This window comes from Granulibacter bethesdensis (genome assembly GCF_001889525.1).
GTDB lineage: Bacteria > Pseudomonadota > Alphaproteobacteria > Acetobacterales > Acetobacteraceae > Granulibacter > Granulibacter bethesdensis_C.
Map to the genome: position 1 here is coordinate 842,501 of NZ_CP018192.1, position 922,746 is coordinate 1,765,246.

Sequence of the window (922,746 nt, forward strand, 5' to 3'; positions counted from 1 at the left end):
CCTGCTTTGCAAGCAGGGGGTCGTCGGTTCGAACCCGATCACCTCCACCATTGCGTGTGGTGACTGGCGGTTTGCCGACAGGTTCCCTTATCGTCGCATGGGTTAAAAGTTTCCGGTGATTATCTGGCCCCGGTTGGGTCCTGATATCATGCGGGATGGGTCTTTTTAGGAAGGCTCTGCTATTGTTCTTTGTTATGGTGAATATGTTCTGGTGCGCCTCTGCGCATGCCTTGACCGGTTGTCTGACCGGATTGACGGGGAGACCTGTCGTCCACGGTGAAGGGTATCATGATCAGAGGCGTTTAAGATGTGCTGAGTAAAATCACGCAGAAGCGTTGCACTGCAAGGTGTGGATGTCTTCTGTGCATGATGAGCACGGATTGGTTGACCGATCTGTGTTAGCTCTTGAGCGCGATAAGGGCATTCGGTGGATGCCTTGGCACTAGGAGGCGATGAAGGACGTGGCACGCTGCGAAAAGCCATGGGGAGCCGCGAGCAGGCATTGATCCGTGGATATCCGAATGGGGCAACCCCTCCGCAAGGAGATCACGATCTGAATACATAGGGTCGTGAGGCGAACCCGGGGAACTGAAACATCTCAGTACCTGGAGGAAAAGACATCAACAGAGATTCCGTCAGTAGTGGCGAGCGAAAGCGGAAGAGGCCAGTGCCTTAGTATTGTGTAGCGGAACGGTCTGGAAAGTCCGGCGACAAAGGGTGATAGCCCCGTATGCGATAGCGATATTAAGGACATGAGTAAGGCGGGACACGTGAAATCCTGTCTGAACATGGGGGGACCACCCTCCAAGCCTAAATACTCCCTAGTGACCGATAGTGAACAAGTACCGTGAGGGAAAGGTGAAAAGCACCCCGACGAGGGGAGTGAAATAGACCTGAAACCGAATGCCTACAAGCAGTCGGAGCCGCATCTGCGGTGACGGCGTACCTTTTGTATAATGGGTCAGCGAGTTTCTGTTTGCAGCAAGCTTAAGCCGATAGGTGTAGGCGCAGCGAAAGCGAGTCTGAATAGGGCGTCAAGTTGCAGGTAGAAGACCCGAAACCGAGTGATCTAGCCATGGCCAGGCTGAAGGTGCGGTAACACGCACTGGAGGGCCGAACCCACGCCTGTTGAAAAAGTCGGGGATGAGCTGTGGCTAGGGGTGAAAGGCCAATCAAACTCGGAGATAGCTGGTTCTCCGCGAAATCTATTGAGGTAGATCGTCGCGTGTTTACCCCCGGGGGTAGAGCACTGGATGGGCTAGGGGGCTCCAAAGGCTTACCAAACCTAACCAAACTCCGAATACCGGGAAGTATAGCGCGGCAGACAGTCCATGGGTGCTAAGGTCCGTGGACGAGAGGGAAACAGCCCAGACCGCCAGCTAAGGTCCCCAAGTTGTGGCTAAGTGGGAAAGGATGTGGGAATTCCAAAACAACCAGGAGGTTGGCTTAGAAGCAGCCATCCTTTAAAGAAAGCGTAATAGCTCACTGGTCTAATAGAAATCCTGCGCCGAAAATGTAACGGGGCTCAAGCCACACACCGAAGCTGCGGGTGTAGAGTGATCTACGCGGTAGCGGAGCGTTCCGTAGGCCTGTGAAGGGAGATGGGGTGACCCCTCCTGGAGGTATCGGAAGTGCGAATGCTGACATGAGTAGCGACAAACAGTGCGAGAAACACTGTCGCCGAAAGTCCAAGGGTTCCTGCGCAAGGTTAATCCACGCAGGGTGAGCCGGCCCCTAAGGCGAGGGCGAAAGCCGTAGTCGATGGGAATCAGGTGAATATTCCTGAGCCTGCTGGAAGTGACGAATGTGAAGCGTTGTGGGGACTTACTGGATTGCCCCTGCAGCCGGATCGTTCCGGGAAATAGCTCCAGCGAATAGACCGTACCCGAAACCGACACAGGTGGACTGGTAGAGCATACCAAGGCGCTTGAGAGAACGATGTCGAAGGAACTAGGCAAATTGCTTGCGTAACTTCGGGATAAGCAAGACCCATGTCCGGGCAACCGGGTGTGGGTGGCACAGACCAGGGGGTAGCGACTGTTTAGTAAAAACACAGGGCTCTGCGAAGTCGAGAGACGACGTATAGGGTCTGACGCCTGCCCGGTGCCGGAAGGTTAAGAGGAGGTGTGCAAGCACTGAATTGAAGCCCCGGTAAACGGCGGCCGTAACTATAACGGTCCTAAGGTAGCGAAATTCCTTGTCGGGTAAGTTCCGACCTGCACGAATGGCGTAACGACTTCCCCACTGTCTCCGGCATCGGCTCAGCGAAATTGAATTCCCCGTGAAGATGCGGGGTACCCGCGGTCAGACGGAAAGACCCTATGAACCTTTACTGCAGCTTTGCAGTGGCACCAGGAAAATGCTGTGTAGGATAGGTGGGAGGCTTTGAAGCATGGGCGCTAGCTTGTGTGGAGCCAACCTTGAAATACCACCCTGCGTTTTTCTGGTGTCTAACCGAGACCGGTCAGCCCGGTCCGGGACCCTGCATGGCGGGCAGTTTGACTGGGGCGGTCGCCTCCCAAATGGTAACGGAGGCGCGCGATGGTGGGCTCAAGCCGGTCGGACATCGGCTGTTGAGTGCAATGGCATAAGCCCGCCTGACTGCGAGAGCGACAGTTCGAGCAGAGACGAAAGTCGGCCATAGTGATCCGGTGGTCCCGCGTGGAAGGGCCATCGCTCAACGGATAAAAGGTACTCTAGGGATAACAGGCTGATCTCCCCCAAGAGTCCACATCGACGGGGAGGTTTGGCACCTCGATGTCGGCTCATCACATCCTGGGGCTGGAGCAGGTCCCAAGGGTTCGGCTGTTCGCCGATTAAAGTGGTACGTGAGCTGGGTTTAGAACGTCGTGAGACAGTTCGGTCCCTATCTGCCGTGGGTGTTGGAGACTTGAGAGGATCTGTCCCTAGTACGAGAGGACCGGGATGGACGCACCTCTGGTGCACCGGTTGTCGCGCCAGCGGCACAGCCGGGTAGCTATGTGCGGACGGGATAACCGCTGAAAGCATCTAAGCGGGAAACCCACCTCAAAACCAGGTCTCCCTGAGGGCCGTGAAAGACCATCACGTCGATAGGCCAGGTGTATACGTGCGGTAACGCACTCAGCTAACTGGTCCTAATAGCCCGATAGGCTCAAGAACTTCCATCATGCACAGAAGTCATCCACACATGACACACAGCACATCCTAAAAACACCAGAACATCCCATCACAACACCACCACCAAAAAGGTGGGTTGGACGACCTGGTGGCTATGGCGGGGAAACTACACCCGATCCCATCCCGAACTCGGACGTGAAATGCCCCAGCGCCCATGGTACTGCATCTCAAGATGCGGGAGAGTAGGTCGCCGCCAGGTCTTCCAACCCACCTCTATCGCTACCTACCACCACAAACGCGGGGTGGAGCAGCCCGGTAGCTCGTCAGGCTCATAACCTGAAGGCCGCAGGTTCAAATCCTGCCCCCGCAACCACTTCCAGACTTTGAAATAGAAACCATCAAGCCGATCCCTCAATAATAGGGATGGGCTTATTTTCGTACGTACTCAATACAATAAGCAATCAAGCAGCGACTAGACACGCTGAAATGTGACTTATTGCAACGGCTACTCCCCATCGTAAAACAAGATGATTACAGTCGTGGCATGGAAATAGTGCCGCATATTCTGATCGTTGATGATGACCGGGAAATCAGGGAACTCTTGGCCAGATTCCTGGAGAAAAATCGTTTCCGTGTGACCGCAGTCCGTGATAGCCGCGAGGCGCGCCGGGCTTGGGTCAACGGGCATTTTCAGTTGCTTGTTCTTGACCTGATGCTGCCAGGAGAAGGTGGCCTTGATCTGGCTCGCTGGGTTAGGTCCCAGTCTGTGGTTCCGATTGTTATGCTGACTGCCATGGGTGAGGAGACGGATCGCATCGTGGGCCTTGAAATTGGCGCTGATGACTATGTGGCCAAACCTTTTAACCCCCGGGAATTGCTTGCCCGCATCCGTGCGGTTCTCAGGCGGACGGAAGGAGAATTGAGAACTGTTGAGACAGCCAATCAGAAGAGCAGGCGTTTTGCCGGATGGGTATTGGAGCCAGCCCGCAGGCGTCTGATCAATCCGGAAGGGGCGGAAGTTCCCTTGACCGGGGGAGAGTACGATTTGCTGAGTGCGCTTGTGGATCGCCCTAACCGTGTTTTGACCCGTGATATGCTGCTTGATCTGCTGCGGGGGCGTCAGGCCGGCCCGTTTGATCGGGCCATTGATGTGGCAATCAGCCGCCTGCGCCGTAAGCTGGAGGATGATGGTCGCCAGTCGCAACTGATCAAGACGGTTCGGAGCGGTGGATACGTGCTGGCTGCTACCGTTGAAGTGATTTGATGGCCCTTATCGTGGAGCTTCAGTCATAATGAGGTTCCCATTATGGCCACGTAGCCTTGCAAATCGCACGGCGCTGGTTTTGACCAGTGTTCTGGTCATTGTTCAGTTGGCAGGGCTGGCCATTCACGCTCTGGATCGTATCGATCTTCAGCAATTGGCTCAGGCAAGATATGTAGGAAGCCGCATATCGCTGATTTATCGCAGCATCATGTCGGTTCCTCCAGAAGAGCGCCAGGCGTTGATCCAGCGTATGGATCTGCCCCCAGGGTATCGTCTGACTCTGAGCGAGGCCCCTCCTCTGGGTGATTCCCAGCCCATTCCGCAGACATGGATGCAGCTCCTGCGGGCTGGGATGAGTTTCGGGCCGCCAATGCAGGATATGCATCCGGTCAGTGTCATTGTCAGATTGGACAAGCCCAGGCGGATGCTGCTGGTGAGTCTGCAGATGCCAGCGGTTACAGATGAAATGGATGGTAAGATGCATGAGCATCTATCCGGTGAGTCTGAAGGCAGGTCTCTTTCGTGGCATTTCTTGGTTGGAAAAGCGGGGAAACAGTGGCTGACGTTGCACATTCCTCTTCCGCCCGTTGAGCCATGGCATTCACCAACATTTCTGGCGGCTTTTATCCTGATGACGTTAACGGCTGCATGTCTAAGTATCTGGGCAACCCGTCGTCTGATTGCCCCTGTGCGTACCCTGTCTCATGCTGCGGAGGCATTGGGGCGTGATGTGAATGCGCCACCGCTAGAAGAAAAGGGGCCGCGTGAAATTGTTCAGGCGGCACAGATCTTTAACGTTATGGCGGCCCGTATCCGTCGTTTTGTACAGGACCGGACCTTCATTCTCTCAGCCATCGGTCATGATCTGCGGACGCCAATCACGCGGCTCAAATTAAGAGCGGAATTTATTGATGATGAGGAACTGCGCCGGCGCATGATCGCCGATCTGGATGAGCTTGAAGAAATGGTCAGTGCCACTCTGGCATTCGGGCGAGATGCGGATATGCAGGAGCCGATGGTACTGCTTGATTTACCGGAACTGGCAAAGACAATCCTTGATGAAGCAGCCGATGCGCGTCCGGACTATACTGAGCGGCTTCACTATATAGGTCCAGATCATTTGCCAGTACGTGGAAGAACATTGCCACTGAAGCGGGCCATTACGAATCTGCTGAATAATGCGCTCGCCTATGGAGGCAGTGCGACCATACGGATTAGCTTGCCAGTGAATGGAATGGTCAGGCTGGATATCGAGGATGAGGGGCCAGGTATTCCGCCTGAGGATATGGACAGGGTCTTTGACCCTTACCAAAGGCTGGAAGGCAGCCGCAGCAAGGAAACCGGCGGTTTTGGGCTGGGACTGCCCATTGCCCGCAATATTCTACGTGCTCATGGCGGTGATGTCGTTCTTGGCAATCGCCGCGAGGGAGGGGCCTGTGCCTCGGTCACCTTACCCATCTAACGAGACGTGACCGAGGAGAGGAGACGGAACGGAACTTTACGCAGCTGCGCAAGCAGGTTCCTTGACGACGATACGGGTCCATCCATGGGTATCAGCCAAGGTGCCATACTGGATACCGATGATGGTGTCATAGAGTCTCTGGGTCAGATCACCGATCTTTCCCCGATTGATGATGATCTTCTGGCCACGGTAGCCAAGCTCCCCGATCGGAGAAATCACGGCGGCCGTGCCTGTCCCCCACATTTCAGCAAGATCGCCACGCTCTGCCGCAGCCATGACCTCATGGATGGAAATAGGGCGTTCATTGACCGTCATGCCCCATTCACGCATCAGGGTCAGAACGGAATCCCGCGTGACGCCGGCCAGGATTGTGCCGGAACTGAGGGGAGGGGTAATCACTTCATTCCCGATGCGCAGCATGATGTTCATTGTTCCGACCTCATCGAGATATTCACGATGAACGCCATCCAACCATAGAACCTGTGTATACCCTTCGGCTTGTGCCTCCCGGGCAGCCTGCAAGCTGGCTGCATAGTTTCCCGCTGTTTTGGCGGCACCCAACCCCCCCTGGACAGCGCGGACATGCGTATCGGTGGCCAGAATTTTCACTGGATTCAATCCCTCTGCATAATACGCGCCGACAGGGGAAAGAATCACGAAATAGATATAGCTATGAGAGGGATGCACCCCCAGAAACGTTTCTGACGCAATGACGGTCGGACGAATGTAGAGGGAGGTTCCGGCCTTGCCCGGAACCCAGTCTTGATCCACCTGCACCAAAGCCGCGATCGACTCCTCAATCAAAGCCGGGTCTAATTGGGGAATACACAACTTTTCACAGGACTGGTTCAGGCGCTCGGCATGGCGGGATGGCCTGAAAATACGGACGGCGCCATCTGCGCCCCGGAAAGCCTTCAGCCCGTCAAACACGGACTGGGCATAGTGCAGGACGCAGCAGGCCGGATCGAAGGTGAACGGAGCGTAAGGTACAATACGCGGGTCGTGCCAACCTTGCCCCTCATCATAGTTCATAATGAACATATGATCTGAGAACGTCCGCCCAAAGTGTAAATCCTCATCATGAGGACGCTGTTTCGGAGATGTCGTTCGTGTGACCGGAAAAGACATTAGCCGGAGACTCCTGGGCAGTAGGGCCGAATCAGCACGGTAGGCAGGTATAGCCGCCACCGATCAAGAAACCTCTTAGTGCGACGACCAAGCGATCTGTCCCATATTTAAGGCGATGTTGCCAGGATGCACAGCTTAAATGCTCAGAGATAGCCGCCATGCTGCCGTGCAGCATCGGCGGGGCACTCCAGCATAATTGGTATAAAAACAAGCTAAAAATTAAATCATCGGTTGTTACGGTTTGGTTGAAAATCATAATATATAATATTATTTTGGTAATAATAAAAACAACCAAAGGTTGATTTATAATATAAAAAATAGACAATAAGTATATAAAATAAATTTGACTGATTATTTATTCATATAAATAGTAAAATTGCTTGAATGAAATCTATTTCATCGTCTAACAGAGCGTTGGGAAGCGGAGGTTTATTCCATGTCCAGCGTTGTCACTGTTCCAGGTGCCAGTGGTACCGACGCCTACAGTACAAACTTCACGATTAATTATTATTCCAACCTTGGGTTGCTTTCGAAGCAGCTTCTGGATAGCGTTCTACCGCAGAATTATTCGGTTAGCGAACCGAATGCTGTTATTAATCCACTATCTTCAACAAATACGCCGAATAGTGTAGCTATATTGGAGCCAGGCTCCAATGGGCGCGTCAGTATCCCGCAAGGATATGAGGTCTCTATTCTTGCCCCACTGGCAAACGGGGCTGTCTCCAATACAGCTTATTTCAACCAGAACACTCTCGACAATCAGCTTATCTTTTTTGGGCAGGCAGGTAATCTTCTGCAGCTTGAACAAGGATCTGGCACGGTTGTGGGGTCTCTTGGTGATAATACAATCGTTGGCGGAACCACTGGTGCATGGTCTGTCATGACCGATGGTGCGAGCAGTACTCCGGGAAGTCTGGTTTTCGGAAACAATTCTTCCATGCAGGTTTCCTTGCTGGGAACGGACACTTTTGTCGGCGGCTCCGGGGTTGCGACCGTGGCAACCTACGGTAATGGTTCCGAAATCTGGGGTGGGCAGAGTGGTTCCTCCCTCAGCTTCACCAGCCATTCCGACGGTATTGATACGTATATGGGGGGGGCTGGCTCTGATACGGTCTTTGCCGAAAGCAGCGGTGGTTTTTATCAGGGTGGATCCGGTACCCTCACTTTCGTCAATGATACGGGCAGCCCGACTCTCTTCGGTGGTTCCGGTTCGGAAACGCTGTTCAGTGGCAGCGGCAATGGTCTGTATATTCAGGGCAGCGGTGCGTTCTCGCTCACCAATGGTGGTGGCACGCAACATGTCTTTGGTGGCTCTGTCAGTGGTGTTTACTATGGCGGCACGGGCGGTGAAATTGACGTGGTCCAATCCAGCGCCAGCAATACTTTCTTTGCAGGCAATGGTAACGTAACCTTGTCCAGCGCCTTCTCTGCCGGTGATAATCTGTTTATAGGCGGAACAGGGCGTCAGTCCATCTTCGGCGGTTCTGGTGACGACACCTTCTTCGGTGGTGCTGGTACTGCCACTCTCTTTGGCGGTGGTGGAGAAGATGTCTTTGCCGTGGTCAATGGTCAGGCCGGTGGTAACCTCAGCATCTATGGGTTCGAAGCCAACTCTGATCTGGCCATCCTCGGATATGGTCAGACTGCACAGGGTGTTCTCAACGCTGCTCAGTCAACCGTTGTCGGCGGAGCATCCAGCTTGCAGATTATCCTGTCTGATTCGACCACAATCACGCTGGTCGGGGTTAATCAGCTGAACCAGAATCAAATCACCACGAGCTGATTTTTAAGGATGTCGAAAAAAAAGCCGCCAGGAAAACCTGGCGGCTTTTTTTTTGTTAAAAGCACCAAACTATTTTTTCTGAAGCCACATATTCCATCCGGGAGGTCTTATCGGAAAAGAGATAACCTTACCCGGCACCGCATTTTGAAAACGGGCAACACTGTCGGAAAAACCCGCAGGAGAAACGACCAGCATATGTGGATAATGCCAGTCCAGGACAATACCAAACAGAGCCGTGGTGAGCAGCAGCATACCAACCAGACGGATCGAACGTATTTTGGCCTGCAAGGTCACTACAAGAAGGGCCGTGAACCAGGCCAGAATAGGCATCATATAATATCTGCCCCCTATTCCCGGCCGAGCAAGTGCTTGCCATTGTGGTTCCACCTTTGCCGCCAGAGGGGATATCATCGCCACTGTCAGCATGAGGGTTGCAAAGACCAGAAGCTTTCTGAAAGCGGAACTCCCGGTCTTGGCCGCCACTGCGAGCAAAAATATGCCAGAGACTGTCACGATAAATGGTAGCAGAGTGCTGTCTGCCCACCATAGCTGTCTGGATATCCAGGTGGCGCCGTTAAAACCGGCAAGCCCACCCATAAAAACCTGCAACGAGACAATTTTGAAAAAACCGGATACGGAAGCCCCGAGTGGTGCGGGGAGAGTGCGGGTGTGGTGAAACATCATCAGGAACCCGAGCTGGATCAGTGCGGATACCCCCATGATGATGAGACGCCTTCCAGCCGCTGTATCCTTTCTTTGCCATCGCTCATAAACGGCAAATGGTGTCAGCAGAATTGAAAAGGGACCACTCAGTCCCGCAATGGCCAGACAGAAAGATTCCAAAAGGGCTCCGCTGGTTGTCGCAGTGGTGGGGCTGATGACAATCAGAAAGCTCAGCAGCGCAAGATGCCATTGGGTGTTCGTCAGAATGACGAATTCCTCGAACCCGTAAGGCATGGTGATCATGAAACCACCCAGCAGAAAGCGAATTCGCCAGTCAGGCACGAGCGGCGCAAAACGGGATGAGGTCACATATATTGCCGGGGCTGCCTGTATCAGAAGAGCAATCACCGCAAAAAAAACCGGTACGTCTTCCAGTGGCAGAGGTTGGGCCAGCAACGCTACAATCCGGGAGGCAGTTTGCAGATAGCCTACATGAGGCAGCAATAAGCTGGACAATCCCTGTTGGTAGGCATTCTGATACCAGAGGCCATCTTCAGCCCACAAAGTGGCATGGTGCAGACCAAGCGGATACCGGAGAGCCAGTGTCACCAAACAGAAGGCGGAAAATATGAGCCAATAAAACTGTTGGCGTTTCCTCAGAATGGAAGAAAGGAAATCGGGGGAGGGCTGCTGGTCAGTATGCTCAGGAGGCATTTACAAATCTTTGTTTTGGTCTCAATGACAGCAAAGGCATTTCGAAATATCGAAAAGATGCCCACGATAAAATAAGAGGCAAGGTCATGATGATGACTGTACCAGTCCCGCGACTGATTTTGTCCTCAAGAACCCAGATATTGACGAGTTCCAGAATAGGAAGATGGAAAAGATATAGCCCGTAGGCCTGATTGCTGAGTGCCTTGACGGGTTTATCCAGCAGGACAGGTAGGCGGCGGATCTGAAGCATGGCGGGAAGGCATAGACAGGCACCGATCTGATACAAAGTCAGGATATAGGTCCGAAAATAGCGACCCGGCAGAGGGGTTGGAAACAGGAGCAGATGAATGATCAGCCCCAGCCCCATCAGGAAAAACAGATTGGGGTATCTGAAGAGCAGACTGCTTTTTCGCGAGAGGACAGCAAGCAGCACACCCAATGCGATGCCGTCCAGACGATGAATGACAATTGTGCCAGATGCCTGTGCAAATAATTCAGGCGTCAGAAAAAACCAACGCGCCAGATGAGGGGCAATAATCATCACACAAAGAGCAAGACCAACCGCCAGGCTTTTACGAATCAGTAGACTTCCTAGAATGGCAAGACTGCCAAAGATAATATAAAACCATTCTTCAATTGCCAGAGACCATGTGACGGCATACCAGTTTTGCGATGGCAGCGGCGTCAGTAGATTTTGCGTGAATGTTGCATACTGAAGCAGTGTCTGCACCAGATGCTCTGTGGGCGGATAAATGACTGCCAGCGCCAGCAAGACTGCATAATATAGTGGAAGTGTCCGCGTCCAGCGCCGCAATAAAAAAATGCGCCAATTGGCGATACTCGGGCCTTTGTCGACGATATCAAGTATCAGGCCACCCACAAGAAAGCCGCTGAGGGCAAAAAAAAGATCGACCCCCAGCAGCCCAAAGTTAAACAGCCAGTTTTTTACCGGTGTGCCAAACCAGTGGGAAAATGTGCTGAGATAATGGATAAACAGAACACATAAAATGGCGCAGGCCCGGAAAATATCCAGACCTGCACAGCGTGTATGATAGCCTCCTGCATGACCATATGCGGAGGTAGACGATAGTTGAGACATTCTCTTATGGTTCAGCCGGTAATGGCAGGATCAACCCACCCGGTTCATCACTGTCAGCAGAGATACCGTCCAGAATCCACGGATGGCGGCTGCGCATATCGTTGATCAGATCTGTCTGATTCCGGCTTTTGTTCGTTGTCGTACGAAGCATGGATTCGCCATGCACACGATAAAATCCAAGAATTTTATCGAGATGCTTCCCATACCATCCGTATTCAGCCATCCGGCACCACAGATCATAATCTTCCCAGCCCAGTGGCATGCGCTTATAGCCACCGATATGGGCCCATGCGGACAGCCTGATCAGGGCTGTTGCATCAATGAAATTGCCGGGTCGGAAGATGGCGGGATTATAATCCCGTGCACTGAAGATCCCGTCGCCATCGTCGAATTCCTGCAGGGACGGATAGACATAGGCTGCATCCGTATCCTTGATGGCCTCATAAAGTCGTACGGCGGCTTCCGGCATCAGCTTGTTATCGGCATCCAGTGGCAGCACGAACAGCGTTTCCGCGGCGTTGAAGCCGGCATTGCGCGTCAGGCTCAGACCTTGATTCGTCTTGTTTTTCAGGAGCACTGCCCGACCGAAGCGGGCGGCATTGGTTTCCATCCAGTAACGCACGACTTCCAGAGAATCATCGGTTGAACAGTCATCAACGACAACCAGATGCAGCTGCTCGACTGTCTGATCGCGTACAGATTCCAGCGCCTCCAGTATGTACTGGCGATAGTTGTAGACGGGAATGATAACCGTCATTTCCGCATCCCGCAGGCTGTCATGGAAGAAGACAGTTTCTGTTTCGGGAATTTCCGGAAGCGGATGCGGCCATGCCTGCCGATGTTTTATTTCCCGCTCAAAGGCCCATGCCGCCGCACGGCCCGGGCGCAGCATCTGGTCAAGCCAGCCAGCCACAAGTTCGGTGCGCCCGTCAGGACCATAGCGCCAGAGCACATCATGATATGCTGCCCGAGCCATATCCCGACGCGCGTCAGGATTATTGAGCAGTCGATCAAGCGCATCCGCCCATTCCTGCGGACTGTCCGCCAGCATACCAGTGACCCCATGGCGGATTGCATCACGATATGGCACAGTTGGGGAAGCGATGGTTGGCACCCCGACAAGAGCCGCTTCGAAATACTTCAGCTCGCTCTTGGCCTCACAAAAAACGTTTCCGACTTCCAGCGGTGCCAGATTGATGTCGAAACGCGCTATTTCAGTGGGGAGATTTTCGAGTGGCACCAGTTCGCGCCATTCAATTTGGTGTTCCATGGCATGCAGGTCGGGGAATTCCTCAATATCCATGGCAGGCCACGGACCACGCCGGAACAGAACCAGACGACGATCCGGATCAGCCTTCAGGGCTGCCGCAACGATGGAAGCAATCTGGGCAAAATCTTTCTGATGAGTGCGGCTTCCCCCTGCATAGCCGATGCGCACCAGCGGCGTCTGCCCATGTACATGGCGTGTGCGAACAGCGTTGCGCGATGTGCTCCATGTCGATTCCACAAAGCCATTCGGGATCAGGAAGGTGGCTTTCTGCCGCCGGTGCATTCTGGCGGCCATTGGCAGGGTTGGGGCTGTGCAGAAATCCGCAATGCGCATCATCTGCTGCACGCGGGAAAAGAGCCGCTTGACGTCTTTTTCAGCGTAATTTTGGGAGCGGATCCCGTCGATAATGTTCTTTTCCGCAAAAGCAGGTTCAAACATCAGATCGTCACAGTCGAAGACGATCGGTAGCTTGCGACCATTGGCACGGTGGAAAATAATTTCCGTATCAGGCGTCCATTGGCTGCGCCAAATATAGATAATATCAGCTTCGGCCATTTCATGGCCGTCTCTGGCTTCGGGAATGGTGCAAATGGTAGCCCTGCCGCCCGCAGCGCGGATGGCTTCGGCAAAATAAACGACCCGATAGAAATGCCCTGCCGTATGTGGCTCACCAGAGATACACAGAACGTAGGGCTTACGTTTGTCGTTTGCCGTTAATACTGGCGGCTGAATGACTTCGTCAGGTTCGGAGGCGTTGTCTGCTTCTATGTCGTATTCCGCGATGACTGGTTCCGGCTCTTTGACGGGCGCTTCGGCATGGGAGGAGGGCGCGATCTGGCGCTGTTCGCTTCTGCCATGCAGCTCATAATGCTCCAGCGCCGTCAAACCGGCACTGATCGAATCCGGATAACGCCGGATATAGAACGTTGTAGAGAAATCTGGTCCGGGATCCCGTTCTTCCCGGGTTCCGTACAGAATATAATGGATAACCGGATCAGTTTTACTGCTATCCAGATCCTGATATGTATCCAGATACCAACGCGCATCGAACAGAGGACTATCCTTGATAATGCGATAGGCACGTTTAATCTGTTTTCTGTTGCGATATCGGACCATCAATGATGAAGGCACGATTTTTTGTATAACACTTGAAAATAACGAGCGCTGAGGCTGTTGCTGGGCGATGGCCAGGCGCATCCGCAGCAGGCCGGCTTCTTCCAGATGGAGATCCCGTTCACGCTGCAATGCCTGTGCATGGTTGGCGGCATCGGCGAGCTGTAGATGAGCATGCGCAATCTGATGATGAGCGTTATCCAGCTGCTGACGGATATTTTCGGATTGCTGGCTGGCATTCTGCAGGGCATTCCAGGTCTGGCGAAGCTCATGCTCCACCACGGCAAGTGTTTGCCGGGTATTGATCAGGGCAGCCCGTGTGGTGCCCCGTTCCTGTTCAACCCATTTCAGACGCCGATATTGTTCGGCAATAATCTGATGATCTTTGGCGAAGCCTGCCTGAATATCCGCGATCTCAGCTTCCCGATGCTCCTTGAGCGCTTTCAGCTCGTCAAGCTGGGCGTAGATTTTTCTGTCCAGATCACTGGTATGGATAAAAAGACTTTCCGGCGTTTCGGGAAGAGGATCATCCGAAGCAATGGCCAGCAGGTAGGTCGCACGCGGCAGGCCGTTGGAGGCTTCAGCATGCAGGTCGCCACGGTGTTCGATCACCAGCGGCAGCGGACTGGCAGGCATGGCCAGTCCGGGCAAAGCCGGAATTTGTTCGGCTGCAATCGCGCTGCCAATGAAGGCGCGTTGCCCCATGGAGCGGACATGCCTGAAATTCGATAACAGCAGGGAATGAAATTCAAGCCGCGTCAGTTCGTGCACATGGTGCGGGTTGGATCCCTGGTCAGGGGGAGAATAAATATCACGTTCTGGGCTGGAAATGATCAGCAGGCCGCCAGGACGCAACACTCTGCGCAACTCGGCCATAAAAGATTGATGGTCGAATAAATGCTCTATAGTTTCAAAAGAAACTATTCTATCAACTGAGTGGTCCGGCAATGGAATGGCAATTCCACTGCCTTCCAAGAAAGTGAGGTTGGGGCGGTGGTAGTGCAAACGAGAATGGGCAATGGCATCATGAGCGATGTCTACCCCGGTGACGGAGCGTGCTACCTGGGCCAGAATAGCCGTCCCATATCCTTCGCCAGAGGCAATATCGAGCACATCCAGCCCACGGCAGAAATGCCGGGCCAGATAATAGCGGTGCAAATGTTCAATTTCGATGCGGCCAGATACGGTCGAGGTAAAGCGCTCACCGGTAAATTCGAGGCCATCGCTGGCTCGTTCCTGGCGGAAGATTTCTCCCAACCGTTTTCTCCCCTTACAGATGCTTTGTTATTAAATATGCAAGCTATCAAACCTGTATATTCCTGCCGTGACATGCGATCATGTGCAAGTGCGGTTCCTCTGACTATCCTGTTTGTTGGGGGATGTGAACATTAAGGGCTTTTACACTTTGTCTGGCCAGCTATCGACTGAAGCAGAACTTGACCTTTTACGCGAAGAGCTGGCTCAGGCCAGGCTTTCAGAGGCTGAGTTAAGGGCGCAGGTGGCCGTCTTGACGGCTCAACTGGACATGGTCCGGATATCAGGGCTGGCCCGTCAGCAGGATAGCAGGCCGGATTGGGGGCGGCTGCGCAGAAAGATATCAAGGGATTTAAAGCGTTCAGCTAGCAGGCTGCTGGGCAAATCACCCTTTCCATCGTCACGCGGGCCTGATGTGCCTGTGCTTCGGATCGACAAAGACATTTTCCGGGAGCACGCCCGGCAGGAGCTGGAAAATTTTCTGGCTTCGGAGGAGCGCCTTATTTTCTATGGCGGTGAGACTCCGGACATCTCGATTGTGCTGGTGCTTTATAATCAGGCGCCCCTGACCTACCGATGCCTGCGTTCGATCATGGAGCATGCTGCTCCTCTACAGGTGCGAGTCGTCATTGCAGATAATGCGTCGTCTGATGAGACATCGCGTCTGCTGGACCGCATTGATGGGGCAGTGATCCTCAGGAACAAGGATAACCTCCATTTCCTGCGGGGGGTCAATCTGGCGGCAGACCATGCGGCGGGTCCGGGACTGCTGCTGCTCAACAATGATGCCATACTGCGGCCGGGAACCTTGCAGGCGGCATGGAACGCATTGAACGCTGCACCGGATATCGGAGCGGTTGGCGGCCCCATTATTCTGCCGGACGGCACCCTGCAGGAAGCCGGAAGCATTATCTGGAGCGACGGCACCTGCCTTGGCTATGGAAGGGGGCGGAGTCCTCTGGAAGCGGAATTCCAGTTCAGGCGTGACGTGGATTATTGCTCCGGCGCTTTCCTGCTGGTGCGGAGAAAGGCTTTCGAGGCGCTGGGAAGGCTGGATACGGCCTTTGCGCCCGCTTATTACGAGGAAACCGATTTCTGCATGAGGCTGCGGGAAGCCGGATACAGAATCGTGTACGAACCTGATGCGGCGATTGATCACTTCGAGTTTGCCAGCGCGGCCTCTTCCGACTCGGCGCTGGCATTGCAGGCAACCAACCATGAACGTTTCAGAACCCGGCATCAGGAAACATTGAAGCGCGAGCATTATGCTCCTGGAACCGATCCCCTGTTTGCCCGCGCCCGGGACAGTGGAAAGGGCCGTGTACTGGTTATTGACGACCGCGTTCCGTTTCCGTCCCTCGGCGCAGGCTATCCCCGTGCGGCAGAATTGACTCTGGCTCTGGTCGCGGAGGGTTGGTCGGTTACCTATTATCCGCTTTTAACCCCCAACGATTCCTGGGACGAAATCTACGCTCTGTTTCCGCGGGAGGTAGAGATTGCCCTGAATGAAGGGGTGGATGGGCTACGCAGCCTGATGGATAAGCGGGATGGCTATTACGACACGATTTTCGTCAGCCGCCCCCATAATATGCGGCTGTTTCTGGAACACATTTCCGCCCGCCCGTCTGCCCGCCTGATTTATGATGCGGAGGCAGTTTTCGCGCAGCGCAGCATTCTCCAGATGACGCTGGAAGGTCATCCTCCCGGCGCAGCCAGAAGAAAGGAGATGCTGGAGGCGGAAATGAGCATGGCCCGTCTGGCGGACCGTATTGTCACCGTCTCTCCGCATGAGAAAATTCTGTTCACGCAGGGAGGCTGTGCGGATGTCCATGTGCTGGGCCATGCACAGGCACCGGCCCCTACCGTAAACGGCTTCAATCAGAGATCGGGTTATCTGTTCGTCGGCGCGCTTGATGACGATCCATCCCCCAATCTGGACAGCCTGCTGTGGTTTGCCAGCGATGTCATGCCTCTATTGGCCAGAGCAATGCCGGAGAACTGGACCCTCCAGGTGGCGGGCCGTGCAGGCGCACGCCGTGCCAAGTCGCTTCAGGGGGACCGTATTGCTATATTGGGCAGAGTCGAGGATCTGGACGCGCTTTACGAGACGACCAGGGTTTTTATTGCACCTACCCGCTATGCGGCCGGTATTCCCTTAAAAGTCTGCGAGGCTGCGGCGCGCGGGGTTCCTGTCGTGGCCACAGGCCTGCTGGCGCGCCAGCTCGGCTGGACGCATGAGAAAGAGTTGCTGGTTGCCGATAACGCGGAGCAATTTGCAGAAGCCTGCGCTCGTCTGTATCGCGATCAGGCTCTGTGGGAACGGCTTCGCCAGGCCGCCATGAAGCGTGTTGAGCAGGAATACAGCCCCGATTTCTTCAGAAACCGGGTGGCGGAGATCATGTCCCCTGCCATAGAGAGCCATGCTCTGCGGCATGTGCCGGATGCATGGCCTGTGACGGCTTCCGCACTGGTCGACACGGTGGCAGCGGATGGTAGGCAGGCGCCAAGCAGAATGGCAGTTGCCCGTTATCAGGCGTATCGTGTCCTGAGGATTTTGCGGGGGGCCAGACAGTATGCAGTACGTCATGGCCTATCGAAAACGATCCAGCGTGCGTGGCTTGAGATTCTGAAACGCGTCGGGAAGCGTAATTTCAGTCTCTGGAGGCAGTTTTACGATACGCTGGATGACAAGGATATTTCGGCCATCCATCGGCATATGGCCAAATTGGTGGAGCGTCCGACCTTCGATGTGCGCATGCGCTGGGATGGTGATGAGGCCGCGCTGCGGGCTTGTGTGACGTCGTTGCAGGAGCAAGCATATCAACGCTGGACGATGCTGCTGCTGTCAGCGCCCGGTACTTCTCCACTCCCTGAGTGGTGGCAGGCGCTGGCGCGGGAGGACAGCCGATTCTCCTCATTGCTGCCTGCTGGAAAAATAAGACGGCGCTTTTACACGGTGCTTCTGGAGCCGGGGGATCAGTTACGCTCCCATGCCCTGTATCTGCTGGCGGCCGAAGCGGATCAGGCACCGGGTGCCGTCATGCTCTACACGGATGACGAGATTGCCGGGACAGAGGTTCAACCGCATTTCTATCCTGAATGGTCCGAGGAAAGCCTGCGTGACCCCTGCGCGCTGGATGGTCTGGTGGCCATTAGAAGCGATCTGCTGCCTGATGGCGATCTGCTGACCGGGGCGCTGTGGCGGCATCGTGTGTGGGCACAGGCGGTGGCTGGTGCTGAACCGACAGAGGTAAGCCATATAGCCCATATTGCCATCCAGCGAAGGGTTCGGGCGGCCCCTGACCGGTCGGAATGGCTTGACACTCTACAGGCGCAATGCCCGGACGGAGCACAGATTGTCGATGCACCGCATGGGCCGCGCATTGTCTATCAGCTGCCCAAGCAGCCGCCGCTGGTCAGTATCATTATTCCTACCAAGGACCAGGCGGCACTCGTGCGCCAATGCGTCGAAGGACTGCTTTACAGGACGGACTATCCTGCGATTGAGGTGATCATCGTCGATAATGGCAGTGTTGAGCCTGCGACAGCTCGTGTTCTGAAGGCCCTGCAGGATGACGATGACCGTGTCTCGGTTCTGCGTGATGAGAGCCCCTTCAATTATTCAGCCCTCAACAACAAGGCGGCCAGGCTGACGAAAGGCGCGGTCATCGCTCTGGTCAATAATGACATTGTGGTGAGGGAGCCGGGCTGGCTGCGGGAGATGGTGTCGCAACTGCTGCGACCGAATGTCGGTGTGGTGGGGGCCAAGCTGCTCTATGGCAATGGAACGGTGCAGCATGCCGGGGTGATCACGGGCTTGCATGGCGGTGTGGCATCCCATGTTTTCCGGCAAAGTCCCCCCGATGCCGAAGGCTATGATCGTCGGCTTGTCCGTGTGCAGGATATGTCCTGCGTAACGGCGGCCTGCATGGTGATCAGGCGTGATGTGTTCGAAACTGTAGGGGGGCTGGACGAGAAAAACCTGCCTGTTTCCTACAATGACGTCGATTTCTGCCTGCGGGTGAAACAGGCTGGATGGCGTGTCCTTTGGACCCCTCATGCGGTGCTGGATCATCTGGAATCTATCAGCCGTGGTGAAGACACACAGCAATCAAACGCCGAGCGTGCACATCGGGAGTATCTCTATATGCTGCGGCAGTGGGAGCATGTGCTGGGGCAGGATCCCACCTACAACCCCAATCTGTCATTGCAGACGGAGTTCACGCTTTCCTATCCGCCCCGTATCCGTAAGCCTTGGTATCGCTACAAGTAAGAGATTCTCAGCCTTGCTCAAGCTGTTCCTTGAGCAAGGCAATGTTCAGCCAGCGTTCTTCCGTCTCAGCCAGCGTTGCCTCGGCGGTGGCCAGCGCTTCCGACGTTTTCGAGAAGGTGGCCGGGTCTTTCCGGAACAGATCTGCATCCTCCAGCTTGCTTCGTAGACGGGCGATCTCCTCTTCCAACACGGCGATTTTGGCGGGCAACGTATCGAAGGCATGCTGGTCTTTATAGGATAGCCTGCCCTTTGGTGACGGTGTTCTGGCGGCAGCCTGGGCCGGTTTGATACGGAGAGTCGCCGGTTTTCCGGTCATGCCGGATACGGGGGCATCGCCAACGCCCTGACCGCGCTGTGCCACCATATCACTGTAGCCACCGGCATATTCTGTCCAGACGCCATTGCCTTCCGCGACCACGATGCTGCCGACAGTGCGATCCAGAAAATCACGGTCGTGGCTGACGATGATGACGGTGCCGGGATGATCGGCGATGATTTCCTGAAGCAGTTCCAGAGTTTCAAGGTCAAGGTCGTTGGTCGGTTCGTCCAGCACCAGCAGATTGCACGGCTTGGCCAGTGCCCGGGCCAGCATAAGCCGTCCGCGTTCCCCACCTGACAGCACGCCGACCGGTGTGCGGGCCTGTTCCGGTTTGAACAGGAAATCCTTCATATAGCCGATGACATGGCGACTTTGGCCGTTGACGATGACCTGATCGCCGCGCCCTTCGGTCAGCGTGTCGGCAAGGGTGCGGCTATCGTCCAGACTGGCACGGCGCTGGTCGAGCGTTTCGACCACCAGATTGGTGCCCAGCTTGATCGTACCTGTATCGGGTTCGAGCGTGCCGGTCAGGAGGGAGAGGAGGGTTGTTTTCCCCGCGCCATTGCGTCCGACGATGCCGATCCGATCTCCACGCAGAATACGCAGGGTCAATGTGTTGATGACGGTTTTATCAGCGAAGCTTTTGGAGATGTCCTCGGCATCGATCACGATTTTGCCAGATAGCTGGGCATCCGCCGCGTTCATCTTGAGTGATGACTGGCCGGGTCTGGTCTCCTTGAACCGTGCCCGGAGGGAATGCAGATCACCCAGCCGTTTCTGGTTGCGTTTGCGCCGGGCCGTCACACCGTAGCGGAGCCAGTCTTCTTCCATGGCGATCTTGCGGCCGAGCTTGTGGTGATCGCGCTCTTCCTGCTCCAGCACCTGATCACGCCATTCCTCGAAATGGGAAAAGCCCTGATCCAGCCGGCGCGTGATGCCGCCATCAATCCAGACGATGGAGCGGGAGAGATCGGTCAGCAGTTTCCGGTCATGGCTGATCAATACCAATGCTCCGCGCATGGATTTCAGCTCGGCCTCCAGCCATTCGATGGCGGGGAGATCAAGATGATTGGTCGGCTCGTCCAGCAGCAGAATGTCGGGATCGGGGGCAAGCGCCCGCGCCAACGCGGCGCGGCGTACCTCCCCACCGGAGAGGTTGACGGGCATGCGCTCCCCATCCAGTCCCAGCTGCTCCAGCAGATAGGCGGCACGATATGGGTCGTCGGAAGGGCCTTGCCCGGCAGTCACATAATCCAGCAGCGTAGCATGGCCGCTCAGATCGGGTTCCTGCGGCAGATAGCGCACAGTCGTGCTTGGCTGCACGAAACAGGTACCGCTATCCGGCTTCAGCAATCCGGCGGCGACCTTGAGGAAGGTGGATTTACCGGAGCCGTTGCGCCCGACCAGACATAACCGGTCACCGGCAGCAACATTGAGTTCCGCCCCGGTCAGCAGCGGCGCGCTGCCCAAAGACAGATGAATATCGCTCAGAAGAAGAAGAGGAGGGGCCATGGCCCCGCTTTTACGCCCTGTATCAGCCGGTTGGCGAGAGGGGGCTGCCAACCGTATTCAGCCATTTAATGATGGGACATGTTTTTTGAAGCACCATGCTCCTGGACGCTGACTGATCGGGAACCGGTCCGGATGATGGGGGCATGGGGATGGGGCAGTCTACTCATTGATATGGGCGGCGCAGGATGGTGCGTAGAGCGCATGAGGGAGGCAATGAAAGACTGCCCCCATTTGACGGGATCTTCCTGCTGCAATCTATGCCATAATGCTTCCCAGCGTGCCCGGCGCTCGGGCAATGGCATGGAGAGCGCTCGTGCGATCGTTTCGGCCAGTGAATCATGATCGTGAGGATTGACGATGAGTGCCTCTTGCAGATGATCCGCTGCACCTGCGAAGCGGGAAAGAATCAGCACGCCGGGGTCTTCCGCACGCTGGGCGGCGATAAATTCCTTGGCGACCAGATTCATGCCGTCCCGCGCTGGGGTCACCAGCGCTACTTTGGCCAGCCGCATATAGCCCGCGATGACATCCCTCCGACCAGCCTGCGTGACAAGGCGTAGAGGCTGCCAATGGGGTGTACCCATCTCGGCATTGATGGCCCCTGCCTCCCGCGTTACATCTTCTTTTAGCCGACGATAGGTCTCGACTTCCTGACGGGAGGCAGCGGCAATCTGTAACAGGCTGGTCAGTTCGCGCCACTCTGGATGCCGGAGCAGGAACTGGCGATAGGCCCCGATTTTCTGACGCAAGCCTTTGGTGGGGTCGAGCCGATCAACACCCAGAATCAGGGATTGCGTGCCCAGACTTTTCTGAAGGGCATGATATTCCGGCCCTTCCATCGCGGTGCTGGCGGTCTGTGCAAAACCGCGCGCATCAATGGCGGCAGGAAAGACACCGAGTCTGACGCGGTGCCCCTGCATGGTTTCCAGGGTAGGGGGTAGACCTTTTACAAGACCGGCCTGATGGGCGGCCTGACTGAAATGTTCCATATCGGAAGTGCTCTGGAAACCAACCAGATCGGCTTGCAGCATCTCTCGTACCAACCCGTCCATGCCGGGTACGGTCTGAAGGGTCTCATGCATGCAGAACGGGATATGCAGGAAAAAGCCGATCGGATTACGCAGCCCTTTCTGGCGCAGCATGCTGGCCAGGGGCAGGAAATGATAATCGTGAATCCAGATGAAATCGTCGGGCTTCAGGAGTGTGGACACAAGGTCGGCGAAACGTTGGTTGACCGCCCGGTAAGTGGTTGCATCCTGCTGACGGAAGCGAACCAGATCGGGCATGCCGTGCAGCAAAGGCCAGAGCGTGCCGTTAGCAAAGCGATTATAAAATCCGTCATGCTCATGACGGCGCAGGTCGATAGTCGCGTAATCCACCTCCCCGTCAGCCTGATGGTGGATCGTATCATCCCCTTCATCATTGATCCGGCCACTCCAGCCGAACCATAATCCCCCCTTGCTTTGCAGCAGACCCGACAAGGCAACAGCAAGCCCACCGGCAAGCGAATCGTTGCCCGGCAGCGGGACGCGGTTGGATATGACGACCAGACGACTCATCCTGCCTCCAGCAAAGCGACAGGGAGGATATTGAACATATCTTCCGCCCTGATCCGGGCAGGCAGAGCGTTCGTCACCATCCCATCCAGCAGATTTTTAACCTTCCGGCCCTGAAACTGACGCGGTACGTGGATGAAAGTTCCTTTCCATGCTGTTGCCGGAACGGTCCACAGTTCTGTCATTACCGGCGCTGCCTGCTCTGCAAGGGGCAGGGGAGCGCTGCTGTCCGAGGATAGCTGAGCCGAGGAAGAGAAAAAATCATCTTCATTTCGCAGCCGCACCGTCAACCTTGTCACAGCTATCAGCGCAGCACGACCTTCATGCGCCCGAACAAAGGCAAGAATATGGCCGGATTGAGGCCCTTCCACCTTTAACGGCAGATAGGTTCCTTCTTCGAACAGGCATGGCGCCTGACGGCGCAAGCGCAAGGCAGCTGCCAGAATTGCCTGCTTGATATGTCCGTCATGCCAGTGCCCGGCCAGACTGGCTGCCTCTGCCTTGTTTTCATCCTGCAAAGCGGCAACGCGGGATGGAAAATCAACCGGCTGACGGTTATCCGGATCGACCAGACTGAAATCCCAGAACTCTGCCCCCTGATAGAGATCGGGGATTCCGGGGGATGTTGCTTTCAGCAGAGTCTGCGACAGGCTGTTGCAGGCGCCTGCTGCCATGATACCGGATGCGAAAGCGGCCATGTCCTGCGCTACTTTTGCGGGACGGTCCGGATTGAGCAGATCAAACAGAAAATTGCGGCAGGCGGATTCATACGCCTCATTGGGTGCAGCCCACTCCGAGTGACGCTTGGCCTCCCGCAATGCCTTTTCCAGCCATGCCGCGATACGCTCGATGAAAACGGCCATGCCTTCCTTGTCATCAGGGGATAGCGCCAAGGGCCATGCGCCGATCAGCATTTGATACAGCATGATTTCATCGGCTTCGTCAGGTGCCGGATGATGCTCGATCTCCCGTCGCAGGGGCGTGTTCAGACGGCTCCATCGCATGACGGCATTCTCCCAGAGCTCTGGAAGTTCGGACAAAACCGCGATGCGCGCGCGTGTATCCTCGCCACGTTTGTGGTCATGGGTGGCAGTGGCCAACAGGCCGCGGTGCCAGCGTTTGCGACGGTCTGTATTGGCGACATGAAAAGCGGCCGGGGTCAGCGCGAATTGCTGTGGCTCGGCCCCGACTTCATTGCGGGACAGCAGGCGTCCATAGCGATAGAATGCCGTATCCTCCACCGATTTGGCATTGGTCGGGGCGGAAAGCTGTTGAAACCGTACCATGGCGCGTAACCATTCCTGACGCCTTGGTCCTGCCGGCACCTGTCGCAGCCCGCTGCCTGCAAGCCATCTCCCGACCAGATCAAGCAGGCCGAGATCAGCAGAGCGTACGGTTTTCCGGGCCCCGGCAATCGCCCAGTCCAACTCCCGCTCATCAGGATCCGCCATTCCTCCAAGGCCGGCATAGATACGATACACGTGGAAATGAACCAGAATTTCGACCAGCACCCGTCGGATGGCGGTGAGCGTGTAATCCCGCGTATGCGGATCACGGCGGGCGAGGCGATGGAGGGCGGCAGCCGTGGCAAAGGTCTCGCTGGACAGGCTTTCGCGTAGAATCTGCCGTCTGGCCGCCTTGGCCTCATCCTCGAAATCGCCGGGACGATGCGTGAAGCTGGTCCAGAAATGCGTCAGCGGCGCTTCTCCGGACGGATCATGCAGCAGGGCTGACACCTGGCTCATGAAATCATAGCCGGTGGTGCCGTCGGTCAGCCAGTCGGCAGGCAGTTTTTCATGCGGGGCCAGGATTTTCTCCACCCAGATCACCGGTTTAATATGCCGCAACTCTACTGGCCTGCTCCCCGTTGCGGCTTCAAGCCTGCGCCGCAGCTTCCGGCAATAGCCGCGAGGATCTGCCAGCCCGTCTACATGGTCGATCCGCAGCCCATCGATCAGCCCACGCGCGTAAAGAGAGAGCGTATACTCATGGGTCGCATCGAACACATGCGGCACTTCAACCCGAACCCCGGCAAGACCGTTGATGTCGAAAAACCGCCGCCAGTTGATCTCATCGGAGGCTGCCCGCCAGAAGCTCAGCCGGTAATGCTGCCGTTCCAGCAGGCGGTGCAGGCGTTCTCGCCCCGCCGGCTGATGAGGATCGAAGGAGCGCAGGGCATGATCGATTCCACTCCGCAGGGAAGGTTCGCGTAATTGCTGCCTCAAGCCTTCGACCTGCCGTCGGGTGCTGTCGCGGCCCGCAGGAAGTTCGGCAATGTCGCGGGCGATTTCCTCCAGTCGACCCCCTTCGGCGGACAAAATTGTGACATATTCCCGCGGGGTCACGGGAAAGCGGTGCGATCCATAGCAACTGATGAACAGCCGGCCGTCCTGATCATCAAAATGAAGGGTGATATCGCCGTGATCGAGGGCATCGCCGTACGGGCTCCCCAGAAACGGTGCCAGTATACGACCGCGCAGGGATGAATCCGGTGGATCCCAGTCAATGTCGAAAAATTCGGCGTAGGGGCTGGAGCGTCCCCATTCAAGCACGTCGAGCCACCAGAGATTATCGCTGCCGCCGACCCCCATATGGTTGGGAACGATATCGAGGATCAAACCCATATCGTGCTGCCGCAAAGCGGCGACCAGCGTTTGCAGCGCTGTCTCATCCCCGATTTCGGGGTTCAGCTGAGTGTGATCGACAATGTCGTAGCCGTGAGTCGATCCTGGGCGTGCCTTCAGCAAAGGGGAGGCATAGAGATGGCTGATACCCAGGCTGGCCAGGTAGGGGACCAGTTTCGTGCCATCGGCGAGGGTGAAATCCTTGTGGAATTGCAGTCTGGCCGTGGCGCTGATGCTCATGAGGGGCGGCTTTTTTCCAATTCCTGCAAGCGGTGCGACACGTCCGGGGAGTCGAACAATGCTTCCGCTGCTCCATTGAAACGACGGCGCCAGTTCGGATGTTCCCTGTAAGTCCCCGGAAGATTCGGTTGTTCGCGTAATCCGAGCGCATCTTCCATCGGCAGCAGCACGAGGGTCGAGTGCGTGCGGCCGATATGACGGATCGCTGCATCCACGGCGGGGCCGGTATTGTGTGCTTCCGGCGCATCGCCTTGAGCCGCGCCCGATGCCTGCATGGCACCCCACAGGGCTTGCCTGTCACGCTCGCGTTCTTCGTAACTGAGCCAGATAGCCGTGTCGTCACTCAGCAACCGGAGTGACTTCCGGGTTTCCAGATCATGGCCGCTCCACCATCCCGCGACGGGGGCAAGGTCATGCGTGCTGGTCATGGCAACAGCGGTGCGGGAATAATATTCGGGTGGTTTGAAGTCATGTTCTCCGCGCTCGAAATACAGCACACGCAATCCATGTACGGCACGGGCCTGCAGCGCGTCACTGAACCCTTCCGGTACGGTCCCCAGATCCTCGCCAAGGATTAATGCCTGATGCGCATGACTTTCCAGCGCGGTCAGGCGCAGCATATCCTGCAACGGAAAGCGCAGATAAGCGCCTTCGGTCGCGCGTGCGCCTTCCGGCAACACCCAAAGCCGCGCAATACCCATCACATGATCGATCCGTACCCCGCCCGCATGACGCAGGGCGGCGCGCAGCATTTCAATGAAAGCGCTGAATCCTTGCTCCATCAGACCGACGGGGGAGAAAGCCGTTAGCCCCCAATCCTGCCCCTGCGGGCTGAGCAGATCGGGGGGTGCACCTACGGACAAGCCAATCAGCGTTTCTTTTTGTCGGCTCCAGCAATGGCTGCCGCCTCCATCCGTGCCGACGGCGAGATCGGTGATCAGCCCGATCTCCATCCCGCTTTCCCGCGCAGCACGCTGGGCATGCGCCAGCCCGCGCTCGGCCAGAAATTGCAGGAAGGCATGGAAATCGACTTCTTTTGCATGCTCGGCTGCAAAACGCTGTACGGTGACGGAGGCAGGATGACGATACTCATCCGGCCAGCTCCGCCAGTTCCAACGGGACGGATCGGTTCCGAAGAAATGCCCATGCAGGGCCTCAAAACGGGCGTGATCTTCCACCACTTTGCCGGGACCGGCCCGCCATGCGGTGAAGTCGGGATGCGTGCCGCCCAGCGCATCGAACAGAGCGCGATAGCGGCGCAGACGCAGGCGCGTGGCGGCAGGCCAGTCGATCAGGCTGAGACTTTCCAGATGCTGGCGCTCGGCCTCTCCTTCCGAGAAGGAAAAACCGTCCAGAAGACCCGAATCGTCGCCATGTAGCACATTGAGTGCAATCCGGCTGGAGGGAGAATACGGGCTGAATCGGTCCGGATCGGCGCTGAACTGGGCATGAACCGGACTGATGCCGATCGCTTGCGCACCCTGCCGTGCGGCGGCGGGAGCAAAGCGGGCAAGCGCGGCAAAATCACCGATGCCTCCATCTCCCTCGCGACGGAGGGCATAAAGCTGTGCTGCCACCCCCCAGCTTCCATGACGGGGGCGTTTGCACTCGGCTGGAGCATTGGCGATAGTGATGCGCTGTCCGGCTATTTCCAGACTGTGATAACCGGGTTCTTCAATCGGTGGCAGGCTTTCGCCAGGATTGAGTGTTCCGCTACGGCGTGTGCCGTTCTCCAGCGTCAGTTCCCACGCTCCTTCCTGCTGTCCAAGCGAAATGGACTGCCCCGCATCGGCGGTGATCAGGGGAGGAAGATGCCGCCCGTCTTCCCGTGCCTGAAGAATGGCGAGGCTGTCCGCAATCTGGGCCTGACTGTCGCCGGGCAGTCCGATTGCCCGCAATACAGCCCGCAATGTATCCGGTGAGACGGCATTATCGTGTCCGAAAGCGTCTCTGTACCAAGTAGATACTCCGGCACGGTCGGCAAGGCGATGGAGGTCTTCATCAATCACGGAACATCCTCGGCGCTGGCTTCCTTGAACCATAGCGCGGTGGTGGCTACCGGCAACAGGGTATGATTGGAGGATGGGTCGCGCGTACTGAAAATGGCTTTTCCGGCTATCGGAGGCAGGGGAACCGGTTCGGTGCCGAGATTGACGCCGATACTCATCAGCGCGCCATCTCCCAGCTTCCATTGTGCCAGCAAAGCGCCCTGACCAAGAATATCAACCCCTGTGCTGCATGTTCCTGCCAGGCGGGGCAGCAACAGAGTATGACGCAACGACAGCAGCATTTGCCGGAATGCCAGTGCGTCCTGTCCCTGCTGTGTCTGAGCAGCGGTAAAGTCGGGGATCGAACGGGTAAAGGTCGTCTCGGCATTGGGGTCAGGAATATGTTTCCGTTTTTCCGGATCCTGAAAGGCGGAGAAATGTTTGAACTCAGCCCGTCGCCCTTCTCTGACGGCATCGGCAAGTTCGTCGTGATGGTCAGTAAAAAATAAAAATGGCGTGTGCGATTCCCATTCCTCGCCCATGTAAATCAGAGGTATCTGAGGCATAAGAATCTGCAAGGCGGTGGCCGCCCGTAAGGCGTCATGATCCGTCAGGGTGATCAGACGTTCCCCCATGGCACGATTGCCGATCTGGTCATGATTTTGCAGACAGATGATGAAAGCGGTCGTAGGCAGCCCATCGGCGGGATGGCCACGATGCTGGCCGCTATGGCGTGATACTTCTCCCTGATAGGCGAAGCCGTCACTCAGGCAACGTGCCAGAAGGTTGGTGGCATCCTCGAAATCTTCATAATATCCTTCGGTTTCTCCGGTTAGCAGCACATGAAGACAGTGATGGAAATCGTCAGTCCATTGCGCGTCGTAATATGCGCCGTTCCTGGCGGGGCGGAGCAGGTGGGAAACGTTGCCCTCATGTTCCAGCATCAGATGCACATGACGGTCTAATGGCGTGATTCGTTCCCGAATCAGGCGCGCCATGTCCGGCAAAAAAGATTGCGGCTCTATGGCATGGGTGGCATCGAAGCGAAGTCCGTCGAAACGGAATTCGTTCAGCCAGTAAAGCGCATTGTCGACGAAATAATCCTGAACCTCCGACCGTGTAAAATCGATGGCTGCACCCCAAGGCGTATGTTTGCTTTCGTCAAAAAAATCTCTGGCATAAACATGTGCATAGGCACCATCAGGCCCGAAATGATTGTATACCACATCCAGATAGACCATCAGGCCCAGCCCGTGCGCAGTGTCTATCAAAGCTTTCAGATCGTCTGGGCTGCCATACGCCGTATCGGGTGCATAGGGTAGAACGCCGTCATATCCCCAGTTTCTTGCTCCCGGAAAATCAGCCAACGGCATGAGTTCAAGAGCGGTGATCCCGATAGCTTTGAGGGAAGGCAGATAATCGACGATGCCCTTGAATCCGCCGAAAGCACCCGGATGAAGCTCGTAGAGAATGGCTTCATGCCATGGCCGGCCTTTCCATTCATTATGCTTCCAGACATAAGTGCCGGGATCGGTGACGATGCTCCAGCCATGAACATCTCCATCCTGGCAGCGAGAGGCAGGGTCAGGAACAGCAAGGCCATCAGGCAGGATGAATTTGTATCTGGTTCCGGGAGGTATACGGTGTTCATATTCATGCCAACCGCCATCAAGGGCCTGCATCGGTACAGGATCCTCACCCTGAATCTGGAGCGACATGAGAGTGATATCCGGTGCCCAGATGCGGAAACGGGTGATGTTGTCCTTTCGCGTCACGCCATGTTTGGTGGGCCATTCATACAGCGCCATTGCAATCAGCTTTCCGGTTTCAGAATGATGGTTGCCAGTGGTGGCAGCGTCAGTTGCAATGATGCCGGATGTTGATGGCTGGGTGATGCATCCGCCATGCGTCCCCCGCCATTCCCGGTATTGGAACCACCATAAATCCCTGCATCTGTGTTAAGAATTTCCCGCCAGAATCCACCCTGCGGCACACCGATGCGGTAATCATGACGTGGTACAGGCGTCAGATTGCACACCACCAGAACCGGAGCATCGGAATCTGCTCCGTATCGCAGATAGGCGAAAACGCTCTGCGTCCTGTCGTCAATCACGAGCCATGAAAAACCATCCCACGCGCAATCCTTGCGATACAGCGCGGGTTCCGCGCGATAGAGAGTGTTCAGATCGGCCACCAGGCGTTGAACACCCTGATGGTTCGGGCGGTCCAGAAGATACCAGTCGGTACCATGCCCTTCGCTCCATTCCTGTTCCTGGGCAATCTCGCCGCCCATAAACAGCAGCTTTTTGCCGGGATGCGTCCACATGAAGCCATAATAGGCACGCAGATTGGCAAAACGCTGCCATTCATCGCCCGGCATGCGCCCAAGCAAGGAACGTTTCCCATGCACGACTTCGTCATGCGAAAGCGGAAGAATAAATTTCTCACTAAAGGCATAGACCAGTCCAAACGTCATCTGATCATGATGCCAGCTGCGATTGACGGGGTCTTCCTGCATGTAGTGCAGCGTGTCATGCATCCACCCCATGTTCCATTTATAATCGAAGCCCAACCCACCTTCATGGGCTGGTCTGGTGACACCAGGCCATGCGGTGCTTTCCTCGGCGATCAGAACGGCACCCGGTGCACGGGATTTTACAACAGCACTGAGATGTTGAAGAAAACTGACGGATTCTAGATTTTCCCGGCCACCATACATGTTTGGTATCCATTCACCATGCTTGCGGCTGTAATCGCGATACAGCATGGAAGCGACGGCATCCACGCGCAGCGCATCCGCATGGAAATAAGTAAGCCAGTGAACTGCGCTTGAAATCAGGAAGGCCCGCACTTCATTGCGGCCCAGATTATAGATGTAGGTATTCCAGTCGTAGTGATACCCCTCGCGCGGGTCTTCATGTTCGTAAAGCGCGGTGCCATCGAAGCGGGCCAGTCCATGCGCATCAGTGGGAAAATGCGCAGGTACCCAGTCGAGAATAACGCCGATACCCGCTTCATGCAGTCGGTTGACCAGAGAAGCGAAGGATTCCGGCGTGCCCAGGCGCGCCATCGGCGCAAACTGCCCGAGCGGTTGATAGCCCCATGAACCGCCGAACGGATGTTCCATGACCGGCAGAAATTCGACATGAGTAAAGCCCAGCGACTGCACATAGGGAATCAGCCGATCGGCAAGAGTGTTCCAATCCCCACATTCCGCCGGCATCCAGGAGGTTGGATGAACTTCATAAATTGAAATCGGCTGGTCAGCTGCCTGTAATCTGCCACGCTGCTGCATCCACTGTTCGTCCGTCCACTGCAACGGAGCAGGGGAGGCGACGATCGAAGCCGTGGCAGGAGGAATTTCCGCATACCAGGCCACCGGATCGGCTTTCAAAGGTAAAAGCTCCCCGTTCGGGCCGAGCAATTCGTATTTATAGAGCGTTCCTGCGGTCAGACCGGGAATGAACAGTTCCCACACCCCTGCCTCCACGCGTTTACGCATGGGGTGGCAGCGGCCGTCCCAATGGTTGAAGCTTCCAATCACGGAGGCACGGGTGGCGTTTGGCGCCCATACCGCGAAACGGACTCCTTCGACCTCCCGTCCGTCCGGACTGTGCATGGTGGTGACATGGGCACCCAGAACGCGTCCTAGATCCTCATGCCGCCCTTCAGCCAGCAGGTAAACATCCAGATCGCCAAGCAGATTAGGAAAAACATAGGGATCGTCTATGATATCCGTCCCGGTCGCGGTTACGATTTTCAGGCGATAACCCATCCTGCCTGGCAGACGGGCGGCAAAAAGCCCATCGCCATGCACACGGTGCAGTGTGGCGATTTCCTGTCCACTGTCCGGGCTGATCGCCACCACGCTGGTGGCGTGAGGTTGGAAACTGCGCAGGACCACACCGTCACGGGTGGTATGGACGCCCAGTACGCTGAACGGATCACCATGGCGGCCATGTATGATTGCGGCGGCTACATCAGGATGGATGAGGGTGTTTAGGTCCAGCGCATTCATTCAGGAATGTCCTTCATCGGTGGCAGGAGAGGAGGGGGATGCACCGAAAACCAGATGGTACAGCCCAGCCACTGGAATGCCGATCCAGCCCGGCCTATTGGCAGCTTCGTAGCGTATTTCGTAGGCAGCTTTTTCAATCAGGAACAGGGTCAACAGTGGCTCGATCCCTTCCTGCTGAACCCAGGGTGTATCTGCTGAACGCAAAACCTCCAGATAGGCATCAAGAAAACTGCGTGTGGCACTCTGCCGGAACTGTTGCAACAAATGATCCCGTCGTTCCGTCATCTGTGCAGCGCCGGCGATGGTCAGCGACATGCCGCCGGAGGAAGCCGCATAGTCAAAACTGCGCAGCAAACCCGCAACGTCTCGCAAACCATTGCCTTTGGCGCGTCGCTGCTCCAGCGGACGGGCAGGCTCACCCTCGAAATCGATCAGGTAGGCGTCATCTTGCACGACCAGCACTTGTCCAAGATGGAAATCCCCGTGAATCCGGGTCTTTATTGCGCCTGCTCCCTTTGTGGCGAGTGTATCGAGGCGTTCCACTATTTCCGCCTCCTGAGCTAGCAGAGCTCTGACCTGGTCGGCAGTTTCATTGGAAGCAAACTCCGTCATGCCATGCAGCAGGTGAAAGGCGTCGCGCACCTGTTCCCGCGCACTGGCGGCCCAGCCCTGCAAGTCATGGACATCGACGGCAACAGGGCTGAAATCAGGATTGTCATCGGGCCATGTCAGGATCGCATGCATTTCCGCAAGACGACGACCGATAGCGGAGGCCAGCACATTATAACCGCCGAACAGGTCACTTTCCGTCGTGCCATTGCGACCGGTGACGGCATATTCCTCCACCGCCCGGCTGAGGAAATCCAGCGTCCATTGCCACGCATCACCCTGGTTGCGCACGAAGCCCTGTGCCAGCGCCAGCGTATGTGGTGTGCCATCGGGGCCGATCCGCACCATCTCGCCATAAAGCGGTGCTGTATTCGCAAAACCGCGTTCAGTCAGCACCCGCGTCATCTCGCCCTCGGGATGGATACCGCTGCTGACACGACGGATCAGCTTGAATACGATCGTTTCTCCCAAAATCAGCGAAGAATTCGACTGTTCGGCTGACAGGCGTCGGATTTCCGGCTCTGGTGGCAGCGTAACTTCCGCCAGAAGGGGGGTCGGGCGAAATTCTATTGTGCCATCATCCACGCTCAATGAGCTGTGATTATTGGCAGCACGGCGCAGGCTCATCATCAGTGCGCCCGTCAGGCTGTCCACCGCGAAGGCATCGGTAAGATAGCCCACCCTTCGTCCACGTCGTACACGGGCCAGGGCAAGCTGTGCGACCAGCGGGCTGCTGATATCATCCTCCCACACAATACCGAGTGGAAGCGTATAACGTTCGGTACGTGAGCCGAGCTGAACTTCGACCTCACCCAGCAGCACCGGATCACCCTCATGGCCGCCGAGACGGGCCATGTAGGCAAAGCGTGCGGCTTTAACCTTTTCGCCTTTCGCGCCGAACCAGCGCCGTTTTGGCAGATAGGCGGGGAGGCTTTCAGTTTCCAGAATTTTGCGGTTCTGTGCTTCCAGAACCTCGCTGATGTCGGAACGGATCACCACCGTTGCATAATCCGGCAGGGATTCGGATGGCGGGGTGTACCAATGTGGCAGATGCTCGCTCTGGGCCAGCACGAACCAGAAGAAACCATAAGGGGGTAGCGTCAACAGATACGGCAATTGCCCAACCGGGGGAAAAGCAGAGCCACCGACCATGTCCACCGGGACGCGTCCACTGAAGGCGCTGATGTCCAGCTCGACTGCCTGCGCCGAGCGGGACAGATTGCAGATACAGAGAATGGTCTGCTCATTGCCGCTATCCTCATGTTCACGCAGATAGGCCAGAACTTTACGGTTCTCCGGATACAGGAAACGCAGCGTGCCGCGCCCGAAAGCCGTGAACTGCCTGCGTACCGCCAACATGCGGCGCATCCAGTTCAGCAGGGAATGCTGGTCCGCTGCCTGTGCTTCCACATTGACGGCCTGAAATCCATAGACCGGGTCCATGATCGTCGGCAAAACCAGTGCTGCCGGATTAGCACGGGAAAAACCGCCATTCCGGTCGCTGGACCATTGCATCGGCGTGCGCACCCCATCACGGTCGCCGAGATGGATATTATCGCCCATGCCGATTTCATCGCCGTAATAAATAACCGGTGTTCCAGGCATGGAGAGCAGAAGCCCGTTCATCAATTCGATACGGCGGCGGTCATGCTCCAGCAGCGGTGCCAGACGGCGGCGAATGCCCAGATTGATCCGCGCCCTGCGATCAGCGGCGTACGTGCTCCATAGATAGTCTCGTTCGCTATCTGTGACCATTTCCAGCGTCAGCTCGTCATGGTTGCGCAGAAACACCGCCCACTGACAGATGGCTGGAATTTCCGGTGTCTGCCGCATGATGTCGGTGACCGGGAAGCGATCCTCCCGTGCAATGGCCATATACATGCGGGGCATCAAAGGAAAATGAAACGACATATGGCATTCATCGCCCTCGCCGAAATACTGCTGAGCGTCTTCGGGCCATTGATTGGCCTCTGCCAGCAGCATTCTTCCCGGTGCATGCGCATCGAGTTCAGCGCGAATGCGCTTCAGAATATCGTGCGTTTCAGGAAGGTTTTCATTATTGGTGCCTTCGCGCTCTACCAGATAAGGCACCGCATCAAGGCGCAACCCGTCAACACCAATATCCAGCCAGAACCGCATCACCGATAGCACTTCCTGCAAGACGCGGGGATTGTCGAAATTCAGATCCGGCTGATGGGAGTAGAAGCGGTGCCAGAAATAGGCATTGGCGGTCTCATCCCATGTCCAGTTGGATTTTTCTGTGTCGAGAAAGATAATTCTGGTGCCGCTATATTTTTTATCGTCATCAGACCAGACATAAAAATTACGTGCTGCCGATCCGGGCTTGCTTTCCCGGGCTTTCCTGAACCATGGGTGCTGGTCGGACGTATGATTGACCACCAGCTCCGTAATCACCCTCAGCCCGCGCGCATGGGCTTCAGCTACAAAGCGGCGGAAGTCGGCCAGTGATCCGTAATCTTTATGAACGCCCCGATAATCAGCAATATCATATCCGTCATCGCGGCGGGGAGAAGGATAGAAAGGCAGCAGCCATATGGCTGTGACACCGAGCTCGGCAATATAGTCGAGTTTTGAAAGAAGTCCTTTAAAGTCGCCAATTCCGTCATTGTCGCCATCGAAGAATGATTTGACGTGCAACTGGTAGATAATTGCATCTTTGTACCAGAGCGTATCTTCAATGGGTGACAGTGCGGTGTTTTTGCTCATGTGAACTCCAATCAACTTGGTCTTCAGGCCAGTCAAAACACAAGGAAAAATCTGGTCAGACTTCCCGCCGGCAGTGTTGTCAGGTCGCGGGTCTGGCGCGCCATATGGCATAGGGGCGCGTCCATGGATCAAGCCGGATATGCTGGATCTTTCCGGTCCAGATGAAATCATCGCCGGAGATGAGATCCTCCATCGCAAGTGAACCGTGATCGGGCAGATTCCAGAGCCAGAGAGGTATTTCGATGTCTGTTTCCTGAGCATTGAAAGGGTCGACAGTCACCGCAATCAGCAAAACATTTTGCCGGTCGGGAGTCGCCTTTTCATAGAACAGGACAGCATCATTCCATGCCGTCAGAAACCGCACAGTCAAATGGGATTGAAGCGCCGGATTGTCGCGCCGCAGACGATTGAGCAAGCGAATATCGTCGACGATATTGCCGGGGCGATCCCAGTCCCATGCCTTGATCTCGTATTTTTCGGAATCCGAATATTCTTCCTTGCCGGGCAGGCCACGGCCTTCGCAGAGTTCAAATCCGCTATAGACGCCCCACAATCCCGACAATGTTGCCGCCAGTGCGGCGCGGATACGAAAACCCGGCCGCCCGGATGTCTGGAGAAAAGTGGGGTTGATATCTGGCGTATTGACGAAAAAATTGGGCCTAAAAAACTCCCGCGCTGATGTGGTGGTCAGTTCCTGCAAATACTCCGTCAATTCCGCCTTGCCATTGCGCCAGGTAAAGTAAGTGTAGGACTGGGAAAAACCGATTTTTGCCAGACGATACATGATTTTGGGCCGGGTAAATGCCTCGGCCAGAAACAGCGTGTCGGGGTGGGTCTTACGTATTTCCGCAATCAACCATTGCCAGAATGGAAACGGTTTCGTGTGTGGATTATCCACGCGGAAGATCCTCACACCCTCCGCTACCCACATCATGACGACATGATAGAGGGAAACCCATAAATCAGGTACCGCCATGTCACTGTAAAAATCGACATTGACGATGTCCTGATATTTTTTAGGCGGATTTTCAGCATATTTGATCGTGCCATCCGGGCGCCATGCAAACCAGCCTGGATGCTGTTTCAGCCATGGATGGTCGGGGGAGCACTGCACCGCGAAATCCAGCGCCAATTCCAGCCCGTGCCTTGCGGCCTCGTCACGCAGATGTCGGAAATCCTTCAGCGTTCCCAGTTCAGGATGAAGGGCGTCATGGCCACCCACCTCCGATCCGATGGCATAGGGGCTGCCGGGATCGGTATCCGAAGGTGTCAGGGTATTGTTGCGCCCCTTGCGGTTTTGCCGACCAATGGGATGGATTGGAGGGAAATACAGCACATCGAAGCCCATATCGCGGATACGGGGCAGATGTTTTTCTACATCCCGGAAGGTGCCATGTCGCTCCGGATCATCGCTCATGGAGCGTGGGAATATTTCGTACCAGCTTGCAAAACGTGCCGCCTGCCGCTCTGCTTCGACAGGATAAAAGGCTGAGCGTGTCCGGAATGGACGAGGATCAAGGGAAGCCAGATGCTCTGCCGTGCCGGGTGCCAGCAGGGCAGCCCGTGTGGCTTGATCATCGGCAGAAATCAGGGCTTTCAGGCCATCCGGGACATCATCGTGTCCATCGATCAGGCGCTCGACCAGCAATCTTCCTTCCTGAAGCTCCAGGGTGATGTCGTTTCCGGCCTCATATTTTTTGCGCAGTTCCTCGCGATAGGTGCCGAATTCATCTCGCCATACCTCGATACAGAAGACATGATCTCCCAGCCTGGTCAGGGAAAAGGAACCCTGCCACCGATCATTGCCCAGCGGCTGCATCCGGCTTTCGCGCCAGCCAGTTTCATCCTTTGCGCGCCATAATACGCGGACTGCCTGAACGTCATGGCCTTCGCAGAGAATATCCGCTTCCACTGTGACGGTTTCACCGACGATGCGTCGGGCGGGAAAGCCTCCGTCATCCACAGCGGGGCTGACATTTTCAATGGCAATCCGTGCCCAATGGCTGGCATTCAGTGCTGAATCGGTGACGGAAAGCGACGCACCCTCGACAATAGGAGGAGCGGGCGAAACCTCAATGTCCACCGTGCCGAGTGGGCTGATGGTGATCGGAACCGGATTGCGCAGGGAAAGCGCTGTGCGGGACGCGGCCAGCAGATCAGCTGGAGGGGCGGCAGTGGATGTCGTGCTGGTATTCACCAGCAGGAGACGTCCCGACCCATCAGTTCCGCTGCGCAGGCACGCGATCAATTCTGCACCGGGAGCACTCATCAGCACGGCGCTACGACTGAACCTGGCCAGAAAATGCGCCCGATCGTTGGCCTGACGGAGGACGATATTTCGGGTGGAATCCTGATCATCCGCCTGCCTCCATGAAGCCTTCACCGACAGGCCGGTGCCCAGGATGGCCGCCAGTTCAGCCTGAAAGATAAAGCGGGTATCATCGTTATGCTCCGGCAGCGGGTGAATCACCGCGGCAATCCGTTGCAGGGCAACCAGTTCCCGCCAGAACCATATCCCGGCCCCATCCCACCAAGGATAGGATGAAAGAACATGGGTCAGGCCTGCCTGCTCGAAATCCGGCAGACGATGAATAGGTGTTCCGGCCATATCCCCGATCAGCAGGAGGTCTTCCCGGGATGCCATGTCGGTGAAATGACGGATTGCCGCTGATGAGGCGTCCTGCAATCCGCCAATCAGGAGGCCGTCCAGCGTGTCCAGAATGGGAGAAAGGGATGGCAGATTATCCAGATCACCAGTCTCGATATCCAAAATGACGCCAATTTCCGCAGCACGCGCCTGTCGTATCAGGCTGCTGAGAAGGGGAACACTGATCCCGCCCGCCTCTGCCGCGAAGTGGGCGGTCACCACGACATGGGTGAATCCGTCCTGCCTGAATTGGACCATCCGGTGCAGGATGGACTGCCAGTCCTCCTCCCGCTCCAGTGCGGGCAGAGCCGGGAGGCGAACAAGGGTGACAGCTCTTGTCCCTGTCATATGTTGACTGACTGGCTTGGCGATCTGATCCAGAATTTGCATGGATACGGTGTCTGCTCCGAAAAGAGGGACGTCGATCCTGTCGACACTTCTCCCCAGAAAGCGCCTCGCAGCGGAATGGGTTCCTCACCGGAAGCTCAGTGCGGGGATGAAGGCGCCGTGCTTATTGACCGGCAGGCACGACTTCAACCCAATGATACACCACCTGTCACCGCCTGATAGGTCGTAATGGCGAGTGTCATCGGTTCGAAAGGTTTGGTGATGACAAAAGCCGGTTCCGTATGCTCCCCGGTCAACAGACGCTCTGGATAGGCCGTCACAAAAATCACCGGTGCCTGATGGTGCGCCAGAATACGGGAGACAGCCTGCATGCCATCTCCACCCTTGCCAAGGTTGATATCGGCCAGAATCAGGCCCGGACGGTGTTTCAGGGCCAGCTCCACGGCTTCCTGCTCCGAGGCTGCCAGTCCGACGACATTATGGCCGCAGCTTTGAACCAGCTCTTCAATATCCATCGCGATAATCGGCTCATCCTCGATAATCAGAACATTGGCCGAAGCAGCATTACGTAGATTGCTGCGCGCATCCGCCAACAGAGAGGCCGCCTGATCCTTGCTCAGGCCCATAATGGCCCCGATCGCCTCCACCGGAACTTCTTCCAGATGGGAAAGAAGAAGACTTTGCCGCTGCTGGATCGAAAGAGGCCCATGATCTGATGGGCCTTCAGCAGAAAACTGCTGTGTGACCCAATGATACAGTGCGAAACGGGCATTATCCTGTGGATAACACGACTCTGCAGCGGTCAGTGCCTGCCGCAAGCCGGAGGCAACAAGGGCATCGCCTTTTTCCTGATTTCCAGCCAGCGCTCTGGCGTAACGGCGTGCATAGGGCAGGGCTTGAAGCAATTCATCGCGGGACAGGCTCTGCATCCGTGTCATTCCTTGGCTCTGCGCTTGCGCATGCGCGCGCCGCTGTTACTGTGCCCCCATGACACGACAACCGCGTCACGCGGGTTCTCCTTTACCATCCGCTTCTCATTCGCCTGCCTTGAAACCTGCTCCGGGACCGGAGGAAGAGAATCAGGCGTCGCTGTCGGATGCTGACCAACAGCATGGCGCGGCTGAACTCCGCGTGCAAATAGCAACTTTGCTGCCGGAGTTGCGTGGCTATGCGCGTTTTCTGGCCAGGGACCGTCATGCCGCGGATGATCTGGTGCAGGATGCCGTTCTGCGGGCGCTGGGTGCGCTTGACCAGTTTCAGCCTGATACCAGCCTGAGAGCATGGATTTTCACTATTCTGCGGAATGTTTTTTACGAGCAGGCACGCCACCTCAGGACAGAGCGCAGGGTGCTGGAAGATGTAGGGCAGGCTGGAGAGAGCATGGGCGTTGCCTTCCATATAACGGAACAGGATCAGCGTCAGGATCTGAAAGATATCGAAAAGCTGATCTGGTCTTTATCCCCACTGCTGCGGGAAGCATTGATGCTGATCGGGGCACATGGAATGGAGTATGAGGAGGCCGCCAGAATCTGTGGGGTTTCGGCCGGGGCCATGAAGGTCCGCGTCTCTCGTGCCCGGCGGATTTTGAGCCAGGCGGCAGAATATGGGGTCAATGATGATAATTAAGCCATTGAAAAATATACTTTAAAAATAAAAAAGAGGCAGTCGGGATTTTTTTGGTATCGGTCGATGTAACCTTTTTTCTTCTGCTTCATTGTCCTTATGAAGACAGAAGGAAAAACCCTTATGGCGACCGAGAGCTTCCACGATCAGGTGATAGCTATTCTGCCGAAACTGCGGGTTCAGGCACTGTTTCTGACCAGGAATCGGGCAGTGGCTGAGGATTTGGTGCAGGATGCGGTTTGTAATGCACTGTCCGCCAGCGAGAGCTTCGTTCCAGGCACCAACTTTGCAGCCTGGATGCATCGAATCTTGCGCAACCGATTTATTTCCAACCTCCGCAAACGCCGCGATATCACTGATATTGATGACGTGCCGGCATCATTTTTTGCAACAGACGCAGCCCATGAGGACCGTCTGGCGCTGAAGGAACTTGGCAAGGCAATGGAGCGCCTTCCGGTTGATCAGCGTGAGGCGCTCGTCATGGTCGTCATCCACGGTATGAGCTATGAGGACCTCGCCGAGGCAACCGGTTGCGCTGTGGGGACCGCTAAAAGCCGCGTTTTCCGGGCGCGCCGTCAACTGGAGGCCTGGCTGATGGGTGAAGACCGCTCCGAAGCCGGCCGCGACGGGAAAGTATCCCGTATTGCGACGAAAAAGACGGCTACCGGACACCATGATTCGCGTGGTTTACAGGCACAATGAATGGCCGGGCATCAACCAGAAGGTTGATGCCCATTGGCTAAGTCGATGCCAGTGCAGTATGCTCATCTCAGCCGATAGGCTGGTCGGTGATCATTTGCCAGCCGCATAAACCAAGAAATATCGTGCCGATGAAAAAGCGGAAGGATGACAGGCCTGCATCAGAATCCGGTTCCGCGAAGACCGATGGGGCCTTTGATCTTTGGCTCCAGCGTAGTCTGCATCAAATTTTTGACGATATCGCAAAAGAACCAATACCGGAGGAGCTGCTGCGTCTGATCGAGAAGGATCGTGCAAAATAAGGCATGTTCGGCGGACGGCCAGCCTCATCTGTTTTCTTTTCGAAGATTATGGCTGTCGATGAGGGGTTCTTTCAGAATCCGTCTCATGGGGCTTGTCCTGCTCGCTGTTGCTCCTGTTTTTGTCCGTGCGGTCTCTGTTGAATGGTCGAATTACCGGCATTCTTCTTATCATGCTGAATTAACCGCCCTGGATACTGTCACCGAATATCAGCACTCTTTTCTTCGCCAGATAAACGGCACGCAGGAGGTTCTGAAAACCTTGTCTCCCGCCGTGCTGGAGTTCGTGCAGCACGATATTGCCTGCTCTACCTTGCTTGAGACCGTCCAAGCCTTGAAAAAAGGAAGCATTCTCTGGCTGGCTGTTTTTCAGCCGGGTCAGGGTAATTTGTGTGACAGTGTCACAGAAGATCAGCCGGCTCCGTCACAGACCCTGCTTGATGGGATGATCAAAGATGAGTCTCTGCCGGCTTATGAGGAAAAAAATTTCCCGCAGAATGCGCCCGAATGGCATGTCATCATGCGGTATGCTCTTTCCGGCCAGAATGTTGGTCCATGGCTTTTGAGCGATATGCATTTGCACATTGCTCCCAGATTTGCAGATGCCCATGTCTGGTTGATCAACAAAGGAAAATGGGCGGCAGGGGACACTGAAAATGGTCTTCCCCGATCTGTGCCTCTGCTATCGTTGCATGACAGACAGAACACAGTCTTTTCCGATATGTCATGGAGCGGAGAACGCTCTGCATACGGATATGTTGCATTAACAGATCAAACTGGTTTTCTGCTTGGTCTGTCAGAGGGGAGAAGTCATTTCGCCGCCTACCGGGTTTTCATATCACGGGTGGGAGAATTTCTGCTGCTGGTGCTGTGTGGTCTGCTGGCTGTCTGGATCGCCACCGATCTGAGCGTTACCAGACCCTTGCGACGGTTCACGCATCGTGTGATGCAGTGGCGCACCATGGATATCGAGGATGTCAGCAAAGATCTTCCGCTGCCTTCTGAGCTCCGTGCCTTGTCTGACACATTTGATCAGGCGGTTATTGCCGTCAGACAAAGGGAAAATGAGCTGACCACAGTTCATAAGCAGCAAGAATTGCTGATGATGGAAATTCATCATCGGGTCAAAAATAACCTTCAAATCATTGCCTCCCTGCTTAATCTCCAGTCATCCCGCATTCGCCTGCCTCAGGCGAAGGCGGAGTTTCAATCGGCGCGTGATCGCGTACGGGCGCTCGCGACGTTACATCGGCATCTTTATACGCAGGGAGAATTACAGGCGATCAATATGCGCAGCTTCCTGAATGAGTTGTGTGAGCAGCTGTTTCAGGCATTCGGGGAAGTGCCGGGTGAGCGCATCATCCTGCATATCGAGGCGCCGGAAGTGCGTATGACCAGTGATCAGGCTGTGCCTCTGGCCCTGATTGTCACTGAAGTTGTCAGCAATGCCGTCAAATATGCTTTTCCTGACCAGCGGAAAGGGAGCGTTCTGGTGCGTCTGACAGTCGAGAATGACGATGTCTGTCTGGTCATTCAGGATGATGGGGTCGGCCTCAACACTGCGCCCATCAAAGTGGAGGCAGATATGCGTGATGGGTTGGGGCGACAGTTGATAAAGGGCTTTTCCCGTCAGCTTGGTGCTGCTCTGGATGTCTCAGGAGAGGACGGCACACGCTACGAGTTGCGGGTCAGGCTACGCAATCACGGGCGCAGGCACTCTGCCTTGGAGGAGGCTGATCTAGCGGTAGAGGATGATGAGAGCTAAGGCTAAGCCCTGAAGCGCGCCAGCTCAGCCTGACCGAGATTGTCCAGCAAACGGACGGAGCCAAGACGCGCAGCGGTGATCAGCCGCCAGTCATCTCCCTCCGGCAAAATGGCGATGGAAGAGAGGGAGCTTCCCTCAATCAGCGCAAAATAATCGACCTCGAAGCCCTGTCCGTTCAACGCCGCAATTGCGTTCTGGCAGACTTCCTCTGCTCCATGGGAGGAGGATAAATCATGCCCGGCCTTCAACAATGTCCTGAACAGCAAGGGGGCAATTGCGCGTTCCTCAGGAGAGAGAAAGCGATTGCGCGATGACATGGCCAGCCCGTCATCTTCCCGCTGTGTCGGCACGCCATGGATTGCAACCGGCAGCAGAAGATCAGCCGTCAGGCGACGGATCACCTGTAATTGCTGCCAGTCTTTTTCGCCGAAAAAAGCGGCGTCCGGGCGCACCTGCCCAAACAGCTTCGTGACAACCTGCGCGACCCCGTTGAAATGACCGGGACGTCTGGCGCCTTCCCATCCCAAAGCAGGACCGCCCATGACAAAGCCGGTCGCATCTCCGGGCGGGTACATGGTGTCCACATCCGGCAGCCAGGCAATGGAGCAGCCCGTGCGTTCGAGTATGGCGATATCGCCTTTCTCATCGCGCGGATAGCGTGCCAGATCCTCTGATGGCCCGAACTGTGTCGGATTTACAAAGACGGATGTAACGACGGCATAATCCTGCGCGATTGCGGCCCGGAGCAGTGATTGATGGCCTTCATGGAGCGCACCCATGGTGGGCACGAAGGCGATGCGCTTTCCGGCATGGCGCAACTCATGGACAGCCTGCTGCAAGGCGGGCAGGGTGCGGGCAAGATGCATGTGCTATGAACGGTCAGGAAACCAGAAGATCGCAGAGTTTTTCGCGGCTCAGGGCGGTCAGGCCCAGCGCACGCTCGAAATATCGCTCGATAGAGCCATATTCCAGACGAATGGCCTCGAAAGCTGCGTGCAGCATCTCTTCATGGGCGTTGAGGAGGGTGGCGCGGGCATGGCGTGGAACACGGTCCAGTAATTGCTGGTCCGGCTCCCATAGCTGGTTGGTGGCGAGGTAATCTTCCAGAATATCATCCCAGCGGACCCCGACTGCGCGCAGGATCAGCGCAGCGCCGAAGCCAGTGCGGTCCTTGCCGATGCTGCAGTGAAGCAGCAGGGGAATATCATTCTGCAACAGCAGGTCGAACATGCCGCGATAGCTCGGTCCCCATTCCAGCGCGTAGGCGATATAGGCCCGGCGCAGAAGGTGGCTGATATCCTCGCCTGTCTGTGCCCCGCGCGTCAGCAGCTCGATAATGGAGCCGCCGACGGCCGGTGTGATGGGCAGACGGTGAACGGTAACGCCTGGGAGGTGCGTAAAAACCGAATCGGACACCGCGCTTTCACTCTCGCTGCGGAAGTCGCAGACGGCCTTCAGGTTCAGTGCCGCGATCTCGGGGGCAATATTGTCCTGATCCGCGGGAATGGCGGCGGAGCGGAATATGCGTCCGAAACGGACCTTCCCGCCCAGACGGGTCGACCATCCTCCCAGATCGCGAAAATTATGGGCTGCTTCCACGCTTACCTGACGCGGAAGTGTGCCGACCTGTTGATGTGCGTACATTCGGCCCTCCTGCTGTTTCCGATGTGGGATATCCGGAAAACCCGAAACCTGAAGCTACGGATCGCCGAAGGAAATGCCAGACCGCATGACGCGGGGCAGGCTTACGCCCGGATCGGGGCAGGGCAGGGTGGCGTGGGACGCGGGGATGGAGTTCATCACCGGCCTTAATCTTCCGGGGTGACGGCGGCATTCTGTCATGATAGGGACAACCCGGCCCTGCCGTGTCTGAAACGCGCGAAAGGGTTGAGTTTCACGCAAAGCGACCGTCTGGCACTGGAGCGGCCCGCGATGAGGACGCTCATCGTCGATAATTACGACTCATTTACCCATAATATTCTCCATCTGTTTGCCCGTGTGACCGGGCAGGAACCCGTGATCGTGCGCAACGATGCGGGCGCGTGGGATGGTGCGCTGTGGCGTGATCTGCGCCGGCAGGGTTTCGATGCGGTGGTCATCGGGCCGGGGCCGGGCCACCCGGGCCGGGATGGTGATTTCGGCGTTTCCGCTGATGTGATCCGCAGCGGGGCATGGCCTCTGCTGGGTATCTGCCTCGGTCATCAGGGCATCGCCGCCCTTGCCGGGGCGGAGGTGGTGGCCGGACCAGAGCCAGTGCATGGCAAGGTCTCATTGGTGCATCATACGGGGGAGGGTCTGTTTGCCGGTCTGCCCAACCCGTTTCCGGTTGGGCGCTATCACTCGCTGGTTGCACGCCGCCCGTTGCCGCAGGGGTTGGAAGAAACCGCCTGGACAGCTCAGGATCATCTGGTGATGGGGCTGGCCGCCCGCTCCGCACCGGTCTGGGGCGTTCAGTTTCACCCTGAATCCATCCTGACCCCGGATGGGGAGAGGCTGATTGCGAATTTCAGGGGTCTGGCGCTGGCGGCGCGGTCGCATCGTCCGGTATTTCAGCCGCCTGTGGCGGAGGAGCCGGAACCCATGGCTTTTCCAGTGCCGGAATTGAGCCACACCAGCCGGGTCATCAGCCTGTGCCTGCCAGTAGAAATTGATACCGAGGCTGCGTTTCTGACCTTGTTCGGGGCTTCCCCCCATGCCTTCTGGCTTGACGGGGCCTTGAGCGAGCGCAGCCGTTCGCGCTGGTCCTATCTGGGGAAAGCGGAAAGTGCGCTTGGCTGTGATGCATTCCATCACCCCGAGCAGGCGCGGGATATTCTAGACGCGCTGGCCAGCCTGGTTCCCCATGCGGCGGAGGGAACAGAGCCTCCGGTACCGTTCTGCGGCGGTTATGTCGGCTGGTTTGGCTATGAATTCGCGCAGGCAGTCGGAGGCCCGGTGCATCGTGCTTCCCCGACACCGGATGGGCTGCTGATGCGGGTGAAGCGGCTGATCGCGGTGGATCACCAGACTGGCCAGAGCTGGTTGATCGCCCCTGCCGGAGATGAGGGCTGGATCGCACAAACCCGCCAGGCCCTGGCGCAGATGGCTGCCCCGTCACCGCCGGAGACAGGGGAGGCGTCTTCTGTTGTTTTCACGGCGGATCGCGGACGCGACACTTATCTCTCGGATGTCGCGCAGTGTCTGGAATGGATCAGGCAGGGCGAGACCTATCAGGTCTGTCTGACGAATGAGATAACCTGCCAGCTTCAGCTTGATCCGCTGACCCTGTACCGCATCGTGCGGCGGCAGAATGCGGCTCCTTATGCGGCCTATCTGAAATGGCCCGGCGGAGCGGTGCTGAGTGCTTCCCCCGAGCGGTTTCTGCAAGTCGATCGCCATGGTGGTGTCGAGACCAAACCGATCAAGGGAACTGCCCCCCGCGGCACTACCCCGGCTCATGATGCGGCGCTGGCCGAGGCATTGCGGGACAATGTGAAGGAACGTGCTGAAAACACCATGATCGTGGATTTGCTGCGCAACGACCTTTCCCGCGTCTGTGTGCCCGGCAGTGTGACGGTACCGGCGCTGTGCGCGATCGAGACTTATGCCACGGTGCATCAACTGGTCAGCACGGTGCGGGGACGTTTGCGACCGGGAGAAGGGATTGCCGGGCTGATCCGGGCAACTTTCCCCGGCGGGTCGATGACCGGTTGTCCGAAACATCGCACGCTCGACCTGATCGACCGTCTGGAGCAACGTCCGCGCGGAATTTACTCCGGTGCCCTGGGGTGGATCGGCGATGACGGAGCGGCTGATCTCAGCATCGTCATCCGTACCATCGTGATGCAGGGGGATCGTCTGTCTATTGGCGTGGGGGGCGGGATCGTCGCCCAATCCGTGCCGGAGCGGGAACATGCGGAGATGCTGCTGAAGGCGCAGGCCCCGATGCGGGCCATCGTCACCGCCGCAACCGGAGGCTGGAGCGAGGAACGCTGTATTCTGAAAGAGCGTATTTAATGACGCAGCCCCTTTGCTGGATCAACGGGCAGGTTCTGCCGCTCTCCGAAGCCAGACTTTCGCCGATGGATCGTGGCGCGATGCTGGGCGATGGCGTGTTCGAGACCATTCTGATGAGGAATGGCCGTCTGATCTGGGCCGCCGATCACCTGCGCCGCCTGCGGGAAGGGGCGGAGGTACTGTCCATCCCGGTGCCGATGGAGGAGAAGGCGACGCGCTCAGGCCTGATCGCCTTGGCTGAAGCGGCCGGACTGACGGATGCCGCGCTGCGTCTGACCCTGACGCGGGGGGAGGCCGCAAAGCGTGGTATCTGGCCGCCGGGTGAGCCGGTTTGTCCGGTTCTCTATGCCACTATTGCCGCTAAAGCCGCTGATATGCTGGTCCTGCCCTCTGTCCGGGTGGCGCTGTGTGCGACAACCCGTCGTAATGCTGATTCGCCGCTCTCCCGCATCAAATCGCTTGCGTATGGTGATGCTATTCTTGCCCGGCAGGAGGCGGAGCGTCTGGGCGCTCAGGATGCCGTGCTGCTCAATACCAGAGGAGACGTGGCCTGTGCCGCGGCCGGGAACGTATTCATCGGGCTTGAGAATGGCACATGGGTCACGCCCGCGCTGGAATGCGGAATCCTTCCCGGTCTGACCCGCGCCCGTTTGATCCCGCTGCTGAAAGCACAGGAGAAAATCGTGTCCGTGGAGACGCTTCGCCATGCCTCCCGGCTGCTGATCGTGAACAGTCTGGGATGCACGATGGCGGCCTCCATAATGGATGGAAACGGTGAAAGCCTCTTGGCGACGGAGCTTCCCTTCGATACGGACCTCCTTTACCGATGCATGAATTGAGCGGGAGGCGCGGATGACACGCATGCTGACCAGCGTCACCGGGCCAGAAGAAGCGGAAATCGCGCTTGCCGGCGGTGCTGATATTATCGATCTGAAAGACCCGTCTTTCGGGGCGCTGGGGGCGGTCTCGCCGGAGGTGGTGCGGCGTACGGTCGAGGCCGTGGCGCGCTGGGATGCCGCCCATAACCATTCTGGTCACAAGGTCAGCGCTGTGACGGGCGATCTGCCGATGGAGCCGGCGCTGATCGTTCAGGCTGCCGAAGCCATGGTTGAGGCGGGGGTTCACTATGTCAAAATCGGCTTCTTCGAAGGCGACCCCCAGAAGGTGCTGGATGCGCTGGCCCCTCTTTCCGGCCGGGTGAGGCTGGTTGCGGTGCTGTTTGCTGACCGGAAACCTGATCTGGCCATTCTGCCCGCCCTGAAAGACGCCGGTTTTTATGGCGCGATGCTCGATACCGCTGATAAGGGCGCGGGAGGTTTGCTCGGCCATATGAAGGCGCCGGCGCTGCTCGATTTCACCCGTGCCTGCCGCCGGATCGGGCTGGAGCCGGGTCTGGCCGGATCGCTGGAAGAGCCGGATGTACCGCGCCTGCTGCTGCTGGCCCCTGCTTTTCTCGGTTTTCGCCGGGCCTTGACGGAGGGTGCCCGCGCTGGTGCCGTGACGCTGGAGCGTGTGCGTACGGTGCGGGCGCTGATCCCGCGCGTGGCCGAACAGAATGGGACCGGGGTGGTTGATTACCGCGTGCTGGCGACCCGGGGTTACACGCCTGATCCGCAGGGCGACATGTCGCTGGCGGATCGCATTTTCGTGCGCGATCTGGTGCTTCCGGTGCGGATCGGTACCTATGAGCGGGAGAGGGAGAAACCACAGAAAGTCCGCTTCACGGTGGAGGTTCTGGTTGCGCATCCGCGTTACCAGACCGACGATATGCAGAATGTGTTTTCTTATGACGTCATCACCGATGGCATCGCCATGCTGGTGGAACACGGCCATGTCGGGCTGGTGGAAACGCTGGCCGAGCGTATCGCTGCTTTCGTGATCGTGCATCCACGTGTGATGAAAGCCACCGTCACCGTCGAAAAACTGGAAGTCGGGACCGGCATTGTTGGCGTGACCATCGAGCGCACCCGCGAAACGGCTTACAGCGCTGCGGCGGATACGCTGTTTGCCTATGGTGGTGCCGCTGGATGACGCTGGTCGTCAAACTCGGCGGCAGCCATGCGGATACGCCTTTGCGACTGGACTGGTTGCTGGCGATTGGCCGTGGTGCCGGGCGGATCGTGCTGGTGCCGGGGGGCGGCCCTTTTGCGGATACTGTGCGGGCGATGCAGCCCGTGATTGGTTTCCACGATGCGGCGGCGCATGAAATGGCGCTGCTTGCGATGGCCCAGTTTGGTCTGGCGCTGTGCGGCAGTGAAGCCGGGCACGAAGCGCGCCTCGTTCCGGCGACGTCCGTGACGGAGATTGAAACGGCGCTTGGCGATGGTCTGGTACCAGTCTGGATGCCGGCGGCGATGCTGCGTAGCGCTCCAGATATTCAGGAATCATGGGATGTGACCTCGGACAGCCTTGCCATCTGGCTGGCAAACCGGCTTGGGGCCGAGGCTGTGCTGATTATCAAGCGAGATTCGGCGGGGAGCGTGGATGCTGCTTTTCAGGCGATGCGGGCGCGCTACCGGGGGCGGGTGCTGATCGCCGGGCCGGAAGATATTCCCGTCTCCGGGCTGGATGCAGCCCATCCGCCGGGACATGAAAGGGTCGTGGTATGAGCGGATCGCTCAAGGAAGAAATGGACGCGCTGGCTGAGGAAAGCCGCCATATTGTCAAACCACGCTGGGGTTGGGCGCTGACCGGATCGGGGCATTACTTCACCGAATGTCTGGACTTGATCCGCAGTCTGGATCATGTCGATCTGTTCGTCAGCAAAGCGGCGGCGGAAGTGGTCAGGATGTACCACAAAGATCTGAAACTACCGGACAATATCCGCATTTTCCGTGATACGACTGCCAGTGCGGCGCCAGTCGGTAATTTCTATTTCGGTGTTTACCATACCTTGGTTGTCGCGCCGGCAACATCGAATACGGTTGCAAAATGCGTGGTTGGAATCTCGGATAATCTGGCCACCAACGTGTTTGCACAGGCGGGTAAATGCCGTGTGCCCACCATCGTCTTCGCTTGCGATACCGCACCGGAAATGGATACGGAAGCTCCGTCCGGCATGGTGAAAGTCTATCCGCGCCGGATTGATCTTCAGAACACCGAACGCCTGCGTGATTTCGAAGCGACGACTGTTGTCGAAACATATGAGGATTTGCAGGCCGCGATTGACGGTCGCCGTAGCGCGTTCGCTCAATCCCGGTAAATCAGCGCCATGGCCGACGCCTCTGCCGAACACATCGTTTTTTTGACTGGACATCTGGCGGAAGCCAGATTGCGCGATGTGCTGCAAGGGTTGGGTCAGACTTCCTTTACCTGGGAAGTGGCCAATGTCGGCGTGAAGGTCGCGGCGTTGATGACCGGAGCCATCGTTCAGCGTCGTCTGAAAACGCCGGTACAGGCAGACCGGGTGATCTTTCCTGGCCGGGCCGGGATCGATCCGGATGAAATGCAGGCCCATTTCGGGGTGCGTTTTGAACGGGGGCCGGAGGAACTGGCCGATCTGCCGCGTTTCCTGGGGCGGAAAGGTGGTCCTCCTGATTTATCGAAGCATGATCTGAGAATTTTTGCGGAGATCGTCACGGCGATTGATCTTTCCCCGGATGCGATTGTCGAGCGTGCGCGCTGGCTTGCCGCAGATGGGGCGGATGTCATTGATGTCGGCTGCAAGCCGGGCCGTCATTTCGCGCATCTGGAAGATCAGATCCGTGCCTTGAAACAAGCTGGTTTCAAGGTCAGTGTAGATAGCGGCGATCCGGAGGAATTGCGGCGTGGCGCGCTGGCCGGAGCGGATTTTCTGCTGAGCCTGAATGAAGATACGCTCGACGTGGTCGATGGCACTGCGGCGGTGCCGGTGCTGCTGTCCAAACCCCATGGCGATCTGGATAGTCTGGTCCGGGCGGCCAGAAAAGCGGATGCCAAGGGCATCGACTATATGCTCGATCCGGTGCTCGATCCGATCAATTTCGGCTTTACGGATTCACTGATGCGGTATGTGCGGATCAGGGAAATGTTGCCGAAGGCTGAAATCATGATGGGCACCGGTAATCTGACCGAGCTGACCGATGCCGATACATCCGGCATCACGGCCACTCTGGTCGGCATCTGCACCGAGCTGCGTATTCGTAATGTGCTGATCGTGCATGTCAGCCCGCATACGCGTCGCACGGTGGCGGAACATGATGTCGCGCGCCGTATGATGTTCGCAGCCCGTGCCCATGCGGAGTTGCCACGCAACTATACCAGTGCCCTGCTGCATGTTCATGATCGCTGGCCTTATGCGCAATCATCCGAAGACATTGCCGGCCTTGCCAGTGAAATACGCGATTCCAATTTCCGGATTGCCGTGGCGGAAGATGGTATTCACGTTTTTAACGGCTCACTGCATCAGGTTTCAGACGCGGCCTTTCCTTTCTTCCCCCATCTGGGGGTGGAGCAGGATGGCGCGCATGGATTTTATCTCGGCGCGGAATTGATGAAGGCGGAAATCGCTTACGCCCTCGGCAAACGATATACGCAGGACGAGCCCCTGGATTGGGGCTGCGCCGTGCGTCCGGGGGCAGCGACGGATCGCACTCGGCTTGCGGATGCCGGACATACGCTGAAATCGAAGCAGGAGCGGGAAGAGCGGAAACGTGCATCCGACACGGCACCAGATGCTTCCCCGCCGACCGGGCAGGATGAAACTCCATGATTCGTGAAACGATTGTGACGACGCTGTCTGCGGATGGCGTGCCGCATCTGGCTCCGCTCGGGCTGATCCGTGATGGCAGTGACTGGATCGTGGCACCGTTTCATCCATCCACCACGCTGACCAATCTGCGCGCGCGGGGACAGGCGACGGCCAGCCATACTGACGATGTCCGTGTTTTCGCAGGCTGTCTCACGGGTCGACGCGATTGGCCACTGGCTCCTTCCGTGTCTGTCGCACCGCCCCGTCTCGCATCGGCTCTGGCTCATGAGGAGCTGGAGGTCATCGGGGTGGAGGAAGATGATTTGCGCTCCCGTTTCCGCTGTAGAGTGAAGACAGTACAAACGCATGCGCCGTTTCCGGGATTCAACCGTGCCCAGTCAGCGGTGATCGAGGCCGCCATTCTCGCCAGCCGCCTGCATATGCTGCCCGCGGACAAGGTGCGGGCGGAGGTCGATTATCTCACCATCGCCATCACAAAGACCGCCGGCCCGAGGGAGCAGGAGGCGTGGGAATGGCTGCTGGAGAAAATACGCGCCGTTCATCCGGAAATCGGCCTATCAATACCTGCTGTCAGTTTGCGGGACAGCTGAGATCCCAGCTCTGGCATTTCAATTGTGCAGCCAGATCGTGATTGCGGCTTTCCGTGAGGGTCTGGAGGCATTGCGCATTGATCATTGGCCAGATGCTGCCGCCCTGGTCGGGGCCTCCGCCGGTGCGGAACAGGCATTCCCGATCACGGTACACAATCCACGCCCTTTGTGCCGCTCGTAGCCTTTGCTGACTGTCAGGGTCGATTTTTTTCAGAAGCTGCTGGTACAGCGTGTTCATCGTCCTGTCCGCACTGGCAGCCGCCTGTGCCGCGCATTGAGAGAGCTGCATCTGATTGCCATCGGTGCAGTCTGCAGCAAAACCGGTCCGGCAGACTACAACAAGCAGGCCCGTCAGGCAGGAAGCGAGAAGGATCGTTCGCATAGTCTACTTGTCCTGTTATGCGTCATGTCAACAGCATGGCAACGGCGATGGCGGGTGCGAAGCTGCCATCGCCACCCAGCCCGGGCAGGTTGCCGAAACGCTGAAAAGGCCGCCCGAGCCGCGCCGCCAGCTTTTCCAGCACTCTTATCCCGATACCGGCCCCTATAACTGGAGCTTCCGCAGACAGGGGGCCGTTGGATAACAGCAACATGGCCGCATCCTGAATCCGCCGCAGCTGCGATTCGTGCAGCCATTCGGCAAAGCTGCGCATGGTGGTGTCGGAAAAATCCCCGGCATCCGCCCCCGCCATCCGTGCCAGCCGCCGGTGCGAGCCTTCGCAGCTTTTCGCCCCGCCATCCGCCGAGGGATATTGATCCGCGGCCTCGTCGAGCCATCCGAGAATCCGGTAGATGTCAGCAGCCGTAGCGAAATACTCGGCGGTCAGGGCGGTGATCCGGCCGTTCAGCGGGGCATGGCTGGCGATGGCCATGACCGGCGTGCGCACCATGCCAGTATAGACCAGCTCTCCGCTCTCAAGCCGCCCCGCATCAGTGTAGCCAATATCAGCGATCTTTCCGTCACGCAGCAGGATCAGATCGGTGGTGGTAGACCCCATGTCGATCAGCAGCCCGTCACGTACATGGCGGGCGGCAAGGCTTGCGCTCGCATGCCAGTTAGCGGAGGCAATATCGTCCGTGTGCTGCCCTGCATGTTCCGGCAGAATCCATCCGGCCCGTCCGCCATACAGTTTCAGGCGTGGGAGAGACTGCGCGAGCCGGGCTGACAGGGTCGTCACACCATCGGCACGGGATGAAAAAATATCTGCCAGCTCACCCGTCATGGTGGCGGCATGGCATGGCGCATCGCCGAGATCGGCCAGGGCCTGTGCAATGGCCGCATCCAGATGCTCCAGTCCACGCCAGAGCGGGCAGGGATATTGATGGGCGGCGACGATTTGCCCCTGTTGACGCCGCACTGCCTTTACATGGGCACCCCCAATGTCCCACCCGAGGACCGTCATGTTGTTCTCCATCATGTCCGGGTATTCATAGCTCGTGTGTGCATCGACAGAAATTCCTCTATAATCGGGGCGTGGACATTATACCCGTCATTGATTTGAAGCAGGGACAGGTGGTGCACGCCAGGCACGGCCAGCGTGACCTTTACCGCCCTATCCAGACGCCACTTTGCGCGGGCAGCGCGCCGCGGGATGTCGTGGCCGGGCTGCTGAAGCTGCACCCATTCCGCTCGCTTTATATCGCCGATCTCGACGCGATCGAGGGGCAGGGCAGTGCTGCCCCGATCCTACGGGCATTGCGACAGGATTTTCCGGATCTCGACGTCTGGGTTGATGCCGGCATGCGGGCTGAGGGCGCGCGCGACTGGCTGGATCGTCAGACGCATGGCCGTCTGGTGCTGGGCAGTGAGTCGCAGAATGATGCCGAAGCCATGTTGTCCCTGACCGGAGAGTCACGTGTCTGCCTGTCTCTGGATTTCAGGGGGGATGTGTTTCAGGGACCACAGATACTGTGGGAAGATGTTGCTTTCTGGCCGACCAGACTGATTGCCATGACATTGGCGCGGGTTGGATCGGAAACGGGGCCGGATTTGAGCCGTGTGGCAAGGATCGTTGCGCGTGCGGGCCATGCACGGCGGGTCTATGCAGCGGGCGGGGTACGCAATGTCGCCGATCTGGAGCGGTTGCAACAGGCTGGTGCCAGCGGCGCGCTGGTTGCAACCGCCTTGCATGGCGGCACTATCACGCAGAATGATCTGCGGCGTTTCTGACGGCGTTTGGATGAGTGGCTGAAACGAAAAACGCCCGGCCAAAGGCCGGGCGTTTCCCTGTGCACAAAAGTGCGCGCGCCAATTAGTTGGCGGCGAACGGATGCTTCACGCTCTTGTACTGAGAGACGACCTCAGAGGCCTTCGGCTCACCGCGAATGGCGCGGACGAGGGCTTCCTTGGTGGCCTTGTAGTTGTATTCCTGGATCTTCTTGTCGTCTTCGGCCAGCCAGTGGATGAAGACGCCAACGGAGATGAACAGGTCATCGGCTTCGGCTTCCGGGATGATGCCTTCGGCAACGGCTTCGGCAACTGCCAGAGCCACGCCGTGCTGGGCCGGGCCGAACATCTGGACGGCCTGCTTGGCGCCCTTGATGGTGACCTTGTTGAACAGGATTGTGTTCGGCTTCACCATCAGGTTCGGTGCAACCACCGCGAGCAGGGTGGAGAAGCCGTCCTTGTTGTTGGTGAGGGCGTTTGCGAACGCGGTTTCGGCAGCGCTGCCGCGCGGGCCAATGATCAGATCGATGTGAGCGACTTCGTTACCGTCGCCAACCAGTGACTCGCCAACCAGGGTCTTCGTGATGACCGCCATGGTGTGTTCCTCCGAATAAATGGCAGGATAGGCTTTTCCTATTACCGCATCGGGTGCAGTATCAGGAAAACCCGCAACGCCGAGGCCTTGAGGACCACGGCAAGCGCGCGAATATCAACCATTATCGGCGCGATCCCGCAAGGTGCGCAGAGAGGGAATAGGCGAATATTGTCGCCACAGTCAGGTCTGCGCTGGTGCCGGGGTTAATCCCGGCGGCTTTCAGTGCGGAATCGAAGGCCAAAATTTCGGTCAACAGAGCCTGGGGATGTGCGGCTGTGGCGATTCGGTTGCTCAGTTCCTCTGCCTGTTGGCGGGTGGTCTCGGCGGTTTCTGCATCAAAATTGCGGGCAATATGGCTGTCAGGTCCGGTCGAAAGGAAATGCAGGAACACCGCCAGAGCCGCCCACTGACGGTCAGTCCAGCGTTTTCTGGTCTCGGCATAGACGGGCAGGGCCTTGTCAAAGATATCCCGAAATCCGTGGCTCCATTGCCTGGCGATCATATCATGCCCGGCGGCGGCTTGCATGGCGGTCAGGATCGGCACGGTCGCGGGGGCACGTACATCGTGCTCGGCGGCTTCTCCCAGCCCGCCGGGGGAAAGGATGACGATTCCATGAAATATAGCGCTGGTATCCTCCAGACCGGTTTGCGCGATGATGTCGTGTATGGCGGAGGACGAAACTTCCCCCGACTCGAACGCCATGGCGAGCGGGGCACAGAGCAGCAGGATGCCGATATTGGTGTTCCGCTGCACCGCGTCCCATGTTGCCTGTGCGGCATCGCGGATGCGGGGGCCAAGGCTGGCACCGTTGCGGCACAGGGCGGGGGCGGCGGCACGGGCGCTGCGGATGAAATCATCCATCGTGGCGCCGTGACCATCCGCATAAACATGGATATTGCCCGGCTTGGGGGCCTCCAGCTCTGCCAGACAGGCATCGACGAAGGCTTCGGTGGCAAAGGCGGTGTTCATGGCATAAAAAACCGTCAGCGGCGCAGGCTGGCCAGCATGCGGGAGGCCAGTTGCTCGGCGATGGGATAGGAAACCACCTGCTGCAAACCACGCCAGCCGGGCATGCTGTTGACCTCCAGCACCAGATATTGTCCGTCCGGGTCGCGGATCAGATCGACGCCGGCATAAGCGGCCCCGACAGCCTGAGCAGCCCGCCGGGCCAGATCGCACATGTCCGCATCCGGAGTCAGGGCAGAGGGGGTGGCCCCCTGACGGATATTGGTGATCCAGTCATCAGCCTGGCGGATCATGGCGGCGATCACCTCGCCGTCGCAGACGAACAGCCTGTAATCCTCGTAACCACGCCCATGCGCGGGGATGAAGCGTTGCAGGTAATAGACGTCGTTGACCTCCTCCGGCGGCGGCAGATCCTCCGCCCGGGCGATCATGGTCAGGCCCTTGCCCTGAGAACCGAACAGGGGCTTCAGCACCAGTCTTTCCTGCACCAGTGCCCGATGGGCGATGGCAATAGCGGCATCACGACCGGGAATAGTCCAGCTTGGGGGAGTCGGAAGCCCTGAACGTTGCAGCAGGAAACTGGTCATGGATTTATCGACGCAGCGTTCAATCGCGCCGACAGAATTCCAGACCGGCACCCCCATCGCGTGCAGAGCATGCAGCACGCCCAGCCGGATGGTCACGGATTCGAAGCTGCCACCCGCGACGGCACGCACCAGCGCGCCATCCGGCAATCTGCCGTCCAGACCGGGGATCAGCAGCCCGTATGGCTGGGTGGTGTCCAGCCCGCAATCGCTCAGACGTACTGGCAGCAGCGTGGCTCCCGCGGTTGAAAAAGCCGCGCGGAGCATACGCAGATGCCAGTCCTGATCGTCGATGAACACGACGATCAGGGGAGATGAGCTATTTACAGGCCGGGACACGGTCGCAGGGTCGGGATCAGTTGAATGATGCGTCCAGCAGGGCCTGATCGCGCTTGCCGGCGCGGAAGGTCTCGCCGGTCTCGATGGCCGTCACCAGCACCTCCGCCGGGCTGAACAGGGACGGATCGATCTTGTAGAAATCGCCTTTCACCGCTGCAAAGATGTCCTTGAACGGCTTGCCGTAATCGCGGGAGGTCGAGGCAGGCAGCTGCTCGGCCAGCTTGCGGGCTTCCTCGGCGGAGCCTTTGACGAACAGATGCACGCGGCCCGCGAAGATAATCGCATCGTTGGTGCGGCCCATGGCGGTTACGAAATCCGGGTGCGGCGGCGGCAGCGGGGCGGAGGCAATGCCGTCCACGACGTTTTCCAGCGGGAAATGCAGCTCATGCGTCTTGTGCAGGGCGACTTCCAGCACGCGCCCCACCACCTGCACGGAACCGGCGAGGCTCTGCGTCGGGGCATAGATGATGCCGAGATTTTCCGGGGCGACGCGGCATTCCCGCGCCACGCGCTCGACAATGGCGGCCGGCGGTGGTTTGGCGGCTTCCAGCACCAGCACGGCATGGGTGCTTTCATCGCGATAGGTCAGTTCCTCGAATAGCTTCTCACCCCGTGCCAGGGCCCGGGCCGGGCCGGAGCCGAGCGCGAAAAAGGAACCGTTCTCGTCCTTATGGTGCAGGCTCCACCCCGCATACTGGCTGGCAAGGCAGGAGGTGACCGGGTTGGAGGACGCGACAGAGACGCTGAACGGCCAGTTCTCCAGAGTCTGATCCGGCAGCAGTGTGACGGTGCCGAGACCGCCCATGCAGATGCGGGCCAGTTGCAGGCCGGCTGCGATGCTGCCCGGCACGGCGGAGCCGGCGTCGATCAGCGTCTCGCCCAGAGAACCGGTGGAGACGCCGATTTTCAGTTCCTCGGCATTGTTGATCATGTCCTGCAGCAAGGCCCATGCGCGGGCATTGACGCTGACGGGGGAAGCGTTGCTCATGATGACGTCTCCAGGCGCTGAAGAATCTCGTTTGTGCGATCCTCTGCCAGTGCTTTGGCGGAGGTGGCATCTGCTGCTTCGGTCAGGACCGTGCAGACAGGCGCGCCGCGTGGAATAAGGGTATGCGTCCGCGAATGATCCGCCGTCCAGTCCGGCCAGACAAAATCCTCGGGAATTTTGATTGACCGGGGTGCATAGGCCACTGCGCAGGCGCGTGATCCGGCCATCGGAGCGAGAGAAATGACCGGCTCCGGGATCGTCCCACCGCTTGCCAGCATGTGCAGGGTGATGAGGGGCTGTTCCGGAAACACGTCCAGCGTAGCTCCGGGGCGTGGATTGATTTCCAGCAGGTGAAAACCGTCCTCGTGAACCAGAAAATCCTGGCTCCCCAGCCCGACCAGCCCGCTTGCCCGCGTCAGATCGAGCACCGCGTGCTGGAGAGCAGGGAAGAGGTGGCCACTCTCTCTTTCTGTGAGACGCGCCGCACCGCCGAAACGAAACGGTGTGCAGGGGGAGGGGGCAGTCCATTGCCGGCTCCATCCGATCAGCAGAGGCGTCTGCAGGGGGCGGCCCAGCACCAGAGCTGAGATCGGTATGCCCTCGACGCGTTGCTGGTGGTAGCGACCAGGTTTTGCAGAGCCCGGGCCGCGCACCGGGTGGATATGGCTACCGCCGGAACCACCGATTCGCTTGGTCAGCCAGCGCTGGTCGACAAATGCTTCTCGCGGTGGCGGAGACAGGCTGATGGCAGGGAATGGAATGGCACATTCCCGGCATAGAGTGGCCAGAAAAAGCGGATTTTTCAGATCGGCGATGCGGGGGGGAGGTGTGCCCTGCAAGGCATGGTGCTTTTGCAGACTTTCCAGAACGTCGGTCTGATCCTCAAACCCGCTTCCCCAGATCAGCGGAGGACGCTTTCCGCCACAAAGTGTATCAAGCATGCAAGCCAGTGCATGCGCATCGATACCGTGACCCGGACGGAAGGGTAGAAGCGTGTGCTGTTCGGCAAGGGCGATGGTGTCGCTATCACCGAACAGATCGCACACCAGCGGCACAAATCCCTCCCGCCGGGCGGCAGAGGCGAGAGCGCGCCCGGACAGGGCGACAATCAGAACGGGACTGCCCGGCTTTGCTGCTTCTGCCGCCATGATCAGCGCTGCCGGTCAGTCCCTGTTCTGCGCAGCTCAGCTGGCGGAAGCGATCTCACGCGCCAGATGAAACGCGTCGCGGAAGTCGAAGGAGACGATCTTGTCGCTCTCCAGCATCTTCTTGAACAGCTCGAACTGCGCGCGGTACTTGGTGTGGCCGATGGCCAGCGCGCCGATGCCGATGGTCTTTTCGCCCAACTGGACCCGGCCGGAATTCACATCCAGCCCGGCCACGCCCAGCGGCGGCACGGCATTGACGTCTGCCACGACCAGCAGATGCGGCGCGTCTTTCAGCAGCAGGGAACTGATGACCTGCACCCCGGCCTTGGCGGCGGTCATTGCCACATCGACGCGTTTCAGCAGGTCGCCTTTCAGTTCCTCGGTGCTGGCATCCACGGCTTCGACGGTGACACCGAAGCGATCCTGCATTTCCTTGGCCGATTCGCTGACCTGCCTGGCGCCGTTATGCCCGGCGAGAATCACATGCGCGCCTTCCAGTGCGGCGATCACGCCGGATGCATAGCCAACCACCCCCGTTGCACCGAACACGGCAACCTTCAACCCTTTCAGAGTTTGGTTGAACTCCTTGCGCAGCATGGTGTCCACATGGGCGACCATCGCGGCGGCGGTGGTGAAGGAACCTGCCGGATCGGCATAAACCGAACAGCCGAAGGGGGGCACCAATGCCTTTTTGGATTCGTCGATCCAGTCCAGCGCCTGACCGGCATTACGCCCGGCGATGAAAATCCCGGTTTTCGGGCCGAGCCGCGGCGGGCGAGAAAAAATTGCGTCCTGAACCAGACCGTTCACCTGATCGTTGGTGACGTCCACATACGGGATGACGGCGTCAAACCCCGCATCCAGCGCCATGTTCACGTCGAACGGACTCATCTGCTTCAGTGGCGTGAGCATGTGCAGGATGGTCTTGTCAGCCATGAGAGCTGCTCTCCTGTGTCGTGCGTCTTGATCAATCCGCCCGGCTCGCGCGGACCATGATCGGGATCATGGTGACGGACCAGAGAACAGACATATCCAGCCGCGCGCGATGATGGTGGTGTTATTCCTCTATCCGATCTGCATCGTCCTGCAAATCGGTATGGTCAATAATGCAGATTGGTGTCTCCGATTTAGAGACATTTCCGTGGCATTGTGTCAGGTGGCATTGCGTCAGGTGGCTTCCACCTGCGCGCCCTGATTGAGCGCCCGTTGCACCGAGACTTTCAGCGATGGCATCCGCGCGCGCAGCAGGGCGGCCAGACGCTCTGCCTCCTGTTCATTCGGCATGATGCCGAAACCGGCAGGCCCCCAGGAGCTTTGTCCGACCCCGGCGGCCCCCCAGCCATGCAACAGATCAAGCGCCTCGGCCACGCGCGGGCTGGCGAAGCGTCCTCCCTGCGCGGGGGAGAAATAATCCCCGATCAGGCGCTGTACCTGGGTGATCGCGGCTCCGAAGGGTGCGATGGCGCCTTCCGCCAGCGCGGGCAACACCCCCATGGCGACCTGGCGGCATATCTGCCCGGAGATTTCTTCCGTCATCGGGGGCAGGTCGGCAAACGCGGCCAGTTCGGCCGATCCGGCAAGGCCGGACTGATCATCATCCAGAATCAGGATGAAACGCCAATCATCCGGTACCGGCATACGCAGCAGCATCGGCGGCACATCGGTCTTGGAACCACGTCCACCATCCATGACGAAACCGCCCTGTTCGAACAGGGCGACGCCAATGCCGGAGCGTGCACCGCGATCCAGCAGCGCTGCATCTTCGCGTGGATGGGAGGGGCGGTTTTCGATTTTGCGCAGGGCTGCACTCAGGGCAAGCGCAAGCTGCGTGCCGGAGCCGAGACCCGAATGGGATGGAATCGCACTTTCGACCTTGATGGCATAAGAGGATTTTACATTCAGCTGATCGAGATATCGAATGATGCGATCACGCTCCGGACCTTCGACATGCATGGTATCGGCATGCTGAATGCTGAGCGTTGTTATGGGCGAATCCAGCGCCAGTCCGATACTGCCGAACTGTCTGCCGAGACCGCCGTGCAGATCGAGAAAACCGAGATGCAGTCTGGCCGCGCATCGAACGCGTACTGAACGTGTCATCGTTTCGCAATGGCGTAAGAGTGATAATCGGAATGAATAAAACCGGTCTTGCAGCGAAGACGTGGATCGGATGGGATGGACGGAACAGCGTGCATGACGCATGTTCCACTTTCACCGGGCGGGGGGCAAGACCACGCCCGCTTTTCCTGCGCCTGTCTGACGGGCGGCGAGGCTAACCGGAGGGAGATGCCGATGACGGCGCGTGAAACCGCCTTGGCAGAGGCCGAGATACAGCAGCGCCTGCAGGACGGCCTCTCTCATTGGCGATATGAGAATGGCTGGATTCGCAGGACCTACCGGACGGCAAGCTGGAAAGCGACTCTGATGGTCATCAACACGGTCGGCCATCTGGCGGAAGCGGCGTGGCATCATCCTGATATCACGGCATCCTATGCCTGGGTCGAGGTGCGCTTGCAGACCCACACTGCAAAGGGCATCACTGAAAAAGATTTCGCGCTGGCTCGCATGATCGAACAGGTTGTGCAATGGCAGCCGGGCAAGGATGACGGCCCGCTGGAAGGGACACCATCCGGTGACCAGCGTTTTGCTTATGTGAAATACGATACCTGAACCGTTGTGAGCGCGATGGCGATACGTGACACGGGGGACGCTGCGGGCGCCCTGGCCTGGATTGACGGCCGCGAGGCCAGTTTGGATGACGCGGTTGACGCTGCCGTCGAATTGCTGCGCGAAGGACGCAGCCCGGCGATTGGTGGGTTGGCGACCGACCTGAAAGGACTGGAAGCTGCGGTGGCGCTGGCGGAGGCTGTCGGCGGTACGCTGGACCATGCCGCGTCGGAAGCGGCTTTCCGCGATCTTGATCTGCTGCGGGAGACGGGGCTGCTGACAGTCACACCCTTGCAGGTCCGCGCCCAGGCGCAGACCGTGGTGCTGGTCGGTGACGGGGTGGAGGCCATCTGGCCGAGTTTCGCTGCCGATCTGGCTCTGGACGAGGCGCCGACCATCGCTACCCATCGTGGGGAGCGCCAGATCATCCGTATCGGAGCAGCTTCCGGCAGCGACCTGAAAGTGGATGAGGAAGAGCTTCCCGTCATTCTCGGCACGCTGCGTGCCGCCGTGGCCGGACGGACCGTGCGTCTGCCGGCAGCGCGGCTGAAAGCCGTGCAGGCGCTGGCGGAAACGCTGAAGGCTTCGTCCTACGGGGTGATCCTGTGGTCTTCCGAGACACTTGATGCGCTGTCGGTGGAGATGCTGGGTGGTCTCGTTAATGATCTGAACGCTGCGACGCGCTTTGCCGCCCTGCCTGTGGCCGGTCCTGGCAATGTGCAGGGGGCCATCCAGACCGTGGCCGGGATCACCGGCCTGCCGCCGCGTCTGGGTTTCGGTCGTGGGCGAGCCGAGCATGATCCATGGCGCTTCGACCTGCTGCGACTGATCGACGAGGATGAGACGGATTGCCTCCTCTGGATCGACGCGCTCGATTACGAATTGCCGCCTGATACCCCCGTTCCGGTGATCGCTCTGACCAGTGGTGATGAAGCGCCGGAGCAGGCGGCGGTTGCCTTTGCCGTCGGACAGCCCGGTGTGGATCATGATGCGATCCTGTTTGCCGGGGCTGTGGGCGGGCAGATCGACCATCCGGCTTCTGCCGCTGCGCCGCGGAGCGCGCGTCCGGATGTCGCCACTATTCTGGGCCGCATTCGCGCGGCATATGAGGCAGGCTGATGCTGACAGTTCTGAAAGGCGGACGGATCGTCGATCCGGCGCGTGATCGTGATGAAGTGGCTGATCTTTGGCTTCAGGATGGCCGGATTGTCGAGGCTCCCGCCAATGGTCGGGCCGATGAGGTGGTGGATGTCAGCGGCTGCGTGGTGATGGCGGGGGGTATTGATATCCACTCCCATATCGCCGGCACCAATGTGAACACGGCCAAGCTGTTGCTGCCCGAGCTGATTGGACAGGAAGGCGGCTTCGATGGCACGCCGATCCCGCATGAGGTCGGGCGTCTGTATGTGCAGATGGGTTTCACTACCGTGGTGGAGCCGGCTATTTCCCCGCATGTGGCGGTGCAGGCCCATGCCGAGTTGTCACGTATCCCCTTTATTGACACCGCAACGCTGACGGTGCTGGGGAATGATGATTACTTCCTGCGGCTGGTGCGTGATGGGGAGAGTGACGCGGCACTGGCCGATTATGTTGCCCGCAATATCACGGCTGCCCGCGGGCTGGGCCTGAAGGTCATCAATCCGGGCGGTGCGGCGGCATTCAAGGAAAACCTGCGTAGTTTCTCACTGGATGATGAAGTGCCGAGCTACGGCGTTTCTTCCCGCCAGATTTTCAAGGCTGCGCAGCGGGCGCGGGACGTGCTTGGTATTCCGCACCCGGTGCATCTGCATTGCAACAATCTCGGCATGGCCGGGAATGTGGAAACCGCGATCGCAACGATGGATGCGGCGGAAGGGTTGCCAGTCCATTTTGCGCATCTCCAGTTCTATTCCTACGGTACCGAAGGTCCGCGCAAATTCTCCTCCGCTGCCGCTCGGCTGGCGGAGGAAATGAACAGTCGCCCGAATGTGACCGCCGATGTCGGGCAGGTCATGTTCGGTCAGACGGTGACCATCTCTTCCGACGTGCTGCGTCAGTTCGATGGCCGCGTGGCCGCTTTCCCGCGCAAATGGTCGATCCTGGATGGGGACGGCAATGGCGGCGGCGTGGTGCCTTATCGTTACAAGCGCACCAGCTTCGTCAACGCGCTGCAATGGGCGGCAGGGCTGGAGCTGTTCCTGCTGGTCAATGATCCGTGGCGTTTGTTCTTCACGACCGATCATCCGAACGGGGCGCCGTTCACGGCTTATCCGGACCTTATGGCCCTGCTGATGAGCCGCGATCTGCGTGCGCAATGGATGGAGACGCTGCCGAAAGACGCGCTGGACGCCACCACGCTGCCCTCTTTGAACCGTGAATATGACTGGCGCGAGATCGCCATCATGACCCGCGCCGCTCCGGCGCGTCTGCTGGGCCTGTCTGATCGCGGTAACCTCGCTATCGGATCGAAGGCGGATGTGTCGGTGTATCGTCCGCAGGAGGACAGGGCTGCCATGTTCCGTGAGGCAGCCTATGTTTTCCGCAACGGGGAATTGGTGGTGAAGGATGGCAGGACGCAGCGCACCGTGTTCGGCACGTGCTTCACGTTGCAGCCGGAATTCGACAGGGGTGTCGACCGGCGTCTGAAAGGGTATTACGAACAGGTCTATGGCGTGCCGCATACGCTGTTCGATGTGCCCGGTCATCTCAAGAGCTTTGAAACAGTGGAATGCGCCCAATGAGCAAAAGCCCGGGCAAAGGGAGCAAGGCGCCCAGTAAAGCGCACAATGCTGGCGGTATTGCACGGCTAAAGGCTGTCGCACCGACTGTCGTGGAACAGGCTGCAAAGAAGAAAATTTCGGCAGCATCGGCAAAACCGACGGCAATCAAAACGCCGCGTGCCGCACGTGTTACGAAAGTCGTGGTGGACGATACCTTCGCCGAAGCGTTCGACATGCGCGCGACCGGTGTGATCGTGACTGGCCCCAACCGCAAATGGGCACGTCAGGCGGCGGAGACGATGACCGGCTTCGCGACATCGGTGATTGCCTGCGGTATCGAGGCGGGGATCGACCGCGAACTTCGTCCGGATGAAACACCGGATGGACGCCCCGGCGTGCGGGTGCTGATGTTCGGGATGGGCTGGAACGAAATGCAGAAACAACTGCAAAATCGTGTCGGCCAGTGCGTTCTGACCTGTCCCGGTGCGGCCTGCTATGATGTTGGCATTCCGGGTATGGAGAAGATGAAGATCGGCAGCCTGCTGCGCTATTTCGGCGATGGCTGGCAGATCGCGAAGAAGCTGGGCGGCCGGCGCTTCTGGCGTATTCCGGTGATGGACGGTGAATTCGTGTGCGAAGGCACCACCGGATACACGAAAAACGCAGTGGGCGGCGGCAACCTGATCCTGTTGGGCCGCTCCCCCGCCGCGACGCTTCTGGCGGCGGAAACAGCGGTAGAGGCCATGAAGGTGGTGCCGGATGTAATCATGCCTTTCCCAGGTGGAATTGTCCGTTCCGGCTCCAAGGTCGGATCAAAATACAAGATGCTGCCGGCCTCCACCAATCATCGTTTCTGCCCTACCCTGCACGGCCAGGTGGAAACCGATCTGGATGACGATACGCGCAGCGTACTGGAAATCGTGATCGATGGTCTGACGGCAGAGGCGGTGGCCGATGCCATGCGGGCCGGTATGGAAGCAATCATGAAGCTGGGGCCTGATAAAGGCGCATCCCGTATTTCCGCCGGTAATTACGGTGGTAAACTGGGCAGGCATCATTTCAAGCTGCGGGAGTTGCTGCGGTGACCATTCGTCTCACTCTGAAGGCGGACCCGGAGCAGCGCCTCGATCTGTCCGCCTTGACACCGGAAAAGCTGGATGGCCTCAACAAGGCCGCCATCGAAAAGCTGGAAATCAATACCACCCGTGAAGTGGTGACAGTCGGTGACGCGTTTAAACTGCGTGGAACCGGTAGCGAGCAGATTGTGATCGAGGGCGGTTCCGACCGGCTGGATTACGTCGGCGCAGGCATGGCCAGCGGCTCCGTGCTGCTGGATGGCGATGCAGGGGCCTATGCTGGTCGTGGCATGAAGGGCGGTGTATTGCAGATTCTCGGCAGTGCTGGTCCTTATGCGGCCTCCGGGCTGAAAAACGGCCTGATCGAGATTTCCGGCGATGTGGCGGAACGCCTCGGCGCTCCCGCGGCGGGCGAGCAGTATGGCATGGCCGGCGGCATGGTTGTCGTCCGGGGGGATGCCGGGCCGCGGGCCGGGGATCGGCTGAGGCGCGGCGTGATCGTGATCGAGGGCGATGCCGGGGAAGCCGTCGGCAGCCGTATGGCCGCCGGCACGATCGTTGTCTGTGGCGAGGCTCATGGTCTGCCGGGCTATCTGATGCGCCGTGGCACGCTGGTGCTGGGGGCAACGGCGGAGGTTCTGCCAACCTTCATTCCGGTGCATGCGCCGGATCTGGTGTTCACCCGTCTGTTGGTGCGCACGCTGGACCCTGTCAGCCGGAAAGCAGCGCGTCTGGCCAGTCGCGCGGCATCCCGCTATGCCGGTGATGGTGCCGTGATCGGCCGGGGTGAGCTGTTCCTGCTCGAAGCGTGACAGAAACGTCTTTATCACGCGATGCAGCTGACCGGCGTCAGGCTCTGCTGACGGCGGAACAGGCATTGCGGGATGAAGGTGTTGTTGCGTTGCTGGTGCAGGCGCCTGATATCAATGGCAGCCTGCGCACCAAGATCACGCCGCTCCGGTTCTCGACCGAGGGGGAGGCATTCAACGCGATGTTGTATGCCTCCAGCCCGGCGGATGGAGCACCGGTCCATGAGCCGCTCTATGACGGGGTGGTGGGACGGCGGGAGGCTGGCTTCGCCAATATTTTGGCGCTGCCTGATCCTGATACGGTGCGATGGCACCGGTGGGATCAGGATTTCGCCTCGGTTTTTCTGAATACCTATCTGCCTGATGGGTCTCCATGCCCGGTCGATCCGCGTTATCTGCTGCGCTCCCAGCAACGGAGGGCAGAGGAAATGGGGTTCGAGGCGCGGTTCGGGCTGGAATATGAATGCACCCTTTTCCATGCGGATGATGCGCTGGTTCAGGCAGGTCGGTTTGATGCCCTGACTCCGTACGGCTGTGGGGCGGTCAATTATGATCTTCATCGTGACAGGGGTTTTCCTGATCTTGCTGCGGCCTTGATGGCGCGGCTTGATATGTTGGGCATCCGTGTGGCCAGCATTGTCAGCGAATATGGGCAGGGCATTTACGAGATCGCGCTTGGTGCTGAAACGCCATTGCTGGCGGCAGATAATGCCATGCGCATGAAATCGGTGCTGCGTCAGCTCTGTGCAGAGAATGGATTGCTGGTGACGTTTATGGCGCGCTCCCGTCCGCCGGGGTCTGAGAGCGGATGCGGTCTGCATCATCATCAAAGCCTGTGGCGGGATGGGCAGAATGTATTTGCGGATGGAAGAAATCTGTCCGCACTGGGCTGCTCTTATCTGGCGGGATTGCTGTCCGGCATGCGGGATGCGCATTTGCTGTTCCGCCCGACAATCAATGCTTATCGACGCATGGATCGGGAGGCATGGTCACCTGATCGAGCCGATTGGGGCATCGAAAACCGCATGAGCGCTGTGCGTGTCATCCCCGGAGCCACGTCCGGGAGGATGAGGCTGGAGCACCGCGTACCGGGTGCCGACGTCAATCCGTATCTGACGATCGCCGCCATGCTGGCTGCCGGGCTGGATGGCATCCAGAACGCGGCCGTATTGTCTGATGATGTGGGTGATCTGCCGGGTACGATCAAAGAATCTTTGGCTGCATGGGAAGAATCAGAGCGTGCACCACGCTGGTTTGGAAATGCATTCTGCACGCATATGGCGGCAAGGGGGTATGCGGAAGCAAGAGCCTTCGAGCAGTGGCTGATGGCACATGTGACGGGATTTGAATACCAGCGTTATTTCCATAGCGTATAAGCGAGAAAGCGGACGATCATGATTTGATCGCCCGCTTTTATTTTATTTCGCCGGCTGCGTAAGAGTATTACGGAGCGCCTGTGCGGCAGAAACCATATTAACCAATGCCGGCCTGACCTCTTTCCAATGGCGGGTTTTCAGTCCGCAATCCGGATTGACCCATATCTGTTCCGGCAAGAGATGTTTCAGAGCCTTTTGCAGGAGCTCTGTGATTTCAGTGACACTTGGAATACGGGGGGAGTGGATATCATAGACACCCGGCCCGATTTCGTTTGGATAGCGAAAATCCGTGAATACATCGAGCAGCTCCATTTTAGAGCGCGATGTTTCAATAGAGATGACATCGGCATCCATCGCGGCAATAGCATCGATGATATCGTTGAATTCAGAGTAGCACATATGGGTATGGATCTGGGTCGTGTTTCGGACACTGCTTGATGACAGGCGGAAGCAGGAAACAGCCCAGCCCAGATAATGTTGCCAGTCGGAGGTTTTGAGCGGCAATCCTTCACGAAAAGCGGGTTCGTCAATCTGGATGATTTTGATTCCTGCTGCTTCCAGATCAGAAACCTCATCACGAAGCGCCAGAGCAATTTGCTGGCAGACCTTTTCGCGAGGAATGTCGTCACGCACGAACGACCATTGCAGCATTGTCACCGGTCCTGTCAGCATGCCTTTGACGGGCCGCTCTGTCAGAGACTGCGCGTAGCAGGCCCAGTCAACCGTCATGGCATGGGGACGGGAGACATCGCCGAAGATGATCGGCGGCCGCACATAGCGCGATCCATAGCTCTGGACCCAGCCATGTGCCGTGAAGGCATAGCCGCTCAGTTGCTCGCCGAAATACTGTACCATGTCATTACGTTCGAATTCTCCATGGACCAGTACATCAATACCGGCCTCCTCCTGCCACCGAATGGCCTGTTCGGTTTCCTGACGCAGAAAAGCGGCATATTCCTCGCTACTGATACGCTGTTTCGCGTGATCGGCCCGTGCCTTACGCACAGCATCCGTTTGTGGAAAGGAACCGATTGTTGTCGTTGGGAGCAGGTTGAGTTTCAGTGCTGCGCGCTGTTCCTGCACCCGTGTAGAGAATGGAACCTGCCGTTTCGCCATTTCAGGCGAGATGGACGCAATCCGGCTCCGAACAGATTCATTATGCACCTTTCTGGAGGATCTGCGATGTGATGCCGCATCTGATGATGCTGCAAGAGCATGGGAAACGACATCACGCCCATTTGCCAGAGCCAGACCGAGCGTCGTCAATTCCTCCATTTTCTGCACGGAGAAAGCAAGCCATTGTCTGACTTCTGAATCAAGACCGGCTTCAGCCTGTAAATCAACTGGCACATGCAGCATTGAGCAGGATGTTGCAATCTGTACCCGATCCTTGCCCAGTTTTGCCACCACGGGTTCCAGTTGATTGAGCTTTGCCGCCAGATCAGTGCGCCAGATATTCCTTCCATCGATAACGCCTAATGAAAGCACCTGATGTAAATGCATTGCCGACAGCACATGATCAAGCTGTTCCGGTGCGCGCACCAGATCGAGATGCAGACCGGCGACGGGGAGTGTACGAACCGTGTCCAACATATCGACAATGCTGCCGAAATAGGTGGTGAGCATGATGTTGAGGGATGGCAGCGCCTGCTGCAGCGTATAATACGCATGACGCAATGCTGCTTTCGTAACGGTGTCCAGATCAAGCACGAGGCATGGTTCATCCATCTGAACCCATTCTGCGCCAGCATTGTGAAGCTGTGACAGAATCTCGATATAAACGGGAAGCAGTCTGTCGATCAGCGAAATCGGATCGAAATTGCCGTCCCTGCTTTTACTGAGAGTCAGAAACGTAACCGGTCCCAGCAGCACCGGGCGTGTTTCCAGACCGAGTGCTCTGGCCTCCAGATACTCATCGAGTGGTTTGGAGGAACTCAGTGCAAATCGCTGATCACGATGCAGTTCCGGTACCATGAAATGATAGTTGGTGTCAAACCATTTGGTCATTTCAAGCGCGGGGACAGAAGCATTTCCACGCGCCATGGCAAAGTAAGTGTCGAGTGAGACCTTGCCGCCGGTCCATCCATAATGCTCGGGGATTGCTCCGACCATCACGGTGGTATCGAGCACATGATCGTAAAGCGAAAAATCGTTCGACGGTATTATGGTTATGCCCAGACCATATTGTCTGGCCCAGTTTGCCGCCCGTAAAGCGGCGGCGGTTTTTTGAAGCGCATCGGCATCGGATGCGCCTGACCAGTAGGATTCCAGCGCAGTTTTCAGTTCACGGCGCGGACCGATCCGCGGCACGCCGAGCGTACTGACTGGCAGAGAAGAAAAAGACATCGGCTTACACTCCAGAAAATGGAAGCAAAGGCCGAGCGGACGCATGCAAGGTTACCCGTGATCACGGATTGGAAAACGGGCGTGCAGGCGCACCACCGGGACACCCCGCCCAGGGACGACTATGGTGTCGTGGCAGGTCTCCTGGCTCACGGGTCATCGCCTGCGATCCTGTCTTCCCGAGGCGGAAGCCTCAGTGACGTCGGTGGATGCAGGCTCGCCGCTTACAGTTGCGGGGGCAGCTCCGGCTTTGCTGATGCGCACCGGATTCCCTCTTGGCTCCGGCGTTCGTCTTTGACGGACCCGCAGAACCACGACCAGGCATGCATAGGAAAAAGAATCTCATCAGTCAATGCGGATATAAATATGTCTTTATGTAAATTTTAGCAGCACACCAGATTGATGGTTTTATTGTTATGTTATAACATAACGATCTTGTTTTCCGGCTTCGCGGCTGGTGTGAGGGTTTGCCATGACGAGTTTGTGCCTTTCTTCCGCGTCTCTCGCCCGCCCGCGTTTCCTTTGTGATGAGCCAGCGCCGGACATCAGCCCGTTCTGTGAGAAAACAGCGCATCGCATCGTGGCTGCCGCGTTAAAGAATGGGGCGGCTGGTTTTTTCCCTCGCCAACTGGATGATGTGGTGGCGCACGCGCTGGAATATGCGCCTGATCGCAGCCTGCCGGAAATGCGTGTGCTTGGGCCTTCGTCAGGAATGGCAGCTGCGGTGGAGGAGGTCTGCCGGGATGCAGCTTTCGGTCCGGACTGGCTAAGGGTCTGGCTGGCGCAGGATATACTGGCGCTGGGGCGTCTGTTTCAGGCCATCACCGGGGCCAAGGAACTGCTGGTACGGCTGGAAGCCATTCACACTGATGCTTGCCGCCGCTTTCATGCGGATCATGTCCATCATCGCCTGATCTGTACGTACCGTGGTCCGGGCACACAGTGGATTCACCCGGATATGGCAACAGAATGGGAGCAGGGGAAGGCATGGCCTGTTTCTGCTATTCGTCAGGTACAGACTGGTACTGTGATCATCATGCGGGGCCGCCGGGCGGAAACGGCGCAGAAACCAGCCTTGCTGCATCGGTCTCCGCCTGTCGCGGGCAGCGGCATCACAAGGCTGTTTCTCGCCATTGATGATGCCACTGACCATGACAACGGTGATGATATTATTCCGGAATGATCCAGGGGGTCACATACTGCATGACGACAACGATAATGCCGAGCACCAGTGTCAGGATGATGCTGTGCCAGAAGGTGCGGGCCAGGACCGCGCCTTCCTGACCTTTCAGATTGGTGGTGGCAACGCCGGTGGCGATATTCTGTGGGGAGATCATCTTCCCCATAACGCCTCCGGAAGAATTAGTCGCGGCAAACAGTACAGGATTCAGATGCAGCTGATTGGCGGCCACGACCTGTAAATTCCCGAACAGCGCATTTCCGGATGTATCGCTTCCGGACAAAAACACGGCAATCCAGCCGAGAAAGGCGGAGAGGATAGGAAAAGCCGGTCCTACCGACGCAACGGCCAGACCAAGTGTATAGGTCATGCCTGAGTAATTCATCAGATAGGCAAGGCCGATGATCAGCGAGACGGTCAGAATGGCGATGCGTGTCTGCCGCCATGTTGCAATCATGGCATCGAGGAAGCCGCGCGGTCCGATGCCAACCATGAGCGAGGTCAGGATGGCGGCCAGCAGAATGGCCGTACCACTGGCCAGTGGCTGAAACACCCAGCTGGCTGCATAAGGTTTGCCATACAGGGTTATAAATACGGCATGATCCAGTCCTGGCCAGGGGATTTTATGTGCCCCGATCTCAAAGATGCGTAATGACGTCCAGATGATCACTACGGCGGAGACGGTGAGCCACGGCAGCCAACCCTGCCATGATGGTATCGGTGCGCGATCGGATTGCGCTTTTGCGGCGGTCTGGCTGCGATCAATACGGAAAGCAGGATCAGGTTCAGGCTGCCATATCCGCAGGAAGCCGATCGTAGCGGCAAGGGCGGACAAAGATGAAAGAACGTCGGTCAATTTGTAGTCGATGAAGTTGGAAGAAACGAATTGTCCCAGTGCAAAGCTGCTGCCTGATACAAACAAAACCGGCCAGAGCGCACGAACCGAGCGCAGGCCACCATAAACGACCATCACATAGAAAGGCAGCAGCAGGGCCAGCAGTGGCAGCTGCCGCCCGACCATGGAAGCCAGCACGGTGTCAGGCAGGCTGGTGACTTGCCCCAATACCGTCACCGGTGCCCCCAGCGCACCGAAAGCGACGGGTGCGGTGTTGAAGATCAGGGTGTAGGTCAGGGCTTCGATTGGCGGAAAGCCGACCAGCACCAGCAAGGCGCTGGTAATGGCGATGGGGGTGCCGAAACCGGAAACGCCTTCCATCAGTGCTCCGAAGCAGAAACCGATAACGATCAGAACTACCCGCCGATCATCCGGCAGATGGTCGATCACCCAGTCGCGGAATGCGTCGAAGCGTCGTGATTGAACAGCGACATTATAGAGTACAAGCGCGTTGAACACGATCCACATCACCGGCCACAGCGCGAATGTCATTCCGGCGGCGATGCTGTTGAACGCGATGCCAGGTGGGCATTGCCAGATCAGAACGGCGCAGAGCAGCCCAACGACCAATCCGGCAAGGGAGGCCTGCCAGGCTGGCCGCCGCACGACGCCGAGCAGGATAAGAACAGTGGCGATGGGAAGGATCGCCACCAGAAAAGACAATGGCAGGCTGTCCGAAACGGGCCTGAGAATTTGCTGAAACATGCTAAGGAATTGTCCAGTCCTGTGCTGAAGGATGGGCTTCAGTGGATGGGTTGCGTGTGGAGCGGCACGGGAAAAAATCGAATGTCCGTATCATGGTATTTCTGGCAGAGGACAAGGCTATTCAGCCTCCACAAGAAAAGAATTGGGACGGAGACTGGTTCAGTGTGCTGTATCCGGGTCAGCGCCGGTCCGGCAATCTGTGCGTAAGGCATCGATTGCCTGCATGTCGGTGGCATCCAGACTGAAATCGAACAGAGCGATATTGTCTTTTATGCGTGATGGCGTAGCTGATTTCGGGATGAGCGCGCTGCCATTCTGAAGATGCCATCGCAATACGATCTGTGCGGGACTACGTTGATGTCTGGCGGCAATAGCCGCAAGCTTTTCGTCATGCAGCATGCTTCCGCGCGCCAAAGGACTCCATGCCTGCGTCACGATGCCTAATGAGGCATGAAAGGCCCGCAAGGCGGGTTGAGGCAGGGCCGGATGTAACTCCACCTGATTGAGACAGGGTATCACGCCCGTTTCATCAATCAGGCGGCGCAGATGTGCGGGCTGAAAGTTGGCAACGCCAATCGACCTTACCCTGCTTTCTTTCTGTAAGCGTATCAACGCCCGCCATGTGTCTACATAGCGATCACGCGCAGGCACAGGCCAATGGATCAGATAGAGATCCAGATATTCAAGCCCCAGTCTTTCCATACTGAGATCAAAAGCATGCAGGGTCTGATCATAGCCCTGATCGTCATTCCAGAGCTTGGTAGTGATGAACAGTTTGCTGCGAGGAACGGAGGCGGAAGCAATGGCAGCTCCTGTCTGCTCCTCATTGCCATAGAAAGAAGCAGTATCAATCAGCCGGTATCCGGCTTCAATAGCGGTATGAATAGCCGGTTCGACCTGATGGCCGGTGATTTTGTAGACGCCCAGCCCGATCTGGGGAATGGCGTGCCCATCATTCAGGGACAGCAGCGGAACGTGCGATGCAGCGATGGAGGCCATGCGGAAGTCTCCTTTCTGACAGTTTTTTTCAAAGCGATGACTGTTTTTCAAGCCAGTGAGCCATACCGGCGGCGGCAGCTCGGCCGGTGGCAAAGCATGCCTGAAGCAGATATCCGCCGGTTGGAGCTTCCCAGTCCAGCATTTCACCCGCCACGAACAGGCCGGGTCGGCTGCGGATCATGAAGTGCTCATCCACAGCTTCCCATCGGACACCACCAGCGGTGGAGATAGCACGTTCCAGAGGCTGTACCCCCGTCAGACGCAGGGGCAGGGACTTGATCAGAGCTGCAAGGGGTCCCGGATCGGTTGGGGGAGAGACCGTGCTTTCCCTCAACAAATGGCTTGCGGCAGAGGACAGGGCCAGGGCTTTGCGCAAGGTGTTTGAGAGAGATTCCCTGCGGCGGGCGCGTGCGAGTTTTGCAGCCATGATGTCTTCCGCCATATCCGGGCGCAGATCGAGGCAGAGATCGGCATGGCCATTCCGTTCGATCAGGTCGCGCAGGCGGGCGGAAAGAGCGTAAATCGGGCCGCCTTCCAGTCCGTAAGCGGTGATGATCAGGTCGCCTCGCGCAGTCTGATCGGGTTCTCCGGCAATGGACAGGGCGATGTTTTTGAGAGCCGTTCCTTCATGCCGGCTGATGAAAAACGGTGTCCATGGCCTGGAAAATCCGCAATTCGCAGGTTTCAGCGGTGCGACCGGCAGCCCGGCTTTTGTCAGAGGCGTCACCCAGTCACCATTGCTGCCCAGCCGGGGCCAGGAGGCTCCGCCAAGGCCCAGCAGGGTGGCTGCAACAGGAGGTGGCTGAAGAGTGCTGCCATCCGGGCCGCTCATCAGGAGGGAACCATCCGGCCGCCATCCATGCCATTCATGTCTGGTATGGATGGTGACATCCTGTGCGGTCAGCCGCTCCAGCCAGGCACGGAGCAGGGGAGAGGCTTTCATCGCCCGTGGAAAAACTCGCCCGCTGCTGCCTGTGAACAGGGATTGGCCCAGCCCCTCGGCCCAGTGACGCAGGGCATCGGGTGGAAAAGCACGGAGCGCTGCTTCCAGTGACGGGCGCGCGGAGCCATAGCGTGTCAGGAAATCGGTCAGCGGTTCGGAATGGGTCAGATTGAGGCCGCCGCGTCCGGCCATGAGAAAGCGGCGTGCGGGGGACGGCATTTTCTCATAGACATGGACCGTATGTCCGAGGGCAGAAAGATGCTCGGCGGCGAATAATCCGGCTGGCCCAGCACCAATGATCGCGATACCGCTCATCGGAGGGCAGGCCGTAGCAGACAAGAGCGCAGGATAGGATTCGTGCAGGACATGACGGGGTGATGATAGCGGCTTTCCAGATGCTCGTCTTGACGGGGACGCTCGGAATTGTGGCCGCATGGATGCTGGCGCGTCCTGCCTCCTCTATGGTGCTGCGCGCACTGCCTGCCTGCATGCATGCCATAGCCGGGATGTGCAGTCTGTTTCTGCTGTGGTGTGGACGGAATGAGCCGGTGAGGGGAGCCGCATTTGGCGTGGCTCAATTCGGTAGCATGGCATTTTGGCTGATTGCAGCGGCCTTTATGATCGGCATGGGAATGCTCGTTTTCCGCTCTATCGGGCGCAGGCCTCCCGTTCTTTTGGCCGGGCTGCATGCGATGCTGGCGATGGGGGGCGTGCTGATGCTGGCCGCTTATGTTGCCTTTCCGGGGCCGTGAAACAGAAAAAGGGGGCTGACTGCCCCCTTTTCCGTTACCGGTTGGATTCTGTTTGACTCAGGCGGCAGACTGCGGGTCTTCGTAGCAGCCGGACTGGCGGGCGCGTTCCCGTACCAGAGCCAGCACCAGCTCGCAGGACGGCATCGGTGTTCCGGTGACGTGACCCAGTTCCACCACCGCACCCAGCAGCGCGTCGATTTCCATCGGTCGGCCACGTTCCAGATCCTGCAACATGGACGTCTTGTGCACGCCGACCTCGGCCGCACCATCGATGCGCTTTTCCAGATCGATGCCGAAGCGCACGCCGAGCTTTTCAGCCACGATCTGAGCCTCCCCCATCATGCCCCGGCAGGTCTGGCGCAGGTCGGGACGGGTGGTGATGATGTCGAGCGTGGCGCCGGTCAGTGCGCTGATCGGGTTGAAGCAGAGATTGCCCCACAGCTTGACCCAGATTTCGTCACGAATGCGCGGACGCACCGGCGCTTTCAGACCGGCGGCAATCATGGCCTTGCTCAGCGCATCAATACGCGGAGAACGGCTGCCATCGGGCTCGCCGAGTGAGAAGCGATCGCCATAAGTGTGTTCAATAACCCCCGGCTCCACCACTTCGGAGGCCGGATAGACCACGCAGCCAATCGCCTGGCTGGGGGGGATGATGTCCCACAATTTTCCACCCGGATCGACGCTTTCCACCCGACGGTTGGCGTGCTCGCCCTCCAGCCCGTAGAAATACCAGTAGGGCACGCCGTTGATGCCGGTCACGAGTGCGCTGTCTGGTCCCATCATCTGCGCGATGGAGGATGCGGCGCTGGGCAGTGAATGCGCCTTCAGCGTCACGAATACGTAATCCTGAATTCCGGCCTCCGCCGCACTGCCGACGGCGCGCACGGCGACGGTGTCACGCTCACCATCGCGGATCAGGGTCAGCCCATTCTGTTGCAGGGCGGCAAGCTGCGGCCCGCGTGCCACGAGGGTTACATCCACTCCGGCTTTCGCAAGCTTGAAGCCGAGCAATCCACCGATGGCACCGGCGCCGAAAATGGCGACTTTCATCGTCTCGATCCTTGCGTATGACGGCCTTCCATAGCGGGCCGTGTTCATCATGGCGGGTCAGGGGACGCAGGAGGAAAACCATCTGCGCCGCCTTGTTTGATGCGTTGGAAAAGACGGCGATTACGCCGTCAGCCCCAGTTTTTCCGCCAGACCGATGCGTTGCAGCTTGCCGGTGGCACCCTTTGGAATTTCCGTCAGGAACACAATCTTGCGCGGCACCTTGAAGGCGGCCAGACGCTGGCTGAGATAATCACGAATCTGATGCTCGTCGGCTGTCTGACCCTCATGCAGCACAATGGCGAGGCCGGCTTCTTCCCCCAGCTTGTCATGCGGAATGGCGAAGGTCAGGCATTGCTGCACCGCCGGGTGTTCCATCACGACGTTATCGACTTCAAGCGGGCTGAACTTCTCACCGCCACGATTGATGATTTCCTTGATGCGACCGGTCAGCCACAGATACCCAGCCTGGTCGATCTTGCCCTGATCGCCGGTACGGAACCAGCCATCATGGAAACCTTTCAGATTGGCATCCGGGTTGTTCTCATAGCCTGCTGTCACGTTACGGCCGCGGATCACGACCTCCCCCAACTGGTTCGGGCCGAGGATGGTACCATCATCATCCATGATTGCGACTTCGGGACCGGCAGCAATGCCGACACTACCGGCATAATGCGGGCGCGGGGGCAACGGATTGGAGCACATCTGATGCGCGGCTTCCGTCATGCCGTAGGCTTCCAGCACCGGTACGGAGAATGCATCCTCCAGATCCTTCATTACCTGCGGCGGCAGGGAGGAGGAGGAGGAACGGATAAAGCGCAGTCGGCTCTTGGCGATGGTGTCCTTATTGCGTCCGGCCAGACCCAGAATGGCCTGATGCATGGTCGGAACCGCCGTGTACCAGCTCGGGTTTGCTTCAGTAAACCAGGAGAAGAACTTGAATGCGTTGAAGCCCGGGGTTGCCACCACGGATGCGCCAGCCGCGAGGGAGGAGAGGGTGGCAGCGATCAGCCCGTGAATGTGGAATAGCGGCATGATGTTCAGGCACACATCGCTGGGCGTCAGCGCCAGCGTTTCGGCGATATGGATCGCGGATGCAGAGACATTGACCTGACGCAGCGGTACGATTTTGGGACGGGAGGTGGTGCCGGAGGTGTGCAGAACCAGAGCGATATCCTCGGCCTGCGGGATGCCTGCCGCGGAAGGCTCACCGCTCAGCCCTTCCGGCAGCGCCAGTGAAAAATCACCCGCCCCGGAAGCCTCGATCGGGTCCAGTTCGATCACCGGGATGGAGCGGCGTGCCGCGATGATGCGGGCCGGGCTTTCCATGCCGCGCTGGATCACCAGCGCCTTGGCGTTGAGATCGGACAGGTAGAAGTCGAATTCTTCTTCCTTATAGGCGGGATTCAATGGCGCCGTGGTGGCGGCATGAGCCACGGCAATAAAGCTGGCAGCCATTTCAGGGCCGTTCGGCAGCACGATGGCCACGCGGTCACCGCGGCCGATCCCGGCCTTGCCCAGCGTTTCGGCCGTGCGTGCGGCCAGGGCGCGCAGCCCTGCATAGGTTAATGCGGTGCGGCCGGGCGCGCCAATGGCGGGCGCATCAGCGGCACCGCGTGTCAGCAGACCCTGAATCGTGTCAGCGAAATACTCGGTCATCGTATCCCCTCGATGTCATGAGCGGTTATGCGTGAGGCGATCCGCAGGCTCTGCCACCCCGGTAGAGGCGGATCGTGCGCCGGAGCAGGCGCGAGGCAAAAAAATCTTCGTAAGGTTATTATCAGGGCCGGGCGTAATAATCGTTTTCCGGCCCTGATTGTCGTCCCCGCCTCAGTCGTAAGATACGGGAGACAGGGAAAGCCCGTTTTCTTCCATCGCCCGGATGTTGGCGTGGCGCAGTGGTTTCAGCACGAACAGGGCGAGAATGGCGGCCAGAGCATTGCTGGCGGCGGCGACATAGAATACGGCCTCCCAGCTTCCGGTATGGGCTGTGATGATGGAGCTGACCGGAACCAGCAGGGCGGAGGTGCCTTTCGCTGTATACAGCATGCCGTAATTGGTGGTGGCATATCGGCGGCCGAACGTATCGGTGCAGGTGGCCGGGAACAGGCTGTAGATTTCACCCCAGGCGAAAAACACCAGACCGGTGACGATCACGAAGGCAACCGGGCTGTGAGCATAATGCAGCAGGGCGAAAATACCCACGGCCTCGATCCCGAACGCGATGAACATGGTCAGTTCACGACCGATACGGTCAGAGACCCAGCCGAAGAACGGGCGTGTCAGACCATTCAGAACGCGATCGAGCGACAGTGCGAAAGTCAGGGCAGGCAATGTCAGGCCAAGCAGGGTCACCGGCATCTGATCGACACCGTAATCTCTGGCGATGACCGCGATTTGCGCCGTTGCCATCAGTCCACCGGTGCAGACCAGCACGAACATCAGATACAGCAGCCAGAACACTGGATGGCGCAGTGTCTGAGCCGGCGTCTTGCCTTCCAGCTCTCCTGTTGCCAGCGCTCCTGTTGAGCGACCGGTATCGATGGGGGAAGGGGCCTTTTGCGGGGCGACCAGGAACATGGAGGCGATCATCACGATGACGCCCTGCCCGAGACCAAAGGTCAGGAAGGCGGATTCATAACCGTGAGAGGCAATCCAGGATGAAATCGGAACGATGGTGACGGCCGAACCAGCGCCGAACCCTGCGGCAGTGATGCCGGACGCCAGACCACGCTTGTCCGGGAACCATTTCAGAGCGTTACCGACAGTGGCCCCATAAACCAGCCCGCATCCGACACCCCCGATCGCAGCGGCGGTGTAGAGCACGGTCAGCGAATCGGCCATGCTGTCGATAGCCCAGGAGGCAGCGATCAGCACACCACCCGCCAGAACGGCCAGTCTGGGACCATAGCGGTCAACCAGCCAGCCTTCGATCGGTACCAGCCAGGTTTCCGTCAGAACGAAAACCGTAAATGCTACCTGGATGGCAGCGCGTCCCCAATGATGCGCCTTGTCGATCGGCAGGACAAACAGGGTCCAGCCGTACTGAAGGTTCGCAATCATCACCATGCAGACGACGCCAAGCGCCAGCTGCAGCCAACGGGAACCCGATGGCTGGAGGGCGGTTCCACTCATAATGCTTAGGCTCCCTAACATTGCGGGAAACTCATCCCCGCATTGATTTTCTTTCTACAAAACCCCCGCCAGCTTGTTAAGTGTTGCGGGAGCGAAATTTTATGTTTTTATGGCAGCATGATAAGAAATTTTCAAACAAAATAATTCTATTTGTCTTTATAATTGGTCGTCCCCTTGAGGGGGAGAGTATGGCATGGCATTGGCATCCCCTGAACCGTGGGAATGGCCCTGACGAATGCTGCGCCGTCTATATGATCGTATCCTGTCCTTGGCCTCTTCCCCGCGCGCAGCATGGTGGCTGGGGCTGATTGCATTTGCGGAAAGCAGCTTTTTCCCCATTCCTCCCGATGCGTTGCTGATTCCCATGTGCGTCGCGCGACCGGAACGCGCCTGGCGTTTCGGCCTGATCTGTACGTTGGCCAGTGTTGCAGGGGGAGCGTTAGGATACTGGATTGGCTTTGCCCTGCTGGATGCCGTGGCAAGACCTATTCTGGAACTTTACCACTACGAACATGCCATTACGCGTTTCCAGGAAACTTATGCGCAGTATGGCCTGTGGGTGATCCTGCTGAAGGGATTGACGCCGATCCCCTACAAGATCGTCACGATCGGCTCCGGCGCAGCACATTTCAATTTCGGTATCTTCATGCTCGCGAGTCTGGTGACCCGTGGGCTGCGTTTTTTTCTGGAAGCCGCGCTGCTGCGCCGTTTCGGTGCCCCCGTCAGTCATTTTGTTGAAAAGAGGCTGACCCTGGTGACGACTTTGTTCGCGCTGGCATTGGTGGGTGGTTTCGTTCTCCTGAAATTCCTCTGACAGGGCTTTCCCCCCTTTCGGAACCTCCTCAAATTCTCTGCGTTTGATGCTTATCATGGAGCAGGTCGTTTCGACTTGTCTGATTGATTTGCATCCTTATAAAACAGTCGCCTTATCATAACGGACGTTCTATAAGGATACTCTGCGATCCATGCCTGTCTGGCTTGTGGCAGGTCATTTGTCGTGTATGACCTTTACGCCTGCGGGGAGGAGTTCCTCATGATTACGTTGAATATCAACGGTGCCGATCACCAGTTTGATCTGCCGGAGGACATGCCTTTGTTGTGGGCATTAAGGGATGTGGCTGGGCTGACCGGTACAAAATTCGGTTGCGGGATCGCCCTATGTGGGGCGTGCACTGTTCACATGGATGGGGAAGCGGTTCGCTCCTGTACCCTTCCGTTGGGAGAAGCCGCCGGTCACAAGATCATGACTATTGAGGCGGTCGGCGATACACCGGCAGGGGCGAAAGTTCAGAAAGCCTGGCTTGATATCGAGGTCGTCCAGTGTGGGTACTGCCAGTCCGGGCAGATCATGGCGGCAACCGCATTGTTGAATGCACATCCCCACCCAACAGATGACGATATCGATGCGGCCATGAGCGGCAATATCTGTCGTTGCGGTACTTATCCCCGCATCAGGCGTGCCATCAAACAGGCATCGCAGGCATAAGGGGGGAGCCATGAACCACACTACTCTTTCCCGTCGCGGCGTTCTGGCCGGAGCGGCCGCTCTGGTGATTGGCACATGGCTGCCTCGCAGCCGCCATGCAAAGGCAGAGGGGGCTACGGAGCAGGCCGACCACTCATTTGCACCCAATGCCTTTATTCGTGTGGCACAGGATGGCGGCATCACGTTGATCATGCGCGATGTGGAAATGGGGCAGGGCATCTGGACCGGAGCGTCCATGCTGCTGGCTGAGGAACTGGAGGTGGGTCTCGATCAGATCAGCCCCCAGTTCGCACCGCCGGATGAGAAACTGTATGCGTCGCCGCTCCTTCAGATGCAGGCGACCGGCGGTTCGACATCTATCCGCGGCGACTACAAGGAATTTCGTATGGCCGCCGCTACGGCACGCAGCATACTGGTGCAGGCTGCCGCCCGTGAATGGGGCGTGCCGCCCGGGGAATGCACTGTGAAGCGTGGTGTTATCAGCCACCAGGCCTCTGATCGCAGTGCGCCATACAAGGATTTTGTGGCTGTTGCCGTGACCTTGCCGGTGCCGAAAGACGTTCCGCTCAAGGATCCGAAAGACTGGACATTGATCGGTCATTCGCAGAGGCGTCTGGACACACCCCCAAAGGTCAATGGCACGGCCGTATATGGGATTGACGTTAAGCTACCCGGTTTGAAGGTCGCGACAGTCGAGACATGCCCCGTCCTCGGCGGGAAGCTGGTTTCAATGGATGAGAATGCGGCGCGGGCTGTTCCCGGCGTGCGCGATGTTCTCAAGCTGGATCACGCTGTGGCTGTGGTGGGTGACCATTTCTGGGCTGCAAAGCAGGGTGTGGAAGCACTCCATATCGTCTGGGACGAGGGACCAAATGCGCAGGTCTCACAGGCCGAGATCGTGGAGGGCCATAAGGCTGCCTCCAGAACGGATGGCCTGACAGCGCGTAAGGTAGGTGATCCGGAAGGCGCATTATCCAGTGCAGCCAGCAGGATTGAGGCGGTGTACCAATTGCCGTTTCTGGCTCATGCACCCATGGAGCCGATCAACTGCACAGTCCATGTGCGTAAGGAAAGTGCCGAAGTCTGGTGTGGCACTCAGGTGCCGGCGCGTGCGCAGGAGGAGGTTGTGCAGGTAACCGGCCTGCCCAAAGAGAAGGTTCAGGTCCATAATCATATGATTGGGGGCGGGTTCGGGCGGCGACTGGAAGCTGAATATGTCCGTCAGGCCGCTGCTTTCGGTCGTCAGGTTTCTTATCCGTTAAAGCTGATCTGGACGCGGGAGACCGATATTCGTCACGATCGGCTTCGGCCTTACTATTACGATACCTTGTCCGGTGGGTTGGATGCGGATGGCAAAGTCATCGCATGGACGCACAAAACCACGGGTGCCAGTGTGTTGGCGCGCTGGGCACCGGTGGCCATGCCGAAAACAGGCATTGATCCCGATCTGATAGAATGTGCTGAAACACCCTATGATATTCCAAACATGCGTAATTCATGGGTGCGTCACGAGCCACCCGGTGTCGTTGTCGCGTGGTGGCGGGGTGTCGGACCGGCCCATAATGTTTTTGTGGTGGAAAGCTTTGTGGATGAGCTTGCCGCTGCCGCCAGACAGGATCCGCTGAATTTCCGCCGTACATTGTTGCATAAAAACCCCCGAGCGTTGGGTGTGCTGAACGCAGCCGCTGAAAAGGCAGGCTGGGGAACGTCCCTGCCGCCGCGTCACGGGCGTGGCATCATGGTACAAAACGCCTTCGGTAGTTATCTCTCAGTCGTATGTGAGGCCGAAGTAAAGCCGGACGGAACGGTCCGTCTGCACAGGCTGGTTGCCGCGATGGATTGTGGACGAGCAATCAATCCGGATTCTGTTCGTGCGCAAATCGAGGGTGGGCTGGTCTTCGGCCTGACGGCTGCACTGTATGGCGAGATCACGCTTGAAAAAGGCCGTGTTCAGCAATCAAATTTCAACGATTACCGCATGCTGCGGATGAATGAGGTTCCTCCGATCGACATCGTGCTGATCGATAGTACCGAAGATCCCGGCGGTTTGGGAGAAACGGGCACTGCGGCAGCATTCCCTGCCATTGCAAATGCTGTTTTTGCGGCGACTGGAAAGCGTATCCGGCGTTTACCGCTTGGTCTGGGACAGCTGGCGGATGCGTGAGCGTGACAGGAAGGGATGCATTTCGATGTCTGATCTTACAGAAATTGCTCATCAGGATTCCTGTTTCACATTTTCCTCTGGTACACTGTCGGGGCTTGGGCATGCCATCACGACAGGATTGGCAACTTTTGCAATAGCGACCTGTGTGCTGGGCAATGGTATCGCCCATGCTGCGGATAGTGCCCATGATGCACTGGTTGAAAAAGGAAAATATCTGACTACGGCAGCGGATTGTGAATCATGCCATACCGCAAAAGGTGGTATTCCTTTCGCCGGCGGTCGGGAGTTCAAGCTGCCGATGGGCGTTTTATATACGCCGAATATCACACCGGATAAGGACACAGGAATCGGCGACTATACGGATGACGAATTTGTCTCGGCCATGTGGGATGGAGTAGGGCGTGGCGGTCGACATTTATATCCGGCTTTTCCTTATACGTCGTATACGAAACTATCACGGGATGATGTGCTGGCGATCAAGGCGTATCTGTTCAGTCTCAAGCCTGTTCATGCTGTCTCTCCTCCAAACAACATGAGTTTTCCTTTCAGTCAGCGCTGGCTGATGGTGGGATGGAACATGCTGAACAATCCGAACCGGCGGTTTGAACCTGATTCTTCCAAGTCTGAGGAATGGAATCGGGGTGCCTATCTGGTGGAGGCACTCGGCCATTGCGGGGAATGCCACACGCCGCGTGGATGGACCTATGGCATGAAAAACAGCCGTGCCCTGTCAGGTGAAACGATGCAGGGCTGGAAAGCCTACAATATTACCAGTGATCCTAAGCAGGGAATTGGTGACTGGTCCGAGAGTGAGCTTGAAGCCTATCTGGCCACAGGTCATAGCGATGGTCGGGGCAGCGCCTCTGGACCGATGGCAGAAGCGGTCAGTTACAGCCTGAGCCGTCTGACCCATGATGATATTCACGCCATGGCGGTTTATTTGAAAGCCGTACCGCCCATTGCCGATGGTGTTGGTGTTGCATCTGCGCCAGAGCAAGCGAAAATGCCAGATCCCGCTACTTCTGCAAACAGCGAGGGTGGCCGTCTCTTTGCCGGCGCATGCAAAAGTTGCCACACACTCAGCGGAGCAGGGCGGCAGACGAATTATGCCGCCATTGCCGGAGCAGCCACCGTCTCCGATCCAGAGGGTACCAATCTCGTTCGCATTCTGCTTGATGGTTCAGTGCTTGATATAGAGAAAAACGGCATTTCTACCGTGCATGCGTTCATGCCTTCCTTTGGCCTGTCACATACCGATGCGGAACTTGCCGTGCTCTCGAACTATGTGCTTGGCCATTTCAGTGGCGTGCGTGGAACTGTCACGGCAGATCAGGTGAAGGATGCACGCATTGCCCAATAAAGCGGTTCAGCCAGCGGTAAACTGAAACCCGATCTGGTGCCGGTATAGTTCACCTGGCTTGACGATCGAGTAGGGAAAACTGCTGTGATGCGGCGCGTCCGGGTAGTTCTGTGCTTCCAGTGCAATCCCCGCATAGCGCTGATGAAGCAGACCATTCAACCCTTTAAACTGGCCAGTCAGATTATTGCCAGTATAGACCTGCAAACCTGCCTGGGTTGTCATGATGCGCAAAAGGCGACCATTCCCGGGATGATACAACCCTGCCACGTTCCGCGGATGCTCCGTCACCCGACCATCAAGGCAGAAACAGTGATCAAGGCCGCCTGCGATTTTCAATTGCGGATGATTTGATAACAGGATTGCACCCAACACGGTAGGCTGCTGGCAATCAAATGGGGTATCTGCCACGAAACGCAGCGGAGAAAATGGAATCTGACAATAATCAGTCGCCAGATACTGTGTGGCAGCAATCTGGATTACATGATCGTGGATTGTGTCCGAAGCCCCCAGATTGAAATACGGATGTACGCTGAGATTGATCGCAGTCGGTTTGTCTGTCTGGGCGGTCAATGTCAGCCAGAGTGTATCACCCCCCAGCCTGTATTCTGCTTCTGCATAGACTTCCCCCGGGAAGCCCTGATCGCCATCAGGGCTGTTCAGACCGAAGGTAATACTTTCCGCATCATGCCGGACAACCTCCCAGAGCCTTTTACCGAAACCATCCGGGCCGCCATGGCGTGTATTGCCGTTTTCGTTGGTGGCCAGACGATGGTGAGCACCATCAATCCGTAAATCCCCCCCTGCTATCCGGTTGGCATAGCGGCCCAGCACGACACCCAGCGAGCCGCCTTCCGCCGCATAGGCTTCAGCACTGTCATGACCAAGCAGGACATGATCCCACGCGCCATGACGGTCTCTGCTCATGATGGAGACCATCCGAGCACCATCATCGGTAAAGGCAACCTGCAGATGCTCATTACCGGCCCGGAAAAGGAAGGCTTTCCGGCCGTCTGCAGTTTGCCCGAAAGCGGAGTGCTCCATCTAAATCGCCTTTTTGAAAGCAGGGCGATTATTTCCGCTTTGTATGGCGTGCGACAAGCCCTTTGCAGTCATCCACCGCGCCGATTCCGGTCTGAATGGTCGGTAAAAGGGCGAGCGGAGGAAACAGGATGCCAAGACCAATCGCAGCTCCTGCCCGGACTCCAAGCTCGGCGCCTGGCATAATGGAAGGATTTTTAAAGGTGCCGCCAATATTGATGGGAGTCGGGAGTGACCCGATCGTAAAATGGTTTGCTTCCGTCCGTATTGCGTAATCCAATGTTTCCGTACGGAGGTTGATCTTACCGGTGCCCCGTATATCGGACTCTGTCGTGTCGATGGCGAATAACCGTGTATCCATCACCCCTTGCCGAAGGGTGTAATCCGCAATCATGCAGCGTATCTGCGCTTTGGAGGGAATACCAAGTGCGGACAACACGGCATTGCCGAATTGAAGGCCGGAAAGATTGACCAGCAATGCACTGATATTACCGCCATGTCCCATGGTCAGGCGTAGGTAGCCATCGCCATGTCCCAGCATTGCGGCAATGGAATTACCTTTGGTTTTGATGCTGGCCTCTCCGCCGATCTGGCCACCGCCTGTGAAACCGGACACTGATTTAAGAAGGCGTTGCAAGGAAATTTTGTGAAAAGAAATGCTAGCATCAGCATCAATCGTGTTTCCATCCGGTGATAGCTTAATCGTGCTGGTGACATCCCCATTGCCGATACCAAAGGAAAGAGGATGAAGCTGAATACGGCCATCCACGATATCCATGATGACGGTGACATTATCCAGCGGCATCGATCGACCAAGAATGGACTGGCTTTTATAGCGGAGATGGATATCGGCGGCTTTGAGTTTAGGAATGTTGATGGGGCGTGTAGGAAAAAGCTGAGGACTGGCCTCTGCCTTGGCGATTTCTCGTTTCTGCTCCAGCGTTTGCCCGGGTGTCGTGGTTTTTCCGGGTGTGGAGCCGATGAAGCCGCCCAGATCATCGAGATCGACCTTGCGGCTATGAAGATCGGCCGTTACCACCGGCCTGGCGCCGGATGGCTCGACGATAATCGAACCGTTGAGGTCGCTTGATCCTACATGGCCGGTGAAGTTCTCGAACCTGATGCGCTGCTCTGCATAGGTCATATGGCCTTCAATATCGTAAGGCGGAGTCTGGGGAATAGGAATTCCGGTCAGTGGATACAGGGCCGCCATGTCGGCCCCCTTCAGCGTCAATGTCAGATCGGCACCGGCGAAATGCAGTGGATCGGCAATAGTGCCTCGCAGGGAGCCTTTGGTGGGACCGTTCTCCAGATGGAGTGACAAAGGATAGACCGTATGGTCCTGCCGCAAGGTCAGCACGTCTCCGGCAACCAGCCCGCCAGTCATCGGCTGCCCGGCATAGCTGCCTTTGGCCTCTGCGATCAGAGCATTTTTGCCGGTGCTGTCCGGGCCTGTTGCCAGAGTGATTGAAACATCGGCCTTTAACGGTGCATCCTGAAACAGGATGGAGCCACCTTCTATATGGAGGGTTCCGATTTCAGGGCTGGCACGCTTATGGGCGGCAGATTCTGCCTTGTCTTCGTTTTTGCCGGACGGAAATGTCCAGTTATTGCGATTGTCTTCCGTCCTGATCAGGTAAAACGCTGGTTTCGTCAGGGCAATGCGAGGAATGGCAATGAGGCGTTCCTGCAAATAACGCAAGACATCAACCTCGATTTCCAGGTGTTCTATCCGAGCGAACTCGTTTTCGGTGCTCTGCTGGCCTGACTGTTTCCCATCGGAAGATGAAGGAACAGGGAATCCATCAGGCTGGGCGACACGTACTCCCTCCAATTCAACGCTGGTGATCCGCCCGGGATGGAGATTGAAATGCGTCAGGTTCACGTTCCGGCCCAGCGCCTGACTGAGTTGCGATGCCACAAACGGCCTGAACCAGTTCCAGTCCCACAACAGGATCAGCGCAGCTGCACCTCCGCACACAAAAGCTGTGCTGATCAACCATTTTTTCTTGCGTGCGGAGAGTGCCATCCTTTGCTAACGGCGAGATAAACGCAGGGTTGCGCCAGCAGGAAAGAGGCAGACAACCCTGTTTTTTAATCAGGGATCCTGCCAATCCTCATGCCACGTGCGCCCATCGCGTTCTATCAGGGCAATGGAGGCAGTCGGCCCCCAGCTTCCGGCCGGATACATGCGTGGGCCTTCCGTGCTGTTGCGCCAGGCTTCCAGAATTGGGTCGCTCCATATCCAGGCGGCTTCTACTTCATCCCGACGCATGAACAGGGAGGGGTTGCCGCGCACCGTATCCATCAGAAGGCGCTCATACGCATCCGGGTAGCGCATGCCGAATGCTTCCTCAAAACTGATGTTCAGCCGTGCCGGTCGCAGTCTCAGCCCACCCGGACCGGGATCTTTCTGCATCGTCACCAGCCGCATGCCTTCATCCGGTTGCAGACGGATGACCAGCCGGTTCGCCTGTAACTCCGTGCTGTCCGAAGGGAAAATCGAGTACGGGACATGTTTGAACTGGATGACAACTTCGCTGACTTTCTGCGGCAGGCGTTTGCCGGTGCGCATGTAAAACGGCACACCTGCCCAGCGCCATGATCTGACTTCCGCTTTCAGGGCTACAAAAGTTTCGGTCGTTGTTGGATGTCCGACCTCATCGACATAGCTGTTGACTGCACGACCCTGAATCGCCCCTTTCCCGTACTGGCCGCGCACGGTGGACAGCGCGACCTCATGCTCGGCCAGCGGTTTCAGGGCACGCAGAACCTTCAGCTTTTCATCACGCAGCCCGTCTGCTTCCAGAGAAACCGGCGGTTCCATCGCCAGCACGCAGAGAAGCTGCAGCAGGTGATTCTGGATCATGTCCCGCATGGCGCCGGAGCCGTCATAATATCCGGCGCGCTCTTCCACCCCGACCGTTTCCGAGACGGTAATCTGAACGTGATCAATATTATCGGCGTTCCACAACCGCTCGAAAATCGAATTGGCAAAGCGGAGCGCGATCAGGTTCTGAACTGTTTCCTTACCAAGGAAATGGTCGATGCGATAAATCTGCCGCTCGGCAAAGATCTTGCCAACGGCGTCGTTGATCGCCCGGGATGAGTCGAGATCCTGCCCGATCGGCTTTTCCAGAACAACGCGTGACTGTTCGGTGACCAGTCCGGCTTTCTCAAGGTTTTCGCATGTGTCACCATACAGGGCAGGGGCAGTGGCCATGTAATAGACTCGGATACGAGCGGGTTGTTCATCCAGCAATGTCGCCAAAGCATCGAACCCCTCACCGCTTTTGCCATCCACATGCCGGTAATGCAGCATCGAACGAAACTGGCTGACCGTTTCCTCCTGCCACTCATCCCCCTTGATGTGTTTGCGCAGATGCTCCAGCACCGTATTGGCATAGTCTTCGCTGCTGAGATCGGAGCGTGCCGCTCCAATCAGGCGGCTATCGGGCGGAATCTGCCCGTCACGCAGCCGCCGATACAAGGCCGGCATCAGTTTGCGAAGGGTGAGATCGCCTGTGGCGCCGAATACGACACCATCAAAAGTACTGACAGGAATGATCTGGGCCATCGAAGCCTTCTTTCGAATCTGTCGGGTCAAAGTGTTGCATCGTGATCAGTGTGGCACCTTATCGTTGATGGCACTTGCTGTCCGCTGCTGGACGCGGATGCGTTACCATCTTGAAGAGGATGAACCATGTCAGACAGGCAATGTGCTACAGACAGTGGAAGGCTGCCAAGTATGATCGAATTATGGACATGGCCTACGCCAAACGGTCAAAAAATTCATATTGCTCTTGAGGAGATGGGTCTGCCTTATCGCATTATTCCGGTCGATATACGGAAGGGCGACCAGTTTTCTCCTGAATTTCTGGGCATCACGCCGAACCATCGAATTCCGGCGATCATCGATCCTGACGGCCCGCATGGACAGGTACTGACCTTATGGGAATCCGGTGCGATACTGATTTATCTGGCGGAGAAAACCGGGCGTCTTCTGCCTGCTGATCCGGTTGGGCGGCTGAAGGCGATCCAGTGGCTGATGTTTCAGATGGGCGGTGTCGGACCGATGTTCGGGCAGTGGAACCATTTTTCAGCTTACGCGCCTGAGACCATCCCCTATGCCGTGGAACGCTATCAGAATGAGGTTTTGCGGCTGCATCGTGTTCTGGAGGCACGCTTGAAGGAGGCTGATTATCTGGCCGGGACAGAGTATTCCATCGCTGATATCGCGACCTTTCCGTGGATCACGGCCATAACCGCGAAACTACCTGTTCTGGATGATTATCCTGCGGTGAGGCGATGGCACGACCGCATTGCATCCCGTGATGCCGTGCAACGGGGGATGTCCGTTCTTCAGGATCGCCGCCAGACCACGCCGATCACCGATGCCGAACGTGACGTGTTGTTCGGCTCTAGCCAGACAACATCGCCTGTAACCTGATTCGCCCGTTGCTTCCGTCTCTGCCCGACTATCAGCCGATGGCGGGCCGATGAGCAGGGTTGGGATTAGATCAGCTTTTTTGCGGCTGGTAGCGCCAGACGCTGGCCGGGGGGAAGTTCAAAGGTGTCCATGCTTCCCGCTTTCCCGTCAGCCCGTGCTTGCCGGCGGGCAGGGGAGAGGTCGCACAGTAGCTGTAATGCAGGAACCCCATGCCCGGTGCGACAGCTTCCATCGCATCTATGAACCGTTTCTGGGCCGGTAATGGCAGCAGAACCAGCGGAATACCGCATACGATGCTGCCAACCCGACCGTGCCATTGCGCAGGCAGAAGAGCGGGCAGTTCCCGTGCGTCCCCTTCGATCACCTGAACACCTGGCAGGGCCTTGCGGAGATGAACGGCCATATCCGGTACGATCTCGACCACAAACAGCCGCTCCGGGGGGATACCGCTTTCCAGCAAGGCCTTGGAAATCACGCCTGTTCCGGCACCCAGTTCCAGTACGATCTGGTCATGGTTGCGGCGAATCTGCGCGGCCACCCTGCGGCAAAGTGCCGGGGATGAAGGAATAACCGATCCCATCTGCAAGGGATTGGCCAGCCAACGTTTCAGAAAAAGCGCTGTATTTGAAACATTGCTGGATTTTGGTTTGGATGATTGTTTCAGATTTGTGGCAGTAGTCTCGACTTGTATTGTCATAATACTGCAATATTTCCGATTTGTTGGAATATTATTATTGAATACTCCATAAAATTCTTGTCGCAAAGATATGAAATGCGTCTTCCGATCAGAGAGGCTGATAGAAATCCGTCCTATGGTCAGGAACGCGCAAAACCCCGCGTACCATGGGCACGCGGGGTAAAGGCAGGCCAGGCTGACAGGACAATGCGGGCTGATCAGATATCAGTCCGGCAGGCCCTGGAGAGCCGCAGAAAAACTGCGACCGGAATTATTTGATTTTGGCTTCCTTGAAGGTCACATGCTTCCGCACGACCGGGTCGTATTTGCGGAATTCAAGCTTGCCGGTCTGGGCGCGGGCATTCTTCTTGGTCACATAGAAGAAGCCGGTATCGGCAGTGGAAACCAGTTTGATCTGAACAGTGTTGCTTTTGGCCATGACTCGCTACCTCTCGAAGCGCCGGAAGATGCTCATACCGGGGCCTCAGGTCAAGCTTTTCGCATCATTTCCATGATAATTCAGGCCCGAGCATAAGGAATAGCTGCCTTGACGGCCGATTATCGGGGCAGATTCAGCCCCAGCGTGGCCGGAATCAGCGCGGCGGCATAGGCAGCCGGATGGTCCATCAGGAAATGGGCCGCTTCCATATCGGAATCGCCACCCTCTGCTGCCGGGCAACTGTTGCGGATATCCATCATTTCCGCGGCGGGCATCGGCGCGCGGGCCATGCGGTTGCGTGTCAGGGCCGCCATCATCGGCAACTGACCATTTTGAAGGGCCATCAATTGCGCATCCAGCGCGACATGGCCCGTGCTGGTACAGACCTGCGGCATGACGCCCAGCCCTTGAATGGGCCAGCCGAGTGGTGCCAGAACCCGGCTCCATGTAATGAACAGCGTGCCGCCATCCGGCAGGGGGGAGACCGTTTGTACCAGTCCCTTGCCGAGGGTTGTGCTGCCAATGACGACGCCCCTGCGGTCATCGGCGAGAGCAGCCGCCAGAATTTCCGAGGCGCTGGCCGAGCGTCCATCCACGATGATGATGACGGGGAGGGTACCGGTCAGATCATCCCCGGTTGCCTGCCAGATTCGGTTGGCCTGAGGATCGCGACCGCTCATTGTGGCGATCAGCGAATCATCGCCCAGAAAGGCACTGGCGGCAGCGGCAGCCTCCTTGACCAGACCACCGCGATTGCCGCGCAGATCCAGGACGATGCCCCGTAGGGTACGCCTGCTTTTCCGCTGACGCAGAAACTGGCTCAACGCGTTGGCGATGTCTTGCCCGGTGGAATGGCTGAAACTGGTGATGTGCAGCACAAGCAGGTTGCCGGACTGGCTGGCCGTCACCGTATTCTGCTGCGGCTCCGCCCGCCGCAACTGGATGTCGCGGGCCAGTTGGTGGCTCGGGCCGCCTGATACGGTCAGCCGGACCGTTGATCCTTCCGGCCCTTGCAATTGTGCTTCGGCGGCGGAGACGGTTTCAGCCTCCAGAGGATGTCCATTCAGCGCGATGATGCTCTGCCCGGGCTGAAGTCCGATCGCCTCGGCGGCGGTTCCGGTGGCCACGGTACGGATGATGAAGCCATGCCCCCGTCGCGCCAGTGTCACGCCGATTCCAGCCTGAGCTGTCACGGATGTATCGTCATCGCGGGGTGGCTCATAGCGGGAGTAAGGGTCGAGGTGATTGAACACCTCATCGAACACGCTGTTAATGATCCCCTGGGTCTGGGCATGACGCACCGGGGGCGAAACGGTCCATGCAGAGGCCGCCATACGGGTGACCAGCTTTCCCCAGGCCGCATAGTCGGTGAAGGGAGGGCGTTCGATCCCTGTCACGATTTTGCTGCTCTGTGTCAGAATCACGCTGTGTTCATCCACCGACGCGGACAGGGATGGATCAATCGCGGTCAGGCCACGCAGCCCCCATAAAGCAAGGGTGGGGGCCGGCACTGCCTCCAGAGTGCGGGGGGCCATGAAAGTGAAGGCACTGCTGAAAACATCGGCGGCCAGTGTCTGGGCGAACGCGGTTTCCTGATCCGTGGCGGTAGCCTGGGGCGTGGCAGCGTCCATCTGCGCCTGTGCCATGGCAGGCCACATCAACAGCATGGCCAGTGCCAGCCTCAGGGCCAGCCTGCGTCGCAGATCTGTTCTGATGCTGCGCGCTTTTTTCACCGTCTGGATCGTCCCGGACTGCCACGCTTGCGGCTGCTGAACCGGTCCTGAGTATCTGTCCGGTCTGTGCTGTTTGGGCGGGAGGACGCAGAAGATGAAGCACCCGACAGCAGGTTGAACACCAGCCCCCCGGTAATCGGCGTGGCTTCCGCAAGGCGCACCGTGACGCTCTGCGCCAGACGCCATACGGCACGGCTGTTACGGCCGATCAGGGCCTGCTCACGCTCGTCATGAATCCAGAAATCGTCGGGCAGGGAGGAAATCGGGACAATCCCGCTGGCACCATTTTCCTCGACCGTGATGAACAGGCCGAAGCGTGTGACCCCTGAAATGCGAGCGGCAAAGCGGGCGCCCACCCTGTCGGCCATGAAGGCGGCCAGGTAACGGTCGATGGCATCGCGCTCCGCCATGGCTGCACGGCGTTCGGTGGCGGTAATATGCTCGGCGATGTCGACGAAGCGGCTGGCTTCATCGTCTTCCAGACTGCCAACACCGAGCTTTAACCCGGCGATCAGGGCACGGTGCACCAGAAGATCGGCATAGCGGCGGATCGGGCTGGTGAAATGGGCATAGCGACTGAGCGCCAGCCCGAAATGGCCGATATTATCAGGATTATATTCCGCCTGAGACTGACTGCGCAGCATGGTCTCGTTAATCAGCGCGGCATGTTCCGTCCCGGCCACCTGCTTCAGGATATGGTCCAGATCGCGAGGATGAATTTGCCCGGCAGGGGGCAGGGAAATGCCGAAACTGTCCAGAAAACCGCGCAGGGCCTCGGTCTTTTCGTCGCTCGGCGGTGCATGGACACGATACATGCAGGGACGATGCAGCCGTTCCAGTTCCTCCGCTGCGGCAACATTGGCCAGCACCATGAATTCCTCGATCAGCCGGTGGCTGTCGAGGCGGGGGCGCGGAATGATAGCGTCTACTGATCCGGCCTCGTTGAGGATCACCTTACGCTCCGGCAGATCAAGGTCGAGCGTGCCGCGCGCAGTGCGGGCCTTGATCAGGGCGTGGTAGGCGCCGTAGAGCGCATCGAGTGTCTCATCGCCTGCCTCATGAGCCTGCTGCACCTCTTCATAGGTGCGGCGAGCGGCACTGCGCATCAGCCCGCGTCCGAAGCGGTGGCGGATCTTGCCACCGCCGGCATCGATCATCATCTCCACGAACAGGCAGCCGCGATCCTCGTCAGGGCGCAGGCTGCACCAGCCATTGGAGAGCGCTTCCGGCAGCATCGGCACGACGCGATCCGGGAAGTAGCAGGAATTGCCGCGTTTGAACGCTTCCCGGTCCAGTGCCGAGCCGGGGCGTACGTAATGCGCCACATCGGCGATGGCCACGATCAGACGGAATCCGTCATTCTCTGCCCGTTCGGCAAACACGGCATCGTCGAAGTCCCGTGCATCCTCGCCATCAATGGTGATGAGAGGAATGTCCCGCAAATCCTCCCGCTTTTCCAATGGAACGGCGCGGGCTTTCTGGGCTTCGGACAGAGCCTCGTCGGGGAAAATCTGGGGAATATCGTGTGTTTCGATGCAGATCAGGCTGACCGAGCGGGCATCCCCGATCTTGCCCAGCTTTTCAATGATCCGGGCCGGTTTCAGTCCATACCCTGTATGGGGCAGAGGCATGGCGCGCACAATGTCGCCCGGCTCCGCCCCCCCTTCTTCTCCGGCCGGAACAAGCCATTCGGCCTTGGAGCGGCGATCCGTTGGCACCACCCTGCCTTCCAGCTGTGCTGTGGAGGCATTCTGTCGCGCCAGCATCTGTCTTGCGGCGTGAGAGGTTCGGGTCGAGCGTGGGGCCAGGGTGACGGGTTCCGACAACCGGTAAACCCCCAGTATGGGGCGCGGCGTATCGCCGCCCAGCCGTTTGATGGTGCGGCCTTCATAGCGGCCATGGCCGATCGGGCGCAGCCGGGCCAGCACTTTTTCCCCCGGTGCGAGCGCCGGACGGCCCCGAGGCTCCGGGTGCATGAGGACGGAGGGGGGAGGCCCGGCTTCCCGAGGCCACTCGGCCGGGCGGCCGACCGCGTCGCCATCCCGATCCGTGCCGGTGATGAGGATCACGGCGACTTCCGGTAGATGGGAGCTCCCTTTGGCATGAGGGAGCATGCTCCCCCCGGCAGGCATGAATCGCTTATGCCCGGCCGGCGCGAGATTACCCTCCGATGCCATGTCTTTCAGCAGATCACGCAGTTGCAGTTTATCGGCGGCTCCCAGACCGAAAGCCTTGGCAATCTCCCGCTTTCCGATCCGACCGGAGGCTTCCGCCACGAAGCGGCGAATGGCCTCCCGGCTCGGCATCGTGCCGGGTTCATGGCCAGGAACCGGTCGGACCACCTGCGAGGATGAGCGGGAAGATTTCCTGCCCGCCTTTCCCCCAGATGGTCCTTTGGCGGCTGATCCGTTGGCCGGTTTCAGACGACGCGCCACCTAGCGCTCCGCTTTCGCCGTTTTAGCCGTAGCGCTGCGCGTCCCTGATTTTTGGGCCGCTGCCTTGCCTGCACCTGCTGCTCTGGTCGCTTTTTTCGCCGTGGCTTTTTTCAATGGCTGGGCCTCATTGCCATCAGCAGAAGCGGCTTTTTTGCCGGACGATTTGGCTGCGACCTTGCGACCGCCTTTCGCCTTCAGCGGCTTGCCTTTTTCAACAAGCCACGCCACCGCGTCGTCCAGCGTGACATCGTCCATCTCGATTTCACGCGGTACATTGGCGACCACCTGCCCATGCTGGACATAGGGGCCGAAACGGCCCTTGCGCACCACCACCGGTTCCTTGTCTTTCGGATGGGTGCCGAGCGTGCGGATACTGGCCATCTTTTTGGCCAGCACATCGACGGCGCGGTTCAGCCCCACCGTCAGCACGTCATCATCCTTGTCCAGATTGCCGTAGATCCCGCCCATTTTCACATAGGGGCCGAACCGGCCGAGATTGGCTTCGATAGGTTCACCGGTTTCCGGGTGGATGCCAACCAGACGGGGCAGGGAGAGCAGGCCCAGCGCCTGATCCAGCAGGATGGTCTCTCCATCCACTCCCCGCGGCAGGGAGGCTCGGCGCGGTTTCTTTTTAGAGCCTTCTTCGGCCTCGCCCTGTTGCACATACAGGCCGTAGGGGCCGCGCTTGACAGTGATGTCCTCGCCGGTTTCCGGGTGTTGACCAAGCACCCGCATGCCTTCCTTGAGGGTCTCGGCCTCGCCTTCCGCCCCATCGATGCCCAGACGCCGGGTATAGGAACAGCCGGGATAGTTGGAGCAGCCGATAAAGCTGCCATGCCGCCCCAGCCGCAAACCCAGCCGTCCGTCACCGCAGGCCGGGCAGATGCGGGGATCAGTGCCGTCCTCCCGAGTCGGGAAGAAATGCGGCCCGAGATCACGATCCAGCGCGTCGATCACATCGCTGATCTTGAGGTCTTTGGTCTGTTCGACGGCCTGATAAAAATCCTGCCAGAACGCCTGCATGACCTGACGCCAGTCGGCGCGGCCATCGGAAATCTCGTCGAGCTGCGTTTCCAGCGAGGCAGTGAAGTTGGTGTCCACATAGCGTTCGAAGAAGCTGGTCAGGAACGCCGTTACCAGCCGCCCGCGATCCTCTGGATGGAAACGCCGCTTGTCGAGCCGGACGTAATTCCGGTCCTGCAACACCGACAGGATCGAGGCATAGGTGGAGGGGCGGCCAATCCCCAGTTCCTCCATGCGTTTGACCAGTGAGGCCTCGCTGTAGCGCGGCGGTGGCTGGGTGAAATGCTGGCTGGCATCGACCCGGTCCTGACGCAGCGGATCACGCTCTGCCATCGGGGGCAGCATGCGGCCTTCTTCTTCCTCGGTATCGTCCTGACCTTCCCGATACAGTTTCAGGAAGCCATCAAAGGCGATGATGGAGCCGGTGGCGCGCAATTGCACTGATTTCGCATCACCGGTCTGGGGGAAGATATCGACCGTCACCTGATCGAGTTCTGCCGATTGCATCTGGCTGGCGACGGCCCGCTTCCACACCAGTTCGTAGAGCCGGCGCTGTTCGGGGTTCAGATAGCGGGCGACGCTGTCCGGTGTGCGCTCGACATCGGTGGGGCGGATGGCTTCATGTGCTTCCTGAGCGTTTTTCGCCTTGCTGGAATACTCACGCGGCGCGGCGGGCAGGTAGTCGAGACCGTAAGAATCCTTCACATGGTCACGGATCGAGAACATCGCCTCCCGCGCCATCTGCACGCCGTCGGTTCGCATGTAGGTGATCAGGCCGACCGTCTCGCCACCCATCTCCACGCCCTCGTAAAGCTGCTGCGCCAGCCGCATTGTGGCCTGTGCGCCGAAGCCCAGCTTGCGGCTGCTTTCCTGTTGGAGGGTGGAGGTCGTGAAGGGCGGTGGAGGATTCCGCTTGACCTTCTTGCGCTCGATCGTACCGACATGGAACTGGCCCTGTTCCACCAGGGCGCGGGCGCGCATGGCCAGCGCTTCGGTATTCAGATCGAACTGGTCGAGCTTTTTGCCGTCCAGATGGGTCAGCCGTGCCGTGAAAGGCGCGCCGGCAGGCGTGAAGAAATGGGTCTCGACGGTCCAGTATTCGCGTGGTCGGAAAACCTCGATCTCGGCTTCCCGCTCGCAGATCAGGCGCAGCGCCACCGATTGCACGCGCCCGGCGCTGCGGCTGCCCGGCAGTTTCCGCCATAGCACCGGCGACAGGGTGAAGCCCACCAGATAATCAAGTGCCCGCCGCGCCAGATAGGCCTCGATCAGTGGCTGATCCAGATCACGCGGATGTTCGATGGCATGGCGGATCGCGTTGCGGGTGATCTCGTTGAAGGTAATGCGGCGGACCTCGACGCCTTTCAGGGCTCGGGCTTCCTCCAGCATGGCGCGAACATGCCAGGAAATCGCTTCTCCCTCACGATCCGGGTCGGTGGCCAGATAGAGCGTCTCCGCTCCTTTCAGGGCCTTGGCGATGGCCGCGACCTGTTTGCGGCCGCGTTCGTCGGCCTCCCAGTCCATGGCGAAGTCCTGATCCGGGCGGACGCTGCCATCTTTTGGGGGGAGATCGCGTACGTGACCGAAACTGGCCAGAACAGTATAGTTCCCGCCCAGATACTTATTGATCGTTTTGGCCTTGGCAGGCGATTCGACGACAACAACGTCCGTCATGAGTATTCCAATTATGGCAACGTCATGAGGCACCGGCCAAGCGGGCGACGCGGTTCCCCGGGAGCGATACGACGTGAGCAGAAAGTTCCATTTCCAGCAACGCTGCCACGACCTCGGATGGAGACAACTGGCAGCGGCGTATCAGATCGTCAACTGCGACAGGTTCAGGACCAAGCAGCAAGAGGATTTTTTCTTTCAACCCATTCGTTTCTGACACGGTAAACGCACCACCCGGTTTTTGTTTCGCAGACGGAGCGGGCGCAGAGGAAGAAAGAAACAAATCCGGTGTCTGTGTTGCTGTACTGGTGGTTCTTGAGGTGACGGGCAGGTTGTTCAGAACATCTTCGGCGGTTTCCGTCACCCAGGCGCCCTGACGCAGCAGGTCATTCGATCCCCGGCAGCGAGGATCGAGCGGGGAGCCGGGAACGGCAAAAATTTCCCGTCCGGCCTCCAGTGCGCAGCGTGCTGTAATCAGACTGCCGGATTGAAGGGCGGCCTCCACCAGAATGACGCCTTCCGACAGCCCGGCGATAATCCGGTTGCGGCGTGGAAAATGCCGGGCAATCGGAGCTGTGCCGAGCGGCAGTTCACTGATGACGGCTCCTCGTTTGGCGATGACCGATTGCAGACGGATGTTTTCACGTGGATAGGGGCAATCGAGTCCGCCGGCTACGACTGCGATGGTCAAACCGGTCTCCATTGCTCCGATATGGGCGGCCGTATCAATGCCTCGCGCCAGCCCGGAGACAACCACCAGCCCGGCGGAAGCCAATGTACGTGACAGATCACCCGCAATGGTTCGGCCATTGATGGAGGCATTGCGTCCACCCACCATAGCAATGCACCGCCGCGATAGCAGGCCAATATCCCCCAGCACCGACAAGACGGGTGGAGGATCCGCCGTGGCGGCCAGCGCAGCAGGATAATCAGGGGCGCCGAGGAAGATCATCCGGCCACCGAAGCGGTCCAGAGCCTCCATTTCCGTCCGGATGGCCTCTTCCGACGGGATGATCAGAGAGGTCGCACGAGGCAGGCCGGGCAGGGCACGCAAAGCCGCCCCGGCAGAGCGGAAACGGGTGATCAGCCTACCATAGGCGGTCGGGCCGACCCCCTCGGTACGGGCAAGGCGCAGACGGTCGATGGCATCGTGGGGCGTCATGGCGGAGGGTTCAGGATCTGGTGCCGATTCTGGATTCGGTCCCGGCGCGCAGTCGTGCGATATTGTCGGCATGCCGGAGGAAGACCAGAACGGCGATCAGCATGAAAGCAGAGGCTGCCTGCCAGTGGGATTGGGCAAGAGGTGGCGGTCCCAGTCCCATCCCGCCGACGGCCAATGCCAGCAGTGGCGCGAAGGCAAAGGCACAGAGCGCGGCGGCAGAGGATATTTTGATTGTCCGCGCCACCGCAAACCATAAAGCACAGCAGACGAGACCAACCGGCCACGCAGTTGCCAGTAGCACGCCAAGCCCGGTTGCCACCCCTTTCCCACCGCGAAACCCGAGCCATACGGGAAAGAGATGCCCGATCACGGCCGCGATCCCGGCCGGCAGGGCCAGCGCCCAGCCGCCCAGATGCACAGCCAACAGCGCCGCAACAGCGCCTTTGCCGCCATCCAGCAGCAGGGTCGTGGCGGCCAGCCCCTTGCGGCCGGTACGCAGAACATTGGTGGCTCCGATATTACCGGACCCGATTTTGCGGATGTCTCCCACCCCGCTCAGCCTGGTCAGGATCAGGCCGAACGGGATGCTGCCGAGCAGATAACCACCCAGCAGGGCAAGACAATAGCTGGTCATTGTATCGTTCATCCGAATACCCGCCTGCCTGCTTTCCAGGTGCCGATGACGCGGCCTTCCAGCGGTCTGCCGTCGAAGGGGGTATTTTGTGCTTTGCCGGGCATTTTTCCTGCTTCAACCTGCCATGCCCTCTCCGGGTGGAACAGGCACAGATCGGCCGGAGCGCCCTGCCGCAGCGTTCCTGCTTCCAGCCCGAACAGGCCGGCCGGCCGGCTGGTCAGCATGGCAATGGCCTGCGACAGCGGCAATCCGTTACCGTGCACCTGCGCCAGCGTGATGCCGAGCAACGTCACCAGCCCGACTCCGCCGGGGGAGGCCTGTGCGAAGGGTACCCGCTTGTCATCCGCATCACGGGGTTGGTGATCGGAGGCGATCGCGTCGATGGTGCCGTCCTTCAGCCCTGCGGCAATGGCCAGCCGGTCCTGCTCGGCACGCAGCGGTGGTGACAGCTTGGCATAGCTGCGCCACTCGCCGATGGCCGTCTCGTTGAGATCGAAATAGGGGGGCGCGGTGTCGCAGGTGACATTGATGCCCTCATCCTTGGCCCGGCGGATCAGGGATACCGCCTCTGCGGTTGAGACATGTCCGAAATGGACACTGCCCCCCGTGAGTGCCGCCAGTCTGATGTCACGGGCGATCATGATCGCTTCGGCTGCCGGAGAGATGCCGGGCAGGCCGAGCCGGGTGGCCAGTTCCCCCTCGGTTGCGGCTCCGCCTGCGGCGAGGCTGGGGTCTTCCGGGTGCTGCACGATTTTTGCGCCGAAGCCGCGTGCGTAGGACAGGGCCAGCCGCATCATCCGCGCGGAGGCAATGGCGGAGGTGCCGTCGGTAAAGGCCACGGCTCCGGCCTCGTGCAGCAAGCCCAGCTCGGCCAGCTCTTCCCCCCGGCAGCCGCGGGTGACCGCGCCGTAGGGCAGAATGTTCAGGCTGCCGGTTTCTTCACCACGGCTGCGCAGGAGGTGAACCAGCGCCGGATCGTCGATCGAGGGTCTGGTATCCGGGAGGGTGATGATGGTGGTGATACCACCCGCCGCTGCGGCTTGGGCAGTGCTGGTGATGGTCTCCCGATATTCATAACCGGGCTCGCCGAGCCCGACGCGAATATCCACCAGTCCGGGACACAGCACACAGCCATCACCGTCGATTTCCTCGACCCCATCCGGGCGGCCCAGGGATGGTCCGAAATCAGCAATCCGGCCATCCCGCACCAGCAGGGAGCCGGGCTGATCGAGGCCGCTTTGCGGGTCCAGCAGCCGCACATGGGTCAAAAGAAGATCGGAGGGGGGGCGATTGGTCATAATCGGTGGCTCCGCAGCCAGGAAAGCGCTGTGCCGGCATCTTCTGCCGGATCAGGCACGGGATATAGCACGGTGAGAATAAGCGTATCGCGCAGGATCAGGGTGGCACGCTGCGTCAGGGATTTTCCGGCGGAGGTAAAGCGGGGCAGTCCCAGCGCATTGCCAAAGGCCCCATCTGTATCACTGAGCAGTCGGAATGGCAGATCAAGCCGGGTAGCGGCCTCAAGCTGGGCATCGCTATCCTGTGCGCTGAGGCCGAAAATAGCGATCCCTTCCCGCTGAAACGTTTCGTACAGGCTACGGTAGCCCAGCGCTTGTGGCGTGGAGCCATGAGCACCGGGAATCTGATCCCAGTCCGGCGGGTTGGGGCGGTCTGGGCGGCCTATCAGCGTATGCACGAACAGAACCGTCAGGCCGCGCAGCCCCGCCAGATCAAGTATCGTTCCGTCATGGGCGTGCATTTGAAGCGCAGGCAGCATGCGTCCGGCCAGATGATCGCACGCGCCATCATCCGGCAATGGCGGCAGGCCGGGCAGGGACCATGAGGAGATGGACATCAGACCGGGCGGGAGGAAGGCAGGCGGCTCCTCTGCCGTGCCAGTGCGTCCAGCACGGCCATACGCACGGCGACGCCCATTTCCACCTGTTCCTTGATGACGCTGCGCACCGGATCATCGGCAACGCGGCTTTCGATTTCCACACCGCGATTCATAGGGCCGGGATGCATGATGATGGCATCCGGTTTCGCTTTCGCCAGCCGGGCCTCGTTGAGGCCGAAGAAGCGGAAATATTCACGCTCGCTGGGCACCAGACCGCTTTTCATGCGCTCCCGCTGAAGCCGGAGCATCATGACCACATCCGCGCCATCCAGCCCGCGATCCATATCGTGAAAGACCTCGACCCCCAAACGGTCAGCGGCGCCCGGGATCAGGGTAGGCGGCCCGATCAGACGAACCTGGCTGCCCAGAGAGGCCAGCAAATAGATGTTAGAGCGTGCCACACGGGAATGCAGCACATCGCCGCAGATCGCCACGGTCAGCCCTTCCAGACGGCCCTTGTGGCGGCGGATAGTCAATGCATCCAGCAATGCTTGTGTTGGATGCTCATGTGTGCCGTCCCCGGCATTGATCACGGCGGCATCCACTTTCTGCGCCAGCAGATTAGGCGCGCCGGATTGGCTGTGCCGTACGACCAGAAGATCGCAGTGCATCGCATTGAGGGTGGAGGCCGTGTCGAGCAGCGTCTCCCCCTTGTTCACACTGCTGGTGGAGACCGACATGTTGATAACGTCCGCCCCCAGCCGCTTGCCGGCGAGTTCGAAACTGGTGCGGGTGCGGGTGCTGTCCTCGAAAAACAGATTGATCAGCGTGCGACCGCGCAGAATATCCCGCTGCGTCTTGCCGGAGCGGTTGAGCAGCGCGTAGCTCTCCGCCAGATCCAGCAAAGCATGAATCTCGGGCGGGTGCAGTCCCTCAATAGCGAGGAGGTGGGGTCTGGCGAAATCCAATTCCGGGAATCCGGTCGGTTGAAAACGGCGCAGATTATCCCCCCCAGCGCAGCGGGGCTAGTGGGGGGAGGTAAGGCTGTTCAGGAAGCTGCGTGGCTGTCAGGCTCGTCCAGTTCCTGCTCCCAATAAGGTGGCCGCCCGAAACGGGTTTGCAGAAAATCCAGAAAAGCCCGGATTTTCGGCGGCACTTGCCGATGCGGAGGATAAAGGCCGAAAATTCCGCTGGGCTGGGTCGCGATCATGGCATTCCAGTCTGGCAGCACGGGAGACAGCCGCCCGGAGCGCAGATCATTGCCAACCAGCCATGTCGGCAGCAGCACAATACCAAGCCCGGACAAAGCACAGCCACGCAAAGGCTCGGAATCATCAGCACGAATGGAGCCGCGAACCGGAACGGCCAGTTCTTCGCCGCTGATCGGATGATGAAAAAACCAGTTCCCGGAAGGTTGCAGCGAATAAATCAGACAGTTGTGCTGCACCAGATCCTCGGGATGGCGGATAGCAGGGCGGTGGTCGAGATAATCCGGGGAGGCGCAGATAATCCGCCGGTGCGGTGCCAGCTTGCGGGCGATCAGCGATGAGTCCAGCAAGGGACCTATCCGGATGGCTGCATCGGCTCCGGTCGCGATCAGGTCAACCCGCACATCGCTGAAGGACATGTCGAGTCTGATATCCGGATAGGTTGCCAGAAATTCCGGCATATGCGGTACGATATGCAGCCGGGCGAATGCATCTGGCAAAGCGAGACGAAGCAGTCCTTGCGGATGCCCTTGCTGGGCTGAGGCGGCAGCGCGGGCTTCTTCGACCTCCCGCAGCACGCTACGGGCATGCTGATAGAAAATACGCCCTGGTTCCGTCAGATGGACTCGTCTCGTACTACGATGAAACAGATCGACCCCGAGATTTTCCTCGAGCGACGCAATGCCACGTGAAATGGCAGAGATATGGACTCCCGTAACACCTGCCGCTCGGGAGAAGCTGCCGAATTCAACGACCCGGACGAACATCTGCATGGTTGCCAGCATATCCATGGCGTGGCCTTACGGGGTTTATGGAAAGCCATACGGGATTGTTGCAGATTACGCAAAAATTATATGCCTGATTGCTGTCTACTCCTCAACAGCGTGCAGGACTAAATCGGTATTGGTGCAGCGCAGCATGTGCGCTTTCACGCCTATCCCGCTGCAAAGCCGCCAGCATCCATCCGGTGCGGCATCGTGAGGAGTATTGAGCATGGCGGCCAAGCCAAAGATCAAACCGTATCACGGACCAGCCGGAGGCATTGGTGCGCTTGAGGCTGTGGAAAAGCATCTTTGCCGCCAGAAGATTTTCCTGAGCGGCAACAAGGCGTTGCTGTCGATGAACAAGCCGGAAGGGTTCGACTGCCCAGGGTGTGGTTGGCCTGATCCGAAGCACACCAGCTCTTTTGAGTATTGTGAAAATGGGGCAAAAGCGGTTGCCTGGGAAGCTACCAAGAAGCGTGTGACGCTGGATTTCTTTGCACGGCATACTGTGACGGAACTGCTCGGCTGGAGCGATTATGAACTGGAAGATGCTGGTCGTCTGACCCACCCGATGATCTATGACCGGGCTACCGATAAATACATGCCGATCTCCTGGGAGGATGCATTCCGGACCATTGGAGATGCTCTGAACCGTTTGCCCGACCCCAATCAGGCCGAGTTTTATACTTCGGGCCGTGCCTCCAACGAAGCTGCGTTTCTGTTTCAGCTTTTCGTAAGGGCTTACGGAACCAACAATTTCCCCGACTGCTCCAATATGTGCCACGAAAGCACCAGCGTGGCGCTGCCCGACAGTATCGGCGTTGCAAAAGGCACTGTGCAGCTCGACGATTTTGAAAAAGCCGAGGCCATTTTCATTTTCGGCCAGAATCCAGGAACCAACAGCCCGCGCATGCTGAATGATCTGCGCGCTGCCGCAAAGCGGGGGGCGAAGATCGTTTCCTTCAACCCGATCCGGGAGCGGTCGCTGGAGCGTTTTGCGTCTCCGCAGCATCTGGGTGATCTGCTCAAGCCGGTGTCGATCAGTTCGCATTATTATCAGGTGCGCATCGGCGGTGACATGGCCGCCGTCAAGGGCATCATGAAAGTGGTTCTGGAGGCCGATGATGCTGCCCGTGCCGCCGGTCAACCGCGTGTGCTGGATGTCGCGTTCATCGAGACCCACACCCATGGTTTTGAAGCGGTCGAGGACGATATCCGTGCGACGGATTGGAAAGAAATCGAGCGTGCCAGCGGCCTGAGCCGGGCGCAGATCGAGGAAGCCGCGTCCATTTATATTCAGGCCAAAAGCTGCATTGCTGTCTGGGGGATGGGTATTACCCAGCACCGTACCGGCGTCGCCAATATTCAGCAGATCATCAATCTGCTGCTGATGCGCGGGAATATGGGGCGGCCCGGAGCTGGTGCCTGCCCGGTGCGCGGCCATTCCAACGTGCAGGGTGATCGCACAGTTGGGATCTATGAAAAACCGAAACCCGCTTTTCTGGATGCGTTGCAGCGCGCATTCGGCTTTAATCCGCCGCGTGAGCATGGCCACGATGTCGGAGAGGCCATCGACGCGATGTTCGAAGGTCATGCACGGGCCTTCATCGGCCTTGGCGGCAATTTCAGCCTCGCTGTTCCAGATACGGAGCGTGTGGCGGAGGCGATGCGTCGCCTTGACCTGAACGTGCAGATCGCCACAAAACTCAATCGCGGTCATCTGGTGGTTTGCAATACATCGCTGTTGCTGCCTTGCCTTGGCCGTACTGAAATCGATTTCCAGAGTTCAGGTCCGCAGATGGTGACGGTGGAGGATTCGATGTCCAACGTCCACGCTTCGGGTGGCCTGAACATGCCGGCCTCGGAGCATCTGCGCTCGGAAGTCGCTATTATCTGCGGTATTGCTCAGGCAACGCTGAAGGGGCGTTACGATATTCCGTGGCAGTCGTATAGTGAGGATTATGACCGTATCCGTGACGCGATTGAAGCGGTGATGCCGGAACTGTTCACCGGCTTTAACCAGAAAATCCGTCAACCAGGTGGCTTCCGTCTGTATTCTCCGGTCGATTACCGTGAGTGGAATACGCCGAACGGCAAGGCGAATTTCCTGGTGCATGAAGGCATCGATGAAAATGAGATGCCTCAGGATCGGGAGGATGTGCTGGAACTGGCCACAATCCGCAGTCACGATCAGTATAACACCACGGTTTATGGTCTGGATGATCGTTATCGCGGTGTGTTCGGTCAGCGCATGGTGGTGTTCATCAATGCGGCCGACCGTGAGCGGCTGGGTTTCGAGGAAGGGGCCATCGTTGCGATGCGCACCGTCAGCGAAGACGGACTGGAACGGCGTGTCGGCGGTTTCCGTCTGGTAGATTACGATATTCCGGCCGGATGCTGTGCGGCTTACTATCCGGAGACCAACCCGCTGATCCCCGCAAAGCGTCGTGCTTTGCGCAGTAACACACCCACATCGAAATCCGTCCCTGTGGTGTTCGAGGCATGGAATGGCGAATGGGATGACCGCCCCAATCCTGAGCTGGCCTCCGTGCAGACACACGTGATGGCTGTGGCGGCAGAATAAGAAATTCGCCGCTTATGACTGCAAAAAACCGCTTCCACCTTGATCGGGTGAAAGCGGTTTTTGTTTTCACGAGCCTGTCGTCAGGCTGGTTATACGGCTTCTATCCGGGAAGTGACTTCACAGGTACCAAGAGCTTCCAGCGTTGCATCAATGGGCGGGCTGGTGGTGCCACCGGTCAGGGCAACCCGCAGCGGCTGGGCGATCTGGCCGAGTTTCAGCCCGTGTTCCTCGGCGAAGGCGCGGAGGGCCTGATCCACCGCGGCGGCTGAGAAATCGGTAGCCTGCAATTGCGGCAGCAGGGCGCGCAGCCAGCCGCGTGCTTCATCGGAGAGCAGAGCCGCCGCTTTCGCGTCTTTCGGGCCGGAGGGGCGTTCGATGACGAAGCGGGCGCTTTCCGCGAGATCCACCAATGTCCGCGCCCGTTCCTTGAGCTTCGGCATCAGCCGCCTAATCCGGCTGGAGGCATCGCTGTCAGGGGAAAGTTCCAGACGGCGGCAGAGATCAGCGGTCAGACGCTGATCATCGGCTTCCCGCAGATAAACGCCGTTCAGATGAGTAAGCTTGGCATAATCCATCCGGCTGGCGGCACGGCCCACCCCGTCCAGATCAAACAGGACAACCTGCTCATCGCGGGAGAGAATTTCCGCATCTCCATGTCCCCAGCCCAGACGCAGCAGATAATTGCACAGGGCTTCAGGCAGGAAACCTTCGCGTTCGAATTCCAGCACGCTGACGGCGCCATGGCGCTTCGACAGTTTTGCTCCGTCGGCGCCATGGATCAGGGGGATATGGGCAAACCGCGGCAGATCCCAGCCGAGAGCCTTGAAGATTTGCACCTGCCGGAATGTGTTGGTCAGATGGTCGTCACCGCGGATGACATGGGTGATGGCCATATCGTGATCATCCACAACTACCGCATGCAGATAGGTGGGGGTACCATCGCTGCGCAGGATGATCATGTCATCCAGCTCGGCATTGGCGACACGAACCGGTCCCTGCACCAGATCATCGACCACGGTTTCGCCTTCCTGCGGTACGCGGAGACGAATGACCGGAGCAATCCCTGACGGGGCTTCGGACAGGTCGCGGTCGCGCCATGGGCTGACGATCCGCAGCGGGCGTTTGTCAGCGGCGGCCTGATCACGCTGGGCTTGCAATTCCTCCGGTGAGAGAAAGCAGCGATAGGCCATACCGCGTTCCAGCAGGCTGTGAGCGACTTCAGTATGACGTGTCTCCCGGGTGGACTGGAAAACCGGCTCCTGATCCGGTGACAGGCCAAGCCAGGCCAGACCGTCCAGAATGACCTGCACCGCTTCAGGGGTGGAGCGCGCGCGATCAGTATCCTCGATCCGCAGCAGGTATTCACCGCCATGGTGGCGGGCGAACAGATAGTTGAACAGAGCGGTACGGGCGCCGCCGACGTGCAGAAGGCCGGTCGGGCTGGGCGCGAAACGGGTGCGAATGGTCATGTCACCGCCTCTAACATGCTTGTGCGTGGTCAGGGAGTGCAAACCCGCGTAACCTTTCCATTCGCATATTTCATAGCCGATTGCAGTGCAGCCACTGATTTATCTCCGCCGGGCCAGTCAGAGTGCGCGGGATGCTGCCGGGGTGTTGGCCGGTCAGCAGTTCGGGCGCTTTTCCCTGTGGCTGCCGGTCGGCATGGTGACCGGGGATTATCTGTATTTTCTGGCTCCAACAGAGCCGCCGGTATGGATGGGGTTAGCTGCTCTTGGACTGATGACCTGCCTGCTTGTAGCAGGCTGGTTACGCCCGATCCTGCGCGCGGTGGCTGGTATGGGGCTGGCGATGGCCCTCGGATGGAGCGCAGGGCAACACGCCACTCTGACCGCTCTGCCGCTGGAGCCCGTGCCAAACAGGGCCGTGATCGTGGAAGGGATTGTGAGTGAGGTTGAGACTGGACCAGACTGGCGCAGGATTGTTGTTGCCGCTCCCTTGTTGGATGGGGTGACGCATTGGCAGCGTTCGGTGCGGCTGAGAGTGCGGGATGGAGACCATACGCGCCTGCAGTCAGGTGACAGGATATCGGTGCGGGCGCTGCTCAGACCGCCACCATGGCCTGCTTATCCGGGCGCGATGGATCGACAGAGAGACGCATTTTTCTCTCGGATGGGGGCTTTCGGTTTTGCTCTGGCTCCTGTTTCGCATCTGGCATTGCGGCAGGATGCGGTCTCGATCCGTTTGGCCAGAGTGCGGGAAAGTATCGCCGATCACGTTCGCACAGCCTTGCCGGGGAGTGAGGGGGCGGTGGCAACGGCTTTGTTGACCGGGGATACTGCTTCCATTCCGCAATCCATCCGTATTCTGTTTCGGGATACGGGATTGGCTCATTTGCTGGCCATTGCGGGTCTGCATATCGCGATTGTCATGGGGACCATCTTTGCCGTGACGCGCTGGCTGCTGACCCGGTGTGAATATACGGCGCTGTTCTGGCCATGCCGACAGATTGCCGCCTCGACTTCATTGCTGTCAGGGTTCGCCTATGCGGCGCTGACAGGGTTGCATGTGCCGATCATACGCAGTGCGGTGATGGCGATGATTGCCTGTCTCGCTCTGTTTCTGGGGCGCAGGGCATTGTCCATGCGAGGGTTGGCGATTGCCGCGGCTGTGATTGTCCTGATCTGGCCGTATGAAGTCACCGGTGTCAGCTTCCAGATGAGCTTTGCTGCCGTGATGGCTCTGGCAGCCGGATATGAGGCGCTGGGACCGTGGCTGGCCAGTCTGGCCGGGCGGCGTGTGCTCCATCATCTGACGGCGGTGGCGTTGACCAGCTTGCTGGCGGGCACTGCATCGGCACCGTATGGAATTTATCATTTCGGGCAGCTCCAGCTTTATTTCGTGGCGACCAATATGATCGCAGTGCCGCTGATGGCATTCTGGGTCATGCCTGCCGGTCTGCTGGCCATGGCATTGATGCCGCTTGGCCTTGATCGACCCGTTTTTGTTGTTATGGGAATCGGAATCTGGCTGATCCTGACCGTTGCGAAACTGGTCGCAGCCTTGCCGGCTGCCGTCCTTGCTGTACCGCCAATGCCAGGCTGGGGATTGTTCATGATCAGTGCCGGGCTGATTTGGCTTTGCTTCTGGCGTGGTCGTGTCCGGTTGTGCGGCGTGCCCGTGATGATGGCCGGGATAGCGTCTATCGGACTGACTGTGCCTGCCGACCTCCTGATATCAGCGGATGCACGTATGGTCGCTGTCAAAGCCGGTTTACGTGTTTTTGCCTTCGATAAAGGAAGTTCGCCCCTGCTGACGGAGGCATGGCAGGCTTATTGGGGAGTGAAGGATTTTACACCGCTTTCCGTGGCGGGGCGTCTTGCCACGCACATGGCGCGATGTGGTGAGAGCGGCTGTCTCGTCACACCGGTGTCAGGCGCCCCGGCGGTCTTTCTGAAAACGGGAGAGGGCACGGAGATATGCCAGCCCGGGGCGCTTGCCGTCATTCTGGATGGCTGGAGCAGCCAGTGTCGGGATCAGCCCGTGATCTCCCTGTCGCAGATACGAGAGGAGGGCAGCATTGCGGTATGGTTCAGGCCCGGCAGGATCTCTGTGCTGACAGACCGGGCATGGCGCGGGGACCGACCATGGGTGCAGCCACCACCTGATACCAGCCCGGGCCAGTGGAAAGCGCCGCTGGCCCGGACTGATGAGATGATCCCTCAGTAACGGCGAAGCAAGCCAATCAGCCTTCCCTGAACCCGCACGCGATCAGCCGGGAAAATTCTGGTTTCATGGCGTTCATTCGCTGGTTCCAGGGCCACCGACTTGCCGCGTCGCCGCAGGCGCTTGAGTGTGACTTCAGTATCATCGATCAGGGCGACGACGATCTGCCCGTTTTCGGCAAGGTCCGATTGCTGGATAATCACTGTATCGCCATCGAAAATACCGGCATCGATCATGGAATCGCCAGCAACTTCCAGTGCGTAGTGTTCTCCATTGCCAAGCATATCGATGGGCACGCTGAGATAGGCGCTGGTGTCCCGCAATGCCTCAATCGGCATACCGGCGGCAATGCGTCCGTAAAGCGGAAGCTGTACGGCCGAGGCATCCTGAGCCGCCCTTACCCCCGCGATCCGGTTGGAGAAACTTCCCTGAATGACGTTCGGTGTAAAGGCGGGAGCAGGGGCAAAGGACGGAGCCGAAGGGGCTGTTTTCGGCACCGGCATGCTGGCGGCTTCCGGCATGCGGATCACCTCCAGCGCACGGGCGCGATGATGGCGGCGGCGCAGGAAGCCGCGTTCTTCCAGAGCTGAAATAAGGCGGTGAATTCCTGATTTGGATTTCAGGTTCAAGGCCGCTTTCATTTCCTCAAAACTGGGGGAAAAGCCTGTTTTACGCAGATGACCATCAATGAGCAGCAACAGCTCATACTGTTTGCGTGTCAGCATGCAGAAGGCCTTTCAAGACCGTTCCGAAAGGAAAAAGCGCACAAAAGAACAAACAAGCAACAAAGATGTTCTACATAAGTTCGTTCTGTCGCGTCAAGCGTCCTTTATAATCCGGCACTATCCAGTAGCAGGACTGGCACGATCTCTCCTGCTGCGGCCTGTGGCGCATGGGGCGCACGCATGATCAGCGCGTTGGCCCGTGCCAGGGCGCTGATCATTGAAGAATCCTGCACAGGAAAGGATTCGACAACCGGACCGGACTGCGTCTGCGTTATGATCCCGCGCATGAAGTCGGTGCGATGATCATTGGCTCGCAAGGGGGCCACCAGTCGTGCCGGCTGTGTCCGCAAGGGAGAAGCAGGCAGACCGCGTAACACCTCCAATGCAGGCAGCACGAACAGCAGGGCGCAAACATAAGCCGAGACGGGGTTGCCAGGCAGACCGATCAAAGGTGTTCCGGCCAGTTTTCCGTGCATCAGCGGTTTGCCCGGTCGCATGGCAATTTTCCAGAAATCCAGCGTCAGCCCGCGCTCCCCCAGTGCAGAGCGTACCAGATCATGATCGCCCACACTGGCCCCGCCGATGGTGATCAGCAGATCGGATTTTGTGGCGGCTTCTGCACGGGCGCGGATGGTATCGCTGTCATCACCGCTGAGCGGTAGCAGGATCGGGTCTCCGCCAGCTGCACGGATCATGGCGGCCAGCATGTGGGAATTGGAGCTGACGATCCCACCCGGTGGTACCGACTCCCCGGGCAGTGCGATTTCATCGCCGGTTGCCAGTATCGCAATGCGAGGGCGGCGATGAACCGTCAGCCAGGGAATATTGGCGGCAGCGGCAAGACCAATATCCCGCGCTGTCAGGATATGCCCTGATTCCAGCACGGTTTGATTTGTGGTGAAATCCTGTCCCTGCCGTCTGATGTGGCGATCAGGCCGTATGGTCTCGGCAGGAATAACGATGTCATCCTGCCGCTGCGCTTCTTCCTGCAACAGAATGGTATCTGAGCCTTGTGGAACGACGCTGCCGGTGAAAAGACGAACTGCCTGACCGGCTTCCACGGTGCCGCTGAAGGGATGTCCGGCTGGAGCCGCGCCGATGACGGTCAGTCTGGCTCCCGCCACCGCATCGGCGCAGCGTACCGCATAGCCATCCATGGCCGAAACATCATGAGGAGGCTGGGTCACCCGCGCCTTCACACTGACAGCCAATACCCGGCCGTGCGCCTCTGCGATTGAGACCGTCTCGGCCATGGTAGGGGAGACGGAGGCCAGAATACGGGTGCGGGCTTCTTCGACCGGGATCATGATCTTTGTTCAATCCTGTCGGAAATGACCTGACTTGCCGCCGGATTTTTCAACCACACGGATGTCGCTGATAGTCATGCCGCGATCAACGGCTTTGCACATATCATAGATGGTCAGGGCGGTGATGCTAACCCCGGTCAGGGCCTCCATTTCAACGCCTGTACGTCCGGAGGTCCGCACCCGCACCTCAATCTCGACTTCTCCCGGTCTATCGTTGCGGAAATCAACCGTGATTGCCGTGACTGGCAACGGATGGCAAAGCGGGATCAGATCAGCCGTCCGCTTGACCGCCATAATCCCGGCCAGCCGAGCAACCCCCAGCACATCGCCCTTTTTGGCACTGCCTTCCTGAATCATCGCCCATGTGGATGGCTGCATCGTGATCCGTCCACGGGCTACACCCTGCCGGTCCGTTACCGGTTTGTCGGCAATATCCACCATAGCCGCTTCCCCGGCGGCGTTGAAATGGGTCAGGCGGGGAGAAGGCTTATCCTGCATGTCAGGCAATGGGTGGGACAGGAGATGAAGAATCGATGCCTATCAGCTCACGCACGGCCTTGGTGACATCCTGCTGCCGCATCAGGCTTTCGCCGACCAGAAAGCTGCGTACGCCTGTTGCTGCCAGGCGCTGTATGTCTTCATGCGTGCGGATGCCGCTTTCTGCGACCAGAAACCGGTCGGGCGGAAGCAAAGGCGCGATGTTCAGGGTGGTGGAGAGGTCTGTTTTCAGAGTTTTCAGATTACGGTTATTGATGCCGATCAATCCCGTCTGAAGGGCCAGGGCACGGTCAAGCTCGGCTTCGTCATGGACTTCAGCCAGTACGTCCAGATCAAGATGACGGGCGGTTTCTTCCAATTCTCGCGCTTCGTCATCTGTCAGTGCGGCCATGATCAGCAGGATGCAATCTGCCCCCATGGCACGGCTTTCATAGACCTGCCACGGATCGAGGATGAAATCCTTGCGGAGTACCGGCAGGGATACGGCGGTGCGCGCAGCAATCAGATGGTCCGGGTCACCCTGAAAATACGGTCCATCGGTCAGCACCGACAGACAGGTCGCGCCCCCCAACTCATAGGCTTTGGCCAGTTCGGCCGGATTGAAATTCGGGCGTATCAACCCGCCGGAGGGAGATGCTTTCTTGATCTCGGTGATCAGACCATAGCCACCCTGAAGTACGGCATCTTTCAGTGCCTGCCCAAAGCCACGGGGGGCAGGCAGATCACGAATACGGTTGATCAACGTTTCTTTAGAAAGCAACGCTTTGCGTTGCGCCACTTCCTTGCGGGTATCGGCGCAGATACGAGCCAGCACATCATAACCGGTGGGCGTGGCGGCGCCGGTTTCGGTTGGCGTGGTCTGATCCGGCTGTGAGGCGGGAAGTGTTGTCATCATGGCTCCGAAAGTAGTCACAGGCACGAATGAAGAAGCAAAAGGCCTATACCACCGTCATGGCGGTAGTAAAAACGGGCTTCTTCAGTGTCCCGATAAAATCAAAGGGATCAAGGGATTGCATTGGTTGCTGCCCGAAGCCTGTTCAGGGCCGATAATGCTGATCCCTCATCAATGGATCGGCGGGCAAGGGCTACCCCTTCTTTCAGCGTGTCGGTCTGTCCGGCGACGATCAGGGCGGCCGCCGCGTTCAGGCAGACAGTATCACGATATGGTCCGTCGGCTCCGTCAAGCAAGGCCTGCAGGACACGGGCATTATGGTCCGCATCCCCACCCAGAATGGCATCCAGCGGTGCGCGGGGCAGGCCGGCCTCTTCCGGGGTTATACTGAACTGGCGCAGAATGCCGTTTTCCAGCACGGTGACCTGACTTTCGCCGGCCAGCGTCAATTCATCCAGGCCGAGGCCATGGACTATCCAGCATGTCTCCGTGCCAAGCTCTCTCAGTACCCGGGCCATTGGCATGGCCCAGATCGGATCGAAAACACCGGTCAACTGCCGCTTGACGCCAGCAGGATTCCCCATCGGGCCGATCAGGTTGAACAGGGTGCGGATGCCAAGCTGTGAACGCGCCTCCGCAGCATGGCGCAGGGCAGGATGAAAATGGGGGGCGAACAGGAACGCACAGTGCTCATCATGCAGAATGGCTTCCTGCCGCTCCGTGCCGAGGTCGATCTGCACCCCCAGCGCCGTCAGAACGTCGGCGGCGCCAGAGCGGGAACTGAGGGCGCGGTTGCCGTGCTTGGCGATTGGAACGCCGCATCCGGCCACTACAAAGGTGACGGCAGTGGATATGTTGAGCGTTCCCGCACCGTCACCGCCCGTGCCGCAGACATCAATAGTGCCATCCGGTGCTTTGATGGGGATCATATGTGACCGCAATGCCCGTACGGCCCCGCCCATTTCAGCTTCTGTTTCCCCACGGAGACGCAAGGCCATAACCAGCGCGGCAATCTGGGAGGATGTGGCCTGACCACGCATGATCAGATCAAAGGCTGCGAAGGCTTCTTCTTCTTTTAGATGTTCACCTTTGGCGAGGCGCGACAGAACGGGGCGCAGATCGGTCTGCGCCGGAACAGGGGAGGAGGTCATCGGAAAAATCAGGCGGCAAGACGCGGCGGCAGGATGGCTGGAACAGCTTCCCCCCGAGCAGCAGCAAGAAAATTGGCCAGAATGGCATGGCCATGGCGGCTGGCGATGCTCTCCGGATGGAATTGCACGCCGCAAATCGGCAGGGAGCGATGGCGCAGCCCCATGATGAGACCGTCTTCCGTCTCGGCGGTAATTTCCAGCACGTCCGGCAAGGTCTCCCGCTCGACGATCAGGCTGTGATAGCGGGTGGCCTCGAACGGGTCAGGAAGGCCGGAGAATACATTCTGCCCCCCATGATGAATGGGGGAAGTCTTGCCATGAAGCGGATAGGGCGCGCGGCAGACAACGCCACCAAAGGCCTGACCGATTGTCTGATGACCAAGGCATACCCCGAATAGCGGGATAGTGTGTTCAGCCGCGGCCTGCACCAGCGGCAGACAAATTCCTGCCTGCTCCGGTGCGCGGGGGCCGGGGGACAACACGATCGCCTCCGGTCGCAGGGCGATGGCCTGTTCCACGGTGATGTGATCGTTGCGGCGCACATCGCAGGTCACGCCCAGATCGCCCAGAAACTGTACCAGGTTGAAGGTAAAGCTGTCGTAATTGTCGATCAGAAGGATCATCGTCACCGCACCCGGCGTTCCGCTTGGTTATCTGCTCTGAACACAGAGTGTATTATCCTCTGCATCTCTGTCTTTGTTGTTCTCATCGTGGCGCGTTTCAATCCCCGCGCCCAGACCGTTGTTGTCATGCCGGAAATGTTTCTGGCGCTGAGCCGCTTTCCATTGAGCCATGAAGGGGATCAGCATCTCCATTCCGGAAAGCGCACAGAAAACGGGTGAGGATGGAACGGGCTTCTCCCAGTGCCGTCTCCCAGTCACCGGGTGTTGGCTGCCGGACGATCCGCATGGAGGGATACCATGCGGTGCGGGTACCATGCATGCGCCAGCGCCAGTCTGTGGTGAAACGGTTCAGCATCAGCACAGGTTTACCAAGAGCACCAGCCAGATGGGCAACCGATGTATCTACCGTCATCACCAGATCCAGCGCCATGATCAGTGCTGCCGTATCTTCAAAATCGGAAAGATGCACGGTTGGATCAAGCAGGTTCATCCCGGCGGGAGGGTACTTTGCTTCTTGCGCCGGAGGCCCTTTCTGGAGGGAGACGAAATGAGCGCCGGGCAGTTGGCAAAATGCCGCGAAAGCAGACAAAGGCAGGGAGCGCTGGGCATTCCAATGCTGGTGTCCGGCATCATCATCCCGGATGCTGCCCGCCCAGCAAAGGCCGATCAGGGCATCACCCGGCCGGGGGGAAAGTATCTGCCGGAATGTGTTTTTCCACTGCGCTGCATCCGCTGAAGAGGCAGACAGATAGGGAACCGGCTCTGCGTTGCGAATATAGGGGTCATTCATCACATGCGGCAGGCTGAGCAGCGGGCAATGCAGATCGTAATGCGGCAGGGTCGCACCGCGTGGCACGACGGATATAATGCCGGGAATATGCCTGATCAGCCTGACCAGAGGTTGATCCACCTCCACGACGATTCTGTGCCGTCTGGCCAGAACCGGCAGGTAGCGAGCAAATTGCAGTGTATCTCCCATGCCCTGCTCGGCCCATAGCAGGATGGTCTGGCCCTGTGTGTCCTGCCCTTCCCAGCGGGGGCAGGGGAAGGGACGTGGTTGCCGCCCGTCACGGTGCCATCGCGCCTCATAAAGCGCGTACCCTTCCTGCATCGTGCTGAGCAGCATCAGCACATAGCCGAGATTGAATTCTGTTGTCGGGTGGCCGGGCCTGAGCGCCAGCGCCCGGCGCAGTAGTGGTTCTGCCTCCTCCGGTCGGCCAAGATCCTTGCAGGCGCCGGCCAGAGACAGCAGCAGATCGGGGTTGTCGGGCTGCCTTAAGACGGCGCGGGTTAGATAGGGAACCGCTTCTTCGAGTGCGCCCGTCGCGGCGCAGAGTGTGCCCAGCGCTTCCTCTGCCGCTTCATTGCCCGGGCTGGCGGCCACCACGCCCCGCATCAGGGTGACGGCTTCCTCACTGCGTCCCAGATCGTGCAGCAGGGAGGCCAGGCCAACCGCATAGTCGGGCCGGTTCGGTTCCAGATGCAGGGCGTTGCGGAACGCGGTTTCCGCTTCTTCATGCCGCAAATCCTTTAGGCAGGCATGGGCCAGCGTATTCTGGATTGCGCCATCCTGAGGGGCCAGTTTTACAGCTTGCCGCAGAATCGCGGCTGCCGCGGCGTATTCCTGTCGTTCGATTAGCAGCAAACCCAGAAGATGCGCCGGCGCAGGATCGGACTGATTTTCCCGCCATGCCTGTCGGTATGCATTTTCGGCGTCTTCGAGCCTGCCCTCCCGGTGGGCAGCGCGGGCGCGTTCGAACCAGGACTGTTCAACCATGCTCACGAAGCAATCCCGGTGGCGAAAAGGTGATGCATCTGAAAACCATGCCGTTTTTGCAGGACTTCGCCAACGCGCAGCCGGTGACAGATATGAGGATCAGTTTCGTAACAAAGCAGGCAGCACGGTGCCTGATCAGCGAGTGTTGCAGCTTGCTGAAGGGCCATCTCTGCTTCCGGTGTGAGCAGTTTTTCGTCCACGATGGACCAGAAGCGAGGCCAGTCACGCCTCTTGTTCGCTTCCCGTCCTTCAGGTGGGGTGCCAAGCGGGCGGAGGTGGACATAAGAAATGCCGTGCTCCGCCAGACTGTTGGCAAGGATGGTTTTTGAAAATCCGGCCCGTCTGGATAATGGGCGATCCCGGACATCAATCAGTGTTTTGACCCCGGCCTGAAGCAGAGCCTCGATCACGTCCCGCTGTGCCGTTTTCTCATAGCCAATGGTATAAAGGGGCGCAGGGGACATGGCGCGGTTATTCCGGTGCGTCTTGGGTTGCTGCGGCAAAGCGGATTGCTTCTTCCGCGGCACGGAACAGGGCGCGGGCTTTCTGCCGGGTTTCCTCGTATTCGGCAGCGGGATCGCTGTCGGCCACTACCCCGCAGCCAGCCTGCACATGCATCATGCCATCCTTTACCACCGCGGTGCGCAGGCCGATGCAGGTATCCATGGTGCCATCAGCCGCGAAATAACCGATGCAGCCAGCGTATATCCCGCGCCGGTCGGGTTCCAGCTCCTCGATGATTTCCATCGCCCGGACTTTCGGCGCCCCACTCAGCGTGCCGGCAGGGAACCCGGCACAGAGCGCATCGACCGCATCCAGACCCGCTTTCAGCCTGCCGCGCACTTCGGAAGAAATGTGCATCACATGGCTGAACCGCTCGATCACGAAGCTCTCCGTGACTCGTACGCTGCCGAGTTCGGAGACGCGGCCCACATCATTGCGGCCAAGATCGATCAGCATCAGATGCTCGGCCCGTTCCTTGGGGTCGGCAAGAAGCTCCTGCTCCAGCGCCTGATCTTCCTGCGGGGTTGCGCCGCGCCGTCTGGTGCCGGCAAGGGGACGGATCGTGACTTCCCCGTCGCGCAGGCGGACCATGATTTCCGGGCTGCTGCCGACCACGGCAAAGCCGTCGAAAGCCAGATGATACAGGAACGGGGCCGGGTTAATCCTTCGCAAGGCCCGATACAGGGCGAGCGGTGGCAGGGAGAAGGGGGCCGAGAAGCGCTGGCTCGGTACGACCTGAAACACATCTCCAGCACGGATGTAGTCGATCGCCCGCACGACACCGGCCTCGAAATCCGCGCGGCTGATATTGGAGGAAGGCTCGATCGTGCCGCCGCCATCCTGAGGCGCGCCTGTCACCATGGCACAGGCAGGCAGAGGACCCGCCAGACGGGTGAGGGCAGCCGTGATTGTTGCGCAGGCCCGTTCATAAGCGTCCTGGGCGCTGATATCGGAGCGCGGGAAGAGAGGCGCTGCGAGGGTCAGGCCATCCTTGACCGTATCGAAAATCGCCATCAGGGAAGGGCGGCCCAGAATGGCTTCCGGCACGTCCAACATGGTCTGATTTTTGGTGGGCAGCACTTCCATCTGCCGCACCATGTCATAGCCGAGATAGCCGACCAGCCCGGCTGCCATGGCGGGTAGACCATCCGGGATATCCAGCCTGGTCTCGGCGATCAGGCGGCGCAGACTGTCCAGCGGTGCGTCCGGTTCGGGTGTGAATGCATCAGCATCGATCAGGGCTGTCCGGTTGATTTCAGCCTGACCATTCCGGCACTGCCACAGCAGATCGGGGCGCAGGCCGATAATGGAATACCGCCCGCGCGTGGCGCCTCCCTCGACACTTTCCAGCAGGAAGGAGTTCGGCTCCCCGTTGGCCAGCTTCAGATAGGCTGAGACCGGTGTTTCCAGATCGGCCACCGCCTGCGCCCAGACCAGCACGCCCTCACCACGATCATAGGCGGCCTGGACGGTTTCGAAATCCGGGAAAAAAGGCGGGGGCGTCATTGTTGCATAATCCGTTGCAGCAGAGCGTTGTTGACCCGTGCATCGGCTTTGGACCGCAGCGATGCGAGGAATGTATTTTCCAGATCCTCGGCCAGCCCTTGCGTGATCTGTTCCTGCGCCTGTGAGAAGGCAGCCGGGTCGTCCTTTTCTGTCGGGTTGAGAATACGGGTCAGGCGAATGACCGCGAAGCCATCCGGCGTGTTCACCATGGTGCTGTCATTGAGTTTCAGGGCAAACAAGGCGCGCCGGGTATCGGCGCTGATATCGCCGGTTTCGCCTTTACGCGTCAGCATGGGAATCTGTTTCAGCGTGCCCCCGGAGAGAGTGACGGCATCAGCCACGGACTTTCCTTCCTGCAGAGCAAGCATGGCGCGGGTAGCGGCCTCTTCCTGACTGTGGCGGCGTTTGTCCTGTATCCAGTCCGCGGTCACTTCCGCTTTGACCTCCGAGTAGGGACGCAGGGCGCCGGGAATAATGTCCTCCACCTGCACGGCGAAATAGGTGGTTGGTCCGGCGGGTGCCCCCGGCTGGCTTTGCGGTGTCACGGGTACCAGATGGGGCGCATCACCTTTTTTCATAGAGAATGCGGCGGTGATGAGTGCCTGCTTCAACTGGTCAGAGCCGGGGATGGGGGCGGGGGCGCCTTCACGGGTATTGCCCTGCATGTCCAGTTGACCAGAGATCGCGGCCACCGCATCGGCGTCCGGCAGCTTGTCATCCAGCGTCGATCCCTGCGCAAACGCCTCGTCCAGATGGGAGGAGCGGTCATAGATCTGCTCCATGGCGCGCTGGGTGGAGAGGATCTGCTTAATCTCCTCCTTCATATCCTCGAAGCTGCGATGGGTGGCAGGCTGGATTTTGCCGACACGCACGATATGCCAGCCGAGCGAATCGTGAACCGGTCCGGCAATCTGATCGGTTTTCGTGGTCTCGAAAGCCAGAGGCATGAGATCAGGGAGCGGCAGCTGTTGCATTGTAATGGCGGTCAGTTCCACCGCGCTGCCGCCATCGGCGTTGGCCAGAGCACTGATTTTTTTCCAGTCGGCACCGCTTTTCCATTGTGCGGCCAGCGCTTTGGCCTTGGCTTCATCCGGCATCAGAACGATGCTGACATCCCGCTTTTCCGGTGTGTCGAAATGGCTGCCATTCGCGTCGTACCAGGCGCGGAGGTCTTTTTCCGGCACCTCTATGGCTTTGGCGACCGTTTCCGGGGTCAGGACAATGGCCTTGATCCGGCGATATTCCGGGGCGGTATAGCGTGCGGGATGGTTGGCCCAGTAACGCTCCAGCTGCTTGTCAGTCGGCTGGGGCGGGGCAGGTGCTGCGGAGACCGGGACTTCGATCATGTCCCCGCTGCGCTGCTCCTTCTGCCAGGCGAAGAGCGGAGCCACCAGAATTTTTGGGGCGCTGGCTCCGGCGCGGATTGCGTCCAGCAGCTGACGTTCTGTGATGGTGTGCCGCAAATAGGCGACATAGCTGTCTTCCGTCAGCCCCACACTGTTCAGCACAGCCTGAAAGCGTGCCTGATCAAACTGGCCCTGATCGTTTTTAAAGGCAGGAATAGCGTAGGTCGCCTGCCGGATATCGGCATCCGGTGTGGTCAGCCCCATTTTTCTGGTCAGGTCATCCAGCACTGTCTCCGTCACCATCTGCTGCAAAGCCTGCTGGGCCACCATTTTGCGGATGTCGGGCGGCACATCCTGCCGTCCCGCGCCCATCTGCTGGCGCACGCGATTCAGCTCTCTCTGATAGGTGGCCTGAAAAGCCTGCGGTTCGATCCGGCTTCCATTGACGGTTGCAAGCGCGCCTCCCCCGGTGGCCTGGGTCCAGACATCGGAGAATCCCCATCCCACGAAGGCCAGCACCAGCAGCCCGAACAACAGGCGCACAGGCCACGCATTGAGAGAGTTTCGGAAGACAGCGAGCATGGGGCAGGTATCCATGGAGCGTATGAGGGCCGGCACCATAATGCGGCTTGACCGTCAGGGAAATGGTCTCGCTGGTGCTGATAAAGCCGGGTTGCATTTTGCGTCTTGCCGGGAACCCCCTTACTGAGAGACCGTCCATGCCGCAGAAAGACGGTTGTTAGATTTCGGAAGGATCCCGATACGCCATGCGCCAGCTGATTGCCGGAAACTGGAAAATGAACGGGCTGCGCAGTACATCGGAGTCGTTGTTACAGGCTCTGCGGAATGCGGCCCCTCATGTGCTCCAGAATTGCGACATGCTGATCTGCCCACCCGCGACACTGATTGCACAGGCTGCATCGATTCTGGCCGGTAGCGGGATTGAGGTCGGGGCGCAGGATTGTCATATGGCCCGTTCCGGCGCGCATACGGGCGATCTGTCTGCGGAAATGCTGGTCGAGGCAGGTGCGCGCTGGGTGATTCTGGGTCATTCGGAGCGCCGCCGCGATCATGGTGAATTGAGCGAAACGGTGCGTGAGAAAGTACTCGCAGCCCGCCAGTTCGGTCTGACCCCGATTGTCTGCGTCGGTGAAACGGAGGATGAGCGCGCCTCCGGCCGGGAAACGGAGATTGTTGGCTGGCAGATCAAGGGCAGCCTGCCGGACGGGTTTGCAGCGGACTCGAAAGGCGTTATCGCCTACGAGCCGGTTTGGGCCATCGGTACCGGGCGCACAGCAACGGTAGAGGATGTGGCCATGATGCATGCCTTCATCCGCGAGGAACTGGTCCGCCAGTTCGGAGAAGCCGGGCGGAGCATCCGGATTTTATATGGCGGCTCGGTCAAGCCGGAGAATGCGGCCAGCCTGCTGCGCGTGCCGGAGGTTGGTGGTGCGCTGGTTGGGGGCGCGAGCCTGTCGGAACAGGATTTTCTGGCCATTGCCGAGGCTTCTGTCTGACCAGAAGCCGGCTTGCAAGGATGGGGCGAGCATCCCGGCATAGGGGGTGCCTGCATTTTGCGTAACGGAATGCTTTGCAGAGTCCGGGCATATCTGTAGAAACCGCGCCGGTTACCTGCTGCGGTCACCCCTTTTAGGTCACAGGGCCTTTGTCATGTCGGCATGATGGCTTTGAAAGACGATCCTCGGCTCTGACCGTGCTATATGGTTGGAACGATCATCTGGAATAACCGGCCCCCGGCCGCGAAAGGCTGCTTATGAATACCGTGCTGCTGATAATCCACCTGTTCGTGACTCTGGCGCTGATCGGCGTGGTTCTGATCCAGCGCAGCGAAGGGGGCGGTCTGGGTATTGGCGGCTCCCAGGGAATGGGATCGTTCATGAGCGGCCGCGGCACCGCCAATCTGCTGACGCGCACCACGGCGATTCTGGCGACGCTGTTCATGCTGCTTTCTTTGGCGCTTGCGCTGCTCAATCGCGGTACGGCGGGTGTCGGCCATTCCGTACTGTTCGGTCAGGGCACGCCTGCTGCACCTTCCAGCACGCTGCCTTCCTTGCCTGCTGCCCCGCCTGCGCATCCCGCAGCCGGCAGCCAGTCTGCCGCGCCGGATGCAAAGACGGCTGCTCCCAAGGCTCCCTCGGCACCACAGGTGCCGGCGAATTGATGATGGGCGCGTCTCGTCACGCACAGTGTTTGTCCTGTTCCTTTGCCACAGAAGATTGAGATCTCATGACGCGGTTTGTATTCATCACCGGCGGCGTGGTTTCTTCCCTTGGGAAAGGAATCGCCTCGGCGGCCCTCGGTGCGCTGTTGCAGGCGCGTGGGTATTCCGTCCGTCTGCGGAAGCTCGATCCTTATCTCAATGTCGATCCGGGCACGATGAGCCCGTATCAGCATGGTGAAGTGTTCGTGACCGATGACGGGGCGGAAACCGACCTTGATCTCGGCCATTACGAGCGTTTTACCGGTGTGCATGCCCGCAAATCCGATAATGCGACCACCGGGCGTATCTATTCCGATGTGATCGCGCGGGAGCGGCGCGGTGATTATCTGGGCGCCACGGTGCAGGTGATCCCGCATATCACCGACGCGATCAAGGATGCGGTGACACGTGATCTGAACCCGGACCTCGATTTCGCCCTGATCGAAATCGGTGGAACGGTCGGCGACATCGAAAGCCTGCCTTTCCTTGAGGCGATCCGTCAGCTCGGCAACGAGCTTGGCCCGTCACGCACCATGTTCGTGCATCTGACGCTGGTGCCCTACATTCCTTCCGCGGGTGAGCTGAAGACGAAGCCGACCCAGCATTCGGTGAAGGAGCTTCAGAATGTCGGTATCCAGCCGAACATGCTTCTGTGCCGCTGTGACCGCCTGATCCCGGAAAACGAGCGTCGCAAGATCGCCAATTTCTGCAATGTGCGTCAGGAAGCGGTCGTCTCGGCATTGGATGTCGATACCATCTACTCCGTGCCGATCCGCTATCACGAGGAAGGCATGGACCGGGAGGTTCTGCGGCACTTCAATCTCCCGATTGAGGGAGAGCCGGATCTGACCCGCTGGCGTCAGATTGCCGATGTGGTGCGCGCGCCTGATGGCGTGGTGAAGATTGCGATCGTCGGTAAATACATCACCCTGCTCGACAGCTATAAGAGCCTGGCGGAGGCGCTGGTCCATGGCGGTATCGCCAATCGTGTGAAGGTCGAGATCGACTGGGTGGACAGCCAGATTTTCGAGCAGCCGGACTCCGTGCAGCGCCTGGAAGGGGTGCACGGTATTCTGGTGCCGGGCGGCTTCGGTGAGCGTGGAGCAGAAGGCAAGATCGAGGCAGTGCGCTTTGCCCGTGAACACAAGGTTCCCTTCCTGGGAATCTGTTTCGGCATGCAGATGGCGGTGATCGAGGCGGCACGGAATCTGGCCGGGCTGCCGGATGCGTCCTCCACCGAATTCGGCCCGTGTGAGGTGCCGATTGTCGGCCTGATGACCGAATGGGCGCGGGGGAATGACCTGGAACGCCGTTCGGCATCCGGTGATCTGGGTGGCACGATGCGGCTGGGTTCCTATCCGGCGGCGCTGATCGAGGGATCGCTGGCCCGTGAAACCTATGGCGGCGTGCCGGTGGTACAGGAGCGTCATCGCCATCGCTATGAGGTGAACATCCATTACCGGGAGCAGCTGGAAGCCGTCGGCCTGCGCTTCTCCGGCCTCTCTCCGGATGGGGTGCTGCCGGAGATCGTCGAATATGCCGATCATCCATGGTTCGTTGGCGTGCAGTATCATCCGGAGCTGAAATCAAAGCCATTCGATCCGCACCCGTTATTCTCCGGTTTCGTGGCCGCTGCGGTCCGGCAGGCGCGTCTTGTCTGATCGTGGCGAGAGTGGGCAGGCGCGGATTGTCACAGTCGGCAATGTGCGCTTCGGCAATGATCTTCCCTTCGTCCTGATCGCGGGGCCATGCCAGATTGAAAGTCGCGCGCATGCGGAAGGCGTGGCGGCGGAACTGCGTGCGATCTGTGCGCGGCTGGACATCCCGCTGGTGTTCAAGGCTAGCTATGACAAGGCTAACCGCACCAGTGTCGGTGGCGCACGTGGGGTCGGGATGGAGCGCGGCCTTGATATTCTGGCCGGGATCAGGGAACGCTTCGACATTCCGGTGCTGACCGATATTCACGATATCGGGCAGTGCAAAACGGCCGCAGAAGCCGTTGATATTCTGCAAATCCCGGCTTTTCTGTGTCGTCAGACCGATCTGCTTCTGGCAGCCGGAGAAACCGGTCGCACGATCAATGTCAAGAAAGGGCAGTTTCTGGCCCCTTGGGACATGCGGAATGTGGCTGCGAAAATTGCTTCGACCGGCAATCACAATCTGCTGTTGACGGAGCGTGGCGCCAGTTTCGGCTATAACACGCTGGTCACGGATTTCCGGGCGCTGCCGATCATGGCGCAGACAGGCTATCCGGTGGTGTTCGATGCCACACATTCGGTACAGCAGCCGGGTGGTCAGGGCACGGCATCGGGCGGAGACCGTACCTTCGCCCCGATTCTGGCGCGGGCAGCTCTGGCCGTCGGGGTTGCCTCAGTGTTCATCGAATGTCATCCCGATCCGGATCGGGCACCGAGCGATGGTCCGAATATGATCCCGCTTGACCAGATGGAGGAAACCCTCCGCCGGTTGAAGCAATTCGATGTGCTCGGTAAGGCTGGCTGAAGCCAGAGCGTATGATCATCTAACGGGAGGGGAAACAAGCATGACCGCCGATAAACCCCTCCGTTACTGGCAGGATATGAGCTGGCCCGAGATTGCCGCCCTCGATAAGGAGGGCGCCATTGCTGTTCTGCCTGTTGCGGCGGTGGAACAGCACGGGCCGCATCTGCCCCTCTGGGTCGATGCAGCCATCAATGAGGGGCTTCTGAAGCTTGCTCTCGATCGCGTGCCTGACGACATGCAGGTGTTGGCACTGCCGATGCAGGCCGTGGGATGGAGTGAAGAGCATATTGCTTTTCCGGGTACGCTGACCCTCTCTGCAGATACGCTGTTGGCTGTATTGCGTGATCTGGGGGGCAGTGTGGCGCGTGCCGGATTCAGGCGTCTGGTGCTTCTGAATTCCCATGGCGGGCAGCCGCAGATTCTCGATATCGTGGCGCGGGAGCTTCGTATCCGTTTCGGCATGTTCGTCACGGTGTGTGGCTGGACCAAGCTCGGGGTGCCGGACGGTCTATTCTCGCCGCTGGAACGGTCGACGGGCATTCATGGGGGGGCGCTGGAAACATCTCTGATGATGCATCTGCGGCCCGATCAATTGCGCCTGTCACGGATCGATGATTTCGTGCCGGCGCATCGCGATGATTCTCATCAGCATCTTTCGGCGACAGGACGGATTCCCTATGCTTGGACGGCGCAGGATCTGAATCCCGGCGGAGCATGCGGGGATGCCAGAGCGGCCAGTGCAGAGAAGGGACATATTCTGGCCGAGCATCTGGCCAGCCAGTTCGTCAGCCTGCTCCATGAGATTGAAAAATTCGATCTGGCCCGGTTGCAGGAGGCGATTGATTCATCGCTTGTAAAACGACAGTGAAACGAAATCCGGGACAGGATGTTGTAACCCGGATCAGCCTGACCAGGGCGACAACATCAGGACAGGATTCAGACGATGACGCTGATTGATAGGAACGGCTTCGACAGGGCGGGCCGGTTCATGAATTTCAGTCGGCGAATAGCGGGCATTCTGAGCGTGGCGATATTATTGTTGCTGACAGCCTGTTTCCATCATCCGGCGCAGAATTACTTCATATTCTTTGCCCCGGATGCATCTCAACCGAAAGCGGACAGCCTGCCGATTTTGAAAGTGGCGGTGACCTACGCCAAGGATCATCCCGATCAGAATATCATTGTGGTCGGTTATACGGACCCTGTCGGCTCGGCCAAGGATAATCATGATTTGTCGGAAGAGCGTGCCGACACCATTCGCAAGGATCTGATCAAGGCCGGTATTCCGCAGGCCCGGATCACAGCGCGAGGTCATGGACAGACCCAGCCGGAATGGAACAATCAGGAAAGCCGTCGTGTCGAGATCAGATTCGAGCACCCCTGATGAGGAGACTGGATCATGAAACAGTCTTCTGGCGCAGTTCTGTTTGTCTGTCTGGGTAATATATGCCGTTCTCCATTGGCAGAGGCTGCTTTTCGGAGGGAGGTGAAGCATACCGGCCTGACGGTAGATATTGATTCTGCCGGGACGGGAGGTTGGCACGCGGGAGACCCCCCTGATCCCCGTGCGCAGACCATAGCGTGGCGCCATGGAGTGGATATTTCAGACTATCGGGCGAGACAGATCAGTGCGGAAGATTTTAATCGTTTCACGCATATCATCGCATTGGACCGCGACAATCTGGCGGCCTTACGCCGTTTGCGCCCGAAGGACTGCTTAGCTTCCCTCAGCCTGCTTTTGGATGAAGTGCCTGGACGGGAGGGACAGTCAGTTGCCGACCCGTATTATGGCGACCTGAAAGATTTCGAGGTTACCTGGGCCGATGTATCGGCGGGCGCATCGAGTTTGGCACTGCGCCTGTTGCGGGGGCGGAATACACCATCCGACTAAGGGGCGCTTTCACAGTCTTCTATACCTGCTCCAAAGGTGACGGGGCCAAGTCCGTTGCTCTGTGATCTGCAACCGGTAGTGGCATTGTTTTTCCCCGGACCAATTGAGGCCGAGGAATTGCTTCCGGCCAATGCGGCTGAGGAAGAGGGGAGCATGGCAGGCTGGTTGTTTGCCGTGCTGCCGCCATTATTCATAGCCGCGGGATAGGCAGCCGGGTTTGTATTCGTCATCACGGCGCTGCCTTCTGCCGGGCGTGCAGCGGTATCGTCCGTGGCGCGATTCACGGCACTGGTTGCAGGACGGCTGGCTGTTTCAGTGGTCGGGCTACCCTGTTGCACAGTGGTTTGTGCCGCAGTCTGGGGAGACGAACTTTGGACAGATGAGGGAGTGGCTGTCTGGGCCGGGCACGGTAAGGACAGAAGGATGCCTGCCAGAAAAGCCGGAATGGAAACAAACAGGGCGGTGCTGATCCCCCTGTCCCGGGGATAATGTCTCAGTCTGCTCATAGTCTGCCTTCCTGTTTTAGATGGGCCGTGAGAAGAACGGCTCAACCGGCATCTAGATTGCGCAGGGCGTCTCCCCGGCCGAACAGACGCAGCAGCGAGCGTGCCGCCAGTCCACGAGGGCCGGTCAGGCCGGGGTCCTGATCCAGCAGATAGGCCGCATCCCGGCTGGCGATGCGCAACAGCCCTGCATGGCGGTCCGTATCCGCCAGCCGCCAGGAGGGCAGGCCCGATTGTCGCTTCCCGAGCAGATCGCCACCTCCCCGCAGCCGGAAATCCTCATCGGCGATCAGGAAGCCATCTTCCGTATCCCGCAGTAATGTCAGACGACGGCGCGCGGTTTCGTTCATGCCGTCTTCGTGCAACAGCAGGCAGAAACTGGCCGCGGCACCACGGCCGACCCGCCCGCGCAGCTGATGCAGCTGCGCCAGTCCGAACCGCTCGGCATGCTCTACCACCATGATGCTGGCTTCCGGTACGTCCACGCCGACTTCCACCACAGTCGTTGCCACCAGCAGGCTGGTGCGGCCCGCGGCGAACTCGGCAAGGGCAGATTCGCGCTCGGCGCTGTCCTGTTGGCCATGCGCCAGCCCGACCTTATCGCCGAACCGGGCACGCAGCGCGGCAAAACGCTCCTCTGCCGCTGCCAGGTCGCTGACGGCACTCTCGCTGACCAGTGGACAGACCCAGTAGACACGGTCGCCCTTGTCCAGTGCCCGACCGATACCATCAATGACGGCGTCCAGTTTGCTCAGAGGGTGCAGGGTGGTGCGGATGGGTTGGCGTCCGGCCGGTTTTTCAGTCAGGCGGCTGACATCCATCTCGCCCCATTGTGTCAGCAGCAAGGTGCGGGGGATCGGGGTGGCGGTCATCACCAGCACATCGGTCCGGCTGCCTTTGCTGCCCAGCATGCCGCGTTGCTCGACCCCGAAGCGATGCTGCTCGTCAATCACGGCGAGGCCGAGATCCCGATAATGCACACTGTCCTGAAACAGCGCATGGGTGCCGACGATGATCTTGATGCGCCCGGCCTGGATGCCCAGCAGCAGATTACGTCTTGCCACCCCTTTGACCGAGCCGGTGAGCAATCCGACCTGCACGGGGGAAAGTTTCGACAGGGTGCGGTAATGCTGTTGCGCCAGTAATTCCGTGGGCGCCATCATGGCTGCCTGTGTACCCGCCTCCACTGCACGCAGCATCGCCATCAGCGCTACCAGCGTTTTGCCGGCGCCGACATCGCCCTGCAACAGCCGCAACATGCGCCTTGGGGCCGTCATATCGCCGTCAATTTCCGACAGGGCCTGAAGCTGGGAGCCGGTCATCGGCTTGCCGAACCGGATGAGAGCTTCTTCCCGCAAGGTATTGTCGCCGGAGAGAGACCGGCCCGGGCGCTGTCGCTCGCGGCGTTTCATCCATGCCATGGCCAGCTGATGGGCAAGCAATTCGTCATAGGCCAGACGGTCATGCGGGGACTGATCCGGTATCTGCTCCGGCTGATGCAGTGCATGCAGCGCGGCACCGAAACAGGGCCAGGATTTTTTCGCCAGCAGATGCGGATCAATCCATTCCGGAAAATCGGGCAGGCAGCCGAGTGCTTCTTTCAGCGTACGCCGTATCTGGCCCGGAAACAGTCCGGCAGTAAGCGGCCAGACCGGCTCGATAGCTGGAATGGTGTCCATCTGGGTGATAGGGACGATATGGTCAGGATGGGGAAAGGTGATTTTTTCACCAAACCTGTCGGTCTTGCCAGAAACTGCGACCTGGGTACCGATCGGCAACCGATCCAACCGGGCGCGGCTGAAGAACACGATATCTGCCTCGCATCCCTCCCGGTCCATGACTTTCACACGCCATGGCTGGCGTCTGGTAGCCGGAGCATGATGCGCCATGACGTCCAGCGCGATCGTAACCACTATGCCGGGCTGAGCTTCCCGCAAAGCACTGATGGCGGTACGACGGGTGAACCCATCCGGTAAGTGAAACAGAAGATCCAGCACGCGTGGACCGCCGCAGGCTTTCTCCAGCAGTGGGGCAAGAGTCGGACCAATGCCGGGTAGGGAGGTCAACGGAGCGAACAAGGTGGAAAAAGGATCGCTCTCCACCGGTGCGTGATCTCCCTGATGTGAACCGGTATTTTACACTGAATCGCAGATCATGACCGGATCGTGGATATGGCGGGCTGACAAAACGGCCCATGCGGTTATATGAACCGGCCTGATGGTCCATGAAACCCCCCTTTCCGATCTTTCCCCTGTTCCTGATCCCGCTCTGGAATCTCGACGCCGTCGTTTGCTGTTTCGTGCCACGCATCGTGGCACGCATGAGAACGACATTCTGATTGGCGGCTATGTTGCGGCCCGTCTGGAACAGTTTTCTGAAGCCGAGCTGGATGCGCTGGAGGCAATTATGGATCTGCCCGATCCTGACCTCGCGGACTGGCTGACCGGGCGCAGGCCGATCCCGCTGGATCATGACACCTCTTTGCTCCGTGCGATGAAGGACGCCGCCGGACGTTGAACGGAGACCCGCGATGCTGACAGTTTACGGTGCTCCCGAGGGTTGGGATGCGGTTCTGATCAATCGTCGCCGTCAGGAGACGGGGGGGACTATCGTGCATGTGGCGCGGGATGATGCCCGTGTGGCGCGTCTGGCCGAGGCGCTGCGGTTTTTTGCGCCAAAGGTCGAGGTGCTGACTTTCCCCGCTTGGGATTGTCTGCCGTACGATCGTGTTTCCCCTAATCCGGAGCTGGTCAGCGAACGTGTTGCCACGCTGGCGCGGTTGGCGGAGACGCCTGATTCTCCACGAATCGTGCTGACGACATTCAATGCGCTGGTGCAGCGGGTGCCGCCACAGGCCCAGTTTCATGGCACAGGGCTTGATCTTGGGGTGGGCGATCTGGCTGACCCGGATGAGATGGCGCGGTTTTTGGATCAGCACGGCTATGTGCGCGCCGGCACGGTCATGGAGGCAGGGGAATATGCGCTGCGGGGCGGGATCATCGATATTTTCCCCTCCGGTGAGGGGGAGCCGATCAGGCTCGACCTGTTTGGTGACCAGATTGAAAGCATCCGCCACTTCGACCCTACTACCCAGCGTAGCGGTGAGGCAGTGGAGCGGCTGGTGTTGCGCCCGGTCAGTGAAATTCCGCTCGACAAGGACAGTATCACCCGTTTTCGCACTGCATGGCGGGAGGTGTTTGGTCAGGACGCGGCGCAGGACCCGATCTATCTGAGTATTTCCGACGGGCGGCGTCATGCCGGTATGGAGCATTGGGCGCCGCTGTTTCACGAAAGCATGGAAACCCTGCTGGACTATGTGCCCGGCGCGGTGGTGAGTCTGGACCATCAGGGCGAGGATGTTCTGCAATCCCGTCTTGAGATGATCGAGGATCATTTTCATGCACGTCATGCCCCGGTGCGGGAGGGTGAAACACCCTATCGGGCCTTGTCACCGGAGCGGTTGTATCTGACCCGTGACGAGTGGGATGCGGCGATCAATCCGCGTCAGCCGGTGATTTTTTCCGTGTTCGACCGGCCGGATGGAGCACAGGGCGTGGATGGTGGTGGCCGCCCCGGTGCGCTCTTCGCGAAAACAGCCGCGACCGAAGGCGGCAATTCCTTTCAGCAATTGCGGGATGCATCCCAGCAATGGGCGAAAGATGGCCGGAGACTGATTGTTGCCGCATGGTCGCGCGGCTCCCGCGAGAGGCTGATGCATCTGCTGCGTGAGAACGGCATGAAGGCAGAGACCGCCGGAACGTTCGAGGGCGCGCGCAACCTGCCCTTCGATACGGCGGCGATGGTGGTGCTGGGGCTGGAACGCGGATTTCTGGCCGAGAAAATTGGTGTGGTCAGCGAACAGGATCTGTTGGGTGAGCGTATCGCCCGTCCCCCGCGCAAGCGCAAAAGAGCCGACCAGTTTATCGCCGAGGCCACCGAAATCGCCGAGGGTGATCTGGTGGTGCATCAGGATCACGGCATTGGTCGCTATGACGGGCTGGTGACGCTGACGGTCAGTGGTGCGCCGCATGACTGTCTGCGCCTGCTGTATGACGGCAACGACAAGCTGTTCCTGCCGGTCGAGAATATCGAGATGCTGTCCCGCTTCGGTGCGGAAACGGCGGGTGTGGCGCTGGACAAGCTCGGCGGCGTCAGCTGGCAGAGCCGCAAGGCGAAGATGAAGCAGCGTATCCGCGATATGGCTGGAGAGCTGATCCGGATCGCCGCGGAGCGCAAGGTGCGCGAAGCACCGATGTTGACCCCGCAGGAAGGCGCGTGGGACGAATTCTGCGCCCGTTTTCCCTTTGCAGAGACGGAGGATCAGGCGCGTGCCATTGCCGATGTACTGGAGGATATGGCCTCTGGTCGTCCGATGGATCGCCTGATCTGCGGCGATGTCGGGTTCGGCAAGACCGAGGTCGCCTTGCGGGCGGCTTTCGTGGCGGCGATGACGGGCGCACAGGTGGCGGTGGTGGTGCCGACCACCCTGTTGGCGCGGCAGCATTACCGGACTTTCGCCAAACGGTTCGAAGGACTGCCGGTGACGGTTGCACAGCTCTCCCGCATGGTCACGGCCAAGGAAGCCAGCCGGGTGCGGGCGGGGCTGGCGGATGGCTCGGTGAATATTGTGGTTGGCACGCATGCGCTGCTGGCCAAGACGGTGCAGTTTGCCGATCTCGGTCTGGTGATCGTGGATGAGGAGCAGCATTTCGGGGTCTCCCACAAGGAGAAGCTGAAGGCGTTGCGGGCCGATGTGCATGTGCTGACGCTGACGGCAACGCCGATCCCGCGCACGCTTCAGCTCAGCCTGTCCGGGGTGCGGGAGATGAGCCTGATTGCGACACCGCCCGTTGATCGTCTGGCGGTGCGCACTTTCATCATGCCATTCGACAGCGTGGTGGTCAGGGAGGCGATCCAGCGCGAGCGTTTCCGGGGTGGTCAGGTTTTCTGTGTCTGCCCGCGTCTGGAAGATCTGGGTCGTATGGCGGAACGTCTGGCAGAGATCGTGCCGGAGGCGAAGCTGATCACCGCGCATGGTCAGTTGGCCCCCACCGAGCTTGAGCGGGTGATGACCGAATTCGGTGACGGCAAGCATGATATTCTGCTGGCGACGAATATTGTTGAAAGCGGGCTGGATATGCCTGCGGTGAACACGATCATCATTCATCGTGCCGATATGTTCGGTCTGGGACAGCTTTATCAGCTGCGTGGACGGGTAGGGCGCGGTAAGCAGCGCGGCTATGCCTACCTGACCTGGCCACAGGCGCATCGTCTGTCGGTGGCGGCGGAAAAGCGGCTGGAAGTCATGCAGACGCTGGATACGCTGGGGGCGGGCTTTACTCTTGCCAGCCACGATCTGGATATTCGCGGTGCGGGTAATCTTCTGGGTGACGAACAGTCCGGCCATATCCGTGAGGTCGGGATCGAGCTTTATCAGCAAATGCTGGAAGATGCGGTGGCCGATATGCGCCATGCCAGCCATCGAGGGTCGGCGCGCGACTGGACGCCGAATATCGGTCTGGGCCTGCCTGTGCTGATCCCGGAGACCTATGTACGCGATTTGCCGGTGCGCCTTGGCCTGTATCGTCGCATCGGTGCGCTCGCATCGGATGCGGAGACCGAAGCCATGGCGGCAGAACTGGTGGACCGGTTCGGCCCGATGCCGGAGGAGGTCGAAAACCTGCTTCAGGTGGTGTCGCTCAAACGGCAGTGCCGTCTGGCCGGGGTGGAGAAGCTGGAGGCCGGGCCGAAAGGCATGGTGGTACAGTTCCGGGGCAATCATTTTGCCAATCCGGCCGGTCTGATCGCCTGGCTTGCCAGTGTTCAGGGCCAAGGACAGGGCCTCAAATTGCGGCCTGATCACAAACTGGCGCTGGTCTACGAGATGACTGTGGCTGAGCGTGTGCAGGTTGCGAAAACCCTGCTGGGCAATCTTGTTCGCTTGACGCAACAGGCGCAGGCGGCATGATCTGCGGATGAAACATCTGAATGGCTCCCTGCTGCATGTTCTGATTGGACGCTCTGCTCCATTGGGGGAGCGGCAGGTGCCGAGCGCGATCGACAAACGCCCGGTTGCGGGTGCCTTGCAGGCATATTGGAACGGGTTCGCTGAGGACGATCAGGCGGATCGCCGCGTTCATGGTGGCCCCGACAAGGCGCTGCATCACTATCCGGTCGAGCATTATGCCATTTGGAGACAGGAAGAAGGGGAACACCCTTTGCTTCGTCCCGGCGGCTTTGGCGAGAACTTATCCTCCCTTGGGATCATGGAGGAGGATGTGGCGCTGGGGGATGTGTTCCGCCTTGGGGGTGCCTTGCTGGAGGTCTCGCAGTCGCGTCAGCCTTGCTGGAAGCTGAATGCACGCTTCGGCCTCAGAAAAATGGCGCTGCGTGTGCAGGAAACCGGGCGTACGGGCTGGTATTATCGGGTGCTGGAAGAAGGGACGATCCGTGCCGGGGATCGGTTCCAGCTTCTTGAGCGTCGCTCTCCTGCATGGACGCTGCGGCGCGTATGGAACGTGCTGTATGTCGATTCGCTGAACCGGGATGAGCTGTCGGAGATGGCCGCGCTGCCGCATCTGCCGGAAGGCTGGCGACGCGCCGTGCTGCGCCGGCTGGAAGTCGGGGCAGTCGAGGACTGGTCATCCCGCCTGAATGGATGAATTGTTTATCTTCAGCCCCCGTTTTCAAGCGCGCGGCATCGCGCGTAGAGATCGAAATTCTCCTTTTCCAACTTGGCAATTCTCGCTTCCAGCGCTGCAATGCGGGCAGCCATTGCCTGCACGGGAATTTTGATTGGGATATGCGCCGCACAGTTTGAATCCCAGGCAGTGACATGCATGATGAAAGCCTGAAGCGGATGCCCGGCATAGGAATCGACGCGCAGCCTGTCCAGCAAAGCGGGGTCGTCATCAACCATACGAGCCTTACCCCATATCTTGACCCTGTGGCGTTCCTCATAATCCATCAGAAACAGGCAGCATTTTGGATTTTCCGACAGATTGCCGGTGGTGATGTACTGTCGGTTTCCCTTCAGATCGGCGAAACCCAGCGTTGAACGGTCCAGAACCCGCAGAAAACCAACTGTTCCACCACGGTGCTGTATGTAAGGCTGTCCACTGGCGCTGGAGGTCGCGAGGTAAAAGCTGTCCCGTTCGGCAATGAAATCGGCAAGAGGCTGGTCAATGCTGGATCGGAATGTTTTCTGGCGGAGCGCCTGATAGGAGCCGAATCGTTTCTGGGCGTTCTCCGTTGCCTGAGAAAACACAGTCTGGCGGGTGCCATTCGAAGCGGAAGACTGCCTATCCTGTGCTGTCATGCTTTCTGCCGGAGGTTCAGTTCGGGTCATATTTTTTTATCACAAGCCGGTGAGGAAAAAAGACAAAGTAAAATCTCGCCCCATTGCGATCTGGCACGTTACACTCAGAATGCAACGAGAACAGGGGGCCGTATCATGGCGCATGACAATAATCTGATTGCCATGATCGTGATCGGTTTCGGGCTGGCCTTTCTGTTTGGAACGGCGGCGCATCGGCTGCGTCTGCCTCCGCTGGTCGGGTATCTGTTGGCGGGCGTGGCGCTGGGGCCTTTTACGCCGGGCTTTGTTGCGGATCAGACACTCAGTTCGCAACTGGCCGAAATCGGTGTGATTCTGTTGATGTTCGGCACGGGGCTCCATTTTTCCGTCAAGGATTTGCAGGCGGTCAAAAATATTGCTGTGCCGGGCGCCTTGTTGCAGCTTTCCTTTACCTGCCTGCTGGGATTTGGTGCCGCGTTGTTGTTCGGCTGGTCGGTGGGGGCAGCGATCGTCTTTGGCTTCTGCCTTTCTGTCGCCAGCACTGTCGTGCTGATGCGTGCACTGCAGGACCGCCACCTGATGGAAACAGCCAAGGGGCGTCATGCCATTGGTTGGCTGATTATCCAGGATCTGGTTACGGTCCTTATTCTGGTGCTGCTGCCTGCGCTGACAGGAGTAATGAAGGGGGGGCAGATTGATGTTCTGCCGCTGCTGGAAACCATTGGTCTGACGCTTGGCAAAGTCATCGCTTTCATCGTGCTGATGATGGTGATCGGCAAGCGCGTGATCCCCATGGTGCTGCACTATGCCGCGCATACCGGTTCGCGCGAGATTTTCCGTCTTGCGGTGCTGGCGATTGCCTTGACCGTTGCATTCACAGCTTCTGAACTGTTCGGCGTTTCTTTCGCACTGGGAGCATTTTTTGCCGGCGTGGTGCTGAGCGAAAGCCAGCTCAGCCAACGTGCGGCAGAGGAAAGCCTGCCGCTGCGTGATGCATTTGCGGTGCTGTTTTTCGTTTCCGTTGGCATGCTGGTTAATCCGTCTATCCTGATCCGTCAGCCGGTGGAGGTGATGGTTACGGTTGCGGTGGTTGTGATTGGCACGCCGCTGGTGACATTTATGATCCTGCGCGCCCTCCGCCAGTCCATGAGCGCATCGATGATGATTGCCGCCGGACTGGGACAGATTGGCGAGTTCTCCTTCATTTTGGCGTCGCTCGGTGTTTCTCTCGGGCTGATGCCAAAGGAGGGACAGGATATGATCCTGGGTGCCTCCATCATCTCGATCTTCCTCAATCCTCTGCTGTTTTCCTTCTATGAGCGGCGGCGTCAGGCCGTTGCAGCCGCTCAGCAGGAGACAGTAAACGCGTTGACTACGCCAACAGAAGACAAGATCCCCGCTCAGCCAGAGAGCGAAGAGCCGGACGATACGCCGGTTCCAACCACACTCCGGCAGCATGCCGTTCTGGTTGGGGCAGGCCGTGTCGGTGGCCTGATTGCCGCTGCCCTGCTAGAAGGCGGCAAGCCGCTGGTTGTCATTGAAGAAAATAACGAGCTTGCCCGTAACCTGCGCGATCATGGGGCTGATGTGTTCCTCGGCAATGCCGCCGGTGGGAATGTTCTCGATCTTGCCAATGTGACTGAAGCGAGGCTGTTGCTGATCGCAATCCCCAATGCATTCGAGGCCGGACAGATAGTCGAACAGGCTCGCCAGCGGAATCCACATCTGGAGATCGTCTGCCGGGCGCATTTCGATGATGAAGTCCGCCATCTGCAGGAGTACGGGGCTGATTTCGTGGTGATGGGGGAGCGTGAAATTGCGCTGGCCATGCTGAACCGTGCCGAAACGGTCGAGGTCCGGCACGATGAAAATCCCGATGAGGCCTCTCCAAGCCTCGGCTTTTCAGCTGTTGCCCCGACTGATGTCTGAGCATCGATCAGTGAGAAATCTGGGCAGGGATTATGAAGCACCCATGCTCCGGCAGCCCAGCCGTTCGGTTTTGGCATAACCATGCCTTTGTGGCGAAGAGTAGAGCCTGTTCCGTACAGGTCGCCTGTGTTCAATGCCAATGACCGCTATGGTCAAAAGGTTCTGGCATGGTGACCCGGTACGGTAACAAGGAGCGTTTCCTCTCATGGCTCTCTCAGCGAAGCCGGTCCAGCGTCCGGCCAATCCGCAATTCTCCTCCGGCCCATGCACCAAGCATCCCGGTTGGTCGCTCGCGGCGCTGGATGTATCCCTATTGGGTCGTAACCACCGTATGGTCGCGCCGAAGGCCCGTCTGAACGAAGTGATCCGTCGCAGCCATGCGCTGTTGGAGCTTCCTGCCGACTGGATCGTCGGGCTGGTTCCGGCCTCCGATACCGGTGCGGTGGAAATGGCGCTCTGGTCGATGCTCGGGGCGCGTGGCGTGGACGTGCTGGCTTGGGAAACCTTTACTGAAATGTGGGCTGTGGATGTCGGCACGCAGCTCAATCTGACTGATTATCGGCTGTTCCGCGCTCCATGGGGTGAACTTCCTGATCTATCGGCAGTCGATGCCCTGAACCGTGATATCGTCTTCGCTTGGAACGGTACCGCAGCCGGGGTAAAAATGCCCGATGCGGACTGGATCCCGGCTGATCGCAAAGGGTTGACGATCTGCGATGCGACCTCGGCTGCATTTGCGATGGAATTGCCATGGGACAAGCTCGATGTCGTCACATGGTCCTGGCAGAAAGTGCTGGGTGGAGAAGCCGCGCATGGCATGATCGCGTTGTCGCCTCGCGCGGTCGACCGTTTGCTGACCTTCCAGCCGCAGCGCCCCCTGCCGAAGATTTTCCGCCTGACCGAACCCGGCCCGGATGGTAAGCCCCGGTTGATTGATAGTCTTTTCCAGGGTGAGACCATCAATACCCCCTCCATGCTTTGCGTCGAGGATGCGATGTCAGCCATCGCATGGGCGGAGCGTATCGGTGGTGTGAAGGCGCTGATCGCGCGCAGTCAGGCGAATTTCGCGGCGGTGGAACGCTGGGTTGCCCGCACCCCGTGGATTGATTTTCTTGCAAAGAACCCTGCTACACGCGCCACGACCTCCATCACCCTTCGTCCTGTGTCACCGTGGTTTACAGCGCTGGATGTGGTGGAACAGGCTGCGGCGGTAAAGCGGATGGTGTCGTTGATCGAGGCGGAAGGAGCCGGGTTCGACTTCGCCAATTATCGTGATGCCCCTTCCGGGTTCCGCATCTGGGGTGGGGCGACGGTTGAAACGGCTGATGTCGAATGTCTGCTGGGCTGGATCGACTGGGCCTATGCTCAGGTGCAGTCGGAATACGTGCAAAAGGCTGCCTGATCGCAGCTGCTTCAGAAGTTTGAACAAATGGGCCGGATGTAAACCTTGGAGGGGATGCATCTGGCCCGCTGTTTGCTGCGTTCATGCCCGGTAATGTGATTGAGCAGTGAGGGCAGTATGAAGTTCCCAGCCTGGTTGGCTCCCGGTTTTCTTGCGGGATGGGTGGCTCTGACGGGGCTGACAACGGTCTGTCTGTCTGAGAATGCGCAGGCGGAGCTGGCGGAAGGGCAGCAGGCCCCCGATTTTTCTCTGGAGGCTGCGCTGGCCGGAAAGACATTCCGTTTTTCTTTGGCCGAGGCGCTCAGGCGTGGTCCGGTGGTAGTTTATTTCTACCCGGCTGCTTTTACCTCCGGCTGTACGCAGGAGGCCCATGATTTCGCCGAGGCCATGCCGCGTTTCAAAGCCCAGAATGCCACGGTCATCGGGGTATCGGGGGATGCGCTGACAACCCTTGAAAAATTCTCTGAGTCCGCGTGCGGCGGGAAATTTGCGGTGGCGGCAGATCCGGATCGTACCGTGCTGAGGCAGTATCAGGTGCTTCCGGATGCGCTCAGCATGCATGCCACCCGTACCTCATACGTGATCGTGCCGGGTGCTGCGGGACAGCCTGGTCGGATCATCTACGTCTATACGGATGGTAATCCAGAGAAACATGTTTCCAACACCCTGCATGCCTTGCAGCAATGGCAGTCTCACCCGTCCGGCCATGAGGAACAGGTCAGGTCACACTGACGGTTCACGCGGGTTCGTGATAACGGGTATGATCCTCCGCTTTTCGGGGATGGCCTGATCCAATCCGGCGATGACGCCTGATGAAACAGACTCAGAAGCGGGTAGAGTGGACGATGGATAACCGTTCCTTGATGATCGTGTGGTTTGTCGGAGCCGTGATCGCCCTGACGATTTACGCGCTTGACCCTGGCAGTTTGTTCGTAATGCTGGCTGAACTGGTGGAAACGGTCCAATCCCATATCATGGATCTGTTGGCGACGCTGGGGGTCCGGCTGGAGAATCTGATACGGGCATCAGCCATCGCCCTGTATTTTGTTTTTATTGTTCTCGGCTTTCTTGCTCTGCGCTCCGGATTAAAGGCGAAGGCGGCCCTGCTGGTAGTATCGGGGGTCTTTTTCTTGTTGGTCGGATCTCCCGGCGGATGGGGCGGCCCGAATAATGGGGGACACTGGGGTGCCGCCTGCCTGCTGAGCGGAGTAGGTGCCCTGACCATGACAAGACGTATTCTGCTGGCCTCTCACATGGAATTGCGGGAGGGTTCTGCCGGTTGGGAGCGGAAGTTGCCTTGAAGAGACCGGCTTTGGATGCAGGACGATATGCAGGGTGAGGGCTGGCGCTAAAACCTCTTTCGCGTTTTATCTACGCGGCCCGGTTTGCGGCTTGCATTCTCTCTGGACGGTGTTTCCCGTGGCCGGGAACGTCACTGGCATGAAAAGGTAAGGTCATGATGCGTCTATTCGTTTTTGCTCTGCTCACCGTCTCCGTTCTGCCTGCCATGGCGCAGGCCGCCGATACGGGCTGGAAGCCATCGAAATGCGGGGCAGAGCCGTCGGCCCCGGCCATCGACCTCAGCAACTACGCTAAATACGGCGAGAGCGTAAAAAAGGTGAACCAGTACCAGAAAGATGCACAGACCTATAATACCTGTGTCCGCAATGAGGCGAAGACGGAAATGGATGCCATCAGTAAATCCGCCAGCACTATTCAGAAAGGTATCTGGGACAATTTCAGCAAATACAATGCGGCCTTCAAGGAAGCTGAAAGCAAGACAAAAAAGTAATCTTTGCAGGATAGCATCAGGACCGGCCCTGTTTGAATGCCGGTCCATGTTATTTACGGCCCGAATACGCGCACTGCCCGACGCCGGACAATAAAATCGGCTGGCGTGCGTGTTGTGATCTCACCATCTGTATTAATGCTGCGAGGATGTCTGGTGCGTACTTCCAGAGCCTCCTCTGACAGGGTTATGACCTCACGCCAGCGTCCCTGTGTTCCCCGCCACAGGGCCGGTAACAGGCGGATCAGCCCCCATGCGCTTTCAACTTCCAGACTCCACACATCCAGCTTGCCGTCATCGATAGAGGCATCTTCGCTGACCGTCATTCCTCCGCCATAATGGCGTCCGTTACCGATGGCCAGATGAAGTGTTTTAGTGACCGTCGTCGTTCCACCGTGACGGATCTCAGCATGAAAGGGACGCAGGCGCCGTGCGACCCGCATGGCTGCGATCGGGTAACCGAATATTCCAAACCGTTTTTTCGAGTCGCTGGTGAGCGCACGGGTCAGGGCGACGCCGAACCCGATACTGGCGACATTGAAAAAGGGCACTCCATTGACTTCACCCAGATCAATCAGATGCTGCTTGCCCTGTGCTATGATGCGTGCGGCCTGCTCCGGGTTGGTAGGGATATTCAGTGTTCGTGCCAGATCATTCGCGGTGCCCAGCGGGATAATGCCTAAGGGAAGCTGCGTCTCCATCAGAGCTGGGGCGGCGGCATTCAGCGTTCCGTCACCACCGCCGATCACGGCACAGTCGATAGAGTCGCGCAGGTGGAGCAGACTGTGGTTGATGTCATCTGGACCCTGGCAGGATGGTATTTCGACCTTTATCCCTTGGGCTTCCAAAGCGGCGATGACTTGATCGGCCGCATTCCGTCCCTTGCGGCTTTCCCTGTTGATGAACAGGGCGGCTCGCCGTGGTGGAGCAAACTCGGCTTTATCATTCATGCTGCCAGTCCGATCAGATGCAGGATGGCGGTATAGCCGAGCATCACCAGCGCAATATCGGCTGCCAGCGCTACCAGAGCCATGATCCAGCCTACTGTAATCCAACGTCCATCCTGAACGAAAACACCGGTGGCAGAGACCAGCAGGGCCGCCGCAGGGAGCATATTGCCCAGTGGAATCGGCAGGATAATAAGGATTGCATTGCTCAGGCAGGCAAGCCCGGTCAGCTTCTGCCATATCCCGTCCATGGCCCAAAGCCAGCCCGGCCTGCTGTGACGGCCCAGCCAGTTCAAAGGCCGCTCCAAACGCTTGAGGACGGCATTGATATCGTGCCTTGCCATGCTTCTGCGACGCAGAAAATCAGGCATCCAGAGATGATCCCCGCGAATCATCAGGCCGATGGAGATGATACAGGTAGCACTCCCGAAAACAGGTGCGGGTCCGGGTATCAGCATGGCCAGCCCGAGCAGCAACAGGATCAGACCCGGCCCGCTGCTGCCCGCATGATCGGACAGGGCACCCAGCCCGATCCGGCTGCTGGTGGGATCGGCACTGCCATCAACAATGCCATAGAGATTTGTCACGAGATTGCTCTGACGGGGTGGCGGGCCAGAGGGCGGTGACGTGGCTGACGATGGCGACACGATGAAAACGGGTCTTTCTGTTGAGGATCGTAACGAGACCGCAAAGGGGTTCCGTACTCTGAAACGGTTCTGGAACCATCAGGTTGCCGCATGGGCCTGTCAGGTGTCACGGTCAATAGGTGTGGCAAGGGGCGTTGTGAGGGCTATCATCGGCAGTGAGGCGACCTGTTTGACGCTATAATTCTGCTGGACAGAGGAGAATTGCCAAACTCCTGCCTTCCTGATGGTGCTGGACGGATGCTATAGCCCCGGGCGGCATGAGCGACATCACATCCAATAAGGCGCTGCTCCCGTCGGGACTGCGCGATCTGCTGCCTCCCGAGGCGGAGGCAGAGGCCGTTTGCGTAGCGACCCTGATGGGGGTTTTCTCGGCGCATGGTTATCGCCGGGTCAAGCCGCCCCTGATAGAGTTCGAAGAAACCCTGTTCGCCGGAGCGGGTGGCGCTGTATCAGATCAGTCTTTCCGGCTGATGGACCCGGACAGCCATCGGATGATGGCGGTCAGACCCGATATCACACCCCAGATTGCGCGTATCGCGACCACAAGGCTGGCCGAGGCTGCGCGTCCGTTGCGGCTGTGCTATGCCGGGGAATGTGTGCGGGTCAGCCCCGGTTCCCTTTCCGCCGACCGTCAGGTTTCTCAGGCCGGGATAGAATTGATCGGAGTGGATACGCCTTCTGCCGATGCGGAGCTTATTCTGGTCGCGCGGGAAGCTTTGGCGGCAGCTGGCCTTACGCGGGTCAGCTTCGATCTGACGCTGCCTTCTCTGGTACCGGTGCTGCTGGGTCAGGCCAAGCAGACAGATGGCAATCTGAAACCCCTTCTGCATGCGTTGGATCGCAAGGATGCGGCCGAAGTGAAGAAACAGGCCGATCGCATTGTCGGGCCCGCTATCGCCGATATTCTGGGTGATCTGCTGTTATCTGCCGGTCCGGCAGCGGGCGCGCTGGCAGCGCTGCAACGGGCTGCATTGCCGGATGAGGCACAGGCTCTGGCTGAGCGTCTGGCGGCAACGGTGGGCGAAATCCGCGTCAGTGCGCCTGATCTCCGTCTGACGATTGATCCTGTTGAATTCCGTGGCTTCCGTTATCATACCGGTATCTGCATGACGGTTTATGCCCCCGGAGGCGGTGCGCCAGGTGTGGGGCAGGAGTTGGGTGGCGGTGGCCGCTATATGTGTCAGGGGGAAGCAGGTCCGGAATCAGCATCCGGTCTGACTCTGTATCCGGAAGCCATTCTGATGGCAATCGCCTCCAAACATCGCCCTGTCCGTGTATATGTTCCGGTGGGTGCCAATGCCGATCGCGCTGCGGCGTTGCGGCGTCAGGGCTTTGTGACGGTGGCGGCCCTGGATGGTGTTGCCGGCGCTCATGCATCGGATCACTTCGTAGCGGCACGGCAGCAGGGCTGTGCGCATGTCCTTGCTGACAGTGCGTTGGTGGCTGTGCCGGATGCGCTGGACAGCTGATTTTGCTTCTTTGCCTGCCGGTCTGATCCCGATGATATGTCAGGAGCATGCCGGAGTGGTGTTTTCTGCGCGCAAGCGCATTGTGGATGGCGGGTTATAGAGCAGCCTGCCTGATTTCATGGAGTAACGCGCATGGCCAATGTTGCCGTGATCGGCGCCCAGTGGGGTGACGAAGGAAAAGGCAAGGTCGTGGACTGGCTCGCCAGCCGCGCCGATGTCGTGGTTCGTTTCCAGGGTGGCCATAATGCGGGCCATACGCTGGTGGTCGGTGATCAGACTTACAAGCTGTCCCTGCTGCCCAGCGGGCTGGTGCGAGGCAAGCTTGGCATTATCGGCAATGGCGTGGTGGTCGATCCGGAGGCGTTGCTGTCTGAAATCGCGCGGGTTTCCGCTCAAGGGTTGGCCGTAGGGCCGGAGACCTTGCGGATTGCCGATAATGCGACGCTGATCCTGCCGCTACACGGTGCTATCGACCGTGCGCGGGAGCAGGCGAGGGGTGACAGCAAGATCGGCACCACAGGCCGCGGCATCGGCCCTGCTTATGAGGATAAGGTTGCCCGCCGCGCGATCCGTATCGCCGATCTGGCCGAGCCGGAAACCCTGTCCGCCAAGCTGGATGAGCTGCTGTTACATCACAACACCCTTCTGGCCGGGTTGGGTGCTGAAACTTTCGAGAAGCAGACGCTGCTCGATCAGCTTCTCATGCTGGCACCGAAAATTCTGCCTTATGCGGAACCGGTGTGGGAACGGCTGGATGAGATCAAGCGGGCCGGACAGCGCATCCTGTTCGAAGGTGCGCAGGCGGTGATGCTGGATGTCGATCACGGCACCTATCCGTTTGTGACCAGCAGCAACACCATCGCGGCGACAGCAGCCGGCGGCTCCGGCATGGGGCCAAGCGCGGTCGATTTTGTACTCGGTATTGCCAAGGCCTATTCCACCCGTGTCGGCTCTGGTCCGTTCCCGACCGAATTGTTTGACGAAACCGGCGAACTGCTTGGTGATCGCGGCCATGAATTCGGCACCGTCACCGGTCGCCGCCGTCGCTGCGGCTGGTTCGATGCGGTGCTGGTGCGGCAGGCGGTGAAGGTCGGCGGTATTCAGGGGCTGGCACTGACCAAGCTGGATGTGCTGGACGGTCTGCCGGAGCTGAAAATCTGCACCGGCTATCAGATCAATGGCGAGACATTCCGGCGTTTGCCTGCTTCTCCGGCGGCTCAGGCGGCAGCGAAGCCGGTTTATGAGTCGATGGAAGGCTGGTCCGGCTCCACGCAAGGTGCGCGCTCATGGGCCGATCTTCCTGCGCAGGCCATCAAATATGTCCGGCGGATCGAGGAACTGACCGAGGTTCCGGTCACGCTGCTTTCCACCAGCCCGGATCGGGATGATACCATTCTGGTGAAAGACCCGTTCGAGGGTTGAGCGCCTGTAAAAACGGCCCGGTTGAAAAACCGGGCCGTTTGTCTGTTCGAGGGGAGGGCAGAAGAAAGACGATCAGGCTGCGGTGGCGCGTTGATAGTCCTCGACCTTCTGATCCGCTATGCGGCGCTGTTCGATGACTTCGGCTTTCATCGCCTTCTGAAGCTTCTCGAAAGCGCGCACCTCAATCTGCCGCACCCGCTCGCGCGAGATATTGTAGTGCTGCGACAGATCTTCGAGCGTGGTCGGCTCGTCTTTCAGACGCCGCTCGGTCAGGATATGGCGTTCGCGGTCGTTCAAGGTTTTCAGGGCATTGGCCAACAGGGTTTTGCGGCCACCCAGCTCCTCAGTATCCGCGAGCACGGTTTCCTGTGTCTCGGCATCATCGACCAGCCAGTCCTGCCACTCTCCTTCGCCTTCCTGACGCAGCGGAGCGTTCAGGCTGTGATCCGGGGCGGACATGCGGCGGTTCATCTGCACCACATCCTGCTCCGGCACATTCAGCGAGGTAGCGATTTTGGACACCTGCTCCGGCTTCAGATCGCCATCGTCAATGGCCTGCATCTGCCCCTTCAGACGGCGAAGGTTGAAGAACAGTTTTTTCTGAGCCGCAGTCGTACCCATTTTCACCAGCGACCAGCTATGCAGGATATATTCCTGAATAGCGGCTCTGATCCACCACATCGCATAGGTTGCCAGACGGAAGCCGCGATCCGGATCGAACCGGCGGACTGCCTGCATCATTCCGACATTGCCTTCGCTGATGAGTTCACCAACGGGCAGGCCATAGCCACGATAACCCATAGCAATTTTGGCGACGAGACGAAGATGGGAGGTGACAAGCCGATGGGCCGCACCCATATCTTCTGTGTCACGCCAGCGGCGCGACAGGTCCAACTCCTCCTCAGGGGTGAGCATGGGATATTTGCGAATTTCCTGAAGGTAACGGGAAAGGTTGCCCTCAGGAGCGATTTTAATGACGGCAGAGGCCACGGACAGGCTCCTTTCGTCTGGCGATGTGCTGTGTCCTGCCCATGATAAGGCGCAGAAGGCGCATCGGTTCCGGAGGATAAGCCGGAAAGGGTGTCCAGAAGACCTTATGGCCGCTTCATCATCCCTGCATGAGGCAATGGTAAAGACGACAGGCCGACACGGTGGGGCACCCCACAGCACCGTGTCTATGTAGAAAAGATAAAGGACCAATCTGGTCCGGTCAACATTAAAATTATGATAAACTATGAATTATGATCGAGTAAATCGATGAGGCTCATCATATCTTCCGGCAAAGGCGTCTCGAAACGCAGGCTTTCACTGGTTCGGGGGTGCCTGAACCCTAGCACGCCGGCATGGAGGGCCTGGCGGGGAAAGTCGAGCAGAGCGTTTTTGACATCCTGATCCAGACTCTTTGCGACGGCTGGAATGCGGCGCAGATAGACCGGATCACCGATGATGGGGTGTCCGTTCGCTGAGAGATGCACGCGGATTTGATGAGTGCGCCCGGTTGCAAGCTTGCATTCCAGCCGTGTGACAGCGCCATGCCATGTTGCCATGGTGCGGTAATGGGTCAGTGCAGGTTTGCCGCCATGACGGACAATGGCCATGCGCTTGCGATCTCTTGAGTCACGTCCGATAGCACCTTCAATATCGCTTTCTCGGGGCGAAGGGACACCCCATGCGAGTGCAGTATACAGCCTTTCCAGATCACGCGCCGCAAATAGTGCGGAAAGGGCTGCCAGAGCAAACTCCGTCTTGGCGACGACCATGACGCCGGACGTATCCTTATCCAGACGATGCACAATGCCGGGGCGCTTTTCTCCACCGATTCCGGGCAGGTTCTCCCCGCAATAGGCCAGCAGCGCATTGACCAGCGTGCCGTCTGGACTACCGGGGGCTGGATGCACTACCATGCCAGCCGGTTTGTCGAGCACAATCAGATCGTCATCCTCGAACAGGATCGGGAAGGCGATGTGCTGAGCAATGGGAGTGGCCGGAGCAAGGGCGGGCAGACGCAGCCGGTACAGGCTGCCGGGACGAACCATCTCTGCCGGTCCACGGACCCGTTGCCCATCACGATGGACCGCGCCGCTCTCGATCAGTGATTTCAGCCGGGAGCGGCTCATATCGGGCAGATGGATGGCCAGAAAACGGTCGATCCGCTCCGGCGCCGCATCGGAGGGCGCAGAGACCGTTATTTCTGCTTGGCTTGGATCGTTCGGGGTGGCAGGCATGGGGCGCGGATAGCGCAATTATGATCGGTTAGGAAAGACAAGGACATTCATGCAGCAGCTTCTGAAGGCCGCCGTTATTCTGATGGGTGTTCTGATCGTTGCGGGAGTGGTCGCTCTGGCCATCCTGATCCCGCAGCGTATGGGCGGTGCTGGCTGGTTTCAGCAGGGCGCGCAGTCCATCTCGGTTCCGGCTCCGTCCGGTTCCCGCATTGCCAGTGTCGGGCTGAGCGACAAGAGGCTGGCACTCCATCTGCAAGGGGGTGGTCCTGATCGTGTGGTAATCGTCGATATGGCGACCGGCGCCGTGCGTGCGCAGATCGTTCTGGCCCCACAGATTCCTGAGACAGCCAGATAAAGGGCGGCGGCCTCTTGCGTCGACAGGAGGCCGCATGTATAGAGCGCCCCTCACAATGCCTCGTCCCATTCGTCTAGAGGCCTAGGACACCGCCCTCTCACGGCGGCAACAGGGGTTCGAATCCCCTATGGGACGCCATTGAAATCATTAAATATTTTGAGTTATGCACAGATATTTAGAGGATGGTTTGACCATCTAAATATCAGAGATGTTCTTTTTGTTTAAACAGTCCCTAAAGGAACCAGCCTCTATTCGGGACTGGCGGCTCCGTCGGCGGTAAACCAGATCACCTGACCATGCGGGCGTAGATGCGCGGCGGGAACGTCGGTGGTGCCTTCACGAACAGCTTTGATAATCTCCGCTTTCCCTTTGCCCGTGACCAGAAAAGCGATCACGGATGCACTTTCCAGAGCGGGATAAGTAAGGCTGATCCTGACCTCCGGGCGGCCTTCCGATACGGCGGCAACCCATTTTTCGCGCTCTTTCAAAATGGGCTGGCCGGGAATGAGGGACGCTGTATGGCCGTCCTCACCGAGGCCTAGAAACACGACGTCGAAAAATGGCTTTTCCGGATCAAGCGTATCTGTCCCATAATCCGCCTTCATCCTCGCTTCATAGCGTTCAGCGATGACGACCGGATCGCCTTCTCCCGGAATGGGAAAAACATTGCTGGGCGGAATGTCGATACGGGACAGCAAAGCTTCGTTCGTCATGTGGAAGTTACTGTCGGGGTCATCATGCGGAACGAAGCGCTCATCACCCCAATAAAGATGCACCCTGCTCCAGTCGATCTGCTTGTTCCACGGGGCCTGAGCAAGAGTCTGATAGAGTTTCCTGGGGGTTGATCCGCCAGACAGCGCGATACGCACCGGAGCCTGAGATTTCTGGATGCGCTCGGCCAGCCACGCGGCAACATGGTCAGCAAGAGCCTGTGCCGTATCCAGTACGACGAGTTTTCCTGGCAATGCAGCCGCATCGGGATTGATCATGAGAGAAAATGCTCCTCCATTGCTTTCGCGAACCCTTCATCCTCGACGGAACTGGTAACGGCGCTGGCTTCCGCCTTAACCTCATCATCCGCCTGGCCCATAGCAATGCTGAATCCGGCGACTGTGAACATTTCCACATCATTTGCTGAATCGCCGATGACCGCGATCTGCACAGGTTCAATGCCGTAATATTCAGCGAGATAACGCACCACGCCGCCTTTGTTGGCATCGGGATGAGTGATATCGAGATAATAAGGCTGCGAACGATTGACTGACGCCTGATTGCCGAGTGTGGTCTTGATATGCCGTTCAGCCCTTTTGACGCGTTCGCCATCGTCACTGACGCCCACGATCTTCACAGTGTCGTTCAGGAGTGAAAACAGATCGTCGGTCACGTCTGGATCGGATTGTGTGGTCCAGGCTTCCCGTTCTACATGCGGGGCATCAGGATTGCGCAGATACCACTGCTTCTCCGTGTAAACCCAGATATCCAGACCGGCCTCTTCCAGCATCTCGACAGTCTGCTTCGCAGCATTCAGATGGAGGGTGCGGGCCAGAATGGGATGAAGTGCGGTATCTGTGATCATGCCACCATTGAAGCCCGCGATCGGTGTATCAAGGGCGAGAGGCTCAAACAGCATCCGCATCCCGACCGGAGGGCGGCCACTGGTCACGGCGAATTTGATCCCCTTATCCCGCAACGCCTGCACCGCCTTGATTGCTCGCGGGGTCAGAACTTTCTGTTTGGTGACGAGGGTATTATCGACATCGCTCAGAACAAGCCGGATATTCTGGCTCATGAATTAAGATCCCTCCACTGGAACCCGTCTTTTGCCAGTAAGTCATCGGCTTCTTTCGGGCCGTTGCTGCCGGATGCGTAGTTCGGGAAATCAGGCGTCTGCCTGGCCCATGCATCCAGAATGGGCTGTACGATCCTCCAGCCTGCCTCGACGAAATCGGCACGTTGGAACAGTGTGGCATCGCCCATCATGCAGTCATAGATCAGCGTTTCATAGCCGGTCGTCGGACGACGTTCGAAGAAATCAGAATACCGGAAATCGCTCGATACCTGTTTCACCTGCACGGTCGGCCCGGGAACCTTGGCGTTGAAATCAATCGACATGCCATCATTTGGGCTGATGCGAATGACAATCTGATTGGGTGGCAGATTTTCGATGCCGGTGTCACGGAACAGCGTGAACGGAGGGCGCCGGAGTTGCAGCACAATTTCGGTGCAGCGTTCGCTCATATGCTTGCCGGTGCGCAGATAGAAAGGCGTCTTGCCCCAGCGCCAGTTGTCGATCATCAACTTGATGGCAACGAACGTTTCAGTCGCTGAATGCGGATCCACATTCAGCTCGGAACGATATCCCTGAACGTCTGTGTCTTTTACGGTACCGGAACCGTACTGGCCGCGGACGGCATTGTCGGCCACATCTTCCTCCGTCATCAGGCGAACAGCCTGAAGGACTTTGGCTTTTTCGGACCGCACTGCATCTGCATCGAATGAAACGGGAGGCTCCATCGCCGTCACAGCCAGCAGCTGGAACAGATGGTTGGGCACCATATCCCGCAAGGCGCCGGCATGGTCGTAGAAGCCGCCACGCTTTTCAACACCGACCGTTTCCGCGGCGGTAATCTGCACATGTTCAATGAAGTGGTTGTTCCACAGATTTTCGAACACGCCATTTCCAAAGCGCATCATCATGATGTTCTGGACGGTTTCCTTGCCCAGAAAATGATCAATCCGGTAAACCTGATTTTCCTTCAAAATGCCGAGGATTTTTTTATTCAGATCCTGTGCTGATCCAAGATCATGGCCAAAAGGCTTCTCGACGATGACACGACGCCACGGCCCTTCATCTTTCTGCTCGGTCAGTCCAGCGGAGCCAAGTTGTTCGATAACCTGCGCAAAAAATCTGTCTGCAACAGCGAGGTAGAACAGGCGGTTGCCATCACGCAGAGACTGCCCCAGATTTTTAAATGTCTGACTGTCGGAGAAATCACCTTTGACATAGGTGAAGCGATCCATAAGCCATTTCCAGGCATCTTCGTCGATGGAATCCGTTTCGAACTCAACACCTTTTTTGCCGATAAAGGAATGGATCATATCGGTCAGCTGTTTGCGCCAGCTTTCCGTATCCAGATCGGCGATATCGACGCCCACAACCCGAAAATCATCCGGCAGCATTTTTGATGCTGCCAGACTGTAGAGTGAGGGGGTCACCAGACGTTTCGTCAGATCACCACCTGCCCCGAAAATAACCATGTCGCAGGCAGGAGCGGGCTGGAATACGGTGCTGTTGGTTTCAGCCTGCGCCCGCGTGCAGCCCATTTTGGGAATGGAGGACATGACGATCAGCCTTTCTGCTCGACATGTCCCCCGAAGCCGAAGCGCATGGCAGAGAGCATCTTCTCCGCAAAGCTATGCTCCTCGCGGGAGCGGAAGCGGGTATACAGCGCGGCACTGAGCACAGGGGCCGGAACGGCTTCCTCGATAGCGGCATTGATGGTCCAACGACCTTCACCGGAATCGGAGACGGAGCCGGAAAAATTATCCAGTGTCGGGTGCTGTGCAAGCGACATGGCGGTCAGATCCAGCAGCCAGGACGAAATCACACTGCCCCGCCGCCAGACCTCGGCGATATCGGTGGTGTTCAGCTCGAATCGCTCATCTTCCGGCAGTTCGGGGGAGTTCTTGTTATGCAGAATATCGAAGCCTTCAGCATAAGCCTGCATAATTCCGTACTCGATGCCGTTATGGACCATCTTGACGAAATGGCCTGCCCCGGCCGGCCCGCAATGCAGATAGCCTTCCTCGGCACGGGCATCGAACCCTTCGCGATGCGGTGTACGTTCGATCGTACCGATACCGGGGGCCAGCGTCTTCAGAACAGAATCGATCCGCTCTACAACCGGCTTATCCCCACCGATCATCATACAATAGCCACGCTCCAGCCCCCATACGCCACCGGATGTGCCCACATCGACGTAATGAATGCCTTTTTCGCGCAGGGATTTGGCGCGGCGAATATCGTCTTTATAGAAAGTGTTGCCGCCATCAATGATGACATCATCACTGCTGAGCAAAGAGGAAAGTTCGGTGATGGTGGCTTCCGTAATCTCCCCCGCTGGCAGCATGACCCATACTGTGCGCGGCGCATCCAGTTTGGAGACGAGATCGGACAGGGATGATGCTCCGGTTGCACCTTCATCTGACAATTTGGACACGACATCAGCGGCACGATCATAGACGACAGTCTTGTGTCCGTCCCGCATCAGGCGACGCACGATATTGCCGCCCATACGGCCCAGTCCGATAACGCCGATCTGCATGGTTCATCAGTCCTTCTGGCTTTGGTCTGCCCCGGCAGAGAATGGCTGGGGCAGATAATCGATAAGGCTTGGTCTATGCGCAGGCGTAATAAACGATCAGATCAGGACAGCGCCTCTCTGACCGCCTCAGCAAGTGTGCTGAGTCCGCTCTCGATGCCGCTGGTGAAATGAACCCGCAAGGCGCGACGACCACGCTCGGCCAGCACATCGAAATCCCCCCGTGCCTGAGCCGCTTTGACAATGCTGAAGCCGTAGCTCTGGCCGGGAACGGGTTGGTCCTGCGCATCTTCGGTGGTGATTTGCAGGAACACACCGCTGTTCGGGCCACCTTTATAGGCCTGTCCGGTAGAGTGCAGGAAACGTGGACCGAAACCGAGGCAGGTTGCCACATGCTTCGCGCTCAAGATCTGTGCCCGGATGGCCTGCATCGCGGCTTCATGGGCCTCGGTATGCTCGATATAGGCCAGCAGGGCAGCATAATCACCGCTGCCGATCCGGTCGAAATGGATCTTTAACGCTTCTGCCAGGCTTGTAGGAGCGCCGAATGCGGCTGCATTCCGCGGATCGGCATAGAGAGCAATGCCTTCACCGGTGAAGAACGGTTTTTCTTCAGGCAAAGAGCCAGTTTTTTCAACCGAGCTGGTCAGTTCGCGTGTCTTGATCTTGCTGGCTTCGACATCTGGTTGATCGAACGGATTGATGTCGAGGATGGCACCGGCAACGGCTGTTGCAATTTCCCAGCGGAAGAATTCCTGCCCAATATGCAGCGTGCTGGGAACGGTCAGACGCGCCACCGGATGCCCGGCTTTTTCCAGAGCCGCCACAAAGGCAGCCTGTTCAGCATCTTCACCGTCTTTCAGCGCGATATAGGCAAAGAAACGATCATTCCCGTAAGCAGTGGGATCAAGACGAGGTTCATCGGCAACAGGGATCAGCCCCTTGCCCTGCTTACCGGTCGATTCCGCCAGAAGCTGTTCCAGCCACGCACCGATATCGGCAATGCCGGGGGAGGCGATCAGCGTCACCTTGTCCCGTTTGTATTTTGTCGCCGCGACGCCCAAAGCGAGACCGAGTTGCAGGCCGGGATTTTGTGCCGGAGGTGCATAAGGACCGCAGGCATGAACCATTTCAAGCGTTTTTGACAGGAAAGCCGGAACGTCGATGCCAATAGCCGCCGCCGGCACCAAACCAAATTTGGAGAGCACGGAGTAGCGTCCGCCAATGCTTTTCACGCCATGGAAAATGTCGGCAAACCCATCCTGTCGGGCAACCTCTTCCATATGGGAGCCGGGATCGGTCACCGCGACGAAATGACGGCCGTTCTTGCCTGCTGCTTCATAGAAATACTGCTTGAAGATATTCGGCTCCAGCGTGCTGCCGGATTTGCTGGAGACGATGAAAAGGGTGGTCGGCAACGCCACCGCATCACGGATCGCCTTCACCTGCGCCGGATCGGTGCTGTCCAGCATATGGAAAGTCGGCCAGCCACTGCGCTGTCCGAAAGTCTTGCTCAGCACTTCGGGGCCAAGGCTGGAACCGCCCATGCCGAGCAGCACGACATCGGTATAGCCGCCTTCCTGGACATGCTGCGCAAAGCGGGTCAGTGTGTCGGCATCAGCCAGTTCCTGTTCGACAATGTGCAGCCAGCCCAACCATTTGTCTTCATCGGCATTGGTCCACAAAGTCTTTTCACCACGCCACAAGGCACGGATCAGGCCGTCGCGACGCCAGGTTTCGGTCTCGGTCTCGACATCTTTTTTCAGCGCGTCAGAGCCGAAAGAGATGACGCTACGGGTGGCTTCACCATCGAAAAACTGAGCACGACGCTGGGCCACGGCACCATAGAGCTTGTCGGCATCATCGGCGAAACGCTGCACGCCATCGACGACCAGATCAGTGGTGATCTGATCGAGGGAAATGCCCTGTGCTGCGAGGTCATGCAGAGTTTTCTGTGCGGCTTCCAGATCGTCCTCGATCGTGGTTGCAATTTTGCCGTGATCGCGGGTGGCATCCATGGTCGCGGGGGGCATGGTATTGACCGTGTTGGCCCCGATCAGTGTCTCGACATAGAGCGTATCCGGCAGATCCTTGCTCTTGACGCCGGTGGAGGCCCAGAGCAGACGCTGCGGATTGGCGCCTTTGGCTTCCAGTGCCTTCCATCGCGGATCGGCGATCAGTTTTTTATAGTGCTGATAGGCCATTTTTGCGTTGGCAATGGCCACCTTGCCGTACAGGCTGCGCAGAACATCGGCATCGCCTTCTCCGGCTTTCAGCTTGCGCTCGACCTCTTTCTCGACGGAGGCGTCAATGCGGCTGACGAAGAAGCTGGCGACGCTGGCAATGTGGGAGATGTCTTCTCCCTTTGCGGCGCGTGCCTCCAGACCCTTGATATAGGCCCAGGCGACCGCATCGTAAGCTTTCAGCGAGAAGAGCAGGGTGACATTGATATTGATGCCATCGGCAATCAGCGTTTCGATGGCGGGTACGCCTGCCTCCGTGCCTGGCACCTTGATCATCAGATTAGGCTTGTCGACAGTCTGCCACAGGCGGCGGGCCTCATCGATCGTGTCCTGAGTGCGGAGGGCCAGATAGGGTGATACTTCGAGGCTGATATAGCCGTCCTGACCTTTCGTCTGCTCCCATACCGGATAGAGCTGATCGGCGGCATGGCTGATATCGGTGATCGCCAGCGTTTCATAAAGCGTGGAAATTTCCAGATCGCCGCGGTCGAGCGTTTCCTTCAATTGCGGATCGTATTCCTTGCTCTGACCGATGGCTTTTTCAAAAATGCTGGGATTGGAAGTGACGCCGCGTACACCGTCACGCTCGATCAGTTTCACCAGCTCCCCGCTTTCCAGCAGGGAGCGGCTGACGAAATCCAGCCATGGCGATTGCCCGTGATCGTTGAGCTGGGCGAGGGGGTTCTTGGTTTCGCTCATGATATCACCGTGCTTTCGCGTGTTTTTTGACCTGCTCGCGCGCGGCTTCGGCCACGGCGTGCGGGGTAAAGCCGAAATGTTTCAGCAGCTCTGCCAGCGGGGCAGAAGCCCCGAACGTGTGCATACCGATCACTGTGCCTTCGGAACCGGCGTAGCGCTCCCATCCAAATGTCGCACCCTGTTCAATGGTAACGCGGGCCTTGATCGAGGGAGGCAGGACATTGTCGCGATAAGACTGATCCTGACGCTCGAACAGTTCCCAGCTTGGCAGGGAGACGACGCGGGCTTTGATGCCTTCCTGAGCCAGCGTTTCATGCGCGGCGATGCAGTGTTGGACCTCGCTGCCGGTCCCGATCAGGATCACGTCGGGGGCGCCATCCGTGTCAGCCAGAATATAGCCGCCACGGGCGACACCGCTGGCAGATGCGTATTTGCTACGATCCACAGTCGGCAAGGCCTGACGTGACAGGATCAGACAGACCGGCTGATGCTGGAACGGGATCAGGGTGCGCCATGCTTCTGCGACCTCGTTCGCGTCGGCGGGGCGGATCACGATGTTGCCGGGAATGGAACGCAGGCTGATCAGTTGCTCGACAGGTTGATGGGTCGGGCCATCTTCGCCTACGCCGATGCTGTCATGGGTGAAAATCCAGATTGCCGGGATTTCCATCAGCGATGCCAGGCGGATGGGAGCGCGCATATAGTCGCTGAAGATCAGGAAGCCGGAGCCGTAAGGTCGCAGCTTGGACAGCGCCATACCGTTGATGGCTGACCCCATCGCGTGCTCACGGATACCCCAATGAAAGTTACGGCCGAGGCGGTTTTCAGCCGAGAAGCTTCCCCCCGCATTCTCACCGGCCGCATCCGTGAAAGTCAGCAGCGTATTGGTGGAGGGGGCGAGATCGGCTGAACCTCCCAGCAGCCACGGAATATGCTTGGCAACGGCATTCAGCACCTTGCCGCTGGACTGACGGGTGGCAATGCCTTTCGCATCGGCTTCGAAAACCGGAATGTCCTTATCCCAGCCTTCCGGCAGGGTGCGCTTCTCGATTTGATCGATTTCGCTGGCCAGATCGGGATATTCGGAGCGGTAGCGGGCAAACAGCGCCTGCCATTCCTTGTTCAGACGGGCAGAGCGTGCACTGATTCCATTGGCGAAGGTTTCATAAACGCCGTCCGGCACCAGGAATTTGGCATCTTCCGGCCAGCCATAAAACTTCTTCGCGAGCTTGATTTCTTCGTCACCAAGCGGGGAGCCATGCGCTTCATGCGTATCCTGCTTGTGCGGCGCGCCCCAGCCAATGATGCTGTGAACCAGAATAAAGGCCGGCTTGCCGGTTTTTGCGCTCCGGATATGGCTTAGCAGCGCATCAAGCTTCGCAGTGTCGTTGGCGTCGTCCAGAGTATGGACATCCCATCCATATGCGGCAAATCGTGCTGCGACATCCTCACCGAAGGCCAAATTGGTACGGCCCTCGATCGTGATGTGGTTGCTGTCATAGATCCACACCAGATTATCGAGCTTGAGATGACCGGCCAGTGAAGCCGCCTCGCCAGAGACACCCTCCATCATGTCGCCATCGCCGCACATGGCATAAATATTGTAGTCAAATAAAGTGTAGCCGGGCCGATTATAGCGGGCGGCGAGATATTTCTCGGCAATGGCCATGCCGACGCTGTTGGCGACGCCCTGACCCAGCGGGCCGGTTGTAGTCTCCACACCGCTGGTATGGTGATATTCGGGGTGACCCGGCGTCTTGCTGCTCATCTGGCGGAATTGCTCGATATCCTGGAGCGTCACCGCTTTCTGGCCGGATGTGTTGTATTTATTATCGACAGCCTCGGTGCCGGTAAGGTGCAACAGCGCGTAGAGCAGCATCGATGCGTGACCGATGGACAGTACGAAACGGTCGCGATTCGGCCAGATCGGGTCCGCCGGATCAAAATTCAGGTGATTTTGCCACAGCGTATAGGCCACAGGGGCCATGGACATAGGTGTACCAGGATGCCCGGAATTGGCCTTCTGGACCGCGTCCATCGCCAGGGTACGGATGGTGTTGATTGCAACCGTATCGCGAGTATCGGGGTGGTGCGTGTCCATCAAGGCAATCCTCTTCCGCGTAATATGTCGATGTCAGGCCAATAGAGCAGAGCGATGCGACCGGGAAGGTCGCAGACCACTTATCGGCGTGCCGGAGTAAGCATGACGGGTTCCCTGTGAACGGTCGGACGGAGAGAAGCGTTCCATCCCTATACACGATTGGGTAAGGCCCGTTGTGAGGCCATTGGTGCAGGGCATGCCATATGCCTGGTATGTTATCAGCCAGGGCCATTATCTGCCAGTTCAGAAAAATGTCGTCTGTCGCAGCCAGTGGGTTCTGTCAGTCTGGAGGTATCCAGCCTATCATCTAACACGCCGTCCGCAACTGCCTTCACACGACAAACCTGTGACACTGCGCTGAGGCATTGCCCTTGAGATATTGCCCCTGAGACATTGCCCCTGAGACATTGCATCGTACCAGGATTTGCTTGCTCTGCTTGATCGGGCAGGGAGGGGCGGGTGAAAGAAAATAAGATTTTCTTCGGATAGCCTCAGCTTCCGCTTCCATGCGCGGGGTAGCCATGCTGATGACCTTCCTGCGATAGTGGGGCATCAGACGGATGGTGCATCCTCTGAGCAGAGTATGTCACTTTAAAATCTTGTTTATTGTGTGTGCCTGATGCGGCTGAGAATCATCGCGCCGTATCGGGATAAATGGTCGCGGGGAGCCTGAACGATGGATACGGATGCGCTGAAGCGCCTGGCGGGGGAGGAGGCGGCAGCCCTTGTTCAGGATGGCATGGTGGTTGGACTTGGGACTGGATCGACCGCTGCCTGCATGGTGGATGCGCTGATCAGACGCGTGGCGCAGGGCCTGAAGATCGTGGGAATTCCGACATCGATCCGCACGGCGGAGCAGGCGCAGGCTGGCGGCATTCCTCTGACCGATCTGGGCGCACATCCGCGGATCGACCTCACGATTGACGGTGCGGATCAGGTAGAGCGTGGCACTTTGAATCTCATCAAAGGTATGGGCGGCGCCCTGTTGCGGGAAAAGCTTGTGGCTGCTGCCAGTGAGCGGCTGGTCATTATTGTCGATGATCGCAAATTGTCCGAAAATCTGTCTCTGCCGGTTCCTGTTGAGGTGGTTCCGTTCGGCTGGCAGGCGACCGATCTGCGTATTCAGGCGCTCGGTGGCCGTACCGTATTGAGGGGTGGCGCGGATGGCACTCCTTATGTCACGGATAATCACAACTATATCCTCGATGTGGATTTCGGAGCGATGGGCGGCTCCCGTAAGCCGGAGACACTGGATGCGGCGTTGCGGGAGATTGTCGGCGTCGTCGAGACCGGATTTTTCATCCACCGTGCGGAAACCGTCATTATCGCCGGTGAAGGGGGCGTCACGCGCTGGCAGCGTTCGGCCTGAGCTCTTATGGCGGTTTGTCGATCCATGCTGCTGGTGGTGATGGGGGTTTCCGGCTCCGGCAAGACCACCATTGCGCAGGCGCTGGCGCGGCGGCTTGGTCTGGTGTTTCAGGATGCTGACGATTTCCACTCTGCAGCCAATATCGCCCGGATGAAAGCGCGTATTCCCCTGACAGAGGCTGATCGTGCCCCATGGCTTGCCACCATCGCTGCCTGGGTCAGGAATCAGGCTGAATCCGGGGAAGGGGGCGTGCTGGCCTGCTCCCTGTTGCGCCATTCCTATCGTGAGCAGGTTCTGTCAGGGGTGCCGGATCGCCGCCTTATTTATCTGCGGGTGAAAGCGGATATTCTGAGGGCGCGTCTGGAGCATCGATCCGGACATTTCATGCCTGCCAGCCTGTTGGACAACCAGCTTGCGACACTGGAAGAGCCTGCCGACACGGAGCATGCTCTGACGGTGGATGCCAGCCAGAGTCCTGAGGCCGTAGTAGCGGAGATCATCCGCCGGTTGTAACAGGAGGGCAGGGGCGATCTCGCTTCACAGAGTTGCTGACTTATTCTGACACTTCGGACATTTCAACGTATCCATGAAGGGGGGCTCATGAAGCGCCGACAGTATTGCGTGTTGTCATTGCTGGCCATCGGGACCTGGGGGCTGGGGTCTGTTTCGGCGCAGGCCGAGCCGCCCCTCGTCAGTGAGGCATGGGCGCGTCCTTCCATGGCGGCTGGGCATCCGGGCGTTGTCTATCTGACCATCAGAGGGCGCGGAGAGGGGGACAGGGTGGTGTCTTTCTCCACGCCAGTCGCAAGTTCGGCGGAGTTGCACCGGACCACCATGGAGCATGGCATCATGCATATGGACCCGGTTTCCGGCCTCGATGTTCCCGCCAGTGGCACGGTGCGGCTGACCCCCGGTGGCTATCACATCATGCTGATGGGGCTGAAACAGGGGTTGAAAGTCGGTGACCATTTTCCGCTAACCCTGACATTTCAGCATGCAGGCCTGCAGACGGTCGATGCTGTCGTGGCGACCAGTGGCAATGGTGCCCATGATCTGCATGTCAAAGATCACCATTAGACAACGGTGATGGAGATGGCGACGTGGCAGGGCCTGCTGGGTCTGGCGGCATTTCCTCTGATCGCATGGTTGCTGGGGGAACATCGGTGCGTGCGTGTGCCGTGGCGCGTCGTGGGATCGGCTTTTGCGCTCCAGATGGTGTTTGCGCTGCTTCTGCTGCGTATTCCCGGTAGTGCGGTCCTGCTACTGGGATTAAACAGGGTGGCACTGACCCTGCAGGAGGCAACCGACGCCGGAACCTGTTTTGTGTTCGGTTATCTGGGTGGTGGTCCGTTGCCGTTCGCGGAAACAATGCCGGGAGCCAGTTTCATTCTGGCTTTCAAGGTGTTGCCGTTGGTGCTGGTGATCAGCGCTCTGTCCGCGCTGCTGTATTACTGGGGCGTGTTGCAGCGTGTTGCCCGTGTGCTGGCTCTGCTGCTGCGCCGGGTGATGGGGATTTCGGGTGCGCTGGCACTGGCGGCGGCAACCCATATCTATGTCGGAATGATTGAGGCTCCGTTGCTGATCCGTCCTTATCTGGCCGGGATGCAGCGTGGAGAGCTGTTCGCCGTGATGACCTGCGGCATGGCCGGAATCGCTGGGACCATGATGGTGCTGTATGCCAGCCTGATCGGGCCGGTCATGCCGGGCGCGTTGGGGCATATTCTCGTGGCGTCGGTGATCAGCACGCCGGCGGCTCTGGGGATGGCTGCGTTGATGGTTCCCTTCGAGATGGCTGAAGATCGTGGCAAGGAAAAAGGGTTGGGGGCGTCACTTTCTGTTGAGGAAGTGCCGGCCGGAGCACTTGATGCACTGGTCAAGGGAACGCGGGATGGTATCGCGCCCCTGATCGGTATTCTGACAGTGCTGATCGTTGCAGTGGCTCTGGTGCATCTGGTGAATGATGCCCTGTTCCTGATGCCGGGTTCGCCCAGTTTGCAGGAGCTGGCTGCATGGCCTTTTCGTCCGTTGATGTGGCTGGCGGGCATCCCGTCTGATCAGGTTGGGGTGGCGGCCGGCCTGATGGGGCAGAAGACCATCATCAATGAGTTCGTGGCCTATAATGGATTGGCCCATCTGCATGCTGGCACTCTGGATGCACATGCACGGCTGATTGTAACCTATGCGCTGTGTGGTTTTGCCAATCTTGGCTCTGCCGGCATTCTGATCGGCGGCATGGGAGCGATGGTGCCGGCGCGACGGGCTGAAATCGCAGAGCTTGGTTTGCGATCCGTGCTGTCCGGAACCTTGGCGACCTGCATGAGTGGGACCGTAGCCGGCCTGCTGCTGGGGTGACTGGAGCGGCGTTGCTGGCAGCAGACAGGCTTGCAAAATCATTTCGCCACGGCTCTATTGTACCGATCGGTACAAAGGAATCCATCATGCCCGCTTCGATTCAGGATCAGCCTCGTCCTCCCTTGCCGCCTTTTTCCTGGGAAGATGCGGTGAAGAAAGTGCGTGCTGCGGAAGATGCGTGGAACGGGCGCAGTCCGGCACGCATTGCTCTGGCCTACACATCGGACAGCGTCTGGCGCAACCGCTCCGAATTTCTGCGTGGTCGGCAGGAGATTGAGGCGTTCCTGACCCGGAAATGGGAGAGGGAGCATGAATATCGCCTGATCAAGGAGATATGGGCTTATGGCGATCATCGCATTGCCGTGCGCTTCGTCTATGAATGGCGGAATGAACACGGTCAGTGGTTTCGTTCCCATGGCAACGAGAACTGGGAATTTGCGGCAAACGGTCTGATGCAGGCGCGTCATGCGAGCATCAATGATGTTCCGATCACCCAGGAGCAGCGCCTGTTTTTATGGGATCGTTCGGGACCGCGCCCGGCGGATCATCCTGGCCTGACGGAATTAGGGCTGTAGCCCGGCGATGGAACAGTCGGAACGTGCGTCGGTGATTGCCACGCTGGGCGAGGTGTTCAGGGAGCATGGCTATGAAGGGGCCAGTCTCAGTCTGATCACCGCGCGAACCGGCCTTGGAAAGGGCAGCCTCTATCATCTCTTCCCCGGCGGCAAGCGGGATATGGCGGAAGCTGTGCTGGCAGATGTGGCACGCTGGTTCGAGGAGCAGGTATTCCGTCCTCTACGGGAGCAGACCGATACGAAGGTAGCCATAACTGCCATGATCGAGGCCTGTATTGCCTATTTCCGTGGTGGAGGCCGGGTCTGTCTGGTGGGGGCCTGGGCGTTGTCGGAAACGCGGGACAGGTTCAGAACGCAGATCATGACCTATTTCAGTGCGTGGCGCGATGCGCTGGCGGACGCCCTGATGCGGGGCGGCGTTGCTGAACATACGGCGCATAGGCGGGCAGAAGAAGTGGTGGCCCTGATTCAGGGTGCTCTTGTTGCTGCCCGTGCGCTGGATGATGCCGCGCTGTTTCCCCGTATGCTGCGTGATCTCTCTGCGTCTCTGGTCCGTTGATAGGGGGAATGTCTCATACAATCCGGGCGAAGATGGCTCCTCCGGATGCGGGCGCATACGCCGCGCGGGGGGATGCGGGGGCGGATGTCACGCTATCGGGTAGGGTTGCCTCGCCGAACAAGGTGAGGGCAGCGCGGACTCGTGCAGCACAGGTTTCGTCGGTCAGGCGATAGAAAACCTGTCTCGCCTCCCGCCTTGTGGAGACGATACCGGCCTGCCGCAGGGCGCTCAGCTGTTGGCTCAGCCCGGGCTGGACGATCGTGGTTGCGGCTTCGATCTCCCCGACATTGTGCTCCCCCTGCAGCAGCATCGACAGGATCAGCAGGCGTTGCGGCTGTGCATAAAGCCGCATCTGCCCGGCAGCGCGGGTGGCCTGTTCCGGGGTAAGGGTGAACCTGTCCATCATGGCACGGAGGACTGAAAACGGCAGAGCCAGCGATCCGTACTCTCCGCCATCTCGGCCTGCGTGACGGGGGCGGGCAGCAGCGTATCCTCACCGGGTTGCCAGCCTTCGGGGGTCAGGGTGCCGGTCCGGCTGGTCTCCTGCAAAGCAATCAATAGACGCAGCATTTCCTCGACCGAGCGTCCTACCTGCATCGGATAGTAGATCGCGGCGCGCAGCACGCCATGCGGATCAATGAAGAATGTGCCTCGGACAGCAGAAGAATCGGGTGCGGATGGATCGATCATGCCGTAGGCGCGACCGATCACCATGGAGGGGTCTTCGACAATCGGGAACGGAATGGTGATGCCGAACTGCGCCTTGATGGTACGAATCCAGGCAAGATGCGCATGCAGGCTATCAACGGACAGGCCCAGAAGATCGCACTGGCGTTCCGCAAATCGGTCGGCAGCGCGGGCGATGGCCATGAATTCACTGGTGCATACGGGCGTAAAATCGGCAGGATGGGAAAAGAAAATCAGCCATCGCCCACGATAATCAGCCAGTGAAACCTGCCCGTGAGTTGTGCGGGCACAAAAGCCCGGAACGATGTCACCCAATCGCGGGGGGCAGGCAGAGTTCGTCAGTTTTTCCTCGATCGGTGTCGAAGGGGAAACAAGGGATGTCATCCGGCCAGAGCTGTCTTTCATGAACGGGATGACCTTTCATGCACGTAGCAAACGAGAAAGGTCAATTTAAACTTTCATTCTTTCTGAAATAATGTATGTTTGCTTCATATCAATGCGGAGGCGCTGTCAGATGCTGCCTGACCACAGGATGCCGATGCCGTGACGGAGATTTCTTGTCCCTCTATGCCGACAGCCCCGCCGGACCCGGTGATTGGGGCTGCATGCAGGCAGATTGCGCAGTCCGTCCAGGATGGGCTGTGCCCTGTGGTACAAAGTTTTTTCGATCCGCAAACGCATACTGTCAGCCATGTGGCGTTCGATCCTGACAGCAAGCAGGCCGCCGTCATCGACAGCGTGCTGGATTATGATGCAGCGTCAGGGCGCACCTCCACCGGCCATGCCGCCATGATTGTGGAGTGGGTCCGGCAGAACGGGCTGAGTGTGCAGTGGTTGATCGAAACCCATGTGCATGCCGATCACCTTTCGGCAGCGCCATGGGTGCACGGACAGCTTGGCGGTACGCTGATGATTGGCGAGCATATCCAGAGGGTGCAGAACACGTTCGGCGATATTTTCAATGAAGGCGACAGCTTCGCACGTGACGGATCGCAATTCGGTCGTTTGATCAGCGATGGCGAAGGCTTTGCGCTGGGTTGCATTCCCGCCATGGCGCTCCATGTGCCGGGGCATACGCCGGCGGATATGGCGTTCATCATCGGCAATACCGTCTTTATTGGCGATACGCTGTTCATGCCGGATTATGGAACGGCACGGGCGGATTTTCCGGGTGGCGATGCGCGGACGCTCTACCGTTCCATCCGCCGTCTGCTTTCCCTGCCGGCAGAGTCACGCCTGTTCCTGTGCCACGACTACAAGCCGCCAGATCGGGACCACTTCGCCTGGGAAACGACGGTGGCCGCGCAGCGGGCGCATAATATCCATGTCCATGATGGCGTTGATGAAGAAAGTTTCGTCGCCATGAGGGAAGCCCGGGATGCGACGCTTGATTTGCCGGATCTCATTATTCCCTCTGTGCAAGTGAATATGCGGGGTGGACGTCTGCCCGAGCCGGAAAAGAATGGGGTTCGCTACCTGAAAGTGCCGGTGAATCTGCTGTAATGGCCGATCTGGCGAATCACTGAGTGTTTGTCTTCAGAAGTCTGTATCAGCAGGAAATGGCGCGATGTCCTTCCACAAAATCACTTCCAGTTTCTCGGCCGGTCCGCAACTGACGGAAGAGGCTGTGGCAAAGGCCGCGGCCGAAGGATATCGCAGCATTTTCTGTATGCGCCCGGATGAGGAGGAAGCCGGCCAGCCTTCATCCACCCAGATCGCCGAAGCCGCTGCGCGCCATGGATTGGAGTTCGCCTCTTTCCCGGTGGCCGCAGGGCAGGTAGCAGACAGTGCGACGGTGGCCAGAATGGCGGAAGCGTTCGGAAGGATGCCTCATCCCGTTCTAGGATATTGCCGCACCGGACAACGTGCGGTTTCGATCTGGGCCCTGTCGCAGTCGGGTATTCTGGACCCTGACGAAATCGTTGCGTTGGCGCAGAGCGGAGGTTTCAACGTCGAACCACTTCGCCCCCAGCTTTTGCCGCTTGCACCTGTCGGTGGACGAAAAACCTTCAGCGTGGTGATTGTCGGAGGAGGCGCCGCCGGGATTTCGGTTGCAGCCAGTTTGCTGAAGCGTCAGAAAAATCTGTCTGTCGTCATTATTGATGGCGCCACCGAGCATTATTACCAACCTGGCTGGACGATGGTCGGCGCCGGTGTTTTCAGTGCCGATTTTACCCGCCGTTCCGAAGCATCGGTGATCCCGGCGGGGGCGCAATGGCTGCGCTCTTTCGTGCGTTCTTTTTCGCCTGCCAGTAACGAGGTTGTTCTGGTGGATGGTATGGTGGTTGAATACAGCGTGCTGATCGTCGCCGCAGGAATCAAGCTTGACTGGGATGCCATTCCTGGCCTGAGGGAAACGCTCGGAAAAAACGGGGTCACCTCCAACTACCGTTATGATTTGGCACCCTATACCTATTGTCTGGCAAAAGAATTGCGTGGTGGCCGTGCACTCTTTACCCAGCCGCCAATGCCGATCAAATGTGCTGGTGCGCCGCAGAAAGCAATGTATCTATCCTGCGATATCTGGCAGAGCGCCGGTGTGCTCCGTAACATCAATGTCCAGTTCCACAATGCGGGCGGCGTTCTGTTCGGCGTGGCGGCCTATGTGCCGGCACTGATGAAATATGTCGAACGCTACGGCATTTCTCTTCAGTTCGGATCAAAGCTGGTGGCCGTTGATGGTCCAGCCCGCACCGCAACGTTCGAGAAAGATGGCGAGCGTATCGAACAGAGTTTTGATATGCTGCATGTCGTGCCGCCACAGGTTGCGCCTGATGTCATCGCTCATAGCGAACTGGCTGGAAAAGATGGTTTCGTGGAGGTCGACCCGGCCACCATGCGTCATGTGCGCTTTTCGAATATCTATGCGCTGGGCGATGTCGCCGGTACGTCCAATGCGAAAACCGCAGCTGCTGCGCGCAAACAGGCACCGGTCGTGGCAGGCAACGTGCTGGCGACGCTGCATGATAAGGAACCGGATTATGTTTATGACGGCTATGGTTCCTGCCCGCTGACTGTTGAGCGTGGCCGGATCGTACTGGCGGAATTCGGCTATGGGGGCAAGCTGCTGCCCACATTCCCGAAATGGCTGCTGGATGGGTTGCGTCCAACACGGACGGCATGGATTCTGAAAGCTCGTGTTCTGCCTTCACTCTACTGGAACGGTATGCTGAAGGGCAAAGAGATTTTTGCCAAACCCACGAAGCGTAGCGACGTCTGATTTTGTGGACACAAGCCTGATCGCGTACAGCGGGAGGATCGGATGATCCTGAGCACCACACAATATCTGCTCGGTGTGATCTCCGGCAGTCTGGTCGGGCTGACACTTGGTGTGGTGGGAGGGGGCGGCTCGATACTGGCTGTCCCGCTGATGGTATATCTGGTGGGGGTGCCGTCGCCGCATATGGCGATTGGCACCAGTGCTCTTGCTGTTGCAGCCAATGCTTTTTCAGGATTGATCGGCCATGCGCGCGCGCATACCGTGAAGTGGCGCTGTGGTGGCATGTATGCGGCTTCGGGCATTCTGGGGGCGCTGGGTGGATCTGTTCTTGGTAAAATGATGAACGGACAGAAATTATTGTTTCTGTTCGCCATGCTGATGATTGTCATTGCCGTACAGATGCTCAGGGGCCGCAAGCGGGAAGGTAATCCGGGAGCGGAGTGCAACCGCGAAAAAGCTCCTAAAGTACTTGCATACGGATTGGGAACCGGCCTGTTTTCCGGCTTTTTCGGGATCGGCGGTGGCTTTCTGATAGTGCCCGGCCTTGTGGCCTCTACCGGCATGCCGCTGTTGAATGCGGTGGGATCATCGCTGGTTGCGGTTACGGCTTTCGGGCTGACGACAGCGGCAAGTTATGCGTTCAGCGGGCTGGTGGATTGGCCGCTGGCTATTATGTTCATTCTTGGTGGTATTGCAGGATCCATGGTCGGGATTGCAGTCAGCCGCTATCTCGCCGGGTGCAGTGGCATGCTGGGAACAGTGTTTGCCGGGCTGATTTTCGTTGTTGCCGCTTATATGCTCTGGAAAACGCTTACCTGATTGTGATGTGTCGCGTGGGTGACACAACGTAGGTGTCATCCTAGGATTCCGACAACCGGTTTTAAAAACGGTACGGAGCAGGACTCATGACAGGAACCCCCATTCTGGTCGGCGCTGGTGAGCACGAAGCACGTCTGCTGCCCGGTTTTGCCAACCGGCATGGCCTGATTGCAGGGGCAACCGGCACCGGCAAGACCATCACTCTTCAGGTGTTGGCGGAATCCCTGTCCGCCGCCGGGGTGCCGGTCTTGTGTGCAGATGTGAAAGGTGATCTCGCGGGGTTGTCGCAGCCCGGCGCCCCCAATCCGAAACTGGAACAGCGCGCATCCCGGCTGGGGGTTCATGATTACAGCTATCGTGCCGCGCCTGTCGTATTCTGGGACGTATTCGGGGTTTCCGGCCACAAGGTACGGGCCACAGTGGCGGAGATGGGGCCGATCCTGCTTTCACGCATGCTGGAGCTGAATGACACACAGGAAGGTGTTCTCTCCATCGCCTTTGCGGTGGCGGACGACGAAGGCCTCCTGCTGCTTGATTACAAGGATTTGCGGGCTGTTCTCTCCCACGTGGCCGACCGTGCTGGGGAGCTTGGCACAGAATACGGCAATGTCAGCAAGGCCACGATCGGTACGATTCAGCGCCGCTTGCTGAGACTGGAACAGGAAGGCGGAGAAGCCTTTTTCGGTGAACCGGCACTGGAATTGGCTGATTTACTGCTGATCACGCCGGATGGACGAGGGGCAGTGAACATCCTGGCGGCGGATCGACTGATCTATAGTCCGCGCCTGTATGCGACTGTGCTGCTCTGGCTGCTGTCCACTTTATACGAGACCTTGCCGGAAGTGGGTGATCTGGAGCGCCCCAAACTGGTGTTTTTCTTCGATGAGGCACATTTGCTGTTTGATGATGCTCCCAAGGCGCTGGTGGACAAGGTGACGCAGGTTGCGCGTCTGATCCGCTCCAAGGGGGTCGGAGTTTATTTCGTGACACAAAATCCGCTGGATATTCCTGCCTCTGTGCTGGGACAGCTCGGTAATCGTGTGCAGCATGCGCTGCGTGCTTTTACACCAGCGGACCAGAAAGCAGTCCGGGCGGCGGCGGACACATTCCGCCAGAATCCGAGGCTGAATACCGCGGAGGCGATCGGATCGCTTGCAGTCGGTGAAGCGCTGGTTTCTTTCCTTGATGAGAGCGGATCACCCTCTGTCGTGCAGAAGGTTCAGATCGTGCCGCCCCGCTCCCGTATAGGGGCGATTACGGCGGAGGAACGGGCAGAGATTATCCGCCAAAGTCCAGTTGGTACGAAATACGATGCATCCATTGACCGGATCAGCGCTTATGAGCGCCTTTCCGGGCGCGCGACTTCCGGCCAGCAAGAGACCGCTCCTGTTTCTCCTGCGCCGGTCGAGCCGGGCAGTGACCCTTGGGGCACGGCGATGGGACCGGCACCTTTGCCGCCATCATCCGGGCAGGGATCAGTCTGGAACAGCAATGGCTGGCAGGGTGGGCTGGCCGATTCAGCCCCTTATCCTCCGCACGAGCCGGTTTCCCGCGCCGCCCCGCGTGAAGCCCGGACCCCGTCCCGGAACGAGGAAGGCGGCGGGTGGCTCGGCGATGTGCTCGGCAGCCATGGTGGGCGTCAGGGGCTGGGCGAGGCATTTGCCAAATCCGTCATCCGCAGCCTGGGCAGTCAGGTCGGTACCAAAGTCGGTGGCGAAGTTCTGCGTGGTATTCTCGGATCCATCCTGAAACGCTGAACCGCCACGCCACTCAGCGCACCGGCGTATCCCCGAGCATACGGGCTATATGCGGCTCCATTGCCTGCGCCATGGCCGCTTGTGTGGCTGCATCCGGGTGAAGAGGCGGCTCGGGCGGTGTCAGATGGATGTCCAGAAAGCGGGTGCGATCCACCTTTCCCCCGCTCATGAACAGGGCGCGGAGATCGAGAAAGGTTACACGCTGGTCATAGCGACCAGGCAGGGCACGGTTGAGGGCTACGGTTTGCGCGTCGACCCATTCATTGCGAATGGAGGGCAGCACACCCAGCAGCAGAATCTGCATCTTCGGCAGGTGGCGATGGAGGGACTCTATGATGGCGTCGATCCCTTGCAGGGTCGGTTCGGCAGGCCAGCGGAGCTTGCCGAAATTATTGGCGCCGATCAGCACGACGGCGGCCCGGGGATTGATCCCGCTGGCTTCCCCGTTTTCGATTCGCCACAGCAGGTGTGCGGTGGTATCACCTTTGTAGCCCAGATTGATGGCGTGGCGATGGCCGTAATAGCGGTTCCAGACCGGGGCGAAATTCTGCCAGGGTTCGGGGCCGATTTTCTCCCAGTTCTGGGTGATGCTGTCGCCGTAGAACACTAGATCGACCGGCTTCTGACGCAGTTCGCGTTGTTTTTCTTCCCAGCGATGTTTCCACCAGGGCAGATCAAGGCGTGAAAGCGGGGTTGCTGCCAGCGGTTTGCCGTTATGGGCCTGGCCCAGGCGAGGCGGCAGCGACATGGCCAGACCGGAGCCAAGGGCTGCAGACAGCATCGTACGCCTTGTCCATGCAGAAGAAGCGTTCATCTGAAACGTCCTTGTCTGGGATTCGGTCTTGTGTCAGGCGAAATGCAGCCACGCCAGCGCACCAAGGCCCGCTATAATGCAGTAAAAAGCGAAAGGCTTCAGCGCCCAACTGTCATGATCCCGGAAATAGCGCATCAGAAAGGCCGTGCTGAGCCATGCAGTGATGCCGGCTGCTACGGCAGCCAGGGCGGCGGTCTGGAATACGCCTGGTGCGATATCGGCATGCAGTAATTTGGGCACTTCCAGCACGGTAGCGCCCAGAATGATCGGCAATGCGATCAGGAACGAAAAATGCGCGGAGGCTTCATGATCGATTCCGCGCAATAATCCGCCGACGATGGTAGCACCAGAGCGGGAAATACCGGGAATCAGCGCGGCGCACTGCCAACAGCCGATGGTGAATGCATCCATGACGGTGAGGGTAGACAGGGCGCGGCGCTCTGTAACCTCATGATCGCTGGTCTGGAGATAAGGGCTGGCGGCTCCCCGCAATTTCTCCCCGAACAGAAGAAGTCCGCCATTCACCACCAGAAAAAACGCGGCAATCGGGGCCGATTCGAACAGCGCCCGCAACATATGCTCAAGTAAGCCGCCGACTACGATGGCTGGCAGCGTTGCGACCACCAAAAGCATGAAAACCCGTCTCGCTTGCGGCACATGATGGGCCGGGGCAAAGCCGATAACGCCGCTGAACAAGGCCCACCAGTCGCGCCAGAAATACAGCAGTAGTGCAGCCGCCGTACCCAGATGCAGAAACACCAGAAATGGCAGGAAGGTCTGGCTGTGCTGCGGCAGGCTCCAGCCCAGCAATGCCGGAAGGACAACGGCATGCCCCAGTGAACTGACCGGGAAAAGCTCGGTTGCGCCTTGCAGGATAGCAATGGCGATGGCCTGGATCGCGTTCATGGGTTCCATCCTACACCGGTCATCTTTCCGATTGAGTGGCGGAAAGCGGAGGCTCTGGCAAGCATCTGCAGACAGTTCCCGTTGTATGCTCTTGACCCGCGATCATGAAGGAGGCACCCCACGCGGGTGAGGAATACGGACGCACATATTCTGGTTTTCGACTCCGGCATTGGCGGCCTTGGCATTGCCGATTGTATCCGGCGCATGCTGCCTGCGGCGACCCTTGGCTATGTCGCCGATACGGCGGGGTTTCCCTATGGCGCGATGAGTGACGGGGCTCTGGTCACCCGCGTGCTGACGGTGCTGGAGCATGCAATAGCCCGGCTGCGGCCCGATATGGTCGTGATCGCCTGCAACACGGCCAGCACGCTGGCATTGTCTGCACTGCGGTCTCGGCATGATCTGCCATTTATTGGCTGTGTACCACCCCTGAAATGGGCGGCCTCGGTCAGCGCCACCCGCCAGATCGGTCTGCTGGCAACCCCGGCGACGGTTGACCGCCCTTATCTGACGGCCCTGATGCAGGAACACGGGCAGGGTTGTACGCTTCATGCCCATGGTGCATGTCATCTGGCTGGTTATGCGGAGGCTGTGTTCCGGGGCGAAACGGTGCTGGTTGAGGCCGTCAGGGCCGAGCTGGGTATTCTCGGCGTGATCCCCGACATTGATGCGGTGGCGCTGGGATGCACGCATTACGGACGGTTGCTTCCATGGTTGCGGCAGGCCATGCCGCGTCCGGTGGCATGGCTCGATCCGGCAGAGGCGGTGGCGCGGCAGACGGCCAGAATAGCCATCACCACCGGGGCCACTGCCGCGCCTGACAGTCTGCCACGAGCTGCGCCCTGTTGGGCACAGACGGTCTTTACGACCGGAGTTGTCCCGGATGATGCCACACGGCAATCATGGGCGGCGGAGGGGTTTCCGGAGTGGCAGCCCCTGGAGATCGCCTCCGCCTGAGCCGGATAATCAGGCTTTCGTTTTGGGGGCCGGCGGTTTGGCTCCCGTCTGCTCGAAGGCGGCTGCGGCGGCTTCGGCCACGCTCTGATCCTGCTCGCCGGAGCCTCCGCTGATTCCGACCCCACCGACCACTTTGCCATCGCGCCGCAGTGGGATTCCGCCTGAGAAAATCATGACGCGCCCATGATTGGATTGCTGGATACCGTAGAACTGCTGGCCAGGCTGGGCATTGCCCGCCAGATCCTTGGTGGAAATATCGAAAGCACGCGCGGTGAACGCCTTGTTGATGCTGATGTCGATGCTGCCGAGCCAGGCATCATCCATCCGATGGTGAAGCTTCAGATTTCCGCCGCCATCAACGATGGCGATGTTCATCGGCTGCCCGATTTTTCGAGCGTGTTTTTCAGCGGCGGTGGCGATCCTGACGGCGTCTTCCAGAGTGAGCATGGTATCCCTTAACGACCAGAGAAAAGCTTTATATTCATCAGGCTGCGGCCTTTTCCCTGCCATGGGAAGAGGGACAAAAAGCCCAATGCCTGGTTCCCGCCTGATGCGGGAAATCCTCTTTTCAAACGCTCTGAACGGGAACTCGTTCGATCCGGTCGATATGTGTGTCATGAGCATAAAGCCGGATTTAAGGAATTACCCTGTCAAAGACAGAGCCGAGAGGTTAAGAAGCGGCCCATAATGCGTGACAAAACCCGTTCTTCCTCCGGTTCCGCTCCGATGACAGGTGCTTCCTCTGCGCGTGCAGGGGGCAGGCGTCATTCTCCTGCCCGTGGGTGGCTGAAGGAACAAGGGGGGCTGGCCCGCCGGAATGCGCGCCATGTCATCCTGTTGGGTCTGACCGGCACCATTCTGGCCGTGGGGCAGGCATGGTGTCTGGCAGCGGTTTTCGGCGGCACTCTGGGCCATGCCATGGTCGGGGGACTGCCTTACGCTACAGCTTTCCTGGGGATTGCCGCGATCCGCGCCTTTCTGGGGGCTATGACGGAGCGCTATGCGGCGGCGGCGGGTGCAGCGGCTCGGCGGCGGCTGCGGGATCAGGTGATGGCGAGGCTGCTGGCCATTGGTCCTTCCCTGCTGCGCGGATATCATTCTGCCGAGCTGGCAGCGATTGCCGTAGATCGGATCGAGGCGCTGGACGGATTTTTCTCCCGCTGGGTTCCTGCTGCCTCTCTGGCGATCCTGTCGCCGGCTTTTATCTTGCTGGCTATCCTGCCACTGGATTGGCGGGCGGCTCTGGCCTTGCTGGTTGCGGGTCTGCTGGTGCCGTTCGGTATGGCGCTTTCCGGTATTGGTGCAGCGGTCGCTTCCCGCCGTCAGTTCGTGGCGATGAGCCGCCTGCAGGCCCGTTTTCTGGACCGGGTGCGCGGCATTGCCACCATCGTTCTGAGCGGGCGGACCGAGGATGAAGCCATCGCTCTGGGACGCGCCGCCGATGAATTGCGCCGCCGCACCATGCGGGTGTTGCGGGTGGCGTTTCTGTCCTCCGCCGTGCTGGATCTGGCAATGGCGGCAGCTCTGGTCGGTCTGGCGCTGCATTACGGACAGGCGATCCTGTCCGGTCAGGCAGGCCATCCGGCGCGTGCGCTGTTCGTGCTGCTGCTGGTGCCGGAGTTTTTCGCGCCGCTGCGGGCCTTTTCGCTGGCCTATCAGGACAAGATGCACGCAACTGGCGCCGCCGAAGCCATCGCCGCCCTGCCTGAGCCGCCGGAAAAGCCTGTGCTTCAGGTTCGTACCATTGAAGCACGTGGTGTGACGGTCACGTTCGATCATGTCTCGCTGGTATGGGACGAGACACGTGGCCCGGCCCTGCATGATGTCAGTTTCCGTATTCCCGCGGGAGAGACAGTGGTGCTGGCCGGTCCTTCCGGATCGGGCAAGTCAAGCATCATGGAGATTTTGCTGGGCTTTACCCGTCCTACGAGCGGACGGGTGGCTCTGAACGGCATGGACATCACGGATATTGTTCCAGCGGCTCTCTCCCGGCTGACGGCTTGGGTCGGGCAGAAGCCGATGCTGTTTGCAGGGACCATCCGCGACAATATCCTGTTCGCCCGTCCGGAAGCATCGGAGCAGGATCTGCTGGATGCCATCCGTCATGCTCATGTGGACGATTTTGCCCGTGCCCTGCCGGACGGGCTGGAGACGATGATAGGCGAGGGTGGTTATGGCCTGTCTGGCGGTCAGGCGCAGCGCGTGGCGATTGCGCGTGCCTATCTTCGCAATGCTCCGCTGCTGCTGCTGGATGAGCCGACTTCCCATCTCGATCCGGTCACCGAAGCCGATATTCTGGACAGCCTGAAACGTCTGGCGGTTGGCCGCACCGTATTGCTGGCCAGCCATAGCGCGGCTGCGCATGCTTTTCCGGGTCATCGGATTGATCTGCGGGATGGCAGTGTCGTGTCCGCACCATTCCCGACCATGTATGGAAAGGTGATGGCATGACCGCACTTCTTCGCCCGCTGCTGGATATTGCAGCGCTGTGGCGTAACCGTTTGCCCTGGTTGTTGGCTGGGATCGTGGTTTCGGTTCTGGCCGTTTTGTCTGCGGCGCTGCTGATGATGCTGGCAGGCCGGACCGTGGCGGCCGCCATGATGCTTGGCGTGCTGGCCGCCCCCATGCTGCTGCGCTGGATCGGTGTGGCCCGGGTTGTGTTGCGCTATCTGGAGCGCGTCGTCACGCATGATGCCATGTTCCGGGCGTTGGCTGATCTGCGGGTCTGGTTTTTCCGCGGTATTGCCCGTGATGCCGCAGGTGGGCTGGGCTTCCGCCGTGCCGGGGATGTGCTGTCTCGTCTGGTCAATGATGTGGAGGCGCTGGACGGGCTTTATCTGCGTATCGTCGTTCCTGTTGCCGGGGCGCTGGTGCTGTTGCCGGTGCTGCTCTACGCGCTGGGGCGGCTGGATGTTGTGCTTGCGGTGGTGGTCGGTGTGTTGTTCATGCTGGCTGCTTTCGTGCTGCCGGTCATCTCCGCCCGCAATGCAGCGGGGCAGGGTGCAAGGTTGACCACTTCCATGAGCCGGTTGCGGATTGCAACCCTCGATACCCTGACCGGCCTCAGGGAAGTGCGGGCCTGTGGTGCGGAAGACCGCATGCTGGCGGATATTCAGGCCCGTCAGGCATTGCTGCTGACGGCCCAGCGCGAGGGGGCGGCCCGTGCCGCATGGGCCTCGGCGATGTCGTTTCTGTTTGGGCAGGCAGGGGTAGCGGCCGTGCTGTTCGCGGTTGCGCTCAATGTCGTGACAACTGGTCCAGCAGCCTTGATCGGGTGTGCATTTCTGACGATTGCGGCGTTTGAGGCGATTGGGGGCCTGCCGCGTGCCGGTGTGCTTGCCGGACATGCCTCCGCTGCCGCGGAGCGCGTTCTGGAAGCGGCCTCCAGACCCGAAAGCGATGTGCCGCAGGGTGTGGCAGACGTTGAGGAAAGACTGCGGGAGGAAAGACTGCGGTCGGTACGCGGGAAAACGGCGGCCCTGTCTTTCAGACATGTCTCGTTCCGCTGGCGGCAGGATGGGCCGCTGGTGCTGGATGAGCTCAGTCTGGATTTGCCGGCTGGTGCGCGGGTTGCACTGCTCGGCCCTTCAGGAGCCGGAAAGTCGACCATTGCCGCTCTTGCGATGCGGCTCGCTGTGCCGGAGGCAGGACATATTTTTCTGTCAGGCACCGATATGGCGACCTTACCGGTCGATATGGTGCGAGGCCATTTCGCATGGTTGTCCCAGACAACGCATCTGTTTGACGACACGATCCGGGCCAATCTGCTGATGGGTCGTCCCGATGCGCAGGAGGCCGATCTCTGGGCGGCGCTGGATGCGGCGCAGTTGGGTGCTGTGGTTCGCGGCCTGCCAGATGGCCTGGAAAGTTGGGTCGGTGAGGGTGGATTCCGCCTGTCCGGAGGGCAAGGGCGGCGTCTGGCTCTGGCGCGGGCGCTGTTATCCCATGCTCCGATCCTGATTCTGGATGAGCCGGCGGCCGGTCTTGATGCACAGACCGAACGTGAGCTGTTCCTGACCCTGAACGAGGTAGCGGGCGATCGCACCGTTCTGCTGATCGCCCATCGTCTGACAGGAGTTGAGAAGCTGGACCGTATCTATAGACTGTCTGGCGGTCAGGCAGTTCCGGCAATGAGCTGAAGAGCTGAAATAATTAACAGAACGTCATCATTTCATGCGTGACATGAGGGAGCTTGCCCGCTTTTCTGATCCGATGGGTTAAAAAGGCATGCAATCGTGACGGATTCTCCTATTGAAGATGCGATCGTCCGGATCGACAGTCTGCGCAAGAGTTTCGACGGTACCGAGATTCTCAAGGGCGTCTCCTTGCAGATAGAGCAGGGAGATCTTGTATCGATCATTGGGCCGTCAGGCTGCGGTAAATCAACCTTCTTGAGATGTATCAACTTTCTGGAAATCCCTGATTCGGGACGCATTTCCGTTGCGGGCATCGCGCTGGAACGGTCCGGTACAGATGAGCGCTGGACCAATGCGATGGAGGAACGTGCCCATGCGCTGCGTGAGCAGGTCGGCATGGTTTTCCAGGGCTTTCACCTGTTTGCGCATCGTACAGTGGCGGAAAATGTGATGATGGCACCCATGATCGTGAAAGGCCTGAAAAAAGCTGCGGCGCGCGATCTGGCCATGCACCAGCTCTCCCGTGTCGGCCTGGCCACACTCGCCGATCGCTATCCCGGCACGCTGTCCGGTGGCCAGCAGCAGCGTGCGGCCATTGCACGCGCCCTGGCCATGTCGCCGAAAGTGATGCTGTATGATGAGCCTACCTCCGCACTGGATCCCGAATTGGTTGATGAGGTGCTTCAGGTCATGCGCGATCTGGATGCGGAAGGCATGACGCAGCTGATCGTGACGCATGAGATGCGCTTCGCGCGTGATGCCTCCGATTACATCGTGTTTATGGAAGGTGGCGAAATCGTCGAAGTGTCCGATGAGGACGAGATCTTTGAAAACCCGCGCGATCCCAGGACGCGCCGTTTCCTGAAGCGGTTCGCATGATGCGTTATATGCTGGCTGTCCTGATGGTTCTGCTCCTCAGCCTGCATTCCGGAGCGGTGCGGGCTGGGGATGAACTCCGCTGGGGTGCTGACGCGCAGTCTGATGCACCTTATATTTTTCATGATCCAGATCATGAGGACCGCCTGATTGGTTATGAAAAAGATATTGTTGACGAGATCGGGCGCCATCTTAATCGCAATCTGATCTTTGTTCAGAATGGTTGGGACAGCCTTATCCCCGGTCTGGATCGGGGGCTGTATGATTTCTCGATCGACGGTCTGGAAATTACCCCCGCCCATCGTGAGGTCGTTGATTTTTCAAAGCCCTATTATGTAACGTCGGAACAGCTCGTCGTTCGTAAGGACAGCAAGGGACTGGATACGCTGGAGTCACTGCACGGCCATGCGGTCGGCACACTCAAGGCCAGTGTGGGCGAGCGGATTCTACAGAAACACCCTGATATCAACCTGCGTGTGTATGAGGAGGAGATCGACGCCTATACCGATCTCCATAATGGGCGTACCGATGCGGTTCTGCTCGATTGGCCGATTGCCCTGTATTATTCAGCGACAGATCCCAGCCTGAAACTCATTGGTAAACCAATCGGCCACCTGGAATACGGCATTGCCGTGCGCAAGGGTAATCAGGTGTTGCTCGATCAGATCAATACTGCTCTTGACCACATGCGTGCGGATGGAACCCTCCGTCGTATTCTGGAGCGGTGGAACCTCTGGACGCCAGATATGGCGACGTTCACTGGAGATCACACCTCTATAACACAGCCGGCGGTTTATTATGATGAATTTGTAAAGGCACATGCACCGGCCACGGCATGGCGGATCAAATTTAAACGCTATATCGGTTTTATCCCGCTGATCGCTCATGCAGCGGTCACAACACTGGAAGTCTCCCTGCTGGCTATGGTTCTGGCGGTGGCAATGGGATTGTTGCTGGCGGTCTCGCGATTATATGGCCCGGCCCCGCTGCGTATGCTGTCAGTGATGTATATCGAAATCATGCGGGGCACGCCGCTGCTGATCCAGGTACTATTCGTATTCTACGGACTGCCGAATCTGGGGATCAGGCTGGATCCGTTTTTCGCTGGCGTACTGGCGCTGGGCCTGAACTACGCGGCGTATGAGGCGGAAAACTACCGTGCCGGTCTGGGCGCGGTCCCGCATGGCCAGTACGAGGCAGCCATTGCCTTGAACATGACGTCTTTCCAGGCCCTGCGTCATGTGGTGATTCCACAGGCATTCCGGTTGGTGATTCCGGTGATGACCAATGATTTCATCTCCGCGCTGAAGGATTCTTCGCTGCTGTCCGTTATCACCCTGTCTGAACTCAGTCAGACCTATGTGCGTCTTTCCACTACGTACTATGATTATTTCGGCACCGGTCTGATGATCGGCGCTGCCTATCTTCTGATCGGTCTGCCTTTCGTGCGTCTGGCCCGCTGGACGGAGGAAAGACTTCACACAGGCCGCAGGCCGCAGCGCCGACTGTAGACAGAAGACAGAAACGCAATGGTTTTCATCAGGCCGGTTGACGCTCATCGCCTTCGGAGGCACACCTTGTCGTAAGACGGTACAGCTTTTTAACAAGGGAGTCGGCCATGCGCCGCCTAAGCCTGCTTTGCTTGCCCCTGATCGCCGCTGCATGCTCTCAGCCAGCTGCGCTTCAGCGTTCCTATAATGTTTACTTCCTGCAGGATTCTGCTGTGCTCGATCCGGCGGCCACTCAGGTGGTCAGCTATGCGGCAGAGCTCGCAAAGCAGTATCCGGGTCTGAAGGTGACCGTGTCCGGCTATGGCGGCAAGTCCTCTGAGCAGGCGTCCACGGTCACGGAAACACCTTTGGCCAAGCTGCGCGCTAATGCGGTGCGGGATCAGCTGGTATCTGACGGGATTGCTAAAAGTAGAATCGAACGTTCGGTCCACACGGTTGATGCATCCAATCTGGCCGTGGCGGAGCGCCGCGTGGATATTGATATCGGAGATGTCGACAGCAAGTAATCCGATGATCGGCATATTCGGTACTGGCTTTGCTTGACAGGCTGCTCCACCCTTTTTCGGGCCGCTCACAGGAAAACCCGGCGCTGGATGTTCTGCGCCGGGTTTTCGGCTATCCGGCTTTTCGAGGATTACAGGAAGACGCCATCGCTCAGGTAATTGAGGGTGGTGATGCGTTGGTTCTGATGCCGACCGGCGGTGGCAAGAGCTTGTGTTATCAGGTTCCGGCGCTCTGCCGGGACGGGATGGCGATTGTGGTGTCGCCGTTGATTGCGCTGATGGACGATCAGGTGGCGGCGCTGCGTCAACTGGGTATCAATGCCGCCGCCCTTCATTCGGAGCTGGAAGCCGATCAGGGCCGGGCCGTTTTCAGGGCGGCGATGGATGCCAGACTCGATCTGCTTTACGTCTCGCCGGAGCGATTACTGAACGGTCTGATGGATCGGTTGCCGGAATCGCGTATCGCCCTGATAGCGATTGATGAGGCCCATTGCGTGTCGCAGTGGGGCCATGAGTTCCGTCCTGAATATCGTGCTTTGGCTTGCCTGCCGGAGCGATTCCCCGGTGTTCCACGCATTGCCCTGACCGCAACAGCCGATCCTCGCACGCGCGATGATATTCTCCGCGCGCTCGGAATGGAGCATGCGCGGGTTTATGCTGCGTCGTTCCACCGCCCTAATCTGCGCATCGCGGCAGCCGAGAAAATTGCTGAAACATCGCAGATGATGGCGTTTCTGGCTCGGCATCGTGATCAGGCGGGAATCATCTATTGCGGCAGCCGTGCCAAGACTGAGCGCACGGCGCAGCGTCTGCGTGAAAAAGGGATTGATGCGATCACCTATCACGCCGGTTTACCACCATCGGAAAAGCAGGCGGCCCTGACCCGTTTCCGGGGCGGGGAGTCGGTGGTGATGGTGGCGACCATCGCGTTCGGAATGGGTATTGATCGTCCTGATGTGCGGTTTGTGGTGCATCTGGATATGCCGGACAGTCCGGAAAGCTACTATCAGCAGATCGGTCGTGCAGGGCGCGATGGTGAGGAGAGCGAGACACTTCTGCTGTATGGGGGGGAGGATATTGCCCGTGCCCGACATTTCCTGTCCGTTTCGGTGGCGCCTGAAAGCCAAAAGCGGGTGATGCGGCAACGTCTGGATGCGATGATCGGTCTGGCGGAAGCTGCCGATTGCAGAACGCGGGGGCTGCTCTCCTGTTTTGGCGAGATTATGGAGCAGCCATGTGGTCATTGCGATTTATGCGCGGCACCGCCAGAAACTTTTGATGGTACTGTGGAAGCGCAGAAAGTTCTGTCCGCGGTTTATCGCACCAGCCAGCCAAGACCTGGAGATACGCGTCCCGGCATGGTATTCGGCGCCTTGCATATTGTGGCCTTGTTGCGGGGGGAGTTGACGGAGGGAATCCAGCGCCATCAGCATGACCGTTTGCCGACTTACGGTGTTGGCCAGGATCGCCCCGCCACCTTCTGGCGTAGTGTGATCCGGCAGCTGATTGCCAGGGGCATGCTGGATATGGATGTGGAAGGCCATGGTGGATTACGGCTGGTGCCTGATCGCGCCCGAACCGTCCTACGTGGTACGGAGAAAGTCTTTCTGCGACAGGAGACCGCTTTTCGCCTGCCAGCACGTCGTACGCGTGAGGAAAGAAGGGCGAGCAACCCAGTTTCTGACAATATTCCGGACGCGATCCGTGCTGAATTCGATGCGCTGAGGGCCTGGCGCATGAAGGAGGCAAAGGAGCAGGGTGTTCCCCCTTACGTGATTTTCCACGACAGCGTGCTGAGAGACATCGCCATTTCTGCCCCCACCGATCTCGAAACGCTTGGTCGTATCAAGGGAGTGGGGGCATCGAAGCTGGACCGCTACGGACAGCATGTTCTTGCTGTCCTGGCCGGGGTTTGAGCGCGGAGACCGGATCCCGGTTATTTGACCGTAATGGTCACGGGATCCGACAGCAGGGGATGGCTGTGCGGCACATGTCCGGCATCACCCATAATCAGTTGCAGCGTATGTTTGCCTGGCGGCAGTTTGATATCAACCTGCGTCTGTCCGCCGCCAAGGTGAACATGGTGGGCATCTTTCGGGATGGATTCCTCCAGCGCCTCCCCCTGGGGGGCAGGTGTATCGATCAGCAGATGATGATGGCCGGTGCGCGGTTGATCGTCACCGGCTGGTGCAATTCCAAGTCCTTTCAGCCCGGTTACGACTGTGAAGGGGCTTGAGACCACCGCACCATTGGCCGGGCTGATGATGTAGGGTCTGGCTCCGGACGGCCAGAATGACTGATCATTCTCCGCTGCCTGGGCAGGGCTGAGCAGGGCCGCAACCGGTAGGGAAAACAGACCGATTGCCCATACGAAATGGAGAGAACGGAATGAATAAAACATATGCCTTGTCATGATCGGCTTTCTTTAAAAAAGTGAAACGGGAATCGAAAATTAAAGCGGTGTGCCCGGTGTCTGCTCATACCCCTTGCTGCGTGTTTTGTGGGAGATTCCCCGATCAGCCGCCTTCTCCAGAGTAAGATAAGGATAGCGGCGGCAAAGAGAAATCACCTCGTCCTGCAATACCTGCTTCGAGACATGGTCGAGATTGGAATAAAAAGGTGCTCCACCCTCCCACAGAACGCGGTTGTCGGCCTCCATCAGCGCATTATCGACGTTTTTCAGCGCCTGTTTGGAATCGCCGATATCAATATCCTTGATGGTCTGCCTGCACGTATCCGGTGTGGCATGGGCCGGGCATGGGGTAGTCAGGCAAAGCAGGGCAGCGGCGGACAAAGTGAAAAAGCACGGAACGGCACGGTAACGAGAAAACATGGGAGTCTCCATCCCTGTTGCGTGGCCGTACAAAGCATCACTATGCCAGAGTATGCAGGAATTTCACCTTCAATTTTGAGTGCGGTCACCTGCGCTGTGGCTGGATAATTGAATTGATCCATTCAGCAGGACACGCTGATACTGTTCCTCGACATAGGCGAAGGGTTGACCATTGCTGGTGGTCAGCAGGGCGCGATTAATCAGAATGGCCTGTTTGGGAGGGCTGTCAGCCTCAATGGGTGTTTCATCCATCGTTGAGTGAGGAATTCTGGAATCACCTGCCAGACGTCGGCGTTCAAAATGCAACGGCAAAACGATTTTGCCAAAAGGTTGATCAGTCAGCAGCAACTGACGGTTCATATCAGGCGTCAGTTTCTCAGGCAGATAGGCAAGTGTCGCAATCGAGACCACATGCGGCCCGCACATCAGATGAACATGGCGGACGACGATATCGTATCCTGCTGAGGGATGCAGATAGTCGAGCGCCTGTGACGGAACTTTGCCGGCCGGTTGTTTCTGGGCCGTCACATGGCTGGCAGTTGGCATCAGCCCGCGTCCGATACACCAGCGCTGTAACACTTTTGTGGCACTTGGTTCCGCTGCGAGATCGGCCGTCAGTTGATTCAACGTGTAGGCAGGCGTCACAAAAGCAGTTTTGTCCGATGCGGGCTGGCATCCGGCCAGAAGAAGAGAGGCAAGGAACGCAGTGATAGTGCGGGGGTAAAAAGGCATAGAAAAATCACTTTATCGTCTGGCCGGATGATCCGGCAGGTTGCAATGATCAGGCAGGCGGCAGCGTGACAATCACCGGCAGCCGATCCCGAGAAAAACGGCGACCCTGCGATGAGATCAGTTTGTTCTGAGGAGAGAGGGCGAGTGATGCCATCCATGATCGTCTCCGGACAGCACCATAGGGAATCAGGCGAAGCGGTCGGCTCAGGGACCAGCAGGCGAGCGTAGGGCCAATCCGGTCGCGATCAATACCCCAGCGCATGCGCGGTACGGTGAAGAGCGGCGTTTTATGAAGCCCATGGGCGGTCAGCGTGGCAAACCAGACCGGCACAGTATCGAATATCAACATGGAGGCAGGAAAACGCTTCGTCATATGCCGCAGCAATGGGGCGACGCGATCTGGCGGGAAATACATCAGCAGCCCCTGCATCAGGAACAGGCAGGGGCGAGAAGGGTCAACGGCCTCCAGCCAGCCTGTATCCAGAGCATCCACGCCGAGGCTGCGGAACCGCTCCGTATCCGGCAGCATCTGCCGACGCAGAGCGATAACCTCGGGCAGATCGATTGAAAGCCACGTGCAGGTGCCATTGTCGACCCGGCGTGACTGGGTCTCCAGCCCTTCTCCGATGGAGATGACCATGCCGTCAGGATGCCTGCCCAGCCAGTCGGTCAGCAGAGTGTCGATCGCCAGACTGCGTCCGGCAAAAGATCCGTCAGCCGCTCCGAAACGGGCTATCCAGTCGATCGTCAGAGCGTTACGCATCCGGATTGCGTGAGGATCATGCAGAATATGATCAGGCCGCGCTGCTTCGGCAGCACGGTCATGCAGGGTCCAGAGGGTCGTTTCCGGGATTCCGCACAGGACAGGCCGGATGGGCCGGGGAGTTTCGGCATTCATGCCGGTATCATAGCAGGGCCGGTCCTCCCTGTCCGCTGGTCATGACGGACAGGGTAGAGACTCACGCCATGCTGTTTTAGGCCGGGCGCAGCATTCCTGCCTGATCGGGTTCCGGTCGATGCAGAATCACAGTCCGGTCATGGTAAGCGGAGGTCGCTTCACCATGCGCAATGGAGACGATGGTGGTCTCTGGCAGTTTCTGCCGCAACGCCTGATAGGCTTCCTGTTCGGATTCGGAATCAAGATTGGCGGTTGCTTCATCCATGAACAGCCAGTCCGGTCGCACCAGAAGGGCGCGGGCCAGAGCGATTCGTTGCTGCTCACCGCCGGACAGGCGATGCGACCATTGATCAGTCTGGTCCAGACGGGGAATCAGATGATCCAGCCTCATGGCATGCATGGCATCCGCAATCTGCTCATCCGACACTGAAGATGGGTTGAGTGGATAGGTCACCGCCCTGCGCAGGGAGCCGAGCGGAAGATAGGGGCGCTGTGGCAAAAACAGGAAGCGCCCCGGAATATGGATCGACTGCACGGAGCCGAACGGCCAGATGCCTGCCAACGCACGGAACAGGGTCGATTTTCCTGAGCCAGACCGTCCCTTGATGCGGATATTCTGGCCCGCTGACAGAACCAGCTCATCCTGATGTAACAGAACCTCGCCAGTTGGCAGGGAAAGATTCAATCCTTTGACGACGACATCATTCGGATGGGCCGAAACAGGGCTGGATGCTGTGGTATCTGACGCGCCCGACAAGGTAGTTGCACGATTGCGTTCCGCGGCGCGTGCCTGGTCGAGGGCGTCCTGGAAAGTGGAAAGACGGCTGACGACCGCCCCCCAGCTTGCCAGCGTCGTATAGCTGCTGACAAACCAGGAGAGTGATCCCTGCACGCGCGAGAAAGCTTGAGATGTACGCTGCAAGCCACCAAGCATAATCTGGCCGCTGAAATAATGCGGGGCCGCCATGACATAGGGAAAAACCGAAGCGATCAGATCATAGCCGCTGGAAAAGGAATTCAGCCCCAGATAGCGCCGCAGCATTGCATACCAGTTGATGACGATATCCCCGAAACGTGATTTCGCGGTGGCCCGCTCTTCCGCTTCACCGTGATATAGGGCGATGCCTTCGCTGTTTTCCCGCACGCGCACCAGTGCGAAGCGCAGATTGGCTTCGTAACGTTGCTGGACGAAGCGCAGATAGATCAGCTTCCGCCCGATCAGATGCGTCAGTATCGTGCCGACGATGGAGTAGATGAGGGCTCCCCACAGCATATAACCCGGAATATGGAAGCCGAAGATCGTCATTGCGCCGGAGAGTGACCACAGCACACCCAGAAACATCACCAGCGTGACCGCGTTGGAGATAAAACTGAAGCCGATCGACAATGTGTCGGAGGTAAAGTCGCGGATATCGTCGCTGATACGCTGATCGGGGTTATCGGTCGCGGTATCGTTTTCCTGATGGAGCAGACCCAGCCGGTAATAGATCCGGTCATCTATCCACTCATCAATCATGCGCTTGGTCAACCAGCGCCGCCAGCGAATCTGGAGGCTCTGCTGAAGATAGATCGAGGCCACGCCAAAGATGATCGAAGGGATCGCCAATGTAATGAAGCCGGCCTGTCCCTTGTACCAGAACAGGAATAACTGCACGAAGGCGGAGGCGTCTTTTTCCTGCAGGGCGTTGAAAAAAGCGCCGTGCCAGTAATTCATGACCAGATCCAGCCCGTTCTGAGCCAGATTGAGGGAGAGCACTGTCGCCAACAGGCCCAGTGCAACCCATTTTTCCTCTGACAGGAAATAGGGAATGGTCAGCCGCCAGGCGCCCCGTACAATTTTGCCGAAATCATGCATGCGTTGAAACCTGCCCTGCAAGCGGATGGTCGAAAAGCGGATGGAGTGTTAGAAAGGGAAGCATTTCAAGATGGGGCTGCCGGAATGGCGTGATGCTGGACGATGGTTATCAATATTGTAACCATTAGGCTCGATCCACGATGCGGTCAGTAACCCTGAGCCGGTTCCTGATCCTGCGTTACGTAATCCGTCAAAGAATCTGAATCCCCCGGGGGATTCGGCCGGACGCGCAGGCGCAGCACTCCACGCATTGTATCGGGCGTAACCGGTTGTGGCAGAGGTTTGCCCTTGCGCAGCACATCGATCAGTCCGGCACTGGCCAGTCTGGCTGCCTGCCGTCGGACCTGGCTCAGCAGGCGTCGCCAGTCCTCTGTCGGGGCCAATGCCCGTGCGACTTCGGTCGGACAGATGGATGAAGCAGGACCGCGTTCTGTGGTCAGTCGTATTATCTCGGCATCAATGGCCTGGGGGCTGACTTTGATTCTGGTGGCGGGGGAGGCCGGGCGCTCTGTCATGGCGGACAGGGTTGAACTATTGTGCGGCACTTCGCAAGGGAGAGTGAGACCTGACAGCCTGATGACCCGGCTTTTTGAGGGCTGGAACAAGGTCATAGACAGGGTGGGGAAATCCTCGGCAAGAAAGAGCCGTCATCTTCGATGGTCATCGGGCCGGCGGCAGTGTGAGGCGCGGAGAAAAGCAGAATCATGCAAACCAGTTTTACGCCGGAGCAGCTGCGCGACCCTGATATAGCGGCCTCCAACCAGGTGCTGCGTACCTGCGTGCATTGTGGCTTCTGCACCGCCACTTGTCCTACCTTCGTGCTGCTGGGGGACGAGCTGGATAGCCCGCGTGGCCGGATCTATCTGATCAAGGACATGCTGGAAAATGGTCGTTCAGCCACGCAGGAGGTGGTGAAACATCTCGATCGTTGTCTCTCCTGCCTTTCCTGCATGAGCACCTGTCCCTCCGGCGTGAACTATATGCATCTGATCGACCATGCGCGGAGCCATGTGGAGAAAACCTATCACCGGCCATGGCATGACCGGTTGCTGAGGGCGGTGCTGGCACGGGTTCTGCCCAGCGTCTCGCTGCTCCGGGCGGCTCTGGTGATGGCACGGATCACCCGTCCGTTGACGAGCCTGATTCCGCACCTTCTGCCGAAAGGCCATCTGCTGGGTCAGCGTCTGCGCGCTCTGCTGGATCTGGCCCCGAAGGCTCCTCCATCCGGGCATGCCGTGAAACCGGGCTTGTACCGCACGCAAGCCGGGACACAGACCGTGAAACGACGTGTGGTCCTGTTGACGGGTTGCGCGCAACAGGTGCTGTCCCCTTCCATCAATGAAGCGACCATCCGTCTGCTGAACCGTCTGGGGGTTGAGGTGGTCGTGACCGCGGAGCAGGGGTGTTGCGGTGCGTTGACCCAGCATATGGGCCAGCATGACCGTGCCATGGCCGCGGCCCGGGCCAATATTCTCGCCTGGAGCCGGGAAATCGAGGGAGAAGGGCTGGATGCAGTCATCGTGAATACATCCGGCTGTGGCACGACCGTCAAGGATTACGGCTTCATGTTCCGGAATGAGGCGGAGGCAGCCCAGGCGGAGAAAGTGGCGTCTCTGGCGCTGGATATTTCCGAATATCTCTGCCGCATCGGCTATACCCCCATTCCGTTGCCTGAGGATGAGGCGCCTCTGACCGTAGCCTATCATGCCGCATGCAGCCTTCAGCATGGCCAGCAGATTCGTGCCGAGCCTAAAAATCTCCTGGTTCAGGCCGGATTTCGGGTGGTGGAACCGGTAGAGCCTCATCTTTGCTGCGGATCGGCCGGGACGTATAATATCATGCAACCGGACATCGCGACCCGGCTGAGGGATCGCAAGCGCGGCAATCTGCGAGCGCTTCAGCCTGATCTGGTCGCAGCAGGCAATATTGGCTGCATCAAGCAGATCGGTTGTGGCTCCCTTCCAGTCCTGCATACGGTGGAACTGCTCGACTGGCGTGCGGGTGGGCCGGAGCCGCAGGCGGTCCGGATCGTGCAGGCCCGGCGTGCCGTATCCGCTACGGCACACTGAGCGGGCCTGTTCCAATCAATAGAATCGCTCCGCCTCTACCCTCTGTCTCTTCATGATTTCAGGTAGAGTTTGAGGGAGATATGTTTTCGCGCAACCGTGTCATTCAGGTGTCTATCCAACCCTGCGACAAGGCGGGAAGCCAGGCTGCAAATTGTTGAAACAACACGGATAACGCACGATATATAATACCCTATATGGTGTGTTGCAGGTCATCTTCACCAATATATGTGGGGTTTGTCCGGGAAAATCAGTTGACGGCAAGGGTGCAAACGTAGAGCATCCAGACCTGTTCGGGCGTCGGCTTGAGACATGCCGCGCCATGATCCGTTACCCGCGATGAAATGAACTCAGGGAGTTGCCTCATGGCACCATTCAGGCATGCCACGACGATGCTGGCTATGGCAGCCGATGGCAGTCTTTCCGGCGGGCTTCTCCCGGTCAGCACAGAGGCTTCTGCCCCCGCCCTGATCGATGCCGGTGTTCAGATGAAAGATCGTGGCCAGATTATCAAGGATGACAGCCGTGACGCTCTGCTGACCGATTTCGGGAAAGCAACACTGAACGACCGTTATCTGATGCCCGGCGAATCCTATCAGGATCTGTTCGCCCGCGTGTCCAGCTATTACGGCGACAATGCGGAGCATGCGCAGCGTATCTACGATTATATGAGCCGCCTGTGGTTTATGCCCGCGACGCCCGTCCTGTCCAATGGCGGCACCAAGCGCGGCCTACCGATCTCGTGCTTCCTGAACGAGGCCTCCGATAGTCTTGAGGGTATTGTCGGCCTCTGGAACGAGAATGTCTGGCTGGCTTCCAAGGGTGGCGGGATCGGCTCCTACTGGGGCAATCTGCGCTCGATTGGTGAGAAAGTCGGCCAGAACGGCAAGACCTCCGGCGTGATCCCGTTCATCCGCGTGATGGACAGCCTGACCTTGGCTATCAGCCAGGGGTCTCTGCGCCGCGGTTCGGCGGCGGTGTATTTGCCGGTCTGGCATCCGGAAATCGAGGAATTCGTGGAATTGCGCCGCCCTACCGGTGGCGATCCCAACCGCAAGGCGCTGAACCTGCATCACGGGGTGCTGCTCTCCGACGCCTTCATGCGTGCGGTCGATCACGATGAGGAGTGGGCGCTGCTCTCCCCCAAGGATAAGAGCGTTATCCGCAAGATCTCGGCCCGGGCGCTGTGGATTCGTATCCTGACCGCACGTATGGAACAGGGCGAGCCGTATATCGTATTCTCCGACCATGTGAACCGTGCCCTGCCGGAGCATCAGAAACTGGCCGGTCTGGAGGTCAAGACCTCCAACCTGTGCAGTGAGATTACCCTGCCGACCGGAATCGATCAGCATGGCAAGCAGCGCACGGCGGTCTGCTGCCTTTCCAGCCTGAATCTGGAAACCTGGCACGCCTGGAAAGACCATCCGACCTTTATCGAGGACGTGATGCTTTTCCTGGACAATGTATTGCAGGACTTCATCGACCGTGCGCCGGATACGATGGAGCGGGCGCGATATTCCGCCATGCGTGAACGCTCGGTCGGGCTGGGTGTTATGGGATTCCATTCTTTTCTGCAGGCCGAGCGGGTGCCGTTCGAAAGCGTGGTCGCCAAAGTGTGGAACCTGCGCATGTTCAAGCATATCCGGGCGCAGGCGGACAAAGCCTCGCGCATGCTGGCTGCCGAGCGGGGAGCTTGCCCGGATGCGGCGGATTACGGGTTGAACGAGCGTTTCTCCAACAAGATGGCGATTGCGCCTACCGCATCCATTTCCATTATCGCTGGCAATGCCAGCCCTGGGATTGAGCCGATTGCGGCCAATGTGTTTTTGCAGAAAACCCTGTCGGGCAGCTTCACGGTCCGTAATCGCCATCTCCAGCAACTGCTGGCTGAGCGCGGACAGGATAATGAGGATGTCTGGAGCAGCATTACCCTCAACAAAGGGAGCGTGCAGCATCTGGACTTTCTGACCGAGCCGGAAAAAGCCGTGTTCAAGACCGCGTTCGAACTGGATCAGCGCTGGATCATCGAACATGCGGCCGACCGCACGCCCTATATTTGCCAGAGCCAGTCGGTGAATCTGTTCCTGCCGGCTAATGTCCATAAGCGAGACCTGCATCAGGTGCATATGCTGGCATGGAAGCGCGGGCTGAAATCCCTGTATTATTGCCGCAGCCTGTCTATCCAGCGGGCCGATGCCGTCAGTGAAAAGGCGGTCAATCTGGATCATCAGGCGAAGGCCGCTCCAGCGGCGGCGGCCAGCACCGCGAATTATGAGGAATGCCTGTCCTGCCAGTAAAAATGGCATGACGGTGTGATCGCTTCACGACGGCGGAAAAGTAAAAGGCTTTCGGCATGACGGATGAGACCATTCAGGGGGCGGCACCCCAGGCAGAACAGGATGTGCCTGTCCATTTTGATTTGCTGACCGAAAATCCGGTTTACAAGCCGTTCCGCTATCCATGGGCGTATGAGGCCTGGCTGGTGCAGCAACAGGTGCACTGGCTGCCGGAAGAAGTGCCGCTAGCCGATGACGTGAAGGACTGGCACCGCAATCTGAACGAGGTGGAGCAGCATCTGGTCACCCAGATTTTCCGCTTCTTCACCCAGTCCGATGTCGAAGTAAATAACTGTTATATGAAGCATTACAGTCGGGTGTTCAAACCGACTGAAGTGCTGATGATGCTTTCGGCATTTTCAAATATCGAAACAATTCACATTGCCGCGTACAGCCATCTGCTGGACACGATCGGCATGCCTGAAGTCGAATACTCAGCCTTCCTTAAATACAAGGAGATGAAGGACAAGTACGACTACATGCATAGCTTCTCGGTCGACAGCAAGCGTGAGATCGCGAAGACACTGGCGGCATTCGGGGCGTTTACGGAAGGGCTTCAGCTTTTTGCCTCTTTCGCAATTTTGTTGAATTTCCCCCGCTTCGGTAAGCTGAAGGGCATGGGCCAGATCGTCAGCTGGTCGGTGCGTGATGAAACCTTGCACTGCCTGTCGATCATCAAGCTGTTTCACGTTTTTATCGACGAAAACAGGGAAATCTGGACTGAGGATCTACGGCAGGAGATCCGTCAGATATGCGCCACCATCGTCGAGCACGAGGATGCCTTTATCGATCTGGCCTTTGAACTCGGCTCGGTCGAGGGGCTGGATGCTGCTCAGGTGAAATCCTATATTCGGTATATCGCTGATCGCAGGCTGGTTCAGCTGGGGCTTGAACCGCTGTTCCATGTCGAGCGTAATCCGTTGCCATGGATCGACGATATGCTCAATGCGGTGGAGCATGCGAATTTTTTTGAAAATCGCGCCACAGAATACAGCCGTGCCTCGACTGTCGGGACGTGGGAAGAGGCGTTCGCATAAGGCTCATTTTGCAAGCAAAACCAGAATATTATAACACAATAGCATCTAATGAACGAAATAAAATAAAGAGGGGTCTTGTTTAAGGCCCCTCTTTATTTATTTGCCGCAAGAATGCCCTGAAAATCAGTCCATAACTCGTTGTCATTTTTCCTGGAAGAGCGCCTGATGAAGATCGATCTATATGCCAGCCGCTTTTTCCGCCGTGGTGCACTCATTTTGGTGACTGCTGCTGTGGCGGTGATGGGAGCATGGCACGCCGGCATGTTCGGGGAAGGGAGCGGAGCCGGGCAGGAGGCCAATTTCTCACGTGGTCAGGAGGTTGAGGGCCACGCAGGAATCGGCGGTTCTTTCATATTGACTGATCAGAATGGCCGGACAGTGACAGACCAGACACTCAGAGGGCGCTGGATGCTGGTCTATTTCGGCTATACGTTTTGCCCGGATATATGTCCTACCGAGTTGCAGACTATGTCTGCAACTATCAAGGCTCTGGGAGCGCTTTCAGGGCGGCTGGCACCGGTTTTCGTCACGATTGACCCTGCGCGGGACAGACCGGCAGAACTTGCGGCCTATCTGGCGCATTTTGACCCCGCGATTACCGGCCTGACCGGAACAGAAGCGCAAATTTCAACTTTTGCGAGAAAGTATCATGTATACTATGCTAGGAAAGGCGAGGGAAAAGACTATAGCATGGATCATTCTTCTTATCTTTATCTGATGCGTCCCGATGGATCGTTTGATCGGTTGTTCCCGGGAGGAATGAGCCCGAATGATCTGGCTGCTGCATTGCGCCCGGTTCTGTCGGAAGCCCCTCATTCATGAGCGAGTTCCTGTCCTCTGCTCCGCAGACTGATGTGCCGGGTGCACCGCGTTTCAGTCGGAGGCTTGCTGACAAGATCCTGTCAGCTTTTCATCAGGCCTGTGATCAGAATGAACTCGATGTGGCAGATCGTCTTCTCAAGGTGCTGGAGATGATGATGAGCCGCCGAGTCTCCAGAATGGATGTAACGCGCCGCCGCTCGATCGAGGCTCTCGTTGCTGCTCATGAGCGGCTGTGGCATCTCCGTCATCCGGGTGGGAAGAGCTTCTGAGACTGGCTTCTACCAGTCTTCGCGGCTGTCACTGTTAAAAAGCCAGCGCTTTTCCATATCGCAGGATCTCATTAGCCTGTGGGGTAAAGCTACCATCCTCCTGATGGAGCATCAGCCCGGGTTCTACCCTGTCAGGCCCACGGGCAGCCTTAATACCCCGTACGATAATGACTTTGGCGCGCCGTCCCGCTTTCGGCCATAGCGGATAGAGGGTGATCTCTCCGGCCTTGGCAGCACGCAGGCTGCTCATGGCCTCGCTAATGAGTGAAGCAGGCAGGATCAGGGTGATCGAGCCACGTGGCCGGACCATGCGACCCAGCGCCTGCACCCACTGATTGACGAGCCCGGCATGGCGACGTTTGGCCTGATCGCGAAGCAGCAGGGGGGAAGGGGAAGATGATTCCTCATGCCATGGCGGATTGGCAAAGACGTGATCACAGTTTGGTAGGGACTCTGGCATTTCCGGTGCAAAGGCCAGAATATCCTGAGTGATAATCGACAGACGGTTTTCCAGATGGTTGATCTGGATATTCTGACGGGCCAGCGTCGCAATGTCGCTGGATTTCTCCACTCCCGTGCCCTGAATGCCAGGTACACGATGGGCAAGGCATAAAAGCCCGGCTCCCGGACCTGTGCCGGCTTCCAGAACGCGCTCTCCGGCCCGGGCGGGAATCGCGGCTGCCAGCAGAACCGGTTCAAGTCCGGTGCGAAAACCAGTCCGTAACTGGCGGTAAGCAATTGCACCGTTGAGCAGACTGCCTTCGGTGACATCGTTGTTTTCGGTCATAAGATGAGGTTTTTTGAGCCTGTTGGGCGGCTTGGCAAGGCTTGTTTCCTGACAGGATCGGTCGATCAGGATGCCTTGACCCTATTTTATCGTTGTCGATAGGGTGCGTGGCTGCACAAAACCTTTTATGACATCTAATCCAGCAGAGTTCGTGAGCGATGCCGGCGAGATGCTAAGCTGAGGTAATCTTTGGGGTTATCAGGCTGTTGCTGATCAGATTACCGCTTTATCAAGTCCAGGAGACAGCTTTGGGCGTCGTCGCCAGTTCACCGGATACAGATATGATCCTGCCACCGCCTGATGCAGAAGGGGTAGAAGGTGCCTTGTCGGGCCTGATCGCACTGGTGCAGGACGACCTGACCCTGTGCAATCAGGCTATTATTGATCGTATGGACAGCCAGGTGCCGCTGATCCCGCAACTGGCGGCCCATATCGTAGCAGCAGGGGGAAAACGTCTTCGGCCTCTGTTGACGCTGGCCAGTGCCAGACTTTGTGGATTTGATACCGCCTTGGCTGGTGGGGTGCCGCGGCATGTCCATCTGGCAGCCTGCGTGGAGTTCATCCATACCGCGACGCTTCTGCATGATGATGTTGTCGATGAAAGCCGCATGCGGCGCGGTATGGCCAGCGCCAATGCGGTTTTCGGCAATAATGCCTCCGTGCTGGTAGGCGATTTCCTCTTCGCGCGGGCGTTTCAGCTGATGGTGGAGGACGGGTCGCTTCAGGTTCTGGCGATCCTTTCCAAGGCTGCTGCAACCATTGCCGAGGGCGAAGTCCTCCAGCTCGCCACGCAGAATGATCTGGAGACGCCGGAATCACGCTATCTGGAAGTGATCGAGGGCAAGACGGCTTCCCTTTTCGCCGCAGCCTGCCAGGTCGGAGCCGTGGTCGCCGGGCGGCCGACCGAAGAGGAGCATGCGCTGTATGATTACGGTATGAGCCTGGGAATTGCGTTCCAGTTGACGGACGATGCGCTCGATTATGCGGCGGATCAGCGTAAACTGGGCAAGACCGTTGGTGACGATTTCCGTGAGGGCAAGATCACACTGCCAGTACTCGCTGCTTTCCATGCGGGTGATGCGGAGGAAAAGCGTTTCTGGCAGCGCACTATTGGCGAGAGCGATCAGACCGAGGATGATCTTGAGGAGGCTTTGCGCCTTATCGCCAGACATGACACTATTGGCCTTACCCTCGAACGGGCCAGGATAATGGCGGAGAAAGCCAAGCGGGCACTGGATATTTTCCCTGATACCCCGCTCCGTCGCAGCCTATGCGCGGTGGCCGATTACACGGTCTGGCGTGCGCGGTAAAACTCCGACGGTTTCAGGGAGCTGGACTGGTGAAGGTGTTGCAGGCTTCCACCTCGCCTGTTTGTAGCCCTTTGCGAAACCAGGCTACCCGCTGGGCCGAGCTTCCATGCGTGAAAGAATCCGGCACGACATAGCCGCGTGCACGCTTTTGCAGCCGGTCATCGCCGATCGCGTCGGCGGCGTTCAGGCCCTGTTCGATATCGCCTTTTTCCAGGATCGCCCGAGCATCGTTGGCCTGCTTTGCCCAGACCCCGGCGAAGCAGTCAGCCTGTAATTCCAGCCGCACAGACAGCGCATTGGCCGTGCCTTGATCGGCTTCTTCTCGCTGGCGGGTGATTTTGCCCAGAATGCCGAGCTGGTTTTGCACATGATGCCCGACCTCGTGTGCGATGACGTAGGCACGGGCGAAATCTCCCCCTGCGCCTAGCCGCTCCTGCAATTCACGGAAGAAGGATGTGTCGAGGTAAACTTTTTGGTCAACCGGGCAATAAAATGGTCCCATGGCCGACTGTGCCGTGCCGCAGGCCGAGCGTGTTGCACCATCAAACAGCACCAGAATCGGTGGCTGATAGGTTTTTCCGTGTGCCTTGAAAACGGTGCTCCACACATCCTCTGTTGAGGCCAGTATGCGACTGACAAACCGACGCTGTGGATCCGATCCGGATGGATCGCTCTGTGTTTGCTGCGCCGGGGAAAGGGGGGAGGGAACGGGCGATGAAACCGGGCCACCATTTCCCGTCAGGCTGAGCAGAAGACGAGGATCAATCCCGAAATAAAGGCCAATCAGCAGAATGGCGATAGTACCGAGACCACCAACCTTGATCCCGCCTGGAATAGAGGCGCGGCCATCACCTCGATCATCCTGAATATTGTTACTTTCACGCTGATCATCGAGTCGCATACCGATCCCCTTTTGCAAGGGCAGGATGGTGTCTCGATACGATTCTGTCCTGCCACGATGCCGTGCTCAAGAAGACGTTTGCGGCATCAGGCAGGTTGCATAATCAGCCATGCCTGATGCCGTTTCGGATTCAGGCCTTGAGAATTTAACCCTTTTGGACGGAGGCAGCTTTGCGGGCAGCGGCTTCCTCGGCGCTGGCAACACCGCCATGGGCGGCGGACCAGCCCATCGGATCGTCTAGAAAGCGCCGCACGCCAGCCAGTACATCGCTGCTGAAATAGCTTCTATCCTTGCAGGCTTCCAGCACATCCCACCAAGTGCAGAGGTGATGCAGCGTCAGATCCATGGCCGACAGGGTTTCAAAACTGCCGGGGAAGACACCGTAGAAAAACACCACGAATGCATGGTTGCACAGCGCTCCGGCATCACGCAGCGCGCGGGCGAACTGGATCTTGGAACCGCCATCGGTGGTCAGATCCTCGACCAGCAGAGTGTTCAGCCCTTCCGGAGTATCGCCCTCGATCAGAGCGTTACGGCCAAAGCCTTTCGGCTTCTTGCGGACATAGGCCATCGGCAGGTTCATGCCATCCGCGATCCAGGCGGCAAAAGGAATACCCGCCGTCTCGCCACCTGCTACGGCCTGAATGGTCTCATAGCCGATATGGCGGCTGAGCTTTTCAATGGCGAGCTGGGTGATTTTCTGCCGCGCCCGGGGGAAATAGATAATCCGGCGACAGTCGATATAGACGGGGGATTTCCAGCCGGATGTCAGCGTATAAGGTTCATCCGGGCGGAAATTGACGGCCTTGATCTCAAGCAGCAGACGCGCAGTGGTCAGGGCAGCGTCACGATCCCATTCACTGGTCAGATGCGACGCGGTCATGTGTTCTCGTCCTTGCCGTTATCATGTGATGCTGCATGCTGTTAGCGTCTGATGATTGCTCCGTCCATGCTCATACCGCCATGTCTGGTCGAAACGCCTGGCGAATTCAGGAGAGCACGGGAAAAACCCGCGCTGTTTGCTTGCGCCGGGGAGGGTAGCAGGATAGAATGAACCTCATTGCGAATGACTCGCAACGACTTCGGGAAATGTGGCCTTGAACAACGACGTCAGCAACATCACACGCCGGTGTGAACGCGCGGTCATTACCGCCTATCGTGAACTGCGTGCATGCGGCAGTGCTGACATGGTAGCATTTCAGGCCTGCACAACGCTCTATCGCATTCATCATCCGGAGGCTCCGCTCAGTGAAGCGCGGCGTCTGGTGGCAGAGTGGATCGATCATCACATCGTGCGCAGTGCCAATGGCCCCACGCCGGGTTGCGAGTGCGATTAAGGGATCGGTGGTATCGGCCTCTTTATACCGCTCTGTTCTGTGTTCCGCTGCTGGTCGCCTGTGGTTCCCGGCTGACTCCCGAGCGTGACCTGACATGTCGTATGACGGTCGATACCGGCTTTCTCTATGTTATCGATAATGGCTGGCACACTGCGATCGGTTTCGATTCTGTTGACCTGACGGGTGGCCTTGCCGCTTTCAAAACCATCTTCCCCCATGCAAGGGCAGTGGTGTTCGGATATGGCAAGCGAACTTTCATGACGGCCCGGCCGCAGACCATATCCGAATATATTATGGGACCAGTGCCGGGCCCGGCGGTGATCGAGGCAGTCGGTTTGACTGTCTCACCGGAGCTTGCTTACGGTCAGGAGCATGTCAGCCGGTTACGGCTACCCCGTCAGGATATACAAGCTGCGGTCTCATGGGTGGCGAACGATCTGGCTGACGATCCGCAAGGTCAGCCGAGGCTGGTCGGCTTCGAGGACGGGAAACGCGGTGCATTTTATGTGGCCCGTGACCGGTATTCGATGCTCCATACATGCAATCGCTGGTCGGCGGACCTGCTGCACAGGGCGGGAGTGCCGTTGGAACCGGCCGGCGTCGTATTGAGCGGGCAACTGATCAGGCGCCTGAATCAAGCGGCGATCCAGTGCCCATCCGATCAGCTCCCGGCAGTGATCATCAGCAGGGCGGCAGACGACCATCAGAGCATACTGCACTCTGCCCCGCCGGAATAATGATGATGCGTTCATTACGGGGCGGGGATCCCCCGCCACTGCTCGAACTGCAAGCGGCCAGCGTGGTCACGATCAGAAAAGCACCGGCTGTCCAGACAACGCGCATAGTGAATTCCTTACGGTCAAAAAACTGAAGTGCCAATACAGCCCTGTCCCCTCCTGACATACTTTGTCGGGCGGTTCAGGTCAGTATAGGGACATGGTTTTTGGACGAAATAATTCACTTTGTCACAAAGATGGCATCAGAAAGATGAAAAGCGCCGGTTGCCCGGCGCTTTTGCTTGCATCCTCATGAAAAGACCGGCGGCCATCCAATCCAAGGCCGCCACCCTGATCAGCGTCGATCGGCCGACACGTAATCGCGCGGCCCATAGCCGGTGTAGATCTGCCGGGGACGCCCGATACGCTGGGCCGGATCCTCAATCAGTTCCTGCCACTGGCTGATCCAGCCGACGGTGCGAGCCACAGCGAACAGCACGGTGAACATGCTGGTTGGGAAGCCCATCGCCTTCAGAATGATCCCTGAATAGAAGTCGACATTCGGATACAGCTTCTTACTGATGAAATATTCATCGCTCAACGCGATCCGCTCCAGCTCGACCGCCATATCCAGCATCGGATCGTCCTTGATGCCGAGTTCAGTCAACACCTCGTGACAGGTCTGCTGCATGATCTTCGCGCGCGGATCGTAATTCTTGTAGACGCGATGGCCGAAGCCCATCAGGCGGACATTACTGTTCTTGTCCTTCACCTTTTCGATGAAGGCCGGAATGTTGGAGACATGACCGATTTCGGCCAGCATCTTCAGCACCGCTTCGTTGGCGCCACCATGGGCCGGACCCCACAGGCTGGCAATACCGGCGGCGATACAGGCAAACGGATTGGCGCCAGTAGAGCCAGCCAGACGCACTGTGGAGGTCGAAGCGTTCTGCTCATGATCGGCATGCAGGATCAGGATACGGTCCATGGCCCGTTCCAGAACCTTATTTCCCTTATAATCCTCGGACGGGCGCCCGTTGATCATGTAGAGGAAGTTTTCCGCATAGCCCATGTCGTAACGCGGATACACGAAAGGATGGCCGATCGAGTATTTATAAGCCCATGCCGCAATGGTCGGCACTTTGGCAATCAGGCGCAGGGCGCAGATATTGCGCTGTTCGGGATTCGTGATGTCCAGGCTGTCGTGATAAAACGCGCTGAGAGCACCGACGACGCCACAGAGCATGGCCATCGGATGCGCATCGCGGCGGAAGCCCTGGAACACGCTGCGCAGTTGTTCATGCAGCATGGTGCGGCGCATGACTTCGGTGCTGAATTCCGTCAGAGCCTCAGGCTTCGGCAGTTCGCCGTTCAGCAGCAGATAGGCCACTTCGAGAAAGGTGGACTTCTCGGCCAACTGATCAATCGGGTAGCCTCGGTGCAGAAGAACGCCTTCATCACCGTCGATGAATGTGATCTTGCTTTCGCAGGCGGCCGTTCCGCCATAGCCTGGATCATAGGTGAAGACACCCAGATCGCCCTGCATCTTCCTGATATCGAAGACAGAAGGGCCAAGCGTGCCGTCGAGCAACGGGTAGGTTGCCGACTTATCCGTGCCGTTCAGCTGGACGGTGACGCTGCGCGTAGGGGAGCCGCTCATTCAAACACCTCATGGCAGAAGCGGCTGGAAACCGCCTGACTCAGATTCTGTGTAACGAATGGGATGAATAGTGCCATTAGAAGCAAGATCATTCCATAGGAGACGTTATTGGAGCAATCTTCGCACTTGCGAAAAAAAACGGCAAGCCCTGCCGGGCAATCTTCAGCGAAAGTTTAAAACTGCGGCCTATACGTGCGCCACAATCCGCGATGGGCTGCCCGTGCCTGCTCCTCATCAGAGGTCAGGCCCAATGTTTTCAGGGGGGCAGAGAGCGTTTCTGCACGTGCTTCCGCATGTGTTTCTGCTCTGGCCCATCCGGCCTGAACCACAGCACGATTAATGACGGTCCCCTGATTTGTTCTCCGGCCTTCTGTCTGGGTTTCACAGATGGCCAGAGAATGGTGGTTGGTATCGTGCCCTAATATTTCACATTCGACTGGACGATTCTTGATGATTTCCGCCAGGGCCTCGGCAGAGGCTGCACCGCAGTCGAAACGGCTTCCATCAGGCGTTCTGCATTGCTGCCCGCGATTGGGAGCGGAAACCCCTGCCAGCCGTATAACTGTATCGGCAACCCGCAATGTCTCTCCATCGACGACGGCTACCTGTGCGGGCGAAGCGGTCAAAGATATATCACGCTGGGTTTCTGTCCCCATTCTGCTGCCTCTGATCTGGTCGAGCACATTCTGAAGCGAGAGAAGGGAAACCGACGGGAGGGATGGCGTAAATACCGCAATACACCCGATCCCGCCCAGTGACAGCATGCTGCCGAGCATAACCCATCGCCGCCACGGTCGGCGTTTATGGGCAATTGAGGAGGTGAAAATGCGTCGTTTGTGTTTCAGGTACATCGGTCGGACCTACGATATCCGAATGCGCAGAGAGGTGCCGCATGATAGGGAATGGCCATTCTCCCGAAAGGGCGGCGTATTAACGCCTATCCTGGTGCCGTTGCCAAGTTCAAGGTCTGGTTGACGCGGAATGAAGTCAGTCAGTTCCAGAACGGCTTTGCAGCATGGAAATGTTTCCAGGCGGCGATAATCTTCTGTCTGGCGCTGGCCCCATGGGCGGCGGAGAAGCCCAGCACGATGCCGCGGGCCTGCGCGCCCTGCACGCCGTCCTTCCCGTCAATTTCCTGCATCAGCCCTGCCGCCACGGCTCCGTCATTGAGGATGCCGAGTTCTTCCTGAAGTTCTGACAGCCGGCGGATCATCCTGCGTCCCTGTTTCTGGGGGAAGCAGGCAGCAAAGAATTCGCAAGCATAGCGCAAACGTTTTGCATGCAGGCGTAATTCATGCAGGGCTGCGGCAGGCAGCTCAGCGATCGGGGCGTTGGCGGGCAGTTTTTTCAGGCGTTTTTTCAGTACCCCTGCGGCGAAGATTTCGATTGGCTGGTTCAGGCATTCTTCACAATGATGCTGCACTTCGTCATGGAGCGTATGAAGTGCCTGTCGCCATGGCCGCACCTGGCATAGCAGGGCGAGGGATAGCCCCAGCCTGTCGAAACCGGGGGTTTGCAGACTGGCCAGCAAGGTGTGGTAATGCTGTTCTCTCTGTTTGGAGGCCCGCTCCATCAGGCGTTTCAGCGCGGCATGATCAGGGAAGGTGTCCAACAGGGTCTGGCCAGTCTGGCTGATAAATACATCCCAGTCGCGTGCTGGCCCCAGCAGAGTACCGATTGTTTTCAGATGCGCCTTGACGTTATCCAGCTCTGGACAGGCCAGTACGGCGGAGAAAATCGATATGGCTGAACGCAGGCGGCGCAGCGTCACACGGATCTGGTGCACAGGCTCCAGCGCGGCTTTGTCGATTTCGCCTGGTTTCAGCAGGCGGATACGTGGCGCCCAGTAAAGCAATGCCAACGTCAGATGCCCGATAATATGCCGTGCGGCATCTTCGGTGCTGATGCCGGGATCAATCTCCGGTGCGCCAAGGCCGGCGGCGGGGCGGGCCGGCAGTCCACGCCCGTGGGAAACGGCTAGCATGGAAAGCGGTGTTTCCGGAATCCGAAGCCGGGCTTCCTCATTCTCCTGAAGCTCGGATGCCAATGCAGCGATGGCCCTTGCATCGCCCTGGATATGGATGCGGCCAAACGGAAGCGTGTCGGTCAGATTACGGATTGTGCCATCTTCAATGAAGACGGTCAGTTCTTCACTGTCCATCCGTGTCTGATCGCTCAGTACGATACTTCGCTGGCGTCCTTCCACGGAGGCGATCGGCATGACACCGCCCTCGATACCGTACGACGCAAGCAAGGTTTCGATCGGGGCGATCAGAGTCTGCTCATCCAGTTGCGAACCGGGCAGAGAAGGGGGGGTGGCAAGACTTTCCACGCGCCACATTCCCCCATCGACAACCAGAGCCCGATGATCGGCAAAAAAGGCCGCATCCGGTGTGTCGTGATAAATCCGCCGGAAGGAACGCGTTTTCATCCGGCCTTTGCGCTGGCGTGACAGCGGGGTAAGGCGTGGCAGTCGTTCTGCCAGGGCCGGATCAAAGGCCATTGTTATCGTCACCGGGGCATGGCCTGGTTCTATTTCCGGCGCAAGGTCCAGCGTTTCAGCAGCAGCTGTCTCAGCCACGGTATTGATCACGACTGGAGGCAATGCAGATGTGTCAGTCATGTTGGCCCATATCAGGCAGTTCAGAGGGGGTAAGGAAGCGTGTCAGCCGCGCCGTACCGGGCAACAGTCCCCACCAGGGCTGGTCCAGTGCGAATTGTGCCAGCGCGCATGTCGGATAGCCCTCGTTCAGATGCACGCGTGCAGTGCGCTCGTCCCGTGCCGGATTTCCAAGCGTCAGCGCCAGATCATGCATGCCGGGATTATGGCCGATCAACATGACGCAGCCGATCGTTTCCGGCACGCTGTTCAGAACCTGGATCATCTGCTCGGATGAGGCGAGATAGAGCGCATCCATCCGTTCTATACGGGGAGTATGCGACCATGGCTCCAGCGCCTCCAGAGTCTGTATGGTGCGACGGGCGGAGGAAACCAGAATGAGATCCGGCCGCAGATCAAGCGCGTTGATAGCTTTGTGCATGGCTGCAGCGGCACGCTGACCGCGATCATTCAGGGGACGGGCATGGTCCGGAAGTTTGGGGTCGTCCCATGCCGATTTGGCGTGACGGAGGAGGAGGAGCTGGCGCATCGGCTTGCGGATTGATCCCGTTTCGTCGCAGCGCCATCTGGCGCAGGTTGGATATGGCCTTCATGGCGGAGCATGGCCTGTTCCGCCGTATGGTAAAAAGGAATTTTTGCTCTTTTTACCATAAAATACACTCCTGGAAACGACCGGAGAAACAATCAGGAGTCGAGGTCTATCCAGGACAGATGGCCGCCTTTCCCGGCCCCCGTATCCAGAAAAATCGCTGTTCCACCACGTTGCCCATACATCGTCAGAGGCCGGCCATCCGGGCTGCGATTGTCATGCCCGCAGTAAACGATGAGATTTTTCGGAATACGGTCAACCCAGCGCAGACTGCGCTCCGGATAACCATCAGGCTGAAGCTGACCGGTTGGTTCCCCATACAGCGCACGGGCCAGCACGCCATGTACGCGTCCATCCTGAATGGGAACCGGGAAAGGAGGGGCGGTATGCAGCATGTCGGTATGAAAACCGCCATGCAGAAAGATGCGGTTCCCGCTTACAATCCAGGCTGGCGCATGGGCAATCGCATGAATGATCTGCGGGATATGGAGGGTATCGATCTGTGCACAGGTTTCTTCAAGCGTCGGATCAGGCCGGACGGATCGTCCGGCCAGCCGCCTTGCCAGCCTCAGATCGTGGTTACCGAGCAGGAACAGGCCGCGCCCCCGATGAAGCAGGTCGAGCATGATCCGCAGAACTTCGCCGTTTTCAGGTCCGCCATCCGTCAGGTCACCCAACTGGATAATGAAGCGGTCCGTGGTGACGGCATGGGTAAACGCGCGTGCATCGCCATGCACATCGCCGATGACGCGGATCGGAACGCCGGCTGGGGGATGCCGCGGAAAAGCACTGACGGAGTCCAGGGCTGGTGTGTCCGTCACGGTAATAAATTTCTCTCCCATACCCATCCTGCATCGTCGCCAGCGATCTGACAGTATGACGATCCATTAACAGAAACACCATCCCGGCCAGCGGTTGTGCAGCCATTTCGTATCGATCGCGCGTTGATCTCAGCTGTTTCGCATGGGACGGCTGTTTGCAGACTGCGTGGGGGCGGAAGGCATTGAAAAACTGAACAACCGCCCATGGCCGCGCAGAAAAATCCGTCCCCCTTGTGGAAACAGCTGCGCGATCACCGGGGAGGATATGTCCAACCCGCCAGTATAGGTGCCGAAAGCAGGTAACATCAGTCTCTCCGCCGACAACACGAAACAGGGACGGGTCAGCCATGTACCTCTCACCGGCACGCTCGCTTTCGGGTGGTGATGGCCGCAGAATTCCAGGGTTCCGTCCGGCACTGGTGCGGCTTCGTGCCTGAAAATGAACCGTTTCAGGCCATGCTCGGTATGAAAGGTGCCACTTAGTCCCTTGCTGGCCACCGGATCATGATTACCCAGCACCCAACGGAAGGTCGTGGATCGGCTGATCAAATGCAGGCGCGCTGCATCCTGCGGCTGCATGCGTTCCAGACTGTAGCGGTCGTGAAAACTGTCCCCCAGCGCAATGACCTGCGCCGGCCGATAATGCAGAATCAGGTTTTCGAGCGCATCCAGTGTGGCAGCACTGTCCCATGGCGGCAGCAGCGATCCACGGATGGCGGCAGCAGAGCCTTTTTCAAGATGCAGATCGGCCACCATGAGTATCCGCTCGGCAGGCCACCATACCGCGCCTGACGGATCCAGCAGCAATGTTTCCCCACCGGCGGAGATGGAAGCGGGGATGGAGCGGGCTGGAGGAGACTGCATGGTCAGCGACGGGACCGAATATCCGGAGGAGGGACGGCAAACAGATCATCCTGCATGATTTGTCCATCAGACAATGACCTGCTGGAATATCGGGGAGGAGAAATCCTTCTGTTGAGGGCCGTCTCATCGTCCATCATGGCTTCCTCGACCAGCGCTTCAGCCTCCGCCAGCAGCATTTCCTCCGAGCCGGCGGAGAGAACGCTTTCGCGACCGATTTCCAGCAGAACCGGCACCGCAAGCGGAGAAACGCGGGACAGCGCCATATGCCGGATGTGGCCCCGTGCCCGGCGCAGCAGCAGTCCCAGACGGCCAATATCGGTCAGTCCCGATGCGGCATCGGCCCGGGTTGCCCGCAGCAGGATATGATCAGGCTGGTGGCGGCGCAGCACATCATAGATCAGATCTGTATTGATGGTGACCTGACGTCGGCTGCGCTTCAGCCCCGGCTGTTGTCGTTCGATCAGCCCGGACACCACGGCGACATGACGGAAAATACGCCGGAGCATGGAGCTTTCCGCCATCCATGCTTCCAGATCATCCCCCAGTATGTCTTCCTCGAACAGCCGGTCGAGACCGGTGGGCTGCCGTGCGCTCCATGTCGCCATCACGTAATCGGTGGCGACGAAGCCGAGCGGGATCATACCGAGCCGCTCCATCCGCTTCGTCACCAGCATGCCGAGCGTCTGGTGGGCGTTTCGTCCTTCGAAGCAGTACGCCACCATGTACCATCGATCACCCCGCGGAAATGTCTCGATCAGCAGGTCGTCACGGCCGGGCAGGCGGGAGCGGATGCCTTGCATCTCCAGCCATTCCCTGACCGGATCAGGCAGGTGTTGCCATCCCTGTCGATCCTGCAACATTCCGCGGACCCGATTGGCGAGGCTGGTCGTCAGCGGCAATCTCGCCCCGGCATAGGCCGGGACCATCGGATCGCCATCGCCACCTTCCTCGGCCTCCAGCACGGTGTCATGCAGCTGAACGAAGCGCAGCAGCCGACCACCGAACATGAATGTATCACCGGGACGAAGCTGGCTGGCGAAATACTCCTCGACCTCGCCGAGTGTGGTACCGCGCCCTTCCGCACGTTTGCCCCGGTTTCCGCGCAGGCGCACCTTGATCATCGGTGATTGCACGATGGTGCCGATATTCATCCGCCATTGCCGTGCCACACGGTCGGAGCGCACATGCAGAAGGCCTTCGCTGTCCCGAAACAGCCTGTGCCACTGTTCATAATGGGACAGCGTGTACCCACCATTTTCAACGAATCCGAGCGTATCGTCGAAATCCTTGCGGTCGAGCATGCGATAGGGCGCGGCCTGCCGTACTTCCTCGAACATCGTATCCGGGTGAAACGGGGCGGAACATGCCATCCCGAGCAGATGCTGTGCCAGCACATCCAGCCCGCCGGGGCCGGGCGGGTCTCCATCCAGTTCCCGTGCGGAGACCCCCATGATGGCGGCCTCGCATTCCAGTACCTCGAACCTGTTGGCAGGCACCAGAATGGCATTGCTGGCTTCATCCATGCGGTGGCTGGCGCGTCCGACCCGCTGCAACAGGCGGGAGACGCCTTTGGGGGCGCCTACCTGAAGAACCTGATCCACTCCGCCCCAGTCGATGCCGAGATCGAGCGAGGATGTCGCCACCACGGCCCGCAACAGACCGGAGGCCATGGCCTGTTCGACGCGTTCGCGCTGTTCCAGCTCCAGACTGCCATGATGCAGGGCAATGGGGAGCGTTTCCTCATTCAGCCGCCACAATGCCTGAAACAGAAGCTCGGCCTGTGCGCGGGTGTTGACGAACACGATCGTCATGGCGGCCGCTTTGATCCGCTCCAGAATAGCGGGGGCTGCTGCCAGCCCCATATGCCCGGACCATGGCAGCCGGCCGGATGGCAACATCATCTCCAGCCGGGGGGGAGCACCACCCGCTTCCTCGATGACGATTGCATCGCCGCCGATATAATCGCGCAGTGCCTGAGGATGAGCGGCAGTAGCGGACAGACCTGACACGCGCAGGTCTGGAACCAGACGGCGCAGCCGGGCCAGGCAGAGGGCCAGCTGATCGCCTCTTTTAGTGCCGGCCAGCGCATGTACTTCGTCGATGATCACTGTTTGCAGGCCATGGAAAAACGTGGGGGCGTCTTCCAGCGACAGCAGCAGGCTCAGGCTTTCCGGTGTTGTCAGGAGGATATGCGGCGGGCTCTCCCGCTGGCGGGCGCGGCGGCCCGACGGGGTGTCGCCGGTGCGCGTCTCGATCCGGATTGGCAGACCCATTTCCTGGACCGGAGAGGTCAGATTACGGGCGATATCGGTCGCCAGAGCCTTGAGCGGGCTGACATAAAGGGTGTGCAGCCCCTCTGGATGTCCCTTTGGCAGGTCGGCCTGTCTGGCCAGAGTGATCAGGCTGGGCAGAAAACCGGCCAGCGTTTTTCCGCCACCGGTCGGGGCAATCAGCAGGGCGCTGCGATCGGCTTCGGCTGCATCCAGCATGGCGGCCTGATGCCGCCGCAACGTCCAGCCGCGCCGTTCGAACCAGGCGGCAAAACGAGGGGGGAGCATGGTCTGAAGCATGGCGGAAAGAATGGGGCTCTTATGGTCGCAGGATAAGGGGTTAAAATAGAACGCCTTACAGGCACTGAACTTTCCCGGTCATTCTGCGTCATATGGCCCTGCCTTCAGTCTTGCCGGACGTCACGCACAGCCAGGACCGGTCCATGTTCCTGATCTTCTCATGCATCTGAGCGCGCCCCATCCCGAGACATGGCTTCGGCCGCTGCCGCAGGGGCTTTACTGTGAACCGGCTGATCTGTTCATCGACCCGGTGGTGCCGGTGGAGCGTGCCGCCATTACCCATGCCCATGCCGATCATGCTCGCCCTGGGCATGGTGCGGTGCTGGCCACGCCGGAAACACTTGCCATCATGAAAACCCGCATGGGGGTGGAACGTGCGGCCCGCTCTCCGCAGCCACTATCTTATGGGGAAAAGATCACGATCAATGATGTGGGGCTGCGCATGGAACCGGCTGGCCATGTATTGGGCAGTGCACAGATTATGCTGGAATGGCGTGGCAGCCGTGTGGTCATCAGCGGCGACTACAAGCGTGCGCCCGACCCGAGTTGTGCCATTTTTCAGCCGGTTCCCTGCGATGTGTTTGTAACAGAGGCTACGTTTGCCCTGCCGGTCTTCCGCCACCCTCCGGCAGATCAGGAAATAGGCAAGCTTTTCGACAGTCTCGCGGTTTTTCCGGAGCGAACGCATCTGGTCGGCTGCTACGCGTTGGGAAAATGTCAGCGTCTGATCATGCTGCTGCGGCAGGCGGGGTGGGTTGCGCCGATCTATCTTCATGGAGCGTTGATGAATGTCTGCCGGACCTATGAGGCGCTTGGTGTGGGGTTGGGCGATCTCCGCCCCGTGACCTCCGTGCCGAAGGAGGCCCTGCGTGGAGGGATTGTGCTGGCGCCTCCCTCTGCGCTCGCTGATCGCTGGTCGCGCCGTTTGCATGATCCTGTGCCCGTTCTGGCCAGCGGCTGGATGCAGGTCAGGCAACGTGCCCGCGCTAAAGGGGTCGAACTGCCCTTGGTCATCAGCGATCATGCCGACTGGGACGCCTTGCTGGCCACAATCCGCGATGTGCAGGCCCCTGAAATCTGGGTAACCCACGGGCGGGAAGAAGCCCTGATCCATGCCGCCGGGTTGATGGGGGTGACGGGCCGCGCCCTGCGTCTCATCGGCTATGGTGAGGAAGATGACGATACCGCGGTGGCGGGGGGCGGGATAACAAACGGGGAGACGACAGAGGCGATTACAACGGGCGGAGAGTCCGTATGATCGCTTTCGCAGCCCTGCTGGAGCGTCTGATCTATACGCCGTCACGCAATGCCAGGCTGGCTCTCCTGCAACGTTTTTTCGAAACCGAACCTGATCCCGATCGCGGATACGGGTTGGCGGCGCTGACTGGAAATCTGTCTTTTGCCACGGCAAAGCCGGGCCTGATTCGCGCATTGGCAGGGCAGCGTGTCGATACCGAATTATTTGCCCTGTCGTATGATTACGTCGGCGATCTGGCCGAAACGACGTCCCTGATCTGGCCGGTCTCTGTTGACACTATTCCGGCTGCCCCTCCCGGATTGGCAGAGGTCGTGACGACCCTTCAGAGCACCACCAAAATCGATCTGCCACGGATAATATCCGCATGGCTGGATTCGTCGAATGAATCGGTACGGTTCGCGATTCTCAAGCTGGTGACTGGCAATCTGCGGGTCGGTGTTTCTGCAAGGTTGGCCAAGGTTGCGTTGGCCGGGCTGTCACAGGGAAGGATCCAGCCGGATGAAATAGAGGAGGTATGGCATGGTCTGACGCCCCCCTATCTGACGCTGTTTGCATGGATCGAGGGGCATGGTCCCAGACCGGACCCTGCTGGCGCACCTGTGTTCCGTCCTCCCATGCTGGCGCATCCGCTGGAGCAGCCTGATCTGGAGACTCTTTCCCTCTCTGAATACCGGGTGGAGTGGAAATGGGACGGCATCCGGGTGCAGATCGTCTCCGTGCCGGGGGGAAAGCGCATTTTCTCCCGCACGGGCGATGATATCTCCGCTTCCTTTCCGGATGTGCTGGAGACCATGAATTTCGACGGCGTGCTGGATGGGGAATTGCTGGTTACACGGGAAGGGGAGGTGGCTCCGTTCGCTGATCTTCAGCAGCGACTCAACCGCAAATCTCCTGGCCCGGCTTCGTTGAAGCAGCATCCGGCCCATGTCAGGCTCTATGATATTCTGTTCGACGAACAGGAGCGTGATCTGCGGGGCCTGTCCTTCGATGAGCGCAGGCAGCATCTCGAGCGCTGGTTTGCCGTTGCGGCCCCGCTCCGCATGGATCTGTCCGGCCTGATCACGGTGGAGAATGCAGAGGCCCTCATTGCCTTGCGGGAGGGCGCGCGTGCGGCTTCGATCGAAGGGCTGATGCTCAAGCGTGGTGACAGTCCCTATGTGCCTGGACGGCCCAAAGGCTTGTGGTGGAAGTGGAAACGCAATCCGCTGACGGTTGATGCGGTGATCATGTATGCCCAGCGTGGCCATGGCAGGCGCAGCAGTTTCTATTCCGATTACACGTTCGGCTTATGGCGCGATGATGGTAGTGGGCATGAGGAACTGGTGCCTGTCGGCAAGGCCTATCACGGCTTTACGGATCAGGAGCTGATCGTGCTGGATCGCTGGGTACGCAATCACACCATTGCCCGGTTCGGCCCGGTGCGGGAGGTTGAAAAATCTTTCGTGCTGGAAATCGCTTTTGATGCGGTGCAAAGGTCGGCCCGCCACAAAAGCGGTATTGCCATGCGCTTCCCCAGAATAGCGCGCCTGCGGACCGATAAACCGGCGGCAGAGGCTGACCGGCTGGAGACCCTGGAGCGCATGCTTACCTGAAGAGAGCGAACCGCCTCCGCAATGGAAAAACCTCTGCAGGCATGAATTCGTAAAAGTTCTTATCGGCCGATTATAATCAGGGATCGGATTGTGCGGAAATTAAGGCAGGTTCTGTGATTTTGGAGATGCTGCACTGCAAAAAAATGCTTGTGTGAATTGGATAAAGGCCGTATCTACACTCATGTAGCGTAGCGTTATGGCGCAGCGCTGCTTTTCTTGGACGTTTCCTCCCTAAACTTGGCGGCGCCTGCGTGGCGCCGCCAATTTTTTTGCCTTGATTGCTTATTCAGGCGGTGCGGGAGAGAAGAGCGGCGGTGGCACCCAGCCCGCTCATCAAGGATGTCATTGCCTGACGAATGAATGAAAAATGAGCGTTCTTCAGATAACGCTCTTCATCCATATACAGGGCTCGGGCAATTTCGATTTGCAGGACATGCACGGCCTTTCCCGGACGCCCGTAATGCTGTGTGACGTAACCCCCTGCATAAGGGTTATTCCGTCGCACGGCATAACCAAGACGCTGGAGAGTGGCTTCCGCAGCCATGGTGATGGTATTGGCGCAGGAGGTTCCGTGCAAATCACCTAACACCATGTCAGCATCGTTCTGACGGCGAGGTAGTCGGTTACCACTTAATCCGACGGCAGAGGGCATGGAATGACAATCGACCAGCAGACAGATACCGAACTGGCTGTGTGTTTCCTCAATCAGTTGTGACAGCGCGGCATGATATGGCTGCCAGCAATCATGGACTCTGGCTGCGGCTTCTGAAAACAGCAGCTTACGGCGATAGATCGGCTCACCCGAAGCAACGATCCGGGCCAGCGTACCGAGACCGGCCTCAACCCTGGCACTGCCGGTATTGACCCAGTCAGGCAGGGCTTCTTCAAACATGGTCGGGTCCAGTTCCCACGCTTCACGATTGGGATCGCACCAGGCGCGGGGAAAATGGGCGCGCAGGATCGGGGCTCCTAATTCGGGAGCGGCGTCGAAAAGTTCATCGACAAAACAATCTTCGCTTTTGCGCAGGGTATCGTAATCAAGGCGAGAAATGGACAGAAAATCAGGGCTGTAGAGATTGCCGGAATGACCGGAAGCAATAACCATCGGCACCGTCTGGCATGCCGGCCGGACGATGCTGAGGGGACCTTCCTGGCTGACATCCAGTACCCGATAATCCATACTCTCGATTACGTCCTGATGACAGTACGTGCAATCATAGCTTGCGCATGACGGGTTTCCGCAAAAGCACGTGGGAGGGGGGGGGACGGACACATTGTGACGCACAGATAATGCGTTAGGGTGCTTTACCGGGGTAAATGGAAATCATTGATTTTGAAAAAACAGGATGGTGGGCGCGACAGGGATTGAACCTGTGACCCCCGCCATGTCAAGGCGATGCTCTACCGCTGAGCTACGCGCCCATCCTGCTTGTGCGGTGCGGGCCTTCTATCTGGCATCTGGCGGACGTGCAAGCCCCTGAAGCCCATCATTTGCACGTCCGCATCAATTTTCATGGTTTTGCGGTTACAGCCCGTTAAACAGCGCCGTGGAGAGGTACCGCTCGGCAAAGGAGGGGATGATCGTGACGATCAGCAGCCCCTCATTGGCGGGATTACGGGCCAGTTCCAATGCCGCATGCAGGGCTGCACCGGAGGAAATCCCGACCGGCAGCCCCTCCACCCGTGCCACGCGCCGGGCCACGGCCAGAGCATCACGCTCCGCCACCCGCATAATGCCATCGAGCTGGGTTATGTCGAGAATCGTGGGTCGGAAGCCTGGTCCGATTCCCTGAATACCATGCGGCCCCGGTTCGTCTCCGGACAGGACGGCGCTTTCCGATGGTTCCACGGCGATGATGCGTAGATCGGGTTTGCGGGGTTTCAGAGCATGCGCAATCCCGGTCAGTGTTCCACCTGTGCCTGCACCGCCGACGATGATGTCAACCTTGCCCTCCGTATCGGCCCATATTTCCTCCGCGGTGGTGGCAGCATGGGCTTCCGGATTGGCGGGGTTGTCGAATTGACGTGGCATCCATGCGCCGGGGGTGGCGGCAATAATGGCTTCTGCCCGTGCAATGGCCCCGGCCATGCCCTGCCGGGCAGGGGTCAGCTGAACATCGACACCGAGCAGGCGGAGCATTTTCCGCCGTTCAATCGATGCTCCCTCCGGCATGGTCACGACCAGCCGGTATCCTTTTGAAGCCGCGACAAATGCAAGCGCAATCCCGGTATTGCCGGATGTCGGCTCAACCAGCACGCTGGTACTGGGATGGATCAGGCCTGCGGCTTCCGCCTTCTCGATCATTGCCAGTCCGATTCGATCCTTGACCGAGCCGAGCGGATTGAAAAACTCGAGCTTGGCAGTGATATCGGCCACCAGACGGTCCTCGACAGTCAGACGAGGCAGGCGGATCAGAGGAGTGCCGCCTACAATATCGAGAATGCTGTCATAGATTTTGCCGCGCGGCTGGGGGCGACGGAGCCCGTCTTCAGAAAGAGAATCGGTAGCAGATAAGGGGGCTACCCTGTTGCGATTGCCGCGTGATCTGGCTTTGGCTTCGTTCGGCTTTCCGTCCTCTGATGCCGTGCCCTCATGATTGATGTCCTGCGTATCGGGGCCATTCTGATCGGGCGTGGTGCCCAAAGAGACGGATTCGTTAATCATACTGGGCGATCCATATGTGTTCGTGCTTTCACTTATCGTCATAACTGTATATCACCCTTTGCAACGGTGATTTAAGGACTCGTCATGCTGCTGCGTCGTGATCGGGCCATGGTGGCGATTTCCGTTATGCTGGATGTCGGTTTCCATGGCAGTCGTACCAATACTGTCAGTGCCGCGGATATCGCGGAACGTATAGGCCTTGCACGCCGGGGGATGGAGCCGCTGCTTCAATCCCTGTCGCGGGCCGGACTGCTGGAAAGTGTCCGTGGACCACGCGGTGGTTATCGTCTGGGCCGCCCCAAACGTGATATCAGGGTGTCCGATATCGTGGCTGTTGCTGTGGCCGATGACGGGGAGGGACATGAAGGCCCTACCGGCCGACTGCAGATCGCGGTGGTTGACCGGTTGTGGGCAGAACTGGAAGAGACTGTCCGTGCTCAGCTGGCCGCCATCACGCTGGATGATCTGCTGAAAAGAGCGGCTGCGGCAGGCTTGCGTCGGCCTGCGGCCGAGCCAATTACTTTCGTTATCTGATCGCTCACTGGTCACGGTTCTGTCCGCTGTGTCTGCATAAGGTGTGTCATGTTCCATACGCATATGCGGCATGGGACTGCAAGCATTAACCACATCTGTTCTTTGTGATATTCTGGGAAACCTACGTAAAAACGTGATTTTGGTACGGATACTCCAGGAGGACTATAATGAGCATTCAGCTTGGTCAGACGGCTCCGGATTTCGAGCAGGACAGTAATCAGGGAAAGATCCGCTTTCATGAATGGCTAGGTCAGTCATGGGGCATTTTGTTCAGCCATCCCAAAGACTTCACCCCCGTCTGCACGACGGAACTGGGAGAAGCTGCCCGGCTTGCCCCCGAATGGGAAAAGCGTAACGTTAAAGTGATCGGTCTGTCGGTCGACACGGGCGAAAACCACAAGGGGTGGGAAGCTGATATTTCTGAAACCCAGGGCCAGACCGTGAAATTCCCGATCCTCGCTGATGCGGATCGCAAGGTCAGCGCCCTGTATGGCATGATCCATCCCGAAGCCGATCCCAACGTTACTGTGCGTGCCGTGTTCATCATTGATCCGAACAAGAAGGTGCGCCTGACCCTGACCTATCCGCCCAGCACGGGGCGTAACTTCAAGGAAATCCTGCGCGTTGTGGACAGCCTTCAGACGTCTGACAAATTCAAGGTGGCAACACCGGTGAACTGGGAAAAGGGCGGAGAAGCCATCATCCCGCCCAGCACCTCCGACGATGCCGCGAAGGAACAGTTCCCGCAGGGCTGGAAGACCCTGAAGCCTTATCTGCGCGTTGTAAAACTGCCGGAAGAGGCATGATCACTCGCCGGAATGGGTCGAGCTGGCGGTAACGCTGGCTCTGAAGCGGTAATACTGACTAATATGGGGGAAGGCGGGTCATGACCGGCTTTCCCCTCTTGTGAATTGTGGGGCGGGTTGTGTGCTTCGGTCCGCCGGAATTTGATCTGATTGGGGCGTAAGCCATGGACGGAACCGTTTCTCCCAAGCGCAGTGGCGTGGAGCTTCTTAAGGAAAACAGCCATGGCCTGCGCGGTCGTCTGGCGGAGGAGCTGGCGGAAGGGGGCCTTCAGGTCAGTGAGGATGGCTACAACCTTCTGAAATTTCATGGCTCCTACGAGCAGTTCGACCGCGACACCGCGACTGCGCGCAAACAGCAGAAGCTGGAGAAGGAATATTCCTTCATGTTGCGCGTCCGTATGCCGGGCGGGCGTATGACCGCCGCACAATATCTGGCTCTGGACGGGCTGGCTGATGAATATTCCAACGGTACGCTGCGTATCACGACGCGTCAGGCAATCCAGTTTCACGGTATTATCAAGGGAAATCTGAAGCCCACCATTGCCGCCATCAACAGGACATTGCTGACGACCCAGGCGGCTTGCGGGGATGTGGTGCGCAACGTGACAACCACCCCGGCCCCGATCCGGGATGCGGTGCATGCGCGGATGGAAGCGGATGCAAATTTCCTGTCCCATGCTTTGTTGCCCAAGACTCATGCCTACCACGAAATTTTTCTGGATGAGGCGGCCCGCGCTGATCTGGGCACGGAGGCAGAGGAGGAGCCATTATATGGTGACACCTACCTGCCGCGTAAATTCAAGATCGGCATCGCCACCCCCTCCGATAATACAATCGACGTGTTGACCAATGATCTCGGGATCATTCCGATTTTCGAAGGTGACACGCTGCTTGGCTATAACATGGCGGTCGGTGGCGGGCTTGGCATGACCCATAACAAGCCGGAGACCTATCCACGTCTGGGAACGGTCATCGGCTCTGTTGGACCTGATGAATTGCTGGCTGGTGTTGAGGCTGTCATCAGGCTTCAGCGTGACTATGGTGACCGCTTCAATCGTCGGCGCGCGCGCCTGAAATATGTGGTTGATGACCGCGGGGTGGATTGGGTGAAAGCCGAGCTGGTCACCTATTTCGGCAAACCCTTCGCCGAACCCCTACCGATGGAGCCGTTCCGGATGCCGGAGCTGCTGGGGTGGCACGAGCAGGGAGATGGGCGGCTATGGCTCGGTATCCCCGTTCCGTCGGGGCGTATCGCTGATACGGATGGCGTGCATCTGCGCCGGGCGATCAGGGAAATTGTTCAGACATATCAGGTCAATATCACGATGACGGGTCAGCAGGATCTGTTCCTCGTGGATGTCGATCCGGCACACCGGCCCGCGATCGAGACCCATCTGCGTGAAGCGGGTGTAACCCTTACCGAAGATCTGACTCCGTTGGCACGCTGGACACTGGCCTGCCCGGCTCTGCCGACATGCGGTCTCGCCCTGACAGAGGCGGAGCGGGTGAGAGATCCCATGGTGGCCGGGCTGGAGCAGGTACTGGACCGTCACGGGCTGAAAAACGAACGTATTTCGTTGCGGATCACAGGTTGCCCCAACGGGTGTGCACGCACTTATGCGGGCGATATCGGGCTGGTCGGGCGTATGCCTGGCCATTACGCGATCTATGTCGGTGGCGATTTCGAAGGCACGCGACTGTCCTTCCGCCTGCTTGACAGGATCAAGGAAGAACAGATCGAGCCGACACTTGACCGGCTGTTCGCAGCCTTTGCCCGCGACCGTCAGGACGAAGAAGGGTTCGGTGATTTCTGCACCCGCGTCGGTGCCGAGGCATTGTTACAGCTTCTGCCAGCTGGGCATGCCTGAATACAGCTGGATGTCACATTCGCGGGCGTGTTCCATGAATGTGACATTCTGTGTTTGTCATATAACTGTCATCTGTTTGTCATTGTCGCGTCTTGGATACCCCGTAGGGTCCGCCTCGCTTCAGCCGGCTTGATTCGCAGGAATGTGCACGGTTTTGGAGTATTGGAAGCGGAACCGCCTGAGGGGCTATGGCAGCCATCAGGTCTGATCCGTTTCGAAATGGTATTATCCAGGAGGACGCATGAAATTCGCTCCCTCGGCAATTGCTGCCGTGCTGATTGGCGCTGGCTTGATCGCTCCGGCTTGCGCGCAGGCGCAGCAGGTTGTCGGCGCCGGCTCTTCTTTTGCAGCGCCGCTTTATGACAAGTGGTCGGAGCAGGCAAAATCCTCCACAGGCGTGTCGCTGAATTATCAGGCGATCGGTTCCGGCGCAGGTCAGACTCAGATTTTCAACCGCACCGTGGATTTTGGCGCCTCTGACGCGCCGGTGTCGGCCGATAAACTGCGTGACCACAAACTGTTGCAGTTCCCTAGCGCCATGGGTGCAGTTGACGTCATCGTCAACATCCCGGGCATCAAGAGCAACGAGCTGAAGCTGACTGGTCCGATCATCGCCGCGATCTATGCCGGCACGATCACCCAATGGAATGATCCGAAGATCAAGGAAATCAACAAGGGCATCAAGCTGCCACGTCTGGCGATCGCGCCGGTTTACCGCGCCGATGGCTCCGGGACGACCTTCGTATTCACAGATTACCTGTCTCTGGTTGACAGCGACTGGGCCTCCAAGATCGGTCGTGCGACCTCCATCAGCTGGCCCGCCGGTTCGGGCGCCAAGGGCAGCGCTGGTGTGGCTGGCACCGTTCAGCAGATTCCGGGCAGCATCGGCTATGTTGAGGCCGCTTATGCGACCCAAAGTCATCTGGTAACTGTCCAGTTGCAAAATAAGGCCGGCAAATTTGTGGCTCCGACCCCTGCCAATTTTACAGCCACCGCTGCGGCGGCTGACTGGACCAAGGCGCAGAATTTCGCCATCGACCTGAACGATCAGGCAGGCGATAGCTCCTGGCCAATCGAAAGCGCCACTTTCGTATTGGTGCCGACCAACCCCACCAGCACCACAAAAGCCGCTGCTGTGCTGAAGCTGTTTGACTGGGGCTTTAAAAATGGTGACGCTCTGGCGTCCGATCTGCAATACATCCCGCTGCCCGCATCCGTGAAGGACACCATTCGCGCCGCCTGGCACGATGGTATCAAGGGTCCGGACGGCAAGCCGGTTTTCTGATCAAACCGGGATGCTCTCCCCGTTTCGGTGCGGTGCTGTATGGTGCCCTACCGAGGCGAGAGGTTTACCTGCCTGAATGCAGGTGGCTCACGCTATTTTTGGATCATGACAAATGGGGCGAGCCTTAATCGGCGCGCGGCAGAATGGCCTCAGTTCATCAGATAGATAAGAAAGCGGTCTTTTTACATCCATCCGGGCCGGGTGACGGAAAAAGAAAACCGCCATCACAGACCGGTGACAGGATTTTTGGCGCTTTGGTGCGAACAGCAGGGCTGTTCGTACTGGCTTTGCTGGGTGCGATTATCCTGATGCTGTTCATCGGCGGTTTGCCGGCGTTCCGGGCATTCGGACTTGAATTCCTGGTGTCATCAGCCTGGAACCCACCCCATAACGTGTATGGTGCACTGGTCGCGATTTACGGAACTATCATCACCTCGGTGATTTCGCTGGTGATTGCTGTCCCGATTGCCTTTGGAATTGCTGTTTATCTAACCGAACTGGCTCCGCAATGGCTTCGTCGTCCGGTTGGGATCGCAATTGAGCTGCTCGCAGCTGTACCTTCCATCATTTACGGCATGTGGGGCTTTTTCATCATTGTCCCTTTCATGACCAAAGTTCAGCCTTCCATTATCTCGTTTTTTGGTTCGCTGGCTGATGCCGAGGAAAACGTGGCGGTTCTGGGTCCGGTGACAGGCTGGCTGGCAGATCGCTTTGCCGGTCCGGCCTACGGGAATGGTATTCTCACGGCCTCGTTGATCCTGGCATTGATGATCGTGCCCTTCATAGCTGCAACAATGCGCGATGTGTTTGCCACTGTGCCCGGCATTTTCAAGGAAAGCGCTTATGGCCTTGGTTGCACAACCTGGGAGGTCGTCCGCTCCGTTGTGGTGCCCTACACCCGGGTATCGGTTGTAGGCGGTATCATGCTCGGGCTTGGACGCGCGCTGGGTGAAACCATGGCGGTGACCTTCGTGATCGGTAATACCAACCGGATTGCCACCAGTATTTTCGGTCCTGGTAATACGATTGCATCGCTGGTCGCGCTCCAGTTTCCGGAAAGCAATCCGGGTGGACTTCAGTTTTCCTCTCTTTTCGCGTTGGGTTTCATTTTGTTTGTCATCTCCTTTATCGTGCTGGCGACATCCCGCTTTCTGATGCGGTCGCGTTCAGCCGGGGCAGCCAGAGCATGACAGCCGTACTTTCCAACACGGCCACGGCGGGCGTCCAAATGCCCCAGAATGGTCCTGTCGCAAAAAGCCCTGCTGCTTTGCGCCTCAATAGCAGACGGCAGTGGATAAACCGCATTGTCGTCGGCCTGTGTAGTTTCGCGACATTGCTTGGCCTGGCTGCGCTGGCGCTGATTTTGTTCACGCTGCTTAAAAACGGTCTGGCGGGTCTTTCACTGACTGTCTTTACCCATGATGAAGGCGCCCCTGGCTCCCATGGTGGTCTGCGCAACGCTATTGTCGGGACATTGATCCAGACTGCGCTGGGTACGTTGATCGGCACGCCGCTGGGGCTGCTGGTCGGAACCTATCTCGCGGAATACGGACGTGGATCCGTCTTGAGCAGTGCGGTCAGGTTCGTGTCCGATATTCTGCTATCGGCACCTTCCATTCTGGTCGGTCTGTTCATGTATCAGCTGATCGTGCGGCCGACGGGAGCATTTTCCGGGATCGCGGGTTGTCTGGCTCTGGCGGTGCTGGTTATTCCCATTGTCGTACGCTCGACCGAGGATATGCTGCGCCTTCTTCCCGCCCAGTTGCGGGAGGCTGCGGTCGCTCTCGGTGCGCCGCGCTGGCGGGTGATTACTTTCATCTGCTACCGGGCCGCCATTGATGGCATAGCAACCGGTGTATTGTTGGCCATCAGCCGTATCGCCGGTGAAACCGCGCCCCTGTTGTTCACCAGCCTCGGTAATCCCAACCTGTCGGTGAATCTGGCAGAGCCAATGGGGAGCTTGCCGGTGACCATCTATAAATTTGCCGGTTCCGCTTATTCGGACTGGCAGCTTCTTTCATGGGCAGGTGCCTTGCTGATTACATTAGGTGTCCTTGGCCTCAACATACTGGCCCGTGCCATTCTGGGCAGAAGGCAGTGAGACAATGGTAAGTACTGTTTCCCAGGTTTCCCGAACGGCTTCCCATGATGCGGGCGGAAGTGCTGCTGCCGGTCTGGCCGCAATGGCCGCATCCCGTGTCATGGTTGAAAGTCAGCCGAAAATTGCCGTACGCAACCTCGATTTCTACTATGGTTCGCACAAGGCCCTCAAATCCATTTCGCTTGATGTTCATGAGCGTCAGGTTCTGGGCATGATCGGGCCGTCCGGCTGTGGTAAATCCACATTGCTGCGTATCCTGAACAAGATGTATGCGCTTTATCCCGGCCAGCGTGCCGAGGGTGAGGTGCTGTTGGATGGCGAGAACGTTCTTGGCAAAGATGTCGATGTCAACGTGCTGCGCAGCCGGGTCGGCATGGTGTTCCAGAAGCCGACGCCATTCCCGATGTCGATCTATGAGAACATCGCGTTCGGCATCCGCCTGCACGAAAAACTTTCCAAGGCGGAGATGGATGAACGGATCGAATGGTCGCTAACCCGTGCCGCCCTATGGAGCGAGGTCAAGGATCGCCTTCATACGGCTGCCGCCGGAATGTCCGGTGGTCAGCAGCAGCGTCTGTGCATTGCGCGCACCATCGCTGTAAAACCTGAAGTCATCCTGCTCGATGAACCGACCAGCGCGCTTGATCCGATCAGCACTCTGAAGATTGAAGAGTTGGTGGATGAGCTGAAGCGCGATTTCACCATCGCCATCGTGACACATAACATGCAGCAGGCTGCGCGCTGTGCGGATCGTGTTGCATTTTTCTACATGGGTGAACTGGTTGAAGTCGGCACGGCGCTTGACATGTTCACCAACCCGCGTGAGCAGCGCACGCAGGAATACATCACCGGTCGCTTCGGCTGACCCCGCGGGAATTGATGCCATGACCAATCAACTGGGTTCACCCCATATTGTTTCAAGCTATGAGCAGGATCTTCAACAGCTCAGTGATATGATCACGCGCATGGGCGGGATGGTGGAAAACCAGCTTGCTCTGGCAGTGGCGTCCATCATCAACAAGGATATGGAAGCCGCCAATCGCGCCATCGACACCGACCCTGCAATTGATGCGCTGGAAACCGAGATCCAGCAATTCATCGTGCGTCTTCTGGCACTGCGCCAGCCGGTGGCGATCGATCTGCGGATGGTGCTTTCCTCGCTGAAAATTACCAGTGATCTGGAGCGCATTGGCGATTATTCCAAAAATGTTGCCAAGCGCGGTATCGTGCTGAACCAGTTTTCGCTGCCCTTCAGTCTGACCGGTCTGGCTCATATGGGCCAGCTTGTTCAGCAGAATATGAAGACGATCATTGATGCGGTTGGTGAGAATGATACCAGCCGTGCCGAAGAAGTCTGGCGTTCCGACACGGCGATCGATGATATGTATAATGCGATCTTCCGTGAACTGATTACTTATATGATGGAAGATCCGCGCGACATTACGCCTTGCACGCATCTTCTGTTTATTGCCAAAAATCTTGAACGGATCGGTGATCACGCCACTAATATCGCGGAGACGGTGTTCTATACCGTTTCCGGTCATCCTTTGCCGGATGAACGGCCCAAAAGTGATAACACGTCCTACATGGTGGCGCGCCCGTCGCCGGATGCAACATCCTGACGGATCCCTGAAATCGTCGAGGGCGAGGAGATTTTATAATCATGCGCTTTGCACAGGAAGAAGCCCGTTCCCGTCCCGCGGAAACTCCGGCAGGCCAGAGTCGTCCGACCGTGCTGATTGTCGAGGATGAGGCGGCATTGGCGACAATGCTGCGCTATAATCTGGAAAAGCAGGGCTTCCGTGTCGAGGAAGCTTCTGATGGTCAGGAAGCGCTGCATCGCCTGTCGGAAGTTCAGCCTGATCTGGTTTTGCTGGACTGGATGCTGCCTGGGCTGTCCGGTATCGAGGTCTGTCGTCAGATACGTCGGAAACCCGGCACCCGCGATCTGCCGATCATTATGGTGACCGCCCGTGTCGAGGATCAGGATGCTGTTCGGGCCTTGAATACAGGCGCGGATGATTACATCACCAAACCGTTCAACATGCAGGCCCTTCAGGCCCGTATTCGTGCGTTGTTGCGCCGGGCCAGTCCGGTAACGGCTAAGGGCATGCTGACCTTCCATGACATTACAATGGATCTGGCAACCCATCGCGTGCATCGGAATAACCGTCCGATCCATCTCGGCCCGACCGAATTCCGGCTGATGGAATTCTTCCTGCAACATCCGCGGCGGGTTTTCTCGCGGGAGGAGTTGCTGGATTCAGTCTGGGGCACCGATATTCATGTGGAGCCGCGCACGGTGGATGTGCATATCCGTCGCCTGCGCAAGGCCGTGAACGGCGAAGGCGAGGTTGATCTGGTGCGAACGGTACGAGCTGCCGGATACGCGCTGGATACTGATCCGCTATAAAGTAGCTGTTCCTGATTGTTTAGAAATCATCTGTGCAAAGCCGTTCCTGTCGACAGGAACGGCTTTTTCTCTGGTTAACGTTCCGGACAGTACCCTTCGACTTCGACCAGCAGCTCGGCACGGCATATATCCGCGCGCAGGATGCATTCTGTGGCATCCGGCCCGAAAGCATCATTGAGAATGCTCTGAACAGCGGGCAGATCAGAGGGGTGACGTATGTAGGCCTTCAATCTGAGTGCCCGTGCATCCCCCTGAAATCCCTTGTTCTGTGCTGCTTGCATGACGGCACGAATATTGGCCACGGTCTCCCATGTCTGTGCTTCAACATCATCTGGATGCAGGCTCTGGTGCCCGGTGATGGCGGCGGTGCCTGAAATGAACAGACAACGATCACGTTCGCCGGTGACGGCAATGGTGGCGCGGGAAAAGGTTGGGCTGCGCGGGCCATACTGTTCAGGATAGCGATAGGCGCTGATCTGGCGGGGATTTTCGACTGGTATGCCTGCCTGACGCCCTGCCAGAACATAGACCAGTAATCCTCCGCTGCCGGTGCCAAGTGCGCAGGCGGCTGGGGCGCTGGTTTCTTCCCGGCCACGGGCGGAGAATGCATCGAACCGGCCCTGATTGAACAGGTGGTACCGTTCTGTCCCATCATCCATATCGTGAATTCGCGGCATATAGTTTGCGGTCTTGAGCAGATGGGGAAAGCCTTTTTCATCAATGACCGAGAAAAGCGCCTGATAGGCCCGGAAACTTGCCTCCCGCAGCGGCACATCATTGCTGATACGGACCGCGCCAAAAAACAGCGTATCGTTTTCTCCGTTGACGACCTGATCAGGGCCAATCTGGCGGTTGTCCCATCGTAGCGTTGCCCCAGAGGCAAGCCACAGTTCCGCACCATCCCGCTCAGGCCAGAGAAGCGGCATATGGGCCGTCAGTCTCACTGGCCCGGTTTCCTCCCCGCTTTCCGGCAGGGAAGGAAGGCAGTTGAGACCGATGATCCCCAGGGTCGAGGAGGCCGCAGCAGATGAGGCAGTCCCGGCAAAGAGGGGGAAAGGGCTATAATACTGCACGGTTAACGATGTCATGGTGAAGGATTGCTTCTGAAAGGCTGAGTGCAAAAGAAATGGCTGCAACTCACGATGCCATGCGGTCGTTTCAATGCGCGGGCCGGAATTGCGGATCGCAGGATTTTTAAGTTTAGCAGGGAACATTCTATCATGGCATCTATCGTTTCGCGTCGGCTTCGTGAAGGCCTTCCCCATCCACGCGGAGCGATCTGGGACGGAGAAGGTATCAATGTCGCGTTATTCTCCGCCCATGCCACCAAGGTGGAGCTGTGCCTGTTCGATGAAAGCGGCACGCAGGAAAAAGAGCGTATCACGCTGCCGGAATATACGGATGAAATCTTCCATGGCTATGTCTCCGGCCTTGGCCCGGGTACGGTCTATGGTTTCCGTGTCCATGGCCCCTATGAGCCGGAAGCCGGGCATCGCTTTAACCCTCATAAACTTCTGCTCGACCCCTATGCACGGGTGCATATCGGGGAGCTGAACTGGAACCCCGCCTGTTTCGGCTACACGATCGGGTCGGAGCAGGAGGATCTGTCTTTCGATGAGCGTGACAGCGCGGCGTTCATGCCGAAATGCGTGGTGGTAGATCAGAATTTCGACTGGCATGGGCGGGAGATTCGCCCCGGCATTCCGTGGGGTCGCACGATCACCTACGAAACCCATGTGCGCGGTTACACCATGCGTCATCCGGAGGTTCCAGAGCATTTACGCGGTACTTATGCCGGATTGGCCAGTAAGCCGGTGCTGGATCATATCCGCGCTCTGGGCGTGACCAGTGTTGAGCTGTTGCCTGTTCACAGCTTTGTGCGTGACAGCCACCTGCTGGAAAAAGGGCTGACGAATTTCTGGGGTTACAACACAATCGGTTTTTTTGCGCCGGACCCGCTTTACGCGGCCGACCGCAACCGTGTGCTGGCTGAATTCAAGGAAATGGTAGCCCGCTTCCACGATGCCGGGCTCGAGGTCATTCTGGATGTTGTCTACAACCACACTGCCGAGGGCAATGAAAAAGGCGCGACTCTGTCTTTCAAGGGCATCGACAACGCGACCTACTATCGTCTTCTGCCTGACCAGAAGCGGTTTTACATCAATGATACCGGCACTGGGAACACGCTCAATCTGTCCCATCCGCGTGTTATTCAGATGGTTACCGACAGCCTCCGTTATTGGGTGACGGAGATGCATGTCGATGGTTTCCGCTTCGATCTGGGTACAATTCTGGCGCGGGAGCCGGATGGGTTTGATACCGAGAGCGGGTTCCTGCGCGCCGTGGGGCAGGATCCTGTTCTGGCGGGCGTGAAATTGATCGCCGAACCATGGGATTGCGGACCGGGCGGATATCAGGTGGGCGGTTTCCCACCCGGTTGGGCGGAGTGGAACGACCAGTTCCGTGATACGACGCGCGATTTCTGGCGGGGCGAGGCAAGTGCCGCCGCGCTGGCACCCAGGCTGTTAGGGTCCCCTGATAAGTTTGATCATCGTGGTCGCAAGCCATGGGCCAGCGTGAATTTCGTAACGGCCCATGACGGTTTCACCCTCAATGATCTCGTCAGCTATAACGACAAGCATAACGAGGCCAATGGCGAGGATAACCGCGATGGTAGCGATCACGATCGCTCATGGAATTGCGGCGCCGAAGGGCCGACTGACGATCAGGACATTGAAACCTTACGCCAGCGCCAGATCAGAAACATGCTGGGTACGCTGCTATTATCGCTCGGCACCCCGATGATATTGGCAGGAGATGAATTCGGGCGCACTCAGCAGGGCAATAACAATGCCTACTGTCAGGATAACGAGATCAGTTGGGTTGACTGGGATATTCAGGAGAAGGGGCACTCCCTGATCCGGTTTACGCAGAAACTGATCGCGTTACGTCAACAGCATCCAATTTTGTGGCGAGCGCGATTTCCCGGCGAGAACCAGAGTGATGAATCCGGGATTACAGGGTTGCGCTGGATATCCGCGAGTGGTCAGGACATGACGCAGGAGGAATGGGAGGACGGCAATACCCGTACCTTCTCCATGCTGCTGGATGGTCGTGCCCAGCCGACCGGGGTGAAAGAGCCGGGTCAGGATGCCAGCCTGTTGATCATCCTGAATGGGTGGGAGGATGTTGTTTCCTTTACTCTGCCGGATTGCTCCGGCGGAGAGGAATGGAGGCTCCTGATCGACACGAATATCCCTGATGATGATGGCGGCGCGTTGTTCCGGGTGGGCGATCAGTATCAGGTGACCGGCCGTTCGGTGCTCGTGTTCGAGCATTGCAGAAGCTGATCCGGTTGCTTGGCCGGTGTATGTGAATAGATCACAATGCCGGCCAGGCCGATGGCGACGATGCTTAACCCGCCACCGGCGATCAATCCGATTGGCCCTGTCAGAGCGAGCATAGAGGGCGCAATCGCCAAGCCGGCCAGCATGCCGCCATTATAGCTGATCAGGAAGCCACGGGCCGAAGCGGGAACGTCATGAGCGTTCAGCGCGGTCTGACGCAGGATGGCAATGGGAATATCCTCGAATGGTCCTCCCGTACCGGCTATGGCGGCACAGATCATCAGACCTGGTGCTATCAAGTGAGGAGGTGCCAGTAAAGCTACCAATGTCATGCAGGCCAGACCGGCTCCAACCAATGCCGTGCCTCCGAACATCATGCAGGCGGGGAGAGCGGGGAGGGGACGGTTGCCCACAATCATCATGCCAAGCACGTTGCCGATACCGTAGGCGGCAATCACCGCGCCATAGGATGACAGGCCGGAGTCTCCTGGCTGCAACCGGGTAATCAGCAGCGGCAGGGCCAGATAGACAATCGCATACCATGCACCGCAGATTGCCGGGCCGATAAGGAAGGAATACCAGAGCAAAGGATGTCCGCGATTAGCAGTAATGGCGTGCCAAGGCGTCGGTATGTGGCGGGATGGTGTGGCATCCGGACGAACCTGATTGCGACCGGTCAGCCAGACTGCGATGGCTGAAATGGCAAAGGTGATGGCATCGGCAGTAAAAAAATGCACCAGTGGCAGAAACCCCGCCAGCACGCTGATCATGACCGGTCCGAGCAATCTGGCAACACGGTCTGTCATGTCCATCAGGGCATTGGCGGCTGGCAACTCGCTCTGATCTGGCACCAGTTGAGGCAGGACAACCTGAAGAGCCGGCCTGAACAGCGCCTGTCCCAATGCAATCAGAAGAATGGCCTGAAGCAGAAATGGTGCGGAAACCCCGCCCTTGATGAGCCATGCGCCGATCAGCGCAGCAAGAGAAACCATGCGGATCAGATCGGCCCCGATCATCACCCGGAACTGTGGCTTTCGGTCCGCCCAGGGGCCGACAAAAAAAGCGGCCAGTAGAATACAAAATCCCTGAAAGGCGGTCAGGTATCCTGCATTGGCCCCGAATGCCTGCACGGCCGCCCAGGAGAGAGCAACGAGGTAGAGCTGGTCGCCAATCGCTGAGAACGAAAGGCCACCCCACAGGCACGCCAGCCTATGATGGCGCAGGACAAGAAATAGTTTCATGTCATGGTTTCTGGCATGTCGGCATGCCAGTAAAAAGGGCCTCGTTTTGAAGCATACGAGACCCGTTTCGAAATCAGCATATATAGAGTGACGGCGATGCCAGTTTATGGCGTCGGCGGAAATAATTTAACGCAGATTATGGTTGATTGAATCAGTGGCCAGGTCGGCACCGAAACTCATTGAACCTGTCGTCTGATCGGCCGTTATCTGTTTGCCAACGGAGAGATCAATGCCCCGCTTGCGGGAAGACGAAGGAGCTTGAGCAACCTCCTGATAGACTGGCTGGTCAGAACCACCGACCACCGCTGCAACACGACCGCCGGCAGGAGCCAGATTACGCGGGGGTGGATTCAGGTCGGGAACGGAGGCTGATGCCATCCGTGTGCCTGATCCAGACTGCCCCTCAGGACGATCGTAAATAAAACCGTAGGTCGGGTAGACACTTCCATAAGTTTCGGAATGACCGAGCGCTACACGAACCGAGGTCCAGTCATTATTCGGGGATACGTCGACGACGGAGATGCCTTTGCTGACACCGCCACGTGCGCCGGGACCACGCCAGTTTGCGTGGTCAATCAAGACTTCGCGACTGTTGATAACTTGCTCAACGACGGCGACATGGCCGAGACGCATATGACCGTTGGCACGGAAATTGAGGATGCTGCCGGTTTCGGGGGCGTTTCCTCGAGCATAGACGCCTTCAGCGGCATCCCACCAGTTGGCGGCATTCCCCTTGAGTTCAATCCCGGAGACGGATCGGGCATAGGGAACGCACTGAAGGGCAGAGAAAGATCGGTGACGGGAGGCGTATTGGAGACTGTGTTTTATATGCAACGATGCATGGTGATTATGTGACACCCCTGCTTGTCGACCCGCAACATGTTTGCTACGTGCCTGAGCGGTGCCGGTCATAAGTGGAAGGGACAGCGCAATAGCTGTTCCGTAACCCAAGACCTTTTTGCCGGTTGCCCATGCCAGCATATGCTACCCCCGTTCACCCCATTACCTATTCAATGGGTTAGCAACAGAGTTGCGTGGCTGACAACCCCGTAAATTGCTTAAGATGACGATCTTCTTCATGAATCCTCCATCTCACGGTCATTATCGGAGTGGAGAGGGCACATGACTGCGCCTAAATCGAAAAGGCAGGCCTTGAAATATATTTCAGGGCCTGCCTGACCTGTGAATTTTTCGACTCGTTACCGGCAGGCGGTGACCATCACCTCGACCAGGCCTTTGGGGTCTACCAGCTCGGCCTGCACGCAGGCTCGTACCGGGGGATGGCCACCATGACCGGCGATCCATTCCTCCCACACGGCATTGAAGCCTGGACGGTCAGCAAGGTTTTTCAGCCACACCTGCGCCTGAAGCAGCCGGGTGGCATCGGTGCCGTGCTGCTCCAGCAGCGCGTCTATCCGGTCCAGAACCTGACGAGTCTGACCTATAATGTCCTGAGTGCTATCTTCCGCGACAACGCCCTGAAGATAAACGAAACCGTGATACTCGACAGCTGCGGAGAGAATGCTGTTCGGCTCCGTGCGGATGATTTTGCTCATGACGATGTTTCCTTGATCAAGCTGAAAGTTGCGCGGTCAGATGCGGCATGGGCCGCGTCGCCGATTATGGCGGCTTACATGGAATTGGATTGCATGTTGGTGCTGGGCAGCAGGCTGCCGACCGGCTGCTGACCACTGCCGCCATTGCGCCGAATGCAGTTGATGACGTTCCGGTTATGACCGTAGCTGTCGGACAGGCCGGAGGTAATAACGCCGGGTGCCCCGATCCCGGCATAGGGGGCATCCATGAGGCCGCCGTGATAACGATCAGCGCTGTAGACTGCATCGGGATTCTGGGCGGTAAAGATTTCATCGGCCTGTTTGGCGCAGGCAGCGGCCACCTGGGTCTGCCTGGCATCCATCTTCGCGGCGCAACCGCTGATCATCAGCCCGCCTGTAGCAACCAGAAGCAGGCGTTTCAGCCCTGACGGCGTTGCGGTCATGTGTTCGTCTCCTGTTTCCCTGACGCGGACGTATGACCGCTGCAGCGGCGTTGTAAACCGGGTCATGGCTGCTGTCTCGGCCAAACTCTCCCGATTACAGGGGCACGATTACAGGGGGGCCGATTACAGGGGGATGGTCGGGGCCATGGGTAATGCCGCCAACCTCGACTGGAACAGGGGTGCATCAAATCCGGCAGTGTCGGTCAATGTCTCGGTAGCAGCCAGATGCAGCAGGGCAGGATGCAGGCTGACCTCACCTTTTTGAATCGAGAAATAGGGCCGCAGGGCTGGCGCATGGCTCATAAGGTCGATCAAAGCGAGCAGGCGGATCAACAGGGACATACCCCGTGTGGTGTCCAGCCCTGTGGTTGCATCGATTGCTGAGGCCCAGCAACGGGCATCCCCGTCGGTCAGGGCCATTTCCACTGGCCTTTCATCCGTCCCGGCAAAGCGGAAAAGGCGGGGCGGTCCCCAATGCTGAGCGGCTGCCGCATCCCTTGCCGCGTCCCAGGCATTCGCCAGATCGCGCACCGGAACCGGAGGCAGGGAGGGAGGCGTGCGGTCGGTCGCGTAATAGTGTGCGCCCGACTCATCTTCCCTGACGTGGATGCGGCGATCTTTCATTCTACACTAAACCGGCTACATAAACCGGGCTTCAGTCCGGCTTTTTCGCAGGAGCACGGGCGGGAGCAGAAGCAGCTTCGGCCAGGGAGGCAATGGCTGAAGTGGTGATCCGGTCACCGACACGGATGTCGTTTTTCTCGGTCGTGCCGGCGGCCAGTTCCAGCGTCGCACGGACCGGGCCGTTGCTGTCGATCACTGAGAGACTGCGCGGAACCGTGTTCTCGGCAATGGCGCGGATCGTGCCGTCCTCGTTGATGAACACCATATCGAGAGGAATCAGCGTATTACGCATCCACATCTGGCTGTTTCGTGGCGCGTTCCAGTCGAACAGCATGCCGCCATCTGCCGGGACTGATTTACGCCACATCAGACCGATGGTCTGCTGATCCACCGTGTGAGCAACCTCGACTTTAAAAGGCACAGATCGGCCATCATGGGTATGCACAATGAGAGGCTCCCGCTTCATCTCCGGCTGTGGCTTTGTATCATCCAGAGCATGGGCCTGAGGAGCAAAAATAATCAGCGGGCTGGCAGCCAGCACACTCAGCAGGAAACGACGCTTCACGATCCGGGTTCTCCGATAACGGCATGATCTGAGACGGTTCTATTCTGTCAGACGTTTCGCGCCAATGTCCTTGGCCCTGTAATCGTCATTCCGACGATCATGGGGCGGATATTGCGGCCCGGTGCGGACAGAACCATCTTTGATTAAGGAAACAGCCCATTGCGGAAAGAGGGCGGATGAATAACGCGGACGATCTTCACGTCATCAGAACGGCTGTTGCATGGCAGGAGGAGGGTGCTTCGGTGGCATTGGCCACTGTGCTGCAAAGCTGGGGCAGCTCACCCAGACCACCGGGCAGTTTGATGGCTGTGGCGGATGACGGCCGTATTGCAGGCTCTGTCAGCGGCGGCTGCGTTGAGGCTGCGGTGGTGGATGAGGCCATGACGACATTCAGAACTGGTCGTCTGCGTATGGTGGAGTATGGCGTTACACAGGACAGGGCCTGGGAAGTCGGGCTGGCCTGCGGCGGAAGGGTCCGCATTCTGGTGGAGCCCTTACAACAGGAGCATGTTCCTCTGCTGTATGCCATTCGTGCTGCATGTGAACCGGGGGAGGAGGGGGTTTCCTTGATCCGATCACTGGCAACAGGGAAATGGAAGCTTCTTCCGGTGGACGGGCAGGCCGGACCATCCGTCGTGCTGACGGAGCAGCATTTTACGCAGTCATTTCATCCTCCGGCGCGTCTTCTGACGGTGGGGGCGGTCCATGTCGCACAGATACTGACGGGACTGGCGACAAAAGTCGGTTTCGCCTGCACAGTGATCGATCCGAGACCGGCCTTGCTGACAGCAGAGCGGTTTCCGGATGCCAATCTGTGTGTGGCATGGCCGGATGAAGCGATCGTCGCGATGAAACCTGATGCTCGAACGGCCGTGATCGTTCTGAGCCATGATCCCAAACTTGATGATCCCGCGCTGCTGGCAGCTTTACGGACGCAGGCATTTTATATCGGCGCTTTGGGATCGGCACGTACCCACTCGGCACGATTGGCGCGATTGCGGGATAAAGGAGTGAATGAGTCCGCACTGGACAGGGTTCGTGGACCTGCCGGACTGCAATTGGGTGGACGGCGCGCTACGGACATTGCCCTCTCTATTCTGGCTGAAATTTCGGCTGTCCGTCATGGGGCTGCGCTTGGGATGCGGCAGGATGAGGCATGAAATTCGGACGTTTTCCTCCGTTGGAGGCAACCGGTGCGGTTTTGGCACATACGCATCGTTTGCAGGATGCGGTACTTCGGAAAGGCACCGTACTGACGTCGGATCACATTGCTCTGCTGTGCCGCCATGGGGTGTCAGAGATTGTCTGCGCGCAACTGGAGGCAGGCGATATTCCAGAGAATGAGGCCGCTCGCCGCATTGGTATCCTGCTGGAAGGGAACGGTCTGAAAGCGGGCAGGGCAGCAACCGGCCGCGTCAATTTGCGCGCAACCGCATATGGCCTGATCGATATTGAGCCGATTGTGATCAATCGGCTCAACCGCCTGCATCCCGGTATGACAGTTGCGACTGTGCCCGAGCGGCATGTGCTGCGACCGCGGGATATTGCCGCCACCATCAAGATTATTCCGTTCGCTCTGCCGGACGCTGCCTTGCGGCAGGCGGAAATCCTTCTGCAAGGCCGCCGGCCTTTACAACTCCATCCGTTCCTGATGCGCAGAGTCGGTCTGATCATCACAATGATGCCCGGCACGCCGCAGACATTTTACAGTCTGGTAGAGACCGCAACCAGACACAGGATTGAAAGCCTTGGCGGATGCCTGCTGCCGCCCGTGCAAGTGCCGCATGAAGAAACGGAGATAGCCCGGGCTGTAGAATTGTTGACTGATGAAGCGGTGGATGTGCTGCTCGTGGCTGGTGCTTCGGCGGTGGTGGATCGTGATGATGTCGCCCCTGCTGCCGTGGTTTTGGCGGGCGGGGAGGTGGTGCATTTCGGGATGCCGGTTGATCCCGGTAATCTGCTGTGCCTGTGCCGGATCGGGTCGATGCCGGTGGTGATCATGCCGGGTTGCGCCCGCAAACTGGATCTGAACGGGGTGGATCATATCCTGCATCGGATTTTTGCCGGGCTTGAAACTGGCCCGGAGCATATCATGGCTATGGGGGTCGGTGGTCTGGTGGGTACAGCTTCGCCCAGCCCTGATCTGGATAAGATGACCCCGGAAGAATATCATCCCATGCAGGTCTCTTCTGCCGTCACACCCCGGATTGCAGTGGTTATTCTGGCGGCTGGTTTATCGCGAAGGATGGGCAGCCGGCATAAACTGTTGCAGCCCGGACCGGATGGCAGAGCTATGATTACCCATGTCGTCGATCAGGCGCTGCAAAGCCGGGCTTCGGAGGTCGTCGTCGTGCTCGGCGATCATGCGGAGGAGATGCGGTCCGTATTGGCGACCCGTGATCTGACAATCGTGGAGGCAGCCGATTACGCGCAGGGTCTGTCTGCCAGTTTGCGGGCTGGAATAGCGGCCATTGAGGAAACGGCGGATGCAGTGCTGATCTGCCTTGGTGATATGCCTTTCGTGTCGCATGGACTGATGGACCGGCTGATGGCGGCGTTCGATCCTATCCATGCCCCGATCGTGGCACCGGTATGGGAAGGACAACGCGGTAATCCGGTCCTGTGGGGTGCCAGATTTTACAGAGATTTAAGTCGCTTGAGCGGTGACCGGGGAGCAGCCTCTCTGCTGGATCGCTGGCAGCATAGGCTCTGCCGCCTTTCCATGGAGGATGGAGCCTGTTTGATCGACATCGACACGCCGGATGATTTGATCAGTTGGACAGTATCAGCAGCCATGTGATGCTATAAGCCTTGCGTTATTGCGCGGCTGACAATACGGTCCGCCCCGACCGGACATGTTCATGACGGCCATGGAATCAGCGGGGCGTGGCGCAGCCTGGTAGCGCGCCTGTTTTGGGTACAGGAGGTCGTGGGTTCGAGTCCCGCCGCCCCGATTCTGGATCATGGCACTGGGAATGAGGAATCGACGCCAATGCGCGCGCGTATCTATCAGACTCCGAAATCCGCCATGCAGTCCGGCCGTGCCCGGAGCCATGTGTGGATACTGGTCTACACCGCGGAGCAGAAGCGCACCCCCGATGCCCTGATGGGCTGGATTGGGGGCGCCGAAACCCAGACTCAGGTGCGTCTGCGCTTTCCTACACGTGATGCGGTTATTGCCTATGCTGATGCCAATGGCATCGACTATGAGGTTGAAACCGCGCATGGCCGCAAGGTCAGGCCGAAGCAGTACTCGGATAATTTTAAATTCGGGCGCATTTATAACTGGACTCACTGAGTATCCGTGGGCATCCCGTTTCTGCTCCGTCTGCGCGCCCTTAGCTCAGTTGGATAGAGCACTCGCCTTCTAAGCGAGGGGTCGCTGGTTCGAATCCAGCAGGGCGCGCCATATGATTACATTACGTGTCGTTTTCAGACCATGCTTCATCGCAACCGGTCCTGGGATACGATAAGTTCAGGGCATCCTTTATCTTCAACAGCAGGGGAGCATGGTTTTGCAAGCGGATAGTCCTGAAAACAACATGCGTAGTGAACTGCTCGACGATGTGTATGCCTCGGATGACCTGGCAGTGGCGTTGCCCAAATATGCATTTCCGCAGCAAGAACATGCACCGCGCCATGTTTTCGCCTCGATCCGTGACGAACTGATGCTGGATGGCAATTCGCGGCAGAACCTGGCCACGTTCTGCCAAACCTGGGTGGATGACGAAATCCATGCGTTGATGAACCTGTCGATCGACAAGAATATGATCGACAAGGATGAATATCCACAGACCGCCGAGATTGAGAACCGGTGTGTGGCGATGCTGGCCGATTTGTGGCATGCGCCTGATCCGCGTGGCACGATGGGATGCTCGACGGTCGGCTCGTCGGAAGCCGCGATGCTGGGCGGTCTGGCGTTGAAATGGCGTTGGCGCAAGGCACGGCAGGCGGCCGGGCTTCCTGCGGATCGGCCCAACCTCATTTGTGGCCCGGTGCAGATTTGCTGGCATAAATTCGCCCGCTATTTCGATGTCGAGCTGCGCGAAATTCCGCTCGTGGGCGACCGCTTATTGATGAATGTAGAAGAAGTGCTGAAGCGAGTTGATGAAAATACCATCGGCGTGGTCCCCACTCTGGGTGTGACTTTTACCTGCCAGTATGAACCGGTCAGAGAGATCAGCGATGCGCTGGATCGATTGCAGGCGGAAACTGGCCTTGACATCCCCATTCATGTCGACGGCGCGAGTGGTGGTTTCCTGGCTCCTTTTTGCGCCTCGGACCTTGTCTGGGATTTCCAATTACCCCGTGTGAAGTCGATCAACACATCCGGACATAAATTCGGCCTTGCCCCGCTAGGCGTCGGCTGGATCATCTGGCGGGAAGCCGCCGATTTGCCGGAGGAGCTGGTTTTCAACGTCAATTACCTCGGCGGAGATATGCCGAGCTTTGCGCTGAATTTTTCCCGACCGGGCGGGCAGGTTGTCTCTCAGTATTATAATTTCCTCCGGCTGGGGCGGGAGGGATACACGAAAATCCAGTCTGCCTGTTACGCCACCGCTCAATATCTGGCGAAGCAGATCGCGCAGATGGGGCCGTTCCACATCCTGTATGATGGAAACCCGTCCACCGGTATTCCGGCCCTGTGCTGGACGTTAAAGGACGGGACCGGCATCGGTGGCTACACGCTCTATGATCTGGCGGACCGGCTACGCAGCCGTGGCTGGCAGGTGCCAGCTTATTCCATGCCCGCCAATCGTGACGATCTGGTGATCCAGCGTATTCTGGTACGGCATGGGGTCGGCTTTGATCTGGCGACCCTGCTGATCGAGGATATCAGGCGCTCGGTGGATTTCTTCGCGAAACACCCGGTTTCAAGACCGATGACGCTGGAGGAAGCTGGCAGCTTCAACCATAACTGACCGGTCGCGCAGCACTCCTTTTGCCAACGGCATGGCGATGGTGGTGCAGATGAGAGCCATGACAATCAGGGCGGAGAAAGCGTCATCATCGATCAGATGTGCGGTGCGCAGCATGTTGACGACGATGACCTCCATCAGCCCTTTGGTCTGGAGCAGCGCCCCAAGGACCAGACCAAAGCGCCAGGATTCTCCGCCGATACGTCCCATCACGGCAACGCCTGCCATTTTTCCGATGACGGCAGACAGCATGGCTACCGTCAGCACGACCCAGAACTCGGCAGCATGCGGGTCGATGGATGTACGAAGCCCTGTTAACATGAAGAAAAACGGCATCAGCAGAGTGATACACGTGGATTCCAGTCGGACCAGCAGATCTTCCCGCAGTGCGACGGGCATCGTCGCGCCCGCCAGAAAAGCACCGAGAATATATTGCAGCCCCAGCCATTCGGTCAGCAATCCTGAAGCCAGCGCATAGATTCCGGCCATGGCCATAAGGCGGTCTTCATGCCCCAGCAGCCATGGAGAAGCGCGGCGTATCAGTTTCGGCAGCCCGAGAAACCAGATCGGACCGATCAGCAGGACCAGCAGAAGCCGGTGATCGCTTCCGGCGGCAAGTAACAGTGCGAGCAAAATCCATAATCCGGCATCATTGGCGGCGGCAATCCGCAGCGCGCTTTGACCAAGGCGAGAGGAGGAGAGGCCATTTTCCCGCAGGATTGCTGCCAGAACAGGCAGAGCGGTTACCCCGGCGGAAATTCCGGTGGCGGCAGCCAGCGGAAAGGAAAACCCGCATGCCAGCCCGGCAATGCCCCCCAGCAGGGTTGGAACCAGAATGCTGCCTGCGATCAGTCTGACCAGCAATCCTGACTGGCCGTGTGAACTGTTGTCGCGCATGCTGTCTGGGGTGAGATGTAGTCCGGCCACGAAGCCGAAGAGAAGTACGGCGATTGCCGCCAGACCACTAAGTGCGCCAAGGCTGGTGCTGTTGAACAGCCAGGCAGAGGCGTGAGGAAAAAAACGCCCGAACAGGCTGGGGCCGAGGGCGATACCGGACAGGATCTGCAACACCGCCAGTGGCACGATGCGTTGCAATTTCAGGCCGTGCCATATCAGGACTGGCCCTGCCACGATGATCAGGCTTTGGATCAGCAGCAGGGCAATGGGCGACATGAGGGCAGTGGTCCGGTTGTCATCTGTGCAGGGGATAGGAAGCGTGTGGCGGAATGCTTATTGCAGAAAAGGATTGCTTTTCCGCTCTGCACCGAAGGTCGAGCCGGGTCCATGGCCACAGAGAAAGGCCACCTCGTCCCCTAACGGAAGCAGTTTCGTGTGGATGGAGTTCAGAAGCTCATCAGTGTTGCCATAGGGAAAGTCGGTGCGCCCGACAGAACCCTGAAACAGGACGTCGCCAACAATGGCGAAATGCGCAGGATGAATCAGAACGATATGGCCCGGTGTATGGCCGGGGCAGTGCAGAACCTGAAACATATGCCTGCCGATGGAGAGGGTATCCCCTTCCTCCAGCCAGCGGTCGGACGTGGCATTTTTCATGCCCGGAATCCCGTAGGCAGCGGATTGGCGGGCGATGCTATCCATCAGGAACTGATCACGCCGATCCGGTCCGGAAACCGGAACAGCCAGACCTGAACGGTCCTGAAGAGCTGTTTTCAGTTCCTCAACGCCGCCTGCGTGATCAAGATGCCCGTGAGTCAGCCATATCCCTTCGACCAGAACGCCATGATGGTCGATGGCCGCCATGATGGAGGCTACGTCTCCACCGGGATCAATCACGACACCCCGGTTCGTTTCCTCATCCCAGAGCAATGTGCAGTTCTGCTCGAAGGGGGTTACCGGAATAACCGCAAGGCGCAGTCCGGGCGGAGGCGAGGGGAAATTCTGGCTCATGTTGCTATGGCACCTGATTGCGTACGGGTGATAGGCTGAGCGGATTAACGCTGGAACAGTACAAATATCATATGGAAGAATCACCGCCGCCTGAGGGGGGTGGAGGTCCGGGCGGGAATCGAACCCACATTCACGGATTTGCAGTCCGCTGCATCACCACTCTGCCACCGGACCATCAAGCACTCAGGGCAGGGGCTGGCTTATGTCCTGTGCTCCTGGCATGGTCAAGAGGGGTTTCTGCAAAACCCGACGTGTCCTGATGCACAACCATTGCGAAGGTGTGGCATACAGGCCATGGCGCTTCTGCGTTTGTGCGGCTATCATGAGGATGCAATAACGGTCACGGATTGTCGCCATGGATAGCGCAGCCTCTGTTTATTCTGCCGCTCCGATGGAGTTTCAGCCTCCTCCGACAGATGCCAGGGCCGTGATGGTTGATGGGCAGATACGTCCGAACCGGGTGACCGATCCCCGTATTCTGACGGCCATGCGCCATTTGCCGCGGGAGCATTTTTTGCCCCGGCATCTGGCTGAGTTCGCCTATATTGATGATGATATTCCTCTCTCTGATGACCGGGTGATGCTGAAACCGCTGATCACGGCCCGCCTGCTGCAACTGGCGGCTCCGGTCGCAGGGGAGCATTGTCTTGTGATCGGGGCGGGGACTGGTTACGGCACCGCCATTCTGGCGTCCTGTGATGTTTCCGTGGTGGCTCTGGAAGAAGATGACACATTGCGTGCCGTGGCCCAGACTGCGCTTGGGCGCCATGCCCCAGGGGTCAACCTGGTTTCAGGGAAGCTGCAGGCTGGATGCCCGGAGCATGCGCCATGGGATCTGATTTTGATTGAGGGTGCCGTAGCTTCCATTCCGGAGGTTATCGTATCGCAGCTTCGGAAGAATGGTCGTCTGGTGACCGTGCTGCGTCCGGACGGCGGTCCCGGCAAGGCTGTGGTTGTGGAGCAGGGAACATCCGGGCCTGTCTGGGTGGAATCATTCGACTGCATGACGCGCTTGTTACCGCAATTCCGGGCTGCCCCGGCTTTTTCATTTTGACATACGGGATATCTGCGGTCTCCGGTATCCGGTGCAGAGGAAAGCAGCCGCATAACAAGCGGTCTGTTAAGGATAAGGGTCTAGAGATGACGTTGCGTAGTGCTTTGATGCTCGGAGTGGTGGTCTTTGAGGGGTTGGCCGCTGTTGCAGGCTCCGCTCATGCTCGGCCGCCGGTGACGCTCAGGGAGGCCCTTGCGGCGGCTTACTCTACCAATCCAACGTTGCTGGCGGAACGGGCGAAGCTGCGTTCGACTGATGAAAACGTGCCTGCCGCCCTGTCTGGCTGGCGGCCTACGGTAACTGTCTCGGCAGGCCCCGGATATGGGTTCGGTCAGCTTGCTTTCGGCTCGTTTGGCAACAATGCACTAGAGCAGCCGCGCAGGCAGGAACGCCCCTATTATTCGGTTCAGGGCAATTTCAGCCAACCGATCTATCAGGGCGGCAAGGTCACGGCCCGCACCCATCAGGCTGAGGACTCGGTCATGGCTGAACGGGCGAGACTGATCGATACCGAACAGACAGTGTTCATCAATACTGTTAATGCTTTTACGTCCGTTGTGCAGCAGCAGCAATTGGTTGCGATCAACGTCAACAATGAATCGGTTCTGGCCCGTCAGTTGCAGGCCACCAATGATCGTTTCAGGGTTGGCGAAATTACTCGTACCGATGTGGCGCAGGCCGAGGCAGCGCTGGCTCAGGCTCGTGCTCTCCGCCAGACGTCGGAAGGGAATCTACAAACTGCCCGGGCTACCTATCGTCAGCAGGTGGGTGCCTTGCCGCAGGCTCTGGACGCACCTCAACCGTTGAAGCTGCCTGCTAACGATCAGGATGCTGCCACCAAACTTGCTGCCGTCAATAATCCTAAAGTCGTGGCCGCACTGTATGATAATGCGACTGCCAAGGACAATATCGACGTCCAGTATGCCGCCTTGATGCCAACATTGGCTTTGCAGACTAGCGGATACCAGCTTGTTGGAACGTCTCAGAAAGGTTTCGAAAACACAGGCGGCACTGTTGTACTACAGGCGCAGATTCCGATCTATCAAGGGGGAGCGGAGTATGCCGCAATTCGTCAGGCAAGGCAGGCAGAGCAGCAATCCCGCAAGCAGGTCGATGATGCGCGTCGCACAGCCGTGCAGCAGGCTACTTCCGCCTGGCAGACCCTGATTGCGGCCCGTGCAGCGATTCAGAGCCAGCATGCACAGGTTCGTGCCAATGAGATCGCGGTGGAAGGTGTCGAACGGGAAGCGCTGGTTGGCAGCCGCACCACTTATGACGTCCTGCTGCAACAGCAGAACCTGCTGCAATCCAGAACCAATCTGGTGAACAGCCTCGCCTCGCTGATCAATGCATCCTACGGCGTGGCGCAGGCGGTCGGGCAGCTGAATGCCAGAGATCTCAATCTCCCTGTGCCACTGTATGATGAGACGGCCTATTACAGGGCCGTCAGAAATCGCTGGTTTGGTGCGGGTGATGAGGCGGTTAATCAGCCCGGTCGGTAAAACTGCGGCAGTTTCTCTGTCATCATATCCGGCGGGCGGAAGGGCAATGGATCATGCCGTTCCGCCCGATCTATATGGAGGGCTGATGACCATTCTCCTGTCATGATGGCCGGGGCCCTCTGCTGAGCACGTGGACCGGTTTCCCAGCCTGATTTCATCGTGTATGAACGCGTCATGCTGAGCAAGAATTTCGATCATGCTGCCAATGAGCAGCGTATTTATGCGGGCTGGGAACATGGGGGCGCTTTTGCCGCCAATCCCGAGTCATCGGCCACACCTTTTACCATCATGATTCCTCCCCCCAACGTGACGGGCAGCCTCCATATGGGGCATGCGCTGACGTTTACGTTGCAGGATTCTCTGGTCCGCTGGCGGCGTATGCAGGGGCGGGACGTATTGTGGCAGCCCGGCACCGATCACGCGGGGATTGCGACCCAGATGGTGGTAGAGCGTCTGCTGGTGTCCGAAGGTTCGCCGGGACGGCGTGAGATGGGCCGGGATGCTTTTCTGGACCGCGTCTGGCGCTGGAAAGCGGAAAGCGGCGGCAATATCACCCATCAGCTTCGTCGCCTTGGTGCTTCGCTCGACTGGGGGCGGGAGCGTTTCACCATGGATGACGGGCTTTCCGCCGCTGTGCGGGATGTCTTCGTGACGTTGTACCGGCAGGGCCTGATCTATCGTGATCGTCGGCTGGTGAACTGGGATCCCCAGCTTCAGACCGCCATTTCCGATCTGGAAGTGGAAAGCCGGGAGGTTCGTGGCAATCTCTGGCATATCCGCTATCCGCTGGAAAACGGGGAGGGCAGCATCATCGTTGCCACGACCCGCCCGGAAACGATGCTCGGTGACAGCGCCGTTGCCGTCCATCCGGAAGATGAGCGTTACACGGCCCTGATCGGGAAATGTGTGATCCTGCCGCTGACCGGTCGCCGTATCCCGATTGTTGCGGATACGTATTCTGATCCGGAAAAGGGCACAGGGGCGGTGAAAATCACCCCGGCACATGATTTCAACGACTTTTCTGTCGGTCGCCGTCACGATCTGCCGATGCCGTCCATCATGGATCGTGAGGGGCGGATCACAATCGCGGAGATTTTCTGTGCAGAGGCGGCAGATATCGCCGATCCGGCTTTTGTCGCCGGGCTTGAGGGGCAGGAGCGGTTTGCCGCCCGCAAGGCGATTGTGGCACGTCTGGAGGAGATGGGTTTCCTCGAAACGATCGAGACACATACCCATCAGGTTCCCCATGGCGACCGCTCTGGCGTGCCGATCGAGCCGCTGCTGACCACGCAATGGTTCTGCAATGCAGCCGAATTGGCGAAACCGGCCGTGGCCGCGGTGGAGTCTGGTGATACTCGTTTCGTTCCCAAGCAGTGGGAAAACACATTCTTCGCCTGGCTGCGGGATATTCAGCCTTGGTGCATCAGCCGTCAGCTCTGGTGGGGGCACCGGATACCGGCCTGGTATGCACCTGATGGCAGCGTCTATGTGGCCGCAACCGCTGAGGAAGCGCAGGCCGCCTATGGGGGCAGCGAGACCCTGACGCAGGACGAGGACGTGCTGGATACGTGGTTCTCCTCCGCCCTGTGGCCGTTCAGCACGCTGGGCTGGCCGGAGGATAACTCGATCCTCTCCCGCTATTATCCCACGGATGTGCTGATTACCGGCTTTGATATCATTTTCTTCTGGGTTGCCCGGATGATGATGATGGGGCTGCACATACAGAAACAGGTGCCGTTCCGCGACGTCTATATTCATGGTCTAGTCCGTGATGAGCGTGGCCAGAAAATGAGTAAATCCAAGGGGAACGTGATCGATCCTCTGGCATTGATCGAAGCGCATGGTGCCGATCCGATGCGTTTTGCCATCTGCCTGCTGGCCGGACCTGGGCGCGATATCAAACTTGGTCCGAAGCGGGTGGAAGATGCCAGCCGCTTCGTTACCAAGCTTTGGAACGCGTCCGTATTCTGTGAGCGGAACGGTGTGAAGCCGGAGCCGGGCTTCGATCCCGCGACTGTCACGTTACCTTTGTCGCGGTGGATTCTGGCCAGCGCGGATGATGCCATCCGGGCGGCGACGCAGGCGCTGGAAGCGTATCGTTTCGACGACTATGCCGCCACCTGCTACCGTTTCGTCTGGAACACTTTCTGCGACTGGTTCGTCGAGCTGGCGAAACCGATTTTGCTGGCTACCGACACCCCGGAAGCTGCCGAGATCAAGGCTGTGGCCGCCCATGTGCTGGGGGTGGTATTGCGTTTGCTGCATCCCGCCATGCCGTATGTGACGGAAACACTGTGGGACCATTTTGGTTACGGGCCGGAATTCAGCCTGATCCGTGCGCCATGGCCGGAGATCGGCGTCAGCGATCCCGCGCGGGAGGCTGCACGTCAGGAGATCGACTGGCTGGTGCGCCTGATCGGGGAAGTTCGCACCGTCCGTAATGAAATGAACGTGCCGCCTTCAACTCTGACCCCGATCCTCCTGAAAGATGCGGTGGCGGAGACCGTGGCGCGGGCGGAACGGTGGCGCGATCAGATTGCCCGTCTGGCCCGTGCTTCGTCCGTGACATCGCTGGAGGGTGCCTTGCCGAAGGGCAGTGCCCAGGCCGTGCTGGATGAAGCCATTATTGTCATTCCTCTTGAAGGGGTCATCGATCTGGATGCCGAGCGGATTCGTTTGACGCGGGAGCGCGACAAGGCGCGGGATGAGGCATCGAAAGTAGTCCGCAAGCTTGAGAATGCCGATTTCGTCGCCCGCGCGAAGCCGGAGGTCGTGGAAGAAAACCGCGACCGGCTGGCAGCGCTGGAGGCCGATATCGTGCGTCTCGGTGCCGCTTTGGAACGGCTTTAGAAGTTTCTTTCGTGCCTTTCTCTGCCTGCCTGTCGGCAAAGCCGACAGGCAGGTGGCCGGAAAGAAATAAAGTTCGGTCAGAAAAAGCCGAATTTGCCTGTGATGATGCTTTCACGTCGGGCTGCCACGCTTTAGGTTCGCCCCGCCGGTGGATGGAACAGACATGACGGAACAGCCAGTTTATAAACGCGTCCTCCTGAAAGTGTCGGGGGAGGCGCTGATGGGCAGCCGCGAATACGGGCTGGACAAGACGATGGTGCAGACCATTGCCAGCGACATTGCCGATGTCGTGGCATTCGGCGTTGAAGTCTGTCTGGTGATTGGGGGGGGCAATATTTTCCGCGGCGTCTCTGCCGCAGCCAGCGGTATGGACCGTGCTCAGGGTGATTATATCGGTATGCTGGCGACTGTTATGAATGCGCTGGCCATGCAGGCGGCGCTGGAAAAGCTGAACGTGCCGACCCGGGTTCAATCGGCCATTCCAATGGCCAGTGTGTGTGAGCCTTATGTCCGCCGCCGTGCCCAGCGGCACATGGAGAAAGGCCGGGTCGTGATTTTTGCTGCCGGAACCGGTAATCCTTTTTTCACCACCGATACGGCAGCGGCTCTGCGGGCTGCCGAAATGGGCTGCAACGTCCTGCTGAAAGGAACGCAGGTCGATGGCGTCTATGCTGCCGATCCGCGTAAAAACCCGGATGCCGAGAGATATAACGAGCTGACCTATCTGGATGTGCTGAGCCGTGACCTGTCTGTGATGGACGCTGCGGCGATCAGTCTCTGCCGCGAAAATCATCTGCCGATCATCGTGTTCAATATCCACGAAACCGGGGCTTTCGGACGTGTCATCCGCGGCGAAGGCCGTTTCACGCGGATCGTGGAAACTCAGTAAGACCAACTACCGGCTCCATCGCCTGATTTTTGGCTGGTCATACCGGTCGGAAACAGGCCCAGAATGAAAGAGGAAGCGACCATGGCCGCCGATCTCAATACGCTGAAGCAGGATCTGACCCGCCGTATGGATGGGGCGCTGGAAACGCTGCGCCGTGAATTTGCTGGGCTTCGCGCCGGTCGCGCCAGCCCGGCCCTGCTGGAGCCGGTGCGGGTCGATGCTTACGGCAGCGAGGTTCCGCTGACACAGGTCGGCAATATCGGGGTGCCGGAAAGCCGGATGCTGACGGTGCAGGTCTGGGACCGGTCTCTGGTCAGCGCGGTTGAAAAGGCGATCCGCGATTGCGGGCTGGGTCTCAATCCGCAGACTGAGGGCCAGCTGATCCGCGTGCCGCTGCCTATGTTGACGGAAGAGCGTCGTAACGAGCTGGCAAAAGCTGCCGGGCGTTATGCCGAGAGTACCCGTGTTGCGATTCGCGCTGTGCGTCGGGATGGCATGGATCAGATCAAGGGCCATGAGAAAAAAAGCGAGATCGGCGAGGATGAGGCTAAAACATGGTCCGATGAGGTCCAGAAGCTGACTGATCAGTACATCAAGCGTGTGGATGACGCGTTGGTCGAAAAAGAAAAAGACATTCGGCAGGTCTGACGGGTCTGTTTCAGGGCATCCTTCATTGATCTTCCAGAAAAAAACCGTTCATGCGCCTGATCTCGCGTCTGCCTCTACGATGGAGGCAAGTGCGGTGGCAGATGGTGCTTCGCCCTTACCGGTGCATATTGGCATCATCATGGACGGAAATGGCCGTTGGGCTGCTGCGCGTGGACTGCCGCGTATTGCCGGTCATCGGGCGGGTGCGCAGGCTGTGCGGCGGGTGGTGCAGGCCGCCATTGAGGCCCGTATCGGCTGGCTGACGCTCTATGCGTTTTCCAGCGAGAACTGGCGGCGTCCAGCGGGGGAGGTCACCGATCTGACCGGGCTGCTGCGTCATTATATTCGCAGCGAAATTAACGAACTGGCGGAAAACGGGGTTCGGCTGCACATTATTGGGGACCGCTCCCGGTTTTCGCATGATATTCAGAATGATCTGGCGCAGGCAGAAAGACGGACGGCCAATAATACCGTCCTGCATCTGGTGATCGCGCTGTCTTATGGTGCCCGGGCCGAGATTATCAATGCCGTACGCAGCGCGGCAGAGGCTCTGGCGGCAGGTCATATGGTGCCGGAAGCACTTGATGAAGCATTGTTTTCCTCTTTTCTCTCAACGGCAGGCATGCCCGATCCTGATCTGATCATCCGGACCAGCGGGGAAAGGCGGCTGTCCAATTTCCTCCTCTGGCAGGCGGCCTATGCCGAACTGGTGTTCATGGATGTGCTATGGCCGGATTTTGCGTCCGTGCATTTTCAGCAGGCCTTGGCCGAGTTTGGTCGACGCGAAAGGCGCTTCGGTGCCCGTCCGCTATGATCACCAGAACCATATGAGCGATGGAGGAACAAGATGACCGGACAGGCGATGAATGCGGCCTCATCGTCGTCTGGAAAATGGCGGGATCTGCGCCTGCGTTTACTGTCGGCGGCGGTTATGGCACCGCTTGCATTGGCCTGCCTGTATGAAGGCAGATTGTTCTGGGCAGTCCTGATGGGTATCGCTGCGCTCGGTATCTCTGTTGAGTGGGTCCGGCTCTGCGGGGCTAAGGAGCGAGCATGGCCGGGCAGTGGTGTTCCCCTGTTCACCCTGCTGGGTGGAGGAATTGCCGTTGCCCATCATGTCATAACCGGTCTGATTGTTCTGCTGATAGGTGGGGCTTTGATTGTGTGGCTGGGCAGGGCGGCACGGCATCCGCTGACGCTTGGTGCGGGGGTACCTTATTTGGGGGCCTGTCTGCTGACCCTGATCTGGCTGCGCTACGACCCGGTGGTGGGCAGAGCCAATGTTCTGTTTCTGGTCATCAGCGTCTGGGCCAGCGATATCGGGGCCTATCTTGCGGGACGTCTGATCGGGGGGGCAAAGCTCGCTCCCTCCATATCGCCCGGCAAGACATGGAGCGGTGCTGTTGGTGGCGTTGTTGCTGCGATGGGGACGGGGCTGGCCATTGCACCGGTGCTGCATTCCGGGCCTGCTATCGGCGCGCTTTGGGTTGCCTGTCTGATTGCGGTGGTGTCACAGGGTGGTGATCTGCTGGAGAGCGGCTTGAAACGCCGTTTTGGAGTCAAAGATTCCGGAACACTGATTCCGGGTCACGGTGGTCTTCTGGACCGTCTGGATGGGTTGCTGACGGCGGCGCCAGTGGTGGCTGTGCTGGCGGCATTGTTGGGGCGAGGAGTGGCGGTGTGGCAATAACCAGACGGGCAGTGGTTCCGGGTCTGAAAGATCGGGTCGATGAGATGGCAGGGCCGCGCACGATCACCATTCTCGGTAGTACCGGCAGCATCGGCACACAGACCATTGAGTTGCTGGGTGATCGTCGCCGCTATCAGGTGAAAGCGTTGGTGGGCGGGAAAAATGCCGCTTTGCTGGCGGATCAGGCGCTGGCGCTGGGGGTAGAGCTGGCCGTGATTGCCGATCAGGATTCCTATCCTGTGCTGAAGGAGCGTCTGGCAGACAGCGGTATCGCCAGTGCCTGCGGTCCTGATGCGGTGGTCGAGGCCGCTGCGCTGGAAGCTGACTGGACCATGGCGGCGATCACAGGGGCCGCCGGATTGCCCCCGACACTGGAAGCCATCAAGCGTGGCCGGAGCGTTGCTCTGGCCAATAAGGAGGCTCTTGTCTGTGCGGGCGATGTGATGTTGCGTGCGGTCGAACAGGCCGGAGCAACCCTGCTGCCGGTTGATTCCGAGCATAATGCTATTTTTCAGGCGCTGGCTGATGGCAACATCACACGATTGGACAAGATCGTATTGACCGCCTCTGGTGGGCCTTTCCGGACCGCGAGCCTGGAGGAGATGAAAGCAGCCACACCGGAACGCGCCTTGAAACATCCGGTCTGGTCGATGGGGGCCAAAATTTCCATCGACAGCGCGACCATGATGAATAAAGGTCTGGAAGTCATTGAGGCTGCAAGATTATTTTCTCTGACTGAAGATCGTATCGGTGTACTGGTCCATCCCCAATCGGTGGTGCATGGACTGGTGTATTATCAGGATGGCAGCGTTCTGGCGCAGCTTGGATCACCGGATATGCGGATTCCGATCGCCCACACGCTCGCATGGCCGGAGCGGGTGGAAACACAGGCGCGGCGCCTTGATCTGACAGCCGTGTCGCGGCTCGATTTCGAGGAGCCTGATGTGATCAGATTTCCAGCTCTGCGTCTGGCCCGCGAAGTTCTGCGTGCCGGGGGAGGCGCTCCGGCGATCTACTCGGCTGCCAATGAGATCGCAGTGGATGCATTTTTGAATAAACGTATAGGGTTCCTGGATATTGCTGAGACAGTGGATAAAACACTTCAGCATCTTGGCGCCCCTGCCGTGGAAACGCTGGAAACAGTGTTCGCGGTTGATGCGGAAGCCCGCCGGGTTGCGGCATCCCTGACGCAGTCCTGCGCCGCCTGAGACGAAAAAGAGGCTTTTATGCTGCCTGAAACCATCCGCACTGTCCTGTCTTTCGTCATCGTTCTGGGCGTGCTCGTGTTCGTGCACGAGATGGGCCATTATCTGGCGGCCCGGATCAGCGGTATTTATATCGAGGCCTTCTCGATTGGCTTCGGTAAGCCATTGGTGAAATGGCGGGATCGGCGGGGCTGTGAGTGGCGGCTGTGCTGGCTGCCGCTGGGTGGATACGTGAAGATGTACGGCATGGAACGTCCGGGCGGCAATACGGGCACAGATCCGTCGGTCAATGCCGGCTTGCCACCTGTGCAGCCACCTCGGCCCGGCATGGCTTTTTTTGAAAAATCAGTTGGTTGGCGGGCATTTGTGGTGGCTGCTGGACCGCTGGCCAATGCTCTGTTGGCGATTGTGCTGTTTGCGGCGCTGTTCATGACGGCAGGACGGCAGATTCCTTTGCCGGTGGTGGGAGAGGTGCTGCCTCAATCGGCTGCAGCAGAGGCAGGGCTTCAGCATGATGATCGTATCGTTGCTATTGACGGTATGCAGGTCAGCCGGTTCGAGGATATCCAACGTTCTGTGGTGGGGCACCCGAATCAGCGTCTGGTTCTGAGCGTCGAACGGGGCGGGAAGGAAATCACCATCCCTGTGACGCCCCATGCCAAGGTGACGGACGGCCTCACGATCGGTGTTCTGGGGATCGGTGCCGGTGCCGTGACTGTGGAGCGTATGGCGCCGGGACAGGCCATCGTTCAGGGTGTGGCGCAGACATGGACGGAAACCGGGAATATCCTCTCCGGTGTCTGGCAGATGATGACTGGTCAGCGCAGCGCGAAAGAGCTGGGCGGCCCGCTGGCTATTGCACGGATTTCCGGGCAGGTGGCGCAATTAGGTATCCCAAGCCTTATTTCCCTGATGGCGTTGCTGTCGATCAATCTTGGTCTGATCAATCTGTTTCCGATCCCTATTCTGGATGGCGGGCACCTCGTCTTTTTCCTGATTGAGGCGATCCGGGGGCGGCCGATGTCACCCCATGCTCAGGAATACGGGCTCAAGGCAGGATTCCTGCTGCTGGCGACTTTGTTCATCTTTGTGACATGGAATGATCTGGCGCGGATGGGTTTGTTTCGCTGGTTTTCCCATCTGATCGGCTAAAGGTATGGAGAGCGTTCTCTCAAAGACGCAGTCCATGCTGAATATTCCGAATGTGCACAGTGTGATGTAAGTCGCTATGGCGTGTTGCGCTGCACTGAGGTAGCTAGGCCAGCTGATGGTCCGGCAGCCTGTGCGCTGGCCGTGCTGATTGATCTGTATGGTTGCCCTGTCTGCGGCAACTCGTTCGAGGGGGTACGCCTTGAGAGTAAATCGTGCTGCGTTGCTCGCCACGACCTGCCTGTTGCCAATGGCGCTGGATCGCGTCGCGATGGCGCAGACTGGCCGCAATCCATCAGAAGCCGTGCCGCCCCATGCAGGAGGAAAGCGGCAGGCTTATGCGGTCAAAGCTGCCTCTCGTTCCGGTTTGATCGAAACAGTCCAGATTGAAGGTAATCACCGGATCGAGACCGGCACGATTCTGTCATATATGGCTGTGCAGCCCGGTGACCCGTTCGATCCGGAGCGAATCGATCACAGCCTCAAGACCCTGTATGCAACCGGTCTGTTTTCAGACGTAAAGCTGGGCCGCCAGGGTAATACTCTTGTGGTGAAGCTCGTTGAGAACCCGATTATCAACCGGGTCGCTTTCGAGGGAAATCACAAGCTGACGGATGAACAGCTGCGCAAGATCGTGCAGCTTCGCCAGCGTGCCGTCTTTACGCCTCTTCAGGCTCAGGCTGACCGTCAGGCCATTCTGGCTGCCTATGCCGGCAGCGGGCGGTTCGCCGCTTCTGTCGAACCGAAGATTGTGCGGCTGCCTGATAATCGCGTGGATGTGATTTATGAAATCACAGAAGGTGACGCCACACTGATCAGCCGTATAGCCTTTGTGGGCAACAAGGCCTTCAGTGAAGGCCGCCTGCGGGAAGTGGTGGACAGCCGTGAAACACGCTGGTGGCGTTTCCTGTCCAGTTCCGACACCTATAATCCTGAGCGGATCAACTACGACAAGGAACTGCTGCGCCGCTTCTACCTTCAGAACGGCTATGTTGATTTCAAGGTCCGCGACGCCCATGCGGAACTGTCCCAGGATCGCAAATCCTTCTTCATCACCTATGTCCTGGATGAAGGGGAGCGCTACAAGGTCGGCAAGATTACGGTTGAATCGAAGCTGCGCCATGTGAAGGGCGATACGCTGCTGGGTGATATCACTTTGCGCAGTGGCCATTGGTACGATGGTGATGCGGTGGAGCAATCGGTTCAAGCCATCAGCGATGATGTGCAGAACCGTGGATATGCCTTCGTTCAGGTCAAGCCTCGCATCCTGCGCCATCCCGAGACTCATATCGTCGATCTGGTGTTTGACGTGACTGAGGGGCCGCGTGTCTATGTCGAACGGATCGACATCAGCGGTAATACCCGCACCAAGGACAAGGTCATCCGTCGCGAATTCCGCCTTGCTGAAGGCGACGCCTACAATGCCGCGAATGTTCGCCGCAGCCGTGCCCGACTGGAAAATCTGGGTTATTTCAACTCGGTTGATATCTCCCAGTCTCCGGGCAGCACGGCGGACCGGGTGGTTCTGAACGGGCGTGTCTCGGAAAAATCCACGGGTGAACTGACCCTTGGTGGCGGTTTTTCGACCACGGCTGGTGCATTGCTGAACGTTGGTCTGCGTGAACGCAACTTTGTTGGTTCAGGTATTGATGCCGGTATCAGCGGCGTCATCGCCCAGGCACAGAGCCAGGCCAATTTGAACGTGACCGATCCTTACTTCCTGGATCGGAATCTGGTCGCGGGCGTTGATCTGTATCACACCTCTCTTGATAACCGGTACACGGGTATCGCGCTGTATAGCGAGCGCAGGACAGGCGCGTCTGCCCGTATGGGGTATGCGTTCAATGAACATCTACGCCAAAGCTGGGATTACTCGATCACCACCCGCTCTGTTTATAATGTGGCGACCAATGCGAGTATCTTTATTCGCGATCAGGTCGGGTCATCCCTGCTGTCGCAGATCGGACAGACGTTCACGATCGATTATCGTGACAGCGTGGTGAACCCACATACTGGCTTTGTCGTCCGGTTTGGCCTTGATTATGCCGGTATCGGCGGTGGCGTGAATTACATCCGTGGCAAACTGGATGGCAGCTATTACATCCCGCTGGATTATTTCTCCGGCAATCACCTTTGGGGGATCGCTCTGACGGCCGGGGCGGGATATCTCTATTCTCCGGATGATAATGAACGCATCATTGACCACTTCTTCATGGGCGGCGCCAATCTCCGCGGTTTCATGTCGGGTGGTGCCGGTCCGCATGACTCGGTCTCCCGCGATAGTCTTGGTGGTCGTTTGCTGGTGACCCAGTCTACGGAGCTACGCTTCCCGCTCCCGATTTCTGCCGATCTCGGCCTGTCCGGTCGCGCCTTCGTCGATCTGGGCAGTCTGACACAGGCGGCCAACAAGCGCACTGCTGCTGCGTTGGCTTCCATGGGCGGCAGTCCCGGCCAGTTAAACGATGATGGCATCATCCGTGTGGGTGCTGGTGTCGGCGTGTCCTGGCAAACGCCTTTCGGCCTTATCAATCTTGACGTGGCGGCCCCAGTGTCTAAGGGACCCTACGATCAGACCCAGATTTTCCGCTTCGGTTTCGGCACGAGGTTCTAGTGCAAACAAAACGTCAGACGTTCGCTTCCGCCCTGTTGGCTGCGGCGATTATCCTGCCTTCCGTCCCTCTTTGGGCGCAGGGCTACTTTATCCCGGGGCAGCAGAAAGGGGCCGCAGCCGGACCCGGGCCTCGTGCCCGTCCCGCTGCCCCTCCTGTGCAGGCTCCCCCTCCCTCTGATGAGATGGCAGGGCAGCCGCAGGAGCAGGGTGAACCGCCTCTGCCGCAGATTCCGTTGCCGCCCGTGCCTGAGCTTCCCAAGCTGACAAAGGGCACTCAGCCCCCCGCCGCGATTGTCGGTGTGCTTGGTGTCCCGGAAGTCATGCGTGGCTCAACCGCTGCCCAGCAGGTGGAGCGGGTGATCGGTGGGCGCCGCAATGAACTGGCGGCTGACGCGCAGAAAGAACAGCAGGTGTGGCGACAGATGCAGCAGCAGATCCAGGCGGATCGTGGCAAGCTGTCGGTCGATCAACTGCGTAACCGTGAGCGTGCGTTGCAGGAACGTGTGCAGGAAGCCCAACGGAAATTCCGTGACCGCAACCGCACCATTCAGTTGGCTGCACAGGTTTCACTTGGCCAGATCGAGCGCACTCTGATTGCGGTCATCCGTCAGGTGGCAGAAAGCCGGAACATGAATCTGGTTCTGCACCGTGCGCAGGTGGCGTTGAATGTGAATGAATTCGACATCACCAAGGAAGTGATCGACCAGCTGAACAAGATTCTGCCGGAAGTGATCATCCCGCCGCCGGGTAAGGTACCGACGGAGGAAGACGCGAAGCTGCCGAAGAGCGTTCTGGATGCAGCTGTGAAGGTGAATGCGGCTGATCCGTCTGAGCCGGCGAAGAAGACCGATCAGGCTCCGCCTGCGTCGGCCCAGCCTTCCGCCAAGCCTCCGGCAAAGAAGTAAGCATATCATGAGCGTGCAGGAAGTTGTCGGCGATCCGCGGTTTTTTGCGCGGAGCGGTCCGTATGACATTGCAGCCGTGGCCGAGGCAGTGGGTGCTTCTATCCCGGCTGACTGCACGCTATCCCTGACGGGTGTGGCTCCGCTTCAGATTGCCGGGACGTCAGAGGTCAGTTTTCTGGATAACCGGCGTTATGCCGATGCGCTGGAGCAGACTCGTGCCGGGGCCGTGATCATCAAGGCGGAGATGGTTGATCGGGTACCTGCCGGCGTGATTGCTCTGGTGGTACCGGAGCCTTATCTGGCATGGGCCCGTGTTGCAGCACTGTTTTATCCTCTGCCGCCGGCGCAGCCAGGTGTTCATCCCTCCGCCGTCGTGGATGAAACCGCGTGCATTGATCCCTCTGCCCAGATTGGGCCGCTCGCGGTGATCGAAGCAGGGGTGGAGATCGGCCCGGATTGCCGTATTGCCGCGCATGCGGTGATCGGGACAGGCGTCAAGATGGGACGTGGTTGCCGCATCGGCTCCCATGCCAGTCTGAGCCATGCCATTCTGGGCGATCGGGTCTATGTCTATCCCGGGGTGCGGATCGGGCAGGACGGTTTCGGTTTTGCACCGTCGCCGGAAGGCTTCGTCACTGTCCCGCAGCTTGGTCGGGTGGTGCTGGAGAACGATGTGGAGGTTGGTGCGAACACCACAATCGACCGTGGTTCCATGCATGACACCGTGATCGGTGCCGGATCACGCCTCGATAATCTGGTGATGATTGCCCATAACGTCCGAATGGGGCGGGCCTGCGTGATCGTCTCCCAGGTTGGCATCTCCGGCTCGACGACATTGGGTGATCATGTGGTTCTGGCGGGGCAGGCTGGACTGATCGGCCATTTGAAGATCGGCTCCGGTGCGCGTATCGGTGCGCAGGCGGGGGTGATGGCTGATGTCCCGGCGGGGGCCGAGATCGTGGGATCTCCGGCTCAGCCGGTAAAGGATTTCTTCCGCCAGATTGCGATGTTACGGCGGCTTGCCCGCAGATAAGGCACGTAGACGTGCCAGGGAATTGAGGCTGATGGACCAGAGCGTAACTTCCGAGAACCAGCCGGAAACCGGCGAAGGCCGGACTATTATCGACATTGCGGGTATCATGAAGATGATCCCGCATCGTTACCCGTTTCTTCTGGTTGATCGGGTGATTGACATCGTCCGTGGTGAGCGTGGCATCGGCATCAAGAATGTCACAGCCAGCGAAAGTCATTTTGCCGGACACTTCCCCAATCATCCGGTGATGCCAGGTGTGCTGATCATCGAGAGCATGGCGCAGACGGCAGCGGTGCTGGTGGTCGATGCCCTGGGGACGGATGCTGAAGGGCGCGTGGTCTATTTCATGTCCATCGAGGGCGCGAAATTCCGCCGCCCGGTGGTGCCGGGGGACCAACTGCGTATTGAGTGCGAACGCTTGCAGCATCGTGGCAATGTCTGGAAATTCCGTGGCACAGCCCGTGTGGATGGGCAGATCGTTGCAGAGGCCAGTTTCGCAGCCATGATCCTGCGGCCTTCTCCGGCCCAGCAGGCTGAGGCATGATGAATCCAGTGACCGAGTTGAAGCCCGCCACGATCCACCCCACTGCGATCATATCCCCCTCGGCCAAAATCGGGGCAGGGGTAAGCATCGGACCATTCTGCACCGTGGGACCGGATGTAGAGCTGGCGGATGGTGTGACCCTCGTCTCCCATGTGGTTGTGGATGGTCATACGGTGATCGGGGAGGGTGCAACGCTCTGGCCGTTCTGCTCTGTCGGTCTGGCTCCTCAGGATCTGAAATATCGTGGAGAGCCGACCCGTACCGAAATCGGTGCTCGCACCCAGATTCGTGAACATTGCACCATTCACCGTGGCACGGTCACGGGCACCGGTCTTACCAAAGTCGGCTCCGACTGCCTGCTGATGGCAGTGGCGCATGTCGCGCATGATTGCGAAGTCGGTAACAACGTCATCATCGCCAATAATGTGGTTATGGGCGGGCATGTAACCATTGGTGATCATGCTGGCATTATGGGGGCAGCGGCGATCCATCAGTTCGTCCGCATCGGCCGCTGCGCCTGGGTGGGTGGTGTTTCTGGCGTTGAGCGTGATGTGATCCCGTTTGGCATGGTGATGGGTAATCGCGCATGGCTGGCCGGGCTGAATATCGTCGGCTTGAAGCGCCGGGGCTATGATCGCTCCGAAATTCACCGTCTGCGCGCGGCGTTCCGCATCCTGTATCGTGATACCTCCGTCGATGACGGGGTGTTTCAGGAGCGTGTACAGCGTGTTTCCACGGAATACGGCGAGGATCGTCTGATCGCGGAGATGCTGGCATTTATCGCGGCTCCCAGTCATCGTGGTCTGATCCGTAATGGCGTGCGTGATGACGGGGCTGAGCCGGCCTGATCCAGTCTGGCCCATGTCACTGAGGCTGTTCTTGAGGGAGGTCTCATGGCTGGCTCTTCGATGCCGGATATGAAGGTGGCCTTGGATGCGCCGCCTGCGCTCGGTATTATTGCAGGCAGTGGTGATCTGCCGGGGCGTGTCGCTGCTGCTGCAAGGCGTGCCGGTCGAGATGTTTTCATCATCGCTGTGGAAGGCCATGCCGAGCCTGCTGTCGTTGGCTCTTATTCTCATGCTTTTGTCCGTGTCGGAGCGGCCGGACGTATTCTGTCCCTGTTGAAACAGGCTGGATGCCGCGATCTGGTGCTGGTCGGGCCGGTCAAGCGTCCCTCTATCCTGCAGTTGCGTCCCGATGCGGAAGGGACCCGCATTCTGGCACGGATCGGCAAGGCTGCCTTTGCCGGGGATGATGGATTGCTGGCGGCTGTGGTGCGGGTGCTGGCCGAGGAAGGCTTTCAGGTCATTGGTGCTCATGATGTGCTGACTGATATTGTGGGGCCGACGGGTGTGATGACCAGAGCAGTGCCTGATGAGACGGCCCGTGGGGATATTGCCCGTGGAATTGCGGTGGTGCAGGCGCTTGGGGCGGTTGATGTCGGACAGGGCTGCGTGGTGCAGCAGGGGATTGCGCTGGCGGTCGAGGCCATTGAGGGCACGGATGCGATGCTGACCCGCAGCGCGACGGTTGCCCGACCGGGACCGGGTGGTGTTCTGGTCAAGCTGGTCAAACCCGGTCAGGATCGCAGGGCCGATCTGCCGACCCTAGGCCCGCGCACGGTACAGACAGCCATTGAGGCCGGGCTGCGCGGCATTGCGTTCGAGGCAGGGGGCACGATCCTGACTGCCCAGGCGGAGATGGTGCGTCTGGCGGATGAAGGTGGTCTTTTTCTGATCGGAATCGATCCTGCTGCGTTTAAACCGGACATTGCCTGAACAGGAGACGCTCATGCTGAAGGGCCGCATGCTTCACACGATGGTCCGTGTCCGCAATCTGGATGCCAGCGTTCGTTTTTATACGGACTTGCTGGGGATGAAGGTTTTGCGCCGCAGTGAGAATGAAGCCGGACGCTACACACTGGTTTTCGTAGGATATGGGGCGACGCCGGATGATGGCAGTCTGGAGCTGACCTATAATTGGGGTCAGGATGAAGGCTATGATCTCGGTACAGGATATGGCCACATCGCCATCGGCGTTCCGGATGTGGCGGCTGCGTGTGAGGCGATCCGTCAGGGTGGAGGCCATGTCACGCGGGAAGCTGGCCCGGTGAAAGGGGGCACGACCGTGATCGCGTTTGTCGAGGACCCGGACGGCTATAAAATCGAACTGATCGAGCGGCCCTGAACCGGAATAGTCGGTTATGGCGCTGTCCGGTTTCAGGCTTCCGGGCTGGGATGATATTGCCGGTCCGGCTCTGGGCGGTAGATCAGTGGTGCGGATCGGCGTCACTGGACTGGCCCGCTCTGGCAAGACTGCCTTTCTGACGTCGGTGGCGGCCAATCTTCTTGCGCAGGCGGCCGGACTTGTGACGCTGCCCGCTTTGCAGACTGCGTTGCAAGGCCGTGCCCTGAGTGTGGCCATCACTCCATCCGGGACGGAGAGCATCCCCCGATTTGATTATGCCGCCCATATGGCATCGCTGGCAGCGGACCCGCCTGTATGGCCGGAGCGGACCGATACTGTTTCCATGCTCGCGCTTGATCTGACGATCAGCCGCTCTGGTTTGGCCTCGGTGTTGCCGGAGCGTCGTATCAGCCTCGAATGTCTCGACTATCCGGGCGAGTGGCTGCTGGATCTGCCGATGCTGGCACAGGACTACGAGGAATGGTCCGGCGCGGTGCTGGAGCGTCTGGAAGGACAGGGGGAGGCCGCCGGATTTCTGGGCTTCGTCAAGGCGCTTCCGGCTTCCGCCCGCGCGGATGAGGTGATTGCGGAGGAAGGTGCGCGTTTGTATCGCGCCATGCTCCATCGCCTGCGGAAGCAGGGTCTGTCCTTTCTTCAGCCGGGACGGATGTTGATGCCTCCGCCTGGGTTGGAGCCGCCATGGATGGGATTTTTCCCCAGTCTAGCCCGTGGCGGGCTGGGTGGACTGCTGAACGGGCGTTATGACCGCTATCGTCAGGCGATCAGGGATGAACTGATTGCGCCTTCCTTCGGTCATGTGGATCGGCTGGTGGTGATGGCTGATCTGCTATCCGCACTCCATGCTGGACCGGATGCTTATGCGGATGCGGCTTCTGCGCTGGGCGCGGTGGCTTCTGCGTTGCGCTGGCGCGGTGGCTGGACCGATTCCATCCCGCTGCTGCGTGAGGCGGGCCGATTTCTGCCGGAATGGCTGCGCTCGGCATTGCTGCCGGGCACTATTGCGCGGGCGGCGTTCGTTGCCAGCAAGGCGGATCACGTCGCGGAGCGTCAGCGCGGCAATCTGGCGGCGCTGATGGGTTTGCTGACGGATAGCGTTCCAGAGCGCTTCCGGCAGGAAACGACACGTGGAGGGCGCACCCGTGCCTTCGCCATGGCCTCGGTCCGTTGCACCGAGGATTTCGTGTGGACGCTGGATGGCCATCCTGTCTCCGCTGTGCGCGGGCGGCTGACCGGCAGTGATCGCATCACCCGGTCCTATCCGGGTGAGGTGCCTGACCGGCCGCCGGAGCCATCGTTCTGGGCGCACCGCTTTCTGGCGCCGCCGGATTTCGAGCCGATGCGCTTGCCGGCGGGTGGGCGGGCCGGCATTCCGCATCTTGGTCTCGATACGCTCCTCGCATGGCTGCTGGAGGATGTGCTGTGAGTGATCCGGCCACGCCCCGTCCCATCATTGCGCCCATCATTGCGCCACGTGTGGAAACAGAGGGTGAGTCTCCTATATCTGCCTCTTCCTCTGCGCGACTGAAGGAGCCTGTCTTCACGGAGCCGGAAACTCCACCCTTCATCGCACCACGTGTGGAGACAGATCACCTTCCCGCCGAGCGTCTGGAACAGGCATTGCCATCCATTCCGCTCAATCCCGGACGCGGTCTCGGCACACTGACACTGATGGCATCTGGAATAGGGCTGCTTGGAGTGGGGGTTGTGGCCCTGCTGGCGGTTGGTTTCGTGATGGATCAGTTCGCACGCAGCACGTGGCTGGGTGGAATCAGCCTGGCGGTTTCGCTCGCTGGTTTCGGTCTGCTGGGGGCGGGGTTCTGGCGGGAGGCACGCGGATTATTTGCTCTGAAGGCAGTTGATGAGGAACGGGCGGCAATTCTGGGCCAGGATGTCGAAGCGGCGCGGAAGGCAGCACGCCGTTGGTCGCGCCATGCGCGTCATGGGACGGAGGTTCTGCCTGCCATCGAGGAAGCGAAGTCTTCTGCCGCTATTGCTTCCCTGCTGCGGGCAGGTCCAGTCGCGGCGTTGCGAGAGGAGAGCGATGCGCTGGCCCGCGCAGCCGCGGTGCAGGTGTTCAGCGCGACAGCCGCGATTCCGTCGCCTGCATTGGACGGCTTTTTTGTGGCATGGCGCGGCGTGCGGCTGGTACGGCAGATAGCGGCATTGCATGGGATGCGGCCAGGCTTGCTCGGTACGCTGGCCCTGTTGCGGCGGGTGACGCTTTCAGCGGCGGCGGTCGTGACGACGGATGTGGCGCTGAATGCGGCTTTGCAGGCGTTGGGAACCCATCCGTTGCTGCGCCATGTTGCGGGCGATATGGCCGGTGCCGGAGTCGCAGCCCGGCGTATGCTGGTTCTGGCGCGGGTTACGGCGGCTGCGTGTGATCCGACACAGCGTGAGAAATAGGCGGCAACGCGTCCAGCGCGGATTGCAACATCACGGCGGCGGCCATTTTATCCACCACAGCAGCCCTTCTCTTGCGGCCAAGATCGGCGGAATTGATCAGAAGCTGATGTACCCGGCTGCTGGTTTCCCGCTCATCCCACAAAGCGGCCGGCAGGCCGGTCGCGTCAGAAAGTGCAATCGCCCAATCCCGCGCCGCCTGCGCCGCCGGGCCGAAGCTGCCATCCATCGACAAAGGCAGGCCGATAATCATGCCTCCGGCTTCTTCCTTGCGGGCGATCGTGGCGATTTCCTCTGCATTGACGCGGAGCTTGCCGCGTCTGATCGAACCGTACGGGCTGGCGATATCCAGCCGGACGTCGGACAGGGCGATGCCGATAATCCGGCTGCCGGGATCGATTCCAAGCAGCCTTTGATTGCGGGAGAGTCGGCTTTGCAGGTCGGGCACGTTGAACAGGGACATGCGCATCGTTATGGTCCGCTGCTTCTGGGAAGAACAGGGTTTCGATCAAATGGCATTGGACACCGGCGTCGTCCGGCGCATCGCCCGGTTGGCACGCATTCATGTGGATGAGGCTGATCTGGGTGCGCTGCAAGGCGAATTGAACGCGATTCTTGGTTGGGTCGACCAACTGGAAGCGGTGGATGTCAGCGCGGTGGATGGAATCGCGCCGATGACAGGCCCGGCGGATATACAGGCGGATGGCGAGACCAGCCTGGCCGTTGCGCCGATGAGGGATGATGTGGTGACGGAAGGCGATCTGTCGGACAAGGTTCTGGCCAATGCGCCCGACCGTGCCGGACCGTTTTTCGCCGTGCCGAAGGTGGTGGAATAATGAGCGCGCTGACCGATCTGACCATTGCGGAGGCCCGGGACGGGCTGCGCGCAAAACGTTTTTCAGCGCGGGAACTGACCGACGCGCATCTTGGTGCGATCGAAGCCCTCAATCCGCGTCTGAATGCCTATATCACTGTGACGCCGGATCAGGCGCGCGCACAGGCCGATGCTGCCGACCGTGCCCTTGCCTCCGGGGATGCCGTGGCGCTGACAGGTATTCCGGTCGCCAGCAAGGATATGTTCTGCTCCGAGGGCATCCGCACAACGGCAGGAAGCCGCATTCTGGAAAATTTCGTGCCGCCTTACGAGAGCGCGGTGACGGAGCGGATGCTGCGTGATGGGGCGGTGATCCTCGGCAAGGCCAATCTGGATGAATTCGCGATGGGGTCGGCCAACCTGACCTCTGCCTATGGTCCGGTGGAAAATCCGTGGAAGCGCCACGGAGATGATGCGGTGCTGGTGCCGGGTGGTTCTTCTGGCGGTTCTGCGGCGGCTGTGGCCGCGCATCTGGCGCTGGGCGCAACCGGGACCGATACAGGTGGCTCAATCCGTCAACCGGCCAGCTATTGCGGCATTGCCGGGATCAAGCCGACCTATGGACGGTGCAGCCGCTGGGGGATTGTGGCCTACGCATCCTCGCTGGATCAGGCTGGTCCGTTTGCGCGCACTGTGAGGGATAATGCGATCCTGCTGCGCTCCATGGCCGGACATGATCCACGTGACAGCACCAGCGCCATGCGTGAGGTGCCGGATTTTGAAGCCGCCTGTCAGCGCGGCGTCAAAGGGCTGCGGATCGGTCTGCCGCGTGAATATGTCGCCGATGGCATGAGTGAGGAAATCCGCATGCTCTGGCAGAACGGTGCCGCCATGCTCCGTGCCGCCGGGGCCGAGGTGGTGGACGTCAGCCTGCCGCATACAAAGCATGCTCTGGCTGCCTACTACATCATCGCACCGGCGGAGGCGTCCTCGAACCTCGCGCGCTATGACGGTGTGCGGTTCGGCCATCGCTCCACCGATAACAGGGATCTGAACGATCTCTATGAGCGCAGCCGTGCCGAAGGATTTGGTGCCGAGGTGAAGCGCCGCATCATGGTCGGCACATATGTGCTCTCGGCTGGATATTACGATGCTTATTATCTGAAGGCGCAGAAGGTGCGTGCTCTTATCGCCCGCGATTTTGCGGAGGCTTTCCGCTCGGTTGATGCGCTGCTGACCCCGACCGCGCCGAGTGCCGCCTTCGCGCAGGGCGAGACCATCGACGATCCGGTGGCGATGTATCTGAACGATGTGTTCACCGTGCCGATCAATCTGGCCGGTCTGCCCGCCATGTCCATTCCTGCCGGGTTGAGCACAACCGGGCTGCCGCTCGGCCTGCAGATTATCGGGCGGGCTTTCGATGAGGAAACGGTCTTTGCCGTGTCGGCCGCGCTGGAACAGGCGGCTGCCTTTACTCATCGCCCGGCCCTGCGTGCCGATACTCTGAATGCTGGAGCCTGAAACGAGATGAGCTACACGATTGAGGGCGCAACCGGCGCATGGGAACTGGTGATCGGGCTGGAGGTGCATGCCCAGGTCATCAGCCAGTCCAAGCTGTTCAGCGGCGCGGCAACGGCGTTCGGTGCGGAGCCGAACTCGCAGGTCAGTCTGGTGGATGCCGCTCTGCCCGGTATGCTGCCTGTGCTGAACAGGGAATGTGTCGCGCAGGCGGTCCGCACCGGGCTGGGCCTGAAGGCGCATATCAATCCGGTCAGCCGTTTCGACCGGAAGAACTATTTCTACGCCGATCTGCCGCAGGGTTATCAGATCAGCCAGTTCGCGCATCCGATTGTCGGCTCCGGCACGATCGAGATCGAGTTGCAGGACGGCTCCACACGCCAGATCGGCGTGACCCGGCTGCATCTGGAGCAGGATGCCGGTAAATCCCTGCATGATCAGGATCCGACCCGCAGCTTCATCGACCTGAACCGCTCGGGCGTTGCGCTGATGGAGATCGTCAGTGAGCCGGATATGCGCAGCCCGGAGGAGGCAGGCGCCTATCTGCGTAAATTGCGGACAATCCTGCGGTATCTCGGCACTTGTGACGGCAATATGGAGGAAGGCTCCATGCGCGCCGACGTGAATGTGTCGGTGCGCCGTGCCGGAGAGCCGTTCCGCACACGCTGCGAAATCAAGAACGTCAACTCGATCCGCTATGTGATGCAGGCGATCGAGGCCGAGGCGAAGCGCCAGATCGCGCTCTGGGAAGAGGGTGGGGAGGTTGATCAGGAAACACGCCTGTTCGATCCGTCACGAGGCGAGACCCGATCCATGCGCAGCAAGGAAGACGCGCATGATTACCGTTATTTCCCCGATCCCGATCTGCTGCCGCTGGTTCTGGATGAGGACTGGATCGAGGGGCTGAAAGCCTCCCTGCCGGAACTGCCGGATGACAAGCGGGCGCGTTTCATCGCTGAATACGGGCTGACCCCGTATGATGCAGGCGTGCTGGTAGCGGAGCAGGCCAGCGCCAGTTTCTTCGAAACGGTGGCAAAGGGGCGTGATGCCCGTTTGGCGGCGAATTACATCACCGGCGATTTGTTCGCCGTGCTGAATCGCACCGGGCGCAGCATCACCGACAGCCCGATTTCAGCGGAGGCGCTGGGCGGCTTGCTCGATCTGCTGGCCGATAACACGATCAATGGCCGTATCGCCAAGGAAGTGTTCGAGGCCATGGCCGAAACCGGAGAGCATCCGGCGGATATCGTCGAAGCCCGTGGCCTGCGTCAGGTGACTGATACCGGAGCGATCGATACGGCGGTGGCGCAGGTTCTGGAGGCCAATCCCGACAAGCTGGCGGAATATCGCTCCGGCAAGGACAAGCTGTTCGGCTTCTTCGTCGGTCAGGTGATGAAGGCCATGCAGGGCAAGGGGAATCCCGCTCTGGTCAACGAGGCACTGAAAAAGGCGCTCGGTTGAACAGGGGTATCAGATTCCGGATACAAAAAGGACCGGTCGTGAGACCGGCCCTTTTCCGTCTGGCGATGCTTGAACGCGCTCAGCCCAGCTGGGCTTCGGCGAATTCGTAATTGGCCAGCTTATCCAGATAGTTCTGGACGTAGTCGGGGCGACGGTTGCGGAAATCGACGTAGTAGCTGTGCTCCCACACATCCAGCGCCAGCAGAACCTTGCCTTCATCGGTCGCGACCGGGTTCACGCCGTTCGGGCTTTTGGTCACTTTCAGCTTGCCGTCGGAACCCATTACCAACCAGGCCCAGCCGGAGCCGAACTGGGTGGTGGCAGCGGTCTTGAACTGTTCCTTGAACGTGTCCACGCTGCCGAAATCCGCGACGAGCTTCTGTTCGAGTCGGGTCGGAATCCGGCCACCATTCGGGCTCAGATTCTGCCAGAATACGATATGGTTCCAATGCTGCCCGGCATTGTTAAACACGGGGGCGGCATCGGCCTTGTTATAGGTGGCCTTGATGATCTCTTCGAGAGATTTACCCTGCAGATCCGGGTTTTTCTCGACGAAACCGTTCAGTGCGGTCACATACGCCTGATGATGCTTGCCGTGATGCAGTTCGAGCGTTTCCTGCGACATGCCGTTGGCCGCGAGGGCATTCAGCGAATAGGGCAGGGAGGGAAGTTCAAAAGCCATGTCCAGAGTCTCCGTTTTGTGTCTCTGATGGTCGAACCAGAGCTATTGTCGCCGCTTTCCGCCGTCAAGGACACAGGCGACAGAAAGACAGGTCTTTCATGTCCCCGTCATTGAACGGACCCGTTCTCAGCCCTGCTGCCCACATTGTCAGGCGGTATGATCCGGATCGTTTTTTCGCGTCCTTGTTCGCCGCCCCGGACAAGCGTGAAAGCCTCATGCTTCTATACGCTTTGAACCATGAACTGGTTCGGGCAAGGGAAGTGGCCAGCACGCCGATTGTCGCGCTGATCCGTCTGCAATGGTGGCGGGAGGTGGTCGAGGGCGTGGAGAAACGCCATGAACTGGCGACTCCGCTGGGGGAGGCGCTGAAGGCGGGACAACTGGATCGGGAAGGGCTGCTGGCCCTGATCGAGGCGCGGGAAGCCGATATGGAGGAGTCTTTTCCCGATTCCCTGACGCTATGGCATTATCTGGAGCAGACAGCCGGACAGGTGGCTGTGCTGGCCGGGCAGATCCTTGGGGCAGGCAAAGAGGAACAGGTGCGTCTGCGCCGTCTGGGAGCCATATATGGTCTGGCTGGGGTCGTTCACGGGGTCTGTGCCCATGCAGCGCAGGGGCGCGTTCTGGTACCAGTGGCAGAGCTGCATGCGGCCGGGCTGGAGCCGGAGGCGCTGACCAGCGCGCCGCATGAGGCAGGCAATATTGCTGCCGGACCTTTGCAGGCATTGGCAACCGAGGGGCAGCGGCGATTGCGGCTATGCCGTGGCCGGGTGGGACGAGGCTGGATGGCGGCGGCTTTGCCCGCAGTGCTGGCCCGGCGCGATCTGGCCCGGCCCATTTATGGTCGCATCAACCCATCGCAGCGAGGCCTTGGAGACCGTCTGGCGGTGCTGATAGCTGCGTTAACCGGCAGAATTTAAACCGTAGCGGCTTCCTCATCCAGCCGCTTCCTCATCCAGCCGGGCAAAGACGGCGCGGGCTGTTGCCAGACCATTCATGGCGGCTGGAAAACCTGCATAGACAGCGATCTGCATAATGATCTCGATGATTTCCTGCCGTGTCAGCCCGATATGCAGCCCGGCGGCAATATGGGCGTCCAACTGGGGCAGCGCATTGCCCATCGCTGCCAGGGCGGAAATCGTGGCTATCTGGCGTGACCGCAGGTCGAGGGCTGGGCGGTCGTAAATATCGGCGAATGGAAATTCGTAGATCATGCGGGCGAAGTCGGGCGCGAATGTACCAAGCCCGTCGACGATATCCAGGCCGTGCTGCCCATGCAGGGTGTGCAGCATTTTTCGCCCGCGCTGGTAACGCTGTTCTTTGTCGTCCTGATGAGTCATGGCCATCAATCCCTGTGCATCTGAAATATGGTGCAGCATGAAGCTGTATAACGAAAAAAGGGAGCCTTCCGGCTCCCTTTTCCCGTTTGTTTCAATCGCGTGAGCGATCAGGCGGAGTAGTACATCTCGAACTCGACCGGGTGCGGCGTGTGTTCGAAGCGGTACACTTCCTTCCACTTCAGTTCGATATAGCTCTCGATCTGATCCTTGGAGAACACATCGCCCTGCAGCAGGAATTCGTGATCGGCTTCCAGAGCCTGCAGCGCTTCACGCAGCGAGCCGCAGACGGTCGGGATGTCTTTCAGTTCTTCCGGCGGCAGATCGTACAGATCCTTGTCCATCGGGTCGCCCGGATGGATCTTGTTCTTGATGCCGTCCATGCCCGCCATCAGCAGCGCGGAGTAGGCGAGGTAGGGGTTGGCGACCGGATCCGGGAACCGGACTTCGACACGCTTCGCCTTCGGGCTGGTGGTGTAAGGAATACGGCAGGAGGCCGAGCGGTTGCGGGACGAATAAGCCAGCAGCACCGGAGCCTCGAAACCTGGAATCAGGCGCTTGTAGCTGTTCGTCGACGGGTTGGTGAAAGCATTGCATGCCTTGGCATGCTTGATGATGCCGCCGATGAAGTACAGACATAGCTCGGACAGGTCGGCATAGCCATTGCCGGCGAAGAGCGGTTTGCCCGCTTTCCACAGCGAGAGGTGGGTGTGCATCCCGGAACCGTTATCGCCATAGATCGGCTTCGGCATGAAGGTTGCCGTCTTGCCGTAGCTGTGGGCGGTGTTGTGTACGCAGTATTTGTAGATCTGCATGTCGTCGGCCATGCGGGTCAGCGTGTTGAACTTGGTGCCAAGCTCATGCTGGGACTGCGCCACTTCGTGGTGGTGCTTTTCGATGACCAGACCCATTTCGCCCATGGCGGACAGCATTTCGGCGCGCAGATCGCTTTCGCCATCGACCGGCGGAACCGGGAAGTAACCGCCCTTGACGCCCGGACGGTGGCCCATATTACCTTCCGGATAGTCTTTCATGCTGGAGCCGGGGCCTTCGACGCTGTCCAGCTGGAAGGTGCCGAAATTGCCACCCGTGCCGAAACGCACGCTGTCGAAGATAAAGAATTCGGCTTCCGCACCGATGGAGACCGTGTCGGCCACGCCGGAGGTACGGACATATTGCTCGGCCAGTTTCGCGGTGGCGCGCGGGTCACGGGCATAGAACTGACCGGTGCTCGGCTCGATGATGTCGCAGAACAGGATCAGGGACGGCTTGGCCGCGAACGGGTCCATGACGGCTGTTTCCGGGTCCGGCATCAGCACCATGTCGCTTTCATTGATGGCTTTCCAGCCGGCAATGGAGGAGCCGTCGAACATGAAACCGTCGCGGAACGAATCTTCGTTCACGGTGGAAATATGCTGAGCGGTGTGCTGCCATTTGCCGCGGGGATCGGTGAAGCGCAGGTCGACATATTCGACCGCGTTTTCCCTGATCATGTCCATCACGCGAGAGACGCTGTCCGGCGTCGAGTCTTTTTCCGACATACTCGCCCTGTTCCTCTGTTAGATTAGGCTTCTGATTGACATGCCCCGGCCATAGGGCCGAACGCATGCTTGAGACAGCCATAACCGGGTTTTGCGGATTTGACGCGGGCAAACACGTCATAAACCTCCGTAAAACGCCAGGCTATGGTGAAAAATTAACCGGCAGGTAAGGCGTGCGGGATCAGACCGCTGCCGCGCCACGCTCACCGGTTCTGATCCTGATAACATCCTCAACAGGGGTCACGAAAATCTTGCCATCGCCGATACGGCCAGTGCGGGCAGCATTGACGATTGCCTCCACTGCGCGTTCAACCTGATCATCTTCGCAGACCACCTCGATTTTCACCTTTGGTAGGAAATCGACGACGTATTCAGCGCCGCGATACAGCTCGGTATGGCCTTTCTGCCGCCCGAAGCCTTTCGCTTCCATTACCGTGATACCCTGCAGGCCGACTTCGTGAAGGGCTTCCTTCACTTCGTCCAGCTTGAAAGGTTTGATAACGGCTTCGATTTTTTTCATTCGCGTTTCCACACGGCTTCGTGCCGACCCATTTCCGGCCAGCCTTATTCTACCACATTGATCCGCCTTGCCGAAATCGGAAGGCATGGTCCGGGAAACAGATTTGCATGCATCATGCCAACCGGCAACTCGCCACGATTTTGGCGCGATATATCGAGATGCTTTATTATTGTGCAGCCTATGACGCCTGCTCATTGGGCGGTGGCTGCCTGTTTGCAAGGCATATGATGGTCTCTGACGATAGATGGCCTGTCTTTACCAGTCAGGTGCGGGTGATTGCCGACCATTCGCCTGCCGCGCATAGTCTGCGCACAGACAGGAGCCGTGCCGTGAAGCCATTGAATGCCTTGATGTCCTCCCTTGAAACCACCGTATTCACGGTTATGTCGGCATTGGCGGCCAGACATGATGCGGTGAATCTCGGGCAGGGCTTTCCGGATACGGAGGGACCGGATTTCATCGTGCGTGCCGCGTCAGAGGCTCTGCTGGACGGACGCAACCAGTATGCCCCCATGCCTGGAGTGCCTGAATTGAGGCAGGCGGTGGCGGCGTCAGAAGCCCGGCATTACGGCATCACGGTCGACCCCGATTCGGAGGTGCTGGTCACGGCAGGCGCCAGTGAGGCTCTGGCTGCCAGCCTGATGGCTTTGCTTGATCAGGGAGATGAGATCATCCTGTTCGAGCCGCTGTTCGATACGTATCTTCCGATCATTCGCATGATCGGCGCGGTCCCCCGTATCGTCAGGCTGGAGGCCCCCGACTGGTCACTGCCGGAGCAGGCATTGCGGGAGGCGTTCGGTCCTAAAACCAAGGCGGTTTTGCTGAATACGCCGATGAATCCATGCGGCAAGGTTTTTGGTCCTGATGAGTTGGCACTGATTGCGGAACTGGTGCAGGCTCATGATGCCTATGCGATCTGTGACGAGGTGTATGAGCATCTGGTGTATGCGCCATCGCGTCACATTCCTTTGCGCACCTTGCCTGGCATGTCCGATCGCTGCCTTCGCATCGGCAGTGCCGGCAAGACCTTCAGCCTGACCGGTTGGAGGGTCGGTTATGTGACCGGGCCGAAATCGCTGGTGTCGGTCGTGATGCGGGTGCACCAGAATCTGGTATTTGCGATTGCCCCCAATCTTCAACGTGCCGTGGCCGTGGGGCTGAATGCGCCTGACAGTTATTTTGCCGAACTGTCAGACAGTCTGCGACAGAAGCGGGATCGGCTGCATGATGGTCTGACCGAAATCGGATTTGACGTCATGCCCATACAGGGCAGCTATTTCCTGATCGCCGATTATCGTCGGCTGGGATTTGAGGCCGATGACATGGCATTCTGCCGTTTGCTTGTTGAAAAGGCGGGGGTTGCGGCGATCCCTGTGGCGGCTTTCTATGACAGGGATGCACCTCAGGGATTTGTGCGTTTCGCTTTTTGCAAGCGGAATGAGGTGCTGGATGAGGGAATTGCCCGAATGCGCGCCTTTTTCAGTCGGTGAAGACAGGCGTTCCGGACATAAATCGATCCTCTTCTGCTCAGGGGGCGTTGACGCGGGCGACGTGATCGGTCAAATACGCCCCGCCCCATCCGGTTGTGGTTTTTTCCCGGGTGGTCAGCACTGGGTCATGGCGGGTGTAGCTCAGATGGTAGAGCGCCAGGTTGTGGTCTTGGATGTCGCGGGTTCGAGTCCCGTCGCTCGCCCCAGTGCCCTTTCATGCTGCATCAGCGGCATAGTCCCGGCAATATCATCATTGATGGATGCGTGAGGCCTTACCGATGCGTATCGCTGTGCTGGGTACCGGAATCATGGGGCGGTGGATGGCCTGCCGTCTTGCCGATGCCGGGCATGAAGTCACAGTCTGGAATCGCAATCCTGTCCGAGCGGCTGAACTCGGCCTGCCCGTGGCGGCGTCGGCTCCTGATGCGGCACGTGGGGCCGATGTCGCGTTGCTGATGGTGTCCGACGGTCCGGCCTGCGATGCGGTGCTGGAGACCGGGTTTATCGATACCATGGCACAGAATGGCATCGTGCTGGTGATGAGTTCCATTGAGCCATGGCGCGCCAGAGCCCAGGCAAAGAAAGTATCGCCCCGGTTTTACGTCGATGCACCTGTTTCCGGCGGAGAGGGCGGTGCGCGGGATGGCACCCTCGCGATCATGGCGGGGGGAGAGGAGGCGGTGCTGAACCGTTTGGCTCCGGTTTTTGCCGCGCTGGGTCGCATGACCAGAATCGGCGATATTGGTACCGGTCAGCTTGCGAAACTGGCCAACCAGTTGATCGTCGGTGTGACGATCGGTGCGGTGTCGGAGGCTTTCGTGCTGGCCGAAGCCGGTGGCGCTTCCGCCGCACGGTTCAGGGAAGCCGTGGCGGGCGGTTTTGCCGATAGCCGCATCCTGCGTGAACATGGGCAACGCATGCTGGATGAGAATTTTGTTCCGGGTGGAAAATCCGCGATCCAACTCAAGGATCTGCGCATGATTCTGCAAGAGGCGAAAACGCTCGGGCTGTCACTGCCGATGACGGAAGCGGTGGCCTCTCTCTATCGTGCTCTCTGCGAAGCGGGGGATGGCGATCTGGACCATGCGGGGCTCATCCGGCAGATACGGCGCGACAGTGCATTGCCAGGAACCGTTCAGTAGCGACGCCACGCGGCAGGTAAATGCTGTTCCGCCTGTGCATCCGGTTGGGATGCATCCAGATCACGCAGACATTGCCGTATGATCGGTGCGCAATACGCATCCGGTGCCCCGCGGGCATCTTTCTCGCCGCTGTAGTGAATTTGCATGACCCGGTCATGATCCAGCCGAAAGGTCGCATGGCAGTATCCACCGCCAGAGACGCTTAATCCACCCCCGATAATTGGGAGCGTGATATTGATGCCTCCATTGCCGGTAGAGTTGGCATAGTATGTCAAAATCGTGGTGTCGCCTGCGGTATTTTTTTGATCCGGTGCGCCGAGACAGGTTTGCAGATCAACCGCCGAAAGACCGACAAATCGCGTTCTCGCCCGTTGTGCGGTGTGAGAATCAGACAGGGAGCACCCCCCTGACAACAATAAAAGACCCAGACAGAAAGCCGGATGAAGAACGCGCAGCAGCGAGGATGACAGCATCGATAAGATCAAAACTTCTATCAGCCCGTTGATAACAGACGGCTATGATCGAAGCCGCCTGTTACCAGACGCATCAGTCTGCGAAGCGTTGCGCATCGTTCCGCATCCGTTGCAGTGCCGCTTCAGGATGAATGAGGAGGCTGGTTGGACAGCGGCAGTTCCTGCTCCACCAGCGTCACCCAGTAGGATGCCCCCAGCGGCAGGATCGCATCGTTGAAATCATAGGCGGGGTGATGCAGACCGGGATCGGTTGCCGTCTTGCCACTGCCCAGCATGATGTAGCTGCCGGGTTTGACGTTCAGCATGAAAGAAAAATCCTCTCCCCCCATGGAGGGAGCAGGCAGTTCCTCGGTCGGGGCAACGGCACTGGCGGCTTTCCAGGCGCGCTCCGTTGCATCAGCATCGTTGATAGTCGCCGGATAGAGCACGTCGAAGGTAAAGGAGACCTGCGCACCGAAGGCCGAGGCGATGCCGTTCACAATGCCCCGTGCCGCGGCTTCCATGGCTTCACCTAAGCCGGGCGTGAACCAGCGGGCGGTTCCTTTTAACTCCACACGTTCCGGGATGACGTTATAAGCGTTGCCGCCTGCGATCTGGGTGATCGACAGCACAGCCTTGTCGGTTGGATCGACGATCCGGGAGACGACGGATTGCAGCCCCGTCACGATATGGGCGGCGACAACCACCGGATCTATGCCACGCTGGGGCTGAGCGCCATGCGCTCCTTTGCCGGTGACGATGATGTCGATATTGGCTACCGCGGCCATGACCGGACCCGGGGCCATCTGGAACACACCTTCCGGAGAACTTGGCCAGTTATGCAGGCCATAGATACGCTCCATGGGGAAGCGGTCGAACAGCCCTTCCTCGACCATCATCCGACCGCCGCCGATCTGTTCCTCGGCGGGTTGGAAAATCAGATAGGCCGTGCCCGCGAAATTCCTTGTCGCGGCCAGATCACGCGCGGCCCCCAGTAACATGGTGGTGTGGCCGTCATGACCGCAGGCATGCATCACACCGGGATTGGCAGAGGCATAGGGTTTGCCGCTTTCTTCCGTGATGGGCAGAGCATCCATATCGGCGCGCAGGCCGATGGTTCCGCCCGCCGCACGGCCATGGATGACGGCGACAACGCCGGTTTCGGCGATCCCGGTGATGATTTCGTCCACGCCGAATTCCCGCAGCTTTTGCTGCACGAAGGCGCTGGTTGCGGTTTCCTCCAGTGACAGCTCCGGATGACGGTGCAGATGGTGCCGCCACTGCGTCATCTCATCCTGAAAAGCGGCGATACGGTCTTTGATCGGCATGGGGGTCTCTCCGTGGCCGGGCGGTGGATCAGGCTTGAGCCGGGTTGAAGCTGCGCGTCAACCCATCTTTCAGGCTGATCGGCTCGATCCCCAGAATGTGGCGCATCGGTGTGATATCGAAAGAGCGATTTTCTGTCAGACGCTGAATTTCTCCTTCCAGTTTGCTCATGAAAGGGCGGCGGGCGAGGGCTGGAATGCGCTGCCCCAGCGCAAGGCCATGCAGCATCAGCGAAGCAGGCAGTGGCAGGATCAGGGGCGCACGCACTTTGGATATCCGGGCGATAAGGCGGATACAATCCGCGTAGGAGACCGGCTCCGGCCCCGCAATGACGAGTGTGGAGGCACTCTTCCAAGGGCATGACAGGGCGGCGATCAGGCAGCGTGTGACGTCATCCTGATAAATCGGCTGTATCAGGGCACGCCCGCCATCCGGTATCGGCAGAAGGTGTGTTTTGCGGATCAGCCTTGCAAGGCGACGCAGCGTCTGTTCCTCTGGATCGCCATAGATCATGGTGGGATGCAGCATGACGCCGTGTCGCCCTGATCCCAGAAAAGCCTGCTCCCCTGCGCGAACTCCCGCACAATGCGGGTCCGTGAAGGCAGAGAATTTCCTTGTGCTGCCCATCAGGATCAGGCTGGCCTGTTCAGGGGCTGCTTCGATGATGGTGGCGCTATGGCTGGCATGGCTGGTAGCGACGATCGCGCTGACACCATCCAATGCATGACGAAGCTGATCCGGCCGGGTGACATCGGCCCCTCTGACCTGCACGTCATTTTCTGCATGGGCGGGTTGCGTGATACCGCAGGAAAGCCATTTGTCGGGGTTTCTGACCACGGGGCGGAATGGCATACCGGCGTCTGACAGAGCGCGGCAAAGCGCCAGACCGGTGCGACCGGTGGCGCCGATCACGGCCACCAGACCGGGGTTCATGGTGTGTGGTATCATGATACCACACAAAGGAATGCTTGACGTTCGGGGGATTGCAGGCCATAAGCCGCCACCCGAACGCATGCGGTTTTGTCCGCCACTGCCATTCTCGAGGACATCCTAGATGAAGACCACCCTCTCGCTGAAACCCGCGGAGGTGAACAAAGACTGGGTATTGATCGACGCGGAAGGGCTGGTGCTCGGCCGTCTTGCCGTCATCATCGCCAACCGTCTGCGTGGCAAGCACAAGCCGCAGTTCACCCCCCATGTCGATTGCGGCGACAACGTTGTCGTGATCAACGCCGACAAGATCCGCGTGACCGGCAATAAAGCCGATCAGTCGGTCTTTTACTACCACACCGGCTATGCCGGTGGCATCAAGGGCCGCAGCATCCGCCAGCGTCTTGAAGGCAAGCATCCCGAATCCGTGGTCGAAAAGGCCGTGGAGCGCATGATTACGCGCGGTCCGCTGCAGCGTCAGCAGATGAAGCATCTGTATGTGTATGCCGGTGCATCCCACCCGCATGACGGCCAGCAGCCGAAGTCGCTGGATGTCGGCGCGCTCAACAGCAAGAACCGGAGGGTCTGACCTCTATGTCCGATACACAGACCCGTACCCTGGCCGATCTGAAGGATCTCGCGGTCTCACAGGGTTCAACCGTTTCCGGTGAAGTCCCCGCTGCTTCCCGTGAGCCGAAGCGTGATGCACAGGGCCGTTCCTATGGCACTGGCCGCCGCAAGGATGCCGTTGCCCGCGTCTGGGTGAAGCCCGGCAAGGGCGACATTCAGGTCAATGGCAAGAAGGTCGGCACCTATTTTGCGCGCCCCGTGCTGCGCATGCTGATCACCCAGCCTTTCCTGGTCACTGATCGCTATAACCAGTTCGACGTGTACTGCACGGTGACTGGCGGCGGTCTGTCCGGTCAGGCCGGTGCCGTCCGCCATGGCATCAGCCGCGCTCTGGTCAATTATGAGCCGGAACTGCGCAGCGTCCTCAAGGTTGCCGGCTTCCTGACCCGCGATCCGCGCGTCGTTGAACGTAAGAAATACGGTAAGGCCAAGGCCCGTCGTAGCTTCCAGTTCAGCAAGCGCTGAGTTCCACTGGTTGGTGGGAAAAGGGCCGGGCAGCAATGTCCGGCCTTTTCTTTATCCCGCCTCTTTTCTTTGCGGGGCGGGTGCCTATCCTGCAGCGGCGGATGGAAGGGCATGATCGAGATGACGCACAGCATTTTTATCGACGGCGAAAGTGGCACTACCGGTCTCGGCATCCGCGAAAGGCTGGGCGATCTGCCTGGCGTCTCCTTGCGCAGTCTGCCCGCAGAGCATCGTAAAGATCCGGAGGCCAAGCGCGCTATTCTGGCTGACGTCGATCTTGCCATCCTGTGCCTGCCTGATGACGCGGCGAAGGAAACTGTCGCGCTGGCGGATTCTCTTGGAGGAAACGCCCCCAAACTGCTGGATGCCAGCACGGCTCATCGTGTGGCGGAGGGCTGGATATACGGTTTTGCCGAATTACAAGCCGATCAGGCAGCGCAGATCCGCAATGCCGGAAAAGTCGCCAATGTCGGCTGTTACGCCGTCGGCAGCATTTCCCTGCTGCGTCCGCTGATCGATGCCGGGCTGATTGCGCCGGATCAGCCGCTCAGCATCAATGCGATCAGCGGTTATAGCGGCGGCGGCAAAAATATGATTGAGGCGCATGAGAAGGAGGGCGGTCCCGCTTTCGAGCTGTATGCGCTGGGGCTGGAGCATAAGCATTTGCCGGAGATCATGGCTTATGCAGGGCTGACAAGGCGGCCGATTTTCGTGCCTTCTGTTGGGCATTTTCCGCAGGGTATGCTGGTTTCCGTGCCGCTCCATCTTGATGATCTGCCGGGACGGCCCTCAGCGAGCGATCTGGAAGCCGCCTTGCGTACCCATTACAGTGCGGCGAGGCAGGTTCGGGTCATGGACACTGTATCGACCCTGCGCGCAGAAGATGCATCCCGCTCGGATCATCTGGAACTGCGCGTTTTTGGCAATGAAAGCAGGCGTCAGGCCGTGCTGGTGGCGAAGTTGGATAATCTGGGCAAAGGTGCCTCAGGTTCGGCGATCCAGAATGCACGCCTGATGCTGGGGCTGGAGTAGGTATCGCGTGATTATCGCGTTTGAAGGCAAAACACCGATCATTCATCCCTCGGCCTGGATTGCGCCGGGAGCTGTGATCATTGGCGATGTTGAGATCGGGCCGGACAGCTCGGTCTGGTATGGCTGTGTCCTGCGCGGCGACACAAACCGGATCAGAATCGGTGAGCGCACCAATATTCAGGATGGTACCATCGTTCATGTGAACCATGTCTGCTATCCGACTTTGATTGGCGATGACGTCACCATCGGCCATGCCGCTATTGTGCATGCCTGCGAACTGCATGATGGCAGCTTTGTCGGCATGGGAGCCACGGTGATGGATGGAGCCGTACTGGGCCGTGGCAGCGTGCTGGGGGCGCGGGCTATGCTGACGCCGGGCAAGGTAACAGGCGAGGAAGAGTTGTGGATCGGCTCTCCCGCGAAACTCCAGCGCTGCCTCAGCGAGCAGGACAAGGCCATGTTCGCCGATACCGTGCCGCATTACCTTGATCTGTCGAGACGTCACGCCAGAACTGCGAAACGTCTCGACGAGGGATAAGGGCCGGTTGTTCTGTCAGCTGCCGTAAAGTGTATGAGGGTCGATCAGTGGTTCTGTCAGGGTGGTGATGGCGCCATCCTTGCCGATAGCCCGGTAGAAGCAGCTTCGGCGCCCCGTATGACATGCGACACCCGGTTGATCGACCAGTACCAGCAGGGCGTCCCCGTCACAATCGACCCGTAACTCGATCAGCGTCTGTACTTGTCCGGAGGTCTCGCCCTTGCGCCACAGCCCCTTCCGGCTGCGACTGAAATAGCAGACCCGACCCGTCGCCAACGTTTCCTCTATAGCCTCCCGGTTCATCCAGGCCAGCATCAGCACCTCGCCAGTGTCATGCTGCTGGGCGATGGCAGTGACGAGGCCCTGATCGTTGAAGCGTATAATATCGAACACATCGTTCATCGCTGCATGGTATCCAGAGCCTGTGTCAGGTCGGCGATTAGATCCTGTGGGTCTTCCAGACCGATATGGATGCGTACGGTTGGTCCTTCGAGCGGAATGTCATGGCTGCGATGGATGGTGCCGTAGGTCGGCATGATCAGGCTTTCATAGCCGCCCCAGGAGGCACCCAGACCAAAAATCGAGAGAGAATCGATGAAACGGTCGCTCTGCTCTGTCGTGAAGGAACTCTTGAACTCCACACCGAACAGGCTGGGTGCACCCGTGAAATCCCGCTTCCACATCTCATAACCGGGATCGCCCGGCAGGGCTGGGTAGAGTACGCGCTGAATCTCGGGCCGTTCGCTCAGGAAGGTAGCGATATGCAATGCGCTCTGCATCTGGTGGTTCATGCGCACCGCCATGGTGCGCAGACCGCGCAGGGCCAGCCAGCAATCATCGGGGCTGGCATATTGCCCCAGCAGCCCGGCTGTGCTGCGCACCCGGCGCCAATGTGCTTCGTCATTGACAGTGATAGAGCCGAGCAAAAGATCACTGTGGCCACCGACATATTTCGTCAGCGCCTGAATCGAGAGATCGATTCCATGCTGGAATGGCTGAAAGTGGCGAATGCCCCAGGTATTATCGAGCATTGTCACCGCCCCGTGCTGATGCGCCAGAGCGCAAAGCGCTGCGACATCCTGCACCTCGAAGGTATGGCTGCCGGGGCTTTCCAGAAACAGCACTCTGGTTTCCGGCCTGAACAGGGGCGCAAGTTCATGCGCAGTCGCTGTAGCGGTGTAAAAAGTTGTTTCTATTCCGAACTGTTTTAGCAGACCTTCGCAGAAATCACGTGTCGGGCCATACACCATATCCGGAACCAGCAGGTGATCGCCTGCGCTCAGATAACCGAGTAAAGGCACAGTACAGGCTGCCAGACCGGAGGATACGATCTGGCAATGCGTGCCGCCTTCGATTTCGGCAATGGCGTTTTCCAACGCGAAATGGGTTTCTGATCCATTCAGCCCGTAGGTCAGGGCCTGTTCCAGCCAGCGTTTTCCCTCACGACGTCGCGTCTCTGTATCGGGTTGCAGGACCGTTGATCCACGGATGAGAGGTGGGTTCACGACACCGGTGTATTTTTCCACCGGCCGGCCAGCCCTCACCAATCTGGTATCGGGATGTTCATTGGGCGCATCAGCTGGGGTGCGCGGTCCCGGACGATTATACTGCATCACGCTGCTTCTGAGTATCGGGGCGGCTGCCCCATTCCGACCATGAGCCATCATAAATGGAGGCTGCCTCCAAGCCTGCTACCGCCATAGCAAAGCTGAGCAGGGAGGCGGAAACGCCGCTTCCGCAACTTGCAATCACTGGTTTGCTGCCATCAATACCGGCAGCAGCAAAACGCTGACGCAAAGTCTCGGGCGACAACAGAGTACCATCTGCTGCCAGAACCTGATTGAAAGGCAGATTGAGACTGCCGGGAATCCGGCCGGATTCCACGCCTGGGCGCGGTTCTGCGGCAGTGCCGGCAAAACGCTCCGCGCTGCGGGCATCCAAGACCAGCTCGGCCCCGGATATCAGATTATCCTTGATATCGCCGATGCCTCGTACGTATTTCGGGCGCCAGTCGGTCAACAAGGCAGATGGAGCGGAGGTGGAAGCAATCTCGCCACTTTCGGTCTGGCCACCGGCCCGAATCCACGCATCAAGCCCGCCATCCAGTACGGCAGCCTCCAGACCAAACAGCCGGAACAGCCACCAGCCGCGGGCAGCCCACATCATGCTGTTCTGATCATAGAAAACGACCCTGCTGTTATTGGACACGCCAAGCGCACCAAGCTGGGCCGCGAACTGGCCGGGTGGGGGAACCATATGCGGCAGATCGGTCTGCTGATCGGCAATGGCATCAATATCGAAATAAATAGCCCCGGGAATATGTCTGCGCACGTAGTCATCATGACCGTTGCGGCCCTGATTGGGTAAAAATTTCGTTGCGTCGAAAATGATCAGATCAGCCGCACCCATTGACTCTCGCAGCCACGCCGCGTCGACCAAAACAGGCAGTGTCGCCATTATTCGTCCCTTCCGAGCCAGTCGCGTTTAGTCCGGTCACGTTGTGCTGCCAGCCAGAGCAGGGCAACCGTTGTTACAACATTGCTGAACTGACCGACGATAGCGGCCTCGATCGCCTGCTGGGCAGGAACGATTCGGATACGGATGTCCTCGTTTTCAGCTCTCAGACCTCCTGTCCCGGGATGATCCCCATGATAGAATGCAGGCAAAATGGCTTCACGGATATAAAGTGACAGGGTTTCATCTGATTCGCCCGGTGTCAGAAGATAATTTTCGGCATGGAGCAGCCTTTTCGGGGTGGCACCGGGCTCCTCCAGACATTCACGACGGGCGGTGGGTTTCTGCCGGATCCTCGCCGGAATGGCTTATACCGGCAGGAATTGCGGTCATGACCGGGTCAAGACTGACGGCCAGTGCCGCAATCCGTATCTATTCGATCAGAATGAGGGTATCCCCTGTGGGGATTATGGCAGAACTGCGGATGCCTTGCCACGTCGCCAGATTTCCCAATTCTTGCACGCCGGATCATGCGCCAGCGAAGCGCCGGTTGTGGAACGAGATCAGCTCCACAGCATAGCGCCCTTTCCAGACGATACTGTGGGATTTAGTCCTTATATCCACGTGGGAGGGCAGGCTGAGAAAATTGTCTGACAGGCCTTTGCTGACGAGAGAATCGCTTGGATGGGAACGGCGATTTTCTCGTCATAGCGGATGGACAAATTCTACATACGGTTCTTGCAGGATGACGTTTGGCCAGGATTACCCCAGCATACTCCGAAGAATTTTAGCTCCCTCATGACCTTTGATTGAATTTTTCCAGCACATTTCGGCCATTTTTTGATGGGACACCACAATTTCCTCGGCAGAAGAAATGATCGCTACCCCTTCTTGAAGGTCGGGTGCGGTATCCGTGTGAAACGGATTGAGGACAAGCTGTATTGTTGAATGAGACCGTGCGATCACCATACGGCTGTTGATTTCCCCAGGTGACAGTAGTCCGAACTGCAATCCCATTGGTTCCGTTTCCAGAAGGTTGGCCATGTGCTCAACCTCCCGTCTTGCCACGGCAAGGGCGGCTGCTTTCAGCTCTTCCGATAAATTGGGTCCGCCAATACCCTGTTGCAGCATAATGGAAATGGCAGCAGGGGATAACATTGCAATGAGGTTGGGTCTTCGGGCGGCATAGGCCGCGCGTCTCTCTTTCAGCGTTTTTACAAGCTGCTCGACGTAAAGCCGGTCTGCTTTCGATCGTCCGGCATGGCGGGACGTGATGGATTCGACCAGAAACGCTTCTGTTTCATCCAGCATCGTCAGATGGCATAGCGCATCTCCGACAAACTGCAGCTGGGCGGCATTCTCCTCAATCTGGCGGGCACGTTCGAAATATCCGACAGGCCGGCTTTGATACTCAATACTGACACCCAGCAGGGAAAGAGGAGAAACCTGCAGGAGTTCAGCCAGCCTCTGCACGGTATCAAGTTTGATGACCTCGCCTTTTTCATAGCGGTATAGCGCGGCTCTTGAGACACCCAGCCGTGCTGCTATCTCCTCTGCGCGCAATCCAGACTCCAGGCGATAGGCACGCAGGCGCTGACCAATTTCCGCAAAACGCATAATCAATGTCGGGTGTCCTGCCAGGCTTTGAAAGAATAACGCTATAAAGAGCTAATAGGGCCTGCGTAAAGATTTTAAAAGTATATCAAATTTTAAAACTATACTAAAATACGATATAAAAAAATGAGATTTAAAAATCAAAATTGTACAAAAAATAAGATAAAATACTTATTCGCTTAAGTGTCTCTGGAAAGAATACATTTCTTAAAAAGCTGTCCCTGAAGTTTAAATTTTATAATTATCCCGCCACATGAGGCCATCTATTGTGGAGGTTAAAGGATTATATTCGCAGCTAATCCAGCCATGGTAGTTTTCATTTCTGATGATTGAGAATATCTCTATCCATGAGATATTTCCGGTTCCAGGTTCATGACGGCCGGGAGTATCAGCGATCTGGATATGCCGTGTTTGGGGAAGCCATTTTCTCAGTGATTGTTCCCACATAGTGTCCGTTAAAAATAAATGATATAGATCAAGCTGAAGGCCAATATTAGGCATTCCCGTTAAGGAAATTATTCTTGAAGCTTGGTCTGCCGTTTTTAGATAGTAGTTATTAATTGTTTGGATGCTGATGGGCTCGATCGTTATTGTTATGTTTGACTCTGCCGCAAGGCGGGCAGCCCATATCAGGTTTGAGACATAGCACTGTTCCATGGCGACATTGTCGTGGCCGGTTTCAGACAAGCCCGCCATGCAATGAATAAACGAACAGTTGAGTGTTCTGGCATAGCGTAGAGCCAGCAAAAAACCTGCCCTGAACTCATCTTGTCGGTGAGAAAGAGCCGCAAGACCCCTTTCGCCCCTCTCCCAGTTTCCTGCCGGAGCGTTGATAAGCACCATTGTCAGCCCGGTTTTTTTCAATATCGAGCCGATACGATCTGCCGGTACAGCGTAAGGAAAAAGACATTCCACGCCCGAAAAACTGGCTGAAGCAGCTTGCTGAAAGCGTTCCAGAAAATCGAATTCAGTAAACAGAAAAGAAAGATTGGCGCAGAGGGACAACATGTCAGAAAAACCGTACCAGGATTTTGATATGGATCACCAACGAATTTTTGTTGGGATTAAAATTAAAACATGAATTCGGTGATGCGTTAAGTAATGAAGCGTTTGTAATGAACCGATCAATTGTGAAAATTTGTTTCACATGCTAGTTTCAAATTTACCCGGTTGATTTATTTTTGTGACAACAAGTATAATTAATACTTCTTTATTCCCCGTACGGAATCCCATCCCGCCGCGGATCGGCCGCTCCTGTCAGATGCCCGTCTGCTTTTTTGATAATCATGGAGAGACCTGAATTGAGCCTTATGATCGCAGGATGATGACCATACTGGAGCAGGCGATCAGCCAATAAGGCGGCTTCAGTCCCTGCTTCCAGATCGGCTTTCAGACCTGTTGTGCCGATGTGGGGAGCCGAGACGGCCTGGGCAGGAGACAGGTTCCATCGCATGGACAGTAGCATGGCCTGACTGACATAGCTGATAATGTGGCCACCTCCGGGCGATCCGGCAATCATGTCGAGCTTTCCATTCTGATCCAGGACAATGATTGGTGCCATGCTGCTGCGTGGTCTTTTGCCCGGCTGAACCCGGTTGGCAACAGCCTTACCTGCCTCTTCAGGCAAAAATGCGAAATCGGTCAGCTCATCGTTCAGGATAAATCCATCGACCAGAAGCTTGGAGCCAAATGCGTCCTGCACCGTGGTCGTCATGGACACTGCATTGCCATGCGAATCCACGATGCTGATATGACTGGTGCCGTGCTCCGGTTTTGGTGGTTGTGCCCCCTGTGCAGGGGGCAGTTCGGGCATGGACCAGGATGGGTTACCGGCCTCTACTGTGGAGGTCGCATGGCGGGGATGAATCATTCTGGCTCTTTGCCGAAGATAGGCCGGGTCGAGAAGACCGCGGAGCGGTATCTTTACGAAATCAGGATCAGCCAGAAACAGGTTGCGATCTGCAAAGGCCAGGTGTTCGGCCTGAATGATCAGATCGGCCGCTTCGGCGCTGTCGGGGCGCAGATGCCGCAGATCGAAACCCTCCAGCATGGAGAGTATCTGCAAGACGGCGACGCCTCCGGAGGAAGGCGGTCCCATGCTGCACACTGTCCGCATTTTGACAGGCATGCACAGGGCCGGGCGCTGACGGGGTTGATAGGAGGCCAGATCATCCATCGTCATGGTCCCGGAGGCCGGGCTTCGCCGGATCGCTGCCACAATGTCGGTGGCGATCCGACCGGTCAGCAAGGCATCTGCCCCTTTCTCGGCAACGCTCCGCATCGTTTCTGCCAGAGGGGGATTTTTTAATATGTAGCCCGGCTCAGGAACTGAGCCATTGGGCAGGAAATAAGTCCTTGCGGCTTCCTGTACCATCAAGTTGCTCTGTTCTTCCCGGATTTCCCGGCTCATCAGCGCAGAAACCGGAAAACCGTTTTCCGCCTGGGTGATGGTGCTGGTAAACAAGTCCTTCCAGAGCAGATGCCCATGCAGCCTGTGCGCAGCTTCGAGCATTCTCAGCGCACCGGGCACTCCGACGGCGCGCCCTCCGATTCCGGCGCTGTCCAGCGGGAGTGGTCTGCCGGTCGCATCCTGAAAAATGGTGGGGGGGATGGCGGCAGGGGCGGTCTCCCGTCCATCCCAGCTGGTAACCTGCCGGGTGGCCGCATCATAGTACAGCAGGAAGGCGCCTCCACCCAGACCGGAAGACTGAGGCTCCACCAGTGACAACATCGCCTGTGCGGTAACCGCGGCATCAATGGCATTCCCCCCTGCTTTCAGCACATCCAGTGCTGCCCGGCTGGCGAACGGGTTGGCCGTTACCACCATCATATGGGCGGCGGTTACATCCTGGGCCAGCGTAGGAAACGGATGAGGGGTGGAGGGCCGATGTGCGGGTGTCTCGGCGGCGAGGGAAAAAGGCATTATGACAGTCGCACAGAACGCGAGCCGTGCCAGGCTTCGTTTTGTGAAAAACAGCCTGTCCCATGCTTGCCGCAGTTTCCGTGTGACTGTCATGATCGAGCATTGCCAATGAACAAAAAGAAAGATGACCGTGGTGGTCTGTCATTACCTTCTGACAGAGTATTTTGCAGCTTACATGAAAATGACAGCATCTGGCAGCATGATAACAAGACCCTCCGTGGCGGTAAGGCCAGCCGTGATGGCATAGAGGCAGAGCGTATCGCTGCACAGGCACTGGAAGCAGATGGCTGGCAGATTTTAGGCCGGCGGCTGCGTACATCCGCAGGCGAGATCGATATTCTTGCTGAGAGGGACGGATTGCTGGTGGTTGTCGAGGTGAAATACCGGCCAACCCTGAGCGAGGCAGCCCATGCGCTAGGCCCACGCCAGCGCAAACGCCTGATTGCCGCCGCCTCGTATGTGCTGGCACAAAATCCGGAATATGGTACGGAAGGCGTGAGATTCGACGTTATTGTGGTTGATATGGCCGGGCAGGTGCGCAGGATTACTGATGCGTTCAGGCTGGAGGAGGAGGGGTGGCCTTAGCCACGCCATTGTCGGACGCGGAAATTCAGGGCTTCGGCTAGATGTAGGCGGGAAATGTCCGCTTCCTGTGCCAGGTCGGCGATTGTGCGGGCGACGCGGATCATGCGCGTCAAACCACGCGCCGATAATTTCAGGCGCAGGCTGGCCTGTTCTGCAAAAGCGGCTACCTCGGGGGACAGGGAAGGGTCTGCACCATTCTGCCGCTTGCCATACTGGAGGCGTGCGGCCCGAAACTGTCGTGCTGCCTCGATCCGTACCGCCACGGAGGCACTGTTTTCACCAGGCGGAGCCCGCATCAACTCTGTCGGAGTGGCGGGCTGTACGGTGACTACAATATCCATACGATCCAGCAGCGGGCCGCTGATCCGGGCCTGATAGCCATCGCCGCAGGCGGGTGCGCGCACGCATTCACGATCCGGAGTGCCGAGATAGCCGCAGCGGCATGGATTCATGGCGGCAATGAGCTGAAACCGTGCGGGATAGGTAATATGTGCCGCAGCCCGAGCCACTGTTGCCTGTCCGGTTTCCATGGGCGTTCGAAGGGCTTCCAGCACCTGACGGGAAAATTCCGGGAATTCGTCCAGGAACAAGACGCCATGATGGGCAAGGGAGATTTCCCCCGGTTTGGCACGCGGCCCACCCCCGGCAATGGCCGCTTGGCTGGCACCATGATGCGGTTCACGGAAAGGGGGACGGGTGATCAGCCTGCCATCGCGCAGCATGCCTGCAATACTGTGAATCGTGCTGACATCCAGAATCTGCGATGGCGTGAGGGGCGGCAGTAAGCCGGGCAGACGGGCGGCGAGCATTGACTTACCTGCCCCAGGCGGCCCGATCAGCAGAAGGTTATGCTGTCCGGCGGCGGCGATTTCGAGGGCCCGTCTGGCTGTCTCCATACCTTTGACATCGGCAAGGTCGGGGAGTGCCGATCCCCCCACCTGACCAGCCGGTTCCGGTCGAGGCAGCGTCTGTGTGCCACGAAAATGATTGATGATGGCCAGCAGATTGGGTGCGGCAATGATGCGTTCCGCCCCGGACCATGCGGCTTCTCCGCCCTGCCGTTCCGGGCATATCAGGCCGAGGCCGCATGCATGTGCGCCGATGGCTGCTGGCAGCACCCCGTTCACCGGTTGTAAGGCACCATCCAGTGAAAGCTCGCCAAGGCTGGTATATCCGGCACTATCGGAGGCTGGCAGGATATCCATTGCTGCCAGCACACCCAGTGCGATTGGCAGATCGAAATGACTGCCTTCCTTAAGCAGATCGGCAGGCGCCAGATTGACCAGAATACGCCGTGGCGGCAGAGCCAGCCCCATGGAGGCAAGGGCTGCGCGTACCCGCTCCCGTGCTTCTCCCACCGCTTTATCGGGCAGACCCACCACCTGAAAAGCAGGAAGGCCGGGAGAAATTTGTACCTGAATTTCCACAGGAATGGCAGTGACCCCGGCAAAGGCGAAGGAATGGGCGCGGACGACCTTGCTACCTTCACGATGGGGAGTCTGTGCCATTGAGATAACCGATTTCCAACCAAAACAGGCCTGACATGCTTTCTTCGATCAGGCAATTTATTCTTTTTACAGAACAATTATGGCAGGAGAAAGATGAAGGATATCCCCTTAATCGGGCTATAAAGGGTGGCGGCTGAGGACTCATTTTTATGATAATTTGGCAAATCCTGTTTCTTCCTGCCATTGGTAATATCGCCAAAATCGGATGAAGCATTAAAAGAATGCCGGATTAGAATGCTAGCCGCCTGATAAGGATATTTCCTCTCTTGATGACCATTCTGGTTGAATTTCTGATTGTCCTGTTGCTGATTCTGCTGAACGGGTTATTTGCGATGGCGGAGCTGGCGCTGGTTTCGGCCCGTCGCGCCCGGCTGTCGGTCATGGAACAGAAAGGAATTCCCACCGCGACGCTGGCAAGGGAACTTGCGGAAGATCCCCATCGTTTTCTGCCGACCGTGCAGGTAGGGATTACGCTGGTGGCGATTCTGTCCGGCACGTTTGGCGGGGCGCGGATCGCTGATCATCTGGCCAGATATCTGGACATGATTCCGGTGCTGGCCCGTTTTTCCAATGATATTGCCCTGCTGATCGTGGTGGTTGTCATCACCTATTTGACCATGGTGCTGGGGGAGCTGGTACCGAAGCAGCTTGCCCTGCTGGGGCCGGAGCAGGTTGCAGTCAGGGTGGCCAGGCCGGTGGCGTGGCTGTCGAAGGTGACGGGGCCTGCGGTGTGGCTGTTAGGGTATTCATCCTCTGTAGTACTGAGCCTGTTCGGTCTGACCCGTTCTTCCCAACCGCAGGTGACGGAAGAAGAACTGAAAGCCCTGCTGGCGGAAGGCACGCAGGCAGGTGTGCTGGAAACCGAAGAGCGAGCCATGATCGAGCGTGTGCTGCGCCTCGCTGACAAACCCATCCGCGCTCTGATGACGCCGCGAAACGAAATTGCCTGGATCGACCGGAGCGATACGGAGGCAGATATCATCGCCGCAGTGAAAGAAGCACCTCATTCCCGCCTGGTGGTCTGTGAGGGTTCGATCGACAATGTGGTGGGCGTGGTGCAGGCCAAGCATATACTCGATCGCCTTCTGGAGGGGCAGCCTTTGTCCATCGGTGCTTCCCTGCGTCAGCCGATGGTGGTGCCTGATACCGTAACAGCGCTGGGCGCGCTGGAAAGGCTGAAGAGCGATACTTTGGGTCTGGCGCTGGTCATGGATGAGTATGGCAGTTTCGAGGGGGTGGTCACTGCCGCCGATGTGCTGAAAGCCATTGTCGGTGAAGCCGGAGACAACACCGGAACATCCTCCCACACTCCTGATGCGCTGCCAGGTACGATGGTTCTGGACGGGATGATGGCGGCGGATGAGCTGAAATCCCGTCTCTCCCTGCCGGAACTGCCTGCCGAGGGCAGCTATCACACGGCAGCCGGGCTGGTGCTGGCGATCTTGCGACGGGTGCCCAAAACCGGGGACCGGATCGCCTTTGCCGGCTGGACGTTCGAGGTGCTGGAGATGGATGGTCGCCGGGTCGCCCGGCTACGGGCCAGCCGCGATACGCTTGCTGAGGGATGACGCTATCAGCCCTGTTGAGGGCAGGCATCCCCGCTGTTTCATCAATCTGAAGGGCATGCGGCAAAGCCAGCCGGGCTGCGCAGCACCTTATTACATAAGCCTCCGAGTGCTTACTTTCAGGAAGCACATCCAGCAGCTTCACGGTGTCAACAGGCTGAAGCGGTCTCCAACGCTGCTATCGTGACATCCAGAAGCCGATCGATCACATGCGGTTCCTGTGCGCCTGCAATGGCATGATGATGGTCGAACACAAAACAGGGAACCCCGGTGATGCCGAGCCGATGAGCCTGTACCGTGGCAAGCTGAATTTCGCTGCGCCCTTCTAGGCCGCGCAGATAGGTCAGGGCATCGGTCCGGCTGAATCCGGCCTCGGAAGCGATACGTGCCAGTTCATCCAGATCCCCAATATCCCGCCCCTCGGTGAAGCAGGCGGCAAAGAGGCGTTCTACCATGCCTCCGGTGGTATCGGCAGGACGGGCGGAAAATGACGTGTTGAAATTACTCAGACCGGCACTGCTATGGGAGAGGTGATAAGCCGTGGCCTGCTTCGCGACCCATCTCACCAGCCGATGGGCATCAAAACTGGATGGCAAGGTGTTGATCAGGTCAAAGCGAAAACTGATTCCTTCCCGACGCCCCAACTCGGTAATGGAGCGATGCAGCCGTTGCGTGCGGTCTTCTGTGCCTAATCTACGGACGATATGGTCGTCTCGTCCTGCGCTGCTGCGCTCCATGTCCGGATTGAGCAGGAAAGGCCTCCACTCGATCACGGGGCTGATATCCGTTCGTCTGGCAAGGCATTCACGAAGTCGCCTGACACCCAGATAGCTCCAGGGACATATCAGATCGAACACGACGGCGATCGCCAGAAGTGCGCGGGGAGGGGCGAGCATGTTCACAGGAGTGAGTGTAGCGCATTCCTTAGTGTGCTCAAAAGATATAATGCTCTCAGCAGATTGTTTTATATAAGATTTTTTAATAATCCGATGCTTGTTGTGCTGGCGTCAAAGCAGTCCGATACAGGGCGTTCTTCTAGCAGGATAGATCACATTATGACCGAATTTCCGCCTCGTCTGATTGGCGATATCGGGGGCACGAATGTCCGTTTCGCCCTGGCGATGGGGGACGGCGTTATTGTGCATGAACACAAGCTGCCTGTCGCGGAATTTGACAGTCTGGAACTGGCGGCCAGAACCTATTTGCAGGCGCGTGGTTCCCTCAGTCAGAAGGTGGAGGAAGCGGTTTTCGCCGTTGCGACACCGGTGAAGGGCGATGAAATCGCCTTTACCAACAATCCCTGGCGTTTCTCGATTCGTTCAACTGAAGCGGCTCTGGGGCTGAAGAAGCTGGAAATCATTAATGATTTCGTAGCTCAGGCGGCCTCCATCCGGGTAACGCCTGATGAGGAAATGACGATCATCAAATCAGGCCAGGTCATGGATCATCATCCCGCAGTGGTGATTGGGCCGGGGACCGGTCTCGGTATGGCCTTCATCCTGCGCCGCAAGGATGGAGAAGAGATTTTAGCCAGTGAAGGCGGCCACTGCACCTTCAGCCCGCGTGATGAAATCCAGACCTTCATTCGCGATCAACTGGCGCGCGAATACGGCCATGTCTCGTCGGAGCGGCTGCTGTCCGGTCCGGGGTTGCTGGCTATGGCCAGAGCACTGGCGCAGCGTGCAGGAATTTCTCTGACGCTTGGAAAACCGGCTGATGTCACAAGGTTGGCCGAGCAGGAAGCCTGTCCTGTCTGCCGGGAAGCAATCAATGTTTTTTCTGCCGTGCTCGGCTCGGTGGCCGCGGATGCGGTGCTGAATTTAGTGGCTATTGGCGGGGTGTATCTGATTGGAAATGTCAGCAAAAGTCTGCGCGCTATGATGGATTTCGATGCGCTGATTGAGGCGTTTCTGGAAAAAGGACGGTTTCGTGCCCTGCTGGACGATGTACCGATCATGCAGGTGATGCGCTCCAACACAGGCCTTCTGGGGGCGTCGGCCTGGCGCGGGCGTTGAAATCACAGACTCGTTTCAGATGGAGTCGAGGCGCTGGGTAATTTTATTGCGTGTTATTGGGTCAGGACGAATGTCCCATGCGGAAACTCAATAATAAATGAAACGCAATGCATGCATGAATTTTTGATATTGAATGCCTCTCCTAAATAGTCTCATGCTCCCCCTGTCGCTTCGTCCCGACCAGTGACGGAACAGGGGAAGGAATATTCCTTCCCCAGTTGCCACCGGGCAAACGGATGAGGTTCCACCAAGGGAGTGCCATCCGATGGCCATGCAGCTTTCTTCTTACGCTTCCGGTTTTATGCACACCCCCGTGCGCAGCAGTGTGACAGCGTCTTCTCCGGAACAGAAAGACGCGCTGAAGCAAGCTTTGCTGTTTGTTTTTGCAATTCAGACGCCGATATGGGCAGCTCTCTATTTGCTGTTCAGCGCTGGGTTATAAGAGAGAGGAAGACTTATCTTCTCCCCTCTTCCACCAGAACTTCTAGTTGCTTGGCGATCTTTCCTGCCTATGGGCAGAGTTATCGAGGTCGACAAGGCGGTAGGCCAGCGCAGAAAGAAGCCAGATCACAATAAAGACGCCAACGATGAGAAAGCCGAAATCGGCCAGATCATCGTTCAGGGATGCAATGTCTTGCCAGATTGGCCCGCGGAGATGCAGGTGCTCGCCGATCAGGCTGAGTGCTTCAACCGATCCTATGAGCAGCGCCACCGTGATGGATATGGCTGTCATGGTAATATTGTACCATAGTTTCCGTTGCGGATTGCTGAAAGCCCATCCGTAAGCACCAGCCATCAAGCTGCTGTCGAGCGTATCGACCAGTGTCATTGCGGCGGTAAACAGGGCTGGAAAGATCATAATTTCCCACGCCGGGATACCTCCTGCATGCTGCGTGGCGGTGATGCCGAGCAGCCCGATTTCGGTGGCAGTATCAAAACCCAGCCCGAACAGCACTCCCAACGGATAGAGGTGCCATGGTTGGCTGATGCGCTCGAACACCGGACGGCAGAGACGGCTCAGAAGACCGCTTTTGTCCAGCGCGTCATGCAATGCGGCCTGACTCATTGTTTGCTGGCGAGCGCTACAAAACTGCTGCCACAATGTGCGCAGGATCATCAGATTGGCAACGGCAATACACAGCAGAAACACGGCGGAGGTCAGTGTGCCGACAGTGCCGCCGAAAAAGCGAATATTCTCCAGCAAAGTCTGAAATTGTTGTGCCGAGACTGCAATCAGCGCACAGGCCAGCACCACAATGGTGGAGTGCCCGAGCGAGAACCATAATCCAGTGCGGTGAGGCTGAATGCCCGCCTGCATCAGACGGCGTACGGTATTGTCGATGGCGGCAATATGATCGGCATCCAGCGCATGCCGCAGCCCGAAAATCCAGGCTAGCAACGCTGTTCCCAGCAGCATCGGTGTGTCGGCAAAAGCCTGCCAGGCGATCAGCCAGACCAACCCGTTCACAGCGATCAAAGCGGTATGGAGCAGGAGAATGCTGCGCGGGATGGTACGAGGATGAAGAAAGAATGGCGGCATGGGGTCATGCAATGATCCCGCCGCCATTTTTGTCAACTATGGATGCAGAAAAGGTGCGCCTCAGCGCTTTCTGACAAACTCGGCGCGAAGCACCAATCCTTTGATCGTATCGTGTTTGCAGTCGATTTCCTGCGGGTCACCGGTCAGACGGATGGATCTGATCACTGTGCCACGTGGCAAGGTCTGGTTGGCGCCCTTGACTTTCAGATCCTTGACGAGCGTCACGCTGTCACCATCGGCCAGAATATTGCCGACTGCATCTTTCACCTGAACTGTTTCATCCTGCGCGCGGTCAGCAGCTTGCCGGGCGGCGTCTGCGGCACTGATCCATTCGCCGCTGGCCTCGTCATAGATATATTCTTCGTTCTGATCGGACATCGTAAAATTCACTTCTTCAAAGACGGATATGGTTCAGGACTGGAGATCCGGCAGGGAAACCAGGCCATCCAGAGCGTCGGCATCATTCAAAGCAGCGCTTTTCTCTGCTCGATTGAGGGAGGAGAGAGCGTGTGTCAGTGTATCGGCCTCCGCAATTTTGACGCGGGCCACCAGGATGTTGGCGTCAACGGGGTCAGCACGCGGTCGGCGCGGGGGTGGCAGCATTGCCCGATGTGCGGCCAGCAGGGTCTGGTCGGTACGAAGACGGATGACAGCTTCCATCTCCGGAGCATCGGCAAGGGAATGATAGATCTCTCCGGCGCGAACCAGAGCACGAGGAGGATTGCATTCCTCGGGGATCAGCAGCAGGCCCAGCCGACGCAGAGCCAGCCCGGCGGCGCGGTTTCCGGTCAGGCTGACAAGGGGGATGGCCAATGCCATGCCTACCACAACCGGCGTCATCCACAGAAAAAGCGGGAAGGAGACGAGCATGGCTGCACCGCCCAGCACCAGCCCGAAGACGGTATGCTGCCAGTATGTCTCAATAACCGCGCGCAGCGGAATGCTGCCATCATCCCGTCTCTGTGCGTTCCAGCCGCTATCCCGCCCGGCGAGAATGGAGGCAACACCCATTGACTGGATCAGCATGGCAATCGGGGCGATCAGACCGCCAATGACCGTCTCGATCAGCATACTGAGGACCAGACGGATAGCCCCACCGCAGCCCCGTCGCTCGGAACCATGCAGCATGGTGACGATGCAACCCAGAACTTTGGGGGCCAGCAGTAATCCCATGGTGCCGATGAACACATACATGGCAAGCACAGGGTCCACGGAAGGCCAGTGAGGAAACAGAGCCCGTCCCTGATGCGGGAAATACTCTGGCCGCACGAAAATACTCTCGAGGGAGATCAGGATGCCCAGCACCAGAAACAGCAACCATAAAGGTGCCGTGATATAGGAGCCGATCCCCATCGCCATATGCACCCGGCTGATCCAGTGCAGACCACGGGCAGGCAGAATCTTGGCGTGCTGAAGATTCCCCTGACACCAGCGACGGTCACGAATGGCGATGTCGGTCAGGGAAGGCGGGCTTTCCTCATAGCTTCCGGCCAGAGCGGGCAGCATGTGAATGGCCCAGCCGCCGCGCCGCATCAGCGCCGCTTCGACAAAATCATGGCTCAGTACATGGCCGCCAAAGGGTTTGCGACCGCTCAGATGCGGTAGTCCTGCCTGTTCAGCAAAGGCCTTGGTGCGGATCACCGCATTATGGCCCCAGTAATTGCCTTCGGAGCCATGCCACCAGGCAATGCCATGAGCGATCAGCGGACCATAGACCCTGCCCGCAAATTGCTGCATGCGGGCAAAAAGAGTGCGGCCATTGACAATCACGGGCAGCGTCTGGATCAGCCCGATGCCGTCATGCTGCTCCATGGCGGCGGTCATGCGGACGATGGTGTCGCCTTCCATCACACTGTCGGCATCCAGCACCAGCATCTGACGGTATGCACCGCCCCAGCGGCGCACCCATTCACTGATATTGCCAGCCTTGCGCTCGATGTTTTTGGCGCGGCGGCGATAGTAGATGTTTTCGCCGCCGCCCACTCGTTGGCGCAGGGCCAGAAAAGCCTGTTCCTCCTCAATCCACACGTCAGGGTCGGTCGTGTCGCTCAGGATAAAAACATCGAAAGCCGCCATACGTCCGGTGGCCTGAAGGCTTTCATAAATTCCCTGCAGGCCAGCGGTCACGCGGGCCGGGCTTTCATTATAGCAGGGCATCAGAATGGCGGTGCGATGGTGGAGCTCCGGCAAAGATCCATCACGATGTACGCCCAGCCCCAGCCCGCCATTGCGGCCCAGCATGGAGGCGAAACCACCCAGCGCACTCATGAAAGACAATGCGATCCAGGCGAACAGAATCACGAACAGCACGACCAGCACGACACCGAGTGTGGTTGTGACGCTGGCATTCAGGACGCGATTCATCTCATAGGCCGCGCCAATGGTCAGCAGCACTGTGCCGAGAAAAACGAACACACGTCGCAGCGCCAGACCACGCGGTGCGCTCAGTGGCCTTTGCCCGACCAGAGGGCCGGTTGGGGCCGCGTCCAGCCGTTGCACCGGCATATCCATGGAGGATTCTGTCGGGAGAAAAGGGGGCAAGCCGGTTGCCGACATGATCACGGCGTCCAACGGAACATCCAGTTTTCGGTCAGGGGCTGATTATCCTTGGATAATCTGGCGGTGACCTCGACCAGTTTTTCACCACCGGGGGCCAGTTCAAAACCGACCCGCCAACCGCCAATATCCGGATTGGGTTCGGAGAAGATATTTCGGATCTGTCCGGCAGAGGCATGCACCTCCACATTCGGCGGCTGGGCTGTGGTGAGGGATTTGACCGTATCGCCGGTGAAGTCGATCACATATTCGCGACCCTGCTTGTCATCGGCCAGGCCGGAACGTGTATCGGCAACCCGCGCCAGCTTGGTGGGCCAGGGCGTATCCCAGCCCCAATGCATGCGATAGGTGAAGTTATACTCGCCCTTGGCAGCCAGTTTTTCCTTGGGCCGCCAGAAGCTGACGATATTGTCGTTTACCTCGTTCGGGGTAGGGATTTCGACCAGATCGATCGATCCCTGTCCCCAGTCACCGATGGTTTCGATCCACAGGCTGGGGCGCTTTTCATAGCGGAGGGAGAGATCCTGATAATCGGCAAAGGCACGCTTCCGCTGCATCAACCCGAAGCCGCGTGTATTGCCATCGGCAAAGGCACTGAACTGAAGATCGCGGGGGTTCACCAGAGGACGCCAGATCTGATCCCCATTGCCGACCCAGATTGACAGACCTTCGCTATCATGCGCCGCTGGTCGCCAGTCATCGACGCCTTCACGGTCGTCGAAGTCGAAATCGAACATGCTGGTCATGGTCGCCAGACCGGGTTCGGTGATATCGACGCGGGGATAAAGGGTGCTTTCCACATCAAACACCGTTGTATCACCCGGATGGATGGTAAAGCGGTAAGCCCCTGTGGTACTGCGTGTGTCAAGCAGCGCATGAACGACGATGCTGTGGCTGTCCGGGCGCGGCTTTTCCAGCCAGAAAGTGCGGAAGGCGGCGAATTCCTCGCCTTTGGGATTGCCGGTGCCGATTGCCAGACCACGGGCTGAAAGACCGTAAACCTGGCCTTTTGCGACGGCACGGAAATAACTTGCCCCCAGAAACACCACGAATTCATCATAATAATCCGGGCGGTTGATCGGGGCATGAATGCGGAACCCGGCGAAACCCAGGTTGCCGGTCACGCGCAGTTTCTGATCTTCATATTCGAACAGGTCGGGGTTGAACCCGACAGGACGCGACTGCCCATCCGAGACCTCATTGATCTCGACCTTTTGCTCGAACAGGTATCCGCGATGGATCAGTTCCACACGAAACGGCAGATTGTCGTTCCGCCACAGCGCACGGTCTTTCTGAAAGCGAATGCCACGCCACTGGTCCCAGCTCAGCTTGCTGACGGCAGCCGGTAGATTGGTGTCGGGGGCCTGATAGGGCTTCCGGCTCAGTTCCTGCGCAATCCGGCGCACAGTTGATGCATCGAACGGGGTGGAAGCGGCCTGGTGAGGAGCTGATTCGGCTGCGGCGGGATTGGAAGGGCTGCCGAGGGCGGCAAGCATTGTAAGAGAGGCAGAGCCTTTCATCAGGGCACGACGCTGCACGAATCCTCCTTTCGACGGATATGATGGACCAGTCAGTCAGATAACATGGTCCTACGCGCAACAGGAAGAAGAGGCGTCAGACCCCAATTTAGGTGGAGCCTCAGTTCGGGCCGTGGTGTTAAGCTTCGCTGCGTTCTTCGTTTCCGCTGCCGCTGGGACGGGGTGCCCTTGCACGCGGCTCCATCTGTCGCCGTGTGAAGAAGGTGGCGATATCGGCAAGCTCCAGAAATTCATCAGCCTGACGACGCAGATCGTCGGCAATCATAGGGGGGGAGGTTCGGATGGAGGAAACAACGGAAACCCGCACGCCCTTCCGTTGCACGGCTTCGACCACGCGTCGGAAATCAGCATCGCCGCTGAACAAGACGGCATGATCAATCCGGTCGGCGATTTCCATCATATCGACGGCCAGCTCGATATCCATATTGCCTTTGATTCGGCGGCGACCGGAGGAATCCGTGAATTCTCTGGCCGGCTTGGTAACCAGATTATAGCCGTTATAAGCAAGCCAGTCTGTCAACGGCTTGAGGGGAGAATATTCTTCCGTTTCAAGAACAGCTGAGTAATAGTATGCACGCACAAGTTGAGAACGACTGCGGAAAGTTGACAGCAAATTGCGATAGTCGACCTCAAAGCCTAGGTTCCGGGATGCCGAATAGAGGTTAGCGCCATCTATAAAGAGCGCTATTCTCTCGGTCGGTAGGAAATGCATACTCTTGAATATCCTTGGCTTATAAAACGGCGTGATGAGGTTCAGCCGCTTGGCGGAATCTTTGCCATGCATCGATGCTATGCTGATCTTTAAACGACAATGAAGGGCATTTACAATGCACAAGCCTGCAGTATACGGCGATTTGATGAGCATATAAAAATGATTTTAATAGCAATCGGGGCAAATCTGCCGAATTCAGATGGCATGCCAGCCATTGAAACCTGCCGTCAGGCGGTGGCACGGCTGGGCGAGTTGCCCGGTCTGACTCTGGAAGCCTGCTCTCGTTGGTATCTGACGGCGCCGATGCCGCCTTCCGGTCAGCCTGATTACGTGAATGGTGTAGCCCGTCTGTCCGGTGAAATCGATCCTGAGCTTCTTCTGGCCTGGTTGCAGGAGATTGAAGCACGCAATGGCCGTGTCCGTACGGTTCCCAATGCTCCCCGCACACTTGATCTTGATATTATCGATATGGATGGAGTGGTCAGATCCGCCCCTGATCCTATTCTGCCGCATCCAAGGGCGGCAGAGCGTGCTTTTGTCCTGACACCGCTGCGGGATGTGTGTCCAGACTGGATTGATCCCGTCAGGGGTAAAACGGTGGATGATCTGCTGGATGCGTTGCCGCCACAGGGAATAAGACCGGCTGATTCTGACTGATCCGTTCCAGCGGAAAGGCTGATCCGCGTGAGCAGATGCCAGCTCCGGTTGCTTGGGGAGGGAGGCTGCTTTATAGGTGATCCTTCGCTTCAGTAAATTTGTGTTTTGGGAGGTCGCCGCATGGCGCGCGTCACCGTTGAAGATTGCGTCGAAAAGGTGCCCAATCGGTTCGAGCTGGTTCTGCTGGCCGCGCATCGTGCCCGCTGCATCAGCCGCGGCGAGGAACTGACCATTGATCGGGACAACGATAAGAACCCGGTGGTCGCACTGCGTGAAATTGCTGATGAGACGGTGACCACTACTGGATTGCATCAGGATCTGATGAAGTCACTTTCCCGCGCACCTGAGCCGGAACCCGCGGATGAAGAAGTGCTAGACCTGATCCCAACCGAGCAAAATATCTTTGGCCTGCAGGATGTTTCTGCCGAGGAAGAAGCTCATTCCGGTGCGGTCGATCTCTCATCCGATGAGATGGAAGCTGCGATTGAGGCCGAACTTGGCGGTCGTCGTCGCTGATTGATGGGATGATTGCGGGCATTATTGACGCCTGATTCGCTGAAATCATTGCGCCGCGTGCAAGGGACACCCTTATAATAAACGTTCAACGGGTGTCCTGAGTCGTACGGAGTCTCGTCCGGCCTGGGCCAGAGCGGGGCCACAGAATGACGCAGAGCATGGGAGCCGGCTTTTTCAGCCGCCTGACGCGCCTTCCTGACGGCGTGGCGGGTGAGGTGGGGCAGCCGGCCCGTCCCCGTATCGTGCGGCAGTTCGAGCTGACCGAAAAAGTCCTCAGTTATGCCCCCAATGCTGATACGGATCTGATCGACGCCGCCTATGTGCTCGCGATGCGCGCGCATGGGCAGCAGGTACGCGACAATGGCGATCCCTATATCACGCATCCGCTGGCAGTGGCCGATATTCTGGCCGGATATCGGTTGGATGTCGGCAGCATCATCACTGGCCTGCTGCATGACACGATTGAGGATACACAGCTAAGCCTTGCCCAGATCGAGGAGCGTTTCGGGGCTGAAATCGCCGGTCTGGTCGATGGCGTGACCAAGCTGACCCGGTTGGAACTCCAGTCCGATCGCACCAAGCAGGCGGAAAATTTCCGTAAGCTCGTTCTGGCCATGAGTAAGGATATCCGCGTGCTGCTGGTCAAGCTCGCGGACCGGCTGCACAATATGCGGACCCTGCATTTCGTGCGCTCCGACGCGCGCCGCCAGCGTATCAGCCGCGAGACAATGGAAATCTATGCCCCTCTCGCCGACCGCATCGGTATGGAGGAGGTGAAGACCGAGCTTCAGACTCTGGCCTTCGCACAGCTTGAGACCGAAGCTTACGACACCATCATGGCGCGGCTGAACTTCCTGCGTGGCCGTGGGGCCGATGTGATCGAGGAAGTGAAGGCCGAGCTTCGCCGTGTGTGCGAGGATCATGGCGTCACGGTGATCGAGGTCACGGGACGGGAAAAATCCCCGTTCTCGATCTGGGAAAAAATGCAGCGCCGCAGTGTGGCGTTTGAGCAGTTATCCGACATCATGGCGTTCCGCATCGTTGTGCCGACGCGGGCGGATTGTTATGCCGCGCTGGGGGCGGTGCACGCGACCTATCCGGTGATTGCCGGACGGTTCAAGGATTATATCTCCACCCCCAAGGCAAACGGCTATCAAAGCCTGCACACCGGCGTCACCCTGCGGGAGCCGCGCAACCAGAAGATCGAGGTGCAGATACGCACCCGCGATATGGATGACGTCGCGGATAACGGCGTGGCCGCGCACTGGGCCTATAAAGACGGGCAGGAGATGCTGCCCAGCGAAGTGCAGCGTTTCCGCTGGGTGCAGGATCTGCTCGAAATTCTTGATAATTCCGCAGCTCCTGATGAGTTTCTCGAGAATACTAAGCTCGAATTATATCAGGATCAGGTTTTCTGCTTTACCCCGAAAGGCCAATTGATCCAGTTGCCACGCGGGGCGACCCCGGTCGATTTTGCCTATGCTGTGCATAGTCAGATTGGTGATACCTGCGTAGGCGCGCGCGTGAATGGCCGTTTGCTGCCGCTGCGGCACGAATTGCAGAATGGTGATCAGGTCGAAATTCTGACGGCCCGTGGCGGCACCCCCAGCCCGCAATGGGAACGCTTCTGCGTCACCGGCAAGGCACGGGCGCGCATCCGTCGCTATGTGCATCAGCAACAGAAGCAACTGCATGTGGATGAAGGCCGTGCCATGTTGGCTAAGGCCTTCCGGCAGGAAGGGTTGGATGGTAGCGAGAAGGTGCTTGATACAGCCCTGAAAACGCTGAAGCAGCCTACTCTGGAAGACCTGTATATCGCTGTCGGTAACGGCAATATCGGGCCGAAGGAGGTGGTGCATGCCGCCTATCCGGAATTGCGGCCCGCTGCGCGTGCGCCGCGTATGTTGCATGGCCTGCCGCCGCGTCCGTCCTCCCGTCCGGCTGGTCGTGCAGAGAGCGGTATGGCTATTACCGGCCTGGTCTCCGGGATGGCGGTTCATTATGCCGGATGCTGCCATCCTCTGCCGGGGGATCGCATTGTCGGCATCGTCGCCACCGGCAAGGGTGTGACCATCCATACGCGGGACTGCCCGACGCTGGAAAGTTTTGCGTCCACGCCTGAGCGTTTCATTGATGTGGACTGGGACAGTGCCATGATGGAACGTAGCAATGAGGGCAAGCGCGGAGATCTTTATACGGGACGCATCAGTGTGATCGCCTCCAATGAGGGAAATGCTCTGGCCAATATCACCAACGCCATCGCCAAGCAGGACGGGGCGGTAATGAATTTAAAAATCGTTAATCGACAGCAGGATTTTTTTGAAATTCTGATTGATGTGAATGTGCGTGATGTACGCCATCTTTCTCATGTGATTGCGGGTCTGCGTGCTGCGTCGAGCATCACACAGGTCGAGCGTGCACGGAGTTGAATACACGGATGATGATGGCATGATCATCGGCATTGGCTCGGATATCTGTGACATCCGACGCATCGAAACAGTGCTGGAGCGCCATGGCGAGCGGTTTCTGAGCAGGGTTTTTACCACGGCAGAGAGGGCCAAGGCCGAACGCCGTAATGGCCGCATGCGCATGGGAACCTATGCCAAGCGTTTCGCGGCCAAGGAAGCCTGCGCCAAGGCACTTGGCACCGGTTTTGCCGGGGGCGTGTTCATGTCTGATCTTGCGGTCGTCAACCTGTCTTCCGGCCAGCCGACACTGCGTCTGACAGGCGGGGCGGCGGCAAGGCTGAGTGCTATTACCCCGTCCGGTATGGGGGCGCAGGTCCTGCTGACGATGACGGATGAATACCCGTACGCCTATGCGCAGGTGGTGATTTCGGCTGTGCCTCTTCCGACCTCTCTCACGGGTGGCCGGGGGCTGCCTTGACAGGCGGGGAGGCGCCCGGCATCCCTTGCGCCCTATCCATGCGGCTTACAATAATATCCGGACAACCATAACGATGTCAGAACGCAAATCCGGCTTCTGGAGCAATGTAGTCGTGATCGTCTACGCAGCTCTCATTGCCATTGGTTTTCGGACTTTTCTTTTCGAGCCATTTAATATTCCCTCCGGATCGATGATCCCGACATTGCAGGTCGGTGATTATCTGTTCGTCTCCAAATATGCTTACGGGTACTCGCACTTCTCGCTGCCATTTGCGCCCGATCTTTTTTCCGGGCGCATTTTCGGCAGCCTGCCGCATCGCGGGGATGTTGTGGTGTTCCGCCTGCCGACCGATACCTCGACCAGCTATATCAAGCGTGTGATAGGGCTGCCGGGTGATACGGTGCAGATGCGCGAGGGCCACCTGTTCATCAATGGCACGGAGGTTCCTCGCAAGGAACATGGCGTTTACACCATTGAGGGTGAGGGCAGCTCTCCGGTACCGGAGGAAGACAAATTATATGTCGAGGATTTACCCGGTGCGAGCGGGCAAGGCGGGGTGGATCATTTGATCCTGAAACGCTCGGATCATGAAATGCTCGATAATACACCGGAATTCAAAGTCCCGGCCGGGCATTTCTTTGCGATGGGGGATAATCGGGATAACAGTCAGGACAGTCGGGTCATGTCGGTGGTCGGATTTGTGCCGATAGAAAACCTGATTGGCCGTGCGGAGTTTATTTTCTTCTCCGTGCATGCAACCGCCCCCTGGTATCAGGTTTGGGAATGGCCGTTGGAAATCCGCTGGAACCGTTTGTTCAGAAGCATCCACTGAACGCCGTGCGGTCGGTTCAGATGAGGCGTCCATGACCACGACACCAGCCAGTCAGTCGAAATATGCCGGGATCGCGGACCGTTCTCTGGAGGCTGCTGAGGCTCTGCTGAGCCATCGCTTTGCCCGTCGTGATCTGTTGGCCGAGGCTCTGACACATCGCTCCGCCGTCAAAATAATGCATGGCCAAACGGGGCAGAGCTTGCCGCGTGGCGCCGGGTCCAATGAGCGGCTGGAATTCGTTGGCGACCGGGTCTTGGGACTGGTGGTGGCCGAATGGCTGGTGGAGCGTTTTCCGCTGGAGCAGGAAGGCGAATTAGGTCGCCGTTTGGCGCATCTGGTATCCCAGCCGGTTCTGGCCGGGATCGCCGAGCAATCCGGGCTGCCGCAAATCCTGTCCGTGGCGCCCGGTGAGGCAAAGGCCGGTGTCCGCAAACTGGCAACTGTTTTGTCCGATGCGATGGAGGCTCTGATCGGCGCGCTTTATCTGGATGCGGGGCTGGACCCGGTGCGGCAGTTTATCCGGCGTCATTGGGAACCGGTGATGCAGCGGCAGACAGAGCCGCCGAAAGATGCCAAAACAGCTTTGCAGGAATGGGCGCAGGGTCTTGGCCTTCCTCTGCCCACCTATCGTCTGGCACGTCGCGAGGGACCGCCGCATAACCCGGTATTCTGGGTGGAGGTTTTGGTAAATGATCATGTCGGGCAGGGGCAGGCGGGCAGCAAGCGTGCTGCCGAGCAACTGGCGGCGCAGGATTTGCTGGGCCGGATACAGGACAAGACAGGACCAGATCGGGATCGGAACGGATGAGCGGCGGTAAAGAGAGTGCAGACGATATGAGCCCCCCTGATCCCACCCGGTCAGACCTCCATGAAGGGACATTCTCTGCCGAAAACAGGCTGGGCGGCTCTGGCAAGACACGGTGCGGTTACGCCGCTCTGCTGGGTGCGCCGAACGCGGGTAAATCGACCTTGGTCAATGCACTGACCGGTGCCAAAGTGTCGATCGTCTCGCCTAAGGCGCAGACGACCCGCTTTCGTGTTCTCGGCATCGCCATGCACCAGACGGAAGCCGGAGAGACCTCTCAGATTTTGATGGTGGATACGCCCGGTATCTTCACGCCGCGTCGTCGTCTGGATCGGGCCATGGTTGCCGCGGCATGGACCGGGGTTCAGGATGCCGATCTCGGTCTCTTGATGGTCGATGCCCGTGCGGGTCTGACCGAGGATGTGCGGGCGATTATCGAGCGTCTGGGCAACCGGCGCACCTGGCTTGTGCTGAACAAGGTTGATCTGGTTCCCGCGCCGAGCCTGCTCCCGCTGGCACAGGAGTTGAGCGGTCTGGCCAAATTCGAGGAAACCTTCTTCATCAGCGCGGCGAAGCGGGATGGGCTGGACATGCTGCTGACAGCGCTGGCCGAGGCCATGCCACCTGGCCCGCATCTATATCCGGATGATGATCTGACCGATCTGCCGGATCGTCTGCTGGCCGCCGAGATCGTGCGCGAGCAGATTTTCCTGCAAACCCATGAGGAAATCCCGTATTCCGCCACGGTTGAGACGGAGGCGTTTCAGGAGCGTCCCGACGGCTCCGCCCGGATTGAGGCGACAGTTTATGTGGCGCGGCCCGGCCATAAGGCAATCCTGATCGGTGCGGGGGGCAGCCGCATCAAACAGATTGGCGCACGGGCGCGGCAGGAATTGTCGGCTCTGCTGGATCGGCCGGTGCATCTGTTTCTCAATGTGAAGGAACGCGCGGGCTGGGATGAGGAAACTGCCCGGCTGCGTGCGATTGGCCTCGAAGATCCGGGCTGATTGTCTCTCCGGTTGAGAGAGAGGGGATGGCCTGATGGAATGGACGGCGCCCTGTATCGTGCTGAGTGCCCAGCCTTACGGTGAGGCAGACTGCCTGGCTGCGGTCTTTTCCGAGGATCAAGGACTGTACCGAGGACTGGTCCGTGGTGGTACATCACGGCAGCGCGGCGGTATCTGGCAGCCGGGCAACCTCGTTATGGCACGTTGGACGGCAAGGTTGGCCGATCAGCTTGGCTCCCTGACGGCGGAGCTGATTCATCCCGCTGCCGCGCTGGCTATGGATGATCCCCTTAATCTTGCCGTGCTGCGGTCCCTCTGCACCGTCGCGGAAGGCGCATTGCCGGACCGGGAGGCTCATCCAGCTGCTTTTATACCCTTGCCCGGTTTGCTGACACGCCTCTCGCTTGGCGGTGGGCAGGTGGTTGAGGATACCATACGATGGGAAGCGATCTTGCTGCGGGAGCTTGGCTACGGTCTCGATCTTCAGCGTTGTGCTGTAACGGGGCAGGTAAGCGGTTTGCATTACGTCTCGCCGCGTACTGGACGGGCTGTCTCATCAGACGCGGCAGAGCCATGGCTGGACCGGCTTTTGCCGCTACCGGCTTTCCTGTTGCATCAGGCGGAAACCGACAGTGACCCGGTCGCCTGGCGGGACGGATTACGGCTGACCGGGTATTTTTTATCGCGGGATGTGTTCGGAACCCGGCATCGGCCTCTTCCCCCGGCGCGCATGTCGCTATACGACCGTATCTCGGCGCTGACGGAAACGGAACGTGAACATGCCTGACGACATGATAGGCCGGGTCGAGGATACCAGGCTGGCGGATGCCTTGTCGGAGCGATATCTGGCGTATGCACTGTCCACCATTATGGCGCGTTCCCTGCCGGATGTCCGTGATGGGCTGAAGCCTGTGCATCGGCGGCTGATTTACGCGATGCATCAGCTGCGGCTTGATCCCGATGCCGGGTTCAAGAAATGCGCCCGTATCGTCGGGGATGTAATCGGTAAATATCATCCTCACGGCGATTCCGCGGCTTATGAGGCTTTGGTGCGTCTGGCCCAGGATTTCGCCTCCCGCTATCCGCTGGTCGATGGGCAGGGCAATTTCGGCAATATCGATGGCGATGGGGCGGCAGCCTATCGCTATACCGAGGCCCGACTGACCGAAGTCGCCCGCACCATGCTGGAAGGCATTGATGACGATGCGGTTGATCTCCGCCCGACCTACAATGCTGAAGAAGTCGAACCGGCCGTGCTGCCCGCTGCTTTTCCTAATCTGCTTGCCAATGGGGCGGCAGGGATTGCGGTTGGTATGGCAACGTCGATCCCCCCCCATAATGCCGGGCAGGTCTGTGATGCCGCTCTGGCGCTGATCGAGAACCCGCAGGCCGATACGGCGACACTGCTGGACCATTTGAAAGGCCCGGATTTTCCGACCGGCGGTATTCTGGTGGAAGATCGTGCCGCGATGCTTCAGGCCTACGAGAGCGGGCGGGGTGGCTTCCGCGTCCGGGCACGCTGGCACAAGGAAGAGGGTCGTCTCGGCAGTTGGCGTATCATCATCACCGAAATTCCCTATCAGGTGCAGAAGGCCCGGCTGATCGAGCAGGTGGCGGCACTGATGGAGGAGAAAAAGCTGCCTCTGCTCGCCGATATTCGTGATGAAAGCACCGAAACCGTCCGTATCGTGCTGGAACCTAAATCCCGTACCATCGCCCCCGATGTGCTGATGGAGACGATGTTCCGTGCCACCGCGCTGGAAAGCCGTTTTCCGCTGAACATGAACGTGCTGGACGCCACCCGCACGCCCCGTGTGATGGGGGTGAAGGAGGTTCTGCGGCAATGGCTGGATCATCGGCATGAAGTGCTGATCCGCCGTTCCACCCATCGTTTGGCCGCTATCGACCGGCGTCTTGAAATTCTGGATGGCTTTCTGCTGGTCTACCTCAACCTCGATGAGGTTATTCGCATCGTGCGGGAGGAAGACGAGCCGAAAGCTGCGTTGATCACGGCATTTTCCCTGACCGATATGCAGGCGGAAAGTGTGCTGAATATGCGCCTCCGCTCCCTGCGCAAGCTGGAGGAAATGGAAATCAGGCGTGAACACGCCAAACTCAGCAAGGAACGCAAGGATCTGGATGCGCTGCTGAAGAGTGAACCTCTGCGTTGGAAACGCATTGCCCATGAAGTGGCAGCGGTCCGGGATCAGTTCGGCAGTGGCAAGCTGGGTGATCGCCGCACGGATATTGCAGGCCCCCCCGCCACGGTCGAGGTTGCAGCCGAAGCCTTTGTGGAGAGGGAGCCGATCACCGTTATCCTGTCCGAAAAGGGCTGGATGCGGGCATTGAAAGGCCATATCGCGGATACGGCCGAGCTTCGTTTCAAGGAAGGCGATGCCCTGCGTTTTGCTCTGCCCTGCGAAACTACGGACCGGCTCTGTCTGCTGGCCACCAATGGCAAGGCCTATACGCTGAAAGCCGCCGATCTGCCGCGTGGGCGTGGTGACGGCCAGCCTGTGCGTCTGCTGGCCGGTTTCGGCAATGAGGATGACGTTATTACCATGCTGGTCCCGAAGGAGGAGGCACGCTACCTGCTGGTCTCTTCAGCGGGGCGTGGTTTCGTGATCCGTGGGGCCGATCTGCTGGCGGAGAAGCGCACCGGGCGTCAGGCGCTGAACGTCAAGCCGGGTGAGGAAGCCGCTTTCTGTGTTCCGGCAGAAGGTGATCATGTCGCGGTGATCAGCGAGAGCCGGAAACTGCTGGTTTTCCCGCTGGAACAGGTACCGGAAATGGCCCGTGGGGCTGGCGTGATCCTGAACAAGGGCGGTGCGCCACGGGATATCATGGTGCTTACGCTGGCGCATGGGTTGAGCTGGATGTCCGGGGAAAAACAGCGGGTCGAGCGCGATCTTTCCTATTGGCTCGGGGCACGGGGGCAGTCTGGTAAGGTGCCGCCCAATGGATTCCCGAAATCGGGCCGGTTCAAAAACTGAATTTTATTCCTGACCGGCGGAAAACCCCCTGGCGGACGGTCTGAACAATGGTCGGGTCTGTTCTTCCTGTTCATCGATATCTGCCTGTGTGAGCAGTCGCCAGGCACCACGGGACAGGATTTCTGCCGGTTGATAGGCTGATTTATAGGCCATTTTACGGCTGTTTGCGACCCAATAGCCCAGATAGAGATAGGGCAGTCCTTCCGCTTTCGTATGCGCGACCATGGACAGGATGGCGTAACTGCCCAGCGAGCGATGCGGCAGATCGGGATCGTAGAAACTGTAGACTGCGGACAGCCCGTCATTCAGCCGATCAGTCAGACAGGCACAGAGCAGGACATCATCCTGGTCTCTGAATTCCAGAATGCTGGTCTGGATTGGCGTATCCTCCACCATGGCGCGGTAATCGGTAAAACCCATCGCCGCCATGTCGCCGTCCCCGTGGCGGCTTTTCTGGTAACGCTGAAACAGCATGAACTGCTCGTGCGTCGCCTGTGCGGGGACGTCGAACATCTCGACCCCGGCATTGGTGCGGGTGATGCGCCGCCTTGTGCGGGTCAGACGGAAATCATTGACCGCAATCCGGATCGGAACGCACGCATTACAGCCCTGACATACCGGGGCATAGGCAATGTTGTGGCTGCGTCGGAATCCTGCACGCGACAGCCGGTTATGCAGAGTTTCCGCATCAGGACCGGTGATTTCGGTGACGACTTTCCGCTCCATGCGCCCGTCGAGATAGGGGCATGGCAAGGCACCGGTCGTATAGAAAAACTGCGGCCTATAGAGTGGTTTGCTGTCATTCATGGGTTATTGGCCGGGATCAGGTGCAGAACCGCTTCTATATGGGATGGCTCCTGTCCGAGCGGGAGGGTCTGCCCATCCCGCCAAAGCGGAATGAAATCTCGCGCATGGGCACTGAACACGTTTCCCGACTGTCCGGGGGCGGCGATGAAGCGGCTGCGCGTCAGATCAGCCAGATCGTAAACCCCGCGATAAGATGCTCCATGCATGTCCTCGAAGTCACCATCAGCCAGAGTATGATCGGCGCCGATGGCATGGGATGTGCCGGCCCGTCCGACTGTGCTGTCATCACCGCCGACGGAAGCGGAGGCCTGCCCGGCCAGCTTCAGCATTGGAATGCGGCTCAGGAGGGGATGGCGGAATGTGACCTGATGAGCCAGCCCCCATTGCCACTCTGCCGCGCGAGGGCCGTAGAGTGCTTTTAACTGCTGCACTGTCTCCTCCAATGTCCGGGTGAGCTGTTGGGTGCAGTCTGATCCGTCGCACCAGTGGGTGCCGGCATCCGACAACAGCCACGCGCTGAATTCCAGTGGCGGAACGGCAGCACTCGGTACCGGAACATTGGCTTTTGCGAGTATGGTGCTGCGGAAACGATCCATCCAGGCATTGAAAATCAGTGGTGCTGGGCTGGACTCGGCCATGGTGCCATCCCATCCCGCCAGTAATGACAGGGCTGTCCGTGCCTCGCCTTCGGCCCGGATAAGCCGCAGGCGAGGTAACAGCGCCTGCGCAAACAGACTGCGCCGATCGGTCTGCATCGTGACAAAATCATCCAGACTGGCCTTACCCGCCCCATCCAGCATTTGCCGGATACGATTGGCCCGCCATTCTCCCAACCCGTCGTGGCCCATAAAAGCCTGATTGCCGACCGGATCGGAGGTTCTCAACCGTTCATTCGCGTTGACCAACCGCCCGGAGGAGGGTGCGAGGCTGTGCGGCAGGGCATCTCCGCTGACTGTGCCGGTCCAGTCATGCGAGCCATCTGCACCGGGGACAGGCCAACTGCCATCTCCCTGCCTGCGCAGTGGCAAGCGACCGGTTGTAAAGACCCCGATCGTTTCATGATCCGCAATCAGCAGGTTCTGTACCGGGCTCGAGATCAGCGGCGCAGCCAGCGATGCTTCCTGCACACTTTGCGCTTTATTGAGCATGGCAAGCCCGGCAGAGGCAGTGTCCCCCAGCATCAATCCGGTTGCGGATAACGCCATGACCGGACCTGACCGGCCAGCCAGATCACTGATGACTGGGCCATGCCGGGTTTCGCGTACGGTCATGGTCACATCCGTGGCACCGTGCACATGGATGATCTCCTGTCGCGTTTCATAAGCCAGTTTCCCCTCCGGGCTGGCGTAATGTCCGGGATCGAGTTCGGTTTCGATGAACAGATCCTGCGTATCGGCGACGCTGGTGGTGAAAGTCCAGGCAATCCGGCCATTATGGCCGATGATCAGAAAGGGTGTTCCCGGTGCGGTCGCTCCGGCCAGAACATGGTCTGGTGTCTCGATCCGGGCGAGATACCACAGACCTGGCAGACCAAACGACAAATGCGGGTCTCCTGCCAGAAGCGGTGTTCCGGTCGCGCTATGGGCGCCATCCACGGCCCATTCATTGGATGCAGTGGAAGGAAGGGTAAAGCGTGCACCTTCCTGCGGCAGCATAGCCAGGAGGCGGCGGGCAGCCTCCGCAAAGCAGGGAGACAAAAGCGTGGAATCAACGGATTTTTCCGTGTTCCCTGCTGGCCATAGCTCCATGATGCGGTCTTTGGGTATGGTCGCTGCCAGTTCCGCACGCGCCAGTTCTGTTCGGTAATTGCCGGACAGATAGAGCATCATGCTCTTGCCCCAGAGCAGGCTGTCCACCGGAGACCACGGTTCGGGCGCACCGGACAGCAGGAATTCCGGACTTGAGAAACGGCCTTTTTCCTGAAACCGGGCATTGACCCCGTTCGCATAGGCGACCAGCAAAGCCTTCGTGGCAGGCGGCAGCGTCTGGAGATCGGCCTCGGCGCGATGGCGCAGCCCCAGCGTGCGCATCAGCCGGTCAAGTGGAAGTGTGGCCGTGCCAGCCAGTTCCGAAAGCCTGCCCGACGCGGCACGGCGCATGAGATCCATCTGAAACGCCCGGTCTCGGGCGTGAACATAGCCGAGGGTGAAGGCGGCATCCTCATCCGATTCTGCCTTGATCCATGGAATACCGTGTGCATCAAACCGTATCAGGGCTTCTTTTCCCAGCAGGCTGGCTCTGGCCGTATGATCCCATGCAGGCAGGGTCAGCCAGACCACGCCCGCTGCAAGACCGGCAGCCAGCGCGATCGTCACGCCTGAAATGGCCAGAGTGCGGCGTATCAACCGCATCAAAGCTCTGTTCCCGGCGCTGTTTTTGTCCCGACACACACGGAAGCATTTCCCATGGTGCAGCGCCCCTCTTATAAGCTGTTCTGCGCAAGGATGGACCGCGCATTGTCTTATGGGCAAGTAATCCCTTTCGGATAAGGATTCCGTACCGCGTGATTCCTTCATGAACCAGCCGGAAATACGGTTTATCCGCTATTTGCTGAAAGGCGCCTTTTACCGGCTCTCTTATCGCGCGTGGGGGAAGCCCGATCTGCCACCGCTGATATGTGTGCACGCGCTGACCAGGAATGCTCATGATTTCGATGTGCTTGCGCGCGCCATGTCGGATCGGTTCCATGTCATCTGCCCTGATCTTCCGGGACGCGGTGCCTCAGACTGGTTGCCGGATGCCTCGTTGTATGAGCCTCAGAATTATGTGACTGCTCTTGCGCATCTGCTGGGGATGATAGAACAACCGGTATCGTTTCTGGGGACTTCTCTGGGCGGTCTGTGCGGGATGCTTCTGACCAGTTCTTTGGGTCATCCGATCGCAAAACTGGTGCTGAATGATATTGGCCCCCTTATTCCAGGACGCTCTCTGTCACGAATCCGGGATTACATGCTGCGCGCACGGCCGGAATTCCCGGATATGGGCGGTCTGGAAGCCTATTTAAGACAGGTGCACGCAGGCTTTGGCCCTCTGACCGATCGCCAGTGGGAACGTATGGCCCGTCACAGTGCCCGGACTTTGGCGGATGGCCGTGTCGCCCTGCATTACGATCCGGGCATCGCTCGGCCAATGCGCTCCATGCTGGCGATCGACACTAATCTCTGGCGGGTCTGGGAGAAGATCAGGGTACCGGTCATGGTGGTGCGGGGGGAAAGCAGCGATGTGCTGTTGCCGGACACTGTCGAGCGTATGGTGAGGAGCGGTGCCACCAGTCTGGAGGTGCCGGGATGCGGTCATGCACCCGCCCTGATGGATCGGCCCAGCATTCAGGCGATCAGGCGGTTTTTGCTGGGATCCTGATCCTGACAGAAAACCCTCCTGACTGCGCTTCCGAAGTGCGATGATCTGCTTTAGAGGGGGCATCCGTCGAACGACACTTGATTTGTGACGTCAGGAGCCTGTGTTTCCGCGTTCATCACGGAATAAGAAAAGCGGACCCTGCAGATACGGGAGAGAGAACGCATGCCTGTTGCTATTTTTGTCAATGCTGCCGGGGCTCGTCAGGAGGTAGACGTCCCGAATGGTGTCAATCTGGTTGAGGCAGCGATTGATAAGGGTGTGCAGGAACTGGCAGCGATTTGCGGGGGGTATCTGCAATGCGCAACCTGTCATGTGTTCGTGGAGGAGGATTTTCTGAATCGTCTGCCGCCGCGTTCGGTTGATGAGGATTCAATGCTTGACAGTACAGCGGAACCACGGCGGGAGAACAGCAGGCTGGCTTGTCAGATCGTGATGAATGACAGTCTGTCAGGCATTGTCGTGCATATGCCTGACCGGCAGATGTGATCAGCCCGATACGGCTTTAATGACCTGAGCTGGACAGCAGATTGATGGTCAGCACCCCGGCAATAATCAGCCCGATTCCAGCCATCGCGGCTGCATCAAGCTTCTGCTCCAGAAACACTACTCCGATCAGGGCGATGGCTGCCGTGCCAATGCCGGACCAGACCGCATAAGCGGTTCCTACCGGCATCGTGCGCAGAGCCTGCGCCAGCATGAAGAAGGCGGCTCCATAAGCGAGGGCGATCACTCCAATCCAGCCTGGTTTGCTGAAGCCTTCGGATTGTTTTAACCCGACCGTGCCAATCACTTCTGACAGAATAGCCAGAAGGAGCCATGCGCCTGCTGGCATGTCAGCCCTCCTTCAATCGTCTGGCAGCTTCAGGAGCGAAATAGGTCAGGATGCCGTCTGCTCCGGCCCGGCGGAAGGAAAGCAGGCTTTCCAGCACTACTTTTTCCCGGTCGAGCCAGCCATTCTGGATCGCGGCCATGATCATCGCGTATTCACCCGAGACCTGATAGGCGAAGGTCGGCATGCCGAACCGGTCCTTGATCCGCCGGATAATGTCCAGATAAGGCATGCCTGGTTTCACCATCACCATATCAGCCCCTTCCTGAATATCCAGTGCGACTTCGCGGAGTGCCTCATCGCTGTTGGCCGGATTCATCTGGTAGGTTTTTTTATCTCCCCGCAATGCGCCGCCTGAGCCGACCGCATCGCGAAAGGGACCATAAAAGGCGCTGGCATATTTGGCGGCATAGCTCATCAGCCGCGTATGAATAAAACCTTCGGCATCCAGCGCTTGGCGGATTGTGCCGATGCGTCCGTCCATCATGTCGGAGGGAGCTAAAATATCGATCCCGGCCCGTGCCTGATTCAATGCCTGCTGCACCAGCGCCTGAACACTGTCGTCATTATCGACATACAGGATTTCGCCGGGCAGTGTTTTCTGTGCCCTTAGCACGCCATCCTGACCATGATCCGTATAGGGGTCGAGCGCCACATCGCCGATCAGCCCGAGCTGGGGAAAATGCTGCTTCAGCAGACGTGTCGCCTGACAGATCAGATTATCAGGATTGGCGGATTCCGTACCCTCGGCATTCTTCAATTCCGGTGGAGTAGCGGGAAAAAGGGCAATGGCCGGGATTCCCAGCCCTGCGGCGGGCCCAACATGATCAACCAGCCGGTCGAGCGAAACCCGCAGCACGCCGGGCATGGAGGTGATTTCAGTGAGGGCGTTGTTGCCATCCTGAATGAAGATCGGCCAGATCAGATCATTCACGCTCAGCGTGTGCTCGGCCACCAGACGCCTTGTCCAGTCATCGACCCGGTTGCGGCGCAGTCTCGTGGTCGGAAAAGAGCCGAAGGTCACGCTAAGCCTCCAATGACAGGGCAGACCGGGATGACAGGATTAAAAATGCTGCCATCCTTTCCGTTCGAATGGCATGATGCTTCCATCCGATGCAAGAACATGCACGCCGGGTTTTTGACCGGAGCAGGCACCGAACCGTCCAATCCTCTGTACCGGAATACCGAGAGAGTCTGCGCGTTGCCGAAGTGGAACCGTGCAGGAGGGTGAAACGGCCATGACGAGTTCATAATCATCCCCGCCGGAGAGGCAAAGCGGCAGATAATCCGGTATATGCCGACGCGCCGCCTCGGAAAGGGGAATAGTGTCGGCCTCGATCAGCGCATCAAGATCCGACGCCCTACAGAGATGGCCAAGATCCTGCAACAGCCCGTCTGAAATATCGGCGGCGGCCTGCACCAGACTCTGATCGATCAAACCCATCCTGGGGCTTGGCAGGTGATAGCGCCCGGCCAGAAAATCATCCGGGTCAGCCAGTCCCTCTGTCAGTGCCAGCAGCCCGAGTGCGCCATCGCCGATAGTACCGGTGACCCATATCTCATCATTCGGGCAGGCTCCCTGACGCCTGACCGCCTTACCCGGTTCGACTGTACCGATGACGGTCAGGGACAGACAGGCCGGGCCCTTGATGGAGGTGGTGTCTCCGCCCAGTAAAGTAATACCGAACATGGCCTGATCTTCCGCCAACCCCGCAGTAAATGCTGTAAACCATGGGGCCGGATCAGTACCGCGCGGCAGCGCCAGCGTCATCAGATAGTGCAGCGGTGCGGCCCCCATCGCCGCCAGATCGGACAGATTGACCCGCAACAGCTTGCGGGCAAGCAGATGAGGATCGGTGCCTGGCAGATAATGCACCCCCTCCACCATCGCATCGGCAGCCAACACAAGGGAGAGGCCGGGGGGTGGTTGCAGCAGTGCTGCATCATCGGTGAGGTTCAGCCCCCCCGCTGCGGCAAGCGGTGCCAGATAACGGGCGATCATGCCGAATTCGCCGTTATCCGGAGGAGTGCCGCAGAAGGATGGGGGAGGGGCTGTCACCGTTCAGCCTTGCTGACGCTCTCCGGCAAACTCTTCCGGTCGCAACTGACGGGCCAGTGCGTTGAGGATGCCGTTGACCATGCGTGGCTCCTCCCCCTGAAAAAAGCCGTGGGCAATATCCAGATATTCGTTGATGACGACACGCGGCGGTGGACCGTCTTTCATCCGTAATTCGCAGACACCGGCGCGCAGCAGGGCGCGCAGCACCGGATCAAGTCGCGCCAGCGGCCATTCGGCAGGCAGCGCGGTGATCAGCAATGGATCGATCGCGTCCTGTTCTTTGGTGGCCGCACGGACGATGCGTGAAAACAGTGGCACCTCGGCATCCGGAATACGGCCATCCTCGAAACCATCCTGACCCGGCAGCACGCCAAGGCGGAAACGAACAAACTGTTCAATCACGGCTTCAAGACTTTCCTGAGCCTGCTCGCCCTGAAACAGGGCCTGAACAGCTGCAACGCGAGAGGCCGTGCGCGGACGTGTGCGACGGTTCATAAAGACTTCTCCACGCGACGGCGCAGGGAAATCTGCTTCAGGACTGCAACGGCGGCCTCGGCACCTTTGTTATGGCTGTGCATGGCGCTGTCAGAGGGAGGCGCGGAACGGTCCAGAGCCTGCTGTATGGTCGAGACAGTGAGCAGACCATTGCCCAGCGCCAGCACATTATCCAATGCCACGCGCATCAGGCCGGCCATCGCTTCGCGGCAGATATGGTCGTAATGGTCTGTATCGCCTTTTACCACGCAGCCAAGCGAGATATAGCCATCGTAGCGGTTATTGGCAGAGCGCTGCACGATCGCGATTGCCTGAGGTAACTCGTAGGCTCCAGCCACATCGGCGATCTCGTAGGTGGCTCCCGCTTCAGTGAAAATACGGACTGCACCTGCGGTCAGCCCGTCCACGACATTGGTATAGTAAGGTGCACGCACGATCAGCACATGCGGAGGTGCTCCGTCGATGACGGGTGCGGTGGGAAAAGGGGCGTCCTGGGTGCTCATCCGCCGTGATGGTCCTTCAGATGGCGCTGTTCGACGATATTCAAACCGTATCCTTCCAGCGCGACGATGTTCAGATGGGTATTGGATAGCAGAATCATGTCCTTGACACCCAGATCACTCAGAATCTGCGCACCGATTCCATAGCTGCGCAGGGAGGCTGTAGGGCGCCCGGAGGAGGCAAGCCCGGCGACACGCGCCGACAAACCTGTGGAACTGGTGTTCCGCAACAGAACAACCGCGCCCTCGCCGAGATCAGCGATCATCTGCATGGCGCTGTGCAGGGAGGAGTTATGCGGTCCGCCCAGCACATCATCTACCAGATCGACCGCATGCATACGCACAGGGAACGGCCGACCAGGCTCCGGCGAGCCTTTGACCAGCACAAGATGCTCTTCATACTCCACTGTATTGGCATAGACGATGATCCGCCATGTGCCGCCAATTTCATGATGGAGCGTATTTTCCGACACTTGCCGCACAAGTTTTTCGGTGTGATGGCGGTAGGAAATGAGATCGGCGATCGTGCCGAGCTTCAGATTGTGATGCTGTGCGAAGGAGACCAGATCCGGCAATCGGGCCATGGTGCCGTCATCGTTCATGATCTCGCAGATGACGCCAGACGGGTAGAGTCCGGCCAGCCGGGCGATATCCACCGCGGCTTCGGTATGGCCCGCCCTCATCAGCGTGCCGCCCTCGCGGGCCATCAGCGGAAACACATGGCCCGGGGTCACGATGTCATCCCGTGTGGTTTCCGGATTGATCGCGGTGGCCACGGTATGGGCGCGGTCATGCGCAGAGATACCGGTGCTGACGCCATCCCTTGCCTCGATAGAGACGGTGAAGGCCGTCTGGTGCCGTGTGCCATTGGACTGGCTCATGAGCGGCAGACCGAGCTGTTCCACACGGCGTCTGGTCAAAGCGAGGCAGATCAGGCCGCGTGCGTAACGCGCCATGAAATTGATGGCATCCGGTGTTGCGAACTGGGCCGGAATGACCAGATCGCCTTCATTTTCCCGGTCCTCATCATCCACCAGAATGAACATCCGGCCTGCGCGGGCCTCTTCGATGATTTCACTGGCCGGGCTGATATAATCGGTCAGGCTGGCACGGGCGATAGAGGCGGTGGCCAGTTGGCTTGCCTGCGGTATATTCGTCATAAGGCGGCTTTCAGTTGATTTTCCGCCTCGAAGTCACGGGTGACACTCAGGCGGGCAACATAGCGTGCAAGCATGTCGATTTCGATATTCACAAGGCTTCCTGCCACCAGTGTTCCGATGGTCGTGACAGCGCATGTGTGCGGGATGATATTGACGCCGAAGACTTCATTCTCAACCTCGTTCACGGTCAGGGAAACCCCGTCGACCGCAATGCTGCCTTTCTGCGCGATATAGCATGCAAGGTGGGATGGGGCACGGAAGCGCATTCTGGTGGAGCCGTGTTCCGGCAGAATGGAGATGAGTTCTGCCACCCCGTCCACATGGCCGGAGACGATATGGCCGCCCAACTCATCCCCGACTTTCAGCGCGCGCTCGAGATTGATCACGCTGTTCTGCTGCCAGCTTCCCAGCGTTGTTTTGGAAAGCGTTTCCGCCGATACCTCCGCTACGAAAGCGGTATCCCCGGCAAACTCAACGACTGTCAGGCAGCAGCCTGAACAGGCAATGGAAGCACCGGTAACCGCCCCCGTCAGAAATCCTTCCGGCGTGGTGATGGTCAGCCGCATATCCGAGCCGCCCTCCAGCGGGCTGATCGTGGCAACCGAGCCGAGACCGGTTACGATGCCGGTGAACATGTCTCTTCCTTTCTCAATTCTGTCACCATATCTGTGCCGACAGCCCTGGTCGATACGGCGTGGAAGCGCGGCATGACCGAAAGGGTGGGTAGGCTGAGCGCTCCCGTAGCGGCGTATCCGTCTGCGCCTATGATGGCAGGGGCATGATACCAGACGATATCGTCCACATACTCCTCGCGTAGCAAGGAGGCGGCGATTTCTCCTCCCCCTTCTACCAGAATCCATGTCAGCCCGGCTTCACCCAATTTTTGCAGTGCGTTGCGCATGATCAGCCGCCCTGTTTCAGGGGCAACTGGCACTGGCAGGACTTTCGCCCCCGCTTGCTCCAGCGCGGCATGCCGAGCCGGATCGGCGTCATCGGCACAGAGAATCCATACCGGTCCCGCTCCATCGTGCAGCATGCGGGCATTCAGGGGCATCCGCAGCCGGGAATCGGCAACCAGTCGTAGCAGCGGAGTCTGCCGCGCATTGGTGAGGCGGCAGGTCAGGCTGGGATCATCAGCCAGAACTGTCCCGATACCAGTCAGGATTGCATCATGGCGTGCCCGTACCGCCTGAACGTGATGCCGCGCCTGTGCGCCGGTGATCCATTGACTTTCCCCACTGGCGGTGGCGATGCGTCCATCCAGTGTTGACGCGAGTTTCAGGGTAACGCGGGGACGCCCGTAGCGAACACGATGCAGAAACCCTGCCGTCACCTGTGCAGCTTCTTCTTCCAGAACGCCGGTGCGCACTTCAATCCCGGCTTCCCGCAACCGGATGAGGCCGCCGCCATCCACGCGTGGATCAGGGTCACGGAGCGCCACGACGACTCGCGCTATCCCGGCCTCAATCAGCGCATCGGAACAGGGTGGGGTGTGTCCGTGATGGCAGCAGGGTTCAAGAGTGACATAGGCAGTGGCCCCCTGCGCCAGAGTTCCGGCCTGAGCCAGTGCCTGAGGCTCCGCGTGGGGTCTGCCGCCATAACCGGTGACACCCCGCCCGACAACCCTGCCTTCCTTCAGGATGACACACCCTACGGATGGATTTGGCCAGGTTTCACCCCGGTGCCGTGCCGCCAATGCTAGTGCGGCACGCATCGGCGGCAGATCGGGATCATCAGGATGATTCATCGCATTCTTTTGACGCTGCCTGTCCACCGAGAAAAGTCTGGAAATCGCCTGCATCGCTGAAATTCCGGTACACGCTGGCGAAGCGGACATAGGCTACATCGTCTACCTCCTTCAGTGTCTGCATCACCAGTTCGCCGATCAGCTTGCTGGGGATTTCGGTTTCTCCGCTGCTTTCAAGCTGCCGCACAATTCCGGTGATCATTTTTTCGATCCGGTCGGAATCGATGGGACGTTTCCGCAGGGCAATCTGCACCGAACGAGTCAGCTTGTCCCGGTCGAAGACCACACGTCTCTGATCCGTCTTGACCACGGTCAGTTCACGCAACTGCACCCGCTCTACGGTGGTAAAGCGCTGCATGCAGGCTGTACAGGACCGCCTGCGCCGTATAGCGGTGCCGTCATCGGTAGGCCGGCTGTCCTTGACCTGGGTATCCTCGTGTCCACAGAACGGGCAGCGCATGGGATGCGATATTCCTTAAAAAAAACGCCGCCCCATTCCCCGGGCTGCGGGAGAATCGACCCGCAGGCTCAGGGAGTAGGACGGCGTGTAATCTATCGCACCCTGCCGTATCGATCACCTGCCTCCGTCATGACGGAGGCAGAGGGAAGGGAAGCGGGGTCTCGAAGCAGGCTCTCAGTGATTGCGATAGAGCGGAAAACGCTTGCAGAGCGCCTTGACCTCGGCGCCGACTTCCTGCTCGACGGCTTCGTTGGAGCCATTTTCGCCAGCCTTGGACAGGCCTTCCACCACGCGGTCGATCATCAGCCCGATCTCGCGGAATTCAGCCTCGCCAAAGCCGCGGGACGTGCCGGCCGGCGTGCCGAGACGGATGCCGGAGGTCACGGCGGGTTTCTGCGGATCGAACGGAATGGCGTTTTTGTTGGTGGTGATATGGGCGCGGCCGAGGCTCTCATCAGTGGCTTTGCCGGTCACATTCTTCGGACGCAGATCGACCAGCATCAGATGCGTATCGGTGCCGCCGGACACGATGGCCAGACCGCGCTCCACCAGCGTGGAAGCCAGAACCTTCGCATTATCGGCAACGGATTGCTGATAGGTCTTGAAGTCCGGCTTCAGGGCTTCCCCGAAGGCAACGGCCTTGGCAGCAATGACATGCATCAGCGGGCCACCCTGCAAACCGGGGAACACGGCGGTGTTGAATTTCTTGCCGAGCTCAAGGTCATTGGTGAGGATCATGCCGCCACGCGGGCCGCGCAGGGTCTTATGGGTGGTGGTGGTGACCACATGCGCATGCGGCAGCGGGGACGGATAGATGCCGGCTGCGACCAGACCGGCAAAATGCGCCATGTCGACCATGAAATACGCGCCGACTTCATCTGCGACCTTACGGATGCGGGGGAAGTCGATGAAGCGCGGATAGGCAGAGCCACCCGCGATGATGATCTTCGGCTTGTGCTCACGGGCGAGGGCTTCCAGTTCCTCATAATCCAGCAGGCCGTCTTCCTTGCGGACGCCGTACTGTACTGCGTTGAACCACTTGCCGCTGACAGTGGGGGCCGCACCATGGGTCAGATGGCCGCCAGCGGCGAGGCTCATGCCCAGAATGGTATCGCCCGGCTTGGCCAGGGCGAAGAACACCGCACCATTCGCCTGTGCGCCGGAATGCGGCTGCACATTGGCGAATTCGCAGCCGAACAGCTGCTTGGCGCGGTCAATGGCGAGCTGCTCGGCGATGTCGACCGCCGCGCAACCACCGTAGTAGCGCTTGCCGGGATAACCCTCGGCATATTTATTGGTCAGGACGGAACCCTGAGCTTCCAGAACCGCCGCAGAAACGATGTTTTCGCTGGCGATCAGTTCGATACCGTCTTCCTGACGGTGAAATTCTTTTTCAAGGGCCGCGAACAGGTCGGGATCAGTATCGGCGAGGCGTGCGCCGAAAAAGGCATCAAGGGCGGATGCGGACATTGTATTCATCCTTGGACGGTCATGAGAGCAACTTGATTGCGTCAGCTAACACAATCGGGACGTGTTTGGAAACACCGACTATCCTTGCGCCCGATAGGCGCTGTCGATCACAGGAAGACAATTATAAAATTCCCTGGACAGGCTGCTCAGACATTTCCGACATGGAGAGGCGGTTCTGCATCCATAAGGCTTTATTTGTGCTGAGGAGTCCTCCCTCTATGTCTTCTCCTGATGCTTCAATCACGGGCAGGCCTGCTCATAGCCTGTTTTCACGCAAGCCGATTACCGAAATTGATGAGCATAAGGGTGAGCTGAAGCGTGCCCTGAATGCCTGGCATATGATCGCATTGGGAATCGGTGTTATCATCGGTGCAGGGCTGTTTTCACTGACCGGGCTTGCCGCGGGTGATTATGCCGGCCCGGCAGTCGTGATCAGCTTCATGATCGCTGCCATCGGATGCGGGCTGGCCGGATGCTGTTACTCCGAACTGGCCAGCATGATCCCGGTCGCTGGAAGTGCCTACACCTATTCTTATGCCACATTGGGCGAACTGGTCGGCTGGATCATCGGCTGGGATCTGGTGCTGGAATATGCTGTGGGCGCCGCCACCGTTGCTTCCAGCTGGACCAGCTATTTCAAGGTGTTGCTTGCCCAGTTCGGGCTTGCCCTGCCGCCACGCTTGACCGCATCGCCTTTCAGCATCGTGGAACTGGCAGATCATTCCCATGTGCATGGGCTGATCAACCTTCCCGCTTTTATCGTTGTCGTGGCGGTGTCGGTGGTACTGATGCGTGGCGTGACCGGGTCGGCATGGTTGAATGCCGTCATCGTCATGCTGAAGCTCACCATCGTCGTGCTTGTGATCGTACTGGGCGCATCCTACGTGAACCCCGCGAATTACGTGCCTTTCATCCCAGAGAATACGGGGGAGTTCGGCCATTTCGGATTATCCGGCGTGATGCGGGGCGCGGCGGTGATTTTTTTCTCCTATGTCGGCTTTGATGCCGTTTCAACTGCGGCGCAGGAGGCTTATAATCCCCAGCGTGACGTGCCGCTTGGCATTCTTGGTTCTTTGGCGATCTGTGCCATTCTCTATGTCGGCTTCGGCCTGGTGTTGACGGGGATCGTCAATTATCAGGAACTTGGCAGTATGGTGGACAAAATGGCGCCTATTTCGACCGCCATTTCCAGAACGCCTTATGCTTGGCTGAAATCCGCCATCTATGTCGGCATTCTATGCGGCTACACGACAGTGGTGCTGGTGCTGCTGATGGGGCAGAGCCGGGTTTTCTATTCCATGGCATCGGACGGATTATTGCCCGCTATTTTTGCGCGCGTTCATCCGCAATGGCGAACCCCGTGGCTTACCAATCTGCTTTTTATGATTTTCGCGGGCTTGATGGCTGCCTTTGTGCCCGGTTCGTGGCTGGGGGAGGCGACCTCCATCGGCACGCTGCTGGCGTTCATTCTGGTCTGCATCGGCGTGATGGTGTTGCGCAGGACTGATCCGGACCGTCCACGTCGGTTCAGGACCCCTTTTGTCCCGCTTGTACCGTTGGTCGGAATCCTGTTCTGCGGCGCGATGATGCTATCGCTGGATATCTGGACATGGGTTCGTCTGATCGTATGGCTGATCATCGGACTGGTCGTGTTTTTCGGTTACAGCCGGAAACGGAGCTTGTTGGCGCGTCAGGCGGCCATGAATGAGGTGGGCTGATGTCAATAAGGAAAAGGCCGGTGAAAACCGGCCTTTCTGATATTGGGATCGTCTGAAGAAAAAGCAGAGCGGGAATAATCAGCGATCGCCGCCGAACCGTCCGCCTGGTGCATTGCCGGCACCACCGCCCATGCCGCCTGCATTGAAACGGCCGACATTGCCAAACAATTGCTGCATCCAGGATGCCTCGCTGCCCGGGGAAGGGGTTGCACGCCGGACCATACTGACGGGCGCCGCATCATCCTTGCCGTAGAGCTTGATGTTCTTCAGCACGCCGTTCTGATCGAACGAGACCGTGACCACGCTCTGCTGGAGAATATCATTGGTCCCGGCAATCTGCATTTCGGTGGTCTGGGTGATATAGACCCACTGGTTATTATCGAACGTGGCTTTTGTCGTCGGGGAGCCGAGCAGGGAGGCGACATCCGCCTGGGTCGAGGTTCCGGGCGTCAGCTCCTTCAGCAGATCGACATCGACCTTATTGCCGCGAACGACTCTGTCCGGGGCGAAGAAGCTGCATCCGCCCAGCAGCGTGGCGCACAGCGTCAGCGCGGCAAGAGTGCGGGATATGGTGGCTGTGCGGCGCAAGACGTATCCTCAATCGGAATCGGCGTTCAGCGGAGGTCTACAGACACATGATGGCCTGCCCCTTCGGGGTGTCATGCTTGGCCGTTTCTGTCAATCACACTGTTGCGCGAGCGATCCTTCCCATAAGACACCAAGGCATTCAGCCCGTGTGGAAAGGGCTATGAAAAAATGGTGGCAGGGCCTGCTTTGCCGCCAGCTTCCGGTTATTCTGACAGTGCTTTATCTCAGGAAGACGAATCGCGATGCAGCCCGAATTTTCCAGACTGATCCAGCCTGATATCATTCCTGTGGGCGGCAGGACGGTCGATATCAAGGCGCGTGCCGAGGAATGCGCAGCTATTGCCAGCCGGCTGGGGCTGGAGGCGGTGGCCACGTTCTCCTGCGTCTTCGTTCTGGAACCGCAGCGCGGCGGCGTGATTCGTGCCCACGGCCGGATGGAGGCTGCTGTTACCCAGACATGCGTGGTCAGCCTTGAGCCTTTCAGGGCGAAGATCAAAGAGAGTTTTACCCTGCGTCTGACGCCAGAACACAAGCTTAATCCTGATTTCGATATCGAGGAGGAGGAAGACGAAGTTCCCTATACCGGGGATCAGATCGATCTCGGTGAAGTGGCAGTGGAGCAGCTGGCCCTCACCCTCGACCCTTACCCCCGCAAGCCCGGGGTCACTTTTGAATCAGGAGAAGACGAAGCAGCAGAAGATGAATCCGCAGAGCAGGCGGACTCAGCCAGGGAGAATCCGTTTTTGCGTCTCGCGGCGCTGAAAAAGCCGGTCAACGATCTTTAAAGAGGCCGATGAGCACAGATTCTGCGCATTCACGTATTTGAATCGAACAGCGATCTCCGCTACAGAGCGCTCCATACAGTGTCTATGACCGGTCATGGCAGCCCGGTTCCGGACGCTGAGTGTTTTTCTTGCGGTGTCCGCCGGTCTCTGCTAGACGCCGCGCCTCACGACTTTGCCGAACTCTCAAGGGGTTTCGCCGCCAATGGGGCGGTCACACCCCGTTTGATAATAAGAAGGGCCTGTTCCATGGCTGTTCCGAAGAAGAAAACCTCGCCCTCACGGCGTGGCATGCGTCGCAGCCATCAGGCGCTGACGGGTGAAGCCTATACCGAATGCTCGAATTGTGGCGAACTGAAGCGTCCCCATCATGTCTGCGGCCATTGCGGCCATTATGATGGCCGTGAAGTTGCTGCTGCCGGAAATTCCGGTCGTGGCCTGAAGGGCGTGGTGCGGGTCTGATCAGACCCGCCTGCATCCGGCCATTCGGATATCCGGTTACAGTCAGTCAGGCAGTATAAGGGCATCAGACGTGGCCTCCAAAACGGCGGCAGACCATTTCAATCGTGATTCTTTCGTTCTCGCAATTGATGCGATGGGGGGAGACCACGCGCCAGAGATCGTGGTCGAAGGCATGGCCATCGCCGCCGAACGCCATCCGGATGCGCGCTTTCTGCTGGTTGGGGATGAAACCCTGCTGGCCCCTCTGCTGGCACGCTGGCCGAGGGCTGCTTCCGTTTGTACCGTCCGGCACGCGCCTGTAAAAGTAACAGGCGAAATGAAGGCGGCCGCTGCATTGCGGCTCCGGGATTCGTCCATGCGGATCGCTATCGACGCGGTAGCGCATGGCGAAGCATCCGGTGTCGTCTCAGCGGGCAATTCAGGCGCCTTGCTGGCGCTGGCCAAAATCATTCTCAAGACTTTGCCCGGAATTGATCGTCCGGCGCTGGCGGCTATCATGCCATCGGCGCGGGGCGATATTCTGATGCTCGATCTCGGCGCGAATGTGCTGTGTGATCCTCGCAATCTGGTTGAATTCGCGATCATGGGGGATGTCTTTGCGCGCAGTGTGCTGGGCCTGACGGCGCCACGTATCGGGCTTCTCAATGTGGGTTCCGAGGAGCAGAAGGGCGACGACCGCATTCGGACCGCCGCCGAGATGTTGCGCACGAGCCATCTGGCACAGCAATTCCACGGCTTTGTCGAAGGCCACGATATTGCAGGCGGGACGACCGACGTCGTGGTTGCAGATGGCTTCTCCGGCAATATCGCGCTCAAGACCGCCGAAGGCACAGCAAAGATGTTGGGTGGCCTTCTGAAGCAGATATTTACCAGTACAATTCTTGCGCGTCTGGGCTATCTGCTGGCCCGCGGGGGGTTGGAGCGTCTGCGGGAATGGCTTGACCCACGGCGTTATAATGGCGCTGTTCTCGTCGGCCTGAATGGTGTCGTGGTCAAATCGCATGGCGGCACCGATGCGCAGGGGTTTGCACATGCGGTCGATGTGGGCATGGATATGGTATCCAATCGTTCCAGTGATCGCATCCGTGAAGGAATCGCGAAACTGGTCGAGCTTTCCGGAGCAGCTCATCCTGTCCGGGATAAGGATGGAACAGCACAATTGGCTGAAGCCCGCTAGATTTTGCGGGTAGGAAACGGAAAAGAGAAACGCGACGATGAAGCGTTCCATAATCGCCGGCGTCGGCGCGTATTTGCCCAGCACTGTGGTCAGCAACGATGAACTGGCAAAGCGTGTGGACACGTCTGATGCCTGGATCCGCGAGCGGACCGGAATAGAGCAGCGTTATCTTGCAACGGCTGATGAAAGCTGTGCCTTTATGGCGGCCCGTGCCGCTGAGCGTGCCCTTGCCCATGCCGGAATGACCGCGGATGACGTAGACACTATTCTGGTGGCAACCAGCACCCCCGATCAGGTCTTTCCGGCTGTTGCCGTACGGGTGCAGGCTTTGCTGGGAACTAAAAAAGGATTTGGATTTGACCTTTCCGCCGCCTGCAGCGGCTTCGTGTATGGCCTTTCCATGGGAGATGCGCTGATCCGCAGTGGTCAGGCCAAGGGCGTGCTGGTGATCGGGGCGGAGGTTTTTTCCCGCCTGCTGGATTGGGATGACCGGCGTACCAATGTGCTGTTCGGAGATGGGGCCGGAGCGGTTTTTCTACGCGCATCCACGGATAATGATGATCCAGCACGAGGCATTCTGTCGACACATCTCCATTCGGAAGGAGAATTCGGCGATATTCTGTTCATTGATGGGGCTAATGGTGTCGCTGGTCATCCCGGCACCATTGTTATGAATGGCAGGGAAGTTTTCCGCCACGCTGTCGGTAAAATGGCGCAGGCGGTTGAGGAAGCAATGGCCGCCAATGATCTGACCCCGGCCGATATTGATTGGCTGGTGCCGCATCAGGCCAATTTGCGCATCATTGAGGCGATGGGCAAAAAGCTGGATCTGCCGCCGGAAAAGGTGGTTGTGACCGTCAATCGGCATGCCAACACATCGGCCGCGTCTATTCCGCTGGCATTGAATGAGGCGGTCCAGGATGGGCGTATCAAGCCCGGCTCTGTCGTGCTGATGGAAGCGCTGGGTGGTGGCCTTACCTGGGGTTCCGCGATTCTTCGCATGTAATTACAAAGCCTGTGCCATTTGCTTATCTGTTGCTGAGATGCAACAGGTAAGTGGTCATGCAAGTGTTTGATCCTCCGAGATTTGTTGACTGTTTGCATCGACCTCCGTAGCGTGTCTGCATGCATACCGTGACCCGCGCGCATCTGGCTGAGACGATCTATACGCAGGTCGGTTTGTCGAGAAATGACTCGGCACTCCTGCTTGAGACCGTGCTTGAGCGCATGTCATCCGCGCTTGAGGCTGGAGAATCGGTAAAAATCAGCGGGTTCGGGACATTTTCTGTCCGACAGAAAGGTCGCCGGATTGGTCGTAATCCCAAGACGGGGATTGAAGTACCGATCATGCCACGCCGCGTTCTGGTCTTCCGGCCCAGTCAGGTTTTGAAAGCACTTGCAAACGGACTGACACCGCCGACCATCGCTGATACTGGGGATGACGAATGACCACTGCTGTGGACGGCTTCCCGGAGCAGGGGGGAAATGAGACAGGGCCGGATTATGATCCGGCGGATGAAGCTTCCAGAGCGTCAAGACTGCGCAAGGCCCCCACCGCTTTTCGTACGATCAGCGAGGTGGCGGATGAGCTTCATATTCCTCAGCATGTGCTGCGTTTCTGGGAAACCAAATTTCCCCAGGTCAAACCGCTGAAGCGTGGTGGGGGACGCCGTTATTATCGTCCGGATGATATTGCCCTTCTGCGCCGTATCTCGGATTTGCTGTATATTCAAGGCTATACCATCAAAGGTGTACAAAGGCTGCTCAGGGAAGGTGGCGGCCGGCTGTCGGATAATATCCCACCCCCGCGTGCTGATGAACGCGCGGATATCGACGCTGGGGCCGGGCAGGGGGGATCATCCCTTTCCGTGTCCTCCGGGCGTTCGGTGCAGGGGGAGGCTTCTTCGACTTCTTCTGGCGAGCTTTCTCAGATTCAGACGTCTTCTGCATCTGAAGCGGCCATGGAGGCAGAGATCAAACGCCTCCGTGCCGCTCTTCAGCAAACTCATGCCGCTTTGCTCGAGGAACGCAGCAGGGCTGATCATCTCCGTTCCTTGCTGGAAGCATTAATCGATGAGCTGGGTGATATTCGTCAGGTTTTACCATAAGCAATAATGTGCACGGTTTTTGCCGTGCTGTGTGGTGTCCGTTGAGAACTGAAACCCTCTGAGCATTCTCGCAATGTATGTTTCTTGGGTTCGCTCTCTTGCGGAAGGAACGTCCCCCTGCTACACGGCACCCACATTGACGGGCAGTAGCGCAGCCTGGTAGCGCATCAGTCTGGGGGACTGGGGGTCGTGGGTTCGAATCCCGCCTGCCCGATATGAAAAAGGCCGGTTCCTGAGGGAACCGGCCTTTTTCATTGGATTATGCCTCAGTCGCGATGCCAGCTGACCGGGATCGGGGACGTGGCGGAATGATTCCAGACCTCGTGCCCACGATACTCGATGGTGCAGGCGGGCATTGTCAGTGTGGCAAGCAGGCGATTACCCGTGAATTGCCCCTGAAAGACATTGCTGCCTATTGTTTCCTTGAAAAAACCGTTCTCGTTGATCAGAGGCGTAAAAACCAGACCGGAAGAGTAGGCATAAGTGATGGAATGATCGCCGACGGTGAATATGCCTGCGTGGGGTGCCGTGCAGCCGGGCGAAGCTCCTGCGATGATACGGGCATGGGCCTTGTAACTGGCATCATGCAAGCTGAGCGGGTAATAAACTGGCTTCCCGGCCCGCAAATCAGGATCAGGCTGGGAACAGGCGGATAGCCCGATCAGAAGGATTGCAATGGCGGCTGGCTTGTTCATGGCAGTCTGTCCTCGGCTGACGGGCAGATAGGCGGCAGCATCCGGCAGCAGAGCCATGATTCTGACCGATCTTGTTGTTTCATTACCTCGGTGGAGGAAAGGCGGCAACGGCCTCACGAAGGGAAAGCCATGACAGAAGAAAAGCCGGTTGTGGTTTATGCGACCTGCGCTGATGAGGAAGAGGCGTGCCGCATCGGACGGGCCTTGATTGAGGCTGGCCTGGCTGCCTGCGTGAACATGCGGCCCCATACAGCGATTTATCGCTGGAACGGCCAGATTGAGGAAGGAGCCGAATTTGGTCTTCTGATCAAGACGACCGCCTCACAACAGGAGGCTGCCATGGCCTTGATCAGGCAGATGCACAGCTATGAGCTGCCGGGTATTCTTTCTCTGCATGTAGCGGGAGGAGATCCCGCCTATTTGCAATGGATATGCGACAATGCAGGTGGTCAGCGGTGAGGATGGCAATCTCAGGCCGGTATCATGATGATCACGGCTGCCTGGGCGGCGATGCCCTCCTCACGCCCCGTGAAGCCAAGTTTCTCACTGGTTGTTGCCTTGACTGAAATCTTGTCGATGGAGACTCCCAGCAGCTCTGCCAGACGGGCGATCATAGCCGGCGCGTGAGGCGTAATTTTCGGCTTTTCGCAGATCAGCGTAAGATCGGCATTGGCCAGAAAACCGTCCCGTGCCGCGATGCGCTCAGCCGCATGACGCAGGAAGCGGGCGCTGTCCGCATCTTTCCAGCTTGCTTCGGTCGGCGGGAAATGCCGTCCAATATCTCCCTCAGCCAGCGCACCGTAAATGGCATCGCACAGCGCATGAATGCCGACATCAGCATCCGAATGTCCGGCCAGTCCCTGATGATGCGGAACGTCAATACCGCACAGAATCAGCTTCCGGCCTGTTTCGAAGGCATGCACATCGTAACCGGTGCCGATGCGCGGGATCATGGAGATGGACATGCTACGCTCCACTCGGGCCAGATCGGCCGGATAGGTGACTTTGATATTGTCTTCCGCCCCGGGGACCAGAGCTACGGAATGCCCGGCCTGATCCAGCAGGGCGGCGTCGTCGGTTGCACCCCCGGGATGGTCCCGGTGAAGTGCCAGCAGAACGGAAAATTTGAACGCCTGCGGCGTCTGGGCACGATACAGCCCCTCGCGAGGGAGGGTTGAGTCGATGATATTGCCTGCCGCACGCTTTAATGTATCGGCGACGGGAACGGCAGGAATGGCACCGTCGTGGATTTGCAGAGCCTCGATCAGATCGTCAATGGTGTGATCGGGAAAATAGGGGCGTGCCGCATCGTGGATCAGAACGATATCGGGCGCATAAGGCACCAGCGCTTCCAAACCGGCGCGGACACTGTCCTGCCGTTCTTTTCCGCCATCAACAATCGGTAGATGGTCCAGACCATGCAGAAGGGGTGCGATATCGTCAGCACACCCGACCGGTTGCAGCAGATCGACCTTCGCCGACAGACGCTCAGCTCCATGCCTGATCAGGGGCTTTCCGCCCACCGGCAAGAATTGTTTGGGAATGTCGCTGCCGAAGCGCGAACCACTGCCGCCAGCCACAAGAATCGCTGCAATACGCATGCGCGGGGTGTGTTCCCGTGGAGGGTTTCTGTCAACCAGTGATGCGATCTCTGGCGATCAGTTGGAAAGTGGCAGCATGGATAAAGATGAGCAGAGAAGCATGCGCGGTATTGCAATACTGATTATAACAATGATGTGCAGTTCCGGCATTACAGAGGTGATTGATTTTTTGAAAGATTTATCACGATAGTGTTTGTTGTCTGTTATAGGAAAATATCTAGTATAAAGCATCCTATCATTGTCCAGCTTGCGGCATTTTGGCCGTTCTGCTGACGTATTGTCTAAGGATTATTTAATTATTTTGAAGTCTGCCACTTCTGTGTTGCTTGTTGAGGATGACGGTGGCGTACGTGACGTCATTCTTGCAGGGCTGTTGGGCCGTGGATTTGTGGTGGCAGCCGCTGAAAGTGGCGAGTCCGCTCTGGAAGTGCTCAGAGAACATGGTGGCTTTGATGTGGTGGTCAGTGACATCTGTATGCCGGGCATGTCGGGCTTTGATCTGCGCCAGAAAGTCATGGTGCTTTATCCAGACACGTATTTCATCCTGATTTCAGGTTATACTGACTGTGTGCCAGAGCCTGTTCCCATCCTCCGCAAGCCATTCAGGCTTTCACAACTGGAGGACAGGATCAGATTGCGGCAGATGGGGAGTCAGCAGCAATAACGTCCTGGGTCAGGCATTATTCCTTTCGCTGTACCGGATAGCCTAGCGGCGGCCCGTTATGACCCCCACCAGAAAGCCGATCCCTGCTGCAATGCCGAGTGCTGTCATGGGGTAATCAGCCGTGAAGCTTTTGACAGTATCACAGGTCTCAGCCAGTGCGCTTTGTGCCTCACCATATCTCTGTCGAGCCTTGCCGTGGATCTCGGTTTCAGTATCCCCGGTCAGCCGGCCGATTCCTTCCTGTACTTTGCCGGCCAGTTTTTCTGCCTTGCCTTCAAATTCTTCAGCTTGAGACATTTATTTTGTTCTCTCTCTGTTCTGAGGGGCCGGTCCTGTCATCCTGACCGTATTCTGCTCTGGCAACGCCGGGCTTGTGGGCAGGTTGCGTGGCAAGACAATATGATAACCCCGATCATTGCCTGTCTCTATGGGGTGACAGAATGCCTTTCTCGTTGCATGCTGTCTGCGTAGTTGTCGGGCATTGATGTTCGGCGCGGGATAAACGTCACAATACAAACAGAGCACTTTGTGCCAGCAGGGGACCGTACCATGGCAGACAGTCCATTGAATGAAGTCGCACATCATATCGCGATTCGGCCACAATACGAAAATTTCATCGGTGGGCGTTGGGTTGCGCCGGTCAAAGGCCAGTATTTCGACAATATTTCTCCCATCAATGGTCAGGTGATCTGCAAGATCGCCCGCTCATCGGCTGAAGATATCGAACTGGCCCTGGACGCAGCCCACAAGGTGAGAGAAGGCTGGGGGCGTACGGCACCGGCTGAGCGTGCGCGTGTATTGCTGCGTATTGCCGACCGGATGGAAGAAAAGCTGGAGCGTCTGGCGCTGGCGGAGACCATTGATAACGGCAAGCCGATCAGGGAAACGACTGCCGCCGATATTCCTCTGGCAATCGACCATTTCCGCTACTTCGCGGGCGTGTTGCGGGCGCAGGAAGGCTCGATCAGCGAGATCGATCATGATACCGTCGCCTATCATTTCCATGAGCCGCTGGGTGTGGTCGGACAGATCATCCCGTGGAACTTCCCGCTGCTGATGGCTTGCTGGAAGCTGGCTCCGGCTCTGGCAGCCGGTAACTGTGTGGTGATGAAGCCTGCCGAGCAGACCCCTATGAGCATCATGGTGCTCATGGAGATCATCGGTGATCTTCTGCCGGAAGGCGTGCTGAATATCGTCAATGGTTTCGGCGTTGAGGCTGGCAAACCGCTGGCCCAGAACAAGCGTATCGCCAAGATCGCCTTCACCGGTGAGACCACCACCGGCCGTCTGATCATGCAATATGCCTCTGAAAACCTGATCCCGGTGACGCTGGAACTGGGTGGCAAAAGCCCGAACATCTTCTTTGAGGATGTTGCGGCCGAGGATGATGATTTCTTCGACAAGGCGCTGGAAGGCTTTGCCCTGTTTGCGCTCAATCAGGGTGAGGTCTGTACCTGTCCCAGCCGCGCTCTGATCCATGAAAAAATCTATGATCGCTTCATGGAAGCTGCGACCCGGCGTGTGCAGGCGATCAAGCAGGGTAACCCGCTCGATTCCAGCACCATGATCGGTGCACAGGCCTCGAACGATCAGTTGGAGAAAATCCTGTCCTACATCGATATTGGGCAGCAGGAAGGTGCAAAGCTCCGCACCGGCGGTCAGCGCGTGAGGCCGGGTGGCGATCTGGATAACGGTTTCTATGTCGCGCCGACCATTTTGGAAGGCCACAACAAGATGCGCGTGTTCCAGGAAGAAATCTTCGGTCCGGTCGTGGCTGTCACCCGCTTCAAGGATGAAGCGGAGGCGCTTTCCATCGCCAATGACACGCTGTACGGCTTGGGCGCAGGCGTGTGGAGCCGTGCTGGCAACCGTGCCTATCGCATGGGTCGTGGTATTCAGGCCGGGCGAGTCTGGACCAACTGCTACCACCTCTATCCGGCTCATGCGGCCTTCGGTGGCTATAAGCAATCAGGCATCGGGCGTGAAACCCACAAGATGATGCTGGATCACTATCAGCAGACCAAGAACCTGCTGGTCAGCTATAGCCCGAAGAAGCTTGGTTTCTTCTGATCCTGTCCGAACAGGCTCCGGGCCGGACGATCATCCGGCCCGGACAAGCAGGGAAGGGGGAGGCAATGCCAATGGTTGATCGCGTCACAATCACCCCGGCCGCAGCTGAGGTAATCGACCGCCTGAGCGCTATCCATGGGGATCTGATTTTCCATCAGTCCGGTGGCTGTTGTGATGGCAGCGCCCCCATGTGCTACCCACGAGGCGATTTCAGGGTCGGTCAGCAGGATGTTCTGCTGGGTCGTATCCATGGCTGTGATTTCTATATGGGAGCCGCCCAGTTTGATTACTGGCGTCATACCCAATTGCTCATTGATGTCGTTCCGGGACGAGGCTCCGGTTTTTCACTGGAAGCTCCGGAAGGGGTCCGCTTCCTGACCAGAAGCCGGGTTTTTACTGATGATGAGTGGCATATTCTGGAAGCGCAGGGTGATCCGCCGCGCGGAGCGTCCAGCTAACTGAGTTGCCAGAAACGAAAAAAGCGCCCGGAACGTATCCGGGCGCTTTTTTTGCTGAAAGCCGACTTATTTCTCGGCGAAAGCTTTTTCGTAGACGAAGGCACCGGGGGAGGAGTTGTTACCCTCATCCAGCCCCTCTTTTTCCAGCAAACTCTTGATATCGGCCAGCATCGCTTCACTGCCGCAGATCATGGCGCGGTCATGTTCGGGGTCCAGACGGGGCAGGCCCAGATCCTGATAGAGCTTGCCGTTTTCCATCAAGGTGGTCAGGCGTCCCTGATTACGGAATGGCTCCCGCGTGACGGTGGGATAGTACAGCAGCTTTTCCCGCGCCAGTTCACCGATGAATTCGTGTTCTTTCAGATCGTTTTCGAGCAGCTGGGCATAGGCGTGCTCGTCGGCGAAGCGGGTGCCATGGGTGATGATCACCTTCTCGAAACGCTCATAAGTTTCGGGATCGCGCACCAGGCTGAGGAACGGCGCCAGACCGGTTCCGGTCGAGAGCAGATACAGGTTGCGTCCGGGCCGCAGATTGTCCAGCAGCAGAGTGCCGGTAGGCTTGCGACCGACCAGAACCTCATCCCCGACCTGAATATGTTGCAGGCGGGAGGTCAGCGGGCCATTCGGAACCTTGATGCTGAGGAATTCCAGATGTTCCTCGTAATTCGCACTGGCCACGCTGTAGGCGCGTAGCAGAGGCTTCGGCTTTTCGTCCTCTGTCATCAGCCCGATCATCACGAACTGGCCGTTCTCGAACCGGAAGCTCATGTCGCGGCTGAGGGTGAAGCTGAACAGCCGGTCCGTCCAGTGATGCACGCTCAGCACTTTCTGGGCGGCGAGGCTCGCAGGGATCGACGCCGGGTCGATCAGAGCCGGCGGCCGGGCAGCGTCGATCACATCGGTCACAGCGTTCATGGGGCCTCCCTGTTCATATCAGTCTTTCTCTCCCTGAACACAGAGAGAGCAGCCAATGGCATCTTCGCACCGGTCACAAAGCAAGATGCGAATCGTTCGCAAATACTGTACCGTGCAGGAAAAGACGGCAAGTAGCCATCCATCTCTATGACGACAAGAGGAATTTGCGCGGAATCTGTTCGTGCAGCCCTGCTATCCACAGAACGGAGGCGTTCTTAAAAGAATTCCCCGCGCAGGAAGCCCAATGCAGGCACCGGGCGCCATGCTTTCGGCAGATCAGCGCGCCGTATAGGGGCAACGGTATAGCTGGGCAGGGGCTGGCGGCAGGATTGCAGAAAACCGGTATAGGATCGCACCTGCTGTATTCTCCAGTCCCGGTCTTGAAGGGCGGCTTCGCGGCTGGGGAAGATCTCCGCGATCTTTCTGCGTCGCCCGACCGAGGCGATGACGGCCCAGAGCGTATCATCCCGGCTACGTGTAATACTGATGACCTGACTCAAGGAACCCCCTGAATGGGTGGCCGACGATAGAGCGGTTCATCATGAAGTCAGTCGATAGCTGGCTTCAAGCATAAAGCCGTGCCGCTATTCTTTATAATAGGCGGCTTGGGGGAATTCCTTGAGGTGGAGTGTTCCGGTGGAATCCACACTGAGATTGATCGTATCGAATGGCATCTGCTCATCCGCAGTATCAGCAGGATCAGAGTCCAGGGTGATCGACTGCCCGTCAGCATGCCAGTCACCGATATTGCCGCGATGATAGGAACCATAAGACAGATCCCACAGGAACCGTCCATCCGGCCGCAGCGTCAGATCAGAATGTGCCTGAGGAACACCGCGTAACACATAGCGTCCTGCAAAAGCCTCTTCCGTTTTGCCGGCAAGAGCAGTCTGGCTTGCTGAAATCATCAGAAAGACGGCGGCAATCAGGCAGGAGCGCATCTTGATCGTCATTATTGTCAGTCAGCGATCATCGCAGACTGAGCCACGTTGCGGGACGACAAAGGGATAAACAATAAAATGGGCATAGGAAGGGGAAAATGGTGCCCAAGGGCGGAATCGAACCACCGACACTGCGATTTTCAGTCGCATGCTCTACCAACTGAGCTACTTGGGCACTGCCGCTACCGGCGGGGCAGGAGTTAGCGCAGCCCGAAGCCAGGATCAAGATGGGTGACGACAATATGACGCTTTTATTCGTCCTCGGACGATTCTGGTTGCTCTGCCGGGGGACCGGGAATTCGATAATCTTCCTGTAACCAGCGGCCGAGATCCACATCTGCGCAGCGACGACTGCAAAATGGCGTATAGTTGCGATCAAACGTAGAATCGGAGCCGCGCTTGTTGCAGATCGGACAACGGGAGGCACTCATTGCAAGATGATCCTCAGAGTCGGGGGGGGAGGCTAATTGAACAGCCCATGGGATCGAAAATACGGTCAATCTGTTTCCGGACAGAGAGCCCGATCCCCTCGCAAAGCGGGATCAGAGATCAGAATCGGCAGCAGGCCGGTCTCGTGCCGGAATTCCTCCAGCGCGACGCTATCGCTGCTCAATGCCTCATGAACTGCGGGGGAAAGGCGCAGGGTCGGTTGCCTGCCGGGATTTCCGATGCTCCAGCGCCATCCCTGTCGCAAAACGGCCAGAGCCGCCGCATGCGGGCCATGCAGCATTTCATGCAAAGGTGGGCGGCGGCGCTGGCGTGAGATTTCGGCGAAACCGAGCGCGGTGAATCCGTGCAGACGGGGGTGCAGGGGGTCTTGGGCCAGCGCATCTGTCAGAGGGGCGGCAAAACTCGGCCTTTTGCGGGCCTGCACGCCGGCCAGATCCAGCAGAATGGCACCTGACAGGTTTCGCAATCTTATCTGCCTGGCAATAGAGGGCAGAATCGCGTGATTGATCTGCATCTGGGCGCGATTTTTGGAGTCTCGTGCGGCAGTGGCCGAACCCGCATCGACATCCAGCGCCACCAGCGCTGCTGTGGGCTGGACATGAAGAATGGCACCACCGGGCAGCAGGGCATCCGGGGTAGCAAGGGCTGCGATATCGGCTTGCAAAGCCTCATCCCACACGGGCTCTACGGCCATCCTCACACGCTCCCCATAAATCGGGCGCAGGGAGGCGAATACGGCCCGATTATCGACGAGGATCGTGGCATCAGGACAGGCGGCGGCCAGATCATCAAGCCCGGTCGGGCCGCGATGGAGCAGCAGGGGGCAGGCCCCTTCCGGCATGTCATGCGCCGGGTCCGGTATGGTGGCCAGCCTCGGCCCTTTTCCACCTGATGCGGATCTGGTCACCTGGACAAAAACAGATTCCCCTGGCTTAGGCAGAGAGGCATGGCATGCGCTGTCAGGCAGAAACCCTTCCGCACCCTCAGGCAGAGCCACGAATGCGCCCGCCATGGCGGAAACCCGCGCTATGACCCGGCCACGGTACATATCCCCGAATCCATCGGGCCGACCGGGCCGGTCGATCATGAAATCAAGCAACTGGTCATCCCGGGTCAGCGCAACCCGACGCTCGCCGGGCGAGCAGCAGACTCGAAGGAAAAGGGAGAGCGGCGATTCGGATGAGCCGCTCATCTCAGAGCGAACGAAAGCCCAGCCCACGCAGAAGCTGGGCGGTCTCGAACAACGGCAGCCCGACGACATTGCTGTAGCTGCCGGACAGGAAACGGATATAAGCGGCGGCCAAACCCTGAATGGCATAACCGCCGGCCTTGCCGCGCCATTCGCCGGAAGCGATGTAGGCTTCCTGTTGGAAGTCGGTCATCCGGTTGAAGGTTACTGCGCTTTCGACGATTCGCTCGGCCCGTTTGCCGTCGGGGGCGATCACGACCACCGTAGTCCAGACATGATGACGCCGACCGGAGAGCAGCGTGAGGCATTGCCTGGCCTCGACCTCTGTTTCGGCTTTCGGGAGCGCACGACGGCCGACCGCAACGACGGTATCTGCCGCGAGGATAAACGGGGCGGAGAGGGGGGCGTGAGACTGTTCCTTGAGCGCAAGCATCGCCGCGCCCGCCTTGCCTTGGGCAAGGCGGCGGGAGAGAAGGCGTGGAACCTCCCCTTTAAGGGGCCTTTCGTCGATGTCGGTGGCAAGGGTCAGGGCCGGTATGACCCCAATCTGGGCCAGCAGGGCCGCCCGGCGAGGGCTGGCGGAGGCCAGTACAAGCGGGTACGCGGTGGCCGGTTGGTCCGGCATCACGTCAGGAACCCGCCCGCTTATTTGAAGCGGAAGGTGATGCGGCCTTTGGTCAGGTCATAGGGCGTCATTTCGACGTTGACCCGGTCACCTGCCAGCACGCGGATACGGTTCTTCCGCATCTTGCCGCTGGTATGAGCCAGAATAGAATGCTCATTGTCCAGCTTGACGCGAAACATCGCGTTGGGGAGCAGCTCCATGACGGTGCCGCTGAACTCGATCATGTCCTCTTTAGACATCAGAACTCTTCAATTGTGTCGATTGCGGGCGGAACATGGGGCGCGGCGGCCTCCACGTCAAGGAAACCATGCGGGGGGCAGGTCCGCGTCGGATGCCTGATGGCAGAAAAGCAACAGCAAACAAGCGTGGCAGGGATCACTGCCCCAGTCGCAGGGCGATGCTTCTGGCATGGGCCTGCAAACCCTCGGCCTCGGCCAATGTCACAGCGGCGGGGCCAATGCGCTGCAATCCGCTTTCCTCGGCGGCGATCCAGGTGGTCCGCTTCAGAAAATCGAACACCGACAGGCCGGAGGCAAAGCGGGCCGTCCGGTTGGTTGGCAGAACGTGATTGGGGCCTGCAACATAATCCCCCAGCGCTTCCGGGCAGAAACTGCCGAGGAAGGCTGCGCCGGCATGGCGGATACGGGCAAACAGGCCGGCAGGATCATCCGTCATGATCTGAAGATGCTCCGGAGCCAGACGATCAGTCAGCCGGGCTGCTTCATCCCAGTCCCGTGCCAGAATGATCGCGCCGTGATCGCGCCAACTGGCCTCGGCAATGGCGGCGCGGGGCAGGGAGGGAATTTCCTGTTCCACCGCTGCCGCCACGGCGTCGGCAAAGGCCGGGTCGATGGTGATCAGAATGGATTGCGCAGCTTCGTCATGCTCGGCTTGTGCCAGCAGATCGACAGCAACCCGGCGCGGAGACTGGGCCGCATCGGCCAGCACCACGACTTCTGATGGACCGGCGATGCTGTCGATTCCCACCCGGCCGAATACCTGCCGCTTGGCTTCGGCAACATACGCATTGCCGGGACCGACCACGCGATCCACCCGCCCGATCGTAGCGGTACCATAAGCGAAGGCTCCCACCGCCTGAGCGCCGCCGACCCGGTAGATTTCAGAGACACCGGACAGGCGTGCCGCCGCCAGCACCAGAGGATTCAGCACCCCGTCCGGCGCGGGAACGCACATCGCGATGCGCTCCACCCCTGCCACGCGAGCCGGGATTGCATTCATCAGCACGGAGGACGGATAGGCCGCCTTGCCACCCGGCACATACAGCCCGACCGCATCCAGCGCGTTCCAGCGCATGCCGAGCGTGATGCCATCCTCATCATCCAGCAGCAGATCGCGCGGCATCTGGGCGCGATGAAACCGCTCGATGCGCTTTGCCGCCAGTGACAGAGCTTCGGTCTGGTCGGAGGGGACGCGGGCAATGGCGGTGTCTATTTCCGCCTCCTGCACCCGCATTGTCTCTACTGTCAGGGTAAGGCGGTCGAAACGGGCTGTGTAGTCCAGCACGGCTTCGTCACCGCGTGTGGCGACATCGGCCAGAATTGCGGCCACTGTCTGATCGACGGTGGCGCCGCTTTCACGGGGAGAATTCAGAAACGCTGCAAAACGGGCCTCGAAATCCGTGGCGCGCGTATCAAAACGCTGCATTCTGGCTCTCCGCTCAGGCGTTCAGGGCGGCACGGAAGCGGGCAATCCAGTTGCCGATTGCCTCCGGGCGGGTTTTCAGGGCGGTGCGGTTGACGATCAACCGACTGGTGACATCGGCGATGACCTGCGTTTCCACCAACCCATTGGCTTTCAGGGTGGAGCCGGTCTGGACCAGATCCACAATCACCCGCGACAGGCCCAGGCTCGGGGCCAGTTCCATCGCACCATTCAGGTGAACGATTTCGGCCTGCACACCGCTGGCGGCAAAATGTCTGCGTGCAATGTTGGGGTATTTGGAGGCAACCCGCACCCGCGACCATGTGCTCGGATTGTCCTGCCCGGCTGTTGCCACCGGCTCTGCCACGCTGATGCGGCAGGCACCGATTTTCAGATCGAGTGGCGCGTAGATTTCCGGATAGTCGAATTCCATCAGCACATCGGCACCGCAAATGCCAATTTGCGCACCACCGAAGGCGACGAAAGTGGCTACATCGAATGGACGTACCCGCACCACGTCCAATGCCGGATCATGAGTCGGAAAGCGCAGGCGGCGGCTGCTTTCATCCGCATAATCGGCCGCGGGATGAATCCCGACCTTATCCAGCAGAGGCTGGCATTCGGCGAGAATACGGCCTTTCGGCAGGGCCAGCACCAGCGGTGCATCCAGCATGGCGGTGCTATCCCCGCCCCCTGCCGACACGGCGGTACCCGGAGAATGGAAAGAGGTGCCGGGAGCGTCACCGGCTGTCAGCGGAACGGTCATGCGCGCCGTCTACACCGGCAGACGCGGCGGGAAAAGGCCGCATGACACCTGATTGCGGGCTATCAGGCGCAATACAGCCATCCGGTCGCCTCTGGCCTGATGGAGAGAGCGGGTTTATCCCATCCTGAACCAGGGCGGAGACAGCAATGACCAGTCTTTATGATTTTGAGGCGACCATGCTGGATGGACAGGTCGTACCGCTGTCGCGCTGGCGTGGGCAGGTGGCGCTGGTCGTCAATACGGCCAGCCGTTGTGGCTTTACCCCGCAATATCAGGGGCTGGAAGCGCTCTACCAGCGTTGTGCTGCTTCCGGCTTCGTGGTGCTGGGTTTCCCATGCAATCAGTTCGGCGCGCAGGAGCCGGGCAGCAGTGAGGAGATCAGGGCTTTTTGTGATACGCACTATGGCGTCAGTTTCCCGATGTTTGCGCGGGTGGAGGTCAATGGCACCAATGCCCATCCGCTGTTCGACTATCTGACCCGTCAATGCCGTGGCCTGCTTGGGACACGGCGCATCAAGTGGAATTTCACCAAATTCCTGATTGGACGGGACGGCGTGCCAGTGGCCCGCTATGCCCCGTCCTGCAAGCCGGAAAAGTTGGAAAAAGCGGTCTCCCGGCTGCTCTGAGGGATCAGAACTTCACATTGGCCGCGAATGTGATCGTGCGCGGCAGCCCCAATATCCATTGCTGGCTGCCATAGGTGGTGACGGCATAGGCGGTGTCGAACAGATTGGAGACCCGTGCCGCAAGACTCAACTGATCGACCGGCTGCCAGTTCAGACCCAGATCGACCACGGTATAGGCCGGGCGCGCATTGGCATTGGCGTTGTCGGCAAACGCCCTCCCGACAAAGCGCAGTCCGGCCTGGGCCTGCCAGCGTGGTGCGAATGCCCATTCCGTCCAGAGATTGGCGGTTTGCAGGGGGACATTGGGTGGCGTGTTGCCATTGCGTGAGACCGGCACACCGCCGGATGTTTCCGTAAAATCGTCAAACCGCGCCTGAAGAATGCTGCCATTGGCATTGACGCTCCAGCGGGGGGTGATGGAGGCGCTGACATTCAGCTCCAGCCCACGCGAGGATTGCTGCCCGATCTGTTGGATGATGCCGGGATTATTCGGATCAGCCGAAAGCAGATTATCCCGCGTGATGTCATAGGCGGCGAGGGTCCATTGCAGCCTGCCATCGGCCAGAGCCTGCTTGATCCCGATCTCCCCCTGACGGCCATGCGACAGGGCAAAGGCGGAATTGGCGAGGTTGGTGGTGATCAGCGTGCTGGTGGGGGGCAGAACGCTGGTCGAATACTGTCCGTAGAGAGACAGAGTCTGCACGGGTTGATAGACCACCCCAACGCGCCATGTCGGAGCATCATAGGTTTTATCGAATGGCTTTCCGGTGGTGGGCATCGCGTTATGCAGGTCCAGATGATCGAACCGCACCCCGGCCAGAATGGAGATCTGGCGCGTGATCTGAAGCCTGTCTTCCAGAAACGGAGCGACCTGCCATGTGGTGGTCTGAATATCCTTCCGGTTTCCGGCCAGATTGATAAAGAAACCGGGATTGATATTGTCGAGCGGAACCTGTGACAGCCCACCGAAGGGCGCGTTACTGAACCGGCTGAAACTGATGTAGTTTACCTCCATCCCGGCACCGAGCGTATTGCCGAGACCGAACAGCGTATGGCGCAAGGTGCCATCCAGCCGGTCGCCATATTGTTCCTGCTGGTGCGTCAGATCGAGGTAACCATCCCGCTGCACCATGTTGCTGGCAGGCAGATAGCGATAATTCTCCGCATTCACCCAATGCCGGTTTGTGGAGAGGCGGTAGGCGATGTTGCGCAGGGTCAGGCTGGCGGTTGGTGTCCATTCGGCATGCAGATTGGTCCAGTCATCCTCATAATGCAGGATGCTGTTCTGGACGTTATAGTTCTGGTCGCGCAGGGAACGGTCCAGCGATCCACGCACCAGCGGAATGCCGTAATACCGCATCGGGTCCTGCATGGCGTGATCATGAGAGACCGTCACAGTGAAATCCTGACTGGGCCGGTAGCGAAGTGCGCCCTTCAGATCCAGACTGTCCGAATTGCCACGCTGGACATAGCCGCTGGACATCTGCCCGGCGATATCCAGCCGGTAGCTGAGGGTTCGGCTCAGCGATCCACCACTATCCAGCGCCAGACGGCGGGTGAGGTTGGTATCCACCAGCGCTGCGACCTCGTTGCGGATTTTTCCCTCGAAAGGCTGGCGGGAGACGACGTTGACCACTGCTCCCACCGCGCCCTCGCCGTAGATGACGGAGGCCGGGCCGTGCAGCACTTCCAGCCGCTCGGTGCTCCATGTGTCGAAGGGAAAGGTCACGGTGCCGGCACCGGGATAGAGCCTGACGCCGTCGAAAAGCTGCATCACCGCGGCCTGACCGGTGAAACCGCGAGCGCTCAGCGCGGTGCCGCCATTGCCCGGTGTGCCGATCATGGTGATGCCTGCCTCCCGGCTGACGGCGGCATCGACGCGCAGATCGCCACGGGTGCGGATCGTGTCGCCCTCCAGCGTATCGACGCTGGCCGGGGTCTCCATGGGCGTGAGACCCAGGCGGCTTCCGGTGGTGTTGGTCTGGTTCAGGGAGAGTGTGCCGGTGGCTTCACTCGTCACGGCCTGCCCTTGCACTGACAGGGCAGGCAGAGAGTCACCCTCATTCGCCGCCGCCGCAAAAGCCGCAGGCGATGGCAGCAGGCAAGGTGTTGCAAAAGCAAGCGGCAACAGGCTGGACAATCTGGTTCTGGTGATATTGCGGCCGGCATGCGCGTAGCCTGCCGCTCCGGAACGCTCTGCGCGTCGGAACTGGTCTTTCGTCATCATGTCCCCCATCTCCGGGACACCCCGCCCGGATGGTTGTGATCCATTGACGACGGCAGGTCTCCTGGCTCGCGATGTGAAAGCGGTATGGCTCCAGCCTTCCCGGATCATTCCGATCCAGTGGCAGCCCATCCCGGCTGGAAACCGGAGAGGGGCATGGAGAACACCTCATCGCTGACAGTTGCGGGGGCAGCTGCCGACTTGCTACCCGAAGGCAGCGCACGGCATTCCCTTTCTCGCCCGCTCGCGCGGGACCGTCGCGAACGGTTCTTTAGCGGAATGTTACGGGAAAGACAGCAGCAAAATTCCGCTGGCCCAAAGAGTGTCAGGCAGCGGCTGGCTTGCGCAGAAGTATGACGATCTGATCGGTGATCAGAACATCGCGATGATAAATTTCCAGCAGATGAGGCGGGACTTCCAGATCGGTCGTTGTGCGATAGTCCCGGATCACCTCGAAACCTGTTGCTTCAGCAATACTACGTAGTTGAGGGGCTGTCAGACGATTAAGAGTTTCATAAGTTTCCAAGAGTGCTGCGCGTTCGGTTGCTTTATCCGCGTCCAGAGGAATGTAAACAGCCCACTCATTTCTGACCTTTGCTGAGGTATGTGGTGCATTCAGCAGGCGACGCCGGAACTCATCGGACTGGAGTGTCAGATGCAACCATGGCTCAACAAGCCATGGGGTCAAATGTGAACCATGTGCCGAGTAATAAAGCGGATCAATTTGTATGAACAGATGCCCCCCAGGCTTAAGAACATTAAACACTGAACGCATGACGGAAGGAAAAATGTCCTGGGCAATGTGTTCAAACACAGACCAGCTGTACACGACATCGAATGTTCCATATATGCTCAGATCGGCACCTGGAAGAATCTTGCAGAGATGTAAATCAGAAGGTAGCTCCGAGATACCCAATTGAGCTTGTGCCATAGGCAGGCACTGCTCAAATACATCAAGGACTTCAACTCCGACAACGCGCTTGGCTTTTTTGCGAAGCATCATGCCAAGTGCCATCGTTCCTTCGCCGCAGCCGATCTCAAGAACGTCTTTTCCGCTTAAACCGCTACTTTCAGACAGCCAATCCGAAATAATATCCGGTATAGTGACGAATTTTGCTTGATATAACTGATCCGTTATATTCTCGATTAGCTTTTCGATCTGCATGGTATCTTACCAACAATAAAAATTTGCTCATGATCAGAAAATCTAGCTTGATGTCTACCCGCTGATCCGTTCGATATTAGCCCCACAGGCGGAAAGTTTTTCAGCCACGCTCTCATACCCGCGGTCGAGATGATAGACGCGGTTGACGATAGTTTCCCCCTCCGCGGCCAGCCCGGCGAGGATCAGTGACAGGGAGGCGCGGAGATCGGTTGCCATGACCGGAGCGCCCGAGAGTTGGGATACTCCGCGGACGATGGCGGAGGCCCCGTGGACGTTGATGCGGGCACCCATCCGGTTCAGTTCCGGCACATGCATGAAGCGGTTTTCGAAAATCGTTTCAGTGACCATGGAGGCACCTTCCGCCACCGACATCAGCACCATGTACTGGGCCTGCATATCGGTCGGAAAGCCGGGATACGGCTCGGTCATCACATCGACGCCATGCAGGCCGTTGCGGCGGCTGACCAGCAGGCCGGAGTCCTGTTCCTCGATCTCGACCCCGGCCTCCCGCAGAGTGCGGGCGACTGCACCCAGATGATCCAGCCTGGCATTGCGCAGCAGCAGGCGGCCGCCGGTAATGGCCGCAGCGCAGGCATAGCTGCCGGTTTCGATCCGGTCCGGAATGATACTGTGTTCAGCGCCATGCAGGTGCTTCACGCCCTCGATCCGCAATTCTCCGGTGCCGATCCCTTCGATTTTGGCACCCATGGAAATCAGGCAGTGGGCGAGATCCTCTATCTCCGGCTCCCGTGCGGCATTGCGCAGGGTGGTGATGCCGTCCGCGAGACTCGCCGCCATCAGCAGGTTTTCCGTGGCCCCGACCGAGGGCATCGGCAGCACGATATCCGCCCCGTGCAGGCGGCCCTGAACCCGGGCGTCGATATAGCCGCTTTCCAGTGTGATGGTGGCCCCCATCTGCTCCAGCCCCTTGAGGTGCATGTCCACCGGACGTGTGCCGATGGCGCAGCCGCCGGGCAGAGAGACGCGGGCTTCTCCACAACGAGCCAGCAACGGCCCGAGTACCAGCACCGAGGCGCGCATTTTCCGCACAATGTCGTAGGGAGCCTCGGTATTGGTGATCTGGCCGCCAAGGGAAAGGATGCGCCCCAGCGGATCGAGCCGTTCCACAGTGATACCGTGTTGCTCGATCAATGCTTTCATGGTGCCGATATCGGCAAGGCGTGGAACATTGTTCAGGACCAGCCTGTCATCCGTCAGCAGACCGCAGGCCATGACCGGAAGAGCGGCATTTTTCGCGCCTCCAATAGCAATTTCCCCGGCCAGCGGATGCCCGCCGCGAATCCTGATCCGATCCATATTCTTCAGCCAGCTCCGTTCATGACGCGATTATTCCTGCCGGGATGGCAGATGAGAGTGCCGTGCGAGAATAGAGCACCTTACATACGGGGCAGGGAGACGCCCCGTTGTCCCATATATTTGCCTGCCTTGTCGGCATAGCTGGTCTCGCAGTCGCTGTCGCCGCGTAGAAACAGGAACTGGCAAATGCCTTCGCCTGCGTAAATACGGGCGGGCAGGGGAGTGGTGTTGCTGATCTCAATCGTGACCTGCCCCTCCCATTCCGGCTCCAGCGGTGTAACATTCACGATGATGCCGCAGCGTGCATAAGTGGATTTACCCAGACAGATCACCAGAACGTCTCGCGGAATTCTGAAATATTCTACGGTGTGGGCTAGCGCAAAGCTGTTGGGGGGGATGATGCAGACCGGGCCTTTCCGATCCACGAAGCTTGCCGGGCTGAACGCCTTGGGATCAACGACTGCTGAATCCACATTGGTGAAGATTTTGAATTCATCGGCTACGCGGGCATCATAACCGTAGCTGGACAGGCCGTAGCTGATCACACCGTCCCGCTTCTGCGTTTCGACGAATGGCTCGATCATGCCGTGACCGGTCGCCATCTGACGAATCCAGTGATCGGGCATTATGGACATGGCGATGAACTCCCCGCACGTATTGTCGGGGTCTATCTCACCCGCGTGGCGGGGACAACAGGGGGCTTTCTTCGGACGTCTCGCTGGCCGCCGTTACAGCAGTCATGGGGGAGGGGGAAGCAGCCTGACGGGCGCGTTGCTGGGCCTTGCGGCGCAGAAGGTTGGCACGAAGAGCCTCTGCCTCCCGCGCGCGTCTTTTGGCAGAGGGGTCGGGTGGGCGTGCGAAATCGCCTTCACGGTCATCCGGGTGATGCTCACGCTCGGTCATAGCGGGTTTTTTGCGCAGCGTTCTGGCAGAAATCAAGGAGTCCAGTCGTCGATATTCGGGATGGTATCGGAGAGCAGGGCATCCTGTGATGTCATGGCACTCCCCTGATAAGTCTGGAACGAGGTGTTCTGATATGGCTTGGCTACGGGCGAGGAAATGCGTACCGGCACCCCGAAGATGCTGAAATCCGGTTCATCATCATCTGTAACGGGGCTTTGCTGGGTGGAGGGAATGTTCATCCCTTGCCCTTTTCCATCTGCTGAAATGGATGTGCTGTGTTTTGCGCGTGCCTGTGCATCAGGCGCTGTGGAAACACCACAGGCCAGAAAGGTCAGGGCTGCCAGCGCGATGGAAAGACGATGTGCCACCATGAGGGGCCTCCAGGGGTGTCGAGCTATGTCTGAGTCTTAAATAGTACTGTGGCAACTACGTTGCCAATTAAAGGCGCGTAAAACCATAAAAATATATTTTGTTAAAATATGTCAGGTGTTGGCATGACGCTTCACGTCAGGCTTCGGCCATGCAGAAGGAAAGGAAATTATACAGAATAAAACTGTGCCGTTGTCGGAGGATTAATGCCATCCTGCACAAAACATTCCGGAGCATTCTGTCGATGAGCGGTTCCTTTCCTCCTTCACCTTCTTCCGGCCCGGTTTTTTCAGGGCTGTCGCGTGCCGGCTCAGGCATTCTTACTCTGGAAGGTATCCTGTTGCTCATTCTCGGCATCGGAGCCTTGCTGGTGCCGGTTCTGGCTGGGATATTCACAGCCGGCATGATCGGATGGCTTCTGTTCATCATCGGCGTGATGGGACTGATCAGCACGCTCGCCAGCCGTCCTCATCTGCATCTGGCAGGGGGGCTTCTGTCCTCACTGGCTGCGATTCTGGTCGGATTGGTCGTGGTGCTGTTTCCCGCCGGGATGGCTGTAGCCCTGTCCTGGCTGATCGCGGCATGGCTTATGATGGACGGCGTATCCTCAATCATGATCGCCACGACCGCGCGCCAGATCAACGCCGGACGGTGGTGGTGGCTGGTTATCTCCGGTATTGTCGACTGGGTGCTGGCTCTGATGATTGCTTTCAGTAGTGCAACAACCGGTATTGCACTGGTGGGCACTTTGATCGGGATCGATCTGCTGATCGGTGGTGTAGCGATGCTGGGTCTGGCCCATAATCTGCGCGCCGGAACACGCTGACGGTCAATGGAGACGGTTTATGCCGCGAGCGTATTCTTGTAAAAACGACCGTCTTTCATAATAATTTTGAAATTCCTGTCTGGATTGGCAATCAGCGTAATGTCTGTAAGCGGATTGCCATCCACCAGCAGAAGATCGGCATAGGCTCCTTTTTCCAGCACGCCGATTTTACCCGGATAAGGGCTGCGTGGGCCGCATAATTGCAGCAATGTGCCATTAGTACCGGTTGCCATGCGCAGAATGTCTGCATTGTCGTACCAGCGAGACAGCGTGGTCAGAATAGCACCCTGATTTTTGGTCATGGTCGGATTGAACAGGATATCTGTACCCCAAGCGGTCTTGATTTTATAGTGCCGGGCCAGTTGATATGCGCGATCCGTGCCAGCAAACATGGCAAGCTGCTTGGCGCGATTTTTTGATCCTTCCGGGTGGGGATTGGCAAATTGATTGTCGAGGAAAGCCTGCAGGCAGAGCCAGACATCTTTTTCCGCCAGCAGTCTTGCAGTTGTTTCATCCATCAACTGACCATGCTCGACGCAGCGTACGCCGCTATGCACCGCGGTCTGGATCGCACGGGAGGTGTAGGCATGGACGGTTACATACGTATTCCAGTTCTCGGCGCAGGCAACGGCAGCCCTGAATTCGGCTTCGGTATACTGGCTGACATCAAGCGGATCATAATGTGATGTCACGCCGCCGCCTGCTGCCAGTTTGACCTGACTGGCACCGAGCATCAACTGCTCCCGAACCCGCTTGAGCACCTGATCGACACCATCAGAGATCATATCGGCGCCCAGCGTTTCGCTGTGGGAGAGGGGGGCTGCCGGCGGGGATGGTATTTCGTATGGAAAACGGAAATCACCATGGCCGGAGGTCTGTGAAATCATCGCACCGGATGGCCAGATCCGAGGGCCTGCATTCAGCCCGCTATCAATGGCCCGTTTGAGTGCAAAGCTTGGACCGGCCATATCCCTGATGCTGGTGAAGCCTCGCAACAGGGTTCTGTGCGCTTCCTCCGCTGCGATCAGAGTGATGTAGCCGATATCGGCTGTCATCAACTCGTTCATGGGTAAGGCTGCCATCATGGCGTGCCAATGTGCGTCGATCAGACCCGGCATCAGTGTTCCGCCGTGACCGTCGATAAGAATGGCCTCGTCCGGTATGGGCGTGCCATTCGGCTCGATCGCGTCGATCAGAGTACCTTTGACGACAAGTTGCCGCCCTGATTGTAGCGTTTTGGAAACACCATCGAAAAGCTGGATATTCCTGAACACGACCGGAGCTGCGGGAGGGGCGGGAATCGCGGCTGAGGCTTCTGTCAGGTACAGAGAAGCTCCGCCCAGCATGGCGGATGCACCGGCCAGAAAAGAGCGGCGGGAGAACTTCGCTTCAACCAGCGCATTGAGCCTGGCAAATCCCGGGCTGTGACAAAGACATGGCCCGGTTTCTGCTGGTTCGACAGTGTCACATCGACGCATGGCCATCTCCGGGCTGAAGTTGTCGGCATGAGTCTCCAGTCAATCCTTAGAACAAAGGGGAACATATAGTTCCCCTCCGCCAAATAGTCAGAACGACAGACGCATTGTCTGCAGAAAGTCGGGGGTTGTCCCTGTTTCAACCGGGTGCGCAGCAGCACGCACCCGACCGAATCGAGGATATCAGCTTCAGGCGCCTGCGACGCCTTCACCGACCAGCTTCTGCGGATCGACCACCCGATTGAACGTTGCCTCGTCCACTTTGCCGGATTTGAGCGCTGCTTCCCGGAGCGTTGAACCATCAGCATTCGCCGCTTCGGCGATATGGGCCGCATTGTCGTAGCCGATGACCGGAGACAGGGCAGTGACCAGCATCAGGGACTGATCAACGCTCGCGTCGATGCGTGCGCGGTTCAGTTCCGTGCCTTCAATCGAGTAAACGCGCATCTTTTCGCACATATCGCCGAGGATACGCGCGGAATGCAGCACATTATTGATGATGATCGGGCGCATGGCATTCAGTTCAAAATTACCCTGACTGCCTGCGAACGCGACCGCATTGTCTTCGCCGATCACCTGGATGCAGACCATGACCATGGCTTCACACTGGGTCGGATTGACCTTACCGGGCATGATGGAGGAACCCGGCTCGTTCTGCGGCAACAGCAATTCACCCAATCCGCAGCGTGGGCCGGAGGCAAGCCAGCGAATATCGTTAGCGATCTTCATCAGCGCGACCGCCAGTCCACGCAGGGCAGCCGAGGTAGCCACCATTGCGTCGAGCGAGCCCTGAGCCGAGAACTTGTTCGGCGCGGTGATGAAGGGTTTGCCCGTCAGTTCAGCAATTGTCTGAGCAATATCATGCCCGAAGCCCTTCGGCGCATTCAGGCCGGTTCCCACGGCGGTACCACCGGCAGCCAGCTTGTACAGACCCGCTTTGGAGGCGACGACATTGGCAATGGCATCCCGTACCTGTTGGGCGTAGCCGGACCATTCCTGACCAACGGTCAGCGGTACGGCATCCTGAAGGTGGGTGCGACCTGTCTTGACCACGTTCATCCACTGGCTCGCCTTGGCTTCAAGCGAAGCCGCGAAGGCTTCAGCCTGCGGCAGCAGGACGGTATCCAGTTCCAGTACGGTTGCAATATGCATTGCAGTCGGGAACGTGTCGTTGGACGACTGGCCCATATTCACGTGATCGTTAGGGTGAACCGGAGCCTGCGCACCCAGCGTACCCCCCAGAAGCTGGATCGCACGGTTGGACAGGACTTCATTGACGTTCATGTTTGACTGGGTGCCGGAGCCCGTCTGCCAGACATAAAGCGGAAAATTGTCATCCAGCTTGCCGGCAATGGTTTCCTCGGCCGCCTGAATGATGACCTTGGCGCGCCAGTCTGCAAGCCGTCCGGCCTTGGTATTCACGATGGCGGCTGCTTTCTTGACGTAACCGTAAGCGTGATAAACTTCTTTCGGCATTTTATCGTTGCCGATGGAGAAGTGCTTCAGCGACCTCTGTGTTTGTGCACCCCAGTAGCGATTTGCCGGGACCATCACGGTACCCATGGAATCAAATTCCTGGCGCTCGCCGGGGGCATCAAGGCCGATCGGGACGTCTTTGTAGACAGGATTCTGGTCAGTATCAGACGAGGAGGGGGGATTGCTCATGTCGGTATTTTTTCCCACTGGAAATTAGCGGCCTATGGAGGATGCCATGAGGCTATAGTAGCGTAAATTGCTGCATATTCACGGCTTTCTAAAAAGAAAAATTTATAAAATTAAGCACTCCCTTATCGTCGTACAGGCTTTCCGTGTGGCACTATAGGTAAAGTCAGGCTCCAATTTATTGTTAACAAAAACTTACAGGATATGCTGGTGGCTGCTGACTTTATCTGGAGGAAGAATAATATTCTGGATGATGGAAATGCGGATGTCACAGGATTGGTCGCTGATATTGCGACCATTGTGCATACAAATGGTCAGGAAAGCGAAGAGACGATCCAGCTGGTAGCCCGCCTTGGTGCCAGTCTCGGTCAGGCGATGTCAGTCATCCCTCAATGGGGATTTCTGTTGCTGCGCAATTCATCCGCTATAGACAATTTTCATCCGCATATTCTGCCTGCCACGCCTGATGCCGTTGTAATCGACCGGGTTGCTGCAACCAGCCATGTGGCCGAGGCCCTGATTGATGGGCAGCTTGATCCTGAAACCGCGAGGGGACAGCTTGCCAAAGCCAGAAACCTGCCAGTTTCTCCAGATCATTTTTTTGCGTTTGCCTGTGCTATTGGGGCAGCCGCGCTTTCCGTTACATTCGGTATCTCTCATTTCTTTTCTGTTATCCTGACGGGCTGCAGCGCAGGGACAGGGGCTTATCTACGCCGTTTTATTGCCCGTGCAGGGGGAAATGGGCTGGTGCAGAGTTTTTGCGCCGCTTTGCTGGCAGGCGTGATCGGTGCTGTTGCAACGCGACTGAATCTGAGTTCAGAATTGCGGCTGATCGCGGTATGTCCGTGTATGGTGCTGGTTCCCGGACCGTTTCTTCTCAATGGAACCCTCGACCTGCTGGGTAACCGGATGCCACTTGGCATAGCGAGGCTGAGCTTTGCCGGGATGATTCTGCTGGCCATCAGTGCCGGGCTGCTGACGGGATTGTTCCTGTGTGGCGTCACCTTGCCGCCCATGCCTGCCGGTCGGGAGGTTGCCCTGTGGATAACCGCTTTGGCCGGAGGAGTCGCAGCGGCCTGCTATAGTGTATTTTTCTCAATGCCTCTTCGTCTGCTTGGCTGGCCTGTTGTTACGGCCATTGCGGCAGACACTGCCCGCTGGATCGCAATGGCCCTGTTCGGGGCCGGGCCAGTCATTGGCGCCAGCGTTGCGGGATTTGTTGCCTCCATTGTGTTGATGCCGGTTGCCAGACGCCATCATATTCCGTTCGCTGGAATTGGTTTTGCATCGGTGGTGTCACTTATGCCGGGTGTTTTTGTGTTCCGTATGTTTGCAGGGCTTTTGGCTTTGCAGCATGCTTCTTCCGCAGACGTGACCACTCTGCTGGAGGGAACGCTCACGGATGGGCTGACCGCGCTTCTGGTGGTTGCTGCGATGACCGTTGCAATCGTGGTGCCGAAACACACCTATGACGCATACAGGGCACGGCACATTGCGAGATGACTGACCGCGTTTTTATTCAAATGTCGTGTCGTACGACTTTGATTTTGATGATTTTGTAAGCAGTTTAAGTGAGGCAGCGATATGATCCGATGCGTCAGAATGTGGACCGGTCCGGATGGCAATTCACTCTTCGAGGAAGGAGTCATCACCCTCAAGGAGGGCGCGCGCGGTGACTTTGTGGGGCTTCCGATCAAGACTCAATATATCTCCTTTCAGGAGACAAAGTCCGGTGGATCCTATGAATGGCATCAGGATCCGGTGCCGCGTTTCGTGATCACTCTTTCCGGGACGCTTGAATTTGAAACCAAATCCGGTGCGACCTTCACCATACGCCCGGGCGATATTCTGCTGGCACAGGATAACAGCGGCTCAGGCCATAAATGGCGGCTGATCGGAGATGATCCCTGGCGCCGGGCTTATGTGGTTTATGAAGAATCCGAAGATCTCCGTTTCACTCCCGTGCCTCACAAGGAATCTGCTGAATGACCAGCCCTGCCAATGTACGTCCTGATATTGTCCTGATCGGCGCCGGTATCATGGGTGCAACCTTTGGCACCCTGCTGAAGGAACTCAACCCGTCCTACAGCATGATGATGTTCGAGCGCCTCAGTGATTGCGGGCAGGAAAGCTCGCAATCATGGAACAATGCAGGTACGGGGCATGCAGCCAATTGCGAGCTGAATTATACGCCTCAGCGTCCTGATGGTACGGTGGAAATTACCCAGGCGCTCAAGGTCAATACAGAGTTCGATCTGTCGCGCCAGCTTTGGTCCTATCTGGTGACGAAGGGGGCCATTCCTGATCCACAGGCCTTTATCCATCCCTGCCCGCATATGAGCATGGTGTGGGGCGCTGAAAACGTCGCTTTTCTCAAGGCGCGTTTTCAGGCGATGTCTGCCCACCATTGCTATCATGGCATGGAGTATACGGAGGATGGGGCGCAGATCGAAAAATGGGCGCCCCTGACCATGGAGGGGCGTGATCCCGCCAGGCCTGTTGCGGCAACGCGTATTATTACCGGCACCGATGTGGATTACGGCTCCCTGACTCATCTGCTTGTGGCTCATCTCAAGGCGCAGCCTGACTTCGACCTTCATTATAATACCGAGGTAGAGGGACTGGATCGGGAGCCGGATGGCCGCTGGCGTGTCACCTTCAAGGATGTCAATAGCGGCGAACGTCATTCTGTTTCCGCCGGCTTCGTCTTTATCGGTGCTGGGGGGGCTTCGATCGATCTGCTGCAAAAGTCGAATATTCCCGAAGGAAAGGGATATGGAGGCTTCCCGGTCAGCGGGATCTGGCTGCGTTGCGATGTGGACGCGGTCACGCAGCGTCATCATGCCAAAGTGTATGGCAAGGCTTCCAGCGGTTCTCCGCCCATGTCGGTGCCGCATCTGGATACACGCGTGATCGACGGCAAGACGTCTCTGCTGTTCGGGCCTTATGCGGGTTTCTCGACGAAGTTCCTGAAGCATGGATCGCTGACCGATCTGTTCGGCTCGATTACCCTTCATAATATCGGGCCTTTGCTCGATGTTGGCCGACATAACATGGAGCTGACCGAGTATTTGATTGCGCAGGTTCTGCAGACGCACCATCACCAGTTTGAAATGCTCAAGGCCTTCTTCCCGAATGCGAAACGGGCGGACTGGAAAGAGGCCGTCGCCGGACAGCGTGTGCAGGTGATCAAGCCTTATCCGGATGGCGGTGGCTTTCTGGAGTTCGGCACCGAAATCGTGCCTGCGGCGGATCATTCATTGGTGGCTCTGTTGGGAGCGTCTCCTGGTGCCTCCACGGCGGCGGCTATTGCGCTGGAGGTGCTGGAAGCCTGCTTTGCGGATCGCCTGACCGATGATGCGTGGCTACCGGCCCTCAAGCGGATTATTCCGACCTACGGGATCGACCTGCGTGAGGATGCTGAAGCCTGTCGTGCCAGCCGGGCTGCAACGGCTTCTATTCTGAATATCGATAATATCTGATATGGCTGCCCCGGATAAACCAATTCCCGTTTGTCCGGGGTATGTCTGTTGGATTGCGGCCAATCGCGCTGATCGAGATGGTGCGGCCAGCAAATCCTTTGCGCGCTGATACGCCCAAATCCCTGACCGGTTCCTTTGTGCCTGCAAAGTCCACATAAAACGGTGTGTAGACATCTGGCACGAACGTCGTGCAACCCAGGAAGCGATGGCGGGCCGCGCCAGACCCGGATGAGCACTATGTCTACACCATAGCCCTCTAAATCCCGATTTCGAAACATTCCTGCCGGTCAGCGCCGCGATTGGACCGTCCGTTACGCCGACACCAGCCATTCGCGTCTCCACTTAAGTCCCCGTCGTATACTCGGGCCTACGGGCGAACGGAACGCCGGCTTTGAGATCATAATCTAACTAAGAGGCCGTCGTTCAGCGGATATCAGGCGCTATTCGGTCATGCGACGTGAACCTGAGTCAGTCGCTGAAAATGCCCTCCCTGCAAACCCTCAAACGATGCGCCCGTGATGATGATCTGCGCTCCGTCGAAAGCGTCGGTGGCGAGGAGATCGATGAACGGCTGAACAATGAAGTTCTCCTTGTCGCCGATCGCTTCGCCCAGAAAATCGCCGGGCACATCGACGATCGTGAGGCCGGGGTAATGACAGCTAGGAGCGGGCGACAATGTCAGCAGTCCATAGTGATACGCCATCAGAAAATAGAGCGAGTCGGTGCCTCCGAGCGCCTTGGCCCAGGGGCGCCGACCGACAAGAATGCGGATCTGGCGCCCGGAGAGTTCAATGCGGACGCTATTGTGCCGCCACGTTCCCGGCTGAAGCCCGTTCAGGGCCGTAAGATACGCGTTCATGCCATCTTCGAGCAGGCCAGCCGCCGCATCGAAATCTAAGGCGCGGATTGCGTTGCCGACACGCTCCTCGATCGGCTCGATCTTCTTTTGCAGCTTGGCAATCTGGTTGGTCAGGTCCGCGCCGACCGCAAGCGCCGCGTCCACTCGGTAGAGCTGTCGATAGCGTTCATCAAGCTGGCCGAGCGCCATATCGAGGGCAGTGATCCCGTCCTGAACCAGTGCCCCCATGACGGTGCGGGTCGGTATCAGCTCCCGTTCGATCGCCTGTAGCTCAGACTCTGCCCTAGCCAGAAGAGCGGACTGTTTATCCTGTTCACGGGCAAGTACCGTCAGCAGCTGATCGGCCTCGGCGAGTTCCGCCGCGAGGCGGTCACGCTCGAACCGGAGCCGGGCTGCGCCCAGTCCCTCGATTTCAGGTTCCGGTGGCAGGTGCTGATGACAGAGGAAGCAATCGTCGCTGTGCCCAAGTGCGGGCTGTACGACTTGGTCGCATGCCGGACAGTGGGTGATCCGCAGATCTGCGAGTACCGCACCCGCGTCTGCGGCGCGATCCATACGTTCGATCTCCTCCACCAGATCGGCACGGTACCGCTTCAGCTCTACCCCGCGCTCCGTGGTTGCCTGATGGGCCTTCGCGGCGGATTCGAGTCGCGCGGCCGCGTCCGCGCGAAGATGTCCCAGCTCGCCGATGCGACTGCGCTGATCCTCAGCGATCGCTATGTCCGCGGCATTGGACAATAGAACTTCCCGCTCGCGGTGCAGGCGAGTCAAATGCTGATCGAGCCGTTGGCGCGCCGAGGCGATGGTAGCGGTGCTGACGCCGAGCTGGATATCGTCCTCGTCCAGGAGGTCGCGGGTTAGCTCGTTCAACGTCATGATGTAATGCTCACGCCGCACAGCTAGGCGTTCGGCCTGCATCTTCAAGTTAATCAGCTGACCGTAATCCTCGCTGAAGACATGTTCGGCGAGTCCAAGGAACTGGAGGAGGCTGGCAAGTTGTTCGCTTTCAGGCTGGCGGTCGGCGATGTCCGACCATAGGCTCTGGCGCCGGTAGATATGGCGAAGCAACATGCGAAAGCTGAGTTCGGGCCAGGTCTGGCCCGACATAGGATTGCCCTTTGGAAAATTGAGGAGCGGAATGCCGAGCCTTTCCAGCAGCCAGTGCTGGAAGTCACGAGCCATCATCGGCTCCTGGTCGACGAAGATCTTCCCACGGTTGCCTGGTTCGGTCCACCGCCGCGAAATCCAGATTTCGTCGTCGCCGATCCGGATCTGCGCAGCCGCGGCGTCGTATTTGGTCGAGAGCCCTTCGCCTTCGGCCTCTTCGAACGGATTGGCGCCTGGGTCACCGAGCAGGAAATCCAGGGTCTCAAGCCATTTGGTCTTGCCGGTGTTTGGGCGCCCGACGAGCAGGTTCACCCCCGGAGTGAAGCTCAGGCTCTCCTTGCCACCGCCGGCGAGGCGGCGATTGAGCGAGAGGATCGAGAGGAAGGGAGCAGTCATCGGCGAATTACCTTGCCCATTTCACGACGCCCAACCTCCGCGTCGAACAGCCGATAGATTAGGTCTTTGAGAAAGGTTCCGGAGCGTGAACCGAAGACGGTTTTCACCTCGCGCAGCCGCTGGACAAGCGGGGTGAATGAGGGACGTTCAACAAGCAGCTTCGCGCGGTTCTTCCCCAAGGCCGTCAGGCTGATCTGATAGGACTTCTTCTGCTTCTCGACGTGGATGAGTTGCTTGGCCTCCAGATGCGCGAGCACATGGTAATAACGCTTATCCCACGGGCCGTAGTGGTGTCGCACCATTGAAGCCTCCACCGCATCACCGTCTGATTGAGCCGCCTCTCCCTCAGGCACTTCCGGCGCTTTGCCAACCGCTGCTCGGGCAACTTCGAAGAAGTCGGGGTAGCGCGTGAAGAAATCCAGCTTCGCCATCTTGGTGAGGCCGTCGATGCGCCCGGCCGTTCCGCAGATATGCATCAGCAAAAGCAAGCGCGCGGCATGAAACTCTAGGATGTCGTCGGCAGCGAGCGGCAAACTCGCAGGTTGAGCGCCGAGGCGGTTGAGCGACTTCATGCCGAAGGCGGCTCGAAGCGAAGCAGGCAGCGGTCTGCGATGTCGTACAGGCAGCCTTTCAGAAATGCCGACTGGTCTTCGAGGCCCTTCGGACGGGACGCGTTGATCGCGTCCATCCGCTCGACGCAGAGGGCATGAAATACAGGCCCGGTCGCCTCCAAAGCGCCGGAGACCAACCGCGTGCGCAGGGTCAGCGCGTCGGACTTCACACGGCGCTGTAGCTGTCCGACTTCTTCGCTTTCCTGATAACGGGGTGTCCGGACGGCCGCGGCATAGTCGAGGCGAAGGTCCAGTGCCAAGGCAATGATCTCCGCAGGCAACGATGCTGCCTCCAGCTTCTCGGCCAGCCTTCCGCCGGACACACGCCGGGCACCCTCAGCAAGCTCTTCAAGCTTGGCAGCCCACCAGGCGGTGACCCGGCCTCGAGTAATGATCTTTTTTGCCCGGTCGGGCTTCCATTTCGCATCGCCGGCTACCTTTGCCATTTGGCGAAGATCCTCCAGCAACGTGTCGAGCTGGTCGAGCAGCAAGACCGAACATCCGGCCGCTACGGCAAGGGTCATCAGCCTCCGCCGATTCTCGTTTACAACCGCCTGATACTCATTGCGGACGTCCCATCGACAGTGTTGCAACCAATAGCCGCAATCATTACCCTTGGCCGATTTTACGTTGGGAAACCGCTTTTCGATCTCTGCTCGAAGTGCGACCATCTCCTCTGCCTTCAGGACTCGGGCTTCGGTCTTGAACGGATAGGTCAGGGGCTTCAGCGCCTTTGCCGGCTGGCGCAGAGTGACAATTCGAAAGTGCGCAATTTCACTATGCTTGTCACGGCCAAGTGACGTTTCGAACAACGACGATCCGGGCGTCTTTTTCTTCTCGCACAACAACGCCACTGTCCAAAGCTGGTCTGGCTCCTCGGCCTTAACTTGCGCATACTCTGCAATTAGTGCTTCAGAGGTCGCATCCTGACGGATGACAATCGCATCTTCATGTGTTTCGCAGTGGACCTTGAGAACGGTGACGTCTTCGAGCATTTCGATAAGGAAGCCGACGACAATCTCGTCCTGATAGGTGAAGCCGGTCCGCGCGCTCGGACCTCCTTCTTCGGTCGGACATAGGTCGTCGACAGAAGGCCAGATTTGCTTTGGCCCAGCGTCACCAACTGCTTCAGACATGCGACGCGCTTATTAGCACCGAACCTGATGGGATCCGGCATGAACGCGTCGGACACAATGCGATGGATATCCCCACGACCTCCCCTCCCTGTAGGCTTATGGACATGCCGAGACTGGAACCTCAAGCACGATTGCGGCCAGCATAACGTAATTGCGTTCTCCGGCTGAATCGTTTGACCATAGAAGCGGTCAGCTCAAAGATCGAAGAAGGCTGAGCATCAATGACGCTCCAAAGCGCAATTCCTTCGTTGCAGGAGCGCCAGTATCGACACTGTCGCGATGGGGCCGGTCATGTCACAAGTCGTCGTCCCACCCGTCGACCCATGCTCCATCCGCCTGCATTGTCGCCATCAGGCGCCGGATTGTCAGAACGATCTCGGCCAAGCGCAGTCCGTCGATCGGACGGGCGTGCATCGTCGGGCGCCTGTGTGCATTGAGGCGCTGCAGATCGACCTTTAGCCCGTCGCGATCGCCGAACACCGCTCCGAACACCTCCTCCCAATTCTGTCGGGTGGAGATTACGGCGATCAGATCACCAAGATTGGTGAAGTTGATGAGCGGCTGGCGATCCTCGCCCGCCTTGTAGGCATCGCGCCGCGTCCGTTTGGCTTCGCCGACGATATTCCCTGGTACGCGTGCGGTGAACCACTTGGTGGCGTCTTCGCCTTTGGCTGCCAGATGTGCCTCCAGCTTCGCCGCGATATAGGCGCGTAACACCACCTCAAACGCGTCGATCGCGCAAAAGGCATCATGCCGGGCGCAGCCGGTGGTTATCGACATCCGCAGCGGGCCGATCTCGACTACGGCCTTGACCCCGGTTCGCGTTCGCTTGCCCTCAACGACGCCGCTGTCGACCAGTACCTCCACGACCGCGGCGCTGTCGGCATCCACCAGTCCAGGATCGACATCGGCGTCACGGTAGAGGCGTTCCCGCGTCGGTCGGTCGCGCCAAAAGGCCGCCGGAAGATCGGGGTGGGTATGCCATGTGCCAAGAAGTGCATCGAACGCAGCCTGACCCAGCGACGCGCGTGGACCGAAGGTGTCGAGCGCACCAGCAAAGGCGGACATCCGCAGTGTCGTGGCGTCCCGGATGGCAGACAATTCGATCCCGCGGCTCGCCCGCGCAGTCAGATCGCTCACATTGGCGCTGCCTGTCGCCATCCGCTGGAGCCTGGCCATTTCCTCAGTCGCGGTGTCGGACGCTTTCAGGATGCTGGACAACGCAGCCTCGTCACGCGCCAGCAGCCCGGACGACCAGTTCGTAGCGCGGGTGATGGCACTGATTTCGGCGCGTTGCGCGATAGCCGAGGCGGTCAGATCCTGTCGCAGCGTATCCGAGAAGCCGCCGCCAAGATAATCCCGCTGAATTCGGTCGTTCAGCGTACCAATTTGGTCGCCATACTGTCTAGCCAGTGCGGTGGCAGTTGTAGCCGCGTCGCGTCCGACCAGAAACTCACTGGAGAGGCGGGTGCTGAAGCTCTGCTTTTCGCGCAAATAGGCGCCCACGCTACCCAAGGCGTTGTCTCGCAAGCCCAGAGCGACTTCCTCTAGTCCCGACCGAGGTCGATTGCCGAACAGGCCACCTAGCGGCTGCATAGCCCGATGCGCCTCCGCGATAGCTGATGCGGTTTGATCGATTCCCATCAGTTCTTTGAGCCGGCGCTGTTCCCGGAAGTAGTCGTCGATCGACATCGTGTTCGGTGCCCCGGCTTTGCTGCCTTTTAGGTAGGAAGCGGCGTGCCGATCTTCTACCGTCCAGCGGCCTCACGCCGACGATCGCAGGGAAGGACCGTAGGAGCCAAGGCACGCCGCGCGGCCGTTGTTTGAACGGCTGTTCTAGGATATATATCCAGCCATATGATTGGAGGCTGGCGATGAGCAATGCCGCACAAAAGCGAGCGATCCGCAATTATCGGTCACGTCAGGCCCAGCGGGGTATCGCGCGTTTCGAGGTTCAGGCGCTTGACGCAGACCGCGAACTGATCCGCGCGCTCGCTCGTCGGCTTGCCGATGACGGCCCGGAGGCGACGCACGCACGCACGATCGTCCAACAGATCGTGTCCGGAGAACCGCCGCATCAGGGCGGCATCCTTCAGGCGTTGCGCCGCTCGCCGCTCGTTGGCGCCGATCTCGACCTCGGCCGCGCCCACGAGGAAGGGCGCAGGGTCGATCTGTGACGCGATACCTGCTCGACACCAACATCATCAGCAACATCGTCAAGCCGACGCCTTCCGCCCACCTGCTCGACTGGATGGCGGAGCAGCGCGACGATGCGCTATTCATTGCGTCATTGACGGTCGCGGAAATCCGGCGTGGCGTTCTGGAAAAGCCGGCCGGCAGGAAGCGCGAGGCGCTTGATGCATGGTTTGCCGGTCCCGAAGGACCGCAGGCTTTGTTCGCGGGGCGCATCCTGCCGTTCGACGACCGGGCCGGGCTGATCTGGGCGCGGCTGATGGCGGACGGGAAGATTGCCGGCCGCCCACGCAGCGGCCTCGACATGATCGTCGCGGCAGTCGCCGATGCCAACAATTGCGTAGTCGTTACCGACAACGAGAAGGACTTCGCCGGGCTTCAATTCATCAATCCATTGCGTGGAGCAGCCTGATGTCGAACGCCGTCTGGCATTACTCGGGAGGGCGGCATGGCTGAAACCCAGATCGAGTGGACCGACTCCACTTGGAATCCCGTCGCGGGATGTTCGATCGTCACCGCCGGCTGCACGCATTGCTATGCGATGGAGATGGCTAAGCGACTCGAAGCGATGGGCGTCGACAAATATGCCGGGCTGACCCGAAAGACCGGCAAGCGGACCGTCTGGAACGGCGTAGTGCGCGAAGACCGCGACGCGCTGTCGATCCCGCATAGCTGGCGTAAGCCCCGAAAAATCTTTGTCAACTCGATGAGCGACCTGTTCCATGAACGGGTGAGCGACGCCTTCATCCTCGACGTCTGGCAGGTAATGCGCGACACGCCGCGGCACAATTATCAGATTCTCACCAAGCGACCCGAACGCATGGCAGAACTTGTTGCCAGCCAGATCGGGGAAGTCCTGCCAAATGTCTGGCTCGGCACCAGCATCGAGGACGCCGATGTCGTGGATCGCATCGAGCATCTGCGCAAAGCGCCTGCCGCGATCCGCTTCATCTCGTTCGAGCCGCTGATCGGCGGGGTTGGTGCGGTCGATCTCACCGGCATTCATTGGGCGATTGTCGGCGGCGAAAGCGGCAAGTCCGCCCGTCCGATCCGCGAGGAATGGATCGACGAAATCCACGCTCGATGCCTCTCGGCCGGCACCGCATTCTTCTTCAAGCAATGGGGGACATGGGGCAAGGACAACAAGAAACGGTCGAAGAAGGCGAACGGCCGCGAGTATCGTGGGCAGACCTGGGATGAGATGCCGACTGTGACACACGCTGTCGCATAACAGGGCTGAGTACAGGGGAGGCGGTGTGGTCGAGAAGCGATATGAGTGGGCAGACGGCGCAGTTCTCGAAGAACATTCGCGCCGGAAGCACAAAATCCTTCGCGAATATGTGTTCGACTATCTCACCGTCCGCTGCAAGTTGCCGCAGCAGGAGCGTTTCCGGCTCGCCATCGTCGATGGCTTTGCCGGTGGCGGGCGATATCAGTGTGGCGCGGCCGGCTCGCCACTGATCTTCGTTGAGGAGCTGAAGCGGGCGGTTGAAGCGGTGAACACGCAGCGGGTCGTTCAGGGACTTGGCGCGATCGAGGTCGAGTGCTTGCTCGTCTTCAACGACGCCAGCCGCGACGCGATCGAGCTACTGAAAACGCATGTCGCCCCAATGCAAGCCGACATCGCGCTGACCTGCCCCAAGCTTCACTTAAAGGTGGAGTATCTGAACGACTTCTTCGAGATCGCTTATCCGAAGATCAAGGCGCTGCTGGGACAGGGCCGCTACCGGAGCGTGATCTTTAACCTCGACCAGTGTGGCCATAGCCATGTCGAACGCGGCACGATTCTCGACATCATGCATTCCTGGCCCGCAGCCGAAATCTTTTACACCTTCGTCATCACATCTTTGCTGGCGTTTCTCCAGAAGGACGAACCCGAGCGCCTGCGCTCGCAGCTCGACCACCTCGGTATTCCGGCCAACGACATGCAGGCGCTCGACGGGCTGATGAGCCGGAAGGACTGGCTCGGCACGGCCGAGAAGATCGTCTTCGACGCCTTCCGCCTATGCGCTCCGTATGTCAGCCCGTTCTCGATCAACAATCCCGGCGGATGGCGATACTGGCTGATCCACTTCGCCAATGCGTATCGGGCGCGGCAGGTCTACAATAACATCCTCCACGACAATGCGAGCTTGCAGGCACACGTCGGCAGGCCCGGCCTCAATATGCTGTCCTACGATCCTCGGCATGACGAGAGGATGCTCTATCTCTTCGACGATAGGGGACGGGCGTCAGCGAAGACCCAATTGCTGGACGACATCCCCCGTCTCGTGACCGAGGCAGGCGATGCGATATCCGTGATGGAGTTCTACGAAAGCATCTACAACGTTACCCCGGCGCACGCGGACGACGTTCACGCGGCGATCATCGAGAACCCGGACCTTGAGGTAATTACACCGTTTGGCGGCGAGCGCCGCAAGGCCAATACGATCGCCGTGAACGACATCATCAAGCTGAAGAACCAACGCAGCTTCTTCCCGATGTTCCTGAATGCGGCAACGAAGACCAAATAGGGATTGCGCGTCGAAGAATTGGGTCACGATCCCTGATCGACCGTGACCCGAACGATCACTTTCCGACGAATTCCATCGCATCGGCTGCCTTTTTCAACCGTTCGACAATTGTGGATTGGGTCAGACCATCCTTGTGCAGGCGCTTCTTCGCATCATCCTTCCAGAGCAGATTGCCGTGCGGCGGCAGCTTCGCTTTCAATTCCCTCACGGTCTGAATGGCCTTCTTTGCCCATTTCTGGAAATCATCGACCGACCAATAGAGTACTTTCTTCAGGGCCGGTTTCGCGCCGATCCCGGCCTTGGTGCACGGCGTGACGAGAATTGCGGTCAGGCTCAGATCACCGGCGCCCGGCACATTTTCCTTGATCCAGTCGGGGTGCATCGCGGCCTGCTTCGCTTTTTCCGCGCCGAACACCGTCGTGGCGCTGCCATTAGCATGATCCTCAAAAACGATGCCCTTGGTTTCTCCGAGCCACCACGGATCGGGCGCGGCATCGGACTCCCCGTTTCCGGCGGTGAACCCAAGCAGCTCGCCCAACTCGCGCTGGCCTTCCTCGAACGTCTCCGGCTTGACGAGGTTCTTGAGGATACGCTTGGCCTTCTTCTCGAACGCGCGGTCGTTCGCCGTACCCATCGCAAGCAGCGTCGCTTCGAGACGTTCGACTTGGACGATGGCATCCTCGTCAACGATCTCGGACTCGGCTGCCTCATCCGTCGACTGCGCCTTCGCCAGGCGCGCCAGCCAGCCTACACCCGGCGCGGCCTTCATTGCCTCGCCGAACTGTTCGCGCGCCGTCTGCTGGTGCGCGTCGTTGGCGGCCTTTGACATGGACCAGGCGACGGCCCCCGCCAGATAATGCCACAGCGCACGATAGCCGCGAAGTTCTGGCGCGGTCAGCTTTGCCGTGATCGCCCGGGCTTCGACGAGTGCGGTATCGGCGTCTCCCATCCATAGCGCTTTCGAATAGCGCACTTCGTGGGCGACGACGTTTTCGAGAATGTCCATCGCCGGATAGGGCGTCTGGGTGTAGTCGTTCGCATTGTCGAGGATTTCAGCGTTGGCCTCGGCCCAGTCGTTCTTATTGGCGAGAAAGCTCTTGAAATTGCCGATGAGATCATCGGTCTCGACATCCTTCGACTGCTCGACCCCGAATGCGAGTTCGGCCTGAAGCTCCGGATGGAAATGCGCCCAGTTACGATCATCGGCCAGATATTCGAGCAACTCGTGCCCGGTGACGAACACCGCAGAACGATCCTGAAGGGCACGGGTGCAGCGCCCTGCCGCTTGCAACACGCGCGTCTGGAGCCGTTCGTTGAACAGCGCCATCGCGCCCATCTTGGTCATCAGGAACCGTTCCTGGGCGTTGGTCGCCTTCGGCAGTCCGTCGAGGCATAGGAGGTGACATTCGTCATTAGGAAAGTCGATGCCGTCGAAGCGGCCAGCCATGATGGCAGCCGCCTTATCGGCACCGACGAAGTCCTCCTTCGAATCTTCGATGTCAGCAGCGTTGAAAATCTCGAATCCATCGAGTTCCTCCACCTGCGCGCGGATGGTCGCTGCCGCAGCCTCGTTCGGCGTCAGGACGACAGACCGCCCGGCAAGCTTCTGCATTTTCAGCCGCAGCTTCTCGCACTCGGCCGGTTCGAGCGACAGGCCTGGAAAGATGAAGAAGCGTCGCCCGACGCCTGCCGAGCGGAATCCTTCGGGAGCAGGTAGTCGCCGGATCGCCGACGTGCCGGTCAGTCGTTCCAGATCACCGCCGGCGCCCAATGTCGCCGACATAAAGATGCGCTGCTTGGCGTTGGCGAACGGAGCATGATCCCAGACCGGCGGTATCAACGGGCGGATAAGGATTTCACGCGACGCAAGATAGACGTGACATGACGACAGATGGTCGCGCAGCAATTGCCAGTGGAATGTAACATCGTCGCTGGCATCGGAATTGGCGTCGATGATGTCGGTGAGTTTCGGCGCAATTTCTTGAAGGACCGTCGATGGCAGCTTGTCCACCCATGTTGCGTCCGACGGGTCTTTCCAGTCGCCGGTGAGGCGGGCGTGGGATTGGCCGGTCAGATAGGGGCGCAGGAGGTCGCTGACTGCCGCATGGAGCGCGGCATGGTCCTCGTCGCCAGCCGGTATCTCCAGCGACCACATTTTGGCGATGTAGTTTTCGGCAGCGTGGGCGTCGTCGATGATGACGACATCTGGATTGCTAAAAAAGGGGCGGACGTTGAACAGGCTGGAATAGGTGGTAACAGCGACCTTGGCTCCAGTAGTGTAATCCGACTTGGACGCCGCAGAATAATTCTTCTTCGCGCTGGTAAAGCCGACAGCATCGATCCCGTAGCGGTTTTGCGCCTGATCGACAGTTTGGTTGACGAGCTGTCGCGTCGGGCAAAGATAGACGACGCGTTCCTTGAACTTGCGCCGGCGCTATTCCGCAATCAACAGACCGACCAACGTCTTGCCGCTTCCTGTCGGCAGTTGAAGGGCAACATCCTTTTCATTGACCATCTGCTCGCCGTAGGCGCGGAGCATGTCGCGCTGGTGCGTCATGACATCGGGCAGCTTCCGCCGGGTCAGGGTCTGAAAAAGCTTTGCCGGCGAGTCCGGCGCGCTCAGGGTCGCGGTGTTCTTTTTGAATGCCATAGATCGGGGCTGCTTCCGAGATTCGTTAGTCCGTTGTCGATGCCACTCATTCCAAAAAAGCTACCCAGGGTCGAGCGTTACCGACGAGCCGCCGGTAGGAGAGTGGCTCAATATAGCTTCTGCGCTTTTTGATGAGGCTGCTAGGGGCGCTGCCCCACGCGCGGGTCAAGGGATCGCTGTCGCTCGTCGGGGCCGGTATCCCCGGCCTTCCTCCACGTCGTTCCTCCGTTCCGTGCAGGCCGGGTGATACCCCTCCGGCCCGGACGCCCTTGCCCCTTGCTACCCCCGCTCTCGCCGAGGGGCAGGAGGTCAGACGCGGCGCTGTGCTGCGCTGACCTCCAGACCGAAGGACAAGGCCATGACCGACACCGCCAATGCCCCCGCAACATGATCTTCAATGGCGATTGCATCGACGTGATGCAGGCGTTCGATACCGGATCGGTGGACATGATCCTGACCGACCCACCCTATGTCACCAACTACCGCGATCGGCAGGGACGCAGCGTCGCCAACGACGATAACGGGCGCTGGCTCAAGCCGGCGTTCGCCGAAATGCACCGGGTGTTGAAGGACGGCGTGTTCGAAGTCAGCTTCTACGGCTGGAACAAGGTCGACCTGTTCATGGAGGCGTGGCGCGCGGCGGGTTTCCGCATCGTCGGGCATCTGGGGTTCCGCAAGCGGTATGCGTCGTCGTCGTGGTTCCTGCGCTACGAGCACGAACAGGCGTATCTTCTTGCCAAGGGCAATCCGAAAGTGCCGGCCCGCGTCATCCCCGACGTGATCGACTTTCCGTACAGCAGAAACAGGCTCCACCCGACGCAGAAGCCGGTCGAGGCACTGCGCCCGCTGATCGAGGCGTTCAGCCGGCCGGGCGAACTGGTGCTGGACCCGTTCAGCGGATCGGGATCGACGCTGGCGGCGGCACAGGCGCTGGGACGCGATTGGGTCGGGATCGAACTGGACAACGGCCACTATCACACCGCCACCCGCCGGCTGGTGGAGGCGAACCGCAGCGCAGCCGCATAGGCTGCCCCACCATCGCGAGCATCGCCCGCCGGCCACCCCCCGGCGGGCGGCCATGCCTCCCAAAGGTCGGCATGGCCGCAAGTGACGCGCTCGCCGGGCTGCGTCCGGCTCGCCAAGACTTGATTAAATACATCCAATATGGAAGAACTTGTTTACCAATATCGATCGCGCAACGCGATCTACATATCTGCAAATACCATCTGCAAATCTCGACCCAAGTAAATGACGCTTCCTCTTTCCAGCGATGCTGCGCTGGCAGTAAAGGGGGGACGCCATGCCGAATACCGATTGGCGCACGCCGGCCACCTACGCCTATGCTCGAAACATCTCGACCGCCGGGTTCGCATGGGAGTTCCTTCGCCGCGATCCCGACTATCGTCGCGACTTCCGGCGAGTGAAGGCGTCGCCTCGCGGGGCGGTCGAGGCGCAGGCGGCGTTCACCGATCGATGGGGGTTGCGATTTCGCGGCGGACCCGAACCGGCGCGCCGACGAGGCACCGCCGTTCTGGTGGCCCGCGCTGCTGCCTGACGCCTTCGAGCTGCGACGCGCCGTCCTGCCGCTGGACGATCCCGCCGCGATGCCGATCTGCCTGTCCGAGTTGCCCAGCCTCGACGTGCGCGTCTCCCTAGACGGAACGTGGCATGGCGTCTGGCGCACGATCGGCGCCGACCATCGCTTCCACCTCGCCATCCCGCCGCCAGGCGAAGCTGCACCGTACATCGTCGTCCTGCCGCTGGACCGACTGCTCGAATTGCGCGCGGACGCGGTGGTGCGCTTCTGGCTCGCCCTGCGAGGCCGCCCGCCCCGTAACCGGCGGCACGACCTGCCACCGCAGACCCGCGCCCGCCTGATCCTCGTCCTGCGCGCGCTGGACGGCCGGCTGACCGGCGCCAGCTACCGCGACATCGCGAAGGTGCTGCTCGGTTTCCGCGGCGGCAAAGCCGATTGGGACAGCGATCCGCGCAAGAACCAGGTGCGCCGCCTCGTTGCCGATGGCCTGCGCTTCCTGCACGGCGGCTATCGCGACCTGCTCGTCTATCCCGTCCGGCTGCCAAACCGTCGCTGACCCTTCAACTGCCCCCGCGCCCGGGTGCCGGAATTGCACCCTGCCGATTCCGGCACGCTACACGCCGCCGGTTCTCCGCCACGGTTCGCCATAGCCCGCTGCCGCCCACCGGCAGGCCGCCATGCACCGCCGGAGATCGATCCCAAGACGGGGTTGCCACCCCGCTATCTGCGTGCGCCCGATGCCGCGCGCTTCCTCGGCATCTCGATCCGCACGCTGGAGAAGCACCGGACCTCGGCACCAGGCCGACTTATCGTAAGGTCGGCGGGCTCGTCCTCTATTCAGTCGAAGACCTCCAGGCATGGACCGCTATCGGCGCGCGCAGGTCGGCCTCCGAGCAGACAGCGACCCGCGTCTTCCCGGCGCGCCCGCTGACCGCGGCCGAGAAGGCGTCGATCTGAATGTCGGGCGATGCCACCCGGAGCGAGCGCCGGCAGCTCGACCCGTTCGTCGTCGCGATCGGCGACGCCGCGCCACGCGACCAGCGCGACCTGATGGAGCGGCCGTTCTTCTCGCTCGCCCAGGCGAAGCGCACCGCGCCGATCCTCTACGAGGCCGGCGGCCAGCGCGTGGAGGTCCACGCCATGCCTGAGCACGGCATGGCGACGATCTGGGATGCCGACGTGCTGATCTGGGCGGCGAGCCAGATCGTCGACGCCGCCAATCACGGCCTGCGTACCTCGCGCTTCCTGCGCTTCACGCCCTACCAGATGCTGCTCGCGATCGACCGCGCCACCGGCGCGCGCGAATACCGGCTGTTGAAGGGCGCGCTCGCCCGCCTGCAATCGACCGTGATCCGCACTACCATCCGCCACGGTGAGCATTGGCGGCGGCACCAGTTCTCCTGGATCAACGAGTGGGAGGAGCTGACCACCCGCGACGGCCGCGTCGAGGGCATGGAGTTCGTCCTGCCCGACTGGTTCTATCGCGGTGTCGTCGACCGCTCGCTCGTCCTGACGATCGACCCGGCCTATTTCCAGCTGACCGGCGGGATCGAGCGCTGGCTCTACCGTGTTGCCCGCAAGCACGCCGGCCACCAGCCGCACGGCTGGGTGTTCGAGGTCGCGCACCTGCACAGCAAGTCCGGCAGCCTCGCGCGCGTCTCCGACTTCGCGCTCGACCTGCGCCGCATCGTCCAGCGCCAGCCGCTGCCCGGCTACCGGCTCGACATGGGGCGCGACGGGCGGCGCGAACTCCTCCGCATCCGCCCCATTTCGCCGTCCAAAGTGCCTGTTGACGGACCTGTGGAAACGCTCGTGACTTCGGGCGCAAACGGTATCAGGATTTCGGGCGCACGAACCGCAGCTAAGTCTCTGGCCGAGAACGCCGAATCCAGCTCGTAACTTAGAGTCTAACAAAGAATCTAACTCTATTGCTGTCGCGCGTACGCGAGCCGGGCACGGTGCCGGTGCCACCCGCCGGGGTGCGCCGTGATCGTCGCGCAGCACTTCGGCAGCATCTCAGGCGGCAAGGACAGCCAAACCGTCCTGTGCCTGATGGTCGAGCGGATTGAGCGGAACATCATGGGATCGAAGAGCGACCTACTCAGGACGCTGGTCGCAGCAGAAGGAGGAAAATCGGCGGCTATCGGCGTGCCCAGCCGGGGACCGAAGTGGCGGAGAGGGTGGGATTCGAACCCACGGTACGCTTGCACGTACGGCGGTTTTCAAGACCGCTGCCTTAAACCGCTCGGCCACCTCTCCGTTGAGGCTCTCCTATCACAGGGTTGGGTCGTGGCAAAGGGTGGAACGATGCTGAATTGCATCATATTGGTTGAAACCGTCATTCCGTCTCTTTCCCATGCAACGAAGGATGGGCAGAATACGCTTCGGACTGTTATCTGCGTGATTTCATGGCCTGAACCCGTCATCCCCCCAAAGGCAGACGGTCAGGGCGTCTGGGCCTGAATAGTTTGAGGAAGATGGAATGACCGGTTGCACCAGAAGCGTGTGGGCGACAGTGGCTGTGGCAGGTGCGCTGGCAATGCCCGCCTTGTTCGGTGCTTCCACCGCTCAGGCTACGCCGAAGCCGGATAATAGCTGGATCGTCAATGTCGACATAGAAAACGATGCCGTTGCTGGGACTGATCGCTACTATACTGCCGGTCAGCGGGTCAGCGTGGTGATGCCGAGTGATCTGACCCCCAAATGGGCATCCCGCGTTGGCCGCGCCCTGTGGGGCGACGGTATGCAGCGCATTGCCGTGGGCATTGACCAGTCGATCTTCACCCCGTCCAACACCCAGGTAACTAACCCGGACCCGCATGATCGGCCCTATGCTGCGACGCTGACCGCGAATTTCAACCTGATTCAGGACAAGGATAACAATCGCAGCATCCTTGGCCTTGCGCTGGGTGTGGCGGGGCCGTCGGCATTGGGGCGGCAGGTGCAGAACGGCTTCCATGACCTGATCGGTGATACCGAGAACAAGGGCTGGGGCTACCAGATCCGCGATGAGCCGATTATCCAGTTCACCTCCGAGCGGACCTATCGTCTGGCGATGTATAAATTCTGGGGGCTGGAGACGGATGCCCTGCCATCCCTGACCTTCGGTGTCGGCAATCTGCGTGTGTACGGCCAGACCGGTGTGCTGTTCCGCATCGGGCAGGGGCTTCAGAGCGATTTCGGTCCCAACCGGATCAGACCGGGCCTGACGGGTGGGGATGCCTACACCCCGACCGGACGCTTCGCCTGGTATGTCTTTGCCGGTGGGGACGGTCAGGCCGTGGCTCATGACATGACACTGGATGGCAATACCTGGCGCGACAGCCGCCATGTTTCCCGCCAGCCTTTTGTTGGTGAACTGGAAGCCGGGCTGGCAATCATCGCCTATGGTATGAAGGTCAGCTACACCCATGTCGTCCAGACACAGGAATTCCATGGGCAGCATGGTGGCCTGTTTCAGTTCGGCGTCTTCAATCTCTCAACGCGGTTCTGACGTCTGATTTTAATCTTTGTCTTTGCTTCTCACTCTGGTGGCGAGGCAAAGGCGATGCTCTGCCTCCGTCCTGTGAGAGGGCCAGTATGATGTCTATTCCCCGGCGCTCTTTTCTGTCTGCTCTCCCGGCTGCGGCGTGTCTCGGTGCAGCCGGGGTGGCTTTCTCTTCAAACAGGGCTGAAGCACAGGATTTCCGCGGTTTTATTGCCGGGGTGAGGGCAGAGGGCAGACGGGCAGGCATCTCCGATACGATTCTGGCACAGGCGCTGAATAATCTTTCTCCCAACACGCGTGTGATTGAGCTGGACCGCAAACAGCCCGAATTCACCATGACCTGGGAACGCTATCGCAGCACGCGCCTGTCGGAAAAACGCATCGCTGCCGGGCGGGAGCAGGCTGCCCGGAATGCGCAGCTATTGGTGCAGGTGGAGAACGCATACGGCGTGGATCGCGGCGTTATCCTCGGCATCTGGGGGCTGGAGACCAATTACGGCGGCTTTCAGGGAGGCTTCAACGTCATTGAGGCAACAGCCACGCTCGCATGGGAGGGCCGCCGCGCTTCTTTTTTCCGGGCGGAGCTGATGGCGGCGCTGAAAATCCTGAACCATGGCGACATCACGATGCCACGCATGCAGGGAAGCTATGCCGGGGCCATGGGACAGCCGCAATTCATGCCGACCTCCTTCAACCGATACGCGGTTGATTTCGATGGTGATGGCCGTCGCAATATCTGGGACAGCGTGCCGGATGTGTTGGCCTCGATTGCTAATTACCTGCTCAAATCCGGCTGGCATCAGGGGCAACCCTGGGGGACGCAGGCTATTGCCCCGGCTGCGATCGATCCTTCTCTGGCTGGCCGCGAAAACAGATTGAGCCTTGCCGAGTGGGCACGGCTTGGTGTGACGCTTGGTAACGGGCAGAGGCTTCCGGCGTCTCCCCTCCCGGCCTCCCTGATTTTGCCGGATGGGCCGGGTGGCGAGGCTTTCCTTGCTTATCCGAATTTTAACGTGATTCGGCGCTATAATCCTTCCGACTTCTATGCCATTGCCGTGGGCATGATCGGGGATATGGTGATGGCGTGACGATACGGTCGGATCTGGAAAAAATAGGTAAGGCTGCACTCTGGCGGAAGCTGTGCGTGTTCGGGAGTGTCGTGGGGCTCGCCGGTTGCGTGCGTGGTCATGCCCCGCTGCCAACGCCGCATCTGACAGTTGGGCCACCCTATCAGGTCGGGGATGTCTGGTACTATCCGGCCGAGCAGGTCAGACTGACCCAGACCGGTCTGGCGACGGTGGATACAGATACTTCCTCGCGTCTGACAGCGGATAGTGAGCGCTATGATCCGCAGGCTCTGGCGGCAGCGCATCAGACGCTGCAATTGCCTGCCATCGTACGGATCACCAATCTGGAAAATGGGCGGAGCCTGCGTCTGCGCGTCAATGACCGAGGACCGGCCTCGCCATCACGCCTGGTGTCGTTGACGCCGCGGGCCGCTGGATTGCTGGGTATTCAGAGGCCGACAAAAATTCGGCTGGATGTTGATGAAGCAGCCTCAACCCAGTTGCTCGATCATTTCCGCTCCCCTGCGGATGGGGTGAAGATGCAGGCCGCGCCACGGCAGGATGTTGCGCAGGAAAGCCTTGCTCCGCCATCAGGAGCATCCGGCTCTGCCGGTATCCAGTCCGCGCCTGCTCTGACTATTCAGGATCAGGCAGAGACCGCCACTTCTGATATTGGCCCGCTGCCGGAACAGGTGGAGCAGGGGATTCCAAGCCCCGGCACTCTGTATATCAAAGCAGGGGTTTTTGGTGGCATGCGGGCTGCCTCGATTCAGGCTTCCCGGCTGGGAGCGATGGGGGCGAGGGTTGAACGTGCCAGGGTGAACGGGCAGGAACGTAATACGGTTCTGATGGGGCCGTTCGCCACCATTGCCGAGGCGGATACAGCGTTGGACCGTGCTCTGGCGGCAGGCGTGCCAGATGCCCGCATTGTTGTTGCCACCGATAGCCGTCAGTTGATCGACTAGGAGTTTGCCAGACGTGTCCAGCTATCCTGATCTATCCCGCCGCGCGATATTGGGTGGTTTTGCCGGTGCCGCCATGATGGCAGGTAGCGTATCCGAGGGGTGGGCACGCGGTAAGGCAGGGGCGTCTCATCGTAAAAAAGACGCGGCCAAGGCGGCAGAGGCTGCGGCGGAACCTCAGGGATCACCTGCGAACACGCCGTTCGGCCCTTATGACACGGTGGCGAAATGGGCCGTTGTGATCGATTTCAATACGGGCGCGACCCTGCTGGATAAGGAGGCGGATGTGCAGATGCCGCCGTCCTCCATGACCAAGCTGATGACCGCCTATATCGTCTATGGCGAGTTGAAGGCCGGGAAGCTGCAAATGGATCAGATGCTTCCTGTCAGTGAAAAGGCATGGCGTCTGCAAGGTTCGAAAATGTTTGTGCCTTATCCAGGCAGCGTGAAGGTCGAGGATCTGATCCGCGGCATGATCGTGGATTCCGGTAATGATGCCTGCATCGTTCTGGCAGAGGGTATTGCCGGATCGGAACAGCAATTCGTCGATCTGATGAACCAGAAAGCCAAGGTGCTGGGGCTGACCAACAGCAATTTCGAAAACTGCACTGGCATGCCTTCCGCCAACCACCATATGTCGGTGCGTGATATTGCGACGCTGGCCCGGCGTATCATTCAGGATTTCCCTGAATATTATCACTTTGATTCGGAAAAGACCTTTAAATACAATAATATCGAGCAGCAGAACCGGAATCCGCTGGTTCAGAAAGGCATCGCTGACGGGTTGAAAACCGGTCATACCGATGCTGGTGGCTATGGCGTTTGTGCCAGTGCCGAGCGCAACAAACGCCGCGTGATTCTGGTGGTGAATGGTCTGACAACCTCCCATCAGCGGGCGTCAGAGAGCGAACGCCTTCTGGAATGGGCTTTCAGCCAGTTCGAGAATGTGACGCTGTTCACCGCAGGGGACACCATCGACAGCGCCCCGGTTTATCTTGGCACCAGCAAGACCGTGCCGCTGGTGGGGGGCAAGGATCTGGTGGTGACGATGCCGCGCCAGTGGCAGAAAAAGGCCAAAATCTCCATTTCCTATGATGCGCCGGTGCGTGCGCCGGTGACAAAGGGGGCCGCGCTCGGAACCCTGACCGTCAGTGGAGACGGTGTGCCAAATCTGACCGTACCTCTTCTGGCAGGTGCTGATGTGCCGCGTCTGGCTCTTCCGTCCCGTGCGATGGCGGTGCTGACCCATTATGTCACCGGGAGCTGATTTTTCCGCAGGCATGCCTGTATTCGAGCGTGTCGGGCCGAGATGAGAGCGTATCATCACGGTAACCTGCGGGAGGCGCTGGTCAGCGTCGGGCTTGAGTTGATCGCCGAGCGCGGCAATACCGGCTTTACCAATGCCGAAATTGCTCGTGCCGTTGGAGTCAGCCCGGCGGCGCCCTATCGCCATTTCCGGGACCGGAATGAGCTGATCGCCGAAATTGGCCGCCGTGGCTATGCCCTGTTCGAGGAAGCGTTGATCACAGCCTGGGATGGTGGCCGACCGGACCCGGTCAGCGCCATAGAACAGTGCGGGCGGGCTTATCTATCTTTCGCGCGTGAACACCGGGCTTACTATACCGCTATGTTTGAGCCGGGTTTTGCGTTGGAAGAAGTACCAGCCCTGCTGACGGCCGCCGAAAGAGCTTTCGGCGTGATCCGTATGGCGACAGAGCACGCCTGCTCCACATTGCCGCGTGAAAAGCGGCCTCCGGCTTTGATGGTGGCGCTGCATATCTGGTCAATGGCGCATGGCATAGCGTCGCTTTTTGTGGGCAGACAAGACCATACGCGCCGGAAGCTGCCGATGACGCCGGAGGAGCTTTTGGAAGCGGGGTTGCTGATCTATTTCCAGTCGCTGGGTTTGCAGAATAGTGGAGACGTCTCTTGAAATGCGGTTTCCCTTGCCCATCTATGTGAATGTGACTAACATTTACATAGAGAGTGTCAGATAAGGGCCATGTCCATGTGGGCGGAACGGATTGACGTTTTCGGAAAGGCAGGCTGGCTTGCCGTGATGATTTTGGGGTTCATGCTGTGGTGGCCGTTGGGATTATTGGCATTGGGGTTCCTGGGCACGAGCGGTCGTCTCCATGCTTGGAAAACGGCCCGGGCTGAAGGGGGTGGATGTGGTTGGGGTGGCCCATTCGCATACGGCTGTGCCAGCCAGCCAACCGGAGAAGGCGTGAAAGAATTTTTCTCCCGTGCATGGACGCAAAGGGGTGCGGGCCGAGGGAGTGCCCGTCGGGCTGACAGTAGCGGCAATGAAGCGTTCGATGCCTATCGGCAGGAGACACTCCGCCGGCTGGAGGAAGAACAGCGCGAATTTCAGGACTATCTGCACCGCCTGCGTCAGGCTCGGGACAAACAGGAATTTGACCAGTTCATGGCCGAGCAGCGTAACCGCCGTCAAACGAGCCATACTCAGGGCGACGAAACGCAGTCAGCAGACATCATTGAGCATCCGCCTGCACCGTAATCTGTTGCTATCTGGCGAATGCCATATGGCGCATGAATGACGAACGGGTAGTCCTTGACCGGACTGCCCGTTTTGATTCTGCTTTCATGCGGACGGCTGCCAGTGCATATCAGGCCCATGCCGAGCACAGACGCCCTGAATCGATTTTCATCCTCTTCCGGCCGCTTCATCACTCTTGAGGGCGGTGAGGGGGCGGGCAAATCCACCCAGACCCGCGCCATTGCCGAGGCGCTGGAGAGTTTGGGCATCAGAACCCTGGTCACCAGAGAACCCGGCGGTACGGAGGGGGCGGAGCAGCTTCGCTCCCTGCTGCTGTATGGCCCGGACTGGGATGGTCTGGCCGAGACCCTGCTGCATTTTGCGGCCAGGGCGCAGCACGTCGCCAGAACCATCCGGCCTGCATTGGAACAGGGTATCTGGGTTCTGTGCGACCGGTATTATGATTCGACCATGGCCTATCAGGGGTATTGTCAGGGGGCGGACAGGCAGCGGATTGCGGCGTTATCGGCATGGCTGGGACTGGACCCGGAGGTAACATTAGTGCTCGATGCGCCGGTCGAGGCATCGGTAGAGCGGCTGGCCACACGCTCCGGCACCCTGACCGTGGCTGACCGGTACGAGCGTCTCGGGAAGCCATTTTTTGAGCAGGTGCGGGCGGCTTTTCTGGATATTGCCGCGTCCAGCCCGCAGCGTTGCGTTGTACTGGACGGGATACGCCCCCCTGCCGAGGTTACCCGTATGGCGCTGGCCGCATTGGCGGAGAAGCTGGGTGATCCGCGTTTGGCCTTTGCGGCGGCGGGGGTTGCATGACAGAGGAAACGCCTCGTCAGACATCGCGGCTGTATGGCCATGAGGCGGTAGAAGCGACACTTGCTTCCAGTGTTCGTTCAGGGCGGCTGCATCATGCCTGGCTGCTGACCGGCCCCGCCGGGATTGGCAAGGCGACGCTGGCTTACCGATTTGCCCGTTGGCTGCTGGCTGGAGCCCCGGAGGGGGAAAGCTCACAACAGGAGAAGAAGGCGGACAGCCTGTTATGGCTGTCGCCGGAACATCCTGTTTTCAGGCGTGTGGCTGCCGACACCCATGCCGATCTCTTGAGCATTGAGGCTGGCTGGGATGAGCGCCGCAAGCGCCAGCGCACCGAAATTGTCGTTGATGACGTGCGGGAGATCGCCTCTTTCCTGCATCTGACACCGGCGGAAGGCGGCTGGCGTGTCGTGATCGTCGATGGAGCCGATACGCTGAACCGTCATGCTGCCAATGCCCTGTTGAAAGTGTTGGAGGAGCCTCCGCCAAGGGCGATCCTGCTACTGAGTTGTTCTTCTCCCGGCAGGCTTTTGCCGACGATCCGCTCTCGCTGCCGTATGCTGCGGCTTCAGGCGCTGGAAGCTGCGCCCATGAAGGATGTGCTGGCCACCCTGCTGCCTGATCTGGCGGCGTCTGAGCGCGATCTGTTGGCCGGGCTGTCGGAGGGTGCGCCGGGCCGGGCGCTGCAACTGGCGAAGGAGGACGGGCTGGCCCTGTCCCGTCTGGCAGAGGATATTCTGCGCGCCCCTCCATCAGCCAGCCAGCGGCATGATCTGGCTGATATGCTGACGAAAGGGGACACGGCTTTTTCGACCTTCATGCTGCTGCTGCGGGCCATATTGGTCAGAATGGTGCGGCAGGCGGCGCGCTCCGGCAGTGGGGCGGATGAATTCCTTTGCCGTCGCCCACTTGATGGATGGAGCGACGTGTGGCACGCGCTGGGACGTCTTCAGGATGAGACCGAGCGTTTCCACCTGGATAAAAGGCAGGCGATATTCGCCGGCCTCAGCCTTCTGGACCCGTCATGAACACCCGTTACTATTGCACGACCCCGATCTATTACGTGAACGGTGCCCCCCATATCGGGCACGCCTATACCTGTGTTGCCACCGACGTTCTGGCCCGCTGGAAGCGTCTGGAGGGCAGGGATGTGTTCTTTCTGACCGGCACAGACGAGCATGGCCAGAAGGTCGAGAAAGCTGCTGCCGATGCCGGGGTCGATCCCCAGACTTTCATCGACGGTATGGCCGATGGTTTCCGCGCCATGGCGGAGAAAATGAACACCTCTCATGACCGGTTTATCCGCACCACCGAACCTGAGCACAAGAAAGCAGTGGCCGCCCTGTGGTCCAGGTTGGAGGAACGTGGAGAAATTTATCTCGGCAGTTATGAGGGCTGGTACGCGGTCCGTGATGAGGCTTTCTATGGCGAGGACGAGCTCACGCTGAAGCCTGACGGCAAGCGCTATGCACCGACCGGTGCGCCGGTGGAGCGGGTGACGGAGCCGAGCTATTTCTTCCGTCTGTCCCGCTGGGGGGATGCACTGCTCAAGCTTTATGAGGATCAGGCCGATTTCATTGCACCGCAGGCCCGCCGGAACGAGGTGATCAGCTTCGTTAAACAGGGGCTGACCGATCTTTCCATCAGCCGCACCAGCTTCTCCTGGGGGGTGCCGGTGCCGGGTGATGCAAACCATGTTGTCTATGTCTGGCTGGATGCGCTGACCAATTATCTGACGGCTGTGGGTTATCCTGACGAAACTTCACCCGCCTGGCCGTTCTGGCCGGCCGATCTGCATATGGTCGGCAAGGACATCCTGCGTTTCCACGCGATTTTCTGGCCAGCCTTCCTGATGGCTGCGGGCCTGCCGCTGCCGCGACGCGTGTTCGCGCATGGCTGGTGGACGGTCGAGGGCGAGAAAATGAGCAAGTCGCTCGGCAATACGATCGAGCCGGGTGCGCTGGTGGATGAGTTCGGCCTCGATCCGGTCCGGTTTTTCCTGCTGCGGGAAGTGCCGTTCGGAAATGATGGCGATTTCAGCCGTCGCGCCATGATCGGGCGGATGAATACCGAGTTGGCCAATGATCTCGGTAATCTGGCGCAGCGAACCCTGTCCCTGATCGCCCGTAACTGTGATGGTGCGTTGCCTGCGCGTGGGGCGGAGACCGAGGATGACGCCACCTTGCTACGTGATGCGGCCTCCCTACCGGTGAAAATGGGCGCGCAGATCGAGCGCCAGGCGTTTCATGAAGCGTTGGAGGAGGCATGGAAAGTCATCCGAGCCGCCAATGGCTATATCGACCGTCAGGCGCCCTGGGCGCTGAAGAAAACCGATCCAGACCGGATGCGGGATGTATTGCGTGTTCTGGCTGATGTGCTGCGGATTATCGCCACGGTGATGCAGCCTTTCGTCCCTGACAGCGCTGCCCGTATGCTGGTGCAGCTCGGCGTGCCGGAAGCAGCCGGTGAGCAGATTCCGTTTGATGCGTTGGAGACGCATCTGGCGGAGGGCACTCGCCTGCCAGCCCCTCAGGGTATCTTCCCCCGTTTTGTTGATGAGGCTGCTTGAGCCATTATGCTGATCGATAGTCATTGTCATCTGGATTACTTCGAGGCCGAGCTGTCCGATCTGCTGAGCCGTGCGCAAGCAGCCGGGGTCGAGGAGATGGTGACAATTTCCGTGCGCCTGTCACAGACACCATGGTTGATCGCCTGTGCGGAAGCGCATCCCGGGGTCTGGTGCACCATTGGTGTTCATCCCCAGCATGCTCATGAGGAGGCCATGCCGGAGGTTGCCGATCTGGTAGCCCTGACCCGTCATCCGAAAGTGGTAGGGATTGGTGAATCCGGCCTTGATTACTTCTACGATCGGGCTTCGGTGGATGTGCAGAAGGAAAGCTTCCGTCGGCATATCCATGCGGCGAGGGAAACCGGCCTGCCGCTTTGTATTCATGCGCGGGATGCGGACGACGATATTGCCGGTTTGCTGGAGGAAGAACACCGGAATGGGGCTTTCCCTTTTCTGCTGCATTGTTTCAGTTCCGGGCGTGGGCTGGCGGAACGGGCGGCTGCGATCGGTGGCTATTTCAGCCTGTCGGGTATCCTGACTTTTCCCAAATCGACCGAATTGCGTGCGATTGTTGCCGATCTGCCTTCTGATCGGCTGCTGCTGGAGACAGACTCTCCCTATCTTGCTCCGGTACCGCATCGCGGCAAGCGCAATGAGCCTGCCCATATGGCACGCACGGCGGAAACACTGGCTTCGGTGCGCGGCATGTCTGTGGAGGAGATCGCAGCGCTGACCACGGCCAATTTCCGCCGTCTGTTCACAAGAACAACATGATGCGCGTCGTCATTCTCGGCTGTGGAGGTTCTGCCGGGGTTCCCCAGCTCGGTGGTGAGGATGGCAGAGGGGATTGGGGAGCCTGCGACCCATCCGAACCCAGAAACCAGCGTACACGCTCGTCCATCGTGATCGAGCAGGATGGACGACGCCTGCTGATCGATACTGGTCCTGATCTACGGGCACAATTGCTGGCAACCGGTATCGCGGGCATTGATGCGGTGCTGTTTACCCATGCCCATGCCGACCACATTACCGGACTGGATGATGTCCGCATCCTGAACCGCCTGACAGGGAAGCCCATTGACGCTTACGGCAGCCCAAAAACGATTGAGGAGCTGACGCTTCGCTTCGATTATGCGTTCCGTCCATGGAAACCTCCGGGATTTTACCGCCCCGTACTGGTGCCGCATCAGGTGGAGGCCGGGCAGGACCTCACCATCGCCGGGTTCCCGGTGACGCTGCTCGATCAGGATCACGGCTATGTGCGTTCGCTGGGGGTTCGGATAGGCCGATTTGCATACTCGACGGATGTCGTAGCCATGGATCCGGAGGTGCTGGATCTGTTGAAAGGCATCGACACCTGGGTTGTCGGATGCTTTCAGCGACAGAAGCACGCAACGCATGCCCATATTACTCTGGTCGCTCAATGGGCGGCGAGGATCGGGGTCAGGCGTACCGTGCTGACCCATATGGGCTATGATCTCGACTGGGCATGGATGCAGGCCAATCTTCCCCCGGGTCTTGAACCAGGTTTCGACGGGATGGAGATTCATCCCGCCTCCTGAACCCTGTCGGCAGTGGCTTAACCGAACCGGCGCTGCCAGGCGCGGGGGATCAGCACCGATGTCGTGGTCAGGATCAGGGATACGGCGAAGCATGCCCAAAGACCATGGCGTCCGTAATGTTCCTGAAGGGCGGCGCCGATGGTGGCACCGACCACCAGCCCCCCCCATGGGACGATCTGCGCCAACCAGTCCAGATTGCGATCGCCCATCATGAAGCGCCCCAGCCCACGCCCGAATTTCGACAATGCGCCGCTGACATAGGTCAGCGCCAGAGCGACTCCTTCGACATTATCAACCACGTTGTTGAGTGCGCCCATCGCAATGACCGCGCAAACCAGAGAAGGTGTACCCATCTCATCACCCGGCCAGCCCGCGGCGATGCACAGCAGGGTGCTTATGAACAGCATCAGTACTGGAATCCGTAGTCGGCGCGTGGAGTAGCTCAGCATCATACCGAGAGCGTTACCGACTACAAACATGGCGATGACCAGCGCAAGTCGCTCGAACCGCTCAATATTTTCCAGACTGAGCGCCACCCCCATCCGTGTGGTATTGCCGCTCATGAACGACATGAATTCATCGACCGACAGAAAGCCGATTGCATCCGTCATGCCCGCAAGCATGGAGAGGCTGAAGACAAGTATAAAACCGACTGTGGCACGCATGATGCGCACGACGCGTGGCGTAAGAGCGAACGGCATAAAAATGGCTCCGAAAGGCGTTGATCCGTGGTTTCAGACAGTCTTCCTGCCATTGAACGGCCGGGATATACGGGTAACGCCTGACGAAAGAATGGCGCTCACGTAACAAAATATGTCGCACCGCGTTTTTTTGCCTGACCGGGTCAGCGATCCGTCAGACGCAATTCGATCCGCCGGTTTTTTGCCAGATCAGCTTCGCTATCTCCCTGGGAGACGGGCTGATAATCCGCGAAGGCGTCAGCCGAGACATGGTTGCCGGGGACACCCTGTTCGATCAGTAGCCGGGCCACATTAATGGCGCGTTGAGCCGATAGCTCCCAGTTGGAAGCGAATTTGCCATTGACCATTTTCTGCCGATCGGCATGTCCATCGACCCGCAGCAGCCAGTTGACGTTGGGCGGAAATTTTTTCGACAGCTGGATCAGCGCGGCGGCGATATCCTTCACCTGCTGGCGCCCTTGTTCGGTCAGATCGGCATTGCCGGATGGAAACAGCACATCACTCTGAAACACGAAGCGATCACCCACCACCTGAATCCCAGGTCGCCCGGCGAGGACTTCCCGCAACTTGCCGAAGAACTCGCTGCGATATTTTTTCAGCTCCTCGACTTTCTCGGCCAGTGCGACGTTCAGGCGCATACCGAGATCGGCGATGGTGCGGTCTTTGGATTGGGCCTCTTTCTCCGATGCATCCAGTGCCGATTGCACGGCGGCAAGTTGGCGGCGAATGGCTTCCAGATCGTCATGCAGCCTGTCCAGAGCGGTATCCTTGCTGTGGATGGTCTGGTCCAGTTCAGCAAGCTTTGCCTCGGCGTGTTTTACATCCTGATCACGACCGGCAAGCTGGCTTTCCAGACGGGATTTCTGCTCGGCCAGTACGCCGGTCTGTGTCCTCAGACGGGCCATATCGGCTTCTTTCGCGGCCGCTTCATTGCGTAACCGTTCAAGAGAGTGCGCAAGTTGCCTGCTGTGTTGTTGCTCCAGCGCGAATTGACGAGAAATGATGGCCAGCTGCCGGTTCAGCTCATCAAGCCTGTGCTCTTTACCGGCCAGCGTGTAGGACAGAAAAGCCTGTGCCAGCACAAAGACCAGCAGCACAAAGATGATAACCATCAGCAGGGTAGACAGGGCATCTACATAGCCAGGCCAGACATGAAGGTTTTCGCCGCTGGTGTTGCGCCGCCGGGAAAGCGCCATCTCAGCCCTGCGCGTCGTCTGCCAGCGCGCCGACCGTGCGGGTCAGGATGCGCAGATCGTTGCGGAGTTCGGCAGTGGATTGAATGCGGCCCTGTTCGGCCTCGGTCATCTGACGCTGCAACAGTGCTTCGACGGCGCGCATATGGGTTTGCAGCAGTTCCGACAGGCTGCGCTCTTCATCGTATCGTTCGTTCAGAGCGCGCAGGACCGGGGTAAGCTGATTCTGGGCCTCCGCAATTTTGACCATCACCTGCTGGCCGGTACGCACTGTGTCGGAAAGTGATCCGATCCGCTCGGTCAATGCAAGCAGTGCCTGATGAGAGGCCTGACGGTTTTCCTCTCCCCGAGCGAGAGTCTGTTGAAGCCGTTCCATGTTTTCGGCGGTCTGTTCCAGCAGGGCTTGTATATAGACCGGCACGCTGCCTTCACCATCCGCCCCGAGCGCGCCGGAGGAAAGACGGGTCAACCCGGCCAGCCACTCTTCAAGCTCATTGAAGAAGCGATTCTGTGCCTGTCCGGCGGTCAGATCCAGAAAGCCCAGCACCAATGCGCCGGACAGACCGAACATGCTGGCGGAGAATGCGGTGCCCATTCCGGCGATCGGGCGGGCCAGTCCGGATTTCAGCTGCTCGAACATCATGTTCACATCACCGGATCCGTTGACCGACATCCCGGAGATGACGTCACTGACCCCGCCAATGGTGCGTAACAGCCCCCAGAATGTGCCCAGCAAGCCCAGGAAAATCAGCAATCCGGTCATATAGCGGGACAGTTCCCGGCTTTCATCCAGACGGCTGGCAATCGTATCGAGCACCGATCGCATCGCCGAGGCCGAGAGGGTAAAGCGTTTTTCTCCCGGCCGTGTGGTGCTGGCGGCCCTGGTCACCAGCATGCTGGCCATGGGGGCGAGCAGGCGGGGTTGACTGCCGCTGTCGGGTGCCTGATCCCGCCGGAAGGAGGTCAGCCAGCGTACTTCCGGTTCCAGCCTGGTCACCTGCCGGAGGTTCCAGATAATGCCGAGCAGAAGGATCAGCAGGATCAGCCCGTTCAGGTACGGATTATGCAGAAAGATCGGCTTCAGCGCCGGTTCCAGCGCAACTGCAATTCCCCCGACAGCAGCAAGAAACGCAAGCATCCGGAGAAGATACGCAACCGGCTTGACCATATTGGGAGCACGTGTCGAGCTGGTCGCGAGGCTCATTACGGGTGTCCTTGCGCCTGAGGAGGCTGTTCTGGCGGCTTATTGTCAGGTTTGGCGTCAGCTTGGGGCGGAGCCTTGCTCGGCTGTGTTCGAATAATATCGGCTCTGTCCGCAGGCCCGTTGCCGATATTGCTACCGAGAGCGCGGACAAAAATTTTGGTTGAGGGCATGCCCGCCGCAATCAGGGCGCTTCTGATGGTCAGGGCGCGGGACAGGGACAGGCGGCGTGCGGTGGAGGGGTCGTCAGCGGTGCCGGGAGCATAAGCGAGGATGGTAACACTCTCATTCGACAGCTTACTGACTTCCCGGGTGGCTTCCCGCAACGCGTCATTGGTGGCGGGGCTGATGTCGGAACGACCTGAGCCGAACATAACCCTCAATCCTTCACCGGTTGTGGACAGCCCCCCCGGTGCATCCGCAGCCACGACAGGTGGCGGCACGGGCGGAGAGGTATGGTCGGGTGCTGAAGGCAGGGGCGGCGCAATAACAGGTGCAACAGGGGGCGTTGAGGGCATTTTCACCGGCGGTGCTGGCGGTGTCGCCGGTTTTTTAGCATTCTCTTCTTTCGAAAAAGTCTTCTTACTGGATACAGCTTTGTGTTTCTTGCTGTTTTTGGTGGGTGACGGATGCTTGGGCACTGCTTCGTCGGTCTGCTGTCCCGTCACCGGGTTGCCGTCCAACTGATCCAGGGCACGCGTATCAACTTGTGCTTCGGCATGCGCTTCATGCAATGGCACAGGCGCACTCATTGCGAGCATGACCGTCAGCATGGTGCGGGAGAAGCCGGAGAAAAAGGAATACGGCATCATGCGCTTCATGGCGGTATTCATATCCTGCCCTCCAGACCAGACTCAATCCATGGAACAGCGATGAATCAACTTGTGCGGGATGCAGCTACCCCATCCTGCACGATATCAAGCAGTTTGGTATGCAGATGGCCGTTGCTGGCGACGACATCCCCGGTATAGAGCGGATCGGCACCGGCTGGATCGACAGCATAGCCCCCTGCCTCCCGTACCAGCAGCAGCCCGGCGGCAACGTCCCAAGGTTTCAGCCCAAGTTCCCAGAATCCATCATAGCGCCCTGCCGCAACCCAGGCGAGATCAAGCGCGGCTGAGCCGAAGCGGCGGATACCGGCCACCTGCGGCATCAAGGTACCGAGTGTGCGGGCAAAAGCCAGACGGCGCGGGGCGCTGACGGCTGCAAAAGGAATGCCGGTGGCAAACACGGCATCGTGCAGCTCCCGGCGTGCTGAGACCCGTAGGCGACGCTCGTTCAGAAAGGCGCCTGCGCCTTTTTCCGCCCAGAACATTTCATCGACTGCGGGAGAATAGACCACGGCGGCGGCCAGTTCGGTGTTGCCATCCGGAAGACGCCGTTCCAGCCCGATGCTGATGGCCCAGTGAGGGATGCCGTGCAGGAAATTCGTGGTCCCGTCCAGCGGATCAACCACCCAGCGCCATGTCCAGTTATCGCCACCCGACGCGCCGCTTTCTTCCATCAGCAGGGCATAACCGGGGCGTGCCTTGGTCAGATCATCACGGATCGACTGTTCCGAGCGCAGATCGGCCTGGGAGACGAAGTCCGACGGACCTTTCACACTGACCTGCAGCTGCTCCACCTCGTTGAAATCGCGCAGCAGCCGCTTGGCGGCACGCTGCGCCGCGTTCTGCATGACGGTCATATGAGGGGACAGGCGTAGGGCCATGATACGTTGGCGCTCCGGGCGGAGAAAAAACAAACTCAGGGTGACTGGATACGCCAGCCCGCCGTGCCTGAAAAGCGTCGGCGCGGCGGGATCGGCATCCTCATGCAGTGCAGATATTACTTCGCACGTTCCACATAGGTGGAGTCTTCAGTGCGGACCACGATGCGCTCGCCGGCCTCGATAAAGGGCGGGACCATGACGCGCACGCCGTTGGACAGCTTGGCAGGCTTATAGGAAGAAGACGCGGTCTGACCCTTCACCACCGGATCGGCTTCCACGATTTCCAGCGTCACCTGAGCAGGCAGGTGGATGGCCACCGGGTCACCTTCGACCAGATCAACTGTTACCTGCATGTTGTCCTGCAGGAAGGCCACTGCATCCCCCAGAATCTCGGCCGGGATCAGGGCCTGTTCAAAAGTTTCAGGGTCCATCAGAACCAGATTGTCACCATCGGTGTAGGAATAGGTGTAATCCTTTTCCTCCGTCATCAGACGTTCGACCGTATCGGCGGTGCGCCAGCGTTCGTTGGTCTTGTTGCCGGTTTTCAGATCGCGCATTTCCACCTGAATGAAGGCACCACCTTTGCCGGGGGTGATGATCTGCTGCTTCAGGACGGTCCAGCGGCGTCCGTCATGCTCGATCACCTGACCGGCACGAATCAGGTTTGCCTGCTGCTTCATGAAATTAAACTCTCGGGTGGATGTAGACGAGTGTCCGGGACGGAAATATCCCCGACGGGCGGCTGTCTAGACCGAACCGCCGGAACCGGCAACCTGTTATGACGGCGAAGGCGGCCATGCATATGGGATCATGGGCATTGAGGGACTTCAGAGCGGGCAATCTTACCACCCCCAGCCCGGTCCCCACATGCCGCCACCCCACCCCCAGCCCCATGGTCCTCCGCCCCATGGCCCCCAGCCGAAGGAGGCGCTCTGGTAGGCGAGGGCGGTCGACTGCGCCTGATTCGCCAGACGTTGCTGGAACGTCATCTGCTGATAGCGGCTGAAGGAAGGCTGATCACCCACAAAAAGGCATTTGCACACCACCGGATCGGCATACAGGAACGTCATCTTGTCGCCGGAGGGCTGCATGACGATGCGGTTGGGGGGCAGGGTGGCAAGGCTGGTCTGGCGTTCCGGCGTATTGACGGGTTTGATGACAAAGCCCGCTGCAGACAGAAGGGTTTCCTGATTGCTGATGATCTCCTCCTGAGTGGCACAGCCAGCCAGCAGGATGCCCAGAGCGCAAGGCAGCAAGAAAACAGAGAGGCCGCGCAGGGCAGGATGCTTGGATGCAGTCATGGCAAAGCCTCTCCAGACAAAATGTGGCGGTGGCCATTGATGTCGCGGACGGAGCCATCTGACTCCAGATAATCCGGATCAACCGGTACTTTCCCATATCCGCCGGGAATGTCGATGACGTAAGTGGGCCATGCAAGGCCGCTGATACGGCCACGCAAGGTACGAAGGATGGCACGCCCTTCCTCGACCGGCACGCGGAACCTTGCTGTACCGGGAGCAGCGTCCAACTGGTGCAGATAATAGGGCTTCACCCGAAGACGCAGCAGGCGACGATAAAGCGCCTCCAGCGCATCCGCAGAATCATTGACCCCTCGTAGCAGGACGGTCTGGCTCAGCACGGGGATGCCTCGACGCTGGAAAGACTGAATTGATAAAGCTGCAAGATCAGTCAGTTCTTTTGAATTATTCGTATGTAATATCAGAAAAAGGGCTTTATCCGTTTCCAGCGCATCCAGCATGGCTTGCGTTATGAGACCCGGATCAGCCACTGGAACGCGGCTATGAATACGGATGATATCAATATGAGGAATATTATTTAATTCATTGACAATAAAAGATAATCTTCTTGGAGAAAGCATCAGCGGATCACCGCCTGTCAGAATGACCTCCCTTATCTGGGGATGGCCAGCCAGCCAGTCGAGGGCAATTCTGAGCTGTTCCTTGGAAAGCATGCCTCCATCTGGCCCGACATGCTCCCGTCGGAAGCAGAAACGGCAATAGACAGGGCAGATGAGCAGGGGCTTCAACAGGGCACGGTCAGGATAGCGATGAACGATGCCGGGAACGGGCGACAGGGCATCATCCCCAATAGGATCAACACTTTCATAGGGGGCGGTGACTATTTCTGCCGTATCGGGGATTACCTGCAGGCCAATCGGATCGTGTCGGTCCGTGATCAGCGCCTGCATCGCAGGGGGAATAGCAATGGCATATTGCGCGGCGACCGCCTGCAATGGCGTCTCGTCATCAATCAGCCCGGCTTGCCGCAGATCAGCCAGACTACGCAGGCTGCGCGGCGTGTGCGAATGACGGCGTTCCTCGGCGTCTTTCGGATCATGACATGAACCATCGGGCATGAAGAGCATCTAGGCTCTCAGACCTCTTCCGGCAATGAGCCGGGGCTGGCAAAGAGTTAATATGGCAAGACCGACCTGGCATCCGGACCGCTTTGCGGACCGTCTTCCCTTTCTACACCGCCGTTCCGCACTGACACGTGCCGTGCGGGCGTTTTTCGATGCGCGCTCCTATCTGGAGGTCGAGACGCCCTGTGTTGTCCCGGCTCCTGGTGAGGAAGTCCATCTTCAGGCATTCCGGACGGAGCGGATCGGAGTGGATGGGATAGTGACACCCCTCTGGCTGCACACCAGTCCCGAATTTGCCATGAAGCGGCTGCTGGTGGCCGGGGCAGGGCCGATTTTTCAGCTGGCCAGGGTCTGGCGCAACGGTGAAGGCAGCGCCCGTCATGCGGCGGAATTCACCATGCTGGAATGGTACCGTCCCGGCAGTTCCATGGCCGATCTGATCGCAGAGACGATGGAGTTACTGCGTTCGGTCCTGCCGCCCGTCGTATCGAGCGGCGGTGTAACCACCCGGATCGACGAGCCGGAAATCCTGACTGTGGCTGATGCTTTTGCCCGCTATACAGGTGCCGATGTGCTCGCCACGGCTGATGATGCTCCGGCCCTCGCTGAATCTGCCGGTGTAAGATTGCGTGAGGGAGAGGGTTGGGAGGATCTGTTCTTTCGCCTGCTGCTTGACAGGATCGAGCCCCATCTGGGGCGGGAACACCCGACTTTCCTCACCCATTGGCCTGTGGCGCAGGCCGCGCTGGCACGACCCTGCCCAAATGATCCCCGCGTTGCAGAACGCTTCGAGCTGTTTGTCTGCGGTATCGAACTGGCCAATGCCTTTGTAGAGCTGACCGATGCGGAGGAGCAGAGACGGCGCTTCCTGATCGACCGCAGCAGGCGGCAGGCGCTGGATGGACAGAACTGGCCGCTGGACGAGGATTTTCTTGCCGCGCTCGCCTTTGGAATGCCGCAGGCGGCGGGGATTGCGATGGGATTTGACCGTCTGGCAATGCTGGCCTCCGGCGCGGACCGGATCCAGCAGGTGCAGTGGTTGCCCGAGGAATAGATCGGGACGTTACAGATCGTCGGTCAGAGCGGCCTGAATGGCACTATTCAGCGCCTTGACCCCGGCAGCGGGGCCATCAGGATGATTCCAGACCGCGCCGATGACAGCCAGAAAATCGGCCCCTGCCTTGACCAGAGGGGCGGCATTGGTCGGGTCGATGCCGCCAATGGCAACGCTCGGCAGCTCCATCATCTCCGACCACCAGGCCAGCAGGTCAGGGGTTGCCTCAGGCACGACCTCTTTCGATGTGGAAGGGTAGAATGCGCCGAATGCCACGTAATCGGCGCCAGCTTCCCCCGCGCTCATCGCCAGATCGCGACTGCCATGGCAGGAAACGCCGAGAGTCAGATCACCCAACAGCGCCCGTGCAGCGATGATGTCGCCATCCTCCTGACCGATATGCGCACCGTCACAGCCAGTTGCCGCCACCAGATCGGGGCGATCGTTCAGGATGACGGCAACGCCGCGATCATGGGCAACAGGGCGCAGCCGGTCTATGGCATGGCGCAATGCATCGTCCTCTAGGTTTTTCAGCCGGATTTGAAGCGCACCGACATCGCCCGCGTCCAGCGCACGGGCGAGCGTATCGGCGAAGCTGTCGGAATTGAGCGCCGGAGGCGTGATCAGATAGAGCCTGCAGCGCTCGTCCATCATTCATCAGGCCTTGTTCTGGAAGATATCAATGATCTTCCCCAGCAGCTCCAGAGCTTCCGCACGCGGGCGCTGGAAGGTGTTGCGGCCGATGATGGAACCGTTGGCGCCCCCATCCCGCAAACCACGGATGGTATCCAGCAGCTGGTCGGTGCCCGTGGTTTCGCCGCCGGAGAACACGACGATGCGACGGCCCGCAAAGGATGCCTGCACCACATGCGCGACACGTTTGGCCAGCGTTGAACGATCGATGTTCTGGGTCTCGTAGGTTTTCTGGGCGGCGGGAAGGCTGACCGCATCGGTCGGCGGCTTCACCTTGATGATGTGCGCGCCGAGCAGGGCGGCCATATGCGCGGCATAGGCGCAAATATCCAGTGCGGTCTCGGCCTTTTTGTCCAGTTCCGGACCGCGCGGATAGCTCCATACCACCACGGCGAGACCGGCGGATTTGGCTTCTTCCGCAAGTTCACGCAGTTCTTCCATCTGGTCGAACGCGTATTCGCTGCCCGGATAGATAGTGAAGCCGATGGCGGAACAGCCCAGACGCAGCGCATCGGCCACGGTGCCGGTAACGGCCTGATCCTTGGTAACGGCGAGGCTGTTGGAGGAATTGACTTTCAGGATCAGCGGAATGGAGCCGGCATAGGTGCCTGCACCGGCCTCGATCATACCCAGCGGCGCGGCATAGGCGCTCAGCCCGGCTTCAATAGCGAGGTCGAAATGATAATGCGGGTCGTAGGCAGGCGGGTTGGGTGCGAAACTGCGGGCCGGGCCATGCTCAAACCCTTGATCCACCGGCAGAATGACCAGCTTGCCGGTTCCTCCCAGACGCCCTTCCATCAGGATGCGGGCGAGGTTGGTTTTAGTTCCCGGATTGTCGCTCTCGTATTTATCGAGGATCGATTTGACGACAGGCGTGATACGCATCGGGCCGTTCTCCTGCTTGGGCTTTGTCGCGCTCGTAGCCCAGCGGAGCGCGTCTGTCACGCCGGGGTCTTGAGCCATGTGAGCAGAGCTTCAAGAGTGGTGTCGTTTCGCCCGCCCTTCAATGGCAGATGAAAGGCCGGTGGTGGTGTGGAGAGCAGGGGAACCCGTGCCGACTCCGCCATAAAACCGACGGCCGTACTGGCGGGGGAAGGAGAGAGAATGAGCATCAGAGGAGGGGACTCGCCCGATTGCCATGTCACGGTTTCGTCAACGGGCCAAGTCGCCCGTAAAAGGGAAGCTGCCAATCCGGGTACATTCCCGCAATCCGCGAGCGACTGAAAAGGAATATCGGGAAACTCCTTGCTGGCGGCCTGCATCATGGCCAGCCACCACCCGCAGCCGCCGGACGCCAATGCCCCCGGTGTTGAGAGCAAGCCTACGCCGGTTTGCGCGACAGAGGCATGCCAAAGTGTCCTTCTGATATCTTCCATTCCATGGACAATGACTGCGCCGAACCGAATCATGCTTGACCTTCAAGCGGTTGGCGGGTTTCAACGCAAGACAGGAATAAGTAGGCGGCGGAGGATCAATGGCCGGAAAGATTGAGGCGGTGGAAGCCACTGCGCGGATCGAGGCTGCTCTGGATCGCCTCGCCAATACGACCAGGGGGCAGCCATTCCCTCAGCAGGGACCCGATCCCAGGCTGGAGGATCTCGCTGCGCGGATCGATTATCTGGTGACACAGTTACGTGAGGTGCTGGCCGAAGACAGGCCGGCCGCACTGCCTGACCTGGAAACAACGTCACCTCCGGTTGAAGCAGTCCCTCATGAAGGGCCAAATGATTTCTCGACCGTAGCGGAAGCAGGCAACATGGCGGCTCCTCCATCACCGGCATCCGCACCTGCTCCTCAGGCATATGATGGTTCATATCATTCAGTCAGCTATGGGACGCCCACGGAAGAGGCGGGAAGTTTTACCCCACCTCATTATAATTCATGGCAGTAAGCCAGGACAGTTCAGGTCGGGACCCGACTCATAGGGCACCAGACTCCATGGCAGAGGCTGATGGCTGCCAGTCTCAGGGAGGGACAGGCAAATGGCGCAAGTGACGGTGCGCATCAATGGATACGCTTACACAGTCGGCTGCGAGGACGGGCAGGAGCATCATCTCCAGGCCATGGCACAGCAGGTCGAGGACCGGATCGACAATATCAAGTCGCAAGGCGGACAGAGCGGGGAAGCACGCTTGCTGGTGCTGGCGTCTTTGATCATGGCGGACGAAATTCACGATCTGCGCCGGGAAGTCAGGCAGCTGCGCCAGGACCCGAGCCGTGCCACCTACGGGGAGACACGGCATGAGGAGGGTGTGCCTGCCGTGCAGGATGATCCCGCCTTTATTGAAAGGCTGCGACGTCTGGCCGAACGTGCGGAAGAGATTGCGGCTTCGTTCAACCACCTTTAAACAGGTCTGTGGAGCTGCCCGGTGCGTCAGGCACATTAATCCCCCGGGCCGATAAGCATTCCCTCGGGAACTGGCGCTGTCATGATCGTGGTCATGATATCCGGTGCCCACCTGCTCTAGCAGGTCTGAGGAGGATGATACGCCAACGGCCAGGGTGGCTCCCCTTTTTCCTTTTTCGCACTATGACGCGGTCGTGATGATGTTGGCTGATCAGGACATGTCCCTTGCCGGGCGTAAACAGGCCCTGCGCCAGCGTGCCTACGCCTTGCGCGAATCGCTCGATCCCTCGGCCGGGATAGCCCTGGGTGAAAATCTGCTCCGCGACCTTCCTCCCACACCAGGCCATATCGTGTCAGCTTTCTGGCCTCTTCCCGGTGAACTTGATCTGAGGCCTCTGATGGCGGCGCTGTATGCGGGTGGACATCGAATTGCCCTGCCGGTGACGACGAAGAAAGGGGAAAAGCTGATTTTCCGTGAGTGGACTCCGGGCGTGGCAATGATCGAAGGGCGTTTCCGCACCTTGCATCCTGATGGGCCTGAGATTGTTCCTGAAACGGTGCTGGTGCCACTTCTGGCCTTCGACCGCACCGGAAACCGACTTGGTTATGGGGGTGGTTATTACGACCGTACCCTTGCCGCACTGCCTTCAGTGCATGCAATCGGTTGTGCTTTTGCGGCGTTTGAGCTGGAAGACGTGCCGGTGGAGGCAACGGATTTTCCACTCCGCGCCATTGTGACGGAGCGGGAGACGATCCTCTGCCCTGATCGTCAGCCGGATTAGGTTAGCACTCCATTTATCGGGGCAAGAGGCTCTGGAAGCTCTTTAACCCCCAGGGCTTCGAGCAAATCAATCTCGATGCCACGCACGATCGCATTCAGTGGCAGATCGTTCTGATGCAGGCCGAAAGGCTGTTCCAATTCGTCGCTGAGCGCATCCAGTCCGAAAAATGTGTAGGCGAGCACGCCGGTCAACAATGGAGTTGCAAAACCGAGGGTGGATACGAAGCCAAATGGCAGCAGCAGGCAGAAAATCCACGCTGTCCGATGCAGCAGCAGCGTGTAGGCGAAAGGTGTACTTGTCGAGACGATCCGTTCGCAGCCGCCCTGTGCAGCACCAATGGCATGGAGGCGTGTCTCCAGTGTCATCATGGGGATGTCTGACAGCAGACCCTGACGCCCCCATTCTGCGACTTCTTCCATGATGCTGCGCAGGATTGCTTCCGGTCGGTTACGCATGGGAAGCAGGCTGGTATGCTCCTGAGCAGAGAGATAACCTTCTGCTTCATCAAGGCCCTCTTCATCCCGCAGCCTTGCTTTCAGCAGATATGCATAAGCGATGCACTGATTCAGGACATGCGTCCGGCCCGGATGCGCGGCGGGAAGAAAAGCAATGACATCCCGTGCCAGGGTCCGCATCTCGATCACGACCGCACCCCACAGTTTTCGTCCTTCCCACCATCGATCATAACAGGCGTTATTGCGGAACCCGAGGAAGATCGACAGAGCCAGCCCGAACAGGGTGAACGGCACGCTGCTGAATTCGGGATAGGTACCCGGATGGGCATGTAGAACAATGGCCAGGGCCGTGGAGATCGCCATGATCAGCGAAACTTTGGGCAGGATGACCGGCAGCACCGATCCCCGCAGGGTGAACAGCATCAGGGCGCGATTAGGCTGTTTGACGATCATGGGATGCACGCTTACCGGCTCTTCGTCCCGATAGACAAGCAGCGATGGACAATCAGGGGGCGGCGTGGCACGCGAAGGCTACTATAGCTTTTTAGCCTAAGCAGCTTCTTAGAAGGTTTTATCGGACTCTTTTGGCGTTCATGATTTCTGAAACGTTTGCCTGGTCACGCGTAAGTTCAGGCCATGGTCGGGATAAGGAAGGCATTATTCCCCGTTGCCGAACCGTCCGGCCAACGCTGTGTCACCAATTTCGTCTTGGTAAAAAAGCGGAGACCTTCCAGGCCATATTGATTCATGTCACCAAAAGCGGAGCGTTTCCAGCCTCCGAAAGAATGGTAGGCGACGGGCACCGGCACCGGCACATTGACCCCGACCATGCCAACGTCGACGCGTTGTATGAATTCCCGCGCGGCATGCCCGTTGCGGGTGAAGATCGCAACGCCATTGCCATATTGATGTGCTGATGGCAGCGCGACGGCCTCCTCGAAGGTTTTTGCGCGCACGATCTGCAGTACCGGCCCAAAAATCTCATCAGTATAGGTCTGCATCTTTGTCGTCACATGATCAAATAGCGTGGGACCGACAAAGAAGCCTTGTTCATACCCTTGCAGTTCAAAATCACGACCATCGACAACGAGCTCAGCACCTTCGTCAACGCCTATCTGGATATAGTGTTCGACCCGTGCCTTGTGGTGGGCGCTGATGAGGGGCCCATAATGTGCTTCGGGATCAAGCGCGCTGCCAACGCGCAATCCGCTGATTGCATCGACCAGCCGACCCCGCAGTCGATCCGCGGTTTCCTCGCCGACCGGAACGACAACGGGCAGCGCCATACAGCGTTCGCCGGCCGAGCCATAAGCTGCTCCAATGATGTCAGTGACAGCCTGGTCAAAATCAGCATCTGGCATGACAATACCATGGTTCTTGGCGCCACCCATTGCCTGGACGCGCTTCCCGGCGGCGGTTCCGCGTGCATAAACGCTCTGGGCGATCTCTGACGAGCCCACGAAGCTGATTGCCGCAATATCTGGATGATCGATGATCGCATCAACGACTTCCTTGTCGCCATGCACGACCTGCATGATATCTTGGGGTAGGCCCGCCTCAATCAACAGTTCAGCAAGGCGTACCGGGACCGAGGGGTCACGCTCGGAAGGTTTCAGGATGAAGGCATTGCCGGCAGCAAGTGCAGGACCCATCATCCACATCGGAATCATCGCGGGAAAATTAAACGGGGTGATGCCAGCCACAACGCCAAGCGGTACGCGCATGGAGTAGACGTCGATCCCCGGCCCTGCACCCTGCGTATATTCCCCTTTGAGGGCATAAGGGATGCCTGCGCAGAACTCGATCACTTCCAGACCGCGCAGAATATCTCCCCTGGAGTCCGCAACAACTTTGCCATGCTCGACCGATAATAGACGTGCGAGCGCATCCATATTACGCTCGATCAACTCTTTGAAGCGGAACATAATACGCGCACGCCGCTGCGGATTGACGGCTGCCCAGTGCGGTTGAGCAGCTTTTGCCGCCATCACCGCGCGATTGAGATCATCCGCGCTCCCCAGCGCTACACGGCCCGATTGAATGCCCGTACTCGGATTGAAAACGGGGCCGGTGCGGGTCTGCCCATGCGGAACGCGCTCGCCTGACAGAAAGTGGTGAATCAGTTCCATGATGAATCCTATTTTTTCATGATCCATGCGTGCGCAGGGTCGTTTTTAAAGATCCATTGGCGACGCGGACCGGCCATCACGTTGAGATAATAGAGGTCGTAGCCGTAAGGAGTGCCAACTGGGTGATATCCACGTGGGACCAGGACGGCGTCGCCGGTTTCCACCGTCATCGTTTCGTCGATCAGGCGGTCATCGGTATAGACACGCTGGAAGGCAAAGCCCTGTGGCGGTGAAAGGCGGTGATAATAAGTTTCTTCCAGAAGGCTTTCTTCCGGATAAGAGTCGCGATCATGCTTGTGCGGCGGGTAGCTCGACCAATGTCCGGCTGGCGTGATCACCTCGACCACAAGAAGAGCTTCCGCTTCAGCCTTGTCGTCAAGAATGTTGCGCACATATCGCTGGTTGGCACCCTCGCCACGGATTTCCTGTCCGACCTGATCTGGGGGGATCAGGCGGGGTAACCCCGAGCCCGCCGCGGGGGCGGTACAAAGGGCGATCCCAGCGTCTTCGATCGCCCGGATCCTATAGGGTAGGCCTGCTGGAATATACACAGAGGTCGGAGGCCCATCGAAGACATCGGCTCGGTCGCCGAGTGCCGTGAACGTCTCCAGGCCGGCGGCGACATCGACCTTGCCGGTCAGGATCACCAGGCAGGCCTCGCGGTCTTCCTCGCACCCTGTATAAGCCTTTCCGGCGGTCAGCTGGATCACGCGGAAGCCGACATAGCGCCAGCCCGCACTCTGCGGCGTGATGTCCATCACAACCCCATCGCCATCGGGAGCGACGCTGTGAACGAGGAGCGACATCAGATCAGTCCGCTGGTGCGTGCCAGGCTCTTCAACGTGTCAAGCCCGAGCTGACTGTAATCGCGCGGATTGGCAATTGCCGGATCCTGCTCTGCTTCAATCACGATCCAGCCGGAATAGTCCATACCGGCGAGTTCCATCAGGAGCGGTGCATAATCATAGTCGCCATCGCCCGGCGTGGTAAACATTCCCCCCATCACGCCATCAAGGAAGCTCATGCCGTTCGTCAGATATGCATGGTACCTTCTCGACCGTACGTCCTTGCAATGCACGTGGGCAACCCTTTCTGACCAGTGGCGAATCACTGCGATGGGGTCAATCCCGCCATAAATTGCGTGACCCGTGTCCAGAACCAGGCCGACGTGATCATCCGTGTGCGCAAAGAATTGTTCGAGCTCCTCCTGTGTTTCGACAACGGTGCCGAGATGATGGTGGTAAGCAAAGCGGAGACCATTGTCAGTGACGTAGTGCGCTACCCGGTTCAGCCGTTCTCCAAACTGCGGCCAGTCTTCTGCCTGGAGGGTAGGGTGCTTATCGAGGTGGCTTGACCTGTCACTGTGGACGGCATTGCTTGTTTCAGCGAGTATGAAGACGGTTGAATCCATGGCCTTGAGCAGGGCCAGATGAGGTTGCAAAGCCGCAATCTCTGCCTCAGCCTCCCGCGTGAGTAAGCTGGAGCCATACCATCCGCCGATAATGTTGAGGCTGTAGCGCTCCATAATAGGCTTCAGCACGATCGGATCGCGCGGGAATTTGTTGCCGAGTTCGACGCCGTCAAACCCGATCTTGCGAACCTCTGTCAGCAGTTGATCAAGTGTCGTGTCACCACCCAGCTCCGGCATGTCGTCATTTGCCCAGGCGATCGGGCTGACGCCCCAACGGATCGTCATTGACTTTCTCCACGCAGTTTCTGTTCGTAACGGTCACGCGCAGTCTTTACCTCGGCGCGCTCGGAGACTTCGGCGACCACCACGTCCCACCAATGGCCGCCTGCTTCGGTGGTGATCGATGGATCTGTGTTGATCACGATGACGTAACTTGCGGGTGCCGCCTTGGCGCGCACCAGCGCTTCCTCAAGCTCTGGGATGCCAGCCACTTTTTCGGCACTTGCACCAAGCCCACGGGCATGCAGCACAAAGTCGATGTTGGCCTCGTTTTTATGGAGGGTATCTTGCAACAGATTGTTGAAAGGCCGGCCACCGGTCGCTTTTTGCAATCGATGTATGCAACCGAAACCGCGATTATCCAGCAGCAAGACTATGATCTTGTGGCCGAGCATGATCGAGGTCGCGAGTTCAGAATTCAACATCAGATAGCTTCCGTCACCGACCATCACGAAAACATCCCGCAGTGGCAGCGCCATTTTCACGCCGAGGCCGGCGGCGATCTCATATCCCATACACGAAAAACCATATTCGACATGGTAGCCGAGTGGACACGACGTGCGCCAAAGCTTGTGAAGTTCGCCGGGAAGGCCACCTGCTGCGCAGACCACGACACTGTTTTCGCCGGCATTGCGCCAGACCGCGCCGATGACTTCTCCATCCGACGGAAGCCTCATCGGCCGCGGGGTGGTAGCCTTTTCCCATGCGCGGTTCCATTCCAGGACGGCCTTACAGTTGGCGTCTTGCCAATTCTCGTCCGCGCCCCAGCCTTCCAGAGCTTTCAGGAGCTCCTGAAGTCCCTCGCGGGCATCACCCACCACAGGAAGTGCGCCATGCTTGCCGGCATCGTATGCGGCCACATTCATCTGAATAAGGGTCTGCGCCTTGCCAAAGATCGTGCGGGAACCGGTTGTGAAATCCTGCAGTCTCGTACCAACCGCAATGACGCAATCCGCCTCTGATGCTGCCTGGTTGGCAGCGCTGGTTCCGGTCACACCGAGCGAACCCACAGCCTGTGGATGATCCCAAGGAAGGCTGCCCTTGCCAGCCTGTGTTTCGGCAACTGGTGCGCCGATCCGTTCAGCGAACTGCGCCAGCATGGTTTCCGCGCCGGAATAGAGCACCCCCCCGCCGGCAACAATGAGCGGACGCTGCGAGGCACGAATGGCGTGCGCCGCATCATCTAATTCCGCGAGGGCTGGGCGGATCCGACGCGTGTGCCAGATCCTATGTTCGAAGAAATTCTCTGGATAATTGAAGGCCTCGGCCTGAACGTCCTGGCACAGTGCAAGCGTGACCGGTCCGCAGGTTGCGGCATCGGTCAGGATGCTCATCGACTGAGGAAGAGACTCAAGGATTTGCTCGGGCCGTGTAATTCGGTCAAACCAACGTGAAACCGGGCGGAAGCAGTCATTCGCGCTGACGGTTGCATCCTCAAAACTTTCGATCTGCTGAAGCACGGGTGCGGGCCGCCGGCTTGCAAAGACGTCACCGGGCAGGAACAACACGGGCAGACGATTGACATGTGCCAGCGCCGCCGCCGTCACCATATTGGTGGCGCCAGGCCCGATCGATGTCGTACAGGCCATCGCCCGCCGCCGGCGAGAAGCCTTGGCGAAAGCGATGGAGGCATGCGCCATTCCTTGTTCATTATGGGCGCGGAAAGTTGGCAACGTATCACCAGTTCCTGCGAGCGCCTCCCCCATGCCTGCAACGTTGCCATGGCCGAAAATTGCCCAGACACCTGCAAAATAGGAAATTTTCACCCCGTCCAGCTCGACGAATTGAGCCTGCATCCACCGCACCAGCGCCTGAGCCATGGTCAGCCGCACTGTCTGCATCTCACGCCACCTCTGTTCTGCATGCACCGCGCGCAACGCGCCAGGCATCGACCAAGGTGCGGAAATTGGCGGTTAGTGCTGCAATTGCCTGCTCATCATCATAATCTCCGGCAAGCCATTTTGCCGCTACGCCGTGGAAGATTGTCCGGCCAACCGCAAAGCCCTTGACAATGTCAAACGGTGCGGCTGCGTAGAAACTCGCGATCAGTTCTTCCTCAGGGGCAGACAGTCCGAGAAGAACAACGCCCCGGCAGAAAGGATCACGGCGATTGATAGCAGCGCTGATATTTTCCCAGGCGACAGGATCCTCCGTTGGCTCAAGTTTCCACCAATCCGGGTAAATGCCAAGATCGTACACATGCTCGATCACGCGCGAGACGGTGGTACAGTCGATGATGCCATGCCTGGAGGCAATAATCTCCAGAAGTAATTCATGCCTGGTTGCGCGGCATGCATCGAATAGGCGTAGCAACTGCCGATCTTGTTGAGCGCGCAACTGTTTCGGATCGTCGGGATGATATAAGACCAGACATTTCACGACATGATGGAGCGGCCACTCGCGAAGTCTGACGCCTACATCAGGCGAACCCTCGAATACGAGTGGTCGGGAGCCTGGTTTTTCGATGGGACGTCCGATCCAATAAGGAAGGTCTGCTGCCTGCTCCAGAGCAGGCGCTCCAAACCGCCCATCCAGCAAGATGCCGAAGCGTCGGTCGTCACCTGCAACGCGTTCAACGGCATGGAGCGCAAGCGATTTGAAGGCAGGAACTCGATCCGCATCCGTTCCGAGCTCGGCAACAAGATCTTCAAACTGGCTGCGATGATCCATGGCCAGCGCGATCAACTCGGAATAATCCCGCGTTCTGTTGGTCGCCCAGTGAACATGTTCAAGATAGGCGCTATCGCGCAGGCGGTATGGCCAATCCTTGCCCTGGAGAAAGATCTGCAGTTCTTCCCAGCTTGGCATAGCCGGCGCGCAACCATGGCGCGAAACGACCAGTGCACCGCAGGCATTGCCATATTCGCAGCACGTAGCAACCGGCATATCCTGCAGCCAGCCTCTCAGAAAGCCAGCCATAAAGGCATCACCGGCACCGAGAACATTGAGCACTTCAATCGGAAAGCCGCGCCCGACGATTCCCCCATCAAGCGAGTCAGGAATTTGCCCTGCGAAGGCGACACATCCTTCTGATCCTCGCTTGCATACAAGCAGCGCATCGGAACCGGCGCGGATTGCACGGAGCGACGTCATTGTATCCGTCGACCCTCCGAGGATGTGGATTTCCTCCTCGGTACCCACGATGAGGTCGCACTTAGGCAGGATTTTTTGGAGTTCTCGTGTGACATCCGCAGCGGCAACGAAGCGGTTCTCTCCCATATCCTTCGAGGTAAGCCCCCAGAGAACAGGCCTATAATCGATATCAAAGATCACACGGCCGCCCGCTGCCTTGATGGTCTCGATCGCTTTCCAGCAGGCGGCAAAAACGCCTGGCTGCGAGAGATGGGTGCCGTTGACCAGCACTGCCCGGGCCGACCGCACGAATTCTACATCGATATCGTCAGTGACGAGGCCCATATCAGCACAATTTTCGCGATAGAAAATGAGCGGAAATGTCTCCCGATCGCGGATGCCTAGAATTGCAAGTGCCGTGAGCCGATCAGGATCGATCTGGACGCCGCGCGGATCGACACCTTCGCGATCAAGCGCCTCAATAATAAAACGGCCCATATGATCATTGCCGACGCGTGTCAGCAGTGCGGCGTTCAGGCCGAGGCGCGCCACCCCGATCGCAGTATTTGTAGGGCTTCCGCCGACATATTTGGCAAAGCTTCCCATATCCTCAAGCCTGCCGCCAATCTGATCGCCATAGAGGTCAACTCCCGCACGGCCGATCGTGATGACGTCAAGCTTTGGTTTGTCGCTGCCTGCGCTAGAATTAACCATTCTGCACCTCGCGATTTATGTTGAAACATATATTACATAGTGCGATAAAATGCAATATAAATTCTATCTTGTTTGCAGGATGGTGCCTTTATGGATTCCATAAGAGCGTCCACCCCTCAGGGTTTGGCTGCCCATGGATCTGTCTCGGGAAAATATGGAATGTTGAACGTCGTACAGTTTGGTGCCGGTCGGATTGGCCACATTCATGCAGCGAACATTGCCGCGGAAGGTCGCATGCGGCTGGCCCGGGTGGTGGACCCGATGACCGAGTCCGCCTCAAGCATGGCCGCGCTGTATGGTGCCCGGGTTTCGGATATGGGGGAGGCGCTCGCCGATCCCGAGATCGCAGGCGTGATCATTGCCAGCCCTACCGCCCTGCATCTTGACCATGCGATCGCGGCGGCACGCGCGGGCAAGGCAATCTTCTGCGAAAAGCCGCTTGATCTCGATCTTGACCGGGTGCGGGCGGCTGGTTGCGAATTGAGCGATGCAGTCGCAAGGCTTTTTCTTGCGTTCAACCGGCGCTTTGATCCTAATTTTTCTGAGCTGAAAAGAAGGCTTGTATCAGGCGCTGTAGGGAATCTGGAGACGATTCATATTATCAGTCATGATCCGGGCCCCCCGCCTCTGAGCTATGTCCGGAGTAGCGGAGGCATTTTCAAGGACATGTCAATACACGACCTCGATATGGCGCGCTGGCTGCTTGAGGAGGAGCCGATCGAAGTGTTTGCGAGCGCCGCCGCATTGTTCGACCCGGCGATCGAGGAGGCCGGTGACTTTGACACTGCGAAAATCATCCTGCGCACTACCTCTGGCAAGATGTGCTTCATCAGCAATAGTCGCCGATCCGGCTACGGCTATGATCAGAGAATTGAAGCATTCGGATCGCACGGGATGGTCTGCGCTCGAAACGTCGTTGAAACGACGGTTGAGCAGTGGGGAGAGCAAGGTGTTAGTGCAGACCGATTGCAGAACTTCTTCCTTGAGCGTTATGCGTCGGCCTACCGTGCGGAAATGAGCCACTTTGCAGACATCATGGAAGGCAAGGTTCGCCCTTTGATCGGTTATGCGGATGGTTTGCGGGCGCTTGAGCTTGCGGTTGCAGCTTATAAGTCGGCTACAACACGTTGTATCGTTCAGCTCTGATCCCTGCGTGGCACTATTTCGGTAGATATCAGGCGGAGATGCCTGCCGGCATTGAACGCATGTGGCCCACGCTCTAAACTGTCACGCAACAGGTGCCGTCATTGACGAAGAGAGGACGATGCAGATCGAGGACGCGGAGCAACTGAAAGCGGCGATTCTGGAACAGTTCGACGGTTTGAGCCCTCGGCTCCGGCAGATCGCTCAGTTCATCCTCGATGACCCCCACAGCATGGGTGTTGAAACCCTCGCCGTCATATCCGAGCGTATCGGCGTGCATGCATCCGCGATCGTGCGTTTTGCAAAGACATTTGGCTTTGACGGTGCAGTGCCAATGCAGCGCATTTTGAAGGACCGTCTACTCGAGAGTCAGCCAGAAAGTGTTTATCATCGTCGCGCACGCGAATTCGCGAATGCCTCAGGTGCATATGCAGACGAGCCTTATGATTTACTTGTTGAATTCGCGAATGCCTCAAGTCTTTCGCTCAACCATCTTCTAAGCGCGATCAATCGACAGACTTTTGAGACCGCGGTCGACCTCATCAACAGCGCGGATACCATCTATGTCTCCGGCTTCCGGCGCTCCTTTCCAGTGGCCGCTTATTTTTCCTATTCCCTTCAACAAGGTGGAAAGCGCACGGTGCTGGTCGATGGCGTGGGCGGTCTTTCCTTGATGCAGATCGGCCAAATCTGTTCAAAAGATCTGATCATTGGCATCAGTTTCACGCCTTATGCGCAGGAAACAATTGAGCTGCTCCAGCGTGCGGCCAAGGCAGGCGCGGCATCACTTGTCATTACCGACACGACGGTCAGCCCGGTTACGCGCTCTGCCACCTGTGCCATACAAATCCTCAATGTGGAGGCGCGGGGATTTCGGACCATGTCAGCATCAATGTGCGTCGCGCAAGCCTTGGCCGTTGCGCACGCCTTCAGGGACGAAGCAGGTCGCCCGCAATCTCGGAAATCAAAACGATCCCGCTGAGATCGATATTTTTATCTGGCGCTATGAAACAGCTCTTCAATATCTTCGAGGCTTCGACCCGCAGTCTCGGGTATATATAGTCTGGTGAACAGGATCGAGCAGATACCGCACCCGACAAAGATCAGAAATGTCATTGGCACCCCGATCGTCGCGATCAGAGGAGGAAATGCGAGAGCGACCAGGAAATTTGCGAGCCATAGTATCAGGACTGCAGCACCCATGCCCATTCCGCGGATGCGCAGCGGGAAGATTTCAGCAAGAAGAACCCAGGTAACGGGGGAAACAAAACCTTGCTGAAAGGCGAGGAACAACGACATACCAAACAGCATCAGGGCTGCCAGCAGATGAGATGGTGAGAACCAGAGTGAGCACAGACCAATCAGCAAAAGTGAAGTGGTTGTTCCGACAAGACCTAATGTGAGCATTCGTGGCCGTCCGAGCCGACCAAGCAGATAGATGCCGATAAAGGTTGCGAACACCGAGACGGCGCCGTTTAGAACGTTGGCGATCAGCGCTCCTTTCTCTCCAAAACCGGATTCTGACAGAATCTGGGTTCCGTAATACATGATAGCATTCACGCCCGTGACTTGCTGGATCACGCCAATTCCAAGCGCAATCAAAAAGATTTGCCGAATCCAGGGTTCGGCAAGATGAGCCCATCCGCGGGTTGTCTCCGCTTGCTCCATCCTTTGTACCCGATCAATCTCGTTCAGTTCGTCCTGAACAATGTCAGGGTTACGGATTTGCTCAAGAATTACGGCGGCGTCCTGGCTCCGTCCCTTGGAAACCAGCCAGCGTGGACTCTCGGGCATGACGAGCATGCCAACGCCGAGCGCAAACGCCGGTAGAGTCGCGACCGAAAGCATCCATCGCCAGATACTGGCCTGCTCACCCCAAATGTTTCCAATGAAAGCGTTGATTGCAAAGGCGAGAAGCTGGCCCGACACGATCATCAGCTCGTTGCAAGTGATAAGCCGCCCTCTACGGTATGCGGGAGCCAGTTCGGATAAATAGGTCGGTACAGCAACTGACGCTCCTCCAACCGCCAGACCCAGGACGGCACGGAAGCCAATAAGAGCATGAATAGTCGGGGCCATGCTGCAAGCCAGCGCACCTACAAAGAAGACAAGCGACAATAGGAGGATCGTCTTGCGCCGACCCATTGCATCGCACATCCGACCACTCACCGCAGCACCCAGCGCGGCTCCAAGCAGTAAAGCGCCTGTCACCATCCCTTCGGTGGCCGGAGTGAGCGCAAGATCGCGGCCTATATAAGTCAGCGCCCCATTAATGACGCCGGTATCGTATCCAAAGAGAAGGCCGCCCAAGGTTGAAACGACGGTAATCAGTGCAAGCGCACGTCGGCTTTGCCGTGTTTCCGTGATGCGGCCCAGATTTTCATTCGTGTCATGAGAAAAAGATGTGACGTGTATCGGTGGCGAACTCATCCCTACCTCCTTCCGAAGAATGGCGATCTCCTTGCGAAGTCGGATGGCGGGAATTTTTCCAAACCGGCTGTACCCTCACATTTGCGTTAGAGTGATCTTTATCAAGTTTTTATGGTATTTTTTAAAATTCTCAGTGCCTGTTTGATAACCACTGCAAGCGTTGTTTGAAGGGTTGTGGGGGCGAGAGGTATCCTCCCCCATTGTGCCCTTCTTTATTTTATCCTCTGCATTATCATCAGCACATGGCAGGAGAGGGAAAACCATCAGTGGCATTTGCTGTGTGGCATGTCATAGAGCAGCCGGAGAACGCTCCGGGAATATTAGAAAATTACTTAGATGCGCACCAACAAAGCCAAACCAAAAAATTGTCTCTAGCAAATCAATCATTTATCCAGCATCATGCCGGTTCAGTCCGGTATTCTAGACCTGACTGAAGGACGTCATCCGTGCGAATTGTATTTCTAGGCGATGTGGTGGGGCGTTCAGGGCGGGAAGCGGTGCTGCGTGCCCTGCCTGATCTCCGCACCCGGTTGCAGACCGATTTGATCGTGGTGAATGGCGAAAATGCTTCCCACGGTTTTGGTCTGGCGCCGGACATGGCTCGTGATTTTCTCAATGCCGGTGCAGACGCGATCACGCTCGGCAATCATGCATGGGACAGAAAGGAGCTGATTCCCTTCCTCAGTCAGGAAAAACGGGTTGTGCGCCCTCTGAATTTTCCTCCCGGCACGCCGGGGCAAGGTGCCGTAGTGGTGGAGTTGTCAGGGGGACGGCGGGCGCTGATCATCAATGTGATGGGCCGGCTGTTCATGGACCCTCTGGATTGTCCATTTCGGCTGACGGCGCAGGAGTTGTCACGCTACAAGCTGGGGGGTGTCGCGGGGGGCGGCAGTATTCAGGCGGTCGTGATCGACGTGCATGGAGAAGCGACCAGCGAGAAAATGGCGTTCGGCCATAGTTTTGACGGGCAGGCGACGTTAATCGTCGGCACGCATACTCACGTTCCCACGGCCGACCACCAGATTCTTCCGGGCGGCACGGCCTACCAGACCGATGCAGGCATGTGCGGTGATTATGACAGTGTGATCGGCATGGGAAAGGAAGCTGCGGCTACCCGGTTCTGGCGCAAGACACCCGGTGAGCGTCTGGCGCCGTCCGAAGGAGAGGCGACGGTGTGCGGTGTTTTCGTGGAGAGTGATGATTCGACCGGTCATGCGGTCAGGGTAGAACCCATCCGGATTGGGGGACGTCTTTCACAGATGATACCGACCCTCTCTGTATAGGCCTTTTATAACAGCAGGAACGGGTGGCGGTTTACCGGGCAGGATAATCTGCTGTAGACCCGGCCCACGGCTTTTATGACACAGTGACAGAAATGCAGGATCGCGGCGATGGCCGGCCATAGTCAGTTCAAAAATATCATGCATCGCAAGGGCGCGCAGGATGCGCGCCGGGCGCGGGAGTTTGCCAAGGTCATCCGGGAAATCACGGTTTCAGCCCGTTCGGGCCTGCCTGATCCGGCCTCCAATCCGCGCCTTCGTGCCGCGATCAGCTGGGCGCGGGAGGTTAACATGCCCAAGGATACGGTTGACCGCGCCATCAAGAAGGCGACCGGGGCCGGGCAGGGCGATGACTACGCGGAAGTGCGCTATGAAGGCTACGGCCCTGCCGGCGTGGCAGTGATTGTCGAGGCCCTGACCGATAACCGCAACCGCACTGCGGCAGATGTCCGTTCGGCATTCAGCAAATATGGTGGTGCGCTGGGGGAAACGAACTCTGTCTCCTTTATGTTCAGCCGCGTTGGCGTCATCCGTTTCCCTGCCTCGGCAGGCAGCGCTGATGACATGCTGGAGGCCGCGATTGAGGCGGGGGCCGATAATGTGGAGAGCACGGGGGAAACGCATGAGATCACCACCTCCGTGGAGGATTTCTTTGCCGTGCGCGATGCGCTGGAAAGCTGCTTTGGGGCGCCGGAAGCTGCAAAGCTGGACTGGCGTCCCGGCACCACGGTGACGCTGGATCAGGACAAGGCCTCCAGCGTGCTGAAGCTGCTGGACGTGCTGGAAGACAATGATGATGTTCAGGCAGTCTATGCCAATTTCGACATTCCGGATGAGGTGATGCAGGCTTTGTCGGCCTGATGCTGTCAGCTTCTCCTCCTGCTCAGGCAACGGTCCGGATGCTCGGCATTGATCCGGGCCTGCGCTTTACCGGCTGGGGGGTGATCGAGGCGACCGGAAACCGTTTGCGCCATATCGCCGATGGCGTGATTGCAACGGACAGCACCGAGAGTGTTCCAGCCCGGCTGCGTGTTCTGCATGATACCTTGACCAGCCTGCTGGTTACGTATCATCCGGATGAGGCGGCGGTCGAGGAAACCTATGTCAACCGCAACGGCACGGCGACGCTGAAGCTGGGCTATGCGCGGGGTGTGGCGCTGTTGGCTCCGGCCCTGAGAAATGTGCCCGTTGCGGAATATGGTGCCAAGGCTGTGAAACTTGCCGTGGTCGGGACAGGGGGTGCCACCAAGGATCAGGTGCAGATGATGGTGCAGCGCCTGCTGCCCGGCGCCACGCTGAAACGGGCCGATGCGGCGGATGCGCTGGCGGTGGCAATCTGCCATGCTCATCACCGGGCCAGCCGTTCCGCATGGGCGCGCGGTGCTGTGATGGCGTGATGACGGGAAGGAAGCAGGACTTATGATCGGTCGCCTCACCGGGCTGGTGGACGGGCTAGAGGAGGACCGCTGCCTGATCGACGTCAATGGCGTGGGTTATGTGGTTCATGCATCCTCCCGCACGCTGGCGGCGCTGCCCCGTGCGCCGGAGGTGGCTCGGGTGCTGATCGAAACGCAGGTGCGGGAAGATGCGATCACCCTGTTCGGCTTTGTCGACACGGCAGAGCGGGACTGGTTCCGCCTGCTGACCACCGTGCAGGGGGTCGGGGCCAAAGTGGGGCTGAGCATCCTGTCAGCCTTGTCTGCAGGTGATCTGATTTCGGCGCTGATGGCTGGTAATCAGCGTGCCTTGACCCGCGCCAATGGCGTGGGACCAAGACTGGCGGCACGGATTGTCTCGGAATTGAAAGACAAGGTGGGTGCTATGCCCTCCGGCCCGATGACGATCGGCGGCATGGGGGCGGTCAGTGCTCCCGCAGGCGGTGTGGAGCAGGATACGTTATCGGCGCTGCTCAATCTCGGCTACCGCAGGCCGGAAGCACTGGCGGCAATCCGCCGGGTGCGGGATGCGTTGGGCGAGGAGGCAGGGCTTGATGCCATCCTTCGCCAGTGCCTGCGGGAGCTTGCACCTGGTTGAAGGGAATCAGCGATGCAGCAGCCCTGCATCGCGCCTTGCATGATCCCAGCCGACCTCTTCCAGTTCCGGTGTTTCACTCTCCTTCACCGGATAGCCGACACACAGATAACCAATCAGCTGCCAATGGGCAGGGACATCCAGCAGGGCATTGATCGGCTCGGGGTCGAGAATGGACACCCAGCCGACGCCCACCCCTTCCGCCCTTGCCGCCAGCCAGAAGGTGTGAATGGCCATCACGGTGGAGTAGGCGAGGGTTTCCGGCATGGTCTTTCGCCCCAAACCATGCCCCTGTTCGGGATCAGGCTCGCAGAATACTGCGAGATGAACCGGCGCATCGTCCAGTCCAGCCAGCTTAAGCCGTGCGTAAAGCCGTGCGCGCGATTCCTTGCCATCGCTGTGCAGGGCTGACAGGGCATCGGCATTGCTGATTTCGAAATTGGCACGGATTGCGGCCCGGCGGGCTGCATCATCGACCAGTACAAAGCGCCATGGTTCGCTCAACCCGACGGAAGGGGCAAGACATGCCTCGGCCAGCAGGCGAGGCAGAGTATCCGCTGGCAAGGGCTCGCGGCGGAAATGGCGCACATCGCGACGCCAGCGCAAAAGACGATGCAATTCCTGCCTGAAGGCGGAATCGAAAGAGACCTGATCGGTCATCTATATGCCAACCTCCCTGAAAAGAGGATTTACCCCCTGTTCGTTCTTGTTTTTGCGCCGTATCCCTTTCCAGATTGCGGCAGAAGGATTCGTCCAGCACACTGTAGCGGCCATGGATCATCCATAAAACCGCATAACACTGATAATTTTTTATTTTAACCACTTCGCTGATCAGCCGGGAAACGGTCTGCCTTATGCCTGAACACGATCCTTATCAGGAGAACCGGACCGTCAGCAGTGTCCGGTTGGAGGATGATTCGGCGGAAGCCTCCCTGCGGCCGCAGACCCTGTCCGAATTTATCGGTCAGCGGGCCAGCCGGGAAAATCTCTCCATTTTCATTCAGGCCGCAAAAGCGCGTGGAGAAGCGATGGACCATGTCCTGCTGCATGGGCCGCCGGGACTGGGCAAGACCACGCTGGCGCAGATTGTCTCGCGGGAGCTGGGTGTTGGGTTTCGCGCTACCTCCGGGCCCGTGATCCAGCGGGCAGGGGATCTTGCGGCGATTCTGACCAATCTTCAGCCGAGAGACGTTCTGTTCATTGATGAAATTCATCGCCTTCAGCCCGCGATCGAGGAAGTGCTCTATCCGGCCATGGAGGATTTTCAGCTCGATCTGATCATCGGTGAGGGACCGGCGGCGCGCTCGGTGCGGATTGATCTGGCGCCTTTTACGCTGGTGGCGGCGACGACGCGGGCCGGGCTGCTGGCAACACCGTTGCGTGATCGGTTCGGCATCCCGCTGCGCCTGATTTTCTATACGGCCTCCGAGCTGGAACTGATCGTGTCGCGAGGCGCAGAGAAGCTTGGTTTTGATCTAAGCCGGGAAGGAGCGGCGGAAATTGCCCGTCGCTCCCGCGGGACACCGCGTATTGCGGGACGATTGCTACGCCGGGTGCGGGATTTCGCGATGGTTCAGGGTGTTTCCCCTGTTGATCGCTCCACCGCCGATGCGGCCCTTCAGCGGCTGGAGGTGGATTCGCTGGGACTGGACGCGATGGATCGGCGCTATCTGCACCGGATCGCGGAGCATCATGCGGGTGGACCGGTGGGAGTCGAGACATTGGCGGCGGCTCTGGCCGAGGCGCGCGATACGCTGGAAGATGTCATCGAACCTTATCTGATCCAGGAAGGGCTGATTCTGCGCACCAGCCGTGGGCGCATGCTGGGTGAAGCGGGCTGGCGGCATCTTGGGTTGGTGCCTCCCCCATCGGCAGCAGGCGGCCAGCCGGATATGCTGACCCTGTTGCATCGCGATGGCAGCCCAGATGAATAAGCCGTAGGAAAATATCCATGATCATGGAAGGCCGCCATCACTATCCTGTCCGCATCTATTATGAGGACACGGATGCCGGTGGCATCGTCTATCACGCCAATTATCTCCGCTTTGCGGAACGGGCGCGGACCGAAATGCTGCGGGATTGCGGCGTGCCCCATGCGGAATTGACGGACGATCACGGCCTGATGTTTGTGGTGCGCCGTGTGAGGATCGATTATCGCAGACCTGCGCTTCTCGACGATCTTCTGACGGTGGTAACGCGCGTCGAATCGATGGGTGCGGCGTCGGCCGAGCTGGAGCAAAGGGTGGAAGGGCCAGAAGGTGAACTGCGGGCTTTGCTGCGTATCGGGTTGGCCTGCGTAAAAATTGATGACCAGAAACCGGCTCGCGTGCCGGATCGCTGGAAAGAGGCATTGGATGAATTGTCGAGATCGGGTACCAGCCCGGTTCCGACCTTGGGAGAGCGATAGTGGACCGCGCTGTGGAAGCGACCAATCTGGCAGGTAACGCCGCCGCTGGCGGCGACCTGTCCCTGCTCGGCTTGTTCCTGCAAGCTGATGCCATTGTGAAGATCGTGATGCTGCTGCTTTTGTTTGCCAGCATCTGGGTCTGGGCCGTGGCAATCGACAAATATGTCAGCCTGCGTCGGGCCAATCGGGCCGCCGATGCGTTCGAGGATCGTTTCTGGTCTGGTGGCAGCCTGGACGAGCTTTATGAAACCGAAGGCGCCAAGCCGACCCATCCGATTGCCGCCGTGTTTGGTGCCGCCATGGGTGAATGGCGACGGACGGCACGGGTTGCCGGGACCGATCTCAGCCGCTCCGGTGTGCGGGAGCGCACCGATCGTGCCATGGGTGTGACCATCGGGCGGGAAATGGACCGGCTGGAACGCTGGATGGTGTTTCTGGCTTCCGTCGGCTCTACAGCGCCATTTATCGGTCTGTTCGGGACGGTGTGGGGCATCATGAACTCCTTCTCCTCTATCGCCGCCATGCACAATACCAATCTTTCCGTGGTGGCGCCGGGCATTGCCGAAGCGCTGTTTGCAACCGCAATGGGGCTGGTTGCCGCTATTCCTGCTGTGCTGATCTACAACAAGCTGAGCACCGACATGGCGCGTTTCGCAGCGAGGCTGGAAGCGTTTGCGGCGGAATTCGGCGCGATCCTCTCCCGTCAATCCGAAGAGCGCCCGTGACCTGAGCAGGGCTTTGCTCAGCACTACGTCGAACGTCAGCAAGGAAGCTTTATCATGGCGATGTCAGTAGGCGGCGGTAACGGACGCGGAAAAGGGCGTTACCGCCCCATGGCCGAAATCAACGTGACGCCGCTGGTTGACGTCATGCTGGTCCTGCTGATCGTGTTCATGGTGACAGCACCGATGCTGACTTCCGGCGTCAATGTCGATCTGCCCAAGACCAATGCCGCACCGGTCAATCAGGACAACACTCCGCTGACCGTGTCGATCAAGCCGGATGGCAGCGTCTATTTCCAGAACGATCAGGTGCAGCTTCCCGAACTGGTCGCCAAGCTGCAGGCCGTGGCGCAGGACAACAAGGATCGCCGCATTTTCGTGCGTGGCGACAAGGATGTGAATTACGGAACGGTGATGCAGGTGATGGGCACCATCACGCAGGGTGGTTTCACCAAGGTGGCGCTGCTGGCTGAACAGCCTGGCCCGGCAGTGGCTGGTTCAGACGCAAAAACTGCACCTGCTGCCTCTGCCAAAACCGGCAAGCGCTGATTCTCTGAAGGTGATGGCAAACACACGATGAGGGTGTTCCTGCGGGATATGGCCATGGCCGGAGCGGTGGGGAGGGTGCCATGCGGCGCATGAACCGCTCGCTGAGCCGTGGGGCTGCGATTTCCTTCGCCGTCCACGTGCTGGTGCTGGCCATTATCCTGATCGGGATTCCGATTACGCCGCCCCCATCGCCGCCGGAAGACAAATCGGTTGAAGTGGAGTTCGAAGGACCGGCGCAAACGGCCCGGAAAGCGGAGCAGTCCGGTCAGGTCGCTGCGCCGGCTGACCGGGAGGATAACGACGAAAAGGAAACGGCAACGCAGCCGCCAAAGCCGCAGCCTACGGAACCTCCACCCCCGCCACCTCCACCCCCGCCGCCTCCGCCGACCTCGGCGCCTGCTCCGCCTTCGCCGGTACAGCCGGAGCCGCAGCCTCCGCGTGAGGAAAGCCCGGAGCCGTCGCCTGTCGCACCGCCTCCGCCGCCAGCGCCGCCGCGGCCGGTGCAGCAAGCCCAGCCTGCACCGCCATCGCCGATTCCACCTCCTCCGAAGCCTGTGGAGTCGCCGCCGAGCAAGACGCATCAGCCGAACGAGACCAAAAATCCGGCTGCTGACAGCCCGGCCAATGAAAATACGCTGGAGAAGGCGCTGGCCAAGCTTCAGAAACAGACCAAACCGCCTACTGCTCGTCCCAATCCTGCATCAGGGGCACGGCGAAATGGTGGAGGGTCACCGACCTCCGATGACACTGCCTCGCTCAGTGCCGTGCAGCGTGGTGCGGTGGGTGATCGGGTGCGCGAATGCTGGACCATCGATGCAGGGGCCGAGAATGTGAAGGATTTCTCGGTTATCCTGGATGTCGATACGCGTCCGGGTGGTATTGCCTATCGCGCCACGATTGATCCGGCAGAAGCGGGTAAAATGAGTAATCCGGTGTTCCGTGCCTTTGCTGAACGGGCCAGACGGGCAGTACTGGACAGCCGTTGTGCAACGTTACCTTTGCCGCCGGAACTGTCCGGAAAACCGTCATCCTTCAAATTCCGTTTCAGACCATGAACCTGCCGGGCTTGGAACGTGACAGACTTGGAACGTGACATGCTTGATGCTCTGCCACACAAATGCCCGCAGAACAGGGCAAGATCCTTCCAGGAGGAATCGCAATGACGCATGAAAACCGTATCCCGGACCGGATAGCCGAGCAGCTGATGGGGCTGCGGCGGCGTGATATGCTGGGCTTTTCCGCTGCGGCGCTTGCCGCACCGCTGGGTTTTGCAGGGCCTGCTATGGCCCAGCAGGCAGCGGGCCAGTCTGCCGTCATCGATGTGGATCGCGCCCGGACTGCTCCGATCCCGATCGCCATTCCGTCTTTTGGCGGCGGTTCCCAGCTTGCGCAGGATATGGCCAGTGTCATCGCTGCCGATCTGGAACGCAGCGGACTGTTCCGCATCGTGGCACCAGGTGCCTATCCTCAGCAAAGCGGGGATGTGCCTAATTTCCAGAGCTGGGGAGCCATCGGCGCGCAGGCGCTGGTGACAGGTAATGTTTCCGGCAGTGGCGGCAGCGTACACGTTGAATTCCGTCTGTGGGACGTACTTCCGCAGCAGCAGATTCAAGGCACAGCTTACACCACGACTTCCGGTAACTGGCGCAGGATCAGCCATATCATCGCTGATGTGATTTATGAGCGGATGCTGGGCGAAAAAGGGTATTTCGATACCCGAATCGTCTATGTTTCCAATACCGGACCACGCACAAACCGGACCAAGCGGCTGGCGGTCATGGATCAGGACAGTGCCAATAACCGCTATCTGACCGATGGCAGCTGGATGGTTCTGACTCCGCGTTTTCATCCCACGCGGGATGAGATCGTGTTCATGAGTTATGCCAATAACCGCCCGCGCGTTTACACGTTCAACCTTGCCACTGGCGGCCAGCGGATGCTGGGCGAGTGGCCGGGCATGACCTTTGCGCCGCGTTTCTCGCCGGATGGTTCCAGTGTCGTGATGTCGATGACACGGGGGGGCGGATCGGATATTTATGTTGTGGGCCTTGGTGGCGGTGGTCATCGCCAGCTCACCAATTCCGGCTCGATTGATACCAGCCCGTGTTTCAGCCCGGATGGCAGCCAAATCGTGTTCAACTCCGATCGTGGGGGCGATCAGCAACTTTATGTCATGGGGGCGGACGGATCCGGCGTGCGGCGCATCAGCTTTGGCAGCGGGCGTTATGCGACACCGGTCTGGTCTCCGCGCGGTGATCTGATCGCGTTTACACGGCTTGGCTCTTCGGCCTGGAACATCGGTGTCATGAAACCCGATGGCTCAGGTGAACGTATTCTTGCGCAGGGATACGATGTCGAAGGGCCTACTTTCTGCCCCAATGGCCGTGTGCTGATGTTCTGGTCTGCTTCCGGCGGTCGGCAGAAGCTCGTTTCTGTCGATATTACTGGCTTTAATGAGCGTCCTGTTCCAACACCGACTGATGCCAGCGATCCTGCCTGGTCGCCTTTGGCTGGATAAGATTAAAATCTGGAGAGAAGTCGTTTAGGTACTGGTGAGGATATTGACCGATTGCGTAATGATTCGATAATCCGCCTGGCAAGACGTGGCGGGATCAATCCCGTTCGCTAAAAAACCGGGAACGCACGTAAACAGCCTGTCAATTTGTGTAGGGATACAAAAGCAATGAACTACAAGCTTTTCGGCGCGATGGCCGTTGTCGCCCTTCTGGCGGCGTGCTCCGGTAGCGATCAGTCTGCCAATCAGGGGGGGGCCGGTGCTTCCACCACTGCGACCGGTGTTGTTCCTGGCAGCCAGGAAGATTTGGTCCAGAACGTTGGTGACCGCGTATTCTATGCGTTCAATCAGTCTTCCCTGAGCACCGATGCCCAGGGGACTCTGGATCGCCAGTCTGCCTGGCTGCAGAAATACCCGCAGGTGAGCGTGCAGGTTGCCGGTAACTGCGATGATCGCGGCACTGAAGAATACAACCTTGCCCTTGGTCAGCGTCGTGCCAATGCCGCCCGTGACTTCCTGGTGGCTAAAGGGGTTGCCTCTTCCCGCATCACCACCATAAGCTACGGCAAGGATCGTCCGACTGCTGTTGGCGATGACGAGCAGGCATGGGCGCAGAACCGTAACGCCATCACCTCGGTTCGCTGATAACAGAATAGTGTCGTTGGGAAGGCACCAGGGCTCTTCTCCCTCTTGCCTTCTGGCGGCAGACAGGATCAGGTCAGGAAGCATTGCTTCCTGACCTTTTTTGTTTCCCGGAGGAATACCATGAAGCGCATGGCTAGGCCGTTGCTGGCTGCGATCCTCGTGGCGGGGCCAGCTTTTCTGGCCGCCCCTGATATTGCGTCTGCACAGATAGAGAGCCGCGAAGGCATTGCCCTGCAAAACCAGATTCTGGAGCTTCGACAGCAATTGCAGGAGCTGGGCAGTCAGGGCCGGGGCAATATTGTTACGACTGCTCCTGTTCAGTCGCAGGGCAATGTGAACGGCGATTTGCTGGCTCAACTTCTCCAGCGGGTGCAGACTCTGGAAGAACAGGTTCGCACGGTGCAGGGTCGTATCGACGATCTCGATAACCGTATGAAAACGCAGTCCGATAATCTGGCCAAGGAGATGGACGATCTGAAATATCAGCTGGGGGGGGCGAATGGTAACAATGCCCCTTTAGCCGCACCCCGCGCTAGCGGGGCGCAGAGTGCTGAAGGCAGGACGGCAACCACTCCGCCGCCACAGACGACGGTTCCGGCACCGACGCCCCAGCTTTCGCTGCAGGCAGGATATTCCGCCCTGGCACGTCGTGACTATGCGGCTGCTGAAGCAGCCGCGCAGCAGATTCTGAGTAATCCCCGGCATCCTCATGCGTATGATGCTCAGTATTTGTTGGCTCAGGCTTTGGCCGGACGACGGGATTGGCAACAGGCTGCCCTGACCTATGATACGGTCTATAAGCGCAACAAGACCGGATCTCATGCGGCGGAATCCCTGCTTGGGCTGGCCAATGCTCTGGGGGCTATCAATGAGAAACCAGCCGCTTGCGCGACGATTGTCAAACTTCAGAGAGAGTTTCCCTCTGCTGCAGCCGGTACCAATGTGAAGGCGGCCAGGCTCCGCTATGGCTGCTCCTGAAGAGCAGCAATCTGCCCTGGAGAGGGGAAGTCGTGATCATGATCGGGTCACGACTTTCTTCGCGGAGGCAATGGCCCGGATTGTGCCGCCTGTATCGCAGCGGGTCGCTGTGGCGGTGTCCGGTGGATCTGACAGTCTGGCTCTCGCTCTGTTGGTAGCCAGGTGGCAGAGGTCCCACGGTGGTTCGGTTCTGGCGCTGGTGGTTGATCATGGACTCCGCCCGGAATCGGCTTTTGAAGCACAGCTCACTCTGGAGCGACTGAAAACGCAAAAAATTGAAGCCCGTTTACTCCGGCTGACCGCTCTTCGAAGGGGCAGCGCGATCGCAAGCCGAGCCAGAGCTGCCCGTTATGATGCGTTGATGGCCGCCTGCCGAAACGAAGGCATCCTTGATCTTTTGCTGGGCCATCACCGGCAGGATCAGGCGGAAACGATATGGATCAGACAACAGGCCGGCAGTGCCATAATGGGCCTGGCAGGAATGGCCCAGATCCGGGAAGCATCGGATATCCGGCTGTTGCGTCCTCTACTGGCTTTCGACAAAACGACTCTGAGGAATGTTGTACGCGATCATGGCCTGGACTGGGTAGAAGATCCGTCCAATGACTCTCCTGCCGCAGGGCGCACACAGGCTCGGGAAGTGGTGGAGCGGGATGGCTTGCAGCAGGAGCAGTTGCTGGAAATGGCCCATCGCGCAGCCATGGCCAGACGTGTGCAGGAACAGTCGATTGCGCAGGAACTCGCCTCAACTGTGTCTTTCCTGCCAGAGGGATATGCGCTGGTCAGTGGAAACACTCTGTCATTTCCCTCCCTTGCAGCTGTTCTGGGGGCAGTGAGCGGAGAAAATTACCGCCCCCGTCATGCCCGGCTGATGCCTTTTCAGAATGGCTTACGACCCATGACGTTGGAAGGTATCCGAGTGATGCCTGCGGGCCGCCTGCCGGGAGACTGGCTGATCGTCCGGGAGCATGCCGCGCAACAGGCCCCCATTTTTGCAAAAGACAGAGGGCTTTGGGATCAGCGTTTTCGTATCCACGATCCGTCGAGAGAAGCAGAAGCAAAAGGCTTATCCCTCGGTGCGCTTGGCAAGGACGCAAAGCTGTTCCGCTCACGCGATGGACTGCCCTCGGTCATTTTGCAGACACTGCCCAGCTGGCGTCAGGGAGAGAAACTGATAGCGGTGCCGCATCTTGGTATCGTGAGAAGCGATCCGGGCGCGACAATTTGTCTCAGCCCGGCGCAGCCAGCCACTGGGGCCCTGTTTCAGCCTGGTGTGATGGGCTGGTAGGTCCGTCATTGCACCAGTTATTGGTGGGCAAGGGGGTGCGCTGGGCAAAAAGAGTGCTTATGTTGACACAGCTGACGAAATCCCTGAGCGGATGCAGGCAGCAGATGATTTCATTTTAGGGCCTGCTTTCGCCCCGGGACGCACTGATGATGGGTAATTTCGGCCGTAACCTGGCCTTATGGGTGGTCATCGCTCTGCTTCTGGTTGTGCTGTTCAATCAGTTCCAGCCGGGTGGCGGGAAGCCGCCGGAAGCGCAGATCGCCTACTCGGACTTCATTGGCGAGGTTAATGGCGGCCGGGTACGGAGCGTCACGATCCAGGGACATAATGTGTCCGGTTCGATGACGGACGGCAAAGCATTCCAGACCTACACCCCTGATGACCAGAGTCTGGTGCAGCATCTGACCGATAAAGGCATAAGGGTCGTGGCGAAGCCAGAGGACGGGGATGTTTCGCCGTTCCTCCATTATCTGCTGTCATGGTTTCCGTTCCTGCTGCTGATTGGCGTATGGGTCTTCTTCATGCGCCAGATGCAGTCCGGTGGCGGACGAGCCATGGGTTTCGGTAAATCCAGAGCCCGTATGCTGACTGAAAAGCAGGGTCGGGTGACGTTCGAGGACGTTGCTGGCATCGATGAAGCCAAAGGCGAATTGCAGGAAATCGTCGAATTCCTGAAAGACCCGCAGAAGTTTCAGCGTCTGGGCGGCAAGATCCCCAAGGGTGTTCTGCTGGTTGGTCCACCCGGTACTGGCAAGACGTTGCTGGCGCGCGCGATTGCGGGTGAGGCAAACGTTCCCTTCTTTACGATTTCCGGGTCCGACTTCGTGGAAATGTTTGTCGGCGTCGGCGCCAGCCGTGTGCGTGACATGTTCGAACAGGGTAAGAAAAACGCACCCTGCATTATTTTCATCGACGAGATCGATGCGGTCGGACGTCATCGTGGTGCCGGTCTCGGCGGCGGTAATGATGAGCGGGAGCAGACCCTTAACCAGATGCTGGTGGAGATGGACGGCTTCGAGTCCAATGAAGGCGTCATTCTGATCGCGGCGACTAACCGCCCTGATGTGCTGGATCCGGCGCTTCTGCGTCCGGGTCGCTTTGATCGTCAGGTGGTCGTGCCTAATCCGGACGTGGCCGGGCGGGAGAAAATCCTTCGCGTGCATATGCGCAAGGTTCCTCTGGCAAGCGATGTCGATCCCAAGGTGATCGCACGCGGCACCCCCGGTTTCTCTGGTGCTGATCTCGCCAATCTGGTGAACGAGGCTGCGTTGCTGGCGGCGCGTCTGTCCCGCCGCACTGTCTCCATGGCCGAATTCGAGGATGCCAAAGACAAGGTCATGATGGGAGCTGAACGTCGCTCCATGGTCATGTCCGATGCCGAGAAGCGCATGACGGCCTATCATGAGGCAGGCCATGCACTGTGCGGTATCTATGAGCCGGACAGTGATCCCCTGCACAAGGTCACCATTATTCCTCGTGGTCGGGCGCTTGGTCTGACCATGAACCTGCCGGAAGGCGACCGTCTGAGCTACTCCAAATCCTATTTGCTGGCGAAACTTGTGCTGACGATGGGTGGCCGTGTCGCGGAGGAACTGATTTTCGGCCCCAATCAGGTGTCCAACGGTGCTTCCGGTGACATCAAGCAGGCTACGGACATCTCCCGCCGCATGATCACGGAATGGGGCATGAGCGATAAGCTCGGGATGATTGCTTATGGTGATAACAGCCAGGAGGTCTTTTTAGGCCATTCGGTGACCCAGTCCAAGAATATCTCCGAGCATACGGCCCGTGAAATCGAGGCCGAGGTTAAACAGATGATCGACCGCGCCTATGCGCGCGCAAGGGAAATCCTGACCCAGCATATCGATGAACTTCATCTACTGGCGCAAGGTTTGCTGGAATATGAGACCCTGTCCGGTGAAGAAAGCCGCATGGTGATGCGCGGCGAGAAGGTCGAAAAGAAAGTTGTGGATGAACCGATGCCGGAAACACGCCGGTCTTCTGTTCCCACGACAAGCCGTCCGGCGACTCCACCACCCGGTGAAGGGTTTGGGGCAGCCCCTCAGCCGGGTTGACCGGCTGAGATGACGCGACATCAGGAGGCGGGGGCACACAAAGACATTCTTGCCCCCGTTGAGCCGCTTGGGTTGTTGAATGCAGAGGCAGCGCGTCTGGCTGTGTCGTCAGGCGCAGCGATTCCCTTTCTTGGGGGCCCATTGGCATTCTCTCTGTACAGGCAAGGTGATTCCGTTTTTCCTGCGGCCACGCTGCAAGAGCCGGAACGGGAAAGATTGACAGCCCTCCGTCCACACTGGGCCGGTTTTGCACGACCGGCAATTATGGGCATCATCAATGTCACGCCAGACAGTTTCAGCGATTCCGGTGACCGCTTCGATGTTGGTCGTGCCGTTGCCGATGCAGAAGAGATGCTTGCTCAGGGGGCCGATATTCTGGATATCGGGGGGGAAAGCACCCGTCCGGGCAGTGTTCCCGTGCCCCCTGAAGAAGAACAGCGGCGCATTCTGCCGGTCATCAGCGCTTTGGCAGCCAGAGGGGCGGTGATTTCTGTCGATACGCGCAATGCATCCACCATGCGGAAGGCGCTTGATGCGGGAGGGCGTATTTTCAATGATGTCTCTGGCCTGACGCATGATTCTGCTTCGCTTCGTCTTGCGGCGGAGGCCCAGTGTCCCGTGGTGCTGATGCATATGCGCGGTACACCGGCGACGATGATGGATGGTGCCAACACCGCCTATGAAAACGTGGTCGAGGATGTTTTTTACGAGTTGCAGCATCTGCTGAACGAAGCTGAAAAAGCCGGCATCCATCGTGACAATATCGCCATTGATCCAGGGATCGGCTTTGCCAAGCTGAATCGTCACAGCGTGGCCTTGCTGGATCGACTACCTTTGCTTGCCACACTGGGTTGTCGCCTGCTGATTGGTGTATCGCGTAAAGGTATGATTGCAGCACTCGCCGGAGACAGGACTATTCCTCCGAAACAGCGTATGCCCGGTTCGGTGGCAGTTGCTTTGCATGCCCTGTCGCGAGGGGCCGATATTTTGCGGGTTCATGATGTGGCCGAGACGGTGCAGGCCGTCAAAATCTGGATGGGATTGGAGGCTGGTTGAAGCGATGAATATCGAAACCCGTCTATGGGCTGATGGCTTCGGCTTTGATCCGACATGACGCAGAAACGTCTCTTCGGAACCGATGGCATTCGCGGGACGGCGAATACCGCACCTATGACAGCGGAAATCGCCCTGCGGGTCGGGCAGGCCGCAGGGCTGCTGTTTACACGCGGTGACCACCGGCACCGGGTGATTATCGGCAAGGATACCAGGCTGTCAGGATATATGATCGAACCGGCGCTGACGGCTGGTTTCATTGGTGCGGGCATGGATGTTACCTTGGTCGGGCCATTGCCGACGCCGGCTATTGCGATGCTTACCCGCTCCCTGCGGGCTGATCTCGGCGTTATGATCTCGGCATCGCATAATCCTTATGAGGATAACGGTATCAAGTTGTTCGGGCCGGATGGTGAAAAACTGTCTGACGCCACTGAGATGGAAATCGAGAGGCTGCTTCATGACGATCTGTCCGGCCAGCTTGCTGCGCCTGCCGCGCTTGGCCGGGCTGCCCGTCTTGAGGATGCAGCAGGGCGTTACATCGAAAGCGCCAAGTCAACCTTTCCGAAATCACAGCGTCTGGATGGTCTGAAAATCGTGCTCGACTGTGCCAATGGGGCAGCTTATCGCGTTGCGCCGACGGTGCTGTGGGAGTTGGGAGCAACGGTGATCCCGCTGGGTGTCAGTCCGGACGGGTTCAATATCAATTCCGGCTGCGGTTCCACGGCTCCGGATTATTTATGTGCTCAGGTGGTGAAGCACGGCGCTGATCTGGGTATTGCGCTTGATGGAGATGCGGATCGTCTGCTGGTCTCTGACGAGCGCGGGCATCTGGTGGATGGTGACCAGATCATCGCATTGATTGCCAGAAGCTGGTCTGCCAGCGGTCGTTTGCGCGGTGACGGCGTTGTGGCGACGGTCATGTCCAATCTGGGACTGGAGCGCTTTCTAAAAGCAAACGGGCTGATCCTGGACCGGACCCGTGTCGGTGACCGCTACGTGGCCGAGCAGATGAGGGCAACAGGCCGCAACATCGGTGGTGAGCAGTCTGGTCATGTTATCCTGTCTGATTATGCGACCACCGGAGATGGGCTGATTGCTGCGTTACAGATCCTGTCTGTTTTGGTGGAGGAGGGAAGACCGGCCTCTGAGACGTGCCGAGTATTTACTCCTTTGCCACAGAAACTGAAAAACGTGCGCTACCATCGGGATAATCCGCTTCTTCATCCCAGAGTGAAGCAGGCGATTGCTGATGCTGAAAGTGACTTGAACGGGCACGGGAGACTGCTGATCCGACGCAGTGGAACGGAGCCGCTGATCAGGGTGATGGCGGAGGCGGAAGATGAAACCACCGTTATCCGTATCGTCGATGAGTTATGTGATGTTATTGCTGCGTCAGCAGAGTCTGAAACACAGGTGCAAATTCGATGAGGGGACGGGTTCTCTCAATTGCAGGCTCGGATTCCGGCGGGGGGGCCGGTGTTCAGGCTGATATCAAAACCATTACGGCGCTCAATGGTTATGCTTTGACAGCGTTGACGGCCTTGACAGCGCAGGACACTCAGAATGTCCATGCCACGCTTCCGGTGCCTCCCGATTTTGTGGCTTTGCAGATCCGTTTTGCTCTGGCTGATCCTGGTGTCGATGCTATTAAAACCGGAATGCTGACAAACGCAGCGACTGTGCAGGTGGTGCTGGATGAGATCAAAAACTCTGCCAGACTGATTACTGCCCGGCTGCCTTTGGTGGTTGATCCTGTAATGATCGCAAAGGGGGGCGCATTCCTGCTTGATGCTGAGGCTGTTGCGCTGGTGCGAGAGGGGCTGGTACCTGCGGCTTCTGTGCTAACCCCCAACCTGCCGGAAGCATCAGCCCTGACAGGATTATCCGTGATTGATGAAGCCAGCATGAAACAAGCCGGTCAATTTTTGCTTGAGAAAGGAGCCCGTGCGGTACTGCTCAAAGGCGGCCATTTGCAAGGACCAAAAGTCGTTGATCTGCTGCTGACACAGGATAGCGTCAAACGCTACGAGGCACCCAGAATTGATACGAGGCATACGCACGGAACCGGCTGTACGCTAGCCAGCGCGATCGCAATCGGTCTGGCACAGGATATGACGCTGGAAGATTCCGTGACCCGCGCGATCAGCTATGTCAGGGCGGCCATGATCAGGGCACCCGGTTTTGGGGGCGGCCACGGTCCGTTGAACCATGCCATTACCGTCAATCGTCTGACGCGCTGGGATTGAGAGTCTGGCAGCTTTAAACTTTCCAGAAACCGGTAGCCTGGTCAGCGGCATCAATCCCCGCAACAGGCTGCACGTATGGATCGCTTGTCCCATGCCATGGCTGGTTAGCTGGTATCGCGTGCCCAAGACTGGGAACAAGATGCATTGATACCAGCGTTTCACCGTCACGTTGCCAGTTAATTCCTTCTGGCCTTGCAGCCTGCTCAGGTAATATCTCTGCCTGCATATTATGCGAAAGACGGTGTAGACTGAGAAACTGCCTTGCCAGCAATCCGGCGTTCAACGGTGAGACTACCTTGTCAGCAAGTCCGTGCCAGATGCTGACACGCGGCCAGCGCGCTACATTGGATGGGGCAAGTAACCGTGCGCAGGTTTCCAGATACTCATCACTGTAAACGGACAGGCTTTTTTGCATCAGCGACAGGGCGCCAGCAGGTGTTTTGACGACATTGATGGGCAATCCACCAAACAGCATGCCGGATGCAAATACGTCCGGATATGTTGCCAGCATGGAAGCAGCCATGGCTGCACCTGCGGATAATCCTGCAATATGTATCTGGCCAGGATCAACCGGATACGTTGTACAGGCGTGACGTATCATGGAAAGGATCGAGATGGTTTCCCTGCCGTTGCCGCCAATATCTTCAGGCCGGAACCAGTGGAAGCATCCGGCTGGATGATTGGCTTTGGACTGGACAGGTAAAAGAAGAGGCGCATTGAGCCGCTCTGCCAGAGCAATCCAGCCGGATGTGGCGGCCAATGACTCTGCATCCTGCCCGCATCCATGCAGCAGAATCAGAAGCGGGCAGGGCTTCTTTTCCTGTCGGGAGGACGGGGGATAGACAAGCATGTTGAGACGGCCCGGGTCAGGACCGAAATGATCGATCCTGACTGGCTTCTTTTCCAGCCTGGCTGTGTGCTGGATGAGTGGAGACGGAACTGACTTTTGTAAGAGTTCAGCTGCATGAAGCGCTGTCCGCAGCCATGATCGAACCAGTTTCATGTATCAGGAACAGGCGCGGGTCGATCGGGTTTTTTCACTGCGCCGGAAGCTGCTTCCAGTAGGATTTGAAAAAACCCCTGCTGTCCAGCTTGGCCTCATGCGGAGAACGCAGCGGCTCCTTCCCTTTGCAGGACCATGTGAAGGGGGAGTTATGGCCAATCACATACATAGGGACGAAATCCGTATCCGGATGTCCCTGGCACCATTCCGTAATGGGACCGGGTGTACCAAGGCTTACATCCGCCTTTCCACAGGGCAGATTGGCTCCTGGGCTGCATATCCACACAGCATGATCCATGCAGCGCCATTGCAGCATGGAAGAGGCATGCGGTTTCAGATCGAACAGGGCATCTCCCTTGGTATGAAGTGAAGATGGGATCGGACGTACTGTATCATTGGTGCCGATGGATTTGCAGTATGCCACCGGATCCTGACCGCCATCCGCTGCCCTGGCCATGTTGGAAACCAGTGTCAGAAGGCTGATGGCTGCAAGGGAAGATTTTAAAAGGACCATTACACTGTCTGCTTTTTGATCGGGGCGACGAATTGAGGTTCCGTGTCCCACGGGAACAGGATCCATGTATCCTGAGACACTTCAGTCACGAATGTATCAATATCGTCTTTACCGTCAGGCTTGGCGTAAAGACAGGCGAAATGTGCCTTTGGCAACAATGTCCGGACTGCACGCAGTGTGGTGCCGGTGTCCACCAGATCATCGATCACCAGAAAGCCGGTCCCATCACCGGCCGCGTCAGGCATCTTGGTCACCACGGGCAGACCGCGCGCCTCGTCTTCATAGGTCATCACCGACACGCTTTCGACCAGGCGGCATTCCAGTTCCCGGGCAATAATGGCAGCCGGGATCAGGCCGCCACGGGTGACGGCGACGATCCCCTGCCATGGCTGTTCGATCAGTCGCCAGGCCAGCGCCTTGGCATCCCGGTGAAGCTGGTCCCATGTGACTGTGTAATAGCGTTCGGCCATCAGATGATCCGTGTTTCAATTGCCACGGTCCTGTCCGGGCTGGGCGATTTTGGCTGTGCCGGCAGAGGCAGACAAGTCCGGAATGGACCTTTCTGCCGGGAGCATTGCTATCCATCATACAGGGCGGCACAATTCCGGAATGCGCGATTTTCATTTTCCTGGCCGCAGCCCGGCCATTGGCGGCGAAGGAATGGCCGCAACCTCTATGCCTTCTGCGACTCTTGCAGCGCTGGATGTGCTGAAAAGCGGCGGGAATGCAATGGACGCTGCGATTGCAGCGGTCGCCGTTTTAAGCGTGATAGAGCCTCAGGCCACTGGAATCGGTGGTGATTGCTTCTGTCTATATGCGCCTGCAAGTGGTGGGGTGTATGCGTTGAACGGCTCTGGTCGCTCCCCGGGGGCCCTGACGCTGGAGGCGTTGGAGAAACAGGCCATCACCGTGTTGGAGCCAACATCAGCGCATGCGGTGACCATTCCTGGTGCCGTGGCGGCGTGGGAGGCTCTGCTTACCAGATTTGGCACGAAAGGGCTGGATACGCTGTTGCAGCCCGCCATCGCGTTGGCTGAGCAGGGCATGCGGGTTCATGCCCGTGTGGCGCTCGACTGGAGCCGGAACGAGGACAAGCTGCGCAATACAGGGGCCTATGCCTTTCTGCCGGACGGCCATGCACCGTCCATGGGGGATCTGTTTCATCAGCCAGCTCTGGCTGAAACGCTGCGTGTGATCGCAAGACAGGGCGCGCGTGGATTTTATGAAGGTGCGGTTGCTGCCGATATGGTGGCCACCTTGCGGGCCAAAGGCGGCCTGCATACCGAGGAGGATTTCGCGGCTGGGCTGACAGCACCGGAATTTGTAACTCCGATCCATCGGGCATGGAAAAACTATGAGGTCTGGCAATGTCCGCCGAACGGATCGGGCCTGTTGGTGCTGATGATGTTGGGAATTCTGGAGGGGTTTGAGCATCCGCCAAAAGGTCCGTTAAGCGCGTTACGGCTACACCGGCATGCCGAGGCAGCGAGGATGGTCTATCGCGACCGCGATGCGTTTCTGGCTGATCCATCACAGGTTGCTGTGCCGCTGGAGCGGCTGTTGAGTGATACTTATCTCAGCGCGCTCCGTGACCTGATTGATGACCAGAAGGCAACGACAGCCCTGCCGGCCGCTGGTGAAACACTGCTGCCGAGGCATCGGGACACGGTGTATCTGTCTGTGGTTGATCGCTACGGCAATGCGTGCAGCCTGATAAACTCTCTGTTCAACGATTTTGGCTCCGGCATTCTGGCCGGGCAGAGTGGTGTATTGCTGCAAAATCGAGGGCTTGGATTCCGGCTGGAACGCGGACATCCGAACTGTGTCGGTCCGCGCAAACGACCCATGCATACGATCATTCCGGGGATGCTGATGAAAGATGGTCAGGCTGTCATGCCTTATGGCGTGATGGGCGGTCATTTCCAGCCGATGGGGCAGACCCTGTTTCTGACCAACATGCTGGAATTCGGGATGGATGTGCAGCAGGCGCTGGACTGCCCCCGTTTGTTTCCGTTCCGGGGTAAACTGGAAATCGAACGCGGTATTCCGGTCGAGGCCCGCACAGCGCTGACCGCGTTGGGCCATGATCTGGAGGAAATTGAGTTTCCGCACGGTGGCGGACAGGCAATCTGGATCGACCGACAGCGTGGTGTTCTGCTGGGTGGGTCGGATCCACGCAAGGATGGATTGGCGATGGGCTACTAAATGGCTCTCGCCAAAGGAAACCTGGCCAGTAGTGAAAAATTTTGCTCCGGATCCTTCTGCCGATAAACACAGAGGGCATCGACCAGGCGCATTTTGTCCAATGCGGCGGAGAAATGTTTCTCTGCCGCAGACTGGATCGTTGGAATGGCAGAGACAGGCAGTTTTTCGCTGAGTGTCATGTGAAAACGCCACTCATCCAGCACATCGGGATAGCCCCATTGCTGGAGCATGGCCTCTCTGGCCGGTGAGAGCGGCCATTTCCTGCGTCTGGCGCGTTCTTCATCTGTGGGTGGCGCCCGGAAGGGGTCGAGCGCGATGACGCATCGATCACACAGCGCCCGTAGTGCGGATGAGGGACTCTGTTCGGTCAGGGCCAGAAAACCCTGCACTGTGGTGACGCTTAGCGCTGGCATAGGGAAAACAGGAATCATGCCTGCAAGAGCTTCTACCGCTGCCAGAAACTCCTTTTCATGATATCCGGCATTCAGCCTGACAGGAGGCTTCAAGGTTGCATGGAACCCGTAGCGACGCGGTGAAGCCGTCAGGGCGGCCCATTCCGCGGATGACCAGCCGGGCAGGGCAGGCTGAAGCAGGGGTTCATCTGTGAGCGGATCACGACCCAGCCAGCAGCATCCTGCCTGCCATAGCGGATCAGCGGGATCAGGGGCGTAGTAGATCGCGTATCGCGCTATACTCGCAGCAGGAAAGGTGGTTATCACGCGACGCGTTTGCCCTGACGCCATACGGCCCGCACCACGGGTATCCCCAGATGGACATGGACCCGCACCAGATCGGCCCGCAGCCCCGGAGCGATCCTTCCACGGTCGTGCAGCCCTGTCATAATGGCAGGGACTTCGGTGACAAGCCGGATGGCGGCGGGAAGATCAAGGCGTGCAATGGAAGCAGCCATAAAGGCTGCTTCCAGCATCGCAAAAGGCACGTAATCAGAGGCCAGTGCGTCGATCAGCCCGTTCTGGAGCAGTTCGGCGACGGAGACGTTGCCGGAATGCGATCCGCCGCGAACGACATTGGGAGCACCGCCGATAATCGCCATCCCGGCGGCACGGGCGGCTTGGGCGGCCACCAGACTGACCGGGAATTCGCTGATTTTAACACCATCGGCCGCGTTTTCAGCAATTTCCTCTTCGGTGCGGTCGTCATGGCTGGCAAGGGCTATTCCCCGTGGCCTTAGCAAGTCGAGAATCGCATTACGATTCGGCCTGCGCAATGTGCTGCGTCTGGCCTGTGCCTGTTGGATCTGGTTTTCAGTCTCCTCGACGGAATATCCATCGCTCTGCAGGAGTGCCCGGTAGCGGGTCAGGTCGGAATATTGGCCATGACCGGGAACATGATCCATCAGGCTGGCCAGTTTCAGTCTGGGATGCTCAGCCAGTGGCCTCAGCATATCCAGCGTATCGGGAGCGGGCATCTCACAGCGCAGATGAAGAAAATGCTCCGCCTTGAGCATGTTGCCGGATGCAAGGGTATCGAGATCTTTCACACCATCCCGGCATGTCAGCATTCTTTCTTCCTCGAAGCCGAGATTACCGAGGCAAAGACTATCGAAAACGGTGGTGATACCGGCGGCGACACATTGCGCATCATGAGCCAGAAACGCCGACACGGATGGAAAACGGGCATTTTGCCGCGGCAGAACCTGACGTTCCAGATTATCAGTGTGCAGATCGATCAGGCCTGGAATCAGCAGGTCACCTCCCAAATCTTCTCTTTCTTTCCCGAGGGAGGAATCGGAGCCGATCGAAGAAATAACACCATCTGCAATGGTGACTGAGGTCTCCACGACGTGATCAGGGAGCACGATCCGGGCATTGGTCAGCACAAGGGAATGCATCCCCCATAGGTGCACCAGAATCCCTGTATCCGCCAAGATCAAGAATCACGGGAAATAATAAATCCTCATCCATCATTAAGGATTTATCAGCATGTAGATCAATTTTCAGGAAATTAAAGCACTGGCTCCCGGAGTAGGACTCGAACCTACGACCCAGCGGTTAACAGCCGCTTGCTCTACCAACTGAGCTATCCGGGAACAGCGTGGCGGTCATATAGCCGGGTCGATCCGGCTTGCAAAGCCCTCTTTGTCAAAAAATATGACATTCCGGTTTTGCCGGGGATGGGCTGGCAAAAAATAAGCGATACCGGTATTGTCCACCTGCCCGTTATGGTTCAGGTGATCAAGCCTGTGGTTTCGGATCGATGGTCCGGACAGGCCGGATCGAGGCAGGCGCGAGAGTGGCGGAACGGTAGACGCAGTCGACTCAAAATCGACCGCCGCAAGGCATGGGGGTTCGAATCCCCCCTCTCGCACCAATATCCCGACCAAAACCTTCCGGCATGGTGGGGAGTCTACAGCATGCGGCATTTTATCAGCGACATGCGCTTTTTCATGGATCGTATCCATCGACCGCAGGCTATTCTGCTGGCTATCTGTACTGTTTGCGCCACGATCTCAATCGTTACAGCCTCTCTGGATGGCCCTATCTGGATTACAACATTGTTCGGCGTACCGTGTCCGTTTCTCTTTTTTGTTGTCATTGCCATGATCGTATAAGCCGACATTGATCGCTTTATGGCACGCATCGCGTATGTAAATGGCCGCTATCAGTCGCTCCGGCAAGCGGCGGTCGCTGTTGAGGATCGCGGTCTGCAATTCGGCGATTCGGTATATGAGGTTATCTACGTCGCCCATGGGCAGCTGATGGATGCGGGACTGCATCTGGCGCGTCTGCGCCGTTCCCTTGATGCATTACGTCTTCCGTTCGTTTTTCACGAATTGTCTTTGATTGCGGTGTTGACGGAAGTTGTCAGGCGAAACCGGCTATGTTCCGGGCTGCTCTATATCCAGATTACCCGTGGCCATGCACCCAGGGCGCATGCATTTCCTGACGGTCAGGCGCGGCCCACGATGATCGTGACGGCCCGATCAGTAACATCCTGTCCGGCTCATGCCGAAGGCTGGGGTGTTTTCGCCATCACTCTGCCGGATGATCGCTGGGCGCGTTGTGATATCAAGACAACCAACCTCCTTCCGAATGTTCTGGCGCGGCAGCAGGCGAGAGAACAAGGCGCTGCAGAAGCGATTCTCTATGACAGGGACGGAAACGTGACCGAGGGAGCCGCCACGACCGTATGGGCAGTGGGTGCGGATGGTGTGCTGAGGACACGAAATCTGGACTATTCCGTGTTGCCTGGCTGCACGCGGGAGATTCTGAAAACGGATGTTCTTCCAGCTCTCGACGGGTTTTCCGTGCGGGAAGAACCTATCGCGCTTCATGAGCTGAGGACTGCGCAAGAGATTTTTTTGACCAGTGCGACGAGCTTTGTGAAACCGGTGCTGCGGCTGGATGGTTTGGCGGTCGGCGATGGAACGCCAGGCCCTGTTGCACGCCATATGCTGCATCATCTGTCGCTTCATTTCGACAAACAGGTACCATGACCGACGATCGACCGGATGCCATCCTGTGGGACTGGGACAACACCCTGATCGATGGCTGGGTTGCGATTACCTCTGCCCTGAATACTGTGTTCTGTCATTTCGGACGTCCCGTCTGGACAGTGATGGAGACGAAAGCACAGGTGCGAGGTTCAGCCCGTGATACCTTTCCCGCTATGTTCGGAACACGATGGGAGGAGGCGCGGGATATTTTCTATGGTACACTGTCAGCCAGTCACCTCGATCATCTGAAGCCCATGCCGGGGGCCGAGTCCATGCTGCGTGCAGCCTCCCTCTGGCCGCAGGCCGTGGTATCGAACAAGGCGGGAGATTTTCTGCGTCGGGAAGTAGCCCATATCGGGTGGGAGCCTTTTTTCGGTGCGGTGATCGGTGCCGGGGATGCAGCGGCAGACAAACCTGCTGCGGCGCCTATTCTGCTGGCGCTTGAGCGCATGCGCTATACCGGGAAACGTAGCAAGGTCTGGTATGTCGGGGACACTGCTTTGGATATGCAGGCAGCCCGTGCCGCCGGATGCACTGCCGTTCTTTTGGGCGATGCCGTCCATGACGGGGGAATTGCCCGGGCTATATTTGATCATCATGTTCAGGATGGGCATGCATTGGCCGCCATGCTCAACGTATTGCATGGCAGGCCCTGACCCAGCTTGCCAGCGCTCCGGATGCCCCGCATAATCAGCTTCAGCCGGTGCGAAGCCGCATCATTCCACGGGCACCTTAAAACAACAAAAAAAGAAGGGAAAACAGAGCCATGGCCAGTGAGAAGTCCCAGAACGTTCAAGATGTCTTTCTCAACCATGTGCGCAAGAGCAAGACACCGGTGACGGTATTTCTGGTCAATGGGGTCAAGCTTCAGGGTATTATTACCTGGTTTGACAATTTCTCTGTTCTCTTACGCCGTGACGGGCATACTCAGCTTGTCTATAAACATGCAATCAGCACCGTGATGCCTGGTGCACCCATTCAATTGTTCGACGCGACCAAGCCGGAAGGCGGTAGTGGCCATGATACGGCCGCCTATTCCGACGAATAGAATGTCGCGCCAGAGGATATGGCGATTCAAGATTTTTCTTCGACTGACCATTCAGCCCATTCCGTCTCCGCCGGCCCGGCCAGGGCAGCGGTCATCCTGCCCTGGGAAAAGCCTGAGCGTGGGGATAAGGTAGAGCGGCTGGATGCTGGCCGCGCTGCCGAGGCGCGGTTGGCCGAGGCCGTAGGGCTTGCAGCCTCTATCGGCCTTGTGGTGGTGCATAGCGGGGTTTTGCCACTTCGTGCTCGTCGCCCTTCGACCCTGCTGGGCGAGGGACAGGTACAACTGACCGGCCAGGCACTGGCAGGTCAAAATATCACGGTTGTTATCGTCGATGCCGCCCTGACCCCGGTGCAGCAGCGAAATCTGGAACGGGCCTGGAACACCAAGGTCATTGATCGGACCGGTCTGATTCTGGATATTTTCGGTGAGCGTGCAGCTACACGCGAAGGTACTCTGCAAGTCGAACTGGCACATCTGGAGTATCAACGCTCCCGTCTGGTGCGGTCCTGGACCCATCTGGAGCGTCAGCGCGGCGGTTTCGGCTTTCTCGGTGGTCCCGGTGAAACCCAGATCGAGGCTGACCGTCGTCTGATTACCGACCGGATCGTGAAGCTGAAACGCGAACTGGAACAGGTGCGCCGAACCCGTGGCCTGCACCGCACGGCCCGTCAGCGTGTGCCTTTTCCTGTCGTGGCACTGGTGGGCTACACCAATGCCGGTAAATCAACACTGTTCAATGCGATGACCGGTTCCACCGTTCTGGCAAAAGACCAGCTTTTTGCAACACTTGATCCTACGATGCGTGGATTACGCCTGCGTTCGGGACGTCGTGTCATCCTGTCAGATACGGTTGGTTTCATCAGCGAGCTGCCCACCGAATTGATCGCTGCTTTCCGCGCCACATTGGAAGAGGTGGCCGAGGCCGATGTCATCCTCCATGTCCGTGATGTTTCGCACCCTGATACGGCGGCACAGCGCCATGATGTGCAGCTTGTTCTGGATGGAATGGTTCGTGATCATGATCTGGATGCCGATTGGCGCGGCCGTATGATCGAGGTTTTGAACAAGGCCGATCTGCTCGGCGGCGTCGAGCATGTCAGCGTGGCACCGGGCAGCGTGGCTGTCTCCGCCATCACCGGCGCCGGGCTGGATGAGTTGCAGGTTGTTATTGATGCCAGAATCGCCGCCAGCCTTACCATCGCGCATTATTCTGTTCCTGCCGCGGATGGTGCGGCCATGGCGTGGCTGCATGAGCATGCGGAGGTTCTGGGCCGTCAGGATGATGCAGAGAATGGCATGATTGCCGTTACTGTTCGTGTGCGCCCGGCTGATCAGGCCCGTTTTGAACGTCTTTATAAAGCGCGTCCCATAGCCGATAAGCAGGGCGCTTCAAGCCAATGACTCGTCTGACCGTCGCGCAGATTGAGAGTGTCGCCGGTATTCTGGCTGAAGCATCAGTGCAGGAGATTATGCCCCGTTTCCGTCGACTGTCAGCAGAGTCGGTGCGGATGAAAACCGGCCCGCTCGATCTCGTGACTGATGCGGATGAGGCAGCGGAGCAATGGATTACACAGGCATTGCTGCGACAGTTTCCATCTGCCCTTGTGGTCGGTGAAGAGGCCGCCGCCAAAATGCCATCCCTGCTGGATGCACTGGCAGATGCTGATCTGGCTTTCGTGGTAGACCCGATAGATGGCACCTCCAATTTCGCGGCAGGTTTGACGCTGTTCGGCTGCATGGCGGCGGTGCTGAGCCGGGGTGAGATCATTGCCACGATCATTCATGATCCAGTTGGCCGCGATACCGCCTTTGCTCTTCGGGGAGAGGGGGCATGGGTCAGCTTTCCAGATGGCATGCGTCAGGATCTCAGGGTTGCGGTCTCGGTACCGGTTGCGGCCATGACCGGTGCTGCATCATGGCGTTTCCTGGTCGAGCCGCTGCGCAGTTCCGTCTGTCAGGGCATGGTGCAGGTTGCGCAAAGCTTCGATTTTCGTTGTGCGGCGCATGAATACCGTATGCTGGCAGGTGGCCACTGCCATTTTTTATTGTTCAACCGCCTGATGCCCTGGGATCACGCCCCTGGTGTCTTGCTGCATCGGGAAGCCGGTGGATATTCCGCGCAGTTCGATGGTCGACCGTACAGCCCGCTACGGCATGAGGGCGGATTACTGTGTGCTCCCGATGCCGAAAGCTGGCATCGTCTGGCGCAGGCATTGCTGGGTCAGGGCTGAGACGCTTCGCGTTCCCGGTTTTTGACAGCCTGCCACTCTGCCTCCATGGCATCCAGCCCGGCATCGGCCGGAGACAACCCTTTTTGGGCCAGTGATGCTTCCACTGCGTTGAAGCGACGCTCGAATTTTGCATTGGCAGCCCGCAGGACGGTTTCAGGGTCCAGGCGCAGCTTGCGGACGAGATTGGCCATCACGAACATCATGTCCCCCAGCTCATCTGCCAGCCGTTCAGGATCGGCCGAGGGTAATTCAGCACGCAATTCCGCCGTTTCCTCGGCCAGTTTTTCCAGCACGGCATTGGCATCAGGCCAGTCGAAGCCGACCCGTGCGGCCCTTGCCGTCAGCTTTGCGGCTCGGCTGAGGGCGGGCAAGTTGGTCGATATACCCGCCAGCACACCTGTTTCCGCCTTGGCCAGCCGTTCCGCCTGTTTCCTGGCTTCCCATGCTGCCGTTCCGTGACCGGATGTAGCAGGATCGCAATCCTCCGGTGCGAACACATGAGGGTGGCGGCGGATCATCTTGTCAGTGATGCCCTGAGTGACAGAAGCGAAGTCAAAACTGCCTTCCTCGGATGCCATTTGGGCATGGTAGACGACCTGAAGCAGCAGATCCCCCAGCTCATCCTGGAGCGCAGCACGGTCACCACGGCTGATGGCATCTGCCACCTCATAGGCTTCCTCAATCGTGTAAGGTGCGATGGTGGCGAAGCTTTGCTGAATATCCCATGGACAGCCTCCCTCAGGATCGCGCAGGCGACGCATGACGTTTAGAAGGGAGCCAATCGCGGCAGTCGGATCAGTGTTCGACACGTAATAACGCCAGAAAAACTTCGATCATGATCAGCAGGATGACGGCAACTTCCAGCATTTGTCCACGGCTGCCGGCAGCTTCTTCATACAGGGCCGAATACGTATCCCGTACGATGTCCAGCTTGCGATCCACGGCTGCACTGACTGCCTTGACGCGGAAAAGATCAAGCGCCGCCCCATAAATGCGAGCCAGATAGACGTCTTCCGTCACCTGAAGCGCATTATCGACCCGCTCGGTCAGCTCCGTCACCTCTGCCACCAGCGTATGGAAGCGCCGGGCCAGAGTCGCAAAACGGCGGGGGGCATAGATATCGAACCGCTTCCGTGCCGCTTCTACCATATTGTACATACGGGGAAGTTCGGCATCGAGCAACTCGTCATAGAATCGCATCTCCAGCAGCTGGGCATTGGCGACTTCCAGCACATCCAGAATATCGCTGTCACCCCGTGCATCGATAATGAAGGCCCGGTCCCAGGTCAGGATGACCAGATCATCCTCATAATAGGAAAAGCGCTGGCGCAGCAGATCACGCCGTGCCTGTTGGGAGAGAGGGCGTGTTTCACCGGAAAGCAGGGCGGCGATGTCAATTTTTGTATCGAGCGCGTCAATACTGATCGGTTCGTTGAAATGCCGAACAAAAGCGATCTGGTAATCTTCCTGTAAAGAGCCATCTGTGGGTTTTTTCCAACAGGGCAAAAGGGTTTTACGCAGGGTAGACAGGATATCGCGCCAGACCGTCGCTGTTTCCTCATTATCCAGAACCGTAAATATGCCGTCATGGAGCGTCACAAAATCCTGCCAGAGCATATCCTTGACAGGCCGTCGTATTTCAATGACGAGAGCGCCAAAATCATATAATCGGACGGCAACCGCCACTTCATGCGTTGATAGACCGACAATCAGTTGTCGGATTCCGAGATCAATGGTCAGTGGAGGATTGCCGAATGATACCGCTTTGGGAGATGTCGTGCTGAGACTGGCACGGGCAGGGCGTGACCTCTCATCTGACTGGCGTTGAAGCCAGAGTCGCTCTGCCTCTTTCAGGTCCATTTCGTAAGCGACGTCGACAAGACGCAAGGCGATAATATCGCCCGTTACTGTCAGACCGGAAGAAGCGGAGACCGGTGGGACAGCCGGAAAAGGCATTGCAAAGTCTGAAGACGACATGGTGGCTGGCACGTAGTGAAATCCGGTACTGTCACAGAGCAGCGCATGCTATTGTGAACCAGCAACAGTTCATTAATCAAGTCTGCTTCATATGACAGTTCCGGAGCAAGCGGCAAACGATTGCTCAATCCAGATCCTGTGCCTTTCCGGCATCGCGGTGGTTAGGGTCTTTCCCTTCCAGACGCAGCAGGAAGCGATGATAGCGTTCCATCACCACATCTTCACTGGTGCCGCTGACGGCTGCGGCTGTTGCCAGCAAGGCAGCAATCAGATCACTTGTTTGTGGGGTCATGGCGGCACCTTTTTTGCTGTTTCGTTCTTTTCAGAATGGACAACAGATACCGAAACTACAATTAAATAAGGTTATATTTCTTTTTTAAGTATTGTGATAACGACCGCTCGTTCTATTTATCGTGGGTACGCTCTGCACGTTCCCAGAACGCTTTCATCGGGCCAGTATCTGGATCATGCCCTGTGACACGTTGGGCAAAGCGCAGATAACGCTCGATGACCAGTTCTTCACTGGCCTGTCCGATCGTCGCAGCAACGGTCAGCAACGCGGCCGTCACATTTTTATCATCGCTATCCATGTCAATTCCCTTATCTACCGTTGGCTGACTGTGTGCCAGATCACGGTGCAAATGCAACCAGCTACTGCATGGCGGCCTCGCTTTTAGCTGTCAGATCAGGGTTACCGCTGTGCAGCACGGGATAAGGGGTACCGCTGAGCTTGTGAAAGCAGGCTGCAATGGCCACAAGGGCGCATGAGCCGGTCAGAATGGGCACAAATGCAAAGCTCATATCCGGATTGAGAGCGAAGATAACAAGCGGATTGGCCCCGGCTGGCGGGTGGGTCATACGCAGAACGGTCATCAGGGCGATAGCCAGACCGACACCAAGGGCAGCGGCCCACCATGTGTTTGGTAGAATAGCCAGCAGCGCCAGACCAGTCAGCGTGGATACAAGATGACCACCAATGACGTTGACGGGTTGGGATAACGGACTGTGAGGCACCGAGAACAGCAGAACGCTGCTGGCCCCGAATGGTGCGATCAACATCGGTAATTCGGAATAGGCTGCGGCTGCTCCTATCGAGCCAACTCCAAACAATCCTCCAATTCCTGCCAAAATCGCGGCGCGGGCTGGCTGGGAGGGTTGGTGACGAATGAGAAAACGACGCATGCCTGAGAAGACCCTGCAAAAGCGAACATTTTTGGTGCAAATTATGTACGTTTTTATAGCAGAGTGACCAATTTATATCAAATGTCGCAAGCGCTGTGATGACGGTCCGGGTTCAGGCCGGAATGATCAGATCAATGGGCCGCATATCGCAAGCGATGACGCTCCAGCGTTTTTCTAACCCCTTCAAGGGCCTGCAGGACTTCTTCCTGAAAATCAGTCCGCTGCAAATGGTGGATGTTGCTATGTGCGGCACAGACAACGGGTGTATCCCGCCACTGTCGTGCAAGGCCGGAGGCCCATCGTGTATAGCAGTCAGCAGCATCGGCGTTTTTCTGCAAGGCCTTCCCCAGCAAAGGATGAAAAGTCAGGTGGGGAGATGGGACAAACCTCCTGAGGATAGGAGGTATTTTCACAACATTCAGAGTATCATCAACATGCACGATGCCACTGGCGCGATGCCGTGCCAGCACAGAAGCCGTGTGGACCCTTGGATTGGATGAAATAAAATCGATTCCTTCCGGCACAGAGAATTCGAGGTCATCGCCAAAAAGCTGTTGTACCTCCCTATCTTCAATCAACCCGGTTTCCCAGGTAAGATCTGGCCAAATCTCCCGGTGTCGTCGTGTCCCATACAGACGGACATGGGGAAAAAGCCGATGGATGGAAGCACAATGGAGTGTATGGAAAGGATGAACATTGATGATGGCATCAATAGCTTGCCCATTATCTGTCATCGCGGACAGAGCTTTATGGTGCTCGCCGCTGATTGGGTAGCTGTCGAGCAGGATGAAGCGTCCGTTTCTTCTGCGGATCACTGACATATGGGTGCCTATATCGTATAGACCAGCCAGTTTGAAGCTGCCCCTCACAGTCCAGAAGTCGGAGCTTATTTGCTTCATGGATAAATGCCGTCCTGATGGTGTGTGGACCCGAACCGGACAAAACATCGTATAATCCGAAAGGTTGCATAAAATTTTCTGCCCTTATGCTGGAACTAAACTTGTTTGTTTAATTTATGAGGAAAATAAACCTAAATTTTTGTTATAAATATTTTGAATATTAATTAGTGTAACTTATCAGTATCTTTTTCAACTTACGCCGAAAAACGGTGTCTTATGAAACGAGTGGCAGAAGGATTATACGTGAAACAGTCAGCCCCTGCCTATCTGATAGATTATTTTCAGCATTCCCGGGTGGCGCTGGCGTTGGCGGCACCTGACGGGAATTATGACCTGCTGTGGGTCAACGGGCCATTCAGGGTCTTGACCGGATATAGTTCCGCCGAAGTCATTGGCAAGAATTGCCGGTTTTTGCAGGGCGATGCTGACAATGAAGCTGCAAAAGCAAAAATAAGACAGTTTCTGCAGAATCAGGATCAGGCCAGCCTAAGAACGCTAGTTGTCAACTTCCGTAAGGACAAAGTTCCGTTCGTTAATCTGCTCTCTCTATCCCGTCTGCGAGGGGCGGACGGAACGACTAAATACATCTTTGCATCTCAGTTTGATGTCAGTCGTTCCCATCCTGATCTTCTTATCAATTATGATAGGGAACTGGCAGCCACACTTGGCGGTTTACGCTCCATTGTGAAAGATGGAGGCGTCGTGGTTCAAGGGACAGTGCTGACGATTGCCAATACCTCGGCCCTCGTTGCCCAGGCCAAGATGACGCTAGCGGAGCTGGAAAACGTACCAGATGCATGACAACTCTCTGGCGGCCGACAGAAAAGGGAACAAAAATCAGGCTGCTTCCTTTCCCGTTGTTGGGATAGGTGCATCAGCAGGGGGGCTGGAAGCCCTGCGCGATATGCTTTCCACTGCCATGCTCCCTACTGGGATGTCCTATGTTATCATCCAGCATTTGGACCCTAACCATGAAAGCATGTTGGCTCAGCTCCTCGATCGCAACACCGCCCTGCAGGTGATCCAGTGTGCGGGGGGAGAGAAAATAGAGACTGATATTGTCTATATCATTCCTCCAGGTCATGGGCTTGTCATTCGTAACGGTGTTCTAGAACTGACCCAATTTCAGCAACCGCGTGGACTGCGTCGTCCAATCGATGATTTTTTCCTGTCGCTTGCCAGTGATCAGCAGGCAAATGCTGTCTGTGTTATCCTGTCGGGAACGGGAGGAGATGGTACAACCGGATTGCGGGCCATCAAGGAAAATGGTGGAATCTGCGTTGTACAGCAGCCTGAGACTGCCCGTTATGACGGTATGCCCCTTTCAGCAGTGGCAACAGGTCTTGTCGATTTCATATGCCCCGCCTGCGAAATCCTGAACTGTATAAAAACTTTCTTCAAGAGACGAGTGAATGATAAGTTGGATATTGAAACTGCCACAGTGGCTGATCACATCAATGAATTATGCCGTGTAATGCGTGCTAATACAGGGCATGATTTTGCAGGTTACAAGCGTTCAACCCTGATTCGCCGTGTTGAGCGGCGTATGCACGTACTTGGGATCAACAATGGCCGTGCTTATGTAAACAGGATCAGAGAGGATGTCGCAGAACGTGAGGCATTGTTCCGTGATCTTCTGATCAATGTGACCCGTTTTTTTCGTGATCCAGAAGCATTTCTGGCACTGCGCAGCAAAGTGATCGAACCATTGCTGCGTGAACGTACGGCCGATGAAGATATACGGATATGGATTCCAGGCTGCTCTAGCGGAGAAGAAGCCTACACGATTGCGATCATGTGTGCAGAAGCAGCGCGAACCACTGGTCAGCCATTGGCTGTGCAGATTTTTGCCACGGACATAGATGAACAAATGTTATCTATCGCCAGGGAGGGCTCATATCCAGCTTCGGCCTTGATAGATATTCCGGTGGAAATGAGAGAACGTTATACAGTTCCCCATGCTGAGAGATTTTCAATTATCTCCCCGATTAGGGACATGATCCGTTTTTCCAATCACAGCCTCATAAAAGATCCACCCTTTTCAAGAATTGATCTGGTTTCCTGTCGCAATTTGCTGATCTATTTTGCTGACCAATTGCAGCAGACTGTTATTCCACTCCTGCATTATGCCATCCGCGCAGGCGGATATCTTTTTCTTGGTCCATCAGAAAGTGTTGGGCGCTTTGAACATCTGTTCCCGAGCATTGACCAGCATGCGCACATTTTTATACGTCCTCCGGGGGCTCCGAATTATCCGATTGATCTACCTACCAACTTACGTCAGCGTTCTTCCATGAGGGAAAGAGGAGGTAAGGGAAATACCAGCGCGCTCGGAGACGAAAGTGCAGCGATAAGACGCTTGGTGGAACGCTATGCGCCACCAAGCCTTGTGGTGGATCCCGATGGAGGCATTCTGGCGGCGTATGGGAAGCTGAGCCGGTATTTTGAATTTCCAGTGACCAGAACAGGCGGAAGCAGCGCAATCAACTTGGCCCGTCCCGGGTTAAGGGATGTCATGGGTGCGCTTCTGCGTCAGGGACGTGACCAAAAACGGAACGTTGTCGTTCGTGATGTTGCTGTTGAAACTGATTTTGGTACACAGCCTGTTGAAGTAACCTGTGATCCTTTAAGCGATGGATGTCTGCTTTTTGTTATCCGTGATAGTGGGCCGTTCAAACCACTGGAAGATTCTGAAGTCTATGAAATTCAGGTCGAGGACGATCATCGCGAAGCCCTGGAAGATGAACTCCGCTTAACACGGTATCGTCTGCGCTCTGCAGTGGAGGAGCTGGAGACCGCAAATGAGGAGCTTAAAAGCTCCAACGAAGAAATGATGTCGATGAACGAGGAGCTTCAGTCAACAAACGAGGAACTTGCAACCGTTAATGATGAGCTAAAAAGCAAGGTTGATCAGCTGACTGTCGCAAATTCTGATCTTCGTAATTTCTTTGAATCTACTGATCTTGCTGTGGTCGTGCTGGATGCAGACCTTAAAGTGCGTAGTTATACAGAGGCAGCAACCAGGATTTTTCCTTTGAAGCCCTCTGACCGTGGTCGCCCTTTGTCGGATGTGGCCAGCAGGCTAGCGACAATTGAATATTTCGAAGATGCGAGGGCTGTGGCCTGTGGCGCTGAATCGTTGCAACGCCGGGTGACGACACAGGATGGAAAGCACATTTATTCCATGCGTGTTCTTCCATATAATACTCATAAAGGCACTGTGGATGGTGCTACTCTAGTGCTGACTGACATCACCGATGCGCTTGTGATGGAACGGCAACTGGCCGCAGAGCGCGAGCGTCTGGATATCGCCATTAAGACAGCAGGGATCGGTATATGGGAATATTGCCCGGAAACCGGTGAAACCGTAATCGATGAGGTGGAGCAGAAGCTGTTTGATGTCGATGGCGTAGAAGGCGGACAAATCAGTTCCTTGCTCGAACGTATCCATCCAGAGGATATTCGAGCCGTTGAAGCAGCGTTGCGACGAGCCTCTTCCGGGAACGGAGATTATGAAGCAAGTTTCCGTATCAGGACTAAAGATGATACTGAACGCTGGATCAAAGGATTTGGCCGCGTTGTTGCCGGCAGTGCTCCGATGCGTCTGGTGGGTGTTTCTATTGATGTAACGCCTGAATACACGCTTGCTGAAACGCGCCATCTCATGCTGCGCGAGATGAACCACCGTGTCAAAAACCTGTTTGCGGTTATTGCTGGAATTGTAACGGCTGTTTCGCGGGGTCACGACAATGTTCCGACCTTTGCACGCGATATACGTGATCGTATCGCATCTCTCGGCAATGCCCATTCACTGGCCGCATCAGGAGGTGAGCCAAAGGCTATTGACCTTCAGGAGTTGGTGGAGGTGACGCTTGCCCCCTATCGTCATGACACAAAAATAGATATTCACGGTCCTTCCATGCTGATTGATCGGTCTGCTCTTTCTTCCTTTGCCCTTATTTTACATGAATGGGCTACGAATGCGGTGAAATACGGCGCTTTGGGCGGCAAGGATGGTGCATCCCTATCCGTTACATGGAAACGGTCTGAAAATGGCCTGCACCTGATATGGAATGAACATCAGGTAAAACCGGTTATTGAACCTGTAAAAAGAGGGTTTGGATCTCTGTTGGTGGAGACCAGTGTGCGTCAGTTGCGTGGGCAGATAGAGAGGTCCATGAATGGGACTAATCTGTTCATCACTCTTCGACTTCCGAATGGCGTATTAAGCAATGGTTAAGCTCGTTCTTCTGGCAGAGGACGAGATGTTTATTGCTCTCGATCTTCAGATAATCCTTGAGGAAGCGGGCTGCGCCGTTATTGGGCCTCTGGCAACATTGGATGAAACGCTCAGTTCATTGGATGATTTGAAAGACACAAAACTGACAGCTGCGCTTCTGGATGTCCGGCTTGCGGATAAGGATATATTTCCTGCGGCTGATCGATTATACCAAGCGGGTGTGCCTTTACTTTTTCATTCTGCTCATGCGGATGAGAAAATCCTCCGTCAACGCTATCCGGAGGCTGCAATTTTTCCAAAGCCATGTACGCTGGATGAGTTGTATCAAGTTATTCGGCGTATAGTGGAATAGCAAACCGATACAGCCAGGTAATGCCTGAAAAGGGGGGGGGGAGGATAAACATGTAACCTCCACCCAAGAAAAATTCTTTCATACAAAATACAGTTGATCTTAAACACAGGGCTTCTCAACAGGAATCTCTTTCGAAAAGCAGGATTGTTTTATCCTGCTTTTCTCAAGACATTTTCAGTTGAGAAGTGAAGCCCTCAAGCTGAGTGCTTCTCCATGAATGCTGACGCATTCTGATGGATAACATGTTCCATCAGTCTCCTGCGGATGCTTTCCAACATAATGCCATCGACGACACGGCTTGCGCAGTAGCTGGCACTGATAATGCCATTCCGCTTCCTGCCGCGCTTTTGGATTTTGGAAGCTTCCTCACCAGCGTAGGTGTGCGCGTTATGGAACATGTTCCGGTTGTTGTCTTCTACATAGGTTTCAGACGCAGCACCCTCGGCAATGACCACATCATGCGTATCCAGCTCGATATGCACGTAGCTCAATTCCTCCACATGCTGTTCCTGAATGATAGAGACACCGTTCAACAGACGACCGGCCGGAACCAGAACGCCATCGATGAACATCGCATGTAGTGGGGAGACCAGCAGATCCCGCTTCGGCAGAACCCCGTCCAAAGCCCCCTGACGGATACGAACCGGCAGCACATCACGACGACCCTGGATAAAGCGGCCGTTGTAGCTCCGGCGCCCAAGCCAGCGGATCGGACGCACCGCCCCACTCGCCGTGATCACATTGTCCCCGATCTTCAGATCCTCAACAGGAACCTCACCACGATCCGTCAGGATCAGCGTGCCATGCACATAGCAAGGTGTGCCGTCATCATAGACTGTCACGCCGTTGCCGCTGGACGCCTGACGCATCTTGTAGTTCTGATCATGCGCATTGGGATCAAGCTTGATCGAGTAATACTGGGTCTTTGTCCCGTTACTGGCCACATGAGACAGTATCAGGAAGACATTCCCCCCACTGCTCACCACATCCACCACATCGGAAGCCTGATAGGCCAATCCGGTCAGGGTGATGGATTCACCGTTGCCAAAATCGGAAACGGTTGCAGCCAATGCCGTGCCCGGCGTGCTGATGATAATATTTCCAGACGCAGCACCGGCAGAGCTGGTTCCCCCCATAGTGATGGTGTTGGATGCAGCCAGCGCTTGCGAGACCGTCACTGTGCCGGTCGTCTGCAGCAGGATATTCGTGTTGGTCAGCGTATCCGCCAACACCCATCCATCACCCTTCACGTTGATGGTCTGGAAGCCGGTATATTGTGTCCCAAACCCACTCAGCGTGGTGCCATTACCATCCAGCTCAAGCACGTTGCCGGTTCCGGCAGCCGTCACCTGGCCAACAATCGTGCTGCTACCGCTGATTGCCAGACGACTGTTACCAGCACCGAAGTTGATCGCAGTTCTGGCTGAGCCCTGGGTCAGAATGGATCCGGAGTTGGTGACCGTGCCACCCCCCGCCAGAATGACAGCCTGGCTGAGAGCGCCAATTGCACTGATTGTGCCAGTATTATTGATGCTACCAGCCCCTGTCATGCTGATACCAGTTGATTGACCACTTCCCGCTATGATCAATGAAGAATTATTGATTGTGCCGGATGCCATTACAATGCCGGTATTATTTCCCCCTGCAGCGGAAATAGTTCCGGAATTCACAATTGTTCCACCATTACCCATGCGAAGGCCGGTGGCTGCAGAGCCTGTCTGTATAATTTGTCCGATATTTGTCAGGGTAGAGCTAGCAGCCAGAGAAATAAGTGCCGTACCGGATTGTGCACCTTGAATGTTGCCGTTGTTGATAATGGCGGCAGATGTTCCTGTGCCAAAAATAGCCGACGACAGCGTGCCATTGGATAAGACGGCTGATGCCGCATTGGTCATTACCGAGTTGGCAGCCAAGGTCATGGCACCAGAGAAAGTGCCAGAGTTAATTGCTATTCCTCTGTTCGTAAAATTGTTTCCGGTAACAATTGTATTGGTGCCCGAGAGGGTCCAGGTAGCCCCGGCATCAACAACGGCATTCTGGAAACCGACGTAATTTCTTCCCAGTCCGGTAATGGTCCCTGCTGCTGTTCCGGACAACAGCTCCAGCGTATTGGTTCCGGCGGCATTGGCAACAGCCGTTCCTATAATACGGGATGTAATACCCAGCTGCAGAGTATTTGCGTTTGTGCTGGCCAGATAGATGGCTGCACCAACGCCATTCCCTGTGTTGGCGGCTGTGGCGGCGGCAGAGATAGTGCCGAGATTGATAATGGTGCCGCCCACGTTGAGAACAACACCAATTCCCTGCGTGCCTGTTGCGGAAATAAGGCCGGTGTTCTGCAGTGTGCCACCGCGTCCAAGGCGGACAGCAGCGATATCTCCGACGCTTGCAGCCGTGCCTGTTTGCAGAATGGTGCCGGAGTTGTTCAGGAAATCTGAAGCATTTCCTCCCAATATAACGGCATGACCGAATGAATTATTGTTGGTTGAAGCGGTGATATTGCCCTGATTGACGAGAGTAACCGGAGCAGTTGAGCTGGGGCTGAAAAGGACGACGCCGAACTGGCCACCGCTAATGGACCCGCCGGCCTGGTTGGTGATGGTACCACCCCCAACGGCTGAAATGGCCGCTGTGCCTGCACTGCCACCGGATATAAATCCAGCATTAATAAGGCTCAGGAAGCCGCTAGCAGTAATGCCATTGAATACTCCCGTGATGCTGCCACCGGCCTGATTGCTGATATATCCTGCATTTGCGAAGGCAACGGCAACGCCGGCAGAGCCAGTGGCACTAATTTTGCCGGAATTAATAACGGATACCGTGGCGCCACCGCTGGCACTACCATAGATGCCATACCTTGTTCCCTGAATCAGGGCCGCCGTGCCGGTATTTGTAACGGTGCCACCGTTATACAGATAAACGCCATCTGTCTGACCAGTGATGGTAGCGCTATTCGTAACACCAATTGCAGCGAGCGAACCAATAACACCCGAGTTTCCCTGAATCTGGCCGCTATTGGTGAGGGTGCCCCCATTGACAAGCGAAACAGCGACAGAGGCAGCACTGATGGTGGCACCGGCATTATTGACAACCGTGCCTCCGCTTGAAATCTGAACGCCAGCAGCGTCCGTGCTGGAAGTGGATGAAGATGTGATAGTGCCGCCATTTGTGAGAGTGCCTGTTCCATCTACGAAGACACCATACCTTCCAGCCTGAATCAAACCGCTGTTGGTGATGGTAGCGGTGATAGATGGCCAAGAACTGATACCAAATCCTCCGCTGGATAGCAGAGTTCCTGTATTGTTAACAAATGCTGTTCCTGGTGTAGTGACGACCGCGCCAGCGAGAGCAATGGCCGCACCGCCAGTTCCTGTTCCGCCTGTGATAACCCCGTTATTTATGACGGTTCCATTGATGATCTGGGCGCCAAAACCATTGCCTGACTGGGCCTGGATTATGCCGCCAGCATTATTGGTCACATTCCCCGAGAGGACGATCGCCCACGGATTTGTACCGGTGGCATTAATTCTGCCGGAATTGATTACAGTGGCTGCATTACCCCCAATCAGGGTATTGGCAGCACCTGAAATGGTTCCGCTTGCTGCGTTGCTGAGCACGCTTCCATTGATCAAGGAGACAGAGGCACCTGCGATCAATCCGGTGTTGGTCAGGGTGCCGCTATTTAACAGTCGGGCGAAACTGTTGTTTGCAGTTCCTTGTAGAACCCAGTTTGCATTTGCATCAATTGTTCCGGTCTGGAAACCGAGGAAGTTTGAGGCATTGACCGTTCCGGCTGATGTTCCGGACAACAACTCCAGCGTATTTACGCCAGAAGAATTGGCGCTGACAGTACCAATAATCGTTGATCCAACACCCAGCCGCAGCAAGTTCGGGGTGGCTGTGCCAGCCATGTTGATGGCAAGGCCCGCTCCATTGGTAAGATTAGCGGCCGTGGAGGCGGCAGAGATAGTGCCAAGGTTGGTGATTGTTCCGCCGGCATTGAGAACAATGGCCGTTGCCAGAGAATTCGTGACGCCAATGAAGCCGCTATTGTTGATAGTTCCACCCGTTGAGAGGCGGACTGCCACTAAGTCACCTGCGCCAGCAGCTGTCCCTGACTGAGTGATGGTGCCGGAATTACTCAGACTATCAGACGCATTTCCACTCAGAAAAACAGCCTGGCCAAATGTGGCGTTACTGGCACCAAGAATGGTACCCCCGTTAATAACGGTGTTTGCAACGTTAGTGCTGGAGAGAGAAACGCCAAACTGAATCCCGGAAATTATTCCGCCTGTCGTATTGCTGACAAAACCACCATTGGTAGATACAACAGCACTGCTGCCCGTTATCTGTCCGGAGTTGATGACCGTTATAAATCTTGATGCAGTAATACCTGCAGAGGACCCAGTAATGTTTCCAGCAGACTGATTTACAATGGTGCCTCCTCCAAGAGCCACGCCATATGTTCCGCCGGAAATCAGGTTGCTATTGATAATATTAACATTGACTGATGAAGCGGCAGAGATGCCCCCCGTCCCGGTACCGGACCCTGCAATAGTTCCACTATTGTTTATGGATACATTATTGCCACTGCTTAAAATAATACCAGCTGATTCGCCCGTGATATAGGCACCACTAGCATTAATGATTGTCCCATTATATGCCAGAATAATACCGACACCAGTCGAAAGTGTTCCGCCAATAATGGCATTACTACCGTTGTTGATAGTTATGCCATCAGGAACGGTCGTGCCACTGGCAGTAGCAGTGGCATAAATACCAGCAGTACCACCTCTGATTATTCCGCCAGCAGTACTTGATATGATTCCGCCAGCAAGCAGACGAATACCGTCTGCAAGTGAGCCAACAATGACACCGGAATTATTGACGACTGCTGGGCTGCCGCCAAATAGAATGCCACGGTAACCACCGGTAATACCACCCGCATTATTAATTGTGCCGCCACCAGCGATAGATGCGCCGTATCCATTGGTGCCGGTGCCTGACAGAGTACCATTGTTGGTAATTGTAACCTGTTGCCCAGCAATTGCTGCACCACCATCGTTAAACACTGCACCGTTTTGATTGGTGAACTGCCCCCCTTGAACCAGACTGACGGATCCATTGATCGTACCGTGGTTATCAAGCGACCCACTATTCAAAATGAGGCCGCTGTTATTCAGGGTTCCCTGGTTTTCCAGCGTGCCAAGAATGTTCATCGTCAGTCCGGAGGCAATATTGTTAACCCCGGACGCGGTCCAGTAGGCACCTGTATCAACCTGAACATTGACGCCGACATACTGGGTACCGATTCCAGTAATTGTACCATGGGTAATTGTGGTAATTGTACCGCTGCTGGTTGAAAGGCTTCCCAGCGACAATACGTTCAGCGTTCCGCTACCGAAAACTGTGCCTGTTACTGATGCCGTGGGGGAAAGGATCAGACGATTGGCGCCCGGATTCATGATCACGGCGGTACCGTTGGAATTCGGACTCAGGCTCCCAAGATTGGTGAGCGTACTGGCTGATCCCAGGGTCAATGCACCGGTGAAGATACCGTTGTTTGTGAGTCTGGCTGCAGCTAGAGAAAAAGTTTGTGTATTGGAAACCGAGTTATTACCTGTCAGCTCCCAATTTGAACCACTGGTTGCTGTGATCTGGTTAAACCCGGTAATTGTCGAGCCAAGACCTGAAAGGGTAGGGGGTGCGTTGGTGCCAGTAGAGGCACCTATAAGATTCAAGCGATTGATGCTGCCAAGGCCAACTATAGAACCGATAATTGTCTGACCAGCATTCAGGTTAAGTACATTAACTCCTACGCCGATATCGCCAAGGCGAACAGCTGTGCCTCCGGTATTGGCAATAATCACACCGAAGTTATTAATAGTATTGCCGATTGAACCATTTTGGTCAAGCATGGAGACAGCAATTGATCCTGTCCCAGTAATGGTCCCGCTATTTGTTAAAATGGCACTATTGAAGCCATTGACTGCACCTGTGATAGCGCCACTATTTGTAACGCTTCCGCCTGCAAGAATTCCAACACTTCCATTAATTGCTGCACTCGTCTGATTATTCAGGATACCAGCGATTGACAGCTGTGTGTTGAGTGTCAGTGTTCCTCTGTTCGTAAAATTATTTCCGGCAATAATTGTATTGGCGCCCGAGAGGAGCCAGTTAGCCCCGGCATCGACAACGGCATTCTGGAAACCGACGTAATTTGTTGCCAGTCCGGTAATGGTCCCGGTTCCTGTTCCGGACAGCAGCTCCAGCGTATTGGTTCCGGCGGCATTGGCGACAGCCGTTCCCATAATGGTGGATGCAACACCCAGCTGCAGAGTATTTGCGCCTGTGCCAGCCATATAGATGGCTGCACCGACGCCATTCCCTGTGTTGGCAGCTGTGGCGGCGGCAGAGATAGTGCCGAGATTTTTAATCGTGCCGCCCACGTTGAGAACAACACCAATTCCCAGCGTGCCTGTTGCGGAAATAAGCCCGGTGTTCAGGAGTGTGCCACCGCGTCCAAGGCGGACAGCAGCGATATCTCCGACGCTTGCACCCGTGCCTGTTTGCAGAATAGTGCCGGAGTTGTTCAGGAAATCTGAAGCATTTCCTGCCAATATAACGGCATGACCGAATGAATTATTGTTGGTTGAAGCGGTGATATTGCCTTCATTGACGAGTGTAGCGGGCGCAGTTGAGCTGGTGCTGAAAACCATGACACCGAACTGGCTACCACTAATGGTTCCGCCGGCCAGATTGGTGACAATACCACCCGCATCGGATGAAACGCCGTATCCCCCGGCACCGCTAGCAGATATGCTTCCGGCATTAATAAGGCTCAGGAAGCCACCAGTAACAATACCAAAGGTAGTTCCAGAGATGGTGCCACCGGCCAGATTGTTCACATACCCTGAATTTACGAAGGTAAGGGCAACGCCAGCAGAGCCAGTGGCACTAATTTTGCCCGAATTAGTAACGGATACTGTGGCGCCACTGCTGGCACTACCATAGATGCCATACCTTGTTCCCTGAATCAGGGCCGCTGCACCGGTATTGTTAACGGTGCCGCCGTTATACAGATAAACGCCATCTGTCTGACCAGTGATGGTACCGCTATTCGTAACACCAATGGCAGCGAGGGAGCCAATAACACCCCAATTCCCTTGAATCTGGCCGCTATTGGTGAGGGTGCCCCCATTGACGAGCGAAACAGCGACAGAGGCAGCACTGATGGTGGCACTGGCATTATTGACAACCGTACCTCCGCCTGAAATCAGAACGCCTGTCGCGCCGGTAGGGCCATTGGCTGAAATACTGCCACTGGCATTGTTGGTGACAGAGCCTCCATTACTAAAGGAAACACCAACCAATCCGCCCTGAATCTGGCCGCTATTGGTAACAGTTCCTCCGCCAGCAAATGATATGCCGACTGAAGAGGCGGTAATGGTTGCGCCGCTGGCATTTGTAACCGTTCCTGCATTCGAAATCAGAACGCCGATCACGGATGAAATAGTGCCACTGGCATTATTGGTGATAGTGCCTGTTCCAGCTAAGTTGACACCATACCTTCCACCCTGGATCTGGCCACTATTGGTGATGGTAGCGGTGACAGCTGCCGAAGCAGTGATACCAAATCCTCCGCTGGATTGCAGGATTCCGGCATTGTTAACGACTGCTGTGCCTGATGTAGTGGCGGCTCCGCCAACAAGAGCAATGGCCGCACCGCCAGTTGCTGTTCCGCCTGTGATAACACCGATATTTAAGACGGTTCCAGTGGTGATCTGGACGCCATAACCATTGCTTGGCAGGGCCTGGATCAAGCCGCCAGCATAATTGGTCACATTCCCCGTGAGGCTGATCGCCCACGGATTTGTACCGGTGGCATTAATTCTGCCGGAATTGATTACAGTGGCAGTGACTGCATTACCCCCAATCAGGGTATTGGCCGCACCTGAAATGGTTGCAGTTGCTGCGTTGCTGAGCACGCCTCCATTGATCAGGGAGACCTGGGTGCCGCTGATGGTTCCCGTATTTGTCAGCGTGCCGCTATTAAGCAGATTGGTTAAGGTCGGGGTACCGGCAATGGTCCAGTTTGCCCCTGCATCAACTGTTCCGGTCTGGAAACCGAGAAAGGTTGTGGCATTGACCGTTCCGGCTGATGTTCCGGACAACAGCTCCAACGTATTGGTGCCGACAGAATTGGCGCTAACAGTACCATTAATCGTGGATGCAACACCCAGCCGCAGAGTGTTTGTCCCTGTGCCAGTCATATTGATGGCAAGGCCCGTTCCATTGGTAAGATTGGCGGCCGTGGAGGCGGCAGAGATAGTGCCAAGGTTGGTGATTGTCCCGCCATTATTGAGAACAATGCCCATCCCGGTTGTATTCGAAACACTGATCAGGCCGGTGTTGAGAATCGTCCCGCCTCTTATAAGGCGAACGGCAGCAAGATCGCCGGTGCTTGTACCTGTCCCTGTTTGTTGGATAGTCCCCGAATTGTTTAGAAAATCTGAGGAGTTACCTGCCAACAGGACAGCGTGGCCGTACGAAGTGCCTGTGGAACCTCTAATGAGTCCTTCATTGATAAGGGTCGCAGCCGTTCCCAGGGTGCTGTAAAGCACAACGCCGAACTGACCGCCGGCAATGGTTCCAGTGCTTAGATTGCTAACAAAGCCCCCATTATTCGTGTAAATTCCCTGACCGCCCGGCGCTGTGGAGCTTATGGTCCCACTGTTGATAACAGTGCCGTTTCCCGCAAGGCTGACACCATACGTTGTGCCGGTGACAGCACCGCTATTGGTGATGGTCCATGCTATTGTCGTAAGGCTGCTTTGAATTCCGATGCCGGCCGTATTGCCAACCGCAGTCCCCGCCTGAATTAAAATCGGGTTCGTGTAGGCGGGTGTGACAAGGGTAATACCGGATGTGGTGGATGTAAGAGTTGTCATTCGATCCGCCTGACTGAGCCTGAAATGTTAATTTCTTTATGGGTAGTTATTTGCATAGCAAAAAAACAATAGGGTGTGTAGCAAAATTATAATGGTTCTTTTTAAAATTGAAGTGTGTATTTATTTGTTATACTATAATTAAGTTTAAAATAGATATCTGTGATAATTTTTTTTATAAATTGTATTTTTGTATTTTTAATGAGAAAGTCCCGCCTTGCCACCTCTAGCTTCACAGTACAGATGCCGCTGGTTAACGTTGCTTTCATCAAAAATTCTGAAGAGGCTTCACCCTTCCAGGGCCCGTTGATTTCGTAGGCATACCGGCGCAAAAAGCCGATATGAATCAGGCAGCCTTTTTTCTTTATAACTCAGCCACCCACGGGCGGGAGCCGTTCAGGCCGATCGACCCGAATCACGTTAAAATATACGTGTGTGGACCGACCGTTTATGATCTGGCCCATATCGGTAATGCCCGCAGCATGGTGGTCTTTGATGTCCTGGCCCGGGTTCTCCGCAGGCTTTATCCTCGTGTCACCTATGCGCGGAACATCACGGATGTGGATGACAAGATCAATGCCCGCGCTCGTGAAAGCGGGGTTTCCATTGATCAGATTACCGCCCGGACGACGGCTGATTTCCACGCCGATATGGCCAGCCTCGGCAATCTGCCACCGGACATAGAGCCGAGGGCGACCGCCCATATTGCCGAAATGATCCTTCTGATCGAGAAGCTGATCGCTCAGGGGCATGCTTATGAGACGCATGGCGAGGGGGAGGGACATGTCCTGTTCTCCGTAGCCAGCGATCCTTCCTATGGGTCTTTGTCGAACAGATCACCGGATGAACTGTTGGCCGGGGCGCGGATTGATCCGGCTCCTTACAAGAAAGATCCCGGCGATTTCGTGCTTTGGAAGCCATCGGCCGACGACCAGCCGGGATGGGATAGTCCATGGGGGCGTGGCCGCCCGGGCTGGCATATTGAATGCAGTGCCATGTCCTGGCGCTATTTGGGCGAAGACTTCGACATTCATGGTGGTGGTGGAGACCTGATTTTTCCTCATCATGAAAATGAATGCGCCCAGAGCCGCTGCGCTTTCCCCGGCAGCCATTTCGCCCATTATTGGATGCACAGCGCCATGCTGCTTCTGGATGGCGAGAAAATGTCCAAAAGCCTCGGCAATGTGCTGACCGTACGCGATCTGCTGGGTCAGGCGGATGGTGAGGCGATCCGGTTGCTCTTCCTGAAAACCCATTACCGTGGCGTGCTGGATTTCCGTCATGAAGCCCTTAAGGAAGCCGGGAAGGAGCTGGATCGCTTCTACCGTGCCTTGCAGGCGCACCCGTCCCTGCCTGATCTGGACGAGAGCGTGGAGAATCCGGTGCTGGAGGCGTTGCGGGATGATCTGAATACGCCGCAGGCTCTTTCTTTGATGCATGGTCTGGCACATGCCGCGCTGGGAGGAGATGCTCTTGCTGCAGCACAGCTGAACGAGGGGGGCATGCTCATGGGGCTGTTTGCTCGGGAGGCTGAGGCATGGTTCCAGCGTGGTATCGAACCGGAGAAGATTGCCCAGCGGATTTCGGACCGTCTGCAGGCGCGCAAGGACCGGAATTTCGCCGAGGCCGACCGTATCCGCAATGAATTGGCCGAAGCTGGTATCCTGCTGGAAGATGGGCCATCAGGAACCACATGGCGGCGAGCCATCTGATTTTTCCACTTCATACAGTATCAGGGCATATTGAGATTATGACTGGACGAGACGGCGGGGCACCGCTTCAACCGCGTGACCCAAGCCCGGTCATTATCCTCGTGCGCCCTCAATTGGCGGAGAACATCGGCTCCACGGCGCGGGCCATGGCGAATTGTGGCCTGTTTCATCTCCGTCTGGTCTCACCGCGGGATGGGTGGCCGCAGGACAGGGCATGGCGTACTGCATCGGGGGCTGACAGCATCCTCGACTCCCTGACGGTTCATGAAACGGTCGAGGATGCGGTTGCAGATCTGCACCGCGTGTTTGCCACCTGCCCCAGACCGCGTCATATCGTCAAGACTATCATGACCGCCCGAGGGGCCGCTGCTGATATCATGCTTGCCTGTGAGCGTGGGCTGAAAACCGGTATTCTATTCGGTCCGGAAAGGGCCGGGCTGGACAACGATGATATGGCCTGTGCGGATACGCTGGTTCGCTATCCACTCAATCCAGATTTCATGTCGCTGAACGTATCTCAAGCGGTCATGGTCATGGGGTATGAATGGTGGATGGCACAGGATGCCACACCATCACGCCAGTTGATGACCAACGAATCCCATGTGGCCACCAAGGGGGAGTTGAACAATTTCCTGCGTCATCTGGTCAGGGAGCTTGATGAGTGCGGATTTCTGAGAAATGAGCAGAAACGATCCGGCATGATTCGCAATATCAGGCACTTCTTCCTGAGAGGAGAGGTGACGGAGCAGGAGTTGAGAACCCTGCATGGCGTTGTTCATGAGCTTTCGCATGGGCGTGGGCGTTAAAGCTTTTTATGGTCAGGCCAATTGTGATAAAGCATCGGCAAAAAGTGCCTAGATTTTCGAAGATAAAATTTAGGATTTGACAAAATCAGATCTTCTGAATGATCTTTCAAAGGGTTTTCAATTGAATAAAATCTTATAATCAAATATTGTTTGGAGCCCAATAGATTTCAGGAAGTACTGCTTTCCTTGTTCCACCATGATGATTCCTGCTTTCGTGGCAAGAAAATCCTTATCACAGGCGGTGCCGGATTTCTTGGCTCCAACCTCTGTGTGGCTTTGGCCGAGCAGGGCGGAGAAGTAACGGTTCTGGATAGTTTCATGCCAGGGAGTGGTGCCAATATGGCCAATCTCTCGTCTCTGGATATCGCTCTTGTCCGTGCTGCTATGGAAGAGGCCGATCTTCATGCGCTGTGTGAGGGAGCCGATTTCATTTTCAATCTTGCTGGCCAGACGGGGCATCTGGCGGCACAGCTTGATCCGTTTGCTGACCTGGCTGTCAATGCCATGGCACAGTTACGCCTGATTGCAGCGGTCAGGGATGTGGCACCGGAAGCGGTCATTGTTCATGCCTCGACCCGACAGTGTTATGGCCGCACCGGCGGTGCGCCGGTCGATGAAAGCCATGTTTCCGCACCGCAGGACTTCAACGGTGTCTCCAAACTGGCGGGCGAGCAGTACTGGATGGCGGAAAGCCGTGTACATGGGCGCAAGGTGACGGCGCTGCGTCTGACCAACTGCTACGGTCCCAGACTGCGTCTTCAGGATGGGCGGCAGACCTTTCTGGGAACATGGCTGCGTCATGTGCTTCTGAGCCAGCCATTTGAGGTCTGGGGTGGGCAGCAGGTGCGTGATTTTACTTATGTTAATGATGTAACAGCGGCCTTTATTGCTGCTGCAACCACGCCGGACTGTTTTGGGCATCTGTTCAATATCGGGGGATATGAAAGTGCCTCCCTGCTGACATTGGCTGAACTGCTGGTCGAGGTTGCGCCTTTCCCGGTGCAATATACGGTCAAGGAATTGCCGGAAGAGCGGGCCAGAATAGATATCGGCGCCTATTGTGCCGATGATCGTGCTTTCCGAGCGGCCACTGGCTGGAAACCCCAGATTTCTCTGGCGGACGGGTTGAGGCAGTCACTGGAATGGTATCGGCCGAGAGTGCAGGATTATGTCTGACCCTGTGAACGTGCCGCAGGCTGATCCGCGCGCCTTCTACCTTGCGCACCGTGCGGAGATAGATACTGCTATTTCTGGTGTTCTGGCTTCTGGAAGCTATATTCTCGGGGAACAGGTTTCTGCTTTTGAAAGTGAATTTGCCAGCTGGCTTGGGCGTTCTCATGCGATAGCCTGTGGCAGCGCGACCGATGGGCTGGTACTTGCGCTGCGCGCTCTGGGGATTGGGGCCGGGTGTTCAGTTGCCACGGTTTCTCATACCGCCGTGGCTGTAATTGCAGCGATTGAAATGGCGGGGGCACAGCCTCTGTTGCTCGATATCAATCCAGCTGATTACTGCATGAACGTGGATGAGCTGACGAAAATTCTCTGTGAACCACCGGATGGAGCCGCCCCCGTGCGGGCTGTTATCCCGGTTCATCTCTATGGCCAGCCAGTAGATATGACGGCGCTCATGCTGGCGGCAAAGCAGGCCGCGATTCCGGTTATTGAGGATTGCAGCCAGGCGCATGGTGCCCGCCATCATGGTAAAAGGGTGGGAACCTGTAGCACTCTGTCCGTTTTTAGCCTGTATCCGACCAAAAATCTTTGTGCACTTGGCGATGCAGGAATTGTCAGCACAGATGATCCGGACATTGCAGAGACTCTGCGACGCTTGCGCCAGTACGGCTGGGGGCAGGAAAGGCAATCAGAATTAAAAGGCGTCAATTCCCGCATGGATGACATTCAGGCATCCATTCTGAGAATCGGTCTTGCCTGTGTGGATCAAAGAAACAACCAACGGCAGATGATTGCGCGGGCCTATGACGCTACCCTGCGTGATATTGGCGGCCAGCCCCCCTGCGTTCGCCCTGGGAATACGCATGTTTATCATCAGTATGTCATCAGGGTACGGGATCGGGACCGTCTGAGAGACGAGCTAAAGCAGTCAGGCGTTCAGACAGCGATTCACTATCCATATCCTGCTCATAGCCAGCCTGCCTATCGGAACAGGGTGATACTCGGTCCTGCCCGCTGTGTGGAAACGGTTAAAGCAGCGGATACCATTCTTAGTTTGCCGATGTTTCCGGAGCTGGAAAGCAGACAGGTGGAGCATGTCTGTGCCATGCTCAGGAAATTTTCTCATCTGATACGGCAGGATGATTGAATGATGCGCTCTCTGGCTCTTTTCGGTGCAGGTTCTGCCTTGGCGGTTGATGTCGAGGAAAGCTGTCGTAGAAATGGTATTCATCTCCGGATTGTAGTCCGTAATACTGAACACACGGCACATCCTGATGTGGAAGCCCCATCCATCGCTCTGGAGGAGATCACGGATGATCTCATCGGAACGGAGTGGCTGATCCCGCTTTTTACCCCGGCCAACCGCAAGAAAGCATGGCAGCATGCCACATCGCTGGGATTGAACAGCTTTGCCTCCCTGCTGGATGCTTCATCGGTGTATCCCTCCCGCCTCAGTGTGGAGGAGGGGGTTTATGTCAACTCCGGCTGCACGATCGGGGCATGTTCCCGGCTCGGCCGGTTTTCATTGATCAACCGTGGTTGCTCGGTTGGACATCATTTGTCGCTTGGGGCTTTTTCCTCGATCGGGCCGGGGGCGGTTCTGGCCGGTGAGGTGACCGTTGAGGAAGAGGTGATGATAGGGGCAGGCGCCATTATCCTGCCCACAGTGAGGGTTGGCGCACGCGCCCGGATCGGTGCAGGGGCTGTGGTCCGCAAGGATGTACCACCCGGCGCTTTGGTAGCAGCCCCCGATGCGCGCGTTCTGTTGCGGACACGCGCAGGATGAGCAGATTTATCGCCGCAGCCTATGTAGCAAATGACGCAGCGGCGCTGTGTAACGCCATATTGTGGAATCAAGCATAGCCTGATGCTGCCGGGTCAGCGCACGTAGCTGCTCTTCGAGTAAGTCCAGCTTCTCCTGTGAAGAGGCTGTTGATACGGGCGGGGAATTTTCAGTCGCAAAATAGCGGAAGACATCGACTTCACCAGTCAGCCATTTCAGAACTTCGTAACCGTCCTGTGTCTGCACACATGCATGGGCCATTTCGATGGCAAAGAGGCGACGCCCTGCATTCTGAGATCTGACCGCCATATCAACGAAATCGGCCAGCAAGCCCCGATGATCAGGCCCGTGATCAATGCCCAGCGTGGCCCGGAAAATCTGCCTCTGCCAGGACCGGTTGAGTGTTTTGAGATGACGCAGAACGAGGGGTGTTTCCCATTCCGTGCGTAATATTGTGCTTCGGCTGGGTGCGCTCATATTACGCGCACCCTCCCGTATCCTGAAGGCTGTCAGTTCTTCATTCAGGAAAGCGATATCGTGTCCGCTGACCAGCATGCGGGTCCACATATCGAAATCCTGCAAATTGGTCAGTCGGGGATCATAGTAACCAAGCGTCCCAAACACGCTGCGCCGGATCATTGCAGTTGGGGCGCACAGACAGTTTCCATGCAATGCGAAACGCCGGAGCCAGCTGGTGGAAGAAAAATCCGGCATTTGCATGGGCGCTGCAAAATCCAGAAAACTTTCGGTTTTCTGTCCATGCTCATCGACTGTACGAGGCAAACCGAAAACGGCGGAGATATGAGCATTCTGGTCAAGAAATGCCACCTGCCGTGCGAGCCGCTCCGGCAGGGCCCAGTCATCGGAATTGAGAATGGCGATATACTCGCCCCGCGCCCTTTTCAGGCAGTGATTCATCGCGGAGGAAATGTCGACATTCCTCGTAAGTGCTTCGACATCCAAGCGAGTGTCTGAAAACTGACGAATTGCCGACAGGGTACCGTCGCTTGATGCATCGTCAGTCAGGATGATTTCAAAATCCTGAAAGCTCTGATCGAATACGCTTTGCAGGGATTGGGCCACATACTGTTCATGATTATAGCTTTTGATGACCACTGAAACACGCGGCGCTGTCTGTGGCCTTGCATGCACTGTCGGAACTGAAATCCGTCCCAACCCCTCCCACCATAAAGGGCGCTCACCGGAGCGCGCCGCCACGAAATCCGGCCCGGACAGATCGTCCGAGGTTGCAACCATATAGTCCCATTCCTTGCGCCGTTTTTCTTCGTTCCAGCGATAGCGATGCCCCCAGTCATTCTGCACATCGACGGAGCCAAGACGGGCGCCTTGTGCTTCCTGTCTTTCAGCATTTCTGTCATAGCCAAGATGCTTGAAATGCCACAGCATCAGTTCGTCACGCGCGGGAAGGCGAATATTGCCCTGTGGCTGAGCCGAATGGCGACCTTCCGCAAAGCCGGTTTCCATAATGGCATCGGGATTGAAAATGCCCAGCTTGTTGAAAAACCGCCTGGCACGCCCCGATGTGACTTTACCGACCAGCAGCCCATCATCCGATGGAAAGTTTTCGCTGTTCATGTCGAAACCAAGGGCGGGAATACAGGTAACGCCTTCAGCCATACGTGCCTGAAGATACCGCCTCATGGGTTGGTCCTTGACCCATAGATGTTCATCAATGGCGGTGATGACGACCCAGTCTGCCTTGCCCCGGCTTTCTTTCCAGGCGTTTTCATGCATTGCCTTGTGGGACAGTACGAAAGAGTCGGTATGAACCCTTTCGAAACGCCTCAACTCGACCTTGGGATGGGCTTCCAAAATCTCCAGCGATCCATCGGTCGAGCCATCATCGTAAATAACGTAACGATCGACCCAGGAATCAAAATGCCTGAAGAAAAATCCAAGCATATCTGCTTCGTTCCAGCAAACCGTATAGAGATCGACCGTCATTTTACGCTGCCACCGATTATTTTTATTTCAAAGCAGGTATAGCGTTAGCAACGAACATTCCGCAACGATGAGCAAAATGTTGAGGAAGGTTCAAATCGATGCGTTAAAGCAAGATGAATGGACTGATAGTCCAACCCTCCCTTGGAACTTCGTATTTCTCAATCCACTACTGCTGGCCCAACAACAATATGCAGGCAGACTCGTGAGTTGACCACGAGCCTGCCCGACACCTCAATTCGTGCGCATCACATCCACAAGATTGTCGGAGAAGCTGGGCGCGTGGCCAAGATCGGAGAAGGCAGCACTGCTGATACTGTTTACGGTTCCATCATTCAATTGCCGCCAATATCCCAGCGTTGTAATGACAATGCCGGGATTGACGTCGCTGGTGATACGGGCCATGGCGCGGAAGGCACCCCGGTCATTCATGACCTTGACGTGATCACCATCCTCGATGCCACGTGCCTGCGCATCGGAGACATTGATCAACACGAACTGCTCCCCTTGGCCACGGATTTTCTGTTCCATGTTGGCATAGCAGGAATTGAGAAAACCGTGGCTTTTCGGTGAAACAATCGAAAGCGGGTATTTTTTTGCCAACTCAGTTGCAGCCAGAGGATTTTCCCGTGCGCCGAGATAGTCTGGCAGAGGGTCGACCGCTTCGTTCGGCTGGAACGCTTCGTACATCTGACGGAACGGGGCGGGCACAAAATTGCGCGCTTCGTCGAGCATGAAATGGCATTTTCCGGTTGCAGTCGGGAAGTTCCCGTCTTTATGCGGCGCCCTGTTATCAGCCGTGCCGACATTCAGCCGTGCATAGCCATGCTGCTTCAGATAGGCCAGATCAATTCCTTCGCAGGCGGGTGATGACCAGTCGACGAAATTTTGCAGACATTCTTCATCAGACCACAGGAAATTGGCATCCTTAAAACCGAATTTTCCTGCCAGACGGCGAAAGATTTCGTTATTCGGCAGGGTTTCACCAGGTGCATCAGCACATCTGGTCGTGTAGGTAAGATACAGATGCCCCCAGGAAAGGATGATATCCTCCATTTCTGCCCCCATCGCGGCAGGTAGAAGAATATCGGCATAGGAGGCGGTGTCGGAGATGAAATGCTCTGCCGATACCAGAAACAGATCCTCCCTCTGCAGACCCTGCACGATTTTCTCTGTCTCAGGTGCCTGGGTGACTGGATTAGCATTCCAACACATCATTGACATGATCGGCGGATCGAGCGGTATCTCACCAGTTAACGCCTTGCCGAGTTCCAGTGCACTGACCACGCGTGTTCCTTGCGGGATCAGATCAGGCCTGCAGATGACATCGAATTTATAAGGATGCTCCCATACTGCGAATTGCGTCATTCCACCGCCGACATGCCGCCATGCGCCGGTCAGAGCCGGAATGCAGGCAATGGCACGCACGGCCTGGCCGCCACCATAATGACGTTCCAGCGCTACACCGATGCGAATGGCGGCTGGTTGCTCTGTCGCCAGGCTGCGGGCGAGCTTACGGATATCGTCAGCGGAAACGCCGGTAATGGTTTCCGCCCATTCCGGGGTACGGTCGGCAGCACGTGCTTTCAGTTCGTCGAATCCGACCGTATGGTTGGCGACATAGTCATGATCCACCAGATCCTGTTCGATCAGTGTGTTGATCAGGGCCATGGCCAGCGCGCCATCAGTGCCGGGGCGGGGAGCGATATGCCAGTCCGCGCTTTTGGCAGTGCGGGAGGCATAGGAGTCGATCACGACAACCGTGGCGCCGTTTTTCTGCGCATCACGGATGATTGCCCAGTGATGAAGATTGGTGCTGATGCTGTTACAGGCCCAGATGACGATATATTTTGAATGAATATAGCTTTCCGGATCGACACCTGCTGTTGGCCCAACCGTCATGAGCCATGCAGTCGATGATCCTTCACCACAAAAGGTCCGCTCGCAGACCGTGGCACCAAGGCGATTGAAAAAGGCATCCCCGCCATTCAGGCCCTGCAAAAGCCCCTGATGCCCAAGATAGCTGTAGGGCATGATTGCCTGAGGCCCGTATTCGTTAATGATTGCCTGCCAGCGGGAGACGATCTCGTCCAGTGCCTCATCCCAGCTGATCCTTGCGAACTGCCCTGACCCTTTCGGTCCAATACGGCGCATCGGATACAGCACACGGTCAGGGTGGGTATGCCTTTTCTCGTAATCTTTCACTTTGACGCAGAGTCCGCCTCTGGTCATTGGATGATCAGGGTTGCCTCGCACAGACTGCAATTGTCCGTCCCTGACGTCGAACAGCATTGCACAGGTATCGGGACAGTCATGCGGGCACGCGCCGTGAAATGTTTTAACCTCGTCTGGTCCTGTGGTGGCAATCATGGGGACGTCTCCGTATTTTTTAAGTATTTCAGTAAGTTGTGATACCGCTCCCTGAACCGGTATCGGTCATGAAACTCTTTTCTTGCACGGTAGCCTCAATAGCGCCCGCCCGACCAGCCATAATCAGATATCGGGGGTGCTATGTGCTGGATAAATGGCCATGATCTTAATACCGATTTTAAGAAAAACCCTCTTTTAATCAGCAACAAAAGGGATAGGTCTTTGTTCATAACAACAAAACAAACACGAGGAGTTAAGCCATGAACAAGGTCATGAATATTCAACGCCTTGCTGCGATCTGCGCCATTGGTGGTGCTGCGCTGTTCGGCCTGCCCGCTGCGTCCCATGCGACCGGAGCAGCAGCCATGAGCCGGACGGGATATGCGGCCCAAAGCAATATTGAGCCTGTCTCAGCGACGGTGAATGGGCTGCGTCAGCAGGGCGGATGCCGGGAAAAAGAAATGTGGGGTCCGTCAAAACGGCCGGAAGTTGAGCAGGTTTGCACAGGCCGTGCCTCGCAATAAACGGGCACCTGAAACCAGCGGATAGAAAACCAGATTAAGCAAGCCAGCCTGTTCTTATCTAAAGATCAGACTATGAAATATTGGCTGGGGGACCTGGATTCGAACCAGGGCTGACCGGGTCAGAGCCGGTAGTTCTACCGCTAAACTATCCCCCAGCGGCTGGTGGCGGGCTATTAGCATCGGTTTTACGGCAGGGCAAGTCCCTGCCGTCACGCTTTTGTATATTTCCGTTTCACACAGCTGATTTTAACCTCTCCCTTGCGCCCGTAGGTATCCCATGCCCGGAATGCGGCATTGGGAGCATCTGAAAAGGCGAAAGGAAAAAAATACATCGGGGCGTAAACGGTTTATACTCCACCGATGGTTAACCCTTATTCACCCACCTCCTTGAATTTGCCAGGTGCCGGGTCTCATCGACAAGCGGGGGCTTCTGCCTATGCTGCGCTCGATCTGGGAACCAATAATTGCCGTTTGCTGATCGGCACTCCGGCCGGTGGCAGTTTCCGTGTGCTGGACAGTTTCAGCCGTATCGTCCGGCTGGGGGAAGGGTTGCAGACTACAGGCAGGCTCAGCCCGAGGGCGATGGAGCGCACCCTGTCGGCCTTAAGGGTTTGCGTCGCCAGGATGCAACGCAGAACTTTGTCCGGTGTGCGCGCTGTTGCCACGGAAGCTTGCCGCCATGCCGTTAATGGCAGGGATTTCCTTAGCCGCGTACAGGCGGAGACCGGCCTCGACTTTGATGTGATCTCCACGCGCGAGGAAATCGAACTGGCCCTGGAAAGCTGCATCCCCTTGCTTCGGCGTACTGAGGCACGGCGGATCCTGCTGTTCGATATTGGCGGAGGCTCTACGGAGCTTGCCTGGGTACGGATTGATGGCAATTGCCCGGTTCTGGTTGGAACTATTTCCCTGCCTGTTGGCGTCGTGCGTCTGGCCGAACAATATGGGGATGCCAGGTTCAGCGCCGGCGCTTTTGAGGAAATGGTGCAGGATGTCCGGCAGCGTCTGGATACGTTCGAGGATATCCACAGGATTCATCCTGAAATCCTTCACGGTGGGGTTGCCTTGCTGGGTACTTCCGGCACGGCAACTACGATGGCGAGTATCTGTTTTGACCTGAACAGGTATCGTCGATGCATGGTTGACGGAGCGGTAATGAGCCTGACGCAGGCGGATCAGGCAGTGCAAATTCTGCGGGCGCTTGGTGGGGCGGAGCCGCAGGGGGAGGGATTGCGCAAACACCCTTGTATCGGCCCTCAACGTGCTGATTTCGTGCTGCCTGGTTGTGCGATCTTTCAGGCGATCCGGTCGCTTTGGCCGACGGCTTCTGTCATTGTTGCGGATCGGGGGCTGCGGGAAGGAATGCTGCTGAGGATGATGCATGAGGCCGGTCATGGCGGCAGACGCGGCAGAAGAAAGCGGAATCCCGCATTGTCTTCTTCACGCTCTGGCCCGGCAGGCTCTGGATTGGAAGTGCCGGCTTCTGGCATATCGACATTAACGAAGCCGGTTTAAGACGGAACAGATAATGAGCGGTGGAAAAACGCAGCCTCCTACGGGACCGCGCGGCAAGGTTGTGATGCTGAAAACGGCCCGCAAGCGTAGCGTGGCCTCCCAACGGTGGCTGACCAGACAGTTGAATGATCCGTATGTAGCAGCAGCCAAGGCGCAGGGCTGGCGTTCACGTGCAGCTTTCAAGCTGATCGAGCTGGATGACAAATTCGGACTGATCAGCAAGGGCAGCCGGGTGATTGATCTGGGCGCGGCACCGGGTGGCTGGACGCAGGTAGCCATGAAGCGCGGTGCTGCCGTGGTGGTCGGCGTGGATCTTCTACCAGTCGATCCGGTGCCAGGCGCGACGCTGATCCAGGGCGATTTCAACGATGATGACATGCCGGCGCGACTTTCCTCCCTGATGGGTGGCAAGGCCGATCTGGTGATGTCCGACATGGCCCCCAACACAACCGGCCATGCGGCCACCGATCATATACGTATCATCGCGTTGACCGAACTGGCGCTGCATTTCGCTTTCGATGCTCTGGCCCCAGGCGGTGCCTTTGTGGCGAAAGTGTTCCAGGGGGGATCGGAGGAACAGTTGCTCAAACCCATGAAGCAACGATTCGCCTCCGTGCGTCATGCCAAGCCCGCTTCCAGCCGGAAGGAAAGCAGCGAGCTGTACGTGGTCGCAAAAGGATTTCGTCCCAACGGGTTGCAGGACTGATGCGTGCAGGCCCCCCGCCGTGCCTCAGACGCGGGGCAGGCAGAATACGGAATGGCTTGCCCAGATACGGGCAGGGGCGTTAAGGGAGCGCGCCAAGGCGCACCCGCCCGTCCGACAGGATGAAAGGTCCAGGCCATGGCTTCCGATGACGTTTCTGATCGCAACTCCAGCCCTCAGGCTGCTGTCTCTCCGGTGTCCCGGATCGAGGAAGCCCTGGCATTTGACGATGTGCTCGTCATTCCATCCTATTCACAGATTTTGCCTTCCAGCGTGGTGACCACCACGCGCCTGACGCGGAAGATTTCCCTCAATATTCCGCTGGTATCCTCGGCGATGGATACGGTGACGGAAGCGAATATGGCGATCGCCATGGCACAGCATGGCGGCATTGGGGTCATCCATAAGAATCTGACTATCGAGGAGCAGGCGCAGCAGGTGCGTCGGGTCAAGAAATATGAAAGCGGTATGGTGGTAAATCCGCTCACCATCCATCCGGACCAGACGCTGGCCGATGCCCGCGCTTTGATGAGCAGCAACCATATCAGCGGCGTGCCGGTGGTGGAGCGCGAATCAGGCCGTCTGGTGGGTATTCTGACCAATCGTGACGTGCGCTTCGCCACTGATCCTTCAGTACGAGTGTATGAGCTGATGACGCGGGAAAATCTGGTGACGGTTTCTCCCGGCACCAATCTCGAGGAAGCACGTACACTGCTGCATCGCCACCGGATCGAAAAACTGCTGGTGGTCGATGAGAATTATTGCTGTGTCGGCTTGATCACCGTGAAGGATATGGACAAGGCGCAGGCCTTTCCGCTCGCCAATAAGGATGCGCTGGGCCGTTTGCGGGTCGCGGCCGCCACAGGTGTTGGTGAGGATGGTTTCCGTCGTGCTCAGGCATTGATTGACGCAGAAGTGGATGTCGTGGTGGTCGATACCGCCCATGGCCATTCCGAAGGCGTTCTGGCTGCTGTCGCACGGATCAAGAAGATCAGCAGCAATGTGCAGGTGATCGCGGGCAATGTCGCGACACCGGAAGGTGCCCAGGCGCTGATCGACGCGGGGGCGGATGCGGTCAAGATCGGTATCGGTCCGGGCAGCATCTGCACCACGCGCGTCGTTGCAGGCGTGGGTGTGCCCCAGTTTACCGCTGTTATGGAGACCGCTGCCGTGTGCCGTGCGGCGGGCGTTCCGGCCATTGCCGATGGTGGTATCCGTACCTCTGGCGACGTCGTAAAGGCAATTGGCGCGGGGGCGGATTGCGTAATGGTCGGCAGCATGCTGGCCGGCACTGACGAAGCACCAGGCGAGGTTTTCCTGTATCAGGGGCGCAGCTATAAATCCTATCGCGGCATGGGGAGCCTCGGCGCGATGGCACGTGGCTCGGCGGATCGGTATTTCCAGCAGGACATCAAGGATCAGTTGAAGCTGGTGCCGGAAGGAATCGAGGGCAGGGTCGGCTATAAAGGCCCGGTGGCTGCGGTGCTGCACCAGATGACCGGCGGTCTGCGGGCCGGGATGGGCTATACGGGTAGCGCTTCCATCACCGATCTTCAGCGTAATGCACGCTTCCGGCGTATTACCGGTGCCGGGTTGCGAGAGAGCCACGTCCATGACGTGGCGATCGATCGCGAAGCCCCGAATTACCGGGTCGATTGATGCGCATATCTTCTCCTGACCCGGCTCGCATCCTGTGACGCCTTCAGCACGGCTTGCCGCGGCGATCACATTGCTGGAGGAAATCGAGTCCGCTCCCCGCCGTCCGGCGGATGCGGTCGCCAATGATTTCTTCCGTGCCCGGCGTTATATCGGTGGCAGTGACCGCCGGGCCGTCTCTGCTCAGGCCTGGCAGGTGTTGCGTGCCCGTCGCCGGATGGGGTGGTGGTTGCCGGAGGCTCCGCCCCGCCTGCTGGTGGCCGGTCATATGTTGCTGACCGGGTGGACGCTGGAGGCTGTGACAAAAGCGTTCTCCGGCGGCCAGTATGCGCCTGCACGGCTGACAGAGATGGAGCAGGCTGCTCTGTACCGTCTGGAGGGGCATACGCTCGATCATCCGGAGATGCCGGATGCGGTACGTCTGGAACTGCCGGACTGGATCCTCCCCCGTTTCAAAGATCGCTTCGGCCCGGCTCTGGCTGCTGAACTGGCGGAGATGGAGAGCGAGGCGCCACTCGATCTACGGGTCAATCTGCTTAAATCGGATCGTGATACCGCCCGTAGCGCGTTGCGAGCAGAAGGGATCGAGGCGGAGTTCACTACTCTGTCTCCATGGGGTCTGCGCGTGCATGGCCGCCGTCCGGTGACGACCGGTGCTGCATTTCGGCAGGGGCTGATTGAAATTCAGGATGAGGGCAGCCAGTTAATCGCGGCACTGGTCGGGGCTGGCCCGGATATGCGCGTGGTGGATTATTGCGCCGGGGCTGGTGGCAAGACTCTGGCCATGGCGATGACGATGCTCAATCGCGGCCATATCGTGGCTTGTGATACCTCCGAACCTCGGTTGGAGGGAGCGGTGCGCCGTTTGCGGCGGGCCGAGGTGCATAATGTTGAGCGCCATCTGCTGACAGCCGGTGATAAATGGGTCAAGCGCCGGGCCGGAAGCTTCGACCGCGTTTTGGTGGATGCCCCCTGTACCGGAACCGGCACATGGCGGCGCAATCCGGATGGGAGGCTGAGGCTGACCGAGAACGATCTGCTTGAGCTGGTGCCAAAGCAGGCGGAAATCCTTGATCGAGCCTCAACCTTGCTACGTCCGGGCGGCAGGCTGGTCTATGCAACCTGTTCCGTGCTGGCAGAGGAAAACACCGGGCAGATTGAAGCGTTTCTGGCAAGACGGCCCGAATTCCGGCTGATGCCACTGCGGCAGGCCTGGCCGGATGCTCCAGCGGCGCTAACAGGGGATATGCTCAGCCTGACGCCACGCAGCTTTGGCACGGACGGGTTCTTTGCCGCGGTGCTTGAGAAACCGGTTCCCGCATGATCGCCATCCGCCGCGCCCGCCCGGCTGATGCGCCTTTAATCGGCGCTGTTCATGTCGCGGTATGGCGTAGCGCCTGTCCGGGGATTGTGCCGAATGACCATCTCAGCCAGATGTCCGTGACCAGACTGGCAGCCGATTACGATGCGGCTATCATGGCCGGGCAGGGCGTGTTCGTCCTGTGTGCATCGGGTGAGGACGTTCCGCTTGCTTCTGCTGGGGAAAGCGGGAAGCAAGCATCTTCCATATTAAAAAGGCCACGTGTCATCGGCTTCTCCACGGCGACAAGAGCCGCACCCGGTGAACCGGGGGAAGGGGAGATCGGTGCGCTCTGCATTTTGGACGATTACCGCGAACGTGGATTGGGACGCCGCCTGATACGTGCTGCGGCATCGCATTTAAGAATGCTTGGCTGCCGTTCCGCTTATGCATGGGTGTTAAGGGATAGTCCGGCCCGCTGGTTTCATGCCCGTCTTGGTGGCGTTGCTGTGGCACAGGGCCATATCTCTCTGGCGGGTGTAACGCTGGAACAGGACGCTTTCCTGTGGGAACCAATTGAAATGCTGCTACGCCCGGGAGCATTACGAAAAGAAGACCAGGATGACACCTGATCTCCGGCATACAGAGTGGAATGTCGCACTGTCATGTCAGTTTTCCACTGTTTTGCCGTTGCGATCCGACGCGGCTTCCGGCATTGCCCCCACTGGCCACCTATGGCCTGCATTTACCCCATCCTCGAGGGGTGCGTTGAAGGAGAGAGAGCCTGATGAGCGACATTCTCGAACAGATCGTTGATCGGGTTCTGATTCTCGATTTCGGCAGTCAGGTCACTCAGCTTATTGCCCGCAGAGTCCGTGAATCAGGGGTTTATTGCGAAATTTGGCCATTTACCGCGGATGCCGAGCGTATCCGTGCCTATGCACCGCAGGGCATTATCCTTTCAGGGGGGCCATCCAGTGTGGCGCTGGCAGGATCTCCGCGCGCACCGGAAGCTGTGTTCTCGATGGGTATCCCTGTGCTGGGTATCTGCTACGGCCAGCAGACGATGTGCGTGCAGCTTGGTGGCTCGGTCGAGGGCAATGACCATCAGGAATTCGGCCGCGCCCATGTTGATGTTGTGGAGAATTGTCGGATCACTGACGGGCTGTGGGAAAAAGGCGCGCGTGAGCAGGTCTGGATGAGTCATGGCGACCGGGTAACTGCTTTACCCCGCGGTTTCCGTGCGGTGGCCGTCAGCGAGGGCGCGCCTTTCGCGATGATTGCCGATGATGATCGCCGTTTTTACGGTGTGCAGTTCCATCCGGAAGTGGTCCACACCCCGCATGGCACGCAGTTGCTGCGTAATTTCACACATGCGGTTTGCGGCTGCTCCGGCGGCTGGAGCATGGCGGCATTCCGTCCTGCTGAAATCAAGCGTATCCGGGAGATTGTCGGTGAAGGGCGCGTTATTTGCGGCCTGTCCGGCGGCGTTGATTCAACCGTGGCGGCGGTGCTGATCCATGAGGCGATTGGCGATCAGCTCACCTGTATTTTCGTGGACCATGGCCTGTTGCGCCAGGGCGAGGCGGAACAGGTGCACGCCATGTTCCGTGACCGTTTTAACATCAAATTGGTGCATCGTGACGCTTCCGATCTGTTCCTGGGAGCGCTGGAAGGGGTCAGCGACCCTGAAATAAAGCGCAAGACAATCGGCAAGCTGTTCATTGATGTATTCGAGGAAGAAGCCGCCAAGATCGGCGGCGCTGATTTCCTGGCGCAAGGTACACTTTACCCGGACGTGATTGAGAGCATCAGCTTTACCGGCGGTCCTTCGGTAACGATCAAATCCCACCACAATGTCGGTGGCCTGCCAGAGCGGATGCGGATGAAACTGGTCGAACCGCTCCGCGAATTGTTCAAGGACGAGGTCCGTGCACTGGGTCTGGAACTTGGTCTGCCGAAAGAAATGGTCGGTCGCCACCCATTTCCCGGCCCGGGTCTTGCCATCCGTATTCCCGGAGCGATCAGCAAGGACCGTCTTGAAATCCTGCGCCGTGCGGATGCCATCTATCTGGAGGAAATCCGCAATGCCGGTCTCTATGACGAGATCTGGCAGGCTTTCGCGGTTCTGCTGCCGGTCCGCACCGTGGGCGTCATGGGCGACGGCCGCACCTACGACTTCGCCTGCGCCCTGCGCGCCGTCACCAGCACTGATGGCATGACGGCGGATGTTTATCCATTCGATATCAAATTCATTGCGAGAGTGGCCAACCGTATTGTCAATGAGGTGCGGGGGATCAATCGTGTGGCCTACGATATTACATCGAAGCCACCGGGAACAATTGAGTGGGAATGATTCGGCGTCAGGCACTGGCTGGCATCTAGGGGCATCAGAACGCGCATAAACCCAAGCAATTACGGGACTTTATGCGATTGTGTCTGGCATGGCCCGGCAATTTTGAGCATCGCCAAGCACCACTTTTTTATGGCATAGTGCATGGCACTAACAGCCATGATGCCATGTTTGGTGCCTGATACCATGCCAGCCTGTGGGGCTCGTGCATGGTATCAAATTGGAATAGAGCGTTGATTTATAGATATTTTCTGTAAATCGGTGCGGTGGTTCCGGGCATGGTATTCGAAGTGAAGAACTGCTAACGCCATGCTGACCGATACCAAGCTGCGTAACCTCAAGCCGCAAGACAAGCTCTATAAGGTGAACGATCGTGACGGCCTCTATGTAGCCGTCACGCCTGCCGGGTCGATCTCCTTTCGCTACAACTATGCGATCCACGGCAGGCAGGAGACGGTTACCTTTGGCTGCTATGGCGTTGGTGGCATCACCCTCTCGGAAGCTCGCGAACGGCTGGGCGAGGCCAAAAAGCTGATCGCAGCGGGGAAGTCGCCCGCGAAAGAGAAAGCTCGGGACAAGGCCCGGATCAAGGACGCGGAGACGTTCGGGGCTTGGGCGGAGAAGTGGCTGCGTGGCTATCAGATGGCCGATTCCACCCGCGACATGCGGCGTTCGGTGTACGAGCGCGAGTTAAAGCCGAAATTCGGCAATCAGAAGCTGGTCGAGATCACCCACGAGGACTTGCGCGCATTGACCGATGCTGTCGTGGAGCGCGGTGCGCCGGCAACGGCCGTACATGCCCGCGAGGTGGTGTTGCAGGTCTATCGCTGGGCCATCGAGCGCGGCCAGAAGGTCGAGAACCCGGCCGAGCTGGTGCGGCCGACCAGCATCGCCAAATTCGAGCCGCGCGACCGCGCTCTAACGCCCGACGAAATCGCTTTGATGTACCGATATATGGAGCGCATCGGCACAGCGCCATCCGTCCGGGCAGCGGCCAAGCTGCTGTTGCTCACAATGGTCCGCAAGAGCGAGCTAACCAACGCGACCTGGAGTGAGATCAGTTTCAGCGAGGCGCTTTGGACGATTCCGAAGGAGCGGATGAAGCGGCGGAATCCGCACCTGGTGTTTCTATCCCGGCAGGCGCTGGATATTTTCATTGCCCTGAAAACCTTCGCGGGCGGATCGGACTATGTGCTGCCGTCCCGTTACGACTCCGACTTGCCCATGAGCAGCGCCACGCTCAATCAAGTGCTGACACTGACATGGCGGCTCGCGCAGAAAGAGGGGAAGCCGCTGACCAAGTTCGGTCCACATGACCTGCGACGCACGGCGAGCACGCTGCTGCATGAGGCTGGCTACAACACCGATTGGATCGAGAAGTGCCTTGCACACGAGCAGCGGGGCGTGAGGGCCGTCTACAACAAGGCTGAATACCGCGAACAGCGCACGGCGATGCTACAGGACTGGGCGGACATGATTGACGAATGGGCGCTCAAGAAATCGAGGCCGAGTGAGTGATTTTATAAAAACGCTGTCTCTGCGTTAAAGGCGATTTGATAAAAACGCTTTGCCTCCCGGCCGCTTGATTTCCCATTTTCCCTTCGCGTATTCACTCACCATCCAGCCAATTGCAGCAAGCTCAGCGAGTGCCTTGCGCGCAGTCTGGCGGCGCTTTTTCATGGCCTCCGGAGTCGCTGCATCCGGCCAGATATATCCGCATAGAGTGTCTAGCTCGACACGGCCGATCTTGGCGGGGTCGATCCAGCCGCATAGTCGCTGGTGAATCAGTCGGGCGGGGTCGCTTTTTAGTGCCCGGACCTCATTCATGTTGATGCGGACATGCTGCCTGCCACCCATGACGGCTTGGGCAATCAAGGGGTTCAACGCCACGTACAGCTTGCCGGCCTGCTCGTCGCTGGCGTAGTCCGACAGAATGCGGAAGCCTTGGCGATTGCCACTCCGTTCAACAATTACGGATACTGCCCACAGACGTTCAATAGAAGCGCGGACAGTCCTAAACTGCTTTCCACCATCGTCGGTATAGCCAAGTTCTCGCACCAACTGACCAAAGCTGCCCTTGACCACCATTGCATCTTGCTGGACGGCCTCCCACTTGGGTTCAAGCGATAGTCGAAGCTGTCGTGCAGCGTCAGTTCGAGGCTCGGGGGAGAGCACCAGGCCGGATGGGCCAGCCATTGCCACCAACCCTTGCAGGATACGCAAATCATCAGCGCCTAGCGGCTCCGGTCCCCAGAAGCGGATTGAATCATCGCCAAAGGCATAGGTCACATCGAGCTTGAGCTTCTTTCGCTCGCCGCGTTTGAAACTACGGAACAGGCCGGGAGCCAGACAATGACCCGGATCGTGTCGGGCGTGGGTCAGTTCATGCGTACTCACGCCGCGCCCTCACGCCTTTCTCGCGCGCGGCATCGGCATCCACCAACTCGACGGGCAGCAACACTCCGCCGCTCTGCCGCGCGTACCAGCGATCGAGCTGGGCGGCGTTATAGTTCTGCTTGGACACGCCGAAACGCACGAAATAGCCGCGTCGGTCGTTGCCGATAGGCTGTCGGCCGCAGGCGTGATCGCTGAGGCGGCTGGCCTCGTCCTCGTTCATCCTGGCGACGAAGCCACACCAACGGGCATTGTCGATCAGCGCGGACGCTCCCCGCGCTGCCTGCTGTTGGTCGGTTTGACCCTCGCGAGCACTGCCCTTGCTGACGTGATGCAGATACAGGACGGACGCTCCGGTATTCGCCGCGACGTGTTCCAGCGTGGCGACAAGCCGTGCCATGTCGCCGTTGCTGTTCTCATCGAGCGTGTGGATGCGACTCAGGGTGTCCAGCACGATCAGCCGCGCTCCGGCGCAGAACTCGATAATGCGGGCAAGGTGCCGATCATCCATTACGTTCGGGCGCTTGCCCATGATCGGCTCAAGAATCAGATTTTCCGCGACGGCTTCGCGCGCCTGTTGGTTCAAGTGCTGGCCGATCGCGTGAACCCGGCAGACAAGCGCGGGCGGCGGGTCTTCCCCGGCCAGATACACCACGCGGCCGGTGTGTGCAGGGGCAAGGCCCACAAGGTCGCCGCCGGCAACGCTACATGCGATGGACATCGCGGCTTCCAGCGCCCAAAAGCTCTTGCCCGTGGCTCCGGGAGCAACAAGCGCCCCGACAGTGCCCGCAAGAAAACCGGGCCATATGAAGTCCAGCACAGGCGGTTCATTTTCAAACGCCGCCCGTAGATCGATCGCCACAGCTCAAGCCACCATTCCGGGGCGCGCAGGTTGGAGGCCGGACGACTTTCGAGCCTCAATCTATTCCTCGATCTCGGCCAAATCCCACGCGACGTTTCGGCTGGTGAGCGCGATCCGGCGGGGAAACTCTCCCCGCTGCTCCATGTTGAAGATTGTGCGTTCGCACAGCGGAATCATCGCATGGAGTTTTTTGCGATTGATGAGGGTCTTATTCCCCCCTGCCGACCCTTTCTCCACGTCAAATACCTCGTTTTCACTATCCGTCGAGGTGTCCATTATTGCCCGTAGATGCCGGAAACTGCCAGAAAAAATATAATAAAATCAAGTAGTTGATACGTTTTTGAAAGATGGGACGAATGGCAATTGATTGTATTGATTGAAGTTTTCCCTGAATGGCGCATGGGTTTTTGATGGGTTTTTGAAAATTATTGCAGATGTATTTGAGGTTTGTTGAAAACAGATTTAGTCCGCAGCTATCGCCATCGTGACCCCGGAAGCGGATGCGTCAGATCGAATCGCCGGGGTGCGAGTTGCCCTGAATCTTGCCTGGGATCGGGTGCCGTACACCGCCCGATTTGCCGTAGTAACGCTTCCCGGTCCCCGTACTAACGTTCCCTAACCCCCGTACCAACGTTCCCCAATCCCCGTACTAACGTTCCCCGGCCCATTCCAAAAAACCTATAAATGGCATGGTGTTATGGTCGGTTTGGAAAAGCGATCCATGAGTTTCTCCAAGAAACTCCACATGCGCGCGAAGCGCCGCGCCTTGAGGGCGCGGCCCATCGTTTGCGAATTTGAGAGGGCAAGAGGGAAGGAGGGCTTGCAGCGTGCAAGACCTCATCCGCCGCCAGCGCGCTCACGTTGAGCGGGTTCCAACAATATCGCCGTCAATAGCTGTAAAGACCGCCTATACATCTATTTACAAGTCATTGATTATAAAGGATTTTCTTGAAATAGAGGTCATTGGCGAGCATAATGGCGGCTACTGAATAGCTATCGCCGGGCATCGCATGACTTCTGAGAAAACAGTCATCCGAACTGTGATCGACGCGCAGTTGAAGGCCGAATTTGAGGCCGCCGCAAAGAGCAATGACCGGGTTTTAAGTCAGGTGCTGCGCGACCTGATCCGCGAATACGTATGGCGCTTTTCCAAGGGCGAGGCGTGGGAACCTGGGCAGGAAACAAAATTCGCCAATCGTCAAAGTAGGAGCACGGCATGTTCGAGCACATAGAAAAAATAACGGCCATCACCCGTCACGCAAACCGGGTCTTACAGGAAGGTTTGGCGCGTCTCATTCTTTCTGCGGGCGCTGTGCTCTTTCTGGTGCTGATTCTTCTGCTTCCGGACATGCTGAAAGGGATGCTCGCGGGTGATCCGGCCGCGCCAAAAGCATTTCTGATGAACGCGGCCGCTATCGGCCTTTGCTGGCTTCAGTGGCGCTACCGCCATGTTGTTTATCCGCAATTGCGCCGACGTTCGCCGTTCTCGAGCTAGAGGAAAGGAAAGACCCATGAAGGTGCGGAAGATCATTCTGGCGGGCGCGGCGGCTATCTCGCTCGTCGTCGCCTCCGGGCCGGCGATGGCGCAATGGACAGTCATTGACCCGTCCAATCTCGCCCAGGCGGTGCAACAGGTTAAGCAGCTCACCCAGCAAATTCAGGTGATGCAGCAGCAATACCAAACGATGATGCAGCAGTATCAGGCGATTGCACACCTGCCGCAGAACGCGCTTAACCAGCTTCAATCGCAACTGAACGTCCCGCAGTTTCGCAATCCGCTGTTGGCCAATTCGGTTGACGTCGGCTCAATCATGAACGGCACGGGGCAGGGCAGCGGGGCCCTGGGCGCTAACGTGCAAGCCTATGCCAATCAGAATCGCGTCTATTCACCCGCGGGTCAGGACTTCCGGGCTCAGGAAATGAATCGCAACGCGACCAGCGTTGCCGGCGCGCAGGCGATGGCGGCGGAGCTGTATCAGTCGGCCGCAAGCCACATCCAGACCCTGCAAGGGCTGGAAGGGCAGTTGTCGAGCGCGCCCGACGCGAAGGCCGTTGCGGACATTCAAGCCCGAATCGGCATGGAGCAGGCCGCATTTCAGGCGCAACAGGTGCAGGCTCAATCGCTCGCGATGTGGCAGCAGGCGCAGGAGCGGAACGCCGAACAGCGGGACGATGAGGCTCGTCGCCAGCAGTTAGACGATGCGCTCCAACAGATCCGTTCGCACGGGGGCTGACGTGGAAAAGTCTTGCACCGTGCAAGCCCTCACGCTCGTCCTTTTTCTCGCGCCCCTCGCCCTGGCCGTACCCGCAGCGGGGCAAGGGACTCCCCCAAAGGACACAGGCAAAACCGTCTCTTGGTATGCAGGCCACCAGCAGGAGCGCGCGCAAATGCAGCTCAGGTGCCTCAATGATCCGGGGCACCTTCGCAACACGCCGGACTGCATCAACGCGGAGCGCGGCGCGATAGAGGCCGCGCACCGGCAGGCGCGCAAAGGATTCGGCGTCATGAACCCGAACGATCCCGCGTTCTGGTCAGAAGACCCAGGCGCCCGCGCGGCACAGCTTTCGATGTGCCGCCTCAATCCCCAGCTCGACAACTGCGACGCGGCTAGGCGCTCGCTGCTGATCGAGGCCGGAAAAGCCAAGAGGTAACAGCATGGGCGGCAATATTCAGTGGCAAATATTCGCCTACATCGTTTCGCAGGTAGAGACGCCGCTCGTGAGTGCCGTTGCTCAGGTGATGAACGCTTTTCTGTCGTTCGTGAGTGCGCCGCTCAAAGTCGCCTTGGTGCTGTATATCGCCCTTACGGGCATCCTCATCATTCGCGGCCAGGCCGACGAAGCCGGCTCCGCCTTGCTCGGCCGCTTGCTCAAGATGGCGCTCGTCGTTTGGTTCCTGACTGGCGCCGGCATCTATCAGCAATATGTCTATGATTTCTTTTTCACGACATTGCCCCAAGGGCTCGCGGGCGCGCTGACCTCTGGTGGTGTAACGACGATCGACGCCAACACCTTCGATGCTGTGTGGACCAAAGCGCTGGGCGCAGGGGTCGACGTGTGGCGCACCGTGTCATGGCACGATTTTCTCTCGCAAATTATCATCGTCGCCTTCTGGATTGTCGCCATCGTCTCGACCGTCGTTGCTTTCGCGATCTGGCTGATTTCGCGGATCATCCTGGCGCTTTACATCGCCATTGGTCCGCTGCTGATTGGTCTCGTGCTTTTCCCCGCCACGCGCTCGATTTTCGAACGCTGGATCGGTTCGCTGATCTCGTGTGTGATCCTGCAAATCACAACGATTGTGCTGCTGTTCATTGTCCTCACGGTGGAGCAACGGGTCGCCGGCCAGATCGCGCTCATGTCCGAGACGGACTTGATCGGTCGGGTCGAGGTTTTGTTGGCCGGTGTCATCTTCTTTGGTGTCGCCGGTTTCGTGGCCTTTCAACTTCCCGGCGTTGCAACATCGCTCTCCGGCGGCCTGCATTTCCATACTGGGGCGCTCGCACGAGGCTTGGCGATGGCGAGCGGTACGACCGGCCAGAGAATGGTTGGTGCGGACGGCGGCACTCATCGCGCCGGTCGGAGCGGCGTTCTAGGGGCCGGCCACTTGGCAAGCTCGACCGTGGGGCGCGGCATCGGGGCTGGGGGGGGCGCAATCTATCAGCGCGTCCGGCGAACGACCGGCGGCTCCCTTTCCGACAGCTAGTTGCTCTACTGAGGTCTTGCACGGTGCAAGACTTCGATGCGGCGTCCCTTCTTTTTCTCCTGCCCTAACTACCTGACGAACGAATAGGATGGAAAGATTTGGGACTAGGGCAGGATATGTTTGGTGTTAGCAGGTATAAAACGGAGGTGCAGCCCATGCCGGCCTTGCCCGGTCAGAAGATGGTCGGAACCTATGTTCCCGCCGAGCTCGCCGAGCGGTTCGAGGCATGGGCGCGGCCGGACGGCGGCAAAGCGGCGGCGCTGCGCCGCCTGATCGTGGAGGCAGTGAACGGCGAGGCCGAGGGCTTGCACGGTGCAAACCCTGCCCGATCGAAACTCACCCCGGCCGGCGTCGGCCGAGGCCAGCAGATTGGAATCCGGTTGAAGGCTCACGAGCGGCGCGCGCTGGCGGAGGCCGCCGAGGCGCATGGGACAAGCCCGGCGAACTGGGTTCGGTCGCTCGCGATCGTCCACCTAACCAGCAAGCCACAATGGAACCCAGCCGAGTCGGACGCGCTGCGGGAGCTGGCGCGCGAGGTCCGCGCGATCGGAAACAACGTCAATCAGATCGCAAGGGCGCTGAATGTCGCGGTGCAATCGGGCGTTTACCCGCCACACCAAGGCGCAGCGGCGCGCGCAGCCGAAACCGTGCGCAAACGACAGCCTCGCAGACGAGCGGCTCGGTTCAATGATAACGACTAAGGTCTTGCACGGTGCAAGACTTTGATTCCCCAACAGCATATCGGTACGGATGTAATCGGCCTATGAAAATCGAGTCTTATGCAAACGTGTGGGATGCGCTGGCTGACACCGAACAAGAAGCCGCGAACCTCACGCTCCGCTCTGATTTGATGTCCGCGATCGCCGCCAAGCTGAAGACGTGGGACATTCCTCCAAAGGAAGCGGCGCACCGCCTCGGGCTGACGCGCCCTCGGCTCGATGAGTTAATGCGCGGCAAGCTGGACAAGTTCTCGTTGGATGCCTTGGTGGGTATCGCCACGGCGGCAGGATTCAAGCTCCGCTTCCAACTCAACGACGATGCCTGAAAGGCGGCGAGGTCTTGCACCGTGCAAGACTTCGCGGCCTATCGGCTTGTCCTCTATCAGGGCTGAGTGCTGGCTATCCAATCCGTCAGCGCCTTGAGGTCATGTGCCCAGAAAATGGTCAGACCACGCGACTGGGCTTCAACGAGGTTGTGCAGCTTATAGACCCCGCTGAGCATTGCGCTCGGCACCACTTGCAGGCGACCGAAATCCTCGCGCCAGCGCACCGCCTTGACGGCGGCGTCGTTGTTGAGTCGCTTCACTGAATTCGTCGAAGAATTCGACACCTTGCACTCGATCGGCATGATGCGCTGATCCCACAGGCCGACAATGATATCGCCCTTGCGCGTGCCGAGACGGCTTTCGCCGCAGAATTCACCGGGCGCCGGCGCGTGCTGCAGCGTTGCGATCAGGCGGGAGGGTACTTCGGTAAAGCCGAGGTCGCGCAGCGCAGCTTTCACCGCAGCTTCCTGCTGCTCTTTGCCTTTATTGCGCCGGCTCGTCTGCGTGCGGCTCGCGGCCATGAGCGCAGCTGAAGCGAGAACGGCCGCATTGCGTTCTGCTTCAGTGGGCTCGCGGTTTTCGACTACCCATGCAAAGCGTCTGCGATCAAGCACCTGGCGCACCACGCCGATTAGGCGTTGCACGTCTGCCGGTGAGTTCTTGAGGCGGCTTTTCGTGAGAGAGCTGGCATCAGCCAACACTTTCAGGTCGTCGGTTGAAATCGGCGGCGCGGCAAGATAGCGGAACGCTTCGAGCAGGCGCGGGTCTCCCAAGACATCAAGCGCCGAGGTTTCGAAATCGGTTAGGTCAACCGTCGTTTCAAGCACTTCTTCGACATAGCCTTGATACTGATCGAAGGCTTCCAGATAGTCTTCCAGCGGTTCTTCAAGGCGCTCCTTTGAGAAGGCCGCGCTCGACTTGGCACGCTCTTCGTCGAGCTGCTCGCTCGTCCATATCGGCGGATCAATCATGCCGTAATCCCCGCTGCCAGCAAGGCGGGGCTTGGGACGATCAGACGTTCCATCTCACGCGGTTCGAACTTCGTGAGGCCGCCGGCATAAGTGCGGCCTGAGCGCTGTGAGATATTGACTTGCAGATAATCGACGAGTGCCTTCTTCACCTTTTCCGTCAGATTTTCGCGCGGATAGAGGCCATGCGCGATGTTGATATGTCGTGCATCGGCCTTGTTGATGACGAAAGCGGGCGGCCGCCGCGCCATATAGGTGGAGATGATCGGCGCGGCCGCTCGCAGGCCGACCGACCACCAAGCCCTGCGGTGGCTGGCGATGTAACCCTTGGGTGCACCCATAGCACGCGCGATCTTCAGGAATTTCATGACCGCCTTGCGCTCGGCCGCATCGAGCATATCGAGATCGGGCGGCAGGTTGATCACGCGCTTGAGCCGCGCCGCGTCCGCCAGGAGGCCGCCTGCATCGAGCACTTCCCGAGCGCGCGTTACGGTCGGAAAGAGGACAGAGTCGGGTAAGCCTTGGCTATGATCGCCCGCAATCCATACGTCATTCGCACCTGTGACAGTCCCGCGATGGACGCGGCACAGCTCGCCTAGCTCAACATAGCCTTCGGGCGGCTTCTCGGGCGCGCGCGTAAGATGCGACCAACGAGATTCTACAGCGAGCCGGTCGCGGTGTACCTTGCGACCCTTGCCGAGGCTGTCGAGGTTCTTCAGCTCGTCTATACGCCGGAAAAATACTGAGGCCGGTTTGGCACCAATCTCGAAGGTTGTAATGGCGGCCGTGGTCGCGGCATCGGGGAATGGTTGCGCTGTCGGTTCGATCACGGTCACGCTTTGGCCGCCGAGATTCTTGAGGATGAGGGATCGCACGAGGGCGCCATAATTCACGTCGAGCCATTCGGCGGCGGTGATGAACGCTCCGTAGTCCTTCGACTTCGCGCTGCGAGCAGTTGCTAGATAAAAGTAGACATGCAGGCCAGAAAGCTTGCTGGCGGAGAAGCCAAGCTCCAGCGCTTCGTCGAATAGCCAATTTTTCCATTTCGGCGTGATCTGGTGGTGGCGCACATAAGGCGGGTTGCCGATGTAGAGCGTGCGGCCATCGACCTGATCGGAAAACCGCCGGAAATCTCCGAGGACGATGCGCGAGCGATCGGCATGGCCGCTGACCGCAAGATTGGCGCGTGCCATCAGCGCAGCGAGAGGGTCGATATCGATGCCGACTAGCTCGGCTTTAGGAAAAGTCTTTGCGGCATCCACAAGGAAGCGCGCGGAACCGACACCCGGATCGACGACGCGGGCTGGTGCAGGCCTGCCCGAGGCCCAGTCGACCATCGTGCGCACAATCGGGGCCGGCGTATAGGTCGCGCCTTGGTCGCGCCGCTCCTCCGGCGCGCGCAGCGCGCAAAAGGCTTCGCCTAGCGGGTCATACCCCTCGCGAATCAGCTCCCTGATCTTTGCCACGACCGAACGCGAAGGTGCTTTGCCGGCGGCGCCGCGTGCAAGAGTCGACTCTTCTTTGGATAACGCGCCAAGCTCTTCTGCGCCAAGCGCGAGTGCGGCGGCTACGAGGGACTTTTCGTTTGGAAAGATCGCCTCAAAATCGTTCCAGAGATCCTTCTGGTCCCCGACGAGCTGTAGCAGCGCGTCGTAGTTGGTTGTTGTCATGCGTTCCCCCCTGGACGTGCCCTAGCCGCTTTCGGCCGAAAGGGCGCGACCTTGATGTCATCCGCGCGTTTCCGCATTTGCGCGATATCGAAGCTGTTCTGCATCCGCATAAGCTCATCGAGCGGCACGCCGAAAGCCTTCTCGATGCGAAGCGCCATTTCCGGCGTGAGGTGAGCGCGGCCGTTCAGCAGCGCCGACAGCGCCGGCCGCGTTACGCCAAGCGCCTGTGCGGCGTCGGTCACAGACAGGCCGTTGGCTTCGACAACCTTACTTTTTACGAACCCGCCCGGATGGGCCGGATCGATCTGGACTGCAACTCTCATACGACCGGCCTCCTATAGCGCGGCTATGCGTCAATTGTGCCCTGTAAAGAGTCACTTTACAAGAGCCTTTGTTCTCTCTACGTTCGCGTCTGAAATGGAGGTATTCTGCTCGGAGCCGCTAACGGGAGTGCAGCCGGGGGCTGGCAATAAAACCTCAGTCGGGAGAGGGTGGAGTGATGAGCTTTTTTTTTTCGCACCGTTGGCGCGTTGCAGCCCGCCTATGTGGTCCGCGCCTACGTGATCGGCTTCGCGCTGTTAGCCCTGGTTGCCTGGGTGAGGTTTCATGCGCCCAGCGATCACGGCGGGACCGACAGGTATCTGTCGCTCGCTTATCTCTTCATCTGTTCGTTGCTATTCCCGTTTGCAAAGCTCGTTTGGGACGAGCTGCGCGACGTGGCGCTGGGTGGGAATGTCTTTTTTATCAACGGGCTCATTGCCCTGATCCTCAAGGTGTTCATCAACGGCCTCCTATGGGCCTTCGCCCTGTTCATCGCGCCGATCGGCTTGTTGTATCTTTGGTTTCGGACGCGCGCAGGGTAGCCATACATCGACTTCGACGTCGCACGCTTGCCGGAAAATCGCCTTCAGGTTGAGAATGGCATTTTTCATGGTATTAGCGATACGCGGTCTTTCAATGCATTGAAATTAAAACAAATATTTATACCGTTTATAATCGAGTGGGAGTGATTCGGCGTCTGCCTGACGCTGGTTGCCATCCTGTAAAACGACACCAGGGATAGGCCTTTGTAAAAAGGGGCTTATCCATATTGGATCTGATGAATCTGCGGCAGGCTGGACGCGTTATCAGCATTGCCAATGCATACAAACATGTTCGGATCCCAAGAACTGGCAAAGCACTGCACCTCGCTATGAGCTGCATCGCAGCCATAATCACATACTGTATCCGCAGCGAGTCCTGAGCCTGTTCGTCTAGTAAACCTGCAGGCGCTCAGCAGTCATCATGGGGGTAGAGATCACGGTAGTGATCATCTAACCAGCTTTTTCAGCTATATAACCTCCCGAACTGGCTGCTTTCTGTCCTGACCACGCAAAAAGCCTGCATGACGGGGCTTGCGCTGTGTGCGGAGAGGGGGTAGGAACCGCGCCGCGGCGGAATGCTGCGTGCTGGCGCTGTTGTAGCTCAGGGGTAGAGCACTCCCTTGGTAAGGGAGAGGTCCAGGGTTCAAATCCCTGCAACAGCACCATTCGCCCGGCTTTAAACGCCGAGAGACAAAGCACGGGATACCGCAATGGCCGCAATCGCAGATATCATCGCCCGCGAAATTCTCGACAGCCGGGGTAATCCCACGGTTGAGGTCGATGTCACCCTTGAAAGCGGCGCTCAGGGCCGTGCCGCTGTACCGTCCGGTGCTTCCACCGGTGCGCATGAAGCTGTCGAACTTCGTGACGGGGATAAAAGCCGCTATGGCGGCAAGGGCGTGCTGCATGCCGTCAGCTTTGTGGAAGGCGAGATCTTTGAGGCCATTGGTGGCATGGATGCCTCCGAGCAGCTTCGCATCGATGAAACCCTGATTGCCGTTGACGGCACACCTAACAAATCCCGTCTGGGCGCTAATGCGATGCTGGCTGTTTCTCTGGCCACCGCCAAGGCTGCTGCGAATCATCAGGGCGTTCCGCTGTATCGCTATCTTGGCGGTGTGTATGCGCGTACCCTGCCGGTGCCGATGATGAACATCGTGAATGGTGGCAAGCATGCTGATAACCCCATCGACATTCAGGAATTCATGATCCAGCCGATTGCCGCACCGACGATTGCGGATGCAGTGCGGGTAGGGGCCGAAATCTTCGCCGCCCTTAAAAAAGAGCTGAGCGCAGCCGGGCACAACACCAATGTCGGGGATGAAGGCGGCTTTGCACCCGGTCTGAAATCGGCGGAAGAAGCTCTTTCCTTCATCACTAAGGCCTGTGAAAAGGCTGGCTATCGTCCGGGCGAGGACGTCACCTTTGCGCTGGACTGCGCTGCGACCGAGTTCTTCAAGGACGGGGTCTATGATCTGGAAGGCGAAGGCAAAAAATTCGATGCGGCCGGAATGGTCCGCTATCTGGAAGATCTGGCCGCGAAGTTCCCGATCATCTCTATTGAGGATGGTTTGGCCGAAGATGACTGGGAAGGCTGGAAACTGCTGACCGATACGCTTGGCCGCAAGGTCCAGCTGGTGGGCGATGATCTGTTCGTCACCAACCCGGATCGTCTGCGTCATGGCATCGCATTGGGAACTGCCAACGCGATTCTGGTGAAGGTCAACCAGATCGGTACCCTCTCTGAGACGCTGGAAGCCGTGGAAACCGCGCATCGCGCCGGTTATGCAGCGGTCATGAGCCATCGTTCAGGTGAAACCGAGGATTCAACCATTGCCGACCTCGCTGTTGCCACCAATTGCGGTCAGATCAAGACCGGCAGCCTGTCCCGTAGTGATCGCACCGCGAAATATAATCAGCTGATCCGTATTGAGCAGGATCTTGACACATCTGGCCGTTATGCGGGTCGCACTATCTTGCGGGGCTGAAACAAATTGGGATAAAGCCGCCGCGTTTTTGCAACATGGTTTGGTTTTCTGTTTAGAAAACGATTTAACGGGCAGTCAGAGGATGGGCTGCCCGTTATCTTTATGTCAGCCTTGCATTTGATCCGGGCAGGGGAGCAGGCAATGGCATTCATGCGGACAGTCAGACGGAAGCTGAAAAGCGCGGTGGCCCCCACCGTGTTTCTGGCACTGCTCGGATATTTCAGTTGGAACGTCACCCGTGGCAATCTGGGTTTGCAATCCTACCATGAGCATCAGGCTGATATGATGCAGGCCGCAAAAGATCTTGCGGCTGCCAAAGCCGATCTTGCCTCTTGGGAGCGGCGGATCAAGGGCCTCGGTTCATCTCGTCTCGATACCGATTCATTGGATGAAAGGTCCCGGGCGATGCTCAATCTGGCTGATCCCACCGATATCGTAGTGATGTATCCCAAGGGTGATAAACTGTTCTGACCTGTTTCTTCCCAAAGCTTGACGAAAGCTTGATGCGTCAGCACCGCCTTTTGCGGCACCTTCTGAACTGTAAAATGCATTGTTGCGCAATCTCGGGTCTTTCTTCTCTAAACAACTGACTTATAAGCCTTTTGGGGGCTTTCCTCGCTTGTCGCGCAATTTTCTTGCGGCTACGTCTTGGAGACGGAGTGCCGGAGGAAATGACCGAGATGGCGCGTATGACGCAGGCCACAAAAGGCAACAGGACACCCGATAACAGGGGTCAAAAAATATCTGATCAGCGACCGCTCGATCAGAAAGCACTACTGACTGCTTTTCAGGATATGATGCTGATCCGCCGCTTCGAGGAAAAGGCGGGACAATTATACGGCATGGGGCTGATCGGTGGTTTTTGCCACCTGTATATCGGTCAGGAAGCCGTCGTTGTGGGTATTCAGGCCGCACTGGAGGACGGTGATCAGGTCGTCACATCCTACCGCGATCATGGGCATATGCTCGCAACGGGCATGGACCCGAAAGGTGTGATGGCTGAGCTGACTGGGCGCTGGGACGGTTATTCCCGGGGAAAAGGTGGCTCCATGCACATGTTCAGCCGGGAGAAGAATTTCTACGGCGGCCATGGCATTGTCGGTGCACAGGTGCCGATTGCGGCCGGTATCGCCTATGCTAATCAGTATCGCGGCAATGGCAACGTCAGTGTCGTTTATTACGGCGATGGCGCTTCCAGCCAAGGGCAGGTGTATGAGACTTATAATCTCGCCGCCTTGCTGAAGCTGCCGGTTTTGTTCGTGATCGAGAACAACAAATACGGCATGGGTACCAGCGTTGATCGCGCCACAGCGTCTCATGATCTGTCGCAAAACGGCACACCCTGGAACATTCCGGGCCGTCAGGTGGACGGGATGGACGTACAGGCCGTCTATGAGGCTGCCCAGGAGGCCGTCGCGCATTGCCGCTCTGGCAAGGGGCCGTATCTGCTGGAAATGCAGACCTACCGCTATCGCGGTCATTCCATGTCTGATCCCGGCAAATACCGGACGCGTGAGGAAATCCAGAAAATGCGGGCTGAGCGTGACTGCATTGATCATGCCCGTCAGGAACTGATCGCCCTCGGCACGGATGAGACTATTTTGAAAGAAATCGAGGACGCGATCAAGAAGCGCGTGGCCGAGGCAGCTACTTTCGCTCAGGAAAGCCCGGAGCCGGATGAATCGGAACTGTGGACCGATATTCTGGCCGAAGATGGGGTGGAAGCATAAAGATGGCGACGCAGATTTTAATGCCGGCGCTCAGCCCGACCATGACGGAGGGGCGGCTGGCACGTTGGTTGGTCAAGACCGGGGATACGATCAGTGCCGGTGACGTTGTGGCTGAAATCGAAACAGACAAGGCCACGATGGAAGTCGAGGCCGTGGATGAAGGGCGCATCAGCCGTCTGCTTGTCGAGGAAGGCGCAGAAGGTGTTGCGGTGAATACCCCAATTGCCGAGCTGGTGGAGGAAGGCGAAAGTGCGGCTCCGGCCACGTCATCGGCGCCCCCTGCGCCTCAGCAGGACAAGGAAGCTCAGAAGGAGCCGTTAAAAGCTCCTCCCACTGCTCCAGCCACCGTCATATCCGCTGCCGAAGAAAAAGATTGGGGTCCGACGAAGCCGATCACGGTTCGCGAAGCCCTACGGGATGCGATGGCAGCGGAGATGAGGTCTGATGATCGCGTTTTCCTGCTGGGTGAGGAAGTCGCGCAATATCAGGGTGCGTACAAGGTCAGTCAGGGATTATTGGACGAATTCGGTGAAAAGCGTGTGATGGACACGCCGATTACCGAACATGGATTTGCGGGTTTTGCCGTGGGAGCGGCCATGGCCGGGTTGCGGCCGATCTGCGAGTTCATGACCTTCAACTTCGCCATGCAGGCCATTGACCAGATCATCAATTCCGCTGCGAAGACACGGTATATGTCGGGCGGTCAGATGAGTTGTCCCATCGTGTTCCGGGGACCGAACGGCGCGGCCAGCCGGGTCGCGGCCCAGCATAGCCAGTGTTATGCAAGCTGGTACGCCCATGTGCCCGGTTTGAAAGTGGTGGCGCCATGGTCCTCGGCGGATGCCAAGGGGCTGTTGCGCGCTGCCATTCGTGATCCCAACCCGGTGATCGTGCTGGAGAATGAAATTCTCTACGGCCAGAGTTTTGATTGCCCGGTGGATGAGGATTTCGTCCTGCCCATTGGCCGTGCGAAAATAGAGCGTGTCGGGACGGATGTGACAATCGTCGCCTTCAGCATTGCAGTCGGGACGGCGCTGAAAGCAGCGGAGCAGCTGGCGGAGCAAGGCATCTCGGCGGAAGTGATTAATCTGCGCAGCTTGCGACCGCTGGATACCGATACCATCGTGCGCAGTGTGAAGAAGACCAGCCGCCTGGTCACGGTGGAAGAAGGCTGGCCGTTTGCCGGTATTGGCGCGGAAATCGCCATGCAGATCATGGAGTATTGTTTCGACTGGCTGGATGCTCCGCCGATCCGGGTGCACGGGCTGGATGTGCCGCTACCCTATGCCGCCAATCTGGAAAAGCTGGCCTTGCCGCAGCCTGAATGGGTTGTGGATGCGGTCAATCGCTCCATGCAGGGGGCACGCTGAGCCATGGCAACCACTATTTTGATGCCCGCGCTCAGCCCGACCATGACGGAAGGTACTCTGGCGCGCTGGCTCAAGAAAGAAGGCGATACCATCACCGCTGGCGACGTGATCGCCGAAATCGAGACCGACAAGGCCACCATGGAGGTCGAAGCCGTCGATGAGGGCGTGCTCGGTCGTATTCTGGTGCCGGACGGAACCGGGGGTGTGGCCGTCAACGCCGCTATCGCCATTCTGGTCGAGGAAGGGGAGGCTGTACCCGATCAGGGGGATATTCCGGCTCCCGCCAAGGCTTCTGCCAGTCCTGCCACTGAAAGCTCCGTTCCTGCGAAACCGGAACCGAAGGCCATTGCCTCTTCAGGGCCGGACAGAACAGAAAACCGTATCTTTGCGTCTCCGCTCGCACGGCGTATCGCAAAGGAGGCCGGAATTGATCTGACATCACTGACCGGCAGTGGGCCCTCCGGCCGTATTCTCCGAGCGGATGTCGAAAAAGCGAAGGGAAATGGTGGAAAACCGGCTTCGGCATCTACTGCTGCTCCGGCGGCAACGGGTGCAGCTCATAAGCTGGTGCCTCATTCCGGCATGCGCCGCACCATTGCCCGTCGTCTGACCGAGGCCAAGCAGACCATCCCGCACTTCTATGTGACGATGGATGTCGCACTGGATGCGCTGCTGAAGCTGCGTGCCGATTTGAATGCCCGCTCTCCGGCGGAAGGACAGGAGGGGGCGTTCAAGCTTTCCGTGAATGATCTGATCATCAAGGCGGCGGGACTGGCCCTTCGCCGCGTGCCGGGCGTCAATGCTGCGTGGAGCGAGGACGGAATCCTGCTGTTCGAGGATGTGGATATCAGCGTTGCCGTGTCCATTCCCGACGGGCTTATAACCCCGATTATCCGTCAGGCCGACCGCAAGGGCGTCGTCGCCATCAGCACGGAAATGAAGGAACTGGCGGCGAGAGCGCGCAAGGGCGGGTTGCAACCTTCGGACTATCAGGGGGGTGGCTTCTCCATTTCGAATCTCGGCATGTATGGCGTGCGCGACTTTGCGGCAATCATTAATCCTCCGCAGGCCGCCATTCTGGCGGTGGGGGCCGGTGAGCAGCGCCCGGTGGTTAGGGATGGAGCCCTGGCCGTTGCCACAGTAATGAGTTGCACCCTGTCGGTGGATCATCGCGTGGTGGATGGCGCGCTTGGGGCGCAATGGCTGGGTGCGTTCCGGCAGATCGTTGAAGACCCATTGAGTCTGCTGCTGTGAGTCGGGTGATCCTGACAAAAGAACGTTTCCTGATTCGCGAGGCAAACCGGGGAGACGTTCAGCATCTCGTGCGCTTCATCCGTGATCTGGCGGCGTTCGAGCAGCTATCCCATGAAGCGGTTGCGACCGAAGAGGATTTCGAACAGGCATTTTTTGGCGCGTTTCCCCGCGTGTTCGCGCTGCTTGCCTGTGTGGAGGGAAAGCCGGTCGGCGTTGCTGTCTGGTATTATACGTTCAGCACCTTCACCGGACGGCATGGGATTTATCTGGAGGATCTGTATGTCGATCCGCCGTTCCGCCGGCGTGGCATCGCACAAGGATTTTTCACGTCTCTGGCCCGGATTGCGGTGCAGGAAGGGTTACGACGGTTCGAATGGGCCGTGCTGGACTGGAATGAGGATGCCATCACCTTCTATCGCCGCATGGGTGCTGTCGGCATGGAGGAATGGACAGTCCAGCGCGTGACGGGGGAGGCGCTTGAGCGTCTCGCGGAGGATTAGGATATGGCGGACACGGTATTCGATCTGATTGTCGTCGGTGGTGGTCCGGGCGGCTATGTCGCGGCCATCCGTGCGGCCCAGTTAGGGATGAAAACCGCGCTGGTGGAGCGGGCGCATCTGGGGGGTATCTGCCTCAACTGGGGCTGTATTCCCACGAAGGCATTGCTACGGGCGGCAGAAATCAACCATCTGCTGCATCATCTGTCCGAGTTCGGTTTTGCGGCCGACAATATCCGTTACGATCTTGATGTGGTGGTGAAACGCTCCCGTGCCGTGGCCGGACAGCTTTCAGCGGGGGTCAAGCACCTGCTGAAAAAGAACAAGGTTACGGTGTTCGACGGGCATGCAAAACTGTCCGGGCGGCATCGGCTGGATGTGTCGAAAGACGGGCAGCCTGTCGCCACGCTGGAAGCGCCGCATATCGTGCTGGCGACCGGCGCACGGGCAAGGCAATTGCCGGGGCTGGAGGCGGATGGTGCGCTGATCTGGAGCTATCGTGAGGCGATGGTGCCGAAAGCCCTGCCGAAGCGCCTCCTGGTGGTAGGGTCGGGCGCAATCGGCATCGAATTCGCCAGTTTCTACCGTTCACTCGGCTCCGAGGTCACGGTGCTGGAAGCGGTCGATCGCATCCTGCCGGCTGAGGATGAAGAAATAGCCGCCTTCGCCCGCAAATCCTTCGAGGCGCAGGGCATGACCATCCATACCGGCGTGAAAATCGGGAAGGTGGAAAAGGGCCGGGATGAGGTCACAATCTCCTTCGAGGCAGCCGGCAAAAAACACTCTCTTACCGTGGATCGGATCATTGCCGCGGTCGGGATTGTCGGCAATGTCGAAAATCTGGGGCTGGAAGGCACGGCCATCACCATCGAAAAAACCCATATCGTCACAGACGGGCTTGGCCGCACCGGAGAAGACGGCGTGTATGCCATCGGCGATCTGACCGGCCCCCCATGGCTGGCGCACAAGGCCAGTCATGAGGCCGTGTTGTGTGTCGAGGCGATTGCAGGGCTGGATGTGCATCCGCTCGATATCACCAATATTCCCGGCTGCACCTATTGTCGCCCTCAAATTGCCTCGGTCGGCCTGACGGAGGCAAAGGCGCGGGAACGCGGTTATGAAGTCAGGGTGGGACGCTTCCCCTTTATCGGCAATGGCAAGGCGATTGCGATGGGGAAGGCAGAGGGGCTGACCAAAACCATTTTCGACGCCAAAACAGGGGAATTGCTCGGCGCGCATATGGTCGGGCCGGAGGTGACGGAAATGATTCAGGGCTTTACCATCGCCCGCACTCTGGAAACCACAGAAGCCGAGCTGATGCACACGGTGTTCCCGCATCCTACTGTCAGCGAGACCATGCATGAGGCCGTGCTGGATGCGTATGGTCGTGCCCTTCATTTCTGATCACGCTGCCAAGCGGGTTGACGGGACAGCACGCGCGTCCCATCTCCCGTTTTGCGTTTACGGAGCCGTGCCATGGTCACGCGCGTTCTGATTGATCACCGGCAGGGTGGCCGGCATGAGGCTGGCGTCCGGCACCCGGAGAAACAGCACCGCCCGGATAATCCGTCGCAGCCGAAACCATCATGGATCAGGGTCAAGGCTCCGAACCATCCTGTCTATCACCAGACACAGGCGCTGATGAGGGAAAACCGTCTCACCACGGTGTGTGAGGAAGCAGCCTGCCCCAATATCGGTGAATGCTGGAGCCAGCGTCACGCCACCATGATGATCATGGGCGATACCTGCACGCGGGCATGCAGCTTCTGCAACATCAAAACCGGCCTGCCAGAGGCTCTGGATAGCGATGAGCCATTACGGGTAGCAGATGCAGTGGCGAGGCTGGGGCTGCGCCATGTGGTGATTACCTCCGTGGATCGGGACGATCTGAGTGATGGCGGTGCTGCGCATATCGCGGCGGTGATAAAGGCTGTCAGACTGGCGGCGCCAGAGACCACGATTGAGGTGTTGACCCCGGATTTCCTGCGCAAACCGGGTGCTGCCGAGAGCGTGGTGGAGGCTCGTCCGGACGTTTTTAACCATAATCTGGAAACCGTTCCCCGGCTTTACCCCACCATCCGGCCTGGGGCGCGGTATTTTCAGTCTTTGCGCCTGCTGGATCAGGTCAAGCGACTGGATCCGTCTATTTTTACCAAATCGGGATTGATGGTCGGGTTGGGGGAAGATCGGGCTGAAATCGCGCAGGTCATGGATGATCTGCGCATTGCAGAGGTCGATTTCATCACGCTGGGACAGTATTTGCAGCCGACCCCCAAGCATGCGGCCGTGGATAGGTTCGTGACACCGGATGAATTTTCGGATTATGCCTCCATGGCTCGATCGAAAGGCTTCCTGATGGTTTCATCCTCGCCGTTGACCCGTAGCTCCTATCACGCCGATGCCGATTTTGAGGCTCTGCGCGCGGCCCGAATGGAACAGCAGCAGCGGATTGCCTGATGCCCAAACACGCCGAACGCAAATCCGTCCCCTATCAGGCTGCACAGATGTTCGATCTGGTGGCGGATGTCGGGCGTTATCCCGAATTTCTGCCATGGTGCGTCGGGGCGCGGGTCAGAAGCCGGACTGAAACCCTGATGATTGCCGATCTGACGATTGGTTTCGGTCCGTTCCGCGAAACCTTCACCAGCCGCGTCGGGTTGCATCGACCGGAGCGGATCGATGTGCGGTATGAAAACGGCCCGTTCCGCTATCTGAACAATCGCTGGACATTCATCCCGCATGCCAATGGCTGCACCATTGATTTTTTTGTGGATTTTGAATTCCGCAACCGGCTGCTTCAGGCAGCTATCGGCACCGTTTTTACGGAAACGGTGCGGCGTATGGTCAATGCTTTCCTGAAACGGGCGGAAAATCTGTACGACGTGACGCCTGATCAGGGCAGGGTAGCCACAGAAACTGGAAGCACCGCGCCTGTCAGTGGCTGATGCGCCCTGGGGACTGATCTTTTCTCAATCGTGCCATAAAGCCGCCTCGCTATCGACATGATGTGGAAATAAATCAATTCTTGGTTGATGAGGTCGATCTGGCCGAACCGAACAAGGATTGAAAACCATGCGATTTGTATCGCTGCTACCTTCATCTCTGGCGCTGAGCCTTTTACTGGCTGGTCTGACGGTTTCCCAACCGTCCGTTGCGGCTGATCAGACCGGAAATGCACCTGCTGCCACTTCTGCACCGGTTGCTTCTGCTCCTTCCTCGGCAGCCGCGGAAAAGCCGAAAGATCACCGCCATCGTACGCTGGCACAGCGTTTCGAGGATGCCAACACCACCCATGATGGCAAGTTGACACCCGAACAAGCGCAAAAAGGCATGCCATTTGTCGCTCGGGATTTTGCGAAGATCGACAAAACCGCCAAAGGCTATGTGACGCTTGACGACATTCATGCCTATCAAAAGGAACGCCGTGCCGAGCGTAAGGCGAAGAAAGCTGCTGAAGCCGCTGCCAAGGCTGCTCCAACCGCAACAACTACCCCTTCTGCTCCCGCAGCACACTGAATTGTAATCGCATGACGATAACGGCCTGACCGTGGCAAGGTGTTATGATCGCTGGCCAGCTTTGAAAACAAGGAGCGATTATGATTCAGCAACTTAACGGTCAGGCCGCCGAGACTCCCCTGATTCTGTTGACGGATCCTGCGCATTACACAGTCTCCTACGCTATCAATCCCTGGATGGACCCGGATAGCTGGGCGGCAGACGCGGAGACCAATGCCGCTGCTGCAAAAAAATCCGCTGACAGACTGGTGGAACATTTACGGGCCTGCGGTGCCAGTCTTGAGATCATTCCCGGTGCGCCCGGCCTGCCTGACATGGTTTTTCCCGCCAATGCCGGAACGGTGCTGGATGGACGCATGCTGCTGGCCCGCTTTCTCCATCCACAGCGTCAGGGTGAAGAGCCATATTTTCTGGCCGCATTCGAAAGCCTGAAAGAACGTGGTATTTTGCAGGATATCGCTTTTCTTCCTGAAGGTGCCGTGCAGGAAGGGGCCGGGGATGCAATCTGGGATCGGCGCCGCGGATTTTTCTGGACCGGTTTTGGCCAGCGCAGCAACCGGGAAGGGGTGCAGGCCGTCGCCCGCTATTTCGCGCAGGATGTTGTCACACTGGAGCTGGCAACCCCGCAATTCTATCATCTGGACACATGTTTCTGTCCGCTGAGCGGCGGAGATGTATTGTATTATCCTCCCGCCTTTACCCCTGCTTCCCTGTCAGCGATCGAGGCACATGTCGCGCCTGAGCATCGCCTGGTGGCTGATAAGGAAGATGCCAACCGTTTTTGTGTGAACGCGGTTAATATCGGCCAGACTGTTGTCATGGCACAGGCGGCGGAGCGGCTGCGGGCAAGACTGTCGGAGCGTGGCTATGTGGTCCGGGAGACAGATCTAACACCTTACATCATGTCTGGTGGTGGGGCTTACTGCATGACATTGCGGCTGGACCGTTCAAGCCGTTAGGTCTTAATCTCTGGCAGCTTCCCGCAGCATATGCAGGGCATGCACGACCGTGGCAGCCCTGACCTCGGTGCGGTTGCCGGAGAAAACCCGCGATTCCGTGATTGAGCCATGCAGCCGGCGGGACAAGCCAAACCAGACCAGCCCGACCGGCTTACCTTCACTTTCTCCGGTAGGGCCAGCAATCCCTGTGACAGACAACGCAAACTCGGCATGGGAGGCATTCAGTGCCCCTTGGGCCATCGCCAGAGCCACTTCTTCACTTACGGCGCCCACTTCCTCGATCAGGGAGAGCGACACGCCGAGCATCTCGCTTTTCGACGCGTTGGAGTAGGTTACAAAGCCACGATCAAACATTGCGCTGGCACCGGATATGGCGGTCAGGGTCGCGGCGATCAGGCCGCCTGTGCAGCTCTCCGCCGTGGCCACAACTTTACCACGCCGGGCGAAATCCTCGACCAACGCGATCGCCTCTCGGATGATAGAATCCTCGATCATGGCATTTTACTCCCTTGATAATAAAAAATATTATCCAAGCAGATGAGGTGAAGCCAGCCGTATGCAAACAAGGATCAACGCCCCTGCAATTCCGGCCAGAATATCATCGCCCATCACGCCCATCGCATCTTTCTTCCGATCCGCCCAGCCGATTGGACCAAGCTTCGTAATGTCCAGAACCCTGAAAATCAGAAACGCCAGAGCAAGGGCTGCGGTTGTGGGATGAAGGGGTAGGGCCAGCATTGTAATCCACATCCCGGCAAATTCGTCGATGACGACCCAGCCGGGATCATTGAGTGCTCCGCAGGCCCGCACGGCCCACCAGCCCCCCAGACAGGCTGCCAGAGCGGCAAAGCCCAGCAACAGTGGGGATACCCACCAGAGGAAGGCTCCAGCAATCAGCGCGAAGGCCGTACCAACGGTTCCAGCCCCCTGCATGATGATCAGCCCGGAACCGAAGCCGCTGGCAATGAAACGGGGAATATTCATGGAACCCTTCACCGTGCCAAGGCGGGAGCAGACAGCAAGGGCGGCTCCATCAATGGATCATTGCGTTTCGCACGATAAACCATCGTATTTTCAATCACTCTTTCGACATAGTTGCGAGTTTCGTTGAACGGAATTAACTCGATCCAGTCGATTGGGTTCTGGATGCTGGCGTAATCCGTCTGCCATGCATCAACCCGATGAGGACCGGCATTATATCCGGCGATCGCCAGTGGCGCGGCCTGCCCAAAGCGTTTCAGCAGCCCTTGCAGATAGGTACTGCCCAGCCGGACATTCAGTGCTGGATCACTGAAAAGCTGCCCGGATGAGACGGGAATGCCCAGTGTTCGGGCGACCTGACTGGCGGTCGCAGGCATCAACTGCATCAAGCCCCGTGCTCCGGCAGGGCTTTCTGCTTGTGGATCGAAGCTGCTTTCCTGACGAATGATCCCCAGTGTCAGCGGCACCGGGGTTACACTCTGTTCGATGGGTGCATCCAGCGGCCAGCCGGTAACTGGAAGCATGGCCCCATCACGGCCCATCCGGCGGGCCACAAAGACCGCGACATCCGGCAAACCTGCCTGTATCGCCAGATGCGCCGTCAGTGTGTGGACGGTTCCGGCAGGCAGTTGATGACCAGCCTCGGCCTCGTCTGCCTGCAACAGGAAAACGCGTGCCCGGCGGCCTTCTTCCCATGAAATCAGCAGCAGAGCGGCTCTGACTAACTCCTGTCCGGAATAGGATTCCAGCTGCGCACTGCTCCAGCCCGGATCAGGCAGGGAGCGGATACGCCGCCCCAGGCTGGTTGGCGATTCTCCAGCCTGCAAGGCTCCAAGCTGTCCATAGAACGTGACAGGCCATGCTGCCGCCTGCAGCCACTCAGCCTTCGCCGTTGCCTCATCACCACGGGCCTGTGCGGCCTGCCCAAGCCAGTAATGCGCCCGTGACAAGGTCAACACGGCGTTGCCTGCCGAGAGCAACGAACGAAAACGATTTTCCGCAGCAGCAGGATCATGCAGGAAACGGAGCGCGATAAAACCGGCCAGAAAATTGCTTTCTGCCTTTTGTACAGGGGTTGAGGCACTGCCCCCCGTGATGACCTCGAAAGCCAGCCTGGCATTGTCTTCGCCGCCATCTTTCAGCAAGGCCCGGGCGAGGTTTGCGCGCTCCTGCCGGAAGACAGCGTTATGAGCGGCGAACTCCGCCTGTTCCGCGGTATCACCATTCTGTTTCCAGAATGACGCCGCATCCTGATTATGATCGGTCAGGCGCAGATAGCGTGCTCTGGCCAGCACCATCACGGGTGAGGATTTCGCCTCTCCCGGCAGGGCGTTGAACAACGATAGAGCGGCCGGTTCCTTACGCCACAGCGCAGCGAGGGCCGTGGCATTGGCACGATCAGAGGCGGGCAAATATGGAATCTGGCGGAAAGCCGCCTCCATATTGGTCAGCAGAAGGGCTTGATAGCGGGCTTTCTGGGTGTTTGCCGTTAAGGCCTGACTCCATTTTTGCCGGATTAAAGTCTCCTGCGTCTGATTGCCTTTGCCCTCGGCCCACAGTGTTCTGATCTGGTCCAGAGCGGTGCTGGTTGCTCCGGTTGCGCTCCATGCCTCGGCACAGCGAATCTGCGCATCGACCAGAGCAGGATGCAGCGAGTCGCAGAGAGCAGCCGCTTTGGCATTATCCTGTTCTTCCACAATGGCCTGATCGCGGCGGCGCGCCAGAGTCGATTGCATCGGCCAACCCGGATTGGCTGCCATGAAGGCGGCAATATCCGGGGCTGACATCGCTCCGGGCGCCAATGCTCGGTAAAATGTGACCAGCTTGACCGCGACCGGATCAGGGAGTGCCGATGCCTCAGCCATGGCCTGATCCCATTGATCGGCGCGTATCAGGGCACCGATCGTGCTTGTTGATGCTGATAATGAGGATTTTTTTGCAACAATATCAGTGGATTGTGGAGTAATACTGCCATCATATGGCCGTGTGGAGCATCCCGCCTGGGCAATGGCTGCCAGAAGAGTTGCCCAAAGGGTTACCCCCTGGCGGATACGCAACAGGGAAGGGATCATCGCGTTCACAATCATGCGTCTGGAAGGAAGGGTGGAAAGCATTGCAAGGGAGTGTAGCAAGCGGCGATCTTGCGGCGCATCCCCCTCGCGCTTAGCTTCCGCGTTTTCGCAACATACCGCGTTACCCGGGCCGGCAGGCCTGGCCGGTTCGTCTCAGGGAGCTTTCCATGTTCAAGGGGTCGCTTGTCGCGCTGATCACGCCCATGCGCGAGGACGGATCGGTGGATGAGGAAGCGCTGGCCCGCTTCGTCGACTGGCAGATCACCGAAGGGACGCACGGTCTGGTTCCGGTGGGAACGACCGGCGAATCAGCGACCCTGACGCATAATGAACATAAGCGCGTCGTCGAAATCACGGTAGAAGTCGCCAAAGGCCGCGTCCCTGTGATGGCTGGAGCCGGATCGAACAGCACGACGGAAGCCATTGATCTGGTTCGCCATGCGAAACAGGCGGGCGCCGATGCTGCTCTGGTGGTCACGCCCTATTACAACAAGCCGACTCAGGAAGGCCTGTACTTACATTACATGGCTATTGCCGATGCCGTCGAACTGCCGATCTACATCTACAATATCCCTGGTCGCAGCGTGGTCGAGATGTCGATCGAAACCATGGCCCGTCTGGCCCGTCATCCGAACATTGTTGGCGTCAAGGATGCGACAGCCAACCTGGTGAAGCCGCTTCAGACACGTCGCCTGTGCGGTGATGATTTCATCCAGCTCTCTGGTGAGGACCCGACAGCCGTGGCTTATCTGGCTGCCGGTGGCGCGGGGTGTATCAGTGTGACGGGCAACATCGCTCCGAAACTGTGCAGCCAGATGCAGACGGCATGGGCCGAGGGCCGTATCAAGGATGCTCAGGCCCTTCAGCAGCGTCTGTATCCGCTGCATGAAGCCATGTTTGTGGAAAGCAATCCCGTGCCCGTCAAATATGGAGCCTCTCTACTCGGCCTGACAGCGGCTCGCTGCCGTTTGCCAATGGCGCCGATCAGCCCGGCTGCTGCTGAACGGGTTCGCGAGGCAATGACTGAAGTCGGTCTGCTGCCCCAATCGGTCGGATAATCAATCATATGGCGGAGAAAAAAAGCGGCAAATCCGGGCTGATCAGCCATGGCGTCGCTGCCCAAAACCGTAAGGCGCGTTTCGACTACACCATCAAGGAAACGGTCGAGGCAGGGCTTGTGCTCAAAGGACCAGAGGTCAAATCCCTCCGGCATGGCCGCGCGACGTTAAGCGAAGCCTGGGCGGGAGAACGGGACGGCGAGATGTTCCTGTTCAACGCCTATATCCCGGAATATCAGGGTGGTGTGCTGTCCCGGTTCGAGCCGCGTTCTCCGCGCAAGCTGCTGCTCAAGCGCAAGCAGATCAACCATCTGCTCGGGGCTGTTCAGAAACAGGGACAGACAGTCGTGCCGCTCCAGATCCATTTCAACGAGCGCGGCATGGCCAAGGTGCTGCTGGGCGTTGCTGAAGGACGTAACAAGGCCGACAAACGTGCCGCCATTGCCTCCCGGGACTGGCAGCGGGACAAGGCCCGGCTGATGCGGGAAAAAGGCTGATCTTTCATGGTTCAGGGATAAAGCAGGTAGAGGTCTGTATGTTGTCTGCTTATTAAGTTTCCATAATATATCTTATGCGACTTACAGTTGCCTGGTTATACCTTTGAAAATTATTACAATCACTCACAATTAAACGATTAACTTCAACCAAAAGGCTTAGCTTATGTCACGTCCTATACGCCGCCCTATCGCATTCATACTGACATCGACCGACCACGGAACCATGATTCTTAATCGAAATGACCATCATATCATTAGTCCCGAAACTATTTACGGTGTCGGTCACGATATATTGCGAGATTCGAGCTTTAATAGCTATGAAGTGGAATTGCTGTTAAATCTTCTGACATTGCGCAGACATTATTTTGGAGATGGGGTTTTTGCCATTGATGGTGGTGCGAATATAGGTGTGCACACTGTGGAATGGGCTAGACACATGACTGGTTGGGGCCGAGTCCTGAGCTTTGAAGCTCAGGAAGTTGTCTATTATGCTCTGGCTGGCAATATCGTCATCAATAACTGCCTGAATGCCCGTGCAAAGCTGGCAGCTATTGGTGAAAACGTGGGTGAATTAACTATTCCCCAACCTGATTATTTTTCCGCTGGTAGTTTCGGTAGTTTTGAAATCAAACAACGGCCAGATGGGGAATTTATCGGCCAGCCTATTTCTTATGCACCCTCGGATGGGGTAAAAATACCCATGCTAAGCATTGATTCTCTTGAGCTTGATCGTGTCGACTTTATCAAACTTGATATCGAGGGGATGGAGATTGAAGCTCTGCGGGGAGCCCAAAAAACCATTGAAAAATCTCGTCCAATTCTGTTCCTTGAAATGGCGAAATCCGATCCTGTTGAAATTTACAAATTTCTTAATAGTAACAATTATAATTATTTTGAAGACAAGATAAATCTTTTTGCTCTTCATAAAGATGATCCCGTCTGGCCTCACATAAGCCATAATGCTAATAAAATGCCTGAGCATTAAGCAATTCCGAAGGATATTTTGTATTGGCTCCTTTCCGTCCGGTGGCATTTATCCTCGCGTCAACAGATCACGGGATGATGATCATTAATCGAAACGATCATCATACTGATGATACCGGGAAAACTTTTGGCGTAGGATACGAACTGCTGCAATTTTCAAGTTTTACTTCGCAGGAAGTCAATTCTCTCCTGCAGATGTTTACTTTACGGCGACAGCAGTTCGGCGATGGTGTGGTCGCAATTGATGGGGGAGCCAATATTGGCGTGCATACCATCGAATGGGCCAGACATATGACTGGGTGGGGGCATGTCTTAAGCTTTGAGGCTCAGGAAGTTGTTTATTATGCTTTGGCAGGCAATATTGTTATCAATAATTGCTTGAATGTTCATGCTAAACTTGCTGCACTTGGTGATGAGGTGGGTGAATTAATAATTCCTCGACCTGATTATTTTAAGCCTTCGACTTTCGGAAGCCTGGAAATCAAGCCTCAACAATTGCATGAATATATTGGGCAACCGATTTCATATGACACATCCACAGGAGTGGCTGTGCCTCTGGTAAGTATTGATTCTCTGAATCTTCAGCGTGTCGACTTTATCAAGCTGGATATCGAAGGAATGGAAGTGGAAGCTCTGAAAGGCGCAAAGAAGACCATTCAGGCTCATCGTCCAATCCTTTTCGTTGAAATTATTAAATCAGATGTTGAACAAATTGTCAGTTTTTTTAATCAAATCGATTATCTATGCTTAAAGGATCAGATGAATATTTTTGCCATCCATAAGGATGACCCGATATGGCCCCATGTTGCCTATAACGGCAATTCTGCTACGAACAGTTGAAGCTATAAGCATCCAAAATCACATGCCGATCCCTTTTCTTCCCAGTGAGGCAGTCGATAGCACTGCCCATATGGTCCAGATCGCGCTGACACCTATTTTTCTGCTGAATGGTGTCGGCACGCTTCTGAATGTTTTTAATACACGTCTGGCCCGTGTCTCAGACCATAATCAACGCTTGTCGGAGATGAGGCGTGATCCATCCTGTACGATTGATAAGGCAATTCTCGAAATACATCACCATCGCCTTCGCTGGCGGCTGCGCGCACTGGATGCGTCGATTGCCCTGACAGCATGTGCCGGGGCGGCTACCTGCGGCACTGCCTTTATCCTTTTTCTGGGCAGCCTGCATGACAGTGCCATTGCATCATGGCTGGAACTATCTTTCGGAGCAGCGCTGATCTGTGTGATTCTGGCATTGATGTCGTTTTTTGCCGATACGATGCTGGCATGGCACGGTTTACGACGCGAAGGGCCACTGCCTGATACGGCTTCCAAATAGGCAACCTGTCCTGCTTTTATCTGTCTGCAACAGCAGGCCCGCGCAGCAGTATGTAGCCACATAACCCGGCCAGCATGGAACCTGACAGGATGCCGAGCTTGATCTGGTTCACGGCCGTAGTGCCGGGAAACGCCAGAATGGCGATGAACAGACTCATGGTAAAGCCGATGCCGCAGAGAAAAGCGATCCCGATTTTGTGCCGCCATGTGACATAGGGAGGAAAACCGGCGCTTCCGAATAATTTGAGAATACTGACAGCCCCCAGCACGCCGAACGGTTTCCCCAGTAGCAGGGCTACGCCTACCCCTAATGTCAGCGGCGATAACATCTGTCCGATTGTTGCGCCATGGAGACTGATCCCTGCATTGGCAAAACCGAACAGAGGTAAAACCACAAACCGAACAGGCCATGACAGCATATGTTCCAGACGCATGAGCGGAGATGTCTCGTCATGTCCGGCCGGGATCAGCAGTGCCAGTCCCACACCTGCAACTGTGGGATGAATGCCGCTTTTCAGGGTTAGCCACCAGAGCGGGATCCCTGCCAGCAGATAGGGAAACAGCGTTCTGACCCCTTGCCGGTTTAGCATCAGCAGCAGCCCAAGAATGGCCACGACCCCTGCCCCCGGCAGCACGGATAGAGTCCCCGTATAGAACAGGGCGATCACGAGCACGGCCCCCAGATCATCGACAATCGCCAAGGCTGTCAGAAATACTTTCAGAATGGCTGGAACGCGCGATCCCGCCAGTGCCAGCACACCAAGAGCAAAAGCAATATCGGTGGCTGTCGGAATGGCCCATCCGCGCAGGGCCTCTCCAGAATGATTGAAAGCAACGTAGATGGTCGCTGGAACCACCATGCCGCCAAGAGCTGCAACGCCCGGCAGGAGACGTTGTGACCAATGTGAAAGATGCCCATAAAGAATTTCCCGCTTTATCTCCAGCCCGGCAAGCAGGAAAAACAGCGCCATCAGCGCATCATTGATCCAGCCCCGCACAGTAAGCGGACCGGTTTCGATATTCAGCCAATGTTCATAGGAAGTCTGCCAGGTACTATTGGCGCACAGCATGCCGATGGCTGAGGCTGCCATCAGTATGACACCGGCAGCCGCTTCGTGGGTCAAAAGGACTGATGAAGGAAGAAGGCGAGCATGATGACGATTTTGCACGCCTTTCCATTAGCATGGAGCTTGTCTTCTCAGGAAGCGGCTCTGTTGTCCAAACTGCAATATACTGCATAAAACACTATTTTTATTGCTATAAGTGCATATATAAATTCATAAAAAGCATAATTATTTTACCCAATATCTCGAATGGTGTCTGCCCGGCATAAACAGCCCTCCCCCCTCTTGCGTCCATGCGGAGTTTCCCCAATCAAATTCCGCTCAGGGAGAAAAACGCCGGGGAGATAATCGGCATTGGACGCGTTCATAGAAATCGAGCGGCTGACGAAGCGGTTCGGAACCTTCACAGCCGTCGATGACGTCTCGTTTACGGTCAAAAAAGGCGAGGTTCTAGGTTTTCTGGGACCCAACGGGGCCGGAAAATCCACGACCATGAAGATGGTATCGGGGTTCATGACCCCGGATGTCGGTACCGCCAGAATTGGTGGTCACGATGTTCGTCATGATACGATCGCTGCACAGAAACTGCTGGGCTTTCTGCCGGAAGGCGCGCCCAGCTATCCGGAAATGACAGTGCAGGCTTTTCTGCGCTTCATTGCCACGATACGCGGGCTAAGCGGTGCGGAGGCGCGTAACCGCATTGCCGAAGCCATGGAGCGCACGCAGCTTCAGGGGGTGCGGCTGCAACCTGTTGAAACTTTGTCGAAAGGGTTTCGTCGGCGTGTCGGTCTGGCGCAGACCTTGCTGAATGATCCTCCTGCCCTTGTGCTCGATGAGCCGACGGATGGGCTGGATCCCAATCAGAAGCATGAAATTCGTTCTTTGATCGCGGAAATGGCGCCTCGCAAGGCCATCATCATCAGCACTCATATTCTGGAAGAAGTCGAGGCAATCTGCACCAGGGCAATTGTCATCGCCCGTGGACGCATCATCGCGGATGAAACGCCTGCGGCTCTGGCGGAACGCCATCCATCACGCAAACTCGACGATGTCTTCCGGACCCTGACCCAAACTCCGGACAGGGAGCACATGATATGAGAACCATCCTGACCATCGCCCGGCGGGAATTGGCCGGTTACTTCGCCACACCGGTTGCTGTGGTGTTCATCGTCATTTTCCTGCTGTTGCAAGGCATTTTAACCTTCAATCTGGGTGATTTCTTCAACCGCAATCAGGCTGATCTGGTCGTTTTCTTCCAGTTCATCCCGTGGGTGTTTCTGCTGCTGGTTCCGGCGATTACCATGCGTCTCTGGGCGGAAGAAAGGCGTCTTGGCACTATCGAGCTGCTGCTGACCCTGCCGATTCGGCAGTCAGAAGCCGTCATCGGCAAATTTCTGGCCGCCTGGGCGTTTTGCGGGATCGCGCTGGCGCTGACTTTTCCCTTCGTCATCACCGTGAATTATCTGGGGGAGCCGGATAATGGCGTGATTGCCTCCGGCTATCTGGGCGCTATGCTGGTGGCGGGGGCATTCCTGTCAATTGGGGCTGCCGTCTCAGCCGTGACCAAAAATCAGGTCATTGCTTTCGTGCTGGGGGTTGCGGTGTGCCTGCTGTTTGCGCTCGCTTCCTATTCCGCCGTTAATGATTTTCTCAGCCAGACGGTACCCTCCATTGTGCCGCTGATCCGCCGTTTCAGTGTCGTGGACAGGTTTCTGGATTTCTCACGCGGTGTCATCTCCGTGCGCGATCTGGTGTTTTTTGCCTCGTTCATCGGATTTTTCCTGTTCCTGAATACGGTCATCCTCGAGCACAAAAAGGCGGCATGAGATGAGCGATCTGAAGACAGCCGCCGGGATGCCGGGCGGCACCCAAAGTCATGCCCCTCAGGATAGCCCCCCTCAGGGTAGACAGCGTATCTGGCCCTCCGTGCTGGGGGTGGTATCGGTTGCCGGTCTGTTGGTCGGGGCCAACATGCTGGTCGATGCCCGACTTCCGCAGGCGCAGTGGGATGTGACCAGCAACCGCATTTATACCCTGTCGGACAGCACTATTTCTGTACTTTCCCATCTGCAATCACCGATTACGCTGAAGTTTTTCTATTCTCCTCCTCTGGGCGCACGGGTGCCGAAATACGGCTCTTACGCTGATCGCGTGCGGGAGATGCTGGAGCAATACAAGCGGCTCTCACACGGAATGCTCTCCATCGAGTTCTATAATCCGGAGCCATTCAGCGAAACCGAGGATCGCGCCATCGGCAATGGCTTGCAGGGCGTGCCGCTCGATCAGAGTGGAGAGCAGGTCTATTTCGGTCTGGTCGGTTTGAACCGGCTGGATGGTCGCAAGATCATCCCGTTCTTCCAGCCGGACCGGGAGCGGTTTCTGGAATATGACCTGACTCGTCTGATCTATGATCTGACCGACCCGCAAAAGCCTGTCGTCGGACTTCTGACCGATTTGCCGATCATGGGCAGCGGTCAGTCTCTGGTCTCGACCCGGCGCATGGGACCGATGAAGCCATGGGCCATCGTCAATACGCTGAAAGAAGTCGCTGATCTGCGGCCTGTCCCCATTTCGGCCCAGTGGATTGATCCTGGGATCCAGACGCTGATCGTGGTGCATCCACAGCATCTGTCCGAAGCGATGCAGTATGCAATCGATCAGTTCATCATGCGCGGCGGCAAATTGCTGCTGGCGGTTGATCCCGACAGTGAGACTCAGGCTTTGCTGCCGCCTGACCCTGCCCAGAAACGCCAGCAGGATGGGCCGTCGGGCTATGCGAGCAACCTGCCCAAACTGCTCTCCAGTTGGGGCGTGTTGTATAACCCGGATACAGTGGTGCTGGACCCGAACGGCGCATGGCGCGTCCGTACGGAGGATATGAAAACAGGCTCCACCAATTATCTCGCCTGGTTCAATGACCGTGACGGGCTGAACCGCAATGACCCGATTACCGCGGATCTGACGCAGGTAACGGTGGCTGCGGCCGGAGCGCTTCGCAAAGCACCGGACGCAAAAATCAGCTTCGAACCGCTGCTCTCTTCCAGCCCGGAAAGCGGATCGATCCCGTCCATTCGTACCTCTCATGATCCTGACCCGCAGCGTATTGCAGCGGAGTTCCATCCCGCGGGCGGTCCGCGCGTGCTGGCGGCCCGGATCCGGGGCCATCTGAAATCCGCTTTTTCCGGTAAACCTGATTCCGTGGCATCCCTGAAGGACCTGCCTGACTATGTGCCGGAAACGAAAGGGGATGCCGATATCGTCATCCTGTCCGATAGCGACATCTTCGCCGATCGTTTCTGGGTGCATGGCTCGGATTTCTTCGGCAAGGAAACGCTTCAGCCCTTTAGCGATAACGGGATTTTCCTGTCCCGTATTGTCAGCGCCCTGACCGGGAACAAGGCGCTGGGCGGCATCGGAGGCAGCAGCATTACCGTGCGGCCTTTCACGGTGGTGGAAACCATGAACCGCAACGCTCAGGGGCGGTTCCGGCAGGCTTCACTGGCCCTGCAAACCCGCTTGCAGGCGGCTCAGGACAAGCTGATAGCCCTGCGTCAGGGCCAGTCCGGCGATGGTGCTGCGATGGATGACGACGCCATCTCCGCGGCACAGGAAAAGGAAATCCAGTCGGCCCAGCAGGAAATTCAGGAGAGCAGAAAGAAGCTGCGTCTGGTTGAGCATGATCTGAGCAAGGATATCAGCACGCTTGAGACACGCCTGCGTCTTCTGGATATCGGTGCTGTGCCGCTGATGCTGATTGTCATTGCGCTGGGGATTGCCACCATCCGCCGCATCAGGCGTCAGAGGGCTCGGAGATGAGGACAGACTCTTCCATGTCCCTGCCCTGCCTTCTCCTGAAACGACCGTTTATTCGGAGGAACGCGCCATGACGCCGCGCTCATCCCTTCTTCTGGCCGGTGCTGCTGTGCTCGCTCTGGCCGGCGGCTGGTATTTCGGCCCGCATGCTGTCAGTCTGACAGCTGTTGCGGTGCATCAGGGGGAAGCTGCCTTTCCGGCCCTGATGGACAAAAACCGTCTGGACAGCATCCAGACCATCACTATCTCCCAGTTTGGTCAGAGCATGACACTGGTCAAAACACCGGATCATGGCTGGACCGTGCCGCAACTGGGCGGCTATGTCGCCCGGCCTGCGAAAATCAGGGGATTGTTGAATACGCTGGTTAGTCTGCGGCTGACTGAGCCGAGGACCAACCATCCTGCGGAATATCCGCTTTTGGGTGTGGCGACGCCCGATCCGGCCAAACCGGCCAAATCCGACGCGACAGTCATTCGTTTGCAGGATGGCAAAGGCGGCCTGGTCGGAGAGCTGATCATCGGCCATCGTCAGAGCGCCGGGGATATTGAGGGCGTGGTCCAGCAGACGGACAGCACGAATGCGCCCGCCACCACCCGAGGTACCTATATCCGCCGTCATGGGGATGCCTATACATGGCTGACGAGAGATGCGCTGGAGTTCAGCAATGATCCGCAGGATTGGGTCGATCCGGTGATTATCAGCATCAATGCGGCAAGGCTGGATCGGGTGCATATCACACGACCGGACTCTGCGCATGAACCGGCGCTGACGCTCAGTCGGAAAGGCGACATGTTCAGGCTGACAGAGCCGGCAGATGCGCCGCGTACAGACAGTCATGCGGTGGCCGATACGCTTCAGGCATTGAGTGATCTGGAATTCACCCATGTCAAACCGGCTGCTGCAATCAGTGGAGCAACAGAGGCTCAATCCGTGTTCGAGACGCAGGATGGGCTGACCGTCATCGTCAATCAGATCAAGGTTGGTGATGATACATGGCTGACATTCTCGGCCAAGGCAGCGCCGGGCAGCGAGGCTATTGCCAACACCATGAACAAGGCGGTCGGTCCATGGGCTTTTCAAGTGCAGGATTATAAGGAACGGGCCCTGTTCCCCACGCTGCAACTGCTGAAATCCGTGGAACATGTTCCATCTGGCGCTGCGGGCGAGTCAGAGGTACCGACCACCATGCCGCTACCGAATACCGGCCCCCGTGCAGTCCCCCCTGTTTCTGGCGGACCATGACAGAGGACTGTCCCCGCCGTTATCCGGCGCGGCCGCTGGTCGGCGTTGGTGTCGCTCTTTTACGTCCGGATGGGGCTGTGCTGCTGATCAGGCGTGGCAAGCCGCCTGCTGAGGGCTGCTGGACCCTGCCCGGGGGTGCACAGCGTCTGGGCGAACGCGCCGAGGATGCTGCCCGGCGGGAGTTACAGGAAGAAACCGGTCTTGTGGCGGGGGCATTGTCTCTGGTCGCGCATGTGGACAGCATCACCCGGGATGAGGCCGGACTGATCGCTTATCATTATACGATTCTTGATTTTGCAGGTCTCCATCCAGGGGGGAATGTCTTTCCGGATGGAGACGTGGTTGCGGCAGACTGGGTGATGCCGGAAGCATTTGATCGTCTGGGTGTCTGTGCCGAAACCCGACATGTCATCGGCCTGGCGCGCCAGACGCTGCCCTTGACCTGAAGCTCGACCGCAAGGCTGCCACCCACCTGCCATGGTAGCAGGATAAGAGCTGAACGCTCACATTACGCGCTGTCAAAAAAAGGTTGAACGCGCCCCGTCTGGTCTGCGGGGCATGGAGTATGGCCCGTGAGTGGACAGATAACAGCGCAGCCGGCAACGCTGCCCGGCGGCAACACGACTGAAAACCGCAGCGAAGGCACCGTCTTTGCCATTCTGATTGCGATCAGCATCAGCCACATGCTGAACGACATGCTGCAATCGCTGCTGCCTGCTGTCTATCCGATCCTCAAAACCGAATTCAGTCTGCAATTCCGCGATATTGGCTTGCTGACCCTGACCTATCAGATGACAGGCTCCATTCTTCAGCCCTTGATCGGGCTTTATACCGACCGCAAGCCGAAGCCGTTTTCGCTGGCTTTCGGAATGGGATGCACGCTGATCGGGCTTTATTGTCTGTCCATTGCCAGCGGGTTTAACGGATTGCTGGCGGGAGCGGCGATTGTCGGCCTTGGCTCGTCAATTTTTCATCCTGAAAGCTCTCGTGTGGCACGGCTGGCTTCCGGTGGCCGTCATGGTTTTGCGCAGTCCCTGTTTCAGGTGGGCGGGAATGCAGGAGCGGCGATCGGTCCCCTTCTGGCTGCCTTCATTGTGCTGCCGCACGGCCGCTACGCCATCGGCTGGTTCTGTGCTGTAGCGTTGCTTGGCGTTATCATTCTGACAGCTGTCGGGCGCTGGTACGGAGCAATACAGCGTCAGAAAAAGCGTGTCGTCAGACACACTGTGCAGGCTCTTCCCCGGACAAAAATCGCTTTGGCGATGACGGTACTCTGTGCGCTGGTCTTCTCGAAATATTTCTATATGGCCAGCTTTACCAGCTACTATACTTTTTACCTGATCCATCATTTCGGGGTTTCGGTGCAGTCGGCTCAGCTTTACCTGTTCCTGTTTCTGGGGGCGGTTGCTGCCGGTACATTTGCAGGTGGGCCACTCGGTGACAGGATCGGGCGGAAATATGTGATCTGGTTCTCGATCCTCGGCGTGTTGCCGTTCACACTCATTCTACCTCATGCCAGCCTGGCCTGGACCGCTCTCCTGAGTGTCGCGATCGGCCTGATCCTGTCCTCGGCCTTCGCCGCCATCGTGGTCTATGGTCAGGAATTGTTGCCGGGGAATGTCGGTGCGGTGGCCGGGCTGTTTTTCGGTCTGGCTTTCGGCATGGGCGGGATTGGAGCCGCTCTGCTGGGGTGGCTGGCGGACAAAACGAGCATCGAGACGGTCTATGGTCTTTGTGCCTGGCTGCCTGCTTTCGGCATCCTTGCGGTGTTTCTGCCTGATCTGGAGCGGCGGAGGCATTAAGCCTCCGCCTGCAACAGCTTTACGGCAGCATACGCTGAAGCTCGGCTTCCTTGTCGATGAGATGATGTTTGAGGACCGCGCCGAAATGCAGCGCCAGCAGGCCATACAGCACATACCCTGCCCATAGATGCACCGAGCCGAACACAGCTCGCAGGGATAGCCGCAGGCTGGTCTCCAGCGTATCGACCGGAGGAATCAACGGCAGATGCACCGTATTGAACCAGTAAAAAGGATGCGGTGCATCACCTTTCCATGCCGATTCATGGAGCCATCCTGACAAAGGCAATGTCAGCATGACGAGGTAAAGCAAGCCATGCACCGTATGGGCAGCGTATTTTTCCCAAGCCGGGTATTGGACGGGAAAGGCCGGCGGCTTATGACCCAGACGCCAGAAAATACGCAGCAGAACCAGCCCCAACACGGTGATACCGATAGATTTATGGACGCCGAACACCTGTCTTAGGGAAGATTCCGGCCAATAATCTGCACTGAGCGCCAGACCGATATTTGTCAGGACCAGGGCTGCCACCACCCAGTGAAAAAAAATGGCCGTTCTTGAATATCTTTGAACCGTTTCCATTAGTCATTCCTCTTCGTCTTTATCGTTCCCAGCCCGAGACGCAGGATGGTTGCTGCCCCAGCAAAGAGCGAAACTGACGGAAAGAAAAGCTAAACTATCGTCATAATTTCAGGATGGGATTATTTCACCCGACCTGATTATTGTCCCCGGACTGCGGCAAGCAGCACCGTCATGTTGTGGCGGAACATATCCGGATAAGTGGCGGCAGGCCCGCCCGGAGGCGAGAGGGATTCCACGAACAGAATTCCCCCCGGCTTCGCACCGGTGGCTGCGGCAATCTGTTTTGCCAGCCGGGAATCAACAGAGTTTTCAAGGAAATACCGTGTGACATGCTCAAGACGGATTTGCTGAATCATGGCCGCTACGATTTTAGCGGATGGCTCATTATCCGTCGTCAGCCCCAGCGGTGAGAGAAAAGTCAGGCCATATGCGTGGCCGAAATAGCCCAGCGCATCATGGGTGGTCAGAACTTTCCGTTGTCCCGGCGGAACCGACTGAAAATCACGGCGGGCTTCTTCATCCAGACGGGTCAGAACGGCGATCAGAGCCGTAGCACGCTGGTGAAAATCCTCAGTCTTACCGGGGTCGATTTTTATCAGCGCCCTCTCGATATTACGAGCATACAGAACGCCGTTTGCAGCACTGTTCCAGGCATGTGGATCAATCACCGAATGACCATCTTCCTGCATGGTCAGCGGTGTCAGACCCGCACTGGCAGTCACGATCTGACCATGCGGGCCGGAGGCGGCAACCAGACGCTCCATCCATCCTTCAAGACCGAGGCCATTGATCAGAACAAGATCCGCCTCGTGCAGACGGCGTGCGTCATCCGGTGTCGGTTCATAAGTGTGCGGATCACCACCCGGAGGTACGAGGCTGGCGACCTCCACATCATTGCCGCCAATCTGCTTTGCCATGTCAGCCAGTATTGAGAAACTCGTTACCACGTGCAGCCTGCCTGCCTCTGCATGGGATGCTGCGACTGTAGTCAGCACAACCAGCAGTGTAGCCAGTATGCGGGCAATCATGCGTTGCGTCCCCTTAACAGCAGACCATGGCGGCTGAAAAACAATGAAAACAGGTAGAAAACGGCGGCACTCAGAACGATGGACGGTCCGGATGCTACGCCGAGATGGAAAGAAACAATCAGTCCGGTCAGCCCGGACAGACAGGCAATGGCGCTGGCCAGCGCCATCATCGGCGGCAGAGCTTCTGTCCATAGCCGTGCGGTTGCAGAGGGAAGCATCATCAGTCCCACCGCCATCAGCGTCCCGAGCGTCTGAAACCCGGCAACCAGATTGATAACCACCAGAAACAGGAAAATGAAATGAATCACCGGCCCTCGCCCACTGACCATGAACAGAAAACCCGGATCAAAACACTCTATCACCAAGGGACGGTAAATGATCGCCAGAGTGATCAGTGTGACGGAGGCAATAGTGCCGATCAGGAACAGGGAGGAAGAATCAATCGCCAGAATCGTGCCGAACAGCACATGCAACAGATCAATGCCTGACCCCCTTAAGGAGACGATCATGACCCCCGCTGCCAGCGAGGTCAGATAGAAACTGGCAAAGGCGGCATCCTCTTTCAGCACTGTGATCCGGCTGACCGAGCCGGATAACAGCGAGACGGCAAGCCCCGCAATCAACCCGCCCAGCCCCATGGCAGGCAGGGAAAGCCCGAATGTCAGAAAGCCCAGCGCCGCCCCGGGCAGCACGGCATGGCTCATGGCATCGCCGACCAGACTCATACGCCGTAACAACAGCAGAACGCCAACTGGTCCCGCTCCCAGACTGAGCGCAATGCTGGCCAGTAAGGCGCGTCGCATAAATCCGAACGTGACGAATGGCTCGATGATTGCCTGATAGACAGTCATGGCATGGCCTTAAAGCAGCTCGGCTGAATCAAGGAAGGGCTGGCCATTCACCAGCACCCGTGCATGCCGGATATTAGCGTCGGACAGGACATCCTGCGTTTTCCCCCACGCGATGGGTTGGCGGGCCAGCAGCAAGGTTTGCGGAAAATACCGGCGTATCTGTTCCACATCATGCAGAACGGCGACGACAGTGCGTCCTTCCTGATGCCACGCATTGATTAACTGAAGCAGATCAGCCGTTGTTCCTGCATCGACGGCATTGAATGGCTCATCCAGCAGGAGAAGGCTGGCATTCTGCATCAGCAGCCGCGCAAACAGTACCCTTTGCAATTGTCCTGAAGACAGGGAGCCGATCGTGGTGTCCATGCGTCCCTGCATTCCGACCGCAGAGAGGGCAGATCTCATTTCAGAATGGAGAGTCTCGCAGGCACCCCGTAGCGGTCCAAGACGAAGCCACGCCCCCATCAGCACGGCATCGGAAACAGTCATGGGAAAAGAGCGATCAATATCTGCAACCTGCGGCAGGTACCCGATGGTAGAGCGCTCCGCACCGCCAAGATCAACCTTGCCTCCTGACAGAGGCACAATCCCGGCAATGCTCCGTAGCAAGGTAGATTTTCCTGCTCCGTTTGGTCCTGCTACCGCCGTCAGGCTGCCTGCGTCAAATAGCCCTGTCACGCCATCGACGGCGATATGGCGGCCGAATGTCACACGCACATTATGGAGGGAAACAGAGCATCTGCCACCGATCCCATTAGAACGCACCCCTTGAGAATGTTCGTTTTTGAGCATGCTCATGGCAGTGCGACGGCCCAGAGAATTCCCAGCCACAGGCACCCCAGAACAATAACAGCCCCCAGCATACGTACAGGGACCGAGGATGCCAGCAGGGAAGTCACACAAGATTGACGAAACGACAAAAAGCGGAACATAGGAGGGACATTTTGTTATGTTATAACATATAATCCCAACACCGCTTTTTACGCAATGCGCCGCCGGATAAATTCAGGCCTGTTACCCCAAAAAGGCCGCAATATGCGGAGACAGAGTGGCTGCATGTTCTTCATGCATGGCCAAAGCTCCTTTGCTCCATAGCACCATCCTGGATGGCGTCGGTTCGATCGCCTGCATGTCGGAGCGTGAACGTGGCGGCGTGGCATCTCCACACAAGATAAGCACCCTGCCGCCAAACCGGTCGAGCATGGCCTGGAATGCATCCCGCGTTCCTGCGGGGTCCAGCCCGCCAGTCACGAAGGAGGCCGATGCATAACGTGCACCAGGTTGCCGGGCGACAGCCTGCTTCGCCGATACCCTGGCATCGGTGATCGGCTCATCATATACGTGCCTGCGCATCATGGCGCCGATCACACGATGATGTGTGTTCAGATGATACAGGATCTGACCGATACCCGGTGCGCGTATCAGGGTGCGGATTGCCGTCCGGAAAGCTGGCCGCATGCCCATCACCTTCAGGGGACCTCGCCATGTTGGTGCCAGAAGCACCAGCCGCTTCACCCATGGGCGATCGGCAGCACAGGCCAGAGCATATCCTGCTGCATGGCCTGCCGCTAGAATGGAGCATTCCCCATCGACAGGGAGCAGCCGATCGGCCAGAAAAGCCAGACAGGCATGATAGAAGGCCGGAGAATAATGTAGGCTGGCGCGGCTGGAGCCCCCAAACCCAGGCCAGTCAATCAATGTGCAGGCGTAGCCATCCGCCGCCAACCTGCGAGCCAGTGGCCGCATTTCATCCATCGTCGAGATCGTGCTGAATGCGGGAAGCATCAGAACAGGACGCCCCTCCCCGATCGTTTCAGTAGCAATACCGATCACATGGCGCTGCCACCGCCACGGGATGATATGCCGCGTCATAATGGAATCGGGGGGTGATGCTGCCGTATCAGCGTGCCAGGAAGGGACCTGCATGAAGCGGCTTTTCCTGTTGCGTGCAGGTGATGAGCCTTTTGTCACGCGGGCTGGCATGACGCACAATCGAAATGATCACCTGCATTCTCATCGTGTTCGCCATGTCCTTGCCCTTCGACACAGTCGCTGCACTGCCCCGTCAGTTCCACGGTCGGCTGATCCAGTACGAATCCCTGCGCTCGCCCCAGATCGGCAGTGGCTTTTGCGATGGTCCGGTCGTGTGCTTCCACGACCTTGCCGCAGGATCGGCAGATCAGAAACTGTACCGCATGCGGGTGGTCCGGATGGGCACAGGCCACATAGGATCGGGTCGTTTCCAGACGATGCACCAGCCCTTCTGCCAGCAGAAAATCCAGCGCCCGGTAAATAGTAACCGGCTTGACCATGGGATCAACCGGTCGCAGCCGGTCCAGAAGATCATAAGCCGATAAAGGCATGCCTGCCTCCAGCAGAACCGCCAGAACTGCCCGTCTTTGCCGGGTGAAGCGGCTGCCGGCACGCAGACAGATGGCATCGGCGGCTGCCAGTGCTTCCGCCACTGCTTTTTCGCTCATCGGCACGCTGCATTCTCCCGTAGACAATCCCTTTGTAACAGGGAGCCTCGATCAGGACAGCCCCGTCAGAAAGTGATGGTCGTTCTTAGCCCCATTATCAACTCATTCCCGATACGAGTAGATGGATTGGTGGGCAGAGCCAGCCCGGCGCTGGGATTGAAAACATACTGCAAATCCGGCTGAAGCAACCACCAATGCGTTATACTTGCCTGATACGTCAGTTCAAAAACTGTTTCAGACCCTTTTTGAACGACGCCATTCTGTGGCTGTATAAATCCGTTTTCCTTGCCGTCAGAGATACGGGAATAGGCAACCGAAATACCAATTGTGTCGAGATTTCTTTTTGGAATTAGTCCTTTGTAGGTCAATCCCGCATTGACGTTGAATGAGACGAGATTGCGGTCCGAGGGGGCTGAAATAATTTCAATAAAGGTACCCAGTCCCTGATCTTCAGTATCTTTTTCACGATACAGCATCTGATCGGCGCTGAAATACACGGCCCAGTCGTTACGATAGGTCAGGATCGCATGGCGATTTAAAACTGGCGAAAGGCCAACCGTTGACGCGGCATTATTGAAAGAAGCTGAGTTATAATAGCTGCCCAGATGATAAAAACCGGGCAGTCCGTCCTTTCCACCATGATGCAAATCGTATTGAAACTCGACGATCGCAAACAGGCCCTCATTGATGGGAAAAGCCGTGCCGGAGGGGTTTGTGACGTAACTACCGGGATTACCGTTATAAGCTCCGATCAGCAGGGTATATTCCGGACGAGGCTGGAAGCGAAATCGGATACCTGGTGTCGGCAGGGGAAAGGCGTTGCCGCCATTAGGCAGATCGATCGAGGGCAGTGTCGGCCAGCCGAAACCGCCATTGATGAACAGCATGGAATAATAGCTGATCATGAATTCATTATCGACAGATTGCTGACCAAGACGCAGAGAGAACAGCCCATCCCAAAGCGACTGATCCAGCCATAATTCATTGAGTCTGAAGCCGCGATCCGCTTCCAGTCCACTCGCAGTATTCAGGTCTGACAGATTATCCAGCGTAATGCTGCGTCCATGGAAGTGAAACGCGCTGACGTTGAACTGAAGACCGGGAATACCGGCCAGTTTCTCGAGATTTGTAGTCAGAGCGATGGAGGTCAGACCATCATAGACAGCCCCCGTGTGCAAACCGCCGGTCAGATTGCCGAGAACCTCGCTCTGCTCCATCATCGAAATGTTGACACCTTTCTCATTGAGATAGGTGCGCATATGGAACGGATCACCGATCAGGTAGTCACGATCCCATAGCGGTCCATCATAGGATTCGTTTTCCCCAAGCGGTGGCGCAACTGCCAATGGCATCTGCTGGTTGGCTTCAGGCGCGGCAAAAGTCGGGGGTGGGATCAGACTGAAACTGTCAGAAAGATCCCCGAAACCAAGAATAGACTGGGCATGGGACGGCGTAGAAAAGCCACACCAGATCGTGGCAGATAATACCGCTGACCGCCAGTTTAGAAAATGTGCCACATACGGTCTCATCATGAGCAGCCCGAAAACGTTTCGCCTGCTAGACGTTTTGGAGCGCCTTGCCAATGAGAATAATTATTAAAAATTACTGACATTTTACCATCAGCTGACGGGCTACCCTCCATCCTCATCATCCGCTAGGGTCCGCCCGCTTCAGGGTTGATGGATACGGTGATGACCTTCGGGATCGATTTGGGAACCACGCGGGACGGGACGACTGCCCGGCTTGATCTTGAAGAACTTCTGGCAACCCGTTTGCTGGTGCAGGGAAATTCCGGTTCCGGCAAATCGCATTTGCTGCGCCGTATGCTGGAACAAAGTGCAAACTGGGTGCAACAGGCGATTATTGACCCCGAAGGAGAGTTCGTCACCCTCGCTGAGTCCTATAACCATCTGATTATTCAGGCGGAAGGCCGCAGCGAAGCATGGCTGCAAAGAACGGCGGAGCGGGTGAGGCAGCACCGCGCCTCTGTCGTGCTGAGTCTGGAAGGGCTGGATACCGATATACAGATGCGGGCTGCCGCAGCCTTTCTGGGGGGCCTGTTCGATGCCGATCGGGATCACTGGTTTCCCATGCTGGTGGTGGTCGATGAGGCCCAGCTTTTCGCTCCGGCAGCAGCAGGGGAAGTGTCCGATGAAGCCCGCCGCGCCTCACTCGGGGCCATGACCAATCTGATGGCTCGGGGTCGGAAACGCGGTCTGGCCGGGGTTATCGCCACGCAGCGACTGGCCAAGCTGGCCAAAAACGTCGCGGCTGAAGCCTCCAATTTTCTGATGGGCCGCACTTTTCTGGATATCGACATGGCCCGCGCTGCCGATCTGCTGGGGCTGGAACGTCGTCAGGCGGAAATGTTCCGTGACCTTCAGCGTGGACAATTCATTTCTCTGGGACCAGCCTTGTCACGCCGTCCACTGCAAATCCAGATTGGCAGTGTGCAAACGGGTGCCCGCGCTGCCCCGCCCCCTCTCACTCCACTTCCCCCCGTTGCGGCGGAAGATGTGCGGGATCTGGTTTTGTCAGGACCGGAGCCGGAAGCAAGGCCACTGCCGCCTCGTCGACCGACATCCCCTCCTCCACTAGACGTTGCCGAGCAGCTGGCCCGCTTCCAGCCAGTTCAAAATACTCTGCCGCTTCCCCTGACGGAGCAGGAACAGGAGGAGCGTGATCGTAAGGTACGCGATATCCTGCGCGATATTCTGGACGATCCGGAGGCAGGATTCAGGCCGCTCAGCGTGCTGTATCAGGATTTTCTGGTGCGCTGCCGCATTCATGCGATCACGGGGGATGCTCCAGCGCTACCCCAGTTCCGCGCCATGCTGGCAACTGCGCGTGCCGGGATAGATGCGGAAACCGAGGCTGGTGGCCCATGGCAATCAGCCGTGGAACGCAGCCTCATGCTGCCAGACGACATGCGCGGCGTTTTCCTGATGCTGGCGCGAGCCGCTCTGGAAACATTGCCCTGCCCCTCCGATGAGGAAATTGCCCGCGCCTACGGGACACGCTCACTCGGACGGGCCAGACGGTTGCTGGGCTATATGGAGGAGAAGAACCTTCTGGTCATGCGTCATGATCGGTCCGGGCTGCGTATTCTCACCATGGTCGAATTAGGCTGGGAAACCGCCCCTGCCGCCGCATGAAAGATGCTACATGAAAAGCTTCTCACGGCTCCGCCCCGTATAAAGCGACGCGACCTGTTCCGCGTAACCATTATAGAGCAGGGTTGGCGCGCGGTCATCGCTGCCAATCAGCCGTTCTGATGCCTGACTCCAACGAGGATGCGGCACGTCCGGATTGACATTGGCCCAGAACCCGTATTCCCGCGGGCCGGTCTGTTCCCAGAAAGTTTTGGGACGCTGATCGGTAAAGCTGATGCTCGCCAATGATTTGGCAGATTTAAAACCGTATTTCCACGGTACGACCAGACGCAATGGAGCACCATTCTGTGGCGATAGCGGCTTTCCGTACAGCCCTGTTGCAATGAAAGCCAGCGGATGGGTGGCCTCATCCATCGCCAGTCCTTCCGTATAGGGCCATGGGTACCATATCTGGGCCAGCCCGGGCATCTGGTCCGGCTCCATTCTGGTTTTGAACACGACATAGCGTGCTCCGGAAAGTGGCTCTGCCAGTGCGATGAGATCGGCAAGCGGGAACCCCATCCATGGCACGGTCATGCTCCATGCCTCGACACAGCGATGGCGGTAGATGCGTTCCTCCACCTTCATTTTACCCAACAGATCTTCAAAGGCGATGGTGCGGGGTTTTCCTACCATGCCATCAATGGTCAAAGACCAGGGATGCAGTTGCATGGCCTGGGCCGCACTGACAATGTCTTTGGTAGAACCGAATTCATAAAAATTGTTATAGTTGAGGACATCCTTCTCGGCCGAAAGTGGACGGCCGGCTGATGGAATATCGGTTTTTGAGGCGGGAGAAGATCCGGCAGCATGAGACGGACTGCCATACACGATGGTCGACAGCGCAGGTACTGCCAAAGTCGCCCGTAAGAGAGAGCGACGGCTGAGACGATTTTTCTCTGGCGATACAGACGCTTCGGATATGGCCCAGTCTGGTCGAACGGTTATGAGCATAGGATCTCTTTCCTGTCCTGAACATGCTGTGTTGCTGATATGGTGCCGTTAACGTTCTGAACAATCTTTGCAGTCATATTGACTGGGTGGAATTCAATGGATTCATACGATACGGCTATCCGTCGGTGTGCCGGTCGCATTGCTGTGATCGTTATGGCATTGATGACCTGCATCAACCTGTATCGGGCCTGGCAGGGCCACTAAGCAGGTCAATCAATTCGCTCTTATTGCAAGAAGCAATGCATTTATTGCATACTCCCTGACACAGTAGCCCTTCAGGCTCGATTTGCCTGACGGCTTCCTTGTCCCGGAGTTATAGTGTGATGGCAGGTGGTCATAGGTCACTCGCAACCGACCTCGCCCTGATCGTCAGGCTGGAAGCTTCTACCGGAGAAGACCGAGTCACGATCGGCAGATTGCAACTGTTGCGTCTGCTGGCCCTGGCAGGTCTGGACAGAACAGAGGCGTTCTCGGCTCTCACATCCGCCCGCACCCGCACCGTGCATATCTCGAAAGAACGGCTGCACCCGGTACTGATAATGGCACGTCGTAGAATCGAGGCCTGCCAAAATGGACAAGCCGGCACAGAGCAGACAGAATAAAATAAATATATGGTGAGCCCGGTGGGACTCGAACCCACGACCTACAGATTAAAAGTCCGTTGCTCTACCAGCTGAGCTACGGGCTCCCATAAAAGCAATGCGTGGCGCTCGGATGCCCCGCCATTGCGTGCCCGGCTAATTGGCCGAGACGCGGCTCCGGGTCAAGACCCTGAAGCCGATTTATCTTTCAAAACAAGGGGCATCCGCACCAGTCCGGGCGAATACCCCTTTTTTGCAGCGCTGTGACTCTGAAGAAAAAAGTTACTGCGGATCGCTCGCCAGACGCATCTTTACGATACGGTCGGGATTCTGGACCATGCCGCTGCCACCGGAGCCGCGCTTGATCTTGTCGACGAATTCCATGCCCTGAATGACCTTGCCCCAGATGGTGTACTGACCATCCAGGCTGGGGGCCGGAGCGAACATGATAAAGAACTGGCTGTTCGCGCTGTTCGGGTTCTGGGTCCGGGCCGCACCGACCGTGCCGCGCAGGAAATGCGCGTCATCAGTGAATTCGGCAGGCAGATCAGGCAGCTTGCTGCCACCTGAACCGGTTCCGGTCGGGTCGCCGCCCTGCGCCATGAAGCCTTCGATCACGCGATGGAAGGGGGTGTTGTCGTAGAAATGCTCGCGACACAGTTCCTTGATGCGTTCGACATGCTTCGGAGCCAGGTCTGGGCGTAGTTCGATGACGACGCGACCATAGGGCAGGTCGAGGTAAACCAGATTATTAGGGTCAGCCGCTTGGGCTTCGGTCTCGCTCATCGCGATCCCTCCGATCATTGCTGTTGTGGCTGCGGCGAGCAGAGTGCGTCGGCGCATGGTCGTATCCTCTCTGTCAGGTAAAGGGGCCTTGTTCAGACGGGCCTTTCCGGGTCAGGGACCGATGACGTCCTGACACGCGCAAGCGTGCGCTGCAATGTCAGGGGGGGCACAAAGGTGGAAATATCCCCCCCCAGCCGCGCGATTTCCTTCACGAAGCGGGAGGAGATGAATTGATGACGTTCGCTCGCCATCAGAAACACTGTCTCGATATCCGGTGCCAGGCGATAATTGGTGCCCGCCATTTGTACCTCATAATCGAAATCCGACACCGCACGCAGACCACGGACGATGATACTGGCACCATGCTGGCGGGCGAAGTCAATCAGCAGCGAGGAAAACGGCACCACCTCAATGATGGTTCCGGTTTTTTCCCCCAGCGTAACCGTTTCGGCACGAACCAGATCCACCCGCTCCTCCAGCGGAAAAACCGGATTTTTGCCGATATTGGCAGCCACCCCGATCACCAGACGGTCGAACATGCGGGCAGCACGGGTAATGACGTCCAGATGGCCGTTCGTCACCGGATCAAACGTACCGGGATAGACGCCGGTGCGCAGCATCTTGCCCTGTGTCGACTCAGTCATCTGAATCCGTCACCTGTCCCTCAGGGGCTGCCGGAGCAACTGAATCGGCATCATCCCCGTCATCATCAACAGACTCTGTCTCCAGCACCGGGAAAACGCTGGTGACGACCTCATCCTTGTCGACCCGAAACAGGGTAACGCCCATGGTAGAGCGTCCGGTAATCCGCACCTGATCGGCGGGAACACGAATCAAACGACCCGCGTCAGTGACCAGCATTACATCATCACCCGGCCTGACCGGGAAAGTTGCCGCCACGGCCCGGCCATTGCGGGGAGCGAGATTGATATTGGCAATCCCCTGACCGCCACGGCCAGACACACGATAATCATAGGCGGAAGACCGCTTGCCGAAACCGGCAATGGTGACGGTGAGCAGGAATTCCTCGGCTTCTTCCAACTCGGCAGTGCGCTCTGGCGAAAGTGCCGTATCATCAGCCATGACCTCGGAATCATCCACTTCCATGACCTCGGCATCGATCTGGTCATCTTCTCCGCCAGCACTGCGACGGCGCGCGGACGCATAGCGCAAATAGGCTGTCCGCTCTTCTGGCGTTGCCTCCACATGCCGCAGCACGGACAGGCTGATGACCTCGTCTCCCTGCGCCAGTTTCATGCCGCGGACACCGGAGCTTTCGCGCCCGGCAAAAACGCGCAACGTGTCCTCATTCGCCTGGAAACGGATGCAGCGGCCCAGGCGGGAAGCCAGCATGATGTCATCCCCCTCCCGACAGGTAGCGACGCCGATCAGGCGGTCACCTTCATCCAGCTTCATCGCAATAAGACCGGAGGCCCGCACATTTTTGAAGTCGGAGAGCCGATTGCGCCGGATACCGCCGGAAGCAGTGGCGAACACCAGATGCAGCCCTTCCCACAGCGACTCATCCTGCGGCAGTGGAAGCACGGCAGTAATCCCGTCACTGCCCAGTTCCGGCAGCAAATTGACAAGCGCCCTGCCCTTGGCTGTCGGACCGGCTTCGGGCAGGCGCCAGACTTTCTGACGATACGCCTTGCCACCAGAGGAGAAGAACAGCACCCATTGATGAGTGTGTGCGTTAAAGCTGCGGGTCACGATATCATCGCCACGCATGCTGGCAGCCGCACGGCCCCGTCCGCCGCGATGCTGCTGACGGAACACATCCAGCGGCGTACGCTTGATGAAGCCGTCACGGGTGATGGTCACCACCATTTGACCCGGTTCGATCAGACTTTCATCATCCTGATCGGCAAGGCTGTCATTGATTTCACTGCGGCGCGGAGAATTCAGCTCGGCCCGGATCACCGCCAGCTCTTCCCGCATGACTTCCATGCGGCGGATATGGCTGCCGATGATTTCCAGAAGCTCGCCAATACGGGCGGCGACTTCCTGCATCTCATTATGAATCTTGTCGCGCTCAAGCCCGGTCAGGCGTTGCAGACGCAGTTCCAGAATGCCGCGCGCCTGCACTTCCGTCAGCCGTACTGTCTGCGCTTCGGTCAGCACATTGCCGCCATCATCGATCAGCGAAAGCAGGGGAGCTACATCGGCGGCCGGCCAGTCACGTTCCATCAAGGCAATACGGGCGCTGGTGCTGTCCGGGCTTTGCCGGATCAGACGGATCACCTCGTCGATATTGGCGACAGCAATCGCCAGACCGACCAGCAAATGAGCACGGTCACGCGCCTTGTTCAGTTCAAATCTCGCCCGGCGAAGGATGACATCCTCGCGGAAACGAATGAATGTAGACAGCACATCCCGCAGCCCCATCAGGCGCGGTTGCCCGCCATCCAGAGCCAGCATGTTGATGCCGTAGCTGATCTGAAGCTGGGTAAAGCGGAACAGATGGTTCAGCACTACATCCGGCGTGGCATCGCGCTTCAATTCGATCACCACCCGCACGCCGGAGCGATCGCTTTCGTCACGGATATCGCTGATGCCCTCAATCTGCTTGGCACGCACCAGCTCGGCCATGCGCTCCTGCAGGGTGGCCTTGTTCACCTGATAAGGAATTTCGGAGATCACGATGGCCTGACGGCCGCCGCGCACTTCCTCGAAATCAGTGCGGGCGCGGACAGTGATACTGCCTTTCCCGGTCTCAAAAGCCGAGCGGATGCCGGAACGCCCGAGAATCAGGCCGCCTGTCGGAAAATCCGGGCCGGGAATCACGGTCATCAATTCATCAAGAGTGATGTCCGGATTGTCGATCATTGCCAGAGTGGCGTCGATGACTTCAGTCGGATTGTGAGTGGGGATCTTGGTCGCCATGCCGACCGCGATGCCATCCGCCCCGTTGACCAGAAGATTGGGGTAGGAAGCGGGCAGAACGCGGGGTTCCATCTCGCTATCGTCATAGTTCGGCTGGAAATCGACTGTATCGCGGTCAATATCGTTCAGCAGGAAGCTGGCGGAACGGGCCAGACGTGCCTCGGTATAACGCGGCGCAGCCGCCGGATCGCCGTCCATGGAACCGAAATTGCCCTGACCATCAATCAGGGGCACCCGCAGGGAGAAAGGCTGTGCCAGTCGCACCAGCGCATCATAAATCGCGGCATCGCCGTGCGGATGGTATTTACCCATCACGTCACCATTGATGCGGGCGGATTTGCGATAGGGTTTATCCGCCGTATAGCCGCTTTCCTGCATCCCGTAGAGGATGCGCCGATGCACCGGCTTCAGACCATCCCGCGCATCGGGCAGCGCGCGGCTGACAATGACGGACATTGCGTAATCGAGGTAGGAGCGGCTCATCTCCTCCTCAAGCGTGACCGGCATCAGCAGGGAGCCGCCGTTCGGATCATCATCCGGCGGTGCAGACGGGGGATTGGTATGATCGCTCAATGCACTCTCACGAGATCAGTAGTAAATGGCGACACGGGTCAGGAACGATGACCCGTCCTTCCGATCCATACCATGCCTCCGTCATCCAACATAGACGGTTGCATCGGCAGACCTGAATGATGAAGGGGCGCATCAAGGCCCCCTTCATGGTAATATAATCTGATCAGAACGGAATTTCGTCGTCCAGATCGCCGCCATGAGAAGGTTCCCAGCCACTGCCGCCGGATGCAGGGCGGCTGTTGCCACCACCCAATCCGCTGCCGCCGCCGGATGGCGCACGCTGGGCGGGAGCAGACCGATAACCACCGCCTTCACCAGCCCCCTCCCCGCTCGAGCGGCTATCCAGCATGGTGATTTCACCACGGAAGCGACTGATCACGACCTCAGTGGTGTATTTTTCCTGTCCGGCCTGGTCGGTCCATTTCCTGGTCTGGAGCGCCCCTTCGACATAGACCTTGGTGCCCTTGCGCAGATAGCGTTCGGCGATATCCGCCAACCGGTCATTAAAGACCACCACACGATGCCATTCGGTTCGTTCTTTCCGCTCACCGGAAGCACGATCATTCCACGTTTCGCTGGTTGCGAGCGTAAAATTCACCACCTTGCCGCCATCCTGGGTATTGCGAACCTCGGGGTCGCGCCCGAGATTACCGATCAGAATGACCTTATTGACACTGCCAGCCATATATTTGTCCGCTTTTTTGCTCAGGCCGGACACGCCAAAGGGCGTCCGGCAAGTGGGTAACCTCTATAGCATGAGTGATTTGCTGTTGCTATCCATGCGGAACTTTTCCAGAACATCTTCCTTGTCGTTGCTATTCTCGCTTCTTTCTCTCGTGTCGGATTGATCGTATGGCCGGTTCCATTCGTGTGCGCGGCGCCCGCGAGCACAACCTGAAAAACGTCGATATTGATATTCCACGGGATAGCCTGACGGTTATCACCGGACTGTCTGGCTCCGGCAAATCATCACTGGCCTTCGATACGATCTATGCCGAGGGGCAGCGGCGTTACGTCGAAAGCCTGTCCGCCTATGCAAGACAGTTTCTGGAACTGGCAGGCAAGCCGGATGTGGACAGTATCGAAGGTCTCTCTCCCGCTATCTCGATCGAGCAGAAGACTACCAGCCGCAATCCCCGCTCCACCGTCGGTACGGTAACGGAAATCCACGATTATATGCGTCTTCTCTGGGCGCGCGCAGGCGTTCCCTACTCTCCCGCGACCGGGCTGCCGATCGAGGCCCAGACTATCAGCCAGATGGTGGACCGGGTTCTGGATATGCCATCGGGCACGAGGCTGTTGCTGCTGGCGCCGGTGGTGCGCGACCGTAAGGGAGAATACCGCAAGGAACTCGCCGAGTTGCAGCGCCGTGGCTTTACCCGCGTCAAGGTGGACGGGGAATTATACGATATTGGCGATGTCCCTGCCCTGAACCGGAAGCTCAAGCATACGCTGGAAGCAGTGGTGGATCGCGTGGTGGTCAAGGAGGGACTGCAACAGCGTCTGGCCGACAGTTTCGAAACCGCGCTGGGTCTGTCTGACGGAATCGTCTACGCCGAAGATGCGACCAGCGGAGAACGCACGGTCTTTTCCTCTCGCTTCGCCTGCCCGGTCAGTGGCTTTACCATTGAGGAGATCGAGCCACGCCTGTTCAGCTTCAACTCCCCACACGGTGCCTGCCCGGCCTGTGACGGGCTGGGGGTCGAGAATTTTTTCGATCCCGATCTGGTCGTGCCGAATGAACGACTCAGCCTCAAGGAGGGTGCCATTGCGGCATGGTCCGGTGCGGCCAGCCCTTACTACGATCAAACGCTGATGGCTCTGGCCGCGCATTATCGCGTCGATCCGCGTACCGCGTGGGAGGAGCTGCCAGATTTATGTCGCAACGGCATTCTATTCGGCACCGAAGAGGATGTTTCCATTACCTATAAGGACGGGGTGCGCAGCTATACGGTCAAACGGCCATTCGAAGGTGTCATCCGCAATCTGGAACGCCGTCTGCGCGAAACCGACAGCGTATGGGTGCGGGAGGAACTGTCGCGTTATCAGGCCGAAAAACCTTGCCATGTCTGTGATGGCGCCCGGCTCAAGCCGGAAGCTCTGGCCGTCAAGATCAATAGCAAGGACATTGCAGCGGCCTCGGAATTATCGATCCGTGATGCGCTGCCCTGGTTCCAATCCGTGCTGGCCAGTCTGACCCCGCAACGGGCCGAGATCGCCCGGCGCATCCTGCGTGAAATCGAGGACCGGCTTCAGTTTCTGCTGGATGTCGGCCTCGATTATCTGACCCTTGCACGATCCTCCGCCACCCTGTCCGGGGGAGAGAGCCAACGCATCCGGCTGGCAAGCCAGATCGGCTCCGGCCTGACAGGGGTGCTCTATGTGCTCGACGAACCGTCCATCGGGTTGCACCAGCGTGATAATGACCGGCTGCTCGGCACGCTCCGGCGACTGAAATCACTCGGCAACACTGTGCTGGTGGTCGAGCATGACGAAGATGCAATACGCGCTGCCGACCATCTGATTGATATGGGGCCGGGCGCGGGCGTCAATGGGGGGCATGTGATCGCCTGCGGCACCCCGCAGGAGGTCGCAAAACATCCAGATAGTCTGACAGGCGCCTATCTGTCAGGCCGTGCCGCGATCGCCGTTCCCCAGCAGCGTCGTCCAATTCAGAAGAAACGGATGCTGACGCTGATGGGAGCAAAGGGCAATAACCTCAAAAATGTCACGGCACATTTTCCGCTGGGGACTTTTACCTGCGTCACCGGCGTGTCCGGTGGCGGGAAATCTACGCTGGTGGTTGATACGCTCTACAAGCTGACCGCAAGGCGGTTGATGGGGGCGGCTCAGGTGCCTGCACCGTATGAGCGGATTGAAGGACTGGAACTGCTCGACAAGATCATCGACATCGACCAGTCCCCGATCGGACGCACGCCGCGTTCCAACCCGGCCACCTATACTGATCTGTTTGCCCCCATCCGGGAATGGTTTGCCGAATTGCCGGAAAGCCGGGCACGAGGCTACAAGGCGGGCCGATTCAGCTTCAATGTCAAAGGCGGTCGCTGTGAGGCATGTCAGGGCGACGGAGTGCTGAAAATCGAGATGCACTTCCTGCCGGATATGTTCGTCACCTGCGATACCTGTAAAGGCAAACGGTACAACCGCGAGACGCTGGAAGTAAAATTCCGCGACAAATCCATTGCCGACGTACTGGATATGTCGGTCGATGAAGCCGTGCCCTATTTCAGTGCCGCAAACCGTATCCATGACCGGTTGAAAATCCTGCAACAGGTAGGATTGGGTTATGTGAAGCTGGGTCAGCAGGCCACCACGCTCTCCGGCGGTGAAGCACAGCGTGTGAAATTGTCCAAGGAACTCGCCCGCCGTGCGACCGGGCGGACGCTGTATATCCTCGACGAACCTACCACCGGCCTGCATTTCGAGGATGTCCGCAAGCTGCTGGATGTGTTGCACACGCTGGTCGATCAGGGCAATACTGTCATCGTGATCGAACACAATCTGGAAGTCATCAAGACAGCGGACTGGATTTTGGATCTCGGTCCGGAAGGCGGGGATGGCGGTGGACGAATTGTGGCGGAAGGTACGCCTGAACAGATTGCGGCCTCTCCCGAAAGCCATACCGGGCGTTTTCTGGCTCCGCTGCTTGCGAAGCCGCCCGCCTCCCCACGCAGGATCAACCGCAAGAGGGCGGCTGAATAATACTTTAAATTTTCGTATTAAGTAAAATTTATCAAAGAACGTTTTTTACTTGTTGATTTATGCGGACGATCATGGTTTATCCACGATGCTGCTCGGGAAGATAGTCAGCCGGGCTGCCGGAGATGATAATGCACGTTTTGCTGGCCCTTCCCGGGTATTCGTTCCTTCCTCAAACTGCCTGCGGTCCTGGCCGCAGGCCATTTTCTTCCTGTGCGTTTCGAATGTGCTGTTGTGACCACTGAGCAGCCGGTTCCTGCACAAGCCAATCTTTGAGACATCACGGAAGAAAAACGGGTTTCCCCCCGTGAGGAGAAAACAATGCTGCAATCTCATGTGATCGAGGTCGATGGTGCTTTTCTGGGCGCGGCGGTCCGCAATGAAAGCGGTTTCCGTTTCGTTGCCATTGATCTGCGCGTTGAGCAACTGGATGGCAGCGTATGGCCGACTTTGGCCGATGCGAAACGTCTTGCAAGCCAGCTTTACCGTCATGGACGCCTGCAGAGCGCTCCTGTCGCCAGACAATAACCAAGGTTTTTTACCATTGACGTCAGTATTAACCGGCTACGGAATTTTCCGTAGCCGGTTTTGCTATCCTCGGTCCTGGATTTCAGCCGGGGATACGATCATCGCTGTTAACGCCAAGCTGTTTCAGCTTGCGATGGAGTGCACTACGCTCCATGCCGACAAATCCGGCCGTGCGGCTGATATTGCCTCCAAACCGCAGCAGCTGGGCCTGTAGATACTGGGTTTCGAACAGATCACGAGCCTCCCGCAGGGGAAGAGCCATGACATCCGCGCCGCTATCAACATGCAGTAAGGCAGGTGCATTTGAACTGATCTCCGGTGGCAGCATATCCGCCCTTATCGGATCGCTGGCTGACCCGGGCGCCATGATGACCAGCCAGTCCATGACATTCCGCAGCTGGCGGACATTGCCCGGCCAGTCGTAAGCCTGCAACGCAGTGAGTGTGTCGGTGGACAGATCGCGCAGTGGCATCCCGGACGAGGATGCCGAACGCGCCAGAAAATGCCGGGCCAGAGCAGGAATATCCTCCCGCCGCTCCTTCAGGGGCGGAACCCGTAACGGTACGACCGCAAGCCGATAATAGAAATCCTCACGGAACCGCCCCAGTGCAATCTCGGCCTGCAAGTCGCGATTAGTGGTGGCGATCACGCGCACATCCACCTTCACCCGGGCGGAGCCGCCCAGACGCTCGAATGTCTGATCCTGAAGTGCCCGGACAATCTTGCCCTGCGTTTCCAGAGGCATATCGCTGACTTCATCCAGCAGCAGCGTCCCGCCATGAGCGCGTTCCAGCACACCGGCGCGTCTTGGGGTCTCTACACTTGCCTCAACCCCGAACAGTTCCTCCTCAAAACGAGCGGGATTCAAGGTGGCGCAATTCAACGCAACAAATGGTCCCTCCGAGCGTCTGGAACGGCTGTGCAACAGGCGGGCAACAACTTCCTTGCCGCTGCCAGCGGGACCGGTGATCAACACGCGAGAGCCGGTAGGAGCGACTTTTTCGACGCTGTTGCGAATGCCATTGATGACATTGCTGTCACCGATCAGATCGCTTTCAGGCCCGGCGCGGAGCCGTAACTCCGCATTTTCCCGCGCCAGACGGGCCGCATTCAGCGCATGGCGCACCACCAGCAGCAAACGGTCCGAATTGAAGGGCTTTTCGATGAAATCGTATGCCCCCGCATGGATCGCATTGACAGCGGTTTCGATATTACCGTGCCCCGAGATCATGACGACTGGTACGTGCGGTTCTTCCGCATGCAGCACCTGAAGAATGCCCAACCCGTCCAAACGTGATCCTTGCAGCCAGACATCCAGCAGCACCATGGATGGACGACGGGCACGGAAAGCCGCGATAGCGGAGTCGGAATCGGCTGCCTGACGGGTTTCATATCCTTCATCACGCAGAATGCCGTCGATCAGCAGACGGATATCCGGTTCGTCATCAACGATCAGGATTTCGTGCACCATGCTAACCTTTCATCCTCTCCGTCTTCAGAGCCTTGCGGACTCCAGCTTTATACAGCCGTGATTCCATCAGGATTTGAAGCATTGTTCTGCAATGGAAGGAACAGCGACGCCACTGTTCCATGTCCATCCTCATTGTCTGCCAGCACAACCCGGCCACCATGGTCTTCCATGATTTTTTTGACGATAGCGAGACCAAGTCCGGTACCTTTGGGTTTATGCGTAACGTACGGCTCTGTCAGACGCGCCCTGTCGACATCAGGCAGTCCGACACCGTTATCGATGACGGAGAGCCGTATTTCTTCGTCCTCAATTGCCACACGAAGCACAATACAGCCATCCTGCGGGTGGGGCGTTTCCAGAGCATTTGTCCCAACGCTACCGCCATTGCCGAAACGGGCGACAACTGCATCGGCAGCATTCTGAAGCAGATTCGTCAGTGCCTGCCCCAGCAGCCGGCGGTCACATAGGGCTGAAGGCCCCCGTTCCGGTATATCAGTCGTCCAGCCGAGTTCAGGACGGGCGCTGCGTTGCAGAATCAACGCATCACGGGCAACGCGGCCGACATCCTCCAGCTTGATCACGGGCTGCGGCATACGGGCAAAAGCGGAAAATTCGTCCACCATGCGGCCTATGTCACCTACATGACGGACAATCGTATCAACACATTGTGTGAACGTCTCGGGATCAGAGCTGATCTCTCTGGCAAAGCGACGTTTCAACCGTTCTGCCGCCAGCTGGATGGGGGTCAGAGGATTTTTGATCTCATGCGCGATCCGACGTGCCACATCGGCCCATGCAGCTTTCCGTTGGGCGGATTGAAGTTCGGTGATGTCATCAAAGGTAACGACAAAGCCGGGTGCATCCACGGGAGACGCTTCTCCCCCCCTGTTATCTGAAATGTGCCGCTCTGCACCGATCCGCGCCAACAGAATTCTGCGGCCGCTGGAACGAGTCAGATGAATTTCAGCCACCTGAGCCCGGTCCGGCTGCTGACGGGCCGCCTCGATCAAAGGAGAGAATTCCTGTGCAATCTCGGCAAGCTCTGAGCCGACCGCGGACATGAGATCCTGACCAAGCAATTCTCCGGCAGCTCGATTGGGCAGTTCTATCAGGCCTGACGCATTCAATCCCACCACTCCGGCGGAAACACCTGACAACACGGCCTCGGTAAAGCGGCGTCTCTCGTCGATCTGGGCATAGGCGTTGAACAGCTCCGCCCGCTGGGAGGAAAGCTGGCCGGTCATCCGGTTAAAGGCCCGGCTCAATCCGGCAATTTCATCGCCGGTAGCGGCTTCTGGAACGCGTACTGACAGATCACCGGCCCTGACCCGCTCTGCCGCAAGTATCAGGCGTCCAATCGGGCGGGCAATCTGATTGGCGAGAACCAGACCGATCAACACAGCCGCAGACAGGACCAGCAGCGCAACCAGCGCAAAAATCAGCACAAAAGTAATCTGTAGGCCGGATCGATTCTGATCCAGCCTTTCATATTCGGCCACTGCTTCTTCCACATGATGCATGTGATCGAGAATGGCGGGATCCACCGGACGACCGATCACCAGCATCAGAGGCGGTGTTGAATTGAGCTGCACGACCGCCCGCACGGCTGTTCCGTTTTCCGCGCTCAACACGGCCACATCCCCGGTACGGGCCATGTCAATGGCCCAGCTGGGGGGAATCTCCGTCGCCAGACCGGCGACCAGACCGGCAGAGGCAATGACCTGCTTTGTCACCGGTTCGAACACGACGGCTTCAGTCAGGCCGCGGAGCACAGTCTGCTGATCCAGCGTACGGAAAAACGCATTGGGATCAGTCACCGAAATTTTGCCAGCCTGAGAAAGATCATTGGCCATGCCGGAGGCATCACCACGGATATTATTGCGGTGTTCATCCAGATAACCCCGTGCCGTCTCCAGACTTTCTTCCAGTGCGGTGCGGACACGATCATTGAACCAATACTGAATGCCGAAATTGAAAAACGAGGTTGCAAATCCGGCCACCAGAATACTGGGCACCACGGCGACAACGCTGAAGAGCAGTACCAATCTTACATGCAACCGCGATCCAGCCGATCCACGCCGCCGTTCCGTCCAGACACGGGTCAAACGCCCGGCCAGCACCGCACCAAGCAGCAGCAGCACGATCAAATTGGCCAGAACCAGACCGAAGACGAGATTGGGGCGCCCACTTAATGGAACGCCACCCGCCAGAACGGCAAACGTACCAATGCCAAGGGCCAGTGCGCTGATGGCCAGGACAAGCGTCACCAAACGCCCCAGCATCACATTGGAGAGGCGGCGCAGCATGTTGCCAAGGCGGCGTGTCGAGCGTGCGGCCGGATTTGTTGCGCGACCGGAACTTGAAGATGTATGGATCATGGTCGCGCTCCGTTATGGAGAGCCTTGTTGGTGATATGCCGGGCCGGTTTCAGGCGATCCCCCTGACCACGGGAATATCCAGATCGCGGATTTTCTTCCGCAACGTATTGCGATTCAACCCCAGCATCGCCGCAGCCTTGATCTGGTTTCCACGTGTTGCCGCCAGCGTCATCTGAATCAGTGGCCGCTCCACCTCTGCCAGAACACGATCATAAATATCTGACGGGGCAAGCCCATCATGATGGGCTGCGAGGAAAGTCCTGATATGACGCTCGACAGCCTGTGACAACGGCTCGTGGGAGGCATTGCCGCCGGAGCGGTCCTCTCCTGCCGAACCGGCTTCAACGCCGTGCCAACCACTGTCATTCTGTGTGATATCGTGCAATTCCGCATCAACCACGCTGGCCGAGATCACTTCCTGCGGACACAATGCCGCCAGACGGCGCATCAGGTTTTCCAGTTCACGCACATTGCCGGGCCAGCGATGGGCGCGCAGAGCCTCAATCGCGCCTTGATCGAGACTTTTAGCGGGAAGCCCTGATTCGCGCGCACGATCCAGAAAATGACGGGCTAGCAGGGCAATATCCTCGACTCTCTCCCGCAGCGCAGGCAAACGGATGGGCACAACGTTCAGACGATAAAACAGATCTTCGCGGAACAGGCCCTGACGGATCGCCTGCCGTAAATCTCTGTGCGTGGCTGCGACAATCCGTACATTGGCCCGGATAGGCTGCCGGCCACCGACAGCCGTGAACTCACCTTCCTGTAACACACGCAGCAGACGTGTCTGCGCTTCCGGGGGCATGTCACCGATTTCATCAAGAAACAACGTGCCGCCATTCGCCTGCTCGAACCGGCCCTGACCACGCCCGACCGCACCGGTAAAGGCGCCGCGTTCATGACCGAATAATTCACTTTCGATCAGCTCACGCGGGATGGCCGCCATGTTGATGGCCACGAAAGGACCATTACGGCGCTTGCCATAATCATGCAGCGCACGTGCCACCAGCTCCTTGCCAGTGCCGCTTTCGCCATTGATCATCACGGTGAGATCAGCCGTCGTCAGGCGTGCAATGGTGCGGTATATTTCCTGCATTGCCGGAGAGCGTCCGATCAGCGGCAGCCGCTCATCCTGATCAGCTGGCTCCCTGACGGGTGCTTCCGGTTGCGGAGGGGCTGCTTCCAGCGCGCGTCCTACAACTGACAGCAATTCTTTCAGATCAAACGGTTTCGGCAGATATTCAAACGCCCCTTGCTGGGTTGCCTTCACTGCTGTGCTGAGCGTGGATTGTGCACTCATCACTACGACACGAAGATCAGGACGGATCCGTTTAATACGCGGGATCAGATCAAGCCCGTTCTCATCCGGCATCACCACATCGGTGATAACCAGATCACCCTCCCCATCTTCCACCCAGCGCCACAGCGTAGACGTGGTGGAAGTGCTGCGGACCTGATAGCCGGAGCGCCCCAGCGCCTGCGTCAGCACCGTACGGATCGAACGATCATCATCTGCAATCAGGATGGTGGGAGTAGACATCAGGATGCTTTCCGCGCACGGGTCAAAGCAAAAGACAGTTCAGCAGCAGAGCAGTAAAGCCAGTCAGTCGCCATGGTATGATTCCTCGACCAGCATCGGCATATGCAGGCTGAATTCGGTACGACCGGGCCTGCTATCGACTTCGATCAAACCACCATGATCGCCGATCACCTTTGCAACAAGGGCCAGCCCGAGGCCACTTCCTGTCACCTTGGAAGTCACAAAAGGATCGAACAGATGATGGGTCATATCTTCCGTGATCCCCGGTCCATTATCGCGGACAGAAATAATCAGTGGCAGATGGGTTTTTTTGGTCGATCCCGGCACGGCCATACGGACTCCATGGCGATAGGAGGTGGAGAGAATGATTTCTCCGCTGGACATGCCGCTATCGTTGATTGCCTCGGACGCGTTCTTCACCAGATTGAGCAAAACCTGAATCAGCTGATCCCGATTGCCGAAAACCGGTGGCAGGGATGGATCATAATGCTCCACAAAACGGATACCGGAGGCGAAGCCGGTCTGTGCCAGACGGCGCACATGCTCCAGTACGCGATGGATGTTCACGGCTCCGCGCTGGATGGGTTTTTCGCCAAATGCCTCCATCCGGTCGACCAGAGCGCGGATACGATCCGCTTCCTCCCTGATCAGTACAGTCAGTTCCTTGTCGGCTTCCGCCACGGATGATTCCAGAAGCTGCGCGGCCCCGCGAATACCCGATAGCGGGTTCTTGACCTCATGCGCCAAAATGGCGGCCATGCCGGTCACGCTGCGGGCCGCATTACGGAAGGCAAGCTGGCGGTCCAGATGACGGGCTGCCGAGGAATCTTGCATGGTCAGCATGATGCAGCCGGGATATTCAGCCAATGGTGTTCCCTGCACCGCAATGCCTTCCCGCTGAAAGCGCGGACCTTCCAGAGACATATCGTGATCGGCAAAAGTGGCCCCCATACGCCGCACCTGATCAATCAGGACAAAAACCGGGCTGTCTTGCGCCATCACATCTGCAAGGGTCAGGTTCAGCAATTGATGCACGGACAGGCCTAGAAACTGCTCCGCCGCATGATTGGCGTAGATAATCCGATTTGTATTCGTCAGAATCAGCAATGGCATCGGCAGAATGCCCGGCAGCGAGGCCGGATCAATCATCGGAATAGGGTCCTGACCCGTTTCAGAGGCAACCCTTGCCGTCAGGCGATTATCAACGGCTTTATCACTTCTCTGCTCAACCCCTCCCATAATTACTCAGCCGCTTCACGATGAGCAGGTGATGCGGCTTCTGCCTCGATCAGTGGATCGAAAAACGTATCGATCAAGGCCAGAACCTGTAATGGATCAGCCAGACGATTGACCGTAGCACGAAAAGCTGCCGATCCATGCAGGCCGGTCGTGTACCAGGACACATGCTTGCGCGCCAGCCGCATACCGGCATCTGTACCGAAGCAACGCAGCATCGCATCATAATGACTCAGCAGAATCTGCTTGCGCTCGCTCAGCGGGGGATCAGGCATATAGACCCCATCCCGCAGATAGGTCGCCACCTGCCGGGGAAACCAGGGTCGGCCATAACAGCCACGCCCGACCATCACTCCGTCGGCGCCCGACATGGCCCGTGCCTTTGCCGCCTGCTCAACCGTCTGGATGTCTCCGTTAACGATCACCGGAAGAGATGTCGCCTGCTTTACCCGCGCCACAAAGGCCCAGTCAGCCTTACCTTCATAAAACTGCTGGCGGGTACGGCCATGCACGGTAATCATCCGGATACCCGATGCCTCGGCGATTTTCGCCAGTGAAGGCGCATTCAGGCTCTGGTGATCCCAACCCATACGCATTTTCAGCGTGACCGGAACAGAGACAGCCTTCACGGTCGCTTCAAGGATTTTCGCAGCCGCAACCTCATCACGCATCAACGCAGAGCCAGCGGATTGTCCGACCGCCACTTTCTTGACCGGGCAGCCGAAATTAATATCGATCAGCTCCGCCCCTTTGTCGACGGCGATCCTTGCGGCTTCTGCCATCGCCTCCGGATCGCATCCGGCCAACTGCAAGGCGTTCGGGCTCCCCGACAAAGGCGGACCAGCCGGCTCTGCCATACGCAACGTGGTTTTGTTCTCCCGCACCATGGCCCAGGAGGCGATCATTTCGGACACCACCATCCCGGCGCCCATCTCCCGCGCCAGCACGCGAAAAGGCAGGTCGGTCACGCCTGACATCGGCGCCAGAATGACGGGGGTTTCGATCGTCACGCCCCCACCGAGCGCAATAGCAGGGAGTGCCCCGCCATGCCCGCTCATATGGCTTTCGCTGCCGTTCCCGGTCTCCGGAAGCGAGGAGTTAACGTCTATATTGCCCATGATTTGGGCAAAATAACCTTCATGCCACCGTATTGCAATCCATCTTGCCGCAATAGAAAGCCTGACACGCTTCCCTTTTTATCGTCTGGGCAGGAATAGATCAGGAGACGAGCCGCATCCGACCCCGATTGAACAGACCATAAGGATCGAACGCTTCCCGCACCCCTGCGCCGAGACGTGCCAGAGCAGCCGGTTCCGGCGGGATAACGTCAACCGCCTGCCGCATGGCATCCGGGGCGCGCATCAGGGCCCAACTCCCTTTAACCGAGGCCACAGCCAGCGTCAGGGCATGATGTGTTTCCACATTGGCCGGAGCCGATATCCAGACCAGACCGCCGCCCCAATCCATCTGCACCCCTCCCCCGCTCTGCCGTGCCGCGCTGGCGATAGCCGGCCCGGCGGAAGGGGCCACGCTGACCCGCCAGATGGCATCCGTGGGGGCCTGAGTCAGAAAGCAGACATCCCGCACATCGCGCCACAAAGTCACACTTTCCTCATGGCCGAACAGATGGCCACCCAGCATCGCCTGTAACTTTTCCAGCCGATAATGGGCGCTGGGAGCGAAAGCCTCGATCCGCAACAGGGCTGCCGGGCCGCAGGCAGCATCCAGATGCTCTACCCAGGCCGCTCCGGTGACACCAAAAGGTGAGCCCAGCCCGGCTGACAACAGACGTACCGCCTGTTCCGGCGAAGGACAGGGCAGAACCAGTGTTCCCACCGTTTCCTCAGCCGGTAAAACCTTCAGGGTAATCTCAGTCAGCACCCCTAACGTGCCGAAACTGCCGGTCAGCAGTTTGCTGAAATCAAGCCCGGTGACATTTTTCAGAACGCGCCCGCCGGAGTGGATCAACTCCCCGCGCCCATTCACGGCCCGCACCCCCAGAACATGATCCCGAAAGGAGCCATATTGAATACGTCTCGGCCCTGCCAGATTGGTGGCAACCAGACCACCCAAAGTCTGAGGGAGGGTCTGCGCCTCCCCGCTACACAGCATATGTCGCAGATCAGGCGGTTCGGCGATCAGAATCTGACGATGTTCTGCCAGCGCCGCTTCCAATACATCAATTGGTGTGCCGGGTCGCGCGGAAATGATCATCTCATTCGGAGAATACAGCGTGATCCCTGCCAGATGACGGGTGGACAGGACACGATCAGCCCGGACCGGACGCAGCATGGCGGCTTTGGTCGCATTGCCCTCTATACGGAGCGTCTCCCGTCTGGCAACAGCAGCCTGCACGGTATCGACAACGCCTTGCTCACTGTCAGGAGCATCCTGCGTATGAAAACCGCTCATGCTGCTTCCACAGCCTTGGCACCCGGCTCCATGGCAGGCAGCAAAGGAAACACCTTGGCCGGATTCAGCAACCAATCCGGATCGAACACTGATTTGACCATACGCTGCTGGGTCAGTTCGATCTCATTGAACTGCACCGGCATCAGATCACGCTTTTCGACCCCGACCCCGTGTTCTCCGGTCAGGCAGCCCCCGACCTCGACGCAGAGGCAGAGAATATCCGCCCCCAGCGCCTCTGCTTTCCTGACGCTTTCCGGATCGTTCGCATCATACAGGATCAGGGGATGCAGATTGCCGTCTCCGGCATGGAAAATATTGGCGACCGCCAGACCATAGGATTCGCTCATCTCACGAATACGTTGCAGGGTGTAGGGAAGCTGGCTGGTCGGAATTGTTCCATCCATGCACAGATAATCCGGGCTGATGCGTCCGATCGCTCCGAACGCGCCCTTCCGTCCCTTCCAGATTGCCATGCTTTCTTCCATCGAGGCCGAAACACGCAGGCTGACCGGATCAAAGCGCTGGCATATCTGCTCGATCATGCCGAGCAGGTGATCCTGTTCCTGGCGCGCGCCCTCCACTTCAATGATCAGCAAGGCCTCCGCATTCAACGGATAGCCGGCTTTCGCAAAAGCTTCCGCGGCATGAATCGCTGGCCGGTCCATGAATTCGAGGGCGACCGGAATAATGCCCGAACTGATAATGGCATCGACGCATTGCCCCGCAACCTCATTGGAGGCAAACGCCGCCAACATGGCCCGGGCGCCTTCGGGACTGTGAAGAATCCGCACGGTGACTTCGGTAACAATCACCAGTTGGCCCTCACTGCCGGTCAGCAAGCCCAGCCAGTCATAACCGGCCGCATCCGGGTAATTGCCACCAACCTCAATAATGTCACCATTAATCGTTACGGCACGGAGGCCAAGCAGGTTATTGGCTGTCACCCCGTATTTCAGGCAGTGCGCGCCCCCCGAGTTCATATTGACATTGCCGCCGATCATGCAGGCCAACTGGCTCGACGGATCAGGAGCATAGAAAAACCCTGCCGCCTGTACGGCCTGAGTAATAGCGATATTGGTGACACCAGCCTGTACCACCGCATACCGATCCTCATAGTTGATCTCGACAATACGGTTCATCCGCATCATCCCGACCACAACAGAGTCACTGAGCGGCAAGGCGCCTCCGGACAGGCTGGTCCCTGCACCGCGAGGGATCACCCGAACGCCATACTGGTGGCAGAAAGCCAATACAGCCGCGACTTCCTCAGTCGTTCCAGGCAGGACCACCGCCATCGGAGCCTGACGGTATGCGGTCAGGGCATCGGTCTCATACGGCTTCAGACGCAACGGATCAGCGATCACCGCATCATCAGGGAGCAAGTGTCTCAGACCGGCCACGATGATATCGCGCTTCGCCAGAACATCCGCTTTCGGTTCGGGTAATTCGATCATCGCATCCCCCTTATCCTGCCGTCGCTTGCTTCGGCGGGAAACAGTTACTGGAACCGTCCGCCCCGCTCCAGAACCTCGATCAGATATCCGTCCGGGTCTTTGATAAAAAAGAACTTCCCGACCAGACGATCATGAAGACGAAGCTCCTTGACCTGCAAAGGCTCAAGACCTGCCTTGCTCATCCGCTCGTACTCGGCCTGCACATCAGGAACGGAAACAGCCAGATGACCGTAGCCATTCCCGAGATCATAGGCTTCTTCCCGACCGTGATTAACGGTGAGCTCCAGTTCAAAACCACTTTCGGGACTGCTCAGATAGATCAGGGTAAAGCTGTCAAAACCCAGCCTGTCCGCTACTTCCAGCCCGAAAGCGGTGCGATAGAATGCCAGCGAGCGCTCTTCATTCAGAACGCGGATCATGGAATGGATCATCTTGGCCATGAGTGCCTCCGTGCTTGATAGATCATAGCGGAAAAGCCGGAGATAAGATGATTTCTCACCCTATGCTCCGGCTTTCCAGATAGTCCATATTTTTATGTCGACGCCATCGGAAGCGCCGCCCGTAATCAGCCCTGACGGGCCTTCATGCGGGGGTTCTTCTTGTTGATGACGTAAACACGGCCGTGGCGGCGCACGACGCGGCAATTCTTGTCGCGCACCTTGGCCGACTTCAGGCTGTTACGAATCTTCATGATCCAAGCTTTCGGGTCATCTAACAATATGGAGGCCGCTGGGTAAGGCCCCGACATGGTTCTGTCAAGAACAAAGCAGGATTCGCCGAGATATTTTGGCGGTTGACGCAATCACGCCCTGCCCTGATACGCCTTTATATCATGGCACATCGTATCGACAGCACCCAATCCGCCTTTTTGATCGCCTGCTTCGCCGTCACCGGCCTGACCGGACTGATGGCCACTTATGCCCTTCCTGTCCCTTTTGAGGCGGCGGTGGAGAAGGAAACAGTGCTGGAGCACGCCGCAGCCGGGCTGATCTTTGATAATCAGCCCCTGACGGAGCAGATCCTGCACAATTCCGCGCTTCGCTCCATACTGGGTAAAAAGGCGGATACCATCATGAGCGCCCCTCCCCAGCAAGCTGCAAAGGCTCTGCTGCAGGAACGGGATGCAATACGCAGCCACGCGCTGGGTGAAACGCAGGCAGTCGCACGGCGGATGCGGCTGCTGGTTGTTGTCGCCACAGCCGCCGCCGCCTTATTCGGGATTATCCTCAGTGGCCTGCGGAGCCGACAGGACTGACGATTTTTGCGGCATCCGGTGCTTTTTCGGCTTCATGGCGAGTAAAGGCTTCCCGTCGCATTCCAAGCGCATGACACAGGCCGATTGTACCACCTTTGACGACGGGCAGGAGAGCCAGGGTCATAATGACCATCACCGGCAGCCAGATTGCAAACTGTACCCACATAGCGGGCTCATAACGGTAGTCAGACCAGATGAAGGCCGGAATGACGATATGGCCGACGATAAACAGGGTTATATATGGGGGCAGGTCATCGGCGGGATAGGCTCCATTTTCGGTGCCGCAGACGCTGCAACGAGGCTCAATGGCCAGATAGCCTTTGCGTAAATGTGTTTCGCCGCAGCCGGGACACGTATTGCGCATCCCACGCCACACTGCCTGCAGCATATACGAGCTGCTCATGAAGCCATCTCCTCGATTCTGTTCTCACAGCACTAGGGCGGCCTGAGCCATCATTCAAGCATAACACGAGGGCTGGAACAGAATTGCCTGTGCGATGCCAGCTTCAATGGACATGAAAAGATCATTTTTCACCCTCAGGAACAGTTGCACAATTGACGCCCCCTCTCCCACGCTCTAGAAGCACCCCAGCAAACGCCGTGTGCCGGAAAAAATCCGGTAGACGCCCGGCGGAGGGGTGGCCGAGAGGCTGAAGGCGGCGGTTTGCTAAACCGTTATAGGATGTCAAGTCCTATCGTGGGTTCGAATCCCATCCCCTCCGCCATTCTTCCTTTCATATCCGTTCGGTCCAGTTCGGGGGCTCATGTCGCCTCCGCAAGCGCACAATCTCCAAGCGCATACCGGTTATTCTCATGTGCCATCACGATGCAGAAGTTCCGGCAACATCTGCGCCACGAGCGCACTGTAAAGCTGGGTTTGCTGATTTGCCTGAATAGACTGGGGGTCTATTTTTTCCACATAGGATTTGGTCCGCACTGATCCATACCAATGAACAACGATGGTTTGCGGCATAAGTGCCTTCCTGAGAGCATCCGGCGCATGACGGCAGGGCCGAAACCAGTGTTCGGAGATTTCCGGGGCAAGAGGATAAAAATATTCCGGATCATGGACGACAAGATCCGGAATAAGCCCTTTGTCGATCAGCTCCTGCAATAAATCAGGCCCCAATGCATTGGGCATGACCTGTTTATCAGGAGACATTGCGGCCATATGCCGCAAATAAATCTCAAACAAAGGCGCTTTCGGTGCGCCACCCATGATGGCGCCGTTGATGCCTCGGAAATAGGCCCTCTCAACATAACGGTAAAATCGCCAACCTTCAGGTAGCACTCTCATGGCTTTGCGCATTACGTCCAAAGCCAGCGCCCACCCCCATACAAACGGGGACCGAGACAATTTTACCCAATAGGGCCAAACAATTCTTTCCACACCAATGAACTGCTGTAATTTAAACAGCGATGAAAATGGCGCGATGGTTACAGTATCGACATCCAGATAGATCCCGCCATCACGATACAGAATCGCTGCCCGCAATATGTCTGACAAAATAGCAGGACTGGAAACACGGCTATATATAACCCATAATTTGTCATCCAGACCCAGCTCAGCACCGACAGACTGCAATAAAGCTTGCGGGTCGATCCGGGACACCCGGATGGATGACACGGCCCGCAATGCTTCAAGCACCTGACTGCTTTCCAACTCATCAGTGTGATGCAGGATAACTTCATTCGCCTCACCGTGAGCGGCAGCGGACAGCAGAGCAATGCCATAAGCCCATGGCAGCCTGGATCCTATCCAGCAAAAATGGAGCGACCTGGGCGTAGACATGGCAGATCCGGAAATGTCCATTCCGTGCATTCCTGAATGCTTTACGAGTTTTTATTTTTATGCAGGCTGCTGGCCGGTTGCGGGCTGAACTTCATCCAGAAACAGACGCATACCGGGAACGGCGATTTCAATTCCGTGCTCTTCCAGCACGTTCTTGACGATCTCGTTATAGGCTCGGCCAATGATCCACTGCTCCCCGGGCAGGGTCTTGATCCGGGCGCGGATGCTGATGATTGCTGGAGAAAGGTCGATCACACCCTGCATATCGAGTGTTCCAATGATGGCACCGGCATGTTCAGTCTGCATCAACCTGTCAAATGCCTCGAACATGGCTGCCTTGGTATCCGGGATACTGGCGCGGTGACCAACGCGCACGACGGCAGCATGCATGGAGAAGATACGGTTGTGGTTTGAGACGCGATCAACCGATGAAAACGGAATCAGATGGTAAATACCGTCCACGCTGCGAATAGCGACCGATCGGATCGTCAGTTTTTCGACCGTACCCTGAATACCCGCGGCCTCCACCACATCGCCCTCATTCATTGCATTTTCGAACTGGATGAACATGCCGTTGATGATGTCCTGCACCAGCTTCTGGGAGCCAAAGCCGATAGCCAGGCCGAACACCCCTGCACCAGCCAGCAAAGGCGCGGTATTGACGCCCAGCTGTGACAGGATCGCCAGCACGACGATAACCGCCATGGTGATGGAAAACGCGTTCCTGAACAAAGAAAGCAGGGTTCTCTCGCGGGATGAAATGCCGTGCTCTTCACCCTGCAACAATCGTTTTTCGATCCAAGAAATCACCAGCAGATAAATCGCTGCGCTGCATCCCAGAACGATCAGCACCGATATCCCGGCCGAAAGTGTAAATTTTCCGGCGTCGGTCTGCAACCAGCCGACAACATCGACCAAAGCCCAGACTTGCAGCAGTCCCAGCACAGTCACCACGAAAACCGTTAGCCGCAGAATGCGACGCAGCGGATTGATCAGCCTTCGCAACCAGATATTCAATAAGGGGATCGCACGTTTCAGCCGGTCTGCAACGGGGACGTCGTTGTGTAACAGGGCCAGCCTGCTTAAGGCGACCCCCCCCACCAGCAGAATGACAATGGAATATATCGAGGCCCGCAGCACGAAAGGCAGCAGCCATGGCATGCTCAGCCAGCATATGAACAGCGCCGTCAGCCACAGCGTCACAATCGCATGCCAAATGGCCGCAATAATGGCACCGAGCTTGGCAAAGATATCAGATGCATTCTCCAGAGAGCCATGATTGGTCAGTCTGGTCAGGGCAATACGGCCCTCTCGGCGCTGCACTATGCAGAACCAGATGGCTACGATCAGCGCGGACAGAACCGTCAGCGTTTCCAGCGCCCGGCCGCCATCAATGGAGACTGTTTCCATCAGGGGAATGACCATCAGGAAACTGTAACCAAACACCGACGCCGACCATGCCAGCCAGCTGTACCAGAGCCTGGCCCTGTGATTGGCTTCAGAAAGCGTGCCCATTTTCAGGAAGCGTAAATGCGGCAGACGCGGTGTAAAAATTGCCCGTAAAGCCACTCTGAAGGATTCAACCAGCAGGAAGGAGCGCAGGAACATCTCCTGGCCGGCAGTGACGTTGTCCCCGCCTTCAATCAGCCGCGCCAGTTGCTCTCCGGCCAGCCAAGCGATGACCACCGTGCTGACATCAAGCAGGACAATCGTCAGCAGCCGCACCACTTTTCCTGCAAAACTGCCCGGCCGATGCAGCCAGACAGGCGTTGAGAGACGCGCGGCTATCCATCGGACTGCATAGAACGCCGCAAATGTCCCGGCTGCAACCCCTGCCATGTTGCGAAAGATCATCAGCACATACCAGCTGAACAACCGGGATGTACCGTGCAACACCTCCAGCAGCTCTCTGAACGCCATCTGCCACACCGACAGAAATGAGCGGAAATGCTGAAACAGCAGAGCGGAAAAATTAGCCAGATGAACCGCTACCGGCTCCGGAGGTGATACATCCGCTTTTTCATCTTCTGTCGCCGTTTTTTTCAAACGTTCAATCAGGCGTGCCCGTGCCTTGTCATCCTCAAGAATTTTCACCAACCCATCAATATCAGGGTCCGCGTTCCCGGATGTGTCAGAAGAAGATGCAGAGGGCAAATTCAGCCCCGGAATGATGCCCGGGCGGGACGAAGGGGTGGCTGCCAGACCGGGTTGAAGGCAATGCAGCCCAACACCTGCCAGAAGCATAAACAGTCCCAGCCGCTTTATCACCTTCACCCCCCTGTCCGGCTTCATAATGCCGGAGAATGGCATGATCAGGGTGTTTTCGGGCACTCACCAGTCCGGCGGCCGTCAATCGTGATATGAGCCAGCGGTTTGCCATCCTGTGTATTGTCGATCACACCGGTCAAATGCGTGGCGCTGTCAAACATGAACTTACCGCTGCTGGCGATTTTCTTGTCGTTCTTGCATTCCACCGTCCAGGACAGGGTGGTGCCGTCCCAGTGATGCGTATTGTCGCATTGCGGCATGGATTTGCTGAAATTGAAGCCGGCTTCAGGGTTTTTTGCCTCTTCCGGGGTAATGCACTGGGTCTTCTGACGCTTGACCGTTTTTTCATCCTTTTGGGCGGTGATATCAATCGTCCACAGACCTGACTGAATCTCGGTTGCCCGCGCCAGAGCAGGCAGGCCAATGCAGATAGAAAGAATGAAAGCAACGGTTCCGTTGAACAGGGCCTTGTTCATGAGCAGTATTCCTCGAAAATTATATTGGTTTTGAGCGAAAGCGGCCTTCGTTCCAGAATTAGGCGGCGTGGTCCAGTTACTCGACCGTGACACTTTTAGCGAGGTTACGAGGCTGGTCGACATCGGTACCCTTCATGACCGCGACGTGATAGGCCAGAAGCTGAACAGGAATGGCGTAAAGCAACGGGGCTACAAACGGGTCAACATCCGGAAGGATAACCGTCTCAGCCGCAATACCTTTCAACCGCTCTGCCCCGCATTCATCGCTGAACACCATGATCTGGCCGCCTCTCGCTGCGGCTTCCTGAAGATTGGAGGCTGTTTTATCAAAAAGCGGCCCGCTGGGGGTAATGGCGATGATCGGCACGCTATGGTCGATCAGGGCGATGGGACCATGCTTCATCTCGCCTGCCGCATAGGCTTCAGCATGGATATAGCTGATTTCCTTCAGCTTTAACGCTCCCTCATGGGCGATGGGATAACAGTTTCCCCGGCCCAGATACAGCACATCGCGCGCTTCTGCGACCCGGACCGCTACGCGCTTGATGGCATCATGCCTTTCCAGAACCTCGGCAGCTGCACCGGGTACTTCCAGCAGAGCGGCGGTCAGGCGCGCTTCCTCGGCATGATCCAGAAGGCCACGATGACGCCCGGCGGCAATGGCGAGGCAGGCCAGCACGGATAATTGGGCTGTGAACGCCTTGGTGCTGGCAACGCCGATCTCCGGCCCGGCAATGGTTTGCAGGACAGAGTCACTTTCGCGGGCAATGGTGCTCTCGGCGACGTTGACGATGGAGAGAAGGGTCTGCCCCCCTGCTTTCAGACAACGCAGGGCCGCCAGAGTATCGGCCGTTTCGCCGGACTGGCTGACCAGCAGGCCAAGTCCTCGCTTTGGCAAAGGCGGTTCGCGATAACGGAATTCGCTGGCAACATCGGTATCGACCGGCAGACGGGCCAATGCCTCGAACCAGCGCGCACCCACAAGACCGGCATAATAGGCTGAGCCACAGGCCGTCATGGTGATGCGTGATATATCCGACCAGTCGAAAGGCAATTCCGGCAGCGCCACCTGACGGGTCGCCGGATTGACCATCTGATGCAGGGTATCACCGATCACCGCCGGGTGTTCATGGAGCTCCTTCTCCATGAAATGCCTGTATTCCCCCTTGCCGATCGCGGCACCACTATAGGCAGTGAGCTTGACCTCCCGCGCGGCTTCTGTGCCATCCTCCGTAAAGAAACGGGCCCCTTCCCGTGTCACCAGCACGTAATCGCCATCCTTCAGATAGGCGATCCGCCGGGTCAGCGGTGCCAGAGCCAGAGCATCAGAGCCAAGAAACATTTCCTGATCCCCATAGCCAACCGCCAGAGGTGCGCCCTTCTGCGCTCCGATGATCAGATCGGGGTGGCCGGCGAACACCATGGCCAGCGCATAAGCGCCCTCCAGACGACTCAGGGCTGCCTGCGCCGCGGCAACCGGCCCCATGCCCCGCCGCAGATGCAGATCAACCAGTTGGGCAACGGTTTCCGTATCGGTTTCCGTTTGGAAAACCTGCCCCTCCGCCTCCAGCTCGGTCCTCAATTCGGCATGATTTTCAATGATCCCGTTATGGACGATGGCCACGCGGGAGGTGCCATGCGGATGGGCATTGCTCTCGGTCGGTGCGCCATGGGTGGCCCAGCGCGTATGGCCAATGCCGGTCAGTCCTGGCAGAGGGGAACGATCCAGCAGGGCCGCAAGGTTGGCGAGTTTTCCTTCTGCACGACGACGGTCGATGATCCCATCCACCAGCGTGGCGACCCCGGCACTGTCGTAGCCGCGATATTCCAGCCGGCGAAGACCGTCCAACAGCAAAGGGGCGGCATCCCGCGCCCCGATGACACCCACAATGCCGCACATCAGACGCTGCCCTTCAGTTGACGGCGAATCTCTGCCGCACGCTCTGGCTTGTTTACCTGACGGCCACGGGCAAGTGCCAAGGCATCCGCTGGTACGTCCTCGACAATAACGCTTCCAGCCCCCGTAATCGCCCCGCGTCCAATCCTCACCGGGGCCACCAGCGCCGTATCGGACCCGATAAACGCATCGTCCCCGATCTCCGTGCGATGCTTGTGCACGCCGTCGTAATTACAGGTGATGGTGCCAGCGCCGATATTGGCACGCGCACCGACCTCGACATCCCCCAGATAGGTCAGGTGATTTGCTTTCGCACCCTCACCCAGCGTTGCCTGTTTCAGTTCAACGAAATTCCCGACATGAGCACCTGCCCCCAGAACGCTGCCCGGACGCAGACGTGCATAAGGACCGACCAGCGTATGCCGACCGACATGACATCCTTCCAGATGGCTGAAAGCGCGGATTTCCGCCCCTTCCTCCACCGTAACGCCGGGGCCGAACACCACATGCGGGCCAACCAGCACATCCGGCGCGAGCATCGTATCAGCCGAAAGAAAAACCGTGTCCGGCGCGGTCATGGTAACACCCTTTTCCAGAGCCTGACGGCGCAATGCGATCTGGACCGTTGCTTCAGCCTCGGCGAGCTCCATTTTGCTGTTGATGCCGCGCAACTCTTCATAAGGGGCTTCCACAGCCGCAACATGCCCCCCTCCCGCAATTGCGAGAGGAATGATATCTCCCAGATAGTACTCGCCCTTGCTGTTGGCGTTATCCACACCGCCCAGCCAAGCCGCCATGGACACGGCATCGGCGCAGAACACACCTGCATTACAGAGTGTTACAGCCCTTTCCTGTTCATTGGCCTCCGCATATTCGACGATGCGGGAAACATAGTCTCCGCTCTGGTACTTCTCCGTTATCACCCGGCCATAGCGTCCCGGCTCAGGCGGGTGCATGGCGAGCATGGCCAGCACCGCATCGCCCTGCCGACGGCGCTGCACGAGGGTGTGCAGGGTTGTGGTCGAGATCAGGGGGTTATCCCCGTACAGGATTGCAACCTCTCCCTGCTGCACCAGAGCCATGGCCTGCAGGGCTGCATGTGCAGTGCCAAGCCTTTCCTGTTGCACCACGGTTGGATGAGGCGCAGCTTCCCGGGCAACGCTATCCATATCCGGGCCGATGACCACCACGATATGGCTGAACACCTGCTGGCAGGCTGCAATCAGATGCTGCAGCATGGAGCGCCCTGCAATCGGGTGCAGAACCTTGGGCCGGGCGGACTTCATTCTCGTGCCGAGCCCGGCCGCAAGAATCACGGCGGTGCCGGATGGCTGAAAGTAAGACGGGGTCTGATCCATGCGGAATCCGCTAGCGCTGCCAGCCGGTTCCTGTCAAAGCCTGAAAGATCACTTCAGATTACGGAATGCGACATGCGCACGGTACTGCTGGATCTTGATGGAACACTGGTCGATTCGTTGCCTGACATCACCAGTGTTCTGAATGGCACGCTACAACGGGCCGGGCTGCCGTCCTATACACAGGCGGAGGTTGGGCCAATGGTGGGCGATGGTGCCCGTGCTTTGCTAACGCGCGCCGCAAATGGAAGGGGGGCCACCCTGACCGAAACCATGATGCAGGATTTCATGGCGGCCTATGCCGACCATGCGACCAGCCATTCCCGTTTGTATCCCGATGTTCCGGATACGTTGGCCGAACTGAAAAACCGAGGCTGGACCTTGCTGGTTTGTACGAACAAGCCAGCCGTTCCAGCGCAGATCATTCTGGAAAATTTTGAAATAGCGTCTTTTTTTGCGGTCGTGGGCGCGGGAGACAGTTTTCCGGTCCGCAAGCCTGATCCGGGCCATCTGCTTTCCACCCTTGCGCTGGCGGGGATGACACCGGAAGGGGCAATCATGGTGGGGGATCATAGCAACGATATTGATGCTGCAGGTTCGATTCCCATCCCCTCCGTCTGGGCGCGGTGGGGTTACGGCACCGATGCAATGGGGGCAGCCGCCACGGCGATTGCTGAACGGTTTTCCGACCTGCCTGATCTACTTGAAAGCCTTATACCAGCTTCCTAATCCGGCAGCGTGCTGATGCTGTCCAGGTAGAAAGTGATGCTCCCCATCCAGCGCGACTTCACATCATCAAAGCGCATGCGGATAGGAAAGACCTGGGCTGGCCCTGCCGGTCCCAGCCATGCCGTTGCATGCCATGGTCTGGATGCGGGACTACCCGCCCCCTCTACGGCCTGTTTCTGCCCCACGATATCGCACCGCATGGTCTGAACCGGTTTTACTTCATCGCTGACAGGGGAAAGCAGCTGATCTTTACCGCTCAGTGTAGAATGAATTGTTGCCATACGCCGGCCATCGAAAATAGTGGCGGTTCCAGCACAGCCCCCGGACAAAGCCGCATGATGCGTCAAGGCGACCATCGCGCTGAGACTGTCCAGCGCGATATTCTTGAACGGGAACGTGGAAATCTTATGGACTGCCTCCTCAGGCCCCAGCCTGATTCCGCTCGGCTGTCCCTTGCGATAGAGAACCTCTGTCACGCTCTGCCGTCCGTTAACGGAACCGGTGCTGAGAAACAGGGATGGCACAGGGGAGCCATCCTGCCAGTCTCCCGCGGCCTCCGTGATCGACCAGGTGGAGCGTATCCATTGCAGGATTCCCGCCGTCCTGGATTCCAGCAATACGTGATAATGCGTGTCATTCCAGACCACCCGTACGGTCACATCCGCAACGTGCAGCCCTCTGGCATAGGCATGGTAGGTGGCAATGACGGCTGTGTTGGCAGATGGCTCGTCGGCCTCGATATGGTCGGGCAAGCGAACCGGCATATGAGCCAACTGGACCCCAGAGGGAGATATCGAGGGAGATATATCGGGTGACAGATTATGGGATACTTCCTGCGGTCCTGCCTGACCGGCTTTCGTCTGGGCCATCCCATGACCTGCCAGAACGCAGTATCCCGCAATGATCACAGTTGCGAGGCATACCCCGTTTACGGCAGCCCCTGATTTATGAACCGGTTCCATGATTCTGCCCCATTCTCCGTGATCTGTGAAAATACGGCTGCCACAATTTCAGCGACCCTGAACTGAAAGATACCGCTCGGAAAAAAACCTTTGTCCGTCAAATCTCCTGAAAGGAGGGCTTGCCACCATCCGTATTCCGTCATAGAACGCGCCCATCGGATGGGCGCGTAGCTCAGCGGGAGAGCATCGCCTTCACACGGCGGGGGTCACAGGTTCAATCCCTGTCGCGCCCACCATCCTTTACCAGTCAGCCTAGTGGCAAAATCCTTAAAACACAAGAATGAACGGCACCTTGTGACAATCGTGCGAAATCATTCCATCGGTTAATCACGGCTGGCGGAATGACCGAATCTGTCATTCAGCCTGAACCATGCGATCTGATTAATCTGATCCAGCGCCTCCTGCCTTTCCTCCCTCTCGGTCCTGCTCAGACGCGCTTTCATCGCGGCGATAATGCTGTCGGGACCATGCCCCCTCACCGCGATGATAAAGGGATAACCGAAGCGTTCACGATAGGCCCGGTTAAGTGTCATCAGACTATGCCGGCGCGCATCGTCGCACTCATCAAGTCCGGCCGCGTGCTGTTCGTAACGTGATTCAGGGGTCAACTGCATTGCCCTGTCAGGCGCCAGTTCCGGATGGGCGTGGATCAGGGAAAGCTGTAATGGCGGATCAGCGCTGTCCACAGCCTGCGCCAGTGCTGTATGCAGGCTTTGGATATCCCCAAAAGGCTTTGTCCGCCAAGCATGTTCGGCAACCCATGGCGAGCTTTCGTAAATTCCTTCCAGCATCGCCATAAATTCTTCCCGTGGCATATTTCTGCTGAACGGCCAGCAGGGCTGACGGTTTCCATCCATGATGCATCATTCCCTCTCTTGGCAGAGCATCCGCCAGCCTGCGATGCTGGCGACCCATCTGGCGACCAATCTGGCAGCCCATGACAAGACATCATTAAAGCCGTCCATCACCAGCAGGCAAAGGCATCTGAATGGGACAACTTACCACGCATGTTCTCGATACGGCGCGGGGCGTGCCTGCCGCGGGGATTCAGGTGCGGCTTTATCGCCAGGGAGAGCCTGACCCCCTGATCATGACAATCACCAACAGCGATGGTCGCTGTGACGCGCCGCTGTTGCAGGGAGCAGCCCTGATTGCCGGACGCTATGAACTTGCTTTCGATGTAGGAGCCTATTTCGCTGCCCAGGATTCCTCCCTGCCGGATCCGCCATTTCTGGAGACCGTGCGTCTGGCGGTCGGGCTTTCTGACCCGTCCGCGCATTATCATGTGCCGCTGCTGGTCTCCCCATGGGGATACACCACCTATCGGGGCAGTTGAGCGATGAACCTGCTTTTTTCTTATTTCGGCAGCTGGCTGGAACTGCTTTTACGCTGGTTTCATGTAGTGGCCGGCATCGCGTGGATCGGTGAGTCGTTCTATTTCGTGATGCTGGATCGTGGTCTGCGGCCCCCTCCTGCCGATGCGGCATCACGTGGCGTGGCTGGAGAGCAATGGGCTGTGCATGGTGGCGGATTCTACCATATGCAACGCTATCGCATTGCGCCGCCTGATCTGCCGCAGGAGCTGCACTGGTCAAAATGGAAAGCCTACGCCACCTGGCTGAGCGGTTTCGCGCTGCTCAGCGCGCTCTATCTGGCCCAACCGGGGTTATATCTGGTTGATCCCGATGTGATGGCGCTGCCGCCTTATGGTGCATCGGTGCTGGCGATCGGATTTCTGATCGTGGGATGGGGTATCTACGACGGTTTGTGCCGTTTGCTGGGTGCGCGTGATGTCGCTCTTTCCATAGCAGTGGGGCTGTTCGTCATCGGTGCCTCCTGGGTAGGAACCCATCTTTTCTCAGGCCGCGCCGCTTTCCTGATCATCGGAGCAATGCTCGCCACCATTATGACGGCCAATGTGCTGATGGTGATTATCCCCGGCCAGAAAACCATGGTTACCGCCATGATGCGCGGAGAAACACCTGATCCCGAACCGGGACGCAGAGGGCGGCAGAGATCGGTTCACAATACCTATTTTACCTTGCCGGTCGTTTTTACGATGATCAGCAATCACTACGCTTTCACCTTCGCGGATCATGACCGGTGGATCATGCTCTGTGCCATCATGCTGGCCGGTGCGCTGACAAGACAGTTTTTCGTCGCTTGGCACGAAGGGCGGCGCGTCTGGGCGTTGCCTGTCTCCGCCACGGTTATCATGGCAGCGTTGATTGTATGGAGAGCACCGTATCCCCTCCATACTACCGCAGAAAACAGGGCTACCGCCCCCTCGTTTTCCCGGATTATGACCATTGTGCAGAACCGCTGCACGCCATGCCACTCCGCTCATCCCACATTGATGGAAAGTGCTCCGTCTGGTCTGGCGCTTGATACGGCCGATGCCATCATGGCCAACGCGTTGCGCATTCAGCAGCAAGCCTCTGTGCTGAAAACCATGCCGCTGGGTAATGCCACCCATATGACCGAGGAAGAGCGATCCGCCATGACACGCTGGGTCGAAAGCATGGCTCACCCTTGACGAACAAAAAGCTCAGATACTCTGCCGGCCTGCTGAACCGTGATGCACCCGGTCAGCCGTCACCGCCCGACTGCCATGAGCATGTCCGGATGCACAGAAAGGAAAGAAATCTTTCGGCAGCACAATACAGGCCGTCTGCCTCAACCCGACCAGACTGCTGGCGGGGCTGACCCCGGTGGCCGATCCAGCCCCCCAGAGCGCAAGCGCCACGATCAGCGGCTCAAATGCCGACCCGGTGCGACAGAGCGGCAAGGCCCAGGTGCCTTTCAGCGGCCAACCCAGCCGCAATCCGGCAGGAGTGAGCAGATCAGCCGCCAGATGCGACAGATACCCGGTTACCAAAGGATCAATGATGGTCCGGGAAAGCCGCGAATGCTGCATAGCCCAGCCGCAAGCGATGATTGCCAGCAGGGAATGGGTCACGCCACGATGGCCGAAAGCCTTGCTCAACGCGATCGACAGACCACCCAGACGCTGGCCAACCCATGATTTCGGGTGATCCACATCCGGCAACAACGCACCAACCACAGCCAGCGCCAACCCCGTCGCATCGGCGGGGGGAAGACCCAGCTTCGGCGCGACGATCAGCCACGCTGCCGCGCCAAGCGCCACGTGGGAGCCAGCCATCATCGCGAAACGCCCGTGTCTACAAACGGATACTATCACTAAAGTGAGAGAATCGGCTCCACAAGCTTGATTCTGAATAATTTTTTAAACCTTGTGCCAGTCGGTTCCCCTGCTGGCAGAAAACTGGAAAGAATACACTCCGGATCAGGCAACACTTTTATCAAAAAGGCGGGACATTCTTCGTATGGTGAGTCTCGATAATTCAGACACCCTTTCGACCGATCAGATTTACGATCTGATCGTCATTGGCAGCGGCCCCGCCGGGCGCAGAGCGGCCATTCAGGCTGCCAAGCTCGGCCATACCGTGCTGGTGGTAGAGCGAGGCCAAAAAGTAGGTGGGGTTTCGGTCCATACCGGCACGATCCCCTCCAAAACCCTGAGGGAAACTGTTCTCAATCTGTCCGGCTGGAGGGAACGGGGATTTTACGGTCGTGCCTATCGGGTCAAAAAGGATATCGAAGCCGATGACCTGATGAACCGTCTGCACATCACACTGTCGCATGAGGTGGATGTGCTGGAGCACCAATTCTCTCGCAACCGCGTCCGTACCATCCATGGCGTGGCACACTTTCTGGACCGGGAGCATGTCGAGATAACAACCGCCCCGGACATAAGCTTTGTAGCCCGGGCGGCCCGCATTCTTATTGCAGTCGGCACCGTACCGCATCGGCCTGACAATATTCCATTCGATGGAAGGACGGTTCTCGATAGCGACGAAATCATCTCTATCCCTACCCTGCCTCGCAGTCTGACGGTTATCGGAGCTGGCGTCATCGGCGTTGAATACGCAACGATTTTCCATGCGCTGGATATCAAGGTCACGCTGGTTGAGCCTCGTAAGACAATCCTGGATTTCATCGACAGCGAATTGGTGGATGACTTTCTGCATCAACTCCGTGATTCCGGCATGACGATCCGCCTCGGCTCGGCAGTCGAAGGGATTGCCTTCGAAAACGATCATCCGGTCACGCTTCTCGAAGGCGGCAGGCGTCTCCCCTCCGACATGGTGCTCTATGCAGCCGGTCGAAGTGGCGCCGTCGAAGGACTGGGACTGGAAACCATCGGGCTGGTCCCGGACAAGCGTGGACGTCTGAGCGTCAATCCACAGACAATGGAAACATCCATTCCTGGTATTTATGCAGCCGGTGACATTATCGGTTTCCCCAGCCTTGCCTCCACCTCCATGGAGCAGGGGCGCATTGCCGCCTGTCATGCTTTCGATGCGCCCTCACCGCCTGCTCCGGACTATTTCCCCTACGGCATCTATTCCGTGCCGGAAATGTCCACGGTCGGATTGACCGAGGAACAGGTCAAGGAACGGCATATTCCTTATGAATGCGGGATTGCCCGCTTCAGGGAGACCTCCCGCGGGCATATCATGGGCCTTTCCAACGGCCTCATGAAGATGATCTTCTCCCTCAAAACCCGCCGCCTGCTGGGTGTACATATCGTAGGGGAAGGTGCGACGGAGCTGATCCATATCGGGCAGGCCGTGCTGAACCTGCATGGCACGCTGGATTACTTCATCGACAACACGTTCAATTATCCGACCCTTGCAGAAGCCTACAAGATCGCTGCGCTGGATGCCTGGAACCGCATGGCCTATGAAGCACCCTTGCCTACAGCCCCGCTTCCGGCTGATCCAGTGCTGGGAGTGCCCAGCACCACGGCCTGAAAACACAAAAGACGGTCACATCCAGCTTGGCGGGCGTGACCGTCTTATTTGATCCGACACTGATAGTGACGGGATTATCCGTCTGTCATCAATCAGCCAGCCTTGGAAGCAGGTTTCGTATCATTAGCCGCCTGTGGATTGACGACGCTGGCGATAGTATCGCGCAGCACAATCACTTTGACATTCGGCGCAATCTCGACCTCGATTTCAGGAGTACCATCGGTGGCCTTGACCACACGTCCGACAATACCGCCCGATGTTACAACCTGATCGCCGCGCTTAAGGCCGGCAAGAATGGCTTTCAACTTCTTTGCCTGCTGCTGCTGAGGGCGAATGAGCAAAAAATAGAACACGCCAAATACTAGCAGTAGCGGCAGATACTGCATCATCTCGGTGGTGCCGACGCCTCCGACAGACTGGGCGAAGGCCGGGGTGATCAAGTTTGGAAACATCATATATACCTTGATGATGGGGCAAAGGCAGGTAAAGACACGGCCTGAACCGCAACCGGCCGGTGCCGCACCATAAATTCTGCTCCCGCTCGCTTCAAGGCCGCTTTCTCACAGCGCCGCTATGCCTGACCGCTGCAGCGGGCTTCACCCTACACCCGAAATCCGGTGATATACAGCCTGTGTCTTCAGAGGGATTGATGATGACATCTTTCAGCCCACAGGATTCCGCCAACCTGCACCGCATTGTCGAAGCTCTGGAGCGTATGGCTCCGCCCCCGCCCCGGCTCCCTTCCTTGCGGGATGCGGACGCTTTCGTATGGGAGCCTGCGGAAAATTATCTCCTGCCGGTTCCAGCCGTCGCATATGTGTCAATCGGCCTGCTGCAGGGCGTGGAACGACAGCAACAGATCCTGCTGGATAACACGCTGCGTTTCTCCAGAGGGCTGCCAGCCAATAACGCCATGCTGTGGGGTGCACGGGGGATGGGCAAATCCTCCCTCGTCAAAGCGGCTCATGCAGAAGCCAATCACCAGCACCCCGGTAGTCTTGCCCTGATCGAAATCGCCCGGGAAGACATTGCGACCCTGCCGACCCTTCTGCGTCTGCTGCGTCATCCCGCTATCGGCAACCCGAGACAGTGCCTGATTTTCTGTGATGATCTTTCTTTTGAAAAAGAAGATGCCGATTACAAGGCGCTGAAATCGGTTCTGGATGGCGGCATTGAAGGAAGACCGGCCAACATTCTGTTCTATGCGACCAGCAATCGCCGTCATCTCATGCCACGAGACATGATCGAAAATGAGCGGTCGACCGCCATTCACGCCTCCGAGGCAACGGAAGAAAAAGTATCACTCTCCGATCGTTTCGGATTATGGCTGGGCTTTCATAATGCCGATCAGGATACGTTCCTGCGCATGGTGGATCAGTATGCCGCCAGGCTGAGCCTGCCGGTCGAGATGCAGACACTGCATGAAGATGCGCTGGAATGGGCTGTCACACGGGGTGCACGTTCAGGTCGTGTCGCCTGGCAGTTCATTCAGGATCTGGCCGGGCGGCTGGGCGTGGTCATCACCCAGGATGCGCTGCGGTAAACGCCGCCGGATTACTCATCGTCATCATTGTCTGTTGTGGACGACGTCTTTTCATCGCAGACCCGCCGCACCGCCTGCCAGTCCTTGTCACTCATGGCAGACGCACCTGAGGAACTGCCCGGATTGGCATGACGTCGTACAATCGTCGCCGGATGGTCGGAGAGGAATTCAACGGAAAGAGAGTGCTCCTCCCGTTTCTCCAAAGTTTCAAAGAAATGAGCGAGACCATCGGAGCGCAACCCGGCTTTATCGAGAAACCGTATTGCCGCTTTATCGGCCCGCTCCTCCTGCCTGCGATTGTAATGAAGCCCCAGCATTTGCGTAGCCAAATCGGCGGACAGGGACCAGCTTCCGCCTGTTATAACTGTCTCCAATACACCTAAACCAACAAGCCGCACCAAAAGCTGCATGGGATCATGATAAAATACATGACCGGTTTCGTGCGCCATGACACCGGCCACTTCATCGGAATCGCGGCTGGCTTCAATCAGACCACACAATAACACAATACGTCGCCCCGGAATCGTAAAGGCATTGACTTGCGGATCATCAATAACATCCAGATGAATAGAACCATTGATCCCGGCTGCATGAGCAATTTTCTGCTCCAGTACACGCAGTGTATGCAGCCCGGCCTTCCCGGTGCAGACACGTTTTTTAGCGATGATGCTTTCCGCAACCTGCTGACCAAGCCATTGCTCGGTATGGTCCGGGATGAAGGGTACAATCCATTCGGGCGCACGCTCGATCAGAATAAATGAGCCGAGAACACACGCAACGATACCTGTGGTTATATAGCACCACACATGCTTCGTGCTTTTGAAGCGTATTCCCAAATGCCCCAGACTGTCAGGATCATTGAGAATCAGCCGGTCAGCATATCCCCGCCGGAACAGGATGACATCGTTTTCCGGCGTTGGCTCGCTATATCTGATCGTCCGTAATTTCCATACCACTGCCGGATGACGAGACCGCTCTACAATCAATCCTGATCCCTGCACATGAACGGAGACGTGATGCGTCTCCGCCGTGCTGCCGTCATGGTATCGCGCAGGATAAGAACGTGGCGCGATACCATTGTCTGGCTGGGAAGTGATCAGAATCCGCTGCCTCCGTCGAAGACATTCAAAAGGCCTTCGCCAGTCGCGGGTAGCGACTGTGTATTCTGGTGCAACCACTCGGCTGGAAGCGGATTGCCTATTACCAAAGTATGGCGCTCCAGAAACCGCATGTTCCGCTGAATAACAAATGGCAGCCCCAAGCCAAGCGTAAACAAGGTGATCAGAAAATTTCCGGTCAATTGTCCCAGCAGTTTCAGCCCGGTAACAGTGCTGAAAAAGCGAAACGATGCATAGGTGGTATTACCAATGACATGGCGAATAAAAAGAGCAATATACCAGCAGGAAATAAGCGTTGCCAGAATAAGATAAATAAACAGCGTCCCAACTCCGACAAGCGCAATCTCCGGCTCGAAATGTGGCAGCGCCTTGAACAGCGTCACGAGTGAACGCCCGTTATCGCTAAATACCCAAGGATCAGCGCCGAACGTAACCGCCAGTACATACCATGTCAGCAGAGCGATACTGAAAAACAGAACAACCATGATCAGGAATGTGGCCAGAAAGGCTAGATAAAGCCGTCCTGCGCGCCCATAAAATGACAGGTTTTCACTGCCGAACTGGCTGTTATTGATTCGGTATTCCGTCAGTCGAACAGCCGCCCATGGTGCCAACTGATAGAGAGTCAAAATTGTGAGCACACCATAAAGCAGTGCGTAAAATGCGTAGGTGAAAAGAGACCCGGTCATTCCGCCACGAATGCCATTCCATTCTGTTCGGCTCAGACGATATCGCTGAGCCGCATAGGGCGCACCGACAGCCAGCAGCACGACGAAAATATAGGCAGCGATGATTGGAACAGGAACAAGAGAAGGGCTGAGCTTAGCAAGGCCATAAGCCGCAGCCCCTGTCGCCGCAATCAGCAGGATCAGCAGACCCAGCACTTTCAAAAAACCTAAAAATAACTCGCCTCCTGTTCCGGTGTAAGTAAAACGAGTCTCTTGAAAACGACAACGCGACCATAGGTAGCGCCTCATTCTGGAAATAGCCCAGAATCGGTAAATACCGAGTGTTACGATACTCAAAAGAAGATTGATCAGAAAAATTTTATAAAGCTCACCTGTTTTTCCGTCATACTGGAAAAAAGGTCTGGGTTTTTCTGATATGGAGGCTTGATAGTCCGTAGAGCTTTCGTTCACCACACACTCTCTCCTTGCCATATCTGACCGGCTCAGGAGTGTGGAATAAAAAAATTACTTAGGCAATATTATTGCAATTTCATGCCTATTATGATGCAAGAAAAATACACTCTGAATGATGAGAGTCAAAAAGGCCATTTTGCATGGCCAGGGAATGATAGTTCTTTGCTTACACAAGATCGCTATCGTGACAGAGTATAACAATGCTCCATCGCCGGGAAGCGCCGTGTGCGTACATCATCCGCATAACAGGCAGCTGCCTCCGCCACTGTCATCGCCAACTCGGCATAGCGTTTCACGAAACGAGGCTGGAACGAACCATATAACCCCAGCATGTCATCGGTCACCAGAACCTGACCGTCGCAATGTGGCGAGGCCCCGATCCCGATGATGGGAACCGCAACCGAGCGTGTGATTCCGGCGGCAACCGGTTCCAGCGTGCCTTCCAGAACGATCATGAATGCCCCTGCTTCCGCCACAGCCATGCCGTCAGCCAGAACACGGGCCGCACTGTCCTCTGTGCGACCGGTGGCACGATAACCACCTTCCATCAGTGTATCCTGCGGCATCAACCCGACATGACCGCAAACCGGAATGCCCCTGGCTGTGAGGAAAGCGATGGTCTCCGCCATCTCCTGTCCCCCTTCCAGCTTGACGGCCCCTGCCCCCGTTTCGGCCAGAAGTCGTGCGGCGTTACGGTAAGCCTGCTCGGGACTTTCCCGATATGTCCCCCATGGCAGATCAACAATGACACAGGCCCGGCTGGACCCGCGCACCACCGCCGCGGCATGGGCAATCATCATATCCAGCGTCACCGGCAGGGTCGTCTCAAACCCATAAATCACCATGCCGAGACTGTCACCCACCAGCAGCACATCGACATGCGGATCAAGATGCCCGGCCATCGGCGCAGTATAGGCGGTCAGGGCCACGATCGGCGTGCCGCCCTTACGGGCGCGCAGTGCCGGAACGCTGATACGTCCTGACCGTACTACACTGCTCATGACGATATCCTCACGCGGAAATACGTTCCAGCCCGCCCATATAGGGACGCAGAACGGCAGGCACATCAATGCTGCCATCCTCGCGCTGACAGGTCTCCATCACAGCGATCAGGGCACGGCCGACGGCCACACCGGAACCATTGAGCGTATGCGGAACCCCCGCCACCTTCCCATCCGCACCACGATAACGGGCGTTCATGCGGCGCGCCTGAAAATCGCGGCAGTTGGAGCAGGAGCTGATTTCCCGCCATGCTTGCTGCCCCGGCAACCAGACCTCCAGATCATAGGTCCGTGCTGCCGAGAAACCGGTATCGCCCGAGCATAAAAAAACACGCCGATATGCAAGGCCGAGATTTTCCAGCACCGTCTCGGCACAGCGCGTCATACGCTCATGCTCGGCATCGCTGTCCTCCGGCCGGGTGATGCAAACCATTTCGACTTTATGGAACTGGTGTTGACGCAGCATGCCACGTGTGTCCCGTCCTGCGCTGCCTGCCTCACTACGGAAGCAGTCAGTCAGTGCGGTCATGCGCATTGGCAGGCTGGCTTCATCAACCACACTGTCTGCCACAAGATTGGTCAGAGGCACCTCGGCGGTCGGAATCAGCCAGCGCCCATCGGTGGTGCGGAACAGATCCTCGGTGAATTTCGGAAGCTGGCCGGTGCCGTATGCCGTTGCGTCATTCACCAGAGCCGGTACCTGCATTTCGGTAAAGCCATGCTCCGTGCTGTGCAGATCGAGCATATACTGGCCCAGAGCCCGTTCCAGCCTTGCCAGAGCACCGCGCAGCACGACAAAACGTGCGCCTGAAAGTTTTGCCGCGGCATCGAACAGCATCATGCCCAGCGTCTCGCCCAGTTCGAAATGCTGGCGTGCGGGGAACGGGAAGGAAATCGGCTCACCGACCTGTTTCAGAATGACGTTGGCACTCTCATCGGGGCCAGTGGGAACTTCGGCATCCAGGCTATTGGGAAGACGCTCCAGCAGGCTTTTCTGCTCCGCATCCAGCGATGCGCTCCGTGCCTCCAGCGCCTCCATCTCATCACGCAGGGCGACAGCGGTCGCCTCCAGCATGGAAGTATCAATCCCCTGGCGCTTGCCCTGTCCGATCTCTTTGGCCAATGCGTTGCGGCGCGCCTGATATTCCTGCAACCGGGTCTGGGCTACGCGGCGATCGGCATCCAGCGCCAGCAGGCTGGATGCGGAGGCAGGCAGGCCACGGCGGCCCAACGCCGCATCGAAAGCGGCGGGATCGGCTCGTAAAGCGCGAATATCGTGCATCTTGCCTCCAAATGGTCGTTCCGGTCCGGATAGCTTTCTGGCCTGCTCCCGGTCCGGCATCACTGAATAAAATCCGGGTATCCGTGCTTATAGCGGAGAGCCTGTCCCGCCGTTAATCCCCGCCTTCATCATTCTCCGATGTGGCTCGTTTCGGGGCGACAATGCGCGCAGCAATGATCGACACCTCATAGAGTGCCACCAGAGGCAAGGCGAGGCCGATCATGGTAATGGCATCGGGCGGTGCCAGCACTGCCGCAATTGCGAACATAGCAACAATTGCATAGCGGCGCTTGGCGACCAGAGACTGCGCGCTGACCAAGCCGACCCTTGCCAGCAGGGACAGCCCGACCGGTAACTGGAATGCGATGCCAAAAGCGAGGATCAGCTTCATCACCAGCGTCAGATATTCCCCGATTTTCGGCTGCAACTCGATCGGGATGCCACCCCCACCATCTGGTGTGGAAAAATGCAGAAAAAACCGCCATGCTGCCGGGAAAATGGCGAAATAAGCCAGCGACGCCCCCATGACGAACAGCACCGGTGTCGCAATCAGAAAGGGCAGAAAAGCCCTTTTCTCCCTGCGATACAGGCCGGGTGCGACAAACATCCAGACCTGTGACGCGATGATCGGAAAAGACAGGAAGGCGGCACCGAAAATACCAACCTTCATGTAGGTGAAAAAACCCTCGGTCAGGGCCGTATAGATAAAGCGTGGATTGGCCACCCCCCGATCCTTGAGCGCATCCGCCAGCGGCTTGGCCAACCAGAAATAAATCGTGTCGGAAAACCAGTAGCACAGCGCGAAACACAGCCCGAATGCCGCCACAGACCAGAGCAGCCTGCGACGCAGTTCCAGCAGATGCTCCAGTAACGGCATCGGCTTGTCATCAATCATGTCGTCTTGTGTGTGCGCTGCCACCAGACTTCAACTTTCACTACAGAATATCATCACACTCACGGACATAACCGGAGCCGGTCTGCGGAGCCATACGTTGTTCAACCCTTACCCCTGATCGGCAGGCGGGATGAAGGCGGGAGCGCGGCGGGCGGAACGGAATGCCTCCCCCGGCGGAATAAAAGCCGGCGCCGTCGCTGCACGACGGGCGGTTTCCGAAGAAACGGTTTTCTCCATCGTCCATTCCGATGCCATATGACTCTTATCCATGGCCGACAAGGAATGGAATGGCCGTTCCTCGACCATATGGGCCTCATCACCACCCATAATCATCGGAGCAGGCGATGGTGCCATCGGATTGTTATCAAAGGTGGAGCGCATCGACCCATCCGGGTCCAGCGTGCGGCTCAATTGCTGACGGAGATTAACGCCACGCAGATCGTTGAAGGTCTCCCGCACCTCACCGAGATCGGCTTCCTTCATCATCTGATCCATCTGCCCCTGAAACTCGGCAGCCATGGAACGCGCCTTGCGGACCATACGTGCGACACCACGCATGGCGCCCGGAATATCCTTCGGGCCAATGACCACCAGCGCGACAACGCCGATCACGGCGATCTCGGACCATGCAAAATCAAACATCGCCCGGTGATCCTTCCACCCGGATTTCTATAGGCGTACTCTCTACAGAGTTTTCTTCATCCTCAGGCATCATCTCGGACTCTGCATCAGAGAAAATGCCTGGATGGGGCGATAGTCTTTCCTGTCCGGCACCATCGGTCAGCAATTCCTCCCGCTTCGGCAGATCGGTCAGGGATGCCAGACCGAACTGCTCCAAAAAGCGTGGTGTAGTACCCCACAGGCTGGGCCGTCCCGGCACTTCCTTGCGCCCACGCGGAGTGATCAGCCCGGCTTCCAGCAATGTATCCAGCGTGGACTGGCTGAGCGTGGCACCACGGATTTCCTCGACCTCGCCCCGTGTGACAGGCTGATGATAAGCAATGACAGCCAGCGTTTCCATCGCAACACGGGGCAACCGCCTTGGCACCTCCACTACCCGACGCAGAGCATTGGCAAGATCCGGCGCCGTGCGGAACTGCCATCCCCCGGCGATTTCGTGCAGCTCAATCCCTCGCCCTGTATAACGCTGACGCAGTAATGGCAGGATCATCTCCGCATCAGCCCCGACCGGCAAGGCATGGGCCAGCGCGGTGACGGAAACCGGGCCGGCACTGGCGAAGATCACAGCTTCCGCAAGCCTGAGATAATGCTCCAACTCATCGTTCATGACTGGTTGCTTTCCGCCTCTTCCGGAGTGTCTTCAGCCATTTGCCCATCGCCACGCAAGAGGATCGGCCCGAACGGCGCCTCCTGCCGCAGGCGTACTGTGCCATGGCGCGCCATTTCCAGCCCGGCAATCAAGGTGCTGGCCAGAGCGGCCTTTCGTTCCAGCGGACTCAGCAGCTCCTGGGGTATAAATTGCTCCAGACTGGTCCAGTCCGGCAGGCTTCCCACCAGCTTTTCCAAACGACCCAGCGCATCCTTGACACTCCAGAAGGACACCGGTTTAGGCCGGTAAATACGCCGCCTGCCGCCACGGCGCCTTGCCGAGAGATAGGCACCCACCAACCCGGCCACATCCAGTTTCAGCCGGGAGCGATCATAGTCTGTAAAATTCTCCGGGGTGCCACGGATGAACACCTCCTGTCCGACCTGCGGACGGCCTGCCAGCCAGGCTGCCAGCCGCTGCATGGCTTGCAGATGGGCCAGACGCTCGGCCAGAGCCTCTCCCGCCAACTCGCCTTCCTCCGCCTCGGCAGGAGACGCTGGAAGAAGAAGGCGGGATTTCAGCCAGGTCAGCCAGGCCGCCATGACCAGCCAATCGGCTGCCAGTTCCAGCCGGACCACACGTGCGCCTTCGACCACGGCCAGAAACTGCTCGACCAGAGACAGGATCGAGATCGTTGCCAGATCGACTTTCTGCCCGCGTGCCAGTTCCAGCAGCAGATCGAGCGGCCCCTCGAACCCCTCCAGCCGCAGCAGCAGCGCGCCATCCTGCGGTTCCGGCATCTCAGCCATCATCATGGCCCGCCAGACGCAGGACGAGGCCAACCGCAGGCCGCAGCATCCGGTCCATCAGCCACCGAACCGGATCAAGGTCCATTCCCAGATGATGCCCCAGCCATGGCAGCAGCATTACGATCATGAGGACCGGCAGAACGCCGTAGCGATCAAGTCTGACCCAGTGCATCGCCACCCGTGCCGGCAACACGGCGGCGACGATCCGGCTACCATCTAGCGGAGGGATCGGGATCAGGTTGAACAGACCAAGCGCAAGATTAAACAGGATGAAATCGAACAGCCCATCCATCACCCACTGACTGGCCTGCGCCGGCATCAACGGCAGCAAGTGCAGCCCCAGCCCGCCCAGCCATGCCAGCAAGAAATTCATCCCCGGCCCTGCCGCCGCAACCACCCCCATCCCCTGTAACGGGTGACGGAACCGCATCACATTGACCGGCACAGGCTTCGCCCAGCCGAAAATGAACCCCGGATGACCGGTTGCAATCAACTGCCCGAGCACCATAAGACCAGGAATGACGATGCTGCCCATCGGATCGATATGCCGCAACGGGTTGAGTGATAACCTGCCCTGCTCCCGCGCCGTGGGGTCACCCAGCGCAAAGGCTGCAAACCCGTGCGCGGCTTCGTGCAGTGTGATGGCAAAAACCGCCGGGATCAGCGAGAGTAGAAGATGCGATAGCATTGGGTGTAATCCGTCCGGCTGAAATCAGGCCGGGTGATGGCCTTCAGTCGGGTCTTTGGCGCGGATACCATCTTCCAGCAAGCCCAGTCGCTCTCTTTCCTGTGCCAGAGACTCCCCATCCGCGATGCTGATGGAAGCAACAGGCCGGGCAGCCAGCAGGGCATGAGCCTGATCCGTCAGGGACGGACAGCCTTCCAGAACCGCCTGTGTCTCCGCCTTCACGCCGGTGCAATGCAGTACCACGTCACATCCGGCTGCCAGTGTCTGACGGGTGAGAGAAACAGGATCACCACTCAGTGCCTTCATGGCGATATCATCGGAAACCAGCAGACCATTAAAACCGATGCGTTGCCGGATGATCTGCCCGATCACCACGGGAGATAATGTGGCCGGGCGGAGCCGGTCCCACGCTTCATAGAGAATATGCGCTGTCATCGCCCAGACGGGGAGGCCCACAAAACGCGCGGCATTGCAGGTGAAAGGCTCCAATTCCGCAGGAAGTTCATCAGGAACGACCGGCAATTCCAGATGACTATCAGCATGCGCGCGGCCATGACCCGGCACATGCTTCATCACAGGGCGCATGCCAGCCGCCAGCAGCCCTTCCATTACCGCCCCGCCCAACAGCGTGACCGTGCCGGGATCGGTGCCGTAAGCGCGATCCCCCACAATGTCATGGGCGCCCGGCACCAGCAGATCGAGCACCGGGGCACAGACCGCATCGAACCCCACTCCCGCACAGTCCAGCCCGATCAGTGCCCCGGTCAACCAGGCGGCACGCAACCCGGCTTCCTTATCTGCTTCATATAGACGGCCAATGACAGCAGCAGGCGGATGGGATCGCCAGTGAGGAGGCCGCAGCCGCGCCACACGCCCACCTTCCTGATCCACCAGCAAGGCTGCCTCCGAAGGCAGAATGGAACGCAGCCTTGCCGTCAGGGCCTTCAGCTGGGCAGGATCGCTGATATTGCGACGAAACAGGATGACACCGGCGGGACGCTGCGTGTGCAGCATGGCTTCCTCAGCCGGCGTGAGACTCAGGCCGGACAGGCCGATGATCGCAGCTTTCATATCCCTGCCTCAGAAAGTGGCGACCGAGCAGCCGCCACCTTTGGCCCTGACTTCAGCACAGAATGATTTTGCTGCTGCAACGTCGGCAAAGCCTCCGGTACGGAGACGCCAGTAGGTTTTACCATCATGCTCGGTCTTACTGATGCTCGGCTGGCGATGTCCCAGCAGATCCGGCATACGGCGGGACAAGCGGTTCCATTCACTATGCGCCGCATCCTCGCTGTTCAGCGCGGCCAGCTGCACCGTGACATGACCGTTTGAAGCAGGCGTGACGGACGGAGCAAGTTTGGCGTCGGCCTGCGGAGCCGTTTTTGATGGCGCCGCAGATGGCGGGGCAGATGGCGTTTCATCATCCGCATCTTCGGTGGTGACCGGCGGTTTGGGGGAGGCCGATAATTTTTGTTCCGTGGCCTTGCCCGTTACAGCAGGCGAGTCTGCCGTTGCTTTGGCACCGGGTGACGCAGAACCCTGTATGACGGGCTCCTCAGTCGTTTCGGAACCACTGACAGGAGGCAAAGGCTGCGGTGCAGCAGGCGGAGCCAGACGGCCCGGCATGGGGGCTTCCGGCTTGGGGGCCAGAGATTCCGGTGCATCATCACTCGCACCAGACAAAATGGCATCATCGGCACCGGATATCTGCATACCGCCGGGATTGGCTGGCTTTACGCGCAATGGACGGTTATCGGCCTCGATCACCGGAACCGGCCCACCCGTACCTTGCACCAGCGACCACAGGCCGATGAAACCGACCAGCGCCACACCGATAGCGCCTGCCGCCATCACCAGCTTGCGCGTGGCGGGATCAAGCCCTCCGCCACCGGTTACACGGCGGCTGGAGCGGTAGGCGGTTTCTTCCTCCACCCCCGGCAGCAGATCGTCAGTCGGGCGGGTGCGTAGATCCTCCCGCTGAAGGTCGATCCGGGGCATACGGAAACCCTCCGGACCGCCCATGGCCTCACCATCATCGCTATAGACGTGGTTTGGATCAAAACGCGGCGCTTGCCGAACTCTTGGCCGATCAGACGCCAGACCGCGAGGATCTGGACTTTCGTTGGGGGTATGATCCGGCATCGTCGCCTGTTCCGTTCATTCGCCGCACGCTGCGGAGGAAACTCCCCTCAGCGCATTTCATTCACCGGTGCCACGCCCATGACGGCCAGCCCCGACCGGATGACGATGGCGGCAGCCTCGACCAAAGCAAGCCGTGCCGTTGTCTCTGTGGTACGGTCCTGCTGGATAAAGCGCAAGGTTGCATCGTCCCGGCCCTTGTTCCAGAGCATATGAAAATCGCCCGCCAACTCATAGAGAAAAAACGCAATTCTATGAGGCTCTCTGGCCTGTGCGGCGGCCTCGACAATCCGTGGCCACCCGGCCAGACGGCGGATCAGGGTCAGTTCGGCATCGGAGGTCAGGCTGTCGAGCGCGGCATGGCGCAATGCCTCCGGTTGCGTGGTCAGCCCCTGCTCCGCCGCCATGCGCAGAACCGAGCAGCAGCGTGCATGCGCGTATTGCACATAGAAAACCGGGTTTTCCCGCGTCTGGGCCAGAGCCTGATCCAGATCGAACTCCATCTGCGCATCGCTTTTGCGGGTCAGCATGGTGAAGCGTACGGCATCACGGCCCACTTCCTCCAGCAGATCACGCAGCGTGACATAGGTTCCTGCGCGTTTGCTCATCCGCACGGGCTGTCCGTCCCGAACCACATGGACAATCTGGCACAGCACGGCCTCATAGATCGCCTGCGGGGCAATGGCGCGCATGGCCGCCTTCACACGCGGCACATAACCGCCATGATCGGCCCCCAGCACGTCTACCACGATATCCGCACGGGCGGCCTTGTCGGCGTGATAGGCGATGTCATTGGCAAAATATGTGTTGGTGCCGTCTGATTTTCTCAGCGGACGATCAACGTCATCGCCGAAGGAGGTCGAGCGGAACAAGGTCTGTTCGCGCGGCTCCCAGTCATCCGGGGTCTTGCCTTTCGGCGGCTCCAGTACACCCTCATAGATCAGCCCGTCCTGCTGCAACCGCTCGATCGCGGCATCCGCAGCACCAGACTGCAACAAAGCAAGCTCAGAGGAAAACACATCGGGGTGAACGCCGAGCAGATCCAGATCCTCGCGGATCGACGTCATCATTTGCGCCACGGTGAATTCCCGCACGGTATTCAGCCACAATGCAGGGTCAGCCACGGTGGTGCCGGGACCGGCCAGCGTATCGCCATGAATCTTGGCGAGTTCCTCCCCGACCGGAACCAGATAATCGCCGCGATATTGCAGCCCGCATGGAACCTGTGCCGCATACTCATCCTCGGTCAGGGCCGTGCCAAGCGCCTGCAGGTAACGCCAGTAAGCTGCCCATGCCAGTGCGATCACCTGGGCGCCTGCATCGTTGATGTAATATTCCTTCGTCACCGTGTAGCCCGCCTTGCCCATCAGATTGGCAAGAGCATCCCCCACCACGGCACCACGGCAATGACCGATATGCATCGGGCCGGTCGGGTTGGCGGATACGTATTCGATGTTGACACGCTTTCCGTATCCGGCACTCCCGTCACCATAACGGATACCAGCCTCCAGAATGGCCGGAATTCGCATCCGCCACGCTTCGGCACGCAGATGCATGTTGACGAAGCCCGGGCCCGCCGGTTCGGCACGCTCGATTTCCGTAATCCCGGCCAATTCAGCCGACAGGGCCTCCGCCAGAACACGGGGCGGTTTTCCAGCAGGTTTTGCCGCGATCATCGCCGCATTGGTCGCCATATCGCCATGCAGAGGATCGCGGGTGGGCGTGACCTCCACCCGTGCCGTCAGTTCCGCGGGAAGATCGGGCACAACGCGGGCCAAAGCTTCCAGAACATGGGTGCGGATCAGGGCGTAGATGTCATCGGCCATGGAATTGGGTGTCTCGATCAGTGTACGTTTGGGCAGCAATATTGTATGGTGGCTGTCTCAGCCGGGAACGGACAGGTCCGTCAAGCGCCGATGTTCTTCAGCGGCGAAACGATCGGTCATACCGGCGATATAATCACAGACCGTGCGGGCTGCCCGCTCTGAGCCGGTGGAGCCGCCTCCCCGCACCCGCCATTCGCCGGGTAACAGGGTCGGGTCGTCATGCAAGATGCGGAACAGATCAGCCGTAACCCTGCGCGCCTTGACGGTCATGCGATTGACTCGCCAGTGACGATACATACGGGCAAACAGGAAGTCCTTGATGACCCTGTTGGCTTCCGCCATGCGGGGGCTGAAGGCAACTACGGCCTCACTGGCGCGGCGGATATCACTGGCACTAGCTGGATTGAGCTGAGCAATCCGGCCACGTGTTTCCGTGATCATATCCCGTACCAACGTATCGATCACACGCCGGATCGTCTCATGCCGCAGACGGGGCGGCGGCACATCCAGACTGGTCTTTCTGGCAGCCTCCAATGCCTCCCCCACCACCGGCAGATGGGCGATGTCATCGAACCCGAACAACTGGGCACGAATACCATCGTCCAGATCATGGGAGTGATAGGCTATATCATCCGACATGGCGGCAATCTGCGCCTCGACCGAGGCATAGCTATCCAGTTCAAGATCATACAGCGCGTTATATTCCGCGACATAAGGCGGAGGCCGATGCAGCGGACCGTTATGCTTGGCCAGACCTTCCAGCGTTTCCCATGTCAGGTTCAGCCCATCAAAGGGCGCGTAGCGGTTTTCCAGCCTCGTCACAACCCGCAACGACTGCGCATTGTGATCGAAGCCACCGAACGGCTTCATTCCGACCTGCAAAGCGTCCTCGCCGGCATGGCCGAAAGGGGGGTGGCCGAGGTCATGGGCCAGAGCCAGCGTTTCCGCCAAATCTTCATCGACATCCAGAGCACGGGCCATGGAACGGGCAATCTGCGCTACCTCCAGACTGTGGGTCAGCCGGGTACGAAAGAAATCACCCTCATGATTGACGAAAACCTGCGTCTTGTATTGCAGCTTGCGAAAGGCGGCGCTGTGGATGATCCGGTCCCGATCACGTTGCCAGGGGCTGCGCATCTGGCTTTCCGGCTCGGGGTAGAGCCTGCCCCGTGCGGTTTCCAGCCGTACCGCCCATGGCGCAAGGCCGCTGCGCTGGAAAGCGCGGCTTTCCGGCGGATAAAGCCAGTCCGCTGCACAGGGTTGAATGGCCGAGAATGGGTGATCCGGTCCAGTTTCGTTCATGAGTCAAGGGACTAGCACTGCCACCAGCCACCGCACCAGCACCCGATCAATGCAGAGCCGATGAAAAGCGTCTTGCAGTCCGGGTTTCTTCGCTTATTTTCATGGGATGGACGCATTCGAAACCTCTCCTGACATTTCTTCCTCCGGCTCGGCAGCAGGGTTCGGAGTATCGGCCTCTGCCGCCGCACGCATTGCCGAAGTTGCACAGGGGCAGGCCCTGCGCGTTTCCGTGCTGGCAGGAGGATGCAGCGGTTTCCAGTATCAGTTTGCTCTGGATGGGCAGCGGGCCGATGATGATGTCGTTATCGAGCGCGACGGAGCAGTCGTTCTGGTCGATCCGGCGAGTCTGGAATTTTTGGCCGGCGCCGAACTCGATTACAAGGATGCGCTGATGGGCAGCCATTTCACCATCCGCAACCCGAATGCGACCGCCTCCTGCGGCTGCGGTACCAGCTTCTCGGTTGACTGATCATCCGATAGCCGATCGACACCGTCTTTCAAAAAAGTAGCATTGCCCGTGAAAATCGCCACCTGGAATGTGAACTCCATCAGGCAGCGGGAGGGGCATGTGCTGTCCTGGCTGGAGCGGAATCAGCCGGACATCCTGTTGTTGCAGGAAATCAAATGCGAAACCGCTGCTTTTCCTGCAAAGGCTTTTGCCAAACTGGGATATCAGGCCGAGGCAGTGGGGCAAAAAGCCTATAATGGAGTGGCTGTCCTGTCCCGCGTGCCGTTTGAGGTCACACAGCGCGCCCTCCCGTGCCTTCCCCCCGACGATGCACAGGCGCGCTATATCGAGATCAGAGCGCTGAACACCATCATCGGCAATCTCTACCTGCCAAACGGCAACAGTGGGGGGGAAACCGGATACGCCTACAAGCTTGGCTGGATGGAGCATCTTGCACAGCATGCAGCCAGCCTGCTGGCCGCCGGCGAAGACCTCATTCTCGCGGGAGATTACAATGTCTGCCCGACCGAGGAGGATTATGCACCCGGTGCCCTGCCTCCGGAGGATGCCTTGCTGCGGCCAGAAACAAGGGCTCGGTTCCGATCATTGCTCTGGCTGGGCCTGACCGATGCCGTGCGGGCACTGCGGCCATCGGGACAGATTTATACGTTCTGGGATTATCAGGCGGGTGCGTGGCCGCGTGACCGGGGACTGCGTATCGACCACGCCTTGTTATCAAGCCGCATGGCAGAACGGCTGATCGAAGCCCTTCCTGACCGGGGCGAACGTGATCAGCCGCAGCCTTCAGACCATGTTCCGGTCATGATATCGTTCGAGCCTTGAGCTTTTATCCGCAAGCCGCCACAACGCTATGACTGAAAAATGACCTGATCAGCAGCCCGGCCAATCGGGATGCCTCCCAACAGGCTGTCAGGCAGAGAGGGGAAGCGGATATGAATTTTACATTCATGGTGATTGTGGCAGCTCTTGGCGGCCTTTTGTTCGGCTATGACACGGGTGTCATTTCCGGAGCGCTGCCTTTCCTTCGGGAAGACTTCAACCTTGATTCCTGGAGCGAAAGTCTGGTCGCCGCCATCACTCTTGCAGGTGCCACGCTGGGGGCTATGGCGGGGGGAAGTCTTGCCGACCGGTTTGGTCGGCGCCTGATGATTTTAATTACCTCCGTGCTGTTTATTGTCGGTGCTGTCCTCTCGGCCTTCGCCGGGAGCGTTTTGGTTCTGGCGACTGGCCGCCTGATCGTCGGGCTTGCCATTGGCGTGTCATCACTCATCACGCCGCTCTATCTGTCGGAAATTGCTCCTGCCTCACGGAGAGGCGGAATGGTGTCGATGAACCAGTTTTTCATCACCCTTGGTATTCTGGTGGCGTTTCTGGTGGATTACGCCTTTTCCTTTTCCCGTGCATGGTCGTGGATGCTGGGGCTTGGCGCTGTACCAGGCATAATCCTGTTTCTGGGAATGCTCGCTTTGCCGGAAAGCCCACGCTGGCTGCTGAAAAACGGGCAGCCTGATCAGGCTGCTGATGCATTGCGGCAGTTGATGGGGAAAGAGCAGGCAGAAGGAGAGTTCAAAAGTCTGGATCATTTCATGCAGACAGAGCTAGCGTCCGAGAAAACTGCCAACAAAGTTTCTATTTTCAATGATCGACGTTATCGCCTGCCTCTCGTGATCGGGGTTGGTCTGGCCGTGCTGCAACAGGTCACCGGTATCAACACAGTCATCTATTTCGGCCCACAGATTTTCAGTGCGGCGGGTATTGGCGATCATTCCGCCTCCATTCTTGCCAATGTGCTGATCGGCGTCGTCAACGTCGGTATGACAATCATTGCCATGCGCCTGATGGACCGGGCCGGACGCCGTTCCCTGCTCATGAATGGTCTGCTCGGTATGACGATTGGCCTGCTGTTGCTTGCTTTCGGCTTCTGGATCGGCACATCCGGCCCAGGAGGAGCATCCGCCTGGATCGCCATTGCCGCCTTGTCGATCTACATCGCCGCTTTCGCCATTGGCATGGGACCGGTTTTCTGGCTGATCATCAGCGAGATATTCCCCCTCCATGCGCGAGGGCGTGGCATGGCGGTGGCGACAGTCGCCAACTGGGGTTCCAACGCCATTGTCGCCTATACTTTCCTGCCAATGCTCAACAGTTTGGGGATCATCTCTACCTTTCTGATTTTTGCCCTCATGTCGGTGGTATCCATTTTCTTTACGATCCGCTTCGTGCCGGAAACGACCGGGCAAACCCTGGAGGACATTGAGCGGAGCATGAGTGCTTCCTGATCCTTCCATATTGTGCAGCGCACAAATTTGCGCTGCATTCATATCAGGATGGGTAAAGGGATCTGATCGACGTGCGTTTTTCTTTGCTGGCTCTTGCTGTCGCCTCCTTCGGAATTGGAACAACCGAGTTCGTCATCATGGGGCTGCTGCCCGATGTGGCAAAAAGCCTGGATGTCAGCATCCCCAAGGCCGGCCTACTGGTGACGGGATATGCCCTTGCTGTCACCTTCGGTTCGCCATTACTGGCAATTGCCACAGCTCGTCTGCCAAGGCGCTCAACGCTGATGGGCCTGATGGGGATATTCATCCTCGGCAACATTTTGTGCGGCCTCGCCGGCAATTATACCCTTCTGATGCTGGCACGGATTTTCACGGCGCTGGCCCATGGGGCATTTTTCGGCATCGGCTCTGTCGTTGCTTCCCAGATCGTGCCGCGTCATCAGCGTGCACAAGCTGTCGCCATGATGTTTTCCGGCCTGACATTGGCAAATGTGCTGGGCGTACCGCTTGGTACCCTGCTTGGACAATGGGCCGGATGGCGCGCTACTTTCTGGGTCGTCTCAGCCATTGGCGTCATAGCCTTTACGGCTCTGGCTATATGGGTTCCTGCTGTTCCGGCAGAGCGGGGCGTTAATATGCTGGCAGAGTTCAAAACCCTCCGGCGACCACAGGTGCTGCTGACCATGCTGATCAGCGTGATCTGCTCCGTCAGCCTGTTCACGGTCTATACCTACATTACCCCTCTGCTTGAGCAGGTCACCGGTTTTTCAGACCGTACTGTCACCATCGCCCTGCTCCTGTTCGGTGTCGGGTTGACAGGGGGGAATTATATTGGTGGCCGGCTGGCGGACTGGAAGCTGATGCCTTCCATCGTCGGATTACTGATCGCCCTGATCATGGTGTTGCTTCTGTTTACCAGGACGGTCCTCAACCCTGCGCTGGCCATTGCAACCATGATCGTATGGGGCGCCATCGCGTTCGCTTTGGTCTCTCCCCTGCAATTGAGAGTGGTTGATCAGGCCGTGGACGCCCGTAATCTGGCATCTACCCTTAATCAGGGAGCCTTCAATCTCGGCAATGCAACCGGGGCGTGGCTTGGAGGGGTGATGCTGTCATGGGGATTCGGGTACCGGACCCTGCCCCCTCTGGGAGCCGCTATTGCCTTACTGGCTCTGGGCTTGACGCTTTATGCGATCAGGGTGGAGCACGCCCATACGGCCCACACCCGGCCCTGCGGCCAGCGCTGAGACGCATTGCAACAGAAAACGTTGCACAAGCGGAGAAATACCGTTAACCGCGTCCATTCAACACAATTTACTACTTACTCAGAGTAAAATATAAATTCCACAAAAATGGATGTCAGAAAATGCATTACCTGAAGCCCATCAAGCGCAGAAGCCTTCTTCAGGCTGCCGGTATGGCGCTTCCTGTCGGATTGCTGGGCAGAACTGGCTTGGCCGCTACTGAGCAGGAGACACCTGACCATGGAGCACACCAGCACGATAGCACCGGCTCTCCAGCATTCGCATTGCCAGAGCCGAAAAAACTGCGTGTGACCTGGAATGCGAATTCAGTATGTACAGTCAGCGTTCCGGCAGCAGCGGAGAGGGGTATTTTCAAAAAATACAATCTTGATGTGGAATTGATTAATTTCGGTGGCTCAACGGATCAGCTTCTGGAAGCGATTGCTACCGGGAAAGCCGATGCAGGTGTCGGCATGACCCTGCGCTGGCTGAAGCCTCTGGAGCAGGGATTCGATGTGCGGATTACCAGTGGTATTCATGGTGGCTGCATGCGTCTGCTGGCACCGAAGGATTCAACCATCCGCAGCGTGGCTGATCTGCGCGGGCAGACAATCGGCACCAGTGATCTGGCCGCTCCCGACAAAAACTTTTTCACTATTCTGGCATATCAGCAGGGTGTTCCTGCAGATTCCATCGACTGGCGTGCTTATCCCGCCGATCTGCTCAGCGTGGCGCTTAAGAAAGGTGAAGTGAAGGCAATTTCCCTCAACGATCCACTGGCTTGGCTGATCAAGGAGCGGGAGGGCCTGGTGGAGATCGCTACCAACCTGACCTCTCCCTATCAACACAGCGTCTGCTGCATTCTTGGTATCCGAGGCAGCATGGTGCGTGATGACAGGGCAGCAGCAAGAGCACTGACCGCAGCCCTGCGGGAAAGTCAGGAATGGGCCGCCGCTCATCCAGCCGAGGCTGCCGCGATTTATGCAGCCCATTCCGGCAAGGTGAAAGTAGAACAGGTCGAAATCATGCTGCGCTCTCACACCCAACATCATATGCCGAGCGGACAGGCGCTGGAGCAGGAAATCATCACCTATGCCGCCGCACTGCGTGATATCGGTGTGATTCGCAGCCGTACCGATCCAGAGCGTTTCGCAAAACAAATTACAGCAGATGTTCTGTCATGACAGGTTCCGCTTCCGCATTTTCCAGCCAGCCCGGCATTCTTTTGGGTCGCAGCCGTGCTGCATTCTGGGTCATTGGCTTGATGGCCGCCTTGGTGTGGGGGATCGATGGCGCCCTGATCCAGTTCTGGCCAGATGCGGATGATCTTGGCCGGAGCGACTGTCTGGCTGCTGGTGCCACGGGGATAGCAGCATTTCTGCTGCTTCTGTCCCTGAGCAACCGGGTTCCAGCCAGACTGCGCTATATCGGCCCATGGCTGGTGGTGTTGGCCCTGCTGCTGGGAGCATGGGAACTTATCACGGCAAAGCTCAACCTGCTGCCACGCCCGTTTTTTGCTGCTCCACAATCTATTCTGGAAGTCTACACCGATGATTGGCCACGGCTGGGTAACAGCGTCGGACACTCCCTGATCCTGCTCGGTCTTGGCTACGGTCTTGGCGCTGCAACCGGTTTCGTGACCGGGGTTGCCATCGGTTGGTCACGTGCCGTGGGATACTGGGCGCATCCGGTGCTGCGCCTGCTCGGCCCATTGCCTGCCACAGCATGGCTGCCACTGGCATTTTTCTTTTTTCCGTCCAGCTTCAGCGCAAGCATTTTTCTGATTGCCCTTGCCTCAGGCTTCCCGGTGGCCGTGCTGACCTGGTCCGGGGTTTCCAGCGTTGCTGCCGCCTATTACGATATCGCCCGCACACTGGGCGCGAAACCGCGTTTTCTGGTGCTGAAAGTAGCCATCCCGGCAGCAATGCCCTCCGTATTCGTCGGTTTGTTTATGGGGCTTGGTGCCTCCTTCTCGGTACTGGTCGTCGCTGAAATGATGGGGGTCAAGGCAGGGCTTGGCTGGTATCTGACCTGGGCACAAGGCTGGGCAGCCTATGCCAACATGTATGCGGCACTGCTGCTGATGGCTCTGATGTGCTCCGGATTGATCGCCCTGCTGTTCCGGTTGCGCGACAGAGTACTCAGTTGGCAGAAAGGATTGGTGAAATGGTAAATCCCGCCCTGACATCCCCTTCAGCCGGTCTGGATTTACAGATTCAGGCCATCTCACATTCTTTCCCCGGCAAGACCGGTCCGCTGCCGGTTCTGCAGGATGTTCAGTTGAATCTGGAACCGGGCAGTTTCGTTGCCCTGCTCGGTCCGAGCGGATGCGGAAAATCTACCTTGCTGCGTCTCGTCGCCGGGCTGGAACCGCCAGTACAGGGTCACATCCTGGCGGATGGCACCCCGATAACCGGACCTGATCCCAGCCGGGTAGTCGTGTTTCAGGATCCCACCCTCTATCCATGGCGTACTGTTGAAGCCAATGTCGGACTGGGGCCGGAGGCGCGTGGAACACTGCATCAGGATCGACACCGTATCCGCGATGCGCTGCAACGGGTGGGGCTGGCGGAATTTGCCGATTCCTATCCGCATCAGCTTTCCGGCGGCATGGCACAGCGTGCGGCACTGGCAAGGGCTTTGGTCAACGATCCGCGTTTGCTGATCCTGGATGAACCGCTTGGCAAACTGGACAGCCTGACACGCCTGACCATGCAGGGGGAAATCCAGCGTCTGTGGCAGAATGCAGGGTTCACGGTCCTGCTCGTCACCCACGACATTGAAGAAGCTCTGCTGCTATCCGAGCGCGTGATCGTGTTCAGTGATCGGCCCGCAACGGTATTAGCGGATCTGGCGGTGGACCGGCCCTATCCCCGCCATCGGGATGATGCACAGCTGGTCTCGCTCAGAAAAGAAATTCTCGGATTGCTGGGGATGGAACGATCCTGGTAACCATCCCTTCCCCATCCTCTCCCTTACCGGGAAGATGGGGAAGGCTCAGATAGCTTCTGATGGGCCACAACGGGCGTCACCATAGCCGCTGACAGACCGGGCAATACACCCATAGCCTGATTGAGACGCGCGCGGGCACGGCCAAGCTCGACCTCCGCCCGTGCATCGGCCTCCAGCGCGTCGGACAGAAGCCGCCTGACCTGATAAAGATTATAGAGCGTGGCCTCACCGGCCTCGAATGATAAACGCGCACTGGCGAGCTGCTTTCTGGCGACATCCAGACGCTCCCGCGCAATCCCTGCGGAGATTTTAGCCCGTTCCAACACGTTCTCCGCTCTGCGAATGGCCAGGCCGAGAACACGGCGGTGCTGGGTCCATTCCACCGTTGCCCGGGTCAACCCCGCCTGGGCCGCCGCCCGGCGTGGTATGTTGCGGGCTTCGGTGGCCAACGGAACCCTCAGCCGGAAACCGAATGAGGTTCCTTCCTCCGACATGACACCGCCCTGCTGCGATGAATACAGGCTCACCTCAGGATTTTCGCGCAAGGTCGTATTCACATAGCGTATCTGGGCACGCGCTGCCTCGATACCCGCCAGCGCAAGCTGGATCAGCGGGTGATCATCCAGCTTTCTGTCAGTTGCAACCGGCTCTGAAGCGACCAGTGGCTCATCACCGCCGGTGATGGTGCTGTAAACAGAACGGAGCCTTTCCGCTTCCATCCGCGCGCGCGACAGATCCAGGTCAGCCGCAAGGGTTTCATTTTCGCCGAACAATGTATCCTGTGCCGAAAGATCACCGAAATGGGCGCGGCGTTCGACATCTTTCTGGATTGCCTGCGCAGTTTCCAGACGCTGTTCCGCAACATGCACATTCAGCATGGCCAGGACAGCATCCCACCATGTCTCACGTAGCTCCCCTGCCAGTTGCAGAGCCCGCTCCGTCGCGCGGCGTTCAGCCTGCAACAAATCGGCGTCTACCTGTTGACCAAACGCCTGACGCTGCCCGGGCAACCAGAGCGGAGCGCCGAACTCCACATCCGTCTGCCATACCTTTCGGGGGCCTCGCGTATCCATACGGCCACCGATGCCGACGGATGGAGATCCCGCAATGGGTATGCTGGTGGTTGCATGTCTGGCATCAACCGCCAACACCTCGGCCTGTAAGGAGATATATTCAGGATCAAGCGACAGTGCACGCAGCAGATGACGCGCAAATAGGGTTTCGGAAATGATGGCAGGCTGACTGTCCGACACTGATTTCGAAACCGGTTTTTGAAGAGTGCCCCGGTGATGAGAGGTTTCTGAGCCAGAGTGTCCAGTCTGATCTTCTGCCGCCTGCGCCGTTTCAGAAATGCCACTCAGATCAGCTCCCACCGCACCAATCAATGTGGCAGCCGAGATAAGGGCAACAGTCAGAGGGCTGAGCGAGGAGTGGTACTTCCTGAATATCATTCGGGACTCTCCGAAGCACCTTTCTTTACCCCTGCCCCCTCTGCCGCAGCCCGTGCAGCTTTGGGCAAGGCAAAACGGTCGTAAAGAATGGGCAGCAGCACGAGCGTCAATGTCGTAGCCGTCACCAGACCGCCAATGACCACAACAGCAAGAGGACGCTGAATTTCCGATCCCGGCCCTTCCGCATAAAGAAAAGGCACCAGACCAAATGCAGCAATGGTCGCCGTTAGAGAAACCGGGGTCATGCGGCGTTTCGTTCCCTCAAGCACGGCAGTGCGCAGAGGCAGCCTCAACTCATATTGCAGCCGGTTAATATAGCTGATCAGAACGACACCATTCAGAACCGCAATCCCGATCAAAGCAATAAACCCGACCGATGCAGGAACCGAGAGAAACTCCCCGGAAATCCACAATCCGATAATACCGCCAATCGCGGCAAATGGCACGTTGCAGAAAACTAAGGTTGCCTGCCGCACGGAACCGAATGTCAGATAGAGCAACAGGAAAATCAGCCCAAGGGCAATCGGCACCACCATAGCCAGACGTGCTGATGCACGTTGCTGATTTTCAAACTGGCCACCCCATTCAAGTCGGTAGGCTGGAGGAATAGATACTTTCTTTTCGACAGCTGCCTGGGCTTCGGCCACGAACCCGACCAGATCCCGCCCATGCACATTGGCGAGCACGGTCTGAAAACGTTGTGCCTGTTCACGAACAACCTGCACAGGACCTTCTGTTTCCTTGATCTGCGCCACCTGTGAAAGCTGCACGGTACTGCCAGCCCGGCCCGGCAGAGCGATCTGAACTCGTCCGAAATCGGCCACCGACTGCCGCAGGCTCTGCTCACCCCGTACGACAAGGGGAATCCTGACTTCTCCCGGCTCCAGAACCTCACCGACATCGGTGCCATCCACCCATACTCTCAGGGCACGCTGCACGTCTTTCAGATCAAGCCCGAAGCGGCCCGCTGCCAACCGGTCGACAGTGACCGACAGATATTTCATCCCTTCATTACGCAGCGCATACACATCTGAAGCCCCGTAAATATTGCTGATAACGGCGGCAATATCCTTGCCGATCCGGTTCAGCTCATTCAGGTCGGAGCCGAAAATCTTGACCACCACGTCACCACGGGCGCCAATCACCATTTCCTGCACACGCATCTCGATCGGCTGTGCAATCTGATAGGAGATGCCGGGGATTTGCTCCATCACCCCGCGTATCTGCTCAATCAGCCAGTCAGGATCCGGCTTGCGCCATTTATCCCGAGGGGCCAGCGTCAGAAACATGTCTGTATCGTTCAACCCGACCGGATCAATACCCAACTCATCCGCCCCAGTACGGGCATGAATACCAACCACCTCCGGCACCTGCGCCATCAAAATCTTTTCAACCCGGTTATCCAGTTCTGCCGCCTCCAGAACAGAAATGGATGGATGCGTGCGCACACTCAGAACCGGATTTCCTTCATCCATGCTCGGCACAAAAGTGGAACCGATCCCGCCAAATGCCAGAAAAGCCCCCACGACACCGCAGCCAACCACGCCCACGACATAAAGCGGACGGTCAATGATCCATTCCAGAAACGGATCGTAAAATCGGTGCAGCCATCGCACCAGCAAGGGATCCACGGGATGACCATGCGCATCCTTTTTGCCTCCGCCTCGCAAAACCATGGCAGACAGCACCGGAACCACTGTCAGAGACAGCAGCAATGCGGCACACAACGCAAACGTGATGGTGAGTGCCACCGGAGAGAACATCTTGCCTTCCAACCCCTGCAAAGCCAGCAGCGGCATGAAGACGGTCACGATGATGATGACACCCGATACCAGCGGCACGACCACTTCACGCGTTGATTCCGCCACCAGTCGCAGACGTTGCGGAAAAGTCGGCGGCCTGGCAGCTTCCGTGAAACGGTGCGATGCGTTTTCCACCACCACGACGGCACAATCCACCAGCAGACCAATGGCGATTGCAAGACCACCCAGCGACATGATGTTTGCGGACAGACCCCAAAGCCGCATGACCCCAAAGGTCACCAGCACCGCCAGCGGCAGAATAATCGACACGACCAAAGCCGGGCGCAGACCGCCGAGAAACAGCAACAGCAGCACAACAACCAGCGTTACGGCTTCCAACAGCACACGCTGCACCGTCCAGACAGCCTTGCCGATCAGTTCGCTACGGTCATAATAAATCTCGATATGCGCGCCTTTGGGCAGCAGAGGCTTGATTTCCTCCAGCTTGGCTTTCACACCATCAACGACCGTACGGGCATTGGCACCTGCAAGACCAAGAACGGTTGCCCATACCGCTTCTCCCTTCGCATTGGCCACCACAACGCCATTGCGAGGCAGGGAGCCATATCGGACCTCTGCTACATCCTCGACACGGATAATGCCATTGGGGCGCGAAGCCAGAACAATGGAGCGCAGATCATTCAATGTCTCGATCCGGCCGGAAACACTGACCAGCAAGGCTTCCTCGCCATCCTCGATCCGCCCTGCACCATCATTTCCGTTATTGGCCTCGATCGTATCGAGCAGCTGCTTGACAGTAATGCCATGTGCCGCCAATGCCGCCGTGTTCGGCACAACCTCATAGGTGCGTGACAGGCCACCCATGGAGTTCAGATCTGCCACCCCCGGTAAACCACGGATACGCGGACGGATGACCCAGTCAATCAGATGACGCTGCTGCTGAAGATCAAGACCACCGCCGGTGATCGTAAACATCAGCATTTCGCCCAGCGGCGTGACAATCGGTGCCAGTCCACCCGAAACGCCTGGCGGCAATTGCGCTTTGATGTCCGAGAGTCTCTCTGCGACCTGCTGCCGCGCCCAGTAAACATCCACGCCATCGGCAAATTCAAAGGTCAGCAATGCGACTGAGTAACGTGTGGTCGAACGCATCATCACCAGATAAGGAATCCCCTTGATTCCGAGTTCGATCGGAACGGTGACGCGCTGCTCCAGCTCCTCCGGCGTCAAACCGGAGGCTTTCATCGATACGATCACCTGTGTCGGTGAGACATCCGGAAACGCATCAATGGGCAGGTTCTGATAGGCGTTGGCACCCCATACGGCCAGAGCCACCGCCAGAAGCAGAACAATCAGGCGCTGTTTCAGCGCAAATTCAACCAGTCGGGCGAGCATCGGATCAGCTACCGTCCGCTTTGGTCAGCTCTGCCAACAAGGGCAACATGCCTTCGACAGCTACGTTATCCTGCACTGACAGATGACCGCGGATCGATGTGTAGGTGGATGTTTCACCTATAACGGTGACTGGCTGGGCCCGAAAACCACCATCGGTCTGCACAAATACCCAGTTGTGATTGTGATGCCTGATGACCGCCCCTACTGGCACGCGCCATTGCGGCATTCCTGATTGCTCAAGCTGGACGGACACCGTGACAGCCTGACCAGGCCGCAGCCCTTCGGTACCCTGCGTTATTTCCGCCGTCGCCGATGTAGCCTGCGTGGTTGGATCGACACTGCGTCCGACGCGAATAACCTGACCCTGCCCACCAAAAGTCGATACGGACACCTTGTTCCCCGGTGCCAGAGAAGCAGCCCGGGCCAGCGGAACCTGCAGATGCACCCACAAAGGATTAAGATGAGCAATGGTGAAAAGAGGTGCCGCCTGCGCCACTCTTTCGCCAGCCATACTCTGCCGCTGCAAAACGGTGCCGGAAACTGGTGCAATGATCGTCAAGGTCGGAGAAATTGTGCGGTTTTTTTTCAGGACTGCAATATTCGCCGCATCCATCCCCAGCAAAGACAACATCTGCAACCGCTCATCAAGGCGGGACCGCGCAAAAGATGCTTCAGCGCGGGTCGTTAGCAGGCGGCGTTCGGGAATAATATGCTCCCTGAACATGGCTTCATCGCGCGTCAACCGTTCCTCAGCCAATGTGGCACCAGCCTCGGCTTCAAGATAAAGGCGTTGTGCCTCCACCAGCTCCGTGCTGCGGAGAATAGCGATCGGCTGACCCTGCTGTACCATTTCATCCGGGTCGACCAGGACTGTTTCTATCAGACCTCCGGCAGGTGCTGCGACCACTCTTACCTGACGAGGAGGAGCCTGTACGACGCCCTGAAGAGTTGCCTCGGTCATCCCGGTCTCGGGAGTGACCTTTGCGACTTCTATACCGGCCGCCTGAATCTCCTCTTTACCGAGTTTGAGGAGAATGGGTTTCCGATCACTCTCGGCAGCGTAAAGAGTGGTGGCTAAAAGAAGTAATGACAGCAGAGTGACAAGAAATAAAGGTTTTCTCGACCAGCCGGACATAAAGCAAGACACACAGTGGGATAAACAGGACCGGAATGTCACGCAGTATTGCTCCTGCATATTTTAAATACGGCCATAGAAATTTCCGGCCAGTCCAGCGTGTATGATCGCAGAGCTTTTAGAGAGGAAATGAGTGTTGCTCTGAATAGTCTGAATCAGGTTTTCTCCCACTGAGTATATATTGTGTGCAGCGCAACATCAACATGAAGGGATCAGTAGGAGAGGAATAATACACCGCCAGTAAGCTGTTTTCTCTGTCTCTCGACATAACCTGAAACAGGCAGCCGCGCACAGGGCAATAAAAAACCCCGCCTGGAAGCGGGGTTTTTCTGAATAATCAGTGCATTTTCAATGCGCTGCAGGCTGCGTTACCAGAGAAGGTGTGGCCGGTCCATGATCCATCCGGCTTGTCAGATTGTACATGATCCAGATCGAGCCGGAAACGAGGATCAGCAGCACGACCACGGAAAACACAAATGCCGTCACGTTCCAGCGCTGTTCGGAGGAAGCATTCATGTGCAGGAAAAACACCAGATGCACCAGAATCTGAATAACCGCCAGGGCGGCAACGCCCGGAAGGATCAGATGCTCTGGTATCAGTTTGTAAGCGACGATCAGAAATGCCGCCGCGGTCAGGATCACCGACAGAATAAAGCCGGTGATATAGGAGCCAACGCTGCCATGGCTTGAACCATGGTCAGACGCACCATGCGCATGTGCGGTGGCCATTTACAGCACTCCTGCCAGATAGACGAAGCTGAAGACGCAGATCCAGACAATGTCCAGAAAGTGCCAGAACAGGCTAAGGCAGGTCAGACGGCTCATATAAGCCGGCGTCAGCCCTTTTTTCAGCACACCAAGCTGAAACACCAGCACCGCCATCCACAACAGACCACATGTTACGTGCAGCCCATGCGTTCCAACCAAGGTGAAGAACGCGGACAGGAATGCACTGCGATCCGGCCCGGCCCCTTCGGCGATCAGATGAGAAAACTCCTTGACTTCCATTAGAAGGAAGCCAAGGCCGAACAGGAAAGTTACTCCCAGCCACTGCAGCGTTCCGCCCAGCCGATGCTTGTGCGCCTGAAGCATCGCGAAACCATAGGTGATGCTGCTGAACAGCAGCAGGGCGGTTTCGATTGCGACGTCCTTGAGATCGAAAATCTCCTGACCTGTCGGCCCCCCCGCAAACTGCGAGCGGGCGACGGCAAAGGCTGCGAACAGACCGGAGAACAGGATGCAGTCCGTCATCAGGTAGAGCCAGAAGCCGAAAACGGTCTTTCCATGCTCGTCGTGATGCGCGTGCTCAGGACTGGCCGGAGGATCCTGAATGGCCAGCGGTTCAGTCAGCATGCTGAAGGTCTCCCTGCACCGATTTGCGGAGATTGGCGTCCTCAATCCGGGCCACATCTGCAGCCGGCACGTAATAGTCGATATCGTCGTTACAGGTTCTGATAATCAGGGTCAGCATACCGCCGATAACACCCAGAATAGCCATCCACCAGATCTGCCACACCATGCCAAAGCCGAAGAGGAAGGCAAATATGCCGATGATGAAACCCGCAGGCGTGTTCCGCGGCATATGAATGTCTTCGTAATGCGGCCGCGCCAGACGACGCTGAGCCTGGAAGGTTTCACTCCACAGCGGCTCTGCATCGTCCACTTCCGGAACAATGGCAAAGTTATAGAACGGGGGTGGAGAAGCAGTCGCCCATTCCAGAGTCGGACCTTTCCAAGGATCACCGGTCAGATCGGCGTTACGCTTGCGGTCACGCAGGCTGACGACGAACTGCATCAGCTGACATCCGATGCCGGCGAAAATAACCACTGCACCGATGAAGGCGATGATCATCCAGGGCGTCCAGGCCGGATTGTCGTAGTGGTTCATGCGGCGGGTAGCACCCATGAAGCCCAGCACGTAAAGCGGCATAAAGGCCAGATAGAAGCCGACCAGCCAGCACCAGAAAGCACGCTTGCCCCAAGTTTCGTCCAGCTTGAAGCCAAACATTTTCGGGAACCAGTAATTATATCCGGCCACGTAACCAAACAGCACGCCACCAATGATCACGTTATGGAAGTGTGCGATCAGGAACAGGCTGTTATGCAGCAGGAAGTCCGCACCGGGCACTGCCATCAACACGCCCGTCATACCACCGATGACAAAGGTGCAGATAAAGCCGATCGTCCACAGCATCGGAGCCGTAAAACGCACCCGCCCGCCATACATGGTGAACACCCAGTTGAACACTTTCACCCCGGTCGGGATGGAAATGATCATGGTGGTGATGCCAAAGAAAGCATTCACGTCAGGGCCTGCACCCATGGTGAAGAAGTGATGCAGCCAGACAATAAAGGAAAGAATGGTAATCGCCACAGTGGCGTAAACCATCGAGGTATAGCCGAACAGCTTTTTGCTGGAGAACGTTGCGGTGATTTCAGAAAAAATGCCGAACGCCGGCAAAACAAGAATATACACCTCGGGATGACCCCAGGCCCAGATGAGATTGACGTACATCATCTGGTTACCGCCACCATCAGTGGTGAAGAAATGCATACCAAGATAGCGGTCGAGACTGAGCAGAGCCAGCGTCACCGTCAGGATCGGGAAGGCTGCCATGATCAGTACGTTGGAACAAAGACTGGTCCAGCTGAAAATCGGCATTTTCATGAACGTCATGCCCGGCCCACGCATACGCAGGATGGTGACAAAGAAGTTTACACCGCTCAGCAATGTGCCGATGCCAGAAATCTGAAGCGCCCAGATATAGTAATCGACGCCGACATCCGGGCTGTACTGAAGTTCAGAGAGCGGCGGATAGGCCAGCCAGCCAGCCCGGGAAAATTCGCCGATCGCGAGAGACACATTGATCAACACGGCAGACATGGCGGTCAGCCAGAAGCTCAATGAGTTCAAGAAGGGAAAAGCCACGTCCCGTGCGCCAATCTGCAACGGCACAACCACGTTCATCAGCCCGATCACGAAAGGCATCGCCATGAAGAAAATCATGATGGTGCCGTGGGCGGAGAAAATCTGGTCGTAATGTTCCGGCGGCAGATAGCCTGGTTTGTCGCCGGATGCCAGGGCAAGCTGGGAGCGCATCATGATCGCATCCGCAAAGCCGCGCAGCAGCATGATATGGGCCAGCACGAGGTACATCACGCCGATACGCTTGTGATCGACGGATGTTAGCCATTCAGTCCAGAGGTATTTCCACTTCCCGAAATAGGTAATGGCCCCCAACACAGCGAGAGCAGCCAGAATCATGCCACTCACAGCGCCCATGACGATCGGCACATCGAACGGGATGGACGATAACGTTAATTTGCCAAGCATTGTTTGTCCTCGTTCGCCCGTCACATGCCCTCGTGGGACATGCTCATGTGGGGCTGATAGCCATGAATGATATGGCTGAAGAGACCGGGCTCCACCTTGGAGTAATAAGCGACAGGATTTTTCTCGCTCGGCTTGGCAAGCTCGGAATAAGTCTTCAGGTCGAGTGTGGTGCCGGACTGACGCGCTTTCTGCACCCAGTCGTCAAAGCCCTTCTGATCGGTGGCAATGACCTTGAAGCGCATGTCGGAGAAGCCATCACCGTTAAAATTCGCGGCCAGCCCATCATAGGTTCCTGCACGATCGGCAATCAGATGAAGCTTGGTTTCCATTCCTGTCATGGCATAGATTTGGCTGCCCAGCTGCGGAATGAAGAAGTCATTCATGACGGAATCAGATGTGATGGAGAACTCAACCGGTGTGTTCAGCGGCATTGCCATCTGATTGACCGTCGCAATTCCCTGTTCGGGATAGATGAACATCCACTTCCAGTCCAGGGCGACGACCTCAATCTTCAAAGGCTTGCCGGCGACATCAAGCGGCTTGTAGGGATCAAGCTCGTGCGTTGTGCGCCAGGTGATCGCTGCCAGCACGATGATGATTGCACAGGGAACCGACCAGACGATGATTTCAAGCACCGTCGAATGGTGCCAGTTCGGACGGTAGATCGCGTTTCTGTTAGAAGCTCGATATTTCCAGGCAAACAGGAATGTCATAAAAATGACAGGAACCACGACCAGCAGCATCAGTGCGGTGGAAACCAGGATCAGATTCTTTTCCGCCCGTCCGATAGCACCGGCCGGATCCATCAGATCCAGCTTGCATCCCATCAACAGAAGGGTGGGAAGCAAGCCGATACAGGCTGAGATACGCGAAGACCTTCTTCGGCTCATTGGCACTCTCTTACTCTTCTGCATGCGCAAACGCGCCGGCGCAGCGACAGCTAAAACCACTCTATCATGAACGGCACGACATTTTCAGGCCATGTGCGTCATTTTTCCGGAACTGACGCGCCACGGCCCATAATCTCATCGATGGTGAGAGCAGACAGGTGGACATAGATCTCGTCCATCGGCATTTCCCCCTCATTCGTCAACTCGGACAATTTGTCACAGGGCATGCAAACACTCTCCTTCTTGACGTAGACACAGAAGGTAGACAAGCCATTTTCCGCCTGCACGTTCGTCATTGCGGGTCTTATCTCATCAGATTATTGCCATCATCGGCCCTCACTTAAACCATCTCCCGATGACGCGCCCTTTATATTCTTATTCATCCCGCAGCTTCAGAGTCTCCTCCCCATCGTGTATCGGGCAGATTACATACAAAAGCCCGCCCCATTTTTGTGGGACGGGCGATGATATTATTCATGGAGGCTGATAAAACTCAGCTTTCCCGTGTCAGATGGATGGTCTTCGGTCGATCAGGCAAGACCGGCCGCAGCAGCAACTTCAGCAGCGAAGTCACTTTCGGGCCCTTTTTCGACACCTTCGCCGAGTTGGAAACGGGCGAAGCCGGTCAGTTTGGCGCCGGCATTCTTCACGATGGCCTTTACACGGCTTTCACCATCATGCACCCAGACCTGCTCCAGCAGCACCACTTCCTCGTAATACTTGCGGATACGGCCTTCGACCATCTTCTCGATAATGGCCTCCGGCTTACCGGAGGCACGGGCCTGCTCGGTTAACACGGCCTTCTCGCGCTCCAGAGCGGCTGGATCGACGCTGTCCGTGTCCAGAGAATGCGGATTAGCAGCCGCAACCTGCATACCAACCTGACGGCCCAGCGTTTCCAGAGCAGAAATCTCCGAAGCGCTTTCCACGGCCACCAGCACGCCGATCTTGCCAAGCCCAGGCTTCACCGGGCTGTGGATATAGGAGGCAACAACACCCTGCGGCACCGACAGGACGCGGGCACGACGGATGTTCATGTTTTCGCCGATCGTCGCCACCAGATGCGTCAGCTGCTCGGCCACGGTGCGCTCGGTGCCAGGATAGGGCGCGGCCTTGATGGCTTCCACATCTTCACCAACCGTCAGCGCAACCTTGGCGGCTTCGGTCACAAACGCCTGGAACAGCTCGTTACGAGCCACGAAATCGGTCTCGGCATTGACTTCGACCATAGCGGCAGTCTGGGGAGCGCTCGCAACACCGACCAGACCTTCAGCCGCAACGCGACCGGACTTCTTGGCAGCGGCGGAAAGGCCCTTTTTGCGCAGCCAGTCAATGGCTGCTTCCAGATCGCCATTGGTTTCTGACAGCGCCTTCTTGCAGTCCATCATGCCAGCGCCGGTCGTCTCGCGCAGCTCTTTGACGAGGGCGGCGGTAATCTCGGCCATGGGAAACTCCTCAAGCAGAAATGAATCAGGGGGGCGATGCCCCCTTTAAAACCCGTTTGTCCCGTCATTCCTGCATGACATTATCGTGTCACCGATGCAGGGAGCCACGCTGATCATTCAGCAGGCAAGGAATGGAACGCCGGGCAAAGATGGTCCCGCCCGGAAACAACCTTTTGCAGGGTGTTGCCGGACGGAGATTGCCTTGAAGTCAGGTCTCAGGCGGTGGCCTGCGCCGCTTCCGGCTCAGGCAGAATTTCCGGAGCCAGTTCCTCGGCGGCACCGAGGTCACGGCCGGAAGCGATCATCTCGGCGCTGATACCATCCAGCACAGCACTGGCAACCAGATCGCAATACATGGTGATGGCGCGGATGGCATCATCATTGCCCGGGATCGGATAGGTTACGCCGGACGGATCGGAGTTGCTGTCCAGAACTGCCACAACCGGAATGCCCAGCTTGTTGGCTTCTTCGACCGCCAGCTTTTCCTTGTTGGTGTCGATGATGAACAGGATGTCCGGCAGGCCGCCCATATCCTTGATGCCGCCCAGCGCGCGTTCCAGCTTTTCGCGGTCACGCGTAATGTCCAGCACTTCTTTCTTCGTCAGGCCGGTCGTGTCACCCGCAAGCATCTCGTCGATCTGACGCAGACGCTTGATGCTGCCTGTGATCGTTTTCCAGTTGGTGAGCATGCCGCCCAGCCAACGGTGGTTCACATAATACTGACCGCAACGCTGCGCGGATTCAGCGACATATTCAGCCGCGGCGCGCTTGGTGCCGACGAACAGAACGCGTCCACCGCCCGCAACCACGTCGCGGATGGCGCGTAGGGAACGGTCAAGCAGTGGAACAGTCTGCTGCAGGTCGAGAATATGAACCTGATTGCGCACGCCGAAAATAAACGGCGCCATGCGGGGGTTCCACCGACGGGTGTGGTGGCCGAAATGGACGCCGGCTTCCAGCAGCTGGCGCAGAGTGAATTCGGGCATCGCCATAAGCGTGCTCCTTTCGTCTTCTGGTTACACCTCCGCGGGGCTCAAGGCTTTTGGCACCAGAAGCACCCCGCGTGCGAATTTGCCCATACAGGGGACAGCATCACCTGCGGACCGGGCGGATATGGCGGAAGATGCCGCCCCTTGCAAGCACCTCGTTGCAGGGCTGCGATGCTCAGACTTCCTCTACCCGCTCTACGCCCGGGACGAGTTTCAAGGCCTGCCCCAGACGAGGGGTGACGTTGAAACCACCCGGAAGCTCGATTTCCACCTCCTGATCCTCATTCAGACGTGGAATCAGGACGACATGCCCCTTCCCCTTCGTATCCGGACGGGACAGCACCGCACGGATCTGCCCGATATCAGCATTGTCTTTCAGCCAGACGCGCATCATTCCCGCTGTGCCGCCCGCTGCATCATCCAGAGGCATAATGTCCTGAGCCGTAATGCGGATCGAATCCTCCCCTTCGGCTTTGATATCGGCAGTCGCCAGTACACAGGCACCGATCCGCAGCGCATCGCGGGAACGGGAAAGAACCTCACTGAACACCGTAATTTCATAGCTGCCGCCAGCATCGGACAGACGTACCCAGGCCATGCGGCTGCCGGTGCGGGTGGTACGCTCTTTCGCATTCACCACACAGCCGGCCAGACGAACACGCTGATCGCCATGGCGCGCCGCATGTTCCTCGATCCGGTTGCTTGGAAGCACCCTCAGTTTCTGCAACGTCACCGTATAGACGTCCAGCGGATGGGCGGTGAGATGAAAGCCAATGGCCTCGGCCTCGAAGCTCAGCCGCTCCATATCCGGCCAGTCGGGGCAGGATGGCAGACGTAACGGCTCCGGCGTAGCGGCCCCCGCAAACAGCCCGATCTGGCCGGAGTTTTTTTCCTCCGACTCAGCCTGCGCCCGGCGCAGGATCATGTCCGCCGCGCCATGCGCCGCAGCCCGGTTGGGTACCAACGAGTCGAAGGCACCTGCCCGCGCCAGATTTTCGATCTGCATGCGATTGAGCTGCCGTGGGTCAACCCTGGCTGCGAAATCCGCCAGATCGGTAAAGGCTTGTCCTCCACGCGCGGCGACCACTGCCTGCATCGCTGAAAGACCGACCCTCTTGATCGCGGCAAGCGCATAGCGGATAGCGAGCCTGCCATCCTCCCTCTGCTCGACCCTAAAATCTGCTGCCGACCGGTTGATATCCGGGGGCAACACCGAAATACCCAGCCTGGTCGCTTCCTGCCGCAAGGCTGCGAGCTTGTCCGTATTATTGATCGCCAGACTCATGCAGGCGGCCAGAAACGGCTCCGGATAATTGGCCTTCATATAGGCCGTCTGGTAGGCAACCAGCGCATAGGCGGCGGCGTGAGATTTGTTGAAGCCGTAATCGGCGAACTTGACCATCAGGTCGAAAATCTCGCCTGATTTGGCATCCGGGATGCCGCGTTTGGAGGCTCCCTCGGCAAAGATGGAACGATGGGTTTCCATCTCCGCACGGATTTTCTTGCCCATGGCACGGCGCAGGCTGTCCGCCGCCCCCAGCGAGTAGCCCGCCAGTTTCTGGGCAATCTGCATGACCTGTTCCTGATAGACCATAATGCCATAGGTCTCGCCGAGAATATCGCGGATATCCTCGTGCGGTGGCTCCCAGGCCTCGCCATGTTTGCGCTGGCAGTAGGCGGGGATATTCGCCATCGGGCCAGGACGATACAGCGCGACCGCGGCAATCAAATCCTCGAAACGGTCAGGGCGCATCTGCCGCAGCACGTCCCGCATGCCCTGACTTTCAAACTGGAACACGCCGCCCGCATCGCCACGCTGGAGCATCTGATAGGTACGCTCGTCATCCAGCGGCAGATGCGCCAGATCGACACTCACCCCCAGACCAGCCAGAAATTTCACGGCCCGTTGCAAGATGGTCAGAGTCGTCAGGCCGAGGAAGTCGAATTTCACCAGCCCCGCATTCTCGACATGCTTCATTGAGAACTGTGTGACGAGAAAATCGGATTTCGGATCGCGATACAGCGGCACCAGCTCCACCAGCGGCCGGTCTCCGATCACTACACCGGCAGCATGGGTGCTGGCATGGCGGTACAGCCCCTCGATCTGCAATGCGATTTCCAGCAGGCGTTTGACCGCTTCGTCGCTCTCCCGCATCTGTTGCAGACGAGGTTCTCCATCGATGGCTTCCTGCAAGGTTGGCGGCTTGGCAGGATTGTTCGGGATCAGCTCCGCGACCTTGTTGACCTGACCGAAGGGCATCCCCAGCACGCGACCGACATCGCGCACGGCTGCCTTCGCCTGAAGCTTACCGAAGGTGATGATCTGCGCCACGCGGTCACCACCATACTCACCACGTACATAGCTGATGACTTCGTCGCGCCGGTCCTGACAGAAATCGATATCGAAATCCGGCATGGAGATACGATCCGGATTCAGGAACCGCTCGAACAGAAGATTGAACCGCAGCGGGTCCAGATCGGTGATCGTCAGTGCCCATGCCACCACCGAACCGGCACCCGATCCACGCCCCGGCCCCACCGGAATATCATTCGCCTTGGCCCACTGGATGAAGTCGGCGACGATCAGGAAATAGCCGGGGAAGCCCATACGAGCGATGACATCCAGCTCATAATCCAGCCTTTCACGATAGCGGGCACGATCCTCCGGCCCTGCCCCGACATCATTCATTCGCCGCTCCAGGCCTTCAACGGCCATGGTACGGACGGTCTCATCCTCCGTCTGCCCTTCATGCACTTTCGGGCAGACCGGCAGAAGGGGTTTACGAGTCTCCGCCATAACCGCACAGCAACGGGCAATGGCGATTGTGTTGTCGCAGGCCTCAGGCAGATCAGCAAACAGGGCGCGCATCATTTCCGGCGGTTTGAACCAATGTTCCGGCGTGACGCGGCGGCGATCCGTCTCCGACAGCACCCGCCCTTCAGCAATACAGAGCAGCGCATCATGCGCCTCATACATCTCCGGCTGAGCGAAATAGCAGTCATTGGTGGCCACCAACGGCAAGCCAGCCGCATCCGCCAGAGCAATCAGACCCGGCTCGATCGCTTTTTCGAGTCTAAGACCATGCCGATGCAGCTCGATCACCGTCCGATCAGGAAAAGCCTCCCTGAGCATAGCCAGTAATCGCTCCGCCTCCCCCTTCTGCCCCTCCGCCAGCAGACGGGCCAGCGGTCCTGTGGTGCCACCGGTCAGCAGCATCACACCCTCCGCATGCGCCAGAATCGTCTCCAACGGGAGTTGCGGCTTGGCTCCCGGTTCTCCCTGAAGAAAACCCAGCGATGACAAACGCTGGATATTCGCCAGACCCGTCTCATCACGCGCCAGCAAAACCAGTTGATCGGGCGGCAAGCGCTGTTGTTGCTCCGGCCGGGCCAGACCGATCTGACAGCCAATGATTGGCTGCACTCCTTTTCCGGCACAGGCCTGACTGAACTCCAGAATCCCGAACAGATTGCCGCTATCCGTCATTGCGACAGCAGGCATGACCATTTGCCGCGCCAAAGCCGGGATTTTATCGGTCTTGATCGCGCCTTCGCTCAGAGAATAGGCGGAATGAACCCGCAGATGGACGAAATTCGCGTGCGCCATGTGCCCCGATCAAGCCTCTTGAACCATCGAAACAAACCGGCATACCCGACAAGGTCGGAAAATAACCAGAAAATCGACGGTTTTGATAAAATCATCTGTTTCACCGTCTTGGAGTGAAACAGACAGTCGTTTACAGTCCCGCCGCTGACGATTCATCGCCAGTGCGGCGCGATGCGTCGCGTGACAGACCTGCCATGCGGAGCCCGCTGATGGACACTACCCTTGATCGTAACCGCGTTCTAGCCGCTCATGGACATCATGAGGGGCTGTTGTTCGCGCTTAACGCCATTGAAGCAACCCCTTCCTATGGCGGCCATTATCTTCAGCTTGGTAATCTACTGGCTTCACTTGGCGATCATTCCGCCGCTTCTACAGCTCTCGGCCGGGCGGAAAGCCTGCTCGGGGCCGATTTCAGCGACATGCATGAAGGTCTGCTGTTTGCCGGGAACGCAATCAAGGCATCTCCGGATTATGCTGGCGGCTATGTCCGTCTGGGCAATCTGCTGCATGCGCTCGGTCAGAAGGCGGAAGCCGCCGATGCCTTCAGGACCGCACTCCGGATTGATCCAAAAGGTCTCGACGCGCAGCGTTTCCTCAATCTGGCAGAAGGTAAGGTCTCTTCGGCCGCGAAGCCAGTTGCTCAGGCCGCTGCCTCCCATGCTGCTCCGTCCCGCACGACACCGCATCGTCCGGCGGCACCGGCACCAAAGGAAGGCTTCTTCCGTCGCCTGCTGCGTGGCTTGTTCGGCGGCTAAGCCGGGTTTATAGGCGGACCAACAAAAAAACCGGCTCCTGAGCCGGTTTTTTTTATGCCGTTTAAAAACTCGTCTCTTCAGGCGGAAACAATCCGCCCCTCACGGAGGGTGACCTGACGGTCCATCCGACCTGCAAGATCAGGATTATGCGTGGCAATCAGGGCTGCCACATTCTGATGCCGGACGGCGTTCAGCAAAGCAGAAAACACGGTCTCGGCTGTATGGATATCGAGATTCCCCGTCGGCTCATCCGCCAACAGCACGGCGGGACCGTTCGCCAGCGCCCGCGCGATGGCAACACGCTGCTGCTCCCCACCAGACAGCATACCCGGCAGATGGGAGGCCCGATGCTGCAAGCCGAATGCACTGAGCAGGGCCAACGCATTCTGCTCCGCCTGCCTGCGTGTTCTGCCCGCAATCATTTGCGGCAGAACAACGTTTTCCAGTGCGGAAAACTCCCCGAGCAAATGATGGAATTGATATACGAAGCCCAGATGATCGCGCCGTAGCGCTGTTCTGGCCGCATCGGACAGACCACCGGCATCATGGCTACCAATCCAAACCCTGCCCTCATCCGGTTTTTCAAGCAAACCGGCCAGATGCAGCAAGGTCGATTTGCCCGTACCCGAGGGCGCTACCAGCGCGACAATTTCACCCGGTCGCAGCTCCAGATCGGCATGATCGAGGATGACAAGATCCTGGTCACCACTGCGATAACGGCGTGTGACCTGCTCCAACCGCAGGGCACATGAAGAGCGGTCACTCATGACGCAAAGCCTCGACAGGATCGGTGCGGGCCGCGCGCCAACTGGGATAGAGTGTCGCCAGCACCGAAAGGATCAGGGCGAGCAGCACGGTTTTAACCACCTCTGCCCAATCCACCGTATCCGGTAGGGCCGTCAGCATGAAAACCGATGAATCAAACACCTGCCCGCCACTGATGTTTTCAATCCAGTGCTGGATGGCAACAATGTTCCGGCAGATCACAATGCCGATGACAGTACCGATGAGCGTACCGCTGATGCCGATAAAGGCACCACACATCAGGAAAATCCGCATGACGGCACCGCTCGATGCCCCCATGGTGCGCAGAATGGCGATATCGCGGCGCTTGTCCTTGACCAGCATGATCAGGGAGGAAATCACGTTGAACGCGGCCACCAGAATGATCAGCCCCAGCACGATGAACATCGTATCCTGCTGCACCCTCAGCACACCAAGGAGCAGATCATTGCTGTGCCGCCAGTCCCGAGCAAACGCTTTCTGGCCGTTCAGGGCCTGACGCAGGTCAGGTACGATCGCATCCACCTGATCAGGCTGATGCACACGGATTTCGATCCCGGTCGCACCATCCGGCTTCTGGAAGAAAATCTGTGCCGCTTGCAAAGGCAAAAACACGACGCCGCTGTCATACTGGCTCAACCCGGCCGAGAACACCGCCGCCACCCGATAGGTCGCAACGCGTGGAATGACCCCGATGGCCGTCGCCGCCCCTTCTTTTGCGAGCAGAGTAACCGGATCACCGGGGCGGAGCCTGAATCTCTGCGCCAGCCCTACCCCTATCGCAATGGTGTCGTCGCCTTTCAGATCATCCAGCGATCCCATAACGATATGGCCGCCAATCGCGGGCATGGCGGCAATGTCTTTCGGCTCCATTCCCCGCACCAGCACGCCGGTGGAACCGCCCGCATCCGTGCTCAGCAGAACCTGTCCCTGAATCATCGGCATGGCTGAAGCCACCTGCGGCAGCGCCTTCAACCGCGAGACAATCGCCTGATAATCACGCAATTGCTCGCCTGCATAAGCCTCGATCTCCGCATGCCCGTTCACGCCAAGCATGCGGTTAACGATATCCTGACGAAAGCCACTCATCACGCTGGACACGACGATCAGCGTCGCCACACCCAATGCGATGCCGATCAGCGAGAACAGCGCAATCACCGATACGAAGCGCTCACCCTTGCGGGCACGCAAATACCGTGCGGCAACAGCCCGTTCAAAGGCACTGAACAAGATCAGACAGACTCCTGAATACGCGCCAGAGCATCTTCGACCGTTACTTCCACCCGCTCACCGGTGCGACGACGCTTCAGTTCGACACGCCCGGCAGCCGCCCCACGCGGACCAATCACCACCTGCCACGGATGCCCCATCAGATCGGCATCAGCGAATTTCACGCCCGCACGTTCATCACGGTCATCATACAGAGCGTGGCGCACACCAATACGGCGATACACATCCTCGGCCATAGCATCGCAGGTCGCATCACCGTTTTTCAGATTCAGCACCGCCGCGCGGAAAGGGGCGATGCTATCCGGCCAGATGATGCCTGCCTCATCATGGCTCGCCTCGATCACCGCCGCGACCATGCGGCTGACACCGATCCCATAGCTGCCCATTTCAGGATGCAGCTTCTGCCCGTCACGACCAGCAACCGTCATGTTCAAGGCTTTGGAGTATTTGGTGCCGAAATAGAAAATATGCCCGACCTCAATTCCCCGGCCGGTGCGACGACGCGCTTCCGGCAATGCCTCATAAGCTGCTGTATCGTGCTTCTCGTCAGTGGCAGCATAATGGCCTGTGATCGTCTGGAAAAAACGCTCCAGATCCGCATCGGAATCGACATCGAAAGACGCACCGGACCAGTCGATTTCCTCGAACGCTGCGTCGTAAAAGACCTCGCTCTCCCCGGTAGGGGCAAGAATAATGAATTCATGGCTCAGATCGCCACCGATCGGGCCAGTATCGGCCAGCATCGGGATCGCCTTCACGCCCAGACGCTGGAATGTGCGCATATAAGACAGCATGATGCGGCGATAGCTGCGTACGGCTCCGGCATAATCGAGATCAAAGCTGTACCCATCCTTCATCAGGAACTCACGGCCACGCATCACGCCGAAACGCGGGCGGATTTCGTCGCGGAATTTCCACTGAATCTGGTAGGCCATCTGCGGCAGTTCACGATAGCTCTTGACCGAATGGCGATAAATATCGGTGATCACTTCCTCATTGGTCGGCCCATAGAGAAGATCACGCTCATGCCGGTCCTTCAGCCGCAGCATTTCGGGGCCGTACGCATCGTAACGACCGCTTTCCCGCCAAAGATCAGCCGACTGGATGGTCGGCATCAGCACTTCCTGAGCGCCGATCTCGGCCTGCTCATCGCGCACGATATTGGCAATGGCGTTCAGAACACGCAGCCCGGCCGGCAGCCAGGCATAAATACCGGCTGCTTCCTGCTGGATCAGACCAGCACGTAACATCAACCGGTGCGAGGCAATCTGGGCCTCGGCGGGTGTTTCCTTCAGGGTGGGAATCAGGGCACGGGAAAGGCGCATGGGTTCATCCGTCACAAAAAGCCTGCGGACCCTACAATTCCCTTGTTCCTGCCGCCAGTCTCCGCAGAGGCTGCACATAAAAAAAGGCCCGCGCGCATCAGCGCAGCGGGCCATAAGTTTAGGGAGGAAACGCCAGTCACACGGCAGAAAGAGGAACATCCTCTCTCTGGGGCCTATTATCGGTGCACCGCGCAGGGATGGCCAGCAATTTTCTCTCTTTTTTGACTGAAAAATAAGCGTTTAAAACAGAAAAAGCCTATTTTTTGACCTCTTAAATATGAATAGAAGTCATTTGATTAATCTTTAGGCAACGCAAGCCATCCGCTTCGGAAACTGAGGTAATCGCTGTTGATGACAGTCATGAAAATGCCCCACACCACGATGGAGATCAGGGTCGTCAGCAAAGCTTTTTTCAGAATTTGCGGATTTTCGGGTGTCCCGCGCCACCCGCTGACATCATCAGCCTCCTGTCTGGTGCGGGTACCCAGCGGCAGAATGGCAAAAAGCAGGGTCCACCAGATCAACGCATACAGCACGATCGCCGTGAACCAGCCGATATGACGAAACATCTGATGCCCCTGCCTTTTTTCAGATACGCAGCAGATGCACGTCTACCAGCGGACGCTTTTGCAATTTGCGTCCCAGAGCGCGACGCAAGGCACTACGGGCGGCCTCCGTCAGCAATGCATCGTCATGCCGCAAGGAAGCCGGCAGACTATCCATAGAGGCCGCAAACTCGTTGATCACCCTCGCCGCTTCCGCTTCCTGCGAATCGAACAGCCCCGGTGCGCTGAGCTTGGGACGGCCCATCAGATGACCATCCTCATCGACCGCAATACTCGCCAGCACCACGCCATTATAAAGCATCCGCCGCCGTGCCGAGAGCACACCACCATTCAGCGGCAAAAGCCTGCCGCCATCCAGCACCAGACGACCTACCGGAGCACTGTCCACGATTTCAGGGCGCCCGGAGCCGAAGCTGAGAATATCGCCATCTTCCAGCATCACCGGTTCGGCCTGCATTTCCGCTGCCAGATCAGCCTGCGCCGCAAGGTGACGCCATTCGCCATGCACCGGAACGGAGTAACGCGGGCGCACCAGCTGATAGAGACGCCGCAACTCCTCCCGCGCCGGATGGCCGGAGACATGCACGGTTGCTTCAGAATCAGTAATCAGATGCACGCCACGGCGTACCAGATTATCCTGAACGGTATTCACTGCCCGCTCATTACCGGGAATGACACGGCTGGAAAAGACCACCGTATCCCCTTCCCCAAGGGCAATATTCGGATGCGTATCCGCGGCAATCCGGGCCAATGCAGAGCGAGGTTCACCCTGGCTGCCGGTGACGATCATCAGCAGATTATCATCGGGAACGGACAGCGCATCATCCTCGGACAGGAATTCCTGAACATCCCGCAGATAACCGCAGTCACGCGCCGCCGTATTCAGATTGCGCAAAGAACGGCCTACCAGCGCCACGCTGCGTCCGGCCTCCTCTGCCGCCATGGCGATGCTTTCCACCCGCGCGACATTGCTGGCAAAACAGGTCACCGCCACACGGCCGCTCAAACCGGCAATCGCATCCCGCAAACCACGACGCACATCGGATTCGGAGCCACTATGTCCCTCCACCATTGCATTGGTGGAATCGCAGACGATCGCCAGCACGCCTTCATCCCCCAGCGCGCGCAACCCTTCCTCATCGGTTGGCGGACCGACCAGAGGATCGGGATCGAGTTTCCAGTCACCGGTATGCAGGATCGCGCCATGCGGCGTGTCGATGGCAATCGCCAGAGATTCCGGTGTGGAATGCGCCATGCGGAATGTACGCAGGGAGAACGGGCCGATGCTCAGCGCTCCGCCCAGGGGCAGAGGCAGAATTCTCACTTCATTCTGTAATTGCGCCTCGGACAGCTTGCGCCGCAGCACCATCGCCGCAAACGGGGACGCATAGACAGGGCAGCGCAGTTGCGGCCACAACCATGCCACCGCACCGATATGGTCCTCATGCGCATGCGTGATCACCAGCCCGGTCAGCCGATCCCGCCGCTCCGCAATGAAAGATGGATCAGCCATCATCACATCGACTTCCGGCAGCTCCGTGCCGCCAAAGCCGATGCCGCAGTCAATCGCCAGCCAATGCTCACCCGCCGGGCTACGCGACCGGTAAAGATTCAGGTTCATGCCGATCTCGCCCGTCCCCCCCAGGGGCAGGAAAGCAATCTCCGTATGTGTGTCGGTCATCTTATCCTTTCAGTATCGCGGATGGATGCCCAGGCGGGAGACAATACCCCCGTTCAGTCACCATCCACCATTCTCGCTCTGTCTCGGTTTAAAAAAGGTGTGGGGTTGCGAAGAGCCAGAAGTCGCAGCCCCTCCAATGTCAGATCAGGATCAATCCGGCTGATAACCTGAGTGCCTTCCGAGAACAGCGGCGCCAGCCCGCCTGTCGCGACCACTTTCAGCGGCGCGCCAAATTCGGACTCGATGCGGGCTGTCATGCCCTCGATCATGCCAATATAGCCCCAGTATATGCCCGACTGCATAGCGGCAACCGTACCCTTGCCGATCACCGATTGCGGTCGCCCGATACCAATACGCGGCAGACGTGCTGCCGCCTGATGCAACGCTTCAAGCGACAGATTGATCCCCGGTGCGATCACGCCGCCGCAATAAGCACCCCTTTTATCCACGACATCAAAAGTCGTTGCCGTGCCGAAGTCGATCACCACCAGCGGGCCGCCATAAGTCTGATGCGCTGCCATTGCATTGAGCAGACGATCCGCACCGACTTCTTCCGGGTGATCGACCTGAATGTCGAACCCCCAGTCCAGTGAAGCCCTGGCCACCAGCGGTTCCACCTCGAACCAGTCCCGGCACAGGCGACGCAGATGATACAGGGCGGCAGGCACAACAGTGCCGATGACGGCCGCATGCACATCGGCAGGAGTCAACCGCGCATGGGTCAACAGCGTCAGCAACCAGACGGCATATTCATCGCTGGTCCGCTGATGATCAGTTGCAATGCGCCATGTCCCGCGCCAACCTTTTTCATCATGGACCGCAAAAACGATATTCGTGTTACCCGCGTCTATTACCAGAAGCATGCACCATCCCTTAGCAGGAAGCGATGCGAAGCACGACCTCCTGTTTCACAGTCCGGTCATCTTTATCCGGTCTGATCATGAGCAGCCGAGAGCAGAATCTCACCGGTGTGCACCACCCGACATTCTCCACCGCAATCAAGCAGAAGTGCACCATCTTCACCAATGCCGGTGAAAAGACCGTCCAGCACCTCCCCCTGGCAACGAACAGTCAGCCTCGTTCCGGGTGGATGGGCGGCGCGGCGCCAGGCATCCCTGATTTCAAGCGGGGCTGCATGCCGCCAGGCTGAAAGCCGTGTCACAATTTTCTGCGCCAGAACCTGCGGCACGGGAATCCTGTCGCTGATATCGGCAAGGCAAGCCGTCATCCGCCCGGGAACCGCGGGAGCAGAAGCCATATTCACCCCGATTCCGATGACGAGCCATTCCGGCTCTGTGGCACCCATCGCCGCATCAATCAGGATACCACCCAGCTTACGGTCGCCGACCATGACGTCATTCGGCCATTTCAGGAACACTGCCTGAGGATCGGCCACGTAAGGCAATATCGCATCGAACACAGCCAGGCCGGCCACGAACGCCCAGTGTCCGGCTTCCCGTGCGCTGAGAAAAACCGGTCCCTGTCCGGGCCTGATCAGCAGGGAAAGCGCAAGATTCCCTTCCGGCTCTGTCCAGGCGCGTCCTCGCGTCGCGCGGGGCAAGGTTTGACGAAGGGCCAGCACAGCCAGACCATCCAGCTCCCCCTGCGATGCTCTTGCCACCAGATAATCGGACGTGGAAGGCAGCGAGGCATGAACCTCCAGACGCCAGGGATGGGGCAGAGTGTCCCCTTCCCCGTCTGTCAGACTCACTGGAGCAAAGCCTTGGCCGCCAGATCAGCCGCCGCAAGGATCGGAGCCGGGAACAGGAAGAACAGGGCCGTAAACACCGCACTGCCAACCGCGACTACAGAAACCGAGGCCGGCCACGCTTCGAACGGGCCTTCCGATGCATCGTCAAAATACATCACCTTGACGACGCGCAGATAATAATAGGCTCCGATCACGCTGGTCAGCACACCGATCACCGCCAGCCCCCACAGCAGGGGTTCCCCCGCCTGAACAGCAGCCAGAAACACGTAAAGCTTGCCGAAGAAACCGGACATTGGCGGAATCCCGGCCATGCTGAACATGAAAATCGCCAGCAACAGAGCCAGAGCCGGATCGGTTCTTCCCGCGCCTGCCAGATCGCTGACTTTCTCCAGCTGCCGTCCACGCCGACGCATGGCGAGAATACACGCAAAAGTACCGGTATTCATAAATACGTAGGTCACCAGATAGATCAACAGACCGCGGATACCAGCCTGCGATCCAGCCGCCAGACCCACCAGTGCATATCCCATATGGCCGATTGAGGAATAAGCCATCAGCCGCTTGATGCTCGTCTGACCGATAGCAGCCAGCGCCCCCCACACCATGGAAACCACGGAGATGAGCGCTACAACATGCTGCCATTGCACCAACACGCCATGGAAAGGCGTGACCAGAGTCCGCAGCATCATCGCAATCGCGGCGACCTTGGGGGCAGTGCCCATAAAAGCCGTTACCGGGGTTGGCGACCCCTCATATACGTCCGGCGTCCACATATGGAACGGGGCCGCTGAAATCTTGAACGCCAGACCCGCGATCACGAACACCACGCCGACCGTCAGCCCAGGCGACGTACCCGCCGGATGCGCCAGTGCTTCGCGCAAGGCGGAGAAATCCATGGTCCCCGCAAATCCATAGATCAGTGAAATTCCGTACAGCAGCAAGCCAGATGCCAGCGAACCAAGAACGAAATATTTCAACCCCGCTTCAGCAGAGCGCAATTCATCCCGCGCAAACGCCGCCAGCACGTAGATGGCCAGAGACATCAGCTCCAGCCCCATATACAGGGTCATGAAATTGGAAGCCGACACCATTACCATCATGCCAACGGTGGAGAACAGCGTCAGAACCGGGAATTCGAACCGCTCCATCCCATGATGGCGGTTATAATCCAGCGACAGCACGACAGCGATGGATGCGCCGGACAGGATCAGCAGCTTGACCATGACGGCAAACGGATCGGCCACGAACTGTCCCTGAAACCCTAACCCAAGCGCGCCGGAAACAGTCAGAAGCCCTGTGAGCAGAAACGCACCGAGCGTCAGCATCGCGCAGAGGAACGTATCCTCTCGCCGGTTCCGTGCCACACCGACCAGCAGAATGACCAGCCCGCACAGGGCCAGAACGATCTCCGGGGAAGCCAGGGTCCAGTTCATGAGTATAGGGCCATTCCGTTGGGCAAAGTTTTATCCCCCGTCAGGGAGTGACTGACGCCAGCTGATGCATCTGGCTGATCGCCGCCTGATGCTGTTGCACCAGATCGTTCACCGTTGCATCAAAGAAATGCGTGAAGCTGGACGGATAGACGCCCATCCATAGGGTCAGCAGCACCAGCGGCACGAACACAACGATTTCCCGCGTGTTGAGATCGAACATGGAGCGTAATTCGGCAATGGTCATCCGGCCGAGGATCACGCGGCGATACAGCCACAGCGAATAGACCGCGCCGAGTATCATGCCTGTGCTGCCCAGCAGGGCAATCCAGATGCTGACCTTGAAAGCACCGATCAAAACCAGAATTTCACCGACAAACCCGCCGGTTCCCGGCAAGCCAATGGTTGCCATGGTGAACACAAGGAAGACCGCCGCATAGGCCGGCATCCGCTCGACCAGCCCGCCATAACGGTTGATCTCCAGCGTGTGCAGCCGGTCGTACACGACACCCACGCACAGAAACAACGCGGCAGAAACCACACCATGGGACAGCATCTGGAACAGTGCACCGCTTAATCCCTGCTGGTTCACGGTAAAGATGCCGATGGTCACGACGCCCATATGCGCAATGGATGAATAAGCAATCAGCTTTTTCATATTATCCTGCGCAAAGGCGACGATGGAGGTGTAGATCACCGCCATCACCGACAGGGCAAACATCAGCGGTGCAAAATACTCCACCGCATCAGGAAGCATGGGTACCGAGAAACGCAGGAAGCCGTATCCCCCCATTTTCAGCAAGACCCCGGCCAGAATAACGGACCCGGCGGTCGGTGCCTCCACATGAGCATCAGGCAACCAGGTGTGAACCGGCCACATCGGAACTTTCACAGCAAAAGATGCCAGAAAAGCCAGGAACAACCAGAACTGCATATGCACCGGGAAGCGGGTATGCAGCAGGGTTGGAATATCCGTCGTCCCGGCATAGTGCCACATGGTCAGCAGCGCCAGCAGCATCAGCACCGAACCGGCCAGCGTGTAGAGGAAGAATTTCAGCGCCGCATACACCCGGCGCGCATGCCCCCAGATGCCGATGATCAGATACATCGGAATCAGCACGGCTTCGAAGAAAATATAGAACAGCAGGAAGTCGGTGGCCGAGAACATGCCCACCATCATGGTTTCCAGCACCAGGAAGGCGATCATGAACTCCCTCACGCGGGTATGGATCGCATCCCAGCTTGCCAGAATACAAATGGGCGTCAGGAAGGTGGAAAGCAGCACGAACAGAACGCTGATTCCATCGACACCGACGCTGTAGCGTACACCAAACTCGGGCAGCCACTGCACGGATTCAACAAACTGCATACCCGGCTGGGCCGGGTCGAACCTGACCCACAGGACCAGGCTGAAGGCAAACACCACCAGCGAGGTCCATAGCGCCGTCCAGCGCGCATTGTTTGCCACAACTTCCTCATCCCCGCGGATCGTCATCAGAATGACGACCCCGAGTAGCGGCAGGAAGGTCAGCAGAGACAGTACGGGAAAGCCCGCCTGATTCATGACATCACCTGAAGATGAGGAAAATGGAAACCAGAGCCACAAGGCCGATCAGCATGGCAAAGGCATAAACCGCGATGGACCCGGTCTGAAGCTTCACAACCCTGGAGGAACCATCGACAGTCAGACTGGCAAGACCGTTCGGAATGCCATCGATGATGGTGGCATCACCAACCGTCCAGAGCAACCGGGCAAAGCACTGATAAGGGCGCACGATCAACGCAGCGTAGATCTCATCGAAATACCATTTATTGGCGAACAGACGGTAAATCGCCGGGAACATCCCCGCCAGACGTGCAGGTGCGGCGGGGTTGAACATATACATCCAGTAGGCCAGCGCGATGCCGAGGACACCGAGAATGGTCGGCAGGATCGAGGCAAGAAACGGAATATGATGCATCTCATGCATCACGTGATTCTCCGGCCCGTTGAACAGGGCCCCCCGCCAGAAGGCGCTCATGCCCTCGCCGATGAACCAGTGCTCCAGCAGCATGCCACCGGCAATAGCGCCGATGGACAGCAGCGCGAGCGGCACCAGCATTACCAGCGGGCTTTCATGCACATGCTCCATGGTGTGGTGGTCGGCACGCAGCTTGCCATGGAACGTCATGATCGTCAGACGCCAGGAGTAGAACGCGGTCAGAAAGGCCGCGAGCGTACCACAAACATAGCCGTAAAACCCTACCCCCCCCTGTGCCCAGGCGGCTTCCAGAATGGCGTCTTTGGAATAGAACCCGGCGAAAGGCGGAATACCCGCCAGCGCCAGATTACCGATCCACATCGCCGCATAGGTGAACGGGATCATTTTCCAGATACCGCCCATTTTGCGCATGTCCTGCTCGTCAGACATGGCATGGATCACGCTGCCTGCTCCAAGGAACAGAAGCGCCTTGAAGAAAGCATGGGTGATCAGATGGAACACCGATACTTCATAGGCACCCACGCCAGCCGCCACAAACATGTAGCCGAGCTGCGAACAGGTGGAATAGGCGATGACTTTCTTGATATCGTTCTGGGCACAACCGATGGTGGCCGCGAACAGGGCGGTGGTGCCACCGATCAGTACGATAAAGGTCTTTGCATCCGGCGCAAATTCCAGCAGTGGCGACATACGCGCCATCAGGAATACACCGGCCGTCACCATCGTCGCGGCATGGATCAGCGCAGAAACCGGGGTGGGGCCTTCCATCGCATCCGGTAACCACACATGCAGACCAATCTGCGCGCTTTTGCCCATCGCGCCGATGAACAGCAGGAAGCCGATCACCTCGAAGGTGCGCAGTTCGGTTCCGAACAGGTGATAATGGTCATTTACATGCTGGGAAACGGTTCCGAAAATCGCCGAGAATTCGATGGAGCCAAAGGTCCAGAACACCAGCGCAATGCCAACGGCGAAAAACAGGTCGCCAACGCGATTGACGATGAAGGCCTTCATGGCCGCCGCATTTGCGCTGTCCTTGTAATACCAGTATCCGATCAGCAGATAGCTGGCCAGACCGACGCCTTCCCACCCGAAAAACAGCTGGAGCAGATTATCCGCTGTCACCAGCATCAACATCGCAAAGGTGAACAGGGAGAGATAGGAGAAAAACCGATAATTCGGCAGGCTGTCATGCGCCATATAGCCGGTGCTGTAGACATGGATCAGCGTGGCGACAAACGTCACCATCGCAACCATGACGGCGGACAGCGTGTCATAGCGAAGCGCCCAGTTGACATGCAGATCCCCGGCCTGAATCCAGTCTGAAACCCTCACCACATCGGGCAGGCCTCCCGGCGGTGAGGAAAGTAGCGTGTAGAGAGACAGCGAACCACAAATCGCTGCGGCAATCATCAGCGCGATTGTCACCACCTGCGCGGCACGATCGCCCATCACCCGTCCGAACAGACCGGCGATCACGGACCCCAGCAGGGGGGCAAAGACTGCGACGGCATAGATCATCGCTCAGCCCTTCATCAGATTCACGTCTTCGACCTGGATCGAACCGCGATTACGGAAATAAATGACCAGAATGGCAAGGCCGATAGCCGCCTCTGCGGCAGCCACGGTCAGGATGAACATCGCAAAAACCTGCCCGGCGAGATCGCCCAGCGAAGCAGAGAACGCTACCATGTTCAGGTTAACAGCAAGCAGGATCAGCTCGATCGACATCAGCATGACAATGACGTTTTTACGGTTCAGAAAGATGCCGAAAATTCCCAGCACGAGCAGAACTGCAGCCACGGCCAGATAATGGCCCAGCCCCACAGTCATAAGGGAATTCATACACGATCCTCCGCTGCGTGGTGAGCGTTCTGCGGCAAATGAGTGCTGGCACCGTGATCATCCTGACCGATCTGGCCATGGCTCGATGCGGGCTTTGATAAGGCAGGCGGCAGGGGACGCAGGAAATCTTCCGGATGGATGCCCTGCCCGACCGGAGCATTCACCAGCTTCAGCGTGTCCTCGATCCGACGATTGACCTGCGCGGCAATGTTCTGATGCCGTGAGGTCTTCCGATCACGCAAGGTCAGCACGATGGCACCGATCATGGCCACCAGCAGGATCAGCCCTGCCATCTGAAACAACATCACGTATTGCGTATAAACGATCTGCCCCAACGCGACAGTATTCTGAACGTGATCAGGACGCGGGGAAAAGCGCAGAGCGCTTGCTCCCGGTGCAACCTGCCATCCCCCCAGAACCATCGCCAGTTCCACGAGCAGCACACCACCAATCGCCGCACCAACCGGCGCGTAACGCTGCCATCCATCCCGCACTTCCGCGAAATTGATATTCAGCATCATCACCACGAACAGGAACAGCACGGCGACAGCGCCGACATAGACGATGACCAGAATCATCGCCAGAAACTCGGCCCCCGTCAGCAGAAACAGGCCCGCCGCGTTAAAAAACGCCAAAATCAGGAACAGTACCGCATGCACCGGATTGCGAGCGCTGACGACCATCGCCCCTGATACGATCAGGATGGCAGAGAAAACATAAAACGCTATCGCGGCGATCATGATCGGTTCACCGGTACGGCGCGTCGAGTTCAAGGCGACGAGCGATTTCCGGCTCCCACCGGTCGCCGTTCGCCAGGAGACGATCCTTGTTGTACATCAGTTCCTCGCGCGTTTCAGTGGCGAATTCCAAATTCGGCCCTTCCACGATCGCGTCCACCGGGCAGGCTTCTTCACACAGACCGCAATAGATGCATTTGGTCATGTCGATGTCATAGCGTGTGGTGCGGCGTGAGCCATCGGCACGAGGCTCGGCCTCGATCGTAATCGCCAGAGCCGGGCAGACAGCCTCACACAGCTTGCAGGCGATGCAGCGCTCCTCCCCGTTCGCATAACGCCGAAGCGCATGCTCGCCCTTGAAGCGCGGGCTGATCGGGTTTTTCTCGTACGGATAATTGATGGTCGCTTTCGGCTTGAAGAAATACTTGAGCGTCAGGGCCATGCCCGAAACGATTTCCGTCAGCAGAAAACTGCGCGCGGTGCGGTCCAGCAACGCCATGTCAGCCCCTTTCCCTCAACACGCAATCATTCATACACACGGTCATCGTCAATTCACCGTCGGCAGCCAGCCTGCCAGCTCCAGCACACAGGCGGTCAGCAGCAGCCATACCAGAGAGAATGGCAAGAACACTTTCCAGCCCAGACGCATCAGCTGATCGTAGCGGTAGCGGGGCACAGTTCCGCGCACCCAGAAAAACACGAACATCAGCGCACAGACTTTCAGCACGAACCAGATCGGCCCCGGCAACCAGTTCAGAGGCGCAATGTCGAAAGGAGGAAGCCACCCGCCGAGGAACAGCAGGGTAGTCATCGCACAGATCATGAACATGTTGGCGTATTCGCCGAGGAAAAACAGCGCATAGGCCATGGCGCTGTATTCCACCATATGTCCGGCGACGATTTCGCTTTCGCCTTCGACGATATCGAATGGAGAGCGATTGGTTTCCGCCAGCCCCGAGATGAAGAAAATCACCGCCATCGGCAACATCGGCAGCACGAACCAGACATGTTTCTGTGCCAGCACGACATCGTTCAGATTGAGCGATCCGACACAAAGCAGGATCGCAACCATGACAAAGCCGATCGAAACTTCGTAGCTGACCATCTGTGCGGCAGCACGCAGCGCACCAAGAAAAGCATATTTGGAATTCGAGGCCCAGCCCGCGATGATCACGCCATAAACACCGAGCGAACTGATCGCAAACAGATACAGCACACCAACATTGATATTGGCCACGGCCCAGCCATCATTCACCGGCACGACAGCCCAGGCGATCATCGCCAGAATAAAGGTCAGCAGCGGTGCGAGAATGAATAGAACCTTATTGGCACCATCCGGAATAATCGTCTCCTTCAGGAGCATCTTTCCAGCATCGGCGAAGGCCTGCAACATCCCCCATGGACCCACCACATTGGGGCCTTTGCGCAGGCCAATGGCGGCCAGAACCTTACGCTCAAACACAGTAGCATAGGCCACCATCAGCATCAGCGGGACCAGAATGGCCAATGCCTGCAAGGCCGTGATGATCAACAGGCCGAGATTGGTATTGAACAGAAAATCGTGCATTCCGCTCACTCCGCCGCACTCGGCAAGCCTGCCTGAGCAGCCTCATAAACCCGCACACATTCCGCCATGGTCGGGCTGGCACGGCTGACAGGGTCAGTCTGCCAGTAGCTGCTGATGGCATAGGTAACAGGGGCCGGGCTGATTGTTCCATGAGCGAAAGGTCCGGAAGGATCGGTGCAGCCACGGACCGGCAGATCATCGATCACGGCAAAAGCCGGATTGACCTCGATGAGTCGTGCCCGAACGGCCTCAAGCGTATCGTAGGGCAACGGACGGTTGATCACGGCACTGAAAGCCCTCAGGATGCGCCAGTCATCCTTGGCATCCTTCAATGGATGCACGGCACGACTGGCCTGCTGCACCCGGCCCTCAGTGTTCACATAGGTGCCGTCTTTTTCAGTATAGGCCGCGCCAGGCAAGATCACATCAGCCCGAGCAGCACCTTTATCACCATGCGATCCCTGATAAACCACGAATGTATTCGCCCCGATCCGGGCCGTGTCGAACTCGTCCGCACCCAGCAGCCAGAGCAGATCGACGCCGCCATCCAACAGGCGCGGCAATCCGTTTTCTCCGCCCGGGGGCACTGCGCCAAGCATCAACGCACCAGCACGTGATGCTGCAGTGTGCAGCACGTTGAAGCCATGCCAGCCAGCATTCAACGCCCCCACCTGAGCGGCCAATGCCCAGCTTGCCGTCAGAATGGCAGCACCATCAGGACGTGCCAGCGCCCCCTGTCCCACAATGATCATCGGCTTTTTTGCCGCGCGCAAAGTTTCGACGAATGCGAAATCGCCTGACGATAGCGCCGACAGATCGGTCCCCAGCCAATCGACCTGATAAGTCAGGTCAAGCGATGCGCCGAAGGAAGCAATGGGAAGCTGGGTCGCCAGCCAGTGTTTGCGAATGCGTGCATTCAGAACCGGCGCCTCATGACGAGGATCGGTGCCGATCAACAGGATGGCATCAGCCTCTTCAATGCCGCCAATGGTCGAATTGAACAGGAAGAAATCACCACGGGACGCATCCAGCGCCGCACCATCCTGCCGACATTCGATCAGGGAGGATCCTGCACCGGTCAGCAGATCCTTCAACGCCACGATGCTTTCCGCATCGGCCAGATCACCGATCAGCGCGCCGATCCGTGCGCCATCCAGACCCTGCATGCGGCTGGCAATAGCCTGAAAAGCCTCCTGCCAGCTGGCCTGCCGAAGAGTGCCGTTCTCCCGCACCCATGGCGTATCCAGACGACGGCGACGCAGGCCATCCACCGCAAAACGCGATTTATCGGCCAGCCATTCCTCGTTCACATCCTCATTGATACGCGGCAACACACGCATCACTTCCGGACCACGGGCGCACAGCACGATATTGGCCCCGACAGCATCCATGACATCGATGCTGTCAGTCCTGTTCAGCTCCCAAGGACGAGCCGTAAAGGCGTACGGTTTCGAGGTCAGGGCACCAACCGGGCAGATATCGATCAGGTTACCGGACAGCTCACTGGTCAGCGCTTTTTCAACATAGGTGCCGATCTCGACATTCTCCCCGCGGGAGGTAGCCCCCAGTTCCGGAACTCCGGCAATTTCCTGCGCAAAACGGACACAGCGTGTGCACTGGATGCAGCGCGTCATCACGGTTTTCACCAGCGGTCCAAGGTACTTGTCCTTCACAGCCCGCTTGTTTTCCTCAAAGCGGGAGTGATCCCGCCCGTAAGCAACGGATTGATCCTGAAGATCGCACTCTCCGCCCTGGTCACAGATCGGGCAATCGAGCGGATGGTTGATAAGCAGAAACTCCATCACACCGCGACGGCCACGACGGACCATCTCGCTGTCGGTTTTCACCACCATCCCATCAGCAACCGGCATCGCACAGGACGCCACCGGCTTCGGCGGCCCCTTTTCGATCTCGACCAGACACATCCGGCAGTTACCGGCCACAGACAGCCGGTCATGATAACAGAAGCGCGGAATTTCCTTGCCGGCCATCTCGCAGGCCTGCAAAACGTTGAACCCGGCTGGAACCTCAAGCTCGGTGCCGTCGATTGTGACTTTCACCATGCTGATTACTCCGCCGCCGCGGGAAGGTTGGGAACCGGCGCCCGACCGGGAACACGCTGTTTATAAGCGCGGATACGATCCTCGATGACCGGGCGGAAATGACGGATCAGCCCCTGAACCGGCCATGCGGCCGCATCGCCCAGCGCACAGATCGTATGACCCTCCACCTGTCGCGTCACCTGCTCCAGCATGTCGATCTCCTCGAGATCAGCGCGACCTTCGACCATGCGGTTCATGATCCTCATCATCCAACCCGTGCCTTCACGGCAGGGAGTGCACTGACCGCAACTTTCATGCTTGTAGAAATGGCTCAGCCGAGCGATCGCCTTGATCACATCGGTGGATTTGTCCATCACGATGACGGCAGCAGTGCCCAGCCCGCTGCGCTGCTCCCGCAGGCTATCGAAATCCATCAGCACATCGTCGCAGATGCTCTTCGGCAGCAGCGGAACCGATGATCCGCCGGGAATAACCGCCAGCAGATTATCCCAGCCACCACGCACGCCCCCCGCATAACGTTCCAGCAGTTCACGCAGGGGAATGCCGAGTTCTTCCTCGACATTGCACGGCTTGTTCACATGGCCAGAGATGGAAAAGAGTTTTGTGCCGCTATTCTTGGGCCGCCCCAAAGATGCAAACCAGGCTCCGCCGCGCCGAAGAATAGTCGGACAAACAGCGATGCTTTCGACATTATTCACCGTCGTCGGGCACCCATACAGACCGACACCAGCCGGGAAAGGCGGCTTCAGACGTGGCATGCCCTTCTTGCCTTCGATGCTTTCGATCAGCGCGGTTTCCTCACCGCAGATATAAGCACCAGCCCCGCGATGAACGTACAGGTCGAAATCCCAACCGCTGCCGCAGGCGTTTTTTCCAATCAGGCCAGCCTCATAAGCCTGATCAATAGCAGCCTGCAAGTGACAGGATTCATTATAAAATTCACCGCGCACATAAATATATGCCGTATGTGCCCCCATCGCGAAGGCGGCGATCAAACAGCCTTCAACCAGTTTGTGGGGATCATGCCGCAGGATATCGCGATCCTTGCAGGTTCCCGGCTCGCTCTCATCGGCATTGACGACGAGGTAATGCGGACGCCCATCGGATTCCTTGGGCATGAAACTCCACTTCATACCGGTGGGGAAACCTGCGCCACCACGACCACGCAGACCGCTGATTTTGATGTCATCTATAATGGCATCACGGCCTCGCGCCAGAATGGCTGCCGTGCCATCCCAGTCCCCGCGCGCCAGAGCGCCTTTCAGCCCCCAATCATGCTCGCCGTACAAATTCGTGAAGATGCGGTCGCGATCGTTCAGCATCGCCTGCCCTCAGCCGATAGAAGCCGGCGGTGTGGAACCGGCCCCATTTTACATACGACATACAATCCAGTTTCCGGCTGGACAGAATGTCGGTCCTCACTCGCCGCGAAGCGGCAGATCAGTGTTCCATTCCGTGCGGTCACTCCCCTGCTGCGGGCGGTGTATAGTTACTCTGCATCTGGGCTGAAGGCACGTCACGCAACGTTGTCGGGCCACCCTCCGGCGCGGAGTTCTGACGACCCGACATAGAGCCAGGTGTTGGGTGCTCCCCGCGGCGCAAGGCGTCCAGCAGAGCAAGGGTCCGGGGACCATCCATATCCTCGTAATAATCGTCATCCACCTGCAGGATCGGCGCATTGACACAGGCGCCAAGACACTCGACCTCCGTCATCGTGAACAGACCATCCTCACTGGTTTCGCCCCAGCCTTGGATACCCGTCGCTGAACGGCAGGCCGCTACGACCTCATCCGAGCCACGCAGCCAGCATGGTGTGGTCGTGCAGAGCTGAAGATGATGACGCCCAACCGGCCGGGTATTGTACATGAAGTAGAAAGTCGCCACCTCATAAACCCGGATCGGCGCCATCCCAAGACGGCGCGCGATCTCATCCATCGCCGCACGGGGAATCCATGCGCTGCCGGTCTCGCGTCCCATCTGCCGCTGTGCCAGATCCAGCAGTGGCATCACCGCGCTGGCGCGGCGAGAGGACGGGTATTTGGCCAGAATAGTTTCTATCTGTTGCTCGCTCTGCACATCGAACGAGAATTCCGCAGGCTGCCAAGGCTCGCGCCCGACATCACTGCCTCCGTTGACGTCCGCCATCAGCGGTCCACCTCACCGAACACAAGATCAAGCGAGCCAATGATCACCACCGCATCCGCCAGCATATGGCGATGGGCCATGACATCGATCGCCTGCAAATGAGCAAAACCGGTCGGACGGATTTTGCAGCGATAAGGGCGGTTGCTGCCATCCGCGACCAGATACACGCCGAACTCTCCTTTCGGACTCTCCACCGCTGTATAGGTGGCGCCCTCCGGAACGTGATAGCCTTCCGTATAAAGCTTGAAGTGATGGATCAGCGCCTCCATCGACCGCTTCATCTCGGCACGAGGGGGCGGAGTGATCTTGTGATCCTGCACCTTGATCGGGCCGGGGCGGATTTTCTCCAGGCACTGCTTCACGATGCGCACACTCTGCCGCATCTCCTCGACCCGCACCAGATAGCGGTCATAGCAGTCGCCATTACGACCGACCGGAACCTCGAAATCCACCTCGGCATATTTATCATAGGGCTGGGACTTACGCAGATCCCACGGAATGCCGCTGGCGCGGATACAGGGACCGCTGAAACCCCAGGCCAGAGCCTGTTCCGGAGTCATGCGGCCGATATCGACCACGCGCTGCTTCCAGATGCGGTTATCGCTCAACAGACCGGCCATATCATCGATAAAGGCCGGGAATTTCTCCGTCCAATCGGCAATGCGGTCAGTCAGACCCGCCGGCAGATCCTTTGCCACCCCACCAGGACGGAAATAATTGGCATGAAATCGGGCGCCGGATACGGCCTCGTGGAATTCAAGCAGCTTTTCACGCTCTTCGTGTCCCCACAGCACTGGCGTCATCGCACCGCCATCGAGCGCATAAGTGGTGAGGTTGAGCAAATGGTTCAGGATGCGCGTGATTTCCGCAAACATCGTGCGGATCCACTGCGCCCGCTCCGGGGCGGTGATACCCAGCAGCTTCTCTGTCGCTAAAGCGAAGGCATGCTCCTCGCACATCGGCGAGACGTAATCGAGCCGGTCAAAATAAGGCAGGGCCTGAAGATAGGATTTGTATTCGATCAGCTTCTCGGTACCACGATGCAGCAGGCCGATATGCGGATCGGCACGCTCCACCACCTCACCATCCAATTCCAGCACCAGACGCAGCACGCCATGGGCGGCAGGATGTTGCGGGCCAAAATTGATAGCGTGGCTGTCGATTTCAACAACACGGCCCTGCTTCTGGACGGTCTCGCTCATCGCTTCGCCTCCTCCGTCACGACCGGTTGCGGCTGGGTGCTGGCGATGGATGCTTTCTCATCACCAGGCAGTGTCGTCATTCCTTCCCACGGAGACAGAAAATCAAAATTACGAAAATCCTGAGTCAGCTTCACCGGCTCATACACGACCTGCCGCCGCTCTTCATCCCAGCGGAGTTCGACATAACCGGTCAGCGGAAAGTCTTTCCGCAGCGGATGCCCCTCAAACCCGTAATCCGTCAGGATACGTCGGTGATCGGGCTGGCCGGAGAACAGGATGCCGAACAGATCCCAGGTCTCACGTTCGAACCAGGTCGCCACGGGCCAGATTTTGTGGACCGACGGCACCGGCATTCCATCATCCGTTCCAACGATCATGCGGATTCGATGATTCAGGGACACTGAGAGCAGATTATAGACAACATCAAAGCGCGGAGACCGCGAAGGCCAGTCTACCCCGCATACATCCATCAGTTGCTGACACAGGAACCGCGGATCATCCCGCAAGGTCAACGCCACTGCCTCAAGCTGATCGCGTGTGACTTCGACGACCAACTCATCTTTTTCCAGCCTCACGCATGTCACGCCGTGTATGGCGGACAAGGCTTCCAGTAAATGTGATTGATCAGCCACGGAGAATGGTTCCCGTCCGGCGAATTTTCTTCTGCAGCTGCATAATGCCGTATACCAGCGCCTCCGCGGTCGGCGGACACCCCGGCACATAGACATCGACAGGCACGATCCGGTCGCAGCCACGCACCACTGAGTAGGAATAGTGGTAATAGCCGCCACCATTGGCACAGGAGCCCATGCTGATCACCCAGCGCGGTTCGGGCATCTGATCATAGACCCGACGCAGGGCCGGGGCCATTTTATTTGTCAGGGTTCCTGCCACAATCATCACATCGCTCTGGCGGGGGGAAGCACGAGGAATAACCCCGAAACGATCCAGATCATAACGTGGCATGTAAGCATGGATCATTTCCACCGCACAGCAAGCCAGACCGAAGGTCATCGGCCAGAGACTGCCTGTGCGCGCCCAATTCACCAGCTTGTCGAGATTGGCGACAACAAAGCCCTTATCTGCCATCTCTCCCGTGATACCACGCAGCACGGCCTCCTGCCCCGGCCCAGGCGACAAAGACTCCCTGTTCCAGAGCATCGCCTCATCTGCTGTCGGGGCATGGGCAGAAGGATACTGGCTCTGCATGGTGCTTTACTCCCACTCCAGCGCGCCTTTGCGCCATTCATAGATGAAGCCGACAGTCAGAACGCCCAGAAAGCCCATCATGGAGAAAAAGCCAAACATGCCAATCCGGGAAAGGCTGACTGCCCATGGGAACAGAAATGCCACTTCCAGATCGAAAATGATGAACAGAATAGCCACCAGATAATACCGTACATCGAAGCGACTGCGTGCATCATCAAAGGCATCGAACCCGCATTCATAAGGCGCGAGCTTTTCAGCATAGGGTTTCTGCCGTGCAGCCAGATAGGAGCCACCGACCATGGCGCATGCAATCACGCTGGCAATCCCGATAAAAACCAGAATCGGAAAATATTCTGTCAGCACAGGCTGCATAGGACATCATCCCTTCCGAAGGCCGAGGAGTCTGGCCATCGAGATTTCTCAGCGTTGGAGGCAATACAGAAACGCCGCTGCCTCGATAGAAAAGGTTTATCGCACCGCGCCATACATCGCAACGGAGCAAACCTAACTAACACCATCCCCGTCCGGATAAGAGAGGGATCGAAAGATTAAGTTATTTTTTAATTTTGCTGGATGCCCGCCATCACAGAAAAATGGCGCGAGTGACGGGGCTCGAACCCGCGACCTCCGGCGTGACAGGCCGGCGCTCTAACCAACTGAGCTACACCCGCGCAACAGCGAGGCGCGCTTCCTACGCTTTGATGGCCCCATCGTCAAGCACATGAACGCAGAAAATATGTACGCTGCGATAGTGTCTTCCCCTTCATCCCATGAATAAGAGTTATGACTGCGCGTACCCCTGAACTCACCCCTTTCGGTTGATGGAACGCAGCGCGCGCCGACAGATTCTGGCCGTAGCAAGACCCGCACTTTCAGCACTCCATTGCGCACACAGGGACCGGACCCAGTCAGGCTGGTCCTTGCTGGCATCATTGAGCCAATTTCCAACAGAGTCCTGTACATAAGGCGCCGGATCGGCACGTAATGGCTGAAGAACAGGTAATGCCTTTCCGGGAAATTGCCGTAAAGCGCGGAGATGGGAGCACCACACTCCACGTGGCCGGGTGGCTTCACTGGCAAAGCGTCTCAGGCGCTCGGAAGAATCCGTCGTCCACCCGGCCAACAATGCAAGAGCATGATCAAGGTCTGCGGCGATATGAGGCCGAACCGCCATCCATGCCCATTCCCGAACGCCGAAATGATGATCATCGGCAAAGGGGCGGATCATCGCTAAACGCTCCGCAAGAGTTTGTCCTGCTGCTGCGCCCACCATGAAACACGCCCAACCACGCACAGTGTCCGAGGAATGGTTCCGCAGGATATCCAGCCCAGCCATGCCGTTATGCTCAAGAATCAGACTGGCCGCCAATGCCATGCGGCGCAAAATTCCTTCTTCCGCCTCACACTGCATTTTCAGAATGGCATCAGGCCCAATAGCAGGAAACACATGGGACAGGAGGGAGGCAAAATTAACACCCAAACACTCGGTGAGCGTCGTGGCCTCAAGGGTACCTGCATTCAGCAAAGCGAGGCGGGCAGGCTCAATCGCTGCAACACGCGGCACGGATCGTTCACCCTTCAACAGCCAAACGCACATTAAAAAAGCCCGCAAAGATGGCATGACCATCCTGACGGGCACCAGATCGTATCAAGAAAAAAATGAGAAACTGGCGCGAGTGACGGGGCTCGAACCCGCGACCTCCGGCGTGACAGGCCGGCGCTCTAACCAACTGAGCTACACCCGCGCAACAGCGAGGCCGGTTCCTACAGGCTGCCGATGCTGCCGTCAAACCCTTCCGGATCAAAGTTCTGGGGATAACTCCAGATAATCCGGATGCAGACAGCGCCGTAAACCTATGGTGGGCGGTGACGGGATCGAACCGCCGACCATCTCGGTGTAAACGAGACGCTCTACCTCTGAGCTAACCGCCCTGACCTCAGTGAGCGCCCTATAAACCGATGCACGCGCATGGTCTACTGCTTCGACAGCAGGAAACGGACAATCGGCCAGGTAAAATCCTTATTCCGCCGAAGAATCCTGCTCGTTCAGCGCATCTTTCAGTGTTTTTCCAGCCTTGAAACGTACCGACAAAGCGGGGGGAATCGCTATTTCTTCCCCGGTGCGCGGGTTCCGCCCGACAGATGCCTTGCGGGAGGCTACGGAAAATGAGCCAAACCCCACCAGCCGGACTTCCTCATGACGTTTCAAAGCAGACTCGATGCTGCCCAGAACCGCATCGACTGCCTGTGCTGCCCTACTACGCGGAAGCTCAAGCTCATCGGCAACTGCCGTGATCAATTCCATTTTATTCAACGCCTGTCCCCTGCCCCGCGTGACTATAAAAGCCGGTTGGCAATTAAAGGATCAGCTTTTATGCCGTCAACGTAACAGAGACTCGCCAAAGTGCAAAAAGTGAAAATTCATCCCCCTGCCTGACCCTCAGACATGAAATCAAACATGAAAAAGGGGAGCGGTATTCCACTCCCCTCTCCCGAAACGAACAAGCCGTCAATCAATGCGGCAGAGAGGTTTCACTGACCTGACCAGATTTTTTGGTCACGGATTCTTCCATGCTCTCATCCCAGGTTATCGCCTCCGGCTTCCTCGCCAGAGCCTGACCGATCACCTCATCAACATGGGAGACCGGAACGATCCGAAGGTTTTTCTTCACGTTATCCGGGATTTCAGCCAGATCCTTCTCATTGTCCTTCGGAATAAAGACAGTGGACAATCCGGCCCGCAGCGCCGCCAGAAGCTTCTCCTTCAACCCGCCGATCGGCAAAACACGGCCACGCAGGGTGATCTCGCCGGTCATGGCGATATCACGGCGCACCGGGATGCCAGTCAGGACGCTGACAAGACTGGTTGCCATTGCAATCCCCGCCGAGGGGCCATCCTTGGGCGTCGCCCCTTCAGGCACATGGACATGGATATCACGCTTCTCAAACACAGTCGGCTTGATGCCGAAGCTGGCGGAACGGCTGCGGACATAGCTGAGCGCTGCGGATACGCTCTCCTGCATCACATCACCCAGTTTACCGGTATGCTTGATGGCGCCTTTACCGGGCAGCAGAACACTCTCAATGGTGAGAATCTCGCCACCAACCTCGGTCCAGGCCAGACCGGCGACCACACCGATCATGTCCTCAGCCTCAATCTCGCCATAGCGGAATTTCTGGACGCCAGCGTATTTCTCAAGGTTCTTCCGGGTAATCGCCACCTTCTTGGCTTTTTTGGTGACGATTTCCTTCACCGCCTTACGGGCCAGACCGGCAATTTCGCGCTCAAGGTTACGAACTCCGGCTTCCCGCGTGTAGTAGCGGATCAGGTCACGGATCGCGTCCTCAGTGACTGACCATTCCTCCGGCTTCAAGCTATGAGCCTCGGTCTGCTTCTGGAGCAGATGGCGCTTGGCGATCTCTACTTTCTCATCCTCGGTATAGCCGGGGATGCGGATGATCTCCATGCGGTCCAGCAAAGGCTGCGGCATACGCAGGCTATTGGCCGTTGTGACGAACATCACGTCGGACAGGTCGTAATCGACCTCCAGATAATGATCGGCAAAAGTTCCATTCTGCTCCGGGTCCAGCACCTCCAGCAGCGCCGAGGACGGATCACCACGCCAGTCGGATCCGAGCTTGTCGATCTCATCCAGCAGGAAGAGCGGGTTCGAGGTCTTGGCCTTTTTCATGCCCTGAATAACCTTGCCGGGCATGGAACCAATATAGGTCCGCCGATGACCGCGCACCTCAGCCTCGTCTCTCACGCCACCCAGTGACATGCGGACAAAATTACGCCCCGTCGCCTTGGCGATCGACTTGCCGAGAGAGGTTTTGCCGACACCAGGCGGCCCCACCAGACAGAGGATCGGACCACGCAGCTTGTCGGAACGGGACTGCACCGCGAGATATTCGAGGATACGCTCCTTGACCTTTTCCAGCCCGTAATGGTCGGCATCAAGCACCTTTTCGGCTTCCTCGACGTCGTTACGGACCTTGCTGCGCTTCTTCCACGGAATACCCAGCATCCAGTCCAGATAATTTCGTACCACGGTCGCTTCAGCGCTCATCGGGCTCATGCTGCGGAGCTTTTTCAGCTCGCTCAGACATTTCTCGGTGGCTTCCTTGGTCAGACGGGTCTTCTTGATGCGCTCTTCCAGCTCGGCGATTTCATCCTTGCCGTCTTCGCCTTCCCCCAGTTCCTTCTGAATAGCCTTCATCTGCTCATTCAGATAATATTCGCGCTGGGTCTTCTCCATCTGGCGCTTCACGCGATTGCGGATGCGCTTCTCCACCTGAAGAACCCCGATCTCGCTTTCCATATGCGCGAAGACACGTTCCAGGCGCTCAGAAATGGGAACGATCTCCAGCAATTCCTGCTTCTCGGCGATTTTCAGGCTCAGATGACTGGCCACCGTATCGGCAAGCTTGCTGGGTTCCTCGATCTGATTGACTGAAACCAAAACCTCCGGCGCAATTTTTTTGTTGAGCTTGATATATTGCTCAAACTGTCCCACCACGGTGCGGCCCAGCGCCTCTAGTTCCTTGTCCGTCTCCCCGGTATCAGCCAGAAGCTCGGTTTTAGCCTCAAAATAGGCCTCCGTCTCGCCGAAGCCCGTAATGCGGGCGCGTCGGCTGCCCTCCACCAACACCTTAACGGTGCCGTCAGGCAGCTTCAGCAACTGCAGAATGGTGGAAACAGTACCGATCCGGTAAATATCATCAATACCGGGATCATCCTGCGAGGCGTTCTTCTGGGCGACCAGCAGAATCTGCTTGTCGTCCTTCATGACAGCTTCCAACGCGCGAACAGATTTTTCCCGCCCGACGAAAAGGGGCACAATCATATGGGGAAAAACAACAATATCACGCAAGGGCAGGACGGGTAGCATCTCGCCCTCAGTGCCGGAACCTTGCGTTTCGTTCTGTGGTGTGGCGTCCGTCATAGGGGACTTCCTTTCAACGACAGCCTGCCGCCCCTATGCCCAGTTCCAAGGCGCATAGCAGCGACAGCACCTTCCAGAAAAACTGTGATAATCAGATTTCTCTGGCGGTTCATGGGGCTTCCCCCGGAATGGGCAGAAGCAGACTCAAGTCAGCAGCGCTTGCTTCGGAAAGAGGAATTGGCAGCATCATGAGGGCTGATTCCAATTCCGAAACATAAATGAGGATTGCGCAATCAGGCGCTCTCCTCCGCGCGTTCTTCTGGTCCGTATGTCATCAGCGGTGCAGCACGACCCTCGGCCACTTCACCGTTGATGACTACTTCTTCGACGTTTTCCATCCCCGGCAGATCATACATAGTGCCGAGCAGGATACCTTCCAGGATGGACCGCAGGCCGCGCGCACCGGTTTTACGGGCGATAGCGCGATTAGCCACGGATTTCAGGGCATCATCGGTGAAGGAAAGGGTCACTCCCTCCATCTCGAACAGACGACCATATTGCTTCACCAGAGCATTTTTCGGCTTGGTGAGGATTTCAATCAAGGCGGCCTCATCAAGGTCTTCCAGCGTCGCAACCACAGGGAGACGACCGATGAATTCCGGAATCAGACCGAAACGCAAAAGATCCTCCGGCTCGACCTCCCTCAGGATTTCACCGGTTCGGCGTTCATCCGGGTCACGGACCTCAGCACCATAGCCAATACCGCCACCCTTTCCGCGGCTACCGATGATCTTTTCCAGCCCGGCGAAGGCGCCCCCGCAGATGAAAAGGATATTGGTGGTATCGACCTGCAGAAACTCCTGCTGAGGATGCTTGCGCCCACCCTGTGGCGGAACCGAGGCAACGGTGCCTTCCATGATCTTCAGCAGCGCCTGCTGAACCCCTTCCCCGCTGACATCACGCGTGATGGAAGGATTGTCTGATTTGCGGCTGATCTTGTCGACCTCGTCGATATAGACAATGCCGCGCTGCGCACGTTCAACGTTGTAATCGGCTGCCTGCAAAAGCTTCAGGATGATGTTTTCGACATCTTCCCCTACATAGCCGGCCTCGGTCAGTGTCGTGGCATCGGCCATGGTGAAGGGCACGTCCAGAATGCGGGCCAGAGTCTGGGCCAGCAATGTCTTACCGGACCCGGTGGGACCGATCAGCATGATATTGGACTTGCCGATTTCTATATCGTTGTTCTTCTGGCCATGCGCCAACCGCTTGTAGTGGTTGTGCACGGCAACGGAGAGAACCTTCTTGGCATGAGCCTGACCGATGACGTAGTCATCGAGAACCTTGCAGATTTCTTTCGGGGTCGGCACGCCATCCCGGGACTTGACCAGATGGGTCTTATGTTCCTCGCGGATGATGTCCATGCAGAGTTCAACGCATTCATCGCAGATGAACACGGTCGGACCGGCAATCAGTTTTCTCACTTCATGCTGCGACTTGCCGCAGAAGGAGCAATAGAGAGTATTTTTCGAATCGCCGGACTTAGTCATGAGCACTCCTGTCCCAACATGGGACTTAACCCTGTTAGCCTAGCCGCGCATTTCAGCGGGAACAAGCGCTGCAGGGAACATTCCAACGGGTCTGACCTTCTATATGGTACGCCCGCACTCTTTAGTGACATTAAAAGAAGTTTACGTATTCTTGCGGCAAAGTCGACCGTGTCGGTATTGCCGCATTCTGTCGCTAGATGGAAACCGGATGGCCAAGTGCAAGACCAAGCCATCACGGTTCTTTGACAAAGTTTGGCAACAGCCGGCTTTATTCAGCTTTTGCTGCTATCAGGGGTAGAAGAAACAGGACGACGCTCGACCACCTGATCGACCAGACCAAAATCACGCGCTTCCTCGGCGGACATATAGGTATCACGCTCCAACTTGCGCTCGATTGCCTCAATCGACTGGCCGGTATGGCGGTTGTAGATTTCGTTCAGCCGCTTGCGCAGCGTCAGGATCTCGCGGGCCTGAATTTCAATATCCGTTGCCTGACCCTGCGCACCGCCAGAAGGCTGGTGCACCATCACGCGCGCATTCGGGAGGGCAAAACGCTTGTCCTTCTCACCCGCGCAAAGCAGCAGCGATCCCATCGATGCCGCCTGACCGATGCAGACGGTGCTGACCGGGCTGCGGATGTACTGCATGGTGTCGTAAATCGCCAACCCGGCACTCACAACGCCACCTGGGCTATTGATATAAAAGGAAATTTCCTTTTGAGGGTTCTCGCTCTCCAGAAACAGGAGCTGGGCGCAGATCAGAGCACTGACCTGATCGTACACTGCACCAGTCAGGAAGATAATCCGTTCCTTTAGCAAACGGGAATAGATATCAAAGGACCGCTCCCCCCGTGCAGTCTGCTCGACCACCATCGGCACCAGAGTGTTGCTGTAGACCTCAACGGGATCGCGATCCCTCATGTTCTGTATCCTTGCATAGACAGAGCCTACATCCACCGGGGACGTGTTCCGGTTCAGACGCATGACTCCATGGCTGAGCGACACCGCTGCTTCAGTCAAGTTGAACCGATTCTGATGCTGCCGCCAAGACAGGGGCACATCATTCAGATCAAAATAAAATATTTTCTTTTAAAATCATATTGATGCGACGTTTTTTCAAGAACGGTGACAGGATAAGATATTGGACATCTCCGAAAACAGCATCCCGAAATCCATAAAAAAATGGCGTGACCAGATTAACCGGCCACGCCATTTTATTATGCTTCGATTCCCCTCTCTGCCATCAGGCAGCGAGAGGAACTATGGGATCAATCAGGCCATCCCGGCAACGTCTTCATCTGCATTCAGCTCTTCGATACTGACGATCTTGTCATCGACCTTGGCCGTTTCCAGAACAAAATCAACGACCTTTTCCTCGAAGATCGGGCCGCGCAGGCTATCGATCGCCTGCGGGTTCTGGCGGAAAAAGTCCAGAACGGCCTGTTCCTGGCCGGGATAACGGCTGGCTTCGGCACGCATAGCACGGATCAGCTCATCATTGCCAACCTGAACACCGTTCACGCGACCAATCTCGGCCAGCAGCAGCCCCAGACGCACGCGGCGTTCTGCGATCTTGCGGTAATCGGCGCGCAGCGTGTCCTCATCCTTGCCCTTGTCGTCCTCGTCCAGCCGATCAGCCTTGCGGTCGGCATCAACGCGCTGCCAGATCTGGTTGAATTCGTTTTCCACCAGAGTCGGCGGCACTTCGAAAGCGGCCTGATCTGCCAGAGCATCCAGCAGGGCGCGCTTCACGCGCAGACGGCTGACCTGATCATATTCGTTCTGGATCTGCTGGGTGACGATCTCCCGCAGCTTTTCCAGACTGTCGAGGCCCAGCTTCGTGGCGAAGGCATCATCGATCACCGGAGCAACAGCCTTTTTCAGGGCCTTGGCGGTGATTTCGAACTGGGCCGGCTTACCAGCCAGCTCCGGTACGCCATATTCTTCCGGGAAGGTCACGTCGATCACACGGGTTTCACCCACGGACAGGCCTTCCATCTGCTCGGAAAAACCGGGAATGAAGCCGGTTCCGGCGATCTCGACATCCATATCGGTGCCGGTGCCGCCCTGGAATGCCACACCATCGGTCTTGCCGACGAAATCCACGGTCAGGAAGTCGCCTTTCTGCGCCGGACGCACTTCCTCGACCGGCTCCAGATTACGCTGGCGCTGAGCGATTTCCTCCAGAGCCTTGTCGACCGCTTCACCGCTGGGTTCAGCCTTGAGGCGGGTCAGGGATACGGAACCCAGATCAGGCAACGTGATGTCAGGCAGCAATTCCAGCTCGACCTTGAATTCGACATCCTGATCGAGATCGACGCGCACCAGTTCCACCTTCGGTTGGAGAGCAGGGCGCAGGCCGCGCTCGCTGACCATGGTCTGAGTCGCTTCGTTGACGGTTTCTTCCAGCACTTCCGTCTCGACAGAACGGCCATAGCGCTGACGGACCAGCGTCATCGGAACCTTGCCAGGGCGGAAGCCGGGAAGCTTCAGAGTCTTGGCCAGTTCGGCCAGACGGCGCGTCCGGCGCTCCTCGATATCAGTGGCCGGCACCTGAACGGTGAATCCGCGCTTCAAGCCCTCGGAAAGGGTTTCGGTAACCTGCATCGACCGGGAGTCCTACCCTAAAAAATTGACGCCAGCCCGGTATGCACCGTTACGTAGCGGTGATCGGCTGGTGCGGGCGGAGGGACTTGAACCCCCACGACTTGCGTCACCAGAACCTAAATCTGGCGTGTCTGCCAATTTCACCACGCCCGCGCCGTACCCGTACACCGGGTGGCCCGTACACAAAGCAGCATGCGGGCCAAGAAGCGGCGGCTTTAGCGCAGGCCGTGCAAACCCGCAATGCCATGAGTGGCCTAAAGCGCGCTGAAAGGGTTTTCGCCCTTTGATTTTCGCTAAAAACGACGCAACGGATGCTCTATTCGGTTTCTGGCATCGGCTTCAGCATTGGCCAGGCACGGGATCAGATCCTCCGCACACATGCCCGGGCCTGCCAGAGCGGCAGCCCGGCCATGCAGAAAAACGGCGGCACAGGCAGCCTCCCATCGCTCCATGCCCTGCGCCAGCAGAGCCGCCACGATACCGGACAACACATCCCCGGCACCTGCCGTACCCAGCCAGGGCGGAGCAGACGCATTAATGGCCGTCCTCCCATCCGGGGCCGCAATGACTGTATCCGAGCCTTTCAGGATGATCACCGCATTGGTCTGCACAGCCGCCTCACGCGCTGCCTTCAGCTTATCGCCGCCGATCGCACCGAAGACGCGGGTGAACTCGCCTTCATGCGGGGTCAGCACTGCCGTGCCCTCCAGACGCAACGGATGATTGGCCGCCCAGGAAAACACTCCGGCATCCGCTACGACCTGACGGCCTGCATCCACCAGCTGGCGCAAGGCTGCTCCGGCAGCTTCCGGCTCCAGCCCCGGCCCGCAGACCCAGACATGACGGCGGCGATCCTGAAGCAGAGTGGCAATTGCTTCATCCGTCACGATCAGGCCCGACTCACCGAAGCGGTAGCCCCATGCGGCTTCACGTCCCGTAGCGATGGAAACCAGGCCAGCCCCTGCCCTGCGTGCGGCGGCACTCGCAAGACGGGCCGCACCCGGCATGGTCGTCCCACCCAGAACGGTGACATGCCCACGTGAATATTTGTGCGATTCCGCTGTCAGAACCGGCAGGTGCCATAAGGCGGGACCATTCAGCCAAGCATCGGCAGGGATGCCGTTCAACACAGCCTCCGGCATACCGATATCGGCCAGAATGACCTCTCCGCACAGCGACTTCCCCGGCATCAAATAATGCCCCGGTTTGCAGCGGACGAAGGTTATAGTCGCCTGAGCCTGAGTGACTTTGCCCATCGGTTGGCCGGTTGCCCCATCCAGACCACTGGGTACATCAACGGCAATGACCCGCCCGTCTGCCTTCGCTGCTGCATCACCCAGTGTCTCTGACACGAACGAATCGAGCGGTTTCGACAATCCGGCGCCGAACACGGCATCGATGACGAGATCATATTTCCGGATTGCTTCTATGCCCGTCGTGATAACCGGACCATTCCACCGCGAAGCCGCCCGAGCCGCATCACTGCCGGGTCGTGGAGGCAAAAGAGCCGCGACCGTAACCGGCCAACCAGCCTGTTGAAGCTTTCGGGCGGCAACATATCCATCGCCGCCATTATTGCCCGGCCCGGCCATAACCAGCACGCGGCAAGGAGAGGCGAATCTTCTCACCAGCCGTGCCACCGCGGCGCCCGCATGCTCCATCAGCCCGGAACCCGGCACATCCATCCGCGTCGTATCCAGAAGAGCCGCCTGCCGATCAGCCAGCGCCATCGAATGAGGCGTCAGCAGCGCATGGCCAGGCAAGGCAGAGAAACCGTTGACACCATTCACATCTCGATTTCCTGAACAACAGTACCTTAACAGACACGGACAGAGCAGAATTCTGCTGCCATCATCCTGTCATAAAAACCGGCTATTTTTTCTGAAGAAATCATCGCCGGGAAGAGTGCAATCGGCTACGTCTCGCCTCCATGGTTTTCGGTCCGCTGTGCCAGCTTATATCAAACGGGGTTGCGACATGTTGAGTTCTGTTCTGCTGGCCATCCATCTTCTGGGGACCGTGCTGTGGGTGGGCGGCATGATTTTCGCCCTGTTCGTGCTGCGGCCCAACCTCATTCTCATTCAGCCTGCCGAACGGGCCGCCTTTCATATGGCCGTGCTGGGACGGTTTTTTGCCATTCTGCGACTGGTCATACCGGCGATTCTGCTCAGCGGGTTCATCATGAGCTTCAGCCTTTACGGCTCTTTCGCCCGTGCACCATGGCAGGTGCATGTCATGACACTGACCGGCCTGATCATGGCTTGTGTCTACGGTGCCATCCTGAGCGGACCATGGCGCAGCCTTCAGAATGGCGCCACCCCTCCTGTCAGTGCTTTTGACCGGATCAGGCGACTGGTACACGTGAATTTCGGCCTGGGTTTCATCACGATCATTATTGCGTGCACCATCCGGACCTATATCGGTTGAAAGGGATCATGGCGGGATAGACATATTCCCGTTACAATTTCTCTGTTCCCTTACACCCCGTCTCTATTGGCCACTCTCTGGAAACGCGTGCCAAGTATTACGCCTTCGCCCTCAGCCGAACGGTATTATCCCATGCTTCGGCATCAGGGATTCCTGTTCCTTGTCCATCAGCCGGAAGCACGATCACGTATGGCGGTAAGAACATGGGCACTGGGGCCGTTTCTGGCGGCTATTTTGGGGGCCTGTTCGCTCGGGCCCAGCTGGAAATCCCCAGATTTGGATATCCCCGCCGCTTTCCGTGCCACCCCTGCCAGCGCACAAACGGCCTGGCCATCTGCCGAATGGTGGCGTGACTTCAATCAGCCGGAACTGACGGAGCTGATGGAAGAAGCCAAGGCACGCAATTTCGACATCGCCGCCGCCATTGCCCGTGTCCGTCAAGCCGATGCACAGGCACGCGTCTCCGGTGCACCATTGTTACCCGCCTCATCCTTGTCCGGAGGCCACTCATGGAATCAGACGGCACGGACCAAAAACGGGGCATCCGGCGTATCCGTCGGGGCGGGCAACACCATCCTGACACCCGGCGAGCATACCAATGAAGTCCGGCAATATAACATTTCTGATACGATCAGTTATGAGCTGGATTTCTGGGGCAAAAATCGTGCGACTTTCGAGGCCGCAAAGGAAAGTGCCCAGTATAGCCGCTTCGATCAAGCCACCGTGGCGCTGACGACGACAGCCGCTGTCGCCACCACCTATTTTAATATTCTGGGCTTCCAGGCCCGTGTCGCCATTGCCGAGGACAATCTGCGGCAAAGTGAGGAAACACTGAAGGTCATCCGTGCCCGTTTCGAGGCAGGCACTGCCTCTCTGCTGGATGTCTCACAACAGGAAGCACTGGTGGAGGGATTACGCGCCAACGTCCCGGCACTCCGTTCCCAGCTGGAACAGCAGGTGATCAGCCTCGGTCTGCTGGTGGGTCGGCCGCCGGAAATGGTCTCCGTCAAAGGAGGATCGCTGGAACAGGCGACCATCCCCCAACCAGCCCCCGGTCTACCCGTTGATCTGGTGGCGCGGCGGCCAGATATTGCCGCCGCCGAAGCGCAGCTTGCCTCCGCCAACGCCAATATCAAGGTTGCAAGGGCGAAGTTCTTTCCCTCTTTTACTCTGACAGCCAGCGGGGGGTTTCAGGCCTTGACGATGGCCTACCTGTTTACACCCCAGGGGCAGATTGCCAGCCTCAGCACCAGCGTGGCCCAGACGGTTTTCGATAACGGCGTTCTGTTCGGTAATCTTGATATTGCCAAAGGCCGCTATGAAGAGTTGCTCGCGACCTATCGCAAGACCGTGGTGCAGGCTTTCACCGATGTGGAAAATGCCATCACCTCCTATCGTTATGCTACTGAACAGGAAGCGATGCAGCGCAAGGCCGTGGAGGTCTCCCGCCGCGCGGCCGATGTAGCGCGCGCCCAGCTTCTGGCCGGAGTGATTGATGTCACTGCCCTGTTGCAGGCGCAGCAGACCTTGTTCAGTAATCAGGCCACTCTGGCTCAGGTCAGACTGTCGAGATTTGAAGCGGTCATCAATCTCTACAAGGCCCTTGGCGGTGGCTGGACCCGCTTGCCCGCTCCCGGACACAAGATATGAAATTCCGTACTTTTGCGATCTGGCTGCTTCTGGTTGCCACTGCGGGAAGCGGTGTTTACTGGCTCGTCAACCATGCAAAACAATCCCGGCAGCATCACGCTGGTGGAAGGCCCATGCAGGGGGGTGGCAGTCATGCCGTGGTTGTAAGAACCGCGGACGTCATAACGCAGGACATTCCGGTTTTTCTGGACGGCTTGGGAACCGTACAGGGATTTTACACAGTTACGGTTCAGCCGATGGTCAGCGGCCCATTGCTGGAAGTCCGCTTTACCGAAGGTCAGGATGTCCACCGTGGCGATATTCTGGCACAGATCAATCCCCGTGCTTACAAAGCGACCCTCGACCAGTATATCGCCAAGAAAGCGCAGGATGAGGCCAATCTCGCCAATGCGAAGCTCGATCTGAAACGCTATGAGCAATTGGGGCGGAACAACTACACCTCGGCCCAGACACTGGCCACCCAGCGTGCCACGGTGGCGCAGAACGAAGCACTGGTGAAGCAGGATCAGGCCCTGATCGACGGGGCCCGCACCAATCTGGACTGGACCACCATCCGCGCCCCGATCGATGGCCGCACAGGATTGCGACAGGTGGATGTCGGCAATCTGATCAGCAGCAGTTCCACCAACGGTCTGGTGGTGATCACACAGATCGAGCCGATCGCCGTTATCTTCACATTGCCTCAGCAGGTTCTGCCCAGACTGATACGCGCCATTCAGCATGAAAATGGTACGCCTCTGTCAGTGATCGCCCTGCCGCAGGGGAATGCAACAGGTGGCGAGCGCCCGGATGATGCGGACGTTCTGGATACAGGAACACTCACCGTGCTGAACAATCAGGTGGACAGCACCACCGGCACGGTAAAGCTGAAAGCCGTGTTCCCGAATAAAAATCACCTTCTCTGGCCCGGTGGTTTCGTGAATGCCCGTCTGCTGGTGGAAACTTTGCATGGTGCCATCACAGTACCGCCGCTGGCGATTCAGCACGGACCGAACAGCGCTTTTGTCTGGATCGTCAACAAAGATAAAACCGTTTCAAGGCGTACTGTCACAACCGGCCAGGAAAACCAGAGTGCGATCGTGATCAAGGACGGTCTGCATCCAGGCGAAACGGTCGTGCTGGACGGTGCATCCCGCCTGACTGATGGCGCGACCGTCAGTATCGCCACGGATCAGCCACCCGGACAGACACCTCCCCAACAGAAGCCTCATCCGCACGGGAACAGGCCGCACGGATGAGTATATCCGCGCCCTTTATCGCGCGTCCGATCGCAACCTCCCTGCTGGCGGTTGCGATGATGCTCGGTGGATTGCTGGGTTATCTCTGGCTGCCGGTTTCCTCTCTGCCGGAGGTCGATTTTCCGACCATACAGGTGATGACCCGTCTGCCTGGTCTCAGCCCTACCGGGTCCGCCCTCCTGCTGACAGCACCGCTGGAGCGCCAGTTCGGGCAGATTCCCGGCTTGACAAGCATGATCTCCACCAGTGCCGATGGAATCAGCCAGATCACGCTGCAATTCGATCTGTCCCGCAACATGGACAGCGCTGCACAGGATGTTCAGGCTGCCATCAATGCCGCCAATGGAACGCTGCCGGCAAATCTGCCCTATCCGCCGACATATTCAAAAATCAATCCGGCGGATGCGCCGATCCTGTCTCTCGCCCTGACATCGGGGACTGTACCACTGGATGCGATCGCAGATATTACCGATACTGTTCTGCAACCAAAACTATCGCAGCTTCCAGGCGTCGGACGGGCCACCATTCAGGGGAGCCTGCGCAAGGCCGTACGGATCAGGCTGTTGCCGGATCGGCTGGCAGCGTACGGTCTGTCTCTGGAAGATGTCCGCAATGCGGTTTCCAATGCGAATGTAAACGGCGCAAAAGGCGGCTTCGACGGTGCTGAACGCTCCATCCAGCTAGGCGCCAATGATCAGCTTGTATCGCCGGATGCCTATCGTTCTCTGGTCATCGCATGGCGCAATAACGCACCCGTCCGGCTGTCGAATATTGCCAGCATTGTGAACGGACTTGAAAACGATCATGTCGGGGCATGGGTTCTTCGCAGCGGAACACAGCAGTCAGCCGTCGTACTGGATATCCAGCGCCAGCCCGGCGCCAATATCGTCGCAACCGTCGGCGCAATCAGGGAAGCCCTGCCCGAATTACAGAACGCTCTTCCGGCAGGCGTACAGCTTTCCATCATTGCGGATCGTACCGACACCATCCGTGCCTCTGTCACTGAGGTCGAGATCACACTGCTTCTGTCGATTTTTCTGGTGGTCGCGGTGATCTATCTGTTTCTGGGTTCGCTGCGGGCGACAATCATCCCCGGCATTGCGCTGCCGCTTTCCCTGATCGGCACGTTCGCGGTGATGTATGAGGCTGGATACAGTCTCGATAATCTTTCCCTGATGGCGTTGACCATCGCGACCGGTTTCGTAGTCGATGATGCCATCGTCATGATCGAAAACGTAGTGCGGTACATCGAGCGCGGCGTGCCTCCACTTCAGGCCGCTTATGACGGGGCACGGCAGATCGGCTTCACCATCATATCGCTGACAGTCTCGCTGGTGGCCGTGTTCATACCGCTGCTGTTCATGTCCGGTGTGGTAGGGCGACTGTTCAAGGAATTTGCCATTACGCTCACCGTGGCGGTGGTTGTCTCCGCAGTGATCTCCCTGACATTGACCCCGATGATGTGTGGCAGATTACTGCGCCCCCTGCATGAAGAAAGGCCCGGTCTGCTGCCACGTCTGTTCGAGCGTGGATTTTCCGCCTGTCTGGAGGTCTACCGCCGCACGCTGCATATCGCTCTGGCACATCAGGGCGTGGTACTGCTGATTGCCTTCTCGTCCCTTGCCATCACCATCCTCCTTTATGTGATGACTCCGAAAGGATTTCTGCCCGCACAGGATACCGGGATCATCACGATCGTCACGGAGGCCGATCAGAGCGTTTCCATCAAGCGTATGGGCACCCTGCAAAACAATGCCGCCCGCCTTCTGGCCAAGGATCCGGCCGTGGAAACGATCACGTCTCTGGTCGGGGTCGGTACGACCAATGCCACGCCAAATACAGGCCGCTTGACCGTCGTACTGAAACCGCCCGCCTTGCGTGATCCGGTGCTGGAAGTGATGGACCGGTTTCGCATCATCTTCGCACATCAACCCGGCCTGACGGCGTATATGCAGGCACAACAGGATATCCAGATCGGAACCCGTATCACCCGTACCCAGTATCAGTACACCATTATTGATACGGATGTGAGGGAACTTCAGCAATGGGCACCTCGTCTGCTGCATGCGCTGAAAGCATTGCCGATGTTGCAGGATGTTGCTTCTGACCAGCAGGATCAGGGCAGCGCGATCATGATTACTGTCGACCGCGCCGCCGCCATGCGGCTTGGTATTACCGTGCAGGCAATTGAGGATACGCTGTATGATGCTTTCGGGCAGCGGCAGATCTCCACCATCTATGCGCAGTCCAACCAGTATCGCGTGGTGCTGGAATCCGACCCGGCGTGGCAGTCACTCCCGGATGTGCTCAATCGTCTGCGTGTGCCGGGACAGAACGACACGCAGGTTCCGCTGGCGGCGGTGGCAACGCTTGCTCCGGTCAGCGCACCGCTCGCAATCACCCATCAGGAACAGTTTCCCTCGGTCACTTTCAGCTTCAATCTGGCACCGGGCATATCCTTGGAACAGGCCATGAGCAGCATCTCGGCCGCCAGTCTCCAGATCGGAGTGCCGGAAACGATTGCCGGTTCCTATGCGGGTGATGCGGCCGAATTCCAGCGCAGTCTGGCCAGCGAGCCATGGCTTATCCTTGCCGCCATCATTGTGATCTACATCGTGCTGGGCGTGCTGTATGAGAGCACCATCCATCCTGTCACGATCCTCTCCACGCTGCCTTCCGCAGGCATCGGCGCGCTTCTGGCCCTGATGGCGACCGGAACCGATCTTTCTCTGGTTGCGCTGATCGGCATCGTGCTGCTGATGGGGATCGTCAAGAAAAACGCGATCATGATGATCGACTTCGCTATCGAGGCGGAGCGGGATCGTGGGCTTTCCCCCGCCGCAGCGATTGAAGAAGCCTGCCTGCTGCGCTTCCGTCCCATCATTATGACGACAGCTGCCGCCTTGCTGGGGGCACTGCCGCTGGCGCTCCAGCATGGAGCCGGATCGGAATTACGCTATCCGCTGGGCATCACCATCATTGGGGGCCTGCTGCTGAGCCAGTTGCTGACCCTTTATACCACACCGGTCATCTATCTGATGATGGAGCGTGTGCGCATTCGCCTCAACCATGGCCGCAAGCCCGGTCCGCTGGATCTGCCGGCAGACTGAGCGATGAATGTCTCCCTGCCTTTCATCCTGCGCCCGGTGGCAACGATCCTGCTTTCCATTGGTATTCTGCTGACCGGGATCATCGCCTATCGTTTTCTGCCGGTTTCCGCGCTGCCCAGCGTCGATCTTCCCGCGATCGTGGTGTTCGTCAATCAGCCCGGTGCCGATCCGGAAACCATGGCAAGCTCCATCGCCGCACCGCTGGAGCGCAGACTGGGAGAGATTTCAGGTGTCATGGAGCTGATTTCCACCAACTCCACCGGTGCCAGCAGTATCGTTGTGATTTTTGATATCGACAGAAGCGTCGATTCCGCCGCGCAGGATGTGCAGGCCGCCATCAATGCCGCCCGTGCTGATCTTCCATCCGATCTTCCGGTCAGCCCTTTCATCCGCAAATTCAATCCTGCTGATGCACCGGTGATGATGATCGCGCTGACCTCCGACAGCCATACCATTCGCGAGCTGTACGATCTGGCAGACAGCATGCTCGGACAGAGACTGGCTCAGGTGAACGGCGTCAGTCAGGTACAGATTAATGGCGCGGAAAAACCCGCTGTTCGCCTCAGTGCTGATCCTATGCGTCTGGCAGCGGCCAGCCTGTCCGGACAGGATCTGTATAATGTTGTTCGCAATACGAATGTCACCCAGCCAACTGGTGTCATCGAAAATGGGGAGGTGCGCCGCGCCATCCTGATCAACGGCCAGATCGATGATGCAGAATCTTATCGGAAGGTCGTGCTGAAGGCAGCCAATGGTGGCTTTCTGCGTCTGGGAGATGTCACCGATATTATAGATGGCGTGGCGAATACGCGGCTTTCCGCCACCAGTAATGGAAAACCTGCGATCCTGCTGCAGATTTCCAAACAATCGGGCGCCAATGTCATCGAGACCGTTGATGGGATAAAAAGAATCCTGCCCCAGCTTCGCTCCTGGCTTCCCGGCGATATCAACATGTCGATCGTGGTTGATCGCACCGGCACGATCCGCGCCAGCGTCGATGATGTACAGTTCACATTACTGATCAGTGTGGCGCTTGTTCTGATGGTCGTGTTTGTGTTCATGCGCCGCCTGATGCCGACCATCGCCGCTGCCGTGACTGTGCCACTTTCCATTTCCGGGACGCTGGGGGCCATGTGGCTGTTGGGCTACTCGCTCGATAATTTCTCGCTGATGGCTATTACCATCGGGGTCGGTTTCGTGGTCGATGATGCCATCGTGATGATCGAGAATATCGTCCGTCACATGGAAATGGGCAAAAGCCGTCTTCGCGCCGCCATCGACGGAGCCTCCCAGATCGGCTTCACCGTCATTTCCATTACCCTGTCCCTGCTGGCAGTGTTCATTCCGATCATCTTCATGCCGGGCATACAGGGGAAGCTGTTCCACGAATTCGTCATGACGCTGAGCGTCAGCATTGTCATTTCCGCCGTGGTATCCCTCACCCTGACCCCCATGCTCATGGGTGTGTTTGGACGACAGGTTCATGCGCTGGATAATCCCCTGCTACGGCGATGGGATGAGCGCGTGGAACACCTGCTGAACGGGATCGAGCGGTTTTACCTTGGAACTCTTGGCTGGGCGCTGAAACATTCCATTCTGATGCTGCTCAGCATGGTGCTGACGATTGCGGTCACCGTCACGCTATACCGCACTATCCCCAAAAGCTTCCTGCCCATTCAGGATACCGGCCTGTTGCAGGGAACCACGATTGCCAGGCCGGATATTTCCTATGCTGCCATGCGCGATTTGCAGCACAGGGCTGAAGCGATTATCCGCGCCGATCCTGCCGTCTTGAATGTGGATGGGCGCGTCGGCGTCTCGAACGGCTTCAACGCGCTCAATCGAGGCATGATGTATATTCAGCTGAAGCCGCTGGAAAAGCGCCATGTTTCGTCAGAACAGGTGATCGCCAGGCTCAGGCCGAAACTCGGCACCATTCTCGGACTGGAGACATTTCTGCACTCCTCACAGGATCTTCGGATGGGTGGCAGAGAGGATTCCGGACAGTTCGAATATGTCCTGCAGGCAGATGATATCAGGGAATTGCGCAGCTGGGCACAGCGTTTACAGAAACGCCTGCAGAGCGTGCCAGAGATTGCGGATGTCTCCTCCGATCAGGATCATGCCGGACCGGAAATTGATATCATGATTGATCGTGATACCGCTTCCCGTCTTGGCACCACTGTCAGCAGGATTGATTCCGCGCTGAACAATGCTTTTTCACAGCGACAGATTTCACGCATCTATACCGATCGTAACCAGTATCAGGTGGTGCTTCAGGCGCTGCCCTCGCTCCAGAGCAGCCCGGCTGGGCTGAACACGTTGTATGTTCCTGCCACCAACGTCAACGGCACCGCGGCCCCCGCCACAGCCAGCCGCGCCACGCTTCAGAACGCGACGGGACAGGTTACGCTGGGCAGTGCAGTCGGCGGCACACAGATCGGCGGTAATCAGGTGCCGCTGATGGCACTGGCCCATACACAATACACGACCGCCCCCCTCTCCATTGATCATGAGGCCGGTTTTCCCTCAGCATCGCTCAGCTTCAACATCAAGCCTGGCATTCCGGTCAGCACTGCTCAGGACGCCGTTCTGGAAGCTGTGCGTTCGCTCGGGATGCCCGCCAGCATACGCGGAGAGTTCGGCGGTAATCTCGCTCTGTTCAAAAAAGCCGGACAGGCAATGCCTTTTCTGCTGATCGGCGCACTGGCAGCCATCTACATCGTGCTGGGCGTTTTGTATGAAAGCCTCATTCAGCCGCTGACGATCCTCTCCACACTGCCTTCGGCGGGGCTGGGTGCGCTGATCGCACTGCTCCTTGCAGGGGTTGATCTCTCCCTGATCAGCATTATCGGCATCGTGTTACTGATGGGGATCGTCAAGAAAAACGGCATTATGCTGGTAGACTTCGCACTGGAGCAGCAACGGGATGCCGGTCTGGATGCCGCCAGCGCCATCCGCGAAGCCTGTGCCGAACGGTTTCGCCCGATCCTGATGACAACACTCGCAGCCTTGCTCGGCGCAGTGCCGCTGGCATTTTCCTTCGGCACAGGCGCAGAGCTGCGGCAGCCGCTGGGTATTTCGATCATCGGCGGCCTGATAGCCAGTCAGATACTGACGCTCTATACCACACCGATCATCTATCTGGCGCTGGAAAAGCTGGCCAGACGAGGCAAACCACGCCCGGCCATTGATCCTTCCTGAACCTCGTTTCGTTTTAAAAGATTTATGAGCGCTCCTTACGTTGATAGGCAGGACCGCCATCGGCAATGTTCAGGATCGTCGCAATCAGACCAACATGCGAGAAAGCCTGTGGGAAATTACCGACCTGCCGTTTGCGATGGGGGTCGTATTCTTCGGCAAACAATCCGAGATCGCTCTGGATTGCCAACAGGCGTTCAAGCATTCCGGCCGCTTCATCATGCCGCCCCTGCAACACGTAATTATCCGCCAGCCAGAAAGTGCAGACCAGAAAAGCGCCTTCATCGCCTGGCAGGCCATCCGTGCCCTCCTCCGTGCGATAGCGGTACACGAAACCATCCTTGAGCAGAGTCCGCTCTATCGCCGCCACTGTCCCCACCATGCGGGGATCAGTTGCCGGCAAGAATCCGATCAGAGGCAGCACCAGCAGGCTCGCATCCAGCGTATCACCGCCGAAATACTGCACAAAGCTGTTCATCTCCTTGTTAAAGCCCTCGCGGCAGACCGTCTCATGCACTTCATCACGCAGAGCGCGCCAGTGATCGACTGGCCCCTCCAACCCGAAATGCTCGGCATTCAGAACCATCCGATCAAAAGCCAGCCAGACCATCGCCTTGGAGAAGGTGAAATGCTGACGTCCTCCCCGGACCTCCCACAGCCCTTCATCCGGCTCCTGCCATATGGTTTCGAGATATTTGACCAGTGCTTTTTCCAGACTCCAGGAGGAAGCCGGCACTTTCAGCCCTCTCTCCCGTGCCTGGTACAGCGTGTCGATGACTTCCCCATAGACATCAAGCTGCAGCTGCCCGGCAGCCCCATTGCCGATGCGAACCGGAGAGGAATTTTCATACCCGGGCAGCCATGGCACTGACCATTCATCCAGACGGCGTTCACCGGCCAGCCCGTACATGATCTGGATCTGTTCGGCCTTCCCGGCAATGCTACGATGCAACCAGTCGCGCCATTCCTGCGCTTCCTGCCTGTGGCCGCCATGCATCAGGGCAAACAGGGTCAGCGTAGAATCCCGCAACCAGCAATAACGGTAATCCCAGTTGCGGCTGCCACCGATTTCTTCCGGCAGTGACGTGGTTGCCGCAGCAACAATGCCACCGGTTGGAGCATAAGTCAGCGCCTTCAACGTAATCAGCGAGCGTTGCATGACATCCCGCCATGGCCCCTCATAGGTGCACTGGCTGCTCCATTCATGCCACCATGCCTCGGTATGCCGAAGTTCCTCCTCGGCATCCAGCCGAACCGGAGGCGGCAGATGAGACGGGCCGTAGGACAGAACAAACGGAATTTTCCGGCCCTCTGTCACCGTAAAGCGGGCAATGCTGGACAGATTCTCTCCCTCAATCTCCACTGGCGTTCGCAGCACCGTCATGGCAGGGCCGGCAATGGCAGTAATCCCTTCCTCGTCATCCAGATGCATGACCCATGGAACGGAAATCCCGTAATCGAACCGCAGCACAAGATGCATCTGCATCTCTACCGAGCCTTTTCTGCCCTCCACGATACGGATCAGGGAAGAACCATCGTCGTCCGGGTCCGGATGCACTGGCATAAAGTCGATCAACGCGACTTCACCGGTATCGGTCGTGAAAACCGTCTCCAGTACCAGCGTATCATCCCGATACCGTCTTGTGACGCTCACCTTTTCCGGGGCCTTGCCCAATACTTCCGGCGCAATGGCCCAACGACCATGACGGGCCTGCCCCAGCAGGGCTGCAAAACAGGCCGCTCCGTCGAATCTGGGCCAGCAGAGCCAGTCAATGGAACCGTGACGGCTGACCAGTGCCGCCGTCCGGCAATCACCGATCAGACCGTAATCCTCGATGGCCATGGGAAGATCATCGGGCGTCACAGCGCATCACCTGCTGAAAACGGCATGAAGGGGGTATTTATCAGACGCATCTCTGTCTCCTTCTTCTTTCATGCAGCCCTGACCAACGGAGCTATGACGCCCAGTTTGCGACAGGAAGCACCTAGCCTGCCTTGATATTTCCTCTGACGGCAACGCCCCGCACCAGAAAACGGGATACTGGGCGGTCTATGGCAACCTTGACTTTCCGAGGCATTTTCCAGATATGAGCGCATCAATACGCATTGTGCGTAATGGCGTTCCCGATCAACGAGACCAATCCCGGCCAAGGCCGGTTTCGGCGGCCGAGAGCGCGCGAAGCAGCATTCAGTGATTGAGATCGCCACGTTGAACGAGCAACCAGCCGACAAGGCTGAACCGGCCGACCTTCCCGCCGCAGAACAGGCGGATCAGGACGTCAGCAAAAAGCGCCCCTCCCGCCGGAAAACGGCCGCCGCCAAGGCTTCTGTCCTTGCCGATAACAAGGCGGAAAAGCCATTGCGCAGGCGCGCCCCTTCCAAAGCCGTTATGGCTGATGATGTACAGCCCGAGACACCGAAGTCACCGACACGCCGCACCACGGCCGTCAAAAAACCTGATCCCGTTCCTGTGGTGGAAGCTGTCGCAGAAACCGCCATAGAAACAGCGGTGGAAGAATCCGCACCGCGCGGCAAGCGCCGGGTCTCCCGTGGCAAGGCCGCTCCCTCGACGGTTCAGGAATCAGCTGCTGTTGAACCAGTTGAGGACGCACCCCTCCCGGTTGCGCAACCCGCCCCTGCAACGGCAGCGGCAGCAACGGAGGACGCCCCTTCCGTCCGGGTTCGCCGCACGCGTCGTCCAACCCGCCCTGGTGCCCGTTCTGCCACGACGAATACCTCTGCCAGCAACGAGGTACAGGCCGATTCCTCATTAGCGGAGGAGGCCGCGGAAACCATCCAGCCGGCTCCGACTGAAGACACTGTCCAGGCAGTCGCACCAGAAGAAGTCGATGATCGTCCGCTTTTCGCCGATCTCGGCCTGTCGGAGCCAGTACAGCGCGCCATTACCGAAATGGGCTATCTGCATCCGACCCCGATTCAGGCTCAGGCCATTCCGGTGGTGCTGATGGGCCGTGACGTGCTTGGCTGCGCCCAGACCGGCACCGGCAAGACCGCCAGCTTCACCCTGCCGATGATGGACATCCTGTCCGACCGCCGTGCCCGCGCCCGGATGCCACGCAGCCTGATTCTGGAGCCGACCCGAGAACTGGCACTTCAGGTGGCCGAGAATTTCGTCAAATACGGACAGTATCTGAAGCTGAACCACGCTTTGTTGATCGGCGGCGAAAGCATGAACGATCAACGTGACGTATTGAGCAAGGGGGTGGATGTACTGATCGCCACGCCGGGCCGCCTGATCGACCTTTTCGACCGCGGTGGTCTGTTGCTGACCGATACACGCATCCTCGTCATCGACGAAGCCGACCGTATGCTGGATATGGGCTTCATCCCGGATGTCGAGCGTATCGTCAGCCTGCTGCCGCATAACCGGCAGACGCTGTTCTTCAGCGCCACCATGGCGCCGGAAATCCGCCGTCTGGCCGATGCATTCCTTCAGAATCCAAAGGAAATCACGGTTGCCAAGCCTGCCTCCGTCGCCACCACCATTACATCCGGTCTGGCTCTGGTCGGCGAAATGGACAAGCGGAAAGCGCTTCGCCATCTACTGCGGCAGGAGAAAGTGCAGAATGCGCTGATCTTCTGCAACCGAAAGCGTGATGTCGATATTCTGACAAAATCGCTGGTCAAACACGGGTTTGCCGCCGGCCCGCTGCATGGCGATCTGGCACAGAGCCTGCGTTTTGCTACGCTTGAGAAGTTCAAGGCAGGCGCCTTGCAGCTTCTGGTCTGCTCCGACGTCGCCGCACGTGGCATTGATATTGGCGGGTTGAGCCATGTATTCAATTTCGACGTACCGATTCATGCGGAAGATTACGTGCATCGTATCGGCCGCACCGGTCGTGCCGGACGGGAAGGCGCTGCGTTCACGCTGGCTTCGCCGGATGACAAATTTGCCGTCGATGCGATCGAGAAGCTGATCAGCGCCCCTATCCCCCGTATCGAGATCGAGGGATTGGAGCGCGCCGAATGGTCGGAAGAGCCGAATCGTGGCCGTGGTCGCCGTCATAATAAAAATGGCAAAGGCGGCAAAGGAAATAACCGCTACGGCAACCGCGGGCAGGACAGCGCAAGGAAAGATCACGCTTCCACCGAAACCGATGCCAAATCACAGGCTGACATCACGCCTGCTCCCGCAGCGGAGGGTGGGACTGTACAGCCTGCGCCAGCCCCGACCCAGCCAACCCAGTCACAGGATCGTCGCCATCGCTCCCGCAATGACGAGCATGGCCGGCAGAAGCATTCGGGTGGCCATAACCAGCCGCATGCACAGGGATCAGCGTCATCCAATGCCGCGGTGGAGGATCGTCGTCCGCAATCCGGCCGTGACCGGCGCCGAGATGATGATCTCGGACCCTCCGTACGGGGCTTTGGTGATGATGTTCCGGCATTCATGCTGCTGCCGCGCCGGATTGACAAAGACATCCGACCCGACGACACAGCGGACGCTGCCGACGGTCTTTCCTGAGACCGTCCGGCTGCCCCGCATGAGGCATTCATGACAATTGCATTGCGGGTCGCCCGTCTCGGCGCGGAGGCTGATGGAGTTTGCCCGGCTGAAAGGGATCAACCGACTATCTACGTTCCGTATGCTCTGGACGGAGAACTGGTCGAGGTTTCCGAAGCAGGCAAGCGTGGCGATGCGCTGATTGGCCAGATCGAGCGCATTCTGGAAGCCAGTCCGCACCGTGTGGAACCGGTCTGTCAGCATTTCGGCATTTGCGGTGGATGCGCCATGCAGCATACCGATGATGGCGGCCTTGGCTGGAAAGCTGGACAAACTGCCTCTGCTCTCAAAGCAGTGGCCCCGGATGCGTTACCTGCCGCTTTCAGCACATGGCAAAGCCCACCTGCAGTACGGCGCAGGATTGATTTCGGGTTGCGCCGTAGCGGCAAAACCGTTCTGGTCGGGCTGCACCGTTCCCGCTCTTCCGAGATTGTCGATATTCAGCACTGCCCGGTGATTGATCCCTCCCTGATGGAGCTGATCACCGCACTGCGTAATGTGTTGCCTGCTCTCGGCTTGCTGAAACGTGAAGGCAGTGCCGTCGCCAATATGACGGAAAACGGAATTGATCTGCTGCTGCGCACGGATCGCCTCCCTTCTGTCGAGGATCGCACCCTGCTGGCGGCTTTCGCGCATCAACACGGGCTGGCCCGCATTTCCTGGGCCGAGGGGGAGCGGGGACACTCCGAGGTGCTGTGCCAGTTGCGTGACCCCGTTATTACCTTCAACGGGCACAGCGTCACGGCCCCTCCCGGCGCCTTTCTTCAGGCCAGCCGCGCCGCAGAGGATGCCATTATGGCAGCCATCGAAGCCGGGCTGCCGAAAAAGCGACGCAAGATCGTCGAATTATTCGCGGGTATCGGTACCTTCACCCTGCGCCTGAAACCAGGCATGGCCTATGAAGGCGATGAAGCCGCGGTTGCTGCCGTCAAGCGGGCCGGATTTGGCCAGATCACCCGCAGAGACCTGTTCCGACAGCCGCTACAAGCCGCCGAGCTGCGCGGGGTGGATGCCGTGATTCTCGATCCACCCCATGCCGGTGCGGCGGCACAATGCGCCACGCTGGTACAAGCCAAAGTGCCCAGGATCATCTATGTCAGCTGCAATCCTCATGCCCTGCGGCGGGATGCCACCCTTCTGGCCGGAGCAGGGTATCGGCTGGTGTCGGCCTCCGTGATCGACCAGTTTCTCTGGTCCACGCAGATTGAAACGGTGGCGGTGTTCAGCCTCTGATCCGACTGCGCGCGTGCAGGGTCAGACGTGGAAGCTTTCCCCGCAGCCGCAACGGCCTTTTTCATTAGGATTGATAAAGGTAAAGCCTGCCTCAAGCTGCTTCACCTGATAATCCATCACCGTGCCGATCAGAAACAGGGTCGCCTTGCGGTCGATCAGGACGGTGACGCCCTTGTCGATCACCACCTCATCCCCCTCGCCTTTTTCCTCGACCCAGCTCATGTCGTAAGATTTGCCGGAGCATCCCTTGGTGGATACGGCAATCCGCAACAGCCGTCCCTGCTGGCCGGTCGTATAAAGCTGCTGCAACCGCTCGGCGGCTGCATCGGTCAGTGACATCAACGGTGGCAAAGCACGACGCGGTGCCGTTCCTGTTGTCTGATTTGTATCGACTGTCATTGCATCATACCCCGTGTCAGACCACTTTGTCAGGCCGGCCTAAAACATATTCAGTTGCAGCCTGGCATCTTCACTCATCCGGCTTGGATCCCATGGCGGATCCCACACCGTTTCAACATGCACGGAGGTCACGCCCGGAACAGCCGCAACAGCATGATGCACCTGTTCAGGCAGTTCCTGTGCGCTCGGGCAGGCCGGGGCGGTCAAAGTCATTTCGACCTTCACCTTGCCATCCTCATGGATGTCAATGGCGTAGATCAGGCCAAGCTCGTAGATATTCACCGGTATTTCCGGATCATGCACACTCGCCACCGCAGCAATCACCGCATCTTCCGTCACGGCGGGGCGCGTTTCACCATCAGGCGTCCAGCTGCCATGGGTCGCTGGAGGGGTCGCCGATACGGCAGTGTCATCTGCCGGCGCCATGTCGATCTTCGAATCAGTCATGGTGCATATTCTATCCTTCATCCAGCTCCAGCGCAGCCGAGAGGGCCCGCCAGGGCAGCGTCGCGCATTTGATCCGGGACGGGTACTCATGCACTCCGCCCAAAGGTTGCAGGCGGTTCAGCGCCGCACGGCAAACCGGACACTCCAAATCGGGCACCTGCCCGCTCCGGACCAGAGCATGAAAGCCCTTCATCACATCGTGCGCCTGCGCACGATTTAAACCCCTCACCGTCTCTGCCATCAGATCAGCGGAGGCAATGCTGATCGCACAGCCTTTGGCTTCAAACCCGATAGCCTCAACGACCTCATTCCCATCATCCGGCGTTCCGGTGGCGATAAACACCGTCACCTGATCGCCGCAGAGCGGGTTATCGGCCTCCCTCGACAGGGAGAAAACAGGCAGGCGCTGTCCGTGCAGGGGCTTTTTGCCATGACGCAGGATCAGGTCATGATAGAGATCTCTGACATTATCGTCAGCCATGCCAGCCTGCACTGCCGTCATGCCAGAAAATCCCTCACTTTCGTAAGAGTGTCGGCAAAGAAGTCGATTTCGTCCCGGGTATTGTATACTCCGAATGTCGCCCGGGCCGTCCCGGAGAGAGACAGGCGACGCATCAATGGCTCCGCGCAATGATGCCCGGCCCGCACCGCAATCCCCTGACGATCCAGCAGCGTCGCCACATCATGCGGATGGCCATGATCGAGCACAAAACTGATCACACCACCACGATCAGCAGCCTGACCGATGATGCGCAGACCCTCTATGGCGTTGAGACGAACCAATGCATGGCGGGTCAGAGCCTGCTCATGCTCTTCCAGTGCCTCGTAGCCGATCGCCTCCACATAAGCGATCGCGGCTTTCAGGCCGATTGCCTCGATAATGGCGGGCGTACCGGCCTCGAATTTATGCGGTACATGCGCCCAGGTGGAGTGCTCGAACGTGACTGATCCGATCATGTCTCCACCGCCCATGAAAGGCGGCATGGCTTCCAGTAATTCACGTTTCGCCCAGAGTACACCGATCCCGGTCGGGCCGTAGAGCTTGTGGCCGGTAAAAACGTAGAAATCCGCATCCAGCGCCGTCACATCCACCCGGCGATGTACCACAGCCTGCGATCCATCCAGCAGAACTTTCGCACCGTGCTTATGTGCGAGGGCAATCACCTCTGCCACCGGCACATAGGTTCCCAGCACGTTCGACATATGCGTGATCGCGACAAGGCCGACCTTCCCGTCTGACAGCAGATGCGTAAAAGCCGCCATATCAAGCTCGCCAGCATCAGTCACCGGAGCAATACGCAGTTCGACACCCGTCTCATCCCGCAGCATCTGCCACGGCACGATATTGGCGTGATGCTCCATTTCGGAAATCAGCACAGCACGACGGTCACTTTTCGCAAGGATACCCCGCCCGTAGCTGTGAGCGACGAGGTTGATTGCTTCCGTGCTGTTCCGGGTAAAAACGATCTCCTCCCGCGCTGACGCACCCAGTAAACGGGCCACCGCATCACGGGTTGATTCGTATTCTTCCGTCGTCCGCTCGCTCAGCCAGTGCAGGCCGCGATGAACATTGGCGTATTGCGTACGCATCGCCTCGCTCATCGCCTCGATCACGCTGACCGGCTTCTGGGCCGAGGCACCGCTATCCAGAAACACCAGATTCTTGCCACGGATCGTCTGCGACAGGATGGGGAAATCCTGCCTGATCCGGGCCACATCGAAACCGGCCGGGCTGTGTTGCGTCTCCCGCAGCGCGATCTCCCTGTCGACGGTCGTATTCATGCGGTTTCCGACGCTTCTTCATGCGCCCACCATGCATTGATCGCACCGTCCAGAATGGCACGGGCCCCTTCATGGGACACGGTATCGATGGCTTCCGCCAGAAAAGCCCGCACAAGGATAGCGCGGGCCTGCACTTCCGGAACACCGCGGCTACGCAGGTAGAACATCTGATCCGCATCCAGTTCGCCGACCGTTGCACCATGGCTGCATTTCACGTCATCCGCGAAAATTTCCAGCTCCGGCTTGGTGTCGATCTCGGCCTCGCCAGACAGCAACAGCGCGGCATTCATCTGATAGCCGTCCGTCTTCTGCGCCTCCCGCGTGACCTCGATCTTACCCTGAAACACGCCGCGGGAGCGTCCTGCCAGCACATTGCGAACGGCCTGCCGTGATGAACATCCCGGCGCGGTGTGGCGCACGATGCTGGTGATGTCCCCAACCTGGTGATCCCGCAATAACTGGGCGCCATGCACATGCACCGCTCCGCCCTCGCCATCGAGCCGGGCATGGAACTCGGCACGTGCCACCCGAGCACCCATATTCAGCACAAAGACCTCATATCGTCCCCGTGCCGCGACATCAGCGAAAACGGTAGCAATATGGAAAGCGTGCTGATCCTCGTTCTGCCAACGAATATGCTCCAGCACCGCATCCTCCGCCACGCTGATCTGTGTCACCGCATTATGCAGATAGGTGCCGTGACCCTGGCAGATTTCCACCAGAGTCAGGCTCGCCCCACTGCCGAGACGGATCGTATGGCGCGGATGAAAATCCACTGCCTCCCCCGACATATCAGAAGCCAGATTGACCAGCACGATCGTGCCGGCAGCAATGCCGGAGGCAATGGTCAATACCATGCCATCTTCGGCCAGCATCGTATTGAGTGCCACCAGCGGCACACCATCACTGCCAGTACGTTCGCCAAAAGTGGCAGAATGCCCGAAATGTTCCAGCTGAATCCCGTCTCTGCTTCCCTCCAGCAGACCGGGGTCAGACAGATCGGGACGAAAACGGCCATCCAGAAAAACCAGGCGGGGTGCACCCAGATCAGGCACATCACCGAGCTGACGGCTCCCAGATCCATCCGTTTGTGTCAGGGGTTCCCGGAAACGAATATCGGCCAGCGGGCGCAGGGACGTATACTTCCACGCCTCCACACGCTGGGTAGGAAGGCCCGTCCGATCGAATACCTGGGCAGCCTCAGCCCGAACAGCCCCATCTCCGGGCATACGATCGCGCAATCCCTGAAACCGGGAGAGAAACGACACACCCAGCGTTTGCAGGGGCTGAAGAGCGACAGCAGGCGGCTGAACGGCGTTCATGCGGCCTCCTTGATCACTGCGGCATATCCATCGCGCTCCAGTTGGCGCGCCAGTTCAGGGCCGCCGGAGCGGATGACCCGGCCCCCGAACAGCACATGCACATGATCAGGTACGATATGATCAAGCAGACGCTGATGATGAGTGATGATCAGCGCGGAAAAATTCGGCCCCCGCAGCGCATTCACGCCATCGCCAACGATTTTCAGGGCGTCAATGTCCAGCCCGCTATCCGTCTCGTCAAGAATGGCAAGGCGCGGACGCAGGATAGACATCTGCAACACTTCATTGCGCTTTTTCTCACCGCCGGAGAAACCGACATTGACGTTCCGCTTCAGCATGTCATCCGGCATTGACAGACGCTTTGCCTCGGCACGGGCGAGTTTCAGAAAGGCGGAGGCATCCAGCTCCTCCTCTCCGCGTGCACGTCGCACCGCATTCAGCGCGGTACGCAGAAAGTTCATATTGTTGACGCCGGGCAACTCGATTGGCGACTGGAAAGCAAGGAACACACCAGCAGCGGCCCGTTCCTCCGGCTCCATCTCCAGCAGTTCACGCCCCTCGAACAGGGCGGAACCGCCCGTCACTTCATATCCTTCATGCCCGGCCAGAACATAGGACAAGGTGCTTTTACCGGAACCATTTGGACCCATGATTGCATGGATCTCACCTTGCGGCACTTGCAGGTCGATGCCCTTGAGGATCGGTTTGTCCTCGATTTTCGCTTGCAGATTTTCGATCTTGAGCATCGTTTTAACCCACCGAACCTTCCAGACTGATGGCCAGGAGTTTCTGTGCCTCCACAGCGAACTCCATCGGCAATTCCTTCAAAACTTCCTTGCAGAAGCCATTGACGATCAGATTGACCGCATCTTCTTCCGACAGGCCCCGGCTGCGGCAGTAGAACAGCTGATCATCCGCGATTTTGGATGTCGTGGCTTCATGCTCGATCTTTGCCGTCGGATTGCGGCTTTCGATATACGGCACTGTATGCGCACCGCAGAGATCGCCGATCAGCAGGCTGTCGCACTGGGTGAAATTACGCGCGTTCTGCGCTTTCGGCATCATCTTCACCAGGCCGCGATAGGTATTGTTCGAGTGCCCTGCGCTGATGCCTTTCGACACGATTGTGCTGGTCGTGTTAGGGCCGATATGGATCATTTTGGTCCCGGTATCGGCCTGCTGACGATTGGTCGTAACAGCCACAGAGTAAAACTCACCGGTGCTTCCCTCACCCAGTAGCAGGCAGGATGGATATTTCCACGTAATGGCCGAACCGGTTTCAACCTGTGTCCAGCTAATCTTGCTGCGCGCACCACGGCAAGCACCGCGTTTGGTCACAAAGTTGTAGATACCGCCACGACCTTCGGCATCGCCCGGATACCAGTTCTGCACGGTGCTGTATTTGATCTGCGCATCATCAAGGGCCACCAGCTCCACCACCGCGGCATGAAGCTGGTTCTCGTCACGCTGGGGTGCCGTGCAGCCCTCCAGATAGCTGACATAGGCCCCATCCTCCGCGATGATCAGCGTGCGCTCGAACTGACCGGTGTTTTTCGCATTGATGCGGAAATAGGTGGACAGCTCCATCGGGCAGCGCACCCCTTTCGGAATGTAAACAAAGCTGCCATCAGTAAACACAGCGCTGTTCAGAGCCGCATAGAAATTGTCGGAGGCCGGCACCACGCTGCCCAGATACTGCTTCACCAGTTCCGGATGCTCCCGCACCGCTTCGCTGATTGAGCAGAAGATCACACCGACCTTGGCCAGACTTTCCCGGAAAGTAGTGGCAACTGACACGCTATCGAACACCGCATCCACCGCAATACCGGGGGATGCCGAGGCCGGCAGTGCCTCCGCCCCCTCAACACCGGCCAGAAGCGCCTGCTCTTTCAGCGGAATACCAAGTTTCTCATAGGTGCGCAGCAGCTCAGGATCCACCTCATCCAGAGTTTTGGGGCCGGGCTTTTTCTTCGGGGCAGCGTAGTAATGCAGATCCTGAAAATCTATCGGCGCATGTGCGATCCGCGCCCATTCCGGCATCTCCATCATCTTCCAGGCGGCAAACGCCTTGAGACGCCATTCCAGAAGCCATTCCGGCTCTTCCTTGCGGCTGGAAATCAGGCGGATCGTATCCTCGGTCAGGCCCTTCGGGGCCATATCCATTTCGATCTCGGTTTCCCAGCCCCATTTATAGCCGGATTCCGTGACGGATTTGACGGTATCAAGGGTTTCAGCAACGGCTGGCATGGCAGGCTCCTGTCACTCCGCGACGGACAACACGACATGCTCATGGCACGCCGGAGTCTTATAACCGCTTGAAGAGGATTGCGTAGGCTGGGATGGCAAAACGGTACCGATAGGGGCACCACCCATCGGCTGCCTTGCCATATCGGCAAGGCTGATGGAGGACAAAGCTGTCGCAATCGCGTGGTTCACCATATCCCATCGTCCCCGCATGGGGCAGAGGCAGGCGGCATCACAATCCAACTGTGCACCTTCAACACAGGCGGTCAGGGCAATCGGTCCTTCCAAAACCCGGATTACATCGGCAATGGAAATCTGATCAAGGGAACGATTCAGACGGTAGCCGCCATGCGCGCCCCGCTGTGACACCACCAATGTCCCCACTGATAAAGCCTTGAGCACCTTGGCCACGGTTGGTTCCGGAACACCGGTGGCAGCCGCAATACACGATGCCGTTTGTACCCGGTCTGATGCCTCACCGGATTCTGCGGCCAGACGCATCAGCACCACCACCGCATAATCTGTCAGTTTTGACAGCCTGAACATCTGCTCCACCATAACTGGACCAATTCAGTCCTGTTTGGAGAAATGGGCCATACTTGTCAAAAGATCAAGAGCAAAAAAATTAGGCTTTTAATCCCATAGAAAAAATATTTTTAAGCCGGAATCATTTATTTTGTTGACATCACTCCAAAAGAGTTTTTTTACGTGCAAAAATCTCTTTATTGCAACGCAGAATTTTTGCAATGGTTCAAGAAATGATCTTCAAAATTTTCAGCTCCAGTAAAAATATCAAAATAGTGTCCATTATTCTGGTTGGAGCGATTGGCTCTCTGATTCCTCTCAAGTCAATCGATGCTGCAACCAGTACGACGACTTTTCAGGTTACTGCAACTGTACAAGCCTCATGTGTCATTCAGGCTGCAAATCTTTCATTTGGTAACTATAGTGGTTCGCAAACTGATGCGACATCTACGATCCAGGTAACATGTACGAATTCGACACCTTATAATGTCGGACTAAGTGCTGGCACGGGTTCTGGCGCAACGGTATCAAACCGTAAGATGACCCTGAACGGAACTTCAGTACTTCCTTATGCTCTATATTCAGACTCGTCACGCAGCACAAATTGGGGCAACACCCCCAATCAGGATACAGTCAGTGGAACAGGTAATGGTTCAGCACAGAGCCTGACCGTCTATGGCCGTATTCAATCAGGGAATTATCCTAGTCCCGGGTCCTATGCAGATACAATCACGGCAACTGTTAATTTCTAAAAAAGATTATTTTTCTTAGGAAGAATTCTCCGGCATTTATAGTAATTTTCTGCTTTAATATTGTCAAAATACCCGAGATATTCATGCTGATATTTAATTTTAACCGATGGGCTGCTGCCTTTCGAATATTCCTGGCTTTATTGTGTCTATTGATAGGCAGCAGTAAAATTTATGCACAGGGAATCAGCATTACGCCTGTCAGCATATCATTAGCCTCAGGGCAAATGACATCCTTCGTGACATTAACGAATTCAGGAGATGCGGACTTGTCATTTCAAGTCCGTAGCTTTGAGTGGAGTTCGTCTCCAGAAGACCCCTATAATCTTACACCGACAGATCAACTTTTGGTCAGTCCACCACTCGGCACCATTGCGCCGCATGAGAGTCAGACAATACGTATTGTGTTACGCCGGGCAGCAACCACCAGTGAAAGCAGTTATCGGATTCTGATTGACCAAATCCCTGCCCCAGGAACAATCGGTACAGTCAATGTCGCTATACGTCTGTCTATCCCACTGTTTGCAGCCCCACCATCACCCGTCAGCCCACATCTGAAATGGTCCATTGAACGATCAACTGCAGGAACTTTTCTCACTGCTCTTAATACAGGAGAGAAACATCTGAAAATTTATGATGTTTCTCTGTCCAATGGTCACAAAAATACAAAAATTAAAGTGGAGATATCCCCTTACATTCTTCCACACACAATACAAAAATGGAAAATACCCGATAATATTGAAAATTCTGAACAAATAATTATTTCAGGAAAATCAAATGAAGGAGATTTCAAAGAAAAAATATAATTATTTATGTATTTAGGCGATCGAAATGATTTTGTTTCGTTTTATTTTATCATTTTTATTTTTTATATTTCCATTTAATACAACAGCATTTGCTGCAGATATAAAACTTCTACTGGATGTTATCATTAATGGAAATAAAATACAAAAAATTGGTGAGTTTGTAGAGAAAAATAATACATTATATGCTTCCGGCACGGAATTAACCGAATTGGGGCTCAAAATTCGCCCATCTTCTCAAACCAATGACCTGCTAGCACTTAAAAATCTGGATGGAATAAAGTTCACGCTTAATCAATCTACACAGACCATCCATATCATCGCGGAAGAAAAAGCATTGCTTCCGGCCTTGCTGGCAGCATCTCCTAAAGCGCGATCCGATATGTATCAGGGAAGTACCGGTTTTAACCTGTCTTATGATATTCAGGGTTCTATAACGGGCAATGTTCCTTACGGAACCGGATCATTCACCGCGCGGGCGTTCTCACATTACAGTCTCTTCTCATCATCTCAGACTGTTTACGCTGGCGTAGGACCTGCAGGCGCAGGATCGGTTTCTGTTATCCGCCAAGACACCACCTATACTTATTCCAATCCGCAGACGTTAAGGCGATATCGTTTTGGTGATGTCATCGGTGGTAGTTTACTTTGGACACGCCCAATAAAGCTGGGAGGCATCCAAATCGCCACGGATTTCTCCATGCAACCTGAAAATCTGCCGTTTCCTGTTCCGTCGGTAGAAGGGTTGGCAAATGGCCCATCAAGGATCAGCCTATTGATGAATGGGTTACCAATTTTCAATCAGCAGATTTCCAGTGGGCCTTTTGAGATTTCTCGCCTTCCGGTCATGACCGGTGCGTCAGAACTAACCAGCATTGTAACCGGTTTAAACGGCCAGCGGACGACGACCACGATACCTTTCTATGCGAGCCCGTTGCTGCTGAAAAAAAACCTGTCTTCTCTGTCAGCCGAAGCAGGGTTTCTCAGGCGTTATTGGGGAACACTGTATTCTGAGTATGATAATTTTGCGGGATCTGCGACCTACCGCTACGGTATTTCCTCACGCCTGACATTAGAAGGGCATGTGGAAGCATCTCAAAAAGTGATCGAGACAGGCATTGGCACTGATTGGAACTGTTTTAACCTTGGTATCGTCAGCATGACAATGGCAGGCAGCAATGCTGGCGGTGGATCAGGCACACAGGAATCAATCGGATTTCAAAGAAATGGACGGCACCTTAGTTTTGGATTCTCGGAGCTGATCAGCGATTCAAAGTTCCGCGATCTGGCCCGTCTGACGGGCAGCCCAGTCCCCAAAAAACAGTTGAACGCCTATATCGGATACTCATTTCAAAGATTAGGTTCAATTAATTTTAGTTATAATCAAACCAGTCTCTACAGCATGCCGATTTCCTTAAGCTATTATGTGCCGCCAGGAACTTTCAATACCAGCAACATGCCGATACCTGGAACCACGATAACAACCGCTGATAGTGGATTGGTTACGTTACAACCAGCACAAAAGACCGAGATTTTGTCGATCAACTATTCTTTACAGGTCGGTAAGGTTTCCCTGTATGCAACAGCCTTCAACGCGATATCGGGCGGAGGGGGATATGGAGCTTTCTTTGGCATGAGCATTCCTCTGGGAAATCGATCATCAGCTTCAGTAAACAGCGGAGCAGGCCAAACAAGACCTTATCAGCAGCTTCAGGTTAACCAGACGGCCAATGTGCCAGGAGATTTTGGCTACCAGTTGAACATCTCTCATGGCAACCAGAATATCCAAACCGGCACAGTAAATTATAAATCCAGGATTGGGACAATCTACGGAGGCATAGATCATATTGGGGCAACCACAACTTATCGCGGGGAAATACAAGGTGCCATTTCTTATATAAATGGCGGATTTTTCCTTTCAAATCAAATATTTGATAGCTTTGCAGTTGTGGATACAAATGGGCTCCCCCATATACATGTCTACAGCAACAATCGACCGATGGGACAAACAGACAGCAATGGCCTGTTGCTACTGCCTGACTTGAACTCCTTTACCGACAATAAAATTTCCATTGATCCCGGCGACGTGCCTCTCGACGCAGATCTTGCGAGCATCGATTATACAGTAAAGCCGATGGATCATACTGGCGTGGTGATACCATTCCGCATAAAAACAACCATGTCAGCACTCATCCACTTTGTGACCCCAAATGGCGTGCCTTTATCATTGGGAAGCTCAGTACAGCTCACGCCCCCCTCGCCTATTGGCTATGATGGGAGCGCCTATTTGACGGGGCTAAAACCTGGAAACAACAGGGTCAAAATTCTGCTTTCAAATGGCCAAAAGTGCTACGCTTCCTTTAATTATGCTTTTTTACCTGCTACTATTCCCACGATTGGTCCTATCCCGTGCATACAACAGTGATATCATGATAAAATTACGATATCTTAAAGCAGTTCCATTGATCCTGTTTGCTGTTCTTGTACTGTTTCCAAAATCATCGATGGCTCAATGTATAGTATCAGTCAGCAATTTGAATTTTGGAGTTTATAATCCATACTCTCCGACCCCGGCAACTACATCATCCAATATTAATGTCACATCATGCCCTATATTATTCGGATCCTATAGCATCAGCCTCAATACAGGTCAGAATGCAGGCGGATCGTATTATAATAGATCAATGAGATATAATTCACAATGGCTTAAATATCAAATATATACTTCAAATGACCATTCAAATATATGGGGCAATAATAGTCAAGGAACAGTTATGCAATATGGATATTGTTATTTTTTTTCTTGTAATAATTCTTTTACCATGTATGGTGTTATTCCACGTTACCAAAATATATCTCCAGGATTCTATGCTGATACCGTCGTCGTTACGATAACTTATTGATTTTTTTAAAATTGGACGTTTACAGGATATATATCCTTGGTAATTAGGATCCCCTTTATATCTCAGGCCACTGTTATTCTGGTGGCAAGCATTTTCGGCTTGGGATATAGCCTGAGCGCAGCCCTAATTGCTCTCCGACTGGAAAACAGCGGGGCGAGTAGCCTAAGCATCGGCCTAAATGCTGCTATGCATGCCGTTGGTGTGCTGATCACTGCCATACTTCTTCCCCGCTTCAGTGTTCGGTTCGGTATGCGCTTTCTGCTGCTGCTTTCCCTTCTGGCGACGACAATTATTCTAATCTTGTTTCCTCTGATGCCATGGAGCTGGACCTGGTTCCCCCTGCGTCTGGGACTGGGGATTGCAACCGAGATTCTGTTCGTCCTCTCCGAAACATGGACTAACCAGCTTTGCGACGATACCTCCCGCGGGAAGGTTATGGCTTTTTATATGACCGCCATGTCCACCGGTTTCGCAGCCGGGCCCCTACTGCTATCCGCTACCGGAACAGGCGGCTTTGCGCCATGGCTGGCAGGAGGTGCTTTGTCACTGCTGGCCGCGCTGGTCCTGCTGCTGGGCACGACGACACCACCGCCCGCGCAACCCAAGGGACATGGCGGTTTTCTACATTACCTCCGCCTTGCCCCTGTTGCCCTTTTCAGCACTGCCCTCAATGCAGGGGTGGAAGCCGCTGGGATGTCGTTCCTTCCTCTCTATGCAATGAGTGCCGGATGGGGCGAAAATGGCGCGACGCAGCTTTTATCAACACTGATGCTCGGCGCGATCGCGCTCCAGCTGCCGATCGGATGGCTTGCTGACCGGATGCCACGGGAGAAACTGATTCTTCATCTTGCCCTGATCGCCGGCATCGGTGCCCTTGCCTGGCCTTGGTTAATCAGCCTTGGTGCAATCGCCTATATCGCCCTGTTTGTATGGGGAGGCGTTTTCGTAGGTATTTACACCGTGACCCTGACCCTGATTGGCAGCCGATTCTCCGGCAGCGACCTGGTGGGGCTGTATGCGGCAGCGGGGTTGGCCTGGGGCGTGGGGGCACTGCTGGGCCCATCGGCAGTCGGGGCCGCCAACATTCTGACAGCCCAAGGCCTTCCAGTCGTCACTGCGGCCTCCTGCCTGATTTTTGCCTTATTCATACGCCGCTATGTTTACCGATCAGCCTCATGACCGAGCCTCATAATCATCCATCCCTCATTACAAAAACATTATTATAACAAGAAAAGAATGACAGTTATTGAGCAAACTGAGGCAGGTTGCTAAAAAAACGGATGTTCCTGCTTTTTCAAGCTGGCAATCTTGCCTCCAGCCTTCATGGCCGGGACCATAATTGACGATATCTGATTGGCTTTATGAATTTGCCGGATATCAAGCCAGTCGGACGATAAGGAACGTTCATGATCAGATTAATATTGCTTTTGCTTGGTGCCGGTATCGTCAAGCGGCGCTGGCGTTTTCTGCTGACATTGGGAATTTTATGGGCCGGTTGCGGCGTGTTTCTGGCGTTTGATGCGCTGGACGAACATTACGTCATTCCGGTGCGCTATCTCGGTTACGTCATGATCATCGAAGGGCTGGCCACAGCCTCCTCTGCATCCGCGGCCACTGGCACAGCGCAGCGGTTGAGGTGGTTCAAGGCACTTTCTCTGTTCATGATCGGGGGGCTTGCTGCGCTGAATCACCACCATGCTAATCTGGTCCTTGCCATTCTGCTGGGGCTGTTCATTGCTGTTGATGGCATCATGAAGGTCAGCAGCGCACAGATTGTGAGGTTTCCCGGATGGCGCACTGCACGCGCCATCGGAATAGGCGAAATCTTTTTCGCTATTTTTGTCCTCGAGCCATATCCAACTTGGTACAAGGCAACAGTCGGCGTCAATATGGGTGCATTGATGCTGCTCTCCGGCCTTGGCCTTGTGCGGTTGGGATTGCGGTTAAAACAACTTCCTGATGATGCACCGCTTTCCCCCATTCTCCAGCAGGGTCTTTCCGGATGGACATTCATTCCTGCCCCTGCCAACCAGACAGAGCAAAACACTCAACCTGCACAGATCGGTGAACTGATCGTGCATGTATGGACCCCTACCGGCCTGTCACCCAGCCAGATCCGCTCCGGCAGGCTTATCGGGCGCTATATCGCTGCTGTCGATCAAAACGGGGTTGTCTCAACCGGGCACGCTGCACTGGAAATGGCGCCGGACGTTTACATCAGCCATTATCCGAAAAACGAAATCGACCGGAACCCTGGGGAATTTGGACGTATTCTCCGGGCTACTCGCGACAACGATGTAGAGGGTCGCTTTCTGCCTACCTATCAGGAAGAAGCAGCAGGATGGTGCGAAGCCACGGCCCATGTCCGCTTTGAGCAGTTCGACGCGGCCCGTCTGCGGGCTTTCTGGAATACCTATCGGCAAGACAATACCTACAATCTGACCAATCGTAACTGTTCCAGCGTCGTCGCACAGGCTCTGGATGCCGCACTGGAAGGTGCCTTGACCGCACGCACAGCACGGCTACCTCTGTCACGGCTGATGCGGATATTCCTTAGCCCTGAACTCTGGGTTGCTGGATTGCTGCGCCAGCGTGCCGAATCTATGGCCTGGACGCCGGGATTAGTGCTGGATTACGCCCGTGCCCTGTCCGCCGTTATTGAGCCGCCCGCTATTTCCTGGCTGTCACTTGCGGCCCGTGCATGGCGACGGCAAAAGCGTACACAGGCATCATGAACAAGCATGTGCCATCAAAGCTAAGACTTGGCGCGATAAAACATTTCTATTATCATTTAGACCGCTCCCAAAATAAATGTTAGACTCTTTCATGGAAGCAGCAGATTTCTCTGCCAATATCCTGGCTCAATGGCCCAATATTGTCATTATCGGGATATTTTGCGGGGCTCTGGTTATTGCTCAATATTTGGTGCAGTTTCTTGCCAAAAGAATCTTCCCTCCCACCGTCCTTGCCGAATATAACCTATCAGCTCTGGATACGTTTCGTGTTCTTGGTCCCTTGGCGGGTGTATTTATCAGCTTCTCACTGGTGCAGGGGATTGCCGAATATCGTGCAACCGGACGCCAGATAAGTCTTGAGGCCACGGATGCCTATCAGCTTGACCGCGCCCTTGCTGGAACAGATCTGGGTGATAAGGCAACCCCGGCCCGGCTGGCCCTGAGTGCGTACATCCAGTCTGTGGTAACGGATGAGTGGCGTGGATTGCGGGAGGGGAAAACCGAAGCTTCGGTAACATCGCAGACAATGCAGGCCCTGCAGGAAGAGGTTGAATCTTTGGTCAATCAGCTGCCTCCCTCCATGCGTGTTGCCAACGATATTGATAAAAACTTCGACGATCTGCAGGATGACCGCGCCAAGCGGTTAGCCGTTGTGCGAGGCGGGCTTCCTTCGATCATGTGGTGGGTACTTGGCATGTTGCTGCTGCTGCTGCTGATCTGCTCGGCTTTTCTGGCACGTCCGAACAGGATTTACATTCACCCGCTACCGACATTGTTTATGGCCGGGCTGGGGATCATGTCCGGGCTTCTGTTTATTATCGACCGCCCCTATCAGGGGGAGCTTTGCGTCAGCCCGGCCCCCCTGGTGAAGGTTCTCAAGCAGCTTAATATGCGTCTCCATATTGATCATACAGGCTAGGCCCGATCACCATTCCGTTCTGGCAGCCTACAAAAGACGCTTTTGCAAGCTTTCAGATCCTCGCATATCTGAACGGCAACCCCACCTAGTCACACCATCAAGAAAAAGCCGCGATCCCATCTGATCGCGGCTTTCCTGTTTTATCGACTGTTTTGAGGGATGCTATTCATCCAAAAGCGCCCACCTCATGGCTGATGGCCGTGCCGATCTCCCGCACCAGATCAAACATATCGCTCATCGGTTGGAAAATAGCGGCATGCTCATGAGCATAGCTGCTGCCTTGGCGTTCGGTCGATGGTTCAAAATAATCCCGTTCCACCGCAGGATCTGGCGCAGGCGGGAATACCTGACTCAGAAGATTGAGGGCAAGAGGAATTTCCAGCCGCAAAATCAGGGCTTCCAGAGCCTGACGCGTTACTCCATGACGAGGCGAAAAATCAGGAATTTCCGTCTCCAGAAGCCAGATACGATGAATCAACGCCAGCCTCAGCGCATGCAGCAGGCGCTCACGCATGGTCATGCGCGGTGCATCAGACCAGCCTGCACGCAGTTGCAGGTGATCCACCTGAATGCGCCGGAACATCGCCTGTGTCACCGCCGCCAGACCCAGCCGCTCCACCGCCTTGGCTACCAGCATCAGCGCCTTTGTCTTCCGCTGATCGGTTTCCCTCTCATGCGCAGCACGATCGAGCCAGGTGGTGGGATCGAATGTCGCCACCACGGCACGCAATACGTCCAGATCAGAATGGCGCAACGCATGCTCGGCCAGATTCATGGCCCGACGGAAACGGAAGCTGTTCTGATAAAGATCGTCGAACGTTTCAGGATGACGGATCAAGGCTGCACCAATCCCGTGAATGGAATTGGCACACCAGCCCAACTGCTGAAGGATGGCGTTATTGGGGATGGCCCGCAATTCGCGCGGATGGCTAATCTGCGGACGCCCCACGGCTCCATCGCTCTGGCGGGCGGCCGGGCGGGAACCGGTCTTGTCGATCAGAGCCGGGCCGAACGCACCCAACAGGGCGGCATAGCCCGGATCTTCCACCAGTTCTTCCATATGCGTACGGATGGTCGTGAAGTAATCCGAGGCAAAATCCTGCTCATCATAAACGGGATCTTTCGGACCGGACATACGTGGGAAAGCATGTTCCGCAATTCGGGCAATCGTCGCCGTTGCCAGCGCCGGAGTGCCGAACAACAAATAGCCATCACCACCTTGAAAAGCACTTTCCTCACGCACCACAACGCCTGCAGCACGCAGGGCCTTGCGGCTTTTGGTGGGCGAAAGATATTTCAGGCGATCATAGAGTGAACCGGGATGCGCACCACGTCCGATGCTTTCGCCATGCGTATCGAACAGAATCACCTCGACACCCTTGACGTCATAACGGGCCAGCAACTCGGCAATTTTCATACGCAGGCGTTCGATCAGATAGCTGGCGGCCAGCTGCCCAACATAACGACCGGAATCCGAATAACCGAACTGAAGTGCAAGACGACCGGTCTTTTGCAGATAGGCGCGGTAATGCGGGCTGCGCAGCGCTTCCTGCAGGATTCGAGCGCCCTGTTCCAACGCATCGGCGGTCTCGAACAGCGGAGAAATCTCGATCCGGTCCTCTATTCCCAGAAGCCTTGCCAGCCACAGCGCAGTCAACAGCGTGTAACCGCTCTCGGTCTCGGCGATCAGGAATCTGACCGGTGCTGCATTGTCGATGTGTTTGACAACCTGCGCCACCGTCATCATCAACCGTGCCGCCGAAGCCTGCTCAGCAATCAGCGTACCGAAATCGATATTAACGGGCTGAACAGTATCGAGCGCCTCGTTGATCTTGCTCAGCAGAATACGACGACGGGACTGATCCTCCGGCGGATCTGTAATGCCCAGACGCTGCCGGGCGACATTGTGCAGCTGGGTCGCATTCAGACGTACATGCGTATGAGCCAGAGACATGGAATGCGACACCAAGCCTGCGCGAATCACGCACAGTGCCAGTCTGGTTTCCTCATCCGCCGTGCTGATCACCGCATCAAATTGCGGCAGCAGGGCAGCAGGATCAGTAATCGCTTCCTGCCGACGTGTAATGAGTGCCTGAGCAAAAGCCTGCACGCCATCGGGATTCGGTGTCGTCGGGCATGCCTCGATCTGGGTCGAAACGGCCTCAATCGCCTGATTCACTGTGCGCTGAAGCGCATCGGTTCCCGCAAGCGGAGCCAATTGTGCCAGAACGCGCTCCAGTTGCAGACGCTTCATACGCAGGCGCAGGCGTAACGTATCCCACCAGCCGATATCGGTACGACCATCCGTATCGTAGCCCACCCAGCTGGTTAGAATAACCGGCCTTGGAGTCAGATCGCTCCAGCGATCCGACCAGACATCGCGGGCGGCCACCAGCAGGTTGCGGTTCAACTGATCGATGGCATCACGGCCATTGATAATGGCAGCAACTGCCTGATCGAACTCGTCTTCCAGCGTTACGGAAGGGGGACGATGCGATTCGAAAGAAGATACTTCAGCACCACTGGCTGCTTCTGCCAGCGCGTGACCAACCTCAGCTGGCATCGAAAAAGTCGGATGAGCCGTAAAGACGGCGGCAAAGCGGGTTCGCTCGACCTTGGGTTGAAAATCACGAAAAGAAATCGGGCTGTCATTTGGGTCGGGCCTCACCACACGCTGGGCCACATGAGCCAGCGCCTCGTCAGCCCCTTCAATCCCACCAACATAATTGGCAAGCCTGCGCGAGCGGTCGAGATAGGCGGCATCTCTCAGATGCTTTACCAGCGCCACGAGAGAGGCGTGACTTAATGATCCGCTTTCGATTCGGCGCGCAATCGCAAGCGCCACTGAAAGCATCGGATTGCCGAACGGGTCTTCGGTAGAGCGCTCCACAGAGCGTTCTGTGACCGAAAGTAATTCGGCTGCCAGGTCCGCAGGTGCCTGCGTGTCGTGCATGTCTGCCATCACCGGAATTTTGTGCACAGGCTCAAAGAGAACGCAAACCCCTTTCGCATGGTCTTCCTTTCAAACTCTCGTTCTGTCATCACATAAGACAAAAGCAATCTTATGATAAAATTAATCTATTATCAGAATTAATAGTAAAATATAACAGCATCTATAGCAATAAAATTATAGCTCTTTTTGGTCGCAATCCTTACGGAAGGAAGCTAGGCAGGATATAAATCTCAATTATTTTAACTTTTTGCCTCTGGACAGGCTACGGAACCCTCGCGCAACCATATTGTTACCACCTTGCCTAAAACATGACACAGGAGAGAAATTCTTATGGCACGTCGCTTCGGCTGGGCTCTCGGACTGCTGGTTCCGGTCGCCGCTTGCTCCAACCCGCCTGCGCCGCCCCCGGCCCCGCCAGCCCCGACCGTCAGCGATACGGATCGTAGCTTCGTGACAGCTCTCACCCAGGCTAATCTGGCAGAGATACAGGCTGGTGATCTGGCCTCCAAAACCTCGAACAAAGCCAGCATCCGCAAGCTGGGCAGCCAGATGTCCAATGAACATAGCCAGCTGAACGAAAAGCTTGGCACACTGGCAAAAGCGAAGGGCATTGATGTCCCTACCCAGCCCAATGAACAGCAGCAGGCTGTCTATCAGAAGCTGCAGGGCGAGCGCGCCAGCCGATTCAACAACGATTATGTGGATTCTGAGCTGGACGGTCACAAAGCGCTTGAGCCGGTACTGAACCTGGAAATCAACCAGGGTTCAGATGCTGATCTGAAGAAACTGGCGGGTGATACCCTGCCGGTGATCCAACTGCATGTAAAAGAGCTGGAAGCCCTGAAAACCGGCAAGACCCCGCGCCGCCTGCGCCATGGTGCCGCAGCGGCAACCATACCGCCAGTCGTCCAGTCCGCTGCGCCTGCCGCTCTGGCTCCGGCCCCGGCAACTGCCCCTGCTGCGCAGTAATCAGCGCCGGTTCATAAGAAGGATGCCGTTTCTGCGGCATCCTTTTTTATGACTACCAAGGAGGCTGTTTTTCCATACTCTGATCAGGTGCTCAGACCGTTGGAACCCTCCCCTCTTTTTCCGCCTCCTCGCATGATGCTCCCGGTGCAGGATAAGCCTGCCCGTGACAGGCTACTTCAGGCAAAACGCCTCGCCCTTTTTCTGCTTCTGTTTATGCTGGGCCTCTCCCTGCTGGCCCTGTTCATTCCTTCCAGTTTGGGGGCAGGATGGGTCAAAGGCATGATCGGGGCAGCCGCCAATGCCGGGCTGATCGGCGGACTGGCTGACTGGTTTGCCGTCACTGCCCTGTTCCGTCATCCGCTGGGTCTGCCTGTTCCGCACACTGCGATTATTCCAGCCCAGAAGCAAAGACTAGGACAGGCACTGGGACGTTTTGTCGCTCAGCATTTCTTTACGCCGGCGGAAATATCCCGCGCGGTCAAAACCATCGACCTTGCCGGCATTTTTCAGCGGCTGCTCAATGATCCTTCCATCTTCCTGCCCGCATCACAGGCGGGGGCGAGACTGGTGCCGCGTCTGTTGTCCAGTATGGAGGCGGGTCGGGCACGCAAACTGGTCATCCGGCTGCTGCCACGCCTGATGGGTGGGCAGGCTGCCAGCGCGGTGATCGCACGCGCCCTGAATGGTCTGGTCGATGGGGGCAAGCATCAGGATATTTTTACCCTGCTGCTCAACGCCCTAAGGGATACGCTGCATCAGAAAGAATCACAGCTACACGGTATCATCGCCCAGCGCGTCTCCGAGCATGGCGGACGGCTGGTCGGCTGGGTCGTCGGTGCTCAGATCGCCAGCAAGGTTCTGGCTGCGATCAATGTTGAACTCGATAAAATGGGGCCTGATCAATCAGACCTGCGTCTTGCCTTTGATGAATGGGTACGGGTTCAGATTGGTAAGTTACAGAACGATCCCGCCCATGCTGCAGACATGGGAAAAGCCGTCACCAGATTAATGGCAGAACCTGCCGCGCAGGCTTGGCTAAAAGACATATGGCAACGCCTGCGCAGTACTATCGTGACCGATGCCAATAGAAATGACGGCCGTACCGTTCTGATTATTCAGGGTTTTCTAGGTGAGCTTGGCAGTCTGCTCGAACAAAGCCCTGATATGCGGGACACATTAAATCGCGGAGCAGAGTCAATTATCCTGAACGCACTTCCGTCGTTACAGGAATCGCTGTCTCAGTTCATTGCCTCGGTCGTGGCCGGATGGGATACGGAGACAATTACCGACAAGCTTGAGCTACGGATCGGACGCGACCTGCAATTTGTGCGCGTAAACGGAACTTTGGTTGGCTTTGTCGTCGGCGGCGCGCTTTATGCAGTGCTGCGGGTAATCTCCAGCCAGATCGGCTGAACAGATCGATTTTTATTCAGAAAAAGCTGCTGTGCATGGCACTGCGAACACGCAGCACCCGTGCGGCGACATAGGCCACCGCCAAGGCAACGACAGCCACCGGAATCATAAGCACAGCCAGCCAGATCGCCAATGCAGCCGCCGCAAGACCCGCCATGATCATGGCTGCCACCATGGCAGAGACAGCAAAGCGCGCACTGAAGGGTGGGCGAACCGGGCGGCGGAACTCACCATCCAGCGTCATATCCAGCACAGGGGGAGATGACTTTTTCTGCATACTGTCCATCTTGATCGAGGCCTCCTTGCATACAAGGCTGACGAGCGGCTCAAGTTCCTGCCACCATAGGGCTAATAACGCCCTACAGGAATGCCCGGGACATTAAACTTTCTCAAATTTCATCCGTGACAACACCGAATTCAACCAGATCGCTTTTTCCGAAGCTGGTCGAAATCGCCACATCGGTCGCATCCCGTCCACGCGCCATCAAGATACGGCCGATACGCGGCTTGTTATGCCGAGCATCAAATGTATACCAGATACCATCCAGATAGACATCAAACCAGGCGCTGAAATCCATTGGGTCCGGCACAGGTGGAATGCCTATATCGCCAAGATAACCGGTGCAGTAACGCGCAGGAATGTTCATGCAACGGCACAAAGTGACAGCAAGATGTGCAAAGTCACGGCACACCCCGACCTGCTCCTCATGTGCTTCCCAAGCGGTTCTCGTGGCGCGTGCCATCTGATAATCAAAACGGATACGCTGGTGTACGTAATCAACGATTGCCTGCACGCGGGGCCAACCTTCCGGCATCTGACCAAAGAGCTGCCAGGCAAGCGTGGAAAGACGATCCGTCTCGCAATAACGACTGCCCATGAGATAGACCAACACATCATCCGGCAGCATGGGCACCGGGGTCTGTCGGGCTGACCAGTTCACGACATCCGCCTCACCACTATCCTGAATGGTGAACATCGTCGAAATCGTGATCAGGCCGGGAGGTGCAACCAGACGGGTGCAGCGGTTTCCAAAGCCATCCGTATAAACCGTCATGGCCGTCGGTGGATCCAGCGTAACAATACCCGGATCCAACAGATCACCGGCACGGGATGGATGTACATGCACCATCAGCAGCATCGGAGTGTAATCAATATGCTGATAAGTCAGCCTGTATCCGGCACGAATATGCAATCCTGTCTCCCTTCGGCATACAGCAGAAACCGGAACCGCCTCCTCACGTGCAGGAAGAGAAAGGCTTCCTCTCTCCCTCTCCACATCGACAGGTCTGCGCTCCGAATAGCCTTGAAACGCCTGTGGAACAGAAGCTGTTCCCCGCAAACGATGAATAACAGCAAGCAAAATTCTGGCCAGACCCTGAAAAAAAGTCAGAACAATCTCCTGTGAAGCAAGAAACAAAAAACGGCCCGTGAAAACGGGCCGTTTCCAGATAGAACGAAGCAGAAATACTCTCCCCGCAGAAGCGGGGAAAAGCCATCTCAGGCGCTCTTGGTCATGATTTCGTCCGCAACGTTACGCGGCACAGGATCATAGTGATGGAACTGCATGGTGAAGGACGCACGGCCCTTCGTCATGCTGCGCAGATGAGAAATATAGCCGAACATTTCCTTCAGCGGCACCTGCGCACGCACCAGAACGGTGGAGCCGGAGCTTTCCTGATTTTGGATCATGCCGCGACGACGGTTGAGGTCACCGACGACGTCACCGACGTGATCCTGAGGCGTGGTCACTTCCACGTCCATGATCGGTTCCAGAATCTGAGGACCGGCTTTCTTCATACCTTCGCGGAAGCACGCCTTACCCGCGATTTCGAAGGCCAGCGCCGAGGAGTCGACGTCATGGTACTTGCCGTCAATCAGGCTGAACTTGAAGTCCACGGTCGGGAACCCGGCCAGCACACCCGTTTCGGCCTGCACGCGGATACCTTTGTCAACGGCCGGGATATATTCCTTCGGCACGGAGCCACCGACGACCTTGTTTTCGAAGACAATACCTTCATTCCGTTCCAGCGGCTCGAAGACAATCTTCACTTCGGCAAACTGACCGGAACCACCGGACTGCTTCTTGTGGGTATAAACTTCGGTGTGGGATTTGCTGATGGTCTCACGATAGGCCACCTGCGGCGCGCCAATATTGCAATCGACATTATATTCGCGACGCAGACGGTCGATAATGATGTCCAGATGCAGCTCACCCATGCCGGACAGAATGGTCTGACCGGTTTCCTGATCGGTGCGCAGACGCAGGGAGGGATCTTCACCGGCCAGCTTCTGCAGGCCGAGCGTCATCTTTTCGACCGCTTCCTTGGTCTTCGGCTCAACGGAGATGTCGATCACGGGAACCGGGAACGCCATACGTTCCAACACCACCGGATCGTCCTGGCTGGCCAGCGTATCACCGGTGCCAGTGTCCTTCAGACCAACGAAAGCCGCGATATCGCCGGCGAACACTTCCTTGATTTCCGCGCGCTTATCGGCATGCATCTGGAAGATACGGCCGATACGCTCCTTATGGCCCTTGGTGGTGTTCAGGACGGAATCGCCCGAACGCAGCACGCCGGAATAGACGCGCACGAAGGTCAGTGTGCCGTATTTGTCGTTGATGATCTTGAAAGCGAGACCGGAGAACGGCGCATCGGTCTTGGCGGGGATGCGGCGACGTTCAGCGGTTTCGTCCTCCCCTTCCTCTGCGGCCACCTTGATGCCGGGCAGATCAGTCGGCGCGGGCAGGTAATCAATCACGGAATCCAGCAGCGGCTGAACGCCCTTGTTCTTGAAGGCGGTGCCGCACAGAACCGGACGGAACGTGCCGTCAATGGTGCCGCGCTTGATGGCGCGCTTCAGGGTGGCGACATCGACATCACCCTTCTCGAAATACTCTTCCATGGCGGCGTCATCGACGGCCAGGGCGGTATCGAGCAGGTTCTGACGATATTCAGCGGCCTTTTCAGCCAGTTCGGCGGGGATCGGCTCGTCGTGGAACTTCGCACCCAGCTCGCCACCTTCCCAAATGATGGCCTTCATCTCGACCAGATCGATCACGCCCAGGAACTGATCCTCGGCCCCGATCGGCAGCTGCAGCGGCAGCGCGACGATGTCGAGCTTTTCCTTCAGAGTGTCGAAGGCGCGATAGAAATCGGCGCCGGTGCGGTCCAGCTTGTTGATGAAGATGACGCGCGGCACGTTATAGCGGTCGGCAAGACGCCAGTTGGTCTCGGACTGCGGCTGCACACCGGCCACGCCTTCAATGATGAACACCGCACCGTCCAGAACGCGCAGAGAGCGGTTCACTTCAATATTGAAGTCGATATGGCCAGGGGTGTCGATGATGTTGATGCGGTGGTCTTTCCACTCACAGGTCACAGCGGCGGAGGTGATGGTGATGCCGCGCTCACGCTCCTGTTCCATGTAGTCGGTGGTCGTGTTGCCATCATGCACCTCACCAATTTTGTGAGACACACCGGTGTAGTACAGGATACGCTCCGTCGTGGTGGTCTTGCCCGCGTCGATATGCGCGGTGATCCCGATATTACGGATCTTTTCGAGCGACGGTGTGGACAAGGCAGACCTCCAAAACCCAGTAGGGAAAAACCCTGCGGGGAATGGCCCCAGTCAGGGAGTATCAGCGCAACCCCGGAACGCTGTCCGGCAGATCACACCAAAACAAGTGATACAAACAACAAGGCGGATACCGGAACAACGGGAGGATTGCCCCCGGCATTCTTTGCCCGACCCGATTCCGCCGTGATATGCGACACCCTGCCGATTTTTGCAATCGAGCAACCGCAGGGCAGAGGCGGTTTTATCTCATGGACGCCTTTTAGGGGCGATAAAAGATGGCACTTTAATATATGTCTGATCAGAATTTCCATCCTGTTCCCGTGATTCTTGATACTGATCCCGGCACGGATGATGCTTTGGCGATTCTGTTGGCGCTTGCCTCCCCGGAGCTGGAGATAAAGGGGCTGACCGTCGTCGGGGGCAATGTCGGGCTGGAGCATACACTTCGTAATGCGCTGGCGCTGACAGCGCTGGCAGGTGCCGCCACCCCCGTCCATGCCGGAGCAAACCAGCCCTTGATGGGGCGACATTATACAGGGGCCCCTGAAATTCATGGGGCTGATGGCCTGGCCGGGGTTGATATGCCGGCGCCATCCGGCTTGCCGTCCACGCGGCTGGCCTCCGACGTGATCCGCGCCATCCTGCGCGACAGCGAAAAACCGGTCACACTGGTGGGGATCGGTCCGGCAACCAATCTGGCCCTGGCTCTGGCCACAGAGCCTACCCTCTGCACCAACATAGATCAGATCGTGCTGATGAGCGGCAGTGCCGGGCGAGGGAATGTCACCCCTTATGCCGAGTTTAATGCATGGAGCGATCCCGAAGCACTCTCCATCCTGATCGGCAGCGGTGCATCAGTCGTGCTGGTGACGCTTGATCTGACACGGCAGGCCCGCATCACGCCCGCGCGCATCCCGCACCTGCGGGAATATGGAACAGGGCGGGCCCTCGCCACGGCCTGCGATATTCTGTCCCGGGTTCCCCTGACCGAACAGGGCGGAGAGCCGCTGCATGACCCCTGCGCAATCGCATGGCTGGTTGCACCGCATCTGTTCAGCACGCGTCGGATTGATGTCTCTGTCATGCTTGGAGCCGGAGAAAGGCGCGGTCAAACCATGATCAGCCATGCCGGACAGACCTCTTCAGGACGGATCACGATGCTGGACACAGTAGATGTAGAAGGTTTTTTCACTTTGCTCGGCAATCGGCTGGCGCGGCTGCCATGAAGATGGAACAGCAACACCAGACCATGCAGCGCCAGACCCGACAATGATGGATATGAGGACAGTGCTCTCCTGTCCGGCACGGATTGAGGAAGCATGCGCGCATCTTGCAAGACAGGATAAGGCGCTCGCAGCTCTCATTACCCGGGTTGGTCCACCCCGCCTGACAATCTCTCTCGAACAAAGCCCCTTTGAAGCTCTGATCCGTGCCATCGCCCACCAGCAGCTTCATGCCCGTGCGGCAGAAGCGATTCTCGCCCGATTTCTGGCTCTATTTCCAGCAAGTGCAGACTTCCCTTCACCGCTGGAAATCATGGCTCTGAATACGGAGACCCTGCGACAATGCGGGTTTTCCGGCACAAAAATAACTGCTCTGCGCGGCGTGTGTGAAGCAGCCCAAGCCGGCATCATTCCCGACCGCTCCGGCTGTACGGCTCTGGATGATGAAACACTGATCCAGCAGCTGACGACCCTGCGCGGCATAGGGCGCTGGACAGTGGAAATGCTATTGATTTTCACGCTCGGCCGCACCGATATCCTCCCGGTGGATGATTTCGGAGTCCGGGAAGGCTGGCGGGTCATCAAGGGGTTGGAGAGCCAGCCCAGGCCGAAAATACTGGCAGATATCGGGCAATCATGGTCTCCATGGCGTAGTCTGGCAGCATGGTATTTGTGGCGGGCAGCCGATGAGGCCAAAAAGATTCCCCGCCCTCCGTCCTCTGAACCGGCTGCCTCCAGAGAAAGGCTTTTCCATGCCAAGCCATAATGAATCCTTGCTTCTCACTCCATGGCCCTCCGAGATCCGTTCCATGTGTGCGATCGGGTCAGGCGGACAGCTCGGGCTGAACGGGGAACTGCCATGGCAGGGTGACCAACGCCCGGCCTTCCGCGAGGATGTCCGTCGTTTCTGGGAACGCACGCGTGGACATGTCCTGATATGCGGACCGGCGACCTATCGTACCATTCCGGCGACGGCCTTTACCGCAAGGGACATCCTCGAGCTCCGCTCCTCCATGCAGCCGGAGGACGTGTTGAGTCGCTATCCCGGCCGGATTGTATATATCGGTGGCGGTTTATCCGTGTGGGATACTTATGCCCGCTTCATCCAGCATTGGGACATCACCCGACTGCCTTATGACGGACCGGCTGATCGCTATTTCGATCCGGCGTGGCTTGCAACCGGAGCCGGGGCAAGAGAAACTTCACGTCCATAAAACAGGATGATCCGCAGGCCTCGCCCCAACCGACCGAAATCGGCCATCATCACGGAGTTGCCGTCATGCCGTCTCTCCGACGCCTTATTCCTGCCGCCAGTCCGATACGCATCACTCTGGCCACCCTTCTGGCCGCCCTTGGTGGGATGGTGATGTTCGCTCCTGCGCGGGCCCAACCTGCCCCTAACAGGGCCTCCCCGCCCAGTTTCGCCATAACTTTTGCGGCATTCAAAACCGCATTCAACAATCAGGCGCAGGCCGACCAGCCCGGTCACGCTTCTGCCTCTCCATCCGGTTCACTCAAGCGGTGCAAGCATATAACGGGTGGCATCAGTTGCCTGATCCGGAATCGCGACGGCGATGCTCCGCCACCGCCCATCGAACCGACCAACCGCATCAAGCTGCCACCGGGACGAGTTCCACAGCCACTGCGTCTGGAAGCAAGGCTCAACCCTGATGGTCGCATCGAGACACTGCGCATTCTAGGTGATCGGGCCGAGCCGGTCGATCACGCCAACTTCGTCGCGGCAGTGGAAAACGCGGCACAGGTCTGGGACCAGCAGGAAGGGCTGCCCCCACAATCCGCCCGTTTCGACGAAGCGCTCGGCCTTAATCGGACGGATGAGGCCCCCGATATCGGCCAGCCCCGCATCCTGACACGTCCCTACGCGAAGATTACCTGCATCGCCTCGGCGCTATCCGCCAATGCAGGCGTGGCCTGCACATTCGATCCTCCAGACCGGTCACCATGAACGAACGCCCCGACTCATCTGAGCGGAAAATTCTGGGCGACATCATTGCCCTGGTCCTGGACGAAAATCAGGGACAATCCGAAGCAGCCCTGATCGCCCTGAAGCGCCGTGCAGCCAGAAACAATATCACAGGCGGTCTGCTCAAAAACCTGCTGCATGAATTACGTGGCCAGCCATCTGCCTTTTTAAATGTTGAAGCGCCCGGTGGAGACTCCATCCGGCAAGCCACGCTGGAACAGCAGCTGACTCGCGCCATTATGGAACGTGATTCTGCGCGGCTCCAGCTTTCCATTCAGATACAGGCTGCCAATGCCAGACGGGAAATACAATGGCGGGAAAGAATAGTGGGAGGCATCTTCACGGCCCTAGCTGTTTCGAGCGCACTGACAGCATACACGCTGCTTTCCCCTGTCGCTCTGGATGACGAGGGGCAGGAAAAGGACCGAAATACAGCTGTCATCGCACCCCTCCCTCCCCCATCAAAGGAGCTGCGTGACTTTCCGGCAACGGTGGAGGAAGCAGAATTCCGCGCCGGTGCCCAGGATCATCGCAGAATGCTGACCTGGCTCCACTCTGCAAGTGCAGAACAACAATCCGGAGCCCAATACTGGCTAAGCCGTCAAAGCTCCAGCGGGAGCCAGTCCTGCTACATGGTAGGCGGCTCTCTGTCAGCCGGCTGGCTGAACGGATGTCTGATCGCCCAACGCAGCATAGAACAGGCAAACCGCAATAGTGCCGCCAGCGTTGCGTACCAGCGCGGCTGGCAAAGCGATGGCAGAAGCAGGTAGCTGATACCGATATCACCATCCATAAAAAAGGCAGCCACATTGTTTGGTGGCCCTTTTTTCATCTGAGAGGATGCTGTGCCGCCGGCATCCCCTCCCTTTCCTTGATCGGCACCCCAAGTTTAGGCGGAATCTTTTTCCGGCTCTGCTATAGACGGGGAAGCAACCTGTTCCATCAGAGTCTGGCGGATATTATCCAGCAGCATGCCATCGACGACACGGCGAGCGCAGTAGCGGGCAACTACAACACCGTTCCGCATCCTGTTCAGAAAGATGGCAGCACCAGAAACCAAAGTCGCGCTGATGGTGCCAGAGTTGGTGATTGATACATTGCCACCGGTATGGATACCGTACTGGCTGCTGACGATCGTACCCTGATTGACGACCGTGGATTGACGACCGTGCCCGCGCTGCCGCTGGCAAAGACACCGTCTCTGCCTCCCCTTATCAGGGATCAGTACTATTATTGGTAGCGTAGCCACCCTGATAGAGATAGCTCCCATCATTATACGTCGGATTGGTATCACCGGAGATCGTACCGATATTAACAGGGGCTGGTAGCGACCCTTTTGAAGTGATGCCTGGACCTTTGAATCTCTGGCATTTTTCCTAAGGAGAAAAATCGCTGCCAGCGATAAATGTTTCGATCGCGGCCACAAACTGATCTGGCTGATCCGCATGCACCCAGTGTCCGGTCGCAGGAAGAGTGACCAATTGTGCTTGAGGACATAAATCCGTTATCAGCCGGTGATCTTCAGCCTTTATATAATGTGATAAAGCGCCCGCTATAAAAAGGGCAGGCCCATTGAAATGGGCTCCCGGAGGACTGTCCCAGCCTTCTATGTCCGGCAATCCCCGGGCAATATTCGACAGACCAATCCGCCAGACCAAATGCCGCCCTGATTTATCCTCAACCGCTTCCAACCCCTGCGTCAGGAAAGCGCGGACGCGCGGATCGGCTTCAACATCGGATAACGCATCGGCCGCCTGACTACGTGAGGTTATAGCCGACAGATCCAGTCTCAGCATGGCCTGAGCAACGGGGCGAAAACGCGGTAAATATTGCCTCGGCGCAATATCTGCGATGATCAGCCCCGCAACCGTCTCCGGATGGTCCAGAGCCAGTCTCATCGCAACCTTACCGCCCATGGAATGCCCCAGCAGAATACAGCGAGAAACTTCCATCCTTGTCAGCGTCTCGAATACATCCTGTGCCAGAGCGCCATACTCCATGCCGGCCTGATGCGGGCTGCAGCCATGATTGCGCAGATCCAGCGCCAGCACGCGACGGCCATGCGCAAGGTGCCGTTGAACCAGCCCGAAATTACGGGCCTGCCCTAATAGCCCATGCAGCAGAACCAGCGGTGGCCCGGATGGATTATCAGGCGCACGCTCAATGGCGTTCAGGATCATGCTGTCGCCTCATCCATCCGTCGTGAGGATGATTTTACCAGTATGCGCACTGCTCTCCATCATGCGATGCGCTTCCTCTGCCTTATGAAGCGGAAAAACCGCATGAACATGCGGTCCGATCCGACCTGCTGACAATAGCGGCCAGACATGCTCCTTCAATGCCTGGGCGATAGCAGCTTTTTCCTCCTTGCTGCGTGGGCGCAGGGTCGAGCCGGTCAGGGTCAGACGTCTGGTCATGACACGGGCCAGATCAGCCTCCCCTTTCGCCCCCCCCTGCAACGCGATCGTCACCAGCCGTCCACCGACAGCCAGGGAGCGGATATTCGCCGCCAGATACGATCCGCCGATCATATCCAGAATCACATCCACCCCTTTTTTGCCGGTGAATTCAGCCACCGCATCGGCAAAATTCTCTGTCTTGTAGTCAATGCTTTCCACGGCTCCCCATGCCCGGCAGGCTGCGCATTTCTCTGCCCCGCCGGCCGTCGCATACACAGTCGCCCCCATCGTGGATGCAAGCTGGATCGCCGTACTGCCGATCCCACCCGAGCCGCCATGGACCAGCAATTTCTCTCCTTTCTGCAACCGACCAAGCATGAATACATTGGCCCAGACAGTGAAAAATGTCTCCGGCAACGCGGCCGCGCGAATGTCATCGAAGCCTTCCGGGTAAGGCAGGCACTGCGTAGCAGGAACAACACAGTATTCTGCATATCCCCCGCCATTTGTCAGTGCGGTGACTTTTTCACCTCGTTGCAGGGTCGTAACACCTGCTCCCAGCGTGGCCACCTCTCCCGCCACCTCCAACCCCAGATGTGGGCTGGCATCCGGCGGCGGCGGATACAGTCCGCTACGCTGCATAAGGTCCGGGCGGTTGATACCCGCTGCCCGTACATGAATCAGTACCTCCCCCTCTGCCGGCACCGGCAAGGGGGCGTTTTCATACCGTAATGTTTCCGGTCCGCCCGCACCATCGACCCGAATCATCGCCATTCTGTCGGGGAGTGTCATCGATTCCATGTTCCCGGCGTTATATTGTTCATCGCGTGCCTTCCTCTATTCATCTTCCCCATCAGAAACACGTCTCTATTGCCCTGTCGAAGCCCATGGTATCGCTTGTCCGGCTTCATTGCCTAACCGATCAGGAGATCATGTATGATATCGTCCCGTACCGGGTTGTTGGCCCTTCTGCTGCTGGCCATGGCCGCATGCGGCGTTACGCCTGAGAATATCAGCGGCCATGCAAGCGGACAGATTACCCCGCCTGCCGATCTGATGCACGCACCGACCGACAGGTCACCCCGTTAAGCGTACCCTGAAGGGATGGATACTCCATCATCTCATTCCCATCGTCACCGCCAGCTGGGTGAAAAATTGCTCCATGCACCTTATGTGCTGCGAGCACTGGTGCGGGCCGATGAAATCTGGCTGACCGTTCTGGCCGCTTTCGTCGGTTGTGCGACGGGGGGATGTGTCAGCTTTATCTATTGGCTGACGCAATGGATGCATGAGGTGATCTACGCACTCCCCGCAGGGGGAAAATTATCCGCAGCTCCCTTTCTGGAACCCTCCCGCGCTGTGCTTGGACCAATCATCGGGGGAGGCGTTGTCGGTCTGGCCTTGCTGATGGCACGGCATGTTTCCCGACAGGCTACAGTAGATCCGATTGAAGCCAATGCACTGCATGGCGGCCGCATGTCGATGACCACCAGCCTGCACGTCACGCTCCAGACGATTTTATCCAACGGATTTGGTGCGTCTGTCGGGCTGGAAGCGGGCTATACACAGATTGGCTCGGCCATTGCCTCCCGCCTTGGCCGTTCCTTCCGGCTCCGTAGAAACGATCTGCGCATTCTTGTCGGATGTGGTGCAGCCGGCGCTATCGGTGCTGCCTTCAATGCTCCGCTGACCGGTGCATTTTATGCGTTCGAGCTTGTGATCGGGATCTACTCCCTCGCCACACTGGCGCCCGTCATGACGGCATCGATCATGGCTGTGCTGATGAATCGCGTTCTAATGGGCGGCACACCCGGATATCATCTGCAAATTCCCCTTTCTATTCCCATTGGAGACTATCCTCCCATTCTGGCGCTCAGCCTTCTGGCGGCCCTGGTGGGCATTGCCCTGATGCGCGGGGTGACGCTGATGGAAGCGTTATTTACCCGTAGCCATATCCCATACTGGGGACGCCCAGCCTTGGGTGGAATAGCGCTGGGTTTGATGGCCCTGATAACACCGCAAGTTCTGTCATCAGGCCATTCAGCCCTGCATATGGGAATTGACGCACCTTATACGCTGTCCGAAATCCTTATGCTGCTGGTTCTGAAAGCCATTGCCAGCGCCATTTCCATCGGCTCCGGCTTTCGCGGCGGCTTGTTTTTTGCCTCCCTGTTTCTGGGGGCGATGCTTGGCAAGGCTTTTGGCGCCCTGCTTCTCACCGTTTCCCTAGCATCGACACTCCCATCCACTGTCTTTGCGCTGGTTGGTATGGGTGCGCTGGCCGTCGCTGTCGTAGGGGGACCGCTGACAATGAGTTTCCTTGTGCTGGAAACCACAAGTTCCTTGCCCATGACGGTGGCTGTGCTGGCAGGCACAGTGATTTCTTCCCTGACCGTGCGGCGGCTTTTTGGATATTCCTTCACGACGTGGCGCTTTCATCTGCGCGGAGAGGCAATCCGCAGCGCGGTGGATATCGGCTGGATGCGCAATCTGACCGTAGGCCGGATGATGCGCAAAGACATACGCACTGTCTGCGCCACCATGACACTCGACAGATTCAGACGTGACTACCCTCTCGGGTCATCACACAGCATGATCGTGGTTGATGAGCAGAACCGCTATCTTGGCATGATTTTGCTGGCTGAAGCCCATGCCAGTGAAACAGACGCCGCTTGCATCGGTGATCTGCTGCATTTCACACACACTGTTCTAACACCGGATATGACGGTGAAAAAGGCAATCGAAACCTTTGAAAAGGCCGAAGCGGATAGTCTGGCAGTCGTGGAACAGCAACCCGACTGTCATCGCGACAGCCCCGGCACCGGAACAGTGCTGGGGCTGTTGACAGAGGCCTACGCCTTGCGGCGGTACAGTGAAGAGCTCGATCAAAGAAGACGGGAACTGTCTGGCGGTATCACGATGTAAGACACTTCCGCCATTACCAAGGCAGGCAAGCAGGAAAATGTGAGATCAGGGATTCTGGCGGCGTGCCAAAAGATCACGGATTTCAATCAGCAATGCTTCAGTGGGTGTCGGCACGACTTCTGCGGCAGGTTCTTCTGCCTGCTTCGCCTTGAAGCTGGACAGAGCTTTGACCAGCCAAAAAATCGCGAAACTGACGATCAGGAAATTGATGCAGTAATTCAGGAAGACGCCGACATTCAACGTCACGGCGCCCAGCCTCTGCGCCTCCGCCAGAGTGGCCGCATGCTCACCTTTCAGCGTGATGAAGATGTTGCTGAAGTCGATACCGCCCACCAGCAAGCCGATCAGAGGCATCAGCATGTCTTTCACAAGACTGTTGACGATTCCTGTGAAAGCGGCACCGATAATGATACCGACCGCAAGATCGACAACATTCCCACGCATGATGAAAGCCTGAAACTCCTCAACCCAAGCCGGTTTTTTGGCCAGACCGGAGGGAAGATTGAGTGGTGATGCCATGCTTGGAACCCCTTCGTTTCTGTATTTGCGTCACCAAGAAGGGTGGAGTGATCAGAGCCAGTCAGGCAAGCGCTCATGACACAGGAAAAGCAATCCTCACGAAAACGCTATCGCTTTCCGTTCCATTCCTCTCACCGTCTCACACCGATCCAGCGACATAGGCGCGTAAACTGTCGACTTCATGTTCCTGCTGATTGATGCGAGCCGCGACAACGTCGCCGATACTGACAATGCCGATAAGACGACCTTCTTCGACAACCGGAAGGTGACGGAACCGGCCTGTCGTCATTGTTTCCATGGCCGCCTCAACGGTCATGTCCGCGGACGCGGTACGAATGCCACGCGTCATCATCTGCTCCGCGGTCAGCTCCAGCGCTTTGACACCGTAATTGGCCATCGCTCTCACCAGATCGCGTTCGCTGACGATGCCGCGTATCTCTCCCTCTGCGCCCAAAACGGGGACGGCACCGATGCGCTTGTCACTCAGCAGGACGGCGATGGCGGCAAATTCTGCCTTTGCCCCGACCGTTTCTACGGCATGTCCCTTATTTTTCAGAATAGTTCCAATAAGCATGATAACGTTCTCCCTTGCATGAATGTTGTCTTCATTGCCATTTTCGAACGATCAGATCAGAGGGGATACTTCTGGCCTAATCTTGTTAAAAAACAATGGCAGATTATGAAACAATAATGCAAATATAAACGACAGGAAGAACGTTTAATACGCCATTCCCCATCAGGATGCAGTGGCGATAAAGCTCTCCCGGCTGGAAATATGCCTCCACCACTTCCCGACAGGACCGCTGCTGAGAAACTCATCCCGGTGCGGTGATTTCTCGATATAGGCAAGAATCGGGGCCAAAAATAAGTCGGCCAGACTGACGGATTCACCTGCCAAATACGAACTGCTGCCCTTGATCCCGGCCAGAACGGAGAGAACCATGTGGCTCTTCTCGATAGCCTGACGATGCGCCTCGTCATTTTTTCCACCGATCAGTTCGGGGAAGAAATAATAACCCGACACGCCCACCAGTGGGTTATAGCCATATGAATCGATAATATTGATCACCATGTCCATACGGGCACGGTCTTTCAGATCCTCCGGGATCAGGGATGGACCGGGCAGAATGGCGTTCAGATAGCGTGTGATGGCTGCGGTCTCGATCACCCGGAACCCATCGATATCAACAACTGGCACCTTGCCGAACGGGTGCCGTTCCAGATGCTCCGGCTGCCTCGGTTCCCATTTCAGGACGTTGACCGGCACCTGTTCATAATCGGAGACATTTTTCTCGACAAAAAGCATTTTGACGGTTCGGACATACGTCGAACCGTCAAAACCCCACAGCACTATTTTAGCCACCATACGCGTCGGTCCTCGCCTGCCAAAACCCGTATCCAGGATATCAGTCTTTACAAAGCGTCAGACGTATAAAAGATCATGCAGTAGAAAGCTTTTTTATCTACAATCATTCTATCAGCATAACTGCGCTGAAAAGCATGTGGATGGCGTCAGAAACTCCTGACGGGCAGCCACTGTCAGGATTTCCATGCTCCCCGCCTCTGCCGTCTGTTTCAGCAGGCCGTAAACGGAAGAAGCCGCTTTCTCCAAAGCCTGCCGGGCATCCCCGGTGTCCAGACGATGGAACAGGAAAAGGGCCGCGATCGCATCCCCTGCCCCATTGATGTTGACTGGCAGCAATGGGGTGCGCAGTAGATAAAACCGGCCATTTTCATAGACCAGCATATCCAGCGATCCTGACGGTGTTTCCGCCACATGCAGGCTGGTGACTAATATGATGCGCGGCCCCTGCCGGATCATGCTCTCAGCCAGCGCCATCACTGCCGCACGCGCATCAGCCAGTGTGCGGCAGTGATGACCGGTCAGCCATTCCAGCTCGAACTGATTGGGAGTGAGAATATTGGCCGTCGGAACAGCCCTGTCCCGAAACAGCTCCGGCAGACCGGGGCGGACGAAAATACCCCGCCCCGTATCGCCGATCACAGGATCACAGCAGTAAAGAGCCTCCGGATTGGCCGCACGGACAGATGCGACCGCATCCAGAATGGCACCCCCGATCGCATCGGAACCCATATAGCCGGACAGAACAGCATCACAACGCGGCAGCACACCACGATCAGCAATACCCTTCATCAGGGCAGCAATATCGCCGCCTCCGAAGACTTGTCCCGTCCAATCGCCATATCCGGTATGGTTGGAGAACTGGACCGTGTTCACCGCCCATACCTCCGCCCCCAGCAATTGCAACGGAAAAACCGCACTTGCATTCCCGACATGGCCGTAACAAACCCAGGACTGGATCGACAGGATATTCATGCCATCGGTTGTAAACATAACCTTGGATGAATGTCAGCCTGCGCCCCCTCCCGCGTGCTCCCTTGGCATAGCTCCGTCAATCATGGCGCATTCGCCCTATCCATGCCCTGTTTTGGCCACATCCATCTGATGATTCGATCGCCCTGCGACAGAATCAGCCCTAAGGATAGCATGATGGATCTTCTGATGACTCGGCGCTCCCGCGCTGCCTGGGGTTTTCTGGGGATGTTGAGCGCCTCTCCGGCCCTTGTAGCCCAGGATTCCAGAGCAGACAGTGCTGCCCCGCCTCAGCTGGCCGGGCAGCGGGTAGCTCCACAGCCTCAGTCTGCAGCAGGACATGCCTCTACCCGCGCAGAACGGCAACTGCAAAGTCTCTATAAGTCTCTTGCCATCACCCCAGCCCAGCAGCAGCCATGGGAGAACTTTGCCCGTGTCCTGCAGGACAATGCCGCAGCAATCGATCAAGCCTATGCCGCTGCCGCCAAACCAGAGGCAGGAACCAATGCGCTGAGCCGCTTTCAGGCTTACAGACAGGTTCAAACAGTGCAGACAGATAATTTACGGCGACTGGAACCGGTCTTTACAGCGCTGTATCAAGCGCTGTCCCCTGCCCAGCAGAAAACGGCTGACCGGCTGTTTGAACAGAGGACCAAAGCCGCCCTGCGCTATGTCTCCACCCATCACTGATTCTGCCTGGAAGCTGCATTCCGTCTGTAGCATGGCTTGAAGCCCCGTCGCGTGCGTAACAGTGATTGCGTTCAGGTGAATGGGTTTGCTATACGCGCGCCTTCAATGCGCCCGGTCGGCATCGGGCTGCCTCGCAAGGAGATAACCCGATGAAGAGCGGTATCCACCCCGAATACCATGAGATCAACGTGATCATGACCGATGGCACGGAGTTCAAGACCCGTTCCTGCTATGGCCAGCCCGGCGAAACGCTGCGTCTGGATATTGATCCGAAATCCCACCCGGCCTGGACCGGCGTTCAGCGTATGCTCGATACCGGGGGACAGGTTGCGAAGTTCAACAAGAAGTTTGCCGGTCTCGGCACGCGCCGCAAATAAGGGCCGCAAGCTTTCGAATGAAGCAGAAAGAGGGGCGCACAGCGCCTCTTTTTTTGTTGCGACGGAGTTATGTTGTAACATAACATGTCATGTTATAACATAACAAAATATGTGCCCTTTGCGCAGCCGTCGAAGGATTACGCTTCCCATGTCCCGCCTCGCCTTCTCGCCTCGTCTCACCATCCTGCTCAGTTCCCTTCTTCGGGGAGGCTCTGCCACCTTGCTCGGCAGCACGGTACTAGCAGGGGGATTATGCGGATTTGTCCACTTTGCCGAAGCGGCCGATCTGTCCTCGGCCGATGTCTCCCTGCCGCCACTTTCCGTGGTGTCCAATACGCTTGATCAGGCGCGGAGCCAGATTCAGCCTTCTCTCGGCGCGACAACCTACCATTTCAGCCGGACCGCACTGGAAACCATCCCACAGGGAGATAATGCCCCGTTGCAGCAGGTGCTGCTGCAAGCCCCGGGCGTAGCGCAGGACAGTTTCGGCCAGATTCATATCCGCGGCGATCACGGGAATGTCCAGTATCGCCTCAACGGGGTGCAGTTGCCGGAAGGGCTGTCCGTGTTCGGGCAGGTGCTGGAAACACGCTTTGCGCACAGCCTGTCCCTGATCATGGGCGCTCTGCCGGCGCAATATGGCTTCCGGGAGGCCGGGGTCGTGGACATCGTGACCAAAAACGGCACCACCGATCCCGGCGGGCAGATCAGCGTTTATGGCGGTGCCCGCGATTATTTCCAACCCAGCTTCGCTTATGGCGGTCGTAAAGGGGCCGTCGATTACTTCCTGACTGGTGACTACCTGCTGAACCGGGTGGGGATTGAAAACCCGACCGGCTCCTTCAATGCCATTCATGACCAGTCCAATCAGTGGCACGGCATGGCGCAGATTTCAGGTATCATCAACGATACCACCCGGATCAGCACGATTGTTGGATCATCCACGCAGCACTTCCAGATCCCGAACCGGCCCGGCCTGTTACCCTCCAGCGGATACAGCGTCAACGGGATTGATACCAGGGACAGCGCAACGCTCAATCAGCGTCAGCGCGAAATTACCAATTTCGCCATTCTGTCGCTGCAAAAGCACTATGATACGGTAGACATACAAAGCTCCGTCTTCACCCGTTACAGCAGCCTGTATTATGCGCCTGACCAGATTGGCGAATTGCTGTTCAACGGCTTTTCACAGTCGGCGGCGCGCGGTGTCACCTCCACTGGCGCGCAGACCGATGCAAGCTGGAAAATTTCGGACCATCATACAGTGCGCGGCGGGTTTCTGGCGACGATCGAGCGCGCAACCTTCCAGACCAGCAGCCAGGTTTTTGCCACGGATGACAGCGGACAGGTTGCATCCGGTGCCTCACCCTACTCCATCTATCAGGCTGGCGGCAGAACTGGTGGCCTGTATGGTATCTATCTACAGGATGAGTGGAAAATTCTGCCACGCGTGACCATCAATTATGGCGCCCGTTTCGATGTGGTCGATGAATATACGCACGAAAATCAACTCAGTCCCCGTGTCAACATTGTCTGGATGCCGACGGACCGGACCTCGGTACATGCCGGCTACGCCCGCTATTTTACCCCACCGACTTTCGAGTTGCTCAGCACGGCCTCCATTGCCGCATTCCAGAACACCACAGCGGCGGCCCCTGGCGGCCTGCTCAACAACACGGTCAAGGCCGAGCGTGCCAATTACTTCGATATCGGCATCGACCAACAGTTCCTGCCCGGTTGGCGCGGTGGTGTTGACGGTTATTACAAGCAGGCCACCAACCTGCTGGATGAGGGCCAGTTCGGAGCACCGATCATCCTGACCTCGTTCAACTATGCGCGTGGCTATGTCGGCGGTGTCCAGTTCGATACCACCTTCGACCGTGGGCCATGGTCGGTCTACGCCAATGTTGCCTGGTCAAAGGCCATGGGCAAGGACATCGTCTCGGCCCAGTTCAATTTCGATCCGGAGGAGCTGGAACAAATCAAAAACAGCTATATCCATCTGGATCACGATCAGCGTATCACCGCCTCGGCCGGAGCAGCCTATACGCTCTTTCAAGGCACACATCATCCGCTGCGCATGTCCGGCACGATGCTGTTCGGCAGCGGTTTGCGTTCCGATGGCGCAGTACCGAACGGAAGCGCCCTGCCTCCTTACGGAACATTCAATTTTTCGGCTGTGCAGACGCTCGATCTGGGTTTCGGCAAAAGCACCCAGATAAGGCTTGATGTCATCAACCTGTTCGACAGCACCTACATGCTGCGTGACGGCACCGGGGTCGGGGTTGGCGCACCGCAATACGGGCTGCGCCGAACGATCCTGGCAGGGCTGACACAAAGATTCTGATTTACAGACCGGTTTTTTCCTCTTGAAACCGGTTCTGGTCTCGCTATCTCATAACGCATCGGGATGCCCTTCCGGGGTCTCGATGCCACTCAGGAACCGGCCTTATGGCGGTTCAGGTCTGTAACCTTGCTTAAGCAGGAGGTTGTTATGAATAGTTTTGATTTTGCTCCGCTGTTCCGCAGTGCGATCGGCTTCGACAGGCTGGCGCATCTTGCCAATACTGTCTCCGGAAATGCCGATGTTTCATCCTATCCGCCCTACAATATCGAAAAATTGAGCGAGGACAGCTATCGCCTCACCATGGCGGTTGCAGGCTTTGAACCGACAGATCTCGATGTCATCGTGAAGGATAACGCCCTGGTTGTATCAGGCCACCCTTCCAACGAGCAGAAGGAAAGCGAAGTCCTTTACCGCGGCATCGCCGGCCGCGCATTTGAGCGCCGGTTTGTACTGGCCGATCATATGGTGGTCGATTCTGCCGATCTGAAGAACGGATTGTTGCATATCGGCCTCAAAAGAATTGTGCCGGAAAGTGCAAGGCCCAGAAAAATCGAGATCGGAACTTCTAAGGAACAGCAGGTCCTGACCCGGAGCGTTGCACAGGATAATGCAACACAAACTCAGAATGGGCAGGCAGCCTGAAGAACCGTTTTGACAAGATAAAAGCACCTTGGTGCCACGGACAGAAAGGGGGCTGGTTTAACCAGCCCCCTTTTTATCGCGCCAAGGTAGATATCAGTCCCGTGTGCTGACTTCCCATCCAGCATGGAGCACCCCTGAACGGGTCAGCAGTTCTTCCATCATCTGATCCATTTCCTGCGGATTGACTGCAGTACTGACCAATTGCGCGACCAGCTCCCCGGTGTCATTCGGCCCCTTCCGCTCGTCAATCGATGCGGCACTGTATTTATGATCCTCAAGGAATTCAGCCAGCAGGTCGCGCGTTTGTGGAATCTCCGCAGCGGGACAGATCACCCTCACTTCATAATGCGCTTCCGATGCCATTTCATTGAATGGAGTACGGTTGATGGCATTGGCCAGAGGACGCAGCAGCGTATTGCCGATCATGACGAACAACGTCAGCAGGGCAGCCTCAGCCACCATATCCGCTCCCGCACAACTACCAACCGCGGCCGAACACCAGAGGGTCGCAGCCGTGTTCAGGCCGCGAACATTCATCCCCTCCTTCATGATCACACCGGCGCCCAGAAAGCCGATACCGGAAACGACATAGGCGATGACACGCACAGCGCCTTCGGAACCTTCGATGCGCATGGCCAGATCGACGAAGGTAGCAGCACCGATGGAGACCAGCACATTGGTGCGCAGACCGGCGGTCCGCTGCCGGTATTGCCGCTCTGCCCCGATCAATGTCGCAAGCAGAAAGGCGGCTGTCAGGCTGATCGCCGTATCGGCATAGGATTGGGGATCAAAGGTCTCGATAAAACGCACGCTCAACCCTTTCCGTCTGATAACCGGGAGATGCATGTCTGAGCATCCCCGTCCCATGGCCGAATTCCGGTGGAATCGGTGCAAGGCAAGTCGCGGCTCTGCATGGTGGATGGCAGCCGGTCAAGCACATTTCCGTGACAGAAGCTTTTCCGGTGGGATGCTCTGCCCGCTATGAGCCGTTTGGTCCAAGCCCTTTGAAAATCGCCTCGACACCGCCACGATGGGCTTCTCGACGGGCAATAGCCTGCTCAACCCGTAGAATCTCGGCTTTCAAGTGGACGATATAGTCCCGTAATTCATTGATCCCGAGCGGGTCGAGTATCAACGGCCATGAACCGGTGGGAGGGTGGGGAAGATCATCATCCTGCATCTGCTTATCCAATAGCCTGGGGTTTGAACGAAGCACCACGCGCCGGAAGAAATCATATGGAGAGATCAGGTTTATGACACAGCCCGGCAACGGCAAGTCTTGACCCGGCATGGCGCTCAGGTCCATATGCCCGTCATCCCCTACTCATGAACTTTTTTCTGCCTGGTCACCGCGCGGCCGGGCGAGGTGATGAAACAGCATGACTCTGCCATTGATGCCGAAAGCCACCGCGGTTTGGCTGATCGAAAAGACGGGTCTGACCTTCACGCAGATCGCCGAATTTTGTGGCATGCACCCCCTGGAAGTGCAGGCGATTGCCGATGGCGAGGTGGCACAGGGGATTGTGGGATATGACCCCATCGCGAATGGCCAGCTGACAGCCGCAGATATCAAGGCGTGCGAAGCTGATACCAGCCGCCACCTGAAACTGGCGCCATCCGCCATTACCTTGCAGAAGCGTTCAAAGGGTGCCCGCTACACCCCCGTGGCAAAGCGCAATGACCGCCCGGATGCGATCATTTTCCTGCTGCGCAACTATCCCCAGCTATCCGACGTGCAAATTGGCAAGCTGGTCGGCACCACCAAGGATACCATCCAGAAAATCCGTGACCGGACGCACTGGAACAGCGCCAATATCAAGCCGCGCGATCCGGTGATTCTGGGTCTGTGCAGCCAGACCGACCTGAATGCCATGGTTCAGCAAGCCAATGAGCGTCTGATGCGGGAAGGACAGGAAGTACCGCAGCCGCTTCAGATCGAAGATGAGGATAATACCCCGGTCTGATTGATAACCTGCTGGAAGACGACAATGCGGGCCGGATCAAGAATGATCCGGCCCGTCTTATGTGCGGTGTATGATCCAGATGGTCAGGCCTGCTCTCCGTGATCCTGCTGAAGCCTGTCCAGCTCCTCCTTCAGTTTCAGCTTTTCCAGCTTGAGGCGCGTCAGAGTATCCTCATCGGGTCTGGGGCGGTTATCTTCCTGAGCGATCTTGTTTTCCAGGGCAGCATGACGGTCTCTCAGAGACTCAATCCGTCCAGTCAGGGACATCCGCTTCCTCCATTCTGTGCTGTAACAGGCGGGGATTGAGCAGCCGTTCTGACGAACCCCGTCCTGCCTCATCCATCAAGCCTAGCCACAGCCCCTCGCCGCTGTCAGCCCCTTTGCCGCTTTTTACGCTCGACATTGCATCGGACCATTGCGAAGGAGGCCCAAGCGGGATAGAGGCATTCTCTTCCATTGCCCGAGAGTGTCATTTCAAGCCATGCTGAAAGACCGTGACGCCCTGCTTCGCCAGCTGCATGAACTGCGTAGTGAGCATCGCGACCTCGATACCGTCATCAGCCGTCTGGCCGATCAGGGCGCACTGGATCAGTTACAGCTTCAGCGACTGAAAAAACGTAAGCTGCTCATCAAGGACGAAGTAAGCCGTCTGGAAAGTAATCTCATCCCGGACAATATCGCCTGATCTTATGAACGCCGTGCACAGTTCCTCCTCCCCGCTGGTCGGGATTATCATGGGCAGCCAGTCCGACTGGCCGACCATGGTGCATGCTGCCGAGACCCTGACCAAACTCGGTATCCCGCATGAAAAGCGCATCGTCTCCGCGCACCGAACGCCGGATAGGCTGGCTGATTATGCGCGTACGGCGTCCAGCCGGGGCCTGAAAGTCGTTATCGCCGGGGCTGGCGGAGCAGCCCATCTGCCCGGCATGTGCGCAGCATGGACGCGCCTGCCCGTTCTGGGCGTGCCGGTGGAATCACACGCCCTGAAGGGCATGGACAGCCTGATGTCCATCGTTCAGATGCCTGGCGGCATTCCAGTCGGCACGCTGGCCATCGGCAAGGCCGGGGCCATCAACGCCGCTCTGCTGGCCGCCTCCATCCTCGCACTGTCCGACGCTGCCCTGGCGACGCGCCTCGATGAATGGAGGGCTGCCCAGACCGCATCGGTCACTGAAACAGTAGACGAAACAGCCTCTCTTCCGCGATAAGCCTGCCCCATGACAATTGCCCTTCCCCCCAATGCCACCATCGGCATCATCGGTGGCGGCCAGCTTGGCCGTATGTCCGCCCTGGCGGCCGCTCGCCTTGGCTATCGCTGCCATATCCTGAGCGATGCACCGGATTCTCCCGCCATTCAGGTCTCTGCCGCACATACCATTGGGGCCTATGACGATCCGCAGGCCCTGCGCGCCTTTGCCAATGCTGTCGATGTGGTGACGTTCGAGTTCGAAAATGTCAGCGCCGAAGGGCTGGATCTGCTGGCTTCCCTGAAACCGGTCCATCCCTCCCCCACCATTCTGCGTATCAGTCAGGATCGTCTGGCGGAAAAGACCTTCCTGAACGATGCCGGCATCCCCACCGCGCCATGGCATGCCGTTACCAGCCGCGCCGAGCTGGATGAGGCTGTTACGGCGCTCGGTTATCCCTCTATCCTGAAAACCACTCGGCTTGGCTATGACGGCAAGGGGCAGGCACGGCTGAACCGGCCGGATGATCTGGATGAGGCGTGGGAGGCTCTGTCTCCACGCCCGCTGGTGTTGGAAGGCTTCGTAGATTTCGCGATGGAAATCAGTGTCGTCGTGGCCCGCAGTGCCTTCGGCACTATTTCCGCATTTGATACGGTGGAAAACCGCCATCGCCATCATATTCTTGACCTGACGCTTGCCCCTGCCCGCGTGCCGGAAGAAACAGCCCTGGCTGCCCAGACCATTGCCCGTAAAGTGGCAGAAGCGCTGGGGCTGATCGGCCTGTTAGCTGTCGAAATGTTCGTGGATGCGCAGGGGCGCGTGCTGGTGAACGAGATCGCGCCGAGGCCTCATAATTCCGGGCACTGGACCATGGATGCCTGCCCGGCCAGCCAGTTCGAGATGCATATCCGCGCCGTGGCTGGTCTGCCCCTTCCCCCGGCAATCCGCCATTCCGATGCCGTCATGCGCAATCTGGTGGGTCCGGAAGATATTGCGCTGTGGCCGGACATTCTCGCCACGCCCGGACTGATCCCGCATCTTTATGGCAAAGCCGAAGCCCGGCCGGGCCGCAAGATGGGGCATGTCAACCGACTGTTCCCGCGCGGTGCCCTTCCCGGTGATCTGGGAATTGCGGATGCGCTGGGGAAAATGGCCAGAGAGGCGGAATAAACTTTTCCTTATTGAAAGAGACACGTCTTTCTAACAGCGATTATCCTTCTGCTCCGGCAATGGGGCAACCGCTGTTTTCCTGTCCGATGTGGGCCAAATTCAGGGCCGCTCCTTGTCGAGGTACAAGATCGGGTGCCACACTGGCATCAAAGGTCGGCCCGACATGGCTGACCAAGAAACGACAGGAAACGTGCTATGGCGAAGATTGCGGTAAAAACGCCCCTCGTTGATCTCGACGGTGACGAGATGACCCGGATCATCTGGGGGTTCATCAAGCAAAAGCTGATCTTGCCGTATCTGGATATCACGCTCGAATCCTACGATCTCAGCATCCAGAACCGTGATGCCACAGACGACGCCGTCACCGTGGACGCCGCCAACGCGATCAAGCGTCTGGGGGTTGGCGTCAAGTGTGCCACCATCACGCCGGATGAAGCACGGGTAAAAGAATTCGGCCTCAAGAAAATGTGGCGCAGCCCAAACGGCACCATTCGCAATATCCTCGACGGCACGATTTTCCGTGAGCCGATTATCTGTGCCAATGTCCCGCGCCTGGTTCCGCATTGGAGCAAGCCGATCGTAGTCGGACGCCATGCCTATGGTGACATATACCGGGCTGCCGAACTGACTGTGCCAGGGCCGGGAGAGGTCTCGTTGGTCTATCAGCCCGCCGATGGAGGACCAGCCCAGACGCTGGAAGTGCATCGCTTCACCGGTGAAGGCGTTGCCATGGGGATGCATAACACCCGCGCCTCCATCGAAGGCTTTGCCCGCGCGTCGTTCAATTACGGTCTGGCGCGAGGATACCCGGTCTATCTTTCGACCAAGAACACGATCCTCAAATCCTATGACGGGATGTTCAAGGATATTTTCCAGACCATTTATATCAATGAGTTCCGGGAAAAATTCGAAAAGCGTAACCTCCATTACGAGCATCGGCTGATTGACGACATGGTTGCCAGCGCCCTGAAATGGACCGGCGGCTATGTCTGGGCCTGCAAGAACTACGATGGAGATGTGCAGAGCGATATCGTGGCACAGGGCTATGGTTCGCTCGGGCTGATGACCAGCGTATTGATGACGCCGGATGGCCAGACAGTGGAAAGCGAGGCTGCTCATGGAACAGTCACGCGCCATTACCGGGAACACCAGCAGGGCCGTCCTACCTCCACCAACCCCATTGCCTCCATTTTCGCCTGGACACGCGGGTTGGCTTATCGTGGCAGGTTTGATCAGACCCCGGATGTGACGGGCTTTGCCGAAACGCTGGAGCGTGTCTGCATCGAAACTGTTGAATCAGGCATCATGACCAAGGATCTGGCTTTGCTGATCGACAAGACTCATCCTTGGGAAACCACGGAATCCTTCCTGAAAATTCTTGATGAGCGGCTGAAGAAGGCCATGGTCTGATCCTGACCTTCCCGGCAACCTCACAGACAGGAAAGAAAACGATGCAAAGACGCGGCTTTCTGATGACCTCTCTAATAGGTAGCTTCAGCACGGCGGCCGGCGCAGCCCATGCCGACGCTATTCATACCAGCACAAATGGGATCATAGCCGGTGAGCAGCGCATCAAGGTAAGTGACGGAGAAATCCCCGCCTATGTTGCGTCTCCGAAGGGCAAGGGCCCCTTCCCGACCGTGCTGGTGATCGAGGAAATCTTTGGCGTGCACGAATATATCCGCGATGTCTGCCGCCGTCTGGCCCATGAAGGGTTTATGGCCGTCGCGCCGGAGCTGTATGCGCGTCTGGGCGATCTGTCGAAAATGAGCGACGTGCAGACCATTCTGCGCGACGTCATCAGCAAGGCGCCTGATGCCACTGTGTTCGATGATCTGGACCATGCCGCCGCCTGGGCTGCCATGCATGGTGGCAGCGCCGATAGGCTTGGCGTGATCGGTTTCTGCCGTGGTGGCCGTGATGTATGGCTGTATGCCACCCATAATCCGAAGCTAAAAGCAGCCGTCGCCTATTACGGCCCGGTCAAGACGGAGGATACCGCGATCCAGCCGCATTCTCCGCTAGATGTGGCAGATCAGCTGAAATGTCCTCTACTGGGCCTATATGGCGGCCAGGACAAGATGATCGACCCCGCCGACGTTCAGAAAGCCGCCGACAAGGCGACAGCGGCCGGAAAGCGGGTGGAAATCGTCAATTACTACATGGCTGATCATGGTTTTCATGCTGATTACCGCCCAACCTATAACGAGGCGGTCGCCAAAAATGCATGGGATCGCACCCTCGCCTGGTTCCGCGATCATGGCGTCCGATGACGCGATGACCGCGGAAGGGCGTATCATCGTAGCTTGCAATATGGATTACGGTCGACGGCCAAAAGCCTGTTCAATTTTCTGATCCGTCTTATATTGGCTGAGCGCATAAACGGCCCAGATGGTGGCAGGCAGCCAACCGATCAGAGTGATCTGAAGGATCAGGCAGACCACACCGGAAATGGGCCGACCAATAGTAAAAAAGGTCAACCAAGGCAGAATCAGAGCAATCAGCAGACGCATGGTCCTATCTCCATAGCATGGATGTGATGATAGACGGAAAAAGCCGCCTCGGTCACCGAAGCGGCTTTTCTGTCGTTTCTTGAGCACGGGAAGCAATCAAGCCGCCATAGCATCCCGCACGGCCTGCAAGGCCGCATCCGCCTGCGCGGCATCCGGTCCACCGGCCTGCGCCATACCCGGACGGCCGCCACCCCCTTTGCCACCCACGGCCGCACTGGCAGCCCGCACCAGCGTCACGGCATCAAAGCGGCTTGTCAGGTCGGCGGTTACACCGACCACGACGCTGGCCTTACCCTCCGCTGTGGAGACCAGTGCGACGACACCACTTTCCAATTGACGAGCGATGGCCTCGGCCAGACCCTTGAGTTCCTTGGGTGAAACATCACCCAGATTACGGGCGGCAAGCTTGACCCCGCCGACTTCCTCGACCTTATCAGCACCACCACCGGTTGCCAGCTTGCGCTGGGCATCGGCCAGTTGTGCTTCCAGCTTCTTGCGTTCCTCCAGCAGGGAGGCAACGCGCGTTGTGACATCACCGGGCGCAACACGCAGCAGGGATGCGGTCTCCTGAAGGCGACGCTCAGCCTCGGCAATCTGGGCCAAAGCCGCTTCACCGGTCACCGCCTCGATCCGGCGCACCCCGGCACTGACGGCACTCTCACCCGTAATGCGGAACAGCCCGATATCGCCGGTACGCCCGACATGAGTGCCACCGCATAATTCAATGGAGTAAGCTGGCCTGCCCTCCTCCACCGGTGCCCCCATGGAAACGACGCGCACTTCGTCACCATATTTCTCACCGAACAACGCCATAGCTCCTTCGGCCACAGCCTGCTCCGGCGTCATCAGGCGGGTGGTGACCGGGCTGTTCTGGCGGATCAACGCGTTGACCTCCGCCTCCACCACAGCCAGATCGTCACGGGTGATCGGGGTGGGCTGACTGACATCGAAACGCAGGCGATCCGGCGCGTTCAGGCTGCCTTTCTGCGCTACATGCGCGCCGAGACGACGACGCAGCGCCTCATGCAGCAGGTGGGTAGCGCTGTGATGGGCGCGGATGGCGCTGCGGCGCTGGTGATCGACCACCACCTCCACTGGCTGGCCAATCTGGGCCAGACCGCTTTCCACCCGGCCGAGATGCACGAAAACATCGCCGAGCTTCTTCTGCGTGTCGGAAATGATAATCTGCAACCCGTTGGGGCCGGTCATGATGCCGGTATCACCAACCTGACCACCGCTTTCACCATAGAACGGGGTCTGGTTAAGCACCACGGCAACCTCGGTTCCGGCAGGCGCCGTCTCGGTCAGCGCTCCATTGGCAACCAGCGCTATGATTTCGGCTTCGGCTTTCTCCGTGGAGTAGCCCAGGAACTCGGTGCCACCGACGCGATCACGGATTTCAAACCACACGCCTTCCTGAGCGGTATCACCAGAGCCGGACCAGGCGGCGCGGGCACGACGACGCTGCTCCGTCATGGCAGCATCAAACCCGGCTACATCGACAGCACGGCCCTGCTCACGCAGCGCATCCTGGGTCAGATCAAGTGGGAAACCATATGTGTCGTAGAGCTTGAACGCCACATCACCGCTGAGCGTATGGCCCTCCCCCAGCTTGCCGACCTCATCGGACAGCATGGCGAGACCACGATCAAGCATGGCCTTGAAACGGGTTTCCTCCAGCCGCAGTGTCTCGGTAATCAGGGACTGAGCCTGCACCAGCTCGCCATAAGCTGCTCCCATCTGCCGCACCAGCGCGGGCACCAGACGGTAGAGCAGTGGCTCGGTCATGCCCATCAGATGAGCATGGCGCATGGCACGGCGCATGATACGACGCAGCACATAGCCCCGGCCCTCATTCGAGGGCAGCACGCCATCCGCCATCAGGAAGCTGGTGGAGCGGAGATGGTCGGCCACCACGCGGTGACTGGTCTTGTGGGGGCCATCCGGATCCTGCCCGGTGGCTTCGGCACTGGCGACGATCAGGGCGCGCAGCGTGTCGGTATCATAGTTATCGTGCTTGCCTTGCAGCACAGCGGCCAGACGCTCCAGCCCCATGCCGGTATCGATGGAGGGGCGCGGCAGGTTCACACGCGTGCCGGGCGGCCCTTCCTCATACTGCATGAAGACCAGGTTCCAGATCTCGATAAACCGGTCACCATCTTCATCCGGGCTGCCCGGCGGGCCGCCGGGAATGGAAGGGCCATGATCATAGAAGATTTCGGAACAGGGCCCGCACGGGCCGGTATCGCCCATACGCCAGAAATTATCAGAGGACGCGATACGGATGATGCGTTCTTCCGGCAATCCGGCGATGGATTTCCACAGCCGGGCCGCATCGTCATCATCCTGATAGACTGTAACCAGCAGCTTTTCGGCAGGAAGCCCGAACTCGCGCGTGACAACGTTCCAGGCATGGGTAATCGCCTGTTCCTTGAAATAATCGCCAAAGGAGAAATTCCCCAGCATTTCAAAGAAGGTATGATGCCGGGCGGTATAGCCGACATTATCGAGGTCGTTATGCTTCCCCCCGGCACGGACGCATTTCTGGGAGGTCGTGGCCCGGCTGTAAGGCCGCCTTTCCTGCCCTGTGAACACGTTCTTGAACTGCACCATACCGCTGTTGACGAACAGCAGGGTGGGGTCGTTACGCGGCACGAGCGGAGAGCTGTCAACCACCTCATGCCCATTACGGGCGAAGTAGTTAAGGAACGTAGCGCGGATATCGTTGCTGGTGGCCATGCGACGATCGAGAACCTGATCATGAAGGGCGTCAGCCAACAATGGCATCAGCCGGATGAAAGGATGAACGCGCCAAGTAGCCCATGCAGGCAAATCGGTCCATCCCCGTGCAGGAAGAGAGGGGTGGGGCTCCACTTATTTGTAAGTGGAGGAACCAAATATGAGAGCAAGGAGAATGAGGGACTATCGGGACTGCTGTTAGTTTACTGCACAGGTCCAGCTTTGGGCACAATCCCGAATTTTTGTCTCATTATATCCGCTCTCCGGTCCGTCTGACTGACAGTTCCTTAAATTCTATGACATTTGGTATACAAATCGAAATAGGTTATAAGCTATGACTAGAGCAGGTTAGAATCCGGTGCCGTTAGGCTTATTGTCTTTGCTGCAACTTGCACTGCCAAATATTATTTGGCAGTCATTTGAATAAAAAAACCTTTAGTAACAAAAGGTGCAGTGCATCACATGCCTTCAACAAAATACAAATACATAGATGATAATCAAATATCAGCGCCATCAAATAATAAGCTGATCCCAAAAGAGCGCCAGATATTTGCCCGTAATTTGCAAGCAGCCAGGAAAGCGGCTCGCATTACTCAAGACGAAATGGGCAAGATTGCAGGAATGGCTCAGCCTTTTATATCTGAAATTGAGAATGCTAAAACTACCGTGAGCCTTGACAACGCCGCGAACTTGGCAGCAGCCGTGGGTCAGCCGCTTTATAAGCTCTTAACCCCCTAAGCCCTCATCACTTATAAATAGCTTTCGGCTGAAACGCACCGGAAAGCCTGAATACTTTTAGTTGCTTATTATAAGCTATATCTGATAAAATGCCTCCCATAAACAGTGAGATTGGGAGGGCATATGGACGCTCCGCAATCAAACGGTTCACGGGTTGAGCACCAACGGCGGATCACGGAAAAGCTGACCCGGGAGTTAGGACACGAAGTCGTTGCGTTCCTGAACGATCCAACCGTTATTGAAATTATGCTTAACCCTGACGGGTCGCTTTGGGTAGAGCAGTTAGGAAAGCCTATGCGCAAATTTGGGCGCATGGGGGCCGCCCAAGCTGAATCGTTGATGGCGACGGTAGCTTCAACACTGCGAACACAAATCACAGTACACAATCCCATACTTGAATGTGAATTGCCGTTAGACGGCTCACGCTTTGAAGCTCTCATTCCGCCGCTTGTATCAGGGCCTACGTTCACGATCCGTAAAAAAGCCCTGTCCGTGTTTTCTCTGGAAAATTATGTTGACCAGGGAATCATGACGAATGAGCAACGTATCGTCATTGAGCGCAGCGTATGCCAGCGGAAAAATATTCTTGTGGTAGGTGGTACTGGATCTGGCAAAACCACTCTGACGAACGCGATTATTCGGCACATGTCGGACGTAGCCCCGGAGGATAGATTAGCAATCATTGAGGACACGGGCGAACTGCAATGCTCTGCGCCCAACGCAGTCCTTATGCGCGTCGTAGCACATGTCGATATGACCCGGCTGCTCAAGGCGACCATGCGTTTGCGGCCTGACCGCATCATTATTGGTGAAGTGCGCGATGGCGCTGCCCTCGCCCTGTTGAAGGCATGGAACACCGGCCATCCGGGAGGGATAGCTACCATTCACGCCAATTCGGCTTCCGCAGGATTGATCCGCATGGAGCAACTGGTAGCGGAAGCAACACAGGCTTCAATGCAGACACTGATTGCGGAAGCAATCAACCTTATCATCTTTATTGCAAAAGAGGGGCGTGGGAGAATTGTAAAAGATGTTATTATGATAATGGGTTATGATGGTGAAAATTACTTAATAAATCAAGGAAATATATACCAATGATTACCGTTAAATATATACGCAATTTTTTTCATTCTCCATCACTCTGGGTAATTTTGTCTTTTATTTTTATTGCCATTATTTTGTACTATGGCATATCTTATGCCCATGCAGCCGATACAAACGCCGCAAGTACAGGCGGCCTGCCGTGGGACACGCCCATTACGACGATCCGCAAAGATTTGTCCGGCCCAGTCGCATTCGCCTTTGCACTTGTCGGCATCTTCGCCACTGGCGCAACTTTGATTTGGGGTGGTGAAATCTCAGAATTCACCCGGCGTATGATGTATCTTGTTCTTGTTATCTGCATTCTCGTTTTCAGCAACACACTCCTGACCGGCAGCTTGTTCACTGGGGCCATGGTCCCGGCGTCAGGCCTTAGTATGAATAATACGAAGGCTAACGCTTTGGTTCATCACGTCCCCACGGAAATGGTTTGCAAATGAGAAAGGAGGATACTTTACGACAAACAAGAATCCATCGCGCGCTGCATCGTCCACAACAGATATGGGGAGGAGAGCGAGAGCTGATGCTTTTCTCCATGCTCGTTGCGGGTGGCCTCATCATTGCAGCAATGAATATCGTCGTAACATTGATTGGTACCATTATGTGGCTGGCATGTGTTTATGGCCTTCGGATGATGGCCAAGGCTGATCCGGTCATGTCCAAAGTGTACATGCGCCAACTGCGCTATCAGGAATACTACGCGCCGTTCTCTCGTCCGTGGCGAATTGACCGCACTAAACGGCGCAGTTAAATGAGGATTTTACGATGCTTGCGCTACAACAATTCAGGAGCAAAGTTGCGGGCCTGCCTGATCTGCTGAACTATGCAGCCTTGATTGATGAAGGCATCATTCTCGGCAAAGATGGATCACTCATTGCTGGTTTTTTCTTCCGAGGCGATGACGCCGCTGTAGCAACAAACTCAGAACTCAATTACTTGACCGCGATGGTCAATACCTATCTAGCTCGTTTTGGCGCTGGCTGGGCTATATGGATTGATGCCATTCGCATTGATTCGCCAGGTTATCCAGAACCAGAAACTGCGCATTTCCTTGAGCCTATTTCAGCAATGATTGACGCTGAACGACGTGCGATGTTTGAGCAGGATGCTGCGCACTACGAAACTGAATATGCGATCATCGTGGAATACCTTCCGCCTTTATTGAGGGAATCCCGATTTAGCGAAATGGTCTATAATGATATTGAGGCCGACCATAGTGCGCCGCCGGGCAACCGCCATCTTGAAGATTTCCAAAAACGGCTCCTTGATTTAGAGGATGGGCTTGGTGATCTGCTGCATATGCGGCGCATGAAAACATTACGGAGCGAGACACCTGAGGGTGAAAGCTATGACTCCGACGAGTTGGTAAACTATCTACATTTCTGTCTTACTGGCGAAGCAATTGCTTTACGCATTCCGGATTGTCCGATGTATCTGGATGCATGGTTGGGCTTTCCCGAACTCTGGCCAGGTGACATACCAAAGTTAGGGGAAAAGTTTTTTATGTGTGTAGCGATTGAGGGTTTTCCTGGTATGACAGAACCGGGAATGCTCGGCATGTTAGACGGCCTGCCGTTAGCTTATCGCTGGTCTTCTCGTTTTATTTTTCTTGAACAGCATGAAGCCGTGGCGGCACTCAACCGTTACCGGCTGAAGTGGCAACAAAAAGTACGTGGTTTCTGGTCACAAGTTATCAAAAGCCAAAAGGGCATGATAAATACCGATGCGCTCGGTATGGTCCACGAAAGCGAGGAGGCGATTAATGAGGCCAAATCTGACCTTGTCGCATACGGATATTACACACCTGTTATCGTCCTTATACATAAGAACAGGGCTTTTTTAGAAGAGCAGGCGCGCTATATAAAACGAGAGATAGAACGGCGTGGATTTTCGGCCCGCATTGAATCGGTGAATACCCTTGAGGCATGGCTTGGATCGCTGCCCGGTCATACCTATCCAAATATACGCCGTCCTTTGGTGCATACGCTGAATCTTGCAGATCTATTGCCTTTAGCAAGCATATGGCCAGGCGAGCGGGAGTGCCCCTGTAACTTCTACCCAGCAGGCTCCCCTCCACTGATGCAGACGGTTACAACGGGAGCAACGCCGTTTCGACTTAATCTTCATGTTGGCGACGTAGGCCATACGCTGGTTTTCGGACCGACAGGAGCAGGAAAGTCAACGCTTCTGGCAATGATACTTGTGCAAGCCCGCCGCTACTGCTCACGGCCTCAGCATGATGGCACGACGTTGCCTATGACAATTACGGCCTTTGATAAAGGACGTTCGCTCTATGCCCTATGCGCGGCCACAGGCGGCCGCCACTATGATATTGGTTCAGACGACAGTCCAATAGCTGTCGCTCCCCTCACGGAAATTGATTCCGACTCAAATATGCTGTGGGCAGAGGAGTGGGTCGCGATCTGCTTTGAATTGCAGGCCAATCGTGCGCCCTCGCCTCAACAAAAAGCGGAAATGCACCGGGCTATGAGACTACTCGCACAAGCACCACGTGAGAACAGATCCTTAACAGAGTTCGTGACAACTATACAGGATGATGAAATTCGCGCTGCTATCTCGCACTATACAATTAGTGGTGCAATGGGATATCTGCTGGACGGGCAGTCTGACAGGGTAGATTTATCTCCGTTTACCGTTTTTGAAATCGACGAATTGATGAAACTGGGCGATAAAAATGCTATTCCTGTACTCCTCTATCTTTTCAGGCGATTTGAGCAATCATTGAAAGGACAGCCGGCAATCCTTTCACTTGACGAAGCCTGGGTGATGCTGGGGCATCCGGTGTTCCGTGAACGCCTGCGTGAATGGCTTAAAGAATTGAGAAAGAAAAACTGCCTTGTTCTTCTGGCAACGCAGAGCCTATCTGACGCAGTTGGTTCTGGCCTTCTCGATGTTCTGCTTGAACAGTGCCCTACTAAAATTCTGCTTCCAAATAAAGAAGCTGATTTAAGGGGTACTAAAGATAATCCTGGCCCAGCTGATCTTTACCAAACATTCGGTCTTAATCAGCGGGAAATTGAATTACTGAAAAATGGCCAATATAAGCGACATTACTATTATAAATCATCACTCGGTCGTCGTCTATTCGAATTAGGATTAGGTCCGCTTGCCCTTAGTTTTGTAGCTGTATCAGATAAAGAATCTATCGCCGAGATTCAGCTTCTGCAAGAACTTCATGGAGTAGACTGGCCTTTGGTTTGGTTAGATCATAGGAGCGTCGATTATGAAAAATTTGTTCAGTAAAATTCTCTTTTTCAGGCTAATGATATTTTCTTTTGGTACTGCTTTGTTCGCCGGGGTCAACCCTGCGTATGCCCAATGGGCAGTGACATGCGTAAACTGCTCAAACCTTTTATCGCAGATGTTACAGTATGGAAAAGAAGTAGAAACGGCAGCGATAAGCGCTCAACAACTTGAAACACAAATCCAACAATATCAAAGTATGGTACGGCAAGGGCTTTCCCTTCCCCAAAGCCTTTTTTCTCAGATCACCAGTAACCTTGCTCAAATCCAAAGTCTCTACAATCAAAGTAGTGCAGTTGCAGGAAATATTGCAAACTTTGAAAATAATTTTTCTACAAAATTTCCAGGCTATAATACTTACCTGACAAACAATGGGCAGAATCCTGCCTATGTCCAGGATTTTTATAAGCAATGGGCTCAAAATGGGCTTGATTCCAATAAAGCAGCCATGGGCGTAGCCGGAACAAACGTGAACCAAATTCAAACGGAAGACTCACAGCTTGCATCTCTGATCAACCAATCTCAGTCAGCAGCAGGGCAATTGCAGGCTATTCAGGCTGCCAATCAAATTGCTGCTCAGCAGGTGCAGCAAATGCAAAAATTGCGCGAGCTAGTAAATGCACAAATTCAGAATGAAGGCAATTATTATGCTCAGGCTATCCAGAGACAAGCAATTGATGATGCTGCAACAGCAGCTTTCTACTCTGGCACCGTAAACAGGAGCGGAGCAAAAGGATATTAGCCCATGCAAATCAAGGCTGCTATTGAAATCATTATTCTGGTCGTGTTTACAGTGGTAGATATCCTAATCGCTCGCCAGATCGATAGCGGCCGTCGCGTTTCAGTCACAGTGAATAACCATGCTTTAGTAATATCCTCGGATAAGCAATTCTGCTCCCCTCAATCCACTACGAGTGATAGTTACAATATCATTAAGAAATCATTGGTGCTCATACTATTTGCTTTTGGCACAGTCCTGCTCTTTTCAGATGCTTCTCATGCTGCTGATCTCAGCAATCCGACACAGTCCTATCAAGGGCTGCTCGATTTGATCCAATCTGGTGCAAATAGCTGGAACGCAAGACTACTCGGATATGCTAAAGACCTTTTCTGGTCACTTGCACTTATTCAACTGGTCTGGACATTTGCACCCCTTGTTCTCAAGGGTGCAGACATAGGAGAAATCGTTGGTGAACTATTATATTTTGTCATGATCATCGGCTTTTTCTATGCACTGTTAACTAACGCAGTTACATGGGCAACCGATATTGTCAATTCTTTCCGGCATGCCGGTGCCGTGGCTGCTGGTGTGGGCCAGCAACTTGAACCTGGCAACATGTTCGGGTTTGCAGTTCAAATGGCAAAAACCATTGGCGAAACGCGTACAGTGAATCCTCTCATCGCTGGAATGGTCTCTTTAGCGAGCGTCATCGTTTTATTATGCTTCTCCTTTATCTCCGCCTTTATGGGCGTTACGCTAGTTGAATCTTATATCGTCATTAATGCCTCCGTTTTTTTCTTAGGCTTTGGCGGCAGTCAATGGACCCGCGGATATGCGATGGCGATGGCGCGTTATGCGGTAGCTGTCGGTGCCAAACTATTTGTTTTGACTCTTCTGATAGGTATTATAATCCAGTCTGGTAATTCATGGGCAGCAGCCTACAGCCGTGACCAAGTGTCCATGTGGACAATGGTCGGATTATCCCTTGTTTGTGCCTACCTATCAAAACAAATCCCGGATCTAGTGCAAAGCATGATTTCTGGGTCATCGATAGGCGACCTTTCTGTAGTTGGGGCCAGAGCTGCATTCACAGCCGCAACCGGAGGCGTCGGTAGCATCCCTCCTGTAGCAGGCGGAGTAGGCAAGGCTACAGAATTTGATGTTAACGCTGCTGGTCGCAACCTTGCCAACGCGATGGATTACTCCTTTGCCGAACATAGCAAAATATCTGGAATTATGAGCAGCAGTGAGAGCAGTTCAATTCAAACAGCTAGTTTGCTGTCACCACGTGTTGGCGGTTCAACACACATATCAAAATCCGATACTGGCTCGTTACCACAGAATAGATCAAGACAGGGCGACAGTTATATATCACGCATTCCAGGTGCATCCTCAGGTATAAGCGCCCCCATTACAATAGTGGCAGATAATACACGAGCTGCCTCTGCGGCTCTTGACGGTGCTTCCGGCGGCAAAACTGGAACTCCTCAGTCATTCAGCCAGCAAACCTCTTCTGACTCACCATCTCGGCCAATCAGTATGGTGTTTGCTCGGTCTGCTTTGGCTAGAGCTGTGGGAGACACTGGCCTCTTATCTACGCTCTCTGTGCCTGGAATGGAACGTAATCACAAATTGACTCTCAGCCAAAGTCTACAAAACGGTGGGAATGGAGAGGGCAAAACATGGGTGCGCAATGACGCATTCCCATCATCAAAACCTGAAAACATGCTCCCGCCCACACCGGATCCGAAAGAAAAGACATGAACGGCAATATTATTATGAATATGATAGTTTTATTCTTATATAGAATTACTTTTTGCTTGCATTTAGCCGCGTTTAATTTTTGCTCATGTGGTAAAAATAAGGGCTTGGTATCTTATATGCCATGACGACGAGGGCGCGATTGGTTTCCCTTCACATCACCTGAACTGCTTATGGCCTATAATCGGCAGCAAGCAAAAATAAAAACAATTCTTCGAATTAAAGTATAATTTATATTATATAATATTATACTAAGCGGGGTTCATATGAAACGGCAAGTACCCGATAAGAAAAAGACAGTTAATGCACCACTATCGCCTTATATCGCCGCGCGCCGTGAATGGAATGAGAGGTACGGCGAATATATAAAAAAAGCAAAAACGTGGCGTTTAACTGCTTTCTTCGCCTTAGGAATTGCATTCGTGGCGGTCGGAGGTTTGGTCTCAGTGTCCATGCAATCACGAGTGGTACCCTACATTGTGAGCCTGAACGGGCATAACGATGTAGTCCGTGTTGAACGTGCAGAAATTTTGAAGCAACCAGATTCAAATGTTATAGCGGCAGCGCTGGCAAATTGGGTCATTGGTGCGCGTACGATCTATACAGATGGCCAAGCCATGAAAAATCTTATTGACACAACGTATGCCATGACGCTGCCTCAGAGCGCCGCCTATCAGGCACTTGCTTCCTATCATCGAGAACACAACCCTTATATTCTTTCTTCATCAGAAAATATTTCTGTTCAAATTAATCTGGTTGTGCCTGTCTCTAATGAGTCTTGGGAGGTGGAATGGACTGAAACCACAAAGTCACCTTCTGGAAAAGTAATCAGCACCAAAGATTGGAAAGCAACCTTAACAATCTCGCTTGCACCGCCAACCGACCCGCAGCAAATCATGCTTAATCCTCTAGGAATTTACGTCAGGCAGTTCGCTTGGAGTAGTCGCCTGCCATCTTGATAAAAAGTTTACTTTCCAAGGTGAATGCAATGAAAAATTGTAATAAAATGAGAATCTCTTCAGCTTGGGCCTCTATTTTTTTCTTGACTTTGCCAGCTCTTGCAATGGCTCAAAATACCATCCAACCGCCAGGAGAATCTATAAAGCTGACTCGCACACCGGCTAATAGTCCACCTACACCCTTTGCTCCTCTTCCTGCAGTGCCGTTCTTGTCATCAAATATAGTCCCGCTGACAGAAAAGGAAGCATATGGTCTCAAGCTCGCGGATGAATGGAAAAATCATCCCGACAGGCCACGGCGCGGCGGTGATGGAAGTGTAGTTTATCTTTATGGTGCAACCATGCCAGTGTTGATCTGCACGCCGCTTGAGGTCTGCTCAATCAGGCTTCAACCTGGTGAGATCGTTAATGACGTTCACACAGGTGACATTGCTCGCTGGAGGATCAATCCAGCGACAAGCGGCAGCGGCGGAAGCACAACCACCTTTGTCGTCGTGAAGCCCACGGATTCTGGCCTGACGACTGATCTGTTTATTACAACAACGCGTCGTAGCTACACCATCAAACTGGTCAGCGATCAACAACGATGGATACCAATTCTTTCGTTTGATTATCCTGATGACATTCAAGCCGCATGGGCATCCTATCATCAACGCGAAGGAGAAGCGCAGCAAGCTTCAGCAGCAAATTATGCGCGGAATACAATACCAGAAACCGGGCAAAATCTGGCCAACCTTGATTTCAGGTTTCGTTTATCAGGTGATAATCCCTCATGGACACCTTTGCGTGTCTACACTGATGGTTTAAAAACTTATATCCAATTTCCCCGCTCAGGTTTCCCCAATGGCGCACCCGCACTCGTGGCTCTTGGTGAAGGTGGTTGGTTCCATAGTGCACCTACAAAGCTGGTGAACTACCGGGTTGCGGGTGATCGCTACGTCGTAGACCAGTTACTACAACGTGCTGCCCTCATTACTGGCGTTGGCGGAGATCAACAACGCGTCATAATTACGTATGAGGGGAATTAACATGAAAAAGCATTTTCTTATTTTTAGTATTCTCACAATATCAGCTTTGACCGGCTGTGCTACATTGCCGGATAGTAGCATGTCATACGTGTCAGAGAAGATTACCAACCCCTCGGATGCCAGCGTAATGGCGTATGACGCCGCCGATTATCTAACAACAGTGCTACCACCCGCACAGACAACCCTTATGCTTGATCCACCGCAGTCGCTGCGTGGCAATATCCTGACGCCCGCCTTCGAAACAGCTTTGCGCACAAGAGGCTATGCGCTCGTGCAGCTGCCACAGTATCCATCACCTGTATCCAAGCAACCTCACGGTACACACCTGCGTTATTTGATATCTCCCCTCGATGCGGGCGTGTTGCTCCAATTGCAATATCAGGGCGTTGAAGCGGCACGTTTTTATTATCGTGATAAAAATGGTGCTTTGACATTCAATGCTCCGTTTACTGTTAGGGAGTCGCACTAATGGCTGAAGAAAAAAAACCGCCTGCCAGCACAATAGGCCAACCTCCCGGTTTTCTTGTACCACCAACGCAAAGTCGGAGTGTACGCCGCCTTAACCACTTGCCATTATTCATTGTTGGCGTTTTTTGTCTGCTCGCTATTTTCTCGGTAGCCTACACTCTCTACCAGCGAGAAAAAGCAATGAACTACGTGGCAAAAGCGCCCATTGAATCTGGTGCGGTCGTTGCAAAAGCAACCCCACCCATCAACCCAAGTGATGCAGTACCCCCTACACCACCACCTCAGCATCAGCCGATAGTGCCTAAGATAGACCCGATCCAAACACAGACTATGTCCGAAGAATATAAGGCAAGATTGGAGCTTATCCAACATATTACATCCCGCCGCGTCGATACCGAATTAGAAGCCCTTTCAGCAGCCAGCGATGTACAAGGTTTTACTAAAACTGCGACACAAAAAGCGGTTAATGAATCCACTCCTATGCCACGACCGCTTGGTGGCCTTCCAAGCGCTGATGCAATGCGTGCAGCCCAGGCAGGGAACATGGGTAGCCAGACAGATGGGTTTATGCCTATTGTTCCCCCTATCAATTATTCTGGCGGCATCAGCGGAAGCGGAATAGGTGGTTTTGGTGGACTTGCAAATAATCTTGGTGGTTTTGGTATTCTGCCAGGGTTGGGGAGCGGTCAGAACAATGACCAAAACCAGCAACGCGAAAAAAACGGATTTTTGTCTCAGAAAAGCGATGCTAACAGCCCCTATTTGCCTTACACGCGCACTGCACCTCTTTCCAATACCGAAGTGAAAGCAGGGACAGTAATTCCGGGTGTCATGATTTCTGGCGTTGACTCCGACCTTCCAGGACAGATCATCGCTCAAGTCCGACAAAATGTGTATGATACCGCCACAGGTCGTTATCTGCTGATTCCAGCTGGAGCACGCTTGATCGGCAGCTATGACAGCAGAATCACCATGGGCCAAAGTCGCGTATTGGTCGGATGGAAACGAATTATTTATCCAGATGGCTCATCTGTTTCCCTTGATTTCATGCCCGGCACGGACCAAAGCGGCTATGCAGGCTTTAAAGATCAGGTGAATAACCACATGTGGAAAATTTTTGGTAATGCACTACTGATGTCGGTCTTTTCAGCAGGTGTACAACTTTCTCAGCCACAAGCAACAAACGGACAAAATTTCAATAGTTCTCAGATTGTAGCAGGAATGCTCGGACAACAATTGGCAGAGGCCGGCATTGTTATGGCTAATCGTGGCATGAACATTCAACCAACGCTCGAGATCAGGCCAGGTTACGAATTCAATATTATGGTGACTAAAGATGTTATCTTACCACCATGGAACAGCAATTAAAACCTCTCGGTGTTGCTCAGCTATACAAAAATATGTGGATTCCACTCGTCTTTCTTCATACCCGGATCCAAGGAAATGAGTGCATACAATGCCTGACGTGAGGCGGCCGCTTTCTTTGATAAGGATGACGGTGGGCATAACCTACTTCTGCAGTACGGTTTCCTCATGACGGACATAGACAACAGTGTTAGCAGTATAGGGATTGATGATCTGCTGCCCATAAGATGAAGAGTCGTCTTTGTCTTGCTTTTTATTTTCCGCCGTGAACTGGCCGAATTTTGTCAGCAGAGACCCAGCAAAATATCGGGCGACATAGCCGTTTCTGAAACCGGAAATAAAATTGCCTGTATTGTAGGCTGACAGAGCTGCGCGCAATGCAATCTGCGGATCGATCATCTGTTCACGTCCAAATGTATAGAACTTCGTAAGAATTTGAGCACCTGCTGAAAGATTTTTGCATGGAATGAACATATCGGAGATAGTGTAACCAAGTTTTGACAAATTTTTGTTGTTCACTTGCATTAGGCCAAGATCGACTGAATAGCCAGCCTTGATATAGGCTTTTGCAAGGGCAGTAGCGTCAACTATGTCACGCGGCTGTCGAGCAAGCTTTGTTCCGTTTACGTTGATAGCCAAAGGGTTTCCCTTGCTTTCCACCTGAATGATGCTCTGAACCGTGCTTTGCGCGACGGTCGGTGCGCATGTTTGAATAAGTGCTGGATCAACAAACATAATTCTTCCTCCTCTATCTATATTCCGCCGCCTTGCAGCAGTGGACGTAGAGCTATGCTTTTGGTGTCACCATCAATTAAAATTGGTATAGCCTGCCCAAGAATGTTGGTGGTGGGTACAGGGCCAAAATAGCGACTGTCGAAACTACCTGGATCATAGCTGGAAATCAGCCAGACTTGCCCAGGCTTGACGGTATAGGTACCAGCAGGCCATGCGGGCATGTTTGCCAGCGGGGCGCTGTTTGGCAGGAGCATGCCATTGACCTCGATCAATCCTGCCGGGCGAATGATCACAGTATTACCTGCAACAGCCACCACCGGCTTTAGGAAGGGCTCGCTATCTGTGCCAAGGCAATTACCCGGGCCGATAAAGCCGTGTCTCAGCATAGCGATAACAACCCTCTGCGCGGGTGGACAGACAGACACCATTTCACCTAGTCGAACGGATCCCGCTTCAATCCGGCTGATCAACCACAACCCACGTGGTGCGGAAGCGGTAATGTTGATACGTAATCCTGCGGAATACGAACCTCCGACTATGAGCGCGATTGTAGTTGTGACAATCCACGCGCCAGCGGCAAAGCGACGGGCGTTCATTAGATAACAAAGCCTCCCACGGTCGTTGGCCCTTCTTAGTCCGTCTCGATCAGCTTGGTCGGCATTGGCGTGACAGGCACCCGATCTGTGGGCGGTGGAGCAATGCAAGACCGGACATAAAAAATGCATTGCTTGTCAGTAAAAATTAAGAGCGACCAGCGTTGCTACCAAGCCAAGAATGCCAAAGATTTGTGCACGCCCAACCACATAGTGTGATCTGTTATAGTTCATGCCTTTTATATTTTTATGAAGCGACATGTGTGATCGAGCACACCAGCCTGTCCAGCATTTCAGCGTAATATTTTTCCTACCATATTTCAGAACCAGAACTTCGCTGCTATCCTCTATTTTTCTGCAAGCTGGTTAACCAAAATGGCATACACCACGTATATTTAAACATATTATATAATATATATGTGATATTTTGTATATTAGAATTTATGGTTCTCATTCCATATAAAGACTTTGGGGAAGGCCCTTCAACAAGAGTTTGAGGAGATCTATTGGCAGCCTGGCAGGCCACAGAAAGCTGGGACCGGCAAACTTCTTGTTTGGGAGCATACTACCAAGCATGCACCTTGCTGAACGGCCATGATCTTGACCGCTGCAAAGATCGGCTTTCTTGGCGTATGTGCTGACCAAATTGGATCAAGAAAACAGCAATGAAGATGGGTATTCGCTACACCAAGTGTCTAGGCTCGGGACTCATTAAATCATAGCCAGAACATGACGGCTGCTGCGATGAATATGCTTGAGAAGAAAGTATGCGCATCTGTCGTAACGAGTTCTGATACGCCGCCAATCCTTGAGTTTGACGAAGAGATTCTCGACCTTGTGGTCACTCATCTAACCTTTGCTGAGCAGCATGATGCTTGGCGCATCCTTCCATTGCAAGCCATGTTTGATGACGTAGACAATACTGCTGACGCCCCGGCGGTCATCAAGGCGGGGAAACCATGAGCCACGGGAAAATGCTGCGCGATCCACACCATCCGGCGCTCGCTCAGCAAAAAGAAATCAATCATGCAGATCGAACGTCCCCAGCGATATAGCTCCTTCACCAGAATGGCATCAATTTCACGGGCGTGGCTGATCGCCTTTCAACGCTCCACTCGATCCAGCCGGACGCCATAGCCTGTCTCCATGAAGATGCCTTACACTTCATAGCCTACGCGTTCAGCAAACTGCTTCAGCGCGTCCTTTTGCCGCTCGCAGGCCTGATCGACCGTGGAAAACGGCGATAGATAACCGCACGCTTTCCCAATTGAACCCTCCCGGACACACCACCTTGCAGCCCTTGATACACCGTGGTTCCGGGTCGTCCCAATATGACTATAGGCTGTTCGGTACATCCCGCGAAGGCGGGAAACACGGCGATTAAGGTCGGCATCGGCTGACTGACTGCGGTTCATCCCCGCGCAGGCGGGGAACACGCTGGCCCAGACGCTGTCCCTGACGCTGGCCCCGGTTCATCCCCGCGCAGGCGGGGAACACCACCGCATCGAAGACCCTCACCGCATCGAGCGCGGTTCATCCCCGCGCAGGCGGGGAACACGCCGATGTGGGAGTGGGAACCGAGTGAAGCAACGGTTCATCCCCGCGCAGGCGGGGAACACAGAATCTGCATGATGTTCTGGGATGCCCGTCCCGGTTCATCCCCGCGCAGGCGGGGAACACCGCACCGTGCCACCAGCGTTGTACGCTTCAGTCGGTTCATCCCCGCGCAGGCGGGGAACACCAGTAGAGCCGCAGCATCGCCACCAAGCGCATCGGTTCATCCCCGCGCAGGCGGGGAACACAAACAGGATCGATTTCCGCGATGTCGGAAAATCGGTTCATCCCCGCGCAGGCGGGGAACACGTCGCTGCACAATCGTTCCCCACGTTCCCTGACGGTTCATCCCCGCGCAGGCGGGGAACACCAGATCGAGGATATCGGCCATATCGATCGTCCCGGTTCATCCCCGCGCAGGCGGGGAACACGCCCGGGATGTCAGCTGCCAGCGCAGCATGTCCGGTTCATCCCCGCGCAGGCGGGGAACACTTTCCGACATACAGCAGTTAGACTTACCTTCCCGGTTCATCCCCGCGCAGGCGGGGAACACCTGGCTATGCGAGGCCAGCCACGACAGGTATTCGGTTCATCCCCGCGCAGGCGGGGAACACTTATAACCGCATATCAGATAATGGAGATGAATCGGTTCATCCCCGCGCAGGCGGGGAACACATTCTCCGGTCCGGTGTCGAAAAGCGCCTCTGCGGTTCATCCCCGCGCAGGCGGGGAACACTCTTCGTGTAAATTATTGATTCAAAATTGTTTTTACATTGTCAAAGATCTTACCGACAGAAAAAGAGGTTTTTAAGCCGACTTTTCGGGAAGGAAAGTTACAAGCTTCAGCCCATCAAAATCAACCGGCATGCGGCGGTTGCGACCACAAGTGAGGAAGTCATATCCCTGATCCGTTGATGCCTTCCACACCATGACGGCGTCGCCTGTTTCCAGACCTTCCGTCACCTGGCGCCAGATCATTTCACGCGTCCGAGCCGAATAGTTGCCAACATACACACCGGCCCTCACTTCAACCAGCCATGCAGCAAGTCTGCCGCGCAGGCGTGGCGGCACATTGGTGACAACCACAACCATCATCCGCGATGGCCCTCATCGCCAGACTGTTCTTCGTCAAAAGCGGGTAGGGCAGCCTCGAGTGGGGACTCGGGACGGGGAAGGTCCGCAGCGGAAAGAACTTCCTCAATCGCGGGAATAATACGTCCAAGAAGTCCCGTCCGACGGAACATGTCCCTGCAGGCCAGGCGAACCGCCCGGTCCGGCCCCATGTCCATGCGACCTTTGGCGGCTTGTCCGGCAATACGGAATGCCTCTGGCACAACGGTTTCGAGCTTGAACAGGTCCGCAATATCATAAACAAATGACAGAGGCTTGCCTGTATGGAGAAAACCAATGGCCGGAGCATAACCCGCTGCCAGAACCGCGGCTTCAGACAATCCGTGCAAACAAGCAGTAGCAGCAGACAGGCAGCGATTGGGAATATCGCCTGCATCCCAGTCCTTGGGATCGTAGAGACGACGCTTCCACGGCACGCCATACTGCTTTGCCAGAAGCGCGTAGCTTTCCCGCACGCGTACGCCCTCTATTCCTCGCAACTGTTCGATCGAACGGCGTGAGGGTGGTTCCTCACCGAACCGCATGGCATACATCTTTCGCACGACACGCAGTCGCGCTGCCTCATCAAGCGCAATCCTGGCTTGCCATAGCAGTTTGTCTGAACGAGCGCCCCCTGGCTGCCCTGCCGAATAGAGCCGCACGCCTGCCTCGCCAACCCAGATAATGAGGGTCCCTGTACGAGCCGCAAAGGAAACCGCCGCATGTGATATCCGGGCGCCCGGCTCCAGCATGATCCCGGCAATGCCACCTATCGGGATCTGAGTGCGTGTTCCATCGGCATTGACGGCGACGAAGGCTCCATCGAGCACATCAAGCCGCGCTCGCTCGACAAAGATCAGGGAGGCCCGGTCTTTCAGCGGGATGAGTTTCGGCGGAGCAAGACCGGGAATCCCGCTCCCTTTGCTCATCATGCCCGCCGGATGATCATCAGACCGCATCCAAACGATTTCGCCCGTCCGAATCCCTGCGAAAGATTCATGAGAAAAAGCGCCGGGTCAGTCATTTCGAGATGACCCGAAAGATCGAGAATCCCGAGCTTCATCGCGTGGCGGTCCGTTGCCCCCGGACGTAGCAGCGACAATTGCCGATAATCCTCGGCAATCGCGGTGATAACTCTGAAGCCGCTTTTTTCTCCCTGCTGTTCCAGCCACGCCTTCCCTGCCAAGGAGGCGATTTCCATACGACGTTCTGCGCGCTCACTCTGTTCCAAAGCATCTATGGGCGCCTTGACGACGTCTTCCCGTTTGCCATCCCGTTTCATACGGGTCGCATTGGCGCGGAGCAGGAACTCAAGGCGGGCGCCGGGCGCGAGATCCGGTGCATAGGGCTTGATCCGATGCGGCTGGAAAAGATCAGACTGGAGCGGCGGACGTGCAGAAAGCGTGAGGAAGCTGCCGTCCCGCTCCTCCCGCCAGAGGAAATCCCGTTTTCTTTCCTCGCTGTCAGCAAACACCGACCAGAGTAGATGGTGCTGTGCGGACACCCGCTCTCCCGACGCCCGCCTCCCGGACTCCGAGGATTGCAGCAGTACGGCCAGAGCCCGTGCGGAAGGATTTCGGGCCAGGCGGAGATGGCTGAAATAAAGTGTCATGTCAGCCTCCCGCCACGATGCTGACCGGACGCAGACCAACCCGCCGGGCGGCAAAATGCCAGCTGGTACGGTCCAGCGGAACGTCAGTCACGACCTCACCCTCCGGATCATCAGTAACAAGCAGGTGCGCTTGTACGGATGCTTTACGCCAAAGGGGAGCTTTCAGATGTTCCAGCGCCGCCTCCGCAGAAACCGCTTCGACAATCTTCGCCCCGGTCGGCGCGGCAAGCGGACATGATTTCCGTCCGAGATAAAGCGTGAAATGCGGTTCCAGCAGCGACGCCGCAATCCTCTCCAACCCTGCGCCCCGCACCGCAATTCCGTAAAACACACTGGTCCGATAGTCGCGATGGGTGATGGTCGTGTTGGTTCTGCCGCGCGCGTCCCTCAAAGCTTCCGGTCGAGAGTTCGGGTTTTTCGCGGCAGCGGACGGAATTGTCTCAATGGTATGGTAATCACGCACGAGCGCACCAGCATCGAAGATCGCCACATCGATCGACAGGACATCGAGCGCAGAAAAATCTCCGTCCCGTTCGATCCCGAGCGCGGCGCCCATCAGCCCGATGATCGCCGATCGGGTAGGCCATATGAGAGAACCTCGCCGCTCATGTCCTGCGAGTTCGCCCATCGAGCCCAGTGAGGCGGTCAGACCGAACACCAGAAAGGGCTGCTGCATCACGCCCCCCGTACGGTCGCGCCCACGAAGGCCGTGATCTCGTCCAACGTGCCGCCCTTGCCCACATGCAGCTTCTGTTCCGACGTCCAGACCTTGCCATAGGCGTCATCAATTTCCCGACGGGTCTTCTCCAGCGCCTCGACTGACTGTTCAAGCAGGCGCTCTCCCCTGACCGGCGAGAAGAAGGCACCGGACAAATCGCGGGGCGCCTGCTTTCCGGCTTCGGCCAGAATGTAGTGCGCGAGCGGATGATGGGCGAAACTGTTCTGCTTACCCTTGGGCGTTGTGCGGGCCAGCGCCGCCGCCAGCGCTTCGATCCCCTTCACCGCCAGTTCGCGGTCCCCGGCAAGATTGCTGATGAGCAGGTCACAGTTCACGCAGACATATTGGTAATATACGCCGGACCCGAAAGAGATCTCGCCAAGATGCCCTGCTCCCGTATCCTCACTCTTGTTGAGATCATCGACGGCGGAGAACCAGTCCTCCTCCGACTGCGCCAGGTGTGTAGTGATGGCATGCGTCACCTGCACCGCCGCGTCGCGATTGTAATCAGGCGAATCCGCCAGCATTCGCCCGAACATGGCGATATCGATCGCGCCATCGGCCCGGCGCAGAACCTGCTTTTTCAGTTCTTTTTCCGCTGGCACCTTTTCTCCGGCGGCAATTTTCCCGGCCAGTTCTTCCGCCAGTTTCCATTCTTCAGGTGAGATGAAGGCAAGTGTCGTGCCAATGCGGTTTTTTGTCTCCTTGTTGGGCGCTTCCAGCTTGCCGAAAATCGCCGCGACCTGATCGGCAGCGGTGTGGGCCTTTTCCTCGCTTACGCCATGACTGATGAGATGCTCGACAAGGTTCTGATAAAGCCGTTTGGTCCGTTTCCCTTCATGATCAGCAAGGTCAAGTGCGAAAAAGGTGCTCTCACGCAGGGCGCGCTTGATGGATTGGGACGACATCCGCAGGCGCGGCACTCCCCCGACAGTTGCCTGTTTTGGACGCCCCTGATCGTCCCGATTGGGATTGGAAGGACCGTAGGTCGTCAGAAGGTGGAATTGCAGAAAAGTCGTCATCAGACAGTTTCCTTCATATCATCCTTGGGCGCATCGGCGTGAAAATAGCCAAAGCACCAACTTGTGCGTGTTTTGTCGTTCCAGTACCAGAGATCGCGCGCCAGATCCCCGACATTACAGCGCCGGTCGGCCATCACGATGGCGCGGCGCATCAGATCTGTCAGATTTTCACCTTCCGCACGGATGAGTTTTTCAAAACGTCCGCGTGAAAGAACCGGCTCTTTTCCGCCAAGACGATGCGCAAGCGGTGCGGCATCACCCTCCCTTACTTCAGCAAGAAGACATGCCAGACGGACAAGCTTTTCCGTCTCTCTTTCTCCTCCCGATACATGGAGTTCCTGCGCGAGCTTATGCACAGCCGGCTCGCAGAGGGCTTTGATCGGCCCCGCCCGGCGCAGGCGTGCAGACAGTGCGCGGGCGGCGGTATTCGTGTGCCGTGGCTCAAGATATTCCGTCCACCATCCGAAGGCGATGGTGCCCGGTTCCTTTTCCTCCTTGCTCATGCGGCTTTCCTTTTCCCTTTTTCCGGCAGCGGAAGGCCAAGCGCCTTGAAAATCTCGCCACCCTGTTTTCCGTAGCCTGCAAGCGCCAGCCCCAGATATCGGCGGGCCTCTGTGATACGCCCGATTGCTTCCACTTCCCGCTGATTCAAGCCGGGAAGCGCCTTTGCATCGAACTGTCCAAGTGCTTGTCGGCGAAGATCAGCCAGCCAGGCATCCGCGGTGTCTTCGCCACGCTCAATCGCCTGAACATGAGTGAGGAATTTCGTTTCAGTCTGACGGAAAAACTCCTCACGCTCCGCTTCCCGCGCTTCGCCCTCCGCCAGAACAGGCGTAAGCGCATTACGCAGGGCCACCGCTACGGCATCAGCCGCCTGAATCAGGTCCACAATCCTGTATTCCGCTTCCTCGGGTATTGCTGACAACCGGCGCTGACGTGAAAGAATGAAGTCACGAGGCTTCATATTATCCATCGACCAGCCAGCGACGAGGATGGAGCCTCCACCAATTCTTTCTTCCCGCAGGCACAATGCCAGTTCGGAGAGATCGCTCTCTTTTTCCTTGACCACCACACCAAGCCAGTTGCGATAGCCGAAATGGCCGACGCGAGGGTGTTTCGGCAGCCATTCCGTGCCGAGTTTCAGTCGATAATAGGGGCTGAGTGGATGTTTCCAGAGCGCATAATTCGTGCCCCACGGTTTCTGAATCACGCCGGTTACCATCCCCTCATCATGGGTAAGACGCAGCCTGCGCGGCATTCCAAAAAAAGCCTCCGCTCCAAAAAGCGCACCATCTGGCGGAAGAGTCTTCTGTCCAGTGTCTGAAACACGGGTCGGCCGCATCCAGGGCAGAGTTTCCATTTTCGCGGAATATCCGCACGGCACATTCACCCAGACCAGATCCCACAGCATCCGCTCCGGATCGACCAGCGTGACCATTGGTCCACCACCGCGCAGCGAGGTACGGTTTCCTCGACCGCCCGATGGGGCATCAGCCTGAAATGTGTAAAGCGCCATTGCCGCCATGGGAAAATCGAGACGGTCATACCGGCTGCGATGCACCATGACATCCGCGTTGTTGCCCGCTGTTTGTACCCCGGCGCTGTCGATGAACAGCATATCGACAGAACTGGCTTCATCCGTGAAAGGCTCCAGATCCTGAAGGAAACGCGGCCCATCACCGACAAGGTTGAACGCCGGAGCGTAGGGTGCCAGCTTTTCTTGCAACCGTTGTGGGTCGGGATTGCGTCGTGCCTCCCAGTCCTCCCCGTCAACAGGAGGATCAGCGAGAAAAACCAGCCCGATCAGAAGTTCAAGGCAGGCGATATTGAGGTCAGGACGCGGCCAGTCGGGCTGCACCACATCCGGTTCCGCCATCTGCCAGGGTGCAATGACCCGTCGCGATCCATCTGCGCAAAGAACAGGAATCCATTGATCGTCAATGAGATTGAGAGACACGCAATGATCTCCGATTGCTGCGCCAGGTACGAAAATGTGCTCGAAGTAGAAATGTGACAAAGATGCTTCGTCGAAATTGCAAAAACCCCGGACACCGCATAATTGCGGCTACATAAAATGAGGGCTTATGCAGACATTTTATTACTTCCAACCAGAATTTTACTTAGTTGATTGAACGAAAACGGAATTTATATATTTAGCAGCCCCGATGGAGCCTCCTTTGTTGAGGCTGTTTTCGCTATAGGCCCTAACAAATTATATGTCAACCACATTTAACCTAAGCACTTAAATTTTGCTCATTGCATATCCCCGCTCTGGCGGGGAACAAGTCTGCCCTACGGACATATCTAACCCAAGCACGGGCCATCTCCGTTTTCACAGAGAAGCAAACACAAGACCGCACTCCGCGTCATAATACAATCCATTACAAATGTTACCATTTTTATCGACGGGGCACAGCCTGATCTGCGCGCGCTTCCACTCTGGCCAGTCTTTTGCGATCTTCATGATTTCCGGCGACGACTGATCAGGGAGTGGCAAGGCATCCAGCTTCTTACGGTGGGCAGAGACGTCGGACAGCGCCCAGGCATCCTCGCCTTCTCCTTCCGCCCACGGGACCAGACCGAGCCCCGTCCGGCGGGCCAGGCGCAGGACACGCACCTCTTCTCCCAGTCGGGTGGGATAGTTTACATCGTCATCGCCACGGCCTGCCTTGCGATAGCCATCCGTGAACTTCACGATATTATGCCAGGCCAGCCCCCTGTCGGCGCTGTCTTTGCCGTATTTATCCTGTTCCGCCTTCAGGAGAGCTTCCGGTACCGGCTCTGCATCCGCTCCATAGACTGCTTCAATCAGCGCGCGCTGACGGTCCGGCGTCCCGATCTGTCCTTGTGTGAACAAGACGCGTGCGCTCCGCCAGACATCGGCAAGCGCGTAAACCCACGCGCCTTTTCCCAGCGTACCGTGCAGCCATCGTTCATCCTCAACCAGAGAGGGGTCCGGTGAGAGAACATACAGCACCGGCCCCGCAACCGGACGAACCGAGACCGGCCGGATATCCATATGTCGCCACAGACGCCCTGCCCGCTGGATCAGCGCCGCGATGGGCGCGATATCGGACACCATCACGTCAAAATCCAGATCGAGTGAAGACTCCAGAACCTGTGTTCCCACAAGGACGAAGCCTGCCCTGCCCTGACCGTTTTTCCCGACCCTTGCCAGAATCTCCACCTCGATCCGTTTGCGATCACACAAGGCGAAGCGGGCGTGAATAAGCCGGGCCTCCACACCTGCGGCCCGAAGGGCCTCGACAGCCTCGATTGCGTCATCCACCGCATTACGCACCCACACACAGGCCGCACCTTGCGCAGCCATTTTGGTCAGAAGCGTAACCGCATCAGCTGCCGTATCGAGTCTTTCAACCTTCACCGGCCCTTTCACCGGATAGTCTTCTGCCGGGAACTGCGTGATGGCCTCCCCTCCCGCAATAGTCAGGGCCGGATAGGCGGGATTGTCGGACGCCCCATCATAGGTCGCCAGCAACTTGCTGCGGAGGCTCATAGGCAGCGTCGCCGTCAGAAGAATTGCGGACCCACCCGCAGCCCGGTGCATTTTCAAAAGTGCCGTGAGTTCTTCTGCGATATATGCCTCTCCCATTTCATGGACTTCATCGACGAGGAGAATCTTCGATGACAGGCCATAAATGCGTAATGTCTGAAACCGAACCGGCAGCACGGACAGCAATGCCTGATCAATCGTTCCTATTCCGACATCGGCCAGCAATGCGCGTCGGTTGCCCTCCGCCAGCCAATCCGAGGAGGTGATCTCTCCCGGTCCGCCGGTTCTGCTTCTCTGCACCAGATCGCGAAATGGCACCGATAGCCCGGCACGTCCATGCGCCAATGTTACAGAGGGATTGTCGAACATGCGTCCGACAATGCGCGAAGCGCGGTCAAACATGGCATCGGTCGTCGCCATTGTTGGCAGAGCATCAAACAAACCGCGTCCCTTCCCTGCCTGGCAGAAACGATGCACGAGGATAAGCGCCGCTTCCGTCTTCCCCGTCCCGGTTCCATCCTCCACAATCGCCAGTGTCGGCCCATCTGGCAGAGCGATGGTTGAGCAAGCCACCTGCATGGGGCGCAGCGCGAAATCGAACAGATCTCCCTCCCGCACCATGGTGCCAGCGATTCCCGCCTCGACGACGGCGCGGGCTGCAATGGCACGGGTCTGTTGCAGATAAGCGGCGAGGCTGTCCGCCTCTGTCTTTGGCGGGAACCATCCCAAATTGGACCCGACCCAGTCGGCTGCCGCGCAGAATCCTGCCAGCCACCAGGAGAGCGTTGTAGCTTCGACCAGTGTCAGCCCTTCGAGCGAGGCTGCCGGCCACAGATCAAAGAATACGTCCATCAGCCGCGCAGCCGGTTCACGACCTTCTCCAACACATTTCAATGCCCTGAAGAGTTCTCGTGACAAACGCGCTTCTGGTGGAAGAGCGCCGAGCATATGCTCCGACGGGCGCCCATGATGTCCGGCTATGGCTGCGTAGAGCATTTTCCGCACCAGCGGTGTTCCGCCAAGACGGGCTGCTATCCGCGCATCTTCAACATAGAACAGGGCTTCGCTGAGTTCCCAGTGACGGAACCCCGGTTGCGCCACACCTTCGTGAAGCATGGCGCGGAAGCTCTCACTGATCTTGCCGATATCATGGAGCCCCGCCAGCACAACCAGCGCATCGCGAAGGGGAGGTGCCATGCCGAATGGCTCAATCAGCCTTTCCGCCACCGCAGCAACATCAAGCATATGAAAGGCTGCCGGATGTTCAGGACCATCCGGAGTGGCCGAGCTTTTACCCGGCCAGTTTTTCCACTGCATTGCGCAGCTCCATCAACTTAACTGTCCGGAGATGTTTAATCTCATGGATAGGTAAAAATTACGAAACTATCACAGGCACTGGATTAAAAGGTGCTTCGGCAATCCAGGAGACAGCTTCTTAAATCTCAACATGGTTCATACGTAAAATGCCATACGGTCTAAAAACAGATCATGCACCACCCTCCACTTCGAGAAGGAGGCGGACTAAAGGTGCGTTGATATTAATAATTGCTCCGTCCTGAGCGAAGCTTGGAAAGCAGACCTTTCTCCGAGAGCTGATCAACTATTTTCCCGCCGTCTGGCGCCGCATGCTCAGGTCGGGCTGACCATATTCGATTTTCGGAACTATCCCCGCATACGCGGGGGAACCCAGCCAGCAGGCATTGGCGGATCGTGTCGGCACGAACTATCCCCGCATACGCGGGGGAACCCCTCCGGATGCGCCGAAACCAGGACTGGTAAGAGGACTATCCCCGCATACGCGGGGGAACCCGCATCGGATACCCGGGTCCATTCGTCCCACAGGGACTATCCCCGCATACGCGGGGGAACCCTAATGCGGCTCTGAATTCTGAGGCGGACTCAGGGACTATCCCCGCATACGCGGGGGAACCTTCCGAACTGGTGGGGAACTGGTTCCGAACTGGGGACTATCCCCGCATACGCGGGGGAACCTCAAATGGCGGCCGTATTACAGCGGCCCCATTTGGACTATCCCCGCATACGCGGGGGAACCGCCCTTCCACAGCCTCTGGAAATCGGGACCACAGGACTATCCCCGCATACGCGGGGGAACCCGCCTCATCCCATGCAATTTGGGGTGCACCCCAGGACTATCCCCGCATACGCGGGGGAACCGCCATCGCGTGGTACGACGGAGCGCGCACACGAGGACTATCCCCGCATACGCGGGGGAACCATCCCGGCGAGATGGATACGGCGCAGCCAGCGCGGACTATCCCCGCATACGCGGGGGAACCGCGCTGCCGCCCAGCAATCCCAGCGCCGCGCGGGGACTATCCCCGCATACGCGGGGGAACCCTGTCGCGTCTGGCGGAGGGCGCGGGGTTGCAGGGACTATCCCCGCATACGCGGGGGAACCCCCTTCGCCCCACAGCCGAAACAATAATATCCGGGACTATCCCCGCATACGCGGGGGAACCCGGCAATAGAGCCGCAGGTAGGCGACGAGTGGAGGACTATCCCCGCATACGCGGGGGAACCGAGCACAAAGGGGCGGCGTAGATCGCTCCTACGGGACTATCCCCGCATACGCGGGGGAACCCAAAAGCGCGAATGCCGAGGATTTTCAGCGTATGGACTATCCCCGCATACGCGGGGGAACCCGTTTGATTGCCCGCAGAATCATGGCGCTGGCGCGGACTATCCCCGCATACGCGGGGGAACCCTGCCAATAATGCCGACGCGACCGCCGGGGATGGGACTATCCCCGCATACGCGGGGGAACCTCTAGACCTTATGTTATTGATTTCAAAGATCAATCTCCATTTTCCATACTTTAAAAAAAATGCAAGCCGCCTTTTTCAGCGCCGATAAGGAAGGGGGAGGAGGAGGGAAAGCGGCACCTTGATCAATCCCTGCTCCCCCGAAACAATGACCATGGTGGAAGGGGCAAAATCCGCAAACATCTCCCGGCATGCACCGCAAGGGGAGACAACGGCAATATGCTGATCGGTTTCATCCTGTTTGGGATGACGGACGGCAACTACCGTTTCGATGTCAGCCGCCCCTTCCAGCTTGGCCCGGCCCAATGCAATCGCTTCTGCGCAAATCTGCAAACGCCCCACCGTCGCGCCAAGATGAAGGCCAGTCCATATACGGCCATTGGCATCCCGCAAAGCAGCCGCCACCGTATGCCATAATGGGCGATAATGCTGCCGCATGACGGCCCTCGCCACCTCAACCAGTTCCATGTCAGCCCGTTCCAGCGGGCAGGCTGCGGCATCAAGTCGTAACCCCGATGCCAGCCGCGTTTCTTCCTGTCTGTTACTCAGCCGTTTCCGCCTCCTCAGCGTCCGGTGTCGTGATCATTGCGTTCTGCACAGTACCAGACTGCTCCCTGATCCGGTTCTCGATCGCATCGGCGATCTCCGGATGGTCACGCAAAAACTGCTTCGCATTTTCCCGCCCTTGCCCAATGCGCTGGCTGTCATAGCTGTACCATGCACCGGATTTCTCTACCACATTGACCTTAACGCCAAGATCTATCAACTCACCGACCTTGCTGATACCTTCACCATAGATGATATCGAACTCTACCTGCCGGAAAGGCGGTGCCAGTTTGTTTTTCACCACTTTCACACGGGTTTGGTTGCCGATGACTTCTTCCTTGTCCTTCAGCTGCCCGATACGACGAATGTCGAAACGCACCGACGCATAGAATTTCAGTGCATTACCGCCCGTTGTCGTTTCCGGGCTGCCGAACATCACACCGATTTTCATCCGGATCTGATTGAGGAAAATCAGTGTCGTATTGCTGCGATTCACAGAGCCGGTCAGCTTGCGCAAGGCCTGACTCATCAGACGGGCATGCAGACCGACATGACTGTCACCCATTTCACCTTCAAGCTCGGCCCGCGGCACCAGAGCCGCGACACTATCCACCACCAGCACGTCGATCGCGCCAGAGCGCACCAGTGTATCTGCGATTTCCAGTGCCTGTTCGCCGGCATCCGGCTGGCTGATCAGGAGATTATCAACGTCCACACCCAGCTTGCGTGCATAAATCGGATCGAGCGCATGTTCTGCATCAACAAAAGCACATGTACCGCCACGTTTCTGCGCCTCCGCCACTGTATGCAGGGCGAGCGTAGTCTTTCCCGAGCTTTCAGGGCCATAAATCTCCACAATCCGTCCGCGTGGCATCCCCCCGATTCCAAGCGCGAGATCAAGCCCGAGCGAACCACTGGGAATCACTTCAATCTGCTCAGCGACATTGCGCGCGCCCATGCGCATGATCGAGCCTTTTCCGAAAGATCGTTCGATCTGTGCCAATGCGGCATCAAGCGCTTTATTCTTTTCCATACCCGGACATGTCCTCATGCATAGCCGCGCCCAGCGGCCGATTCACGCAGCGTCTTCAATCAGTTTAGCCCTGCAGGAAGCGCATCGAAAGACGCAGCCGTTCCTCTTTATGTTCATAATATGTTCTAGTTATATGCCAATTGCAAGGCGTAACCCCAGCCCTTTCCATGATGCTGCAGGCGCGGTCACAGATCAGGATTCTTTTCGCCGCCGCGTAAAAATATCATGGCCGCCCCTCTGTCAGCGGGACCATTTTTCCTTGCAGTGAGGGGAATAGCACTCTATTGACCGCCGCCTTGGCCCAAGGGGACGATTCAGTCCAACCGGCCGTCTACTGGTAGGAAGGAGAATGCGATGAACGCACTCAACCCGCTGGGGATGGTCTCGGAAAATCCGAGCGAAAACCAGAACGTGACTGAAGCCGCCGCCCAGGCCAATACGCAGATTTCTGCGGCCGAAACGGAAGAGCGCAAAGATTATTTCGTGGAACGGGACGGCATGAAATTTGCCGGCACGCATCTTCTGGTCGATCTTTGGGGCGCCACCAATCTGGACGATCCCGGCATGATCGATGTAACCCTGCGTGAAGCCGCGGTGACGGCCGGTGCAACCATTCTGCACAGCCATTTCCATCATTTCACACCGAATGGTGGCGTTTCTGGCGTGGTGGTGCTGGCGGAAAGCCACATCTCTATCCACACCTGGCCGGAGCGCAACTTCGCAGCTGTCGACATCTTCATGTGTGGCGCCTGTGACCCACACAAATCCATCCCGGTCCTGCGCGCCACATTCCAGCCGGAGCGCATCGATCTGGATGAGCAGCGTCGCGGACGCGTCGTCTAAGAAATGTAACCTGACGCCTTTATGGTGTCATCGTTACACGCTATCTCATCCAGCGCACTGCACGACAAAAAAGGCGATCCAGAGGGCAACCTCCGGATCGCCTGATTTTTGGAGAACGCTTCATGCCTGATCAAACCACCTCCTCTTCTGGCACCTGGATCGCTGAAACGCTGTATCCTGACTGGGGGCAGCAATTCCGCGTCGGCAAGGAGCTGGCACGCATCAAATCAGATTTTCAGGACATCGTGGTGTTCGAGAGCAATTCTCATGGCCGTGTCCTGCTGCTGGACGGTGTCGTGCAGATCACTGAAGCCGATGAATTCGTCTATCAGGAAATGCTGACCCATGTGCCGCTGATCGCCCATGGCGCGGCCAAAAATGTGCTGATCATCGGCGCTGGTGATGGCGGTGTGCTGCGCCGCGTGCTGGAACACAAAACCGTCGAACGCGCCGTCATGGTCGAAATTGACGGCGAAGTCATCCGTCTCAGCCGCGAGTTCATGCCAGGCATCAGTGGCAATGCATGGAACGATCCGCGGGCCGAGGTCATCGTGGGTGACGGCATCGATTATGTAAAAAAAGCCGCTGACGGCAGCTTCGATGTCATCATCGTCGACAGCACCGATCCGATCGGGGTGGGCGAAGTGCTGTTTACGGATGATTTCTATCAGAATGCAGCCCGTATCCTGACCGCCCGTGGTCTGATCGTGAACCAGTGCGGCGTGCCCTTCATGCAGGCTGATGAATTGCGTGAAACCAGCCTGCGTCGCCGCAATTTCTTCCCCCGCGTGGGTGCCTATGTCGCAGCGGTTCCAACCTATGTCGGCGGTTTCATGACTTTGGGCTTCGCCACTAAGGATGCAGATTTTACGCAAGCCGATCTGGAAACAGTGCGTGCCCGTACTCAGACGGCAGGGATTGCCAACACACGCTACTGGACGCCGGAAGTGCATGTCGGCAGCTTCTATCTACCGCCCTACATTGCCGAGCAGCTTCCTGCCTGATGATTCCGATACCGGGGGCGGAGGATACAAATCCGCCACCGGACCAGCTGACAAAAGGACGAAAAGGCCGCTCCTGGAAAGGGCGGCCTTTTCTGATCAACACACCTCACCCGTCAAGACGGGTAAAATGTGCTCAATCGTCGCGGTGAACTCGCTCCATGCGCTCATGCCGCTCCTGAGCTTCAAGCGACAGGGTGGCAATGGGACGGGCTTCCAGACGTTTCAGCCCGATCGGCTCGCCAGTTTCCTCGCAATACCCGTAGGTACCGCTCTCGATCCGCTGCATCGCCTGATCAATCTTGGAGATCAGCTTTCTGGCCCGGTCCCGGGTGCGCAGCTCAAGCGCACGATCCGTCTCCACACTGGCACGATCGGTAATATCGGCCTCGTGGATGCCGCCTTCGGAAAGGCTTGCCAGTGTATCGTCGGCTTCCCGGAGCAGATCGGCCCGCCAGCGTAACAATTTCTGTCGAAAATACTCAACATGAAGCGGGTTCATGAATTCTTCGGCCTCGGAAGGCCTATAGTCCGGTGGAAGCGTCACCATCATTTCGCTGCATCCCTGCGTGGCGATTCGGCGGGCTTATACAGGGGGTTTACTCTCTCAACAAGAGCACCCCGCTCGCTCCTCCTTTTCACGCTTGAGAAACATTGCTGCCATATCAGAGTCGCTATGGTGGCGATGTTGTGTTTTACCTCGAACCAACTCATCTGTATCCTGAGACGGCGGCGAGCTTCTCCGTTTCCCAAAATCTGAGAATTCCGGTTTTCTGACCTGGATATCGCCGCCGTCGCCCCCCCATCCGCCATTGAGTATCTGCCTTATCCGACTCGTCGACTGGCAGATGCGGTCGCTGGAAAGCAGACCCGGGAGGGATATATAGTATTCCGATGCATATCTTTTTTATTCAGCCTGCAGCCACCGATCCGACCGCCGGCGGACACCGCTATAACCGTGAACTGATAGAAGCCCTTCAACAAAAAGGGCATTCAGTGACTGATATCACCCTGAAGGCCCGCTTTGTCCATAATGCCAAGGTGGCAGAAGAAGAAGCCGGACAGGTCTTTTCCACCCTGATGGCATCGTCCGGTCAGAACAGCCGCATCGTGATTGATGGCATGTCCCTGCCCGCTTTTCATCATCTCCCCTCCTCTGCCCTACGTTGTCTGACGCCACTGGTTCATCGTCCCGGTGCTGCGGGTCAGCGCGGCGATTGTCCGGGGCCTGACGCGAATGTCCAACAGGCGGAACAGACGGTTCTGTCAGCCGTCTCCCATGCCGTGGTGACACTTGAGCAGACACGCGACCGCCTGATCAGGGAATATGGGGTGGCCGATGCGCAGATCAGCGTCGTGGAAAGCGGCTTTGCCGCCTATGCCCCCGCTTCCGGCACACGCAACCGGGATAGCAGCAGCCCCTGCGAAATTCTCTCTGTCGGTACGCTCGTCAAACGGAAAGGATATGATGTCCTGCTGAAAGCCCTTGCGCGCCTGACAGATCTCTCCTGGCACCTGACTATTACAGGCAATACACAGCGCGATCCGGCCTATGTGGAAGTGATCCGCGAACAGGCGGAGCAGGCAGGCCTTTCCTCCCGCGTGACGCTGCTCTCCTGCCCCGGACATGGCGCTTTGCAAACATTATGGGAGGCTGCTGATCTTTACGCTCAGGCATCATGGTGGGATGGACCGCTCTCGGCAGCCCTGCAATCGCTGCGGCGCGGTATTCCACTGGCCATCACAGCCTCGCAGGAGGCAGCAATGAAGCTGCCGCTGAATGCAGGTGCCCTTTGTGCCCCTGGTGATTACGAAACATTGTCCAAAGTGCTAAGGCGCCTGATCTTCGATGATTCACTTAGAAAATCCTACGCCACAGCGGCCTGGAATTTCGGCGCTGGACTGCCGGGCTGGGATATGCAGGCACAGGCCTTTATCCATGCGCTGCCGCCGACGGGCTTTTGATTGAACCCATTCCTCATCAATGTAAAAAGGGCGCCCGCAAAAGGCGCCCTTTTCATCTGCGATCCTGATTAATCAGGATCGGTGAGATCGCTCAGTTCAGCGCCTCGGGATCGGAGGTTTCAAGAGCATCCAGCAGATCACTGTCCTTCTTCAAATCCTCAACAGGTCTGGACGGCTTGCGACCGCGACGCGGCTTGGCCGCTGGAGTGTCCTTGGCCTGCGTTGCCGGAGCTTCTGCACTACGGCTCCTGCGTGGAGCGCGACGCACCGGAGTCAGCAGTTCGTCCTGAGTTTCCTCAACAACTGAAGCCGCACGCGTACGGCGCGGCTTCACCGCACTGGTGACCTGACGGGCTGTAACGCGAGGAGTGCGGGTCATCCCGGTCGTAGCCTTCGTCGCACGCGGCGTGCGCGTGGCCGGTGCTTTTACGGCACGCGGCTTGCGGGTCACCGTACGGGTGCTTGCCGCCTTTGCCGTCCGGGCCGGTGTCGCAGCGCGGCGCGTAGCTGCCGGGGCACGGGCGGCAGTCGCACGGGGTTTGGTTGCACGGGTCGCTGGCGCCTTCGCCGCACGCGCTGTAGTCCGCGTGGTAGCTGCACGCGCTGACGTCGCCCTCTTCGCGGCAGGGGCTTTTTTCACGGCAGAGGTGGTGCGGGTTGTCTTGGCGCGCGTTGTTTTTGCACGCGCTGACGTGGCGCGTGGCGTGACAGCACGTGTCTTTTTAGTTGACGCCACCGTACGGCGGCTGGCCGTTGCGGTTTTGGCAGCAGGCTTGCGCGCGGTGGCACGGGTTGCTGTCGTTCTGGTGGCGGTGATGCGCTTTGTGGCGGGTGTGCGCTTGGTGGCTGCGGCCCGCTTTGTCGTGGTCTTGGCTACTGTTGCCCGGGTTGCAGGCTTACGTGTCGTCGCAGCAGTCTTACGTGTCGTTGTCTTGCTGGTCGCCGCACGGGTCGCCTTGACCGGCGTGGCCCGGGTTGCCGTTTTCCGGACAGATGCAGCCCCGGTCCTGGTGGAAGCTGCTCTTGTAGACGGTTTTTTGGAGGTGGCTTTGGTTGCAGTTTTTGTCGCCGTCTTTTTGGCAGCCGTGCTCCGCGTCGCTGTTTTGGCAGCTCCCCTCTTGGGGGCGGCGGTAGCCGCCGTGCTCCGGCGTGCGGTCGTGCTGCGCCGTGTCGTTACAGCCGCACTGCTGCGGCGGGTCGTTGAGCGCACGGCCATAGGTTGGGCGCGTGGCGTTCCATTATGATCGTTATCATTACTCACCTGAGGAACTCCCCTTTCGGCCGAACCATTGGCCGGAAAAATCATGCTGATCATGTAGTCTTATACGCGTATCGAAGTCGGAGGCCGGGAAAACTCAAGCTATGCTGATCAAGCCCCTCTTCGTCAGCCAAGCCTGCTGTATTCCGATTGCGTGTCAGGCTAAGGTGCAATGCATGAAGCACTTTTCTAACCTGCCGTGCCTTTTCTGCCTCTTACCGTTTCCCATGCTGACCGGCTTTCATGACGGATCCATCAAAATGATGGTATCATCTGAGATAACATTTTCTTCTTTGAATGCCCCGGCAGCCGCCAGAACCAACACAAGACAGGTTCGGCAGCGAGTTACGATTCGGATGAATCGCTCGTCAAGCATTTCTCTTCGCTCTTTCGACCCGACCCTGTCAATAAAAACAACTGACAGCCAGTTCAGTTCCGCAATGTGCAAAGAGGCTTTTCTTTTTTGATTTTGCTTTTTTGCAGTCTTTAGAAAAGGAAATCTGATTCAGCCTTTTCCGGCAAATAAAATTCTTTGAGGAACACCCCATACAGTAACAGCCCCAGGACAACAGCAACCTGCCAGCCGATATGCGGAGAGTTGTATGCTCTGTCCTTTCATGCACAATTTCATCCAAAATCAATCTGGACTAAAAGAAGCGCATGAGCGCAAAGCCAGACGACACGCAACCGCCACAGGCCGCCTCCAAACGACTGGTGAAAGTCATTCTGGAGGGAGAAGCCCTGACCAGACTCTCGCCTTTACAGGAGATGGACCGCGCTCAAGCTGTCGCCGATCTGGAAGCCGAAAACGTGTTTTCACTTGAACGCCCGCTACCCGGTATGGCACCCGTCAGTGAACAAGGTCCCTATGTGCTTCATCTGTCCATTCAGGAAGGACGTCTGATCTTCGATATCCGTCGACAGGATGATACCTTTCTGACCGTGCTGGCACTTGCGCTGGGACCGTTCCGCAGGCTCATCAAGGACTATCATCTGCTGGTCGACAGCTATGTAAAGGCTGTGCAGGAAGCACGGGAAGCCAGAATTCAGGCGATTGATATGGGCCGGCGCGGCCTGCACAATGAGGGGGCCGAGTTGATGCGCCACCGCCTGAATGGGAAGGTTTCAATCGACTTTGAAACGGCCCGCCGATTATTCACATTGGTATGCGTGCTGCATCAGCGCATCTGAAGAATAGAGTAAGGCGTTAACCCCGCAGCACACCCCGCTACGCTGCACCGATCACTGCCCTGTATTTCGAGGAACCGCACATGAAGATTGATGGCACGCCTTACCGCAGCGTGTGGGTGGATGACGATGGATGGAGCGTCCGTATTATTGATCAGACTAAACTGCCCTGGAGCGTCGATCTGCTGCGGCTGTCACGGCTGGATCAGGTTGCTCACGCGATCCGGTCCATGCAGGTGCGGGGCGCACCGCTGATTGGAGCAGTTGCCGCATACGGGTTGTGCCTTGCGCTGCGCGACAATGCCACCACCGATGCCATGGAGCGCGCTGCGGCCCTGCTGGTGGAAACACGCCCCACTGCCGTCAACCTGCGCTGGGCCATTGATCGTATGTTGGCCCGGCTGCGCACAACCTCAGAAGCCGATCGCGTCGCCATCGCCTATGATGAGGCCACCGCCATTGCCGATGAAGATGCAGCCCAGAACGAAGCCATCGGCAGGCATGGTCTGGAACTGATCCGCGATCGTGTCCGTCCCGGACAACCCGTCAACATCCTGACCCACTGCAATGCCGGCTGGCTTGCCACTGTCGATTGGGGAACTGCTCTCGCCCCCATTTACATGGCGCATGAGGAAGGCATCGACGTGCATGTATGGGTCGATGAAACCCGCCCCCGTAATCAGGGAGCACTGCTGACCGCTTTTGAACTCGGCAAACACGGTGTTCCATACACACTGATCTGCGATAATGCCGGTGGCCATCTGATGCAGCATGGCAAGGTTGATCTGTGCATCACCGGCGCGGACCGTGTCACCCGTCACGGCGATGCCGCCAACAAGATCGGCACGTATCTGAAAGCACTGGCGGCAAAAGATAATGGCATACCCTTCTGGGTGGCACTGCCTTCTTCCACGCTTGACTGGTCGATCCGCGATGGCGTGAAGGGAATTGAGATCGAGGAACGTTCCGCTACCGAGGTCACGACCATGAGTGGTCGCGCCATGGATGGCAGTGTCATGACCATACGCATTACGCCGAAAGACAGCCCGGCCGCCAATCCCGCTTTCGATGTCACTCCGGCCCGGCTGTTGAGCGGATTGATCACCGAAAGAGGGCGCTGTGAGGCATCCGAAGAAGGGTTACTCGGCCTGTATCCGGAATATCGCGTCTGATGCGCGCCTCTGCCGGAGCCGCTTCTATAGCATGTCTCCTGATGCTGACAGCCTGCTCCTCCTCCAGATCGAGTTCTGGCAGAGGAGCAGGTTCATCGGCGACAGGGGCCTATACTGCCGCCAATGAGGCGCATGTACCCGATTTCGCACGCATGCATTTCGCTCCGTTCAACCGCGCCGATGCAATTGGTCTGGCTTCAGCAGAATGGCGTGCATTCGGCAGTGAAATTCATGACGAACCGCCAGGCGAGAATCCAGATATGCCGCCCATGCTGCGACCGGACCGGCAGCCCGGATTATGGGAGAAAGTCGGACTGTTCTGGTGGCTCGGGCAGGATGCCGATACCACCGAAAGCCTTTGGTCGGGGGCCTATACCAGCACAGGGACGCCACTGCCCGACAAGGATATTCATCCTTGGTCAGCCGCCTTTATTTCCTATGTCATGCGTATTGCCGGGGCAGGTGCACGGTTTCCGTATTCTGCCTCTCATTCCACCTATATCAATATCGCCAAACAGATGGCGACCGGCGCGCAGAGCGGTTACGCCGTGATTGCCGAACGTCCGGGAGAATACGCACCGGTTCCCGGCGATCTGATCTGCACAGGGCGCGGCAAGGCAGAGCGTCTGACTTATGATTCTCTTCCGACTGGCGGCTTCCCCAGCCATTGCGACATCATTGTCGCTGCCCGTCCCGGAGAACTCTCTGTTATCGGGGGTAATGTCGCCTATTCCGTGTCCATGAAACACGTGCCGACCACACCATCCGGCATGATCGCCACACCGGACGGCCAGTCGGTTGACCCACGTTATCCATGGTTCGTCGTACTGCGCGTAACCTATGATCAATAAAGCATGATCAGCGGGCGGGAATCCCTCCCCGCCCGTTTTCACGTTAACGCTGCTGCCAGGGCAGATTTTCGGCTTTCCATCCGGCAGCAACACCACGATGGCCATTTGCATCGACCGGGCCTTCAAATCCTTCCGCTATATTATAGACATGCTCGTAACCGGCCTCCTTTGCAGCAATGGCAGCCGCCATGCTCCGGGCGCCGCTGCGGCAGAGAAAATAGATGTGATGTTCCGGCGTCAGCCCAGCCTGACGCAACTCATCGACGAAACGCGGATTCACCTGCATCTGAGGATAAACCTGCCAGCTGATGAGAGCCGGCCTCTGCTGGACGGAAGAAAGATCGGGAATGCCGATAAACACCCATTCCACATCTGTTCGCACATCCACCAGCCGTGCTTGGGGATCGGTTTTCAGGGCCGACCAGGCATCGACTACCGGGACATTATCCACCATGACTATCTTCTCCATTCCGATAACTCCCGATCATCATCGGGAATTAACCTGATATGCGTCGTATCGCGATGCTTTTTGCCCGCTCTTTCTATAGGTATGAATCTACTGTTGTAAGAGGTGTCCAGCATATGGCCCCAAAATGCGCCTTATGAAGGAACACCCCGTTTCAGGAGAGTTTCGCTGATGAGCATACCCTCTGCCTTTGCCGCTCCGCCCGTTGCCGCCTCAATGCTTCAGGCCATCGGCAACACGCCGCTGATCCGTCTGAACAGGGCATCGGACGCTACCGGCTGTGAAATCCTCGGCAAGGCTGAGTTCATGAATCCCGGCGGCTCCGTCAAGGATCGCGCGGCTCTGGCCATTATTCTGGATGCGGAAAAGCGCGGCCTGCTGACGCCCGGTCAGGATGGAATCATCGTTGAGGGAACGGCAGGCAATACCGGCATTGGTCTTACTCTGGTCGGGCAGGCGCGTGGCTATCGTAGTGTGATCGTGATGCCGGAAACGCAGAGTCAGGAGAAAATCGACTATCTGCGCATGATCGGCGCTGATCTTCGGCTGGTTCCCGCCAAACCTTTCCGTGATCCCGGCAATTACGTGCATGTTTCCCGGCGTCTGGCCGAAGAAAACGGCTGGGTCTGGGCCAATCAGTTCGATAATCTGGCCAATCGGGAAGGCCATCGTGAAACCACAGGCCGCGAGATCTGGGAACAGACAGGCGGCAAAGTTGATGCCTTCACCTGCTCTTGTGGTACAGGGGGAACGCTGGCTGGTGTGGCCCTTGCGCTGAAGGCCTTCAACCCGTCCATCCGTATCACCTTGGCCGATCCTCATGGCAGTGGGTTGTATGGCTGGGTGAACTCCAACGATCTCTCGGTCGAGGGTAGCTCAGTCACCGAAGGAATCGGCCAGTCTCGTGTCACCGCCAATCTGGAAGATGTCCAGATCGACGATGCCGTCCGAATCAGCGATAACGATGCGCTGCGACAGGTTTATGACCTGCTGCGGGAGGAAGGGCTGTCCATCGGCGGCTCGGCAGGTCTGAATGTCGCTGCCGCGATCGAGGTTGCAAAGCGTCTCGGGCCGGGACACACCATTGTTACGATTCTTTGCGATGGTGGCGCGCGCTATCAGTCTAAGCTGTTCAACCCTGCTTTCCTGACGGAAAAGAACCTGCCGGTGCCGGAATGGCTTGCGGCATAAAACGTCTGCTTTCACGACTGAAAACAGGCTGATCCAAAAACCGCCCGGCAGGAAATCTTGCCGGGCGGTTTTATGCTTTTTCAGGGCTGGGCCGGTTTCGGCGGGTTTACCTTGAGACCAGGCGCAGGCGGCAGCTCCGTACGCTTCATGACCATTGTGCGCAGGCTGGCATCACCCGGATCCTGCAACTTCAGCATCTCACCATCTGCCGATGGGACGAAGGTAAACTCATCATCCAGCTTGTCGGCATGAAGCTGGTACGCCCCGTTTTCCAGCGTCCACGGTCCCAGACTATGGGTGACATGATCCGCCGACCTGTCATTATTATCGCCTTTGTAAATCTGTTCCAGACGATACCAGGCCGGGCTGCCATCAGTGTGACGCATCAGGGTCAACACAAAGGTCTGCGTTTTGCAAACGGCAGTACAGGCGGTCGTGCCACTCCAGCGACCAAGCGGCTCGACCGGCAGCGGCTTTCCATCCGGGCCTTTTTTATTCAGTAATAACGGCGGCGGCGGAGCATTCCGATGCTCCTGAATTTTTACATAAGCAAATCCCGCGCCCAGAATCACCAGAGGAGGAACGGCAATACGCAATACACGCCGCCAGTCGATTTTGATCGTCATGAAACACATAGCCTCGATAAACAGGGCCTCGATAAACGCGGAAAGCACGCCTGCCTGACTGCTTACCAAGCACAGGGCATGGCGTCACGCCCGCCACCTCTCCTCCGCTCCTCCTTTATGCGTATAGATCGGCTTCCACGGCGATGGCCGATGCGCTACGCCTTAATCCGATTTCCGACAAGCGGAGCGAAGCCATGGCCGAGACACCTACACATAGTGACCGTAACCTTGCACTGGAACTGGTGCGTGTTACGGAAGCGGCCGGACTGGCCGCCTCCCGCTGGATGGGGCGGGGCGACAAGAACGCCGCCGATGGTGCAGCGGTCGAGGGCATGCGCAAGGCTTTCGACTCTGTTGCAATCAACGGCACCGTGGTCATCGGCGAAGGCGAAATGGACGAAGCGCCGATGCTGTATATCGGCGAGACCGTCGGTGCTGGCGGCCCCGCCATGGATATCGCGGTCGATCCGCTGGAAGGCACCACGCTGACCGCCAAGGGCGGCCCCAATGCCATGGCGGTGCTGGCGCTGGCCGAGGCCGGCAATTTTCTGCATGCCCCCGACATTTATATGGACAAGATCGCGGTCGGGCCGGGCCTGCCGGACGGGGTGGTTGATCTCGATAACTCTGTCGAAAGCAACCTGCGCAATCTGGCGAAAGCCAAGAAAATGGAGCTGTCCGATCTGGTCGTCTGCGTGCTGGATCGCGACCGGCACAAGGAAATCGTCGCCAAGGCACGTGAAGTTGGCAGCCGCATCATGATGATCAGCGATGGCGACGTATTCGGTGCCATGGCTGCTGCCATGCCCGATACCGGCATCGACATTTATCTCGGCTCCGGTGGTGCACCGGAAGGCGTTCTGGCAGCAGCGGCGCTTCGTTGTATCGGGGGCCAGATGCAGGGGCGTCTGATGTATGAATCGCAGGAGCAGGAAGACCGCGCCCGCGCCATGGGCATCACCGATCCACGTCGCAAATACAGCGCCGAGGAAATGGCAAAGGGCGATGTCATGTTCGCCGCCACCGGCGTTACCGGCGGTCCGATGCTGCGTGGCGTGCGTATGTTCGCTGCCGGAGCGTATACGCATTCCGTGGTAATGCGCAGCAAGTCCGGCACCATTCGCTATGTCGAGGCCTATCACAACTTCAACACCAAGACTTGGTAATACCCTGACCGTGCTCTCATCCTCCGTTCTGCGCCCGGAAGCCTCCACCACTGTTACGGACGCTGTTCTTGGGGTGGAGCGGAGCCTGACCGGTCGTGCATGGCACTGGCGCATGCCCGCAGGGGCCGAGATTGCAGCCATAGAGCGGCTTGGGCTGGCTATTTCGCAGCGTCATGGGGTGAGCGATCTGCTGGGCCGTCTGATCGCGACACGCGGCATCGGGATCGATCAGGCCGATACCTTCCTGCAACCGACCCTGCGCGCCCTGATGCCTGACCCTTCTGTTCTGGCGGGCATGGATCAGGCGGCTGCCCGCATTGCCGCCGCCATCATGGCCCAGGAGACCGTCGCCATTTTTGGCGATTACGATGTGGATGGCGCCTGCGGCACAACCCTGATGCTGACCGTACTGCGTGCCTGCGGCTGCCCGGTGCTGTATCACATCCCGGACCGGCTGAGGGAGGGATATGGCCCGAACGCCCCTGCCCTGCTGTCTCTGGTCGAGCGTGGTGCGAGCCTGATCATCTGCGTCGATTGCGGCACCGCGGCACAGACGGCGCTGTCAGCCGTCTCCGGCCGAGCCGATATTCTGGTGCTGGATCACCACAAAAGCGACACGCTGCCCCCTGCGGCTCTGGCCACCGTCAATCCGAACGGGCCTGATGATCGCTCCGGGCTGACCATGCTGTGTGCCACTGGCGTGGCGTTGCTGACCTGTGTAGCCACTTTTCGCCAGCTCCGGCGCGATGGCTGGCAGGGTTATGAAGGACCGGCTCCTGATCTGCTGGAGATGCTGGATCTGGTAGCTCTGGCGACCGTGTGTGACGTCATGCCGCTGACCGGGATCAACCGCGCCTTCGTCACGCAGGGACTGAAGGTGATGGATCGCCGCAACCGTATCGGAATTGCCGCCCTGCTGGAGGTGGCGCAGATGACAGGGCGGGTGACTGCCAGCACCTGCGGCTTCGTGCTGGGACCACGCATCAACGCAGCCGGGCGAATCGACAGCGCGGATATGGGGGTGCGGCTGCTGACCGCAACAGACCCGATTGCTGCCAGAGACATTGCCCAGGCACTCGATTCCGTGAACGAGCGCCGGCAGACTGTGGAATCCTCCATCCTTGATGCCGCAGTCAGGGACGCAGAAGCACGGATCCAAGCAGGGGATGCCGCCATCGTCATTGGTGGCGAGGATTGGCATCCGGGCGTTGTCGGCATCATTGCCGGAAGGTTGCGGGAGCGGTTCAATCGTCCAGCCTGTGTTGCGGGTTTGGCTGACGGACTGCTCAAGGGATCAGGACGCTCCGTCCCCGGAATCGATCTGGGGGCTGCCATCATCGCCGCCCATCAGCACGGCCTGTTGCGCAGCGGTGGCGGCCATGCCATGGCGGCCGGGTTCGCACTCCCCCCTGAAAGCATGCCCGCTTTCCGCACCTTTATAAATGAGCGTCTGGCCGCAGCGGCCTTGCTGCCCAAAGCCGCCGATCTGGCGCTTGATGCCAGCCTGGGTGCCGGGGCTGTCACTGTGGCCATGGCCGAGGAACTCGTCCAACTGGCACCGTTTGGAAACGGGAATGATGAACCGCTGCTCGTCCTGCCGCGACTGCGCTGCCGCAGAGCTGAGCGGATCGGGCGGGACGGCGGCACGATTCGTGCCTTTCTGGAGAGCGAATCCGGTCACACCATCAAGGCGCTGCTGTTCCGTGCCAAGCCAGAGGATATGGCTGCACCGATTGCCGATATCCTGTTGAATCGTGAATTACGCCCACTTCATCTGGCCGGTTACCTGCGTGCCGAAACCTGGAACGGCACGACGAGCGCAAACTTTTGCATTTCTGATGCCGCGCTGGCTTGACCGCCCGCTCAGCCTCGGGTAACCACCCGCCACGCCACCGCTTCCGGCCAGACCATCGGCCCGGTGAGACAGTGTCCCGTTCGTCTAGAGGCCTAGGACACCGCCCTTTCACGGCGGTAACAGGGGTTCGAATCCCCTACGGGACGCCATTCAAATCATTGAACATTTTGAGTTATTTGTACATGGCGTAGAGGGTCATCTGACCATCTAAAACACCAATGCGCTGGCTACCTTCCCCCCAAATAATCTGGTTCAAACTTGTAATAACCATACCTTGCTGTTGCGGGATGGATAGCAAGTCGGGCGACCGGACAGTGATCAGCTTCCGCCCCTGGTGAGGGTCACGCCGCCAGTTGCTGACGGCAATAAATGGCCCTCTCGTCAATAGATTGAGTCAGGGGATCGCATCGTGACTGATCAGGCAGCATACAGTCTGGAAACATTATGAAAAAAACTTTGCGGCTCGTCTGACCATCCGTAGTTTGATGCGTTGGTGGAAAAATTCCGTTTTCCGCTTTCAAGGGCAGTACACTATGAATTCAGCCTGGCTCTATCCTCTGATTGTTATTGCCGGCGCATTACAGGCCTGGGGGCCGCCGATGAACGGTGCCCTGCGGGTTTCGCTGATCAATCCATGGCTAGCGAGCATTGTCTCCTTCCTGCCGATTCTCGCAGTCCTCCTGGTGCTTTGGCTGTGTATACCGAGGCCCATGCCAACCATTGATGGCATTGCCACCATGCCATGGTGGGCGCCTTTAGGTGGCCTGATCGGTGCCTTCGCCGTCGTGGCCGGGCTGATGTTCGTGGACAAGGTAGGGGCTGGAACTTTTGCGGGCCTGACCATCACTGCCAATATTCTGATGTCGCTCGCCATTGACCATTTCGGTCTGCTGCATGTGACTCCGCATACAATGTCACCGCTGCGGATGCTGGGGGCAGTCCTGATGGTCTCCGGCATTGCCCTGATCGCCAGATTTTAAAGAGAAATTCTCTCTGCTTACAAATTCCGCTCAAACAAAATACTTTGATGCCAAATGTTTCATCACAAAACGCTTGAAATATTTCTCTGTCGAAAAATGATATCCTTGCTGCAGTGTATCAAAGCCGATGCCTGAGCAGGGAGTATCCATTGATGCATGTGCCACGTATTCACTGGCTGCTGGATCGTATCCTGACCCGGATCGTTCGGACCGGACATCTGGAAGTCCGCTTTTCTGACGGAGAGATCCGTCAATACGGGGCCGGTTCTTCTCCCTTGGCCTCTATGGTGCTCCGTTCTCCTCAGGCGGAAAGGCGTCTGACCTTTAATCCCATGCTGGCTATGGGCGAGCTTTACATGGAAGGTGAACTGGAGACGCCGGGATGCACAATCTATGATCTGCTGGATGTGCTGACGCGTGACTGTCTGAATACCGGACAGCCTTGGATCATGCGGCTGCTTAACATGCTACGCCAGGCACGAAAGCGGTTGGACCAGTTCAACCCCGCTGGCCGTTCGCGACGCAATGTCGCCCATCATTACGATCTGGACGGGCGGCTTTACGCACAGTTTCTGGATCAGGACAGGCAATATTCCTGCGCCTATTTCCCAACCGGACAGGAAACGCTTGAAGAGGCGCAGTTCCTCAAGAAACGGCATATTGCTGCCAAGTTGAAGCTGGACCGCCCTGATCTGGATGTTCTGGAAATCGGGTCTGGCTGGGGCGGTATGGCACTGCATCTGGCCCGTAACCATGGCGCGCGCGTGACCGGACTGACCCTTTCTACCGAGCAGTTGGACGTTTCGCGTCAGCGCGCGGCAGAAGCCGGGCTGAGTGATCGTGTCCGCTTTGAACTCATGGATTACCGTGCATGGCGACAGCCGGCCGACCGCATCGTTTCAGTCGGTATGTTCGAGCATGTCGGCATTGGCCACTACCAGACATTTTTTGAGACCATACGTGACAGGCTCAGACCGGATGGTATCGCCCTGATTCACGCAATCGGTCGCGCCGAGGGTCCGGGCGCCACCAATCCATGGATCGCAAAATATATTTTTCCCGGCGGATATTCTCCGGCCCTGTCGGAAGTGCTGCCTGCGGTGGAAAAATCCGCATTATGGACGACCGATATTGAAATCCTGAGGCTTCATTATGCACTGACCCTCTCGCACTGGCGTCAGCGTTTTCAGGAGGCGAGGCCGACTATTACCTCGCTGTATGACGAGCGTTTCTCACGGATGTTCGAGTTTTATCTGGCCGGATGCGAACTTGCTTTCAGAAATATGGGGCATATTGTCTGGCAATTGCAGGTCTCGAAATCCCTGACCGCTCTTCCGCTGACACGCGATTATATGTTCGAGGCGGAACGGCAGGCAGAAGGGTGAAGACCGCGCCTGCAGGCAACAGAAAGCTTACCAGCCAAAGCTACGATAATATGGGCCACCCCAACCCCATTGCTGCCAGCCAAAACCGGGATAACCCCACCCCCATGGAACCCCGCCCCAGCCCCAGCCGCGATAATAAGGATATGCCACCCCCCAACCGCCACCAAAGGTGGCTCCGAATACGGTGGCTGCGGCAATGGTCGATGCCAGATAAGGAGACTCATATCCACCATAGGCCGGTGGATAAGCGGGCGGGTAAGCTGTGCCATATACAGGGACAGAGGCCGGTTGAGGCTGAGCAGAGGGACTACCCCCCGCCCCGGTCACAACGCCTTTGCCTGCCTCCGGGCCCGTGGTTTGCGCCACGCCCGGCATGGGCACATAAACACCATTATATCCGAATGAATCATAGGTGCAGCCCACCAGCAACCCTGACAGCATCAGGGCCAATATCGGCGTGATCGGAACCGCCTTTCTGCGCCACTGCTGCAAGACCGGCATGACAGCATCTTTCCTCTTTGCCTGCGTGCAGCCATGCTACCCGGTCAGCCCATCATAAGCGACTTACTGATTGGACATGCATTTTCCTGTTGCATGTGTTGATTCGCCTGCATCAATGCTCCTGAGGCCACAAAACGATATAGGCCGCGGGCGCTTGCGGCTATGGCGGGCATGCGGGGCAGAACTTCAAAAACTTGATACACTTTCTTCTGCAAGCCGTTGTATCTACTAGCGCTTGTCAGTGATCCAAGCATTTCTGGACGGGTTTATGATCTCACGGTTGGCTCGCTTCTTTCTTCTCATAGGGCTGACCGTGCCAGGTGCGGTGAGTCGCCCCTCAACCGCACAGGCCGAGGGACTCGCTTTTGTCATCAACAGCAACGACGCAACCATCAGCCTGATCGACATCACCAGCCGTCAGGAAGTGAAGCGCATCCCTGTTCTGCGGGAGCCGCATCATATGGCGCTCACACCAGATGAAAAATCGCTGCTGGTCGGGGATACGACCGGTAATACGATGTTCTTCCTCGATCCCCTGACCGGGGCAGAGCAGAAGCGTATCGTTTTCAGCGATCCATACCAGATCCAGTTCAGTCCGGATGGGCGTTGGCTGGTGTCTGCCGCGCTCGCCCGTGACCAGATCGACATCTATGACGGGCACAGCTTCAAGCTGCTGCACCGTATTCAGGCGCCCTCCATGCCGAGCCACATCAATTTCACGCCGGACAGCAAGGTCGCCTTCGTCTCCCTTCAGAAAACCAGCAAGGTCATAGCCTTCAGCCCTGAGACGGGTAAAATCCTGTGGGAGCAGAAATCAGGCCGCACCCCCGCCGGGGTGCTTTATCTGAACGGCAAGCTGCTGGTCGGTGATATGGGCGAGGACACTATCGCCGTCATGGACCCGGTCACCGGAAAGCTGGAACGCAAGATCCGCACCGGAAAGGGAGCCCATAACCTGTTTCTCTCCCCTGATGGCAAGGTTCTGTACGTCTGCAACCGCGTGGGCGGCACCATTAGCCTGCTCGACCCCTCAACCCTGACAGTGAAGAAGGAATTCGTCATTCCTGGCGGCCCGGATGATCTGGATTTCGCCCCAGATGGATCCATCTGGGCGACACGCCGCTGGGCCCATACAGTGGCCATCATCAATCCGAAAGATGGCAGCTTCACCACGATCCCGACTGGTCGTTCGCCGCATGGAATCTGGCTTAATACGCATCTGGCCGCTCCCGTTCGATCCTCCTCCACCCGCGCACCATAAAAAGCGATCACAGGTTTATCGATGTTCGACCCCTTTGACAGCGCAGCAGGCTGGCTTCAGGAACATTTGCTGATTCCCCTGCTCTGGCAGTTCAATCTGATCGAATGGGAGGATGTATCCTACGGATGGGCGTTGATCGCCATGTATGGGGTGGCACAGGTCATTCTGATGTATGCCATCTGCGTCCCTCTGGAAAAATGGCGGCCGGTCGAAAGATGGGAAAATAATCGCGCCGTGCTGACCGATGTGCTCTACACTGTTATCTCGCGCGTCGGTGTGCTGCCACTGGTCAGCTTTGTCGGGTTTTATCAGGTACAGGTGCTGCTCAATGGTTGGCTGACCGATCATGGTTACGTGCCCCCCACACTGGAGCGGTTCATCCCATCCCTGACGGGCCATCCCTATGTAACCTTTGCGATCTATGCGCTGATTCTGGATTGTGCCGATTACTGGCGACATCGGCTTAGTCATCAGTTCCGCTGGTGGTGGGCGCTTCATTCTTTGCATCATGCCCAGCGACAGATGACCTTCTGGTCCGATGACCGTAATCATCTGCTGGATGATTTCATCTCCGCACTCTGGTTTGGAGCCATCGCACTGATGATCGGCGTGCCGCCCCTTCAGTTTCCACTGCTGGTGCTGCTGCTTCGCCTGATCGAGAGTTTAGCGCATGCCAATGCACGGATCAGCTTCGGTCGCATCGGGGATAGGCTGCTGATCTCACCGCGCTTTCATCGTGCCCATCACGGGATTCTCGCCGCGGGACAAAGAAGCTGCAATTATGGGGCGGTTTTTCCCTACTGGGACATGCTGTTCGGTACAGCGGATTTCAGCCGCGTCTACGTGCTTACCGGCGATCCATCCGGTGAGGAGGCATTGCATACTGGCACCTATGTTCAGCAGCAAATGGCTGGATTACGTCGCTTCATCGGCTCCCTGCGAAAGAAAAAGCCCCAACCTTCCTGAGCATTTTGTTCATCAGGAAAAGCGGGCGGCCCTGACAAGACCGCCCTGTCCCAGTTATTTCGCCTTTTTGGCAATACCAGCCAGACCACCTTCATAAATACCAGCGATCACCTTGGCTGCTTCCGCATCCGATGCACCCTTGGCATCGAAATGCCCGACCCATGCCACTTCCGAGCCACCCTTGGCAGGAGTTACGCTGATGGTGGATTTGTAATTAGCCACCGGCAGCGGGCTTTCCTGAATCGTGTAGGTGTAGGATTTTTTTGCATCATTGCGGTCAACCTGCTGCTCCACGATGGTTCCACCACCTTTCAGCGACAAGGTACGCTGCTCAGCACCAGCCACATCGACCAGCTCGCATTTGGTCACGGCCGGATGCCATGTGGCGATGCCACAGAATTTGCCGATCGTGCTCCATACTTTTGCGGGTGACGCGGCAATATGGACCGACTTGGTAACATCCACGGCCAAAGCCGGGGTGGCAATAAGGGAGGCCAGCACAGCAGGCACCACGACATGCTTTAACATTCAACGTCCTCCAGACATTTTTTTGACCTCGACCGGAACGGTCATGGCGCAACCCTTCTGGGCTGACTTGGTGGTAGCATGGACCGTATCATTACGGTTTCAAAGTGTAAAAATCGTGCCATTTATAAAGCCTGCCGGAGAGTCATTGAAGCCCCGCCATCCTGATGAGCCTGACTAGGCGACTTAAAAAATAAAACTTTCAGATCACTGAGCACTGGCGCTTCTTATATTAAGAAGAAAATTAAAATAACTATGCACCCAATAAAAAAACCCGCCAAAAAATTGACGGGTTTATCAGAGTTCAGTGGGCTGATCATTAGATCAGCCCTAGTAATTAACCTTATGCCACAAGCATCAGGCACTCAGAGCAAGCCTCTTCATCTCTTGATAAGCTTCATGCTCCATCAGCCGCATGCGAATGGTTTCTAGTTGTCTTCCATCTTCTACACGTGTTGCGCAGTAGCGTGCAGCAGCCACACCGTTCCGCTTCCTTCCACGAGCTTTCACCTTCGCAGCACCTTTTCCAGTATAAGTATGTGCATTGTGGAACATGTTCCGGTTGTTGTCCTCCACATAGCTTTCAGACGCAGCCCCCTCGGCAAACACCACATCATGCGTATCCAGCTCGATATGCACGTAGCTCACTGTCTCCACATGCTGTTCCTGAACGATGGAAACACCGTTCACCAGACGACCGGCCGGAACCAGAACGCCATCGATGAACATCGCATGGAGCGGGGAGACCTGCAGATCCCGCTTCGGCAGAACCCCGTCCAAAGCCCCCTGACGGATACGAACCGGCAGCACATCACGACGACCCTGGATAAAGCGACCATTGTAGCTCCGACGGCCCAGCCAGCGGATCGGACGAACTGCCTCACCCGCTGTGATCACATTATCCCCGATCTTCAGATCCTCAACAGGAACCTCACCACGATCCGTCAGGATCAGCGTGCCATGCACATAGCAAGGTGTGCCGTCATCATAGACTGTCACGCCGTTGCCGCTGGACGCCTGACGCATCTTGTAGTTCTGATCATGCGCGCTCGGGTCAAGCCTGATCGAGTAATACTGGGTCTTTGTCCCGTCACTGGCCACATGAGACAGTATCAGGGCAGTGCCCACCACATCCACCACGTCGGAAGCCTGATAGGCCAATCCGGCCAGAGTGATGGATTCACCGTTACCAAAATCGGAAACGGTCGCGGCCAATGCCGTGCCTGGCGTGCTGATGATAATGTTACCAGATCCGACACCCGCAGAACTCGTGCCACCCAACGTAATCGTGTTGGAGGAATCCAGCGTCTGAGAGACCGTCAATGTCCCGGTCGTCTGCATCAGGATATTCGTGTTGGTCAGCGTATCCCCCAACACCCATCCATCACCCTTCACGTTGATCGTCTGGAAGCCGGTATATTTTGCTCCAAACCCACTCAACGTGGTACCCGCACCATCAAGCTCAAGCACGTTTCCTGAACCAGCAGCGACAACATTTCCAGCAATGGAACTACCGCTCGTCATCGCCAACCGGCTGTTGCCAGCACCAAAGTTAATCGCCGTACGGGTCACACCGGCTACAACCTGAGCAGCAACCGAACCTGTATTAATGACCGTTCCGCCAGCGGCAAGTGCAATAGCCTGACCAAATGCACCAGCAGCACTTATGATGCCACTATTCAAAACAGTTGCAATACCGCTCGCAGAAACACCATTTGAATAAGCATAATCAGACCTCAACAATCCAGCATTATTGAACGTGCCGGAGACCATTTGGATTGCCGTATTACTTGTTTGATTAGCTATAATTGTTCCATTGTTTGCTATGGAAGCATTTATGCCTGCAGTAACAATAATGGCATTTGCTCCACTACCCTGAATCAGGCCAATATTGTTGAGGGTAGAGGAAGCACCCAATGCTATAAGTGCACCCTGCGACTGCGCTCCCAATATTTGACCAATATTAACAATATTTACAGAACTGCCCCTGGAAACAATAGCAGGAGATAAGAATGTTCTATTATCAATATAAGCTCCAGCAGCGTTCGTCAGAGCAGCACCGGAGGTCATCGTAACAACGCCGGTTAATGTTCCTGTGTTATTAATAGTGCCACTGTTGGTAAGAATATTAGAGGAGACAATCGCATTACTCCCTGTGAACGACCACGTAGCTCCGGCATCGACAGTAGCGTTCTGGAAGCCGAGATATTGCGTGCCGATACCACTGATCGTGCCGGCGGAGGCTCCGGAAAGCAATTCAAGTGTATTCGTTCCGGCACTATTGGCCGTGACACTTCCCGTGATCTGGGAGCTGACACCCAGCTTAAGCAGGTTGGCGCCGCTACCTTGCAGGGCAATAGCAGGCCCGGAAGAACCTATGACAGTACCGTAATTGGCAACCGTACCAGCCAAAACAGAGACGATACCGGTGCTGCCACCAGAGATGTATCCACCCACCTGGTTGGTGATGTTGGCATTTCCGGCCGCACTGATACCGAAAACGCCACCCTTGATGGTACCGCCGCTGTTCAGAATGCTCTGCGCAAGGGTCGTTCCGGTGAACTGAACCCCGATTGAATTACCGACAATGATCGCAGAAGCCCCCACATTCTGGATAGACCCTGCTCCCATCACAACGCCGGTGCTGGCGCTGGTAATCAACCCCGAGTTAGTCAGCAGATTGGAGGCATCAACATTCTGGAAGACTACGCCTTTGCCATTGCTACTACCAATGGCATTAAGTGTGCCGGCATTTACAACCGTGCCTGTATTCATACCTAGGCCAGCCCAGCTGCCCTGGATGGTGGCACCTGAACTGTTCGAGACATAATTGGCAGCCCCCGAAGTATCGAGGAAGGCACCAGCAGCTCCTAGAGTTCCAGTATTTAATGAAATAATGGTACCAGAGTTGTATAGGGTTGCAAGATTATAAGTATGAAGCGCATCGCTATTAGCCCGCAACAGGCCGGAATTATTTACGACATTTGTATTACCTTGAAGTATAATACCCCATCCAGCTCCATTAGACTGAATTGTTCCTCCTGCATTATTGATAAGGTTAACACCACCATTATTGATAGTGACGAAACCATCAATAAGGCCACTGTTATTGATGTTGGCTCCGGACGCCCCAGTAATAGCCTGAACAGAACCCGAAATTGTCCCACCTGCCAGGTTCGTAACAATCAGACTTCCAGCAGCGCTAATACCGATATTACCACCCGTAATGGAACCGCTGTTATTAACCACACCCGTTCCAGAGGCGCTAACGAAAGCAATACCAACAGTGGAACCACTAAGAACAGCACTAGCGGCATTCGCAATACTGCCACCACCCATCCAAACGGCACTATTACTACTAGTAATACGTCCTGCATTATTCAGAAGATTAGAATTATCAGCAGAGAAAATACTTACGCCCATACCATACTGGGCATTGCTGGCATTAATCGAACCAGCATTGGAGACAGTACCAGAATACATTCCAATACCGTAATTGCCACCCTCAACCAAACCTGTAGCGCTGTTAGTTGCAAAGTTTCCGGTGCCATTCATATACACACCACTGAATGAACCACCGTTTGAAGAGATTCTACCAGTGTTTTGTAGTGTATTGCCACCACCAGAGCCGAGATTAGCACCATCAGTAAAGGCTATGATAGTGCCGTTATTAACAAGAACATTTCCAGTTCCAGCGGCAGTAATACCAAAAGTACCTCCAGTGGTAACAGAGGACTGGATCAAACCTCCGGCAGCGTTGGTAATATGGCCATTACCAGAGAGAGAAATAGCCTTATATGAGGTAATATTTCCACTATTAATAACAGTAGCACCAGTGCCATTTGATTGGATGGCAGCATACTGAGTGCCTGTATTATTAATAGAGGAAGTTATAGCATTTTGAATAACACCACTACCTACAATAATAATACCATTTGTAGCGGCCAGTGTACCTGTATTGGTCAGGTTTCCATTATTAGTGAAGGAAGTGAAATTAGTGTTATTCCCAGACATGGTCCATGTTGCATTGGTATCCACGATACCTGTCTGAAAACCTGCAATTTGAGAACCACTGATTGAACCAGCCGACGATCCTGCCAGCAATTCAAGAGTATTATTACCTGCGATATTCGCTGTAGCAACACCTGATATCTGAGCAGCAACACCCAACTGCAACAGATTGGAACCATTACCATTCATGGCAATGGCCGTGCCAGACGAACCTATAATAATCCCGTTACTGTTAATAGTTGCCGGCTGTTGGGCAATGATACCAATACTACCAGAGATGTACCCGCTCAGCTGGTTTGTAACGTTAAGGGCACCCGCTGCGCTAATACCGTATGTGCCACCTCTAATAGTGCCAGTATTTAGGACAGTGCCCGCAGCGGCAGACGAGGTAAATAGGATACCATATGCCGCACCGCTGATCAGTGCTGAAGCAGCTGTATTTTGAACAGTTCCTGCGGCCATTAAAACAGCCGTGCTATTGCTGCTGATGGCACCTGTATTGACCAAGAGATTACCGGCACTGGCAAGAGAGAAGGCTACACCTCTACCAGCACCAGAATCGCTTGCCATAATTGTCCCGGCATTATTTATGATGCCGGCATCCATGCCTAGGCCGAACCCTCCACCTAAAACACGCCCGGTATTCGAAATACTATTTCCGCTACCATGCAGAAATGCACCGCTGTAAAAACCTCCAGTCGTCTCCAATGTTCCTGTATTGATTAGAGTGCTGTTAGCACCAAGATTGACCGCATCAGATACGCCTTTGATCAGGCCTGCATTCTGAACATAGTTATTTGTACCGTTAATAACGATAACATAAGCACTACCATTTGAAACTATTTGAGCGTTAGCATTATTGGTAATAGTGCCAGACGAAAGTAAGGTAATAGCACCTACGGCTCCATTCCCTGTCGCCAGAATGGTACCACTATTATTAATAACGCCGCCGCTGTTACTAGCAGTAATAACATATTGCGAAGTACCAATATTACTTATTGTAGCGCCAGTTGCATTTGTTAGAGAAGCCGTACTGGTATTTAAAATAATTCCCTGAGCAGCTGACAGGCTGCCTTGGTTGGTCAGTCTGCCATTGTTCACAAGTGAAGTGAAATTGCCGTTACCAGAAATTGTCCAGACTGCACCCCCATCAATAGAACCTGTCTGGAATCCAACAAAATTAGATCCATTGATCGTTCCTGCAGATGCTCCTGAAAGCAGTTCAAGAGTATTGGTTCCAGAACTGTTAGCTGTGGCTATGCCATTAATCTGGGATCTTGCTCCCAATTGCAGAAGATTGATGCCTGCACCGCCCATCGCGATAGCTGTAGCACCAGCGGGAGTGACCGTCCCATAATTAGTAATTGTATTATTGCTGCCAGCTCCAACAATAGTACCAATCACTGAACCAGAGTTAATCAAAAGGCCGTTGTTGGAAAGTGTTACCACACCCGACAAAGTACCAACGGTAGTATTATTGATGGTTCCACTGTTATTAAATGCACCTGCGTTTGTAAGCAGACCACTGTTTGTAACAGTATAGCCTGCAGCTATACTATTGCTGCCTGAAAGGGACCAGCTTGCCCCCGATCCAACCGTAATGTTCTGGAAATTAATATAACTTGTTCCAATGCCACTGATCACACCGGCATTAGAAGATGACAGAAGAGATAAAGTGTTCTGAGCTGTAGTCCCACCTGTTACCAGCCCTGTGAACTGAGCACCTGCAAGCAATTGGAGTAAATTCTGCCCATTGCCACCGAAAATAACAGCCGTGCCGCCTGCACCTCCTATACTACCAGCATTGGTAATAGTCCCTCCAGACTGCAGATTGATGGCAGCACCAGATGCAGAAGTAGAGTTACCTGAAATGGAGGCATTGGCATCATTAACAATAGTTGCCGCAGCCCCAGTTGCATATATACCGATCAGACTACCAGAAAGAACCGCCCCGCTGACGTTGGAGACATACCCACCGTTCAGCAGCCCGATGCCATAGCTAGTGACACCGCTAATAGCGCCAATGTTTGTGACTGTACCAACACTACCGCTGATAATAATCCCGCTATCATCACCAGTCACACCCCCAGTATTGATAATCGTCCCACCAGCCTGGAATGAAATACCATATCCAGCAGTTGTTCCAGAACGGTGACCAATCAAAGTGCCTGCATTAGAAACAGAACTTGCCTGACCACTAATTGCAGCACCATTCGAATTAATAATGGCACTTGAAACAGCATTAGTAATGGAGCCAGTACCAACAAAAGAAATACCACCATAAATAGCAGAAGAATTTTCTATAAAACCACTGTTAATGATGCTGCCAGTGCTTACAAGCATGCTGCGGTTAACAAGTGTTCCCATAACATTCAAAGTCAACCCGGGAACAAAAGAATTTGTACCACTCATGACCCATTTGGCATTCTGGTCAATCTGAGTGTTAATACCGACGTATTGGGTACCTATTCCACTAATCGTGCCAGTCGTAGATCCAGAAGCGAGTTCCAGATAATTGAGTGTACCTTGAGCAGTGACAGTACCACTCACGACAGCAGTTGGAACCAAAATCAAGCGATTGGCACTGACATTCATCGATACAACTGTGCCAGTGCTGTCAGGACTTAAGGTCCCAACATTAGACAACGTACTTGAAAATCCTAAATTGACCTTACCAGTAAATGTACCAGTGTTAGTCAATGACGCCGAATTTGCAGAAAATGTTACGGTACTGTCTATTGAATTAGATCCTGTCAAATTCCAGTTTGCACCGCTTGCGGCAGTAATCTGGTTAAATCCGACAATTGTTGACCCAATTCCAGAGATGGTAGGTAGGTTACCGGCCTGGCCACCAATCATATTAAGGCGATTAAGACCGCCAGTAGCAATAATAGAGCCGACAATACCTACACTGTTATTGAGGTTCAATATGTTGGTACCGGTCCCGCCTAAATAGATGGCTGTGCCACCGGCATTAGAAATCAAACCGCTATTTGTGACAGTGCCACCCGAACCAAGGCTAACAGCAATTGTCCCAGTCTGGAGCACGGAGCCAGTGTTGAGCAGAACCGCATTTGTTCCACCCCCATTGATCTGCCCATTAATAGTGCCATCATTTGTAATGGTCCCATTTGAAACCAATGCAACATTACCAGCCAACTTTGCTGTAGATGCATTGCTCATGCTGCCAGCAATTGTCAAATTATTTGCAACGCTGATAGTGCCACTATTTATAAGAGAGGCAGATTGAGCAATCGTATTGGTCCCATTAATCGCCCAATTTGCACCGCTATCAATAGTAACAGACTGGAAGCCAATATATTGTGATGCAATCCCACTGATTACCCCGGTAGAAGCACCGGAAAGCAATTCGAGTGTGTTTGTACCAGCAGTATTGGCAGTAACATTGCCAGTAATCTGGGAGCTTACACCCAACTGAACCAGGTTGGCCCCAGTGCCCTGCATCACAATGGCAGTACCAGAAGAACCAATGATAGTACCGCTGTTTACAATTGTTCCGGGAAGCGAGGAGACGATGCCAGTGCTACCACCCGAAATATATCCACCTGCCTGGTTTGTAACGATAGCGCCTCCGGCTGCACTAATACCGAAAACCCCACCCTGGATGGTACCGCTGTTAAGTACAACACCTGATGCAGAAGCAGAGATAAACTCAACGCCGTAAGAATTACCACTGATAACCGCTGTAGATGCTGTATTCCTTAAAGTGCCACCACCCATTACAACAGCTGTACTTTGGCTCGTAACAGTCCCCGTATTATTGACTGCTCCATTTGTACCAAAAACAACAAGACCTTTACCTGTAGAAGTAAGGGCTACAGAAACGAACCCGGCATTATCAATTGTGCCAGAGTCCATACCAAGGCCCCAGCCGCCGCCGATCACAGTACCACCAGCCGCATTGGAAATGTAATTGCCGGTACCATGAAGGAAGGCACCACTGGTATAAGTTCCTGTAGTTTTCAGCAGCCCGGTATTGATAAGTGTACTGTGGCCAATACCAGTAGCAGCCACGGTAGAAGCTAAATTGATGGCATCACTATTATTTAGGCCCTCGATAGTGCCATCGTTCTTGATATAGTTATCAGAACCATCAAATTGCACAGTATGCGTATAGCCGGTGGTAATGTTTACCTGCACAATGCCACTGACATTGTTGATCAAAGTACCGCCGCCACTACTCAGGCTGATACCACCATTAATCATGCCAGTGTTAGAAATACTAGCACCTGCATTTCCAAAAATAGCACGTGAAGAGCTAGATATAGTGCCGCCAGTCTGATTAGTAACGATCAAGCTGCCTACAGCGCTAATACCGTAATTATTAGCTTGAATAATGCCACTGTTTACAACGGTCGCCGAGAGCGCAGACTGGATTCCATAACTTCCAGCCGATGAGATAACACCACCACTCAAGTTTGTAACAAGGACAGCTCCAGCTGCACTGATGCCGTAATTACCACTGAGAATGCTGCCACTGTTGGTAACAGTGCCAGTTACAATCGACGTAACACCACCTGTTACTATCGATGAGCCAGTGAACAAAACCCCGTAAGCTGCACCACTGATCGTTGCAGCTGTCCCATTGTTCTGGACAGCACCTGTGCCTAATTGGACGCCTGTCCCGACGCTTGAAATCTTTCCCGTATTAACCAAGCTGTTGGTTACAGTAACGCTTCGAATTAGTGCACCAACTCCACTACTTACAGTAATGGTACCGGCATTACTAATCCCACCGCCATCCATACCAATGCCGATAGCACCACCTTGGATGTAACCACTATTCGAAGCAGTGTTTCCATAACCATCAAGAAAAGCACCATGATTTGCCAAGCCAGTGGTTATAATGGTTCCTGTATTAATAAGCGTGTTATTATTAGTAAGTGTTGTGGCGTTGTTCCCACCCAGATGTACGCCATCATTAGCGCCCGTTATTCTGCCTGCATTAATGACTGTGTTATTGACGTAATTGGCCTGCACAGCCCAACCATTGTTGGACTGGATTAAAGCACCGGCACTGTTGATAACAACGCCGTTACCACTAAATAGAGTGACTCCATTACCTTGAATAGTACCAGAATTATCAATTGTACCAGTAGAACCACGGATAGCATTATTATTAGTGCCTGAAATTGTTCCACCAGCTTGATTTGTAACAAAAATTGCGCCAGCGGCCATAATACCCTGACTGGCGCCAGAAATCTGACCACTGTTAGTAACAGAAATAGTACCAACAGAAGTGATACCTATATTACCGCCGAAAATCGTACCGGTATTGTTTACACTACCATTGCCAACAAGAGTAATTTGACCAGTGCTTGTATCAGAATTTCCACCAAATATAATACCAGCATAAGATCCACTAATATAAGCATTTGTACCAGCATTGATAACAATACCACCGCCCATACTAACGCCAGTAGAACCGCTTGTGATGGTACCGGTATTATTTACCACATTAAAACTATCTACAGTATAAATACCAATACCCATTCCAAATTGAGTATTCGTTGCATTAATGGATCCAGAATTACTAACAGTACCTGAAAATGCGCCAATACCAAAAGCACCACCCTGAATAAAACCAGCAGCGCTATTAGTTGCATAAGCTCCGGTGCCGTTCAGATAAACACCACTGTTAGTAGACTGTGACGATACAATAGTACCACTGTTGTACAGGGTATTATTATTAAAACCTAGATTGACTGCATCATTTATAGCTTTGATAGTGCCGCTATTGGTAACGATGTTTCCAGCACCATTAGAAGTGATGCCAAAATTAGCACCAGTTGCCTGGATCAGGCCACCTGCATTATTGCTAATAACAGCATTACCAGATAGAGAAACAGCGTTAGTCGAACTAATATTACCTCTATTGATAAAGGTAGCACCAGTCCCAGTTGACCAAACAGCATATTGGCTCCCTGTGCTGGCGATAGAAGCTCCGGTAGCGTTGATAAGAACACCGGCTCCTGCAATGACGACACCATTTGTCGCAGACAATAGACCTGCATTGGTTACAGTACCGCTGGTAGTAAATGAATTAAAACTACCACCACCGTTGATTGTCCACGTAGCTCCGGCATCGACAGTAGCGTTCTGGAAGCCGAGATATTGCGTGCCGATACCACTGATCGTGCCGGCGGAGGCTCCGGAAAGCAATTCAAGTGTATTCGTTGCGGCATTATTGGCCGTGACGCTTCCCGTGATCTGGGAGCTGACACCGAGCTGAAGCAGGTTGATACCGCTACCCTGCAAGGCAATAGCCGGGCCAGAAGAACCTATGATAGTACCGTAATTGGCAACCGTGCCAGCCAAAGCAGAGACGATACCGGTGGTGCCACCAGAGATGTATCCACCCACCTGGTTGGTGATATTGGCATTTCCGGCTGCAGTGATACCGAAAACGCTACCCTTGATGGTACCGCTGTTCAGAATGCTTTGCACCAGGGTCGTGCCGGTGAACTGAACCCCGATTGAATCACCGACAATGATCGCAGAAGCCCCTATATTCTGGAGAGACCCTGCGGCCATCACAACGCCGGTGCTGGCGCTGGTAATAAACCCGGAGTTAGTCAGCAGGTTGGATGCATCAGCATTGAGGATGACGGCGGCTTTGCCAGAGGTGGCATTATTACCGATAAGCGTTCCGGCATTTATAATCGTGCCCGTATCCATGCCGAGACCAGCCCAGCCGCCCGAGATCGTACCTCCAGAGCTGTTCGTGGCATAATTGGCAGCATTGCCGTTTAAATAAGCACCTGCATTGGAAGTGCTCTGCGAAATAATTTTACCAGAATTATATAGAGTACCAACATTATAAGTATGAATAGCATCATTTGTTGCAGTGACATTACCACTATTAACAATATAATTATTTGTGGTGCCGGAAGCATTAATACCAAAACGGGTAGCATCTGCTGCCTGGATCAATCCCGACGAATTATTTGTAACAGTAACAAAATCACCACTAATACTGATACCATTACCACCTATAATAGTACCACTGTTACTGATACTAGCGCCCCCAGAGCCAATAATAGCACGAGTAGCGCCAGATATATATCCACCAACCTGATTGGTAACAAACAGACTGCCAGCAGAGCTAATGCCAAACACTCCCCCCGTCACAGTCCCACTATTAGTAATGGTGCCGTTACCAAATACAGCCCCGGCCCCACTAACAGTAAAAATAACACCAATGGAGGTACCGCCAATAGAACCAGTGTTATTAATATTGCCAGCACCCATATAAACAGCACTATCAGCGCTGGTAATACGGCCAGTGTTGTTCAAAGAATTGATGGTATCGGTACTAAAAATGGTTACACCGCGGCCACCTGGTGAATTAGTCGCATTAATCGAACCAGAATTGAAAATTGTGCCTGAGTACATACCCAGGCCAAAGTTACCACCCTGGATCAAGGCTCCCGCGCTGTTGGTTGCATAGTTTCCGCTGCCATTAAGATAGGCGCCGCTGTTCCCTGCATTATTTGAAACTATTGAACCAGCGTTACTGAGGTAATTATTATTTCCACCCAAATTCACACCATCTGTTGCTGCGGTAATGCCACCAGCATTAACAACAGTACCATTGGTGGATACGGTTACGCCAAAATTAGCGTCGAGACCACGAATAACACCATTAGAGTTGTTGGTAATGCTGGAGCTATCACCAGCAAAGATGCCACCTGCCCCCGAAATGCCACCACTATTGGTGACGGTTCCCTGGGCGCCCATCTGGATGCCCCAATAGGAAGCGTTACCGCTGCCACCACGAATGGATGCCGCAGCCACATTGTTGATAAGGCCGCCACCCGACAGACTGATGCCCGTCGTGGTGCCCGAGACAGCACCGCTGTTGTTAATGGTCCAGAGTGTTGTTAGAGCACTTCCTACCCCCACCCCGTTGGTATTTGAGACGGTGATACCGGGGTTAATATCGATAGGGTTCGTATAAGCGTTAGTAAGAATAACACCTGAAGTGGTTGAAGTGAGATTGCTCATTGTAAATCCGCCCAAAACGAACCCAAAAAGATTCAATTTTTACAAAGTAGGGTATCAATTTTTTGGATTTTTACATAAAAATGATTTTAAAGACAAGAGAGAATATTATTTATAATTTGTTATTTTAAATAATTAATATTTTAATCTTATTTTATTTTTGACTTAATTTTTTGTTTTATCGTCAATGAATTTTTCTCTTTATTAAAGAAAATTTCTTTTAAATGCCAATATTACTGTTAACTAATATTAATAAATTATTTTTAAAATTGTTTTTGTTAAATATTAATAAATTAATTTTTTTAAATTATTTCATTTTGAATTTTTAAAAATTTTCTAATGTAAATTTAATAATACTGATAAATAATTTTGACGTGTTTAAAAAATATTTTGTATTTTATATAAAAACTTACAGGTGAATAATGAGATTTAAGTTTCATACCTTACTTGCGCTATGCATTCTCTCTACAACCGTTTCGTCACATCCTGCATCAGCCCAGACAATGACTCTTAGAAAAGTCGTTGCGCTGGTCCGGCACAGCATACGTTCCCAGGATATAGGTGCTCCAAACAGCCTGGCTGCCCCCTATTCGCCTCTGAACTGGCCGACCTACGGTGTATCCAAGGGTAGCCTGACCGCGACAGGAACGGCCTTTGCCAAAAATATGGGAGGATATTATGCGGATCTGTACGCTGCGCTTGGTTTAAAGGCTGCATCACAATGCCCCCCAACAAGTAATGGGGTTTTTGTGTGGTCCGATAACAGAACACCCCGTACTATAGCGACCGGAACCGCTTTATTAACTGGTGCTTTTCCAGGTTGTGGATTATCAGCGCATTATTACCAATCAACTTCCAATGATCCACTTTTTTATTCCAATCAAAGCCTCACGCCAGGAACACCCAGCCTTAGCATCGCACCGCAGATGAATGTGATGATGCAAATCATGGGAGCCGCGGCTGGAGACACTTATACAAGTTCCAATAATCCTTGTAATTCCTCAACAAATCCTCCTTCGCAAACGACTTGCGCAGATGTCGGCGATTATGCAGATGAGTTCAGACTGCAATATGCTTCCGGCTTGTCAGTCAACAATATTGCCTGGGGCAGCTGGAGTTCCCTTGGCATTGCCAAACAACAGATACTGAACGAAATTCAGCTTTATACTCAATGGTATATGGCTGATTATAGAGCGCAGACGAATGGGGTCGCCAATGGCACCTTTCATTCCGAGAATATCGCCAACCAGATCGCGCTGGCCTTATCACAGGTTACCACGCCTGGAACATCAGGGGGGCCGCCTACTGCACGTCTGGTTCTGTTTGTAGGACACGATTCCACAGTCCAGGCTTTGGGAAGCCTGATGAATGCAAATTGGACCTCTCAGGATGGCGTCAGCAAAGATTCACCTCCTGTCTCCGGTTTGGTTTTTGAACTTTATAGCGATAGTAGCGGCAATTTCTTTGTCCGCCCCCGTTTTATTGCCGCAACACTCGACCAGATGAGGCAAAACCGGCGCCTGACCGCCAATGGCAGCAATAATCCCGGCAACAGCACTCTTATCATTCCCGGTTGCACGACACAGAGTGTCGACAGATGCAGCGCCAGCACATTCATCAGCATATTGAATACCGCCATTGCCAGCACCGGCATCACGCCTACGACGGTGCCATACAACTGAGTGTCAGCTTATCGCGGCTTTTACCCTGGAATGTATAGATGACCACAACCACCACAAATTCCGGAACCATCAGCACAGGAATCGTCACTGTTTCCGGTTCCGAAATATACACCAACACCACCACAGGGCTGATCACTGTTCCAGTAACAGGGACAGAGTATGGTGCCGCCATCGTCAACAGTGGCACCATCATCAACAACGCAGCCAGCACCGGGGCCACGACGGCTGTTTCATTGAATGACACCGGCAGCGTGGCAGGCAGCGCCACCAACATTGATAATAATCAGGGTGCCCTGATTCAGGGGACGGATTATGGGCTGGATATTGAAGCGGCTTCTTCATCTCTAACCCTCAGCATTACCAACCAGGGGACCATTCTCGGCGGGGCCGGAGACGGCAGTACAAATGGCGTTGCCATTTATGGCATTGCCAACACCACTCTGGTGAACAACACAGGGGGCGTGATTTCAGGCGATGATACTGGCATCCGGCTTGGTGTACCTACCGCCAATACCTCTCCCGTTTCTTATAGTATCACCAATTATGGAACCATCACCGGTATCAATAACACCGGGATCGATCTGGCATCCGGTGGCACAGTCACCAATAATCATGGTGCAGTGATCAGGGGGTACTGGGCCGGGGTGGCCATGGTGGCAAACAGTTCCCACAACTCGGTGACAACGGGCGGCACTGTTATCACCGATGGTACAATCATCGGCCAGAATAACATCGCCATTCAGTTGGCGGCGCCGGTTTCTATGGAGCCTTATAGCAATCAGGTACAGATCGGTACCGATGCCGTGTTTGAGGGGATCGTTGATGGCGGCGTCCCCGCCAGCAGCACAGTGGCATCCAGCGCTCTGGTATTGATGGCAGCGACATCTGCCGACACCAACACAACCGGAAAACTCAGCGGCATCGGCACGGAGTTCGTGAATTTCAGTGCTCTTTCGCTCGCCAATGGAGCAGGCTGGGTTATCGACGGGGGGCTGGACAGTATCGGCACCGTCTCACTTGGTGCCGCCTCTGCACTAACGCTGGCTGGTACAGGCACACTCACCTCCAGCCAGACGATTGCGTTCAATAATGCTGGCTCCAGCCTGAGACTGGGGGCCGGATACGCCCTGAATGCCGGGAACCTGCAACTCGGTCAGGGGGCGGATACCATTCAGGTCGCGGATCAGTCTTTCAACCTTGCCGCCGGGAGCGGTGCCCTGACCTTTATTGCCGGCTCGGGAAAAAGCACCATTACGGGAGGTTCCGGTGCCCTGACTTTCACTGGTGGAAGCGGTGCCAGCACCGTCATAAGCGGCGCTGGCGGAGGCACCCTCTCCGGCGGAAGCGATGGCGGCAATCTGCTCGTAGCGGGTGGAGGCAACACGCAACTGCGTGCGGCAGGCAATGGGGATCAGTTGTTTGGTGCCAGCCATGGCAGCTCCACCCTGATCGGTGCAACCAGCGGCCAAGTGAGTTTGGTTGGCGGGGCCGGTGCCGCGATCATCGTTGCCGGCTCAGGCGGGGGGGCCATTTATGCCGGCTCGGGTAGCAGCACCGTATTTGGTAGCAATACAGGGGCATTGGTCGGAACGGGCACCGGCAACAGCCTTCTGGTCAATATGGGGCGCAGCACAATTGCCGGAGAAACCGGCACCAGTACCATATTCGGCAGCCAATCCGGACAGAACACGGTATTCGGCGGAACAGGCACCATGCAACTTTCCGAAACCGGAGGCAGCAATCTCGTGATGGGCGGAGGCGGTGCCATGACCCTGTTTGGTGGCGTCGGCAACGATACCATCCTGACCGGCCAAGGCGGGACCATGACGGCTTTCCTCAGTGGCAATCAGAATTTGGTGGGTCTGGGGAGTGCCAACGCCATGGTCGTCGCAGGCTCAGGCAGCGATGTGTTCGCCGTTACCGCCGGTGCGGGCGGCGGTACGACAGCGATTTATGATTTCGACACCAGCAAGGATAAAATCGGACTTTTTGGCTACCAACTCACCGAGATCAACCAGAACGTCACCAATGGCTCGTTACAGATTTCGCTCTCTGATCATACCGTCATCACCCTGTCCGGCGTGACCAACGCCCAGGGAAGTATCCTGACCGCCTGACCGACCGATCCCCGATTTGGCCAACTTTTTTCACCGGCCTATCCGCTGACAGAAACCCTGTCAGCGGATGATTTTCAGAACCATTGCTGGCGGACGGCCTGCGCCGAATGTCACCTCCTCCTCAAGCGCCGCCCCAAGCAGGGCCTCCGCGAGAGGGGAAGCATAGCTGATCAGGCCCTGTTTCGGATCGGCCTCATCTTCCCCGACGATGCGGTAGACCACGGTGCGATCACCCAGACTGAGCTGGACGGTATCCCCGAACGCGACCCCCGCCAGATCATCCGCTGCAGGTGGCACCAGTTGGGCCGAGGCGCGGCGCGCCAGCCAGTACCGCAGATCACGGGCCAGCGCCGCGCGGCTCTCACTCTCCTCGGGATGGGACTGTTTTTCTTCCGCCAGAGCCGTTTGCAGCCGGGCAATCTCCGCCTCAATCGCTGACAGGCCGCTGGCAGTCACGAAATTGGGGCGATCACTGATCGGGCGTTCCGGCACTTCGGCAGCCTGAGCCGCCATCGCATCCTCGGAGACGAAAGCACGACTCATTCCGCCATGGCTCCCGATGTCAGAGCGAGGCGGGTCCACACACGTTCAGCCCCCATCAGAGGCAGCAGAGCGGCCAGTTCCGGCCCATGCTCTTCCCCTGTCAGTGCCAGACGGAGCGGGCGGAACAAGGCCCGGCCCGAGCGGCCCGATGCCTCCTTCACAGCACGCGTCCAGACAGACCATGTGGTGGTATCCCACGGCTCCTGCGGCAGCAGAGGGAGGGCCTGCTTCAGCAGGGCATTATCCTCATCCGTCAGAACCGGTGGCACAATGCTGCCCGCAACGACATCCCACCAGAGACGCGCCTCAGCCAGCATATCCAGATTGCCGCGCACAGCCTCCCAGAATGCTTCTGTCGCACCCTGCGGCAAACGGTCCTGCACGGCGCTGAACGGCATAGTCTGCAAGGTGCGGCGATTCAACGCGGCCAGCTGACTGCCATCGAACCGGGCCGAGGAAGCAGAAAACGCATCCAGATCAAACTCCTGCGCCAGTTCCGCCAGCGTCAATGGCTGCGGATCGCGGGAGGAGCCGAGACGCGCCAGATAGGAAACCAGCGCCACCGGCTCGATCCCATCCCGCGCAAGACTGCGCAAGGTCAGGCTGTCGATCCGCTTGGAGAGCTTGCCGCCATCCGCATCCGTCAGCAGCGGCAGATGCGCAAGCGCAGGCGCCGCCTTGCCGAGTGCCTCGAACAGATCGGTCTGCACACCGCTATTACTGATATGATCCTCACCACGGATGATGTGGGTGACACCGGTTGCGATATCATCCACCACCGAGGTGAACGTATAAAGCGGCGTGCCATCAGCACGGATCACCACCGGATCGGAGATCGCCTGCAACTTCACCTGCCGCGGCCCCAGCACGCCATCGCGCCAGCTAACGGTGCGATCGGACAACAGGAAGCGCCAGTATGGACGCTTGCCATTGGCTTCCGCCTGTGCACGCTGCTCCGGCGTCATTTTCAGCATGGCACGGTCATAAACCGGGGCCCGTCCCTGCTTCAGACGAAGTTCCCTTTTGTAGCGAAGTTCTTCCTCGCTCTCGAAACAGGGATACAGACGACCGGAGGCTTTCAAAGCTTCAGCAGCAGCTTCATAGCGGTCCATATTGTCGCGCTGGCGGAATGTATCGGCCCATTCAATCCCCATCCAGCGGAGATCCTGCGCAATCGCTTCCGCATATTCATCGCGGGAGCGTTCCAGATCGGTATCGTCCAGACGCAGGGTGAACTTGCCGGAATAGCGCAGCGCAAACAGCGCATTGGCTACTGCAATCCGGGCATTACCAACATGCAGATAGCCCGTCGGACTGGGCGCGAAACGAACATGCACCATGGATCAATCCTCTCGCCCGTCACCATCGGCAGCCGCCGAGGCGGAGGAGGACGCACCCTCCTCCGCATCATCATCCGTATCCCGGCGTGGATCGATCAGGCGCCAGTCCCGGTCTTCCCCCTTGGCCGGTTCACGAGCGAAAACCCCGACTTCCGCGGCGCTGGACCAGCCATGCTCGCCCCCATCCACGACTTCAGCGTCCTCTCCGAAAGCAGACCATGCGGCCAGCACGTCAGCCGGAGCCATACCGGTCTCGCGGCACCGTTCGAGGCTGTCGCGCACATAGCGGCGTGCAAAGGCATTGGCGTGCATCAGCGTCAGAAAACCTGACACTTCCTCCACCACGCGATCTTCCAGCGCCGCATCTTCGGGGGCCGACAGATCGAGGATGCGTACACACCATCCACCATCGGGAGAAAACAGATCACTCAAACCAGTCTGCCTTTCATCTGGGCGTTCTGACCGCCCGGCGCACTAAAACAGGAAACCCGCCCGGCGCGGTGGCGGGCGGGTTGAAAGCCTATCATATAGTGCAGTTGCTCCGCCGATAGAAGCAAGGCGACGGAAAGGCAGACACCCCGTTTATGCCGCCTGCGGCTCCGACTGAACCATAGCATGGCGCTGATCATGAATCAGCGTATGGATAAAGGCCAGCTTCGCCTCCACCGCGCTGTTCAATACAAAGGGATATAGATCAGACTCCCCCATGCTCCGGTTGAGACTGTTCACGGCCACCGTCAGCGGAACCCAGGCGGTGATCAGATCTTCGATACGATCAACCTCATGGGGACCGAAATCAATTTTTGTCGCCATTTCACCGCTGACATCGGCCTTTGCCCGCACCTGAAGCCCGAAGGCGTTGGCAGTCTCCAGCGTATCGACGATATGCAGGTAATGCGCCCATGTTTCCGCGAAATCCTCCCAGGGATGCACGCTGGCATAAGCGCTGATGAAATTCTCCTCCCAACCCACAGGGGGGCCGTTCTCATATCGGTTCTGCAAAGCCTGCTGATAATCCAGCTGGTCATCGCCAAACACAGCACGGCATTCTTCCAGACGGTCGCCATCCCGCACCAGACGATCCCAGAAGAAATGCCCGACTTCATGACGGAAATGACCGATCAAAGTGCGATATTGCTCGCCCATCTCCTGCTGCATCTTGGCACGCTCGGCATCGTCAGCCTCTTTCAGAGCGATGGTGATAACACCGTTATCGTGACCGGTCAGCACCGGCTCCTCCGGAGTGTCATCCTTAAAATCGAATACCAGCCCCTCCGGATGCTCCTGCACCGTCGGCAGGGGCAGACCAAGCTGGATCAGCGTATAAAACAGGCGATGTTTGGCCAACTCAAGCTTCTGCCATTTCTCCAGATTGCCGGGAATAGACAGATCGGGAATGGTCCGGTTATGGCGGCAGGCCAGACAGAACCGGTCGGCACTCCCAGTCGGGACCAGCCAGTTGCAGCCATCATTCACTACATTGTCGCAGAAACGATAAGTGCCTCCATCCGCCATGGCGCGGAACACAGCTGTTCCATCCTCCTCAGGTTCCATCGGCTCCAGCGCGCTGAGCGAAGCCGTCTGGGGAATATATCCCAGCCTGTGCCCACATTTGCCGCATTCCCGGTTTTCGAAATACAGCAGGTTTCCGCAATGGTCGCAGTTGAAGAGCTTCATGACATGATCCGATCCGGCAATGTGCAGGCTTTAACGCCAGCCGGCATCAGGGTTTCCACGCCACACCCCCGGCAGATGAGATCAGCGATCCTTGCGGAACAGAAACTCTCGCCCGACCTTCACCCGGTTCTGTCCATCATAGGCAATGATGTCCGCTGTCGCATAGGTTTCGCTCCAGCGTTCGGGGATAAAGCTGCCCGTGCCGACCACATCGATCGGCGCATGCACATCCGCCATGACCCGGCATTTTTCAGCGCTGAAGCCGGAGGACGCCACAATCCCCACTTTGGGGAAACCGGCCTCGTCCAGCGTATCGCGCATATGCCAGATGGATGCTGCCGAAACACCGGTGCCGACCAGATAACGCAGCTCGTCCTCCGAGCGGTAGCGACGGATTGCCTCCGGTGCGTGTTTTTCAAGGACAGCATAACTCGCGGAGGGGCTTAAACCCTCCATGAAACGTCCACCATGGGTATCCAGGCGCACGGCAAGATTGCCGGACGCAGCCCTTTCCGGAAAACGACCGCAGACGATCAGCGTGTCTGTCAGTTCCCGACCGAAATAATCGGCCAGAATGGTCATTTTCTCCTCGGGAAATGTTTCGGCGAACATCTCGCAGGCACGCAGGGTCGAGCCTGCATAACCTATCAATGCATGCGGCATGGTGCCGAAACCGGAAGAGGCCCCGAACCAGTGGGCGGTGGCATCATTGGCATTGCCGATAAAGCCTTTTGCCCCCTCTCGCCGGGCTGCAGCACTGCCAACGGAAGCGGCATAGGCCATGATGTCCTCCATTTCCGCCCCCGCACAATGGCGGGCTTCCATGGCCAGAAACGCAGATTCCGGCAGGGCAAGGCACATCTGGCTGGCATTCAGCGCCGCGACACAGGCCGGGCCGAGTTTCTGAAGAAGGATCGTCTCCAGATCGACCAATGCCCGGAAACTGCCGGAGATATACAGCAGTGGCTCCCCGGCCCCGACCCATTCCCCCTCCTTGTGGAGGGCCTCGATCATGACCTGCTCGCCGCGCCGCTGCATCACATCATGCAGCCACTCCGTCGCCAGCCTGGTGGCTGACAGAACCGGACGCCGCAGGAACACCGCATAGGTGACCGGCACATCTCCAAACCGGGAAACGATGGCCCGCGTACGGTTGAAATACGCATCGGTGCGGCTCGCTATATCCTCATCGCTGTCGCGTGCCTCATGAGTGCCACCCATCTGTCTCTCTCTGCGTCGTTACGGGATGGATTTGCTGACATGGTGCAGGCGCTGCTTCAACTCACTCGCCAGCAGGAACGCCAATTCCAGCGACTGTTCCGCATTCAGGCGCGGATCGCAGAAGGTTTCATAGGCGCGGCCAAGATCGGTCTCGGTCAGGCGGTGGGCGCCACCGATGCATTCGGTCACATCGCGGCCCGTCATCTCCACATGGATACCGCCCGCCCAGGTTCCTTCCTGCGCATGCGCGTCGAAGAAGCCACGCACCTCGCCAAGGATACTGTCGAAATTACGGGTCTTGATCTTGCTGTTGGTCGAGATCGTGTTGCCATGCATCGGGTCGCACACCCACACCACCGGCACGCCAGAGCGCTTGACCGCCCGCAGCAAGGGCGGCAGGCGATCCCTCACCTTGTCTGCACCCATGCGGCTGATCAGGGTGATGCGGCCCGGCTCGGCGCGCGGGTTCAGCAATTCGCACAGGCGCACCACCTCATCAGGATCGGCATTCGGGCCGAGCTTGATGCCGATGGGATTATGGATGCCGCGCATGAACTCCACATGCGCCCCGTCGGGCTGGCGGGTCCGCTCGCCAATCCAGATGAAATGCGCGGAGCAGCCGTAATACTCGCCTGTTGTGGAATCGACCCGGGTGAAGGCTTCCTCATAAGGCAGCAGCAGCGCCTCATGCCCGGTATAGAATTCGGTTTCCCGCACCTGCGCGGTGTCTTTCAGCCCACAGGCGGCCATGAAGCGCAGCGTTTCATCAATGCGGGTCGCCATATCCCGATACTGGCTGGCCAGCGGGGAACGCTCCACGAAGCCGAGATTCCAGCGATGGACTTCATGCAGATCAGCGTAGCCGCCGGAAGCGAAGGCCCGCAGCAGGTTCATCCGGCCGGCAGACTGGAAATAGGCGGTCTCCATCCGTGCCGGGTCCGGCACGCGATCCTCCGCCGTGAAGGCCGGCCCATTGATGATATCACCGCGATAGCTGGGCAGGGTCTCCCCATTCACCGTTTCAGTATCACTGGAGCGCGGCTTGGCGAACTGACCGGCCATACGTCCGACCTTCACCACCGGCAAACCAGCGCCGAATGTCAGCACCACCGCCATCTGCAACAGCACCCGGAATGTGTCACGGATGATATTGGCGGTGAAATCGCCGAAACTCTCCGCGCAATCGCCGCCCTGCAACACAAAAGCCCGCCCCTGTGCCACTTCGGCAAGCTGGGCCTTCAGACGGCGTGCCTCACCCGCAAAAACCAGCGGCGGATAACGATGCAGACGCTGCTCGACTTCACCCAGCGCAGCGGGGTCCGTATAGACCGGCACCTGCAAAATCGGGCGCTCACGCCAGCTTTGCGGCGTCCAGGCCTTGGCAGTAGCCGGGGCAGAGGGTCCGGCGGTCATGATCGTATCCATTGCGTATCTCGTTCCGGCAAATTCCGTTCTGTCCAACCGGGGACGGCATTTCTCTATCGCGCCGGCCAGACAATCCTTCCAAGCTACCCCGCACACCGCGCCCCGTCCAATCGTTGCCGTTTCACGTCAGGGGTGTGCCTCCGGCAACGCTGCATGACGGGCAGTAGTCTGAATTCACAACATGGCGCGTTATCCCTAACTTCACAGCACGATGATCCCCGAATCGTATCCTCCACCAAGGACAGCCTTCTTCATGAGTGGTCAGCCTGTCAGTTCCCGCCTGCCATCAACCCGCTTCTCTTCCTCCCGATGGGCGACAAGACTGTTCGACCTGTTCGAGGACGGGGTGATGCTGATCCTGACCATCGTCATCGTCCTGCTGGCCGCGCTGTCGCTCTGGAGACTGGTGGCATCGCTGGTGGTGATGCTGGCCGAGCACGGGCTGAACCCCTCCGACCCCCAGGTGCTGCAACGGATTTTCGGCATGATTTTTACCGTGCTGATCGCGCTGGAGTTCAAACACTCCCTGCTGCGGATCGGAGACGGGCGGGACCGGCCCGCCATTCGCATCCGCTCCGTCATCCTGATTGGTATGCTCACCACGGTACGCAAGTTCATCATCATGGACATCAAGGATACCGGCATGGTGGAGATGCTCTCCCTCTCTGCCGCGATCCTGTGTCTGGGGATCGTTTACTGGCTGGTGCGCGATCCGACCCCACGTCTGCCGGGGGAGCCATCCTGAATGTGATCACATCCCTCCCTCGCCGCCACCTGATCCCGCTGCTATGCCGGAACCAGCCGTAAGCAGGCGGGTTTATACCGCTCCGGTAATGAGACCGCACGGAGCCAGTCAGGAGATCGCGTTTTTGCAGCCCGCCGAGCAGCCCGATGAAGTCATCGACCCAACCGGGCAACGACAGGAGCGTACCCGCCGCAAGCTGCGCCGGGTGCTGTTGCCCACCATCGGCATTACCCTGGTTCTCGGGTCCATGTTTGCCATAGGGTATCATTCCTATATTCTGGTGCGCACCAATACGATCAAGCTCTCCAACGAACTGCTCAACGCGACACAGAATTATATCGCTCAGGAAGTCACGACCTATCTTTCACCTGCACAGCTTGGTTCCCGACTGGTGCAGGATCTGCTTCAGCATGGTGCGCTCGACAATAACGGCAAGCTGTTCAACTTCTACGCGGGCGGCATGCTGCGGCAGGTGCCGCAAATTCAGGCTTTCTATCTCGCCAACTCGGATGGTGATTTTGCACTGGTACAGCGGGACGGCAATGGCGGAACGGAGATCGTGGTGGTGTCCGCCGGACCCGACCGGGTCAGGCTCCGTTCCGTTATTCGTAATAATGCCAATGGTGAACTGGTCTCCAGCGCCCCCCCCAGCCCCGATCCCTACGATCCTCGCACCAGCAACTATTATCAACAGCCCGTCAGGACCAAGCAGCCATACTGGTCCCCGCCCTATATTTTCAAACCCACCGGGCGTCCGGTCATTACGACGTCCACCGCCTATCATAATGCGGATACCCGCGATCACGTCATTGCCGTCAACATCTCGCTGGATCAGCTATCGTCCTTTCTCGATTCTCTGAAGATCGGTGAGCACGGTTATGCGGTGATTGCGCAGAAAAACGGGCAGATTGTCGCATCGCGTGATGTGCTGGGTCAGGCCGCGCTCGATCCCGTCAAGGCGCACATCGCCGCTGATCCTAAAACCGGGCAGGACACTCCACTCTCCCGTGCTTTCAATATCTTCCATGTCAGCGGATACGGACCGGGCAGCTTTACCCTTAAGCGCGGGCAGGACAGCGAGGATTACGTTTTCATCGCCGCCAGACTCCCTGCCGGAGCACCTGACTGGGTACTGCTGATCGTGTTGCCGACAAAGGATTTTGCAGCCTTCGGGTCACAGGACAGCCGCAGCATGCTGCTGTACTCCGGCATGACAGTTGCGCTGGCCATGGTGCTGGCCGGTCTCCTGATCCGCCAGGGCAGACGGGTCGAGCACGTCATGGATGTTCTGACCGACCAGAACCAGCGGGCCGAGGACGAGCGCCGATCCCTGCAACAATTGATGAGTCATCCCGACATTTTCGACGGCAACGAGGAAGCACCTATCCTGACTGAACATCTCGCCTCCGTCAGTCAGGCACAGCGTGCCAGCATCTGGCATATCGGCAGAAACGGACGAACCCTCCATTGTGAAGATATCTATGACCGTCGCAGGGACAGCCATATGGGCGGCTTCTCCCTCGGCATGACGGAAGCAGGACCATTGCTGGAGGCCATCGAAGGCGGCGAAGCGTTCACGATTCAGGATGCCGCTGCCGATCCCCGTACCGAGCGGCTTTACAGGCTGCATATGAGAAACAGCCAGACACGCTCTCTTTCGGTACAGCCCATCCCGGATCAGGACGGTTTTGTCGGTGCCATCATGCTGGAAGATGCCGGGCGGCTGGCTGAGTCCCGCCATATCGTCAGCATTCTCAGCGGTATCGTCGGTATCCGTCTGCGCAGCCAGACCGAGGCAGCAATGATACCGGACCTTTCCAGGCCGCAGACCATCGCTACGCAGTCTGCCCCGCCACAACCGGTGGCAACAGAGTCCTGCCTGCTTTCCCCCCATGATCAGCCTGGTCCGGACAGCCTGCAAAACGGCGTATTTCCTTCCATCGTGGCGATGGTCATCACTTTCGACGTGCAGCCTGTCGCCATCAGCAATCAGGCCGATCAGGCAGCCATCATCCGTCTTGTTGGAGACATGGCCTCGGATTTTCAGGAGATCGCACGCACACACGATATTTTTTCCCTCAAACTGGCCGGGCACCGGTTGTTCGCCGTCAGCGGATGCGGCAGCACGCCTGATCCTCAGGCAGCATTTCAGATGGGGGATGCCGCACTGGCGATCCGTGATGCGTGCATCACGCGGCTGGCGGGAGAGGAGATCGATCCAAATTTCCATATCGGCATTGATGTCGGCCCGGCCATGGGGGCATGGCTGGGAAAAGACCCGGCCGTCTTCAACATATGGGGCCACGCTTTGCAGGGAGCCGAGGCCATGACACAGGGCAATGCCCTGCCTGGCTCCATTCAGGTAACCGAAGCGGCCTACAAGCTGTTGCGTAGCCACTTCCTGTTCCGCAACCGGGGGGCGTTCTACACGCCGCAAACCGGTATCAGCCGTGCCTACAGCATGGCGGGGCGGCAATAATGCAGACAGCCACGATCCCGGCACAGAGTTTCGCACGGGTGCGGCTGTTTCTGCGCGTCATCGGACGCGGCACACGCAACATGCTGCGCTTCCTGCTGATCATGGTCGCTGCCAGCGCCGGCGTGGTGCTGGAGGTCGGGCGCCCGTCCTGCTGGCGGCGAACCACAAGGGCCGCGTTCGGTCAGACCCTGCATCAAGCCGCGGGGGGCGGCGTGATCAGTACCCTGTTCACCGCGACACTGGTCGGGATCGCTATGATTTCGCAGGCCATCTACTGGCTTGGCTTTGCCGGCATGGTGGAGAGTACCGGCACGATCCTGGCAACCATTCTGCTGCGGGAACTGTCTCCGATTCTGGTCGGGATCATCCTGCTGGGCCGCAGCGGTATGCCAATGATCTCCGAGCTCGGCATGCTCAGCGCCAACGGACATATCAGAACCCTGGAGGCCCAGGGGATCGATCCATTCATTCTGATCATCGTGCCGCGCACCATCGCTTTCACCGTCAGCGCCTTCACGTTGGGAATGGTGTTTGCGGTGACGGCCCTGTGTGTCGGTTTTGCCGTCGCCACTGAGGAAGGACTGATCACCCAATCCCTGTGGGGGTTTCTGACCAGTGTCACCGGATCAATGAGTGAACTGGATTATATCATCATCCCCTTGAAACTGATGGTGGTGGGCTTTCTGGTCGGGCTGTCGAGCTGTCTGACCGGCTTGTCGGCGCAGACCGATAACGATCTGCAGGCCCTGTTATCCCGCGGCTTTGCGCGTGGTATCCTGACAGTCATGATCGTGAACATCCTGTTCACCGTCACGGTATAGCCCCATGTCCCGTGGTCTCACCGTTCTGGAACTTCGTCAGGCCCAACCGGATTTTGCCCTGACCGGCCTGCCGCAACGCCTTATGGACATGCGGCTGCAACAGGGCGAATGCACCTTGCTGACCACCCACGCCCAGATCACCGCCACTGCCTTCTCCAACCTGTGCTGCGGTATACAGCATCCCTCCTCGGGAGCAGTGCTGTTTCAGGGGCTCGACTGGACGCAGATCAACACGCTGGAACAATATGCCCTGCGCGGAAGGATCGGCCGCACCTATCAACGCGGCGCATGGAATACATTGAGCGGGACCGACCACAATATCCTGCTGCCCCGCCTGCATCACACCAGACAGAAGCTGTCCGATCTGGTGGATGAGGCAGTCAAACTCTGTCTTGAATTTGGCCTTCCCGGCCTGCCAACCGTGCCCCCCGCCCATCTGTCAGAGACTGATCTGGCTCGCGCAAGCTATGTCCGCGCCTTCATGGGACAGCCTGCCCTGCTGCTGCTGGATCCTCCCCCGGCTCCAGAGATCATGCCCACGCTGCTGTCCGCCCTGACACGTGCGCTGGATCGGGGGGCCGCCGCCATCTGCTTCAACACGGGCCGCAATAACTGGCGGCCCTTCGCCGATGCGTTTTCACACCGGTTTTTATTGAACGATAACGGCCTCATCCCGCTACGGGTATCATGATGCAGCACTCCGATCCTTCCACCCCTCCCGGTACGACCGTACGCCCGCTCTATGGACGGCGATATACCGATGAATGGGTCGGGTTTCTGGTGCTGGCCTGCATCGCCGTGTTTGCCGGTGCCGTGATTGAGGCCGGGTTTCTGCGCGACTGGCTGAAGCCTCCCGGAGAACTCCGCATCCTTCTCCCCCAGACAGGCGTTGGCGGCCTCTCCCCCGGTGCGGATGTGGAGGTCATGGGGATTCACGCCGGCATGATCCGCCGCATGAAACTGAATGCCGATGGTGAAATGTACGCACTGGCCGAAATAGACCCGCAGGCGGAACCCTTTATCCGCCAGGACAGCAAGGCCACCATCAAACTGCGCTATGCGGTGGCGGGTGCTGCTTTCGTGTCGCTGACACGCGGCACCGGCCAACCTTTGGACTGGAATTATGCCGTGCTGTCCGCCACCACCGACCAGAACCCGATGGAGATGCTATCCAGCACCATCACCGACATCCGCAAACAGGCGCTTCCGCTCCTGCACAATGCCCAGATGATCACAGAAAACCTCAGTGCCATTCTGAAAAATATCCGCGAAGGGAAAGGCAATGCGGGCAGGCTTCTGACCGATGATACGCTGGTGAAAGAGGCGGAAAGCAGCCTTGCCTCCCTTCAACAGGCCATGGCGCGGCTTGATCCAATTGTCGAACACGCGGACGGGCTGCTTGCCTCTACCAATGTTGTTCTCAACAACATGCGGTCTGCGACCGGCAATCTTGCAAAAGCATCGAAGGATTTTCCCGCCGTCATGCAGAACGTATCGGGTATCACAAAGGATATTCCCCCGCTGGTATTGCAGGCGCAGGTTACGGCGCATGATCTTCAGAAGCTGATCGAGCAGGTGCGCGGCCTGTGGATTCTGGGCGGCAGCGGTACGCCACCCGCAGATATAAGACGGCTTCCTCCCTCGGCTGTCCAGCCATGATACGGGCCAGCGCCTTACCAGCCCTGTTCATGAGCATGTTGCTGTGTGGCTGCGGAAGACATGGCACGCCGCCTCTGCCGCAGGACCAGAAACTGTCCAACGCTTTCGATACGGGCCTTCAGGCAATGCGCTATCTCGCCACCGATCAGGCGGAACAGAATTTCGAGACGGCTTATCAACAGGCGCTGCTGAGGGATGATGCATCGGCTCTGCACGATGCCGGATATGATCTGGCAACCGCCCAGTTGGCACATGGCAAGCTGCAACAGAGCCTTGACACTCTTAACCGCACCCGCACCGGGCTGCTCCTGCGCAATGATCATGCCGGGAAGCCTCTGCTCGATCTGGTGGAAGCGAGCGCCCTGTATCGCGCCCATCGCGATACCGAGGCATGGCAGGCTGCTTCCAGCGCCTTGCACTCCACCGATCCGGCCCTGCACGAGCGCGCCGCCTTCGTCGCCGGGCTGATTGCGGACCGGCAGAAAGACCTCTCCGCTCTGTCCTCAGCCCGACAGAAAATTGACCCTGCCCTGTCTCTGGTGGCAGCCGCCGATGCCGGGGAACTGGACACACGCCTTGCCATGCAGCGTGGAGCTTGGAAGGAAGCAATCTCAACCGCCTCTGTCCTCGCTGATCAGCGGCGCGCGCTGCTGGATTATCGCGGCATGCGCACTGCGCTTACTCTTGCGGAGGATGCAGCCATCCGCGCAGGGGATGTCACATTGGCCACTGCTTTCCATACCCGTGCCGCCCAAAGTGCTGAAGCTGCTCAGCCTGCACAGAAGCAGATCAAAAACCAGCCGTGACCGGCTGGCTTACGACCTTCGGTTTACAAAACCGACGCACTGTCTGTCCTGAAGATTCTGATCACCCGACCGTTCTGGTGCGGCTGCGCATGGTGACAAACTCCTCGGCCGCAGTGGGATGGATGCCGATGGTGCGGTCGAAATCCTGCTTGGTGGCGCCTGTCGTGATCGCCACGGCCAGACCCTGCATGATCTCCGGCGCGTCTTCGCCGAACATATGCGCACCGACGATTTTCTGGCTGGCCTGATCCACCAGAAGTTTCATGAAGCTGCGGCGCTTGCGACCGCTGATCTGGTGTCGCATCGGTGTAAAGCCGGTCGTGAACACCTCTGTCGGGCCATTTTTCTCTGCTTCTTCCTCCGTCATGCCAACGGTCGCGATGGGGGGCGTCGAGAAAACCGCCGTTGGAACCTGATGGAAATTCCATACCTGACCGGCATGCCCGGAGGAAAACAGCCTGTTCGCCAGCATATGCCCTTCCGCCAGCGCCACGGGAGTCAGGTTCATCCGGTTGGTGACATCACCGATCGCATAATGCCCGGCTACATTGGTTTCCCAGCGATCATCAACCGGAATGGCTCCATCTTTTCCGGTCTCGATACCAGCTTCCTCCAGACCCAACCCCTGCGTTGCCGGTACGCGCCCGGTTGCAAAAAATACCAGATCAACCGTCAGGGTTTCTCCATGATCAAGCGTCAGGATCCTCTGCCCGTCATGTTTTTCGATCGCGGTAATGGTGCTGTCAGGATGGAGACGAATACCATCCGCCACGTAGGCATCAGCCAGAGCCGTCCTCATGTCGCCATCAAACCCCCGCAACGGCAGAGACTGGCGATAGATCAGATCCACCTCCGCCCCCAGCCCGCGAAACAATCCGGCAAATTCCACCGCGATATATCCGCCCCCCAGAATAGCGATCCGACGCGGCAGGGAGGGAAGGTGAAACGCATCATCCGAAACAATCCCAAGCTCCGCACCAGGAATATCAGGACGTGAGGGGTGACCGCCCGTCGCAATGACAATGCGCTCCGCCGTTATTTCCCGTGCCGTGCCGTCACCGCTGGTCAGACGCAAACGATGCGGAGCAAGCAGAGTGGCTCGGGCATCAATGATGTCTGCTCCGGCACTGCTCAGTATCCGGCGATAGGCTCCATTCAGACGCTCAATCTCCCGGTCTTTGGCGGTGATCAGTGCGGCCCAGTTATGTTCGCCGCGCTGCGTGTTCCAGCCGAAACCGTGGCTGTCCTCTACAAACCCGCCATATTCCGCCGCCTGCACCATGATTTTCTTGGGCACACAGCCGACATTGACGCAGGTGCCGCCCCAGAAACGATCCTCGGCCACGCCGACCCGTGCCCCATGCCCGGCTGCAATACGGGCACAGCGCACACCTCCAGAGCCGCCACCGATGACAAACAGATCGTAATCATAGGCCATGCGCTGTTCCTTCTGCTTTTCTGCGTCTCTGCCCAAGCGGGGATCGCTTATAGAGGCATATGGTGTTTGCCTCCATTGCGTATTACCCTGTCCGCACCTAGCTGTAATACCAGAGGCGCGTCTATAAAGGGGGAAGAGATATTTTTCATAATGGAGGATGGCCAAAGTGATGAATATTTTTTCCCTGTCCTGCCGGTCATCTGTTCCGGCTTCCCTGTTGATGATGACAGCAATTTTTTTGCCGGCTCCCACATACGCAGAAGGGGTTACGCTGCATCAGCAGACAGCCATTGCCCCGGATATCGCCGCTTTTCCCCGCCCGGAGGGAAATACCCCTGCCCTTCAGCGCATCAACAAGGCACTCGAAAAAGCCGATGCCCGCGTGCTGAGCGCGGCAAAGGGGTGCAAAGGAAATGCAACGGAGGATACCCTCACCAAAGCTGATGGCTGGTCACGCAAAATCAGCGTCACCATGAACGGGCCAACTTATCTGAGCTATTTCGTCTCGGATTTTGCATCCTGTGGGGGCGCGCACCCGGATTATGGTTTTTTCCCGCTCGTCTACAATCTCGAAACCGGTTCTCCGGTCAACTGGGTCCGCGTTCTGCCTGCCTCCCTGATCGGCAAGGCCAGTCTGGACAGTGCGGAGGATGGAACACAGCTCGGTGTCGTGCAGTCTGCAGCGCTGATGAAGCTCTACCGGGCTTCCTATCCTCGTAAAGGCAATGTCGATCTCGATGCAGATGCCGTGAAAGAATGTCTGGCCTCCGTCCTGACCGATGAAGTGCCCTTCATGCTATGGCCGGATGCGAAACAGCACGCACTGATGATCCAGCCATCCGGTCTGCCCCATGTGGTGGCGGCCTGTGCTGTCGGTGTTCCCCTGACCACGGACATATTACAAAAGAGCGGGGTGTCCAGCGCATTCCTGTCGGTTCTGGAACAGGCTCGCCCCTGATCTCAGGGCACACTTCTCAGGGCACCACGCCCCATGAGGGTGGCTCCAGATCAGGGCGGAAGCGCATGCGAGCCAGATCATCGCGAATTTCCTCTGCCGCGCCATGGGGCGGCATCATCAGTTCCGGCATACTGAGATCATGGACATTCCCAGCGAGCAAAAGAAGATTCTGCTCCCCGCACATGCCTTCCTCGAACAAACGCAGGTTTTGTCCTTCCTGTTGCAGCCACGCATCGAGTGTGCGGAACAGGCATGACAGCCCAACTCTGTTTGCGGTGGTTTCCAGCACGTTCATCACCACGAAACCGCCTTGAAGCCGTGTGGCGCAAAGCTGAAAAAACGACAGATCGAGAAAATGAGGTGGCACTTCCGATCCATGAAACGCATCCACAATGATTGCGCCATAGCGTTGATGCGGATTGATGGCCTGCAAAAACGCGACACCATCGGCAATATGGCATGGAATATCGGAAGGTAAGCCGAAATGCGACCGTGCCAGTTCGAACGAGACGGGGTCAATATCAACGATCTCGACCGCCCGTCCGGCCCGATGCAGCATCGTTGCCAATGAACCACCACCGCAGCCGATCATCAGCACTGGCTCAGTCAGCCCTGCATCGGTCTGCATCAAAAATCCGAACAAGGCATGTGCGTAGGGCGCGTAGCTTACGCCTTGTGCATCAGCTTCACTCTGGCAGGCGCCACGCTGCCAGTAAATATGGGCGCCCGTTCCGGGATCGCACCCGATTGTGATATCACCAAAAGCAGAAAAGGCGATACTGGACGTCGCAGCAAGCTCAATCAAAACACCGTCAGCCTGTGGACAGAAGAAACAGGGAAAGTAGCTCCTATCACAGACCCGTCATTACGGGAAAGGATAGCAGCCGGGAGCGAACCTACCACCAGACATAAAGTACATAAAGTCAGACTATTTTTTCTGCAAACACCCGCTCATGAATGCTGTACGGAGCTTTGAGTCGAGCTTTTTTTCGCTGGCCCTGGTGTTACAGGATTTCATGCGCTCCTGCGGGTTCATACCTGACTGGGTGAGACAGCCGCTCATGAAAGCACGGCGTTCATCTCCACCAAGACCCTGATTTTTGGCATCGGCGTTACAGACTGTCATACGCTGTTGTTGACTAGCCTGTTTATCAGTCTCCTCTGCCGCCTGCGCAGGGCCGAAAGCACTGATCAGCAGCATCACCATGACCGTATATGGACAATACTTCGCCCAGCCTGTCATCTTCATTGGCGCTTCTCCCTCTGTCCAAAACGGTTTTCGTAAGCAGAACAAAACCAACACGGAACAGGCTATCAGGTTTTGGTCAGAGGTTATTTTTCTTCATGCAGGCCTGAAAAAGACGGTCACGCACCAGATTGGGGGCTGGTCCCGGAACTGATGTCGTATCCTTCAGGGCCTGATTGCGGCATTGGGCCACGATCTCGTCCCTTCGCATCATCTGTGCCGAACATGCTGACAGCAACATGATTATAATCATTGGAAGAAACCATACCATTGGTTCCATAGATAACCGTTTCATAGAAAACTCCATAATTGTTTTATTGAAATTATCAAAAATAAACCCAAAGTTGATATTTCAATTTTTAAAAAATAAACAAAGCCAAATAGAGAAATTTCTCTTACACTCCTCTGATACATTCATCATTGCAATCATCTCCAGGACTTTCCTGACATGGCCAAACCAGTTTCCACCTTACAGATCCGGCAACAGGCACGTGGCAATACAATGCAGACGCCTGAGCCTCACAGAGATCAAGGCGCGAACAATCCACTTCCCGCCCCCAGCATTCGGACATTGGAAAACCCTCTGGCCCCGGAAATGTTCGTCGCCGAAGCCCATGGTTTCTTTATTCATATGGGGAATGTCCATATCACTTTCGCTACCCCGCGCGTTGATCATGGCGAGGAAAGTGCCACCATCAACCGCGCTGTTGTCGGCCGCGTGGTGATGCCTCTGGCAACTGCACAGAATTTTGCAGTCGGTTTATATGATTTTCTGGCGCAGAATGGTTTTACAGTCGAAAAGCCACGCAGCAAGGATTTGCAGTAATCATTCAGGCCATCTCAACGTGGCAGGCGGCTCCGTGCGCCACCCCAACACGCCAGAGCAGTCGCAACCATGAGCAATCCAGCCCCTGCCCGTGTGTACCGTATGTCGGACCTTGAATTATGCAATGCGGGCAACGATGAATGGGCCTTTGAACGATCTTTTACCGTATAATTTATCATTTCACCATCTCACACGGAATATTTCCGGCCCGTCAAGTTTATTCCTGCTACCGAACTGAGAGTGCGCAGCCCGACCGCTTCATGCCCTTCCCTGCCCGATATAGCCGTCATTGACATAGGTTCCGGGCGCATGTCCCAGCCCATGGTCACGGACAGGTCTGGCGTCGCATTTTTCCGGTGCCAAAGCCGTCACCCAGTGATTCCAGTCCGTCCACCAGCTGCCTGCGATCTCGGTCGTGTTGGCCAGCCATTCCTCCGGTTCATCCGCCAGGGAATCATTGACCCAGTATCCGTATTTGCCGATACCCGGCGGGTTGACAATCCCGGCAACATGCCCTGCGCCTGACAGAACAAAGCGCCGCTCTCCGCCCAGAGCCTGCATCCCCCTGTATATCGTCCGCCATGGTGCGATATGATCTTCGCGTGTCGCCAGAAAATAGGCAGGGGTGGTCACTCGGGAGAGATCAATCCGCGTGCCATCCAGCGCAACGGCATTCGGTACCACCAGCAGATTGTCCCGATACATCGTACGCAGATAAAAAATATGCATCCGGGCAGGCATACGGGTACCGTCGCTGTTCCAGTGCAACAGATCGAATGGCACCGGCGTCTCACCCATCAGGTAATGGTTGACGACAAAAGACCAGATCAGATCATTGGCCCGGAGCAGATTAAACGTCTCCGACATTTCTGTACCGTCCAGATAGCCGCGCCGATTCATGCGGGCCTCCATATCCCGCAGCTGCTCCTCATCAATAAACACCGAGATTTCACCGGGATCGCAGAAATCAAGCATGGTAGCCAGAAATGACGTAGAGGCCAGACGGTCATCTCCCCGTGCAGCCAGAACACCCGCCGAGCACCCAAGCAGCGTACCACCCAGACAATAACCGATCCCGTTAACCATCCGCTCTCCGGTAAGACGGGCGATCTCGTCCAGCGCCGTAAACACCCCCTCTGTCATGTAGTCGTCGAAATTTTTCCCGGCCAGCGTCTCATCCGGATTGATCCAGCTTATTATGAACACTGTATGCCCTTGCGCCGTAGCCCAGCGGACGAAGCTGTTATGGGGCTGGAGATCGAGAATATAGAATTTGTTGATCCAGGGCGGAACAATCAGCAGCGGACGACGCAGAACCTGTTCGGTCTGCGGCTCATACTGGATCAACTCCATCATCGTATTGCGATAGACGACGAAGCCTGGCGAGGTAGCAATTGTCTCCCCCGTACGGAAAGCTTCGATATCTGTCATGCGGATACGCAGACGCCCACGCCCGCGCTCCAGATCGGCCAGCAGATTGTTCAGCCCGCGCAGGAGATTTTCGCCGCGCGTGTCGATTGTCCGCTTCAGCACCTGAGGGTTGGTCAGCAAAAAATTGGCTGGACTCATCGCGTCAATAAAATGGCGCGTGTAAAAATCCACCTTGCGCGCGTCATCGGGCGACATGCCGCCGACCTGCCTGATCTGATCCTGAATGAAGCGCGCGGACAGCAGGTAAGATTGCCGGATAAAATCGAAAACCTCGTTCTCCCGCCAGAGTGGATCACGGAACCGGCGATCGCGCTTATGGGCCTCCTCAACAGTGCCGACTGGCGTCACATCCGGCAGATCCTCCTGCGGGGGCAGGCCCATCATACGACGCGCCCCTTGCTGCCACAGCACCAGATAATCCCGCCAGAAACCAAGCTGGGCCTGTGCCAGACGGGCCGGATCATGGGCCAGACGCGCCGCCATTTCCAGAAAGGCACCCCCGATCCTCATGACATACGGCGCCATATCCGCCAGCGGCAGGCCATCAGTGGCATGACCGGCCAACAGGGCTTCAACCGGCCCCTCCTGCTCCACCCGTGCCAGCCAGTCGAGGACAAGGCGCCGGGAACGCTCCGCTATTGAAGCCAGTACCGGCCTGATATCCTCATGAGGCCGCTCCTCCCCTGTCTGCATATGGCGTTATCTTTCCCATCGCACCGGTTCAGATGCCAGCCCTTGCCCCCCGGGCGAAATTCAAGGACCGTTTTAGAACGCTCTGCGGCGTTTTGGGCAGCTGTCATTACATAATGACCGCCTCGTGGCGCTCATAAAGCATTGCGGGTCTTGAGGGAAAGCCGCCTCCGTCCGATGATGTGGGTGCTGAAGCGGAACATACGATGCAACGAAACCATTTCTTTTTCAGAGCGATGCCCCATCAGGGCGCGCTCCGTCCAGAACGACTGAAACCGGTTCTGGCTATTCTGGGGAGCCTGCTGGGCGGCCTGTCCCTGAGCGGATGCGGCCGGGATAATGGTGGCTTCAACCCGGTCGGCTGGTGGCATGATCTGAAAGGCGGCGCCATTGCCGGGCAGCGCCCCCCGCCGCCCGGCGTAGATCAACCGTATGGCAATTTCGCCTCTGTGCCGCCTCGTCCTGTGATGCCGACCCAGGCGGAGCGGGATAAAATCGCCGGCCTTCTGGCCGCTGCCAGAAGCAATGCCGAATATCAGGCGAAAACCGATCCATTGCCCTCTCCGAACACCCCATCGCCGCAAGGGGGAGATAAAAAGGCGACCGCAGGCAAGGACAGTGCTGCGCCTTCCAATCAGGGCAAAAAACCATCTTCAGGGTCGTCCCCGAATGCTCCAGCCTCAGCGGAGGCTCCGGCCGGGAAACCCGATCATGGGACGGCCACGGCAAATCGTGCTCCTCCTCCTGCTGCGGCCCCATCTGCGACCGATCCCGCTGCAGAAGACAGTGGTATTTCCGCCAATATGGAAGGGGCAACGGCCAAGCCACCCGCAACGCCGGCAGCCCCCCCTCCGGCTAATGTTTCGCTGGCACAGGCCGTTAAAGACGCGGACAAGCCTTTTGCCGCTGATGCAGGTATCACTCGCCTGCCCAACCAACCCTATCAATCGAAACTGGCCAACGCCGGGCCTGCGCCTTCCATTCCAAACGCGCCTCCACCTCCCCCGAATCTGTCCGGCGTCAGCGTTCCGCTGCGTGGTCCGACACCCCATCCCACGCCTCCGGTTGCTCCTCCCGGGCCGCCCGTGTTGCTGAAAGGAGCTGCCCTGCAGCTGACCCCTGTTGCTTTTTCTGCCGGGTCCGCAGTCATCAACAGGGATGCGACCCTTGTGATCAATGCATATGCCCTGAAACATGCGGGCCAGAACATCGTAGCAATCGGCTTCGGGGAAGCCCTCAATACCAGCCTGACCGCCCAGAGTGATGCAATGAAACTGGCGCTTGAACGGGCGCGCTCGATCACCCTGGCGCTGGAACGCGCCGGTATCCCTGCCAGCCATGTGCGGATGGAAGCCGAACCTTTGGGTACAGGCGGGGCCGTACGCCTGACCAACTGATCCTCCTTCCATGCACGCCTGAGGCGAATCAGGCGTGAATTCCCTCTCTGTAGGGAGTTCTGTATAGAAGTTCCCCCTTCACCTTTTCAGCGTCTCTGACCGGATTGCATCCATGCCCGAAGAGTTTCACCGTATCCGCCGTCTGCCGCCCTATGTTTTCGCAGAAGTGAATGGGGCCAAGGCCCGTGCCCGTGCGGCGGGAGAGGATATTATCGACCTCGGTATGGGCAATCCCGACGGACCTACGCCACCGCATATCGTCGCCAAGCTGATCGAGGCTGTGCAGGATCCCCGCACCCATCGCTATTCCGTCAGCAAGGGCATTACCGGGCTGCGCAAGGCGCTGGCGAATTATTACGAGCGCCGCTTCGGCGTCACCCTGAACCCGGAAAACGAAGTCATCGCCACGCTCGGCTCCAAGGAAGGGCTGGCCAATCTGGCGGCCGCCATCACCAGCCCGGGTGATACGATTCTGGTTCCGAACCCGTCCTATCCGATCCATCAGTTCGGCTTCATCATCGCCGGAGCCGCCGTGCGCAGCATTCCGGCCACACCGGATGAGACCATGTTGCGGGCGCTGGATGTCGCCGTCAGGCACTCCGTACCGAAGCCGACCGCGCTGATCGTCAACTTTCCCTCCAATCCCACCGCCTGGGTGGCCGATCTCGATTTCTACCGGGAGCTGGTGGCATTTGCGCGCAAGCACGAGATCTACATCCTCTCCGACCTCGCCTATGCCGAGATTTACTTCGGAGATCGCGTCCCCCCCTCCATCCTTCAGATCGAGGGGGCCAAGGACATTGCAGTGGAATTTACCTCGCTCTCCAAGACCTATTCCATGCCAGGCTGGCGCATGGGCTTTGCGGCAGGCAATCCGCGATTGATCAATGCGCTGACCCGCATCAAATCCTACCTGGATTATGGTGCCTTCACCCCGATCCAGATTGCCGCCGTCGCCGCCCTGAACGGCCCGCAGGATTGCGTCGCCGATATGCGCAAGCTCTATAAGGAACGCCGTGACGTGCTGATCCGCGGCCTGCATGCCGCAGGGTGGAATGTGCCTTCCCCGGAAGCCAGCATGTTCGCCTGGGCACCCATTCCGGAGCAATACGCGCATCTGGGCAGCGTGGAATTCTCCAAACTGCTTCTCTCCCGCGCCAAGGTCGCCGTGGCCCCCGGCATCGGTTTCGGCGAGTATGGCGACTCCCATGTCCGCATCGCGCTGGTCGAAAATACCCAGCGTCTGCGTCAGGCCACCCGCAATATCCGCGCCTTCCTGCAAGGCCATTCCAATGTTGCCGAGCCGGATAGCGATCCCGGTGCCGATACCAACGAGAAAGCTTCCGAACATGCCTGATACACGCCTCTCTTCCTCTGTTTCTCCGCTACGTATCGGTATTGCCGGACTGGGCACTGTGGGTGCGGGCGTGGTACGCATCCTGACGGAAAATGCTCCTCTGCTCGCGGCGCAGGCCGGTCGGCGGCTGGATCTGGTTGCGGTTTCCGCACGTGATCGCTCCCGCAATCGCGGTGTCGATCTGGGTGGCGTGCGCTGGTATGAAGACCCGACTGCTCTGGCCTCCGATCCGAATGTCGATGTCGTGGTGGAGGTCATTGGCGGCTCCTCCGGTCCGGCCGCCACTCTGGTCGAGACGGCGCTTGAGGCTGGCAAGCCGGTCATTACCGCCAATAAGGCGCTGATCGCCGTGCATGGCGCACGACTTGCCGCACTGGCTGAAAAGCATGGCGTGCCGCTTACCTTCGAAGCAGCGGTGGCCGGCGGCATTCCGATCCTGAAAACCATCCGCGAAGGTCTGAGTGCCAATCGCATCCGCCGTGTCGCCGGTATCCTGAACGGCACCTGCAACTACATCCTGACCGTGATGCGCGAACAGGGCCGGGACTTCGGTGATGTTCTCGCTGAAGCACAGGCACTCGGCTATGCCGAAGCCGATCCCAGCTTCGACATTGATGGTGTGGATGCAGCCCATAAGCTGGCCATTCTGGCTGCTCTCTCTTTCCGCCGCCCGGTCTCGTTCCAGGATGTCCATATCGAAGGTATTCGCGGCATCACGGCCCTTGATATCGGATTTGCACAGACGCTCGGCTACCGCATCAAGCTGCTGGGTATCGCTCAGCACAATACAGAGGGTGTATCCGCTCGCGTTCACCCCTGCATGGTTCCGGAAGGTACCTCCATTGCGCATGTAGACGGCGTGTTCAATGCCGTGCTGGCAGAGGGTGACTTCGTAGGCCGAATCCAGATGGAAGGCCCCGGAGCCGGCAGCGGGCCAACCGCCAGTGCCGTCATAGCCGATCTACTGGACATTGCCCGTGGACGCGCCGGACCGGCCTGGGGGGTTGAGTCCTCCGCACTGACTCAGGCCCAAGCCGTGCCAATCAACGCACATCACGGAGCCTATTATCTGCGTCTCATGGTGGTCGATCGTCCCGGCGTGCTGGCCGATGTAACCGCCATTTTACGCGATCACGGTATTTCTCTCGAAAGCATGCTGCAGAACGGGCGCAATCCCGGAGAGACCGTACCGATCGTTCTGGTCACACATGAAACAACCGAAGCATCCATGCAGGATGCGCTCATCATGATCTCGGAACTCAGTGCAGTGCAGGAACGTCCGGCCCTGATCCGTATCGAAAAGAACTGACTTTCACGACCATTTTTCTACTCTATGATCTGATGGAAACTGCCTGATGAAGGAAAATCCTCTGTCAGGCAGTTTTTTTAATTATAGACCCGTTTGACCATGACAGGCTTACGGAATATTTGATGATAAAGTGAATTTGAATAATAAATGCCTTTTATGTGCTTATTTTTGCATGGAAATTTTTCCTCCGAAATGAATTCTTCTGTTCCTTACAGAATCAAAATTATTTAGCCATATTCCTGATCGGTATGATTAAATTGTATTTTATAATATAATATCCTATAAGAGATTGAAAATCATTGTTATTTTTTTAAACCTCATTATGTTCAGTCCGGAATATGGAAGGCAAATAATTTTTTACTAAAAAATTGCCTTGAAGACTTTATTTGCCTAATAATAGTCAGCCTATTTTTTAGCAGGAGAGGCAATTTGTCGGACGATACCCCCCCATCCCGTCTGCTTGAATTAACTGCCCAGATAGTTGCCGCCCATATCAGCCATAATTCTGTGCAAGCTGAAGCAATCCCTTCATTTATTCAGCAGATACATCATACACTCAGCACGATCGGGACACCTGTTGTTGAGCCGGAACGTTTGACCCCGGCGGTTCCCGTCAAGCGTTCAGTTTTTCCAGATTACATTGTGTGCCTTGAAGACGGCAAAAAACTGAAAATGCTGAAGCGGCATCTTCAATCCGCCTATTCCATGACTCCCGAGCAGTATCGTCAGCGCTGGAGCCTTCCGCCTGATTATCCTATGGTCGCCCCCAACTATGCAGAGCGACGCTCCAGCCTTGCGAAACAGAATGGTCTGGGCCGCAAAACGCGCGAGGAGTTCGATGAGACTGAAGCTCCTGCGGCGCCTCGTCGTCGTCGCAAGACAACAGCCTGAAACGAATAGACCGCGTCTCATCTCCATGAGGCGCGGTCTATTATATCCGGGTTCAGAATAAGCGCAGGCCGGGGTCTCCTCCCCGGCCTGTTTCATTATTACTGGAACGGATAGTAACGGATGCTGAACATCGCGATATGCGCATGGGCAACCGGTGAACCGCCCAGCCCTTTGAACGCAGTCCGCTCGGTATAGGAATACTGCAGGCCGGTTTGAACGGTGCCGTACGGCCCCTTCAGGGCTCTCCACCAGAACCCGGTGGTTCCCTGTACGATACCAGACGTATTACCGACACAGGTGCCAGCAGCAGCGCCTTCGATCGAGCATCCGACATTGCTGTAAAGCGGGCTGCCGTAGCCGTAACCTTTACCATTTGCGCTGTAGGAACGGGAGCCTTCCTGCTCCGTGCCCACATAGGCATAGAGGTCGAGCGAAGAACGGGGATGGCCGACCACGCCCACCATGGCCATGATTTCCGGCAAAGGAACCGGATCGCCATTGCGGCCCAATGTCGCGTCCGGAAGCTGGGAACTGCCGTAGCGGCCGATACCAACACCGGCAAGGAAGTTACCCTGGAGGGTAATCTTCTTGTTGAACATGGGGATGACGAAGGACGCACCACCACCCCCTGCCGGAACGATCTGGCTGGTGCCGCTGCCGTTATACGTCACATGCGTGCGCAGGAAGCGCGCCACACCGAACAGTTCGTAGTGACCGTAGCCCGGATCGAAAGCCACCTTCGCGGTGATATCGGGTGCCGGATCAAGGGAATAATTATTGGTGCCGGCATAGCCGGAGCCACCAGCCTGAGCGTAGGTAACCGTCGCACCGCCCAGAGCCGTATCGGTCGCCGACTGACCAGCCGTCGTCACCTGATTAGGACCGACATACATGCTGGTCTGCGGATTTTCGAGGCCCATGGCAATGTTGACGCGGTGGTTATCCAACGTCTTCCATAGACGGATCTGCGGCTGACGGGTCCAGACGAAGCCCGGCACGTACTGGGCATCGATGGTGAAGGGGGTCAGTTCCTTACGCGGCGTGATCTCGGAAGTAGACTGCGTCAGCAGCGACCAGGTCTGACCAGCCAGCAGATGGAGGCCCATATCGCTGCGGTCGATCGTCAGGTAACCATGACGAAGACGCGGGTTATAACTGTTGCTCTCCGTAGAGTTCGCAGTCGGGGCAGCGCCGAGGAAATCGGATTCCAGATAGGCGGCCAGATGGGTGTATTTGCCTACATCAGACTGCGCCAGCAGCGACACTCGGCTCTGACGCGCTGTCTCGCGGAATTCCGAGAGATTGCCAGCGACGTTATTGCGGAACGGGATACCGTTCCAGCTGGAGGCGATATCGGCCCCTTCACTGGTTGTGCGGAACACACTTGCCGCTTCGATAAAGCCACCAACCGTGATCGTGACCGGGCCCAGGCGCAGTGCCCCCTGGGTCTTGCCGCCATCCGCCAGCTGCGCAGAGGTTGCGCTGTCATAGGCCGGGCTGCTGCGCGTGATGCCGACGATGCTGCCAAGGTTGCCGGCAGGCTGCATATCCAGCGCATGTGTCACCTGTCGTGCAGCGGCTTCACTGCGAATAGCCGTTTCCTGAGCCTGCTTTGCCTCCTGATGAGCCGCAACAATATCCTTGTCACGACGAGCAAGCTCAGAGCGCACATGGTGCAGCTCGCCCTTCAAAGCCTGGATCTGTTTCTCGATGGCCACAACCTTGTCGTCCATGCTGTCCGCATGGGCGGTTTGAAAACTGGCTGATGCAACTGCCGTCGCTGCCAGTAAGCTGCACTTGAATGCTGAATGCGCCTTGCGCATGAGCTCCCCGCTATAATCGTTTCGGTGAGCGGTTCATTACGGCCAGACACAGTTCGATAAAAATGAAGCTTCCAAGACATTGTGAACATACAACGAACATTTGATGGCAATAAGCCTGATTTATCAGCCGTTGAATAATGACCGGCCACGCTGAGATTTCCATTGAGAATCACAGAAACAAATTAACGGTGCCGGGATATTTTGTTTTCCAATCGAAATATCAACAAGCCATACCATACGATCCCCACACCAGTCATATGATGCAAGAAGGCCGACGCCCTGCCCGGCCCCGATGTTTATTACGGCATGGTCAATGAATTTTCATTTTCCGTCCCTTACACACCGTCTGGATTTCAGCGATGGTAAAAACCAACAACATTATTTCAGAACGCAGATTTTATTTTCCATGACCCCAGATCAAGCACCCTCCCAACAAAATGCGCTACGCCGGCTATGGCGTTGGGCGTTTCTCGGTGCAGCGGGCGGTACCATTGCTATTGGGGGATTGGCATGGGGATTTACCGCTTACAAAAGCATGCCCGATCCGGTGACACTGGCACGGCTGGCTTTTGTCGAGCCATCCCAACGGGGAACACTTTTTGCAAGCCGGGAAATTCCGCCTTCCTCCTATCCGCGTCCGTTCCAGGAGAATTTTCGTCCCTGGATCAAAACCGTGCCATGGAAAGGTCAGCAGGTCTCCGTTCAACAATTCCTTGATACAACCAGGACCAATGCGATTGTCGTGGTCAATGAAGGAGTCATCACACAGGAATGGTACCGCGATGGCATGGGGCCGAATACACTGTTTCCGTCGTGGTCTCTGGCCAAATCGATCGTTTCACTCATGGTCGGCCAGGCTATCGGGCGGGGATTACTGCATGAGGATGACAGGCCAGAGGCTCTGCTGCCCAACCTTCAGAAAGCAGGCATTGATCCCCGCATTACTGTGCGCAATCTGCTGGATATGACCAGCGGTCTGGCAATCCCCGAGAATTACAATCCCTGGCGTCCTTTCCGGGGCACTGCCGGGATGTACCTGACGCATGATCTGGGGGCCTATATCCGTGCCCATCACTCTCTGGCCTTTACGCCGGGCAGCAAGGGCGTCTACCGCAGTGTGGATACCGAGATCCTCGGCCTGATCCTGTCGCGGGTAGAGCATCTGACACTATCCGAAATCCTGTCGAAAGGCATTTGGGATCCGATCGGAGCCAAGCGTGCCGCATACTGGAATCTGGATCATCCGGGGGGGCGCGAAAAAGCATTCTGCTGCATCAATGCGGCTGCACGGGATTTTGCCAAAATCGGACAGCTCGTACTGGATCGCGGCCGTGTCGGGAACAGACAGATCGTTCCTGAATTCTGGATCGAGCGCCTTTACAAGCCCGCGCCTGCCCGGGTCGACGGGCTGGAATATTCCGCCCAATGGTGGCACACGGAATCGGATATCAACGATATCTCCGCCATCGGGGTGTATGGCCAGTATATCTATGTCGATCCTGTCTCACGCAGCGTCGTCGTCAAACTGAGTGATTACGGCGCCGAACAGGATGAGGCCGAGACACTCGACGTTCTCAACATCCTGGCCGCAGCAGCCAAAAATTAAAGCGCCTTTCCCACTCAGGAGCCGGGTGGAACCACCATGCAGGAAAGCTGCCTGCGACTGAGTTCATTACAGGCTTGGCTGGCCTGTGCGGCAGTCAGCTGGGTCAGCCGTGCACGATAGAGCACGTTTCCGCCAAACGGTGCTGTTGTCGGTATCGCCACCTGTGCATTGTGCAACAATGTCGGGGCCGCATTCCGGGCTCCGCTGGCCACGGTCTGTGCCAGAGAACGGCTGGCGAAAGCGCCGACCTGAACGGACCAACCACCTCCCGCTGCAGCGGTAGCCGGGATCACCACCGGAGCTGTCGGCTGATAACGTGACGCAACCGTTGGCGGCGTCATGACCCTTGTTGTGGGATAAGATGAAGCCGCCCCATAGCTGTTCTGCCGCCCCGAGGGATAGGCACTGCCGCCATAGGATGGAACAGGGGGGGGCAAGGCTGATGCAGACACACTCGCTTGGGTTATGGACCCTTGGGGTGTTGTAACCTGTGCGCCCATATCCCGGCATGGTCGGGAGGGATCGAAGGCCGAATCCTTGTCACAGTTTTCCGCGGTCGGTCCGTGGGACACGAACGGCTGTGCGGCACCTCCGTAAGAAGCCAGTGTAACGCCTCCTGTCATGCCACTACCCTCCCCAGGCTGGCAGGGGCGCGACGGATCATAGGCCGCATCAGGATCACAGGCGGAGCTGCTGCCTGTTGTGGCAAAACGGCGTTGCGGGACAGCCTGTGCCACCATCACGGGCGCAGATGTTGCGGGAGAGAAGCCGCCCCCCAGACGAGGCGCAATAATCGAGACATAGTTGACAGTCTCACCCGGCAGGCCGCCGGTTCCGTTCAGATAGGAAGCCAACCGCCCGGGCCCTGCATTATAGGCCGCCAGAAAGCCGGGAGAACCGTACTGGTCATACATTTCCCGGATATAGGCCGTTCCCGCCAGTACATTGTTATGCGGGTCGTACGGATCATCCCCGAGGTGATAACGGTCCCGCATCAGGGAATATGTACCGGGCATCAGCTGCAACAATCCCATAGCCCCGGCTGAAGAAATGGCGGTGGAGCGCCCGGCACTTTCCTGCCGCATCACGGCACGAATCCAGCTTTCTGGCACAGAAAAGCGTTGTGATGCTTCCTTGATGTATGGCCCCCATGGATCGGAGGGCGGACCAGGGGGTGTATATTCACCGCTTGCCCCGTATTCCTCTCCGCCACTACCGTCATAAGAAACGCCACCATAGGAAGAGGCAGACCGCCCGGAATGACCTCCACAAGCCGCCAAAGCGCACAGGGCACCGAGACTCGCCGCCCTGCCCAGGCGCCTCGCAAAAAGGCCGAGCGACCCGTTTTCGGGCATTTCGTTCCCCAAACCCTGCATGTCCGCCTTCACGGGTTTCCGAAAGATGCTGCAGCATCCTAGAGATGACATCATGAAAATGCTACAAGCATCTGATGCAACTTGGCATTTGCGTTCTTACTTGTGCCTTTCCGTGATATTCCTGCTGCAGTTTTGAACAGGGACGGCATCTTGCCTTCAGCAGATCACCCCAATATGCACGCATCATGAGCCAGACATCTTCCTCCTCCCCTTCTTTGCGCATTGAGACCCTGTCCGGAGAGACGCTTGTTCCAGTGCTTCCCGCACTTGCCCACCTGCGGCTGAGCGTCTTCCGCACATGGCCCTATCTGTACGATGGCGATCAGGCCTATGAACAGCGCTACCTTCAGACCTATGTGCGCAGCCCCGGTGCGGGGGTGGTGCTGGCATGGGACGGAGAGCGCGCTGTCGGAGCCTCCACCTGTCTGCCCATGGTTGAGGAAGAAGAAAACGTCTCCGAGCCGTTTAGAAAACGGGGATGGGATCCGGCCCGGTTTTTCTATTTCGGTGAAAGCGTTCTGCTGCCCGAATATCGCGGCTGCGGTGTTGGCGTTGCCTTCTTCCGGGAACGCGAAGCCCATGCGAAACGCGTCTCCAACTGCGACTACGCTACGTTCTGCTCGGTAAAGCGGCCAGAGAATCATCCGTCCCGCCCGGCAGACTGGGTACCGTTGCATGAATTCTGGACCCGTCGCGGCTTTACGCCCTTCCCCTCCCTGACCTGCCGCATGTCATGGAAAGATGTCGGAGAGGCTGAGGAGACCGAAAAGGAACTGACATTCTGGATCAAATCTCTGTCCGGTGCCCCTCTGCCGGAAGAGAACGGGGAAGAGAGCAAAGGATGAGCAGCATCGCCAAAACCCTGAAGATCGGTGTGCTGGCCTATCCGATCGAAGGGGTCACGCTGGAAGGCTACGCCGCCAAGCTCGACCGTCTGGTGGCTGAAGCCGCCGCCGCAGGAGCCGAATTGCTGCTGATGCCAGAATATGCCTGTGTCGAGGTTGCCAGCGGCTATGTTTCCAGCCCCGATATCGATGCGGAGCTGAACGCGGTCTGCGCCCGCTCCGCCGGAATTCTGGCGGCCCAGCGGGATGCCGCCGTGAAATATGGCGTCTGGCTGGCCCCCGGCTCCGTGCCGGTACGCGGGGCGGATGGCGTCACGATCAACCGCGCCCCCCTCTTTGCCCCTGACGGCAGCGTCGCCTTTCAGGACAAGCGGGTGATGACACGGTTCGAAAACGAACACTGGTTCGTCTCGCCCGGAGCGCCACCGGGAATTTTTAACACCCCGTGGGGCAAAATCGGACTGACCATTTGTTATGATACCGAATTCCCCATCCTTGCCCGTGCGCAGGTAGAAGCCGGCGCGTGGCTGATTCTGGCGCCCTGCTGCACCGATACGCTGCGTGGCTATAACCGCGTCGGCTTCTCCGCCCGGGCACGTGCTCTGGAAAACCAGTGCTATGTCGCCGTGGCTCCGACTGTGGGCGATGCTGCATGGTCAGGCGCCCTGGACACCAATCGTGGCTATGCAGCCGTGTACGGCCCGGTGGATCGCGGCTTCCCCGAGGATGGCATGCTGGCCCGCGGTGCACTGGATGAGCCGGGCTGGATTTATGCCACGCTTGATCCGGCGAAAATTCAGGATGTACGGGTTAATGGCGGCGTTTTGAACCATCGTGACTGGCCGGCATCAGTCGGTGCCTGCGCCATCCTGCCACGCGGAACACTGGAAATAGCGTGAGCGGAGACAACGCGTGACAGCTCCGCTGATCTACATTGTCGCCGGTGAGCATAGCGGCGATGTACTTGGCGCCAGGCTGATCCATGCATTGCAGGCCATCAACCCGTCGATCCACTTTGCGGGAATTGGCGGGCCACGCATGGAAGAATGCGGCTTCCAGAGCCTGTTTCCCATGCATGAGCTGGCCGTCATGGGGCTGGTTGAAATCCTGCCACGGGTGCTGAAACTGCGACGGCGATTGCAGCAGACGGTTCAGGATATTGAAACCCGCCGTCCCGATCTGGTTCTGACCATCGACAGTCCCGGCTTCTGTCTGCGTCTGTTACGCGCCATACAGCCTTTCGGGATCAAAAGGGTGCATTACGTCGCACCACAGGTCTGGGCGTGGCGGGAGCATCGCGTCAAACGGTTTCCCGGTCTGTGGGAGCGAATGCTCTGTCTGCTGCCTTTCGAGGAAAAATGGTTTGCCGAGCGCAATGTGCCGGGGCAATTTGTTGGTCATCCAGTGCTGGAATCCGGGGCTGATCAGGGGGATGCCGCCCGTTTCCGCGCCCGGCATGGTCTGGCCGATGATGCCCGCGTGATCGTGCTGATGCCCGGCAGCCGAGCCAATGAGGCAGGCAGGTTGCTGCCCGTCTATGGCGAGACCCTGCGTCTGCTGATGCAGGATATCCCAACCATTACACCGGTTATCCCACTCGCCTCCAGCACGGCGCATACGGTGCGGGGGGCCGTCTCATCCTGGCCGGTGCAGCCGATTTTCATCACCGACATTGCCGACAAACACGACGCCTTTGCCGCCGCCGAGGCCGCATTGACCAAATCCGGCACATCAACGCTGGAATTGGCCATGGGCGGTGTTCCGATGGCCGTGACTTACCGCGTTAACCGCATCACCGCAATGATGGCACGCAGGCTGATCCGCGTACCGTATGTCGCCATGGTCAATCTATTGGCAGGGCGTGAAATCGTTCCGGAGCTTCTTCAAGAAAACTGCACGCCCCCAAAAATAGCTGCGGTTTTAACCGGTCTGATGAACAACCGCCCTGATAACAATGGCGTGGGTACCGCCGATAGTCAGAAACAGGCACTGAAGGCAGTGGTTGCTTCCCTGCATGCGCCCCGTCGGCATGCACCAGATGGTGTGCCCTCCTCTGCCGCTGCGGCCTCCATCATAGAGGTGCTGGGTCAATAATCATCCGGCTGATTGCGGTTAGTAAATCGACAACAATCATCAGGGATGTTATCGATGCACGTATTGTTTACTCCTGATTGCATAAGGTTGAGTGATTGTGACCCTGCTAATGCCGCTCGCCATGCACGAAAAAGAAATCGAGTTATTGACCACCTTTCTAGGGTCGACTCAAAATTATGTCGAATTCGGAGCAGGAGGCAGCACCTGCCTTGCCGCCCAACATGTCAGCAAAAGCATTCATACGACTGATTCTTCCATTGACTGGCTGCAACACGTCGAAAACACCTGCCGTTCCGCCAACACACCTATTTTTCCTGTTACGCGGTTTGTTGATATAGGCCCAATTACTGCATTGGGTGGACCGACTGATTTAAGTAAACGCCCTCTCTGGCCCAACTATCACGAGGAATGCTGGGATGATCCCGCCTGCTCGGAAGGCGATTTCTACCTGGTGGATGGGCGGTTCCGTGTTGCATGTTTCATGCAGATTTTACTGCATGCTCCAACGGATGCATGCATCGCCCTGCACGATTACACGACGCGTCCACATTACCACATTGTTGAGACTGTTGCGCGCCCCATCGCCCGCCAGCACGATTTATCCATTTTTGTACGTCGTTCCGATACACGTCCAGTCACTGTCAGACGTCTGTTGGAAGAATATCGTTATGAAGTCGCATGACAGTTGATCAAGGGGTTGGTCATCCATCCTGCTGCCTGATGAAGGGCTTTATCAAAGCACATCCTCAACAGCCTTTTCATGGTATCTGGCGTAGGACTGACCGGTCTGATCGTCGCGTGTTCAGTTCCCTCTGACCAGCATTATGCAGATATCGCAGCCAGAATACCGGAGCCTTTCCGCAGGGTAAAGCCAGGTCTGGATTGATCGCAGCGACATGCCAGTTGGCATGGCATCCAATCTTCACTAGTGATCGACGGATATTCGGTGGGGACCTCCATGACCGGAAGCACTTTTTTGCTGATATCCCACCTGGCTCTCATCAAGTGAGTCTGAATGACTGTACCGGGGCGTCTATATCACCCCCTTTGCTTATCAAGACCGCCTCCGGCCTGCCTGTTTATTTAAAAGTCTCTGCAGGTATTGGTGTCACAGAGGGACAGTTCCGTATCAAGCCTATCACGGAGAAACAGGCCAGAGATGATATGTGAGCCAACGTCCGTATCGGACCATATCAAATGTAAGATAGCAATGAATCCCAAAAAATGTTTATGAATTTTATTATTTATTGTAAATATATTTGAAATCTAAAAACTAATTCAGAAAATTTTTCTACGTTTGTATTATTATTTTATAATAGAATAAATTTTCCTAATGGATGATGCACACCATGGCAAATAACCCGAATGATCCCCTTTTTAAATATCAATGGGGCCTGCTGAACACCGGGCAGTTCGTAGGTTACAGCCCCGGTATAGATATCAATGTCCTGCCTTTGTGGGGGGAATACACGGGGGCCGGGGTCAGAGTGGCTGTTGCCGATAACGGCTTTCAGCTTGATCATCCTGACTTTGCCGGCCGCGTCGATACAGCAAAAAGCTGGGATGCCGTGAGCGACAAAGCAGGCGGTGGACCAGTGACAACCGACGATAACCACGGCACTGCGGTAGCAGGTATCATTGGTGCCGGCATGAATGATGGTATTGGCGGCACAGGTGTGGCACCGGGGGTAACACTTCTCTCATTACGAGTGCTGGGCGACGAGAATGGTGAAGAGCGGGACAGTGATACAACCGCACGCGCCACAACAGTTGGTTTTTCCAAGGCCATGTTGGCAAATGTTGATGTTATAAACAACAGTTGGGGTCCTCGTGACCCCAAAATCGGCCCGGATGCAAGACCTGTTTTCGCCAGCAATTGGGCAGATGGCCAAAGCACAGAAAACTTCGCAATTGCTTCACTCGCAACCTATGGCAGACAGGGTCAAGGCACCATCGTCGTTTTTTCAAATGGTAACGCGCGTAAATATGATGATGACGGCAACCTGAACAACAATACCAACTCAAGATTTACCATTGCCGTGGCTGCTATTAACGGAAATGGGCAGTATGCTTCCTATAGTTCAGCAGGTGCCAATCTTTTGATTTCCGCACCAGGTAGCAAGGGCGGCAACCGCTCAAGCCCCACTGGAGGAATTGTAACATCCGACCGGACCGATTCTGAAGGATATAACAAGACCGAGGGAGTGACCGGGGACTATAATTATGGATTTAACGGTACATCTGCGGCAGCTCCCTTCGTCAGTGGCGTGGCAGCTTTGATGCTCCAGGCCAATCCGACATTGGGATACCGCGATGTTCAGCAGATTATGGCTTATACAGCCCGTAAAAACGATGCCTCCAACCCGTCATGGGTCACAACGGGAGCCCAGAATAGCAATGGTGGCGGCCTGCATTTCAGTCGGGATTATGGATTTGGGTTGATCGATGCCCATGCAGCCGTACGCGTTGCAGAAAGCTATGGTACGCTAACCGCCTATGGCATAAACGGTTTCAACAAAAGTGAACTGAGCGTTGTAAAACAAAGCACAAGTTTTTCGCCTGTCGCTCCTGCTACTATTGCAGCAGGACATAGTTATTCCTTTTATCTGGGGTATACTCAGGCTATCAGTGTCGAACATATCGATCTGCTTCTCTCCCTGACTGCCGCGGATACAAGTGCATTAAAAATCACTTTGTCTTCTCCATCCAGAACCTCCGTGGATCTGGTTAGCCAGACCCCAAATGTGTCGCAGGAATCTGCAAATATTCCATGGCCAGGCTCTTTCAGCCTCGGCAGTTTTGCTTTTATGGGCGAAAAATCCAACGTTGTGTCTAGTTCTGGACAGACAAACGGGCGGTGGTATGTCACAATCCTCAATCAGGGTAGTTCAGATATTTCTTTTAATTCAGGCAAACTTGCTCTCAGTGGCAGTAACTATGACCAGACTTCGTTTGTTTATACAGATGATTATGCAACACAGGTCGCTTCCAGCCCAAATCGGGCGTACGCACTTGTCAATGCTGCGGATAGTAAGGTGATCATGAATGCGTCGGCAGTGACTGGCGCGGTTTCAGCCGATCTTCCAAACAACAGGATTACCATCAACGGCGTTCAGACTTATGTTTCTACCACAACAACAGCACCGCCATCCGATTTTCATCCATCCATCAATGCTTTTCTGAGTGGTGATGGAAACGACACACTGACTGGAGGAACAGATCAGTTTCTGGCTCCCGGGCGTGGCGACAACAATGTGTACCTGGTTGGAAAAACCGGACTGGTACAGTCCATTGGCAATGATACCATCACTGCTTTTGAGGGGGCGGCCACCGTTCAAGCCTCCGGCAATGCCATAATTTTCTCCAATACAAGTCGGTTGAATTTTGTGGGGACAGGCGGTGCCAGCACCATTGTCGCTGGAGCGGGGCCAGTATCCGTCACGGGTGGCAGCGCAAAAGTGACGGTCTTTGGCAGCAGCGGAGGCAATGATACCGTTATAGGAGGCAGTGTCGGCAGCAACCAACTCGCCGCAAATGGTACCGGCACAACCATATTCGGTAAAAGCGGAGACAGCGTCCTGTATGGTAGCAATATGGGCGCTTCCACCCTCATCACTGCCGGAGGGAACAACACCGTTTTCGGTGGCTCGGGTGGCAGCACCATCTTCAGCAATGGCAGCCACGACCTGATCGTCATGGATCAGGGTGCCAGCACCTTATTCGGCGGTCAGGATGCCGCCATTTTCACGAACAGCGCCAATGCCAGCATTGTCGGTGGTGCAAGCTCCATCGCCATCGGCTTCGGCAATGGCACCAGCACCGCATGGTCCAGTGGCTCCACTGATCTCTTTCTGTTTGCCAACGGACTGGCAGGTGGCAACGTCACCATCAACAATTTCCAGATTGGAAAGGATTTCATCCAGCTTTCCGGCTATGGCAGCAACGGCATCCAGGCTGCATTGGACAGTGCAACACAGAACGGATCCAGCCTGTCGATGACGCTCAGTGACAATACACGCATCACCCTGACAGGCATTGATTCCCTGGACAGTGACAGCTTCATGGCGTGAGGAAATCATTAAGGGACTGAAGAGGTCGGCCCCTCCTATCCTTCATGACGGATCAGGCCAGATGCTTCCAACCTGGCTCGCGTGTCGTTCATGCTCTCCGCCACCGCCAAAGCCGCAGCCAGGGCGCGTCTGCCAGCATAGGCATTCACCAGAACCGGTGCGCCATCAAGGATCGAAGCGGCAAAAGCCTCATGCTCCGCCGCCAGAGCGTCATGATCCTTCCAGCCGGTTTCCTCAATTCGGGCGCCCTGTCCGCCGGGAATGGGCAGGCCGCGATCACGCCCGATCATCATCAGCTTGCGATCCATGAAATTCACGGACATGTAACCATTTTGCGCAAACAGGCGCATTTTGCGCTCGGTCTTAAGTGAAATCCGGCTTGCCGTGATGGTCGCCACCGCACCGTTTTCAAAACGCAGCCTGGCATTGGCAATATCCTCATGCGGCCCGGCGACGGGTGCACCTACCGCATCCACCGACAGGATCGGGCTATCGACCAACGCCAGCACCAGATCGAGATCATGGATCATCAGATCCAGAATCACCGAGACATCGGTGCCCCGTGGCTTGAACGGCGCAATGCGCGTAGCCTCGATATAAAGTGGCCGCTCCATACGGTTCGCAACCGCCGCGTATTCGGCGGAGTAGCGCACCAGATGCCCTACCTGCAGCACGCGTCTTTTTTCCTCGGCCAGCGCTGCCAGCCGGTCTGCCTGCTCCAGAGTCGCGGCAATAGGCTTTTCAATCAGCACATGCAGCCCGGCTTCCAGAGCACGCTCGGCCAGCGAGAAATGCGCCTCGGCGGGGGCTGCGATCACGATTGCATCACACTGCGCCAGCAGGGCATCAAAGCCCAGCGCCAAAGTTTTCGTCTCCTTCGCCAGCGCCTGCGCCCGCGGCTCATCGGGATCGAATATGCCCGCCAGCACCGCCCGGCGGCTGGAGGCGATTTTCAGGGCATGAAACCGTCCGAAATGACCGGCACCGGCAAGGCCGATGCGAAGGGTCGATCCTGACGGCAGCGTGTCGTGTGTCTGGCTCATGGCATGCCGGTTTAGCAGGGGTTGAACGCTTTGCCATCCTCTCTCCTGCCTCACTTGAGCTGATGGAGAGAGATGCCGCCTTGCCATGGGAGGCTCCCGCGTGTCATCTGCCGCCCCAAATGGTTTCCTAACCGCATAAAATCGCGGCCCCACCGCCGGAGGAACGTTCTGCCGTGCTGTATTTCAGCCGTCTGAAAACCACGACGATTTATCTTGTCTGCCTGCTTGGCATGCTGCTCTGCCTGCCGAATCTGATGGCACGCCCGGCTGCATGGCTGCCCTGGCGCACGGTCCATCTTGGCCTTGATCTGCGCGGAGGCAGCTATCTGCTGATGCAGATCGACATGAAAGCCGTGGTCAGGGAGCGACTGGAGTCGCTGTCAGACACGGCACGGCAGGCAATGCGCAATGCCCATATTTTCTATACCGGTCTGAAGGCGGAACCGGATGCCAACCGCATCGTGCTGAGTCCCCGTGATCCCGCCCAGTTGAATGCCGCCGTCGCGGCGCTCGGCAAGTCGGTCGAGAATGAGGTCTCCGCCAATGGGGTCAGGGAGGTTGAGGTCAAGGCTCTGGAGGGCGCGCAAGCCGGCCAGATCGCTTTGTTCCTGCCCGAAGCCGCGTTGCGTGACCGGGCAACGGCTGCGGTGCAGCAGTCGATTGAAATCGTCCGCCGCCGTATCGACCAGACCGGTGTCGTGGATCCCAACATTGCCCGCCAAGGTGAAGACCGGATCGTCGTACAGCTTCCCGGTGTGGATGATCCGCAGCGGATCAAGGACTTGCTCGGCACCACCGCGAAAATGACTTTCCATATGGTCGATGCGTCGGCCACCCCTGCCGCCATGCCGCCGGATGATATTGCTCTGCCGGAGGAAGGCACCGCACAGAAGCTGGTCGTCAAACGACGTGCGGATGTGGATGGCGCCGATCTGACCGATGCCCGACCTGTGCCGAACCAGCAGCGTGCCGGGGCATGGTCGGTCAGCTTTACCTTCAATGGCGTAGGCGCGCGGAAGGTGGCGGATATCACCGCAGCCCATCAGGGCGAGCGTTTCGCCATCGTGCTGGATAACCGCATCATCAGCGCGCCGGTCATTCAATCCGTGATTCCGGATGGACGGGGCGAGATCACCGGCAATTTCACGGCCAAAACCGCGCAGGATCTGGCGGTGCTGCTACGCGCCGGTGCGCTGCCCGCCCCGCTTTCCGTGGTTGAGGAACGTAGTGTGGGGCCGGAGTTGGGGGCCGACAGTATCCGCGCCGGAGCCTATTCTCTGGCGGCTGGCTTCGTGCTGGTGATCCTGTTCATGGGCCTGTTCTATGGCCTGTTCGGCTGGATGGCCAACCTCGCGCTGCTCATGAACCTGTTCATGCTGCTTGGGGCACTGTCCCTGCTGGAGGCGACGCTGACCCTGCCCGGTATGGCGGGTATCCTGCTGACGCTGGGCATGGCGGTGGATGCCAATATCCTGATCAATGAGCGCATCCGTGAGGAAACCAAAGCAGGTCGCCCACCCGTTGCGGCGATGGAGGCCGGATTCAAGCGAGCCTGGGCCACTGTGCTGGACAGCAACATGACCGCACTGCTGGCCCATGTCATGCTGTTTGTGTTCGGCACCGGCCCGGTGCGTGGCTTTGCAGTGACGATCACCGTGGGTATCGCCACCACGCTATTCACCAATTTCATGCTGGCACGGCTGTTGATGGTGAAGTGGTTCGCCCGCAACCGCCCCGCTGAACTGCCCGTCTGACGCGCCGGATCGGAAAGGAAACAGAGAGATGTTCATACGTCCGATGCTGCGCATGGTGCCGGATGGCACCCGCATCCGCTTCATGAAGGGCCGCTTTGCCGGTCTGGCCACTTCTGCCGTGCTGTCCCTGATCTCCATCATCCTGTTCTTTCATCCCGGGCTGAACGAGGGCATCGACTTTCGCGGTGGCATCGTGATCGAGGCCCGCACGCCGGGGCCAGCCGATTTCGACAAAATACGCGCCACCCTCAGCGCCGCCCATCTGGAAGCCGCCGGGGTACAGCGTTTCGGGGCCGAGGATGATGTGCTGATCCGTCTCGACTCCCAGCCCAACGAGGCAGCCACCCAGCAGGCCGCCAACACGGTACGCGAAAGCCTCGCCAAGGCGCTGCCCGGCACCAAGGTATTGCGGGTGGATGTCGTGGGGGCCAGTGTCTCGCGGGAACTGTTCCGTGATGGTATGCTGGCGCTGGGCTTCAGCCTGCTGATGATTCTCGGCTATATCTGGGTCCGCTTCGAATGGGAGTTCGCGGTCGGCGCGGTGGTCACGCTGGTGCTGGATGTAACCAAGGCGGTCGGGTTTCTGGCGCTGACCCGGATCGAGTTCAACTTCGTCATCATCGCCGCGATCCTGACCATCATCGGCTACTCCACCAATGACAAGGTGGTGGTGTATGATCGCGTGCGTGAAAACCTCCGCAAATACCGCACCATGCCTTTGCGGGAGCTGATCGACCTCTCGATCAACGAGACGCTTAACCGTACCCTTGGCACCTCCATGACGGTGTTTCTGGCCAGCTTGCCGCTGGCGCTGTTTGGCGGAGAATCCCTGTCCGGCTTTGCGTGGACGATGCTGTTCGGGATCGTGGTTGGCACCTCTTCCTCGATCTTCATCGCGGCACCGATCCTGTTACTGTTGGGTGAGCACCGCCTGCGGCGTGATACCGTTGCTCCCTCGGGCGCTCAAAAAACGGCCAAAGGCTGACGGGCTTTGTCCGGTTCCATGAGGCTCCCCCTGCCCGGCCCGATTGCCGCATTGCTGACTCCGGCCAGAATGCAGTTCCTGCGTTTCGGCATGGTGGGGGTCATGGGGTTTATGGTCGATACCGCGACCGTCTATGCCTCCCGTCACTGGCTTGGACTATATTGGGCCGGAATCCTTGCTTATTGCGTTGCGGCCAGCGCCAACTGGCTGGTCAACCGGATATGGACCTTCCGGAATCATGCCGCGACGGATGGCAAGCATGCCCATGCCGGAAAACAATGGGCCAAATTTCTGGCCGCTAATCTGGTAGGGGCGGTGCTGAATCGCGGTACCTATATGCTGCTGATTACCATTGTGCCGTTTTGTGCCGCCCATCCGGTGGTTCCGCTGGCCGCCGGCGCGATCATGGGGCTGGGTGTGAATTACGAACTCTCCCGTCGCGTGGTCTTCCGCTGATGCAGGGCAGCAAGCTGCTGGCGGGTATCGTGATGCTGCTGTCATGCTCCGGCATGGCCGTGTCCGCGCCCGTTCTGGCTCAGCCGGTGCAGATTATCGGTCCTGCCAGCAATGGTTGCATCGCCGGGGCGCAACCTCTGTCTGATGAAGGACCGGGCTGGCAGACCATCCGCCGGGACCGCAGTTCCTTCTGGTCGGCCCCGGTAACGATTAATGGGGTTAAAATACTCGCCGCGCGCCTGCATGCGCAAGGGCTGCCGGATTTGTATGTCGGCGATCTGTCTGCGCCACATGGCGGCAGGCTGCCCGGCGGCCATGGCAGCCACCAGAACGGACTGGATGTCGATGTGTATCTCGACCTCACCCCGCGCCCTGCACTGACGCCGGAGGAACGTAACGTTCTGGAACCGCCCTCCATGGTCTCAGCCGATGGCAACAGCCTCAGCCCAGCTTGGACGGAGAATACGGTAACGCTGCTGCATATGGCCGCAACGCTCCCGAATGTGGATCGGGTGCTGGTCAATCCGGTGATCAAGCGCGCTTTATGCGAACAGGTCAGTGGAGACCGGAGCTGGCTGCATCTGATCCGTCCGTGGTGGGGGCACAAAGCCCATATGCATGTACGCTTCAGATGCCCGGTTGGTCAGACGCTCTGTGTGCAGGCTCCGCCGCCACCCACGGGAGATGGATGCGATACCACGCTGGCATGGTGGTTCCAGCCCCACTCTGCTCGCCCGACGACACCGCCCCGGCCTCCGCAGGCTCCTCCTGCCGCCTGCCGGCCCATTCTGGCTGGAGATACCCTGTCTGCTCCGGAGACCAGACCATGAGTTTGTCGCCGCCGCTGGTCTCGATCGTCATTGCCGCGCTGAACGAGGAAGCCACCATCGACCGGGTCTGTGACGAATTGATCGACACGCTGGAGGGGTTCGTCCCGTTTGAGGTCGTGGTGGTCGATGATGGCAGCACCGATCAGACCTCGATGCGTCTGTCCATGCTGCGTACAAGACACCCGGCCCTGCGCGTAATCCGTCATCCGAAGCGTTGCGGCAAAACCGCCGCCCTGTTCACCGGCGTGGAAGCAGCCAGGGGAACATGGATCGTCACCATGGATGCGGACGGGCAGAACGACCCGCGCGACGTACCCGCCATGGTCGCCGCCCTGCGGAGTGAGGGCAATCGCTCCCGGACAGGAAAAGCGCCTCTGGTGGCGGGGATTCGCCGGAACCGCATCGACACGCAATCCCGCCGTCATGCCTCCCGGCTTGCCAACGGCATCCGCGCCCGGCTGCTGCGGGATGACTGCCCCGACACAGGGTGCGGCGTGAAAGCGTTCCGCCGGGAAGACTTCCTCCGCATGCCCGCTTTCGAGGGCATGCACCGCTTCATGCCTGCCCTGTTCCGCAGCTATGGCCATCCTATCGTGCTGCAAACCATCCATGATCGGGCGAGATTGGCCGGACAGTCAAAATACACCAATTTCGGCCGCCTGATGGTCGGGATCAGGGATACGCTGGGTGTGATGTGGCTGCGCAACCGGATCAGACTGCCACAGGACAGCCGGGAAGTCTGAGAGTCCGACAGCACACCACCCGCATGTCATACGGTCAGATAACACAGGTGTTGCTGCTAATTCATTTCGTTTGCTTACTATTTCATGCGATGAGAAGTCCGTTGCATTTTCAACGATGGATCTGATCATCATGAGCCATTCTTCTGGCTGTCTCCGTCTTATCGCTGGAAGCCTTTTGATGGGCGGGGCGCTGGCTGGCTGCGCCGATCACTGGATCAAGCCCGGCGCAAGTCAGCAGGAATACCAGTATACAATGGCCCAGTGTAAGGCCGAGGGCTACACGCATATGCCCGCCAATGCGGTGCCTTACCAGCTGACCAATGGATCTTATACCAACGCTGGAATCGAGTGCAAAAAAACCAGTAACGGGGGCAATGACTGCAAGCAGAAGCAGGTTTATGAGCCGCCAATCTGGGGTACCCGTGATGCTAATGAAGACGGGCGCAACGCGGTCATCCGGGCTTGCATGATGCGCAGCGGCTGGATGCTCCAGGAATAAAGCTCCCGTTCTGATCACGAAGCCGTTTTTGTAGCGCCGTTAGTGAGCCGTCTCACTGACGGCGCTCTTGCATCATGGCCGTGGATCATTTCCCCTAGTCATTATGGGAATCGACCAGACCAGTGCCTCTACCCTGTCGCCTGCATGGACCATGGCCAGTGAAGGCATGGTGGCAACACTAAGACTGTCGGGTGAATGGACTGTCGCATCAGGTGGGCTGAACACCCGACCGATCGAGGCAATTCCAGGCGGCACGGAGCGATTGCTGATCGACGTTTCCGCGCTGCAGCGCTGGGATTCCGCGCTGATCTCCTTTCTGTGGTCGCTGGAGCAGCGATGCAACAACAGCGGAATCAAGCTGGATAACAGCACGTTGCCGCACTCTGCCCGAGGTCTGCTTGCCTTGCTGCCGGCGCATCCACATCCACCTGCCCCCGCTCCGGCAAAGCATTTTGCGCCGGTTCAGGCCATCGGTGCCTCTACCCTGTCCATGCTCACGGAATGCGGCACCGTGACAGAGCTGGGCATGGAAACCCTGCGCGGTGCAGGGGCCACCCTGTTTGGCGGACATGGCATGCGCTGGCGCGATCTGCTGCGCGATGTCAGCGATGCCGGCCCTTCCGCTTTGCTGATCGTTGGCATCGTCAATTTTCTGATGGGGTCCATCCTCGCTTTTGTCGGCGCGGTGCAATTGCGCAAATTCGCTGCGGATATTTACGTCGCGAATCTGGTGGGGCTGGCCTCGGTCCGCGAAATGTCGGCGGTCATGACAGCCATCATTATGGCGGGACGCACTGGGGGAGCCTATGCCGCGCGAATCGCTACCATGACCGGGAATGAGGAAATCGACGCGCTGCGCGTGTTCGGGATTCCGGTCTCACGCTATTTGCTGCTGCCCTCCATCGCAGCGCTGGTACTGACCATGCCCATCCTCTATCTGTATGCCTGCCTGATCAGCCTTGTCGGAGGCTATATCGTCTCACAGGGGATGCTGGATGTGACCATGGCCGGTTTCTGGAATCATTTGTTCGGCTCAGTCCATATCGACCAATTCGTATTCGGCTTTGTCAAAACCATCACCTTTGCCATGCTGATCGGATTGGTCAGTTGCCGGATCGGTCTCAAGGCCGGACGCAGCGCCGCGGATGTCGGTGTGGCCGCAACCCGCGCCGTGGTCAGCGGAATCGTCGGCGTCATCGCGCTGGATTCCATGTTCGCTGTCCTTGCCACCATCATCGGGATTTAAGCTTTTGCAACCAGGCGATCATCCCGACAACGCGCTGCTCGGCATGCGAGACGTCACGCTGGGATTCGGCCCGAAGATCATTCAGCGCAACCTGTCTTTCGATGTGCGCAAAGGATCGATCTTCGCCGTGATGGGTGGCTCTGGCTGCGGCAAGAGCACCGTGCTGAAAAGCATGGTCGGATTGCTGCGCCCCAAAGCGGGCCAGGTCTATGTGGAAGGGAATGATTACTGGGGCGGCACAGATGCGGACCGTACCGCGACCGGCCGCCGTTTCGGTGTGCTGTTCCAGAGCGCGGCGTTATGGAGTTCCATGACCGTCGGCGAAAATGTCGCCTTGCCACTGGAGATGTTTACGAAACTGACGCCCCGCCAAATCCGTTCGCTGGTGGAATTGAAGCTTGGTCTGGTCGGAATGTCCCACGCGATCGATCTGATGCCGTCTGAACTGAGCGGCGGGATGCGCAAGCGTGCAGGGCTGGCGCGTGCTCTGGCACTTGATCCCGACATCCTGTTCTTCGATGAGCCATCCGCCGGGCTGGATCCGATCACATCTGCCCGGCTGGATGATCTGATCATGACGCTGCGGGATGGTCTGGGGGCCACCATCGTCATCGTCAGCCATGAACTGCCGAGCCTTTTCGCCATCGCCGATGACGGCGTGTTTCTGGATGCACAGACCAGAACCACGATCGCCCATGGTGCGCCACGCGACCTGCGTGATCATTGCGACGATCCGCAAGTGCGTGCCTTCATGAACCGCGATGCCCTGAACACGGAGAACTGACCGCATGGTCAATCGTCAAACCGCCGTTGGTGCTTTCGTCATAGGCGGATTTATCCTCGGTGCCGCCGCGCTGATGACATTCGGGCATTTCCGTTTCTTCTCACAAAGTATCCGCGCCGCCGTGGTGTTTCAGGGATCGATCAGCGGTCTTGCCGTCGGTGCGCCAGTGACGTTTCGCGGTGTGCGGGTCGGTGCCGTGGAAAGCATTGCCATCACTTTCGATCAGGAAGATCAGGCCGCCTACATTCCTGTGGTGATCGACCTTGATCCCGATCAGGTGACGGTGGTGGAAAGCCAACATGAGAACAACAGCACGCTCGATCTGAAACGACTGATCGCCCATGGTCTGCGCGCGCAGTTGAACATGCAGAGTTTTGTGACCGGTCAGTCCAACGTCAATCTGGATTTCGATCCGGCTTCTCCCGCGCCGCTGCATCCGCGTCTTACAAGCCTGACGGAAATTCCTGTCAAACCCTCGGCTATTCAGAAGATGAAGGATGTGCTGGCTGATCTGCCGCTGAAGGAACTTGCGGGAAGCGCCAGCGCTGTGATGGACAATATCCGCATCCTGTCGCAACGTCTGGATGATGATCTGCCGCCGTTGCTGGCCAGCATTCGCACTTCCTCCGAGCACTCCCAAAAGACATTGGACGTCGTTGCAGAGACGATGGTTGATCTTCAGAAAAACCTGTCCTCAACAATTGCCAATCTGAACACGCTGCTGGTGAACGGCAACAGACAGCTCGATGCCCGCAGCGCCGATGCCCATGTCGCCTTGCTGAACATTGCCCGCACTGCCCAGCGTGCCACCTCTACGCTCGATACTCTGCGCTCCATGACAGCGGCAGGATCGGAAAGTCGCGTCAATCTGGATGATGCACTCCGTGATATTGCCGCCGCCGCCGCCGCCCTGCGCGGCTTTGCCAGCGATGTGGAGCGCAATCCACAACTCCTGCTGACCGGACGGAAACAATGAGACATCCTTCAGCTCTCGCTCTCTCCGCCCTGCTGCTGTTTGCAGGCTGCGCAGCGCCCGCCCTGCGCGTCTATACGCTGAGTGCGCCGGAATCCCACGCTCCGGCGGCTGAATCCATCCCTGCCAGACAGATCATCGGTCTGTCACGGGTGCAGGTGCCCGATTATCTCGACACACAGGACATTATCCTGAGACATGGCCAGGAACTGCATCGCAGCAGCAATGGCCGCTGGGCGACCAGATTATCGCTGGGTATCACCGCCGCCATCGGTGACCGTCTGGCAGCCCGCTGGCCGGATGCCCAGATCGTACAGGGACCACAGAGCCAGTCGCCGGATAGCCGCATCCAGATCGTCGTGACACGCTTCGATGTCGGCGAGGATGGTCAGGCCCTGCTGGAAGCCGGCTGGACCATCACCCGGATCGGCAGCAAACACGCACCGGAGCGGGACAGGACGGTGATCACTGCCTCCGGACCCGTCAAAACCGATGATGATATTGCCCGCATGATGCGCAGCATGCTGCTGCAACTGGCTGACCGGATCGTCCGGCCAGCCAAGTAAGGCAAAAACCCGTTTATTGCGCCTTTACGGGCGAAGGTGCGTTGCCAACCGGTGTCGGGAGGGGGACAGGCGCATCATTTTCCCATCCACCGCCAAGTGCCTTGTAAAGCTGCACAAGATTGGTGGAAATCGCGGCATCGCTATCGGCCAGATCACGCTCCGCCGCCAGCAACTGACGCTCGGCATTCAGCACATCCAGAAACGTGACCAGCCCGTTGCGATACGCATTCTGTGCCAGGCCCACAGCACGGCGGTCAGCATCCACACTCTGACGCAGGGCTTCGTTGCGGCGCTGCTCGTCTTCATAGGCAGCCATGGCATTGCTGACATCGTGAAACGCTTGCAACACCGTCTTGCGATAGGCAATGGCAGCCTCTTTCTGCTGCTGGGTCGCCATATCCAGATTGGCCTTGAGACGCCCACCCTCGAAAATCGGCAGTGTGATCATCGGACCGATCCCATATGTGTTCGATCCCCAGTTGCCCATATCCGCAAAGGTCAGCGCGCTCATCATCAGATTGGCATTGATGATCACACGCGGCAGGAAACTGGCCTCCGCCACACCGATATTGGCGGTGGCCTCGTGCAGGGTCGCCTCGGCCTGCCGAACATCAGGGCGGCGGCGGAGCAAATCAGATGGCAACCCGACCGGGACGCGCGGTGGCACTGGGGGCACGGGACGCGGCACAATCAGCTCCCGCGACAACGCCTGAGGAGCCTGCCCGAGCAGCAGGCTCAACGCATTGATCAGAGCGGTTTGCTGTGTTTCCAGCGCCGGCAAAGCCGATTCTGTCAGAGCCAGCTGGGCGCGGGCATTCTGCACATCCAGATCAGACCCCAACCCACCCGTCTGCCGCTGCTGGGCCAGATGCAGGTTCTGCCGTGCCACCTCGGCATTACGGTGCACGATGTCGATATCCGCCTGGACATTGCGCAAACGCATGTAATCCAGCGCGACCTCCGCCATGGCGCTGACCAGAGTGGCACGCCGCGCTTCCTGATTCTGCTGAATCTGCGCTTCCCCGGCCTCGATATGCCGCCGCACACGGCCCCAGAGATCGATTTCCCAGCTGGCATCAATACCATAGCGGAAATAGTCGATCGGAGGCACTTCAATCTTCTGCCCGGATTCCGCAAGCAGCCCGTTCAATCCCGCCTTTCCCAGCCCTACCTGTACAGCGCGATCACTGACGGGCTTGAGTCGTTGATAGGACGCGGCCCCGTTCAGGGATGGAAACAGGGCCGCACGGGTACCACCCAGCTGCGCCCGGCTTTCAGCCAGACGCACAGTGGCGGTCTGCACATCCAGATTATTGGCGGCCACCCGCTGCTCCAGCGAGGTCAGCACGGGATCGTTGAAACTGCTCCACCAACTGGCTTCCGTCGGTTCAGAGACGACATGGCTGGCGATGGGCTGTGCCTCAAGATGTCCGGCACGCGGCGCCCATGGTTTTACTGTTTCATCCTGCCGGGGCGGCACAAAGGTCGGGCCCATCTTGCAGCCGGCCAGAGCCAGCACAATCAGCGTGGAACCGGAAAACGAGATCCGGCGTGCTTTCTTCCGCAACCAAAACGGCATGAAAAATCCTTATCAGGCAGGCCACCGGAAGCCGAATCATCTTTCTGGAACGCGACCACGAAACCAGATTGACCGACCGGTTCGGTCATTTTCTTTTGACAAATTAATCAGGACAGGCAAATCGTCAATTGCGCGGCCAGCGTCCCTGCTGCCCATCATGATCCTGTGTGGAGGCGTGACTTGTTATCATGAGTGTTATGGAGTGTCTGTCGACGGAGAAACGCAGCCAGATCCTGGCCGGAGCGGCAAAGGTCTTTGCCGAGGAAGGCTATGAAGGCGCCAGCATGTCGCGCATTGCGCATGAAGCCGCTGTCTCCAAGGGCACGCTCTATAATCATTTCCAGAACAAGGCGGATCTTTTTTCCGTCTATGTGCAGGATGCCTGCTCCACCTATCTCAGCCATGTTTTTTCCAACGTAAAGGAAGATGGCGCACCGGAAGAAGTTCTTCTTTCGGTGGCAGATCGCATGCTGACGATGATGACGGACGCGGCTTGCGTGGTAATTTACCGGGTAGTCATGGCGGAGGCGGCGAAATTTCCCCATGTCGCGCAGACCTTTTATCAGGCAGGTCCTGCCGAGGCGATCCGCCGCCTGACAGAATGGTTGAGCGGGGCAGCCGCTGATGGCCGCCTGAAGGTGGAGGACCCGCAATTCGCCGCCGAACAGTTCCTCGCTCTTGTGCAGACCCGCACCGGGCTGCGACGTCGTCTGTGCCTGGATCAGGATATTGATCCGACCTTCCGGGAGTATGTGGTCCGGGAAACCGTGCGTATGTTCCTTGATCGCTATGCCCCCTCACCTGACAGAACTGCATGCCATTAGATGTTGCGAAATATTCGCAACTTTACTAAGCGACTGACCTCAGGCCGCCATCGTACGGCCAGACAGGGAAGGTTGATGATATGCAGGGACGCAGATGGGGAGTTTTCTCCCGCATCATGGCGGCCATAATCGGCGGATATTGTGCGACCCTCGCCATCAATGCCGCCATGGCCGTGCTGCTGCCCCTGCCTCGTGCCGAAGCCGTCATTATTGCGGCCATGCTGTCCTTTCCGGTTTTCGCCGGGGTGATCATCTGGGTTTTCGCGACGCGAAGCCCCGGTCGCGCCTGGGCGGGACTGGCGCTGGTAACACTGCCCTGCGCCGCGCTTGGTTACTGGTCCGCAACACATCCCGCGACTCCTCCCACCCTGCATTCCGACGGCGGCACGAAAGGGAAACACCCATGAAAAAGGGGTTCGTGCAGTCCATGACCTGGCTGCATAGCTGGAGCGGGCTGGTGTTCGGCTGGCTGCTGTTCGCGGTGTTTCTGTGCGGCACGCTGACGATTTTCGACAAGGAAATCAGCCAGTGGATGCGGCCTGAGCTTCCACCCATCGCCATGGATACGGAAACGGCAGCCAAAGCCGCCTCCCTCTATCTACAGACACAAGGGCTGCTTGATCAGGCCATGCGGGAGGTCACAGGCCATACGTCAGCAACTATCGCCGATCCAACAAAGCCACGCACCGGGACCAACCGGCATGGAGTTCGCCGCTGGCTGATCACTCTTCCCACAAGACGCGTGCCGGAACTGCGTGTGGCAGCATCCGGTCCTCGTCGCGAGGGCACGCTGATTGATCAGGTCACGGGTGCGCCTCTTCACATCCGACAAAGTCAGGGGGGAGCGTTCTTCTTCCTTTTCCACTTCACCCTGTTTGCCGACCGGACCGGAGAATGGTTCGTGGGGGCCGCCGCGATGGCCATGCTCGCCGCCATTGTCAGCGGCGTGATCATTCACTTCAAGCGGTTGCTGAAGGATATTTTCACCTTCCGCCCCGCTTCCTCCGCGCAGCGTTCATGGCTGGATGCCCATGCCGCCGGAGCCGTGCTGGCACTGCCTTTCCACACCATGTTCGCCTATACCGGGCTGTTCATCCTGTTCACCCAGCTGATGCCCAGCGGGATCATGGCCCGCTACCCCGGTCAGATGGCGCGTTTTGCCGAGGAAGCAGGGATTGCCCCCTATGTCCGTCCGGAAACCGGAACGGCTGCCTCGCTGCTGCCGCTGGATATTTTCGTTCATAAGGCGGAAGCCCGTATGGGGCCGGGCAGCGCCGGTTATATCGCAATCCTCAATCCGGGAGACCGGGCGCAGACGGTCGAAATCTATCGCTATGACGGTGACCGTGTCGCATGGAGCCGTGATCACATCGCCTATGACGGCACCACCGGAGACATGCTGCATGAAGCAATCATGCAAGGCGGGGTCTCCACCACGGCCCATACTCTCTGGGGGCTGCATTACGCCCAGTTCGGAGGCCGGCCGGTTCACTGGCTGTATTTCCTCAGCGGGCTGGCCAGTTGCGGGATGATCTCCAGCGGGCTGGTGCTGTTCACGATCAAGCGGCGGCAGCGACATGAGACCGATCCTGTGGCCCATGCGCTTTTTCTGGCTGCCGAAAAATTGAACGTCACCTTCGTCGCCGGGATCAGCATCGCCTGCGTGGCCTATTTATGGGCCAACCGGCTGCTGCCACCCGATCTACCCGGACATGATCAGGCGGAAATCAAAATCTTCTTCGGCAGTTGGCTGCTGACTCTGCTGCATCCGCTGTTCCGTTCGCCTCGCCGGGCCTGGCTGGAGCAGCTTTCCCTGCTGGCGGCGCTGCTGCTACTGCTGCCCTTTCTGAACATGGCCACGACACAAACCGGCCTGACACACACCCTGCTTGATCACGGTGCGGGACGGGATTGGGCACGGGCAGGCGTTGATCTGACCAGTTTCATGCTCGGGCTAGCCGCGAGCTGGGCCGTCTGGAAAATCGCGGTGCATCGTCCGAAAGTCACTCGTTCCGGTCGCTCGGCGGTCACGGCAGGAGCCTGAAAAACCCATGATGCCTTCTCTTGCTCTGCTGGCGGCTTTTCTGATCACTTTCGCTGCTTTTACCGCCATCGCATGGAGCATGGAGCGGCATAAACGGCAAATGGCCCCCTCGATCCCTTTGAAAAAAAAGGAGAGGCCGGACTGGCGTGACCAGATTGGCAGATTCGCCGGATCGATCGGGCTGGTGGTGGCCTTGATACTCTGCGCCACCGGGCTTGGCTGGGCCGCGGGGCCGGTCGCATGGTTTGGCGTGCTGACACTGGCCGCCATCACGCTGGCATTGGTTCTGGCCTATCGTCCTGTGGCAACCCGTCAGGCCGCTGGTATGGCTTCCTTGCTGGCCGCGTTGCTCTGTGCAGCATCCCTGCTGTCCTGATCCATCGTTAGACGACGCTTTTCCCAGATCATCGGCTCCAGCACCGAAAGCAGAGCCGACAGCGCAAGCCATGCCCCCGCCACAGCCAGGGAGGGCAGAAACGAATGCGTGTACTGATAAAGCGTCCCTGCCATATACGGGCCGACCACCTGCCCAACCGCATATCCAGCCGTGAGCATCGCCACCAAAGACGGATCATGATAGCGATTTTTGGCTGCATCCATGCTCAGCATCACGCCCAGCATCATGGTTGATCCGACCATCACGCTGCTCACTGCCAGCCCGACCAGAGAAGGCAGGAAAACCGGGATCACGACCCCTACTGCCTCACACAGATAGACCACCACCAGAGTACGCGCATGATGCCTGGGCGGCACAAATCCGCACAGGATGGTGGACAAGCCGGCCATCAACCCCATGACAGGCCAGAGAAACTGATCCAGCCCACCGCCCGGCAGAACCTCCCGCGCGATCAGCGGCAGAAAGGTCGCTGGCACGATATAGCAGGCTCCTGAAATTCCATAGGCAACCGCCAGCATCGCCTTCGGAAGCCGGAACTGCGGACCACTGACGGGGGTGAAAATATGCAGCGGCGTGACAATAGGGGAATGAGGGGGCGTACTCTCCCGCCATGACGCCACCAGCACCAGAGCACCACCGAAAGCAGCCAGTATTCCAAGCCAGAGCCATATCCCGGCAACCCTCATTCCATGCCCGGCCATCATGGGCACCAAAAGGCCCGTGATCATGATGCCAAAGCCGGGACCGCTGAAAACAATGCCGCGCCAGTGGCCATGACCGGACGCTACGAGACGCCGCATGCTCCAATGCGTGATACCGACCAGCCCCCATGCGCTGGCGACACCGGACAGGAAACGCAGCCCCTGCCACGCCGGATAATATCCGGTCATCCCCATACCGATCAGACCCAACGCGGTCAGCACCATCCCCCATAACAGCATGGGACGGCTACGTTCCCCCGCTGCCATACCGCTGAGCGCACCCACCAGATAGCCGGCGAGATTAACCGTCGCCAACAATGAGCCGCTATGGACCGTGACGCTCCCCTCCCGGATCATCAGGGGCAGGATCGCGGTATAGGCGAACCGGCCGAACCCCATGATCAGGATGAAACCCAGCATACCGGCCAATGCCGTCACGATGGCCTTCCCGGGGGCAGTAGCGATGGTCACGCGGGAAGAAGTCATTGCCTGCTCCACTTTCATAAGCTTGCTTATGAAATTAGGCCCATCACAACCGGGACAAAAGCCTTCTCGTCGCGACAGGGATGCAACGCAGCCTCGTTAATGGTGCAGACAAAGCCTCAGGCAGCATCATGCAACAGGGACTGCCGCGGATTGGCTTCCGATTTTTCCGGCTGATGATCACGCAGGAACGCCTCCAGCGCCGGATCGACCGTGCCGAGAACCAGACGCAGTGTGACGATCGCATCCCCCGCCGCCTTGCCGCCATGGGCCGGAACACCGCGTCCCCGCAGGCGGAGTCTGGTCCCGCTATCGCTGTGCGGCGGAACCGTCACTGTTACCGCCCCACGCGGTGTAGGAACCTCGATTTTCGCGCCCAGCACGGCCTCTGCGTAGGTGACAGGCACATCCAGATGGATGGTCTGCTCCTCCCTTCGATAGATGGGATGCGGCGCAACAGATAACTCAATCAGCACGTCACCTGCCGGACCACCCGCATGGCCGGGCGCCCCCTGTCCACGCAGACGCAGCACCTGACCGCTTTCCGCGCCGGGAGGAATCTGAAGGTCAATCGCCTTGCCATCCGGCATCGTGATGCGCTTTTTAGGCACGCCATTGACCGCCTCCAGAAAGCTGATCGTCATCTGGTAACGGGTAGATTGTCCTTTTGCCGGCCCACGCGGACGGCCACCATTGAACAGATCGCCGAAGAGATCGGCAAAATCCTGCCCCTCGAACGGATTGCCCTGCTGGCCCTGAGCAGTACGGGAGTATCCATAGGCCGGCCCGCGCTCCTGTCCGGTGGCATCAATCTCACCGCGATCATAGCGGGCGCGCTTGTCCGTATCTGAAAGCAGGGCATGGGCCGCAGAAATATCCTTGAACTTCGTCTCAGCCACTGTATCGCCCGGATTCACATCCGGATGATACTGCTTGGCAAGCCGACGGTATGCATCCCGAATGTCCTTCGCGGATGCGTCTTTCCTGACACCCAGCGTCTCGTATGGATCAGCCACGCAGTCTGCTCCCTCACCCCTTGACCGGGTTCTGATATCGGTATCGTGATGAGTTTTGACGAGAGGCTCACGATACCTTTCCTCTGCCGGTAATTGTCCTCTGCCAGTCCTTGCAGACCTAATCCGCTTTGGCCATATGTTGCATCAGGCAATCCGTGCGCAAACGGCCATGATAGCGGGTCCAGCTCTGTGTCTCTCCGAACAGCGATATGCCGATATAGCCACGCACCCGCAAATTTCCATCGGGCCCGATCCACAGGGATACGCTGTACCAGCTTCCCTTGCGGGGATCGAGAATCCTGCCCGGCCAACGCCCGTCTTCATCGCGGGGACCAGTTTCGATGATAGTCTCGCCACATTGTGGGCGCCCCCAGACATCCACCGGCATCGGATCATCCGGGTGATCAAGGGTGATGCCCGCGATACGACCACACAGCCCGGATTGACCCGACCTATCGCTACGGGGCTTGCACTGCACCAGTTCGATCACCGCTTCCCGATCCTGTGTAAGCCATGGACCCAGTAACGGATCATGCTCCGCGCTCCATCCCAGGCATGGCAGCAGAATGAGCGCAGCCATGAAAGCGCCCTGCAACAACCGGCATGGTATGTGATCGAGACAAGAAGCTGATAGCATGCAGATCATACCCTTTTGCTGCGATGGTCAGGGTTGACGTGGCAACAGGGTGGCTGTCCCCAGCGGTCGGGCCCGGTAGAGATGATAAGTCTCGATCACCCGCCCATCATGCTGCCTCACCACCTCTCCCAGACTCTGAAGATCAGCCCAATCCAGCGGATCAGGAGGTTCCTTCCGCTTTGCTGTCTCAATCAGCAGGACCGATGCGCCATCCGCTTTGACGTAGGGTAGACGGAACAGGCGCCAGCGAGGTTCCATACCCCATGCCTGCACATCAACCGGTAAATAAACGGCCAATTCAGAGGCAAGATCGTAATTATCAGCGACAACTGCTTTCATGCCGTTTGCTCTGGCCAGTTCTGCCGCCTTCTGCGCCATGGTTTGCCATCCGCTCATGCGAGAGGCTGCCGGGTCCAGTTTCGGCGGCAATGGCAGAAGCATCAGGGTCGCCTGCATATAGACAAGTGCGGTGATCCCCAGCCCCAGCACGCTCGCAACACGGAACCATCGCCAGCCCGGCAGCAACCCGCCCGCCGCCAGGCAGGCAGCAGGATAAAGCAGGGCCGGCCAATTGGCCTGTACCCTGTCACCCAGCGCATGTTCCAGAAAAATGATTCCCGGCAGAGTCAGGGCCGCCAGCAACGCGGCGGTCGCCAGTTCAGCAGGCTCACCCTGCCTCCTCTGCCGCAGCCAGATGTGAAAAGCCTGACCGACCCCAGCCGCGCAGAGCAGAAAAACACCCGGCGTTGCCAGCCCGGCCTGCCCGCCAAGCAACTCCCCCAGATAGCGGAAAGTCCAGTGAAAGGCTCCGTTACGGCCGCCCTGCTTGATGAAACTGGCCCAGCCATGCTGCACATTCCACAGGATCACCGGGGAGAATAACACCGCCGCCACCATCAGGCCGGCCCATGGGTGCCAACGTCTGATCCAACGGAATGACGCTTTCTGATCCAGCAACCACAGCCCCATCCCCATGATCGGCAGGGCCGCCGTATATTTGCTCAGCAATCCGCACCCGGCAGCCAGTCCTGCCAGCAACCACCATCCTCCCTGCCCTCGGTCCTCTCGTGAGGAATCCACGATGCGCCCGAGAGCAAACAGCAGCAGCACGCAGAAAAACAGCAGCGGGGTATCCGGTGTCATGATCACCGAACCTGCCCCCAGAAACAGCGTGGCATTCAGCAGCAGCGCTGCTTTCAGCCCGGCCGTGCGGGAGGCAAACAGATCTATCCCAGCCCTGACGAGTAATATGGATCCGAGCGCCGCCGACACTGGCCCCAGTAGTCTGACACCCAGCGGAAGCCATGCTGCCCCATCAGGCAGCAGGGTCGTGCCAATCCTTATCCACCACGCCACCATGGGTGGATGGTCCAGATAGGACAGATCCGAAGCACGCGACCATATCCAGTAATAGGCCTCATCCGGCGATAACGGCATCCATGCCGCTACCGCCAGTCTCACCAGCGTCAGGACCGTCAGAGCGGCGATCCATGGCACTCCTGCCGGCCGCCTCGCCTGCTCCATCAGCGCGCACGCCAGATCAGGGTGGCGGAGACGGTATAATTCCACACCAGCCCGATCATGGCCCCTGTCGCACCGGCGAAGCTCCAGGCGCGATCCATTTCATAGATCATCTGCGCAATGCCGATATTAGCTGCCGCCCCCAATCCACACACCAGGAAAAACATAAGGCGCCCGATCCAGAGACGCCTTCCTTTCAAGCGCTGATCCGCATAGGTGATGCGATTGTTCAGCTCGAAATTCACTGCCATGGCAACAACCGTGGCCAGAAGCTGGGCCAGATGAAAATGCATGAGCGGCCTGACGGTCAGCAGTACCGCCAGATGCACCACAAGCCCAATAGCGCCAACCCCCGCGAAGGAAAGAAAACGCAGCGGAACCACCCCGTGCAAGGCCTTGTCGACCAACAAGGCCATGAACTGGATCAGAACCAGCGCATTCAACTTGCTCTCGCCTGCTACCCGATCCCGGAAACGGCACGGCACCTCCCTTATCCGAAGAGGTTCTGGTGAAGCCAGCAGCAGATCGAGCAGAATCTTGAAGCCCTGACCGGTCAGACGCGGGGCCAGAGCCTCAAACCGGTCTTGCCGCATCATAAAAAAACCGCTCATTGGATCAGAGAGCGGAACCGGCAGCATCGCCTGCGCCAGCCGTGTCCCACCCTGTGACAGACGATGCCGCCATTCTCCTGCCAAGCCGGATGCATCGCCCCCTTCAACATGGCGGCTACCGACCGCTACATCGCAGGTACCACTCCTCAGCAGGTCCAGCATCGGACGAAGGGCCGTTTCGTCATGTTGCAGATCACCATCTATCACAGCCACAAACGGGGAAGAGCACGCCAATGCGCCCTCAATCACCGCTGAGGACAGTCCCCGACGACCAACCCGCTTGATACAGCGTACGCGATGGTCATGCCTCGCCAGATCGCGGGCCGCATCTGCTGTACCATCAGGGCTGTTATCATCGACGAACAGAACCTCCCACCGGCAATCCTTCAAAGCCTGATCCAGCTTTGCGACCATCGGTGCAACGTTCGCCCGCTCGTTGTAGCAGGGAACGACGACTGTGAGTTCAACGCCCTCTTGTTTGGCTACATCGAAGCAGGAATTTGGCGTTAAGGAAAAAGGTTCGACCATGTGCAGGGCATACAGCAAGGCAAGGTCAGTCGGAAGAGAGTCAGGTTAAAAAGCAAGAAATTAAATTAATAATATAAATTATTTTGTTAATTTTAAATATATTAATAACCATAAAAAGAAATTAAAAATGACATCTTAAATAAGACTAGATTTTTGATTTTTTTTTGGATAGTTATGTACTCATAGAGAGTCAGGAATTTTAGAAATGGCTTCAAATGTAACTGTTCCCGGGGGTAATACCCCTCTGTCAACAGTGAGCCTAGATTATAACCGCAATCTTGCGCCTATTACGACGCAGTTGTTGAGTTCTATCTATGCAGCTGAGGCACATAATACCCTTCAAGCGGTGGACAATCCAACTGCATCACCAACAGTTGAAGCCGCAAGTGCTATTGCCTTGATTACCTCCAGTATGTCGTCTGTGCCGACTGGTTTTTCCAGTATTATTATCGGCGCGACCTCGCAGCCTGGTTCTGTCAGTAATGTTGTTGTTAATAATACCAATACAATTGCCAATCAGGCAGTGATTTTTGGTACTGCTGGTGGCTATCTCGAGACTGGCGCAGGTCAAGGTACTATTCTGGGTTCTCTCGGCGCCAATACCATTATGGGCACAGGCGGAAACTGGAATATCCAGACAGATCAAAATTCGCCTAATATCGCAGGAAGTTACATAAAAGGCCAAACCAGTAACATTCTGTTGAATGCCCTTGGCTCTGACACATATATTGGTGGTACTGGTAACGCTACACTAGCTGCATTTGCAGGCAATTCACTTTTCTACGGCGGTAAAGAAGGAACAAGCACCCAATTTACGAACAAAGTCAGAGCAGGCACGGGCCAGGCAAGTTATGTCGGCGCATCAGGCGCCAGTACGGTGTTCGCGGAAGATGGTAGCGGCTACTACCAGTTCCAATCTGGATCTATGGCTTTCGTGAGTACAACTGGTAGCAATACTATGTTTGGTGGCACTGGTGCATCGACATTGTTTGCTGGGGGCGGCAATAATACCTTTAACTTACAGGGCGGCAAAACAACATTTGTGGCTTTAGGTGGCACTCAATTTGTGTTTGGGGCAAACGCACCTAAGGGCACTAATGCATATTTTAGTAACAATGCATCCATAAACCTTGTTAATAATACCGTAGGCGGCAACCAGCTTATAGCACAGGGTGGCAATAATACGCTTTCTACTGCTTTCTCAAGCAGCGATAATGTTCTTCAGGCAGGTAGTGGCAGGGACTTGCTCTATGGCGGTTCCGGCAACGATACCTTCATCTCGGGCGTTGGTTCGTCCACAATGCTTGGTGGTAGCGGAAAAGACGTTTTTGTTTTGTCTAAGGGTATGCAGAGCACTACAATCTGGGAATTTAATTCTTCTTCTTTGCTGTCACTGAATAAGTGGGGCGTTGATGCTGAAAATGCGGCTGTCGCCAATCAGGCTTCCGTAAATGTTGGTGGTCTTGCCAGCACCCAACTCACGCTGAACGACAACACAACGATCACATTGGTTGGCGTGAACCACCTGAACTCCGGTCAAGTTTTCAGTTCTTGATCTTACTTTAATACCTACTATTGTTATGCTTTATAAAGGCGCTGTCTATTTTTAGGCAGTGCCTTTATATTATTGTCGTAAGACTACATAAAACGTGGCGACGTTAAAAACTCGTCTCTATTATCTTCAAACTCCACATCACGATGTACATGAACCGACATCAACAGTCCGAATCCAAGCATCGCACATAGCATCGCGGAACCGCCATGCGATACCAGTGGCAACGGCACCCCTCCGACTGGAATTGCGCCCATCACCATCGCAACGTTCACCACGATATACATGAAAAAGTTGACTGATAATCCCAAAGCCAGCAACCGCCCGAACTGGTGACGGCAACGGATAGCGGTCGCCATACCACTCAACACGATCAGACAGAGCAGACAGAGTAGAGCAACACCCCCCATAAAGCCGAACTGTTCCGAGAATACTGTAAAGATGAAGTCGGTCTGCTTTTCCGGCAGGAGCGCCAGATTACCCCTGGTGCCATCCAGAATACCTTGTCCCCACATACCCCCTGAGCCAAGACCGATTTTTGACTGGATAATGTTATAGCCAGCCCCCAGCGGATCGCTTTCAGGGTTTAAGAATGTGATGATGCGCTGACGCTGATAATCATGCAGGTGATGATACGCAAAAGGGGCGATACCAGCCACCGCCCCGAGAATCAGGGCAAATTTCCACAGCCTCACCCCTGCCGTCATAAAGACGGAGCCACCCACGATGGCCGTGATCACAGCGGTTCCGAGATTTGGCTCCTTCAGGATAAGCGCTGCGGGAGCTAGCACTGCAAGGGTCGGGACGATTAGAAAAAACGGCCTGCCAACCTGCTCCCACGATGCTTTGCGGAACCAGGCAGCGAGGGCCAGGACCAGAAACAACTTCATCAACTCGCTGGGCTGAAGTTGCAAAGGTCCCAGCTCAATCCATCTTTGGGCACCCTTGCCGATATGACCCATACGGGCCACTAGGACCAACAGTCCCAAAGCAAAAAAATAGGCAGGCCACGCGAAACGGCAGATAATCCGGATATCCGTCATGGCAATGGCCAGCATCATCACCATGCCTACTGCAAAACGGATCAGATGCTTGTCGGCATACGGTGCGGATCCACCCCCTGCGGCATAAAGGGCCATATATCCCGCCCCCGCCAACAGGCAGAGCAACAACACAAAAAACCAGTTGATCCGCCAGAGTTTATTGACGAACGCTGCTGAACGATCATTCAGCAGGCGGCGCTCATAAACCCCCATTATCCTTTCTCCGCGATTGTCTGCCCGGGTTTTTTATTGGCCGGATCGCGTGAGAGCACATCCATCATGATGTCCCTTGCCACCGGGGCTGCGGCCTGGGCACCCGCATTCCCATGTTCCACCACGACTGCCAGTGCATATTGGGGATCATCATAAGGCGCATATGCGACAAACAGCGCATGCGGCCTGAATTCCCATGGCAGATTTTCGGATTTAAAATTACCGCGCTCACGCAATTCACGGGAAACGCGACGGACCTGCGTAGAGCCAGTTTTTCCGGCCATCTGCACTGGCAGGGGAAGTCGTGCCAGTGGTGCGGTACCATGCTGCTCATTCACAACCGCGAACATCCCCCCCCGTGCCGCTTTAAGGGCAGCCTGAGGAATATCGAGCGCCGGCCAATCCTCGGGTCTTGTGCCGCCTCCCACCGTACCACCGATGCTTCTGGTCAGATGCGGCTGTACGGCCCGTCCGGTGGCCAGGCGGGCCGTATAAGTCGCCAGTTGCAGAGGCGTGACCTGAATATAGCCCTGGCCGATCCCGGCGACGATGGTATCACCGATATTCCACGGATGTCCCTTTGCTGCCCGCCATGCACGGGTGGGAATCAATCCTCGCTTGGCATTTGGCAGCTCGATCCCCAGATCGACTCCCAAACCCATCCGATTTGCCACGTTGGCAATACGGTCCATCCCGACCCGACGTGCGACCTCATAAAAATAGACATCACACGAAAATTTCAGTGCCTGATGCATATCGACCGAGCCATGGCCGTATTTGGACCAGCAATGGAAGCGTGCTGTCCCGACATCGATATAGCCGGGGCAGAACACCCGGTCGCCCGCCCCGATGAGCTGGGACTCCATACCCGCCATTGCCACACACATCTTGAAGGTCGATCCGGGTGAGTAGATCCCGGCCACGGCCTTGTTGATCAACGGCGCACGGCGGTTGCGGGTCCATTCTTTCCACTGGTCCTGAGAAACACCATGATCGAAAAGGGATGGATCAAAGGAAGGATTGGTGGCCATGGCCAGCACCTCCCCGTTTTTCGCATCCAGAACCACGGCGCTGGCACTTTCATCCCCCAGCCGCGCTATGACAGAGCGTTGTAATTCAGCGTCAATCGTAAGGCTGACCTCGCTGCCGGGCATGCCTTCCTGCCGGTCGAGCTCTCGGATCACACGTCCGACGGCGCTGACTTCCAGCTGCATCGCCCCCGCACGACCACGAAGCGGCTGATCATGAAATTTCTCCAACCCGGCCCGCCCAATCCGCACCCCCGGCAAAGCAAGGATCGGATCATCACCCATATCGTGCTCGCTGGGTGGGGCAACATATCCGACGACATGCGCCAGCGTCTCACCGTACGGGTAAACGCGGGTTGTGCCGACATCAATCGCAATCCCGGGCAGATCGGGCGCATTAACCTCAATCAGCGCCATTTCTTCCCAGCTGAGGTAATCCTTGATGACAACAGGGATAAAGCGGCGATGACGACGTATATCGCGGGCTATGCGGGCGCGGTCATGATCATCCAGGGGGATCAATCGGTGGAAATTATCCAGTGTGGCATCCGGATCTTCGGTTTCCTCCGTCATCAGAGTCGCCAGCCAATGCAGCCTGTTGGTGGCAACCGGCCTGCCGAAACGATCCAGCACATGACCACGCGGAGGCGCGATCAGGCGCTCGCTGATATGGTTGGTTTTGGCCAGCAGCGCATAGCGTTGCCCCTCCACGACCTGCACCTGATACAGTTTGGCCGCCAGCGTACCGATCACACCAACCTGCAGGCCGGCCAGAGCCAAAGCCCGTCGCGTAAAGACACCGCTGCGTTTGATTTCCCGCTTCATACCGGATCCGGATCCGTGATACCGCGATGGGCACGGGTAAAGAGAACCGCCAGAGCCGGATAAAACCCGATGCTGAGCGTTGCAAGCAACAGGGCAGGTCCGGGCGGCATGATGGTGAGGGTCAGAAGGGACTGCATGAACCAGATTACCGCAGTGCAGAGGCTGGCGACCAGAGCATAAGCCAGCCAGACGATCATAAAGCCCTGCTGACTTAGTCCCCGTCGCAGACGCACTGCCATTGCCTGCGCCGCCAGCAAAGCAAGTTCAGAAACACCGATCGAAAACTGCCCAAGTAGATCGGCCAGAACCCCGATCAGAAACACTGCCAGGGGCGGCATAGCCCGCGGGCGGAACAAAGACCAGAAAAATACACAGGCCAGCATCGTAGCCGGAGGCAGTTCCGCCTGCGCGGGAAGACCGAGCGGCCCATTGAGCATCAACAGCAGCAGGATCGTTGTAACCACTGGCAGACTGCTTCGCGCCGCATGGTCCAGGCGTCGGAACAGGGTCTGCCTCGGCGTAATGGGATTGACCCGCCGAGCCACACGATCCAGTGGTGTTTCTACGGGCATGACGCCCCCAAGCCGATTAATGCACCCGGGCGGAGGATTTCTGGCGCGGCTCCACCCGCGTCACCTTCGCATCCGGTGGCAGGATACCATGCAGGCCGTAATCGAAAATACGCACTGCCTCCAGCCGCGACAGATCAGCGAAAGGCTGCACTTCGGGCACGTGATTGGCATTATAGTGAACAATCCCCACAGGCAGATTGGCAGGAAAAGCATTCGCTTCGGCGCTCGTCACCACCCGCTCCCCCTCCATCGGCTGGGCATTGTCGGGATAATAAAGCAGACGAGGCCTCGTACCGTTGGTGCCAACCAGAATAGCGCGAGCCTGGCTTTTATCCAAAGAAACCGGCACACGACTGTTTATATCTGTGATCAGTAGAATACGCGCACTTCTATTGCCAACCTCGCTCACGCGCCCGACAAGTCCGCGATCATCCAGAGCAATTTCACCCTTACGCACAAAGCCTCCGCCACCCGGAGCATGCGGGCCGGTTGATAAAAGCACGGAGCGTGCATAAATGCCGCCAGCATCCGAGACGACCCTTGCCGTGACATAGGGTGCAGGTGGGTCTGGCAGCCAGTGAAGCTGTGCCTTGAGCATGGCATTTTCGTCATCCAGCGCCAACGCCACCGCCTGCCACCGGCGCAAGCGCTGGTTTTCCTCACGCAGTACGGCATTGTCATGGGACAGGGTCGTCACATGCCGCACATTGTCAAAAACCGTGCGGATGGCGCTGATCGGCGCATCAAGCGCGGCATAGATCGGAGCCAGAAGGTCCGCAGCCGTTGTACGGGCCTGCTCTGCCAGCCTGATATCAACCTTGCCAAGCAGCATCAAGGCAAAGGCGGCAGCCATCAGCACCGGCAAAGTCAGCCGCGCCAGAGCCTGCCGGACGGGAACGGATAAACGGATCAAGCCTACGCTCGCTCCTCAAAATCGCGCGGATATAAGCCGTGCCTCGGCTGATACAGGAAGGGAACCAGCCTCATCATTCTGCTCCCTCGCCAAACCTAATACATCGTTGTCAACACATTGCGAAGCCGCTTCATCTCTTCCAGCGCCCGGCCTGTTCCCAGCGCCACGCATTGCAGAGGATCCTCAGCAACCGCCACTGGCAGCCCGGTCGCATCTCTCAATACCTGATCAAGGCGGTTCAGCAGCGCGCCGCCACCTGTCAGCATAATACCTTTATCGACAATATCGGCCGCAAGTTCCGGCGGCGTGTTTTCCAGCGCCACCTTGACGGCCTCCACAATCGCCGTCACCGGCTCGATCAAGCTTTCGGCAATCTGGCGCTGGCTGACCACCACTTCACGCGGCACGCCGTTCATCAGATCGCGGCCCTTTACCTGCCGCCACGGTCCATCATCATCATCCCATGGCACGCTCGCGGCACCGATATCCATCTTGATCCGCTCGGCCGAGCTTTCACCGATCAGAAGGTTATGATTCCGGCGGATGTAATTGATGATCGCCTCATCCATCTTGTCACCACCGACGCGCACCGAACGCGCATAGACGATCCCGCCCAGCGAGATCACCGCAACCTCGGTCGTGCCACCACCGATATCGACGATCATGCTCCCTGAAGGCTCGGTCACCGGCAGACCGGCACCGATGGCCGCGGCCATTGGCTCCTCAATCAGCAGCACACGACGCGCCCCAGCGCTTTCGGCACTTTCCTGAATAGCCCGGCGCTCCACCGCGGTGGAGCCGGACGGCACACACACAATGATCAGAGGAGAGGCAAAGCGGCTGCGGCTGTGCACCTTGCGGATGAAATGCTTGATCATTTCTTCCGCCACCTCGAAGTCAGCGATCACACCATCGCGCAGAGGCCGGATTGCCTGAATATTGCCAGGCGTGCGGCCCAGCATGTTCTTGGCTTCCTCACCGACTGCCAGCACCTGCTTACGACCGCGTGAATCCGCAATGGCGACCACACTCGGCTCGGCAAGTACAATGCCCCTGCCTTTGACGTAAACCAGCGTGTTGGCAGTCCCAAGATCAATGGCCATGTCTGCCGACATGACGCCAAGGAGGCGAGAAAACATCCGCGGAGGCCTCTGAAACGGAATGGAAAGGGGCCGGCTGGGCTTAGCGGGGCTGAGCGCACAGGGCAAGAGGCAGCCACAACCGATCCACTATCGGAATATGATCCCAAGGATTCATAATGGCTTCATAATAGGGATTACACCCGTTGCCTCATGGAAACGCATCCCAGCCCTCTCCCAAACGTTCATTCACCACTATCGGCACGCAAGAGGTCCGGCCACCTAGAGGGCTTCGAAGTATAGCGGTCGGAAATGCCCCGTGCGGAGCCAGAGGAGAACGATATCTCACTGGAGAGGAATAAGCTGATGCGTATGATTGCAACCCTTGCCTTTCTCATGGCGCTGGGAAGCGCACTGGCCGCATGTGGCCGCGACATGGGTACCCGTGCGTTGAGCGGTGGTGCCATCGGTGCTGGTGGTGGCGCATTGATGGGGGCCGCCACCGGGGGCAATGCCGGTGTCGGTGCCCTGATCGGCGGAGTGGGAGGTGCTGCTGTTGGCGCAGCCACTACGCCGCAGGGGCGCCGATACTGAAACCAGCCCTGAGACCGACCTCTCATATAAAAAAGGCAGCAGGTTCCAGGACCTGCCGCCTTTTTGTTTATGCCGTCAAAGCCTCAGGCTCCCGCCGGTCACGCTTGACCAGCAGCTTGTTGAGTGCATGCACATACGCACGGGTGGAGGCTACCATCGTATCGGTATCCGCCCCCTGCCCGTCCACCATTTTCCCGTTTTCTTCCAGACGCACAGTCACGCGGGCCTGCGCGTCTGCCCCGTCGGTCACGGCACCGACAGAGTAGAGCTTCAGCTCCACATCATGCGTAAAGATTATACCGATCGCGTTGAAAATCGCATCGACCGGGCCATCTCCCTGTGCATCCGCCTGCTTCAATTCGCCATCGACTTCCAGCTCGACCGCCGCGGTGGCTGGACCACGTGAACCGGCCCGCACCTCGACGGAGATAAAGCGGATCCGCTCATGGCTCCGGTTCACCTCATCATCCACCAGCGCAACAATATCGTCGTCATAAATCACCTTCTTGCGATCGGCGACCTCCTTGAAGCGACGGAAAGCGTCATTCAGGGCGTTTTCACCCAGTTCGCCATAGCCAAGAGCCTTCAGCTTGTCGCGGAATGCCGCACGGCCAGAATGCTTTCCCATGACCAGCGAGGACTTGCTCCAGCCCACGCTCTCCGGTGTCATGATCTCATAGGTAGCGGCGTTCTTGAGCACACCGTCCTGATGGATACCGCTTTCATGCGCGAAAGCGTTCCGGCCAACGATCGCCTTGTTCGGCTGCACGTCAAAACCGGTAATGGAGGCCAGCAGTTTAGAGGTACGCAGAATATTTTCCGTCACCAGGCCGCTGACATAGGGCATTACGTCATGGCGGGTCCGCAAGGTCATGGCGATTTCTTCCAGCGCAGCATTGCCCGCACGCTCGCCAATGCCGTTGATGGTACACTCCACCTGACGCGCCCCACCCTTGATCGAAGCGATGGTGTTGGCAACGGCCAAGCCCAGATCATCATGATTGTGAGCCGAAAAAATTACCTTCTCCGCCCCCGGAACCCGCTCCTTCAGCATACGGAAAATGCGTTCCATATCCTCCGGCGTGGCATAGCCGACAGTATCGGGGATATTGATGGTGGTGGCACCCGCCTTGATGGCCGCCTCCACACAGCGGCACAGGAACTCGGGCTCTGTCCGGCTGCCGTCTTCGGCGGACCATTCCACGTCATCTGTAAAGCGACGTGCCTGCTCATTGCCCTGAACAATCAGCTCAAGAACCGTTTCCGGCTCCATCCGCAGCTTGTATTTCATGTGCAGCGGTGAAGTACTGATAAAATTATGGATACGCCGCCGTGCCGCCGGACGAATCGCCTCTCCCGCCCGGGCGATATCATCGCGGCCGCCTGTGCGGGCCAGACCCGCAACGACGGGGCCATCCTTGGCAAATTTTGCCGCAATGGCATTGACGCTTTCCCAGTCACCAGGAGAAGCAACCGGGAAACCGGCTTCGATCACGTCCACTCCCAGTTCGGCCAGCATATCGGCCATACGCAGTTTTTCGTCCAGATTCATGGAGAAACCGGGGGACTGCTCCCCGTCGCGGAGTGTCGTGTCGAAAATGATGATTCGGCTATCGCCAATATCACCGAAACTGGGGTGGCTGATGGTCATGATGCACTGTGTCCCTGGCGATCAGTCGTCGCTGTTTCCCTTTTAGACGGTCCAGACCAGGCTGGGACCGGGCAGCTTCCGCATGGCGGATCTGCGCTTGAGCACTTCCAAACGCATGCACCTTAAAAGGAACATCCGCCGGGAGAAGCTTCCCCCTGAGCACAACCGACCCTAAGCCTGGCTTTATGCCCAGGGGGACGTAAGTCGAAGGAAAAACCGGAAGGCAGACGTGCAGAGCGCGCAAAAGGGTCTATCCCCCCTGCTGATAATCAGGCCCCGAGAACCGGGCACTATGGTTGCTCCATCATTCATTCTCAATCCATAAGGCGACCAGGTATCTTTTTGCAAGTGCAAGTTGCAGAACCATTGTTGGAAAGCGTTATCTTCTCATACGGCATCGCACATAACGCAAATCAGGGTTTGAAGCTGTTTTTGATAATCAAATAAAAATAAAGCCGCTACATATGATATGTAACGGCAAATAATAGAAAAATTAGGTTATTATCAAAAAGATCTAATAATTGAAACAACCCTTCCGAATATAAAACATTCAGAACTTTTGTCATATCCTATATTTTTTACTTCTATATCAGAAGAGCTGTACAAAGCATTATCACTACTAAGTATAAAGTTATTATTTTTCTTCGATTTAATGCGTTTTACATTTATAATTTCATTCATAACAACAGCATAAACACCATCATATACTACCGATTCATTTGTATCAATAACAAGATTGTCTTCTTTATAAATAGTAGGGGTCATATTATCAGCCAAGACATTAAATATAACCAACCCGTTTGCCCCCTTAAAACAGCTTTCCACAAACTGACGTTCAAAAAGATAACTTTTGGGAGCAACCTCCTGATGATCATTAAGATATGCATATTTGCTTGCAACTTCCTTATCAAAATAAGGAAGATTGATAATGTCTTTATGACCAAGATCCGCCGCCATGCTACCTTCTGGGGTAATCTTTTTTCTACCTCTGCCTGTAGCAAGCCACTCCACGCTGACGCCACACGTTTCTGCCAGGGCAACAAGAGCACTGACTTTCATCTCTTGCCCAGCGATATAGCGATTGAGATTGCCGACCGGAACACCAGATTCTTTTGACAACAAATTGTTGCCGCCAAATTCTTTCATTATTTGCCGTAGTCGCTGAGATCTTTCTCTTAATTGAAGAAAATCACTCCGATTATTCACATTACTATCCTGATAAAGAATATCATCATTCATATGAATATCAGAGTTCATGTTTTCCATATTTTGGCAAACCATCCAATATATCCGCTTAACTGCAGATAATCATTTATATTGTAAAATTATACTATGATTTTCTAATTTTTATTTAAATATAATCTAACCTCTCAATGGAGTTTTAAATTTTTGCTGGCCAAAACATTCTCAGATTTGACCAGCAGCATTATTTCAAAAGCCAAATAATATTTATTAATTAAATAAATCATAAAAATTTATTCGGGTCAAGGCAAATAAAAATAAAACGAAATTTTTTAATTATTGTAAATTCCGTTTTATTTTTCTATTTTTAGATTAGAATCTTATCATTTATTTGATTTTATTACCCCAATTTTGACATTTTTAATTTTGTTTCTAAAATCAAATTTGCTACTTTTGCGCGAATGGCTTCTAGCTGTCTCCCATCTTCTACACGTGTTGCGCAGTAGCGTGCAGCAGCCACACCGTTCCGCTTCCTTCCACGAGCTTTCACCTTCGCAGCACCTTTTCCAGTATAAGTATGTGCATTGTGGAACATGTTCCGGTTGTTGTCCTCCACATAGGTTTCGGAGGCAGCACCCTCGGCAAACACCACATCATGCGTATCCAGCTCGATATGCACGTAGCTCACTGTCTCCACATGCTGTTCCTGAACGATGGAAACACCGTTCACCAGACGACCGGCCGGAACCAGAACGCCATCGATGAACATCGCATGGAGCGGGGATACCAGCAGGTCACGCTTCGGCAGAACCCCGTCCAAAGCCCCCTGACGGATACGAACCGGCAGCACATCACGACGACCCTGGATAAAGCGACCATTGTAGCTCCGACGGCCCAGCCAGCGGATCGGACGAACTGCCTCACCCGCTGTGATCACGTGATCACCGATCTGCAGATCTTCAACCGGAACCTCACCACGATCCGTCAGGATCAGCGTGCCATGCACATAGCAAGGTGTGCCGTCATCATAGACCGTTACGCCATTCCCACCGGATGCCTGACGCATCTTGTAGTTCTGATCATGTGCGTTCGGATCAAGCTTGATCGAGTAATACGGGGTCGTTGTCCCATCGCTGGCAACATGAGACAGGACCAGGAAGACATTGCCCCCATTACTCACCACATTCACCACGTCGGAAGCCTGATAGGCCAATCCGGTCAGGGTGATGGATTCACCGTTACCAAAATCGGAAACGGTTGCAGCCAATGCCGTGCCTGGCGTGCTGATGATAATGTTACCAGACCCGACACCCGCAGAACTCGTGCCACCCAACGTAATCGTGTTGGAGGAATCCAGCGTCTGAGAGACCGTCACTGTGCCGGTCGTCTGCAGCAGGATATTCGTGTTGGTCAGCGTATCCGCCAACACCCATCCATCACCCTTCACGTTGATCGTCTGGAACCCGGTATATTGTGTCCCAAACCCGCTCAGAGTGGTACCCGCACCATCAAGCTCAAGTACGTTGCCAGTGCCAGCAGCCGTAACCTTACCAATAATGGCGCTGCTGCCGCTGATTGCCAGACGACTGTTACCAGCACCGAAATTGATAGCACTTCTGAATGTGCTTTGGGTATGGATCGTTCCAGTATTAACGACCGTTCCTCCGCCAGTCAGCACAATTGCTTGACCGAGCGCACCAATTGCACTGATTGTCCCGGAGTTGGTAATGCTCCCCACGCCGCTAACACTAATACCAGTTGACTGACCAATGTCAGCACTGATCAAGCCGGTATTGTTGAAGGCTCCAGAGACGATTGCAACTGCAGTATTGGTTGCACCGGTAATAGCAATCGTTCCGGTATTGCTGATTGTTCCGGCAGCTCCCATTGTCACGCCGGTAGAGGCAGAGCCTGATCCCAGTATCTGTCCACTATTGACCAGCGTTGCGGCATTACCCAGTGAAATCAACGCATTTACAGGCTGTCCACCCTGAATGGTGCCCGCGTTAATAATGGCCACACCTGATCCTGCACTAAAGATAGCAGAAGACAGGTTTCCGTTTGAGAGAACGGCGGTTGCCGCATTGGTCAATGCAGCATTCGCAGCCATCGTCACTGCACCAGAAAAGGAGCCTGTATTTGTTAAATTACCTTTATTGAACAATGCGGAGTTGGAGGAAACCGTATTGGATCCTCCCACAACCCAAGATGCGCCAGCATCAACGACCAGGTTCTGGAAGCCAATATAATTTACGCCCAATCCACTGATGCTTCCTGCAGAGCTCCCGGAGAGCATTTCGAGTGTATTGGCGCCGGCCGAGTTAGCAACGGCGGTGCCGATGATATCGGATGCAACGCCGAGCTGCAGCAGGTTGTTTCCTGTGCCGCTCATATAGATAGCAGCGCCAGCGCCGTTCGTAACATTGGCCGCTCCGGCAGCCGAGATTGTGCCGGAGTTGGTGATCGTGCCACCCACATCAAGACGGATACCGGTGGCATTGGTGCCTGTTGCACCGATACTGCCGCTGTTGATAACAGTTCCGCCGGACGCAAGACGGACAGCAGCCAGAAAGCCGATACCTGCACCGGTTCCTGTTTCAAGGATGGTGCCGGAGTTTTTCAGATAATCTGCCGAGGTATTGGAAAGAAAGACACCACTCGCAGCTGTAAGAGTACCACCATTATCGGTAATAAGCCCGGCGTTGATCACTGTGCCTGCGACAGTCGTATTACCGAAAACGCTGACGCCAACGAAGTTGCCGGAGATCGTGCCACTGGCAGAGTTCGTGACCAGTCCACCCGTATCAAACAACACGCCCTGACCAGCGCTTCCAGTGGTATTGACGACACCACTGTTAACAAGCGTGGCTAAATTGCCAATTCCCCTAACGGCAATACCAGCGGAGCCAAATGCAACAATGCTCCCTGCGTTATTGATGGAACCACCATTGACACCAGCACCGTAGAAGCCGCCCTGGATCAGTCCGCCAGCACTGTTGGTGATGACATTGCCGGTGCCAGACAGGAAGGCACCACTGAAGAGGGAAGAGCTAGATTTGATTGTTCCGGAATTGACCAGGGTGCTGCTGGTTCCATTGACGCCATCGGACACCGAGCTGATCAGGCCAGAGTTGTTAATGGCAGCGCTTGTGCCTGCATTAACGCCGCGATAACTGCTGCTGATAATCGTGCCAGCATTATTAATAATTGCGCCAGCTATACTAGTGTTAACAGTAATAGCATAACCATTCGCAACGGAATTTGTAATGGTTCCACCAGACGCATTCGTCAGTATAGCCCCATTAGACAAAGTAACAGTCGTACCGTTTAGGGTTCCTGTATTTGTCAGTGTGCCGCTATTGAGTAGATTATTAAAACTGCCTATTCCAGACAGGGTCCATGTTGCACCCGCATCAACAGTGCTGGTCTGAAAATTAAGAAAATTGGAAGCATTGACTGTTCCGGCAGATGCTCCGGACAGCATTTCCAACAAGTTCGTGCCTGATGCGTTAGCGGAAACGGCTCCACTGATCTGGGAGCTGACCCCAATTTGTAGTAAATTAGAACCTGCACCACTAAAGATAATAGCAGTTCCGCCATTGGTTCCGATCAAACCATAATTGGTGACAGTGCCGGCTCCAGAAAAGGAAATATTGTTTCCTGCTGCAGCTGTTCCAACAAGCGTGCCATAATTGATGACGGTATTTGCAGCACCTGCGCCAACAATGCTACCATTTACACGGTCACTATTAGAAATTGCTGCACTATTTGTTAGTGTTACTGGACCTGCAATGGTTGCGTTAGTTGAATTTATTACCGAGCCACTGACTGACAGTATGCCATTATTATTTAATGTGCCATTGTTAGTCAGCACATAGCCAGCCGCCAAAGTATTGTTACCCGTCATAGCCCAGTTTGCATTGCTGGCTACATTGACAGTCTGAAAATTAACATAACTGACACCAAGACCACTAATAGTTCCTGTCGTTGCAGAGGACATTAACGACAGGGTATTTGTCCCCACAGAATTGGCAGTTACCAAACCAACAATCTGCGAGCTAGCAACCAACTGAAGAAGATTTCGGCCTGTTCCGCCCATAACAACAGCGGTACCGCTCTGGCCAACAATTGAACCACCGTTGGTAATTGTGCCGGAGGATACCAAGCTGATGCCGATACCGGAGGCAGACGTACCCTGAATAAGGCCACCAGCGTCATTAGAGATAATGGCCGTATTCGTGCCAGTAGCATAAATACCGACTGTGCCACCTTGGATAATGGCACCTGCAATGTTGCTGACAAAACCTCCATTCAGCAGTCGAATACCATCTGCCACGCTACCAGTAACAATACCGGAATTATAAACAGTAGCAGGATTGCTACCAAACTGAATACCACGGAAGCTTCCCTGGATAAGCCCAGTATTAGTAATAGTTCCACTGCCGGCAACGGAGGCTCCATACCCGGCTGTGCCACTCCCTGAAAGCGTGCCGCTATTACTGATAGTCACCTGCTGCCCAGAAATCGCAGCACCACCAGAGTTAAAAACTGCTCCATCACTATTGATAAACCGACCACCTGAAATCAGGCTGACTGCACCGTTAACTGTGCCATAGTTATCGATCAGGCCTGTATCAAGAATTGTTCCGCTATTATTTAGGACGCCGCGATTCTCAAGCGTGCCTGCGACACTCATTGTCAGGCCGCTTGCAACGGAATTGCTGCCAATTACTGTCCAATAGGCATTCTGATCAATTTGAACATTAAGACCAATATACTGAGTGCCGATTCCGCTGATCGTTCCGCGCGTTCCTCCAGATGCCAGTTCCAGTATGTTAGCCACTCCAACAGCAGACACTGTTCCATTGACGACTGCCGTTGGTACCAGAATGAGTCGGTTGGCATCCGCACTCATCGAAAGGACGGTTCCATCAGAATTCGCGATCAAACTACCTGTATTGCTCAGCGTACTTGCTGTGCTCAGGGTCAGTCTGCCAGTAAATGTTCCGGTGTTGGTCAGGCTGGCTCCCGTCGCAACAAAAGTCTGAGTCGCGGAAATCGAGTTACTGCCAGTCAGCTGCCAGTTAGAGCCGGAGGCAGCCGTAATCTGATTGAAACCGACAATAGTGGAACCAAGACCAGAAAGAGTGGGTGTATTAGTTGCCCCTCCCCCAATCAGATTCAGACGATTGACACTTCCTGCACCGATGATGGAGCCAATGATAACTTGTCCGGCATTCAGATTCAGAACACTGGTCCCAACACCACCAAAATAGACGGCGGTGCTACCTGCGTTGGAGATAGTACCAAAATTGCTGACAGTACCTGCGCTACCTAGGCTGACTGCAATTGCGCCGGTTCCAGTGACAGTGCCCAGATTGTTGAGCAGCGCATTCGTGCCACCGCCATTGACCATGCCGGAAATTGCACCGGTATTGTTGATTGTGCCACCGGCCGAGAGACCAACATTTCCATTGAAAGCTGCACTGGCAGCATTGGTCATGAGGCCCCCAACTGTGAGGGTACCGCTGCTCGTCAATATGCCTTTATTAAGCAGAGTATTACCAGCAGCAATCGTATTGCTTCCGCCTACATTCCATATAGCACCGGTATCAATAACGGCATTCTGGAAGCCAATATAATTGATGCCTAATCCGCTTATGGTTCCTGAAAGGGCAGCAGAAAGCATTTCGAGTGTATTGGTGCCGGCCGAGTTAGCAACGGCGGTGCCGATGATATCGGATGCAACGCCGAGCTGCAGCAGGTTGTTTCCTGTGCCGCTCATATAGATAGCAGCGCCAGCACCGTTCGTAACATTGGCGGTTCCGGCAGCCGAAATAGTGCCGGAGTTGGTGATCGTGCCACCCACATCAAGACGGATACCGGTGGCATTGGTGCCTGTCACACCGATGCGGCCAGTGTTGATAACAGTTCCGCCAGATGCAAGACGGACGGCCCCTAGATCACCAATGCCTACACCGGTTCCTGTTTCAAGGATGGTGCCGGAGTTGTCCAGATAATCGGACGAGGTATTGGACAGGAACACGCCATGAGCAGCCGTAAGAGTACCACCATTATCGGTAATCAGCCCTACATTGGTGACGGCACCTCCAACAGTTGCAGAGGTACTGAAAAGGCTAATGGCATTGAAATTGCCGGAAATTGTACCACCGGCCAAGTTCGTGACCTGGCCATTCGTGTTAAACAACACGCCCTGACCGAAGGTTCCAGTGGCATTGACGACACCGCTGTTAACAAGCGTGGCCGCACCGCCATTTCCCCTAACGCTGCTACCGCCGGAGCCAAACGCAACAATGCTCCCTGCGTTATTGATGGAACCACCATTGACACCAGCACCGTAGAAGCCGCCCTGGATCAGTCCGCCAGCACTGTTGGTGATGACATTGCCGGTGCCAAACAGGAAGGCACCACTCAGGCTGCTGGAGCTGGACAGGATGGTGCCGGAATTGACCAGGGTGCTGCTGGTTCCATTGACGCCATCGGACACCGAGCTGATCAGGCCGGAGTTGTTAATGGCAGCGCTTGTGCCTGCATTAATGCCACGGAAGGAAGTGCTGGTGATTGTCCCGGCATTGCTGATGACACCGCCGGTTCCGGCAATAGCGATAGCATAGCTATTTGTGCTGCTGATAATGCCACCGGCAAGGTTGGAAACTGTCCCCGTCCCACCCAGGAAAACGCCAAAGTTTGCGCCAGAAATCAGACCGCTATTGGTAATAGTCGCAACTGTGGTAGCCGAGGCATAGACGCCCCAACCACCACTGGAACTGATCGTGCCAGTATTGCTGACCAAACCCGCGGTGCCAGAAAGATAGACACCAGCACCACCGGTCGCGACACCGCCCGTTATGGCGCCGGCATTGGCAACGGTGCCGTTCGTGATTTGCACGCCATAGCCGTTGCTCAGCTGGGCCTGGATCAGACCACTGGCCTGGTTGGTCACATTACCCGTGATCAGCACACCCCACGGATTAGCACCCGTGGCAAGGATGCTACCCGCATTGATCACTGTTGCTTGAACGCTATCAGAAGCAATGACCACGTTGCCCGCGCTGACGATGGTCGCACCAGCCGCGTTGCTCAGCAGGGCACCATTGATCAGTGTGACATTGGCACCATTGATAGTGCCTGTGTTTGTCAAAGATCCACTGTTACGCAGGTTGGTAAAGGTGCTGTTACCACCCAGCGTCCAGGAAGCGCCGGCATCGACAGTGCCGGTCTGGAAATTGACGAAATTGGAGCCACTGATGCTTCCTGCAGAGCTTCCGGAGAGCATTTCGAGTGTATTGGCGCCGGCCGAGTTAGCAACGGCGGTGCCGATGATATCGGATGCAACGCCGAGCTGCAGCAGGTTGTTTCCTGTGCCGCTCATATAGATAGCAGCGCCAGCACCGTTCGTAACATTGGCGGTTCCGGCAGCCGAGATTGTGCCGGAGTTGGTGATCGTGCCACCCACATCGAGACGGATAGCGATGCCGCGGGTGCCTGTTGCACCGATACTGCCGCTGTTGATAACAGTTCCGCCGGACGCAAGACGGACAGCCGCCAGAAAGCCGATACCTGCACCGGTTCCTGTTTCAAGGATGGTGCCGGAGTTTTTCAGATAATCTGCCGAGGTATTGGAAAGAAAGACACCACTCGCAGCTGTAAGAGTACCACCATTATCGGTAATAAGCCCGGCGTTGATCACTGTGCCTGCGACAGTCGTATTACCGAAAACGCTGACGCCAACGAAGTTGCCGGAGATCGTGCCACTGGCAGAGTTCGTGACCAGTCCACCCGTATCAAACAACACGCCCTGACCAGCGCTTCCAGTGGTATTGACGACACCACTGTTAACAAGCGTGGCTAAATTGCCAATTCCCCTAACGGCAATACCAGCGGAGCCAAATGCAACAATGCTCCCTGCGTTATTGATGGAACCACTATTGACACCAGCACCGTAGAAGCCGCCCTGGATCAGTCCGCCAGCACTGTTTGAAATGACGTTCCCGGTGCCAGACAGGAAGGCACCACTCAGGCTGCTGGAGCTGGACAGGATGGTGCCGGAATTGACCAGGGTGCTGCTGGTTCCATTGACGCCATCGGACACCGAGCTGATCAGGCCGGAGTTGTTAATGGCAGCACTTGTGCCTGCATTAATGCCACGGAAGGAAGTGCTGGTGATTGTCCCGGCATTGCTGATAACACCGCCAGTTCCGGCAATAGTGATAGCATAGCTGCCGCCGCTGATAATGCCGCTAGTGAGGTTAGTTATTGTGCCGGTATTAGCAAACGAGACGCCATATGTGGCACCAGATATAAGGCCACTATTGATGACATTGCCGCTACTGGTTGTGTTGCTAAATACAATGCCTGCAGATGCTGTACCTATAATCTGCGCGGAAGTTCCCGTATTACTGACTGTACCTGAACCAATATATAAACCATACGTCGAGCCGCTGATAAGATTGGTATTGCTTACTAGACCCGTACCTGAAAGCCAGGCGCCCTTACCACTATTTCCATTGGCATTCAGTGTACCAGCATTGGAGATAGTACCATTTTCAATACCTGCACCAGCAAATCCACCCTGGATCAGTCCGCCAGCACTGTTTGAAATGACGTTACCGGTGCCAAACAGGAAGGCACCACTCAGGCTGTTAGAGCTGGACAGGATGGTGCCGGAATTGACCAGGGTGCTGCTGGTTCCATTGACGCCATCGGACACCGAGCTGATCAGGCCGGAGTTGTTAATGGCAGCACTTGTGCCTGCATTAATGCCACGGAAGGAAGTGCTGGTGATTGTCCCGGCATTGCTGATAACACCGCCGGTTCCGGCAATAGCGATAGCATAGCTGCCGCCGCTGATAATGCCGCCAGCAAGGTTGTTGATCGTTCCAGCCGCGGCAAGGCTGATACCAATAGTGCTTCCTGTAACCGCACCAGTGTTATTGATCGTCCAGGCAGTACTAAGACTGCTCTGTATCCCGATACCAGCGGTATTCGCGACTGTCGTCCCCGCTAAAATAAGAATCGGATTTAATGAGGCAGTCGTAAGAATAACACCCGAGGTAGTCGACGTCAGCGTGGTCATATCACAACCGCCTTAAAAATTAAACAAATTAACAATATTCTGTTGGACTGGTACCAAACATATTCTCACGGCCTATAAGATATTTAATATGATATTGTAAATAAAAATGAAGTTAAAGTGTAAAATTTTTAATTGTTTATTGCATTGTTCATTTTATAATATAAATATTATTATCGATATGATGTATTTTATTTTTACTATATTAAAATTATTAAAAACTTAACTTTGTTGGAAAAAATTTCATTTTTAAAAGTTATAAAAGCTTTCAATATCAATATAAGTATATTTTTTACATTTTTATTTTTTTGGAACGATTTATAATTAAACGAAATTAAATATATTTATAAAAAATCTACCCGAATAAATGTTGTGGGGTTATGATGAGATTTTTCATTTTTATAAAATGAAAAATATTGCTTGAAAATTACAATTCAAGGCATTATATATTTAAAAAATATATTTTTTAAGATAAATAAAAAATTTTTATGAAATAAATATTTATTCAATAACCTCTGAAATGCTTTTTATATTGTATAATATTAATGATTATTAAACTTTAGAATTTTAATTGCAAAAAATTCTGCTTCATTAGAATTTATCTGCAATTCAAAAACGCCCAGAAAATATTAATTACTATGATTTTATTCTATTGAAACAAACAAAAACTAGAAATCCCGTTAGGAGTAAAACGCTTTATATCACATTCAACAGAATTGGCACATATTTTTGCCTTAAGGGATAATCCTGTGTAATATGATTTTACCATAGGTGTGGATATAAAAAAAATTACTTTACTAAATGAGACCAAAAAATTCCTATATATTTTGATTTTACTACATATTATTTTAATAAACATTTTTTGACATTTCGAAAATAATCACAACCATGATTATTTATATTTTTGGGGCCTTATATTTTCTCTTAAGGCTCTATCTCGTTGCCTTGATATACTTGATTCATTAAAGAAGAAGATTCGGAACTTCCCTGCCTCATTATAGCCCGCAAATGCCCAAGCAGTAATTTTCTTCCAACTTAACATAGAAGCTATTATATATTTCGTCAGGTCATGCATCTCTTTATCATCATGATCTGGCTATACTGGATGTTAATTCAGCCTAGGCCGACAAAAATGCTATCAAATCACTGTTTAATCTGTCTCTAGCGGTAAAGTATAGTCCATGAGGCTCCCCTTCATATTCTTTCAACGTAGCATGCGGAATCAGCCTTGCAGCCTCATGGGCCGTGATGTCGGGGGGAACTGTCGCATCAGCATCACCATGAACGATCAACGTCGGCATGGTAAAATGACTCATATCTGCCCGGAAATCGGTGGCACTGAAGGCCCTTACACAGTCGAGCGTTGCTTTGGGAGATGCCTGCATTGCCAGGCCCCAACTCCATTGCAAGATGTCTGATGTCACCTGGAAATTCAGCAAACCGGCCCCGAAGAAAATCCGCCCGAAGCCAGCCATGAAACTGGCCCGGTCTGAGCGAATTGAATTGATCATTTGATCAAAGGCCGCCCCATCAACCCCTTCGGGATGATCCTCCGTCCGCAACAGAAATGGTGTTACTGCCGCAACCAGCGCAGCCTTGCCGATACGATCAGTACCGTGCCGTGACAGGTAACGCGCTACCTCTCCACCGCCCATTGAAAACCCGACCAGAGCCGCATCGTGCAGATCCAGAGTATTGATCATATCCGCAAGATCATCGGCCAAAGTGTTGTAATCATAGCCAGTCCAGGGTTTATCTGATCGTCCAAAGCCACGCCGGTCATAGGCAATGGTCCGGAACCCATGCTCTGCAAGGAACACCTGCTGATATTCCCACATATCGGCATTCAGGGGCCAACCATGGATCAGGATGACCGGGCGCCCATGCCCCCAGTCGTGATAGAAAAGCTGTGTTCCATCGCGCGTCTTGACATAGGCCATGCTGGGTTTTCCTCTGTTTTTGTCCGGCACTCACAGACTGTCTTATGCTGAGAAAAGATAGCAACACATCGAGAGGAAAAAAGTAAGACGCACTCCATTCCCCAAAACGTCATGGAAACCCACGCCTGTTGATGCGTTCACATACTATCGCGGTTGCGCCGGCTTGCTGACAGGTGTGACCGAACGACAATGCGCCACGAAGGAGGCCATTCATGCAGACAGTTCATTCCCTTCGCAGCCTGTTAGGTGTTGCCGCTCTCGCAGGAATGATGCTTGGGGGTGTAGGGCACGCAGACGCGGCCAATGCCCGCCATCCCCACCATAATATCGATCGTCAGGTCGATCAGGGCAATGACACGGGCGATGAAGCCATTGAAGCGCTGAACGCGCAGCAATTGCAGAGCATTCGTGCCACCAACGGCCCTGCCCTCGGCACTGCGCCCGTCGGTAGTCCAGCGATGCCATATCCTACAGGTGCCTATCCGCCTGCTACTACTGGTACCTACGCACCGCCAGGCATGCCAAGCTATGCACCGCCAGCCACCCCCTATGTGCCACCGCCGCCGGGCTATTACCCTGCCACACCAGCCCGTTGATCTCGATGAGCGGATGGAAGGTGTTTGATGCCTGACTGTTTCGTTTCCCCTCGTTCCCTAGCAGTTCAGGCCATCAAATAAAAAACACCCCCGTCACAGGACGGGGGTGTTTTCGATCAGGCAGATAGAAAGAAAAGATCAGTTACGGGCCTTGTCGACCAGCTTACCCTTTGCAATCCACGGCATCATGGCGCGCAGACGCTCACCGACCTGCTCGATCTGATGCTCGTTATTGCGACGACGAATGGACTTGAAGCTGGCGCCGTTCACCTTCATTTCCAGCATGAAGTCACGCACGAAACGGCCGCTCTGGATATCTTCCAGCACGCGCTTCATCTCGGCCTTGGTTTCCGGCGTCACGATGCGCGGACCGGTCACGTATTCGCCATATTCCGCCGTGTTGCTGATCGAATAGTTCATGTTGGCGATACCGCCTTCATAGATCAGATCAACGATCAGCTTTACTTCGTGCAGGCACTCGAAATACGCCATTTCCGGAGCATACCCAGCCTCGACCAGCGTTTCGAACCCGGCGCGGATCAGCTCGACCAGACCGCCGCACAGCACGGCCTGCTCACCGAACAGGTCGGTTTCGCATTCTTCCTTGAAGGTGGTCTCGATGATACCCGCACGGCCACCACCAACGGCAGAGGCGTAGGATAGCGCGATTTCCAGCGCATTGCCGGATGCATTCTGCGCCACCGCGACCAGACACGGCACGCCGCCACCTTTCTGGTACTCGCCGCGCACGGTATGACCGGGGCCTTTCGGCGCGATCATGAACACATCGATGTCGGAGCGCGGCTCGATCAGGTTGAAATGGATGTTCAGGCCATGTGCGAAAGCCAGTGCTGCGCCAGGACGCAGATTAGCGTGCAGATGCTCGCGATACAGATCGGCCTGGCTCTCATCCGGGGTCAGGATCATCACCACATCGGCCCAGGCGGCAGCTTCGGCGGGTTCCATGACCTTCAGGCCCTCGCCCTCGGCCTTGGCAACAGCGGAAGAGCCCTTGCGCAGGCCGACCACCAAATCCTTCACGCCGCTGTCACGCATATTCAGCACATGGGCATGGCCCTGGCTGCCATAGCCAATGACCGCAACCTTCTTGCCCTTGATCAGGTTCAGATCGGCGTCACGATCGTAATAGACGCGCATCGGTTCACTCCATTCTCTCGGCGGCCATGATTGTCAGAAAGGCCACATGTTGCGGGCGGGCCAGACTTTCCCCCGGAAAGCCAGCCGGCAATTCAGTCAGGCCGTTCCTGACAAACAGGGGACGGCAGGTGGTTCTCTAGATCGTTCCCGCGCCGCGGAGAATAGCCGCAACGCCGGTACGTGATACTTCCGCAAGACCAAGCGGGCGCATCAGTTCCAGGAACGCATCAAGCTTGTCCGGATCGCCAGTCATCTCGAACACAAAGCTTTCCAGTGTGGCGTCGATGACCTTGGCGCGGAAGGCATCGGCCAGACGCAGCGCCTCCACCCGATTTTCCCCATGCGCCACAACCTTGATCAGCGCCAGTTCGCGGGCCAGATAGGGCCCCTGCATGGTCAGATCCATCACACGATGGACCGGAACCAGACGGTCGAGCTGGGCCTTGATCTGCTCGATCACCATTTCGGTGCCGGAGGTCAGGATGTTAATGCGACTACGGCCTGCATAAACACCATCATCGCTCTCGACCGAGGCGACGGTCAGGCTGTCAATGTTGTAGCCACGGCCGGAGAACAGGCCGATCACCCGTGCCAGCACGCCGCTTTCATTGTCGACGAGCACGGAGATCAGTGCGGTGCGATAGGCACCGGCATCGTGCTGCTTCTGCGCTGCGCTACCTTCCTGAGACTGGTTGCGTAGCTGATCCTTCATAAGGAGGGGCATGTTCCTGGACATTTCGATCAGACCAACATCATGCCTTCATCGGTGATCCCGCCGCTCTGTTCATTACGGGCACGGTCGTTATGCTCAGGGCCCAACAGCATTTCGTTATGTGCTGCGCCGGAGGGGATCATGGGGAACACGTTTTCTTTCTGATCGACGAGAATATCGGCGATCACCGGCCTGTCCGTGGCAAGCATTTCGTGAATGACACGGTCGAGGTCGTCGATGGTTTTGGCGCGCAGGCCGACAGCATGGAAGCTTTCCGCCAGCTTCACAAAGTCCGGCAGAGCGGCACTATAACTTTCGGAATAGCGGCCGCCATGCAGCAGATCCTGCCACTGGCGCACCATCCCCATATATTCGTTATTGAGGATGAAAATCTTCACCGGCAAGCGATATTGCGCCAGCGTACCCATTTCCTGAATGTTCATCAGGATGCTGGCTTCACCGGCAACATCGATCACCAGCGCATCGGGATTTCCGATCTGGGCACCCATCGCGGCAGGCAGGCCATACCCCATGGTCCCGAGGCCACCTGAGGTCAGCCAGCGATTCGGCGCATCAAAGCGGAAATGCTGGGCCGCCCACATCTGATGCTGACCGACTTCGGTGGAGATGAACGTCTCCCGCCCGGTTTCACGGGTGATCTCATACAGACGGCGGATGGCGTGCTGCGGCTTGATGATCGCGCCGCGAGTGCCAGACTGGGTGTATTTCAGGCTGTCAACAGCCCGCCATTCGTCGATCTGCCGCCACCACTGCGCCAAACCTTCCTTTTCAGGCTCGGTGCCGTCTTCCATCCAGCCCGCCAGCAGCGCTTCAATGATGCGGCCTGCGTCACCGACGATGGGCAGATCAACCCGGACATTCTTGTTGATGCTCGACGGATCGATATCGGCGTGAATCTTGCGGGCAAAGGGGCTGAACGCATCAAGCCGCCCGGTCACACGGTCATCGAAACGCGCACCGATATTGATCAGCAGGTCACAGCCGTGCACCGCCATATTGGCTTCGTACACGCCATGCATGCCCAGCATACCGATCGAGAGCGGATCATTGGCCGGGAAAGCCCCCAGACCCATTAGCGTGGTGGTGCAGGGGAAGCCGGTACGGCGCACCAGATCACCCAGAGTCAGCGATGCCTGCGGCCCGGCATTGATCACGCCGCCCCCGACATAGAAAACAGGGCGCTTGGCACGTTTCATCATCGCCACGGCCTCAGCGATGCGGGCCGGATCAGGCTGCGTCACCGGGCGATAGGAACGGTGTGGCTCCTCGGATTTCTCGGTATAGGTCGCCTTGCCGATCACGATATCCTTCGGCAGGTCGATCACCACCGGACCGGGACGGCCGGAACGGGCGACATAGAAGGCTTCATGCACGATGCGCGGCAGATCGGCGGAGGAACGCACCAGATAATTATGCTTCGTCGCGGGGCGCGTGATACCAGTGGTATCGGCCTCCTGGAACGCATCATTGCCGATCAGATGGGTCGGCACCTGACCGGTCAGGCACACCAGAGGAATGCTGTCCATCAGCGCATCGACCAGACCTGTCACCGCATTGGTGGCACCGGGACCGGAGGTGACGAGAACCACGCCCACCTTGCCCGTGCTGCGGGCATAGCCTTCCGCAGCATGCACTGCCGCCTGCTCATGACGCACGAGGATATGGCGGATGTCATTCTGCTTGAACAGTGCATCATAAATCGGCAGGACAGCACCGCCGGGATAGCCGAAAATAACCTCTACACCCTGATCCTTCAGCGCACGGAGCAGAAGCTCCGCACCGGGCAGAGCCTCGGTCTGGGAAGAATCGGACGGCGTTGCAGCCGGTATGCTTTCGGACATGTTCGACTAACCCCTCGGCGGACCGGCGCACAGATACCCGGTATAATCGCGCGAAGGCTGAGAGGTAATCGTTTCAGGGTGTCCGGGTCAATGGAAAGCACGAATAAAATTGAGCATATCAGCCATACTTCTTTCTGAAAGTTGCTGAAATGACGCAATTCGCGCATCAATCGTATAAAGAAAGGGGGGTTTCACGAACGGACGGTTACGAAACCATGTCGCCTGCCGCTTCGTGTAGCGGATCGTCGCCTGAGCCGCACGCTGCATGGCCTCCGGCAGGGAGATATCTCCGCGCAGGAAAGCCAGAAACTCCGGCACCCCATGCGCCCGCATCGCTGGCAGAGACGGGTCCAGTGCCTGAGCGCGGAGGGCCTCTACCTCGGCCAGTGCCCCGCTGTCCAGCATCCCATGCAACCGCTCGGTGATAGCCTGCCGCAATTCCTCTCTCGGCGGGTCGATCCGGATGGCGGCGAAGTCCCAGCCAGGCAAAGGTTGCGAGGGTTGATTCTGCCAGGCTGACAGACCTGATCCCGTGCCACGCCAGACCTCCCATGCCCTGGCGATACGCTGGCTGTCCTGCGGTTTCAGCCGAGCGGCCGTGACTGGATCCGCCTCTGCCAGACGGGCGTACAGCGATTCCGGCCCAAGCTCTGCCAGCAGGCTGCGTGCCTCCTGCCTTGCTTCCTCTCCCGGATCGGGGATGTCGGCGAAACCATGCATCAGGGCGTGGAAATACAACCCGGTCCCGCCGCACAGAATCGGCAGCCGGCCCTGTTGCCAGCTTTCCTCCATCGCTGTCATGGCCTGATCCCGCCACCATGCCGCACTGCCAGGTTGAGACGCAGGGAGTACGCCATACAGACGATGCGGTACTCTTGCCTCTTCTTCCTGGTCCGGACGAGCGGTCAGAATCCGTAATTCGCGGTAGATCTGCATGGAATCAGCGTTAATGACCGTGCCGCCAACCCTCTCCGCCACTGCCAGAGCAAGGGCGGATTTGCCGCTACAGGTCGGACCGGCCACAAACAGAGCACGTTTTTCCTTCATACCCGCTTTTCTGTCAGGATGGCCCGGCCATGCAAGGTGAAGCTGAGATGAACTCTGAAAGCATCGTGACGCTCATTGCGGCACAGCCGGGGAATCTGCCGGATGATCTGGTGGACTCCACACAGAGCGCCACAGGTGGGGGCACCATACGTGTCCTGGCGGCCGGAGAAGCCGTCGAATGGTCCTCTCCCCTGTCACCGGAAACCCTCCGCCCTTTATTGCCGTCCAATACATTGGATGAGGCAAAGATCGACCATCTGGTGCAATCCGCCGCCCTGCCGCGCCGCAAACGCCTGCTGGCAGCCGACATGGACAGCACGATCGTGGTGGGCGAAACGCTCGATCGGATCGCCGCCCTGCACGGGCGAGGCGCCGAAGTCACCGCGCTGAGCCAAGCCAGTGTAGAGGGGCAGATTGATTTCGCCTCATCCCTTCGCCGCCGCATCCTTCTTCTACGGGGGATGACGGTAGACGCCATCGGCGACATCCTTCGCACGATCACGCTGAATGAAGCGGCTGCGCTGCTGGTCCGCACCATGCAGGCGCACGGAGCATATACGGTTTTGATCTCCGGCGGCCTGACGCTTTGCACATCACAGGCAGCCTCACTGGCCGGGTTCAACGCCCATCATGGCAATGAAGTGCTGATTGAAACGGGACGCCTCACCGGGCTGCTGCGTGAACCGGTGCTCGATCCCGGCCGCAAAAGACAGATCATGCTGGATCATGCCACCGCTTTGGGTTTGACCGCCGCCGATTGCCTTGCAATCGGCGATGGGGCGAACGATCTGCCGATGCTGCGAACTGCTGGCCTTGGCATCGCCTTTCACGCCCGGCCAACGGTAACGCAGGCAATCCCGAACCGCATCACCCATGGCAACCTCCGCGCTGCCCTGTTCGCGCAGGGCTATGTGCTGTGACTTACGCCGCCTGTTCCAGTTCCTCCCCCAGATAAAGCGCGGCGAGTGCGCCACTGCGACGGACATCCTCCGGCGAGGCATGCAGCGCCACGAGGCCGTGTTCCAGCACATAGACATCATGGGCGATCTCCAGCGCCGCCTCCGCCCCCTGTTCGGCGAGCAGGATGGTAACCCCTTCCCGGTTCAGATCCTGCAAACGGCTGAACACCTCATCACTGACCGAGGGTGCAAGGCCCATTGATGGCTCATCCAGCAGCAGCAGGCGGGGCGAGGCCATCAGGGCCCGGCCGATCGCCGTCATCTGCTGCTCCCCTCCCGATGTCAGCCCGGCGGCAACCTGACGCTTGTCCCGCAGACGAGGGAAGATCGTGTAGACCAGTTCCAGCCTGCGTTTCCGTTCTTTCCATCCCGCACCCACCGCATGAGCGCCAGTGCGCAAATTCCCCTCGACCGTCAGGGAGGGGAAGCAGTGCCGCCCCTCCAGCACCTGGGCCAGGCCGGAGCGCACCAGTTGAAACGGCGCGCGGTCGACTATGTCCAGACCATCCAGCAGGATACGCCCCCGTTCGAGCTTGCCACGCTCGGCGGCGAGCAGGCCGCCCGCCGCTTTCAACGCCGTGCTTTTGCCCGCACCATTGGCACCCAGCAGCAGCACGACACGCCCCGCCTCGACACTGAAGGAAACATCCTTCAGTGCGAGGATCGCATCATTATAGACGACACGCAGATGCTCTGCCTGTAACAAAGACGTCCGGCTCATGGTCCCGGTTCCCCCTTCAGGAAGGCTGATCCAGCGCCTTGCAGTCACGCGGTGTAATATTGTGGGTACGGGCGTAATTGTTGGCTGACTTCTCAATCAGAGGCCGCAGCAAGGCGCGATCCGCATGGATCCAGTCCGTAATCGGCGTCCATTTCGTGCCGTCCCATTGCTGGAAACGCACAGCGCCACCCCCTTCATGATCAGCGCAGGACAGGGTAATCGGCTGAATCAGCCCCGTTGCACCCAATTGCGCAATACGGGCATCGTCGAGCTTGAGATGCTCAAGCCCCCATTGCACTTCCTCGCCCGTCAACGTGCGATGGCCGAATTTTGCCTGGCCCGTACGAATGGCTTCAACCGTCAGAATGCCATTGATGATGCCAAGATTGTGATACACGCTGCCGATACGGGATTGATCCTGGAGATTGCCTTTTCCGTTCTTGTAAACAATCTCTCTGATTTCTTTCAGAACAGGGAACTGATCGCCTGCCGGATGTGTCGTCACTGCGACATAGCCTTTTGCTGCATCCCCTGCCGGACGCACATCTTCCTCGGAATTGCTCCATACATTGCCGATGACGTGATCAACCGGGTATCCGGTCTGCACGGCCGTACGCAGGGCCACCGGATTCATCACACCCCACCCGCGAAGAACCACGAAATCAGGCTTCAGCCGCTGAATCTGCAACCACTGGGATTGCTGCTCACTGCCTGGATCAGGAACCTCGATCTCTGTTACGCTGAATCCAAATTTCTTTGCCAGCAAAGCAAAAATCGGAATCGTTTCCTTGCCGTAAGGGGAGCCATGATACAGCACCGCGATCTTCGCGCCCTTCAACTTGTCAGCCCCACCCAGACGCTGACCGATATAGTTGACGATCGCGGAGGTCTCGCTCCACGGATTGAGCTGCAACGGAAAGACATAAGGAAACACCGCACCATCAGTCGTGTCGGTACGACCATGGTTGAGCGTCAACATCGGCACCTTGTCCTTCGCCACACGCTCCAGCATCGCATAGGCGATACCGACGCTCATCGGATTCCAGACCGTCGGCGGTGGCTGATGATTTTTCAGGCGTTCATAGCACTCAACGCCTTTTTCCACGATGTATCCGGTTTCGCATTCACTCCAGGTCAGCTTTACACCATTCACCCCACCATCACGCTCATTGATCAGCGTCAGATAGTCGATATAGCCACCAGCCCCACCAGTGCCGCCCGCCGCATAAGGCCCGACACGATAGGTTTGCAGCGGGAAATACTGCTCATCCGCCCATGCGGGAAAGGACGAAGCCAAAACAGTCCCCAGCGCCAATATGGCAACAGCAGAGCGTACAAAAGAACTTTTCTTCATGACACTATTTCCTGAGAGAGAGATTTTGAAAGGCTGAGCTTGCGCGTAGCCTGGCGTGGGCGCAGCAGGGCTGATAAGCCGTCCGGCTCACGGATCAGAATCAGAACGATCAGGCCGCCAATCAGCATTTTTTCGATATTGGCGAGTTGACCGGAATCAATGACCCCACCGCCGATATAATCTGCCAGACGTGAGAGCAGCAGCGGCATTGCCACCATGAAAGCCGTGCCGAAAAATGCTCCGACAAAAGAACCTGCGCCACCGATAATGACGATGAACAGAATGCGGAAAGACAGGTTGAGGTCGAACCCGGCCGGCTCGACAGTGCGCAAATAGGCAAAAGCCCATAGCACACCAGCCACACCGCAGAAGAAGGAGCTGATGGCAAATGCCGTCAGCTTGGTACGAAGAACGGGAACACCCACTACAGTGGCCGCCGTTTCCATGTCGCGCACGGCAATCCAGTCACGTCCGGCCTTTGTGCGGGACAGACGCAGCAGCACCGCCGTCAGCACCGCAACCACCCCGGCGGCAAAGCCTGCCCGTGCCACGGGCGTATCGAACACAAACGACCCGATCTTCAGTGCCGGAGCACTCAGCACACCGGACGGATCATCCAGGGAGAACCAGCCAATATTGGTCAGCAACCATGGCACCAGAAACTGCGCGGCCAATGTTGTGACAGCCAGATAGAAACCCCGCAGGCGCAGACTGGGAAGTCCCACGACCAGACCCGCCGCAGCCGCCACCAGACCACCGAACAGCAGACTGACCAGTTGCGGCGTACCCGGCACATAAGCATCCAGATCATAGGCCGCGAAAGCGCCGATGGCCATAAATGCCCCGGTTCCCAGCGATAACTGCCCGGCTCGCCCCGTCACCACTGTCAGCCCCAGCGCAGCGATGGAGAGCGACAGGAACGGCAGGATCACCGCATCACAGATATATGAGAGCATTGTCTGCTTTTCCCTGTCTTATACACGCTGCGTCGCACCACCGCCGAACAGCCCGTTCGGACGGATCAGCAGAACCACCAGCGCCAGCACATAGGCAAACCAGCTTTCGATACCGTTCCCCAGCACATCACCGAGATAGACCTGCGCCAGCTTCTCCGTGGCACCGATCAGCAGGCCACCGGCAATAGCCCCCGGAATGGAGCCAAACCCGCCCAGCACCAGCACCGGCAGCGCCCTCAGCACCACCAGCGACAACGAGAACTGAACACCGAGACGCGCGCCCCACAGCAGCCCGGCCACCAATGCGACACCACCGGCCACCGCCCAGACCAGCGCCCAGATGCGTGTCAGGCGCAGGCCGATTGCCAGTGCCGCGCGCTGATCATCCGCGACGGCGCGGAATGCCAGACCGGCCGGCGTATACTGGAAAAACAGGGCCAGCACCGTGACCAGCACACCGGCCACGGCCGCGGCCACAAGATCGAGCCTGCTGACCAGCACACCTCCAAGGGAAACCGGGCTATCCGAAATCCCCAGTGACAGCGCGTGTACATCGGAGCCCCAGACAAGCTGGGAGGCCCCTTCAATGAAATAGCTGACGCCAAGAGTCGCCATGAACAGCACGATGGAAGGACGCCCGATCAACGGCCTCAGCACGAAGCGTTCAATGGCGCTGCCCAGCAGGATCAGGGCCAGCAGCGTCACCAGCACGGCCAGCCAGACCGGCAAACCACGCTCGACCAGACTGACATAGGTCAGCGCCGCAAACAGCAGCATGCTGCCCTGCGCGAAGTTCAGCACGCCCGATGCCTTGTAGATCAGCACAAACCCCAGCGCGACCAATGCATACATCACGCCGGAGAGAAGACCGCCCGTAAGAACCGCCAGAAAAAAGCTCATATCGCCCTCTCCTGTTGGATTGCCTCATGGCTGCGCTGCCCCAGATAGGCCGCCAGCACAGCCGGATCAGCGCGGATCTCGGCAGGCGTGCCGTCAGCGATCAGCCGCCCGTAATCCAGCACCACCGCCCGATCCGCGAGGCTCAGCACCAGCCCGATATCATGTTCGATCAACAGGATGGCACCACCACGCTCCTGATGTACGCTGCGGATCAGGGCGGCGAGTTCATGCCGGTCCTGTGCTTCCATCCCCGCAAACGGTTCATCAAGCAGCAGCAGACGCGGACGGGCCACCAGAGCACGGGCCAGTTCTACCCGCTTACGAAGCCCATAAGGCAGGGAGGCCGCAGGGCGATCCGCGATCTCCCACAAGCCGAGCTGGCGCAGGGTGATATCGGTTTCCTCCAGTGCACGGTCGCGGATACGCCGTGCATGAGGCAGATTGAAAAATTCCGCCACAACAGAGGCAGGTTTCACATCAGGCCGCGTCACTCCACGCAACCCGAGCAACACGTTTTCCCGCACGCTCAGCGCGCCGAACAGGGCCAGATTCTGGAAGGTTCGCGCCACGCCCTGCGCCGCCAGACGCTCCGGCCGCATGCGCCGGTATGGCACGCCATCATAGCGGATCGTACCATGATCAGGCTGATACAACCCGCTGATGATGTTGATCAGCGAGCTTTTGCCCGCACCATTCGGTCCGATAATGGCCCGGATTTCCTGCCGCCCGACCGTGAAGGACAGATCGGACAACACCACCGCCCGGCCAAAGCTCAGGCCAATTCCTTCCAGCGACAGAATGGGATGGTTCTGTTCGCGCGTGCTCATAGCGGCTTCAGCCCCAGTATAGCGCCGACCGGAACGATCAGGGCAGCACCGGCATACCACCCGTCCCGAGGGCGTCGGGCCGAATAAGGATTATAATAGCTGTCAGGATTGAGCACATATTGTACCACCGGCTCCAGAGCGATGGCCGAAAACATTTGCACATGAGCGTTGATTTCGAAAATCGCCTTATCACGAGAGAAACCGGCTCCTGATCCACCAGCCTCCGCATTTGCCTCCGACAGATAGCGGGCAAAGCTGCCGTTCATCCGCACCCAGCGCAACTTGACACCAAAACGGTCATAAGGCCGCGATGCGAAAGGGGCGTGCAGATTGGCACCCACAAACAAGTCTGACTGAAAAGGTATTGTTGAATCAAAGGAGTATCCCAATCCACTGTACAGCGAAATCGCTGTAGGATTGGATTTTGAAGGATGCAGGCTGTCAGCATCTGGATGTCCACCATCCGCACGCCACACAACCTGTTCGGTGTTGATGACAATTCCCTGCGTGCCATGCTGGTTACGCACCGGATCGCCCGGATTGAGCCCCCGAGACCGTCCATAAGCAGTCGTGTCATTATCCGGATGAGAACTGGAATTATAAAAACCGGTCAAAGAATATCGGCCGGGATATAATTGCGTCTCATATCCGGTCTTGTGGCCGATCTCGACCAATGTCAGCGCACCCGGATTAGGCTCCTGCCCCCAATCCCAGCCGCTATGAGCATTGGCATCCGGATGGGCCGCAAATGATCCTGCCTCGATATAAGTGGTGGGTGTCAGTGCATAACTGACGCGACCACCCCACATTGAATAAAGCGGCGAGATATACCCGGCATTGTGATAGAGAATATTGTTGTAGCAGCTGTTCAATGTCTGGCAGGTCGGCAAGGCAAAGAAGCGGTTCGGATGCGTACGCCCCAGCTCGATGTTCAGACGGTCATTGAAAAACGTCTGCTCATAAGTCAGTGTCGATAACTGTTCAGAACGCAGGTTATAGGTGGTCTGATATCCTGTGCTACTATCTGAAAACTGCCTGGTGGCCTCTATATTATTTGCACGGAGGCCAAAAAATGTTTCCTCGAAATGCAGCCTTGCATGGTGGATGCCCAGAATTTTGTCGAGGTCGAAATCCGCCCCTGTCAGCAGGTAAGTAGAATTGACCGTATTGCCGGTATCCTGACCAACACTCGGGTTGGAGCTGAAGAAATCGAACAGGGAGACGTGGAACGAAATACCACGCTTCAGCAGAGTGCGGGACAGCGGGCCTAGCGGGCCTTCGTCATCTCTGATCTCTTTGGTCTGGATCGGTTTGATCAGACCGGGCACCACACGCGGGTTTGGCGCATCAGAGAGGGTTGAACCGGGCAATCGGGTGGTACCTGAGGTCTGCGCCATGGCAGATCCGGCCATCAGCACACACACCAGAGCAACCGGTGGCAGCGTTACGGCAAGGCGGGAGCTGGCGCGTACGCGATCACGTACCCTTTGGAATGACATGAGGAGACACACTTTTTCAGAAAGATAGGGATCGGATAGCTGATCACACGCCGAAGCGTGAAAACTACATCCTACACAGGTTGTTCATTGTAAAATTAACCATTCATATCTGTGATATTTATTTTGTTAAATCAACGAAGAATTTACGTCAATACTGATTTATAAAATTTTCGTAAAAATATTATATAACGAATAAAAATAGTGCTTTATCCGCAAAAAAAACCGGCTGGCAATAACCAGCCGGCTCCATAACCTTCCTGTGCCCCCTTCCCCCAGGGCACAGGCCAAACCTGCCATCAACTGAGCGGCAGCGGTACCCAGCGAAGCCCGTCCTGTCCCTGAATCAACAGAAGAACGGATTTACGGCCCTGTTTACGCACGGCTTCCAGACGCTGCGTGATATCCTTCGGCGCAGCCACCGGTTCCTGCTGCACCTCGACAATAATATCGCCCGGTTTAAGGCCCCGTTGCTCTGCTGCCGAACCGGACGCGATGTTGGCGATCACCACGCCCTTCTGATCACCCTGCAGATTGAAATGCTCCCGCACCTCCGGCGACAGGGCCGCAACCGTCACGCCGAGTTCCCTGATAACAAGCTGGGCGCTGTTATGACTGCCGGGTTTGGCCTTTTCCGCGGCAGCCTGTTTGACATCATCCGGCATTTCTCCGACGCGGGCATCCAGTGTGACCCGCTTGCCGCCGCGCCATAGCACCACCGGTACGGTCTCATCGATCGGGGTTTCCGCCACAATACGTGGCAGGGAATGCATATCCTTCACATCCTGATTGTTGAATTTCAGGATGATGTCGCCATTCTGCAGATGGGCCTTGTCCGCTGGACCGCCCTCATTCACGCCCGCGATCATGGCGCCGTTGGTTTCCTTCAGCCCGAGACTTTCAGCAATTTCGGGCGTGACCTGCTGAATCCGTACGCCCAGCCAGCCACGTCGGGCACGACCGAATTTACGGATCTGATCCACCACGTTCTGTGCCAGCCTGGAAGGGATGGCGAAACCGATGCCAATGGAACCGCCGGAGGGGGAATAAATGGCGGTGTTGATGCCGATCACCTGCCCATCCATATTGAACAACGGTCCACCAGAATTGCCGCGATTGATGGCGGCGTCCGTCTGGATGAAATCATCATACGGCCCCTGATGGATATCACGCCCGCGCGCCGAAACGATACCAGCGGTGACAGACCCCCCCAGACCAAACGGATTACCGATCGCCAGCACCCAGTCCCCCACGCGCTCCTTGTCGCTATCGCCAAACTGTACGGCGGTCAGCGGCTTGTCCTTGGGGGGCGTCACCTGCAAGACAGCAATGTCGAGCCGTTCATCCCGGCCCAGCACCTTCGCCTTGAGCGGAGTATTGTCCTGAAGAATGACGGTGATTTCATCCGCCCCGTCGATCACATGATTATTCGTGACGACGATTCCCTCCTTCGCATCGACGATAAAGCCGGAACCGAGGCTTTGTGCCCGACGCGGGGCTCCTTCTTCTCCGCCATGCGGCTGGCCCGGAAGAGGATGGCGATTCATGAAATCGCGGAAGAATTTCTCGAACGGGGATCCCGGCGGGAATTGTGGCATATCCGGTCCGGGGCCTTCCGGCCCACGGGCGATGGTCGTGGTGGAGGAAATATTGACCACCCCCGGCAGCAGCTTTTCAGCCAGATCGGCAAAGCTGGCCGGTGCTTCGCGTGCCTGTGCATCCATGGCCGGATAAAGCGGCAAACCGCCCGGAACCAGCCCTGTTGCCAACGGGATCATCACCGCAAGAGCCAGCCCCGCCCGCAGGCAACGGCTCCGACGCTGCAATGCCTTGTCGGCTGGGTACGATTCGGTCTGTAGGGGGGTAGGATAAGTCATGGACCAGATATTCCTCCGGTAGACTGTTCAGGCGCCAGATACGCCGTCATTTAAAGACCTGTTGATGCCAATTCTGCGCGTGGCGCCAAAGACGGGCAAGGGTCATGGAAACATGAAACTGTTCCACGACCTCTCCGCTCATTAAATAGCACCCCCTGCTGCGGGTTGCAGAAACAGGCCTTGCAGGAAACAAAGTGAGCAAGGCAGAAAAATGGTTTATGCCTCCCGTGTCACCCTCTTGTGTAGTCTTGCTCTTGCGAAGGGCGGTTGCCGCGCCTATCCCGCGACAACGCCCCGGAAACAGCCCGAGCGCGCCAGCCTGAGCGCAAAGGCCCGAGTGCAAAGGAACGCCAATCATGAACGACACCCCCTCCCCCCACGCAACACCGCCGGACGCGCAATTGCGGGAGGTGCTGCGTGCAGTTACCGATCCTGCAACCGGGAAAGATATCGTCAGCGCCGGGTTGATCGACAGCATCCAAAGCCGTGATGGGTTGGTACAGGTGGCCCTGCGCGCCACGCGGGAGCGGGCGGCAGAGATGGAAACCGTGCGCAAGGCTGCTGAAACCGTGCTGTCACGCCAGCCCGGTATTCGCAATGCCACCGTGGTACTGACCGCACATCACGATGCCCCACCCACCACCGCACAGGCAGCGCACGGCCATGGTCCCAGCCATGGTCAGGGCGCGCAACCCCGCCCCCGACTACTGACAGACGTAGGAGCCGTCATCGCGGTAGCCTCCGGCAAAGGAGGGGTGGGTAAATCCACTGTCGCCGTCAATCTCGCCGTGGCTCTGGCACAGATGGGGCTGAAGGCCGGGCTGCTGGATGCCGATATTCACGGGCCAAGCCTGCCTCTGCTGCTTGGGGAAACCCGCAAGCCGGAAGCCCGGGGTGGCAGGCTGATCCCGATCGAGACATGGGGGCTGAAGGCCATGTCGATCGGTTTTCTGGTTGATCAGAACGAGGCAATGATCTGGCGGGGCCCGATGGTGATGGGTGCGCTGGAGCAGATGATGGGACAGGTCGCGTGGGGTGATCTGGATGTGCTGATCGTCGATATGCCCCCCGGTACCGGCGATGCGCAGCTCACCATGGCGCAGCGTGTGGCGCTGGCAGGGGCGGTCATCGTCTCCACACCGCAGGATCTGGCGCTGGCAGATGCGCGGCGGGGGGTTGCCATGTTCGGCAAGACGCATGTGCCGGTGCTGGGGATCGTGGAAAATATGAGCTATTTCTGCTGCCCCAATTGCGGCCATCGCAGCGAAGTTTTCTCTCATGGCGGGGTGAAGGAAGAAGCGGAACGGCTGGGGACCGATTTTCTCGGTGAAATTCCCCTGCTGCTCGATATCCGTGCAGCAGCGGATTCCGGAACGCCTGTGGTTGCCGCAGCGCCGGCCAGTCAGGCTGCGCAGGCTTTCTCCGAGTTGGCCCGGAGAATCTGGGCAAAAATCCCTTCGAAACGACCGAGTGGCCCTAAAATCGTTGTTCAATAAGCAGGCACGGAAGGAAGAGTTTTTTACAGGCCGTGCCCACCTCGCTGCTGACCATCCTGCTGACCATCCTGCTGACCACTGGCAGGGCGCCGCAACAGAATATCCATCAGTCCGGCACGGAGATTTGCAGCGATTCTGACATCCGTTGTGGTCCAGACGAGGCTTTGATCTTCCACTGTCTCCGTCCATACGGCAAAGCTGCTGCGCGGAGACAGGGTGCCGTCCTCACCCTGCGATTTGCCACCATGAGGATTACCGGCCCATGTAACCGTGCTGACGGTTTCCTGCCGGAAAAACAACAGATAATCAGACCCTTCAGGAGAAAGCGGAACGGCCAGCACACCGGGCGGAAAGTGTGGATATTGCGCAAGCGCGGGAAACACCGCCCTTATCCGCGCAGAGGCATAAAGCTCGCCACGCCGTGCATGATCCAGCAAACCAACCAGCGTCATGATCGCAGTCTCTGAAGGAACCAGTTGATACGCTGACACGGCACCGCTCAGCACGACTGCCACGCCGTCACACGAAACCATATCGGCTATCGCGGCCAGATGGTGCCGCAATCCGCCTCCGCCCTGCTCCCTCAGCGCAGGCAACAAATCTTCCAGCAAGTCGCGCAGACGGTCATCACGCTCCTGCTGGATTTCCCCCTCCCGGCTGTCCAGCAGCAGGGAGAACATCTGACCAAACATCTCCATGACCGCCCGGCGGTCTGCGGCAAGCCAGAGCGGACGCATGGCATGACAGGCAATCAGCCCCCATAACTGCCCGCCGCGCAGGATCGAGATCGAGGCAGAAGCCACCACGCCCATATTGCGCAGATACTGGACATGCACCGGCGAGACGGCCCGCAAAGTGGAAAGTGACATATCCAGCGGTTCTGTCTGCTCCGGCAGAGACAAAAGGGGGCAGGTTTCGTCCTCTGTATCGCCAATCAGGCGGAGCCAACTGCGTTCGTAAAGCGTCCTCGCCTGACGCGGAATGTCGGTGGCCGGATAATGCAGGCCGAGACAGGATGCTGTGCCGGACCGAAGACTTTCCGCCACGACCTCCCCCGATCCATCCTCGGCGAAACGATAGATCATGACACGGTCATAACCGGTCAGGGCACGAATCTGCCGTGTGGCTTCCTGAAAAAGCGGTGCTATACCCCGGCTCTGCTGCAACCGTCCGAACATCATCCTGACGGTGCTGGAAACATCATTCCGGCCGCTATTGCCGCATACCGATGGCTCGGCCTCGATCACATAAGTATCGGCCATGATATGGATAGAAAAATCATAGAGCACAGCCTCTTCATCATGACGCAGCTTCAAGCCAAACAGACGCTCCGTCATGGCAGCACTGCCCAGAATCTGCACGGCACCCCGCAATGCATGAACCGTTTCCGGCGGCAACAACGTGATCAGGGAGCAACCCAACACCATAGAAGCCGAGGCCGGAAGATAGTCGGCAATGTTCGCGGATACATGCGTCACGTTCCACAGACGTGAGACTGCGATCAGGAAACCATAGGGCTGTATGGCACCAGGCGTGTGGATCGGTTCACGATCACACTCGGTCAGGGGAAGCATCTCTTGTCGCAGAGGCATCTGGGGATAACCGTTCTTGAAGGTAGCCGCCAAGCCATATTTTTTTAATGTATATAGGCTTCACTTGGTTCTGGCTATCGCATCATGATGAACAGTTAGTGAGCCGGGAACTTATTTCTTTATGGTCGATATGAAAAAGGCTCCGGCATAGATATCGGAGCCCTGATACTCATGACTTGGCTCAGAAACGGTATTCAAGCGTGCTCAGCCAGAAGAATCCATCTTTGGCACCGACCTTACGCATACCGTCCGACAGGAACATGTGGGCGAAATCGTTGGTGAATGTCAGATGCTGGTCGATCCGCAGCGCCACGGAAAGCTGGGGATTGAAACCGATGAACCCACCCTGCAAATTGCCGCGCGGCGGATAGATGCGGTTGGTGCCATAGACCGTATCATCCGTGTTTGCACGCCAGTTGAGCGGAAGACGCGCACGAATGGCAACGGCGCTGTGCGGCACCCAAAGCAGGTTCGGCCCCACGGAAATCAGGTTACCCGGCGCCAGATAGGTGGAGGAATCCAGATAGCTCGTCGATGGAGCGAAAGGCGCGATATACGTGCCAATACTACCGGTTTTATCGTTATAATTACCGCCGGAGTAATAGTCAGCCTGTATCCCGAGGGAAGGCGTACCATACATTTTGCTGAACCGCCATGCGATAACGTTATTCAGGGCAAAAGCCTCAACCGGACGGGTGGCACCACCTCCTTTAGGCCGGAACTCGCCACCCTGATAGGTACCACCAAGGCTGAATTCTATCGGACCGGCCTTACCCCAGAACCGCACGCCGACATTGTCACGATGGGTTGTACCGGCCGTGGTGCCGCCGGCCCGGGCATTGGCGATCGAGGCATTGGAGCCACCAACCAGATAGCCCATGTAATAAAGATCGGCGAAGATCTGACTGGATTTGCCTAGGAATTTAAAATTAGGCAGTGCGTAGCTGCCATACGCACCCCACAGCCGATTTCCCCAGGACTCACGGAATTTGAATGCTCCGGAGCGGCTTTCATCAACAGAGACGAAGTCGAACACGTCGACGCGGAAGCGTGACCACACATTATAGGCACGCACGCCTTCCCAACTCTGCGGGATATTCGGATTGCCGCGATCGAAAATCATATAGTTCGGCACATCCAGAAACTGCTGCCGTCCGACAATGATGCCACCCTGGCCGCCCAGAACCTTACCCTTCACTTCCGCAAACAGGTTCAGGAAATCCATGTTAGTGCGCTGGGTGCCGCTGTAGCCAAAATAATTATGCCCCCAGGCCTGACCGCTGATGACATCGGTATAAATGCGCAAATGATCTCCCAGATGCACATCGGCGCCATACTGGCTGCGCAACAACAGACGATCGGAGCTTTTCTTCGACTGATATCCAAAAAAAGGTGCCTGATCGAAGAAATTACGTAAACGTTCGCTGCCATTGAACGTAACGTAGATGGAGCCGCTATCATTCAGTTTGACGAATTTCAGCGGATCGAAGAAATCCCTGCGCAGGGAGGGGTCACGCAAATAACTCCAGTCTTCTGCCCAGCGAACCTGACCATACCGGGCCACCGGGCCAAAACCGGCAGCCACCCCGGCCTCGGCATTGAACACGCCCCATGGCCCCTGATGCACGGTGGGGATCTGGCCCGGCTTGTTCTTCTTCAGCTTCACCAGTTCAGGGTCAGCCGATATGTCGGGCGCACTGCCGAGGGTTGAGGAGACGCGACTTCCTGTTGTCTGCTGATCAGCCGCCCATCCTTGCACAGGGCACAATGACGATGCCACGCTGAGACCAGCCACCGACAACAATCCAGGCACAGACATCCGGGGCAGACGGCTGATGCCGCGCGTCCTTAAGACCTTCGACATGACAAAGCAATTCCTGTTTTACCGCTCGGCGGCCGTGATCGGCCACTGCCACCGCTTAGGGAAACTTCAATAAAGCCCGATCCAGACCGTCAGGTCTCACGCATAGTTTGTTTCTATAGCGCAACAGATTACCGCGACATAAAATTTCAATAACTGCCTTGCTCAACCCTATGAGTGAACTAAACCTGACAGCGAGATGTCATATTTTTTATTCAAATTATGTCAATCTCATTCCATATTCACATCAAAATACGATCTAAATGGTTGCAATAAAGTCACAAATAACATTATTAAATCGTATTTTTGAAGAGTGATTTTTATCCTGCACGAGACTGAAATGATTGATTCGAATCATTCTCCATTGGCGAAAAGAGTCCAAATGATTAAACCCACCCCATGAAAAACAAGGGGCCATTTCCTGCGCTGCACCACAGGCTGATGCAGTGGCAGGCCATGCCCGGCTGGTGCTTTTTCTCATGGCAGGTAAATTGATGCTGCGCGGGACCAGACGCCCGCGAACAGGAAACTGTTTTTCCTGTCTTGCTGCCCTAGTCACTCTAATCCAACTCGTCTTGCCTATCTGGGCAGCCTGGCCTTCCACCCACCCCTATGCTTGGGCATTCCGTACGGCCAGAAGTGACACCTTCACACCACACAGCCCGCCCTGCACGCACCCAAGCGCAGACACCACGCATGGCGTTTCAGAAATACATTCGGACAAGGGGGAAATCCCTCCCGGCCATAAGCTTGCTGATCCAGATTCCTTCCCCGACATACCCGCCGGGGATTGCCACGACAATGACGGCTGTCCGATCTGCCGCCTTGCCGTCATGCCTGTCCTTTTTCCTGCAGCGGAAATCAGGCTGGCCGCATTCAGCTACACGTACTCTGTCCGCCTCGTGTGGCCTGCATCAGATAATACGCTGTCAACCCATGTTCTGCTTCTGGCCCGCGCACGGGCGCCTCCTTTTTCCGCATCGTGATTCTCCTTTCATCCGACGGATACAGGCAATCGCCTGATCCGCCTTGTTATCCAGGCTTCCTGCGGCATGAACCGCGTGATTGGCCAGAGCGCCATCATGCTGATGCAGCCGCCTTTTGAGCGAAAACCACGATGTCATCCCTCTTTCATCCCATTCCTCGCGATCGTCAGCCGGTTGCATGGCAAATCCGGCTTCCATCCCTGTCCTTGCTCTGGATTGCCGCCATGCCCGGCCTGGCCGTCGCCCAGCAATTGGAAGCAGAGAGTCCTGAACTTCCGACCCTGTCCGTATCCGGCCAAGGGGGAAAACAGGTCCATACCACGCCCTCGCAGGACTTTCTGATCCCGGTGACACGCAGCGCCACCAGAACCGATACACCCGTGCGCGATGTGCCTCAGTCCGTGACCGTAGTGCCGGATCAGGTACTGAAAGACCTTGCCGCAACCCGGGTCGATACCGCGCTGCGCTATGGTGGCGGCTTTGATGTCGGCAATACGTTTGGCGGATTGTCGCTCGATAATTACGTGGTGCGCGGTTTTGCGACCTCTGAATATTACCGCAACGGCTTTGCCGCCGGCGCGCGCGGTTATCAGCCGATGCCAGACGCATCCACCATCCAGAATGTCGATCTGCTGCGCGGTCCGGCAGCCCTGGTGTTCGGCCGTGGCGATCCGGGCGGCACATTCAATATCGAGACCAAACAGCCGCTTGATCAATCCGCCGTCAGCGTCAACAGCATATTCGGTGGCTACGCCCTCGCACGCGGCAGCGTCGATGCGACCGGAGCGCTGAACGCCGATCACACACTGCTGTATCGCCTGAATATTGCCGGTGAACGCAGCGGCAGTTTTCGCAACACGGTTCACAGCAACCGTCAGGTTGTCTCCCCTGTGCTCAGCTGGCGTGCTTCCCCCAACACCACCGTCACGCTGGAAACCCAGTTGATGCAGGCAGATGCGACGTTTGATCGTGGCGTCGTGCCCATCAATAACCAGCTTGGCCCGGTACCCATCTCCACCTTCCTCGGTGAACCGGATGACAAACTGATCCGCAACAAAAGCGCTGTCATCCAGTTAAGGGTGGATCATAAAGTCAATCAGAACTGGAGCTTGCGTGGCGGGGTTCAGGTCATGGACGGCGCCCTCACCGGCTTTGCGACAGAGGGGGCAAGCCTGCCCGCCAACTCCGTGTTGATGTCCCGCTCTCGCCGGTATCGTGACTATCATTGGGATGATCTGATCGCCCAGACCTACGCCACCGGCCATCTCGCCACCGGAAGAGTGCGGCATACGCTGCTGCTGGGAGCCGAATTCGAACGCTATACCGAGCGTGAATTGTTCATGAGTTCCAACGCCAAGCAATTTCCGGATCTCATCAACGTGCTCAATCCGGTTTATACCGGCCTGACACCGCCGCTCGGCATCACGAACGATACGCAGGAGCTGAGTTATAGCGGCGCGCTGGTGGCGCAGGATCAGATGGATCTCACCCGGCGGCTCAAATTCCTGCTCGGGCTGCGGCTGAATTATTTCAACCAGCAGATCGTGTTGCAGAACAAGAACACCACCACCAGCCAGTCGGATCTGGTGCCGACACCGCGTGCCGGGCTGGTTTACGAAGTTTCCAATGCCGCATCGGTCTATGCGAGTGTTGCTCAATCCTTCAAGCCGAATAGCGGCGTCAGTGCTTCCGGCACGGCCTTCGCGCCGGAACAGGGAACGGCTTATGAGGTTGGCACCAAGCTCGATCTGATCGACAACCGGCTGAGCATTCAGGCGGCCCTGTTTACCATCGACAAAAGCAATGTGCTGACGGTCGATCCCACCAACGCCAATTTCAATATCGCTGCGGGTGCGGCGCGCAGCCGGGGCTTCGACGTTGCCATCGCCGGATCGCCCGCGCCCGGCTGGCAGGTCATTGGCGGCTATGCCTTCACCGATGCCATGGTGACCAAGGATGCACAGCTTGCCTACGGCACACCGCTGATCAATGTGCCACGGCATACCCTGTCCCTGCTGAATGTCTATGAAGTCCAGACCGGCCCGCTAAAAGGGCTGGGGATCGGGGCCGGGGTGATTTATCGCAGTAACCGGGCCGCCACCAGCAATGACAGCGGCGTGATTCTGCCCTCCTATGTCACGCTGGATGCGCTGGCCTACTACAAGCTGACGCAACATGTGCAGCTGGCGGTGAATGCAACCAATCTGACGGATGCCACCTACTATGCCAATAGTCTCGGGGCCTTGCGCATTATGCCCGGCTCTCCACGAACCGTATTCGGCAATATTACCTTCAACTTCTGACATCTCCTGACCAGAAAAGCGCCGGAGCAACAAAAAATTGTATGCTCCGGCATTCAAACCCATCAACCAATCAATCTGCTTTTAAGATTAAAACAAACACATTAAACTGTTAGTCAGATTGATATGGTCTCTGTATCTTTTCAGCAGGAGATCAGATCATGACGCTGGAACAGTTACGTATCTTCATCGGGGTTGCCGAACGTGAGCATGTCACCCGGGCAGCCGAGGCCCTGAATGTCACGCAATCTGCAGCCTCCGGCGCCATTGCCGCGCTGGAGGCGCACTATGGCATCGCACTGTTTCATCGCATCGGGCGCGGGATCAGCCTCACCGAAGCCGGTCGCGCCTTTCTGGACGAAGCCCGTCTCGTCATGCAGCAGGCGGCGCATGCGGAAAGAATACTGGCCGAGTTCACCGGCATGGCACGTGGCACGCTGAGCATCGTCGCCAGCCAGACGATTGCCAGTTACTGGCTGCCAGCCCGCCTTGCCGCTTTCCGCACGCTTTATCCGCAGATCGAGCTTGAACTGAGTATCGATAATACCGAAGGCGTTGCCGCCCGGATTCTCGACGGTTCCGCCGATCTCGGGTTTATCGAGGGCATGATCGACGAAGCTTCACTGGCCCGATGGGTGGTGGCGACCGATCCAATGGTACTGGTCAGCCATGAAAACACCGCTCCTGTCGATACGCAGTGGTTGCGCACCGCGCGCTGGATCATGCGGGAACAGGGGTCCGGTACACGATCAACCTGCGACGGAATCATAAAAGCTCATGGGATTGATCCGGCCATCCTCACCATTGCCATGACACTCCCATCCAACGAAGCCGTGCGCAGTGCAGTCGAAGCCGGGGCCGGTGTGGCGATGCTGCCCCGACTGGTGGTGGAGCGCGCCCTGACGGGGGGTGATCTCATCGAGTTGCCTCTGGTTTTGCCCGACCGTTCGTTTCATGCGCTCCGCCACAAGGAACGCTCTCGCAGCCGCGCCGCTGATGCCTTCACCGATCTAATCAGGGAACTGAAATCATGAGCACCTTACAGGCTGTCATTTCAGGTCTCAGACCTTTCAGCCGCCTCGATCACCCGAGGGAAATCATCCGGCAATTTACCCCCAACTGGTTTGCCGCGACCATGGGCACCGGCATTCTGGCACTCACCCTGCCGCAGGTGCCTGGCATCGGTCCGGCACTGAAACCCATTGGTGAGGCATTGTGGTTCCTCAACATCGCGTTGTTCATGCTGTTTACCTTGCTCTATGCCGCGCGTTGGGCACTGTTCGGGCATGAAGCACGCCGCATTTTCGGCCATAATACGGTCTCGATGTTTATCGGCACCATCCCGATGGGACTGGCCACAATCATCAATGGCTGTGTGGCGTTCGGTATGGATCGCTTTGGGCCCGGCATCATACCCGTGGCCGAGATGATGTGGTGGATCGATGTTGCCATGTCGCTCGCCTGCGGTGTGGCCATCCCATATCTGATGTTCACGCGCCATGAGCACAGTCTGGATGGCATGACGGCGGTCTGGCTGTTGCCTGTCGTGGCCGCGGAAGTCGCCGGCGCCAGCGGTGGTCTGCTTGCCCCCCATCTGGTGGAAAGCGTGAATCAGTTCACCATGCTGGTTACATCCTGCGTACTGTGGGCCTGTTCGGTGCCGGTCGCATTCAGCATCCTGACCCTGCTGGTGCTGAGAATGGCGCTGCACAAACTGCCGCATGACAGTATGGCGGCCTCCTCCTGGCTGGCTTTGGGGCCAATCGGCACCGGCGCGTTCGGGATGCTGCTGATCGGTGCGGATGCGCCCGCCATTCTGGCACAGCATCATATGGCCGCCACAGGTGTGACAATGCAGGGGTTGGGTATCATGGCGGCCCTGCTGCTCTGGGGGTTCGGGCTATGGTGGATGATGCTGGCGACCCTTATCACCATCCGTTACTGGCGCGCGGGGGTGCCGTTCAATCTCGGCTGGTGGGGGTATACTTTCCCACTCGGTGTCTACACGGTGGCGACATTCCGGCTTGGCGTCATGCTGGATGCCGGGTTCTTCAGCCTGATCGGTACTTTCCTTGCCGCCATTCTCACAGCGATGTGGCTGCTGGTCAGCGCCCGAACTCTCATCGGGGCATGGCGAGGCACTCTGTTCGTCTCCCCCTGCATCGCGTCAGGGAAGTGATGCCCCGGCCTGAAGACTACACCGCCCCGACCAACCCGCGTGCAAACTCCATCGCGTCGAAAGGACGCAGATCGCCCGCCTTCTCCCCTACCCCCACCGCATGCACCGGCAGACCGAAATCCTCTGCCAGTGCCACGACAATGCCGCCACGCGCGCTGCCATCCAGCTTGGTGACGATCAGGCCGGTGATGTTCACCATATCCTTGAACACCCGCACCTGCTCCACCGCGTTCTGGCCAGTGGTGGCATCCAGCACCAGCAGGATCGAATGGGGGACGGTTTCATCGTGCTTGCGCATGACGCGGATGATCTTGCTCAGCTCCTCCATCAGCGCGCCTTTGTTGTGCAGGCGGCCCGCCGTGTCGATCAACAGAATATCCGCCTGCTCCGCCTGCGCCTTGGCCAGCGCATCAAAGGCCAGCCCAGCCGCATCCGCACCGGCGGGGCCGGAGATCACCGGCGCACCGACACGCTCACCCCAGACCTGCAACTGCTCCACCGCTGCCGCACGAAACGTGTCACCTGCCACCAGAATGGAGCGTAGCCCCTGATCTTTCCAGCTCTGTGCCAGTTTACCGATCGTCGTGGTTTTGCCGGTGCCGTTCACGCCCACCATCAGGATAACATGCGGTTTACGCGTCAGATCAGGCTCCAGCGGAATAGCCACCGGATGCAGGATCTGGGCAATCTCCTCAGCCAGGGCAGTCTTGATCTCCTCCTCCGTCACTTCCCGGCCAAAGCGGGTACGGCGGAAAGCCTCGATCACACGCGCCGCAACCGAGGTACCGAGATCGGCAGCAATCAGGGCTTCCTCCAGCTCCTCCAGCGCCGCATCGTCCAGACGGCGGTGGCTGATCACCGAGGTCAGATTGGTGGTCAGCTTCTGCGTGCTGCGCGCAAGCCCTTCCTTGAGCTTGCTGAAAAAACCGAGTGCCATTCAGGCCATCTCCACTTCATCGGCCACCAGACCATGCTGGTCGGCCCCAACCACCATGGCTTTCATCAGACGCCCCGGCTCTGTCGGGCGAGACAGCCGGGTCGGGATGAAATGCTCGCTATGCCCCGCTTGCTCCGTCTCCGTCAGCAGGCTGATGGTCCGGCCGAGCTGAACGGCGAAAAACGGCTCTGCCTGCCGGGCTGCTTCCTCCCGCAATCTGGCCGCACGCGCGCGCCGCTCCGCCACCGGGATCGCGGGCATGCGGGCAGCAGGTGTACCAGGACGCTCGCTGTAGGGAAAAACATGCAGAAAAGGCAGCTGCGCCTCCCTCACGAAAGCCAGCGTTTCCTCGAACAATGCATCGGTTTCGGTCGGAAACCCGGCAATGACATCGGCACCGATCGCGATGCCGGGCCGGAGACGGCGCGCCCGCGCCACTGTCTCCAGCGCTCCGGCGCGGGAATGACGTCGCTTCATACGCTTCAGAATCATGTCGGAGCCAGCCTGAAGGCTGAGATGCAAATGCGGCATCAGACGTGGCTCCTCGGCAATCAGGTGCCACAGATCCTCGTCGATCTCCTCCGGATCCAGCGAGGAGAGCCGCAGCCTCGGCAGTTCCGGCACCAGCGCCAGCAGGCGGCGCATCATCTGCCCCAGCCCCGGCGCGCCCGGAAGATCCGGGCCGTAACTGGTGATGTCCACGCCGGTCAGCACGACTTCCTGATACCCGCGCTGGACCAAAAGACGCACCTGATCGACAATGGCGCCGATCGGCACGGAACGGCTGGGGCCACGACCAAACGGGATAATACAAAAGGTGCAGCGATGGTCGCACCCTTGCTGCACCTGCACGAAAGCCCGCGCCCGGCCTGCGAATTCCGTCACCAGATGCGCGGCCGTCTCCTTGGCCTGCATGATGTCGGAAACGGCGGAAAGCGCATCCGGTGCCCAGCTTTCCGGCTTCAGCTTGTCCTCATTCCCCAGCACTCTCGTAACCCCGGGCAGAGCAGCCCAGCGTGCCGGATCGAGCTGCGCGGCACAGCCGGTTACCACGATCTGCGCCTCGGGCCGTTCACGATGCGCCCGGCGGATGGCTTGGCGCGCCTGACGCTCTGCCTCGCCGGTTACAGCACAGGTATTGACGATAATCGTATCCCTGAGGGCAGCCGCATGCCCCCGCATGACTTCGCTCTCATAGCTGTTGAGGCGACAGCCGAAGGTCAGGATATTGACACCCGCCGCCTCAGACGCCGACACGGGGGGCGGGGGAACATCCTGCATCACTTCGTCAGCATCATGGCTCATCCCGTGATGCTTTCCAACGCAATGTGGCCATGAAACACGGTCGCGGCCGGCCCAGTCATCAGCACATGTCCATCCTGTTCCCGCCAGTGGATCAGCAATTGACCGCCATCCAGTTCCACCACAGCCTCCCGCTCCGCCAGACCACGCCGGACTGCATTCACCAGCGTGGCGCAGGCTCCGGTGCCGCATGCCAGAGTCAGCCCGGCACCGCGCTCCCATACCCGCAACCGGATATGAGAGCGGGACAGCATTTGCGCATGGCCGATATTCGCGCGCTCCGGAAACAATGGATGATGTTCCAGCAATGGGCCGGTCGCCGGAATATCCAATGCTGCCAGATCGGCCACGAAAAAGGTCGCATGGGGATTGCCCATGGAACAGGCAGCCGGCATCTTCAAACCAGGCGCTTCCAGCGGCAGGAACAGCGTATCCATCTCCCGCGCCAGCGGCACATCGCGCCAGCCAAGCCCCGGCTGCCCCATATCAATACAGATGCCATTGCCGGTGATCTCCGCCCGCAGCAGGCCGGCAACGGTTTCCATACAGGGCGCGGCGATGCCATCCCGATGCAGCAAATCCGCTACGCAGCGCGTGGCATTGCCACAGGCTCCGGATTCACTGCCATCAGGATTATAAATCCGCATAAAGGCATCCGCGACCGTGGATGGCTCCAGCACGATCAACTGGTCACAGCCCACCCCGGTACGGCGATCAGCGATCGCCGCGACCTGAAAACCGGACAGAGCGAGGCTCGGCCCCTTCCTCGCGTCGAAGACGACGAAATCATTCCCAAGCCCGTGCATCTTGATGAAATCGGTCAACATGCCGTCCTTATATGGAGCACGGTGTAGGTGTGATAGAGATTTTTAGGCCAGAAAAAATTTGCCTCCCAGGCTTGGTGGCCCGGCAATGGGATATCTCACCTGACAACTCCGATCAGACTCCTATGATCAAGCATTGTCATTTACCCAAAAAAATATTATTTTAATAATATCGTTTCGGTTCTCTGTGGTAAATTTCGATCATGCTTTAAAGTAAAATAAATCTTACAATATTCGCAATATTAATAGCTTAAGGCCACAGATGAAGACCGCAGTCGCTGCTATTTTTAAAAATGAAGAGCACGATATATTATCATGGATTTCATGGTATATTAATCTTGGATTTGATACACTCATTTTGTTCAATGATTCCTCTACAGATAGATCAAGATCTATCTTAAGCGAATGCACCCTGAGGTATGATATAAGAATTATTGACGTCCCGCCGACAGACGAAAGCCATATTTATCGGCAGAAAAGCTGCTATATTGAAACACTGAATATTTACAAAGATGAATTTGACTGGATCGGTTTTTTTGATCTAGATGAATATTTATTTTTGAGTGAAAATGAAACTCTTCATCATTTTTTGGACAGGCCGGAGGATGTAGGCGCAGTCGCCATTCATTGGTGCTGCTATGGACCCAACGATCACCTCTTCAAGCCACAGACTCATCCTTTTGTAGCTTTTGACAAGCATTTTCCTGCCTCACAGCCCATCAACAGGCACATCAAAACACTTCTGAGGCCCAAAGCATGGGCCGGAAAATGGCACAATGTGCATTATTTCGACGTTTCCCCGTATCATTATGTCCATGCTTGCGGCAAGGAAATCTCATGGGCTGATCCTCGCGGAATTACCAGCACAGAGGCAGACTTTACAAGGGCTAGACTTATGCATTTTCAGTGCAGAAGTCTTGAACAATTCCTGGCACGGTTAAAAAAACGCCCCGATGTTCCACAGACGATCACGCCTTGGCTTGGAGCACAGGAAATGGCGACCGTTTATGATCCACGCCCAGGGCAGCTCCAATCGCGCATTGATAGGATCATTTATGATATCCGGATGGCGGTTGCACAAGCACGAATGGCAGAAATTATTAGTACCTTTCCACATGACAACCTTTCTGAAAAAACAGTTCCCAAATATAATTTATCATCTCCCGTCTCCATATTTGTAATTAATCAACAAAAAGATGCAGAAAACAAAATTGATTTTTTTTCAATTAAAACATTCGAAGGCCACTATTTAGGCTATGATACAATCAATCTCTGTTTTAGGAATGGCCCTATCGATGGAGATATTCTTCCGGTTATAGGTGCTGTTTTTGCAGAGCACCCCCTCATGGTCCATCTCATTGTCCCCGGAGATAAAGAAGCGCTTCTCCAGATCAACGGCGATTCCAGAAGGAGCAAATGCCTACGCTATGAAAGAGTAAATGTGCAAGATCGCGAAGGTATTTTTTACTTGCGTCATCCGCTCAGCAAATTTTTCATCTGCTGTGAACCACCATACCATGGTGGAAAAGTAACGTGCTCACGCAATGAACCCAAATCATGGGAAGAATTTTCTTTTGTTCCCCTTGAAGAGCACAAAGCACCACGCGATATCGAGTACAGTTTTGTTCAAATGCTTCGGAATCCAAATCTTCTCGGCAATGAAAGCGACAAAATTTCAATATGCTATCAATTGCTAATAACAAAATACAATCTTGATAAAATAGAAAATTTTCAACTTCCTTATTCATTGTAAAAATTTTATTTAAAAGGCTACATAGAATATTATTTGCCTTTTTAAGAGGCGCAGCTGTAAAAATACTATCAATAAAAGCTGTCTTTCTAAAGCGATACTGCAAAACAGTGCAGTATCGCTTTAGATTGTTACAAATATAGTCATGCTCAAATCATCAATGTTGCTGACCACAAATTTAGTCTACAGTATTATGGCATTCTTTTAAGGCCCATATACTGCCCTATTCTTGCATAATGATCGCGCTCTGATTTGATACGACCGCATGACATGTCCAGCCCGACCTGATGGTAAGTTCTGGTGTAAAAACCGCGTTCCAGTTTAAAGGCAGCCCGGTTGTCAAAAAAACCGTTGTTCATATAGTCATTATAAATACCTATATTCCCGAACAAATCAAAAACGGATGATTTTTCAGGATAATATTCAATATATTCCTCAATATTCAGACTTCTAATGTAATCATTAATATACATCTCTCCGTCGGGTACGATCTCCCGTAGCTTATCAGGCTCCATCGGCTGCCAAGTTGTACGAACAGGATCAAGATAGGCACGATACTGGTCGACATGGGTTCCGTAATAAACGGGGAACATATAAAATTTATACCTTGGATCATCCAAAGGCAGCAGCATACTGGTCGTATGCTGCATCGGGTTCAGGACACCTGCGATCGGGAAATGAATGGTAGTGGCATTGGACATCCACGCTGCCATCCATGAGAAGGTGCTGACACAAAGGACGATATGTTTTGATTTCCTCAAAAAATCAAAGTCCTCTCTTACTCCGCGAGACTGTATGAATGTTGCGTGAGGGAAAAAGGACCGCAATTCGGTCATATAGGGGGATTCATCAAGCTGCCCATAGAAAATCGGCTTTTTCCCGGTTTTAGCAACCAAGTAATAATAATATTCCGGCGGAAGAAGCGTGTAATCCTGATGGATACCGCGGAGAATTTCACCACCACGGATATTGATGACCAGTTCATCATCGCCTCCCCCATCACCGTTAGGAATAGCGGAGAAAAACTGTTCGTAATCAAGCTCTTCTCTGGTCGGGAAGTTTTTTACATGCTGACAATATCCCTCCAGTGAGATAAATTTGGCATCCGAATGACGGACCGCATGCGCCAGACCGGGAGCCGGCACATAGCCGGCCTGACGACCATTTGCATAGGCTGTATTATGCAGCCCCCATCCTGCCAGTCCTATATCTGGCAGATCGATCCCGAATATCGGGATCTTGACATTCGTAATGTCGCCATACCCCAAATGCTTCCTGATCTTGAGCGCACTCAAGTACATCATAAGGATGTTACCAGGATTTCCTTGAGCCCATATTTTAATTAAGAAATTCATTTTTACCGAAATTAGTAGTAATTGCTTCACAAATAGTATAATGAAAATTTTAAATTGCCAACAAACAAAATTGAACTAAATCTGATTTGGTGCTAAAAGTACTTTGATCTGCCAATGTGCCTGAATCATATTACTAGCACGAGCAAATGTTAAGTTTGCCTCTATCAGTATGCAAGAGGTCAAACCCTTTTCCCCTTGCCATCGCCAGTCCGGCACGCTAAGTCCCCGACCCTGTTCGCGCGCCTGGGCCTGTATGGGCATGCCCGGCCGCAGCAACCCGTGGCTTATCCTGATCCAAGGATGGCCGGCGGGCTGGATAACATGAAGGAGAATAAAATGCCCAAGCTGAAGACGAAGTCTTCTGTGAAGAAGCGCTTCAAGATTACGGCCACCGGCAAGGTGCTGGCTGGTCCTGGTAAGAAGCGCCACAATCTTTCCGCGCGATCCCAGAAGGCAAAGCGCCAGAACCGTGGCAGCCAGGTGCTGACCCATGCTGACGGTCTGACCGTCAAGCAGTGGGCCCCCTACGGCCTGAACTGAGGAGAGCGCATCCATGGCACGTGTCAAACGCGGCGTTACCACCCACGCCCGTCACAAGAAGGTTCTGAAGGCCTCCAAGGGGTTCTTCGGCCGTTCCTCCACCAACTATCGCATTGCGCTGGAGCGTCTGGAAAAGTCGCTGCAATATGCGTATCGCGACCGCCGGGTGAAGAAGCGTGATTTCCGCGCTCTCTGGATCCAGCGTATCAATGCCGCCGTGCGTGAGCATGGCATGACCTACAGCGTGTTCATCAACGGCCTGAAAAAGGCCGAGATCGACATGGACCGCAAGGTTCTGGCCGCCATCGCCTTTGACGACGCCGCTGCTTTTGCGGAAATCGTGAAGAAGGTGCAGGGCGCTCTGGCTGCTTGATCGCCCTGATGGAGTGATCGAAACAGGCTGGATGATCTTCATTCGGCCTGCTTTAATACCCAAAAGCGATGGGGTTTCGACCCCGCTGAAATCCGGGGCCCTGGCCCCGGATTTTTCGTATGTGGAGTTGCCATGTCGGACGATCTGACCGCCCTGCGAGAAGAAACCGATGCCGCCTTGCGGGACGCCGCCGATCTGCGCGCCTGGGATGCTATCCGTGTCGGTGTGCTGGGCAAAAGCGGGAAGCTGACCGCTTTGCTCAAAACACTAGGGCAAGCGACTCCGGAAGAGCGAAAAGAGCGCGGAGCAGCGCTCAACCGGCTCAAGGAATCACTGAGCGAAGCCATCGAAGCCCGTCGGGTAGAGCTGGAATCCGCCGCTCTGGAGGCCCGGCTGACCGCAGAGCGCATCGATATCACCCGCCCGCCGCGCCCACGCATGACCGGCGCAATCCATCCGATCAGCCGCACCATTGAGGAAATGACCGCGATTTTCGGTGCCATGGGGTTCAGCGTCGCTGAAGGTCCGGATGTGGAGGGCGACTGGCATAATTTCGGCGCCTTGAACATTCCCGCGCACCACCCTGCGCGCGCCGACCACGACACGTTTTATCTGCCGTCAGAACAGGAAGGTGCTGCCCCCCGCGTGCTGCGCACTCATACCTCTCCGGTCCAGATCCGCACCATGCTGAATGCCGCGCCACCGATCCGCATCATCGCGCCCGGCCGCACCTATCGCGCTGATCATGACGCCACGCACAGCCCGATGTTTCATCAGTGCGAGGGGCTGGTCATTGGCCGCTCCATCACGCTGGGGCATCTGAAAGGCACGCTGATCGACTTTCTGCGCGCTTTCTTTGGCGTGCCTGATCTGCCGGTGCGTTTCCGCGCCAGCTACTTCCCCTTTACCGAGCCCTCGATGGAGGTGGATATCGGTTGGAACCGCAAAACCGGCGAGCTGGGCGGTGGCGGCGACTGGCTGGAAATCCTCGGCAGCGGCATGGTGCAGCCGAAAGTGCTGGCCAATTGCGGGATCGACCCGCGTGAGTGGCAGGGCTTTGCGTTCGGCATGGGGGTGGAGCGCGTGACGATGCTGAAACATGGCATCGCCGATCTGCGCCCGTTCTATGACAGCGACCTGCGCTGGCTGCGTCATTATGGTTTCAATCCGCTGGCCCCCGTCAGCCTGCATGAAGGGGTGTGAGCCATGAAATTCACCCTGTCCTGGCTTAAGGACCATCTGGATACCGATGCCTCTCTGTCCCGTATTGCCGAGACCCTGACGGTCATCGGGCTGGAACTTGAAGGCATCGAGGATCGTGCCGCCGCCCTGACCGGATTCAACATCGCCCGCATCGTCAGCGCGGAGCAGCATCCCAATGCTGATCGGCTGCGCGTCTGTCAGGTAGAAACCGGTACGGAGCGCGGCACGATTCAGGTCGTCTGCGGCGCGCCCAATGCCCGTGCCGGGATTGGCGTGGTGCTGGCAACCCCCGGAGCAGTCGTCCCCACCAATGGTATGGTCATCAAGGAAGGCGAAATCCGTAGCGTGGCCAGCATGGGCATGATGTGCTCGGCGCGGGAGCTTGGCCTCGGCGATGAGCATGACGGCATCATCGAATTGTCGCCCGATCTGCCGCTCGGCACCCCCTATGCAATGCTGGCCGGCCTGGATGATCCGGTGATCGAGATCAGCGTCACGCCCAATCGGGGCGATGCACTGGGCGTGCGCGGCATCGCCCGCGATCTGGCCGCTGCCGGCATCGGCACGCTGAAGCCGTTCCAGCCGGTTCCGGTCGCAGCCTCTGTCCCCTCTGCTATTTGCTGGAGGATCGAGGATCATGAAGCCTGCCCGTTCATCCTTGGCCGCACGATACGCGGTGTACGCAACGGCCCGAGTCCGGACTGGCTGGCAGCACGGCTGAAAGCCATCGGGCTGCGTCCTATCAACACGCTTGTCGACATCACCAATTACATCTGCTTCGATCTGGGTCGCCCACTTCATGTATTCGATGTCGCACGGGTGCAGGGGGATACGCTTACCGTTCGGCGCGGCGCGGGCGAGAGTTTCCGAACCCTGAATGGCAAGGATATCACCGTCACGGCGGAAGATTGCGTGATCGCCGATGCAACGGGCGTAGAGTCTCTGGCCGGCATCACCGGCGGCGAGCGCACCGGCTGCACCGAGACCACCACCGATGTCTTTATCGAGTGCGCCCTGTTCGATCCGGTACGGATCGCCCGCAGCGGACGGCATCACCAGATCAGCACCGATGCGCGGCAGCGCTTCGAGCGTGGTGTCGATCAGGCCCTGCTGCCTGCCGCTCTGGAAGCAGCCACCGCCATGATCCTGAGCCTGTGCGGAGGGGAGGCCAGCGCCATCACCAGCGCCGGAGTGGAACCCTCCTGGCAGCGCGACGCCACGCTGCGTTTTGCCCGGCTGGAGGAACTCGGCGGCCTGGCGGTGCCTCCGGATGAAGCCGTCGAGGCTTTGGAACGTCTTGGTTTCGGCATCCTGTCCCGAAATGCGGAGCATGTGACGGTCTCGGTCCCGTCCTGGCGTAATGATATGGCGGTCCGCTCACCGCTCGACCTACCCTCGACATGCGATGCCGCGCGCGCTGCCACACTGGCGGAGGCCGCCGCCGAAGCCGAGCCGGAAGCCGAACTGATCGAGGAAGTGCTGCGCCTGCGCGGTATGGATGCGATCCCGGCCTGCTCGCTGCCGGTGGATCATGCCGTACCGGCTGCCTCATTGTCGCCGCGCCAGACCCGCGCGGCGCTGGCCCGGCGCGAACTGGCCGCATCCGGCCTGATGGAATGCGTCACGTTCAGCTTCGTGGCGCATGAGGTCGCCGCCCGGTTCGGTGGTACAGAGGAAAGCCTCCGCCTGCTCAATCCCATTGCCTCAGATCTTGATCAGTTGCGTCCGACACCGGTGGCAACGCTGGCGCTGGCGCTGGCTCGCAACGCAGCCCGCGGCCTGCCGGAAGCGGCGCTGTTCGAGGTAGGGCCTGCCTTCTCCGCCAACGGGCAAAGTCAGGTTGCGGCCGCCATCCTCAGCGGGATGACGCCTCGGCACTGGCTGGAACCGGCCCGTTCACTGGATGCGATGGATGCGAAGGGCTATCTGTTCAGCCTTCTTTCGGCATTGGGCGTGCCGATGGACAGTCTCTCCGTCACCGCCGATGCGCCTGGCTGGTACCATCCGGGCCGCTCCGGTGTGGTGCGGCAGGGGCCGAAAACCGTGCTCGGCACGTTTGGGGAATTGCATCCGAGCCTGATCGAAGCGATGGACCTGCCCTCTCCCACCATCGCCTTCGAGCTGCTTCTGGAGGCGGTGCCTGAACCGAAACGCCGCCGCCGCGCCGCACCGACCCTGCCGCCTTTCCAGCCTCTGACGCGCGATTTCGCGTTTCTGGCCCAACGCGGCACCTCGGCCGACGCCCTGCTGCGGGCCATTCGGGGGGCGGATCGCACACTGATCACCCGCGTATCGCTGTTCGATGTCTATGATGGCGACAAACTGCCGGAGGGGATGATCTCGCTGGGGGTGGAAGTGACCCTGCAACCGCTGGAACGCTCCCTGACCGATGCGGAGATCGAGGCAATCAGCGCCAAAATCGTCGCTGCCGCCGGAAAAGCAGTCGGAGCCACACTGCGTTAAAAACCAGCCGCCCGCACGGATGGTACAAGCTTTGTTGCCCAGAAAGCCTCGCCGGGATGATCCGGCGGGGCTTTTTGTTTTCAACACATGCTCCCCCTCAAAAATCACCGGGCGGAAAGGCCATATCAGGGCTTCGCGGGAGGGGTTTTTTTGCGTATCAGGCGTCCATGACCGACATTCCCATCGACCGTATCCGCAATTTCTCGATCATCGCCCATATCGACCATGGGAAATCGACCCTTGCCGACCGCCTGATCCAGTTGACCGGCGCGTTGTCGGACCGCGAAATGACCAACCAGGTCCTGGATAATATGGAGCTGGAGCGGGAGCGCGGCATCACCATCAAGGCACAGACCGTGCGCCTGACCTACCGCGCCAAGGACGGGCTGGTCTATGCGCTGAACCTGATGGACACGCCGGGCCATGTCGATTTCGCTTATGAGGTCAGCCGGTCTCTGGCAGCCTGTGAAGGCTCTCTGCTGGTGGTGGATGCCAGTCAGGGGGTGGAAGCTCAGACGCTCGCCAATGTGTATCAGGCGATCGATGCCAACCACGAAATCGTGCCGGTGCTGAACAAGGTCGATCTCCCCGCCGCCGAGCCGGACCGGGTGAAAAAACAGATCGAGGATGTAATCGGCCTCGATGCCTCCGACGCGCTGATGATCTCAGCCAAGACCGGCCTCGGCGTGGATACGGTGCTGGAGGCGCTGGTCACCCGCCTGCCTGCGCCGAAAGGCAATGCCAATAGCGAATTGAAGGCGCTGCTGGTCGATAGCTGGTACGATGCCTATCTGGGTGTCATCATTCTGGTGCGAGTGAAGGATGGCGTGCTGCGGCGTGGCCAGAAAATCCGCATGATGTCTACCGGCGCGACCTACACCGTGGATCAGGTGGGCGTATTCAGCCCGCGTATGACGCCGGTGGAGACGCTCCATCCGGGGGAGATGGGCTATATCAACGCCGCCATCAAAACCGTGGCCGATACCAATGTCGGTGATACCATCACCGATGACCGCGTGCCGGCGGCCGAGCCGCTCGCAGGCTTCAAACCCTCCATTCCGGTGGTGTGGTGCGGCCTGTATCCAATCGACGCCGATGATTTCGAAAAGCTGCGCGACAGTCTCGGCAAGCTGCGCCTGAACGATGCCAGCTTCCATTTCGAGGCCGAGACCTCTGCCGCGCTGGGTTTCGGGTTCCGTTGCGGCTTCCTCGGGCTGCTGCATCTGGAGATCATTCAGGAAAGACTGAGCCGCGAATTCGACCTCGACCTGATCGCGACCGCGCCATCGGTGGTGTACAAGCTCCACAAAACCAATGGCGAGCATCTGGAACTGCACAACCCGGCCGACATGCCGGATGGCAGCGTGATCGAGAAAATCGAGGAACCATGGATCAAGGCCACGATCATGGTGCCGGACGATTATCTGGGCGCGATCCTGACCCTGTGCAGTGAGCGTCGCGGTCAACAGGTTGACCTGACCTATGTCGGCAACCGGGCAATGGCGGTATATCGGTTGCCGCTGAACGAGGTGGTGTTCGATTTCTACGACCGCCTGAAATCAGTCAGCCGTGGCTATGCCAGCTTCGATTACCAGATGGACGGGTATGAGGAGAGCGATCTGGTCCGCATCTCGATTCTGGTGAATGCGGAGGCGGTGGATGCGCTGAGCTTCATCGCGCATCGGAGTGCGGCGGAAAACCGTGGGCGGCAAATCTGCGCCAAGCTGAAGGAATTGATTCCCCGGCAGCTGTTCAAGATCGCCATTCAGGCCGCCATCGGCAGCCGCATCATCGCCCGCGAGACGCTGGGCGCGCTAAGCAAGGACGTGACCGCGAAGTGCTATGGCGGCGACATCAGCCGCAAGCGGAAGCTGCTGGAAAAGCAGAAAGAGGGCAAAAAACGCATGCGCCAGTTCGGCAAGGTGGAGATTCCGCAATCGGCCTTCCTCGCCGCCCTGAAAATGGATAACTGACCCCCTTGCATTCCCCCGTCAGGGTAGGTAATAGCACCCCACTCTGGCATCCGGAGAGATGGCCGAGCGGCTTAAGGCGCACGCTTGGAAAGCGTGTGTGCGTGAAAGCGTACCGTGGGTTCGAATCCCACTCTCTCCGCCAGTCGCATCTTCCAGATGACGCCATAAAGTGCCAAAAGCCTTGTTATCTCTTGTTAAAATGGCGCTTTATCAAACCATAAGATACCAAGATAAACTTTATCTACCCGGGCAATCCCGGGACTAATCCGGGACCAGAATTATCCGTTTGAGATAAAAACCGGGACCAATTTCTAACGCCGATTCATTGATTCGCGAAATCACCATCCTGCGCGCACAAAAAAGCCGGGGACATACCCCGGCCTCTTTCGTCCAGATTGGTGATGGCGGTCAGTGGGTCGTGGCAGCAGTCCCAGCCGCACCGACAGTCATCGACGGATCACGCGTCAGCAGTTGGCCAAGACCGGCTTCCACAGCCGATGCAAGTGCGGCATCGGTTTTCGCGCCAGCCGACACCAGCACCGCCGGGGCGACATGTTTTTGCAGATACTCCACGCCTGCTGCCATAGCCGCCGCACGGGATGCCGGATCAATGATCGGCTTGCCGGCCGCAACCGAGGCATAATACGCCGCACCAACCGCCTGCTGCCCCCGACCCCGACCATTCACAAGGTCGAGGCGGTGATGGCTTATCCTGTGCGCCTGCACAGCCAGCTGGGGTATGATACCAATTTCGTTTTTGCCGCCGAGACAGCATAAAGCCCAGTACCAGTCTGGCATATGGCTGAAAGTGGGATTCTACAATGCAGGATTGCCCGTGACATGCGGCGGCCCGGCGCGCATGTACAAATGGTAATGAAATCCGGACATATCCCAAACTGTTTTTGAAAACCCCATACACGTATTTCTGACGCTTTTGCGTTAATGATGCCTGTGTGGCAGGCGATGAGATAACGCGGCCGTAATAGATGCCTGACATAAAATTGTCATTGTAATGGATCCGCAATGAATAGTGTAGTGTACATAAAAAAACTGCGACAGCCCATAATATTGGAATAAAAATTGATTTTGTTTTTTTAAATAAAAATAAAAATATCTTATCCGTTGTATTCTATTGTTTTATAGAAAATTATTTCATTTATTTTATTTTAAAAATCAAAAAAACATTTTTTTATTTCTGAAAATTGGTATTTATTTATGATATTTTCCAAAATTAATATAAAATTCGTTTAAAAATTTGTCACTTCTCAAAAATGAGAATCAGAGGCACTATGCCGCTATGGCATAAGGATGGTTGGCCATCCAGTCATACACTGATTTTGATAAGAGGGTGGTTTTGTCTTGTATCTGTAAACTTCAGGAAAGTGGCCACAATGCCTGAGGCACTGAAGCAGAATAACGAAGCCATTTCCGAAGAGGAACTGGAAGCCGCCAATAGCTGTCGATTTAGAACCGCTGTTACAAAAAAAGCAATCAAGACGATTGCCAAGGCCGGGATCGAGGTTGCTGCAGAGAAGGTAGCCGGTAAAAATTCATAACATTTTTACCGCTTAAGAGTGTGTCATCTATTTTTAAATTCAGGAAAGCATAGACCATGACTGACAAACTGAACCAGAACAACGAAGCCATTTCCGATGCGGATCTGGAGGGTGTTAACGGTGGTGGTTCCTGGCAAAGGGGCGACGCCGGGAAAATGCAGTGGGTCGAGCAGAAAGCCAGCGGGAATGCGGGAAATTTTTCCGCTTCGCGTGAGACAAGCACCCAGCGCGTTGTGAAAGACAGTTCTGGTAATATCCTCAAGGTCTATCGCCATGATGGCCAGAAAGAATATGAAGTTACGAAAAAAAGGTAAGATCATCATTAGGTGGTCGTAATTTTTGTGGATGACATGATACTGGTTGAAGGGTTCGTTTAATCGGGCATGTTATTTGAAACGAGCACGGCATGCAGCGTTGCATGCCGTGCTTGTGCATTTCAGACAGTTTTTTGCTAAAAATCGTGTGTATTGGCATCATTCATTTCTTTAAGGAATTAGGTATTTTATGGTGGCAAGCCAATCTTCCTCCCGGCCTGTCCGCAATCGTCGCAGGGGACTGTTCCGTCAGCAATCTCTGAAGCAGCTCGACAAACCTGAAGATTTTCAGGTTCCTTTGCGTGTCGTGGGGCCGGTCGATTGGTTGGTGGGATTGCTCTGCCTGGCCTTCTGTGTCTCGATCATCCTGTGGTCCTGCATCTCACGATACCGGGAAACAGTGCAGGGGCGCGGTATTCTTGTGCGCACCGATGGTATGTTCATCGGCATCAACGCACCGAAAGCCGGATGGATTGATGAAGTTGTTGCGCAGGGGCGTAAGATTAAGGCGCATGATCTGGTCGCATCCCTTGCAACGCCGGAGGAAGATGCCCGGATACAGGATCTGCAGAGCCGCATTGCCCAGATAGAAACCCAACAGGACTCCATATCAAAGCGTTATGTCCAGAGAATTGCTGTGGAGACACGTGCGCAGCAACGCAGGCGGGATGAGCTTCAGGAATCCGCGGGGTTGACAGAGCGCCGTATTGCAGAGGCAGCCGTCACCCTTTCAAACCGGGAATATCTGTTCAACAACGGCGCCGGCACAATAGACCGTGTTCATGAGGCCAGAGAGCGTCTTTTTGCATCGCGGGAGGCACTGTCCCATACCAGAGCCGATCTTGCGTCTCTGGACAGTGTTCTTTTATCGCTGGAAGGGCAGCGGGATCTGGAACTGGAGTCTATCCACCGGCAGCTTCTTGAGCTGCAAGGGCAGTTGGAACAGGCCAAGCTGGCCCGGAAGCTGGCAGATGAGATCCGCGCTCCCCAGGCTGGGCTGGTGGCACTCGTGCCTGTGACGAAAAATGCTCTGGTCGCTGCAGGACAGCGGATCATCACGCTGGAAACGGGCGAGAGCAAACTGGAAGTGCTGTTTTTTGTCCCGGGTGATCTTGGAAAACGTATCGAGCCGGGCATGCAGGTCAGAATTTCTCCAACGACGGCCCCCCGCGAGGAGTATGGGATGCTGATCGGAAAAGTTGTCTCCATTTCTCCTCATCCCGAAGGGCAGGCTGAAATCAGCGAGCATCTTGGCAATCCTGAACTCGCTCGCATGATGGCGAAAGAAGGAACGCCTTTTGAGGTCAGGGCCACGCTGGAGCTGGCCCCTTCTGAACCCGTTCCTGACGATGATGAGGATGAGGATGATGTGCGGCACAATCCTTATACCTGGACATCGACACGGGGTACGACCATTTCACTGAGCAGTGGCCAGATGGTGGTCGCTGATGTCACCGTTCGTCAGGCGCCTCCTATTTCCCTGGTGATTCCTGCCTTGCGTCGCTGGACCGGCTTGTAAAAAGGCTGCTCCAGATGAACACCGATTCCAGCAATGTGAATGCCGAAGCGGACCAGGCAGTGCAGTCCCGGCTTCGTCCGACGCGTCATCGTCGCGTGCCGACCATTCTGCAGATGGAGGCCGCCGAATGCGGAGCGGCTTCTCTGGGGATGATCCTGGCCTATTATGGTTTATGGATACCTTTGGAGACGTTGAGGGAAGTCTGCCATGTTTCCAAGGATGGCACGTCCGCAGCTTCTATATTGCGTGGTGCGCGCCGTCTCGGGCTGAAAGCGTCAGGGTGGCGTGTGGAGCCGGAGGCCCTGGCCCAGCACCGTCTGCCTGCGATCGCTTTCTGGGAGCTGAATCACTTCGTCGTCGTTGAAGGGGTCAAAAAAAACAGGGTCATCATCAACGATCCAGCCTTTGGCAGGCGTTCGATCGATGCTGAGAGTTTTGATGCCGCCTTCACGGGAGTTCTGCTTACATTCGAACCGACGGAAGCGTTTAAACCCGGTGGCATGCGCGTCAGCCTGTTACGGGCATTGCTGCCGCGTGGCAGAACCAGGGCAGCACTCGGTTTTCTGGCAATCATCGCGGTCTGCAATCTGCTGCCACCTATTTTCCTGCCCGCGGCGGGCAAGATATTTGCCGATAATGTGCTGGTTCAACATGCAACCTCATGGTTGAGGCCACTTTTGCTGGCGCTGCTGGTGTCGGCGCTGATGTCTTCGGTGCTGTCATGGCTGCATGGGATGGTTCTGACCAAACTCCAGCGGCAGATGGGCACGGAATCGGCCATTCAGCTCATGGGGCATCTGCTGCGTCTGCCGATCAATTTTTTTGTGCAGCGACATACAGGGGATATCGCCTGTCGGGTGGATGCAGCACAGCATTTGTCCCACAGTGCTGTCGTGACCATTTCCTCAGCCGTTTTCAGCATCATGGGTGCCATTACAAGCGCCCTGATCATGATGCTGTACGATGTGCCGATGGCACTGGGATGTTTCCTGCTGTCGGCTGTCGATCTTATAGCACTCTATCTTGTGACGGTGATGCGTGTGGATGGCGTGCGGCGCGCAACACTTCAGCGCTCACGCTATATGACTGTTGCCCTGGGAGGTATCCAGTCTATCGAAACCATCAAGGCATCCGGGTCCGAAAGCGATTTTTTTGCGAAAATTGCCGGTGCACAGGCTCAACTTCTCAATATGATGCTGAGCCTCGAGCGTCTGACGGTCTATATGACGCTTGTGCCGCAGGTCATCAAAAGCCTTTCTTATGCCGGGCTGCTCGGATGGGGAGCCGCCAAGGTTATGGGCGGCGATATGACGATCGGGACGCTGATTGCGTTTCTTTCGGTTCTGCAAGCCTTTCATACGCCGGTTCAGACATTGGTCGGGGCCATTGGCGGCCTGCAGGAATTGCGTGGTGATCTTGATCGTGTGCAGGATACCATGCGCCATGCCCCGGCCATTGTTGAAAAAATCGAAGGCAACAGTAGCTGGCTGAGTGAACATGGAAGGTTGTCCGGCCGGATCACGCTGCATGGCATCAGCTTTTCCTACAGTGCCGATCGGCCTCTGATATCCGATTTCAATCTGGATATGCCATCGGGATCATGGGTTGCGCTGGTGGGCGCATCAGGCAGCGGGAAATCAACCATCTCCAGGATTCTGGCCGGTCTTCTGTCGCCATCTGAGGGTCGTGTCATGTTCGATGGTGTCGATGCCGGTGACATTCCACGACGCGTTATCGCTGGCTCCCTCAGTTTTGTTGAACAGAATGTCGTTCTGTTTGAAGGCACGGTGCGGGAGAATATCTCATTGTGGGATCCCTCCCTGAATGACGAAGCGATTGTGTGTGCTGCCAAGGATGCCTGTATCCACGATGATATCGGTCGGCGGAAAGGGCAGTACGAAGCGGTTATTGCCGAGGATGGCACGAATTTTTCAGGTGGGCAGCGACAGCGCCTTGAACTGGCACGGGCGCTGGCGACCAATCCCGCTATTCTGATTCTGGATGAGGCGACATCTGCGCTGGATACCGCGACCGAATTGTCGGTTCTGGACAATCTCCGCCGCAGGGGTATCACGATCCTGATGGTATCACACAGGCTCAGCACCATTCGCGACTGTGACGAGATTATTGTTCTGGATCATGGGCAGGTTGTTCAGCGCGGCAGGCATGAGGTGCTGATGGCGGTGGATGGGCCGTATGCAGAGCTTATCCGTGTCGAATAATAGTATTTTATTTTAAACCGGCAGTCCCACGATGGTTCGTTTTGAAGTCAAGCAGCAGGTTATTTGTGCTGAACATCATGCGTACATAATACAGGGGGGGGAGGCCGCCCTGTTCTGGGAGGCTTCCCATCAGGCCGGAACCAGACGCTTTATCGCCCGGTTACAGGACGGGGACGTTGTATTCGGCCTTTCATCAGCCGGGATACGTTTGGTTATATTACTGGATACCGGCACATCGGCTGAAAAGAAAGCGTTGCACATTCTGGCCATGCAGCCTGGAATATTGGCGGAGACCGTCGATACATGGCTATATCGCCTTCTGGGTGGTTTACCGGATCTCTCAAATCATGATTTCGGGCATGCGGAACCGTGGCAACCGGATTCCGCTGGTCTGAACGCTGATATGCCTGCCGGAGAGCATCTTGTTCCGTCCGGGTCTGTTTTTGCGCCTCCGGCAGACAGGGTGCTGTGGTGCCAGGTCAGGGACGGTGCCATTGCAACGGCATTGCAGTCTCTGGAGTCCCCGCATAACGCAGCCTTGCCGTGTTTGAGCCTGCTGCCGTTCGTGACTGAAAAAGACAGCCTGATCGTTTTCAGTAACAGTCTGACGATGGCGATGCACGGACATCTGCTTGCATTGCTGGAGATATTCCATCAGGCGCTGCTGGCCTGTCTGAACCGGCAGGATCAGGAAAATCAGGATTTCTTTGTCCGCCGCCTGTCGGTTTCCGCGGATGAGGATGCCAGGATGATTTCTGAAGGATTGGCCGCTCTGACGCCCGGGAAGCGGCCCGTACCAGTGGTATCGGAGACAGATCTGCCGCTTGCCGTGGCTTTGAAGGCTGTTGCGGAGGATATGGGTGTTGCCTTGCCGCCGGAGTTCGGCCGGGTCGTCGAGAAGATAACAGGATTTGACGAAGAAGGTATCCTGAAGGCACTGGCGGCTTATTGCGGGTTGAGCATACGCCGTATTCGGCTTCGTCCCGACTGGTGGCGCCATCCCGGCGAAAACATGATCGGATATTTTCAGGATGGTCAGCCTGTTGCGCTGATAGCAGGCAGAAAAAAATGGACTTCCGTGCATGCTGATCAGGAACAGAAAAAATGGCAGACCGTGACGGCCGAAATGGCTGCCACGGTTCTTTCTTATGGATACGTGGTCTATAGACCCTTTGGTCTCAAAGATAAAAAACCACTTTATACCATTATCCGCTTTGTCCTCAGCCTGGCCAAACACGAACTGATACTGGTCGGAATCATCAGCCTTCTGGTCAGCCTGATGGGAATGGCTTCTCCCTTTTTATCGGGCATGCTGGTGCAGCAGGTTATCCCGGAAGGGGTAAAAAGCGAGATTCTTCAGTTTGTTCTGGCAATGCTGGGGGTCTCGCTGGGGATGGTCAGTTTCGAGCTTGTGCGCAGCCTTGCCGTGCTCAGAATGGAAACGGTGCTCAGCTCGTCCATGGATATGGCATTATGGAATCATCTGCTGCGGCTACCTGCAAGCTTTTTCCAGCGTTTCGGTGCCGGTGATCTTTCCATGCGTGCGGATGCGATCAATGAAATCCACCGCACGATCGGTATTTCCACGATTACAATTCTGATCAGTGTTATTTTCTCGGTTTTTAATCTTGCTGTTCTTTTCAGCTATGGCATGGCGCCTATTCTGCTGACGATCGTGATCTGCCTTGTCGAGATAGGGCTTCTTTTACTCTCGGCAATGTTCAATACGACCATGCAACGTCAGGCCCTGGCGAACAGGGGCGCCATGCAGACGTTAACAGTGCAGATTTTTCAGGGCATATCGAAATTACGCGTCGCCGCGGCGGAAAACCGTTTTCTGGCGCGCTGGATGAAGCTTTTCGCCCGGGATCAGGCCATTCATTATCGGGTGGATATAGTGGGCAATGGGCTGGCGGCTTTTGGCGTCGGCTGGAACATTCTGGTCATGGCGGCGTTGATTGCTCTGGTCGGCTTTGGTGCCGCCAAGATGTCATTCGGTGATTATGTCACGTATTCCGGCATTTCAGGGCAGTTTGTTTCTGCTGTGCTGTCTCTGGTTGGCATCATCTCCTCGATCATGTCGGTGGTCCCGCTATGGGAAAGAAGCTTGCCGATCCTGGCAGAGCCGCAGGAAAACGCCGGCGGGCGTGTGCAGCCCGGCCAGTTGCACGGTGATATCGCACTGGATCATGTGACCTTTACCTATCCCAACGGGATGGTTGCGCTGAGAGATATATCGCTCAAGATCAAGGCGGGGACTTTTGTTGCGATTGTCGGCCCGTCCGGCTCGGGAAAATCTACTCTCATGCGTCTGCTGCTTGGTTTCGATCAGCCGGGCAGCGGTTCCGTTCTGTTCGATGGGTATGATCTGAAAGATCTGGATACAGGCGCCGTCCGGCGGCAGCTTGGTGTTGTGTTGCAGCAAAGCAGAATTGAAACCGGCAGTATTTATAATAATATAGCCGGTGCGGTACCGATGAGCCATGAAGAAGCATGGGAGGCCGCCAGCCTTGCCGGACTGGCAGATGATATCGATGCCATGCCGATGGGACTTCATACCTATGTAGATGACAGCGGCCAGACATTATCCGGCGGTCAGAAACAGCGTCTTCTGCTGGCCCGTGCCATAGCGCGTCATCCACGGATCATGATGCTCGATGAGGCAACTAGCGCACTGGACAATATAACCCAGGCCCATGTCATGAACACGCTGTCCACCCTCCGGGTCACACGTGTCGTGATTGCGCACAGGCTGAGCACGATCAAGGAAGCGGATGTAATCCTTGTCTTCGCCGATGGCCGTCTGGTTGAGCAGGGCAATTACCAGTCACTGATTGCGGCCGGGGGTGTTTTCACCGGCCTGGCCCAGCGTCAGATGGCATGAAACGACGCGGCCTTCTGCTCAGAAATGGGTCTGGCCGCGCATTCTGCCCGAACCTGTATGGCTGCATCGCTGGCTCCAGTCACCAGTAGCATCTTCTATAAGATGCCTTGAGCAGCCTGATGCCCTTGTTTTTCCCTAGCAAGGCACGGGCGCAATAGGCCGCCTCCTTGATGCGCTTACGTAGCGTATTCACCGGATCGGGTGGTGGCTCAACCGACCATGCCTTTGCCTCGTACTGCTCAATCAACGCCGCCAGCACGTTGAGACGTTTGCACCTGATGTCTCATGGGCGGCTTCGTGGTCAAAATATAGCTGCACGACATGCAACGAGGGCGCGAACAGCATATCCATGGCGAGATCGTGAAATCCCTGCGCCGGCTCCAGCACGACCTGCCGGCCGTGAAAACTGCGTTCCGATTAATCTGCCTTCAGTCGGACGAACGCCATATTACCATGACCCTCCAGTTGGAGGGGTTATATCCTCGGCCTCCCTCATCTGCCACGCGGTACGGAGATCCTGTTCCAGTTCCCGCCTGGCCTTTTCGCTCTCCTGCGGGTTGGGCAAGCGCAAAATGAAGGATGGATGCCAGGAGATCAGGACGGGGCCGCCGTGAAGCCCCTGCTCCACCATGCCTCGCCGTCTTGTCATGGCAGCCCGGTTACCGGTCAATGCAAAAGCCGCGGACGCGCCCAGGGCCAGCGTCAAACGTGGACGGATCAGCGATAGCTCCAGATCGAGCCACCAGCGGCATGCCTCTATCTCTTTTCGGTCTGGACTCTGATGCAGACGGTGCCGACCACGGGGGAGGAATTTGAAGTGCTTGACCGCATTGGTCAGCCAGACTTTCTCCTCCGCCATGCCGACCTTGCCCATCAGGTCACGCAACACCTGCCCGGCCGGGCCGACGAAAGGCCGTCCCTCCAGATCCTCCCGGTCGCCCGGCTGCTCCCCTACGATCATCAATGAAGCGTCGGCCTGGCCCTCGCCCCACACCGTCCGGGTCGCTGCCTCGCACAAGGAACAACGACGGCATTGCAGGGCCGCCTGCCTCGCCTCATCCAGAGTCTCAGGCGGCGCCTCCGTGGCGACCGGCATAGAGGCTCGGTAACGAGCCGAAATCGCGGCGGCACCGGGACGTGGCGCTGTCGTCCCCGCCTCATGCATGCGCTGCACCCGCGCCTCCGCATCGGCCAGCATATCCGGGATCAGCCGCGTCTCCGGCAGGTTGCGCCAGTATTTCTTCGGCATCTCCGACCGCATTGCAGACAATTTAATGCGCGCTGGATTAAAGATATTGGCGAAATACGTGTCCCACAAAGCCGCCGATGCATCCTCCGGCAGATCCGGGCGAGGCATGCCGGAGCCAAACCGCAACACTCCCTCCGTAAAATGCGCCGAGAGATCAGGGGTGGCGATCGTCCAGTCCATATCCGCAAAGCGCTGGACGAAAAACGGGCTGGCAGGCTCAAGGGTATGATGTTCCGGCTCGAACCATGCCACGAAGCGGCGTCTTGTGTGCTCTCCCGCTATCTCCCGGAAACGCACAAAAGCGTGCATTTTGTGAATGTCACGCTTGACCGCCGATGCCATCAGCGTCAGCGTGCGCCCCAGCCCATCGGCTGGGGACAAGGCCGCGAGATCACCCCGGCTGATCCTCCATAAAGCCTGATACAGCAGCCCACCGCGATCATTTCCCCGGTGCCAGATGACCGTTTCCGCAAGGCTGAGGAAGACAGGCGGTACGGCAACACGGCGCGGTCCCTTCTCCTCCGGCAAGGCGGTAAAGCCGAACAGGGTTTCCGCCCCTGACCAGTCTATATCCTCTGGCGGTATATCGTGGCTGATCGCACGTTGCGCCGCCCGCCTCCATGCAGCGAAACACGACGTGGCAGGCAGACGAACCGTGTAGGTCACAGCAGTTTCGGCTGCTTTGGAGCAGGTGCGAAACGGGCGCGTAGCAACGCACTGTCCGTCAGGCCACGCGGATTCCAGCCAGGCAGCACAATGAAGGGCTGCGCTTTTTTCATCACCGCCCCCAGCCGGGCCACATCCTCGAAACGCAGCCGGTGCAGGCTGCGCGCGGCGAGAATCCGGTCCACCGTGCGCGCACCGAATCCTGGTACCCGCAACAGCATCTCCCGGCTGGCACGATTGACATCAAGGGGAAAATCCGCACGGTTTCGCAGCGCCCAGGCCAGTTTCGGGTCCAGCTCCAGATCAAGATAGCCGCCCTGTGTGCCGGTAGCGATTTCCTCTACGCTGAACCCGTAAAAGCGTAGCAACCAGTCCGCCTGATACAGACGATGCTCCCTCAAAAGAGGCGGTCGCACCAGAGGCAGGGCCGGAGATGCATCGGGAATAGGAGAAAAGGCTGAATAATACACCCGCCGCAACTGATACCCCGTGTAAAGGCGCGAGGAGGTGGAGAGAATGGTCGTATCATCGGCTCCATCCGCGCCCACGATCATCTGGGTGCTCTGCCCCGCCGGAGCAAAACGCGCCGCCTTCCGCCCGGAAAGGGTTTTATCTTGCGCCGCCTCCCCTTCCAGCCGCACCAGCGCCATGGCACTGCGAATAGTCTCCGGCCGCTTTTCCGGCGCCAGCACCCGGACGCTTTCATCCTGTGGAAGCTCGATATTGATCGAGAGGCGATCCGCCCATAACCCGGCCTCCCTGATCAGGTCTGGATTGGCGTCGGGAATGGTCTTGAGATGAATATACCCCCGAAATCCGTGATCCAGCCGCAGGGTGCGGGCAATCCGCACCATCTCCGCCATCGTATGGTCGGGGGACTGAATAATGCCGGAGGACAGGAACAATCCTTCGATATAGTTCCGGCGGAAGAATTCCAGCGTCAGCGTAACCACTTCCTCCACCGAGAATCGTGCCCGCTCCACATTCGAGGTGACCCGGTTGATGCAGTAGGAGCAGTCGAAAATGCAGAAATTGGTCAGTAATATCTTGAGCAGGGAGATACACCGCCCATCCGGTGTGTAAGCATGGCAGATACCGCGACCCATCGTAGGATCAGCACCCTCCCCACCTTCATTGCGCCTGCCACGGCCACTGGATGCGCAGGACGCATCATATTTCGCGGCATCCGACAAAATGGCGAGCTTGTCCTGCAAGGTAATCCGGGCCATGGCGATACGCTAAATGTTCCCTATTTGTTCGTCAAGTGATCACAGGATCGTCTAAATTTTTATCATCACTCAAAAGATGGCTTATCGGGGGGCGGGGATAGTGGCAAACGTTCTATTGATGCTAAAGAAATGCTCTAACGCCCGGAGAGCAGAAAGGCTGCATCATGTCAGGACACGCTTGATGAAATATACGCATCCCAAGCGTGTGCGCGTGCGGCCCGCATCGACAGGGTGGCATAGCGATGCAGGAGGACCGCTCTGCTCCTCCCTGTTACTTTTCTCTCATTATGCCAGGAAGTGACGGCCTTGATTATTTTGACCGGCGGAGCAGGTTTTATCGGCTCAAACATCGCGGCCGAACTGAATGAGGCAGGCCTTACCGATATCGTTATCATTGACTGGCTCGGCACCGAACGCAAATGGCATAATATTGCCAAGCGGCGCTTCGCTGATTTTGTCTTTCCGGAAGAAGTCAACGGCTTTCTGGATGGTTTGAACGGCGCTGATGCCGTTGTGCATATGGGGGCCAATTCATCAACCACCGCCACAGATGGTGATGAGATCATCCGCTCCAATTTCCGCCTGTCATGCCGTCTGTGGAACTGGTGCACCGCCACCAGAACGCCTTTCATTTACGCTTCATCCGCCGCGACCTATGGCGATGGCAGCCATGGCTTTGTCGATAACGACAGCGATGCGGACCTCGACAGCCTGCATCCGCTCAATCTTTATGGCTGGTCCAAACATGCTTTCGACAAATGGGCGCTGGAAAGGGCACGTCGCCATGACGCTCCCCCGCAATGGGCCGGTCTGAAGTTTTTCAATGTCTACGGCCCCAACGAATATCACAAGAAAGACATGATGAGTCTGGTGGCCAAAAATACACCGTCCATCCTGAATGGTCAGGCGATCCGCCTGTTCAAATCCCACCGGCCCGAATTCGCGGACGGAGAACAGCTGCGTGACTTCATCTATGTCAAGGACTGCGCTTCCGTCGCGAGCTGGTTGCTTCAGAACCGACATGTGAGCGGATTGTTCAATCTGGGAACCGGGAAAGCCCGTTCCTTCCGGGATCTGATGATGGCCGTCGGACAGGCTGCCGGGAAAACGACATCCATCGAGTTCATCGATATGCCAGCTTCCATCCGTGATCAGTACCAGTATTTCACGGAAGCATCCATGCACAAGCTTCGGGCGGCTGGTTACACACGGGATTTTTACACGCTGGAAGAAGGCGTACGGGATTACGTGCAGAACTACCTTACCAAAGTCGACCCTTATAGATAACTCTGAAAATATAATATTTAGTCTGCCTTCGACAAACAAAATTTGCAATCAAGAAATAAAAAGGTGAGACATAAATCAGCGTCTGTCCCACCTCGCATTATTCAATCAGACAGCGTTTCCAAATAAGCCTCAAACGAGCCAGGGCCTGACATAAATGGCTGAGGATACATGGCGCGCAAATCTGGCTTGTTTCGATATAAAATCCGGTGTTCTTTAGCTATTTTGTTTCCACTTTGATAAGAATCAAACGCCCACCAGCGACCGGGTAGTCCCACCACTTTATGCTTTTTGAGAAGATTTTTATACCATGCCATCAGTTCAAAAACCTCGATGCGATCATTGGCATAGCGTTCGAGCATCTGCTCTCCCACCCAAGTAACCTTGGTAAAATGGAAAAATCTTAATAGCTGATTGCCAGCCAATAGATCTCCAGCACTATTCAGAACCAATGGCCTCTGATTCAAATTCCAGCTTGCTACGTTATAACCTGAATCCTTAATGATATGTACTTTATCAAAAAAGGCAGGAACATGGTCACACCATTTCTGATCAGTAAATAGCCCACGTGGGACATCATCAAAACAGAAATCAAGCAGACGGTCACGCCACCATTGGGCAAAACGATATCCTTCATCACGGTTAGCGACTGATACAAAACCGAGATTGTAAATTCCGTAAGCTAGTGAAGCAATTTCATTATCAATAACCGCCTCCTTTTTTGTATCAGGCAAAAGCTGATGAGGCGTCAATAAAATATCATATGTATCCAGCCAATCGACAATTGGCTGCAGATCAGAAAAGATTGCAATATCAGGATCAAGGTAAACGACCTTGTCAGCACCGCCATCTAGAAGACGGACCAGCATCAGACCTTTAACAGCCGTACATAATTCGACAATATCATGCTCAAATATCCAAGATTGAGGGCTTGGTATTCCGAGCTCTTCAATACGGACAACGCCATCAATGGGCTCAGATGCAAGGTCGAACATAAATCCTTCAGGTTCCTGATCCGACAGGCAGAGCCAAAACTTCCAATCAGGATGATAGCGTTTCAGCGTCTCCCCAAGTACGCGTACGCGATCAAGATATGAAAATGATGCACTTGTAAAACAATGTACCTGCGTCAAGACACATTTTCCTCTACAAATGAAGTAGAATGATGGTCAAAAACGAAGACATTTTTTAAAATCCATCCAACAGTATTACTTCCCGTAACGATTGCGCCACGAATTCTATTCGATTGTCCAACTAAACTGGTCAATTTATCTCCGGCCAAAAAAGACTGCAGTTCAGCAAAATCGTGCAGAACTACCCCATGCTCCGGATACTGTTCAACAATTTTTGGCACATTCCCAGATCCGTCATGAGTAATGAGAAAAGCACCCCCAGCAAGGGCTTCATAAGCTGTAAAACAGAACGTTTCCGGCCAAAAAGACCAAACCAGAGCCACATCTATCGAATGTTCACTAATAGCCTCCACCATTCTGTTACGAGCATTACAGGTAACACTGACAGGGATATTATTAATACATTTTGGAAGAGCTGGACCATCAGGATGACCCAACTGGAAAAACTCATAACGCTTATCATTTTGGAATTGGATTGCCAGTTCTTCGAAATGTGGCCACCCTTTATGAAACTGTCGCCCGCCGATGTGTGCTATACGTAACGGCTGACCTGGCCTGCCGAGCCCACGACGATGAAGAGAAGGACCAACAACCAGTTTTCCAATCGGCACATCCACAGACGCACTGGTTGGCAGTTGCACCGCTTTTTGTAGTGTCTCCAGAGCAGATTGCGATGGCGCCAGCAAAACTGGTTTTATAGTATCGAAAAAATTCTTTATCCTTACCATATGAGAGGGACGCTCCTCACCATATCGACAAATATGGCATGCCGTGGATGTCACTGGTGGGCCACCACAAAAAACGACATCATTTCTCAGCAGCGTATAGCTTGGGCAACTGTAAAAAAAGTCATGCGCCCATACAATTGGCACTTTACAGCCTGATACTTGTACAAGCTTAGCAAGCAGTTCCGGGCAATGAGACATCATGTGGTGAATAACCACAGATAAAATATTAACTTTGTTCCGTAACTCACCAACAAGATGGATGATTGAATCCATCAAAGTCAGTCCAATAAATTCTCCATCAAGCCTGACTCCAACCTCGAAAGAATGTGCCTGTACAGGCTCAGCCAAGCGTGGCACATGATAGGCTGGTGACAAATGTAGATAATGCCACCCTCTCTCATTAGCAGCGCGTTGTTCATCATAAACGACATTTTGAATACCACCAGTATTAGTGGCATAGTCATCATGACTAACTGAAATAACTAATTCTGCATTGCAAAGTTTCTTTATAATCTGTTCCTGCAATGCAAATGTCTGGATTACTGAACCTTTCAGAATTCTGAATACCCCCAGCTTCTCGTCACGAGGCATTTCAAGACGATGACGCCAAGCATCCAATCGCCTGATGACACTCCGCCCCTCAGATATCCCCGCCATTGCATAATGCAATAATGGATTTATTTGAGCCTGGGCGATATCAGGATGGCATCTTAAATAATAAATAGTGTTGAAACGCGCATTAGGATTACGTCCCTCACGCCAGCCATGCATATGATAATGCTCCAAAAGAGACATTGTACAGCCAGCAAGATCCGGATATAATTGTAGATAATATTTATCATCAAAATAAGGCAAAAGCAAAGAACGCTCATAATCAGAGAGCATATTTGTTTTAGACATCACTCTCTCAGTTCTTTATATTTTTCATAAAACGTCGCACTCTGCCGCCAGCCTTGCGGGAAAACACAAGAGCCTTTTTGAATTGTGGCATCGCGTTAAGAAGAACATGCACATGTCTTGCAATTCTCCAGCTCGTACTTCGTATAATTTGATCAGTGTAATTGATATTACTATTGTATTTTTCTAATAAATCAAAATAATTTTCTCTAATATTTCCCATTTCTTTTAAATTCTGATCATATTTTTCCCGTAAAGAATTTGCATCCTTTTGTATTATTGAAATTTTTTCTTCTAAAATATTCTTTTCGTTTTTATTTTTTTCTTCCAAACATTCCTTTTCTTTTTTTATTTTGTTCAAATTTTCATTTAATTGATTGTAATCATCATTTAATTTATTATGATCAGCAATAAAATCAAGCGTTTTTAATTCAGAGTCAACCAGCCTTCTTTTTAGATCGGAAAAATCAACCGCAAAATTTGCAATAATTTTATTTGCAGTTTCCAAGTCACGACCCAACGCTTGCTTGACAGCATTAAGTTCTAAAGAAATATTTTCATTCAAAGTTATCAAGCTTTTCCGCTCTATCTCAAAATTGTTTCTTTCCTCATCAAAAATTTTTCTTTCTTCATTAAGTGACGTCTCTAATTGAGAGATTTTATCCCAGACAAAAATTCCAGGTTTCCAGTCTTTTGCCAAAAAATCCTTATAATTATCCTGACGTAAAGTATGCCCACTGAGAGCAACAACACTTTCAATCGACTGACCATGCCAGTCCAGCATACCCCATCGTGGCGTATACCAGAGTGACAACCTGATATCTTCCACGCTCCGTATAGGTTTAAGTATACAACCTGGTTGGATTTTAATGTCTAAAGCAAGTGTATTTTTATCAGATGTTGCCAGAAGGCCTGCTTCATAAGACCAAGGAAATATACAATCCTGTCTTCCATGTGCATTTTCAGGATTATGAGAAGGAAAAGCAAAATATGTTACATTTAAACCACAAGATAACAAAAACTCAGCCAGATCAAGAGACTTCTGATTTTCATTGCATTCAATCCATAAAACGGATTGAGTATTTCTAATAAAATCCTCATCAGATCTTAATACCGCCAGCTCACTTCCTTCAATGTCAAATTTGATCAAGTCAAATGGGCCATATGCATCCAGAATTTCAGAAAAAGTAATTGTCGGTATCACATCTGATGGCTCATTACCGTCCGGCAACTCATGACTAAAAAATGTGCCACCAATGTTTTCTTTATCTATATGTGAATACATTGGAATAGATGTATTTTCCACAACAATACGGTCTATAATCGTGAAAGGCACATCAAGGTTAGAAGAAAAATTCTTCTTCAAAAATGGAATCATCATAGAGTTGGCTTCAACCGCTACCACTGAAGAAACCATACCTTGCGCTGCTAAGCCCAAGCTGAAGGTTCCAGCAAATGCCCCTATATCCAGAATTTTGGCGTTATGTGGTATGATAGACGCTATAAACTGTGTTTCCAGCCACGCCCATTCGCCATAATGGTAAAGAAATCTACCAATAATGTCATTATTAATATCTGGAACCATCATCATACCATAACGAGTAGCAATCTGCACCAAATTTATACTCCTACTTTAATGTGCTTTTACTATTCAGAAAAAACTGGATACAGCATATCTGATCAATAGATTGGCAAAAACATTTAAGATACAGGAAACAATGTCCGCTCCACCACCGCACAGAGCATATGGGCCGCGGTGATATGAATCTGCTGGATAATGGCCGTCTGGGGTGATGGTGCCAGCAGCAGGCGGTCACACAGCTCGGTCATGGCGTTACCCGCGACGCCTGTGAAGCCGAAGGTGATGATCCCTTTCTCCCGCGCGGCTTGCAATGCCCGGATGACGTTCGGTGAGCGGCCCGAGGTGCTGATCCCCAGAAACACATCGCCCTTTTGTCCCAGCCCGCTCACCTGCCGCTCGAACACATGCTCATAGCCGTAATCATTGCCGATGGCGGTCAGGGCTGAACTATCCGTCGTCAAGGCCAGGGCAGGCAGCGGCGCACGGTCATACATCAGGCGGGAGACGAACTCGGCGGCAATATGCTGTGCATCCGCGGCACTGCCGCCATTGCCCGCAATCAGCAGCTTTCCACCATTGCGGATGGAGGTGCAGACATCTTCCCCCATGCGGATAAGGGTCTCGCGGGCCGCTTCATCTGCTGCAAAAGCATCCATAGCCTTACAGGAGGCATTCAGAAAGCGGGTCAGAAAATCGCGATGATCCAAGGCACATACACCTTCATGCAGGTCAGTTCGAGACCCGCAGGCGTCATGCAGCCACGGGCCGGATTACTCTATCACCTTGCCCGTCATGGTGTAAGCCATGTGTTGCCGACTGCAATGCTCTCCGGCAGGGGGGGGGCAAAGATGATAACAAATTTCTATCTATTCATTTAAGTTACAACTCATATACCGCTTTATCCATTGTGGCGCACCATGCTGGGCAGCACTTTCCGCCTCCGGGCGGGGCGTAGATTCCATCTTCCTCTCTTGCCTTGTCCAACAAGAACAGCAGGCCGATCCAAGGAGCCAAAGACGTCCATGCGCTACGCGACGATCAATCCCTATAATGGGGACGTTCTGAAACAATTCTCCGAAGCCACGGATGCTGATATTGCCCGGGCGATCACCGATGCGCATGCAGCGTTTCAGTCCTGGCGTTACGCGCCCTTTGCAGAGCGGGCCAAGGTTATGCGCAGCGCCGCCGCAATCTTGCGGAGCGAGCTGGACGGCTACGCCCGCCTGCTGACCCTGGAAATGGGGAAGCTGTTCACCGAAGCCAAGCTGGAAGTCGAGTTGTCGGCGAAAATTTTCGAATACTACGCTGACAATGCCGAACGCCTGCTGCAGCCGGAGATCCTGTCGGTGGCTGATCCAGCCGAGGGCAAGGCGATGATCGTGCATGAGCCGCTGGGCGTCATTCTGGCGATCGAACCGTGGAACTTCCCCTATTACCAGATTGCCCGCATCATCGCGCCACAGCTTTCGGCCGGGAACACCGTGCTGCTGAAGCATGCGCAGAACGTGCCGCAAGCCGCCGAAGCCTTTGAGGCGCTGATGCTGAAGGCTGGGCTGCCGCGAGGGGCCTTCATCAACCTGTTTGCCTCTCGCAATCAGATCACCACCATCCTGAACGACCCGCGTGTCTGTGGCGTGGCCCTGACCGGGTCAGAGCGTGCCGGCTCTGCCGTGGCTGCCACCGCGGGTGCGGCGCTGAAAAAATCCATGATGGAGCTGGGCGGTGCGGATGCCTTCATCGTGCTGGAAGATGCCGATCTGAAAAAGACCATCGACTGGGCCGTGTTCGGTCGTCACTGGAATGCCGGTCAAGTCTGCGTATCCTCCAAGCGTATGATCGTTGTGGACAAGGTCTATGACCAGTTCATGGAAGGCTATGTGAAGGGAGTAGCGGCTCTGCGTGCAGGCGACCCGTTTGATCCCGAAACCACGCTTGCCCCGCTTTCCTCCCAGGCCGCTGCTGATGGCTTGAAGCAGCAGATTCGTGATGCCGTCGCTCAGGGTGCCAAAGCCACCGAAGTGGGTGCTCCGGTTCCCAATCAGGGCGCTTTCGTGCAGCCGACGATTTTGACCGACATTGATGGCGACAATCCGGCACGCCATTGGGAATTCTTCGGTCCCGTCTCCATGATCTTTCGGGCGAAAGATGAGGACGATGCCGTCCGCATCGCCAATGATACCCCCTATGGTCTGGGCGGATCGGTCTTTACCGCCGATGAGGAGCGTGGCAAGCGCGTGGCCCGCCGAATTGAGACCGGGATGGTATTCATCAATCACCCGACCATGGTGAAGGCTGACCTTCCTTTTGGCGGCGTCAAGAACTCCGGCTATGGCCGCGAATTGATCGGTCTGGGCATCAAGGAATTCGTGAACCACAAGCTGATCGATGTCGTCGATATAGACGCACCGTTCTGAGAAAGACCGGCTTCCTCTTCCTCCTGGCAGGAGGCAAAAAACAGGCGCTCCGGGGTTATATCCGGGGCGCCTGTTTCATTATCTGTGAGCGGTCAGGCTGATCAGGCGGACTGTGCCTCAGGCTCCACCTCGGCAGCGAAACTGACATACGGTCCAGCGGAGAGAATCTGGATCGCCAGCATACCCATACCCTCCTGCGACCGGCGATCCAGCTTCAACACGGCATTGCCCGCAGTCCAGCGGCCCGCCTCGGCCTCATCACGTGCATTCCAGCCTTCATTGGCCAGAGTGAGGTTGATTGCCTGTGCGGAACCGGCATCGAACAGCACGACCTCGCCAACCAGGACACCCAGAGTGCGACGATCATCGACAAACGGGCCGAACACATCGCAGGGGCGGCTGGCGCGCGATATGATCCGCACGGTATCAACGCCGGCCGGGATCATGAACACGGCCCTGCCATTGGTTTCCCGCACCTTACGCAGGGTCTGGCCTGCGTTGCTCACCAGATGCAGATCAGCATCTGTGGTCAGCTCTGGTGCCACATTCCGACTGTCCGGCATGATTGTCTCAGCCCGTGCGGCAAGAGCGCGGAAAATCGGCTCGACCACCTCCCTGCTTACAGCCAACGGAGCGGCGGCATCATGCTGCCAGCTACGGGCATTGCCGTGCCCAATGGACACGAGATTGCCGTCAGCCGTTGCGAAACGGATGCGGTTACCAGTGTCGAGATAGCTTTCCGTCAGGGCACCCTCTGCCATGATGACGGCATGGTCATCGGTTTCAATATGATAATATTGGTAATCAGTGATGGACCGATCATAAATAATAGAGCTGCCATTGATCAACATGCGTACCGGGATGAATTTCCCATCCAGAAACAGGCAATGTTCCGGGGTAATCAGCAGATCACGGTAAGGCACCCCATCAGCCAGCGCATCTTTCAGCACCCGCACCGGATAACCGGCCATATCATCCGGCAAACCGACACGCGCCGTCACACTGGCATGGCCAGCCCAGGTCACTGCGGCCGAACGCTGCACACCATCCTGGAAGGCGAGCACCCGATCACCCGCTTTGAGTTCCTCCACCGGGCGTTCTCCATCCGGTGTGCCGATCATGGAGCCAGCCAGGAAACAGGCACCAATAAAGGTATTTCCGCCCGCATAGCCTATGGCCAGTGGATTATTGCCGCTGTCTGTATAGTACGTGCCGGCATTGAGCGTGACACCTGCTGCGAGATTGGCCGTGTAGTGACCGATCTGCTGTCCGTTATCACCGTACAAAGTAATAGTACGGGCGGCCCCGGATGCGCTGATCGTATAGGATTTGACATGCGCGACGGTATTCTGGAATTCGATCGTATCTTTTGATGGATTGTAATTGTTGATGGAGGTGCTGGACAAATTGATTACTGCTCCACCAGCATTGACAATCAGGGTACCACCGCCATTGCCGAAATTAATCGTGCTGTTCTCCAGCACAGACGCAAAGGCAGTGCCATTGGAAAATACGCCACCATTCGTAATATTAACGGTTGATCCGCTCAGTAGACCTGCCACATTGCCATTCGTCAGGCTTGCTGCTCCGCCATCGACATTGAGTGTCAGGCCACTCAAGCCTGAAGCCAGAACGTTAATGTTTGCTGTACCACCAACATAGAAAGTGTTATTGTTCAGCGTTGCCAGGCTGGCGGCAATCGTGATTGTGCCCGATGCGCCCGGCACCACCACATAGTTTGAACCGGCCAGAACAGAGGCCAGGGTGAAAGAAAATCCATTTCCGTTGAGAACATGCGAGGGAGACACATTACCCAGATTTGTCTTGGTCCCGTCAGGATCCGTGATGACGACCTTGTAGGAAGTCAGCACTCCAAAAAAATAAACCGGGGTCACGGAATAAACGACGCCTGAACTCGTTGTATAGTCTGTCATGGGATTTACCTACGCATGGAACGAGGGAACGGGACAGCCTGATGGTCCGGCCAAGTGAACAAATTTCAAATATATTCATAATGGACGTGTTATATATTTTCAATAAATAATTTTTATTCACTATTAAACTATTTAGTTTATTTGTTGATTTATTTTAAACTTTTTGTTTATTGATTTAAACAAATCATAAAAGATAAAAATCAACGCATGGTTTCTTCCAGAATGGATTGCAGCCGCTGCTGATAGGCCTCCTGGGAGTGATCCTGTAGAATACGCGCATAGGCTCCGTTACGGATGCTGTTCCACAAGGTCTCATCCCGGTACAGCGCCAGAATGCGATCCGCGAAACGCTGCCGCTCATCATCGCCGCCATCTGCGATTTCCACCCCGTCTGACCAACCGAGCTGGCGGCACAGCAAAGAGCTGGCGACAACCGGAATGCCGTAAGAAGCGGCCTCATGAACCTTGTAGGGGATACCGGCGGCAAATCGTGTCGGGGCCACAAAAACACGATGACGGCTATAAAGCGGCGCCAGATCATCGACCGGCCCCACGAAATTGACGCTGGGCAGGCTGGCAACGGGCCCTGTATCCGTGCCGGGCGCCACATGCCCGACAAGGGTGATTTTAAGATGCCGCCCCATCTTGTCCTGAACAATCGGCATGATCGCATGCAGAAACCAGAGCAGACTGTCATAATTCGGTGACATGGTCCCATGCAATGCGCCGACAAACAGGAGATCCCTGCGCTCCTCGTAACCCGGCGTTTCACCACGCTGCGGCACGTAATGCCCGAGCGTATCAATGGTCGAGTATCCGGCCTTGCGGATAATCTCGGCATCAATATCGTTCACGGCGATAATCCGCTGGGCGAAACGTGCGCAGTCCAGCTCCATCTCCACCGTTGGGACGTCCTTGATACTCCGCCCGGTCAACTGGCGATGGGCTATTTCACGGGGCGCCACCACGGCCTCGGTATCCAGCACGATTGTGCTGCCAGAAACGCTGGAGGCGACAGAGTCCAGAACCGGTGCCAACAGGCGCAGATTATGTGTCCGGGCAATCCAGAGAATATCGTACATCCCCGGTCTGCTGCTCAGAAAATCTGCAAACCTGTCGAAACGGCGATCATGCATGACTTCGACACGGTCCGGAAAATCCGTCCGCCAGTCGAGCGCCAGGGTAGCGTCGGGATGCAGCGGAAACACCGTGACGGCATGACCAAGCGCATCCATGGCCCGGATGATGTCATTGGTCCGGACATAACCGGACCCCAGATACCGCATCGGCATCCGATCCTCGACCAGCAGAATACGCAGTTGACGCCGTCTGGCGCTGCGGGCGCGATGAAAGCCTGTTTCGCTGAAACCATGATGAAATCTCAGCACATCACGATGCTGACGGCAGAAAATATCCCGCGCCCGCCCGATGGAGCGCGCAGCCCAGCCTGCGCTGGATGATCCGTATTCATAATGGTGGATCACGACCGACGGATCGTACAGCGTGACATAGCCGCGTTTTTTCAGCCGCAGGCAGAGATCGGTATCCTCATAATAGGCCGGACGATAGACCGGATCGAAGCCACCCAGCGCCTGCACCTGCTCCGTGCGGGTCAACAGAAAGGCAGCCGAGCAGAAATCTACCTCCCGCACGAAATTGGCCTCCGGTGCATCAACCGGATAATCACGCGCATACCCATGGGTGCGCCCGTCCCGCCAGACGATGCAACCAGCCTCCTGCAACGCCCCGTTGGTGCGGATAATCTTTCCACCAACAGCACCGGCCTGCGGGTTGGCCGCCAGACGCCGGACCGCCCGCTCCAGTGCGAGCGGCCCCAACACCACATCGTTGTTCAGATACAGCGTATAGAGGCCACGGGCATGCTCCAGCCCGACATTACAACCGGCGATATAGCCGCGATTGGTGGAAAAATGGATCACCTTCGCGCCATGCACATAGCGTTCAATGGCTGTGGTTTCATCGCGCGAACCTGAATCAACCAGGATCACCTCCAGATCGACTTTCTGTGCCGCGAGCGAAGCCAGTGTCTGCATGGTCAGATGAAACTGATTATGCATCACGATCATCACGGAGACCGTCGGAGGCACGCTATCGTCACGGGAGAAATCAAGCCCGTGCGGCATCAGACAGGCCAGCGTGTTGCGCGCCTGCCGGGCAAACAGGAACCGCGTCTGGCTTTCGGTCGGGACTGGCTCCTCTTCCTGCACAAAGCCCTCGATCTGACGGGCAATGTGCAGCGCAAAAGGATCACGAATAATGTTGCTGGCCGTGTTCAGGGTCGACTGTGCATCTGTTGACGGAAGCTGCAAGTCGTGACGCGGAGGACGCCCCTCTTGAATGCCGAATTCCAGAAAATGCATATATCCGTTGCGGAAGCGGCCTCCCTGCAGGAAGCCGTCCAGATCCGTATTGCCGGACTGATACTCCTCCTCCGAGAAAAACGGATTTGGATTGAAGGCATGAGGCGTGTCATTGCCAAGGTAATGTGCCAGCGGACTGATCCATCGTCCGGCAGCTATCTCCTCCGCCACTGCCGGATAGTTTTGCAGGTACCATTCCGCATCGAAATACCAGGAGGAGCGCGGATAAAGCCCCTGCCCGGCGAGATCGAACACATCCTCGATCAGGCTGCGGTCTTCCTTTTTTGGCGGGACATGGGCGGGCCTGAACATGTTCCACAGATCGGGATCCAGAAACAGGCCCGGCTGCCGCCCTTCCGCCGCGCCTTCGCGCAGATAGTGATCAAACCCGTTGACAAAATCCCCTCTGCCGACCGGCCCGTCAAAGCGGAACAGGTCGGGATAGGTCCGCTGATACCACGCCTCATCGAACAACCAGTTGGGAGAACGGATTTTATGGCCGACCTTGAAATAATGATCGTAGCCACAGGTGAATATACCCCGCTCTATCGCAGTCCGCACATCAGGGTTGGCATTCACATACCATTGTTCGTCAAACAGTGCATTGGGGCAGAAACCTGACTGATGGCCTTCATCCCGATAATGATGCCAGCCATCCGGCTTGCCATATTTTACTGCGTACCAGTCAGCATCGAAAAACAGCCAAGAGGGTAATGTTGTTTTCCTCGGCACACACTGCAATGCGGCAGAAGAGTCCTGATTAATCTCGCTATGAAAAAGCTCGTGAAGCATCCGTGTTACATGCCCAAAATCATGGGCGCTTCTGCGTAGATCACAGCGAACAGCCCCGTTCTTTCCAGAATAAAAGATCAGCTATCAAATAAACTTGCGGTTGTATGAACAGTGTTCAGCAGTTTCAGAAAATGATCTTCTCAAACATGTCGCCAAAAAAACACTCTCTTTATCCTGACTGCTTTTATCACTTCACATTCTCAGCATAGTTTATTGATCTGAAAAATACACCCGCATGGGAGACTGAGAAAATGGCTGTTTTTATAAAATGAGTATTTTTTACGATGGGCATTGAATAAAAAAACGCGCCGATCGATACCGGCGCGTTTATTGTATTCTTATTTTTCAATCAGACGGTTTATGACCGTTTTTATCCCCGTATCAGTGTCCTCACCAGATGCAATGCAAGAAACAGCGCCCCCACTGACAACGTCACCGACGCCACCGCATAAGAAGCGGCGAGAATCACTTTGCCGCGCTCATAAAGCAGCGCCGTTTCCAGCGAAAAGGCGGAAAACGTGGTAAACCCGCCGAGAATGCCGGTGGTCAGAAACAGCCGCCAGTGCTGCGGTAACCCGGCCTTGAGAGCGAATGTCTCCACCACCGCACCGATCAGGAACGAGCCGAGCATATTGATGAACAACGTGCCGAACGGAAATTCCGTCAGCCCCCAGCGCATCGCGGTCAGATTGACCATATGCCGTGCCATACCGCCAATCCCGGCACCGAAAAAGACGATCAAATAGCTCATCACTCAGCCCCGCTTCATCCTGTTCCGTAACTTTACACGGATCATGAGGGCCGGCCATGCTGGCGACCGATCCGGGCGATCAGCGTATAGAAAGACGGGGTCAGCAAAAGGCCGAAACCGGTGACACCCAGCATGCCCGCGAACACGGTGGTTCCCAAAGACTGCCGCATCTCCGCCCCTGCCCCGGTCGCGACGACCAGCGGCAGCACGCCCAGAATAAAGGCCAGCGAGGTCATCAGAATGGGACGCAGACGGGTACGGGCGGCATGCTCGGCAGCGGCCGCAGGGCTAGCACCTTCATCCTCGGCCTGACGGGCGAATTCGACGATCAGGATGGCGTTTTTCGCAGCCAGACCAACCAGCACCACAAAACCGATCTGCGCCAGAATATCGATGGCCATGCCACGCCATAACAGGCCGGTCACCGCCGCCAGCAGACACATCGGCACAATCAACACCACCGCCAGTGGCAGTTTCCAGCTTTCATACTGTGCCGCCAGCACCAGAAACACGAACAGCGCCGCCGCGCCGAATACCAGCAGGGTCGGCGTTCCCTTCATCTGCTGCTGATAGGCAAGCTCGGTCCATTCCACGCCGAATCCGTGCGGCAGAACCTGCTCCGCCAGCCGCTCCATATGCGCCAGCGCAGTGCCGGAGGAAACACCGGGGGCCGCGCCGCCCATGATCTCGGCCGAGGGATACAGGTTATAGCGCGGCATCCGGTAAGGCGACGTGGTATCGGCGAAGCGCGCCACTGTGCCGATAGGGACCATATGACCACTGGCATTACGCGCCTTCAGCCGTCCGATATCGTCGGGGGTACGGCGGAACTGCCCATCCGCCTGCGCCACAACCTGATAGGTGCGGCCCAGATAGTTGAAGTCGTTGATATAGGTCGAGCCAAGATAAAGCTGCATCGCTCCGAACACGTCACCCGGCGTCATCCCGACCTTTTCCGCCTTCTGACGGTCCATATCGGCATAAACCGAGGGTGTGCCCGTGTTGAACAGCATGAAGATCCCGGCCAGAGCCGGATCTTTCCGAGCTGCGGCAACCAGTTGCTGCGTCGCCTGCTCCAGCTCCTTCGCACTGACGCCGGTGCGGTCCTGCACCATCAGCTTGAAACCGCCAGCCTCGCCAATGCCCTCCACCGGTGGCGGGGCGACGGTCAACACGAAGGCGTCCTTCACCACGGAAAGCCGCCGCTGCATGTCTTTCAGGATCACCGGCGCCGAGAGACCTTTTTTCTCGCGCTCGTCGAAATCCCTCAGGGTGGAGAACACCGTCGCGGCGTTGGAGGCATTGGTGCTGCTGGCAATATCCAGGCCGGCGAAGGGCACCGCATGAGAGACACCGGGCGTCTCCATGATGATTTTGGTGACCTCCATCACCGCCTGCTTGGTGCGATCCAGCGAAGCGCCGGGAGGAAGCTGGATCAGAGTGACCAGATAGCTTTTATCCTGATCCGGGATAAAGCCGGTGGGCGCGCGGGAGAACTGCAAGCCGGTCAGCGCGATCAGCCCGGCATAAGCCAGCATGACCAGCCCCACCCCACGCAACAACACCCGCGTCAACCGGCCATAGCGATCGGACAGCCAGTCGAAGCCCCGGTTGAACAGCGCGAAGCCCCGCGCCACCAGACGGGATAAGATGGTACCCCGCGGTGTGTGATGATCATGCGGACGGAACAGCACCGCGCATAAAGCCGGGCTGAGCGTCAGCGAGACAATCGCCGAAATGACGGTGGACGCTGCAATGGTCACCGCGAACTGACGGAAGAAAGCTCCGGTGATGCCTGAGAGGAATGCCGACGGCACGAACACCGCGCATAAGGTCAGGGCAATGGCGATCAATGCGCCGCCGACCTCATCCATCGTGCGATGCGCGGCTTCGGAGGGTGACATACCGGCCCGGAGGTTACGCTCCACATTCTCCACCACTACGATGGCGTCATCGACCACGATGCCTACCGCCAGCACCAGCCCGAACAATGACAGATTGTTCAGCGTGATACCGAACAGGGCGAGCACGGTGAACGTACCGATCAACGAGACCGGAATGGCAATCACCGGCACCAACGAGGCGCGCCATGTCTGCAGGAACAGGATCACCACCCCGACCACCAGAAGAATGGCGATCAGGATTGTATCCTCCACCTCATGCACTGATTTGGAGATGAATTCGGTGGGGTCATACTGAATGGTGTAGGCAACACCGGGGGGAAAATCCTTCGACAGGACTTTCATCGCCTCCTTCACCTCACGATCCACAGCCAAGGAATTTGCTCCCGGCTGAGCGTAGATTGCCAGCGGAATGGCCTCACCGAGATCGAGATAAGCGGCCGAACTGTAATCCTGCGCCCCCACTTCGGTCCGGCCAATATCGCGAATACGCACGATATGACCCTGCCGGTCATTTTTCACGATGATGTCGGCAAATTCCTCGGCCGTATGCAGCCGACCCAGCGTCTGTACATTCAGCTCATACGCTTCCGCGGAGGGGGTTGGCTGCTGGTTCAGCACACCGGCCGAAACCTGAATATTCTGCGCCCGCAGAGCCGAAACGATTTCCTCTGCCGTCACATCATGCGCTGCCGCCTTGTCGGGATCAAGCCAGATGCGCATCGCATAATCCCGGCCCCCGAAAAGCTGTACATTCCCCACCCCCGGCAGACGCGCCAGCACGTCCTTCACATGCAAGGTGGCATAGTTGGACAGATACAGTTGATCCCGCGATGCATCCGGCGAAACCAGATGCACCACCAGCAGGATGCTCGGTGTCACTTTCTGCACGGTCACGCCCAGACGCTGCACCTGATCCGGCAGACGCGGCAGAGCCTGTGTCACGCGGTTCTGCGTCAACACCTGCGCCATGTTGAGATCAGTACCAAGGCGAAACGTAACCGTCAGGCTGAGCTTGCCATCCCCGGTGGATTGGCTGCTCATATACAGCATGTTCTCCACACCGTTGATCTGCTGCTGCAACGGCGTCGCGACGGACTGGTCCACCACCTCCGCCGAGGCACCGGGATAGGAGGTGGAGATCTGCACTGTCGGCGGCACGATATCGGGATATTGCTCGACCGGCAGAGCGAACAGGGCGCCAAGGCCGATCAAGGTGATAAAAATGCTGACGACCGAGGCAAGGATCGGCCGGTCAATAAAAGTATGGGTGAAGCGCATGATGTCTCTGCTTCCCCTGCTCAGTGAACACTGGCCGGGACACTGGAAACCAGGCGTATCTCACCCGGCTTCGCCGAGACCTTCATGCCCGGCTGCGCCCGCATGAGCCCATCGATCACCACGCGATCCTGTGGAGAAAGACCAGAGCGGATCACGCGCAAACCCTGCTCCAGCGGGCCAGTCTCCACAGGCTTGGGGCGCACCGTGCCATCCGCCGCAACGGTCATGACGATATGGCGGGTCTGATCCTGCATCACCGCGGCAGCCGGCACCAGCAGCACCGGCGCAGGCGGCGTGACTGTCAGACGCAGCCGCGCAAATGCGCCCGGCACCAGAAACAGATCGGCATTCGGCACGGTAGCACGAGCATGCATGGTGCCGCTGCCGCGATCCATCGCATTGTCGATGAAATCAAGCCTGCCATGTCGGGAGACAGCACCCTCATCACCCAGCATGATCTCCACCTGATCCAGCGAGGATGATGGGCCGTGCAAAGCATCTTCGTTGCTTCCATGCTGTCTGGCACGCGCATAGGCGAGGTAATCGGACTCGCTCATATCGAAATCCAGATAGACCGGATCGAGCGACACCAGCGTTGCCATCAGGGTAGAGGATGCGCCTCCCCCCCGGCTGCCGTTGACCAGACTGCCCACGGACACCAGATGCGCGCCGATCCGCCCGGTGAAGGGGGCAACGACATGGGTGAACTCCAGATCCAATTTCGCATCACGGATAGCGGCTTTCGCCTGATCCAGATCCGCAAGGGCGGCATTCACATCGGCCGTGCGCTGATCCACCGTCTGCGCAGTACCGAAATCAGTGTGGCGCAATTGCTGGGCACGCCAGAGCTGTACTTTTGCCAGCGTCACACGGGCCTCGGCGCTTTGATACTGTGCGTTGGCCTGCGCCAGTTTGATCTCGTAGGGGCGTGGATCAATTACAAACAGCAGATCACCCTTATGGACGATCTGGCCATCGGTAAAATGAATCTCCTGAAGCTGGCCGCCAACCTGGGCCCGTAATTCCACCTTGTCGCGGGCGGAAAACTGGCCGAGAAACCCTGCATATCCCGCCACTTTCCGTTGCAGCGGCGTGCTGACGATGACCTCCGGCGCGGGCATTGCAGCAGGATGGGACGCTTTGTCCGATGAAAACCGCGCCAGAAGAGGCGTCAGAGCCCCCTGCTTCCAGGCATAGCCTCCGCCGGCCAGCAGCAGGATCAGAACCGCCAGATTGCGCCATGTCCGTGCTTCCCGCCGCCCCGTGCCGCCTGAACCCGGCCTGCTGATCCCCTGAGCCTCACCTGTCCGCTGCATCACGTTTTCCATCCCCCCCGAACTCGGCAGATCATCCCGAAAATGATGATAGAATATCATACCGAACGATACTATATCGGCTGGTATGGTATCCGGGAAACCGGTTTTCAACCGGAAGGAGGATTGTAAACACCACATGGGACGTCATCGCGCCTTTGATGCCGACTCTGCCCTGCTTGCCGCGCTGCATGTTTTCTGGCGCAACGGGTTTGAGGGGACGTCCCTGTCCGACCTCACCGAGGCGATGGGGATTACCCGGCCCAGCCTGTATGCCACATACGGCAACAAGGAAGCGCTGTTTCACAAGGCGCTGGACAAGTACGAGGCGCTGTATCTCTCGTTTTTCGCCCGTGCGCTGGAAGCAGGCTCTGCACGGGATGTCGTATCGCAGGTGCTGACAGGGTTCGCCGATCTTCAGGCCCCGCAGGATCATCCGCCCGGCTGCATGGACACCAATTGCGCTCTGGTCTGCTCGGAAGCCGCCGAGCCTATCCGGCGGGAGCTGATCCGCCGCCGCAAACTGGATGAAGACCGCCTGTGTGAACGGCTGGAACGGGCGCGGACGGAAGGCGATCTGCCACCTTCCGCCTGCCCTGCCATACTGGCCCGTTTCGTGATGACGGTGGCGCAGGGAATGTCGGTGCAGGCAGCATCAGGCGTGGATCATGCCGGCCTGCGCCAGATTGTTCAGACGGCGTTACAGGCGTTTCCTGCCCGCTGCTGATGATTGGCAAACAGGCTATGAATCACGCCGCTTCCCGCCGCCATGCCGGGAACGGATCCGGCAGGCGCATCCAGAGGGAGGGCGTGAAAGGTCCGGCCTCGCTTTCGCCCACCAGGCAGGCATCGAGCGCGGCACAGATCGCAGCCTCGTCCATCTCCGCGCCGATGAACACCAGTTCCTGCCGCCGGTCGCCGAACACATCGTCCCAATTCGAATCCAGCATACGCCGCCATTCGGCATGATCCGGCCAACGTGTCCGGGGGATGGCGGCCCACCACAGCCCCATTGCCTGATGCCGCATCAACGCCCCGGCCTGACTCATTTCGCCCACCCACTCCGGGCGGGTCGCCAGCCAGAAATGTCCCTTTGCCCGCACAACGCCCGGCCAGGACGTGTTCAGGAACGCATGGAACTTCGCCGGATGGAACGGACGGCGCGCGCGGTAGGTGAAGCTGCGGATACCATATTCCTCGGTCTCCGGCTTGTGCTCCGCATAGCCGTACAGCTCCTTGTACCACAGCGGATGGGTCTGGGCCTTCTCGTAATCGAAGCGCCCGGTCTTCAGCACACGATGAAGATCGACACGGCTCATGCTGGCCTCGACCAGATCGGCCTCCGGATTCAAGGAGCGGATGATGGTGCGGGCCGCTGCCAGTTGCTGCGGTGTCGCAGCGTCGATTTTATTGAGGATCACTACATCCGCGAACTCGATCTGCTGGACCAGAAGGTCGACCAGCGTACGCTCATCTTCATCGCCGAGTGATTCACCACGATCCCGCAGGAAATCGGCAGAGGAATAATCATTCAGCAGATTGGCGGCATCCACCACGGTGACCATCGTATCCAGCCGGGCAATGTCACCGAGGCTGACCCCATTCTCATCCCGGAAATCGAAGGTCGCAGCAACAGGCAGAGGCTCGGAAATGCCGGTGGATTCAATCAGCAGGTAATCGAACCGCCCGGCCTCGGCCAGCCGACGGACCTCAATCAGCAGATCATCGCGCAAGGTACAGCAGATGCAGCCATTGCTCATCTCCACCAGCGTTTCCTGCGTGCGGGCCACCGCACCACCGGTTCCGTCACTCGCCATATCGGCCCGGATCAGATCGGCGTCGATATTCACCTCGCTCATGTCATTGACGATCACCGCAACACGCAGCCCATCCCGGTTATGCAGGACATGGTTCATCAGCGTCGTCTTTCCGGCTCCCAGAAAGCCGGAAAGGACGGTTACGGGCAGGCGGCGGTCCTGATCGGGGGAAGCTGGTTGATCCATTCCGATGGTCCCTGAAGAAAAGATGGAGGACATAGTTATGTTATAACATAACATTTATGATCCACTTATTCAAGGCACGGCCTCCCCCCCATGCATAGGAGAATACTTTGAGCTGATAGCTGTCTTATAAACTTAAAGTTGTTAATTTTATTGCGTTGGAGTTCATTTCGTGAAACGATCAAAGCCGTTCGAGAGCCGTATCATCTTTTTTCATCCCCGCCTTTTTATCGGCCTCTATCCAAAGGAATCTCCCTCGCATGAGCCTTAAAAAAGATACAGGCGCACAGGGGCCTTTAGAGCAGGGCTGGAAACCCTTCACTTACAGCTATCGGTATGGTGACAGCGATCCGCTCTCGAGCCAGGTAACCTATACCTATCCCAACCAGGCCCTGTATCTGACTGAGCCAGGCGACAGTACAGCCATCAGCTATACCGATATCCATCAGGGCCAGATCGGTGACTGCTACGTCCTTTCCTCCATCGGTGAACTGGCGATGTGGTATCCCGGCGCCATTGAGCGGATGATTACCAGGAATGCCGATGGCACCGAGTCCGTCACACTCTATATGTCGGCCAGAGGCACTATTCCCAATTATGGGGAGACCAACTTTGTGGCGACCACGGTCACAGTCACCAATACCTTTCTCAACTCCGGGGTCAATAACGGCTCCAGCCAGAACGTCGTCAACGGTACCAAGGAAATCTGGCCGCAGGTTCTGGAAAAAGCCATTGCCACTCTGGGCGGTGGATATTCCTCGATCGCTTATGGCGGCAATCCAACCACAACGCTGATGATGCTGACCGGGCAGACGGCACAGGCCTACTATCCCTATATGAGTGCCGAAATGCTGCAGGGCCTTCTGGCGACGAAAAGCCTGGTCGTGATGGATACGGGCACTTCATCGCTCAGCTATGGGCTTGTGGGGAGCCACGCCTATATGCTGACCGGCCTCTCCTATATAAATGGTGAGGCTTACGTTAATCTGGCCAATCCGTGGGGCTATAACAATCCCGCTCCGATCCCGGTATCCCAGCTCGCCAATGCCGGCATTGTCGAGATTGATGTCGGCCATTACGTTCCCGCAGCCATCACAAATATTCTCTCCATCTCCGGTACGGCTGGCAATCAGGCAGTCAATGACAATGCCTCGCTGAACCCGTTTGCAAATGTGCAGATCGCAGATACGGGTTTCAATGAGACGGAAACAGTCACCATCACCCAATCCGCGCTGAACGGACGCCTGACATCTCTGGGCAGCGGCAGCTATGATGCCGCAACCGGCGTTTATAAGGTGACTGGCTCAGTCGACAGTGTAAACGCGGCACTGCGTAATCTGGTGTTTGTGCCCAATGCACATCAGGTGACACCCGGCAGCACTGTCACCACCGGCTTCAGGATCGATGTCACCGATCAGGATGGTGTGAGCGCCAGCGACAGCATCACCTCGGTCATTACAACCGCTGTCAACAATGCGCCGCTCATTACAGGACTTTCCAGCTCCAGCCTGAAAATTCTGGATGTTGGCCATGTTTCTCCCTTTGCCGGCACTGTCATCGCCGAGCCGGATTTCGGGCAAACCGAAACCGCTATCGTCAAACTGTCCAACGCCAGCAACGGCTCTCTCTCCAATCTGTCGGGCGGTACCTATGATGCCACCCAGGGCATCTATCAGGTAACCGGAACAGCAGATCAGGTTTCACAGGCGCTGAAAGGGCTGGTGTTTAACCCCACCCCCCATCATGCGGCAGCTGGTACGCAGGAAACCACAGGTTTGACACTGACCGTCACGGATTCCGGTGGTGCCAGCACATCCGCTACGACCTCCGTAGTCGCGACCGAAACAGCGGCTAACAAGCCCTTCAACGACAGTGTCAATATCCGTGCCTTCTCCACGCAGGTGATATCCCAGCCGGTCGATGCAGCCAGCAATGGCACATTCAAGCTGAACATACTCTCCACAGCCGAGTTTGCATCCACGGTCAGTGGAGGAATCAAGATCGACTTCAAGGGTTTTGCCTCACAGCTCGTGATCGATAATGCTTCCACCTTCGGAAACAATGTCGGCACGGCATCCTATACAGGCCCGCTGCTGAAAGATTTCGGCAGAATGGAATTCATTGATATTCAGGGATTGTCAGCACGCAACCTGAAATCAGATTACTCCGCAAGCACCGGCCTGTTGCAGTTGACCGCGCAAAACGGCGCAAAGGCGACGCTGGATTTCGATCCCGGTTCTCTCGGGGGACGGAACTTTGCCTTTTTCTCAGATGGACATGGCGGAACCCTGATCACCCGCTTCTGACCCGACAGAAACGTTCCTCCGGCTTGAATACAGATGGAAGGGATGGAGAACAGAGCAATCTGTCCTCCATCCTTTTTGTTCCTGATGATGCCAATGCCGTTCAATGGAGTTGCGCGGCGCCACCATTCGCTGCCCCGACCGTTGGATCACGCGCCAGCAGAGTACCGAGACCGGCCTCCACCGCCGCCATGGCCGCGGCGTCCGTTGTGATGCCCTGTGCATGCAGCATCGTCGGTCTGGCACGCTGGCGCAAATACTCCACCCCCGCCGACAGGGCCGCCGCACGGGCAGAGGGGTCCGTTACCGGTCGACCACTGGCAACCGCCGCAGCATAGGCAGCCCCGGCAGCCTGCTGGATCGTGCCACTCCATTCGGCATTGATATTCCAGCGCCGTGCCGCCCAGGCCAGCACACCCGGCACCAGAACAGTCGTGGCGATATAGGCGCCGCCTTGTGCCACAGCATCAATCAGAGGGGACCAGTTCATGGGTCTGTCTCCGTTTATGATAAGGGGTGATATGTCAGGTAAAAGCGGCCGTTGCCGCGACCACGCGCATCAGGCGCCGCATCCAGCCCTTGCCGAAGCGCGACCAGTCTGATGTGGCGCGGTAACGTTCAGCACGCAGCCTGGCGATTTCAGCATGTAAATCAGACTGATCGGCACCGTTCAGAGCCGCCAGCGTCACCGGACCGATCTCGCCATCCTGACGAACGTCTGCAGCCTGCTGCACCATCAGGACAGTGCTGGCCGGCCCCTGATTGACGGCCGCATCGAAGACCAGTCCGCCGACCGGGCCGGACATATGGTCACAGCACAAAGGACGCCAATAGCGCTGCTCATAAATCGCGGCTGCCTGTTCGCGGCTCAGCCCGATCATGTCGGTTCTGGTAGCCTCCCTCCCCAGCCACGCACCAAGGACCGGGGCGCTGATACCGAACTGCGTCCCGACCAGCCGACCCGCGTTGACCCTCCCACCAGTCCAGTTGCCCGCATCGGAGGCGAGGCTGGTATAGCCGCCCTCCACGCCACGGCTCATAACCAGAGCCACGGCCTGTTCAAAACTCATGAGATTTTTCCTGCGTTTTGTGCGCTGTGATCAGCGCCAGCTCAGATGATCGCGGACGTAATCACCGCATAGCGTCCAGACCGTGCCGATGGCGCTCACGGCGAGACTGCCGCTGATGACCAGCCCGCCAATACGGCTGCGCAGATGGCGGAACTCAGCCACCGGACCTTCCAGCGCCTCGACCCGCCGCTCCACACCGTAAACCCGGTCGACAATGCGGGAGGAACCGGCACGCAGAACGTGCAGCTCATCCCGCAACTGATCGAAGCGTTCCTCACTCCGCTCCTGCCCGCGCTGGACATCCTGCCGCAGATCACGCAGCAGTTCCGACAGCATTTCCGGTTGATGGTTCATGAAGCACCTGCCTGCATTGGCGTTACCGGATGATAGAGGGCCTGCCCCTGATCGGGCCGCCATTCGGTGGTGGCGTCATGGGCGGGAGGCTCGATCCAGACGGCACGGTTGAGCACCGTCCCGGCGGGCTGCATGGTCCCATCCTGCGCCACACACGGAGCCGTGCAGATCTGCACGTACGAAGCGGGCGCCGCTGCACCCAGCAGCAATGCGATCACTGCGATTATGGCCTTGCGCATATGACTACGCCTCCTGATTGACCGGGCGCACCCAATCCGTATTGCCGACCCGTGATTGTAGAACCGCCTCCACCACCCGCCGCGCCGAAGCCAGCACCGGGGCTGCCATTCCCGCCATCGGTGGAGGCATTGCCGCCTGCACCGCCTGCGCCGCCAATGGATTCCTGACCGGGCTGAGTACGAAGCGGGATCGTCCCGCCATTGCCACCCGGCGCGACGCCCCCAAAAATATTCCCCATCGGATAGCTGTCAGCAGTGACACCTGATGCTCCCCCAGCCTTGCCAGCGCCATTGCCATCGACCCCGCCACCAGCAGCAGCACCCGCCGTTGAGGCCATGGTGACGCCGGCTCCACCACCAGCCGCCCCCGGCGCGCCGCTGCCTCCGGATGCGCCGACACCGGGGCCGGTCAGATTGAGGGCACCCTGACCACCGGTCATGCCGCCAATGCCAAAGGGATAGCCCTGACCTGGGGTCGCGCCACTGGCGGGGCCGCCATTGATCAGGAAACTACCGCTGCCACCGCTGGCCGAGGCTGCGGTGGAGCCACCTGCCGGAGCGCCTCCACCACCAGCGCGGATATTGAGCGCACCACCGATGATATTCGTCTCACCGCCACCGATACCGGCCGCCCCGGCCCCGGAAGGCTGGCCACCGCCTGCACCGACCACCACCGAGAGGGATGACGCTCCCAGGGAGACCAATCGTATTCCCGACATTCGGGCATGATACCCCGGCGAGCCTCCGGCCCCACCGCTGGTCGCCGTGCCGGATGCGGCGACGGTCCCGTTACCACCGGAGGAACCGCCACCCCATGCCTCAATATCCAGCGTCACAGCCCATGGTGGCACCGTGTATGTGCCGCCTGCCGTCATGACCGTGCACACGCTGGATCGCATCGGCGGAGGCGTGACCGTCTGGGCCGAGGCGATGCAGGGCAGCAGACAGGAAGCGAACAGAACAAGACGATGCATCATGTCACCACCTCAGCGCATTGAAGGTGACCGGGCTGGCGGCAAAGGCCGTCACGGCCCCGGTCGGCACGAAATCGCAGCGTATGGACGCCCCCGGCACAACCTCCACCGAGGTAGCAGCGCGGGAGGAGCCAGTGGTTCCGGCAAAATCCACCCAGAGCGACACGGTATTGCCGGCCGGGTTCTGCACGCTGCATCCGCGTGTGATCGAGCCTGCCGCAAACACGGTCTGATAAGAACCGGCTGTGATCGAGGATGATGCAGCGGCAGATCCTGTCGCAGGCACTGCCACCCCCGCGACAGGTAAAGGTGACACAGATGACAGCGCGACGGGACGCCCGGTCGCAGCATCAATCATGCCTACCACCTGGGCCCCAATACTGGCGGCACATGATGCGTCGGCACAATAAGAGGAACGCATGCCCTGCGCCTGCGCTTGAGACATAAAAAAAGGCGCCAGAAGCGCCAGATACAGCCATTTCATCTTCATTTTCCTTATTTGACTTTCGCCTCAAGGGTGGCGATGCGGGTCAGTGCATTCTGCAGGGCTGCAGTCAGCATCGGCACCAGCTTGCTGTAATCCACCTGCTGATAGTCCGGCACTTCACAGGATGCGTGCCACTCAGTGCCGTTCCAGAGATCGGGATTTTGCTCTTTTGCAGCCTGATAAGTGGTTTCGGTGACATTTTCCCATGCCACCGTACCATCACGAATCACGACATTGTCCACATGGCGCGTTCCATCGTGCTCCCCTGTTACCGCTTCAGGGATCACAGCTTGCAGCTCATGCGCGATCACACCGGTCACGATGCGATCGGGATGAGAGATAAACGCAAAATTCTTGATATGAATATTCAGGATTTTTTCAGCGGCGGCACTTTGATCGAGATCGGTGATACTGGTTTTCAGACGATAATCGGATGTGGTGTTGTATTGCACAGACGATCCATTGCTGCCGATGCTGCCGATCCATTGGACGCCACCGGAGGTGCCCGCCGAAAACGCAATAATCTGGTTATTGGAGCCGTTCGTTCCGAACGCGGCTGCCGGTCCGGAAGCGGAGTAGGCATTGAATCCGGTGGGCGTCATCGAGCAACCATTTGCACCGTTATTGGCCGGGGTAAAATTTCCGTCCGTAGGTCCCGTGCAAACATAGTTATGCGCGTAGACCCGGTTGGCTGTTTCTATCTTCGAGCTGCAATAGAGGCTTCCGGAAAAATATCCAGCCCATGTCGCGGCACCGCTGTTATCGCTGGCATAGAGGCTGGAGTTGTTTCCGCTACCCTTGGTGACAGAGAGAGTGCCGACACTGGCGGATGTGGCGACATAGAGACCGCCGGATGTAGAAAAACCGCCGTTCAGCGCATAGACCGTCTGGCCGGTGACAGCGCCATTCGCTTTCATATTGTTGGATACGCTCAGGTCACCGCCATTGATGGTAGCACCACCATCAACCTGGAATTTTTTACTGACATAGGCAGAGCCTGAAAAATATCCGGCCCATGTGGCCGCCCCGCTATTATCGTCCACATAGAGGCTGGAGGCATTTGTGCTCCCTCCGCCTACATACATCGTCTTTTTAAATGACGCTCCGCCATTGGCGGTGATGCCACCATTGGCGGTGATGCCGCCGGTTACCAGCAGCGATTTATCGGCGGTCATATCGCCACCGACTTCCAGAGTAGCCGATGATATGATCAGGCCGGCACTTGCAGACTGCCCTTGCGTCCCACCGACAGCGATGATGCGCGCATTATAGTCAGTATTGGTGCCGTCTGTATGAAAATCGATGTAGGGGGTGCTGCGGACCGACTGAGACCCGATCTCAAGGGGGCCATAGATGGTCGCACCACCTTGGAAAGCCGGATTTTTGATCGGAGCGAACCATTTTGCCAACACTCCTCCGGCCTTGCCTGTTTCTGTCTCGCTCGGCGTGCTGCCATCAAGACCGATGACAGAGGAAATCTGCTGGTAAAGCCATTTTATTTTCCAGTCTCTTTCCTGAAACAGACCGTTGAACAATTCTACACTGGGTGGAATCTGTCCCAGATAGGAAAAACCCTGATCCGATTGCGTATCACTCGGCGGGGATGCCGTTCCTTGTGATGCCCAAAGGCTGCTGAAACGGTCAAAAAATGACATGCTTTTTCCTGTCAGTGTTGAGGTTAAAAAAATCAGGACCAGAGAATTCAAGATGAGGGAATGATGTTATCCAGCGCACGCGCCATACAACCCGATCCGAAGCCCATATAACTCTGCTGCTGAAATCCGAAGGGTCTTGCCGGATCATACTGCATCTGCACCAGACCAACGCCAGCCGGTTTTGGAAATCCCGCGATAGAACGTGCGAAAGCGAGATCAGAGGCCGTGATGAATCGTCCCACAACCGCGGTCAGACTTGCGTCACCATTATCCTGGAGCAGCGTACTGTCTGCATTGAACAGAACACAGAAAGCGGCCCTCAGATCCTCGGTTGTGCCATGTGCGTTGTTCAGCAGGATTTTGAGCTTCAACAACCGCCGATACTGATCATCCGTCAGCATTATCGCACTGGCCGGACCCACCAGCCGTGACTGGCCGAGAATATCGCCAATGCCATCCAGTTGATCTCCGCTTGCCTGATCCAGCACGCGATTATTCATCATCGCCTGCAAAGCCGTATCCAGCGTCGTGCAGGCCGGATAAAGCGCCTTGACCAAAGACTGAAGAGAAGAACTGGCGGAAAACTGGGCCAGCATATGCTCCCACGCCACCACCCCATGATCGCGCCCGAAGACCATGTTGGTGGCATCAGGCACCTGCCCGTTTCCTGGATCGGCATCGGCAATATAGAAAACACGATCCGAAACACGGGAAGCAAAGCCGTTACTGGTAGGAATAAAACTGCTCACCCGGTTTTTTTCCAGCTGCGAAGCCGAAAAAACCATCGAAACAGCATTGCCTCCAGCCGCCCCGTTCACAACCAGAGAGGCTGAGACCGTATTCTGCCCCGCTGGAACCTGTAGACTCACCCTGATCCTCACCAGCCGGCCTGAAGCATTGCCGGATGGAAACGCCTGCGTCACGTTGGCAGAACCGGATGAGAGTCGCAGCGACACGACCGGCACAGACGCAGAGTTGCCGATCATCAATCCCCATGCGCTAAGCCACCATGTCTCCCCCGCCTGGGCCGAAACCGGGTCACCTAAACTCATTTGTGCGGAAGCTGCACTGTTAAGCGCAGGAAAATCGAATTGAAGGCAGGAAAAACCGTCCTTCATCAGTCGGCTGGTCACGATGGAAGCATAATTTCCAGACCAGCTTTTTTGACTCGTTGTCAGCATTGAATCAGGCAGATAGTTGGTAGACGCTCCCTCGGTCAGTGCGCCGAGATAACTTCCATCATCGGCATAGGATGGTCTCAGAACATTCGGTCCGGTAATAACGAGTTTACCATCTGCCGTGATATAGCTGGCAGCACTTTCCCGCTTTGTACCGAACGCGGTATTCAACTCATTTTGAGCGATCATATGACAATGCCCGGAGCAATCTGAAACTGCGGACGCGCAAAAGCCGGCATGCATGACACATACCGGATTACGACATCCGCAGATCAGGAGAAAAGAGTAGAAAAAACCTCGGCTTTTTCAAAAAGGCCGAAAGAGACATCCCTGCTTGATCGTGTAAGAAGGAATGTTTTTATGCATCGACTGTAGCAGACAATAAGAAATTATCTTCCCCTTGTCCACCTTTTTATTCGACACCCCGAGACTATTGCGTTTCGGTCTGCCTCGCTCAGCTGGCGGAGGGTGGGCCGGAGCGTCCGGAACCGGGCTGCACACCGGAATGAGCATGTGTTTTGACCGAAATACCGTTAAAGACCGCATCCTGATCACCGGATACCGCGCCGTTGATTGTCAAGCCGCCCGGCGCATTCAGTATGAGAGAACCGGAAGATGTGAATTCCACAGAGGCAGAGCCGAACGCAATCACCATATTGTCGGGATGGGCCGGAGATGTAGCCTGGCTGTGCGCCAGACCCGGCACGGCAATGGCATCGGTGATGTGGGTCTGACGGAAATTATCGACAATATCACTGCCGGCATCTTTCCAGTTTTCCAGCGAACGCTGGCAGAAATGCAGCATGACGCCATCACCGGAATGCAACGGCCAGGTGATGCCGACAGGGCCGACCGAGGGAAACACGACAGGCACATCGACAACACGCGGCGCTTTTATAATCTCCGCATCCGGTGAGGTTTTGGACAGGGAAAGCTGCACCTCGGCGCGGCGTGTGGCGGGGTCATAGGACACAATGGTGCCCGGCATGGTCGTGTTGATGCGATCGCAATGCGAGGCAATCAGGTTTTTCAGAATCTGCTTGATGTCTTCAGACATGGTAGGAATCCTTTGTTGATATCAATAAAATTTGAAGCCGAACGGGTCTGTCTCTGCCTGACGCTTTTTCTCGGCCGGAATGGCCTTTGTCAGAGAAGGAAGATCATCCTTCGTTTCCTTGTCTAACTTGAAAGTAAATTTTTTGAGGGAAATAAGATTAATCGTTGAGGTCCATGTTCCCAGCTCGGAATTTTCGACCGGCATCGTATCGCCATTATGCTCGATCGTATCGACACGAAATTTTTCATAACCCTTACCCTGCTTAAGCCATACGGGGTCGCCCGGATTGATATCGGGCCGCATCAGGGAATAGACCTGCACACCTTCCTCCGTTCCGATACTGGAGACGAGTTCCTTCAGATACGGGTTATCGGCGGTATTCAGATCCTTTATGATAGCGGAACTTCGCGGCCCCATGAAGGTTCTGTCGATATAACGGATCAGCCCTGTTTCCATGCTTAGAAGAACGGAAGGGCGCGTGGTGGTTTCTCCCTTTCTGGTAACCTGAATCGTTTGGTTCTGAACGGAATATTGCAAGCCAGAAGAATGACAGATGCTTTCAAGCATATCTTTGGCTGATCCGTAAAAGCTGAAGCCGCTTTTCAGACGTCTGGCACCAATGCCATCTGCCATGTACAATGGCATTTTGGCGTTCGTGGCTGCGGCCTCAATGATATCCCTCACAGGAATTCCTTTTTCTCCTGTAAAGCTTATCAATGATCGGGATAAAACATCAGAACCGTCGAAGCCTACAACCGTCACAATAGAATCTGCATTTCTTTGGCCTGTTTTTATGGCGTATGGAGAACCTGAGAAGGCCAATGAAAACAAGCCAGATTCATAACCACAATAAACTTCTAAATATTTAGACCTGATTATAGAATCTAAATAATCACGGTTTATATTATATAGGTCAACTTTTATACTGTTTCCAGAATTATTATACATTCTTTTAATATTTATTTTTGCTTTTATTTTTGTATATTTTTTTATTATATCACTACCATCAAAAATTACTTTATACTTTCTATTGTTTAAATACTTCATTTTACCACTTCTCCATCTGATAGGCATGCCTTATGATCTATTTGCATCAAAAATTTTCCTCCAAATTCATCGTTATATAATGTCCATCCTCGACTTGATTTTATTGAAACATCTGGTCTGTGTATGTGATTTTTTAATATTTCTTCAGATGCTATGCAGACAAACCAGTCTCCTTGTTCATTAACAGTCATATGAGATTGCAACCAAGTAAGATTCGGATTTCTTCTCTGAAGCTCTTCCCAAAATGGCTGGGTCAATCTTTCCTCTTCTTCCCCCCGATAAAGATGATACGGACCGGGCGGCACGTCATATTTCTGACGCAGTTTTTCCAGAATTTCTGGTGTCAGCTTGCTTTCTATAGCCTCATCATGTTTTCTTCGACGCTCCATCTCCTCTTGCAGCGCCTTCGACAATTTGGCCACCAGCTTCGGGTCCCAGTAATCTGCAACAGCAGACCCACAGGATAAAACATTGCCTAAAAGAAGCCCGGCAATAACAAGGGTTTTGTATTTCATCGTCTGATACTCCATTTTATGCTTTCGTCTCCTTCGCTATCATACAGAAAGCGCACCATACCGGCAGGCACAATGCGCTTTCTGTATTATGATCGTAAGGAGAGTCTATCATACACCGCTTCATACTTCCTATTCTTGCAAATAAATCATTTTACTATTTCTCCATCTGTTTCGCACGCCTTATGACGTATTTCCATCAAGAATTTTTCTCCGAATTCATTATCATATAATGTCCATCCTCGACTTGATTTGATTGAAATCTCTGGTCTGTGTATGTGATTTTTTAATATTTCTTCCGTTAAGATGCAGACAAACCAGTCTCCTTGTTCATTAACAGTCATATGAGTATATAGTAAACTAAGATTTGGATTTCTTCTCTGAAGCTCTTCCCAAAATGGCTGGGTCAAGCTTTCCTTTTCTTCTCCTCTAAAATGATGATACGGACCGGGCGGCACGTCATATTTCTGGCGCAGTTTTTCCAGAATTTCAGGTGTCAGCTTGCTTTCTATAGCTTCGTTATGTTTTCTTCGACGCTCCTTCTCCTCTTCCAGCGCCTGCGACAATTTGGCCATTACACCCGGCTCCCAGTAATCTGCGACAGCAGACCCACAGGATAAAATATTGCCTAAAAGAAGCGCGGCACCTGCGATCTTCAAATATAAAGCTCTCATCGTTCCCCCACTCCCCCGTCGCTTGTTCCACGGAGGATGCAGAGTCTGCATCCTCCTGTGGCATAATTATGATCCCCTGATCTTTGCTATTTCCAATTACGAAACATAGATACGTGCGGTATCGAAAATCGCGCGCTCGCGGGCGCCGATGGAGATGTTGGCCTGTGTGTAGGCTGTGCTCGCTGGCATTGTTGCGGGGTCGCTGGTGACGGCAAAGCTGAGCGCGATGGAGGCAATGCCGCTGACTGTTTCGTAAATCGGGCCGAGGAAACGCTGCGCAACCACATCCTGAGCAATATCGAGTGCAACACCGGTATCATTCAGGGATTGCTGCACACGCAGCAGACCATCGGCGGGGAATGTTTCCTCGCTTAATGTCGTGATTTTGCAGGTGATCCAGACATAGCGCCGCACCGGCCGCGTAAAGCCGATGCTGTGCCATTCCGTGCCGTTATGCGCACCGGTGCTGATCTGCACGGTCTGGCTGTTGAGGCCGTATGCGGTGATACCGGCCGGCTTCACCGCCTGAATCTGCGCAGCGACGGCGGCGTCTTCTCCGCCCTCGACAATGCATTCGACACTGTGCGGGGGGCGTCCGTCGGTATCAACGGCGGCTGTATCGTTTTCGATCACCATCGCGGCGGTGACACCTTGCACTTTCTGGAGCAGGCTGGCCCGGATAGAGGGCAACGTCCCGGCCCCCAGCCGATAGACACCGCGCGCATAGCGTGCCCGCAAGGCTGAATCGGTCTCATAGGGCCGCCCTGGCATGGCATCCTGAAGATTGAGAATACGTTTAAAGCCGGAGATCGTGTTGCTGATCGTGGTGATGGAGTTTGCAGGGGCGGTATACGGCCCGTAATCACGCGCGATAAACAGACCGGGCGTTCCCATCTCCGTCATGATCAGCAAAGAAGATGTGGCAACGCTGATTGTTCTGCGTCCATCGGTAACGATGCGCAGAACTGCGCTGCTGCCGCTTCCCTGCACACTGGCATTGTATCCAGCGGAGGAAACAGAAGCCACGAACTGCGCCAGAATGGCCGGCGCATTGGCCGAGGCCGCGGTGATGCTGAAACTGACGGAGTTGAGCACAAGGGAGTAGCCTTGCCCCGCCACAGCGCTGATGACGCCGATGGAGACATCAGCCAGAGTATCAGGGCTGATTTCGGTATCAGCCGCGAGCAGAAAACGCGTCAGCCCGGCCTGCTGAGGTGCGGCTGTTCCGGCGGGCACCAATGTGCCGGCATTGCCGTACAACACGCAGTATACCTGCGAGCGCGTGGCCTGAAGCCGGGTGACGCCCGTGAATGAAACAGCCTTGTCCAGATTGCTGCCGCTGGCGGTGGCGGGATACATGGCGTTATAGACGCCCTCCGCCATTTCCCACAGCGCGGCCTCTCTCTCGGCAAAGGTGGCGACGAGCTGACCGAGGACAGTATCCGGCTGGGTTGCGATCTCCGCCCCGAATGCATTTTGCAGGGTGGTGATGATCTCCGCGCCGATATCGCTCATGCGGCGCTTGATGAAGCCGGACGGGGTGATGCCATAGCTGGTCATGAAACCTGTTCCTTTCAGGAAACAAACACAAAAAAAGCCGCATCCGGTGAAGGAAGCAGCTACGAAGAAAAACGGTGGATGGTTGGGGTGGGGGCTATTCAACCAAAGTGATTGTTGATGTCCATGTTCCAAGTTCTTTATTGTCTACAGGCATATTATTGCCATCATGTTCAATTGTACTCACATGATAACGTTTTTTGACGATTCCAGGATGTTTGATCACAACAGGATCACCCGGGATCAAATCGGGCCGCATCAATGAATAAACCGTTAAACCCTCTACTGGCTCATCTGAAGAAACAATTTGTTTTACATATGGATTATCGGTCGGGTTAATACCCTTCGTAAAAACAGACGCCTTTGGACCCTTGGAAGCAACTTCGACATAGCGGATCAGACCAGTTTCCATTGACAGCAGAACCTCTGGTTTAGGGAAAGGCTGACCTTTCTTGGTGACCTGTACAACATTATTCTGGACAGAGTATTCAAGTCCCTCAGCCTTACAGGCATCCTCAAGCATATTCTTCGATGAACCATAGAAACTATACCCATGTTTCCAACTGCGCCTTCCAAGACCATCCACAATCTTCAGGCCCAAACCTGCATCATGCGCAGCAGTCTCAATGATTTCCCTGACCGTTACATTCTCATACCCTGTGTAACTGGATCGAGAAGCTGATAAAATATCATTTCCATCAAATGCCGTGATGGAAATTGTATAGTCTGCATCTTTATGAGCCGTTTTAATTAGATTTGGCACTCCCACAAAAGCCAGAAAAAGATGAGACCCATATCCAGCATATATTTCCATTTTGACTGAATTTATTATAAAATCAATATTGCGTTTATTGAGATTAAAAATCGTCAAATTCATGCTATTTCCAGAATTTGTTATGGATCTCTTTATATTAATAATAACTCTTAAATCATTAACATCATATAAATTATTTTTTCCAGAAAAAAAACGAATCCGAATTTTTCTTTCTGATAAATTCATTCCACTATTTCTCCATCACTATTACATGCATTAAACAAATAAGACCAAAAATTTTCTGCCACTTCATTAGAGTAAAAAATCCATCCCTTGCTAGATTTTATTGCAGAAAAATGAATGAAAACTCCATTTTTTAGAATTTTTTCTAATCCAATACAAGAAAACCAGTCTCCATTATCATTAATTGTTACATATGCCAAAATGGTATGAAAATCTGGATGTTTTTTCTGAATTTCATCCCAAAATTGGTTTATTATTATATCTGCATTTTTCCCTCTTAATTCGTGATATGGGCCGGGAGGAACTACATATTTTCTTTTCATTTCTTCAATAAATTCAGGTGTTTGTTTGCTTTCTATTTCTTTTTTCTCTTCTCTCTCTTTCAATCTTTGCACAAGCAAATCATGCCTTAATTGTTCCAATACTTTTGGATCCCAGACATCTGCCGACGCGGGTATTGAGGCTAGCGATGTGCAAAATATCAGCAATGCACTGTATAAATGTTTCGCATTTAGCATTATTGAAACCTCTTTTCGTTATTTGACCTACGATACAGATTACAAACCTCCTTATGGCAAAATTATGCTCCGGGATCGAGACGAAAGCAGACCCAAAAAAAAGCCGCATCCGGTGAAGGAGGCAGCTACGAAAAAAGACGGTGGATGGCTCGGATGAGTTTATTCAAATAATCTGTTCAATAAATTCATTTTATGTTGCAATTTCATTCCACAACCTCATCATCGTGTTTACAAGCTTTATTACTAATTGATTCAAAAAATTCACCACTAACATCAGAAGAAAACAATATCCAATTATGATTTGACATAATCATCTGTCGATAATACGGAACACCATTATATGTTTGATCAACAACTGTGCAAATAAACCAATCTCCATTGTCATTTATTGTAGCATATCCCATAAAAGGAAAATACTTTTTTATTCTTTTATTTGTTTCATCAGTTATTATCTGAGAATATTTCCGCAAACCATCACCCTTATAAAGATGATACGGTCCTGGAGAAATAATATACTTTTTCTTCATCTCTTCGATAACAGCAGGTGTTTCCTTATTTCTAACAATTTCCTGCCTTTTTTGTTCTTTTAAATCCTCCCTCTTGAGCAGCTCCATGTATTTTTTATAGTCTTCCGGATCCCAGTATTCTCCAGAAACAGCAGGACCAGATGACATGGTCGTACAAAGTATCAACACTGCCCCCGCCAGATGTTTTACATTTATCATCCTTGAAACCTCTTTTTATCGTTCGACTACTATACCGATTATAGACCTGACTTATAGCAGGATTATAATCCGGGATCGAGACAAACACGGGCATAAAAAAAGCCGCATCCTGTGAAGGATACGGCTTACAAAAACCTTGATATAATCAGTGAGAAACCTATGCAGCAGGTGTCCCTGATCGTCCGGAGCCGGGCTGTACACCGGCATGAGTATGCGTGCTGGCTGAAATATTGTTGAACACCGCATCCTGATCACCGGTGACCTTCCCCTTGATGGTCAATCCACCAGGGAGATTCAGCACCATGCCGCCGGAGGGGGTCATTTCCATGGAGGCCGAGCCAAACGCGATCACCATATTCTCCGCATGCGCCGGCTCTGTCGCAGCGCCATGATTCAAACCCGGCACGGCAATAGCGTCAGAGATGTTGCTTTGCCGGAAATCGTCAACAACATCATCGCCATGATCCAGCCAGTTTTCCAAAGATCGCTGACAGAAATGCAGCATAACTCCATCCCCCGGATGCAACGGCCAGGTGATCGCAACGCCGCCGCCGGTCGGAAACACCACCGGCACAGACACCACACGCGGTGCTTTCAGGACGATCCCCTCCGGCGAGGTTTTGGACAGGGAAAGCTGCACCACCGCCCGCCGCGTTGCCGGATTATAGGAAACAATCGTCCCCGGCATTGTCGTGTTGATCCGATCGCAATGCGATGCAATCAGGTTTTTGATAATCTTCTTGAAATCAACAGCCATAATCAAAACTCCTTACAACGATGTTTGACAGGCGACATTCACTGCCAAATCACTTCGCCATCTGACTGGCAGGCTTGTTTGTATATTTCATCATAAAAGCCATCTCCCACCACATAGCTATCAAGCAACCAACCGGCGTTGGACATAATCCAATCATGCTTCTGAGCGGCTCCATTATTCATAATTTTCTGACCAGAGTAACATATAAACCAGTTTCCACTATCGTTGACTGTAATATTTGAAGATAATTCAATTATATCTTTGCCTATTCTAGGTTTATTTAATTTATCATAAAAGGACTCATATAAATTTTTACACTCTTTGCTTCTGCATTCATGATATGGACCTGGCAGAACGCTGTACTTCTTTCTTAATTCTTCCAGAAGCTCTGGTGTCTGATTTTCTGCAATCATCTCCTGCACTTTAAGGTCCTGCCGGTATTGCTTCTGTTGAATCAGGTTCCGCTTCTTCCAAAGCGCATATTGATGCAGCCTCTCTGCTTCTTCCTGTTTCGTTGCAGGAACATAGATACAGCGATGATCGATATTACAATATCTCTTCCGCTCAACACATTTTCCGTTTCGATTACAAAACATATGCCATTCAACGTGTAAATCCTCATCTCTGTCGAAAGCCAGAGCGGAACCACACATCATGGCCACGCATAGGACCACCACCAGACCGGCAAGTTTTTGACGTTTCATTGTCATGGCCTTTTCACTGAAATCCCGGATCGAGCCGCGTGGACGCGCCTTGCATCCAGACGCATCCATGGGAGGGGGATCGGGAAGGGGGATGGCTGACTCTCCTCCCCCTCCATCCGCCCGCTCATGCTCCCCCGATGCCGAACGGGATGCTGTCCGAAACCATCCCGAACCGGGTGCGGGCAGAGAACACGATGGACAGGGTCCGGCTGGGGCGGTCCAGAGTCGCGGTCAGGCTTTCGACCGCCTCCACATCCGGAACCGAAGCAATCGCCGCTGCAAAAATGGATTGCAAAACGACCCGTTGCGGCTCCTTGACCAGTACATTTTGCAGGTAAGGTATTCCAAAATCGAGGTCCAAAAACCACTCTCCACGCCATGCCCGGAGGGTGATTCCGATCTCCTGACGCACTCTGGCCAACCCATCGGAGAGAATCAGGTCTCCATTGGTCAAAAATACGTCCCGAGTCGCGTCCGCAAGAATAATGTCGTAGCCCATGCTAAATCCTTTCATATGTTACGTTGAAACTCTTTCCCGGCTTATCTTTCGGTGCCCTTCCCACCAGCAGAAACCGGGGGTGAAACAGCAGTTCGGGCAGGGGATGGAACCGGGGAAGAAGGGGGATGCATTGCGTTTTCCGGGGAGCAGACATGTGCCCACGGCCACCCGAAATCGGCGTTTTGTTGGCTTTCCAGCAGCAACGCACCCGATGATGCCATCACGAATCGGTCCGAGTCGGACCTGCTCATCCCGGCCATCCCACCCTTCAATCGGGTCGTCGAACCGCACATATACCACTGCGATTCTCCCCCCTTCCCGTCCCGAAATCGAGTCGCATGCCCCTCTGAAATGCTGATTCCGAGACCCAGTCTTGCTTCCAGAGCAGCCTCAGCTTCCTGTCTCATCGCTGCCGACTCGCTGTCCGGTACGTGCTGAACGGGTTGCTGACTCACGCGAATCGGGGGCGCTTCAGCCGTGGAGAGCGCTCCATGGGTGCGGGCATGCAGCTCCGCCCGCTGTACAGCCCCCATATTGGCCAAGGCAGAGGCAGGATGAGGGGCCGTATCCAGGGGCTGGGCCATGGCGGGGCTCAGCATCAAAACGGGCATGGCCAGCGCCATGCCACGCCGGGCAACGTCGCGGAAACGCAATAAAATCAGTCTGGAAGCAGGGCAGAAGGGGCATGCTTTCGGCATAGGGAACGGACCGCTGGATACAGGGGAAAACAGAGAGGAGGCGGAGACCGTGGCGGCAGAGCATGCCTGTCGGTTCCTGCCTCTATCAGTTGCTGTTCTGCGGGCGGAAATAAGGCCGAACAAAAGCAAAACAGTGGCGTCACCACGCGGCTTTGCGCTAGATCAGCCAGTGCCGGAACCTCTGACACGGATCGTGACACGGGCCGGAACGCAGAAAGGGGGGAGGCAGCCTTGCGGCTCCCTCCCCCCCCTTCTCTGTAGGCTGCATTGGTTGGTGCAGGCCCTTTCTAATATTTTCCGGCGCTGTTTGCCAAGGATTTATGGCGCCCCGTCAGTCCGGCCCTTCAAGAGAGGCACCCATTTCAGCGGCGGAGACATAAACCAGCGATGCCCCGCCTGCACCCGGCAGATCGCTGCGCCCGATGCGTTCCTGCCCATTTTCCAGCGCGGTATCGGGCGGGAGGGCGATGAGTTCTCCTTGCGGCATGGCCTCGGTGCGATAACGCCCGATCAGAGGCGTGTTGCCCAGCACGGGCAGCCCCTCCAACAGGGTGGTGCGGGTGGCATCCTGAAGCCCGAGGGTCCAGAACCCGGCCTCGCTGTTCCAGGACAGATGCAGGAAGAAGCTCTGGCCATCCAGTTCGGCCTCCATCACGCTGTCATTCAGATCGGGCACGGAAATCAGCTGCATATCTGGTTTCCTTTACGGTCAGGCCGTCAGGCCGAGCGCGGTTGCAACCCGCGTGATCAGGCTCGGGGGTGGGGTGGCGGATTGCGCTTTTCCAGCGGGAATGGCGGAGGATCCGGTCTTGCCGCTGACCTCGGCGGCGGCATTGCCGCTGACCGCCACATCGGCCTGCACGATGCGTATCTGAAGGAAATCGAGCTTGATCTTCAGGGTGCGGCTCTGGGATTCGCCATCTTTCGTGATCCCGCGATTGATCTCGCAACCGGTCATGGCCATGTTCGGGTAGACATGCAGCCCGGTCACCACTGTGACAGGAAGATGGGCGGTATGGAGCTCCTCCAGCAGCTTGACGGTATCCTCCAGCCGCGAAATCCCGCGCAGGCCCAGATTCCATGGCCGAAACAGCGTGGCATTGGCCGAGGACACCGCCCCCGTGATAGTCAGCCGCGCCGATTGCGGGATGATGCCGTCGGAAATCGGCATGCCCTGTTCCACCGGATATTGCGTGGCGAGGGAGGGCAGCTGATAGCTCTCCATACTCAGCAGATCCAGATGCAGCGCCCCCTTGGTGGCGGGGACAGGAGCGGGTCTGGTTTGGCCCGTATTGGCAGCCCCTCCCCCGCCTTTATCAATGGGCGCAAGCGTAATGTGCCTGGGAGTCGCCTGATATTCCAGATAGGTCTGGCCGGAGGCGCCAAAAATCAGATCCAGCGTGTTCAGCATGGGGGAAGCCTTATGGGGAAAATGATCCTCCGCCCTGCTCCCGCAGGAAACAGGGAGAGGGAGAGATCAGGGCGGAGGGATCGTACTCAGGTGGCGTTGATCAACCGGGCGCCTCCTCCGGTAAGGAAGAACGAGGCTGGGCAACCGGTTGACGCAGCACATCGCTCAACACGGTGGCCATACCGGCCAGCAGACCGCCGTCACGACGGATATCGCCATGACGCAGCAGGTCTTGCAGCAGGAAAGCCAGCACATGGCTCGGCCCTTCCGGCTCAGCCCGCAGCATGGCCAGCAATGCCTGACCATAGGCCGCCCCCAGCCCGCAATCGGTCAGATAATCGCCGCTTGGCTCCGGCGCCCAGAAGCGCGTGCCACTGCCATCGCCGGCCACCCGCACAAAGGGCAGGGTATGCAGACCCTGCGCAGCAACGGCCTGATCGGCCGCAGACGCCCCCAGCGCCACGCAGGGCGGCGTCCATGCAGTAAAAGGCGGCTTGGGCTGCTGGCATGGCATGGTTTCGTTCTCTGTTTCGCCTCCTGCCTCGGCAGAAAGCGATGACGGTTGTTTTTTCCTGTCAGTCTTTATGGCCATGAACGGCCCCTTCTTGATCGCTGCTCCGGACGGTTGTGGGCCGTTCGATGCAGCCAGTTGCAGCATGTCGGTCGGTGTCATCACCCATGGCGTGAAAGTGGCCATCGGTTTTTGCACTTTAGCGTTATTTTATGAAAATAAAGCGTATGTTTTCTTTTTCTCTTTTTTTATACAATTTAACCTTCCGACCTTTTGTCTCCACTATTGGCTTGCCGGGCGAAGCTGTCAGCGCTGCCTTCCAGACTGTCGGACACACCCTGCGCGGCGAGGGCTGCGATGGTGTCGGCATCCCCGGACGGAGCGGTGATGGAAATGGAGGGCGCACCCACCGACACATTGGTGACGTAGCTGACTGCCCCTCCGGCGCGGCTGATGCTGTCGGGTTCTGCCGCACCATGCAGTGGATCGCGCAGCAGGCTGACCGGTGGCAGCATATCACCCAGCACCTGCCGCAGAGCAGACAGACCGGGCAACGGCGCGGGTGAAAGTGCGAGAGATGCGACAGGAGAAGCCGTTGGTACAGCGGGAGCCTCCATGGAGAAGACTCCCTCCCTGCCTGCGTTCTCCCGGCCGGGATGCAGGGGTTCTGACGCACCCCTTTCCTCATTTCCCCCTCCTGCAGCACGGTTTTCCACAGAAGAAGAGAGCGAGGATGGCAGTAGCGCCGCACGCCACGCGGTCAGACCGGACAGCAAGGAGGACGCCTCCTCCGCCAGGGCGACGACAGACCCCTGCCTGCCCTGCGCCTCGGCTGAGAGGCCCTCATCCCCTGTCGCGGAGGATAGGACCGCCCTGTCCCGATGCTCCATGACAGGCAGCAGGGAAGTCAGAAGAAGCGGCAAGGACGGAGCAGCGGCAGGTCCGTCCGAGCTGGTATCAGCCCCTTGCGGAGAAGATTTCAGCGCCATCATCAAATTTGGAAAAATGTCAAGACCTGACGGCGCTGTATTGCCAGGCCTGATGCCTTCAGACATCGGGGAAAGGGAGGCATCCTCCGGCCTCGTGGCCCATGCCCGCATGGCTCCGTGCAGCGCGCCGGTCAGGTCGATCCCACGCTCCGTCTCGGCAGGCTGCGTGGGCTGCACGTCTGGCAACAGGCTCCTGGAAAGGCTGAAGGAGGCGCCGGTCGCCAAGCCTGCCGCTTCCTTCATCTCCTGCCGCAGGGAAGCGCGGAAAGCAGAAGCCGGATCATCGCTCCCCCCCTGACCCATGGAGGGTTGCCCGGCCATCAGCTCCGGCGAGGCAGAAACGGTTGGGAGTTGCGGCAACAGCAGAGCCTCCGCCTGCCGCATGATCCGCCGGGTCAGGGAAGTCTCCTGTACCGTTTCTTGCGGAGAAGACGCAGGCTCAAGCGCCGACAGCATCCTGTGCAGGGGGACCCTCTCCCTCTCGGCAGAGGAAACTTGCCCGGCAGAAGAAAGGCTGGAAGGCGTGGCAAACTGCCCCATCATCGCCAGCGAGGCGGCTGGCACAAGCTGCATTAGCGCACCCCGCATTGTCTGCGCCATGGCAGACAGGGAGGTGGCCTCCCCACCCGCAACAATGCCCCCCGCCGCTGCGGCAGGGCCCTGCGCAGCGGTGGGGCTCTGCGCCCATGTCAGCATGGCTTGCGACATGGACTGCCCGGCCGACTGGATCGCCGACAGGGCAGGCATCAGCATACCGGACATCGCATCGGCCTGGCTGCCGGCAGTATTGGACGGCTGAACACCCGAACCGCCCAGTTTCGTAGCCATGGCAGCGGTGCGTTCCATTTCCTCACGCAGACGCATCGTTTCGGCACGCGCCTCATCGATCCCGCTGCGGTCGAACTGAAACCGGATCAGCGTGACCAGTTCACGCAGAATGGCCATTGTCCTAACTCCTTCTTGCCGTTCCGTCTGTCCGGTTACGCCCCATCTGCTCGCGTCTGGCCGCCGCATGCTGCTGCGCGCGCATGTCCAGCAATGCGTTCAGCTTCAGCAGGTCATCCAGCGTCACCACCCCGCCACGCAGCTCGCCCAGCGAGACATGCCCGGCCAGAAGGGGACGCCAGATCAGGAGTTCCGACCTCAGTTCTTCAGAGAGCTGTCCGCCGCTTCCATTGCCGGTTTGCGGTTCGTCCCATTCGGCAGAACCTGTCCAATGAGGGTTCTGCCGCGCTCGAAAAAACCCGCGTAGTTGATCCTCACCACCTCCATGCACAGCTCGATGGCCTCCGACACGTCGGAGAACACCGAACCGGCCATGGCATGACTCAGACGACGCGCCGTGGCAGGATCATCCCCCACCGCGATACAATCCGGGTCGAGCAGAAGACGCGCCAGTTTTTCCAGCGCCTCTCCCTCCAGCCCGCGCGAGAGATCGCGCAGGCCCTGCATGATGGCTTCCTCTCCCCGCGCCGTGTCCATCAGCGCGGCAAAGGGCGCCAGCAACACCCCTTGCAGCGAGCCGAGAATACGCAGCGCACGAAACGGATCGAACCGCTTGATGTGATAAACCTGTGCACCGATCGTAACGCTCTCGCGTCCTTCCTGAATTGATCCGCCTTGCAACATGGCTTTCATGACCTTCAGGATTTACGGAAAGCTGTGGCGAGCTGCGGGGACACCGCCGTAATGCTCCAGACCCGCGTGCTTCCCTTCGCGCTGCGCTCATGACCGGCCCGGCCATTGATCCAGCAGGTACCGGCGGAGAACAGCAGCCCACCCCCCAGATCCTCGATCAGGATCGGCACCGGAATGCTGCCATTCGACAGACGATCCGCCGTATACAGCGCATCAAGATGCTCGTTGCTCGGGCTGCTTTGCAGCAGGGTCAGCGTGATCTTGACCCGCGGATCAACACTGAAACTGCGCATGACTTCCCCATCCGCACCAACGCTGGAATCGAAGCCGGCGCTCTGTTCATCGACCGTAATGAACTTGTCGCTGGAAAAACCGCTGATCGCTACACCACCGATCACGACGTACACATTGGACGGAGAATAATTATAGACATTGCCTGCCATGATCATCATTCCTCAAAAAATGGAAATTTCTGTGCTCAGATTGTGTAGGACAACGTGCCGTTGATCTGGACCAGATGCACCGCCCCAGCCAGACGCGCCCGGAAACTGATGTCACGCAGAACACGACTTGCTTTGGTATTGGCGGAAATATTGGCAGAAAGCGGAACCGAAATCGTGTAGGAAGGAATCGGGTTGTTATTACCATCCAGCTCCGGCGGCGCGATCCCGCCCCGGCGCACACCCAGATCGAGTGCCGCCTGCACCTTGCTTTTCACCATCAGAATACCCTGATCGGTATAAGGAATACGGTTATCGACCATCAGCTGGAACACGCTGGTCTTGATCTCTTCCTGCAACCAGTCGCGGAAGCGGATGACATCGATCCACTCGCCACCTGTGGTTTTTCCGCCCTGGGTGATGGTGACATTGCGGAAGCTTTCGAACGTGTTACCGTTCTTGCCGCGCACGGCGCTGCTCTGTCCTTCCCCCAGCGTATCGGCGCTGACACCGGGCAGCGTGCAGTTGGCCCAGCTTTCCTGACCCGGATAGAGGGTGAACATTTTCGACATCACCGCCGCATCCGGGAAATCGGTCGCCGCTGCTGCATGATAGAAGCAGAAGGTGCGGAAGTAATTTGCAGCCTTCAGCAGCGATAGCGTATCGGTGGTCTTGGTCGAGTCCAGCGCATCAGTTTCCGCAATCGCCGTGCCGAAAAGTTTACCATTGGCTTCGGTCCATGCCGCGGCTTCCAGAATGGTGTTTTTGTCACGGCTCGGCAGGATCAGGCCGTACCAGCTATTATCGCTGGTCTTCATGGCCGAGAGTGCGGCCGTCAGTGTTTCATTCTGGCTGCTGCCATCCCAGAAGCCGATATAAATCTGTGAGATATGCGGTGTCACGCTGAACGCATCCGCGGCGGCAAGATAGGCCGGATGCGTGGCCGTCAGCCCGTACGGAGCAGACAGCAGATCACTGGCAGAGGTGATAATACCCGTGCGCGGCAGAGAGGCAGTGCTTTTCAGCACGATCAGCATATCGCTGAAACTCTGCGTATTCACGGAAGCAGATTGCAGCAGAATATTGACCGTGACGAGGCGATCGAGATTAGCCATGCGGCGTCTCCATTTCGATGTTCAGGGAAAGGGGGACTGGCGCACCGCCCCCCGGCAATGTTCCGGTAGCCTGAACCTTTTCGATCAGGCCGACCGCATCCGCGCCACGCATGACATGACCGAGCGTCAACTCCATGGCCGCCCGCTCCTCCCATGTCGTCTCCAGCAAGGCGGAGATATTGAGGACGGGGCCGCAGGACAGCACGGCAATGCCATGCAGAAAGGCATTGTCCTGCGTGGTGGGGAAACCCAGTCTCTGACGCAGCGTATCCAGAGTATTCAGTGCAGACGGGCCGAAAACCTGAATTTCCAGCGTGTCCTGCATGGGTGTTTCCACCACCATCAGCCCATCCGCATTGACGGCGCCATACCAAGGCCGTGCGATGGGTCTGCTCCCCTCCTCACTGCGCAGCCAGCGCAGGGTGGCGTATGGAAAAGCCGGGCGGGGTGCATTCTGCTCCGCCCAGATCAGCGCGCAGTCGAGCATCGGCTGCACGAAACCGTGCACCGTGCCATCATCCAGCATGATGGAACTCCCTTACGGTTCGAGTGAGGCGAGGTAACGGTGATGATCCACCCGCATCCCGGCATCCCAGGATTGCCGCGCGATGATGCGATAACGGCGCGGAGCGGTGTCTCCGGCGGTGGTATACAGCACGCAATCTCCGCGCTGACTGGATGCATTCCCGATACCCAGTACGGCATCGGTATAAATCCGGATCAGCGCAGTGATCGCCTGACCACCGGGCAGAGGCTGTATCTGCTCTGCATCACTGACGGAGGCAGGCTGCACCGTGGCAGAGATGGTCTGTGTCACCGGAGAAGCCGGGACGAAACGGCCGGCAACATAGCTGCCCGTTCCTTCCCTCAATACCGTCAAAGACTGGCGGAAACTGGTTTTCATGCCTCATCCCCCATACTGACGGGAAACCGGCCATCGACCAGGGCCGATATCTGATCCAGCAACCACTCCTCCGGCTCACCACCCCCCAGCGCGAGGGCAGCAGCCTCCGCACAGGCATCGGCGATGCGGTCGGCCTGCGCGTCGGTGAAAGCGCGCAGATAAGGGCGCGCGGCCATGGTGCCGGAACCGAACTCTGCCTCTACGGCCGCGGCGACATCTCCGGTTTGATTATCCTCGCGCTCTCCCTCATGCTCTCTGGGGCCGATGCGCAGGCTCATCCCCTCCAGACGGGATAAAGCCGTTCCGAGCGTATCCATCATCCCGGCTCCCCGGTCAGAACCGCACCGGTCGATAAAGGACGCAGCAGCGCCTCATACCGCGCCCGGTAATTGCCTGCCGCCTCGGCTTCGGCGCCTGTCAGGGCGCGCGGGAGATATTCAATCTCCAGCTCGCCTTCCTTTTCCCGCCGCAGCGCCTGCCCCGCACCGGCGGTCCCGCTACCGGACAGGGAAGAGGCGCGCAGGCTCAGCAGCCATGCCGCATACAGCGCCATGGCCTCCTGCCTGCGACCGGGGGAGAGTGTGGCGGGGCAATGTGCCGCCGCCACGCCCAGCGCATCCGTCACCGCCTGAGCCGGAACATCGGCGAATTCCGGTGCCAGAATAGCCAGCAGCACCGGAGCCGGATAAGGCGCTGATGCGTCACCCATCGCCTACACCCCATCCAGATAGCGGATCGCACCCGGCTTGCGGATATCGACCCCGCCGAGACGGAAAATCCCCGGTACCTCGAACCGCATCGGCCCGCTCTGCCAGGGGGCGAGGAACTGAAGCGGCATCGGGATATGCAGCTTCATCACATCCGGCGCCCGACGATAGACGATCATGCGGCCGACGCCGGAGGCTCCGGCGCTTTCCAGACCAGGAATACCGCGCACAGTCAGCGGCAGGCCGGTGGTCAGCGTGTAGATATTGGTGCGGGCGAGGAAGCTCAGCGCGGTCTCGCTGGTGGCGGGAATGCGCGTCTGGGAAAGCTTCAGCCAGCGATCCACCGGCAACAGCACGGTATCGGCCATCTCCACCCGCAGCGATGCGGTCTGGATACCGGTCAGCGCCGCATTCACATCGTCGATGATCTCATCAACGGTTTTATGCGCCCAGTCCGGATTGCCGGAGGCTCCATTGGCCACCGTACCCGCCGTGACCGCCGGATGAGACAGCAAACCGCTGAACCCGCGCACCGCATCGCCGCGCAGCACGATGTCATCGACGAATTCCTCGTAGGCACGGCGTGCCGCCTCAGCTTTTTCCGGGCCGAGATCGATGCCGTACTGGCGTGCATGTTCCAGTTCGGCCAGATCATAACCATAGCCGATCGCGGCCATGGAGACAGTGACGCGCAGCCTGTCGCGCACGATATCGGCACGCGGCACATCCTGCGCCTGACCGTTGAACCATTGGGCGCGGCCCACCGTGTCGGCGGAAACATATTCCACCACCTGGATCCATTCCGGCGCGGTGGTATCCACCGGGATCAGGGACGGATACAGAATATCGGCATATTGAATGCGATAGATTTCGGCTTCCAGCGCGGCGGCCTGACTGACCAGAAAGCTCAGTCCGGTCTGCGCATCGAACCGGGTATGCTGAAGGGAGCTGTTCATTCTTCCAGAACTTTCTTGTAAGGATCAGGACAGACGCAGACGGGCCAGACCGCCCGCAGGGGCGCTGGTGTCGAAGGTCGCATTCGGAATGGCGGTGTTATTGGAGGATGCAGCCGTGATCGCCCCGGCGGGGGTCAGATAGGCGGCTGCACCGGCGCTGACGCCGGCGGCGACACGCACCCAGATCACACCCTTGTTGAGCACGGAGAGCGGCGATCCGGCGGGATAGGTATCCACCGCCTGCCCCATCAGCGCAGGCACGGTATGCACGGCGAGCGCGATCCCCAGAAACCGCGCGGCGGTCGCGGAAGGAAGACGCACGCTCTGATCTTTCACACCCTGAACAACGGGTTTTCCAAAAGCGATGTCGGTGTCGGCAATGCGGGTCAGGATGGTGACCGGTTCGGCATTGGCCTGCATGCCCTCATACGCATCGGGATGACGGGCGGCGTAGCTGGTTTGCAGCGGCGGCATGTTCAGTGTTCTCCTGCATGGGAAGGCGGCGTGGAACGCCACGCAGCGGAAAGGGTCGCCTTGTAGGTTTCATAGGCACTCAGCGGAGTTTTCTGACGGGATGCCGCTTCATCCCGGCGCTGTGCGACGCTGTACTGCGCCTGCACCGCGCCTGCCTGCATCCGCGCCTCTGCCACACAGAGATCAAATGCAGCTTGCAGATAGGCGGAGGATTGCCCCTCCAGCACCAGCGCATCGCCCCGCACAGCGCGGATCACAGCGATACGCAGCTCATCATCGGAGGCATCATCATGGATCCTGACACCAAGACCGGCAGCATCCTGTTCCAGATTTTGACGGGCCTGCCTTATTTTTTCCTGCTCCAGCCGCGCCGCATCGGCACGGGCGGCATCCCGCTCCGCGGTTACCACCGCCAGTGCCGCATGAAGCGGACAATCCGGCGTGCAGGCGGGCGCCGTATCGGCACGATCCAGATTCAGCCGTGCATTGCCCGCACGCCCCCGCGGGACAATGGCTACGTGATTGACACGAATGCCGCGTTGCACGGCATCATAGGGTTCACCATCCACCTCACCCGGCGTTTCATCCAGATCGAGACGATAGCCAACGGACAGATCACGCAGACCTTCATCGACAGCAGCGGTATCATGAATCACAATGTCGGCAACAAGGTTTTCTCCATCCTGCCGACCCTCGCTCATTACCGTACCGACAACTGCTCCCGCTGCATTGGCTGCGGTGATCAGGCCCGATATCGGTGGCGGATGACCCACCGTGATCGGACGCCCGCGGAAACTGGAAAGACTGTCCGCATGAAAGACTTCTTCCGGCGGACGATATTCGCGCCGCTGCGCACCCGTCATCGGATCGGTGTAAGTAAAAATGCCGGTGCGCGTCAGTACCGGCGTATCGGTGATGAACCCGTCATCATCGCGATGCGCGCGCGGCAGCGGCACCATGTCATGGCGCTCGGTAATCATGCTTGCTCCTGACTGTAAAATTGTGACTCAGAGAGTCTTTGAAGCGGTGCCGGACAAGGTTTCCGCCTGCACCTCCGCCTGCACCCTGGCCAGAGTGGCCTGTGCGTTTTTCAGCGCAGCATCGGCCTGTTCCGTTTCACTGGGAATCCATTGTGGCGGGAAAACCAGTTTCCAACTCTCTGGTATGGAAGCCCGCAATCCTCTCTGCTGCCATAGCAAGGACACCAGACGTTCCAGTGGCGGGACCAGTACGCGCCGCTGCATCGCCTGCACCACCGCGATATACACTTCCCGATCCCCTTCCCCGGTCGCGTTCTGACCGGCGGCGGAACGCCCGAACAGATGCGTCACCGGAATACCGGTGCAGGCAGCAATGGAAATCTCGAATGCCTCAATCTGGTCGCTGACACCGGAAAGATTGAGATCATGAACCTGCCACTGATCCCCGGCATCAATGACCACGGTGTTCAACACGTTGCGCGCCAGATCGACCCGGCGCACACGCTCCCGCACGCTTTCCAGCAAGGGCGAGTTCGCGGGATCAGCTGCCTCCATCGCCGCCTGACGCAGCAGCTCCCCGAGGCCAGCCATACCGAACACCGCCTGTTGCTTGCGTTCCAGCATGCCGCGAGACAGCCGCAGCGCATCCTGATAACGCTGAACCTCCTCCAGACATCCGCTCAGCACCGAGCGTCCGCGCCAGGGCAGACCGTTGCTCATGCCGTGGGGCAGCGGCGCACCCGGCAGAGGCAGTAACCGCGTCTCATGCACCGTGAACATCGTGCCACCACCGCGCGGTGTCACGCGATACGCCATCGGCTGACCACAGCGTGCATCGGCGGGATCATCGTAAAGCTGATCCACCGTAATTTCCTCGGCATCGAACACCCGTAGTTCAGCAATGCCGGACAGGGAAGAGAGGCGCAAAGGACGCTGTGGGTCTACCTCATCATCGGCGAACAGCATCACGGCTGCTCCACCGAACAGACGTGCCCAGCGCAACGCCTCCGTCATCCGTGCCGGAACATGCAACCGGGCGATCTCCGCCGCCATCGCCTGTTCCGCCGCCGCGTCACCATCGCATAGAACAGTGATACCCCGTGACAGCGCATCTTCCGCCGGAGCATCGACAATCCGTGCCGCCAATCCTCCCTGAAGATAGGCTGATAAAACCGTACCAGCCGCGCGCGTGTCGCCAGGCATCATCAGCGTTCCCGGCTGCACAGCACCGAGCACGCCGGACAGATAATCATCGAGCCGCGTGCCCATGATTGCATCCTTGCACAGAATAAAAACTGATTTTTAAAGATAGGCGAGGAAAGATGCCCGCGTGTCCCGCCCCTGCGTCAGCGCCAGAAAAGCGCGGGACAGCGCATCCACCTGATCGTCATGTCTCGCTGAGGGAAACCCCGCCAGCTCATCCAGCAACGCCGCCTGCCATGCACCCGGCAGCATATCGACATTGCCCGCATTCACCTGCGCCGCAAACGGCATGGCGCGGGTGGATTTATCGCCGCTCTCCGGCGAGGTCTCGACGACATAACCGCCGAGCATCCGCGCCAGATAAGCCGCCTGTGCCTTGCCTGCCTGACCGGGATCACGCGGGATGGAAATGCGCACCGACACGCCATCCCGGCTGGCCGTGGCGGCGATGATGCGCGTCACATCCTCCGGCCCGCCACGCAGACGCACGATATCGCCAATGACAAAACGTCCCGCGGCATCGCGGCCCAGCCGCGCCCCCACCGTCCAGTCGGGATCACCGGTGCCGGTCTGGCGCGTCGCCGCCAGATCCCAGGCCCGCACCCATTGCACAGAGAAAGGGGCTGCAAGAATGCAGGATAGAGCAGCCGTTTTGAACAACGCACCCTCCGCAGGGCGCGGCTGCTGCTGATACAGCGCCGCCCAATCCCGCATCGCGCCACCGCGTTCGTACTCCGCTTTCACACGCTGCAATTCACCGGCATAGCCGTAGGAATCATCTCCCCACAGCCATTCGCCCGGTATACGGCCCAGCGGATCATTGTCCTCGGCCTGCGCCGGCAGATTGACGCGGCGCCATGACGATCCCTGACGCAGCAACAGGCGGCCGCCCAGATCATCCTCATGCCACCGTGTCATGATCACCACGATGCGGCCACCTGGTTTCATACGGGTACGCAGATCAGCCCCGAACCAGTTCCACACACGCTCCCGGCAGGCACGGCTATCGGCATCGGCCCTTGATTTGACAGGATCATCGATGATTGCCACATCGGCACGCCGTCCGGCAATCGGGCCGCCGATACCAACGGCCTTATAGGCCGATCCGTTCTCCGCCTCCCAATCCCTTGCATTTTCACGCCGCAATCCGGTGCCAAGAATGGAAGCGTAATCACGCAGACAGGATTGCACGCCACGACTGACATGATCAGCCAGATCGGCGGTGTGGGAGGCACCGATCACACGAATTCCAGATTGCAGCGCCATCAACCATGCAGGGAAAATACGGCTGGCATAAGTCGATTTCGCCGATCCGGGCGGCATGGTGATCAACAGACGATCGACTGTTCCATGCGCCACCGCCTGCAATTCTTTCAACAGCAAATGATGATGCGCAGCCGGATAAAGATTCTGTTCCGCCATAACCAGGCGGGCAAACTCCGGAAGGCTCTCCCTTGCTGCCAGATCGCGCAGGCGGCGACGCAGCGCCAGTTCCCGTCTGAGCGCTGTATCCACCGCCTGCATCGACATATCAGGTAAATCCTAGGTTTTTTTCTGATGGGCGCGGAGGGAATCCAGTTCCGCCTCGATCTCCGCACGGCTCATGGCCTGCGCTGGATCGCGGGAGGGAGCCTCCCTGAACAATCCCAGTGCTCGCCCCAGCTCAACCAGAGCGGCGCGTTTGTCAGCCAGCTTGACCCGCAGGCCACGTGGCGTTTCAACCACTTCCTCGATCGCAAAAGCGGTATCGTCATCGAGTGAGGAAGAGGCCTTGACCCGCAACCCGTCCTCTGACCATTCCAGCACATCACGCGCATCATAAAATGCCAGACGCGCCAAAGCCGCTACTATATTTTCCTTTGTTACAGGCTGCATCATTTTCTTTTTATCTGCTTCTGTCTCTTGCTGCGCCTCATGCGCCAAAGCCGCACGGATGGCGGCACTGTTGAGGCAGCGCCTTGCCCCCGCTGCAATCTGCGCCGGCGAGAGATCAGGACCGTAGCTGACAGCATAAGCCTGCTCGGCATTGCCCTTCAGCGCGGCATAGGCCACCACGAATTTCTGCTGCCGATCTGTAAGAGAAAAGCGTGTCACGCCCTGATCCTTCGGGTCGTTCCGTCCGAGCGTGCATACAAAAAACCCCGTGTTTTCACACAGGGTTTGCGAAGACCGGATTTGAGGGAAAATCTTCCGAACCGGACAAAATTCCGATTTGATATAAAAACCCTACTTTATGATCCCGGTGATAGTCAAGCTTTTTTTCCTTTTTTATCCGTCGCTCATAACAAGATCGCTTCTTTATAACGGGTTTATAATCCTTCCATGTAGTCGATAATGGCCTCGATCATCTCATCCGGCAGGGTTTTCGTGTTAAATCCCGGCATCTGCCGGCCCGGCCAGTCCCGTACCGAAGCCGGATCACGAATATAGCGATGCAAGGCTGGCCGCTGAAAATAGGCTGTCGGATTCATGGGTTTTCCAAGATCAGGCCCAACCGACCCATCCCCCGCGCCATTCAGCCGATGGCAGGGCAAACAGAAAGCGATAAAAGCTTTCCGCCCCTGCTTGATTCGTGCCGGTGCATCCGGTGACAATGCCAGTTGAGGCCAGCGCTCCAGCGGTGCCGTTCTGATGGTCAAATGGGTGATGCGATACGGCCAGTATTCACTGGGGACATGCTCCGCGCCTGCGCCGCTCCAGATGATGTAAAATGGTCCGGCACTGGCTTTTTTACCCGGTAAAGGCGGCCATGGATGTTGAGGATCCTCCACCCCCAGCCATGGCTGCGGCTGAGACGCATCCTGTGACGCCGCTCTGATCATTTGCAATGGCAGATCGGCGCTGAACCCGTCCGAGGCGGTGGCGGTCAGCACGCCGCTGTCATCTGCCTCTTTCCCCAGCAGTGCTGCGAGGCTGACAGCACGATACCGCCGTGTTGCGCCATAACTACCATCCTGCACCGTGACCCATTGTGCATCCGACCGTGCCAGCAAGCCGGCAGCAGACAGCGACTGTTTCCGGCCGCTGGAAGAACTGAACACCAGCGTCTCCGCTGCCTGGCTCGCCGTAGGGGCAGCCGTCGGGGCCGCCGTCCGGGCCGTCATAACGGGACACACCGCCAGCATGATGGCCATACCCGCCTTCCAGAGCCTGCGCCTCATCCGACCTGATCCTGTCCTCATGGCATAAAAAAACCGCTCCATTCCGGTGGACAACCGGCATGGAGCGGGCAAAACAGTAAGGGAAGAAACCTGAAAAAACTATCAGATCAAGGCTGAGACCACGATCAGAAATTCACAATCATATCCAGGTTGAACCACAGCATGTCATTCGTGCCGTTATTCACGACAGGGAAATACCCATTGGCCGCGCTGGGAACTGCGGATTCATTGAACGGGTTGGTGCCGTTGAGCGAACGATCGTAGCGGATTTCCGGACGCACCGTAAACTTGCCTCCCCAGAACATATGGCGGTTCACGAAATCCGGGCGATAAGTCACACCCAGCGTCAATTCGCCATACGTGGTCGGGGGCGCCACAAAGTAGGGGAACGGCTTGTTGCTGATCGCACGGGTGAAGGAGGTAAAGCTGGAATATTGAGCGATGATCAGACCGGTATTGTCGCGAAATACTTCACCACGGGCGTTGAAGGTCAGGTTGGGATTGATATCATAGGCCAGATAGGTGGTGACGCCATACGCATCGGCCCGCAGCAGATCGTCATGCAGATAGGTGGCATCGACCGTCACGGTCGTTTTCTGGTTCACCTTGTAGCTGGCGAGGAAATCGACATTATACTGCATCTCGTCATTGGCACGGGGGCCGACACCGGCACTGGTGAACAGTCCGTCGGGTGATGTCACCGGATAGCTGTTGTTTCCCTGCGGGCCGAAATTACCGAGCAAGTGGAAGTTCAGCTTGTTGTCCATCAGGTTGTTCCACTGCGCACCGATGGTTCCCTTGGGGCGGCTGTTATTGCCCGCATTGCCAAAGGTGGTGGAATTACCCGCATTGATACCGAGGATGAAATCCATCTTGTCGGTCACGTGGGTCGTCGTCATCACTCCGACCATTTCGAAGGGGACGATGTAATCGGAAGCATAATTGAACGTATAGAACGGCCGCAGCAAGGCGGGCGTGCCTTCCGATCCCAGCAGACCGTACATCTGGCCGACCTGGATATCCACGCCGCCCTTGGTAATCCATGGCAGGTGGAAATCGATATGCGCCTGTGTAGGCACCCATTGATACAGACCGGTCAGCACGCCATCCGCCATACCGATGGTGGGGTCGAAGCGGGCGTCAGAGCCGTACATCATCTCGAACACGAAGCCCACACCATAGCCTTTGCCGACATCCTGAATGGGATGCGACAGATTTCCCATGATCTGGTTCAGCGTCACCGTGTTGGCGCGGTCGGCATAGAACTGGCCGAAATTGCGGCCTGATTTGGTCCACGGGTTACCCGTAATGCCGGCCTGAATGGTCAGATGTGCCTCCGTATTATCCCAGTAGGAGACTTTGGGTTTCGGCTTCTGTGCGGCTGAGATCGCCTGCTGCTGCTCGGCCGGCATTTCGCTGATGGTGGGGCGCATTTCGTCCCCTTTCGGTTCCTCCGGCACCTGGGCGCGACCTTGACCCGCCAGTCCGAACAGAACGGTTCCGAAACAGAGTGCAGTCGTTGCCCGCCAGATCATTTTCCCGTTCACGGATACAACCTTTTTATTGTCTATATTTTCAGATTTTCTTCCGCCCCTGCGTCCATTTGCGAATAATCACTGACATGTGTCAGCAAGCTGCATCAGGATGACAGTGGCGTTACCAAAATTTCATGGAGCCAAAGCCCGGTTATTGAACAAAGCCGACACAAACTTTTATTTCAGCTTCGAACAGACTTATTTTGACCTGTTGAGACCAATTCATCACGATTCCGGACTGCTTCATACGTGCCGAAACCTGTTTTGCCATCTTCATTATGATCCCCCGCTCTGCTTCCTTGCTCCCCCCACGAGCACCCGTTCAAGGGTTCACGCCACGGCGAAGCATGTGTCTGCCAACGACAAAGCAACTGGCGTGCCACAATTCCTGTCAGGTAATTTTTTTTCCTGATAGCCGGATAAACAGCGCCTTTTTCTTTCAGCGAGCGCTGCCCTGCGGAATGGCATGGCATCAAGAAATGGCTATTTTTTTGTCATGATGAACAAAGGATAACTTTTATTTTAAGAGTGGCAGGCAAAACCGTTTTGGAATTGCATCTTTTCAGGCGGATGCAGGAAAGCATCCCTCCCACTTATCAACACCTGTTACCAACCCCGGTCAGTCATATTTTTTTACATTCCAGACAGACTGTTTAAGAAATCACCCTTTATATTGAGGATAACGATAAAGATAAGGGAGAATAAAAATGCCAGTCTTTACCAGCCCAGTACTTTCTAATAACAAGGGCAAAACCCATATCCGCGGTATGATAACTCACGCTGTTCTGGCTACCTTTGTGCTTGTGGGCGCTGCGGCTTGCGCGGGCACGACCAATGACGGCTTGAACGGACAGACCGTCATGGAAGAAACCATGGATACGCATGAGGCCGGTTTCTGTCAGGACAAGCTGATGTGGGGCCCGCAGAAACGCCCACAAATCAGGCATGTCTGCGAAAAATGACGGATCTTCCCCTCGCCGGCCCCGATAAAGGATGAGTGCAGCAGACAGAGAGAGGCGTGGCGAAGCTGATGAAGCCTCACCGCGCCTCCTCTGGTTTTGAGGGGGAAGCAGGTTGCCGCCCCGCATAATGATCGGCCAGCGCGTCCAATGCCTCGATCAACCACGGGCGGGCACGTCCATTGCGCATATGATGCGCCTGTTCGTACGCTCCCAGCGTTTTCCAATCCACCACGACCCAGGCGAACACCGCCCGCGACCGCTCCGGCACCGCCGACAAGGCGGCACGGCAGCGGCGTAGCGCCAGAAGCTGCCGCTCAGCCGGCCCATGACCCGGGCCTGCCGAATTCGTCACACGCCCCAGCGCCAGAGAGGTCATCCGACATCCGGTGGAAATACCCTGCGCGCGCGCATACTCATCGCGGAACCGCTCGGCGGCGCAGAACATGGCCTGCGGCAGATCGCCGCGTGCATGCATCAGTTGCAGCCCGTCCCGACGACGACGCAGCCGGATCGCAGGGGGCTGACTGGCTTCTCCCTTCTCACCCGGCGCATTTTCCTGTTGCAGGGACAGCATCACCGTTTCCCGCAGGATACGCGGGGAAAGGTCGGACGGGGCGGAGAGACAGCTCATGATGTAGGTTTCCTGCGTGATAAAGGCGTTCTGAAAGGGGAAGCCGGATCTTCGACCCGCGCCGCACGCTCCTGACGCCATGCGCTCAGCAGAGCGCTGACGGCGTCGATTTCCTCTGGCGAGGGTGGCTTGCGCTCCGGGATCGGAGGAGACGAAAATCTTCCAGACGGGGGCAAAGCGCGGGAGGGGGGACGATGGGCCCGCCACCACGCCGACAATCCGTTGCGCACATCATCAAAGCCCGGCATCTGCATCCGCCGCGGCGCACAGGCGACATGTTCCAGACTGGCTTCGGTAAAGGCCGCATCCGGCATGCTCCTCAGTAAAGGAGCGTAGGCGCGGAACGCCCGCAGAGCCTCCGCCGGATCGGTCGGGTAGGTCAGCTGCGCCAGCGCCGTAAACCAGTCGCGCCGCTCCATCAGGCGCTGATGCGGCGGGAGGGGATCAGACCGGGGAGGAAGGGTCATTGCGTTTCCTCGCCGGTGGCGCAGGGGGTTTCCTCCCCCGTGGTGCAGGCCGCAGGCCCGGACTGCCATGCCGCATGCTCCCTCAGTAAGGCGTCCTGACGGCTGATGGCTTTTTTGCCGCGCCTGATGTGGGAAGTGGTGTGGGAAGAGGAGGAGGCCGACCGCTCCGCATCGCCACGGCACCAGATGCGCCATGTCGCCGGCCAATCCCGCCGCAGACCGGAAGCCCCCGACCGGGCCTGCCAGTAATCCCGGAACCGAGGCAACACCTCCTCCGTCCTCAACCCCAGAGAGGAGGCAAAGCGATGCTCTTCCTCTCCCGGTTGCCAACCCGGTGGCAGAGGGCATCCTTCTGGCCCCGTCTGATGAGGGAGAGGGTGATTTTTTTCTCTCTCTGTCTCTATCCCTGTCCCTTGCATCTGCGCCTGCATATCCGGGGGCAAAGCGGGCGAAGCATGTTTCTCCCACCGGGCACGGGCGCGGCTGCGCTGGGCAAGGCGCATCGCCCATGCCTGACAGGCTTTTTCCGCCACCACCGCATGATACAGCCGCCCATCCGCACAACGCTGCCAGCCATGCAGCGCCATGGTCCGCAGCCTCGGCCAGCGATTGCCCGCCCCGCTCAGCCGGGCCAGCACACGGTCATCATCCGGCAGGCTGCCCGCCGGGCGCTGGGTCCAGCTTTTCAGGATCAGCAGCAGGGCAGCCTTGAACTCATCCCCGCTGGACAGCGCTACCATATCGCTATCCGCCAGCCGCTCCACATCCAGCGGCATGAAAGGCAGGCCGCGGAGATCGCTTTCCGGCGGGGTCAGGGGGGAAGGCAAAGGTGAGGAAAGTGCTTGATGACTCATGCGCCTAATCCTCCATCACCCGGTGTTCAGGGCAGCGGAAAATGAACCGATCCTCCGCCGAGCGTGGGAACAGCACGCCGCAATACAGGCATCGGCGCGGGGGCAGACCCGCCTTCCCCTCCGCATCGGCGAACAGGGAGGCAGGGGATGAAGCGGGAGGGGATTGTGACTCGACCATGCGCGGCATTAAAAACTTATGGGGTTAACCCCGTCAACACCTAAATAACTAAAATGGTGGTTTTCAACCCCCTTACGCTGTGCTAAAGAGACAAGTATGAGCCATCCATCCGATGCCCGATCCCCGCTTTCCTTCCCCATAGAGATGACAGTGGGCGAGCGGATGCGGCACGCCAGAATCCAGCGCGGGTGGTCTCAGGACGCACTGGCGAAAGAGGCCGGAACCTCCCAGACCACGATCGACAAAATCGAACGTAATCTGACCCAGCGCTCCCGCGCCCTGCCACGTCTGGCGCAATGCCTGGGCGTGGATTTGCTGACGCTGGACCCGGATTACCTCGGCGATTACCAACCGGGTACGGAGGCAGAAAAATCCCCTCAGCCAGCCCGGAAATTACAGGGCCAGGTTCGCATACCGGATCAGCCGATCCCACCGCCGATCACGGGGCTTTCTCTGCGCAGCGTGCCGGTTTTCGGCACGGCACAGGGTGGCGCGCTGGGGGCAACGGGTCTGCCGGACAGTGCGCAGGCGCTGGACTGGGCACGCCTGCCCGGCCCCCTGACCGGCATTCCCGGCCTGTTCGCGCTGTATGTCGAGGGCGACAGTATGGAGCCATGGGTGGAGCATGGCCATCTGATCTACATCCACCCCACCCGCCCCGCCGCCCCGCGAGACCACGTCGTCGTGGTGGTGCAGGACGGAGAATACGATGAACCACGCGCGCTGGTGAAACGTCTGGTGCGCCGCACGGCCGGGCGGCTGGTGCTGCACCAGTACAACCCCGCCGGAGAGATCGAGATCGACGCCCGGACCGTCATGCGCATCTACCGGGTCATCCCCTGGAACGAGGTCGCCGGGGTTTAACCCCGAAACGTCATTTTAACACTATTTAGTGTTGACTGACTGGGTTCAAAGAGGTTAAACGGCGCGGCCTGTTCCGCTCCGTTTGACCGAGGTTTCACGATGCCCAGCTACCCCACCAGTGTGGAGGCAGAATTTCACTGGTTCGATCATCAGGGTGATCCGCAGATCACGCCGCTGGAGATCCATGGCCGTCTCGATCCCGGCGCGTGGCCCGACGAAAATGGTCAGTCCTGCGCACCGATTTTCGTCGCCACCCACATCACCGATGCCCGCACCGGCCAGCCCCTGCCCATGACCGGCCCCCTCGCCCGCTTCGCTGATACGCTCACTGAAGATTGGAGCGATCCACGGATGGATCGGATGCTCCGGCCGTTTGAGAGGATGGCGATGAAGCAATAGAAAGTAGACGCTAAGGATCCCCAGTTCCTTATAAATGAAAACCTGGCAGTTCAGTTGACGAAAAACTGAGGATCATTACAGTTATTCAACCTCCATGCGGGAAAAGACGAGGCAATTCATAGGTCCATACCATGTATGATCCATAATACCAGACATATAGAAGGTTCATGACTTGTAAGAATGCCGCCACCACAAGCGCACCTTTCAATCTGGCAGAAATAGCAAAAATCCACACTATTAGTCCAAGGAGAATACCATATGGCAAATGATGAACAGCCATGGGCATCTGAAAAGCCAAAACAAAAAGTATCAAATTTATGGCTGATGCTGCTCCAAATATTTTAGTAATCTTTATCGCTTCAACAGATTTTTCTTCCAATACTGAGTTTTTGACCACCAGATTTTGGCCCGGTTGCCAGAATTTTGAAGCAATCCCGGCAATAAGAAGCAATAATAGTCCCGGCCCGAACGACAAAAACAGGCTAAACATCTGCTCTGATCGCCACAGACCCAAAATGGAATAATCTGCGTGAGCACGATGGTAAATCGGGTTACTCATCCAGAATAGACTAGAAAATCCATCGATTTTTATAGAAAGAAATTCTGCAAAAGTCAGTTTCGACAGAAAATCGTGAATGGATGAGATCATCTGCACATGATTCAATCCAAAAGTCCCATGTCCTGTCAGCAAAAAAAGTGCTGGCCAGCTGCTTTTTGGTTCAATGATTCCAACCAGATAGATCATCGCGAAACAGATGGCTGCCGTTCCAAGA

General features: G+C 57.3%; 818 protein-coding genes, 24 tRNA genes, 2 rRNA genes, 1 other RNA gene, 3 pseudogenes, 2 CRISPR repeat arrays and 2 riboswitches (2 of these 852 only partly in view). Of the genes and pseudogenes, 399 read left to right on the forward strand and 449 right to left on the reverse strand.

Annotated elements, in window-relative coordinates:
• The 6 genes from GbCGDNIH6_RS03830 to GbCGDNIH6_RS03855 form a co-directional block, all read left to right on the forward strand.
• Positions 1-50 (forward strand) — tRNA-Ala (locus GbCGDNIH6_RS03830) (it extends 26 nt beyond the left edge of the window).
• Positions 51-403: 353 nt separating this feature from the next.
• Positions 404-3,141 (forward strand): 23S ribosomal RNA (locus tag GbCGDNIH6_RS03835).
• A gap of 102 nt (positions 3,142-3,243) precedes the next feature.
• Positions 3,244-3,358: ribosomal RNA gene (rrf, locus tag GbCGDNIH6_RS03840) — 5S ribosomal RNA — on the forward strand.
• 37 nt (positions 3,359-3,395) lie between these two features.
• A tRNA-Met gene (locus GbCGDNIH6_RS03845) sits at positions 3,396-3,472 on the forward strand.
• Between the two features lie 171 nt (positions 3,473-3,643).
• A complete protein-coding gene (locus GbCGDNIH6_RS03850; protein ID WP_072562895.1) occupies positions 3,644-4,363 on the forward strand; it encodes a response regulator in 720 nt (239 codons plus the stop codon).
• Positions 4,364-4,391: 28 nt separating this feature from the next.
• Positions 4,392-5,825: an ATP-binding protein gene (locus GbCGDNIH6_RS03855; RefSeq protein WP_072562896.1), complete on the forward strand. Its 1,434-nt coding sequence runs from the start codon at positions 4,392-4,394 to the stop codon at positions 5,823-5,825.
• A 36-nt stretch (positions 5,826-5,861) separates the two neighbouring features.
• Here GbCGDNIH6_RS03855 and GbCGDNIH6_RS03860 read toward each other — a convergent pair whose 3' ends face one another.
• The gene (locus tag GbCGDNIH6_RS03860) at positions 5,862-6,953 is read right to left on the reverse strand and encodes a branched-chain amino acid aminotransferase (protein ID WP_072562897.1); all 1,092 of its coding nucleotides are present in this window, start codon (positions 6,951-6,953) and stop codon (positions 5,862-5,864) included.
• Positions 6,954-7,389: 436 nt separating this feature from the next.
• Here GbCGDNIH6_RS03860 and GbCGDNIH6_RS03865 point away from each other — a divergent pair, with 436 nt between their 5' ends.
• Positions 7,390-8,736 carry a calcium-binding protein gene (locus GbCGDNIH6_RS03865; protein ID WP_157692318.1) on the forward strand — a complete coding sequence of 449 codons (1,347 nt, stop codon included), beginning with the start codon at positions 7,390-7,392 and terminating at the stop codon, positions 8,734-8,736.
• 69 nt (positions 8,737-8,805) lie between these two features.
• On the opposite strand, the gene GbCGDNIH6_RS03870 is transcribed toward GbCGDNIH6_RS03865, so the two are convergent.
• The 3 genes from GbCGDNIH6_RS03870 to GbCGDNIH6_RS03880 form a co-directional block, all read right to left on the reverse strand.
• Entirely contained in the window at positions 8,806-10,008 is a 1,203-nt protein-coding gene (locus tag GbCGDNIH6_RS03870) for a hypothetical protein (RefSeq protein WP_157692319.1), read from the reverse strand.
• Between the two features lie 94 nt (positions 10,009-10,102).
• Positions 10,103-11,212, reverse strand: coding sequence for an acyltransferase family protein (locus GbCGDNIH6_RS03875; RefSeq protein WP_072562900.1), 1,110 nt, complete (start codon positions 11,210-11,212; stop codon positions 10,103-10,105).
• A gap of 4 nt (positions 11,213-11,216) precedes the next feature.
• Positions 11,217-14,852, reverse strand: a complete 3,636-nt coding sequence (locus GbCGDNIH6_RS03880; RefSeq protein WP_072562901.1) for a glycosyltransferase — start codon at positions 14,850-14,852, stop codon at positions 11,217-11,219.
• Between the two features lie 418 nt (positions 14,853-15,270).
• Between GbCGDNIH6_RS03880 and GbCGDNIH6_RS03885 the strand changes: the two genes are divergently transcribed.
• Positions 15,271-19,122 (forward strand): glycosyltransferase, encoded by a 3,852-nt coding sequence (locus GbCGDNIH6_RS03885; protein WP_072562902.1) that lies wholly within the window; start codon positions 15,271-15,273, stop codon positions 19,120-19,122.
• A 7-nt stretch (positions 19,123-19,129) separates the two neighbouring features.
• On the opposite strand, the gene GbCGDNIH6_RS03890 is transcribed toward GbCGDNIH6_RS03885, so the two are convergent.
• The 9 genes from GbCGDNIH6_RS03890 to GbCGDNIH6_RS03930 form a co-directional block, all read right to left on the reverse strand.
• The gene (locus GbCGDNIH6_RS03890; protein WP_072562903.1) at positions 19,130-20,953 is read right to left on the reverse strand and encodes an ABC-F family ATP-binding cassette domain-containing protein; all 1,824 of its coding nucleotides are present in this window, start codon (positions 20,951-20,953) and stop codon (positions 19,130-19,132) included.
• 65 nt (positions 20,954-21,018) lie between these two features.
• A complete protein-coding gene (locus tag GbCGDNIH6_RS03895) occupies positions 21,019-22,512 on the reverse strand; it encodes an alpha,alpha-trehalose-phosphate synthase (UDP-forming) (protein WP_072562904.1) in 1,494 nt (497 codons plus the stop codon).
• Positions 22,509-25,373: a malto-oligosyltrehalose synthase gene (treY, locus tag GbCGDNIH6_RS03900; protein WP_072562905.1), complete on the reverse strand. Its 2,865-nt coding sequence runs from the start codon at positions 25,371-25,373 to the stop codon at positions 22,509-22,511. Before treY ends, GbCGDNIH6_RS03895 begins: the two co-directional genes overlap by 4 nt.
• Entirely contained in the window at positions 25,370-27,382 is a 2,013-nt protein-coding gene (gene malQ, locus GbCGDNIH6_RS03905) for a 4-alpha-glucanotransferase (protein ID WP_072562906.1), read from the reverse strand. The genes treY and malQ overlap by 4 nt, the downstream gene beginning before the upstream one ends.
• On the reverse strand, positions 27,379-29,169 hold the full coding sequence (gene treZ, locus GbCGDNIH6_RS03910) for a malto-oligosyltrehalose trehalohydrolase (RefSeq protein WP_072562907.1): 1,791 nt from the start codon (positions 29,167-29,169) through the stop codon (positions 27,379-27,381). The genes malQ and treZ overlap by 4 nt, the downstream gene beginning before the upstream one ends.
• A 5-nt stretch (positions 29,170-29,174) precedes the next feature.
• A complete protein-coding gene (gene glgB / locus GbCGDNIH6_RS03915) occupies positions 29,175-31,379 on the reverse strand; it encodes a 1,4-alpha-glucan branching protein GlgB (protein ID WP_072562908.1) in 2,205 nt (734 codons plus the stop codon).
• A complete protein-coding gene (gene treS / locus GbCGDNIH6_RS03920; RefSeq protein WP_072562909.1) occupies positions 31,380-34,715 on the reverse strand; it encodes a maltose alpha-D-glucosyltransferase in 3,336 nt (1,111 codons plus the stop codon).
• A gap of 79 nt (positions 34,716-34,794) precedes the next feature.
• Entirely contained in the window at positions 34,795-37,752 is a 2,958-nt protein-coding gene (locus tag GbCGDNIH6_RS03925) for an alpha-1,4-glucan--maltose-1-phosphate maltosyltransferase (RefSeq protein WP_072562910.1), read from the reverse strand.
• Positions 37,753-37,895: 143 nt separating this feature from the next.
• Entirely contained in the window at positions 37,896-38,639 is a 744-nt protein-coding gene (locus GbCGDNIH6_RS03930) for a response regulator (RefSeq protein ID WP_072562911.1), read from the reverse strand.
• A 208-nt stretch (positions 38,640-38,847) separates the two neighbouring features.
• On the opposite strand from GbCGDNIH6_RS03930, the gene GbCGDNIH6_RS03935 reads away from it, so the two are divergent.
• The 3 genes from GbCGDNIH6_RS03935 (at position 38,848) to GbCGDNIH6_RS03945 (ending at position 42,096) form a co-directional block, all read left to right on the forward strand.
• On the forward strand, positions 38,848-39,336 hold the full coding sequence (locus GbCGDNIH6_RS03935) for a sigma-70 family RNA polymerase sigma factor (protein ID WP_408874859.1): 489 nt from the start codon (positions 38,848-38,850) through the stop codon (positions 39,334-39,336).
• Positions 39,337-39,456: 120 nt separating this feature from the next.
• Positions 39,457-40,035, forward strand: coding sequence for a sigma-70 family RNA polymerase sigma factor (locus tag GbCGDNIH6_RS03940; RefSeq protein WP_072562912.1), 579 nt, complete (start codon positions 39,457-39,459; stop codon positions 40,033-40,035).
• 384 nt (positions 40,036-40,419) lie between these two features.
• On the forward strand, positions 40,420-42,096 hold the full coding sequence (locus tag GbCGDNIH6_RS03945) for a sensor histidine kinase (RefSeq protein ID WP_072562913.1): 1,677 nt from the start codon (positions 40,420-40,422) through the stop codon (positions 42,094-42,096).
• 2 nt (positions 42,097-42,098) lie between these two features.
• On the opposite strand, the gene panC is transcribed toward GbCGDNIH6_RS03945, so the two are convergent.
• The gene (panC, locus tag GbCGDNIH6_RS03950; protein WP_072562914.1) at positions 42,099-42,962 is read right to left on the reverse strand and encodes a pantoate--beta-alanine ligase; all 864 of its coding nucleotides are present in this window, start codon (positions 42,960-42,962) and stop codon (positions 42,099-42,101) included.
• A gap of 13 nt (positions 42,963-42,975) precedes the next feature.
• Complete coding sequence (locus GbCGDNIH6_RS03955; RefSeq protein WP_072562915.1) at positions 42,976-43,740, reverse strand: tyrosine-protein phosphatase; 765 nt, start codon at positions 43,738-43,740, stop codon at positions 42,976-42,978.
• 243 nt (positions 43,741-43,983) lie between these two features.
• Here GbCGDNIH6_RS03955 and pabB point away from each other — a divergent pair, with 243 nt between their 5' ends.
• Genes pabB through GbCGDNIH6_RS03995 form a run of 7 tightly spaced genes read left to right on the forward strand, consistent with a single transcriptional unit; the run spans position 43,984 to position 51,372 of the window.
• Positions 43,984-46,092: an aminodeoxychorismate synthase component I gene (pabB, locus tag GbCGDNIH6_RS03965; RefSeq protein ID WP_198355803.1), complete on the forward strand. Its 2,109-nt coding sequence runs from the start codon at positions 43,984-43,986 to the stop codon at positions 46,090-46,092.
• A complete protein-coding gene (locus GbCGDNIH6_RS03970; protein WP_072562918.1) occupies positions 46,092-46,931 on the forward strand; it encodes an aminotransferase class IV in 840 nt (279 codons plus the stop codon). The genes pabB and GbCGDNIH6_RS03970 overlap by 1 nt, the downstream gene beginning before the upstream one ends.
• 13 nt (positions 46,932-46,944) lie before the next feature.
• Positions 46,945-48,123, forward strand: a complete 1,179-nt coding sequence (locus tag GbCGDNIH6_RS03975; protein ID WP_072562919.1) for a (5-formylfuran-3-yl)methyl phosphate synthase — start codon at positions 46,945-46,947, stop codon at positions 48,121-48,123.
• Positions 48,120-48,701 carry an amino acid kinase family protein gene (locus tag GbCGDNIH6_RS03980; protein WP_072562920.1) on the forward strand — a complete coding sequence of 194 codons (582 nt, stop codon included), beginning with the start codon at positions 48,120-48,122 and terminating at the stop codon, positions 48,699-48,701. Before GbCGDNIH6_RS03975 ends, GbCGDNIH6_RS03980 begins: the two co-directional genes overlap by 4 nt.
• Complete coding sequence (locus tag GbCGDNIH6_RS03985) at positions 48,698-49,294, forward strand: flavoprotein (RefSeq protein ID WP_025286281.1); 597 nt, start codon at positions 48,698-48,700, stop codon at positions 49,292-49,294. The genes GbCGDNIH6_RS03980 and GbCGDNIH6_RS03985 overlap by 4 nt, the downstream gene beginning before the upstream one ends.
• A gap of 9 nt (positions 49,295-49,303) precedes the next feature.
• Positions 49,304-50,782: a DUF6513 domain-containing protein gene (locus tag GbCGDNIH6_RS03990; RefSeq protein ID WP_072562921.1), complete on the forward strand. Its 1,479-nt coding sequence runs from the start codon at positions 49,304-49,306 to the stop codon at positions 50,780-50,782.
• Positions 50,779-51,372 (forward strand): DUF447 domain-containing protein, encoded by a 594-nt coding sequence (locus GbCGDNIH6_RS03995; protein ID WP_072562922.1) that lies wholly within the window; start codon positions 50,779-50,781, stop codon positions 51,370-51,372. Before GbCGDNIH6_RS03990 ends, GbCGDNIH6_RS03995 begins: the two co-directional genes overlap by 4 nt.
• Here the strand turns inward: GbCGDNIH6_RS03995 and GbCGDNIH6_RS04000 are convergent.
• Both GbCGDNIH6_RS04000 and GbCGDNIH6_RS04005 read right to left on the reverse strand, forming a co-directional pair.
• On the reverse strand, positions 51,353-51,754 hold the full coding sequence (locus GbCGDNIH6_RS04000) for a lysozyme inhibitor LprI family protein (protein WP_072562923.1): 402 nt from the start codon (positions 51,752-51,754) through the stop codon (positions 51,353-51,355). The two genes, GbCGDNIH6_RS03995 and GbCGDNIH6_RS04000, sit on opposite strands and share 20 nt — an antisense overlap.
• A 22-nt stretch (positions 51,755-51,776) precedes the next feature.
• Entirely contained in the window at positions 51,777-52,790 is a 1,014-nt protein-coding gene (locus GbCGDNIH6_RS04005; protein ID WP_072562924.1) for a hydantoinase/oxoprolinase family protein, read from the reverse strand.
• Between the two features lie 56 nt (positions 52,791-52,846).
• On the opposite strand from GbCGDNIH6_RS04005, the gene GbCGDNIH6_RS04010 reads away from it, so the two are divergent.
• Complete coding sequence (locus GbCGDNIH6_RS04010) at positions 52,847-53,542, forward strand: HisA/HisF-related TIM barrel protein (protein WP_072564327.1); 696 nt, start codon at positions 52,847-52,849, stop codon at positions 53,540-53,542.
• An 82-nt stretch (positions 53,543-53,624) separates the two neighbouring features.
• Here the strand turns inward: GbCGDNIH6_RS04010 and fae are convergent, their stop codons facing one another.
• The 7 genes from fae to GbCGDNIH6_RS04045 form a co-directional block, all read right to left on the reverse strand.
• Positions 53,625-54,134, reverse strand: coding sequence for a formaldehyde-activating enzyme (gene fae / locus GbCGDNIH6_RS04015; protein WP_072562925.1), 510 nt, complete (start codon positions 54,132-54,134; stop codon positions 53,625-53,627).
• Between the two features lie 121 nt (positions 54,135-54,255).
• Positions 54,256-55,104: a triphosphoribosyl-dephospho-CoA synthase gene (locus tag GbCGDNIH6_RS04020; protein ID WP_072562926.1), complete on the reverse strand. Its 849-nt coding sequence runs from the start codon at positions 55,102-55,104 to the stop codon at positions 54,256-54,258.
• A gap of 14 nt (positions 55,105-55,118) precedes the next feature.
• Positions 55,119-56,024, reverse strand: a complete 906-nt coding sequence (locus GbCGDNIH6_RS04025) for an ATP-grasp domain-containing protein (RefSeq protein ID WP_081369955.1) — start codon at positions 56,022-56,024, stop codon at positions 55,119-55,121.
• A 16-nt stretch (positions 56,025-56,040) separates the two neighbouring features.
• Positions 56,041-57,012, reverse strand: a complete 972-nt coding sequence (gene mch / locus GbCGDNIH6_RS04030; RefSeq protein WP_011631480.1) for a methenyltetrahydromethanopterin cyclohydrolase — start codon at positions 57,010-57,012, stop codon at positions 56,041-56,043.
• Positions 57,009-58,160: an ATP-grasp domain-containing protein gene (locus tag GbCGDNIH6_RS04035; protein ID WP_072562927.1), complete on the reverse strand. Its 1,152-nt coding sequence runs from the start codon at positions 58,158-58,160 to the stop codon at positions 57,009-57,011. The genes mch and GbCGDNIH6_RS04035 overlap by 4 nt, the downstream gene beginning before the upstream one ends.
• Positions 58,161-58,196: 36 nt before the next feature.
• On the reverse strand, positions 58,197-59,096 hold the full coding sequence (locus GbCGDNIH6_RS04040; RefSeq protein ID WP_072562928.1) for an NAD(P)-dependent methylenetetrahydromethanopterin dehydrogenase: 900 nt from the start codon (positions 59,094-59,096) through the stop codon (positions 58,197-58,199).
• A gap of 231 nt (positions 59,097-59,327) precedes the next feature.
• Complete coding sequence (locus tag GbCGDNIH6_RS04045) at positions 59,328-60,260, reverse strand: beta-ribofuranosylaminobenzene 5'-phosphate synthase family protein (protein ID WP_072562929.1); 933 nt, start codon at positions 60,258-60,260, stop codon at positions 59,328-59,330.
• Positions 60,261-60,353: 93 nt separating this feature from the next.
• Between GbCGDNIH6_RS04045 and GbCGDNIH6_RS04050 the strand changes: the two genes are divergently transcribed.
• The 6 genes from GbCGDNIH6_RS04050 to GbCGDNIH6_RS04075 are packed head-to-tail and all read left to right on the forward strand — an operon-like array spanning position 60,354 to position 66,787.
• A complete protein-coding gene (locus GbCGDNIH6_RS04050; protein WP_196768636.1) occupies positions 60,354-60,830 on the forward strand; it encodes a 4a-hydroxytetrahydrobiopterin dehydratase in 477 nt (158 codons plus the stop codon).
• 15 nt (positions 60,831-60,845) lie between these two features.
• Positions 60,846-61,946 (forward strand): molybdopterin-binding domain-containing protein, encoded by a 1,101-nt coding sequence (locus GbCGDNIH6_RS04055; RefSeq protein WP_072562930.1) that lies wholly within the window; start codon positions 60,846-60,848, stop codon positions 61,944-61,946.
• Positions 61,946-63,547: a formylmethanofuran dehydrogenase subunit A gene (locus GbCGDNIH6_RS04060; protein ID WP_025320905.1), complete on the forward strand. Its 1,602-nt coding sequence runs from the start codon at positions 61,946-61,948 to the stop codon at positions 63,545-63,547. Before GbCGDNIH6_RS04055 ends, GbCGDNIH6_RS04060 begins: the two co-directional genes overlap by 1 nt.
• On the forward strand, positions 63,544-64,611 hold the full coding sequence (gene fhcD, locus GbCGDNIH6_RS04065; protein WP_232449958.1) for a formylmethanofuran--tetrahydromethanopterin N-formyltransferase: 1,068 nt from the start codon (positions 63,544-63,546) through the stop codon (positions 64,609-64,611). Before GbCGDNIH6_RS04060 ends, fhcD begins: the two co-directional genes overlap by 4 nt.
• Positions 64,608-65,414 (forward strand): formylmethanofuran dehydrogenase subunit C, encoded by an 807-nt coding sequence (locus tag GbCGDNIH6_RS04070; RefSeq protein WP_072548330.1) that lies wholly within the window; start codon positions 64,608-64,610, stop codon positions 65,412-65,414. The genes fhcD and GbCGDNIH6_RS04070 overlap by 4 nt, the downstream gene beginning before the upstream one ends.
• Complete coding sequence (locus tag GbCGDNIH6_RS04075) at positions 65,411-66,787, forward strand: glutamine synthetase family protein (RefSeq protein WP_072562931.1); 1,377 nt, start codon at positions 65,411-65,413, stop codon at positions 66,785-66,787. Before GbCGDNIH6_RS04070 ends, GbCGDNIH6_RS04075 begins: the two co-directional genes overlap by 4 nt.
• 42 nt (positions 66,788-66,829) lie before the next feature.
• On the opposite strand, the gene metE is transcribed toward GbCGDNIH6_RS04075, so the two are convergent.
• Entirely contained in the window at positions 66,830-69,133 is a 2,304-nt protein-coding gene (gene metE, locus GbCGDNIH6_RS04080) for a 5-methyltetrahydropteroyltriglutamate--homocysteine S-methyltransferase (protein WP_072562932.1), read from the reverse strand.
• A 114-nt stretch (positions 69,134-69,247) separates the two neighbouring features.
• A riboswitch (cobalamin riboswitch) is annotated at positions 69,248-69,461 on the reverse strand.
• A 141-nt stretch (positions 69,462-69,602) separates the two neighbouring features.
• On the opposite strand from metE, the gene GbCGDNIH6_RS04085 reads away from it, so the two are divergent.
• The gene (locus GbCGDNIH6_RS04085) at positions 69,603-70,313 is read left to right on the forward strand and encodes a DUF1826 domain-containing protein (protein ID WP_081369958.1); all 711 of its coding nucleotides are present in this window, start codon (positions 69,603-69,605) and stop codon (positions 70,311-70,313) included.
• On the opposite strand, the gene GbCGDNIH6_RS04090 is transcribed toward GbCGDNIH6_RS04085, so the two are convergent.
• The 3 genes from GbCGDNIH6_RS04090 to GbCGDNIH6_RS04100 form a co-directional block, all read right to left on the reverse strand.
• Positions 70,300-71,910 carry an L-lactate permease gene (locus tag GbCGDNIH6_RS04090; protein ID WP_072562933.1) on the reverse strand — a complete coding sequence of 537 codons (1,611 nt, stop codon included), beginning with the start codon at positions 71,908-71,910 and terminating at the stop codon, positions 70,300-70,302. The genes GbCGDNIH6_RS04085 and GbCGDNIH6_RS04090 overlap by 14 nt on opposite strands.
• Before the next feature lie 159 nt (positions 71,911-72,069).
• On the reverse strand, positions 72,070-72,909 hold the full coding sequence (locus GbCGDNIH6_RS04095; protein WP_072562934.1) for an aldo/keto reductase: 840 nt from the start codon (positions 72,907-72,909) through the stop codon (positions 72,070-72,072).
• A gap of 28 nt (positions 72,910-72,937) precedes the next feature.
• Positions 72,938-74,167, reverse strand: a complete 1,230-nt coding sequence (locus GbCGDNIH6_RS04100; RefSeq protein WP_072562935.1) for a BaiN/RdsA family NAD(P)/FAD-dependent oxidoreductase — start codon at positions 74,165-74,167, stop codon at positions 72,938-72,940.
• A gap of 80 nt (positions 74,168-74,247) precedes the next feature.
• Here GbCGDNIH6_RS04100 and GbCGDNIH6_RS04105 point away from each other — a divergent pair, with 80 nt between their 5' ends.
• Positions 74,248-74,604 (forward strand): hypothetical protein, encoded by a 357-nt coding sequence (locus tag GbCGDNIH6_RS04105; protein ID WP_157692321.1) that lies wholly within the window; start codon positions 74,248-74,250, stop codon positions 74,602-74,604.
• Positions 74,605-74,661: 57 nt separating this feature from the next.
• Here the strand turns inward: GbCGDNIH6_RS04105 and GbCGDNIH6_RS04110 are convergent, their stop codons facing one another.
• The 3 genes from GbCGDNIH6_RS04110 to oxlT all read right to left on the reverse strand — a co-directional run bounded on the left by GbCGDNIH6_RS04110 (position 74,662) and on the right by oxlT (position 78,789).
• Complete coding sequence (locus GbCGDNIH6_RS04110; RefSeq protein ID WP_072562937.1) at positions 74,662-75,657, reverse strand: 2-dehydropantoate 2-reductase; 996 nt, start codon at positions 75,655-75,657, stop codon at positions 74,662-74,664.
• Between the two features lie 120 nt (positions 75,658-75,777).
• A complete protein-coding gene (locus tag GbCGDNIH6_RS04115; protein WP_072562938.1) occupies positions 75,778-77,313 on the reverse strand; it encodes an acyl--CoA ligase in 1,536 nt (511 codons plus the stop codon).
• Between the two features lie 171 nt (positions 77,314-77,484).
• Complete coding sequence (gene oxlT / locus GbCGDNIH6_RS04120) at positions 77,485-78,789, reverse strand: oxalate/formate MFS antiporter (RefSeq protein WP_232449959.1); 1,305 nt, start codon at positions 78,787-78,789, stop codon at positions 77,485-77,487.
• Positions 78,790-79,024: 235 nt separating this feature from the next.
• Between oxlT and GbCGDNIH6_RS04125 the strand changes: the two genes are divergently transcribed.
• The 4 genes from GbCGDNIH6_RS04125 to GbCGDNIH6_RS04140 all read left to right on the forward strand — a co-directional run bounded on the left by GbCGDNIH6_RS04125 (position 79,025) and on the right by GbCGDNIH6_RS04140 (position 83,799).
• Positions 79,025-79,603, forward strand: coding sequence for a YqaA family protein (locus GbCGDNIH6_RS04125; protein WP_072562940.1), 579 nt, complete (start codon positions 79,025-79,027; stop codon positions 79,601-79,603).
• Between the two features lie 219 nt (positions 79,604-79,822).
• Positions 79,823-80,275: a (2Fe-2S)-binding protein gene (locus tag GbCGDNIH6_RS04130; RefSeq protein ID WP_072562941.1), complete on the forward strand. Its 453-nt coding sequence runs from the start codon at positions 79,823-79,825 to the stop codon at positions 80,273-80,275.
• 10 nt (positions 80,276-80,285) lie between these two features.
• Positions 80,286-82,439, forward strand: coding sequence for a xanthine dehydrogenase family protein molybdopterin-binding subunit (locus GbCGDNIH6_RS04135; RefSeq protein ID WP_072562942.1), 2,154 nt, complete (start codon positions 80,286-80,288; stop codon positions 82,437-82,439).
• 25 nt (positions 82,440-82,464) lie between these two features.
• A complete protein-coding gene (locus GbCGDNIH6_RS04140; RefSeq protein ID WP_081369959.1) occupies positions 82,465-83,799 on the forward strand; it encodes a cytochrome c in 1,335 nt (444 codons plus the stop codon).
• A gap of 6 nt (positions 83,800-83,805) precedes the next feature.
• On the opposite strand, the gene GbCGDNIH6_RS04145 is transcribed toward GbCGDNIH6_RS04140, so the two are convergent.
• The 3 genes from GbCGDNIH6_RS04145 to zwf (GbCGDNIH6_RS04155) all read right to left on the reverse strand — a co-directional run bounded on the left by GbCGDNIH6_RS04145 (position 83,806) and on the right by zwf (GbCGDNIH6_RS04155) (position 88,414).
• The gene (locus tag GbCGDNIH6_RS04145) at positions 83,806-84,840 is read right to left on the reverse strand and encodes an aldose epimerase family protein (protein WP_072562943.1); all 1,035 of its coding nucleotides are present in this window, start codon (positions 84,838-84,840) and stop codon (positions 83,806-83,808) included.
• Positions 84,841-84,868: 28 nt separating this feature from the next.
• Positions 84,869-86,866, reverse strand: coding sequence for an AsmA family protein (locus tag GbCGDNIH6_RS04150; protein WP_072562944.1), 1,998 nt, complete (start codon positions 86,864-86,866; stop codon positions 84,869-84,871).
• Positions 86,867-86,935: 69 nt separating this feature from the next.
• The gene (gene zwf, locus GbCGDNIH6_RS04155) at positions 86,936-88,414 is read right to left on the reverse strand and encodes a glucose-6-phosphate dehydrogenase (protein WP_072562945.1); all 1,479 of its coding nucleotides are present in this window, start codon (positions 88,412-88,414) and stop codon (positions 86,936-86,938) included.
• A gap of 171 nt (positions 88,415-88,585) precedes the next feature.
• Between zwf (GbCGDNIH6_RS04155) and GbCGDNIH6_RS04160 the strand changes: the two genes are divergently transcribed.
• On the forward strand, positions 88,586-89,287 hold the full coding sequence (locus GbCGDNIH6_RS04160; RefSeq protein ID WP_072562946.1) for a glutathione S-transferase family protein: 702 nt from the start codon (positions 88,586-88,588) through the stop codon (positions 89,285-89,287).
• A 70-nt stretch (positions 89,288-89,357) separates the two neighbouring features.
• On the opposite strand, the gene GbCGDNIH6_RS04165 is transcribed toward GbCGDNIH6_RS04160, so the two are convergent.
• The 11 genes from GbCGDNIH6_RS04165 to GbCGDNIH6_RS04215 form a co-directional block, all read right to left on the reverse strand.
• Positions 89,358-89,984, reverse strand: coding sequence for a class I SAM-dependent methyltransferase (locus GbCGDNIH6_RS04165; protein ID WP_232449960.1), 627 nt, complete (start codon positions 89,982-89,984; stop codon positions 89,358-89,360).
• Between the two features lie 250 nt (positions 89,985-90,234).
• Positions 90,235-90,402 (reverse strand): 50S ribosomal protein L33, encoded by a 168-nt coding sequence (gene rpmG, locus GbCGDNIH6_RS04170; protein ID WP_011631508.1) that lies wholly within the window; start codon positions 90,400-90,402, stop codon positions 90,235-90,237.
• A 119-nt stretch (positions 90,403-90,521) separates the two neighbouring features.
• On the reverse strand, positions 90,522-92,135 hold the full coding sequence (locus GbCGDNIH6_RS04175; protein ID WP_072562947.1) for a S41 family peptidase: 1,614 nt from the start codon (positions 92,133-92,135) through the stop codon (positions 90,522-90,524).
• Entirely contained in the window at positions 92,132-94,570 is a 2,439-nt protein-coding gene (rnr, locus tag GbCGDNIH6_RS04180; RefSeq protein ID WP_095413380.1) for a ribonuclease R, read from the reverse strand. Before rnr ends, GbCGDNIH6_RS04175 begins: the two co-directional genes overlap by 4 nt.
• Complete coding sequence (gene topA / locus GbCGDNIH6_RS04185) at positions 94,571-97,267, reverse strand: type I DNA topoisomerase (protein ID WP_072562948.1); 2,697 nt, start codon at positions 97,265-97,267, stop codon at positions 94,571-94,573.
• A gap of 22 nt (positions 97,268-97,289) precedes the next feature.
• Positions 97,290-98,426, reverse strand: a complete 1,137-nt coding sequence (gene dprA / locus GbCGDNIH6_RS04190; RefSeq protein WP_072562949.1) for a DNA-processing protein DprA — start codon at positions 98,424-98,426, stop codon at positions 97,290-97,292.
• A gap of 10 nt (positions 98,427-98,436) precedes the next feature.
• Positions 98,437-99,072, reverse strand: a complete 636-nt coding sequence (plsY, locus tag GbCGDNIH6_RS04195) for a glycerol-3-phosphate 1-O-acyltransferase PlsY (protein WP_072562950.1) — start codon at positions 99,070-99,072, stop codon at positions 98,437-98,439.
• Entirely contained in the window at positions 99,069-100,358 is a 1,290-nt protein-coding gene (locus tag GbCGDNIH6_RS04200; RefSeq protein WP_072562951.1) for a dihydroorotase, read from the reverse strand. Before GbCGDNIH6_RS04200 ends, plsY begins: the two co-directional genes overlap by 4 nt.
• The gene (locus GbCGDNIH6_RS04205) at positions 100,355-100,915 is read right to left on the reverse strand and encodes a redoxin domain-containing protein (protein WP_072562952.1); all 561 of its coding nucleotides are present in this window, start codon (positions 100,913-100,915) and stop codon (positions 100,355-100,357) included. Before GbCGDNIH6_RS04205 ends, GbCGDNIH6_RS04200 begins: the two co-directional genes overlap by 4 nt.
• Entirely contained in the window at positions 100,915-101,865 is a 951-nt protein-coding gene (locus tag GbCGDNIH6_RS04210) for an aspartate carbamoyltransferase catalytic subunit (protein WP_072562953.1), read from the reverse strand. The genes GbCGDNIH6_RS04205 and GbCGDNIH6_RS04210 overlap by 1 nt, the downstream gene beginning before the upstream one ends.
• A gap of 80 nt (positions 101,866-101,945) precedes the next feature.
• Entirely contained in the window at positions 101,946-102,896 is a 951-nt protein-coding gene (locus tag GbCGDNIH6_RS04215) for a LysR family transcriptional regulator (RefSeq protein ID WP_072562954.1), read from the reverse strand.
• 202 nt (positions 102,897-103,098) lie between these two features.
• Here GbCGDNIH6_RS04215 and GbCGDNIH6_RS04220 point away from each other — a divergent pair, with 202 nt between their 5' ends.
• On the forward strand, positions 103,099-105,453 hold the full coding sequence (locus tag GbCGDNIH6_RS04220) for an FdhF/YdeP family oxidoreductase (protein WP_072562955.1): 2,355 nt from the start codon (positions 103,099-103,101) through the stop codon (positions 105,451-105,453).
• 89 nt (positions 105,454-105,542) lie between these two features.
• Here the strand turns inward: GbCGDNIH6_RS04220 and gltX (GbCGDNIH6_RS04225) are convergent, their stop codons facing one another.
• Positions 105,543-106,922, reverse strand: coding sequence for a glutamate--tRNA ligase (gltX, locus tag GbCGDNIH6_RS04225; RefSeq protein ID WP_072562956.1), 1,380 nt, complete (start codon positions 106,920-106,922; stop codon positions 105,543-105,545).
• 85 nt (positions 106,923-107,007) lie between these two features.
• Between gltX (GbCGDNIH6_RS04225) and GbCGDNIH6_RS04230 the strand changes: the two genes are divergently transcribed.
• Positions 107,008-109,140 (forward strand): ComEC/Rec2 family competence protein, encoded by a 2,133-nt coding sequence (locus GbCGDNIH6_RS04230; protein WP_081369961.1) that lies wholly within the window; start codon positions 107,008-107,010, stop codon positions 109,138-109,140.
• Here GbCGDNIH6_RS04230 and lexA read toward each other — a convergent pair.
• The 10 genes from lexA to GbCGDNIH6_RS04280 all read right to left on the reverse strand — a co-directional run bounded on the left by lexA (position 109,134) and on the right by GbCGDNIH6_RS04280 (position 120,048).
• Positions 109,134-109,862 (reverse strand): transcriptional repressor LexA, encoded by a 729-nt coding sequence (gene lexA / locus GbCGDNIH6_RS04235; protein ID WP_072562957.1) that lies wholly within the window; start codon positions 109,860-109,862, stop codon positions 109,134-109,136. The genes GbCGDNIH6_RS04230 and lexA overlap by 7 nt on opposite strands.
• Before the next feature lie 104 nt (positions 109,863-109,966).
• Positions 109,967-111,169, reverse strand: a complete 1,203-nt coding sequence (locus tag GbCGDNIH6_RS04240; protein WP_072562958.1) for a molybdopterin molybdotransferase MoeA — start codon at positions 111,167-111,169, stop codon at positions 109,967-109,969.
• Between the two features lie 9 nt (positions 111,170-111,178).
• Positions 111,179-111,667, reverse strand: coding sequence for a cyclic pyranopterin monophosphate synthase MoaC (moaC, locus tag GbCGDNIH6_RS04245; RefSeq protein WP_072562959.1), 489 nt, complete (start codon positions 111,665-111,667; stop codon positions 111,179-111,181).
• A 1-nt stretch (position 111,668) separates the two neighbouring features.
• Positions 111,669-112,562 (reverse strand): indole-3-glycerol phosphate synthase TrpC, encoded by an 894-nt coding sequence (gene trpC, locus GbCGDNIH6_RS04250; RefSeq protein WP_232449963.1) that lies wholly within the window; start codon positions 112,560-112,562, stop codon positions 111,669-111,671.
• Between the two features lie 107 nt (positions 112,563-112,669).
• Positions 112,670-113,710, reverse strand: coding sequence for an anthranilate phosphoribosyltransferase (gene trpD, locus GbCGDNIH6_RS04255; RefSeq protein ID WP_072562960.1), 1,041 nt, complete (start codon positions 113,708-113,710; stop codon positions 112,670-112,672).
• 8 nt (positions 113,711-113,718) lie between these two features.
• Positions 113,719-114,333, reverse strand: a complete 615-nt coding sequence (locus tag GbCGDNIH6_RS04260) for an anthranilate synthase component II (RefSeq protein ID WP_072562961.1) — start codon at positions 114,331-114,333, stop codon at positions 113,719-113,721.
• Between the two features lie 124 nt (positions 114,334-114,457).
• Entirely contained in the window at positions 114,458-116,110 is a 1,653-nt protein-coding gene (locus GbCGDNIH6_RS04265) for a tetratricopeptide repeat protein (protein WP_072562962.1), read from the reverse strand.
• Positions 116,111-116,112: 2 nt separating this feature from the next.
• Entirely contained in the window at positions 116,113-116,574 is a 462-nt protein-coding gene (locus GbCGDNIH6_RS04270) for a DUF488 domain-containing protein (RefSeq protein ID WP_072562963.1), read from the reverse strand.
• A 7-nt stretch (positions 116,575-116,581) separates the two neighbouring features.
• Positions 116,582-118,120: an anthranilate synthase component I gene (gene trpE / locus GbCGDNIH6_RS04275; protein ID WP_072562964.1), complete on the reverse strand. Its 1,539-nt coding sequence runs from the start codon at positions 118,118-118,120 to the stop codon at positions 116,582-116,584.
• Positions 118,117-120,048 (reverse strand): SurA N-terminal domain-containing protein, encoded by a 1,932-nt coding sequence (locus tag GbCGDNIH6_RS04280; RefSeq protein ID WP_198355807.1) that lies wholly within the window; start codon positions 120,046-120,048, stop codon positions 118,117-118,119. Before GbCGDNIH6_RS04280 ends, trpE begins: the two co-directional genes overlap by 4 nt.
• Before the next feature lie 185 nt (positions 120,049-120,233).
• Here GbCGDNIH6_RS04280 and tpiA point away from each other — a divergent pair, with 185 nt between their 5' ends.
• The 7 genes from tpiA to GbCGDNIH6_RS04315 all read left to right on the forward strand — a co-directional run bounded on the left by tpiA (position 120,234) and on the right by GbCGDNIH6_RS04315 (position 126,080).
• Entirely contained in the window at positions 120,234-120,983 is a 750-nt protein-coding gene (tpiA, locus tag GbCGDNIH6_RS04285) for a triose-phosphate isomerase (protein ID WP_072562966.1), read from the forward strand.
• A 257-nt stretch (positions 120,984-121,240) separates the two neighbouring features.
• Complete coding sequence (secG, locus tag GbCGDNIH6_RS04290) at positions 121,241-121,648, forward strand: preprotein translocase subunit SecG (protein ID WP_072562967.1); 408 nt, start codon at positions 121,241-121,243, stop codon at positions 121,646-121,648.
• Positions 121,649-121,713: 65 nt separating this feature from the next.
• Positions 121,714-123,348, forward strand: a complete 1,635-nt coding sequence (locus GbCGDNIH6_RS04295) for a CTP synthase (protein WP_025286338.1) — start codon at positions 121,714-121,716, stop codon at positions 123,346-123,348.
• Positions 123,341-124,189 (forward strand): 3-deoxy-8-phosphooctulonate synthase, encoded by an 849-nt coding sequence (gene kdsA / locus GbCGDNIH6_RS04300; protein WP_072562968.1) that lies wholly within the window; start codon positions 123,341-123,343, stop codon positions 124,187-124,189. The genes GbCGDNIH6_RS04295 and kdsA overlap by 8 nt, the downstream gene beginning before the upstream one ends.
• 40 nt (positions 124,190-124,229) lie before the next feature.
• Positions 124,230-125,057 (forward strand): creatininase family protein, encoded by an 828-nt coding sequence (locus tag GbCGDNIH6_RS04305; protein WP_072562969.1) that lies wholly within the window; start codon positions 124,230-124,232, stop codon positions 125,055-125,057.
• A 75-nt stretch (positions 125,058-125,132) separates the two neighbouring features.
• The gene (locus tag GbCGDNIH6_RS04310; protein ID WP_072562970.1) at positions 125,133-125,573 is read left to right on the forward strand and encodes an OmpA family protein; all 441 of its coding nucleotides are present in this window, start codon (positions 125,133-125,135) and stop codon (positions 125,571-125,573) included.
• A gap of 15 nt (positions 125,574-125,588) precedes the next feature.
• Positions 125,589-126,080 carry a low molecular weight protein-tyrosine-phosphatase gene (locus tag GbCGDNIH6_RS04315; protein ID WP_072562971.1) on the forward strand — a complete coding sequence of 164 codons (492 nt, stop codon included), beginning with the start codon at positions 125,589-125,591 and terminating at the stop codon, positions 126,078-126,080.
• Here GbCGDNIH6_RS04315 and GbCGDNIH6_RS04320 read toward each other — a convergent pair.
• Both GbCGDNIH6_RS04320 and recG read right to left on the reverse strand, forming a co-directional pair.
• Positions 126,077-126,586, reverse strand: a complete 510-nt coding sequence (locus tag GbCGDNIH6_RS04320) for a hypothetical protein (RefSeq protein ID WP_072562972.1) — start codon at positions 126,584-126,586, stop codon at positions 126,077-126,079. The two genes, GbCGDNIH6_RS04315 and GbCGDNIH6_RS04320, sit on opposite strands and share 4 nt — an antisense overlap.
• Positions 126,587-126,627: 41 nt before the next feature.
• Complete coding sequence (gene recG, locus GbCGDNIH6_RS04325; protein WP_072562973.1) at positions 126,628-128,685, reverse strand: ATP-dependent DNA helicase RecG; 2,058 nt, start codon at positions 128,683-128,685, stop codon at positions 126,628-126,630.
• Between the two features lie 115 nt (positions 128,686-128,800).
• Here recG and GbCGDNIH6_RS04330 point away from each other — a divergent pair, with 115 nt between their 5' ends.
• Genes GbCGDNIH6_RS04330 through GbCGDNIH6_RS04340 form a run of 3 tightly spaced genes read left to right on the forward strand, consistent with a single transcriptional unit; the run spans position 128,801 to position 133,245 of the window.
• Positions 128,801-129,100 carry an FAD assembly factor SdhE gene (locus tag GbCGDNIH6_RS04330; protein WP_072562974.1) on the forward strand — a complete coding sequence of 100 codons (300 nt, stop codon included), beginning with the start codon at positions 128,801-128,803 and terminating at the stop codon, positions 129,098-129,100.
• A gap of 13 nt (positions 129,101-129,113) precedes the next feature.
• Positions 129,114-132,551: a transcription-repair coupling factor gene (gene mfd / locus GbCGDNIH6_RS04335; RefSeq protein WP_072562975.1), complete on the forward strand. Its 3,438-nt coding sequence runs from the start codon at positions 129,114-129,116 to the stop codon at positions 132,549-132,551.
• Positions 132,552-132,558: 7 nt separating this feature from the next.
• Positions 132,559-133,245, forward strand: a complete 687-nt coding sequence (locus GbCGDNIH6_RS04340; protein ID WP_072562976.1) for an MOSC domain-containing protein — start codon at positions 132,559-132,561, stop codon at positions 133,243-133,245.
• Between the two features lie 11 nt (positions 133,246-133,256).
• Here GbCGDNIH6_RS04340 and GbCGDNIH6_RS04345 read toward each other — a convergent pair whose 3' ends face one another.
• Positions 133,257-133,931, reverse strand: coding sequence for a pyridoxamine 5'-phosphate oxidase family protein (locus GbCGDNIH6_RS04345; protein ID WP_198355808.1), 675 nt, complete (start codon positions 133,929-133,931; stop codon positions 133,257-133,259).
• A 105-nt stretch (positions 133,932-134,036) separates the two neighbouring features.
• Between GbCGDNIH6_RS04345 and GbCGDNIH6_RS04350 the strand changes: the two genes are divergently transcribed.
• From GbCGDNIH6_RS04350 to GbCGDNIH6_RS04370, 5 genes are all read left to right on the forward strand, one after another.
• Positions 134,037-135,809, forward strand: a complete 1,773-nt coding sequence (locus GbCGDNIH6_RS04350) for a cation:proton antiporter domain-containing protein (RefSeq protein WP_072562978.1) — start codon at positions 134,037-134,039, stop codon at positions 135,807-135,809.
• Positions 135,810-136,014: 205 nt separating this feature from the next.
• Positions 136,015-137,211: a phosphoserine transaminase gene (locus GbCGDNIH6_RS04355; protein ID WP_072562979.1), complete on the forward strand. Its 1,197-nt coding sequence runs from the start codon at positions 136,015-136,017 to the stop codon at positions 137,209-137,211.
• 117 nt (positions 137,212-137,328) lie between these two features.
• Positions 137,329-137,943: a peroxiredoxin gene (locus GbCGDNIH6_RS04360; RefSeq protein ID WP_081369962.1), complete on the forward strand. Its 615-nt coding sequence runs from the start codon at positions 137,329-137,331 to the stop codon at positions 137,941-137,943.
• A gap of 80 nt (positions 137,944-138,023) precedes the next feature.
• Entirely contained in the window at positions 138,024-138,512 is a 489-nt protein-coding gene (locus GbCGDNIH6_RS04365) for a hypothetical protein (protein WP_157692323.1), read from the forward strand.
• A 155-nt stretch (positions 138,513-138,667) separates the two neighbouring features.
• The gene (locus GbCGDNIH6_RS04370; protein ID WP_072562981.1) at positions 138,668-139,003 is read left to right on the forward strand and encodes a hypothetical protein; all 336 of its coding nucleotides are present in this window, start codon (positions 138,668-138,670) and stop codon (positions 139,001-139,003) included.
• A gap of 53 nt (positions 139,004-139,056) precedes the next feature.
• On the opposite strand, the gene GbCGDNIH6_RS04375 is transcribed toward GbCGDNIH6_RS04370, so the two are convergent.
• Together GbCGDNIH6_RS04375 and GbCGDNIH6_RS04380 are read right to left on the reverse strand one after the other, a co-directional pair.
• Positions 139,057-139,950, reverse strand: coding sequence for a lipid kinase (locus GbCGDNIH6_RS04375; protein ID WP_072562982.1), 894 nt, complete (start codon positions 139,948-139,950; stop codon positions 139,057-139,059).
• A complete protein-coding gene (locus GbCGDNIH6_RS04380; protein ID WP_072562983.1) occupies positions 139,947-140,534 on the reverse strand; it encodes an exopolysaccharide biosynthesis protein in 588 nt (195 codons plus the stop codon). Before GbCGDNIH6_RS04380 ends, GbCGDNIH6_RS04375 begins: the two co-directional genes overlap by 4 nt.
• A 40-nt stretch (positions 140,535-140,574) precedes the next feature.
• On the opposite strand from GbCGDNIH6_RS04380, the gene GbCGDNIH6_RS12335 reads away from it, so the two are divergent.
• The 3 genes from GbCGDNIH6_RS12335 (at position 140,575) to GbCGDNIH6_RS04390 (ending at position 143,485) form a co-directional block, all read left to right on the forward strand.
• Positions 140,575-140,775: a hypothetical protein gene (locus GbCGDNIH6_RS12335; protein WP_157692324.1), complete on the forward strand. Its 201-nt coding sequence runs from the start codon at positions 140,575-140,577 to the stop codon at positions 140,773-140,775.
• Between the two features lie 76 nt (positions 140,776-140,851).
• The gene (locus tag GbCGDNIH6_RS04385) at positions 140,852-142,063 is read left to right on the forward strand and encodes an ATP phosphoribosyltransferase regulatory subunit (RefSeq protein ID WP_072562984.1); all 1,212 of its coding nucleotides are present in this window, start codon (positions 140,852-140,854) and stop codon (positions 142,061-142,063) included.
• A 132-nt stretch (positions 142,064-142,195) separates the two neighbouring features.
• On the forward strand, positions 142,196-143,485 hold the full coding sequence (locus GbCGDNIH6_RS04390) for an adenylosuccinate synthase (RefSeq protein WP_072562985.1): 1,290 nt from the start codon (positions 142,196-142,198) through the stop codon (positions 143,483-143,485).
• 72 nt (positions 143,486-143,557) lie between these two features.
• Here GbCGDNIH6_RS04390 and rpoH read toward each other — a convergent pair whose 3' ends face one another.
• On the reverse strand, positions 143,558-144,481 hold the full coding sequence (gene rpoH / locus GbCGDNIH6_RS04395; RefSeq protein ID WP_408606543.1) for an RNA polymerase sigma factor RpoH: 924 nt from the start codon (positions 144,479-144,481) through the stop codon (positions 143,558-143,560).
• Positions 144,482-144,717: 236 nt separating this feature from the next.
• Positions 144,718-145,710 carry an RluA family pseudouridine synthase gene (locus GbCGDNIH6_RS04400; RefSeq protein WP_072564337.1) on the reverse strand — a complete coding sequence of 331 codons (993 nt, stop codon included), beginning with the start codon at positions 145,708-145,710 and terminating at the stop codon, positions 144,718-144,720.
• A 49-nt stretch (positions 145,711-145,759) separates the two neighbouring features.
• Here GbCGDNIH6_RS04400 and GbCGDNIH6_RS04405 point away from each other — a divergent pair, with 49 nt between their 5' ends.
• Positions 145,760-146,065, forward strand: a complete 306-nt coding sequence (locus tag GbCGDNIH6_RS04405; RefSeq protein ID WP_072562986.1) for a hypothetical protein — start codon at positions 145,760-145,762, stop codon at positions 146,063-146,065.
• 62 nt (positions 146,066-146,127) lie between these two features.
• Positions 146,128-146,203 (forward strand) — tRNA-Glu (locus GbCGDNIH6_RS04410).
• A gap of 110 nt (positions 146,204-146,313) precedes the next feature.
• Here the strand turns inward: GbCGDNIH6_RS04410 and pgl are convergent.
• From pgl to tkt, 6 genes are all read right to left on the reverse strand, one after another.
• Positions 146,314-147,054: a 6-phosphogluconolactonase gene (gene pgl / locus GbCGDNIH6_RS04415; protein WP_072562987.1), complete on the reverse strand. Its 741-nt coding sequence runs from the start codon at positions 147,052-147,054 to the stop codon at positions 146,314-146,316.
• On the reverse strand, positions 147,051-147,854 hold the full coding sequence (locus tag GbCGDNIH6_RS04420; protein ID WP_072562988.1) for a Cof-type HAD-IIB family hydrolase: 804 nt from the start codon (positions 147,852-147,854) through the stop codon (positions 147,051-147,053). The genes pgl and GbCGDNIH6_RS04420 overlap by 4 nt, the downstream gene beginning before the upstream one ends.
• The gene (gene zwf / locus GbCGDNIH6_RS04425; RefSeq protein ID WP_232449965.1) at positions 147,851-149,407 is read right to left on the reverse strand and encodes a glucose-6-phosphate dehydrogenase; all 1,557 of its coding nucleotides are present in this window, start codon (positions 149,405-149,407) and stop codon (positions 147,851-147,853) included. Before zwf (GbCGDNIH6_RS04425) ends, GbCGDNIH6_RS04420 begins: the two co-directional genes overlap by 4 nt.
• A gap of 5 nt (positions 149,408-149,412) precedes the next feature.
• Entirely contained in the window at positions 149,413-150,390 is a 978-nt protein-coding gene (gnd, locus tag GbCGDNIH6_RS04430) for a phosphogluconate dehydrogenase (NAD(+)-dependent, decarboxylating) (protein WP_072562989.1), read from the reverse strand.
• A gap of 101 nt (positions 150,391-150,491) precedes the next feature.
• Entirely contained in the window at positions 150,492-153,329 is a 2,838-nt protein-coding gene (locus tag GbCGDNIH6_RS04435; RefSeq protein ID WP_072562990.1) for a bifunctional transaldolase/phosoglucose isomerase, read from the reverse strand.
• A gap of 4 nt (positions 153,330-153,333) precedes the next feature.
• Positions 153,334-155,430: a transketolase gene (tkt, locus tag GbCGDNIH6_RS04440; protein ID WP_072562991.1), complete on the reverse strand. Its 2,097-nt coding sequence runs from the start codon at positions 155,428-155,430 to the stop codon at positions 153,334-153,336.
• A gap of 676 nt (positions 155,431-156,106) precedes the next feature.
• Between tkt and rpiA the strand changes: the two genes are divergently transcribed.
• The 6 genes from rpiA to GbCGDNIH6_RS04470 all read left to right on the forward strand — a co-directional run bounded on the left by rpiA (position 156,107) and on the right by GbCGDNIH6_RS04470 (position 160,285).
• On the forward strand, positions 156,107-156,799 hold the full coding sequence (rpiA, locus tag GbCGDNIH6_RS04445) for a ribose-5-phosphate isomerase RpiA (RefSeq protein ID WP_025286365.1): 693 nt from the start codon (positions 156,107-156,109) through the stop codon (positions 156,797-156,799).
• A gap of 6 nt (positions 156,800-156,805) precedes the next feature.
• The gene (locus tag GbCGDNIH6_RS04450; RefSeq protein WP_072562992.1) at positions 156,806-157,312 is read left to right on the forward strand and encodes a gluconokinase; all 507 of its coding nucleotides are present in this window, start codon (positions 156,806-156,808) and stop codon (positions 157,310-157,312) included.
• 87 nt (positions 157,313-157,399) lie between these two features.
• On the forward strand, positions 157,400-157,876 hold the full coding sequence (locus GbCGDNIH6_RS04455; protein ID WP_072562993.1) for a copper chaperone PCu(A)C: 477 nt from the start codon (positions 157,400-157,402) through the stop codon (positions 157,874-157,876).
• Positions 157,877-157,885: 9 nt separating this feature from the next.
• Positions 157,886-159,151: a NupC/NupG family nucleoside CNT transporter gene (locus tag GbCGDNIH6_RS04460; protein ID WP_232449966.1), complete on the forward strand. Its 1,266-nt coding sequence runs from the start codon at positions 157,886-157,888 to the stop codon at positions 159,149-159,151.
• An 86-nt stretch (positions 159,152-159,237) separates the two neighbouring features.
• Positions 159,238-159,726, forward strand: a complete 489-nt coding sequence (locus tag GbCGDNIH6_RS04465; protein ID WP_072564340.1) for a nuclear transport factor 2 family protein — start codon at positions 159,238-159,240, stop codon at positions 159,724-159,726.
• Positions 159,727-159,733: 7 nt separating this feature from the next.
• The gene (locus tag GbCGDNIH6_RS04470) at positions 159,734-160,285 is read left to right on the forward strand and encodes a TetR/AcrR family transcriptional regulator (protein ID WP_072562994.1); all 552 of its coding nucleotides are present in this window, start codon (positions 159,734-159,736) and stop codon (positions 160,283-160,285) included.
• A gap of 13 nt (positions 160,286-160,298) precedes the next feature.
• Here the strand turns inward: GbCGDNIH6_RS04470 and GbCGDNIH6_RS04475 are convergent, their stop codons facing one another.
• Together GbCGDNIH6_RS04475 and GbCGDNIH6_RS04480 are read right to left on the reverse strand one after the other, a co-directional pair.
• The gene (locus GbCGDNIH6_RS04475; RefSeq protein WP_332455404.1) at positions 160,299-160,691 is read right to left on the reverse strand and encodes an ArsR/SmtB family transcription factor; all 393 of its coding nucleotides are present in this window, start codon (positions 160,689-160,691) and stop codon (positions 160,299-160,301) included.
• Positions 160,688-161,377: a peroxiredoxin gene (locus GbCGDNIH6_RS04480; RefSeq protein ID WP_232449967.1), complete on the reverse strand. Its 690-nt coding sequence runs from the start codon at positions 161,375-161,377 to the stop codon at positions 160,688-160,690. Before GbCGDNIH6_RS04480 ends, GbCGDNIH6_RS04475 begins: the two co-directional genes overlap by 4 nt.
• 162 nt (positions 161,378-161,539) lie before the next feature.
• Between GbCGDNIH6_RS04480 and GbCGDNIH6_RS04485 the strand changes: the two genes are divergently transcribed.
• From GbCGDNIH6_RS04485 to GbCGDNIH6_RS04500, 4 genes are all read left to right on the forward strand, one after another.
• Positions 161,540-162,475 (forward strand): MBL fold metallo-hydrolase, encoded by a 936-nt coding sequence (locus GbCGDNIH6_RS04485; RefSeq protein ID WP_072562995.1) that lies wholly within the window; start codon positions 161,540-161,542, stop codon positions 162,473-162,475.
• Between the two features lie 64 nt (positions 162,476-162,539).
• A complete protein-coding gene (locus GbCGDNIH6_RS04490) occupies positions 162,540-164,192 on the forward strand; it encodes a bifunctional protein tyrosine phosphatase family protein/NAD(P)/FAD-dependent oxidoreductase (RefSeq protein WP_072562996.1) in 1,653 nt (550 codons plus the stop codon).
• 42 nt (positions 164,193-164,234) lie between these two features.
• Complete coding sequence (locus GbCGDNIH6_RS04495; protein WP_198355810.1) at positions 164,235-165,011, forward strand: sulfite exporter TauE/SafE family protein; 777 nt, start codon at positions 164,235-164,237, stop codon at positions 165,009-165,011.
• Between the two features lie 86 nt (positions 165,012-165,097).
• A complete protein-coding gene (locus GbCGDNIH6_RS04500) occupies positions 165,098-166,768 on the forward strand; it encodes a helicase HerA-like domain-containing protein (protein WP_072562997.1) in 1,671 nt (556 codons plus the stop codon).
• Between the two features lie 13 nt (positions 166,769-166,781).
• On the opposite strand, the gene GbCGDNIH6_RS04505 is transcribed toward GbCGDNIH6_RS04500, so the two are convergent.
• Both GbCGDNIH6_RS04505 and GbCGDNIH6_RS04510 read right to left on the reverse strand, forming a co-directional pair.
• On the reverse strand, positions 166,782-167,582 hold the full coding sequence (locus tag GbCGDNIH6_RS04505; RefSeq protein ID WP_081369964.1) for a GDSL-type esterase/lipase family protein: 801 nt from the start codon (positions 167,580-167,582) through the stop codon (positions 166,782-166,784).
• 33 nt (positions 167,583-167,615) lie between these two features.
• The gene (locus GbCGDNIH6_RS04510) at positions 167,616-168,488 is read right to left on the reverse strand and encodes an undecaprenyl-diphosphate phosphatase (protein WP_072564345.1); all 873 of its coding nucleotides are present in this window, start codon (positions 168,486-168,488) and stop codon (positions 167,616-167,618) included.
• A gap of 126 nt (positions 168,489-168,614) precedes the next feature.
• Between GbCGDNIH6_RS04510 and murI the strand changes: the two genes are divergently transcribed.
• Positions 168,615-169,445 (forward strand): glutamate racemase, encoded by an 831-nt coding sequence (gene murI, locus GbCGDNIH6_RS04515; protein ID WP_072562998.1) that lies wholly within the window; start codon positions 168,615-168,617, stop codon positions 169,443-169,445.
• Between the two features lie 9 nt (positions 169,446-169,454).
• Here the strand turns inward: murI and GbCGDNIH6_RS04520 are convergent, their stop codons facing one another.
• Positions 169,455-169,892 carry a GlcG/HbpS family heme-binding protein gene (locus GbCGDNIH6_RS04520; RefSeq protein WP_072564346.1) on the reverse strand — a complete coding sequence of 146 codons (438 nt, stop codon included), beginning with the start codon at positions 169,890-169,892 and terminating at the stop codon, positions 169,455-169,457.
• Between the two features lie 279 nt (positions 169,893-170,171).
• Here GbCGDNIH6_RS04520 and cydD point away from each other — a divergent pair, with 279 nt between their 5' ends.
• The 6 genes from cydD to recQ all read left to right on the forward strand — a co-directional run bounded on the left by cydD (position 170,172) and on the right by recQ (position 178,387).
• Positions 170,172-171,896: a thiol reductant ABC exporter subunit CydD gene (gene cydD, locus GbCGDNIH6_RS04525; RefSeq protein WP_072564347.1), complete on the forward strand. Its 1,725-nt coding sequence runs from the start codon at positions 170,172-170,174 to the stop codon at positions 171,894-171,896.
• Entirely contained in the window at positions 171,893-173,584 is a 1,692-nt protein-coding gene (gene cydC, locus GbCGDNIH6_RS04530) for a thiol reductant ABC exporter subunit CydC (RefSeq protein WP_072562999.1), read from the forward strand. The genes cydD and cydC overlap by 4 nt, the downstream gene beginning before the upstream one ends.
• A gap of 111 nt (positions 173,585-173,695) precedes the next feature.
• On the forward strand, positions 173,696-174,460 hold the full coding sequence (locus GbCGDNIH6_RS04535) for an amino acid ABC transporter ATP-binding protein (protein ID WP_269765632.1): 765 nt from the start codon (positions 173,696-173,698) through the stop codon (positions 174,458-174,460).
• A complete protein-coding gene (locus GbCGDNIH6_RS04540) occupies positions 174,457-175,968 on the forward strand; it encodes an ABC transporter substrate-binding protein/permease (RefSeq protein ID WP_232449971.1) in 1,512 nt (503 codons plus the stop codon). The genes GbCGDNIH6_RS04535 and GbCGDNIH6_RS04540 overlap by 4 nt, the downstream gene beginning before the upstream one ends.
• 107 nt (positions 175,969-176,075) lie before the next feature.
• Entirely contained in the window at positions 176,076-176,474 is a 399-nt protein-coding gene (locus tag GbCGDNIH6_RS04545; protein ID WP_081369965.1) for an OmpA family protein, read from the forward strand.
• Positions 176,475-176,503: 29 nt separating this feature from the next.
• Positions 176,504-178,387 (forward strand): DNA helicase RecQ, encoded by a 1,884-nt coding sequence (gene recQ / locus GbCGDNIH6_RS04550; protein WP_232449972.1) that lies wholly within the window; start codon positions 176,504-176,506, stop codon positions 178,385-178,387.
• Positions 178,388-178,407: 20 nt separating this feature from the next.
• Here recQ and GbCGDNIH6_RS04555 read toward each other — a convergent pair whose 3' ends face one another.
• From GbCGDNIH6_RS04555 to GbCGDNIH6_RS04580, 6 genes are all read right to left on the reverse strand, one after another.
• Positions 178,408-178,872 carry a DUF4399 domain-containing protein gene (locus GbCGDNIH6_RS04555; RefSeq protein ID WP_072563003.1) on the reverse strand — a complete coding sequence of 155 codons (465 nt, stop codon included), beginning with the start codon at positions 178,870-178,872 and terminating at the stop codon, positions 178,408-178,410.
• A gap of 51 nt (positions 178,873-178,923) precedes the next feature.
• The gene (locus GbCGDNIH6_RS04560; protein WP_072563004.1) at positions 178,924-179,304 is read right to left on the reverse strand and encodes a hypothetical protein; all 381 of its coding nucleotides are present in this window, start codon (positions 179,302-179,304) and stop codon (positions 178,924-178,926) included.
• A gap of 69 nt (positions 179,305-179,373) precedes the next feature.
• Positions 179,374-180,036, reverse strand: coding sequence for a hypothetical protein (locus tag GbCGDNIH6_RS04565; protein WP_072563005.1), 663 nt, complete (start codon positions 180,034-180,036; stop codon positions 179,374-179,376).
• A gap of 49 nt (positions 180,037-180,085) precedes the next feature.
• Positions 180,086-180,934, reverse strand: a complete 849-nt coding sequence (locus GbCGDNIH6_RS04570; protein ID WP_072563006.1) for a class I SAM-dependent methyltransferase — start codon at positions 180,932-180,934, stop codon at positions 180,086-180,088.
• Positions 180,935-181,010: 76 nt separating this feature from the next.
• Complete coding sequence (locus GbCGDNIH6_RS04575; protein ID WP_072563007.1) at positions 181,011-182,789, reverse strand: ABC transporter ATP-binding protein/permease; 1,779 nt, start codon at positions 182,787-182,789, stop codon at positions 181,011-181,013.
• Between the two features lie 146 nt (positions 182,790-182,935).
• Positions 182,936-183,400: a DUF3253 domain-containing protein gene (locus tag GbCGDNIH6_RS04580; RefSeq protein WP_232449974.1), complete on the reverse strand. Its 465-nt coding sequence runs from the start codon at positions 183,398-183,400 to the stop codon at positions 182,936-182,938.
• A 93-nt stretch (positions 183,401-183,493) separates the two neighbouring features.
• Here GbCGDNIH6_RS04580 and glcF point away from each other — a divergent pair, with 93 nt between their 5' ends.
• The 5 genes from glcF (at position 183,494) to GbCGDNIH6_RS04605 (ending at position 189,319) form a co-directional block, all read left to right on the forward strand.
• Complete coding sequence (glcF, locus tag GbCGDNIH6_RS04585) at positions 183,494-184,858, forward strand: glycolate oxidase subunit GlcF (protein WP_072563009.1); 1,365 nt, start codon at positions 183,494-183,496, stop codon at positions 184,856-184,858.
• Positions 184,859-185,256: 398 nt separating this feature from the next.
• A complete protein-coding gene (locus GbCGDNIH6_RS04590; RefSeq protein ID WP_072564349.1) occupies positions 185,257-187,152 on the forward strand; it encodes a ribonucleoside-diphosphate reductase subunit alpha in 1,896 nt (631 codons plus the stop codon).
• Positions 187,153-187,208: 56 nt separating this feature from the next.
• Positions 187,209-188,228: a ribonucleotide-diphosphate reductase subunit beta gene (locus GbCGDNIH6_RS04595; RefSeq protein ID WP_072563010.1), complete on the forward strand. Its 1,020-nt coding sequence runs from the start codon at positions 187,209-187,211 to the stop codon at positions 188,226-188,228.
• A 165-nt stretch (positions 188,229-188,393) separates the two neighbouring features.
• Positions 188,394-189,050 carry an SCO family protein gene (locus GbCGDNIH6_RS04600; RefSeq protein ID WP_157692325.1) on the forward strand — a complete coding sequence of 219 codons (657 nt, stop codon included), beginning with the start codon at positions 188,394-188,396 and terminating at the stop codon, positions 189,048-189,050.
• On the forward strand, positions 189,047-189,319 hold the full coding sequence (locus GbCGDNIH6_RS04605) for a hypothetical protein (RefSeq protein ID WP_072563011.1): 273 nt from the start codon (positions 189,047-189,049) through the stop codon (positions 189,317-189,319). Before GbCGDNIH6_RS04600 ends, GbCGDNIH6_RS04605 begins: the two co-directional genes overlap by 4 nt.
• 34 nt (positions 189,320-189,353) lie before the next feature.
• Here GbCGDNIH6_RS04605 and GbCGDNIH6_RS04610 read toward each other — a convergent pair whose 3' ends face one another.
• Complete coding sequence (locus tag GbCGDNIH6_RS04610; protein WP_072563012.1) at positions 189,354-190,106, reverse strand: tRNA1(Val) (adenine(37)-N6)-methyltransferase; 753 nt, start codon at positions 190,104-190,106, stop codon at positions 189,354-189,356.
• Positions 190,107-190,387: 281 nt separating this feature from the next.
• On the opposite strand from GbCGDNIH6_RS04610, the gene GbCGDNIH6_RS04615 reads away from it, so the two are divergent.
• Entirely contained in the window at positions 190,388-191,416 is a 1,029-nt protein-coding gene (locus tag GbCGDNIH6_RS04615; protein WP_072564351.1) for a polyprenyl synthetase family protein, read from the forward strand.
• A gap of 13 nt (positions 191,417-191,429) precedes the next feature.
• Here GbCGDNIH6_RS04615 and ypfJ read toward each other — a convergent pair whose 3' ends face one another.
• A complete protein-coding gene (ypfJ, locus tag GbCGDNIH6_RS04620) occupies positions 191,430-192,317 on the reverse strand; it encodes a KPN_02809 family neutral zinc metallopeptidase (protein WP_072564352.1) in 888 nt (295 codons plus the stop codon).
• 145 nt (positions 192,318-192,462) lie between these two features.
• The gene (locus tag GbCGDNIH6_RS04625) at positions 192,463-193,200 is read right to left on the reverse strand and encodes an orotate phosphoribosyltransferase (protein WP_072563013.1); all 738 of its coding nucleotides are present in this window, start codon (positions 193,198-193,200) and stop codon (positions 192,463-192,465) included.
• Between the two features lie 214 nt (positions 193,201-193,414).
• Between GbCGDNIH6_RS04625 and GbCGDNIH6_RS04630 the strand changes: the two genes are divergently transcribed.
• Positions 193,415-193,654 (forward strand): hypothetical protein, encoded by a 240-nt coding sequence (locus GbCGDNIH6_RS04630; protein ID WP_025286396.1) that lies wholly within the window; start codon positions 193,415-193,417, stop codon positions 193,652-193,654.
• 101 nt (positions 193,655-193,755) lie between these two features.
• Positions 193,756-194,391, forward strand: coding sequence for a DUF2459 domain-containing protein (locus GbCGDNIH6_RS04635; protein ID WP_072563014.1), 636 nt, complete (start codon positions 193,756-193,758; stop codon positions 194,389-194,391).
• Between the two features lie 334 nt (positions 194,392-194,725).
• On the opposite strand, the gene GbCGDNIH6_RS04640 is transcribed toward GbCGDNIH6_RS04635, so the two are convergent.
• The 7 genes from GbCGDNIH6_RS04640 to GbCGDNIH6_RS04670 form a co-directional block, all read right to left on the reverse strand.
• On the reverse strand, positions 194,726-196,030 hold the full coding sequence (locus GbCGDNIH6_RS04640) for a citrate synthase (RefSeq protein ID WP_072563015.1): 1,305 nt from the start codon (positions 196,028-196,030) through the stop codon (positions 194,726-194,728).
• Positions 196,031-196,203: 173 nt separating this feature from the next.
• Positions 196,204-196,806, reverse strand: a complete 603-nt coding sequence (locus GbCGDNIH6_RS04645) for a thermonuclease family protein (protein WP_072563016.1) — start codon at positions 196,804-196,806, stop codon at positions 196,204-196,206.
• Between the two features lie 215 nt (positions 196,807-197,021).
• Positions 197,022-198,653 carry a CHAD domain-containing protein gene (locus GbCGDNIH6_RS04650; protein WP_072563017.1) on the reverse strand — a complete coding sequence of 544 codons (1,632 nt, stop codon included), beginning with the start codon at positions 198,651-198,653 and terminating at the stop codon, positions 197,022-197,024.
• Positions 198,646-199,179 (reverse strand): SixA phosphatase family protein, encoded by a 534-nt coding sequence (locus GbCGDNIH6_RS04655; RefSeq protein ID WP_072563018.1) that lies wholly within the window; start codon positions 199,177-199,179, stop codon positions 198,646-198,648. Before GbCGDNIH6_RS04655 ends, GbCGDNIH6_RS04650 begins: the two co-directional genes overlap by 8 nt.
• Before the next feature lie 155 nt (positions 199,180-199,334).
• The gene (locus tag GbCGDNIH6_RS04660) at positions 199,335-200,087 is read right to left on the reverse strand and encodes a metallophosphoesterase (RefSeq protein ID WP_232449976.1); all 753 of its coding nucleotides are present in this window, start codon (positions 200,085-200,087) and stop codon (positions 199,335-199,337) included.
• Positions 200,088-200,189: 102 nt separating this feature from the next.
• Complete coding sequence (gene pdeM, locus GbCGDNIH6_RS04665) at positions 200,190-200,924, reverse strand: ligase-associated DNA damage response endonuclease PdeM (RefSeq protein WP_081369969.1); 735 nt, start codon at positions 200,922-200,924, stop codon at positions 200,190-200,192.
• 2 nt (positions 200,925-200,926) lie between these two features.
• A complete protein-coding gene (locus tag GbCGDNIH6_RS04670) occupies positions 200,927-203,482 on the reverse strand; it encodes a ligase-associated DNA damage response DEXH box helicase (RefSeq protein WP_232449978.1) in 2,556 nt (851 codons plus the stop codon).
• Between the two features lie 172 nt (positions 203,483-203,654).
• On the opposite strand from GbCGDNIH6_RS04670, the gene GbCGDNIH6_RS04675 reads away from it, so the two are divergent.
• Together GbCGDNIH6_RS04675 and GbCGDNIH6_RS04680 are read left to right on the forward strand one after the other, a co-directional pair.
• A complete protein-coding gene (locus GbCGDNIH6_RS04675; protein WP_072563020.1) occupies positions 203,655-204,752 on the forward strand; it encodes a ligase-associated DNA damage response exonuclease in 1,098 nt (365 codons plus the stop codon).
• Positions 204,749-206,344, forward strand: coding sequence for a cisplatin damage response ATP-dependent DNA ligase (locus GbCGDNIH6_RS04680; RefSeq protein ID WP_072563021.1), 1,596 nt, complete (start codon positions 204,749-204,751; stop codon positions 206,342-206,344). Before GbCGDNIH6_RS04675 ends, GbCGDNIH6_RS04680 begins: the two co-directional genes overlap by 4 nt.
• 286 nt (positions 206,345-206,630) lie before the next feature.
• Here the strand turns inward: GbCGDNIH6_RS04680 and GbCGDNIH6_RS04685 are convergent, their stop codons facing one another.
• The 3 genes from GbCGDNIH6_RS04685 to cysK form a co-directional block, all read right to left on the reverse strand.
• Positions 206,631-207,524: an N-formylglutamate amidohydrolase gene (locus tag GbCGDNIH6_RS04685; protein ID WP_072563022.1), complete on the reverse strand. Its 894-nt coding sequence runs from the start codon at positions 207,522-207,524 to the stop codon at positions 206,631-206,633.
• 167 nt (positions 207,525-207,691) lie between these two features.
• A tRNA-Val gene (locus tag GbCGDNIH6_RS04690) sits at positions 207,692-207,766 on the reverse strand.
• Positions 207,767-207,869: 103 nt separating this feature from the next.
• Positions 207,870-209,009, reverse strand: coding sequence for a cysteine synthase A (cysK, locus tag GbCGDNIH6_RS04695; protein ID WP_232449979.1), 1,140 nt, complete (start codon positions 209,007-209,009; stop codon positions 207,870-207,872).
• 84 nt (positions 209,010-209,093) lie between these two features.
• On the opposite strand from cysK, the gene GbCGDNIH6_RS04700 reads away from it, so the two are divergent.
• The 9 genes from GbCGDNIH6_RS04700 to phoB all read left to right on the forward strand — a co-directional run bounded on the left by GbCGDNIH6_RS04700 (position 209,094) and on the right by phoB (position 218,016).
• Positions 209,094-209,543, forward strand: a complete 450-nt coding sequence (locus GbCGDNIH6_RS04700; RefSeq protein ID WP_072563023.1) for an RrF2 family transcriptional regulator — start codon at positions 209,094-209,096, stop codon at positions 209,541-209,543.
• A 167-nt stretch (positions 209,544-209,710) separates the two neighbouring features.
• Positions 209,711-210,349, forward strand: coding sequence for a peroxiredoxin (locus tag GbCGDNIH6_RS04705; protein ID WP_011631615.1), 639 nt, complete (start codon positions 209,711-209,713; stop codon positions 210,347-210,349).
• A gap of 164 nt (positions 210,350-210,513) precedes the next feature.
• Positions 210,514-212,217, forward strand: a complete 1,704-nt coding sequence (locus tag GbCGDNIH6_RS04710) for an NADPH-dependent assimilatory sulfite reductase hemoprotein subunit (protein ID WP_072563024.1) — start codon at positions 210,514-210,516, stop codon at positions 212,215-212,217.
• 241 nt (positions 212,218-212,458) lie between these two features.
• Positions 212,459-213,502, forward strand: coding sequence for a phosphate ABC transporter substrate-binding protein PstS (pstS, locus tag GbCGDNIH6_RS04715; protein ID WP_072563025.1), 1,044 nt, complete (start codon positions 212,459-212,461; stop codon positions 213,500-213,502).
• A gap of 257 nt (positions 213,503-213,759) precedes the next feature.
• Positions 213,760-214,692: a phosphate ABC transporter permease subunit PstC gene (pstC, locus tag GbCGDNIH6_RS04720; protein WP_232450045.1), complete on the forward strand. Its 933-nt coding sequence runs from the start codon at positions 213,760-213,762 to the stop codon at positions 214,690-214,692.
• 38 nt (positions 214,693-214,730) lie between these two features.
• On the forward strand, positions 214,731-215,603 hold the full coding sequence (gene pstA, locus GbCGDNIH6_RS04725; RefSeq protein ID WP_072564357.1) for a phosphate ABC transporter permease PstA: 873 nt from the start codon (positions 214,731-214,733) through the stop codon (positions 215,601-215,603).
• Between the two features lie 82 nt (positions 215,604-215,685).
• Positions 215,686-216,468: a phosphate ABC transporter ATP-binding protein PstB gene (gene pstB / locus GbCGDNIH6_RS04730; RefSeq protein ID WP_038512947.1), complete on the forward strand. Its 783-nt coding sequence runs from the start codon at positions 215,686-215,688 to the stop codon at positions 216,466-216,468.
• A 19-nt stretch (positions 216,469-216,487) separates the two neighbouring features.
• Positions 216,488-217,225: a phosphate signaling complex protein PhoU gene (gene phoU / locus GbCGDNIH6_RS04735; RefSeq protein WP_072563026.1), complete on the forward strand. Its 738-nt coding sequence runs from the start codon at positions 216,488-216,490 to the stop codon at positions 217,223-217,225.
• A gap of 41 nt (positions 217,226-217,266) precedes the next feature.
• A complete protein-coding gene (phoB, locus tag GbCGDNIH6_RS04740) occupies positions 217,267-218,016 on the forward strand; it encodes a phosphate regulon transcriptional regulator PhoB (RefSeq protein ID WP_072563027.1) in 750 nt (249 codons plus the stop codon).
• Between the two features lie 74 nt (positions 218,017-218,090).
• Here phoB and GbCGDNIH6_RS04745 read toward each other — a convergent pair whose 3' ends face one another.
• Positions 218,091-219,104, reverse strand: a complete 1,014-nt coding sequence (locus tag GbCGDNIH6_RS04745) for a chorismate transformation FkbO/Hyg5 family protein (RefSeq protein ID WP_157692326.1) — start codon at positions 219,102-219,104, stop codon at positions 218,091-218,093.
• Between the two features lie 132 nt (positions 219,105-219,236).
• Between GbCGDNIH6_RS04745 and glgX the strand changes: the two genes are divergently transcribed.
• Entirely contained in the window at positions 219,237-221,366 is a 2,130-nt protein-coding gene (glgX, locus tag GbCGDNIH6_RS04750; RefSeq protein WP_072563029.1) for a glycogen debranching protein GlgX, read from the forward strand.
• Here glgX and GbCGDNIH6_RS04755 read toward each other — a convergent pair.
• The 6 genes from GbCGDNIH6_RS04755 to GbCGDNIH6_RS04780 form a co-directional block, all read right to left on the reverse strand.
• A complete protein-coding gene (locus tag GbCGDNIH6_RS04755; RefSeq protein ID WP_072563030.1) occupies positions 221,318-222,604 on the reverse strand; it encodes an MFS transporter in 1,287 nt (428 codons plus the stop codon). The genes glgX and GbCGDNIH6_RS04755 overlap by 49 nt on opposite strands.
• A gap of 126 nt (positions 222,605-222,730) precedes the next feature.
• Positions 222,731-223,585 carry a CHAP domain-containing protein gene (locus GbCGDNIH6_RS04760; protein WP_072563031.1) on the reverse strand — a complete coding sequence of 285 codons (855 nt, stop codon included), beginning with the start codon at positions 223,583-223,585 and terminating at the stop codon, positions 222,731-222,733.
• A 218-nt stretch (positions 223,586-223,803) separates the two neighbouring features.
• A complete protein-coding gene (locus GbCGDNIH6_RS04765) occupies positions 223,804-224,160 on the reverse strand; it encodes a RidA family protein (protein WP_072563032.1) in 357 nt (118 codons plus the stop codon).
• Positions 224,161-224,234: 74 nt separating this feature from the next.
• Positions 224,235-224,603: a hypothetical protein gene (locus GbCGDNIH6_RS04770; RefSeq protein ID WP_072563033.1), complete on the reverse strand. Its 369-nt coding sequence runs from the start codon at positions 224,601-224,603 to the stop codon at positions 224,235-224,237.
• Positions 224,604-224,726: 123 nt separating this feature from the next.
• The gene (locus tag GbCGDNIH6_RS04775) at positions 224,727-225,227 is read right to left on the reverse strand and encodes a hypothetical protein (protein WP_072563034.1); all 501 of its coding nucleotides are present in this window, start codon (positions 225,225-225,227) and stop codon (positions 224,727-224,729) included.
• A gap of 31 nt (positions 225,228-225,258) precedes the next feature.
• The gene (locus GbCGDNIH6_RS04780) at positions 225,259-225,792 is read right to left on the reverse strand and encodes a DUF192 domain-containing protein (protein ID WP_072563035.1); all 534 of its coding nucleotides are present in this window, start codon (positions 225,790-225,792) and stop codon (positions 225,259-225,261) included.
• Positions 225,793-225,968: 176 nt separating this feature from the next.
• On the opposite strand from GbCGDNIH6_RS04780, the gene GbCGDNIH6_RS04785 reads away from it, so the two are divergent.
• The 6 genes from GbCGDNIH6_RS04785 (at position 225,969) to gad (ending at position 230,714) form a co-directional block, all read left to right on the forward strand.
• Positions 225,969-226,952, forward strand: coding sequence for an XdhC family protein (locus GbCGDNIH6_RS04785; protein WP_072563036.1), 984 nt, complete (start codon positions 225,969-225,971; stop codon positions 226,950-226,952).
• Positions 226,949-228,592 carry an NTP transferase domain-containing protein gene (locus GbCGDNIH6_RS04790; RefSeq protein ID WP_072563037.1) on the forward strand — a complete coding sequence of 548 codons (1,644 nt, stop codon included), beginning with the start codon at positions 226,949-226,951 and terminating at the stop codon, positions 228,590-228,592. Before GbCGDNIH6_RS04785 ends, GbCGDNIH6_RS04790 begins: the two co-directional genes overlap by 4 nt.
• Before the next feature lie 80 nt (positions 228,593-228,672).
• A tRNA-Pro gene (locus GbCGDNIH6_RS04795) sits at positions 228,673-228,746 on the forward strand.
• The gene (locus GbCGDNIH6_RS04800; protein WP_072563038.1) at positions 228,722-229,090 is read left to right on the forward strand and encodes an ETC complex I subunit; all 369 of its coding nucleotides are present in this window, start codon (positions 228,722-228,724) and stop codon (positions 229,088-229,090) included. The genes GbCGDNIH6_RS04795 and GbCGDNIH6_RS04800 overlap by 25 nt, the downstream gene beginning before the upstream one ends.
• Before the next feature lie 34 nt (positions 229,091-229,124).
• A tRNA-Arg gene (locus GbCGDNIH6_RS04805) sits at positions 229,125-229,201 on the forward strand.
• Positions 229,202-229,334: 133 nt separating this feature from the next.
• Entirely contained in the window at positions 229,335-230,714 is a 1,380-nt protein-coding gene (gad, locus tag GbCGDNIH6_RS04810; protein WP_072564358.1) for a glutamate decarboxylase, read from the forward strand.
• Here gad and GbCGDNIH6_RS04815 read toward each other — a convergent pair.
• The 3 genes from GbCGDNIH6_RS04815 to GbCGDNIH6_RS04825 form a co-directional block, all read right to left on the reverse strand.
• On the reverse strand, positions 230,667-231,884 hold the full coding sequence (locus GbCGDNIH6_RS04815; RefSeq protein WP_072563039.1) for a cation:proton antiporter: 1,218 nt from the start codon (positions 231,882-231,884) through the stop codon (positions 230,667-230,669). The two genes, gad and GbCGDNIH6_RS04815, sit on opposite strands and share 48 nt — an antisense overlap.
• A gap of 57 nt (positions 231,885-231,941) precedes the next feature.
• Positions 231,942-232,619: an MBL fold metallo-hydrolase gene (locus GbCGDNIH6_RS04820; RefSeq protein WP_072563040.1), complete on the reverse strand. Its 678-nt coding sequence runs from the start codon at positions 232,617-232,619 to the stop codon at positions 231,942-231,944.
• Between the two features lie 100 nt (positions 232,620-232,719).
• A tRNA-Cys gene (locus tag GbCGDNIH6_RS04825) sits at positions 232,720-232,793 on the reverse strand.
• 181 nt (positions 232,794-232,974) lie between these two features.
• On the opposite strand from GbCGDNIH6_RS04825, the gene GbCGDNIH6_RS04830 reads away from it, so the two are divergent.
• The 18 genes from GbCGDNIH6_RS04830 to GbCGDNIH6_RS04915 all read left to right on the forward strand — a co-directional run bounded on the left by GbCGDNIH6_RS04830 (position 232,975) and on the right by GbCGDNIH6_RS04915 (position 253,313).
• The gene (locus tag GbCGDNIH6_RS04830; protein WP_232449981.1) at positions 232,975-233,673 is read left to right on the forward strand and encodes a protein-L-isoaspartate O-methyltransferase family protein; all 699 of its coding nucleotides are present in this window, start codon (positions 232,975-232,977) and stop codon (positions 233,671-233,673) included.
• A gap of 86 nt (positions 233,674-233,759) precedes the next feature.
• On the forward strand, positions 233,760-235,175 hold the full coding sequence (locus tag GbCGDNIH6_RS04835; protein WP_072563041.1) for a TolC family outer membrane protein: 1,416 nt from the start codon (positions 233,760-233,762) through the stop codon (positions 235,173-235,175).
• A gap of 174 nt (positions 235,176-235,349) precedes the next feature.
• Positions 235,350-238,025 carry a valine--tRNA ligase gene (locus tag GbCGDNIH6_RS04840; RefSeq protein ID WP_072564360.1) on the forward strand — a complete coding sequence of 892 codons (2,676 nt, stop codon included), beginning with the start codon at positions 235,350-235,352 and terminating at the stop codon, positions 238,023-238,025.
• 163 nt (positions 238,026-238,188) lie between these two features.
• The gene (gene pyrH, locus GbCGDNIH6_RS04845) at positions 238,189-238,914 is read left to right on the forward strand and encodes a UMP kinase (RefSeq protein WP_038515471.1); all 726 of its coding nucleotides are present in this window, start codon (positions 238,189-238,191) and stop codon (positions 238,912-238,914) included.
• 81 nt (positions 238,915-238,995) lie between these two features.
• Positions 238,996-239,562, forward strand: a complete 567-nt coding sequence (frr, locus tag GbCGDNIH6_RS04850; protein WP_072564361.1) for a ribosome recycling factor — start codon at positions 238,996-238,998, stop codon at positions 239,560-239,562.
• Between the two features lie 79 nt (positions 239,563-239,641).
• Positions 239,642-240,376, forward strand: a complete 735-nt coding sequence (locus tag GbCGDNIH6_RS04855; RefSeq protein WP_072564362.1) for an isoprenyl transferase — start codon at positions 239,642-239,644, stop codon at positions 240,374-240,376.
• Positions 240,377-240,409: 33 nt separating this feature from the next.
• Positions 240,410-241,252 carry a phosphatidate cytidylyltransferase gene (locus GbCGDNIH6_RS04860; RefSeq protein ID WP_072563042.1) on the forward strand — a complete coding sequence of 281 codons (843 nt, stop codon included), beginning with the start codon at positions 240,410-240,412 and terminating at the stop codon, positions 241,250-241,252.
• A gap of 44 nt (positions 241,253-241,296) precedes the next feature.
• Entirely contained in the window at positions 241,297-242,460 is a 1,164-nt protein-coding gene (gene dxr, locus GbCGDNIH6_RS04865) for a 1-deoxy-D-xylulose-5-phosphate reductoisomerase (protein WP_072564363.1), read from the forward strand.
• Between the two features lie 18 nt (positions 242,461-242,478).
• Positions 242,479-243,609, forward strand: a complete 1,131-nt coding sequence (rseP, locus tag GbCGDNIH6_RS04870; protein WP_081369970.1) for an RIP metalloprotease RseP — start codon at positions 242,479-242,481, stop codon at positions 243,607-243,609.
• A 199-nt stretch (positions 243,610-243,808) separates the two neighbouring features.
• A complete protein-coding gene (gene bamA / locus GbCGDNIH6_RS04875; RefSeq protein WP_332455405.1) occupies positions 243,809-246,217 on the forward strand; it encodes an outer membrane protein assembly factor BamA in 2,409 nt (802 codons plus the stop codon).
• Positions 246,217-247,122 carry an OmpH/Skp family outer membrane protein gene (locus GbCGDNIH6_RS04880; protein WP_072563044.1) on the forward strand — a complete coding sequence of 302 codons (906 nt, stop codon included), beginning with the start codon at positions 246,217-246,219 and terminating at the stop codon, positions 247,120-247,122. Before bamA ends, GbCGDNIH6_RS04880 begins: the two co-directional genes overlap by 1 nt.
• A gap of 7 nt (positions 247,123-247,129) precedes the next feature.
• Positions 247,130-248,155, forward strand: a complete 1,026-nt coding sequence (gene lpxD, locus GbCGDNIH6_RS04885; RefSeq protein ID WP_072563045.1) for a UDP-3-O-(3-hydroxymyristoyl)glucosamine N-acyltransferase — start codon at positions 247,130-247,132, stop codon at positions 248,153-248,155.
• 31 nt (positions 248,156-248,186) lie between these two features.
• Positions 248,187-248,699 carry a 3-hydroxyacyl-ACP dehydratase FabZ gene (gene fabZ, locus GbCGDNIH6_RS04890; RefSeq protein ID WP_072563046.1) on the forward strand — a complete coding sequence of 171 codons (513 nt, stop codon included), beginning with the start codon at positions 248,187-248,189 and terminating at the stop codon, positions 248,697-248,699.
• Positions 248,699-249,547 carry an acyl-ACP--UDP-N-acetylglucosamine O-acyltransferase gene (gene lpxA / locus GbCGDNIH6_RS04895; RefSeq protein ID WP_072564365.1) on the forward strand — a complete coding sequence of 283 codons (849 nt, stop codon included), beginning with the start codon at positions 248,699-248,701 and terminating at the stop codon, positions 249,545-249,547. The genes fabZ and lpxA overlap by 1 nt, the downstream gene beginning before the upstream one ends.
• A gap of 45 nt (positions 249,548-249,592) precedes the next feature.
• Positions 249,593-250,477, forward strand: coding sequence for an LpxI family protein (locus tag GbCGDNIH6_RS04900; protein ID WP_198355812.1), 885 nt, complete (start codon positions 249,593-249,595; stop codon positions 250,475-250,477).
• A gap of 13 nt (positions 250,478-250,490) precedes the next feature.
• A complete protein-coding gene (gloA, locus tag GbCGDNIH6_RS04905; protein ID WP_072563047.1) occupies positions 250,491-250,886 on the forward strand; it encodes a lactoylglutathione lyase in 396 nt (131 codons plus the stop codon).
• A gap of 16 nt (positions 250,887-250,902) precedes the next feature.
• On the forward strand, positions 250,903-252,330 hold the full coding sequence (locus GbCGDNIH6_RS04910; protein WP_072563048.1) for a YcjX family GTP-binding protein: 1,428 nt from the start codon (positions 250,903-250,905) through the stop codon (positions 252,328-252,330).
• The gene (locus GbCGDNIH6_RS04915; RefSeq protein ID WP_157692327.1) at positions 252,327-253,313 is read left to right on the forward strand and encodes a DUF697 domain-containing protein; all 987 of its coding nucleotides are present in this window, start codon (positions 252,327-252,329) and stop codon (positions 253,311-253,313) included. The genes GbCGDNIH6_RS04910 and GbCGDNIH6_RS04915 overlap by 4 nt, the downstream gene beginning before the upstream one ends.
• On the opposite strand, the gene ruvX is transcribed toward GbCGDNIH6_RS04915, so the two are convergent.
• Complete coding sequence (gene ruvX / locus GbCGDNIH6_RS04920; protein WP_072563050.1) at positions 253,273-253,773, reverse strand: Holliday junction resolvase RuvX; 501 nt, start codon at positions 253,771-253,773, stop codon at positions 253,273-253,275. The genes GbCGDNIH6_RS04915 and ruvX overlap by 41 nt on opposite strands.
• Before the next feature lie 49 nt (positions 253,774-253,822).
• Between ruvX and gatC the strand changes: the two genes are divergently transcribed.
• Genes gatC through gatB form a run of 3 tightly spaced genes read left to right on the forward strand, consistent with a single transcriptional unit; the run spans position 253,823 to position 257,103 of the window.
• On the forward strand, positions 253,823-254,146 hold the full coding sequence (gatC, locus tag GbCGDNIH6_RS04925) for an Asp-tRNA(Asn)/Glu-tRNA(Gln) amidotransferase subunit GatC (RefSeq protein ID WP_025286446.1): 324 nt from the start codon (positions 253,823-253,825) through the stop codon (positions 254,144-254,146).
• Entirely contained in the window at positions 254,146-255,645 is a 1,500-nt protein-coding gene (gene gatA / locus GbCGDNIH6_RS04930) for an Asp-tRNA(Asn)/Glu-tRNA(Gln) amidotransferase subunit GatA (RefSeq protein WP_072563051.1), read from the forward strand. The genes gatC and gatA overlap by 1 nt, the downstream gene beginning before the upstream one ends.
• Before the next feature lie 6 nt (positions 255,646-255,651).
• Entirely contained in the window at positions 255,652-257,103 is a 1,452-nt protein-coding gene (gene gatB, locus GbCGDNIH6_RS04935; RefSeq protein WP_072563052.1) for an Asp-tRNA(Asn)/Glu-tRNA(Gln) amidotransferase subunit GatB, read from the forward strand.
• Positions 257,104-257,182: 79 nt separating this feature from the next.
• Here the strand turns inward: gatB and GbCGDNIH6_RS04940 are convergent, their stop codons facing one another.
• Positions 257,183-257,785, reverse strand: a complete 603-nt coding sequence (locus tag GbCGDNIH6_RS04940; RefSeq protein WP_072563053.1) for a superoxide dismutase — start codon at positions 257,783-257,785, stop codon at positions 257,183-257,185.
• 98 nt (positions 257,786-257,883) lie between these two features.
• On the opposite strand from GbCGDNIH6_RS04940, the gene GbCGDNIH6_RS04945 reads away from it, so the two are divergent.
• Positions 257,884-258,705 carry a squalene/phytoene synthase family protein gene (locus tag GbCGDNIH6_RS04945; RefSeq protein WP_072563054.1) on the forward strand — a complete coding sequence of 274 codons (822 nt, stop codon included), beginning with the start codon at positions 257,884-257,886 and terminating at the stop codon, positions 258,703-258,705.
• A 15-nt stretch (positions 258,706-258,720) separates the two neighbouring features.
• Here the strand turns inward: GbCGDNIH6_RS04945 and GbCGDNIH6_RS04950 are convergent, their stop codons facing one another.
• From GbCGDNIH6_RS04950 to GbCGDNIH6_RS04960, 3 genes are all read right to left on the reverse strand, one after another.
• Complete coding sequence (locus GbCGDNIH6_RS04950) at positions 258,721-259,125, reverse strand: carboxymuconolactone decarboxylase family protein (RefSeq protein ID WP_072564367.1); 405 nt, start codon at positions 259,123-259,125, stop codon at positions 258,721-258,723.
• 107 nt (positions 259,126-259,232) lie between these two features.
• Positions 259,233-260,663 carry a type I glutamate--ammonia ligase gene (gene glnA / locus GbCGDNIH6_RS04955; protein ID WP_072563055.1) on the reverse strand — a complete coding sequence of 477 codons (1,431 nt, stop codon included), beginning with the start codon at positions 260,661-260,663 and terminating at the stop codon, positions 259,233-259,235.
• 181 nt (positions 260,664-260,844) lie between these two features.
• The gene (locus GbCGDNIH6_RS04960; protein WP_025286451.1) at positions 260,845-261,183 is read right to left on the reverse strand and encodes a P-II family nitrogen regulator; all 339 of its coding nucleotides are present in this window, start codon (positions 261,181-261,183) and stop codon (positions 260,845-260,847) included.
• A gap of 266 nt (positions 261,184-261,449) precedes the next feature.
• On the opposite strand from GbCGDNIH6_RS04960, the gene GbCGDNIH6_RS04965 reads away from it, so the two are divergent.
• From GbCGDNIH6_RS04965 to GbCGDNIH6_RS04975, 3 genes are all read left to right on the forward strand, one after another.
• Complete coding sequence (locus GbCGDNIH6_RS04965) at positions 261,450-262,673, forward strand: aminotransferase (RefSeq protein ID WP_081370159.1); 1,224 nt, start codon at positions 261,450-261,452, stop codon at positions 262,671-262,673.
• A 130-nt stretch (positions 262,674-262,803) separates the two neighbouring features.
• Positions 262,804-262,879 (forward strand) — tRNA-His (locus GbCGDNIH6_RS04970).
• A gap of 54 nt (positions 262,880-262,933) precedes the next feature.
• Entirely contained in the window at positions 262,934-263,815 is an 882-nt protein-coding gene (locus GbCGDNIH6_RS04975; RefSeq protein WP_081369971.1) for an NAD(P)-dependent oxidoreductase, read from the forward strand.
• Here GbCGDNIH6_RS04975 and GbCGDNIH6_RS04980 read toward each other — a convergent pair.
• The 3 genes from GbCGDNIH6_RS04980 to GbCGDNIH6_RS04990 form a co-directional block, all read right to left on the reverse strand.
• Positions 263,809-264,288, reverse strand: coding sequence for a hypothetical protein (locus GbCGDNIH6_RS04980; protein ID WP_072563056.1), 480 nt, complete (start codon positions 264,286-264,288; stop codon positions 263,809-263,811). The genes GbCGDNIH6_RS04975 and GbCGDNIH6_RS04980 overlap by 7 nt on opposite strands.
• A gap of 122 nt (positions 264,289-264,410) precedes the next feature.
• Positions 264,411-265,595, reverse strand: coding sequence for a M20 aminoacylase family protein (locus tag GbCGDNIH6_RS04985; protein WP_072563057.1), 1,185 nt, complete (start codon positions 265,593-265,595; stop codon positions 264,411-264,413).
• A gap of 28 nt (positions 265,596-265,623) precedes the next feature.
• Positions 265,624-266,526 (reverse strand): SDR family oxidoreductase, encoded by a 903-nt coding sequence (locus GbCGDNIH6_RS04990; protein ID WP_232449982.1) that lies wholly within the window; start codon positions 266,524-266,526, stop codon positions 265,624-265,626.
• Positions 266,527-266,647: 121 nt separating this feature from the next.
• Here GbCGDNIH6_RS04990 and rplM point away from each other — a divergent pair, with 121 nt between their 5' ends.
• The 4 genes from rplM to GbCGDNIH6_RS05010 all read left to right on the forward strand — a co-directional run bounded on the left by rplM (position 266,648) and on the right by GbCGDNIH6_RS05010 (position 269,188).
• Positions 266,648-267,112 carry a 50S ribosomal protein L13 gene (gene rplM / locus GbCGDNIH6_RS04995; RefSeq protein ID WP_011631672.1) on the forward strand — a complete coding sequence of 155 codons (465 nt, stop codon included), beginning with the start codon at positions 266,648-266,650 and terminating at the stop codon, positions 267,110-267,112.
• Between the two features lie 5 nt (positions 267,113-267,117).
• Entirely contained in the window at positions 267,118-267,618 is a 501-nt protein-coding gene (gene rpsI, locus GbCGDNIH6_RS05000; RefSeq protein WP_072563059.1) for a 30S ribosomal protein S9, read from the forward strand.
• Between the two features lie 120 nt (positions 267,619-267,738).
• Positions 267,739-268,650 (forward strand): N-acetyl-gamma-glutamyl-phosphate reductase, encoded by a 912-nt coding sequence (gene argC / locus GbCGDNIH6_RS05005; RefSeq protein ID WP_072564370.1) that lies wholly within the window; start codon positions 267,739-267,741, stop codon positions 268,648-268,650.
• A gap of 7 nt (positions 268,651-268,657) precedes the next feature.
• On the forward strand, positions 268,658-269,188 hold the full coding sequence (locus GbCGDNIH6_RS05010; protein ID WP_072563060.1) for a gamma carbonic anhydrase family protein: 531 nt from the start codon (positions 268,658-268,660) through the stop codon (positions 269,186-269,188).
• A gap of 15 nt (positions 269,189-269,203) precedes the next feature.
• Here the strand turns inward: GbCGDNIH6_RS05010 and hisI are convergent, their stop codons facing one another.
• From hisI to ggt, 7 genes are all read right to left on the reverse strand, one after another.
• Positions 269,204-269,590, reverse strand: coding sequence for a phosphoribosyl-AMP cyclohydrolase (gene hisI, locus GbCGDNIH6_RS05015; protein ID WP_072563061.1), 387 nt, complete (start codon positions 269,588-269,590; stop codon positions 269,204-269,206).
• On the reverse strand, positions 269,587-270,801 hold the full coding sequence (metC, locus tag GbCGDNIH6_RS05020; protein WP_072563062.1) for a cystathionine beta-lyase: 1,215 nt from the start codon (positions 270,799-270,801) through the stop codon (positions 269,587-269,589). The genes hisI and metC overlap by 4 nt, the downstream gene beginning before the upstream one ends.
• A complete protein-coding gene (locus GbCGDNIH6_RS05025; protein WP_072563063.1) occupies positions 270,791-271,645 on the reverse strand; it encodes a sulfurtransferase in 855 nt (284 codons plus the stop codon). Before GbCGDNIH6_RS05025 ends, metC begins: the two co-directional genes overlap by 11 nt.
• Positions 271,645-271,854, reverse strand: coding sequence for an NUDIX hydrolase (locus GbCGDNIH6_RS05030; RefSeq protein ID WP_072563064.1), 210 nt, complete (start codon positions 271,852-271,854; stop codon positions 271,645-271,647). Before GbCGDNIH6_RS05030 ends, GbCGDNIH6_RS05025 begins: the two co-directional genes overlap by 1 nt.
• A 550-nt stretch (positions 271,855-272,404) precedes the next feature.
• Positions 272,405-273,259, reverse strand: coding sequence for a helix-turn-helix domain-containing protein (locus tag GbCGDNIH6_RS05035; protein ID WP_072563065.1), 855 nt, complete (start codon positions 273,257-273,259; stop codon positions 272,405-272,407).
• Positions 273,260-273,484: 225 nt separating this feature from the next.
• The gene (locus GbCGDNIH6_RS05040) at positions 273,485-274,264 is read right to left on the reverse strand and encodes a hydroxypyruvate isomerase family protein (RefSeq protein WP_072563066.1); all 780 of its coding nucleotides are present in this window, start codon (positions 274,262-274,264) and stop codon (positions 273,485-273,487) included.
• A 202-nt stretch (positions 274,265-274,466) separates the two neighbouring features.
• Positions 274,467-276,179, reverse strand: coding sequence for a gamma-glutamyltransferase (gene ggt, locus GbCGDNIH6_RS05045; protein WP_072563067.1), 1,713 nt, complete (start codon positions 276,177-276,179; stop codon positions 274,467-274,469).
• Between the two features lie 108 nt (positions 276,180-276,287).
• Here ggt and GbCGDNIH6_RS05050 point away from each other — a divergent pair, with 108 nt between their 5' ends.
• The gene (locus GbCGDNIH6_RS05050) at positions 276,288-276,764 is read left to right on the forward strand and encodes a YraN family protein (protein ID WP_081369973.1); all 477 of its coding nucleotides are present in this window, start codon (positions 276,288-276,290) and stop codon (positions 276,762-276,764) included.
• Here the strand turns inward: GbCGDNIH6_RS05050 and GbCGDNIH6_RS05055 are convergent.
• The gene (locus GbCGDNIH6_RS05055) at positions 276,761-278,272 is read right to left on the reverse strand and encodes a YifB family Mg chelatase-like AAA ATPase (protein WP_072563068.1); all 1,512 of its coding nucleotides are present in this window, start codon (positions 278,270-278,272) and stop codon (positions 276,761-276,763) included. The two genes, GbCGDNIH6_RS05050 and GbCGDNIH6_RS05055, sit on opposite strands and share 4 nt — an antisense overlap.
• Before the next feature lie 269 nt (positions 278,273-278,541).
• Between GbCGDNIH6_RS05055 and GbCGDNIH6_RS05060 the strand changes: the two genes are divergently transcribed.
• On the forward strand, positions 278,542-279,840 hold the full coding sequence (locus tag GbCGDNIH6_RS05060; protein WP_081369974.1) for a hemolysin family protein: 1,299 nt from the start codon (positions 278,542-278,544) through the stop codon (positions 279,838-279,840).
• A 146-nt stretch (positions 279,841-279,986) separates the two neighbouring features.
• On the opposite strand, the gene GbCGDNIH6_RS05065 is transcribed toward GbCGDNIH6_RS05060, so the two are convergent.
• Positions 279,987-280,733, reverse strand: coding sequence for a DsbA family oxidoreductase (locus tag GbCGDNIH6_RS05065; RefSeq protein ID WP_072563069.1), 747 nt, complete (start codon positions 280,731-280,733; stop codon positions 279,987-279,989).
• 159 nt (positions 280,734-280,892) lie between these two features.
• On the opposite strand from GbCGDNIH6_RS05065, the gene glk reads away from it, so the two are divergent.
• Complete coding sequence (gene glk / locus GbCGDNIH6_RS05070) at positions 280,893-281,852, forward strand: glucokinase (RefSeq protein WP_072563070.1); 960 nt, start codon at positions 280,893-280,895, stop codon at positions 281,850-281,852.
• Positions 281,853-282,117: 265 nt separating this feature from the next.
• A complete protein-coding gene (locus GbCGDNIH6_RS12340; protein WP_157692328.1) occupies positions 282,118-282,294 on the forward strand; it encodes a hypothetical protein in 177 nt (58 codons plus the stop codon).
• Between the two features lie 42 nt (positions 282,295-282,336).
• Here GbCGDNIH6_RS12340 and GbCGDNIH6_RS05075 read toward each other — a convergent pair whose 3' ends face one another.
• The 5 genes from GbCGDNIH6_RS05075 to GbCGDNIH6_RS05095 all read right to left on the reverse strand — a co-directional run bounded on the left by GbCGDNIH6_RS05075 (position 282,337) and on the right by GbCGDNIH6_RS05095 (position 288,198).
• Complete coding sequence (locus GbCGDNIH6_RS05075) at positions 282,337-283,392, reverse strand: HoxN/HupN/NixA family nickel/cobalt transporter (protein WP_072563071.1); 1,056 nt, start codon at positions 283,390-283,392, stop codon at positions 282,337-282,339.
• A 60-nt stretch (positions 283,393-283,452) separates the two neighbouring features.
• Positions 283,453-283,770: an alkylphosphonate utilization protein gene (locus GbCGDNIH6_RS05080; protein WP_072563072.1), complete on the reverse strand. Its 318-nt coding sequence runs from the start codon at positions 283,768-283,770 to the stop codon at positions 283,453-283,455.
• Between the two features lie 33 nt (positions 283,771-283,803).
• Positions 283,804-285,948: a glucans biosynthesis glucosyltransferase MdoH gene (gene mdoH / locus GbCGDNIH6_RS05085; protein WP_072563073.1), complete on the reverse strand. Its 2,145-nt coding sequence runs from the start codon at positions 285,946-285,948 to the stop codon at positions 283,804-283,806.
• Positions 285,949-285,950: 2 nt separating this feature from the next.
• On the reverse strand, positions 285,951-287,468 hold the full coding sequence (locus GbCGDNIH6_RS05090; RefSeq protein ID WP_072564373.1) for an OpgD/OpgG family glucan biosynthesis protein: 1,518 nt from the start codon (positions 287,466-287,468) through the stop codon (positions 285,951-285,953).
• Positions 287,469-287,604: 136 nt separating this feature from the next.
• Positions 287,605-288,198: a LabA-like NYN domain-containing protein gene (locus tag GbCGDNIH6_RS05095; protein WP_072564374.1), complete on the reverse strand. Its 594-nt coding sequence runs from the start codon at positions 288,196-288,198 to the stop codon at positions 287,605-287,607.
• 159 nt (positions 288,199-288,357) lie between these two features.
• On the opposite strand from GbCGDNIH6_RS05095, the gene folK reads away from it, so the two are divergent.
• The 9 genes from folK (at position 288,358) to parC (ending at position 297,894) form a co-directional block, all read left to right on the forward strand.
• The gene (gene folK, locus GbCGDNIH6_RS05100) at positions 288,358-288,855 is read left to right on the forward strand and encodes a 2-amino-4-hydroxy-6-hydroxymethyldihydropteridine diphosphokinase (protein ID WP_072564375.1); all 498 of its coding nucleotides are present in this window, start codon (positions 288,358-288,360) and stop codon (positions 288,853-288,855) included.
• A 120-nt stretch (positions 288,856-288,975) separates the two neighbouring features.
• Positions 288,976-289,371 carry a DNA-directed RNA polymerase subunit omega gene (gene rpoZ / locus GbCGDNIH6_RS05105; protein WP_072563074.1) on the forward strand — a complete coding sequence of 132 codons (396 nt, stop codon included), beginning with the start codon at positions 288,976-288,978 and terminating at the stop codon, positions 289,369-289,371.
• Positions 289,372-289,517: 146 nt separating this feature from the next.
• Entirely contained in the window at positions 289,518-291,800 is a 2,283-nt protein-coding gene (locus tag GbCGDNIH6_RS05110) for a RelA/SpoT family protein (protein WP_095413387.1), read from the forward strand.
• A 19-nt stretch (positions 291,801-291,819) separates the two neighbouring features.
• The gene (gene acpS, locus GbCGDNIH6_RS05115) at positions 291,820-292,257 is read left to right on the forward strand and encodes a holo-ACP synthase (protein WP_072564377.1); all 438 of its coding nucleotides are present in this window, start codon (positions 291,820-291,822) and stop codon (positions 292,255-292,257) included.
• Positions 292,258-292,330: 73 nt separating this feature from the next.
• Complete coding sequence (gene lepB / locus GbCGDNIH6_RS05120) at positions 292,331-293,089, forward strand: signal peptidase I (RefSeq protein ID WP_072563075.1); 759 nt, start codon at positions 292,331-292,333, stop codon at positions 293,087-293,089.
• A gap of 31 nt (positions 293,090-293,120) precedes the next feature.
• Entirely contained in the window at positions 293,121-293,897 is a 777-nt protein-coding gene (gene rnc, locus GbCGDNIH6_RS05125) for a ribonuclease III (protein WP_072563076.1), read from the forward strand.
• A 26-nt stretch (positions 293,898-293,923) separates the two neighbouring features.
• Positions 293,924-294,901 carry a GTPase Era gene (gene era, locus GbCGDNIH6_RS05130; protein WP_232449983.1) on the forward strand — a complete coding sequence of 326 codons (978 nt, stop codon included), beginning with the start codon at positions 293,924-293,926 and terminating at the stop codon, positions 294,899-294,901.
• Positions 294,902-294,935: 34 nt separating this feature from the next.
• On the forward strand, positions 294,936-295,688 hold the full coding sequence (gene recO, locus GbCGDNIH6_RS05135) for a DNA repair protein RecO (protein ID WP_072563077.1): 753 nt from the start codon (positions 294,936-294,938) through the stop codon (positions 295,686-295,688).
• Entirely contained in the window at positions 295,681-297,894 is a 2,214-nt protein-coding gene (parC, locus tag GbCGDNIH6_RS05140; protein ID WP_072563078.1) for a DNA topoisomerase IV subunit A, read from the forward strand. The genes recO and parC overlap by 8 nt, the downstream gene beginning before the upstream one ends.
• A 3-nt stretch (positions 297,895-297,897) precedes the next feature.
• Here the strand turns inward: parC and GbCGDNIH6_RS05145 are convergent, their stop codons facing one another.
• Together GbCGDNIH6_RS05145 and GbCGDNIH6_RS05150 are read right to left on the reverse strand one after the other, a co-directional pair.
• Positions 297,898-298,701 (reverse strand): arginyltransferase, encoded by an 804-nt coding sequence (locus GbCGDNIH6_RS05145; protein ID WP_072563079.1) that lies wholly within the window; start codon positions 298,699-298,701, stop codon positions 297,898-297,900.
• Positions 298,698-301,052 (reverse strand): penicillin acylase family protein, encoded by a 2,355-nt coding sequence (locus GbCGDNIH6_RS05150; protein WP_072563080.1) that lies wholly within the window; start codon positions 301,050-301,052, stop codon positions 298,698-298,700. Before GbCGDNIH6_RS05150 ends, GbCGDNIH6_RS05145 begins: the two co-directional genes overlap by 4 nt.
• A 163-nt stretch (positions 301,053-301,215) precedes the next feature.
• Between GbCGDNIH6_RS05150 and GbCGDNIH6_RS05155 the strand changes: the two genes are divergently transcribed.
• A complete protein-coding gene (locus tag GbCGDNIH6_RS05155; RefSeq protein WP_072563081.1) occupies positions 301,216-302,061 on the forward strand; it encodes an alpha/beta fold hydrolase in 846 nt (281 codons plus the stop codon).
• 162 nt (positions 302,062-302,223) lie between these two features.
• Positions 302,224-302,547, forward strand: a complete 324-nt coding sequence (locus GbCGDNIH6_RS05160; protein ID WP_072563082.1) for a 2Fe-2S iron-sulfur cluster-binding protein — start codon at positions 302,224-302,226, stop codon at positions 302,545-302,547.
• A gap of 16 nt (positions 302,548-302,563) precedes the next feature.
• Here GbCGDNIH6_RS05160 and GbCGDNIH6_RS05165 read toward each other — a convergent pair whose 3' ends face one another.
• The 10 genes from GbCGDNIH6_RS05165 to glyA form a co-directional block, all read right to left on the reverse strand.
• A complete protein-coding gene (locus tag GbCGDNIH6_RS05165; protein ID WP_072563083.1) occupies positions 302,564-302,893 on the reverse strand; it encodes a DMT family transporter in 330 nt (109 codons plus the stop codon).
• A gap of 1 nt (position 302,894) precedes the next feature.
• Positions 302,895-303,914: a porphobilinogen synthase gene (gene hemB, locus GbCGDNIH6_RS05170; RefSeq protein ID WP_072563084.1), complete on the reverse strand. Its 1,020-nt coding sequence runs from the start codon at positions 303,912-303,914 to the stop codon at positions 302,895-302,897.
• Positions 303,915-303,953: 39 nt separating this feature from the next.
• Positions 303,954-304,949: a thiamine-phosphate kinase gene (gene thiL / locus GbCGDNIH6_RS05175; RefSeq protein WP_095413388.1), complete on the reverse strand. Its 996-nt coding sequence runs from the start codon at positions 304,947-304,949 to the stop codon at positions 303,954-303,956.
• A 3-nt stretch (positions 304,950-304,952) separates the two neighbouring features.
• Positions 304,953-305,444, reverse strand: a complete 492-nt coding sequence (nusB, locus tag GbCGDNIH6_RS05180; protein ID WP_072563086.1) for a transcription antitermination factor NusB — start codon at positions 305,442-305,444, stop codon at positions 304,953-304,955.
• On the reverse strand, positions 305,441-305,947 hold the full coding sequence (gene ribH / locus GbCGDNIH6_RS05185) for a 6,7-dimethyl-8-ribityllumazine synthase (protein ID WP_072563087.1): 507 nt from the start codon (positions 305,945-305,947) through the stop codon (positions 305,441-305,443). The genes nusB and ribH overlap by 4 nt, the downstream gene beginning before the upstream one ends.
• Positions 305,944-307,104: a 3,4-dihydroxy-2-butanone-4-phosphate synthase gene (gene ribB / locus GbCGDNIH6_RS05190; RefSeq protein ID WP_072563088.1), complete on the reverse strand. Its 1,161-nt coding sequence runs from the start codon at positions 307,102-307,104 to the stop codon at positions 305,944-305,946. Before ribB ends, ribH begins: the two co-directional genes overlap by 4 nt.
• Positions 307,101-307,739, reverse strand: coding sequence for a riboflavin synthase (locus GbCGDNIH6_RS05195; RefSeq protein ID WP_072563089.1), 639 nt, complete (start codon positions 307,737-307,739; stop codon positions 307,101-307,103). The genes ribB and GbCGDNIH6_RS05195 overlap by 4 nt, the downstream gene beginning before the upstream one ends.
• Positions 307,721-308,851, reverse strand: a complete 1,131-nt coding sequence (gene ribD, locus GbCGDNIH6_RS05200) for a bifunctional diaminohydroxyphosphoribosylaminopyrimidine deaminase/5-amino-6-(5-phosphoribosylamino)uracil reductase RibD (protein WP_072563090.1) — start codon at positions 308,849-308,851, stop codon at positions 307,721-307,723. The genes GbCGDNIH6_RS05195 and ribD overlap by 19 nt, the downstream gene beginning before the upstream one ends.
• Entirely contained in the window at positions 308,838-309,311 is a 474-nt protein-coding gene (gene nrdR, locus GbCGDNIH6_RS05205; protein WP_072563091.1) for a transcriptional regulator NrdR, read from the reverse strand. Before nrdR ends, ribD begins: the two co-directional genes overlap by 14 nt.
• A 174-nt stretch (positions 309,312-309,485) precedes the next feature.
• Positions 309,486-310,781 carry a serine hydroxymethyltransferase gene (glyA, locus tag GbCGDNIH6_RS05210; RefSeq protein WP_095413437.1) on the reverse strand — a complete coding sequence of 432 codons (1,296 nt, stop codon included), beginning with the start codon at positions 310,779-310,781 and terminating at the stop codon, positions 309,486-309,488.
• A 218-nt stretch (positions 310,782-310,999) separates the two neighbouring features.
• Here glyA and GbCGDNIH6_RS05215 point away from each other — a divergent pair, with 218 nt between their 5' ends.
• Positions 311,000-312,499, forward strand: coding sequence for an amino acid permease (locus tag GbCGDNIH6_RS05215; protein WP_072563093.1), 1,500 nt, complete (start codon positions 311,000-311,002; stop codon positions 312,497-312,499).
• 78 nt (positions 312,500-312,577) lie between these two features.
• On the opposite strand, the gene GbCGDNIH6_RS05220 is transcribed toward GbCGDNIH6_RS05215, so the two are convergent.
• A complete protein-coding gene (locus tag GbCGDNIH6_RS05220; RefSeq protein ID WP_072563094.1) occupies positions 312,578-313,087 on the reverse strand; it encodes an outer membrane protein assembly factor BamE in 510 nt (169 codons plus the stop codon).
• A 242-nt stretch (positions 313,088-313,329) separates the two neighbouring features.
• Here GbCGDNIH6_RS05220 and GbCGDNIH6_RS05225 point away from each other — a divergent pair, with 242 nt between their 5' ends.
• The 7 genes from GbCGDNIH6_RS05225 to GbCGDNIH6_RS05255 all read left to right on the forward strand — a co-directional run bounded on the left by GbCGDNIH6_RS05225 (position 313,330) and on the right by GbCGDNIH6_RS05255 (position 317,830).
• Positions 313,330-313,872 carry a DUF177 domain-containing protein gene (locus GbCGDNIH6_RS05225; RefSeq protein WP_072563095.1) on the forward strand — a complete coding sequence of 181 codons (543 nt, stop codon included), beginning with the start codon at positions 313,330-313,332 and terminating at the stop codon, positions 313,870-313,872.
• Positions 313,873-314,118: 246 nt separating this feature from the next.
• The gene (gene rpmF, locus GbCGDNIH6_RS05230) at positions 314,119-314,331 is read left to right on the forward strand and encodes a 50S ribosomal protein L32 (protein ID WP_011631719.1); all 213 of its coding nucleotides are present in this window, start codon (positions 314,119-314,121) and stop codon (positions 314,329-314,331) included.
• Between the two features lie 70 nt (positions 314,332-314,401).
• Positions 314,402-315,508 (forward strand): phosphate acyltransferase PlsX, encoded by a 1,107-nt coding sequence (plsX, locus tag GbCGDNIH6_RS05235; RefSeq protein ID WP_025286498.1) that lies wholly within the window; start codon positions 314,402-314,404, stop codon positions 315,506-315,508.
• A gap of 37 nt (positions 315,509-315,545) precedes the next feature.
• On the forward strand, positions 315,546-316,514 hold the full coding sequence (locus GbCGDNIH6_RS05240; RefSeq protein WP_072563096.1) for a beta-ketoacyl-ACP synthase III: 969 nt from the start codon (positions 315,546-315,548) through the stop codon (positions 316,512-316,514).
• Between the two features lie 119 nt (positions 316,515-316,633).
• Complete coding sequence (locus tag GbCGDNIH6_RS05245; protein WP_072563097.1) at positions 316,634-316,957, forward strand: integration host factor subunit alpha; 324 nt, start codon at positions 316,634-316,636, stop codon at positions 316,955-316,957.
• On the forward strand, positions 316,954-317,616 hold the full coding sequence (locus GbCGDNIH6_RS05250; RefSeq protein WP_232449984.1) for a MerR family transcriptional regulator: 663 nt from the start codon (positions 316,954-316,956) through the stop codon (positions 317,614-317,616). The genes GbCGDNIH6_RS05245 and GbCGDNIH6_RS05250 overlap by 4 nt, the downstream gene beginning before the upstream one ends.
• A gap of 140 nt (positions 317,617-317,756) precedes the next feature.
• A tRNA-Pro gene (locus GbCGDNIH6_RS05255) sits at positions 317,757-317,830 on the forward strand.
• Between the two features lie 52 nt (positions 317,831-317,882).
• On the opposite strand, the gene GbCGDNIH6_RS05260 is transcribed toward GbCGDNIH6_RS05255, so the two are convergent.
• Positions 317,883-318,368: a hypothetical protein gene (locus GbCGDNIH6_RS05260; protein ID WP_072563098.1), complete on the reverse strand. Its 486-nt coding sequence runs from the start codon at positions 318,366-318,368 to the stop codon at positions 317,883-317,885.
• A 72-nt stretch (positions 318,369-318,440) separates the two neighbouring features.
• Here GbCGDNIH6_RS05260 and cutA point away from each other — a divergent pair, with 72 nt between their 5' ends.
• A complete protein-coding gene (gene cutA, locus GbCGDNIH6_RS05265; RefSeq protein ID WP_072563099.1) occupies positions 318,441-318,770 on the forward strand; it encodes a divalent-cation tolerance protein CutA in 330 nt (109 codons plus the stop codon).
• Between the two features lie 11 nt (positions 318,771-318,781).
• Here cutA and ispF read toward each other — a convergent pair whose 3' ends face one another.
• Entirely contained in the window at positions 318,782-319,912 is a 1,131-nt protein-coding gene (gene ispF, locus GbCGDNIH6_RS05270) for a 2-C-methyl-D-erythritol 2,4-cyclodiphosphate synthase (protein WP_072563100.1), read from the reverse strand.
• A gap of 238 nt (positions 319,913-320,150) precedes the next feature.
• On the opposite strand from ispF, the gene GbCGDNIH6_RS05280 reads away from it, so the two are divergent.
• Positions 320,151-320,576, forward strand: coding sequence for a response regulator (locus GbCGDNIH6_RS05280; RefSeq protein ID WP_157692329.1), 426 nt, complete (start codon positions 320,151-320,153; stop codon positions 320,574-320,576).
• 42 nt (positions 320,577-320,618) lie between these two features.
• Here the strand turns inward: GbCGDNIH6_RS05280 and GbCGDNIH6_RS05285 are convergent, their stop codons facing one another.
• Entirely contained in the window at positions 320,619-320,873 is a 255-nt protein-coding gene (locus GbCGDNIH6_RS05285) for a CsbD family protein (protein ID WP_011631728.1), read from the reverse strand.
• Positions 320,874-321,125: 252 nt separating this feature from the next.
• Between GbCGDNIH6_RS05285 and adh the strand changes: the two genes are divergently transcribed.
• Both adh and GbCGDNIH6_RS05295 read left to right on the forward strand, forming a co-directional pair.
• Complete coding sequence (gene adh / locus GbCGDNIH6_RS05290; RefSeq protein ID WP_072563103.1) at positions 321,126-322,646, forward strand: aldehyde dehydrogenase; 1,521 nt, start codon at positions 321,126-321,128, stop codon at positions 322,644-322,646.
• Positions 322,647-322,717: 71 nt separating this feature from the next.
• The gene (locus tag GbCGDNIH6_RS05295; protein ID WP_232449986.1) at positions 322,718-323,104 is read left to right on the forward strand and encodes a DUF779 domain-containing protein; all 387 of its coding nucleotides are present in this window, start codon (positions 322,718-322,720) and stop codon (positions 323,102-323,104) included.
• A gap of 66 nt (positions 323,105-323,170) precedes the next feature.
• Here GbCGDNIH6_RS05295 and GbCGDNIH6_RS05300 read toward each other — a convergent pair whose 3' ends face one another.
• The 10 genes from GbCGDNIH6_RS05300 to hisG all read right to left on the reverse strand — a co-directional run bounded on the left by GbCGDNIH6_RS05300 (position 323,171) and on the right by hisG (position 329,559).
• The gene (locus GbCGDNIH6_RS05300) at positions 323,171-324,019 is read right to left on the reverse strand and encodes a ferredoxin--NADP reductase (protein WP_011631731.1); all 849 of its coding nucleotides are present in this window, start codon (positions 324,017-324,019) and stop codon (positions 323,171-323,173) included.
• A gap of 215 nt (positions 324,020-324,234) precedes the next feature.
• Positions 324,235-324,519, reverse strand: coding sequence for a hypothetical protein (locus GbCGDNIH6_RS05305; RefSeq protein ID WP_072563105.1), 285 nt, complete (start codon positions 324,517-324,519; stop codon positions 324,235-324,237).
• Between the two features lie 84 nt (positions 324,520-324,603).
• Positions 324,604-324,972, reverse strand: a complete 369-nt coding sequence (locus GbCGDNIH6_RS05310) for a hypothetical protein (protein ID WP_072563106.1) — start codon at positions 324,970-324,972, stop codon at positions 324,604-324,606.
• Positions 324,973-325,059: 87 nt separating this feature from the next.
• Positions 325,060-325,135, reverse strand: a tRNA-Phe gene (locus tag GbCGDNIH6_RS05315).
• Positions 325,136-325,211: 76 nt separating this feature from the next.
• Positions 325,212-325,391 carry a DNA gyrase inhibitor YacG gene (locus GbCGDNIH6_RS05320; RefSeq protein ID WP_072563107.1) on the reverse strand — a complete coding sequence of 60 codons (180 nt, stop codon included), beginning with the start codon at positions 325,389-325,391 and terminating at the stop codon, positions 325,212-325,214.
• A gap of 65 nt (positions 325,392-325,456) precedes the next feature.
• Positions 325,457-326,602 (reverse strand): ribonuclease E/G, encoded by a 1,146-nt coding sequence (locus tag GbCGDNIH6_RS05325; protein WP_072563108.1) that lies wholly within the window; start codon positions 326,600-326,602, stop codon positions 325,457-325,459.
• 1 nt (position 326,603) lies between these two features.
• Positions 326,604-327,224, reverse strand: coding sequence for a Maf family nucleotide pyrophosphatase (locus GbCGDNIH6_RS05330; protein ID WP_072563109.1), 621 nt, complete (start codon positions 327,222-327,224; stop codon positions 326,604-326,606).
• A gap of 20 nt (positions 327,225-327,244) precedes the next feature.
• The gene (gene infA, locus GbCGDNIH6_RS05335) at positions 327,245-327,463 is read right to left on the reverse strand and encodes a translation initiation factor IF-1 (RefSeq protein ID WP_011631737.1); all 219 of its coding nucleotides are present in this window, start codon (positions 327,461-327,463) and stop codon (positions 327,245-327,247) included.
• A gap of 136 nt (positions 327,464-327,599) precedes the next feature.
• Positions 327,600-328,889, reverse strand: coding sequence for a histidinol dehydrogenase (gene hisD, locus GbCGDNIH6_RS05340; RefSeq protein ID WP_072563110.1), 1,290 nt, complete (start codon positions 328,887-328,889; stop codon positions 327,600-327,602).
• 13 nt (positions 328,890-328,902) lie between these two features.
• Positions 328,903-329,559 carry an ATP phosphoribosyltransferase gene (gene hisG, locus GbCGDNIH6_RS05345; RefSeq protein ID WP_072564380.1) on the reverse strand — a complete coding sequence of 219 codons (657 nt, stop codon included), beginning with the start codon at positions 329,557-329,559 and terminating at the stop codon, positions 328,903-328,905.
• Positions 329,560-329,798: 239 nt separating this feature from the next.
• On the opposite strand from hisG, the gene GbCGDNIH6_RS05350 reads away from it, so the two are divergent.
• Positions 329,799-330,278 carry a glutathione peroxidase gene (locus GbCGDNIH6_RS05350; protein WP_072563111.1) on the forward strand — a complete coding sequence of 160 codons (480 nt, stop codon included), beginning with the start codon at positions 329,799-329,801 and terminating at the stop codon, positions 330,276-330,278.
• 4 nt (positions 330,279-330,282) lie between these two features.
• Here GbCGDNIH6_RS05350 and GbCGDNIH6_RS05355 read toward each other — a convergent pair whose 3' ends face one another.
• The 6 genes from GbCGDNIH6_RS05355 to GbCGDNIH6_RS05380 all read right to left on the reverse strand — a co-directional run bounded on the left by GbCGDNIH6_RS05355 (position 330,283) and on the right by GbCGDNIH6_RS05380 (position 336,258).
• Positions 330,283-332,505: a TonB-dependent receptor gene (locus tag GbCGDNIH6_RS05355; protein WP_157692330.1), complete on the reverse strand. Its 2,223-nt coding sequence runs from the start codon at positions 332,503-332,505 to the stop codon at positions 330,283-330,285.
• 34 nt (positions 332,506-332,539) lie between these two features.
• Positions 332,540-332,776: riboswitch (cobalamin riboswitch) on the reverse strand.
• A 51-nt stretch (positions 332,777-332,827) separates the two neighbouring features.
• Positions 332,828-333,667, reverse strand: coding sequence for a methyltransferase domain-containing protein (locus GbCGDNIH6_RS05360; RefSeq protein ID WP_072563112.1), 840 nt, complete (start codon positions 333,665-333,667; stop codon positions 332,828-332,830).
• Between the two features lie 54 nt (positions 333,668-333,721).
• Positions 333,722-334,984 (reverse strand): UDP-N-acetylglucosamine 1-carboxyvinyltransferase, encoded by a 1,263-nt coding sequence (gene murA / locus GbCGDNIH6_RS05365; RefSeq protein ID WP_072563113.1) that lies wholly within the window; start codon positions 334,982-334,984, stop codon positions 333,722-333,724.
• An 80-nt stretch (positions 334,985-335,064) separates the two neighbouring features.
• Positions 335,065-335,619 (reverse strand): dCTP deaminase, encoded by a 555-nt coding sequence (gene dcd / locus GbCGDNIH6_RS05370; protein ID WP_072563114.1) that lies wholly within the window; start codon positions 335,617-335,619, stop codon positions 335,065-335,067.
• A gap of 37 nt (positions 335,620-335,656) precedes the next feature.
• Positions 335,657-335,887: a hypothetical protein gene (locus GbCGDNIH6_RS05375; protein ID WP_157692331.1), complete on the reverse strand. Its 231-nt coding sequence runs from the start codon at positions 335,885-335,887 to the stop codon at positions 335,657-335,659.
• 32 nt (positions 335,888-335,919) lie between these two features.
• The gene (locus tag GbCGDNIH6_RS05380) at positions 335,920-336,258 is read right to left on the reverse strand and encodes a hypothetical protein (RefSeq protein WP_072563116.1); all 339 of its coding nucleotides are present in this window, start codon (positions 336,256-336,258) and stop codon (positions 335,920-335,922) included.
• 242 nt (positions 336,259-336,500) lie between these two features.
• On the opposite strand from GbCGDNIH6_RS05380, the gene GbCGDNIH6_RS05385 reads away from it, so the two are divergent.
• Entirely contained in the window at positions 336,501-337,082 is a 582-nt protein-coding gene (locus tag GbCGDNIH6_RS05385; protein WP_072563117.1) for an HdeD family acid-resistance protein, read from the forward strand.
• A gap of 17 nt (positions 337,083-337,099) precedes the next feature.
• Here the strand turns inward: GbCGDNIH6_RS05385 and GbCGDNIH6_RS05390 are convergent, their stop codons facing one another.
• Together GbCGDNIH6_RS05390 and fumC are read right to left on the reverse strand one after the other, a co-directional pair.
• The gene (locus tag GbCGDNIH6_RS05390) at positions 337,100-338,560 is read right to left on the reverse strand and encodes a metal-dependent hydrolase family protein (RefSeq protein WP_232449988.1); all 1,461 of its coding nucleotides are present in this window, start codon (positions 338,558-338,560) and stop codon (positions 337,100-337,102) included.
• 186 nt (positions 338,561-338,746) lie between these two features.
• Positions 338,747-340,222, reverse strand: a complete 1,476-nt coding sequence (fumC, locus tag GbCGDNIH6_RS05395) for a class II fumarate hydratase (protein WP_025319060.1) — start codon at positions 340,220-340,222, stop codon at positions 338,747-338,749.
• Positions 340,223-340,429: 207 nt separating this feature from the next.
• On the opposite strand from fumC, the gene GbCGDNIH6_RS05400 reads away from it, so the two are divergent.
• The 3 genes from GbCGDNIH6_RS05400 to mqo all read left to right on the forward strand — a co-directional run bounded on the left by GbCGDNIH6_RS05400 (position 340,430) and on the right by mqo (position 343,701).
• Positions 340,430-341,722, forward strand: a complete 1,293-nt coding sequence (locus GbCGDNIH6_RS05400) for a threonine/serine exporter family protein (RefSeq protein WP_198355814.1) — start codon at positions 340,430-340,432, stop codon at positions 341,720-341,722.
• A gap of 81 nt (positions 341,723-341,803) precedes the next feature.
• Positions 341,804-342,208: a cupin domain-containing protein gene (locus tag GbCGDNIH6_RS05405; protein WP_011631750.1), complete on the forward strand. Its 405-nt coding sequence runs from the start codon at positions 341,804-341,806 to the stop codon at positions 342,206-342,208.
• Positions 342,205-343,701, forward strand: coding sequence for a malate dehydrogenase (quinone) (mqo, locus tag GbCGDNIH6_RS05410; protein WP_072563119.1), 1,497 nt, complete (start codon positions 342,205-342,207; stop codon positions 343,699-343,701). Before GbCGDNIH6_RS05405 ends, mqo begins: the two co-directional genes overlap by 4 nt.
• A 448-nt stretch (positions 343,702-344,149) precedes the next feature.
• Here mqo and GbCGDNIH6_RS05415 read toward each other — a convergent pair whose 3' ends face one another.
• From GbCGDNIH6_RS05415 to GbCGDNIH6_RS05430, 4 genes are all read right to left on the reverse strand, one after another.
• Positions 344,150-346,063, reverse strand: coding sequence for a coiled-coil domain-containing protein (locus GbCGDNIH6_RS05415; protein ID WP_072563120.1), 1,914 nt, complete (start codon positions 346,061-346,063; stop codon positions 344,150-344,152).
• A complete protein-coding gene (locus GbCGDNIH6_RS05420) occupies positions 346,060-346,635 on the reverse strand; it encodes a hypothetical protein (protein WP_072563121.1) in 576 nt (191 codons plus the stop codon). The genes GbCGDNIH6_RS05415 and GbCGDNIH6_RS05420 overlap by 4 nt, the downstream gene beginning before the upstream one ends.
• On the reverse strand, positions 346,632-347,810 hold the full coding sequence (locus tag GbCGDNIH6_RS05425) for a dsDNA nuclease domain-containing protein (protein WP_072563122.1): 1,179 nt from the start codon (positions 347,808-347,810) through the stop codon (positions 346,632-346,634). The genes GbCGDNIH6_RS05420 and GbCGDNIH6_RS05425 overlap by 4 nt, the downstream gene beginning before the upstream one ends.
• A 294-nt stretch (positions 347,811-348,104) precedes the next feature.
• Entirely contained in the window at positions 348,105-349,502 is a 1,398-nt protein-coding gene (locus GbCGDNIH6_RS05430; protein WP_072563123.1) for a hypothetical protein, read from the reverse strand.
• Between the two features lie 182 nt (positions 349,503-349,684).
• Here GbCGDNIH6_RS05430 and GbCGDNIH6_RS05435 point away from each other — a divergent pair, with 182 nt between their 5' ends.
• From GbCGDNIH6_RS05435 to GbCGDNIH6_RS05450, 4 genes are read left to right on the forward strand one after another with little or no spacing between them, the layout of a single operon-like run.
• Positions 349,685-349,987 (forward strand): hypothetical protein, encoded by a 303-nt coding sequence (locus GbCGDNIH6_RS05435; RefSeq protein ID WP_072563124.1) that lies wholly within the window; start codon positions 349,685-349,687, stop codon positions 349,985-349,987.
• Positions 349,984-350,415, forward strand: coding sequence for a type II toxin-antitoxin system VapC family toxin (locus GbCGDNIH6_RS05440; protein ID WP_072563125.1), 432 nt, complete (start codon positions 349,984-349,986; stop codon positions 350,413-350,415). Before GbCGDNIH6_RS05435 ends, GbCGDNIH6_RS05440 begins: the two co-directional genes overlap by 4 nt.
• A 36-nt stretch (positions 350,416-350,451) precedes the next feature.
• On the forward strand, positions 350,452-351,234 hold the full coding sequence (locus GbCGDNIH6_RS05445) for a DUF5131 family protein (RefSeq protein WP_072563126.1): 783 nt from the start codon (positions 350,452-350,454) through the stop codon (positions 351,232-351,234).
• 25 nt (positions 351,235-351,259) lie between these two features.
• Positions 351,260-352,516: a three-Cys-motif partner protein TcmP gene (locus GbCGDNIH6_RS05450; RefSeq protein ID WP_072563127.1), complete on the forward strand. Its 1,257-nt coding sequence runs from the start codon at positions 351,260-351,262 to the stop codon at positions 352,514-352,516.
• Positions 352,517-352,571: 55 nt separating this feature from the next.
• Here GbCGDNIH6_RS05450 and GbCGDNIH6_RS05455 read toward each other — a convergent pair whose 3' ends face one another.
• Both GbCGDNIH6_RS05455 and GbCGDNIH6_RS12725 read right to left on the reverse strand, forming a co-directional pair.
• The gene (locus GbCGDNIH6_RS05455) at positions 352,572-354,671 is read right to left on the reverse strand and encodes a helicase C-terminal domain-containing protein (protein WP_198355815.1); all 2,100 of its coding nucleotides are present in this window, start codon (positions 354,669-354,671) and stop codon (positions 352,572-352,574) included.
• 75 nt (positions 354,672-354,746) lie between these two features.
• Positions 354,747-354,878: pseudogene (locus GbCGDNIH6_RS12725) on the reverse strand (hypothetical protein); the annotation flags it as partial.
• A gap of 419 nt (positions 354,879-355,297) precedes the next feature.
• On the opposite strand from GbCGDNIH6_RS12725, the gene GbCGDNIH6_RS12345 reads away from it, so the two are divergent.
• The 6 genes and pseudogenes from GbCGDNIH6_RS12345 (at position 355,298) to GbCGDNIH6_RS05475 (ending at position 358,602) form a co-directional block, all read left to right on the forward strand.
• Positions 355,298-355,501, forward strand: coding sequence for a hypothetical protein (locus tag GbCGDNIH6_RS12345; RefSeq protein ID WP_157692332.1), 204 nt, complete (start codon positions 355,298-355,300; stop codon positions 355,499-355,501).
• A 52-nt stretch (positions 355,502-355,553) separates the two neighbouring features.
• A complete protein-coding gene (locus GbCGDNIH6_RS05460) occupies positions 355,554-356,192 on the forward strand; it encodes a DNA methyltransferase (protein WP_072563128.1) in 639 nt (212 codons plus the stop codon).
• Positions 356,193-356,466: 274 nt separating this feature from the next.
• Entirely contained in the window at positions 356,467-356,721 is a 255-nt protein-coding gene (locus GbCGDNIH6_RS12155; RefSeq protein ID WP_198355817.1) for a transcriptional regulator domain-containing protein, read from the forward strand.
• 49 nt (positions 356,722-356,770) lie between these two features.
• Positions 356,771-357,259: a DUF2285 domain-containing protein gene (locus tag GbCGDNIH6_RS05465; protein WP_072563129.1), complete on the forward strand. Its 489-nt coding sequence runs from the start codon at positions 356,771-356,773 to the stop codon at positions 357,257-357,259.
• Positions 357,260-357,394: 135 nt separating this feature from the next.
• A pseudogene (locus GbCGDNIH6_RS12635) lies at positions 357,395-357,660 on the forward strand (helix-turn-helix transcriptional regulator).
• Entirely contained in the window at positions 357,661-358,602 is a 942-nt protein-coding gene (locus GbCGDNIH6_RS05475; RefSeq protein ID WP_232449990.1) for a replication initiator protein A, read from the forward strand.
• Positions 358,603-358,872: 270 nt separating this feature from the next.
• On the opposite strand, the gene GbCGDNIH6_RS05480 is transcribed toward GbCGDNIH6_RS05475, so the two are convergent.
• Positions 358,873-358,962: transfer RNA gene (locus GbCGDNIH6_RS05480), tRNA-Ser, on the reverse strand.
• Between the two features lie 223 nt (positions 358,963-359,185).
• On the opposite strand from GbCGDNIH6_RS05480, the gene GbCGDNIH6_RS05485 reads away from it, so the two are divergent.
• From GbCGDNIH6_RS05485 to GbCGDNIH6_RS05535, 11 genes are all read left to right on the forward strand, one after another.
• Positions 359,186-360,196, forward strand: a complete 1,011-nt coding sequence (locus GbCGDNIH6_RS05485) for a lipid A deacylase LpxR family protein (protein ID WP_072563130.1) — start codon at positions 359,186-359,188, stop codon at positions 360,194-360,196.
• A gap of 86 nt (positions 360,197-360,282) precedes the next feature.
• Entirely contained in the window at positions 360,283-361,278 is a 996-nt protein-coding gene (locus tag GbCGDNIH6_RS05490; protein ID WP_072563131.1) for a lytic murein transglycosylase, read from the forward strand.
• Positions 361,275-362,222: an SPOR domain-containing protein gene (locus GbCGDNIH6_RS05495; RefSeq protein ID WP_081369980.1), complete on the forward strand. Its 948-nt coding sequence runs from the start codon at positions 361,275-361,277 to the stop codon at positions 362,220-362,222. The genes GbCGDNIH6_RS05490 and GbCGDNIH6_RS05495 overlap by 4 nt, the downstream gene beginning before the upstream one ends.
• A 4-nt stretch (positions 362,223-362,226) precedes the next feature.
• Positions 362,227-363,486, forward strand: coding sequence for a D-alanyl-D-alanine carboxypeptidase family protein (locus GbCGDNIH6_RS05500; protein WP_072563132.1), 1,260 nt, complete (start codon positions 362,227-362,229; stop codon positions 363,484-363,486).
• A gap of 42 nt (positions 363,487-363,528) precedes the next feature.
• On the forward strand, positions 363,529-364,152 hold the full coding sequence (locus GbCGDNIH6_RS05505) for a TetR/AcrR family transcriptional regulator (RefSeq protein WP_072563133.1): 624 nt from the start codon (positions 363,529-363,531) through the stop codon (positions 364,150-364,152).
• Positions 364,153-364,221: 69 nt separating this feature from the next.
• The gene (locus GbCGDNIH6_RS05510; RefSeq protein ID WP_072563134.1) at positions 364,222-364,740 is read left to right on the forward strand and encodes a DUF2852 domain-containing protein; all 519 of its coding nucleotides are present in this window, start codon (positions 364,222-364,224) and stop codon (positions 364,738-364,740) included.
• A gap of 117 nt (positions 364,741-364,857) precedes the next feature.
• Positions 364,858-365,550 (forward strand): dTMP kinase, encoded by a 693-nt coding sequence (gene tmk / locus GbCGDNIH6_RS05515; RefSeq protein ID WP_072564384.1) that lies wholly within the window; start codon positions 364,858-364,860, stop codon positions 365,548-365,550.
• Positions 365,547-366,575: a DNA polymerase III subunit delta' gene (locus GbCGDNIH6_RS05520; protein ID WP_072563135.1), complete on the forward strand. Its 1,029-nt coding sequence runs from the start codon at positions 365,547-365,549 to the stop codon at positions 366,573-366,575. Before tmk ends, GbCGDNIH6_RS05520 begins: the two co-directional genes overlap by 4 nt.
• Positions 366,572-368,116: a methionine--tRNA ligase gene (metG, locus tag GbCGDNIH6_RS05525; RefSeq protein WP_072563136.1), complete on the forward strand. Its 1,545-nt coding sequence runs from the start codon at positions 366,572-366,574 to the stop codon at positions 368,114-368,116. Before GbCGDNIH6_RS05520 ends, metG begins: the two co-directional genes overlap by 4 nt.
• A 6-nt stretch (positions 368,117-368,122) precedes the next feature.
• Positions 368,123-368,890, forward strand: a complete 768-nt coding sequence (locus tag GbCGDNIH6_RS05530) for a TatD family hydrolase (RefSeq protein ID WP_072563137.1) — start codon at positions 368,123-368,125, stop codon at positions 368,888-368,890.
• A complete protein-coding gene (locus GbCGDNIH6_RS05535) occupies positions 368,890-369,678 on the forward strand; it encodes an MBL fold metallo-hydrolase (protein WP_072563138.1) in 789 nt (262 codons plus the stop codon). Before GbCGDNIH6_RS05530 ends, GbCGDNIH6_RS05535 begins: the two co-directional genes overlap by 1 nt.
• Before the next feature lie 17 nt (positions 369,679-369,695).
• On the opposite strand, the gene GbCGDNIH6_RS05540 is transcribed toward GbCGDNIH6_RS05535, so the two are convergent.
• The 8 genes from GbCGDNIH6_RS05540 to GbCGDNIH6_RS05575 all read right to left on the reverse strand — a co-directional run bounded on the left by GbCGDNIH6_RS05540 (position 369,696) and on the right by GbCGDNIH6_RS05575 (position 376,870).
• Positions 369,696-370,379 carry a YoaK family protein gene (locus tag GbCGDNIH6_RS05540; protein WP_072563139.1) on the reverse strand — a complete coding sequence of 228 codons (684 nt, stop codon included), beginning with the start codon at positions 370,377-370,379 and terminating at the stop codon, positions 369,696-369,698.
• A gap of 143 nt (positions 370,380-370,522) precedes the next feature.
• On the reverse strand, positions 370,523-371,575 hold the full coding sequence (locus GbCGDNIH6_RS05545; RefSeq protein WP_072563140.1) for a peptidoglycan -binding protein: 1,053 nt from the start codon (positions 371,573-371,575) through the stop codon (positions 370,523-370,525).
• A 1-nt stretch (position 371,576) separates the two neighbouring features.
• Positions 371,577-372,740: a flagellar motor protein MotA gene (locus GbCGDNIH6_RS05550; RefSeq protein WP_072564385.1), complete on the reverse strand. Its 1,164-nt coding sequence runs from the start codon at positions 372,738-372,740 to the stop codon at positions 371,577-371,579.
• Positions 372,741-372,775: 35 nt separating this feature from the next.
• Positions 372,776-373,606, reverse strand: a complete 831-nt coding sequence (locus GbCGDNIH6_RS12675) for an OmpA family protein (RefSeq protein ID WP_072563141.1) — start codon at positions 373,604-373,606, stop codon at positions 372,776-372,778.
• Positions 373,607-373,650: 44 nt separating this feature from the next.
• Positions 373,651-374,484, reverse strand: coding sequence for an inositol monophosphatase family protein (locus tag GbCGDNIH6_RS05560; RefSeq protein ID WP_072564386.1), 834 nt, complete (start codon positions 374,482-374,484; stop codon positions 373,651-373,653).
• A gap of 116 nt (positions 374,485-374,600) precedes the next feature.
• On the reverse strand, positions 374,601-375,164 hold the full coding sequence (gene efp / locus GbCGDNIH6_RS05565; RefSeq protein WP_011631792.1) for an elongation factor P: 564 nt from the start codon (positions 375,162-375,164) through the stop codon (positions 374,601-374,603).
• A 162-nt stretch (positions 375,165-375,326) separates the two neighbouring features.
• Positions 375,327-375,785, reverse strand: coding sequence for a hypothetical protein (locus GbCGDNIH6_RS05570; protein ID WP_051459574.1), 459 nt, complete (start codon positions 375,783-375,785; stop codon positions 375,327-375,329).
• Complete coding sequence (locus GbCGDNIH6_RS05575; protein ID WP_232449996.1) at positions 375,782-376,870, reverse strand: lysine-2,3-aminomutase-like protein; 1,089 nt, start codon at positions 376,868-376,870, stop codon at positions 375,782-375,784. The genes GbCGDNIH6_RS05570 and GbCGDNIH6_RS05575 overlap by 4 nt, the downstream gene beginning before the upstream one ends.
• Before the next feature lie 52 nt (positions 376,871-376,922).
• On the opposite strand from GbCGDNIH6_RS05575, the gene epmA reads away from it, so the two are divergent.
• Positions 376,923-377,921: an EF-P lysine aminoacylase EpmA gene (gene epmA, locus GbCGDNIH6_RS05580; RefSeq protein ID WP_072563142.1), complete on the forward strand. Its 999-nt coding sequence runs from the start codon at positions 376,923-376,925 to the stop codon at positions 377,919-377,921.
• A gap of 9 nt (positions 377,922-377,930) precedes the next feature.
• Here epmA and thiE read toward each other — a convergent pair whose 3' ends face one another.
• Genes thiE through GbCGDNIH6_RS05595 form a run of 3 tightly spaced genes read right to left on the reverse strand, consistent with a single transcriptional unit; the run spans position 377,931 to position 380,023 of the window.
• Positions 377,931-378,575 (reverse strand): thiamine phosphate synthase, encoded by a 645-nt coding sequence (gene thiE / locus GbCGDNIH6_RS05585; protein WP_072563143.1) that lies wholly within the window; start codon positions 378,573-378,575, stop codon positions 377,931-377,933.
• 3 nt (positions 378,576-378,578) lie between these two features.
• A complete protein-coding gene (locus tag GbCGDNIH6_RS05590) occupies positions 378,579-379,499 on the reverse strand; it encodes a class I fructose-bisphosphate aldolase (RefSeq protein WP_025286544.1) in 921 nt (306 codons plus the stop codon).
• Between the two features lie 56 nt (positions 379,500-379,555).
• The gene (locus GbCGDNIH6_RS05595) at positions 379,556-380,023 is read right to left on the reverse strand and encodes a hypothetical protein (protein ID WP_072563144.1); all 468 of its coding nucleotides are present in this window, start codon (positions 380,021-380,023) and stop codon (positions 379,556-379,558) included.
• Positions 380,024-380,088: 65 nt separating this feature from the next.
• Between GbCGDNIH6_RS05595 and GbCGDNIH6_RS05600 the strand changes: the two genes are divergently transcribed.
• The 4 genes from GbCGDNIH6_RS05600 to GbCGDNIH6_RS05615 all read left to right on the forward strand — a co-directional run bounded on the left by GbCGDNIH6_RS05600 (position 380,089) and on the right by GbCGDNIH6_RS05615 (position 381,743).
• Positions 380,089-380,505, forward strand: a complete 417-nt coding sequence (locus GbCGDNIH6_RS05600; protein ID WP_072563145.1) for a hypothetical protein — start codon at positions 380,089-380,091, stop codon at positions 380,503-380,505.
• Between the two features lie 91 nt (positions 380,506-380,596).
• A complete protein-coding gene (locus GbCGDNIH6_RS05605) occupies positions 380,597-380,962 on the forward strand; it encodes a cell division protein ZapA (protein WP_072563146.1) in 366 nt (121 codons plus the stop codon).
• Between the two features lie 8 nt (positions 380,963-380,970).
• Positions 380,971-381,127: non-coding RNA, 6S RNA (gene ssrS / locus GbCGDNIH6_RS05610), on the forward strand.
• Between the two features lie 31 nt (positions 381,128-381,158).
• Positions 381,159-381,743, forward strand: a complete 585-nt coding sequence (locus GbCGDNIH6_RS05615) for a 5-formyltetrahydrofolate cyclo-ligase (protein WP_232449998.1) — start codon at positions 381,159-381,161, stop codon at positions 381,741-381,743.
• Here the strand turns inward: GbCGDNIH6_RS05615 and GbCGDNIH6_RS05620 are convergent.
• The 6 genes from GbCGDNIH6_RS05620 to GbCGDNIH6_RS05645 all read right to left on the reverse strand — a co-directional run bounded on the left by GbCGDNIH6_RS05620 (position 381,740) and on the right by GbCGDNIH6_RS05645 (position 389,803).
• Positions 381,740-382,651, reverse strand: coding sequence for a bestrophin family protein (locus tag GbCGDNIH6_RS05620; protein ID WP_072563147.1), 912 nt, complete (start codon positions 382,649-382,651; stop codon positions 381,740-381,742). The genes GbCGDNIH6_RS05615 and GbCGDNIH6_RS05620 overlap by 4 nt on opposite strands.
• A 176-nt stretch (positions 382,652-382,827) precedes the next feature.
• Positions 382,828-384,327, reverse strand: a complete 1,500-nt coding sequence (locus GbCGDNIH6_RS05625) for a CoA-acylating methylmalonate-semialdehyde dehydrogenase (protein WP_072563148.1) — start codon at positions 384,325-384,327, stop codon at positions 382,828-382,830.
• 8 nt (positions 384,328-384,335) lie between these two features.
• Complete coding sequence (iolB, locus tag GbCGDNIH6_RS05630; protein ID WP_072563149.1) at positions 384,336-385,133, reverse strand: 5-deoxy-glucuronate isomerase; 798 nt, start codon at positions 385,131-385,133, stop codon at positions 384,336-384,338.
• Complete coding sequence (gene iolE, locus GbCGDNIH6_RS05635; RefSeq protein WP_072563150.1) at positions 385,133-386,023, reverse strand: myo-inosose-2 dehydratase; 891 nt, start codon at positions 386,021-386,023, stop codon at positions 385,133-385,135. Before iolE ends, iolB begins: the two co-directional genes overlap by 1 nt.
• Positions 386,020-387,837 carry a 3D-(3,5/4)-trihydroxycyclohexane-1,2-dione acylhydrolase (decyclizing) gene (iolD, locus tag GbCGDNIH6_RS05640; RefSeq protein ID WP_232450000.1) on the reverse strand — a complete coding sequence of 606 codons (1,818 nt, stop codon included), beginning with the start codon at positions 387,835-387,837 and terminating at the stop codon, positions 386,020-386,022. Before iolD ends, iolE begins: the two co-directional genes overlap by 4 nt.
• A gap of 22 nt (positions 387,838-387,859) precedes the next feature.
• Positions 387,860-389,803, reverse strand: coding sequence for a bifunctional 5-dehydro-2-deoxygluconokinase/5-dehydro-2-deoxyphosphogluconate aldolase (locus tag GbCGDNIH6_RS05645; protein WP_072563152.1), 1,944 nt, complete (start codon positions 389,801-389,803; stop codon positions 387,860-387,862).
• 159 nt (positions 389,804-389,962) lie between these two features.
• Between GbCGDNIH6_RS05645 and iolG the strand changes: the two genes are divergently transcribed.
• Complete coding sequence (gene iolG, locus GbCGDNIH6_RS05650; protein WP_072564389.1) at positions 389,963-390,949, forward strand: inositol 2-dehydrogenase; 987 nt, start codon at positions 389,963-389,965, stop codon at positions 390,947-390,949.
• 118 nt (positions 390,950-391,067) lie between these two features.
• Positions 391,068-391,928: a MurR/RpiR family transcriptional regulator gene (locus tag GbCGDNIH6_RS05655; protein ID WP_072563153.1), complete on the forward strand. Its 861-nt coding sequence runs from the start codon at positions 391,068-391,070 to the stop codon at positions 391,926-391,928.
• Positions 391,929-391,939: 11 nt separating this feature from the next.
• Here GbCGDNIH6_RS05655 and GbCGDNIH6_RS05660 read toward each other — a convergent pair whose 3' ends face one another.
• Entirely contained in the window at positions 391,940-393,376 is a 1,437-nt protein-coding gene (locus tag GbCGDNIH6_RS05660; protein WP_081369981.1) for a sugar porter family MFS transporter, read from the reverse strand.
• A 446-nt stretch (positions 393,377-393,822) separates the two neighbouring features.
• On the opposite strand from GbCGDNIH6_RS05660, the gene GbCGDNIH6_RS05665 reads away from it, so the two are divergent.
• The 4 genes from GbCGDNIH6_RS05665 to ruvA all read left to right on the forward strand — a co-directional run bounded on the left by GbCGDNIH6_RS05665 (position 393,823) and on the right by ruvA (position 396,690).
• A complete protein-coding gene (locus GbCGDNIH6_RS05665) occupies positions 393,823-394,659 on the forward strand; it encodes a TIGR00282 family metallophosphoesterase (RefSeq protein WP_072563154.1) in 837 nt (278 codons plus the stop codon).
• 108 nt (positions 394,660-394,767) lie between these two features.
• On the forward strand, positions 394,768-395,517 hold the full coding sequence (locus tag GbCGDNIH6_RS05670) for a YebC/PmpR family DNA-binding transcriptional regulator (RefSeq protein WP_072563155.1): 750 nt from the start codon (positions 394,768-394,770) through the stop codon (positions 395,515-395,517).
• Positions 395,517-396,053: a crossover junction endodeoxyribonuclease RuvC gene (ruvC, locus tag GbCGDNIH6_RS05675; RefSeq protein ID WP_011631805.1), complete on the forward strand. Its 537-nt coding sequence runs from the start codon at positions 395,517-395,519 to the stop codon at positions 396,051-396,053. Before GbCGDNIH6_RS05670 ends, ruvC begins: the two co-directional genes overlap by 1 nt.
• Positions 396,054-396,075: 22 nt before the next feature.
• The gene (gene ruvA / locus GbCGDNIH6_RS05680; protein WP_072563156.1) at positions 396,076-396,690 is read left to right on the forward strand and encodes a Holliday junction branch migration protein RuvA; all 615 of its coding nucleotides are present in this window, start codon (positions 396,076-396,078) and stop codon (positions 396,688-396,690) included.
• 6 nt (positions 396,691-396,696) lie between these two features.
• Here ruvA and bluB read toward each other — a convergent pair whose 3' ends face one another.
• The gene (bluB, locus tag GbCGDNIH6_RS05685; RefSeq protein WP_072563157.1) at positions 396,697-397,347 is read right to left on the reverse strand and encodes a 5,6-dimethylbenzimidazole synthase; all 651 of its coding nucleotides are present in this window, start codon (positions 397,345-397,347) and stop codon (positions 396,697-396,699) included.
• Positions 397,348-397,541: 194 nt separating this feature from the next.
• Between bluB and ruvB the strand changes: the two genes are divergently transcribed.
• The 13 genes from ruvB to thiD all read left to right on the forward strand — a co-directional run bounded on the left by ruvB (position 397,542) and on the right by thiD (position 411,168).
• Complete coding sequence (gene ruvB / locus GbCGDNIH6_RS05690; RefSeq protein ID WP_072563158.1) at positions 397,542-398,621, forward strand: Holliday junction branch migration DNA helicase RuvB; 1,080 nt, start codon at positions 397,542-397,544, stop codon at positions 398,619-398,621.
• Between the two features lie 17 nt (positions 398,622-398,638).
• Positions 398,639-399,094 carry a tol-pal system-associated acyl-CoA thioesterase gene (gene ybgC / locus GbCGDNIH6_RS05695; RefSeq protein ID WP_081369982.1) on the forward strand — a complete coding sequence of 152 codons (456 nt, stop codon included), beginning with the start codon at positions 398,639-398,641 and terminating at the stop codon, positions 399,092-399,094.
• A complete protein-coding gene (tolQ, locus tag GbCGDNIH6_RS05700; protein WP_072563159.1) occupies positions 399,094-399,819 on the forward strand; it encodes a protein TolQ in 726 nt (241 codons plus the stop codon). The genes ybgC and tolQ overlap by 1 nt, the downstream gene beginning before the upstream one ends.
• A gap of 54 nt (positions 399,820-399,873) precedes the next feature.
• Positions 399,874-400,365 (forward strand): protein TolR, encoded by a 492-nt coding sequence (gene tolR / locus GbCGDNIH6_RS05705; protein ID WP_072563160.1) that lies wholly within the window; start codon positions 399,874-399,876, stop codon positions 400,363-400,365.
• 80 nt (positions 400,366-400,445) lie between these two features.
• Positions 400,446-401,420, forward strand: coding sequence for a hypothetical protein (locus GbCGDNIH6_RS05710; protein WP_072563161.1), 975 nt, complete (start codon positions 400,446-400,448; stop codon positions 401,418-401,420).
• 104 nt (positions 401,421-401,524) lie between these two features.
• Positions 401,525-402,883 (forward strand): Tol-Pal system beta propeller repeat protein TolB, encoded by a 1,359-nt coding sequence (gene tolB / locus GbCGDNIH6_RS05715; RefSeq protein WP_072563162.1) that lies wholly within the window; start codon positions 401,525-401,527, stop codon positions 402,881-402,883.
• 165 nt (positions 402,884-403,048) lie between these two features.
• On the forward strand, positions 403,049-403,525 hold the full coding sequence (gene pal, locus GbCGDNIH6_RS05720; protein WP_025286567.1) for a peptidoglycan-associated lipoprotein Pal: 477 nt from the start codon (positions 403,049-403,051) through the stop codon (positions 403,523-403,525).
• A gap of 120 nt (positions 403,526-403,645) precedes the next feature.
• Entirely contained in the window at positions 403,646-404,503 is an 858-nt protein-coding gene (locus tag GbCGDNIH6_RS05725; RefSeq protein WP_025286568.1) for a tol-pal system YbgF family protein, read from the forward strand.
• The gene (gene tilS, locus GbCGDNIH6_RS05730) at positions 404,490-405,791 is read left to right on the forward strand and encodes a tRNA lysidine(34) synthetase TilS (RefSeq protein WP_025286569.1); all 1,302 of its coding nucleotides are present in this window, start codon (positions 404,490-404,492) and stop codon (positions 405,789-405,791) included. Before GbCGDNIH6_RS05725 ends, tilS begins: the two co-directional genes overlap by 14 nt.
• Before the next feature lie 149 nt (positions 405,792-405,940).
• Positions 405,941-407,866 carry an ATP-dependent zinc metalloprotease FtsH gene (gene ftsH, locus GbCGDNIH6_RS05735; protein WP_025286570.1) on the forward strand — a complete coding sequence of 642 codons (1,926 nt, stop codon included), beginning with the start codon at positions 405,941-405,943 and terminating at the stop codon, positions 407,864-407,866.
• A 9-nt stretch (positions 407,867-407,875) separates the two neighbouring features.
• Positions 407,876-408,922: a dihydropteroate synthase gene (folP, locus tag GbCGDNIH6_RS05740; protein ID WP_072563163.1), complete on the forward strand. Its 1,047-nt coding sequence runs from the start codon at positions 407,876-407,878 to the stop codon at positions 408,920-408,922.
• Between the two features lie 54 nt (positions 408,923-408,976).
• Positions 408,977-410,350, forward strand: coding sequence for a phosphoglucosamine mutase (gene glmM / locus GbCGDNIH6_RS05745; protein WP_072563164.1), 1,374 nt, complete (start codon positions 408,977-408,979; stop codon positions 410,348-410,350).
• A complete protein-coding gene (gene thiD, locus GbCGDNIH6_RS05750) occupies positions 410,347-411,168 on the forward strand; it encodes a bifunctional hydroxymethylpyrimidine kinase/phosphomethylpyrimidine kinase (RefSeq protein WP_072563165.1) in 822 nt (273 codons plus the stop codon). Before glmM ends, thiD begins: the two co-directional genes overlap by 4 nt.
• Positions 411,169-411,181: 13 nt before the next feature.
• Here the strand turns inward: thiD and GbCGDNIH6_RS05755 are convergent, their stop codons facing one another.
• The 3 genes from GbCGDNIH6_RS05755 to gpt are packed head-to-tail and all read right to left on the reverse strand — an operon-like array spanning position 411,182 to position 413,155.
• Positions 411,182-412,171 carry an extracellular catalytic domain type 1 short-chain-length polyhydroxyalkanoate depolymerase gene (locus GbCGDNIH6_RS05755; RefSeq protein ID WP_072563166.1) on the reverse strand — a complete coding sequence of 330 codons (990 nt, stop codon included), beginning with the start codon at positions 412,169-412,171 and terminating at the stop codon, positions 411,182-411,184.
• Between the two features lie 34 nt (positions 412,172-412,205).
• A complete protein-coding gene (locus GbCGDNIH6_RS05760) occupies positions 412,206-412,685 on the reverse strand; it encodes a hypothetical protein (protein WP_072563167.1) in 480 nt (159 codons plus the stop codon).
• Positions 412,685-413,155, reverse strand: coding sequence for a xanthine phosphoribosyltransferase (gpt, locus tag GbCGDNIH6_RS05765; protein ID WP_025286575.1), 471 nt, complete (start codon positions 413,153-413,155; stop codon positions 412,685-412,687). The genes GbCGDNIH6_RS05760 and gpt overlap by 1 nt, the downstream gene beginning before the upstream one ends.
• Before the next feature lie 139 nt (positions 413,156-413,294).
• Between gpt and GbCGDNIH6_RS05770 the strand changes: the two genes are divergently transcribed.
• A complete protein-coding gene (locus GbCGDNIH6_RS05770) occupies positions 413,295-414,890 on the forward strand; it encodes a gamma-glutamyltransferase family protein (protein WP_072563168.1) in 1,596 nt (531 codons plus the stop codon).
• On the opposite strand, the gene GbCGDNIH6_RS05775 is transcribed toward GbCGDNIH6_RS05770, so the two are convergent.
• The 3 genes from GbCGDNIH6_RS05775 to GbCGDNIH6_RS05785 all read right to left on the reverse strand — a co-directional run bounded on the left by GbCGDNIH6_RS05775 (position 414,887) and on the right by GbCGDNIH6_RS05785 (position 416,940).
• The gene (locus GbCGDNIH6_RS05775; RefSeq protein WP_157692334.1) at positions 414,887-415,609 is read right to left on the reverse strand and encodes a DUF1045 domain-containing protein; all 723 of its coding nucleotides are present in this window, start codon (positions 415,607-415,609) and stop codon (positions 414,887-414,889) included. The genes GbCGDNIH6_RS05770 and GbCGDNIH6_RS05775 overlap by 4 nt on opposite strands.
• On the reverse strand, positions 415,606-416,778 hold the full coding sequence (locus GbCGDNIH6_RS05780; RefSeq protein WP_332455408.1) for an alpha-D-ribose 1-methylphosphonate 5-triphosphate diphosphatase: 1,173 nt from the start codon (positions 416,776-416,778) through the stop codon (positions 415,606-415,608). Before GbCGDNIH6_RS05780 ends, GbCGDNIH6_RS05775 begins: the two co-directional genes overlap by 4 nt.
• Positions 416,779-416,864: 86 nt before the next feature.
• A tRNA-Asn gene (locus GbCGDNIH6_RS05785) sits at positions 416,865-416,940 on the reverse strand.
• 197 nt (positions 416,941-417,137) lie between these two features.
• On the opposite strand from GbCGDNIH6_RS05785, the gene GbCGDNIH6_RS05790 reads away from it, so the two are divergent.
• The 7 genes from GbCGDNIH6_RS05790 (at position 417,138) to GbCGDNIH6_RS05820 (ending at position 421,626) form a co-directional block, all read left to right on the forward strand.
• Positions 417,138-417,221: transfer RNA gene (locus GbCGDNIH6_RS05790), tRNA-Leu, on the forward strand.
• 43 nt (positions 417,222-417,264) lie between these two features.
• Positions 417,265-417,462 carry a hypothetical protein gene (locus tag GbCGDNIH6_RS05795; RefSeq protein WP_072563171.1) on the forward strand — a complete coding sequence of 66 codons (198 nt, stop codon included), beginning with the start codon at positions 417,265-417,267 and terminating at the stop codon, positions 417,460-417,462.
• Positions 417,463-417,480: 18 nt separating this feature from the next.
• Positions 417,481-418,347, forward strand: a complete 867-nt coding sequence (locus GbCGDNIH6_RS05800) for an aminotransferase class IV (RefSeq protein ID WP_072563172.1) — start codon at positions 417,481-417,483, stop codon at positions 418,345-418,347.
• Entirely contained in the window at positions 418,344-419,003 is a 660-nt protein-coding gene (locus GbCGDNIH6_RS05805) for an HAD family hydrolase (protein WP_072563173.1), read from the forward strand. The genes GbCGDNIH6_RS05800 and GbCGDNIH6_RS05805 overlap by 4 nt, the downstream gene beginning before the upstream one ends.
• 110 nt (positions 419,004-419,113) lie before the next feature.
• Complete coding sequence (gene hfq / locus GbCGDNIH6_RS05810) at positions 419,114-419,395, forward strand: RNA chaperone Hfq (protein WP_072563174.1); 282 nt, start codon at positions 419,114-419,116, stop codon at positions 419,393-419,395.
• Between the two features lie 18 nt (positions 419,396-419,413).
• A complete protein-coding gene (hflX, locus tag GbCGDNIH6_RS05815) occupies positions 419,414-420,796 on the forward strand; it encodes a GTPase HflX (protein ID WP_072563175.1) in 1,383 nt (460 codons plus the stop codon).
• Positions 420,793-421,626 carry an inositol monophosphatase family protein gene (locus tag GbCGDNIH6_RS05820; RefSeq protein ID WP_072563176.1) on the forward strand — a complete coding sequence of 278 codons (834 nt, stop codon included), beginning with the start codon at positions 420,793-420,795 and terminating at the stop codon, positions 421,624-421,626. The genes hflX and GbCGDNIH6_RS05820 overlap by 4 nt, the downstream gene beginning before the upstream one ends.
• On the opposite strand, the gene mazG is transcribed toward GbCGDNIH6_RS05820, so the two are convergent.
• The 6 genes from mazG to GbCGDNIH6_RS05845 form a co-directional block, all read right to left on the reverse strand.
• Entirely contained in the window at positions 421,617-422,435 is an 819-nt protein-coding gene (gene mazG, locus GbCGDNIH6_RS05825) for a nucleoside triphosphate pyrophosphohydrolase (protein WP_072563177.1), read from the reverse strand. The two genes, GbCGDNIH6_RS05820 and mazG, sit on opposite strands and share 10 nt — an antisense overlap.
• The gene (locus GbCGDNIH6_RS12575) at positions 422,422-423,603 is read right to left on the reverse strand and encodes an RMD1 family protein (protein WP_081369983.1); all 1,182 of its coding nucleotides are present in this window, start codon (positions 423,601-423,603) and stop codon (positions 422,422-422,424) included. The genes mazG and GbCGDNIH6_RS12575 overlap by 14 nt, the downstream gene beginning before the upstream one ends.
• Positions 423,604-423,727: 124 nt before the next feature.
• Positions 423,728-423,895 (reverse strand): hypothetical protein, encoded by a 168-nt coding sequence (locus GbCGDNIH6_RS12355; RefSeq protein WP_011631835.1) that lies wholly within the window; start codon positions 423,893-423,895, stop codon positions 423,728-423,730.
• 112 nt (positions 423,896-424,007) lie between these two features.
• Positions 424,008-424,193, reverse strand: a complete 186-nt coding sequence (locus GbCGDNIH6_RS05835) for a hypothetical protein (protein ID WP_025286587.1) — start codon at positions 424,191-424,193, stop codon at positions 424,008-424,010.
• 61 nt (positions 424,194-424,254) lie between these two features.
• A complete protein-coding gene (locus GbCGDNIH6_RS05840) occupies positions 424,255-424,785 on the reverse strand; it encodes an HPP family protein (RefSeq protein WP_072563178.1) in 531 nt (176 codons plus the stop codon).
• A 131-nt stretch (positions 424,786-424,916) separates the two neighbouring features.
• Complete coding sequence (locus GbCGDNIH6_RS05845) at positions 424,917-425,684, reverse strand: hypothetical protein (protein ID WP_072563179.1); 768 nt, start codon at positions 425,682-425,684, stop codon at positions 424,917-424,919.
• Between the two features lie 243 nt (positions 425,685-425,927).
• Here GbCGDNIH6_RS05845 and GbCGDNIH6_RS05850 point away from each other — a divergent pair, with 243 nt between their 5' ends.
• From GbCGDNIH6_RS05850 to GbCGDNIH6_RS05860, 3 genes are read left to right on the forward strand one after another with little or no spacing between them, the layout of a single operon-like run.
• Entirely contained in the window at positions 425,928-426,485 is a 558-nt protein-coding gene (locus GbCGDNIH6_RS05850; RefSeq protein ID WP_198355818.1) for a PAS domain-containing protein, read from the forward strand.
• The gene (locus GbCGDNIH6_RS05855) at positions 426,478-429,924 is read left to right on the forward strand and encodes a chemotaxis protein CheB (RefSeq protein WP_072563181.1); all 3,447 of its coding nucleotides are present in this window, start codon (positions 426,478-426,480) and stop codon (positions 429,922-429,924) included. The genes GbCGDNIH6_RS05850 and GbCGDNIH6_RS05855 overlap by 8 nt, the downstream gene beginning before the upstream one ends.
• Positions 429,917-430,276 (forward strand): response regulator, encoded by a 360-nt coding sequence (locus tag GbCGDNIH6_RS05860; protein ID WP_072563182.1) that lies wholly within the window; start codon positions 429,917-429,919, stop codon positions 430,274-430,276. Before GbCGDNIH6_RS05855 ends, GbCGDNIH6_RS05860 begins: the two co-directional genes overlap by 8 nt.
• A 194-nt stretch (positions 430,277-430,470) precedes the next feature.
• Here GbCGDNIH6_RS05860 and GbCGDNIH6_RS05865 read toward each other — a convergent pair whose 3' ends face one another.
• Positions 430,471-439,227 (reverse strand): Hint domain-containing protein, encoded by an 8,757-nt coding sequence (locus tag GbCGDNIH6_RS05865; protein ID WP_072563183.1) that lies wholly within the window; start codon positions 439,225-439,227, stop codon positions 430,471-430,473.
• 338 nt (positions 439,228-439,565) lie between these two features.
• On the opposite strand from GbCGDNIH6_RS05865, the gene cysS reads away from it, so the two are divergent.
• From cysS to GbCGDNIH6_RS05890, 5 genes are all read left to right on the forward strand, one after another.
• Positions 439,566-440,936: a cysteine--tRNA ligase gene (cysS, locus tag GbCGDNIH6_RS05870; protein ID WP_072563184.1), complete on the forward strand. Its 1,371-nt coding sequence runs from the start codon at positions 439,566-439,568 to the stop codon at positions 440,934-440,936.
• Between the two features lie 38 nt (positions 440,937-440,974).
• Entirely contained in the window at positions 440,975-441,742 is a 768-nt protein-coding gene (locus tag GbCGDNIH6_RS05875; RefSeq protein WP_072564393.1) for an RNA methyltransferase, read from the forward strand.
• A 186-nt stretch (positions 441,743-441,928) separates the two neighbouring features.
• Positions 441,929-442,918, forward strand: coding sequence for an NAD-dependent epimerase/dehydratase family protein (locus GbCGDNIH6_RS05880; RefSeq protein ID WP_072563185.1), 990 nt, complete (start codon positions 441,929-441,931; stop codon positions 442,916-442,918).
• On the forward strand, positions 442,911-444,062 hold the full coding sequence (locus GbCGDNIH6_RS05885) for a DegT/DnrJ/EryC1/StrS family aminotransferase (RefSeq protein WP_072563186.1): 1,152 nt from the start codon (positions 442,911-442,913) through the stop codon (positions 444,060-444,062). The genes GbCGDNIH6_RS05880 and GbCGDNIH6_RS05885 overlap by 8 nt, the downstream gene beginning before the upstream one ends.
• Entirely contained in the window at positions 444,063-444,701 is a 639-nt protein-coding gene (locus tag GbCGDNIH6_RS05890) for an LbetaH domain-containing protein (protein ID WP_081369984.1), read from the forward strand.
• 6 nt (positions 444,702-444,707) lie between these two features.
• Here the strand turns inward: GbCGDNIH6_RS05890 and GbCGDNIH6_RS05895 are convergent, their stop codons facing one another.
• Positions 444,708-446,663 carry a glycosyltransferase family 2 protein gene (locus GbCGDNIH6_RS05895; protein WP_072563187.1) on the reverse strand — a complete coding sequence of 652 codons (1,956 nt, stop codon included), beginning with the start codon at positions 446,661-446,663 and terminating at the stop codon, positions 444,708-444,710.
• Between the two features lie 231 nt (positions 446,664-446,894).
• Positions 446,895-449,030: a molybdopterin-containing oxidoreductase family protein gene (locus GbCGDNIH6_RS05900; protein ID WP_072563188.1), complete on the reverse strand. Its 2,136-nt coding sequence runs from the start codon at positions 449,028-449,030 to the stop codon at positions 446,895-446,897.
• Positions 449,031-449,290: 260 nt separating this feature from the next.
• Between GbCGDNIH6_RS05900 and GbCGDNIH6_RS05905 the strand changes: the two genes are divergently transcribed.
• Positions 449,291-449,554, forward strand: coding sequence for a hypothetical protein (locus GbCGDNIH6_RS05905; protein WP_072563189.1), 264 nt, complete (start codon positions 449,291-449,293; stop codon positions 449,552-449,554).
• Between the two features lie 81 nt (positions 449,555-449,635).
• Here GbCGDNIH6_RS05905 and GbCGDNIH6_RS05910 read toward each other — a convergent pair.
• Positions 449,636-449,709: transfer RNA gene (locus GbCGDNIH6_RS05910), tRNA-Gln, on the reverse strand.
• Between the two features lie 232 nt (positions 449,710-449,941).
• Between GbCGDNIH6_RS05910 and GbCGDNIH6_RS05915 the strand changes: the two genes are divergently transcribed.
• From GbCGDNIH6_RS05915 to GbCGDNIH6_RS05945, 7 genes are all read left to right on the forward strand, one after another.
• Complete coding sequence (locus GbCGDNIH6_RS05915) at positions 449,942-451,069, forward strand: Ppx/GppA phosphatase family protein (RefSeq protein WP_232450003.1); 1,128 nt, start codon at positions 449,942-449,944, stop codon at positions 451,067-451,069.
• A gap of 13 nt (positions 451,070-451,082) precedes the next feature.
• Positions 451,083-451,775: an RlmE family RNA methyltransferase gene (locus GbCGDNIH6_RS05920; protein ID WP_072563191.1), complete on the forward strand. Its 693-nt coding sequence runs from the start codon at positions 451,083-451,085 to the stop codon at positions 451,773-451,775.
• A gap of 135 nt (positions 451,776-451,910) precedes the next feature.
• Entirely contained in the window at positions 451,911-453,431 is a 1,521-nt protein-coding gene (gene guaB, locus GbCGDNIH6_RS05925; RefSeq protein ID WP_072563192.1) for an IMP dehydrogenase, read from the forward strand.
• Positions 453,432-453,465: 34 nt separating this feature from the next.
• A complete protein-coding gene (locus GbCGDNIH6_RS05930; protein ID WP_072563193.1) occupies positions 453,466-454,752 on the forward strand; it encodes an RsmB/NOP family class I SAM-dependent RNA methyltransferase in 1,287 nt (428 codons plus the stop codon).
• The gene (locus GbCGDNIH6_RS05935) at positions 454,749-455,360 is read left to right on the forward strand and encodes a GNAT family N-acetyltransferase (RefSeq protein ID WP_072563194.1); all 612 of its coding nucleotides are present in this window, start codon (positions 454,749-454,751) and stop codon (positions 455,358-455,360) included. The genes GbCGDNIH6_RS05930 and GbCGDNIH6_RS05935 overlap by 4 nt, the downstream gene beginning before the upstream one ends.
• A 155-nt stretch (positions 455,361-455,515) precedes the next feature.
• Positions 455,516-457,084 carry a glutamine-hydrolyzing GMP synthase gene (gene guaA / locus GbCGDNIH6_RS05940; RefSeq protein ID WP_072563195.1) on the forward strand — a complete coding sequence of 523 codons (1,569 nt, stop codon included), beginning with the start codon at positions 455,516-455,518 and terminating at the stop codon, positions 457,082-457,084.
• 306 nt (positions 457,085-457,390) lie between these two features.
• Entirely contained in the window at positions 457,391-458,599 is a 1,209-nt protein-coding gene (locus GbCGDNIH6_RS05945) for a tyrosine-type recombinase/integrase (RefSeq protein WP_072563196.1), read from the forward strand.
• A 24-nt stretch (positions 458,600-458,623) separates the two neighbouring features.
• Here GbCGDNIH6_RS05945 and repC read toward each other — a convergent pair whose 3' ends face one another.
• From repC to GbCGDNIH6_RS05960, 3 genes are read right to left on the reverse strand one after another with little or no spacing between them, the layout of a single operon-like run.
• Positions 458,624-459,478: a replication protein C, IncQ-type gene (gene repC / locus GbCGDNIH6_RS05950; RefSeq protein WP_072563197.1), complete on the reverse strand. Its 855-nt coding sequence runs from the start codon at positions 459,476-459,478 to the stop codon at positions 458,624-458,626.
• Positions 459,465-460,337: a helicase RepA family protein gene (locus GbCGDNIH6_RS05955; RefSeq protein WP_072563198.1), complete on the reverse strand. Its 873-nt coding sequence runs from the start codon at positions 460,335-460,337 to the stop codon at positions 459,465-459,467. Before GbCGDNIH6_RS05955 ends, repC begins: the two co-directional genes overlap by 14 nt.
• Before the next feature lie 60 nt (positions 460,338-460,397).
• On the reverse strand, positions 460,398-460,613 hold the full coding sequence (locus tag GbCGDNIH6_RS05960; RefSeq protein ID WP_475690058.1) for a helix-turn-helix transcriptional regulator: 216 nt from the start codon (positions 460,611-460,613) through the stop codon (positions 460,398-460,400).
• A 734-nt stretch (positions 460,614-461,347) separates the two neighbouring features.
• Between GbCGDNIH6_RS05960 and GbCGDNIH6_RS05965 the strand changes: the two genes are divergently transcribed.
• From GbCGDNIH6_RS05965 to GbCGDNIH6_RS05995, 7 genes are all read left to right on the forward strand, one after another.
• Positions 461,348-461,569, forward strand: coding sequence for a hypothetical protein (locus GbCGDNIH6_RS05965; protein ID WP_072563199.1), 222 nt, complete (start codon positions 461,348-461,350; stop codon positions 461,567-461,569).
• Positions 461,554-461,832, forward strand: coding sequence for a hypothetical protein (locus GbCGDNIH6_RS12360; protein ID WP_157692335.1), 279 nt, complete (start codon positions 461,554-461,556; stop codon positions 461,830-461,832). The genes GbCGDNIH6_RS05965 and GbCGDNIH6_RS12360 overlap by 16 nt, the downstream gene beginning before the upstream one ends.
• A 16-nt stretch (positions 461,833-461,848) precedes the next feature.
• On the forward strand, positions 461,849-462,571 hold the full coding sequence (locus GbCGDNIH6_RS05975) for a type IV secretion system protein (RefSeq protein WP_072563201.1): 723 nt from the start codon (positions 461,849-461,851) through the stop codon (positions 462,569-462,571).
• Positions 462,537-462,989 (forward strand): EexN family lipoprotein, encoded by a 453-nt coding sequence (locus GbCGDNIH6_RS05980; RefSeq protein WP_232450004.1) that lies wholly within the window; start codon positions 462,537-462,539, stop codon positions 462,987-462,989. Before GbCGDNIH6_RS05975 ends, GbCGDNIH6_RS05980 begins: the two co-directional genes overlap by 35 nt.
• A 4-nt stretch (positions 462,990-462,993) precedes the next feature.
• Positions 462,994-464,043 carry a TrbL/VirB6 family protein gene (locus GbCGDNIH6_RS05985; RefSeq protein ID WP_072563203.1) on the forward strand — a complete coding sequence of 350 codons (1,050 nt, stop codon included), beginning with the start codon at positions 462,994-462,996 and terminating at the stop codon, positions 464,041-464,043.
• A 155-nt stretch (positions 464,044-464,198) separates the two neighbouring features.
• Complete coding sequence (locus GbCGDNIH6_RS05990; RefSeq protein ID WP_198355819.1) at positions 464,199-464,744, forward strand: plasmid mobilization protein; 546 nt, start codon at positions 464,199-464,201, stop codon at positions 464,742-464,744.
• Positions 464,745-464,806: 62 nt separating this feature from the next.
• A complete protein-coding gene (locus tag GbCGDNIH6_RS05995; RefSeq protein WP_072563205.1) occupies positions 464,807-465,088 on the forward strand; it encodes a helix-turn-helix domain-containing protein in 282 nt (93 codons plus the stop codon).
• A 56-nt stretch (positions 465,089-465,144) separates the two neighbouring features.
• On the opposite strand, the gene GbCGDNIH6_RS06000 is transcribed toward GbCGDNIH6_RS05995, so the two are convergent.
• The 3 genes from GbCGDNIH6_RS06000 to GbCGDNIH6_RS06010 are packed head-to-tail and all read right to left on the reverse strand — an operon-like array spanning position 465,145 to position 468,049.
• A complete protein-coding gene (locus GbCGDNIH6_RS06000; protein ID WP_072563206.1) occupies positions 465,145-466,059 on the reverse strand; it encodes a XamI family restriction endonuclease in 915 nt (304 codons plus the stop codon).
• Complete coding sequence (locus GbCGDNIH6_RS06005) at positions 466,056-467,726, reverse strand: Eco57I restriction-modification methylase domain-containing protein (RefSeq protein WP_081369987.1); 1,671 nt, start codon at positions 467,724-467,726, stop codon at positions 466,056-466,058. Before GbCGDNIH6_RS06005 ends, GbCGDNIH6_RS06000 begins: the two co-directional genes overlap by 4 nt.
• Positions 467,723-468,049 (reverse strand): HigA family addiction module antitoxin, encoded by a 327-nt coding sequence (locus GbCGDNIH6_RS06010; protein ID WP_072563207.1) that lies wholly within the window; start codon positions 468,047-468,049, stop codon positions 467,723-467,725. The genes GbCGDNIH6_RS06005 and GbCGDNIH6_RS06010 overlap by 4 nt, the downstream gene beginning before the upstream one ends.
• Before the next feature lie 207 nt (positions 468,050-468,256).
• Between GbCGDNIH6_RS06010 and GbCGDNIH6_RS06015 the strand changes: the two genes are divergently transcribed.
• The 13 genes from GbCGDNIH6_RS06015 (at position 468,257) to GbCGDNIH6_RS06075 (ending at position 479,903) form a co-directional block, all read left to right on the forward strand.
• Positions 468,257-468,589 (forward strand): hypothetical protein, encoded by a 333-nt coding sequence (locus tag GbCGDNIH6_RS06015; RefSeq protein WP_072563208.1) that lies wholly within the window; start codon positions 468,257-468,259, stop codon positions 468,587-468,589.
• A gap of 590 nt (positions 468,590-469,179) precedes the next feature.
• Positions 469,180-469,254 (forward strand) — tRNA-Thr (locus GbCGDNIH6_RS06020).
• A gap of 45 nt (positions 469,255-469,299) precedes the next feature.
• The gene (gene eno, locus GbCGDNIH6_RS06025; protein ID WP_072563209.1) at positions 469,300-470,577 is read left to right on the forward strand and encodes a phosphopyruvate hydratase; all 1,278 of its coding nucleotides are present in this window, start codon (positions 469,300-469,302) and stop codon (positions 470,575-470,577) included.
• 150 nt (positions 470,578-470,727) lie between these two features.
• Positions 470,728-471,048, forward strand: coding sequence for an FtsB family cell division protein (locus GbCGDNIH6_RS06030; RefSeq protein WP_157692337.1), 321 nt, complete (start codon positions 470,728-470,730; stop codon positions 471,046-471,048).
• A 209-nt stretch (positions 471,049-471,257) separates the two neighbouring features.
• The gene (gene pdhA / locus GbCGDNIH6_RS06035) at positions 471,258-472,307 is read left to right on the forward strand and encodes a pyruvate dehydrogenase (acetyl-transferring) E1 component subunit alpha (protein WP_072564399.1); all 1,050 of its coding nucleotides are present in this window, start codon (positions 471,258-471,260) and stop codon (positions 472,305-472,307) included.
• A gap of 2 nt (positions 472,308-472,309) precedes the next feature.
• Positions 472,310-473,677 (forward strand): pyruvate dehydrogenase complex E1 component subunit beta, encoded by a 1,368-nt coding sequence (locus GbCGDNIH6_RS06040; RefSeq protein ID WP_072563210.1) that lies wholly within the window; start codon positions 472,310-472,312, stop codon positions 473,675-473,677.
• Positions 473,678-473,680: 3 nt separating this feature from the next.
• Positions 473,681-474,931, forward strand: coding sequence for a pyruvate dehydrogenase complex dihydrolipoamide acetyltransferase (locus tag GbCGDNIH6_RS06045; protein WP_072563211.1), 1,251 nt, complete (start codon positions 473,681-473,683; stop codon positions 474,929-474,931).
• Positions 474,928-475,431, forward strand: a complete 504-nt coding sequence (locus GbCGDNIH6_RS06050; RefSeq protein WP_198355820.1) for a GNAT family N-acetyltransferase — start codon at positions 474,928-474,930, stop codon at positions 475,429-475,431. Before GbCGDNIH6_RS06045 ends, GbCGDNIH6_RS06050 begins: the two co-directional genes overlap by 4 nt.
• 3 nt (positions 475,432-475,434) lie before the next feature.
• Positions 475,435-476,832, forward strand: coding sequence for a dihydrolipoyl dehydrogenase (gene lpdA / locus GbCGDNIH6_RS06055; RefSeq protein ID WP_072563212.1), 1,398 nt, complete (start codon positions 475,435-475,437; stop codon positions 476,830-476,832).
• 72 nt (positions 476,833-476,904) lie between these two features.
• Positions 476,905-477,885 carry a lipoyl synthase gene (gene lipA / locus GbCGDNIH6_RS06060; RefSeq protein WP_072563213.1) on the forward strand — a complete coding sequence of 327 codons (981 nt, stop codon included), beginning with the start codon at positions 476,905-476,907 and terminating at the stop codon, positions 477,883-477,885.
• On the forward strand, positions 477,885-478,373 hold the full coding sequence (locus GbCGDNIH6_RS06065; RefSeq protein ID WP_072563214.1) for a type II toxin-antitoxin system RatA family toxin: 489 nt from the start codon (positions 477,885-477,887) through the stop codon (positions 478,371-478,373). Before lipA ends, GbCGDNIH6_RS06065 begins: the two co-directional genes overlap by 1 nt.
• A 127-nt stretch (positions 478,374-478,500) precedes the next feature.
• Positions 478,501-478,944, forward strand: coding sequence for a hypothetical protein (locus GbCGDNIH6_RS06070; protein WP_072563215.1), 444 nt, complete (start codon positions 478,501-478,503; stop codon positions 478,942-478,944).
• An 80-nt stretch (positions 478,945-479,024) separates the two neighbouring features.
• Entirely contained in the window at positions 479,025-479,903 is an 879-nt protein-coding gene (locus GbCGDNIH6_RS06075; protein ID WP_072563216.1) for a dimethylarginine dimethylaminohydrolase family protein, read from the forward strand.
• A 3-nt stretch (positions 479,904-479,906) separates the two neighbouring features.
• Here the strand turns inward: GbCGDNIH6_RS06075 and GbCGDNIH6_RS06080 are convergent, their stop codons facing one another.
• The 3 genes from GbCGDNIH6_RS06080 to GbCGDNIH6_RS06090 are packed head-to-tail and all read right to left on the reverse strand — an operon-like array spanning position 479,907 to position 483,016.
• Positions 479,907-480,398, reverse strand: a complete 492-nt coding sequence (locus tag GbCGDNIH6_RS06080; protein ID WP_072563217.1) for a CinA family protein — start codon at positions 480,396-480,398, stop codon at positions 479,907-479,909.
• A gap of 30 nt (positions 480,399-480,428) precedes the next feature.
• Positions 480,429-480,887 (reverse strand): phosphatidylglycerophosphatase A family protein, encoded by a 459-nt coding sequence (locus GbCGDNIH6_RS06085; RefSeq protein ID WP_072563218.1) that lies wholly within the window; start codon positions 480,885-480,887, stop codon positions 480,429-480,431.
• Positions 480,888-480,895: 8 nt separating this feature from the next.
• On the reverse strand, positions 480,896-483,016 hold the full coding sequence (locus tag GbCGDNIH6_RS06090) for a lytic transglycosylase domain-containing protein (RefSeq protein WP_157692338.1): 2,121 nt from the start codon (positions 483,014-483,016) through the stop codon (positions 480,896-480,898).
• Between the two features lie 107 nt (positions 483,017-483,123).
• On the opposite strand from GbCGDNIH6_RS06090, the gene dapA reads away from it, so the two are divergent.
• From dapA to GbCGDNIH6_RS06115, 5 genes are all read left to right on the forward strand, one after another.
• Positions 483,124-484,014: a 4-hydroxy-tetrahydrodipicolinate synthase gene (dapA, locus tag GbCGDNIH6_RS06095; protein ID WP_072563220.1), complete on the forward strand. Its 891-nt coding sequence runs from the start codon at positions 483,124-483,126 to the stop codon at positions 484,012-484,014.
• An 8-nt stretch (positions 484,015-484,022) separates the two neighbouring features.
• Positions 484,023-484,511, forward strand: a complete 489-nt coding sequence (gene smpB / locus GbCGDNIH6_RS06100) for an SsrA-binding protein SmpB (protein ID WP_025286616.1) — start codon at positions 484,023-484,025, stop codon at positions 484,509-484,511.
• Positions 484,512-484,674: 163 nt separating this feature from the next.
• Positions 484,675-485,496: an FkbM family methyltransferase gene (locus GbCGDNIH6_RS06105; protein ID WP_072563221.1), complete on the forward strand. Its 822-nt coding sequence runs from the start codon at positions 484,675-484,677 to the stop codon at positions 485,494-485,496.
• Between the two features lie 23 nt (positions 485,497-485,519).
• The gene (locus tag GbCGDNIH6_RS06110) at positions 485,520-486,335 is read left to right on the forward strand and encodes an FkbM family methyltransferase (protein WP_095413391.1); all 816 of its coding nucleotides are present in this window, start codon (positions 485,520-485,522) and stop codon (positions 486,333-486,335) included.
• 22 nt (positions 486,336-486,357) lie between these two features.
• A complete protein-coding gene (locus GbCGDNIH6_RS06115; protein ID WP_072563222.1) occupies positions 486,358-486,834 on the forward strand; it encodes a DUF2721 domain-containing protein in 477 nt (158 codons plus the stop codon).
• A 16-nt stretch (positions 486,835-486,850) separates the two neighbouring features.
• On the opposite strand, the gene nhaA is transcribed toward GbCGDNIH6_RS06115, so the two are convergent.
• Entirely contained in the window at positions 486,851-487,957 is a 1,107-nt protein-coding gene (gene nhaA / locus GbCGDNIH6_RS06120) for a Na+/H+ antiporter NhaA (protein ID WP_475690068.1), read from the reverse strand.
• Positions 487,958-488,251: 294 nt separating this feature from the next.
• On the opposite strand from nhaA, the gene GbCGDNIH6_RS06125 reads away from it, so the two are divergent.
• From GbCGDNIH6_RS06125 to GbCGDNIH6_RS06150, 6 genes are all read left to right on the forward strand, one after another.
• Entirely contained in the window at positions 488,252-488,995 is a 744-nt protein-coding gene (locus tag GbCGDNIH6_RS06125; protein ID WP_072563224.1) for an ABC transporter ATP-binding protein, read from the forward strand.
• Entirely contained in the window at positions 488,992-489,723 is a 732-nt protein-coding gene (locus GbCGDNIH6_RS06130) for an ABC transporter permease subunit (RefSeq protein WP_011631909.1), read from the forward strand. Before GbCGDNIH6_RS06125 ends, GbCGDNIH6_RS06130 begins: the two co-directional genes overlap by 4 nt.
• 1 nt (position 489,724) lies before the next feature.
• Positions 489,725-491,713 (forward strand): Gldg family protein, encoded by a 1,989-nt coding sequence (locus tag GbCGDNIH6_RS06135; RefSeq protein ID WP_081369989.1) that lies wholly within the window; start codon positions 489,725-489,727, stop codon positions 491,711-491,713.
• Positions 491,714-491,780: 67 nt separating this feature from the next.
• Positions 491,781-492,953: a DUF4340 domain-containing protein gene (locus GbCGDNIH6_RS06140; RefSeq protein ID WP_072563225.1), complete on the forward strand. Its 1,173-nt coding sequence runs from the start codon at positions 491,781-491,783 to the stop codon at positions 492,951-492,953.
• Entirely contained in the window at positions 492,950-493,399 is a 450-nt protein-coding gene (locus tag GbCGDNIH6_RS06145) for an NUDIX hydrolase (protein ID WP_072563226.1), read from the forward strand. Before GbCGDNIH6_RS06140 ends, GbCGDNIH6_RS06145 begins: the two co-directional genes overlap by 4 nt.
• Before the next feature lie 126 nt (positions 493,400-493,525).
• Complete coding sequence (locus GbCGDNIH6_RS06150) at positions 493,526-494,755, forward strand: MFS transporter (RefSeq protein ID WP_081369990.1); 1,230 nt, start codon at positions 493,526-493,528, stop codon at positions 494,753-494,755.
• A gap of 19 nt (positions 494,756-494,774) precedes the next feature.
• Here the strand turns inward: GbCGDNIH6_RS06150 and GbCGDNIH6_RS06155 are convergent, their stop codons facing one another.
• The 7 genes from GbCGDNIH6_RS06155 to GbCGDNIH6_RS06185 all read right to left on the reverse strand — a co-directional run bounded on the left by GbCGDNIH6_RS06155 (position 494,775) and on the right by GbCGDNIH6_RS06185 (position 501,211).
• On the reverse strand, positions 494,775-495,335 hold the full coding sequence (locus GbCGDNIH6_RS06155) for a cytochrome b (RefSeq protein WP_072563227.1): 561 nt from the start codon (positions 495,333-495,335) through the stop codon (positions 494,775-494,777).
• A gap of 137 nt (positions 495,336-495,472) precedes the next feature.
• Positions 495,473-496,363: a metal ABC transporter substrate-binding protein gene (locus GbCGDNIH6_RS06160; protein ID WP_072563228.1), complete on the reverse strand. Its 891-nt coding sequence runs from the start codon at positions 496,361-496,363 to the stop codon at positions 495,473-495,475.
• Entirely contained in the window at positions 496,360-497,214 is an 855-nt protein-coding gene (locus GbCGDNIH6_RS06165) for a metal ABC transporter permease (protein ID WP_072563229.1), read from the reverse strand. Before GbCGDNIH6_RS06165 ends, GbCGDNIH6_RS06160 begins: the two co-directional genes overlap by 4 nt.
• Positions 497,215-497,223: 9 nt before the next feature.
• Positions 497,224-498,012, reverse strand: coding sequence for a metal ABC transporter ATP-binding protein (locus GbCGDNIH6_RS06170; RefSeq protein ID WP_332455409.1), 789 nt, complete (start codon positions 498,010-498,012; stop codon positions 497,224-497,226).
• A gap of 216 nt (positions 498,013-498,228) precedes the next feature.
• On the reverse strand, positions 498,229-499,140 hold the full coding sequence (locus GbCGDNIH6_RS06175) for an alpha/beta fold hydrolase (RefSeq protein ID WP_157692339.1): 912 nt from the start codon (positions 499,138-499,140) through the stop codon (positions 498,229-498,231).
• A 41-nt stretch (positions 499,141-499,181) separates the two neighbouring features.
• Positions 499,182-499,694 (reverse strand): Fur family transcriptional regulator, encoded by a 513-nt coding sequence (locus GbCGDNIH6_RS06180; RefSeq protein ID WP_232450007.1) that lies wholly within the window; start codon positions 499,692-499,694, stop codon positions 499,182-499,184.
• Positions 499,695-499,759: 65 nt separating this feature from the next.
• Positions 499,760-501,211, reverse strand: coding sequence for a carbohydrate porin (locus tag GbCGDNIH6_RS06185; protein ID WP_157692340.1), 1,452 nt, complete (start codon positions 501,209-501,211; stop codon positions 499,760-499,762).
• Positions 501,212-501,385: 174 nt separating this feature from the next.
• Between GbCGDNIH6_RS06185 and GbCGDNIH6_RS06190 the strand changes: the two genes are divergently transcribed.
• Positions 501,386-502,849: a helicase HerA domain-containing protein gene (locus tag GbCGDNIH6_RS06190; protein WP_072564405.1), complete on the forward strand. Its 1,464-nt coding sequence runs from the start codon at positions 501,386-501,388 to the stop codon at positions 502,847-502,849.
• A gap of 6 nt (positions 502,850-502,855) precedes the next feature.
• Here the strand turns inward: GbCGDNIH6_RS06190 and msrP are convergent, their stop codons facing one another.
• Positions 502,856-503,800, reverse strand: a complete 945-nt coding sequence (gene msrP / locus GbCGDNIH6_RS06195) for a protein-methionine-sulfoxide reductase catalytic subunit MsrP (protein WP_072563232.1) — start codon at positions 503,798-503,800, stop codon at positions 502,856-502,858.
• Between the two features lie 302 nt (positions 503,801-504,102).
• Between msrP and GbCGDNIH6_RS06200 the strand changes: the two genes are divergently transcribed.
• Positions 504,103-504,402 (forward strand): hypothetical protein, encoded by a 300-nt coding sequence (locus GbCGDNIH6_RS06200; protein WP_157692341.1) that lies wholly within the window; start codon positions 504,103-504,105, stop codon positions 504,400-504,402.
• A 10-nt stretch (positions 504,403-504,412) separates the two neighbouring features.
• On the opposite strand, the gene GbCGDNIH6_RS06205 is transcribed toward GbCGDNIH6_RS06200, so the two are convergent.
• From GbCGDNIH6_RS06205 to ssb, 5 genes are all read right to left on the reverse strand, one after another.
• A tRNA-Lys gene (locus GbCGDNIH6_RS06205) sits at positions 504,413-504,488 on the reverse strand.
• Between the two features lie 175 nt (positions 504,489-504,663).
• Positions 504,664-505,167, reverse strand: a complete 504-nt coding sequence (locus GbCGDNIH6_RS06210; protein ID WP_072564406.1) for a peptidylprolyl isomerase — start codon at positions 505,165-505,167, stop codon at positions 504,664-504,666.
• 92 nt (positions 505,168-505,259) lie between these two features.
• A complete protein-coding gene (gene coaD, locus GbCGDNIH6_RS06215; RefSeq protein ID WP_025286636.1) occupies positions 505,260-505,811 on the reverse strand; it encodes a pantetheine-phosphate adenylyltransferase in 552 nt (183 codons plus the stop codon).
• On the reverse strand, positions 505,804-508,626 hold the full coding sequence (gyrA, locus tag GbCGDNIH6_RS06220; protein ID WP_408874754.1) for a DNA gyrase subunit A: 2,823 nt from the start codon (positions 508,624-508,626) through the stop codon (positions 505,804-505,806). The genes coaD and gyrA overlap by 8 nt, the downstream gene beginning before the upstream one ends.
• Positions 508,627-508,789: 163 nt before the next feature.
• Complete coding sequence (gene ssb / locus GbCGDNIH6_RS06225; protein ID WP_072564408.1) at positions 508,790-509,311, reverse strand: single-stranded DNA-binding protein; 522 nt, start codon at positions 509,309-509,311, stop codon at positions 508,790-508,792.
• Positions 509,312-509,478: 167 nt separating this feature from the next.
• Between ssb and uvrA the strand changes: the two genes are divergently transcribed.
• Both uvrA and GbCGDNIH6_RS06235 read left to right on the forward strand, forming a co-directional pair.
• Positions 509,479-512,349, forward strand: coding sequence for an excinuclease ABC subunit UvrA (uvrA, locus tag GbCGDNIH6_RS06230; RefSeq protein WP_072563234.1), 2,871 nt, complete (start codon positions 509,479-509,481; stop codon positions 512,347-512,349).
• A gap of 318 nt (positions 512,350-512,667) precedes the next feature.
• Positions 512,668-512,874 (forward strand): hypothetical protein, encoded by a 207-nt coding sequence (locus GbCGDNIH6_RS06235; RefSeq protein WP_072563235.1) that lies wholly within the window; start codon positions 512,668-512,670, stop codon positions 512,872-512,874.
• A gap of 82 nt (positions 512,875-512,956) precedes the next feature.
• Here GbCGDNIH6_RS06235 and ntrX read toward each other — a convergent pair whose 3' ends face one another.
• The 9 genes from ntrX to ykgO form a co-directional block, all read right to left on the reverse strand.
• Entirely contained in the window at positions 512,957-514,345 is a 1,389-nt protein-coding gene (gene ntrX, locus GbCGDNIH6_RS06240; RefSeq protein WP_072563236.1) for a nitrogen assimilation response regulator NtrX, read from the reverse strand.
• Between the two features lie 47 nt (positions 514,346-514,392).
• Positions 514,393-516,723 (reverse strand): sensor histidine kinase NtrY-like, encoded by a 2,331-nt coding sequence (locus GbCGDNIH6_RS06245; RefSeq protein ID WP_232449725.1) that lies wholly within the window; start codon positions 516,721-516,723, stop codon positions 514,393-514,395.
• Between the two features lie 49 nt (positions 516,724-516,772).
• Positions 516,773-518,263, reverse strand: a complete 1,491-nt coding sequence (gene ntrC, locus GbCGDNIH6_RS06250) for a nitrogen regulation protein NR(I) (RefSeq protein ID WP_072563237.1) — start codon at positions 518,261-518,263, stop codon at positions 516,773-516,775.
• Between the two features lie 63 nt (positions 518,264-518,326).
• A complete protein-coding gene (locus tag GbCGDNIH6_RS06255) occupies positions 518,327-519,412 on the reverse strand; it encodes a two-component system sensor histidine kinase NtrB (protein WP_072563238.1) in 1,086 nt (361 codons plus the stop codon).
• Between the two features lie 92 nt (positions 519,413-519,504).
• The gene (dusB, locus tag GbCGDNIH6_RS06260; protein WP_072564410.1) at positions 519,505-520,557 is read right to left on the reverse strand and encodes a tRNA dihydrouridine synthase DusB; all 1,053 of its coding nucleotides are present in this window, start codon (positions 520,555-520,557) and stop codon (positions 519,505-519,507) included.
• 160 nt (positions 520,558-520,717) lie between these two features.
• Complete coding sequence (locus GbCGDNIH6_RS06265) at positions 520,718-521,911, reverse strand: FAD-binding protein (protein WP_072563239.1); 1,194 nt, start codon at positions 521,909-521,911, stop codon at positions 520,718-520,720.
• On the reverse strand, positions 521,908-523,365 hold the full coding sequence (locus tag GbCGDNIH6_RS06270; protein WP_072563240.1) for an FAD-linked oxidase C-terminal domain-containing protein: 1,458 nt from the start codon (positions 523,363-523,365) through the stop codon (positions 521,908-521,910). Before GbCGDNIH6_RS06270 ends, GbCGDNIH6_RS06265 begins: the two co-directional genes overlap by 4 nt.
• A 44-nt stretch (positions 523,366-523,409) precedes the next feature.
• Positions 523,410-523,805 carry a VOC family protein gene (locus tag GbCGDNIH6_RS06275; protein ID WP_072563241.1) on the reverse strand — a complete coding sequence of 132 codons (396 nt, stop codon included), beginning with the start codon at positions 523,803-523,805 and terminating at the stop codon, positions 523,410-523,412.
• Between the two features lie 125 nt (positions 523,806-523,930).
• Entirely contained in the window at positions 523,931-524,056 is a 126-nt protein-coding gene (ykgO, locus tag GbCGDNIH6_RS06280) for a type B 50S ribosomal protein L36 (protein ID WP_025286647.1), read from the reverse strand.
• A 141-nt stretch (positions 524,057-524,197) separates the two neighbouring features.
• Here ykgO and GbCGDNIH6_RS06285 point away from each other — a divergent pair, with 141 nt between their 5' ends.
• Positions 524,198-524,620 carry a hypothetical protein gene (locus GbCGDNIH6_RS06285; protein WP_157692342.1) on the forward strand — a complete coding sequence of 141 codons (423 nt, stop codon included), beginning with the start codon at positions 524,198-524,200 and terminating at the stop codon, positions 524,618-524,620.
• Here the strand turns inward: GbCGDNIH6_RS06285 and GbCGDNIH6_RS06290 are convergent.
• Complete coding sequence (locus GbCGDNIH6_RS06290; protein ID WP_072563243.1) at positions 524,592-525,023, reverse strand: DUF983 domain-containing protein; 432 nt, start codon at positions 525,021-525,023, stop codon at positions 524,592-524,594. The genes GbCGDNIH6_RS06285 and GbCGDNIH6_RS06290 overlap by 29 nt on opposite strands.
• A gap of 229 nt (positions 525,024-525,252) precedes the next feature.
• Between GbCGDNIH6_RS06290 and GbCGDNIH6_RS06295 the strand changes: the two genes are divergently transcribed.
• A tRNA-Ser gene (locus GbCGDNIH6_RS06295) sits at positions 525,253-525,345 on the forward strand.
• Between the two features lie 86 nt (positions 525,346-525,431).
• On the opposite strand, the gene GbCGDNIH6_RS06300 is transcribed toward GbCGDNIH6_RS06295, so the two are convergent.
• From GbCGDNIH6_RS06300 to glmU, 5 genes are all read right to left on the reverse strand, one after another.
• Positions 525,432-526,433 carry a glycosyltransferase gene (locus GbCGDNIH6_RS06300; protein ID WP_232449726.1) on the reverse strand — a complete coding sequence of 334 codons (1,002 nt, stop codon included), beginning with the start codon at positions 526,431-526,433 and terminating at the stop codon, positions 525,432-525,434.
• 36 nt (positions 526,434-526,469) lie between these two features.
• Complete coding sequence (locus GbCGDNIH6_RS06305; RefSeq protein WP_072563245.1) at positions 526,470-528,743, reverse strand: mechanosensitive ion channel domain-containing protein; 2,274 nt, start codon at positions 528,741-528,743, stop codon at positions 526,470-526,472.
• Entirely contained in the window at positions 528,725-529,156 is a 432-nt protein-coding gene (locus GbCGDNIH6_RS06310; RefSeq protein ID WP_072563246.1) for a DUF3617 domain-containing protein, read from the reverse strand. The genes GbCGDNIH6_RS06305 and GbCGDNIH6_RS06310 overlap by 19 nt, the downstream gene beginning before the upstream one ends.
• 76 nt (positions 529,157-529,232) lie before the next feature.
• Entirely contained in the window at positions 529,233-531,056 is a 1,824-nt protein-coding gene (gene glmS / locus GbCGDNIH6_RS06315; protein ID WP_072563247.1) for a glutamine--fructose-6-phosphate transaminase (isomerizing), read from the reverse strand.
• Entirely contained in the window at positions 531,056-532,411 is a 1,356-nt protein-coding gene (gene glmU / locus GbCGDNIH6_RS06320) for a bifunctional UDP-N-acetylglucosamine diphosphorylase/glucosamine-1-phosphate N-acetyltransferase GlmU (protein WP_072563248.1), read from the reverse strand. Before glmU ends, glmS begins: the two co-directional genes overlap by 1 nt.
• A gap of 72 nt (positions 532,412-532,483) precedes the next feature.
• Between glmU and GbCGDNIH6_RS06325 the strand changes: the two genes are divergently transcribed.
• Positions 532,484-533,137 (forward strand): HAD-IA family hydrolase, encoded by a 654-nt coding sequence (locus GbCGDNIH6_RS06325; protein ID WP_072563249.1) that lies wholly within the window; start codon positions 532,484-532,486, stop codon positions 533,135-533,137.
• Here GbCGDNIH6_RS06325 and GbCGDNIH6_RS06330 read toward each other — a convergent pair.
• Positions 533,134-534,006: a DUF3108 domain-containing protein gene (locus tag GbCGDNIH6_RS06330; protein WP_157692343.1), complete on the reverse strand. Its 873-nt coding sequence runs from the start codon at positions 534,004-534,006 to the stop codon at positions 533,134-533,136. The genes GbCGDNIH6_RS06325 and GbCGDNIH6_RS06330 overlap by 4 nt on opposite strands.
• Positions 534,007-534,260: 254 nt before the next feature.
• Between GbCGDNIH6_RS06330 and GbCGDNIH6_RS06335 the strand changes: the two genes are divergently transcribed.
• Positions 534,261-534,335 (forward strand) — tRNA-Val (locus GbCGDNIH6_RS06335).
• An 87-nt stretch (positions 534,336-534,422) separates the two neighbouring features.
• Here GbCGDNIH6_RS06335 and uraD read toward each other — a convergent pair.
• Positions 534,423-534,956 (reverse strand): 2-oxo-4-hydroxy-4-carboxy-5-ureidoimidazoline decarboxylase, encoded by a 534-nt coding sequence (gene uraD, locus GbCGDNIH6_RS06340; protein WP_095413393.1) that lies wholly within the window; start codon positions 534,954-534,956, stop codon positions 534,423-534,425.
• 131 nt (positions 534,957-535,087) lie between these two features.
• Between uraD and uraH the strand changes: the two genes are divergently transcribed.
• Positions 535,088-535,435: a hydroxyisourate hydrolase gene (gene uraH, locus GbCGDNIH6_RS06345; RefSeq protein WP_072563251.1), complete on the forward strand. Its 348-nt coding sequence runs from the start codon at positions 535,088-535,090 to the stop codon at positions 535,433-535,435.
• A gap of 3 nt (positions 535,436-535,438) precedes the next feature.
• A complete protein-coding gene (locus tag GbCGDNIH6_RS06350; protein ID WP_072563252.1) occupies positions 535,439-536,635 on the forward strand; it encodes a urate hydroxylase PuuD in 1,197 nt (398 codons plus the stop codon).
• A 12-nt stretch (positions 536,636-536,647) separates the two neighbouring features.
• On the opposite strand, the gene GbCGDNIH6_RS06355 is transcribed toward GbCGDNIH6_RS06350, so the two are convergent.
• Positions 536,648-537,265 carry a metal-dependent hydrolase gene (locus GbCGDNIH6_RS06355; RefSeq protein ID WP_232449727.1) on the reverse strand — a complete coding sequence of 206 codons (618 nt, stop codon included), beginning with the start codon at positions 537,263-537,265 and terminating at the stop codon, positions 536,648-536,650.
• Between the two features lie 181 nt (positions 537,266-537,446).
• Here GbCGDNIH6_RS06355 and sthA point away from each other — a divergent pair, with 181 nt between their 5' ends.
• Positions 537,447-538,937 (forward strand): Si-specific NAD(P)(+) transhydrogenase, encoded by a 1,491-nt coding sequence (gene sthA / locus GbCGDNIH6_RS06360; RefSeq protein ID WP_072563254.1) that lies wholly within the window; start codon positions 537,447-537,449, stop codon positions 538,935-538,937.
• 92 nt (positions 538,938-539,029) lie between these two features.
• Here the strand turns inward: sthA and yajC are convergent, their stop codons facing one another.
• Positions 539,030-539,392 carry a preprotein translocase subunit YajC gene (gene yajC, locus GbCGDNIH6_RS06365; RefSeq protein ID WP_072563255.1) on the reverse strand — a complete coding sequence of 121 codons (363 nt, stop codon included), beginning with the start codon at positions 539,390-539,392 and terminating at the stop codon, positions 539,030-539,032.
• A gap of 194 nt (positions 539,393-539,586) precedes the next feature.
• On the opposite strand from yajC, the gene GbCGDNIH6_RS06370 reads away from it, so the two are divergent.
• The gene (locus GbCGDNIH6_RS06370; protein ID WP_232449728.1) at positions 539,587-540,480 is read left to right on the forward strand and encodes an ATP-binding protein; all 894 of its coding nucleotides are present in this window, start codon (positions 539,587-539,589) and stop codon (positions 540,478-540,480) included.
• Positions 540,481-540,491: 11 nt separating this feature from the next.
• Here the strand turns inward: GbCGDNIH6_RS06370 and GbCGDNIH6_RS06375 are convergent, their stop codons facing one another.
• From GbCGDNIH6_RS06375 to GbCGDNIH6_RS06435, 13 genes are all read right to left on the reverse strand, one after another.
• Positions 540,492-541,658, reverse strand: a complete 1,167-nt coding sequence (locus GbCGDNIH6_RS06375; protein WP_081369995.1) for a M48 family metallopeptidase — start codon at positions 541,656-541,658, stop codon at positions 540,492-540,494.
• The gene (locus tag GbCGDNIH6_RS06380) at positions 541,577-542,737 is read right to left on the reverse strand and encodes a YjgN family protein (protein WP_198355719.1); all 1,161 of its coding nucleotides are present in this window, start codon (positions 542,735-542,737) and stop codon (positions 541,577-541,579) included. Before GbCGDNIH6_RS06380 ends, GbCGDNIH6_RS06375 begins: the two co-directional genes overlap by 82 nt.
• A gap of 182 nt (positions 542,738-542,919) precedes the next feature.
• Positions 542,920-543,741, reverse strand: a complete 822-nt coding sequence (panB, locus tag GbCGDNIH6_RS06385) for a 3-methyl-2-oxobutanoate hydroxymethyltransferase (RefSeq protein WP_072563258.1) — start codon at positions 543,739-543,741, stop codon at positions 542,920-542,922.
• Between the two features lie 10 nt (positions 543,742-543,751).
• On the reverse strand, positions 543,752-545,023 hold the full coding sequence (gene serS, locus GbCGDNIH6_RS06390) for a serine--tRNA ligase (RefSeq protein WP_072563259.1): 1,272 nt from the start codon (positions 545,021-545,023) through the stop codon (positions 543,752-543,754).
• Positions 545,024-545,135: 112 nt separating this feature from the next.
• Complete coding sequence (gene tatC, locus GbCGDNIH6_RS06395) at positions 545,136-545,918, reverse strand: twin-arginine translocase subunit TatC (RefSeq protein WP_198355720.1); 783 nt, start codon at positions 545,916-545,918, stop codon at positions 545,136-545,138.
• A gap of 108 nt (positions 545,919-546,026) precedes the next feature.
• Positions 546,027-546,560: a Sec-independent protein translocase protein TatB gene (gene tatB, locus GbCGDNIH6_RS06400; RefSeq protein ID WP_072563260.1), complete on the reverse strand. Its 534-nt coding sequence runs from the start codon at positions 546,558-546,560 to the stop codon at positions 546,027-546,029.
• Entirely contained in the window at positions 546,553-547,206 is a 654-nt protein-coding gene (gene scpB / locus GbCGDNIH6_RS06405) for an SMC-Scp complex subunit ScpB (RefSeq protein WP_072563261.1), read from the reverse strand. The genes tatB and scpB overlap by 8 nt, the downstream gene beginning before the upstream one ends.
• On the reverse strand, positions 547,203-547,988 hold the full coding sequence (locus GbCGDNIH6_RS06410) for a segregation and condensation protein A (RefSeq protein ID WP_095413440.1): 786 nt from the start codon (positions 547,986-547,988) through the stop codon (positions 547,203-547,205). Before GbCGDNIH6_RS06410 ends, scpB begins: the two co-directional genes overlap by 4 nt.
• A gap of 1 nt (position 547,989) precedes the next feature.
• Positions 547,990-548,685: a site-2 protease family protein gene (locus GbCGDNIH6_RS06415; RefSeq protein ID WP_072563263.1), complete on the reverse strand. Its 696-nt coding sequence runs from the start codon at positions 548,683-548,685 to the stop codon at positions 547,990-547,992.
• A 24-nt stretch (positions 548,686-548,709) separates the two neighbouring features.
• The gene (nagZ, locus tag GbCGDNIH6_RS06420; RefSeq protein WP_072563264.1) at positions 548,710-549,756 is read right to left on the reverse strand and encodes a beta-N-acetylhexosaminidase; all 1,047 of its coding nucleotides are present in this window, start codon (positions 549,754-549,756) and stop codon (positions 548,710-548,712) included.
• A 9-nt stretch (positions 549,757-549,765) separates the two neighbouring features.
• Positions 549,766-550,827, reverse strand: coding sequence for an SPOR domain-containing protein (locus GbCGDNIH6_RS06425; protein WP_072563265.1), 1,062 nt, complete (start codon positions 550,825-550,827; stop codon positions 549,766-549,768).
• A gap of 47 nt (positions 550,828-550,874) precedes the next feature.
• Positions 550,875-552,650: an arginine--tRNA ligase gene (gene argS, locus GbCGDNIH6_RS06430; RefSeq protein ID WP_072564414.1), complete on the reverse strand. Its 1,776-nt coding sequence runs from the start codon at positions 552,648-552,650 to the stop codon at positions 550,875-550,877.
• Positions 552,651-552,707: 57 nt separating this feature from the next.
• Positions 552,708-553,952, reverse strand: coding sequence for a deoxyguanosinetriphosphate triphosphohydrolase (locus GbCGDNIH6_RS06435; RefSeq protein ID WP_095413394.1), 1,245 nt, complete (start codon positions 553,950-553,952; stop codon positions 552,708-552,710).
• Between the two features lie 106 nt (positions 553,953-554,058).
• On the opposite strand from GbCGDNIH6_RS06435, the gene erpA reads away from it, so the two are divergent.
• The 7 genes from erpA to GbCGDNIH6_RS06470 all read left to right on the forward strand — a co-directional run bounded on the left by erpA (position 554,059) and on the right by GbCGDNIH6_RS06470 (position 560,896).
• Positions 554,059-554,421 carry an iron-sulfur cluster insertion protein ErpA gene (erpA, locus tag GbCGDNIH6_RS06440; RefSeq protein WP_072563266.1) on the forward strand — a complete coding sequence of 121 codons (363 nt, stop codon included), beginning with the start codon at positions 554,059-554,061 and terminating at the stop codon, positions 554,419-554,421.
• A gap of 48 nt (positions 554,422-554,469) precedes the next feature.
• A complete protein-coding gene (locus GbCGDNIH6_RS06445; RefSeq protein WP_072564416.1) occupies positions 554,470-555,243 on the forward strand; it encodes an exodeoxyribonuclease III in 774 nt (257 codons plus the stop codon).
• 110 nt (positions 555,244-555,353) lie between these two features.
• The gene (locus tag GbCGDNIH6_RS06450) at positions 555,354-556,700 is read left to right on the forward strand and encodes a sugar porter family MFS transporter (protein ID WP_072563267.1); all 1,347 of its coding nucleotides are present in this window, start codon (positions 555,354-555,356) and stop codon (positions 556,698-556,700) included.
• A gap of 71 nt (positions 556,701-556,771) precedes the next feature.
• Positions 556,772-557,947, forward strand: coding sequence for an MFS transporter (locus tag GbCGDNIH6_RS06455; protein WP_072563268.1), 1,176 nt, complete (start codon positions 556,772-556,774; stop codon positions 557,945-557,947).
• 119 nt (positions 557,948-558,066) lie between these two features.
• Positions 558,067-559,128: an ABC transporter substrate-binding protein gene (locus GbCGDNIH6_RS06460; protein WP_072563269.1), complete on the forward strand. Its 1,062-nt coding sequence runs from the start codon at positions 558,067-558,069 to the stop codon at positions 559,126-559,128.
• Entirely contained in the window at positions 559,125-560,117 is a 993-nt protein-coding gene (locus GbCGDNIH6_RS06465) for an ABC transporter permease (protein WP_072563270.1), read from the forward strand. Before GbCGDNIH6_RS06460 ends, GbCGDNIH6_RS06465 begins: the two co-directional genes overlap by 4 nt.
• Positions 560,111-560,896 (forward strand): ABC transporter ATP-binding protein, encoded by a 786-nt coding sequence (locus GbCGDNIH6_RS06470; protein ID WP_072563271.1) that lies wholly within the window; start codon positions 560,111-560,113, stop codon positions 560,894-560,896. Before GbCGDNIH6_RS06465 ends, GbCGDNIH6_RS06470 begins: the two co-directional genes overlap by 7 nt.
• A 23-nt stretch (positions 560,897-560,919) precedes the next feature.
• Here GbCGDNIH6_RS06470 and GbCGDNIH6_RS06475 read toward each other — a convergent pair whose 3' ends face one another.
• From GbCGDNIH6_RS06475 to dnaE, 11 genes are all read right to left on the reverse strand, one after another.
• Positions 560,920-562,347, reverse strand: coding sequence for a TolC family protein (locus GbCGDNIH6_RS06475; RefSeq protein WP_072563272.1), 1,428 nt, complete (start codon positions 562,345-562,347; stop codon positions 560,920-560,922).
• The gene (locus tag GbCGDNIH6_RS06480; protein WP_072563273.1) at positions 562,344-565,505 is read right to left on the reverse strand and encodes an efflux RND transporter permease subunit; all 3,162 of its coding nucleotides are present in this window, start codon (positions 565,503-565,505) and stop codon (positions 562,344-562,346) included. Before GbCGDNIH6_RS06480 ends, GbCGDNIH6_RS06475 begins: the two co-directional genes overlap by 4 nt.
• Positions 565,506-565,509: 4 nt before the next feature.
• Complete coding sequence (locus GbCGDNIH6_RS06485; RefSeq protein ID WP_081369996.1) at positions 565,510-566,700, reverse strand: efflux RND transporter periplasmic adaptor subunit; 1,191 nt, start codon at positions 566,698-566,700, stop codon at positions 565,510-565,512.
• A 288-nt stretch (positions 566,701-566,988) separates the two neighbouring features.
• Complete coding sequence (gene cyoD / locus GbCGDNIH6_RS06490; protein ID WP_072563275.1) at positions 566,989-567,369, reverse strand: cytochrome o ubiquinol oxidase subunit IV; 381 nt, start codon at positions 567,367-567,369, stop codon at positions 566,989-566,991.
• Positions 567,370-567,993, reverse strand: a complete 624-nt coding sequence (gene cyoC / locus GbCGDNIH6_RS06495; RefSeq protein ID WP_011631981.1) for a cytochrome o ubiquinol oxidase subunit III — start codon at positions 567,991-567,993, stop codon at positions 567,370-567,372.
• Complete coding sequence (gene cyoB / locus GbCGDNIH6_RS06500) at positions 567,983-569,974, reverse strand: cytochrome o ubiquinol oxidase subunit I (protein ID WP_072563276.1); 1,992 nt, start codon at positions 569,972-569,974, stop codon at positions 567,983-567,985. The genes cyoC and cyoB overlap by 11 nt, the downstream gene beginning before the upstream one ends.
• A gap of 20 nt (positions 569,975-569,994) precedes the next feature.
• Entirely contained in the window at positions 569,995-570,888 is an 894-nt protein-coding gene (cyoA, locus tag GbCGDNIH6_RS06505; RefSeq protein WP_198355721.1) for a ubiquinol oxidase subunit II, read from the reverse strand.
• Positions 570,889-570,962: 74 nt separating this feature from the next.
• A complete protein-coding gene (locus GbCGDNIH6_RS12680; protein WP_269765622.1) occupies positions 570,963-571,091 on the reverse strand; it encodes a hypothetical protein in 129 nt (42 codons plus the stop codon).
• A 303-nt stretch (positions 571,092-571,394) separates the two neighbouring features.
• Positions 571,395-572,309, reverse strand: coding sequence for a translation elongation factor Ts (tsf, locus tag GbCGDNIH6_RS06515; protein WP_072563279.1), 915 nt, complete (start codon positions 572,307-572,309; stop codon positions 571,395-571,397).
• A 215-nt stretch (positions 572,310-572,524) separates the two neighbouring features.
• The gene (rpsB, locus tag GbCGDNIH6_RS06520) at positions 572,525-573,301 is read right to left on the reverse strand and encodes a 30S ribosomal protein S2 (protein WP_072563280.1); all 777 of its coding nucleotides are present in this window, start codon (positions 573,299-573,301) and stop codon (positions 572,525-572,527) included.
• Positions 573,302-573,473: 172 nt separating this feature from the next.
• Positions 573,474-576,905 carry a DNA polymerase III subunit alpha gene (gene dnaE, locus GbCGDNIH6_RS06525; protein WP_072563281.1) on the reverse strand — a complete coding sequence of 1,144 codons (3,432 nt, stop codon included), beginning with the start codon at positions 576,903-576,905 and terminating at the stop codon, positions 573,474-573,476.
• Positions 576,906-577,114: 209 nt separating this feature from the next.
• Here dnaE and GbCGDNIH6_RS06530 point away from each other — a divergent pair, with 209 nt between their 5' ends.
• Positions 577,115-577,660 (forward strand): tetratricopeptide repeat protein, encoded by a 546-nt coding sequence (locus GbCGDNIH6_RS06530; RefSeq protein ID WP_072563282.1) that lies wholly within the window; start codon positions 577,115-577,117, stop codon positions 577,658-577,660.
• A gap of 77 nt (positions 577,661-577,737) precedes the next feature.
• On the opposite strand, the gene GbCGDNIH6_RS06535 is transcribed toward GbCGDNIH6_RS06530, so the two are convergent.
• The 32 genes from GbCGDNIH6_RS06535 to GbCGDNIH6_RS06695 form a co-directional block, all read right to left on the reverse strand.
• On the reverse strand, positions 577,738-578,427 hold the full coding sequence (locus GbCGDNIH6_RS06535; RefSeq protein ID WP_072563283.1) for an ABC transporter ATP-binding protein: 690 nt from the start codon (positions 578,425-578,427) through the stop codon (positions 577,738-577,740).
• A complete protein-coding gene (locus tag GbCGDNIH6_RS06540; RefSeq protein ID WP_072563284.1) occupies positions 578,420-579,673 on the reverse strand; it encodes a lipoprotein-releasing ABC transporter permease subunit in 1,254 nt (417 codons plus the stop codon). The genes GbCGDNIH6_RS06535 and GbCGDNIH6_RS06540 overlap by 8 nt, the downstream gene beginning before the upstream one ends.
• A gap of 2 nt (positions 579,674-579,675) precedes the next feature.
• Positions 579,676-580,998 (reverse strand): proline--tRNA ligase, encoded by a 1,323-nt coding sequence (gene proS / locus GbCGDNIH6_RS06545; RefSeq protein WP_072564417.1) that lies wholly within the window; start codon positions 580,996-580,998, stop codon positions 579,676-579,678.
• A 296-nt stretch (positions 580,999-581,294) separates the two neighbouring features.
• Positions 581,295-581,567 carry a DUF1467 family protein gene (locus GbCGDNIH6_RS06550; protein WP_011631992.1) on the reverse strand — a complete coding sequence of 91 codons (273 nt, stop codon included), beginning with the start codon at positions 581,565-581,567 and terminating at the stop codon, positions 581,295-581,297.
• 19 nt (positions 581,568-581,586) lie between these two features.
• Complete coding sequence (locus GbCGDNIH6_RS06555) at positions 581,587-583,245, reverse strand: ribonuclease J (RefSeq protein WP_072563285.1); 1,659 nt, start codon at positions 583,243-583,245, stop codon at positions 581,587-581,589.
• A 53-nt stretch (positions 583,246-583,298) separates the two neighbouring features.
• The gene (locus GbCGDNIH6_RS06560) at positions 583,299-584,108 is read right to left on the reverse strand and encodes a type III pantothenate kinase (protein ID WP_072563286.1); all 810 of its coding nucleotides are present in this window, start codon (positions 584,106-584,108) and stop codon (positions 583,299-583,301) included.
• 62 nt (positions 584,109-584,170) lie between these two features.
• On the reverse strand, positions 584,171-584,956 hold the full coding sequence (locus GbCGDNIH6_RS06565) for a biotin--[acetyl-CoA-carboxylase] ligase (RefSeq protein ID WP_072563287.1): 786 nt from the start codon (positions 584,954-584,956) through the stop codon (positions 584,171-584,173).
• Positions 584,953-586,389 carry an NADH-quinone oxidoreductase subunit NuoN gene (gene nuoN / locus GbCGDNIH6_RS06570; protein ID WP_072563288.1) on the reverse strand — a complete coding sequence of 479 codons (1,437 nt, stop codon included), beginning with the start codon at positions 586,387-586,389 and terminating at the stop codon, positions 584,953-584,955. Before nuoN ends, GbCGDNIH6_RS06565 begins: the two co-directional genes overlap by 4 nt.
• 40 nt (positions 586,390-586,429) lie before the next feature.
• Positions 586,430-587,950 (reverse strand): NADH-quinone oxidoreductase subunit M, encoded by a 1,521-nt coding sequence (locus tag GbCGDNIH6_RS06575; protein ID WP_072563289.1) that lies wholly within the window; start codon positions 587,948-587,950, stop codon positions 586,430-586,432.
• Between the two features lie 4 nt (positions 587,951-587,954).
• The gene (gene nuoL / locus GbCGDNIH6_RS06580; protein ID WP_072563290.1) at positions 587,955-589,889 is read right to left on the reverse strand and encodes an NADH-quinone oxidoreductase subunit L; all 1,935 of its coding nucleotides are present in this window, start codon (positions 589,887-589,889) and stop codon (positions 587,955-587,957) included.
• A 3-nt stretch (positions 589,890-589,892) separates the two neighbouring features.
• A complete protein-coding gene (nuoK, locus tag GbCGDNIH6_RS06585; RefSeq protein ID WP_232449729.1) occupies positions 589,893-590,213 on the reverse strand; it encodes an NADH-quinone oxidoreductase subunit NuoK in 321 nt (106 codons plus the stop codon).
• The gene (locus GbCGDNIH6_RS06590; RefSeq protein WP_072564418.1) at positions 590,210-590,953 is read right to left on the reverse strand and encodes an NADH-quinone oxidoreductase subunit J; all 744 of its coding nucleotides are present in this window, start codon (positions 590,951-590,953) and stop codon (positions 590,210-590,212) included. Before GbCGDNIH6_RS06590 ends, nuoK begins: the two co-directional genes overlap by 4 nt.
• Positions 590,954-590,960: 7 nt before the next feature.
• The gene (gene nuoI, locus GbCGDNIH6_RS06595) at positions 590,961-591,449 is read right to left on the reverse strand and encodes an NADH-quinone oxidoreductase subunit NuoI (protein ID WP_011632001.1); all 489 of its coding nucleotides are present in this window, start codon (positions 591,447-591,449) and stop codon (positions 590,961-590,963) included.
• Positions 591,450-591,497: 48 nt separating this feature from the next.
• Entirely contained in the window at positions 591,498-592,517 is a 1,020-nt protein-coding gene (gene nuoH, locus GbCGDNIH6_RS06600; protein ID WP_072563291.1) for an NADH-quinone oxidoreductase subunit NuoH, read from the reverse strand.
• A gap of 5 nt (positions 592,518-592,522) precedes the next feature.
• Positions 592,523-594,580: an NADH-quinone oxidoreductase subunit NuoG gene (nuoG, locus tag GbCGDNIH6_RS06605; protein WP_072563292.1), complete on the reverse strand. Its 2,058-nt coding sequence runs from the start codon at positions 594,578-594,580 to the stop codon at positions 592,523-592,525.
• Positions 594,581-594,585: 5 nt separating this feature from the next.
• Positions 594,586-595,902 carry an NADH-quinone oxidoreductase subunit NuoF gene (nuoF, locus tag GbCGDNIH6_RS06610; protein WP_072563293.1) on the reverse strand — a complete coding sequence of 439 codons (1,317 nt, stop codon included), beginning with the start codon at positions 595,900-595,902 and terminating at the stop codon, positions 594,586-594,588.
• A gap of 139 nt (positions 595,903-596,041) precedes the next feature.
• Positions 596,042-596,725 (reverse strand): complex I 24 kDa subunit family protein, encoded by a 684-nt coding sequence (locus tag GbCGDNIH6_RS06615; RefSeq protein ID WP_072563294.1) that lies wholly within the window; start codon positions 596,723-596,725, stop codon positions 596,042-596,044.
• A complete protein-coding gene (locus GbCGDNIH6_RS06620) occupies positions 596,725-597,927 on the reverse strand; it encodes an NADH-quinone oxidoreductase subunit D (protein WP_072563295.1) in 1,203 nt (400 codons plus the stop codon). Before GbCGDNIH6_RS06620 ends, GbCGDNIH6_RS06615 begins: the two co-directional genes overlap by 1 nt.
• Positions 597,924-598,538: an NADH-quinone oxidoreductase subunit C gene (locus GbCGDNIH6_RS06625; protein WP_408874863.1), complete on the reverse strand. Its 615-nt coding sequence runs from the start codon at positions 598,536-598,538 to the stop codon at positions 597,924-597,926. Before GbCGDNIH6_RS06625 ends, GbCGDNIH6_RS06620 begins: the two co-directional genes overlap by 4 nt.
• 13 nt (positions 598,539-598,551) lie before the next feature.
• A complete protein-coding gene (locus GbCGDNIH6_RS06630; RefSeq protein WP_072563297.1) occupies positions 598,552-599,136 on the reverse strand; it encodes a NuoB/complex I 20 kDa subunit family protein in 585 nt (194 codons plus the stop codon).
• Between the two features lie 6 nt (positions 599,137-599,142).
• On the reverse strand, positions 599,143-599,508 hold the full coding sequence (locus GbCGDNIH6_RS06635; RefSeq protein ID WP_072563298.1) for an NADH-quinone oxidoreductase subunit A: 366 nt from the start codon (positions 599,506-599,508) through the stop codon (positions 599,143-599,145).
• Between the two features lie 222 nt (positions 599,509-599,730).
• Positions 599,731-599,807: transfer RNA gene (locus GbCGDNIH6_RS06640), tRNA-Asp, on the reverse strand.
• Positions 599,808-599,941: 134 nt separating this feature from the next.
• Complete coding sequence (locus tag GbCGDNIH6_RS06645) at positions 599,942-600,700, reverse strand: DNA alkylation repair protein (protein ID WP_072564419.1); 759 nt, start codon at positions 600,698-600,700, stop codon at positions 599,942-599,944.
• A 104-nt stretch (positions 600,701-600,804) separates the two neighbouring features.
• A tRNA-Asp gene (locus tag GbCGDNIH6_RS06650) sits at positions 600,805-600,881 on the reverse strand.
• A gap of 112 nt (positions 600,882-600,993) precedes the next feature.
• Positions 600,994-601,068: transfer RNA gene (locus GbCGDNIH6_RS06655), tRNA-Val, on the reverse strand.
• An 88-nt stretch (positions 601,069-601,156) separates the two neighbouring features.
• Positions 601,157-601,441 (reverse strand): HU family DNA-binding protein, encoded by a 285-nt coding sequence (locus tag GbCGDNIH6_RS06660; protein ID WP_072563299.1) that lies wholly within the window; start codon positions 601,439-601,441, stop codon positions 601,157-601,159.
• Between the two features lie 208 nt (positions 601,442-601,649).
• On the reverse strand, positions 601,650-604,082 hold the full coding sequence (lon, locus tag GbCGDNIH6_RS06665; protein ID WP_072563300.1) for an endopeptidase La: 2,433 nt from the start codon (positions 604,080-604,082) through the stop codon (positions 601,650-601,652).
• A 233-nt stretch (positions 604,083-604,315) separates the two neighbouring features.
• Positions 604,316-605,572, reverse strand: a complete 1,257-nt coding sequence (gene clpX / locus GbCGDNIH6_RS06675; RefSeq protein WP_072563302.1) for an ATP-dependent Clp protease ATP-binding subunit ClpX — start codon at positions 605,570-605,572, stop codon at positions 604,316-604,318.
• A gap of 272 nt (positions 605,573-605,844) precedes the next feature.
• Positions 605,845-606,492: an ATP-dependent Clp endopeptidase proteolytic subunit ClpP gene (clpP, locus tag GbCGDNIH6_RS06680; protein WP_025286713.1), complete on the reverse strand. Its 648-nt coding sequence runs from the start codon at positions 606,490-606,492 to the stop codon at positions 605,845-605,847.
• A gap of 351 nt (positions 606,493-606,843) precedes the next feature.
• Positions 606,844-608,178 (reverse strand): trigger factor, encoded by a 1,335-nt coding sequence (gene tig, locus GbCGDNIH6_RS06685; protein WP_072563303.1) that lies wholly within the window; start codon positions 608,176-608,178, stop codon positions 606,844-606,846.
• 68 nt (positions 608,179-608,246) lie between these two features.
• Positions 608,247-608,331: transfer RNA gene (locus tag GbCGDNIH6_RS06690), tRNA-Leu, on the reverse strand.
• Between the two features lie 140 nt (positions 608,332-608,471).
• Positions 608,472-609,968 carry a bifunctional ADP-dependent NAD(P)H-hydrate dehydratase/NAD(P)H-hydrate epimerase gene (locus GbCGDNIH6_RS06695; protein ID WP_072563304.1) on the reverse strand — a complete coding sequence of 499 codons (1,497 nt, stop codon included), beginning with the start codon at positions 609,966-609,968 and terminating at the stop codon, positions 608,472-608,474.
• A gap of 187 nt (positions 609,969-610,155) precedes the next feature.
• On the opposite strand from GbCGDNIH6_RS06695, the gene GbCGDNIH6_RS06700 reads away from it, so the two are divergent.
• The 5 genes from GbCGDNIH6_RS06700 to GbCGDNIH6_RS06720 all read left to right on the forward strand — a co-directional run bounded on the left by GbCGDNIH6_RS06700 (position 610,156) and on the right by GbCGDNIH6_RS06720 (position 619,807).
• A complete protein-coding gene (locus tag GbCGDNIH6_RS06700; protein WP_072563305.1) occupies positions 610,156-610,605 on the forward strand; it encodes a CopD family protein in 450 nt (149 codons plus the stop codon).
• A 189-nt stretch (positions 610,606-610,794) separates the two neighbouring features.
• A complete protein-coding gene (locus GbCGDNIH6_RS06705; RefSeq protein ID WP_072564420.1) occupies positions 610,795-612,255 on the forward strand; it encodes an efflux transporter outer membrane subunit in 1,461 nt (486 codons plus the stop codon).
• Positions 612,252-613,493: an efflux RND transporter periplasmic adaptor subunit gene (locus tag GbCGDNIH6_RS06710; protein ID WP_072563306.1), complete on the forward strand. Its 1,242-nt coding sequence runs from the start codon at positions 612,252-612,254 to the stop codon at positions 613,491-613,493. Before GbCGDNIH6_RS06705 ends, GbCGDNIH6_RS06710 begins: the two co-directional genes overlap by 4 nt.
• A complete protein-coding gene (locus tag GbCGDNIH6_RS06715; protein WP_072563307.1) occupies positions 613,490-616,603 on the forward strand; it encodes an efflux RND transporter permease subunit in 3,114 nt (1,037 codons plus the stop codon). The genes GbCGDNIH6_RS06710 and GbCGDNIH6_RS06715 overlap by 4 nt, the downstream gene beginning before the upstream one ends.
• A gap of 3 nt (positions 616,604-616,606) precedes the next feature.
• The gene (locus GbCGDNIH6_RS06720; protein ID WP_072563308.1) at positions 616,607-619,807 is read left to right on the forward strand and encodes an efflux RND transporter permease subunit; all 3,201 of its coding nucleotides are present in this window, start codon (positions 616,607-616,609) and stop codon (positions 619,805-619,807) included.
• A 22-nt stretch (positions 619,808-619,829) separates the two neighbouring features.
• Here GbCGDNIH6_RS06720 and GbCGDNIH6_RS06725 read toward each other — a convergent pair whose 3' ends face one another.
• Positions 619,830-621,668: a glycoside hydrolase family 15 protein gene (locus GbCGDNIH6_RS06725; RefSeq protein ID WP_332455396.1), complete on the reverse strand. Its 1,839-nt coding sequence runs from the start codon at positions 621,666-621,668 to the stop codon at positions 619,830-619,832.
• Positions 621,669-621,995: 327 nt separating this feature from the next.
• Here GbCGDNIH6_RS06725 and GbCGDNIH6_RS06730 point away from each other — a divergent pair, with 327 nt between their 5' ends.
• On the forward strand, positions 621,996-624,290 hold the full coding sequence (locus GbCGDNIH6_RS06730; RefSeq protein WP_072563310.1) for a DEAD/DEAH box helicase: 2,295 nt from the start codon (positions 621,996-621,998) through the stop codon (positions 624,288-624,290).
• A 30-nt stretch (positions 624,291-624,320) separates the two neighbouring features.
• Entirely contained in the window at positions 624,321-625,562 is a 1,242-nt protein-coding gene (locus GbCGDNIH6_RS06735) for a class I SAM-dependent RNA methyltransferase (protein WP_072563311.1), read from the forward strand.
• A gap of 21 nt (positions 625,563-625,583) precedes the next feature.
• On the opposite strand, the gene GbCGDNIH6_RS06740 is transcribed toward GbCGDNIH6_RS06735, so the two are convergent.
• From GbCGDNIH6_RS06740 to GbCGDNIH6_RS06775, 8 genes are read right to left on the reverse strand one after another with little or no spacing between them, the layout of a single operon-like run.
• Complete coding sequence (locus GbCGDNIH6_RS06740) at positions 625,584-625,961, reverse strand: HesB/IscA family protein (protein WP_025286724.1); 378 nt, start codon at positions 625,959-625,961, stop codon at positions 625,584-625,586.
• 39 nt (positions 625,962-626,000) lie between these two features.
• Positions 626,001-626,408: an SUF system Fe-S cluster assembly protein gene (locus GbCGDNIH6_RS06745; protein WP_332455397.1), complete on the reverse strand. Its 408-nt coding sequence runs from the start codon at positions 626,406-626,408 to the stop codon at positions 626,001-626,003.
• 10 nt (positions 626,409-626,418) lie between these two features.
• Entirely contained in the window at positions 626,419-626,910 is a 492-nt protein-coding gene (sufU, locus tag GbCGDNIH6_RS06750) for a Fe-S cluster assembly sulfur transfer protein SufU (protein WP_072563312.1), read from the reverse strand.
• Positions 626,907-628,190, reverse strand: coding sequence for an aminotransferase class V-fold PLP-dependent enzyme (locus tag GbCGDNIH6_RS06755; protein WP_198355722.1), 1,284 nt, complete (start codon positions 628,188-628,190; stop codon positions 626,907-626,909). Before GbCGDNIH6_RS06755 ends, sufU begins: the two co-directional genes overlap by 4 nt.
• Complete coding sequence (gene sufD / locus GbCGDNIH6_RS06760) at positions 628,187-629,512, reverse strand: Fe-S cluster assembly protein SufD (RefSeq protein ID WP_072563313.1); 1,326 nt, start codon at positions 629,510-629,512, stop codon at positions 628,187-628,189. Before sufD ends, GbCGDNIH6_RS06755 begins: the two co-directional genes overlap by 4 nt.
• Positions 629,509-630,258 (reverse strand): Fe-S cluster assembly ATPase SufC, encoded by a 750-nt coding sequence (gene sufC / locus GbCGDNIH6_RS06765; protein WP_072563314.1) that lies wholly within the window; start codon positions 630,256-630,258, stop codon positions 629,509-629,511. Before sufC ends, sufD begins: the two co-directional genes overlap by 4 nt.
• Before the next feature lie 4 nt (positions 630,259-630,262).
• Positions 630,263-631,759: a Fe-S cluster assembly protein SufB gene (gene sufB, locus GbCGDNIH6_RS06770; RefSeq protein ID WP_072563315.1), complete on the reverse strand. Its 1,497-nt coding sequence runs from the start codon at positions 631,757-631,759 to the stop codon at positions 630,263-630,265.
• 12 nt (positions 631,760-631,771) lie between these two features.
• Positions 631,772-632,302: an SUF system Fe-S cluster assembly regulator gene (locus GbCGDNIH6_RS06775; RefSeq protein ID WP_081370167.1), complete on the reverse strand. Its 531-nt coding sequence runs from the start codon at positions 632,300-632,302 to the stop codon at positions 631,772-631,774.
• Between the two features lie 200 nt (positions 632,303-632,502).
• Here GbCGDNIH6_RS06775 and GbCGDNIH6_RS06780 point away from each other — a divergent pair, with 200 nt between their 5' ends.
• The 7 genes from GbCGDNIH6_RS06780 (at position 632,503) to GbCGDNIH6_RS06810 (ending at position 640,390) form a co-directional block, all read left to right on the forward strand.
• Positions 632,503-633,033 (forward strand): Csu type fimbrial protein, encoded by a 531-nt coding sequence (locus tag GbCGDNIH6_RS06780; protein ID WP_232449737.1) that lies wholly within the window; start codon positions 632,503-632,505, stop codon positions 633,031-633,033.
• Between the two features lie 83 nt (positions 633,034-633,116).
• The gene (locus tag GbCGDNIH6_RS06785) at positions 633,117-633,836 is read left to right on the forward strand and encodes a fimbrial biogenesis chaperone (protein WP_081370000.1); all 720 of its coding nucleotides are present in this window, start codon (positions 633,117-633,119) and stop codon (positions 633,834-633,836) included.
• A gap of 25 nt (positions 633,837-633,861) precedes the next feature.
• On the forward strand, positions 633,862-636,258 hold the full coding sequence (locus GbCGDNIH6_RS06790; RefSeq protein WP_072563318.1) for a fimbria/pilus outer membrane usher protein: 2,397 nt from the start codon (positions 633,862-633,864) through the stop codon (positions 636,256-636,258).
• 79 nt (positions 636,259-636,337) lie between these two features.
• On the forward strand, positions 636,338-636,736 hold the full coding sequence (locus GbCGDNIH6_RS12730; RefSeq protein ID WP_408874864.1) for a Csu type fimbrial protein: 399 nt from the start codon (positions 636,338-636,340) through the stop codon (positions 636,734-636,736).
• A gap of 81 nt (positions 636,737-636,817) precedes the next feature.
• Positions 636,818-637,915 (forward strand): MFS transporter, encoded by a 1,098-nt coding sequence (locus GbCGDNIH6_RS06800; protein WP_232450051.1) that lies wholly within the window; start codon positions 636,818-636,820, stop codon positions 637,913-637,915.
• A gap of 227 nt (positions 637,916-638,142) precedes the next feature.
• A complete protein-coding gene (locus tag GbCGDNIH6_RS06805; RefSeq protein ID WP_072563321.1) occupies positions 638,143-639,471 on the forward strand; it encodes a protease in 1,329 nt (442 codons plus the stop codon).
• 91 nt (positions 639,472-639,562) lie between these two features.
• Complete coding sequence (locus GbCGDNIH6_RS06810; RefSeq protein ID WP_072563322.1) at positions 639,563-640,390, forward strand: bestrophin-like domain; 828 nt, start codon at positions 639,563-639,565, stop codon at positions 640,388-640,390.
• A 166-nt stretch (positions 640,391-640,556) separates the two neighbouring features.
• Here GbCGDNIH6_RS06810 and GbCGDNIH6_RS06815 read toward each other — a convergent pair whose 3' ends face one another.
• Positions 640,557-643,343 carry a phosphoenolpyruvate carboxylase gene (locus tag GbCGDNIH6_RS06815; RefSeq protein WP_072564424.1) on the reverse strand — a complete coding sequence of 929 codons (2,787 nt, stop codon included), beginning with the start codon at positions 643,341-643,343 and terminating at the stop codon, positions 640,557-640,559.
• Positions 643,344-643,673: 330 nt separating this feature from the next.
• Between GbCGDNIH6_RS06815 and GbCGDNIH6_RS06820 the strand changes: the two genes are divergently transcribed.
• Positions 643,674-644,312 (forward strand): DUF4142 domain-containing protein, encoded by a 639-nt coding sequence (locus GbCGDNIH6_RS06820; RefSeq protein ID WP_072563323.1) that lies wholly within the window; start codon positions 643,674-643,676, stop codon positions 644,310-644,312.
• Positions 644,313-644,447: 135 nt separating this feature from the next.
• A complete protein-coding gene (locus GbCGDNIH6_RS06825; protein ID WP_232450053.1) occupies positions 644,448-645,725 on the forward strand; it encodes a DUF445 domain-containing protein in 1,278 nt (425 codons plus the stop codon).
• Between the two features lie 16 nt (positions 645,726-645,741).
• Here the strand turns inward: GbCGDNIH6_RS06825 and GbCGDNIH6_RS06830 are convergent, their stop codons facing one another.
• The 3 genes from GbCGDNIH6_RS06830 to fusA all read right to left on the reverse strand — a co-directional run bounded on the left by GbCGDNIH6_RS06830 (position 645,742) and on the right by fusA (position 649,305).
• Positions 645,742-646,002, reverse strand: coding sequence for a hypothetical protein (locus GbCGDNIH6_RS06830; RefSeq protein WP_072563324.1), 261 nt, complete (start codon positions 646,000-646,002; stop codon positions 645,742-645,744).
• A gap of 112 nt (positions 646,003-646,114) precedes the next feature.
• Entirely contained in the window at positions 646,115-646,918 is an 804-nt protein-coding gene (locus tag GbCGDNIH6_RS06835; RefSeq protein WP_072564426.1) for a transglutaminase-like domain-containing protein, read from the reverse strand.
• 305 nt (positions 646,919-647,223) lie between these two features.
• Entirely contained in the window at positions 647,224-649,305 is a 2,082-nt protein-coding gene (gene fusA, locus GbCGDNIH6_RS06840; RefSeq protein WP_072563325.1) for an elongation factor G, read from the reverse strand.
• A 290-nt stretch (positions 649,306-649,595) separates the two neighbouring features.
• Between fusA and GbCGDNIH6_RS06845 the strand changes: the two genes are divergently transcribed.
• From GbCGDNIH6_RS06845 to GbCGDNIH6_RS06865, 5 genes are all read left to right on the forward strand, one after another.
• Entirely contained in the window at positions 649,596-650,531 is a 936-nt protein-coding gene (locus tag GbCGDNIH6_RS06845; RefSeq protein WP_072563326.1) for a nucleoside hydrolase, read from the forward strand.
• A 43-nt stretch (positions 650,532-650,574) separates the two neighbouring features.
• Positions 650,575-651,294 carry a DNA-3-methyladenine glycosylase family protein gene (locus GbCGDNIH6_RS06850; RefSeq protein ID WP_072563327.1) on the forward strand — a complete coding sequence of 240 codons (720 nt, stop codon included), beginning with the start codon at positions 650,575-650,577 and terminating at the stop codon, positions 651,292-651,294.
• Positions 651,281-651,742, forward strand: a complete 462-nt coding sequence (locus tag GbCGDNIH6_RS06855; RefSeq protein ID WP_072563328.1) for a dihydrofolate reductase family protein — start codon at positions 651,281-651,283, stop codon at positions 651,740-651,742. Before GbCGDNIH6_RS06850 ends, GbCGDNIH6_RS06855 begins: the two co-directional genes overlap by 14 nt.
• 65 nt (positions 651,743-651,807) lie before the next feature.
• Positions 651,808-652,494: a hypothetical protein gene (locus GbCGDNIH6_RS06860; RefSeq protein ID WP_072563329.1), complete on the forward strand. Its 687-nt coding sequence runs from the start codon at positions 651,808-651,810 to the stop codon at positions 652,492-652,494.
• The gene (locus tag GbCGDNIH6_RS06865; protein ID WP_072563330.1) at positions 652,491-653,282 is read left to right on the forward strand and encodes a hypothetical protein; all 792 of its coding nucleotides are present in this window, start codon (positions 652,491-652,493) and stop codon (positions 653,280-653,282) included. The genes GbCGDNIH6_RS06860 and GbCGDNIH6_RS06865 overlap by 4 nt, the downstream gene beginning before the upstream one ends.
• Positions 653,283-653,401: 119 nt before the next feature.
• Here GbCGDNIH6_RS06865 and GbCGDNIH6_RS12365 read toward each other — a convergent pair whose 3' ends face one another.
• The 3 genes from GbCGDNIH6_RS12365 to GbCGDNIH6_RS06875 form a co-directional block, all read right to left on the reverse strand.
• Positions 653,402-653,761, reverse strand: a complete 360-nt coding sequence (locus tag GbCGDNIH6_RS12365; RefSeq protein ID WP_157692347.1) for a hypothetical protein — start codon at positions 653,759-653,761, stop codon at positions 653,402-653,404.
• 127 nt (positions 653,762-653,888) lie between these two features.
• Positions 653,889-654,692 (reverse strand): alpha/beta fold hydrolase, encoded by an 804-nt coding sequence (locus tag GbCGDNIH6_RS06870; RefSeq protein WP_072563331.1) that lies wholly within the window; start codon positions 654,690-654,692, stop codon positions 653,889-653,891.
• A 9-nt stretch (positions 654,693-654,701) separates the two neighbouring features.
• Entirely contained in the window at positions 654,702-655,712 is a 1,011-nt protein-coding gene (locus tag GbCGDNIH6_RS06875; RefSeq protein WP_072563332.1) for an NAD(P)H-quinone oxidoreductase, read from the reverse strand.
• 135 nt (positions 655,713-655,847) lie between these two features.
• Between GbCGDNIH6_RS06875 and GbCGDNIH6_RS12370 the strand changes: the two genes are divergently transcribed.
• Positions 655,848-656,000 (forward strand): hypothetical protein, encoded by a 153-nt coding sequence (locus GbCGDNIH6_RS12370; protein ID WP_157692348.1) that lies wholly within the window; start codon positions 655,848-655,850, stop codon positions 655,998-656,000.
• Between the two features lie 15 nt (positions 656,001-656,015).
• Positions 656,016-657,836: a chloride channel protein gene (locus tag GbCGDNIH6_RS06880; RefSeq protein WP_072563333.1), complete on the forward strand. Its 1,821-nt coding sequence runs from the start codon at positions 656,016-656,018 to the stop codon at positions 657,834-657,836.
• A gap of 45 nt (positions 657,837-657,881) precedes the next feature.
• Here the strand turns inward: GbCGDNIH6_RS06880 and mscL are convergent, their stop codons facing one another.
• The 4 genes from mscL to pdxY form a co-directional block, all read right to left on the reverse strand.
• A complete protein-coding gene (gene mscL / locus GbCGDNIH6_RS06885; protein ID WP_072563334.1) occupies positions 657,882-658,355 on the reverse strand; it encodes a large-conductance mechanosensitive channel protein MscL in 474 nt (157 codons plus the stop codon).
• Between the two features lie 139 nt (positions 658,356-658,494).
• On the reverse strand, positions 658,495-658,929 hold the full coding sequence (locus GbCGDNIH6_RS06890) for a CBS domain-containing protein (RefSeq protein ID WP_025320508.1): 435 nt from the start codon (positions 658,927-658,929) through the stop codon (positions 658,495-658,497).
• Positions 658,930-659,091: 162 nt separating this feature from the next.
• Positions 659,092-659,721: a glutathione S-transferase family protein gene (locus GbCGDNIH6_RS06895; protein WP_072563335.1), complete on the reverse strand. Its 630-nt coding sequence runs from the start codon at positions 659,719-659,721 to the stop codon at positions 659,092-659,094.
• 111 nt (positions 659,722-659,832) lie between these two features.
• The gene (gene pdxY / locus GbCGDNIH6_RS06900; protein WP_475689640.1) at positions 659,833-660,711 is read right to left on the reverse strand and encodes a pyridoxal kinase PdxY; all 879 of its coding nucleotides are present in this window, start codon (positions 660,709-660,711) and stop codon (positions 659,833-659,835) included.
• Between the two features lie 153 nt (positions 660,712-660,864).
• On the opposite strand from pdxY, the gene GbCGDNIH6_RS06905 reads away from it, so the two are divergent.
• The 4 genes from GbCGDNIH6_RS06905 (at position 660,865) to GbCGDNIH6_RS06920 (ending at position 664,746) form a co-directional block, all read left to right on the forward strand.
• A complete protein-coding gene (locus tag GbCGDNIH6_RS06905) occupies positions 660,865-661,380 on the forward strand; it encodes a Spy/CpxP family protein refolding chaperone (protein WP_025286754.1) in 516 nt (171 codons plus the stop codon).
• A gap of 149 nt (positions 661,381-661,529) precedes the next feature.
• Positions 661,530-661,757, forward strand: coding sequence for a 50S ribosomal protein L31 (rpmE, locus tag GbCGDNIH6_RS06910; RefSeq protein WP_011632063.1), 228 nt, complete (start codon positions 661,530-661,532; stop codon positions 661,755-661,757).
• 148 nt (positions 661,758-661,905) lie between these two features.
• Positions 661,906-664,104, forward strand: a complete 2,199-nt coding sequence (locus GbCGDNIH6_RS06915) for a TonB-dependent receptor (RefSeq protein ID WP_232449739.1) — start codon at positions 661,906-661,908, stop codon at positions 664,102-664,104.
• Positions 664,105-664,251: 147 nt separating this feature from the next.
• Positions 664,252-664,746, forward strand: coding sequence for an Hsp20 family protein (locus tag GbCGDNIH6_RS06920; RefSeq protein ID WP_072563337.1), 495 nt, complete (start codon positions 664,252-664,254; stop codon positions 664,744-664,746).
• A 93-nt stretch (positions 664,747-664,839) separates the two neighbouring features.
• Here the strand turns inward: GbCGDNIH6_RS06920 and GbCGDNIH6_RS06925 are convergent, their stop codons facing one another.
• Positions 664,840-665,592 (reverse strand): MgtC/SapB family protein, encoded by a 753-nt coding sequence (locus GbCGDNIH6_RS06925; RefSeq protein ID WP_232449741.1) that lies wholly within the window; start codon positions 665,590-665,592, stop codon positions 664,840-664,842.
• Positions 665,593-665,725: 133 nt separating this feature from the next.
• Positions 665,726-665,926, reverse strand: coding sequence for a DUF1192 domain-containing protein (locus GbCGDNIH6_RS06930; protein ID WP_072564429.1), 201 nt, complete (start codon positions 665,924-665,926; stop codon positions 665,726-665,728).
• 199 nt (positions 665,927-666,125) lie between these two features.
• Between GbCGDNIH6_RS06930 and GbCGDNIH6_RS06935 the strand changes: the two genes are divergently transcribed.
• Positions 666,126-666,710, forward strand: a complete 585-nt coding sequence (locus GbCGDNIH6_RS06935; RefSeq protein ID WP_072563338.1) for a DUF1013 domain-containing protein — start codon at positions 666,126-666,128, stop codon at positions 666,708-666,710.
• Between the two features lie 83 nt (positions 666,711-666,793).
• On the opposite strand, the gene GbCGDNIH6_RS06940 is transcribed toward GbCGDNIH6_RS06935, so the two are convergent.
• Complete coding sequence (locus GbCGDNIH6_RS06940) at positions 666,794-666,976, reverse strand: DUF465 domain-containing protein (RefSeq protein ID WP_011632069.1); 183 nt, start codon at positions 666,974-666,976, stop codon at positions 666,794-666,796.
• A complete protein-coding gene (locus GbCGDNIH6_RS12375; RefSeq protein WP_198355723.1) occupies positions 666,954-667,112 on the reverse strand; it encodes a hypothetical protein in 159 nt (52 codons plus the stop codon). The genes GbCGDNIH6_RS06940 and GbCGDNIH6_RS12375 overlap by 23 nt, the downstream gene beginning before the upstream one ends.
• 78 nt (positions 667,113-667,190) lie before the next feature.
• On the opposite strand from GbCGDNIH6_RS12375, the gene GbCGDNIH6_RS06945 reads away from it, so the two are divergent.
• The 5 genes from GbCGDNIH6_RS06945 (at position 667,191) to GbCGDNIH6_RS06965 (ending at position 671,342) form a co-directional block, all read left to right on the forward strand.
• Entirely contained in the window at positions 667,191-667,394 is a 204-nt protein-coding gene (locus GbCGDNIH6_RS06945) for a YdcH family protein (RefSeq protein ID WP_025286760.1), read from the forward strand.
• A 4-nt stretch (positions 667,395-667,398) separates the two neighbouring features.
• Positions 667,399-667,920: a 5-(carboxyamino)imidazole ribonucleotide mutase gene (purE, locus tag GbCGDNIH6_RS06950; protein ID WP_072563339.1), complete on the forward strand. Its 522-nt coding sequence runs from the start codon at positions 667,399-667,401 to the stop codon at positions 667,918-667,920.
• A gap of 9 nt (positions 667,921-667,929) precedes the next feature.
• Entirely contained in the window at positions 667,930-669,069 is a 1,140-nt protein-coding gene (locus GbCGDNIH6_RS06955) for a 5-(carboxyamino)imidazole ribonucleotide synthase (protein ID WP_072563340.1), read from the forward strand.
• A gap of 195 nt (positions 669,070-669,264) precedes the next feature.
• Positions 669,265-670,479, forward strand: coding sequence for an NADP-dependent isocitrate dehydrogenase (locus GbCGDNIH6_RS06960; protein WP_072563341.1), 1,215 nt, complete (start codon positions 669,265-669,267; stop codon positions 670,477-670,479).
• A gap of 62 nt (positions 670,480-670,541) precedes the next feature.
• The gene (locus GbCGDNIH6_RS06965; RefSeq protein WP_232449742.1) at positions 670,542-671,342 is read left to right on the forward strand and encodes a dienelactone hydrolase family protein; all 801 of its coding nucleotides are present in this window, start codon (positions 670,542-670,544) and stop codon (positions 671,340-671,342) included.
• 45 nt (positions 671,343-671,387) lie between these two features.
• On the opposite strand, the gene GbCGDNIH6_RS06970 is transcribed toward GbCGDNIH6_RS06965, so the two are convergent.
• Both GbCGDNIH6_RS06970 and alaS read right to left on the reverse strand, forming a co-directional pair.
• Entirely contained in the window at positions 671,388-671,582 is a 195-nt protein-coding gene (locus tag GbCGDNIH6_RS06970) for a YqaE/Pmp3 family membrane protein (protein ID WP_072563343.1), read from the reverse strand.
• Positions 671,583-671,678: 96 nt separating this feature from the next.
• Positions 671,679-674,321, reverse strand: a complete 2,643-nt coding sequence (gene alaS / locus GbCGDNIH6_RS06975; RefSeq protein ID WP_072564430.1) for an alanine--tRNA ligase — start codon at positions 674,319-674,321, stop codon at positions 671,679-671,681.
• A 462-nt stretch (positions 674,322-674,783) separates the two neighbouring features.
• On the opposite strand from alaS, the gene GbCGDNIH6_RS06980 reads away from it, so the two are divergent.
• The 11 genes from GbCGDNIH6_RS06980 (at position 674,784) to GbCGDNIH6_RS07030 (ending at position 685,729) form a co-directional block, all read left to right on the forward strand.
• Positions 674,784-675,059, forward strand: a complete 276-nt coding sequence (locus GbCGDNIH6_RS06980; RefSeq protein ID WP_198355724.1) for a helix-turn-helix domain-containing protein — start codon at positions 674,784-674,786, stop codon at positions 675,057-675,059.
• A gap of 123 nt (positions 675,060-675,182) precedes the next feature.
• Positions 675,183-676,157, forward strand: a complete 975-nt coding sequence (gene trbB, locus GbCGDNIH6_RS06985) for a P-type conjugative transfer ATPase TrbB (RefSeq protein WP_072563344.1) — start codon at positions 675,183-675,185, stop codon at positions 676,155-676,157.
• A complete protein-coding gene (locus GbCGDNIH6_RS06990) occupies positions 676,154-676,600 on the forward strand; it encodes a TrbC/VirB2 family type IV secretion system protein (RefSeq protein WP_072563345.1) in 447 nt (148 codons plus the stop codon). The genes trbB and GbCGDNIH6_RS06990 overlap by 4 nt, the downstream gene beginning before the upstream one ends.
• Entirely contained in the window at positions 676,597-676,911 is a 315-nt protein-coding gene (locus GbCGDNIH6_RS06995) for a conjugal transfer protein TrbD (protein ID WP_072563346.1), read from the forward strand. The genes GbCGDNIH6_RS06990 and GbCGDNIH6_RS06995 overlap by 4 nt, the downstream gene beginning before the upstream one ends.
• Positions 676,912-676,925: 14 nt before the next feature.
• Positions 676,926-679,424, forward strand: coding sequence for a VirB4 family type IV secretion/conjugal transfer ATPase (locus tag GbCGDNIH6_RS07000; protein ID WP_072563347.1), 2,499 nt, complete (start codon positions 676,926-676,928; stop codon positions 679,422-679,424).
• A complete protein-coding gene (gene trbJ / locus GbCGDNIH6_RS07005; RefSeq protein ID WP_072563348.1) occupies positions 679,405-680,166 on the forward strand; it encodes a P-type conjugative transfer protein TrbJ in 762 nt (253 codons plus the stop codon). The genes GbCGDNIH6_RS07000 and trbJ overlap by 20 nt, the downstream gene beginning before the upstream one ends.
• Positions 680,167-680,169: 3 nt before the next feature.
• Complete coding sequence (gene trbL, locus GbCGDNIH6_RS07010; RefSeq protein ID WP_081370006.1) at positions 680,170-681,909, forward strand: P-type conjugative transfer protein TrbL; 1,740 nt, start codon at positions 680,170-680,172, stop codon at positions 681,907-681,909.
• A gap of 263 nt (positions 681,910-682,172) precedes the next feature.
• The gene (locus GbCGDNIH6_RS07015; RefSeq protein ID WP_072563349.1) at positions 682,173-682,865 is read left to right on the forward strand and encodes a VirB8/TrbF family protein; all 693 of its coding nucleotides are present in this window, start codon (positions 682,173-682,175) and stop codon (positions 682,863-682,865) included.
• Positions 682,862-683,893 carry a P-type conjugative transfer protein TrbG gene (gene trbG, locus GbCGDNIH6_RS07020; protein WP_198355725.1) on the forward strand — a complete coding sequence of 344 codons (1,032 nt, stop codon included), beginning with the start codon at positions 682,862-682,864 and terminating at the stop codon, positions 683,891-683,893. The genes GbCGDNIH6_RS07015 and trbG overlap by 4 nt, the downstream gene beginning before the upstream one ends.
• 1 nt (position 683,894) lies before the next feature.
• Entirely contained in the window at positions 683,895-684,362 is a 468-nt protein-coding gene (locus GbCGDNIH6_RS07025; RefSeq protein WP_072563351.1) for a hypothetical protein, read from the forward strand.
• Positions 684,362-685,729 (forward strand): TraB/TrbI/VirB10 family type IV secretion system protein, encoded by a 1,368-nt coding sequence (locus GbCGDNIH6_RS07030; RefSeq protein ID WP_198355726.1) that lies wholly within the window; start codon positions 684,362-684,364, stop codon positions 685,727-685,729. Before GbCGDNIH6_RS07025 ends, GbCGDNIH6_RS07030 begins: the two co-directional genes overlap by 1 nt.
• Before the next feature lie 141 nt (positions 685,730-685,870).
• Here GbCGDNIH6_RS07030 and GbCGDNIH6_RS07035 read toward each other — a convergent pair whose 3' ends face one another.
• The 13 genes and pseudogenes from GbCGDNIH6_RS07035 to recA all read right to left on the reverse strand — a co-directional run bounded on the left by GbCGDNIH6_RS07035 (position 685,871) and on the right by recA (position 700,946).
• Positions 685,871-686,461: a lytic transglycosylase domain-containing protein gene (locus GbCGDNIH6_RS07035; protein ID WP_072563352.1), complete on the reverse strand. Its 591-nt coding sequence runs from the start codon at positions 686,459-686,461 to the stop codon at positions 685,871-685,873.
• Positions 686,462-686,478: 17 nt separating this feature from the next.
• Complete coding sequence (locus GbCGDNIH6_RS07040) at positions 686,479-687,057, reverse strand: S26 family signal peptidase (RefSeq protein WP_072563353.1); 579 nt, start codon at positions 687,055-687,057, stop codon at positions 686,479-686,481.
• 713 nt (positions 687,058-687,770) lie between these two features.
• Positions 687,771-687,876 (reverse strand): annotated as a pseudogene (locus GbCGDNIH6_RS12645) (IS5/IS1182 family transposase); the annotation flags it as partial.
• Between the two features lie 585 nt (positions 687,877-688,461).
• Positions 688,462-689,344: direct repeats of the CRISPR family, unit length 29 nt; unit sequence CGGTTCATCCCCGCGCAGGCGGGGAACAC.
• Between the two features lie 71 nt (positions 689,345-689,415).
• Positions 689,416-689,703 carry a type I-E CRISPR-associated endoribonuclease Cas2e gene (gene cas2e / locus GbCGDNIH6_RS07050; protein WP_072563354.1) on the reverse strand — a complete coding sequence of 96 codons (288 nt, stop codon included), beginning with the start codon at positions 689,701-689,703 and terminating at the stop codon, positions 689,416-689,418.
• Positions 689,700-690,647, reverse strand: a complete 948-nt coding sequence (gene cas1e, locus GbCGDNIH6_RS07055; RefSeq protein WP_072564434.1) for a type I-E CRISPR-associated endonuclease Cas1e — start codon at positions 690,645-690,647, stop codon at positions 689,700-689,702. The genes cas2e and cas1e overlap by 4 nt, the downstream gene beginning before the upstream one ends.
• Positions 690,647-691,330 carry a type I-E CRISPR-associated protein Cas6/Cse3/CasE gene (gene cas6e / locus GbCGDNIH6_RS07060; protein WP_072563355.1) on the reverse strand — a complete coding sequence of 228 codons (684 nt, stop codon included), beginning with the start codon at positions 691,328-691,330 and terminating at the stop codon, positions 690,647-690,649. Before cas6e ends, cas1e begins: the two co-directional genes overlap by 1 nt.
• A 1-nt stretch (position 691,331) precedes the next feature.
• Positions 691,332-692,006, reverse strand: a complete 675-nt coding sequence (gene cas5e / locus GbCGDNIH6_RS07065) for a type I-E CRISPR-associated protein Cas5/CasD (RefSeq protein WP_072563356.1) — start codon at positions 692,004-692,006, stop codon at positions 691,332-691,334.
• A complete protein-coding gene (gene cas7e, locus GbCGDNIH6_RS07070) occupies positions 692,006-693,070 on the reverse strand; it encodes a type I-E CRISPR-associated protein Cas7/Cse4/CasC (protein ID WP_072563357.1) in 1,065 nt (354 codons plus the stop codon). The genes cas5e and cas7e overlap by 1 nt, the downstream gene beginning before the upstream one ends.
• Positions 693,070-693,573 carry a type I-E CRISPR-associated protein Cse2/CasB gene (gene casB, locus GbCGDNIH6_RS07075; RefSeq protein WP_072563358.1) on the reverse strand — a complete coding sequence of 168 codons (504 nt, stop codon included), beginning with the start codon at positions 693,571-693,573 and terminating at the stop codon, positions 693,070-693,072. The genes cas7e and casB overlap by 1 nt, the downstream gene beginning before the upstream one ends.
• On the reverse strand, positions 693,570-695,027 hold the full coding sequence (gene casA, locus GbCGDNIH6_RS07080) for a type I-E CRISPR-associated protein Cse1/CasA (RefSeq protein ID WP_072563359.1): 1,458 nt from the start codon (positions 695,025-695,027) through the stop codon (positions 693,570-693,572). The genes casB and casA overlap by 4 nt, the downstream gene beginning before the upstream one ends.
• 375 nt (positions 695,028-695,402) lie before the next feature.
• Entirely contained in the window at positions 695,403-697,901 is a 2,499-nt protein-coding gene (locus GbCGDNIH6_RS07085) for a CRISPR-associated helicase/endonuclease Cas3 (RefSeq protein WP_072563360.1), read from the reverse strand.
• Between the two features lie 342 nt (positions 697,902-698,243).
• Positions 698,244-699,370: a CRISPR direct-repeat array (repeat unit 28 nt; unit sequence GGACTATCCCCGCATACGCGGGGGAACC).
• Between the two features lie 75 nt (positions 699,371-699,445).
• Positions 699,446-699,934, reverse strand: a complete 489-nt coding sequence (locus tag GbCGDNIH6_RS07090) for a cytidine deaminase (protein WP_332455411.1) — start codon at positions 699,932-699,934, stop codon at positions 699,446-699,448.
• A complete protein-coding gene (recA, locus tag GbCGDNIH6_RS07095) occupies positions 699,909-700,946 on the reverse strand; it encodes a recombinase RecA (RefSeq protein ID WP_198355727.1) in 1,038 nt (345 codons plus the stop codon). The genes GbCGDNIH6_RS07090 and recA overlap by 26 nt, the downstream gene beginning before the upstream one ends.
• Before the next feature lie 354 nt (positions 700,947-701,300).
• Here recA and speD point away from each other — a divergent pair, with 354 nt between their 5' ends.
• Together speD and speE are read left to right on the forward strand one after the other, a co-directional pair.
• Complete coding sequence (speD, locus tag GbCGDNIH6_RS07100; protein ID WP_072563363.1) at positions 701,301-701,789, forward strand: adenosylmethionine decarboxylase; 489 nt, start codon at positions 701,301-701,303, stop codon at positions 701,787-701,789.
• 122 nt (positions 701,790-701,911) lie between these two features.
• Positions 701,912-702,793 carry a polyamine aminopropyltransferase gene (gene speE, locus GbCGDNIH6_RS07105; protein ID WP_072563364.1) on the forward strand — a complete coding sequence of 294 codons (882 nt, stop codon included), beginning with the start codon at positions 701,912-701,914 and terminating at the stop codon, positions 702,791-702,793.
• 133 nt (positions 702,794-702,926) lie between these two features.
• On the opposite strand, the gene dksA is transcribed toward speE, so the two are convergent.
• On the reverse strand, positions 702,927-703,340 hold the full coding sequence (gene dksA / locus GbCGDNIH6_RS07110; protein WP_025286783.1) for an RNA polymerase-binding protein DksA: 414 nt from the start codon (positions 703,338-703,340) through the stop codon (positions 702,927-702,929).
• Between the two features lie 344 nt (positions 703,341-703,684).
• Here dksA and GbCGDNIH6_RS07120 point away from each other — a divergent pair, with 344 nt between their 5' ends.
• Positions 703,685-704,755 carry a glycosyltransferase family 4 protein gene (locus GbCGDNIH6_RS07120; protein WP_072563366.1) on the forward strand — a complete coding sequence of 357 codons (1,071 nt, stop codon included), beginning with the start codon at positions 703,685-703,687 and terminating at the stop codon, positions 704,753-704,755.
• 91 nt (positions 704,756-704,846) lie between these two features.
• Here the strand turns inward: GbCGDNIH6_RS07120 and GbCGDNIH6_RS07125 are convergent, their stop codons facing one another.
• Positions 704,847-705,134: a hypothetical protein gene (locus tag GbCGDNIH6_RS07125; protein WP_072563367.1), complete on the reverse strand. Its 288-nt coding sequence runs from the start codon at positions 705,132-705,134 to the stop codon at positions 704,847-704,849.
• Between GbCGDNIH6_RS07125 and GbCGDNIH6_RS07130 the strand changes: the two genes are divergently transcribed.
• The 5 genes from GbCGDNIH6_RS07130 (at position 705,124) to GbCGDNIH6_RS07145 (ending at position 709,224) form a co-directional block, all read left to right on the forward strand.
• Positions 705,124-705,999: a hypothetical protein gene (locus GbCGDNIH6_RS07130; RefSeq protein WP_072563368.1), complete on the forward strand. Its 876-nt coding sequence runs from the start codon at positions 705,124-705,126 to the stop codon at positions 705,997-705,999. The genes GbCGDNIH6_RS07125 and GbCGDNIH6_RS07130 overlap by 11 nt on opposite strands.
• A 118-nt stretch (positions 706,000-706,117) precedes the next feature.
• Positions 706,118-706,480, forward strand: a complete 363-nt coding sequence (locus GbCGDNIH6_RS12390) for a hypothetical protein (RefSeq protein WP_157692350.1) — start codon at positions 706,118-706,120, stop codon at positions 706,478-706,480.
• 193 nt (positions 706,481-706,673) lie between these two features.
• Positions 706,674-707,204 carry a UPF0262 family protein gene (locus GbCGDNIH6_RS07135; RefSeq protein ID WP_072563369.1) on the forward strand — a complete coding sequence of 177 codons (531 nt, stop codon included), beginning with the start codon at positions 706,674-706,676 and terminating at the stop codon, positions 707,202-707,204.
• An 80-nt stretch (positions 707,205-707,284) separates the two neighbouring features.
• A complete protein-coding gene (mtnA, locus tag GbCGDNIH6_RS07140) occupies positions 707,285-708,373 on the forward strand; it encodes an S-methyl-5-thioribose-1-phosphate isomerase (protein WP_072563370.1) in 1,089 nt (362 codons plus the stop codon).
• Between the two features lie 41 nt (positions 708,374-708,414).
• Positions 708,415-709,224, forward strand: a complete 810-nt coding sequence (locus GbCGDNIH6_RS07145; RefSeq protein WP_232449744.1) for a DUF2272 domain-containing protein — start codon at positions 708,415-708,417, stop codon at positions 709,222-709,224.
• A 43-nt stretch (positions 709,225-709,267) separates the two neighbouring features.
• On the opposite strand, the gene GbCGDNIH6_RS07150 is transcribed toward GbCGDNIH6_RS07145, so the two are convergent.
• On the reverse strand, positions 709,268-709,678 hold the full coding sequence (locus GbCGDNIH6_RS07150) for a rhodanese-like domain-containing protein (RefSeq protein ID WP_072563372.1): 411 nt from the start codon (positions 709,676-709,678) through the stop codon (positions 709,268-709,270).
• Positions 709,679-709,861: 183 nt separating this feature from the next.
• Here GbCGDNIH6_RS07150 and GbCGDNIH6_RS07155 point away from each other — a divergent pair, with 183 nt between their 5' ends.
• A complete protein-coding gene (locus GbCGDNIH6_RS07155; RefSeq protein WP_072563373.1) occupies positions 709,862-710,881 on the forward strand; it encodes a cysteine synthase A in 1,020 nt (339 codons plus the stop codon).
• Positions 710,882-710,961: 80 nt separating this feature from the next.
• Here the strand turns inward: GbCGDNIH6_RS07155 and GbCGDNIH6_RS07160 are convergent, their stop codons facing one another.
• Positions 710,962-711,507 (reverse strand): hypothetical protein, encoded by a 546-nt coding sequence (locus GbCGDNIH6_RS07160; protein WP_157692351.1) that lies wholly within the window; start codon positions 711,505-711,507, stop codon positions 710,962-710,964.
• A 194-nt stretch (positions 711,508-711,701) separates the two neighbouring features.
• On the opposite strand from GbCGDNIH6_RS07160, the gene glpX reads away from it, so the two are divergent.
• The 5 genes from glpX to GbCGDNIH6_RS07190 all read left to right on the forward strand — a co-directional run bounded on the left by glpX (position 711,702) and on the right by GbCGDNIH6_RS07190 (position 716,893).
• Positions 711,702-712,673, forward strand: a complete 972-nt coding sequence (gene glpX / locus GbCGDNIH6_RS07165) for a class II fructose-bisphosphatase (RefSeq protein WP_025286792.1) — start codon at positions 711,702-711,704, stop codon at positions 712,671-712,673.
• Positions 712,633-714,528, forward strand: a complete 1,896-nt coding sequence (gene recJ / locus GbCGDNIH6_RS07170) for a single-stranded-DNA-specific exonuclease RecJ (RefSeq protein WP_232449746.1) — start codon at positions 712,633-712,635, stop codon at positions 714,526-714,528. The genes glpX and recJ overlap by 41 nt, the downstream gene beginning before the upstream one ends.
• 73 nt (positions 714,529-714,601) lie before the next feature.
• Positions 714,602-714,677, forward strand: a tRNA-Glu gene (locus GbCGDNIH6_RS07175).
• A gap of 384 nt (positions 714,678-715,061) precedes the next feature.
• Positions 715,062-715,508 (forward strand): DMT family transporter, encoded by a 447-nt coding sequence (locus GbCGDNIH6_RS07185; RefSeq protein WP_072563376.1) that lies wholly within the window; start codon positions 715,062-715,064, stop codon positions 715,506-715,508.
• A gap of 167 nt (positions 715,509-715,675) precedes the next feature.
• Entirely contained in the window at positions 715,676-716,893 is a 1,218-nt protein-coding gene (locus GbCGDNIH6_RS07190; protein ID WP_095413442.1) for an SAM-dependent methyltransferase, read from the forward strand.
• 27 nt (positions 716,894-716,920) lie between these two features.
• Here the strand turns inward: GbCGDNIH6_RS07190 and GbCGDNIH6_RS07195 are convergent, their stop codons facing one another.
• Positions 716,921-717,394, reverse strand: a complete 474-nt coding sequence (locus GbCGDNIH6_RS07195) for a hypothetical protein (RefSeq protein ID WP_072563378.1) — start codon at positions 717,392-717,394, stop codon at positions 716,921-716,923.
• Positions 717,395-717,662: 268 nt separating this feature from the next.
• On the opposite strand from GbCGDNIH6_RS07195, the gene GbCGDNIH6_RS07200 reads away from it, so the two are divergent.
• Both GbCGDNIH6_RS07200 and GbCGDNIH6_RS07205 read left to right on the forward strand, forming a co-directional pair.
• The gene (locus tag GbCGDNIH6_RS07200; RefSeq protein ID WP_081370011.1) at positions 717,663-718,655 is read left to right on the forward strand and encodes a YncE family protein; all 993 of its coding nucleotides are present in this window, start codon (positions 717,663-717,665) and stop codon (positions 718,653-718,655) included.
• A gap of 21 nt (positions 718,656-718,676) precedes the next feature.
• Positions 718,677-719,621, forward strand: a complete 945-nt coding sequence (locus GbCGDNIH6_RS07205) for a sterol desaturase family protein (RefSeq protein ID WP_072563379.1) — start codon at positions 718,677-718,679, stop codon at positions 719,619-719,621.
• Between the two features lie 54 nt (positions 719,622-719,675).
• Here GbCGDNIH6_RS07205 and GbCGDNIH6_RS07210 read toward each other — a convergent pair whose 3' ends face one another.
• Positions 719,676-720,149, reverse strand: coding sequence for an SRPBCC family protein (locus tag GbCGDNIH6_RS07210; RefSeq protein WP_072563380.1), 474 nt, complete (start codon positions 720,147-720,149; stop codon positions 719,676-719,678).
• A 354-nt stretch (positions 720,150-720,503) separates the two neighbouring features.
• Positions 720,504-732,185 carry a Hint domain-containing protein gene (locus GbCGDNIH6_RS12170; RefSeq protein WP_157692352.1) on the reverse strand — a complete coding sequence of 3,894 codons (11,682 nt, stop codon included), beginning with the start codon at positions 732,183-732,185 and terminating at the stop codon, positions 720,504-720,506.
• A 500-nt stretch (positions 732,186-732,685) separates the two neighbouring features.
• Here GbCGDNIH6_RS12170 and GbCGDNIH6_RS12395 point away from each other — a divergent pair, with 500 nt between their 5' ends.
• Both GbCGDNIH6_RS12395 and GbCGDNIH6_RS07235 read left to right on the forward strand, forming a co-directional pair.
• Positions 732,686-733,864 carry a histidine-type phosphatase gene (locus tag GbCGDNIH6_RS12395; protein ID WP_157692353.1) on the forward strand — a complete coding sequence of 393 codons (1,179 nt, stop codon included), beginning with the start codon at positions 732,686-732,688 and terminating at the stop codon, positions 733,862-733,864.
• 38 nt (positions 733,865-733,902) lie between these two features.
• Positions 733,903-735,981 (forward strand): beta strand repeat-containing protein, encoded by a 2,079-nt coding sequence (locus tag GbCGDNIH6_RS07235; RefSeq protein ID WP_157692354.1) that lies wholly within the window; start codon positions 733,903-733,905, stop codon positions 735,979-735,981.
• Between the two features lie 60 nt (positions 735,982-736,041).
• On the opposite strand, the gene GbCGDNIH6_RS07240 is transcribed toward GbCGDNIH6_RS07235, so the two are convergent.
• The 6 genes from GbCGDNIH6_RS07240 to GbCGDNIH6_RS07265 form a co-directional block, all read right to left on the reverse strand.
• Positions 736,042-736,524 (reverse strand): GreA/GreB family elongation factor, encoded by a 483-nt coding sequence (locus tag GbCGDNIH6_RS07240; RefSeq protein WP_072563386.1) that lies wholly within the window; start codon positions 736,522-736,524, stop codon positions 736,042-736,044.
• Complete coding sequence (gene gltX, locus GbCGDNIH6_RS07245; protein ID WP_198355728.1) at positions 736,521-737,864, reverse strand: glutamate--tRNA ligase; 1,344 nt, start codon at positions 737,862-737,864, stop codon at positions 736,521-736,523. Before gltX (GbCGDNIH6_RS07245) ends, GbCGDNIH6_RS07240 begins: the two co-directional genes overlap by 4 nt.
• Positions 737,865-737,867: 3 nt before the next feature.
• On the reverse strand, positions 737,868-738,296 hold the full coding sequence (locus GbCGDNIH6_RS07250; RefSeq protein WP_072563387.1) for a hypothetical protein: 429 nt from the start codon (positions 738,294-738,296) through the stop codon (positions 737,868-737,870).
• Positions 738,297-738,446: 150 nt separating this feature from the next.
• Positions 738,447-739,541: a zinc-binding metallopeptidase family protein gene (locus GbCGDNIH6_RS07255; RefSeq protein ID WP_072563388.1), complete on the reverse strand. Its 1,095-nt coding sequence runs from the start codon at positions 739,539-739,541 to the stop codon at positions 738,447-738,449.
• 81 nt (positions 739,542-739,622) lie between these two features.
• Positions 739,623-740,762: a beta/alpha barrel domain-containing protein gene (locus GbCGDNIH6_RS07260; RefSeq protein ID WP_072563389.1), complete on the reverse strand. Its 1,140-nt coding sequence runs from the start codon at positions 740,760-740,762 to the stop codon at positions 739,623-739,625.
• An 18-nt stretch (positions 740,763-740,780) separates the two neighbouring features.
• The gene (locus tag GbCGDNIH6_RS07265) at positions 740,781-742,175 is read right to left on the reverse strand and encodes a class II 3-deoxy-7-phosphoheptulonate synthase (RefSeq protein ID WP_072564438.1); all 1,395 of its coding nucleotides are present in this window, start codon (positions 742,173-742,175) and stop codon (positions 740,781-740,783) included.
• Positions 742,176-742,440: 265 nt separating this feature from the next.
• Between GbCGDNIH6_RS07265 and GbCGDNIH6_RS07270 the strand changes: the two genes are divergently transcribed.
• The 6 genes from GbCGDNIH6_RS07270 (at position 742,441) to GbCGDNIH6_RS07295 (ending at position 748,697) form a co-directional block, all read left to right on the forward strand.
• The gene (locus tag GbCGDNIH6_RS07270; RefSeq protein ID WP_072563390.1) at positions 742,441-742,932 is read left to right on the forward strand and encodes a phosphate-starvation-inducible PsiE family protein; all 492 of its coding nucleotides are present in this window, start codon (positions 742,441-742,443) and stop codon (positions 742,930-742,932) included.
• A 124-nt stretch (positions 742,933-743,056) separates the two neighbouring features.
• Positions 743,057-745,411: a cache domain-containing protein gene (locus tag GbCGDNIH6_RS07275; protein WP_198355729.1), complete on the forward strand. Its 2,355-nt coding sequence runs from the start codon at positions 743,057-743,059 to the stop codon at positions 745,409-745,411.
• Positions 745,411-746,232 carry an MlaE family ABC transporter permease gene (locus GbCGDNIH6_RS07280; protein ID WP_025320459.1) on the forward strand — a complete coding sequence of 274 codons (822 nt, stop codon included), beginning with the start codon at positions 745,411-745,413 and terminating at the stop codon, positions 746,230-746,232. Before GbCGDNIH6_RS07275 ends, GbCGDNIH6_RS07280 begins: the two co-directional genes overlap by 1 nt.
• A 4-nt stretch (positions 746,233-746,236) precedes the next feature.
• A complete protein-coding gene (locus GbCGDNIH6_RS07285; RefSeq protein ID WP_072563391.1) occupies positions 746,237-746,923 on the forward strand; it encodes an ATP-binding cassette domain-containing protein in 687 nt (228 codons plus the stop codon).
• The gene (locus tag GbCGDNIH6_RS07290; RefSeq protein WP_081370014.1) at positions 746,920-747,891 is read left to right on the forward strand and encodes an MlaD family protein; all 972 of its coding nucleotides are present in this window, start codon (positions 746,920-746,922) and stop codon (positions 747,889-747,891) included. The genes GbCGDNIH6_RS07285 and GbCGDNIH6_RS07290 overlap by 4 nt, the downstream gene beginning before the upstream one ends.
• Positions 747,888-748,697: a hypothetical protein gene (locus GbCGDNIH6_RS07295; RefSeq protein ID WP_157692355.1), complete on the forward strand. Its 810-nt coding sequence runs from the start codon at positions 747,888-747,890 to the stop codon at positions 748,695-748,697. The genes GbCGDNIH6_RS07290 and GbCGDNIH6_RS07295 overlap by 4 nt, the downstream gene beginning before the upstream one ends.
• Before the next feature lie 61 nt (positions 748,698-748,758).
• On the opposite strand, the gene gorA is transcribed toward GbCGDNIH6_RS07295, so the two are convergent.
• Positions 748,759-750,135, reverse strand: coding sequence for a glutathione-disulfide reductase (gorA, locus tag GbCGDNIH6_RS07300; protein ID WP_072563394.1), 1,377 nt, complete (start codon positions 750,133-750,135; stop codon positions 748,759-748,761).
• Between the two features lie 169 nt (positions 750,136-750,304).
• On the opposite strand from gorA, the gene GbCGDNIH6_RS07305 reads away from it, so the two are divergent.
• The gene (locus GbCGDNIH6_RS07305; protein WP_157692356.1) at positions 750,305-751,093 is read left to right on the forward strand and encodes a polysaccharide deacetylase family protein; all 789 of its coding nucleotides are present in this window, start codon (positions 750,305-750,307) and stop codon (positions 751,091-751,093) included.
• A 16-nt stretch (positions 751,094-751,109) separates the two neighbouring features.
• On the opposite strand, the gene GbCGDNIH6_RS07310 is transcribed toward GbCGDNIH6_RS07305, so the two are convergent.
• Together GbCGDNIH6_RS07310 and GbCGDNIH6_RS07315 are read right to left on the reverse strand one after the other, a co-directional pair.
• A complete protein-coding gene (locus GbCGDNIH6_RS07310; protein ID WP_072563396.1) occupies positions 751,110-751,898 on the reverse strand; it encodes a spermidine synthase in 789 nt (262 codons plus the stop codon).
• Between the two features lie 123 nt (positions 751,899-752,021).
• Entirely contained in the window at positions 752,022-752,342 is a 321-nt protein-coding gene (locus tag GbCGDNIH6_RS07315; RefSeq protein ID WP_081370015.1) for a PsiF family protein, read from the reverse strand.
• A 445-nt stretch (positions 752,343-752,787) separates the two neighbouring features.
• Here GbCGDNIH6_RS07315 and GbCGDNIH6_RS07325 point away from each other — a divergent pair, with 445 nt between their 5' ends.
• Positions 752,788-753,165 carry a hypothetical protein gene (locus GbCGDNIH6_RS07325; protein ID WP_072563399.1) on the forward strand — a complete coding sequence of 126 codons (378 nt, stop codon included), beginning with the start codon at positions 752,788-752,790 and terminating at the stop codon, positions 753,163-753,165.
• A gap of 258 nt (positions 753,166-753,423) precedes the next feature.
• Here GbCGDNIH6_RS07325 and GbCGDNIH6_RS07330 read toward each other — a convergent pair whose 3' ends face one another.
• Complete coding sequence (locus GbCGDNIH6_RS07330) at positions 753,424-755,289, reverse strand: PHA/PHB synthase family protein (RefSeq protein ID WP_072563400.1); 1,866 nt, start codon at positions 755,287-755,289, stop codon at positions 753,424-753,426.
• Positions 755,290-755,492: 203 nt separating this feature from the next.
• Here GbCGDNIH6_RS07330 and GbCGDNIH6_RS07335 point away from each other — a divergent pair, with 203 nt between their 5' ends.
• The 4 genes from GbCGDNIH6_RS07335 (at position 755,493) to GbCGDNIH6_RS07350 (ending at position 760,240) form a co-directional block, all read left to right on the forward strand.
• Positions 755,493-756,683, forward strand: coding sequence for an OmpA family protein (locus tag GbCGDNIH6_RS07335; protein WP_157692357.1), 1,191 nt, complete (start codon positions 755,493-755,495; stop codon positions 756,681-756,683).
• A gap of 112 nt (positions 756,684-756,795) precedes the next feature.
• A complete protein-coding gene (locus tag GbCGDNIH6_RS07340) occupies positions 756,796-758,040 on the forward strand; it encodes an LL-diaminopimelate aminotransferase (RefSeq protein ID WP_025286876.1) in 1,245 nt (414 codons plus the stop codon).
• Positions 758,033-759,349: a homoserine dehydrogenase gene (locus GbCGDNIH6_RS07345; protein WP_072563402.1), complete on the forward strand. Its 1,317-nt coding sequence runs from the start codon at positions 758,033-758,035 to the stop codon at positions 759,347-759,349. Before GbCGDNIH6_RS07340 ends, GbCGDNIH6_RS07345 begins: the two co-directional genes overlap by 8 nt.
• Positions 759,350-759,778: 429 nt before the next feature.
• Complete coding sequence (locus GbCGDNIH6_RS07350) at positions 759,779-760,240, forward strand: Ros/MucR family transcriptional regulator (protein WP_072563403.1); 462 nt, start codon at positions 759,779-759,781, stop codon at positions 760,238-760,240.
• Positions 760,241-760,338: 98 nt separating this feature from the next.
• Here the strand turns inward: GbCGDNIH6_RS07350 and GbCGDNIH6_RS07355 are convergent, their stop codons facing one another.
• A complete protein-coding gene (locus tag GbCGDNIH6_RS07355; protein ID WP_157692358.1) occupies positions 760,339-761,973 on the reverse strand; it encodes a hypothetical protein in 1,635 nt (544 codons plus the stop codon).
• Positions 761,974-762,469: 496 nt separating this feature from the next.
• On the opposite strand from GbCGDNIH6_RS07355, the gene GbCGDNIH6_RS07360 reads away from it, so the two are divergent.
• Entirely contained in the window at positions 762,470-763,669 is a 1,200-nt protein-coding gene (locus GbCGDNIH6_RS07360; protein ID WP_072564440.1) for a serine hydrolase domain-containing protein, read from the forward strand.
• Between the two features lie 14 nt (positions 763,670-763,683).
• Here GbCGDNIH6_RS07360 and GbCGDNIH6_RS07365 read toward each other — a convergent pair whose 3' ends face one another.
• Entirely contained in the window at positions 763,684-765,045 is a 1,362-nt protein-coding gene (locus GbCGDNIH6_RS07365) for a transglycosylase SLT domain-containing protein (RefSeq protein WP_095413398.1), read from the reverse strand.
• Positions 765,046-765,230: 185 nt separating this feature from the next.
• Here GbCGDNIH6_RS07365 and GbCGDNIH6_RS07370 point away from each other — a divergent pair, with 185 nt between their 5' ends.
• The 5 genes from GbCGDNIH6_RS07370 (at position 765,231) to GbCGDNIH6_RS07390 (ending at position 772,054) form a co-directional block, all read left to right on the forward strand.
• Entirely contained in the window at positions 765,231-765,890 is a 660-nt protein-coding gene (locus GbCGDNIH6_RS07370; RefSeq protein ID WP_072563405.1) for a GNAT family N-acetyltransferase, read from the forward strand.
• Complete coding sequence (locus GbCGDNIH6_RS07375; protein ID WP_198355730.1) at positions 765,887-766,789, forward strand: carbon-nitrogen hydrolase family protein; 903 nt, start codon at positions 765,887-765,889, stop codon at positions 766,787-766,789. The genes GbCGDNIH6_RS07370 and GbCGDNIH6_RS07375 overlap by 4 nt, the downstream gene beginning before the upstream one ends.
• A gap of 13 nt (positions 766,790-766,802) precedes the next feature.
• The gene (lpxB, locus tag GbCGDNIH6_RS07380; protein ID WP_072563406.1) at positions 766,803-767,984 is read left to right on the forward strand and encodes a lipid-A-disaccharide synthase; all 1,182 of its coding nucleotides are present in this window, start codon (positions 766,803-766,805) and stop codon (positions 767,982-767,984) included.
• 91 nt (positions 767,985-768,075) lie between these two features.
• A complete protein-coding gene (locus GbCGDNIH6_RS07385; protein ID WP_157692359.1) occupies positions 768,076-768,666 on the forward strand; it encodes a hypothetical protein in 591 nt (196 codons plus the stop codon).
• A 667-nt stretch (positions 768,667-769,333) separates the two neighbouring features.
• Positions 769,334-772,054: a S8 family serine peptidase gene (locus GbCGDNIH6_RS07390; protein WP_072563408.1), complete on the forward strand. Its 2,721-nt coding sequence runs from the start codon at positions 769,334-769,336 to the stop codon at positions 772,052-772,054.
• Positions 772,055-772,089: 35 nt separating this feature from the next.
• Here GbCGDNIH6_RS07390 and GbCGDNIH6_RS07395 read toward each other — a convergent pair whose 3' ends face one another.
• Entirely contained in the window at positions 772,090-773,097 is a 1,008-nt protein-coding gene (locus GbCGDNIH6_RS07395) for a Gfo/Idh/MocA family protein (RefSeq protein ID WP_072563409.1), read from the reverse strand.
• Positions 773,098-773,327: 230 nt separating this feature from the next.
• On the opposite strand from GbCGDNIH6_RS07395, the gene secD reads away from it, so the two are divergent.
• The 10 genes from secD to GbCGDNIH6_RS07445 all read left to right on the forward strand — a co-directional run bounded on the left by secD (position 773,328) and on the right by GbCGDNIH6_RS07445 (position 781,933).
• The gene (gene secD / locus GbCGDNIH6_RS07400) at positions 773,328-774,851 is read left to right on the forward strand and encodes a protein translocase subunit SecD (RefSeq protein ID WP_072564443.1); all 1,524 of its coding nucleotides are present in this window, start codon (positions 773,328-773,330) and stop codon (positions 774,849-774,851) included.
• Between the two features lie 28 nt (positions 774,852-774,879).
• Positions 774,880-775,836 (forward strand): protein translocase subunit SecF, encoded by a 957-nt coding sequence (secF, locus tag GbCGDNIH6_RS07405; protein ID WP_072563410.1) that lies wholly within the window; start codon positions 774,880-774,882, stop codon positions 775,834-775,836.
• An 18-nt stretch (positions 775,837-775,854) separates the two neighbouring features.
• Positions 775,855-776,292 carry a GtrA family protein gene (locus GbCGDNIH6_RS07410; protein WP_072563411.1) on the forward strand — a complete coding sequence of 146 codons (438 nt, stop codon included), beginning with the start codon at positions 775,855-775,857 and terminating at the stop codon, positions 776,290-776,292.
• Positions 776,292-777,122 carry a penicillin-insensitive murein endopeptidase gene (locus GbCGDNIH6_RS07415; protein WP_072563412.1) on the forward strand — a complete coding sequence of 277 codons (831 nt, stop codon included), beginning with the start codon at positions 776,292-776,294 and terminating at the stop codon, positions 777,120-777,122. The genes GbCGDNIH6_RS07410 and GbCGDNIH6_RS07415 overlap by 1 nt, the downstream gene beginning before the upstream one ends.
• Positions 777,119-777,865, forward strand: coding sequence for a glycosyltransferase family 2 protein (locus GbCGDNIH6_RS07420; protein WP_072563413.1), 747 nt, complete (start codon positions 777,119-777,121; stop codon positions 777,863-777,865). Before GbCGDNIH6_RS07415 ends, GbCGDNIH6_RS07420 begins: the two co-directional genes overlap by 4 nt.
• Positions 777,866-777,995: 130 nt before the next feature.
• Entirely contained in the window at positions 777,996-778,364 is a 369-nt protein-coding gene (locus GbCGDNIH6_RS07425; RefSeq protein ID WP_157692360.1) for a hypothetical protein, read from the forward strand.
• 103 nt (positions 778,365-778,467) lie between these two features.
• Complete coding sequence (locus GbCGDNIH6_RS07430; RefSeq protein ID WP_072563415.1) at positions 778,468-779,610, forward strand: ABC transporter permease; 1,143 nt, start codon at positions 778,468-778,470, stop codon at positions 779,608-779,610.
• 43 nt (positions 779,611-779,653) lie between these two features.
• Positions 779,654-780,394 carry an ABC transporter ATP-binding protein gene (locus GbCGDNIH6_RS07435; protein ID WP_072564444.1) on the forward strand — a complete coding sequence of 247 codons (741 nt, stop codon included), beginning with the start codon at positions 779,654-779,656 and terminating at the stop codon, positions 780,392-780,394.
• Positions 780,395-780,398: 4 nt separating this feature from the next.
• The gene (locus GbCGDNIH6_RS07440) at positions 780,399-781,370 is read left to right on the forward strand and encodes an MlaD family protein (RefSeq protein ID WP_072563416.1); all 972 of its coding nucleotides are present in this window, start codon (positions 780,399-780,401) and stop codon (positions 781,368-781,370) included.
• A complete protein-coding gene (locus tag GbCGDNIH6_RS07445) occupies positions 781,367-781,933 on the forward strand; it encodes a PqiC family protein (protein WP_072563417.1) in 567 nt (188 codons plus the stop codon). The genes GbCGDNIH6_RS07440 and GbCGDNIH6_RS07445 overlap by 4 nt, the downstream gene beginning before the upstream one ends.
• Positions 781,934-781,946: 13 nt before the next feature.
• On the opposite strand, the gene GbCGDNIH6_RS07450 is transcribed toward GbCGDNIH6_RS07445, so the two are convergent.
• A complete protein-coding gene (locus GbCGDNIH6_RS07450) occupies positions 781,947-783,512 on the reverse strand; it encodes an efflux transporter outer membrane subunit (RefSeq protein WP_081370021.1) in 1,566 nt (521 codons plus the stop codon).
• Between the two features lie 188 nt (positions 783,513-783,700).
• Between GbCGDNIH6_RS07450 and GbCGDNIH6_RS07455 the strand changes: the two genes are divergently transcribed.
• From GbCGDNIH6_RS07455 to GbCGDNIH6_RS07470, 4 genes are all read left to right on the forward strand, one after another.
• Positions 783,701-784,336 (forward strand): TetR/AcrR family transcriptional regulator, encoded by a 636-nt coding sequence (locus GbCGDNIH6_RS07455; protein ID WP_072563418.1) that lies wholly within the window; start codon positions 783,701-783,703, stop codon positions 784,334-784,336.
• A gap of 116 nt (positions 784,337-784,452) precedes the next feature.
• A complete protein-coding gene (locus GbCGDNIH6_RS07460; protein WP_232449748.1) occupies positions 784,453-784,743 on the forward strand; it encodes a DUF3649 domain-containing protein in 291 nt (96 codons plus the stop codon).
• Complete coding sequence (locus GbCGDNIH6_RS07465; protein ID WP_072563419.1) at positions 784,740-786,380, forward strand: PepSY-associated TM helix domain-containing protein; 1,641 nt, start codon at positions 784,740-784,742, stop codon at positions 786,378-786,380. The genes GbCGDNIH6_RS07460 and GbCGDNIH6_RS07465 overlap by 4 nt, the downstream gene beginning before the upstream one ends.
• 7 nt (positions 786,381-786,387) lie before the next feature.
• Positions 786,388-786,756 (forward strand): DUF3325 domain-containing protein, encoded by a 369-nt coding sequence (locus GbCGDNIH6_RS07470; protein WP_081370022.1) that lies wholly within the window; start codon positions 786,388-786,390, stop codon positions 786,754-786,756.
• Here GbCGDNIH6_RS07470 and GbCGDNIH6_RS07475 read toward each other — a convergent pair.
• From GbCGDNIH6_RS07475 to GbCGDNIH6_RS07495, 5 genes are all read right to left on the reverse strand, one after another.
• On the reverse strand, positions 786,693-787,964 hold the full coding sequence (locus GbCGDNIH6_RS07475; protein ID WP_157692361.1) for a YbfB/YjiJ family MFS transporter: 1,272 nt from the start codon (positions 787,962-787,964) through the stop codon (positions 786,693-786,695). The genes GbCGDNIH6_RS07470 and GbCGDNIH6_RS07475 overlap by 64 nt on opposite strands.
• Before the next feature lie 116 nt (positions 787,965-788,080).
• Complete coding sequence (locus GbCGDNIH6_RS07480) at positions 788,081-788,977, reverse strand: DnaJ C-terminal domain-containing protein (protein WP_072563421.1); 897 nt, start codon at positions 788,975-788,977, stop codon at positions 788,081-788,083.
• Between the two features lie 118 nt (positions 788,978-789,095).
• A complete protein-coding gene (locus GbCGDNIH6_RS07485; RefSeq protein ID WP_072563422.1) occupies positions 789,096-789,557 on the reverse strand; it encodes a DUF2147 domain-containing protein in 462 nt (153 codons plus the stop codon).
• An 84-nt stretch (positions 789,558-789,641) separates the two neighbouring features.
• Positions 789,642-791,183: an ArnT family glycosyltransferase gene (locus tag GbCGDNIH6_RS07490; protein ID WP_157692362.1), complete on the reverse strand. Its 1,542-nt coding sequence runs from the start codon at positions 791,181-791,183 to the stop codon at positions 789,642-789,644.
• Positions 791,138-792,274: a glycosyltransferase gene (locus tag GbCGDNIH6_RS07495; protein WP_072564447.1), complete on the reverse strand. Its 1,137-nt coding sequence runs from the start codon at positions 792,272-792,274 to the stop codon at positions 791,138-791,140. Before GbCGDNIH6_RS07495 ends, GbCGDNIH6_RS07490 begins: the two co-directional genes overlap by 46 nt.
• Positions 792,275-792,479: 205 nt before the next feature.
• On the opposite strand from GbCGDNIH6_RS07495, the gene GbCGDNIH6_RS07500 reads away from it, so the two are divergent.
• Complete coding sequence (locus GbCGDNIH6_RS07500; RefSeq protein WP_072563424.1) at positions 792,480-793,829, forward strand: calcium-binding protein; 1,350 nt, start codon at positions 792,480-792,482, stop codon at positions 793,827-793,829.
• 83 nt (positions 793,830-793,912) lie between these two features.
• On the opposite strand, the gene rodA is transcribed toward GbCGDNIH6_RS07500, so the two are convergent.
• The 5 genes from rodA to GbCGDNIH6_RS07525 form a co-directional block, all read right to left on the reverse strand.
• Entirely contained in the window at positions 793,913-795,082 is a 1,170-nt protein-coding gene (gene rodA, locus GbCGDNIH6_RS07505; protein WP_072563425.1) for a rod shape-determining protein RodA, read from the reverse strand.
• Positions 795,082-796,935: a penicillin-binding protein 2 gene (gene mrdA / locus GbCGDNIH6_RS07510; protein WP_072563426.1), complete on the reverse strand. Its 1,854-nt coding sequence runs from the start codon at positions 796,933-796,935 to the stop codon at positions 795,082-795,084. Before mrdA ends, rodA begins: the two co-directional genes overlap by 1 nt.
• Complete coding sequence (locus tag GbCGDNIH6_RS07515) at positions 796,932-797,507, reverse strand: hypothetical protein (protein WP_081370024.1); 576 nt, start codon at positions 797,505-797,507, stop codon at positions 796,932-796,934. The genes mrdA and GbCGDNIH6_RS07515 overlap by 4 nt, the downstream gene beginning before the upstream one ends.
• Before the next feature lie 16 nt (positions 797,508-797,523).
• The gene (gene mreC, locus GbCGDNIH6_RS07520; protein ID WP_072563427.1) at positions 797,524-798,420 is read right to left on the reverse strand and encodes a rod shape-determining protein MreC; all 897 of its coding nucleotides are present in this window, start codon (positions 798,418-798,420) and stop codon (positions 797,524-797,526) included.
• Positions 798,421-798,515: 95 nt separating this feature from the next.
• Complete coding sequence (locus GbCGDNIH6_RS07525; protein WP_025286912.1) at positions 798,516-799,559, reverse strand: rod shape-determining protein; 1,044 nt, start codon at positions 799,557-799,559, stop codon at positions 798,516-798,518.
• Positions 799,560-799,865: 306 nt separating this feature from the next.
• On the opposite strand from GbCGDNIH6_RS07525, the gene GbCGDNIH6_RS07530 reads away from it, so the two are divergent.
• Positions 799,866-800,093: a cell envelope biogenesis protein OmpA gene (locus tag GbCGDNIH6_RS07530; RefSeq protein ID WP_072564449.1), complete on the forward strand. Its 228-nt coding sequence runs from the start codon at positions 799,866-799,868 to the stop codon at positions 800,091-800,093.
• Positions 800,094-800,160: 67 nt separating this feature from the next.
• Here the strand turns inward: GbCGDNIH6_RS07530 and GbCGDNIH6_RS07535 are convergent, their stop codons facing one another.
• The 4 genes from GbCGDNIH6_RS07535 to GbCGDNIH6_RS07550 all read right to left on the reverse strand — a co-directional run bounded on the left by GbCGDNIH6_RS07535 (position 800,161) and on the right by GbCGDNIH6_RS07550 (position 813,960).
• A complete protein-coding gene (locus GbCGDNIH6_RS07535; RefSeq protein WP_072563428.1) occupies positions 800,161-801,744 on the reverse strand; it encodes a 2-isopropylmalate synthase in 1,584 nt (527 codons plus the stop codon).
• A 504-nt stretch (positions 801,745-802,248) separates the two neighbouring features.
• Positions 802,249-802,983, reverse strand: a complete 735-nt coding sequence (locus GbCGDNIH6_RS07540) for a LexA family transcriptional regulator (RefSeq protein WP_157692363.1) — start codon at positions 802,981-802,983, stop codon at positions 802,249-802,251.
• A 343-nt stretch (positions 802,984-803,326) separates the two neighbouring features.
• The gene (locus tag GbCGDNIH6_RS07545) at positions 803,327-812,023 is read right to left on the reverse strand and encodes a Hint domain-containing protein (RefSeq protein WP_072563430.1); all 8,697 of its coding nucleotides are present in this window, start codon (positions 812,021-812,023) and stop codon (positions 803,327-803,329) included.
• A gap of 1,115 nt (positions 812,024-813,138) precedes the next feature.
• Positions 813,139-813,960 carry an alpha/beta fold hydrolase gene (locus tag GbCGDNIH6_RS07550; RefSeq protein ID WP_072563431.1) on the reverse strand — a complete coding sequence of 274 codons (822 nt, stop codon included), beginning with the start codon at positions 813,958-813,960 and terminating at the stop codon, positions 813,139-813,141.
• A gap of 212 nt (positions 813,961-814,172) precedes the next feature.
• On the opposite strand from GbCGDNIH6_RS07550, the gene GbCGDNIH6_RS12400 reads away from it, so the two are divergent.
• Entirely contained in the window at positions 814,173-814,556 is a 384-nt protein-coding gene (locus tag GbCGDNIH6_RS12400; RefSeq protein WP_157692364.1) for a hypothetical protein, read from the forward strand.
• 138 nt (positions 814,557-814,694) lie between these two features.
• Here GbCGDNIH6_RS12400 and ilvC read toward each other — a convergent pair whose 3' ends face one another.
• The 4 genes from ilvC to miaA all read right to left on the reverse strand — a co-directional run bounded on the left by ilvC (position 814,695) and on the right by miaA (position 819,335).
• Positions 814,695-815,714, reverse strand: coding sequence for a ketol-acid reductoisomerase (ilvC, locus tag GbCGDNIH6_RS07555; protein ID WP_011632180.1), 1,020 nt, complete (start codon positions 815,712-815,714; stop codon positions 814,695-814,697).
• A gap of 136 nt (positions 815,715-815,850) precedes the next feature.
• Positions 815,851-816,426, reverse strand: coding sequence for an acetolactate synthase small subunit (ilvN, locus tag GbCGDNIH6_RS07560; RefSeq protein WP_232449751.1), 576 nt, complete (start codon positions 816,424-816,426; stop codon positions 815,851-815,853).
• A gap of 29 nt (positions 816,427-816,455) precedes the next feature.
• The gene (locus GbCGDNIH6_RS07565) at positions 816,456-818,288 is read right to left on the reverse strand and encodes an acetolactate synthase 3 large subunit (RefSeq protein WP_072563432.1); all 1,833 of its coding nucleotides are present in this window, start codon (positions 818,286-818,288) and stop codon (positions 816,456-816,458) included.
• 87 nt (positions 818,289-818,375) lie between these two features.
• Positions 818,376-819,335: a tRNA (adenosine(37)-N6)-dimethylallyltransferase MiaA gene (gene miaA / locus GbCGDNIH6_RS07570; RefSeq protein ID WP_072563433.1), complete on the reverse strand. Its 960-nt coding sequence runs from the start codon at positions 819,333-819,335 to the stop codon at positions 818,376-818,378.
• A gap of 29 nt (positions 819,336-819,364) precedes the next feature.
• Between miaA and serB the strand changes: the two genes are divergently transcribed.
• Positions 819,365-820,255, forward strand: coding sequence for a phosphoserine phosphatase SerB (serB, locus tag GbCGDNIH6_RS07575; RefSeq protein ID WP_081370026.1), 891 nt, complete (start codon positions 819,365-819,367; stop codon positions 820,253-820,255).
• Position 820,256: 1 nt separating this feature from the next.
• Here the strand turns inward: serB and GbCGDNIH6_RS07580 are convergent, their stop codons facing one another.
• The 7 genes from GbCGDNIH6_RS07580 to GbCGDNIH6_RS07610 form a co-directional block, all read right to left on the reverse strand.
• The gene (locus GbCGDNIH6_RS07580) at positions 820,257-821,015 is read right to left on the reverse strand and encodes an ABC transporter ATP-binding protein (RefSeq protein WP_072563434.1); all 759 of its coding nucleotides are present in this window, start codon (positions 821,013-821,015) and stop codon (positions 820,257-820,259) included.
• Between the two features lie 16 nt (positions 821,016-821,031).
• The gene (locus GbCGDNIH6_RS07585) at positions 821,032-822,369 is read right to left on the reverse strand and encodes an ABC transporter substrate-binding protein (RefSeq protein WP_072563435.1); all 1,338 of its coding nucleotides are present in this window, start codon (positions 822,367-822,369) and stop codon (positions 821,032-821,034) included.
• Positions 822,366-823,325: a branched-chain amino acid ABC transporter permease gene (locus GbCGDNIH6_RS07590; RefSeq protein WP_072563436.1), complete on the reverse strand. Its 960-nt coding sequence runs from the start codon at positions 823,323-823,325 to the stop codon at positions 822,366-822,368. Before GbCGDNIH6_RS07590 ends, GbCGDNIH6_RS07585 begins: the two co-directional genes overlap by 4 nt.
• Positions 823,326-823,343: 18 nt before the next feature.
• Entirely contained in the window at positions 823,344-824,225 is an 882-nt protein-coding gene (locus GbCGDNIH6_RS07595) for a branched-chain amino acid ABC transporter permease (protein WP_072563437.1), read from the reverse strand.
• Positions 824,222-825,052 carry an ABC transporter ATP-binding protein gene (locus GbCGDNIH6_RS07600; RefSeq protein WP_072563438.1) on the reverse strand — a complete coding sequence of 277 codons (831 nt, stop codon included), beginning with the start codon at positions 825,050-825,052 and terminating at the stop codon, positions 824,222-824,224. Before GbCGDNIH6_RS07600 ends, GbCGDNIH6_RS07595 begins: the two co-directional genes overlap by 4 nt.
• Entirely contained in the window at positions 825,049-826,551 is a 1,503-nt protein-coding gene (locus tag GbCGDNIH6_RS07605; protein ID WP_232449753.1) for a carbohydrate porin, read from the reverse strand. Before GbCGDNIH6_RS07605 ends, GbCGDNIH6_RS07600 begins: the two co-directional genes overlap by 4 nt.
• A 296-nt stretch (positions 826,552-826,847) precedes the next feature.
• Positions 826,848-828,326 carry a Do family serine endopeptidase gene (locus GbCGDNIH6_RS07610; RefSeq protein WP_475690107.1) on the reverse strand — a complete coding sequence of 493 codons (1,479 nt, stop codon included), beginning with the start codon at positions 828,324-828,326 and terminating at the stop codon, positions 826,848-826,850.
• A 455-nt stretch (positions 828,327-828,781) separates the two neighbouring features.
• Here GbCGDNIH6_RS07610 and GbCGDNIH6_RS07615 point away from each other — a divergent pair, with 455 nt between their 5' ends.
• Positions 828,782-829,921 carry an Mrp/NBP35 family ATP-binding protein gene (locus GbCGDNIH6_RS07615; protein ID WP_072563441.1) on the forward strand — a complete coding sequence of 380 codons (1,140 nt, stop codon included), beginning with the start codon at positions 828,782-828,784 and terminating at the stop codon, positions 829,919-829,921.
• 23 nt (positions 829,922-829,944) lie between these two features.
• Here GbCGDNIH6_RS07615 and GbCGDNIH6_RS07620 read toward each other — a convergent pair whose 3' ends face one another.
• Positions 829,945-831,513, reverse strand: coding sequence for a GAF domain-containing protein (locus GbCGDNIH6_RS07620; protein ID WP_081370027.1), 1,569 nt, complete (start codon positions 831,511-831,513; stop codon positions 829,945-829,947).
• A gap of 181 nt (positions 831,514-831,694) precedes the next feature.
• Positions 831,695-833,377, reverse strand: coding sequence for an alginate export family protein (locus tag GbCGDNIH6_RS07625; protein WP_081370028.1), 1,683 nt, complete (start codon positions 833,375-833,377; stop codon positions 831,695-831,697).
• Between the two features lie 1,114 nt (positions 833,378-834,491).
• Here GbCGDNIH6_RS07625 and GbCGDNIH6_RS07635 point away from each other — a divergent pair.
• From GbCGDNIH6_RS07635 to GbCGDNIH6_RS07645, 3 genes are all read left to right on the forward strand, one after another.
• Positions 834,492-836,663 (forward strand): TonB-dependent siderophore receptor, encoded by a 2,172-nt coding sequence (locus tag GbCGDNIH6_RS07635; protein ID WP_081370030.1) that lies wholly within the window; start codon positions 834,492-834,494, stop codon positions 836,661-836,663.
• Between the two features lie 158 nt (positions 836,664-836,821).
• Positions 836,822-837,694: a LysR family transcriptional regulator gene (locus GbCGDNIH6_RS07640; RefSeq protein ID WP_072563444.1), complete on the forward strand. Its 873-nt coding sequence runs from the start codon at positions 836,822-836,824 to the stop codon at positions 837,692-837,694.
• Positions 837,691-838,839, forward strand: coding sequence for a TDT family transporter (locus GbCGDNIH6_RS07645; RefSeq protein WP_072563445.1), 1,149 nt, complete (start codon positions 837,691-837,693; stop codon positions 838,837-838,839). The genes GbCGDNIH6_RS07640 and GbCGDNIH6_RS07645 overlap by 4 nt, the downstream gene beginning before the upstream one ends.
• 16 nt (positions 838,840-838,855) lie before the next feature.
• Here GbCGDNIH6_RS07645 and ftsY read toward each other — a convergent pair whose 3' ends face one another.
• The 3 genes from ftsY to dapF are packed head-to-tail and all read right to left on the reverse strand — an operon-like array spanning position 838,856 to position 841,905.
• A complete protein-coding gene (ftsY, locus tag GbCGDNIH6_RS07650; protein ID WP_025286937.1) occupies positions 838,856-839,776 on the reverse strand; it encodes a signal recognition particle-docking protein FtsY in 921 nt (306 codons plus the stop codon).
• A complete protein-coding gene (gene mtaB, locus GbCGDNIH6_RS07655) occupies positions 839,777-841,057 on the reverse strand; it encodes a tRNA (N(6)-L-threonylcarbamoyladenosine(37)-C(2))-methylthiotransferase MtaB (protein ID WP_072564453.1) in 1,281 nt (426 codons plus the stop codon).
• Positions 841,058-841,077: 20 nt separating this feature from the next.
• Complete coding sequence (dapF, locus tag GbCGDNIH6_RS07660) at positions 841,078-841,905, reverse strand: diaminopimelate epimerase (RefSeq protein ID WP_072563446.1); 828 nt, start codon at positions 841,903-841,905, stop codon at positions 841,078-841,080.
• A gap of 259 nt (positions 841,906-842,164) precedes the next feature.
• Between dapF and GbCGDNIH6_RS07665 the strand changes: the two genes are divergently transcribed.
• Complete coding sequence (locus GbCGDNIH6_RS07665; RefSeq protein ID WP_072563447.1) at positions 842,165-843,655, forward strand: glycosyltransferase family 2 protein; 1,491 nt, start codon at positions 842,165-842,167, stop codon at positions 843,653-843,655.
• Between the two features lie 188 nt (positions 843,656-843,843).
• Here the strand turns inward: GbCGDNIH6_RS07665 and GbCGDNIH6_RS07670 are convergent, their stop codons facing one another.
• On the reverse strand, positions 843,844-844,956 hold the full coding sequence (locus GbCGDNIH6_RS07670; RefSeq protein ID WP_157692365.1) for a hypothetical protein: 1,113 nt from the start codon (positions 844,954-844,956) through the stop codon (positions 843,844-843,846).
• A gap of 387 nt (positions 844,957-845,343) precedes the next feature.
• Here GbCGDNIH6_RS07670 and rpmI point away from each other — a divergent pair, with 387 nt between their 5' ends.
• The 6 genes from rpmI (at position 845,344) to GbCGDNIH6_RS07700 (ending at position 851,701) form a co-directional block, all read left to right on the forward strand.
• Positions 845,344-845,547, forward strand: a complete 204-nt coding sequence (rpmI, locus tag GbCGDNIH6_RS07675; protein WP_011632205.1) for a 50S ribosomal protein L35 — start codon at positions 845,344-845,346, stop codon at positions 845,545-845,547.
• 13 nt (positions 845,548-845,560) lie between these two features.
• Entirely contained in the window at positions 845,561-845,920 is a 360-nt protein-coding gene (rplT, locus tag GbCGDNIH6_RS07680; RefSeq protein WP_011632206.1) for a 50S ribosomal protein L20, read from the forward strand.
• A gap of 132 nt (positions 845,921-846,052) precedes the next feature.
• Entirely contained in the window at positions 846,053-847,123 is a 1,071-nt protein-coding gene (pheS, locus tag GbCGDNIH6_RS07685) for a phenylalanine--tRNA ligase subunit alpha (RefSeq protein WP_072563449.1), read from the forward strand.
• A gap of 3 nt (positions 847,124-847,126) precedes the next feature.
• Complete coding sequence (gene pheT, locus GbCGDNIH6_RS07690; RefSeq protein ID WP_072563450.1) at positions 847,127-849,586, forward strand: phenylalanine--tRNA ligase subunit beta; 2,460 nt, start codon at positions 847,127-847,129, stop codon at positions 849,584-849,586.
• A 167-nt stretch (positions 849,587-849,753) separates the two neighbouring features.
• A complete protein-coding gene (gene lepA, locus GbCGDNIH6_RS07695) occupies positions 849,754-851,559 on the forward strand; it encodes a translation elongation factor 4 (RefSeq protein ID WP_072563451.1) in 1,806 nt (601 codons plus the stop codon).
• A gap of 52 nt (positions 851,560-851,611) precedes the next feature.
• Positions 851,612-851,701 (forward strand) — tRNA-Ser (locus GbCGDNIH6_RS07700).
• Between the two features lie 266 nt (positions 851,702-851,967).
• Here GbCGDNIH6_RS07700 and GbCGDNIH6_RS12405 read toward each other — a convergent pair.
• A complete protein-coding gene (locus GbCGDNIH6_RS12405; protein WP_157692366.1) occupies positions 851,968-852,357 on the reverse strand; it encodes a hypothetical protein in 390 nt (129 codons plus the stop codon).
• Between the two features lie 593 nt (positions 852,358-852,950).
• Here GbCGDNIH6_RS12405 and GbCGDNIH6_RS12410 point away from each other — a divergent pair.
• The 5 genes from GbCGDNIH6_RS12410 (at position 852,951) to GbCGDNIH6_RS07725 (ending at position 860,054) form a co-directional block, all read left to right on the forward strand.
• Positions 852,951-853,115, forward strand: coding sequence for a hypothetical protein (locus GbCGDNIH6_RS12410; RefSeq protein ID WP_157692367.1), 165 nt, complete (start codon positions 852,951-852,953; stop codon positions 853,113-853,115).
• A 56-nt stretch (positions 853,116-853,171) separates the two neighbouring features.
• The gene (locus GbCGDNIH6_RS07710) at positions 853,172-853,429 is read left to right on the forward strand and encodes a hypothetical protein (RefSeq protein WP_072563453.1); all 258 of its coding nucleotides are present in this window, start codon (positions 853,172-853,174) and stop codon (positions 853,427-853,429) included.
• A 190-nt stretch (positions 853,430-853,619) separates the two neighbouring features.
• A complete protein-coding gene (locus GbCGDNIH6_RS07715; RefSeq protein WP_072563454.1) occupies positions 853,620-854,948 on the forward strand; it encodes an NHLP bacteriocin system secretion protein in 1,329 nt (442 codons plus the stop codon).
• 14 nt (positions 854,949-854,962) lie between these two features.
• The gene (locus tag GbCGDNIH6_RS07720; RefSeq protein WP_072563455.1) at positions 854,963-857,170 is read left to right on the forward strand and encodes an NHLP family bacteriocin export ABC transporter peptidase/permease/ATPase subunit; all 2,208 of its coding nucleotides are present in this window, start codon (positions 854,963-854,965) and stop codon (positions 857,168-857,170) included.
• A 31-nt stretch (positions 857,171-857,201) separates the two neighbouring features.
• Complete coding sequence (locus GbCGDNIH6_RS07725) at positions 857,202-860,054, forward strand: NHLP bacteriocin export ABC transporter permease/ATPase subunit (protein ID WP_072563456.1); 2,853 nt, start codon at positions 857,202-857,204, stop codon at positions 860,052-860,054.
• Positions 860,055-860,133: 79 nt separating this feature from the next.
• Here the strand turns inward: GbCGDNIH6_RS07725 and GbCGDNIH6_RS12415 are convergent, their stop codons facing one another.
• The 3 genes from GbCGDNIH6_RS12415 to GbCGDNIH6_RS07735 all read right to left on the reverse strand — a co-directional run bounded on the left by GbCGDNIH6_RS12415 (position 860,134) and on the right by GbCGDNIH6_RS07735 (position 863,198).
• Positions 860,134-860,313 (reverse strand): hypothetical protein, encoded by a 180-nt coding sequence (locus tag GbCGDNIH6_RS12415; protein ID WP_157692368.1) that lies wholly within the window; start codon positions 860,311-860,313, stop codon positions 860,134-860,136.
• Positions 860,314-860,502: 189 nt separating this feature from the next.
• On the reverse strand, positions 860,503-861,969 hold the full coding sequence (locus GbCGDNIH6_RS07730; protein WP_072563457.1) for a UdgX family uracil-DNA binding protein: 1,467 nt from the start codon (positions 861,967-861,969) through the stop codon (positions 860,503-860,505).
• Positions 861,966-863,198 (reverse strand): putative DNA modification/repair radical SAM protein, encoded by a 1,233-nt coding sequence (locus GbCGDNIH6_RS07735; RefSeq protein WP_095413400.1) that lies wholly within the window; start codon positions 863,196-863,198, stop codon positions 861,966-861,968. Before GbCGDNIH6_RS07735 ends, GbCGDNIH6_RS07730 begins: the two co-directional genes overlap by 4 nt.
• 306 nt (positions 863,199-863,504) lie before the next feature.
• Between GbCGDNIH6_RS07735 and rfaD the strand changes: the two genes are divergently transcribed.
• On the forward strand, positions 863,505-864,485 hold the full coding sequence (gene rfaD / locus GbCGDNIH6_RS07740; protein WP_072564455.1) for an ADP-glyceromanno-heptose 6-epimerase: 981 nt from the start codon (positions 863,505-863,507) through the stop codon (positions 864,483-864,485).
• A 101-nt stretch (positions 864,486-864,586) separates the two neighbouring features.
• Here rfaD and GbCGDNIH6_RS07745 read toward each other — a convergent pair whose 3' ends face one another.
• The 4 genes from GbCGDNIH6_RS07745 to GbCGDNIH6_RS07765 form a co-directional block, all read right to left on the reverse strand.
• Complete coding sequence (locus tag GbCGDNIH6_RS07745; protein ID WP_072563458.1) at positions 864,587-865,615, reverse strand: hypothetical protein; 1,029 nt, start codon at positions 865,613-865,615, stop codon at positions 864,587-864,589.
• The gene (locus GbCGDNIH6_RS12580; RefSeq protein WP_198355732.1) at positions 865,612-867,243 is read right to left on the reverse strand and encodes a glycosyltransferase family protein; all 1,632 of its coding nucleotides are present in this window, start codon (positions 867,241-867,243) and stop codon (positions 865,612-865,614) included. The genes GbCGDNIH6_RS07745 and GbCGDNIH6_RS12580 overlap by 4 nt, the downstream gene beginning before the upstream one ends.
• A gap of 7 nt (positions 867,244-867,250) precedes the next feature.
• Positions 867,251-868,855, reverse strand: coding sequence for an FkbM family methyltransferase (locus GbCGDNIH6_RS07760; protein WP_157692369.1), 1,605 nt, complete (start codon positions 868,853-868,855; stop codon positions 867,251-867,253).
• 86 nt (positions 868,856-868,941) lie between these two features.
• On the reverse strand, positions 868,942-869,529 hold the full coding sequence (locus GbCGDNIH6_RS07765) for a D-sedoheptulose 7-phosphate isomerase (RefSeq protein WP_072563461.1): 588 nt from the start codon (positions 869,527-869,529) through the stop codon (positions 868,942-868,944).
• Positions 869,530-869,844: 315 nt separating this feature from the next.
• Between GbCGDNIH6_RS07765 and GbCGDNIH6_RS07775 the strand changes: the two genes are divergently transcribed.
• Positions 869,845-871,236: an NAD-dependent succinate-semialdehyde dehydrogenase gene (locus GbCGDNIH6_RS07775; RefSeq protein ID WP_072563463.1), complete on the forward strand. Its 1,392-nt coding sequence runs from the start codon at positions 869,845-869,847 to the stop codon at positions 871,234-871,236.
• A gap of 101 nt (positions 871,237-871,337) precedes the next feature.
• Here GbCGDNIH6_RS07775 and GbCGDNIH6_RS07780 read toward each other — a convergent pair whose 3' ends face one another.
• The 5 genes from GbCGDNIH6_RS07780 to GbCGDNIH6_RS07800 form a co-directional block, all read right to left on the reverse strand.
• A complete protein-coding gene (locus GbCGDNIH6_RS07780) occupies positions 871,338-873,170 on the reverse strand; it encodes a Hint domain-containing protein (RefSeq protein WP_072563464.1) in 1,833 nt (610 codons plus the stop codon).
• 200 nt (positions 873,171-873,370) lie between these two features.
• Positions 873,371-876,343 (reverse strand): glycosyltransferase, encoded by a 2,973-nt coding sequence (locus GbCGDNIH6_RS07785; protein ID WP_081370032.1) that lies wholly within the window; start codon positions 876,341-876,343, stop codon positions 873,371-873,373.
• 370 nt (positions 876,344-876,713) lie between these two features.
• Entirely contained in the window at positions 876,714-877,094 is a 381-nt protein-coding gene (gene crcB, locus GbCGDNIH6_RS07790) for a fluoride efflux transporter CrcB (RefSeq protein ID WP_072563465.1), read from the reverse strand.
• Positions 877,095-877,135: 41 nt separating this feature from the next.
• Positions 877,136-880,276, reverse strand: coding sequence for an efflux RND transporter permease subunit (locus tag GbCGDNIH6_RS07795; RefSeq protein WP_072563466.1), 3,141 nt, complete (start codon positions 880,274-880,276; stop codon positions 877,136-877,138).
• 20 nt (positions 880,277-880,296) lie between these two features.
• Positions 880,297-881,592 carry an efflux RND transporter periplasmic adaptor subunit gene (locus GbCGDNIH6_RS07800; protein WP_232449756.1) on the reverse strand — a complete coding sequence of 432 codons (1,296 nt, stop codon included), beginning with the start codon at positions 881,590-881,592 and terminating at the stop codon, positions 880,297-880,299.
• Positions 881,593-881,728: 136 nt separating this feature from the next.
• Here GbCGDNIH6_RS07800 and GbCGDNIH6_RS07805 point away from each other — a divergent pair, with 136 nt between their 5' ends.
• Positions 881,729-882,316: a TetR/AcrR family transcriptional regulator gene (locus tag GbCGDNIH6_RS07805; RefSeq protein WP_072563467.1), complete on the forward strand. Its 588-nt coding sequence runs from the start codon at positions 881,729-881,731 to the stop codon at positions 882,314-882,316.
• Positions 882,317-882,338: 22 nt separating this feature from the next.
• Here GbCGDNIH6_RS07805 and zigA read toward each other — a convergent pair whose 3' ends face one another.
• Positions 882,339-883,592, reverse strand: coding sequence for a zinc metallochaperone GTPase ZigA (zigA, locus tag GbCGDNIH6_RS07810; protein ID WP_072563468.1), 1,254 nt, complete (start codon positions 883,590-883,592; stop codon positions 882,339-882,341).
• A gap of 257 nt (positions 883,593-883,849) precedes the next feature.
• Between zigA and GbCGDNIH6_RS07815 the strand changes: the two genes are divergently transcribed.
• Positions 883,850-885,895 carry a C2 family cysteine protease gene (locus GbCGDNIH6_RS07815; protein WP_072563469.1) on the forward strand — a complete coding sequence of 682 codons (2,046 nt, stop codon included), beginning with the start codon at positions 883,850-883,852 and terminating at the stop codon, positions 885,893-885,895.
• A gap of 100 nt (positions 885,896-885,995) precedes the next feature.
• Here the strand turns inward: GbCGDNIH6_RS07815 and GbCGDNIH6_RS07820 are convergent, their stop codons facing one another.
• The 40 genes from GbCGDNIH6_RS07820 to GbCGDNIH6_RS08015 form a co-directional block, all read right to left on the reverse strand.
• Positions 885,996-886,382, reverse strand: coding sequence for a hypothetical protein (locus tag GbCGDNIH6_RS07820; RefSeq protein WP_011632249.1), 387 nt, complete (start codon positions 886,380-886,382; stop codon positions 885,996-885,998).
• 34 nt (positions 886,383-886,416) lie between these two features.
• Complete coding sequence (locus GbCGDNIH6_RS07825) at positions 886,417-886,962, reverse strand: glycoside hydrolase family 108 protein (RefSeq protein WP_072563470.1); 546 nt, start codon at positions 886,960-886,962, stop codon at positions 886,417-886,419.
• A 30-nt stretch (positions 886,963-886,992) separates the two neighbouring features.
• The gene (locus GbCGDNIH6_RS07830; RefSeq protein WP_011632251.1) at positions 886,993-887,316 is read right to left on the reverse strand and encodes a hypothetical protein; all 324 of its coding nucleotides are present in this window, start codon (positions 887,314-887,316) and stop codon (positions 886,993-886,995) included.
• Positions 887,313-887,555, reverse strand: coding sequence for a hypothetical protein (locus GbCGDNIH6_RS07835; protein ID WP_072563471.1), 243 nt, complete (start codon positions 887,553-887,555; stop codon positions 887,313-887,315). Before GbCGDNIH6_RS07835 ends, GbCGDNIH6_RS07830 begins: the two co-directional genes overlap by 4 nt.
• Positions 887,540-888,532 carry a hypothetical protein gene (locus GbCGDNIH6_RS07840; RefSeq protein ID WP_072563472.1) on the reverse strand — a complete coding sequence of 331 codons (993 nt, stop codon included), beginning with the start codon at positions 888,530-888,532 and terminating at the stop codon, positions 887,540-887,542. The genes GbCGDNIH6_RS07835 and GbCGDNIH6_RS07840 overlap by 16 nt, the downstream gene beginning before the upstream one ends.
• A gap of 1 nt (position 888,533) precedes the next feature.
• Positions 888,534-889,013 (reverse strand): hypothetical protein, encoded by a 480-nt coding sequence (locus tag GbCGDNIH6_RS07845; protein WP_157692370.1) that lies wholly within the window; start codon positions 889,011-889,013, stop codon positions 888,534-888,536.
• 11 nt (positions 889,014-889,024) lie between these two features.
• Positions 889,025-890,671, reverse strand: a complete 1,647-nt coding sequence (locus tag GbCGDNIH6_RS07850; RefSeq protein WP_157692371.1) for a tail fiber domain-containing protein — start codon at positions 890,669-890,671, stop codon at positions 889,025-889,027.
• Between the two features lie 47 nt (positions 890,672-890,718).
• On the reverse strand, positions 890,719-892,038 hold the full coding sequence (locus GbCGDNIH6_RS07855) for a baseplate wedge 1 family protein (protein WP_072563475.1): 1,320 nt from the start codon (positions 892,036-892,038) through the stop codon (positions 890,719-890,721).
• Between the two features lie 265 nt (positions 892,039-892,303).
• The gene (locus tag GbCGDNIH6_RS07860) at positions 892,304-892,906 is read right to left on the reverse strand and encodes a Gp138 family membrane-puncturing spike protein (RefSeq protein WP_072563476.1); all 603 of its coding nucleotides are present in this window, start codon (positions 892,904-892,906) and stop codon (positions 892,304-892,306) included.
• Between the two features lie 21 nt (positions 892,907-892,927).
• Positions 892,928-893,953 (reverse strand): hypothetical protein, encoded by a 1,026-nt coding sequence (locus tag GbCGDNIH6_RS12425; protein WP_157692372.1) that lies wholly within the window; start codon positions 893,951-893,953, stop codon positions 892,928-892,930.
• Positions 893,950-894,468 (reverse strand): hypothetical protein, encoded by a 519-nt coding sequence (locus GbCGDNIH6_RS07870; protein ID WP_232449757.1) that lies wholly within the window; start codon positions 894,466-894,468, stop codon positions 893,950-893,952. Before GbCGDNIH6_RS07870 ends, GbCGDNIH6_RS12425 begins: the two co-directional genes overlap by 4 nt.
• A gap of 146 nt (positions 894,469-894,614) precedes the next feature.
• The gene (locus GbCGDNIH6_RS07875; RefSeq protein ID WP_095413444.1) at positions 894,615-895,139 is read right to left on the reverse strand and encodes a hypothetical protein; all 525 of its coding nucleotides are present in this window, start codon (positions 895,137-895,139) and stop codon (positions 894,615-894,617) included.
• A 96-nt stretch (positions 895,140-895,235) separates the two neighbouring features.
• On the reverse strand, positions 895,236-896,699 hold the full coding sequence (locus GbCGDNIH6_RS07880; protein ID WP_072563480.1) for a baseplate J/gp47 family protein: 1,464 nt from the start codon (positions 896,697-896,699) through the stop codon (positions 895,236-895,238).
• 94 nt (positions 896,700-896,793) lie between these two features.
• Complete coding sequence (locus GbCGDNIH6_RS07885; protein ID WP_157692373.1) at positions 896,794-897,696, reverse strand: hypothetical protein; 903 nt, start codon at positions 897,694-897,696, stop codon at positions 896,794-896,796.
• Positions 897,693-898,211, reverse strand: a complete 519-nt coding sequence (locus GbCGDNIH6_RS12430) for a hypothetical protein (RefSeq protein WP_072563482.1) — start codon at positions 898,209-898,211, stop codon at positions 897,693-897,695. The genes GbCGDNIH6_RS07885 and GbCGDNIH6_RS12430 overlap by 4 nt, the downstream gene beginning before the upstream one ends.
• A gap of 203 nt (positions 898,212-898,414) precedes the next feature.
• On the reverse strand, positions 898,415-898,936 hold the full coding sequence (locus tag GbCGDNIH6_RS07895) for a hypothetical protein (RefSeq protein WP_157692374.1): 522 nt from the start codon (positions 898,934-898,936) through the stop codon (positions 898,415-898,417).
• 157 nt (positions 898,937-899,093) lie between these two features.
• Positions 899,094-899,693, reverse strand: a complete 600-nt coding sequence (locus GbCGDNIH6_RS07900; RefSeq protein WP_072563484.1) for a Gp138 family membrane-puncturing spike protein — start codon at positions 899,691-899,693, stop codon at positions 899,094-899,096.
• A gap of 38 nt (positions 899,694-899,731) precedes the next feature.
• The gene (locus GbCGDNIH6_RS07905; RefSeq protein WP_157692375.1) at positions 899,732-900,403 is read right to left on the reverse strand and encodes a hypothetical protein; all 672 of its coding nucleotides are present in this window, start codon (positions 900,401-900,403) and stop codon (positions 899,732-899,734) included.
• Between the two features lie 118 nt (positions 900,404-900,521).
• A complete protein-coding gene (locus GbCGDNIH6_RS07910; protein ID WP_025286978.1) occupies positions 900,522-900,896 on the reverse strand; it encodes a contractile injection system sheath initiator in 375 nt (124 codons plus the stop codon).
• Between the two features lie 41 nt (positions 900,897-900,937).
• Entirely contained in the window at positions 900,938-901,480 is a 543-nt protein-coding gene (locus GbCGDNIH6_RS07915) for a hypothetical protein (protein ID WP_157692376.1), read from the reverse strand.
• Positions 901,481-901,925: 445 nt separating this feature from the next.
• Positions 901,926-902,285 (reverse strand): phage baseplate plug family protein, encoded by a 360-nt coding sequence (locus GbCGDNIH6_RS07920; RefSeq protein ID WP_072563487.1) that lies wholly within the window; start codon positions 902,283-902,285, stop codon positions 901,926-901,928.
• A gap of 18 nt (positions 902,286-902,303) precedes the next feature.
• The gene (locus tag GbCGDNIH6_RS07925; protein WP_072563488.1) at positions 902,304-903,005 is read right to left on the reverse strand and encodes a phage baseplate protein; all 702 of its coding nucleotides are present in this window, start codon (positions 903,003-903,005) and stop codon (positions 902,304-902,306) included.
• Positions 903,006-903,105: 100 nt separating this feature from the next.
• Positions 903,106-903,702: a hypothetical protein gene (locus GbCGDNIH6_RS07930; protein ID WP_072563489.1), complete on the reverse strand. Its 597-nt coding sequence runs from the start codon at positions 903,700-903,702 to the stop codon at positions 903,106-903,108.
• Between the two features lie 71 nt (positions 903,703-903,773).
• Positions 903,774-905,450, reverse strand: a complete 1,677-nt coding sequence (locus tag GbCGDNIH6_RS07935; protein ID WP_072563490.1) for a hypothetical protein — start codon at positions 905,448-905,450, stop codon at positions 903,774-903,776.
• A 4-nt stretch (positions 905,451-905,454) separates the two neighbouring features.
• Complete coding sequence (locus GbCGDNIH6_RS12685) at positions 905,455-905,577, reverse strand: hypothetical protein (RefSeq protein WP_269765623.1); 123 nt, start codon at positions 905,575-905,577, stop codon at positions 905,455-905,457.
• Between the two features lie 71 nt (positions 905,578-905,648).
• Positions 905,649-906,143 (reverse strand): phage tail assembly chaperone, encoded by a 495-nt coding sequence (locus GbCGDNIH6_RS12440; RefSeq protein ID WP_157692377.1) that lies wholly within the window; start codon positions 906,141-906,143, stop codon positions 905,649-905,651.
• Between the two features lie 5 nt (positions 906,144-906,148).
• Positions 906,149-906,586 carry a phage structural protein gene (locus tag GbCGDNIH6_RS07950; protein ID WP_025320354.1) on the reverse strand — a complete coding sequence of 146 codons (438 nt, stop codon included), beginning with the start codon at positions 906,584-906,586 and terminating at the stop codon, positions 906,149-906,151.
• Between the two features lie 35 nt (positions 906,587-906,621).
• Positions 906,622-907,698 (reverse strand): DUF3383 family protein, encoded by a 1,077-nt coding sequence (locus GbCGDNIH6_RS07955; protein ID WP_072563492.1) that lies wholly within the window; start codon positions 907,696-907,698, stop codon positions 906,622-906,624.
• Positions 907,691-908,224, reverse strand: coding sequence for a phage neck terminator protein (locus GbCGDNIH6_RS07960; RefSeq protein ID WP_072563493.1), 534 nt, complete (start codon positions 908,222-908,224; stop codon positions 907,691-907,693). The genes GbCGDNIH6_RS07955 and GbCGDNIH6_RS07960 overlap by 8 nt, the downstream gene beginning before the upstream one ends.
• Positions 908,225-908,236: 12 nt before the next feature.
• On the reverse strand, positions 908,237-908,602 hold the full coding sequence (locus GbCGDNIH6_RS07965; RefSeq protein ID WP_072563494.1) for a hypothetical protein: 366 nt from the start codon (positions 908,600-908,602) through the stop codon (positions 908,237-908,239).
• A complete protein-coding gene (locus GbCGDNIH6_RS07970) occupies positions 908,599-908,922 on the reverse strand; it encodes a hypothetical protein (protein ID WP_072563495.1) in 324 nt (107 codons plus the stop codon). The genes GbCGDNIH6_RS07965 and GbCGDNIH6_RS07970 overlap by 4 nt, the downstream gene beginning before the upstream one ends.
• A complete protein-coding gene (locus GbCGDNIH6_RS07975; RefSeq protein ID WP_072563496.1) occupies positions 908,919-909,311 on the reverse strand; it encodes a DUF4054 domain-containing protein in 393 nt (130 codons plus the stop codon). The genes GbCGDNIH6_RS07970 and GbCGDNIH6_RS07975 overlap by 4 nt, the downstream gene beginning before the upstream one ends.
• A 3-nt stretch (positions 909,312-909,314) precedes the next feature.
• Positions 909,315-910,265, reverse strand: a complete 951-nt coding sequence (locus GbCGDNIH6_RS07980; RefSeq protein WP_072563497.1) for a DUF2184 domain-containing protein — start codon at positions 910,263-910,265, stop codon at positions 909,315-909,317.
• Positions 910,266-910,289: 24 nt separating this feature from the next.
• Positions 910,290-910,739: a structural cement protein Gp24 gene (locus GbCGDNIH6_RS07985; protein ID WP_072563498.1), complete on the reverse strand. Its 450-nt coding sequence runs from the start codon at positions 910,737-910,739 to the stop codon at positions 910,290-910,292.
• Positions 910,740-910,741: 2 nt separating this feature from the next.
• The gene (locus tag GbCGDNIH6_RS07990) at positions 910,742-911,719 is read right to left on the reverse strand and encodes a DUF2213 domain-containing protein (protein WP_072563499.1); all 978 of its coding nucleotides are present in this window, start codon (positions 911,717-911,719) and stop codon (positions 910,742-910,744) included.
• 27 nt (positions 911,720-911,746) lie between these two features.
• Positions 911,747-912,988, reverse strand: coding sequence for a phage portal protein (locus GbCGDNIH6_RS07995; RefSeq protein WP_072563500.1), 1,242 nt, complete (start codon positions 912,986-912,988; stop codon positions 911,747-911,749).
• 33 nt (positions 912,989-913,021) lie between these two features.
• Positions 913,022-914,452, reverse strand: coding sequence for a phage terminase large subunit (gene terL, locus GbCGDNIH6_RS08000; RefSeq protein WP_081370038.1), 1,431 nt, complete (start codon positions 914,450-914,452; stop codon positions 913,022-913,024).
• A 12-nt stretch (positions 914,453-914,464) separates the two neighbouring features.
• Positions 914,465-915,016: a terminase small subunit gene (locus GbCGDNIH6_RS08005; protein WP_072563502.1), complete on the reverse strand. Its 552-nt coding sequence runs from the start codon at positions 915,014-915,016 to the stop codon at positions 914,465-914,467.
• A gap of 215 nt (positions 915,017-915,231) precedes the next feature.
• Positions 915,232-916,083, reverse strand: a complete 852-nt coding sequence (locus GbCGDNIH6_RS08010) for a cytochrome c (RefSeq protein ID WP_198355733.1) — start codon at positions 916,081-916,083, stop codon at positions 915,232-915,234.
• A gap of 125 nt (positions 916,084-916,208) precedes the next feature.
• Positions 916,209-917,618, reverse strand: coding sequence for an outer membrane beta-barrel protein (locus GbCGDNIH6_RS08015; RefSeq protein ID WP_081370040.1), 1,410 nt, complete (start codon positions 917,616-917,618; stop codon positions 916,209-916,211).
• A 707-nt stretch (positions 917,619-918,325) separates the two neighbouring features.
• Between GbCGDNIH6_RS08015 and GbCGDNIH6_RS08020 the strand changes: the two genes are divergently transcribed.
• Positions 918,326-918,580 (forward strand): hypothetical protein, encoded by a 255-nt coding sequence (locus GbCGDNIH6_RS08020; RefSeq protein WP_072563504.1) that lies wholly within the window; start codon positions 918,326-918,328, stop codon positions 918,578-918,580.
• 76 nt (positions 918,581-918,656) lie between these two features.
• Here GbCGDNIH6_RS08020 and GbCGDNIH6_RS08025 read toward each other — a convergent pair whose 3' ends face one another.
• Genes GbCGDNIH6_RS08025 through GbCGDNIH6_RS12590 form a run of 4 tightly spaced genes read right to left on the reverse strand, consistent with a single transcriptional unit; the run spans position 918,657 to position 920,710 of the window.
• On the reverse strand, positions 918,657-919,211 hold the full coding sequence (locus GbCGDNIH6_RS08025; protein WP_072563505.1) for a DUF6456 domain-containing protein: 555 nt from the start codon (positions 919,209-919,211) through the stop codon (positions 918,657-918,659).
• Positions 919,208-919,678 carry a hypothetical protein gene (locus GbCGDNIH6_RS08030; RefSeq protein WP_072563506.1) on the reverse strand — a complete coding sequence of 157 codons (471 nt, stop codon included), beginning with the start codon at positions 919,676-919,678 and terminating at the stop codon, positions 919,208-919,210. Before GbCGDNIH6_RS08030 ends, GbCGDNIH6_RS08025 begins: the two co-directional genes overlap by 4 nt.
• Positions 919,675-920,532, reverse strand: a complete 858-nt coding sequence (locus GbCGDNIH6_RS12585; protein WP_072563507.1) for a YdaU family protein — start codon at positions 920,530-920,532, stop codon at positions 919,675-919,677. Before GbCGDNIH6_RS12585 ends, GbCGDNIH6_RS08030 begins: the two co-directional genes overlap by 4 nt.
• A gap of 4 nt (positions 920,533-920,536) precedes the next feature.
• The gene (locus GbCGDNIH6_RS12590) at positions 920,537-920,710 is read right to left on the reverse strand and encodes a hypothetical protein (protein WP_198355734.1); all 174 of its coding nucleotides are present in this window, start codon (positions 920,708-920,710) and stop codon (positions 920,537-920,539) included.
• A 96-nt stretch (positions 920,711-920,806) separates the two neighbouring features.
• Here GbCGDNIH6_RS12590 and GbCGDNIH6_RS08040 point away from each other — a divergent pair, with 96 nt between their 5' ends.
• Entirely contained in the window at positions 920,807-921,574 is a 768-nt protein-coding gene (locus GbCGDNIH6_RS08040; protein WP_081370041.1) for an XRE family transcriptional regulator, read from the forward strand.
• Positions 921,575-921,673: 99 nt separating this feature from the next.
• Entirely contained in the window at positions 921,674-921,973 is a 300-nt protein-coding gene (locus GbCGDNIH6_RS12445) for a hypothetical protein (protein WP_157692378.1), read from the forward strand.
• Positions 921,974-922,058: 85 nt separating this feature from the next.
• On the opposite strand, the gene GbCGDNIH6_RS08050 is transcribed toward GbCGDNIH6_RS12445, so the two are convergent.
• Positions 922,059-922,746, reverse strand: partial view of a hypothetical protein gene (locus GbCGDNIH6_RS08050; protein ID WP_157692379.1) — the 3' portion only. The gene runs 1,559 nt beyond the window's last position; the window shows 688 of its 2,247 coding nt (coding positions 1,560-2,247); its start codon lies off the right edge, out of view — the gene reads right to left on this strand; it ends in the stop codon at positions 922,059-922,061.

Coding starts and splice junctions, on each gene's coding strand:
- GbCGDNIH6_RS03850 (WP_072562895.1), top strand. CDS start 3,644: ATGGAAATAGTGCCGCATATTCTGATCGTTGATGATGACCGGGAAATC.
- GbCGDNIH6_RS03855 (WP_072562896.1), top strand. CDS start 4,392: ATGAGGTTCCCATTATGGCCACGTAGCCTTGCAAATCGCACGGCGCTG.
- GbCGDNIH6_RS03860 (WP_072562897.1), bottom strand. CDS start 6,953: ATGTCTTTTCCGGTCACACGAACGACATCTCCGAAACAGCGTCCTCAT.
- GbCGDNIH6_RS03865 (WP_157692318.1), top strand. CDS start 7,390: ATGTCCAGCGTTGTCACTGTTCCAGGTGCCAGTGGTACCGACGCCTAC.
- GbCGDNIH6_RS03875 (WP_072562900.1), bottom strand. CDS start 11,212: ATGTCTCAACTATCGTCTACCTCCGCATATGGTCATGCAGGAGGCTAT.
- GbCGDNIH6_RS03890 (WP_072562903.1), bottom strand. CDS start 20,953: ATGGCCCCTCCTCTTCTTCTTCTGAGCGATATTCATCTGTCTTTGGGC.
- GbCGDNIH6_RS03895 (WP_072562904.1), bottom strand. CDS start 22,512: ATGAGTCGTCTGGTCGTCATATCCAACCGCGTCCCGCTGCCGGGCAAC.
- treY (WP_072562905.1), bottom strand. CDS start 25,373: ATGAGCATCAGCGCCACGGCCAGACTGCAATTCCACAAGGATTTCACC.
- treZ (WP_072562907.1), bottom strand. CDS start 29,169: ATGGCGCTGTATGAATGGCCCACCAAACATGGCGTGACGCGAAAGGAC.
- glgB (WP_072562908.1), bottom strand. CDS start 31,379: ATGAATGCGCTGGACCTAAACACCCTCATCCATCCTGATGTAGCCGCC.
- treS (WP_072562909.1), bottom strand. CDS start 34,715: ATGAGCAAAAACACCGCACTGTCACCCATTGAAGATACGCTCTGGTAC.
- GbCGDNIH6_RS03925 (WP_072562910.1), bottom strand. CDS start 37,752: ATGCAAATTCTGGATCAGATCGCCAAGCCAGTCAGTCAACATATGACA.
- GbCGDNIH6_RS03930 (WP_072562911.1), bottom strand. CDS start 38,639: ATGCAGAGCCTGTCCCGCGATGAATTGCTTCAAGCCCTGCCCTATGCA.
- GbCGDNIH6_RS03940 (WP_072562912.1), top strand. CDS start 39,457: ATGGCGACCGAGAGCTTCCACGATCAGGTGATAGCTATTCTGCCGAAA.
- GbCGDNIH6_RS03945 (WP_072562913.1), top strand. CDS start 40,420: ATGGGGCTTGTCCTGCTCGCTGTTGCTCCTGTTTTTGTCCGTGCGGTC.
- panC (WP_072562914.1), bottom strand. CDS start 42,962: ATGCATCTTGCCCGCACCCTGCCCGCCTTGCAGCAGGCTGTCCATGAG.
- GbCGDNIH6_RS03955 (WP_072562915.1), bottom strand. CDS start 43,740: ATGTACGCACATCAACAGGTCGGCACACTTCCGCGTCAGGTAAGCGTG.
- GbCGDNIH6_RS03970 (WP_072562918.1), top strand. CDS start 46,092: ATGACGCAGCCCCTTTGCTGGATCAACGGGCAGGTTCTGCCGCTCTCC.
- GbCGDNIH6_RS03975 (WP_072562919.1), top strand. CDS start 46,945: ATGACACGCATGCTGACCAGCGTCACCGGGCCAGAAGAAGCGGAAATC.
- GbCGDNIH6_RS03980 (WP_072562920.1), top strand. CDS start 48,120: ATGACGCTGGTCGTCAAACTCGGCGGCAGCCATGCGGATACGCCTTTG.
- GbCGDNIH6_RS03985 (WP_025286281.1), top strand. CDS start 48,698: ATGAGCGGATCGCTCAAGGAAGAAATGGACGCGCTGGCTGAGGAAAGC.
- GbCGDNIH6_RS03990 (WP_072562921.1), top strand. CDS start 49,304: ATGGCCGACGCCTCTGCCGAACACATCGTTTTTTTGACTGGACATCTG.
- GbCGDNIH6_RS03995 (WP_072562922.1), top strand. CDS start 50,779: ATGATTCGTGAAACGATTGTGACGACGCTGTCTGCGGATGGCGTGCCG.
- GbCGDNIH6_RS04000 (WP_072562923.1), bottom strand. CDS start 51,754: ATGCGAACGATCCTTCTCGCTTCCTGCCTGACGGGCCTGCTTGTTGTA.
- GbCGDNIH6_RS04005 (WP_072562924.1), bottom strand. CDS start 52,790: ATGATGGAGAACAACATGACGGTCCTCGGGTGGGACATTGGGGGTGCC.
- fae (WP_072562925.1), bottom strand. CDS start 54,134: ATGGCGGTCATCACGAAGACCCTGGTTGGCGAGTCACTGGTTGGCGAC.
- GbCGDNIH6_RS04020 (WP_072562926.1), bottom strand. CDS start 55,104: ATGAACACCGCCTTTGCCACCGAAGCCTTCGTCGATGCCTGTCTGGCA.
- mch (WP_011631480.1), bottom strand. CDS start 57,012: ATGAGCAACGCTTCCCCCGTCAGCGTCAATGCCCGCGCATGGGCCTTG.
- GbCGDNIH6_RS04035 (WP_072562927.1), bottom strand. CDS start 58,160: ATGGCGGCAGAAGCAGCAAAGCCGGGCAGTCCCGTTCTGATTGTCGCC.
- GbCGDNIH6_RS04040 (WP_072562928.1), bottom strand. CDS start 59,096: ATGGCTGACAAGACCATCCTGCACATGCTCACGCCACTGAAGCAGATG.
- GbCGDNIH6_RS04045 (WP_072562929.1), bottom strand. CDS start 60,260: ATGACACGTTCAGTACGCGTTCGATGCGCGGCCAGACTGCATCTCGGT.
- GbCGDNIH6_RS04050 (WP_196768636.1), top strand. CDS start 60,354: ATGACGCATGTTCCACTTTCACCGGGCGGGGGGCAAGACCACGCCCGC.
- GbCGDNIH6_RS04055 (WP_072562930.1), top strand. CDS start 60,846: ATGGCGATACGTGACACGGGGGACGCTGCGGGCGCCCTGGCCTGGATT.
- GbCGDNIH6_RS04060 (WP_025320905.1), top strand. CDS start 61,946: ATGCTGACAGTTCTGAAAGGCGGACGGATCGTCGATCCGGCGCGTGAT.
- fhcD (WP_232449958.1), top strand. CDS start 63,544: ATGAGCAAAAGCCCGGGCAAAGGGAGCAAGGCGCCCAGTAAAGCGCAC.
- metE (WP_072562932.1), bottom strand. CDS start 69,133: ATGTCTTTTTCTTCTCTGCCAGTCAGTACGCTCGGCGTGCCGCGGATC.
- GbCGDNIH6_RS04085 (WP_081369958.1), top strand. CDS start 69,603: ATGACGAGTTTGTGCCTTTCTTCCGCGTCTCTCGCCCGCCCGCGTTTC.
- GbCGDNIH6_RS04090 (WP_072562933.1), bottom strand. CDS start 71,910: ATGTTTCAGCAAATTCTCAGGCCCGTTTCGGACAGCCTGCCATTGTCT.
- GbCGDNIH6_RS04095 (WP_072562934.1), bottom strand. CDS start 72,909: ATGGCCTCCATCGCTGCATCGCACGTTCCGCTGCTGTCCCTGAATGAT.
- GbCGDNIH6_RS04100 (WP_072562935.1), bottom strand. CDS start 74,167: ATGAGCGGTATCGCGATCATTGGTGCTGGGCCAGCCGGATTATTCGCC.
- GbCGDNIH6_RS04105 (WP_157692321.1), top strand. CDS start 74,248: ATGCTCGTCTTGACGGGGACGCTCGGAATTGTGGCCGCATGGATGCTG.
- GbCGDNIH6_RS04110 (WP_072562937.1), bottom strand. CDS start 75,657: ATGAAAGTCGCCATTTTCGGCGCCGGTGCCATCGGTGGATTGCTCGGC.
- GbCGDNIH6_RS04115 (WP_072562938.1), bottom strand. CDS start 77,313: ATGACCGAGTATTTCGCTGACACGATTCAGGGTCTGCTGACACGCGGT.
- oxlT (WP_232449959.1), bottom strand. CDS start 78,789: ATGAGTGGAACCGCCCTCCAGCCATCGGGTTCCCGTTGGCTGCAGCTG.
- GbCGDNIH6_RS04125 (WP_072562940.1), top strand. CDS start 79,025: ATGCTGCGCCGTCTATATGATCGTATCCTGTCCTTGGCCTCTTCCCCG.
- GbCGDNIH6_RS04130 (WP_072562941.1), top strand. CDS start 79,823: ATGATTACGTTGAATATCAACGGTGCCGATCACCAGTTTGATCTGCCG.
- GbCGDNIH6_RS04135 (WP_072562942.1), top strand. CDS start 80,286: ATGAACCACACTACTCTTTCCCGTCGCGGCGTTCTGGCCGGAGCGGCC.
- GbCGDNIH6_RS04140 (WP_081369959.1), top strand. CDS start 82,465: ATGTCTGATCTTACAGAAATTGCTCATCAGGATTCCTGTTTCACATTT.
- GbCGDNIH6_RS04145 (WP_072562943.1), bottom strand. CDS start 84,840: ATGGAGCACTCCGCTTTCGGGCAAACTGCAGACGGCCGGAAAGCCTTC.
- GbCGDNIH6_RS04150 (WP_072562944.1), bottom strand. CDS start 86,866: ATGGCACTCTCCGCACGCAAGAAAAAATGGTTGATCAGCACAGCTTTT.
- zwf (WP_072562945.1), bottom strand. CDS start 88,414: ATGGCCCAGATCATTCCTGTCAGTACTTTTGATGGTGTCGTATTCGGC.
- GbCGDNIH6_RS04160 (WP_072562946.1), top strand. CDS start 88,586: ATGATCGAATTATGGACATGGCCTACGCCAAACGGTCAAAAAATTCAT.
- GbCGDNIH6_RS04165 (WP_232449960.1), bottom strand. CDS start 89,984: ATGACAATACAAGTCGAGACTACTGCCACAAATCTGAAACAATCATCC.
- rpmG (WP_011631508.1), bottom strand. CDS start 90,402: ATGGCCAAAAGCAACACTGTTCAGATCAAACTGGTTTCCACTGCCGAT.
- topA (WP_072562948.1), bottom strand. CDS start 97,267: ATGACGGACGTTGTTGTCGTCGAATCGCCTGCCAAGGCCAAAACGATC.
- dprA (WP_072562949.1), bottom strand. CDS start 98,426: ATGACGCCCCACGATGCCATCGACCGTCTGCGCCTTGCCCGTACCGAG.
- plsY (WP_072562950.1), bottom strand. CDS start 99,072: ATGAACGATACAATGACCAGCTATTGTCTTGCCCTGCTGGGTGGTTAT.
- GbCGDNIH6_RS04200 (WP_072562951.1), bottom strand. CDS start 100,358: ATGACCAATCGCCCCCCCTCCGATCTTCTTTTGACCCATGTGCGGCTG.
- GbCGDNIH6_RS04205 (WP_072562952.1), bottom strand. CDS start 100,915: ATGTCCATCTCCTCATGGTCCCTGCCCGGCCTGCCGCCATTGCCGGAT.
- GbCGDNIH6_RS04215 (WP_072562954.1), bottom strand. CDS start 102,896: ATGGATATGCTGGCAACCATGCAGATGTTCGTCCGGGTCGTTGAATTC.
- GbCGDNIH6_RS04220 (WP_072562955.1), top strand. CDS start 103,099: ATGGCGGCCAAGCCAAAGATCAAACCGTATCACGGACCAGCCGGAGGC.
- gltX (WP_072562956.1), bottom strand. CDS start 106,922: ATGACCATTCGCACCCGTTTCGCGCCCAGCCCGACCGGCCTTCTGCAC.
- lexA (WP_072562957.1), bottom strand. CDS start 109,862: ATGCTGACACGCAAACAGTATGAGCTGTTGCTGCTCATTGATGGTCAT.
- GbCGDNIH6_RS04240 (WP_072562958.1), bottom strand. CDS start 111,169: ATGATCCCGGTCGAAGAAGCCCGCACCCGTATTCTGGCCTCCGTCTCC.
- moaC (WP_072562959.1), bottom strand. CDS start 111,667: ATGCAGGATAAGCCTTCTCCCCGCCTGACCCATTTCAACGCCGCCGGG.
- trpC (WP_232449963.1), bottom strand. CDS start 112,562: ATGATGACAACACTTCCCGCCTCACAGCCGGATCAGACCACGCCAACC.
- trpD (WP_072562960.1), bottom strand. CDS start 113,710: ATGACCTCCTCCCCTGTTCCGGCGCAGACCGATCTGCGCCCCGTTCTG.
- GbCGDNIH6_RS04260 (WP_072562961.1), bottom strand. CDS start 114,333: ATGATCCTTCTGATCGACAATTACGACAGCTTTACCTTCAACCTGGTA.
- GbCGDNIH6_RS04265 (WP_072562962.1), bottom strand. CDS start 116,110: ATGGTTGAACAGTCCTGGTTCGAACGCGCCCGCGCTGCCCACCGGGAG.
- GbCGDNIH6_RS04270 (WP_072562963.1), bottom strand. CDS start 116,574: ATGTCCCCTGCGCCCCTTTATACCATTGGCTATGAGAAAACGGCACAG.
- trpE (WP_072562964.1), bottom strand. CDS start 118,120: ATGACGCCCCCGCCTTTTTTCCCGGATTTCGAAACCGTCCAGGCCGCC.
- GbCGDNIH6_RS04280 (WP_198355807.1), bottom strand. CDS start 120,048: ATGCTCGCTGTCTTCCGAAACTCTCTCAATGCGTGGCCTGTGCGCCTG.
- tpiA (WP_072562966.1), top strand. CDS start 120,234: ATGCGCCAGCTGATTGCCGGAAACTGGAAAATGAACGGGCTGCGCAGT.
- secG (WP_072562967.1), top strand. CDS start 121,241: ATGAATACCGTGCTGCTGATAATCCACCTGTTCGTGACTCTGGCGCTG.
- GbCGDNIH6_RS04295 (WP_025286338.1), top strand. CDS start 121,714: ATGACGCGGTTTGTATTCATCACCGGCGGCGTGGTTTCTTCCCTTGGG.
- GbCGDNIH6_RS04305 (WP_072562969.1), top strand. CDS start 124,230: ATGACCGCCGATAAACCCCTCCGTTACTGGCAGGATATGAGCTGGCCC.
- GbCGDNIH6_RS04310 (WP_072562970.1), top strand. CDS start 125,133: ATGACGCTGATTGATAGGAACGGCTTCGACAGGGCGGGCCGGTTCATG.
- GbCGDNIH6_RS04315 (WP_072562971.1), top strand. CDS start 125,589: ATGAAACAGTCTTCTGGCGCAGTTCTGTTTGTCTGTCTGGGTAATATA.
- GbCGDNIH6_RS04320 (WP_072562972.1), bottom strand. CDS start 126,586: ATGAGCAGACTGAGACATTATCCCCGGGACAGGGGGATCAGCACCGCC.
- GbCGDNIH6_RS04330 (WP_072562974.1), top strand. CDS start 128,801: ATGGTCCATGAAACCCCCCTTTCCGATCTTTCCCCTGTTCCTGATCCC.
- mfd (WP_072562975.1), top strand. CDS start 129,114: ATGCTGACAGTTTACGGTGCTCCCGAGGGTTGGGATGCGGTTCTGATC.
- GbCGDNIH6_RS04340 (WP_072562976.1), top strand. CDS start 132,559: ATGAAACATCTGAATGGCTCCCTGCTGCATGTTCTGATTGGACGCTCT.
- GbCGDNIH6_RS04345 (WP_198355808.1), bottom strand. CDS start 133,931: ATGACCCGAACTGAACCTCCGGCAGAAAGCATGACAGCACAGGATAGG.
- GbCGDNIH6_RS04350 (WP_072562978.1), top strand. CDS start 134,037: ATGGCGCATGACAATAATCTGATTGCCATGATCGTGATCGGTTTCGGG.
- GbCGDNIH6_RS04355 (WP_072562979.1), top strand. CDS start 136,015: ATGGCTCTCTCAGCGAAGCCGGTCCAGCGTCCGGCCAATCCGCAATTC.
- GbCGDNIH6_RS04360 (WP_081369962.1), top strand. CDS start 137,329: ATGAAGTTCCCAGCCTGGTTGGCTCCCGGTTTTCTTGCGGGATGGGTG.
- GbCGDNIH6_RS04365 (WP_157692323.1), top strand. CDS start 138,024: ATGAAACAGACTCAGAAGCGGGTAGAGTGGACGATGGATAACCGTTCC.
- GbCGDNIH6_RS04370 (WP_072562981.1), top strand. CDS start 138,668: ATGATGCGTCTATTCGTTTTTGCTCTGCTCACCGTCTCCGTTCTGCCT.
- GbCGDNIH6_RS04375 (WP_072562982.1), bottom strand. CDS start 139,950: ATGAATGATAAAGCCGAGTTTGCTCCACCACGGCGAGCCGCCCTGTTC.
- GbCGDNIH6_RS04385 (WP_072562984.1), top strand. CDS start 140,852: ATGAGCGACATCACATCCAATAAGGCGCTGCTCCCGTCGGGACTGCGC.
- GbCGDNIH6_RS04390 (WP_072562985.1), top strand. CDS start 142,196: ATGGCCAATGTTGCCGTGATCGGCGCCCAGTGGGGTGACGAAGGAAAA.
- GbCGDNIH6_RS04400 (WP_072564337.1), bottom strand. CDS start 145,710: ATGCCTGCCACCCCGAACGATCCAAGCCAAGCAGAAATAACGGTCTCT.
- GbCGDNIH6_RS04405 (WP_072562986.1), top strand. CDS start 145,760: ATGCAGCAGCTTCTGAAGGCCGCCGTTATTCTGATGGGTGTTCTGATC.
- pgl (WP_072562987.1), bottom strand. CDS start 147,054: ATGATCAATCCCGATGCGGCTGCATTGCCAGGAAAACTCGTCGTACTG.
- GbCGDNIH6_RS04420 (WP_072562988.1), bottom strand. CDS start 147,854: ATGAGCCAGAATATCCGGCTTGTTCTGAGCGATGTCGATAATACCCTC.
- zwf (WP_232449965.1), bottom strand. CDS start 149,407: ATGTCCTCCATTCCCAAAATGGGCTGCACGCGGGCGCAGGCTGAAACC.
- gnd (WP_072562989.1), bottom strand. CDS start 150,390: ATGCAGATCGGCGTTATCGGACTGGGCCGTATGGGCGGCAATATCGTG.
- GbCGDNIH6_RS04435 (WP_072562990.1), bottom strand. CDS start 153,329: ATGAGCGAAACCAAGAACCCCCTCGCCCAGCTCAACGATCACGGGCAA.
- tkt (WP_072562991.1), bottom strand. CDS start 155,430: ATGGACACGCACCACCCCGATACTCGCGATACGGTTGCAATCAACACC.
- rpiA (WP_025286365.1), top strand. CDS start 156,107: ATGGATACGGATGCGCTGAAGCGCCTGGCGGGGGAGGAGGCGGCAGCC.
- GbCGDNIH6_RS04450 (WP_072562992.1), top strand. CDS start 156,806: ATGGCGGTTTGTCGATCCATGCTGCTGGTGGTGATGGGGGTTTCCGGC.
- GbCGDNIH6_RS04455 (WP_072562993.1), top strand. CDS start 157,400: ATGAAGCGCCGACAGTATTGCGTGTTGTCATTGCTGGCCATCGGGACC.
- GbCGDNIH6_RS04460 (WP_232449966.1), top strand. CDS start 157,886: ATGGAGATGGCGACGTGGCAGGGCCTGCTGGGTCTGGCGGCATTTCCT.
- GbCGDNIH6_RS04465 (WP_072564340.1), top strand. CDS start 159,238: ATGCCCGCTTCGATTCAGGATCAGCCTCGTCCTCCCTTGCCGCCTTTT.
- GbCGDNIH6_RS04470 (WP_072562994.1), top strand. CDS start 159,734: ATGGAACAGTCGGAACGTGCGTCGGTGATTGCCACGCTGGGCGAGGTG.
- GbCGDNIH6_RS04475 (WP_332455404.1), bottom strand. CDS start 160,691: ATGATGGACAGGTTCACCCTTACCCCGGAACAGGCCACCCGCGCTGCC.
- GbCGDNIH6_RS04480 (WP_232449967.1), bottom strand. CDS start 161,377: ATGAAAGACAGCTCTGGCCGGATGACATCCCTTGTTTCCCCTTCGACA.
- GbCGDNIH6_RS04485 (WP_072562995.1), top strand. CDS start 161,540: ATGCCGACAGCCCCGCCGGACCCGGTGATTGGGGCTGCATGCAGGCAG.
- GbCGDNIH6_RS04490 (WP_072562996.1), top strand. CDS start 162,540: ATGTCCTTCCACAAAATCACTTCCAGTTTCTCGGCCGGTCCGCAACTG.
- GbCGDNIH6_RS04495 (WP_198355810.1), top strand. CDS start 164,235: ATGATCCTGAGCACCACACAATATCTGCTCGGTGTGATCTCCGGCAGT.
- GbCGDNIH6_RS04500 (WP_072562997.1), top strand. CDS start 165,098: ATGACAGGAACCCCCATTCTGGTCGGCGCTGGTGAGCACGAAGCACGT.
- GbCGDNIH6_RS04505 (WP_081369964.1), bottom strand. CDS start 167,582: ATGAACGCTTCTTCTGCATGGACAAGGCGTACGATGCTGTCTGCAGCC.
- GbCGDNIH6_RS04510 (WP_072564345.1), bottom strand. CDS start 168,488: ATGAACGCGATCCAGGCCATCGCCATTGCTATCCTGCAAGGCGCAACC.
- GbCGDNIH6_RS04520 (WP_072564346.1), bottom strand. CDS start 169,892: ATGCTCACTCTGGAAGACGCCGTCAGGATCGCCACCGCCGCTGAAAAA.
- cydD (WP_072564347.1), top strand. CDS start 170,172: ATGACAGGTGCTTCCTCTGCGCGTGCAGGGGGCAGGCGTCATTCTCCT.
- cydC (WP_072562999.1), top strand. CDS start 171,893: ATGACCGCACTTCTTCGCCCGCTGCTGGATATTGCAGCGCTGTGGCGT.
- GbCGDNIH6_RS04540 (WP_232449971.1), top strand. CDS start 174,457: ATGATGCGTTATATGCTGGCTGTCCTGATGGTTCTGCTCCTCAGCCTG.
- GbCGDNIH6_RS04545 (WP_081369965.1), top strand. CDS start 176,076: ATGCGCCGCCTAAGCCTGCTTTGCTTGCCCCTGATCGCCGCTGCATGC.
- GbCGDNIH6_RS04555 (WP_072563003.1), bottom strand. CDS start 178,872: ATGTTTTATTCATTCCGTTCTCTCCATTTCGTATGGGCAATCGGTCTG.
- GbCGDNIH6_RS04560 (WP_072563004.1), bottom strand. CDS start 179,304: ATGTTTTCTCGTTACCGTGCCGTTCCGTGCTTTTTCACTTTGTCCGCC.
- GbCGDNIH6_RS04565 (WP_072563005.1), bottom strand. CDS start 180,036: ATGCCTTTTTACCCCCGCACTATCACTGCGTTCCTTGCCTCTCTTCTT.
- GbCGDNIH6_RS04570 (WP_072563006.1), bottom strand. CDS start 180,934: ATGAATGCCGAAACTCCCCGGCCCATCCGGCCTGTCCTGTGCGGAATC.
- GbCGDNIH6_RS04575 (WP_072563007.1), bottom strand. CDS start 182,789: ATGCATGATTTCGGCAAAATTGTACGGGGCGCCTGGCGGCTGACCATT.
- GbCGDNIH6_RS04580 (WP_232449974.1), bottom strand. CDS start 183,400: ATGACCTTGTTCCAGCCCTCAAAAAGCCGGGTCATCAGGCTGTCAGGT.
- glcF (WP_072563009.1), top strand. CDS start 183,494: ATGCAAACCAGTTTTACGCCGGAGCAGCTGCGCGACCCTGATATAGCG.
- GbCGDNIH6_RS04590 (WP_072564349.1), top strand. CDS start 185,257: ATGGCAGCCGATGGCAGTCTTTCCGGCGGGCTTCTCCCGGTCAGCACA.
- GbCGDNIH6_RS04595 (WP_072563010.1), top strand. CDS start 187,209: ATGACGGATGAGACCATTCAGGGGGCGGCACCCCAGGCAGAACAGGAT.
- GbCGDNIH6_RS04600 (WP_157692325.1), top strand. CDS start 188,394: ATGAAGATCGATCTATATGCCAGCCGCTTTTTCCGCCGTGGTGCACTC.
- GbCGDNIH6_RS04605 (WP_072563011.1), top strand. CDS start 189,047: ATGAGCGAGTTCCTGTCCTCTGCTCCGCAGACTGATGTGCCGGGTGCA.
- GbCGDNIH6_RS04610 (WP_072563012.1), bottom strand. CDS start 190,106: ATGACCGAAAACAACGATGTCACCGAAGGCAGTCTGCTCAACGGTGCA.
- GbCGDNIH6_RS04615 (WP_072564351.1), top strand. CDS start 190,388: ATGATCCTGCCACCGCCTGATGCAGAAGGGGTAGAAGGTGCCTTGTCG.
- ypfJ (WP_072564352.1), bottom strand. CDS start 192,317: ATGCGACTCGATGATCAGCGTGAAAGTAACAATATTCAGGATGATCGA.
- GbCGDNIH6_RS04625 (WP_072563013.1), bottom strand. CDS start 193,200: ATGACCGCGTCGCATCTGACCAGTGAATGGGATCGTGACGCTGCCCTG.
- GbCGDNIH6_RS04635 (WP_072563014.1), top strand. CDS start 193,756: ATGACGGTCGATACCGGCTTTCTCTATGTTATCGATAATGGCTGGCAC.
- GbCGDNIH6_RS04640 (WP_072563015.1), bottom strand. CDS start 196,030: ATGAGCGGCTCCCCTACGCGCAGCGTCACCGTCCAGCTGAACGGCACG.
- GbCGDNIH6_RS04645 (WP_072563016.1), bottom strand. CDS start 196,806: ATGCTCGGCAGCATGCTGTCACTGGGCGGGATCGGGTGTATTGCGGTA.
- GbCGDNIH6_RS04650 (WP_072563017.1), bottom strand. CDS start 198,653: ATGACTGACACATCTGCATTGCCTCCAGTCGTGATCAATACCGTGGCT.
- GbCGDNIH6_RS04655 (WP_072563018.1), bottom strand. CDS start 199,179: ATGCGCCAGCTCCTCCTCCTCCGTCACGCCAAATCGGCATGGGACGAC.
- GbCGDNIH6_RS04660 (WP_232449976.1), bottom strand. CDS start 200,087: ATGGGTATGGGAGAGAAATTTATTACCGTGACGGACACACCAGCCCTG.
- pdeM (WP_081369969.1), bottom strand. CDS start 200,924: ATGCAGTCTCCTCCAGCCCGCTCCATCCCCGCTTCCATCTCCGCCGGT.
- GbCGDNIH6_RS04670 (WP_232449978.1), bottom strand. CDS start 203,482: ATGCTCCCCCCTCGTTTTGCCGCCTGGTTCGAACGGCGCGGCTGGACG.
- GbCGDNIH6_RS04675 (WP_072563020.1), top strand. CDS start 203,655: ATGCATCTGAGCGCGCCCCATCCCGAGACATGGCTTCGGCCGCTGCCG.
- GbCGDNIH6_RS04680 (WP_072563021.1), top strand. CDS start 204,749: ATGATCGCTTTCGCAGCCCTGCTGGAGCGTCTGATCTATACGCCGTCA.
- GbCGDNIH6_RS04685 (WP_072563022.1), bottom strand. CDS start 207,524: ATGGATTATCGGGTACTGGATGTCAGCCAGGAAGGTCCCCTCAGCATC.
- cysK (WP_232449979.1), bottom strand. CDS start 209,009: ATGATTAACGAATCCGTCTCTTTGGGCACCACGCCCGATCAGAATGGC.
- GbCGDNIH6_RS04700 (WP_072563023.1), top strand. CDS start 209,094: ATGCTGCTGCGTCGTGATCGGGCCATGGTGGCGATTTCCGTTATGCTG.
- GbCGDNIH6_RS04705 (WP_011631615.1), top strand. CDS start 209,711: ATGAGCATTCAGCTTGGTCAGACGGCTCCGGATTTCGAGCAGGACAGT.
- GbCGDNIH6_RS04710 (WP_072563024.1), top strand. CDS start 210,514: ATGGACGGAACCGTTTCTCCCAAGCGCAGTGGCGTGGAGCTTCTTAAG.
- pstS (WP_072563025.1), top strand. CDS start 212,459: ATGAAATTCGCTCCCTCGGCAATTGCTGCCGTGCTGATTGGCGCTGGC.
- pstA (WP_072564357.1), top strand. CDS start 214,731: ATGCCCCAGAATGGTCCTGTCGCAAAAAGCCCTGCTGCTTTGCGCCTC.
- pstB (WP_038512947.1), top strand. CDS start 215,686: ATGGCCGCATCCCGTGTCATGGTTGAAAGTCAGCCGAAAATTGCCGTA.
- phoU (WP_072563026.1), top strand. CDS start 216,488: ATGACCAATCAACTGGGTTCACCCCATATTGTTTCAAGCTATGAGCAG.
- phoB (WP_072563027.1), top strand. CDS start 217,267: ATGCGCTTTGCACAGGAAGAAGCCCGTTCCCGTCCCGCGGAAACTCCG.
- GbCGDNIH6_RS04745 (WP_157692326.1), bottom strand. CDS start 219,104: ATGACATCGTTAACCGTGCAGTATTATAGCCCTTTCCCCCTCTTTGCC.
- glgX (WP_072563029.1), top strand. CDS start 219,237: ATGGCATCTATCGTTTCGCGTCGGCTTCGTGAAGGCCTTCCCCATCCA.
- GbCGDNIH6_RS04755 (WP_072563030.1), bottom strand. CDS start 222,604: ATGAAACTATTTCTTGTCCTGCGCCATCATAGGCTGGCGTGCCTGTGG.
- GbCGDNIH6_RS04760 (WP_072563031.1), bottom strand. CDS start 223,585: ATGCTGGCATGGGCAACCGGCAAAAAGGTCTTGGGTTACGGAACAGCT.
- GbCGDNIH6_RS04765 (WP_072563032.1), bottom strand. CDS start 224,160: ATGAGCAAAATCATCCGCACGGAGCCGAACAGCATTCTCTCCGCAGCT.
- GbCGDNIH6_RS04770 (WP_072563033.1), bottom strand. CDS start 224,603: ATGACCGCAACGCCGTCAGGGCTGAAACGCCTGCTTCTGGTTGCTACA.
- GbCGDNIH6_RS04775 (WP_072563034.1), bottom strand. CDS start 225,227: ATGAAAGATCGCCGCATCCACGTCAGGGAAGATGAGTCGGGCGCACAC.
- GbCGDNIH6_RS04785 (WP_072563036.1), top strand. CDS start 225,969: ATGAATAACGCGGACGATCTTCACGTCATCAGAACGGCTGTTGCATGG.
- GbCGDNIH6_RS04790 (WP_072563037.1), top strand. CDS start 226,949: ATGAAATTCGGACGTTTTCCTCCGTTGGAGGCAACCGGTGCGGTTTTG.
- gad (WP_072564358.1), top strand. CDS start 229,335: ATGCGTAGTGAACTGCTCGACGATGTGTATGCCTCGGATGACCTGGCA.
- GbCGDNIH6_RS04815 (WP_072563039.1), bottom strand. CDS start 231,884: ATGTCGCCCATTGCCCTGCTGCTGATCCAAAGCCTGATCATCGTGGCA.
- GbCGDNIH6_RS04820 (WP_072563040.1), bottom strand. CDS start 232,619: ATGAGCCAGAATTTCCCCTCGCCTCCGCCCGGACTGCGCCTTGCGGTT.
- GbCGDNIH6_RS04830 (WP_232449981.1), top strand. CDS start 232,975: ATGGATAGCGCAGCCTCTGTTTATTCTGCCGCTCCGATGGAGTTTCAG.
- GbCGDNIH6_RS04835 (WP_072563041.1), top strand. CDS start 233,760: ATGACGTTGCGTAGTGCTTTGATGCTCGGAGTGGTGGTCTTTGAGGGG.
- GbCGDNIH6_RS04840 (WP_072564360.1), top strand. CDS start 235,350: ATGCTGAGCAAGAATTTCGATCATGCTGCCAATGAGCAGCGTATTTAT.
- pyrH (WP_038515471.1), top strand. CDS start 238,189: ATGACGGAACAGCCAGTTTATAAACGCGTCCTCCTGAAAGTGTCGGGG.
- frr (WP_072564361.1), top strand. CDS start 238,996: ATGGCCGCCGATCTCAATACGCTGAAGCAGGATCTGACCCGCCGTATG.
- GbCGDNIH6_RS04855 (WP_072564362.1), top strand. CDS start 239,642: ATGGAGGCAAGTGCGGTGGCAGATGGTGCTTCGCCCTTACCGGTGCAT.
- GbCGDNIH6_RS04860 (WP_072563042.1), top strand. CDS start 240,410: ATGACCGGACAGGCGATGAATGCGGCCTCATCGTCGTCTGGAAAATGG.
- dxr (WP_072564363.1), top strand. CDS start 241,297: ATGGCAGGGCCGCGCACGATCACCATTCTCGGTAGTACCGGCAGCATC.
- rseP (WP_081369970.1), top strand. CDS start 242,479: ATGCTGCCTGAAACCATCCGCACTGTCCTGTCTTTCGTCATCGTTCTG.
- lpxD (WP_072563045.1), top strand. CDS start 247,130: ATGAGCGTGCAGGAAGTTGTCGGCGATCCGCGGTTTTTTGCGCGGAGC.
- fabZ (WP_072563046.1), top strand. CDS start 248,187: ATGGACCAGAGCGTAACTTCCGAGAACCAGCCGGAAACCGGCGAAGGC.
- lpxA (WP_072564365.1), top strand. CDS start 248,699: ATGAATCCAGTGACCGAGTTGAAGCCCGCCACGATCCACCCCACTGCG.
- GbCGDNIH6_RS04900 (WP_198355812.1), top strand. CDS start 249,593: ATGGCTGGCTCTTCGATGCCGGATATGAAGGTGGCCTTGGATGCGCCG.
- gloA (WP_072563047.1), top strand. CDS start 250,491: ATGCTGAAGGGCCGCATGCTTCACACGATGGTCCGTGTCCGCAATCTG.
- GbCGDNIH6_RS04910 (WP_072563048.1), top strand. CDS start 250,903: ATGGCGCTGTCCGGTTTCAGGCTTCCGGGCTGGGATGATATTGCCGGT.
- ruvX (WP_072563050.1), bottom strand. CDS start 253,773: ATGTCCCTGTTCAACGTGCCCGACCTGCAAAGCCGACTCTCCCGCAAT.
- gatC (WP_025286446.1), top strand. CDS start 253,823: ATGGCATTGGACACCGGCGTCGTCCGGCGCATCGCCCGGTTGGCACGC.
- gatA (WP_072563051.1), top strand. CDS start 254,146: ATGAGCGCGCTGACCGATCTGACCATTGCGGAGGCCCGGGACGGGCTG.
- gatB (WP_072563052.1), top strand. CDS start 255,652: ATGAGCTACACGATTGAGGGCGCAACCGGCGCATGGGAACTGGTGATC.
- GbCGDNIH6_RS04940 (WP_072563053.1), bottom strand. CDS start 257,785: ATGGCTTTTGAACTTCCCTCCCTGCCCTATTCGCTGAATGCCCTCGCG.
- GbCGDNIH6_RS04945 (WP_072563054.1), top strand. CDS start 257,884: ATGTCCCCGTCATTGAACGGACCCGTTCTCAGCCCTGCTGCCCACATT.
- GbCGDNIH6_RS04950 (WP_072564367.1), bottom strand. CDS start 259,125: ATGACTCATCAGGACGACAAAGAACAGCGTTACCAGCGCGGGCGAAAA.
- glnA (WP_072563055.1), bottom strand. CDS start 260,663: ATGTCGGAAAAAGACTCGACGCCGGACAGCGTCTCTCGCGTGATGGAC.
- GbCGDNIH6_RS04960 (WP_025286451.1), bottom strand. CDS start 261,183: ATGAAAAAAATCGAAGCCGTTATCAAACCTTTCAAGCTGGACGAAGTG.
- GbCGDNIH6_RS04975 (WP_081369971.1), top strand. CDS start 262,934: ATGCGTGAGGCCTTACCGATGCGTATCGCTGTGCTGGGTACCGGAATC.
- GbCGDNIH6_RS04980 (WP_072563056.1), bottom strand. CDS start 264,288: ATGCTGTCATCCTCGCTGCTGCGCGTTCTTCATCCGGCTTTCTGTCTG.
- GbCGDNIH6_RS04985 (WP_072563057.1), bottom strand. CDS start 265,595: ATGCCGATCAAAGACCGTATCGCCGCTTTTCAGGATGAGATGACGCAG.
- GbCGDNIH6_RS04990 (WP_232449982.1), bottom strand. CDS start 266,526: ATGAACCCCGGTCTGGTGGCCGTGATCGGCGCCACCGGTCGCACCGGT.
- rplM (WP_011631672.1), top strand. CDS start 266,648: ATGAAGACCACCCTCTCGCTGAAACCCGCGGAGGTGAACAAAGACTGG.
- rpsI (WP_072563059.1), top strand. CDS start 267,118: ATGTCCGATACACAGACCCGTACCCTGGCCGATCTGAAGGATCTCGCG.
- argC (WP_072564370.1), top strand. CDS start 267,739: ATGACGCACAGCATTTTTATCGACGGCGAAAGTGGCACTACCGGTCTC.
- hisI (WP_072563061.1), bottom strand. CDS start 269,590: ATGAACGATGTGTTCGATATTATACGCTTCAACGATCAGGGCCTCGTC.
- metC (WP_072563062.1), bottom strand. CDS start 270,801: ATGCAGTATAATCGTCCGGGACCGCGCACCCCAGCTGATGCGCCCAAT.
- GbCGDNIH6_RS05025 (WP_072563063.1), bottom strand. CDS start 271,645: ATGGCGACACTGCCTGTTTTGGTCGACGCGGCGTGGCTGCGAGAGTCA.
- GbCGDNIH6_RS05035 (WP_072563065.1), bottom strand. CDS start 273,259: ATGCGTTTTGCGGAAATTGGTCAGCGCCTGCGTGCCTATCGCCTGGAG.
- GbCGDNIH6_RS05040 (WP_072563066.1), bottom strand. CDS start 274,264: ATGTTGTCCCTCTGCGCCAATCTTTCTTTTCTGTTTACTGAATTCGAT.
- ggt (WP_072563067.1), bottom strand. CDS start 276,179: ATGCCTTTTTCCCTCGCCGCCGAGACACCCGCACATCGGCCCTCCACC.
- GbCGDNIH6_RS05050 (WP_081369973.1), top strand. CDS start 276,288: ATGAACAAAAAGAAAGATGACCGTGGTGGTCTGTCATTACCTTCTGAC.
- GbCGDNIH6_RS05055 (WP_072563068.1), bottom strand. CDS start 278,272: ATGGCACAGACTCCCCATCGTGAAGGTAGCAAGGTCGTCCGCGCCCAT.
- GbCGDNIH6_RS05060 (WP_081369974.1), top strand. CDS start 278,542: ATGACCATTCTGGTTGAATTTCTGATTGTCCTGTTGCTGATTCTGCTG.
- GbCGDNIH6_RS05065 (WP_072563069.1), bottom strand. CDS start 280,733: ATGCTCGCCCCTCCCCGCGCACTTCTGGCGATCGCCGTCGTGTTCGAT.
- glk (WP_072563070.1), top strand. CDS start 280,893: ATGACCGAATTTCCGCCTCGTCTGATTGGCGATATCGGGGGCACGAAT.
- GbCGDNIH6_RS12340 (WP_157692328.1), top strand. CDS start 282,118: ATGGCCATGCAGCTTTCTTCTTACGCTTCCGGTTTTATGCACACCCCC.
- GbCGDNIH6_RS05075 (WP_072563071.1), bottom strand. CDS start 283,392: ATGCCGCCATTCTTTCTTCATCCTCGTACCATCCCGCGCAGCATTCTC.
- GbCGDNIH6_RS05080 (WP_072563072.1), bottom strand. CDS start 283,770: ATGTCCGATCAGAACGAAGAATATATCTATGACGAGGCCAGCGGCGAA.
- mdoH (WP_072563073.1), bottom strand. CDS start 285,948: ATGTCGGCAACCGGCTTGCCCCCTTTTCTCCCGACAGAATCCTCCATG.
- GbCGDNIH6_RS05090 (WP_072564373.1), bottom strand. CDS start 287,468: ATGAAAGGCTCTGCCTCTCTTACAATGCTTGCCGCCCTCGGCAGCCCT.
- GbCGDNIH6_RS05095 (WP_072564374.1), bottom strand. CDS start 288,198: ATGCATTTCCTACCGACCGAGAGAATAGCGCTCTTTATAGATGGCGCT.
- folK (WP_072564375.1), top strand. CDS start 288,358: ATGATTTTAATAGCAATCGGGGCAAATCTGCCGAATTCAGATGGCATG.
- rpoZ (WP_072563074.1), top strand. CDS start 288,976: ATGGCGCGCGTCACCGTTGAAGATTGCGTCGAAAAGGTGCCCAATCGG.
- GbCGDNIH6_RS05110 (WP_095413387.1), top strand. CDS start 289,518: ATGACGCAGAGCATGGGAGCCGGCTTTTTCAGCCGCCTGACGCGCCTT.
- acpS (WP_072564377.1), top strand. CDS start 291,820: ATGATCATCGGCATTGGCTCGGATATCTGTGACATCCGACGCATCGAA.
- lepB (WP_072563075.1), top strand. CDS start 292,331: ATGTCAGAACGCAAATCCGGCTTCTGGAGCAATGTAGTCGTGATCGTC.
- rnc (WP_072563076.1), top strand. CDS start 293,121: ATGACCACGACACCAGCCAGTCAGTCGAAATATGCCGGGATCGCGGAC.
- era (WP_232449983.1), top strand. CDS start 293,924: ATGAGCCCCCCTGATCCCACCCGGTCAGACCTCCATGAAGGGACATTC.
- recO (WP_072563077.1), top strand. CDS start 294,936: ATGGAATGGACGGCGCCCTGTATCGTGCTGAGTGCCCAGCCTTACGGT.
- parC (WP_072563078.1), top strand. CDS start 295,681: ATGCCTGACGACATGATAGGCCGGGTCGAGGATACCAGGCTGGCGGAT.
- GbCGDNIH6_RS05145 (WP_072563079.1), bottom strand. CDS start 298,701: ATGAATGACAGCAAACCACTCTATAGGCCGCAGTTTTTCTATACGACC.
- GbCGDNIH6_RS05150 (WP_072563080.1), bottom strand. CDS start 301,052: ATGCGGTTGATACGCCGCACTCTGGCCATTTCAGGCGTGACGATCGCG.
- GbCGDNIH6_RS05155 (WP_072563081.1), top strand. CDS start 301,216: ATGAACCAGCCGGAAATACGGTTTATCCGCTATTTGCTGAAAGGCGCC.
- GbCGDNIH6_RS05160 (WP_072563082.1), top strand. CDS start 302,224: ATGCCTGTTGCTATTTTTGTCAATGCTGCCGGGGCTCGTCAGGAGGTA.
- GbCGDNIH6_RS05165 (WP_072563083.1), bottom strand. CDS start 302,893: ATGCCAGCAGGCGCATGGCTCCTTCTGGCTATTCTGTCAGAAGTGATT.
- nusB (WP_072563086.1), bottom strand. CDS start 305,444: ATGAACCGTCGCACACGTCCGCGCACGGCCTCTCGCGTTGCAGCTGTT.
- ribH (WP_072563087.1), bottom strand. CDS start 305,947: ATGAGCACCCAGGACGCCCCTTTTCCCACCGCACCCGTCATCGACGGA.
- ribB (WP_072563088.1), bottom strand. CDS start 307,104: ATGACGAATATACCGCAGGCAAGCCAACTGGCCACCGCCTCTATCGCC.
- GbCGDNIH6_RS05195 (WP_072563089.1), bottom strand. CDS start 307,739: ATGTTCACCGGCATCGTAACCGGTCTCGGCTCGGTTGCCACGATCAGC.
- ribD (WP_072563090.1), bottom strand. CDS start 308,851: ATGAATCATCCTGATGATCCCGATCTGCCGCCGATGCGTGCCGCACTA.
- nrdR (WP_072563091.1), bottom strand. CDS start 309,311: ATGCGCTGCCCGTTCTGTGGACACGAGGATACCCAGGTCAAGGACAGC.
- glyA (WP_095413437.1), bottom strand. CDS start 310,781: ATGTCCGCATCCGCCCTTGATGCCTTTTTCGGCGCACGCCTCGCCGAT.
- GbCGDNIH6_RS05215 (WP_072563093.1), top strand. CDS start 311,000: ATGTCTTCTCCTGATGCTTCAATCACGGGCAGGCCTGCTCATAGCCTG.
- GbCGDNIH6_RS05225 (WP_072563095.1), top strand. CDS start 313,330: ATGCAGCCCGAATTTTCCAGACTGATCCAGCCTGATATCATTCCTGTG.
- rpmF (WP_011631719.1), top strand. CDS start 314,119: ATGGCTGTTCCGAAGAAGAAAACCTCGCCCTCACGGCGTGGCATGCGT.
- GbCGDNIH6_RS05240 (WP_072563096.1), top strand. CDS start 315,546: ATGAAGCGTTCCATAATCGCCGGCGTCGGCGCGTATTTGCCCAGCACT.
- GbCGDNIH6_RS05245 (WP_072563097.1), top strand. CDS start 316,634: ATGCATACCGTGACCCGCGCGCATCTGGCTGAGACGATCTATACGCAG.
- GbCGDNIH6_RS05250 (WP_232449984.1), top strand. CDS start 316,954: ATGACCACTGCTGTGGACGGCTTCCCGGAGCAGGGGGGAAATGAGACA.
- GbCGDNIH6_RS05260 (WP_072563098.1), bottom strand. CDS start 318,368: ATGGCTCTGCTGCCGGATGCTGCCGCCTATCTGCCCGTCAGCCGAGGA.
- cutA (WP_072563099.1), top strand. CDS start 318,441: ATGACAGAAGAAAAGCCGGTTGTGGTTTATGCGACCTGCGCTGATGAG.
- ispF (WP_072563100.1), bottom strand. CDS start 319,912: ATGCGTATTGCAGCGATTCTTGTGGCTGGCGGCAGTGGTTCGCGCTTC.
- GbCGDNIH6_RS05285 (WP_011631728.1), bottom strand. CDS start 320,873: ATGTCTCAAGCTGAAGAATTTGAAGGCAAGGCAGAAAAACTGGCCGGC.
- adh (WP_072563103.1), top strand. CDS start 321,126: ATGGCAGACAGTCCATTGAATGAAGTCGCACATCATATCGCGATTCGG.
- GbCGDNIH6_RS05295 (WP_232449986.1), top strand. CDS start 322,718: ATGGTTGATCGCGTCACAATCACCCCGGCCGCAGCTGAGGTAATCGAC.
- GbCGDNIH6_RS05300 (WP_011631731.1), bottom strand. CDS start 324,019: ATGAACGCTGTGACCGATGTGATCGACGCTGCCCGGCCGCCGGCTCTG.
- GbCGDNIH6_RS05310 (WP_072563106.1), bottom strand. CDS start 324,972: ATGACGATCAAGATGCGCTCCTGCCTGATTGCCGCCGTCTTTCTGATG.
- GbCGDNIH6_RS05320 (WP_072563107.1), bottom strand. CDS start 325,391: ATGAGTGCCTCCCGTTGTCCGATCTGCAACAAGCGCGGCTCCGATTCT.
- GbCGDNIH6_RS05325 (WP_072563108.1), bottom strand. CDS start 326,602: ATGAGCGGCTCATCCGAATCGCCGCTCTCCCTTTTCCTTCGAGTCTGC.
- GbCGDNIH6_RS05330 (WP_072563109.1), bottom strand. CDS start 327,224: ATGCCGGACCAACCGGCCACCGCGTACCCGCTTGTACTGGCCTCCGCC.
- infA (WP_011631737.1), bottom strand. CDS start 327,463: ATGTCTAAAGAGGACATGATCGAGTTCAGCGGCACCGTCATGGAGCTG.
- hisD (WP_072563110.1), bottom strand. CDS start 328,889: ATGCAGCGTTTTGATACGCGCGCCACGGATTTCGAGGCCCGTTTTGCA.
- hisG (WP_072564380.1), bottom strand. CDS start 329,559: ATGCTGGATGCACCGCTGGTGCTGGCCCTGCCGAAAGGCCGTATTCTC.
- GbCGDNIH6_RS05350 (WP_072563111.1), top strand. CDS start 329,799: ATGACCAGTCTTTATGATTTTGAGGCGACCATGCTGGATGGACAGGTC.
- GbCGDNIH6_RS05355 (WP_157692330.1), bottom strand. CDS start 332,505: ATGATGACGAAAGACCAGTTCCGACGCGCAGAGCGTTCCGGAGCGGCA.
- GbCGDNIH6_RS05360 (WP_072563112.1), bottom strand. CDS start 333,667: ATGCAGATCGAAAAGCTAATCGAGAATATAACGGATCAGTTATATCAA.
- murA (WP_072563113.1), bottom strand. CDS start 334,984: ATGGATCGGATCAGGATTCGCGGCGGGCATCCGCTGGCCGGGGAAATT.
- dcd (WP_072563114.1), bottom strand. CDS start 335,619: ATGTCCATAATGCCCGATCACTGGATTCGTCAGATGGCGACCGGTCAC.
- GbCGDNIH6_RS05375 (WP_157692331.1), bottom strand. CDS start 335,887: ATGACCGAGCGTGAGCATCACCCGGATGACCGTGAAGGCGATTTCGCA.
- GbCGDNIH6_RS05380 (WP_072563116.1), bottom strand. CDS start 336,258: ATGGTGGCACATCGTCTTTCCATCGCGCTGGCAGCCCTGACCTTTCTG.
- GbCGDNIH6_RS05385 (WP_072563117.1), top strand. CDS start 336,501: ATGAGCGGTTCCTTTCCTCCTTCACCTTCTTCCGGCCCGGTTTTTTCA.
- GbCGDNIH6_RS05390 (WP_232449988.1), bottom strand. CDS start 338,560: ATGCGTCGATGTGACACTGTCGAACCAGCAGAAACCGGGCCATGTCTT.
- fumC (WP_025319060.1), bottom strand. CDS start 340,222: ATGAGCAATCCCCCCTCCTCGTCTGATACTGACCAGAATCCTGTCTAC.
- GbCGDNIH6_RS05405 (WP_011631750.1), top strand. CDS start 341,804: ATGATCCGATGCGTCAGAATGTGGACCGGTCCGGATGGCAATTCACTC.
- mqo (WP_072563119.1), top strand. CDS start 342,205: ATGACCAGCCCTGCCAATGTACGTCCTGATATTGTCCTGATCGGCGCC.
- GbCGDNIH6_RS05415 (WP_072563120.1), bottom strand. CDS start 346,063: ATGACTGCTCCCTTCCTCTCGATCCTCTCGCTCAATCGCCGCCTCGCC.
- GbCGDNIH6_RS05420 (WP_072563121.1), bottom strand. CDS start 346,635: ATGAAGTCGCTCAACCGCCTCGGCGCTCAACCTGCGAGTTTGCCGCTC.
- GbCGDNIH6_RS05425 (WP_072563122.1), bottom strand. CDS start 347,810: ATGTCTGAAGCAGTTGGTGACGCTGGGCCAAAGCAAATCTGGCCTTCT.
- GbCGDNIH6_RS05430 (WP_072563123.1), bottom strand. CDS start 349,502: ATGTCGATCGACGACTACTTCCGGGAACAGCGCCGGCTCAAAGAACTG.
- GbCGDNIH6_RS05435 (WP_072563124.1), top strand. CDS start 349,685: ATGAGCAATGCCGCACAAAAGCGAGCGATCCGCAATTATCGGTCACGT.
- GbCGDNIH6_RS05445 (WP_072563126.1), top strand. CDS start 350,452: ATGGCTGAAACCCAGATCGAGTGGACCGACTCCACTTGGAATCCCGTC.
- GbCGDNIH6_RS05455 (WP_198355815.1), bottom strand. CDS start 354,671: ATGTGGTCGCTGGAGATACCGGCTGGCGACGAGGACCATGCCGCGCTC.
- GbCGDNIH6_RS12345 (WP_157692332.1), top strand. CDS start 355,298: ATGAGGCTGCTAGGGGCGCTGCCCCACGCGCGGGTCAAGGGATCGCTG.
- GbCGDNIH6_RS05460 (WP_072563128.1), top strand. CDS start 355,554: ATGATCTTCAATGGCGATTGCATCGACGTGATGCAGGCGTTCGATACC.
- GbCGDNIH6_RS12155 (WP_198355817.1), top strand. CDS start 356,467: ATGCCGAATACCGATTGGCGCACGCCGGCCACCTACGCCTATGCTCGA.
- GbCGDNIH6_RS05465 (WP_072563129.1), top strand. CDS start 356,771: ATGCCGATCTGCCTGTCCGAGTTGCCCAGCCTCGACGTGCGCGTCTCC.
- GbCGDNIH6_RS05475 (WP_232449990.1), top strand. CDS start 357,661: ATGTCGGGCGATGCCACCCGGAGCGAGCGCCGGCAGCTCGACCCGTTC.
- GbCGDNIH6_RS05485 (WP_072563130.1), top strand. CDS start 359,186: ATGACCGGTTGCACCAGAAGCGTGTGGGCGACAGTGGCTGTGGCAGGT.
- GbCGDNIH6_RS05490 (WP_072563131.1), top strand. CDS start 360,283: ATGATGTCTATTCCCCGGCGCTCTTTTCTGTCTGCTCTCCCGGCTGCG.
- GbCGDNIH6_RS05505 (WP_072563133.1), top strand. CDS start 363,529: ATGAGAGCGTATCATCACGGTAACCTGCGGGAGGCGCTGGTCAGCGTC.
- GbCGDNIH6_RS05510 (WP_072563134.1), top strand. CDS start 364,222: ATGTCCATGTGGGCGGAACGGATTGACGTTTTCGGAAAGGCAGGCTGG.
- tmk (WP_072564384.1), top strand. CDS start 364,858: ATGCCGAGCACAGACGCCCTGAATCGATTTTCATCCTCTTCCGGCCGC.
- GbCGDNIH6_RS05520 (WP_072563135.1), top strand. CDS start 365,547: ATGACAGAGGAAACGCCTCGTCAGACATCGCGGCTGTATGGCCATGAG.
- metG (WP_072563136.1), top strand. CDS start 366,572: ATGAACACCCGTTACTATTGCACGACCCCGATCTATTACGTGAACGGT.
- GbCGDNIH6_RS05530 (WP_072563137.1), top strand. CDS start 368,123: ATGCTGATCGATAGTCATTGTCATCTGGATTACTTCGAGGCCGAGCTG.
- GbCGDNIH6_RS05535 (WP_072563138.1), top strand. CDS start 368,890: ATGCGCGTCGTCATTCTCGGCTGTGGAGGTTCTGCCGGGGTTCCCCAG.
- GbCGDNIH6_RS05540 (WP_072563139.1), bottom strand. CDS start 370,379: ATGCCGTTCGCTCTTACGCCACGCGTCGTGCGCATCATGCGTGCCACA.
- GbCGDNIH6_RS05545 (WP_072563140.1), bottom strand. CDS start 371,575: ATGGCGCTTTCCCGGCGGCGCAACACCAGCGGCGAAAACCTTCATGTC.
- GbCGDNIH6_RS05550 (WP_072564385.1), bottom strand. CDS start 372,740: ATGGTCAAGCCGGTTGCGTATCTTCTCCGGATGCTTGCGTTTCTTGCT.
- GbCGDNIH6_RS12675 (WP_072563141.1), bottom strand. CDS start 373,606: ATGAATACCGCCATGAAGCGCATGATGCCGTATTCCTTTTTCTCCGGC.
- GbCGDNIH6_RS05560 (WP_072564386.1), bottom strand. CDS start 374,484: ATGGCCCTACGCCTGTCCCCTCATATGACCGTCATGCAGAACGCGGCG.
- efp (WP_011631792.1), bottom strand. CDS start 375,164: ATGAAGCAGCAGGCAAACCTGATTCGTGCCGGTCAGGTGATCGAGCAT.
- GbCGDNIH6_RS05570 (WP_051459574.1), bottom strand. CDS start 375,785: ATGACTGCATCCAAGCATCCTGCCCTGCGCGGCCTCTCTGTTTTCTTG.
- GbCGDNIH6_RS05575 (WP_232449996.1), bottom strand. CDS start 376,870: ATGCTCTTCATGCCCGATGGTTCATGTCATGATCCGAAAGACGCCGAG.
- epmA (WP_072563142.1), top strand. CDS start 376,923: ATGGCAAGACCGACCTGGCATCCGGACCGCTTTGCGGACCGTCTTCCC.
- thiE (WP_072563143.1), bottom strand. CDS start 378,575: ATGATGGACGAGCGCTGCAGGCTCTATCTGATCACGCCTCCGGCGCTC.
- GbCGDNIH6_RS05590 (WP_025286544.1), bottom strand. CDS start 379,499: ATGCGTATCACGCCTGTCGTCAAATCGATCCTCGATAAATACGAGAGC.
- GbCGDNIH6_RS05595 (WP_072563144.1), bottom strand. CDS start 380,023: ATGATTCGGTTCGGCGCAGTCATTGTCCATGGAATGGAAGATATCAGA.
- GbCGDNIH6_RS05600 (WP_072563145.1), top strand. CDS start 380,089: ATGGCCGGAAAGATTGAGGCGGTGGAAGCCACTGCGCGGATCGAGGCT.
- GbCGDNIH6_RS05605 (WP_072563146.1), top strand. CDS start 380,597: ATGGCGCAAGTGACGGTGCGCATCAATGGATACGCTTACACAGTCGGC.
- GbCGDNIH6_RS05615 (WP_232449998.1), top strand. CDS start 381,159: ATGATGTTGGCTGATCAGGACATGTCCCTTGCCGGGCGTAAACAGGCC.
- GbCGDNIH6_RS05620 (WP_072563147.1), bottom strand. CDS start 382,651: ATGATCGTCAAACAGCCTAATCGCGCCCTGATGCTGTTCACCCTGCGG.
- GbCGDNIH6_RS05625 (WP_072563148.1), bottom strand. CDS start 384,327: ATGGAACTGATTCACCACTTTCTGTCAGGCGAGCGCGTTCCGCATGGG.
- iolB (WP_072563149.1), bottom strand. CDS start 385,133: ATGTCGCTCCTCGTTCACAGCGTCGCTCCCGATGGCGATGGGGTTGTG.
- iolE (WP_072563150.1), bottom strand. CDS start 386,023: ATGACGATCCGTTGGGGCGTCAGCCCGATCGCCTGGGCAAATGACGAC.
- iolD (WP_232450000.1), bottom strand. CDS start 387,837: ATGGCTCAGGCGCTGGTGCGGTGGATGCAGGCTCAATTCGTCGAGCTG.
- GbCGDNIH6_RS05645 (WP_072563152.1), bottom strand. CDS start 389,803: ATGGTTAATTCTAGCGCAGGCAGCGACAAACCAAAGCTTGACGTCATC.
- iolG (WP_072564389.1), top strand. CDS start 389,963: ATGTTGAACGTCGTACAGTTTGGTGCCGGTCGGATTGGCCACATTCAT.
- GbCGDNIH6_RS05655 (WP_072563153.1), top strand. CDS start 391,068: ATGCAGATCGAGGACGCGGAGCAACTGAAAGCGGCGATTCTGGAACAG.
- GbCGDNIH6_RS05660 (WP_081369981.1), bottom strand. CDS start 393,376: ATGAGTTCGCCACCGATACACGTCACATCTTTTTCTCATGACACGAAT.
- GbCGDNIH6_RS05670 (WP_072563155.1), top strand. CDS start 394,768: ATGGCCGGCCATAGTCAGTTCAAAAATATCATGCATCGCAAGGGCGCG.
- ruvC (WP_011631805.1), top strand. CDS start 395,517: ATGCTGTCAGCTTCTCCTCCTGCTCAGGCAACGGTCCGGATGCTCGGC.
- ruvA (WP_072563156.1), top strand. CDS start 396,076: ATGATCGGTCGCCTCACCGGGCTGGTGGACGGGCTAGAGGAGGACCGC.
- bluB (WP_072563157.1), bottom strand. CDS start 397,347: ATGACCGATCAGGTCTCTTTCGATTCCGCCTTCAGGCAGGAATTGCAT.
- ruvB (WP_072563158.1), top strand. CDS start 397,542: ATGCCTGAACACGATCCTTATCAGGAGAACCGGACCGTCAGCAGTGTC.
- ybgC (WP_081369982.1), top strand. CDS start 398,639: ATGATCATGGAAGGCCGCCATCACTATCCTGTCCGCATCTATTATGAG.
- tolR (WP_072563160.1), top strand. CDS start 399,874: ATGGCGATGTCAGTAGGCGGCGGTAACGGACGCGGAAAAGGGCGTTAC.
- GbCGDNIH6_RS05710 (WP_072563161.1), top strand. CDS start 400,446: ATGCGGCGCATGAACCGCTCGCTGAGCCGTGGGGCTGCGATTTCCTTC.
- tolB (WP_072563162.1), top strand. CDS start 401,525: ATGACGCATGAAAACCGTATCCCGGACCGGATAGCCGAGCAGCTGATG.
- pal (WP_025286567.1), top strand. CDS start 403,049: ATGAACTACAAGCTTTTCGGCGCGATGGCCGTTGTCGCCCTTCTGGCG.
- GbCGDNIH6_RS05725 (WP_025286568.1), top strand. CDS start 403,646: ATGAAGCGCATGGCTAGGCCGTTGCTGGCTGCGATCCTCGTGGCGGGG.
- tilS (WP_025286569.1), top strand. CDS start 404,490: ATGGCTGCTCCTGAAGAGCAGCAATCTGCCCTGGAGAGGGGAAGTCGT.
- ftsH (WP_025286570.1), top strand. CDS start 405,941: ATGGGTAATTTCGGCCGTAACCTGGCCTTATGGGTGGTCATCGCTCTG.
- folP (WP_072563163.1), top strand. CDS start 407,876: ATGACGCGACATCAGGAGGCGGGGGCACACAAAGACATTCTTGCCCCC.
- glmM (WP_072563164.1), top strand. CDS start 408,977: ATGACGCAGAAACGTCTCTTCGGAACCGATGGCATTCGCGGGACGGCG.
- thiD (WP_072563165.1), top strand. CDS start 410,347: ATGAGGGGACGGGTTCTCTCAATTGCAGGCTCGGATTCCGGCGGGGGG.
- GbCGDNIH6_RS05755 (WP_072563166.1), bottom strand. CDS start 412,171: ATGAAACTGGTTCGATCATGGCTGCGGACAGCGCTTCATGCAGCTGAA.
- GbCGDNIH6_RS05760 (WP_072563167.1), bottom strand. CDS start 412,685: ATGGTCCTTTTAAAATCTTCCCTTGCAGCCATCAGCCTTCTGACACTG.
- gpt (WP_025286575.1), bottom strand. CDS start 413,155: ATGGCCGAACGCTATTACACAGTCACATGGGACCAGCTTCACCGGGAT.
- GbCGDNIH6_RS05770 (WP_072563168.1), top strand. CDS start 413,295: ATGCGCGATTTTCATTTTCCTGGCCGCAGCCCGGCCATTGGCGGCGAA.
- GbCGDNIH6_RS05795 (WP_072563171.1), top strand. CDS start 417,265: ATGCGGCATTTTATCAGCGACATGCGCTTTTTCATGGATCGTATCCAT.
- GbCGDNIH6_RS05800 (WP_072563172.1), top strand. CDS start 417,481: ATGGCACGCATCGCGTATGTAAATGGCCGCTATCAGTCGCTCCGGCAA.
- GbCGDNIH6_RS05805 (WP_072563173.1), top strand. CDS start 418,344: ATGACCGACGATCGACCGGATGCCATCCTGTGGGACTGGGACAACACC.
- hfq (WP_072563174.1), top strand. CDS start 419,114: ATGGCCAGTGAGAAGTCCCAGAACGTTCAAGATGTCTTTCTCAACCAT.
- hflX (WP_072563175.1), top strand. CDS start 419,414: ATGGCGATTCAAGATTTTTCTTCGACTGACCATTCAGCCCATTCCGTC.
- GbCGDNIH6_RS05820 (WP_072563176.1), top strand. CDS start 420,793: ATGACTCGTCTGACCGTCGCGCAGATTGAGAGTGTCGCCGGTATTCTG.
- GbCGDNIH6_RS12575 (WP_081369983.1), bottom strand. CDS start 423,603: ATGTCGTCTTCAGACTTTGCAATGCCTTTTCCGGCTGTCCCACCGGTC.
- GbCGDNIH6_RS12355 (WP_011631835.1), bottom strand. CDS start 423,895: ATGACCCCACAAACAAGTGATCTGATTGCTGCCTTGCTGGCAACAGCC.
- GbCGDNIH6_RS05835 (WP_025286587.1), bottom strand. CDS start 424,193: ATGGATAGCGATGATAAAAATGTGACGGCCGCGTTGCTGACCGTTGCT.
- GbCGDNIH6_RS05840 (WP_072563178.1), bottom strand. CDS start 424,785: ATGCGTCGTTTTCTCATTCGTCACCAACCCTCCCAGCCAGCCCGCGCC.
- GbCGDNIH6_RS05845 (WP_072563179.1), bottom strand. CDS start 425,684: ATGAAGCAAATAAGCTCCGACTTCTGGACTGTGAGGGGCAGCTTCAAA.
- GbCGDNIH6_RS05855 (WP_072563181.1), top strand. CDS start 426,478: ATGCATGACAACTCTCTGGCGGCCGACAGAAAAGGGAACAAAAATCAG.
- GbCGDNIH6_RS05860 (WP_072563182.1), top strand. CDS start 429,917: ATGGTTAAGCTCGTTCTTCTGGCAGAGGACGAGATGTTTATTGCTCTC.
- GbCGDNIH6_RS05865 (WP_072563183.1), bottom strand. CDS start 439,227: ATGACAACTCTTACATCCACCACATCCGGTATTACCCTTGTCACACCC.
- cysS (WP_072563184.1), top strand. CDS start 439,566: ATGAATCAGGCAGCCTTTTTTCTTTATAACTCAGCCACCCACGGGCGG.
- GbCGDNIH6_RS05875 (WP_072564393.1), top strand. CDS start 440,975: ATGACTGGACGAGACGGCGGGGCACCGCTTCAACCGCGTGACCCAAGC.
- GbCGDNIH6_RS05885 (WP_072563186.1), top strand. CDS start 442,911: ATGTCTGACCCTGTGAACGTGCCGCAGGCTGATCCGCGCGCCTTCTAC.
- GbCGDNIH6_RS05890 (WP_081369984.1), top strand. CDS start 444,063: ATGATGCGCTCTCTGGCTCTTTTCGGTGCAGGTTCTGCCTTGGCGGTT.
- GbCGDNIH6_RS05895 (WP_072563187.1), bottom strand. CDS start 446,663: ATGACGGTCGATCTCTATACGGTTTGCTGGAACGAAGCAGATATGCTT.
- GbCGDNIH6_RS05900 (WP_072563188.1), bottom strand. CDS start 449,030: ATGATTGCCACCACAGGACCAGACGAGGTTAAAACATTTCACGGCGCG.
- GbCGDNIH6_RS05905 (WP_072563189.1), top strand. CDS start 449,291: ATGAACAAGGTCATGAATATTCAACGCCTTGCTGCGATCTGCGCCATT.
- GbCGDNIH6_RS05920 (WP_072563191.1), top strand. CDS start 451,083: ATGAGCGGTGGAAAAACGCAGCCTCCTACGGGACCGCGCGGCAAGGTT.
- guaB (WP_072563192.1), top strand. CDS start 451,911: ATGGCTTCCGATGACGTTTCTGATCGCAACTCCAGCCCTCAGGCTGCT.
- GbCGDNIH6_RS05935 (WP_072563194.1), top strand. CDS start 454,749: ATGATCGCCATCCGCCGCGCCCGCCCGGCTGATGCGCCTTTAATCGGC.
- guaA (WP_072563195.1), top strand. CDS start 455,516: ATGAGCGACATTCTCGAACAGATCGTTGATCGGGTTCTGATTCTCGAT.
- GbCGDNIH6_RS05945 (WP_072563196.1), top strand. CDS start 457,391: ATGCTGACCGATACCAAGCTGCGTAACCTCAAGCCGCAAGACAAGCTC.
- GbCGDNIH6_RS05960 (WP_475690058.1), bottom strand. CDS start 460,613: ATGGACACCTCGACGGATAGTGAAAACGAGGTATTTGACGTGGAGAAA.
- GbCGDNIH6_RS05965 (WP_072563199.1), top strand. CDS start 461,348: ATGACTTCTGAGAAAACAGTCATCCGAACTGTGATCGACGCGCAGTTG.
- GbCGDNIH6_RS12360 (WP_157692335.1), top strand. CDS start 461,554: ATGTTCGAGCACATAGAAAAAATAACGGCCATCACCCGTCACGCAAAC.
- GbCGDNIH6_RS05975 (WP_072563201.1), top strand. CDS start 461,849: ATGAAGGTGCGGAAGATCATTCTGGCGGGCGCGGCGGCTATCTCGCTC.
- GbCGDNIH6_RS05980 (WP_232450004.1), top strand. CDS start 462,537: ATGCGCTCCAACAGATCCGTTCGCACGGGGGCTGACGTGGAAAAGTCT.
- GbCGDNIH6_RS05985 (WP_072563203.1), top strand. CDS start 462,994: ATGGGCGGCAATATTCAGTGGCAAATATTCGCCTACATCGTTTCGCAG.
- GbCGDNIH6_RS05990 (WP_198355819.1), top strand. CDS start 464,199: ATGCCGGCCTTGCCCGGTCAGAAGATGGTCGGAACCTATGTTCCCGCC.
- GbCGDNIH6_RS05995 (WP_072563205.1), top strand. CDS start 464,807: ATGAAAATCGAGTCTTATGCAAACGTGTGGGATGCGCTGGCTGACACC.
- GbCGDNIH6_RS06000 (WP_072563206.1), bottom strand. CDS start 466,059: ATGATTGATCCGCCGATATGGACGAGCGAGCAGCTCGACGAAGAGCGT.
- GbCGDNIH6_RS06005 (WP_081369987.1), bottom strand. CDS start 467,726: ATGACAACAACCAACTACGACGCGCTGCTACAGCTCGTCGGGGACCAG.
- GbCGDNIH6_RS06010 (WP_072563207.1), bottom strand. CDS start 468,049: ATGAGAGTTGCAGTCCAGATCGATCCGGCCCATCCGGGCGGGTTCGTA.
- eno (WP_072563209.1), top strand. CDS start 469,300: ATGGCCGCAATCGCAGATATCATCGCCCGCGAAATTCTCGACAGCCGG.
- GbCGDNIH6_RS06030 (WP_157692337.1), top strand. CDS start 470,728: ATGCGGACAGTCAGACGGAAGCTGAAAAGCGCGGTGGCCCCCACCGTG.
- pdhA (WP_072564399.1), top strand. CDS start 471,258: ATGGCGCGTATGACGCAGGCCACAAAAGGCAACAGGACACCCGATAAC.
- GbCGDNIH6_RS06040 (WP_072563210.1), top strand. CDS start 472,310: ATGGCGACGCAGATTTTAATGCCGGCGCTCAGCCCGACCATGACGGAG.
- GbCGDNIH6_RS06045 (WP_072563211.1), top strand. CDS start 473,681: ATGGCAACCACTATTTTGATGCCCGCGCTCAGCCCGACCATGACGGAA.
- lpdA (WP_072563212.1), top strand. CDS start 475,435: ATGGCGGACACGGTATTCGATCTGATTGTCGTCGGTGGTGGTCCGGGC.
- lipA (WP_072563213.1), top strand. CDS start 476,905: ATGGTCACGCGCGTTCTGATTGATCACCGGCAGGGTGGCCGGCATGAG.
- GbCGDNIH6_RS06065 (WP_072563214.1), top strand. CDS start 477,885: ATGCCCAAACACGCCGAACGCAAATCCGTCCCCTATCAGGCTGCACAG.
- GbCGDNIH6_RS06070 (WP_072563215.1), top strand. CDS start 478,501: ATGCGATTTGTATCGCTGCTACCTTCATCTCTGGCGCTGAGCCTTTTA.
- GbCGDNIH6_RS06075 (WP_072563216.1), top strand. CDS start 479,025: ATGATTCAGCAACTTAACGGTCAGGCCGCCGAGACTCCCCTGATTCTG.
- GbCGDNIH6_RS06080 (WP_072563217.1), bottom strand. CDS start 480,398: ATGATCGAGGATTCTATCATCCGAGAGGCGATCGCGTTGGTCGAGGAT.
- GbCGDNIH6_RS06085 (WP_072563218.1), bottom strand. CDS start 480,887: ATGAATATTCCCCGTTTCATTGCCAGCGGCTTCGGTTCCGGGCTGATC.
- dapA (WP_072563220.1), top strand. CDS start 483,124: ATGTTCAAGGGGTCGCTTGTCGCGCTGATCACGCCCATGCGCGAGGAC.
- smpB (WP_025286616.1), top strand. CDS start 484,023: ATGGCGGAGAAAAAAAGCGGCAAATCCGGGCTGATCAGCCATGGCGTC.
- GbCGDNIH6_RS06105 (WP_072563221.1), top strand. CDS start 484,675: ATGTCACGTCCTATACGCCGCCCTATCGCATTCATACTGACATCGACC.
- GbCGDNIH6_RS06115 (WP_072563222.1), top strand. CDS start 486,358: ATGCCGATCCCTTTTCTTCCCAGTGAGGCAGTCGATAGCACTGCCCAT.
- GbCGDNIH6_RS06130 (WP_011631909.1), top strand. CDS start 488,992: ATGAGAACCATCCTGACCATCGCCCGGCGGGAATTGGCCGGTTACTTC.
- GbCGDNIH6_RS06135 (WP_081369989.1), top strand. CDS start 489,725: ATGAGCGATCTGAAGACAGCCGCCGGGATGCCGGGCGGCACCCAAAGT.
- GbCGDNIH6_RS06140 (WP_072563225.1), top strand. CDS start 491,781: ATGACGCCGCGCTCATCCCTTCTTCTGGCCGGTGCTGCTGTGCTCGCT.
- GbCGDNIH6_RS06145 (WP_072563226.1), top strand. CDS start 492,950: ATGACAGAGGACTGTCCCCGCCGTTATCCGGCGCGGCCGCTGGTCGGC.
- GbCGDNIH6_RS06155 (WP_072563227.1), bottom strand. CDS start 495,335: ATGGAAACGGTTCAAAGATATTCAAGAACGGCCATTTTTTTTCACTGG.
- GbCGDNIH6_RS06160 (WP_072563228.1), bottom strand. CDS start 496,363: ATGATTGCCCGCATACTGGCTACACTGCTGGTTGTGCTGACTACAGTC.
- GbCGDNIH6_RS06165 (WP_072563229.1), bottom strand. CDS start 497,214: ATGACTGTCTATCAGGCAATCATCGAGCCATTCGTCACGTTCGGATTT.
- GbCGDNIH6_RS06170 (WP_332455409.1), bottom strand. CDS start 498,012: ATGAGCATGCTCAAAAACGAACATTCTCAAGGGGTGCGTTCTAATGGG.
- GbCGDNIH6_RS06175 (WP_157692339.1), bottom strand. CDS start 499,140: ATGCAGGTCCCTTCCTGGCACGCTGATACGGCAGCATCACCCCCCGAT.
- GbCGDNIH6_RS06180 (WP_232450007.1), bottom strand. CDS start 499,694: ATGAGCGAAAAAGCAGTGGCGGAAGCACTGGCAGCCGCCGATGCCATC.
- GbCGDNIH6_RS06190 (WP_072564405.1), top strand. CDS start 501,386: ATGACCTTCGGGATCGATTTGGGAACCACGCGGGACGGGACGACTGCC.
- msrP (WP_072563232.1), bottom strand. CDS start 503,800: ATGCTCATAACCGTTCGACCAGACTGGGCCATATCCGAAGCGTCTGTA.
- GbCGDNIH6_RS06210 (WP_072564406.1), bottom strand. CDS start 505,167: ATGAGCGAGACCGAAGCCCAAGCGGCTGACCCTAATAATCTGGTTTAC.
- coaD (WP_025286636.1), bottom strand. CDS start 505,811: ATGACTGAGTCGACACAGGGCAAGATGCTGCGCACCGGCGTCTATCCC.
- ssb (WP_072564408.1), bottom strand. CDS start 509,311: ATGGCTGGCAGTGTCAATAAGGTCATTCTGATCGGTAATCTCGGGCGC.
- uvrA (WP_072563234.1), top strand. CDS start 509,479: ATGGCCGGTTCCATTCGTGTGCGCGGCGCCCGCGAGCACAACCTGAAA.
- GbCGDNIH6_RS06235 (WP_072563235.1), top strand. CDS start 512,668: ATGCTGCAATCTCATGTGATCGAGGTCGATGGTGCTTTTCTGGGCGCG.
- ntrX (WP_072563236.1), bottom strand. CDS start 514,345: ATGGTGCACGAAATCCTGATCGTTGATGACGAACCGGATATCCGTCTG.
- GbCGDNIH6_RS06245 (WP_232449725.1), bottom strand. CDS start 516,723: ATGATCCATACATCTTCAAGTTCCGGTCGCGCAACAAATCCGGCCGCA.
- ntrC (WP_072563237.1), bottom strand. CDS start 518,263: ATGTCTACTCCCACCATCCTGATTGCAGATGATGATCGTTCGATCCGT.
- GbCGDNIH6_RS06255 (WP_072563238.1), bottom strand. CDS start 519,412: ATGATTGATCCGGCCTCGCTGCCGGGCATTCTGCCGATGCCATTGCTG.
- dusB (WP_072564410.1), bottom strand. CDS start 520,557: ATGAGCGGGCATGGCGGGGCACTCCCTGCTATTGCGCTCGGTGGGGGC.
- GbCGDNIH6_RS06265 (WP_072563239.1), bottom strand. CDS start 521,911: ATGAGCGGTTTTCATACGCAGGATGCTCCTGACAGTGAGCAAGGCGTT.
- GbCGDNIH6_RS06270 (WP_072563240.1), bottom strand. CDS start 523,365: ATGATCGAATTACCCGAACCGAAAGCGGATGTTCTGGCGAAGCGCGAT.
- GbCGDNIH6_RS06275 (WP_072563241.1), bottom strand. CDS start 523,805: ATGGCCAAGATGATCCATTCCATGATCCGCGTTCTGAATGAAGAGCGC.
- ykgO (WP_025286647.1), bottom strand. CDS start 524,056: ATGAAGATTCGTAACAGCCTGAAGTCGGCCAAGGTGCGCGACAAGAAT.
- GbCGDNIH6_RS06285 (WP_157692342.1), top strand. CDS start 524,198: ATGGCACATCGTATCGACAGCACCCAATCCGCCTTTTTGATCGCCTGC.
- GbCGDNIH6_RS06290 (WP_072563243.1), bottom strand. CDS start 525,023: ATGAGCAGCTCGTATATGCTGCAGGCAGTGTGGCGTGGGATGCGCAAT.
- GbCGDNIH6_RS06300 (WP_232449726.1), bottom strand. CDS start 526,433: ATGGACATTTCCGGATCTGCCATGTCTACGCCCAGGTCGCTCCATTTT.
- GbCGDNIH6_RS06310 (WP_072563246.1), bottom strand. CDS start 529,156: ATGAACAAGGCCCTGTTCAACGGAACCGTTGCTTTCATTCTTTCTATC.
- glmS (WP_072563247.1), bottom strand. CDS start 531,056: ATGTGCGGCATTGTGGGTGTCATCGGGGCGCGGGATGCCGCCCCTTTG.
- glmU (WP_072563248.1), bottom strand. CDS start 532,411: ATGGATCAGACCCCGTCTTACTTTCAGCCATCCGGCACCGCCGTGATT.
- GbCGDNIH6_RS06325 (WP_072563249.1), top strand. CDS start 532,484: ATGCGCACGGTACTGCTGGATCTTGATGGAACACTGGTCGATTCGTTG.
- GbCGDNIH6_RS06330 (WP_157692343.1), bottom strand. CDS start 534,006: ATGGCCCAGACGAAAGCCGGTCAGGCAGGACCGCAGGAAGTATCCCAT.
- uraD (WP_095413393.1), bottom strand. CDS start 534,956: ATGGATGGAAACCGTCAGCCCTGCTGGCCGTTCAGCAGAAATATGCCA.
- uraH (WP_072563251.1), top strand. CDS start 535,088: ATGGGACAACTTACCACGCATGTTCTCGATACGGCGCGGGGCGTGCCT.
- GbCGDNIH6_RS06350 (WP_072563252.1), top strand. CDS start 535,439: ATGAACCTGCTTTTTTCTTATTTCGGCAGCTGGCTGGAACTGCTTTTA.
- GbCGDNIH6_RS06355 (WP_232449727.1), bottom strand. CDS start 537,265: ATGATGGCTGGCTCCCACGTGGCGCTTGGCGCGGCAGCGTGGCTGATC.
- sthA (WP_072563254.1), top strand. CDS start 537,447: ATGGTGAGTCTCGATAATTCAGACACCCTTTCGACCGATCAGATTTAC.
- yajC (WP_072563255.1), bottom strand. CDS start 539,392: ATGATGTTTCCAAACTTGATCACCCCGGCCTTCGCCCAGTCTGTCGGA.
- GbCGDNIH6_RS06370 (WP_232449728.1), top strand. CDS start 539,587: ATGATGACATCTTTCAGCCCACAGGATTCCGCCAACCTGCACCGCATT.
- panB (WP_072563258.1), bottom strand. CDS start 543,741: ATGAGCAGTGTAGTACGGTCAGGACGTATCAGCGTTCCGGCACTGCGC.
- serS (WP_072563259.1), bottom strand. CDS start 545,023: ATGCACGATATTCGCGCTTTACGAGCCGATCCCGCCGCTTTCGATGCG.
- tatC (WP_198355720.1), bottom strand. CDS start 545,918: ATGATTGATGACAAGCCGATGCCGTTACTGGAGCATCTGCTGGAACTG.
- tatB (WP_072563260.1), bottom strand. CDS start 546,560: ATGTTTGATTTTGCATGGTCCGAGATCGCCGTGATCGGCGTTGTCGCG.
- scpB (WP_072563261.1), bottom strand. CDS start 547,206: ATGAACGATGAGTTGGAGCATTATCTCAGGCTTGCGGAAGCTGTGATC.
- GbCGDNIH6_RS06410 (WP_095413440.1), bottom strand. CDS start 547,988: ATGCCGGAACCGCAGGATGGCGCGCTGCTGCTGCGGCTGGAGGGGTTC.
- GbCGDNIH6_RS06415 (WP_072563263.1), bottom strand. CDS start 548,685: ATGCTATCGCATCTTCTACTCTCGCTGATCCCGGCGGTTTTTGCCATC.
- nagZ (WP_072563264.1), bottom strand. CDS start 549,756: ATGAAAGCTGCGATCATCGGCCTGTCCGGCCTGAGTCTCACGCCGGCT.
- GbCGDNIH6_RS06425 (WP_072563265.1), bottom strand. CDS start 550,827: ATGCCGGATCATACCCCCAACGAAAGTCCAGATCCTCGCGGTCTGGCG.
- argS (WP_072564414.1), bottom strand. CDS start 552,650: ATGGCCGATGACATCTACGCCCTGATCCGCACCCATGTTCTGGAAGCT.
- GbCGDNIH6_RS06435 (WP_095413394.1), bottom strand. CDS start 553,952: ATGAACGAAACTGGACCGGATCACCCATTCTCGGCCATTCAACCCTGT.
- erpA (WP_072563266.1), top strand. CDS start 554,059: ATGGACGCATTCGAAACCTCTCCTGACATTTCTTCCTCCGGCTCGGCA.
- GbCGDNIH6_RS06450 (WP_072563267.1), top strand. CDS start 555,354: ATGAATTTTACATTCATGGTGATTGTGGCAGCTCTTGGCGGCCTTTTG.
- GbCGDNIH6_RS06460 (WP_072563269.1), top strand. CDS start 558,067: ATGCATTACCTGAAGCCCATCAAGCGCAGAAGCCTTCTTCAGGCTGCC.
- GbCGDNIH6_RS06465 (WP_072563270.1), top strand. CDS start 559,125: ATGACAGGTTCCGCTTCCGCATTTTCCAGCCAGCCCGGCATTCTTTTG.
- GbCGDNIH6_RS06470 (WP_072563271.1), top strand. CDS start 560,111: ATGGTAAATCCCGCCCTGACATCCCCTTCAGCCGGTCTGGATTTACAG.
- GbCGDNIH6_RS06475 (WP_072563272.1), bottom strand. CDS start 562,347: ATGATATTCAGGAAGTACCACTCCTCGCTCAGCCCTCTGACTGTTGCC.
- GbCGDNIH6_RS06480 (WP_072563273.1), bottom strand. CDS start 565,505: ATGCTCGCCCGACTGGTTGAATTTGCGCTGAAACAGCGCCTGATTGTT.
- GbCGDNIH6_RS06485 (WP_081369996.1), bottom strand. CDS start 566,700: ATGCAGGAGCAATACTGCGTGACATTCCGGTCCTGTTTATCCCACTGT.
- cyoD (WP_072563275.1), bottom strand. CDS start 567,369: ATGGCCACCGCACATGCGCATGGTGCGTCTGACCATGGTTCAAGCCAT.
- cyoC (WP_011631981.1), bottom strand. CDS start 567,993: ATGCTGACTGAACCGCTGGCCATTCAGGATCCTCCGGCCAGTCCTGAG.
- cyoB (WP_072563276.1), bottom strand. CDS start 569,974: ATGCTTGGCAAATTAACGTTATCGTCCATCCCGTTCGATGTGCCGATC.
- cyoA (WP_198355721.1), bottom strand. CDS start 570,888: ATGCAGAAGAGTAAGAGAGTGCCAATGAGCCGAAGAAGGTCTTCGCGT.
- GbCGDNIH6_RS12680 (WP_269765622.1), bottom strand. CDS start 571,091: ATGCCCTGTGACAAATTGTCCGAGTTGACGAATGAGGGGGAAATGCCG.
- tsf (WP_072563279.1), bottom strand. CDS start 572,309: ATGGCCGAGATTACCGCCGCCCTCGTCAAAGAGCTGCGCGAGACGACC.
- rpsB (WP_072563280.1), bottom strand. CDS start 573,301: ATGGCGATGCCCGAATTCACTCTGCGCCAGCTGCTGGAAGCCGGCGTC.
- dnaE (WP_072563281.1), bottom strand. CDS start 576,905: ATGGCGCACGCGAATTTCGTCCATCTGCGGGTTCATTCCGCCTATTCT.
- GbCGDNIH6_RS06530 (WP_072563282.1), top strand. CDS start 577,115: ATGGACACTACCCTTGATCGTAACCGCGTTCTAGCCGCTCATGGACAT.
- GbCGDNIH6_RS06535 (WP_072563283.1), bottom strand. CDS start 578,427: ATGAGTGACCGCTCTTCATGTGCCCTGCGGTTGGAGCAGGTCACACGC.
- proS (WP_072564417.1), bottom strand. CDS start 580,998: ATGCGCCTTTCCCGTGCCCTGATTCCCACCCTGAAGGAAACACCCGCC.
- GbCGDNIH6_RS06550 (WP_011631992.1), bottom strand. CDS start 581,567: ATGTTTCGTCATATCGGCTGGTTCACGGCGATCGTGCTGTATGCGTTG.
- GbCGDNIH6_RS06555 (WP_072563285.1), bottom strand. CDS start 583,245: ATGACCGACACACATACGGAGATTGCTTTCCTGCCCCTGGGGGGGACG.
- GbCGDNIH6_RS06560 (WP_072563286.1), bottom strand. CDS start 584,108: ATGCTTCTGGTAATAGACGCGGGTAACACGAATATCGTTTTTGCGGTC.
- nuoN (WP_072563288.1), bottom strand. CDS start 586,389: ATGAACTGGACCCTGGCTTCCCCGGAGATCGTTCTGGCCCTGTGCGGG.
- GbCGDNIH6_RS06575 (WP_072563289.1), bottom strand. CDS start 587,950: ATGAATCAGGCGGGCTTTCCCGTACTGTCTCTGCTGACCTTCCTGCCG.
- nuoL (WP_072563290.1), bottom strand. CDS start 589,889: ATGATCTATGCCGTCGCAGTCTTTGCCCCCCTGCTGGGGTCCGTGATC.
- nuoK (WP_232449729.1), bottom strand. CDS start 590,213: ATGAATTCCCTTATGACTGTGGGGCTGGGCCATTATCTGGCCGTGGCT.
- GbCGDNIH6_RS06590 (WP_072564418.1), bottom strand. CDS start 590,953: ATGATCGCCGCGATAGCGTTTTATGTTTTCTCTGCCATCCTGATCGTA.
- nuoI (WP_011632001.1), bottom strand. CDS start 591,449: ATGGCGTTGCTGGACCGCACCGCGCGCAGTTTTCTGCTGACGGAAATC.
- nuoH (WP_072563291.1), bottom strand. CDS start 592,517: ATGCACGATTTTCTGTTCAATACCAATCTCGGCCTGTTGATCATCACG.
- nuoG (WP_072563292.1), bottom strand. CDS start 594,580: ATGGTGAAAGTCACAATCGACGGCACCGAGCTTGAGGTTCCAGCCGGG.
- nuoF (WP_072563293.1), bottom strand. CDS start 595,902: ATGCTGAACGATCGCGACCGCATCTTCACGAATTTGTACGGCGAGCAT.
- GbCGDNIH6_RS06615 (WP_072563294.1), bottom strand. CDS start 596,725: ATGGCGGACGTCAACGGAGGCAGTGATGTCGGGCGCGAGCCTTGGCAG.
- GbCGDNIH6_RS06620 (WP_072563295.1), bottom strand. CDS start 597,927: ATGAGCGAGACCGTCCAGAAGCAGGGCCGTGTTGTTGAAATCGACAGC.
- GbCGDNIH6_RS06630 (WP_072563297.1), bottom strand. CDS start 599,136: ATGCAGAGCCAGTATCCTTCTGCCCATGCCCCGACAGCAGATGAGGCG.
- GbCGDNIH6_RS06635 (WP_072563298.1), bottom strand. CDS start 599,508: ATGCAGCCTGTGCTGACAGAATATTTTCCGATTCTGGTTTTTATCGGG.
- GbCGDNIH6_RS06660 (WP_072563299.1), bottom strand. CDS start 601,441: ATGGAATTGATCACGGCAGTTGCCGATGAGCTTGAGCTTCCGCGTAGT.
- lon (WP_072563300.1), bottom strand. CDS start 604,082: ATGACGGACGCCACACCACAGAACGAAACGCAAGGTTCCGGCACTGAG.
- clpX (WP_072563302.1), bottom strand. CDS start 605,572: ATGACTAAGTCCGGCGATTCGAAAAATACTCTCTATTGCTCCTTCTGC.
- clpP (WP_025286713.1), bottom strand. CDS start 606,492: ATGAGGGATCGCGATCCCGTTGAGGTCTACAGCAACACTCTGGTGCCG.
- tig (WP_072563303.1), bottom strand. CDS start 608,178: ATGCAGGTTACCGAAACCCTTTCCGAGGGCTTGAAGCGCGGATTCACC.
- GbCGDNIH6_RS06700 (WP_072563305.1), top strand. CDS start 610,156: ATGTTGAGTTCTGTTCTGCTGGCCATCCATCTTCTGGGGACCGTGCTG.
- GbCGDNIH6_RS06705 (WP_072564420.1), top strand. CDS start 610,795: ATGGCGGTAAGAACATGGGCACTGGGGCCGTTTCTGGCGGCTATTTTG.
- GbCGDNIH6_RS06710 (WP_072563306.1), top strand. CDS start 612,252: ATGAAATTCCGTACTTTTGCGATCTGGCTGCTTCTGGTTGCCACTGCG.
- GbCGDNIH6_RS06715 (WP_072563307.1), top strand. CDS start 613,490: ATGAGTATATCCGCGCCCTTTATCGCGCGTCCGATCGCAACCTCCCTG.
- GbCGDNIH6_RS06720 (WP_072563308.1), top strand. CDS start 616,607: ATGAATGTCTCCCTGCCTTTCATCCTGCGCCCGGTGGCAACGATCCTG.
- GbCGDNIH6_RS06735 (WP_072563311.1), top strand. CDS start 624,321: ATGACAATTGCATTGCGGGTCGCCCGTCTCGGCGCGGAGGCTGATGGA.
- GbCGDNIH6_RS06740 (WP_025286724.1), bottom strand. CDS start 625,961: ATGACAGTCGATACAAATCAGACAACAGGAACGGCACCGCGTCGTGCT.
- GbCGDNIH6_RS06745 (WP_332455397.1), bottom strand. CDS start 626,408: ATGACTGATTCGAAGATCGACATGGCGCCGGCAGATGACACTGCCGTA.
- sufU (WP_072563312.1), bottom strand. CDS start 626,910: ATGACGGCAGTGCAGGCTGGCATGGCTGACGATAATGTCAGAGATCTC.
- GbCGDNIH6_RS06755 (WP_198355722.1), bottom strand. CDS start 628,190: ATGAATACGACCGTCGACAGGGAGATCGCGCTGCGGGAGACGCAACAC.
- sufD (WP_072563313.1), bottom strand. CDS start 629,512: ATGAACGCCGTTCAGCCGCCTGCTGTCGCTCTTCAGCCCCTGCAAACG.
- sufC (WP_072563314.1), bottom strand. CDS start 630,258: ATGCTCAAGATCGAAAATCTGCAAGCGAAAATCGAGGACAAACCGATC.
- sufB (WP_072563315.1), bottom strand. CDS start 631,759: ATGCCAGCCGTTGCTGAAACCCTTGATACCGTCAAATCCGTCACGGAA.
- GbCGDNIH6_RS06775 (WP_081370167.1), bottom strand. CDS start 632,302: ATGTTCAGGCTGTCAAAACTGACAGATTATGCGGTGGTGGTGCTGATG.
- GbCGDNIH6_RS06780 (WP_232449737.1), top strand. CDS start 632,503: ATGGTTCAAGAAATGATCTTCAAAATTTTCAGCTCCAGTAAAAATATC.
- GbCGDNIH6_RS06785 (WP_081370000.1), top strand. CDS start 633,117: ATGCTGATATTTAATTTTAACCGATGGGCTGCTGCCTTTCGAATATTC.
- GbCGDNIH6_RS06790 (WP_072563318.1), top strand. CDS start 633,862: ATGATTTTGTTTCGTTTTATTTTATCATTTTTATTTTTTATATTTCCA.
- GbCGDNIH6_RS12730 (WP_408874864.1), top strand. CDS start 636,338: ATGGCTCAATGTATAGTATCAGTCAGCAATTTGAATTTTGGAGTTTAT.
- GbCGDNIH6_RS06805 (WP_072563321.1), top strand. CDS start 638,143: ATGATCAGATTAATATTGCTTTTGCTTGGTGCCGGTATCGTCAAGCGG.
- GbCGDNIH6_RS06810 (WP_072563322.1), top strand. CDS start 639,563: ATGGAAGCAGCAGATTTCTCTGCCAATATCCTGGCTCAATGGCCCAAT.
- GbCGDNIH6_RS06815 (WP_072564424.1), bottom strand. CDS start 643,343: ATGCACGACACGCAGGCACCTGCGGACCTGGCAGCCGAATTACTTTCG.
- GbCGDNIH6_RS06820 (WP_072563323.1), top strand. CDS start 643,674: ATGGCACGTCGCTTCGGCTGGGCTCTCGGACTGCTGGTTCCGGTCGCC.
- GbCGDNIH6_RS06825 (WP_232450053.1), top strand. CDS start 644,448: ATGCTCCCGGTGCAGGATAAGCCTGCCCGTGACAGGCTACTTCAGGCA.
- GbCGDNIH6_RS06830 (WP_072563324.1), bottom strand. CDS start 646,002: ATGCAGAAAAAGTCATCTCCCCCTGTGCTGGATATGACGCTGGATGGT.
- GbCGDNIH6_RS06845 (WP_072563326.1), top strand. CDS start 649,596: ATGTCTGATCAGAATTTCCATCCTGTTCCCGTGATTCTTGATACTGAT.
- GbCGDNIH6_RS06850 (WP_072563327.1), top strand. CDS start 650,575: ATGATGGATATGAGGACAGTGCTCTCCTGTCCGGCACGGATTGAGGAA.
- GbCGDNIH6_RS06855 (WP_072563328.1), top strand. CDS start 651,281: ATGCCAAGCCATAATGAATCCTTGCTTCTCACTCCATGGCCCTCCGAG.
- GbCGDNIH6_RS06860 (WP_072563329.1), top strand. CDS start 651,808: ATGCCGTCTCTCCGACGCCTTATTCCTGCCGCCAGTCCGATACGCATC.
- GbCGDNIH6_RS06865 (WP_072563330.1), top strand. CDS start 652,491: ATGAACGAACGCCCCGACTCATCTGAGCGGAAAATTCTGGGCGACATC.
- GbCGDNIH6_RS06870 (WP_072563331.1), bottom strand. CDS start 654,692: ATGATCCTGAACGCCATTGAGCGTGCGCCTGATAATCCATCCGGGCCA.
- GbCGDNIH6_RS06875 (WP_072563332.1), bottom strand. CDS start 655,712: ATGGAATCGATGACACTCCCCGACAGAATGGCGATGATTCGGGTCGAT.
- GbCGDNIH6_RS12370 (WP_157692348.1), top strand. CDS start 655,848: ATGATATCGTCCCGTACCGGGTTGTTGGCCCTTCTGCTGCTGGCCATG.
- GbCGDNIH6_RS06880 (WP_072563333.1), top strand. CDS start 656,016: ATGGATACTCCATCATCTCATTCCCATCGTCACCGCCAGCTGGGTGAA.
- mscL (WP_072563334.1), bottom strand. CDS start 658,355: ATGGCATCACCACTCAATCTTCCCTCCGGTCTGGCCAAAAAACCGGCT.
- GbCGDNIH6_RS06890 (WP_025320508.1), bottom strand. CDS start 658,929: ATGCTTATTGGAACTATTCTGAAAAATAAGGGACATGCCGTAGAAACG.
- GbCGDNIH6_RS06895 (WP_072563335.1), bottom strand. CDS start 659,721: ATGGTGGCTAAAATAGTGCTGTGGGGTTTTGACGGTTCGACGTATGTC.
- pdxY (WP_475689640.1), bottom strand. CDS start 660,711: ATGTTTACAACCGATGGCATGAATATCCTGTCGATCCAGTCCTGGGTT.
- GbCGDNIH6_RS06905 (WP_025286754.1), top strand. CDS start 660,865: ATGATGGATCTTCTGATGACTCGGCGCTCCCGCGCTGCCTGGGGTTTT.
- rpmE (WP_011632063.1), top strand. CDS start 661,530: ATGAAGAGCGGTATCCACCCCGAATACCATGAGATCAACGTGATCATG.
- GbCGDNIH6_RS06915 (WP_232449739.1), top strand. CDS start 661,906: ATGTCCCGCCTCGCCTTCTCGCCTCGTCTCACCATCCTGCTCAGTTCC.
- GbCGDNIH6_RS06920 (WP_072563337.1), top strand. CDS start 664,252: ATGAATAGTTTTGATTTTGCTCCGCTGTTCCGCAGTGCGATCGGCTTC.
- GbCGDNIH6_RS06925 (WP_232449741.1), bottom strand. CDS start 665,592: ATGCATCTCCCGGTTATCAGACGGAAAGGGTTGAGCGTGCGTTTTATC.
- GbCGDNIH6_RS06930 (WP_072564429.1), bottom strand. CDS start 665,926: ATGCAGGATGATGATCTTCCCCACCCTCCCACCGGTTCATGGCCGTTG.
- GbCGDNIH6_RS06935 (WP_072563338.1), top strand. CDS start 666,126: ATGACTCTGCCATTGATGCCGAAAGCCACCGCGGTTTGGCTGATCGAA.
- GbCGDNIH6_RS06940 (WP_011632069.1), bottom strand. CDS start 666,976: ATGTCCCTGACTGGACGGATTGAGTCTCTGAGAGACCGTCATGCTGCC.
- GbCGDNIH6_RS12375 (WP_198355723.1), bottom strand. CDS start 667,112: ATGTCGAGCGTAAAAAGCGGCAAAGGGGCTGACAGCGGCGAGGGGCTG.
- GbCGDNIH6_RS06945 (WP_025286760.1), top strand. CDS start 667,191: ATGCTGAAAGACCGTGACGCCCTGCTTCGCCAGCTGCATGAACTGCGT.
- purE (WP_072563339.1), top strand. CDS start 667,399: ATGAACGCCGTGCACAGTTCCTCCTCCCCGCTGGTCGGGATTATCATG.
- GbCGDNIH6_RS06955 (WP_072563340.1), top strand. CDS start 667,930: ATGACAATTGCCCTTCCCCCCAATGCCACCATCGGCATCATCGGTGGC.
- GbCGDNIH6_RS06960 (WP_072563341.1), top strand. CDS start 669,265: ATGGCGAAGATTGCGGTAAAAACGCCCCTCGTTGATCTCGACGGTGAC.
- GbCGDNIH6_RS06965 (WP_232449742.1), top strand. CDS start 670,542: ATGACCTCTCTAATAGGTAGCTTCAGCACGGCGGCCGGCGCAGCCCAT.
- GbCGDNIH6_RS06970 (WP_072563343.1), bottom strand. CDS start 671,582: ATGCGTCTGCTGATTGCTCTGATTCTGCCTTGGTTGACCTTTTTTACT.
- alaS (WP_072564430.1), bottom strand. CDS start 674,321: ATGGCCACCAGCAACGATATCCGCGCTACGTTCCTTAACTACTTCGCC.
- GbCGDNIH6_RS06980 (WP_198355724.1), top strand. CDS start 674,784: ATGCCTTCAACAAAATACAAATACATAGATGATAATCAAATATCAGCG.
- trbB (WP_072563344.1), top strand. CDS start 675,183: ATGGACGCTCCGCAATCAAACGGTTCACGGGTTGAGCACCAACGGCGG.
- GbCGDNIH6_RS06990 (WP_072563345.1), top strand. CDS start 676,154: ATGATTACCGTTAAATATATACGCAATTTTTTTCATTCTCCATCACTC.
- GbCGDNIH6_RS06995 (WP_072563346.1), top strand. CDS start 676,597: ATGAGAAAGGAGGATACTTTACGACAAACAAGAATCCATCGCGCGCTG.
- GbCGDNIH6_RS07000 (WP_072563347.1), top strand. CDS start 676,926: ATGCTTGCGCTACAACAATTCAGGAGCAAAGTTGCGGGCCTGCCTGAT.
- trbJ (WP_072563348.1), top strand. CDS start 679,405: ATGAAAAATTTGTTCAGTAAAATTCTCTTTTTCAGGCTAATGATATTT.
- trbL (WP_081370006.1), top strand. CDS start 680,170: ATGCAAATCAAGGCTGCTATTGAAATCATTATTCTGGTCGTGTTTACA.
- GbCGDNIH6_RS07015 (WP_072563349.1), top strand. CDS start 682,173: ATGAAACGGCAAGTACCCGATAAGAAAAAGACAGTTAATGCACCACTA.
- GbCGDNIH6_RS07025 (WP_072563351.1), top strand. CDS start 683,895: ATGAAAAAGCATTTTCTTATTTTTAGTATTCTCACAATATCAGCTTTG.
- GbCGDNIH6_RS07030 (WP_198355726.1), top strand. CDS start 684,362: ATGGCTGAAGAAAAAAAACCGCCTGCCAGCACAATAGGCCAACCTCCC.
- GbCGDNIH6_RS07035 (WP_072563352.1), bottom strand. CDS start 686,461: ATGTTTGTTGATCCAGCACTTATTCAAACATGCGCACCGACCGTCGCG.
- GbCGDNIH6_RS07040 (WP_072563353.1), bottom strand. CDS start 687,057: ATGAACGCCCGTCGCTTTGCCGCTGGCGCGTGGATTGTCACAACTACA.
- cas2e (WP_072563354.1), bottom strand. CDS start 689,703: ATGATGGTTGTGGTTGTCACCAATGTGCCGCCACGCCTGCGCGGCAGA.
- cas1e (WP_072564434.1), bottom strand. CDS start 690,647: ATGAGCAAAGGGAGCGGGATTCCCGGTCTTGCTCCGCCGAAACTCATC.
- cas6e (WP_072563355.1), bottom strand. CDS start 691,330: ATGACACTTTATTTCAGCCATCTCCGCCTGGCCCGAAATCCTTCCGCA.
- cas5e (WP_072563356.1), bottom strand. CDS start 692,006: ATGCAGCAGCCCTTTCTGGTGTTCGGTCTGACCGCCTCACTGGGCTCG.
- cas7e (WP_072563357.1), bottom strand. CDS start 693,070: ATGACGACTTTTCTGCAATTCCACCTTCTGACGACCTACGGTCCTTCC.
- casB (WP_072563358.1), bottom strand. CDS start 693,573: ATGAGCAAGGAGGAAAAGGAACCGGGCACCATCGCCTTCGGATGGTGG.
- GbCGDNIH6_RS07085 (WP_072563360.1), bottom strand. CDS start 697,901: ATGCAGTGGAAAAACTGGCCGGGTAAAAGCTCGGCCACTCCGGATGGT.
- recA (WP_198355727.1), bottom strand. CDS start 700,946: ATGGAAAAGAATAAAGCGCTTGATGCCGCATTGGCACAGATCGAACGA.
- speD (WP_072563363.1), top strand. CDS start 701,301: ATGAACGCACTCAACCCGCTGGGGATGGTCTCGGAAAATCCGAGCGAA.
- speE (WP_072563364.1), top strand. CDS start 701,912: ATGCCTGATCAAACCACCTCCTCTTCTGGCACCTGGATCGCTGAAACG.
- dksA (WP_025286783.1), bottom strand. CDS start 703,340: ATGGTGACGCTTCCACCGGACTATAGGCCTTCCGAGGCCGAAGAATTC.
- GbCGDNIH6_RS07120 (WP_072563366.1), top strand. CDS start 703,685: ATGCATATCTTTTTTATTCAGCCTGCAGCCACCGATCCGACCGCCGGC.
- GbCGDNIH6_RS07125 (WP_072563367.1), bottom strand. CDS start 705,134: ATGACCCGCACTCCTCGCGTTACAGCCCGTCAGGTCACCAGTGCGGTG.
- GbCGDNIH6_RS12390 (WP_157692350.1), top strand. CDS start 706,118: ATGCTGATCAAGCCCCTCTTCGTCAGCCAAGCCTGCTGTATTCCGATT.
- GbCGDNIH6_RS07135 (WP_072563369.1), top strand. CDS start 706,674: ATGAGCGCAAAGCCAGACGACACGCAACCGCCACAGGCCGCCTCCAAA.
- mtnA (WP_072563370.1), top strand. CDS start 707,285: ATGAAGATTGATGGCACGCCTTACCGCAGCGTGTGGGTGGATGACGAT.
- GbCGDNIH6_RS07145 (WP_232449744.1), top strand. CDS start 708,415: ATGCTGACAGCCTGCTCCTCCTCCAGATCGAGTTCTGGCAGAGGAGCA.
- GbCGDNIH6_RS07150 (WP_072563372.1), bottom strand. CDS start 709,678: ATGGTGGATAATGTCCCGGTAGTCGATGCCTGGTCGGCCCTGAAAACC.
- GbCGDNIH6_RS07155 (WP_072563373.1), top strand. CDS start 709,862: ATGAGCATACCCTCTGCCTTTGCCGCTCCGCCCGTTGCCGCCTCAATG.
- GbCGDNIH6_RS07160 (WP_157692351.1), bottom strand. CDS start 711,507: ATGACGATCAAAATCGACTGGCGGCGTGTATTGCGTATTGCCGTTCCT.
- glpX (WP_025286792.1), top strand. CDS start 711,702: ATGGCCGAGACACCTACACATAGTGACCGTAACCTTGCACTGGAACTG.
- recJ (WP_232449746.1), top strand. CDS start 712,633: ATGTCGAGGCCTATCACAACTTCAACACCAAGACTTGGTAATACCCTG.
- GbCGDNIH6_RS07185 (WP_072563376.1), top strand. CDS start 715,062: ATGAATTCAGCCTGGCTCTATCCTCTGATTGTTATTGCCGGCGCATTA.
- GbCGDNIH6_RS07195 (WP_072563378.1), bottom strand. CDS start 717,394: ATGCCGGTCTTGCAGCAGTGGCGCAGAAAGGCGGTTCCGATCACGCCG.
- GbCGDNIH6_RS07200 (WP_081370011.1), top strand. CDS start 717,663: ATGATCTCACGGTTGGCTCGCTTCTTTCTTCTCATAGGGCTGACCGTG.
- GbCGDNIH6_RS07205 (WP_072563379.1), top strand. CDS start 718,677: ATGTTCGACCCCTTTGACAGCGCAGCAGGCTGGCTTCAGGAACATTTG.
- GbCGDNIH6_RS07210 (WP_072563380.1), bottom strand. CDS start 720,149: ATGTTAAAGCATGTCGTGGTGCCTGCTGTGCTGGCCTCCCTTATTGCC.
- GbCGDNIH6_RS12170 (WP_157692352.1), bottom strand. CDS start 732,185: ATGAGCAATCTCACTTCAACCACTTCAGGTGTTATTCTTACTAACGCT.
- GbCGDNIH6_RS12395 (WP_157692353.1), top strand. CDS start 732,686: ATGACTCTTAGAAAAGTCGTTGCGCTGGTCCGGCACAGCATACGTTCC.
- GbCGDNIH6_RS07235 (WP_157692354.1), top strand. CDS start 733,903: ATGACCACAACCACCACAAATTCCGGAACCATCAGCACAGGAATCGTC.
- GbCGDNIH6_RS07240 (WP_072563386.1), bottom strand. CDS start 736,524: ATGAGTCGTGCTTTCGTCTCCGAGGATGCGATGGCGGCTCAGGCTGCC.
- gltX (WP_198355728.1), bottom strand. CDS start 737,864: ATGGTGCATGTTCGTTTCGCGCCCAGTCCGACGGGCTATCTGCATGTT.
- GbCGDNIH6_RS07255 (WP_072563388.1), bottom strand. CDS start 739,541: ATGAAGCTCTTCAACTGCGACCATTGCGGAAACCTGCTGTATTTCGAA.
- GbCGDNIH6_RS07260 (WP_072563389.1), bottom strand. CDS start 740,762: ATGGGTGGCACTCATGAGGCACGCGACAGCGATGAGGATATAGCGAGC.
- GbCGDNIH6_RS07265 (WP_072564438.1), bottom strand. CDS start 742,175: ATGACCGCCGGACCCTCTGCCCCGGCTACTGCCAAGGCCTGGACGCCG.
- GbCGDNIH6_RS07270 (WP_072563390.1), top strand. CDS start 742,441: ATGAGTGGTCAGCCTGTCAGTTCCCGCCTGCCATCAACCCGCTTCTCT.
- GbCGDNIH6_RS07280 (WP_025320459.1), top strand. CDS start 745,411: ATGCAGACAGCCACGATCCCGGCACAGAGTTTCGCACGGGTGCGGCTG.
- GbCGDNIH6_RS07285 (WP_072563391.1), top strand. CDS start 746,237: ATGTCCCGTGGTCTCACCGTTCTGGAACTTCGTCAGGCCCAACCGGAT.
- GbCGDNIH6_RS07290 (WP_081370014.1), top strand. CDS start 746,920: ATGATGCAGCACTCCGATCCTTCCACCCCTCCCGGTACGACCGTACGC.
- GbCGDNIH6_RS07295 (WP_157692355.1), top strand. CDS start 747,888: ATGATACGGGCCAGCGCCTTACCAGCCCTGTTCATGAGCATGTTGCTG.
- gorA (WP_072563394.1), bottom strand. CDS start 750,135: ATGGCCTATGATTACGATCTGTTTGTCATCGGTGGCGGCTCTGGAGGT.
- GbCGDNIH6_RS07305 (WP_157692356.1), top strand. CDS start 750,305: ATGAATATTTTTTCCCTGTCCTGCCGGTCATCTGTTCCGGCTTCCCTG.
- GbCGDNIH6_RS07315 (WP_081370015.1), bottom strand. CDS start 752,342: ATGAAGATGACAGGCTGGGCGAAGTATTGTCCATATACGGTCATGGTG.
- GbCGDNIH6_RS07325 (WP_072563399.1), top strand. CDS start 752,788: ATGGCCAAACCAGTTTCCACCTTACAGATCCGGCAACAGGCACGTGGC.
- GbCGDNIH6_RS07330 (WP_072563400.1), bottom strand. CDS start 755,289: ATGCAGACAGGGGAGGAGCGGCCTCATGAGGATATCAGGCCGGTACTG.
- GbCGDNIH6_RS07335 (WP_157692357.1), top strand. CDS start 755,493: ATGCAACGAAACCATTTCTTTTTCAGAGCGATGCCCCATCAGGGCGCG.
- GbCGDNIH6_RS07340 (WP_025286876.1), top strand. CDS start 756,796: ATGCCCGAAGAGTTTCACCGTATCCGCCGTCTGCCGCCCTATGTTTTC.
- GbCGDNIH6_RS07345 (WP_072563402.1), top strand. CDS start 758,033: ATGCCTGATACACGCCTCTCTTCCTCTGTTTCTCCGCTACGTATCGGT.
- GbCGDNIH6_RS07355 (WP_157692358.1), bottom strand. CDS start 761,973: ATGGACGACAAGGTTGTGGCCATCGAGAAACAGATCCAGGCTTTGAAG.
- GbCGDNIH6_RS07360 (WP_072564440.1), top strand. CDS start 762,470: ATGACCCCAGATCAAGCACCCTCCCAACAAAATGCGCTACGCCGGCTA.
- GbCGDNIH6_RS07365 (WP_095413398.1), bottom strand. CDS start 765,045: ATGCAGGGTTTGGGGAACGAAATGCCCGAAAACGGGTCGCTCGGCCTT.
- GbCGDNIH6_RS07370 (WP_072563405.1), top strand. CDS start 765,231: ATGAGCCAGACATCTTCCTCCTCCCCTTCTTTGCGCATTGAGACCCTG.
- GbCGDNIH6_RS07375 (WP_198355730.1), top strand. CDS start 765,887: ATGAGCAGCATCGCCAAAACCCTGAAGATCGGTGTGCTGGCCTATCCG.
- GbCGDNIH6_RS07390 (WP_072563408.1), top strand. CDS start 769,334: ATGGCAAATAACCCGAATGATCCCCTTTTTAAATATCAATGGGGCCTG.
- GbCGDNIH6_RS07395 (WP_072563409.1), bottom strand. CDS start 773,097: ATGAGCCAGACACACGACACGCTGCCGTCAGGATCGACCCTTCGCATC.
- secD (WP_072564443.1), top strand. CDS start 773,328: ATGCTGCTCTGCCTGCCGAATCTGATGGCACGCCCGGCTGCATGGCTG.
- secF (WP_072563410.1), top strand. CDS start 774,880: ATGTTCATACGTCCGATGCTGCGCATGGTGCCGGATGGCACCCGCATC.
- GbCGDNIH6_RS07410 (WP_072563411.1), top strand. CDS start 775,855: ATGAGGCTCCCCCTGCCCGGCCCGATTGCCGCATTGCTGACTCCGGCC.
- GbCGDNIH6_RS07415 (WP_072563412.1), top strand. CDS start 776,292: ATGCAGGGCAGCAAGCTGCTGGCGGGTATCGTGATGCTGCTGTCATGC.
- GbCGDNIH6_RS07420 (WP_072563413.1), top strand. CDS start 777,119: ATGAGTTTGTCGCCGCCGCTGGTCTCGATCGTCATTGCCGCGCTGAAC.
- GbCGDNIH6_RS07425 (WP_157692360.1), top strand. CDS start 777,996: ATGAGCCATTCTTCTGGCTGTCTCCGTCTTATCGCTGGAAGCCTTTTG.
- GbCGDNIH6_RS07430 (WP_072563415.1), top strand. CDS start 778,468: ATGGGAATCGACCAGACCAGTGCCTCTACCCTGTCGCCTGCATGGACC.
- GbCGDNIH6_RS07435 (WP_072564444.1), top strand. CDS start 779,654: ATGCGAGACGTCACGCTGGGATTCGGCCCGAAGATCATTCAGCGCAAC.
- GbCGDNIH6_RS07440 (WP_072563416.1), top strand. CDS start 780,399: ATGGTCAATCGTCAAACCGCCGTTGGTGCTTTCGTCATAGGCGGATTT.
- GbCGDNIH6_RS07445 (WP_072563417.1), top strand. CDS start 781,367: ATGAGACATCCTTCAGCTCTCGCTCTCTCCGCCCTGCTGCTGTTTGCA.
- GbCGDNIH6_RS07450 (WP_081370021.1), bottom strand. CDS start 783,512: ATGCCGTTTTGGTTGCGGAAGAAAGCACGCCGGATCTCGTTTTCCGGT.
- GbCGDNIH6_RS07455 (WP_072563418.1), top strand. CDS start 783,701: ATGAGTGTTATGGAGTGTCTGTCGACGGAGAAACGCAGCCAGATCCTG.
- GbCGDNIH6_RS07460 (WP_232449748.1), top strand. CDS start 784,453: ATGGCGGCCATAATCGGCGGATATTGTGCGACCCTCGCCATCAATGCC.
- GbCGDNIH6_RS07465 (WP_072563419.1), top strand. CDS start 784,740: ATGAAAAAGGGGTTCGTGCAGTCCATGACCTGGCTGCATAGCTGGAGC.
- GbCGDNIH6_RS07470 (WP_081370022.1), top strand. CDS start 786,388: ATGATGCCTTCTCTTGCTCTGCTGGCGGCTTTTCTGATCACTTTCGCT.
- GbCGDNIH6_RS07475 (WP_157692361.1), bottom strand. CDS start 787,964: ATGACTTCTTCCCGCGTGACCATCGCTACTGCCCCCGGGAAGGCCATC.
- GbCGDNIH6_RS07485 (WP_072563422.1), bottom strand. CDS start 789,557: ATGGCTGCGCTCATTCTGCTGCCATGCCTGGGATGGAGCGCGGAGCAT.
- GbCGDNIH6_RS07495 (WP_072564447.1), bottom strand. CDS start 792,274: ATGGTCGAACCTTTTTCCTTAACGCCAAATTCCTGCTTCGATGTAGCC.
- GbCGDNIH6_RS07500 (WP_072563424.1), top strand. CDS start 792,480: ATGGCTTCAAATGTAACTGTTCCCGGGGGTAATACCCCTCTGTCAACA.
- rodA (WP_072563425.1), bottom strand. CDS start 795,082: ATGGGGGTTTATGAGCGCCGCCTGCTGAATGATCGTTCAGCAGCGTTC.
- mrdA (WP_072563426.1), bottom strand. CDS start 796,935: ATGAAGCGGGAAATCAAACGCAGCGGTGTCTTTACGCGACGGGCTTTG.
- GbCGDNIH6_RS07515 (WP_081370024.1), bottom strand. CDS start 797,507: ATGCCCGTAGAAACACCACTGGATCGTGTGGCTCGGCGGGTCAATCCC.
- GbCGDNIH6_RS07525 (WP_025286912.1), bottom strand. CDS start 799,559: ATGTTTTCTCGCCTCCTTGGCGTCATGTCGGCAGACATGGCCATTGAT.
- GbCGDNIH6_RS07530 (WP_072564449.1), top strand. CDS start 799,866: ATGCGTATGATTGCAACCCTTGCCTTTCTCATGGCGCTGGGAAGCGCA.
- GbCGDNIH6_RS07535 (WP_072563428.1), bottom strand. CDS start 801,744: ATGACCATCAGCCACCCCAGTTTCGGTGATATTGGCGATAGCCGAATC.
- GbCGDNIH6_RS07540 (WP_157692363.1), bottom strand. CDS start 802,983: ATGAATGATGATATTCTTTATCAGGATAGTAATGTGAATAATCGGAGT.
- GbCGDNIH6_RS07545 (WP_072563430.1), bottom strand. CDS start 812,023: ATGACCACGCTGACGTCGACTACCTCGGGTGTTATTCTTACGACTGCC.
- GbCGDNIH6_RS07550 (WP_072563431.1), bottom strand. CDS start 813,960: ATGGCCTATGTCAAGACGCGCGATGGAACACAGCTTTTCTATCACGAC.
- GbCGDNIH6_RS12400 (WP_157692364.1), top strand. CDS start 814,173: ATGCAGACAGTTCATTCCCTTCGCAGCCTGTTAGGTGTTGCCGCTCTC.
- ilvC (WP_011632180.1), bottom strand. CDS start 815,714: ATGCGCGTCTATTACGATCGTGACGCCGATCTGAACCTGATCAAGGGC.
- ilvN (WP_232449751.1), bottom strand. CDS start 816,426: ATGAAGGATCAGCTACGCAACCAGTCTCAGGAAGGTAGCGCAGCGCAG.
- GbCGDNIH6_RS07565 (WP_072563432.1), bottom strand. CDS start 818,288: ATGTCCGAAAGCATACCGGCTGCAACGCCGTCCGATTCTTCCCAGACC.
- miaA (WP_072563433.1), bottom strand. CDS start 819,335: ATGAAGGAAAAACGTGCTCTGTTTGTGGCCGGTCCGACCTGTAGCGGC.
- serB (WP_081370026.1), top strand. CDS start 819,365: ATGCAAGGTGAAGCTGAGATGAACTCTGAAAGCATCGTGACGCTCATT.
- GbCGDNIH6_RS07580 (WP_072563434.1), bottom strand. CDS start 821,015: ATGAGCCGGACGTCTTTGTTACAGGCAGAGCATCTGCGTGTCGTCTAT.
- GbCGDNIH6_RS07585 (WP_072563435.1), bottom strand. CDS start 822,369: ATGAAGAAAAGTTCTTTTGTACGCTCTGCTGTTGCCATATTGGCGCTG.
- GbCGDNIH6_RS07590 (WP_072563436.1), bottom strand. CDS start 823,325: ATGCTCTCATATATCTGTGATGCGGTGATCCTGCCGTTCCTGTCGCTC.
- GbCGDNIH6_RS07595 (WP_072563437.1), bottom strand. CDS start 824,225: ATGAGCTTTTTTCTGGCGGTTCTTACGGGCGGTCTTCTCTCCGGCGTG.
- GbCGDNIH6_RS07600 (WP_072563438.1), bottom strand. CDS start 825,052: ATGAGCACGCGCGAACAGAACCATCCCATTCTGTCGCTGGAAGGAATT.
- GbCGDNIH6_RS07605 (WP_232449753.1), bottom strand. CDS start 826,551: ATGTCATTCCAAAGGGTACGTGATCGCGTACGCGCCAGCTCCCGCCTT.
- GbCGDNIH6_RS07610 (WP_475690107.1), bottom strand. CDS start 828,326: ATGATCCCGTTGGCAACAGGGCTGGTTCCGGGCGGTTTGCCGCTTTAT.
- GbCGDNIH6_RS07615 (WP_072563441.1), top strand. CDS start 828,782: ATGAACGACACCCCCTCCCCCCACGCAACACCGCCGGACGCGCAATTG.
- GbCGDNIH6_RS07620 (WP_081370027.1), bottom strand. CDS start 831,513: ATGCCTCTGCGACAAGAGATGCTTCCCCTGACCGAGTGTGATCGTGAA.
- GbCGDNIH6_RS07625 (WP_081370028.1), bottom strand. CDS start 833,377: ATGTCGAAGGTCTTAAGGACGCGCGGCATCAGCCGTCTGCCCCGGATG.
- GbCGDNIH6_RS07635 (WP_081370030.1), top strand. CDS start 834,492: ATGTCATCCCTCTTTCATCCCATTCCTCGCGATCGTCAGCCGGTTGCA.
- GbCGDNIH6_RS07640 (WP_072563444.1), top strand. CDS start 836,822: ATGACGCTGGAACAGTTACGTATCTTCATCGGGGTTGCCGAACGTGAG.
- GbCGDNIH6_RS07645 (WP_072563445.1), top strand. CDS start 837,691: ATGAGCACCTTACAGGCTGTCATTTCAGGTCTCAGACCTTTCAGCCGC.
- ftsY (WP_025286937.1), bottom strand. CDS start 839,776: ATGGCACTCGGTTTTTTCAGCAAGCTCAAGGAAGGGCTTGCGCGCAGC.
- mtaB (WP_072564453.1), bottom strand. CDS start 841,057: ATGCAGGATGTTCCCCCGCCCCCCGTGTCGGCGTCTGAGGCGGCGGGT.
- dapF (WP_072563446.1), bottom strand. CDS start 841,905: ATGTTGACCGATTTCATCAAGATGCACGGGCTTGGGAATGATTTCGTC.
- GbCGDNIH6_RS07665 (WP_072563447.1), top strand. CDS start 842,165: ATGAAGACCGCAGTCGCTGCTATTTTTAAAAATGAAGAGCACGATATA.
- GbCGDNIH6_RS07670 (WP_157692365.1), bottom strand. CDS start 844,956: ATGATGTACTTGAGTGCGCTCAAGATCAGGAAGCATTTGGGGTATGGC.
- rpmI (WP_011632205.1), top strand. CDS start 845,344: ATGCCCAAGCTGAAGACGAAGTCTTCTGTGAAGAAGCGCTTCAAGATT.
- rplT (WP_011632206.1), top strand. CDS start 845,561: ATGGCACGTGTCAAACGCGGCGTTACCACCCACGCCCGTCACAAGAAG.
- pheS (WP_072563449.1), top strand. CDS start 846,053: ATGTCGGACGATCTGACCGCCCTGCGAGAAGAAACCGATGCCGCCTTG.
- pheT (WP_072563450.1), top strand. CDS start 847,127: ATGAAATTCACCCTGTCCTGGCTTAAGGACCATCTGGATACCGATGCC.
- lepA (WP_072563451.1), top strand. CDS start 849,754: ATGACCGACATTCCCATCGACCGTATCCGCAATTTCTCGATCATCGCC.
- GbCGDNIH6_RS12405 (WP_157692366.1), bottom strand. CDS start 852,357: ATGCCAGACTGGTACTGGGCTTTATGCTGTCTCGGCGGCAAAAACGAA.
- GbCGDNIH6_RS12410 (WP_157692367.1), top strand. CDS start 852,951: ATGCCTGAGGCACTGAAGCAGAATAACGAAGCCATTTCCGAAGAGGAA.
- GbCGDNIH6_RS07710 (WP_072563453.1), top strand. CDS start 853,172: ATGACTGACAAACTGAACCAGAACAACGAAGCCATTTCCGATGCGGAT.
- GbCGDNIH6_RS07715 (WP_072563454.1), top strand. CDS start 853,620: ATGGTGGCAAGCCAATCTTCCTCCCGGCCTGTCCGCAATCGTCGCAGG.
- GbCGDNIH6_RS07720 (WP_072563455.1), top strand. CDS start 854,963: ATGAACACCGATTCCAGCAATGTGAATGCCGAAGCGGACCAGGCAGTG.
- GbCGDNIH6_RS07725 (WP_072563456.1), top strand. CDS start 857,202: ATGGTTCGTTTTGAAGTCAAGCAGCAGGTTATTTGTGCTGAACATCAT.
- GbCGDNIH6_RS07735 (WP_095413400.1), bottom strand. CDS start 863,198: ATGGCCCGGATTACCTTGCAGGACAAGCTCGCCATTTTGTCGGATGCC.
- GbCGDNIH6_RS12580 (WP_198355732.1), bottom strand. CDS start 867,243: ATGTCTAAAACAAATATGCTCTCTGATTATGAGCGTTCTTTGCTTTTG.
- GbCGDNIH6_RS07775 (WP_072563463.1), top strand. CDS start 869,845: ATGCGCTACGCGACGATCAATCCCTATAATGGGGACGTTCTGAAACAA.
- GbCGDNIH6_RS07780 (WP_072563464.1), bottom strand. CDS start 873,170: ATGACAGACTATACAACGAGTTCAGGCGTCGTTTATTCCGTGACCCCG.
- GbCGDNIH6_RS07785 (WP_081370032.1), bottom strand. CDS start 876,343: ATGCTTCACGAGCTTTTTCATAGCGAGATTAATCAGGACTCTTCTGCC.
- crcB (WP_072563465.1), bottom strand. CDS start 877,094: ATGAGCTATTTGATCGTCTTTTTCGGTGCCGGGATTGGCGGTATGGCA.
- GbCGDNIH6_RS07795 (WP_072563466.1), bottom strand. CDS start 880,276: ATGCGCTTCACCCATACTTTTATTGACCGGCCGATCCTTGCCTCGGTC.
- GbCGDNIH6_RS07800 (WP_232449756.1), bottom strand. CDS start 881,592: ATGCAGCGGACAGGTGAGGCTCAGGGGATCAGCAGGCCGGGTTCAGGC.
- GbCGDNIH6_RS07805 (WP_072563467.1), top strand. CDS start 881,729: ATGGGACGTCATCGCGCCTTTGATGCCGACTCTGCCCTGCTTGCCGCG.
- zigA (WP_072563468.1), bottom strand. CDS start 883,592: ATGGATCAACCAGCTTCCCCCGATCAGGACCGCCGCCTGCCCGTAACC.
- GbCGDNIH6_RS07815 (WP_072563469.1), top strand. CDS start 883,850: ATGAGCCTTAAAAAAGATACAGGCGCACAGGGGCCTTTAGAGCAGGGC.
- GbCGDNIH6_RS07820 (WP_011632249.1), bottom strand. CDS start 886,382: ATGAACTGGTCCCCTCTGATTGATGCTGTGGCACAAGGCGGCGCCTAT.
- GbCGDNIH6_RS07825 (WP_072563470.1), bottom strand. CDS start 886,962: ATGAGTTTTGAACAGGCCGTGGCTCTGGTTATGAGCCGTGGCGTGGAG.
- GbCGDNIH6_RS07830 (WP_011632251.1), bottom strand. CDS start 887,316: ATGAACCATCAACCGGAAATGCTGTCGGAACTGCTGCGTGATCTGCGG.
- GbCGDNIH6_RS07835 (WP_072563471.1), bottom strand. CDS start 887,555: ATGCGCAAGGCCATAATCGCAGTGATCGCATTGCTGCTGGGTGCAGCG.
- GbCGDNIH6_RS07840 (WP_072563472.1), bottom strand. CDS start 888,532: ATGATGCATCGTCTTGTTCTGTTCGCTTCCTGTCTGCTGCCCTGCATC.
- GbCGDNIH6_RS07845 (WP_157692370.1), bottom strand. CDS start 889,013: ATGAAATGGCTGTATCTGGCGCTTCTGGCGCCTTTTTTTATGTCTCAA.
- GbCGDNIH6_RS07850 (WP_157692371.1), bottom strand. CDS start 890,671: ATGTCATTTTTTGACCGTTTCAGCAGCCTTTGGGCATCACAAGGAACG.
- GbCGDNIH6_RS07855 (WP_072563475.1), bottom strand. CDS start 892,038: ATGATCGCTCAAAATGAGTTGAATACCGCGTTCGGTACAAAGCGGGAA.
- GbCGDNIH6_RS07860 (WP_072563476.1), bottom strand. CDS start 892,906: ATGTCTGAAGACATCAAGCAGATTCTGAAAAACCTGATTGCCTCGCAT.
- GbCGDNIH6_RS12425 (WP_157692372.1), bottom strand. CDS start 893,953: ATGAAGTATTTAAACAATAGAAAGTATAAAGTAATTTTTGATGGTAGT.
- GbCGDNIH6_RS07870 (WP_232449757.1), bottom strand. CDS start 894,468: ATGAAATACAAAACCCTTGTTATTGCCGGGCTTCTTTTAGGCAATGTT.
- GbCGDNIH6_RS07875 (WP_095413444.1), bottom strand. CDS start 895,139: ATGAGAGCTTTATATTTGAAGATCGCAGGTGCCGCGCTTCTTTTAGGC.
- GbCGDNIH6_RS07880 (WP_072563480.1), bottom strand. CDS start 896,699: ATGACCAGCTATGGCATCACCCCGTCCGGCTTCATCAAGCGCCGCATG.
- GbCGDNIH6_RS07885 (WP_157692373.1), bottom strand. CDS start 897,696: ATGAATTTATCAGAAAGAAAAATTCGGATTCGTTTTTTTTCTGGAAAA.
- GbCGDNIH6_RS12430 (WP_072563482.1), bottom strand. CDS start 898,211: ATGCTAAATGCGAAACATTTATACAGTGCATTGCTGATATTTTGCACA.
- GbCGDNIH6_RS07895 (WP_157692374.1), bottom strand. CDS start 898,936: ATGATAAATGTAAAACATCTGGCGGGGGCAGTGTTGATACTTTGTACG.
- GbCGDNIH6_RS07900 (WP_072563484.1), bottom strand. CDS start 899,693: ATGGCTGTTGATTTCAAGAAGATTATCAAAAACCTGATTGCATCGCAT.
- GbCGDNIH6_RS07905 (WP_157692375.1), bottom strand. CDS start 900,403: ATGACAATGAAACGTCAAAAACTTGCCGGTCTGGTGGTGGTCCTATGC.
- GbCGDNIH6_RS07910 (WP_025286978.1), bottom strand. CDS start 900,896: ATGGGCTACGACATTATTCTTGCGGACGCGACTCGGGACGTATTTTTG.
- GbCGDNIH6_RS07915 (WP_157692376.1), bottom strand. CDS start 901,480: ATGGCCCAGCCCCTGGATACGGCCCCTCATCCTGCCTCTGCCTTGGCC.
- GbCGDNIH6_RS07920 (WP_072563487.1), bottom strand. CDS start 902,285: ATGCAGCTGATTTCCGTGCCCGATCTGAATGACAGCGTGATGGAGGCC.
- GbCGDNIH6_RS07925 (WP_072563488.1), bottom strand. CDS start 903,005: ATGCTGAACACGCTGGATCTGATTTTTGGCGCCTCCGGCCAGACCTAT.
- GbCGDNIH6_RS07930 (WP_072563489.1), bottom strand. CDS start 903,702: ATGGCCACTTTCACGCCATGGGTGATGACACCGACCGACATGCTGCAA.
- GbCGDNIH6_RS07935 (WP_072563490.1), bottom strand. CDS start 905,450: ATGGCCATTCTGCGTGAACTGGTCACGCTGATCCGGTTTCAGTTCGAC.
- GbCGDNIH6_RS12440 (WP_157692377.1), bottom strand. CDS start 906,143: ATGAAAGCCATGTTGCAAGGCGGATCAATTCAGGAAGGACGCGAGAGC.
- GbCGDNIH6_RS07950 (WP_025320354.1), bottom strand. CDS start 906,586: ATGGCAGGCAATGTCTATAATTATTCTCCGTCCAATGTGTACGTCGTG.
- GbCGDNIH6_RS07955 (WP_072563492.1), bottom strand. CDS start 907,698: ATGGCTAATCTCGATCGCCTCGTCACGGTCAATATTCTGCTGCAATCT.
- GbCGDNIH6_RS07960 (WP_072563493.1), bottom strand. CDS start 908,224: ATGCTGGATGATGGCACGGTGCACGGTTTCGTGCAGCCGATGCTCGAC.
- GbCGDNIH6_RS07965 (WP_072563494.1), bottom strand. CDS start 908,602: ATGAAAACCAGTTTCCGCCAGTCTTTGACGGTATTGAGGGAAGGAACG.
- GbCGDNIH6_RS07970 (WP_072563495.1), bottom strand. CDS start 908,922: ATGATGGATACGCTCGGAACGGCTTTATCCCGTCTGGAGGGGATGAGC.
- GbCGDNIH6_RS07975 (WP_072563496.1), bottom strand. CDS start 909,311: ATGGGTGACGCATCAGCGCCTTATCCGGCTCCGGTGCTGCTGGCTATT.
- GbCGDNIH6_RS07980 (WP_072563497.1), bottom strand. CDS start 910,265: ATGAACAGCTCCCTTCAGCATACCCGGTTCGATGCGCAGACCGGACTG.
- GbCGDNIH6_RS07985 (WP_072563498.1), bottom strand. CDS start 910,739: ATGCCGCCGCTGCAAACCAGCTACGCCGCCCGTCATCCCGATGCGTAT.
- GbCGDNIH6_RS07990 (WP_072563499.1), bottom strand. CDS start 911,719: ATGATTACCGAGCGCCATGACATGGTGCCGCTGCCGCGCGCGCATCGC.
- GbCGDNIH6_RS07995 (WP_072563500.1), bottom strand. CDS start 912,988: ATGGGCACGCGGCTCGATGATTATCTGTCCGGCGTGCTCGGTGCTGTG.
- terL (WP_081370038.1), bottom strand. CDS start 914,452: ATGTCGATGCAGGCGGTGGATACAGCGCTCAGACGGGAACTGGCGCTG.
- GbCGDNIH6_RS08010 (WP_198355733.1), bottom strand. CDS start 916,083: ATGAGGCGCAGGCTCTGGAAGGCGGGTATGGCCATCATGCTGGCGGTG.
- GbCGDNIH6_RS08015 (WP_081370040.1), bottom strand. CDS start 917,618: ATGATCTGGCGGGCAACGACTGCACTCTGTTTCGGAACCGTTCTGTTC.
- GbCGDNIH6_RS08020 (WP_072563504.1), top strand. CDS start 918,326: ATGCCAGTCTTTACCAGCCCAGTACTTTCTAATAACAAGGGCAAAACC.
- GbCGDNIH6_RS08025 (WP_072563505.1), bottom strand. CDS start 919,211: ATGAGCTGTCTCTCCGCCCCGTCCGACCTTTCCCCGCGTATCCTGCGG.
- GbCGDNIH6_RS08030 (WP_072563506.1), bottom strand. CDS start 919,678: ATGACCCTTCCTCCCCGGTCTGATCCCCTCCCGCCGCATCAGCGCCTG.
- GbCGDNIH6_RS12585 (WP_072563507.1), bottom strand. CDS start 920,532: ATGAGTCATCAAGCACTTTCCTCACCTTTGCCTTCCCCCCTGACCCCG.
- GbCGDNIH6_RS12590 (WP_198355734.1), bottom strand. CDS start 920,710: ATGGTCGAGTCACAATCCCCTCCCGCTTCATCCCCTGCCTCCCTGTTC.
- GbCGDNIH6_RS08040 (WP_081370041.1), top strand. CDS start 920,807: ATGAGCCATCCATCCGATGCCCGATCCCCGCTTTCCTTCCCCATAGAG.
- GbCGDNIH6_RS12445 (WP_157692378.1), top strand. CDS start 921,674: ATGCCCAGCTACCCCACCAGTGTGGAGGCAGAATTTCACTGGTTCGAT.